At 38.7% G+C, this 922,746-nt stretch carries 937 protein-coding genes, 12 tRNA genes, 1 other RNA gene and 7 pseudogenes (1 of these 957 only partly in view); 448 read left to right on the top strand and 509 right to left on the bottom strand.

Features of this window, described 5'->3' with window-relative positions; genetic code table 11:
* A protein-coding gene (locus SOI82_RS04785; protein WP_320668227.1) for a hypothetical protein crosses the window boundary here: on the top strand, positions 1-746 show its 3' portion. The gene continues 301 nt to the left of window position 1, outside the view; 746 of the gene's 1,047 nt are visible here — the last part of the coding sequence; the start codon falls outside the window, past its left edge; its stop codon occupies positions 744-746.
* Between the two features lie 55 nt (positions 747-801).
* The gene (locus SOI82_RS04780) at positions 802-2,310 is read left to right on the top strand and encodes a RecQ family ATP-dependent DNA helicase (RefSeq protein ID WP_320668226.1); all 1,509 of its coding nucleotides are present in this window, start codon (positions 802-804) and stop codon (positions 2,308-2,310) included.
* A gap of 4 nt (positions 2,311-2,314) precedes the next feature.
* On the opposite strand, the gene SOI82_RS04775 is transcribed toward SOI82_RS04780, so the two are convergent.
* Both SOI82_RS04775 and SOI82_RS04770 read right to left on the bottom strand, forming a co-directional pair.
* Entirely contained in the window at positions 2,315-3,361 is a 1,047-nt protein-coding gene (locus SOI82_RS04775) for a LysM peptidoglycan-binding domain-containing protein (protein ID WP_320668225.1), read from the bottom strand.
* A gap of 101 nt (positions 3,362-3,462) precedes the next feature.
* Positions 3,463-4,821 carry an aldehyde dehydrogenase family protein gene (locus SOI82_RS04770; RefSeq protein ID WP_320668224.1) on the bottom strand — a complete coding sequence of 453 codons (1,359 nt, stop codon included), beginning with the start codon at positions 4,819-4,821 and terminating at the stop codon, positions 3,463-3,465.
* 84 nt (positions 4,822-4,905) lie between these two features.
* On the opposite strand from SOI82_RS04770, the gene SOI82_RS04765 reads away from it, so the two are divergent.
* On the top strand, positions 4,906-6,564 hold the full coding sequence (locus tag SOI82_RS04765) for an alpha-amylase family protein (RefSeq protein WP_320668223.1): 1,659 nt from the start codon (positions 4,906-4,908) through the stop codon (positions 6,562-6,564).
* Positions 6,565-6,592: 28 nt separating this feature from the next.
* Here the strand turns inward: SOI82_RS04765 and SOI82_RS04760 are convergent, their stop codons facing one another.
* A complete protein-coding gene (locus tag SOI82_RS04760; RefSeq protein WP_320668222.1) occupies positions 6,593-8,158 on the bottom strand; it encodes a glycerol-3-phosphate dehydrogenase/oxidase in 1,566 nt (521 codons plus the stop codon).
* The gene (glpK, locus tag SOI82_RS04755; protein WP_320668221.1) at positions 8,151-9,656 is read right to left on the bottom strand and encodes a glycerol kinase GlpK; all 1,506 of its coding nucleotides are present in this window, start codon (positions 9,654-9,656) and stop codon (positions 8,151-8,153) included. The genes SOI82_RS04760 and glpK overlap by 8 nt, the downstream gene beginning before the upstream one ends.
* 52 nt (positions 9,657-9,708) lie before the next feature.
* Here glpK and SOI82_RS04750 point away from each other — a divergent pair, with 52 nt between their 5' ends.
* Together SOI82_RS04750 and SOI82_RS04745 are read left to right on the top strand one after the other, a co-directional pair.
* Positions 9,709-11,157 (top strand): glycoside hydrolase family 13 protein, encoded by a 1,449-nt coding sequence (locus SOI82_RS04750; RefSeq protein ID WP_320668220.1) that lies wholly within the window; start codon positions 9,709-9,711, stop codon positions 11,155-11,157.
* 168 nt (positions 11,158-11,325) lie between these two features.
* Entirely contained in the window at positions 11,326-12,132 is an 807-nt protein-coding gene (locus SOI82_RS04745; RefSeq protein ID WP_320668219.1) for a hypothetical protein, read from the top strand.
* A 291-nt stretch (positions 12,133-12,423) separates the two neighbouring features.
* Here the strand turns inward: SOI82_RS04745 and SOI82_RS04740 are convergent, their stop codons facing one another.
* From SOI82_RS04740 to SOI82_RS04725, 4 genes are all read right to left on the bottom strand, one after another.
* On the bottom strand, positions 12,424-12,654 hold the full coding sequence (locus tag SOI82_RS04740) for a DUF2862 domain-containing protein (RefSeq protein ID WP_320668218.1): 231 nt from the start codon (positions 12,652-12,654) through the stop codon (positions 12,424-12,426).
* The gene (locus SOI82_RS04735; RefSeq protein ID WP_320668217.1) at positions 12,654-12,866 is read right to left on the bottom strand and encodes a hypothetical protein; all 213 of its coding nucleotides are present in this window, start codon (positions 12,864-12,866) and stop codon (positions 12,654-12,656) included. The genes SOI82_RS04740 and SOI82_RS04735 overlap by 1 nt, the downstream gene beginning before the upstream one ends.
* A 683-nt stretch (positions 12,867-13,549) precedes the next feature.
* Complete coding sequence (locus SOI82_RS04730; protein ID WP_320668216.1) at positions 13,550-13,771, bottom strand: hypothetical protein; 222 nt, start codon at positions 13,769-13,771, stop codon at positions 13,550-13,552.
* Positions 13,772-13,827: 56 nt separating this feature from the next.
* On the bottom strand, positions 13,828-14,025 hold the full coding sequence (locus tag SOI82_RS04725; RefSeq protein ID WP_320668215.1) for a hypothetical protein: 198 nt from the start codon (positions 14,023-14,025) through the stop codon (positions 13,828-13,830).
* Between the two features lie 279 nt (positions 14,026-14,304).
* Here SOI82_RS04725 and SOI82_RS04720 point away from each other — a divergent pair, with 279 nt between their 5' ends.
* Positions 14,305-14,568, top strand: coding sequence for a DUF3104 domain-containing protein (locus tag SOI82_RS04720; RefSeq protein WP_320668214.1), 264 nt, complete (start codon positions 14,305-14,307; stop codon positions 14,566-14,568).
* Positions 14,569-14,737: 169 nt separating this feature from the next.
* Here SOI82_RS04720 and SOI82_RS04715 read toward each other — a convergent pair whose 3' ends face one another.
* Positions 14,738-14,914 (bottom strand): hypothetical protein, encoded by a 177-nt coding sequence (locus SOI82_RS04715; protein WP_320668213.1) that lies wholly within the window; start codon positions 14,912-14,914, stop codon positions 14,738-14,740.
* A gap of 98 nt (positions 14,915-15,012) precedes the next feature.
* On the opposite strand from SOI82_RS04715, the gene SOI82_RS04710 reads away from it, so the two are divergent.
* Both SOI82_RS04710 and SOI82_RS04705 read left to right on the top strand, forming a co-directional pair.
* Positions 15,013-15,177 carry a hypothetical protein gene (locus SOI82_RS04710; protein WP_320668212.1) on the top strand — a complete coding sequence of 55 codons (165 nt, stop codon included), beginning with the start codon at positions 15,013-15,015 and terminating at the stop codon, positions 15,175-15,177.
* A 703-nt stretch (positions 15,178-15,880) separates the two neighbouring features.
* Complete coding sequence (locus SOI82_RS04705; protein ID WP_320668211.1) at positions 15,881-16,030, top strand: hypothetical protein; 150 nt, start codon at positions 15,881-15,883, stop codon at positions 16,028-16,030.
* A 263-nt stretch (positions 16,031-16,293) separates the two neighbouring features.
* Here the strand turns inward: SOI82_RS04705 and SOI82_RS04700 are convergent, their stop codons facing one another.
* From SOI82_RS04700 to SOI82_RS04690, 3 genes are all read right to left on the bottom strand, one after another.
* Positions 16,294-16,605 carry a hypothetical protein gene (locus SOI82_RS04700; protein WP_320668210.1) on the bottom strand — a complete coding sequence of 104 codons (312 nt, stop codon included), beginning with the start codon at positions 16,603-16,605 and terminating at the stop codon, positions 16,294-16,296.
* A gap of 622 nt (positions 16,606-17,227) precedes the next feature.
* Positions 17,228-17,299 (bottom strand) — tRNA-Thr (locus SOI82_RS04695).
* A 10-nt stretch (positions 17,300-17,309) separates the two neighbouring features.
* Positions 17,310-17,391 (bottom strand) — tRNA-Tyr (locus tag SOI82_RS04690).
* A gap of 108 nt (positions 17,392-17,499) precedes the next feature.
* Between SOI82_RS04690 and aroQ the strand changes: the two genes are divergently transcribed.
* From aroQ to cobI, 3 genes are all read left to right on the top strand, one after another.
* Complete coding sequence (gene aroQ, locus SOI82_RS04685; protein ID WP_320668209.1) at positions 17,500-17,940, top strand: type II 3-dehydroquinate dehydratase; 441 nt, start codon at positions 17,500-17,502, stop codon at positions 17,938-17,940.
* 4 nt (positions 17,941-17,944) lie between these two features.
* Positions 17,945-18,559 carry a tRNA-(ms[2]io[6]A)-hydroxylase gene (locus tag SOI82_RS04680; RefSeq protein ID WP_320668208.1) on the top strand — a complete coding sequence of 205 codons (615 nt, stop codon included), beginning with the start codon at positions 17,945-17,947 and terminating at the stop codon, positions 18,557-18,559.
* 89 nt (positions 18,560-18,648) lie between these two features.
* Positions 18,649-19,383, top strand: coding sequence for a precorrin-2 C(20)-methyltransferase (cobI, locus tag SOI82_RS04675; RefSeq protein ID WP_320668207.1), 735 nt, complete (start codon positions 18,649-18,651; stop codon positions 19,381-19,383).
* A 58-nt stretch (positions 19,384-19,441) separates the two neighbouring features.
* On the opposite strand, the gene dusB is transcribed toward cobI, so the two are convergent.
* Complete coding sequence (dusB, locus tag SOI82_RS04670) at positions 19,442-20,440, bottom strand: tRNA dihydrouridine synthase DusB (protein ID WP_320668206.1); 999 nt, start codon at positions 20,438-20,440, stop codon at positions 19,442-19,444.
* Positions 20,441-20,537: 97 nt separating this feature from the next.
* Here dusB and SOI82_RS04665 point away from each other — a divergent pair, with 97 nt between their 5' ends.
* From SOI82_RS04665 to proC, 7 genes are all read left to right on the top strand, one after another.
* Complete coding sequence (locus tag SOI82_RS04665; protein ID WP_320668205.1) at positions 20,538-21,008, top strand: DUF1823 family protein; 471 nt, start codon at positions 20,538-20,540, stop codon at positions 21,006-21,008.
* A gap of 140 nt (positions 21,009-21,148) precedes the next feature.
* Positions 21,149-22,516 (top strand): ribosome biogenesis GTPase Der, encoded by a 1,368-nt coding sequence (gene der, locus SOI82_RS04660; protein ID WP_320668204.1) that lies wholly within the window; start codon positions 21,149-21,151, stop codon positions 22,514-22,516.
* 3 nt (positions 22,517-22,519) lie between these two features.
* Complete coding sequence (locus SOI82_RS04655) at positions 22,520-23,434, top strand: energy-coupling factor transporter transmembrane component T family protein (protein ID WP_320668203.1); 915 nt, start codon at positions 22,520-22,522, stop codon at positions 23,432-23,434.
* A gap of 18 nt (positions 23,435-23,452) precedes the next feature.
* Positions 23,453-23,719 carry a PipX family protein gene (locus SOI82_RS04650; protein WP_320668202.1) on the top strand — a complete coding sequence of 89 codons (267 nt, stop codon included), beginning with the start codon at positions 23,453-23,455 and terminating at the stop codon, positions 23,717-23,719.
* A gap of 9 nt (positions 23,720-23,728) precedes the next feature.
* A complete protein-coding gene (locus SOI82_RS04645; protein ID WP_320668201.1) occupies positions 23,729-24,403 on the top strand; it encodes a YggS family pyridoxal phosphate-dependent enzyme in 675 nt (224 codons plus the stop codon).
* Positions 24,404-24,529: 126 nt separating this feature from the next.
* Positions 24,530-25,105 carry a cell division protein SepF gene (locus SOI82_RS04640; protein WP_320668200.1) on the top strand — a complete coding sequence of 192 codons (576 nt, stop codon included), beginning with the start codon at positions 24,530-24,532 and terminating at the stop codon, positions 25,103-25,105.
* A gap of 5 nt (positions 25,106-25,110) precedes the next feature.
* Positions 25,111-25,938, top strand: coding sequence for a pyrroline-5-carboxylate reductase (gene proC / locus SOI82_RS04635; protein ID WP_320668199.1), 828 nt, complete (start codon positions 25,111-25,113; stop codon positions 25,936-25,938).
* Here proC and SOI82_RS04630 read toward each other — a convergent pair.
* Genes SOI82_RS04630 through hpf form a run of 5 tightly spaced genes read right to left on the bottom strand, consistent with a single transcriptional unit; the run spans position 25,844 to position 30,632 of the window.
* A complete protein-coding gene (locus SOI82_RS04630) occupies positions 25,844-27,124 on the bottom strand; it encodes a glycosyltransferase family 4 protein (RefSeq protein ID WP_320668198.1) in 1,281 nt (426 codons plus the stop codon). The two genes, proC and SOI82_RS04630, sit on opposite strands and share 95 nt — an antisense overlap.
* A 21-nt stretch (positions 27,125-27,145) precedes the next feature.
* A complete protein-coding gene (locus SOI82_RS04625; protein ID WP_320668197.1) occupies positions 27,146-28,558 on the bottom strand; it encodes an MFS transporter in 1,413 nt (470 codons plus the stop codon).
* Positions 28,559-28,572: 14 nt separating this feature from the next.
* A complete protein-coding gene (recO, locus tag SOI82_RS04620) occupies positions 28,573-29,358 on the bottom strand; it encodes a DNA repair protein RecO (protein WP_320668196.1) in 786 nt (261 codons plus the stop codon).
* Positions 29,355-30,029 carry a deoxyribose-phosphate aldolase gene (deoC, locus tag SOI82_RS04615; protein ID WP_320668195.1) on the bottom strand — a complete coding sequence of 225 codons (675 nt, stop codon included), beginning with the start codon at positions 30,027-30,029 and terminating at the stop codon, positions 29,355-29,357. The genes recO and deoC overlap by 4 nt, the downstream gene beginning before the upstream one ends.
* 15 nt (positions 30,030-30,044) lie before the next feature.
* Positions 30,045-30,632: a ribosome hibernation-promoting factor, HPF/YfiA family gene (gene hpf, locus SOI82_RS04610; protein WP_320668194.1), complete on the bottom strand. Its 588-nt coding sequence runs from the start codon at positions 30,630-30,632 to the stop codon at positions 30,045-30,047.
* On the opposite strand from hpf, the gene lipB reads away from it, so the two are divergent.
* From lipB to queA, 5 genes are all read left to right on the top strand, one after another.
* Positions 30,615-31,376: a lipoyl(octanoyl) transferase LipB gene (lipB, locus tag SOI82_RS04605; RefSeq protein ID WP_320668193.1), complete on the top strand. Its 762-nt coding sequence runs from the start codon at positions 30,615-30,617 to the stop codon at positions 31,374-31,376. The genes hpf and lipB overlap by 18 nt on opposite strands.
* A gap of 33 nt (positions 31,377-31,409) precedes the next feature.
* Entirely contained in the window at positions 31,410-33,395 is a 1,986-nt protein-coding gene (locus SOI82_RS04600) for an AMP-binding protein (RefSeq protein WP_320668192.1), read from the top strand.
* 72 nt (positions 33,396-33,467) lie between these two features.
* Positions 33,468-33,911 (top strand): YlqD family protein, encoded by a 444-nt coding sequence (locus tag SOI82_RS04595; RefSeq protein WP_320668191.1) that lies wholly within the window; start codon positions 33,468-33,470, stop codon positions 33,909-33,911.
* A gap of 599 nt (positions 33,912-34,510) precedes the next feature.
* The gene (locus tag SOI82_RS04590) at positions 34,511-35,878 is read left to right on the top strand and encodes a dihydrolipoamide acetyltransferase family protein (protein ID WP_320668190.1); all 1,368 of its coding nucleotides are present in this window, start codon (positions 34,511-34,513) and stop codon (positions 35,876-35,878) included.
* Positions 35,879-35,945: 67 nt separating this feature from the next.
* Positions 35,946-37,070: a tRNA preQ1(34) S-adenosylmethionine ribosyltransferase-isomerase QueA gene (gene queA / locus SOI82_RS04585; protein ID WP_320668189.1), complete on the top strand. Its 1,125-nt coding sequence runs from the start codon at positions 35,946-35,948 to the stop codon at positions 37,068-37,070.
* Here the strand turns inward: queA and cysK are convergent.
* The 5 genes from cysK to rpsD form a co-directional block, all read right to left on the bottom strand.
* Entirely contained in the window at positions 37,055-38,035 is a 981-nt protein-coding gene (gene cysK, locus SOI82_RS04580; RefSeq protein ID WP_320668188.1) for a cysteine synthase A, read from the bottom strand. The genes queA and cysK overlap by 16 nt on opposite strands.
* Positions 38,036-38,128: 93 nt before the next feature.
* On the bottom strand, positions 38,129-39,601 hold the full coding sequence (locus tag SOI82_RS04575) for a PLP-dependent transferase (protein WP_320668187.1): 1,473 nt from the start codon (positions 39,599-39,601) through the stop codon (positions 38,129-38,131).
* Positions 39,601-40,767 (bottom strand): trans-sulfuration enzyme family protein, encoded by a 1,167-nt coding sequence (locus tag SOI82_RS04570; RefSeq protein ID WP_320668186.1) that lies wholly within the window; start codon positions 40,765-40,767, stop codon positions 39,601-39,603. Before SOI82_RS04570 ends, SOI82_RS04575 begins: the two co-directional genes overlap by 1 nt.
* Positions 40,768-41,116: 349 nt before the next feature.
* The gene (locus tag SOI82_RS04565) at positions 41,117-41,332 is read right to left on the bottom strand and encodes a hypothetical protein (protein WP_320668185.1); all 216 of its coding nucleotides are present in this window, start codon (positions 41,330-41,332) and stop codon (positions 41,117-41,119) included.
* A gap of 546 nt (positions 41,333-41,878) precedes the next feature.
* Positions 41,879-42,487 carry a 30S ribosomal protein S4 gene (gene rpsD, locus SOI82_RS04560; RefSeq protein ID WP_320668184.1) on the bottom strand — a complete coding sequence of 203 codons (609 nt, stop codon included), beginning with the start codon at positions 42,485-42,487 and terminating at the stop codon, positions 41,879-41,881.
* A gap of 71 nt (positions 42,488-42,558) precedes the next feature.
* Between rpsD and yidD the strand changes: the two genes are divergently transcribed.
* The 3 genes from yidD to SOI82_RS04545 are packed head-to-tail and all read left to right on the top strand — an operon-like array spanning position 42,559 to position 44,709.
* The gene (yidD, locus tag SOI82_RS04555) at positions 42,559-42,825 is read left to right on the top strand and encodes a membrane protein insertion efficiency factor YidD (protein WP_320668331.1); all 267 of its coding nucleotides are present in this window, start codon (positions 42,559-42,561) and stop codon (positions 42,823-42,825) included.
* Positions 42,825-43,136, top strand: a complete 312-nt coding sequence (locus tag SOI82_RS04550) for a glutaredoxin family protein (RefSeq protein WP_320668183.1) — start codon at positions 42,825-42,827, stop codon at positions 43,134-43,136. The genes yidD and SOI82_RS04550 overlap by 1 nt, the downstream gene beginning before the upstream one ends.
* Before the next feature lie 28 nt (positions 43,137-43,164).
* Entirely contained in the window at positions 43,165-44,709 is a 1,545-nt protein-coding gene (locus SOI82_RS04545; protein ID WP_320668182.1) for a UDP-N-acetylmuramoyl-L-alanyl-D-glutamate--2,6-diaminopimelate ligase, read from the top strand.
* Here SOI82_RS04545 and SOI82_RS04540 read toward each other — a convergent pair.
* The 4 genes from SOI82_RS04540 to SOI82_RS04525 form a co-directional block, all read right to left on the bottom strand.
* A complete protein-coding gene (locus SOI82_RS04540; RefSeq protein ID WP_320668181.1) occupies positions 44,706-45,917 on the bottom strand; it encodes an aminotransferase class V-fold PLP-dependent enzyme in 1,212 nt (403 codons plus the stop codon). The genes SOI82_RS04545 and SOI82_RS04540 overlap by 4 nt on opposite strands.
* 611 nt (positions 45,918-46,528) lie before the next feature.
* Positions 46,529-46,657, bottom strand: a complete 129-nt coding sequence (locus SOI82_RS04535) for a hypothetical protein (RefSeq protein ID WP_320668180.1) — start codon at positions 46,655-46,657, stop codon at positions 46,529-46,531.
* A gap of 486 nt (positions 46,658-47,143) precedes the next feature.
* Positions 47,144-47,938 carry a methyltransferase domain-containing protein gene (locus tag SOI82_RS04530; protein WP_320668179.1) on the bottom strand — a complete coding sequence of 265 codons (795 nt, stop codon included), beginning with the start codon at positions 47,936-47,938 and terminating at the stop codon, positions 47,144-47,146.
* 630 nt (positions 47,939-48,568) lie between these two features.
* Positions 48,569-48,814: a NifU family protein gene (locus tag SOI82_RS04525; protein WP_320668178.1), complete on the bottom strand. Its 246-nt coding sequence runs from the start codon at positions 48,812-48,814 to the stop codon at positions 48,569-48,571.
* A gap of 73 nt (positions 48,815-48,887) precedes the next feature.
* Between SOI82_RS04525 and SOI82_RS04520 the strand changes: the two genes are divergently transcribed.
* The 3 genes from SOI82_RS04520 to SOI82_RS04510 all read left to right on the top strand — a co-directional run bounded on the left by SOI82_RS04520 (position 48,888) and on the right by SOI82_RS04510 (position 53,471).
* Positions 48,888-50,375, top strand: a complete 1,488-nt coding sequence (locus SOI82_RS04520; RefSeq protein WP_320668177.1) for a malate:quinone oxidoreductase — start codon at positions 48,888-48,890, stop codon at positions 50,373-50,375.
* A gap of 91 nt (positions 50,376-50,466) precedes the next feature.
* On the top strand, positions 50,467-52,275 hold the full coding sequence (gene lepA / locus SOI82_RS04515; protein WP_320668176.1) for a translation elongation factor 4: 1,809 nt from the start codon (positions 50,467-50,469) through the stop codon (positions 52,273-52,275).
* Positions 52,276-52,655: 380 nt separating this feature from the next.
* On the top strand, positions 52,656-53,471 hold the full coding sequence (locus SOI82_RS04510; RefSeq protein WP_320668175.1) for an ABC transporter permease: 816 nt from the start codon (positions 52,656-52,658) through the stop codon (positions 53,469-53,471).
* A 14-nt stretch (positions 53,472-53,485) separates the two neighbouring features.
* Here the strand turns inward: SOI82_RS04510 and trmH are convergent, their stop codons facing one another.
* Positions 53,486-54,175, bottom strand: coding sequence for a tRNA (guanosine(18)-2'-O)-methyltransferase TrmH (gene trmH / locus SOI82_RS04505; protein ID WP_320668174.1), 690 nt, complete (start codon positions 54,173-54,175; stop codon positions 53,486-53,488).
* A gap of 368 nt (positions 54,176-54,543) precedes the next feature.
* Between trmH and SOI82_RS04500 the strand changes: the two genes are divergently transcribed.
* On the top strand, positions 54,544-55,875 hold the full coding sequence (locus SOI82_RS04500; protein WP_320668173.1) for a 16S rRNA (cytosine(967)-C(5))-methyltransferase: 1,332 nt from the start codon (positions 54,544-54,546) through the stop codon (positions 55,873-55,875).
* A gap of 120 nt (positions 55,876-55,995) precedes the next feature.
* Here SOI82_RS04500 and SOI82_RS04495 read toward each other — a convergent pair whose 3' ends face one another.
* Genes SOI82_RS04495 through SOI82_RS04485 form a run of 3 tightly spaced genes read right to left on the bottom strand, consistent with a single transcriptional unit; the run spans position 55,996 to position 59,010 of the window.
* Complete coding sequence (locus SOI82_RS04495) at positions 55,996-57,825, bottom strand: PBP1A family penicillin-binding protein (RefSeq protein ID WP_320668172.1); 1,830 nt, start codon at positions 57,823-57,825, stop codon at positions 55,996-55,998.
* A complete protein-coding gene (gene chlG / locus SOI82_RS04490) occupies positions 57,822-58,775 on the bottom strand; it encodes a chlorophyll synthase ChlG (RefSeq protein ID WP_320668171.1) in 954 nt (317 codons plus the stop codon). The genes SOI82_RS04495 and chlG overlap by 4 nt, the downstream gene beginning before the upstream one ends.
* A gap of 10 nt (positions 58,776-58,785) precedes the next feature.
* Positions 58,786-59,010 (bottom strand): DUF2862 domain-containing protein, encoded by a 225-nt coding sequence (locus SOI82_RS04485; RefSeq protein WP_320668170.1) that lies wholly within the window; start codon positions 59,008-59,010, stop codon positions 58,786-58,788.
* Positions 59,011-59,067: 57 nt separating this feature from the next.
* Between SOI82_RS04485 and hisF the strand changes: the two genes are divergently transcribed.
* Positions 59,068-59,841, top strand: a complete 774-nt coding sequence (gene hisF, locus SOI82_RS04480; RefSeq protein ID WP_320668169.1) for an imidazole glycerol phosphate synthase subunit HisF — start codon at positions 59,068-59,070, stop codon at positions 59,839-59,841.
* Positions 59,842-59,993: 152 nt separating this feature from the next.
* A complete protein-coding gene (gene ubiE / locus SOI82_RS04475; RefSeq protein ID WP_320668168.1) occupies positions 59,994-60,695 on the top strand; it encodes a bifunctional demethylmenaquinone methyltransferase/2-methoxy-6-polyprenyl-1,4-benzoquinol methylase UbiE in 702 nt (233 codons plus the stop codon).
* Between the two features lie 552 nt (positions 60,696-61,247).
* On the opposite strand, the gene SOI82_RS04470 is transcribed toward ubiE, so the two are convergent.
* A complete protein-coding gene (locus tag SOI82_RS04470; protein WP_320668167.1) occupies positions 61,248-61,679 on the bottom strand; it encodes a hypothetical protein in 432 nt (143 codons plus the stop codon).
* A 339-nt stretch (positions 61,680-62,018) separates the two neighbouring features.
* Here SOI82_RS04470 and SOI82_RS04465 point away from each other — a divergent pair, with 339 nt between their 5' ends.
* The gene (locus SOI82_RS04465; RefSeq protein ID WP_320668166.1) at positions 62,019-63,218 is read left to right on the top strand and encodes a hypothetical protein; all 1,200 of its coding nucleotides are present in this window, start codon (positions 62,019-62,021) and stop codon (positions 63,216-63,218) included.
* A 260-nt stretch (positions 63,219-63,478) separates the two neighbouring features.
* Here the strand turns inward: SOI82_RS04465 and SOI82_RS04460 are convergent, their stop codons facing one another.
* Positions 63,479-63,616, bottom strand: a complete 138-nt coding sequence (locus SOI82_RS04460; RefSeq protein WP_320668165.1) for a hypothetical protein — start codon at positions 63,614-63,616, stop codon at positions 63,479-63,481.
* A 719-nt stretch (positions 63,617-64,335) separates the two neighbouring features.
* On the opposite strand from SOI82_RS04460, the gene SOI82_RS04455 reads away from it, so the two are divergent.
* Positions 64,336-64,539, top strand: coding sequence for a hypothetical protein (locus SOI82_RS04455; RefSeq protein WP_320668164.1), 204 nt, complete (start codon positions 64,336-64,338; stop codon positions 64,537-64,539).
* 277 nt (positions 64,540-64,816) lie between these two features.
* On the opposite strand, the gene SOI82_RS04450 is transcribed toward SOI82_RS04455, so the two are convergent.
* Positions 64,817-65,068: a hypothetical protein gene (locus SOI82_RS04450; RefSeq protein ID WP_320668163.1), complete on the bottom strand. Its 252-nt coding sequence runs from the start codon at positions 65,066-65,068 to the stop codon at positions 64,817-64,819.
* A 388-nt stretch (positions 65,069-65,456) separates the two neighbouring features.
* A complete protein-coding gene (locus tag SOI82_RS04445) occupies positions 65,457-66,311 on the bottom strand; it encodes a hypothetical protein (RefSeq protein ID WP_320668162.1) in 855 nt (284 codons plus the stop codon).
* A gap of 1,175 nt (positions 66,312-67,486) precedes the next feature.
* Here SOI82_RS04445 and SOI82_RS04440 point away from each other — a divergent pair.
* The 6 genes from SOI82_RS04440 to SOI82_RS04415 all read left to right on the top strand — a co-directional run bounded on the left by SOI82_RS04440 (position 67,487) and on the right by SOI82_RS04415 (position 73,492).
* The gene (locus SOI82_RS04440; RefSeq protein ID WP_320668161.1) at positions 67,487-68,635 is read left to right on the top strand and encodes a hypothetical protein; all 1,149 of its coding nucleotides are present in this window, start codon (positions 67,487-67,489) and stop codon (positions 68,633-68,635) included.
* Positions 68,636-68,966: 331 nt separating this feature from the next.
* Complete coding sequence (locus SOI82_RS04435) at positions 68,967-69,650, top strand: hypothetical protein (protein WP_320668160.1); 684 nt, start codon at positions 68,967-68,969, stop codon at positions 69,648-69,650.
* Positions 69,650-69,916, top strand: a complete 267-nt coding sequence (locus SOI82_RS04430) for a hypothetical protein (RefSeq protein WP_320668159.1) — start codon at positions 69,650-69,652, stop codon at positions 69,914-69,916. Before SOI82_RS04435 ends, SOI82_RS04430 begins: the two co-directional genes overlap by 1 nt.
* A 65-nt stretch (positions 69,917-69,981) precedes the next feature.
* A complete protein-coding gene (locus SOI82_RS04425) occupies positions 69,982-70,257 on the top strand; it encodes a hypothetical protein (RefSeq protein ID WP_320668158.1) in 276 nt (91 codons plus the stop codon).
* Positions 70,258-70,690: 433 nt separating this feature from the next.
* Entirely contained in the window at positions 70,691-71,575 is an 885-nt protein-coding gene (gene glyQ / locus SOI82_RS04420; protein WP_320668157.1) for a glycine--tRNA ligase subunit alpha, read from the top strand.
* Positions 71,576-71,953: 378 nt separating this feature from the next.
* Entirely contained in the window at positions 71,954-73,492 is a 1,539-nt protein-coding gene (locus SOI82_RS04415; protein ID WP_320668156.1) for an iron uptake porin, read from the top strand.
* A gap of 234 nt (positions 73,493-73,726) precedes the next feature.
* Here the strand turns inward: SOI82_RS04415 and SOI82_RS04410 are convergent, their stop codons facing one another.
* Entirely contained in the window at positions 73,727-73,969 is a 243-nt protein-coding gene (locus tag SOI82_RS04410; protein ID WP_320668155.1) for a hypothetical protein, read from the bottom strand.
* Between the two features lie 95 nt (positions 73,970-74,064).
* Positions 74,065-74,730 (bottom strand): Fe2+-dependent dioxygenase, encoded by a 666-nt coding sequence (locus tag SOI82_RS04405; protein WP_320668154.1) that lies wholly within the window; start codon positions 74,728-74,730, stop codon positions 74,065-74,067.
* 151 nt (positions 74,731-74,881) lie between these two features.
* Between SOI82_RS04405 and SOI82_RS04400 the strand changes: the two genes are divergently transcribed.
* The 5 genes and pseudogenes from SOI82_RS04400 to SOI82_RS04380 form a co-directional block, all read left to right on the top strand.
* Entirely contained in the window at positions 74,882-75,910 is a 1,029-nt protein-coding gene (locus tag SOI82_RS04400; RefSeq protein ID WP_320668153.1) for an extracellular solute-binding protein, read from the top strand.
* An 81-nt stretch (positions 75,911-75,991) separates the two neighbouring features.
* Positions 75,992-76,076: transfer RNA gene (locus SOI82_RS04395), tRNA-Ser, on the top strand.
* A gap of 124 nt (positions 76,077-76,200) precedes the next feature.
* On the top strand, positions 76,201-77,649 hold the full coding sequence (locus tag SOI82_RS04390; RefSeq protein ID WP_320668152.1) for a hypothetical protein: 1,449 nt from the start codon (positions 76,201-76,203) through the stop codon (positions 77,647-77,649).
* 819 nt (positions 77,650-78,468) lie between these two features.
* Positions 78,469-79,242 (top strand): class I SAM-dependent methyltransferase, encoded by a 774-nt coding sequence (locus SOI82_RS04385; protein WP_320668151.1) that lies wholly within the window; start codon positions 78,469-78,471, stop codon positions 79,240-79,242.
* Between the two features lie 49 nt (positions 79,243-79,291).
* A pseudogene (locus SOI82_RS04380) lies at positions 79,292-79,408 on the top strand (helix-turn-helix transcriptional regulator); the annotation flags it as partial.
* A 1,120-nt stretch (positions 79,409-80,528) separates the two neighbouring features.
* Here the strand turns inward: SOI82_RS04380 and SOI82_RS04375 are convergent.
* The gene (locus SOI82_RS04375; protein ID WP_320668150.1) at positions 80,529-80,813 is read right to left on the bottom strand and encodes a galactose oxidase; all 285 of its coding nucleotides are present in this window, start codon (positions 80,811-80,813) and stop codon (positions 80,529-80,531) included.
* A gap of 46 nt (positions 80,814-80,859) precedes the next feature.
* Entirely contained in the window at positions 80,860-81,090 is a 231-nt protein-coding gene (locus SOI82_RS04370) for a hypothetical protein (RefSeq protein ID WP_320668149.1), read from the bottom strand.
* Between the two features lie 218 nt (positions 81,091-81,308).
* On the opposite strand from SOI82_RS04370, the gene SOI82_RS04365 reads away from it, so the two are divergent.
* The 4 genes from SOI82_RS04365 (at position 81,309) to SOI82_RS04350 (ending at position 82,712) form a co-directional block, all read left to right on the top strand.
* Positions 81,309-81,956: a recombinase family protein gene (locus SOI82_RS04365; RefSeq protein WP_320668148.1), complete on the top strand. Its 648-nt coding sequence runs from the start codon at positions 81,309-81,311 to the stop codon at positions 81,954-81,956.
* A 110-nt stretch (positions 81,957-82,066) separates the two neighbouring features.
* On the top strand, positions 82,067-82,264 hold the full coding sequence (locus SOI82_RS04360) for a hypothetical protein (protein WP_320668147.1): 198 nt from the start codon (positions 82,067-82,069) through the stop codon (positions 82,262-82,264).
* Positions 82,265-82,282: 18 nt separating this feature from the next.
* Entirely contained in the window at positions 82,283-82,417 is a 135-nt protein-coding gene (locus SOI82_RS04355) for a hypothetical protein (protein WP_320668146.1), read from the top strand.
* A 34-nt stretch (positions 82,418-82,451) separates the two neighbouring features.
* The gene (locus SOI82_RS04350; RefSeq protein WP_320668145.1) at positions 82,452-82,712 is read left to right on the top strand and encodes a hypothetical protein; all 261 of its coding nucleotides are present in this window, start codon (positions 82,452-82,454) and stop codon (positions 82,710-82,712) included.
* 269 nt (positions 82,713-82,981) lie between these two features.
* Here SOI82_RS04350 and SOI82_RS04345 read toward each other — a convergent pair whose 3' ends face one another.
* Together SOI82_RS04345 and SOI82_RS04340 are read right to left on the bottom strand one after the other, a co-directional pair.
* Complete coding sequence (locus SOI82_RS04345; protein ID WP_320668144.1) at positions 82,982-83,776, bottom strand: ion transporter; 795 nt, start codon at positions 83,774-83,776, stop codon at positions 82,982-82,984.
* A gap of 770 nt (positions 83,777-84,546) precedes the next feature.
* Positions 84,547-84,873: a hypothetical protein gene (locus SOI82_RS04340; protein WP_320668143.1), complete on the bottom strand. Its 327-nt coding sequence runs from the start codon at positions 84,871-84,873 to the stop codon at positions 84,547-84,549.
* A gap of 306 nt (positions 84,874-85,179) precedes the next feature.
* Between SOI82_RS04340 and SOI82_RS04335 the strand changes: the two genes are divergently transcribed.
* Complete coding sequence (locus SOI82_RS04335) at positions 85,180-87,828, top strand: hypothetical protein (protein WP_320668142.1); 2,649 nt, start codon at positions 85,180-85,182, stop codon at positions 87,826-87,828.
* Between the two features lie 234 nt (positions 87,829-88,062).
* Here SOI82_RS04335 and SOI82_RS04330 read toward each other — a convergent pair whose 3' ends face one another.
* The 3 genes from SOI82_RS04330 to SOI82_RS04320 all read right to left on the bottom strand — a co-directional run bounded on the left by SOI82_RS04330 (position 88,063) and on the right by SOI82_RS04320 (position 90,190).
* Positions 88,063-88,743, bottom strand: a complete 681-nt coding sequence (locus SOI82_RS04330) for a tetratricopeptide repeat protein (RefSeq protein WP_320668141.1) — start codon at positions 88,741-88,743, stop codon at positions 88,063-88,065.
* A 1,052-nt stretch (positions 88,744-89,795) separates the two neighbouring features.
* On the bottom strand, positions 89,796-90,002 hold the full coding sequence (locus SOI82_RS04325; protein WP_320668140.1) for a hypothetical protein: 207 nt from the start codon (positions 90,000-90,002) through the stop codon (positions 89,796-89,798).
* Positions 89,999-90,190: a hypothetical protein gene (locus SOI82_RS04320; protein WP_320668139.1), complete on the bottom strand. Its 192-nt coding sequence runs from the start codon at positions 90,188-90,190 to the stop codon at positions 89,999-90,001. The genes SOI82_RS04325 and SOI82_RS04320 overlap by 4 nt, the downstream gene beginning before the upstream one ends.
* A gap of 419 nt (positions 90,191-90,609) precedes the next feature.
* Here SOI82_RS04320 and SOI82_RS10525 point away from each other — a divergent pair, with 419 nt between their 5' ends.
* The 6 genes from SOI82_RS10525 (at position 90,610) to SOI82_RS04295 (ending at position 96,294) form a co-directional block, all read left to right on the top strand.
* Positions 90,610-90,816: a DUF805 domain-containing protein gene (locus SOI82_RS10525; RefSeq protein WP_414153523.1), complete on the top strand. Its 207-nt coding sequence runs from the start codon at positions 90,610-90,612 to the stop codon at positions 90,814-90,816.
* 271 nt (positions 90,817-91,087) lie between these two features.
* Complete coding sequence (locus tag SOI82_RS04315; protein ID WP_320668138.1) at positions 91,088-91,432, top strand: DUF1651 domain-containing protein; 345 nt, start codon at positions 91,088-91,090, stop codon at positions 91,430-91,432.
* Positions 91,433-91,627: 195 nt separating this feature from the next.
* Positions 91,628-91,945 (top strand): hypothetical protein, encoded by a 318-nt coding sequence (locus tag SOI82_RS04310; protein WP_320668137.1) that lies wholly within the window; start codon positions 91,628-91,630, stop codon positions 91,943-91,945.
* 145 nt (positions 91,946-92,090) lie between these two features.
* Complete coding sequence (locus SOI82_RS04305) at positions 92,091-92,321, top strand: hypothetical protein (RefSeq protein WP_320668136.1); 231 nt, start codon at positions 92,091-92,093, stop codon at positions 92,319-92,321.
* Positions 92,322-93,341: 1,020 nt separating this feature from the next.
* Positions 93,342-95,057 (top strand): hypothetical protein, encoded by a 1,716-nt coding sequence (locus SOI82_RS04300; RefSeq protein ID WP_320668135.1) that lies wholly within the window; start codon positions 93,342-93,344, stop codon positions 95,055-95,057.
* Between the two features lie 151 nt (positions 95,058-95,208).
* Positions 95,209-96,294, top strand: coding sequence for a pyruvate kinase (locus SOI82_RS04295; protein WP_320668134.1), 1,086 nt, complete (start codon positions 95,209-95,211; stop codon positions 96,292-96,294).
* Positions 96,295-96,524: 230 nt separating this feature from the next.
* Here the strand turns inward: SOI82_RS04295 and SOI82_RS04290 are convergent, their stop codons facing one another.
* The 3 genes from SOI82_RS04290 to SOI82_RS04280 form a co-directional block, all read right to left on the bottom strand.
* On the bottom strand, positions 96,525-97,472 hold the full coding sequence (locus tag SOI82_RS04290; RefSeq protein WP_320668133.1) for a class I SAM-dependent methyltransferase: 948 nt from the start codon (positions 97,470-97,472) through the stop codon (positions 96,525-96,527).
* A 158-nt stretch (positions 97,473-97,630) separates the two neighbouring features.
* A complete protein-coding gene (locus SOI82_RS04285) occupies positions 97,631-98,518 on the bottom strand; it encodes an FkbM family methyltransferase (RefSeq protein WP_320668132.1) in 888 nt (295 codons plus the stop codon).
* 550 nt (positions 98,519-99,068) lie between these two features.
* Positions 99,069-99,380 carry a hypothetical protein gene (locus tag SOI82_RS04280; RefSeq protein WP_320668131.1) on the bottom strand — a complete coding sequence of 104 codons (312 nt, stop codon included), beginning with the start codon at positions 99,378-99,380 and terminating at the stop codon, positions 99,069-99,071.
* 307 nt (positions 99,381-99,687) lie between these two features.
* Here SOI82_RS04280 and SOI82_RS04275 point away from each other — a divergent pair, with 307 nt between their 5' ends.
* Complete coding sequence (locus tag SOI82_RS04275) at positions 99,688-99,840, top strand: hypothetical protein (RefSeq protein WP_320668130.1); 153 nt, start codon at positions 99,688-99,690, stop codon at positions 99,838-99,840.
* 816 nt (positions 99,841-100,656) lie between these two features.
* On the opposite strand, the gene SOI82_RS04270 is transcribed toward SOI82_RS04275, so the two are convergent.
* The 6 genes from SOI82_RS04270 to SOI82_RS04245 all read right to left on the bottom strand — a co-directional run bounded on the left by SOI82_RS04270 (position 100,657) and on the right by SOI82_RS04245 (position 107,731).
* Positions 100,657-102,927 (bottom strand): tetratricopeptide repeat protein, encoded by a 2,271-nt coding sequence (locus SOI82_RS04270; RefSeq protein WP_320668129.1) that lies wholly within the window; start codon positions 102,925-102,927, stop codon positions 100,657-100,659.
* A 274-nt stretch (positions 102,928-103,201) separates the two neighbouring features.
* Entirely contained in the window at positions 103,202-104,086 is an 885-nt protein-coding gene (locus tag SOI82_RS04265; protein ID WP_320668128.1) for a tetratricopeptide repeat protein, read from the bottom strand.
* A gap of 160 nt (positions 104,087-104,246) precedes the next feature.
* On the bottom strand, positions 104,247-105,326 hold the full coding sequence (locus SOI82_RS04260) for a glycosyltransferase family 2 protein (protein ID WP_320668127.1): 1,080 nt from the start codon (positions 105,324-105,326) through the stop codon (positions 104,247-104,249).
* A gap of 274 nt (positions 105,327-105,600) precedes the next feature.
* Positions 105,601-105,798 carry a 2Fe-2S iron-sulfur cluster-binding protein gene (locus tag SOI82_RS04255; RefSeq protein ID WP_320668126.1) on the bottom strand — a complete coding sequence of 66 codons (198 nt, stop codon included), beginning with the start codon at positions 105,796-105,798 and terminating at the stop codon, positions 105,601-105,603.
* Positions 105,799-105,842: 44 nt separating this feature from the next.
* The gene (locus tag SOI82_RS04250; protein WP_320668125.1) at positions 105,843-107,372 is read right to left on the bottom strand and encodes a cobyric acid synthase; all 1,530 of its coding nucleotides are present in this window, start codon (positions 107,370-107,372) and stop codon (positions 105,843-105,845) included.
* Positions 107,357-107,731 (bottom strand): Npun_F0494 family protein, encoded by a 375-nt coding sequence (locus SOI82_RS04245; RefSeq protein ID WP_320668124.1) that lies wholly within the window; start codon positions 107,729-107,731, stop codon positions 107,357-107,359. The genes SOI82_RS04250 and SOI82_RS04245 overlap by 16 nt, the downstream gene beginning before the upstream one ends.
* 80 nt (positions 107,732-107,811) lie before the next feature.
* Here SOI82_RS04245 and SOI82_RS04240 point away from each other — a divergent pair, with 80 nt between their 5' ends.
* On the top strand, positions 107,812-108,432 hold the full coding sequence (locus SOI82_RS04240; RefSeq protein WP_320668123.1) for a nucleoside triphosphate pyrophosphatase: 621 nt from the start codon (positions 107,812-107,814) through the stop codon (positions 108,430-108,432).
* Positions 108,433-108,541: 109 nt separating this feature from the next.
* On the opposite strand, the gene psbC is transcribed toward SOI82_RS04240, so the two are convergent.
* On the bottom strand, positions 108,542-109,924 hold the full coding sequence (gene psbC / locus SOI82_RS04235; protein ID WP_320668122.1) for a photosystem II reaction center protein CP43: 1,383 nt from the start codon (positions 109,922-109,924) through the stop codon (positions 108,542-108,544).
* Positions 109,908-110,984, bottom strand: coding sequence for a photosystem II D2 protein (photosystem q(a) protein) (gene psbD, locus SOI82_RS04230; protein WP_320668121.1), 1,077 nt, complete (start codon positions 110,982-110,984; stop codon positions 109,908-109,910). Before psbD ends, psbC begins: the two co-directional genes overlap by 17 nt.
* Positions 110,985-111,164: 180 nt before the next feature.
* Between psbD and SOI82_RS04225 the strand changes: the two genes are divergently transcribed.
* Both SOI82_RS04225 and SOI82_RS04220 read left to right on the top strand, forming a co-directional pair.
* Entirely contained in the window at positions 111,165-111,740 is a 576-nt protein-coding gene (locus tag SOI82_RS04225) for a photosystem I assembly protein Ycf4 (RefSeq protein ID WP_320668120.1), read from the top strand.
* A gap of 176 nt (positions 111,741-111,916) precedes the next feature.
* On the top strand, positions 111,917-112,456 hold the full coding sequence (locus tag SOI82_RS04220) for a peptidylprolyl isomerase (protein WP_320668119.1): 540 nt from the start codon (positions 111,917-111,919) through the stop codon (positions 112,454-112,456).
* 8 nt (positions 112,457-112,464) lie between these two features.
* On the opposite strand, the gene ilvN is transcribed toward SOI82_RS04220, so the two are convergent.
* Positions 112,465-112,995, bottom strand: coding sequence for an acetolactate synthase small subunit (gene ilvN, locus SOI82_RS04215; protein ID WP_320668118.1), 531 nt, complete (start codon positions 112,993-112,995; stop codon positions 112,465-112,467).
* Positions 112,992-113,957: an alpha/beta fold hydrolase gene (locus tag SOI82_RS04210; protein ID WP_320668117.1), complete on the bottom strand. Its 966-nt coding sequence runs from the start codon at positions 113,955-113,957 to the stop codon at positions 112,992-112,994. Before SOI82_RS04210 ends, ilvN begins: the two co-directional genes overlap by 4 nt.
* On the opposite strand from SOI82_RS04210, the gene SOI82_RS04205 reads away from it, so the two are divergent.
* From SOI82_RS04205 to infA, 5 genes are all read left to right on the top strand, one after another.
* Complete coding sequence (locus SOI82_RS04205) at positions 113,940-115,187, top strand: N2,N2-dimethylguanosine tRNA methyltransferase (protein WP_320668116.1); 1,248 nt, start codon at positions 113,940-113,942, stop codon at positions 115,185-115,187. The two genes, SOI82_RS04210 and SOI82_RS04205, sit on opposite strands and share 18 nt — an antisense overlap.
* Before the next feature lie 22 nt (positions 115,188-115,209).
* Positions 115,210-115,308 (top strand): cytochrome b6-f complex subunit PetM, encoded by a 99-nt coding sequence (gene petM, locus SOI82_RS04200; protein ID WP_320668115.1) that lies wholly within the window; start codon positions 115,210-115,212, stop codon positions 115,306-115,308.
* Between the two features lie 54 nt (positions 115,309-115,362).
* Positions 115,363-116,331 carry an NmrA family NAD(P)-binding protein gene (locus SOI82_RS04195; RefSeq protein ID WP_320668330.1) on the top strand — a complete coding sequence of 323 codons (969 nt, stop codon included), beginning with the start codon at positions 115,363-115,365 and terminating at the stop codon, positions 116,329-116,331.
* 62 nt (positions 116,332-116,393) lie between these two features.
* Positions 116,394-116,609, top strand: coding sequence for a hypothetical protein (locus SOI82_RS04190; RefSeq protein ID WP_320668114.1), 216 nt, complete (start codon positions 116,394-116,396; stop codon positions 116,607-116,609).
* A 244-nt stretch (positions 116,610-116,853) separates the two neighbouring features.
* Positions 116,854-117,123: a translation initiation factor IF-1 gene (gene infA / locus SOI82_RS04185; protein ID WP_028952574.1), complete on the top strand. Its 270-nt coding sequence runs from the start codon at positions 116,854-116,856 to the stop codon at positions 117,121-117,123.
* A 330-nt stretch (positions 117,124-117,453) separates the two neighbouring features.
* Here the strand turns inward: infA and SOI82_RS04180 are convergent, their stop codons facing one another.
* The 3 genes from SOI82_RS04180 to SOI82_RS04170 form a co-directional block, all read right to left on the bottom strand.
* A complete protein-coding gene (locus SOI82_RS04180; protein WP_320668113.1) occupies positions 117,454-117,699 on the bottom strand; it encodes a hypothetical protein in 246 nt (81 codons plus the stop codon).
* A gap of 92 nt (positions 117,700-117,791) precedes the next feature.
* Positions 117,792-119,234, bottom strand: coding sequence for a DEAD/DEAH box helicase (locus tag SOI82_RS04175; RefSeq protein WP_320668329.1), 1,443 nt, complete (start codon positions 119,232-119,234; stop codon positions 117,792-117,794).
* A gap of 251 nt (positions 119,235-119,485) precedes the next feature.
* Positions 119,486-120,064, bottom strand: coding sequence for an EF-1 guanine nucleotide exchange domain-containing protein (locus SOI82_RS04170; protein WP_320668112.1), 579 nt, complete (start codon positions 120,062-120,064; stop codon positions 119,486-119,488).
* A gap of 170 nt (positions 120,065-120,234) precedes the next feature.
* On the opposite strand from SOI82_RS04170, the gene SOI82_RS04165 reads away from it, so the two are divergent.
* Genes SOI82_RS04165 through SOI82_RS04150 form a run of 4 tightly spaced genes read left to right on the top strand, consistent with a single transcriptional unit; the run spans position 120,235 to position 124,217 of the window.
* Positions 120,235-121,377, top strand: a complete 1,143-nt coding sequence (locus tag SOI82_RS04165) for a Re/Si-specific NAD(P)(+) transhydrogenase subunit alpha (RefSeq protein ID WP_320668111.1) — start codon at positions 120,235-120,237, stop codon at positions 121,375-121,377.
* Positions 121,377-121,685, top strand: a complete 309-nt coding sequence (locus SOI82_RS04160) for an NAD(P) transhydrogenase subunit alpha (RefSeq protein ID WP_320668110.1) — start codon at positions 121,377-121,379, stop codon at positions 121,683-121,685. Before SOI82_RS04165 ends, SOI82_RS04160 begins: the two co-directional genes overlap by 1 nt.
* The gene (locus SOI82_RS04155; RefSeq protein WP_320668109.1) at positions 121,685-123,118 is read left to right on the top strand and encodes an NAD(P)(+) transhydrogenase (Re/Si-specific) subunit beta; all 1,434 of its coding nucleotides are present in this window, start codon (positions 121,685-121,687) and stop codon (positions 123,116-123,118) included. The genes SOI82_RS04160 and SOI82_RS04155 overlap by 1 nt, the downstream gene beginning before the upstream one ends.
* Positions 123,099-124,217 (top strand): YheT family hydrolase, encoded by a 1,119-nt coding sequence (locus tag SOI82_RS04150; RefSeq protein WP_320668108.1) that lies wholly within the window; start codon positions 123,099-123,101, stop codon positions 124,215-124,217. The genes SOI82_RS04155 and SOI82_RS04150 overlap by 20 nt, the downstream gene beginning before the upstream one ends.
* A gap of 154 nt (positions 124,218-124,371) precedes the next feature.
* On the opposite strand, the gene SOI82_RS04145 is transcribed toward SOI82_RS04150, so the two are convergent.
* Complete coding sequence (locus SOI82_RS04145) at positions 124,372-125,613, bottom strand: 1-deoxy-D-xylulose-5-phosphate reductoisomerase (protein ID WP_320668107.1); 1,242 nt, start codon at positions 125,611-125,613, stop codon at positions 124,372-124,374.
* Positions 125,614-125,709: 96 nt separating this feature from the next.
* Between SOI82_RS04145 and SOI82_RS04140 the strand changes: the two genes are divergently transcribed.
* Positions 125,710-127,044, top strand: a complete 1,335-nt coding sequence (locus SOI82_RS04140; RefSeq protein WP_320668106.1) for a sodium-dependent transporter — start codon at positions 125,710-125,712, stop codon at positions 127,042-127,044.
* 33 nt (positions 127,045-127,077) lie between these two features.
* Here SOI82_RS04140 and cysS read toward each other — a convergent pair whose 3' ends face one another.
* From cysS to SOI82_RS04125, 3 genes are read right to left on the bottom strand one after another with little or no spacing between them, the layout of a single operon-like run.
* On the bottom strand, positions 127,078-128,577 hold the full coding sequence (cysS, locus tag SOI82_RS04135) for a cysteine--tRNA ligase (RefSeq protein WP_320668105.1): 1,500 nt from the start codon (positions 128,575-128,577) through the stop codon (positions 127,078-127,080).
* Between the two features lie 48 nt (positions 128,578-128,625).
* Complete coding sequence (gene polA / locus SOI82_RS04130) at positions 128,626-131,586, bottom strand: DNA polymerase I (protein ID WP_320668104.1); 2,961 nt, start codon at positions 131,584-131,586, stop codon at positions 128,626-128,628.
* A 35-nt stretch (positions 131,587-131,621) separates the two neighbouring features.
* Positions 131,622-132,758, bottom strand: coding sequence for an efflux RND transporter periplasmic adaptor subunit (locus tag SOI82_RS04125; RefSeq protein WP_320668103.1), 1,137 nt, complete (start codon positions 132,756-132,758; stop codon positions 131,622-131,624).
* Between the two features lie 103 nt (positions 132,759-132,861).
* Between SOI82_RS04125 and ychF the strand changes: the two genes are divergently transcribed.
* Entirely contained in the window at positions 132,862-133,953 is a 1,092-nt protein-coding gene (gene ychF, locus SOI82_RS04120) for a redox-regulated ATPase YchF (protein ID WP_320668328.1), read from the top strand.
* A 706-nt stretch (positions 133,954-134,659) separates the two neighbouring features.
* On the opposite strand, the gene SOI82_RS04115 is transcribed toward ychF, so the two are convergent.
* A complete protein-coding gene (locus SOI82_RS04115) occupies positions 134,660-136,072 on the bottom strand; it encodes a B12-binding domain-containing radical SAM protein (protein ID WP_320668102.1) in 1,413 nt (470 codons plus the stop codon).
* Between the two features lie 365 nt (positions 136,073-136,437).
* Between SOI82_RS04115 and SOI82_RS04110 the strand changes: the two genes are divergently transcribed.
* From SOI82_RS04110 to SOI82_RS04070, 9 genes are all read left to right on the top strand, one after another.
* Positions 136,438-136,611, top strand: coding sequence for a hypothetical protein (locus tag SOI82_RS04110; RefSeq protein ID WP_320668101.1), 174 nt, complete (start codon positions 136,438-136,440; stop codon positions 136,609-136,611).
* Positions 136,612-137,411: 800 nt separating this feature from the next.
* Positions 137,412-137,558 carry a hypothetical protein gene (locus SOI82_RS04105; protein ID WP_320668100.1) on the top strand — a complete coding sequence of 49 codons (147 nt, stop codon included), beginning with the start codon at positions 137,412-137,414 and terminating at the stop codon, positions 137,556-137,558.
* Positions 137,559-137,627: 69 nt separating this feature from the next.
* A complete protein-coding gene (locus SOI82_RS04100) occupies positions 137,628-137,735 on the top strand; it encodes a chlorophyll a/b-binding protein (protein WP_414153521.1) in 108 nt (35 codons plus the stop codon).
* A gap of 93 nt (positions 137,736-137,828) precedes the next feature.
* The gene (locus SOI82_RS04095; protein WP_320668099.1) at positions 137,829-138,002 is read left to right on the top strand and encodes a hypothetical protein; all 174 of its coding nucleotides are present in this window, start codon (positions 137,829-137,831) and stop codon (positions 138,000-138,002) included.
* 505 nt (positions 138,003-138,507) lie between these two features.
* Positions 138,508-138,831, top strand: coding sequence for a hypothetical protein (locus tag SOI82_RS04090; RefSeq protein ID WP_320668098.1), 324 nt, complete (start codon positions 138,508-138,510; stop codon positions 138,829-138,831).
* Positions 138,828-138,968 carry a hypothetical protein gene (locus SOI82_RS04085; protein WP_320668097.1) on the top strand — a complete coding sequence of 47 codons (141 nt, stop codon included), beginning with the start codon at positions 138,828-138,830 and terminating at the stop codon, positions 138,966-138,968. Before SOI82_RS04090 ends, SOI82_RS04085 begins: the two co-directional genes overlap by 4 nt.
* A complete protein-coding gene (locus SOI82_RS04080; RefSeq protein ID WP_320668096.1) occupies positions 138,968-139,132 on the top strand; it encodes a hypothetical protein in 165 nt (54 codons plus the stop codon). The genes SOI82_RS04085 and SOI82_RS04080 overlap by 1 nt, the downstream gene beginning before the upstream one ends.
* Before the next feature lie 274 nt (positions 139,133-139,406).
* Entirely contained in the window at positions 139,407-139,577 is a 171-nt protein-coding gene (locus SOI82_RS04075; protein WP_320668095.1) for a hypothetical protein, read from the top strand.
* Between the two features lie 90 nt (positions 139,578-139,667).
* A complete protein-coding gene (locus SOI82_RS04070; RefSeq protein ID WP_320668094.1) occupies positions 139,668-139,883 on the top strand; it encodes a Nif11-like leader peptide family natural product precursor in 216 nt (71 codons plus the stop codon).
* A gap of 133 nt (positions 139,884-140,016) precedes the next feature.
* Here the strand turns inward: SOI82_RS04070 and SOI82_RS04065 are convergent, their stop codons facing one another.
* Positions 140,017-144,738: a 2-oxoacid:acceptor oxidoreductase family protein gene (locus SOI82_RS04065; protein ID WP_320668093.1), complete on the bottom strand. Its 4,722-nt coding sequence runs from the start codon at positions 144,736-144,738 to the stop codon at positions 140,017-140,019.
* Between the two features lie 161 nt (positions 144,739-144,899).
* Here SOI82_RS04065 and SOI82_RS04060 point away from each other — a divergent pair, with 161 nt between their 5' ends.
* The 4 genes from SOI82_RS04060 to SOI82_RS04045 all read left to right on the top strand — a co-directional run bounded on the left by SOI82_RS04060 (position 144,900) and on the right by SOI82_RS04045 (position 151,670).
* Positions 144,900-145,331, top strand: coding sequence for a hypothetical protein (locus SOI82_RS04060; protein ID WP_320668092.1), 432 nt, complete (start codon positions 144,900-144,902; stop codon positions 145,329-145,331).
* 539 nt (positions 145,332-145,870) lie between these two features.
* Positions 145,871-146,209, top strand: a complete 339-nt coding sequence (locus SOI82_RS04055) for a DUF1499 domain-containing protein (protein ID WP_320668091.1) — start codon at positions 145,871-145,873, stop codon at positions 146,207-146,209.
* A 652-nt stretch (positions 146,210-146,861) separates the two neighbouring features.
* Positions 146,862-149,678, top strand: a complete 2,817-nt coding sequence (locus SOI82_RS04050) for an FAD-dependent oxidoreductase (protein WP_320668090.1) — start codon at positions 146,862-146,864, stop codon at positions 149,676-149,678.
* A gap of 903 nt (positions 149,679-150,581) precedes the next feature.
* Positions 150,582-151,670 carry a chlorophyll a/b binding light-harvesting protein gene (locus SOI82_RS04045; protein ID WP_320668327.1) on the top strand — a complete coding sequence of 363 codons (1,089 nt, stop codon included), beginning with the start codon at positions 150,582-150,584 and terminating at the stop codon, positions 151,668-151,670.
* Positions 151,671-152,204: 534 nt separating this feature from the next.
* Here the strand turns inward: SOI82_RS04045 and SOI82_RS04040 are convergent.
* A complete protein-coding gene (locus tag SOI82_RS04040) occupies positions 152,205-152,408 on the bottom strand; it encodes a hypothetical protein (protein ID WP_320668089.1) in 204 nt (67 codons plus the stop codon).
* 408 nt (positions 152,409-152,816) lie between these two features.
* Here SOI82_RS04040 and SOI82_RS04035 point away from each other — a divergent pair, with 408 nt between their 5' ends.
* From SOI82_RS04035 to SOI82_RS04005, 7 genes are all read left to right on the top strand, one after another.
* A complete protein-coding gene (locus SOI82_RS04035) occupies positions 152,817-153,887 on the top strand; it encodes a chlorophyll a/b binding light-harvesting protein (protein ID WP_320668088.1) in 1,071 nt (356 codons plus the stop codon).
* 457 nt (positions 153,888-154,344) lie between these two features.
* Positions 154,345-155,382: a chlorophyll a/b binding light-harvesting protein gene (locus SOI82_RS04030; RefSeq protein ID WP_320668087.1), complete on the top strand. Its 1,038-nt coding sequence runs from the start codon at positions 154,345-154,347 to the stop codon at positions 155,380-155,382.
* A gap of 433 nt (positions 155,383-155,815) precedes the next feature.
* On the top strand, positions 155,816-156,868 hold the full coding sequence (locus tag SOI82_RS04025; RefSeq protein ID WP_320668086.1) for a chlorophyll a/b binding light-harvesting protein: 1,053 nt from the start codon (positions 155,816-155,818) through the stop codon (positions 156,866-156,868).
* 465 nt (positions 156,869-157,333) lie between these two features.
* Positions 157,334-158,422: a chlorophyll a/b binding light-harvesting protein gene (locus SOI82_RS04020; protein WP_320668085.1), complete on the top strand. Its 1,089-nt coding sequence runs from the start codon at positions 157,334-157,336 to the stop codon at positions 158,420-158,422.
* 357 nt (positions 158,423-158,779) lie between these two features.
* A complete protein-coding gene (locus SOI82_RS04015; protein WP_320668326.1) occupies positions 158,780-159,859 on the top strand; it encodes a chlorophyll a/b binding light-harvesting protein in 1,080 nt (359 codons plus the stop codon).
* Between the two features lie 1,285 nt (positions 159,860-161,144).
* On the top strand, positions 161,145-161,465 hold the full coding sequence (locus SOI82_RS04010; RefSeq protein ID WP_320668084.1) for a hypothetical protein: 321 nt from the start codon (positions 161,145-161,147) through the stop codon (positions 161,463-161,465).
* Between the two features lie 367 nt (positions 161,466-161,832).
* Complete coding sequence (locus SOI82_RS04005; protein WP_320668083.1) at positions 161,833-162,024, top strand: hypothetical protein; 192 nt, start codon at positions 161,833-161,835, stop codon at positions 162,022-162,024.
* A 438-nt stretch (positions 162,025-162,462) separates the two neighbouring features.
* Here SOI82_RS04005 and SOI82_RS04000 read toward each other — a convergent pair whose 3' ends face one another.
* The 7 genes from SOI82_RS04000 to SOI82_RS03970 form a co-directional block, all read right to left on the bottom strand.
* Positions 162,463-162,630 (bottom strand): DUF4278 domain-containing protein, encoded by a 168-nt coding sequence (locus SOI82_RS04000; protein ID WP_320668325.1) that lies wholly within the window; start codon positions 162,628-162,630, stop codon positions 162,463-162,465.
* Positions 162,631-163,148: 518 nt separating this feature from the next.
* Positions 163,149-163,541: a hypothetical protein gene (locus SOI82_RS03995; RefSeq protein WP_320668082.1), complete on the bottom strand. Its 393-nt coding sequence runs from the start codon at positions 163,539-163,541 to the stop codon at positions 163,149-163,151.
* A gap of 188 nt (positions 163,542-163,729) precedes the next feature.
* Positions 163,730-164,125, bottom strand: coding sequence for a DUF4090 family protein (locus SOI82_RS03990; protein WP_320668081.1), 396 nt, complete (start codon positions 164,123-164,125; stop codon positions 163,730-163,732).
* Positions 164,126-164,725: 600 nt separating this feature from the next.
* Positions 164,726-164,938 (bottom strand): hypothetical protein, encoded by a 213-nt coding sequence (locus tag SOI82_RS03985; RefSeq protein WP_320668080.1) that lies wholly within the window; start codon positions 164,936-164,938, stop codon positions 164,726-164,728.
* A gap of 189 nt (positions 164,939-165,127) precedes the next feature.
* Entirely contained in the window at positions 165,128-165,466 is a 339-nt protein-coding gene (locus tag SOI82_RS03980) for a phenylpyruvate tautomerase MIF-related protein (protein WP_320668079.1), read from the bottom strand.
* Between the two features lie 639 nt (positions 165,467-166,105).
* Positions 166,106-166,297, bottom strand: coding sequence for a hypothetical protein (locus tag SOI82_RS03975; RefSeq protein WP_320668078.1), 192 nt, complete (start codon positions 166,295-166,297; stop codon positions 166,106-166,108).
* A gap of 636 nt (positions 166,298-166,933) precedes the next feature.
* The gene (locus SOI82_RS03970; protein ID WP_320668077.1) at positions 166,934-167,779 is read right to left on the bottom strand and encodes a PfkB family carbohydrate kinase; all 846 of its coding nucleotides are present in this window, start codon (positions 167,777-167,779) and stop codon (positions 166,934-166,936) included.
* A gap of 83 nt (positions 167,780-167,862) precedes the next feature.
* On the opposite strand from SOI82_RS03970, the gene SOI82_RS03965 reads away from it, so the two are divergent.
* A complete protein-coding gene (locus SOI82_RS03965) occupies positions 167,863-168,246 on the top strand; it encodes a DUF2834 domain-containing protein (RefSeq protein WP_320668076.1) in 384 nt (127 codons plus the stop codon).
* A 56-nt stretch (positions 168,247-168,302) separates the two neighbouring features.
* Here the strand turns inward: SOI82_RS03965 and SOI82_RS03960 are convergent, their stop codons facing one another.
* On the bottom strand, positions 168,303-169,571 hold the full coding sequence (locus tag SOI82_RS03960) for an MFS transporter (protein WP_320668075.1): 1,269 nt from the start codon (positions 169,569-169,571) through the stop codon (positions 168,303-168,305).
* 104 nt (positions 169,572-169,675) lie between these two features.
* Between SOI82_RS03960 and SOI82_RS03955 the strand changes: the two genes are divergently transcribed.
* Entirely contained in the window at positions 169,676-171,190 is a 1,515-nt protein-coding gene (locus SOI82_RS03955) for an alpha/beta hydrolase (RefSeq protein ID WP_320668074.1), read from the top strand.
* On the opposite strand, the gene SOI82_RS03950 is transcribed toward SOI82_RS03955, so the two are convergent.
* The 10 genes from SOI82_RS03950 to SOI82_RS03900 form a co-directional block, all read right to left on the bottom strand.
* Positions 171,187-172,206: an ABC transporter permease gene (locus tag SOI82_RS03950; RefSeq protein ID WP_320668073.1), complete on the bottom strand. Its 1,020-nt coding sequence runs from the start codon at positions 172,204-172,206 to the stop codon at positions 171,187-171,189. The two genes, SOI82_RS03955 and SOI82_RS03950, sit on opposite strands and share 4 nt — an antisense overlap.
* Positions 172,203-173,741, bottom strand: a complete 1,539-nt coding sequence (locus SOI82_RS03945; protein WP_414153525.1) for an ABC transporter substrate-binding protein — start codon at positions 173,739-173,741, stop codon at positions 172,203-172,205. Before SOI82_RS03945 ends, SOI82_RS03950 begins: the two co-directional genes overlap by 4 nt.
* Positions 173,742-174,168: 427 nt before the next feature.
* Entirely contained in the window at positions 174,169-175,485 is a 1,317-nt protein-coding gene (locus SOI82_RS03935) for a homoserine dehydrogenase (RefSeq protein WP_320668070.1), read from the bottom strand.
* Positions 175,486-175,544: 59 nt separating this feature from the next.
* Entirely contained in the window at positions 175,545-175,997 is a 453-nt protein-coding gene (locus SOI82_RS03930) for a SufE family protein (RefSeq protein ID WP_320668069.1), read from the bottom strand.
* Positions 175,998-176,085: 88 nt separating this feature from the next.
* Complete coding sequence (locus tag SOI82_RS03925; protein WP_320668068.1) at positions 176,086-176,670, bottom strand: 5-formyltetrahydrofolate cyclo-ligase; 585 nt, start codon at positions 176,668-176,670, stop codon at positions 176,086-176,088.
* 45 nt (positions 176,671-176,715) lie between these two features.
* Positions 176,716-177,192 carry a crossover junction endodeoxyribonuclease RuvC gene (gene ruvC / locus SOI82_RS03920; RefSeq protein WP_320668067.1) on the bottom strand — a complete coding sequence of 159 codons (477 nt, stop codon included), beginning with the start codon at positions 177,190-177,192 and terminating at the stop codon, positions 176,716-176,718.
* A 3-nt stretch (positions 177,193-177,195) separates the two neighbouring features.
* Positions 177,196-178,284 (bottom strand): magnesium chelatase ATPase subunit I, encoded by a 1,089-nt coding sequence (gene bchI, locus SOI82_RS03915; protein WP_320668066.1) that lies wholly within the window; start codon positions 178,282-178,284, stop codon positions 177,196-177,198.
* Between the two features lie 371 nt (positions 178,285-178,655).
* Positions 178,656-179,777 (bottom strand): serine hydrolase, encoded by a 1,122-nt coding sequence (locus SOI82_RS03910; RefSeq protein WP_320668065.1) that lies wholly within the window; start codon positions 179,775-179,777, stop codon positions 178,656-178,658.
* A gap of 30 nt (positions 179,778-179,807) precedes the next feature.
* The gene (locus tag SOI82_RS03905) at positions 179,808-180,545 is read right to left on the bottom strand and encodes an RNA methyltransferase (protein WP_320668064.1); all 738 of its coding nucleotides are present in this window, start codon (positions 180,543-180,545) and stop codon (positions 179,808-179,810) included.
* Positions 180,546-180,562: 17 nt separating this feature from the next.
* Positions 180,563-180,958, bottom strand: coding sequence for a cytochrome c (locus SOI82_RS03900; protein WP_320668063.1), 396 nt, complete (start codon positions 180,956-180,958; stop codon positions 180,563-180,565).
* 56 nt (positions 180,959-181,014) lie between these two features.
* On the opposite strand from SOI82_RS03900, the gene petG reads away from it, so the two are divergent.
* Positions 181,015-181,128, top strand: coding sequence for a cytochrome b6-f complex subunit V (gene petG / locus SOI82_RS03895; protein WP_320668062.1), 114 nt, complete (start codon positions 181,015-181,017; stop codon positions 181,126-181,128).
* Between the two features lie 13 nt (positions 181,129-181,141).
* Here petG and rsmD read toward each other — a convergent pair.
* From rsmD to SOI82_RS03870, 5 genes and pseudogenes are all read right to left on the bottom strand, one after another.
* Positions 181,142-181,726, bottom strand: a pseudogene (rsmD, locus tag SOI82_RS03890) (16S rRNA (guanine(966)-N(2))-methyltransferase RsmD); the annotation flags it as partial.
* Positions 181,693-182,334 carry an imidazole glycerol phosphate synthase subunit HisH gene (gene hisH, locus SOI82_RS03885; protein WP_320668061.1) on the bottom strand — a complete coding sequence of 214 codons (642 nt, stop codon included), beginning with the start codon at positions 182,332-182,334 and terminating at the stop codon, positions 181,693-181,695. The gene hisH and the pseudogene rsmD, both read right to left, overlap by 34 nt.
* 71 nt (positions 182,335-182,405) lie before the next feature.
* Positions 182,406-182,729, bottom strand: a complete 324-nt coding sequence (gene trxA / locus SOI82_RS03880) for a thioredoxin (RefSeq protein ID WP_320668060.1) — start codon at positions 182,727-182,729, stop codon at positions 182,406-182,408.
* Positions 182,730-182,956: 227 nt separating this feature from the next.
* On the bottom strand, positions 182,957-184,120 hold the full coding sequence (locus SOI82_RS03875; protein WP_320668059.1) for a GuaB3 family IMP dehydrogenase-related protein: 1,164 nt from the start codon (positions 184,118-184,120) through the stop codon (positions 182,957-182,959).
* Between the two features lie 77 nt (positions 184,121-184,197).
* Complete coding sequence (locus tag SOI82_RS03870; RefSeq protein WP_320668058.1) at positions 184,198-184,731, bottom strand: CAAD domain-containing protein; 534 nt, start codon at positions 184,729-184,731, stop codon at positions 184,198-184,200.
* Positions 184,732-184,882: 151 nt separating this feature from the next.
* Between SOI82_RS03870 and gyrA the strand changes: the two genes are divergently transcribed.
* Both gyrA and crtL (SOI82_RS03860) read left to right on the top strand, forming a co-directional pair.
* Positions 184,883-187,510 carry a DNA gyrase subunit A gene (gene gyrA / locus SOI82_RS03865; RefSeq protein ID WP_320668057.1) on the top strand — a complete coding sequence of 876 codons (2,628 nt, stop codon included), beginning with the start codon at positions 184,883-184,885 and terminating at the stop codon, positions 187,508-187,510.
* 2 nt (positions 187,511-187,512) lie between these two features.
* A complete protein-coding gene (crtL, locus tag SOI82_RS03860; protein WP_320668056.1) occupies positions 187,513-188,745 on the top strand; it encodes a lycopene beta cyclase in 1,233 nt (410 codons plus the stop codon).
* Here the strand turns inward: crtL (SOI82_RS03860) and SOI82_RS03855 are convergent.
* Positions 188,738-190,306, bottom strand: coding sequence for a glycoside hydrolase family 57 protein (locus SOI82_RS03855; protein WP_320668055.1), 1,569 nt, complete (start codon positions 190,304-190,306; stop codon positions 188,738-188,740). The genes crtL (SOI82_RS03860) and SOI82_RS03855 overlap by 8 nt on opposite strands.
* A gap of 360 nt (positions 190,307-190,666) precedes the next feature.
* On the opposite strand from SOI82_RS03855, the gene SOI82_RS03850 reads away from it, so the two are divergent.
* The 4 genes from SOI82_RS03850 (at position 190,667) to SOI82_RS03835 (ending at position 193,464) form a co-directional block, all read left to right on the top strand.
* Positions 190,667-192,289, top strand: coding sequence for a 2-isopropylmalate synthase (locus tag SOI82_RS03850; RefSeq protein WP_320668324.1), 1,623 nt, complete (start codon positions 190,667-190,669; stop codon positions 192,287-192,289).
* A gap of 98 nt (positions 192,290-192,387) precedes the next feature.
* Entirely contained in the window at positions 192,388-192,630 is a 243-nt protein-coding gene (locus tag SOI82_RS03845; RefSeq protein WP_320668054.1) for a hypothetical protein, read from the top strand.
* Between the two features lie 25 nt (positions 192,631-192,655).
* Positions 192,656-192,964: an MTH1187 family thiamine-binding protein gene (locus tag SOI82_RS03840; RefSeq protein WP_320668053.1), complete on the top strand. Its 309-nt coding sequence runs from the start codon at positions 192,656-192,658 to the stop codon at positions 192,962-192,964.
* A gap of 107 nt (positions 192,965-193,071) precedes the next feature.
* The gene (locus SOI82_RS03835) at positions 193,072-193,464 is read left to right on the top strand and encodes a hypothetical protein (protein ID WP_320668052.1); all 393 of its coding nucleotides are present in this window, start codon (positions 193,072-193,074) and stop codon (positions 193,462-193,464) included.
* 89 nt (positions 193,465-193,553) lie between these two features.
* On the opposite strand, the gene SOI82_RS03830 is transcribed toward SOI82_RS03835, so the two are convergent.
* Positions 193,554-195,629 carry an HDIG domain-containing metalloprotein gene (locus tag SOI82_RS03830; RefSeq protein WP_320668051.1) on the bottom strand — a complete coding sequence of 692 codons (2,076 nt, stop codon included), beginning with the start codon at positions 195,627-195,629 and terminating at the stop codon, positions 193,554-193,556.
* Between the two features lie 70 nt (positions 195,630-195,699).
* On the opposite strand from SOI82_RS03830, the gene folD reads away from it, so the two are divergent.
* From folD to SOI82_RS03810, 4 genes are read left to right on the top strand one after another with little or no spacing between them, the layout of a single operon-like run.
* Positions 195,700-196,608, top strand: a complete 909-nt coding sequence (gene folD / locus SOI82_RS03825) for a bifunctional methylenetetrahydrofolate dehydrogenase/methenyltetrahydrofolate cyclohydrolase FolD (protein WP_320668050.1) — start codon at positions 195,700-195,702, stop codon at positions 196,606-196,608.
* A gap of 45 nt (positions 196,609-196,653) precedes the next feature.
* Positions 196,654-197,553, top strand: coding sequence for a geranylgeranyl diphosphate synthase CrtE (crtE, locus tag SOI82_RS03820; protein WP_320668049.1), 900 nt, complete (start codon positions 196,654-196,656; stop codon positions 197,551-197,553).
* Positions 197,550-198,059 carry a divergent PAP2 family protein gene (locus SOI82_RS03815; protein WP_320668048.1) on the top strand — a complete coding sequence of 170 codons (510 nt, stop codon included), beginning with the start codon at positions 197,550-197,552 and terminating at the stop codon, positions 198,057-198,059. The genes crtE and SOI82_RS03815 overlap by 4 nt, the downstream gene beginning before the upstream one ends.
* Positions 198,056-199,528: an ATP-dependent DNA helicase gene (locus tag SOI82_RS03810; RefSeq protein ID WP_320668047.1), complete on the top strand. Its 1,473-nt coding sequence runs from the start codon at positions 198,056-198,058 to the stop codon at positions 199,526-199,528. The genes SOI82_RS03815 and SOI82_RS03810 overlap by 4 nt, the downstream gene beginning before the upstream one ends.
* Positions 199,529-199,594: 66 nt before the next feature.
* Here the strand turns inward: SOI82_RS03810 and SOI82_RS03805 are convergent, their stop codons facing one another.
* The 4 genes from SOI82_RS03805 to SOI82_RS03790 all read right to left on the bottom strand — a co-directional run bounded on the left by SOI82_RS03805 (position 199,595) and on the right by SOI82_RS03790 (position 205,170).
* Positions 199,595-201,022 (bottom strand): cobyrinate a,c-diamide synthase, encoded by a 1,428-nt coding sequence (locus tag SOI82_RS03805; RefSeq protein WP_320668046.1) that lies wholly within the window; start codon positions 201,020-201,022, stop codon positions 199,595-199,597.
* Positions 201,023-201,034: 12 nt separating this feature from the next.
* A complete protein-coding gene (locus SOI82_RS03800; protein ID WP_320668045.1) occupies positions 201,035-202,360 on the bottom strand; it encodes a glucose-6-phosphate dehydrogenase assembly protein OpcA in 1,326 nt (441 codons plus the stop codon).
* A gap of 37 nt (positions 202,361-202,397) precedes the next feature.
* Entirely contained in the window at positions 202,398-203,921 is a 1,524-nt protein-coding gene (zwf, locus tag SOI82_RS03795; RefSeq protein ID WP_320668044.1) for a glucose-6-phosphate dehydrogenase, read from the bottom strand.
* 193 nt (positions 203,922-204,114) lie between these two features.
* Positions 204,115-205,170 (bottom strand): FAD-binding oxidoreductase, encoded by a 1,056-nt coding sequence (locus SOI82_RS03790; protein ID WP_320668043.1) that lies wholly within the window; start codon positions 205,168-205,170, stop codon positions 204,115-204,117.
* 245 nt (positions 205,171-205,415) lie between these two features.
* Here SOI82_RS03790 and SOI82_RS03785 point away from each other — a divergent pair, with 245 nt between their 5' ends.
* Complete coding sequence (locus tag SOI82_RS03785; protein ID WP_320668042.1) at positions 205,416-205,907, top strand: SRPBCC family protein; 492 nt, start codon at positions 205,416-205,418, stop codon at positions 205,905-205,907.
* Between the two features lie 132 nt (positions 205,908-206,039).
* Here the strand turns inward: SOI82_RS03785 and SOI82_RS03780 are convergent.
* Together SOI82_RS03780 and SOI82_RS03775 are read right to left on the bottom strand one after the other, a co-directional pair.
* Positions 206,040-206,112, bottom strand: a tRNA-Glu gene (locus tag SOI82_RS03780).
* Between the two features lie 44 nt (positions 206,113-206,156).
* Positions 206,157-207,302 carry a histidine kinase gene (locus SOI82_RS03775; RefSeq protein WP_320668041.1) on the bottom strand — a complete coding sequence of 382 codons (1,146 nt, stop codon included), beginning with the start codon at positions 207,300-207,302 and terminating at the stop codon, positions 206,157-206,159.
* A gap of 743 nt (positions 207,303-208,045) precedes the next feature.
* Here SOI82_RS03775 and SOI82_RS03770 point away from each other — a divergent pair.
* The gene (locus SOI82_RS03770; RefSeq protein ID WP_320668040.1) at positions 208,046-208,492 is read left to right on the top strand and encodes a cAMP phosphodiesterase; all 447 of its coding nucleotides are present in this window, start codon (positions 208,046-208,048) and stop codon (positions 208,490-208,492) included.
* Between the two features lie 121 nt (positions 208,493-208,613).
* A complete protein-coding gene (gene pepN / locus SOI82_RS03765; protein WP_320668039.1) occupies positions 208,614-211,235 on the top strand; it encodes an aminopeptidase N in 2,622 nt (873 codons plus the stop codon).
* Positions 211,236-211,324: 89 nt separating this feature from the next.
* Here pepN and SOI82_RS03760 read toward each other — a convergent pair whose 3' ends face one another.
* Positions 211,325-212,320 carry a ribose-phosphate pyrophosphokinase gene (locus tag SOI82_RS03760; protein ID WP_320668038.1) on the bottom strand — a complete coding sequence of 332 codons (996 nt, stop codon included), beginning with the start codon at positions 212,318-212,320 and terminating at the stop codon, positions 211,325-211,327.
* An 87-nt stretch (positions 212,321-212,407) separates the two neighbouring features.
* Between SOI82_RS03760 and SOI82_RS03755 the strand changes: the two genes are divergently transcribed.
* Together SOI82_RS03755 and malQ are read left to right on the top strand one after the other, a co-directional pair.
* On the top strand, positions 212,408-212,947 hold the full coding sequence (locus SOI82_RS03755) for a hypothetical protein (protein WP_320668037.1): 540 nt from the start codon (positions 212,408-212,410) through the stop codon (positions 212,945-212,947).
* Between the two features lie 731 nt (positions 212,948-213,678).
* Positions 213,679-215,226, top strand: coding sequence for a 4-alpha-glucanotransferase (gene malQ / locus SOI82_RS03750; RefSeq protein ID WP_320668036.1), 1,548 nt, complete (start codon positions 213,679-213,681; stop codon positions 215,224-215,226).
* On the opposite strand, the gene SOI82_RS03745 is transcribed toward malQ, so the two are convergent.
* Both SOI82_RS03745 and SOI82_RS03740 read right to left on the bottom strand, forming a co-directional pair.
* Entirely contained in the window at positions 215,160-216,077 is a 918-nt protein-coding gene (locus SOI82_RS03745; RefSeq protein ID WP_320668035.1) for a helix-turn-helix domain-containing protein, read from the bottom strand. The genes malQ and SOI82_RS03745 overlap by 67 nt on opposite strands.
* Complete coding sequence (locus SOI82_RS03740; protein WP_320668034.1) at positions 216,077-216,814, bottom strand: pseudouridine synthase; 738 nt, start codon at positions 216,812-216,814, stop codon at positions 216,077-216,079. Before SOI82_RS03740 ends, SOI82_RS03745 begins: the two co-directional genes overlap by 1 nt.
* Before the next feature lie 114 nt (positions 216,815-216,928).
* On the opposite strand from SOI82_RS03740, the gene SOI82_RS03735 reads away from it, so the two are divergent.
* Positions 216,929-217,969 carry an RpoD/SigA family RNA polymerase sigma factor gene (locus SOI82_RS03735; RefSeq protein WP_320668033.1) on the top strand — a complete coding sequence of 347 codons (1,041 nt, stop codon included), beginning with the start codon at positions 216,929-216,931 and terminating at the stop codon, positions 217,967-217,969.
* A gap of 111 nt (positions 217,970-218,080) precedes the next feature.
* On the opposite strand, the gene SOI82_RS03730 is transcribed toward SOI82_RS03735, so the two are convergent.
* Positions 218,081-219,769, bottom strand: coding sequence for an AarF/ABC1/UbiB kinase family protein (locus SOI82_RS03730; RefSeq protein WP_320668032.1), 1,689 nt, complete (start codon positions 219,767-219,769; stop codon positions 218,081-218,083).
* A gap of 54 nt (positions 219,770-219,823) precedes the next feature.
* Here SOI82_RS03730 and SOI82_RS03725 point away from each other — a divergent pair, with 54 nt between their 5' ends.
* Entirely contained in the window at positions 219,824-221,224 is a 1,401-nt protein-coding gene (locus SOI82_RS03725) for an aminotransferase class I/II-fold pyridoxal phosphate-dependent enzyme (protein WP_320668031.1), read from the top strand.
* A gap of 224 nt (positions 221,225-221,448) precedes the next feature.
* Complete coding sequence (locus tag SOI82_RS03720) at positions 221,449-222,336, top strand: phosphatidate cytidylyltransferase (RefSeq protein WP_320668030.1); 888 nt, start codon at positions 221,449-221,451, stop codon at positions 222,334-222,336.
* A gap of 6 nt (positions 222,337-222,342) precedes the next feature.
* On the opposite strand, the gene SOI82_RS03715 is transcribed toward SOI82_RS03720, so the two are convergent.
* The 5 genes from SOI82_RS03715 to rimI all read right to left on the bottom strand — a co-directional run bounded on the left by SOI82_RS03715 (position 222,343) and on the right by rimI (position 228,298).
* Entirely contained in the window at positions 222,343-222,987 is a 645-nt protein-coding gene (locus tag SOI82_RS03715; protein WP_320668029.1) for a DUF2993 domain-containing protein, read from the bottom strand.
* A complete protein-coding gene (locus SOI82_RS03710) occupies positions 222,977-223,900 on the bottom strand; it encodes an alpha/beta hydrolase (RefSeq protein WP_320668028.1) in 924 nt (307 codons plus the stop codon). Before SOI82_RS03710 ends, SOI82_RS03715 begins: the two co-directional genes overlap by 11 nt.
* The gene (locus SOI82_RS03705) at positions 223,897-225,033 is read right to left on the bottom strand and encodes an iron-containing alcohol dehydrogenase family protein (protein ID WP_320668027.1); all 1,137 of its coding nucleotides are present in this window, start codon (positions 225,031-225,033) and stop codon (positions 223,897-223,899) included. Before SOI82_RS03705 ends, SOI82_RS03710 begins: the two co-directional genes overlap by 4 nt.
* 29 nt (positions 225,034-225,062) lie before the next feature.
* Positions 225,063-227,624: an ATP-dependent Clp protease ATP-binding subunit gene (locus tag SOI82_RS03700; protein WP_320668026.1), complete on the bottom strand. Its 2,562-nt coding sequence runs from the start codon at positions 227,622-227,624 to the stop codon at positions 225,063-225,065.
* A 200-nt stretch (positions 227,625-227,824) separates the two neighbouring features.
* Positions 227,825-228,298, bottom strand: a complete 474-nt coding sequence (gene rimI / locus SOI82_RS03695; protein WP_320668025.1) for a ribosomal protein S18-alanine N-acetyltransferase — start codon at positions 228,296-228,298, stop codon at positions 227,825-227,827.
* Between the two features lie 65 nt (positions 228,299-228,363).
* Between rimI and lysA the strand changes: the two genes are divergently transcribed.
* The 6 genes from lysA to SOI82_RS03665 are packed head-to-tail and all read left to right on the top strand — an operon-like array spanning position 228,364 to position 233,951.
* Positions 228,364-229,731, top strand: a complete 1,368-nt coding sequence (gene lysA / locus SOI82_RS03690; protein WP_320668024.1) for a diaminopimelate decarboxylase — start codon at positions 228,364-228,366, stop codon at positions 229,729-229,731.
* 20 nt (positions 229,732-229,751) lie between these two features.
* Positions 229,752-230,657 carry a diadenylate cyclase CdaA gene (gene cdaA / locus SOI82_RS03685; protein ID WP_320668023.1) on the top strand — a complete coding sequence of 302 codons (906 nt, stop codon included), beginning with the start codon at positions 229,752-229,754 and terminating at the stop codon, positions 230,655-230,657.
* Entirely contained in the window at positions 230,654-231,451 is a 798-nt protein-coding gene (locus SOI82_RS03680; protein ID WP_320668022.1) for an isoprenyl transferase, read from the top strand. Before cdaA ends, SOI82_RS03680 begins: the two co-directional genes overlap by 4 nt.
* Positions 231,452-231,469: 18 nt before the next feature.
* Complete coding sequence (bioB, locus tag SOI82_RS03675; protein WP_320668021.1) at positions 231,470-232,471, top strand: biotin synthase BioB; 1,002 nt, start codon at positions 231,470-231,472, stop codon at positions 232,469-232,471.
* A complete protein-coding gene (locus tag SOI82_RS03670; RefSeq protein ID WP_320668020.1) occupies positions 232,468-233,430 on the top strand; it encodes a rhodanese-related sulfurtransferase in 963 nt (320 codons plus the stop codon). Before bioB ends, SOI82_RS03670 begins: the two co-directional genes overlap by 4 nt.
* Positions 233,427-233,951 (top strand): hypothetical protein, encoded by a 525-nt coding sequence (locus SOI82_RS03665; RefSeq protein ID WP_320668019.1) that lies wholly within the window; start codon positions 233,427-233,429, stop codon positions 233,949-233,951. Before SOI82_RS03670 ends, SOI82_RS03665 begins: the two co-directional genes overlap by 4 nt.
* Here the strand turns inward: SOI82_RS03665 and lipA are convergent.
* On the bottom strand, positions 233,948-234,868 hold the full coding sequence (gene lipA, locus SOI82_RS03660) for a lipoyl synthase (RefSeq protein ID WP_320668018.1): 921 nt from the start codon (positions 234,866-234,868) through the stop codon (positions 233,948-233,950). The genes SOI82_RS03665 and lipA overlap by 4 nt on opposite strands.
* A gap of 24 nt (positions 234,869-234,892) precedes the next feature.
* Complete coding sequence (recR, locus tag SOI82_RS03655; protein WP_320668323.1) at positions 234,893-235,492, bottom strand: recombination mediator RecR; 600 nt, start codon at positions 235,490-235,492, stop codon at positions 234,893-234,895.
* 119 nt (positions 235,493-235,611) lie between these two features.
* Here recR and psbP point away from each other — a divergent pair, with 119 nt between their 5' ends.
* Positions 235,612-236,172, top strand: coding sequence for a photosystem II reaction center PsbP (psbP, locus tag SOI82_RS03650; RefSeq protein WP_320668322.1), 561 nt, complete (start codon positions 235,612-235,614; stop codon positions 236,170-236,172).
* 100 nt (positions 236,173-236,272) lie between these two features.
* Here psbP and SOI82_RS03645 read toward each other — a convergent pair whose 3' ends face one another.
* Both SOI82_RS03645 and SOI82_RS03640 read right to left on the bottom strand, forming a co-directional pair.
* On the bottom strand, positions 236,273-238,072 hold the full coding sequence (locus SOI82_RS03645; RefSeq protein ID WP_320668017.1) for an ABC transporter ATP-binding protein: 1,800 nt from the start codon (positions 238,070-238,072) through the stop codon (positions 236,273-236,275).
* Positions 238,073-238,428: 356 nt separating this feature from the next.
* A complete protein-coding gene (locus SOI82_RS03640) occupies positions 238,429-238,746 on the bottom strand; it encodes an RNA-binding protein (RefSeq protein WP_320668016.1) in 318 nt (105 codons plus the stop codon).
* A 21-nt stretch (positions 238,747-238,767) separates the two neighbouring features.
* Here SOI82_RS03640 and SOI82_RS03635 point away from each other — a divergent pair, with 21 nt between their 5' ends.
* Entirely contained in the window at positions 238,768-238,923 is a 156-nt protein-coding gene (locus SOI82_RS03635) for a hypothetical protein (protein WP_320668015.1), read from the top strand.
* Positions 238,924-239,062: 139 nt separating this feature from the next.
* On the opposite strand, the gene SOI82_RS03630 is transcribed toward SOI82_RS03635, so the two are convergent.
* The 5 genes from SOI82_RS03630 to SOI82_RS03610 all read right to left on the bottom strand — a co-directional run bounded on the left by SOI82_RS03630 (position 239,063) and on the right by SOI82_RS03610 (position 251,132).
* A complete protein-coding gene (locus SOI82_RS03630) occupies positions 239,063-240,901 on the bottom strand; it encodes a DEAD/DEAH box helicase (RefSeq protein ID WP_320668014.1) in 1,839 nt (612 codons plus the stop codon).
* A 163-nt stretch (positions 240,902-241,064) separates the two neighbouring features.
* Positions 241,065-242,780, bottom strand: coding sequence for an exodeoxyribonuclease V subunit alpha (gene recD / locus SOI82_RS03625; protein ID WP_320668013.1), 1,716 nt, complete (start codon positions 242,778-242,780; stop codon positions 241,065-241,067).
* Positions 242,777-246,580, bottom strand: coding sequence for a UvrD-helicase domain-containing protein (locus SOI82_RS03620; RefSeq protein ID WP_320668012.1), 3,804 nt, complete (start codon positions 246,578-246,580; stop codon positions 242,777-242,779). The genes recD and SOI82_RS03620 overlap by 4 nt, the downstream gene beginning before the upstream one ends.
* Positions 246,581-246,687: 107 nt before the next feature.
* The gene (locus SOI82_RS03615) at positions 246,688-247,239 is read right to left on the bottom strand and encodes a methyltransferase family protein (protein ID WP_320668011.1); all 552 of its coding nucleotides are present in this window, start codon (positions 247,237-247,239) and stop codon (positions 246,688-246,690) included.
* Positions 247,240-247,817: 578 nt separating this feature from the next.
* Positions 247,818-251,132: an exodeoxyribonuclease V subunit gamma gene (locus SOI82_RS03610; RefSeq protein ID WP_320668010.1), complete on the bottom strand. Its 3,315-nt coding sequence runs from the start codon at positions 251,130-251,132 to the stop codon at positions 247,818-247,820.
* A gap of 128 nt (positions 251,133-251,260) precedes the next feature.
* Between SOI82_RS03610 and SOI82_RS03605 the strand changes: the two genes are divergently transcribed.
* Positions 251,261-251,614, top strand: coding sequence for a hypothetical protein (locus SOI82_RS03605; protein ID WP_320668009.1), 354 nt, complete (start codon positions 251,261-251,263; stop codon positions 251,612-251,614).
* Positions 251,615-251,634: 20 nt separating this feature from the next.
* Here the strand turns inward: SOI82_RS03605 and SOI82_RS03600 are convergent, their stop codons facing one another.
* Positions 251,635-252,375, bottom strand: coding sequence for a pyridoxine 5'-phosphate synthase (locus SOI82_RS03600; protein ID WP_320668008.1), 741 nt, complete (start codon positions 252,373-252,375; stop codon positions 251,635-251,637).
* 128 nt (positions 252,376-252,503) lie between these two features.
* Here SOI82_RS03600 and SOI82_RS03595 point away from each other — a divergent pair, with 128 nt between their 5' ends.
* From SOI82_RS03595 to grxD, 4 genes are all read left to right on the top strand, one after another.
* Positions 252,504-253,220: a lysophospholipid acyltransferase family protein gene (locus SOI82_RS03595; RefSeq protein ID WP_320668007.1), complete on the top strand. Its 717-nt coding sequence runs from the start codon at positions 252,504-252,506 to the stop codon at positions 253,218-253,220.
* A 29-nt stretch (positions 253,221-253,249) separates the two neighbouring features.
* Entirely contained in the window at positions 253,250-253,771 is a 522-nt protein-coding gene (locus SOI82_RS03590) for a hypothetical protein (RefSeq protein WP_320668006.1), read from the top strand.
* A 68-nt stretch (positions 253,772-253,839) separates the two neighbouring features.
* Positions 253,840-254,073, top strand: a complete 234-nt coding sequence (locus SOI82_RS03585) for a BolA family transcriptional regulator (RefSeq protein ID WP_320668005.1) — start codon at positions 253,840-253,842, stop codon at positions 254,071-254,073.
* A gap of 21 nt (positions 254,074-254,094) precedes the next feature.
* Positions 254,095-254,418: a Grx4 family monothiol glutaredoxin gene (gene grxD / locus SOI82_RS03580; protein WP_320668004.1), complete on the top strand. Its 324-nt coding sequence runs from the start codon at positions 254,095-254,097 to the stop codon at positions 254,416-254,418.
* A gap of 15 nt (positions 254,419-254,433) precedes the next feature.
* On the opposite strand, the gene SOI82_RS03575 is transcribed toward grxD, so the two are convergent.
* Positions 254,434-254,703 (bottom strand): DUF6761 family protein, encoded by a 270-nt coding sequence (locus SOI82_RS03575; RefSeq protein ID WP_320668321.1) that lies wholly within the window; start codon positions 254,701-254,703, stop codon positions 254,434-254,436.
* A 97-nt stretch (positions 254,704-254,800) separates the two neighbouring features.
* Between SOI82_RS03575 and SOI82_RS03570 the strand changes: the two genes are divergently transcribed.
* Positions 254,801-255,544 (top strand): response regulator transcription factor, encoded by a 744-nt coding sequence (locus SOI82_RS03570; RefSeq protein ID WP_320668320.1) that lies wholly within the window; start codon positions 254,801-254,803, stop codon positions 255,542-255,544.
* Positions 255,545-255,712: 168 nt separating this feature from the next.
* Here the strand turns inward: SOI82_RS03570 and crtH are convergent, their stop codons facing one another.
* Positions 255,713-257,266: a carotenoid isomerase gene (gene crtH, locus SOI82_RS03565; RefSeq protein WP_320668003.1), complete on the bottom strand. Its 1,554-nt coding sequence runs from the start codon at positions 257,264-257,266 to the stop codon at positions 255,713-255,715.
* Between the two features lie 80 nt (positions 257,267-257,346).
* Positions 257,347-258,729, bottom strand: coding sequence for an FADH(2)-oxidizing methylenetetrahydrofolate--tRNA-(uracil(54)-C(5))-methyltransferase TrmFO (trmFO, locus tag SOI82_RS03560; RefSeq protein ID WP_320668002.1), 1,383 nt, complete (start codon positions 258,727-258,729; stop codon positions 257,347-257,349).
* 248 nt (positions 258,730-258,977) lie between these two features.
* On the opposite strand from trmFO, the gene SOI82_RS03555 reads away from it, so the two are divergent.
* From SOI82_RS03555 to SOI82_RS03535, 5 genes are all read left to right on the top strand, one after another.
* Positions 258,978-259,049, top strand: a tRNA-Lys gene (locus SOI82_RS03555).
* A 684-nt stretch (positions 259,050-259,733) separates the two neighbouring features.
* A complete protein-coding gene (locus SOI82_RS03550) occupies positions 259,734-260,069 on the top strand; it encodes a hypothetical protein (protein WP_320668001.1) in 336 nt (111 codons plus the stop codon).
* A gap of 346 nt (positions 260,070-260,415) precedes the next feature.
* Complete coding sequence (locus SOI82_RS03545; RefSeq protein WP_320668000.1) at positions 260,416-260,772, top strand: hypothetical protein; 357 nt, start codon at positions 260,416-260,418, stop codon at positions 260,770-260,772.
* 588 nt (positions 260,773-261,360) lie between these two features.
* The gene (locus tag SOI82_RS03540; RefSeq protein WP_320667999.1) at positions 261,361-261,699 is read left to right on the top strand and encodes a TIGR02450 family Trp-rich protein; all 339 of its coding nucleotides are present in this window, start codon (positions 261,361-261,363) and stop codon (positions 261,697-261,699) included.
* Positions 261,700-261,966: 267 nt separating this feature from the next.
* On the top strand, positions 261,967-262,212 hold the full coding sequence (locus tag SOI82_RS03535) for a hypothetical protein (protein WP_320667998.1): 246 nt from the start codon (positions 261,967-261,969) through the stop codon (positions 262,210-262,212).
* A gap of 158 nt (positions 262,213-262,370) precedes the next feature.
* On the opposite strand, the gene SOI82_RS03530 is transcribed toward SOI82_RS03535, so the two are convergent.
* Both SOI82_RS03530 and SOI82_RS03525 read right to left on the bottom strand, forming a co-directional pair.
* Positions 262,371-262,541, bottom strand: a complete 171-nt coding sequence (locus SOI82_RS03530) for a hypothetical protein (RefSeq protein ID WP_320667997.1) — start codon at positions 262,539-262,541, stop codon at positions 262,371-262,373.
* Between the two features lie 318 nt (positions 262,542-262,859).
* Positions 262,860-263,036, bottom strand: coding sequence for a hypothetical protein (locus SOI82_RS03525; RefSeq protein WP_320667996.1), 177 nt, complete (start codon positions 263,034-263,036; stop codon positions 262,860-262,862).
* Between the two features lie 841 nt (positions 263,037-263,877).
* On the opposite strand from SOI82_RS03525, the gene SOI82_RS03520 reads away from it, so the two are divergent.
* Together SOI82_RS03520 and SOI82_RS03515 are read left to right on the top strand one after the other, a co-directional pair.
* Positions 263,878-265,263, top strand: a complete 1,386-nt coding sequence (locus tag SOI82_RS03520) for a sodium:solute symporter (RefSeq protein WP_320667995.1) — start codon at positions 263,878-263,880, stop codon at positions 265,261-265,263.
* A gap of 72 nt (positions 265,264-265,335) precedes the next feature.
* The gene (locus tag SOI82_RS03515; protein ID WP_320667994.1) at positions 265,336-265,596 is read left to right on the top strand and encodes a hypothetical protein; all 261 of its coding nucleotides are present in this window, start codon (positions 265,336-265,338) and stop codon (positions 265,594-265,596) included.
* A 631-nt stretch (positions 265,597-266,227) separates the two neighbouring features.
* On the opposite strand, the gene SOI82_RS03510 is transcribed toward SOI82_RS03515, so the two are convergent.
* The 3 genes from SOI82_RS03510 to crtL (SOI82_RS03500) form a co-directional block, all read right to left on the bottom strand.
* On the bottom strand, positions 266,228-266,365 hold the full coding sequence (locus SOI82_RS03510; RefSeq protein ID WP_320667993.1) for a hypothetical protein: 138 nt from the start codon (positions 266,363-266,365) through the stop codon (positions 266,228-266,230).
* Positions 266,366-266,859: 494 nt separating this feature from the next.
* Positions 266,860-267,567 carry an SDR family NAD(P)-dependent oxidoreductase gene (locus SOI82_RS03505; protein ID WP_320667992.1) on the bottom strand — a complete coding sequence of 236 codons (708 nt, stop codon included), beginning with the start codon at positions 267,565-267,567 and terminating at the stop codon, positions 266,860-266,862.
* Positions 267,568-267,570: 3 nt separating this feature from the next.
* Positions 267,571-268,854: a lycopene beta cyclase gene (gene crtL / locus SOI82_RS03500; protein WP_320667991.1), complete on the bottom strand. Its 1,284-nt coding sequence runs from the start codon at positions 268,852-268,854 to the stop codon at positions 267,571-267,573.
* Between the two features lie 509 nt (positions 268,855-269,363).
* Here crtL (SOI82_RS03500) and SOI82_RS03495 point away from each other — a divergent pair.
* The gene (locus tag SOI82_RS03495) at positions 269,364-270,371 is read left to right on the top strand and encodes an SDR family NAD(P)-dependent oxidoreductase (protein ID WP_320667990.1); all 1,008 of its coding nucleotides are present in this window, start codon (positions 269,364-269,366) and stop codon (positions 270,369-270,371) included.
* 41 nt (positions 270,372-270,412) lie between these two features.
* Here the strand turns inward: SOI82_RS03495 and SOI82_RS03490 are convergent, their stop codons facing one another.
* Together SOI82_RS03490 and SOI82_RS03485 are read right to left on the bottom strand one after the other, a co-directional pair.
* Positions 270,413-271,441: a mechanosensitive ion channel family protein gene (locus SOI82_RS03490; RefSeq protein ID WP_320667989.1), complete on the bottom strand. Its 1,029-nt coding sequence runs from the start codon at positions 271,439-271,441 to the stop codon at positions 270,413-270,415.
* Positions 271,442-271,526: 85 nt separating this feature from the next.
* A complete protein-coding gene (locus SOI82_RS03485) occupies positions 271,527-272,087 on the bottom strand; it encodes a hydrolase (protein ID WP_320667988.1) in 561 nt (186 codons plus the stop codon).
* 146 nt (positions 272,088-272,233) lie between these two features.
* On the opposite strand from SOI82_RS03485, the gene SOI82_RS03480 reads away from it, so the two are divergent.
* Positions 272,234-272,686 carry a Fur family transcriptional regulator gene (locus SOI82_RS03480; RefSeq protein ID WP_320668319.1) on the top strand — a complete coding sequence of 151 codons (453 nt, stop codon included), beginning with the start codon at positions 272,234-272,236 and terminating at the stop codon, positions 272,684-272,686.
* Positions 272,687-272,713: 27 nt separating this feature from the next.
* Here the strand turns inward: SOI82_RS03480 and arsS are convergent, their stop codons facing one another.
* Entirely contained in the window at positions 272,714-273,655 is a 942-nt protein-coding gene (gene arsS / locus SOI82_RS03475; RefSeq protein WP_320667987.1) for an arsenosugar biosynthesis radical SAM (seleno)protein ArsS, read from the bottom strand.
* Positions 273,656-273,781: 126 nt separating this feature from the next.
* A complete protein-coding gene (gene stpA, locus SOI82_RS03470) occupies positions 273,782-275,005 on the bottom strand; it encodes a glucosylglycerol 3-phosphatase (protein ID WP_320667986.1) in 1,224 nt (407 codons plus the stop codon).
* A gap of 189 nt (positions 275,006-275,194) precedes the next feature.
* On the opposite strand from stpA, the gene SOI82_RS03465 reads away from it, so the two are divergent.
* From SOI82_RS03465 to SOI82_RS03440, 6 genes are all read left to right on the top strand, one after another.
* Complete coding sequence (locus SOI82_RS03465; protein WP_320667985.1) at positions 275,195-276,706, top strand: hypothetical protein; 1,512 nt, start codon at positions 275,195-275,197, stop codon at positions 276,704-276,706.
* Between the two features lie 46 nt (positions 276,707-276,752).
* Positions 276,753-277,895, top strand: coding sequence for a phosphotransferase enzyme family protein (locus SOI82_RS03460; RefSeq protein ID WP_320667984.1), 1,143 nt, complete (start codon positions 276,753-276,755; stop codon positions 277,893-277,895).
* 193 nt (positions 277,896-278,088) lie between these two features.
* Positions 278,089-278,784, top strand: a complete 696-nt coding sequence (locus SOI82_RS03455; protein WP_320667983.1) for a hypothetical protein — start codon at positions 278,089-278,091, stop codon at positions 278,782-278,784.
* Positions 278,785-278,829: 45 nt separating this feature from the next.
* Complete coding sequence (locus SOI82_RS03450) at positions 278,830-280,161, top strand: O-acetylhomoserine aminocarboxypropyltransferase/cysteine synthase (protein ID WP_320667982.1); 1,332 nt, start codon at positions 278,830-278,832, stop codon at positions 280,159-280,161.
* A gap of 14 nt (positions 280,162-280,175) precedes the next feature.
* Complete coding sequence (locus SOI82_RS03445; protein ID WP_320667981.1) at positions 280,176-281,069, top strand: homoserine O-succinyltransferase; 894 nt, start codon at positions 280,176-280,178, stop codon at positions 281,067-281,069.
* A gap of 81 nt (positions 281,070-281,150) precedes the next feature.
* Positions 281,151-281,738, top strand: coding sequence for an alpha-ketoglutarate-dependent dioxygenase AlkB family protein (locus SOI82_RS03440; RefSeq protein WP_320667980.1), 588 nt, complete (start codon positions 281,151-281,153; stop codon positions 281,736-281,738).
* Between the two features lie 57 nt (positions 281,739-281,795).
* Here SOI82_RS03440 and SOI82_RS03435 read toward each other — a convergent pair whose 3' ends face one another.
* The 7 genes from SOI82_RS03435 to SOI82_RS03405 all read right to left on the bottom strand — a co-directional run bounded on the left by SOI82_RS03435 (position 281,796) and on the right by SOI82_RS03405 (position 289,270).
* Positions 281,796-282,080: a hypothetical protein gene (locus tag SOI82_RS03435; protein WP_320667979.1), complete on the bottom strand. Its 285-nt coding sequence runs from the start codon at positions 282,078-282,080 to the stop codon at positions 281,796-281,798.
* A gap of 183 nt (positions 282,081-282,263) precedes the next feature.
* The gene (locus tag SOI82_RS03430; RefSeq protein ID WP_320667978.1) at positions 282,264-283,004 is read right to left on the bottom strand and encodes an amino acid ABC transporter ATP-binding protein; all 741 of its coding nucleotides are present in this window, start codon (positions 283,002-283,004) and stop codon (positions 282,264-282,266) included.
* A gap of 5 nt (positions 283,005-283,009) precedes the next feature.
* Entirely contained in the window at positions 283,010-283,951 is a 942-nt protein-coding gene (locus tag SOI82_RS03425) for an amino acid ABC transporter permease (protein WP_320667977.1), read from the bottom strand.
* Positions 283,952-284,192: 241 nt separating this feature from the next.
* Complete coding sequence (locus SOI82_RS03420) at positions 284,193-285,092, bottom strand: ABC transporter permease subunit (protein WP_320667976.1); 900 nt, start codon at positions 285,090-285,092, stop codon at positions 284,193-284,195.
* Positions 285,093-285,099: 7 nt separating this feature from the next.
* Positions 285,100-286,149 (bottom strand): amino acid ABC transporter substrate-binding protein, encoded by a 1,050-nt coding sequence (locus SOI82_RS03415; protein ID WP_320668318.1) that lies wholly within the window; start codon positions 286,147-286,149, stop codon positions 285,100-285,102.
* Positions 286,150-286,377: 228 nt separating this feature from the next.
* Entirely contained in the window at positions 286,378-287,955 is a 1,578-nt protein-coding gene (locus SOI82_RS03410; protein ID WP_320667975.1) for a SulP family inorganic anion transporter, read from the bottom strand.
* Positions 287,956-287,983: 28 nt separating this feature from the next.
* Entirely contained in the window at positions 287,984-289,270 is a 1,287-nt protein-coding gene (locus SOI82_RS03405) for an FAD-binding oxidoreductase (RefSeq protein ID WP_320667974.1), read from the bottom strand.
* 88 nt (positions 289,271-289,358) lie between these two features.
* On the opposite strand from SOI82_RS03405, the gene SOI82_RS03400 reads away from it, so the two are divergent.
* Entirely contained in the window at positions 289,359-290,417 is a 1,059-nt protein-coding gene (locus tag SOI82_RS03400) for a sirohydrochlorin chelatase (protein WP_320667973.1), read from the top strand.
* Between the two features lie 413 nt (positions 290,418-290,830).
* A complete protein-coding gene (locus SOI82_RS03395; RefSeq protein ID WP_320667972.1) occupies positions 290,831-291,097 on the top strand; it encodes a DUF2811 domain-containing protein in 267 nt (88 codons plus the stop codon).
* Here SOI82_RS03395 and SOI82_RS03390 read toward each other — a convergent pair.
* Both SOI82_RS03390 and SOI82_RS03385 read right to left on the bottom strand, forming a co-directional pair.
* The gene (locus SOI82_RS03390; RefSeq protein WP_320667971.1) at positions 291,066-292,739 is read right to left on the bottom strand and encodes a GMC family oxidoreductase; all 1,674 of its coding nucleotides are present in this window, start codon (positions 292,737-292,739) and stop codon (positions 291,066-291,068) included. The genes SOI82_RS03395 and SOI82_RS03390 overlap by 32 nt on opposite strands.
* A 43-nt stretch (positions 292,740-292,782) precedes the next feature.
* The gene (locus SOI82_RS03385; RefSeq protein ID WP_320667970.1) at positions 292,783-293,085 is read right to left on the bottom strand and encodes a hypothetical protein; all 303 of its coding nucleotides are present in this window, start codon (positions 293,083-293,085) and stop codon (positions 292,783-292,785) included.
* A 239-nt stretch (positions 293,086-293,324) separates the two neighbouring features.
* On the opposite strand from SOI82_RS03385, the gene SOI82_RS03380 reads away from it, so the two are divergent.
* Both SOI82_RS03380 and SOI82_RS03375 read left to right on the top strand, forming a co-directional pair.
* Positions 293,325-293,789: a pentapeptide repeat-containing protein gene (locus SOI82_RS03380; RefSeq protein WP_320667969.1), complete on the top strand. Its 465-nt coding sequence runs from the start codon at positions 293,325-293,327 to the stop codon at positions 293,787-293,789.
* A gap of 53 nt (positions 293,790-293,842) precedes the next feature.
* Positions 293,843-294,133 carry a SemiSWEET transporter gene (locus SOI82_RS03375; protein ID WP_320667968.1) on the top strand — a complete coding sequence of 97 codons (291 nt, stop codon included), beginning with the start codon at positions 293,843-293,845 and terminating at the stop codon, positions 294,131-294,133.
* A gap of 264 nt (positions 294,134-294,397) precedes the next feature.
* On the opposite strand, the gene SOI82_RS03370 is transcribed toward SOI82_RS03375, so the two are convergent.
* Together SOI82_RS03370 and SOI82_RS03365 are read right to left on the bottom strand one after the other, a co-directional pair.
* Positions 294,398-294,829 (bottom strand): hypothetical protein, encoded by a 432-nt coding sequence (locus tag SOI82_RS03370; RefSeq protein WP_320667967.1) that lies wholly within the window; start codon positions 294,827-294,829, stop codon positions 294,398-294,400.
* A gap of 84 nt (positions 294,830-294,913) precedes the next feature.
* The gene (locus SOI82_RS03365) at positions 294,914-295,567 is read right to left on the bottom strand and encodes a 2OG-Fe(II) oxygenase (protein WP_320667966.1); all 654 of its coding nucleotides are present in this window, start codon (positions 295,565-295,567) and stop codon (positions 294,914-294,916) included.
* Positions 295,568-296,032: 465 nt separating this feature from the next.
* On the opposite strand from SOI82_RS03365, the gene SOI82_RS03360 reads away from it, so the two are divergent.
* Entirely contained in the window at positions 296,033-296,281 is a 249-nt protein-coding gene (locus tag SOI82_RS03360; protein ID WP_320668317.1) for a DUF2811 domain-containing protein, read from the top strand.
* A gap of 381 nt (positions 296,282-296,662) precedes the next feature.
* Here SOI82_RS03360 and SOI82_RS03355 read toward each other — a convergent pair whose 3' ends face one another.
* The gene (locus SOI82_RS03355) at positions 296,663-296,914 is read right to left on the bottom strand and encodes a hypothetical protein (protein WP_320667965.1); all 252 of its coding nucleotides are present in this window, start codon (positions 296,912-296,914) and stop codon (positions 296,663-296,665) included.
* Between the two features lie 129 nt (positions 296,915-297,043).
* Between SOI82_RS03355 and SOI82_RS03350 the strand changes: the two genes are divergently transcribed.
* The 7 genes from SOI82_RS03350 to SOI82_RS03320 all read left to right on the top strand — a co-directional run bounded on the left by SOI82_RS03350 (position 297,044) and on the right by SOI82_RS03320 (position 315,988).
* Positions 297,044-298,825: a gamma-glutamyltransferase family protein gene (locus SOI82_RS03350; protein ID WP_320667964.1), complete on the top strand. Its 1,782-nt coding sequence runs from the start codon at positions 297,044-297,046 to the stop codon at positions 298,823-298,825.
* 328 nt (positions 298,826-299,153) lie between these two features.
* A complete protein-coding gene (locus tag SOI82_RS03345; protein WP_320667963.1) occupies positions 299,154-299,372 on the top strand; it encodes a hypothetical protein in 219 nt (72 codons plus the stop codon).
* Positions 299,373-300,254: 882 nt separating this feature from the next.
* Positions 300,255-300,986, top strand: a complete 732-nt coding sequence (locus tag SOI82_RS03340) for a peptidylprolyl isomerase (protein WP_320667962.1) — start codon at positions 300,255-300,257, stop codon at positions 300,984-300,986.
* 9 nt (positions 300,987-300,995) lie between these two features.
* Positions 300,996-303,920, top strand: coding sequence for an ABC transporter transmembrane domain-containing protein (locus tag SOI82_RS03335; protein ID WP_320667961.1), 2,925 nt, complete (start codon positions 300,996-300,998; stop codon positions 303,918-303,920).
* Position 303,921: 1 nt separating this feature from the next.
* Positions 303,922-305,094, top strand: a complete 1,173-nt coding sequence (locus SOI82_RS03330) for an HlyD family secretion protein (RefSeq protein ID WP_320667960.1) — start codon at positions 303,922-303,924, stop codon at positions 305,092-305,094.
* A gap of 166 nt (positions 305,095-305,260) precedes the next feature.
* Positions 305,261-315,532, top strand: a complete 10,272-nt coding sequence (locus SOI82_RS03325) for a cadherin-like domain-containing protein (RefSeq protein ID WP_320667959.1) — start codon at positions 305,261-305,263, stop codon at positions 315,530-315,532.
* A gap of 9 nt (positions 315,533-315,541) precedes the next feature.
* A complete protein-coding gene (locus tag SOI82_RS03320) occupies positions 315,542-315,988 on the top strand; it encodes a hypothetical protein (protein ID WP_320667958.1) in 447 nt (148 codons plus the stop codon).
* Positions 315,989-316,083: 95 nt separating this feature from the next.
* Here the strand turns inward: SOI82_RS03320 and SOI82_RS03315 are convergent, their stop codons facing one another.
* Positions 316,084-316,281 (bottom strand): hypothetical protein, encoded by a 198-nt coding sequence (locus SOI82_RS03315; protein ID WP_320667957.1) that lies wholly within the window; start codon positions 316,279-316,281, stop codon positions 316,084-316,086.
* Positions 316,282-316,352: 71 nt separating this feature from the next.
* Between SOI82_RS03315 and SOI82_RS03310 the strand changes: the two genes are divergently transcribed.
* Together SOI82_RS03310 and SOI82_RS03305 are read left to right on the top strand one after the other, a co-directional pair.
* The gene (locus tag SOI82_RS03310) at positions 316,353-316,526 is read left to right on the top strand and encodes a hypothetical protein (RefSeq protein ID WP_320667956.1); all 174 of its coding nucleotides are present in this window, start codon (positions 316,353-316,355) and stop codon (positions 316,524-316,526) included.
* A 41-nt stretch (positions 316,527-316,567) separates the two neighbouring features.
* Positions 316,568-316,726: a hypothetical protein gene (locus SOI82_RS03305; RefSeq protein WP_320667913.1), complete on the top strand. Its 159-nt coding sequence runs from the start codon at positions 316,568-316,570 to the stop codon at positions 316,724-316,726.
* Between the two features lie 11 nt (positions 316,727-316,737).
* Here the strand turns inward: SOI82_RS03305 and SOI82_RS03300 are convergent, their stop codons facing one another.
* Together SOI82_RS03300 and SOI82_RS03295 are read right to left on the bottom strand one after the other, a co-directional pair.
* The gene (locus SOI82_RS03300; protein WP_320667955.1) at positions 316,738-317,892 is read right to left on the bottom strand and encodes a hypothetical protein; all 1,155 of its coding nucleotides are present in this window, start codon (positions 317,890-317,892) and stop codon (positions 316,738-316,740) included.
* 132 nt (positions 317,893-318,024) lie between these two features.
* A tRNA-Ser gene (locus SOI82_RS03295) sits at positions 318,025-318,111 on the bottom strand.
* Positions 318,112-318,346: 235 nt separating this feature from the next.
* Here SOI82_RS03295 and SOI82_RS03290 point away from each other — a divergent pair.
* From SOI82_RS03290 to SOI82_RS03225, 14 genes are all read left to right on the top strand, one after another.
* Complete coding sequence (locus tag SOI82_RS03290; protein WP_320667954.1) at positions 318,347-319,465, top strand: hypothetical protein; 1,119 nt, start codon at positions 318,347-318,349, stop codon at positions 319,463-319,465.
* Positions 319,466-319,564: 99 nt separating this feature from the next.
* Positions 319,565-320,851, top strand: a complete 1,287-nt coding sequence (locus tag SOI82_RS03285; RefSeq protein WP_320667953.1) for a hypothetical protein — start codon at positions 319,565-319,567, stop codon at positions 320,849-320,851.
* A 147-nt stretch (positions 320,852-320,998) separates the two neighbouring features.
* Positions 320,999-321,130 carry a hypothetical protein gene (locus tag SOI82_RS03280; RefSeq protein ID WP_320667952.1) on the top strand — a complete coding sequence of 44 codons (132 nt, stop codon included), beginning with the start codon at positions 320,999-321,001 and terminating at the stop codon, positions 321,128-321,130.
* Between the two features lie 6 nt (positions 321,131-321,136).
* A complete protein-coding gene (locus SOI82_RS03275) occupies positions 321,137-321,526 on the top strand; it encodes a thermonuclease family protein (RefSeq protein WP_320667951.1) in 390 nt (129 codons plus the stop codon).
* Positions 321,527-322,804 carry a tetratricopeptide repeat protein gene (locus SOI82_RS03270; RefSeq protein ID WP_320667950.1) on the top strand — a complete coding sequence of 426 codons (1,278 nt, stop codon included), beginning with the start codon at positions 321,527-321,529 and terminating at the stop codon, positions 322,802-322,804.
* Positions 322,805-322,895: 91 nt separating this feature from the next.
* Positions 322,896-323,027 (top strand): hypothetical protein, encoded by a 132-nt coding sequence (locus tag SOI82_RS03265; protein ID WP_320667949.1) that lies wholly within the window; start codon positions 322,896-322,898, stop codon positions 323,025-323,027.
* Between the two features lie 6 nt (positions 323,028-323,033).
* Positions 323,034-323,417, top strand: coding sequence for a thermonuclease family protein (locus SOI82_RS03260; RefSeq protein WP_320667948.1), 384 nt, complete (start codon positions 323,034-323,036; stop codon positions 323,415-323,417).
* Positions 323,414-323,815, top strand: coding sequence for a trigger factor family protein (locus tag SOI82_RS03255; RefSeq protein ID WP_320667947.1), 402 nt, complete (start codon positions 323,414-323,416; stop codon positions 323,813-323,815). The genes SOI82_RS03260 and SOI82_RS03255 overlap by 4 nt, the downstream gene beginning before the upstream one ends.
* Positions 323,816-323,859: 44 nt before the next feature.
* On the top strand, positions 323,860-324,714 hold the full coding sequence (locus SOI82_RS03250; RefSeq protein WP_320667946.1) for a PD-(D/E)XK nuclease family protein: 855 nt from the start codon (positions 323,860-323,862) through the stop codon (positions 324,712-324,714).
* 11 nt (positions 324,715-324,725) lie between these two features.
* Positions 324,726-324,863, top strand: a complete 138-nt coding sequence (locus tag SOI82_RS03245) for a hypothetical protein (RefSeq protein ID WP_320667945.1) — start codon at positions 324,726-324,728, stop codon at positions 324,861-324,863.
* 63 nt (positions 324,864-324,926) lie between these two features.
* On the top strand, positions 324,927-326,156 hold the full coding sequence (locus tag SOI82_RS03240; RefSeq protein ID WP_320667944.1) for a hypothetical protein: 1,230 nt from the start codon (positions 324,927-324,929) through the stop codon (positions 326,154-326,156).
* A gap of 87 nt (positions 326,157-326,243) precedes the next feature.
* The gene (locus SOI82_RS03235) at positions 326,244-327,212 is read left to right on the top strand and encodes an SPFH domain-containing protein (RefSeq protein WP_320667943.1); all 969 of its coding nucleotides are present in this window, start codon (positions 326,244-326,246) and stop codon (positions 327,210-327,212) included.
* Between the two features lie 31 nt (positions 327,213-327,243).
* On the top strand, positions 327,244-327,921 hold the full coding sequence (locus SOI82_RS03230; protein ID WP_320667942.1) for a hypothetical protein: 678 nt from the start codon (positions 327,244-327,246) through the stop codon (positions 327,919-327,921).
* An 86-nt stretch (positions 327,922-328,007) separates the two neighbouring features.
* Positions 328,008-328,535: a hypothetical protein gene (locus tag SOI82_RS03225; protein WP_320667941.1), complete on the top strand. Its 528-nt coding sequence runs from the start codon at positions 328,008-328,010 to the stop codon at positions 328,533-328,535.
* A 67-nt stretch (positions 328,536-328,602) separates the two neighbouring features.
* Here the strand turns inward: SOI82_RS03225 and SOI82_RS03220 are convergent, their stop codons facing one another.
* The 3 genes from SOI82_RS03220 to SOI82_RS03210 all read right to left on the bottom strand — a co-directional run bounded on the left by SOI82_RS03220 (position 328,603) and on the right by SOI82_RS03210 (position 330,723).
* Positions 328,603-329,223 (bottom strand): neutral zinc metallopeptidase, encoded by a 621-nt coding sequence (locus tag SOI82_RS03220; RefSeq protein WP_320667940.1) that lies wholly within the window; start codon positions 329,221-329,223, stop codon positions 328,603-328,605.
* Between the two features lie 151 nt (positions 329,224-329,374).
* Positions 329,375-330,067, bottom strand: coding sequence for a hypothetical protein (locus SOI82_RS03215; protein ID WP_320667939.1), 693 nt, complete (start codon positions 330,065-330,067; stop codon positions 329,375-329,377).
* 95 nt (positions 330,068-330,162) lie between these two features.
* Positions 330,163-330,723: a hypothetical protein gene (locus tag SOI82_RS03210; protein ID WP_320667938.1), complete on the bottom strand. Its 561-nt coding sequence runs from the start codon at positions 330,721-330,723 to the stop codon at positions 330,163-330,165.
* 147 nt (positions 330,724-330,870) lie between these two features.
* Here SOI82_RS03210 and SOI82_RS03205 point away from each other — a divergent pair, with 147 nt between their 5' ends.
* The 3 genes from SOI82_RS03205 (at position 330,871) to SOI82_RS03195 (ending at position 333,143) form a co-directional block, all read left to right on the top strand.
* Positions 330,871-332,076 carry a hypothetical protein gene (locus SOI82_RS03205; protein WP_320667937.1) on the top strand — a complete coding sequence of 402 codons (1,206 nt, stop codon included), beginning with the start codon at positions 330,871-330,873 and terminating at the stop codon, positions 332,074-332,076.
* Positions 332,077-332,153: 77 nt separating this feature from the next.
* Complete coding sequence (locus tag SOI82_RS03200; protein WP_320667936.1) at positions 332,154-332,567, top strand: hypothetical protein; 414 nt, start codon at positions 332,154-332,156, stop codon at positions 332,565-332,567.
* Between the two features lie 297 nt (positions 332,568-332,864).
* Complete coding sequence (locus tag SOI82_RS03195) at positions 332,865-333,143, top strand: hypothetical protein (RefSeq protein WP_320667449.1); 279 nt, start codon at positions 332,865-332,867, stop codon at positions 333,141-333,143.
* Positions 333,144-333,453: 310 nt separating this feature from the next.
* Here SOI82_RS03195 and SOI82_RS03190 read toward each other — a convergent pair whose 3' ends face one another.
* From SOI82_RS03190 to SOI82_RS03155, 8 genes are all read right to left on the bottom strand, one after another.
* Positions 333,454-333,618: a hypothetical protein gene (locus SOI82_RS03190; protein ID WP_320667935.1), complete on the bottom strand. Its 165-nt coding sequence runs from the start codon at positions 333,616-333,618 to the stop codon at positions 333,454-333,456.
* 139 nt (positions 333,619-333,757) lie between these two features.
* A complete protein-coding gene (locus SOI82_RS03185) occupies positions 333,758-333,973 on the bottom strand; it encodes a hypothetical protein (protein WP_320667934.1) in 216 nt (71 codons plus the stop codon).
* Positions 333,970-334,158, bottom strand: coding sequence for a hypothetical protein (locus SOI82_RS03180; protein WP_320667933.1), 189 nt, complete (start codon positions 334,156-334,158; stop codon positions 333,970-333,972). The genes SOI82_RS03185 and SOI82_RS03180 overlap by 4 nt, the downstream gene beginning before the upstream one ends.
* Positions 334,159-334,161: 3 nt before the next feature.
* Positions 334,162-334,353: a hypothetical protein gene (locus tag SOI82_RS03175; protein ID WP_320667932.1), complete on the bottom strand. Its 192-nt coding sequence runs from the start codon at positions 334,351-334,353 to the stop codon at positions 334,162-334,164.
* A 76-nt stretch (positions 334,354-334,429) separates the two neighbouring features.
* Entirely contained in the window at positions 334,430-335,779 is a 1,350-nt protein-coding gene (locus SOI82_RS03170; RefSeq protein ID WP_320667931.1) for an AAA family ATPase, read from the bottom strand.
* Positions 335,772-336,656 (bottom strand): hypothetical protein, encoded by an 885-nt coding sequence (locus tag SOI82_RS03165; RefSeq protein WP_320667930.1) that lies wholly within the window; start codon positions 336,654-336,656, stop codon positions 335,772-335,774. The genes SOI82_RS03170 and SOI82_RS03165 overlap by 8 nt, the downstream gene beginning before the upstream one ends.
* A gap of 1 nt (position 336,657) precedes the next feature.
* Entirely contained in the window at positions 336,658-336,993 is a 336-nt protein-coding gene (locus SOI82_RS03160) for a hypothetical protein (RefSeq protein ID WP_320667929.1), read from the bottom strand.
* Positions 336,994-337,003: 10 nt separating this feature from the next.
* On the bottom strand, positions 337,004-337,384 hold the full coding sequence (locus SOI82_RS03155; RefSeq protein WP_320667928.1) for a hypothetical protein: 381 nt from the start codon (positions 337,382-337,384) through the stop codon (positions 337,004-337,006).
* 617 nt (positions 337,385-338,001) lie between these two features.
* On the opposite strand from SOI82_RS03155, the gene SOI82_RS03150 reads away from it, so the two are divergent.
* The gene (locus SOI82_RS03150) at positions 338,002-339,201 is read left to right on the top strand and encodes a hypothetical protein (protein ID WP_320667927.1); all 1,200 of its coding nucleotides are present in this window, start codon (positions 338,002-338,004) and stop codon (positions 339,199-339,201) included.
* 11 nt (positions 339,202-339,212) lie between these two features.
* Here the strand turns inward: SOI82_RS03150 and SOI82_RS03145 are convergent, their stop codons facing one another.
* The 6 genes from SOI82_RS03145 to SOI82_RS03120 all read right to left on the bottom strand — a co-directional run bounded on the left by SOI82_RS03145 (position 339,213) and on the right by SOI82_RS03120 (position 342,324).
* Positions 339,213-339,371: a hypothetical protein gene (locus SOI82_RS03145; RefSeq protein WP_320667926.1), complete on the bottom strand. Its 159-nt coding sequence runs from the start codon at positions 339,369-339,371 to the stop codon at positions 339,213-339,215.
* A gap of 41 nt (positions 339,372-339,412) precedes the next feature.
* Positions 339,413-339,586 carry a hypothetical protein gene (locus tag SOI82_RS03140; RefSeq protein ID WP_320667925.1) on the bottom strand — a complete coding sequence of 58 codons (174 nt, stop codon included), beginning with the start codon at positions 339,584-339,586 and terminating at the stop codon, positions 339,413-339,415.
* 1 nt (position 339,587) lies between these two features.
* The gene (locus SOI82_RS03135) at positions 339,588-339,815 is read right to left on the bottom strand and encodes a hypothetical protein (RefSeq protein ID WP_320667924.1); all 228 of its coding nucleotides are present in this window, start codon (positions 339,813-339,815) and stop codon (positions 339,588-339,590) included.
* A 192-nt stretch (positions 339,816-340,007) separates the two neighbouring features.
* Positions 340,008-340,718: a phosphoesterase gene (locus tag SOI82_RS03130; protein WP_320668316.1), complete on the bottom strand. Its 711-nt coding sequence runs from the start codon at positions 340,716-340,718 to the stop codon at positions 340,008-340,010.
* Positions 340,718-341,533, bottom strand: a complete 816-nt coding sequence (locus SOI82_RS03125; protein WP_320667923.1) for a metallophosphoesterase family protein — start codon at positions 341,531-341,533, stop codon at positions 340,718-340,720. The genes SOI82_RS03130 and SOI82_RS03125 overlap by 1 nt, the downstream gene beginning before the upstream one ends.
* Positions 341,534-341,538: 5 nt before the next feature.
* A complete protein-coding gene (locus SOI82_RS03120; RefSeq protein WP_320668315.1) occupies positions 341,539-342,324 on the bottom strand; it encodes an ATPase in 786 nt (261 codons plus the stop codon).
* 568 nt (positions 342,325-342,892) lie between these two features.
* Between SOI82_RS03120 and SOI82_RS03115 the strand changes: the two genes are divergently transcribed.
* Positions 342,893-343,510, top strand: a complete 618-nt coding sequence (locus tag SOI82_RS03115; protein WP_320667922.1) for a hypothetical protein — start codon at positions 342,893-342,895, stop codon at positions 343,508-343,510.
* Positions 343,511-343,559: 49 nt separating this feature from the next.
* Here the strand turns inward: SOI82_RS03115 and SOI82_RS03110 are convergent, their stop codons facing one another.
* Both SOI82_RS03110 and SOI82_RS03105 read right to left on the bottom strand, forming a co-directional pair.
* A complete protein-coding gene (locus tag SOI82_RS03110; protein ID WP_320667921.1) occupies positions 343,560-344,000 on the bottom strand; it encodes a hypothetical protein in 441 nt (146 codons plus the stop codon).
* 11 nt (positions 344,001-344,011) lie between these two features.
* On the bottom strand, positions 344,012-344,266 hold the full coding sequence (locus SOI82_RS03105) for a hypothetical protein (RefSeq protein ID WP_320667920.1): 255 nt from the start codon (positions 344,264-344,266) through the stop codon (positions 344,012-344,014).
* 261 nt (positions 344,267-344,527) lie between these two features.
* On the opposite strand from SOI82_RS03105, the gene SOI82_RS03100 reads away from it, so the two are divergent.
* Positions 344,528-346,051 (top strand): iron uptake porin, encoded by a 1,524-nt coding sequence (locus SOI82_RS03100; RefSeq protein WP_320667919.1) that lies wholly within the window; start codon positions 344,528-344,530, stop codon positions 346,049-346,051.
* A gap of 93 nt (positions 346,052-346,144) precedes the next feature.
* Here the strand turns inward: SOI82_RS03100 and SOI82_RS03095 are convergent, their stop codons facing one another.
* The 4 genes from SOI82_RS03095 to SOI82_RS03080 all read right to left on the bottom strand — a co-directional run bounded on the left by SOI82_RS03095 (position 346,145) and on the right by SOI82_RS03080 (position 347,314).
* The gene (locus tag SOI82_RS03095) at positions 346,145-346,594 is read right to left on the bottom strand and encodes a hypothetical protein (RefSeq protein WP_320667918.1); all 450 of its coding nucleotides are present in this window, start codon (positions 346,592-346,594) and stop codon (positions 346,145-346,147) included.
* A 253-nt stretch (positions 346,595-346,847) separates the two neighbouring features.
* Entirely contained in the window at positions 346,848-346,982 is a 135-nt protein-coding gene (locus tag SOI82_RS03090) for a hypothetical protein (RefSeq protein ID WP_320667917.1), read from the bottom strand.
* Positions 346,979-347,167: a hypothetical protein gene (locus SOI82_RS03085; protein ID WP_320667916.1), complete on the bottom strand. Its 189-nt coding sequence runs from the start codon at positions 347,165-347,167 to the stop codon at positions 346,979-346,981. Before SOI82_RS03085 ends, SOI82_RS03090 begins: the two co-directional genes overlap by 4 nt.
* Before the next feature lie 3 nt (positions 347,168-347,170).
* Positions 347,171-347,314, bottom strand: coding sequence for a hypothetical protein (locus tag SOI82_RS03080; protein ID WP_320667915.1), 144 nt, complete (start codon positions 347,312-347,314; stop codon positions 347,171-347,173).
* Positions 347,315-347,470: 156 nt separating this feature from the next.
* Here SOI82_RS03080 and SOI82_RS03075 point away from each other — a divergent pair, with 156 nt between their 5' ends.
* Entirely contained in the window at positions 347,471-347,632 is a 162-nt protein-coding gene (locus tag SOI82_RS03075) for a hypothetical protein (protein ID WP_320667914.1), read from the top strand.
* Positions 347,633-347,787: 155 nt separating this feature from the next.
* Here the strand turns inward: SOI82_RS03075 and SOI82_RS03070 are convergent, their stop codons facing one another.
* Both SOI82_RS03070 and SOI82_RS03065 read right to left on the bottom strand, forming a co-directional pair.
* Complete coding sequence (locus tag SOI82_RS03070) at positions 347,788-347,946, bottom strand: hypothetical protein (protein WP_320667913.1); 159 nt, start codon at positions 347,944-347,946, stop codon at positions 347,788-347,790.
* A gap of 41 nt (positions 347,947-347,987) precedes the next feature.
* A complete protein-coding gene (locus SOI82_RS03065; RefSeq protein ID WP_320667912.1) occupies positions 347,988-348,161 on the bottom strand; it encodes a hypothetical protein in 174 nt (57 codons plus the stop codon).
* Between the two features lie 1,315 nt (positions 348,162-349,476).
* Here SOI82_RS03065 and SOI82_RS03060 point away from each other — a divergent pair.
* Positions 349,477-349,677, top strand: a complete 201-nt coding sequence (locus tag SOI82_RS03060) for a hypothetical protein (RefSeq protein ID WP_320667911.1) — start codon at positions 349,477-349,479, stop codon at positions 349,675-349,677.
* Positions 349,678-349,817: 140 nt separating this feature from the next.
* Here the strand turns inward: SOI82_RS03060 and SOI82_RS03055 are convergent, their stop codons facing one another.
* Both SOI82_RS03055 and nrdJ read right to left on the bottom strand, forming a co-directional pair.
* Complete coding sequence (locus tag SOI82_RS03055) at positions 349,818-350,069, bottom strand: RNA recognition motif-containing protein (protein WP_320667910.1); 252 nt, start codon at positions 350,067-350,069, stop codon at positions 349,818-349,820.
* 188 nt (positions 350,070-350,257) lie between these two features.
* Positions 350,258-352,597: a ribonucleoside-triphosphate reductase, adenosylcobalamin-dependent gene (gene nrdJ / locus SOI82_RS03050; RefSeq protein WP_414153522.1), complete on the bottom strand. Its 2,340-nt coding sequence runs from the start codon at positions 352,595-352,597 to the stop codon at positions 350,258-350,260.
* Between the two features lie 112 nt (positions 352,598-352,709).
* Between nrdJ and SOI82_RS03045 the strand changes: the two genes are divergently transcribed.
* The 3 genes from SOI82_RS03045 (at position 352,710) to SOI82_RS03035 (ending at position 355,985) form a co-directional block, all read left to right on the top strand.
* Entirely contained in the window at positions 352,710-353,405 is a 696-nt protein-coding gene (locus tag SOI82_RS03045) for a class I SAM-dependent methyltransferase (RefSeq protein WP_320667909.1), read from the top strand.
* A 38-nt stretch (positions 353,406-353,443) separates the two neighbouring features.
* Positions 353,444-355,111, top strand: a complete 1,668-nt coding sequence (locus SOI82_RS03040; protein ID WP_320667908.1) for a peptide chain release factor 3 — start codon at positions 353,444-353,446, stop codon at positions 355,109-355,111.
* A 184-nt stretch (positions 355,112-355,295) separates the two neighbouring features.
* Positions 355,296-355,985: a CPP1-like family protein gene (locus SOI82_RS03035; RefSeq protein WP_320667907.1), complete on the top strand. Its 690-nt coding sequence runs from the start codon at positions 355,296-355,298 to the stop codon at positions 355,983-355,985.
* 42 nt (positions 355,986-356,027) lie between these two features.
* Here SOI82_RS03035 and hslO read toward each other — a convergent pair whose 3' ends face one another.
* Complete coding sequence (gene hslO / locus SOI82_RS03030) at positions 356,028-356,933, bottom strand: Hsp33 family molecular chaperone HslO (RefSeq protein ID WP_320667906.1); 906 nt, start codon at positions 356,931-356,933, stop codon at positions 356,028-356,030.
* 14 nt (positions 356,934-356,947) lie between these two features.
* Positions 356,948-357,586, bottom strand: coding sequence for an ABC transporter ATP-binding protein (locus SOI82_RS03025; RefSeq protein WP_320667905.1), 639 nt, complete (start codon positions 357,584-357,586; stop codon positions 356,948-356,950).
* 112 nt (positions 357,587-357,698) lie between these two features.
* Between SOI82_RS03025 and SOI82_RS03020 the strand changes: the two genes are divergently transcribed.
* Genes SOI82_RS03020 through SOI82_RS03010 form a run of 3 tightly spaced genes read left to right on the top strand, consistent with a single transcriptional unit; the run spans position 357,699 to position 359,726 of the window.
* Entirely contained in the window at positions 357,699-358,148 is a 450-nt protein-coding gene (locus tag SOI82_RS03020) for a DUF3531 family protein (protein ID WP_320667904.1), read from the top strand.
* Between the two features lie 8 nt (positions 358,149-358,156).
* Positions 358,157-358,927: a 16S rRNA (uracil(1498)-N(3))-methyltransferase gene (locus tag SOI82_RS03015; RefSeq protein ID WP_320667903.1), complete on the top strand. Its 771-nt coding sequence runs from the start codon at positions 358,157-358,159 to the stop codon at positions 358,925-358,927.
* A 55-nt stretch (positions 358,928-358,982) separates the two neighbouring features.
* Entirely contained in the window at positions 358,983-359,726 is a 744-nt protein-coding gene (locus SOI82_RS03010; RefSeq protein ID WP_320667902.1) for a DUF92 domain-containing protein, read from the top strand.
* Positions 359,727-359,741: 15 nt separating this feature from the next.
* On the opposite strand, the gene SOI82_RS03005 is transcribed toward SOI82_RS03010, so the two are convergent.
* From SOI82_RS03005 to SOI82_RS02985, 5 genes are read right to left on the bottom strand one after another with little or no spacing between them, the layout of a single operon-like run.
* On the bottom strand, positions 359,742-360,419 hold the full coding sequence (locus SOI82_RS03005; RefSeq protein ID WP_320667901.1) for a GDSL-type esterase/lipase family protein: 678 nt from the start codon (positions 360,417-360,419) through the stop codon (positions 359,742-359,744).
* 21 nt (positions 360,420-360,440) lie between these two features.
* On the bottom strand, positions 360,441-362,003 hold the full coding sequence (locus SOI82_RS03000; protein ID WP_320667900.1) for a phosphonate ABC transporter: 1,563 nt from the start codon (positions 362,001-362,003) through the stop codon (positions 360,441-360,443).
* Positions 362,000-362,743: an ATP-binding cassette domain-containing protein gene (locus SOI82_RS02995; protein WP_320667899.1), complete on the bottom strand. Its 744-nt coding sequence runs from the start codon at positions 362,741-362,743 to the stop codon at positions 362,000-362,002. The genes SOI82_RS03000 and SOI82_RS02995 overlap by 4 nt, the downstream gene beginning before the upstream one ends.
* Entirely contained in the window at positions 362,740-363,642 is a 903-nt protein-coding gene (locus SOI82_RS02990; RefSeq protein ID WP_320667898.1) for a putative selenate ABC transporter substrate-binding protein, read from the bottom strand. Before SOI82_RS02990 ends, SOI82_RS02995 begins: the two co-directional genes overlap by 4 nt.
* A 37-nt stretch (positions 363,643-363,679) precedes the next feature.
* On the bottom strand, positions 363,680-364,858 hold the full coding sequence (locus SOI82_RS02985) for a pyridoxal phosphate-dependent aminotransferase (protein ID WP_320667897.1): 1,179 nt from the start codon (positions 364,856-364,858) through the stop codon (positions 363,680-363,682).
* 95 nt (positions 364,859-364,953) lie between these two features.
* Here SOI82_RS02985 and SOI82_RS02980 point away from each other — a divergent pair, with 95 nt between their 5' ends.
* The 4 genes from SOI82_RS02980 (at position 364,954) to SOI82_RS02965 (ending at position 368,621) form a co-directional block, all read left to right on the top strand.
* Positions 364,954-365,340: a VOC family protein gene (locus tag SOI82_RS02980; protein ID WP_320667896.1), complete on the top strand. Its 387-nt coding sequence runs from the start codon at positions 364,954-364,956 to the stop codon at positions 365,338-365,340.
* Positions 365,321-366,001, top strand: coding sequence for a uracil-DNA glycosylase (locus SOI82_RS02975; protein WP_320667895.1), 681 nt, complete (start codon positions 365,321-365,323; stop codon positions 365,999-366,001). The genes SOI82_RS02980 and SOI82_RS02975 overlap by 20 nt, the downstream gene beginning before the upstream one ends.
* Positions 365,998-367,230, top strand: coding sequence for a (E)-4-hydroxy-3-methylbut-2-enyl-diphosphate synthase (gene ispG, locus SOI82_RS02970; RefSeq protein ID WP_320667894.1), 1,233 nt, complete (start codon positions 365,998-366,000; stop codon positions 367,228-367,230). Before SOI82_RS02975 ends, ispG begins: the two co-directional genes overlap by 4 nt.
* Positions 367,231-367,358: 128 nt before the next feature.
* Positions 367,359-368,621 carry a S41 family peptidase gene (locus tag SOI82_RS02965; protein WP_320667893.1) on the top strand — a complete coding sequence of 421 codons (1,263 nt, stop codon included), beginning with the start codon at positions 367,359-367,361 and terminating at the stop codon, positions 368,619-368,621.
* Between the two features lie 5 nt (positions 368,622-368,626).
* Here the strand turns inward: SOI82_RS02965 and nadA are convergent, their stop codons facing one another.
* Positions 368,627-369,598 (bottom strand): quinolinate synthase NadA, encoded by a 972-nt coding sequence (gene nadA, locus SOI82_RS02960; RefSeq protein WP_320668313.1) that lies wholly within the window; start codon positions 369,596-369,598, stop codon positions 368,627-368,629.
* 68 nt (positions 369,599-369,666) lie between these two features.
* Here nadA and SOI82_RS02955 point away from each other — a divergent pair, with 68 nt between their 5' ends.
* Positions 369,667-370,512, top strand: coding sequence for a TIGR04168 family protein (locus SOI82_RS02955; protein ID WP_320668312.1), 846 nt, complete (start codon positions 369,667-369,669; stop codon positions 370,510-370,512).
* Positions 370,513-370,618: 106 nt separating this feature from the next.
* On the opposite strand, the gene SOI82_RS02950 is transcribed toward SOI82_RS02955, so the two are convergent.
* Positions 370,619-371,425 (bottom strand): TPM domain-containing protein, encoded by an 807-nt coding sequence (locus SOI82_RS02950; protein WP_320667892.1) that lies wholly within the window; start codon positions 371,423-371,425, stop codon positions 370,619-370,621.
* Between SOI82_RS02950 and SOI82_RS02945 the strand changes: the two genes are divergently transcribed.
* A complete protein-coding gene (locus SOI82_RS02945; protein ID WP_320667891.1) occupies positions 371,424-372,668 on the top strand; it encodes a class I SAM-dependent methyltransferase in 1,245 nt (414 codons plus the stop codon). The two genes, SOI82_RS02950 and SOI82_RS02945, sit on opposite strands and share 2 nt — an antisense overlap.
* Here the strand turns inward: SOI82_RS02945 and aroB are convergent.
* The gene (gene aroB / locus SOI82_RS02940) at positions 372,652-373,800 is read right to left on the bottom strand and encodes a 3-dehydroquinate synthase (RefSeq protein ID WP_320667890.1); all 1,149 of its coding nucleotides are present in this window, start codon (positions 373,798-373,800) and stop codon (positions 372,652-372,654) included. The genes SOI82_RS02945 and aroB overlap by 17 nt on opposite strands.
* Before the next feature lie 241 nt (positions 373,801-374,041).
* Here aroB and SOI82_RS02935 point away from each other — a divergent pair, with 241 nt between their 5' ends.
* Both SOI82_RS02935 and ssrS read left to right on the top strand, forming a co-directional pair.
* Positions 374,042-375,238 carry a 5-(carboxyamino)imidazole ribonucleotide synthase gene (locus SOI82_RS02935; protein WP_320667889.1) on the top strand — a complete coding sequence of 399 codons (1,197 nt, stop codon included), beginning with the start codon at positions 374,042-374,044 and terminating at the stop codon, positions 375,236-375,238.
* 12 nt (positions 375,239-375,250) lie between these two features.
* Positions 375,251-375,433: non-coding RNA, 6S RNA (gene ssrS / locus SOI82_RS02930), on the top strand.
* Positions 375,434-375,612: 179 nt separating this feature from the next.
* Here ssrS and SOI82_RS02925 read toward each other — a convergent pair.
* The 6 genes from SOI82_RS02925 to SOI82_RS02900 form a co-directional block, all read right to left on the bottom strand.
* On the bottom strand, positions 375,613-375,825 hold the full coding sequence (locus SOI82_RS02925; RefSeq protein ID WP_320667888.1) for a hypothetical protein: 213 nt from the start codon (positions 375,823-375,825) through the stop codon (positions 375,613-375,615).
* Entirely contained in the window at positions 375,815-375,991 is a 177-nt protein-coding gene (locus tag SOI82_RS02920; protein ID WP_320667887.1) for a hypothetical protein, read from the bottom strand. The genes SOI82_RS02925 and SOI82_RS02920 overlap by 11 nt, the downstream gene beginning before the upstream one ends.
* Positions 375,992-376,581: 590 nt before the next feature.
* Positions 376,582-376,755 (bottom strand): hypothetical protein, encoded by a 174-nt coding sequence (locus SOI82_RS02915; protein ID WP_320667886.1) that lies wholly within the window; start codon positions 376,753-376,755, stop codon positions 376,582-376,584.
* A gap of 93 nt (positions 376,756-376,848) precedes the next feature.
* Complete coding sequence (locus SOI82_RS02910; RefSeq protein ID WP_414153521.1) at positions 376,849-376,956, bottom strand: chlorophyll a/b-binding protein; 108 nt, start codon at positions 376,954-376,956, stop codon at positions 376,849-376,851.
* A 69-nt stretch (positions 376,957-377,025) separates the two neighbouring features.
* Entirely contained in the window at positions 377,026-377,175 is a 150-nt protein-coding gene (locus SOI82_RS02905; protein WP_320668464.1) for a chlorophyll a/b-binding protein, read from the bottom strand.
* 17 nt (positions 377,176-377,192) lie between these two features.
* Positions 377,193-377,312, bottom strand: coding sequence for a high light inducible protein (locus SOI82_RS02900; RefSeq protein WP_320667885.1), 120 nt, complete (start codon positions 377,310-377,312; stop codon positions 377,193-377,195).
* A 637-nt stretch (positions 377,313-377,949) separates the two neighbouring features.
* Here SOI82_RS02900 and SOI82_RS02895 point away from each other — a divergent pair.
* Complete coding sequence (locus SOI82_RS02895; protein WP_320667884.1) at positions 377,950-378,099, top strand: hypothetical protein; 150 nt, start codon at positions 377,950-377,952, stop codon at positions 378,097-378,099.
* Positions 378,100-378,314: 215 nt separating this feature from the next.
* On the opposite strand, the gene SOI82_RS02890 is transcribed toward SOI82_RS02895, so the two are convergent.
* From SOI82_RS02890 to SOI82_RS02855, 8 genes are all read right to left on the bottom strand, one after another.
* On the bottom strand, positions 378,315-378,485 hold the full coding sequence (locus SOI82_RS02890; RefSeq protein ID WP_320667883.1) for a hypothetical protein: 171 nt from the start codon (positions 378,483-378,485) through the stop codon (positions 378,315-378,317).
* A gap of 1 nt (position 378,486) precedes the next feature.
* A complete protein-coding gene (locus tag SOI82_RS02885) occupies positions 378,487-378,621 on the bottom strand; it encodes a hypothetical protein (protein WP_320667882.1) in 135 nt (44 codons plus the stop codon).
* Positions 378,618-378,791: a hypothetical protein gene (locus SOI82_RS02880; RefSeq protein ID WP_320667881.1), complete on the bottom strand. Its 174-nt coding sequence runs from the start codon at positions 378,789-378,791 to the stop codon at positions 378,618-378,620. Before SOI82_RS02880 ends, SOI82_RS02885 begins: the two co-directional genes overlap by 4 nt.
* Positions 378,791-379,057, bottom strand: a complete 267-nt coding sequence (locus SOI82_RS02875) for a hypothetical protein (RefSeq protein WP_320667880.1) — start codon at positions 379,055-379,057, stop codon at positions 378,791-378,793. The genes SOI82_RS02880 and SOI82_RS02875 overlap by 1 nt, the downstream gene beginning before the upstream one ends.
* Before the next feature lie 115 nt (positions 379,058-379,172).
* The gene (locus SOI82_RS02870; RefSeq protein WP_320667879.1) at positions 379,173-379,334 is read right to left on the bottom strand and encodes a DUF5989 family protein; all 162 of its coding nucleotides are present in this window, start codon (positions 379,332-379,334) and stop codon (positions 379,173-379,175) included.
* Between the two features lie 4 nt (positions 379,335-379,338).
* Positions 379,339-379,731 (bottom strand): SxtJ family membrane protein, encoded by a 393-nt coding sequence (locus SOI82_RS02865; RefSeq protein ID WP_320667878.1) that lies wholly within the window; start codon positions 379,729-379,731, stop codon positions 379,339-379,341.
* Positions 379,732-379,733: 2 nt separating this feature from the next.
* The gene (locus SOI82_RS02860; protein ID WP_320667877.1) at positions 379,734-381,602 is read right to left on the bottom strand and encodes a carbamoyltransferase; all 1,869 of its coding nucleotides are present in this window, start codon (positions 381,600-381,602) and stop codon (positions 379,734-379,736) included.
* A 453-nt stretch (positions 381,603-382,055) separates the two neighbouring features.
* Complete coding sequence (locus SOI82_RS02855; protein ID WP_320667876.1) at positions 382,056-382,244, bottom strand: hypothetical protein; 189 nt, start codon at positions 382,242-382,244, stop codon at positions 382,056-382,058.
* A gap of 177 nt (positions 382,245-382,421) precedes the next feature.
* Here SOI82_RS02855 and SOI82_RS02850 point away from each other — a divergent pair, with 177 nt between their 5' ends.
* Positions 382,422-383,648 carry an NAD(P)/FAD-dependent oxidoreductase gene (locus SOI82_RS02850; RefSeq protein WP_320667875.1) on the top strand — a complete coding sequence of 409 codons (1,227 nt, stop codon included), beginning with the start codon at positions 382,422-382,424 and terminating at the stop codon, positions 383,646-383,648.
* 98 nt (positions 383,649-383,746) lie between these two features.
* Here the strand turns inward: SOI82_RS02850 and SOI82_RS02845 are convergent, their stop codons facing one another.
* On the bottom strand, positions 383,747-384,862 hold the full coding sequence (locus tag SOI82_RS02845; RefSeq protein WP_320667874.1) for a metal ABC transporter substrate-binding protein: 1,116 nt from the start codon (positions 384,860-384,862) through the stop codon (positions 383,747-383,749).
* 65 nt (positions 384,863-384,927) lie between these two features.
* Between SOI82_RS02845 and SOI82_RS02840 the strand changes: the two genes are divergently transcribed.
* Positions 384,928-385,629, top strand: a complete 702-nt coding sequence (locus tag SOI82_RS02840; RefSeq protein ID WP_320667873.1) for an ABC transporter ATP-binding protein — start codon at positions 384,928-384,930, stop codon at positions 385,627-385,629.
* A gap of 16 nt (positions 385,630-385,645) precedes the next feature.
* On the opposite strand, the gene SOI82_RS02835 is transcribed toward SOI82_RS02840, so the two are convergent.
* Complete coding sequence (locus tag SOI82_RS02835) at positions 385,646-386,053, bottom strand: transcriptional repressor (protein ID WP_320667872.1); 408 nt, start codon at positions 386,051-386,053, stop codon at positions 385,646-385,648.
* 53 nt (positions 386,054-386,106) lie between these two features.
* Between SOI82_RS02835 and SOI82_RS02830 the strand changes: the two genes are divergently transcribed.
* Positions 386,107-386,892 carry a metal ABC transporter permease gene (locus tag SOI82_RS02830; RefSeq protein ID WP_320667871.1) on the top strand — a complete coding sequence of 262 codons (786 nt, stop codon included), beginning with the start codon at positions 386,107-386,109 and terminating at the stop codon, positions 386,890-386,892.
* Positions 386,893-387,247: 355 nt separating this feature from the next.
* Here SOI82_RS02830 and SOI82_RS02825 read toward each other — a convergent pair whose 3' ends face one another.
* Positions 387,248-388,549: a cytochrome P450 gene (locus SOI82_RS02825; protein ID WP_320667870.1), complete on the bottom strand. Its 1,302-nt coding sequence runs from the start codon at positions 388,547-388,549 to the stop codon at positions 387,248-387,250.
* A 174-nt stretch (positions 388,550-388,723) separates the two neighbouring features.
* The gene (locus SOI82_RS02820; protein ID WP_320667869.1) at positions 388,724-388,894 is read right to left on the bottom strand and encodes a hypothetical protein; all 171 of its coding nucleotides are present in this window, start codon (positions 388,892-388,894) and stop codon (positions 388,724-388,726) included.
* 560 nt (positions 388,895-389,454) lie between these two features.
* Between SOI82_RS02820 and SOI82_RS02815 the strand changes: the two genes are divergently transcribed.
* Positions 389,455-389,853: a DUF1499 domain-containing protein gene (locus tag SOI82_RS02815; RefSeq protein ID WP_320667868.1), complete on the top strand. Its 399-nt coding sequence runs from the start codon at positions 389,455-389,457 to the stop codon at positions 389,851-389,853.
* A gap of 152 nt (positions 389,854-390,005) precedes the next feature.
* On the opposite strand, the gene trxB is transcribed toward SOI82_RS02815, so the two are convergent.
* The 3 genes from trxB to SOI82_RS02800 all read right to left on the bottom strand — a co-directional run bounded on the left by trxB (position 390,006) and on the right by SOI82_RS02800 (position 391,937).
* Positions 390,006-391,382 carry a thioredoxin-disulfide reductase gene (gene trxB, locus SOI82_RS02810; RefSeq protein WP_320667867.1) on the bottom strand — a complete coding sequence of 459 codons (1,377 nt, stop codon included), beginning with the start codon at positions 391,380-391,382 and terminating at the stop codon, positions 390,006-390,008.
* Between the two features lie 26 nt (positions 391,383-391,408).
* On the bottom strand, positions 391,409-391,570 hold the full coding sequence (locus SOI82_RS02805) for a hypothetical protein (RefSeq protein ID WP_320667866.1): 162 nt from the start codon (positions 391,568-391,570) through the stop codon (positions 391,409-391,411).
* 79 nt (positions 391,571-391,649) lie between these two features.
* Positions 391,650-391,937: a hypothetical protein gene (locus tag SOI82_RS02800; protein ID WP_320667865.1), complete on the bottom strand. Its 288-nt coding sequence runs from the start codon at positions 391,935-391,937 to the stop codon at positions 391,650-391,652.
* A gap of 534 nt (positions 391,938-392,471) precedes the next feature.
* Between SOI82_RS02800 and SOI82_RS02795 the strand changes: the two genes are divergently transcribed.
* The 6 genes from SOI82_RS02795 (at position 392,472) to SOI82_RS02770 (ending at position 399,072) form a co-directional block, all read left to right on the top strand.
* Complete coding sequence (locus SOI82_RS02795; protein WP_320667864.1) at positions 392,472-392,930, top strand: peroxiredoxin; 459 nt, start codon at positions 392,472-392,474, stop codon at positions 392,928-392,930.
* Between the two features lie 350 nt (positions 392,931-393,280).
* Positions 393,281-394,645, top strand: a complete 1,365-nt coding sequence (locus SOI82_RS02790; RefSeq protein ID WP_320667863.1) for a hypothetical protein — start codon at positions 393,281-393,283, stop codon at positions 394,643-394,645.
* A 344-nt stretch (positions 394,646-394,989) separates the two neighbouring features.
* A complete protein-coding gene (locus SOI82_RS02785) occupies positions 394,990-395,871 on the top strand; it encodes a hypothetical protein (protein ID WP_320667862.1) in 882 nt (293 codons plus the stop codon).
* Positions 395,872-396,121: 250 nt separating this feature from the next.
* Positions 396,122-396,598, top strand: coding sequence for a dTDP-4-dehydrorhamnose 3,5-epimerase family protein (locus SOI82_RS02780; RefSeq protein ID WP_320667861.1), 477 nt, complete (start codon positions 396,122-396,124; stop codon positions 396,596-396,598).
* A 129-nt stretch (positions 396,599-396,727) separates the two neighbouring features.
* On the top strand, positions 396,728-397,963 hold the full coding sequence (locus SOI82_RS02775) for a class I SAM-dependent methyltransferase (RefSeq protein ID WP_320667860.1): 1,236 nt from the start codon (positions 396,728-396,730) through the stop codon (positions 397,961-397,963).
* Entirely contained in the window at positions 397,960-399,072 is a 1,113-nt protein-coding gene (locus SOI82_RS02770; RefSeq protein WP_320667859.1) for a DegT/DnrJ/EryC1/StrS family aminotransferase, read from the top strand. The genes SOI82_RS02775 and SOI82_RS02770 overlap by 4 nt, the downstream gene beginning before the upstream one ends.
* A 96-nt stretch (positions 399,073-399,168) precedes the next feature.
* Here the strand turns inward: SOI82_RS02770 and SOI82_RS02765 are convergent, their stop codons facing one another.
* From SOI82_RS02765 to rfbA, 4 genes are all read right to left on the bottom strand, one after another.
* Positions 399,169-400,113: an SDR family oxidoreductase gene (locus tag SOI82_RS02765; RefSeq protein WP_320667858.1), complete on the bottom strand. Its 945-nt coding sequence runs from the start codon at positions 400,111-400,113 to the stop codon at positions 399,169-399,171.
* Entirely contained in the window at positions 400,097-400,528 is a 432-nt protein-coding gene (locus SOI82_RS02760; RefSeq protein WP_320667857.1) for an FdtA/QdtA family cupin domain-containing protein, read from the bottom strand. Before SOI82_RS02760 ends, SOI82_RS02765 begins: the two co-directional genes overlap by 17 nt.
* Positions 400,529-400,762: 234 nt before the next feature.
* Positions 400,763-401,758: an NAD-dependent epimerase/dehydratase family protein gene (locus tag SOI82_RS02755; protein ID WP_320667856.1), complete on the bottom strand. Its 996-nt coding sequence runs from the start codon at positions 401,756-401,758 to the stop codon at positions 400,763-400,765.
* A 42-nt stretch (positions 401,759-401,800) separates the two neighbouring features.
* Complete coding sequence (gene rfbA, locus SOI82_RS02750) at positions 401,801-402,691, bottom strand: glucose-1-phosphate thymidylyltransferase RfbA (RefSeq protein WP_320667855.1); 891 nt, start codon at positions 402,689-402,691, stop codon at positions 401,801-401,803.
* 184 nt (positions 402,692-402,875) lie between these two features.
* On the opposite strand from rfbA, the gene rfbB reads away from it, so the two are divergent.
* A complete protein-coding gene (rfbB, locus tag SOI82_RS02745; RefSeq protein ID WP_320667854.1) occupies positions 402,876-403,967 on the top strand; it encodes a dTDP-glucose 4,6-dehydratase in 1,092 nt (363 codons plus the stop codon).
* A gap of 65 nt (positions 403,968-404,032) precedes the next feature.
* Here the strand turns inward: rfbB and SOI82_RS02740 are convergent, their stop codons facing one another.
* From SOI82_RS02740 to SOI82_RS02730, 3 genes are all read right to left on the bottom strand, one after another.
* On the bottom strand, positions 404,033-404,980 hold the full coding sequence (locus tag SOI82_RS02740) for a hypothetical protein (RefSeq protein WP_320667853.1): 948 nt from the start codon (positions 404,978-404,980) through the stop codon (positions 404,033-404,035).
* A 452-nt stretch (positions 404,981-405,432) separates the two neighbouring features.
* A complete protein-coding gene (locus tag SOI82_RS02735; protein WP_320667852.1) occupies positions 405,433-405,798 on the bottom strand; it encodes a DUF1499 domain-containing protein in 366 nt (121 codons plus the stop codon).
* Positions 405,799-406,137: 339 nt separating this feature from the next.
* A complete protein-coding gene (locus SOI82_RS02730; RefSeq protein ID WP_320667851.1) occupies positions 406,138-406,308 on the bottom strand; it encodes a hypothetical protein in 171 nt (56 codons plus the stop codon).
* A 286-nt stretch (positions 406,309-406,594) separates the two neighbouring features.
* Here SOI82_RS02730 and SOI82_RS02725 point away from each other — a divergent pair, with 286 nt between their 5' ends.
* Positions 406,595-406,891 carry a hypothetical protein gene (locus SOI82_RS02725; protein WP_320667850.1) on the top strand — a complete coding sequence of 99 codons (297 nt, stop codon included), beginning with the start codon at positions 406,595-406,597 and terminating at the stop codon, positions 406,889-406,891.
* 139 nt (positions 406,892-407,030) lie between these two features.
* Here SOI82_RS02725 and SOI82_RS02720 read toward each other — a convergent pair whose 3' ends face one another.
* Entirely contained in the window at positions 407,031-407,168 is a 138-nt protein-coding gene (locus SOI82_RS02720) for a hypothetical protein (RefSeq protein ID WP_320667849.1), read from the bottom strand.
* Between the two features lie 395 nt (positions 407,169-407,563).
* On the opposite strand from SOI82_RS02720, the gene SOI82_RS02715 reads away from it, so the two are divergent.
* Positions 407,564-407,791, top strand: a complete 228-nt coding sequence (locus tag SOI82_RS02715) for a hercynine metabolism small protein (RefSeq protein WP_320667848.1) — start codon at positions 407,564-407,566, stop codon at positions 407,789-407,791.
* Positions 407,792-408,873: 1,082 nt separating this feature from the next.
* Positions 408,874-409,068, top strand: coding sequence for a hypothetical protein (locus SOI82_RS02710; protein WP_320667847.1), 195 nt, complete (start codon positions 408,874-408,876; stop codon positions 409,066-409,068).
* A 70-nt stretch (positions 409,069-409,138) separates the two neighbouring features.
* Here SOI82_RS02710 and rpsU (SOI82_RS02705) read toward each other — a convergent pair whose 3' ends face one another.
* The gene (gene rpsU / locus SOI82_RS02705) at positions 409,139-409,309 is read right to left on the bottom strand and encodes a 30S ribosomal protein S21 (RefSeq protein WP_320667846.1); all 171 of its coding nucleotides are present in this window, start codon (positions 409,307-409,309) and stop codon (positions 409,139-409,141) included.
* Between the two features lie 684 nt (positions 409,310-409,993).
* Between rpsU (SOI82_RS02705) and SOI82_RS02700 the strand changes: the two genes are divergently transcribed.
* Complete coding sequence (locus SOI82_RS02700) at positions 409,994-410,605, top strand: DUF1543 domain-containing protein (protein ID WP_320667845.1); 612 nt, start codon at positions 409,994-409,996, stop codon at positions 410,603-410,605.
* An 87-nt stretch (positions 410,606-410,692) separates the two neighbouring features.
* Here SOI82_RS02700 and SOI82_RS02695 read toward each other — a convergent pair whose 3' ends face one another.
* Positions 410,693-410,875, bottom strand: a complete 183-nt coding sequence (locus SOI82_RS02695; protein ID WP_320667844.1) for a Nif11 family protein — start codon at positions 410,873-410,875, stop codon at positions 410,693-410,695.
* A gap of 343 nt (positions 410,876-411,218) precedes the next feature.
* On the opposite strand from SOI82_RS02695, the gene SOI82_RS02690 reads away from it, so the two are divergent.
* Both SOI82_RS02690 and SOI82_RS02685 read left to right on the top strand, forming a co-directional pair.
* Positions 411,219-411,830 carry a methyltransferase domain-containing protein gene (locus tag SOI82_RS02690; RefSeq protein ID WP_320667843.1) on the top strand — a complete coding sequence of 204 codons (612 nt, stop codon included), beginning with the start codon at positions 411,219-411,221 and terminating at the stop codon, positions 411,828-411,830.
* A gap of 306 nt (positions 411,831-412,136) precedes the next feature.
* Positions 412,137-412,340 carry a hypothetical protein gene (locus tag SOI82_RS02685; protein WP_320667842.1) on the top strand — a complete coding sequence of 68 codons (204 nt, stop codon included), beginning with the start codon at positions 412,137-412,139 and terminating at the stop codon, positions 412,338-412,340.
* A 13-nt stretch (positions 412,341-412,353) separates the two neighbouring features.
* On the opposite strand, the gene SOI82_RS02680 is transcribed toward SOI82_RS02685, so the two are convergent.
* From SOI82_RS02680 to ureE, 10 genes are all read right to left on the bottom strand, one after another.
* Positions 412,354-412,629 carry a SemiSWEET transporter gene (locus tag SOI82_RS02680; protein ID WP_320667841.1) on the bottom strand — a complete coding sequence of 92 codons (276 nt, stop codon included), beginning with the start codon at positions 412,627-412,629 and terminating at the stop codon, positions 412,354-412,356.
* Between the two features lie 26 nt (positions 412,630-412,655).
* The gene (locus SOI82_RS02675; RefSeq protein WP_320667840.1) at positions 412,656-412,868 is read right to left on the bottom strand and encodes a hypothetical protein; all 213 of its coding nucleotides are present in this window, start codon (positions 412,866-412,868) and stop codon (positions 412,656-412,658) included.
* A 365-nt stretch (positions 412,869-413,233) separates the two neighbouring features.
* Complete coding sequence (urtE, locus tag SOI82_RS02670) at positions 413,234-413,941, bottom strand: urea ABC transporter ATP-binding subunit UrtE (protein WP_320667839.1); 708 nt, start codon at positions 413,939-413,941, stop codon at positions 413,234-413,236.
* Complete coding sequence (gene urtD, locus SOI82_RS02665) at positions 413,941-414,693, bottom strand: urea ABC transporter ATP-binding protein UrtD (protein ID WP_320667838.1); 753 nt, start codon at positions 414,691-414,693, stop codon at positions 413,941-413,943. Before urtD ends, urtE begins: the two co-directional genes overlap by 1 nt.
* Complete coding sequence (urtC, locus tag SOI82_RS02660; protein ID WP_320667837.1) at positions 414,690-415,817, bottom strand: urea ABC transporter permease subunit UrtC; 1,128 nt, start codon at positions 415,815-415,817, stop codon at positions 414,690-414,692. Before urtC ends, urtD begins: the two co-directional genes overlap by 4 nt.
* A gap of 4 nt (positions 415,818-415,821) precedes the next feature.
* Complete coding sequence (locus SOI82_RS02655) at positions 415,822-416,976, bottom strand: ABC transporter permease subunit (RefSeq protein WP_320667836.1); 1,155 nt, start codon at positions 416,974-416,976, stop codon at positions 415,822-415,824.
* A gap of 83 nt (positions 416,977-417,059) precedes the next feature.
* Positions 417,060-418,349 (bottom strand): urea ABC transporter substrate-binding protein, encoded by a 1,290-nt coding sequence (gene urtA / locus SOI82_RS02650; RefSeq protein WP_320667835.1) that lies wholly within the window; start codon positions 418,347-418,349, stop codon positions 417,060-417,062.
* A gap of 117 nt (positions 418,350-418,466) precedes the next feature.
* Positions 418,467-419,069: an urease accessory protein UreG gene (ureG, locus tag SOI82_RS02645; protein ID WP_320667834.1), complete on the bottom strand. Its 603-nt coding sequence runs from the start codon at positions 419,067-419,069 to the stop codon at positions 418,467-418,469.
* Positions 419,069-419,743 carry an urease accessory protein UreF gene (locus tag SOI82_RS02640; protein ID WP_320667833.1) on the bottom strand — a complete coding sequence of 225 codons (675 nt, stop codon included), beginning with the start codon at positions 419,741-419,743 and terminating at the stop codon, positions 419,069-419,071. Before SOI82_RS02640 ends, ureG begins: the two co-directional genes overlap by 1 nt.
* 5 nt (positions 419,744-419,748) lie before the next feature.
* Complete coding sequence (gene ureE, locus SOI82_RS02635; protein WP_320667832.1) at positions 419,749-420,144, bottom strand: urease accessory protein UreE; 396 nt, start codon at positions 420,142-420,144, stop codon at positions 419,749-419,751.
* 151 nt (positions 420,145-420,295) lie between these two features.
* Between ureE and SOI82_RS02630 the strand changes: the two genes are divergently transcribed.
* From SOI82_RS02630 to ureC, 4 genes are read left to right on the top strand one after another with little or no spacing between them, the layout of a single operon-like run.
* Entirely contained in the window at positions 420,296-421,228 is a 933-nt protein-coding gene (locus SOI82_RS02630; RefSeq protein WP_320667831.1) for an urease accessory protein UreD, read from the top strand.
* A 46-nt stretch (positions 421,229-421,274) separates the two neighbouring features.
* Complete coding sequence (locus SOI82_RS02625; protein WP_320667830.1) at positions 421,275-421,577, top strand: urease subunit gamma; 303 nt, start codon at positions 421,275-421,277, stop codon at positions 421,575-421,577.
* Positions 421,578-421,586: 9 nt separating this feature from the next.
* Entirely contained in the window at positions 421,587-421,904 is a 318-nt protein-coding gene (locus SOI82_RS02620; RefSeq protein ID WP_320667829.1) for an urease subunit beta, read from the top strand.
* 7 nt (positions 421,905-421,911) lie between these two features.
* On the top strand, positions 421,912-423,621 hold the full coding sequence (gene ureC, locus SOI82_RS02615) for an urease subunit alpha (protein WP_320667828.1): 1,710 nt from the start codon (positions 421,912-421,914) through the stop codon (positions 423,619-423,621).
* Positions 423,622-423,723: 102 nt separating this feature from the next.
* On the opposite strand, the gene SOI82_RS02610 is transcribed toward ureC, so the two are convergent.
* The 4 genes from SOI82_RS02610 to SOI82_RS02595 form a co-directional block, all read right to left on the bottom strand.
* A complete protein-coding gene (locus SOI82_RS02610; protein ID WP_320667827.1) occupies positions 423,724-424,293 on the bottom strand; it encodes a hypothetical protein in 570 nt (189 codons plus the stop codon).
* A 339-nt stretch (positions 424,294-424,632) separates the two neighbouring features.
* Entirely contained in the window at positions 424,633-425,025 is a 393-nt protein-coding gene (locus SOI82_RS02605) for a hypothetical protein (RefSeq protein ID WP_320667826.1), read from the bottom strand.
* A gap of 230 nt (positions 425,026-425,255) precedes the next feature.
* Positions 425,256-426,023, bottom strand: a complete 768-nt coding sequence (locus tag SOI82_RS02600) for a glycosyltransferase (protein WP_320667825.1) — start codon at positions 426,021-426,023, stop codon at positions 425,256-425,258.
* Between the two features lie 805 nt (positions 426,024-426,828).
* Positions 426,829-427,191, bottom strand: coding sequence for a hypothetical protein (locus SOI82_RS02595; RefSeq protein ID WP_320667824.1), 363 nt, complete (start codon positions 427,189-427,191; stop codon positions 426,829-426,831).
* A 372-nt stretch (positions 427,192-427,563) separates the two neighbouring features.
* Between SOI82_RS02595 and SOI82_RS02590 the strand changes: the two genes are divergently transcribed.
* On the top strand, positions 427,564-427,923 hold the full coding sequence (locus SOI82_RS02590; protein ID WP_320667823.1) for a hypothetical protein: 360 nt from the start codon (positions 427,564-427,566) through the stop codon (positions 427,921-427,923).
* A 3-nt stretch (positions 427,924-427,926) separates the two neighbouring features.
* Positions 427,927-428,541, top strand: coding sequence for a DUF2939 domain-containing protein (locus tag SOI82_RS02585; protein WP_320667822.1), 615 nt, complete (start codon positions 427,927-427,929; stop codon positions 428,539-428,541).
* A 38-nt stretch (positions 428,542-428,579) separates the two neighbouring features.
* On the opposite strand, the gene SOI82_RS02580 is transcribed toward SOI82_RS02585, so the two are convergent.
* From SOI82_RS02580 to SOI82_RS02565, 4 genes are all read right to left on the bottom strand, one after another.
* A complete protein-coding gene (locus SOI82_RS02580; RefSeq protein ID WP_320667821.1) occupies positions 428,580-428,717 on the bottom strand; it encodes a hypothetical protein in 138 nt (45 codons plus the stop codon).
* Between the two features lie 325 nt (positions 428,718-429,042).
* Positions 429,043-429,240 (bottom strand): hypothetical protein, encoded by a 198-nt coding sequence (locus tag SOI82_RS02575; protein WP_320667820.1) that lies wholly within the window; start codon positions 429,238-429,240, stop codon positions 429,043-429,045.
* A gap of 487 nt (positions 429,241-429,727) precedes the next feature.
* A complete protein-coding gene (locus SOI82_RS02570) occupies positions 429,728-429,898 on the bottom strand; it encodes a chlorophyll a/b-binding protein (protein ID WP_320667819.1) in 171 nt (56 codons plus the stop codon).
* Positions 429,899-430,115: 217 nt separating this feature from the next.
* Positions 430,116-430,370, bottom strand: coding sequence for a hypothetical protein (locus tag SOI82_RS02565; protein ID WP_320668463.1), 255 nt, complete (start codon positions 430,368-430,370; stop codon positions 430,116-430,118).
* Positions 430,371-430,987: 617 nt separating this feature from the next.
* Here SOI82_RS02565 and SOI82_RS02560 point away from each other — a divergent pair.
* Both SOI82_RS02560 and gorA read left to right on the top strand, forming a co-directional pair.
* Positions 430,988-431,239, top strand: coding sequence for a hypothetical protein (locus tag SOI82_RS02560; RefSeq protein WP_320667818.1), 252 nt, complete (start codon positions 430,988-430,990; stop codon positions 431,237-431,239).
* A gap of 123 nt (positions 431,240-431,362) precedes the next feature.
* The gene (gorA, locus tag SOI82_RS02555) at positions 431,363-432,727 is read left to right on the top strand and encodes a glutathione-disulfide reductase (RefSeq protein ID WP_320667817.1); all 1,365 of its coding nucleotides are present in this window, start codon (positions 431,363-431,365) and stop codon (positions 432,725-432,727) included.
* 36 nt (positions 432,728-432,763) lie between these two features.
* Here the strand turns inward: gorA and SOI82_RS02550 are convergent, their stop codons facing one another.
* The gene (locus SOI82_RS02550) at positions 432,764-433,861 is read right to left on the bottom strand and encodes a calcium/sodium antiporter (RefSeq protein WP_320667816.1); all 1,098 of its coding nucleotides are present in this window, start codon (positions 433,859-433,861) and stop codon (positions 432,764-432,766) included.
* Positions 433,862-434,280: 419 nt separating this feature from the next.
* On the opposite strand from SOI82_RS02550, the gene pyrC reads away from it, so the two are divergent.
* Positions 434,281-435,345: a dihydroorotase gene (gene pyrC / locus SOI82_RS02545; protein ID WP_320667815.1), complete on the top strand. Its 1,065-nt coding sequence runs from the start codon at positions 434,281-434,283 to the stop codon at positions 435,343-435,345.
* A gap of 133 nt (positions 435,346-435,478) precedes the next feature.
* On the opposite strand, the gene SOI82_RS02540 is transcribed toward pyrC, so the two are convergent.
* Positions 435,479-435,564: transfer RNA gene (locus SOI82_RS02540), tRNA-Leu, on the bottom strand.
* A 91-nt stretch (positions 435,565-435,655) separates the two neighbouring features.
* Here SOI82_RS02540 and ndhL point away from each other — a divergent pair.
* The 3 genes from ndhL (at position 435,656) to trpA (ending at position 437,105) form a co-directional block, all read left to right on the top strand.
* Entirely contained in the window at positions 435,656-435,880 is a 225-nt protein-coding gene (ndhL, locus tag SOI82_RS02535; protein WP_320668462.1) for an NAD(P)H-quinone oxidoreductase subunit L, read from the top strand.
* A 3-nt stretch (positions 435,881-435,883) separates the two neighbouring features.
* Entirely contained in the window at positions 435,884-436,201 is a 318-nt protein-coding gene (locus SOI82_RS02530; RefSeq protein ID WP_320667814.1) for a DUF3007 family protein, read from the top strand.
* A 67-nt stretch (positions 436,202-436,268) separates the two neighbouring features.
* Entirely contained in the window at positions 436,269-437,105 is an 837-nt protein-coding gene (gene trpA, locus SOI82_RS02525; protein WP_320667813.1) for a tryptophan synthase subunit alpha, read from the top strand.
* Between the two features lie 128 nt (positions 437,106-437,233).
* On the opposite strand, the gene SOI82_RS02520 is transcribed toward trpA, so the two are convergent.
* A complete protein-coding gene (locus tag SOI82_RS02520) occupies positions 437,234-437,602 on the bottom strand; it encodes an AbrB family transcriptional regulator (protein WP_320667812.1) in 369 nt (122 codons plus the stop codon).
* A gap of 101 nt (positions 437,603-437,703) precedes the next feature.
* On the opposite strand from SOI82_RS02520, the gene SOI82_RS02515 reads away from it, so the two are divergent.
* Complete coding sequence (locus SOI82_RS02515) at positions 437,704-437,973, top strand: YciI family protein (RefSeq protein ID WP_320668461.1); 270 nt, start codon at positions 437,704-437,706, stop codon at positions 437,971-437,973.
* On the opposite strand, the gene SOI82_RS02510 is transcribed toward SOI82_RS02515, so the two are convergent.
* From SOI82_RS02510 to SOI82_RS02495, 4 genes are all read right to left on the bottom strand, one after another.
* A complete protein-coding gene (locus tag SOI82_RS02510; protein WP_320667811.1) occupies positions 437,949-438,335 on the bottom strand; it encodes a c-type cytochrome in 387 nt (128 codons plus the stop codon). The genes SOI82_RS02515 and SOI82_RS02510 overlap by 25 nt on opposite strands.
* A gap of 968 nt (positions 438,336-439,303) precedes the next feature.
* Positions 439,304-439,633, bottom strand: a complete 330-nt coding sequence (locus SOI82_RS02505; protein ID WP_320668460.1) for a hypothetical protein — start codon at positions 439,631-439,633, stop codon at positions 439,304-439,306.
* Between the two features lie 8 nt (positions 439,634-439,641).
* The gene (locus SOI82_RS02500; protein ID WP_320667810.1) at positions 439,642-440,010 is read right to left on the bottom strand and encodes a YkvA family protein; all 369 of its coding nucleotides are present in this window, start codon (positions 440,008-440,010) and stop codon (positions 439,642-439,644) included.
* Positions 440,011-440,125: 115 nt separating this feature from the next.
* A complete protein-coding gene (locus SOI82_RS02495) occupies positions 440,126-441,055 on the bottom strand; it encodes a sigma-70 family RNA polymerase sigma factor (protein ID WP_320667809.1) in 930 nt (309 codons plus the stop codon).
* 209 nt (positions 441,056-441,264) lie between these two features.
* Between SOI82_RS02495 and SOI82_RS02490 the strand changes: the two genes are divergently transcribed.
* On the top strand, positions 441,265-441,750 hold the full coding sequence (locus tag SOI82_RS02490) for a DUF2214 family protein (protein ID WP_320667808.1): 486 nt from the start codon (positions 441,265-441,267) through the stop codon (positions 441,748-441,750).
* Positions 441,751-441,876: 126 nt separating this feature from the next.
* On the opposite strand, the gene hisIE is transcribed toward SOI82_RS02490, so the two are convergent.
* Positions 441,877-442,560: a bifunctional phosphoribosyl-AMP cyclohydrolase/phosphoribosyl-ATP diphosphatase HisIE gene (gene hisIE, locus SOI82_RS02485; RefSeq protein WP_320667807.1), complete on the bottom strand. Its 684-nt coding sequence runs from the start codon at positions 442,558-442,560 to the stop codon at positions 441,877-441,879.
* A 65-nt stretch (positions 442,561-442,625) separates the two neighbouring features.
* On the opposite strand from hisIE, the gene SOI82_RS02480 reads away from it, so the two are divergent.
* Together SOI82_RS02480 and SOI82_RS02475 are read left to right on the top strand one after the other, a co-directional pair.
* The gene (locus SOI82_RS02480; RefSeq protein ID WP_320667806.1) at positions 442,626-443,114 is read left to right on the top strand and encodes a 6-carboxytetrahydropterin synthase; all 489 of its coding nucleotides are present in this window, start codon (positions 442,626-442,628) and stop codon (positions 443,112-443,114) included.
* Between the two features lie 166 nt (positions 443,115-443,280).
* Positions 443,281-443,895, top strand: a complete 615-nt coding sequence (locus SOI82_RS02475; RefSeq protein ID WP_320667805.1) for a HupE/UreJ family protein — start codon at positions 443,281-443,283, stop codon at positions 443,893-443,895.
* A gap of 7 nt (positions 443,896-443,902) precedes the next feature.
* Here the strand turns inward: SOI82_RS02475 and clpB are convergent, their stop codons facing one another.
* The 11 genes from clpB to SOI82_RS02420 all read right to left on the bottom strand — a co-directional run bounded on the left by clpB (position 443,903) and on the right by SOI82_RS02420 (position 456,698).
* Entirely contained in the window at positions 443,903-446,494 is a 2,592-nt protein-coding gene (gene clpB, locus SOI82_RS02470) for an ATP-dependent chaperone ClpB (protein WP_320667804.1), read from the bottom strand.
* A gap of 204 nt (positions 446,495-446,698) precedes the next feature.
* A complete protein-coding gene (locus SOI82_RS02465; RefSeq protein WP_320667803.1) occupies positions 446,699-446,917 on the bottom strand; it encodes a Nif11-like leader peptide family natural product precursor in 219 nt (72 codons plus the stop codon).
* A 144-nt stretch (positions 446,918-447,061) separates the two neighbouring features.
* Entirely contained in the window at positions 447,062-447,421 is a 360-nt protein-coding gene (gene petE / locus SOI82_RS02460; protein WP_320667802.1) for a plastocyanin, read from the bottom strand.
* A 23-nt stretch (positions 447,422-447,444) separates the two neighbouring features.
* Positions 447,445-448,458, bottom strand: coding sequence for an NAD(P)-dependent oxidoreductase (locus SOI82_RS02455; RefSeq protein ID WP_320667801.1), 1,014 nt, complete (start codon positions 448,456-448,458; stop codon positions 447,445-447,447).
* On the bottom strand, positions 448,455-449,513 hold the full coding sequence (gene hemE, locus SOI82_RS02450; RefSeq protein ID WP_320668459.1) for a uroporphyrinogen decarboxylase: 1,059 nt from the start codon (positions 449,511-449,513) through the stop codon (positions 448,455-448,457). Before hemE ends, SOI82_RS02455 begins: the two co-directional genes overlap by 4 nt.
* Positions 449,514-449,819: 306 nt before the next feature.
* On the bottom strand, positions 449,820-450,695 hold the full coding sequence (locus SOI82_RS02445; protein WP_320667800.1) for a hypothetical protein: 876 nt from the start codon (positions 450,693-450,695) through the stop codon (positions 449,820-449,822).
* Positions 450,696-450,917: 222 nt separating this feature from the next.
* Entirely contained in the window at positions 450,918-453,194 is a 2,277-nt protein-coding gene (gene glgB, locus SOI82_RS02440; RefSeq protein WP_320668458.1) for a 1,4-alpha-glucan branching protein GlgB, read from the bottom strand.
* Between the two features lie 59 nt (positions 453,195-453,253).
* Positions 453,254-454,831: a CocE/NonD family hydrolase gene (locus SOI82_RS02435; protein ID WP_320667799.1), complete on the bottom strand. Its 1,578-nt coding sequence runs from the start codon at positions 454,829-454,831 to the stop codon at positions 453,254-453,256.
* Between the two features lie 13 nt (positions 454,832-454,844).
* Positions 454,845-455,111, bottom strand: coding sequence for a hypothetical protein (locus SOI82_RS02430; protein ID WP_320667798.1), 267 nt, complete (start codon positions 455,109-455,111; stop codon positions 454,845-454,847).
* 59 nt (positions 455,112-455,170) lie between these two features.
* Positions 455,171-455,572, bottom strand: a complete 402-nt coding sequence (locus tag SOI82_RS02425; RefSeq protein WP_320667797.1) for a DUF4332 domain-containing protein — start codon at positions 455,570-455,572, stop codon at positions 455,171-455,173.
* Positions 455,573-455,582: 10 nt separating this feature from the next.
* On the bottom strand, positions 455,583-456,698 hold the full coding sequence (locus SOI82_RS02420; protein ID WP_320667796.1) for a Ycf51 family protein: 1,116 nt from the start codon (positions 456,696-456,698) through the stop codon (positions 455,583-455,585).
* Positions 456,699-456,816: 118 nt separating this feature from the next.
* Here SOI82_RS02420 and SOI82_RS02415 point away from each other — a divergent pair, with 118 nt between their 5' ends.
* The 5 genes from SOI82_RS02415 to SOI82_RS02395 are packed head-to-tail and all read left to right on the top strand — an operon-like array spanning position 456,817 to position 463,592.
* Positions 456,817-460,791: a translocation/assembly module TamB domain-containing protein gene (locus SOI82_RS02415; protein WP_320667795.1), complete on the top strand. Its 3,975-nt coding sequence runs from the start codon at positions 456,817-456,819 to the stop codon at positions 460,789-460,791.
* Between the two features lie 4 nt (positions 460,792-460,795).
* Entirely contained in the window at positions 460,796-461,248 is a 453-nt protein-coding gene (locus SOI82_RS02410) for an ROK family protein (RefSeq protein WP_320667794.1), read from the top strand.
* 43 nt (positions 461,249-461,291) lie between these two features.
* On the top strand, positions 461,292-462,608 hold the full coding sequence (locus tag SOI82_RS02405) for a glutamate-5-semialdehyde dehydrogenase (protein WP_320667793.1): 1,317 nt from the start codon (positions 461,292-461,294) through the stop codon (positions 462,606-462,608).
* On the top strand, positions 462,605-463,006 hold the full coding sequence (locus SOI82_RS02400; protein WP_320667792.1) for a dihydroneopterin aldolase: 402 nt from the start codon (positions 462,605-462,607) through the stop codon (positions 463,004-463,006). Before SOI82_RS02405 ends, SOI82_RS02400 begins: the two co-directional genes overlap by 4 nt.
* A complete protein-coding gene (locus tag SOI82_RS02395; RefSeq protein ID WP_320667791.1) occupies positions 462,993-463,592 on the top strand; it encodes an esterase/lipase family protein in 600 nt (199 codons plus the stop codon). The genes SOI82_RS02400 and SOI82_RS02395 overlap by 14 nt, the downstream gene beginning before the upstream one ends.
* Here the strand turns inward: SOI82_RS02395 and SOI82_RS02390 are convergent.
* The 7 genes from SOI82_RS02390 to SOI82_RS02360 all read right to left on the bottom strand — a co-directional run bounded on the left by SOI82_RS02390 (position 463,582) and on the right by SOI82_RS02360 (position 473,003).
* Complete coding sequence (locus tag SOI82_RS02390) at positions 463,582-465,723, bottom strand: M3 family metallopeptidase (protein ID WP_320667790.1); 2,142 nt, start codon at positions 465,721-465,723, stop codon at positions 463,582-463,584. The genes SOI82_RS02395 and SOI82_RS02390 overlap by 11 nt on opposite strands.
* 1 nt (position 465,724) lies before the next feature.
* Positions 465,725-467,296, bottom strand: coding sequence for an NAD(P)H-quinone oxidoreductase subunit 4 (locus SOI82_RS02385; RefSeq protein WP_320667789.1), 1,572 nt, complete (start codon positions 467,294-467,296; stop codon positions 465,725-465,727).
* Between the two features lie 57 nt (positions 467,297-467,353).
* Positions 467,354-468,301 (bottom strand): homoserine kinase, encoded by a 948-nt coding sequence (gene thrB, locus SOI82_RS02380; RefSeq protein WP_320667788.1) that lies wholly within the window; start codon positions 468,299-468,301, stop codon positions 467,354-467,356.
* A gap of 31 nt (positions 468,302-468,332) precedes the next feature.
* Positions 468,333-469,346, bottom strand: coding sequence for a glucokinase (locus SOI82_RS02375; protein WP_320667787.1), 1,014 nt, complete (start codon positions 469,344-469,346; stop codon positions 468,333-468,335).
* Positions 469,343-471,280: a threonine--tRNA ligase gene (gene thrS, locus SOI82_RS02370; protein WP_320667786.1), complete on the bottom strand. Its 1,938-nt coding sequence runs from the start codon at positions 471,278-471,280 to the stop codon at positions 469,343-469,345. Before thrS ends, SOI82_RS02375 begins: the two co-directional genes overlap by 4 nt.
* Before the next feature lie 91 nt (positions 471,281-471,371).
* Positions 471,372-472,391, bottom strand: coding sequence for a tryptophan--tRNA ligase (gene trpS, locus SOI82_RS02365; protein ID WP_320667785.1), 1,020 nt, complete (start codon positions 472,389-472,391; stop codon positions 471,372-471,374).
* Positions 472,392-473,003 carry a hypothetical protein gene (locus SOI82_RS02360; protein WP_320667784.1) on the bottom strand — a complete coding sequence of 204 codons (612 nt, stop codon included), beginning with the start codon at positions 473,001-473,003 and terminating at the stop codon, positions 472,392-472,394. It lies immediately after the preceding gene.
* A gap of 244 nt (positions 473,004-473,247) precedes the next feature.
* Here SOI82_RS02360 and SOI82_RS02355 point away from each other — a divergent pair, with 244 nt between their 5' ends.
* From SOI82_RS02355 to SOI82_RS02335, 5 genes are all read left to right on the top strand, one after another.
* Positions 473,248-474,618, top strand: coding sequence for a YcjF family protein (locus SOI82_RS02355; protein ID WP_320667783.1), 1,371 nt, complete (start codon positions 473,248-473,250; stop codon positions 474,616-474,618).
* A 199-nt stretch (positions 474,619-474,817) separates the two neighbouring features.
* Positions 474,818-475,777, top strand: a complete 960-nt coding sequence (locus SOI82_RS02350) for a metal ABC transporter substrate-binding protein (protein ID WP_320667782.1) — start codon at positions 474,818-474,820, stop codon at positions 475,775-475,777.
* Positions 475,774-476,571 carry a metal ABC transporter ATP-binding protein gene (locus SOI82_RS02345; RefSeq protein WP_320667781.1) on the top strand — a complete coding sequence of 266 codons (798 nt, stop codon included), beginning with the start codon at positions 475,774-475,776 and terminating at the stop codon, positions 476,569-476,571. The genes SOI82_RS02350 and SOI82_RS02345 overlap by 4 nt, the downstream gene beginning before the upstream one ends.
* The gene (locus tag SOI82_RS02340; RefSeq protein WP_320667780.1) at positions 476,564-477,433 is read left to right on the top strand and encodes a metal ABC transporter permease; all 870 of its coding nucleotides are present in this window, start codon (positions 476,564-476,566) and stop codon (positions 477,431-477,433) included. Before SOI82_RS02345 ends, SOI82_RS02340 begins: the two co-directional genes overlap by 8 nt.
* A gap of 2 nt (positions 477,434-477,435) precedes the next feature.
* On the top strand, positions 477,436-478,641 hold the full coding sequence (locus SOI82_RS02335) for a DUF4336 domain-containing protein (RefSeq protein ID WP_320667779.1): 1,206 nt from the start codon (positions 477,436-477,438) through the stop codon (positions 478,639-478,641).
* Here the strand turns inward: SOI82_RS02335 and SOI82_RS02330 are convergent.
* Together SOI82_RS02330 and lepB are read right to left on the bottom strand one after the other, a co-directional pair.
* Positions 478,631-478,981, bottom strand: coding sequence for a DUF760 domain-containing protein (locus SOI82_RS02330; RefSeq protein ID WP_320667778.1), 351 nt, complete (start codon positions 478,979-478,981; stop codon positions 478,631-478,633). The genes SOI82_RS02335 and SOI82_RS02330 overlap by 11 nt on opposite strands.
* Positions 478,982-479,027: 46 nt before the next feature.
* Positions 479,028-479,618, bottom strand: coding sequence for a signal peptidase I (gene lepB, locus SOI82_RS02325; protein WP_320667777.1), 591 nt, complete (start codon positions 479,616-479,618; stop codon positions 479,028-479,030).
* Positions 479,619-479,689: 71 nt separating this feature from the next.
* Here lepB and menD point away from each other — a divergent pair, with 71 nt between their 5' ends.
* From menD to SOI82_RS02300, 5 genes are all read left to right on the top strand, one after another.
* A complete protein-coding gene (menD, locus tag SOI82_RS02320; RefSeq protein ID WP_414153537.1) occupies positions 479,690-481,501 on the top strand; it encodes a 2-succinyl-5-enolpyruvyl-6-hydroxy-3-cyclohexene-1-carboxylic-acid synthase in 1,812 nt (603 codons plus the stop codon).
* A complete protein-coding gene (gene menB, locus SOI82_RS02315) occupies positions 481,494-482,387 on the top strand; it encodes a 1,4-dihydroxy-2-naphthoyl-CoA synthase (RefSeq protein WP_320667776.1) in 894 nt (297 codons plus the stop codon). The genes menD and menB overlap by 8 nt, the downstream gene beginning before the upstream one ends.
* 51 nt (positions 482,388-482,438) lie before the next feature.
* Entirely contained in the window at positions 482,439-483,911 is a 1,473-nt protein-coding gene (glgA, locus tag SOI82_RS02310) for a glycogen synthase GlgA (RefSeq protein ID WP_320667775.1), read from the top strand.
* A 94-nt stretch (positions 483,912-484,005) separates the two neighbouring features.
* On the top strand, positions 484,006-484,704 hold the full coding sequence (locus SOI82_RS02305) for a hypothetical protein (protein ID WP_320667774.1): 699 nt from the start codon (positions 484,006-484,008) through the stop codon (positions 484,702-484,704).
* Between the two features lie 5 nt (positions 484,705-484,709).
* Entirely contained in the window at positions 484,710-486,107 is a 1,398-nt protein-coding gene (locus tag SOI82_RS02300) for a UDP-N-acetylmuramoyl-tripeptide--D-alanyl-D-alanine ligase (protein WP_320668456.1), read from the top strand.
* Here SOI82_RS02300 and glmU read toward each other — a convergent pair.
* From glmU to SOI82_RS02280, 4 genes are read right to left on the bottom strand one after another with little or no spacing between them, the layout of a single operon-like run.
* Positions 486,104-487,462, bottom strand: coding sequence for a bifunctional UDP-N-acetylglucosamine diphosphorylase/glucosamine-1-phosphate N-acetyltransferase GlmU (gene glmU, locus SOI82_RS02295; protein ID WP_320667773.1), 1,359 nt, complete (start codon positions 487,460-487,462; stop codon positions 486,104-486,106). The two genes, SOI82_RS02300 and glmU, sit on opposite strands and share 4 nt — an antisense overlap.
* A 39-nt stretch (positions 487,463-487,501) precedes the next feature.
* Positions 487,502-488,440: an MnmC family methyltransferase gene (locus SOI82_RS02290; RefSeq protein ID WP_320667772.1), complete on the bottom strand. Its 939-nt coding sequence runs from the start codon at positions 488,438-488,440 to the stop codon at positions 487,502-487,504.
* Positions 488,421-489,749, bottom strand: coding sequence for a 3-phosphoshikimate 1-carboxyvinyltransferase (aroA, locus tag SOI82_RS02285; RefSeq protein ID WP_320667771.1), 1,329 nt, complete (start codon positions 489,747-489,749; stop codon positions 488,421-488,423). The genes SOI82_RS02290 and aroA overlap by 20 nt, the downstream gene beginning before the upstream one ends.
* Before the next feature lie 57 nt (positions 489,750-489,806).
* A complete protein-coding gene (locus tag SOI82_RS02280) occupies positions 489,807-491,372 on the bottom strand; it encodes a UbiD family decarboxylase (RefSeq protein WP_320667770.1) in 1,566 nt (521 codons plus the stop codon).
* Between the two features lie 64 nt (positions 491,373-491,436).
* Between SOI82_RS02280 and SOI82_RS02275 the strand changes: the two genes are divergently transcribed.
* Genes SOI82_RS02275 through sds form a run of 5 tightly spaced genes read left to right on the top strand, consistent with a single transcriptional unit; the run spans position 491,437 to position 495,914 of the window.
* On the top strand, positions 491,437-492,168 hold the full coding sequence (locus tag SOI82_RS02275) for a 2-phosphosulfolactate phosphatase family protein (RefSeq protein ID WP_320667769.1): 732 nt from the start codon (positions 491,437-491,439) through the stop codon (positions 492,166-492,168).
* Positions 492,169-492,200: 32 nt separating this feature from the next.
* Positions 492,201-493,022, top strand: a complete 822-nt coding sequence (locus SOI82_RS02270; RefSeq protein WP_320667768.1) for a carbon-nitrogen hydrolase family protein — start codon at positions 492,201-492,203, stop codon at positions 493,020-493,022.
* A gap of 3 nt (positions 493,023-493,025) precedes the next feature.
* Positions 493,026-494,120 carry an N-acetylmuramoyl-L-alanine amidase gene (locus tag SOI82_RS02265; protein ID WP_320667767.1) on the top strand — a complete coding sequence of 365 codons (1,095 nt, stop codon included), beginning with the start codon at positions 493,026-493,028 and terminating at the stop codon, positions 494,118-494,120.
* Positions 494,117-494,920 (top strand): glutamate racemase, encoded by an 804-nt coding sequence (murI, locus tag SOI82_RS02260; protein ID WP_320667766.1) that lies wholly within the window; start codon positions 494,117-494,119, stop codon positions 494,918-494,920. Before SOI82_RS02265 ends, murI begins: the two co-directional genes overlap by 4 nt.
* A gap of 22 nt (positions 494,921-494,942) precedes the next feature.
* Complete coding sequence (gene sds / locus SOI82_RS02255) at positions 494,943-495,914, top strand: solanesyl diphosphate synthase (protein WP_320667765.1); 972 nt, start codon at positions 494,943-494,945, stop codon at positions 495,912-495,914.
* On the opposite strand, the gene SOI82_RS02250 is transcribed toward sds, so the two are convergent.
* The gene (locus tag SOI82_RS02250) at positions 495,911-496,588 is read right to left on the bottom strand and encodes an HAD family phosphatase (RefSeq protein WP_320667764.1); all 678 of its coding nucleotides are present in this window, start codon (positions 496,586-496,588) and stop codon (positions 495,911-495,913) included. The genes sds and SOI82_RS02250 overlap by 4 nt on opposite strands.
* A 91-nt stretch (positions 496,589-496,679) precedes the next feature.
* Here SOI82_RS02250 and acs point away from each other — a divergent pair, with 91 nt between their 5' ends.
* The gene (acs, locus tag SOI82_RS02245) at positions 496,680-498,656 is read left to right on the top strand and encodes an acetate--CoA ligase (RefSeq protein WP_320667763.1); all 1,977 of its coding nucleotides are present in this window, start codon (positions 496,680-496,682) and stop codon (positions 498,654-498,656) included.
* A 6-nt stretch (positions 498,657-498,662) separates the two neighbouring features.
* Here the strand turns inward: acs and SOI82_RS02240 are convergent, their stop codons facing one another.
* A complete protein-coding gene (locus SOI82_RS02240; RefSeq protein WP_320667762.1) occupies positions 498,663-499,385 on the bottom strand; it encodes a DUF1350 family protein in 723 nt (240 codons plus the stop codon).
* Positions 499,386-499,664: 279 nt separating this feature from the next.
* Entirely contained in the window at positions 499,665-499,952 is a 288-nt protein-coding gene (locus SOI82_RS02235; RefSeq protein ID WP_320667761.1) for a hypothetical protein, read from the bottom strand.
* Positions 499,953-500,239: 287 nt separating this feature from the next.
* Here SOI82_RS02235 and SOI82_RS02230 point away from each other — a divergent pair, with 287 nt between their 5' ends.
* Positions 500,240-501,907 carry an ArnT family glycosyltransferase gene (locus SOI82_RS02230; protein WP_320667760.1) on the top strand — a complete coding sequence of 556 codons (1,668 nt, stop codon included), beginning with the start codon at positions 500,240-500,242 and terminating at the stop codon, positions 501,905-501,907.
* Between the two features lie 64 nt (positions 501,908-501,971).
* Here the strand turns inward: SOI82_RS02230 and SOI82_RS02225 are convergent, their stop codons facing one another.
* A complete protein-coding gene (locus SOI82_RS02225; RefSeq protein ID WP_320667759.1) occupies positions 501,972-502,307 on the bottom strand; it encodes a hypothetical protein in 336 nt (111 codons plus the stop codon).
* A gap of 403 nt (positions 502,308-502,710) precedes the next feature.
* On the opposite strand from SOI82_RS02225, the gene SOI82_RS02220 reads away from it, so the two are divergent.
* Both SOI82_RS02220 and SOI82_RS02215 read left to right on the top strand, forming a co-directional pair.
* The gene (locus SOI82_RS02220) at positions 502,711-502,980 is read left to right on the top strand and encodes a hypothetical protein (RefSeq protein ID WP_320667758.1); all 270 of its coding nucleotides are present in this window, start codon (positions 502,711-502,713) and stop codon (positions 502,978-502,980) included.
* A gap of 67 nt (positions 502,981-503,047) precedes the next feature.
* Positions 503,048-503,461 carry a hypothetical protein gene (locus SOI82_RS02215; RefSeq protein ID WP_320667757.1) on the top strand — a complete coding sequence of 138 codons (414 nt, stop codon included), beginning with the start codon at positions 503,048-503,050 and terminating at the stop codon, positions 503,459-503,461.
* 551 nt (positions 503,462-504,012) lie between these two features.
* Here SOI82_RS02215 and SOI82_RS02210 read toward each other — a convergent pair.
* Both SOI82_RS02210 and clpS read right to left on the bottom strand, forming a co-directional pair.
* Positions 504,013-504,297 carry a DUF2103 domain-containing protein gene (locus SOI82_RS02210; protein ID WP_320667756.1) on the bottom strand — a complete coding sequence of 95 codons (285 nt, stop codon included), beginning with the start codon at positions 504,295-504,297 and terminating at the stop codon, positions 504,013-504,015.
* A gap of 150 nt (positions 504,298-504,447) precedes the next feature.
* Entirely contained in the window at positions 504,448-504,744 is a 297-nt protein-coding gene (gene clpS, locus SOI82_RS02205; protein WP_320667755.1) for an ATP-dependent Clp protease adapter ClpS, read from the bottom strand.
* 67 nt (positions 504,745-504,811) lie between these two features.
* Between clpS and petN the strand changes: the two genes are divergently transcribed.
* Complete coding sequence (gene petN / locus SOI82_RS02200) at positions 504,812-504,913, top strand: cytochrome b6-f complex subunit PetN (RefSeq protein WP_320667754.1); 102 nt, start codon at positions 504,812-504,814, stop codon at positions 504,911-504,913.
* 222 nt (positions 504,914-505,135) lie between these two features.
* Here petN and psb29 read toward each other — a convergent pair whose 3' ends face one another.
* Entirely contained in the window at positions 505,136-505,792 is a 657-nt protein-coding gene (gene psb29 / locus SOI82_RS02195; RefSeq protein ID WP_320667753.1) for a photosystem II biogenesis protein Psp29, read from the bottom strand.
* 84 nt (positions 505,793-505,876) lie between these two features.
* Here psb29 and clpP point away from each other — a divergent pair, with 84 nt between their 5' ends.
* Positions 505,877-506,467, top strand: coding sequence for an ATP-dependent Clp endopeptidase proteolytic subunit ClpP (clpP, locus tag SOI82_RS02190; protein ID WP_320668455.1), 591 nt, complete (start codon positions 505,877-505,879; stop codon positions 506,465-506,467).
* Between the two features lie 102 nt (positions 506,468-506,569).
* Here clpP and ftsH (SOI82_RS02185) read toward each other — a convergent pair whose 3' ends face one another.
* The 3 genes and pseudogenes from ftsH (SOI82_RS02185) to pyk form a co-directional block, all read right to left on the bottom strand.
* Positions 506,570-508,489, bottom strand: coding sequence for an ATP-dependent zinc metalloprotease FtsH (gene ftsH, locus SOI82_RS02185; protein ID WP_320667752.1), 1,920 nt, complete (start codon positions 508,487-508,489; stop codon positions 506,570-506,572).
* Between the two features lie 222 nt (positions 508,490-508,711).
* A complete protein-coding gene (locus tag SOI82_RS02180) occupies positions 508,712-509,941 on the bottom strand; it encodes an ABC transporter permease (RefSeq protein ID WP_320667751.1) in 1,230 nt (409 codons plus the stop codon).
* A pseudogene (gene pyk, locus SOI82_RS02175) lies at positions 509,937-511,358 on the bottom strand (pyruvate kinase); the annotation flags it as partial. The pseudogene pyk and the gene SOI82_RS02180, both read right to left, overlap by 5 nt.
* 78 nt (positions 511,359-511,436) lie before the next feature.
* On the opposite strand from pyk, the gene SOI82_RS02170 reads away from it, so the two are divergent.
* Positions 511,437-511,766: a nucleoside triphosphate pyrophosphohydrolase family protein gene (locus tag SOI82_RS02170; protein ID WP_320667750.1), complete on the top strand. Its 330-nt coding sequence runs from the start codon at positions 511,437-511,439 to the stop codon at positions 511,764-511,766.
* A 125-nt stretch (positions 511,767-511,891) separates the two neighbouring features.
* On the opposite strand, the gene SOI82_RS02165 is transcribed toward SOI82_RS02170, so the two are convergent.
* The 3 genes from SOI82_RS02165 to ilvA are packed head-to-tail and all read right to left on the bottom strand — an operon-like array spanning position 511,892 to position 514,327.
* On the bottom strand, positions 511,892-512,185 hold the full coding sequence (locus SOI82_RS02165) for a YggT family protein (protein WP_320667749.1): 294 nt from the start codon (positions 512,183-512,185) through the stop codon (positions 511,892-511,894).
* Between the two features lie 26 nt (positions 512,186-512,211).
* Entirely contained in the window at positions 512,212-512,745 is a 534-nt protein-coding gene (gene scpB, locus SOI82_RS02160) for an SMC-Scp complex subunit ScpB (protein ID WP_320667748.1), read from the bottom strand.
* Positions 512,746-512,785: 40 nt separating this feature from the next.
* On the bottom strand, positions 512,786-514,327 hold the full coding sequence (ilvA, locus tag SOI82_RS02155) for a threonine ammonia-lyase, biosynthetic (RefSeq protein ID WP_320667747.1): 1,542 nt from the start codon (positions 514,325-514,327) through the stop codon (positions 512,786-512,788).
* A gap of 120 nt (positions 514,328-514,447) precedes the next feature.
* Here ilvA and dxs point away from each other — a divergent pair, with 120 nt between their 5' ends.
* Together dxs and SOI82_RS02145 are read left to right on the top strand one after the other, a co-directional pair.
* On the top strand, positions 514,448-516,385 hold the full coding sequence (gene dxs, locus SOI82_RS02150; protein WP_320667746.1) for a 1-deoxy-D-xylulose-5-phosphate synthase: 1,938 nt from the start codon (positions 514,448-514,450) through the stop codon (positions 516,383-516,385).
* Between the two features lie 6 nt (positions 516,386-516,391).
* The gene (locus SOI82_RS02145) at positions 516,392-517,621 is read left to right on the top strand and encodes an NAD(P)/FAD-dependent oxidoreductase (RefSeq protein ID WP_320667745.1); all 1,230 of its coding nucleotides are present in this window, start codon (positions 516,392-516,394) and stop codon (positions 517,619-517,621) included.
* A 25-nt stretch (positions 517,622-517,646) separates the two neighbouring features.
* Here SOI82_RS02145 and psaK read toward each other — a convergent pair whose 3' ends face one another.
* From psaK to SOI82_RS02085, 12 genes are all read right to left on the bottom strand, one after another.
* The gene (gene psaK / locus SOI82_RS02140; RefSeq protein ID WP_320667744.1) at positions 517,647-517,907 is read right to left on the bottom strand and encodes a photosystem I reaction center subunit PsaK; all 261 of its coding nucleotides are present in this window, start codon (positions 517,905-517,907) and stop codon (positions 517,647-517,649) included.
* 68 nt (positions 517,908-517,975) lie between these two features.
* The gene (locus SOI82_RS02135; protein ID WP_320667743.1) at positions 517,976-518,308 is read right to left on the bottom strand and encodes a DUF3593 domain-containing protein; all 333 of its coding nucleotides are present in this window, start codon (positions 518,306-518,308) and stop codon (positions 517,976-517,978) included.
* The gene (locus SOI82_RS02130; protein ID WP_320667742.1) at positions 518,305-518,613 is read right to left on the bottom strand and encodes a DUF2499 domain-containing protein; all 309 of its coding nucleotides are present in this window, start codon (positions 518,611-518,613) and stop codon (positions 518,305-518,307) included. Before SOI82_RS02130 ends, SOI82_RS02135 begins: the two co-directional genes overlap by 4 nt.
* 97 nt (positions 518,614-518,710) lie before the next feature.
* Positions 518,711-519,685 (bottom strand): ABC transporter ATP-binding protein, encoded by a 975-nt coding sequence (locus tag SOI82_RS02125; protein ID WP_320667741.1) that lies wholly within the window; start codon positions 519,683-519,685, stop codon positions 518,711-518,713.
* The gene (locus SOI82_RS02120; RefSeq protein WP_320667740.1) at positions 519,682-520,497 is read right to left on the bottom strand and encodes a carbohydrate ABC transporter permease; all 816 of its coding nucleotides are present in this window, start codon (positions 520,495-520,497) and stop codon (positions 519,682-519,684) included. The genes SOI82_RS02125 and SOI82_RS02120 overlap by 4 nt, the downstream gene beginning before the upstream one ends.
* Positions 520,497-521,363: a sugar ABC transporter permease gene (locus SOI82_RS02115; protein WP_320667739.1), complete on the bottom strand. Its 867-nt coding sequence runs from the start codon at positions 521,361-521,363 to the stop codon at positions 520,497-520,499. The genes SOI82_RS02120 and SOI82_RS02115 overlap by 1 nt, the downstream gene beginning before the upstream one ends.
* A 2-nt stretch (positions 521,364-521,365) precedes the next feature.
* Complete coding sequence (locus SOI82_RS02110; protein WP_320667738.1) at positions 521,366-522,517, bottom strand: ABC transporter substrate-binding protein; 1,152 nt, start codon at positions 522,515-522,517, stop codon at positions 521,366-521,368.
* A gap of 104 nt (positions 522,518-522,621) precedes the next feature.
* A complete protein-coding gene (gene ggpS / locus SOI82_RS02105; RefSeq protein ID WP_320667737.1) occupies positions 522,622-524,121 on the bottom strand; it encodes a glucosylglycerol-phosphate synthase in 1,500 nt (499 codons plus the stop codon).
* Between the two features lie 186 nt (positions 524,122-524,307).
* Entirely contained in the window at positions 524,308-524,544 is a 237-nt protein-coding gene (gene rpmB / locus SOI82_RS02100) for a 50S ribosomal protein L28 (protein WP_320667736.1), read from the bottom strand.
* A 62-nt stretch (positions 524,545-524,606) separates the two neighbouring features.
* Positions 524,607-526,514, bottom strand: coding sequence for a molecular chaperone HtpG (gene htpG / locus SOI82_RS02095; RefSeq protein ID WP_320667735.1), 1,908 nt, complete (start codon positions 526,512-526,514; stop codon positions 524,607-524,609).
* 168 nt (positions 526,515-526,682) lie between these two features.
* On the bottom strand, positions 526,683-527,861 hold the full coding sequence (locus tag SOI82_RS02090) for an ATP phosphoribosyltransferase regulatory subunit (RefSeq protein WP_320667734.1): 1,179 nt from the start codon (positions 527,859-527,861) through the stop codon (positions 526,683-526,685).
* Positions 527,862-527,886: 25 nt separating this feature from the next.
* Positions 527,887-528,774, bottom strand: a complete 888-nt coding sequence (locus SOI82_RS02085; RefSeq protein WP_320667733.1) for an inositol monophosphatase family protein — start codon at positions 528,772-528,774, stop codon at positions 527,887-527,889.
* A gap of 384 nt (positions 528,775-529,158) precedes the next feature.
* On the opposite strand from SOI82_RS02085, the gene SOI82_RS02080 reads away from it, so the two are divergent.
* Positions 529,159-529,245, top strand: a tRNA-Ser gene (locus tag SOI82_RS02080).
* Positions 529,246-529,336: 91 nt separating this feature from the next.
* On the opposite strand, the gene pstB is transcribed toward SOI82_RS02080, so the two are convergent.
* Genes pstB through pstC form a run of 3 tightly spaced genes read right to left on the bottom strand, consistent with a single transcriptional unit; the run spans position 529,337 to position 532,082 of the window.
* Entirely contained in the window at positions 529,337-530,146 is an 810-nt protein-coding gene (gene pstB, locus SOI82_RS02075; RefSeq protein WP_320667732.1) for a phosphate ABC transporter ATP-binding protein PstB, read from the bottom strand.
* Between the two features lie 42 nt (positions 530,147-530,188).
* Positions 530,189-531,130 carry a phosphate ABC transporter permease PstA gene (gene pstA, locus SOI82_RS02070; RefSeq protein ID WP_320667731.1) on the bottom strand — a complete coding sequence of 314 codons (942 nt, stop codon included), beginning with the start codon at positions 531,128-531,130 and terminating at the stop codon, positions 530,189-530,191.
* A gap of 1 nt (position 531,131) precedes the next feature.
* On the bottom strand, positions 531,132-532,082 hold the full coding sequence (pstC, locus tag SOI82_RS02065) for a phosphate ABC transporter permease subunit PstC (RefSeq protein ID WP_320667730.1): 951 nt from the start codon (positions 532,080-532,082) through the stop codon (positions 531,132-531,134).
* A 140-nt stretch (positions 532,083-532,222) separates the two neighbouring features.
* Here pstC and dnaK point away from each other — a divergent pair, with 140 nt between their 5' ends.
* The 5 genes from dnaK to SOI82_RS02040 all read left to right on the top strand — a co-directional run bounded on the left by dnaK (position 532,223) and on the right by SOI82_RS02040 (position 537,014).
* Positions 532,223-534,217, top strand: coding sequence for a molecular chaperone DnaK (gene dnaK, locus SOI82_RS02060; RefSeq protein WP_320668454.1), 1,995 nt, complete (start codon positions 532,223-532,225; stop codon positions 534,215-534,217).
* Positions 534,201-535,103, top strand: a complete 903-nt coding sequence (locus SOI82_RS02055) for a DnaJ C-terminal domain-containing protein (RefSeq protein WP_320667729.1) — start codon at positions 534,201-534,203, stop codon at positions 535,101-535,103. The genes dnaK and SOI82_RS02055 overlap by 17 nt, the downstream gene beginning before the upstream one ends.
* 40 nt (positions 535,104-535,143) lie before the next feature.
* Positions 535,144-535,527, top strand: coding sequence for a DUF3110 domain-containing protein (locus SOI82_RS02050; protein WP_320667728.1), 384 nt, complete (start codon positions 535,144-535,146; stop codon positions 535,525-535,527).
* 17 nt (positions 535,528-535,544) lie between these two features.
* On the top strand, positions 535,545-536,459 hold the full coding sequence (gene murQ, locus SOI82_RS02045; protein WP_320667727.1) for an N-acetylmuramic acid 6-phosphate etherase: 915 nt from the start codon (positions 535,545-535,547) through the stop codon (positions 536,457-536,459).
* A gap of 117 nt (positions 536,460-536,576) precedes the next feature.
* Positions 536,577-537,014 (top strand): peptidylprolyl isomerase, encoded by a 438-nt coding sequence (locus tag SOI82_RS02040; protein ID WP_320667726.1) that lies wholly within the window; start codon positions 536,577-536,579, stop codon positions 537,012-537,014.
* A gap of 10 nt (positions 537,015-537,024) precedes the next feature.
* Here SOI82_RS02040 and ribBA read toward each other — a convergent pair whose 3' ends face one another.
* Positions 537,025-538,707: a bifunctional 3,4-dihydroxy-2-butanone-4-phosphate synthase/GTP cyclohydrolase II gene (gene ribBA, locus SOI82_RS02035; RefSeq protein ID WP_320667725.1), complete on the bottom strand. Its 1,683-nt coding sequence runs from the start codon at positions 538,705-538,707 to the stop codon at positions 537,025-537,027.
* A gap of 100 nt (positions 538,708-538,807) precedes the next feature.
* Between ribBA and argC the strand changes: the two genes are divergently transcribed.
* On the top strand, positions 538,808-539,878 hold the full coding sequence (argC, locus tag SOI82_RS02030) for an N-acetyl-gamma-glutamyl-phosphate reductase (protein WP_320667724.1): 1,071 nt from the start codon (positions 538,808-538,810) through the stop codon (positions 539,876-539,878).
* Here the strand turns inward: argC and purN are convergent.
* Positions 539,869-540,540, bottom strand: coding sequence for a phosphoribosylglycinamide formyltransferase (purN, locus tag SOI82_RS02025; RefSeq protein WP_320667723.1), 672 nt, complete (start codon positions 540,538-540,540; stop codon positions 539,869-539,871). The two genes, argC and purN, sit on opposite strands and share 10 nt — an antisense overlap.
* Before the next feature lie 151 nt (positions 540,541-540,691).
* Here purN and SOI82_RS02020 point away from each other — a divergent pair, with 151 nt between their 5' ends.
* Together SOI82_RS02020 and SOI82_RS02015 are read left to right on the top strand one after the other, a co-directional pair.
* Positions 540,692-542,407, top strand: a complete 1,716-nt coding sequence (locus SOI82_RS02020; protein ID WP_320667722.1) for a M61 family metallopeptidase — start codon at positions 540,692-540,694, stop codon at positions 542,405-542,407.
* Positions 542,408-542,617: 210 nt separating this feature from the next.
* Positions 542,618-544,216: a glucose-6-phosphate isomerase gene (locus SOI82_RS02015; protein WP_320667721.1), complete on the top strand. Its 1,599-nt coding sequence runs from the start codon at positions 542,618-542,620 to the stop codon at positions 544,214-544,216.
* A gap of 7 nt (positions 544,217-544,223) precedes the next feature.
* Here the strand turns inward: SOI82_RS02015 and leuS are convergent, their stop codons facing one another.
* Positions 544,224-546,848, bottom strand: a complete 2,625-nt coding sequence (leuS, locus tag SOI82_RS02010; RefSeq protein WP_320667720.1) for a leucine--tRNA ligase — start codon at positions 546,846-546,848, stop codon at positions 544,224-544,226.
* Positions 546,849-546,969: 121 nt separating this feature from the next.
* Here leuS and dapF point away from each other — a divergent pair, with 121 nt between their 5' ends.
* Genes dapF through SOI82_RS01990 form a run of 4 tightly spaced genes read left to right on the top strand, consistent with a single transcriptional unit; the run spans position 546,970 to position 551,016 of the window.
* Positions 546,970-547,854: a diaminopimelate epimerase gene (gene dapF, locus SOI82_RS02005; RefSeq protein ID WP_320667719.1), complete on the top strand. Its 885-nt coding sequence runs from the start codon at positions 546,970-546,972 to the stop codon at positions 547,852-547,854.
* An 8-nt stretch (positions 547,855-547,862) separates the two neighbouring features.
* Positions 547,863-549,056, top strand: a complete 1,194-nt coding sequence (locus SOI82_RS02000; protein ID WP_320667718.1) for a cysteine desulfurase family protein — start codon at positions 547,863-547,865, stop codon at positions 549,054-549,056.
* A 37-nt stretch (positions 549,057-549,093) separates the two neighbouring features.
* Positions 549,094-549,726 carry a DUF1995 family protein gene (locus tag SOI82_RS01995; protein WP_320667717.1) on the top strand — a complete coding sequence of 211 codons (633 nt, stop codon included), beginning with the start codon at positions 549,094-549,096 and terminating at the stop codon, positions 549,724-549,726.
* A 6-nt stretch (positions 549,727-549,732) separates the two neighbouring features.
* On the top strand, positions 549,733-551,016 hold the full coding sequence (locus SOI82_RS01990; protein WP_320667716.1) for a D-alanyl-D-alanine carboxypeptidase: 1,284 nt from the start codon (positions 549,733-549,735) through the stop codon (positions 551,014-551,016).
* Here the strand turns inward: SOI82_RS01990 and SOI82_RS01985 are convergent.
* Together SOI82_RS01985 and coaD are read right to left on the bottom strand one after the other, a co-directional pair.
* The gene (locus SOI82_RS01985) at positions 551,000-551,932 is read right to left on the bottom strand and encodes a hypothetical protein (RefSeq protein WP_320667715.1); all 933 of its coding nucleotides are present in this window, start codon (positions 551,930-551,932) and stop codon (positions 551,000-551,002) included. The genes SOI82_RS01990 and SOI82_RS01985 overlap by 17 nt on opposite strands.
* Before the next feature lie 14 nt (positions 551,933-551,946).
* Positions 551,947-552,426 (bottom strand): pantetheine-phosphate adenylyltransferase, encoded by a 480-nt coding sequence (gene coaD / locus SOI82_RS01980; RefSeq protein WP_320667714.1) that lies wholly within the window; start codon positions 552,424-552,426, stop codon positions 551,947-551,949.
* A 70-nt stretch (positions 552,427-552,496) separates the two neighbouring features.
* Between coaD and SOI82_RS01975 the strand changes: the two genes are divergently transcribed.
* The 4 genes from SOI82_RS01975 to SOI82_RS01960 all read left to right on the top strand — a co-directional run bounded on the left by SOI82_RS01975 (position 552,497) and on the right by SOI82_RS01960 (position 556,289).
* A complete protein-coding gene (locus tag SOI82_RS01975) occupies positions 552,497-552,979 on the top strand; it encodes a flavin reductase family protein (protein ID WP_320667713.1) in 483 nt (160 codons plus the stop codon).
* A gap of 7 nt (positions 552,980-552,986) precedes the next feature.
* Positions 552,987-554,927: an excinuclease ABC subunit UvrC gene (gene uvrC / locus SOI82_RS01970; RefSeq protein WP_414153520.1), complete on the top strand. Its 1,941-nt coding sequence runs from the start codon at positions 552,987-552,989 to the stop codon at positions 554,925-554,927.
* A 130-nt stretch (positions 554,928-555,057) separates the two neighbouring features.
* Entirely contained in the window at positions 555,058-555,633 is a 576-nt protein-coding gene (hemJ, locus tag SOI82_RS01965; protein WP_320668452.1) for a protoporphyrinogen oxidase HemJ, read from the top strand.
* 2 nt (positions 555,634-555,635) lie between these two features.
* Positions 555,636-556,289, top strand: a complete 654-nt coding sequence (locus SOI82_RS01960) for a PHP domain-containing protein (protein ID WP_320667712.1) — start codon at positions 555,636-555,638, stop codon at positions 556,287-556,289.
* Positions 556,290-556,310: 21 nt separating this feature from the next.
* Here the strand turns inward: SOI82_RS01960 and cobN are convergent, their stop codons facing one another.
* Entirely contained in the window at positions 556,311-560,072 is a 3,762-nt protein-coding gene (gene cobN, locus SOI82_RS01955; RefSeq protein WP_320667711.1) for a cobaltochelatase subunit CobN, read from the bottom strand.
* Between the two features lie 75 nt (positions 560,073-560,147).
* On the opposite strand from cobN, the gene SOI82_RS01950 reads away from it, so the two are divergent.
* Together SOI82_RS01950 and metH are read left to right on the top strand one after the other, a co-directional pair.
* A complete protein-coding gene (locus SOI82_RS01950) occupies positions 560,148-561,062 on the top strand; it encodes a branched-chain amino acid transaminase (RefSeq protein WP_320668451.1) in 915 nt (304 codons plus the stop codon).
* A gap of 33 nt (positions 561,063-561,095) precedes the next feature.
* Positions 561,096-564,704 (top strand): methionine synthase, encoded by a 3,609-nt coding sequence (gene metH, locus SOI82_RS01945; RefSeq protein WP_320667710.1) that lies wholly within the window; start codon positions 561,096-561,098, stop codon positions 564,702-564,704.
* A 125-nt stretch (positions 564,705-564,829) separates the two neighbouring features.
* Here the strand turns inward: metH and SOI82_RS01940 are convergent, their stop codons facing one another.
* Positions 564,830-565,060: a hypothetical protein gene (locus SOI82_RS01940; protein WP_320668450.1), complete on the bottom strand. Its 231-nt coding sequence runs from the start codon at positions 565,058-565,060 to the stop codon at positions 564,830-564,832.
* A 629-nt stretch (positions 565,061-565,689) separates the two neighbouring features.
* Here SOI82_RS01940 and SOI82_RS01935 point away from each other — a divergent pair.
* Positions 565,690-566,556 carry an ATP adenylyltransferase gene (locus SOI82_RS01935; RefSeq protein ID WP_320667709.1) on the top strand — a complete coding sequence of 289 codons (867 nt, stop codon included), beginning with the start codon at positions 565,690-565,692 and terminating at the stop codon, positions 566,554-566,556.
* 13 nt (positions 566,557-566,569) lie between these two features.
* Here SOI82_RS01935 and SOI82_RS01930 read toward each other — a convergent pair whose 3' ends face one another.
* A complete protein-coding gene (locus SOI82_RS01930; protein ID WP_320667708.1) occupies positions 566,570-566,773 on the bottom strand; it encodes a hypothetical protein in 204 nt (67 codons plus the stop codon).
* Between the two features lie 333 nt (positions 566,774-567,106).
* Between SOI82_RS01930 and SOI82_RS01925 the strand changes: the two genes are divergently transcribed.
* Together SOI82_RS01925 and rlmD are read left to right on the top strand one after the other, a co-directional pair.
* Positions 567,107-568,141, top strand: a complete 1,035-nt coding sequence (locus SOI82_RS01925; RefSeq protein ID WP_320667707.1) for a molecular chaperone DnaJ — start codon at positions 567,107-567,109, stop codon at positions 568,139-568,141.
* A gap of 793 nt (positions 568,142-568,934) precedes the next feature.
* Positions 568,935-570,320 carry a 23S rRNA (uracil(1939)-C(5))-methyltransferase RlmD gene (rlmD, locus tag SOI82_RS01920; RefSeq protein WP_320667706.1) on the top strand — a complete coding sequence of 462 codons (1,386 nt, stop codon included), beginning with the start codon at positions 568,935-568,937 and terminating at the stop codon, positions 570,318-570,320.
* Here the strand turns inward: rlmD and pheT are convergent.
* Positions 570,309-572,807 (bottom strand): phenylalanine--tRNA ligase subunit beta, encoded by a 2,499-nt coding sequence (gene pheT, locus SOI82_RS01915; RefSeq protein WP_320667705.1) that lies wholly within the window; start codon positions 572,805-572,807, stop codon positions 570,309-570,311. The two genes, rlmD and pheT, sit on opposite strands and share 12 nt — an antisense overlap.
* Positions 572,808-572,926: 119 nt before the next feature.
* Between pheT and rpmG the strand changes: the two genes are divergently transcribed.
* The 5 genes from rpmG (at position 572,927) to lptC (ending at position 577,390) form a co-directional block, all read left to right on the top strand.
* Complete coding sequence (rpmG, locus tag SOI82_RS01910) at positions 572,927-573,121, top strand: 50S ribosomal protein L33 (RefSeq protein WP_320667704.1); 195 nt, start codon at positions 572,927-572,929, stop codon at positions 573,119-573,121.
* A gap of 38 nt (positions 573,122-573,159) precedes the next feature.
* On the top strand, positions 573,160-573,381 hold the full coding sequence (gene rpsR, locus SOI82_RS01905; protein WP_320667703.1) for a 30S ribosomal protein S18: 222 nt from the start codon (positions 573,160-573,162) through the stop codon (positions 573,379-573,381).
* A 33-nt stretch (positions 573,382-573,414) separates the two neighbouring features.
* On the top strand, positions 573,415-574,725 hold the full coding sequence (locus SOI82_RS01900; protein ID WP_320667702.1) for a ribonuclease catalytic domain-containing protein: 1,311 nt from the start codon (positions 573,415-573,417) through the stop codon (positions 574,723-574,725).
* Positions 574,726-574,863: 138 nt separating this feature from the next.
* Positions 574,864-576,429, top strand: coding sequence for a methionine--tRNA ligase (gene metG, locus SOI82_RS01895; protein WP_320667701.1), 1,566 nt, complete (start codon positions 574,864-574,866; stop codon positions 576,427-576,429).
* Positions 576,419-577,390 carry an LPS export ABC transporter periplasmic protein LptC gene (gene lptC, locus SOI82_RS01890; protein WP_320667700.1) on the top strand — a complete coding sequence of 324 codons (972 nt, stop codon included), beginning with the start codon at positions 576,419-576,421 and terminating at the stop codon, positions 577,388-577,390. The genes metG and lptC overlap by 11 nt, the downstream gene beginning before the upstream one ends.
* Here the strand turns inward: lptC and SOI82_RS01885 are convergent.
* Entirely contained in the window at positions 577,374-578,000 is a 627-nt protein-coding gene (locus SOI82_RS01885; protein WP_320667699.1) for a cofactor assembly of complex C subunit B, read from the bottom strand. The genes lptC and SOI82_RS01885 overlap by 17 nt on opposite strands.
* A 161-nt stretch (positions 578,001-578,161) precedes the next feature.
* Here SOI82_RS01885 and SOI82_RS01880 point away from each other — a divergent pair, with 161 nt between their 5' ends.
* The 4 genes from SOI82_RS01880 to SOI82_RS01865 all read left to right on the top strand — a co-directional run bounded on the left by SOI82_RS01880 (position 578,162) and on the right by SOI82_RS01865 (position 580,837).
* Positions 578,162-578,734 (top strand): bifunctional adenosylcobinamide kinase/adenosylcobinamide-phosphate guanylyltransferase, encoded by a 573-nt coding sequence (locus SOI82_RS01880; protein WP_320667698.1) that lies wholly within the window; start codon positions 578,162-578,164, stop codon positions 578,732-578,734.
* A complete protein-coding gene (locus tag SOI82_RS01875) occupies positions 578,731-579,231 on the top strand; it encodes a tRNA (cytidine(34)-2'-O)-methyltransferase (RefSeq protein WP_320667697.1) in 501 nt (166 codons plus the stop codon). The genes SOI82_RS01880 and SOI82_RS01875 overlap by 4 nt, the downstream gene beginning before the upstream one ends.
* 302 nt (positions 579,232-579,533) lie before the next feature.
* Positions 579,534-579,607 (top strand) — tRNA-Met (locus SOI82_RS01870).
* Between the two features lie 627 nt (positions 579,608-580,234).
* Positions 580,235-580,837, top strand: coding sequence for a peroxiredoxin (locus SOI82_RS01865; RefSeq protein WP_320667696.1), 603 nt, complete (start codon positions 580,235-580,237; stop codon positions 580,835-580,837).
* Positions 580,838-580,883: 46 nt separating this feature from the next.
* Here the strand turns inward: SOI82_RS01865 and SOI82_RS01860 are convergent, their stop codons facing one another.
* Positions 580,884-583,664 (bottom strand): UPF0182 family protein, encoded by a 2,781-nt coding sequence (locus SOI82_RS01860; protein ID WP_320667695.1) that lies wholly within the window; start codon positions 583,662-583,664, stop codon positions 580,884-580,886.
* 43 nt (positions 583,665-583,707) lie between these two features.
* Positions 583,708-585,456, bottom strand: coding sequence for an ATP-dependent zinc metalloprotease FtsH (ftsH, locus tag SOI82_RS01855; protein WP_320667694.1), 1,749 nt, complete (start codon positions 585,454-585,456; stop codon positions 583,708-583,710).
* A 187-nt stretch (positions 585,457-585,643) separates the two neighbouring features.
* Between ftsH (SOI82_RS01855) and rpmF the strand changes: the two genes are divergently transcribed.
* Positions 585,644-585,820, top strand: a complete 177-nt coding sequence (rpmF, locus tag SOI82_RS01850; protein WP_320667693.1) for a 50S ribosomal protein L32 — start codon at positions 585,644-585,646, stop codon at positions 585,818-585,820.
* A 129-nt stretch (positions 585,821-585,949) separates the two neighbouring features.
* Here the strand turns inward: rpmF and SOI82_RS01845 are convergent, their stop codons facing one another.
* Together SOI82_RS01845 and SOI82_RS01840 are read right to left on the bottom strand one after the other, a co-directional pair.
* On the bottom strand, positions 585,950-586,171 hold the full coding sequence (locus tag SOI82_RS01845) for a DUF565 domain-containing protein (RefSeq protein ID WP_320668449.1): 222 nt from the start codon (positions 586,169-586,171) through the stop codon (positions 585,950-585,952).
* A gap of 122 nt (positions 586,172-586,293) precedes the next feature.
* Entirely contained in the window at positions 586,294-587,037 is a 744-nt protein-coding gene (locus SOI82_RS01840; RefSeq protein WP_320667692.1) for an HAD-IA family hydrolase, read from the bottom strand.
* A 55-nt stretch (positions 587,038-587,092) separates the two neighbouring features.
* On the opposite strand from SOI82_RS01840, the gene recJ reads away from it, so the two are divergent.
* Positions 587,093-588,997: a single-stranded-DNA-specific exonuclease RecJ gene (gene recJ, locus SOI82_RS01835; protein ID WP_320667691.1), complete on the top strand. Its 1,905-nt coding sequence runs from the start codon at positions 587,093-587,095 to the stop codon at positions 588,995-588,997.
* 157 nt (positions 588,998-589,154) lie between these two features.
* Here recJ and psb30 read toward each other — a convergent pair whose 3' ends face one another.
* Positions 589,155-589,232, bottom strand: a complete 78-nt coding sequence (gene psb30, locus SOI82_RS10520; protein ID WP_414153536.1) for a photosystem II reaction center protein Ycf12/Psb30 — start codon at positions 589,230-589,232, stop codon at positions 589,155-589,157.
* Positions 589,233-589,355: 123 nt separating this feature from the next.
* Here psb30 and SOI82_RS01830 point away from each other — a divergent pair, with 123 nt between their 5' ends.
* The 10 genes from SOI82_RS01830 to fmt all read left to right on the top strand — a co-directional run bounded on the left by SOI82_RS01830 (position 589,356) and on the right by fmt (position 598,603).
* Positions 589,356-589,718: a YkgJ family cysteine cluster protein gene (locus SOI82_RS01830; protein ID WP_320667690.1), complete on the top strand. Its 363-nt coding sequence runs from the start codon at positions 589,356-589,358 to the stop codon at positions 589,716-589,718.
* Positions 589,719-589,731: 13 nt separating this feature from the next.
* Positions 589,732-590,079 (top strand): TMEM165/GDT1 family protein, encoded by a 348-nt coding sequence (locus SOI82_RS01825; protein WP_320667689.1) that lies wholly within the window; start codon positions 589,732-589,734, stop codon positions 590,077-590,079.
* The gene (locus SOI82_RS01820; RefSeq protein ID WP_320667688.1) at positions 590,080-590,370 is read left to right on the top strand and encodes a TMEM165/GDT1 family protein; all 291 of its coding nucleotides are present in this window, start codon (positions 590,080-590,082) and stop codon (positions 590,368-590,370) included.
* Between the two features lie 122 nt (positions 590,371-590,492).
* Positions 590,493-592,841 carry an RNB domain-containing ribonuclease gene (locus SOI82_RS01815; RefSeq protein ID WP_320667687.1) on the top strand — a complete coding sequence of 783 codons (2,349 nt, stop codon included), beginning with the start codon at positions 590,493-590,495 and terminating at the stop codon, positions 592,839-592,841.
* Between the two features lie 2 nt (positions 592,842-592,843).
* The gene (locus tag SOI82_RS01810) at positions 592,844-593,452 is read left to right on the top strand and encodes a flavin prenyltransferase UbiX (protein ID WP_320667686.1); all 609 of its coding nucleotides are present in this window, start codon (positions 592,844-592,846) and stop codon (positions 593,450-593,452) included.
* Entirely contained in the window at positions 593,449-594,009 is a 561-nt protein-coding gene (locus SOI82_RS01805; RefSeq protein ID WP_320667685.1) for a hypothetical protein, read from the top strand. The genes SOI82_RS01810 and SOI82_RS01805 overlap by 4 nt, the downstream gene beginning before the upstream one ends.
* A 116-nt stretch (positions 594,010-594,125) precedes the next feature.
* Complete coding sequence (locus tag SOI82_RS01800) at positions 594,126-594,542, top strand: DUF2996 domain-containing protein (protein WP_320667684.1); 417 nt, start codon at positions 594,126-594,128, stop codon at positions 594,540-594,542.
* Positions 594,543-594,756: 214 nt separating this feature from the next.
* Entirely contained in the window at positions 594,757-596,199 is a 1,443-nt protein-coding gene (locus SOI82_RS01795) for a TldD/PmbA family protein (protein WP_414153519.1), read from the top strand.
* Positions 596,200-596,201: 2 nt separating this feature from the next.
* Positions 596,202-597,587: a TldD/PmbA family protein gene (locus tag SOI82_RS01790; RefSeq protein WP_320667683.1), complete on the top strand. Its 1,386-nt coding sequence runs from the start codon at positions 596,202-596,204 to the stop codon at positions 597,585-597,587.
* Positions 597,584-598,603 carry a methionyl-tRNA formyltransferase gene (gene fmt / locus SOI82_RS01785; RefSeq protein ID WP_320667682.1) on the top strand — a complete coding sequence of 340 codons (1,020 nt, stop codon included), beginning with the start codon at positions 597,584-597,586 and terminating at the stop codon, positions 598,601-598,603. The genes SOI82_RS01790 and fmt overlap by 4 nt, the downstream gene beginning before the upstream one ends.
* Here the strand turns inward: fmt and SOI82_RS01780 are convergent.
* Positions 598,600-599,319, bottom strand: coding sequence for a TerC family protein (locus SOI82_RS01780; protein ID WP_320667681.1), 720 nt, complete (start codon positions 599,317-599,319; stop codon positions 598,600-598,602). The genes fmt and SOI82_RS01780 overlap by 4 nt on opposite strands.
* 95 nt (positions 599,320-599,414) lie before the next feature.
* Here SOI82_RS01780 and SOI82_RS01775 point away from each other — a divergent pair, with 95 nt between their 5' ends.
* Positions 599,415-600,170: a hypothetical protein gene (locus tag SOI82_RS01775; protein ID WP_320667680.1), complete on the top strand. Its 756-nt coding sequence runs from the start codon at positions 599,415-599,417 to the stop codon at positions 600,168-600,170.
* An 81-nt stretch (positions 600,171-600,251) separates the two neighbouring features.
* Positions 600,252-603,830, top strand: coding sequence for a transcription-repair coupling factor (gene mfd / locus SOI82_RS01770; protein WP_320667679.1), 3,579 nt, complete (start codon positions 600,252-600,254; stop codon positions 603,828-603,830).
* 132 nt (positions 603,831-603,962) lie between these two features.
* Here mfd and SOI82_RS01765 read toward each other — a convergent pair whose 3' ends face one another.
* From SOI82_RS01765 to dapB, 7 genes are all read right to left on the bottom strand, one after another.
* Positions 603,963-604,283: a thioredoxin family protein gene (locus tag SOI82_RS01765; protein ID WP_320667678.1), complete on the bottom strand. Its 321-nt coding sequence runs from the start codon at positions 604,281-604,283 to the stop codon at positions 603,963-603,965.
* 1,247 nt (positions 604,284-605,530) lie between these two features.
* Positions 605,531-606,139 (bottom strand): DUF4335 domain-containing protein, encoded by a 609-nt coding sequence (locus SOI82_RS01760; RefSeq protein WP_320667677.1) that lies wholly within the window; start codon positions 606,137-606,139, stop codon positions 605,531-605,533.
* Between the two features lie 8 nt (positions 606,140-606,147).
* The gene (locus SOI82_RS01755; protein WP_320667676.1) at positions 606,148-606,750 is read right to left on the bottom strand and encodes a DUF3038 domain-containing protein; all 603 of its coding nucleotides are present in this window, start codon (positions 606,748-606,750) and stop codon (positions 606,148-606,150) included.
* A 262-nt stretch (positions 606,751-607,012) separates the two neighbouring features.
* The gene (locus tag SOI82_RS01750) at positions 607,013-607,225 is read right to left on the bottom strand and encodes a DUF2949 domain-containing protein (protein ID WP_320667675.1); all 213 of its coding nucleotides are present in this window, start codon (positions 607,223-607,225) and stop codon (positions 607,013-607,015) included.
* Positions 607,226-607,242: 17 nt separating this feature from the next.
* Positions 607,243-608,403: an FAD-dependent monooxygenase gene (locus SOI82_RS01745; protein ID WP_320667674.1), complete on the bottom strand. Its 1,161-nt coding sequence runs from the start codon at positions 608,401-608,403 to the stop codon at positions 607,243-607,245.
* Between the two features lie 147 nt (positions 608,404-608,550).
* On the bottom strand, positions 608,551-609,195 hold the full coding sequence (locus tag SOI82_RS01740; protein WP_320667673.1) for a hypothetical protein: 645 nt from the start codon (positions 609,193-609,195) through the stop codon (positions 608,551-608,553).
* Between the two features lie 10 nt (positions 609,196-609,205).
* A complete protein-coding gene (gene dapB / locus SOI82_RS01735) occupies positions 609,206-610,054 on the bottom strand; it encodes a 4-hydroxy-tetrahydrodipicolinate reductase (RefSeq protein ID WP_320667672.1) in 849 nt (282 codons plus the stop codon).
* Positions 610,055-610,171: 117 nt separating this feature from the next.
* On the opposite strand from dapB, the gene SOI82_RS01730 reads away from it, so the two are divergent.
* On the top strand, positions 610,172-614,197 hold the full coding sequence (locus tag SOI82_RS01730) for a magnesium chelatase subunit H (protein ID WP_320667671.1): 4,026 nt from the start codon (positions 610,172-610,174) through the stop codon (positions 614,195-614,197).
* Positions 614,198-614,204: 7 nt separating this feature from the next.
* Here SOI82_RS01730 and folP read toward each other — a convergent pair whose 3' ends face one another.
* Genes folP through SOI82_RS01715 form a run of 3 tightly spaced genes read right to left on the bottom strand, consistent with a single transcriptional unit; the run spans position 614,205 to position 615,998 of the window.
* A complete protein-coding gene (folP, locus tag SOI82_RS01725; protein ID WP_320667670.1) occupies positions 614,205-615,083 on the bottom strand; it encodes a dihydropteroate synthase in 879 nt (292 codons plus the stop codon).
* Positions 615,037-615,768, bottom strand: a complete 732-nt coding sequence (gene tpiA / locus SOI82_RS01720; RefSeq protein ID WP_320667669.1) for a triose-phosphate isomerase — start codon at positions 615,766-615,768, stop codon at positions 615,037-615,039. Before tpiA ends, folP begins: the two co-directional genes overlap by 47 nt.
* 14 nt (positions 615,769-615,782) lie before the next feature.
* Positions 615,783-615,998: an RNA-binding S4 domain-containing protein gene (locus SOI82_RS01715; protein ID WP_320667668.1), complete on the bottom strand. Its 216-nt coding sequence runs from the start codon at positions 615,996-615,998 to the stop codon at positions 615,783-615,785.
* A 41-nt stretch (positions 615,999-616,039) separates the two neighbouring features.
* Between SOI82_RS01715 and SOI82_RS01710 the strand changes: the two genes are divergently transcribed.
* Entirely contained in the window at positions 616,040-617,773 is a 1,734-nt protein-coding gene (locus SOI82_RS01710; RefSeq protein WP_320667667.1) for an ABC transporter ATP-binding protein, read from the top strand.
* 95 nt (positions 617,774-617,868) lie between these two features.
* The gene (locus SOI82_RS01705) at positions 617,869-618,096 is read left to right on the top strand and encodes a DUF6447 family protein (RefSeq protein WP_320667666.1); all 228 of its coding nucleotides are present in this window, start codon (positions 617,869-617,871) and stop codon (positions 618,094-618,096) included.
* 19 nt (positions 618,097-618,115) lie between these two features.
* On the opposite strand, the gene SOI82_RS01700 is transcribed toward SOI82_RS01705, so the two are convergent.
* Both SOI82_RS01700 and carB read right to left on the bottom strand, forming a co-directional pair.
* Entirely contained in the window at positions 618,116-619,444 is a 1,329-nt protein-coding gene (locus tag SOI82_RS01700) for a sodium:alanine symporter family protein (protein WP_320668447.1), read from the bottom strand.
* Between the two features lie 325 nt (positions 619,445-619,769).
* Positions 619,770-623,078: a carbamoyl-phosphate synthase large subunit gene (carB, locus tag SOI82_RS01695; protein WP_320667665.1), complete on the bottom strand. Its 3,309-nt coding sequence runs from the start codon at positions 623,076-623,078 to the stop codon at positions 619,770-619,772.
* Between the two features lie 123 nt (positions 623,079-623,201).
* Between carB and SOI82_RS01690 the strand changes: the two genes are divergently transcribed.
* From SOI82_RS01690 to SOI82_RS01670, 5 genes are all read left to right on the top strand, one after another.
* A complete protein-coding gene (locus tag SOI82_RS01690; protein WP_320667664.1) occupies positions 623,202-623,837 on the top strand; it encodes a DUF3318 domain-containing protein in 636 nt (211 codons plus the stop codon).
* A complete protein-coding gene (gene rsfS / locus SOI82_RS01685; RefSeq protein WP_320667663.1) occupies positions 623,830-624,189 on the top strand; it encodes a ribosome silencing factor in 360 nt (119 codons plus the stop codon). The genes SOI82_RS01690 and rsfS overlap by 8 nt, the downstream gene beginning before the upstream one ends.
* 8 nt (positions 624,190-624,197) lie before the next feature.
* Entirely contained in the window at positions 624,198-624,707 is a 510-nt protein-coding gene (locus SOI82_RS01680) for a CGLD27 family protein (protein WP_320667662.1), read from the top strand.
* On the top strand, positions 624,704-625,681 hold the full coding sequence (locus tag SOI82_RS01675; RefSeq protein WP_320667661.1) for an asparaginase: 978 nt from the start codon (positions 624,704-624,706) through the stop codon (positions 625,679-625,681). Before SOI82_RS01680 ends, SOI82_RS01675 begins: the two co-directional genes overlap by 4 nt.
* 46 nt (positions 625,682-625,727) lie before the next feature.
* A tRNA-Met gene (locus tag SOI82_RS01670) sits at positions 625,728-625,804 on the top strand.
* A gap of 1,004 nt (positions 625,805-626,808) precedes the next feature.
* Here SOI82_RS01670 and SOI82_RS01665 read toward each other — a convergent pair.
* The 4 genes from SOI82_RS01665 to SOI82_RS01650 form a co-directional block, all read right to left on the bottom strand.
* Positions 626,809-627,552 carry a type 1 glutamine amidotransferase gene (locus tag SOI82_RS01665; protein ID WP_320667660.1) on the bottom strand — a complete coding sequence of 248 codons (744 nt, stop codon included), beginning with the start codon at positions 627,550-627,552 and terminating at the stop codon, positions 626,809-626,811.
* Between the two features lie 82 nt (positions 627,553-627,634).
* Entirely contained in the window at positions 627,635-628,435 is an 801-nt protein-coding gene (locus tag SOI82_RS01660; protein ID WP_414153518.1) for an ABC transporter permease, read from the bottom strand.
* Positions 628,436-628,442: 7 nt separating this feature from the next.
* Entirely contained in the window at positions 628,443-629,258 is an 816-nt protein-coding gene (locus SOI82_RS01655; RefSeq protein ID WP_320667658.1) for an ABC transporter permease, read from the bottom strand.
* Positions 629,255-630,241: an ATP-binding cassette domain-containing protein gene (locus SOI82_RS01650; protein WP_320667657.1), complete on the bottom strand. Its 987-nt coding sequence runs from the start codon at positions 630,239-630,241 to the stop codon at positions 629,255-629,257. Before SOI82_RS01650 ends, SOI82_RS01655 begins: the two co-directional genes overlap by 4 nt.
* 302 nt (positions 630,242-630,543) lie before the next feature.
* Between SOI82_RS01650 and SOI82_RS01645 the strand changes: the two genes are divergently transcribed.
* Both SOI82_RS01645 and fldA read left to right on the top strand, forming a co-directional pair.
* Complete coding sequence (locus SOI82_RS01645) at positions 630,544-631,878, top strand: Rieske 2Fe-2S domain-containing protein (protein WP_320667656.1); 1,335 nt, start codon at positions 630,544-630,546, stop codon at positions 631,876-631,878.
* A 416-nt stretch (positions 631,879-632,294) separates the two neighbouring features.
* A complete protein-coding gene (fldA, locus tag SOI82_RS01640; protein ID WP_320667655.1) occupies positions 632,295-632,816 on the top strand; it encodes a flavodoxin FldA in 522 nt (173 codons plus the stop codon).
* Between the two features lie 357 nt (positions 632,817-633,173).
* Here fldA and SOI82_RS01635 read toward each other — a convergent pair whose 3' ends face one another.
* Positions 633,174-633,926 (bottom strand): AhpC/TSA family protein, encoded by a 753-nt coding sequence (locus SOI82_RS01635; protein WP_320667654.1) that lies wholly within the window; start codon positions 633,924-633,926, stop codon positions 633,174-633,176.
* Positions 633,927-634,057: 131 nt separating this feature from the next.
* Between SOI82_RS01635 and SOI82_RS01630 the strand changes: the two genes are divergently transcribed.
* The 3 genes from SOI82_RS01630 (at position 634,058) to SOI82_RS01620 (ending at position 636,776) form a co-directional block, all read left to right on the top strand.
* Positions 634,058-634,576 (top strand): ferritin, encoded by a 519-nt coding sequence (locus SOI82_RS01630; RefSeq protein ID WP_320667653.1) that lies wholly within the window; start codon positions 634,058-634,060, stop codon positions 634,574-634,576.
* A 176-nt stretch (positions 634,577-634,752) separates the two neighbouring features.
* Positions 634,753-635,808 carry a chlorophyll a/b binding light-harvesting protein gene (locus SOI82_RS01625; RefSeq protein ID WP_320667652.1) on the top strand — a complete coding sequence of 352 codons (1,056 nt, stop codon included), beginning with the start codon at positions 634,753-634,755 and terminating at the stop codon, positions 635,806-635,808.
* 383 nt (positions 635,809-636,191) lie between these two features.
* The gene (locus SOI82_RS01620; protein ID WP_320667651.1) at positions 636,192-636,776 is read left to right on the top strand and encodes a Crp/Fnr family transcriptional regulator; all 585 of its coding nucleotides are present in this window, start codon (positions 636,192-636,194) and stop codon (positions 636,774-636,776) included.
* A 321-nt stretch (positions 636,777-637,097) separates the two neighbouring features.
* Here the strand turns inward: SOI82_RS01620 and SOI82_RS01615 are convergent, their stop codons facing one another.
* The 3 genes from SOI82_RS01615 to SOI82_RS01605 form a co-directional block, all read right to left on the bottom strand.
* Positions 637,098-637,646, bottom strand: a complete 549-nt coding sequence (locus tag SOI82_RS01615; RefSeq protein ID WP_320667650.1) for a ferritin — start codon at positions 637,644-637,646, stop codon at positions 637,098-637,100.
* A 307-nt stretch (positions 637,647-637,953) separates the two neighbouring features.
* Positions 637,954-638,958 (bottom strand): ABC transporter ATP-binding protein, encoded by a 1,005-nt coding sequence (locus SOI82_RS01610; RefSeq protein WP_320667649.1) that lies wholly within the window; start codon positions 638,956-638,958, stop codon positions 637,954-637,956.
* A 79-nt stretch (positions 638,959-639,037) separates the two neighbouring features.
* Positions 639,038-639,484 carry a hypothetical protein gene (locus SOI82_RS01605; RefSeq protein ID WP_320667648.1) on the bottom strand — a complete coding sequence of 149 codons (447 nt, stop codon included), beginning with the start codon at positions 639,482-639,484 and terminating at the stop codon, positions 639,038-639,040.
* Positions 639,485-640,029: 545 nt separating this feature from the next.
* Between SOI82_RS01605 and SOI82_RS01600 the strand changes: the two genes are divergently transcribed.
* From SOI82_RS01600 to SOI82_RS01585, 4 genes are all read left to right on the top strand, one after another.
* Complete coding sequence (locus SOI82_RS01600; RefSeq protein ID WP_320667647.1) at positions 640,030-640,695, top strand: TVP38/TMEM64 family protein; 666 nt, start codon at positions 640,030-640,032, stop codon at positions 640,693-640,695.
* 5 nt (positions 640,696-640,700) lie between these two features.
* Positions 640,701-641,354 (top strand): endonuclease III, encoded by a 654-nt coding sequence (gene nth, locus SOI82_RS01595; protein ID WP_320667646.1) that lies wholly within the window; start codon positions 640,701-640,703, stop codon positions 641,352-641,354.
* A 294-nt stretch (positions 641,355-641,648) separates the two neighbouring features.
* Complete coding sequence (locus SOI82_RS01590) at positions 641,649-642,329, top strand: SDR family oxidoreductase (protein ID WP_320667645.1); 681 nt, start codon at positions 641,649-641,651, stop codon at positions 642,327-642,329.
* Positions 642,330-642,344: 15 nt separating this feature from the next.
* Positions 642,345-642,536, top strand: coding sequence for a hypothetical protein (locus tag SOI82_RS01585; RefSeq protein ID WP_320667644.1), 192 nt, complete (start codon positions 642,345-642,347; stop codon positions 642,534-642,536).
* 51 nt (positions 642,537-642,587) lie between these two features.
* On the opposite strand, the gene SOI82_RS01580 is transcribed toward SOI82_RS01585, so the two are convergent.
* From SOI82_RS01580 to SOI82_RS01570, 3 genes are all read right to left on the bottom strand, one after another.
* Positions 642,588-643,502 (bottom strand): GNAT family N-acetyltransferase, encoded by a 915-nt coding sequence (locus SOI82_RS01580; RefSeq protein WP_320668446.1) that lies wholly within the window; start codon positions 643,500-643,502, stop codon positions 642,588-642,590.
* A 161-nt stretch (positions 643,503-643,663) separates the two neighbouring features.
* Positions 643,664-643,906, bottom strand: coding sequence for a DUF6737 family protein (locus tag SOI82_RS01575; protein ID WP_320667643.1), 243 nt, complete (start codon positions 643,904-643,906; stop codon positions 643,664-643,666).
* Complete coding sequence (locus SOI82_RS01570) at positions 643,903-644,520, bottom strand: PCC domain-containing protein (protein WP_320667642.1); 618 nt, start codon at positions 644,518-644,520, stop codon at positions 643,903-643,905. The genes SOI82_RS01575 and SOI82_RS01570 overlap by 4 nt, the downstream gene beginning before the upstream one ends.
* Positions 644,521-644,700: 180 nt before the next feature.
* Here SOI82_RS01570 and SOI82_RS01565 point away from each other — a divergent pair, with 180 nt between their 5' ends.
* Together SOI82_RS01565 and SOI82_RS01560 are read left to right on the top strand one after the other, a co-directional pair.
* Positions 644,701-645,207 carry a hypothetical protein gene (locus SOI82_RS01565; protein WP_320667641.1) on the top strand — a complete coding sequence of 169 codons (507 nt, stop codon included), beginning with the start codon at positions 644,701-644,703 and terminating at the stop codon, positions 645,205-645,207.
* 291 nt (positions 645,208-645,498) lie between these two features.
* The gene (locus SOI82_RS01560) at positions 645,499-646,035 is read left to right on the top strand and encodes a CDP-alcohol phosphatidyltransferase family protein (RefSeq protein WP_320667640.1); all 537 of its coding nucleotides are present in this window, start codon (positions 645,499-645,501) and stop codon (positions 646,033-646,035) included.
* Here SOI82_RS01560 and SOI82_RS01555 read toward each other — a convergent pair.
* The gene (locus SOI82_RS01555; RefSeq protein WP_320668445.1) at positions 646,004-646,924 is read right to left on the bottom strand and encodes an NAD-dependent epimerase/dehydratase family protein; all 921 of its coding nucleotides are present in this window, start codon (positions 646,922-646,924) and stop codon (positions 646,004-646,006) included. The two genes, SOI82_RS01560 and SOI82_RS01555, sit on opposite strands and share 32 nt — an antisense overlap.
* 87 nt (positions 646,925-647,011) lie before the next feature.
* On the opposite strand from SOI82_RS01555, the gene hisA reads away from it, so the two are divergent.
* The 17 genes from hisA to fba all read left to right on the top strand — a co-directional run bounded on the left by hisA (position 647,012) and on the right by fba (position 663,135).
* Positions 647,012-647,779, top strand: coding sequence for a 1-(5-phosphoribosyl)-5-[(5-phosphoribosylamino)methylideneamino]imidazole-4-carboxamide isomerase (gene hisA, locus SOI82_RS01550; protein WP_320667639.1), 768 nt, complete (start codon positions 647,012-647,014; stop codon positions 647,777-647,779).
* A gap of 115 nt (positions 647,780-647,894) precedes the next feature.
* Complete coding sequence (locus SOI82_RS01545) at positions 647,895-649,571, top strand: DUF3685 domain-containing protein (RefSeq protein ID WP_320667638.1); 1,677 nt, start codon at positions 647,895-647,897, stop codon at positions 649,569-649,571.
* 58 nt (positions 649,572-649,629) lie between these two features.
* Complete coding sequence (locus tag SOI82_RS01540; RefSeq protein ID WP_320667637.1) at positions 649,630-650,184, top strand: thylakoid membrane photosystem I accumulation factor; 555 nt, start codon at positions 649,630-649,632, stop codon at positions 650,182-650,184.
* A gap of 114 nt (positions 650,185-650,298) precedes the next feature.
* Positions 650,299-651,468 carry a F420-0:Gamma-glutamyl ligase gene (locus SOI82_RS01535; RefSeq protein WP_320667636.1) on the top strand — a complete coding sequence of 390 codons (1,170 nt, stop codon included), beginning with the start codon at positions 650,299-650,301 and terminating at the stop codon, positions 651,466-651,468.
* A gap of 58 nt (positions 651,469-651,526) precedes the next feature.
* The gene (locus tag SOI82_RS01530; protein WP_320667635.1) at positions 651,527-652,579 is read left to right on the top strand and encodes a hypothetical protein; all 1,053 of its coding nucleotides are present in this window, start codon (positions 651,527-651,529) and stop codon (positions 652,577-652,579) included.
* A gap of 4 nt (positions 652,580-652,583) precedes the next feature.
* Positions 652,584-653,027, top strand: coding sequence for a Holliday junction resolvase RuvX (ruvX, locus tag SOI82_RS01525; protein ID WP_320667634.1), 444 nt, complete (start codon positions 652,584-652,586; stop codon positions 653,025-653,027).
* Between the two features lie 55 nt (positions 653,028-653,082).
* A complete protein-coding gene (locus SOI82_RS01520) occupies positions 653,083-653,625 on the top strand; it encodes a DUF3727 domain-containing protein (protein WP_320667633.1) in 543 nt (180 codons plus the stop codon).
* Entirely contained in the window at positions 653,625-654,131 is a 507-nt protein-coding gene (locus tag SOI82_RS01515) for a YqeG family HAD IIIA-type phosphatase (RefSeq protein WP_320667632.1), read from the top strand. The genes SOI82_RS01520 and SOI82_RS01515 overlap by 1 nt, the downstream gene beginning before the upstream one ends.
* Complete coding sequence (gene proB / locus SOI82_RS01510; protein WP_320667631.1) at positions 654,131-655,225, top strand: glutamate 5-kinase; 1,095 nt, start codon at positions 654,131-654,133, stop codon at positions 655,223-655,225. The genes SOI82_RS01515 and proB overlap by 1 nt, the downstream gene beginning before the upstream one ends.
* 38 nt (positions 655,226-655,263) lie before the next feature.
* Positions 655,264-656,307, top strand: coding sequence for a UDP-3-O-(3-hydroxymyristoyl)glucosamine N-acyltransferase (gene lpxD, locus SOI82_RS01505; protein WP_320667630.1), 1,044 nt, complete (start codon positions 655,264-655,266; stop codon positions 656,305-656,307).
* A gap of 34 nt (positions 656,308-656,341) precedes the next feature.
* Entirely contained in the window at positions 656,342-657,415 is a 1,074-nt protein-coding gene (gene leuB / locus SOI82_RS01500) for a 3-isopropylmalate dehydrogenase (protein WP_320667629.1), read from the top strand.
* 95 nt (positions 657,416-657,510) lie between these two features.
* On the top strand, positions 657,511-658,413 hold the full coding sequence (locus SOI82_RS01495; RefSeq protein WP_320667628.1) for a phosphoribulokinase: 903 nt from the start codon (positions 657,511-657,513) through the stop codon (positions 658,411-658,413).
* 47 nt (positions 658,414-658,460) lie between these two features.
* Positions 658,461-658,787: a hypothetical protein gene (locus SOI82_RS01490; RefSeq protein WP_320667627.1), complete on the top strand. Its 327-nt coding sequence runs from the start codon at positions 658,461-658,463 to the stop codon at positions 658,785-658,787.
* 38 nt (positions 658,788-658,825) lie between these two features.
* Complete coding sequence (locus SOI82_RS01485; protein ID WP_320667626.1) at positions 658,826-659,458, top strand: A24 family peptidase; 633 nt, start codon at positions 658,826-658,828, stop codon at positions 659,456-659,458.
* A gap of 24 nt (positions 659,459-659,482) precedes the next feature.
* Positions 659,483-660,352 (top strand): acetyl-CoA carboxylase, carboxyltransferase subunit beta, encoded by an 870-nt coding sequence (gene accD, locus SOI82_RS01480; RefSeq protein ID WP_320667625.1) that lies wholly within the window; start codon positions 659,483-659,485, stop codon positions 660,350-660,352.
* A 156-nt stretch (positions 660,353-660,508) separates the two neighbouring features.
* Positions 660,509-661,621 carry a Gfo/Idh/MocA family oxidoreductase gene (locus SOI82_RS01475; RefSeq protein WP_320667624.1) on the top strand — a complete coding sequence of 371 codons (1,113 nt, stop codon included), beginning with the start codon at positions 660,509-660,511 and terminating at the stop codon, positions 661,619-661,621.
* Between the two features lie 464 nt (positions 661,622-662,085).
* The gene (gene fba / locus SOI82_RS01470; RefSeq protein ID WP_320667623.1) at positions 662,086-663,135 is read left to right on the top strand and encodes a class II fructose-bisphosphate aldolase; all 1,050 of its coding nucleotides are present in this window, start codon (positions 662,086-662,088) and stop codon (positions 663,133-663,135) included.
* A gap of 65 nt (positions 663,136-663,200) precedes the next feature.
* Here fba and purQ read toward each other — a convergent pair whose 3' ends face one another.
* From purQ to SOI82_RS01450, 4 genes are all read right to left on the bottom strand, one after another.
* Positions 663,201-663,857 carry a phosphoribosylformylglycinamidine synthase subunit PurQ gene (gene purQ / locus SOI82_RS01465; protein ID WP_320667622.1) on the bottom strand — a complete coding sequence of 219 codons (657 nt, stop codon included), beginning with the start codon at positions 663,855-663,857 and terminating at the stop codon, positions 663,201-663,203.
* A 4-nt stretch (positions 663,858-663,861) separates the two neighbouring features.
* Positions 663,862-664,119 (bottom strand): phosphoribosylformylglycinamidine synthase subunit PurS, encoded by a 258-nt coding sequence (gene purS / locus SOI82_RS01460; RefSeq protein ID WP_320667621.1) that lies wholly within the window; start codon positions 664,117-664,119, stop codon positions 663,862-663,864.
* Between the two features lie 424 nt (positions 664,120-664,543).
* Positions 664,544-665,599 (bottom strand): GTP-binding protein, encoded by a 1,056-nt coding sequence (locus SOI82_RS01455; protein ID WP_320667620.1) that lies wholly within the window; start codon positions 665,597-665,599, stop codon positions 664,544-664,546.
* A 34-nt stretch (positions 665,600-665,633) separates the two neighbouring features.
* Positions 665,634-666,146: a pentapeptide repeat-containing protein gene (locus tag SOI82_RS01450; protein WP_320667619.1), complete on the bottom strand. Its 513-nt coding sequence runs from the start codon at positions 666,144-666,146 to the stop codon at positions 665,634-665,636.
* A gap of 70 nt (positions 666,147-666,216) precedes the next feature.
* Between SOI82_RS01450 and SOI82_RS01445 the strand changes: the two genes are divergently transcribed.
* The 3 genes from SOI82_RS01445 to ilvD are packed head-to-tail and all read left to right on the top strand — an operon-like array spanning position 666,217 to position 668,876.
* Positions 666,217-666,834, top strand: coding sequence for a uracil phosphoribosyltransferase (locus SOI82_RS01445; RefSeq protein ID WP_320668444.1), 618 nt, complete (start codon positions 666,217-666,219; stop codon positions 666,832-666,834).
* 24 nt (positions 666,835-666,858) lie between these two features.
* Positions 666,859-667,158: a hypothetical protein gene (locus SOI82_RS01440; RefSeq protein ID WP_320667618.1), complete on the top strand. Its 300-nt coding sequence runs from the start codon at positions 666,859-666,861 to the stop codon at positions 667,156-667,158.
* Positions 667,159-667,205: 47 nt separating this feature from the next.
* Positions 667,206-668,876 carry a dihydroxy-acid dehydratase gene (gene ilvD, locus SOI82_RS01435; RefSeq protein WP_320668443.1) on the top strand — a complete coding sequence of 557 codons (1,671 nt, stop codon included), beginning with the start codon at positions 667,206-667,208 and terminating at the stop codon, positions 668,874-668,876.
* Here ilvD and SOI82_RS01430 read toward each other — a convergent pair.
* The 7 genes from SOI82_RS01430 to glpX all read right to left on the bottom strand — a co-directional run bounded on the left by SOI82_RS01430 (position 668,873) and on the right by glpX (position 675,956).
* Positions 668,873-669,289, bottom strand: coding sequence for a hypothetical protein (locus tag SOI82_RS01430; protein ID WP_320667617.1), 417 nt, complete (start codon positions 669,287-669,289; stop codon positions 668,873-668,875). The two genes, ilvD and SOI82_RS01430, sit on opposite strands and share 4 nt — an antisense overlap.
* A complete protein-coding gene (locus SOI82_RS01425; protein ID WP_320667616.1) occupies positions 669,282-669,833 on the bottom strand; it encodes a CIA30 family protein in 552 nt (183 codons plus the stop codon). Before SOI82_RS01425 ends, SOI82_RS01430 begins: the two co-directional genes overlap by 8 nt.
* A 41-nt stretch (positions 669,834-669,874) precedes the next feature.
* Entirely contained in the window at positions 669,875-670,588 is a 714-nt protein-coding gene (gene pgl, locus SOI82_RS01420; RefSeq protein ID WP_320667615.1) for a 6-phosphogluconolactonase, read from the bottom strand.
* 10 nt (positions 670,589-670,598) lie between these two features.
* Positions 670,599-672,017: an NADP-dependent phosphogluconate dehydrogenase gene (gene gndA, locus SOI82_RS01415; protein WP_320667614.1), complete on the bottom strand. Its 1,419-nt coding sequence runs from the start codon at positions 672,015-672,017 to the stop codon at positions 670,599-670,601.
* A gap of 170 nt (positions 672,018-672,187) precedes the next feature.
* Positions 672,188-673,483, bottom strand: a complete 1,296-nt coding sequence (locus SOI82_RS01410) for a glucose-1-phosphate adenylyltransferase (RefSeq protein WP_320667613.1) — start codon at positions 673,481-673,483, stop codon at positions 672,188-672,190.
* Between the two features lie 124 nt (positions 673,484-673,607).
* Positions 673,608-674,915: a glutamyl-tRNA reductase gene (locus SOI82_RS01405; RefSeq protein WP_320667612.1), complete on the bottom strand. Its 1,308-nt coding sequence runs from the start codon at positions 674,913-674,915 to the stop codon at positions 673,608-673,610.
* Between the two features lie 36 nt (positions 674,916-674,951).
* The gene (gene glpX, locus SOI82_RS01400; protein WP_320667611.1) at positions 674,952-675,956 is read right to left on the bottom strand and encodes a class II fructose-bisphosphatase; all 1,005 of its coding nucleotides are present in this window, start codon (positions 675,954-675,956) and stop codon (positions 674,952-674,954) included.
* A 208-nt stretch (positions 675,957-676,164) separates the two neighbouring features.
* Between glpX and rpe the strand changes: the two genes are divergently transcribed.
* Positions 676,165-676,836 (top strand): ribulose-phosphate 3-epimerase, encoded by a 672-nt coding sequence (gene rpe, locus SOI82_RS01395; protein ID WP_320667610.1) that lies wholly within the window; start codon positions 676,165-676,167, stop codon positions 676,834-676,836.
* A gap of 58 nt (positions 676,837-676,894) precedes the next feature.
* Here rpe and ccsB read toward each other — a convergent pair whose 3' ends face one another.
* The 8 genes from ccsB to SOI82_RS01355 all read right to left on the bottom strand — a co-directional run bounded on the left by ccsB (position 676,895) and on the right by SOI82_RS01355 (position 685,163).
* Entirely contained in the window at positions 676,895-677,827 is a 933-nt protein-coding gene (gene ccsB, locus SOI82_RS01390) for a c-type cytochrome biogenesis protein CcsB (RefSeq protein WP_320667609.1), read from the bottom strand.
* A 58-nt stretch (positions 677,828-677,885) separates the two neighbouring features.
* Positions 677,886-679,496, bottom strand: a complete 1,611-nt coding sequence (locus SOI82_RS01385) for a hypothetical protein (RefSeq protein ID WP_320667608.1) — start codon at positions 679,494-679,496, stop codon at positions 677,886-677,888.
* A 137-nt stretch (positions 679,497-679,633) separates the two neighbouring features.
* Complete coding sequence (locus SOI82_RS01380) at positions 679,634-680,809, bottom strand: LptF/LptG family permease (protein WP_414153535.1); 1,176 nt, start codon at positions 680,807-680,809, stop codon at positions 679,634-679,636.
* 32 nt (positions 680,810-680,841) lie between these two features.
* Positions 680,842-681,570 carry an LPS export ABC transporter ATP-binding protein gene (gene lptB, locus SOI82_RS01375; RefSeq protein ID WP_320667607.1) on the bottom strand — a complete coding sequence of 243 codons (729 nt, stop codon included), beginning with the start codon at positions 681,568-681,570 and terminating at the stop codon, positions 680,842-680,844.
* A complete protein-coding gene (locus tag SOI82_RS01370; RefSeq protein ID WP_320667606.1) occupies positions 681,567-682,037 on the bottom strand; it encodes a hypothetical protein in 471 nt (156 codons plus the stop codon). Before SOI82_RS01370 ends, lptB begins: the two co-directional genes overlap by 4 nt.
* Before the next feature lie 26 nt (positions 682,038-682,063).
* Positions 682,064-682,453, bottom strand: coding sequence for a DUF309 domain-containing protein (locus tag SOI82_RS01365; RefSeq protein ID WP_320667605.1), 390 nt, complete (start codon positions 682,451-682,453; stop codon positions 682,064-682,066).
* Positions 682,453-684,255: a translational GTPase TypA gene (gene typA, locus SOI82_RS01360; RefSeq protein ID WP_320667604.1), complete on the bottom strand. Its 1,803-nt coding sequence runs from the start codon at positions 684,253-684,255 to the stop codon at positions 682,453-682,455. Before typA ends, SOI82_RS01365 begins: the two co-directional genes overlap by 1 nt.
* A 164-nt stretch (positions 684,256-684,419) precedes the next feature.
* On the bottom strand, positions 684,420-685,163 hold the full coding sequence (locus tag SOI82_RS01355) for a M15 family metallopeptidase (RefSeq protein WP_320667603.1): 744 nt from the start codon (positions 685,161-685,163) through the stop codon (positions 684,420-684,422).
* A gap of 112 nt (positions 685,164-685,275) precedes the next feature.
* Here SOI82_RS01355 and chlP point away from each other — a divergent pair, with 112 nt between their 5' ends.
* Positions 685,276-686,637 carry a geranylgeranyl reductase gene (chlP, locus tag SOI82_RS01350; RefSeq protein WP_320667602.1) on the top strand — a complete coding sequence of 454 codons (1,362 nt, stop codon included), beginning with the start codon at positions 685,276-685,278 and terminating at the stop codon, positions 686,635-686,637.
* Between the two features lie 48 nt (positions 686,638-686,685).
* On the opposite strand, the gene glyS is transcribed toward chlP, so the two are convergent.
* Positions 686,686-688,857, bottom strand: a complete 2,172-nt coding sequence (gene glyS, locus SOI82_RS01345; protein WP_320667601.1) for a glycine--tRNA ligase subunit beta — start codon at positions 688,855-688,857, stop codon at positions 686,686-686,688.
* Between the two features lie 50 nt (positions 688,858-688,907).
* Here glyS and SOI82_RS01340 point away from each other — a divergent pair, with 50 nt between their 5' ends.
* Positions 688,908-690,749: an NADPH-dependent assimilatory sulfite reductase hemoprotein subunit gene (locus tag SOI82_RS01340; protein ID WP_320667600.1), complete on the top strand. Its 1,842-nt coding sequence runs from the start codon at positions 688,908-688,910 to the stop codon at positions 690,747-690,749.
* Here the strand turns inward: SOI82_RS01340 and SOI82_RS01335 are convergent.
* From SOI82_RS01335 to SOI82_RS01285, 11 genes and pseudogenes are all read right to left on the bottom strand, one after another.
* Complete coding sequence (locus SOI82_RS01335; RefSeq protein ID WP_320667599.1) at positions 690,704-691,444, bottom strand: M15 family metallopeptidase; 741 nt, start codon at positions 691,442-691,444, stop codon at positions 690,704-690,706. The two genes, SOI82_RS01340 and SOI82_RS01335, sit on opposite strands and share 46 nt — an antisense overlap.
* Before the next feature lie 321 nt (positions 691,445-691,765).
* A complete protein-coding gene (gene recG, locus SOI82_RS01330) occupies positions 691,766-694,201 on the bottom strand; it encodes an ATP-dependent DNA helicase RecG (RefSeq protein WP_414153517.1) in 2,436 nt (811 codons plus the stop codon).
* A gap of 53 nt (positions 694,202-694,254) precedes the next feature.
* On the bottom strand, positions 694,255-695,394 hold the full coding sequence (locus tag SOI82_RS01325) for a hypothetical protein (protein WP_320667598.1): 1,140 nt from the start codon (positions 695,392-695,394) through the stop codon (positions 694,255-694,257).
* A 116-nt stretch (positions 695,395-695,510) separates the two neighbouring features.
* Entirely contained in the window at positions 695,511-696,167 is a 657-nt protein-coding gene (tsf, locus tag SOI82_RS01320) for a translation elongation factor Ts (RefSeq protein WP_320667597.1), read from the bottom strand.
* 77 nt (positions 696,168-696,244) lie between these two features.
* On the bottom strand, positions 696,245-696,961 hold the full coding sequence (gene rpsB, locus SOI82_RS01315) for a 30S ribosomal protein S2 (protein WP_320667596.1): 717 nt from the start codon (positions 696,959-696,961) through the stop codon (positions 696,245-696,247).
* A 139-nt stretch (positions 696,962-697,100) separates the two neighbouring features.
* Positions 697,101-698,033, bottom strand: coding sequence for a glycosyltransferase family 2 protein (locus tag SOI82_RS01310; RefSeq protein WP_320667595.1), 933 nt, complete (start codon positions 698,031-698,033; stop codon positions 697,101-697,103).
* 97 nt (positions 698,034-698,130) lie between these two features.
* Positions 698,131-698,286, bottom strand: a complete 156-nt coding sequence (locus tag SOI82_RS01305) for a hypothetical protein (RefSeq protein WP_006171625.1) — start codon at positions 698,284-698,286, stop codon at positions 698,131-698,133.
* Between the two features lie 45 nt (positions 698,287-698,331).
* The gene (locus SOI82_RS01300) at positions 698,332-699,012 is read right to left on the bottom strand and encodes a DevA family ABC transporter ATP-binding protein (protein ID WP_320668440.1); all 681 of its coding nucleotides are present in this window, start codon (positions 699,010-699,012) and stop codon (positions 698,332-698,334) included.
* Between the two features lie 47 nt (positions 699,013-699,059).
* Positions 699,060-700,232 carry an ABC transporter permease DevC gene (gene devC, locus SOI82_RS01295; protein WP_320667594.1) on the bottom strand — a complete coding sequence of 391 codons (1,173 nt, stop codon included), beginning with the start codon at positions 700,230-700,232 and terminating at the stop codon, positions 699,060-699,062.
* A complete protein-coding gene (locus tag SOI82_RS01290; protein ID WP_320667593.1) occupies positions 700,229-701,137 on the bottom strand; it encodes an HlyD family efflux transporter periplasmic adaptor subunit in 909 nt (302 codons plus the stop codon). Before SOI82_RS01290 ends, devC begins: the two co-directional genes overlap by 4 nt.
* A pseudogene (locus SOI82_RS01285) lies at positions 701,134-701,927 on the bottom strand (phycocyanobilin:ferredoxin oxidoreductase). The gene SOI82_RS01290 and the pseudogene SOI82_RS01285 overlap by 4 nt, the downstream one beginning before the upstream one ends.
* A gap of 61 nt (positions 701,928-701,988) precedes the next feature.
* Between SOI82_RS01285 and SOI82_RS01280 the strand changes: the two are divergent.
* Both SOI82_RS01280 and SOI82_RS01275 read left to right on the top strand, forming a co-directional pair.
* On the top strand, positions 701,989-703,185 hold the full coding sequence (locus SOI82_RS01280) for a pitrilysin family protein (protein ID WP_320667592.1): 1,197 nt from the start codon (positions 701,989-701,991) through the stop codon (positions 703,183-703,185).
* Positions 703,182-704,441, top strand: a complete 1,260-nt coding sequence (locus tag SOI82_RS01275; protein WP_320667591.1) for a pitrilysin family protein — start codon at positions 703,182-703,184, stop codon at positions 704,439-704,441. Before SOI82_RS01280 ends, SOI82_RS01275 begins: the two co-directional genes overlap by 4 nt.
* A gap of 28 nt (positions 704,442-704,469) precedes the next feature.
* Here SOI82_RS01275 and SOI82_RS01270 read toward each other — a convergent pair whose 3' ends face one another.
* Positions 704,470-704,793 carry an NAD(P)H dehydrogenase assembly family protein gene (locus SOI82_RS01270; RefSeq protein ID WP_320667590.1) on the bottom strand — a complete coding sequence of 108 codons (324 nt, stop codon included), beginning with the start codon at positions 704,791-704,793 and terminating at the stop codon, positions 704,470-704,472.
* Between SOI82_RS01270 and SOI82_RS01265 the strand changes: the two genes are divergently transcribed.
* From SOI82_RS01265 to SOI82_RS01255, 3 genes are read left to right on the top strand one after another with little or no spacing between them, the layout of a single operon-like run.
* Positions 704,763-705,335: a biotin transporter BioY gene (locus SOI82_RS01265; RefSeq protein WP_320667589.1), complete on the top strand. Its 573-nt coding sequence runs from the start codon at positions 704,763-704,765 to the stop codon at positions 705,333-705,335. The two genes, SOI82_RS01270 and SOI82_RS01265, sit on opposite strands and share 31 nt — an antisense overlap.
* The gene (lspA, locus tag SOI82_RS01260; protein WP_320667588.1) at positions 705,332-705,820 is read left to right on the top strand and encodes a signal peptidase II; all 489 of its coding nucleotides are present in this window, start codon (positions 705,332-705,334) and stop codon (positions 705,818-705,820) included. The genes SOI82_RS01265 and lspA overlap by 4 nt, the downstream gene beginning before the upstream one ends.
* Before the next feature lie 3 nt (positions 705,821-705,823).
* Complete coding sequence (locus tag SOI82_RS01255) at positions 705,824-707,431, top strand: GTP-binding protein (protein ID WP_320667587.1); 1,608 nt, start codon at positions 705,824-705,826, stop codon at positions 707,429-707,431.
* A 92-nt stretch (positions 707,432-707,523) separates the two neighbouring features.
* Here the strand turns inward: SOI82_RS01255 and SOI82_RS01250 are convergent, their stop codons facing one another.
* The gene (locus tag SOI82_RS01250) at positions 707,524-708,933 is read right to left on the bottom strand and encodes a pyridoxal phosphate-dependent decarboxylase family protein (protein WP_320667586.1); all 1,410 of its coding nucleotides are present in this window, start codon (positions 708,931-708,933) and stop codon (positions 707,524-707,526) included.
* A gap of 120 nt (positions 708,934-709,053) precedes the next feature.
* Here SOI82_RS01250 and SOI82_RS01245 point away from each other — a divergent pair, with 120 nt between their 5' ends.
* Entirely contained in the window at positions 709,054-709,503 is a 450-nt protein-coding gene (locus SOI82_RS01245; RefSeq protein WP_320668439.1) for a nucleoside deaminase, read from the top strand.
* On the opposite strand, the gene SOI82_RS01240 is transcribed toward SOI82_RS01245, so the two are convergent.
* Positions 709,493-710,653, bottom strand: a complete 1,161-nt coding sequence (locus SOI82_RS01240; RefSeq protein ID WP_414153516.1) for a pyridoxal-phosphate-dependent aminotransferase family protein — start codon at positions 710,651-710,653, stop codon at positions 709,493-709,495. The genes SOI82_RS01245 and SOI82_RS01240 overlap by 11 nt on opposite strands.
* A 250-nt stretch (positions 710,654-710,903) precedes the next feature.
* On the opposite strand from SOI82_RS01240, the gene glnA reads away from it, so the two are divergent.
* The 4 genes from glnA (at position 710,904) to SOI82_RS01220 (ending at position 714,444) form a co-directional block, all read left to right on the top strand.
* Positions 710,904-712,325 carry a type I glutamate--ammonia ligase gene (gene glnA / locus SOI82_RS01235; RefSeq protein WP_320667584.1) on the top strand — a complete coding sequence of 474 codons (1,422 nt, stop codon included), beginning with the start codon at positions 710,904-710,906 and terminating at the stop codon, positions 712,323-712,325.
* 104 nt (positions 712,326-712,429) lie between these two features.
* Positions 712,430-712,813 carry a hypothetical protein gene (locus tag SOI82_RS01230; protein WP_320667583.1) on the top strand — a complete coding sequence of 128 codons (384 nt, stop codon included), beginning with the start codon at positions 712,430-712,432 and terminating at the stop codon, positions 712,811-712,813.
* Positions 712,814-712,960: 147 nt separating this feature from the next.
* Complete coding sequence (locus tag SOI82_RS01225; protein ID WP_320667582.1) at positions 712,961-714,034, top strand: class I SAM-dependent methyltransferase; 1,074 nt, start codon at positions 712,961-712,963, stop codon at positions 714,032-714,034.
* 167 nt (positions 714,035-714,201) lie between these two features.
* Positions 714,202-714,444 carry a DUF6439 family protein gene (locus SOI82_RS01220; protein ID WP_320667581.1) on the top strand — a complete coding sequence of 81 codons (243 nt, stop codon included), beginning with the start codon at positions 714,202-714,204 and terminating at the stop codon, positions 714,442-714,444.
* A gap of 5 nt (positions 714,445-714,449) precedes the next feature.
* Here the strand turns inward: SOI82_RS01220 and SOI82_RS01215 are convergent, their stop codons facing one another.
* Together SOI82_RS01215 and SOI82_RS01210 are read right to left on the bottom strand one after the other, a co-directional pair.
* Positions 714,450-714,902: an ATP-binding protein gene (locus SOI82_RS01215; RefSeq protein WP_320667580.1), complete on the bottom strand. Its 453-nt coding sequence runs from the start codon at positions 714,900-714,902 to the stop codon at positions 714,450-714,452.
* A 38-nt stretch (positions 714,903-714,940) separates the two neighbouring features.
* The gene (locus SOI82_RS01210; RefSeq protein ID WP_320667579.1) at positions 714,941-715,690 is read right to left on the bottom strand and encodes a GUN4 domain-containing protein; all 750 of its coding nucleotides are present in this window, start codon (positions 715,688-715,690) and stop codon (positions 714,941-714,943) included.
* Between the two features lie 40 nt (positions 715,691-715,730).
* Between SOI82_RS01210 and mnmH the strand changes: the two genes are divergently transcribed.
* Genes mnmH through SOI82_RS01190 form a run of 4 tightly spaced genes read left to right on the top strand, consistent with a single transcriptional unit; the run spans position 715,731 to position 719,300 of the window.
* The gene (mnmH, locus tag SOI82_RS01205; RefSeq protein ID WP_320668438.1) at positions 715,731-716,798 is read left to right on the top strand and encodes a tRNA 2-selenouridine(34) synthase MnmH; all 1,068 of its coding nucleotides are present in this window, start codon (positions 715,731-715,733) and stop codon (positions 716,796-716,798) included.
* A 56-nt stretch (positions 716,799-716,854) separates the two neighbouring features.
* Positions 716,855-717,220, top strand: coding sequence for a photosystem II reaction center protein Psb28 (gene psb28 / locus SOI82_RS01200; protein ID WP_320667578.1), 366 nt, complete (start codon positions 716,855-716,857; stop codon positions 717,218-717,220).
* Positions 717,221-717,222: 2 nt separating this feature from the next.
* Complete coding sequence (locus tag SOI82_RS01195) at positions 717,223-718,302, top strand: AI-2E family transporter (protein WP_320667577.1); 1,080 nt, start codon at positions 717,223-717,225, stop codon at positions 718,300-718,302.
* Entirely contained in the window at positions 718,299-719,300 is a 1,002-nt protein-coding gene (locus SOI82_RS01190; RefSeq protein WP_320668437.1) for an AI-2E family transporter, read from the top strand. The genes SOI82_RS01195 and SOI82_RS01190 overlap by 4 nt, the downstream gene beginning before the upstream one ends.
* 242 nt (positions 719,301-719,542) lie before the next feature.
* On the opposite strand, the gene secF is transcribed toward SOI82_RS01190, so the two are convergent.
* The 6 genes from secF to rsmA all read right to left on the bottom strand — a co-directional run bounded on the left by secF (position 719,543) and on the right by rsmA (position 725,363).
* Complete coding sequence (gene secF, locus SOI82_RS01185; RefSeq protein WP_320667576.1) at positions 719,543-720,565, bottom strand: protein translocase subunit SecF; 1,023 nt, start codon at positions 720,563-720,565, stop codon at positions 719,543-719,545.
* A 3-nt stretch (positions 720,566-720,568) separates the two neighbouring features.
* A complete protein-coding gene (gene secD / locus SOI82_RS01180) occupies positions 720,569-722,050 on the bottom strand; it encodes a protein translocase subunit SecD (RefSeq protein ID WP_320667575.1) in 1,482 nt (493 codons plus the stop codon).
* 4 nt (positions 722,051-722,054) lie between these two features.
* The gene (locus SOI82_RS01175; protein ID WP_320667574.1) at positions 722,055-723,038 is read right to left on the bottom strand and encodes a pyruvate dehydrogenase complex E1 component subunit beta; all 984 of its coding nucleotides are present in this window, start codon (positions 723,036-723,038) and stop codon (positions 722,055-722,057) included.
* A gap of 200 nt (positions 723,039-723,238) precedes the next feature.
* Positions 723,239-723,568, bottom strand: coding sequence for a DUF3082 domain-containing protein (locus SOI82_RS01170; protein ID WP_320667573.1), 330 nt, complete (start codon positions 723,566-723,568; stop codon positions 723,239-723,241).
* Positions 723,565-724,524, bottom strand: coding sequence for a 4-(cytidine 5'-diphospho)-2-C-methyl-D-erythritol kinase (gene ispE, locus SOI82_RS01165; RefSeq protein ID WP_320667572.1), 960 nt, complete (start codon positions 724,522-724,524; stop codon positions 723,565-723,567). The genes SOI82_RS01170 and ispE overlap by 4 nt, the downstream gene beginning before the upstream one ends.
* Positions 724,521-725,363 carry a 16S rRNA (adenine(1518)-N(6)/adenine(1519)-N(6))-dimethyltransferase RsmA gene (gene rsmA / locus SOI82_RS01160; RefSeq protein WP_320667571.1) on the bottom strand — a complete coding sequence of 281 codons (843 nt, stop codon included), beginning with the start codon at positions 725,361-725,363 and terminating at the stop codon, positions 724,521-724,523. The genes ispE and rsmA overlap by 4 nt, the downstream gene beginning before the upstream one ends.
* Positions 725,364-725,746: 383 nt before the next feature.
* Between rsmA and SOI82_RS01155 the strand changes: the two genes are divergently transcribed.
* From SOI82_RS01155 to SOI82_RS01130, 6 genes are all read left to right on the top strand, one after another.
* The gene (locus SOI82_RS01155; RefSeq protein WP_320667570.1) at positions 725,747-726,013 is read left to right on the top strand and encodes a hypothetical protein; all 267 of its coding nucleotides are present in this window, start codon (positions 725,747-725,749) and stop codon (positions 726,011-726,013) included.
* Positions 726,010-726,396 (top strand): hypothetical protein, encoded by a 387-nt coding sequence (locus SOI82_RS01150; RefSeq protein WP_320667569.1) that lies wholly within the window; start codon positions 726,010-726,012, stop codon positions 726,394-726,396. The genes SOI82_RS01155 and SOI82_RS01150 overlap by 4 nt, the downstream gene beginning before the upstream one ends.
* A gap of 31 nt (positions 726,397-726,427) precedes the next feature.
* Positions 726,428-726,862: a 23S rRNA (pseudouridine(1915)-N(3))-methyltransferase RlmH gene (locus SOI82_RS01145; protein WP_320668436.1), complete on the top strand. Its 435-nt coding sequence runs from the start codon at positions 726,428-726,430 to the stop codon at positions 726,860-726,862.
* 145 nt (positions 726,863-727,007) lie between these two features.
* Positions 727,008-727,469 carry a LexA family protein gene (locus SOI82_RS01140; protein ID WP_414153515.1) on the top strand — a complete coding sequence of 154 codons (462 nt, stop codon included), beginning with the start codon at positions 727,008-727,010 and terminating at the stop codon, positions 727,467-727,469.
* On the top strand, positions 727,466-728,740 hold the full coding sequence (locus SOI82_RS01135) for a Y-family DNA polymerase (protein ID WP_320667568.1): 1,275 nt from the start codon (positions 727,466-727,468) through the stop codon (positions 728,738-728,740). The genes SOI82_RS01140 and SOI82_RS01135 overlap by 4 nt, the downstream gene beginning before the upstream one ends.
* 36 nt (positions 728,741-728,776) lie before the next feature.
* A complete protein-coding gene (locus tag SOI82_RS01130; RefSeq protein ID WP_320667567.1) occupies positions 728,777-729,241 on the top strand; it encodes a serine hydroxymethyltransferase in 465 nt (154 codons plus the stop codon).
* A gap of 78 nt (positions 729,242-729,319) precedes the next feature.
* On the opposite strand, the gene dnaG is transcribed toward SOI82_RS01130, so the two are convergent.
* Positions 729,320-731,374, bottom strand: coding sequence for a DNA primase (dnaG, locus tag SOI82_RS01125; protein WP_320667566.1), 2,055 nt, complete (start codon positions 731,372-731,374; stop codon positions 729,320-729,322).
* 97 nt (positions 731,375-731,471) lie between these two features.
* Between dnaG and SOI82_RS01120 the strand changes: the two genes are divergently transcribed.
* Both SOI82_RS01120 and SOI82_RS01115 read left to right on the top strand, forming a co-directional pair.
* A complete protein-coding gene (locus tag SOI82_RS01120; RefSeq protein WP_320667565.1) occupies positions 731,472-732,407 on the top strand; it encodes a DMT family transporter in 936 nt (311 codons plus the stop codon).
* 280 nt (positions 732,408-732,687) lie between these two features.
* Positions 732,688-733,077: a glycine zipper 2TM domain-containing protein gene (locus tag SOI82_RS01115; protein ID WP_320667564.1), complete on the top strand. Its 390-nt coding sequence runs from the start codon at positions 732,688-732,690 to the stop codon at positions 733,075-733,077.
* A gap of 133 nt (positions 733,078-733,210) precedes the next feature.
* Here the strand turns inward: SOI82_RS01115 and SOI82_RS01110 are convergent, their stop codons facing one another.
* Positions 733,211-733,528, bottom strand: a complete 318-nt coding sequence (locus SOI82_RS01110) for a hypothetical protein (protein ID WP_320667563.1) — start codon at positions 733,526-733,528, stop codon at positions 733,211-733,213.
* 169 nt (positions 733,529-733,697) lie between these two features.
* Here SOI82_RS01110 and ruvA point away from each other — a divergent pair, with 169 nt between their 5' ends.
* Genes ruvA through SOI82_RS01095 form a run of 3 tightly spaced genes read left to right on the top strand, consistent with a single transcriptional unit; the run spans position 733,698 to position 735,189 of the window.
* Positions 733,698-734,384, top strand: coding sequence for a Holliday junction branch migration protein RuvA (ruvA, locus tag SOI82_RS01105; protein WP_320667562.1), 687 nt, complete (start codon positions 733,698-733,700; stop codon positions 734,382-734,384).
* Between the two features lie 51 nt (positions 734,385-734,435).
* Positions 734,436-734,705, top strand: coding sequence for a 30S ribosomal protein S15 (gene rpsO, locus SOI82_RS01100; RefSeq protein WP_320667561.1), 270 nt, complete (start codon positions 734,436-734,438; stop codon positions 734,703-734,705).
* Positions 734,706-734,751: 46 nt separating this feature from the next.
* Positions 734,752-735,189, top strand: coding sequence for a PAM68 family protein (locus SOI82_RS01095; protein ID WP_320667560.1), 438 nt, complete (start codon positions 734,752-734,754; stop codon positions 735,187-735,189).
* A gap of 39 nt (positions 735,190-735,228) precedes the next feature.
* Here SOI82_RS01095 and SOI82_RS01090 read toward each other — a convergent pair whose 3' ends face one another.
* The 9 genes from SOI82_RS01090 to SOI82_RS01050 form a co-directional block, all read right to left on the bottom strand.
* On the bottom strand, positions 735,229-738,744 hold the full coding sequence (locus tag SOI82_RS01090; protein ID WP_320667559.1) for a DNA polymerase III subunit alpha: 3,516 nt from the start codon (positions 738,742-738,744) through the stop codon (positions 735,229-735,231).
* Between the two features lie 77 nt (positions 738,745-738,821).
* Positions 738,822-740,282 carry an Asp-tRNA(Asn)/Glu-tRNA(Gln) amidotransferase subunit GatA gene (gene gatA / locus SOI82_RS01085; RefSeq protein ID WP_320667558.1) on the bottom strand — a complete coding sequence of 487 codons (1,461 nt, stop codon included), beginning with the start codon at positions 740,280-740,282 and terminating at the stop codon, positions 738,822-738,824.
* Between the two features lie 53 nt (positions 740,283-740,335).
* The gene (locus SOI82_RS01080; protein WP_320667557.1) at positions 740,336-740,566 is read right to left on the bottom strand and encodes a DUF1816 domain-containing protein; all 231 of its coding nucleotides are present in this window, start codon (positions 740,564-740,566) and stop codon (positions 740,336-740,338) included.
* 89 nt (positions 740,567-740,655) lie between these two features.
* Complete coding sequence (gene rlmB / locus SOI82_RS01075) at positions 740,656-742,086, bottom strand: 23S rRNA (guanosine(2251)-2'-O)-methyltransferase RlmB (RefSeq protein WP_320667556.1); 1,431 nt, start codon at positions 742,084-742,086, stop codon at positions 740,656-740,658.
* Between the two features lie 10 nt (positions 742,087-742,096).
* On the bottom strand, positions 742,097-742,504 hold the full coding sequence (locus tag SOI82_RS01070) for a Mini-ribonuclease 3 (protein WP_320667555.1): 408 nt from the start codon (positions 742,502-742,504) through the stop codon (positions 742,097-742,099).
* Entirely contained in the window at positions 742,501-742,848 is a 348-nt protein-coding gene (locus SOI82_RS01065; RefSeq protein ID WP_320668434.1) for an STAS domain-containing protein, read from the bottom strand. Before SOI82_RS01065 ends, SOI82_RS01070 begins: the two co-directional genes overlap by 4 nt.
* Before the next feature lie 82 nt (positions 742,849-742,930).
* Entirely contained in the window at positions 742,931-744,076 is a 1,146-nt protein-coding gene (gene carA / locus SOI82_RS01060; RefSeq protein WP_320667554.1) for a glutamine-hydrolyzing carbamoyl-phosphate synthase small subunit, read from the bottom strand.
* 35 nt (positions 744,077-744,111) lie between these two features.
* Complete coding sequence (gene trpD, locus SOI82_RS01055; protein WP_320667553.1) at positions 744,112-745,152, bottom strand: anthranilate phosphoribosyltransferase; 1,041 nt, start codon at positions 745,150-745,152, stop codon at positions 744,112-744,114.
* Between the two features lie 114 nt (positions 745,153-745,266).
* Positions 745,267-745,572 carry a DUF3288 family protein gene (locus SOI82_RS01050; protein ID WP_320667552.1) on the bottom strand — a complete coding sequence of 102 codons (306 nt, stop codon included), beginning with the start codon at positions 745,570-745,572 and terminating at the stop codon, positions 745,267-745,269.
* 87 nt (positions 745,573-745,659) lie between these two features.
* On the opposite strand from SOI82_RS01050, the gene SOI82_RS01045 reads away from it, so the two are divergent.
* The 4 genes from SOI82_RS01045 (at position 745,660) to SOI82_RS01030 (ending at position 749,184) form a co-directional block, all read left to right on the top strand.
* On the top strand, positions 745,660-747,411 hold the full coding sequence (locus SOI82_RS01045; RefSeq protein WP_320667551.1) for an ABC transporter ATP-binding protein: 1,752 nt from the start codon (positions 745,660-745,662) through the stop codon (positions 747,409-747,411).
* 101 nt (positions 747,412-747,512) lie between these two features.
* Entirely contained in the window at positions 747,513-747,773 is a 261-nt protein-coding gene (locus SOI82_RS01040) for a hypothetical protein (protein ID WP_320667550.1), read from the top strand.
* A 23-nt stretch (positions 747,774-747,796) separates the two neighbouring features.
* Complete coding sequence (gene msrA, locus SOI82_RS01035) at positions 747,797-748,516, top strand: peptide-methionine (S)-S-oxide reductase MsrA (protein WP_320667549.1); 720 nt, start codon at positions 747,797-747,799, stop codon at positions 748,514-748,516.
* Between the two features lie 594 nt (positions 748,517-749,110).
* A tRNA-Pro gene (locus SOI82_RS01030) sits at positions 749,111-749,184 on the top strand.
* Between the two features lie 546 nt (positions 749,185-749,730).
* Here SOI82_RS01030 and SOI82_RS01025 read toward each other — a convergent pair.
* The 3 genes from SOI82_RS01025 to SOI82_RS01015 form a co-directional block, all read right to left on the bottom strand.
* Positions 749,731-750,453, bottom strand: coding sequence for a 3'-5' exonuclease (locus SOI82_RS01025; protein WP_320668433.1), 723 nt, complete (start codon positions 750,451-750,453; stop codon positions 749,731-749,733).
* Positions 750,454-750,728: 275 nt separating this feature from the next.
* A complete protein-coding gene (locus SOI82_RS01020) occupies positions 750,729-750,965 on the bottom strand; it encodes a hypothetical protein (RefSeq protein WP_320667548.1) in 237 nt (78 codons plus the stop codon).
* 332 nt (positions 750,966-751,297) lie between these two features.
* Positions 751,298-752,359 (bottom strand): glycosyltransferase family 1 protein, encoded by a 1,062-nt coding sequence (locus SOI82_RS01015; RefSeq protein WP_320667547.1) that lies wholly within the window; start codon positions 752,357-752,359, stop codon positions 751,298-751,300.
* Between the two features lie 316 nt (positions 752,360-752,675).
* On the opposite strand from SOI82_RS01015, the gene SOI82_RS01010 reads away from it, so the two are divergent.
* On the top strand, positions 752,676-753,053 hold the full coding sequence (locus tag SOI82_RS01010) for a GIY-YIG nuclease family protein (protein ID WP_320667546.1): 378 nt from the start codon (positions 752,676-752,678) through the stop codon (positions 753,051-753,053).
* Between the two features lie 491 nt (positions 753,054-753,544).
* On the opposite strand, the gene SOI82_RS01005 is transcribed toward SOI82_RS01010, so the two are convergent.
* A complete protein-coding gene (locus SOI82_RS01005) occupies positions 753,545-753,673 on the bottom strand; it encodes a photosystem II protein Y (protein WP_320667545.1) in 129 nt (42 codons plus the stop codon).
* 410 nt (positions 753,674-754,083) lie between these two features.
* Between SOI82_RS01005 and SOI82_RS01000 the strand changes: the two genes are divergently transcribed.
* Together SOI82_RS01000 and SOI82_RS00995 are read left to right on the top strand one after the other, a co-directional pair.
* Complete coding sequence (locus SOI82_RS01000) at positions 754,084-754,587, top strand: pentapeptide repeat-containing protein (protein WP_320668432.1); 504 nt, start codon at positions 754,084-754,086, stop codon at positions 754,585-754,587.
* A 532-nt stretch (positions 754,588-755,119) separates the two neighbouring features.
* The gene (locus tag SOI82_RS00995; protein ID WP_320667544.1) at positions 755,120-758,806 is read left to right on the top strand and encodes a hydantoinase B/oxoprolinase family protein; all 3,687 of its coding nucleotides are present in this window, start codon (positions 755,120-755,122) and stop codon (positions 758,804-758,806) included.
* A 4-nt stretch (positions 758,807-758,810) separates the two neighbouring features.
* Here the strand turns inward: SOI82_RS00995 and SOI82_RS00990 are convergent, their stop codons facing one another.
* Positions 758,811-758,999, bottom strand: coding sequence for a hypothetical protein (locus SOI82_RS00990; RefSeq protein ID WP_320667543.1), 189 nt, complete (start codon positions 758,997-758,999; stop codon positions 758,811-758,813).
* Between the two features lie 927 nt (positions 759,000-759,926).
* Between SOI82_RS00990 and SOI82_RS00985 the strand changes: the two genes are divergently transcribed.
* The 3 genes from SOI82_RS00985 (at position 759,927) to SOI82_RS00975 (ending at position 765,171) form a co-directional block, all read left to right on the top strand.
* A complete protein-coding gene (locus SOI82_RS00985) occupies positions 759,927-760,172 on the top strand; it encodes a hypothetical protein (RefSeq protein WP_320667542.1) in 246 nt (81 codons plus the stop codon).
* A gap of 1,096 nt (positions 760,173-761,268) precedes the next feature.
* On the top strand, positions 761,269-762,453 hold the full coding sequence (locus tag SOI82_RS00980) for a DNA repair exonuclease (RefSeq protein WP_320667541.1): 1,185 nt from the start codon (positions 761,269-761,271) through the stop codon (positions 762,451-762,453).
* A gap of 6 nt (positions 762,454-762,459) precedes the next feature.
* Positions 762,460-765,171, top strand: a complete 2,712-nt coding sequence (locus SOI82_RS00975) for an AAA family ATPase (protein ID WP_320667540.1) — start codon at positions 762,460-762,462, stop codon at positions 765,169-765,171.
* Between the two features lie 280 nt (positions 765,172-765,451).
* Here the strand turns inward: SOI82_RS00975 and SOI82_RS00970 are convergent, their stop codons facing one another.
* From SOI82_RS00970 to SOI82_RS00930, 9 genes are all read right to left on the bottom strand, one after another.
* Positions 765,452-765,778, bottom strand: coding sequence for a hypothetical protein (locus tag SOI82_RS00970; RefSeq protein ID WP_320667539.1), 327 nt, complete (start codon positions 765,776-765,778; stop codon positions 765,452-765,454).
* Positions 765,779-765,897: 119 nt separating this feature from the next.
* Entirely contained in the window at positions 765,898-766,113 is a 216-nt protein-coding gene (locus SOI82_RS00965) for a hypothetical protein (protein WP_320667538.1), read from the bottom strand.
* Positions 766,114-767,096: 983 nt separating this feature from the next.
* Positions 767,097-767,378: a hypothetical protein gene (locus SOI82_RS00960; RefSeq protein ID WP_320667537.1), complete on the bottom strand. Its 282-nt coding sequence runs from the start codon at positions 767,376-767,378 to the stop codon at positions 767,097-767,099.
* Positions 767,379-767,403: 25 nt separating this feature from the next.
* Complete coding sequence (locus SOI82_RS00955; RefSeq protein WP_320667536.1) at positions 767,404-767,733, bottom strand: hypothetical protein; 330 nt, start codon at positions 767,731-767,733, stop codon at positions 767,404-767,406.
* 745 nt (positions 767,734-768,478) lie between these two features.
* A complete protein-coding gene (locus SOI82_RS00950; protein ID WP_320667535.1) occupies positions 768,479-768,586 on the bottom strand; it encodes a chlorophyll a/b-binding protein in 108 nt (35 codons plus the stop codon).
* 21 nt (positions 768,587-768,607) lie between these two features.
* Entirely contained in the window at positions 768,608-768,754 is a 147-nt protein-coding gene (locus SOI82_RS00945; protein WP_320667534.1) for a chlorophyll a/b-binding protein, read from the bottom strand.
* Positions 768,755-768,765: 11 nt separating this feature from the next.
* Complete coding sequence (locus SOI82_RS00940; protein ID WP_320667533.1) at positions 768,766-768,969, bottom strand: chlorophyll a/b-binding protein; 204 nt, start codon at positions 768,967-768,969, stop codon at positions 768,766-768,768.
* 12 nt (positions 768,970-768,981) lie between these two features.
* A complete protein-coding gene (locus tag SOI82_RS00935; protein ID WP_320667532.1) occupies positions 768,982-769,125 on the bottom strand; it encodes a high light inducible protein in 144 nt (47 codons plus the stop codon).
* 223 nt (positions 769,126-769,348) lie between these two features.
* On the bottom strand, positions 769,349-769,753 hold the full coding sequence (locus SOI82_RS00930; RefSeq protein WP_320667531.1) for a hypothetical protein: 405 nt from the start codon (positions 769,751-769,753) through the stop codon (positions 769,349-769,351).
* 1,223 nt (positions 769,754-770,976) lie between these two features.
* Between SOI82_RS00930 and SOI82_RS00925 the strand changes: the two genes are divergently transcribed.
* Positions 770,977-771,213, top strand: a complete 237-nt coding sequence (locus tag SOI82_RS00925; protein WP_320667530.1) for a hypothetical protein — start codon at positions 770,977-770,979, stop codon at positions 771,211-771,213.
* A 373-nt stretch (positions 771,214-771,586) separates the two neighbouring features.
* Here the strand turns inward: SOI82_RS00925 and SOI82_RS00920 are convergent, their stop codons facing one another.
* Complete coding sequence (locus SOI82_RS00920; protein WP_320667529.1) at positions 771,587-772,777, bottom strand: fatty acid desaturase; 1,191 nt, start codon at positions 772,775-772,777, stop codon at positions 771,587-771,589.
* A gap of 1,425 nt (positions 772,778-774,202) precedes the next feature.
* On the opposite strand from SOI82_RS00920, the gene rpsU (SOI82_RS00915) reads away from it, so the two are divergent.
* Positions 774,203-774,391 carry a 30S ribosomal protein S21 gene (rpsU, locus tag SOI82_RS00915; protein ID WP_320667528.1) on the top strand — a complete coding sequence of 63 codons (189 nt, stop codon included), beginning with the start codon at positions 774,203-774,205 and terminating at the stop codon, positions 774,389-774,391.
* A gap of 199 nt (positions 774,392-774,590) precedes the next feature.
* Here rpsU (SOI82_RS00915) and SOI82_RS00910 read toward each other — a convergent pair whose 3' ends face one another.
* From SOI82_RS00910 to SOI82_RS00880, 7 genes are all read right to left on the bottom strand, one after another.
* The gene (locus SOI82_RS00910; RefSeq protein ID WP_320667527.1) at positions 774,591-775,460 is read right to left on the bottom strand and encodes a DMT family transporter; all 870 of its coding nucleotides are present in this window, start codon (positions 775,458-775,460) and stop codon (positions 774,591-774,593) included.
* 249 nt (positions 775,461-775,709) lie between these two features.
* Complete coding sequence (locus SOI82_RS00905) at positions 775,710-775,856, bottom strand: hypothetical protein (protein ID WP_320667526.1); 147 nt, start codon at positions 775,854-775,856, stop codon at positions 775,710-775,712.
* A 24-nt stretch (positions 775,857-775,880) separates the two neighbouring features.
* Complete coding sequence (locus SOI82_RS00900) at positions 775,881-776,426, bottom strand: nitroreductase (protein ID WP_320667525.1); 546 nt, start codon at positions 776,424-776,426, stop codon at positions 775,881-775,883.
* A 77-nt stretch (positions 776,427-776,503) separates the two neighbouring features.
* Positions 776,504-777,418, bottom strand: coding sequence for an oxidoreductase (locus tag SOI82_RS00895; protein WP_320667524.1), 915 nt, complete (start codon positions 777,416-777,418; stop codon positions 776,504-776,506).
* 123 nt (positions 777,419-777,541) lie between these two features.
* Complete coding sequence (locus tag SOI82_RS00890) at positions 777,542-777,799, bottom strand: hypothetical protein (protein WP_320667523.1); 258 nt, start codon at positions 777,797-777,799, stop codon at positions 777,542-777,544.
* A gap of 34 nt (positions 777,800-777,833) precedes the next feature.
* Entirely contained in the window at positions 777,834-778,397 is a 564-nt protein-coding gene (locus tag SOI82_RS00885) for a hypothetical protein (protein ID WP_320667522.1), read from the bottom strand.
* Positions 778,398-778,435: 38 nt separating this feature from the next.
* Positions 778,436-778,708, bottom strand: a complete 273-nt coding sequence (locus tag SOI82_RS00880; RefSeq protein ID WP_320667521.1) for a DUF4090 family protein — start codon at positions 778,706-778,708, stop codon at positions 778,436-778,438.
* 103 nt (positions 778,709-778,811) lie between these two features.
* Between SOI82_RS00880 and SOI82_RS00875 the strand changes: the two genes are divergently transcribed.
* Both SOI82_RS00875 and SOI82_RS00870 read left to right on the top strand, forming a co-directional pair.
* The gene (locus tag SOI82_RS00875) at positions 778,812-779,216 is read left to right on the top strand and encodes a DUF1824 family protein (protein ID WP_320667520.1); all 405 of its coding nucleotides are present in this window, start codon (positions 778,812-778,814) and stop codon (positions 779,214-779,216) included.
* Between the two features lie 210 nt (positions 779,217-779,426).
* Positions 779,427-779,585: a hypothetical protein gene (locus SOI82_RS00870; protein ID WP_320667519.1), complete on the top strand. Its 159-nt coding sequence runs from the start codon at positions 779,427-779,429 to the stop codon at positions 779,583-779,585.
* Positions 779,586-779,932: 347 nt separating this feature from the next.
* Here SOI82_RS00870 and SOI82_RS00865 read toward each other — a convergent pair whose 3' ends face one another.
* From SOI82_RS00865 to rpsU (SOI82_RS00855), 3 genes are all read right to left on the bottom strand, one after another.
* Positions 779,933-781,126, bottom strand: a complete 1,194-nt coding sequence (locus SOI82_RS00865; protein ID WP_320667518.1) for a fatty acid desaturase — start codon at positions 781,124-781,126, stop codon at positions 779,933-779,935.
* On the bottom strand, positions 781,119-781,358 hold the full coding sequence (locus SOI82_RS00860) for a hypothetical protein (RefSeq protein ID WP_320667517.1): 240 nt from the start codon (positions 781,356-781,358) through the stop codon (positions 781,119-781,121). Before SOI82_RS00860 ends, SOI82_RS00865 begins: the two co-directional genes overlap by 8 nt.
* 217 nt (positions 781,359-781,575) lie before the next feature.
* Positions 781,576-781,764 carry a 30S ribosomal protein S21 gene (gene rpsU / locus SOI82_RS00855; protein ID WP_320667516.1) on the bottom strand — a complete coding sequence of 63 codons (189 nt, stop codon included), beginning with the start codon at positions 781,762-781,764 and terminating at the stop codon, positions 781,576-781,578.
* Positions 781,765-781,908: 144 nt separating this feature from the next.
* Here rpsU (SOI82_RS00855) and SOI82_RS00850 point away from each other — a divergent pair, with 144 nt between their 5' ends.
* On the top strand, positions 781,909-782,103 hold the full coding sequence (locus SOI82_RS00850) for a hypothetical protein (RefSeq protein ID WP_320667515.1): 195 nt from the start codon (positions 781,909-781,911) through the stop codon (positions 782,101-782,103).
* Between the two features lie 439 nt (positions 782,104-782,542).
* Here the strand turns inward: SOI82_RS00850 and SOI82_RS00845 are convergent, their stop codons facing one another.
* The 6 genes from SOI82_RS00845 to SOI82_RS00820 form a co-directional block, all read right to left on the bottom strand.
* Complete coding sequence (locus SOI82_RS00845) at positions 782,543-782,671, bottom strand: hypothetical protein (protein ID WP_320667514.1); 129 nt, start codon at positions 782,669-782,671, stop codon at positions 782,543-782,545.
* A 194-nt stretch (positions 782,672-782,865) separates the two neighbouring features.
* A complete protein-coding gene (locus SOI82_RS00840; protein WP_320667513.1) occupies positions 782,866-783,138 on the bottom strand; it encodes a hypothetical protein in 273 nt (90 codons plus the stop codon).
* 2 nt (positions 783,139-783,140) lie between these two features.
* Positions 783,141-783,296, bottom strand: a complete 156-nt coding sequence (locus SOI82_RS00835) for a hypothetical protein (RefSeq protein WP_320667512.1) — start codon at positions 783,294-783,296, stop codon at positions 783,141-783,143.
* 849 nt (positions 783,297-784,145) lie between these two features.
* On the bottom strand, positions 784,146-784,286 hold the full coding sequence (locus SOI82_RS00830; protein ID WP_320667511.1) for a hypothetical protein: 141 nt from the start codon (positions 784,284-784,286) through the stop codon (positions 784,146-784,148).
* Positions 784,287-784,635: 349 nt separating this feature from the next.
* Positions 784,636-784,872: a hypothetical protein gene (locus tag SOI82_RS00825; protein ID WP_320667510.1), complete on the bottom strand. Its 237-nt coding sequence runs from the start codon at positions 784,870-784,872 to the stop codon at positions 784,636-784,638.
* Positions 784,873-785,542: 670 nt separating this feature from the next.
* Entirely contained in the window at positions 785,543-786,604 is a 1,062-nt protein-coding gene (locus tag SOI82_RS00820) for a uridine kinase (RefSeq protein ID WP_320667509.1), read from the bottom strand.
* Between the two features lie 532 nt (positions 786,605-787,136).
* Here SOI82_RS00820 and SOI82_RS00815 point away from each other — a divergent pair.
* Both SOI82_RS00815 and SOI82_RS00810 read left to right on the top strand, forming a co-directional pair.
* Positions 787,137-787,397, top strand: coding sequence for a lactate dehydrogenase (locus SOI82_RS00815; RefSeq protein WP_320667508.1), 261 nt, complete (start codon positions 787,137-787,139; stop codon positions 787,395-787,397).
* A 268-nt stretch (positions 787,398-787,665) separates the two neighbouring features.
* Complete coding sequence (locus SOI82_RS00810; RefSeq protein WP_320667507.1) at positions 787,666-788,040, top strand: DCC1-like thiol-disulfide oxidoreductase family protein; 375 nt, start codon at positions 787,666-787,668, stop codon at positions 788,038-788,040.
* A 1,261-nt stretch (positions 788,041-789,301) separates the two neighbouring features.
* Here SOI82_RS00810 and SOI82_RS00805 read toward each other — a convergent pair.
* On the bottom strand, positions 789,302-789,940 hold the full coding sequence (locus SOI82_RS00805; RefSeq protein WP_320667506.1) for a hypothetical protein: 639 nt from the start codon (positions 789,938-789,940) through the stop codon (positions 789,302-789,304).
* A gap of 234 nt (positions 789,941-790,174) precedes the next feature.
* Here SOI82_RS00805 and SOI82_RS00800 point away from each other — a divergent pair, with 234 nt between their 5' ends.
* A complete protein-coding gene (locus SOI82_RS00800; protein ID WP_320667505.1) occupies positions 790,175-790,318 on the top strand; it encodes a hypothetical protein in 144 nt (47 codons plus the stop codon).
* Positions 790,319-791,574: 1,256 nt separating this feature from the next.
* On the opposite strand, the gene SOI82_RS00795 is transcribed toward SOI82_RS00800, so the two are convergent.
* A complete protein-coding gene (locus SOI82_RS00795; RefSeq protein ID WP_320667504.1) occupies positions 791,575-791,844 on the bottom strand; it encodes a hypothetical protein in 270 nt (89 codons plus the stop codon).
* A gap of 333 nt (positions 791,845-792,177) precedes the next feature.
* Here SOI82_RS00795 and SOI82_RS00790 point away from each other — a divergent pair, with 333 nt between their 5' ends.
* A complete protein-coding gene (locus tag SOI82_RS00790) occupies positions 792,178-792,543 on the top strand; it encodes a hypothetical protein (protein ID WP_320667503.1) in 366 nt (121 codons plus the stop codon).
* Between the two features lie 269 nt (positions 792,544-792,812).
* Here SOI82_RS00790 and SOI82_RS00785 read toward each other — a convergent pair whose 3' ends face one another.
* Entirely contained in the window at positions 792,813-793,163 is a 351-nt protein-coding gene (locus tag SOI82_RS00785) for a hypothetical protein (protein WP_320667502.1), read from the bottom strand.
* 181 nt (positions 793,164-793,344) lie between these two features.
* Here SOI82_RS00785 and SOI82_RS00780 point away from each other — a divergent pair, with 181 nt between their 5' ends.
* Both SOI82_RS00780 and SOI82_RS00775 read left to right on the top strand, forming a co-directional pair.
* Positions 793,345-793,662, top strand: coding sequence for a 2Fe-2S iron-sulfur cluster-binding protein (locus SOI82_RS00780; protein ID WP_320667501.1), 318 nt, complete (start codon positions 793,345-793,347; stop codon positions 793,660-793,662).
* A gap of 498 nt (positions 793,663-794,160) precedes the next feature.
* Complete coding sequence (locus SOI82_RS00775; protein WP_320667500.1) at positions 794,161-794,346, top strand: hypothetical protein; 186 nt, start codon at positions 794,161-794,163, stop codon at positions 794,344-794,346.
* 179 nt (positions 794,347-794,525) lie between these two features.
* On the opposite strand, the gene SOI82_RS00770 is transcribed toward SOI82_RS00775, so the two are convergent.
* From SOI82_RS00770 to SOI82_RS00755, 4 genes are all read right to left on the bottom strand, one after another.
* Entirely contained in the window at positions 794,526-795,893 is a 1,368-nt protein-coding gene (locus tag SOI82_RS00770) for a hypothetical protein (protein ID WP_320667499.1), read from the bottom strand.
* Positions 795,890-796,558: a TIGR03943 family putative permease subunit gene (locus SOI82_RS00765; protein WP_320667498.1), complete on the bottom strand. Its 669-nt coding sequence runs from the start codon at positions 796,556-796,558 to the stop codon at positions 795,890-795,892. The genes SOI82_RS00770 and SOI82_RS00765 overlap by 4 nt, the downstream gene beginning before the upstream one ends.
* The gene (locus SOI82_RS00760) at positions 796,546-797,505 is read right to left on the bottom strand and encodes a permease (protein WP_320667497.1); all 960 of its coding nucleotides are present in this window, start codon (positions 797,503-797,505) and stop codon (positions 796,546-796,548) included. Before SOI82_RS00760 ends, SOI82_RS00765 begins: the two co-directional genes overlap by 13 nt.
* Before the next feature lie 268 nt (positions 797,506-797,773).
* Positions 797,774-797,929 carry a rubredoxin gene (locus SOI82_RS00755; RefSeq protein ID WP_320667496.1) on the bottom strand — a complete coding sequence of 52 codons (156 nt, stop codon included), beginning with the start codon at positions 797,927-797,929 and terminating at the stop codon, positions 797,774-797,776.
* Positions 797,930-798,104: 175 nt separating this feature from the next.
* Between SOI82_RS00755 and SOI82_RS00750 the strand changes: the two genes are divergently transcribed.
* On the top strand, positions 798,105-798,350 hold the full coding sequence (locus tag SOI82_RS00750) for a hypothetical protein (protein ID WP_320667495.1): 246 nt from the start codon (positions 798,105-798,107) through the stop codon (positions 798,348-798,350).
* Positions 798,351-799,578: 1,228 nt separating this feature from the next.
* Here SOI82_RS00750 and SOI82_RS00745 read toward each other — a convergent pair.
* Positions 799,579-800,130, bottom strand: coding sequence for a hypothetical protein (locus SOI82_RS00745; protein ID WP_320667494.1), 552 nt, complete (start codon positions 800,128-800,130; stop codon positions 799,579-799,581).
* 952 nt (positions 800,131-801,082) lie between these two features.
* Between SOI82_RS00745 and SOI82_RS00740 the strand changes: the two genes are divergently transcribed.
* The 3 genes from SOI82_RS00740 (at position 801,083) to SOI82_RS00730 (ending at position 804,047) form a co-directional block, all read left to right on the top strand.
* The gene (locus SOI82_RS00740; RefSeq protein ID WP_320667493.1) at positions 801,083-801,406 is read left to right on the top strand and encodes a hypothetical protein; all 324 of its coding nucleotides are present in this window, start codon (positions 801,083-801,085) and stop codon (positions 801,404-801,406) included.
* 180 nt (positions 801,407-801,586) lie between these two features.
* A complete protein-coding gene (locus SOI82_RS00735; RefSeq protein ID WP_414153514.1) occupies positions 801,587-803,305 on the top strand; it encodes a protein adenylyltransferase SelO in 1,719 nt (572 codons plus the stop codon).
* A gap of 565 nt (positions 803,306-803,870) precedes the next feature.
* Positions 803,871-804,047: a hypothetical protein gene (locus tag SOI82_RS00730; RefSeq protein ID WP_320667492.1), complete on the top strand. Its 177-nt coding sequence runs from the start codon at positions 803,871-803,873 to the stop codon at positions 804,045-804,047.
* A gap of 287 nt (positions 804,048-804,334) precedes the next feature.
* Here SOI82_RS00730 and SOI82_RS00725 read toward each other — a convergent pair whose 3' ends face one another.
* Entirely contained in the window at positions 804,335-804,628 is a 294-nt protein-coding gene (locus SOI82_RS00725; protein WP_320667491.1) for a hypothetical protein, read from the bottom strand.
* Between the two features lie 214 nt (positions 804,629-804,842).
* On the bottom strand, positions 804,843-805,232 hold the full coding sequence (locus tag SOI82_RS00720) for a DUF3804 family protein (RefSeq protein ID WP_320667490.1): 390 nt from the start codon (positions 805,230-805,232) through the stop codon (positions 804,843-804,845).
* A 236-nt stretch (positions 805,233-805,468) separates the two neighbouring features.
* Between SOI82_RS00720 and SOI82_RS00715 the strand changes: the two genes are divergently transcribed.
* On the top strand, positions 805,469-805,672 hold the full coding sequence (locus SOI82_RS00715) for a DUF2905 domain-containing protein (protein WP_320667489.1): 204 nt from the start codon (positions 805,469-805,471) through the stop codon (positions 805,670-805,672).
* A gap of 300 nt (positions 805,673-805,972) precedes the next feature.
* On the opposite strand, the gene SOI82_RS00710 is transcribed toward SOI82_RS00715, so the two are convergent.
* From SOI82_RS00710 to SOI82_RS00680, 7 genes and pseudogenes are all read right to left on the bottom strand, one after another.
* Positions 805,973-806,503, bottom strand: a complete 531-nt coding sequence (locus tag SOI82_RS00710; RefSeq protein WP_320667488.1) for a 2'-5' RNA ligase family protein — start codon at positions 806,501-806,503, stop codon at positions 805,973-805,975.
* Positions 806,491-806,637: pseudogene (locus tag SOI82_RS00705) on the bottom strand (rubredoxin); the annotation flags it as partial. The pseudogene SOI82_RS00705 and the gene SOI82_RS00710, both read right to left, overlap by 13 nt.
* Positions 806,638-806,737: 100 nt before the next feature.
* Positions 806,738-807,220, bottom strand: coding sequence for a hypothetical protein (locus SOI82_RS00700; protein ID WP_320667487.1), 483 nt, complete (start codon positions 807,218-807,220; stop codon positions 806,738-806,740).
* A 113-nt stretch (positions 807,221-807,333) separates the two neighbouring features.
* Positions 807,334-807,498: a hypothetical protein gene (locus tag SOI82_RS00695; protein WP_320667486.1), complete on the bottom strand. Its 165-nt coding sequence runs from the start codon at positions 807,496-807,498 to the stop codon at positions 807,334-807,336.
* Entirely contained in the window at positions 807,495-807,740 is a 246-nt protein-coding gene (locus SOI82_RS00690; RefSeq protein WP_320667485.1) for a DUF1651 domain-containing protein, read from the bottom strand. The genes SOI82_RS00695 and SOI82_RS00690 overlap by 4 nt, the downstream gene beginning before the upstream one ends.
* A complete protein-coding gene (locus SOI82_RS00685) occupies positions 807,737-807,907 on the bottom strand; it encodes a hypothetical protein (protein WP_320667484.1) in 171 nt (56 codons plus the stop codon). The genes SOI82_RS00690 and SOI82_RS00685 overlap by 4 nt, the downstream gene beginning before the upstream one ends.
* A gap of 1 nt (position 807,908) precedes the next feature.
* A complete protein-coding gene (locus tag SOI82_RS00680; RefSeq protein ID WP_320667483.1) occupies positions 807,909-808,109 on the bottom strand; it encodes a hypothetical protein in 201 nt (66 codons plus the stop codon).
* A gap of 86 nt (positions 808,110-808,195) precedes the next feature.
* On the opposite strand from SOI82_RS00680, the gene SOI82_RS00675 reads away from it, so the two are divergent.
* The 3 genes from SOI82_RS00675 to SOI82_RS00665 all read left to right on the top strand — a co-directional run bounded on the left by SOI82_RS00675 (position 808,196) and on the right by SOI82_RS00665 (position 809,218).
* Positions 808,196-808,339, top strand: a complete 144-nt coding sequence (locus SOI82_RS00675; protein WP_320667482.1) for a hypothetical protein — start codon at positions 808,196-808,198, stop codon at positions 808,337-808,339.
* 26 nt (positions 808,340-808,365) lie between these two features.
* Positions 808,366-808,593 carry a hypothetical protein gene (locus SOI82_RS00670; protein WP_320667481.1) on the top strand — a complete coding sequence of 76 codons (228 nt, stop codon included), beginning with the start codon at positions 808,366-808,368 and terminating at the stop codon, positions 808,591-808,593.
* Between the two features lie 439 nt (positions 808,594-809,032).
* A complete protein-coding gene (locus tag SOI82_RS00665) occupies positions 809,033-809,218 on the top strand; it encodes a hypothetical protein (protein WP_320667480.1) in 186 nt (61 codons plus the stop codon).
* Here SOI82_RS00665 and SOI82_RS00660 read toward each other — a convergent pair.
* From SOI82_RS00660 to SOI82_RS00650, 3 genes are all read right to left on the bottom strand, one after another.
* Positions 809,215-809,400: a hypothetical protein gene (locus SOI82_RS00660; protein ID WP_320667479.1), complete on the bottom strand. Its 186-nt coding sequence runs from the start codon at positions 809,398-809,400 to the stop codon at positions 809,215-809,217. The genes SOI82_RS00665 and SOI82_RS00660 overlap by 4 nt on opposite strands.
* Before the next feature lie 92 nt (positions 809,401-809,492).
* Complete coding sequence (locus tag SOI82_RS00655; protein WP_320667478.1) at positions 809,493-809,672, bottom strand: hypothetical protein; 180 nt, start codon at positions 809,670-809,672, stop codon at positions 809,493-809,495.
* On the bottom strand, positions 809,669-810,010 hold the full coding sequence (locus tag SOI82_RS00650) for a hypothetical protein (protein WP_320667477.1): 342 nt from the start codon (positions 810,008-810,010) through the stop codon (positions 809,669-809,671). The genes SOI82_RS00655 and SOI82_RS00650 overlap by 4 nt, the downstream gene beginning before the upstream one ends.
* Before the next feature lie 528 nt (positions 810,011-810,538).
* Between SOI82_RS00650 and SOI82_RS00645 the strand changes: the two genes are divergently transcribed.
* The 6 genes from SOI82_RS00645 to SOI82_RS00620 all read left to right on the top strand — a co-directional run bounded on the left by SOI82_RS00645 (position 810,539) and on the right by SOI82_RS00620 (position 812,958).
* Entirely contained in the window at positions 810,539-810,928 is a 390-nt protein-coding gene (locus SOI82_RS00645; RefSeq protein ID WP_320667476.1) for an antibiotic biosynthesis monooxygenase family protein, read from the top strand.
* Between the two features lie 166 nt (positions 810,929-811,094).
* Positions 811,095-811,223 carry a hypothetical protein gene (locus SOI82_RS00640; protein WP_320667475.1) on the top strand — a complete coding sequence of 43 codons (129 nt, stop codon included), beginning with the start codon at positions 811,095-811,097 and terminating at the stop codon, positions 811,221-811,223.
* Positions 811,224-811,326: 103 nt separating this feature from the next.
* Positions 811,327-811,407, top strand: coding sequence for a DUF2905 family protein (locus SOI82_RS00635; protein ID WP_320668430.1), 81 nt, complete (start codon positions 811,327-811,329; stop codon positions 811,405-811,407).
* Between the two features lie 588 nt (positions 811,408-811,995).
* Positions 811,996-812,211, top strand: a complete 216-nt coding sequence (locus SOI82_RS00630; protein ID WP_320667474.1) for a thermonuclease family protein — start codon at positions 811,996-811,998, stop codon at positions 812,209-812,211.
* A 5-nt stretch (positions 812,212-812,216) separates the two neighbouring features.
* A complete protein-coding gene (locus SOI82_RS00625; protein WP_320667473.1) occupies positions 812,217-812,609 on the top strand; it encodes a trigger factor family protein in 393 nt (130 codons plus the stop codon).
* Positions 812,610-812,646: 37 nt separating this feature from the next.
* Positions 812,647-812,958, top strand: a complete 312-nt coding sequence (locus SOI82_RS00620; protein ID WP_320667472.1) for a DUF1330 domain-containing protein — start codon at positions 812,647-812,649, stop codon at positions 812,956-812,958.
* 37 nt (positions 812,959-812,995) lie between these two features.
* Here SOI82_RS00620 and SOI82_RS00615 read toward each other — a convergent pair whose 3' ends face one another.
* The gene (locus tag SOI82_RS00615) at positions 812,996-813,352 is read right to left on the bottom strand and encodes a DUF3764 family protein (protein ID WP_320667471.1); all 357 of its coding nucleotides are present in this window, start codon (positions 813,350-813,352) and stop codon (positions 812,996-812,998) included.
* A 766-nt stretch (positions 813,353-814,118) separates the two neighbouring features.
* Complete coding sequence (locus tag SOI82_RS00610) at positions 814,119-814,259, bottom strand: hypothetical protein (RefSeq protein WP_320667470.1); 141 nt, start codon at positions 814,257-814,259, stop codon at positions 814,119-814,121.
* Between SOI82_RS00610 and SOI82_RS00605 the strand changes: the two genes are divergently transcribed.
* On the top strand, positions 814,213-814,536 hold the full coding sequence (locus SOI82_RS00605; protein ID WP_320667469.1) for a carbohydrate porin: 324 nt from the start codon (positions 814,213-814,215) through the stop codon (positions 814,534-814,536). The genes SOI82_RS00610 and SOI82_RS00605 overlap by 47 nt on opposite strands.
* A gap of 153 nt (positions 814,537-814,689) precedes the next feature.
* On the opposite strand, the gene SOI82_RS00600 is transcribed toward SOI82_RS00605, so the two are convergent.
* From SOI82_RS00600 to SOI82_RS00580, 5 genes are all read right to left on the bottom strand, one after another.
* The gene (locus tag SOI82_RS00600) at positions 814,690-815,031 is read right to left on the bottom strand and encodes a DUF1330 domain-containing protein (protein ID WP_320667468.1); all 342 of its coding nucleotides are present in this window, start codon (positions 815,029-815,031) and stop codon (positions 814,690-814,692) included.
* Positions 815,032-815,386: 355 nt separating this feature from the next.
* A complete protein-coding gene (locus SOI82_RS00595; RefSeq protein ID WP_320667467.1) occupies positions 815,387-815,611 on the bottom strand; it encodes a hypothetical protein in 225 nt (74 codons plus the stop codon).
* A 74-nt stretch (positions 815,612-815,685) separates the two neighbouring features.
* Positions 815,686-816,261, bottom strand: coding sequence for a rhomboid family intramembrane serine protease (locus SOI82_RS00590; RefSeq protein ID WP_320667466.1), 576 nt, complete (start codon positions 816,259-816,261; stop codon positions 815,686-815,688).
* The gene (locus SOI82_RS00585; protein WP_320667465.1) at positions 816,258-816,758 is read right to left on the bottom strand and encodes a thermonuclease family protein; all 501 of its coding nucleotides are present in this window, start codon (positions 816,756-816,758) and stop codon (positions 816,258-816,260) included. The genes SOI82_RS00590 and SOI82_RS00585 overlap by 4 nt, the downstream gene beginning before the upstream one ends.
* A gap of 258 nt (positions 816,759-817,016) precedes the next feature.
* Positions 817,017-817,310 carry a hypothetical protein gene (locus SOI82_RS00580; RefSeq protein WP_320667464.1) on the bottom strand — a complete coding sequence of 98 codons (294 nt, stop codon included), beginning with the start codon at positions 817,308-817,310 and terminating at the stop codon, positions 817,017-817,019.
* A gap of 176 nt (positions 817,311-817,486) precedes the next feature.
* Between SOI82_RS00580 and SOI82_RS00575 the strand changes: the two are divergent.
* Positions 817,487-817,802 (top strand): annotated as a pseudogene (locus SOI82_RS00575) (formyltransferase family protein); the annotation flags it as partial.
* Between the two features lie 365 nt (positions 817,803-818,167).
* Here SOI82_RS00575 and SOI82_RS00570 read toward each other — a convergent pair.
* The 4 genes from SOI82_RS00570 to SOI82_RS00555 form a co-directional block, all read right to left on the bottom strand.
* Positions 818,168-818,539 carry a hypothetical protein gene (locus SOI82_RS00570; protein WP_320667463.1) on the bottom strand — a complete coding sequence of 124 codons (372 nt, stop codon included), beginning with the start codon at positions 818,537-818,539 and terminating at the stop codon, positions 818,168-818,170.
* Positions 818,540-818,787: 248 nt separating this feature from the next.
* Positions 818,788-820,239: an iron uptake porin gene (locus SOI82_RS00565; protein WP_320667462.1), complete on the bottom strand. Its 1,452-nt coding sequence runs from the start codon at positions 820,237-820,239 to the stop codon at positions 818,788-818,790.
* 202 nt (positions 820,240-820,441) lie between these two features.
* Complete coding sequence (locus SOI82_RS00560; protein ID WP_320667461.1) at positions 820,442-820,702, bottom strand: hypothetical protein; 261 nt, start codon at positions 820,700-820,702, stop codon at positions 820,442-820,444.
* A gap of 501 nt (positions 820,703-821,203) precedes the next feature.
* Complete coding sequence (locus SOI82_RS00555; RefSeq protein WP_320667460.1) at positions 821,204-821,395, bottom strand: hypothetical protein; 192 nt, start codon at positions 821,393-821,395, stop codon at positions 821,204-821,206.
* A 31-nt stretch (positions 821,396-821,426) separates the two neighbouring features.
* Between SOI82_RS00555 and SOI82_RS00550 the strand changes: the two genes are divergently transcribed.
* Positions 821,427-821,648 (top strand): hypothetical protein, encoded by a 222-nt coding sequence (locus tag SOI82_RS00550; protein WP_320667459.1) that lies wholly within the window; start codon positions 821,427-821,429, stop codon positions 821,646-821,648.
* A 136-nt stretch (positions 821,649-821,784) separates the two neighbouring features.
* On the opposite strand, the gene SOI82_RS00545 is transcribed toward SOI82_RS00550, so the two are convergent.
* A complete protein-coding gene (locus tag SOI82_RS00545; RefSeq protein ID WP_320667458.1) occupies positions 821,785-821,919 on the bottom strand; it encodes a hypothetical protein in 135 nt (44 codons plus the stop codon).
* Between the two features lie 12 nt (positions 821,920-821,931).
* On the opposite strand from SOI82_RS00545, the gene SOI82_RS00540 reads away from it, so the two are divergent.
* On the top strand, positions 821,932-822,204 hold the full coding sequence (locus tag SOI82_RS00540; protein WP_320667457.1) for a hypothetical protein: 273 nt from the start codon (positions 821,932-821,934) through the stop codon (positions 822,202-822,204).
* A gap of 284 nt (positions 822,205-822,488) precedes the next feature.
* On the opposite strand, the gene SOI82_RS00535 is transcribed toward SOI82_RS00540, so the two are convergent.
* From SOI82_RS00535 to SOI82_RS00520, 4 genes are all read right to left on the bottom strand, one after another.
* Entirely contained in the window at positions 822,489-822,872 is a 384-nt protein-coding gene (locus SOI82_RS00535) for an opacity family porin (RefSeq protein WP_320667456.1), read from the bottom strand.
* Positions 822,873-822,975: 103 nt separating this feature from the next.
* The gene (locus tag SOI82_RS00530; RefSeq protein ID WP_320667455.1) at positions 822,976-823,404 is read right to left on the bottom strand and encodes a hypothetical protein; all 429 of its coding nucleotides are present in this window, start codon (positions 823,402-823,404) and stop codon (positions 822,976-822,978) included.
* A gap of 93 nt (positions 823,405-823,497) precedes the next feature.
* Positions 823,498-824,175, bottom strand: a complete 678-nt coding sequence (locus SOI82_RS00525) for an NAD-dependent DNA ligase (protein ID WP_320667454.1) — start codon at positions 824,173-824,175, stop codon at positions 823,498-823,500.
* A gap of 440 nt (positions 824,176-824,615) precedes the next feature.
* Positions 824,616-824,918, bottom strand: a complete 303-nt coding sequence (locus SOI82_RS00520) for a hypothetical protein (protein WP_320667453.1) — start codon at positions 824,916-824,918, stop codon at positions 824,616-824,618.
* Between the two features lie 9 nt (positions 824,919-824,927).
* Here SOI82_RS00520 and SOI82_RS00515 point away from each other — a divergent pair, with 9 nt between their 5' ends.
* The 4 genes from SOI82_RS00515 (at position 824,928) to SOI82_RS00500 (ending at position 826,998) form a co-directional block, all read left to right on the top strand.
* Complete coding sequence (locus tag SOI82_RS00515; protein WP_320667452.1) at positions 824,928-825,113, top strand: hypothetical protein; 186 nt, start codon at positions 824,928-824,930, stop codon at positions 825,111-825,113.
* Between the two features lie 36 nt (positions 825,114-825,149).
* On the top strand, positions 825,150-825,869 hold the full coding sequence (locus tag SOI82_RS00510) for a dienelactone hydrolase family protein (RefSeq protein WP_320667451.1): 720 nt from the start codon (positions 825,150-825,152) through the stop codon (positions 825,867-825,869).
* 40 nt (positions 825,870-825,909) lie between these two features.
* Entirely contained in the window at positions 825,910-826,527 is a 618-nt protein-coding gene (locus SOI82_RS00505; protein WP_320667450.1) for a DUF938 domain-containing protein, read from the top strand.
* 192 nt (positions 826,528-826,719) lie between these two features.
* Positions 826,720-826,998, top strand: coding sequence for a hypothetical protein (locus SOI82_RS00500; RefSeq protein WP_320667449.1), 279 nt, complete (start codon positions 826,720-826,722; stop codon positions 826,996-826,998).
* A gap of 290 nt (positions 826,999-827,288) precedes the next feature.
* Here the strand turns inward: SOI82_RS00500 and SOI82_RS00495 are convergent, their stop codons facing one another.
* The 7 genes from SOI82_RS00495 to SOI82_RS00465 all read right to left on the bottom strand — a co-directional run bounded on the left by SOI82_RS00495 (position 827,289) and on the right by SOI82_RS00465 (position 831,498).
* Positions 827,289-827,447, bottom strand: a complete 159-nt coding sequence (locus SOI82_RS00495) for a hypothetical protein (RefSeq protein ID WP_320667448.1) — start codon at positions 827,445-827,447, stop codon at positions 827,289-827,291.
* A 9-nt stretch (positions 827,448-827,456) separates the two neighbouring features.
* Positions 827,457-828,359, bottom strand: a complete 903-nt coding sequence (locus SOI82_RS00490; protein WP_320667447.1) for an MBL fold metallo-hydrolase — start codon at positions 828,357-828,359, stop codon at positions 827,457-827,459.
* Between the two features lie 386 nt (positions 828,360-828,745).
* Positions 828,746-828,973: a hypothetical protein gene (locus SOI82_RS00485; protein WP_320667446.1), complete on the bottom strand. Its 228-nt coding sequence runs from the start codon at positions 828,971-828,973 to the stop codon at positions 828,746-828,748.
* The gene (locus tag SOI82_RS00480; RefSeq protein ID WP_320667445.1) at positions 828,970-829,110 is read right to left on the bottom strand and encodes a hypothetical protein; all 141 of its coding nucleotides are present in this window, start codon (positions 829,108-829,110) and stop codon (positions 828,970-828,972) included. The genes SOI82_RS00485 and SOI82_RS00480 overlap by 4 nt, the downstream gene beginning before the upstream one ends.
* 206 nt (positions 829,111-829,316) lie before the next feature.
* The gene (locus SOI82_RS10515; protein WP_414153513.1) at positions 829,317-829,694 is read right to left on the bottom strand and encodes a hypothetical protein; all 378 of its coding nucleotides are present in this window, start codon (positions 829,692-829,694) and stop codon (positions 829,317-829,319) included.
* A 698-nt stretch (positions 829,695-830,392) separates the two neighbouring features.
* Positions 830,393-831,304: an OsmC family protein gene (locus SOI82_RS00470; protein WP_320667444.1), complete on the bottom strand. Its 912-nt coding sequence runs from the start codon at positions 831,302-831,304 to the stop codon at positions 830,393-830,395.
* A gap of 29 nt (positions 831,305-831,333) precedes the next feature.
* A complete protein-coding gene (locus tag SOI82_RS00465) occupies positions 831,334-831,498 on the bottom strand; it encodes a hypothetical protein (RefSeq protein WP_320667443.1) in 165 nt (54 codons plus the stop codon).
* A 207-nt stretch (positions 831,499-831,705) separates the two neighbouring features.
* Here SOI82_RS00465 and SOI82_RS00460 point away from each other — a divergent pair, with 207 nt between their 5' ends.
* The gene (locus tag SOI82_RS00460) at positions 831,706-831,999 is read left to right on the top strand and encodes a hypothetical protein (protein WP_320667442.1); all 294 of its coding nucleotides are present in this window, start codon (positions 831,706-831,708) and stop codon (positions 831,997-831,999) included.
* A gap of 108 nt (positions 832,000-832,107) precedes the next feature.
* Here the strand turns inward: SOI82_RS00460 and SOI82_RS00455 are convergent, their stop codons facing one another.
* The 3 genes from SOI82_RS00455 to SOI82_RS00445 all read right to left on the bottom strand — a co-directional run bounded on the left by SOI82_RS00455 (position 832,108) and on the right by SOI82_RS00445 (position 833,378).
* Complete coding sequence (locus SOI82_RS00455) at positions 832,108-832,536, bottom strand: secondary thiamine-phosphate synthase enzyme YjbQ (RefSeq protein WP_320667441.1); 429 nt, start codon at positions 832,534-832,536, stop codon at positions 832,108-832,110.
* Positions 832,537-832,629: 93 nt separating this feature from the next.
* The gene (locus SOI82_RS00450) at positions 832,630-832,815 is read right to left on the bottom strand and encodes a hypothetical protein (protein WP_320667440.1); all 186 of its coding nucleotides are present in this window, start codon (positions 832,813-832,815) and stop codon (positions 832,630-832,632) included.
* 428 nt (positions 832,816-833,243) lie between these two features.
* Positions 833,244-833,378 (bottom strand): hypothetical protein, encoded by a 135-nt coding sequence (locus SOI82_RS00445; protein WP_320667439.1) that lies wholly within the window; start codon positions 833,376-833,378, stop codon positions 833,244-833,246.
* Between the two features lie 603 nt (positions 833,379-833,981).
* Between SOI82_RS00445 and SOI82_RS00440 the strand changes: the two genes are divergently transcribed.
* A complete protein-coding gene (locus SOI82_RS00440; RefSeq protein WP_320667438.1) occupies positions 833,982-835,268 on the top strand; it encodes a hypothetical protein in 1,287 nt (428 codons plus the stop codon).
* Here SOI82_RS00440 and SOI82_RS00435 read toward each other — a convergent pair.
* A complete protein-coding gene (locus SOI82_RS00435; RefSeq protein WP_320667437.1) occupies positions 835,253-835,579 on the bottom strand; it encodes a hypothetical protein in 327 nt (108 codons plus the stop codon). The two genes, SOI82_RS00440 and SOI82_RS00435, sit on opposite strands and share 16 nt — an antisense overlap.
* Positions 835,580-835,630: 51 nt before the next feature.
* Positions 835,631-837,121: a metal ABC transporter solute-binding protein, Zn/Mn family gene (locus SOI82_RS00430; RefSeq protein ID WP_320667436.1), complete on the bottom strand. Its 1,491-nt coding sequence runs from the start codon at positions 837,119-837,121 to the stop codon at positions 835,631-835,633.
* Between the two features lie 90 nt (positions 837,122-837,211).
* On the opposite strand from SOI82_RS00430, the gene SOI82_RS00425 reads away from it, so the two are divergent.
* Complete coding sequence (locus SOI82_RS00425; protein ID WP_320667435.1) at positions 837,212-837,916, top strand: ABC transporter ATP-binding protein; 705 nt, start codon at positions 837,212-837,214, stop codon at positions 837,914-837,916.
* Positions 837,894-838,709 (top strand): metal ABC transporter permease, encoded by an 816-nt coding sequence (locus tag SOI82_RS00420; protein ID WP_320667434.1) that lies wholly within the window; start codon positions 837,894-837,896, stop codon positions 838,707-838,709. Before SOI82_RS00425 ends, SOI82_RS00420 begins: the two co-directional genes overlap by 23 nt.
* A gap of 139 nt (positions 838,710-838,848) precedes the next feature.
* Here SOI82_RS00420 and SOI82_RS00415 read toward each other — a convergent pair whose 3' ends face one another.
* Both SOI82_RS00415 and SOI82_RS00410 read right to left on the bottom strand, forming a co-directional pair.
* On the bottom strand, positions 838,849-839,928 hold the full coding sequence (locus SOI82_RS00415; protein WP_320667433.1) for a hypothetical protein: 1,080 nt from the start codon (positions 839,926-839,928) through the stop codon (positions 838,849-838,851).
* Positions 839,916-841,298: a GTP-binding protein gene (locus tag SOI82_RS00410; protein ID WP_320667432.1), complete on the bottom strand. Its 1,383-nt coding sequence runs from the start codon at positions 841,296-841,298 to the stop codon at positions 839,916-839,918. Before SOI82_RS00410 ends, SOI82_RS00415 begins: the two co-directional genes overlap by 13 nt.
* 435 nt (positions 841,299-841,733) lie before the next feature.
* On the opposite strand from SOI82_RS00410, the gene SOI82_RS00405 reads away from it, so the two are divergent.
* Positions 841,734-842,006: a hypothetical protein gene (locus tag SOI82_RS00405; RefSeq protein WP_320667431.1), complete on the top strand. Its 273-nt coding sequence runs from the start codon at positions 841,734-841,736 to the stop codon at positions 842,004-842,006.
* A gap of 23 nt (positions 842,007-842,029) precedes the next feature.
* Here SOI82_RS00405 and SOI82_RS00400 read toward each other — a convergent pair whose 3' ends face one another.
* The 10 genes and pseudogenes from SOI82_RS00400 to SOI82_RS00355 all read right to left on the bottom strand — a co-directional run bounded on the left by SOI82_RS00400 (position 842,030) and on the right by SOI82_RS00355 (position 851,250).
* Entirely contained in the window at positions 842,030-842,908 is an 879-nt protein-coding gene (locus tag SOI82_RS00400; protein ID WP_320667430.1) for a hypothetical protein, read from the bottom strand.
* 60 nt (positions 842,909-842,968) lie between these two features.
* A complete protein-coding gene (locus SOI82_RS00395) occupies positions 842,969-843,376 on the bottom strand; it encodes a hypothetical protein (RefSeq protein ID WP_320667429.1) in 408 nt (135 codons plus the stop codon).
* Positions 843,339-843,599, bottom strand: coding sequence for a hypothetical protein (locus SOI82_RS00390; RefSeq protein WP_320667428.1), 261 nt, complete (start codon positions 843,597-843,599; stop codon positions 843,339-843,341). Before SOI82_RS00390 ends, SOI82_RS00395 begins: the two co-directional genes overlap by 38 nt.
* 75 nt (positions 843,600-843,674) lie before the next feature.
* Positions 843,675-846,458: a CHAT domain-containing tetratricopeptide repeat protein gene (locus SOI82_RS00385; protein WP_320667427.1), complete on the bottom strand. Its 2,784-nt coding sequence runs from the start codon at positions 846,456-846,458 to the stop codon at positions 843,675-843,677.
* Positions 846,459-846,520: 62 nt separating this feature from the next.
* Positions 846,521-846,694, bottom strand: coding sequence for a hypothetical protein (locus tag SOI82_RS00380; RefSeq protein WP_320667426.1), 174 nt, complete (start codon positions 846,692-846,694; stop codon positions 846,521-846,523).
* Between the two features lie 156 nt (positions 846,695-846,850).
* On the bottom strand, positions 846,851-847,096 hold the full coding sequence (locus SOI82_RS00375) for a hypothetical protein (RefSeq protein WP_320667425.1): 246 nt from the start codon (positions 847,094-847,096) through the stop codon (positions 846,851-846,853).
* Positions 847,097-847,173: 77 nt separating this feature from the next.
* A complete protein-coding gene (locus SOI82_RS00370) occupies positions 847,174-848,388 on the bottom strand; it encodes a hypothetical protein (protein ID WP_320667424.1) in 1,215 nt (404 codons plus the stop codon).
* The gene (locus SOI82_RS00365) at positions 848,385-849,692 is read right to left on the bottom strand and encodes a hypothetical protein (RefSeq protein WP_320667423.1); all 1,308 of its coding nucleotides are present in this window, start codon (positions 849,690-849,692) and stop codon (positions 848,385-848,387) included. The genes SOI82_RS00370 and SOI82_RS00365 overlap by 4 nt, the downstream gene beginning before the upstream one ends.
* Positions 849,693-849,735: 43 nt before the next feature.
* Positions 849,736-850,614, bottom strand: a pseudogene (locus SOI82_RS00360) (replicative DNA helicase); the annotation flags it as partial.
* Positions 850,615-851,052: 438 nt separating this feature from the next.
* On the bottom strand, positions 851,053-851,250 hold the full coding sequence (locus tag SOI82_RS00355; protein WP_320667422.1) for a hypothetical protein: 198 nt from the start codon (positions 851,248-851,250) through the stop codon (positions 851,053-851,055).
* Between the two features lie 424 nt (positions 851,251-851,674).
* Here SOI82_RS00355 and SOI82_RS00350 point away from each other — a divergent pair, with 424 nt between their 5' ends.
* Together SOI82_RS00350 and SOI82_RS00345 are read left to right on the top strand one after the other, a co-directional pair.
* Positions 851,675-851,866 (top strand): hypothetical protein, encoded by a 192-nt coding sequence (locus tag SOI82_RS00350; RefSeq protein ID WP_320667421.1) that lies wholly within the window; start codon positions 851,675-851,677, stop codon positions 851,864-851,866.
* Complete coding sequence (locus tag SOI82_RS00345; protein WP_320667420.1) at positions 851,859-853,139, top strand: AAA family ATPase; 1,281 nt, start codon at positions 851,859-851,861, stop codon at positions 853,137-853,139. Before SOI82_RS00350 ends, SOI82_RS00345 begins: the two co-directional genes overlap by 8 nt.
* Here SOI82_RS00345 and SOI82_RS00340 read toward each other — a convergent pair.
* From SOI82_RS00340 to SOI82_RS00330, 3 genes are all read right to left on the bottom strand, one after another.
* Entirely contained in the window at positions 853,136-853,414 is a 279-nt protein-coding gene (locus tag SOI82_RS00340) for a hypothetical protein (protein ID WP_320667419.1), read from the bottom strand. The genes SOI82_RS00345 and SOI82_RS00340 overlap by 4 nt on opposite strands.
* Positions 853,415-853,710: 296 nt before the next feature.
* A complete protein-coding gene (locus SOI82_RS00335) occupies positions 853,711-853,935 on the bottom strand; it encodes a hypothetical protein (protein ID WP_320667418.1) in 225 nt (74 codons plus the stop codon).
* Positions 853,936-853,937: 2 nt separating this feature from the next.
* Positions 853,938-854,216 (bottom strand): hypothetical protein, encoded by a 279-nt coding sequence (locus SOI82_RS00330; RefSeq protein ID WP_320667417.1) that lies wholly within the window; start codon positions 854,214-854,216, stop codon positions 853,938-853,940.
* 203 nt (positions 854,217-854,419) lie between these two features.
* On the opposite strand from SOI82_RS00330, the gene SOI82_RS00325 reads away from it, so the two are divergent.
* Genes SOI82_RS00325 through SOI82_RS00315 form a run of 3 tightly spaced genes read left to right on the top strand, consistent with a single transcriptional unit; the run spans position 854,420 to position 856,531 of the window.
* Complete coding sequence (locus SOI82_RS00325) at positions 854,420-854,572, top strand: hypothetical protein (RefSeq protein ID WP_320667416.1); 153 nt, start codon at positions 854,420-854,422, stop codon at positions 854,570-854,572.
* Positions 854,550-856,157, top strand: coding sequence for a phage major capsid protein (locus SOI82_RS00320; protein ID WP_320667415.1), 1,608 nt, complete (start codon positions 854,550-854,552; stop codon positions 856,155-856,157). Before SOI82_RS00325 ends, SOI82_RS00320 begins: the two co-directional genes overlap by 23 nt.
* 29 nt (positions 856,158-856,186) lie before the next feature.
* Entirely contained in the window at positions 856,187-856,531 is a 345-nt protein-coding gene (locus tag SOI82_RS00315; protein ID WP_320667414.1) for a hypothetical protein, read from the top strand.
* Positions 856,532-856,656: 125 nt separating this feature from the next.
* On the opposite strand, the gene SOI82_RS00310 is transcribed toward SOI82_RS00315, so the two are convergent.
* From SOI82_RS00310 to SOI82_RS00285, 6 genes are all read right to left on the bottom strand, one after another.
* Positions 856,657-856,878: a carbonic anhydrase gene (locus SOI82_RS00310; RefSeq protein ID WP_320667413.1), complete on the bottom strand. Its 222-nt coding sequence runs from the start codon at positions 856,876-856,878 to the stop codon at positions 856,657-856,659.
* Positions 856,879-857,220, bottom strand: coding sequence for a DUF1330 domain-containing protein (locus SOI82_RS00305; RefSeq protein WP_320667412.1), 342 nt, complete (start codon positions 857,218-857,220; stop codon positions 856,879-856,881).
* A gap of 265 nt (positions 857,221-857,485) precedes the next feature.
* Positions 857,486-857,791, bottom strand: a complete 306-nt coding sequence (locus tag SOI82_RS00300; protein WP_320667411.1) for a hypothetical protein — start codon at positions 857,789-857,791, stop codon at positions 857,486-857,488.
* Between the two features lie 113 nt (positions 857,792-857,904).
* Positions 857,905-858,219, bottom strand: a complete 315-nt coding sequence (locus SOI82_RS00295; protein WP_320667410.1) for a DUF3303 domain-containing protein — start codon at positions 858,217-858,219, stop codon at positions 857,905-857,907.
* Positions 858,220-858,319: 100 nt separating this feature from the next.
* Positions 858,320-858,475, bottom strand: coding sequence for a hypothetical protein (locus SOI82_RS00290; RefSeq protein WP_320667409.1), 156 nt, complete (start codon positions 858,473-858,475; stop codon positions 858,320-858,322).
* A gap of 221 nt (positions 858,476-858,696) precedes the next feature.
* Positions 858,697-858,770: transfer RNA gene (locus tag SOI82_RS00285), tRNA-Pro, on the bottom strand.
* A gap of 396 nt (positions 858,771-859,166) precedes the next feature.
* Between SOI82_RS00285 and SOI82_RS00280 the strand changes: the two genes are divergently transcribed.
* The 3 genes from SOI82_RS00280 (at position 859,167) to SOI82_RS00270 (ending at position 863,041) form a co-directional block, all read left to right on the top strand.
* The gene (locus SOI82_RS00280) at positions 859,167-859,961 is read left to right on the top strand and encodes a hypothetical protein (protein WP_320667408.1); all 795 of its coding nucleotides are present in this window, start codon (positions 859,167-859,169) and stop codon (positions 859,959-859,961) included.
* 32 nt (positions 859,962-859,993) lie between these two features.
* Positions 859,994-861,316: a type II secretion system protein gene (locus tag SOI82_RS00275; protein ID WP_320667407.1), complete on the top strand. Its 1,323-nt coding sequence runs from the start codon at positions 859,994-859,996 to the stop codon at positions 861,314-861,316.
* Between the two features lie 474 nt (positions 861,317-861,790).
* A complete protein-coding gene (locus tag SOI82_RS00270) occupies positions 861,791-863,041 on the top strand; it encodes a hypothetical protein (RefSeq protein WP_320667406.1) in 1,251 nt (416 codons plus the stop codon).
* Between the two features lie 285 nt (positions 863,042-863,326).
* Here the strand turns inward: SOI82_RS00270 and SOI82_RS00265 are convergent, their stop codons facing one another.
* Positions 863,327-863,848: a type II secretion system protein gene (locus tag SOI82_RS00265; protein ID WP_320667405.1), complete on the bottom strand. Its 522-nt coding sequence runs from the start codon at positions 863,846-863,848 to the stop codon at positions 863,327-863,329.
* 364 nt (positions 863,849-864,212) lie between these two features.
* Here SOI82_RS00265 and SOI82_RS00260 point away from each other — a divergent pair, with 364 nt between their 5' ends.
* From SOI82_RS00260 to SOI82_RS00240, 5 genes are all read left to right on the top strand, one after another.
* Positions 864,213-864,761 carry a type II secretion system protein gene (locus tag SOI82_RS00260; protein WP_320667404.1) on the top strand — a complete coding sequence of 183 codons (549 nt, stop codon included), beginning with the start codon at positions 864,213-864,215 and terminating at the stop codon, positions 864,759-864,761.
* A gap of 84 nt (positions 864,762-864,845) precedes the next feature.
* Positions 864,846-867,035 carry a hypothetical protein gene (locus SOI82_RS00255; protein ID WP_320667403.1) on the top strand — a complete coding sequence of 730 codons (2,190 nt, stop codon included), beginning with the start codon at positions 864,846-864,848 and terminating at the stop codon, positions 867,033-867,035.
* 16 nt (positions 867,036-867,051) lie between these two features.
* Complete coding sequence (locus tag SOI82_RS00250) at positions 867,052-867,621, top strand: hypothetical protein (RefSeq protein WP_320667402.1); 570 nt, start codon at positions 867,052-867,054, stop codon at positions 867,619-867,621.
* Between the two features lies 1 nt (position 867,622).
* Positions 867,623-868,237, top strand: a complete 615-nt coding sequence (locus tag SOI82_RS00245; RefSeq protein WP_320667401.1) for a type II secretion system protein — start codon at positions 867,623-867,625, stop codon at positions 868,235-868,237.
* A 4-nt stretch (positions 868,238-868,241) separates the two neighbouring features.
* Positions 868,242-869,717: a hypothetical protein gene (locus SOI82_RS00240; RefSeq protein WP_320667400.1), complete on the top strand. Its 1,476-nt coding sequence runs from the start codon at positions 868,242-868,244 to the stop codon at positions 869,715-869,717.
* Between the two features lie 55 nt (positions 869,718-869,772).
* Here SOI82_RS00240 and SOI82_RS00235 read toward each other — a convergent pair whose 3' ends face one another.
* The 5 genes from SOI82_RS00235 to SOI82_RS00215 form a co-directional block, all read right to left on the bottom strand.
* Positions 869,773-871,371, bottom strand: a complete 1,599-nt coding sequence (locus tag SOI82_RS00235; RefSeq protein ID WP_320667399.1) for a type II secretory pathway protein — start codon at positions 871,369-871,371, stop codon at positions 869,773-869,775.
* Between the two features lie 245 nt (positions 871,372-871,616).
* A complete protein-coding gene (locus tag SOI82_RS00230) occupies positions 871,617-872,519 on the bottom strand; it encodes a hypothetical protein (RefSeq protein ID WP_320667398.1) in 903 nt (300 codons plus the stop codon).
* 2 nt (positions 872,520-872,521) lie between these two features.
* Positions 872,522-873,244 (bottom strand): hypothetical protein, encoded by a 723-nt coding sequence (locus SOI82_RS00225; protein ID WP_320667397.1) that lies wholly within the window; start codon positions 873,242-873,244, stop codon positions 872,522-872,524.
* Positions 873,235-874,818 carry a hypothetical protein gene (locus SOI82_RS00220; protein ID WP_320667396.1) on the bottom strand — a complete coding sequence of 528 codons (1,584 nt, stop codon included), beginning with the start codon at positions 874,816-874,818 and terminating at the stop codon, positions 873,235-873,237. Before SOI82_RS00220 ends, SOI82_RS00225 begins: the two co-directional genes overlap by 10 nt.
* Position 874,819: 1 nt before the next feature.
* Positions 874,820-875,284: a hypothetical protein gene (locus SOI82_RS00215; protein WP_320667395.1), complete on the bottom strand. Its 465-nt coding sequence runs from the start codon at positions 875,282-875,284 to the stop codon at positions 874,820-874,822.
* A gap of 180 nt (positions 875,285-875,464) precedes the next feature.
* On the opposite strand from SOI82_RS00215, the gene SOI82_RS00210 reads away from it, so the two are divergent.
* The 3 genes from SOI82_RS00210 (at position 875,465) to SOI82_RS00200 (ending at position 879,773) form a co-directional block, all read left to right on the top strand.
* Positions 875,465-877,297: a GspE/PulE family protein gene (locus SOI82_RS00210; RefSeq protein ID WP_320667394.1), complete on the top strand. Its 1,833-nt coding sequence runs from the start codon at positions 875,465-875,467 to the stop codon at positions 877,295-877,297.
* Positions 877,294-878,379, top strand: a complete 1,086-nt coding sequence (locus SOI82_RS00205; protein WP_320667393.1) for a type IV pilus twitching motility protein PilT — start codon at positions 877,294-877,296, stop codon at positions 878,377-878,379. The genes SOI82_RS00210 and SOI82_RS00205 overlap by 4 nt, the downstream gene beginning before the upstream one ends.
* Positions 878,380-878,453: 74 nt before the next feature.
* Complete coding sequence (locus SOI82_RS00200; protein WP_320667392.1) at positions 878,454-879,773, top strand: type II secretion system F family protein; 1,320 nt, start codon at positions 878,454-878,456, stop codon at positions 879,771-879,773.
* Positions 879,774-879,914: 141 nt separating this feature from the next.
* On the opposite strand, the gene SOI82_RS00195 is transcribed toward SOI82_RS00200, so the two are convergent.
* Both SOI82_RS00195 and SOI82_RS00190 read right to left on the bottom strand, forming a co-directional pair.
* The gene (locus SOI82_RS00195) at positions 879,915-880,751 is read right to left on the bottom strand and encodes a prepilin peptidase (RefSeq protein ID WP_320667391.1); all 837 of its coding nucleotides are present in this window, start codon (positions 880,749-880,751) and stop codon (positions 879,915-879,917) included.
* Positions 880,752-881,120: 369 nt separating this feature from the next.
* Positions 881,121-881,696, bottom strand: a complete 576-nt coding sequence (locus SOI82_RS00190; RefSeq protein WP_320667390.1) for a hypothetical protein — start codon at positions 881,694-881,696, stop codon at positions 881,121-881,123.
* 470 nt (positions 881,697-882,166) lie between these two features.
* On the opposite strand from SOI82_RS00190, the gene SOI82_RS00185 reads away from it, so the two are divergent.
* The 3 genes from SOI82_RS00185 to SOI82_RS00175 all read left to right on the top strand — a co-directional run bounded on the left by SOI82_RS00185 (position 882,167) and on the right by SOI82_RS00175 (position 883,519).
* Positions 882,167-882,400, top strand: a complete 234-nt coding sequence (locus SOI82_RS00185) for a DUF1651 domain-containing protein (RefSeq protein ID WP_320667389.1) — start codon at positions 882,167-882,169, stop codon at positions 882,398-882,400.
* A gap of 80 nt (positions 882,401-882,480) precedes the next feature.
* Entirely contained in the window at positions 882,481-882,927 is a 447-nt protein-coding gene (locus SOI82_RS00180) for a hypothetical protein (RefSeq protein ID WP_320667388.1), read from the top strand.
* Positions 882,928-883,297: 370 nt separating this feature from the next.
* A complete protein-coding gene (locus SOI82_RS00175) occupies positions 883,298-883,519 on the top strand; it encodes a carbonic anhydrase (RefSeq protein WP_320667387.1) in 222 nt (73 codons plus the stop codon).
* Positions 883,520-884,464: 945 nt separating this feature from the next.
* Here the strand turns inward: SOI82_RS00175 and SOI82_RS00170 are convergent.
* A complete protein-coding gene (locus tag SOI82_RS00170) occupies positions 884,465-884,662 on the bottom strand; it encodes a hypothetical protein (RefSeq protein WP_320667386.1) in 198 nt (65 codons plus the stop codon).
* A gap of 355 nt (positions 884,663-885,017) precedes the next feature.
* Here SOI82_RS00170 and SOI82_RS00165 point away from each other — a divergent pair, with 355 nt between their 5' ends.
* The 6 genes from SOI82_RS00165 (at position 885,018) to SOI82_RS00140 (ending at position 889,615) form a co-directional block, all read left to right on the top strand.
* The gene (locus SOI82_RS00165) at positions 885,018-885,206 is read left to right on the top strand and encodes a hypothetical protein (protein WP_320667385.1); all 189 of its coding nucleotides are present in this window, start codon (positions 885,018-885,020) and stop codon (positions 885,204-885,206) included.
* A 265-nt stretch (positions 885,207-885,471) separates the two neighbouring features.
* Complete coding sequence (locus tag SOI82_RS00160) at positions 885,472-885,675, top strand: hypothetical protein (RefSeq protein WP_320667384.1); 204 nt, start codon at positions 885,472-885,474, stop codon at positions 885,673-885,675.
* A 337-nt stretch (positions 885,676-886,012) separates the two neighbouring features.
* The gene (locus tag SOI82_RS00155) at positions 886,013-886,261 is read left to right on the top strand and encodes a DUF3721 domain-containing protein (RefSeq protein WP_414153512.1); all 249 of its coding nucleotides are present in this window, start codon (positions 886,013-886,015) and stop codon (positions 886,259-886,261) included.
* 9 nt (positions 886,262-886,270) lie between these two features.
* A complete protein-coding gene (locus SOI82_RS00150) occupies positions 886,271-886,717 on the top strand; it encodes a hypothetical protein (protein ID WP_320667383.1) in 447 nt (148 codons plus the stop codon).
* Between the two features lie 1,567 nt (positions 886,718-888,284).
* On the top strand, positions 888,285-888,458 hold the full coding sequence (locus tag SOI82_RS00145; protein ID WP_320667382.1) for a DUF4278 domain-containing protein: 174 nt from the start codon (positions 888,285-888,287) through the stop codon (positions 888,456-888,458).
* Positions 888,459-888,718: 260 nt separating this feature from the next.
* A complete protein-coding gene (locus SOI82_RS00140; RefSeq protein WP_320667381.1) occupies positions 888,719-889,615 on the top strand; it encodes an NAD(P)-dependent oxidoreductase in 897 nt (298 codons plus the stop codon).
* 69 nt (positions 889,616-889,684) lie between these two features.
* On the opposite strand, the gene SOI82_RS00135 is transcribed toward SOI82_RS00140, so the two are convergent.
* Positions 889,685-890,350, bottom strand: a complete 666-nt coding sequence (locus SOI82_RS00135; protein ID WP_320667380.1) for a glutathione S-transferase N-terminal domain-containing protein — start codon at positions 890,348-890,350, stop codon at positions 889,685-889,687.
* Positions 890,351-890,407: 57 nt separating this feature from the next.
* Positions 890,408-890,947 carry a hypothetical protein gene (locus tag SOI82_RS00130; RefSeq protein ID WP_320667379.1) on the bottom strand — a complete coding sequence of 180 codons (540 nt, stop codon included), beginning with the start codon at positions 890,945-890,947 and terminating at the stop codon, positions 890,408-890,410.
* Between the two features lie 232 nt (positions 890,948-891,179).
* Between SOI82_RS00130 and SOI82_RS00125 the strand changes: the two genes are divergently transcribed.
* Positions 891,180-891,581, top strand: a complete 402-nt coding sequence (locus tag SOI82_RS00125; RefSeq protein ID WP_414153511.1) for a DUF2237 family protein — start codon at positions 891,180-891,182, stop codon at positions 891,579-891,581.
* Between the two features lie 17 nt (positions 891,582-891,598).
* On the opposite strand, the gene rpsU (SOI82_RS00120) is transcribed toward SOI82_RS00125, so the two are convergent.
* The 3 genes from rpsU (SOI82_RS00120) to SOI82_RS00105 all read right to left on the bottom strand — a co-directional run bounded on the left by rpsU (SOI82_RS00120) (position 891,599) and on the right by SOI82_RS00105 (position 894,113).
* Entirely contained in the window at positions 891,599-891,775 is a 177-nt protein-coding gene (gene rpsU, locus SOI82_RS00120) for a 30S ribosomal protein S21 (protein ID WP_320667377.1), read from the bottom strand.
* 1,318 nt (positions 891,776-893,093) lie between these two features.
* Positions 893,094-893,267 (bottom strand): hypothetical protein, encoded by a 174-nt coding sequence (locus SOI82_RS00110; RefSeq protein WP_320667375.1) that lies wholly within the window; start codon positions 893,265-893,267, stop codon positions 893,094-893,096.
* Positions 893,268-893,936: 669 nt separating this feature from the next.
* Positions 893,937-894,113 carry a hypothetical protein gene (locus SOI82_RS00105; protein WP_320667374.1) on the bottom strand — a complete coding sequence of 59 codons (177 nt, stop codon included), beginning with the start codon at positions 894,111-894,113 and terminating at the stop codon, positions 893,937-893,939.
* 753 nt (positions 894,114-894,866) lie between these two features.
* Here SOI82_RS00105 and SOI82_RS00100 point away from each other — a divergent pair.
* Both SOI82_RS00100 and psbN read left to right on the top strand, forming a co-directional pair.
* Positions 894,867-895,427 carry a hypothetical protein gene (locus SOI82_RS00100; protein WP_320667373.1) on the top strand — a complete coding sequence of 187 codons (561 nt, stop codon included), beginning with the start codon at positions 894,867-894,869 and terminating at the stop codon, positions 895,425-895,427.
* Between the two features lie 743 nt (positions 895,428-896,170).
* On the top strand, positions 896,171-896,311 hold the full coding sequence (gene psbN, locus SOI82_RS00095) for a photosystem II protein N (protein ID WP_320667372.1): 141 nt from the start codon (positions 896,171-896,173) through the stop codon (positions 896,309-896,311).
* A gap of 478 nt (positions 896,312-896,789) precedes the next feature.
* Here psbN and SOI82_RS00090 read toward each other — a convergent pair whose 3' ends face one another.
* The 5 genes from SOI82_RS00090 to hisS form a co-directional block, all read right to left on the bottom strand.
* Positions 896,790-896,972 carry a hypothetical protein gene (locus tag SOI82_RS00090; RefSeq protein ID WP_320667371.1) on the bottom strand — a complete coding sequence of 61 codons (183 nt, stop codon included), beginning with the start codon at positions 896,970-896,972 and terminating at the stop codon, positions 896,790-896,792.
* Between the two features lie 127 nt (positions 896,973-897,099).
* A complete protein-coding gene (locus SOI82_RS00085) occupies positions 897,100-897,873 on the bottom strand; it encodes a sulfite exporter TauE/SafE family protein (RefSeq protein ID WP_320667370.1) in 774 nt (257 codons plus the stop codon).
* Positions 897,874-898,171: 298 nt separating this feature from the next.
* Entirely contained in the window at positions 898,172-898,429 is a 258-nt protein-coding gene (locus SOI82_RS00080; protein ID WP_320667369.1) for a hypothetical protein, read from the bottom strand.
* 451 nt (positions 898,430-898,880) lie between these two features.
* Positions 898,881-900,305: a nucleotide sugar dehydrogenase gene (locus SOI82_RS00075; protein WP_320667368.1), complete on the bottom strand. Its 1,425-nt coding sequence runs from the start codon at positions 900,303-900,305 to the stop codon at positions 898,881-898,883.
* A gap of 21 nt (positions 900,306-900,326) precedes the next feature.
* Entirely contained in the window at positions 900,327-901,598 is a 1,272-nt protein-coding gene (gene hisS, locus SOI82_RS00070) for a histidine--tRNA ligase (protein ID WP_320667367.1), read from the bottom strand.
* Between the two features lie 253 nt (positions 901,599-901,851).
* Between hisS and galE the strand changes: the two genes are divergently transcribed.
* A complete protein-coding gene (gene galE, locus SOI82_RS00065) occupies positions 901,852-902,907 on the top strand; it encodes a UDP-glucose 4-epimerase GalE (RefSeq protein ID WP_320667366.1) in 1,056 nt (351 codons plus the stop codon).
* A gap of 49 nt (positions 902,908-902,956) precedes the next feature.
* Positions 902,957-904,891 (top strand): hypothetical protein, encoded by a 1,935-nt coding sequence (locus SOI82_RS00060; protein WP_320667365.1) that lies wholly within the window; start codon positions 902,957-902,959, stop codon positions 904,889-904,891.
* Here the strand turns inward: SOI82_RS00060 and SOI82_RS00055 are convergent.
* Both SOI82_RS00055 and SOI82_RS00050 read right to left on the bottom strand, forming a co-directional pair.
* Positions 904,874-906,301 (bottom strand): cytochrome P450, encoded by a 1,428-nt coding sequence (locus tag SOI82_RS00055; protein ID WP_320667364.1) that lies wholly within the window; start codon positions 906,299-906,301, stop codon positions 904,874-904,876. The two genes, SOI82_RS00060 and SOI82_RS00055, sit on opposite strands and share 18 nt — an antisense overlap.
* 9 nt (positions 906,302-906,310) lie before the next feature.
* Positions 906,311-907,495 carry a hypothetical protein gene (locus tag SOI82_RS00050; RefSeq protein ID WP_320667363.1) on the bottom strand — a complete coding sequence of 395 codons (1,185 nt, stop codon included), beginning with the start codon at positions 907,493-907,495 and terminating at the stop codon, positions 906,311-906,313.
* Between SOI82_RS00050 and SOI82_RS00045 the strand changes: the two genes are divergently transcribed.
* Positions 907,469-908,056, top strand: coding sequence for an SRPBCC family protein (locus SOI82_RS00045; RefSeq protein ID WP_320667362.1), 588 nt, complete (start codon positions 907,469-907,471; stop codon positions 908,054-908,056). The two genes, SOI82_RS00050 and SOI82_RS00045, sit on opposite strands and share 27 nt — an antisense overlap.
* On the opposite strand, the gene SOI82_RS00040 is transcribed toward SOI82_RS00045, so the two are convergent.
* From SOI82_RS00040 to SOI82_RS00025, 4 genes are read right to left on the bottom strand one after another with little or no spacing between them, the layout of a single operon-like run.
* On the bottom strand, positions 908,037-909,218 hold the full coding sequence (locus tag SOI82_RS00040) for a glycosyltransferase family 2 protein (protein ID WP_320667361.1): 1,182 nt from the start codon (positions 909,216-909,218) through the stop codon (positions 908,037-908,039). The two genes, SOI82_RS00045 and SOI82_RS00040, sit on opposite strands and share 20 nt — an antisense overlap.
* Positions 909,215-915,796, bottom strand: coding sequence for a thioester reductase domain-containing protein (locus SOI82_RS00035; protein WP_320667360.1), 6,582 nt, complete (start codon positions 915,794-915,796; stop codon positions 909,215-909,217). The genes SOI82_RS00040 and SOI82_RS00035 overlap by 4 nt, the downstream gene beginning before the upstream one ends.
* A complete protein-coding gene (locus SOI82_RS00030; protein ID WP_320667359.1) occupies positions 915,796-916,914 on the bottom strand; it encodes an MGDG synthase family glycosyltransferase in 1,119 nt (372 codons plus the stop codon). The genes SOI82_RS00035 and SOI82_RS00030 overlap by 1 nt, the downstream gene beginning before the upstream one ends.
* A 15-nt stretch (positions 916,915-916,929) precedes the next feature.
* On the bottom strand, positions 916,930-918,309 hold the full coding sequence (locus tag SOI82_RS00025; protein WP_320667358.1) for an MFS transporter: 1,380 nt from the start codon (positions 918,307-918,309) through the stop codon (positions 916,930-916,932).
* 81 nt (positions 918,310-918,390) lie between these two features.
* Between SOI82_RS00025 and SOI82_RS00020 the strand changes: the two genes are divergently transcribed.
* The 3 genes from SOI82_RS00020 (at position 918,391) to SOI82_RS00010 (ending at position 920,980) form a co-directional block, all read left to right on the top strand.
* A complete protein-coding gene (locus tag SOI82_RS00020) occupies positions 918,391-919,158 on the top strand; it encodes a pectate lyase (protein WP_320667357.1) in 768 nt (255 codons plus the stop codon).
* 149 nt (positions 919,159-919,307) lie between these two features.
* A complete protein-coding gene (locus tag SOI82_RS00015) occupies positions 919,308-919,556 on the top strand; it encodes a hypothetical protein (RefSeq protein WP_320667356.1) in 249 nt (82 codons plus the stop codon).
* 143 nt (positions 919,557-919,699) lie between these two features.
* A complete protein-coding gene (locus SOI82_RS00010; RefSeq protein WP_320667355.1) occupies positions 919,700-920,980 on the top strand; it encodes a glutathione S-transferase in 1,281 nt (426 codons plus the stop codon).
* An 81-nt stretch (positions 920,981-921,061) separates the two neighbouring features.
* Here SOI82_RS00010 and dnaA read toward each other — a convergent pair whose 3' ends face one another.
* Positions 921,062-922,444: a chromosomal replication initiator protein DnaA gene (gene dnaA / locus SOI82_RS00005; protein WP_320667354.1), complete on the bottom strand. Its 1,383-nt coding sequence runs from the start codon at positions 922,442-922,444 to the stop codon at positions 921,062-921,064.
* Positions 922,445-922,746: the final 302 nt, after the last annotated feature.

The raw sequence follows: 922,746 nt of genomic DNA, 5'->3' as shown, positions 1-922,746 counted from the left end.
TTGGTGAAGGAATGCTTGCTGAAAAAAGTGTCAACAATTTTTCAAAGAGAGCCTTTATTGAAACGGCTCTTGCTGCACCAGAAGTGCAGCAGATGATTTCTGAAGCAGCTAATGAAGGACAGGAAATTACTAGGAAACAGGTTCGTCGGCTTTCTGATGAGTTCACTTCAGCAACTAGTCCCCTTCTGCCAGAAGAAATACGTGAAAAGACGCAGTCGAATTTGTTACCGCCAAGAGTTGTTGCTCCATTGGTCAAAGAATTGTCAAAGCTGCCTGAGCCTCAGCAAGAAGATTTACGCAAAGTTTTGAGAGATGAGCCTGAGATTGACTGCATTAAAGATGTAACCAGTACGGCTCGTTGGATTAGTAAATCACTTGATGCATCGCTGTCTGTGAGGGCTTTTCAGGTTGAAAATGTGAATTTAGAAAAAGCCATGGAGGAAGCTAAAAGGCTTGATGCATTGGGGTTGTTGGCAGATGCATGTGGTCAGGCTCAGTCCATCGAGGCATCTGTTCTTAAGCTTCATACCTCATGGCGCCGATTAACGGGCCTTCAGGAAAGACTTTGGTTAGAAAGTGGTAGTAGTACTCCTTATTTGCGAGATGTTTTAGACGCTTTACAAACTCTGAGTGGATCAACAATGCGCGTGTCGCTTGGGGAACTTTCAGGTGGGAAGAAAGTTCGATTGCAGATTGTTGAAGAAGCCGCTGACCAGTTAGAACCACCTCAATTGACTGAATCTTAGGCCTGGTTCTTTCCAAATTTACTGGCTATCTTTTGGATTCTGTTTGTGGCGCTTTTTGGATTCACTGACTTCGGCGTTACGGAATTATTATGGATGGGAGTCTTTTAAACCTGGTCAACGTTCAGTTGTAGAAGCGATTTTGGCAGGACAGGATGCCTTGGCTGTATTGCCTACAGGTGGGGGAAAGTCGTTGTGTTATCAACTACCAGCATTGATTCGTCAAAGCCTTGTTGTAGTTATTTCTCCTTTAGTGGCACTAATGCAAGACCAAGTCAAACAGCTCAATAGGCGAGGTATACCAGCTCTTTGCTTGCATGCAGGATTAGACCCAGATAGCCAAAAAGATAGTTTGAGAGTTTTGATAGATGAACGTTTACGTCTTCTCTATTTGGCGCCGGAAAGGCTCCAGGGAAGATTGATTAGAAAATTCTTGGAAAAGAAAGCAGCACAGAATCAAATTGTTGCTTTTGCCATTGATGAAGCGCATTGCATTAGCGCCTGGGGACATGATTTTAGGCCTGATTACAGAAGGCTTGGTGAGCTTCGAATGCTATGCCCTTGCACACCAGTAGTAGCACTGACTGCTACTGCTGGTCCTCAGGTTAGAGCCGACATTATTCATCTTCTTAATCTGCGTAAGCCATTAGTACAGGTTTGCTCTGCTCAACGGAATAATCTTCGCTACTCGATGAGTAGACGTGCTAAGGAACCTCTCCCAGATATTTTGGAAATCTTAAAAAAAGCTCGAGGGGCTGCCTTGATATATGCCAGAACCCGTAGGTCAGTTGAACGTTGGGCAACAGCTTTACAAGTGGCTGGGATTGAAGCAATTCCTTATCATGCTGGGCTGGATAGTTATTCACGAGAGCAAGCACTTACATATTTCCTAGAGAAAGAAAAGCCAGTTCTTGTTGCAACAGTTGCCTTTGGGATGGGAGTTGACAGAAGAGATGTAGGACTAGTTCTTCATTTGGACTTACCCTCTACCCCAGAGGGTTACCTTCAGCAATCTGGCAGGGCTGGTCGCGATGGACTTCCAGCTAATTGTGTTGTTTGGTTTTCGCCTGGTGATCGAATCCGACTTGGTTGGGCAATTAAGTCCTCTGCTGCTCAAAGTAGTGAATGTACGGAGGTTGCGACTCAAAAGCAGAGACTTGAAATAGCGCAGCAACAATTGAGAAGAATGGAAGCTATTGCAGAAGGCAATTCATGCTTGGAGCAAGCACTTCTCTTGGCTGTAGGTGAACTAGCCCATCCTTGCGGGCGTTGTGATCGCTGTAATTGCACAACTACACTTAAAAATTGGTCTGATAAAGCTATTGTTTTATTGGACGCTCTCGAGAATAGTAAAAAATTAGATATTCATAGCCTTGTCCATAGTCTTTCCAATCAAGAAGGAAATAAAGAAGATCGTTGGGGATGGCTAGCGAGAAGATTGGTTCAAGATGAGCTGATTCGAGAGAGTAATGATGGTTTTCAGACGCTTTCTATTCGCGAAAGTGGGAGACAATTTTTGAAAGAGCCTTGGGCTTTGAGGTATTTTGAATGTAAAGATATAAACTAATACTTTAGCCTTCTCTTGTAAGGCAAAGATCATTGATTAAGTTTCGCTCGAAGTTCTCCTGAGGAGAAATCCAATGATTCCAGGCCCCATCTATTCCTGTTGCATTAAGCTTACGGAATGAGCAGTTAACTGCTAAATATAGAGCCTGGCCACTTTGATGAAGAGTAGGAGCCACATGGCTTCCATCCATTACTTTCCAATTTGACCAATCGATTTGAAGTGGGCCATATTTGCGCCATTGAGATTCTCCAACAATTTCTTCCTTGTAAGTGTTGCTTGCGAGTTTTTGGAGTTGTCCTGAGTTGATTTTTAATAAGAGTCTAGTTCCTAGTTGCAGCTCATTTGGGTTTTTTATATTATTAAAATTCGCCAAATTATCTAATGAAATATTATATTTTTTAGCTATTAATGCAAGACTTTCTCCTTGCTTGACAATGTGATATTGATTCGCCTTGAATAATTGATTATTGCTTAATCTTTTTTGACCACTTCCCTTAGCTCTGGTTTGATAAAGTTTAATATTTTGACCTACATATAAATAATTAGCATCTGTCAGACCATTAATTGATTTAAGCTCTTCCTGGTTTTTGTTGTATTGCGCAGCGATTGTATTAAGAGTATCTCCTGCAACTACTTTATGGACAGTTTTTAATTTTTCCTCCTTCCAGCTTTGAGGGGAGGGAATCTGAATATTTTGATCAACATATAAATGATCAGGACTTCTAATATTGTTTAGAGTAGTAAGGTCATCTTGTGTGAGTCCGTACTTATTTGCAATTGTGCTGAGTGTTTCTCCGCTTTGAACCTTATGAATTTTTTTCTGTGTGTTTACTTGAAAGTAGGAATTGTCTGGAAGTTTTAGCTTGGTACCTGCTTGTAATTTGGTGGGATTGTTAATGCCATTGAGTAGCTTTAAAGATTTTGTTGATATTTTGTATCTCTCTGCTATCTCTGAGAGCGTTTCTCCGGGCATGACAGTAACTTCTCTTGCAGCAGAGGAGAACGAGGTTAGAGATATCAAAGTAATTGCGGCAAAAATGGCGCGTATCATCAGTACCTAAACGCTTGACGAAACATAAGACCCTTCTATAAATACGCCAGCCCTTGAAAAGGATCTTTCATGCTCTGTTTGATATGTTTAGTTGTCGACTTTTAGCCAAGAAGTCTTTTGAGCATTGAGATATTCATGCTGTATGGGGGGTAGCGGAACTTTATATCCATCCAAAAAGGTCTTTTTAAAATTGATTTTTGGTGTGAAAAAGTTTCAAAGCCTGCTTTTCCATGGTATTGACCCATTCCGCTTGCTCCTACACCTCCAAAGGGCAATTCTGGAACACCTGCTTGCATTACTACATCGTTAAAGCAAACTCCACCTGAGCTTGTTTGGTCTACAAGCTTTTGTTGCTCTTGAGTCGATCCTCCAAACATATAAAGGGCTAGAGGACGAGGCTGGCTATTGATGTTATTAATGGCTTCTTGTAAGTTGCTGATACTAATAATCGGCATTAATGGGCCGAATAATTCTTCTGCCATTAATGGATCATCAATGCTTTTAACTTCAATTAGGGTTGGTGTGATGCATCTTGATTGATCGTCAAACTCGCCACCAAAAAGAATTTGTCCTTTTGCTTTTGCATTAACAAGAAGGTTTTTGAGCCTTGTGTATTGGCTACTATTAACGATTTTTCCTAGATGTTGTGAGGTTAGAGGATTAGCGCCATAAAATTCTTTAATCGCATTTTCCATTTCATTTAGAAGAATGCCTTTTAATTGCTTTTGCAAAAGTAAATGATCAGGAGCTATACATGTTTGACCTGCATTAAGTCCTTTCCCCCAAACAAGACGTCTAGCAGTGACTTTTAAATCGGCACCTTCAATAACTATGGCTGGACTTTTACCACCTAGTTCAAGAGTTACAGGTGTTAAGTGCTTCGAAGCAGCAGCCATGACTTTCTTTCCGATCTTTCCACCACCAGTAAAGAAAATGTGATCGAAAGGTTGTTCCAAAAGATTTGCGGCGACTTTCCCATCCCCTTGAACAACTCTCACAATATTTGAGGGTAAATATTTGCCGACAAGGTCTGCGATTAATTTTGATGTCGCTGGAGCGTGTTCTGAGGGCTTAAGAATAGCTGTATTCCCTGCTGCTAATGCGCTTATCAGTGGTTGAAGAGTGAGAGAAAAGGGATAGTTCCACGGGCCAATTATTAGTACACACCCTAAAGGTTCCAGTTTTACCATTGCTTCACCAGGCTTGAGAGAGAGGGGCACATGCACATTTTTTGGGCGCATCCATTTGGTGAGGTTCTTCTGGACTACTTTTAACTCTTGCCTTAGTGCAATGATTTCAAAAAAAGCTTCAGTTGGTGGTTTCCCTAGATCTTTATTTAACGCCTGAATTATTTCGGTTTCATTGCCCTCCAGCAAGGCGCTGAAGCGTTCTAGCTGTATTCGCCGCCAACTTTCAGGCCTTGTTTGCCCTGTAAGAATTGGCATGCGGAGTTCATTCATTATCAATTCTTTTTTTAAGGAAGGGGCTGACGACATTGCGATGTTTGTGTAGCAGTAGTTAAGGGGCTTGATGATTGGGCGTTAATGGCTGCAAGAAGTTCTTGGTGGGAGGGTGCTGTGATTTATCAGCTAATTCCTCGCAGCTTTGCGGATGGTGATGGTGATGGGATAGGAGATCTTCAAGGTTTATCAAGCCGGCTTAGTTATTTGCGTTGGTTGGGAGTAGAAGCGATCTGGCTGACTCCTATATACCCTTCCCCATTGCAAGACGGTGGTTATGACATTACCGATTTCAAAAGTATTCATCCTGAGCTGGGAGATTTGGCGGCATTTCATCGGTTCCTGACAGCTGCCCATGATCAGGGGATCAGAGTAATCCTTGACCTTGTTCTTAATCACACTAGTCACCTTCATCCATGGTTTCAAAGGGCTCGTTGGGCTCCAAAAGGCAGCACAGAAAGAGATGTTTATGTTTGGAGTGATTATCCCAACCGCTATTCTCATGCCCCAGTATTGTTTCGGAAGTTTGAGTCTTCTAATTGGGAGTGGGATGAGGTTGCAGAGCAGTATTACTTGCATCGATTCCTGAGGCATCAACCTGATTTGAATTATGAGAACCCTTGGGTTCAAGATCAAATGCTTGGTGTGGTTGATTTTTGGTTAGACAGAGGAGTCGATGGGTTTCGTTTAGATGCTGTGCCATTCCTTTTTGAATCTGAGGGTACTCGTTGTGAAGGGTTACCAGAAACTCATGCTTTTCTACGTAAAGTTCGTCAAAGAGTTGAAGGTAAAGGTCGAGATGTTTTGCTTCTAGCAGAGGCTATTCAACCTGTTAATGAGGCAGCCCCATACCTTGCCGACGATGAATTACATGGCGCATTCAATTTTTCTCTGACTGCACATCTTTTTGCAGCAATCGCCAGTGGAAATTGTAAGAAGTTGCAAGTTTGTCTTGAGAATGCTCAAAAGGTTGTTCCTGGATGTCGCTGGGCATTACCTCTACGTAATCATGACGAGCTTTGGTTAGGTGATGGTCACTTGGTTCCACAAGATGTGATTCAGACAATTCGTTCTGGCTTGCATGAGGGACATGGACACTGGCTGAATTGGGGGATAAATCGTCGATTGGCTCCTTTGTTAAATGGTGACCCTCGGGCGAACCGCTTGCTTCATGCTCTGCTGTATAGCCTTCCTGGAATGCCTTGTGTTTATTACGGAGATGAGCTTGGTATGGGAGATTGGCCTGGATTGAGAGATAGAGATCCAAATCGCACACCGATGGCCTGGACTTCTGCAAGAAATGGTGGCTTCTCATCAGCTCCAGACCCTTTGCTAGTTCTGCCCGCAATTACTGCGCCTGGCTACGACTATCGGGTTGTCAATGTTGAGGTTCAAAAGCAATTACCAGGATCACTTTTGAATTGGCATCGACGCATGCTGACATGCCGCCGACTATTACCAGCTTTACGTCGTGGAGATTTTGAAATCTTGGAATCAACTCATCCAAGTGTCCTTGTATATTCTCGGTCCAGTGGAAGCATGACTGTTCTAATAGCTACGAACCTCTCAGGTGCTGGTGCTTCATTAAGACTCGACCTTAGTAAATGGAAAGGATTACGAACTCGAGAAGTCCTCTGGGGTTGTGAATATCCTCCCGCTGATGAGAATTGGTTTGTTTACTTACCTTCTTATGGCTTTAGTTGGTGGTTAATTGGCGAAGTAGAGGATGATGACGTCTCTTGAAATTGGCCTAATCACTTGGAGGATTAAGTCACTGTTCTAGATCTAGTGCGTCTGCGTTAAGTCCTTCAGCTTTTAAATGACTGTTCACAACAGGTAATAGCCTTTGGGCTTCAGCTAAATCAACCATGGCAAGCCTGCATCGGCGTGCAAGGATATCCGTTGGAGTACATGCAAATTCATGGTGAATTGCGTGTTTTATTTCTGCTTGGCAGATGGGGACTATATGGCTAAGGGGATTGAGCTCTTCTGGGGAACTGTTCGCAACTATTGAGAGTGCTTCAAGTCCATATTGTGATTGAAGATGAACAATTTGCTTGGCTTGTAGCTCAGACTTCGGAAGATATTGTTTTAGTTGCTTTTTTTGTTCAACTATTAAAGTAGTTGTTGCTTTCAGGTTTTCTCTTGAGCCAATAATAGGTAAATGTCGAGGCGGTGGTAGTGGTTTTCCTAACACAGCTTCTACTGCTTTGAGGGTGTCTAGTGCTATTTGTCGGCATGTGGTCCACTTCCCTCCCATGGCACTAATTAATCCGCAAGGCATGATTTCTACTTCATGTTCCCTTACGACACGACTACTAGAGATTCCTTCTTGTGTTGACTTAAGAAGAGGTCGCCCTCCTGCCCAAGCACTACCAATAGTCGTTTTTTTTAGTCTTGGGAACCAGCGCTTTATATATTTTATTAAGTACTCCTGTTCTTCATCTGATGTTTTTTGAGCTGTTTTGATATTGCATGGAGTATCTGTTGTCCCAACCTGTGTATAGCCAAAGAAAGGTAGTAGGAATAAGACTCTGCCATCATCGGTAGCTGGCAATATCAAACCAGTCTCATTAGGGCAAAGGTTTTCTTTTAGAACTAGGTGAACACCTCTACTGACAAGAATTCGTGGAGCAATATTTGGATCAGCTAATTGGCGAACAGCATCAACATTGATGCCTGTTGCATTTACAACTGCGCCAGCTTCCCACCTTTCTTGTTCCCCATGTAAATCTTGGCTAATAGCACCACACAATTTCCCATCCGCTTGACTCTCCAGTTTGATAACTTTGCAGCGTGTTCGTATTACTGCTCCTGCTTTTTTTGCAGTAAGTGCTAATAAAAGATTGAGCCTGGAGTCATTAAACTGACCATCGCTATAGACTACACCGCCGTCTAATCCATCTCTGATCAAGGGTAAAGCTTGTTCAATCTCGCTTTTGGAAAGCAGTCGACTAGTTCCAATATTCTTTCTTCCTGAAAGAATGTCGTACAAGCCAAGTCCTATTCGGTAATAGGACTTGGAAAAACAGTCTTCTGTAGGTAGGGCTAATTCAATACGATTGGCTAGAAAAGGAGTTTGTTCAAGCCAGTAAGCCCTTTCGAGCAAGGCTTCCCGAACTAATTTTAACTGAGCTAAGTCGAAGGTTTTAAATGCTAGTTCTAGATAACGAACTCCACCATGTAGAAGCTTTGTGCTTCTAGAGCTTGTTCCTCCTCCAATATCTCCAGCTTCTAGTAGTGCAACCTTTAGACCACGTTTTGAGGCCTCATAGCCCACGCATGCGCCACTAGCTCCTGCCCCAATGATTAGAAGATCGACATGATTATTATTCATGCCACTTTAAACTTCTTTTTACAGCTTCATTCCAGTTTTTGCGCCATCTATTTCGTGTAGGCAAATCCATATTAGGCGTGAAGATTTCTGCTCCATGTTGCTTTTGTGATGTTAAGTCTGTGAGGTCTTGAATAACTCCTGATTGCAGCCCCGCCAATAAGGCGACACCTTTCGCAGTACTTTCTAGATTGACGGGGCGCCTTATTGTGAGCCCTGTGCTATTTGCTTGTGCTTGTAACAACGTATTAGATGCAGCCGCGCCACCATCAACTGCTAACTCACTTAACCCATGCCCTATTGACTCTTCTGCTATTTGAACCAGTGTGGCGACAGAAAGAGCAATGCCCTCAAGAGCCGCTTTAGCAATATGCCCTCTTCGAGTATCTCTAGTTAGTCCAAGTATTAAACCTCGAGCGGAAGGGTCCCAGTGAGGTGTTCCCCATCCGGTAAAAGCTGGTACAAGCATTACCCCAGCGGCATCTTCTACTTCGTCTGCGAGTTTATTTACTTGTTCAGCACTTTCGATAATTTGTAGCCCGTCTCTCAACCATTGCACAACAGTTCCAGCATTAAAGAGGCTCCCTTCAAGACAATATGTTGGTAAACCATTGGAATCAGTCCAAGCCAGAGTGCTTAGCAGCCCATTATCAGATCGATGGATTTCCTTCCCTGTATTAACGACTAAAAAAGCTCCCGTTCCATAAGTGCATTTTGCCTCGCCTTTGTTTAGACATAGTTGGCCAAGAGTAGCTGCTTGCTGGTCGCCTAATAAGGCTTGTATTGGAACCCCTTCAAAAGGGAGTCCTGATTTGATTTTTCCAAAATCCCCTCGACAGGGCACTAGTTCTGGCAGAGCATCCATGGGCAATCCAATTTTGTCGCAGAAGGCTTCAACCCAAGAGCAACTTTCCAGATCCATTAGTAGTGTTCTGCTGGCATTGCTCATGTCGGAGTAATGACTTTTCCCTGCAGTGAGTCGCCAAAGTAACCAGCTTTCTACTGTCCCAAAGCAAAGGTCATGACTTTTAAGAGCTTTTGCCGCTTCTGGTTCATTGAGCAAAAGCCAGCGAATCTTGCTTGCGCTGAAATATGGGTCAAGTAGTAGGCCAGTGCGGTGTTTCCATTCTTTTTCCAGTCCATTCCTTTTCCACTCAGAACATATATCAGCAGTCCTTCCGTCTTGCCAAACTAGTGCTGGCCCACAAGGTTCACTGTTACTTCTTCTCCAGAGCACTGTTGTTTCACGTTGGTTGGTAATACCACAGGTGACTACAGAATCTCTCTGCTCTGGAGTTAGCGAGTCTTCTAACCCTTTCATGGCTTCTTGTTGACTGATCCAGATATCCCTTGGATCCTGCTGGACCCATCCATCTGCAGGATATTCAATCTTGAGAGGAGAACTGAAACTAGCGATTAGTTGACCAGAAGGATTAAAAACTGCGGCTCTTGAACTGCTAGTACCCTGATCAAGAGCTAAAAGGAGTGGCTGATTAGCCATGGCTTTTGTTTTTACCTATTGCTAGCGATGGGTTTGTCTAATGCAAAGGGAAATGCAGCATAAGAATTTGTTTTGCAAGCCTCCAGGTTGGGTCTCAGATGCGATTGCTTACCAGATTTTTCCTGATCGTTTCCGTCGAAGTGGCCATGTTGGAGTGGATCAAGGTTGGGATCTGCAAGCTTGGGGGGGTGTTCCATCTCATGAGGGATTCTATGGAGGTGATTTGTATGGAGTGATAGATGCTCTTGATTACCTTCAGCAACTTGGAATTAATTGCTTATATCTAAATCCTGTATTTAGTTCAGCAGCTAATCACCGTTACCATACGTTTGATTATTTTCAGGTGGACCCTCTTCTGGGGGGGGGACTGGCTTTAGAGGCATTGATCTCTGCTCTGCATAGCAGGGGTATGCGAATTATTCTTGATGGGGTTTTTAACCATTGCGGGAGAGGTTTTTGGGCCTTTCACCACTTATTAGAAAATGGATACACATCTCCATATAGAGATTGGTTTCATGTGCACAATTGGCCACTTCTTCCTTATCCACAACCTGGTCAGGATTGCGGCTATAGCTGTTGGTGGAATGACCCTGCTTTGCCAAAGTTTAACCATAAACATTTTCCTGTTCGCGAATATTTAATTTCAGTTGCTGTTTACTGGATTGAAAGAGGAATAGATGGGTGGCGGCTAGATGTTCCTGATGAAGTTCCTATAGAGTTTTGGGTTGACTTTCGAAATAAAGTGAAAGCAATAAACCCTGACGCCTGGATCGTCGGAGAGATTTGGGGAGATGCACGAAAGTGGTTAAAAGGGGATCATTTTGATGGAGTAATGAATTATCGAATTGGTTGGAGTAGTGTATGTTGGTCTGCAAAAAATAAGCTTAGAACAAGTTATAAAAACCCTTCCTATCCACTTAAATTAATTTCGGGTGCCGCTTTTATTGATATTCTTCAGACTACCTTAGGCTGGTATTCCAATGAAGTAAATAATAGTCAGTTGAATTTGCTTGATAGTCATGATGTGCCTCGAGCATTGAATACTCTGAAAGGCGACATCTCTGCATTAAAGATAGCTCTTTTTCTTCTTTTCCTTCAACCAGGAGTGCCTTGTATTTACTATGGTACGGAGGTTGGCTTGTCAGGAGGGGAAGAGCCTGCTTGTAGAGAGTGCTTCCCTTGGTATGAATCTTGGAATGTAGATTTAAGATCTTTTATTCTCTCTTTGGTTGCTCTTAGAAAGAATATTTTTGAGGTTTTTAATGGAGAGTTGGAATGGAAAACTGTTGGAGAGGATGGATTGCTTGCTGTTTTTCTGCAAAAAGAACTCGATGCGTCTGAAGTCAAAAGCTCAATTGAGATTTTTGTAAACCGAAGTCGCAGCTCTTGGATGCCTATACAAGCCTCTGGTTCGGAATATTTTTTTTTAGAAGGAGAAGTTGACGGTCAAGGAAAGAGGCTTGCCCCACAGTCGTTTGTGTTATTTAAGGAAGCTATATAATTGAAACTTAGAAAGTTGCTAGGCTTATTGACTTGCATTTTGTAGAGATTGATTACATTAAAAAACCTTAAAGAACCTGTCAATACTTTATTTCAAGAACAAAGTATTAGAGAGTCTCTGGACTGCTGGGGTAAATACGTTTAAATATTCTTATACGTATAAAAAAACATGATTGAGTTTGGATTTAAAGGCGGAATAACTTTGTTGGCACTTACACCATTTTCTTTTTCAGGGATTAGCCTATATTTTGTCCCTGCTTTACTTTATGCGGTAATTTATTTTCTCAGCCAATGGGAACGAAAGGTAGAGACTTATTCTGCTCAAAGGACGTCCAAATTGACTAATCATAATCAATTACAAGTGAAAATAAATGAGCTTGATGTTGTCTTAAGCACCTCAAGAAGGCAAAACAACCCTCCTGTTGATTTGTTATTAAAAGAAGAACAGCAAAAAGATTTTTCTATAGACCTTGATCTTGGCTCTTCAAAAATAAAATTTCTTCAAGAGTCATCTCTGTCCCTTATTAAATTATGTAAGATGAAGATCTTTAATGAAAGTAGAGATCTGCTAAGGAAATCTTCTTTAAAGAATTTTAGCTTTGGAGCTTTAACTATTTTTGTTATTGGAGGTGTAAGCATCGCTTCATTGGAGGATAATATTGATGTGAACTCACGCTCTAATGGTGCATCAAATGAAGAGTTCAAAAAGGTTAACTCTTTAAGTTTAAGTGAGAATTTTGAAATAAGGGAAAAAAATATACCAGTTACATCAGCGATTCTGGACCTGACTAAAACGGGTTCAATATCTATAACTCAGCTTCCATCCTCACTTGAGACTTTGCAAGTGCAGTCCCCCATTAATAAGAATGATGACTTGCTGCGTAGAAGGTTGCTATTTGAGCTGACACCTAAGGAATATGCATCGTTAATTCCAACAATGCTGGAGTTTGAATGGTATGGATTAGGTCCACTATAAATTGATAAGTTCTTCCTTGCCCTTACTTGATTAATGGAATTGTTTTGAGGCATGTCTTATTTGATTCTTTTCTCGAGTCGAATTTGCATTGCTAAATGCTCTAATAGTTTTGAGATTTGTATCAAGACTATTGATTTTTTATAAATCAGATACTCGCCTTGATTCTTGCGTCAAATTGTGGCTAATTACCTGATAAATTATCAATAAATTCAGAGAAGCGTCCTCTTATTGGGCAAATAAATATATAAGCAGATTTAACTTCTAAAATACATACTGACGTTGTCTTGATTTTTATGTCTCGTGAGACTCCGCAAGCTCGTCTTCAAAGAACCAACTTGTATTCCCTTCTCCCAAATCCAAAACTAAGCCAAAATTATTTCCATCGACCATTTTGTATCCAATTAATTTACCAAAAGGATTAAGAGTAATCTTTTCTATAAGATGACTTGGAAGTCTATCTCGGACTTTGTTAAGGTTGATCATTAAAATCTGACCTTTCACAAGAGTTTCAGGCTTAACCATTATTCTTCTGCAATTTCTGAAGTATCAGGTCCAGATTTGAATTTCTTCCCTTTTTCTCTCTCAATCGCAAGTTGAAGCAACGAAGGTCCTTGTTTGGGCTTTGCTTTTTTTTGATCTTGTTCAATAGCATTAATTACAGCTCCAGCAAGATTCTGGTTCCATGTTTGTGAGACCAGTGCTTTCTCTAAGTTTAACTTTTGCGCGTAGTTCATTTTAGGAAGAGAGAGAAATAGCGTGCGATTATCGTCATGGATACTTTTGATAGTAATTGAGAGTCTTTAAATTAATACCTGATGGCATAAGTGCGCTTGCCGGACATTGAGTCGGGGGACCTCTCCCTTGTCAAGGGAGTGCTCTACCTTTGAGCTACAAGGGCTTTTGGATGATGAGTGCGTTCGATTGCCATAAGGCTCATTTAATTAAGGTTACTAGAAAGATACATATTAAATGAATCGACATCAGAGGAATTGATTGAGATAGCTTGAAAAATTTAAAAAAGATTATGAGTCAATAGTTTCATGGCTTTTGAATGCGTAAACCTCTATTGCTTGAACCCAGTCGCTTGGATGTATCTATAAAAGATTCACTGAGGCTGGTGATTAAGGACATTTTAATGAATAATAGCTTATTTTATTCTGTTCAACCAAGAGATTTATGATATAGGAAATCGCACTAATTTTTTGGAATAGCAGAAAGAGTTAGGTTTAGATATGGATTTAAATGGTTGGCTACGCAAAAAAAACTTAAAATTTAAATTGGATTTATATTTATTTTTTGAAGATTACAGTATTCCAAAAAACAACCCATTTTCATTAATGCGATTCGGCTAGATCTGTTCATTTGATTATTAGAGTTAAGCCTCAGCCTTACAGGTACAGTCTCCTGACTAGCTCGGTTAGTTTTTACCGTTGCACTTTTGGACTGCGATTACGTTTACTCCTTTGTGAGATTTAGTTGCTCTCCACATTTGATGAGAAATTTCACCAATACAAGCAACTTCAGCAGCTGTTTTGATTGCTACTGGGATTTGAGTAAGAGCCAAGATCATTAATGCAGCACCTGTTCCTGGTGCGTGGACATTTAATTTCCAACCTTTTGGCCAAAAGATTTGTGACACTCAGAAGAACCCAATCTTTTGAAAATCAATATATCCACTCCTTGCCGTTTGAATTATTAGATTAAGCCATCTGCATCTAACGATTCTCGTCTTCTCATGGCTTGAGCTACTTTGCCTGCAACAAAGGGAATATGGATAGCGTATTTTTTGAGTTGGATTCGTTCTTTCAGGCTTACAGTTTCCCCTTTCCCAAGGCGCTCAATAATTTCTTCTAGGCGTCGACGTGTTTCTGTTGTCAGCATTCGAACGGTCATTGGCTTAATTCTTTTTTGGGTAAAGCTTTGATATCGCTTTTGCTTGAGCTTCTTTTTTCGAAGCTGCGTACCTTTTTTCAGCTATTCGTCTTACTACAATGCCAGGAAGGAACCAGATAGTGATTATCACCACCAGCATAAAAAGTGGGTTTCGCCATGTCAGGTCTAAGAGAGTATCCAGCATCTCGGTTAAGACTTTCTTTTCTTAGAAGCTAATAAAGGTTAGCCAGTTGACAAGTTTAAAAAACTAGCTAGTACTGGTGTACTTATTCGCGAGGTATGTCTGTTGCCGCTGCTGGTCCTTCTTCTGATTTCCTTCTCGCTAAATCTGGCGACATCGTTGTCGTTGAAGAAGGCTCCCCGGCAATTGATGCCAGAAAGTCTGACTGGTGGGTAGCTCGTGTCATCCATGTGGTTGGAAGCGCAAGAGATCCGTGCGTTAGCAGCTTGCTTCAAGTTGCCTGTGTCGATACAGGAATGATTCGGACCATCAATGCCGATCTAGTTAAGGGACTTCTGGTAGCAAAAGGACTGATGCTATAAAGCCAGACGACGACCTGCAAAGCTATTTTTCATCGCTCCTTGGCGCCATTGAAGCAATAAAAGTGTCCTTCCCTTGGTTGGAGTGAGAGGGCGTCCCTCCGTCGTGTTACTTGAAGAGGTGCTTGAGCTAGTGACTCAAAGTGGAATTGGAGTGAAACTACCTATCTCGTTAGGCAGTTTGCTCAGCTCTTGCAGGCTGCTCATCTCTTATTGACCTGAGATAGCGCTTTCGTTGACCACTCCCTTCAATTTCAACGTGCCAACCACAAGACAGTCTGTGATCGATTTCTTCAAAATTCGGATGGAATTTCAACTCAGCGTTGTGCTTCTTCTTTGGTGTTCGCATGATGTAAGTAAACCATATTGCCCTCATTTAGGTTTGTTGCGAGGTATACATCCTCGCGAGAAAACCCGTTATCTTTTCCAAAACTTTGGGGCAGGTAGATGAATTCAGCACTGCAATCAGCTCTTCAGCAAAAAAGTCTTCATTGGGCACAAAAGGCAGCTATTACAACCTTTTCAACAGGAATCTTTTTCTGGGGACTGGATCGAGCAGTGCCTGCTTTTCATGATTTTCTGATGACCACTTTTTCTTGTCATGCGGGTTGAATGGATGTGAATCAAACCGCTTTTGTTGAACTGTCACTGTGCCAGTTCATCTTGAGGCTAGTCTTTGCTGACAAGATCAGAGGATTAGTGGATAATTAATTATGTGAGGAGATGAGATCCTCCCGGCAGTGGAAACAAGGAAACACTTGCTGAAGATCTCAAAGAAGCCCGCCTTTGGCGGGCTTTCTTGTGTCTGTTTGTGCATGTCTTTCTTATGGTCGATTCTTTTGTTGAACCTTTATTTTTGGTGATTTTTTTGCCAATTGCTTTCTTTAAGATTTGGCGTTTTAGTATGAAATTTAAGCAACTAGCCTCTCTACCTTCGACTTCTTCTTCTAGAGAAGTATTAGAACGAGCATGGATGAAAAGCTGACCTTCACTTCACCTGGATCATAAGGGCAGCTTAATGGTTGCCTATTGCTGAATTTCTAATGTATGACTTAAAGAAAATCTAATAAGTGGAGACCTGCTATCTAAAAGACCATGGACGTTAATCGGACATCTTTATTAGAGTTAAAACGCTTTACTATTAGAATTGCTTTGAAAGGCTATTCTTTTAGATCATTTAAAAAAGAAAAGTTATGGATAGACATCTTACTATTATTACGCTTTTCCTTTTTGCTGGATGGATTATTATTGCTTTTGGACTTGCCCAAAGAAGACTCCATAATGCATATGCGAACTATCAAAAGAAGGATCAAAAATGACCAGTTTTTCATTGGCTGTACTAGGAACTGAGATCAAGCTTTTCTTGATCGGTGTTGCTATCGCTGGCCCTGTATCAATAGGCTTGTTACTTCTTATAATTAAAAGAATTGAAAAGAAAAATCCTGAAAGAATTCGTTGGCGTTGATGCGTGAAGCAATTGATTTGCTGGCATGGATTAATAAGACTCTAATCATTTTTATCTCAGACTATGAAACTCACTTTGACTTCCCTAAAAGCTTTTTCCTAAAGGCCGAGTTTGAATATAGTCAAATAAGAACTACTTTTTATCTGCTGAGATTTATAAATATTGGATAGGCATAATAAAACTTATATCAAGCAGTAGCATTCTTTAGCTAGAAAGAATGCCAAGGGAGAAATAAATTGTCGGTATATTATCTAAAATATTATTTATTCTTTTAGTAGTTCTTTGAAATCTTTTGACAATGCTTTCATGCATTTTGATTGAAACCTCTTTAGCTCTTCTATAGAGCCTCTTGAGATTTCTTTAGAAAAATCTAGGTTTTTTGAAACCTTTGCATGAAGGTCACAAGCTTCTTTGCTATTACCCTTTTGGAAGGCACTTTCTATGAGCTCTAATTGTGAGCTGAACTCATCCTGGGTGCTTGGATTGAGGGATTCTTCTGTTTGGTTGCCGCTTGGACTCACACAAGCTGTGCAGCAAATAGTGATTGCCAGTGCTGCGATTTTTATTAATTTCATTTGATAATTATGGAACTACCGGAAGGTTTGTGCACGACTGTTAGCCCAATAGTGACTAATGAAAACTTTACCTGCCTCTAAGATTATAGCTGGAGAGGATTTATTTTTTATTTTAGGGTGCTTCACTAATGGAAGGTTCCGTGCAATTCAGTTAGGGTATCTTTAACCAGGGATCAGTTTTTCTACTTCCTAATCTGAGGAATAGAAGAGCTATAACTCTTTAATGCAGAAACAATCTTAGCTTTAACTTTAAAGTTTAAGAAATCAATCTATTAGAGATATTTGGATTTGGAGAAATCACGTTAGTGTATGGCTTATTTTTTTTCTTCCCAGTAGCTTTTTGCTGAGTCAATCATTTTTATTATTTCACTGTTTGGGCAACCAGTTTGGGCCTGAAAAATCTTGCACTGTGCATTGATGTCTCTCCAGATTTCTCTAATCTCTACAAACTGTTCATTAGTGAATTGAAAGCTGTTCATGTAAATGTCCTAAGACTGTTAACAAAAAGCCAAGTATGCTTTTCCGTTGTTTTGGAGAATTGATCTAAGTAGAGATTAAAATTTAACTAAGGAGTGGTTCTCTGGTGCCTGAGAGCCATTTTTTTGGAAGCGGTTTGGGCTTATGCCCTCGCCGGGACTTGAACCCGGGGCCTCTCCCTTACCAAGGGAGTGCTCTACCGCTGAGCTACAAGGGCGTGTGGAAGGTGGGCCGGGTTGGATTTGAACCAACGTAGGCAGAGCCAGCGGATTTACAGTCCGCCCCCATTAACCACTCGGGCACCGACCCGAACCACAAAGTGACATTAACAGTTAATGGTCCAAGAATCCCTTAATTTGCTGGGCGTTGTAGCTATGGATCGATACGATTATTCCAGAACTTTGGATATAGAGGGTGATGCATCTGTTGCTTATCAATGGGCCAAATCTCAACCTTTTAGGACAGCGAGAAACCTCTATTTATGGCTCTAATACTCTTGCTTCGATAGAGGGTGAGCTTCAAAGAGAAGCTGATGAAGAGGGCGTTCAGCTGGATTGCTTTCAAAGCAATTTTGAAGGGGCACTTGTAGATCGTATTCACCAAGCTATTGGAAAGGTAGATGCGATCCTTATAAATGCTGGGGCATATACCCATACATCAGTGGCTTTAAGAGATGCTTTGCTAGGGGCTGGAATCCCATACGTTGAATTGCATCTCAGTAATACTTTTGCGCGCGAGCAATTTCGCCACAATTCCTTCCTTGCTGATCGAGCTGTAGGCATTGTTAGTGGATTCGGTGTAATGAGTTATCACCTTGCTTTTCAAGGCCTTTTGGCTCATTTGCGCCAGAGTAAATAATGTCATGAGTGCTTTGTCTGGCAACAATCGCTTTAATGCTCGGATTAAATGGTTGGCTACTGCAACGAGTGACGCATGGCTGCAGCAAGCGATTGAGAACCCGATTGAGGTGCTGATTGATCATGCACATTGTGAGAGAAAAGCTGCTGGTGCAGCTGTTCAAATGATGTTTCGATATTTATGTGAACCTGGATTTGCTGAAGCCCTTAGCCCGTTAGCAAGAGAAGAGCTTGAGCACTTTGAGAAAGTTTTAGCAATCCTCAAATCAAGAGGGCATTATTTACAAGCTTTACCTGCGCCTCCTTATGGATCAGCCTTGGCCAAGAAGATTAGAAGAAGTGAGCCTGGACGCATGCTAGATAGCCTTCTTGTGGCAGGTTTGATTGAGGCTCGAAGCCACGAGAGGATGTTTCTGCTTGCCTCTTATAGTCCTGACCATGAATTGGCTAAGTTATATAGAGAGTTACTTGAGAGTGAGGCTCGTCATTTTCAGCTTTATTTGAAACTTGCACAAGAACGCTTCGATAAAGATCTGTTTACTCTTCGTTTGAAAGAGTTGGCTGATGCAGAAGCTGACATCATCTCTGTATTGCATCCTGAACCAAGAATGCATAGTTAATGATTTTGACCCTTAAATAAGGGTTAAAAATTTTTGAACCTTTTAAGAAAATGATTTGCTAGCCATTTCTCTATTTGTTTTTTTTCTCTATGACAAAATCTTCTCTGACATTTGTTGGGGTAGGACCAGGAGATCCTTCATTGTTGACTTTATCAGCAGTGGAAGCTATTAAAAATTCAACTTTGGTCGCTTATCCAGTATCTAGAAAAGAAGATGTCGGTATTGCAGCAACTATTGCTTCTAAATGGATTACTGCAGAAAAAAGGCGATTGCCGCTTCTATTCCCTATGGTTTCGGATGTTCCTACCCGAAAACTAGCTTGGAAGCAGGCCAGTGAAAAGCTAGCGTCTTCAGTGGCGGAGGGAGAAGAGGTGGTATTTCTGTGCCAAGGAGATGTCTCTTTATTCGCTAGTGCTTCTTATGTATTGCTTTATATACAAAATAATTACCCTCATTGTCCTATCAGATTAATTCCTGGAGTGACTGCTATTTCTGCGGCCGCGGCTGCTGGAGGATGGCCTCTTGCCTTGCAAAGGGATCAATTGCTTGTATTGCCGACACCTGATGATTCCAAAAACCTTGAGAGAATCATCGATGAAGCGGCTTGTTGTAATCGAGTCCTTGCTTTAATGAAACTTGGTAGTCGTTGGACTTGGGTTAGACCTTTGCTAGAGAAGAAGGGGTTATTAAAAGAGTCGCTATTTGCGCAGAAAATAGGCTTGTCTGATCAACAAGTCCTAAAGGCAAGCAAGGTTTCAGCAACTACTAAGCCGTACTTTTCTTTATTGCTTGTTCGTCAAGGTTGGCCAGAAGTTTTGCCTTGATCAAGGTTTTCATCCTTTAGTCAATTTAGAACAATCGCTTTGAGGACTTTGGCTTGCTTTAATTAAGTGATAAAAGCTGCTTTTTCAGAAGAGTTTTTGCTTCTCTTGCTGTTTTAGCTCTAACTAGTGAATATCTGAGACTATTTGCTCCTGAGAATCCTTTGCATGTCCAGCTCATGTGTTTGCGAGCAATGTGAAGTCCGTTCTCACCTCTGCTTTCAAGCAGTCCCTCTAATTGCTCTAGAGCCAGGCTGACTTTTTCCTTGGCCCCTGGGACCTTGAATCCTTTTTTCCCTCGTAATGCCCAGTCGATTTCTCCCACTAGCCAGGGAGCTCCCATGCTTCCACGTCCAATCATTACTCCATCGGCCCCAGTAATAGAAAGGCATCGCAAGGCATCATCAGCATTTTGGACATCGCCATTTGCAATCACAGGAATTGTTAGCGCATTCTTTATTTTCGAAATAGTATTCCAATTTGCTTGACCAGAAAAACCTTGTGCTCTAGTGCGACCGTGAATGGTAAGGAGTTGAGCCCCGGCATTTTGAAGACGAAGTGCAAAGCTGACCGGATTGCAAGACGCATCTTCAACACTAGTGAGGCGGGTTTTTACTGTGACTGGAATTTGAATAGCATTGGCAACTTTGCTAACGAGTATTTCTGCTAGTTCAGGTTCCTTAAGTAGACCACTACCACCTCCTTTTCGCGTGACTTTTTTTGCCGGGCAGCCCATATTGATGTCGATTAAAAATGCCCCACAAGCCTCAGCTTTAATTGCCGCTTCAACCATGCTGGTAGGACGAGTATCAAAAAGTTGGACGCCGATAGGACCTTTTTCACTTGATAACTCTTCTATTTTGTAGTGACTATGCCCACGCTCTAATCTTTGGGCACTAACCATTTCAGTGAATAACAATGATTCTGGTGCCCATCGGCGTACTAGCTTCCTGAATACTTGATCACTAACTCCAGCGAGAGGTGATTGCAGAACGCGAGAGTGTAATTTTCTTTCCCTACCTTTGCCTGGGATGATTAGCTCTGCAGTATGAGATGTCATATCACAGATCCAGATTGAATATTTTGCATTTTTAGGAGATTAAATATCATGGTTAAGTAGGAGTTTTTTGGTTTGATCTATCTCAGAAAGAGATCTTATGAATGATTGTTTGTCTAGTTGGCCGATTAGCAGGGCTCTTCTGATGGAAATCCTTGCCGATCGAATCACTGATTGTTTTGTGACAAGGCTTGTATGGGAAAGACTTGGTTATCAACCAACTGATCAATCAAACAGTGTTTGGGTAGCAGGAAAGAATACTCCAGTTGATTGGCAGCAGGCTTTTCCTCAGGCTCCTGAAGTAATTGCAAATAGGCAGGCGTCGGTATATTTGACCAGATCTATCCAAAAGGAAAATAAGCAATTACTCAAGCAAAAATTAAACTTTCCTGGGTATCGAATTGGGGAACTTTATCCACGTAGAACTAGACGTGCAACAGCGGTTAATTGGTTGCTTGCTTGGCTTGTTACGCGAGGGGAGGAGTTACCTGAAAGAGGCCCTTTGCCTCATTTGTATGAACCTTCTGTTGATCCATTGAAAGGCCATCCTGGAGACCCAGTAATTCACTGAATAGTCCTGAGTTATGCTGGTTATTAAATCTCACATTCAAGGAATGATTTCTTTGTATGTTTTGCTGGTGAAGTAAAAAAATTTCTCTGAAAAGGTCTGTGAGTATGTAGGGTCGAGATTCTTATAGATGGTCAAGAAACTTGGCGCGTCCGATCGTCGCCATCATTGGTCGCCCCAATGTAGGGAAGTCCACGTTGGTGAATCGTCTTTGCAAAAGTCGTGAGGCAATAGTTCATGATCAGCCTGGTGTAACTAGAGATCGAACCTATCAAGATGGGTTCTGGAGAGATAGAGAATTTAAGGTTGTTGATACAGGTGGTCTTGTTTTTGATGACGATAGTGAGTTCCTTCCTGAGATAAGAGAACAAGCTAATTTGGCACTGTCTGAAGCTGCATTGGCTGTAGTTCTTGTGGATGGTCAGCAGGGCAGAACCGCTGCTGATGATGCTATAGCTGATTGGTTGCGATCTCATCCTTGCAAGTCTTTGGTAGCGGTCAACAAGTGTGAATCGCCTGAGCAAGGATTAGCTATGGCTGCGGAGTTTTGGAGTCTTGGGCTTGGTGAACCTCACCCTATCTCTGCAATTCATGGAGCTGGGACAGGGGACTTGTTGGATGTAGTTGTTTCTCTTCTTCCACCAAAAGAAATTGAAGGCGAGGAGGATGAGCCTATTCAGCTGGCGATAATTGGCAGGCCAAATGTTGGAAAATCTAGCCTCTTAAATGCGATTAGTGGCGAAGCTAGAGCAATTGTCAGCCCTATTCGCGGTACAACTCGTGACACAATTGATACACGCTTGAACCGTGACGGTCATTCCTGGAAGTTGATTGATACGGCAGGCATTAGACGTCGTCGAAGCGTTAATTATGGGCCAGAATTTTTTGGTATTAATAGAAGCTTTAAAGCAATCGAACGAAGTGATATTTGTGTGTTAGTGATAGATGCTCTTGATGGGGTTACTGAGCAGGATCAGCGACTTGCCGGGAAAATTGAGGAAGCTGGACGAGCTTGTGTTTTGGTTGTTAACAAATGGGATGCATTTGAAAAAGATAGCCACACAATGCCACGCGTAGAGAAAGAACTTCGTGCAAAGCTTTATTTCCTTGATTGGGCAACAATGTTATTTGCATCTGCTATTACGGGACAAAGAGTTGAAAGTATTTTTGCATTAGCCAATTTGGCTGTTGAACAACACCGCAGACGAGTCACTACATCGGTGGTTAATGAAGTGCTAAAGGAGGCCTTGAGCTGGCGTAGCCCGCCCACTACTCGAGGAGGTCGCCAAGGTCGTCTTTATTACGGAACGCAAGTTGCCACTAGACCCCCCAGCTTTACTCTTTTTGTAAATGACCCAAAGTTATTTGGCGACACCTATCGTCGTTATATAGAAAGACAATTAAGAGAAGGCTTGGGATTTGATGGAACACCGTTGAGGCTCTTTTGGCGTGGTAAGCAGCAGCGAGATGCTGAAAGAGATCTCGAGAATCAGGAGAAAGGTTCTTTATAGGTTATGGATTGGTTGAGAAAGATCCCAATTGGACAATATGTGGCTGGGAACTCAGGCTGGTTAAGAAACCTTGACCCCAGATTGAAAATGGGTTGGGTCGTTATGTTTTTGCTTACTCCTGTTCTTGCTGGGCCAATTTGGAGAATTGGATTGGTGGCCGGTCTTTGCTTTTTGACTTTGTTTAGCTGGCTACCTTTGAGGGTTTGGTGGCGTTCTTTTTGCTTGGTATTAATCCTGGCAATTTTAGTTGGCTTATTAGCAATGTTTTTGCCTACTGGTGAGACATCAGCGGCGTTTTCTGTACGTTCTTCTTATGAGTTGCCTAATGCTTTTGTTGGTGGACCTTCTTGGAATCTTTTCAAACTTGGCCCACTTCATTTAGGGCCTATGGTTGTAGGCCCTTTGGAGGTTGATCGACGTTCTGTAGAACTTGCACTTAATACTTCAACATTGATTTTTACTGTTATTCATAGTGTCAACTTGATGCTTCTGACTACATCTCCAGAGGATTTGGTTTGGACGATGCGCTGGTTCATGACTCCTCTCGTCATATTAGGGATACCAGTTGATCGAATTTGTTTTCAGTTGCTTTTGTCCCTGAGATTTTTACCTTTGGTGCAAGAGGAGTTCCAAAACCTTGTGAGATCTTTAGCGACAAGAGCAGTCAATATTCGCAAACTTGGTTTGAAAATTACTTTAGGGCTTGTCCTTTCTGTTGCTGAAAGGCTGCTAGCTAATATTCTTTTGAGAGCTGAACAAGGGGCTGATGCACTTGTTGCTCGGGGTGGACTTTTGCTTCGTTTAGGAAGCCTTAAACCAAAAAGCACATTGAACGAACGAGTATCTTTTCTGAATATGGGATCTGCTGTGTTGTTAGTGGTGGTCCTAAGCATGCGTGGGAAGTACGGTGCTTTATAGATACTTATTCGTTTAAAGGTGAGTGCAGAGCGTTATCTCAATCACCCTACGTTTGGGATGCTTTACCTGGTTGCACCAGCAGGAGAGGGCAGGGATGTTTACGCCACTTTGTATGCCCAGAAGATGTTTTTTCTTGTCACTCTTCAACCTAGAGGTGCTCAATTTGAAGTGATTCCTTATTTGGATGCTCGTCACCATGCGGAAATTCATTTGTCACTTTGCCGACGAAACGGATCGCCTGATAAGCAAAGGTGGCAGGAATTGTTTCACCAAACTTTTATTTGAACATTAAGGATGTTGTCTACTCGTTTACGTTACATTTCTGATTGTTTGCCATCAGGCGTTCGATTACTTGCAGTTAGCAAGGGCCAACCTGTGACATCGATTCGTTCACTTGCAGAAATTGGTCAGTGTGATTTTGGTGAAAGTCGTTTACAAGAAGCCTCACCAAAGTTGAATGCGCTTCAAGAGTTCAAGAATCTTCGTTGGCATTTTATTGGGCGCCTTCAATCGAACAAAGTGAGGAGTGTTGTTAAATCCTTTCAATTCATCCATTCAGTTGATTCTTTTTCACTCGCCGAAAGGATCTCAAGAATTTCTGGTGAAGAGAAATGTTCGCCAATGATCATGCTGCAAGTGAAATTCCGTGAGGACCCTACAAAAGGTGGATTTTCTCCTCAGCAACTTCTGGATGAATGGTTAAAGCTAAATACACTTCCTAATTTGAAGCTTGTTGGTTTGATGACAATGGTTCCTATAAACCTTGATTGTGAGGATCGAAGAAATGTTTTTAGGGATTGTCGTGCGTTAGCAGACCAATTGAACTTACCTGACTGTTCTATGGGTATGAGCAGCGATTGGAAGGAAGCATTGCAATGCGGAGCAACCTGGCTGAGGGTGGGGTCAGCCTTGTTCGGAGATGATAAAAATCATGTCATCAGTCACACAGATATCACTAAAAGCGATTAAAAACCTTGCCCCTACCTTCCTGGAACGTTATTTAAGAAGAAGGGTTTAAATGTCTCCCTAAAAAAGACACTTCTAATGTCGGTATTTTACCGATTCTTTCCACGTCGTTCTAAGAGGATTTAAAAGGTGTCGCTTATTTCCCGTCTGCGTGCTGTCGTTGCTGGTGACGACTACCTTGAAAGCGATTTTGATGAGCTTGATTATGAAACGGGGGATGAATTTGACCCTGACAATAGAGTAGAGAGAAATACTGATAGTGAGTTAGCGCCCTTTACTCAATCGAGTCCTTTTGATCTAGGAAATGGTATTCCTTCTTCCAAGGTAATTGGTATGCCTGGCATTTCTACAACTAATGCTGAGGTCAATTTGATGGAGCCAAGAAGTTTTGATGAAATGCCTAAGGCAATTCAGGCTTTGCGTGAAAGGAAGACAGTGATATTGAATCTCACCATGATGGAACCTGATCAAGCTCAAAGAGCAGTTGATTTTGTTGCAGGTGGAACTTTTGCAATTGATGGTCATCAGGAGCGAATTGGAGAAAGTATTTTCCTCTTTGCTCCAAGTTGTGTAACTGTGACCAATTCTTTTCAGGAAGATGCTTCTCCTTCAACAGTTGTGAATAAAGACTCAGAACCCCTTGTTAAGGATGCAAACCCTGCACCTGCACCTGAATGGGGTCAATCAATAGCTTCTGCTATTTAATATTCGTGTCTTGCTCTCTTGGTGTTATTGGTTTAGGCCGGATGGCTCAGGTTATCCTTTTGCCTTTGTTAGAGAGGGGAGACTTTAGACCTGATCAGGTTTGTGGGGTGGTAGGTCAAAAAGCAAGTGTACAAAATGCCAAAGAGCAATTGCCTAGAGGGGTTCAAGTATTTTCTTCGGATGACCCAAGCTCGCTTGTAGTTTGGAATGCTCCTATCAAGTTGTTAGCAGTAAAACCTCAACACCTTGATGCAGTTGAAGAGATGTGGAATCAAGTTGATATGGAAGCTCCCTCCAGTGATCAGTTATTGATTTCTTTATTAGCAGGCGTGAACTTAAAGCGTCTAGGAGCAATTTTTACTGATTGTTCTTGTGTTCGCGCTGTCCCAAATACTCCTGCATTGGTAGGGGCTGGTCTAACGGGTTTGGCTTGGGGAGATGAAATAACCTATGAACAGAAACTTTTAGTGGAGAAATTCTTTAAGCCAATTAGTGAGGTTTTAGAGCTGCCAGAAACTCAATTAGATGCTTTTTTGGCTCTAGCTTCTTCAGGGCCAGCATATGTGGCACTTATCGCAGAAGCACTTGCCGATGGTGCTGTTGCAGCTGGATTGCCGCGATTGTTGGCAAATTATTTAGCTCACAGGACTCTCTTTGGGACTTCTTTGTTGTTGAAAGAAAAAGCTTTACATCCAGGCCAGTTGAAGGACATGGTTGCCTCTCCAGGAGGTACAACAATCACTGCTTTGCGTCAGCTTGAAAGTGCTGGTGTTCGTTCGGCTCTAATGGAAGCTGTTGTGGCTGCTGCTGAACGGAGTCGCGAATTGGCTTAAGTCTGGGGAAAGAGGCTGAATGAAGGAGGTCCTCATATAGCTTTTCTAAGGCGTCTATGTTTTGACTAAGGGTATAACGCTCTAAAACTCGTAAACGTGCGCGACGGCCTAGCTCAAATGTCAGAACCGGTTGATCTCTGAGGACTGGTAGGAGGGTGCGAAGTTGAGTGGTGACTCCTTGTGTACTTAGAACGATGCCAGCACCATTCTCCAGTACTTCCCCGTCAGCTCCTGCGTCTGTTGCGACACAAGCTGTTCCTGTAGCCATCGCCTCTAGTAATGATAGGGAGAGGCCTTCTACGAGGCTTGGAAGAAGGAAAACTTCAGAGCATTGGAGTAAGGCGATTTTTGTCTCTAAATCAGCTTCATACCCCCACCAGAGGACGTCACAGTCGTTTGCAGTTAAAGAGTTGTGTTCCAACGTTGTCTTGAGAGGCCCATCTCCCACTATCACTAATCGACATCCTCTAGGTTCTACTTGGCGCCATGAACGGAGGAGTGCTTCAATATTTTTCTCGGTAGAGATTCGTCCCATATAAAGAAAGATTCGCTCTCCCCCAAGACGTTCTCTTACATTTTTTTGTTTAGGACTTATTGATTTTGGGTTTGCGGGCATCCAAATATCGGTGTTTATTCCATTTGGTATTACTGCAAGCCGATTTTCTTTAACGCCAAGCTTTGCAAGTAGTTCAGCTTGCATGTCGGAAAAAACAATTACTCTGTCGTAACGAGCGAGAGAAGGTGCATAGAGTTGATAAGTAAGTTGTTGCGTTCCTGCCGTGAGGTTTCTTATCCCAGCGTCAAAAGGAGGATGAAAGGTTGCTACAAGTGGGACTCCAATTTGTTGACAAAGGTCAGGGAGCCTAAAATCTAATGGAGAGAGAGTAAGGCTTGCATGTACTAAGTCTGGCTTTAGTCTCTCAAGAGATTCTCTTAGTTCTCTTTGAGCTCTTGGTGAAGGGATTGTGTAAACCTGGGATTTGACTAAATAGGGCAGGCTGACTTCTGGATCATTAGCGAGGAGAGATGTTTTGCTATCTCCAGGGCTGATCGGATTGTCAAAGTGTATAAAGCTGGTTTGATGGCCTCTATCTCTAAGCGCTTCTGTAGTACTTAGGCCATAAGTAACATTCCCGCAAAAGGGTGATTTTTTGCCCAGCCAGGCGATGTGAGATACCTGCCGCATTGCAGTAAGCAGTTTTTGAAGTTAGCAGCGCTTCCAAGGAAATTCTAAAAGTGCAGCCAGCAGCGCTAGAGCTGCCAGAAGCCAAAGGACAGGAAGTAATCCATAACGACTTACTAAGGTACCAGCGAGGACTAGAGGCAGACTCAGAGAAATATTTATTAGGTTGTTTTGAAGCCCAAAGACTTTCCCTCTTTGACTCTCTGGAGTGTCTTCTTGAACAGTTGTTTGAGCTGGGATTGCTACAAGTGCTGCTCCTGCACCTAGTGCTGCACAGAGGATCAATGTAAGAACTAATAACCCTTGTGATTGCCCAAGTAGTACCAGACTGCATGTAATGCAGCCAAGTCCAGTAGCGGCAAGTTTTCTTCGATTAAAGACATCTCCCATTTGAGCTATAGCCACTGCTCCTATGGCCATGCCTAGCCCACTTGTGGCTAGCAAAGTTCCAAATCGAGTAGGCCCAAGGCTTGAGATGGAGGAAGCAAGGCTGATTGTTAGCACATAAAGAGCGGCCAGAAGGCTATACAGAAGTACTAAGTTCATCATTGCCCCTCTAACTGTTGGACGCTCTTTTAGTACTTGCAAGCCATGGATAATTTCTTTCCCGACGCTTTTGTGAGCTTTGCGATTTGATTGTTCTCTTAGATCGATTTTACTTATACTTAAGGCTGCAATTCCATAGCAAAAAGGTAGGAGAAGAAACTCTCCTCCATTTATTCCAATGTTGAGGAATAATTGGTTTAGTAGACGAAGTATTGGATCTCCAAGTGCAAAACCAACAATTGTTGCCCCCATGCTGGTTGCTTGGTACAGAGAATTTGCGGCAAGAAGATGTTGCTTGGGAACTAATAAAGGAATAGTTGATTGTTCTGCCGGGGCAAAAAATTGGGTAAGGACAGATTCCAGAAATGTCATCACAATAAGTCCCCAATATCCCCAGCCAAGTCCAATCCAACTTGGTCCCGGCAAAAGAAATATTGGTGTAAAAAGTACGAGCAGCCCACGAAGTCCATTGGAAGCGACCATGATGCGGCGCTTTGGCCAGCGATCAGCTCCAACACCAGCAATTGTTCCTAATATCACTGCTGGGATGGTGTTTGCTACATAGATTCCTGTTGCTAGAAGTGTGATTTGCTGAGCATTGGTTTGGAAGTTCATCCTCATTGCTGCGGCTACTTCTGCCAATGCCTCGTTGCTTTGAGGGGCGCTATGAACCCAATACTGGGCAATCAGATAAACCATCAAAACTATGTAGAACTTGTCGGCCAATTGAGAAAAAATTTGGCCTATCCAAAGTCGGCGGAATCCTTTTAATTGGATCACCGCTTGAAGGCCCTTCCCCCTCTTTTTGTGGTCATTTTGGGCTGCTGTGTTCTTCCTTTGACGGGTTGGACCGCTCAAGATGTTTTTAGTATTCTCATCATGATCGCCCATCCCTTAACTGTTCTTTAATCTAAAAGGGATTCACGCAACATCTTCAGGGCACTTGAATTTCTGGGTAGATGATTGTTGATCCAATTTTCCACCACGATCAGGAGCCTTATCCATACTTCTTTAGGTCCCATTAGTTCTCCATCTTTTCGTTTTGGAAGATTGGGACGAAGCAGTCTTTGGAGGAGAGCAAATTCAGAAGGATTAAGTTGTATAGCTGAATTTGGGATGGAACCAATTGCAAACCCCTCTTCAGGAATAAAGCTGCATCGCCAATCCCATTTGCCAATAGGTGGATCTAGCTGTAATCCACTGTGGCAACAATTTTGAATAGGAAGGCCATAACCTCCCAGCGCCAGCAGATGAACACAAGACTGAACACTTTTAGCCAAAGTTAAAATTGAGTTGGTCTCACCATTTTTTTCAGACTCTATTAGTCGTTCTAAATGTATTAGTACGGTACTGAGCATTCCTGGAATAGGATCGTTGTTAGCGACTAGTAATAGGCTTAGTTCTGCAAGAGCTTGTGCTGCTGCAAGAGTTTCAAGTTGTTGACCTACTTTGGTATAGCTACGAAGAACTTTTACATCACGAACACGCTTTAGCTCAGCACGTCCTCCAAGTTGAAGATCGAGAAAAGTAAAAGGCGCAGCCGCTGCGAAGTTGCTTTTTGGTTTTCTTGCACCTGGTACAGCTACACGCGTCACACCTTTTTCATTAGTAAGAATCGTCAACAGTCGATCATTCTCTCCAAGAGGCCCTACTTTTAGAGAGAGACCTTGAATACGTTGTTCAAAACTCACTTTGTGCTTTTAAGGAGACTTTGAATCAATTGAGGTCCAACGGTCGTGCCAATTTTTGTCGCTCCTGCTTCAATTAGTTCTACTACTTGATTAACTGTTTTGACCCCCCCTACCGCTTTTACTTCGCATCGACCACGAGTCAATTTTGATAGTTGATGAATATCAGAAGAGAGAACATTACGCCCGAAACCGTTTCCATTTTGTAGGCTAAAAACTCCTGCATCGATTGCTGCTTCCACTGCAAGGGATAGCTTTTCTGGATGAAGGTTCACAGTATCTAGAATGACTCTTACAGGAATTCCAGTTTCACAAATACCTGCAAGTTCTTCTGCGAATGCTTCTGTTTTTTCTTCGGTTAACGCCAAGAAGTTAGGTACCACTTCCAATTCCTCCGCACCTCTTTCTACAGCCCATTCAGCTTCTGCTTGTTTCTGTTTGCTGGTTATAAAACCAAAGGGAAAGGCGATAACAGCAATCAGCTTTGTTTGGCTGGGGGGACCTAGCTTCTCTCTGGCGGCTGTAAGTCGAGAGAGATTGGTACAAAATCCAGAAAAACTGTAGTAACGAGAAGCATCACAAAGCTTATTCAGATCATCGATGGACAGATGAGGGTTTAAAGCCGCTTGATGGATTAGCGGAGAAAGATCTGGTAAATCATTTTTAGCCTCCATAAAAAATTGCCAAGATCAATTTTTTGCTTGGATAACTCCATATCCACCATGGTTCCTTTTGTATATAACTTGCAATTCTTTTGTTGTTTTTTCTCTGAATAGATAAAAGTCGTGATCGATGAGATCCAGTTGATGTCGAGCCTCATCAACAGTCATAGGTTCCATTGGAAAATACTTTCGCCTTACTCCTGGATTAGGCAGTTGAACTTTTTTCCCTTCAATTAGAGATCCCTCGATTGAAGATTCATCAATAACGGCTTCTGTTGATGGTGTTAAAGAGGCACTATGACCGGCACTATGGTGATGGTCAGAGTGGCGTTCTTTATAACGACGCAGTTGTCGACAGAGTTTGCTTGCTACCAGGTCAATGCTTGCATAAAGATTCTCGCTTCGCTCTTGAGCCCTTATTACAGTGCCGTTAGCAAAAACAGTTACTTCTGCAGTTTGTTGCGGAGTTCGAGGGTTCCTCGCTACTGATAGGTGAACATCGGCTTCTTTGACCATGTCTTCAAAGTGTTGAATCGCTTTTTGCAGCTTTGATTGTGTGTATTCACGTAATGCAGGAGTTAGTTCAAGGTTTCGACCATGGATAAGCAGCTTCATGGCATTACTCCTGGGCCATTTCATACCGGCAAGTTAGATAAAACTTGTCCATTGGGAAACATTTCTCAGGCTTTTATTCTTGAGCCAAGAGATTTGGTACCTTTCCAGACCGCATGGGATTGGCAGAAATATTGGCAGAAAAACCTTTTAACACGAGGAGATTTGCCCCAAGCAGTTTGGCTTCTCCAGCATCCGAATTGTTACACCTTGGGAAGAGGAGGGAGTGAGATGAATTTGCGTTTCGATCCAAATAACCCTCCTTCGGATTTGTATCGTATTAATCGAGGGGGGGAAGTGACTCATCATTTGCCTGGACAGTTGGTTGTATATCTTGTGCTTGACCTCCGTAGATATAGAACCGATCTCAATTGGTATCTACGTCAACTTGAGCAGGTGTTGATAGATGTTCTTTATGGCTTGGGACTTTCTCCTAAGCGAATTCATGGATATACAGGGGTTTGGCTTGATGGATTCAAAGTGGCTTCTATTGGGGTTGGTTGTCGCCGCTGGATTACTCAACATGGCTTTGCTCTTAACGTTGACTGTGATTTGAATGGTTTTTCTGAAATAGTTCCTTGTGGACTGCGAGAAGTCAGTGTTGGAAAGCTTGATACTTGGATCCCTGGATTGACAGTTAAGGATGTACAACCTTTGATTCGTAGCTGCTTAACTGAGCGTTTTGGGCTGAAATCAACTAAAGAAAGCTGCGTTCCTAAGTTTTTGGAAATTGAGACCGATAATTAATTGAATTGTTTCTAGGTGATTTAGGTGAGAGGCTTGAACTTCCTTAACAGAATTACTAATCAAGGCGTCCCTGCGACTGGGTTTGCAAGGTCCAGCTGGAACCCCACTCAACAAGAATTAGATGCTTTGGCTCATCATGATTATGTACAAGGAATTGACCGTGTAGACCAAATCTGGGAATGGCTAAGCAAAAAACATGGTGAAATCATTGCAGTTGATGCCCCGCATTGCACTATCCCTGAGACCTTTACATACAGCGAGATCGCTGAACTTATTGCTCAGGTTGCGTCTGGATTTGAATCTTTTGGAGTGACTAGCGGCGATGTTGTCGCGCTTTTCTCGGAAAACAGTCCGCGTTGGCTAATTGCAGATCAAGCCTTAATGCGATTAGGAGCTGCTGATGCCGTTAGAGGGGCTTTCGCACCTATTGATGAGCTCCGCTACATACTCAGCGATTCCTCGTCAGTCGCGATTGTTGTTCAGAATGCAGAATTGTGGAGAAATCTGGACCTTAATCTTGAGCAGAGAAATCGATTGAAACTTGTAGTGCAACTTGAAGGTGAGCCTACTGATGACTTTGTTGTTAGTTGGGAGGCTTTGGTTGGTGCAGGCATTGCTATGAAGGAGGTACACCTAAAAACAGTGCGAAAATTAGATTCTGCAACATCCCCTATTGCAACGATCCTCTATACATCTGGCACTACTGGAAAGCCTAAGGGTGTGCCATTGAGTCATGCAAATCTTCTACATCAAATTAGATCGCTAGCCTGCATCGCTAATCCACCAGCTGGCTCACCTGTACTTAGTGTTCTCCCTATTTGGCATTCCTACGAGCGAAGTGCAGAGTATTACTTCTTTTCCTGTGCTTGTACTCAGAACTATACAACCATCAAAAAACTAAAACAGGATCTTCCGAGAGTACGCCCGGTTGTTATGGCTACTGTCCCGAGACTTTGGGAAGCAGTGCAGATTGGATTTGATGATGCGGTTAAGAAGATGTCACCAATCAAACAGAGACTCTTGAAAGCATCACTTGCTAATAGTGGCGCATACAAATTGGCGCTTAGAACTTTTAGAGAATTGTTGATAGATGAGGTTTCGATTAGAGCTCGTATTAGAGCCTTGGTCGAGATGATTTTTCGTTGGCCTATGCATGCAATGGCCTCTTCTTTGTTGTGGCCCAAGATTTTAGCCGTGCTCAGTGGAGGGAAATTGGTTTTCCCCATTAATGGAGGAGGTGCTATTGCGCCTCATGTGGATCTTTTTTTTGAAGCTTTGGGCGTCGAGTTGTTAGTTGGTTATGGGTTGACTGAGACAAGCCCAGTTGTGAGTTGTAGACGTCCTTGGCGCAATGTTCGTGGGAGTTCTGGTACTCCTTTGCCTGAAACAGAATTTCGAATTGTGGACATTGAGACAGGAGCTTTAAAGATGACTCGTGAGCGCGGTCGTGTACTGGTAAGAGGTCCTCAGGTAATGAATGGTTATCTTGGGAAACCCGAAGCGACGGCTAAAGTCCTTGATCCTGAGGGTTGGCTTGATACAGGAGATTTAGGGATGCTTCTTCCAGATGGATCGCTCGTTTTAACTGGACGGGCCAAGGATACGATTGTCTTAAGTAATGGAGAGAATATCGAGCCCAGTCCTTTAGAAGAGGCTTTAGTTTCTAGTCCATTACTTGAGCAAGTAATGTTGGTTGGGCAAGATGAACGACAGTTAGGGGCCTTGGTTGTCCCAAATATTGAAAGGACTTTATTTTGGGCTGAACAGAAAAAATTGGCTATTTCAAAAGATCTCGGTGGATCTCCTGGAGATGAAACTTTGAGGAAGCTTATTCGGAGTGAGTTAAATCGGCTGCTTGCTCAACGGCAAGGTTCACGTCCTGATGAGCGGTTGGCAGGAGTTGCTTTTGTTAAGCCATTCTCAATAGAGAATGGCCTGCTAACACAGACGCTAAAACAAAAAAGGGAAAAGATTGTCGCTAGGGATTTTGAGGCTATTGCTTCAATTTATGGTCGATAGAACAATCAATAGGCAATTTGGTTGACCTAAAGGGCTTGGAGCTGAGAATCTTGGCCGGTATTCCTTTTTCTTATGTCCGACGGTACCACCCTGTCGATTAAACGCTCTATCACTATTCGAGCAATAGTTACTCCTTCTTGGAAGGAGGACGCCGAACGGGAACTCAGCAATGCTATTTCAACAACTGATCAACAATTGTCCCAGTTAGAGCAGGAGGGGCAACAAGTGGTTAGTGATGTGCGTAGTCAGAGCGCAAATCCATTAGACCCTCGAGTTCAAGATCAGGTGGCACAAGTGCAACAGCAGGTTGCTGCAAAGAGAGCTGAGTTGGAAGAACAAAAAAGAAATCTTCTTCAGCAGCAAATTCAAGTTAGAGAATTGAAGATGGAAGAGATTGTTGAGCAGGGGCAGTTGGAAAGTTTTTGTGACCTTGAGGTTGGCGACAACTTAGTTGATAAAATGCAGGTTGCTGTGGTTGTTAGAGATGGTGTAGTGGAGGCTATTGAAAAGAGTTGAGTCAACAGTTTTGATGAGCATGAAATTGATAATTAATTGTATTTTATGAATGTTTTTGTCTTTGAAAATTCCATTTGATTGCAAACATTGTGGAGTAAAAGCTTGCAAAATTTAAAGACCTTTCAATAAAATTCTATTGAGGATGCTTTTTGCTTCCTATGGTTTGGAAGTCCAAAACTAGCAGTAAAAACCTTGTTATATAGATTTTTTGTACTTTGTGGAAACATATTTTTTAGTGCTTAGCCTTAAATGCTCTCACTCCAGGTCGCTGCTCTTCTAAAAAAGCTTAGGGTGACAGTGAGATGTAGTAACTCTCAACTAAGTTTTAAGTGAATATTTGGCCTTCTCAATAGGAATAATCTTTTGCTTCTCATGTTTAATAGAGGAACGCTAAGAATGAAGCTTTCTATGAAAGGGTGGCTCTTAAGAATTGATTTAGGCAATGCTATTCAAAGAAGACTAGGAAATGTTGTTTTAGTGGTGCCTAATCGGTAGCGACTTAAAATCTGTAGGTCACACCAATCAACTGTCTTCCTAGTTGAAGAAAAGTTGGACGGCAGGTTTGACACCACCAGCAAATTTCTTGGTATCACTGGCGAATGGCGACTCACGACATTTTCATGCCTGCTCTTAGCTCCACAATGACGGAGGGCAAAATAGTCGAGTGGCTGAAGAAGCCTGGAGACAAGATTGGCCGAGGGGAATCTGTTTTGGTGGTTGAGTCTGATAAAGCTGACATGGATGTGGAGTCTTTTCAGGAGGGTTATTTAGCAACTGTTTTGATACCTGCTGGAAGTACAGCCCCTGTTGGGGAAACGATTGGCCTGATTGTCGAAAGTAAAGAAGAAATCGAAGCTGCTCAGGCCAAGAAGCCTGCTGCACCTTCTGCGGCAACCGTCAAAACTCCTGATCCAAAAAACAGTCCTGAAGAGTCTGCAACGGCTTCATTTAAAGAGGAGGGCTCTACTTTTGTTTCTGCTCCTTCGATAACGATTAGTAACCCAAGCGACATGACTTCTGTTACTAATGATGGCCGTATCGTCGCGACTCCACGAGCGAAAAAGCTTGCTTCCCAGATGGGAGTTGACTTGTCAATAGTGCAAGGTACTGGTCCTCATGGTCGCATTCAGGCTGAAGACGTTCAACGAGCAAAAGGTCAACCTATAACTGTGCCTTGGGTGGCGGAAAGTGATGCGGCGGCAGTTGCTCCCGTCTCATTGCCTCCAGTAGCAAACATTTCCTCAGTAAACTCCATAACTCAAGAAGGTACAAAAGGGAAAAGTTTTGGGGCTCCTGGAGAAACAGTTCCTTTCAACACACTTCAGCAAGCGGTTAATCGAAATATGGAAGCAAGCTTGGAAGTACCTTGCTTCAGAGTTGGTTACACAATTACTACTGATAAGTTTGACTCTTTTTACAAGGAGGTAAAGCCTCAGGGTGTAACTATGACAGCGTTGTTAGCCAAGGCGGTTGGTCGGACACTTGCTCGCCATCCTCAAGTAAATGCAGCTGCTAGTTCAAGAGGCATGGCATATCCAGCTCAAGTCAACGTTGCCATTGCTGTTGCGATGGAGGATGGTGGCCTTATTACGCCTGTTCTTCAGGATGCTGACAAAACCAATTTATTTGAGCTATCTAAACAGTGGTCCGACCTTGTGAAGCGCTCTAGAAGTAAACAACTTCAACCCAATGAATACAGCAGTGGCACCTTCACTCTCTCGAACTTAGGAATGTTTGGAGTGGATCGTTTTGATGCAATTCTTCCTCCTGGAACTGGAGCGATTCTTGCAGTAGCAGCTTCAAAGCCAAATGTTGTAGCTAATCATGATGGTTCAATTTCTGTGAAACATCAAATGCAGGTGAACCTTACAGCTGACCACCGAGTTGTCTATGGAGCTGATGGAGCTGCTTTTTTAAAAGATCTTGCGCACTTGATTGAAAACAATCCAGAAAGTTTGTCTTCTTAGATCAGGTCTTTCTGGACTTTTGGTTTCGTTTTTACTTTTCTTCTGATTTAAGAATTCTTATTTAAATGTGTCGAACCCTAAAGATTCATTTCTTAGTTCATATGACTATGAGCTTGATCCTGAACTGATAGCGCAGACTCCTATGGAGCCTCGACATGCTGCTCGCTTATTGATCGTTGAATCAGAAAAAGGGTTCCTAACTGCCTCTAGAGACGTGAAGGTTTGGGATTGGAAGGATGAACTGCGAGCTGGGGATTTGCTCGTTATAAACAACACACGAGTTTTAAAAGCAAGGCTGAGAGTGAGACTTTCAAGTGGAGGTTTAGCTGAGTTGTTATTGCTTGACCCTCTTGAAAGAGGGAGGTGGGTATGCCTTGCACGCCCTGCGAAACGTATGAGGCCTGGAGATTATTTGGTAGTAGAGGCACAGGGAGAAGACCCTATTCGCTTAGAGGTGATAAGGAAGGATGTTCTTAGTGGTGGCCGAGTTATTCAATTTCCTCCCCGTTATTGCGACAGAGAGACTATCGATGAGTTTTTAGAACGGTATGGGGAAGTCCCACTACCCCCATATATACAACGGCAAGATCCTAGTGATGGGAAGAGATATCAGACACGTTATGCAACTTGTCCCGGTGCGGTTGCAGCACCTACCGCTGGGCTGCATTTAAGTGATGAGCTTTTAAAAGCCTTGACTCAAAAAGGGGTGCAACAAGCTCGAGTAACTTTGCATGTCGGATTAGGTACTTTTAAACCATTGGAAGCAGAAGATCTAACGCATTTGCAGCTTCACAGCGAATGGGTAGAGGTTAGTCATGACGTGGTTAAAGCAGTTGAAGATTGTCGTTCTAGGGGGGGGCGAGTTCTAGCTGTTGGTACAACTAGTGTTAGAGCATTAGAAGCGGCCTTTGTTTTAGGTGGTGGGAGGCTAAAACCTTTACGGGGGAAAGTGGATCTTGTCATTAAGCCTGGATATCGTTTTGGGGTGGTGGATGGCCTCTTGACTAATTTTCATCTACCAAAAAGCTCTCTTTTGCTTTTGGTTAGTGCACTAATTGGACGTGAGAGATTGTTGGCGCTCTATGCGGAAGCAATAGAGCGCCAATATAGATTTTTTTCTTATGGAGATGCGATGTGGATACCTCCTAGCGCTGTATTGCCTCAGGCTTCTATTCGCTATACAGGATCTTGAATAATGCCTGTAGGTACTGCCTCAAACATTACTGAAGAGAGGTATCTCTCTGCCATGTCAGGAAGTACGACCACAATAGTTTTTCCTTTGAATTCGTCTTGCTCTGCCATTCGTATGGCAGCAGCAGCGGCAGCTCCACAAGAAATACCTACTAATAAACCTTCTTCTTGTGCTAACCGGAGAGCCATGGCTACTGATTCATCGTTGCTGACTTGTTCTACTCTGTCTACAACTGACAAGTCTAGGTTCTTGGGGATAAAACCTGCGCCGATTCCTTGGATTTTGTGAGGTCCAGGTTTGAGCTCTTCACCATTTAGTGTTTGAGTGATGACTGGGCTATGTGATGGCTCTACCGCAACAGAGAGAATGGGTTTTCCTTTTTCTTGCTTTATATAGCGGGATACTCCTGTAATTGTTCCGCCTGTACCAACTCCTGCTACTAAAACATCAATTGCGCCATCGCTATCATCCCAAATTTCTGGACCAGTTGTTTTGAAGTGAATATCTGGATTGGCAGGGTTCTCAAATTGCCCTGGCATGAAGTATTTCTTGGGATCACTTTCTGCAATTTCTTTTGCTTTTGCAATCGCACCTGGCATTCCTTTCGCAGCTTCTGTGAGTATTAACTCGGCTCCCAATACAGCCATTACTCGTCGACGCTCTAATGACATCGATTCGGGCATTGTCAGTATGAGTTTGTACCCTCGAGCCGCAGCCGTAAAGGCAAGGGCAATACCTGTGTTGCCTGAAGTGGGTTCAATAATAGTTTGTGACTTTCCTAGTGCTCCCCTCTTCTCTGCATCCCAAATCATGTTGGCGCCGATTCTACATTTAACGCTGTAGGCAGGATTGCGGCCTTCGATTTTAGCTAAAACAGTAGCCTTTGCATTTTTTGTGACTGAGTTCAGCTTTACTAATGGAGTGTTGCCTATGGCAAAGCTGTTGTCTTGGTAGATTCTGGACATGCGTAGCTGTGAGGTGATCTAATCATTAGCTCGAATTTAGTGCGATTGCATCATGCTGAGTTGATGTGAAAACGATTTGGTGTGATTTGTATCTCAATTTTGCAAGGCTTTTTCAAAACGCTCCCATAGTTTGTCCGGCTTTTCAAGACCCACTGACACCCGTAACAAATCAGTTGGCACGCCACATTTGCTTGCCCATATGAGTTCTTGGTAGTGGGCAAGAAGAACATAAGGACAAGCCAAAGTGAAGTTAGTTCCAAGACTTGGGCCTTTGCAAATCTCAAGAGTGTCATAAACCCTTTTTGCTTGTGATAACCCTCCTACCAGTTCGAATGAAAGAAGACAGCCATGGCCTGCACCTGGTCTCATCAAAGCTTGAAAGTTAGGACATTTTTCTGGATGCAACACTCTTGCTACTGCAGGGTGAGCTTCTAATTTTGTTTTTAATGTCAAGCATGCTCGATTGAGTTTAGGAAGACGCTCCTTGACATCTCGACTTGTTTCTTCTAGTTCAACCGCATCTGCATCTGATAGTTCGGTTAAATCAATATTTGTCAGAATTTCTTTCAGACTCTTGCTCCAGTGAGATTCTGGGCTGATTACTAATGCTCCTGCAAGAATATCTCCTCTTCCAGCAAAGCTTTTTGTCAGTGAGCTAAAGATCAGATCGGCGTAAGGAAGAGCATTTATATTCACTGCTGAACCGATAGTGTCATCTGCTATCACGGGTATTCCTCTCTCATGTGCAAGTTTTGAGACGGTCAGTAAGTCGATGCATTGCAACATCGGATTACTTGGTAACTCAACAATGACCGCAGCTGGTTTTTTCTTCTGAAGTTCAGCTTCTATTGCTGTGGGGTCAGTTTTGAGGCAAAGATCGCTTCCTTCAAAAATCGTTTGTGGAAGCTTAAGAACATCAACGTATGGGAATCCCAGCTGAAGAGTGGGCCGGTTGGGATGAAGTGTAGTTATTGCTTCTAAGGCACGTGCCAAAGCAGCCATGCCGGAGGGGTGTAATTCAATGTTTTGTGAGGGACAGCAATAGATTTCTGCTAGTCGTTGTTTAAGAGCAGATCGAGCCTTTATGCCAACGCTCGGTAATGGTGCTTTCTCTTGATTGAGTGCGATTGCAGCTAGCCGGGAAGATGCCCCAAGTCCTGTATGTTGCCAAAAGGCTTTGGCAGCATTAGTAGCTTGAGCGTCTGCTATTAGGCAATGAAGTCCTAATACTTCAGAAATGATTGTTTTACTGCCACTTGCTTTGTGGTGACAAAAATTCCTTGCTTTTTCTGCAGTTTTGATATCTGGGTATGGCCAGACACTGCATTCACCCCATTGGGGTGGCTTGTGAGCTCGTTGTGCTACTTCTAAAACTAATGGGTTTAGACCAAATCTTGGATAAACAGAACGCAGTGTTTTTAGGACTGAAGGGTCTTTTTCCTCATATGCAATGACATCTTTCCATCGAGGCAAAGCTACGGAAACCGCATGTGGGCTATCAGGGAGGGCCTGACCAAGATCTTTAGCGCTCCAGCAAGGATTTGTTAGTAAGTTCCTGGGGCTCACTACAGTTGATCCAATGCTTTTTTGAGATCACTGCTTAGATCTGAAAGATCTTCGCACCCAATTGAAAAGCGAACAAGGGACTCATCGATTCCAAGGTGGGCTTTTGTTGTGGCATCAACAGATGCATGAGTCATTGTTGCGGGATGACAAATAAGACTTTCAACCCCACCGAGACTTTCAGCCAAAGTGAAAAACTTTAGGCTTTTACAGAATGAAAAAGTTTGATTTTGATTTCCTTTAAGGTTTGCTGTAATGATTGCACCACCGGCATTCATTTGCCTCAGGGCGACATTTTGTTGTGGATGATCTCCTCGAAATGGGTAACGAACCCATTTCACTGATGGGTGTGCAGCAAGTTGATCTGCCAATGCCGCAGCATTAGATACTTGTCGTTCTAGCCGAAGAGGCAGTGTTTTGATCCCTCTTGTTATTAGCCAGCAATCAAAAGGAGAGGGTTGTAAACCAAGAGCTTTTTGGGCAAATGTCATTAAGTCTTGCCATTTACGTTCGTTAGTGCAAATAGCTCCACCAAGTGCATCGGAATGACCGTTGATGTATTTGGTTGTACTTGTTAATGAGAGAGTGGCACCTATCTTTAGAGGACTTTGCAAGAGAGCTGTACAAAAGGTGTTGTCTACAACTACTGGGATTTTTTGAGCGTTCGCGACAGTGCATATTTTTGATATGTCTAGAATCTTGAGAAGTGGATTCGTTGGACTCTCCAGCCAGATCATCGCAGGTTTTTTTTCTGTGATTGTTGTAAGCGAAGATGCATCAGTGAAATCTACCCATGCTGTATTCAAGCCAAAACGTTGGAAAATTTGTTCGAATAATCTAATTGTGCAGCCATAAAGATTTTCTTCGCAGAGGACTAAATCTCCAGTTTTTAGAGTGGAAGCTATTGCTGTAATAGCACTTACTCCAGACCCGAAAACAGTTGCATATGAGCAGTCTTCAATTGAGGACAATACAGATTCGAGGATTCGAAAATTAGGGTTTCCAGAACGGGTGTAATCGAAACCTCCTGGATTCCCATGCTCAAACGTTGAGCTTGGGAAGATCGGTGGCATTACGGTACCTGTATCGCTCGCAAAGCTTTCCCCGTGATGAATCGAACGAGTACTCAAGCCAGGGGAGTAGTGATTTTGAGGTTTATCTGATGACATTATTTCTTCTTGAGCTTTAGATAGGCTAGATACTTGCAGGGAAATCTCTCAAGGTGTTTGGGGGTCTTTGTGATTAGTGAACTTGTTTTGCTTTGCTGTAAACCTTTTTCGAATTTCATAAAAGCTTGGCTAACACTAGAGAATTGTGCAACTTTTCTATGGCTTGTAGAATTTTATTACCAAAGGTTTATTGAGAAAAGTCAGTTGCCTAAAGGAGACTTTTCGACAAATAAGTAATATTTTATTTTCTTGATAACACTATCAAGAGACCAAGTCAACATATCTATTGCATTAATTTAAGTTGATCTCCCTTGGTTGCCGAAGGCGTCAAGGTATCTCTATTATTAGTTTAATAATTCCTGGCTTGTTTCCAAATAAGACAAAGGATTAGGCTCATTGCAGCTAAGGGAAGCAGGGTTTTAAGGATGCCAACAACAATTAAAACTACTATTCCGATAGTTCCATATATAGTCCATTTAGGAAGATAACGGAGAGCCTTTTTCCCTGCATTGCTTGAAAAAGGAATAACTTCGTGGTCAATAGCCATTGAATTAGAGGAGTTCATCCAAGACTAACCATATTTCTATTTGTTGGTAAGCATTTGTAGAAGACATCTATCTATAGAGATGTTTTCTGTAGGCATTGCTTTTTAAGAAAAAATTAGTAGATAAATAGAATTAAAAAAAACCTTTTTATTCATTGGAGCTATTGAGCTATTAGGTAAGACTTCTTGCTTGGGTGAAATTACTTCAACTTTGAGAGGCTTTTGATTAGGGCCAGAGCATAAACTTCATCTTTCCTGCAACAACTAAAGCGAATGCCCTCTTCGTATTTGGTGGAGCAGGGATCCTAATTGGAAGTTGTTTTTTTGCCCGCCCTATTAGTTTTTGTTGGCCTAATAATCATTTCTTAGTTCGTATGAAGGGTAAGAGAAAAGAATGATTTAGCTCACTCTTGCTCTAAAAACTGAAGATATTTTTTTGTTGTATTTGAAAAAAAACACTGGAAAACCTAATCAATTCCATCAAAAACCCCTGGCTAAGCAGGGGTTGGAGCAAAGTTGGAGTAATAGTATTGAGATTCGCTGAGAATCCAGTCTATGACTCAGGTATCAGACCTTACGTGAGTAATACTCCACAACTAGAAGTTCATTAATTTCCAGGGCGACCCATTCACGTTCACATTTCCCTGTGACTTTGGCTGACATTTTGGGCTTGTCTAGTTCGAGGTGCGGAGGAACATTTGCTAGCCCTGGGAACTCCAGATTGGCTTCAGCAAGTTTTTTGCTTCCTTTTCGCTCTCTTATGGCAACAACATCTCCTGGTTTGCATTGGTAACTGGCGATGTCCAGGATGCGGCCATTGACAGTTACATGACCGTGGTTGACCAATTGACGAGATCCAGGGACAGTTGGACCAAAACCAAGACGGAAGCAAACGTTATCAAGTCGATTTTCTAAAAGCTTTAGAAGATTGGTTCCTGTGGATCCCTCTTGAGCACGTGCCTTCTTTACATATCGGACTAGTTGTCTTTCGGAAATCCCATAGTTAAACCGAAGCTTCTGTTTCTCTTCAAGGCGGATCGCGTATTCAGAGCGCTTGCGACGGGCTTGGCCGTGCTGACCTGGCGGATGGGACCGTTTTGCGGCCTTCCGAGTGAGACCTGGTAGATCTCCCAAGCGCCGCGTGATCCTCAAGCGAGGTCCGCGGTATCTAGACATAAGACAAAATTTAAAGGACAAATGTGGTAGCGACACGCCATGCTGGAGAAATGCCCAGGTGGTGTTTGGCTATGCACGAACTTAATACTCTATCTCCCGGTATTCACCAAAGGTTTAATCGCCGCCTGGGAGCGATTCTTGTTGCATTGATTAATTTTTATCGGAAGTGGTTTTCCCCAATTTTGGGACCACGATGTCGTTTTATTCCAAGCTGTAGTGCCTATGGGTTAGAGGCGATCTCTCGACATGGTCCATGGAGAGGTGGTTGGCTTACCTTGAAAAGGCTTTCACGTTGTCATCCATTTACTCCCTGTGGCTGTGATCCTGTCCCTGACTGATGAGTGACTTGTTTCTTATTCTTTATAGCCGCAAGGGCTGTTGTTTATGCGAAGAACTGGCTAGACGGTTGACTTGTCTTCCCTTGGAGGAATTAATTCCTCCAATAAAGCTTCGTGTGATTGATATTGATGCTGCTGATACTCCAAAAGAATTGTGCGCTCGGTATGACACGCAGGTTCCCGTCATGCTTCTTGGAACTAGTGACTTAAAAAAAATGGTTGAGCTTCCTAGAGTCTCTCCAAGGATGAATAGTGAAGGACTTTTCTTGTGGTTACAAAAGATTATTACCAAAACTATGGGATCGGATTAGAACAGCTGAGTACATGGATTTGTTTTCCGTGACTCAGAATCTTCATTCTCTTCTTCATTCTGTAGGTTTGAGCATTCCATCAGGAATGAAGAACCATGTGATTGAAGGCATCACATGTGACTCTCGTTGTGCTGTGGCAGGAAGTTTGTTCTGTGGATTGCCTGGGCAAATAGTTGATGGAGGTCAATTTTGGCCTCAGGCTTTGTCTGCTGGGGCAGCTGCGGCTGTTATTAGTCAAGAGGCAGCGAAATTGAGGCCTCCTGGGTCGGAAGATTCAGTGATGGTTTTACCCGACCCTGTAGCTCAGTGGGTGGGTGAATTAGCTGCGGCATTTTGGCAAGTGCCTTCTTCAAAGATTCCTTTGATAGGAGTAACAGGAACAAACGGTAAAACTACCGTTACATATCTCATAGAGCATCTCACCACCGTTGTTGGTAAATCAGCTGCTGTATTCGGAACACTAGTAAATCGATGGCCTAACCATAGTGAAATTTCTGTTCACACCACAGCTTTTGCAGATACGCTGCAAACTCAACTCGCAGCAGCTGTAGAAGCAGGGGCTCAGCTAGGAGCTATGGAAGTTAGTTCCCATGCGCTTGCTCAACAGCGTGTGGCCGGATGTCGTTTTGCGGGAGCGATATTTACCAATCTCACTCAAGATCATCTTGATTATCATCTCACCATGGATGATTACTTCAAGGCTAAGGAGTCTTTGTTTCTACCTCCTTTATTGACTTCTTCTAAAGCAAAAGCTGTAGTGAATATCGACGATACTTGGGGTGCTCTGTTAGCCGAGCAATTAGGAGAAAGGTGTTGGCGAAGTTCATTAGTCAATGGTTCATCTATCTCCTCAGAAGCAGAGTTAATTATCTCTGAGATTGAGATGACATCAAGAGGGGCTACAGGTCTTTTACAAAGCCCTGTAGGAGAAGGCCGATTTGTCTCTCCCTTGATAGGTCGTTTTAATTTGATGAATTTTCTTCAGGCTGTTGGAGTTCTTATTCAACAAGGATTGCCATTGTCTGAGTTATTGAGGGGTATTGCTTCTTTCTCTGGAGTTCCTGGTCGAATGGAAAGAGTAAACACTATGTCAGGAGAAGATGCTTCTAAATTGCCTACAGTAATTGTAGATTATGCCCATACTCCTGATGGTCTGAAGAATGCTCTTATTGCTGCAAGACCATTTGCTATGGGTAAACTTACTTGTCTATTTGGCTGTGGAGGTGATAGAGATCGCGGGAAACGCCCACAAATGGGAATGATTGCCTCTCAATTGGCGGATCGAGTCATTATCACGTCTGATAACCCCCGTACTGAAGACCCTAAACAGATTTTTAAAGATATTTTAGCTGGAATTCCTTCTAATATTGAGGTCAATGTTGAAGTTGATAGATCATTAGCTATTCGGCTCGCGATTGATGAAGCTTCTTATGATGATGTTGTTCTTGTTGCTGGCAAGGGACATGAGGATTATCAGATAATTGGGGCGAAAAAAGTTTATTTTGATGATCGAGAGGAAGCTAATAAGGCTCTCGGCAGAAAATTAATTAACAACAAAACAGATTTCACTTAATTGATACAGACTAATTTCTGAATGGCTTTCATGAGGGTTTTGATCTCATCGTCATTACTAGTGATATGTAAGCATGCCCGTAGACATATAGGATCTTCTAGATCTCGAATCCATACACCTTCTCTGCCTAGGAGCTTAACTATTTCTCTTGTTGAAGGCTTACTAGGAATCTGAAAACTTACTAGGCCTGAAGGTGGAGGTCCAGTAAGAATAGGATGGACGCCCTCTAGTTTGTTCAGCACGTTCCAAAGTTTGGAGCTTGACTCGAGAATTTTTTTGAGTCTTCTTAGTTCAGAACCCTCTTCTTCTAGTAGTCGCAATGAACATCTAAGGCCTGCTAGTAAGGGTACACATGATGTTGCTATTTCAAAACGTCTACTATCGATATGAAATGGAATAGGATTGTCCAGTTGGCAACTACCTTCATGCTGAAGGCTACGCCACCCTATTAGAGTAGGTTTGGATTCTTCTAGTACTCTTTCAGATATCGCAACTGCCCCTAATCCCTCTGGTCCGCAGGCCCATTTATGCCCTGTAAATGCATAGATATCTGCTTTGCTGGCCGCTTCTCGCACTGGAATTTGCCCAAAACTTTGAGCTGCATCGACTAGAAGAAAGGGCTTGTTTGGATGCGTGGAGAGCCTTTTAGAAACAGCTGAGATCGACATTCTTTGCCCTGTGTTCCATAGAATATGGGATAGAACCACAAGCCTTGTTTTTGGCTTTAATGCCTTTTCTAAGTTTTCTAATAAGCTTTGTTCAGTATCATTTTGTTTAGTGTCTCCTTGTCGTAGTTGCTTTACTTGCAAGATGTCTATTTCTAGTAGCTTACGATCTGCCAGTTCTCTACAGGCCGAAACAACTCCTGGGTGCTCACAATCACTGATTAGTAATCTATCTCCTGTAAAGAAAGGGAGTCCCCAAAGTGGCAAGATGCATCCACTAGTTACATTTTCTGTTAGAGCTATGCGGCTGCTAGTTATGCCACAAATTTTTGCCAGGCATTGTCTTGTGGCTTGTTGTTCACTTGCTATAAAAGGCCAAACCTTATTAGTAAATGGACCTAGCTCCTGAATTTTGATCCAACTAGTCGTAATGGCTTCTAGGGATGGTTGAGGTAGAGGGCCTTGACCTCCATAATTGAAGTATTTTTTGTTTTGGAGAGCAGGCATTAATGCTCTGAGTTTGGGCGTTTTCTTTTTGCTCATGCGCGTCAGATGCTTTTGCTTAATCTCTTCCCTTAACTTCGAGCAAATAGGTACAAAGCTTCAGGAATCAACTTCCAGAGACTTAGATCCTATTTTATCGAACCTGCAATTAGATTAGTTTCTTACTGTTGTTGTGATAGATGACTTTTATGATGCTTATCAATTTCTTATAAGCTGCTAGAGCTTAATTAAGTCTACTTGTAAATAGTCAAGGAAGAGTCATTGCTGTTTAGACTGAGCTTCTTCCATGACTATTTACAAGTAGACTAAGATAATATACGACTATTGTTTATTAGTTTTTATATTTAAAATCCCAAGGGTCGTGTAACAGCAGGATAAGCTGACCAGCACAAGTGGTTAGATTTTGTTTCATGGCTGTTTTGCTTGATTTTGTTGGCTAGATGCTCAAAACTTCTCAGAGTCTTATTTATGGCTATGCCTCGACGGCAATATGGCTTTTTTGTTGAAAGCTTGATCACCTGCGATCTAGTTTTCCTAAAGCGGCCTACTTAGTAGGCATTGAAGATTCTTCTTGAACGGGTTGATCGCTGAAAAGCTTGAGCTCTAACAGACCAAAATCTTGATTTACGAATCAATGCTCTTTTTGTCGATTATGAGGAGAGCTTCTGGTGTGCTTTGTCTGCTTTGCGTATTAGCTTTTGAGCTTCTTTTCGAGAGATACAGTTCTCAGCTTTTGCCTGTAGCTTTAGAAGCTTGGCATGTTGTTTGGTTTCATTCATTAAAAAACTATAACTCACTTATGACAAGACCATTTACTTAGTATTCAGTTTTGAAGCTGTAATAAGCCTATGTGTATATTGGATGCATGAAAAAATAACTTCCCACAAGCGTAATCTCGGGGATAAATTCTTAGCCACTTAAGTTTCTTACAAGCATCAAAACTATATTTTGAGCATATAATATTCGGTACTGAATAATGCTTCTTTCTGTTGCTTAGGCAAGTAAAAGAAATATATTTTAAGAAATTAAATTCACTCTTAGATTGGCACCTTGATAAAAACTTTTGCTTAAGCTATACCTCTTTCTTTTAATGACTTAATTAAGATTGATGTGGCATGTAAATTCTTCGAAATCAAAGGTTAAGGTTTCAAGTGCTATTAGACTAATACCTTATAAATATTGCACTGAGGCTACTCACTTTAGATTTAAATTAAAACTTTTTGGCATTTTGGGGTAAACTTTATTTGATTCTTGGATTAATTCTTTTATAGATTTCCTATAAGAGTAACTGAACGGAATTCAATTTGTTTAATCTTTTTCCATGGCTTTACTGAGCGCTCGGCATACTTAACGTTTTTAAACCCAAGAGCCCGGAAATCGTTTATAAACTGATCTTCTTGCCATGCTCCACTAATACAACCACTCCATAACTCAGGGTCTTTTTGGAGGGATATAGGGACTGGACGGCTTGAAACAATATCGCTAATAGCAACGCGCCCTCCTGGCTTTAAAACTCGTTTAATATTCTTTAATAAGGCTTGGCGACCTGAGGGATTTACCAGATTTAGCACACAGTTGCTTAGAACAACATCAATGATTCCTTTCGGTATGAGCGGTGAACTATCGCTCTGAAGTGCATCAAGGGATTCGATATTTCCTTCAATAAAGCTAACGTTTGAAAACCCTATGTTCTCTGCGACTAAAGGACATGCCGCTCTTGCGAGCTTTAGCATTTCTTTGTTTCTGTCTACTCCAATTACTTTGCCTGATTGGCCAACTACTTGTGCACAAATAAAAGCATTTTTTCCACTGCCACTGCCGAGGTCTAGCACTGTATCGTTTACTTTGACCCATCGTGTCGGATCGCCGCATCCATAATCTCTTTCAATGACTTTAGAAGGGATTGCTTTTAATAACTTCTTGTCAAATAAAACAGGAGTGCATAGGCAGCTTTCATGATTATTGGCAGCTGCCCCATAACGAGTATCTACGGCCTTTGTCTGGTCTAGCTTGGCTTCTGCTAAAGGGTTGATGGAAGGATTGCAGCGGTTTTCTGACAAAGTAATCTTCTAATGCAATTTAGCTATTTTGATTTATAGATGTTGGCTTAGAGCTGATAAGTTAGGAGTTTGTAGGAGAACTTAGCTCTCTAAGCCTTTGATTGCTTGAATGTAAACCATAATGATGAAAAAACTGTTCTCTCTTAAGCATACTTATTGGAAATCTGTGATCATGCTTTTTGTGCTTCATTGCAGTTAGTTCTAGTTGTGAGCTTCTATTGAATATTTATTGGTTTTTGCTCGATATTTGCTTCTTTGAGCTTTTTTTGTTACATAGGTAAGATACTTTTTGATGTTAATATTAAAGGAATTAAAATTTGCACCTTCAGCTTTCTCTGCTAACAATTTTCTAGGGCTTGACTGCTTGTTTATTCTTTTTGGTGAATATATAGATTTAATTGAATAAAAATACTGAATTGAATAAAAATACTGGAAAATTGGTTGATTTTGAGAGTTTCTTTATGCGCTTTTTGCTTTTTGTGATTGGTAATGGTGTTCTTTGATTATAAAGTGTATTTAGACTAGAGCTCTTCTCTTTTAGATCAGAAAGAACAAATCATTGTTGCGTTAAAAATTGCAATAATGATTTGTTCTTATTTCGCAGAAGTTAATTCAATTGCGAGTTGCGTTTTAAAGCACTTGTATTACTTCACTTACCTCAGGGATGGCCTCACGGAGCTTTCTTTCTATTCCCATCTTTAGAGTCATAGTACTGCTAGGGCAGCTTCCGCAAGCACCTTGAAGCCGCACTTTCACTATTGGGCCATCGATTTCGACTATTTCGACATTCCCACCATCTGCCATTAGAAACGGCCTCAATTCGTCTAGCACGGTTTCGACGTTTTCTTGGGTAAGTGCCATGCTTTCAGTGCTCATTGGATTGCTTCTCTTTTGTTTGTGATTAGCCTAGGAAATAGGTTCATGAATTGAGTGTAGGAGCGCTGGCAATTTGTACGTTCCTGATATAAATCGTTCTGAACTCCGTTATGAGGCAGTACTTATAGGTGGAGGAATTATGAGCTCTACCTTGGCTGTTCTTCTTCATGAGTTGGAGCCAGAGGCAAGATTGTTGATCGTTGAGCGACTAGATGCGCCAGCTCTAGAAAGCAGTGCAGCAGTAAATAATGCAGGGACAGGACATGCAGCTAATTGTGAACTGAATTACACGCCATTACAGGGTGATGGCACGGTCAATATTTTGAAAGCACTCGAAATCAATAAAGCTTTTGAGCAAAGTCTTGAATTTTGGGCATCTTTAACTGAGAAAGGAAAAATCAACCCACAGAAATTTCTCAATGTTTTGCCACAAATCAGCATCGTTTGGGGAGAACCTGATGTTTCCTATTTGAGAAAGCGCTATCAGGAATTGAATGCTCTTCCAGCTTTTGCTGATATGGAGTGGAGTACTGATTTCGGTGAGCTTGCTGAATGGATGCCATTAGTAATGGAGGGTCGAGCTTTTGGTCAACAAATAGCGGCCACTCGTACTTTGAGAGGAACAGATATAGATTTTGGTTCACTTACTAAGGCCTATCTTCAGTCCCTTGAAAAAACTGGAGCATTAGAGTTGAAACTTTCTACTGAAGTAATTGACCTGCAAAGGGATGACAAGAGGTCTTGGAAGATTGAATTAAAAGATGAGTATGGGATTTCTGAGGTGTATTCACCTTTTGTTTTCCTCGGGGCCGGTGGAGGATCACTAACTCTATTGCAGAAATCTGAAATCCCAGAAGCCTCTCAATATGCTGGGTTCCCAGTCAGTGGTCAGTGGTTGGTCTGCTCTGATTCTGAATTGACAGAAAAACATAATGCCAAAGTTTATGGAAAGGCCAAGGTAGGTGCTCCTCCTATGTCAGTACCTCATTTAGATAGTCGTTGGATTGATGGTGAAAGGTCTTTGCTGTTTGGACCTTTTGCAGGCTTCACGACAAAGTTTCTAAAGGAGGGCTCTGGCATGGATCTTTTTCGATCTATTAATAAAGCCAATTTTGCGCCAATGATGCAGGTAGGGATGAACAACTTCGATTTGGTTAAGTACCTATTTGCTCAGCTTCGATTGGATGATGATGAACGTATGAAATCTTTGAAAGAATTTTTGCCGAGAGCAAATCAGAAGGATTGGACCTTATCTGTTGCTGGGCAGAGAGTTCAGATTATTAAACGCACTAATCAAGGGGGTGTTCTTCAGATGGGAACTGAGGTGGTTACTTCTGCTGATGGTTCATTAGCTGCTCTGTTAGGTGCTTCTCCAGGAGCTAGTACAGCAGTAACAATTATGTTGGAGGTTTTGCAGCGATGTTGGGCTGACAAGATGTCCAGTGATGGATGGATCAAGAGATTGAGAGCTCTTCTACCAAGCTTTGGGAAAGATTTCAATGACGAGGTGCTCCTTATAGAGACCCGCAAGAGGAGTAATTCTTTGTTGAATCTGATGTGAGTTATTTTTTGGTTTCTTACTAATAAAAGATGTGGCTCTATAAGATCCGATAATTGACTTCATCAGGCCGGAAGCGGCAATTTGCAATCGTATGACAGATGTTCCTGTTTCTCGTTTGAGAAACTTTTGCATAATTGCACATATAGACCACGGGAAGTCCACTCTTGCCGACAGGCTCTTGCAAGACACAGGAACAGTAGCGGGGAGAGATATGCAAGATCAGTTTTTGGACAACATGGATCTTGAAAGAGAAAGGGGAATAACAATTAAGCTGCAGGCGGCAAGGATGACTTACCGAGCTTCTGATGGAGAAAGCTATGTCCTGAACCTTATAGACACCCCAGGTCATGTTGATTTTTCATATGAAGTCAGCCGATCTTTGCAAGCTTGTGAGGGGGCATTATTAGTTGTTGATGCAAGTCAAGGTGTAGAAGCTCAAACTCTGGCTAATGTTTATTTGGCATTAGAGAATGACCTGGAAATAATTCCAGTACTTAATAAGATTGACTTGCCCGGCTCTGATATAGAAAGGATAAAGGAAGAAATAGAGTCGATTATTGGTTTAGATACTTCTCAGGCAATTTGTTGTTCAGCGAAAACAGGTCTTGGAATTAATGAAATTCTTGAAGCAGTAGTTGAGCGTATCCCTCCACCTGAGAATGCTGTAAACCTTGCAACAAAGGCGTTGATATTTGACTCTTACTATGACCCATATAGAGGCGTGATTGTTTATTTTCGAGTAATTAGTGGGCACATAGGCATTAAAGACAAAGTTTTTCTTATGGCTAGCAAGAAAAGCTATGAACTTGATGAAATTGGAATAATGGCTCCTAATCAATGCCCAGTTGATGAATTACATGCTGGAGAAGTGGGCTACCTTGCGGCTTCTATCAAGGCAGTAGCAGATGCAAGGGTTGGTGACACGATTACGCTGTTGAATGCACCAGCTCAACATCCATTGCCTGGATATATAGAGGCAAAGCCTATGGTGTTTTGTGGTCTATTTCCTACAGATGCAGATCAATACCCTGACTTAAGAGATGCATTAGAGAAGCTTCAGCTTTCGGATGCTGCATTGAAATATGAGCCAGAAACAAGTAGTGCAATGGGCTTTGGCTTTCGTTGTGGTTTTCTTGGACTGTTACATATGGAGATTGTTCAGGAACGATTAGAGCGAGAGTATGACTTAGACCTAATTGTGACTGCCCCCTCTGTTATTTATCAGGTAAACATGCTTAACGAGGAAGTTGTGATGATTGATAATCCTGCAACTTTGCCTGACCCACAAAAGCGTGAATCTATAGAAGAACCATATGTTCGGATTGAAATTTATGCTCCTAACGAATTCAATGGCACGCTTATGGGGCTTTGTCAGGATCGTCGAGGTGATTTCATTGATATGAAATACATCACAACAGATCGGGTTACTTTGACTTATGAAATTCCACTTGCAGAAGTCGTAACAGACTTTTTCGACCAAATGAAGAGTCGAACAAAAGGGTATGCATCAATGGAATATCATTTGATTGGATATAGAAAGAATGATTTGGTCCGCTTGGATATTTTAATTAACTCAGAGAAAGCAGATCCCTTAACTACAATTGTTCATCGCGACAAAGCATATGGTGTTGGGAAAGGCCTAGTTGAGAAATTGAAAGAGCTTATTCCCAGGCAACAATTTAAAATCCCACTTCAGGCGTCTATTGGAAGCAGGATTATTGCTAGTGAAAGTATTAGTGCAATGCGTAAAGATGTGTTAGCTAAATGTTATGGAGGAGATATTTCAAGAAAGAAGAAACTACTGAAGAAGCAAGCTAAAGGGAAAAAAAGGATGAAAGCAATGGGAAAGGTTGATGTCCCCCAAGAAGCATTTATGGCAGTCTTAAAATTAAACCAATAATTCAAAGGAATTTGAACTCTATAGTCTTTATTTGCTTCAACATTTATAATGATATTCTACTTCTTGGCCTTATTAAGTAATTGTCAGATGTGTTTGATTCGGAGAGAGGTCTGGAATCCTAATGTAGGAGGACTTTGAATCATATTTCTTGCTTATTGTTGACCAAATAAGACCTGCAATAATCACTGCGCTAATTGCTATGGTCAATTCACCAACGGTGAGGCCGTGCTCCTTTGATGTCATGTTTGAGTTTATTCGCAAAGATATTTAAGCGGTTTTTAAGGAATATTTCTACTCTATAAGTAGAATTTAATCATATCCAAGTCGCTCTCAGATTTGCTTTGAGAAGGTTCCTGAAAGATTCCAGCCTCTCAAGTCGCATGTCTCGATGGGGGATTGTGATTTTGAGCATATATTTAATTGCTGCAATTGGCACGCCAATAATGTCTCATTTAGGCCTATTGCCTGATCCAAACTATGGGTTGGCAAACCCTATTTATTCGCCTCCTTCCTTGAATCATTGGTGTGGGACTGATCGACTTGGGAGAGATGTTTGTGTCAGAACTTTGGCAGGTAGTGGTGTAGCTCTTCAGGTCGTTTTTTTTGCAGTGATCCTTGCTGTTCTTTTCGGTGTTCCTCTTGGAATGCTAAGTGGCTATTTAGGGGGTGCTGCTGACAGGGTTTTAGTCCTAATTATGGATACCCTTTATGCCGTGCCTGTACTTCTTTTGTCAGTAGTTATGGCTTTTTTGTTGGGACGAGGTATCCCAAATGCAGCAGCAGCATTATGTGTTGTATATGTCCCTCAGTACTTCCGTGTTGTAAGGAATCAGACAGTTCAAGTTAAATCTGAACTTTTTGTAGAAGCTGCGCGTGCAATTGGTGCTAATCCTTTGTGGATACTTCGCAAATACTTACTGCGTAATGTTATTGCTTCTGTTCCAGTATTGCTAACATTAAATGCCGCTGATGCTGTTTTGGTACTAGGAGGCCTTGGGTTTTTAGGGTTGGGCTTGCCTGAATCAGTTCCAGAATGGGGAGGTGATTTAAATTTGGCACTTTCTGCTTTGCCAACTGGAATTTGGTGGACAGCACTTTATCCAGGAATAGCAATGTTCGTATTAGTACTTGGATTATCTTTCTTGGGAGATGGACTTGAAAGTTGGATATCTGATACTAGTAAAAAAGCTCAATAATATTATTTAGTTGATCAGTAACGTAATTTCATTGTTCTTGGAAGCTCTTCTATTATTTCCCCTTTATCATTTATTTCAGGGTACTTTCTTCCAATAAGTTTGCACCACTTTGCAACTTGAGGGTAAGCCCATTCAAAAATTATCTGGTCATATACTTCTGGTGGGACTCCTTCCCCTGATTTTGGAGTGCCTTTTTTCCGCTCTCTTTGGCGAAGAGCTTCAAAAAGTAATGTTGAAGCTGCTACAGATACATTTAATGATTGGACCATTCCTCTCATTGGAATGAAAATAGCTTCATCCATCAGATCAGTTGCAGATTGACTTAGCCCCCATTTTTCTGCTCCGAGAACAAATGCCGTTGGTCCAGTGAAGTCACATTCTCGATAATCTTTTGCTTCTATAGCAAGATTTGTTCCATATATTATGAAGCCACTTTTTTTTAGGGTCTCTACTGCAGATTTAATGTTGGAGTATTCATGAAGCTTTACCCACTTTTGACTCCCTTGAGCTGTGCTGTTGAAGGTACTGATCTTGCTCTCTTTGCAAATTGCATGTGCTTCGAGCACTCCAACTGCATCGCAGCTACGAAGTATTGCTGAGAGATTATGAGGCTTTTCTACATGCTCAACAAGTACTGTGAGATCTGCCATTCGGCAATTAAGGACAGCTTTTAGGCGCTTGAATCGACGTGGTAGAAGAGGCATTAACTGAGTAATCCATCTAAGAAGAGGTTATTACTTTCCCTATCTCAAAAACCTAGTAGGAAATTGGTAATTTCTGGAAAAGCTTCCATACCATTGAGGAGTAGGTTTTGTTAAACAATAGGTTTATTTGGTGCACATGGTTATTGATTGAACTTGTCTTTGTGACTTTCAGTGGAAGTAGATCGAAACTTGTTATGTGATTTGGATAAAATAAGTCAGAAGTTTTGGAAAGAACTCTTTTAATCTCTAAAGTCTTTTGATTCGATGTTCTTCAAGATCTGATTTTAAACGATGTCTTTGGCTACTTGGATATTGATTTCTGTAGCTTGATGTTTATGAAATTGTTGTCAGTTTGATGTGATCTCTTAATGCTTCTTGAAACCTCCAAAACGGGCCTTTTGTCCAGGAAGGCCGCCTGGGAAGTCTTAATGGCTGTCGCGGCAGGTGCTTACGCAGATGTCGCTTTTGATAGGGTTTTGAGTAAGTACTCCTTAAGCGAGGTTGATAGACGACTCGCTATGGAAATTGCTTTTGGGGCAATAAGACAGCGCTATTTGCTGGATTGTTGGCTGGACTTTTTTGGGAAGGTGACTTCTAGCAAGCAACCTCCAAAGCTTCGTTGGTTATTGCATATTGGCCTTTATCAGTTGCTGGTGATGGAGCGAATTCCTTCTTCAGCTGCTTTAAACACAACTGTGGAACTTGCTAAGGCCAGCAAATTATCTCGCCTTGCCCCTGTCGTAAATGGTGTTTTGCGAGCGGCGCAAAGGGCTAAGGATGATGGTAAAGAGATTCCTCTACCGGAAAAACCGGCAGCAAAGTTAGCTCAATTGCATTCATTTCCTCTTTGGCTTGCTGCTGATTTGATTGCTTGGAGAGGAGAAGTGGCTGCTGGAGAGATTGCAAAAGCTTCTAACCAGGTCCCGCCTTTTGATTTAAGAGTCAACCGTCTTCGCACAACTCCAGAAATTATGAAGCAAGTATTTGAAGATGCAGGAATAGAGAGTGTATTTGTAGATGACTGCCCTGATGGGTTGCAGGTGAAATTGGGCTTTGGAGATTTGCGGAAATGGCCGGGATACGAAGAAGGATATTGGTGTGTGCAAGATCGGGCAGCGCAGTGGGTGTCCCCATTATTAGAACCGCAACCTGGAGAAACTGTTCTTGATGCTTGTTCAGCACCAGGAGGTAAGACCACCCATCTTATTGAATTAATGGGAGATAAGGGTGAGGTTTGGGCCGTGGATCGTTCAAAAGACCGGCTCAAGCGACTGGCTGCTAACGCTAACCGTCTTGGTTGTAATTGCTTGCATTTATTGGCAGCTGATTCTTCTTCTTTGTTGGAGATAAATCCACGATGGAGTGGTTTTTTTCAGAAAATCTTGTTAGATGCTCCTTGCTCTGGTTTAGGAACATTGGCTAGGCACCCTGATGCACGTTGGAGGATCTCTCGTGCTCAAGTGGATGAACTTGTTGCATTGCAATCGAAATTATTAGAAGGTGTTCTTCCTTTGCTAGGCCGTGGAGGTCGCATTGTTTATTCGACATGCACTATTCATCCTGACGAGAACGAGCATCAAATTGCCCGATTTCTTAAACTGCACCCAGAGCTAATACTTAAGGAAGAGAAGCAACTTTGGCCTGACTTGATCAATCCTGGAGATGGTTTTTATGCCGCAGTGATTGAAAGGGTTGAGTAGATTTCTTTGTTCCTTATGAGCTTTCTTCACTTTACACCCTATTTAATGACAATTAATAGTAGAGAATAGTGCAAGAAAAGAACATTAGGAGCTCATACTTTTATGATCATTCATGTGCTGCTATGCTTTTGTCTTGTCTAAGACTTGACTCTTTGGGAATGTTAATATTGGGAGATTTCTTTCAATTTGTAATATGAATTGCTTCCATACCCAGGCGGCTTCTCCGCTGCCAATTCTTGTCTCTTTATTGTTGTCATAACCAAGCCAGACTCCCGTTGAAAGTTGGGGTATGGAACCTATAAACCAAAGGTCCCTTCCCCCCTCTGAGGTCCCTGTCTTCCCTGCTACAGGCCTGTTTTTGAGATAGGCAACTTTTCCTGTCCCACTGCTTACCACTTCTTCTAACATTCGATTAAGCTTGTCAGCGACACTTACTTTTAGTACTTGTAACCCTTTTGGATGATTAACTTTATAGCTCCATAGCAGAGTGTTCTTAGGGCCACGAATTTCTTCAAATGGTGTTGGCTTGATATAAACCCCTCGATTAGCTACTCCTGCATATGCTGCAGTCATATCTAATACTGTTTGCTCATAGGCTCCAATTGCTAATGGATAGTATTTTCCTAATGGTCGCTTGTGACCGATTCCCAGGCTATTTGCTGTCGAGATGACTTTCTCAAACCCTACTTTTTCTAGGAGCTCAACTGCAATTGTGTTTAATGAGTTTTTAAAAGCTTCTGAAAGAGATACTTTCCCCATATATTTGTCTCCAAAGTTTTTAGGGCAATATTTATTCCAGCATCGCGGAGCATCTATAAAATTATCTTCTGGTTTCAAGCCGACACTTAATGCCGCTGCATAAGGAAAAATCTTAAAGGTTGAGCCAGGGGAACGCAGGGCCTGAGTCGCCCTATTGAATTGATTGGAATAGAAATCCGTTCCTCCAACCATTACTCTGACTAGTCCCGTTCTCGGTTGAATAGACACAATTGCGCCTTGGAGATTATTAGGTAATTGCTTAGTGATTATTTCCTGCGCTTTTCTTTGCCACTCAAGGTTTAGGCTGGTGCGGATTTTGAGGCCGCCAATTTCGAGCTGTTCAGGCGTTAGCAAGAGAAGTAGTCTCTGATAAACCCAGCTAGTAAAAAAAGGAGCTGCGCTATTAAAATATTTAGGGGTAGCTGGTTTCAGGTGAAGTGGGCTGTTAATGGCTAATAAAAACTCCGACTTGTTAATGAAACCTTCTTTCCTCATCCGTTTTAAGACTATTGACCGTCTCTCAATTGCTAAATCAGGATTAATAATTGGAGAATAAAGAGATGGAGCAGGTGCGAGCCCTGCAATCAGGGCAATTTCTTCTAATTTGAGTAAGCCTGGAGTTTTTGAAAAGTAAACCCAAGCAGCATCTGCAATACCGTAAGCTCCTGATCCTAGGTATACATTATTTAGATATTGCTCAAGAATTTCATTTTTAGTCATTTGCCTCTCTAGCTTGTAAGCAAGAGCAGCTTCTTTTAGTTTCCGTATTATACTTTTGTCTTGATTTAGAAAAACTGTTCGAGTTAGTTGTTGTGTAATTGTGCTACCACCTTGAATAATTTCTTTCTTGGCTAAATTTATAAACAATGCTCTACTTATACCCCATAAATCAACACCTTTGTGCTCATAAAATCTTCTGTCTTCTGCTGCTACAAAAGCTTTCTTGACAAGTGATGGCATTTTGCCTGTTGCTACTTTCTCCCTTGTAGTAGGCCCAATTTTTTGAATGACTTTATTGTTGGTCGAAAGTAATGTGATGCTTCTAGGATGTCTAAAGTTAGATATTATTTCTGCATCAGGTAGGAATGAATCAACTGCTTTCCCGAAAATTATTTCTGAAATAGATGTTAATGAGCCTACTAGAAAAGATATGGTGGCGACTAAAAGCCAATGCTGGCTTTTTAAACTCACAGCAATTGAGTCAAAGGGCTATGACCAATTGCTAATGCAGTAACTAACATCCCAAGTATCAGAAATGGTTGAGCACTGGCTTGATATTTAACATCAAAAGCTAAAGGATCTCTAAGTAACCAAATATCTTGAAAGGTTATTTGAGGAATGATTAATAAAATAAGAATTACAGATGCAAGATGCTGACCAATTAAGATTAATACTCCTACCATTGCAAGTTGGAAGATATCAATCATTCCTGCACTTATCCAACTTGCATTTTTGATGCCAAAAACAACAGGAAGTGACTGCAGTCCCAGGGCTCTATCTCCTTCAACACTTTTGAAATCATTGATAATTGCAATGCCTAGGCCTGCAAGACTATATGCAAGAGTCAAGAATGCAGTAGTCCAAGTAAGTTGTCCAAATAATGCTTGACCTGCCCACCAAGGTAAAGCTATATAGCTTGCACCGAGTGCATAGTTACCGAGCCATCCATTTTGTTTTAGTTTCAATGGTGGGGCTGAATAGATATAGCTAACAAAGGAGCCACCTAGTGCAAGTAATAGTACTGAAGGTGTTTTGTGCTCTGCCCAAATATCTAATCCATATGCAACCAACAACCCTCCAATTAAGAGGACCCATATTTGTAGCTTTACTTGAATTAGCGGTATTGCGCCAGAAGGAATAGGACGGTTGGGCTCATTAATTGCATCTATCTCTCGATCGTAGTAATCATTGATTGTTTGTGTGAATCCAGCCAGCAGAGGTCCACTCATGACCATGCATGCAAATGCTGCAAGAACATCAGCTAAGCGCCACTGATAATGCCCACTAGCGGCTGCACCACAAATAACTCCCCATAAGAGTGGGATCCATGTAATGGGTTTCATAAGCTGCAAACGCAGCTTCCATATGCTTTTTGTTTCTGCGGCTCCTTTGATGCCAAGAAGTTGTCGGGCGTCGCTCACTCTCTATGCCTCAACCGCGAGCAATCTCTTTGTTAAAGAACCAGCTGGTAGTTCCATCGCTGAATTCTAAAACTAAACCAATGTCTGTTCCATCAGTCATTTTGTAGTCCACAACTTTGCCACGGGGGTTGGTTTTTAGCTTATTAAGCAGGTCCTTTGGGATACGATCACGAACCTGATCGACTTGAACCCTAACGTTCGAGCCGATTCTTGTAAGAGTGGTTGCTTGTGCCATTAGCTTCACTGCTTAGATTGTGGCGCAACACTAACAGTCGCCTCTCCTTTTACACGAATGGTTGCTCTTAGATTGATTCCTTGTCTTGATGTGGCGGAAGGTCGTGTAGTTAAAGGTGTGAATTTTGTTGGCCTTCGTGATGCTGGTGATCCAGTTGAGCTGGCGTGCAGATATAGCCAGGCAGGTGCAGATGAACTTGTTTTTTTGGATATAGCCGCTAGCCATGAAGGGAGAGCGACTTTGATCGATATGGTTCGAAGAACAGCTGAGTCAGTAACTATTCCTTTTACTGTTGGTGGAGGAATAAGTACTGTGGATGGTATTAAGGAGCTATTGCGCGCTGGGGCAGACAAAGTAAGCCTTAATTCATCAGCGGTTAGCAATCCTGATTTGATTGTTCAGGGAGCAACTCGCTTTGGCTCACAATGCATTGTGGTGGCGATAGATGCAAAAAGAAGAAAGACAGATCAATGGGGGTGGGATGTATTTGTAAAAGGAGGAAGGGAGAATACTGGGCTAGATGTTTTGGAATGGACCAGAAAAATTTCTCAACTTGGAGCAGGTGAGATTCTCCTTACATCCATGGATGGTGATGGAACTCAAGCTGGTTACGATTTGGAGCTGACTAGAACTGTTGCTGAAGCAGTAGATATTCCTGTGATTGCTTCAGGCGGTGCAGGCTGCTTGGAACACATTTTCATGGCTTTTACAGATGGGAAGGCTTCTGCTGCTTTACTGGCATCCCTCTTGCATGATGGTGATCTAACAGTAAAGGAAATAAAGGATTATTTAATTAAGAAATCTTTACTAATCAGGCCTGATAATTGTTAATCACTTGAAGCCTTTCTTGTGAGAGATTGTTTGCACCTCAAAACCATTCAAATATATAGGGTGAATTGTTATATCAATTGTTGCTGTTAGTATTATGGATGGTATTTAGTTCTTTGAACTTCTTTAGAAAAATTTCTTGATAGGAAGCTTTCATGAGGCCTGGTGATCCTCTCGCGATTGAGAAACTCTTTAATGATGTTGCTCCGATTTATGACCATTTAAATGATCTTTTAAGTCTAGGACTACATAGGGTTTGGAAAAAGCGATTACTTTTTTTGCTCTCTCCAATGCCAGGAGAGCATTGGTTGGACCTTTGTTGTGGAACTGGGGACTTGACTTTGGCATTGGCTCGCAAGGTTTGCCCAAAAGGGACTGTGATGGGAGTTGATTCGGCTATAGAGCCTCTTCTTATAGCGACTAAAAGATCATCTAAAGAGTCTTTTCGAAACCTTTCTTGGCGCAAAGGAGATGCTCTTGATACTGGATTGCCATCTAATTATTTTGACGGCGTGGTAATGGCTTATGGGCTGAGAAACCTTGCCGATCCTCAAGCAGGATTAAAAGAAGTACATCGTGTCTTAAAACCAGGTGGGCGCGCGGGAATATTGGATTTCAACCAAATAGCTAGTAATTCAATCAGATCGAAATTTCAAAAATTTTACTTGAGGCGGGTTGTTGTTCCCATAGCCGATAAGGCAGGGCTGAGAGAACATTATCTTTATTTAGAGAAGAGCCTACAAAAATTCCCCCAAGGCCACATTCAAGAAAAGTTAGCCCTTGAAATTGGATTTAAACAAGCAAATCATCTTCTATTGGCTTTTAGTCAAATGGGGATTTTATTGCTTAAAAGTTGAATTTTTTGATTAGGCTGCAAGAAGGTCAGTATCTTCTGATTTGGTTTTACTGAGGTTAAGTCTCAAAGTGGTTGCTGATAACTTGTTGGCCAAGTTTTGTATTATCAAATCAATTTGTTGCTCATTTAAATCATAAAATGAACTATACCTTGCTCTTTGAGAGATAAGAAAGCTTCTTGAAAGACAAGCTTTTCTGGCAGCCATACAAAGAAGTGTATAGATCATGCGTAAATTGGAACATACAAGCTTTCATTGTCAATGCATAAGTCTTCATTTCAAGCTAATCCCCCTTTTTGTTTTGTGCCTTGCTGCTTTTATAATGGAAAAATTATTAGCTCGTAAAGGTTAATAGTCAAGTTTTCTCCAACGAAGTGGTTAAATAAAAGCTGCTAGATTTGAAAAATATCTTTTTGATTGTTTTATTAACACTATTTGTTTGTTTTGTATTGTTGTTTAGAGGCTAACCATACCTTTAAAGAGATGAAAGCCTTCCTTGAAGGTTTTGAAGTTACCGCTAAGAACGCTTTTATTTAACAGAGAGAAATAAGATTTTTAATAAACAACTTCTATGATTCCATCAACAACATATTTAGCTAGGTCCTCCATATTTGCCTCTACCTCTTCGCTTGAAATTTTCCATTTGCCAGCGACTTTTTTTGCTAAGTCATGTTGCTTTGCATGTGACATCATAGATTTGATCATGTATTCAGAAAGGGAGGAATCTGTTCTTAGTTTTAAATAATCCCATACTGATTTATCAAAACAACTAATAACCTGTATACTTTCTAGACCTGTATATTCATATAATTCCATTATGCCATGGTGACAAAATATTTGGCCTAGCTCATCATATGCACTGCTTGATTCTTTTGCGTGCTCATATTCTGCAAGCATCCATTGAAGCTCTTTGATTTGTTCTTCACTTCCTTCTTTTACTGAATTAAGCAGTTGATAAAATGAGCCAAATTCAACTGGTTCCGACATGAAATTTCTTCAATTCCGTTTATCATAGAGAATTGTCCACGGGATTCAAAAATGTATTAATAAGTTTCAGATTTTCAGCGAGCCTTTTGTGGAAACCAGTTAAATTTCAATAGAACAGACATTGCTATTGAAAGCACTTGACTTAGCAATACCTAAAATCAATAAAATTGGATCAGGGTTGTGGAGAAAACTTTGGAGTAGAAGTACTGTGAAGTTGATAGAAAACTGCCTTATGGGTGGTTAGAGGCCTTTTGAATTTGGCTTAATGGTAAAAAAGACTTCAACAGGAGCAAATATAAAGGGAATTAAGTAAGATGCTCAGAGAAAGCTCTCTAAATAGTGAATACTCTCATTTTAGTTTTTTTTGTTGCATTAGTTGCATTTGTGTTGGGAGCTTGGAGTTGGATAGTAATTAGTAGAAAGTCTCCTAAGATCTATGAAATTCAACCAGTCATTTCAGAAATATATTCTGATCTGATAAGTCTAATTCGAAATTTTAAAAAACTTTTTTATCTATCTACTGAAGTTACTCAGGGCGTTCTTAAGGGTTCAGGAGATTTTAAAGGTGCCAACTCAAGGTTATTCCAGGCTGGGGAAATTGAAAAACCTAAAGAGTCAAATTCAGTTGCAGGTGATTTAGAGATTGACGAAAAGAAGGCTGAGGATATTGGAGAGAATGCTCAAGATAATAAACCTTCTGTGCAAGATAATCAATATAAAAGTTGGTTTGGGAAATTTATTTGGGATAAGAATAAAAAGAATCTTGTTAATGATTTAGAAGGCTCGGGAGAAGAGCCGCCTGAAGTTTCGGGAGACGAATCGCCTGAAGTTTTAGGAGATGAATCGCCTGAAGTTTCGGGAGACGAATCGCCTGAAGTTTTAGGAGATGAATCGCCTGAAGTTTCGGGAGACGAATCGCCTGAAGTTTTAGGAGAAGAGCCGCCTGAAGTTTCGGGAGACGAATCGCCTGAAGTTTCGGGAGACGAATCGCCTGAAGTTTCGGGAGATGAATCGCCTGAAGTTTTAGGAGATGAATCGCCTGAAGTTTCGGGAGATGAATCGCCTGAAGTTTCGGGAGACGAATCGCCTGAAGTTTCGGGAGACGAATCGCCTGAAGTTTTAGGAGATGAATCGCCTGAAGTTTCGGGAGACGAATCGCCTGAAGTTTTAGGAGAAGAGCCGCCTGAAGTTTTAGGAGACGAATCGCCTGAAGTTTTAGGAGACGAATCGCCTGAAGTTTTAGGAGACGAATCGCCTGAAGTTTTAGGAGACGAATCGCCTGAAGTTTTAGGAGACGAATCGCCTGAAGTTTTAGGAGACGAATCGCCTGAAGTTTTAGGAGATGAATCGCCTGAAGTTTTAGGAGAAGAGCCGCCTGAAGTTTTAGGAGAAGAGCCGCCTGAAGTTTTAGGAGAAGAGCCGCCTGAAGTTTTAGGAGAAGAGCCGCCTGAAGTTTGGGGAGAAGAGCCGTCTGAAGTTTTAGGAGAAGAGCCGCCTGAAGTTTGGGGAGATGTAGATGAAAGAAATAAAACTAATTAGATCAAATTCAATTTTAACTTATTATTTGCTATGAAAATGAGGAAAATTTATCTAAATTAATTTGATAGGACTCTGAAAGAAAATTAACAAGTTTTTATCATAATTAGCAGGACCTAGTTTTGCTCAAAGTTAAAACTTGAAGCCTTAGCTAGCTATCATAAACATTGATTGTAATTAAGATTATTGGTTTCAAAGAAAAAGCCTGAGGAGTGAACTAAAGGAAGTCTCTTCTGAGGCTTTTTACAAATCTTACTATAGTCTTATACCGACTTTTCCTCTGTGTCATTCATCTCTTCTTCTGATCTGAGATTAAGTGTGGCCCTCTCAACTTCAGATATTTTCGCATCAGAAGGTACGCCATTAATTAATTCCAGGGCAAAAGTAGAAAAGAATCCCATGTGTTTGTAGAGTTCTTTTAATAGGGTTACACTTAACCCTGCGAAATCAATAGGAGAAAATCCCTGATTAATTGTTTAGGCAACTTGTTCTAGTGGGAAAAACTACTAGAAAACTGCTACTAGGGAAATACTAGAGAAAAGAAGGATTAAAATCTTTAAAAGACGGCTTTATCTTTAGGCTGATCATTTCTTATCCATTGATTTTCTTTCTAGCTCACCTCCAGTTAAGCCTAAAAGGAAAAAATAAAGCGCATAAAGAAAACCAACCAAAAGTGCTAGTCCAATTAAGGAAAAAATAAATACTTGAAATGACACAGTAATAAGAAGAATCATATTTCTAAATATTTTTTGTGGATATAGACAAAATTTCATATGTATCCTAAGGCATTAGTAGTCTTTTAATTCTTTTGATTTTGTATGATTTCTTTATAGAAGCATGTAAAATATTTTTTCAATGGTTTTACATAGATTCAATTGAAAATTTTTTATTAAAGGATTGGGTGCTAGTGTTAATCCCTTTTTTTTATGGAATAAATTTCTTTTGGTTTAGAATCTTGTAATGAAGAGATTTGCTTACAATCCAGGTGGGCTAGATAGTAGAGATTACTTACTTAAATTGGGAGTGCTTGTTTCTATCTGTAGGCATATTATCTTTATTTTGCTATTACTAAAGTAGTTAGTTAAGGAGAGAATGCATGGATGAGGCTTTTGCAAGAGAAGTGACCATTCGCTCGCTACTGAAGTCAAAGGGATATGAGTTTGATGTGGAAAATCAATACTGGATTAGAGAATGGACGGCCAATGGAGGGCAGGAGACGTTCTTAGAAGTTGCAATGAAGACAGAGGATGGCGAATGGAACAAATTGATGATGTCACCCGAAGGGAAGGTGTTTTATGCCGAGGCTGTTGGTGGTGGAGTTTAAAAAAAGAAATACATAAATATGGTTAATGAATGCAAAACAACAGCTTCTTTTCACTTAATGCATTGAGTTTAATGAACTAATAATCTTTCTATGATCAGAGTTAGGAGAACACCTCGAAAGAAAGTGATCCATAACAAACCATAATTGCTAATACCTAGCTTCTTCTTTTCCCGCTCAATAGATCTTTTGTGCATAGAGATGAGCCTTATTGAGGGTGAGTCCCTTCTAAGCGGTGTAGGGATACGGATGTACCTACCTTTTTTGTCAGTTGGATAGCTCATGAGTCCTTTAATTCAATCTGAGTCATTTTCAGTGTGGTGTCATCCCATGGGTCTTCAATAAACAAGGAATTACTTGCGATTTCTTTGATCTTTCTTTTAACTGCAATGTCCTTCCATTCACACCACATATCATTGAGTATGCAGGCTTGATTTTGGGTTTGTGCCCCCTCGGAAAGCAATTTAATTTGGAAGGGCTTTAGATCTGCCTTCCATTGCTTGAACTCCTCTTTCCAATTTTCATCGTTCATGCTGTTACCTTGACTTTCTAAACAATGATCCTGTGAATAGGAATAATTGCAAGGCCTAATTTCTATGGCTTAGATTTTTCAAGACCTTTCTTGCGCGATTTTTTTACCTTATGAAGCCTTAATAAACTCCCACTCTACTTCAAGAATAAGAAGGTCTAAGAATGGTTTGTTTTGCTTCACTTAAGGCTTTAGCAAGATTCTTTAGGTGGGGAGATATATGATGTATCTAATTATGAGATAGTTAAGGTGAGAATTTTCTTCCACATTCTCGTTTTTTAATACGAAAAGTTTAAGCTGTTATATATAATGCATATCAAAATTTAGTACATATAGTGCTGTCCTAGAAGTATAGATTTAAATCTAGCTCTACTTAGAATGACTTGCTATGTTAACTTTTATACTCTAGATATTCTCCTATTCTCTTGACTCTTTTCTTGTCTAAGAAATTAGAAAAGCAACTCGATTTTAATAGGCACTCATGAAATTTAAAAGTATTGTATTCCTTTGTTCCAATAGGTCCTTCTAAGACCCCTTGCATAAGATCATGCTTTTTAGGGTTTGAAAATTCAAATTGCAGTAAGTGTCTTGTTGAAATTGAATTTTCCCAACTGCCTCTATGCAAAACTTGTGTATCAAGTAAAAAAATTGATCCAGTGCGATGTGCTAAATAGATTTCGTTGCTTAATCTAAATCTGTTGGCAAAATTTAGCCATCGGAGCAGCTCAATGAAATAACTATAAATTTGATAATTAATGCTAGGAGGTCTTTTTTGGGGAGGAGAGATTATCGTAGGGTTCGAACCATCACCTTCAAAGCATACAAAGACTTTTAACCTCGCACCAACATTGTCGGTATGCCAATAAGTTGAAAAACCTTTAGGAGTTACACTATCTTTATTAGAACGTATAAAAAAATTCACGCCATCTATTTTCGCCTCCGGACCTAGGTAGTCCAAAATTGGTTTACTTAGCTGTTCAAAAAGTTCATTGAAAACTTCAAATTTACTCGAATCAATGGTTAAATTGTTGGAGCTCTTGAGATTTTCTTGATATAGGCTTCTTATTTTAGGAATAGACTCTTTAGATAAACTTAACTCATGAAAACCAAAACTTTCACCAATCTCGCCTTGATAAGGTAAGTGCCTATCAAATCGTCTTATTACTGCCAATTGCTTAAAAAAACGACGTGTAAAATGCACTCCACGGAATATGCGAGGATTTAAACGGAGGAGCTTACTGAACAAACTTTTAGCTTGTAAAACTATATTCAAGTTAGATTTTATGGATTGTTTTAGTGTAGCATCGTTTTGACCTTGAGTCTCTTCAGTAGAAAATCTCTTGGAATGATCTTTATTATGCGGAAAAAATTTTCTAAAGACTCATATTATTTCTTTCTCCCCTTAAGGAGTGCTAAGAAGAATTGAGTGTTTATATGCGAAATGATTAGCTTTGTGAGTTAATCCTATTTATCCTATGAGATCTTTAGGAGTGCATACTTTATTCGAGTACTATATATATCTATTCTCTATTTTTAATGCATTCAAAAAATTTATCTTTAAAGTGCTAGAGGTTGCTTTGCTATTGCATTTGTAATCCAATATGTATTTTCTTTGTTCACCTTGATACTCTCTAAAGAGACAAGTGTTTTATGAATGTCCTTGAAAATTAATTTTGTATTGACCTTCTTTGGTAGGTTAACCTGAAATGAAACAAAAGATTTATCAAGATGGCAGAAGGAAATTAGCAATTTAATTTTAGGAATTATTCCTTGTTCTCACGGCATTGCAACTGATTAATTGCTCTATAGAAAGATTCCTTTGCAGAATAAGAAGTGGTAAACTTTAAGAAAAGCGTATGCATCAGTTTGTATTAGGAAAGTGGCTCTATTTGCTATATTTCAAGTGTATTCCCTTAAGGGATCTTGATAGATAATGCGAGCTTTAATGCCTAAAAAAGAACTGCGTGATTTTGGACTCCTTATTAGTAAGTCTTCCCATCCCTTATTGACTTGATGTTTCCTGAGCTTAGGCCGCATATACTCTGTGAATGGACTTTATGTTTTATGCTCCAACCTTTGCGGTTAGGGACACATTTTCGCGAACAGGCCTCTATCTATATAAAGTTGGAGACCACTTGGGCATATATTAGGACGTACCTACTATCAAATTGTTTGAGAGATTTTTCCTTTAGTGCTAATATAGTTTTTATTTCTAGCATTGAGGTTGGCAGGGTAAGACCCTCTAGGAAACAAGAAAGGCTGCAAGAAGAGTTATAATGAAATTAATCAGTATCAAACTAGACTTAAAAAGTATCATTCAACCATGAAATACATTTCTGAGCTAATTAATGATTTGTCGGACTTGCTTATAGTACGTAGAGATTCTTTGCTAACCCCATTTATTGATAGTAAACTTTAGGCATGAAGCTCAAGACACTTGGGGTTCAAATTTTACTTGGAATAGCATTATTTGATATTTCAGGAGCTATTTTTGGTCGTCAAAAAGTTAGGCTTTTATATGGTAGATATTTAAACCCTAGAGATGGAATAGGACGAGGGTACCCAAGGTACCATCATAAAGCGAACGTAGAAAGAGGATTTGATATAAGACCTTCTTCTTCTAAAATTTTAGCTAAATCTAAACCTACAGAATACAAAGCTTATTATGTGTGGGGAAACTCTCTAGGGTGTTTTGACTTTGAAGATAGCAAAGAGAGTCAATATGATATTTATCTTGCAGGGGATAGTTTTACATGGGGATACGCACCTCTCGATAAAAAATTTGGCACAATAATTGAAAAATCGACACAATTAAGAGTCGCAAAGTGTGGTGTTACGCATACTGGGCAGGGGCATCAATTTTCAAAGTTTAAAGATATCAAAAATAAATTAGGATATAGCCCAAAAATTGTCATTGTCTCCGTTTATCACAACGATGTGATAAATGATTTTATGTACCCTAAAACCACTGTGATGGAAGGATATCAAGTTGATTTTAAGAAGATAGTTAATAAAAAGATTATCATAATTCCATCTAAAGAAATTGAAGCTAGATTTAAAACTTGGATGACTTCTCAGACTCATGAAAAAATATTATATCGAAGAATAACAAGTCTTAAGTATTGGTCAGCTTCTTTTATTGTTCTGGACCACTCAATACAGAAAATAAAGGCGATTTTCTTCGATAAAAATTCTAAGCAACCCTCGTATGGCCATTCTGATTTTGATTTGGATTCATATAAAACGAGTAACCCAATAGCTAGAAGCAATATGATGTTTATAAAACAATGGATTGAACATTCAAGAAAAAATAATTATAAACTAATCTTTTCTACTATTCCAGACAGAGCCTCAACCTCTAAAACCTATGAAGGATTTCATCTTTATGTAGAAAGTTTGAATGGTTTGTCTTGGGATTTTGCAGAATATATTGAAATGAATCATGCGAAGAAGAATATTTTTTGGAAAAATGACCCACATTTTAATATTGAAGGTAACAGGCTTTATGCTGAATATTTAAAGAAGAAACTTAGCAAGTACGATAAAAAAAACGAGAGCGGACTTTATTAAAATAGCCGGCCTAGTGCATTTAGATACTTTTCTTATGTAAAATGATTAAGATCATTTGATAAGAGCAATTTCATAATCTGCAAAAATATCGAAGATTAAAAAATGATTATAATCAATGGTTGTTGAATAATTACTTTTCTGGGAAAATATTATTCAATTTTGAATCAGCATAGAGGCATAACCTGTTTTATTAGTCTATCCAAAGCTTTCCAACTTTGACTTCTACTCGATCTTCAACCCGAAGACGATTTAGAGCATAAAAAAGTGCAATAAGTACTCATTCGTTTTTAAGCTACCTATTGGTATCGTGTTTATACAGGCCTAACGGAAGATGAAGCTACTTTTTTTGATTGCAGCTGTATATCTCCTTTTTGAATATTTGAATTATTTAAATAGAAAAGAAGGTAGGGCTGAGAACAACAAATCTAAATCAGATGAAACAGTTGACAAAGCTCTCAAAGAAGCCGAGGAATCACTAAGTTCTCCTGCTAAGCAATCTCTTGTTGATGTTTATTCAACCGGAACAGACCAGAAAAATACCCCTTCTATTGAAGAGCCTGCTGCTCAAGCAGCCTTTAGCAATGATCTACTTGAAGAATGCCCAATTGAACCACCATTAATTAACCAAGCCTTGAAAGAAGAACCCGCCTTAAACAGTGATTCGGGGACACCTCTTGTTGATTCCATTTCAGTTGGACCAATTGACTTTTTTGAATCAAAAGACTCATTGGAAGATAAACAAAAGACTGGAGAACAGTCCCTAGAATTATTCTTTGATACTAAACTATCTGAAGTCAAAGAAAGTGTTATGAATAGTGACTCCGAAGAATTGACAAAAGACAAAGTAATGAAACCCCCAGGGAATCAAACTGTGCATTGCTTTATAGATGAAAAAGAAGTGTCTTTGAAGGAGTGTGATCTAGACCTCCAAGGTGAAGAAGATCAAGACAATGCATCTGATGGAGCAATAGATGGGAGTCCAGGTATCAAAGTTCTTGAGGAGGATACTTGCTAATGGCACAAACACTTGAAGCAATTTTTATTTTGATAATTGTCTGGCAAATAATGACTAGGCTTAGAGGTATTGAAAGCAGTAATCAAAGCGCAGGGAAGCTTTTTAACGAAGCAATTAATGATGCAAGAGAAAGGCTTCCTAGTACAGGACTTTTTAGACTATTCAAAAGAGACGTAAGTACATCTAAAGCTAGCGTTGAGCCCTCAATAGATATTGAGAAAACTAGTATTCCAGCGAAAGGAGATGAAGACGAAGATAGGAAATAAAGTTCCAGGTCTTCTCTTGCATTTAACTCCAATCAATGTAATTCTTGGGGAAAAGTAGTTCTTAAATGATTTTTGCCATTTTATTTACTCTTCTATGCATTACCATTGCAACGGTAGTTATTACTGTAGTAGTTTGGCTTGGCTTTAATAGAGAGAGTGAAATAGCAATGGACATTTCAAAGGTTATAGAAGATATATCTGCTGATATGTCCAAAACCTATAAAGATCTTCGGGGACTAATTGCATTGGTTTTAGAAATTGCGCAACCCTTATTAAATAGTCAGGTGGTAGATGTTAAGAGTGAAGAGTTAACCGATGATGTCGAAGTATCAGAGACATAGCTGCAAGTAATAGTTTAAGGGTGCTTATTTTAGATTTAATCTCTACTTGTACATGAGATAAGTTATATCCTTTATTTGCTTTGTGGAATTAATAGACCTTTAGCAAGTAACATAAATTTCATATTCAGAATGTTTTTGAATCGTATTAGGTATTAATAAATTGTATGGCAGCCATCAAGAAGTCAAAGGTTGTTTAACCCTTAACAACATTGCTGAAATTTCTCTTGAGCATAATGTCCGCGATGTCGTATGGATTCACCTATGCACCCTGTTGATAGCACCACTTATTTGGGACAATGGGGTATGCAGTTTTCCATCTATCAACAGACCTATCAATTTGAGACCTGTTTACTGGGGTTTCAGAGACCTATCAAAACTCTATTAATGGATGTGACTGCTGAAAACCCTTGCCGCAACTGGATAGGATAGACATATGCATTTCCAGGACATAATCGAAGCACTGAATTCTTTTTGGGCTGAAAAAGGTTGTCTGCTTTTGCAGCCATATGACACAGAAAAGGGTGCAGGAACAATGAGTCCACATTCATTCTTAAGAGCAATTGGCCCAGAGCCTTGGGCTGTTGCTTATCCTGAACCCTGCAGAAGGCCAACTGATGGAAGATATGGAGAAAACCCAAATCGAGCACAGCATTATTTCCAATATCAAGTCTTAATTAAGCCTTCGCCAGATGAGATTCAGGAAAAATACCTTTCTTCATTGGAAGCACTTGGAATTAATCCGAAGGAGCACGATATTCGATTTGTGGAAGATAATTGGGAGTCTCCAACACTTGGAGCCTGGGGAGTGGGCTGGGAGGTTTGGCTGGATGGCATGGAAGTAACTCAATTTACTTATTTTCAACAGTGTGGAGGCCTAGATTGCAAACCAGTTTCTATAGAAATCACGTATGGGTTAGAGAGATTAGGGATGTATCTTCAAAATGTTGAAAGTATTTGGGATTTAAGTTGGAATGAATTTCTGAAATATGGAGAAATATGGCTTCCGTTTGAGAAGGGACAATGTAAATATAATTTTGAGGCTTCAAGCCCATCTCGCCTGAAAAGCCTTTTTGATTTATATGAATCTGAAGCTAAAGATTTAATAGAAAAAAAACTTCCAATCCCCTCTTTAGACTTTGTTCTCAAGTGTAGTCATGTATTTAATCTTCTTGAGGCGAGAGGTGTGATTTCAGTAACAGAAAGAACAGCAACAATCGGAAGGATTCGAACTTTATCTCGCAAAGTAGCAGAAGAATGGTTGCTTGAAAGAGAATCTCTAGGGTTTCCTTTAGACAGGCAAATTTCCCCAAATCAATAGCAAATCATCAGTGTTCTTTACTTATATTTCAAATTACAGGGAGATTGATCTCGAACAACTTATTTGAATTGGACTTTCCATTCTAACCGCAAATGCAGATGGGCATTTGTTGAAGGCTTCAATCAGACAAAGGGTCTTTGGTGAAGTAGTGATTTTTTTGAGGTGTTTTAGTAAATTGTGATTCGATTTAATTTGAGGAATTAAGATTATTTTATGGATCAACACTTCTTGATATCGAGCAGTAATTAAGGTGAGTATAATTTGTTACCTTTGCAGGGCTCTGTTGATACAGGAATAATTTTTTGTGTGGCGATTACTACCTATTTCAGAATAGAATGTATATGCCCTTTATAGGGCTTTTTTGTGTGAGGAACTTAAATGAAACTTTTCCAGCAATTGCTGGTGGCACCTGCTGCTTTGGGTTTAATGGCTCCAATTGCAGCTACTGCCGCTGAGCTGAACATCAATGATGTTTCCAGCTACTCCGATTCAACCGGTGTAGTTGAGAGCATATCTCAGTTCTCAGATGTCTACCCCACAGATTGGGCGTACCAGGCGTTGACCGATTTGGCTGAGCGTCATGGTTGTGCAGCAGCTGATCCTTCTGGCAGCATGACTCGTTATGAAGCTGCGGCTCTTTTAAATAAATGCCTTGGCAATGTTGCTCAGGTCAATGAAGAGGAGCGGCGCCTTATTAATGAATTTGGCCCTGAACTTGCTGTGATTAAGGGACGTATTGATGGGCTCGAGGCTCGGGTTGGTGAATTCGAGGCCGGTATGTTCTCTACGACTACTAAATTAACTGGTAAGACCTACTTCGTTTTAGGTGGTTATGGCAGAGACACCAACTCAGGTAACGCTGAGCAAGATGATGGATCTCTGACTTTTAACTACACTACTCAGTTAAATCTAAATACCAGCTTTACTGGTGAGGATTTACTGTATACCAGGATCAAGACAGGTAATTTTTCAAACTCCGCTTTTGGGAGTAAAACCTACGGAAATTACCTCAGTGCTACTAATAACAACGCCGATGCGTTGAAAGTGGACAAGATTTGGTACCAGTTCCCTGTAGGTGAAAACTTCACAGTCTGGGCAGGACCAAAGATCGAGAACTACTACATGTTGGCCAGTTCTCCTTCTATTTATAAGCCAGTCATGAAGCAATTTGCTTTGGGTGGCAATTCAGGTGCTTATGCTGCAAGTACCGATGGTGGTTTTGGTGTTGCATGGACTCAGTCAGTTGATGACCCTACTCAACCAAGATTTGCTGTTAGTACTAACATCGTCTCAAAAGGTGCATCAAATGCTACTGACGAAGGCGGTGGTATCTTCACTGATGCCCAACAAAAGTGGTTAACTAAGTTTGAGTATGGTGCCCCTCGTTGGCAGGTCTCTTTTGCAGTAGCAAATGAGATGTGCAATGACAAAAGCGGTACCAACACTGAAAGTTGTAAAGCTTGGCAAGAGTACTACGCAACTGACAAAGGAAATAACGCGGGCACAGGTAATGCGACTAGTTATTCCGCAAGAGCCTATTGGAAGCCTGAAGACGTAGGTATGATTCCTGCTATTCAGGTTGGTTATGATGTTAGGGACATCGATGATGATGATAGTCAGGACTCAGTTGAAGCAACTGCTGCTTGGATGGTTGGCCTTATGTGGGATGACGTGTTCGTTGATGGAAACAGAGCAGGAGTAGCTTTCGGTTCCCGTGCGCATGCAACGGAGATCCAAGGTAAACATGAGGGCAATGACGATGATGCCGCAGGCAACTTCGTTTGGGAAGCCTATTACGACTATAAAGTCTCTGACAACATCACAGTTACACCTGCCGTCTTTGGTGGTTCAGATGTCTCGACTGGAGAAAATGATGACATCCTCGGTGGTCTAGTTCAGACCACATTCAAGTTCTGATCTATTAGCTACTGCTAGTAGACGATCCAAAAAAAAAGCCCACATTCTGTGGGCTTTTTTTTTTGGAAACCATTTTAAATTTTTGAAAATGTTTATTACCCGAACTTAGGTAGTGAGATATTAGCTCTGGATAAGTGGTCAGAAGAAAAATATTGCCTCCTTTTATAGGAAAAATTTTTATCTTCTTAATTAATAATGAGGCTAAAAAATTTCATATATCTCTTACCCAATCTCTTACCAGCAGTTTTCACCTTCACCTATAGGAATACATATGTCCTTTTTTTTAGCTTTTTTTGCAGCTGCTTTGGCCTCATCATCAAGTTTGCTTTTTTCGTCTATATCTTGATCGGTAGTCCATTCTTTTAGACCACCCATTTCACTTTGCTCTCCGGCCTGAGATAGGTCAGGTATGAGGGCATTGGATGCAAGCATTGCAGATGCGGCAAGAAAGATAGCTACAGGGGATTTTTTTGGCATCTGAAAATTCTAAAATTTCTTGAACTCTTATAGTGACTCTATTCAGCAATAGATGATGTAACTTACTTGGCTTGAAGTTGTACTAATTGATACTTCTAGTTACCTAGACGGCGTAAAAGGTTGTTATATGCCTGGAAAACTAGATCAAGCTGCGCAGATTTCCCATGCTCAGCAAGTAATCCACGCGCACCAGCATCAAGACCAAACAAAATGTTTCTATCCTCATTGCTAGCGACGTAGCTTTGTATCCAGCCAATGCAGGCTAATCGTTCACCTTTGGAGACTGCTTTTACGCAATGAAGACTAGTGCTTGGGTAGATGACAATTTGACCTGCTTTTAATTTGATCTCTTTTTCCTCTTGCATGCTTTGTATGCAAAGTTCCCCACCTTTGTAATGATTTGGATCCGTCAAAAAAAGTGTAAATGAAAGGTCACTTCTGCCAGAGCTCATGTATGCGTTATCTACATGATCGCCATAACTATCACCAGTAGAGGTTAGAGAGAACATCACACCATGAACAAGCCTGGGTAGGCAGAAGCTTTTTAAAAGAGGATCCCTTGTGATCATGTTTATTACCTCTCGGCTGGATTCCAAAGCTATTTTTGACTCTTTCTCGAGCTGTTTGTTCTTTTTAACTTTGGCAGCATGAGAGCCAGCTGTTCTTTTTCCATCTTGCCAGTTGGATTTATTTTTTAGAAGCTTGTCAAATAAAGACTTGGATGCCGACTCTGATAGCAAAGTGTGGATCAAGTAATCCATAGATTTAATTAGGTAATATTTCTAATGGCTAAGAGCCAACCTGACGGCAGATGAAACATTTGACACAAACTAAAGTATAAAACGCTGAACATGATGATGCTTTTGTTTTCCCAAGATAATGTATTGATTGGGTTTTAATTGTTGATTAGAAATGATTTCAGCAAGACGTCTTATTCCTGCAGCGATAGCAGTAAGTTTTTCAGTAGGGCTTGGGCTAAGACATGCAGCTCAAGCACAAACAAGAGAAGTTCGAGTTTACTCAGGCCGTCACTACAATACTGATAGGAAGATATTTAAAAAGTTTTCTGAGGAAACAGGAATTAGAGTCAGGCTGATCGAAGCAACTGGGATTTCTTTAGTTGAGAGATTAAAGAGAGAAGGTTCAAGTTCAAAGGCTGATATCATACTATTAGTGGATGCCGCAAGGATTAGTAATGCTGCCAAAAAAGGCCTTTTGCAGCAATATCGTTCTCCCAAGCTTGATAAAGAAGTTCCTAAGCAATACAGAGACCCTCAAGGACGCTGGTATGCCTTAACAAGGCGAGTAAGAGTAATGGTAGCCAATCCAGAAAGAGTTGATATCTCAAAAATTAGTAATTATTCAGACTTGGCTAGTCCATTACTTAAAGAAAAGGTTTGTTTACGTAAACGCAATAGCCCATATAACCAGTCTTTAGTAGCTAATCAATTAGTTCTCAGAGGCGAAGTCGACACTAAAAAATGGTTAAAGGGAATGATTGCGAATGTTTCTCAGGCTTATTTTCCGGGTGATATCGGATTAATCCGTGCTGTTTCTCAGGGAAGCTGTGGAGTAGGAATAGTTAATCATTATTATGTTGCCCGCATGCTGGCAGGTGTTAATGGAAGTAAGGATAAAAAGTTAGCCAAGAAAGTAAAAGTCATTACACCGCAACCTGCACATGTAAATGTTAGTGCAGCAGGAATTGCAAAATATGCTAAGAATAAAAATGAGGCTATTCAACTGCTTGAATACCTTGCATCGCCAACAGGTAGCAGGGGGTTAGCAGGTCCAACTTTTGAGCATCCATTAAGAGGTGCTAACACCTCTAAAGAAGTTAAGAGTTTTGGATCATTTCGCCCAGACAATGTAACTATCAACCAGTTAGGTATTTTTAATGCTAAGGCTATTAACTTGATGGCTAAATCTGGCTGGCAATAAATAAAATATTTTCTCTTTTTCTCATATATATATATATTTACCTAAAACCCATTAAAGTTCTAGATAGTTCAAAACCCCTATGGAGAGGTGGCTGAGTGGTCGAAAGCGAACGACTCGAAATCGTTTGACGGGAAACCGTCCGTGGGTTCGAATCCCACCCTCTCCGTTCAATTAATTTGTCAGGAGTTGTCTTGACGTGTCACTTTCACGTGAATACGTTGCAGTAACTACTGTTTTAAGCGTTAAGAGATATCCACCAGTATTTAGGATAGTTCAACTTTAGGAAAAATGTGGTCGCTTGGTGTGATGCTTTGATAGAACAAGGATTAGTAATTGGCATTGTTATACTTACACTATATAATCTAACTTATATAGATTATTTATTAGTGAATACTTCAATGCAAGCTACAACAATTGAATTTGTAAACCATGCTTCCGTTTTAATATCTAATAATAAGATAGCTTTGTTGTCAGACCCCTGGTATAGAGGGGATGCTTTTCATAAAGGATGGCAACTTCTTTATGAAAATGACCCTATGGAAATAGCAAATCTTTTAAGCAAAGTTAGTCATATATGGATTTCTCATGAACATCCAGATCACTTTTCTATATCTTTTTTTAAGCAATATGGACAAATAATTAGAGACAGAGGCATTATCGTCTTATTTCAAGAGACCATTGACAAAAGAGTGATCTCGTTTTTGGGAGTTAACAAATTTAGATATAAAGAAATCAGTTTTAATTGTGATATTCAACTGTCTGATGACTTTTCTATTCAGTGTTTAAAAGATGGTTTTTATGATTCAGCCTTACTTGTCAAAAGTGAGAACTATACAATATTAAACATAAACGATTGTCAAATTAGAGATAAGACTAGAGCGCTCGAAGTGAAAAATATATGTGGTGAGATCGATGTTTTACTCACTCAATTTAGTTATGCTGCATGGAAAGGAGGTGTGAGCAATAAAGCTTGGCGAGAAGATGCTGCAAATGAAAAAATTCAGAATATTAAGACTCAGGTCGAGGTTTTGAAACCATCAATAACAATTCCATTTGCTAGTTTTATTTTCTTCTCTAATGAAGATAATTTTTATATGAATGATTCCATAAATAAACCCTGGGACATAGTCAAGTCATTTGATAATCAAAGTGCCACTATTGTTGTTATGAAGCCTGGCGACACCTTTAAACTGGAGAGTGAGTATTGTGATACTGCTAATGCTTGTAATTTCTGGGACGCCCAAATAACAGCTGTAAAAAATAGAGAGCTAAATAGCTATATAGAGGAAACATATCAAAATCTAGAAGATGGATTTCGGCGATATCGTTCACGCATTATTAAAAACAACAATTTATTTCTACTAAGACTTACTTCCTTTCTGAGCCCTATAAAATTTTTTAAACCCGTTTATATACTATTAGATGATCTTGGGTATACAGTAAAAATTGATTATCTTAATAATATTTTTGTTAAGTCTACTAAGATCCCAATGCTTAAGATGAAATCAGAATGCTTAGGATTTCTGTTTCATAACCAATATGGCTTTGACACTTTAAATGTTAATGCACGGTTTGAAGAAGTGTCTCGAAATGGATGGTCGCTAGCTACTAGAACGTTGTCAATAGAAACACTGAATAATATGGGTAAAAGGTTTACATGGTTGCTCTTTTTTGACATTGCAACAATAACTTTGTTTATAAGAACTCTATTGAAGGTTGTTAGGTCATTAAAGAAATAATCTAGCGATCAAGAATTGTGATTATTTGCTGAATAGGTTGGTTTGGCTTAAGCAGATATAAGTTTTTGTTAAAGCAAGAGTAAAAGCCCTACACGCTGGCTTAAAAGAGGAATCAATTTCTTTGCCAAGAACTCAGCAAATTCTCTGAGAATTTCTTTAGAGAATGTCGTATGGATTCACCAATGGACCTAGTTGATAAATCCTCAAGTAAGGATCATTTTAAATTTGGTTTTTGTTCATTCAATAGAACCAGTAATTTCCAATTATACTAATAGGTTTTAGTGCGTCCCATACAGAGCCAATTATGTGCTAGGGAAAACTAATACTTTTTGAAGTTAGGTCGTCCTATGCCGTCTCATAGAGTCAATTTTTGGTACGACCTCACGGACACCCTCTCCGTTTTCAAGTAAGCTAACCTTTTCTGAGGCGGAGTAAGATTTTAGTATTAGCAGTGGTTGTAGTGATTTGTGCTTCTAGTCCAGTCAATTCAGGCTATTAATTCTAGTTTTGGTGTTAGCTTTATCCCAATATGGCACTCACAGACAGCGATCTCAGAGCACTTGAACCGAAGGATAATCTGTTCAAAGTGTCTATAAGATATAATAATGCTAATTATTTTGAAACCTATAGATAGGAGTCATTATTGCTTTTATGGATTATAGAGTAAAATCCTTAATTCAGAGAAGTATTGCATCCTTACCTTCTGATTTATCATATAAGTTATATTATCTAATTCAAAGAAAATTTGGAGGTTTAAAAAGTGTAGACCCATTCCCAAGCCTTCTTAAGGGTAGAAAGATCCTTGAGATATTAAGTGGCATGTCAATAGATTTTGAAGGAAAGAGTTTCCTTGAATTGGGGGCAGGAAGAAGCCTAATACTTCCACTCTCGCTATATATTCAAGGTGCAAGAGAAGTTGTAAGTGTTGATTTAAATCCATATTTTTCTATTGATATCTGGAATGACTCTCTTAAGTCCATCGTTGAAAATATCGATATAATAAAAAAAGATTTTCCAAAATTAGATTCTCATCGACTTGATTTAGTACTGTCTACCAAAAACTTAGATAATGTAGCTCAAATATTAGGTTTTTTAAATTCAATTGGCATTCGTTATATTGCTCCATGTGACTCAACTCGACTTCCATTTAGGGATAAATACTTTGATTTCCAAATATCAACTAATGTTTTAGAGCATATTCCAAAGAATAAAATCTCTGGAATCTTCCCCGAAATAAAAAGAGTCTTATCTGAAGATGGTTTGTGCTTAAATCTTATAGATTATAGTGATCACTTCGCTCATTCTGACCATAATATATCCTTAATACATTTCCTTAGATTTTCTAGTCAAGATTTCAAATCTTTAGCAGGAAATCGCTATATGTATATGAATCGCTTGAGAGATGATGACTTTCAACAACTTTTTGCTGATTTAGAAATGAAAACAATTTTTTCAGAAAAGGTTGTTGATAGTTCTATTTTGAATCTTTTAAAAACAAATGATAAATCTGTTTTTCTTCATGACGATTTTAAGTTTAAAGAAAAAGATTGTCTCGCCACTACGCATGCTTGGTATGGGTTGTCTTTTTCCTGAAGGTATTTAATAATCGTTAATAAGGAATGATTAGGGAACTGTCTACAACAAACTCTACGCTGGGACCTTCCCTAAACAAATAGCAATAGGTGCAAATTTGGTGGTTTGGTTAGAGTTAGATGTACAGAAATGGATGCAAGAACAAATAGATAAGGGGAGGGGCTAAACCCTCCTTTCTTCTTGTCCAATCGGTTATCCAACCCCGTCAATACAGTCTAAAATCCGTTGTAGGTATTTCAGGAATGATTTGTAAAACCTGTCTAATCCCGTCTGTAGCAGTCTAAATTTCGCCGAACTCGACAGACACCCTCTCCGTTTTAAACTCTTTCACACAGGACCACACAGTCTCAAATCGCTTGCGGTGCAGTAGGTTTTAGCGGCTCAACCTTTCAGACACATCCACACAAAGGCAACACAATGCAATTTAAATAGTAGGGTATTTCAACTTGAATGTTAGGGTATAAATGGTCCGGTAGGGTATTTTTAGAAGCATTTAATTCTTTCATTCAATATTGTTTATACGAGTATATTTTTGGTGAATAAAATAACACCCTTCTACGTATTAACTACGTCTTATGAATGATCAGAATTCGTTATGGAAATCAGAATCAAATCAATAAAAAGGAATATCGCTGGATTTGATTATTCGAATATATTCAGAATAGTTCAGTCTTTTTAAAAATGTGTGCATTCATATTGTGTTTGGGTTCTTCTGAAACCAGATAGCTCAATAGAGAAGTCCAAAGCATTGACTACAAGATTTGTTGTTCGACCCTCTTTCATATATCTGCACTCAATTGCTTGTCGACAACCACTGGAAGACCCAATAACTCAATAAAGCAACTATGACCCAAGGGATTAGTGCTCTGATGACCCAAAGGGAAAGGAGAAGAACTACTGCAGAAAGAACAACCCTTTTGGTCATTGCCTTCGCGTCATCAGTCATGTATTCCTATCGAGGGATTAGAGGCAGGGGATAGAACTTTGTTGCCCTTCCTTCTTAGTGGATTTCTTTGGTTTCAGTAAGGCATTAAGAAGGGGGTGAGATTTCCGTCACCCCCTTTGAGTCAGGCACTTATTTTTTCGAACCGTCGTGCCTTAACTCCTGATCTAGTTCTACTCCTCTGAGATAAGGATTCAACTGGAAGAAGTACCTGTTTGTGACGCAAAAAAAGACCGACCCAACCGGCATCGGTCTTTCTTCTGACGACTGTTTGGGGGCAAATCGCTTGTATCTTTTTCCACATCTTGCAATTGACTGAAAACACAAAGTCGATGTGTCCTGACTAAGCAACTTCTGCGCACCATCCAATTTCAAGAACACGCTTCTTTCGCCAGTTCTTGCACCGCTTCGTTAGGTGTTCTCCTTGCTGGATGAGTTTGCGGTGAATAGGACAAGTCAAAAGAGTCACGCAACTTTTGGTAGAGCAATAAGTGAAGTGTTCGCAGGTCATACAAACAGCACTTCCTTTTGAGTATTGAAGTTCCCCATAGTCGAAGTAGTCCCACTCCTCTGGTTCTTCAGAGGTTGGAATGGGTGCAACTGATCTTTTTCTTTTTTTCCACGCCATAATTTTCCACTCTTTAAAGGGTGTTAGTTCAGAGGTCAAATGGTGGTTAGGCGGTGGTTAAAACCAAATCGATGAGTTGGTCTTTTTTGAGGTTGTTGGTCTTGTGACCAGCAAGCATTTTTTTGAGTTGTTTAACGGTGAGTTTTTGGAGTTCGATTTTGGAGTCAATCCAGATTCCTTTCTTTGGGAATGAAAGGAGAGTTGTGATTGCTTCGGTAAAGAGAAAAACGACTTGGAGCAGATACGTGAACCAGTCGTCGAACGCAGAATTAGTCATAGCCAAATCATTTTGTTGAGCAGGAAGTCCCTATAGTACACGTGTACCAAGAAAGAGGTTGTCCGACCTCTCAACGCTCTAATTGTATCGTTTCATTTACCATGTCGATAATGAACGCCGTATATGGCATGCAAAACTTCAATAAAATAAAGGTTTATAGTGTTTCATAAAGGTGTTCTAGTTGCTATGGTATTAGTAACACAGGTTTCTGAAATAATTTGACCAAGTTCCAAGGATTCCAACGACCCTCTCCTTTGCTGATAGATAAACCCACTTACAAGCAAATTGGATACGCAAGGGCCTCTTCCGCATCATCCAAGTTCGGTTTGGAAGCGCAGGTTGCTGCATTGAGAGAAGCAGGTTGCGACCAAATCTTCCAAGAGACCATCAGCACAAGAGTGAAGGACATCGACCGCCCTCAACTTCAATTGGCATTAGGAGCTTTAAAAGAAGGCGATGAAATTGTTTTCGTCAAACTTGATAGGGGGTTTCGCACTCAAAAAGAAACGATCAATGTTCTCCACGACTTACAAGAGCAAGACAAGCATGTAAGAACTTTGGATGGACTCATTAACACCAGAGGACTCGGCAAGTTCGCTCCAATCCTTATCGGTTTGCTTTCAGGGTTGAATCAGGTTGAGCGTTCGATGATTGCTGAACGCCAAGCAGAATCGATTCAGTACAGAAAGGAAATAGGCGCATCTTTAGGAGGTCGTCCTAAAACCAATACTGCAAAAGAAGGTCTGGTTGTTCGATTAAGGAATGAAGGTTGCTCTTATCGCAATATCAGGGCACAAACGGGTCTTGCCCTAGCAACCATCCGCAGAATCATCGTGGATCAAGAAGAGAGTGCGGTGGCGGTATGAGCAAGAAAATCAAAAAAACTGAAAGCAGAAGGTTTAGGTGCAACAGTAATCGCCAAGAAGTTGAAAATTCACAGAGACAACGTTTATCGTTTACTTAAGGAGGCAGCAGTATGACTAAAGAAAATATAGGTGGACTATCTGATTACATTGTTTTGAAGAAAGAGAAGGAAGTTATTTTTTATTTGCATAATCCCTATCCAGATTGCTTAGCAATTCCAGAGATAATGAAGGAAAGGTTTCCTGATGATTACAAGAGCATAGTTACAAGTGACTTAGAAGAGTTCAAGAAATATAGAGGGCAAGTGTGATGTATAGAGACAGCATTTATGCCTTCTCCAGGAGGTGGCGGCGGCATGAATGATGCTGTGTTTATCTTTGCTCCCACTATTGGATTGGTGATTTTCTTTGTGGCGATGAATCTTGTAATCACCAGAATTTTCACTAAGGATAGAAACCGATGAAGGTTGAAGTCACGTTCTACGTAGGCGGTAAGAATTGGAAAGAGACCTATGTTGTGAGCAACCCTCAAGATCAAAAAAGGGCGGCGGAGTCAAGAAACCCCACCACCAAAGTTGTTGCCCTAAATCCGGTGTATTAACTATGGATTGGAATGCCGCGAGAGCACACTGCAAAGAGAAGGACTGGAAGTGGACGCTGGACTTGATAGATAAATACCAGAAAGAGATGGAAGAACTAAAGGGTGAGAATGTGAAACTCAAGCGGCAATTAGTCCTTCGCTCTCAACTAGGTAAGTGATGCTTGCTTCTATACGGCAACTGCATGACGCGACGATTGATAGGTATAGAAGGTTGGGTCTAAATAACTCCACGATTGCTTGGTTGCTCTTTGCAGAAGGAATATTTGTGGTTCTGGTAGGTAAAATAATCTTGGGTTTTATTCGTTAGTTTCCCTCCTTTTCTTTCCAGTCCTTAATCGGAAAGCAATTAAGTAACTGCTCTACAAACTGGTGCTCACTTTTTAAGTGAGTTTTGACCGAATGAAATTCTGAATAAGATGTTTCCTCTTCAACTCTCGTTTGAATTATTTTCTAATGCTTCTTCTTCTTTAAGCACCTTCTCTTGAATACTCAGTGACTCACTAAAACCTGAAGCAAGTATTCCTGTAGGGATTGCTATTGCACCAATACCCATAAGAGAAGTTGCCGATGCAATTGTTTTCCCAAGTGCTGTAATAGGAATTGAGTCGCCATATCCAACAGCACATACCGTTGTAATTGACCACCATAGACATCTGGGAATTGATCCTAATAACTCTGGTTGAATAGATGACTCGGCAAGATACATAAAGGTGCTACTAATTAGCAAGAGCAATATTGTATAAAAGGTTGAAATTTGTAGTTCTTGACTCTTTGATCGAAGGGCATAGTTGAAGTGAAATATACTTTGTTTAAATTTCTCACTTCTTCCAATCTTTAATATTCGAAGTAGGCGGATGACTCTTAAAATCTTTAACTCAGCGCGAACACCAATAAAGGATGGTACGATTGCAATGATATCTATAATTGCCATTGGCGAAATCATGTAACGCAAAACACCTTTCAATCCTTTGCCATATTTATCTTCAAGAGGTGCTACCCATAGGCGACAGATATATTCAATACAAAATAAGCCACCAATTATCCAATCTAATAGGTCTATCTGATCACCAAATCTATAATCTATTGAATTCTCAGTAACTATGACTGCAAAAAAGATCGAAATAAAAATAGTAACACCACATATTTTATTGAACAAAGAAGTTCTACCATCTGGTGTCTTGTTAATTATCTGTTCATAGATTCTCAGACGGAGTTCATTCATCACTTACTAAAGACTGAACAAGGATTCCTTTAGGTTAGGCAGATCTTGTTGGGTTTTCTTTTGATCGCTTGGTGACCATCACCAAGAACAGGCAATAGATCTACTGGTGTCCTTAGTTGCCACAGATGCCAACTCAGAAAAGAAGTGGAGGGGTTTCTATAACTCGTTATCAAGCGCTGAACTACAGGATGAGTGGGACGAGTACTGGGAGTTTTGAAAGGGGGTGGAAGCTGATATCAAAAACTGGGTGCAAGAGCAAATAGATAGAACGAGTCTTTAACTCTCATCTTCCTTTCACTTTAAAGGTCTAATTTGATAGTTCAATGCCGTCAATTGAATGTAAAACCTATTGCAGGGCATGTTGCAGGGTGTTTTTTTTTAAGGTCAGAAAGTTTGTCAATATCTGTTTATAGGAGACCATTCTGGTGTCAAATCGATGGATACCCTCTCCGCTTTTAACTTATCTGGATGGATCCACAGGCAGCTAAACACAAAGTATTTGCAGAAATGCCAAGAATTATACTTGGCATTATTATGAGAACTCATGCTTTCAGTGCCTACTTTGCAGTCCTTCTTATGTTTATAGGTAATACTTTTCAGAAGGATGACTAATCAAAGTAATACAAGCATAAATATGGACCAAGCAACTTAATGGGGCTTGCTTATCGATCTATTTTCATCTCCGAAAAACACCGTTCAATATTTACCTTTCTAGGTGATCTAGGCACTATAACATATTCTCAGGAGTCTCACTCTAAGTTTAAGATTAATTAGGGGACATTGCCATCTTTTCTGAAATTACAAACTTGATTGATTACACCAATAATTAATCTGTCTCCATTGGGATCTTTCCACTTTGAATCTTTGTTCGTGAACTCATTGAATTCGGTTGCCCCTACTGCAATATCTTTGAAGGAGTTCTCCGAACAATCTATATCCATTGTGTAAAGAATGTCTTGCGTAATTTCTGTACTGTTTTTGGGGATAAATTTACTGAACACTCTAATAGAACCATTTTGATTTTTGTGAACATTATTCTTGTCCCACAATTGCCGTCCATACTCACTTTTTGGTACCTCAACCCAACTATGGGACATAGGTAGAAGAGCATCTGTTCTTACTGGATAAAAAACAATTAAAAGGGCTAAAAAAAAAGATAAATATTTCTAATGAATTTTGGGGTCATTGCTGTAGAAATGGTGTTTTTGACCTCAAGCTTACTTAAGGAACTAAAGGAGACCAACCAAATACCATACTTTCCTTCTTCTGCGGTTTTCGATTATTTGGGTTTAGTGCTTTCTTCCGACCCTATCCCATTGTAATAAAATTGTATTGATTGCAGTGATTTTTGCTATGAGCCGAGTACTCGAATAAGAATAAGGTCATATTTTGAAGATTATGTAGTGGCAGAGACTAACGAAGATGCCGAAAACAAATTTGCACCAGATGATTTGAGTGCAGAAGAGGCGAGCGCAGAAGAGGCGAGCGCAGAAGAGGCGAGCGCAGAAGAGGCGAGCGCAGAAGAGGCGAACCCACTTGCTGAGAAAAAAGCTGCTGAAAAAAAGTATTTAGAAGATCTGCGCGCAAGCTATAAGAAGAAAGCCGCCGAAAGGAAAGCTGCAGAAGAGAAGAGAGAAGCTGAGAGGAAAGCTGCTGCTGAGAAGAAAGCCGCTGAAAGGAAAGCTGCAGAAGAGAGGAAAGAAGCTGAGAGGAAAGAAGCTGAGAGGAAAGAAGCTGAGAGGAAAGCTGCAGAAGAGAAGAAAGAAGCTGAGAGGAAAGCTGCAGAAGAGAAGAAAGAAGCTGAGAGGAAAGCTGCAGAAGAGAAGAAAGAAGCTGAGAGGAAAGCTGTAGAAGAGAAGAAAGAAGCTGAGAGGAAAGCTGCAGAAGAGAAGAAAGAAGCTGAGAGGAAAGCTGCAGAAGAGAAGAAAGAAGCTGAGAGGAAAGCTGTAGAAGAGAAGAAAGAAGCTGAGAGGAAAGCTGCAGAAGAGAAGAAAGAAGCTGAGAGGAAAGCTGCAGAAGAGAAGAAAGAAGCTGAGAGGAAAGCTGCAGAAGAGAAGAAAGAAGCTGAGAGGAAAGCTGCAGAAGAGAAGAAAGAAGCTGAGAGGAAAGCTGCAGAAGAGAAGAAAGAAGCTGAGAGGAAAGCTGCAGAAGAGAAGAAAGAAGCTGAGAGGAAAGCTGCAGAAGAGAAGAAAGAAGCTGAGAGGAAAGCTGCAGAAGAGAAGAAAGCCGCTGAAAGGAAAGCTGTAGAAGAGAAGAAAGAAGCTGAGAGGAAAGCTGCAGAAGAGAAGAAAGAAGCTGAGAGGAAAGCTGCAGAAGAGAAGAAAGCCGCTGAAAGGAAAGCTGTAGAAGAGAAGAAAGAAGCTGAGAGGAAAGCTGCAGAAGAGAAGAAAGAAGCTGAGAGGAAAGCTGCAGAAGAGAAGAAAGCCGCTGAAAGGAAAGCTGTAGAAGAGAAGAAAGAAGCTGAGAGGAAAGCTGCCGCTGAGAGAAAAGCTGCAGAAGAGAAGAGAGAAGCTGAAAGGAAAGCTGCCGCTGAGAGAAAAGAAGCTGAGAGGAAAGCTGCAGAAGAGAAGAGAGAAGCTGAAAGGAAAGCTGCCGCTGAGAGAAAAGAAGCTGAGAGGAAAGCTGCAGAAGAGAAGAAAGAAGCTGAAAGGAAAGCCGCTGAGAGGAAAGCCGCTGAGAGGAAAGCTGCAGAAGAGAAGAAAGAAGCTGAGAGGAAAGCTGCAGAAGAGAAGAAAGCCGCTGAGAGGAAAGCTGCAGAAGAGAAGAGAGAAGCTGAAAGGAAAGCTGCCGCTGAGAGAAAAGAAGCTGAGAGGAAAGCTGTAGAAGAGAAGAGAGAAGCTGAAAGGAAAGCCGCCGCTGAGAGAAAAGAAGCTGAGAGGAAAGCTGTAGAAGAGAAGAGAGAAGCTGAAAGGAAAGCCGCCGCTGAGAGAAAAGCTGCTGAGAGGAAAGCTGCAGAAGAGAAGAGAGAAGCTGAGAGGAAGGCTGCCTTTGAGAGGAAAGCTCTAGAAGAGAAGCAAGCTGCTCAGAGGAAAGCTGCCGCTGAGAGGAAAGCTGTAGAAGAGAAGAGAGAAGCTGAAAGGAAAGCCGCCGCTGAGAGAAAAGCTGCTGAGAGGAAAGCTGCAGAAGAGAAGAGAGAAGCTGAAAGGAAAGCCGCCGCTGAGAGAAAAGCTGCTGAGAGGAAAGCTGCAGAAGAGAAGAGAGAAGCTGAGAGGAAAGCCGCCGCTGAGAGGAAGGCTGCCTTTGAGAGGAAAGCTCTAGAAGAGAAGCAAGCTGCTCAGAGGAAAGCTGCTGAGAGGAAAGCTCTAGAAGAGAAGCAAGCTGCTCAGAGGAAAGCTGCCGCTGAGAGAAAAGCCGCTGAGAGGAAAGCTGTAGAAGAGAAGAGAGAAGCTGAAAGGAAAGCCGCCGCTGAGAGGAAGGCTGCCTTTGAGAGGAAAGCTCTAGAAGAGAAGCAAGCTGCTCAGAGGAAAGCTGCTGAGAGGAAAGCTCTAGAAGAGAAGCAAGCTGCTCAGAGGAAAGCTGCCGCTGAGAGAAAAGCCGCTGAGAGGAAAGCTGTAGAAGAGAAGAGAGAAGCTGAAAGGAAAGCCGCCGCTGAGAGGAAGGCTGCCTTTGAGAGGAAAGCTCTAGAAGAGAAGCAAGCTGCTCAGAGGAAAGCTGCTGAGAGGAAAGCTCTAGAAGAGAAGCAAGCTGCTCAGAGGAAAGCTGCCGCTGAGAGAAAAGCCGCTGAGAGGAAAGCTGTAGAAGAGAAGAGAGAAGCTGAAAGGAAAGCCGCCGCTGAGAGAAAAGCTGCTGAGAGGAAAGCTGCTGAGAGGAAAGCTGTAGAAGAGAAGAGAGAAGCTGAAAGGAAAGTTGTTGTGAAGAAGAAACCTTCTCAAAAGAGTCAAATAACCCTTAGTAAGTCATCAAAGGCTGTTTCTGAGCAGGCACGTCAGAAAGGAAATAAGTTGTTCACTATTTCTATATCAGTGAATACGGGGAAGATTGTTGGGTTTGTTTCTGTTGGAGTGCTTGCCTCAACTATCTTTCTGACTGCGTTGGCTTTCATTGTTCGCTAAGTGGAAGCTTGTTAGTAATACTTCTGTTTTTCTTAGATGTGGGCCTTATCTTTTGATGGAAATCCAATTTTGCACAAACTCGACCGACACTCTGCTAGTTCACATTTCATGCTGTAGGAGTTTAGAAGAGTCGATAGCTTACCTAGCTTAAATCTGAACTTGACTTTTATCTTTCGATAGCAAACTTTTCAACTTTGTCTTTCCAGGAAGCCAAATATAGCCATTAAGGTAAACTTATTTGCAATACTTTTTTAATAATTTGGTAGCATCTTTGTCGCCTAAATCTGCTGCTTTCTTCCAATCTTTACACGCACCTTTTAGATCTGCTGAAAGACGCTTAGCATATCCACGGATAATATAAGAATTGATATTGTTGGGATTGATTTCTAACGCCTTGTTTAGATCTTCTAAAGCATTGGTTATTTCATTAAGGAGGATTCTTGATATGCCACGATAATTATAAATATTGTCATCATCAGCATTGATTTCAAGAGCTTTGCTGTAATCCAATATTGCATCTTGATATTTACCTAATGAATCTTTAGCATTACCACGTTCTTCATAAGCTTCTACGTATTTAGGATCAAACTCTATTGCCTTGGTGTAATCACGTATTGCCTCTTCATATTCTTGATTATCATGCTTTACTTCGCCACTCTTAAACAAAACCTCTGCTGCTTTTTTCTGGTCAGCAGAAACAGTTTTTAGCTGACCCAACTTCTTTTTCATATAATCGAGTTCTTTTTTTTTCTTTTCAGAGGAACTTTTTATCTTATTTATATCAATCAACAACCCTCCAGTAACCAAAACAGCTGTTGATTTTATGATAATTGTTTTTTCTACGTTAAGAAGAGACAAACCAGTAGCAGTGGCAGTAGCAACTCCTAGAGCAATGGCGGTATTGCGGAGTTTCATTAAGAACGGCTTACTCCAACTATAAGGGTAGAGAGATTTCTAACTCTCTTCAAAAGAGCGTATTTATTAAGCCCCAAGTTGGTGGTTTTTAGGATAACCACCAACTTCAAGACCAGCAATGCCTTTTTATATAGATCATACTTGGCTCCTAAATCATTCCTGAATAGATGAATTCAAATATTTAGTAGTAGCAAGCACTTCTTGTAAAGCTCTTCTTCCATTGTGTTAAGTCACTGCAGCAGAAATGCTCTTCCTGTTGCTCCTGTCTTTCTCAATGCACTGATGGAAGACCTTGGACCCCTTTTTGATTTAGAAAAGCATTAATGCAATTGCATGAAGAGCCAGTTCTGCTAATTTCCTCTTTACTCCTGCAATTGAGCCTAAATAAGGCACTTTTGCCTACTGACGACCTGCTTTGGTTGTGTGTAGAACAAAATTGTCAGGGCACTACTCACAAAACAATCGGTCCTGACATCTAGAGAAAGGCACTCACCTTTCCCCATTAAAAGGGTGCCTTTCTTAATACCTACATAAGGTATTTACCACTATTAACCCTGCTGCTGGATAGTTAAGGTTATTTTAGGAGTTTAAGTACGATTAGCCTAGAAAGTAAGTCCTTGACTAAAAGGGGGTGAACGAAATCTCACTCCCTTCTTAAGGTTTTACTGAAGCCAAAGCAATCGACTACAAAGGAATAAAAGTACATCACTAATCTATGTCTTTATTTCCTTGCTTTGTCCCAGTTCATAGTAAAAAAATTATGTAGATAGAAGTTCGCAAACCATTTAAAAAAACGGGAAATACAAAGTGGCCTCCTAAAATTTCCTCAGCAAAGTCGCCTTACTTAATCATTTTGCGTAAGAGGAAATCAATGTTTGAGATTGGCCAATCATTGAGGTAAAAAGTGTTGATATTTATTCTGCCTCGCTTCTAAGTACTGTGTTTCATTTGCGTCGTTCTTTGGTAGAGACTCTAGTGATAATTATGTTGCCAATTACAAAAAAATTATGAAGCCATGGTTGGAGCAAAAATGAACCAAGCATTTGAAAAGTTCATCGATTGAAGTTTGGAAGGTCTGGTGGTTGATTCCTCTTGAGTCGTTTGTATTCAGCATGAAGGGCACCTAGCCTCCATGCTTGTTTCATTGTTTTTGCACCTTCCTCTAGAAGTTTGAGGTCCTCAATTGGAACAGTTCCTTTGAGCACCTTGTACTCTTCTCGCCATGCTGGACTATCTGATTCTTTCCAGTCGACTGTCATAAATTTGCCCCCGCCCGTAATCGATAGAAAGTTTTCTGACATCGCTCAACAATACCTTTGTAGCCAGCAGGAAAAGATTTTATCCAAGTTGGAATTTCCATATTTGCTGGAAAGCCTCCTGGAATATGGAAAAAAACTTGTTTGCTTTTCTTCAAAACTAAGTGAAGTGGGATACTTTCTGTTTTCATTCCGCCGTCATTCTCTACCTAGATACACTAGTGAGGACAGTGGAGGCCGTCAGATATCCGTCCAATAGTGAATCTATTAGTCGTTGCTTGTGCTTCAAGCACTATTATTAAAAATACTTTTATCGTTGTTTGCGGATCACGAACTTGGTTGAAATAAAAGGAATAGTAAGAGTATGAATTCCATAAGTACCTTATACATTTAAGAAAAGTGTTGGTCGATATTGATTTGCCCGATCAACACTTATATCACCTGATTTCTCTGGAAAATCTAGCAGGCAGGAATTTTGGAGTTTTGTTATAGTAACTAATATAATTATTCTTTCGATATCTTTTTTAAGCAATATATATTGGATTTTACATGTAATTTATGCTCAAAGTCTAGAACCGGTTTCAGGATTAATAGGACCAATTCTTTTTTTATGACCTCACTAGCTAAGTTTCTAAAATTTTTCGAGTATTTGTATTTATTTGGTAGTCTGATTACTTATTTTTCGCTGTCAATTCGAAGACTTAGAGATTTGGTTAAGTCTATATATTGGGTTGTAATATTGCTTATTCCAGTTTTAAACTTGATCCTAATACTTGCCTGGTTTACCAAGCCTCAATTAAATATTGCAATGTATTAGAAAACTTTCTATACGTTTTAAGGTTATTTACTTGCCTTTGCGCTCGGCTAATTTTTCATCTTCTTTGGCAATTTATTAAGCCTCGGATTAGATCAGGAACTTTAAAATCATTTTCAGGGACAGGCCTTATAGAAAAAGTATAAGTGCTTAGAGTTTTTTTGATCTCTGCTTATTGAATTGTTCCCATCTTTATCCTTTATTTTCTGCTACCTCTCAATGCGCGAAACCCCTTCACTCCATCTTTAGATGCAGGCTGATTTCGCTTAAACACTTGACGACCAGGCCAGGAGCGACTAGTACAGGTGTATTCATCTTTAATTCTATGTCTTGCGACGCAGGAAGAGGCAGTCTTGACGGATGGTTGATTAGTCCAGAGGGGGAGTGGTGTTATCGCTTTCATTGCGACCCCAAGGGTTGGCATCGCTATCCCTTTATCTTTGTCGACAAATGGACCGCAATGCCAGATGGCTCTCCATCGTTAATGAAAAAACGAAGCAAACTCCCTTTAGACGAAGCATTGGAGTTGTGCGGGAACATGCTTCTTGATGGATGGAAGAAGTTGGAAACTCAATTTGGAGATAGCAATGGATCTATGTTGTATGAGGATGCAGTGTGAGCTGTTGTTGTTAGGGCATTAGGACTTTGTGTTTTCACACAGTCACAAAATGTGTAAAAAGATCTAAGCGATTTGTCCCCAAACACTCGCTAGAAAGAAGGGAGATGCCGGTTGGGTCTCCCTTTTTTTGTACTTTGTGGCAAGGTGCAAAGAATTCAGTTATGTTCTCTCTGGAAATTCAATCAGAGTTAAAAAATGCTTCGTAAGCAAGAGAAAAATGCAGTAGCCAGGGGGTTGCTTCTTGGGGTTGGTTGGGGTTTGGGCTTAGATAGGTTTTATGAAGGTGACAAGAAAGGAGGAATTCTTTCTCTTATTGGTTGGGGAATTGTTTTTAACAGTTTCTTTTTCTTGAAGTGCTCTGGAGTTGAATACGTTAATGGAGTCAAGGATTACTCTAATTACAGCCCTAATCCATTGATTGTTCTTCCATTAATTGCAGGAGCTTATGGTGGATATTTGATAATCCGTAAGGCATTTAACTTGGCAAGACAATTTGAAAATGCTCAGGATTAATAGAAATCATGGAATTCGTAAGAATTTCTTTTGAAAATAAGCAATAACCTTATTTAGGTTTTTGAAATGAGCGCCCTTTATGAGGGCGTTTTTTTTATGTCTTGCTAGTAATTGATTGTAGGCTTTAAGAGTGAGGCAATAGGTCATGGATGATGCTTTTGCAAGGGAAGTCACTCTTCGCTCGCTTTTGAAATCAAAAGGATATGAATTTGATAAGGAAAATCAGTGGTGGGTTAGAGAGTGGACTACTAATGGAGGGCAGGAAAAGGTTTTAGAGGTCTGTATAAAAACAGATGAAGGTGAATGGAACAAATTGATGATGACTCCTGATGGTTTTGTCTTCTCTGCTGAAGCAATCAGTAAAGGTGTTGAATGAAGAAATTTAAAATCGTTCTTTTTGGCGCTGGCATGAGTGGTGGATAAATTTGAAATTTCTTTGAATGATTTAGAAAGACAAGAGACGGCTTTGGAGAATTGCCCAAAAGCAGAAGAAACTTTTATCAAAATGGTTATAGGATTTCTTAAACGGGCGAATCTTTGCTGAACTTTTAATTGCTCAGAGAATTAGAACCAGAGGATTGGAGCATGAAAATGATACAGCTCTTTTCAGGAGTGACCGGAAAGAGCATCTCAGTCATAGCCCAAGAAACCAAGTCATAGTACATGCGTACTGAAATCGTTTTTATTGTTGTTGGCTTTAGCTATGAACAATTCTGCGTTAGTAGATTGAATTCATTGCCTGCTGAGTGCTGGTGCTATCTTTTTAAATGTAATCGAGGTCTCCTTTCGTTCCACTAGAAAGGTGCTTTATAGAACTGCAAGCAGTCTTGCTTGCAAAGATTAGTCAGGAGCACTCAATCCTCTCTGGATAAAGCGATTTTCTAGCAAGAACATCGAAAACTTATTGATCTAGTTCTTCTGTATTACGAACTTATAGCGCTCTAGCTTTATCCATTTAGCCTTGACTATAGAGAATACCTAGACTCTTTATATTAGTTGGCTGGCTAAATCTCTTGATTGCAGAACCCCAAAACTTATAGGGTTCAAACTTAACCATTCGTCGCTGGATAAGTGCGGCGAGCATTGGCTTATTGTTTGACGCTCTTAGGCCGGTGATTGAATCTTCCATGGAAGGTGACTTCATAATCCAAATAGATGTCCTGAGCAATATTGCTATAAAAAATCGGTAGATAAGTGGCACAAGAACCATGCCTTGGTAAGAAAATTGAGCAATAGCAGCACTGTTCTGGTGAAAATATTCTTTAAAGCTCCTAGTGCAAAGATGAATATTTATTCTTAGTATTTTTTGACAACAACTTTGGTATCAGATTTATCCAGATTATTTAAGTTATGGCTAATGGATACTAAATTAATCTAAATCCCTAAAAGTAAATATATGAACTATGTTCATTTGACTCCGCTATCTACAGGAGCAAAGCAATTTATTCATAATTCACTATTACTCTTGAGGCAGATGATTTCCTTTCGAGTATTAAAATTTAATAGTTTACTTTATAGAAGGTTTAAAGTGATTAATAAAGGTAAACCAATAATAAATAAATATACATTACACATATGCCAATCAACCTATAAGCTCAGATCATGGGTTACTTACGAAATTCATTCGTTATTATCAAGAAATATAATTGAAAACTTTAGTCAAGCTCAACCCTTAGATTCTGATTATTTAAGGATAATTGTACCCAGAGGAATAAGAAGATTGAAATCTATTTCGATCAATATAGAATTGTTCTGCTCAGATAAACTTGGAGGGGTTAATGTTATTAAAAAGAAGGCGATTCTTTCAGGTAAAAAAATTAATTATTTTCGCAATATTAATTTTTTTGACCTCCCTGTCAAAAACAAAATAAAAAGTCTTGCCATTAATAGCGAAGGAGCAGAGGTTTGTTTTCAAAATATAAAATTCAAAGAAAATTCAGCATCCAATACAGTCTTTATTGTATTAGATGCTGTTGATTACAAATCTTTTTTGAGCTCACAAGCTTACCAGGAAAATCTTTCAAAATGTGAACATGTGCTAGCTAAAGCTTATTCCCCTTCAAGTGTCACTGGCTCAGCATTACCTTCACTTTTAACAATGCAACCAGTATTAGTACATCAATTAGGAGATTATAAAGAATGGTTCTTTTCACCTAATCTTGAATGCCTATCAAAAAAGATTCCTACACTTGCAGAAAATTTAAGCTACCACGTAGATTATTTACAAGCATTTACTTCTTTTTCGAAGACATTACCATTTTACTCTTATCATAGGGGCTTCTCTTCTTACGATTGTCGATGTGCGGGTAATAACTTTTCTCCTTCAGCCCTAGATATTTTGAACATGGATATACAAGACTCTTATGGATTCTTTAGCGAACTAAACTCTTTCTTCTTCTTTGTGCATGATATTGGCGCTCATCCGCCTATTCAACCTAGATTTGAATTGACTAAAGATGTAGATTATATAAATAACTCCTATCCATATACTTTGAACCTCTCCCTAAGAAAAGTCACCTCTCTAATCGATTGCTTATCATCTACAGGAAAAATAGATAATACAAATATTATAATTACATCTGATCACACAGAAAATGCTCCAGGCTTTTCAAAGAATCGATACCATCTCACATCGAAGAGAACCACTGTTCCAGTTTATTTTAGACCTTCTAAGTCTAATAATAATAATGATCAAATATCTAAATTAAATCAAAATACAGACTTACACCTTCCATCTACTGCAATTCTTACTGAGATTTTTAATAGTATCTATCCTTTAAAATTAAAGCACCCTGAGTTTAGCTTTATAGGCATAAATTGGCTTTCAAGTGTATTCGATTATCCTGATAGAGAGAACATTTATAATCTAGCCTATGATGATACCAGCAATCAACACTTAATATTTAAGACATCAATTTCAATTTTTGAACTGAACAAAATAAATGTTAGTAATGATTTTACTCTTTACCTTCTCAGAGGAAGTAATAGAGAAAAAATAGCCCTTGACTCTGATTTATTTAAAAGAGTTAAAGAGAGCTTTCTTCTCTATTTGTGTCATTGCAAAGATAACGACTCTTCACCTGTACTCCAAAAGGAATTAGAATTTATTTGACTGACTTTAGCTTTAATTGATTAAATACCTCTAATATTATGATTTGGAATTGCGTTAATTTTATTAGAAATAAGAGAAATTTATCTCTTTGTATATAAATATAATCAACAAACATAACTTTAAAATGTGCTAGAATAAAGAAAAATGATGCATGCCAGCTCCTAGACTTATTTGTACCCTTGGACCCAGTTGTGATACACCTGAAATATTAATCTCTTTGAAAAAAGCTGGAGTAGATGTATTTAGAGTAAATATGTCTCATGCTGATTTGGATGAGTTAAAAAGATATATAGATATTGCAAAATCTAATAATATTAAAATTGGAATTGATACAGAAGGTGCTCAAATTAGAACAAAAATAACTGATAAGAAAGCAATATATATTGAGAAGGGTCAGAGATTAAAAATCTATAAAAGAAATAAAAACTTAGTCAATTCTAGCGCTCTATCATTATACCCAGAATCAGTAAATCATTTACTTAAGGAGACCATGCTAATCAGGTTGGATTTTAATGGTGCTTTAATACTCTTAGAAAATATAACAAATGATTATTTTGATTGTAGATGTGTTAGCCCTGGATTAATTGCAAATAATAAAGGAGTTGATATTATCAATCAAGAATTAGACTTGCCAGATTTTACTGAGAAAGATCTCAAGGCTTTGAAAATTGGCCATGAGAATAAGATAGAAGAAATATTTATTTCTTTCTGCAAGTCTAAGCAGGCAGTTTTAAGAGCAAAGTCAATAATTCCCAATGCTTATATAACAAGCAAAATTGAAAGCAAACTAAGTATAAATAATCTTCCTGAAATATTACAATATTCAGATTGTATTTTAGTTGACCGTGGTGATTTAACTCGAGAAATCAATATTATGGACATACCCTTTGCCCAAAGGGGGATCATAAAAATGGCAATGAATACTTGTACTCCTTGTTATGTAGCTACAAATGTCTTAGAAAGCTTAATTGAAGGATCTTTGCCAACTAGAGCAGAACTTAATGATATTGTAGGGACAATGGAAATGGGTGCAACCGGAATAGTTTTAGCAGCTGAAACAGCAATAGGGAAAAAACCTGTACTTTGTGCTGAAATAGTCAGTGAGTTAATTCATCGATTATATATGCATCAAAATGGATTACTTTTTGCTGACCTTGATAGGAACGAGATAACTGATCAGGATATGAGAGTCTGGCTAAATAGAATAACTATAAATCATGGTGATAATATGTCATAAATAACAAAAGATATATATTTATCGATTAGAATTAATTACCCTAATGATTATAAACATAGAAATGGAACTCAATCCTTGCAAAAAATTGTATTTGAATAATATGTTTATGCTAATTTTACTTGGATAGGCATATCTAAAAAAAATTATACAATTAGTGTACTCTTAGGTATTAATTTTTTTGATATAGTTAGAAGTCAAATCTTAAGAACATGAATATATCAATATTATATTCATGTTTTGCAAATTATCACTTCCATCCTAACAATTGTCGCATTTACATATTTAGGAAATTTTCTTGTGATTATTTTCGATTCTTTCGCTTGGATTGTCATTGAAATACCAAAGACCATTGTCATTAACATCCTAAAGCTCCATCTAGGGGGCTTTACCCAAAATTTGAGGAATATACGTGAAATCTTTTCGGGTAAATTACTAATTAACCATACTTTGTATGAGCGCTTGGAACGGCTTACATATTGAATAAGGAATGGGTATTTAAATCCACAATTAATAAGAGATTTCTCCCATTCACAAAACCTAATTTCACCCTCACCATTTTGCCTTCTGGTTAGCTTCTGGTCGATATAATTATTTTCTTTAAGCCATTGGGAAGAATACTCTGCATCTAAGAGAAGGTTTAATTGCCTATCCGACACATTGCTATCGTGGATCCTGTCAAGACCAAGCAGGATTCCATTTGGACGCAAGACTCTTTTCGTTTCGGTAATTACTTTTGACAATGATGGACAATGATGAAAGCCATTTACTTCAATAGCAATATCTATTGAGTTGTCTTCAAGCGAAGTCTGGTCAGCAGAGCAAGTATGCGTGACTGCTTGATAGGAGTCTCCTAAAATACTCTTCGTTAGCCTTGTAGCTGTTTCATGGTATTCCCCAACTATATCAATAAAATGTATTGTTCCTGAACGACCAAGAAGACTCGCCAGAGCGATACCAAAAATGCCAGAACCACTACAAAGGTCTACAATATTAAACTTGTGATTGTGGCCATATTGTGACTCTAGATAGCCTCGTAACTGACGATTATTAATTACGTCGGAAAGAAAGTTTTTTACAGAAGAGAAATCTTTAAAATTAGTACCTTTTGCGACAACAGTATCAATATTAACTGCTAAATTCAGCAGGGATGAATGAGCTACTCTATTGTAATCTATCATTTTGATTTGATTTTTATAAACAGATCATAACCTCCTTTCCTTGAGAAATCCAATCAATATATCAATCGTAAATATTTTTATATAATCTATCTATTGAAGAATATAAATACACTTTAACTCATACTACTTAGGACTATCACATTTCATAACTTCTATTCTTACGCTGACTTTCGCTTGTACAGCACACTTGTTCTACGACTCAATAATTGAAAAGAATCAATAGCAAAGCCAGACTCTAATAATAGATTTGTAACCTCTGCCACAGTATTATCTTTTTTTTCACCCCTTTCGGGCCCTAAATCTGCAGCTATGTATTCGATATTCTTCAGATAGGTTTTAGCTCCTTTGATAACTTCAGGCTCACAACCTTGAGCTTCAAGTTTTAAAAGTTTTATTGGCATATTTTTTAGACCTACTTCTATTAATAAATCCTCCAAATTTATGCACTCAACTTCATAGCTAATCGAACTATTTGAAGGCTTAATCAGAGAGGAGTCTGCCCCATGCGGTGAATAGTAAAATAGAGAACGCCCACTGCTTTCCGACAATGCTTTATTACTAGAAATAGAAGATATCTTTGAAGCATTTAATCGTAAATTACGAGTTAGAGTTTTAAATTCAAATGTTCCTGGCTCGACTGATAAATATTTTAGTTGCTGGTCTAACTCATTTAAATAGAGCCAGAAGTCACCAAAGTTAGCACCACAATCAACAATTAAATCATTATCATTTAAATCGATTTTGTTTATCCCATAAGCCCTGGCAAGATCAGCTCCTCTTTGTCTTAGTCCACCAGCATAAAGCCATCCTCTAATCCGATTCGATGCAGGGAATGACCATTTAATATTAGGCCCTTTATTGAATTCAGTAATTTCAAAATAATCTACTTTAGATTTAACCTGAAGACTTTTTTTACCAAAGATTTTGGAGTCGCAATTATATAAAAAAGCGAAAATTCGCTTAGGCACTAACTCATTGTCAATTAGATCTCGCACTTGTTTCCTTACTTTGCGCAGAAATGGTTTTATTGATGGAGGTATCATCATGATTTTTCTTGTTTTTAGTAAGAACAAAGAGAATAACTACCTATTCTCAATTTAATTAGGTAGAGATGCGTAGAATTAAGGCCTAATTCATACCAAGTGTGACATTGGCTGACCAGAAATCTTGACTCTTTGTGTTTTAAGCCTAAGTAAAGGCTCTCTGGGCAAGGATTCATTCAAATGTCTTAGTAAAAAGTCCTTAATTTTGCTTGATCATTTAATAGAATAAAAGATTTTGTTTACTTCATCCCGATTCAACTGCTAAATCAGGTCCCATTGGTTTTGAGGCAAAATTATTGCAATGTTTTACGTATCTCCACCTTTCACGAATCAAGCAGAAACTAACCTCAGATCTAACTTGACAATATTGCAGAAATAGGCATTATTAATGCTTGGAAACACAAGCAACTTATTTGATTCAAGGCTTCTTTTTGCTTGTAAGTGAAGTCAATAAGGCAGGCTGGTCAACTGATATTCAGCTAGCTCTTTCAAAACTCTAACAAGCTATTTTTCTTCAATCTTGAGTTTGGGCTATTTGAGTACCACAAATTTTTTAATACTCGAGTAATGTTTTCTTGTTGGTAAATTCATCCATGGGTAAAAAATCAAAGAAATGCTCATCCAATAACAAGAGGAGGCTCCTATGGTATTCCTTTAGTGTGGCTGGTCTAGGCGCCAGAGGCCTGTCTGCAATTGCGCTTGTGGCTATTGCAACTATGCTTTGTTCAATCAAGAAGGAATCAAAAGTTTTCACTGAATGCGTTGCAGAGGTTAGAGATAGTGGAACAAGTGTTTCTAAAGCAGTGAGCTTCTGCAATGGAGGAGATCCTTTGTAAGTGACAGTTTTACCGACAGACCTATCCATTCATGGTTGCTGCAAATTTCTTATTAGCTTAAGAACACCGAATATCAAAAACCAGTGCTGGGTTGCAGGGGGAGAGAGAGTCCCCCTGCAACCCTCCTCATTTATGACAAGACTTAGATTAAGCAACTTGTTCACCTTGCATTAGGCTTCTGTTTGTAGTCGCTTTTCTTCAAAGCACCATTGCTTTTTGAATGATGGCTCAATAAAAGCTTATAGGGTAATTAAATATTTAGAGCTTGTTAGCAATATTTTTGGACTGGAACTTCCTATGTGAATATAATGAGTTTGTTACTAAAGGAGTTAAGCTATGTCTGAATCTATAACAGTACGGGTGAAAAAATGGATTAAAAGCGTAATGGGAGGAATGGGCGGTGCTGTTGTATCAGAGAAAAGTAAAACTGTCCCCCCTAATATTGGAGATCAACCATACAAAGATATACCTAAGAAAGGTGTTTTGTGAAACAGCTTCTAGCATCTCCTTAATTGTAAAATTATAATTCATCTTTGTAGGATAAATAGACCAACTAAGTTATTAGCTTTCAAGAGAAGTAGTTTGTTTTACTCTTTCGAAAACGTATAAGTATTCCGTCATTTATTCCTTACTCTCGCATTATCATTTCTCCTTGCTGCATTGTTTTTGTGCTTCTTCTGATTATTGTTATCAATAAAAGGCTCCATTCCTTCTCTGCTGACCTATGAAAAATCCTCCAAAAAGACTGAGCTACCTAAAAAAAGTAAACAATGCCGATCTCTATCCCAACCAGTATCAAAAGGGCTGCCAGGTAAAGGGTTGCTTGATTTCTAGTCATGCTCAATAGCATCATGTGCGGGATGCAATAAAAGATAAACCCAAACCAAACCCATTATTAAAGCCAAGAAAGTTCGGATTGAGTCAAAGCTCGTATCAATCATCTATATGCTCTTAACTGCTTTAACTATATGCTCTCTTAGGACACTTCGTCATATCCCGCGGTAAAAGGCGATTTCTTCATGCCGTGCCTTTTGAATAGAGAGTCTTTCTTGAACTTGTTTTTTACTTCACATGGTGCATTACAAGTAAAGTCAACCTTTGTTGGATGTGAGTGTGATCGGTTTATAACGACTATGAGCCTTTCTATAAATGGCAGAAGGATTATATTAACCCTTCTGAGAAAGAACAATAATCTTAAAAAAAATATTTTGATTTCATTGTGCAATTCTTGATTAGTTAAAGGTTGAATAGATATCAAACTAGTTTAGAGTAGAATGCAAATGCATAGAAAAATACGAAAAATATTTATTCAGATTTACTTACCCAGAACTGATACATAGCACGAAATGTATTTGGATAAATGTTTTCAAACTTACCCCAGTTATGTAAATCTGTCTGACTCTTATCCTTGCAGTACTCATTAAGATATTGCTGTTTGACTTCTTGACCTAAAACAAAACCTAGGAAATCCAATTTATTTTCCTTAAGAATATCATTTATTTGATCCATGGAATATCGATGCTCTTTCACATGGAAGCAAAGGTCCCTACACATAGAAGTAGTAAAGAAATCATACCATTTGTGAAGATTTTCTATTTCTGGGAAATCACCATTTATTAAATCTTTTCTAAATTGTCGAATTCCTTGATGGCTGGAGGCATAATTATTTTTTGATATTACTTTACGAGCTTTAATTACATCTGATCTGGCTAAATTACTATATAAGCCCAACTTTATAAAGCCATTCTTTTCTAGAACCTTAACTAAAGAAGCAAGTCCTTCTTCCGGAGACTTCATATGATGTAGAACACCACAGCATTCAATTAAGTCAAATCTCTCATTTAATTTACTTAACTCTAGAATGTCCATCTGAAAGAACCTTATATTATTCATTCCATACTCAAGAACCTTTCGTTGAGCATAGGCAATGCTTGCCTTGCTGAGATCAATAGCTGTTAATTCAGCATTTTGGTATCTGTCTGCATCGAAAATCTGTTGACCAGTCCCACAACCTGCAATTAACACACGGGGAGGCCGACTTGGTTGAGGGCATGATATTCTATTTGGCCTTATTTCATTATTAACTGCAGATTCGATAGTTAACTTATTTTCATTTAAATGTGAGGTATAGCGCCATCTTGGATAAGGGTTTTCTTCATATTGTAATTTTACCTTTTTGGAGGTTGAATCATTTATAGAGCTAAAACTTTTTATGGAACTAGCTATCCTCTTTTCATTATTAGGCTCTTCTAACTGCAAAGAAATTAATTTATTAAAGCTTGTTTCCCTTGACGAATAATTGCGCAATGATGGGATTCTTTCAATTATTTCATTTATTGGGTAATAACATGATATTAAGGCTATAGTGAACTCATCTATTCTTTCATTAAGACAATTAGTCTCTAGGATTTCAACTGCTTTTATTTCTTCTTGCTCTTTATTGAAAATATATTCATTTAAAAAACATTGCTCTGCGAGTGAGATTGTAAATTCGATTAAGCTTTTGTTGATTTGAATACTCTTATTAATCGCTCCAATGGAGATATCTCTTCTGATCTTTGTTAGGGCGGTTTCCCAACTTAATGAATGGAATACCAACAGACGCAAACCATGAATGATTTCTTCGTCTTTTATGAGCTCTTTGAATTCTTTTAGCGTAAGGCAGCTTTCCTGGCTTTTCGCAATTACCTTTAAGTTTTTTTGAGGCACAAGGCTGTTTAATGTGCTGAATAACTCAACATGGCTAATGTCAGTCCTAGGAAGTAATCTTTTTAGGATAAGTCTTCTTTCATTTATGGATATACTTTGGAGATTAGACTCTTTTAATATAGAATTAAGCAAAAGAAATGGAGCTTGTTTCTCGGGAGAAATATAAGTTTCTTTTCTGGCAAATTTGAATGCCTCTTCCAGTTGACCAAGTTCTTTAAGTATTGCTCCTAGGTTCATATGTGCATCTGCAATACTAGGATTAATGAATATTGCCTTCCTAGTGACTTCCTCAGCTTCTTCTAGCCTTCCTTGGTCTTGTAAAATATTACCTAGGTTTAAATAAGCATCAGCAAGATTTGGTTTTATCTTGATAGCTTCTCTTGTTGTTGTTTCAGCTTCTTCTAGCTTTCCACTTTCTTTAAGTATTAGGCCTAGATTCAAAAAGGCATCTACGAAGTCTGGCTTGAGAGTTATAGCTAAACGCATTTTATTTTCTGCTTCTAATAGTTCTCCTTTTGCCTTTAATATCAACCCTAGAGTTGAATAAGAATTTGCAAGTTTGGGCTGTAAAGTAATGGCTTTTTGGATAGTCTTTTCTGCTTCTTTTATTCTTCCTAAGGATAAGTATAGGTAAGCTAAATTAGATAATGCGAATGAATGATCAGGAAATAATGAGATACATTTTTCGTATAGGGAGAGAGCCTTACCAATTCGATCAGTATCTTGACAAATTAGAGCATAATTAGATAGTACATCGGGATCATTTATTCCTTTGTGGATAAATTCCTTGTAGCCCTTTTCTGCTGAGATAATATCACCAGAGAGATGTTTTTTTATAGCTGCTTCTCTCACCATTTCTGGCGACATAAATGGATAGCCTTTGGATTTCTTGTTCCTGATAGACTTTTTCTTTGAGCCAAAGCCAGCCAAAATCAAATGTTGAATTCTTATATGATCATATAACCAAGTTAGTTGCTTGCTTCTTAATACAGAACAGTAAGAAATAATTTGGGCATAATATGCTTACGCACATAGTTTTAACTTACTAGCCTTATCTTTATAGCGCTATCGAGTCTCTTTACATTATTCCTCAAAGATGTATCTCATCTACTTTTATATATTGGAATTTACTTCTAGCCTTTTAACTATTGCATTGATTTTTGATCCATTTAGTGGCTCTATCAACACCTAATGCTTGGGCTTTAATCCAGTCGGAACAAGCGCCTTTCATATCTAATAATTTCTCCCTACTGATGCCTCTATTTAGATACGCATTCTTATGCTCTGAATTCCTCTTTATTGCTTTTGTATAATCAATAATTGCTCCTCTGTAATCTTCAAGGTTATACTTTGTTGATCCAAGATTGTAATAAACGTCCTTATATTTAGGGTCTAGCTGAATTACTTTTTTGTAGTCTTTTAATGCCCCTTTATAGTCTTTTAGCTTATCACTTACATAAGCACGATTGTAGTATGCCTTTAAATATTTGGGATTGATTTTAATAGCTTGGCTATAGTCATCAAATGATGATTGATAATCTTTTAACAGGCTTTTAGCATTCCCACGGTTATAAAAGGCGTCGGCATAATTTGGATTAATTTTTATGGCTTCACTATAGTCATTTACTGATGATTTGTATTCTTTTAAATAGCTTTTAGCCTTACCACGGTTGTAAAATGCATCGGCATCTGTAGGAGTTATTTCAATAGCCTTATTATAATCTTCAATAGCTCCCTTCTTGTCGCCAGTCTTAGCCTTGTCGTATGCACGGTTGTAATAAGCCTCAGCAGATCTTGGATTGATTTCTATAGCTTTGTTGTAATCAGATATTGCATCATCGTAATTCCCCTTATTTGCCTTTTCAATACCACGCTCTATGTAGAATTTAGCTTTTTGTGCTTTGGCTATTGGTGGTTTAATGAAATAGGAACTTGTAGCTAATGCTGATAGGCATACTAAAGCTAGTGTTCGAGTAATTAAATTAGGCTTTAGATTTGTAGAATAAGGCTTTCTTTTAATAGACATGATTTATAGGCATTTATTGTTGATGCTAGATAAGATAGTTTCCTGCTTGCTGTTTGGCATTAGATTATGTGAATCTATAGTCACTTAAGTCTATCTGCTAATTTCTTGATATCAAAGCACCTTAATAAATGCTCATCTTGTAAATATCCTTCTACTTAAATTAAAACAACGATCTTCCTTTCCAGGTCCAACCTTTTCCAGTCATAGTTTTCACTACTGAGGCTGGACCAATACAACCAATAATTATTCCTCCTATTCCCATTAAATACCAGTATTTCGTAGGAAAGTTAAACTTTATTTCGCACCATTTTCGGATTGCAAGTTGACCTGATATCGAAGTTATTGACATGATTAGTGAAGTAAAATAAAGCCCATTAATACTGCTATTTAATATTGCTTTTATTGCCACTATTGGAAACATAATCCAAGGAATTGAAAACATCCAAAATACTATTAGCGAAGCTAGTAGTGCTTTCGTAATATTTCGATCAAGACCTAAAAACCAGTTTTTCGACCAGCCTTCCCACAGATTACTTAGATTGGAATACATTCTGATATCTAGTGCATCTAACCCAAGTAAAAAGCTTAATTTGTATCCTGAACTCTTTATAAGGCGAGCAAGAGCAATGTCTTCTACTACTTCTCCAGCAACTTTACTATGACCTCCGATGGCGTTATAAGCCTCTTGTCTGAAAAGCATAAAAGGTCCAGCTGCAAATGCTTCTAAACTATCTGGATTATTTGTTTTAGAGATAGGGAACCCTATAGCTAAAAGACAAGCAATTATTGGCTGAACCATCCACTCGGCCATACAGCTACAAGTAATTCTAGGGGCCAAGCTAAGAAGGTCGCATTTTCCTTTTATAGCTTGCTCTAAAGCTCGTTTTAATGTGTCATTGGCGAGCTCAACATCTGCATCTAAGAATAGTAACCATGTACTTTTGCTTTGCTTAATAGCACGAGAACAGGGCCAGTTTTTTCCTACCCAACGCTCATTTGTTGGCCTCGGGCCAGCTTTTATGATTTCAAGTTTTTTCTTTGGAATGTCAAGCTTTCTTTGTATGTTTTTTACGATCTCTACAGTCTTATCAGTGCTGCCATCATCAACAATTAAAATATTCCATGTTTCGCAGGGATTTATATTCTTGAGAAGGCTTAGCAAACAAGAATTAATTCTAGATTCCTCATTGAATGTAGGAACTATTATAGTTAGAGAGGTAGTCAATAATTTCTCTCCCATGGTTTGATTTAAGCTAGGAGCCTTCCTGAATACGAGTCTAAGATTAGCAAATAAAATATATATACCTATAGTAGATACTGTAGAGATAATTGTGAGCAGAAATGACTCGTCCACTTGGTAAAAGAAAGTATTGTTATCTACATTACATTAAAATTATTTCGTGTATTGATTGAAAAGTCATTTGTGACTTGACTCAATTAGCCTAGATATTCATGCTTTATAGAAGTCTATATATTAGGACGATTTGTGGAATATTCGATTTCTGATTGGCGACTTACCAAAATGGATCTGTGCTGAACTCAACCTTTAGTGTTGTTGAATCGGTCGATTCAACACTATTTATACAAGCGCGAATAACTTTTCCATTTACTTCAATTTCGCATGCACCACAGCTTCCCTTTAGGCAACCTGTGGGAATATTAATACCAGCTTGATTTGCACTGATTAGCCAATCAGAGCCTTCAGAAACCATTGAAGATTTCCCATTGGGCCATTCTATTTCTATATCTAACATCTTTATGATTGAATGAAAGGAGTGAGATCAACATGCGCCTGAAATATATCAGCTAGCAAATTTATTAGACTCTCTTTTCTTTCGGAGTGATTATGTACATTAAGAGGTAGTTCATTTAGTCCCTTTTGCTTTCTAATTTGATTTAACCACAACCTTCGCCATCTCCCATTGTCGAAAATCCCATGTAGGTAGGTTCCCACGATCCTGGCTTGATTGTTCTGTTTGACAACCCAACCAAGATTAGGCTCGTTCTTAATTAGAGGAACTATGTCATCGCTCGCTTGTATGACTTGACTACTCCCATGATGTAATTCAAAGCCTTCTATTGATATTGACTCTGGCCACTTTGCAATAACTGCTCGCTTTTTCACGGATTTGTTGGATAAAAATACTGTCTGGATTGGTAAAAGATTTAGCCCAGAAAATAAACTTGAAGTTTTAACTTCTTTATTTTCTATGCCATGAGGGTCATCCAGACTTCTTCCCATCATTTGCATTCCACCACAAATCCCAAAAATGTTTCCACCTTCTTTGGCATAAGATTTGATTTGCCTGCTCAACCCGCTTTTATTTAATTTATCTAAATCACTCAATGTTTGTTTACTTCCAGGAAGAATTACTGCATCAATTTGTCCAAGAAGATCTCCAGGTTCTACCCATTGCAATTGTACAGTTGGCTCTGCTTCTAATGGGTCTAAATCAGAAAAGTTGCTAAGTGATGGAAGTTTGATTACTGCGATTTGAATCTCAGCCTTACTTTTCTTGGCTTTCCTTTCTAGTAAATCTAATGAATCTTCAGGTGGAAAAATCTCTTGAATCCAAGGCATAACTCCAATGACTGGGATTCCAGTTTTTTCTTCAAGCCAAAGCCGACCGTCATCAAAAAGTGAGCTATCTCCTCTAAAGCGATTGATTAATATTCCTTTTATTAACTCTCTTTCTTCTTTATTCATTAGTGAAAGAGTTCCTATTAATTGAGCAAAAACACCGCCTCGCTCTATATCTGCAACTAACAGGCAGCGGGCCCCTAGAAATTTCGCAAGTTTTAAATTAGTTAAATCTCTATGTTTTAGGTTTATTTCTACTGGACTTCCAGCTCCTTCTAGAATAAGTCTTCCTCCTTCATATTTATTGTTTAGCTCTTTTAGTCCTTTCTGGATAGCTACCCAACCAGGGTTAAACCATTTTTTGTAGTAGGTCCTTGCCTTGGCTATTCCAACACTTCTCCCAAGGTGAATTACCTCACTAGTGCAGTCACCTTTTGGCTTTAGAAGTATTGGATTCATCTCACAAGTCGGCTCAATTCCCGCTGCCCAAGCTTGTAGTGCTTGGGAGTAGGCCATTTCTCCACCATTGTTATCAACCCATGCGTTATTGCTCATGTTTTGCCCTTTGAAAGGCAAAGGTTGCTCTCCTTGACGAAGTAGGATTCTGCAGATTGCTGCAGCCATAAGTGATTTGCCTGCACCACTTGAGGTCCCAAGAACCATCCAAGGGATTGGATCAGGATTGGAGATCATCGCAATGGCCATTGGCGATGTAAATAGTTGCTTATTTGCTCTAAAAAGTCAGCTTTTTGATTTGGCAGATCTGGAGTTTGTTCCAAAACCTGTCGGCCAAGAGGTGTTAGCCGGATACTGGAAGTTAGACCTTGCCCATCAACCTCTCTTCGTAAGATTCCAATTGTTATCAACCATCGAAAAGCACTTTCTACTGAACTTGAATGTTTAAACCATTTTGATCCGTTTACTTGGTATTTGTTTCTTTGCAGAAACACATTTTCTGCATTGAGCCCATGTTTTTGCACTTCTTTATAAAACTTGGAGTTCAGAGGGAGGCATCGAAATGCCTTATTAGTTCGTTTGATAATGAGATTATCAATTAATTCCATCTAGATTTAAACGTAGAGACTTGCAAGGTGGACCATTAATGACAGCCTAAGGATGATTGGTTGAAATAGCTTTTGTGTTAATGCTGGCTTCTGCTTCTAAGGCTCGACATGGATTACTTGAAAAGGCAGCTATTCCACATTGTTTAATGGCTAGTGGGATTGATGAAGAGAGATTTCAGGGTTCTGATGCTTTAAAGATGGTAGAGATGCTTGCTATTGCTAAGGCTAATGCTGTTGCGTCAAAACTTGCTTCGAAAGCCCAACAAATCTTTCCATATAAGAAAATAACTTCAATTCTTGGATGTGATTCTGTGTTTTTATTTGAAAATGAGATTTATGGCAAGCCTCGAGATGCCAATGAGGCTATTGAACGATGGGAAAGAATGTCTTCTAACAGTGGTTTCCTAATTACAGGACATGCTTTGTTATTTGGTTCTTCGGCTTTTAATTGTCAAACAGAGATTCCTTTTAATAGAGCTCTGCAAAAAGTAATTAGCACAAGAGTTGAATTTGTAGATTTAAGTCATGCGCAAATAGAAAAATATGTCTCAACGGGAGAACCCTTGGAGTGTGCAGGTGGATTTGCGTTGGAAGGTAAAGGTGCAATGTTGATTAGTTCAATATGTGGCTGTTATAGCAATGTCATAGGACTTAGCTTGCCATGGTTGAGAAAGGCATTTTTGAAGGCAGGTCTTGAATAAATATTCTTTTTATCTACTTGTTTTAGAAACTTGTAAGAAAGAAAAAAGCCCTTGACCAAATTGTCAAGGGCTTTTTTCTTTGAAAGAGATCTAAATGACTATTGAAAAGTCAGTCTAGGTCTTGCATAGAGTAAACAGGTTCGTTCTTACGATCGATACCCTTTTCAAATCCAGCTGCCGCAGCACGAGCTCTTCCTGCATGCCAAAGGTGTCCAATAAAGGTGAACCAGCCAAGGAAGAAATGAGCTGATGCTAACCACTGCCTGAGGTTCACAAAGTTCACTGCATTTGGCTCGGTAATGATGCCACCAACAGAGTTTATGGATGCGTTTGGTGCATGCGTCATGTATTCAGCTGCTCGGCGAACTTGCCAAGGTTGAATATCATTCTGAATCTTGTCGATACTTAGGCCATTAGGACCTCTTAGAGGTTCTAGCCATGGACCTCGGAAGTCCCAGAAACGCATCGTCTCCCCTCCAAAAATGATTTCACCAGTAGGGGAGCGCATCAAGTATTTACCTAATCCTGTTGGACCCATTGTGGAGCCAACTTTCGCGCCAATACGTTGGTCACGAACGAGGAAGGTAAAACTTTGTGCTTGAGAAGCTTCGGCATTAGTTGGGCCGTAGAACTCAGATGGATATGCTGTGTTGTTGAACCAAACAAAAGTGGATGCATAAAAACTAGCTACACATAGTCCACCCAATGCGTAAGCCAATAGAGCTTCTCCATTCCAGATAAAAGCCCTTCTTGCCCAACCATATGGTTTGGTTTGCATATGGAAGTGACCACCTAACAGTTCTAAAAGAGCCAGATAGTAGTGACCACCAACAATATCTTCCATTGAGTTAACTCCTACTAAAGAGCCACCTCCACCCCAAGGAGTGGAAAATAGGTATCCAAGAATTACCTGTGGATCAAGTGTTGGAGTAACTAGCCTTACTTCGCCTCCGCCTGGAGCCCATGTGTCATAAACGCCACCCAAGAATTGCCAATTGACTGCAAAAACTAATGAACCCAATCCAAGAACAGTCAGGTGACGTCCAAGAATTGTTGTCATTTGATCTTTGTCACGCCAATCAGTTGAGAAGAAGGGGAATGCTTCTTCTAACTTTTCTGGGCCGGCAAGTGCATGCCATACACCACCAAATCCAAGTACACCTGCTGCAACAAGGTGCACTACACCTGCTTGGAAGAATGGAAGGACATCGGTCACCTCTCCTCCTGGACCGATTCCGTAGCCAAACATAGCTACATGAGGGAGAAGAATGAGACCTTGCTCCCACATTGGCTTGTCAAAGGTGAAGTGACTCACCTCATAGAGGAGCATTGCGCCAGCCCAGAACACCATTAGTCCTGTATGTGCAATATGAGCCCCTAGAAGCTTCCCGGAGAGGTTAATAAGACGAGCATTGCCTACATACCAGGCATAGCCAGTCTCCTCAATACTCTGTCCGGGAGCCTTAAGTAAGTTATTAAAGGGCGTTTCCACGGGGCAGTACCTCCTCTGGGAATACAAAGTTTTCGTGTGGTTGGTCAGCAGATGCCATCCATGCGCGCATACCCTCGTTCAGAAGGATGTTCTTGGTATAGAACGTCTCGAATTCAGGGTCTTCTGCAGCACGGATCTCTTGGCTAACGAAGTCGTAAGCACGCAGGTTTAGTGCAAGACCTACGATTCCGATAGACGGCGCCCACATACCCATTACGGGTACTAACAACATGAAGAAGTGAAGGAAGCGCTTGTTGGAAAAAGCTATACCGAAGATCTGACTCCAGAAGCGGTTTGCAGTGACCATTGAATAGGTCTCTTCTTCTTGAGTTGGGTCAAACCCTCTGAAAGTTGTGCTTTGAGCATTACCACCTGAGAAGGAGGTAGTGTCTTCGTAGAGAGTGTTCTGAACTGTTGCTCCATGAATAGCGCATAAAAGTGCACCTCCAAGAATTCCAGCTACCCCCATCATGTGGAAGGGATTAAGAGTCCAGTTGTGGAATCCCTGAATGAAGAGAATGAAGCGGAAAATTGCGGCTACACCAAAAGATGGAGCAAAGAACCAACTGTGCTGACCGAGTGGGTACATCAGGAAAACACTGAGGAATACCGCAATCGGAGCTGAGAAAGCTAATGCGTTGTAAGGACGAAGGCCAAGAAGACGTGCAATCTCAAACTGGCGCAACATGAAGCCGACCAGGGACAACGTGCCATGGAGTGCAACAAAGTTCCATAGACCGCCAAGCTGACACCAGCGCACAAAATCGCCTTGAGCCTCTGGGCCCCAAAGCAACATCAGGCTGTGCCCCATGGCATCGCCAGGGGTACTAACAGCGGCAGTAAGGAAGTTTGCTCCTTCCAAATAAGAGCTGGCAATACCGTGGGTATACCAGGAAGTAACAAAGGTGGTTCCTACGAACCAACCACCTATTGCCAAATAGGCAGTAGGAAATAAAAGAATGCCGGACCAGCCAACAAAAACGAAGCGGTCGCGCTTTAACCAGTCATCGAGGGTGTCGAACCAACCTCGACCCTGCGCGCTACCTACAGCGATCGTCATGGAATAAACGGTGCTGAGCTTTGGGATACCGAGAGACTTTAACAATGTCTATGCATTCTTTGGGGAAATATTTCTTTTATCTGAAACCCCTTGTATTGCTTGTTGACTTAATCCTTGCTTCTGATTGGTCATTTGCCATAGTGCAAAATCCAATAGTGGACCTTGCCCTGGGATTTGTTTATGACTGATGAGATGCAAGAGAGTCCTAAACCTGTGCAGGCATCTCAAATGCTGCTGGAGCAAATTGTTACTGGTTCTCGCCGAGGCTCCAATTACCTTGTTGGCTCGATGGTCTCGATTGGCGGCATTGGCTTTTTGCTTGCGTCACTTTCAAGTTATTTAGGTAAAGACCTGTTGCCTCTTGGCCATCCTGGCAGCTTTATTTTCGTTCCTCAGGGTTTGATTATGGGGATATATGGTGTGATCGCATTTTTGTTGGCCATATATCTTTGGTCACTTGTCTTGGTTGATTTTGGAGCCGGATGCAACCTTTTTGATAAAGAATTAGGAACTTTATCGATTTCTCGTCGAGCTTTGCTGAAGCAAATCAATGTTCAGATTCCTTTAAAAGATGTTAAAGCAGTTAAATTAGAGGTACGAGAAGGCCTTAATCCTCGACGGAGAATTGCTTTGCGAATACAAGGTCGACGAGATTTACCTTTGTCAGCTGTTGGACAGCCACCATCACTGGCAGAACTAGAGAAGGAAGGCGCTGAGTTGGCTCGCTTTCTTAATGTGAATCTTGAAGGAATCTGATATTTACCTTGAATAAGTTTTTAAACTTGGAATCAAAAAAAATCTTTTTATTCCTTTGTTTGTTTTTATTTTTTGTGCCAATTAATTTGGGGTGCAAGAAGAGGACTGTCGATGTAATTACTCCTGAATGCTTGATACGAAAGACCCCGTGTTTAAAGGGCAAAGCAACTGTTGAGATGACAACAAATCGTGGAATAATTCTGTTAGAGTTATATGGCAATACTGCTCCAATTACAGCAGGAAACTTTCTTGATCTGATTAATAAGGGTGTTTATAATAGAACAGTTTTTCATAGAGTTATAAAACTACCATCTCCTTTTGTCTTGCAGGGAGGGGATCCGTTTTCTAAATATCCAACAACTCCAGAGATTGATTATGGAAAAGGTAACTTTATTGACCCTAAGAATGGTTTAGCTAGATTTATCCCATTAGAAATTAAGCTTATAAAAGAAGAGGCTCCTAGATACAATGAATTAGTGACTAACCCTAGAGAGTTATCACAACTTGAACTGATACATGAGAGAGGCTCTATAGCTATGGCTCGTTCTCAGTCGCTTAATTCTGGAAGTGCGCAATTTTATATTGCCTTAAAGACTCTTCCAGAGCTTAATGGCCGTTATTCAGTTTTTGGGAAAGTAGTTGATGGTATAGATATCTTGGATAAGATTAAAGAGGGAGATTTTATTATTCAAACTAAAATTTTGAATAATAATTAGGTTCTATTTTAGGCAGGAAACCTTCCATCTCCTGAGATGGTTTTTAATATTTCAGTATTTACGCCTGAGGCTCTTTCAAGTGCAACTTTACCGGTTCTTGCTATCTCAAGAATTCCGTATGGCTTGAGAAGCTTCTCAAGCGCAACTAGTTTGCCTGGGTCGCCAACCACTTCCAGAGTTAGAGCTTCATCTGCAACATCAACAACTTTGGCCCTGAAAACTTGAACGAGGTCTAATATCACACTCCTTTGCGTTGAAGATGCTGAAACTTTTAGCAGCATTAGTTCACGTTCTACCGCTGGAAGCCTTGTGAGATCTAACACTTGAAGAATATTGACTAGCTTGTCAAGCTGTTTGGTCATTTGCTGGAGGGTTTGATCATCTCCTTCTACAACCATTGTTAGTCTCGATTGCCCTTGGGTTTCTGCTGGGCCAACAGCAAGACTGTCAATATTGAAACCTCGACGGGCAAAGAGTCCTGCAATCCTGCTCAGAGCTCCTGACTCGTCTTCTACTACTACTGAAAGTGTGTGCTTCATGCTTCTTGTTGATTATTCTCGACAATAGTGCCCAACCAATTCAATACATTTTGATTGAATAGGTTGGGCGATTCATCGTGTGGACAGTGGCCAGTTTTATCTAATACAACCAAGTTAATCCAAGGGTGTTTTTTTATTAGTTGTTGGCCAATTTTCAGAGGTACTAATTTATCTTGTTTGCCCCATAGAAGCAGGATTGGTGAATGTTCCCTTTTGCTTGCCAATCTATGAAGTAATACTGGTGCTGTTGTCTCTTTTGGGCGTGTTGCCATGCCAATGCACATTGCTCGCAAGGCTCTTGCAGCTGTTTTTCGCTTTGCTGGCTTTGCAATTAACCTAAAAAGCTCCTTGTCAGATTTAATGGAACGTTGATATGCAGCTTGAAGTCCTATTTTTAGAATTACTGTCCGAGAAACAAATGGAACTAGAATTTCTAAAGGTAGAAGTTTGAAGAAGACTTTTATTAGATTTTTACGGAGTTTTTCCAACCATTCCGATTTCGCGTAAATAATTGGTTCAACAAGAGTTGGGTCAGGTAAAGGGGCGGCCACTAAAGCAGACACTAGTTCTGGCCGGTAAGCCAGAGTTGTGAGTGCAGTAAGACTTCCAAGGGAGTTCCCAATTAGGACTGCTTTCCCATACTTCTTAGTGTGGACCACTTGCTCAAGGAATGCTGCAACTTGCTCTGCCCACAATTGATTGTCCAGCTTTGGGATTATTTTTTTACTTGGTTGCTCAGAATCGCCAAACCCAATGAGATCAAGTCCATAAACACAAAAACCAGCATCTACAAAAGCACTTGCATTGTGGCGCCAGTGAGCACTACTAGCTCCAAAACCATGTAATAAAAGTACTGGCCTCTTATTTGTTTTCCCTAAAACTCTCCAATGACATCTAATGCCTTTCCAATACCAGTTGTTTAATTCGCCCCATTGAGAGCCATCTTGAGAGATGTTGCTCAATGGGGGCTCTACAAAAGTTTTATCCAAAGAGAATTGAAAGAAGCTATTCCTAACTATCGAGAAGGTTATTCATCTTTAGAGCTTGATGCTGGTTTTTTTCGCCCAGATTCAATTTTGGCTAGAGATTTCTCTGTCTTATTTGCTGCTATGCAGTTTAACGACACCAAGCAAGAGAAAGTTTTTCGATGGCTTGACCTCATGGCTGGTTGTGGAATTCGTGCATTGCGTTGGGGCTTAGACGCTGTCCTACCAATCTCAGAGCAGAAAAGAGGCTTAAAGAATTTGGAGATTTGGATTAATGATGCTGATCTTGATCGAAGCAATTTGATCCAACGCAATTTGCAGCCTCTTAGCAAAAAAGGAATCAAATTGACTTTTAAAAATGATTTTGCGGAGGTTCTCCTTGCTCGTGCATATATAGACAAGTGTTTTTTTAACTTGATCGACCTTGACTGTTTTGGTTCCCCCAACTCCTTGTTGCAACCAGTTTTGCGAGTTTTGGCGTTTGATGGGATCTTGATGCTTTCAAGTACTGATGGACGTTCCACCACTGGCCATGATCGTTTAGCAGCTCTAAGAAGTCTTGCCGCAGCTGCCAGAACACACCCTGCCAGCTGGGAGATCGCGCTTAGACTTCAGCTGGCGGCAGTCGCTCGTCAGGCCTGGCTGTTAGGACGTGGTGTTGAGCCACTTGCTTGCTTTAGTGATGGACGTACATTCCGCGTTTTTGTTCGATTTAAGAGGCATCTCTTTCATGGAGAGGAGAATCAACTTGGCTTAATTGCGCGTTGTGAGATTTGCGGAGAACAATCTTCTCAGCCTTTACTGAACCTTAAGGGCTGGAAAGATTGTTCTTGTGGAATAGGCTTGGCTCGTTGGGAGATAAGCGGGCCACTTTGGCTCGGCCCTCTTCAGTCACCTCCAACTTTATCTAAAATTCAAGAGCTCTCTAATCGGTTTTCAGTGCCAATTGTTGGTCGAAGTGAAAAACTAATTGATCGATTAAGAGCTGATGAAGGGATCCCTGTTTTTTCCTGGTCTACTCATGACATAGCAAGTCGGGTTCCTCTAGAGGCACCACCTTCACTTGATTTGATGATCAAGTTATTAAATGCAGAAGGTTATCTCGCTTTTCGAAGTGGTGTGGTTCCTGGACACTTTCGTACTAACGCTTCTCTTGGAGAGCTGTTAAGAATTTGCGAGAAAAAGCTTGTTAAAGGCTTTAAATAGGATGGTGCTTTGTCCTATTAGAATGGCTTCTGAGATTTTTGGTATTGCCGCAGTCTTTTGGATTTTGATTCCTGTGGGACTTGCAGGCGGTGCGCTTTTATTAAAATTACAAGATTCTTGAGTCGCGTTTTCTTTGATCTTCTTCTTAGGCTTTCTTATCTGAATGACAAACCCTATGCAGGTTCTTGTGATTGGTGGAACCGGCACACTTGGGCGGCAAATTGCCAAAACTGCTGTTGATGCTGGTTATCAAGTGCGCTGTATGGTCCGTACGCCGAGGAAAGCAGCCTTCTTACAAGAGTGGGGCTGCGAGATAGTCCAAGGTGACTTGCTTGATCCTGAGAGCCTTGAATATGCTTTGCAGGGGGTAGATTCTTTGATTGATTCGGCGACAACTCGTCCAGAAGACCCTAAAAGTGTTTATGAAACTGATTGGGAAGGTAAGCTAAATCTTTATAGAGCTTGTGATCGAATAGGGGTTAAGAGAGTAATTTTTATGTCTTTATTTGCAGCAGAGCAACATAGAAATGTTCCATTAATGGATATCAAATATTGCACTGAACGTCTTTTATCAGACTCCTCTTTGGATTACACAATCCTTCAAGGAGTGGCTTTTATGCAAGGACTTATTAGTCAATATGCGATACCAGTTTTAGAGAGTCAAAATGTTTGGATTAGTGCAACACCTGCAGAGATTGCATATATGAATACGCAGGACATGGCTCGCTTTGTGGTGGCAGCATTAGAGCGTCCACAAACTATTAGGAAAAGTTTCCCCGTGGTTGGACCAAGGGCTTGGAAAGCTGAGGAAGTTGTGGAGTTGTGTGAGAAAGCTTGCGGCAAAGCAAAGTCATCAAAGGTTTTGAAAGTTTCGCCTTTCTTATTGTCCACTGGGAAAGCTTTAGTTTCTTTTTTCCAGGACTCTTTAAATGTTCTGGATCGACTTGCTTTTTCGGAAGTAACTGGTGGTGGTGCAATCCTTGATGCTCCTATGGAAAAAAGCTATGAAGCTTTTGGATTAGATCCAGCTAAGACCTCAACGCTTGATGCTTATTTGCGAGAGTATTATTCAATCATTATGAAGCGAATGCGTGAACTAGATATAGATGTAGATAAGGAAGAGAAAAAAAGAGTGCCATTCTAAGCCCAAAGGCTGGCCTTCCTGTAGTTTGTCTGTACTATTAGCGAGCGAGACTTTCCCTGCCAATGTCGATTGCTCAAATTAAAAATCTCAATAGAAGGCTGGAAAACTTGGCGAAAGAGGCCATGAATGAGCTGGACAAAGCTTGCGGAAATGAGCTATGGCGAAGCATTGGATTCGATGCTTTCGATGGATTGCATGATGCAGAACGACGAGGAAGGGCTAATTATTACTACGGTCAGTGGCAGGTAGTACGAGAGCTTCAAGAGTCACTGAATTGAGGAAGTAATGGATTGGACTTTTGAGCCAAAACCTAGATGAAAGAATTATCTCTAAAGCATCAACCCATTGACTTACTAGGCATTTTGTATTCTCAGCCCACCATGATTTTTTTAGTAGTTTCTTCTAAGTAATCTAAAAAAACTCCCATTCCTGTTTTTATGGGTTTTGAATGCAAATCCTTTTTCCTTAGAACCCCTTTGCCAATTACAATCTATTTTAGCTAAATACTTATGGCTAAAGAGAATGATTGAAACATCGGGCGTAATAGAGAAGGAGCAAGGCAACGGTTTTTATTTGGTCACTCTTGAGCAGCCAGCTGGCCATCAGTGCCTATGTAGGGCTGCTGGCAAGCTCACCAAATTTAGGATCAAACTACTTGCAGGAGACAAGGTACTTGTTGAAATTAGTCCTTATGATCTAACTAGAGGGAGAATTACTTACAGGGAAAGAAATGCTGGATCCCCTGGAGGTAGGCCTGGTGGGAATCGTCCTGGTGGTCCTAGGCGGAGGTAAGGCAATTATCTGCCAAGCTCTTCAGTTTTGAAAGTTTTTTTGCCAGATGGTAGATATTTAGATGCTAGAAATTTTCTTAGGCTTCATACTTTTTGAGGTAGATGTTTGGCTTGCCAATTGATTCCTTTCATTTGGATCGGTTTTAATGACATATAGGGCTTCGAAAGGCAAGTTTTTGAATTACAGCTTTATGGCTGATTTTTTTAATCAATAATTTGCACTTGAGCCTAATAGGGGGACTTTGTAACTTAAAGAATAATCATCAAAGCAAAATCACAAAACAATCTCAACAAAAGAATCAATCAACAAGGTAAAAATTTTATATTTTCTTTAGATTTCGAGCATTTCGTCTTGGTCGGCTTTTTCTTCTTTAAGGTATGTACTCAGAGTTTGTGGAACCTTGAGAACTGAGTCCTCTAAATGTTCTGGATGCTCGGCAATGCAAGTAATCCATTCCCTAAATTCTTGGGTAATGGCGTAACTGTCTTCATAGCGCTCAAGGCTGTCTAGAACTGCAACCCTGGTAGAAGCCCAACAGTTGGCAACACTGATACGTCGTTGTAGCGATGCATGCATGATTTGTCCCCGATCGGGCCAAATTACATGTTGATGGAGCTAACACTTGTCTTTCATGTTGAAAAACAAAATCTTCTATACAAAAAGACTTATCACTTCAAGAATTGTGGTAATTCCGCAGTCTGCATTTTGATTATTTCCCCTGCACCATCTCCTACTGCTTCCATTGGCAAAATAGGGCCTTTAGGTGACGATGAAGAGCCTCCAATTTGGCTGACAGATTGATTCCCTTTAATTAGGTATGGTTTTGCTTCGGACCAACTGCGTGCGTATGACATCAGTAGCGGGTCGGCTGGGGCAAAAACATGAGATGGGTTTCGAGGTATCGCCTCTAACGAGGCTCTCGCTGAGGACATGCGTACGGCACGTGTAATTCCTTGTAAGAATCTGCTTTTTGTCACGACAGTTGTCAGATAAGCAACTACACGCAGCCTTGGAGCATCAAAGCCTTCTGAGCACATGTCCACACTTACTAGCCATTTAGCTTTGCCTTCTTTAAATGCTGATAGCCGACAACTAGCCTCTTTGTCTTGAGAATGCACTAGTTCTACGCTATGACCATTTTCTTTAAGAAGATTACTAATGCTCTTTGCATGTTCGATATCTTTTGCAATTACAAGTCCTGCTGCATTTTCATGTTCAGAACGAATCTTTATTAATTTCTCTTGGGCTTTAAGAAGTACTTGAACGCCAATGCTGCTTTTATCTGACAAGCTTATTGCTCGTCTAAGGTTGCGTGCTCGCCAGGTCTCTCTTTGTTCGGTTGATAAGGGAGATACTTCTCGATCTGGCTGCCCTTCGTGGCTATGTTCTACCCAGCCGTCTTGAAAATGAAACTCAAGTGGTCGGACATCTCCTGCAGAGATGAGTTCACGAGACTCCACGCATAAATCAGGGTTGATTTGCTCTATAAGTTCCCCCTTTGAATGAACAAGAACCTTTCGAGCAGAACAAAAGGCAAGATTATCTGCTCTGAAAGGCGTTCCAGTAAGACCTAGACGAAGATTGCTGTTTTTAGTTAGTTCTAAAAAGGTTCTCCCCCATACAGCTTCTTCTGGTTCGTCAGGATTGACTCCTAAATGATGGGCTTCATCAGCAATGGCTAAAAGATTCTTCTTGAGAAAAATTTCCAAAGGCTCCTTTGTTTTTTGCAATCTCTTCGTGGCTCCTTGATATGTATATATCCATCCATCACAGTGCTTCTGGATCTCTTCTTGTGTTGGGTGGATTCCTAGATCTTGTACTTTGAGCCCTAGCATTTCAGAGGATTTCTGCCACTGGAAGGCAATTGAGTTCCGGTGGCAGAAGACAACGAAGTTTTTTAGTAAACCTTCTTTTTGTAATGCTTTAAAGCTAAGCAGAGCTCCTAGGGTTTTCCCTGCTCCTGGTCCAGCATGAACTAGCACATCCCTGCTGTTAACAGTGTTGTGCTTAATTCGTCGACGTAACAGCTGTATTAGTTGAGTTTGCCAAATACGTGGGCGAACGTTTGTTTTTTTTAGATCTCTTTGAAGATCATAAGAGAGTATCGAGATGGTCGATAAGAAGGAATTTATGCCTTTCTAACAACTCTTTTTGCTTTTGGCATATTTATCTTCTTACTTTTGATTCCATTTAGGATTAACAACCTTTGAATTAGAGAAGTATGCCATATATATATATTCCTCTAGAAATCAATTTTAGCTAAAATTTCAAGAAATTATAATTGAATTAATTTGTTATTTAGGGGTAACTAATAGTGCATTGATGTGCATATTAGATATTTAGTTGAACTGACTTCTTGAAGTCAAACGGCCTCTTTATGATTGACAAGCAGTCGCTCAACTTCCTCAAGCCCTTCCCCTGCTGCAGTTCGAGCCACTTCAAAGTCTCCCTTTGCATCAGTTAGCAGCTCCTTTGCAAGACGGTTTAGGAGATCCTCTTTACGCTCTTGGATCATGGCCATTACTTCATTGTTAATTATTTTCCGAACAGCGCTTGCTCGAAGTGTGTCTTCGGAAGCTTCCGCAAATGTTCCTTGAACTAATTCTTGAATAAATAGTTTGTGAACTTCGCTACTGCGTAAGAAGCTTTCAGTTGCATTGATTATTCCTTCAACTAGTGCTTCGTCTGGTTCTGACTCCTGCTTTGCAAGTTTGAATTCCCAGTCCAGATGACGACGCTGCCACCCTGAAGAATGAAGGCTTGGCATTACTGTCTGAGCATAGGTATCAACTGACATTTCGTAAATTCTTTCGGCTAATCGCTCACACCATTCCCGACCGTGGCCTTGTAGGTTTTTCTGCATAGCTGTCCTTGGAACAGCATGGCCACCATGATGGCTATGGCAAACACCATCAGGGCATTCGATTGCAGAAAGACTCATTTAGTGTCGTCATTTTGAATTCTTACCTCATTAATAGCTCTGATTATCTAAATCATCAGCAGATGATTAGTGAAAGATCAGCACATCAGCATAGAAAGACTTTCTCCTGGAAGATGCTGAAGATGGCTCCTTGACCCCGTAACCTCGGATTTATAGAGCTTTGACAAATCTTGCCAAGATTTCTAATCCCAATTGAATCTGCACCTGGAGAAACAAGGGTTGCTGCTTCACCTGAAACAGTAAAGAAGTTTATTTCTTTAGGTTGCGAAGTATTCCTAGAACAAGGTGCTGGAAAATTAGCGGGGTTTTTAGATGATGCATATAAAAACATTGGAACTGAAGTTATATCTCCTGGAGATTTAGATATTTGGAGTAAGGCTGATGTGGTTCTTTGTGTACAAGCTCCCTTGAAAGACTCTTTGAAAAGATTGAAGGATAGAGCTCTGATTGTTGGATTGTTGGCGCCTTATAGGAATGAATCACTTGCTAATTCACTTGTTGCAGGAAGGCTTTCTGCTTTGGCAATGGAGCTTTTACCTAGAATTAGTCGCGCGCAGTCTGCTGATGTACTCTCTTCTCAAGCAAATGTTGCTGGATATAAGTCTGTCCTATTAGCTGCAGGTGCTTTGGACCGTTATTTTCCTATGCTGATGACAGCTGCAGGTACGGTACAGCCAGCAAAAGTGGTAGTACTTGGAGCTGGCGTGGCGGGTCTACAGGCAGTGGCAACGGCAAAACGACTTGGTGCTGTTGTTTTTGTCAGTGATATTCGACCAGCAGTAAAAGAGCAAGTGGAATCTCTAGGAGCAAGGTTTATTGATCCGCCTGAAATGGATGAAAAGCCTGATGAATTAGGCGGATATGCAAAACAATCCTCAGAGTCCTTCCTTGCTGCACAACGTAAGCAACTTTCAGATCATTTGTCTGAGGCAGATGTGGCGATATGTACAGCCCAAGTTCCTGGAAAAAAAGCACCAAGATTAATTAGTGAAGAGATGCTTGATCGAATGCGACAAGGATCTGTAGTTGTTGACCTAGCTATAGAGCAAGGTGGAAATTGTGCTGAAACCAAAAAGGATGAAACTGTTGTGAGAAAGGGCGTCAAGCTTATAGGTGCTTCAGCTTTGCCTTGTAGTGTTTCCAACCATGCAAGTTCTTTATATTCTCGTAACTTGCTTGCTCTTCTAGCGCCTTTTCTCAAAAATGGCGAACTGAATCTTAATCTTGAGGATGAGCTAATAGCAGGATGTTTGATTAGCCATGAAGGTGAAATTCGCTGTCCAGATGTATTTAAAGAAGGAGGGTCTAACTAATGGAGTTTTCGCATTCTGAGGCCTTGTGGGTTCTTTTGTTGGGAAGTTTGCTTGGCCTGGAGCTCATCGGCAAAGTCCCCCCGACTTTGCATACTCCCTTAATGAGTGGTGCAAATGCTATTTCAGGAATCACCATGCTTGCTGCACTCAGTGTGATTATTCAGGCGGGGGATAAAACACCACTTTTGATTTTGGGCTCGATATCTCTTGGCTTTGCCTTATTCAATGTCATAGGTGGCTTCTTAGTGACAGACAGAATGCTTGCAATGTTTAGTCGAAAGCCCATTCATAGAAAGGACAATCGCTGATGATTAATTCTGCAATCCTCAAGTACTCGATTGATCTACTTGCAGTTTTACTGTTAGCGCTAGGTATTAAGGGCCTGGCAAAGGTCCGTTCTGCTCGTGAGGCAAATCGACTTGCTGCTATAGCAATGAGTCTTGCTGTAGTAGGAGTTCTGGTTGATTTTCTTGGTGGGAGTAGTAGCGGTATCTCTTTAAATTCGTGGATATGGATAACTCTTGGAGTTGTGATTGGAGGCTCTTTGGGGATGGTGATTGCCCAGAAAGTCCCCATGACAGCGATGCCAGAGACAGTGGCTTTATTTAATGGGTGTGGAGGTATGTCTTCATTGCTTGTAGCAATAGGTGTAATTCTTTTTCTTGGTGGTGGAAATTTGGGGCTAGTAGGGAATCTATCTATAGTTACTTCTGTTTTTGTGGGTGCTATTACGTTTAGCGGCTCGATAGTTGCTATGGCGAAATTGCAGGGATGGCTTTCTACTCCTGTATGGACTCAAAGCAAGTTGCGACACGTTGTTAATATTTCTTTTGCGGCTTTGTCTTTGGTTGGGGCTATTGAGCTTTCTTTCGGTGGAAGCAGTGGTCTTTGGTTGCTTGTAATAGGTTCTGCATTGCTCGGAATTGGAGTAACACTCCCCATTGGAGGAGCTGATATGCCAGTAGTTATTTCATTGCTTAATAGCTATTCAGGTGTTGCAGCAGCAGCGGCTGGCTTCGTTGTTCAAAGTCAATTGTTAATTGTGGCAGGAGCGATGGTTGGAGCTGCTGGCTTGATTCTCACTCAAGTTATGTGTAATGGAATGAATAGATCGTTGCTATCAGTTTTGTTTGGTGGAGCACTAGGAGCTAGTGCAATAGCAAGTACAAATAAAGGCAGTGAATATATAAATATCACTAGTTGCAGTGTTGAGGAATGTGCGCTCACCATTGAGGCTGCTGAAAGAGTAGTCATTGTGCCTGGATATGGGCTTGCTGTGGCACAAGCTCAACATACACTTAGAGAAGTTACTCGTGTTCTTGAAGCAGGTGGAATAGATGTCAGCTACGCCATTCATCCTGTTGCTGGGAGGATGCCTGGACATATGAATGTTCTTCTCGCTGAAGCTGATGTTCCATACGAACAACTAAAGGAGTTGGATGTTGTAAATCCTGAGTTCCCTGCCACTGATGTAGTCCTTGTACTTGGTGCAAACGATGTTGTTAATCCACAAGCTAAAAACGATCGAAATTCTCCCTTGTATGGAATGCCAGTCTTGGATGTTTATGAAGCTCGTACGGTTTTTGTAGTTAAGAGGGGAATGAACACTGGCTATTCAGGTATAAAGAATGATCTTTTTGACCTTTCTAATACTTCAATGGTATTTGGAGATGCCAAGAAAGTTCTGGGTGATCTGTTAGTTGAATTAAAGGAGCTTGGTGTTGGAAGTAGGAAAGGATGAATCCTTCTTCCTTCTGCAGGAGGAGCTAGGTATCTCACCTTTTGAGCAAAGATTCCCATGGATAGGTGGGGATTTACAAACGCTTAGGGACACATTTATTTCAGAAGGGTTGCCTAATGAGAATGGAAAGGCAATTCAAATAGAAGTGCCATCTCTGCCTAATGGCCGTGCTAGCAAAGGACACTTATTAATTCTTTTAGATTTACCTACTAGCTCTTCCCAGCCTTGTGGCGTTGTTTTGTTGCTTCATGGCTTAGGTGGCTCTAGTCGGCGACTTGGTTTGCGGCGTATGGCTTTTGCTCTACTTAATGCAGGTTTTGCTGTATTGAGAGTGAATCTGCGTGGGGCGGACCCTGGGAGGCATCTTGCAGGCGGAACCTATGCAGCGGAATGCAATAGTGACTTGGGACCAGTAATTATTTATGCAAGGGAGCTGTGCAATGTTTTAAGTAAGCAATTTCATTCTCCTAGACCTTCTCTGCCTTTGTTTGGGGCTGGGATCTCTCTGGGAGGAACAATGTTGCTAAATGCTTGCCTGCAAGTAAAACAAAAGGATAAACCTCTTTTGGATGGCTTGGTGTGCACTAGTAGTCCATTAGATTTACAGGCTTGTAGTTCATCTATTGAGCGGCCTCGAAATAGGGTTTATCAACGTTGGCTATTGAAGCGGCTTATTCGTCAAACGCTTGCAGATCCATTTGGAGTTCATGATTGCGAAAAAGAATTTCTTTTGACAAGTTCTAAAAATAGTGCTCTTAAAACCATTCGTTCTTTTGACGCTGCAATTACTGCTCCACGATGGGGTTATAAAGACGTAGATGATTACTACAAAAAAGCTTCTCCTTTGCTGAAAATTTGTGAGGAATGTAGGGCGCTTCCACCTTTGCTTTTTTTGCAGGCTTTAGATGACCCTTGGGTCCCTGCAGAGGGCGCAAAGAAGATTGCAGAAAGTATTGTTGTGAAGAATTTAACTAGATTTCAAGTCGTTTTGACTAAAAATGGTGGTCATAATGGCTTTCATGGTATTAAAGGTTGCTGGGGCGATCTTTTAGTTAAAAGATGGCTATTAAAACTATCTAAATATTATTTTAATAGTTGAACAGGTCTCTTTGCAGTCAACTTCTTGTCGACTCTTGGCTAGAATTGACTGACAACTTCTACTTTAAATCTTTTCTGCTCTAACCTTATTTTGCCGCAAAAAATGTTTTGTTATGGCTTATGTAAGGGTATTCAATTCCACTTGATAAGTGAGCTTATGATTTATTTATATAAGAAGCATTCTTCTTTACTTGTTCTTTAACAAAGTTGCGAGCCCAGCTGTCTATTGTAAGGATGTCGTCCAGACTTGGATCAATTTTTAGTTCGTTCTTATGCTTTTCACAAGCAATTTCGATTGTTTTTGGTATGTCTATAAAGTGAATTTTTTCTTCAAGGAATTGAGCAACAGCTTCTTCATTTGCTGCATTTAGTACGGCAGGCATAGTGCCTCCTGAGCGACCGGCGGCATAAGCAAGTTCCATGCAAGGGTACTTTTCTGTATCAGGAGAGCGGAATGAAAGCTTGCCTATTTCTGTGAGATTGAGTCGCCGCCATGGAGTTTGCAAGCGATTAGGCCAGCTCATGCAATACAAGATTGGTAGTTTCATATCTGGCCACCCCAGTTGCGCAAGAACTGAAGAATCAGTTAGCTCGATCATTGAGTGAATGATGCTTTGGGGGTGAATAACAATTTCTATGTGGTCGTAGTCAAGACCAAATAAGTAATGAGCCTCTATTACTTCCAGTCCTTTATTCATCAAAGTTGCTGAATCAACAGTTATTTTTCGGCCCATGCTCCAGTTTGGATGACTAATTGCATCGCTAACTGTTGCCGTCTTAAGTTCTTCGGTACTCCAGTCGCGGAAGGCTCCACCTGAGGCGGTTAGATGGATACTACGAAGTCCAGGAGTAGGAACACCTGTTGATAAGCGTGCAGTTTCAGCCCAGGGGGTTCCTTGCAAGCATTGAAAGATTGCAGAGTGCTCAGAATCTGCTGGTAGCAAACGACTCCCACTTTTTTTTAGTTCTGGAAGTACAACAGGTCCTGCCGCGATTAGTGTTTCTTTGTTTGCTAGTGCGAGATCTTTACCTGATCGGATGGCAGCCAAAGTAGGAAGAAGACCTGCGCATCCAACTATTCCTGTGACTACAAGGTCTGCATGATCCCATGATGCTGCTGTATTTAGGCCATCAGCCCCTCCAGTCAATTGTGGAGGTTGTTCTGGACGTTCTTCTAAGGGCAGGGCGTTTAATTGATTTTCCAGCTCAGGCAGTAGTGACTCGTCTGCTAGTGCTACAACTTCTGGGCTGTGCTGTTGAATTTGTTTGACAAGCAGTGGCAAATTGCGACCTGCTGTTAGAGCAACGACTTTGAATTCTTGTGGGAACTCTTCGATAATTTCAAGAGTCTGTGTGCCTATTGAACCCGTGGAGCCCAGCACGCTGATGGCTTTCACAATGCTCAAGCAACTAATACCAGTGTCCCATTACACGGTTTATTCTCAACATGTTCTTATCCCATTAATTTAGGACTAAAGAAAGAGGACTTTGTAATGGCGGCGCGAGAGCATTGGCGATCAGGCACTGGCTTTGTGCTTGCTGCAGCTGGGAGTGCAGTTGGACTAGGCAATTTGTGGGGCTTTGCTTATCGAGCCTCGCAAGGAGGAGGAGCTGCTTTTCTACTCCTCTATTTCTTGATTGTTTTAGTGGTCTGCTTGCCTGTATTAGTAGCAGAAATGATTCTTGGAAGAAGTACAGGTAAAAGTCCAATCAATGCACCTGTTCATGCTGCTGGTAATCGTTGGCAGCCAATGGGTTGGCTATTTGTCGTTGCATCCTGCGGAATACTTGCTTTTTATGCGGTTTTGATGGGTTGGACAGCCCATACGTTTGTTCATTCACTTTTATTTGGTCTCCCAAATAATTTGGCGGAGGCTAAGGCTTTCTTTGGGTCTGTAAGCACTGGCCATAGCGTTTTATTTGGACAACTTCTAAGCCTTGCTCTGACGGGTATTGTTGTTTCTGCTGGGATTCGAGGCGGTATTGAACGATTGACTCGTTGGTGTATGCCAGCTCTTTTTTTGTTGCTATTGGTTTTAGCCTGTTGGGCTGCCACTCTTCCAGGAGCTTGGGATGGCTACCGTACTTTCTTATTGAAGTGGGATATCAATCAATTATTTAACCCCTCTACCGTTCGCAACGCCTTTACGCAGGCATTCTTTTCTATAGGTACAGGGATAGGCTGCATCCTTGCTTATTCTGCATATTTAGATCGTCGAAATCACTTACCTCGAGAGGCAGTTGCTGTAGTAGGGATGGATACTTCGGTAGGTCTGCTTGCAGGCATGGTGACATTCCCAGTTGTTATGAGTTTTGGGTTGCAAGATGTTGTTAGTAGTTCCACAGTTGGGACATTATTTATTTCTCTTCCTACTGGTCTTGCCGCATTGGGCGGTACTGGAAGGGTAGTCGCTGTTTTGTTTTTTGCATTGGCCTATATCGCTGCGATTACATCTTCTATATCTCTTCTTGAAGTCCCAGTTGCCTCATTAATTGATCGACTGGGATGGCGTCGTAAGCAGGCGGTTTGGGTATCTAGTGCTTTGATTTTCTTGTTGGGCCTTCCATCTGCACTGGATTTAGAGGTTTTAGGGCGTATGGACGCTGTTTTTGGTGGGATCTTATTAATCTTTGGTGGATTACTTGTATCTCTGTTAGTTGGATGGGTTGTTCCTAGACGCTTTGATGAGGATCTGGCAGGCTGTGAGACTCCTCAAGGAGTAAGACGTTTTCTGAAATTTATGCTTCGGTGGGTCTCTCCACCTGTTGTTGCTTTTGGATTGATCGTCAGCGTGGTCGATCTTTATCAACAGTGGGTAGCGAGTTAGATGCTAGAAATTGATTCAATTAATAAATGATGTTTATAAACGAGTCCAATCGGTAGTTCCTCCAGGTTTATCTATTAATTCGATTCCTTTTTCTTTGAGCTCATTGCGGATTTGATCTGCCGTGGCAAATTCACGATTTAATTTTGCGTGTTTTCGTTTTTCTATCGCTTCCTTTATCTGGCTCTCATCTGGAAAACGATCATTTCCCAACAGAGGGTTTTCATTTGCTTCAGTCTTTAGGCCAAGTACTCTCGCTAGCCTTACTAGAAGTTGCCATTGAGGATATAAGTCTTTTAATTCTTTTTTGGGGGTAGTTGTTATGTCTTCACGATCTAATCGGTTTGCCAGCGCACGAAGAGGACGTGCTAGTTCAAAGAGTACTGCCAAAGCTCCTGAAGTATTGAGATCATCATCCATTACGTCAATAAATCGTTGCTTTGACTTATGTAATGACTTATCAGTCGAGCCTTTAGCGTCAATTACTATTTCTTCAATTAATATCTCTGGCTTATCCCATCCAAGGACATTTGCATATTTGGTTCCAAGAGAAAGAGCTTGATTCAAACCTTTCCAACCTGCAGAGGCCGCGTTAAGCGCTTCATTTGTGAAATCCAATGGCTTTCGGTAGTGGGCTTGCAATACAAATAGCCTTAAGGTCATTGGAGATACCCCTGCGTCCAGCAAGGCTCGAATTGTGGTGAAATTCCCTAATGACTTGCTCATCTTTTGGCCTCCTACATTTACCATTCCATTGTGAAGCCAATACCTTGCAAGTTTTTGACCTGTTGCTGACTCAGACTGGGCTATTTCGTTTTCATGGTGAGGGAATATAAGATCCGCTCCACCTAGATGTATGTCGATCGTGCTGCCCAGTTCTTCGCGTACCATTGCTGAGCATTCAATATGCCATCCAGGACGGCCATCACCCCATGGAGAAGGGAAACTCGGCTCTCCTTCTTTAGCCCCTTTCCAGAGAGCGAAGTCAAATGCATGTTTTTTGCGGGCCCCTTCTGAATCTCTAACACGACCCTCCACATTGAGTTGTTGTTCATTCAAATCGCGATTGCTGAGATTGCCGTACCCAGAATGTTTCATTACTGAAAAGTAGACATCTCCATCAACTGAATATGCGGCCCCCTTCTCTTCTAATTCCTGTATAAGAGTTCGAATTCCATCTAGACATTTTGTAGCACGAGGCATTCGATCTGCTCTAAGAATTCCAAGCGCATCCATATCTTCGAAGAAAGCTGAAATATTTCTTTCGCTGATTGTGTTCATTGAGCACCCTTCTTGTGCTGCACGATTGAGTATTTTATCGTCGATATCAGTAAAATTTTGTACAAAAGTAACCTTGTAGTCGTTCCAGATTAAATAGCGACGTAAAACATCCCAAACGATATAACTACGAGCATGGCCTAGATGGCAGAGATCATAAACAGTGACGCCACAACAGTAGATGCTTACCTCGCCAGAAGTAATTGGCTGAAAAGGCTCCTTTTCTCTACTAAGAGTGTTGGTTAGCTTTAGAGGCATACGATTACCAGCAAACTCGAGTAGTTAAATCAAAAATTAATTGTCTGGTCATTTCGCTTCCATCCAATTGCTTCCTGTACCTGTCTCCACCAGTAGGGGAACGCTAAGACTTACAGCTTCCTCCATGGTGTTTTTTACTATTTTTTTTACGTCTTGCATTGATCTTGGATCTACTTCCAGGACTAGTTCATCATGAACTTGTAGAAGCAGACGTGCAGGCAATGAGGCTGTATTCAGTTTTCTTTGAAGCTGGACCATTGCGATTTTGATAATGTCAGCACTGGAACCTTGAATCGGTGCATTCGCAGCGGCTCTAAGTTGCTGTGCCTCCATCCCTCCACGTCTTGCAAACTCTAGATCTATTTCATCAATAGCCTTGCCTCTCAGGCGACCTAATCCATGAGGATTGAAGTGAAAAGATCGACGGCGACCTAGCAAAGTTTTTACGTAACCTTTGCTAAGGGCCAGCTTTTCCTGTCGCTCAAGAAAAGCGAATACTTTTGGGTATCGTTGTCTATAGCGAATAAGAAATTCTTTTGCTTCAGCTTGGCTGAGCCCAGTTGATCGAGCTAATCGTTGTGCACCCATTCCATAGATTACTCCAAAATTTATTGTTTTTCCTATGCGACGCTCCTCAGCATCAATTGAACCCTTCTCAAGTAAAAGCTTAGCCGTAAGAGTATGCACGTCTTCTTGCTTGCGGTATGCTTCTTGAAGAACTTCTTCTCCAGATAGATGTGCGAGAATTCGTAATTCTATTTGGGAATAATCAGCACTAAGCAACTTCCAATCTTCTTGTGGTAGAAAAGCTTTTCGGATTCGCCGACTAAATTCTGTTCTGATAGGAATATTTTGTAGGTTTGGATTACTACTACTTAGCCGACCGGTGGTTGTTACTGCTTGGTTGAAATCTGTATGTACTCGACCAGTTTCTTTCTCTACTAATTGAGGAAGGGCATCGACATAAGTGGTTAGTAGTTTACTCAGAATGCGATGTTCTATTACTAGGCCTACGACAGGATGATCTGCTTCTAGCTTCTCTAATACATTTGCATCCGTGCTCCAGCCGGTCTTTGTACGCCTAGATTTTTTTTTGTTTAACCCAAGGGTCTCGAAGAGAAGCTCTCCTAATTGTTTTGGGGAGGCAAGATTGAAATCAACACCGGCAACATCGTGAGCCTTTTTCTCAAGCTGCTCAAGTGCTTTGCTTAATTCCTGTGATAGGTCTTTAAGGTAAGGGATGTCGATACGTATTCCCGTAGCTTCCATCTGGGCGAGAACTGGCTCTAGTGGTTGCTCTACTTTCTCCAGAAGCTCAATTAATTCAGAGCTTTGCTCCTCTAATTTTTCTTTTAATCGAAAAGCAAGTCTTCTTGTTAGATGTACATCCATTCCGCAGTACAAACTTGCAGGCTCGATCTGAATATTCGCAAAAGTCTCTTGCTTCCCTACAAGCTCGTTGAACGATAGAGGAGTAAAGTTAAACTCTCTTTTGGACATTACCTCTAACCCGTGCTTGCTATTTGCATCGCGGAGATAGTCGGCTAACATTGTATCCATGACTACTCCTTCTAGAGGAAGGCCATGACGTAGGAGGATTAACCTGTCGTACTTGGCGTTTTGTAAGACTTTTGGATGGTCTTTGCTGGCGAGCCATGGAGCCAAGGTAGAAAGTACGTCTTCTAGAAGTAGTTGGCTTGGCGTTATTCCCTTTGTACAGTCCCCTTGGAGTTGGTGCCCTATGGGCAAGTAGGCTAATTCGTCTGAACCTTCACCCCAGCAAACTCCTATACCAACTAGTTCTGCTTTGAATGGATTGAGATTAGTAGTTTCTGTATCTAAAGCAACTGGCTGAAGACGTGACCGGTAAGTCATTAGTTGTTCTACCAGTGCTCTCAATTTGAGAGTACTGGTAATTATTTGAGGCCTTAGATCTGGGGTTTGTGTTTTGTGATCTAATTCATTAGTTAATGATTGTTGATTGGTCTTGATTTCTATGGATTTGATATTGGTATCAAGCGTCCTTTTATTTGCAAAGTAGCCACCCTTAGAGAAGGTAGCGACGAAAGTGGGTACTTGTCGTAGCAGACTGTTTAGTTCTAGATCTTCTAGTTGTTTGCTTAGACCATCATTATTAACTTCTCCTAGATGTAATCGTGGTATTGATTCGAGTGGGACTTTGACTAGTATTTGTGCTAATTCTCGCGAGAGATAAGCATTCTTTTTGTCATTACGAAGTTTCGACCTTATGGCACCTTTAATGGCTCCTTTGAATGCGTTCTCTCCTTCGGCTTCAACCACCTCAAGAGCGGCATACACTCCATCTAAATCACCGTTTTCTTTGAGAAGCTTTATCGCTGTTTTTGGTCCGACACCCTTGACGCCTGGAATATTGTCGGAGCTGTCTCCTGTTAGAGCTTTTAGATCTACTACTTTTGTAGGGACCACGCCAAGCTTAGCTTTTACCCCGGCCTCGTTAATCAAAGATGGACCACTGTTCTTGGAATATGGACCACCACCCATATACAAAATTGCTATGTCTTTTTTATCATCTACAAGTTGGAATAGATCACGGTCTCCTGAGAGAATACGCACGCGCCAACCATTGTTAGCGGCTTTGTTGGCAAGTGTCCCGAGAACATCATCTGCTTCATAGCCAGGAGCCATGCAGAGAGGAAGGTTCAGTTGACTTTTCAGTATGAGTTGAAGCTGTGCTAGATCTTCAAAAAATATTTCCGGAGCCACATCTCTATTTGCCTTGTAATTAGGATCTGCTTTATGTCTAAATGTCGGCTCGGCAGTGTCAAATGCAATAGTGACACCTTTAGGGCTAAGAATTTTGCAGTTGTCTAACAAGGCTTTTAGAAACCCATATGTAACACTTGTCGGCCGTCCATCTTTTGTTGATAAACCTCCTTCCCCCCCCTTCGCAAAGGCATAAAAGCTTCTGAATGCAAGTGAGTGGCCATCCACAAGGAGCAGTGTTGGCTTGTCTTCTACCTCAGGCATGGATGTAAAAATGCGATGTAATCAATAAAAAGTCTTTAGTCTCGTCTTCTTTTAGCCCATGGAGGAAGATCTATAAAAACCCGATCCCCAGGATTGATGCCTTTAATAATTGCTGTTCTGCTGCCACTACTTATTCCGAGTTCAACCTTTTGAAATAGGGGTTGTTTTTTTTGATCTACTATCAGAACTCCTGGAGTTCCGTTCTCGGTCACAATTGCGACAGTTGGGACCAAGGTGCTTATAGCGGTTTCATTGCTTTGAAATTCAATATCAACTGTCATACCTATTCTGAGCTTTTTAGATGGATTTACCAATAACAATGTGACTTCGAAAGAGGTCACATTATTTGTTTTTACAGCTCTAGGTGCTATTTCACTGACCTTTGCTTTGAACCGTTGATCAGGGAATGCATCAACCCGAACACTCGCAACTTGGTTTACACGTATGCGACCTATATCACTTTCAGGAACTTTTGCTATTACTTCAAGTCCTTGAGATAACTCAACAATTGAAGTACTTGTTGAACCTGCATTCGAGGAAGCCCTTGTTGTTGGAGTTACAAATGCGCCTGGCTCTGCATAACGAGTTGTTATTACTCCATCGAAAGGCGCAAGAATGCTCAACTCATCACCTTCCACCTCTCTTTGTTTGAGACGAGCTTGGCTCGTGAGAAATTTATTGCGATATTCATCGTGGTCTTCTTCACTGATAGCACCCTGGACAAAAAGGTTCTTTCTACGTTCATAGGAAGCTCTTTGCTTCTCATATTCTGCCTTCAGCTCATTTAGGCGATATAGATAATCACCACTTTTCATTCTTGCTATTAATTGACCTTTGCTAACTCTTTCGCCTTCTTTTACAAAGAGATCTTCTAGTAATCCACGTCTCTCTGGACTTACGTTCACACTTCTCTCAGCTTTTAACTCTCCGCTAGATGTGATGAGGCGAGGTAAGCTCCCACTTTCTGCTTTTACTGTGTAGTCATTTACATCACGGCTTCTATTTTGCCCAGGGCCAAGTTTCCAAGCGACTCCCCCACTGCTGATTAGTATTAAAAATGAAAGCAAGCCAACCCATGATTTTCTATTGGGATCCAAGCTCTTCACTTTGCGGAGAAGAGTAGACCCCTTAGTTGGATTGGTGTTTTCAGTTGATTGGTCTGTTCTGGCCATAGGGCCTTGCACTTTACTTACTAGTCTCGCTGCTCGAGGGACAAATTGTGGCTTGCTTTGCGAGCAATTTTTGCTTTTTCTGTTTCAAATTGAATTTCCAGACATGTTAAAAGCCGGAATTGTTGGTCTTCCAAATGTTGGAAAGTCAACTTTATTTAATGCCTTAGTTGCAAATGAACAAGCTGCTGCAGCGAACTTTCCTTTTTGCACAATCGAACCCAATGTGGGTTCAGTGGCAGTGCCAGATGATCGCTTAAAGCTTTTGTCTGATCTGAGCTCAAGTAAGCAACTAATACCGGCAAAAATTGAATTTGTAGATATTGCTGGACTTGTTCAGGGTGCAAGTCAAGGAGAGGGATTGGGCAATCAATTCTTAGCAAATATTCGTGAAGTTGATGCAATTGTGCATGTTATACGTTGTTTTGATGATGAAGATGTGATTCATGTTTCCGGATCAGTAGGTCCAGCTAGAGATGCAGAAGTAATCAATTTGGAACTTGGATTAGCTGATTTGAGTCAAATAGAAAAACGTCGTGAAAGATTGAAGAAACAGTTACGGACAAGCAATGAGGCAAATATAGAGGATGAAGCCTTAAAAAAAATACAAATTGTTCTTGAGGGAGGAGGAGCTGCTAGTAATATTGAATTAAGTCAGGAAGCAAAAAGATTAATAAAGCCACTTGGATTGCTGACATCAAAGCCAATTATTTATGCGACTAATGTAAGTGAAGAAGACCTTGCTCATGGAAATAAATATTGCAATGAAGTCGCTAAATTAGCGCTAGATGAAGGTGCCGAGATAGTACGTGTTTCTGCTCAAGTTGAATCTGAATTAATTGCACTTGGTGAGGTCGAGAGGCTTGATTATCTTAAAAGCCTTGGAGTAAAGGAAGGCGGATTAAAAAGTTTAATAAGGGCTACGTATCGACTCTTAGGCCTAAGAACCTATTTTACTACAGGAGAAAAGGAAACTCGGGCATGGACAATTAAGGCCGGAATGACAGCCCCACAGGCCGCAGGAGTAATACATACAGATTTTGAAAGGGGTTTTATTCGGGCTCAAACTATTGGATATAAAAGACTTTTAGAGGCTGGATCTTTGGTTGAAGCTAGAAATAAGGGCTGGCTTCGTAGTGAAGGCAAGGAATACCTTGTCAATGAAGGCGATGTTATGGAGTTCTTGTTTAATGTGTAGAGATGCCTTCTTCTACAAGGGTTCTACTCCATTAATTGCTATAACTTGTAAGCCGTAATACGTCAACCTTGAGTAATGAAATGCCGTATCACTAGGCACGAGGAGAAGAGGACGAGATCACAGCTCAAGAGTTCGAAAACTATGACGATGCTTATGAGTTATTAGAGGAGATCTATGGGGGTATGTGCTGCTCGGATGCTGATTATGAGGATCGTCCTTCCTATGAAATCGTTGAAGTAAAGGATTGATTGATCACTTCTATTGGCAACACTTTAGAGGAGGCTTTATAGGCTTTAAGAGGTCTTTTTTTTCTTAAAAGTTAAGAATGTAAGTAGTAGTGAAGCTGGAAAGGTAAGCAAAGGTAGGGTGCCTGATATAACTCTAAATTTTTCACCACTTTCAAGGTTTAATTTTGTTAGTCTTATTTCCTCTTCTTTGGTTAGTTTTGACAGTTTGAATTTTTTATTTAGTTGCTCAAGTTCTGGAGGAGGTATTGGTCCCATGAGGATCATGCCAAGAGGAAGACTTATCCCAAAGTAAAAGGCAAAAAACACAAAAATACGTAGTAGACACCCTTGCATGGATAGGTTTTAAAGAGTTTTTTTGGAAATGGACTCTTTTCAAAAAAGTCTAACCCTTGTCTAACCCTCTTTTTTGGCTGAAATCAATTACGATTACTGGATCTGATGGAGTTCTTATTTAACGTTTAGATTGCTAAAGTATTAGACGCAATATCTTTCTTGCTTTTATTCTTTCGGGTTATTTTTGAAAGGATTGCTTCTAAAAGAGGAGTTGCCTGATCTAGCTGTTTCATCTCGATCAAAACTTTCCATACTGCCTCAAACTTTTTCCATCCACTTGTGTAGAAGAAATGCTTGGCCTGATGTTTTAATGAGCCATGGAAAAGACTGCTGCGAACAATGGAAGGCCAAGTATAAAAAGTCTTATATGACCAGTCATAACCTTCTTTAAGTTCTTCTTCACTCATTCCTTTAGGCTTAAATGTTACATGTCTAGTGTCAAATAGGTCCCAATTATTTGTCAATAACCTTTTTTCACCTTTCATTCTTGAGTAAAATCTTGTGCCAGGATATGGAGTTGCTATGTGAAAAGTGGAGGTGGTGATTCCACTATTGATAGCCCAGTCGACGGTCTTTTGAAAAACATTTTTGTTATCACCATCAAGACCAAATACAAAACTTCCATTAATCATTATTCCTAGATCATGTAATCTATTAACTACCGCATCGTAATCTCTATTCAGATTTTGTCGCTTATTGCTTAGGGAAAGATTCTCTTCGGTCAAACTCTCAAAACCTATAAAGATACTTCTCATACCAGCTTCTGCTGCTTCTTCTATTAAATCTCCCTCAAGAATCGAATCGACTGTTGCCGCGCCTTGGAAAATTCTTCTCATTCCACGCATTCCTCGAAATAAGTCTCGAGCAAATTGCCTATTTCCAAACAAATGGTCATCCAGAAAATAGAGATGTCGACCAGGTAAGCGATTGATTTCATCTAATGATTCATCTACCTGTTGCGTATAGAAGGATTTTCCACCTTCAAAAAAAGCATCTTTATAGCAAAAGTCGCAATGATGAGGACAACCTCTAGAGATAACAATTGAGTTAGGTACGAGATATAAATGTCTATCAATAAGATCTCTTCGCATTTTGGGAACGCCCAATAAAGACCTTGCTCTTGATATATATGTGGCATCAACATGTTGCCGACCTTTTCGAAAATCCTCCAAGAATCTTGGGAAAGACTCCTCACCAGGTCCTAGAAAAATTACGTCAGCATGCGCGCGTGCCTCATCTGGTAACGAGGTCACATGCAGTCCACCTAAAATCACAAAAACGCCTTTAGCACGATAGTGGTCGGCAATTTTGTAAGCCCTGTAAGCATTAGTTATATAGACCTGTATTGAGACAATGTCTGGCTCATCATCTAGGTTGAGTTTTTGGACATGCTGATCAACAATTTGCGCTTCATCTTCTTCTGAAAGAAATGCTGCAAGAGTTGCTAATCCCAGAGGTGGGAAAAGCGAATATTTAATAGGTCTCCAAAAAGAACTCTCCGCTTCTGTTAATGCAGGCAAAATGAATTTTATTTTCATAGGACCTCCTTGTCTTCTCTAATACCTTCACCTGATCTCTTCATAGCAAAAGTAGGTAATTTAGAAATTAAATCATGATGGGAAAGGATCTTATTGGTTGAAAATTTCAGCACGTCCCGTTATAGACTTATGCATATGACAGTGGCAGATTGATTGGCATGACTGAATTCTGAGATGCCCAACTATTCCTTATCCTTGAGATTGATTGGTACCACTAATGTCTAACCCTCTCTTTTGCCTGAAATCAATTGATATGAATGGACGTAATGGAGTTCTTATTTAATGTGTAGAGATGCCTTCTTTGTCAGGGGATCTGCTCCATTAATTGCTTTAACTATTAAGGCATAATACGTCAACCGCGAGTAATGAAATACCGCATCACTAGGCACGACGGAGAAGAGGACGAGATCACGGCTCAAGAGTTCGAAAACTATGACGATGCTTATAAGTTGTTAGAGGAGATCTTTGGCGATATGTGCTGCTCAGATGCTGACTATGAAGATCGTCCTTACTATGAAATTGTTGAATTAATGGATTGATTGCCCATAAAATTATGCAATTTTGCGTGGAACGGAAAGGCTATATCCCTTTCACTTTGTCCTGCCTCCAAAAGATAAAAATCAAAAGCACCTAAACGTGGTGCATTTTGTTCGGTCTTCCGATTACAAAACTACGGTTTTCTAAATCATTATCAGCATCAGGCATTTCATTATTTGCCTTACTATTCAATCAGGCGTAAGGGGCTACTAACCACTAGTTAAGTGCTGAAGGGATACAACACATCTTTCAGTGGTTACTCAAGTGTTTGCAATATCGGAGTATTCACTCGTTTCTAACGCCAATTTTTCAACTAACAGGAGAAATTATGGTTTGGCAATTCCCACCTTTAGGAGCTTGTATAGGACTGTTATTAATTTCAATCGGGATTGTTGTAGGGTTCGATATCCGTTTCAAGCCTGATAGCCAAGATCGCAATTTGTGATGCAAAGAGTATAGTTATATCGTATAATTATTGCCGAAATTGAGCATATCTCATGAAAAGATGTTTCATGAAAACTTAAATAGAGGCATAAAGGAGATAGAGCTAACCAAAATATAGATAATCATAAATATATATAGCTGTTTAATTGGTCAAGATAAATAATATTTATACTATTAAACATCAGCCTGGTCTAGTCTTTTAAAAAGCCATAAAAGGCTATAAAAGCTCTTATTTTGGCAATAATTAACTATAAACAAGCCTGCTTCGGCTAACCGAACCTTCATAGTTCGTAATATACTTGTTATAGTTCTTTACAGATCAGCGCATGCTGGCTTTCTCTTTTTCTCAGTTTCTCTTATGACAAGTTCATCTATAGCAAGTTCTTCAGAAGCTCTTGACTTCTCTATACCAGAACGCCTTTATGGAAGATTTGCAATGATTGCTTTTGATCTGATGATTGTTAGTTATCTATTCACTGGTCAAATTATTCCTGGTGTTTTCTAAAGAAGACACAAATTAAAAAATAACTATTACGTTATTTTTTCAGACAAACAAACACTATCTCCAAAAACAATGAAAGAAAGCGCTGAAATGCAAAACGGAAGGTGGGCAATGGTTGGCATCCTTGCTGCTATTGGAACCTACACATTTACTGGCCAAATTATTCCTGGTATTTTTTAAAGCTATGGAAATGAACCCTTTCAAACCTTTGAAGCAATTTGTTCAAGGGATCTATAAACGATCTAACTAATCTTCTTTTTAAGGAGCTTAAAAATGGGAATTGGCGCATTATTTCTAACATCCATATCTACTGGGATTATTACCCAGGAAGAATTGGGTTGGGTCACGAGAAATCAATTAGATTTCTCTAGATGTGAACTAGCTACAGCTTTGAAACTGGGCCAATTAATAGATTCAGGTCAGCTTCAACTTGGAAGCAGACCTTGAATCTTATAAATATCACATTTTAATGATTTGTATCTAATCAGCATGACAACATCATCTCTAATATCTAATCAAGATCTCTTTAAAGATCGCCAATTCTTATCAACTGGATTATTTTTAAGTAGTTCATTGCTTTTTGTATTGATTGGAATTGAGTTCCACTATCAATACCTTCATAATCCAGCAGTTCATATTTTCTTTCAATCAAAAGGGATTTTCCTTTTCTAACGAAATAGTAATCACAAAAAAATTAATAAATTCTCTTGAAGATTGTAATTACAATAAGGATTCTACAAAGTTAAACCTATTTATTTGTAATTTGCTAAAGACTAAAATGTCTGAAAAAATTTCTTCTGCTCTAAACTCACTATTTCGAGATTTAGTTGAATTTTCTTTCTTTTAGGACTTCCTCAATTATGATAGGAGCAGTGAAAATCGATTTCGATCGTTAAACGGCTAGAAACAAATCTTCTATAGCTTTCGTGGTGTTTCTCCCTATAATTTTCTTATGACATACTTAGCTTTATATGTCGCTGGTATCGCTTTTATTTGGTGGGTTTTTCGTGATGGTTGGGCGGAACCGCTTAAGACAATCCTGAGTGTTTTAATTCCATTGGCATTGATTATTCTTTTTAATGCGAGAGCTGGAAGATTGCTTTTTAGAAATCCCATAGTGGGAATTATTAGTGTGCTTCCCACTGCAGTTTTTATCTTCAAAGCATCTCAGCCAATTGTAGTGGGAATTAATAGCTGGATAGATAAGAAAAACATTGACTTTGTTGAGATGAAAGATGTAGTCGATGCTGAAGTGATATCAAAGGAGGAAGCATGACCTTAGGCAAAAAAAACGAAAGAAATTTTGATGTCGACTGCTATGAAGAGGTGGAAGAAAGCCTCAATCATATAGACCATGACGAAGAAGATCGTGCTTACTTTCCTCCTGAAGAATCAAAGCCACCACATTACTAATGGCTCTTAATGCGCATAGGAAACACAAAATTTATTTAGCAGCGACACTGCGCTATGGGCTGGGCTCAGAAGATCCAGAAGAGGTATCTTTTTTCAATAAAATCAAGGAAGAAATGAAAGCAAACAAGCAAAAAGGTTGTATGGGAATTACTAGAGAAGATTGATTTGCAACTGAATTCATACTAGCCATGATCTAACTATTTTCGAACGGATCTAACTTAACTTTAACTTCAATATTTCTTTCTAACCCCAATTGACGCTATGGGTTCCCACTAAACTTGGGGTAAATCTTATTTTGCAAGGGATCTTGACCCTTAATTAGTATTACTTGTCAGACATAGTACGTCAATCAATTCAACTATTTAATGCTTTAGGTGTTTTGACCGACTTGTTTGATTCTCAATGTGCAGCATAGTTAACTTAACTGTTTTGTATTCAATGACTTCAAGAGAATTGGATAAAGGTCTTGCAGAAAAAAAACCTATTTGTCACCTGTATAAAGAAGACTCTCTTTGGCTGGATAAATATGCTTCTGATTTAATTGCTAAAAAAATATCCAGCCCATTGAAAGAAGTAGATGCAATAAGCTCTCTTTATGATGAACCTTAGGAGGATGGGCTTTGCAGGGGGGTATGGACAAAAAAACATTGATATGACTTGCGGCTAATTCTTTTCTTGTCCATCTTCTAAAATAAATCTATGGCAATAGATCAATTAAAGGCTTTCCTTCAAAAGATGCAGGTTGACACTGCTCTTAAGAATGAGGTGCTTGCATCCTCTACAGCCGATGATGTTGCGCAGATTGCCTTAAAGCTTGGATTTGAATTTTCCGGAGATGAGTTGCTGAGGTTCTCAGGGAAAAAAGTAGGCAGGGTTACAGTAAAAAAGAATGATGTACCAGGGGAATATAATTAATTTAATAAGTAACTATCTTTGATAGTTACTTATTAAATTAATTGCTTTGGTAAGCGTTAAAAATTAATGTATTAATTTGTCATTGAGCCATGAAGGATGAAAGAACATGACTTTTTTTTATTCTTCTTTTTCTTCATTTAATTAGACTTTTCAGTATTTCTTTGCCTTCTTTTATACAATCATCACGAGAGATCTCTCCATCTTTTAACTTTTCTAGTAATAGCTTTTGTGCTGCATAGTCCTCATTCGTGATTCCAGCTCGGCTCTGCAACATTCGCCAAGATTTACGTCGTTCTATATGAAAGAGAACCATTTGACGACTAACAGAAAAGTATTTCAGAATGCCTTTGACCTCTGCTTTGAAATAAACACCCCAGTCAGGTATATAGGCATGATGCTTTTGATCAAATACTCTTCTATATATAACGTCCTGCTGCGTAACTAATGTAAGTATATTTTCGATATGGATTAATTCATTTGCTTCAATATCTGATATCTCGTTTATGTGCCGCCTGAAGCGTGCTTCAGTTATAGCCCAATGTGCGACTGTCATGTTATAGCTTTCTCTACTTACAGGAAATTTGGTCTCAAACCAATCTTTTTTTAGTGATGGATTAGCCTTTAAATTGAAACTTTCTTGTAGTATTTCTCCATTCCGTGGATTATAAATGAACTCTGGCATGCCTCGACTATCACGAACCATCCGAGCTTGGTTGGCACTCATATTATCACCTACACCATGTTCAGGTTGGCAAGATGTAAAGCATTGAAAAAATGAAGTACCACGATACTCAAGTCCATCAATCATTGCTTTATACATTTTAGCCGAGTTTGCCATAGAAACTTGAGCCACAAAAGGCGATCCGTGTCCAGAAGTAAATGCTTCTGCCACACTTTTCTTTTCATTTAACTTCCCTTGTGTAGCGACCCCAAATTGATTCATATCATATCCACCAAGCATGTTTGAACTGTCAGAATTCTGCCCACCAGTATTTGAATAAACTTGAGTATCTAGCATTAGTAAATTCACATTTGGGCGATTTTGTAAGACAACCTTTGAGACATTTTGGAAGCCAATATCACCCATTGCTCCATCTCCTCCTATAGCCCATACCTTTGGTAATTCACTAATTTCCAGATCCGTCATTAAAGAATCGTCGAGATGGGTTAATTCGAAGTATTCCTGCTCACTACTTAAACCAGTTTCCCTCTCTAATAGAGCAGTGGCTAATCTTTCTGGGGTTACAGAGCGACGAGAGTGATTTAAAATAGCTGCCTCTCCGATGAGCCAACTGATAGTTGACCCGTCTTGAAATAATGAATTCATCCAAGGATATGGATGTGGGTTGGATGGTGGAGTTGAGCCATACACGGTATTGCAGCCCGTATGAGCACCCATATACATGGTGCTCATGCCATTTGCAGTGGACCCATCTATTGCTTGTAAATCACTATGGTTAAAAGCATCTTGTTTGATAACAGTAACTAATGCATCAATCATTGCTTGATTGCTAATTAGGCCATGATTCTTTAAACGATGATTAGTATCGTTCTCATTCTCACCTCCAAGGCCTAGAACTATATGGGCAAGACTACGTTTAAACCAGTTGTATTCATCGTTATGTTTAGATTCAAAGGCCTCAAGCTTGTCTAATCCAATTTCTTTCAAATATTGGGCCTTTTGATTTAACCTTTTTGCCTTCCTATGAAAAATAGGACGCATATATGCTTCGGTGATAGAAGCAACTGCTCTTAAAACAGTTTTTTCTCCACAACCCGCACAAGCACCATCTCCTGAAACAAGTGCTTCATAGTTGCGCCTTACCATTAAATGATTCCGCAAAATTGATTCGCGAGCTTCTTCAGGATTTTCTGTTTGATATAAGCCAAGAAATTTTTGATTGGTTTCTGGTAGCAATCGACTAAATAATTGTGCAGTACTTAATTTTGAATTTAAGCCTGGTGTTTCTTGCTCCATTTTTAACGCATTGTGGTCTCCACATACCTGCACACATTCACCACAACCTTTGCATAGGTCGCTAATAAATATAGAGAAAAGACCTCCTTGACCAGGGCTCTTTTTCTCCAAGGTTCGATATATTGCATTCACATTGTTATAGGCTAATGGCAACTTACTTATGATCATTAGAAGCTCACTTCGTGCATCCTGATCTATATGATCTAGCTTATTTAGTTCCAACTCAAGTATCTTGCTAAATGGCATTTTTATTTTCTTAACTATATTCTCATTCATTTGTTTTCTACAATTTTCATCTAAAAGAGGTAATTCCTTATGTAATGCATCAGCCATGCTCTTTTTGCTAATATAATTGCGGATAGCAGTAGAAAGAATTGTTCTGATATCTTGTGCTGAGTTTGGCATTGCTGTGTCAGGACAAGCAGTAATACATTCCATACATTGAGTACAGTTTTCTGCAATAAAAACAGGTGTTTCTCTCCTGGCCACATATTTACTTTGTGTTGCTCCACTAGCGGCAGCCATTACTGAAAGGCTGGCATATGCTCCTGAAGGTTGGTGGTATCCAAATCCATTACGAAATTCAGAATCAAACTTTTTAATTGTTTGAAAAGGTGACCTTGTCTGTCCCTCTGGCGTTGAGCACATTTTACAACCACTCTCTTCACATCCTGCTGTTGCTGGTATTTGAATTAAACCTGCAGATTTAGGGGCTAATAATGGATTACGCATACTTGAGGTATCTTCATCTTCGATGTCACCATATTTAATTTCCTGTACACGGTTGAAACCTCCATCCATAACCTTCATATTAGAATCCACTACTGCTGATCCAAACCGACCAAATTTCTTCTCATATTGGTTGTGGACAATCTTTCTATATTCATCTTCATTAATATTATGATCTTGGAGGAAAGTTGACACTTTAAAAAAGGCACCAAGAAATGTATTACCTTGCATTCTTAGTTGTAAGTCTGCACGCTTAGTGGCTTCCCTTGCAATTGAGAAGCCTGGAAGAATAAACACACGAATCTTATTCTTTTTTATAAAATCTCGATGCTTAGAAGGAATTCGTTCCCAAGCACTATCTGGATTTTCGCTAGATTCCCATACTAAACTTCCACCTTTCTTTAAACCTTCAAGAGGATTTGTATGTGTAAAGGCTTTTGGATCACAGCAAAGAACAACATCTACATGATTAAGCTCGCAGTTAACTTGGATCTTTTTAGATGCAACAGTAAGAAAATAATTAGTTGGAGCACCTTTCTTTTCTGAGCCATACTTAGGGTTGGCCATAATGAAGAGCTTCTCTTCTAATTGTCCAAGCTTGTTATAAGTTGGTTTTCTATTAGATATGATTTGGCCAAACTTGCCAATAATTTCCCCAAGATTTTTCCCTGTGGTTATCATTCCCCACCCACCAATTGAGTGAAAACGAACTGCAATTGCACCCTTAGGAAGTAAAGAGGGTGTATCTGAAGAAATTACACTATAAGGATGATTTATACCAAGTGTGAAATAGTTTTCACCATCTTTTGCACTCCTCCCATCTTTTCTAGAATTATCACCAATAGCATATTCGTAAGCTCCAATGATATGTTCAGGGCGAAAATCACGAGATCCTAAGCCATAACTTGCACGAAATATACGTGGAACCTCTTCGTACTTAAGTGCGGGTAAATAGCTCCCATAACTATCAGATTCTTGAGCTTTGCTAAGAGCTGTTCGAATGTCGCGACCTAATGGGTTGTCTCCAGCCATTCCTTCATCTGTGCGCTCTAATATCAGAACTCTTTTTTTACCTCTTAAAGCATTAATAACTTCCGCCTCTGGGAATGGGCGAATTACATTAATGTGTATAGATCCAACTTTTGCGTTGCGTTCTTTTCGCATATAGTCACATGCTGCTTCGATATTATCTGTGGCGGAGCCAAGAGATATAAATACTGTATCTGCATCTTCAGTTTTATATTCGTGAATAAGCCCATATTTGCGACCAGTTAACTGTGCAAATTCCTCATAACACTCTTTAAGGACTTTAAGAATAGGCTCATTAAAATTATCTCTACGAGCAATAACACCATTCATATAGTGTTCCTGATTTTGAACAGGTCCTAAAAGAACAGGATTTTTTAAATCCAGCATCTTCGGAACACGTCTGCGACGAGGGCCAAATAGTTCTTTTTGCGCTTTGGTTGGAGTATCTATTTGTTCATCAGGGGCGCCTAGGTATTCTCTTAATAGATCAGCTTCAGGCGCACGATATGTACGTTCAGAATGGGTAGTTAGCATCCCATCTTGAATATTCATACCAGGATTTAAGGTTATTTCATTGCATTTACGGAGAATAATCGCTTGGTCAGCTGCTTGTTGGGCATCTCGAGCCATCAACATCGTCCACCCAGTATCTAGTGCTGCGTTGAAGTCATCATGCCCACAATGGACATTTAGGGCATGCTTTGTTAGCGCTCTAGCGCCTACTTCTAAGACCATTGTCGAAAACTTTGCTGGAGCGTGGTAGTACTGCTCCATCGCATAAACAATGCCTTGCCCTGATGTAAAATTGACAGTACGTTTGCCTGTCATCGAAACAGCAATGGCTCCTCCTTGAGCTGCGTGCTCACCTTCAGCCTCTACAGATAATTTTTGGTTACCCCAGACATCCAAGACCCCTTCAGAAAAGGCCTGTTGGTAAATTTCGCCACCTTCTGTTGAAGGAGTAATTGGGTAATAGACTCCTCCTTCGGTAATTCGAACTTCTACCCACTGGGTAACTAGTTTGTTCCCATTGCAAGTGACTGGAATACCAGGGTATTTGGGAGTGTTTGGCACTAACCCCTTTGGAGTCTCATTTTTGTTAACGGATAGCTGTTTCATATTCGTGATTATTTAGATAACGGTCGCTGAGGGTTTCAACGGCACAAAAGTGATGAGAAACAAAATTTTGCTCTATTGTCCAATTTAAAAGATCAGGCCCTTGTTTAATTATTGATAAAAAAATCTGGTTCGGTAGTTTTGACTATGAACTCTTAAACACTATGGGTCTAAGAACATACCTCAAGGATAAAAAGAAAAGAGCTTTATCTAAATGCATTTATCTGCAGGAAAAGGTTGCATCCAGGTTTCATCGCCTTCAAGATAAGGCTGTATCTAGGCTTCAGAGTCAAAAGAGACACATTCCTGAAAGCCTTTTAAGCCCGATCAAAGAAGAAGAGTCCGAACAGCCTTCATTAGATTCCATTTTGGAAGATGGCTTGATTTTTCAAGCGCATGAAAAAATCTCAATATTTTCTGAAGCAGAAGTAGAAGAGCGAACTGTTGACGAGAAATTTACTTGGTCGGCTCAAGTTCCTGAGGGGGCTAGGGTTGTAAAAATAGTTGTTATGAAAGGAGAGATTCTCGAGAAGACTTATTTAACAAAGGAAGGAGAAAGAATTCTTGTAAAGCTTGATGAGCTTTTAAAGCTGTGATTGGACAAAGGTTAAAATGGGTTTTGCAAGAATCCCCTTCTTGAAGATTTGATTTCAGATAGCTCACAATACTAATGAACAGTTTATGCCTATAAAATTTATTTTTTTAGTATCTTGATCACCGATCCTAAAGTTATAGTTACGAAAATAGGAGTCATCACCAATGACTGGCTAATAAGTGGCTAATACGGTCCTTGTCAGATGGATTCTTATGCCTTGACTATAAGGAGGTCAATTTTTTCAAGACTCTGGCCCTCAGCAACTCGATCCAACGATAAAGGGAAAGTCTCATTAGATAGTGATGGAAAAGGCTTTGAGGGAAAACTCAGGTCTAATGAAAGATACTTAGATGCTTTAAGAGACGGAGGGATTTGGCTTTCTTAATGCCACGACTATTTCAAAATTCATATAAATCGCTATGTCGGCAAAATTGCTCTTGATGCTTTTTTGTTGTAATTCCTCTGAATAATCGGCTATCTAGAGGTTGTAGCCCATGATTACCTATAGAGCTAATATTATCTTTAGATATTCAATTAGAAATGCCCTTAAATAAACAAGGAGAACTTACTGCGTGCCTTATTCAAACAAATTGTGTCTTAGTTGAATGGAAGATTGAAAACATCAACCAAGCATACGAAAAATTAATAGAAATTGCCTCTGATCTTCCTAGAACTACTTTATTGGAAAGATCAGAAAACTATTGGCATGGTCTTTGCAGAAGCTTTTTATTTCGTTTCCCTGATGATTTGGAAATTTTGAGATTACCAAGAAAAGGTGTCATCCAAGTTAGATCAGCCTCTAGGCTTGGGCTTGGTGACCTCGGAGTAAATAGAAATAGAGTCAATAAGTTGTATAAGACTTTGAAATCAAAATGCTAAACTAGCTTTCTTTATTAGGAGTGCGCTCTCATTCTATAAAAATTGATCACTTAACCATCTATTGAGAGTTGGGTTAATAAATAGTGATCAATCATCTTATTCATAAACCATCCATTCACATATCAATAGAGATTTAATTTTTTTTCTCAACCATTCCCCTTTAGCTGATTAGTATAACAAGAAACACAGTACATTTCTTTCTATTGGTCTTCCTTTCCTTGGTAAGTTTCATTCTAGTACAGCCAGGGATGTATAATGAGTAGTTTATATTGATAACTTTGTTTCCATCTTGATGATTCCTAAAGAATAAAAGTAATAGAGATTGAATTGAACTCAATTATTATTTATTATCTGGCTCGATGATAAATTGTACACGAAATTAGAAAAGATTACATGTGAGTATTGGTGAATAACTATCTAGCGCATGCTTTTGATTGTTCTCTTCTCACAATGGCTTGAGGTGATGATAGAAAGATATATTAAAAATTAACGACAAGGCAATAAGTAAAAAAAAATTTGAGGAGAGAATGGTTGCTCATGAGCGACCAGCCGGCCCCAAACCTAATCCCTCTTGGTATGTATGTACCGATTTGTTGGGTTAGGCGCGTGGAGAACATGGTTAATGAGCTTCTGACCTTCGGCTTGTGAGCTAATGCCTGCACTAGAAAGAGATTTCCTGTTGCCCTCCTATGATGTTTTGGTAGTAGGTGCAGGTATTGGTGGCTTAACTGCTGCAGCGCTTCTAGCAAAAAGAGGCTTCAAAGTTTTAGTTGTAGAGCAACACTATCTACCAGGTGGATGCGCGAGTATTTTTAGGCGGAAGGGGTTTACTTTTGATGTAGGGGCATCACTATTCTTTGGGTTTGGTGAGGCAGGATATAACCCTCATCAGTTTGTGATGAATGAGCTCCAAGAAGATATTTATCTGGTGCCTATGGAAGAAACTTTCACGATACATCTAGACAAGACAAAGAAAGTTTCGATGTATACAGACCGAGAGAAGTTTTGGAATGAATTGTGTGAATGCTTTCCAGATCAGTCAGAAAATATCAAGGCATTATTAACTGAATTTGAGTCTTTTTATCATCAATCAATTGAAAGTTATGGAGGTCAATTTTTTGCTCCCGCTGAAACGCCACCAGACCATGGTAAGAAACTACTGTTATCCCGTCCTTTCTATTTGGTAAGGCTGCTTCGCTATCTTCTTTCTAGTCAAGAACAATTATTTCGTCGCTTTACAAAAGATCCACAGATACTCAAGTTATTTACACTTTTAAATCAGAATATGACCACATGTGGTCTTGATCAGACACCTGCGATTGCGGGACCTATGATTCACGTAGAATCATATACAGGTGGGTGCTATTACGCTGATGGCTCTCCTCAGGTTCTGGCTAATAAACTTGAAAAGGCAATACATAAGTATGGTGGTAAGATCCTTTATAGACATCGAATAAATAAAATTTTAATAGAGAATGATCATGCTACTGGATGTCAATTAGACAATGGAGTTATAATTAATGCAAGAACCGTAGTTTCAAATGCAACAGTTTGGAATTTATATGGAAAGTTAATTGACAAGCAACATATTCCAGTGAGAAAAAGAAATTGGGCACAAAGATTTAGACCTAGTTACAGTATTTTCGGGGTTTATTTAGGTGTAAAGTCTGAAGCAATTCCTTTAGACTGTAAGCCTACACAAATATTAGCTTATAGATATAAAGGAAAACCTAGTTATTTAACAGTATATATTACATCCTTATTGGACCCGCTATCTTCTCCTCCTGGAACTCATTCCTTATGTATATTTCTACCAGAAGAAACCCCTGAAAAGACATTGCCTACTGATGGCAAGGACAGATATCATGATAGAAATTATAGAGATAGTAAGAACGATAAAGCAGCAGAAATTATTGATTATTTAGACAAAAATTACTTCCCAAAACTTAAAAAGAATATCTTAGTTCAAGAGATTGCTACGCCTCAAACAATTCAACGTTACACCTTAAAGAATGCTGGAGCTATTGGTGGGCCGCAAGTTAATATGAAGCAAAGTTATATGAGTAGACTTGCAGCAAGAAGTGATTGGAAGGGACTTTATTGTGTTGGAGACTCTACTAGTCAAGGTATTGGCGTAGTTTCAGTGACGGTTTCAGCTATTAGTGCAGTTAATGCAATTTTACAGGACTTAGGGAAAAAGGAATATGTTCCATTAAAGAAATACCCAGAAAGTTTTGTTCATTATAAATCAAAGCCTTCTATTTATAACCAAGATAATGAATATAATTTCCCATCAAGTAAGGAAATTAAACTACATCCAGACTACCCTAACAGCTGCTTTAATCTTCGTTGCATTAATACTTATCCAGACAATTCAGAAAATGGTCGTATTGCTCGGTTAGTAGAAGCTTCAAATTGGATAGGTGCATCTCAGGCTCTTCGAGAATTAAATCCATTTTCAGAGACTCAAGGATACCTTTCTATTTCAGAAGACTTTTGTAGTGAACATTGTTCTAGGACTCTTTGTCCAGAAGCTCCTACAAAAATTCACTCATTAAATAGATTTATTTGCGAGAAAGTACCATATTATTCTCCAGAGGTGGCTCCTTCTAATAATCAAAAGGTAGGTATTGTTGGCGCTGGACCATCTGGTTTAACATGTGCTCATTATTTGGCACGTTTAGGTTATAAAGTAGATATCTTTGAGAAGAGCAGAGAAGTTGGCGGGATTTTGAGGGCTGTTAATTATTCTACCCGGCTGCCTAAAGAAGTTTTAAATCGGGAAATATCAAACTTAATTCTTCCTTCTATTCGAATTCATTATGAACATAAGTTGGGGCAAAATTTGACTCTAGAGGACTTGCAAGTTAAATATGATTCTATTTTTATCGCTTGTGGGTTAGATATTACAGCCAAACCAGATAAGGGCATATCGAAGTATAAGAATTCAGTACATGGTTGCCAATTTCTTAAGAATTTTGTTAGTGAACCAAGCCAAGTAATAGGCTCTACCTATACAATTATAGGAACAACATTCCTTGCTATTGATATTGCAGAGTCACTGATTTTTAGAGGTGCTGGGAAGATATTTGTAGTTTATGATGAAAAAGGAAGTCAAAACAACTTGAAATATCTTTTAAGTATGAAGCAATTTGGTCTAGAACTTTTGAAATCCAATCAAGTGGAACTTAATAGTATATTAAATGCCTCTAAAGAGGTTGTTTTTGCTGACACAGAGCCGAAGATTTTGGATTCACAACTTCAAGAGCATTTGGGTATAGCTAACGACCTTAAGCCAGAATTCTGGATTGATATGAAAACAATGCTAATAAAAGGGATGAAAAATATTTTTGCTGGAGGTCAAATGATTCGCGGTCCTGGCAACTTTATGCAAGCTGTGAAAGATGGAAGAAGGGCAGCATTGTCAATTGACGAGAACTTGCGAAAGGAATTTAGGACCTATCAATAGCTCTCAATGAAAGACTAATGAGAGCTATTGATGTAATGTCCCAAATTAGCTCTTCTTAGTCCGAATATTTTTATATTGATTGCTAGAGCATTTTAAATGGTTCATATCTCCAAGGCCCTTGAAATTTAATTGAAATTTGTTTTGAGTATTTACCGCAGCTGATTATCTGGATGAATTTGGCCATTCTTTAGTTATGGGATATTCGCTTTTTTCAATTTTCTACCTAACTCTTGTATCCATTTCAACGGAACCTTGGATACCGTCTCAGGCCTTTATTAACTGTGTTTTGTTTGTAGGAGCTCTTTTTCTTGCGGGAGTGCTGCTTTCTGCATTTACTTTCTACGAAGATCATTATTGGGGTGATAGTAAATTTCGGGAGGAACTACGATTTCATCCTTCTAGGAGAGACCCCTGAACTAAAAAATCAATCTTTAGTTTCCCTTTGTCTTTGAAAGGGTCTTGTTAAGAGCTTTTGATCTCCTGGAAAATTTTCTCAGTGGATAGCAAGACGGCGAAAATCTATTTAAACGATTTTTTTGAGCACCAACTTAGATATCTAAATAGACAGACGATCAAATTCATCTTGATTTTGACGAACCTCAAGCCATGGGGCTTGAGGTGGTTAAGGCCTTTGAATTTATAACTATCTCTTCTTTTGCCTGCGGAAGAGCTTTACAAGCATTATGACTGTAAGAACTTGAGCTGAATCCTCCAAAGCCCTTGGTGGTATTGATTTGGTAGCGGCTCCACTTTAGTAATTTAGTTCAATTCAACATGCATTAATCAATGCCAAGACAAATGCCTTTGCGGCAGACCCTTACAGATGCTGAACTGCTTTGTCTTACATGGCCCAATTGAATGTAGTGTATGCAGCGAAATTACCGTTTTGCACTCCTAAAAATTATGCAGACCTACGGAAACCCAGACGTCACCTACGGGTGGTGGGTTGGTAATGCTGTAGTAACCAACAAGTCAAGCCGATTTATTGGCTCTCATATTGGTCACACAGGATTGATTGCCTTCACTGCTGGTGCAAACACCCTTTGGGAACTTGCTCGGTATGACCCTTCAGTGCCAATGGGGCATCAGGGCATGATGAGTATTAACCATTTGGCAACTATTGGTCTTGGATTTGACGAGGCTGGAGTCTGGACAGGTGCAGGTATTGCCTTTATAGGTATTTTCCACTTGATCTGTTCTATGGTTTATGGAGGGGCTGCTCTCTTGCACTCCTTGGTTTTCAGTGAAGATACCCAGAACAGTTCAGGTTTGTTTGCGGATGATCGCCCTGAACATCGTCAAGCGAAACGATTCAAGCTTGAATGGGATAACCCCGACAATCAAACCTTCATTCTTGGACACCATTTGGTTTTCATGGGAGTTGCATGTGTTTGGTTTGTTGAATGGGCCAGGATCCATGGAATCTACGACCCAGCAATTGGCGCCATACGTCAAGTTAATTACAACCTTGATTTGACTCAGATTTGGAACCACCAGTTTGATTTTATTGCAATAGATAGTCTTGAAGATGTCATGGGTGGCCATGCTTTCTTGGCTTTCTTTGAGATAGGTGGTGGTATTTTCCACATTTTCACCAAGCAAATTGGTGATTACACCGAGTTCAAAGGATCTAAATTCCTTTCTGCCGAAGCAATTCTTTCCTGGTCATTAGCTGGTATCGGTTGGATGGCAATTATTGCTGCCTTCTGGTGCGCAACTAATACTACTGTTTACCCAGTTGAATTCTTTGGTGATCCAGTTGAATTGAAGTTTGTTTTAGCTCCAGGTTGGTATGACGCAGCACCTATTGATGGCGCTCCTCTTGGTCATTCATCTAGGGCATGGCTCTGCAACTTCCATTACATCATTGGATTCTTTAATATCCAAGGTCACTTATTCCATGCTTTGAGAGCAGCCGGTTTTGACTTTAAGCGTATTACCAATGCTGTCTCAAACCTTGATTCAATTAGAGTGAATCAATTGGCTGACTGATTATTTTTGCTTCACCAAGATTCAAAGATAGTCTTAGTGAGTTAAATTAAAAAAACCTTGCTGTAATGGCAAGGTTTTTTTTTGCCTATAATTAAGCATCTAAATAATTGAGAAAACTCTTGGGGAGAGGGGGGGTAATATTTATTTAAAATAAACTACTTGGATTTTAATATGACTAATCATTTTTTTTTAATCTAAACTCGTTGTTCTTCTTGTGTCGATTTTAGGTAAAGAAGGTGAACCTTTGATTCAACTCCCATAAAGAAATTAATGATTGGTTTATTCATTGAGAAAATTGCAACTTGGCTATTTGATGACGAATAATTTAATTTCTAAAGTTCAATATAAGAGAGAGGGCTTCTCTATTTCTATTTTTAGATTTCATGTGATCTGATGAAATGCGAGGCCTTAATTTAAATTTTGCTTGAAAAATTTGTGAGTAGAATTTTAGAAGTTAGAGGAACTGAAAAAAAAGAGGACAAGCTATAAGCTTGTCCTCTTTTTTAGGTAAAAGTTAGAACTATTGATTGAGCTCTATTCGAAATTTTCAGGTTTAGCCCAGGGATCCCATCTTTTTGAATCATCTGAGTAATAGAGGAATTGGCTAGCACCAAAAACAGCACCTAAGCCGCATAAGGCTGCTGCGATATTCAAGCCCCCCGAGGGCTTGATTAATCCAATATCAGATGGGTGTGGTAGTTGACTAGCGAAATCAATGATGTGGGTTAAATCAATCATCAATAAAGGGGGGCGTTTGATAGCCCATTTTTGTGATAGTGAGGTACTTATAAACGAAAAGCGCAACAGGACGGGGTTCTCTGTTGCATCTTGAAAACTGATTAAAACAGAATCTTCTGTAGATTTAACTCAGCCTTGCTAAGGCCTTCCTCTGCTGAGATCCAAGTGAAGTCATACAATCTTGAGCATCAAAACGGCTTGCAGAAGAATTTCAGCATTCGATTTTCTGATTCAGAATTGTTTTTATGCGCACTGCTCAAATTGACTGCAGGAATTGGGAAGTAGACCTCGTTTTTTGTGATTTGAAGAAAATAACCAATTCAATAAATCAAGACCTCTAACTATTCCGCACATATGAATTCACCAGATTGTAGTGTGCGCAGGTATTAACGCCTGCACTCTTAAATCATGCAGACCTATGGAAATCCAGATGTGACCTACGGGTTCTGGGCTGGTAACTCAATGGTCACTAACCGCTCAGGCCGATTCATTGCCGCGCATGCTGCTCATACAGGAATGATCGCTTTTGCGGCTGGTGCAACGACTCTTGTTGAGCTTGCAAAGTTTGATCCCTCAATTTCTATGGGGCATCAAAGTTCGCTTTTCCTCTCCCATCTGGCAACTATCGGTATTGGGTTTGACGAAGCTGGAGCCTGGACAGGTGCTGGCGTTGTCACGATCGCAATCCTGCACTTGATCCTTTCCATGGTCTATGCAGCTGGTGGTCTATTGCATGCGGTCCTTTTCGATGAGGACATGCAGCAAAGTGAAGTTATTCAGGCCAGAAAGTTCAAATTGGAATGGGACAACCCCGACAATCAGACTTTCATCCTTGGTCACCATTTGATCTTCTTTGGTGTTGCTTGTATCTGGTTTGTTGAATGGGCCAGGATTCATGGAATCTATGACCCAGCAATTGGAGCGGTTCGTCAAGTTAATTACAACCTTGATTTAACCCAAATCTGGAATCATCAATTTGATTTCATTGCTATCGACAATCTTGAAGATGTCATGGGAGGTCATGCATTTTTGGCTTTCTTTGAGATAGGTGGTGGTGCTTTTCACATTGCAACCAAGCAAATTGGTGAATACACCGAATTCAAGGGATCTAAGGTTCTTTCCGCTGAAGCAATTCTTTCTTGGTCATTAGCCGGTATTGGCTGGATGGCAATTGTTGCTGCTTTCTGGGCTGCAACAAACACGACTGTTTATCCAATTGAATGGTTCGGTGAACCACTTCAAATTCAGTTTAGTGTTGCTCCTTATTGGATAGATACTGCTGATACTTCTGATTGCACAGCTTTCTTTGGCCATACAACACGCGATGCTTTAGTGAATGTTCACTATGGAATTGGATTCTTTAACCTACAAGGACATCTATGGCATGCACTTCGCGCAATGGGCTTTGACTTCAAGAGAATTCCTGAAGGATTGGCAAATGTGGCTGAAGTGAAAAGGAAAGGTGAAGCTGCAGCTTGATCTTTTTATTTGAATGGTTTGTGAAGAGGTTTAATTTCTCCACTTTGTAGTTCGACCCTTCCAACCTTTATTCCAAGCCTCGCCATTTAGGCGAGGCTTTTTTTATTTTTTCTATTTGAGGCTTCAATTGATCTTTCTCTAAATGAATTCTGATTTGGAAGAATATGTTTATTTATTTGGGACCAGCAATCCTTCCGAACCAGGTCAGCTATTAGAAAATAAGATTTTGACCAATGATTTTGGAAAAAGTTGCCAAATAATTTTTGTTTATGCTGATCTTGTTTTTTAAGTGCTACAGGAACAGGAGGTTGTCCGGTTTTGATCAGAATCAACTCATTTTTTAGAAAAGGTACAAGGAGATAAGTAATTCAATAAATCAAGACCTTTAACTATTCCAAGCATATGAATTGAGCCTCTTGTAAGGTTCCACCCGATTGATAGCTTTTTACTCTTAATTATGCAGACCTATGGAAATCCATCTGTCACCTATGGGTGGTGGGCTGGTAACTCAATGGTCACCAACCGTTCAGGCCGATTCATTGCCTCGCATGCTGCGCATACAGGATTGATCGCTTTTGCGGCTGGTGCAAACACCCTTTGGGAGTTTGCTCGCTATGACCCCTCAGTGAATATGGGGCATCAAGCAATGATTCATCTCCCGCATTTGGCGTCTATCGGTATTGGATTCGACGAAGCTGGAGCCTGGACAGGAGCTGGTGTTGTCACAATAGGAATTCTCCATCTGATCCTCTCCATGGTCTATGGAGCTGGTGGCCTTATGCACGCTGTTGTGTTTGATGGGGACATCCAACAAAGCAACGTTATTCAAGCTAAAAAGTTCAAATTGGAATGGGACAATCCAGATAATCAGACTTTCATCCTTGGTCACCATTTGCTCTTCTTTGGTGTTGCTTGTATCTGGTTTGTTGAATGGGCCAGGATTCATGGAATCTATGACCCAGCAATTGGAGCGGTTCGTCAAGTTAATTACAACCTCGATTTAACTGCGATATGGGGGCATCAGTTTGATTTCCTTTCCATTGACAGCCTTGAGGATGTTATGGGGGGTCATGCCTTCTTGGCATTCTTTGAGATGGGAGGCGGTGTTTTCCACATTTGCACTAAACAAATTGGTGAATACACAAAGTTCAAAGGTGCTGGTTTGCTTTCTGCAGAAGCAATTCTTTCCTGGTCACTTGCAGGAATTGGTTGGATGGCAATTGTGGTTGCTTTCTGGGCAGCACAAAACACCACTGTTTATCCAATTGAGTGGTATGGGGAACCATTAATTCAAAAGTTTGTTATTGCTCCAGGTTGGGTTGACTCTGTTGACCTAACTGGTATCGCACCTTTTGGACATTCTTCACGTTGTTATTTGGTCAACTTCCACTACATAGTTGGTTTCTGGGCAATCCAAGGACATCTATGGCATGCATTGCGCTCTATGGGCTTTAATTTCAAGGAAATTAGCAATAGATTTGCTGTAGCTTCTTGAGTTTAATTCTTGCTTAGTTCAAAAAAGCCTCGTCAATATGACGGGGCTTTTTTTTTGCAACTAGGCTTTTTAAACGATTTGTTCAAAATTCCACTTGAATTTGCTCACGCAATTCTTGGCTGGGCTTTGAATTAAAACCAATTATTGAAATTGAGGCTAGAAGTGCTTGAAATTAAGATTTTTATATCATTTTTTTTGGCTTATAAGAAAAAAATGTGATGAAGGCCTGAAATTGATTGCACTGCAGTCATTTTGAAGCACTACAGGTATTTCCCTTTTGGATAGAGGATTTTGGATTTGGCCCCAAAAAAAAAGTTTTTTTGTGATTTGAAGAAAATAACCAATTCAATAAATCAAGACCTTTAACTATTCCGCGCATATGAATTGACCAGATTGTAGTGTGCGCAGGTATTAACGCCTGCACTCTTAAATCATGCAGACCTATGGAAATCCAGATGTCACCTATGGCTGGTGGGCTGGTAATTCAATGGTCACTAACCGCTCAGGCCGATTCATTGCCTCGCATGCTGCGCATACAGGATTGATCGCTTTTGCGGCTGGTGCAAACACCCTTTGGGAGCTTGCTCGCTATGACTCCTCAGTGCCAATGGGGCATCAGACCGCGATAAGTCTTTCGCATTTGGCGTCTATCGGTATTGGATTCGACGAAGCTGGAGCCTGGACAGGAGCTGGTGTTGTCACAATAGGAATTCTCCATCTGATCCTCTCCATGGTCTATGGAGCTGGTGGCCTTATCCACGCTGTTGTGTTTGATGCGGACATCCAACAAAGCAACGTTATTCAAGCTAAAAAGTTCAAATTGGAATGGGACAACCCCGACAATCAGACTTTCATCCTTGGCCACCATTTGATCTTCTTTGGTGTTGCTTGTATCTGGTTTGTTGAATGGGCCAGGATTCATGGAATCTATGACCCAGCAATTGGAGCGGTTCGTCAAGTTAATTACAACCTTGATTTAACCCAAATCTGGAATCATCAATTTGATTTCATTGAAATTGACAGCCTTGAAGATGTCATGGGAGGTCATGCATTTTTGGCTTTCTTTGAGATAGGTGGTGGTGCTTTCCACATTGCAACCAAGCAAATTGGTGAATACACCAAGTTCAAAGGTGCTGGTTTGCTTTCTGCAGAAGCAATTCTTTCCTGGTCACTTGCAGGAATTGGTTGGATGGCAATTATTGCGGCCTTCTGGTCTGCAACAAACACCACCGTCTATCCAGTCGAATGGTATGGAGAACCTTTGAGATTAGATTTTGGTCTTGCTCCAGGTTGGTACGACACTGTTGACTTGCCAGAGGGTGTTCGCACTGTTCGTTGCTACTTGGCTAACTTCCACTACATCATTGGATTCTTCTATATCCAAGGTCACCTTTTCCATGCACTTCGTGCTATGGGCTTTGACTTCAAGCGTCTCTCAGATGTTCAATTTGGTCCTCATGGAAGACCAGCAGCACTAAAGAATTGAGAATCCTCTTTTAGGAACTCATTCATAGAGCTACTTGATGCAATTAAAAACCCCGTCTTAATGGCGGGGTTTTTAATTGCAATGCTTTTACTCGATCAATCAATCAAGCATGTTGAATGGATGCTTTGAGAGGACTTTCATGCTCGATCAATTAAAAAAAACAGAATTGTCGAAGTTTCTCAAGAAGAAGCTGCAATAAAGATTTTGCGATTGCTTTACAAACCTCAATTCATATAGAAGCAATGGCGAATGAGACTAAATCCATTACGCCGCAGTCTTTTTCCATGGTGTGAAGCCTTTTGCTTCACACCTCTAGGCAGAAAGCAGCTCTTCCAAAAGACCTCGATTTTTCTGATTTTGAAGAAAATAACCAATTCAATAAATCAAGACCTTTAACTATTCCGCGCATATGAATTGAGCAGATTGTAGTGTTCGTAGCGTATTGATTAATTTTGACTCTTAATTATGCAGACCTATGGAAATCCAGATGTCACCTATGGGTGGTGGGCTGGTAATTCTGTGGTCACCAACCGCTCAGGCCGATTCATCTCCTCTCATGTAGGACACACTGGATTGATTTGCCTAGCGGCTGGTGGGAGCACCCTTTGGGAGTTTGCTCGCTATGACCCCTCAGTGCCTATGGGGCATCAGAGCTCGCTATTTCTTGCTCATTTAGCCTCTATTGGTATTGGGTTTGATGAGGCTGGAGTATGGACAGGGGTTGGTGTTGCATCAATCGCCATACTTCATCTCGTTTTCTCCATGGTTTATGGAGGTGGGGCTCTATTGCATGCTGTTCTTTTTGAAGAGGATATTCAGGACAGTCCAGTAATACAAGCCAGAAAGTTCAAGCTGGAATGGAAAAATCCTGATAATCAGACTTTCATTCTTGGCCACCATTTACTCTTCTTTGGTGTCGCCTGTGTCTGGTTTGTTGAATGGGCCAGAATCCACGGAATTTATGACCCAGCTGTTTCAGCAGTACGTCAGGTTAATTACAACCTTGATTTGTCAATGATATGGCAACGTCAGTTTGATTTTATTCAAATTGATAGCCTTGAGGATGTCATGGGAGGCCATGCATTCTTAGGTTTCGCTGAAATTACTGGTGGTGCCTTCCACATTATTGCTGGTTCAACTCCTTGGGAAAACAAACGTCTTGGTGTGTTCAGCAAATTTAAAGGTGCTGAACTTCTTTCGGCTGAGGCAGTTCTCTCATGGTCACTAGCTGGTATTGGCTGGATGGCAATTGTTGCTGCTTTCTGGGCTGCAACAAACACGACTGTTTATCCAATCGAATGGTATGGGGAACCATTGCAATTCCAATTTAATGTTGGACCTTATTGGCTAGATACTGGAGATCTATCTGAAAGCACAGCTTTCTTTGGTCACAGTACACGTGCTGCTTTGTCCAACTCTCATTATTACCTAGGCTTCTTTTATCTACAAGGTCATTTCTTCCATGCACTCCGTGCCTTGGGCTTTGACTTTAAGAAGGTTCCTGGGGCTATTGGGAATCAGAAGAAATCAGACCTCATTACCATTGATAGCTGAAGATTTGAGATTCTCCATTGGCTAGTAAAAAGAGTCTCACTTTCTAAAGTCATCAAAGCCTCGTCTTTCAGACGGGGCTTTTTTTTTAACTTTCAGAAACTTCTAAAGCATCTATTTATTCATACTTAAAAAAAACACTTCATGTCTGCGCAAATAGGCTAACCATTCCTTCTGATCCCAGTCACTCAAAGGAATAATTGAAGCCATGACTGGTTCAATTGCAACAAGAAGGAAAACTCTTATTTGAAGGTATATATAGCCTTATGCCGCATACCTTTACGGATACTAAAAAGCTTTGGCCGCAGCGCTCCATTTCATTGTAGTGTCGGTCGACTGCGCCTTGCCTTTTTAAAAATCATGCAGACCTATGGAAACCCAAACGTCACCTATGGGTGGTGGGTTGGCAATGCTGGGGTTACTAACAAGACTAACCGATTCATTTCATCGCATGTTGGCCATACAGGAGTTATTGCCTTCAGTGCTGGGGCAACTACCCTTTGGGAGTTGGGTCGCTACGACCCTTCAGTACCAATGGGAAGCCAGGGGCTGGTATTTATCCAGCATTTAGCTTCCATGGGCCTTGGTTTTGATGAGGCTGGAGTATGGACAGGTGTAGGTGTAGCAACAATCGCTATTTTCCATTGCATCTTTTCCCTCGTATATGGAAGTGCAGCTTTATTGCACGCCCTAGCATTTAGTGAGGACACTCAAGACAGTTCAGGCTTGTTTGCTGAAGGTAGACCTGAGCACCGTCAAGCTAAAAGGTTCAAACTGGAATGGGATAACCCAGATAATCTGACTTTTATTCTTGGACATCATCTTCTTTTCCTAGCTCTTGGCAACGTAATGTTTGTTGAGTGGGCTAGATATCATGGAATCTATGATCCAGCTATTGGTGCTGTAAGAACTGTATTCCCTGGTTATGGAGACTTCGGGGTAATTTGGAGTCATCAGTTTGACTTCCTAACTATTGATAGCCTCGAAGAAATAATGATGGGTCACGCTTTCTTAGCATTCTTTATGAGTGCAGGATCGGTTTTCCATATTTTCACGAAGCAAGTAGGTGAATACACAACCTCTAAAGGTGCTGGCTTGTTATCTGCTGAAGCGGTTCTTTCTTGGTCTTTGGCAGGAATTGGCTGGATGGGGATTATGGTTGCTTTCTGGTGTGCCGGAAACACAACTGTTTATCCAACAGAGTTCTATGGAGAGCCAGTAAGTCTTCAGTTTGGAATAGCTCCATACTGGGTAGATACTGTTGACCCTCAAAGTAGTGCGTGGTTTGGTCACTCTTCACGTGCATACTTGGTCAATTTCCATTACATGATTGGATTCTTCAACATTCAAGGTCATCTTTGGCATGCATTACGTGCTATGGGCTTTAATTTCAGGCGTATTCCCCAGGCCTTAACTGGACTTAGCGGAGCTCAAAGCTGAATTAATTACTTCACTTTGAATACTCTCAAATAGATAGCTTTAATAAAAAAAGCCTCATCTTTATCGATGGGGCTTTTTTTTATTAAAGCTATCTTAGAAAATAAAATAAATTCAATAATATAAATGATTAAACTGCTTAGAGCTGGTAATACTTTTGCTAGTTTATTTCCATTTAGAACAAAATATTATTTCTAGTCAACAAAAGGTATTGATCTGAGTATTCAGTAGTTTGTTGTAGGAAATATAGTTTTACCTGTTATTAGGGTTAAAAAATAAATTCTTACCTTGGCTATTAGCAAATAGGGAGGTGAACTTAAGGCCTCCATTCGAATTGTTGAGCTCAAATTAAGTAGTGCAAGTATTTCTCTTGATCAGCTTCCCGACATAAAGGTTATACATAAACAGGCTATTGCGACAACAAATCCCCCGTACTTAATGAATTCATTCGAGTCTTTTACCGTACTGGTTAGCAAGATAGACGAAAGCAGTACAACAATTACATTGCTTTCCATTGTGGAGCCTCTTATAGCTATTAAAGGAATAGCAACGCAATCTCAAGCTGTCCACAAAGTTTCAAGATGCTTAACGGCTAGATTGCGAGCTTGGAGAGCTATGGAGTTCACCTTATCCTTAGATATTTTTTACTATGAACGTTCTTTGCAAAATTCTATGGCTTTTATAGCTTGCTTTAGATTTTTAGCTGGCTAGCTAAATTGTATATTTGTTTTATATGAACTAGAAGCTTGTAGATTTTCTTTCTTGCTAAAGGTAAGTAGATATTCCAATAGTTAAGAACTATTGACTCTATCTAGTCTTAGCAGTACTTAGAAACTCTGGCTTTCTAGTGAAGAAAAGTCTTGAAAAGTTTTTTTATTATGCCTAAACTGGTGCTTAGGTGTTTTAAGGTTAGGTTGAAGTTTTAATAATAGTCTTCCTTTGTATGAAAGGAAGAGGGAAATCCTCCTCACCCTTTTAAGGGGTTTAAGCTTATTCCCATGCCTAATTTAATTATTGCTATTTATTTTTTTGCTGGAAATTAACTCGAGTTAATTTAATCAATTGCTTTAGCTGGAAAGCGGCTAATAGTTTTTTCTAAAGGGCTTTTTCTCTAAAGAAATTGAATTTCAATTGAACAGCAGTCTTTCTTAGCTGAATTCACAGCAAAAATTCGATCTGAATTTGCACTCTTCTCAGCTAAAAAGAATCAAGTTTGTAACGATCTTCTCAGAAGTTGTTATGCGGGATAGGATGCTCGCCTATTAATACCCCGATTTTTCATTTTTAGATGATTGATTTAACTCACGTCATAGATTTCGCCACACAACTTCCACACCCTTCTGATATTGGTCTGGTTAAGCCTTCAGGTGGCTTTGCCATAGTTCCACTTGTATTTGGTTTGATCGCAATTTTCCAGGTGTCAAACTTTCATTGGTTTGCTCGAGAGGCAAACGAGCCAACCGAAGGTTGGGGACTTAGCTCAGATTCCACTTTATTCACCTATCGTTGGCGTCAATTTTTTGGAGTTCAAGTACTAGCTATCATTGTTGGGATATCAGTGATTTTGATCGGACCTGAAACAATATTTTTCCCTTTAGGTCTTAAGTAAGTAAATCAAATAAGAAATATTTTAAAAAAGTCAATAAGGAAAGGCAATAAGGCTCTAGCTTTTCAAAAGCCTAGGGTTTTATTGTCTTTTTCATTTGTAGATCGATCGATGTAGTTTTAGATAATCATTTCTTATTGCTTTTTGACTAGTCCTTTGGCGTAACGAATGAATTTTTTTTGGACATCGACAATAAACTTCTATTTATAGCTGTTTTGACTCAGAAAAGGATCGAGCTTTAAGGACTTTTTGAGGTTTTTTTTATGTAGGCAGTTTTCAAGATGCAACAGACGCTTCCTTGCTGATGCACTTCTGGTTTATAAATACCGGGATTCACAAACAGGGCTATTACGAGGCCCCCTTTTTATTAATGATTGATTTAACCCACATCATTGATTTCGCTACTCAACTACCACACCCATCTGATCTTGGTTTGGTTAAGCCCTCAGGTGGCTTCCAGTTGCTCCCAGCGATTTTTGGAGTCATTGCAATTGTGCAGGTATCTCAGTTCCACTGGTATGCCCGCAAAGGTAATGACCCATCAGAGCGCTTTACTCGCTAATTTGCTTGAACTAAAAAAGTTTTAGCAGGGTCTTCACCCCACTCTCTTGGGTTTCACTACCTCAATAGAGATTTCTCCTAAGCCATAGAAGCAACTAGTTTGCCTTCTATGGCTTTTTTTGTGAAAGAGTCAGTTGTTTTCTCTCGACCTCCATGTTTATAAAGCAAAGGCGCATTTGTTGCTTAGAAGAGGTTGCTTGAGGTCAGAGAATATCGATTTTTTTCAACTGGGATTCCATTATCTAAAATCATGGATTTATTTCTTTCAGACCTCAGCTAAAGACCCTTAGAAAATCATAAATTTATTTTGATTGGTTTTTCTGTGTGAAAAAGTCCTTATGGTCAACGAGAGTAAAAATATCATTCATAAAAATAGCCCCGACATAGGGAGCTATTAGGCACCTTGGAGCCCCGAAAAGCCTTTTAAGGCCGCTCTAAGTCATTTTTGGTACATTTGCCCGCGATAGATCAAAACAGGGTGCTTAGAGGCCAGTCTGTCCACTCTCTTTGTGTATGTGTTTCTACGATAGGTCAGCCTGATTGGCTTATCTGTAATGGTTTTTTTGTGCTGGACATAGCCATTTCCACGATAGAGAAGGGTAGTCATCATGCAGCCTCCGAAAAGGCCCAAGCCCCCGTTCCTTGACTTGGGTCAAACTGCGCCTCAGTATGAAGCGAGGTGAACGATTCTGTAGCGGTTACTACGGAATTAATTATGCACCGAGATCAATGGCTTGTGTCGTTCATTCGGATACAGCAGTTATTGAAGGCAGTGCTTGAAAAAAATCCGCTAAACTTGCCTTCTTATAGGGCAGTCTTTTGGAATCTATGGGAACATCAAAGTTATCTTTTTGATTATCAGCCTAAGGATCCATATCTTTATAAATGTTTGGGAAAAGTATTTAATTAATGCTTGAAAGTCTTCCTGAGGTGGATGTTTTCACTGTTAAGGGCGGGTGGTTAAAACGAATAGATTAAGGAGACATTAGATAAGTACTTGGAAAGAGGTTAGATTTAATTCATTCATATTGGTTGGCAAGAAGGCCTTAAAAAAGATATACAAAAATAATTCCTATATTTAGGGTGACCGTCTAGATACTTGATTGGCTTTTGATTAGGATAAGATTATTGAACATTAGACTTTTTGATTCTATCTTGATTCATAACCATTTCAACAAGCTCGGACTTTCTAAGTCGTGAGACCCCAGTTACTCCTTTCAATAGAGAACGTATTTCTTGATTTGTCATTCCCGTTAGATATTTTTTTCTCTCTTCTAATTTTAAATTCTCTAAGGCTTTTTGATTGGAAAGGATCAAATTTGTTAATTGGGCTTTGTTTAGGGTCGAAATCGCATCAACATTCTTTAAAACAGCTCTTAGCTCAGCATCACTCTTCTCTGATAGAAATAATTGTTTTTTGTTGTTTTGGTTGTCCAAAGAAGTTTTAAACCTTTTTGGACTAGGTATTATTATATTTAATATTAGAATTAAAGCTTCAAAAAAAAGAATTATTCCCAATAGAAAATGCTGTAAAATTATTTCATGGGTTGTTCCTTGAGGATTACTTCCATCGACCATAGTCTAATTTAAATAGATTCAAAATTGATGAGAAAGTATTTCTTTCGTCCTTCTTTTGAGAAACACAAAGACATTGGATTCCTTAATAGGCACAAGAGCTTATGATGAGGATTGAGATTATCATTACCCTAGCTAAAAAAGTACGCGATTTCTGCAGCTTTTAAACCTTCCCAGCCTGCATCCAAGAGTCGTTGATTCATAGTCTCCTGATCAAAATGTTTTGATCCAGTAGCGATAATTTTTTTTCGCATGGCTACTCGAACACGGCAGATTCTCTCAGCTTCTTTCTGCATTACCTCTTTGTAGAAGCCAACCATCTCCTTTGGTAAAGGAGATCCGTTTAAATCGATGCCATCTTGTATGGCGCTCTCTATTGACTCAGGGACAGCATCGAGACCTTCAGGCCCATCGTCGATAATTTCGATGTTGTTGCTGGCGTTCAAGGACTTGGTTGGGAAGTACAACGCTATTTTGCTGCTCTTTTCACCTAATCGCAAAAAAGGTGTTGATTTTTTTTTGCGCAATGCAACGCTAATTGGCTCTGAATAGCAAAGTTATTTTTTCCCCAGACCTTCATTCCCCTGTTATATCAAGTGTTTTCTTCGATGCTAAGAACCATGATTGAATTGTAACCTTAAAATTGGCCTTCTTATTTGCTTTGCTCTTTTGTATATAAGCGGCTTTTAAGTCTATTGGTTAACGTGCTGTGATCATTGCAGAGCTCTAAGAGCAAGGCAAAAAAAAACGATATTGAAAGAGATTCCTCGAAATAAGATCTTTGCTTCCTTGATGTGAGATGCAGCCGTTTTGAACCTATTTCAGATTTGAGGGTGGGATATTTCTAGCAACGTAGTCGGAAGAAATATTGGCTTGCAGGTTTTATTTGGGTTGTTTGGCCTTCCTGTTTGTCATAAGACAATTGAACATGGATTCTGCTGAATCAACTTCAACGCAATATGACTTAGTTGGAGGTTAAAGAATGTTTTATGACTTCACTACTCGTCAAAGGGAGAACTTACTACAAGTAATGCTAACCACTAATCATTGTAAATGAGAAGTTAAGGGGAGATATGTAGTTTCTTTCGAAGAAGAAATAATATTCTTGATTGCTTATTTCTAGCATCTTAATCACCTCCTCCATTGCAGCTCCATACTTTGGAAGGTACGCCAGCATTATTTGTGCCATCTGTACGAAAAGTCTTGTCAATACAATCATTTTGTGTCTTTGCCCATTGAGCTATGGGGAGAAGAGAAATGGAAATAAGTAATAGACTTGCGCTACTAATTGCTGCAAATAAAGGATAGATTTGAATTTTCGATGTTTCTTTAGTACTCATTTTTCTTGATGCTAATAGGCTTGGGATAATACCAATTCTAATCCAAACCAGTTTTGAATATAAAAATAATGAAGAAAAAACTCACCTTCCGTCACTTTTGGCTTGAAAATTTATTTTGTACTAAAGTTTTTAAATATTTCTAGAAAATCAAGTCTTTAGAACATCTAAAGACTTGATTAGTCTATTACACTAGCCAAAAGTTTGTCCATTAAACCCCCAAAGATTGGGTGCAATATCTTCAAAGCTTATATAGATTCTATCTCCTGAGATTCCAGTCATCATTTGAATTAGCTGACAAAATTCATTACTCATTTGCTTTGGTTCTAGGCCACCGATTGACTTAACCTCTACATAGCAGCATGGACCTTCACTCCCTCCAAATGTCATAGGAACATTAGTTTGAAGAACTGTCATGACATATCGTTCAGGCTTTCCAGTTAATTTGGATAACTTTAAGGATAGTGCCTTTAGAAAGTCTTCTTGATTTGGGACTTCAGGTGAGGAGACACTTACATTAATTAGTGGCATTAAAATGACTCTGTAGAAGATTCAGTAATATGTCATAGAAAAGATAGACATTGAATTTGAGGTTTGAAGGCTTTTATTATGGAGTTTTATCAAATCTCCATAATAAAATATTGAACCTTGATAGAGAAGTTTCATTATTAGTCTGGATTTTTATTTGAGCATGGCAAAAAGAAAATCACAACAAAGAACAAAGATCAAGTCGAAATCAAAGTCACTTGAGCCTGAAATAAAACCAGGAAATGCTAAGTTAGTTTTATTTGTCTTTGGGATCGGTCCTATCATCCTTCTAGGATTATTTTTGGCTTCGAATGGATTTTTTGATTGATTAACTTAGTGTTCATTATTGATTTTTTGTGAAAAAATTTTACCCTTCTAGGTTTAAGGCTTCCACTATGTCTTAATTCCTTTCCTTTTTCCTCTTTGTTTTCTCAAAGGCTTTTCTAATACTTTGCCTTTAGTATAAAAAGACTTATTAGCTAAAATCTTTGATCTTTTGCTTTGAAGTTTAGTATGCAAGCAAATAATAAAATCAGAGCTAGAAATTCTAAATAGATTCTATAAGGATTTCTAGTTGACCGATCTCCTGGCGTAAAAGGCTTCGAGGAATAAGAGATTAGATTATTCTTAATCCTAGATCTTTTATATATATATCTTCTTTCCTTCAGTGTTGTACCTATAAACAACCCCCTTTGATTCCATGTAAAATGTTTCTCCATTCATGGTTGAATAACCATATTTAATCAACCTTGCTTTATGGATATCGGCCTTTTCTCTTAGTTCATTCTCTTTGTCCCAAAGGCCGATTTGAATATTTCTTTCTGGATCGGCCATAAGGGATTCTAGAAACTCTTCTTTTGGCTTTTCTCTTAAATGAGCTTCACTTTTAAACTTTTTTCTGAACCTTGTAACAAGGCTTGATTGGCGATGACGTTCCCTTTCCTTAATGTTGAGAAATAAAATAAGAAATATCAAAATTGTACTGATTAATATGATAAGTAATAAACTCATTTTCGTATGGGTCATGATATGCCTAGTAAAGCAAGATCCCTTAGACTTATCAAGTTCTATTTCTCTATGGATTTTTTATATGTTTTATCTTTTGATACTTATTCTGAACCTAAAACTAGGATTGACTAGTATTAATACTTGCTAATTACTTTTTTGCAGTGCATTTCAGTCTTGGTTTGTGATTACTTGATAATTATTTTAAAGTCAAAACCAAGATTCGATTTTTTTGATAGGACTTCCTTTTTTAAAATCCCTTTTTGGAGGGCAGAAAGAAGTATAAAAATGGAGTCGAAAAGAAGTATTGTCAGAGTGAAGCCAAAAAATATTACTTGGTAAGTAAGGCTTTTTTTTGTTGTTTCTAGTTTCTTTTTCATTGTGCTCTAATTCTATTTGGCAATGTGAGAGTCAGCCTTATGAAAGGTATTGCCCATTCTTTTTATAGATATTTTTAGCATAAAATCAATGATCGTAAGGACCTAGGTGAGTTGCACACTCTGCCCCACATTGCGATCCAAGGCTAATTGCCTGCTGAATGCTCCAGCCTGCTGCAAGCCCAGCGGTTACTCCTGCCGCAAAGTTGTCTCCGCATCCATAGGTGTCAACAAGTGGCGAATTGAGTTTAAAAGCTTTGAATGGCCCCCCTGGCCATGATTCTCCTCCTAATGAACCTTTAGTTGTGATAAGTATGCGTGGAGCAGGTTTTATTGATAGTCCTTCCATATTTTCGTCTGGGTCTAATGAACTTCCAATTATTGCGTCGAGCTTAATATTCTTTTCTTCCAATGCACCCAGGCCAAGGCGAGGTGTAGCTACTAAAACATTTGCTTCTCTGCAATCACTTAATGCATCTGAACCTACAGCAGTTAAAAAAACTCCATCATATTTATTCATTTTCTGCCAAGGAAGCTTATCTTTTTTGGAAGGTTGAAGTCGATCTCCTATAACAGTAATGGCTCTTTCTCCTTTTCGGTTAATCATACTTATAGCTTTTCTTGTGGGTTCATCTTTCCATGCAACATTGAGATTTAGACCAAGCTGACTGAGTTTTTTGAAGCACTTTTTACCTGTTAGATCATTACCAAGAGCAGTAAAAAAATCTACAGGTTCTCCTATTAACTTTGCTAGCTTTACTGCTGATACTGCACCTCCTCCAGCTGGCTCTTCTAGATATATTTTGCCGTGAGATATCGTCCCCTCCCTCGGACATTTGTCGACAGACAGGAAACTTACCCATTCTACGTGACCAACAACTGCTAGCTTAAGTTTTGGGATTGGCGGCAGACTTTTGCTCTGAAGTAACTCCAAAAATTAACTGGTGAAATTATACTTTTTATTGTAACTTGTAGTTAGACAGCTCCTTAAGGGGGCCCAAAAAAAATTTTTTAAAGATGCCTTCTTCAAGAAGATTGATTAGCTTCGTCTATTTTTCCTTGGCTATTTTGGGAGCTATTCTGCCTACTCTTTCAAATATTGAGTTTGCTCAAACTTATGGCCCAGGGTTTGACATAAATAAATTTATTTTACTTGCTAATATAAATCCTGCAGCTGAATCTTTGTCTAGGGACTTGATGGTTGGTGCTAGCGCAATAATCATTTGGATTGTAACTGAGGCTCGTAGGTTGAAGATGAAGAATCTGTGGATTGTTTTACTAAGCACCTTTACCATTGCGTTTGCATTTGCTGCTCCATTGTTTCTTTTCTTGAGAGAACGTCGTTTAATGGAATTAGAAAAAGAAGGAATTTTAGTTGACATTAGAATAATAGATCAATAATTTTCTGATCTAAATTTTTTCTTTTAAGCCTTGTGGCATATGATTTATATTTTTATCTATGCTTCAAAATAATTGTTAATTGACTTTGTTTTTACTTTTTTTGTTAATGGCAACATTATTAAGCAGGCAATACTCATTGTTAGCCAGACCAGTATCCCATTCCCTTGCATATCGATAATTAAACCAGATAGGATTGGAGCTATTAGCGCGCTAATAGCAAAGCATTGTGAGAACAAAGCCATTGCTATTCCTCTATGATCAATGGGTGGTGTTTGTATTACTGCTTCAGTTGCCGTTGGTAGAAAGGCTGCTAATGCAAATGCTAAGGGAAGTTGAGAAATTAACACTAAGATTATGCCCTTAGTAAAAATCGCTGAAAGACCTAGTAATAGGCAGCCAAAAGCAAAGCATGAAAAACTTATTCTAAGAGAAAACTTCTTACTTTTTTCTGACAGCCATCGCCCGATAGGCCATTGAAATAGGACTAGCAAGCAAAGCTGGAGAGCAAGAATTGCACCGCTCTGAGCCTCACTAACGGGAGGTCTAGATATGCCTCCTTTGACTAGATCAAGAGGGAGTGCACTTTGTAGAAGTGTGAAGATGGCTGTCGCAAGAAGGCTTAACACGAGTATTGGAAAAAGTTGATGCAACCATTTGCCCTCTTTGTCTGCGAAATTTTCTTTATTGATTAATTGACTCTGTTCAAGCTCTTTAATTGCTTCTGCTCTTTTGTCTTTTTGAGAGTTTTTTGTTAATAAGAGTAGAAGTAGGATCATGCAGCATGTATCTAATAAATAGACCATACGAATAGCGCTTATTAGTGCAGCTAAAGAGCCAAGAAGTGCTCCAATACTTGTCCCTAATGCGTCAGCACTGCGTACAAGAGCAAACCCTTTACTGGAGGGGAATTTCCCACAGCTGGCAGGAACAGCAAGCTCTACACCAGGCCAATAAATTCCTGCGGCTATGCCTAGAACAATTTGACCTACTACAAACGCATTGAAATTTTGTGCATTAAAGAGAAAGAAATCAGAAGCAATGGCAACTATGGCTGCCCACTTGATGGTTAATGAACTATAGACGCCGCGATCGAGTAAACCTCCTGTTATTAGACGTGAAAGAGTTCCTACAAAAGCAGCAATTGCAAGCCCGCTTCCAATTTGTGTAGCTGAAAGTGCTATTTGGTTGAACACTAGAGGAGTTAAATAGATAACTCCACCAGCTCCTATTGATGCCAACAAGCGAATTTTCGCAATAATGCGCAGTGGCGAGGGAAACTGGTTCCACCAGAAATAGAAATTTGGGGTTGTATTCAGGACGCTCAATAGGAAAACCAATTTTGATTGGGTTGTTAACCAGTCTGATGTTTTGCAGCTTTGGAAACAATTCCTTTAAGGCTGCTGAAAGGCTTGAAGTTCATTTCGAAGATATGTCTATTCCTATCCCTGTGAATGAATTAAGTGATTGGGTGGATGGAATATCAATCCCTAATTCCATTAGGGAATTATCAGAATGGGCTCAAAATGGAGGTCAAGATACAGATCTTTCGTCATGGTTAAATCTTCTTGATCTTGAAAGCCAGGCTGGCTTGGCAAAAATTCTTAAAGCTCCTCTTATTAAAAACAAGAGCATGGCTCGTCAGATTTTGCGAAGTTGGGTTGGTCGTCAACTTCTTGATGAGCTTAGTGACCTTGTTCGTTTGGATGATGATAGGAGTGGTAAACGAGTTTTTAATACACTTGAGTCCCTACTTGAAAGTCAGCCTCAGGTGACGACAATTGATCTTCTTGAGGCTCTTCCAGGCAAAAATATTTATCTTGATTTAGATGCCTTTTTACAGGCTGCTAATCGATGGCGTAACGAGCTAAAAAGTCAGCAAAAGCTCGTTTTTGATATAGGCCGCTTACCATCGAAACCCCTGAAACCTAAATCTCTTCAGAAGGTCGTTGAGGTATATAAAGAACCCTTTTCAATTCAGAAGGCTTTAGAGGTAGATCACCGTGAGGACCCTTTAAAACTTGAAATTTGGAGGCCTGATATTGCTTCACCCCAAAGATCGAGTTGGATTGTTTTTATGCCGGGTTGGGGAGGTACGCCTGATCATTTTCGCTGGCTTGCTCGCCGCCTTAGTAGGAAGGGGTGGCCTGTTGTTCTCCTTGAGCACCCAGGCAGTGATGCAAAGGCTGTTCAAGAACTTTTAGAGGGTCGACGACTAGCACCCGGTGCCGAAGTACTTCCTGATCGTTTGGCAGATCTTTTTTCTGTCATTGAGGCGAAAAAGCAAGGGGACTTAGAAGTGTCTGCTGAAAAGCTTGTACTAATGGGACACTCGCTTGGCGCTTTAACAGCTTTTTTAGCTTCTGGAGCTACTCCTGAACCAGACTTAGAGAAAAGGTGTAGACAAGCTCTCGATGCACTTTCATTGACAAACATTTCACAGCTTTTGCAGTGTCAGATGGTTGATGTGCAATTGCAGCCTGTTCAAAGACTTCCCCAGCTCGAGGCCATAGTTGCAATTAATAGTTTTGGTAGCTTGCTCTGGCCAACTATAGAGAGTGTAAATAACATATCCCCTGTTTTTTTGATGGGTGGGACTTATGATTTAATTACACCAGCTTTAACTGAACAACTTGGTTTACTATTATCAACATCACCAAATCTATTAAGTCGAATTTTACTTATAGAAGGTGCAAGTCATTTCTCACCAATAAGAGTAGAAGGTCAGGCAAAGAATGCTAGTGGAGATGATTTACTCCAACTTGGTGAAGCTTTTGTGGGAGTTCGCCCTCTTATGGTACAAGGATTATTGGGAACCCAAATAATTAGATTTTTAGAGAATTTTGAACTTGGTAAGGCTTTAGATGTAGGAATAAACCAAAAGAAGGATGGCTTGACTTTTCATCTTTTAGATAGATCTATTGTTGATAGTCTTTTGAAGAATTAATAGCGGATTCTAGGATCAATAGCTGCAACTAAGATATCTACAATTATGCTTACAAGAACTACTAATCCAGCGACAACAACAACAATACCTTGAACTACTGGGTAATCTCTTTGATCTATTGCTTCTTTTAGCCTCATTGCTATTCCAGGCCATGAGAAGGTTATTTCAATTAGTAGTGCTCCTCCAATCAGAGAAGCTACTGTGATTCCTGCAATTGTTAGAACTGGTAGTAGAGCATTTGGCAGTGCGTGTTTTAACAGCACTTGAGTTTCATTAATTCCTCTACTTCTTGCAGCTTCTATATGATCTGATTCTAATATTCGGGCCAAGTTGATTCTTAAGGCACGGCTGAAAATCCCGCTTAGAAGTATTCCAAGTGTTGTAGCAGGAAGTATTAAATGTCTGATGGCGCCTTTGAGTGCTGACCAGTTTTGTTTTGCAAGACTATCAAAAATTAAAAATCCAGTTCCCTCTGGTTGGAGCATGCTTGGAGGGAAACGTCCTCCAACAGGAAGCCATCCTAGGATTACTGCAAAAAATAATTGCACAAGCATTGCGGCCCAGAATGGAGGTAATGCGTAGGTGCTTATCCCGTATAAGCGTCCAGCCAAGTCGACCTTGCTGCCTTTTCTGGAGATTCCACTAAACCCAATACCGATGCCTATTGTGGCAGCTAAAATTAGAGCACTAATTCCAAGCTCAAGGCTCGCAGGTAAAGCCTGCTGGATTATTTCTCTTACAGGTTCTTGATTGACTAGCGCATTACCTAAATCCCCATGGCTTAAGTTATTAATAAAATCTAGATATTGATTAAATAGTGGTTGATCTAACCCAAGTTTTGCTCTTAGAGCTGCTTGAGCTACTTCGCTAGCACGGCTCCCAAGAACTGCATCTACTGGGTCGCCTGGAGCGATTCTCAACAATATAAAAACCATGCTAGCTATTAGCCACAACATGAGTGGAGCTAATGCCAATCTGGTTGCGCAGTACTGAAGTAGTGCTCTCCCTCTGTTCATTGTTTAATTGATCTAAGACGCTCAATTAAGACTTGCCCATTTCCATCGAATTCAGGCTTTGCTAAATGGACTTGAGTCCAAGCTCTAGGTTTTACAATCCAAAAGGGTAAATAAGCTGCACCATTTGCTGCAATTTCTTCAATTTCGGTGAGTTTTTGGACTCGATTTGCGCCTGTAAGTACATCACTTCTCTTTAATGCATTTTCTAGTGAAGGTGTCGTCCAGAAACTTCCACTCATTACAGCTTCTCCTTCTTCACAAATGGTTCCCTTGCTTTTGTTGCAGCTAAGCAAGGGAGAGAGGTATGCCTCTGGATCAGGATAAGTGCCTCGCCAATCAAGAATTACCGCTTGGAAAGCTCCTTCTCCCAGTTGACGGTAAATCGTTGTTGATTCAACACTATTTAAATGGATCTTTAGGCAATCAGAGAGGTCCTGATTCACTTGGGCCTGCCAAGTAAGTGCCATCAACTTGTCGGCTGGAACATTTGACCTGAAAGTTAATGGGAGTTCAAGCTTTTTCTTTCCACAGTAACCCTCTTTTTTGAAAAGGTCTTTCGCAAACTTTGGGTTATAACTTGGCCAAGGCGAGTTCTTTTTTGGTTTCAAGTTTGGTGGGACTAACCCTCTCAAGGGTTCTCTAAGTCCATAGCTAACTCTTTCACTGATTGCCTCTCTATCTAAACTATGTAAAAGGGCTTTCCTTAGGTTTTGACTATTAAGTGGGGAAGCATTACTTTTAAAGGTAACAAATCCAATTTCAATAGGAGCACCTTCCCCTTTATTTAAATAACCTTCTTCCGACATTTTGTTTAATGATATGCGCTGATCTTCATCTATAGAGTTGGATAATAGAACATCTATCTCGCCACTTCGAAGAGCTCCATAAAGCGATGTTGAACTCTTTAAACTGATGAAATCTATTCCTGAGTTTTCAGGAAGCTTGTTCCAATAGCCTTCGAATGGTTCCAGACGTTGTTGTTGTTGTCTGAAACTTTTTAGTTGGTAGGGTCCTGTTCCTACGAAGTTGTCATTGAGGAACTTATCTTTATGATTTGCATATGCTTTTGGAGATAGGGGTGTTAGGTTGATAGAAGATAACAATCCTCGAAGTGAGCTTGAGGGCCTTGTAAGCCTTAGTCGAATTAAGTATGGATCTGGAGTTTCTATAGACGATATTCGTCCACCCATCACATAACTTAGAGTGCCTATTCTCATGAAGCGTTTAATACTGAAGGCCATTGCCTCTGAATTGAACTGGGTCCCATCGTGAAAAAGAACATCTTTTCTGAGATGGATAGAAATGGTTAGTCCTTCTTCACTTATTTCAGGCATTCTGCTAGCTAGGCTTGGAATGAGGTTCCCATTAATATCAACTTTGTAGAGCGTATCGCCCAAAGCACTTATAAGCTGGAGAGCATGGAAAGTATTTGCTTGTGCGGGATCTAGAGAGGTGATTTTACCTGCGCTTGCAACAATTATTCTTTCTCTAAGGCGATTTGGCTTGCAGGCAGTTTGACTAAAAAGAATGCATATGAATGCAAACAAACCAGCTAGGACATTTAGATTTTTTAGGCCTGGCTTAGGCAAATTGAAAGGATCTCGAAGAGATTTTGTGGAGTTGCAAAAGATCTTCTCAGGATTTTTTGCAGGATTGACAGATTTGTTGTATTGATATTTCAAAAACTGGCGAGCCTTTCGGGAGCATAGGCCAACGTCTTAACCAGCATTTGTTGTGCTTATCATCTATTCCTATTACTTGAAAACTTCCTTCAACACTTGTCAATTGAACACAATCACCTTGATGAAAAATCATAACTTTCGGTCATCTTGTGGAGAAAAATCTCCTTCTAGAGCTATGTAAGCGTTAAGTGTCAATTAAGAGAAGTACAAGTCAGCGTCTATAGACCTTTTAGAGTTCCAAAGACTTTGGGTTGGCTCTATCTTTTTTGTGATTTGTGTTTTATATGCAAACCATTTCGGCTGATAGCCCTTTGACACCTGCGAGAGTTTTTATTGAATTAAGAGAAGATGTTATTTGCCCTTTCTTTACTTCATGAGTAATAACAACAATCTCAGCACCTGCTTCATTTGAATCGAATTGGACAATTGATTGAATTGAGACTCCATTGCTGCCAAATACACTACCGATGCGCCCAATTACCCCGGGACTGTCCTCTGTCCTTAGACGTAGGTAATGCTTTTGAATGATGTCGCTCGGTTCTACGACATGACAATTTCTCCAGCGATTTGCTGCTAGTAGAGGATCAAGATGATTGGTAGTGGTTTCAATTGTTCGTATACCAGCAATATTTAGTATATCTGCTACAACCGCTGATGCAGTAGGCCCAGCACCTGCTCCAGGACCATAAAACATGACTTTTCCTATTGGATCACCTTCCACCAAAATCGCATTATTTACTCCATTAACACCCGCCAAAGGATGATCTTCTGGTACAAGCGTAGGTTGCACCCAAACAGCTAAAGGAATTGATTTAAGGTCAATATTTTGTTTTTCTAGTCGCTCTGCTACTGCAAGAAGTTTTACTCCATAGCCCAATTTTTTAGCATAATCAACATCTAAATTATTTAAACCAGATATTCCTTGTACAGGGATACTTTCACGGTTTATTGGTCCCCCAAAGGCCAATCCACTTAATATTGCAATCTTGTCAGCAGCATCAAAACCTTCAACATCTGCTGCGGGGTCTGATTCAGCGTATCCAAGTTTTTGGGCTTCTTTTAGTACATCGCTGTAAGAAGCTCCTTCTTTTGTGATTCGGCTGAGAATGAAGTTTGTGGTTCCATTAATAATTCCACTTACTTTGTTGATCTTGTTGCCTCCAAGAGATTGCTTGAGGGGTTCAATGATTGGGATCCCTCCTCCAACTGCGGCTTCAATTAATACATAAACACCTGCTGCATTTGCAGCAGCAGAAATTTCTTCCCCATGACGAGCAATAACAGCTTTGTTGGCTGTTACTACTGATTTTCCAGCCGCAATGGCTCGTTTAATTAATGTTCGTGCAGGCTCTATTCCACCCATTACTTCAACTACAACATCTACAGATGGGTCATCTACAACTTCTAAAGGATTTTGAGTTAGTAAAGATGATGAGATCGAAGCAGCACGAGGTCGATTTATATCCCTAACGGCCACACGAACTAATTCAATTTCTGCTACTAGAGGATTACGCCCATTTGGATTCTGAATGATATTTGCGACACCTGCACCTACCGTTCCAAGTCCTAGTAGACCTATCCCAATCTTTTTCCCCATTTTAAATTAACCAATCGGGTTGTATTCGTAAGTGACTCTATTCAGCGGTGGAGAACTTTTTAGATATTCATTGAATGTGCTTTTGCTTGAGCTCGCATTGCCAGGAAAATGTTTAGGAATCCATTGGCTCTCGATGGCGTAAGGCTGCTCTGAAGTCCAGTTGCAGCAATAAAACTAGTATCTACGGCTAAAACCTCTCCCGGAGTGAGGTCGCTTAGCCCTTGAATAAGAAAAGCTAGTAATCCTCTAGTGATTAGAGCATCTGAATAGCCCTGCCATTCAAGCTTTCCTTCTACTAACTGCCCAAGTACAAACACTTGTGAAATGCATCCTTTGACTTTAAGTGCATCTATTCTTAATTCTTCTGCAAGGGTAGGTAGCTTTTTGGCTAACCACAGTACGTATTCATATCGTCTTCGTGAGTCAGAAGTGGCTTTTAGCTTTTTAATCATTTCATTTAAAGATTCACTGCCATAGTTTTCGATGCAGGAGGGAGTGGAGGCCTTAGTCATGAATATCTGTTTTGCTATTCATTTGAGAGCAGCCTAACTAGTAATCCAATTATTCAAGAAATTTTGGAGTTTTTCAAATCATTAGGCTCTAAGGGTGTCTATTAAGTATGGGGCCGAAATAGCCATCTTCATTTATCCAGCCATCAAAAGGAATATCCCAAGAATCTTTTGGTAAAGAGTCTTGGGAAACACAAGCTTTTGGTAAAACTACTACTGCTGGGATTGAATGCCAATCTGCTTTTGCTCTAAGACGGTCAAAGAAGCCACCTCCATAGCCAAGACGATAGCCGTCTTGATCAATAGCAAGAGCAGGAACAATTAATAGACCTAGGTCCTTCGCCTTAAGTATTGGTTGGTCTAGTGGAGCAGGTATTCCATGAAAATCTTTCTTTAGAGGGCTGTTCTCCCAGGGGTGGTAGGTCAGATGACCTTCTTTATTGCTAGCTGGCAGTGCTATTGGGATCTTGTAATTTACTTTTAAATCTCTTAGATCAATTTCATTTTTTAAAGGCCAGTAAAGCCCTAAATAGCCTTGAAGTTTTTTAATGCTTAGGAGCTTCTCTATCTCTTTATTGACTCCTTGTATGATCGCTTCTTCTACTAGAGGCAGAGCTTTTTGTCGTATTTTCATGAAATTAGCTCGATATATTTTTTTTAAGCTGTTATCAACCATGTTGTTCTAATAAAAGAGAAAAATTACTGGAGTAGGTTTTTATCTTCATGAGCCATTTCCTGCTTGGTACCAACCAGTAAGAGCTATTGCTAAAGCATCCGCTGCATCATCGGGACGAGGTGGCTTAATTAAATTGAGTTCACGCATGACTGCAATTAATACATCATCTTTATTGGCTTTGCCTGATCCTGCAACAGCAAGTTTAATTTGCATTGGAGGAAATTCCAAAATGGGAATTTGAAATCGTGTGAGAGTCATAATTACCACACCTCTTGCTTGCACAACACTAATAGTTGTACTTGAACGATAGAAGAAGAATTTTTCTACAACAGCTAATGATGGTTCCCATTTACGTATTAGTTTTCTAAGGTCATGCGCTATTTCAACCATCCTTTCTCCTTCTGTTTGTTGAGGATTAGTAGATATAATTCCGCAATCCAACATTTGTTTTTTATTCACACTTGCTTCGACTATTCCATAGCCAACTCTTGCAAGTCCTGGATCTATACCGAGGATACGCAATGCTTACTCCGCTAGAGCAAGTTCGAACTCATTCGGATTAGTGTCTTCGTTTCTTTCGAAGATCTTACAAAACGCTTTAATTACTCGATCCCCTGAATCAACTTGCTCTAAAGGGTCTTTTCGAAGTCTATGTCTTAAAGAGCATGAAATTACTCGCGCGACATCTTCTTCAGAGACTTCTTTCCTATTCTCAAATGCTGCTAATGCTCTAGCAGCTCTATTTGTGACAATATCTCCACGTAGTCCATCTACATCTAACTCTCCACATACTGCAGATATTCGTAGGCGTAGATCATCGTCAATATTGACTTCTTGGAGGATTTCTTGTGCTGCAACCACCTTCTTTTGTAGTGCATCTTGCTTCTCTTTAGTTGCTATAGCAAAGGAGTCTGGATCACTATCAAAGGCTGTGCGCTGGTCTACAACTTGAACTCTTAGTTCAGGATTCCTAACGGTTCGAACTTCGACGCTCATCCCAAAACGGTCTAGTAGTTGAGGGCGAAGCTCTCCTTCCTCAGGGTTCCCAGAGCCAATAAGTACAAACCTTGCTGGATGCCTTACTGAAATACCCTCTCGCTCAACAGTATTCCATCCAGAAGCAGCAGAATCTAGTAGAACATCTACAAGATGATCATCAAGAAGGTTGACTTCATCAACGTAAAGCAATCCTCTATTTGCTTTGGCTAGTAGTCCTGGTTCAAAGGCTCTTACTCCATCGCTCAAGGCTTTTTCGATGTCAATAGTTCCACAAAGACGATCCTCAGTCGCACCAAGTGGTAAATCAACCATTGGGACTTGCTTCTCTTCAGTGGTAGGACTTTCACCATTTTCTATAAGCTCGCGAACTTCACTGCTTTGAAGGTCTGGATCAATTGGGGAGCTGTTATATGGGTCTCCAGCTACTACATCAAGGTCTGGGAGTAAGTCTGCTAGTGCACGGATTGTTGTTGATTTTCCGGTACCACGATCTCCCATGATCATTACCCCCCCAATCCGGGGATCTATGACATTGAGCAGAAGGGCCAGCTTCATCTCTTCTTGCCCAATCACTGCAGTGAAGGGAAAGTCCCTGCGCTTCGTGGGTGAACTCACGAGTTGAATTTAGATGTTGTTTTGGATTGTTTCATAAGAAGAGTTTTTAGAGCTATCAAAAAATGGAATTTGCTTGGCAAAGTTAATGGGATTAGTGTCTCAATGAAAAATTTTTTTCTGGTTTTATGGTAAGACATAAGTTCGCCAGTGGCTCCTAATATCTCTGTTGCTGGAGTCACTTTTGGTTTTTTAAAGGATCATTATTACTCTGATTGCAAGAGACCATTCCCTCTGAAATTTTATTTTTGTGGTAATTGGTTAAAGCTTTTCATAAACTGATATATCCCCATTCTCTTAATGGAATGAAGTAACTACTCCCTGGTGGGAGAACTTTGATCACAGTGGCCAAGGGATTCAATGAAGGGAAGAAGTTAGTCCTGTATTGTCTTTGAGCTTTTTCCGTTAAGGAAAGGGACCATTGCTGCTGCCATTTTCCTAATCAGTTCTGGAGACCGGGGGTCATTGAAAGGTCCTTTGACAATGAACCCTGCGACAGCTCTGGAGGTGTCAGGCATTTGGATTAGACCTGCATCTGCGTATGTGATTCCGATATCACCTGTTTTGTTGTAGACCCTATAACCCTTTAGTAGTAGTTGGTAGTCAATTTCTTTTTTCTCAATTCCTAGCCCCCTTAGAAGACCTCCTGGAAGTAATTGGTTAGTTCTAGATGTACCCATGACTTCTCTAAATAAATCACGTGTTCGTGGTTTCAGAACCTCCCCTCCATCAACGATCGCGAGTGCGCGTGTTAGATCTTTGACGCTAGTAGTATTTGTTCCTTCTAAGTCTGGGAGCAAGTTCTTTACCTCAGTTGAATAAAGCCCTAACTCGTTGAACTGCTGATTAAGAATTTGAATGCCACCGATTCGTTGAATGAGAAGATTTGTGGCTGTGTTGTCGCTAACTCTAATCATTTCAGTTGCAACTTCATGTATTGGAAAAAATTTCCCAAGGGGTTGGTATGCCATCCATCCTGCGCCACTTCCAAGCACACTTTTGTTTAATTCCAATTTTTCATTCCAATTTAATTGACCTTTATCAATCATTTTTAGGGCTACAAGTAAAATCGGTATCTTGATTGTGCTGGCTGCAGGAAGTTCTGTATTAGGTGATAGCTGTGCAAATCTTTTATCATCTAGAAAAATTATGAATCCGCTGGCCTCTAGATCTCTTTCACTGCTGGCAAGTTTTCTCCACCGCTGACTTAAAGAGCTTATTTCTGTTTTTCTTAGGGACGGATTTGGTTTTAAGATTTTCTTTTCTCTTGTTTGAGAATTAATAGCTTCGAATTTAAAAATTGATGGAAAAGATATCTGATTACGTGAAAACCAGCTTAATGAAATTAATTGGCTATCTTTCTCTTGAAGTGCAATAGTCCTTATTGTAGAGCCGACTATTACACCAAGCCCTAGGCCCAATAAGGCTAGTTGGGTACAAAGCTTTAAGGGGCGAGTGAATGTTGAGTCTTTTCGTGAGGCGCGATTTCTTTTCAAGTGTTTTAAAGATGTTTAGTTCGACTGAGGCTACGAGTTTCGATTTCTCATGGCCCAGCGCATTTGCCGAAAAATACCTCTGATTAAAGCAATCTCTTCTGGTCGAACCTCAGCTCTTTGAAGCAATGCACTTATTTTTGACATACGAGCTTTTGCTGTATGTTCATATAAAAATCCAATTTCAAGTAGAAGGGCTTCTGCATCATTTAGACAATTATATATTTCTATAGGGTATGCAGGGTCATTAAAGTGTACTTTTTTTGTTTCGGGAATTAAGCTTTTTGCCTCAATCCGTTCTAATTCATGTAGAACAATTGCTACTGCATGAGAGAGATTGATTGATTGATAGTTAGTTATGGTTTTTAGTGTTAATACTTTTTGGGCAAGCTGTAGTTCTTTATTAGTGAGACCTCGGTCTTCTCTCCCGAAAACTAAAGCAATAGGAGATTCATCTCTTGTATCCAGACCCCAGGTAAGAGCTTCTTCTGGAGGGCATAATGGTATTGATCCATGATCAATTCGGCCACATGTAGCAATTACACGCTGGCAATCTGATATTGCATCGAGAAGGCAAGAATACGTTGGTGCATTTTCAAGTAATCTTCTTCCTCTGACGGCCATCTTGATGGCTTCTTTATCTTTAGAGTTACATCTAGGGGCTACTAATCGTAGCTCTTTTATGCCAAAATTTTCACAGAGTCTAGCCACACTGCCTATATTTAAAGGCCCAGAAGGCTCTACAAGAATTATTTTTGTTTCTTGCCGCACCTCCCTACCCCTCACTGTTAATTAAGAGAGTGTAAATAAACCAATAAGTCTGACATTTGTTGAGGTTCCATTTGGAAGCGTGGCATTGGGGGAGTTTTTCCTTGTATGACTTGGTTGATTATTTCCTTTTCACTTAAATGCAAGCTGACTTCATGGAGGTCTGGTCCTAACAGCCCTTGAGCGGAGATGCCATGGCAACCTACACAATTGACTCTAAAGAGCTTTTCACCTGTCTCCATGGATCCTTGAAGCGCAAGAGTGGTCTTTACGTATGGGTCACTGTCAAATATTCCAAAAAGCCATAACCCAACAACTAGTGAAGCTATCCCGAGGCAGATTGATATGCCTTTTTTAAGCATAGATCTGATGTCGTTTTCTTTTTGGCTGGCAGCAGTTGATGACGGATCCGTCACAGAGACTTCTGATTCATGAAACAATTGTGCTTAATAGTTTTAGCTAATGCGAGTAAATGATTGAACCACTGCTTCTTGGAATTGTTATGGGCTTAGTCCCTATAACCATTCTGGGCCTCTTCGTTTCAGCATGGAATCAGTATCGACGAGATGGGTCGATGGGGGGCTGAGAATCAACAAGGCACTGCTTCCATAGATTCTTCTATCTTCTTCAATCCATGGATGAGGCACATCTAGGCCTATTGATGAAGCATGTTCACAAATTACTAATGCGCTTTTTTTGACCCAATTGTTTTCTAAAAGCTCCCTTAGCACTGACGGATAAATTTTAGAGCCATAGGGAGGGTCTAAATAAACAAGGTCGAAGAGATATTTTTCCTTTTTAAATTTTAGGTAGTCTTTGTATCCTTTCTGTAAGTGGTTGATGACTCCGCTACAACTAACCTCTATATCAGATGATTGATTTTGGGCACTTGCAATTAAAAGCAGATTAGATTTACAAACTCTTGCTGCTTTTTTGTTTTGTTCAATAGCTAGAACTTTATTTGCTCCCCTTTGAAGAGCTTCGCAACCCATAACTCCACTTCCACTAAATAGGTCTAGCCAATTACAATTTTTAATTTTTGCACCAATGATGTTCATTACAGATTCTCTTACTTTTGATGTAGTTGGCCTTGTTGATAAACCTTCTGGACATTGAAGTTTTCTGCCCCCTAAGAGTCTCAGTTGACTTTTCACTTGAAAGAGGGGGCTCCAACCTCTAGCCATTTAACCCATTTCTTTAATAAATTTTGTCCAGACCTTGCGGATTTTTCTGGATGAAATTGACATGCACCCAACCTACCTTTCCAAACAATTGCTGTTACATTACTTTCCCCAAATTGGGTTGTTGCTGCTAAATCAGACTTGTCTTTAGGAATAGCAGAGTATGAGTGGACAAAATACATCCAATTATTTCGTTCTTTTGTATTAAGTAATGGGCAACTTTTTTGTTGATTTAGCAGAGACCATCCCATATGAGGAACTCTTTCCCCTTGGTTTGAGGGTAATTTACTAACGTGGCCTTTAAGTAGTCCTAACCCTGCTTGATCTCCCTCATCACTGGATTCAAAAAGTAATTGTAGACCGAGACAAATACCTAAAAGGGGTTTATTTTCTTCGACCCATAATCTTAAGTGTGGGATTAATTTTGTTTGGTTTAATTGATCCATTGCAGGATCAAAGGAACCAACACCTGGCAGGACTAGAGCATCAACATCTGAAAGTTCTTCTGGACTTCGAACTACCTTTAAAGTTAATTCAAGTCGTTGAAAGGCCTTCTGGACTGAGTGCAGGTTCCCCATGCCGTAATCGATAAGGCCAAGGCGAGTTAGCACTTAGTTGATTTGCAGTCTTTTAAAGGAAAATTTCATCCGAGAGATTTCTTTGAATGAAATTTGAGCTGAGTTTAAAGGTATTTTGAAATTGTCCCTGAAAGTGTGGCTTTTGGAACAGCACCAACAACAGTGTCAACTTTTTGCCCACCCTTGAAAACCATCAGTGTGGGGATACTGCGGATGCCGTATTGGCTTGCCACATTGGGATTCTCGTCAGTATTGAGTTTAAAGACTTTTATTTTCCCCTCAAATTCTTTGGAAATTTCTTCCACGATGGGGGCAACCATCCTGCATGGTCCACACCAGGGAGCCCAGAAATCAACTAATACAGGTACATCACTTTGGAGTACCTCTTGTTCGAAAGAAGAATCAGTGACTGCAGCAGCGCTGGACATTCCTTTACAGACATCTATCTCGTGGAAATGTAGCAACCGCCCCTAGTTAGTAGAGGATGGGTGCCCTGAAGTGGTGTGAAATGTGACGGTCGTGTAATACAAATACAAAAAGCCCGAGCGCGTCGGGCAGGTGGTGTGAGGAGTGTGTGGGCCGAAGCCCTCACATGTCAATGATACAGCGATTGCTTTTGACTTCTAAAATTTCTTGCCGCTGTTTGGCTGAGCATTTATTTCCCCATGCCTAATTGTTGTGCTTTTTGATAAACCTTGCCTTCAGTAAGAAGTGATGGAGCAACAACTACTTCAACTTGTTGCATTTCTTTGATTGTGCGGGCGCCAAGAGTGCCCATAGAAGTTTTTATCGCGCCTAGGAGGTTGTGTGTGCCATCGTCAAGAAGAGCTGGGCCACGAAGAATTCTTTCTAAGCTTCCAGTGGAGCCTACTTTGATTCTTGTGCCCCTAGGAAGAACAGGACTTGGCGTTGCCATACCCCAATGAAAGCCTCTCCCAGGGGCTTCTGAAGCTCTCGCTATAGGTGATCCAATCATTACGGCATCAGCGCCACATGCAAGGCATTTGCATATATCACCTCCTGTGATGATTCCTCCATCAGCAATTATTGGTACGTATCTACCGCTTTCATTTTCGTAATCATCACGAGCCGCTGAACAATCTGCTACAGCAGTGGCTTGAGGTATTCCAACGCCTAGAACTCCTCTAGAGGTGCAGGCGGCCCCAGGACCTATCCCAACCATTATTCCTTCAGCTCCTGCTCGCATCAATTGCAGAGCAACTTCATAAGTCACACAGTTTCCAATGACAACTGGAATGCCAATGCTTTTACAGAGCTCTTCCAAGTCAAGACTTTTTTTGCCTTCGGGGCCAATATGTTGTGTAGACACAACGGTGGCTTGTACGAAGAAAATCTCTGCTCCTGCTTTCGTAATAGTTTCTTTGAAATTCATTGCAGCCCATGGTGTTCCACTTACAGCGGCAATCCCTCCCTTTTCCTTGATCTCTTGAATTCGTTTTGATATAAGACTTTTTTGTATTGGCTGGCTGTAGATCTCCTGCATTAATGGGACGAATTCATCCTTGCTAATAGATGAGATTTTTTTGAGTAAAGGTAATGGGTCCTCGTATCGGGTTTGGACTCCTTCAAGATTTAGTACTCCAAGAGAGCCAAGCTTAGAAAGTGCGGCAGCCATTTCAACGTCCACTACACCATCCATAGCACTTGCAATGATTGGGATTTCTAATTCAATTCCTCCAAGCTTCCAGTTGGTTTCGGTGATTTCTGGATCAACCGTGCGACTGCCTGGTACCAGGGCAATTTCGTCGATGCCGTAGGCGCGACGAATACTTTTGTTCCTTCCTATTTGAATATTCACCGCAGGCTTTAATACAGTTTCGCCAAGTTACCAACTTGAACGCTAAAAGTTTGTTTTGTTGTGATTAGAGGATGAATTTAGGAGTTTTTTTCGTTTTGGCCTGAGAAGGTTTGCCAGCGTTTTTTTGCCTTAAGGAGAAATTGTTGACGCTCTTGCTTGCGTAGTAGGCGCTTTATTGAAAACTTTGTTAACCAGATAGTCCCTAAAACTTGGCAAAAACTTGGTGCTAAAGGAATTTTCTCGAAACTTTCCAAAACACCAGTGTAAGCCTTAAAAAAAACCAAAAGAGCTATCAAACCTAATAAAACAAGAGAAGGGTCTAAAAAGAGATCGAACTCTTTGGAATTCGTTTTGAGACCTATCCATCCCCTTAATTTACTTAGAAGGCTTTCTAATTCGTTTCCAATGTCGAACCCTGATTGAATTTCTGAGGAGGCTGCTGATTTTTCAATTGCTAAAACTTCATTTGCGTCTGCAGGGTTTTGATATTGGTCTGGTTTGTCAGAAGTTGAAGACCTTTTTGAGTTGGAAAGTCCAATTTCTGAAGTGTTCTCTGTGTGAGATGGGAAATCCTTTTTGTTTCGCGAATTGGATCTCTTAACAGAGCTCATCGCTCACTTCAATCCTGATTTTTAATTTTAAGAGGCATCTCAGTTCTGGGAAGTTGGCTGTGTTGAGAAATAAATAAGGCAATTTTTCTTTGGTTCTTTCAGCAACTCAACAGATACCGAGATAACCTAATACTTGGTAAGTGGCTCTTATATGTCTGATCCTGTGGGACCTGGAAGCGGCGCTCCCGGCGAGTCCGACGATCGGATCATCCAGACAGACCTTCGCAATGAAATGTCGCGCTCCTACTTGGAGTACGCAATGAGTGTGATTGTCGGACGAGCTTTGCCTGATGCGCGGGATGGCCTTAAGCCCGTCCATAGGCGAATTCTTTATGCAATGTATGAACTAGGTTTGACCAGTGATAGGCCTTATAGGAAGTGTGCACGTGTAGTTGGTGAAGTGCTTGGTAAGTATCACCCTCATGGCGATACAGCTGTTTATGACGCCTTGGTTCGGATGGCCCAGGACTTCTCAATGAGAATGCCTTTGATTGATGGTCATGGGAATTTTGGCTCGGTCGATAATGATCCGCCTGCTGCCATGAGGTATACGGAATCACGACTGCAAGCTCTAACTACTGACAGTTTGCTTGAGGATATTGAGGCGGAGACTGTTGAGTTCGCTGACAATTTTGATGGTTCACAACAAGAGCCAACAGTCATGCCTGCACGAATTCCACAGTTATTACTAAATGGTTCTTCAGGGATAGCCGTAGGAATGGCTACAAATATTCCTCCACATAATCTTGGTGAATTAATTGATGGCCTGAAAGCTTTGATATCGAACCCAGACTTAAATGATCAAGGCTTGATGCAAATAATTACAGGTCCAGATTTTCCTACTGGCGGTCAAATCTTAGGTAGAAATGGTATACGCGAAACATATCTTTCGGGAAGAGGTTCTGTAACTATGCGGGGAGTTGCTGAGATTGAGACCATTGAGTCACCAGGTCGTCCTGATAGAGACGCTGTAATTATCACTCAACTTCCTTATCAAACAAATAAGGCGGCTCTTATTGAGAGAATTGCTGACATGGTAAATGATAAGAAATTAGATGGTATTTCAGATATAAGAGATGAAAGTGACCGTGATGGAATGAGGGTAGTTGTTGAATTAAGACGTGACTCATACCCTCAAGTTGTCTTAAATAATCTATTTAAACTTACTCCCTTACAGAGTAATTTTAGTGCTAACATGCTTTCATTGGTAAATGGAGAGCCTGTACTACTTACATTGCGTAAGACTCTGCAAGTTTTTTTAGACTTTAGAATAGAAACTATCGAGAAACGTACTCGTTATTTTTTACGCAAAGCAGAAGAAAGAGATCATATACTCTTAGGACTTCTACTCGCTTTAGATAAGCTGGACCCGATTATTGCATTAATTAGAGCAGCTTCAGACTCTGCAACTGCGAAAAAGCAATTACAAGATCTTCATGGGCTTACTGAGATTCAAGCTGATGCAATTTTGCAGATGCAATTGAGGAGGCTGACAGCATTAGAAGCTGATAAAATCAGGCTTGAGCATGAAGATTTAGTCGATAAAATTGCAGACTTTAAGGATATTTTAGATCGTAGAGATCGTGTTCTTTCAATTATCACTGATGAATTGTCTAAGTTAAAGGAACGTTATGCGACACCTAGACTTACTGAAATACTTGATTTAGGGGGTGGACTTGAGGATATAGACCTTATTGCTAATGAGCGATCAGTAGTTTTACTAACTGAGACAGGCTATCTAAAGCGAATGCCTGTTAGTGAGTTTGAGTCAACTAGCCGGGGCACCAGAGGTAAGGCAGGTACACGTAGTCAAGGAGAGGAAGCGGTAAGGCTTTTTATCAGTTGTAATGATCACGATACTCTTCTTCTTTTCAGTGATAGAGGGGTTGCTTACGCATTGCCTACTTACCGAGTCCCGCAATGCAGTAGAGCGGCAAAGGGGACTCCTGTAGTGCAGCTTTTGCCCATCCCTCGTGAAGAGGCAATCACTTCTCTTTTGTCTGTTTCTTCTTTTGATGATGAATCTCATCTGTTGATGCTTACTAAGGGTGGCTTTATAAAAAGGACATCTGTATCCGCTTTTAGCAAAATTCGCTCTAATGGATTAATTGCTATTGGATTGGAAGAGGGAGATGCTCTTACTTGGGTGAGATTGGCTGCTTCTGGTGACAGTGTTTTGATTGCTTCTAGAACTGGAATGACAATTCACTTCCGAATAAATGATAATGAGCTGAGACCACTTGGTAGAACTGCTCGTGGGGTCAGATCTATGAACTTGAGAAGTGGCGACTCATTAGTAAGTATGGATGTTTTGCCGAAAGAATTGGCTGATCAGGTTGCAAGTAGTTTTGAAGAGGATGTAGATGATGGAGTCGAGTCCTCTGCAGTGACGGAGGGACCATGGGTTTTAGTTGCTTCAGCGACTGGATTGGGTAAGAGGGTTCCAGTGACGCAATTTCGATTACAGAAACGGGCAGGTATGGGCTTGCGGGCTATGAAATTTAGGAGAGAGGGGGATGAGTTGGTGGGGTTAAGAGTTTTGGGATACGGAGAAGAGCTGTTGCTTGTGAGTGAGCGGGGTGTAATTGTGCGTACGAGCGCAGACAAGATTCCTCAACAATCTAGAGCTGCAACAGGAGTTAGGCTTCAACGCCTTGATTCTGGGGATCAACTCTCTGAAGTTGTTTTGGTTCCGCCAGAACCTGAAGAACAGGCTCTTCAAGCTGAAACTCCAAGTTCAGATGACACTTCTGAACTTAACGAAGCGACTCCTCTCTGAAGTTGACAAAGTGTGCCGATGTTTTGGTTTTGGGGGCTGGTCCCGCGGCTCTCTGCATTGTTGCTGAGTTGGTCCAGCAAGGATTAGAGGTCCAAGCACTTGCATCACATGCTCCTAATCGCCCCTGGCCTAATACCTATGGGATTTGGGCTGAAGAAGTTGAGTCTTTAGGAATGGCTTCATTATTGGGCCATCGCTGGTCCAATACTGTAAGTTTTTTTGGTAATGGAGTTGATGAAGATGGTTTAGCTCCTGTTCAACACCATTTTGACTATGGCTTGTTTGATCAAGCTGCATTACAAAGAGCATTGCTTTTGAAATGTGGGGATATTAATTGGCTTGTGGAGACTGCTGAAAGAATTAATTTCTTAGGAGCTAATACTGAAGTTTGTTGTAGATCTGGTAATACATATCGCGCAAGGGTCGTTATTGATGCAAGTGGCCATAGAAGTTCATTTGTACGTAGACCGAATCATGGCCCAGTTGCGCAGCAAGCTGCTTATGGCGTAGTAGGTCGATTTAGTTCCCCTCCAGTTGAAAGTGGACAATTTGTGTTGATGGATTTTCGTCCTGATCACCTTACGAAGGCTGAATTAGAAGAGCCTCCGTCTTTTTTATATGCAATGGATTTTGGCGAAGGTGTTTTTTTTGTAGAGGAAACTTCACTTGCATGTGCTCCGCCACTTTCTTGGAACAAGCTTAAAGAAAGGCTTTATGCACGCTTACAAAAACGAGGTATTGAGATTCAAGAAGTTCTACATGAAGAAAATTGTTTGTTCCCTATGAACTTGCCTTTGCCTGACAGGAATCAATCACTTCTTGCTTTTGGAGGATCGGCAAGCATGGTCCATCCTGCGTCTGGTTATATGGTCGGCGCATTACTTCGAAGAGCTCCAACTTTGGCTAAACATTTAGCAAAGGCAATTGCTATTGAGCCTGCATTGAATTCAGAAGATTTAGCTAAAAGGGGATGGCAGGTCTTGTGGACTCCTGAGCTTGTACAGAGACATCGTTTGTATCAATTTGGTTTGTCAAGGTTAATGAGCTTTGATGAAACTCGCTTGCGAAGCTTTTTTGGAACTTTTTTCAGACTTCCTAGAGAAGATTGGTCAGGTTTCCTAGCCAATACGCTTCCATTAACTCATCTTTTGATTGTTATGTTGAGGCTTTTTGCGATGTCTCCATGGAAGGTGAGAATTGGAATGATTTTTGGGGCATCGAAACCTATTAGTTAAACTTGCACCAGTCGTTTATATCGATTAGTGGAAAGATCTGATCTTGTGTTTCAATCTCCTTGAGTAGGCGTTTTGTAAGCTTTTCTTCTCCATCAATTACACGAATTAATGCCCAAAAGCGAGTTAGATGAAGGTTAATGCGGGCTTTAGCAAGATCTGTCGTGGTTCCTGCTCGAATAATGAAACTCCAATCGGATGATTGTGATAAAAGTAGTTCTCTTGCTGCTTGTTTAAGGAGCATCTTGTTGACTTTGCCTCCTTTATTTTGTCTGGAGCAATGTTGAATCATGGCATTTGCGGCTTTGCTCCATTCAGGAATAATCCATGCATTACTTTCATTTAGCCAGTAGTCGTGGTAACCACCCTTTCCCCAACTTGAAGGACAAGGATCGCAAAGTTGAAGTGCTTGGGCTTCAGAGAGCACATCTCTTAACCGAGTGAAAAGTATGTTCTCTTTCTTTGCCTGTAGAAATAGTTCAGCCAAGAAAGCAGGTCCTTCGAACCACCAGTGGCCAAAAAGTTCTGCATCAAATGGAGCAACAAGTAAAGGTTTGATTTCCATTTGGGCCTCAAGCTTATCTAGTTGGTTCCGACGTCCTTGTAGATAATGCTTTGCATGCTTTTTGATTCGTTCAGCTGCCAACTCTGGCTCGTAAATTTTTTTCTTATCCAAAGCTATTTTTAGATCAGTTACTTTGTGCAACTTGAGCCCTAGTGGTCTGGGCTCTTTTAATCCGAGGCACTTGAGTTTTTTTATTGGTAAATCCCACCCAACATCTCTGTGAAATTCTCGATATTCAGGGTCCCCTGGATATCCATCCCTTGCTGACCAGACTGGAAGTGTAGCTTCACTATCTCTTCCAAAGAAAGCTACTCCATTTTTGCTGCATATTGGGGCATATAGTCCATACCTCGGTCTTGGATTGGCATGTAGTAGTCCATGGCCGTCTAGAACCGCATAACGAAGTCCAGCACTTAGCATTATTTTGTCCAACCCTTCATAGTAAGCGCATTCAGGTAGCCATATACCTAGTGGATTGACACCAAATAGTCGATGATGTTCCTTTACTGCTGTTTTTAATTGACCATTTACAGCCTCGGGGTTCTCTCTCAGTAAAGGGAGGTATCCATGAGTTGCAGCACATGTGAGCAGATCCAAGACTCCTGAAGATTGCAGAGCCGCAAAACGACCAATTACATCTCCATCACATTCCTGCCAATGAATTAGTTGATTATTTATTTTTTTTGCTAGTGACCTCGCAGCATTTCGTTGATTACTTGGAACATCCTTTAAAAGATCAATCCTGACTTTGAGCCATGTTGGGAATCGTTGCTTAAGTTCCTCATCTTGAAGAAGCGCCAGCAGGGTTGGAGAAAGTCCCACAGTGGCTCTTGGTATTTGTTCGCTTGAAGATGCAGCAACTTCAAGTGTTTGAATTAATGGTAGATAACACTCCATTAGGGCTTGGAAGAACCAGTCTTCTTCCAAGGACCCTGGTATTTCCGTCCTCACGTAAGGAAGGTGAGCATGTAGAACCAGGGCTAGTGCGCCAGCGGCCAAATTCAGATCACCAATTGATCGAATTTAGAATGCTTTCCCCCCCCCTAATAGAGTGTCTATAGAAATTGGTGATTGTTAGAGAAAGGATTTGGAAGGGTTTGAGCCTCAGAGGCTGCCACAAATTGATTTATTTCTTACTTCTTATAATTAACATATTACTTTTTTCGATTAGGAAAATTTCCTGTCTTGGAAGGGGATATGAGCCAGTGGCATAATCTAATTTCCTTATGCCCTTGATTATTTCTATTGAGATTTAGTGAATGTATTTTGTTTTCAGTTTTGCTTTTAAATATTTATTCAATTGTCAATTAGAATATATACAGTTTAGTCCTAGTGACTAATTCCTCTAAGGAGGTATATATGGCTAAGGATCCAGGACGCGTTTTAATTTTCGACACTACCCTCAGAGATGGTGAGCAATCACCAGGAGCAAGTCTCAATCTGGAAGAGAAACTTGCAATTGCTCAGCAATTAGCACGGCTTGGAGTTGATGTAATTGAAGCTGGATTTCCTTTCGCTAGTCAAGGAGACTTTGCTGCCGTTCAGCGGATTGCACAGCAAGTTGGAGGAGAAGAAGGCCCAGTTATTTGTGGGCTAGCACGAGCATCTCGCTCTGATATTAAAGCTTGTTTTGATGCAGTATCTCCTGCGCCAAGAAGACGTATTCATACTTTCATAGCTACAAGTGATATTCACCTTGAGCACAAACTGCGAAAGTCACGGGCTGAAGTCCTTGGAATAGTTCCTGACATGGTTTGTTATGCACGTTCTTTGGTAGATGATATTGAATTTTCATGCGAGGATGCTGCAAGGAGTGATCCAGAATTTCTCTATGAGGTTATAGAGCTTGCAATTGCTTCTGGTGCAGGAACAATAAATATTCCTGATACTGTTGGCTATACAACTCCGTCTGAGTTTGGTGAATTAATTGCTGGAATAAATCGCAATGTATCTAATATTGATGAGGCAATTTTATCTGTTCACGGACATAATGACTTAGGTCTTGCTGTTGCTAATTTTCTTGAAGCTGTAAAAAATGGTGCAAGACAACTTGAATGCACTATTAATGGAATAGGAGAAAGAGCCGGGAATGCTGCTTTAGAAGAATTAGTTATGGGGTTGCATGTTCGACGTCGTTACTTTAATCCATTCTTTGGTAGGGATATTGATAGTCCAACTCCGCTTACAGCTGTGCGCACTGAAGAAATTACTAAGACCTCTCGATTGGTTTCAAACCTAACGGGGATGGTTGTTCAACCAAATAAGGCAATAGTTGGTGCGAATGCTTTTGCCCATGAGTCAGGCATCCATCAGGATGGTGTTCTGAAAAATCGACTTACTTATGAAATAGTTGATGCTCGTACGGTTGGACTTACAGACAATAGGATTTCTCTAGGAAAGCTCAGTGGGAGAAGTGCAGTAAGAGCACGACTAGAAGAGTTAGGCTATGACCTTAATAGAGAGGATCTTAATGAAGCTTTTGCTCGATTTAAGGATTTAGCTGATCGAAAGAGAGATATTACTGATAGAGATCTTGAAGCGATAGTAAGCGAACAGGTTCAACAGCCAGAAGCGCGTTTTCTATTACGTCTTGTTCAAGTTAGTTGTGGGAGCACTCTTAAGCCAACTGCAACAATTACTCTTGCCGATCAAGATGGGAAAGAAGATACAAGCTCTGCTGTGGGAACTGGTCCTGTGGATGCTGTTTGCAGAGCATTGGACGCTCTAATAGGAGAGTCCAATGAATTAATTGAGTTTTCCGTTAAATCTGTCACCGAAGGGATAGATGCAATGGGAGAGGTGACGATTCGATTGCGTCGTAATGGCAAGCTCTATTCAGGACACTCTGCAGATACTGATGTAGTGGTGGCTGCAGCTCAGGCTTATGTCAATGCACTAAATAGGCTTGTTTCTAACGAAGGGAGTACTTCTCTTCATCCTCAGCTAGATGCAATAGGTCCAGACCCTTTGCCAAGGATTTGATCAAATGATTTTATAAGGCTAATGAGTGTTTTTTTTCTTGTCAGGCTTTATATGGCTATGAGAGTATGAGTGACGGTTGAACAAGCGAACATACATTTATGGCTCTTTATCGAAGGCTTTACCGCCTAGCTGGATTAGATGGAGGTCCTCATCCTGTGTTGGATGCGCCTTATGAATCAATTGAGGCTGCAACAAGTGCAGCGCAAGATTGGTGCAATGGACAGGGACTTAATTGCCCTATAGGAAAGAAAGCCATTGGCGTTGAAGTAATGACCCGAAGTGGCGCCTGGAGAACCGTTGGTTATCCAATTAACTGTTTGCGGTCAGGTATCACTTTTTGAAGAATTTACCTTTGATTGAAATCTAATGTGGGTAAGTGTTGATCTTTGCGTAGTGCCACTAGGAGTGGGCCTATCTCTTTCGTCTTATATCGCTGCTTGTAAAAATGTTATTGAAAAAACAGGACTTGATTATGAGGTTGGCCCCAATGGTACAGCCATTGAAGGTGATTGGGACGAGGTTTTTGCATGTATACGAGCTTGCCATGAAGCTGTTCATAAAAAAGGCGCAGCTCGTATTTATACAACTTTGAAAGTAAATACTCGTATAGATCGTAAACAGTCATTTCGGGAGAAAGTACCAAGTATTAAATTTGCTCTTAATTCTGAAGGCTGACAAGTTGTTTGTATCTAGATTTGCTTTAAGGTATTGCGAGAAAAGTTTTTAATTCTTTAATGCCATTCATGCACTTGTTTATTTTGTAAGGAGCAATAAACGAAGTAATGAGAAATGAGTTGCCTGGCTATTGGATTCTTACATGGATAGGTTTAATTGCCAATGTTGCTGTTCTGCCTTGTATTGGCTTAGTTGCGTTTAGTAATCCAGACTTGCCATTAGTCAACTTTATTTTGGCGATAAGCCTTGCTTGGCCTGCTGCAATTGTTGGCATTGTTGCTGCAGCAGGACTTCTCGCTCAACGTAAATGGGGAGTGATATTGGCAATAGTTGCACTGTCTATGACTCTTTCAGGAACATTGCCTTATGGAATTGTCAGACTTGTTAGAGAAGGAGATATTTTTGGCTTGAGTGGATTATCCTTTTTGATAGCAATTTTAAATTTACTTGCATTGATTTATTGGTGCAGACCAGCTCATAGGAAAGGAATAAGATTTTGAAATTATTGATGAAAGCTTCGCAATTAAATTAATAAAGAGCAACCCAGTTGATATTATTTTGCTTGATTCTTGATTTTTGGTGTTTTATTTTAGGCAGTAAATGATTGCTTTGTAGATGGAATTGGGTATGGAATTCGTCGATGTCGCATTCTTCTCCAAACATTTACAAAAGCTTGAATTACGATTTCAACTTCAGCTCTAGTTAGGCTGCTTTCTTTGAGCTGTCCATCAAGTTGGCGAGACTCAACAATTTTTCTTACCGTTAGGGAGGCCTCCTCATTTGTGGTTTTAGGGTCAAGTGACCTAAGAGCTGCTTCGCATCCATCTGCAAGCATAAGGATTGCGGTCTCTCTACAACTAGGGATAGGTCCTTGATAGCGAAATCGACTTTCAGTCACGGTTGAATCTTTTTTTCTTGCTTGGTGTAGGAAATAACCCATTTTTAATGTCCCCTGATGTTCGGGTATGAAGTCAGCAATAGGTCCTGGTAGTCCATGCCTGCGTGCGAGTTTGAGCCCTTCATCTACATGAGCCTGCAAAATATTTGCACTTGCGTAAGGGTCATTTAGTTGATCATGTGGATTAACTTCGTCGGTTTGATTCTCTATAAACCATTCAGGGGCATGAAGCTTTCCGACATCGTGGTAGAGGGAACCTGTTCGAATTAAATCAACATCTGCTCCTATTCTTCTAGCACCTTCTTCTGCTAATCCACAGATCATCAACGTGTGCTCGAAAGTACCTGGCGCTTCAGAAGAAAGTCTTCGCAATAAAGGGCGCTCTTGATCCGCTAACTCCATCAATCGAGCCTTTGTTATGAGGCCGAAGGTGGTTTCTAATATAGGAATTAATAAAATTGCCAGCATTAATAATCCACCTAAGACCAGGGCCTCATAGACCAATTCGTCAGAAGAGTTGGGTATTTCTCCCCCTCTAAGGAAAAACCATTCACCCAATAAAGCTCCAAATGGCAGTAAAAAAGCCATTTGGAGCAATTGAGCTCTACTTCTCATCCGTCCACCTTGAAAAGCAACTACTGCAGAAACTGCACAAGCAACCATTAATCTGCTTTCATCAACTCCATTTGCAGGTATTTGCCATAGGAGGCTTCCAACTGCTAGCCAAGCAATAGCGCTTGTAGCTCCAAGGCCTTGAGAAAGTAACAGTGTTGGTGGAACCAGAACAGCAAGAGGGCTTAAAGCTGTACCAAACCAGACCTTACTTATTTGGGCGGTTAGCATTAATCCCAATGCAAGAAGCCCATGCCTGGCTTGGAGTCGTGGCTTTTCTCTTCTCATAATTAGGAGTAAAACACCACAGCTGGCAAGCGCTTCTCCGAAAGTTCCTATGAAAGGAATAAACCTGGGACTCTTTGGAACAAGATTGAAATGGTTTAGGACGAAATAATCCTGGGAATTAATCAGTTCACCTTTGCGAGTAATGTAATCACCTTTTTTGACTTTTATAGGGGGAGTTTGTTTATTGATAGTGTCTTCTAAAAGACCCTGTAGAGAACGATCTTGACGTAGATTCGAGTTGCGATGAAAGGTTCGGGCAAGTAATTTGCTTCCTAGACTGCGAGATGGACTTTCTTTTTTGCCTAATTGCTCTAATTGAAGAGATGCTGCCTCGCGAAGCTCTTCAAAGCCAATTGTATTTACAAGTCCTTGCTTTAGCATTCTATTAGCTGCCAGCTCGACTTCTTTTTTCCATTCTTTTCTTCTTGATTTGGAACTTTTAAGAAGCCATTTTTCTTCTATCCCACTTATATTAACAGGGGCAATTCTATCTGGATCACTGTTATTAGCTAATAGTTCTATTTTATCCAGCTTTTTCTTTAGCGATTCTTTAAGAATAGTGGATTGATTCTTATCAATTACCTGTACAAAGATTGTATCTTGTAATCGCTCAGCCCCTTTTTGTTGTTTGGTTTCTCTGAAAGGGACTTCTGCGTCTTTTGGGGCAACCTCATTGCGGGGAGCAGGCATGCCAGGGGTAAAGTCAGGGACTTGAAGTAAATGCCAGCTTGATAGAAGAGCAACTGCAAAACATACTCCCATTAAACAAGCTTTATCCGCTCCAGACCAGCGAATTAATGATCGTCTTGGTGACTCGCTGCGAACCCAGCTTCGCCAGAGACTATTCAGACTTGGAATTCTGGCCACAAAATCAGGTATGTGACGATAACGTTAGCTATCTATTTAATCAATGCTGCAGTAAGCATTGTGTATCTGAATGTCTTTAAAGCTTGACGGTAGGAAGCTTGCGAAGGAATTGGAGGATCGTCTTCAGTTCGAAATAGCGTCAGGTCTTTCTAAAGCAGGACGCCCTCCTGGATTGGCAGTAATTCGTGTTGGAGAAGATCCGGCTAGTGGTGTTTATGTTTCTAACAAAGAAAAGGCTTGTGCTCGCATTGGGGTGGCAAGTTTTGGAACGCATTTGCCATCAACAACCCCATTGCCAGAAGTAATTCAAAAAATTCAAGCTTTAAATGCCAATGAAAAAGTTGATGGCATTCTTGTTCAATTGCCCTTGCCTGCAGGAATTGATTCGACTTCTTTATTGATGAGTATTGACCCTGAAAAAGATGCTGATGGATTGCATACTTTGAATCTTGGGAAATTGTTAAAAGGAGAATCAGGACCTCGCTCTTGTACTCCTGCGGGCATTATGGCGTTGCTCTCTACTAACGGGATTTCGGTGGAGGGGAAAAGAGCAGTTGTGGTAGGGCGCAGCATCCTTGTTGGTCAGCCAATGGCACTAATGCTTCAATCTGCTAATGCCACTGTGACAGTTGCACATTCAAAGACTAAAGACTTGATTGATTTGACTAGACAGGCTGAATTGTTGGTGGTAGCGGCAGGTCGACCTCAAATCATTGGAAGAGATCATGTTCGATCAAATGCTGTTGTAATTGATGTTGGCATTCACCGACTTCCTTGTGTTGGTTTAGAAGAACAGCCCCAAAAGCCGAAGCTTTGTGGAGATGTTTGTTTCAATGAAGTTGCATCGAAAGTGGCTGCTATAACGCCTGTTCCTGGAGGTGTAGGGCCTATGACAGTGGCAATGTTGCTAGTTAATACGGTGAGCAGATGGCAGCAGCATTGCGGTTTGTCCTTCAACCTTGGTGATTTGCTTCCATGAAACTGTTAATCCTGAGAGAATCCATATAGCAAGATTGTTTTAATTGTGGGAGAGGACATTTCAACCTTCGATTTTTCCAGCTATCTCATTAAGCACAGAAAAAGTGTGGAAGCGGCTTTAGATGCTTCTCTTGGGCCAGAGCGACCAGAGCAATTACGTGAAGCGATGCGATATTCACTTCTTGCAGGAGGTAAGAGGCTTCGCCCAATCCTTTGTTTAGCTGCCTGCGAATTTGCAGGTGGTGATTCTGTGTTGGCCCTTCCTACAGCTGTGGCTCTTGAGATGATTCATACCATGTCATTAATCCATGATGATTTACCAGCCATGGATAACGATGACTTACGCCGAGGACGTCCAACAAATCACAAGGTGTATGGAGATGCAGTAGCGATTCTTGCTGGAGATGCATTGCTTACACGCTCTTTCGAAATGGTTGCACTTCGCAGCCCTGGAGTACCAGTCGAAAGATTATTGAAGGTTGTTGGAGAGCTTTCTTTGTTGGCTGGGGCTCCAGGGCTAGTTGGAGGTCAAGTGGTTGATCTGGAATGTGAAGGGAAGGCAGTTGATCTTGAAACTTTGGAATTTATTCATCTTCATAAGACAGGCGCTTTACTTAAGGCATGTGTTGTATCAGGTGCATTAATTGCAGGTGCATCAGCTGACCTTTTAGATGCCCTTTGCATTTATGCAAAGGGCATAGGCCTGGCTTTTCAGATAATTGATGATGTCCTTGATGTCACGGCTAGTAGTGATGTACTTGGGAAGACCGCTGGGAAAGATTTGGTTGCCGATAAAACTACTTATCCAAAGTTGCTTGGATTGGACGAATCGAGGAAACGGGCTAATGATCTAGTTATTGAAGCAAAAGCTGCGCTCAAGCCATGGAATAAAAATTCGGCTCCACTTTTAGCTTTGGCTGATTACATAACAAATCGCGATAGATGAATCACACTTCTTCTCTTCCAGCGTTATTGCAGCTATTTAATAACGCGGTCCTTGCGTGGGGACTTTTGGCTTGTGGCATTGCTCAGGCCTCTAAATTATTTGTTGAATTTGTTCAGCATCGACGATGGCGACCTTCTGTTCTTCTTGAAACAGGGGGAATGCCGTCCAGTCATTCTGCATTTGTTACTGGGACGGCATCAGGTGTTGGCTTAGAACTTGGATTTGACCACCCCGCTTTTGCTATTGCAGCTACGTTGGCTTTTGTTGTTATGTATGACGCCAGTGGAATTCGAAGAGCTGCTGGGTTAACTGCAGAAAGAGTGAATGAGTTGCCAGCTTCGAATTGGCCTTCGCCCCCTGCGAGCCCTTTAAAAGAAAGTTTGGGTCATACTCGGCGTGAGGTTTTTGTTGGCAGCTTGATAGGACCAGCAGTTTCATTGCCTGGCATATTTTTTCTGGGATCTCCACTTCATTTATTTCAAACCTTTGGTTTGTTAGTGGGTTGACTAGAAATAATTCTGGACGAGTTCTTAAGGAATTAACTGTTGATCAAAAACAAGCCTTTGATTCATTTAGCGCATGGTTGGATGGAGATCAAGTCGACAAGCCATTTGTTCTAAGTGGTTACGCTGGAAGTGGTAAGACTTTTCTCTCAATGAGATTTCTGAGAAAAGTTGAAGCTGAGGGTTTGTGTTGGACAGTTGTAGCTCCTACTCATAAGGCTGTCGGAGTTTTAAGGCAAACATTAGAGATTGAAGGAATAAGGCCTACTTGGTATCCTTCGACGATTCATAGATTGCTTCGTCTAAAGTTAAAACGTAAGGGTGATATTGAACTCTGTGAGCAAACAGATCAAACAACTAATTCTTTGGAGGAACTTGGGTTAGTACTCATTGATGAAGCTTCGATGGTTGACAGTAATCTTTTACGAATAGTTCTTCAATGTGCTCATTCTTTTAGTACGCGCCTTGTATTTGTTGGAGACCCTGCCCAATTGCCACCAATAGGGGAACCTGTAAGCCCAGTTTTTTCTATGAAGAGAGCATCTCAGGCTCAATTAAATCAAGTTGTCAGGCATCAGGGACCTGTTTTGCAGTTAGCGAGTTGTCTTAGAGATGGTCGTCTGCCATGTGACTTTCCCCCTTGTTTGCCTTTGATCCAAAACAAAAAAGGATTGGTTGCATGCGTAGATGAGACTAGTTGGCTGGGAAGGGCAAGGTCAGCATTAAGGGCAGCGGCTGAAGAAGGAACCCCTGATGCTGCAAGAATCCTTTGTTATACAAATCGCACTTTGGAGAGGCTGGTTCCTCATGTGCGCAAGGCAATTCATGGGGAGATGGCAGAACAGCTACCTGTACTGCCTGGAGAGGTTCTGATTAGTCGTACCGCTGTTATGGCTCCTGCTTCATTGGATGGGGCTGAGACTGGAGAAGAGCCAGATATGGTTATTGGTTCCAACAGGGAGCTAGTGGTTAGAGATGTCACTCCGGAAAGTTGTGACCTTGCAGCCTTTGGGTTGGCTGAACTAGGAGATGGGAAAGCACCAAAAATTGAGACGCTAATGGTTAATGTTGTTTCTGGGGCGTTAGAGCTTTCTTTGCGACTGGCTCCGCCAGTTGGATCAAATGCAAGAAAGCTTCTTGACAACACTTTGCAGAGGTTGCGTAATCGAGCGAAGGAAGCGGGTAAAAAGGATGGTCGAATGCTGTGGCGACAGTTCTTTCTTATTAGAGATGCGTTTGCATCTTTAGGGCCCGCTGCGGTTTTAACTGTTCATAGAAGTCAAGGAAGTACTTTTGAAGAAGTTTTTGTTGCTTCGGATGTTTTCTGGCCAAAAGATTTAACTCTACGGAGACAGCTTGTATATGTAGCTGTCAGTAGGGCAAAGAATAGTGTTTGGATAGTTGGTAGCCAGAGGGATAACTCAAAAAAGACTCTTTGGGAGGATCAATTAAGAACCAGTTTGGAAAATTGATTTTTTCGAAGATGATCAGTAAATAAACTACAACTTTAATTGATGAAATATATCAAAAAATCCTATTTACATTGACACATTCCCCTTTGTTTTGTTTCTCTCTACAGCATTTTTCCAGTATTGCATTGTTTTTGATGCACTCGGCCAATGAAGATGAATCCAGCTTGCATGTATCAATTTGTTTCCCCAACCTTCTTCTATTTCTTCTATTCCCCAGCCCTTTATATTCCATAGAGCATGGAAATCCTTCTCTTTGGCATTAGTGCTTATAACTGCATCTGAAATATTTGTTTCATGATTAATGTTTAATTTCCAATGGTGGAATTCATGACCGATCAACTTTTCACCTGCCCTTGTAACTAGACCATCTCTTCTGCAACTTATATTTCTATACCCAACTTTTAGAGGACCTTTCTTTGCATCGAAAGGCAGTAATCCTGCCATTTGATGGGTTTTCCCTTTTAAGTCCGTAAGTGTTTTCCCCAGTAGAAGCATGCCGCCACATTCGGCATAAGTCGGATATTGACTGCAAAAGCTTCTAAGGCTGTTAATGCTCTCTGTACAAGTACTTAATTGCTCTGCATATTGCTCTGGAAAACCACCAGGAATAATTAAACCTTTTGCTTCTTTTGGAATTGGTTCGTTTGCAATTGGCTGCCAAGTAATGCATGGCATGCCCAAACTTTCTAGGCTTTCTTTTGTCTCTGGATAGCGAAAGTGAAAGGCCTTATCCTCTGCTACTGCAATAGGAGAAGGTTGTAAGTGTGTTTTTGTACTTTCTAATGTAATTAGTTGGCTATTTAGGTTTTGTTTTGGTTTAGGTGGTTGGAGAAGAGCTCTGAAGGATTTTAAATTGAGATGCGATTCTGCTATGGCGGCCCAATCTTCTACCTTGTGTTGAATGTTTTGAATTTCATGAGCAGGCACTAGGCCTAGATGCCTCCTAGTTAGTTTGAGTTTGGAGTCACTTGGTAGGCATCCCAGCAATTTCACGTTGATACTTTCTAAGACCTCTGTTAACAAGGCTTTGTGGCGGGCAGTGTTGATGTGATTGAGGACTACTCCAGCAAGTTCAAGCTCAGGATCTTGGTCTCGAAATCCTTTAACAAGTGCAGCCAGTGAAGCTGCTTGTCCTCTTGCATCAACTACAAGAACAATTGGCAGTTGTAAGCAACGAGCTAAAGCAGCAGTGCTTCCCTCGCTTGAAGTCCCTACACCATCGAATAGTCCCATTACTCCTTCTACTAGTGCTAGATCAGCAGACCCTCCAAAGTTGTAAAAACTATCGGTAACCCATTTAGAGCCACAAAGGATAAGATCTAAATTATGGCAGGGTCTTTTAGAAACAACGCTTAGTTGCTGTGGGTCTAGATAATCAGGCCCTACTTTGAATGTTTGTAGCTTTAGTGATCTTTTTCTTGCCCAAGCAGCAAGAACAATTCCTAATAAAGTTTTACCATTTCCACTTGCTGGAGCTGCAATCACAAATGCCATGTGGATTTGTTTTTAGTTTGAGAAGCTTTCTTTCTCAGCTAGAACCAAATTGAGCAGTTTGGATGCTATTGGTGCGGCGGCAGAAAGTAGAGGGCTATTACTATCTCGACTACTGCTAAGAAGGCGTGCTACATCCATCTCGACAGAATTACTTTGGATGGGTACTACTTCTTCTAAAAGTTCCATACTTGCCATTCCCCCAGCTTCTAGCCTCATGCATTCACCTGATTCTGAAGCAAGAATTACACAAGTTGCTTTTTGAGGCTCTTTTTTTGGTTCGCAGATTAACCTTATCCCTACTAATTGACCAGGGTGAATGCTTGGAGTCCCAACTGGTAAAGGGATGAGGCATAACTGAACAATTTCTCCATCTACACGTTGGAAGCTTGCTTTAATAATTTCTCCATTTTGTGAATTTGCACTTTTCAGCTCCCAATTGAGCCTCTCGGCAATCCAAGCAGCAAGTAAAAGTCCTTGGACAGGATGATTACCCTCGATATCTATATCAAGCCTAATCACGTGGTTAAGTGCATCTCTTCTATTAGGCGGATCAAATACCATTGCCAAGGTTTCTCTCCAGTTTCTAAGCCGTAACCAATTAAGGTCATTTATTGATTGACCTGAAGAAATTCTGCTTGTTAGAAGTTCAAGGCATTGGATTGGTTCTCCAAGTGCAGTGTCAATAATTAGCCTTCGCTTAGGGATGGCTAATTGATGAAGAAGTTCAGGAGCCTCATCGAGGTTGCCATTCCACCAAAGCCATGAGGGCAGTTCGTTGGGTAATAGATCTTTTAAAATTTTTAGTCCTTTGTTAAGTGATTGTTGATCACCTCGTAATACCACTACGTCTCCGCAGGCAGCATTTAGATTGTTTTCGTCGAGTAAGGGGCAATAAGCAGCGACCAATGTCTCAAGTGGATGACCTTTTTTAAGAGTTGGTGCGAGGGTTATTAGGCGTCTTGGATTGAGGGCACTAATAGCAACGTCTACATACTGCCCTCTGAGATCTTCCGCCTCTTGTTCTTTGTTGATGAATGTAGAAAGAGAGGTCGCGACACTTTTGTCTAATGGAGGAGTGCAATGAGGTAAATCACTGTCCAAAACAACTGTGCGAGCTGCTTCGATCAGTTCTCTGCGTTGATTCCCCACTATGGGACCTTTTATTTTTCCTGTCCGCACAAGTTCTTGCTCAATCCAAGCCGGTTGCCAGACAAGTAAACAAAAAGTTGTTGCACCTGAACTATCAAGTTGCTCCTTAGACCAAAGTTGTTTTAAATAACTTGGAATCTCTGAAGGAGGGATTTGGAGAGGGGTATGAAGTGTGAGTTGTGGAGACATTGATCTGTGTCAATTCGAAGATTTGGAAATTCAGTAGTTATGGACGTCGCCAAAGAAGTTCATCTTTGCTTAGAAGAGCATCAGATTCAGCCGGCCCCCAGGTTCTTGATTCATATGGGTAAGTAGGCAATTGCCAAGGCCTATCTTCAATTAGCTCTAATAGTGGGGTATATAAGCGCCAGGCTGCTTCTACTTCATCATTGCGAGTAAATAGTGTTGGATCACCAAGCATGGCATCAGCCAAAAGTCTCACATAACCTTCGTCTGAGGGTTCTCCAAAAGACTCTTCATAGGAAAACTCCATTTCTACCGGACGACTCCGCATACCGGAGCCTGGGGATTTAACTTCAAATCGAAATTCAGCTCCTTCATCGGGTTGAATTCTTAGGATTAATTGGTTGGAAGTTGGACTACCTCCTGCTGCGTCGAAGAGATGAACAGGTGCTTCTCTGAAAGTAAGCACAACTTCACTTAATCGTTTCGCCAGCCGTTTTCCAGTCCTTAGGTAGAAAGGCACCCCTTGCCACCTCCAATTGTCAATGAACAGCTTTGTTGCGACATATGTTTCTGTGGTGCTAGTGGGATTAACTCCTGGCTCATCTCTGTATCCAATTAATGGCTTAGACCTACTCCCACCTTTTTCATATTGCCCTCGAACGCAACATTTCCATGGTTCAAGTTCATTGGCAAGATGAGCGGCTTGAAGAACTTTTGCTTTTTCGTTTCTGATAGCTTCTGGATCAAAGTGTCCAGGAGGTTCCATTGCTGTTATTGCAAGCATCTGTGTGAGATGGTTTTGTACCATGTCTCGAAGTGCGCCAGAGCTTTCGTAGTAACCTGCGCGCTCTTCAACCCCAACTGTTTCTGCAGCAGTAATTTGAACGCTTGAAATATAATTTCTATTCCATATTGGTTCGAATATGGCGTTGGCAAATCTCATTACCAGTATGTTTTGAACAGTTTCTTTGCCGAGATAATGATCGATTCGGAAAACTTGGCTTTCTTGGCAAGAGCTTTGCACAATTTGATTAAGGGCTTGAGCGCTCCCGTAATCACGCCCAAATGGTTTTTCGATAACTAATCGACTACGTTTTGGATCGTTTAATAGGCCTGCACGGGCTAAAGCTTGGCAACCACTTCCATAGAATTTTGGAGAGACAGAGAGATAAAAGGTTCGATTGCTATGAGTAGCCTTGATTCGATCAATTTCTTCTAACCTTTTCCCTAGTTTGATTAAGTCTTCAGGCTGTTGAAGATCAACAGATTCATAGAAAAGGTATTCCAGAAATTGTGTGACTCCTTTTGTATTGTTTTTAGTTTCTCTCTTTAAAGCTTGAGCCATTCTTTCACGAAATTCGTCATCACTCCATGGACGTCGAGCACATCCAATGATTGCAAAATCACTTGGCAAACGTCGTTGTAAAAAAAGCTGGAAAAGAGCTGGAATAAGTTTGCGATGAGTTAGATCTCCACTTGCGCCAAAGATCACTAGACATTGTGGAGTTATAACTCGCTCTTGGCGTAGTCCAACCCTAAGTGGATTTATGGTCGGCGTGCTCATTGGACACAGACTTCCTGGGTTGGTTTAAAAATTATTAACTAAATTCAAAGTGGTCTTAGGAATCTCGCCATACTTTGTTGTCGGATGCCCAAAAAGTTTGTTGAATGATTTCTAAAACCTATCAAAAAAAAGCTAGCCCATATGGGCTAGCTTTTTTTTGATAGGTTTTAGAAGTTAGAAGATTGTGTGCTTTTTAGTAGGTTTCAACGTGCCAGCGGTCTTCTTTCTTTAATTGAGGCCTTAGCTCTGCCCAATTTATGCCCTTTGCTTTGGCTGCTGTGGTCATAGCTTCATCTATTCCAGGCTCCATGCCTTTGAGTCCGCACAAGTAAATATGGGTTTTTGGGTCCTCAATAAGAGCAAATAACTCATCTGCATACTCAAGAACTCTATCTTGGATATACATTCTTCCGCCTTTCGTATTCTTTTGCTCTCGGCTGATTGCCTTTGTATAGCGTAGGTTCTCAGGAAATTGCTTTTTATAATGTTCAAAATCTTCGTCGTAAAGCAGGTTTGCAGTTTTTGGGGCACCCATAAATAACCATGCCTTTCCTTTGAAGTTCCATTTATTCTTTTGTCTTTCAGTAGGCTCAAACATGCGCCTTAGATAGGCTCTCATCGGAGCGATTCCAGTCCCCGTTGCCAGCATTATTACGTTTGCGTCTTCATCGTCTGGAAGAAGCATCTCCTTGCCTACAGGACCTGTGATTTTTACTTTGTCTCCTGGCTTGATATTGCATAAATATGTTGAGCAAACCCCATCAATAGTCTGCCCATCTTTTTCATATTGAAGTTGGCGAACACAAAGAGAGACTGTATTGCCAGCATAATTGTCTCCATGTCTTGTGCTGGCTATCGAGTAGAGCCTTAGTTTGTGGGGCTTACCTTTTGCATCCTCTCCTGCAGGCACAATTCCAATACTTTGGCCTTCTACGTAACGAAGTTGTGGATCTCCGCCTGAAAGGTTGAATGTGATGTGGTTTACACGTCCAATAGCACCTTCTTTAAGCAGGCTGTAGTTCTCAAGTACTTCTCCTTCGAAAGGTGCTTTAGGTCTATATGTGTTTACAGGAACATTCGCATGAGGTTTTTTGCGGGCAGGGGCTTTAGTAGCAGGTACTGAAGAGCCAGTTGATGTGCTGAGAGTCTTTTTTTTGCCTATTTGACCCTCTATTGCTCTAAAGAGACCAATAACAATAGGGATATGGATTAGCCCTCCGGCTATCACCTGTGCTTCCGAATAAGCCATTAATAACTCAAAACCGAAGGTGACAATACCAATTTCTTGGCTGAATTAGTTGTTTTGGCTAGTAAAAGAGGACACGTTTTGGGATTGGCACAGCTCATGTAATGGTCTGCAGGATGGCCTGTTGGCATAAATTTTTATATAGTCTTCTACTGTTATTTCTCTTTTCGTTCCAGTTGGAATCTCTTAAGGGACTTCAGAGGCCTTCTGGTTCAAAGCAATTTTTGCCATTGGAATCAAAGGGGATAATGCACCAGACCATCGAGCAGACGATGGAAAGGCTCCCTAACGGAACAAGAAGACTGGCTGCTTTGCTTCGGACCCCTATTTCTATTGATTCGATTTGGAATATTCTTACTGATTACGATAATTTGAGTAATCATATTCCAAACCTAGTTAGTAGTAAGGTTATTTCTCGTGATGCAAATCGTGTACATCTAGCTCAAGTGGGAGCTCAAAAGTTGATGGGTCTTCGCTTCTCCGCCCAGGTCCAGTTAGAGTTAATTGAGAATCGTGATTTGGGGGTATTAAGTTTTCATCTGATTAAAGGCGACTTTAGGCGTTTTGAAGGCTTATGGAAGATGAAACAACTTAAAGAAAACAATGGAACCTGCTTGTTATATGAGTTAACTGTTCAGGGCTGTCTTGGTATGCCTGTAGCACTTATTGAGCAGCGGCTTAGAGGAGATCTAAAGACTAATTTGTTGGCTGTTGAACAAGCTGCATTGAAGAGAAAATAAATACAGATAGGTTGACTTGATGACTACTAAATATTTCCAAAACTCTTCTTGTGAGATTTCAAAAAAGAAAATGTAATGTCAAAACTCTATTAATCAACAAATTTAAATCTAATCAAACCTTGGTCATTGTTATACCCCCAAGGGGATTCGAACCCCTGTCGCCTCCGTGAAAGGGAGGTGTCCTAGGCCTCTAGACGATGGGGGCGAGGCCGTGACCTTTTGCTTAGTGCCTAAGGTCACATTGGCAAGCTACGGGCCAGCCTCACCCTCCGTCAAGGCTCCCTCATTCTTCTCTTGTCCTTGCCATACAGGAACAGTGAAGTAGAAACAAGATCCTTTGTCTGGTTCAGAGATCACCCAGATTCTTCCACCATGAACTTCGACAATGCGACGACACACTGAAAGTCCAATGCCAAAGCCAGATGTCCTATTTGATGTCTGAGGTAAGCGGACTCGATCTAAGAATATTCGCTGTTGTTCCTCTTCAGGAATGCCTGGACCACTATCACAAACGCTGACTTGTACCCATTGATTTGTACGGTGCAGCATTGTTATCGAAATCTTTCCACCCTTTTCTGAATATTTCAATGCGTTTTCAATGAGATTGAGCAAAACCTGCCTCATGCGTCTTTGATCTGCAAATACTTTTGGAAGGTCTGAAGGAATATCAGTAATAACCCCAATCCCTCTTCTTAGCCAATGCTTTTCAAGTTCAAGAATTGCTTCTGCTGAGACATTGGCTAGATCTACTCGTTGAGGATTAAAGAGTGCTTCCCATCTAGTGCTCCCAACCTCTAAGAGATCTTTAGACAACAATTCAATTTCTTCTAGGCGTCTTTTGATTACATCTTGAAATTTATTGATATCGATTTGTCCAAGCTTTTGACTTTGGACTGCTAGGGCTGCTGCCGTTAAAGGTGTTCTTAATTCATGAGCAACCATCCTTAGTAATCTTTCTTGAGAGTCGATGCGATTTATAAGTGTTTCATTCTCCTGCCTTAAAACTAACAATTCATCTTCAAGGAGTAATTCTCGCTGAGTGCGGCTGCTATCGAGATCTGTTGGCTTTAGACTTAGGCCTAAGCCGCTTACAAAACCTTCCTGTTGCCATCTAGGAAGCCAGCTTCTCAACTGTTGAAAAATACTGCTACCTGCAAAAATTTGTTTTGGGGCAGGGGAAAGTTTGATTAGAGCAGGTATTGCGATTAATCTATGTAGTTCAAGAAGTTCAGGATGCTCGCTGGGATCAGATAACTGAAGAGTGACTTTGAATCCGAAGTCTTCTTTTTCCAGGTATTGAATAAGGGATCTAAGGTCGCCCCTTGAAAGGTGCTTGCGACCTGCTACTAGTAAAAGCTGTAGCTCTTGTTTTTTTTTGAGATCGACCCCATTCACAGCCTGGAGCCTCTAATAATGCTGTGGGACACATTATTAGGTTTTGCGGAAACTCGCAGAACAGCTAACAAGTTTTTGAACTGTTTTTTGCTCGCTAAGTATATGATCTTTCTGCCTCCAATTTGACAGCCTTGATAGTTCAAGGTTTTTTGAAAGGATCGATGGCCGATGAATTGATCTCTATATCAACTTTTTAGGCATATGGTCTGATTTAAAGATTATTCCTATTACTACTTAGTGGAATTATCGTAAATAAGGATGGTTTTGATAGGATTTGCTGTTTGGAGTCGTTTTTCTACTATCAAGAATTGAAAGTCTTTCTTCATTAAGGTTTTTGTGCTCTCCTGAAGTTATGATGCTTCAGGAGCTATTTGTGTGATTAAACAGATGGCTCTTTCCACTTAATTCTTTTACTGTTAACTTATTAATAACTCTTGTCTTTAAACTATTTCTGCAGGTTAATGATCTACATGAATTACTAGCTTTGTAAAAATGTAACTAAAACCATAATCTCGGTATTTTTACCTTTGCTCTAAGGTGAGACTTCCTTCTAAAAATAGTGCTAAGTCGACCTTGTTAAGTGAACCATTAAAAGCAATCTTTAACTTGCTAAGAAAAAAGGCTTTTAGTGAACCCCCTTATTCAATAGAGACTTATAGACCTTTGACTCAAAACATGTAATTATTATGAGCATTAAGAATTGGACTTTATAGCTCCAATTTTGAACATTCAGAGTTAATCCGTTGCCAATTCACTCGCGTCGTCTAATCAAAGCTCTAGTGATGCCCATGCTGCTCCTGCCAATGGTGCTTATAGGTTGTAAGGGATCCAACCCTCCACGTGGAAGGTTGGATCCCTCTAAGGATGCAACGAATAAGCAAGCGCCTGCTTCTGATGAGGATGTTTACCTATATAGGGGGATGGGAGCTTCTTACCTTTGTAATGCGCGAGCTGCTGGAGTTGAATTCCCTAAGGCTGTTGGCATTGCTGCATCAACTTATGCTCAAGTCCTCAATGGAAGGCATGGTGGTGTTGTCGCTTCTGCTGGAGACAAAAAACTAACAAATAAACAGCTTTTTGCCGGAGCTGAGTTTCAGGTAATCACTGGAGCTTTGCAATATTGTCCAAATGAAGTCCCAGAAGATGTTAAAACAAAAGTTCAGGAGGCTATAGAAAAACAGAAAAAATAATTCTTATTTTTAAAAGATTATGAATTCAACTATGATGATGCATGATTAGCTTATTTATTTTGCATGAAATATTTATGAAACTTATTTCCTTTTAATAGGTTTGAATTACAACTAACTCCTAATGGTAAATAAGAATTTAGTCAAGCTTTCTGATTACAAGCCTTATCCATTCTTCTTGCCATTTATTTACCTGGATTTTTCTATTCATCAAGAATATGTACGCGTTACTTCTTGTATTCATGTAGAGCCTTTGCCAGACAAAGGGGACACTCCTTTAATTCTTCAAGGTGAAAACTTAGCCTTGGAACACTTGAGTATTGAAGGAAGGCTTTTGATGGAGCATGAATATGTTATTTCTAGCAGTAAACTGATAATTAAGCATCCACCACCAGCCTCCTTTGATCTAAAGATAGTTACCAGAATTGACCCATATAACAATACTTCTTTAGAGGGGCTTTACTTAAGTGGTTCTTTGTTGACAACTCAATGTGAAGCTGAAGGGTTTAGACGAATTTGCTTTCACCCGGACCGTCCAGATGTTCTTAGCAAGTATCGAGTAAGAGTTGAGGCTGATTTTAAGAAATACCCTATATTATTGTCTAATGGTAATCAAATTACTTCATCCAAGCTCTCATTAAATAAAGAACGTCATGAAGTAATATGGGATGATCCTAACCCTAAGCCTTCTTATCTATTTGCATTAGTAGCAGGGGATTTAGTGCAAATAAAAGATTCTTACTCTAGATCTTCGGGGCGTGAAGTATCTATAAACTTGTATGTAGAATCTGGTGATGAGCCCTTTACTTCTCATGCTATTGACTCGTTAAAGAGAGCAATGAAATGGGATGAAGAAGTTTATAGCTTTGAGTATGACTTAGATGAGTACAACATAGTGGCTGTTAGGCATTTTAATATGGGTGCAATGGAGAATAAAGGTCTTAATATCTTTAACTCTAAATTAGTTTTAGCCGATTCAAATATTGCCAGTGATGATGAACTTCAAAGAATAGAAGGTGTTATAGCTCACGAATACTTTCATAATTGGACTGGTAATCGTATTACCTGTAGGGACTGGTTCCAACTTTCTTTGAAAGAAGGCCTAACAGTTTTTAGGGATCAGTCTTTTACTGCTGATTTACATTCGGCTTCAACAAAGCGTATAGAAGATGTATCTTTCCTTCGAAATACACAATTTCTTGAAGATTCCGGACCTACTGCTCATGCTGTAAAGCCTAGTGAATATTTAGCTATAGACAATTTCTATACGACAACTATTTATGAGAAAGGTGCAGAGTTAATTCGTATGCTTTATACGCTCTTAGGTAAGAAATCCTTTATGAAAGGTATGAAAACTTATGTTAAAAGGTTTGATGGTTGTGCTGCTACTACTGAGGATTTTATTGAATCAATAATAGAAGGTTCGAGTGATGATGATTGTTCTCTTTACTTTGACCATAAACAATTTTATCAATGGTATTTCCAGCCTGGAACTCCTTATGTAGAAATCACTCGTAAATGGGATCCTGAAGTTGGAACTCTAACTCTTAAAACTAAACAAAATAGGTCTTTTGAAATTAATGGGAATAATAAAAACCCCTTAGTTATTCCTATTCTAATTGCCTTAGTTTCATCTGAAGGTAGACAAGGCAGAGAGAGACTATTAATTCTTGAGCAGAATCAGCAAGATTTTATTATCGAAGAACTTCCTAAAGAAAAAAAGGTTCCAACGGTATCTCTTTTTAGAGGCTTTTCTGCTCCAGTTAGATGGCATTCTGATGTTTCTATAGATGAGCTGTTTCACCTTTTTAAATTTGATGATGATCCATTTTCTAGATGGAATGCAGGACAAGATTTGATGCGAAGGGCTTTGACCTCAAGAGGTACTGGTAATCCTGATATTCAATTAGAAGCGGGTTTAATTGAAACCTTTTCATATTTGATCAAGACACTTGGGGAGGAAGATGCTGAGGTCCTTTCAACTTTGATAAATCTTCCTGGCTCGTCTGAATTAGAGCTTTATCAGGAGTTTGTAGACCCAATTGGTCTTTGTGAGGGTCGATTGTTTTTGCAGTCCTTATTTGGAAGGACACTTTTACCGGTTTTAAAGTCTTTGTTAATAACAATTAGACCTGCCTCCTTGCTTGAATGGCCCGAAGGTATGGGTGCTCGCAAAATAACCTCCATTGTTTGGAGCTGGTTGGCTGCTGGAGGTGATGCTGAGGTACTAATTGATGCCAAGAAGGCAGTTGGTGGAAATTCAATGACTTTGGCCAAAGCAGCTCTTACTGCTCTAAAGCCCATTGATTGTAAAGAACGTGAAATGGCCATGAGCGAGTTCTATGAGCGATGGAAAGATCGCCCTGTCATTCTTGATGCATGGTTTGCTCTGGAGGCTTCTACACCCAGAAAAGATGGTCTTGAGCGCGTTCGGGAATTATTAGAACACCCTCGCTTTGATCGAATGGCTCCAAATGCAGTAAGAGCTGTCTTAGGAGGGCTTGCAGCTAATACAAAACTTTTTCATGCCATTGATGGCAGTGGTTATGAGTTTATGGCCGATCAGATTATTGAACTTGATCAACGAAATCCAATTACTGCATCACGAATGGCAAAGGTATTTAGTCGTTGGAAAAGTTATTTGCCTGTTCATAGTGAAGCAATGTCTAATGTTCTTCTTAAACTTTCGGAATGTGATCTATCCTCCAATACGCGAGAAGTAATTGAATTGATATTATCAGCCTAAGTTTTATTTAATAAACCTTTATTTCCTTTGATTGGTTGGGCTTTATGAGAAAAAAAACTTTGTAAGTTCTGAATCAATTTAGACGTTAACTAACGGAACATTGAACTTATTGAGCTCTCTGCATGAACTCTCCAAATCGCTTCTCCTAGCATATTTGCCACGGATAAGATCTTTAGCTGTGAAAAATTATCCACATTTTCAACAGGAATACTATTAGTCACAATCACCTGCTCAAATAACCCTTTAGAAGTCAACCTCTCTAATGCAGGAGGAGAAAATACTGCGTGAGAAGCACAGGCAATAACTCGTTTTGCACCCTCTTTTCTTAGCAATTCTGCACCAGCACAAATGGTGCCACCAGTATCAATCATGTCATCAATAAGTATTGCTGTTTTTCCAGAGACATCACCAATAACAGTAAGACTTTTTGAAACATTATGTGCTGATCGACGTTTATCAATGATCGCTAATGGAGCATCTTTCATTTGCTTGGCAAATGCTCTTGCTCTTGCAACTCCTCCTACGTCTGGTGAAACAACTACTATTTCGCCAAGCTTTTGCTTGGAAAGGTAGCCCACCAGAACAGGCGAGCCATATATGTGGTCACATGGAATATCGAAATACCCTTGTATTTGAGCTGAATGAAGGTCCATCGCCAACACTCTGTCCACGCCAGATTTGACAAGTAAGTTTGCAGTTAATTTTGCTGTTATTGATTCGCGACCTGCTGTTTTTCTATCAGCTCTTGCATATCCGTAGTAGGGAATTACAGCAGTAATTTGTCTTGCAGATGCACGTTTACATGCATCAACCATAATCATTAGCTCCATGAGGTTGTCATTTACGGGAGCACATGTGGGTTGTATTAGAAAGACATCGCAGCCTCTTATTGATTGTTGGATTTGCACATAGAGTTCACCGTCTGCAAATCTTTTGCAGACAAGTGGCCCATCTGAAATCCCGAGATATTTGGCGATCTCTTTAGCAAGATCAGGATTTGAGGTGCCACTGAATAAGCGAAGTCTTGATGTATCAAGAGAAACGTTCTCTTGTTCAGAGCGAGCTGCTGTCTGAAAACTTGTCACGGTGCTCGCAAGCAACATCTGCTGTACTCCGATCGTAATGCTGTGTAGGCACCTCTCCAATATTCTTTATATGTCTATTGTCTGAGTATGGTTTGTAAGAGGGCATTTTTAGTTGGTGCTGGCCATTTGTCTGATGATGAAATGAGGTCAGGATCTACTGCACTATCTAGTGTCTGGGGAGGAGAATTGCTTGAATATTCATGCGCTGATGACCCAAGAGAGGTCCTTGCTTCTTTATCTAAAGAGAATGGGTTAGTGCAGGTTTTGGGAGATCCAGCTATTAATTATTGTTATAGGGGTAGTTGGTTAGAGGCTCTTGCAGCTTGGAGGGAACCAACAATCTTGATGGCATCCTCTGATTCTTCTGGAGAGATGACTGGTTGCGCCTCTGCTTATGTGGCTCTTTGTCAAGTTTTGTCTGTTCCTTTGCTTGGAATTATTCAAGTCGGAGGTGTTTGGACCCCTTTGCATAGAAAATTAGATGGACTTCCTTGGTGTGGACTGATTCCAGGCAGTGAGGGGAATAAATTACTTAGTAATGATAATAGTGGTAAAGATCAAGAAATCAAGGTCGAAGAGGTTGTTTTTCGCTTGCGCCAACGCATGCTAAATCTTAGTTTTAAATAGAGATTTGGTTGATTAATTAGGAACTAGTTGCTGCTTAAATATTAACTTCTTGAAATTTTGATTTTCATTTTTTAGTTTGAATTAACTTGCAAGTGATTACTTGCCAAATACTTTTTAGGTTTATTTTAATATATTCTCATCAATAGACTTTTCTAAAGACTTCCTAAGAGTACTTTGATCCGGCATAGGCCAAATTAGATTTATCATTAAACTTGTCAGCCAGATTCCTACTAATGCTGTCCCTATCCGATGCAATGCTCTACCAGGATAGTTTCCTATAAGACAATTAAAAAAGACTTTAGACTTTTTTTGATAGTCAATTTTTTTTGGCATTAGCCTTTGTGTTGGGTTATTTTCGTTTCTTCTTGATATTGAAGAGTGGTGAGGTTGCAAGTCCTTTTACCATAGAGTAATTCTTTAGATAGATCTTTGACAACATGTACTTTCTGAGCTTATAGAGCATAACTGCATTGCTATATTTTCCCTTTGCCATGGGCGGCTTCCAATGCCTTGTTTGCTTCAGAAAACATTTATCATTGGTTCTGAAAAGAAGATATGGGTTATTAGTGTTAAGTAGATGTATTTAGAATATATTATCAAAATCTAATCTCCTCTGAGCTTTGATTTGATGATTATTCCTTTGTAAAAGGAAGGTGAATATCTTCAGTGACTGTGCCTTTTCAAAAGATGGGATTGATTTTGTTGACTTTCTATTCCTTCCTACCTAACTGATGTACTGCTCAAGTCAAGAGTTAGGGCGATCAATAGGCGTTTTGCTTCACCCTTCAGCATTGCCTTTGAGTCCTGCATTTGGAAGTTTTGGTTCTCCTGCTAGAGAGTGGATAAAGGCATTAGCAATTAATGGTATTGGCGTTTGGCAGTTTTTACCTCTAGCTCCATGTGATTCAACTGGTTCTCCTTATAGTTCTCCTTCGAGCTTTGCACTTAACCCTTGTTTCCTTGACGCTAAAGATCTTGTAAAAGACGGATTTTTATCTTCTTCAGTTATTCAAGACCTGCCTGGCTCCAAGCATTTGCACAAGATTTCGGTGAACTTCAGTTTGGCACAGGAAAGAAGTGAAAAGTTGGGGCAAATATTAAGAGAAGAATGGCCAAATCAAGCTTCAGATATTCATAGAGACTTCAATCTTTGGTGTCAAAAGCAATTTTGGCTTGAAGATCATGTTGTTTTTATGGAAATTCGTAGACAATTTGAAGGCCTTCCTTGGTGGAAATGGCCTAAACCACTTGCTCTTCGAAACCCAATTTCCTTATCTTGTTGGAAAAGAGAGCATAAAAAAAGTTTATTAGAACATCGTTTGTTGCAATGGCATCTTGATCGTCAATGGAATGCTCTCAGGAAATTAGCCAGTGAGTTAGGAGTTTTACTATTTGGTGATTTGCCTTTTTATGTATCTAGAGATAGTGCGGATGTTTGGAGTAAGCGTTCCCTTTTTTCTATTCTTCCTAGTGGTGAATTAGAACATCAGAGTGGAGTCCCACCAGATTACTTTTCGGCTACTGGGCAACTATGGGGAACACCCGTTTATAAATGGAGTCAGCATCGTGCAACCCATTTTTATTGGTGGAGAAAGAGATTCTCGAGACATCTCCAGCAGGTGGATTTGCTAAGACTTGACCATTTTCGTGCTCTTGAGTCGTATTGGGCAGTTCCAGGAAACAAAACAACAGCAGTAGATGGCTTTTGGAAGCCATCTCCAGGTTCTGATTTGCTTCGTTTATTGAGGAATGATTGTGGTGGCACTCTTCCTTTAGTAGCAGAAGATCTTGGTGTGATTACTTCAGAGGTAGAAGAGCTGAGGGATGAATTCGGGTTGCCAGGAATGAAAATCCTCCAATTTGGGTTTAATGGTGACGCCAATAACCCTTATTTGCCTGAGAATATTCAAGGAAATGCTTGGGTTGTCTATACAGGTACTCATGACAATCCCACAACGTTGGGTTGGTGGGATTCTCTTGATATAGAAACTAAAGATCGAATTAATCAGCGCTCTACAAGGAGTATTGATTCCCCTGGATGGAAATTAATTGAAATGGGCTTGAAAACTGATGCAAGACTTGTAGTAGCGCCATTACAGGATTTACTTTCTTTAGACAATAAAGCTCGCTTTAATACTCCTGGCACCATAGAAAATAATTGGAATTGGCGACTAACAACTCTTGACTCTCATCTTCTCAAAGCATTAAAAGATTATGGAGAACGAGGGATCTTATCGGGACGATCATTAGAAGGTGCGATTGGATTGTTCGATTCTTGAGTGAATCTATAGGAACTATTCCTCGGCTTAAAATCTATATAATTTTTTCCTCTCCAAATGATTTTGTCCTCCTTAGTGAGCGGCGGCTGAATATTAACGATTACAGGTTCTAGTAACTTTAATTTAAGTTTTCCCCGCACTTTCTTGAAATCAGATTGATGCCTCCCCCCACTTTTGATTGAAACTTTACTTGGATTACTAATTTCTAGCTCAAGCCATTCAAAATGACCTTGCTTTTTGAACTTACTTAGTAAAATATCTACCCAAATTGGATAATATTGCATGGTAATAATCTTCTCTTCAGCTTCTTTTGTATTATCTTTTTGCTTCTTCATTAAGTCGTTGACTATTAACTTTCTTTCGATATTTGAAGGAATAGGGAGAAATGTCTGACTATTTAGCTTTGCCAATTGCCTTTGTTGATAATTTAACCCAAATATGCTACAAAGCATTAAAGATATATATATAAGTACACCTTGCAATGTCCTAAAGATATGTTTCTCTGAGCTGATTTTGTTTGAATTTGGCCCATTTATTGGAATTTTGCTTAATTTAAGTATCCCATCAAGACTTTTCCTTTCTAAATTAAGCTCAATTTCAAGAACTGTCAGCATTGAATACAGATATGCTGCTTCAGGTAATTTCTTGACATATCCTTTTTCTATTGCTTCTAATATATAGGGTGTAATTCTTGTCTTTCTTGCAAGATCATTTCTGCTGATCCCATATTCTTCTCTTCGTTCCTTTAACAGTTGTGCAGCTTCTAGAAAAAATTGCTTTGGACTTTTTTTAATAGTCAGGGGTTTGTCTTTAGATTTTTTGGGAGTCATCCAAGGAATTTTTAGCGCCATTAAACGGAATATTTACTTATTGATGTTTTTTTTAGTAGCTTGCACTCTTCTGGTTTTAACTTTCGCCAATCTCCTTCATGTAAATTATTTAATTTAATAGATCCAATTGCAGTGCGTTGGAGATCAATTACTGGGTGTCCTAGTATGGTTGCTATCCTGCGTATTTGCCTTTTTCTCCCTTCTTTTAAAATAATTTTAAGTAAGCTTTTATGTGGTTCACATTTTAATAGTTTAACTGATGCATTCATTGTTAACTTTCCGTCTAAAATTAAACCATTCTCCCATTCTTTTATGGCTTTATTGGAAGGTACTCCTTCTACCCATACGTTATATGTTTTTGTATGTAAATAACGAGGGTGGGTTAATTGAAGGGTTAGATCTCCATCATTGGTAAGGAGTATTGCCCCTCTGCTGCTTAAATCTAAACGCCCGACATTATGAAGCCCTTTGCGAAATTTTTCTGGAATGAGGTCTAAAACTGTTGTCCTGCCGCGTGGATCACTGCATGTACTTATTACCCCTATAGGCTTATTTAGAAGGATTACTTTATACTCAGTCCTGTTAATTACTTGTAAGTTATCAACAAAAATAATGTCTAATTTTGGATCTGCCTTGTCTCCTGGTTGAGCTGTTTTACCATTAATTATTACACGATTTTGACTTAAAAGGGCTTCCGCTTTGCGCCTGGAGCATATACCAGCTTCGGAAAGAATTTTTTGTAGTCTTAGTTTGGGCATCTTAATTTTTACTTTCTTATATTTAGAGGCTGTTTCTTTTGAATGATATGAGATATGACTTTATTATAAATCAAATGATTGGATTATTGCCTGAATACTAAAAGTTAATATTTCATGAATACTCTTAGCGAAGCAAGATTTTGCTACATCAGGAGCAATGATAGATTAGGAAACAAAGGGGTTTCGATATTGCCTGTGACCTTTTCCTCCCCAGTAGAAGTTGACCTGGTCCGTTCTTATTTACGTGATATTGGTCGTGTGCCATTGCTTACTCATGAGCAAGAGATCACATTGGGGCGACAAGTGCAGGAGTTGATGTCTCTGGAGCTTCTAGAAGCTGAACTTCAGGCCGATTTAGGTGATAAGCCTAGTCAGGATGCCCTTGCAGTGGCTGCTGGATTAACTCTTTTACAGTTGAAAAAGAAGTTAAAGAATGGTCAGCGTGCAAAAGAGCGCATGGTTGCGGCCAATTTGCGATTGGTGGTCAGTGTTGCTAAGAAGTACACAAAGCGGAACATGGAGCTCTTGGATCTAATCCAGGAGGGAACTATTGGATTGGTTCGAGGAGTTGAGAAATTTGATCCGACGCGTGGGTACAAATTCTCTACTTATGCCTATTGGTGGATACGACAGGGGATAACTCGTGCGATTTCAGAGAAGAGCAGAACGATTCGTTTGCCTATCCATATCACTGAAATGCTCAACAAGTTGAAGAAGGGTCAGCGTGAATTGAGTCAACAAATGGCTCGAACACCAACTTTGACTGAACTGGCTGAGTTTGTAGAGCTTCCCGAAGAAGATGTCAAAGAGTTGATGTGTAGTGCACGTCAACCAATGAGTTTGCAGATGAGTGTGGGGGATGGGGATGAAACTGAGCTGCTTGATTTGCTTTCTGCTGGAAAAGATGTGCCAAGTGAGCAAATTGAGAGTGAATGCATGAAAGGTGATTTGGAAACATTGCTTGAGCAGTTACCGGAATTGCAGTCTCGAGTTTTGAGGATGCGTTATGGCATAGATGGAGAGGCACCGATGAGCTTGACTGGAATCGCGAAGGATTTAGGGATGAGTCGTGATCGTGCTCGCCGCTTAGAGAGAGATGGTCTTGCTCTTATGAGAAGTTCTCCTAAAGAGTTGAAGGAATATTTGAGGACTTGATTTGTATTATGTCCCTTATGATTTGACTTTTAAGGTTATGATTCCTAGACAAGATTGAAGATGAAGTTATTGAACATTTATTTAGAATTGAATGTGCTTTTTAATTAGAATCTAGGCAGCAAGTGGATTTAGATATCTAATTAAATCCTCAGCAATTTCTTTTGTCTTGAACTTACTCCTTAGTAATTTTAATAATCCTTTGATGTCACTAGTATTTAATCTTTCATCCTTAATCATTGTCATTAATAAGTTTCTTCTTAGCATAGAACCATCTGGGCTTAGTAGGAGCTTAAGGCCGGCTCCAGCTACAGGTAATAGTGTTGAGTCTGACGCACTTGAATCGTTTGTTAGTACATCTAAAAGATTTTCTATTCGATCTAGGCGTATTCCACCTTTTTTATCGAAGATTACATCTAGAAGAATATCTAGCATCTCCTTAGTTTCGCCAGAAAGCAACCTTCTAGCAACATATGGGTATGCAACAGCAATTATTTTGAAATTTGGATCTAACTTTAATGCAAGACCCTCTTGGCTTACAACTGCACGAATTATCAAGGCAAAGCGTGCAGGGACTCTAAAAGGATAATCAAACATTAATTCTGAAAACTTATCTGTTATGGCTTTGAAGTTGAAATTTGCTACTTCTTCATCAAGTGCTTCTCCTAATACCTCTTTTAGGACAGGGCTGATCACATCAAGACTTTCTTCAGCACTTAAGAAACCTAGTTTTTGAAAAGCTTTTGCAAGAAGATTAAAATCACTATTGATTAGATGCACAATAGCCTTTGTAAGTGTAACTCTATCCTCATTAGAGATTGAGTCCATCATTCCAAAGTCTATATATGCCATATGACCAAGATCAGAAGTTTTGCCTTCTAAAGCAAAGATATTTCCTGGATGAGGATCAGCATGAAAGTATCCAAATTCTAGTAATTGTTGAATTCCACTTATTACTGCTGTTTTAATTAGTGCAGATGGATCTAAACCAATTGCTCTAAGTTCTTGACTATCTTTTAATTTGGTACCTTCTACCCAGCTAGTTGTAAGAACTTTTCTGGATGAGACAAGACGTTCCACTCTCGGCACATATATAGTTGGATTTTTACTAAATAAGTTTGAGAATCTTTCAGCATTACTTGCTTCTAACTCATAATCAATCTCTTCAAAAAGTGTTTTACCAAACTCATCAATTATCTCGCTTAGACTGAAGCCCAGATTTAAGGGGAGAATTGGAGATGTAACTATGCCAAGTAATTTTATTATGACTAAATCACGCCTTAATATAAATGGTAGATTAGGTCGTTGTATTTTTACTGCTACCCAATAATCAGCCTGAAGTCTTGCCTTGTATACCTGGCCTAGACTTGCAGAGGCAATAGGATGATCAGGGAACTCTTCAAAGATTTGTTTTGCTGGAGCGCCAAGTTCTTCTTGAATAGTTTTGAGAGCTTTGTGATGTTCAAAAGGTGGAAGGTTATCTTGAAGATTAGTTAGCTCTTCAAGCCAGTCACGCCTTACCAAGTCGGGACGTGTTGATAATGCTTGACCAACTTTTATGAAGCAAGGTCCTAAGTTTGTAAGAGTTTCTAGAAGGTTTCTTGCGAGGCTCTGATGGACTTTTTCGTTATTACTTGATCCTTGTAATAGCATCCTGATTGTGAGGATGGATAATGAGGTGATTATTTCAAAAATTCGTGGGATCCATATCCAGGGTCTTACCAATAACCAAGCCAGGTCACGCTCAGGGTCATAGCGTAATGCTGGTATCCCAGATGCATTATTAGAGGGAGCATCGAACACTTCCAATAGACCTACACGTTGTTATCCAGACTTTAGAAAGCAGAATATAAATCTATGGGAATTGCTTCATTACTAACTTTTAATCGAGGCAAGAGTCTTTTCCTGCCTGCTCATGGGAGAGGAGTTGCTTTACCGACGGAAATAAAGAAACTCCTTGGAAAACGTGCAGGTTTATGGGATTTACCTGAACTCCCAGATTTAGGTGGGCCTCTTATTTCTAACGGAGCAGTTGCTGCAAGTCAGGAACGCTCAGCATGTGGCGTTGGAGCTAAGAGGTGTTGGTATGGGGTTAATGGTGCAACAGGGCTTTTGCAAGCGGCACTTTTATCAATTACCAGACCTGGCCAGGCTGTTTTGATGCCTCGCAATATTCATCGCAGTCTTATTCAGGCATGTGCAATCTCTGAGTTACAGCCCGTTTTATATGACGTTCCATTTATGGCTGATCGAGGTCATTTTGGAACATCTGATGCTTTTTGGATTCAAAAAGTTTTGAATGCACTTCCGCTAAGTGAAGTTGATATTGCAGCAACAGTTTTGATAAACCCTACTTATCACGGCTATACAGGTGATCTCACATCTTTGGTAAAGATTTTTCATGAGCGGGGTTGGCCAGTTTTGGTTGATGAGGCGCATGGCGCTCATTTTGCGAGCAGAGTTGATATGGATTTGCCTGCCTCAGGGTTATCAGCAGGTGCTGATTTAGTAGTTCATTCATTACATAAGTCAGCAGCAGGTCTTGTTCAAACTGCTGTTCTTTGGTTGCAGGGAGATCGAGTGGACCCTATAGCAGTCGAAAGAAGTGTCAGTTGGCTTCAGACCTCTAGTCCAAGTGCTCTATTACTAGCCTCTTGTGAATCTGCGTTAAGTGAATGGAAGACTAAATCAGGCCAAAGCAAATTAATAACACGCATTAATGAGGCGAGACAGATATCGACCCAATTAAGAAATATGGGCGTCCCGTTGCTACTTAATCAGGACCCTTTGCGTTTAATTGTTCATTCTGCCTCTAAGGGTATAAGTGGTTTCGATGCAGATAATTGGTTAATTCAACACGGAATAGTAGGAGAGCTGCCTGAGCCAGGTTGCTTGACACTTTGCCTTGGGTTTGCGCCTCAAAAAGGGCTAGCAAGACGTTTTAAGAGAAATTGGAATGCTCTTTTAGCTTCACACCCGGATCGCAAACCTTTACCTGCTTTTGTTGCTCCTCCAGTTCCACTATTGATGACGCCAATGATGAGTTGTGCTTTCGCTTGGCGATCTAAGTCTCATACCGTTCCTTTAAACGAAGCTGTTGGACGGGTGGCAGCTGAAATGATTTGTCCTTATCCACCTGGAATTCCAATATTGATTCCAGGGGAATCCTTAGAGAAAGCTGGAGTGAAATGGCTTCTTCAACAAAGGAGCTTATGGCCGGATCAGATTCCTTCTCATTTGAGGGTGGTAAATCAGTAAGCCTTACATTATTGAATATTGATAACATAGTTTTTGAAAGTTTTGAACGAAAAAAATACCGGTCAGTTTTTCTTGATGAGAAGAGGAATTTTCTTTAAATCTTTAAAAGACTTGCCGAAAAGCCTTGCTTTGAATTAAATCAATAGAGTGCTATTCCTAAAATGTTTACTCGCAAAACAATTGCTTGGTAGTGCTTTGTTGAGTTGGCTTGATTTTGGATTTTGATGGGTTCAGTTTTTTTCCGGAATCGATTCCTTAGTGGTCTTTGGGCCGGAGTATTTGGAATTCTGGTTGTAGGTCTAGGAGGTTGGTGGTTCACCCTTGCTCTGGGTGTGATAGTGCATCTTGCTCTTTTGGAGTTCTTCCGAATGGCTCAATTTACTGGGATTCGCCCAGCCACTAAAACTACTCTGGTTGCTTGTCATCTTCTACTGATTAGTACTCAATGTGGTGTTAATGGAGTCCTTTCTGGGGAATTGACTTCAGCAGTATTGCCACTTTCTGGGGCAGCAATTTGTGGCTGGCTATTGCTTCAGCCTGTTACTGGCTCAATTGCTGATATAGCAGCATCAATTTTTGGACTGTTTTATTTGGGGTTTTTACCTAGTCATTGGCTGAAACTGAGGAGTTTGAGTGGGATTGAATTTAAGCAAGGCTTGCACTTACTGCCTCTTGATTGGCCAGCCTTTGCATCTTTTGGGATGGTCATTACTTTCATGGCCTGTTTGATGATTGTTGCAGCTGATATTGGTTCGTATTTTTTTGGCCTCAGCTTTGGTCGTCATTCTTTGTCTCCCATCTCTCCTGGTAAAACTGTTGAGGGAGCAATAGGTGGTTTTTTATGTGCCATGGCAATAGGAGCTATATCTGGAGAATTATTTAAATTGAAGTTGGGTTTTTTAATTGGTGGTTTTCTTGGAGCTTTTGTTGCTTTATTTGCTTTAGTTGGTGACCTGACAGAATCAATGATGAAACGAAATGCAGGCTTAAAAGATTCCGGCGATGTTTTGCCAGGTCATGGAGGAATTCTTGACAGGATTGATAGCTATCTTTTTACTCCTGCAGTTGTTTATTATGTGGTAATACTTTTAATGCCATTCTTGAATAGGTAGTTGCAATTACGGCTTTATCTTTGAATATCCAGTTAAATGCAGCTTTTCGTCTTCAAGAGTTGCACTATCAATAAAAATCGACGGATCCATTGGTAATAGTTTACTTATATCTTTGCTTTTATTTTTGAATATTAATGTGCCTGAATTTGCCTCTACTTCCAAAAATTCAACATTGTTAGAGTTTATAACTGGGTCTTTCCCTGTACTTTTTGCTTCAATTGAATTTCCTTTAATTGATAAGGCTTCTAATTTAGTAACTTCTAAAAGATTTTTAGCTAGCCAATCCCCAATCCAGCTCCATTGTTTTGAAAAGATTATTTTATTGAGACTTTGACTCTCTAAAGAAATTCTACCTTGAACCTCAAATATATCTTTTAGACTAACTTTCTGCTTTTTATTAGAAAGGTCAATTTGAAGGTGAAGTGAATTGCTAGTTAAGCTCACTTCATAAAATGGTAGTCCTTTAAAGATGACATCATTAGCTTTGATTTTTGCTCCAGAAAATCTTCCGGTCAGTAATTCTAATGCTGATGCATTTATTTCAATCTTTATTTTGCCAATAGACTGGCATTGAGTACGTACCCAGATTTCAAGCCCAGATTCGATAATTTGTATAAGCGGCCCTTTTTTTGATAATGGCTTATTGCTCATTATTTGAACTGCTTAACCAGCGATCTGCTACTACCTTGGGGAGGTCTAAATGTGGAAGATGGCCACACTCTTTAAGTTCTTCTAAGTGTTTTCCTAATAAGGCTATACATTCTTTCTTTTGAGTCTCATTAAGGATGTTGTCTTTTGCTCCCCAAAGAACATTTATCGGTTGATTCGGTAATGGGCTTCCGTAATTAGCGATGCCTCCACTTCTTGCAAATGCTGCTAGAGATCTTCCCCATCCAGGAACACTTAGATGCAATGAGGCAATTTGTTCTTCAGGAAGACCTACGCTCAGGTTTGGATGAGCAAAGGCTTGTCTGCATAAACTCTTCCTTACAAACTTTTGACTTAAGAACCAAACTCCAAGTTGATCCAGTGGGCGAGGAACAGGCATAGGACGACCTGTCAAGCCAGCGGGAGAAAGTAATAACAAACGATTGACTTTCTTATGGTTTCGCCTTGCAATCTCGATAGCTAAAGCTCCCCCCATGGAAGCACCAATTAAACCTATGGGACTATCTTTTGCTAGCAGGTTTAAAAAGGCTTCTATGTGGGATATTAATGAATTTGGCCCATATTTAACATTATGGGGGCGAGGGCAGAAGCCAAACCCATAAAGATCTGGAATAAGTAATTGATGATGGTTTTTTAACAAAGGGACTATTCGGCGAAATTCAAGGAAGCTACTGTCAAAGCCATGTAGAAGAAGTATGGGTGAACCTTTTCCTGTAATAGCAATTGGGTATAAATCAGAGTTGTGCTGAGAAACCCCCCGTAGAAATTTCCATTGAACTGTGTTGGCTAGTTCTTTTGCTAATGGGTCTAATAATTGATCCTTTAGAGTATTTAAAAGCTTTTCTGGTTTTGAATCGCTTCCTAAGTTAAATTTTGGTTTTTGATTAGGAATCAATTTGCTTTATTTTTGTGAGATTTTTGTCTTTTAGGTATTATTCTTTGACCGTTTGTAGCATTCAGTGCTTCTAAAAGCATTTCTTTGTTGACTTTAAATGGAAGTTTATGGATATCAGACCCATCTTTACAAGCGAAGATACAGGCTTCTTCTATCTGTTTAAAACAAACATTACTTAATCTTAGTTCATCAAGACTTGTAGGCAGATTAAGCTTTTCAAGAAACTGAATAAGCTGCTTCCTGGCCTGTTTTGCTAGTTGATTTTCTTTATGCCTTTCTTCAAGGTGAAGTTGTACTATTATTCCAAAACAAACGACTTCACCATGTAGAAATTTGTCGGTAGATTTTAATTGAGTTAAGCCATTATGTAATGCATGTGCTGCTGCAGTCCTACATTTTGAACCCCCAATTCCTCCTATTAAGCCTGCAGTAAGAGCGCATCCCTCTGCGACTCTGACCCAAGCATCGCTATTGGGGTTTTGAAATGCCTCATATCCATCTATGAATAATTGATCTCTTAAAACCCTTGCCATTTGCACTGCTTGTTGAACTAAGCCATCGTTGCTGGAAACACTTGTAGTTGAGGCTTCATACCATTTTGCAAGTCCATCAGCTATTCCGCTTGCTAATGTCCGAGGAGGAGCTTGTCTTACGAAACTATGGTCAAAAATTAATAGTTCAGGACAAGATCTAAGGCTTTCATCTTTGATAAATGCCCCTTCTTTTGAATAGATATTTGATAAAGCCGTCCATCCAGCACATGTGGCGGCACTAGTTGGGATAGTGATACAGGGGAGAGAAAGTCTATTGGCTAAAAGTTTACCTGCGTCTAGGACTTTCCCACCTCCAGCGGTAATAACTGCATCACAACTATTACTTGTTGCGAGTTCTTTTAAGCGACTTAAATCTAATTCACAACAATCAAAATTTAATTCAACAGAGAGAACTTCTAAGCCTAGTTCGCGAAGGTCAAATAATAGAATATTCCTGATATTTAAAGTTGCTTTACTTCTTCCAATTAATATTGGAGCATTACATATAGAGGGGATGATTTTTTTGCCTATTCCCCATGCATTCTCACCCCGAATAACTTTAGCCGGTGAAATTGAGTGAGAGCAGGATGCAATATCCATGTTTATTGAGATCGGTTTTCTCAATGCCTTTAAACACCTGCTCCTGCTAGTTCAGGGGCTTTTGCATCTAAATGTTTTACAACAATTTGCTTGTTCTCGTCTATATCTACTTCTGCATTATCACCATCTTTTATTCGTCCTGATAGAACTTCTTCAGCAAGACTATCTTCAAGTAGTCGCATGACAGCACGTCTAAGTGGCCTTGCCCCATAAGAAGGATTGTAGCCTTCTTCAACAAGTCTCTCTTTGAAGGCATTTGAAACAGAGAGAGTAATACCTTTGTCTTCAATTCTTTGGAATACTTCTTTTAGCATTATTTCGGCAATATCTTTTACTTCATCACGAGTTAACTGACGGAAGACAATTATTTCGTCTAGACGATTGAGAAACTCTGGCCTGAAGTATTGCTTAAGCTCTTCATTTACGAGAGAGCGGATTCTATTGTATTGACTATCTTCTGCACTCTCACCAGAAAATTCGAATCCAAGCCCACCCCCACCTTTTTCGATTACTTTTGACCCGATATTAGAAGTCATTATTATTAGAGTATTCTTGAAGTCAACTGTTCTACCTTTTGAATCAGTAAGTCTTCCATCTTCTAATAGTTGTAGTAATAAATTGAATACATCTGGGTGAGCTTTTTCTATCTCATCAAAAAGAACAACAGTATATGGTCTTCTTCTTACAGCTTCAGTTAGTTGGCCTCCTTCATTAAACCCTACATAGCCAGGTGGTGAACCTATTAATTTACTAACTGTATGACGCTCCATAAATTCAGACATATCTAGGCGAATCATTGCTTCCTCACTACCAAAGAAATAGGTCGCTAATGCTTTCGTTAATTCGGTCTTGCCTACTCCTGTAGGCCCAGAGAAAATGAAGCTAGCAATGGGCCTGTTTGGATTTTTAAGGCCTACTCTTGCTCTTCTAATCGCCTTAGATACTGCCTTTACTGCTTCATCTTGGCCAATCAACCTTTGATGAAGTGTATCTTCCATATTTAATAGTTTTACTGACTCACTCTCGGTTAGCTTTTGGACAGGGACTCCTGTCCAGGAAGCAACAATATGTGCAATGTCTTCTTCATTGACTTTTGGGCTTGTTAAAGCTTCTTTTACAGATTCTGTTAAATCTTTGCTCTCTAGATCAACTTGATTAATTGGTTTATTATTGGAATTATTTTCTGTTGGTGTTTTTACATCTTGTCGGTTATTTTGCAATAGGGTTCTTATTTTTTCTCTGAGAGCAACTTCTTGCTCCCGTAATTCACCAGCTTGTGTAAAGTTTTGATCTCTAACTGCCTCCTCTTTGTCTTTTTGGATTTTTCGTAGTTCCTTGTCTACTTCCTTTGCCTCTGGAGGTAGCTTTGAATTGAGGAGACGTACTCTGCTTCCTGCTTCGTCAATAAGGTCTATTGCCTTATCAGGTAAGAAACGGTCAGAAATATATCTATCTCCTAGATTGGCGGCAGCCTCAAGTGCTTGATCAGTGATTTTTAATCTGTGATGTTGCTCATATCTTTCTCTAAGCCCACGCAGTATTTCAATAGTATCTTCTATAGATGGCTCTCCTACCATTACAGGTTGGAATCGTCTTTCTAACGCAGCATCTCTTTCTATATGTTTTCTATATTCATCAAGAGTTGTTGCACCAATACATTGAAGTTCTCCGCGTGCAAGGGCAGGTTTGAGAATATTCGCAGCATCGATAGCCCCCTCTGCAGCACCTGCTCCGATAAGAGTATGAACTTCATCTATTACTAAGATCACATTTCCTGCGGTTTTAATCTCTTCCATAATTTTTTTTAGTCTTTCTTCGAATTCTCCGCGGTATTTGGTTCCAGCAACTAATAGGCCAATATCAAGAGTTAAAACCCTTTTCTCTTCAAGGATATCTGGGATATCACCTTGCTGTATTCGTTGAGCTAAGCCTTCGGCAATCGCCGTTTTACCTACTCCTGGCTCTCCAATAAGAACAGGGTTGTTTTTGGTTCGTCTTCCAAGAATTTGAATGACTCTATCAATTTCCTCATGCCTTCCTACAACTGGATCGAGTTTTGATTCACTAGCGAGCTTTGTCAAATTGGTGCCGAACTCATCAAGTGTTGCTGTTTTTAAGGACCCCTTCCCACTCCCTCCTCCAGAAGTAACTTCAGCAGTCTCACCAAGCATCCTTATTACTTGAGTACGTACTTTTGTCAGGTCTACTCCAAGATTTTCTAAAACCCTCGCAGCTACTCCTTCTCCTTCTCTTATAAGTCCTAATAACAGATGTTCGGTGCCTATGTAGTTATGACCCAGTTGACGTGCTTCTTCAAGGGAAAGTTCAAGAACTCTTTTGGCACGAGGGGTAAAGGGAATTTCTACAGCAACAAAACCAGACCCGCGACCGATTATTTTTTCAACTTCAATCCTTGCGTCTTTAAGATTTACCCCCATTGACTTCAGAACCTTTGCGGCTACACCTGTACCCTCGCCAATTAGTCCTAAAAGGATTTGTTCAGTTCCAACAAAATTATGTCCAAGACGTCGAGCTTCTTCCTGAGCCAGCATGATCACCTTGATGGCTTTCTCGGTAAACCGCTCGAACATGTTCAAGCTCACTTGCAAGTTTCTCTAATTTATCAGGATTGAGGAGTGAATGTTGTTGTGATGTCTTTTTGGTCACACCCTAGTCCTGAACAGCTATAAGCTCCTTAAAAATTAACAATGAACCCGCAAAAAGTACTATTAATTATATGTGTTTAGGACGGTAATCCGAACTTAAAGGAGGTTATCTCTCTCGGATTTGTCTAGGGATTCAAAGATCTCCATTGAATAAGCGCATCGGTGCCATTTTTGTAGTAACTCTGTCTATATCCTTCGGTTTTGAAGCCGCAACTTTTGTAAAGAGCTAAAGCTGCGTTGTTATTACTTCTTACTTCTAAAGTTGATCGATTACAGCCTCTATGAATTGCTTCTTGAAATAGATGTGTTAACACTATTCTCCCAAGACCTTTTTGGCGGTATTTAGGATGAACAGCGATTGCAGTTAAATGAAGCTCATCCACTATTACCCAGCCACAACCAAAAGCTATTAGATTTGTAAAGTCCAAAATTCCCAGGCAAAGTCTTTTGGAGTCAGCCAATTCTTTCTCCCATTGCTTTTTGCTCCAGAGCCCTTTGAGTGCTATTTCATCTAGTTTCAGGCAAGCACTTAGATTCTTTAGGCTTAATGAGATGACTTCATAGGATGAGCTTTTTGATTTGAGAAATTTTTCTTTCATGAAATAGCTTTTCAATGTGTTAGATCTTTAACTCTTGCCTCTTGTCTCAAAATCTCTCCTCCTCCATGGCTAATCGCAATCAATATGAGTCTGGGCGTGATTTACTTAGTCCTAATAAGAACTTTGCTCCAATTACTAGTCAGATTGATGATCAAGGAAGCTTGATGGTAGGAGAATGTAATCTTAATTGTCTTGCTGAACGATATGGAACGCCACTATATGTTCTTGATGAAGTAACTATTCGTATTGCATGCCAGGCTTATAGAGAGGCTCTAAAGAAATATTATCCTGGCCCTTCATTGGCCTTATATGCATCAAAGGCAAATAGCTCTTTGGCTATTAGTTGTTTAGTTGCATCAGAAGGCTTAGGCCTTGATGCAGTTTCTGAAGGAGAGTTATTGACTGCTTTCAAGGGTGGTGTTGCTAGTGAAAATATAGTTCTTCATGGAAACAATAAGTCTGATCAAGAGTTGTTATTGGCTTACCACAATGGAGTGACTATTGTTATTGACAATCAGAATGATATTGATCGACTAGCTGAAATAATTCCCTCAGAGAGTCCTCCTGCAAAATTGATGTTGCGCTTTACTCCTGGAATTGAATGTCATACTCATGAATATATTAGAACTGGACATTTAGATAGCAAGTTTGGTTTCGACCCAGATCAACTTGAATCAGTTTTAGTACAATTAAAAGCGGCAAAATGGGCAAGCTTGAATGGATTACATGCACATATAGGTTCTCAGATTTTTGAATTAAAACCTCATGATGACTTAACAGAAGTAATGGTAGAAGCTTTAGCTTTGGCAAGACGAATTGGCCACCCTGTTGAAGATTTAAATGTTGGAGGAGGCCTTGGTATTAGATATAAGGAGACAGATGACCCACCTTCTATACAAGACTGGGTCAAAGTGATTGCTAGTGGAGTTAAGGAGGCTTGCCAATCAAGAAACCTTAGGCTTCCTAGATTGTTATGTGAGCCTGGAAGATCCCTAGTTGCTAATGCTGGTTTAACTCTTTATCGTCTTGGAGCAAGAAAGGAAATACCTGGGATAAGGACCTATATATCCGTAGATGGGGGAATGAGTGATAATCCACGCCCAATCACATATCAATCTTGTTATTCAGCGTGCCTTGTGAGCCGCCCTTTTGCTCCACCACAGGAAAAAATTACTATTGCCGGAAAGCATTGCGAATCTGGGGATATTTTGCTTAAAGATATTGACTTCCCTTCTTCAAGTACTGGTGATGTCTTGGCTGTATTTGGCACAGGAGCTTATAACGCTTCTATGGGGTCGAATTACAACAGAATTCCTCGGCCAGCAGCAGTGATTGTTAACAAGGGGCATGCTGATTTGGTTCAAAGAAGGGAGAGGCCAGAAGATCTTTTGCAATACGACGTCATCCCAGATCGTTTGATAGCGTTAGGCTAATAGAAGGTTGGGGGGTAAGAGTGAATTTATGGGGTCTCTTAGATCCGCGCCTATTGCTAGATGTTTTATTTGCATCTGCTTTGGGTTTTTTGCTTTTCTCTAGAGTTAACGAGCCTAGAACTCTTTGGTTGCTCAGAGGATATTTATTCCTCGTTTCTCTTGCTTGGTTTGTTCAGCGGTTTGCGAATCTACCAATAACTTCAAAGTTGGTTGATGCGTTGGTATTGGCATGTTCTCTTTCTCTTGCAATCCTTTGGCAGGGTGAATTGAGACGTTTAATGGAATTGCTCGGTACTGGCCGGTTAGCAGTTCTATTGGGTAACCCTCAGAATGAGTTCCGGGCGAATGAAAGTAATATTGTGCACCTTTCTGAGGCCGCTGGCCGTCTTTCGCAGAGCCGAAGAGGAGCATTGGTTGTTGTTGATATGGGAAGTGATCTCCGCCCTGAAGATTTTCTTTACCCTGGAGTTCCCATTGATGCTCAGTTATCAACTGAATTGTTGTTGAATTTATTTGCTTCAGATACTCCTCTGCATGATGGAGCTGTTCTTGTAAAAGGGAACAGAATTATTTCTGCAGGTGTAATTTTGCCTTTATCTCGTCAGGGCATAAGTCGCTATGGAACTAGACATTTAGCTGCTTTGGGTATAACTGAACGTTTTGATCGTTGTATATGTGTTGTGGTCTCAGAAGAGACAGGAACTTTATCTCTTGCAAGTCAGGGAAGACTTGAGAGGCCCATTACTAGTAGTAGATTATTGGACCTTTTGAAAGAGCTAATAGGTTCTTCTATGGGAGCATCTGGGGCCAAGGCAATCGCTAGTAGCGGCAACACATCTAAAGTTATGGTTAGCTCAAAGGAAGCAAAAAAAACTCCCAGGAGTAGCGTTGTTAATAAAAGCTCTAACAAAGAGACGCTTCAGTGAGCCATTCTTCGGCTATTAACACAGAAAAGGTACAGCTTCGTGCTTGCCCGACTGGCCTGGATCCCCATCGAATTCCTAATCATGTTGCTGTCATCATGGATGGAAATGGTCGATGGGCCAAGGCGAAGGGTCTTCCAAGGGTTATGGGACATAGAGCTGGTGTTGAATCGCTCAAGAGAACCTTGAGATTATGTAGCGATTGGGGTATTCGAGTTTTGACTGTTTATGCCTTTTCAACTGAGAATTGGGCCAGGCCAGGGGAAGAAGTAAATTTCCTTATGACACTTTTTGAACGTGCTCTTCAGCGTGAGTTGGAATCACTTCAGCGGGAGCAGGTTCGAATTAGGTTCCTTGGAGATCTAAATATTCTTCCAAATGGGTTGCAAGATTTGATTAAAGAAGCGACGGACCTTACGGCAGGAAATACTGGTATACATTTTAATGTTTGTACAAATTATGGAGGTAGACGTGAATTGGTCCTTGCTGCTCAAAAAATTGCTGAACGTTCTGTGAAGGGTGAATTAGATCCTGCCAAGATAGATGAAAGAGTTTTTGCTTCAGAACTCTTTACTGCTAATGAGGTGGATCCAGACTTGTTAATTAGAACTAGTGGAGAGATGAGAGTTAGTAATTTTTTGCTTTGGCAATTGGCTTACGCTGAAATCCATGTTTGTGATGTCATGTGGCCAGATTTTGATGCAACAGCTCTAAGAGAAGCACTGGCTGACTATCAATCTAGACATAGACGTTTTGGTGGTTTAGACCCTGTTCCTTCCGCTCTTTCTGAACCTTGATTCTTTAGTTCCTTATTTATGACTCTGCTTGATGCCAAGTCTTACGTTTCGGAGGAGCAAATCCTCCGTCATGATTGGACCTTGAATGAAGTTAAAGAGTTGCTTCAGCAACCTCTTATGGATTTGCTATGGCAGGCCCAATTGGTTCATCGTACGGCTAATCCTGGATATAAAGTTCAACTGGCTTCTCTCCTAAGTGTAAAAACCGGCGGATGTCAAGAGGACTGTGCTTATTGTCCTCAATCTATTCATAACAGTAGTGATGTTTCAGGTCAGCCAGATCTTGATGTTCAGCCAGTTCTAGATCGTGCAAAAGCTGCAAGAGATGCAGGTGCTGACAGGTTTTGTATGGGATGGGCTTGGCGTGAGATTCGTGATGGGCAAAGCTTCGAATCAATGCTAGCGATGGTACGTGGAGTTCGTGAGCTAGGCCTAGAGGCATGTGTAACAGCTGGAATGCTTACTAATGAGCAGGCATCCCGCTTGGCTGATGCCGGCTTGACGGCTTATAACCACAATTTAGATACAAGCCCAGAGCACTACGAGAAGATCATTACCACACGTACTTATCAGGAAAGATTAGAAACATTGCATCGAGTTCGTGCTGCTGGTATCACTATTTGTTGTGGAGGAATTATTGGAATGGGTGAATCTATAGCGGATAGAGCTTCGTTGTTAAGGATTCTGGCCACTATGTCGCCTCATCCAGAGAGTGTTCCTATTAACTCCTTGGTCGCTGTAGAAGGGACTCAATTAGAGGATGTTGCCGCAGTGGATCCTTTGGAAATGGTGCGGATGGTGGCCACTGCAAGAATTTTGATGCCATTTAGCCGTGTTCGTCTCAGCGCTGGACGTGAGCAGTTAGGTAGAGAAGGGCAGATACTTTGCCTACAGGCTGGAGCTGATTCGATTTTTTATGGCGATACTCTTTTAACAACAAGCAACCCAGAAGTCTTAGCAGATCGAGAATTACTATCTCAGGCTGGAGTTAAGGCCAATTGGAAGTTGAGTAATTCATGAAGAATCCCGAAGAAGTTCTTCCTGCTGATAAACTTCAAGTTGCAGCTTTTTATTGCTTTATTCCTATAGAAGAGGAGACAATTGATATTTTATTGACTCAGCTTACTAAGAATGCTCTTCAAGGGCAAGTACGAGGGACAATTCTGCTGGCTGGAGAAGGAGTAAATGGGACTATTTGTGGACCGAGCGAAGGGGTTGTTTCTTTGCTCGAGAATTTACGGCAATCAGTTTTCGGAATGACCTTAGAAGTCAAGGTAAGTTGGACTGATACTCAGGCTTTTCGTCGTTTCAAAGCGCGTAGGAAGTCTGAAATCGTTACTATGGGTGTAGCAGGGATAGATCCTCTTAAGTCTGTAGGCGCATATGTAAACCCTTTTAACTGGAATACCTACCTTAGTGATCCAGATACTTTGGTAATTGACACTCGCAATGAATATGAGATAGGGATTGGGAGCTTTCAGGGTGCAATCAATCCCAACACTAATACTTTTCGCGACTTCCCTGCTTGGGTAGATGCCAGTTTGCCTTGGATTGTCGAACAAAGAGGTCCAAAGCGTATTGCTATGTTTTGTACGGGAGGCATACGTTGTGAGAAAGCAACTTCTTATTTACTCCAAAAGGGTTTTAAAGATGTGCACCATCTCCAGGGAGGGATATTGAGATATCTGGAGGAAGTCCCTGAGGAAGAGAGCCTATGGGATGGGGAGTGTTTTGTTTTTGACAAAAGAGTTGCGGTGAATCACAAGCTTCAGCCTGGGCAGCACACCATGTGCCATGCCTGTGGAATGCCCTTGGCGCGAAAGGAACTTCAGACCTCAACCTATATTCATGGTGTTCAATGCTCACACTGTAAAGATCGATATACAGATCAGGACAGGGGTCGTTTTGCGGAGAGGCAAAGACAGATTGATGAAAGATCTAAAAACTCTCAAAAAACATTTCCTAGAAAAAGCTTGTGACCTTATCTGTGGTGTCAGAGTTAGGAAGAGAGGCCTTGGAAGCAGGACTTTTGCTTCGTCTTAAGGTGACACGCCCATTCAATCTGTGGTTATTAAGGCTTGTTGTTGCCGATCAGTTAGATCCAAACAAGGTTCGGATTTTGGGTGAAATGAAGGCTTGGGCTTATGGAGGAGTAAAGGGATTGCAATTAGATACTATGCGAGTTAGTTCCAACGCACCTGAGGGCGTTGGACATCTGATTTGGGCCGCGACTATGGCTTGGGCTTTGGAAGAGACACCTTGTAAACAGGCTAGGTTATTGGCTATTTGTGATGAAGAACATCAGCACTTACGCCTTGTTCGTTATTTTTTAAGGAGGGGATTTAAGAAGGTTAGAGAAGTTGGATCCTCTCCAAGGGATCTTCCCTTGAGGATGGTTTGGGGGGGGGCTGGAGTCCTTATGTCTGCAGAATGCAAAGAGGTTCTCCATAAAAGTCTTAGGCTTTGGAAAGCCTCTGATTCGGATGCGTTGAGTATTTAGCTTTCTTCTGCGTGATAACTACTTCTTACCAATGGTCCACTATTTATTCTTTTGAAGCCTAGCTTCTTTGCTTCACTGGCAAAAACTACGAAGTCTTTGGGCTCCCAATAATGAGCTACTGGAATATGCGCAAGTGAAGGCCGTAAATATTGCCCCAAAGTTAGGTATTGACAATCCACAGACCTGAGGTCTTCTAGTGTTTTTATTATTTCTTCTTTAGTTTCTCCTAACCCAAGCATTAGGCCAGATTTGGTAGGGATGTTTGGTGCTAACTCCCTCGCTGCTTTTAATAGACCAAGTGACCTCGTGTAAGTTGCTCCTCGCCTAACTTCTTTTTGGAGCCGCTCAACTGTTTCCAGATTGTGGTTGAAACATACTGGCTTCGCCCGAAGCACTTCCATTAGGCGTTCTCTTTGCTTGTTAATTGAGTGTGTTTTGTTAGCACCACCTCCCCAGAAATCGGGTGTTAAAACTTCAATGTCTATTTCAGTATTTAGTTTGCGTATCTCCTTCATGGTTTTGCAAAAGAGGCTTGCCCCATGATCAGATAAGTCATCTCGTGCAACCGATGTAAGGACTACATAACGAAGACCCATCTGAAAAACAGCATTTGCTATTCGTTCAGCTTCTAAGTAGTCGATATTTTTATTAGGACTCCCTTTATCGACCTGACAGAATGAACAACTTCTAGTGCAGATCGACCCTCCAAGTAAAAAGGTTGCTGTGCCTGCTGCATAACATTCTCCACGATTAGGACAACGCCCTTCTTCGCAGATAGTGTTAAGACGATATTTCTTGACAAGGCCTTGTACTTTTTCTAATTCCGAGACTCTTCCAATAGATGGTTTGATCCATTTGGGTAACCGCTCCTTTGGAGGAATGCGGCTAAATTGAGATTGTCTACTCTGAGTAGTCATTTAATTTAATTGTGACATTGGTTGTTAATCCATTGCCCTACGACCTTCAAGAGCACGTGTTAGCGTGACTTCATCTGCGTATTCCAGCTCACTCCCCATAGGAAGGCCGTAGGCGATACGACTTACTTTAGTAAAAGGCCTTAGCAGGCGAGCTAGATATAGACTTGTTGTATCACCTTCGACACTAGGAGTAAGCGCAAGAATAACTTCTTTGATATCGTTCTTATCGACCCTTTTGACTAGGCTTGATATATGCAATATTTCTGGCCCTATGCCATCCATTGGTGAGATTAGTCCTCCTAGGACGTGATAGATCCCTTTGTATTCTCGTGTTCGTTCTAGCGCTATTAGATCACGAGATTCAGCAACTACACAAAGTTGATCTTTGTTCCTTTCAATGTTGCTACAGATTTCACATTCGGGCTCAGCACTGAGATGGAAACATTTTTGGCATTGTCCAACTTGGCTTTTAGCATTTAGTAGGGCATTAGAAAAAGCAAGAATTTTTTCTTCAGGTTGACGCAATAAATACAAAGCAAGCCTTTGGGCTGTTCTTGAACCAATCCCAGGTAACTGTTCAAATTGCTCTATAAGTCGAGCAAGTGGTCGCGTAAATCCGCTCAGGGTTTTGCTGCATGTGGACAGAATTTAAGCGGTGTTGGGTTGATTAGATAGTGGATGCACAATTCTTCTGACAGTAATTACTAGACTCCGGCAGAATAGAAAAAGCTATTTGGCTGATGATGTTAGGAACCTTTCGTTCTTGGATGAGTTTGGGAGTGACTCTTTTGCTGGTTGTTTTTTTGACTTCCTGTGGAGGAGGGAACCTGGCCTCAGGCTTTAATTCCTTTCAAAGTACAGATGGGCGCTATGGATTTCTTTATCCCAATGGATGGACCAGAGTTGCTGTAAGTGGAGGTCCAAAAGTGGTTTTTCATGATCTCATCAATAGTGATGAAACTCTTAGTTTGGTTGTTTCAGAAGTAGGGGCGGATGTCGAACTAGAGGAACTTGGCAGTCCTGAAGCAGTTGGAGAAAGATTAATGCTAGAAGTGATTGCGCCTGAAGGAACAGGTAGAGAGGCTGATTTGGTTGCAGCAAATAAGCGTGAGGACTTTGATCACACTTTTTACGATTTGGAATACTCTGTCCACCTTCAAGATCGAGACAGGCATGAGCTTGCAACAGTTGTTGTTGATCGAGGATATTTATATACTCTTGCAGCGAGTACCAATGAGATTAGGTGGACTAAAGTCAGAAATATATTTGAACGCTCTATTACTTCATTTAGATTTCTTATTTAAATATCTATTGTATTTAATAGGGAACCTGGTAAGAATAAATTCCGTTAATAAATTGTCTATTCTGCATCTCAACCTAATAATTAGTTGGATTTTATTTTGCTTAAGTGAGCAAATCTTTACTTTGTAATCCGGCCTGGACCCTCCATAAGTCTGCATATGAACCATTCATATCTAAAAGCATTTCATGCCTTCCTACTTCAACGACTTTTCCTTTTTCTAAAACTACAATTTTGTCGGCATTCCTAACAGTACTTAGTCTATGAGCTATGACAATAGTAGTCCTATTCTTTGTTATTTTTTCAAGAGAACGTTGTATCGCGGCTTCAGTTTCATTGTCAACGGCGGCAGTGGCTTCATCTAAAATTAAAATTGGTGCATCCTTCAAAATTGCTCTTGCTAGAGCAATTCTTTGTCTTTGACCACCTGAAAGCTTTTGCCCTCTTTCTCCTACAAGTGTTTTGTACTTTTCTGGAAGACAATCTATAAATTCTGCTGCCTCAGCTAATTTAGCTGCATTTATAATTTTTTCTTTACTTACATTTTTATTTCCATAGGCAATATTCTCTTCAATTGTTCCATGGAAGAGATACACATCTTGACTAACAAGTGCAATACAGCGACGAAGATCTTTGAGATTAAGGGATTCAATTAGATGCCCATCAAGTTTGATTTCGCCAGAATTTAACTTATACAGTCTGAGTAGAAGTTTGACTAGGGTGCTCTTACCTGAACCAGTTGGGCCTACTATTCCAATTGTTTTTCCTGCTGGTATTTGTAAGTTAAACTTATCAAGTATTACTAAACGATCACTATAATTAAAATTAACTTCTTTGAACTCTATCGTTCCAATTATTTCATTTGGCAGAATATTTTTCAATCCACTTGAAATAGTTATAGGTGTATCTATTAAATCTAAAACCCTATTTGTCGAAGCCATTGATCGTTGGTATTCGTCAAGAGTGTTGCCTAGAGTAGTAAGTGGCCAAAGAAGCCTTTGGGTAATAAACACTAGAAAACTATACGTGCCTATTGCTAGTTCTCCTCTCCAGGCTTGCAATCCTCCAATTACTAGGATTGAAAGAAATGCAAAAAGTATTGCAAAACGGATGAGAGGTATGAAGGCGGCAGAAAGCTTTATTGCTTTGCGATTACTTCTACGGTATGCCTCACTTTCTTCTCTAATACGTTCTAACTCCCAACTCTCTGTTGTGAAGCTTTTAATAGTGAGCATTCCACCTAGATTGTTGCTGAGCCGAGCTGCAATATCTCCTGCTCGATTTCTTACCTCCCGATACCTAGGTGCTAGTTTTTTTTGGAAATTAATTGACCCCCAGAGAATAAAAGGGATGGGAAGGAATGAAAGAAAAGCAACTCCTGGAGCAATAATTGCCATTGCTCCACCGACAACTATAACGGTGACTATTAATTGAAGGATTTGATTTGCACCATGATCTAAGAATCTTTCTAGTTGATTAATATCATCATTAAGAACTGTCATTAGTCGCCCTGAACTATCACCTTCGAAAAAAGCCATCTCTAATTTTTGGAGGTGGCTATAAGCTTTTATTCTTAGGGTGTGTTGTGTCGTTTGAGCTAAGTTACGCCAAAGAAAACCATAAAGGTATTCAAATAAAGATTCCGCACTCCATATTAAGAAGGAAATAAAAGCAAGAATACCTAGCTGACTAGGAACAGATTTAAACCCTAGACCAGCCAACCAAGAGGTTTGCTCGCGAACGACAACATCGACTGAAAGTCCTATTAGAACAGGTGGAGCGAGGTCTAAAATTTTGTTTAAAATGGAACAAGTTGTTGCTGCAAAAATTAGTTGGCGAGAGCTCCTTAGATTGCTTAATAGTCTAAGAAGCGGATTCTTTGATGATGGTGTTCGAATAGTCATTAAGTTTTGCTATTGATCATTTTATAGAATTGAAGAAATTCTTTTGACTATTAATTTAAGTAAGAATGGCGATTGGATAATGACACTTTTTCACAGTGCGAATAGAAATTTGAGAGCTTGGAATTGAGAAGTTATTTTCGAATTTATAAGCCGAATAATATTTCTACTAAAGGATGCTTGATGGGACCTTTTTCTTTATTTAAGAAATCGATTGCCTCTAATTAATCCCAATAGACATTCTAGTAAATCTTAAAAGATAGGTTTTGCTCTATTGAACAAAACCTAGAGCGAACTGAGAGACCATCATTTGGATGAACTCTCAGTTCTCAGTTCGCAGTTGATAAGGATTTTGGGAATTACCAGCGATTGTTGCCATTATCGCCATAACCGCCACGTCCACCACCACCACCGCCACCGCCACCACGTGATCCTTCACGAGGTGTAGCTTTATTTACACGTATCATTCGACCCATCCATTCGACATCCTGAAGATCATCTATTGCTTTTTGCTCATCTGCATCTTGACTCATCTCAACGAAGGCAAACCCTCGCTTTCTTCCAGTTTCGCGATCTAGGGGAAGACTGGCTTTTTTTACTTCCCCATATTGGCTGAAGAGGTCAACTAAATCTTCCTGCTCTGCCTGGAAAGACAGGTTTCCTATGTAAATGGTCATTCCTAAAGGGACTGATGGGATGTGATCAGTGAAGCATTGGTCCGAAAAGGAAAGTCCTTGAATGCTGGAGCCTGGAAGCTGAAGCTTTGGGAGCGAGCCGTTTGGAGCCTGTTAGCTGAAGCTGATGCATTACCAAACTACAGGGAAGCCGGTTTAAAAGTGACAGCTAGCAACTAATGAACAAAAAGAACATTTTGTTTCTTTGAGGATATTGGCTCTTTAAACAGGATCTAATTTGGTTGTTTTGCATATAGATAATGCTTCTTTTGTTCAAGAAAGTAAGGAGTAGGAGCTCAATCTTGTTAATAGCAATAAATCATTGTTGGCTGTTTCGACTTATCTGCAACTCTCTGTTCATGACTCTAAGTTTTTTTAAGTCCTTGAAGATATCTTCTGGCATACCCTTTGGCAGGTCTATTAAACTATGAGATTGAAAAATTTGAATTCGTCCAATCATTCGCCCTTTTAATCCAGTCTCATTGGCTATAGCACCAACTAAATTGCCAGGTTTGACTCTGTCACGATGACCAACAGCGACTCGGAATGATTCCATGTTGTTGTCAGAATGATGCGTGTCTCTATCAGTTCTTCGTCGTGAGTGATTGCGCTTTTCTCGACGCTCGTCTGAGCGATTGCCTTGGGCAAATTGTTTTAACCAATCTTCATCTTCATGAACTAGTAAAGGATTAGGCCCAACAGCAAGACTTATTGCTGCAAGAGCAATTTTGTCCGAATCTATCTTCAGTTCTTCCCCTACGTTTTTAATTAGCTCATTAAAAAGGGTTGTTTCTTCGTCGTGATCTCTACCCTCCTTTGCAGCCTTTAAGAGCTGTGCATGAAGTCTTTCGATTCGGCTCTTATTAATATCATTATTGCTGGGTATTGCCATCTGCTCAATAGGTTGACCAACCGCTCTTTCAAGGTTGCTTAAGAAATGTCTTTCCCTGGGATTTACGAAAAGGATGGCCTCACCATTCCTACCAGCCCTTCCAGTACGACCAATACGGTGAATATATGCTTCACTATCGAACGGCATGTCGTAGTTAACTACAAGGCCGACACGTTCAACATCTAAGCCTCTAGCAGCTACATCTGTGGCGACAAGAATATTAATATTGCCATTTCGTAGACGTTCAACTGTCCTTTCGCGTTGGGTTTGAGGGACATCACCATTAAGAACAGCGACTTCATGACCAGAAGCTTCCAGTGCTTCGGCAACACTTAATGTAATCATCTTTGTGCGTACAAAAATGATTACACCTTGACCACTTCTCGCTTCAAGCACTCTTTTGACAGCTTCAATCTTGTGAGTATTTTTGACAGTTATAAAGCTTTGCTTAATTAGCCGGGCTTCTTGTGCGCAAGATTTGATGGTGATTTCTGCAGGCTCATTAAGGTAGCGTTTTGATAGCCTTCTTATCTCAGAAGGCATAGTTGCAGAGAATAAAATAAGTTGACGCTTATTCGGCAACTGATCAAGTATCCATTCGACATCATCTATAAAACCCATTCGAAGCATCTCATCTGCTTCGTCGAGGACTAGACATTCCAAGTCAGCTGTAGTAAGTGTTTTTTGACGCATGTGGTCCATTACTCGACCAGGAGTACCAACAATGACGTCTACCCCCCTTTTAAGAGTATTGATTTGAGACCGGAAGTCAGCACCTCCGTAAACTGCCAAGATTTTCAGATGAGGATGACCTGCTGCATATGCTCGGAAAGAATCTGCAACTTGCATAGCCAGCTCACGAGTAGGTGTGAGCACTAGAATCTGAGGATGTTTGTGTTCCTTCTTTAATCGTTCTATTAGCGGTAGAGCAAAAGCGGCAGTTTTACCTGTCCCGGTCTGGGCTTGTCCTACCAAATCTCGCCCTAGCATCAGTTCAGGTATAGCCGCCTTTTGAATGGGTGAAGGTTCCTTGTAACCTTTCAATTTGATTGTTTCTAGGAGTGCATCACTGAATCCGAAACCTTCGAAATTGTTTTTGATGATATTTCTGGAGTCGGCTTTCTCTTGCAGAACTTTATCTTTGGACATTTTATCTTCTAAGTGCTGATCATTAGTTGAGTGGCCTTCAGGTTTGGAATCGTTGAGCTTTTCCATGTTGAGATCTACATAACATGAAAAGTCCTCATGCGCTTTTGTATTAGTCATCTAGATGGAGTTGGCCTGATTACTCCTTCAAATCAGGCAGACAACGTCCAATCGGTAAATAACCGTGCTGTGTTGACTCGCCTTTTTAAAGGTTCTTTTTAATTTATCATCATTTAAGCCATCATTGTAGGAATTTAAATTTGTATTCTGAGTTCAGATCCTCTTAATTGTTTGATTTAGTGATTAGATCAATTTTTTTTCTAGCTCTTGTTATGGCTGTATAAAGCAATCTTTCTTCGTAGCTCTTTGACTGACATGTTTCTTGGTTGGTTGGTAATGATTGTGATTTCTCATCTGGCCAAAGTAAAATAACTTCATCAGCTTCACTTCCCTGGGCTTTGTGAACTGTCATTGCGAATGCTGGTTCAATTGCCTTTAATCTTGCAGGATGAAAAAAACGTGTAGTTAACTTATGCTCTTCAGAAAAAACACGAAACAATAATCGTCGATTTTCTTTTTCTCCAATTAGAAGACCAATATCTCCGTTGGCAAGTTGAAACTCTGGTTGATTTTCTTTGCACATGACAGGAGTACCTTGTGGCCAATTTGATAAGTCTTCTGCAATATTGCTGCCCAACAAAGCTTTGTGTACTTCATCCACTCCCCATCTTCCATGACGTTTTGGGCAAAGGACCATCAACTCTTCAATCCCGCGAAGAAGTTTTTCTCCTTCTTTCCCTAAATCGATATTTTCGTCAAATGAAACTTGGAATTCTTTTGGCAGCTGTTTAAGTAGTAATTTAGTCAGGTGCTTTAGTCGCTTGGAGTGTATTTGTAGACGGCTTAATAAAAAAGGAGGAATTCTATTAATCTTGCAATGATGAGTTTGGATATTTGATTCTTTGGTCAGGTTTGATAATTCTTCCCAAAAAGAATAAAGACCATGCTCACAAAGAGTATTGCTTGCCAAAGCTAGCGCTCCGCGATTTCTGTAACGCTTGTGCAGATGAACCGCACCTTTACCAAATCGACTCCGAACATTGTCTCTTTGTAGCTTGTGCCAGATCGAACCACTACCTATTGGTGGTAATTGATTGCTATCACCTACTAAAAATAGTTGAGTACTTTTAGGAAGTGCATCAATTAGAGCCTTCATTAGGCGTAGATCTACCATTGACATCTCGTCAATCACCAATAGATCAAGGTTTAGAGGATTTTGTTTGTTCTTTGCAAAGCCTTGGGGATTAGATTGAAGCCATTTGTGGAGTGTATAGCATGGAATCTCATATAAGACCTCTTGATGGAGAGGAGTGAGAGATTCAATGCCTCTGTGAAGAGTTTCTTGAAGCCGCCTTGCTGCTTTTCCTGTAGGTGCCGCTAGGCCAATCTTTAAATTGTTGTTTAAGCTAAGTGCTTGCTCAAGCATTTGCATGACAGTACTTGTTTTACCTGTTCCAGGGCCCCCGCTAAGCATTACAACCCTTTGATTGGAAACAACTTCAACAGCAAGTTGTTGTTCACGGTTAAGCATTGTGGGTAACCTAGTGAGGTCTTGAGATGTTTTACTCTGTTGAACTGTTAGTTTGATCTGCGATCTATTAATTAGATTTTTAATTACCTCGTTCATTTCGTCATGCCATCGACGCCAACTAAGTTGATTATCTTCTAGAATCATGGGAGCATGCTCACCCTCTAGCCATCCGCTTTTTAGAAGAGCCTCTTGATGCATTTTAGGCCAACCTGGATTTTTTAATTCTTTGTCAGGAGGGTTGCTATTTAGATTTAGCTCTAACTCTCCTTTTGATAATGCATCCATTAGTGCATTAACTATGTCTTCTAGATGGGGCGAAAATGATTTTGGAGGAATACGTTTCAATAATGTTTGGAATAGGGAACGTTTTAAATCTTGAGGGTATTTAAAAAGGTTTTTGGGGCTCATCTTCCTCCTTCTTGAAGTAATCGGTTGAGTTCTGTTATGCGCTCTAGGGGCGCTTCCTCAATAATTAGGCCAGGGATATTCTTTATTTGAGATCTTTGACTGAGCGCCTTTGCTCCTGGTACACCTCTTAGAAAGACGTAGATATAGCCTCCAAGATGGGTCTTGGGGTCATAATTAGGCAGGCGCCATTCTAAAAAACGATGGAGTGCAACAAGGTATAGATGTGCTTGGAGTGGATAGTGATGGTAGATCATTTGATCTTCCATGGCTTTTTGATGGTAGTAATATGGCCCACAATTGACTAATTTATTATTGTCGTTATAGGTTCCAATCCAGTTGCTTTTCCAGTCAACTATCCACCATTGAGCATTTTTCGTATTTTCTTGATCTGTAAAAACTAGATCAATTGAACCAGTAAGAAAACCACGACTAGAAAAATTTAAGGAGGCTAATCTTTTAGAGTAGTTTGGACCAAATCGAGATTGAGGATTTTTTAGAAATGCACTAGCAAGATCTAATGAATTGATTTGGTGGCTTTTATGGGCAATAGGTATATCAAAACTGAGTTCGTGGATACGATGGCTTTTTTTTATTTGGTTGAATTTCAACTCACCAAGCGGGCCTCCTAATGGCGTTCCTAATACCTGAGCAAGACCATCCTGTACTTTGGACCTTAGATTGATATCTAACCCTGTTCTTAGTAGCTCTTCCTCAATTACGATTCTGTTCTGTGAGCTATCAAGAGATTCGTTGAAAGTTATTCTCTCGAGGACTCTATGAAGACATTCGCCAGCAGCAGCTCCACGTGGGAAGTCACCAAGAGGGCTTTGCCTCGGCCATGGATTCTTTGTGTCTAATCCCCTCATAGTAGAGGCAGTATCGATTAGTTTATCAAGATTATTTTGTTGATCTTTATCTTTCCCTCCTTCTAGTTCATCAGGGTCATTGGATTGTGTGTAGCCGTCTTCGTTAGAATTGACAATAGATGAGTAACTACTACGTCCCCAGCTAACATCTAGTTTGCGTCGAGGTATTGGTCCTAGAGTTAGTATCTCTTTTGGAACTTTAGGACTCCAGCGTTTTGTGGGTTTGCTTAGATGAGCAGGACTTATACTCATTCTTATCTCTTTATTAGTTATAAATTCCTTCAGCTTTTCGCTTGTAAGTTCTTCTATTTTACTTTTGGGTAACTCTTTTTCAAATAGTAAATGCGTGAGTGGATTGCCTTCTTGCTTTGTAGCTTTTGCCCATATCACTATTAATTTATCCTGTGCACGAGTAAAGGCTACATAGGCTAGTCTTTCTGCTTCTTGAAGAGAAGCCTTTCGGGATTCCTCGGCAGATTCTTTCCCTTTCCCCCATTTGTTATTCAAAGCTATTCGCCAGCGCTCGGCTTTTCTTTGAGACCATAAGGGTCCTTTAGAAACTGGTGGACTTTGCCATAGATATGGACATATGACAACTCGGTACTCTAGCCCTTTACTTCGATGAACTGTTATTACATTGACTGCACTCTCTTCAATATCACTATGTGGCTCCCTTGCCTCAGATAGCTGTTCACTGGGGTTTAGTCTCTGTCTTCTGAGCCATCTCGCAGCACCTATCGCATCTAGACCATCCCTATGAATTGCCTCTTGAACTAATTGGGCACATTGTTGAAGATCTCCAAGCATTCTCCCTCTGGTTGAAAGATCAGCCCTTGTCTGTCCTTTTAATAGCTCAGCTAGAGACCCCATAATGCCTAGCTTCTGCAAGTTCTTGGACCAACCTTTGAATTGAACTGCTAACTCGTTAAGCTCTCCATTCGTATCTGCAAGTTTGATCTTATCTATGTTCCATTGCATTAAAGGAGAGCAAGCAACGAGTTTTAGATTTCCACTGTTTCCTGGTCTTGCAAGGCAGTCGAGAAAGCGCTGTAAAACCTGTGCTGCGGAACACTTAAGAATATCTCCTTGACTAACAAGACGACTTGGCAGTCCTGCTAAAGCGAGCGTATTCCGGATACTTTCTGCTTGGTCATGGCGGCTTACTAGAACACAAACATCGGAAGGCTGAAGTTGATTTAATTGATTCTCTAAAACTTCCATTACTGCATTTGTCACAGCGGTTGGGATGATTTCTTCTAATTGGCTTTTTGAGTCGAATAATTCCGAATTGCTGTCTGATGAATTCTGACAAATTGTCAGTAGTTGGAGTGGGTATTGATTATTTGCTGAATGCAGCTCTTTCCTAGTTGCTCGTGGAGTTAATGATGGGACCTCTAGACCTGAAAGTTTCAGGCCAGGGGCCATTAATTGATTTAGCCCATGCATAAGAAGAGGAGTTGTTCGATAATTGTCTAGAAGTTGATCAATTCGATCGACTTCATTTCTTGCAGACATATAGATATTTAGATCACCACCTCTAAACCTATAAATTGCTTGTTTTGGATCCCCTACCATTAATAGAAGATGTTGAGGGCTAGTGCCAAAAGTTTGCTTTAATAATCTCCATTGGAGAGAATCAGTGTCTTGGAACTCATCTATAAGTGTCACTCGGTAGCGAACTCTTAATCGTTCTTGAATTGATTGATTTTGAGACCTATGACCTTTACTTTCCTTGATGCTTGTAGTAAAGGGGTCTAGTGCTTTAAGAAGTCCACCATAACTAATAAGTCCTTGTTGATGTCTTCGCTTACTCAGATTTGTTAATATCATACCTATGGCATGCTTCCATAGTTGTTCCGCCGGACCATCCCATAATTCAGCAATAGCTTTTTGAAGTTTAGGTTTGACAAGAACAAAATTATTGTCACCACAACGTTGGGCTACTTGACTTATTGCTGCCGGGTGATAGTAGCTCTCTAAGAGTTTTTGGGTTCGAATTACTTCGTAGAATGGAGCGCTATTGAGCCCGTTGCTCTGTCCTTTTTTAGAGATAGTCTCAATCCAGTTGTTGAGGATTTCAAAACGGTTCTTAGTTGGATTGGGACTAAATGGCTTGGTGTCTTGAATGCCATTGGCACGCCATTCTGAAGCTTGGCTTCTTAGACAATCTTCTAAGGCACTCCCTTGTTTCTCCCAAGCTGCAACAAATCTGTACCAGCGCTCTTCAATCCAAATATTAAATTGTTCTCCTAGTGGTTGTGATGAAATGAAGCACGCATCGTCAACTTCAAAAATAAGACTTGGATCCTTATCTACTTTTAGTAGTGCCTTATATAGATTTTCTGGACTGAGGCCTGCATTTTGAACTCCTTTCAAATTGCTTGGGTTGAGTGTCAGAGCATGATGTTGCCAGTAATTCTGAACCTCTTCCAATACTAGTTCTGAGTTGTCTTCTTCAAGTTGTGGTTTGATAGGGGCATTGCTATCTAGCGCTTCTCTTTGCAATGTGCGTTTGCAGAAGCCGTGAATGGTTGTGATATCTGCACGATCAATACTCTCTAATGCTTCTAATAGCAGGCTTTGCCAATGGCATCTAGTGACTTCATTTTGAGCTTTGAGATCTAGCCATTCTTGGAGCACTTCATCAGGCATTTCTTGTTTAACTCTTGTTTTTATAGATTCGAGTCCCCCAAGGGCTGCTTCAATGCGATCACTAATTCTTGCTCGTAACTCAGCGGCAGCTGCTTCTGTAAAAGTAACGACAAGGATCTCATTAATTCTGTACTCTCCTTCTGTTAGTAGCCTTAAAACAAGGTGAGCGAGAGCAAATGTTTTTCCTGTCCCTGCACTAGCTTCTATTAGACGAAGCCCCGGATCAAGAGGGTAGTCATTAGGGGAAAATTTAAATAGACATTTGTTTGTTTTCCCCTTCATTCTAAAAGGCTCCTTTTTATGGCTTGCTTCGGAAATTAGTGAGTGGGATCCATCTGTACTGGTTTTTCATTACGGTATTGGCAGTGTTTGGTTTTCATGCGTTCACCTTATACTCGCCAATCTAAGCAAGGAAGACCAGCAATAATTGCTGGAGTATTTGTTAAATAATTTTTATATTGGGAGTGCCTTTTGATTAATTGGCGCTCTTCTCTTTTCGCTTTGCCTATAAGTATCGCGCATAAACCAATAAATAGGACAATATGAAAGATACTTCCCAGAGTAACTATCATTCCAAATGAACTAATTAAAAGGCCTTGATATAGAGGGTGACGACATCTTTTATAGCTATTGATAGTTACTAGCTTGGCTCCTAATTTTGGCTCAGGGAGGGGTGACAGACTTGATCCAAGTGATAAAAAGGCTCTTGCTGCAAGAGTTATTCCTATTAATACAATAAAAACACCAAAATTTGCAAGAAACTTAGGCCAAGTTAAGTTAAAACTATGCAATGAAGGCCAAGCTGGCATTATATGGGCAGTAATAAAGAGTAACTGGCCAATTAGCCACCACTCACCTTTTTGATTGTCAACTATCCCTTTCCAATTAAGTCCCCAACCGGAAAATGCGTGAATAAGAGATCTAGACGAAATTTTTATCATAGAACGCTTATTTCCACTTTTTGGAAAGTAAGAGGCAAATGAATACTAAAGCTATTAGTAAGTATTAAGGGCATTTGAACTTAATTTTTAGGATTATGTAAAGTGATTATAATGAAGTTAACTCTATTAAAAGCTGGAGAGGCTCAATGAGCTTTATTGCTTTTTTTTTTATATTTCGATTTTTGAACAGAAGATGGGTTGGTTTCATAGGTTAGGACTGTCAACGAAGACCTTTTATTGTTTTCAACTAATATTTCTCTAACCCATTTTCTTAGTAGAGCATTGATAGGAGTGATTGCAGTCAATTACTTGTTAATATAAAATCAAGTTAATTGAAGCATGTAGAGGAGATCTTTACCTAGAAGACACGTAGAAAATCGACAATAAATTGTTACTAAATTTACAATCGAAGAAAAAGCTTAATTGTTGCTCTTCATCTATAATCTATGGTAGGTAATTGCTTCTAATCGTATATTTTATTAATACATAAATGATTTCCTTTTAACTGTTATCTTATATATTAAAAAGATTAAAATCTACTCCCATCTTTAGACATATGAGCTTGAAAGATCACTTAATTACTTCTCGCTTAGTACTTCTATTAATGGATCGTATAGGCTAGAGAAAGCTTCTATAAAATCCTTATTGTTTGTAAACATATTAGCCTCGAAGTCTATTCCAAAACAAAGTTGCATTTCAGTTGTTTCACGCTCTCCTGGAATGTTGAAGATACCATTCCAATTTTGTTGAAAGGCTTTCATTCCTTTAGAAGAGTCTTTAAGCTTAGCTTTTGCAAATGCCCACCCACTTTCTGGAGGGACTGGCCAGCAATGCTGAAGGCCATGTAATGCTATTGCTTTTAGCTTATTTAATTCTTCTCTTGCCTGCTTTTGAGGTAGTGGATCCCATTGAAGGGCAACCTGGAATTGGTCTCTTTTTGATTTAGAAGAGTTACGGGAAATAACTAAAGTTGCTGTTGGAGGTGTTGAGCTTGCACAAGTTTGCAGATGGTTTACCCAACCTTCCATTACATTCTTCGATTTTAATTTCCCTAGTTCAATCACTATTACGAAATCACCAGCCCAAAGTATTTCCTCAGGTTCACCATCAAACAAGAGTAGTCGTTTCCTGCATGGTCCAAGTTTTGTCAGAATCGATAAAAGGTTTTGCCAACGGTTTTCTAAAAGTTCGCACTCTATGCGAGCTGCTGATAAAGGAGGTAATTTCCCTTGCCCTTCATACTTGGTTTCCCAATCTTCTTCTCTTTGGTTATTGAAGAAGTGAGCCTGCTTCTCAAGTGGAATTTCTAGCAGCTCTTCGAAACGGTTCCTAAGTAAGTGATATCGTTGCAACTCATTTAGATTAAGGTCCTCAAAATCTCGAAGTGGATTAATCCATTCTCTGGGTTTTAGTTGTAATCCTTCAAGCCAAATACGTTGTGGTGACTTTAGCCATGACTTCAGCAGATTAGTGGAGATAAGAGGGACTTCCTTATCCTTAGGTTGGTCCCATTTTAGAGGCAAGGCCAGTGCTAAAGAATGTGGTTCCAACCTTTTATTTAGCCATATGCGAGCTTCTAGGTTGCGTTGATCACAACTAATTGGTAGTTGGTTGTTTAGAGGTACAAAATTGGCACGTGCTAGAGGATTGGGGTGGGGCTCTCTAAGTAATCCTTCTACGCTTTCTTTCCCTAACTGAGATTCCAGTTGTGTTAGCCATTGTTGGATAGGACTTGCGGCTGGAATAGGCTCACCAGTGTGCTCATTTCTGCTGTTCCAGGTGATCATTAAATGTTGCCTGGCTGATATCAATGCCTCTAAAAGTACATAACGATCTTGATCACTAGGCATAGGGTCTCCTAGCTCTCGCTTCTGCCCTAAAAGATGAAAGCCTGGCCGATCTTTATGTCGCGGGAAAATATTTGAATCGAGGCCCATCAAAACTATTGCTCGGTGAGGAATTGCTCTCATAGGTTCAAGAGCACTAATTGTGATAACTCCACTTCGGTGACCAAATCGACCAACTTCAACTGCGAATATTTGGCTTAGTATGTCTTCGGCAACAGATACGTCTATTTCGAGTTGAGAATCTACTGAGGATTGTCTCCATACCTCAAGAGCAGAGAGGAATCCTTTGAATTCCAAAGCCCAGTTGCCCCCGTCGCCAAATAAATCCTTTACATATGATCGTAAAAGCTCTACCCATTTCTCACAAGTACGTGGATACCGTAGCTCTCTTAGTTGATTACATGTAAGAGATAGGAAATTCCACCATTGTGTTAGGTCATTCAGCTTAATTCCTTTTGAAAATGGTGCTATACCTCCAGGTGCAAGGCCTGGTGTACTTGGCAGAACTAGACCTAATAGCCAACGATCTAGGCACCAACTTAAGCTATGTACTTCATTTCCATCTCGATCCTCAGCATCAAGCCCCCATCGAAAGCCTGTAACTTGGAGAAGGTCGCTAATGTTAATTACATCTTCTTGAGTCAGGCATTGTTGCTTTTGAATTGCTGGATTAGTCAAGAGAGAATTTATAGCTGTTGCATTTATCCTGGTACTAGCTAGCTGAAGTAGCAGCAACATGTATTGAGTTAATCCTGGACAATCCTGCTGACTACGATCTGTAATTTTGTAAGGGAGTTCAAAGTTAGTAGCTGTCTTGTCATTAAAAGCAGATGAGATTAGTGGACTATATAGCTTGACTTGAGGAGTCATTATTAGTATGTCTTTAGGTTCTAGACTTGAATCACTAGCAAGCCATTGAAGGATTTGATCTCTAACCAACTGAACTTGACGCCTTTGTCCTGGACAAGCCATAAAAGTCAACGAGGTATCATCTTTTTTTCTGGTTATTGATGTCCCTTCACTGGGGGTCACTAATTGTTGTTGCAGTTGCTCTAATAGTGTGGGCTCTCTTTTTAGTTGAATGGATATGTTTGCTGGAGCAGCAAAGAGGTCACCTTCTTTCCACTCTCCCAATTGACTTTCACCACTCCCTTCCAGAAGTTGTTGGAATTCAGCTCCCATTCGTCCAAGATTTGCTTCTAGTCTGGGTGCTTGTAGCAACCAATATCCATCAAGTGGGTTACTCCAACTTTTGCCTAGTCGATGTCTTCTGAGTTCACAACGTTGCCATAGATCACGGCAAGGAGTTATGAGGTACATTTTGATGTCTATGAATCCAGAAAGAGCTTGAATTAGCTCCACTTGTACAGGGGCAAGACTGCTTAAACCAAAGATGTGAAGTTGGGATGGAAGCTTTTTGGCTGGGGGGGTGCCATGTTTAAGTTGATCTATAGCGCGTTTAACTTGCAGCCCGAATGGTTCACGATTAATGCGTTTGGAAAGAAGATTGATTAATAGTGGTTGCCAATTTGACTGGGCGTTTGTCTCAAGAAATTTAGAAGAATTCTTATCAGTGCCTCTCAACCATTGAGTTATCTCATTAATTCGGTAAAGAGCGTAGTCGTCAAAAGCATCAGCAATACTGCTCGCAAGTTGCCATTCATCTCTATTAACTTCCCCAGGTTTAGAAGAACGTTGTTTAAGCCACTCTCTTAAAAGAGACGCTTCATCTGTTTTAAGAAGTTCAGGCAATACTTCAAGTATGTGCCATACCAGTCGGTTTGCTTTCCAAGGATCTTCATCTTTTTCTTCTAACCCAAGCACTAATTTCACCAACTCTTTAAGACGTGTGCCTGGGAAGGGGAAACGAATCAAAGCACTGATTCCGTTTACAGTTGCTAGTTCTTCTCCTAACCACCTGCTTACAGGCCAAGTATTGACAATTACTTCAACGGTTTCAAATGGACTTGGCGGTTTTAGTCGGAGGTGTTCCGACAAAACGTTGGCTAACCACTCAGCTCGATTGCTTCGATAGATAGTTAGCAAGGTTTATCCGCCCATTGTTTGTTGGTTCTTCATCTCTCAAGTATTGATCTAAATTATGCTTAGTAGTGATGTGGTTTCAAGTTTCACATGAACTTCGACCATCTTCATAGTAAGTAATTAGCCTGCTATTGCTTCATCTAGTTGGTATGGATGTTAAAAAACTTCCGGTTAACAAAAGGGTCAAATTGCTTGTTGATGCGCTTGACGGCGCAGAAAAAACCAATGAGACCTTATCTAGTTGTGAGACAGGTGAAGAAATGTTAGATGTGCTTTTGGAGGTTTCTCTCAATTTGAGACTAGGACTTACTCGAGATGATTTGATGCGTACTCCTCCAATAAGGGATTGGATTTGGTGGAAAAATAAGCAAGCTTTAGTGATGTTGGGAGAGGGAACTCTGCGCCACCAACAGGATGTATCCACTAGAACAAGATGGGATTCTTGGACTATTAGTTTTTTTCAATTCTTCCGTATTAAACGCTGAAAACTTAATTTCTATTGATGTTACTTGCCGAATAGATATTCGGTGCGCGGGTTTTGCACCAGACTCTTCATTTCTCGTACTGCTTCTGTTAGTCCAACGGCTATTGAACGAGCAATTATTGAATGTCCGATGTTCAATTCTTCCATCCCTTCTATTAGAGCTACGGCTTCAACGTTCTGATAGGTAAGTCCATGACCTGCATTGACTCGCAGTCCAAGACTCCTTGCTATCGCAGCTCCTTCCTTGATTTTTGATAGCTCTAAAGGTTTATTTTGCCTAGATGCTTCAGCATAATGGCCTGTATGAAGTTCAATCCATGTTGCTCCAACTCTTGCAGAAGCCTCTAATTGCTCTTTGTCTGGGTCAATAAATAAGCTCACAGGAATGCCTGATGATTGGACTTGCTCAATAACATTCTTGAGATATTTTTCATTTGCAGTAATTGATAGACCACCTTCTGTCGTTACTTCTTCACGCTTCTCTGGGACTATTGTGACCATTTCAGGCAACGTATTTAATGCTATCTGAACCATTTCTTCAGTTGCAGCCATTTCTAGATTCAGACTACTTTTGACGGTTTCTCTTAAAAGCTGTAAGTCTCGATCTTGAATATGACGTCTATCTTCTCTGAGGTGGACTGTAATCCCATCAGCCCCACCAATTTCAGCGAGAAATGCCAATTGAACAGGGTCAGGTTCAATAGTTTGACGTGCTTGACGCACATTTGCGATGTGGTCAATGTTTACTCCCAGACTTGCCATGAGTGAATTGAAGTGGATGTGCTTTTTTAGTTGTCTATTTTGATTTCTTGTGAGAGCTTATTTAGACGCAAGGTTAACTGCCCAACCCATAGAGGAAAAACCAATCTTCAAAAGGTAAGTTCAGATGAATGGAGGTTATAGTTCAAGTGCCCTCGGCTCTTGCTAATCGCGAAACAAACTTGTGTCTTGGGATAGATCCGTTTTGGAGTCCTCTGGCAATGGTCACTACTCAGGACATTGTCTTGAGAAATTATTTTCGTGAAAGGATTGTTCTAGGTATTCACAATTTGCCATTGAAAGGAGCAGTTTTGTTAGCTCCAACTCATCGTGCTAGATGGGACGGCCTGATGTTGACAATGGCTGCAGGGCGACGAGTTACAGATCGAGATTGTCGTTTTATGGTTACTCGCACTGAGATGAATGGTTTGCAAGGATGGTTTTTGGAGCGTTTGGGTTGCTTCCCTGTAGATCAGGTAAGACCATCATTAACCTCATTAAGATTTGCTATTGATCTGATGATTGAAGGGCAGCAGCTTGTGGTCTTTCCTGAGGGAAGGATAAACCGTACAGAAAAGCCAATAAGACTTAAGCAAGGTTTAGCTCGTCTTGCGCAATTGGCTGAAGTAAAAGGTGTTGATGTCCAAGTAGTGCCTGTGGGACTTGGTTATAGCAATATGACGCCAAAGCCTTTCTCTAAAGCAGCTATTTGCTTTGCAGAGCCTATGAAAGTAGAGGGGTTTGGTAGAAAAGCTGCTATTAGCTTTAATACCGCACTAGCAGCAAGCATGCATTCAGCTGAACAAGCTGCCCTAATGGCAGTAGGCCGTAAGAACAAAGCGACTTAAAGTCTTAATCACTTTTGTTTCTCTACTTCATGCGTTGTCGCCTCCCGATGACGGCATTTGCCCTCACGACTAGTTTGATTTTTTGTCCTGGTCCATCATTCTCTGAGACAGCTCCTTCCTCTAACTACAAGGTTTTAGCTAGTGAAGAAGTGGGGTTTAATGTTTCTTCTCTTGAAAAGCTCTTAGAAAAAGGTGATGAAGCAGTTGCTCAGGAGAATTTCGAAGAAGCCAAGCAGAATTTTAAAAAAGCTAGGGAAGCATCCAAGTTATTGCTTTCCTTTTATAGAGATTTGTCAGGTGCTTTTCGAGGTCTTGATGCTCGTATCCCTCGTGAAATGGATGCAAAAGGGCGAAAAACTCTCATTCTTCTTTCAAAAGCAAACCTCAGACTTGCAGCACTATTACGCCGCCAAAATCAACCTGAGGTGGCAGTCCCATTACTCGTTGAAGTTGTGAGGCTTACAACTCCGGCTAAAAAAGAGGGGCAGAAGGCTTATCAAAGTTTGGTTGAGTTGGGTTTTGTTGATACCCCTTATCTTGGTGCAAGGTAAAGCTTCTTTCGGTATTCACATTTTTGAGTAGTTTTTACCAAATCTATTTTCCTGACATCTATTCCCTTATGGTTGATTTTGACGAAGTAGGAGCCTCAATTAGGCGTGTAATACCTGACGCTCATGTCACTATTGAGGACATGAGTGGAGGGGGTGATCATTTGCAGGTGAATGTTGTTTCTCCTGTGTTCGCTGGCCTTTCTTTGGTTCGTCAGCATCAATTGGTATATGAGGCCCTTAAGGATGATTTAGCTAGTGAAGCTATTCATGCATTGGCCTTGAACACTGCTACACCTAATTGAACTTTTCTATCTTTTTTTTTAATGGATTCAAATACACGTACTCGAATTGAGGCCCTTGTTAATTCAAGCCCAATAGTGGTCTTTATGAAGGGCACAAAATTAATGCCGCAATGTGGCTTTTCTAACAATGTGGTACAAATTCTCAATGCTCTTGGCATGACCTTTGAAACTTTTGATGTTCTTTCTGATGAAGAAATTCGTCAGGGCATTAAGGATTTTTCAAATTGGCCAACAATTCCGCAGGTTTATGTCAAAGGAGAGTTCATAGGTGGTTCAGATATTCTCATTGAGATGTATAACTCAGGCGAGCTTCTTGAAAAACTAGAGATTGCTTTGGCTTCTTAATCAGTTATGACCTGGCTACCAAACTTCTTTTTTATAAAACAGAGTACTGATGTCATCATTTGGTCCAATAAAGCTAGAAGGGTCAAGGATCCATTTTTCTATAAGTTTTTCTAGTTTCTCTTGCTCTCTTTGTTCGAGCTCTCCGGACTTTCTAAGGGCATGTAAATACCCTTCTGCGTAAAGCCTTAGTTCGGCTGGACTTAGGTGACGACTGGTTAATTCCTGGCAGGCATCACAAATTGATTGGAAATGCCTTATGGCTGCAGGATGATCTAGTGATGTCATGGTCTGAGAGCAAGACCGTTTCTTTTCACAGCCTGCCATTGAATTGCTTTATCGTAAGCGTGCTCTTTTAAGGCATGTGAACACCATCTCTTCAGATTTGCTTTCAAACGAGCAAAGCCCATCATCATCTTTGGGGTCTTTGTCCTCACAGGCTACTGCTCAAAGCCCTGCCAAGGTTCTTGTTGTGGAGCCCCATCCGACCCTCCGAACTGTGTTGGTTCAGAGGTTGCGTCAGGATGGCCATCTCACTGCTGCAGTGGCTACAGGCATAGAAGCTGTAGACCTTTGTAGAGAACAAACTCCTGACCTTTTGGTCAGTGCAGAATTGCTCGAGAAAAGTTCAGCAATAGGCTTAGCTCAACAATTGGGATGCTCAGTAATTGTTCTTACAGCGCGTCCAGGAGTGGAAACCCTAGTAGGGCTTTTAGATGATGGGGCAGATGACGTGCTGCGAAAGCCATTTGGCCTTGAAGAATTGGCCGCTCGTTGTAGAACTCTTCTGAAACGAGGAAGAATAGGTTTGCAAGAGCGCGTAACGGTTGGCCCTCTAGAAGTTCATTTATTGTTGAGACAGGTAACTTTGCAAGAAAAGCCAGTTGAATTAAGTCCTAGAGAGTTTGCTCTTCTTTGCGCTTTATTAATGCCTCCAGGAATGGTTCGCAGTCGTCAGGAGCTTTTAAGGATGGCCTGGCCCCCATTTAGCGGGGGACCACGGTCAGTAGATACACAGGTTTTAACTCTTCGTCGTAAACTTGAACAAGCTGGTCTTGGAGAAGGTGGAGGAATTACAACAGTTAGACAGCAAGGATATCGCTTTAGCCTAGATACTTTACAGGGGTAATTCATTTACTAAAGATCCTAATATCTTTTGCTCTTAATAGAATTTAGGATCTCAACTATCTCTTAAGCAATTACAATTAAGATAAAGCGTTAAATGAAAAGTTGAATAAAGCAAGGGCCCTCTAGCTTTGCTTTTTGGTGCGCTTAAATCAGTTTTGCTGTTTGGTCTCTATTTGGGCAGATTCCAAGGGTTTATCCCTAGTTCTGCTCCAATACGATGTGCGCAGGCAAAACCACTGAAAGCAACGGCATTTAGTCCTTGTCCAGGGAAGCAGGAGTCTCCTACACAAAACAAATTCTTGATATTTGTACTGTTGAAGGGCATTGGTAGTAAGCCTGGTAGTCGCATTGAAGGAATGGGTCCATAACTCCCTTGATGCCGCCCTAGAAATCGTCGGTGACTACGTGGTGTCCCGATTTCTCTATGAGTGACTTCTTGGCTTATACCTGGCAAAACTCTTTCGATCTTTTCTATTAGACGGTCTGCGTGAGAATTTTTTCTTTTAATGTAGCTTGAGGTTGTTAGGCCTTTCCATCCTTTAATGGAAGAGGGGGTAAAAGCATGAAGGATATGTTTCCCTTGAGGGGCTAGAGAGGGATCTAGTAATGTAGGTATTGAAATAAAAATGACACCTTCTTCATTTTCCATTTCATCCCACTTATCCAAAATTAGGTGATGACAATGGGTCCCTTTAGGTATAGAAGAGCTATTTACACCAAGATGTAGAGATAGAAAAGATGGTGATGGAATATAACGATCTCGCCATTTTTTTTCAGAAGCTGGTGTTTTTTTTGGATCTATTAAGGCTTGTCTACAACCCTCTCCACCAAAAGTGTCCCAGCGAGTTGCATTTGAAATAACTTTTTTAGCAAGAATATTTTCTCCATTTGCCAGCTGGACACCAATAGCTTGGTTACCCTTTAAAAGAATCTTTTTAACACGTGATTTGTATCTGATTTCACCATTATGATCCTCTAACCCTTTTACAAGCTTTTGGGCAATTACGCCTACTCCTCCCCGAGGGTAGTTAATTCCCCCAGCATGACGATCCGAAAAAACCATTCCTGCATTGATCATTGGTGTGCGGTCTGCGGGCATTACAGACCAACAAAAGCATTCAATATCGATAAATCTCAATAACTTTGGATCTTTTATGTAGCGTTTGGCAACGTCTCCAACATTTACTGGTAGCCATCTCGCTAAACCTAGACATGCTAAAGGTGCCTTGAAAAATACTTTTGCTAAATATGCAGGATCCTCGATGGATAGTAACGGCATTGAATCTAGGCAATTAAAAACTTGCCAGCAAATACCATAGAAGCGTTTGATTCCTGAGGCTTCATGTGGAAAGAGGGAGGTCAAGTCGGAGATGAATTGCTCATAATTCCTATCAACGGCAATATTGAAGTTGTCAGGGAGATGATATGCCAGTTGAACGGGGTCAGGAATTGTTTCGACTTTCTTCCCTACATCTGCTAATGCACGTGTAAGCAAGTTTGTATAACCATCTTCTCCAAAACCGAAGATCATTGATGCTCCAACGTCGAAGGTGTATCCATTCCTTTTGAAAGATCCACCACTTCCTCCTGGAATTGTGTATCTCTCTAAAACGAGCACCTTTGCGCCCTTCGCAGCTAGCTGGCTAGCGGTAACTAACCCTCCAAGCCCTGACCCAACTATGACTGCATCCCAACTTTTTTGGGTTGTACTTACAACATCCATAGCGTCTTACCAACTATATGAACCTAAGTGCTCACAAGTAAGCCTTAAATTTCTGCTTTTAGAGTAGATGCTTTTTTTGATCAAAGTTTTTGGAAAGGGTGAGTGATGCTTCTAAGATCTTTTAGTGCTCTATCCCTGTAAGCACCATAACGATCGCGTTTGTTTTTGATTCGTGCAGGGAGTTCCGGCATTAGCCCAAAATTTGCTGGCATTGGTTGAAAATGACCGTTCCTCCTAACTTTTTTCATACTTTCAACATTACTAATAAAGTTTGTAAGGGCTCCAATCATGGTTGTTGGAGGAAAGGTTATTGGGACTCGGTTTAGAGCCAGTAATGCGGCATTAGTCCCAGCCAGCCAGCCGCCTGCCACCGCGGCTGCATAGCCTTCTGTTCCTGTGATTTGACCAGCGGCTAAGAGTTGTGCTCGTTGTGTGAATTGGAGAGTAGGTTTCAGTAGATTTGGCGATTCAATGAAAGTATTTCTGTGCATTACTCCGAAACGTACAAATTCTGCATCTTTTAGTCCAGGAATCATTCTCAGGACACGACTTTGTTCTCCCCATTTCAGATTGGTTTGAAATCCAACTAAGTTCCAGAGGCGTCCAGCACGATCTTCTTGGCGTAATTGAGCCACTGCATAGGCACGCTTTGCTTTCCTGACTTCTTTGTTATTGAGGTCACCCCAACGCTCATCCCAGAGTCCAATGGGTTTTAGTGGTCCATATCGCATAGTATCTTCACCTCGACGAGCTAGCTCTTCAATTGGGAGACATCCTTCGAAGTAATTAGCTGAAGCTTGATCGAAGTTTTTTAATTCAGCCACTTCGGCTTTCAGAAGTTCTTCTCTCAGGGCAACATATATATTCCTTTCCATAGGACAGTTTATATAGTCTGCATCGCCTTTGTCGTAGCGGCTAGCTTTAAAGGCTATTGATAGATCAATACTTTCCCCAGTGACGATTGGGCTTGCAGCATCGAAAAAATGGCAGTATTCAAGACCTGTGAACTCTCTTAGGTCATTTGCTAAATCATCGCTTGTTAGAGGACCAGTAGCAACAACTGTGATTTGTTCTTCTTTGGGTAAATGCTTTATCTCTCGCCTTTCAATAGTGATTAGTGGATTGGAAGAAACTTTTTCAGTGAGATTTTGACTGAATTGACTTCTATCAACTGCCAGAGCTCCACCAGCTGGAACTGCATGTTTATCGGCAGTAGCAATGACTATTGATTCCAACTTTCTAAGTTCCTCTTGTAATAGACCTGCTGCACGATCACTCTTAAGCGAACCAAAACTATTGCTACAAACGAGCTCGGCAAAATGGCTTGTGTGATGAGCAGGAGTTTTGGCTACTGGACGCATTTCTATAAGTTTTACTTTGACGCCTGCTCTTGCAATCTGCCAAGCAGCTTCTGTGCCTGCTAACCCTGCACCGATTACTAAAACTGAAGGTAAGTTGGCCAATGAATTTAGTTTTTACCTTTAGCCTGAGCTTAGTGAGCTTGGATGTGAACACTCTGTTTAGTTGCTTTTTCGCATCTCTTCACTTGGAGAAGGTTGAGTGGGTGGTGTTGAAGAAAAAAATACTAAATCGCTAGGGATACCTTGATTTATTAGTTTTTGGAAGTCTAGATGTCTGAAAAAGTCAGCAACCATTCAATTTTTGGTAGGCCGCATGATAATTTCCTTTCGTGCCTTTATGGCATTTATGGGGGTCGCTAGCTCAGCGGTAGAGCATCCGGCTTTTAACCGGCTGGTCCTGAGTTCGAATCTCAGGCGACCCATACATTTCCTTATTCAAGACTGATTCCCATCAATTTTTGTATAGACCCAACTTCATTCAGCCTGATCAGCATCCAGGCCCGATCTGTTGCCTCAGTGGTTTTAGAGAGCTTTTAAAGTCTTTGAATAAATGATTTTTGTGATATCCATGCTTTAGTCAAATCTTTTGTTGAGTAAGCTAGAACAGTTAAATAATTTAAATTTTTTCAATGCTGTTTGGCCTATCAAAGAAGCAACTAGTGGGGTGGGGGCTTCTTGCTACTGGAGTAAAGGTGGCTTTTGGTTTGTGGCTGTTTGGCCGTTTGGGATGGCATTTGCCTTGGTAATTGATTGTTTTATCCAGTCTTCCAAGAAATCTATGATATAAAAGGATTTCTTTAGTGAGAGTTTTATATTCAATTTAAATAGTTGAGCTTCCTCTGACTTGTGCTTATCTTATTTGAAAAGAGAGTGGTTTTGATTATTTAATTTTCAGCAGGCAAATTACACATAATTTTGATAAACTAATAACTTCAAATAAAAACTTTTTGGATCCTACCCTTCCTTTTTGTAAATAGAGGATTAACTAATTATATGAATCTATGACTATGCATTTGTTATGAAAACTGCAATTCCTAAAGCTATTGAAGCAACTATAAACTATTGCTTTAGTATCTTCAGATATACTTTAGAAGTCTTTTGTAGATATGTATAAATCAATCCTAATACTAGTTACTCTTTTGATTTGCCCTAGAGGGGTCCAGGCGGGCTTAGATAAATTCAGCTTTTTGGATCAGGTTGAGAATTGGATTATTGAGCGTAAATTCAACTCTTCAAATGAAACTATTTCTTGTAGAGCCTCTATTCCGAAGAATGGGACTTGGTTTGGTGCTCGAATTCGATTGGATGGCAATGATCAATTGCTTTTTCCTTCGGAACACTTGAAAAAAGCACTTAGCCTGAAAACAATAAAGAGTGTTAGAAAAGCTCTAAAAGCTTGCCGTACTGGATTGATTTACCTTCCAAACGAAATTGGCCAATAATTAATATTTTGCCCTTTTGTGATAAATAAAAAAACTTTTCAGTAAAATTTAAGAAAATCTTTTACCCTAAAAGTAGAATTTTTCTCTCTTAAATGTTAGGGAAAGCTTACAAGCACTGGCAGAATAAGAACTTTTCTTGCTGAATGGATGTGGCTCTATCTGTTCAGATCAATGAACAAATTTGCTTTAGTAGGAGTTGCTATCGCATTTAACGTATCTCTTTATGTTTGGGCTTTAATAAGATTGCCATTTGTTTGATTAGAAACATAAGCCCTCTTTTAATAGTGCTTTGGAATAAATTCGCAAGATCTTTTCAGGGCGCTAACCTCGGATTGTCGAATTAATTTTGGCGAAATCTGTTAGGCAGGATGGATTTATGGCAATGGACAAGAAATCTGCAGCAATCACCAAAGCCAAGAAAGGTTGGTTGTGGAGTTGGGCGGAGCCTGAAACAAGACCGATGGTCTTGCCTAAGTCAAAGACGGAAAGATTGGCTTTACAGGCCAAACTTGCAAATATTGATGCTGAGCGAGCAGTAAGCCGAGCTTATCAAATTGAATTAACGAGAACAAAGGCCGTCAGTGAGGCAATGTTTAAGTCAGGCAAGGCTCTGCGTTATAGCCTTATTAGTACTGCTCGACAAATTCTTTTGCGTACTGAAGCGGCACGTCGAGAATTTGAACCTGGATATCGGCAAAGGTAAACTCTTTGTATTTATTCTGCCAGAGATCCTAAAATTTTTTGAAGTGCAGAAAAATTGAGTTTTAGGATTAATTTTTACAAACCAATGTAATTTGGAAGTATTTATCAGCAAGGACTAAAGAAAAGATAAATATGTCTTTCCCTTGATGCAATAAATCTAAAACACCTTAAATCATGATTCCAACATAAAAAAACTTTTTATTAAAAACTCGAATTCTTCCTTCGTTCTTTTAGATTCTGTATAGATAGATCATTTATATTAGGAATAATAGTTTTTGCATATTTTGGACCTATCAAGTTCTCTCTTGTGGATTTCTATTCCTTTTGTTCTTGCTACTGTCTACTTTGGGACTAGAAATGGATATTACGACACCGAGAAATACGAAGGTGATGGCTGTGCCCATGATGTAAAGAGATAAATTAGATCAGGTTCTGATCTAGAAATGATTTAGTGAAAATGGTTCTTTTAAAAAGAAAATACAACTGATCTAAGGAGATTCGCTTTTAAATGTTCTAGCGAAAAAAAACCTATTACATATTTCAAGATAAACGTGATAAAATAAGATTTAAAAATTTTATTTTTTCGTGGATGAGATGGCCTCCTAATAAATCTTGGACCAGTATATATTCCAGGAATGGTTACCGACATTTTGTTGCTATTAATTATGGCGGCAAGAAAAAAGAACGCTGGGTTGCTCTTGTTTCAGTTTTGGATGGGAAGTCACGCTTTGTAGTGCCATGGAGTGAGATGCAAGATAATTCTAAATGGATTTCTGGCTGGTTATCATTAGCTAAAGATGAGGCTAATTCTTGCTCGGAGGAATTTGGAAACATTGAGCTTGCAAAAGCTTGTCTTCATCCTTCTAAAGATTCTGGCCTTCTAATACCATCAGAAAAAAATTTGATCAGGCCATGGGATTATGACTAAATTTCCAAGAATGAAAGAAATATCTCAATATACATATGAATTTTATTTGAAAGATATTTTTTCTTTTAGGTGAAGAAGCCTTAATTAACAACTTATAGATAAAAGATACAATTCCATCGTATTCGCCTTGACTTTTGCTTCAGCTCTTTCTTTATTAGATATTGCCAATAGAATATGTCTAGAAGTTTTAGCTTTATTTTGCATCGCTCTTCTTACCCTTCCTAAATTTTCAAATTACGTTATTAATAGGGAAATTTGCCTGAGCTAATGAGCGATAGTGATAGCCCGTGGGTCTCTGGGAAAGAGGCAAGTCATCACCTTGGCGTTAGTGAAAAAACCCTTCAACTTTGGAGGGAAATTGGATATTTAAAGCCTGGTACTCATTGGAGAAGCGCTCTGACATCACATCAGATGCCCTGGAAGCCCGAAGTCTTATATCATTTGAGATGGTGTGAGGAAGAAATTAATTATTGGCTTGCTCAGGATGCTCCAATTAATGATATGGCAGCATGAAGACCATCTAGTAAAAATATTTGGTCTTTATAAAAGAAAATTCATAAGCCATAGATTTGGTAAATCTGTTTAATTTAATGGCTCCTTATAAGAATTTTTTTGCTATGAATTTTTTTAGCGCCCATCTGGTATTGATCAATACTGCCTAGTAGCTTTATTCAGCCAATATCAATAGGAAGGTCAGGAACAAATCTTTTTAAAAAATATAAAATAAATACAACTGCTACTATATTTCCCACCATTGCTATTGCAAACCGGACCTTGAGATCTTTGAGCACAGGATTAGCTAGTGCTGTTTCCCAAAACTGCAGGATTGGTCCACCAGCCATTTTTCATTTGAACGAACTTATCCATTGAAGTTAGTCCATTGAGCGGTTGTTAGTCAGGTGAGATAACGTTGAAATTAGTTTTTTTCTACAAAAAAAAGACTTTTTAAAGCTTTACATCCCTCATTTTGTCTATAAGGAAATTATAAGAAGAAAAACCATATTGATTTGGCAGAGGTTTTTGCTTGGTAAATCAGAGATTCTTTAAAGGTTTCAATGCTGAAATAGGCTAGGTTTTTAGCTGCCATTGACCATTGCACTCATTTTGGACGTGTTGGACCTATAAGAAGTTTGCTTTCTTGAAGATGGAGTGATGAGTGATCAGAGAGGTCGACCAGAAATGAACTGATGGGCTGCTGGGACGTATTGATAAAGCAGGAAAGCAATTAGGAGTAGGAGGTTGCCACCTAGGACAACGCCTCCAGTGATCATGTTTTGCTTATTGGAGGTGTAATCCCACTTTGGTTGACTTTCAGGTGCTTGTTCTTCTGGGGACACGGATATCAGGAGGGGTTTTCTTGCATTCGAAGTTATTTTACGGCAAACCCTCGCAATCATTATGAGTGAAGGGGATGAAATAAAAATTTAAAATGGTTTTTTACTTTTTGATCGATTATTGGGGTTCTTCCCCTAGATATGGATTTTTTTTCGAAGATAGATTTATGAGCTGACCTTCAAGTCTTTAATCTCTAGAAAATGAGTTTGATAGAAAGCTTTCTAGTTTGATTTAAAATACGAAAAGGCTGAGAACATGCCGCTTAATTATTTGAATGATCTGTCTTTCCTTGAGCAATAAAAATTTTTGACAAACTGCTTAGTACTACCTAGCTTAAGAGCTCAATTATACCAAGAACGCTATATATGGCTATATATAAAAGGACTCGCCCTTCATATGGTAGTTGCTTGAACCTTTTTTTTAAGGCTCAATAGATCTGTATCTAAAAATAAATGACTAATATTCAAATTCGAGCCAGGCCTTCAAAAGATATTCATCTCGCCACCTTGAGCGAGGCTAGTGGTAAAAATATTAAAATAAAGTTAGGCCTTGTTGAGCTAATCTTTCAAGGCTTAATCTTACTCTTACTTGTTTAAGTCAAGGTTGATAATTACTCAAAGGTTAGGTTGAGATTCTTTTAGGCAGATAATTTGACTATAGTTTTTTTAAGTAAATGTTTTTATGGCTGGATTCATTCCTATTGGAATCACGCTTTTTTGACCTTTAGCTTTGCATAGTTCATATTCCTTGATTTTGAAATTTATCTTTGGATTAGTTCTATAAGGCTTGATCGGCATAAAAGTAATATTATTTGTGAGCAAAAAGTTCTCCAGATATCGAGGGATGGATTTACTCCTGAAAACGATTAATGGAATCCTTTCTTTAAATATATTGTCAAGTCATAGCCTAGCAATAGGGCTTTTTTGCTTGCTGGGATTGCTTTTGGGGTTTAGCCGAAGCTTTAAGCCTGCATTGAATTTAGAAATGGTTGGCATACCTATCGCTTTAATAGTCGGAGTTTTGGTCCTAGCCATTGGCCCATATGGTCAATTTCCTTTATTGCCAGAAAGTGTTACTGAGACTTGGATTCAATTTCCAGCGCCTTTACTGACTCTGGTTTTTGCCACTTTGATGCTTGGTCGCCCTATCCCAAGAGGACGTGGTGTTTGGAAGCCTATTGCCTCGCAATCATTGGTTGGGTTAATGCTTGGTTTTGGTCAATACCTAGTAGGAGGCTTAGCTGTTTTATTGATTTTAATTCCTTATTTAGGAGTAGACCCTTTAATGGGATGTCTAATAGAAGTGGGCTTTGAAGGTGGGCATGGGGCGGCTGCAATTATGGGCAAAAGCTTTTCAAGGCTTGGATTCCCTGAAGGGCTTGATCTTGGCCTTGCAATGGCAACAGTGGGACTACTTTCATCAACAGTTTTAGGCAGCGGCCTCGTTGTTTTAGGCCGTTGGCGTGGGTGGATTGCTATTCAATCCTCTGAAGAGATTAAAAACGCCACACCTTTGGCAGATTCCAATAGCTTCATTGAAAGGTTTCGTGAGGCAGCTGTAAACTTGGCATTTGTTGGATTGGCCGTACTTTTTGGGGTAGGTCTGTTATATGGCTTAAGACTTTTAGCACCTTTTTTGGGGGATCTTTTTCAAGAAGTTCTTTTGGTCTTTCCTGTTTTTCCCTTGGCATTATTGGGTTCTTTGTTTATTCGCTATTTGTTAGAAATAACTGGTAATACAGATTTGATTTCTGCTTTGCTAATGAGAGGTATAGGCATTCTGGCGACTGATCTTCTAATTACGACAGCTACAGCTAGTGTGAACTTGCCACTCCTGATCAATGATTGGGTACCATTGACAATCCTTGCAGTAACAGGACTTACATGGAATCTTGCAGGGATGTTTGTTGTCGCCAGATTAACTTTTCAAGAAGAGTGGTTTGAGCGATCCATAGCAGAGTTTGGTAATGCCACTGGTGTAGCTGCGAGTGGGGTATTGCTTTTGAGGCTTGCAGATCCCAACAACGTCACAAGCACTCTCCCAATTTTTTCAACCACTAGATTATTTTTACAGCCATTACTCTCAGGTGGGCTTGTTACTGTTATTGCCCCAATCGCAGTTGTAAAGCTAGGACTACTTGGATGGACTGAAGTTTGCGGATTACTAACGATGGTATCTATTTTCCTTGCATTTTTCATGCAAGGGAGCTTTTCTGAAGAAGTGAATTGACTGGCGCAGTGTTTTTTGCCTTATTCATTGAAGTAACTGCTGCTTTAGTCTAATATTTTGAAGCAATTCCCAATGAATCCAAGGCCTTATCAGGATATTCCTTCTCAAGAATCAAGAGAAAAGTGGTTTAAAAGTCATTTATTAGGGCGCGAAATTGAATTAAGGGAGGTGTATGAATTACCGCAAAATGAATTAGATTTACTTATGGCCGAAACTGCTGAATTTAGAAGTGATCCTGATAATCGAGATAGAAACTTGGGAAAATATTGTACTGCTGGTTACTTCTTAGAACTCTCTAGGATTGTTGATAAACGCAGATCAGGGGATGATTAAATAATTTTATTATAGACTTCTTATAACTTAGATATTTTACATGAAATACTTAGCTTTTTGAGCTTTCATGGGAAAGGACAATAGAAACTTAATTCAAGATTCTTTATAACGCATAACAAAGCACCTATTGCAAAGCATACTAATAGGCCGCATAAATGGAATGAATGTTTTGGCATCTTCGGTGCCAAAAACTCAAGGACTTCACCTTATTTAGAAATTAATCATGAACCTTATCAATTATTTGCAATTTCTTGAGCCAATGCAAGACCAATTTACCAAGGTCTATTCAACAATGTCGGGAATAGTTGCTGTACTATTAATACTTTGGATTTTAAACTTCATCGTAGGTATAATACAGAAAACATATTCAATTGGCAAAGCCTTTGGGGGGATCTATCGAAATTATCTTCACAGGCATTTTAAAAGTGCTGTGATTAAAATGATTTCTTTATTTAAATCTCGTAGGCCTGAATCAACAGTTTTGTGAATAAAAACAGAATTTATGCTTAGGGCATATGCTTTATTTCAGAACTTTAATATGCCTGCAAAAAAAATTACCCCCTAAGTAAAGACAACCATTTAAGTCTTTGCTCTAGAGGGTAATTAATTGTTGTTTTTGGGATTTTAGAAACTAACCACCGGTAAGGCTCGTAACTACAGTAACTACAGCGATAATAAGCCCCCCCCACTTGATCACTGGCTGAGCATTGTCATATGAGACCGCTACTAGGATGGCAGCTAGGCTGATAACTGGAAAGTTAATGTCCATGGAGAACTTTTAGAACGAGTCTTCAGTTTTGTAGCAGGAAATACATTCTGTGTCCATATTTATTAAGCAAAAAAATGGTTACTGAGACTCAGATTAGGTTAAGGCATTTCATTCTTTGCAAGTATTGAGAAAGTCAACCTGCTTAAGTCTTTTCTTTATAAAGGTTCATTCTTGATGTGTGATGTGATTAAAGCGTGCACTCCGTTTTTGTTTGCTTGGGCCTTGATTGTGGAATTTTGGGTTTAAGAGCTTATAAACCACAGTATTGCAAACTCGTTAGATAAAGCTTTTTTTGTCAACTTCTTGGTTTGATATGGACTTGTTAACTAATTCCTGATGCTTTGATTAAATAGTGATGGACTTCTACTTAATTGGTTTATTGCTTATGCTTTTGAGCTTTTCCCTTTTGGCGAGGCTTAGGCTATATATTTATTTTTATTTATCCTGTTGAAGGGTTATTGAATGGACTTATTTCTTTAAAGTTATACGGGATCTTATTTCTCAAGGTTGCAATTGACCTCTATTTCAAATGGGATGCAAGTATTTGGCAATGTTAATAAGTTGCTGACAATAGAAGCAAGATCATTAGGTTGAGTCATTTCCTCTTGACTTATAGATTTTATGCCTGAGGCCATATCTGTATTGACCCAACTAGGACATATAGCAGTTACTCTTATTCCACTATCCCAACCCTCATTCCTGATTGTTTGGCAAAGACCCATTAACGCAAACTTGCTCATGCAATAACCAGCAAGGTTGCTTTTGGATCTTTTCCCACTTAAGGAAACTAAGAACATAACTCTACCTTGCCCATCTTTTGATATCTCTCCCCAAGCCTCTTTCGTCAAAAACCATGGTGCCATCACATTGACTCTCCATAACTGTTCTATTTCACCTTCCTCACTATCAGAAAATAGAAATTTTGTTCTATTAAATATTCCTGCACAATTTATTAGGCTATCTAATTTCTGAAAATGATCTAAAGTTGCACTTATCCAATCTTTTGCTGTCTGAGGAGAATTACCTTCATAATGGTTCAAAATAACCCTATTTGAGCCGGAAATATCAGGGTCTAGCTTACTTCCTTTTACAGAATTTAAATCCCTTATACCTAAGCTAATCCTATGTCCATCTTCAAGTGCCTTTAATGCAATAGCTCTACCAATCCCTCGACTAGCACCGCTAATAAGAATAGTTCTCAATGTTCAATTTAGTGGTTTTAGGAATTGCCAGAGAAGATATAGTTCCCTTCCTTGCATACCCATTAACCCCCAACGTACACTCCAAGGTGCTTTTACGAACATAGTCCACATCGCTTGTACCAGTTCACTAAGACTTAGCGTGTTAGTAAGGAATCCATACCACTGATCACTCTGGAGCGCAAAAAATCCTTTAAAAAAGTCTCTCAATTGTGCTTCCTCGAAACGCATCAACTTCTCTAATCCAAATTGATAAAGGGCTTGTTTGCGTCTGAGGTCTGGTGGCCAAAGAACAGCCCACCCTTTTTCAGCTAATGCAGCAGGCGATGCATTTTTATCACGCATTGCTTTAGCTAGAACCTTTGCTACAGAGGGTGATCTTCTCAGTAAGCCACCAACCATATATCCAGAAGCGGGATGAACCATTGCAGCAGCTCCACCAAATCCTAAAACTGGTTGTTGTAAGTCTGGAAGTGGCATGTTCATAGGGAGATACAGGCCTAGTTCTTCATGTTCTAATGAAGTTAATTCAAGCTTTCGATGTGCTAAACGCTGCTTAAGTCGAGATTTTAAAGTCTCTAGTGTTACTGGTGGAGCTAATCCTAGGGAAGTTTCTTCTAGAAAGAACCTGCCATCCCCTAGGTCCATGGCGTACAAAAATGTTGGTGGCTCTTCTTTCTCTTTTGAACTTAAGTGATCGCACCTATAGTCCATTAAAACGAATTGCCCCTCTTCAACAGGTGGGGTATTGAATCGTCCCACTACTCCATAACAAGTTTGAATTGCAATTGGCCAATTTTTTCTGCTTTTGAGAAACACGGGCTCATAGCCAGTTGCATCTATAAGAAGCCTAGCTTTGTGCTTTTTTCCTTCCGCTGTAGTAACGGTGCAAAGGTTTTCGTCAATTTCTAGCTCAGCTGCATATCCTCTATGCCATTGAACTGATGCGGCATCACATTGCTTTATCCAATAGCGTTGTAATTTTTTCTTGTCAAAAAGTCCGTAGTCCCTGCCATGGTGGGTAGCTTTATTTGCATCAGCTTTTGGCTCACTTGCTCCTGAGCCGAAAAAACTGACTGTGTTTTTCCATCGATGCTCTAAGAGATGTTGGAGGCCCATTTCGTCTACTTCCTCTCCCCAGATGCCATAGGTGTATGGCCATGGATCTGTATGGTTGCTTGCCGCAAGGACTTCAACTCGGAGGTTTTCTGCTCCCAGTGCGGCTGCAATAGCCAAGGCACCCGGTCCAGCTCCGAGCACTAGGACATCGATAAATGCCCTAGTGCTCATTTTGACGCTGAGTAATGTGCACTACCTTGACTCTATGCTTCGTTTTTGGCTGATGAGTACAAAAGTATCGTGAAGCAAAGTGGAAAGTGTCATCGATCACGATTGTTACGTCCTCTGCTCACTCTTTGAGGTTACCTCCTCTCGACCAAGCTAAATCAAATTTCTAGCTGCATCAGCGTAGCTTTTTAACCTTCTTCTTTAGAAGAGGGTAGTGGATCATGGAATAAAAGCATTTTTAAATTACTTTTTTATGATTTATCTATGTATGTTTTGAACTCTCTACGATAAAAGCTGATTTATTTATGCCTAAAACTGCTACTTAATTATTAAGATAGCCTTTTAGATTATTTTAATAAAATCCTGGATGACTAAAGTTATCTAATCATAAATCTATTATCCTTAGTTTGATACAAATTCTTTTTAAGACATAAATAGTATACTCTATAGTTGATTTTAATTTATTTAAAATCACTTTAATTCTTTTGGAAGGAATCTTGCTGCTTTGATTTATGAGACAACTCCCCGCTCCAAATAATAGAAATATACTGGTTACTGGCGCAAGTTCAGGAATTGGTTATGAAGCTGCCCTAGGCATGCTTAGAAATGGTCACAAGCTCATTCTTCCTTGTCGTAATGAGAGCACCTCTAAATGTTTATTCAAGAGATTAGAAGACAAGTCTGAATATAAGTCAGACTTGTCAGAGATGATATTCACTCCGATTGTTGACTTATCAGACTTGAGAGATATAGAAGATTTTGCTAAACAACTACTTGCAAGAGATAAATCTATTGATACTCTTATTCTTAATGCTGGCTTGCAATATACTGGATCTAAATCAATTAGGTGGTCCTCACAAGGGTTTGAATTAACTTTTGCGGTGAATCATCTTGCACATCAATACTTGACTGAAAGCATCTCTTCTCTCTTGTGTAACTCTAGATCACCTAGAGTGGTAATTACTGCTTCAGAAGTGCATAACCCTGAAAGCCCGGGTGGGCGAATTGGAAAACCAGCTGGCCTGGGAGAAATGTTAGGAATTAGGCGAGGTAAAGGATTCTCTATGGTTGATGGTATTTCAAATTTTGATGCAGATAAAGCGTATAAAGATACTAAACTTTGTAATATTCTTTTCGGCCGAGAATTATATAGACGTTTGAATCTAATGGGATTCCCTATGCCAGTAATTGCATGGGCTCCAGGTCTCGTAATTCCTCGCACCAATAAAGGTTTTTTTAGATATAGCAGACAATTTAATGAGTTAGGTCAACGTCTATTTTCTTTAGTTGCAAGAGATTTTCTTCGTATTACTGAGAGTCCAGAGAAAGCGGGTGAACTCCTTTTTAAACTGGCTACAGAGCCTGAATACAATGAAGTTGGATTTAGCTACTTTAGCAATAGAATTTTGAGCCCAGGAAGGCGTAGTTTTGATAGGAGCGAAATTAGCAATGAGGCAAATCAAAATAATAAGGCTGAATTGTTATGGGAATATACAAAAGAACTATATAATCTTGCTTGATTTAGATTGAAAAACTAGTTTTTAAAGTATTATTTTAAATATTAATCTTGACCATTACTTGTTAAATGAATTGTCTGAGTTGGGTATGCAAAATCAATACTTTTCTCTTCAAAGATCTTCATTATTTCAAGATTTACTTTCTGCTGAGCCTCCATTGCACGCAGATAATTATTTGTAGGAATGTAATAAACCAATTCGAAATCTAGGCTAAATTGACCAAACTCAATAAAGTGACAACGGTCAAAAATAACATCTTCGGTTGAATCAACAATTGTTTGAATAATACTTGGGATATGTTGCATTGTTGAATGCGGTGTTTCATATACAACTCCAAGTTTATGAACTAGTCTTCTATATTCCATTTCTCCATAGTTAGCAATTTTTCCATTAGTTAATGCACTATTACTCATTACAATAATCTCACCATTAATACTTCTTAGGCGAGTTGAACGTACGCCAACCCTTTCAACAGAGGCCCAAATACCATCAACGTTGATAAATTGACCATTTTCAAATGGCTTATCGAGAAGAATAGTTATGTACTCAAAAAACTCTTGTACAGGTTCTTTTAAAGCCAGTCCTGCTCCAATACCACCAGCACTTAATAGTGCCCAAATTGCCGCCATTTGGACACCCATATTTTGAAGGTAAAAAATAAAACCTATGCACCAAACAAGTGCACGAAACATGGGACTTAATGATCTCAGCATCGTACTAACTGAACTATCATTAATCTTTAAAGACCATCTTTCTATTAGTCTAAATACTATTTTATTAATTAACCTTACTAAAAGGATAAGGCATATTAGTTTTATTATTCCAAGTACTGCATTACTTATTTCATTTTCAATAGGTAGAATTTTCCATGCAATTGAAGCACTTATAAGGAGACCTAGAGGTTTTATAGCATTTGCTATAACTTGAAATATGAAATCATCTGTTTTAGTTTTAGTTCGTGCTGCTATTCTTCCAAAGATAACTCTACTGATGCGGGCAGCTAACAATGAAAGTAGGCTGCCTATAATAAAAGCAGCAGCGGATGTTAGGAGGAGCCTATAAAAATCATCCATTACTTATGAGCAAATAGTCAATTACTACTTTGCCGCAAATTAAGGTTTTTGCTAGTCCTTAAACACAATCTATAAAATTTAGCTTCTAACCCTTTCTCCTTTTTATAAGCTCACTAATTCCTTTGAATTCGCTCCTTTCTGCATTCCTACACCATTCAAAGATGATTGATTCTGTGGTTGATATTATTGCCCCAGCTTTTTCTAGCCTTCTAAGTGCGGTTATATGATCGATATTATTTCTACTTCCGACAGAGTCAGCTGCGATAAATACATTAAAGCCATTAGCTATAAAGTCTAGCGCTGTTTGTTGTACACATATATGTGTCTCGACTCCACATAAAAGTATATTCTTAAGACTTAAATTCTCTATTTTATTTATTAGCGCTGAACATTTAAAACAACTAAAACTCATTTTAGAGAAAGTATTTTTATTTTTATAATCACCTAGCAACTTCACTGTTTCTCCCAACTTATGAGGGTTTTGCTCTGTAAAGAATTGAGGTATGTTCAAAATTATTCCCGCATCAATTAATTTTCTGATATTAAATAAGATATCATCTTTATTTTCGATAGCTTTTGCAAGCTTCTCTTGTACATCGATGACTATTATTGCAGTACTCTTCTCCTTCATTCTTAATGGCGCCATGTTTGAGTTGTTAAAAACTGTTTTCTTATCTTATTCAATTCTTCCAAATTTATGAAATAGTTGCTTTCCGCCTTATTGCTTAACATCAATCTTGCCTATTGCTCTCATTAGTGATTACTATTGAGAAAAAGTACGCGGTTGTAGCTTTGCTTGGTTCTTCGCCTTTTAATCGCTTTGAGAGGCCTTTAGAAACTGGCTTACATCAAGAAGGGCGCCGTTTAACACCTCAAAGAAGAAAAATACTAGACCTGTTTGAGAATATTGGAGCCGGGATGCATCTCAGCGCTGAGGATGTACATCATCAATTAATGGAAGCCAAGTCTCGTGTATCTTTAGCGACGATTTACCGAACGCTTCGTTTGTTAGTAGAGATGGGCTTTTTGCATGAACTTGAATTGAGTGAAGGTGGGCACAGATTTGAACTGGCGAGCGATGATCACCCTGACCATCATCACTTGGTATGCGTCACGTGCGGCCGTACTGAAGAATTTGAGAATGATCATGTTGTTCAAGCTGGGAGAATCGCGGCAGAAGCAAATGGATTTAAACTTATAGAATCAACGCTAAATGTGCGCGCAATTTGTCCTGGTTGCCAATAAAGTTATTCGAAATAATTATGAATCAATCTATTTGGCTTCTAAAGAACCACTACAACTAGAGCCACTTCCAGCAGTGCATCCATAGCAGTGCTGTCCCACCTCAATGGACTCTCCTTCTAAAATAAGTTTTTGATTTAGTAGATCTTTAATGTGATATCGACCCTGCATATGTAGTCCTAGTTGCTGATTGAAGTCACAGTCGTATAAGAGGCCTTGCCAATCAACACTTATTAAAGTTTTACACATCACATTTTCTAAGTTTGAGCTATTATATTTCTCAATAAGTAGCTTCTGATAATTGCTTAATTTTCCAGAAATTTCTAGCTGTGCAGCAAATCGCTTGATTGGCATATTAGTTATGGTATATAAATTATTAAATGAAATACCATATCTCTCGTTTAATTTTTCCCTGTAATCAGCTTCTAGCTTTGCTTGTGGAGGAGGTAAGTTATCTCCCTGCGGATTAAATACTAGGTTTAATATTAAACTATCGTTATTTTTTCCATAACCCAAACTATTTAATTGCCTTAGACCCATAAGGCTTCTTTCGAAGACACCTTTCCCTCGTTGCATATCCACATTTTCTTTTTGATAACAAGGCATTGAGGCTGTAACAGTAACTTGATTTTCAGCTAAGAAATCTGCAAGACCTTCATTACCTGGCTCATTTAAAATAGTTAAATTGCATCTGTCTATAACTTCTACTCCAAGGTCCCTAGCCGCAATTACTAACTTCTTAAAATCTGGATGAAGTTCTGGCGCTCCACCGGTTATATCTAGTATATTGAGATTGTAATGTTTAAGGACCTTAGGGATTAGTTCTAAAGTCTTTTTGTCCATCATTTCCTTCCTTTCTGGCCCTGCATTTACATGACAGTGACCACACTTTTGATTGCAGCGATAGCCAAGATTGACCTGTAAAGTAGTTAGCTGACTTCTGCTTAACTTAGGGAAAGTACAAACTGCCACTTGGAAAATTAGGAATCAATATGACATTACTGGCTACTATCATAAAGCTCTTTTTAAAGCATTCTTTCATACTTTAAAACGTGTAAAGATTGTCATTTGAATTCCTTAGAAAAAAGCTAGAGCTTTTTAAAGCATGTTTTGTCGTACCACTCTTTGTTCTTCTGCTAACTGGCTAAACCATTTAATATAACCTTTTGGACCGGTTCTGAAGTATGTATTAAACTTAAGAGGATCATCCGGATCACTTATGCCTTTTAATTGATTATTTGAAAGGCTTGGACGATCAACTTCTCCAAAACTACTATCAACTAAGACCACCCTATTTCTCTTGTTATATAGGGTGCCTAGTTCTTGAATTAATGTTAGGAAGCCTCTGTCACTTCCCCCTCTTTGCCAACCTTCTCCTGTCTGTGATGGGTGCGATGTGACAGTATCACCAACTCCAATTATAAGAGGCATCTCATCTCCTGATATCTTCTTTTGACATAGATCTTTTAGTTCTTGAATTGTCCTTGGCGCATTTCTCACATTAAAATCTTGTCCTAATGGAGCTTTCCCAAATCTATTTTGGATAAATTTATTGATTAATACAAGAAGTCCTGCTTCTTTTACTGCTCCACTAAGCATAAATTGAATATCAGTTGTTCCTACATCTCCAGCTGAAGAAAACTTTATTGCCTCTTTATTATCTCTTTCACCAAGATTTGGAGCTATATGTAAGAAGAATGAACTATTTAATCCTTGACTATTTGCCAAACTTAATAGATTATCCATTATATTCATAAGCATGATTTGTATCTTTTGTTGCAGCTTTATGTCATTTGGTATTAGGCTAAATATTCCATTCAAGTTAACTGTTGGAGAGAATCTTGTTGCAAGAACAGCTGCTCTTGCAAAATTTTGAGCTTCCCCTTTTTCTAGCATTGGCAAAATTTTAGTAAGATTTTTTGTTAGAAGATCTTCCATTAATTCTGTTATCCTACTAAGAAATTGTAACTCTTCGTTAGATACACCAGGATACTCTACTTGCCCAAACTTATTTTGATATTCAATACCACCGGCAGCTAGTCCAGGAAGATATATATCTGAATTATGGGATAAATTTGCACTTTTATATGCTTTTTCAATCACTCTATTTACACCTCTAGTTCCTTCATGCTCTCCATTTGTTAGAACAGCAAATTCACCATTGAATTTTCTAGCTGCTTGGACATAAGTGATATCCACCTTTCTTTCTAATGGATCTTTTACTAAAGGGATGCATACACCATCAATGTCTTGTACTATAAGATAATTGTGTGAGGCTAGAATCTCTTCAAGTAGAATGCTGGGCTTAATTTCTGGTTGCATAGACTTTTACTTTATTCTCATTCTTAGCATCATTCTATAATAAATTATACTATTTAACCTCACAAGCTAAGTTTTCTTCTTGATTAAGTGTGTATAGCTAAAAAAACTTGCTTCTATAAAAGATATTTAGATACGATGAGCTCTGATTTTCTTTGTTTAATGGGTGCTTGGTAAGCTAAAGTTTATCTTATGAAAAACAATTTTTTCTACAGCCCATTAGTTGATGAGTCTATACGCATAAGAATTAGAGATCTTAGTAAAGGCAAAGTTGGTTTTTATAGCATAGGTCTATATGCAGCCTCGCTAGCATATAACTGCGCAATGCAGACAGATGGGGAGGGCCTTTTATTAGCAGCAAGGCCTCATAGAGACCTTTTAGGCGCATTTTCTGAGGATGTTTTAGATGGGATGGATCCTCAACATATTGAAACTTTATATGGAATGGGAACCCATATTGAAGGCGATAAGGTTGTAAATAATAACTTGTCTGATTTGCTACTTAGGTGTGAAATTGTAATACTTAGTGCTAATAGTAACCATATAGAGGAAGATTTGTATGAGGCCTGTAGGTTGCGAACAATTCTAAAACGAGAATGTGTAGTATTAGCATGTTTATCTGGCTCTTTCAGCCACAATGAAGTGACCAATGAATCATATATTTTATGTGAGAAGGAAAATAATCTTGCTTTCTTTTCAGGATTTCATAGACATGATGCTCTTCGAAACCCTTTAGATAGTTTTACTGCAAACTTCTGTCATCCAAATGCAGTGACTGCCCTATTAGGTGCAAAATTGTTAGATGGTATTTCTCCTAATATTCAGGTTTCACCAGGCGTCCATAATATTGAAGGTCAATATATTAAAGCGGCAAAAAATATTTCATCTATTTTTGCTGGTTTTGGTCATACCTATCATTCTATGAATCCTGGCTTATTGCCAACATTATTAACATTGCTTTTAAATCAATGCTTGGATCAGGCAGCCTCAGTCTCAGTATGTAGAGATAATAGAGACGACCTATATGACTTGCAGCCATTTCCATTAACAGAACTTGGATATGGTGTTCAGAGGATTGAAGCTGCGTTATTAAGAAATGGTTTTTTGGAAAAAGTTAGAGATCATACTTTTTCACAATTAACAGCAATGGTCGCAGACGTACGTGGAAGTATGATGATGCCAAATATAGGAAAACCAACTAGAAATTTCCAAGCAGGTCAGGTTCTTGCTGATCGAATGAAAGAGTTGAAACGTTGCCCTTACGATTTTGATGAATTTATAGAATGGTGTGAATTTGCAGGATTAAAAAAAGGTGGGCTTGAAGGTATAAAGTCCTTAAAATACTGGCCCCAAATTCTAAGGAAATATTCCATACCCCTCCATGATTCCTCTATGAATAACTTGTTATATATGTCAGTTTTTGCTCCCCCAGAAATTAAAGATACTTTTTTTAGTGTAATGACACAGAGTCGAGAGCTTGCTAATTATTGCCAAGATTCAGTTCGTCCATCTAGCAGTCGAAGATATGCAGATGCATTGAATAATATACATATTCCAGAGGCATTGGAGCTAATAGTCGATTGCATTTATTCTGAGGCTGAGTCATCATGCTCTTTAGATGACTTTGCAACTCCTTTACATGAGCCAAAGGGTAATAGTGAGAATTATAAAAAAGCTCTATCATTTATAGAACACTACTTGTGAGAAAATAAATTAAAAGCTATAAAAAGGATTCTTTCAACTATTTGATTTGAGCTCTTTATATAGTCAGGAATATTTGATTAGTATTGGAAGCAGCTTCTGTCCCTCTAAGCAGATTTTATCTGTAAGGGAACTCCCATTTGGGAACATTAACAAAACTTTCCTAGTAGTTCTTAAACCCTCTTCAGATATAGAATCCTTTGTAATACAAGAAATTAATACCTCGGTATTTTCGGACCCTGAAATTCCAATGTATAATTGGAATGTTATTAGCCTGCACATTAGTAAAAAGATAAGAGAAAAAAAAGATCAAACTAATTATAAACGATGGGATATTCCAACTATCATTCCTACTATTGACAAGGGAAAACTTCTTTTAAGAATAGATGATAAATATTGGAGGGCAATTACCTTCATTCAATCCTCTACTAGTCTGGATAAAATATCTAATGCAAAGCAAGCCAAGGAGGTTGGAAAAGGTCTGGCTACTTTTCATTATTTAATTAAGGATTTCCCACTCAAAAGGATAAAAAAATTAGATAATGATTTACATGACATAACAAAAATACTTTCTGATTATGATAAAGCTTTGAACCATTTTAGATCCAAACGAATATCCACACCTTCAATTTTCAAAAGATTTTCTTTACTGGAAAGAGTTGTAGATAAGCATCGTTCAGGTGTGTCTATCTTGAACGATGCAATAGCTAGAGGGGAATTAATGAAGAAACCAATACATGGCGATCCTAAAATCACAAATTTTATGTTCGATAATGACACTAAAGATATTATATCCCTCATAGATCTTGACACTCTTGCATCAGGAATTATTCACTATGATATTGGAGATTGTATTCGCTCTTGTTGCAATCTACTTGGCGAGGAGACAAAAGACTTGGCTAATATTAGTTTTGATTTAGAATTTTGTGAAGCCCTTCTTACCGGTTATTTGTCTATAGCAAGAAAGGGTTTTTCGGCTTATGACTTTTACTATTTACCATATTGCATTAAGTTTTTACCTTATGAATTGGCTATTCGCTTTCTAACCGACTTTATGAATGGAAATATTTATTTTAAAGTTCAATATAGTGATCAGAATTTATATAGAGCAGAAGTTCAGCTCAGGCTTGTTGAGTCTATTCATAAACAATGGGATGGATTGCTAGAATTAACTAATATGAAAATTGCTTGAGGTTGAGGAAAGTTACCTTTTTATTTCTTTGTTAATAGTGATTGCTTAGTGTAGAAAGTTAATTTCCACCTTTCTTTTCTGCTGTGATCAAAAACTGTCTTTTTATTATATTTTTTATTTTTGAGAATAAGTTATTGCATTGTCAATTTCTCTTCAACCTCCTACGCTTAAATGAAATGCTAAAACTTTAAGCGTGGTAAAGGAAACAACACACAGAGCCGATGAACTTAAAAAGCTTGGCTGGTCAAATGATGATATCGCTCGCTATATAGAGCTTTGGGATTACAGGCAGAGATGGGGAGCAATAAATTTAGAAAGAGATGACAGACTTTTTCTTCGTAAAGCAGAAGCTGCTCTCCCTGCAATAACTACTGGAAAGGTCTCAGTTAAGAAACCTACTCAGGACAAGTCCTATTACCGAAGGCTCAAGTTTTTTCTTGATGCTATGAATTTGGCTGAAACCAAATTAGATTTACCTCCAGGTTCAAGAGGTGTATGGCCAATCCTCTTAGAAGAGGAGTTAAGAGCACTTGATTATTATGAGCCTGTACTTGGCTTGCCAGATACCATTAAAGCCAAAGCGCTTGAGCCTATCCGGGAGGAAATCATTGGAAGGTCCTCAAAACTGGAATCAGTGAATCTTCAGATATGTGATTTTGATTTCACTACACCTTTGGAAGACCTTAAGGCAAAGCAAGTTACAAGCTGGAAGCCTTTGAGAGAAGGAGTTTCAAGGGAGGATCAATATTATCCAGTTCTTAGCGAAGAAGCAGTAAGTAATTTTCGTGAAGAAGTACGCCTACAAATACTTTCTTTAATTAGAGAAATTCTTCCTTCTTTGAGTGATACGAAAAAACCAGAACCTCCTGATGATTGGAGTCGCGAATGATTTTCTTTAGCTAGAAAGGAAGTTAGCCTCTTCGAATAGCTTTTCTTGACTTCACACCGTTTCGAAACTCTTCAGCTCCACGCCGGTCAATCCCCAGACCCAACAACGAATTCAAGGGCTGTTCCTATATATCAAACCAGCTCTTATGTATTTAATGATGCAGATCATGGAGCCAATCTTTTTGCTTTAAAGGAGTTTGGGAATATTTATACGCGTTTGATGAACCCTACGACAGATGTTTTTGAAAAGCGGTTAGCTGCTCTTGAAGGTGGGGTTGCAGCATTGGCGACATCATCAGGTCAGTCTGCTCAATTTATAGCCATAACTAACTGCATGCAGGCTGGAGATAATTTTGTTTCAACTTCTTTTCTTTATGGGGGTACATACAATCAATTTAAAGTCCAATTTCCACGACTTGGAATTAATGTAAATTTTGCAGAAGGTGATGAATTAGATAGTTTTGCTTCTCAAATTGATTCAAATACTAAAGCTATATATGTTGAGTCAATGGGGAACCCGCGATTTAATATTCCAGATTTTCAAGGTCTATCAAAGTTGGCAAAAGAAAATAATATTCCTTTAATTGTAGATAATACCTTGGGTGCTGCTGGAGCTTTATTACGGCCTATAGAGCATGGTGCAGATGTAGTTGTTGAAAGTGCAACCAAGTGGATAGGTGGTCATGGAACGAGTTTGGGTGGAGTGATAATAGATGCGGGGACTTTCAATTGGGGAAATGGGAAATTCCCTTTAATGACTGAGCCAAGTGATGCTTATCATGGCCTTGTTCATTGGGATGCATTTGGTTTTGGAAGTGATGTTTGTTCAATGCTTGGTGTTCCAGATGGACGGAATATTGCCTTTGCTTTAAGAGCTCGTATTGAAGGACTTAGAGATTGGGGGCCAGCCCTTAGTCCTTTTAATTCCTTTCTTCTTTTGCAGGGCCTAGAAACATTGAGTCTGCGAATAGAGCGACATGCTTCAAATGCTTTAGAGTTAGCTAATTGGCTAGAAGGACATTCAATGGTTGAGAATGTTAATTATCCTGGCTTATCTTCAGATCCATATCATCATCGTGCTAAAACTTATCTCACCAACAGAGGCATGGGGTGTATGCTTATGTTCTCTTTAAAAGGTGGATTAGAGGATGCTGTTAAGTTTATAGACTCTCTAAAGTTGGCTAGTCATTTGGCGAATGTTGGAGATGCTAAGACTTTAGTTATCCATCCTGCGTCTACGACTCATCAACAACTTTCACCTAAAGATCAGGCTTCTGCAGGTGTTACCCAAACTATGGTGAGGGTATCAGTTGGCTTAGAACATATAGAAGATATTAAGGCTGATTTTGAACAGGCTTTATCAGCTATTAGTAGATAAAAGAGGGTATAAAATTGGCTTTAATACTTCCTAAAAGCTACCACAAGATTTCATCAGTTGAACGTAACCATATTTCATGGATTGAACCTGAATTAGCAGAGAGGCAGGATATAAGACCTTTGAGAATTGGGATTTTAAATGTGATGCCTTTAGGTAAACAATATGAATTCAATCTACTTCACCCTTTAGGACTTTCACCACTTCAAATCGAACCTATTTGGATACGCTTGAAAACTCACTCTTATAAAACATGGGATCTATCTCATTTAGCTGCTTTATATGTTGATTGGGAAGAAGCTATGTCTCCGACTCCACTTGATGGCCTAATTATTACTGGAGCCCCTGTTGAGCATATTGCTTATGAAGAAGTTAAATATTGGTCAGAATTAGTTGGTATTATCGAAGAAGCTCGTTCAAGTTGTGCCAGTACATTAGGTCTTTGTTGGGCAGGATTTGCACTTGCTTATCTTGCTGGTGTTAATAAGCAATCTTTCTCTCAAAAACTTTTTGGTGTTTTTCCATTAAGAAGTCTTATCCCTAGTCATCCTCTTATGGGAACTCAGGATGATTGCTTTTTGTGTCCTCAGAGCAGACATGCAGGATTACCTGATGCAGAGATGGAAGCAGCCCAACGACAAGGACGATTACGTCTTTTGGCTTATGGAGAAAAAGTTGGTTACACCATCTTTGAAACTACGGATCAACGGCAATTAATGCATTTAGGACACCCTGAATACAATGCAGGCAGAATTGTTTCTGAGATGGAGAGAGATCGAGCGAGAGGAGATGTTCCTCCACCAGAAAATTTTGATGCTGACAATCCCCAAACTTCTTGGCGATCACATAGGAACTTGCTTTTTCAGCAATGGCTTTGGTTTTGTTATCAGCGAGTTAGTCTGATCTCTTAAGATATAGATTTTTCTGAGTCACAATTATTTTTTTAACTATTAAATTCACCTCAAATTTTGACCTTAATTAAGTACTAATAAATGGAAGATTTATCAGAAAAACGACCATGGATTCTTATACCATCTTGGATGAATATCAAAGATAGTGAATATTGGAAGAATCAAATTAATAAGAATTTAGTTTGGGAGCAGACTGTAGTTCGAGTTTATGGGTCATTACATGTTGCTCCACGTATGACTAATTTCCTTTCTGAGAAGCATATTAGTTATTGTTATAGCGGTACCAAGCATTTTGGAGATGGATGGCCAGACTGGTTTTTTCCTTTGCTAGAAAGTGTCAACTTTGCTAGCAAAGTGAAATTCAATGGCTGTCTTCTTAACCTTTATCGAAATGGAAACGATCGAATGGGATGGCATTCAGATGATGAGGCAGAGCTTGATTTGACAAAACCTATTTCTTCTTTATCACTTGGTGCAACAAGGGATTTTTTTTTAAAACATCGGAGTAAAAATATTAAAGAAGTTATAACCCTCAGAAGAGGAGATTTATTAATAATGCATCCAAATTGTCAGAAAGAATGGCTCCACTCAATTCCAACCAGAAAAAAAGTAATTAATCAAAGGATAAACCTTACTTTTCGTTGTTATAATCATAATAATACTGGTTAAATTCTTTTCTTCAGAAGTATTTAATTAATTTCTGATGATTTTTGTGTGGCTTCATTATTATTCGCTTTTATCAACTTTTTCATTCGCTTCAGTCGCAGCCTTAGCTTTTGCTTCTGCCGCTGCTTTTGCTTCTGCCGCTGCTTTTGCTTTTGATTCTGCAGCTGCTTTCTTTTGAGCGTCAGCTAGAGCCTTGGCTTTAGCCTCTGCGTCAGCTTTTTCTTTGGCTGCTTTCTGGGCGTTATAAGACTTAGATGTCTTGTTGTCGCAGAACTTTAAGAAGCCAATAACGATTGGTATGTGGACTGCTCCACCAAGCATGACTTGAACTTGGCTGTAAGCCATAGGTCTACTTAGTCAATAAATTCAATTATACCTTGACTTAGTAAGTGTTATTTATGTTAGGTGGTGTTGTCTTCTTATTTGTACAAATTCTCACGAGCTCTTTGCCTGCCTACAATCTCTTGGGAACAGATTTGTTTTTGGAGGGATTCAGCGGCTGTAGTGACGAGCTAAATCTTTTCATTTTTACATCATTTGATTCAAGAACCTTTTAGTGCGATCTTCACGAGCATTGTTAAAGAAATCTAGAGGGGGAGCGGTTTCAATAACTCTTCCTTGGTCAATAAAAAGCACTCGATCAGCCACTTCTCTCGCAAAGGCTATTTCATGAGTCACTACGACCATAGTCATGCCTTTAATTGCAAGACTTCTCATTGCATCTAGAACTTCTTTGATTCTTTCTGGATCAAGAGCACTTGTTGGCTCATCGAAGAGCATTATTTCGGGCTGGAGTGCAAGAGCGCGTGCAATAGCAACTCTTTGTTGCTGCCCTCCACTGAGTTGATTGGGATATTTATGTAATTGGTCTGCAATTCCCATTTGATCTAGAAGATCGATAGCTTTTGATTCGGCTTCTTTTCGGGAGTGATCTTGAACTTTGATGGGAGCCAAGGTGATGTTTTCAAGGATTGAAAGGTGCGGAAAAAGATTGAATTGTTGAAACACCATTCCCACTCGCCTACGAATTCTTCTGACTTGTTTTTCGTTTTGCTGAGCATCAAGCTTTATGCCTAGAACTTCTAAAGTTCCTTTCTCAAATCTTTCAAGTCCGTTAAAGGTTCTTATTAGGGTGCTTTTCCCTGAGCCTGAAGGCCCCATTACTACAAGGACTTCTCCTTTTTTGACTTGAAGAGAGACATTGTCAATTGCCCGATTTCCCTGCCCATATGTTTTAACTATTCCTTTAGCTTCAATAGCAATTTTCATTGATCTTATTTAAAGGATTTTAGAGGGTTCAGTTGATGTTCGATTTGTCGTGAAAGTAAAGCCATAATCGTACATATAAACCAGTAAAGGATTGCTAGCCAAATATATACCTCTAAATATTTCCCAATAAATTCTGGGTTAGCAAGAATGCTTCTACTAATCCCTAATAGTTCAACTAACCCTAGAATTGCCATAAGACTTGTGTTTTGGAGTAGTCCAATTGCTTGGTTAGTTAGTGCTGGAAGTGCTGTTTTCAGTGCTTGAGGAATGATAATTAGTTGGAGTGTTTGTCCAGGGGTAAGACCGAGGACTGCTGCTGCTTCATATTGTGTTAATGGAATTGCTTGGAGTCCACCTCTAATATCTTCGGCAACATAAGCTCCAGCAAAAAGCCCGAATGCAAGTGCTGCTCTAACGAAACGGCTAACTTCAAAATCAATTGGGAGAAATAGTGGTATTAGAAGTTGACCAAAGAAAAGAACAGCTATTAAGGGAACCGCTCTCATCACATCTATATAGACTCTACATATTGAATTAATCAATTTGTAGTCACTTCTACGGCCAAGAGCAAGAATTATTCCTAAAGGCAGGGCTATAGAAGCACTACATAAAGTAAGGATTAGGGTTAATGAAAGTCCTCCCCAATATCTAGTTGGAATAGGAGTTAATATCCCAAATCCCCCTGAAAAAAGATAAATTCCTAAAGGTACTGTAATTATCCATAAGAAGGGCAAAGGCTTTCTAAATTTATAAATATTTGGCGATAATAAGGTTAATAATGAGAGCCCACTTAAAAATAAAATCCAAAGTGAAATTCTCCACTTCTCTTGTTGAGGATAACTACCAAAAGTATAGAGATTAATATTTTCTGTAACCACTCTCCAATCCGCTTGAAAGAAAACCCATTTAATTAGACCTAGTGATAACCAGCCAATTATTGCAAGCAAGAATAAAGTAATTAAAGTATCTAATGGGCTATTGAAAAGATCTTTTTTGATTCCCCTTAGCAGTTGGCATTTTTTGAAGTACCTTATAATTTTTATATGATTCTTTTTGGATCTCAAGGTCAGTTTTTTTGATTGCTTTGAATACACTTTAATCTATAAAGGTATGAAATTTATTTTTCTTAAGTCAAATATTTAGAAAATTCATATAAAATATAAATAGACACATAGGAATTTTTTTTTTTTAGAAATGATAGTTCGATTTCATTGTTAAACGATTGATGACTTCCATTCCTCCACTTATGATTAAGTTCAGAAGGAGGAAGCTTACTAACAAGACTATAAAACCTTCGATAGCCCTTCCTGTTTGAGTAATAGTTGTGTCACTTACTGCATATAAATCTGCATAGCCAACAGCTATAGCAAGAGTGCTGTTTTTGGCAAGGTTTAAGTATTGACTCGTAAGTCCAGGAATAATTGCTGGTAAGGCTTGTGGTAAAACTATTCTGAACATGCCCAAATTTTCTGATATTCCTAAACTTCTAAATGCTTCCCATTGACCTTTTGATATTGAATTCAACCCTCCTCGAATCACTTCTGCAATTGAGGCCCCACTGAAAATACTCAAGCCAATGAGTAATGATGAAAACTCTACGCTAAGATTTAAACCTAAAAATATTATACCTTGATTGGAAATTATTACCATTGAGCCAAGAATGGGAATAGGACTTTCTGGAAGACTTAGAAAGACTACAAAATACCAGAACATTAATTGGAGAAGCAGTGGTATTTGTCTTATTAGGGCTACATACAAGCTTGATACTTTCTTCAATAAAATATTTTGACTAGTTCTTGCTATTCCTGCAATAAGACCAAAGATTGTGGCTAATATTAATCCGGCTATGATCACTTTTAAACTATTAATCCAACCAATAAAAAGAACCCAAAGATAATTATCGGATGGTTTATAGGGTAGTGAGCTTTCAGAGAGAGCAAACCCTGATGGTTGTATTAACCAATTAAAGTTCAAACCCATTCCAGTACGAATAAGATTTACTGTAAGATTGCTGATAAAGACACTCAAAATAGCCAAACCAGCTATTGCAAAAAGTAATTGGATAGTTAATTTTTTTGAGTATCTCATCTTATGTTCATTTCAAAGGAGGGGAGATTAGAAGACCGCCTTTTTTGTATATGCGGTTTAAACCTCTGGGAATAGGTACTGAACTCTCAGGGCCTAGATGTCTGTTATAGATCTCTCCATAGTTTCCAGTTGCTTGGATTACCTTCACTACAAAATCATCACTAAGCCCAATCTTTTTCCCTAGACCACCATCAACCCCAAGGAACCTTCTTAGTGACATAAGGTTCTCATTTGATTGTGCCTGTAGCAACTTTATGTTTATATTTTCCTGTGTTATTCCAAACTCTTCTGCCGCAATAAGTGCAAAAACAACCCATCGCATTGCATCTGAGAGTTTTTGATCTCCATCTATAGAAGCAGGTGCTAGTGGCTCTTTGCTTAGAATTTGGTCAAGGATTATATGTTCTTGGGGATCAGGAAATCCAGATCTTGCGGCTGCCAGTTGAGAAAGGTCTGATGTCATGGCTTTACATCTACCTTGTAAGTAGCCAGCAATTACTTGATTTAAATCTTGGTATTTAATTGGTTTATAAGGTAAGTTTTTTTCTTGAAAAGTGTCATTTAGGTTCTGTTCTGTAGTCGTCCCAGAACCTACGCAAATAGTGGAATTAGATAGTCCTTTTATGCTTGAAACCCCACTATTTTTTCTTACCATTAGTCCTTGGCCATCATGGAAAACCACAGGGGCAAATGTGACACCATTACCGCCTGAAGCATCTCGGCTAAGGTTAAAAGTGGTGTTACGAGATAAAAGATCGATTTCACCCGTTTTTAAGGCTGTGAATCTTTCTGGAGCTGTAAGTGGTCGATATTGCACTTTGGATGGGTTTCCTATAAAGGCTGCGGCCATAGCTTTACAAATGTCGACATCTAGGCCTTTGTAAACTCCGTTTCCACTAAGAAAACTAAAACCTGGGATTTTGCCACTTACACCGCACTTGAGCTCTCCTCTTTTTTGAATTAAATCAAGCCTAGAGATAGTCCCTTTCTCCATGCTGGCGCATCCTGAGCTGAGTAAACCCAGTGTGATTAACCCTGCTAAAGCTCGCCTAGTCATCAAAAAAAAACAAATCACATTAAGTCTCCCAGATCAACTGAATATTTACGTGAAAAATTTCATAGGCTTTATATCTAAAATTTTTTGTGCATCTTTGTTGATAGCTTCTAATTGAAACTCTTGTGCTTTAACTCTAATTATTTCTTTTTCAATTTTAAAGAAAACTATTAATATATTTTTAGGCTATAAGAATTTAATACTCTATTCTTAACTTTTGTCGTCTAGTGATCAACCATGCATAGGCTCTTGCCCTCCTAGCCGTTCAAAAAGATCAAGGCTTTCTTTATTAAGACCAACCACTTCGACTTCTGAACCTCCAGTAGTGAGCTTCCTGACAATTTGAGAAAGTGCTGTTACACCACTTTGATCCCAGATGTGGGCCTTAGACATGTCTATTGTGATTTTTTCCGGATGATCATGAATATCAAAGCCTTGCAGGAAATAGACTTTGCTAACAAAAAATAATTGTCCTTTTACTTCATATAAAAGTTCATCTTGACTTGTAAACCTTGCACTTACTTTAATTACTTTAGCAACTTTTCTGCTAAAGAGAATTCCAGCGAGTGCAACCCCTGCTATTACTCCTAGGGCGAGGTTGTGGGGTGTCGTAAGCATTGTTACCGAGAATGTCATGAGCATTACTGCGGTATCGCTACGAGGAATTCTGGCGATATTTTTTAGACCAGTTGTATCAGCAGTACTGACGGCAATTGTGATCATTACTGCAACTAGTGCAGCCATGGGTATTTGTTGGAGCCAAGGCCTACAAAGCAAAATCATTGCTAACAGACTTAAGCCTGAGGCAAAAGTGGAAAGTCTTGTTCTACCTCCATTGTCAGTATTCATAACTGATTGACCTACCAGGGCACAGCCTGCCATACCCCCAAATAACGAAGAGACGATATTCGCAATCCCTTGGCCACGAGCTTCAACGTTTTTATTTGAGTTTGTATCAGTAATGTCGTCGAGAATATCTTGAGTCAGAAAGGTTTCCATCAGCCCTACCAAAGAGATAGCTAGTGATGTGGGTAAAACTATTCCAAAGGTTGCCAGATTAAAAGGTATTTTTCCTTCTGAAATAGAGCCAAATGGAATAGAGAATGTAGGTAGGCCCTGAGGCAGTGCACCTAAATCTTTAACTGTAGGAATTTCAATGTTGAATCCTATACAAATGGCAGTGAGTGCAATTATTGCTACTAATTGAGAGGGGATAATCTTAGTTATTTTTGGTAGGCCATAAATAATAATTAGTCCAAGTAAAACTAAAATCCACACAAGAGGTATTTGTCCTCCTGTTGGTAGAATTTGATTGATATGGCCTTCTGATATATGTTCCCCAGAATGAAAACTTAGGCCTAATTGCGGAAACTGAGCTTGAAGTATTAATAGGGCAAGTGCATTCACGAATCCACTAAGTACACCTTGGGGCACAAAACGCATTTGATAGGCAAGACGTAAATAACCCCAGAGGATTTGAAAAAAACCAGTTAGAAGGCCTGCTGCCATTAAATAAGAAAGTCCAAGACCGTCACCTTTTGCATTTCCAGTTGCGACTAGACCGGTCATTAATAGAGCGGTAGATCCAGTTGCTGAGGTGATCATTCCCATGCGCCCTCCTACAACCGCGATAGTTATTGAGAGGCAAAATGCGCCAAAAAGCCCGACTTGTGGGTCAACACCTGCGATCCCTGAGAAAGCAATAGCTTCAGGGATCATGGCGAAGGCAACGACGAGGCCTGAGAGAATGTCCTGACGTGGTTGTATGAACCACTGCTTTATTAATGACGGTTGTGAATTGTTAATCATCTAGAAAATTTTTGTAGGAGATGAAATCTCAAAGTCGCGGCAACATACATTCTGGGTCATAACGAGACTTTAGTTTTTGAAGTGTTGGGAGCCACTCTTCAAAAGCTGCACTTGTTTCTGAATCATGCCAGGGTAGGTGTTGATGCATTTGAGCTAAATGCACTCCAGGGCAATATGGGGAAAGTGCTTCCCAGACTTCTTTAAGCCAGTTAAGACTCTGCTCTCTATCTTTCTGGTTGCCTGCCCTCCAAGATGCATTTATCCAAGGTTTCCAAATTGCTTGTCTATGTATGAATGATGTGCTGGATCTTTTTACCTGATTGGCAACACCTCCAAGTTGTTGAGCGGCTATATAGCAATCTTCATTGGGACGTTGAGCCATCATATTTTCAAGTAATTTGACAATTTGGGTGCAATTATTTTCCCATGGGGGGCCTAGAAGGCTAAGAACTTCTGAATGCATTTTAGGTCTATGCTTCGAAGAGGAAATTTGCAAGTTGAATGATGGCATTTCTTGTAGGCCTAGAACTTCAAATTTTTCTAAATTCTCTGAGCAAGGGAACTCTTTTTCAAACTCTTGAAGAGATTTATCTAACAGATTTATATCACTTTTGATGATTACATATACTTTGATTTTGTTACCCCATATCCATTGCAAACTTAGAGAGCTAGGCCAATTCTCAGCTTGTTTTATTGCTTCTGATAATTGCTCTATTTCTAGGTAGACCTGCCAAATTTTTAGTGGGCTTAGGTCCTGAGTCTTAAGAATTAGTTTCGTTATTATTCCAAGAAAGGGTGCTGCACCACAAAGGCCTCTCCATATAAGCTTCTCTTCGTAGCTCGAAGCATTTGTTGGCTTCGAAATATTTAAAGGGTCTCCATTTCCCCATATTCCTTTTATGTTAAGAATTTGGTCAACTGCTAATCCATGACTTCTACTAAGAGGACTAATTCCTCCCATTAGTATATATCCAAGTCCAGGCAGACCCGATAACCCTATAGGAAAGGATCTATTATATTTTCCAAGCTCTCTTTGTAACTTTGCCATGGTTACGCCTGCACCTACTTCAACTGTCTTATTCTTTATGTTGTAATTAACTTGTTGATAGTTTTCTCTTAGATCTAGAATCCAGTGACCATCAGCAGCACAACGACTAGAAGTCCCACCGCTGCAAACCATTAATGGTTTAGGTGTAATTTCCCCTTGTTTTAAAAGATATATTAATTCAGAATTAACATCCTTATAGACCCCAGAAATCAAACAGTCCTGGGCCACTGAATTTTGTACAGAGAGGTGACTATGAATTTCCTCCATCTAATCCTTATAGAAAATTTTACCCAAGTTCAATTCCTAATGATTTGCCCTCCTGCGGGATAGGGTCAATAGTAAATGCTAACAAGCTTTGACTTCTGATCTTCTTGATAATCAAGATAATAGTCTAGGCATATTGATCTGTGGTCATGGCAGTAGAAATCGCTTGGCTATTGATGAATTCGCAAATCTAGCCAGTTCACTAAAGAAGAAAATCCCATCTGTTCCAGTTGAATATGGCTACCTGGAGTTTGCCCGACCAATAATTACAGAAGCGCTTGATTGTCTGAAGGCTCAATCTATAAGAAGGGTTATAGCTATCCCTGCAATGCTTTTTGCCGCAGGCCATGTAAAAAATGACATACCTTCGTTGTTGAATTCCTATGCAACTGAAACCGGGTTGAATATTGAATATGGAAGGGAGCTTGGAATTAATAATTCCATGATTGGTGCGGCTGGGGCAAGGGTAAAAGAAGCGATTGACAGATCAACATGCTTTAGAAACTCTGAAACTCTTCTTGTTGTAGTTGGGAGAGGATCTTCTGATCCCGACGCTAATGCCAATGTGGCAAAAATCACGCGAATATTGGTTGAAAGTTTTGGTTTTGGATGGGGAGAAACTGTTTATTCCGGAGTGACTTTCCCACTTGTGGAGCCTGGATTAAGACACTTAGTTCGATTAGGTTTTAAGAAAATAATTGTTTTTCCATACTTTCTTTTTTCAGGTGTCTTGGTTAGTCGAATAAGGAAACATACCGACAAAGTGGCAGCTGATTTTCCAGATATCGACTTTGTTCATGCGCCATATTTAGGTGGGCACGATTTAGTTCTTGAAACTCTTAAGGAACGGATTGAAGAAGTTTTGGTTGGAAATAATTCAATGAATTGTTCACTTTGTAAATATCGTTCTAGTCTTTTGGGGTTCGAAGATGAGGTTAGTCTTCCCCAGGAAAGCCATCATCATCATGTGGAAGGTTTGTCTGAAAGTTGTCAGCTTTGTGAAAGTGAATGTACGGGAGCTTGCGAGTCTGCACAAATGAACTCAAACAGAAAGGCTGCTCATGAAAAGAGCAAGCATTCTCATGTGCATGCTCATCATCATCCTTATCCCAATGCAGACCATCCATTAGGTCCCACATCAATCCATTGACCCACCACACTGACAAAACCTAAAGAAAAACAAAAAGTTTTGAGTACTTAAGTGTCTCTTCGCAACAGCGTCGCATGAGACTCGCGCTTGATAAGTATCACTAATCTAAAAAGCAGATAGGTTTTTCCAGACAACTTTCCACAGTTCATTGCGGTGTTTTCCACTATTTTTATTTGGAATTGCTTTTATGGCCTAAAAGCTGTGGGTTTTAATTTTCGTTTCCGTTGATGCTTGACATTATTAGAGAATCCTTTTCAAAGTTGCTAAAAGAGTCAAAATAGAAAAAAATTCCATTGCAATCACTTGGGTCTCGGGGAGTCTCGCCATTAGTTTTCAATTCCCCATGAGTATTTGACGCAATCGAGAAGGAACAGGATCCTTGTCTCAGCAAAAAAATTGGAAGAGCCTCTGGAATGGATCTAACTCAACTTGAAGGATGCTTGGACGTCACTACTAAAACCGCTTCTAGGCCGATTACATCACCTTGCGTGAGCCTTGAGGCTGAAATACCAGAGGAGCTTTATTCGGGCATGAAGGATTTCATTAGCATTAATCCCCAATGGAACCAATGTCGACTAATGAGCTCTGCCCTGGCAAATTTCTTATTTCAGAATGGTTGTGATGATAGGGCTGTGACAGAGAGATATCTCAACGACCTTTTTGGTCGCCTTGATGATTAAGGGCTTCAAGACAGGCTCTTCTTGTAATGGCCATCATTGTCAAGGTTGGGCTTTGCCATCCTGAAGTTGGCCAGCAAGCACCATCAACTACTAGAACATTTTTACAACGCCAAAGCCTGTTAAATCGATCTAATACGCTGTTCTCTTCGCAAGTGCCCATAGGGGCTCCTCCAACTTCATGGATGTAATACCCAGGGGGAGGGACTTCTTCTTTCAGTGCTACAGCGTTATTTAAGAAGAATTCAATAAAAGGAATTTTTATAAGTTCTTTTATGGGTAATACTTTCCCGTCAGCAGCCTTAATTATTTCTTGAATAGTCATTTTCATGTGCTCAGCCATTGCTTCTTCATTTTTACCCCAATTACAATTGATGTGAGGTAGTGGGATACCCCAGCGGTCTAATTTGTTTGAGAGTGTGACTTTGTTATTTGGGTAAGGCAATACTTCTCCATGGGCAATTAAGAAACCAGTATTACTTTCTGGTATTTTCTTTAGCCACTTTGGAGGTTCAAAACGATCTATTCCTCCCCAGATTCCATAACCTCTTTTGAAGTTAATTTTAGATTTCCCTATGAATTTCGTTCCAAATGGGATAAAGAAACTACCTGCTCCAGAAAGGATTTTTGACTCTTGTTTATAATTTGTAGATGATGCTTGTGATTGACTTACTGGAAATGCAAAAAAACGACAGATTGAGATGTGATCCATTAGATGGGATCCTAATTTGCAAGATGGATCAACAAATCCATTGACTTGTTGGCTTTTTTCTGAATTTAGTAATAACCGGAGACTTTGAATTGTTGAGGCACATATCACGATAAGGGAACTATTTAGCTCTGTTCTTTTGCCATCTTTTTGATTAATTACTAAAACACCTTTTGCAAAATCATGACCTTGCTTCATGATTATTTTTTCAACTATATGATCTGGCAGGACTTCAACTTTGCCTGTTGCAAGTGCACTTTGAAGAGTGCTTCCAGGACTACTAGAACGTGGCCATAAAATATTTGCTTTGTTAGGCTCGTGATGACCAAATCCGCGTGAGTGAATAAACGGATATCCCAGTTTGGATTTGACTGTTCTACCAAATATCTCTTCGCTGGTAGTGAAAGGTAGTGGATCAATAAATTCACCATCGGGCAATTGAGTTAACCCATCTCGTTGCCCATGAACTCGAAGTCGTTTTTCTAGTGCTGAATAGTGTGGAGCAAGTTCGGCATATTCGATTGGCCAGTCGGGTCCGTAGCCATCTCTCTTGGAAGCTTTTAGGTCATCTTCCGAGAGTCTTAGGGTTATACCTCCCCATGTGAGGCTTTTGCCTCCAACTTGTCTCCCTTGTGTCCACAGGTATGGCTTTTCGGGAGGATAGGTATAAGAGTTGTCTTTCTCATTTGCATAAAGTGATGGATTGGCTTTCCAATATCCAGGGTGTTGAGCTTGAATTCTTTTTTCTCCGCTAATAATGCCTTTTATCCGATTGAAAGTGTTTGCTGGCTCAGAGCCCAGTGCTTGCTCTACCGTTAATTGAGGGCCTGCTTCGACAACAAGAACTCTTACGCCTGCTTCTGCAAATGTTAATGCTGCTACTCCTCCAGTAGCACCTGATCCGACCACTATTATTTCAAAAGGGTGCTTAATCAATGTCCTTTTGATTTATGTAATTTAGTCAAAACTATCAAATCAATTAGCTTCTCCCTAACCATGATGGCGCACCACTAAACCATTCTCCAAGATCATCTGCTTTTGGCCGATAAGATGATTCTGGGTCTTCAGAGACTAAATCCAAGCTATAAAGCAGGTCATCGATGCTGTTAGTAGATTCTCTTTCTTGTTGTGAACATTGAGCTCTTCGCAAGCAGGTTGCAACAGTTTGATTTTGGTCAGCATATTTGTCTACATAGATTCTTTCCTGCAAGCTTACCTTTTCCCCTATTGAAATACGGTCAAGAATCTTCTTTAGACGAAGACGAGTTGCGATCGAGAACATGAATCAGACTGGCTCTTGATCATTTACTAGCGATAATTTCCGCATGCATCACAAAGATGCTACAAACCTTTTTATCTTCAATACCATTATGCTTTTTTTTATTGGATTTAAACAATACTCCTCATGGCTCTTCAGCAATCCATAACAACATAATTAAGTTGAGGTACAAAGATAAATACCGATAGCGTTCTTGATGCGATTCTGTATCTATACATTAGTAGCCTCTCATGAGAAAAAGAATGTTTGCACTCCTTGCATCTGCTCTTCTTTTTTTCATTCCTGTCTTTCCAGGCATTGCTGCTATGGACTATGCAAAGCAAGTGCTAATCGAGTCGGATTTCTCTAATAGAGACCTTCGTGGAGTTACTTTTAATTTGACCAACCTTTTAAAAGCAAATCTATCGGGGAGTGATTTGGAGGGAGCCAGTTTGTTTGGTGCTAAGCTCCAAGAGGCAGATTTAAGTAATACGAACCTTCGTGATGCAACATTGGATTCTGCAATCTTTGAAGGTACTGATTTGACTAATGCTATTTTAGAGGATGCATTTGCTTTTAATACTCGCTTTTCAGATGTGATAATAACTGGAGCTGACTTTACCAATGTCCCGATGAGAGACGATGTTCTCAATGGACTTTGCTTAGCAGCTGAAGGGACAAACCCAGTAACAGGGCGAAATACTAGAGAAACACTTGGTTGTAATTGAGTTTTTCTTCGACACTAATCCTCTAAAAAGCCTATTGCAAACAAATAGATAAAATGAACTTCAATTTTTTGAATTCAACTGATTTGTTAGGTTTGTGCGCAGGCATCTTCACTACAATTGCTTTTTTGCCGCAGGTTATAAAAACTTGGCAATCAAAATCTGCTGAAGATGTTTCATTGACAATGTTCATATTTTTTATTTTAGGAGTTATACTTTGGTGTGCTTATGGTTGGCAAATTCATTCTATTCCTGTCATGATAGCCAATGTTATAACATTTATATTGTCAACAATTATTTTGACTCTTAAGTTGATTTTCGCGAATTCACTACAAGATGATAAGTAAATCAAAGATTAATTCATTAAAAATAGTTATTGGTCTTAATTTTATTAGGCTTAGAAAATGAAATTAGCCTTATTGATGTTCCTAGAATATTTCCTTATAAAATACCATATGATGTAGGAAAATATTTAAGTTAGGTAAAATTGTGTCTTGAAAATGTAAAAAGTAAATCTAGAGCTTCTCTCTTCTTTTCCAAATACTAGATTATTTATCAAGTTTTTATTTATAAGAGTAAATCAGATTACTCACCTCAAGAAATCTCCTTATTTAATCCATTTCATCTCTTATAGAGATAAAATAATTTTTGAAAGAATCGATGCCAGCCTGACCAGATAAGCCTATTGCATATCCACAGTCTTTTATAACATTGATTGATATCTTTTCAGCGAGCTCATTTTTATCTATTTTTTGCAGGTTAGAAGTACCGGATGCGGCCAATTCAAACCATAAGGAAGGATTAAATTTAGATTCCTTGTTTTCGCTTATCGTTAAGCGGGTGGCTCCTTCTTGCGAAATCCCAATTCCGATTCCATTGCAAAACTTACTTGAATAACCTTTAGCAACCTTGGATTGAAGGCTATTGATTTTCTCTATATCTATAGATTCAGATGCTAAAACATGTTCTGGCAATCCTATGCTTAAGATGATGCTTAGAAAAAGTAATAGCAAGCATATTCTTTGAGGGATAGAATTAGTCATGCTAAATTTTATAAAAGAATTTTGTTTTTATTTTAGGATGCATGGTCGATTCCTGCCAGTGAATTAAATTGCAGTAATAATTATTTAAAGATCCTTATTATGCTCTTTGGTATTGATTAAACGTGAGATATATGATTTAAGCTCTCCTACATTAATCCAACCTGTAGCAATTGTTTTGGTGTAATTTTCATTGACTCTTCCACGATGTATGTGTGACATCCCAGCAGGGAAAATTATAAGTTTTCCTCGTTCAGCAGGCTCATGATGCCCTTGCCAATAAAACTCTGTACCACCTGATTCAACATCATTGCAAAAAAGTATCCAAGCAAGTACCCGATGTACTGGTTCTGTTGCATCATCATTAATAGTCCAATCGCAATGCCAATTTTTAAACCCTTCACCAGGTGCATAGCGCTGCAAATTAAAAATCGGATTAACGAAAAGAGATTGTTGCGGGCAGCATCTATGAAACATTGGTTTCTCTTGGAGATATTGTTCCAGAGCAGCATTCACTCCTCGAATTATGACTTCAGATAATGCAAAAGCTTGAGGGTCTGATCGATCAATGGCTACAAGACTGATGTCTGTGGAAATTTTTGCTGGAGGAGCTTCAGGTTCTGAACCATCATTAAATGCCACTCCTCGTCGTTGCAAGTCTTTTCTTTCATCAAAGAAGCCCATAACGCCATCCGCGACTGCTTCGAAACCTGAATTTTGGTAGCGGGCAATCAGTTGCATAAGCCCTCCTGTTTTAGTAAGTGATTTCAGATGAACTCTATTGATAGCAATCTTTGCTTGAGTTAATTAAACGTTTGAGAACGCTGAGAGAATTTCCGGTTGATTAAGAACCCTTATCTAAATGGGTTTATGTATATTCCCCCAACGATATTGATTATTTTCCACAGCTTTTCCACAGTTTTTGCCTTGAAGTTGCTTTTTCAGCTGAAAGATGTGGAAATTAGCTAGAAGTGCTTTTTGTTGCGTAGCAATTGGTTTTTAATGGTTAAAAGCTTTCCCTCTTCTTATTGATTATCCAATAAACCAGTGCAGGACTTAATCTTAGATTGAGATCTGCCGAGACAGCATTAATCTAAGCGTCTTGACTGATCTTGATGAATATGAGGAACTGGTAGTCAATTGAGGCAGGACTAGATGCAAGCTGTGGATTTCAAAGGCGGAGAGGGAGCATTGATTACAAAGGCCGTGGGGAATAGTGGTGAGAGTGCCAATGATTCAAAGTCAGTTAGTTTCCTTTCGGAGGTTCCAGCTCCTCTTCAGGCTGCTATGACAACTTTTATAGAGCGGCACCCAAATTGGGATCAATACCGATTAATTCAAGCTGCTTTGGCTGGCTTTCTTGTTCAGAATGGAGTGGAGTCAAGGCAGGTCACTCGCCTTTACCTAGACAATATGTTTTGCTGCAAATCTTTTGAGAAGGATCTCAGAGGTTGATATTGCAATCTTTGACTTTTAAAAAATAAAAAAAAAGTCCTTCGAGTTCCGCTGGACCAAGGTGATGGGGGGAGTTCTATTCTGTCATGTATATGCAACACCATATCTAGTGCTTAAGTACGCAACCATTTTTTCTCTGTACACCAATTGGCTTTTAAACGACTGTTATTAGATGGATTGCATTTATGAAATAGTAAATTTTTGCCTTGAAATGAGGATTTTGTCCCAGATGAAGATCTACTAAATAGCTACTCCTCTCCAGATAAATGCTCATACAAGGTTGAAGATTTTGTTGACTTGCTTGATATATACGATTCGGAAATTGCTCTGAGTTTGACGCAGAAATTAATTCCTAGAGAAATAGCTTTTCTTAATTAATCCCTACGAGGTTTTGTCAGTATCTAGAGCCAGGAAATTGGCAACAATGCTTAAATGTAAAACTTTGGGATATAGCCATATTCCAACTACTAGAGATACAACTGCAGTGACAGTAAATGTTGTGATTTGCCCAGCTGACTCAGGGTAATAAATTTCAGCATTCAAAAATGGCCAATCAATTAGTGAGCCAATTGTTCCCCATAGCATCACCCATGCAGATACGTAAACGACGCCGAAAAAGGTTTTCCTTATCATATGACTTAAGATTTGTGCAGATCCTATGTTAGGAGAACATTCTATCCAATAATGATTTTGTAGATATCTAAGAGAACTTTGGAATGGAATGATATTTCAACCAATTTGTTTTGGGCATGACTCTTAACGATGCGTCTCTTGACTGTATTGATGACAACGATGAGGGTGATCGCTCCTCTTGTAACGCTTGTTGTACCTATCAGTTCACAAGTTAACTGGGATGCTCCAGAAAGTTTGGCGACCAGTGGCAAAACTGTTTCAACTGCTAGTGGTCAAGCTGTTGTTGTCACTGCCAACCCATTGGCGAGTGATGCAGCTCTAAGAACTTTAGAGAAAGGTGGTACTGCTATGGATGCGGTCATCACCGCACAGACAGTATTGGCTGTAGTAGAACCTCAAAGTTCCGGATTGGGAGGTGGGAGCTTTTTGTTGTACTGGGATAACAAAGAAAAACTTTTATATGCACTAGATGGTAGAGAAACTGCTTCGGCTCAAGCTACTGAAATTACATGGCTAGATTTAGATGGGAAGCCAGTCTCCTGGCTGACTGCAAGCCAAAGTCTCTCTTCTATAGGCGTACCGGGGACAACGGCTCTTCTTTGGGAAGGACATCAGAGATTCGGCCGTCTACCATGGAAGACTGATTTAAGTGCAAGCATTCGTCTTGCCTATGAGGGATTTCTACCTAGTCCTCGCTTCCTTCGTTCAATCTCGTTAGCTAAACGGATTGGAATCAAACATGCAGAAAACTTTCAATCCCTATATTTCCCTGATGGTTCTCCTCCGTCTGCAACTTCACTTTTTCGAAATAAGAATTTGGGATTAACTCTTAATCAGCTTGCTGCAGGAGGTCTTGATGAGTTTTATAGGGGTGGAATAGCGAAAAGACTCATAGCAGATCTTGATAAATATCAGAACCGCGACAAACCACTACAAACAATTACCGCAAGAGACCTAGAGAATTATCGGGTTTACGAACGTAAGCCTTTGTGCCGGCTTTATAGGTCTTGGAAAATTTGCACTATTCCTCCTCCAAGTGGTGGTGGCATTGCAGTTTTACAAGCTCTTGGTATATATGAGTCACTAACAGAGCCAAATGGGTTAGATGGGCCGGCAAGTTATTGGCACTTTCTTGCAGAATCCTTACGATTTGCTGATGCAGACAGGTCTCACTGGATAGGAGACCCAATTGATTGGCCGGTACCTCTCGAAGGTTTATTAGAGGATAATTATCTTCAGAAAAGAGCTAACAAGATCAAACTCAACAAAGCAACAGCTTTCCCATTGCCAGGGAGGCCCAAAGGAGGTGAGTTACTTGACTTGGCCAGTCAGCCTCGGACTGCAGGTGGAGGGACGACTCATTTGGTAGTAGTTGATAGAGATGGAAATGTTGCTAGCTATACTGCTTCAGTGGAGACAGTCTTTGGAAGTCGACATATTTCAGGGGGTATGGTTTTGAATAACCAGTTGACAGATTTTTCATTTTTATCAAATGTTTCGGGAAAACCTATTGCTAATCGTATTGGTCCAAATAAACGACCAATGAGTTCTATGTCTCCAATGATTGTTTTTCAAAATAATCGTCCAGTGATGGCACTTGGTTCTCCAGGCGGTTGGCTTATTCCCCATTATGTGACACATGCGTTAATCAGATCTTTAGACTTTGCTCTTTCTCCAAAGGACGTGGTTCGTAGTAGACATCTCTCTGTGAAGCCTAATCAAACTTTGCTAGAGAGAAATAGTGAGTCGTCAACACCTGACTCCATGGCTGCTCATGTTTTAAAAAGTTTTGGCCATCAAATCAAATACAGTAGGTTTAGCAGTGGCTTGGCATTAATTCATTGGAAGGAAGGCACCTGGTATGGTGCGGCAGATCCAAGAAGAGAGGGGAAGGCAGTGAGTTTGCCTTAAGTAGCAATTCACTGCTGGAGTATTTAGGCTAATGAGCTTTTTGATTAATCAGTCTATTGAGGGTAAGGAATTAGAGGAAAAGATCAAAGTCTATTCAAATCAATCTCAGGAGAAGTGACGATCTGATATTTCAAGAAGCATTTTTCTGATGTGTTCATTAGTTGCCCTGGTCTCTTCCTTGAGTTTTTTGCATGCACCAATAACTTTTATTCATACAGTCTGCATGACTTCTTTCTCCTCTTCAGTGGGGACCCATCTTTCTGAGGACATAGAGTGTAAGAAATAATTAGCGGTTCTTTTAAAGGAATGTAGATGAAGCGTTCCAAAAATGCCGTTTCGGCCTTTAATAATGGGGATTCGGCCTTTTAAAGGAGAAATGAATAGCATGTTGGATGGGTTAATCAATAGCGAAAGAGTCAAGGTGATTGCAGTTGTTGCAGTTGTTGCAATAGGAACTGGCGTCACAGCAAAGAGCGTTATCTCCTTCCCAACAGAGTGCACCGGAGAACAGAAGGCATATCTGTATGAGCCTGCAAAGCGAACATGAAAATCAGGAAGAACTCAAATTTGTAAATCCTGGATAATTAGAATTAGTGTAGTAGTAGATACGTTGGTGCTAATAGGGTTAGGTCTCTTTTGGATTAGGTGAAAGCGTCAATAACTTCTTGTTTTTTCGAGGCCTTCAAACATCGCTCCAATACTGTTAGCGATTTGTGCCTGCTGATTTCTTAATATTGCCTTAAGGCAACTCCTTTCGCACTAGAAGCGGATAAGGCATGACTTCTAAAGCTGTGTGTTAAACCCCCTCCCTTGTAGTTGAACTTCTAGAGATGCAACCCCACCTGAGGAATTAGATCTGTCTAGGCAAGCGATAGTTCAGAAGACGTCCACAGGTAGCAAATCCCTCTAGCAAGACCTGGCTCCAAGATTTACGTGTTTTTGACTGTGTCATTATTTATTAGGAAGCATCTTCTTTATGCCTAGCTGTCCTTTTGGTTAGTTGGCAGCAGCTTTCTTTTTTCTGCTTATTTTTTGAGAGAATTTGCAACAGTGAATTCTTAGCATTTCAAGCAGAGGGGGTGGGATTCGAACCCACGATGCTCTTGACCCACTAAGCCAAGTCGCTGGAGGGAATGCTCCTTCCCCGCTGTTGTTGATCATGGGATGTATTGGAGCGTTCTTTACTGGTGCGTTGATCACTTCCTTAATGAGAGGAAGGAAAGAGCAGGGCTGGTTTAAAGGGAATCAGGAAGATGATGAATGACCTTTGCTTAGATATCTGGTTGGATCGACTGGCCTAACTAGATTTGAGGGTAGGAAAGTTATTAATGTTTAAGAAGTTGATCAAGTAAAGTTTACTATTCTGAGTCATTAAGTACTTTTTACTTTAAAGTTAAAAGGATCTTTAGTAAAGACTGCAGAGGCAGACATGAATGTTAATAGTATATTTAAAAGCCTAAGTCAAGAAACATTGGAATTGGTTCGAAGAGGCAATTTAGTTAGATCACTAATTAAGGAAATTTTAATTTATGATGCTATTAATCATATACATATACCTCCAGATATTTTGAAAGAAGCTATTAATCAATTCTACAAAGAAAGGCAAATAGAAAATATCAATGATCGAAAAAAATTTCTTTCTCACCATGGACTAAAAGAAAGTGATCTTCATCATCAAATAAGTACTCCAATAAAAATTCAGAATCTATACGAAGACAAATTTGGAAATAAAGCGGAAGCTCATTTCCTTCGCAGAAAGGAGAATCTTGATCAATTTATATACAGTATATTAAGAGTAGATAATCCTAATCTTGCTCATGAATTATATCTACAAATAGAAGGAGGAGAATCAACATTTGCTGCTTTGGCTCGTGAATATTCCAAAGACAACGACAGATTCCCAGATGGGCTTGTAGGTCCAAGAAGCCTAATTGGAGCTCATCCATTAATTAAGACAGCAATAAGAGCATCCACACTAGGTGTTTTACAAGAGCCCTTTCAAATAGAAAATTACTGGTTAATACTTAGACTAGAAGAGAGGAGATTAGCAAAGCTTGATTCCAATATGAAAAGAAGAATGGCATTTGAACTCTTCCAGATATATATTGAAGAAGAAATTGACAAAGCCCTAGAGAGTTCAAAGCAATTAATTATTAAATAAATTATTCAGATGCACTCTAAGAAAACAAACCTTGAACCACTCCGAAAGTTTTTTAAAGAGAATGGAAAAGAATTTAGATTCCAAATTGGTCAATCAGTATGCCAAGAAAAATATTTGCCTGGCCAGATCTATTTAATTAAAAGTGGAACAGCAAGATTACTGACTACTCATAATGGTAATCTAACAACTCTAGACAAGTTTGGACCAGATAGTTTTATAGGAGTCGCATCTCTACTAAGGGGCAAATCTTGTGAAGAAGTTAGAGCTGCAAAAGATTTAGTCGTTTGGAGCATTTCAGATACAAAATTCAAACAGCTTTATACAATTAATAAAGAAGTTCGTAATTGCTGTGATTCGAATTTATGGGAGGCAGAAATAATTTTCTTTATCAAAAAGTATATGTTAGACGGACCTTATAAGAATCAATTTTCAATACAGGATTGTTATAATCAAGCAAAAAATCACGCAAAAGTTGTTTTGCCAAATGAATCTGATCTAAATAAAGCACTAGCACAAGAGCAAATCTTATTTATAGGATCTCATCACTATAATTCTTCTTTTGGTATTGAACTAAAATCCACAAAAAAGCTACAGGAAATTCAAGCTGTTGAAACTTCTTTCCCTCTACGTATAGTTAGTTTCCCTGCAAGAGTAATGATCTCTAATGGTGAGAATTTTAATGAAGAATCTTTAGGGTCTTCAGAAAATAACCTTGAAAAAGGTGTTTTTAAGTCTGTTCCAGTTGGTCCATCCTCACCTCCAGTAAGTAGCCTTAGCAAAAGTAAAATAACTGAGAAATTATTAGTCAAGGGTGAAGGCACGATTTTAGGGATAATTGCTTGCTTTCAAATGCTCTCAACCTTAATGAAGTTCCCCTTTAGGAGAGATGCGGTTGAAAAAATGCTAAAAGAATTTACGAAGAATAATCGCGCTCCTTCTTTACGGTTATGCGGTCAAATTGCTTCTAATCATGGCCTACAAGTAGCCATTTCACGAGTGAAAGCTCAGATGGGATTGAGACTCAAAACACCTTCATTAATTCCATGGAAAGGTAATTTCGCCATTGTCATTGAAAGCAATCAAGATGGCATCACTATTGCCTCACCGAGCGAAGGATACCTAACTATCAAATCTAATCAACTTGAAGAATTCTTTACAGAAGGTATAGAGATCCTTCTACTTGAAAAATCGAACTTTACTCCAAAGAAATTATTTGGGCCTAGTTGGTTTTGGCCAGCATTACGTAGTCATCAAGGGGTACTTCTTCAAGTCCTTCTTGCTGGTTTTGTAGTGCAATTATTTACATTAGCCAATCCGCTTCTAATACAAGTAATAATTGACAAAGTTATTACTCAACGCAGTCTAGATACATTACAAGTATTAGGAATTGCGCTGCTTTTAGTAACACTGATGGAAGGGGTACTTGGCAGCCTAAAAACTTTTTTGTTATCTGAAACCACTAACCGCATAGACCAACGTCTTGGAGCAGAAGTTATCGACCATCTTCTACGCCTGCCACTTAATTATTTTGACCGACGTCCTACAGGAGAACTTTCATCGAGAATCAGTGAGCTCGAAAAAATTCGTACTTTCCTTACTAGCCAAGCCTTTACCACAATCCTAGATGCAGCTTTTTCTGTGATCTATGTAGTGGTAATGCTGCTATATAGCGTGACTCTTACCTTGATATCCCTGTTAGTACTACCAATTCAAATAGGCCTTACTCTTATAGGAGCACCATTGTTTCGACGTCAATTTCGTAATGTTGCTGAAGCGAATGCAAAAACCCAAAGCCACCTTGTCGAGGTGCTAACAGGGATCGAAACTGTCAAAGCACAAAATGTCGAAATCAATAGTCGCTGGAAATGGCAAGAACTATATGGTCTCTACATCAATCGCAGTTTCGAAAAAACAATTAGTGGAACGACACTTAATCAATTAAGCCAGGTTCTACAAAAGATCTCACAATTACTTGTGCTATGGGTAGGTGCAACCATGGTCCTCAGAGGTGAGATGACTCTTGGTCAACTAATTGCTTTCCGAATCATCTCTGGATATGTAACTCAACCACTTTTGAGACTTTCCACAATCTGGCAAGGACTACAAGAACTCAAGGTTAGCTTTGAGAGACTTGCTGATGTGATCGATACCCCTAAGGAATCAAATGAAGTTGAAAAAACAAAACTTATCATGCCTCCTATCGAGGGATTCGTAACATTTGAGGCAGTTGATTTTAGCTTTGTTAAAGGTAGTAGACCTATTCTTCAGAACATCAACCTTTCCATTCCTGCTCATCAATTTATTGGCATCGTAGGTCAAAGTGGAAGTGGAAAAAGCACATTGATGAAGCTCTTGCCTCGTCTCTATTTACCAGAGAATGGTCGAATCCTAGTGGATGGGGTTGACGTTAAAAAAGTCGAGCTCGACTCATTACGCAGACAAATCGGAATTGTTCCTCAGGAGCCTCTTCTTTTTACCGGAACAATTAGTGAAAACATTTCTCTTGCCCAGCCAGAAGCTAGCAATGATGACATTGTCAAAGCGGCAAAGCTTGCTAATGCGCATGATTTCATTATGGAACTTCCTGATGGGTATAGCACTGAAGTAAAGGAACGTGGTAGCTCATTGAGTGGAGGGCAACGCCAACGTATAACTATTGCTCGAACACTTCTTGGAAATCCAAAGCTTCTGATATTAGATGAAGCTACCAGTTCCCTTGACTATGAAAGCGAGCAAAAGGTATGCAGTAATTTATTGAATGAATTAAATGAATGCACTGTTTTCTTTATTACTCATCGACTTGCAACTGTAAGACGAGCCAACATTATTATCATGATGCATCAAGGAACAATTGAAGAAATAGGAACACACGACGAATTAATGGTAAATCAAGGTAGATACTACGCTCTATATCGACAACAGGAATGGAGCTAATATGAGTATAAGTGACCGAATCCTTTCAATACTTCGACGTTTTCAAAGTCAAGTTGAAGAGAAAGCACCTTTATTAGAAGCAGATCAAAACGTACTTCAACAAAGCAGATTCTTCATGCGGGCCATGACCTGGTCATTGATAGTAACTACAGGCTGCGGAATAAGTTGGCTAGCTTTGGCAAAAACAGATGAGATTGTGATGGTGCAAGGGAAGCTTGAACCCATTGGAAAGGTGAAAGAAATCCAAATTCCAGTAGGTGGCGTAATTAAAGAAATATTGGTCAAATCAGGTGAACGAGTCAAAAAAGGGCAAATATTAATTGTTCTGGATAAAGAAGCTTCAAATCAGAATGTCAAGTCCTTACGAGCTCAACTCGTTCAAAAAAATAACCAACTTAAGCTCAAAAGGATGGAGAAGCAAAATGCTTATGAACTAATCAATGAGAGAATGGAGCTTCTTCGAGAAAAGTATATATTAGAACTAAAGATCACTCAGCGCCTAAAATTCTTATTAGAAGAAGGCGCAATTGCAGAGTTACAATACCTACAACAATCACAAAAGAGAAAAGAGACTTTAGGAGAAATTTCTGAAAAGAAAAAAGAAGGTGAACGTCAGCAGTTGCTACTTGATCAACAATTAGAGACTATAAATTCAGAAATTTCTCAATTAGAAGCAAAGAAGACCGAGGCTAACGTTTTACTTAAGTACAAGTCAGTTCGTACTCCAGTAGATGGAGTAATATTTGATCTAAAGCCAACAGCAACTGGGTTTGTAGCACAATCTAGTGAACCAATACTCAAGGTTGTTCCATTGAATAAGCTTGAGGCTAGCGTTTCAATCCCAAGTAATAAGATTGGATTTGTGCGCATTGGAATGCCAACTGAAATAAGTGTTGATTCTTTTCCTGCTAGTGATTTTGGATCTTTAAAAGGTGAAGTAATCTCTATCGGATCTGATGCTCTACCAGTAGGGCAGGAAAGAGAAGCAAAAGAGTATCAATTTCCTGCTATTATTAGACTTAAAAGTCAACAACTAAACCTCAAGAATGGAACTGCACTTCCACTACAGACAGGAATGTCTCTTCGAGCAAATATAAAACTACGTAGAGTCACCTATCTTCAACTTCTACTGGGTAGTTTTAAAGATAAATCCGAATCATTAAAAAAAATATAAGTTTAGAGAAGTCAGCTTAGGAAAGCTACTTTAGTCGTAATTGATGAGTTTATCTTGAGCCAATTACTTGTTTCTTAAGGTTTTCTAATGACTCATGTATAATTGGTCTAGTCGATCTAGGTGTTTTATAGATCTGCCCACTTCTTTATGTGGTTAAAACTCATTAATGCTTGAAGGAACTGAATCCAATGATTTCCTGACTGGCACTCCAGATAGTGAAAGCATCTGGGGGTTGAATGGTAATGACAAAATTTGGGGAAATAGTGGTAATGATTACCTATACGGAGGATTAGATAATGATTGGCTCTATGGACAAGGTGGTAATGATCAGCTGTATGGAGGCTTAGGTAATGATTGGCTCTATGGACAAGATGGGAATGATCAGCTCTATGGACAAGATGGCACTGATTTTTTAGTCGGCGGTCGTGGTAGTGATTGGCTCTATGGACAAGATGGTAATGATCAGCTCTATGGAGGCTTAGATAATGATTATTTAATCAGCGGTCGTGGTAATGATCAGCTCTATGGACAAGGTGGTAATGATGAGCTGTATGGAGGATTAGGTAATGATTCGCTCTATGGACAAGATGGGAATGATCAGCTCTATGGACAAGGTGGTGATGATTTTTTAGTCGGCGGTCGTGGTAGTGATTGGCTCTATGGACAAGATGGTAATGATCAGCTCTATGGAGGCTTAGATAATGATTATTTAATCAGCGGTCGTGGTAATGATCAGCTCTATGGACAAGGTGGTAATGATGAGCTGTTTGGAGGCTTAGGTAATGATTCGCTCTATGGACAAGATGGGAATGATCAGCTCTATGGACAAGGTGGTGATGATTTTTTAGTCGGCGGTCGTGGTAGTGATTGGCTCTATGGACAAGATGGTAATGATCAGCTCTATGGAGGCTTAGATAATGATTATTTAATCAGCGGTCGTGGTAATGATTGGCTCTATGGACAAGGTGGTAATGATGAGCTGTTTGGAGGCTTAGGTAATGATTCGCTCTATGGACAAGGCGGGAATGATCAGCTCTATGGACAAGATGGTAATGATTCTTTAATCGGTGGTCGGGGTAATGATTGGCTCTATGGGCAAGGTGGTAATGATCAGTTGTTTGGACAAGACGGTACTGATTCTCTAATCGGTGGTCGTGGTAATGATTCGCTCTATGGACAAGATGGGAATGATCAGCTCTATGGACAAGATGGCACTGATTTTTTAGTCGGCGGTCGTGGTAGTGATTGGCTCTATGGACAAGATGGGAATGATCAGCTCTATGGCGGCTTAGATAATGATTATTTAATCAGCGGTCGTGGTAATGATTGGCTCTATGGACAAGGTGGTAATGATCAGCTGTATGGAGGCTTAGGTAATGATTGGCTCTATGGACAAGATGGGAATGATCAGCTCTATGGACAAGATGGCACTGATTTTTTAGTCGGCGGTCGTGGTAGTGATTGGCTCTATGGACAAGATGGGAATGATCAGCTCTATGGAGGCTTAGATAATGATTATTTAATCAGCGGTCGTGGTAATGATTGGCTCTATGGACAAGGTGGTAATGATCAGCTGTATGGAGGCTTAGGTAATGATTGGCTCTATGGACAAGATGGGAATGATCAGCTCTATGGACAAGATGGCACTGATTTTTTAGTCGGCGGTCGTGGTAGTGATTGGCTCTATGGACAAGATGGGAATGATCAGCTCTATGGAGGCTTAGATAATGATTATTTAATCAGCGGTCGTGGTAATGATTGGCTCTATGGACAAGGTGGTAATGATGAGCTGTATGGAGGATTAGGTAATGATTCGCTCTATGGACAAGATGGGAATGATCAGCTCTATGGACAAGGTGGTGATGATTTTTTAGTCGGCGGTCGTGGTAGTGATTGGCTCTATGGACAAGATGGTAATGATCAGCTCTATGGAGGCTTAGATAATGATTATTTAATCAGCGGTCGTGGTAATGATTGGCTCTATGGACAAGGTGGTAATGATGAGCTGTTTGGAGGCTTAGGTAATGATTCGCTCTATGGACAAGGCGGGAATGATCAGCTCTATGGGCAAGATGGTAATGATTCTTTAATCGGCGGTCGTGGTAATGATTGGCTCTATGGACAAGATGGCAATGATCAGCTCTATGGGCAAGATGGTGCTGATTCTTTAATGGGCGGTCGTGGTAGTGATTGGCTCTATGGACAAGATAGTAATGATGAGCTGTATGGAGGCTTAGGTAATGATTTTTTAATCGGCGGTCGTGGTAGTGATGAATTGATTGGTAATGCTGGTGATGACACTGCTTTATTTAGCGGCAACTTTATTGACTACTTATTCAGAAAGGTAGGGGATTTATTAAGGGTTGAAGATCTCCGAGGAACAACTGATTCTGATGGCATTGATACTTTACAAGACATTGAATATTTACAATTTAAAGATCAGCTCAAAGATATAGAGTCAGTAATAAATAAAGTTCCAACCCTCGCAGGTGATAAAGCTGTTCTTTCGAATGGAACAGAAGACACTGCATACACAATTAAAGCGACCGATCTGCTCCAGGGGTACACCGATGCTGATGGCGATACTCTCTCGGTGACTGGCTTAAAAGCTTCTAATGGTTCTTTAACGGATAACGGCAACGGTACCTGGACCTTTAAACCAACAGCTAATTACAACGGCAACGTTAATCTCAACTACACCGTTACTGATGGGAATGGTGGCAATACTTCTGCAACGCAATCCTTCTCCTTAGCAGCGGTTAATGATGCACCTACTATCTCTGGACCCGTTGACTTAGGTGACATTAATGAAGACGGGAGTATTCGTATCACATCTGCCGATCTGCTTTCTAACGCATCCGATGTTGATGGAGATAAACTCTCAATCGTCAATCTCGAGGTAGCCAAAGGCGATGGCATTTTAAATTCTAATGGAGATGGATCTTGGATCTTTACTCCTACCAAAGACTGGAATGGAGATATTGAATTCTCGTATGGAGTTACTGATGGGAATTTAACTATTGACCAATCTGACAGTCAATTAACTGTTAGTGGTGATGACAGGTATAATGCCTACTTAAATGGAGTCTTTGTTGGGAAGGATAGCGGAGATGGATGGATAATATCAGAAAATTATTCTGTCAAACTAAGGGAAGGCTTAAATTCAATTGCTATAGAAGGAATAAATGACGCAAATGGCACTCATCCAGGAGCTGTCATTGCCAATTTAAGATTTAATAACTTAAATCTTGCAACTGATTCCAGCTGGAAGATCAAGACAACGCTTAGCTCTGACTGGCTTACTTCTGAAACTTTGCGGGAGAACTCATGGAGCAATGCTATTGAATACGGAGATGTCCAGTCCACTACGTGGTGGAATCGTGATCTCTCTCACGACACTACAGGAGCCTCTGTTGAGAAGAGTCGATTCCCAATTGATAGTCCAGCAAAGTGGATATGGAGTGAGGGATTCACTACTGACTCGAATGTATATCTAAGAAAGGATTTTTATGTTAGAGGTGACTCTGCGTATACAGTCGTAAATGGTCCAACCTGGGAAGAAGCAGAAGCCAATGCAGTTAAATTAGGTGGACACTTAGTTACTGTTAATGATGCTGCAGAAAATGAATGGTTAGTTGATATATTTGCTAGTCAAATTACCTACAATGGAAGAGAGGGAGATACAAGCGGAGACTATAACTTTACCCCTAGAGCATGGATTGGATTAAATGACAAAGAGAAAGAAGGAACTTACAAGTGGGTTTCAGGAGAAGAGGTTACTTATCGAGGTACAATCGACACTCATTTTAGTGGAATGAATGAGACATATGGAAGATTTAATCCAGACACAGGATACGTTGATGATTCTTTGCCGTTGATCAAAGCATTTATTGATCAAGATGTTTCATCATTGCAATTAGGTAAAACTAATGTTGATTTTTGGTCCCCTGGTGCATGGGAAGACACTTGGAACAACTATACCCATTACAGTCAAGGGATAGCAGAAATTAAATTAGACTTTAGTGTTTCCACAACAGCAAACCTAACAGTCAATTCCATTAATGATCTGCCAACCCTCACTGGTGATAAAGCCAAGCTTCCTAACGGAACAGAAGATACTGCTTACACCATTAAGGCAACCGACCTTCTACAGGGATATACCGATGCTGATGGCGACACTCTCTCGGTGACTGGATTAAAAGCTTCTAATGGTCCCTTAACCGATAACGGCAACGGTACCTGGACCTTTAAACCAACAGCTAATTACAACGGCAACGTTAATCTCAACTACGCCGTTACTGATGGGAATGGTGGCAATGCATCTGCAACGCAATCCTTCTCCTTAGCAGCGGTTAACGATCTGCCAATTCTCACCGGTGATAAAGCGATTCTTCCTCGTGGAGATATAGATGCTGCTTATACGATTAAAGCAACCGATCTTCTTCAGGGATACACCGATGCTGATGGCGACACCCTCTCGGTGACTGGACTGAAAGCATCCAATGGTTCTTTGACTGATAATGGCAACGGTACTTGGACCTTTAAACCAACAGCTAATTACAACGGCAACGTTGATCTCAACTACACCATCACTGACGGTAATGGCGGGAATATAAATAGTAGCCAATCTTTTAGAGTTGCCGATAATACTTCTCCTATTGTTTCTGGTCCTGTTGATTTAGGCGCCATCAATGAAGATCGGAGTATTCGGATTACAGCCGCTGATCTTCTCGCCAACGCTTCCGATGCTGATGGTGATGAACTCTCAATCGTCAATCTCAAGGTCGCAAAAGGTAATGGAACTCTCACTAATAATGAGGATGGATCTTGGACCTTCACTCCTAAAAAAGACTGGAATGGAGACGTTCAATTCTCGTATGGAGTTACAGATGGACAGTCAATAGAGTCAGTCACTTCTGATGGAATAAATGTCTTCAATGTTACGTCAGCTGAATTTGAAGATGTAGGGCTTAACGCTAGAAAAACATTTGCTGTACTTAAGTCAGACGGCTCGGTCGTTGTTTGGGGTGACCCATCTATGGGTGGAGACATTTCATCCGTAGCTCACCTTCTTAAGAGTGGAGTCAAACAGCTATTTGCTTGTGGTGAATCTTATGCAGCATTAAAAGTTGATGGTTCAGTTGTTACTTGGGGTAGTGATGGATTTGGAGGTGGCGACTCTTCAAGTGTTTCTTCAAAACTGCAAAGCGGTGTAGTCCATATCTATAGCAATGGCTTTGCATTTGCAGCCTTAAAGAAGGACGGATCAGTTATTACTTGGGGTTCGCCTTACCATTCCACCAACCTTGGTGGTAGATCCAATCATCTTGCTGATGAATTATCTAGCGGTGTAAAAAGGATTTACCCCGGTTCGGGATGTTTTGTAGCTCTGAAAAATGATGGTTCAGTTTTTGCTTGGGGAGACACCGCTTATAGCAACGGTTCGGACATAAGTCGTGTGAGTGCAGAGTTAAGTAGTGGTGTTAAAGAAATTATCCCTACACATAATGCATTCTGTGCACTTAAGGAAGATGGTTCTGTTGTCGTTTGGGGAAATGCCGATTACGGTGGAGATAATCCTGGCTATCATGGTTATTACTCACATCGCTTTGAGAATGTCAAAGAGAAGCTTCAGAGTGGGGTTACAGAAGTAATCCAGTCAAGTGGAGCTTATGCAGCTTTGAAAGATGATGGTTCTGTTGTTACTTGGGGGTGGAGTGCGAGTGGAGGAGATAGCAGTTATTACCAAGAAGAACTCAGTAGTGGGGTTGAGAAATTAATATCCACGTACAGTGGTTTCTTAGCTGTTAAGGAAGACAAGACTGTTTTAGCAATAGGTTTTGGAGCAAATAAGAGCAATCTTTATCAGGATTTTCATGGTAAAGGTAGCCAAATTTATGGGGGAGGAGAGCTCCATCAAATGTCTAATTGGTTAACGAAACAGTATTCCAACGGTTCAGGTTTTAAAGATGTAAGGATTACGTATCCGACTGGTCATCAGATTGGTTGGTCGGCGATTGTTTTGAATGGAGATGGCTCTATTCAGACAACAGCAGTTAGTGATAATGGTTCCTCAAGAGGAAGACTTTTGAATTACCATGCAGATATCAGCTCAGTAGAAAATGACTTGAGTGATGGTGTTAAAGAAATTATTAGCTGGGGGTATGGGGACAATCTAGTTTTAAAAGAAAGCGGAGCCGTGATTGCATGGGGGAACATGAATGGGGCCTATCGGAATCAACTAACGCCAACACAAAGCTTCGAGAAAGTCTCAGACCAATTACAAGACGGTGTAATTTCAATTCAAAAGAATGGTTTTGGTACATATCTAGCTATCAAAGAAGACGGCTCAGCTGTAGTTTGGGGCTCAACTCATACTAGAAGTTCGGGTAAGAATCCACTAACTGATATCTCTAATGTATTTGATCAACTCCAGAGTGGAGTAATCAGTAGTGCGAACGATAAGACAAATGATTCACTTGAAAAATTATCAGGAGTTCTCACAACTGCATCATTAAACGTTGAGGCAGTTAATGATCTGCCAATCCTCACTGGCGATAAAGCTGTTCTTTCGAATGGCATAGAAGATACTTCTTACACAATAAAAGCCACTGATCTTCTCCAGGGATACACCGATGTTGAGGGTGACACCCTTTCAGTGGCTGGCTTAAAAGCATCTAATGGTTCTATATCGGATAACGGCAACGGCACCTGGACCTTTAAACCAACAGCTAATTACAAGGGCAAAGTTGATCTCAACTACACCGTCACTGATGGCAATGGTGGCAATGCATCTGCGACGCAATCCTTCTCCTTAGCAGCGGTTAACGATCTACCAATCCTTACTGGCGATAAAGCTGTTCTTTCGAATGGCATAGAAGATACTGCTTACACGATTAAAGCAACAGACCTTCTTCAGGGGTACACCGATGCTGATGGTGACACCCTTTCAGTGGCTGGCTTAAAAGCATCTAATGGTTCTATATCGGATAACGGCAACGGCACCTGGACCTTTAAACCAACAGCTAATTACAACGGCAAAGTTGATCTCAACTACACCGTCACTGATGGCAATGGTGGTAATGCATCTGCGACGCAATCCTTCTCCTTAGCAGCGGTTAACGATCTACCAATCCTTACTGGTGACAAAGCCAAGCTTCCTAACGGCACAGAAGATACTGCTTACACGATTAAAGCAACAGACCTTCTCCAGGGATACACCGATGTTGAGGGTGACACCCTTTCAGTGGCTGGCTTGAAAGCCTCTAATGGTTCCTTAACCGATAACGGCAACGGTACCTGGACCTTTAAACCAACAGCTAATTACAACGGCAAAGTTGATCTCAACTACACCGTCACTGATGGCAATGGTGGTAATGCATCTGCGACGCAATCCTTCTCCTTAGCAGCGGTTGACGATCTCCCAGTCCTTACTGGTGACCAGGCCAAGCTTCCTAACGGCACAGAAGATACTGCTTACACGATTAAAGCAACAGACCTTCTTCAGGGGTACACCGATGCTGATGGTGACACCCTTTCAGTGGCTGGCTTGAAAGCCTCTAATGGTTCCTTAACCGATAACGGCAACGGCACCTGGACCTTTAAACCAACAGCTAATTACAACGGCAAAGTTGATCTCAACTACACTGTCACCGATGGCAATGGTGGTAATGCATCTGCGACGCAATCCTTCTCCTTAGCAGCGGTTAACGATCTACCAATCCTCACTGGTGATAAAGCTGTTCTTTCAAATGGAACAGAAGACACTGCTTACACGATTAAAGCAACAGACCTTCTTCAGGGGTACACCGATGCTGATGGTGACACCCTTTCAGTGGCTGGCTTAAAAGCATCTAATGGTTCTATATCGGATAACGGCAACGGCACCTGGACCTTTAAACCAACAGCTAATTACAACGGCAAAGTTGATCTCAACTACACCGTCACTGATGGCAATGGTGGTAATGCATCTGCGACGCAATCCTTCTCCTTAGCAGCGGTTAACGATCTACCAATCCTTACTGGTGACAAAGCCAAGCTTCCTAACGGCACAGAAGATACTGCTTACACGATTAAAGCAACAGACCTTCTCCAGGGATACACCGATGTTGAGGGTGACACCCTTTCAGTGGCTGGCTTGAAAGCCTCTAATGGTTCCTTAACCGATAACGGCAACGGCACCTGGACCTTTAAACCAACAGCTAATTACAAGGGCAAAGTTGATCTCAACTACACCGTCACTGATGGCAATGGTGGCAATGCATCTGCGACGCAATCCTTCTCCTTAGCAGCGGTTAACGATCTACCAATCCTTACTGGCGATAAAGCTGTTCTTTCGAATGGCATAGAAGATACTGCTTACACGATTAAAGCAACAGACCTTCTTCAGGGGTACACCGATGCTGATGGTGACACCCTTTCAGTGGCTGGCTTAAAAGCATCTAATGGTTCTATATCGGATAACGGCAACGGCACCTGGACCTTTAAACCAACAGCTAATTACAACGGCAAAGTTGATCTCAACTACACCGTCACTGATGGCAATGGTGGTAATGCATCTGCGACGCAATCCTTCTCCTTAGCAGCGGTTAACGATCTACCAATCCTTACTGGTGACAAAGCCAAGCTTCCTAACGGCACAGAAGATACTTCTTACACGATTAAAGCAACAGACCTTCTCCAGGGATACACCGATGTTGAGGGTGACACCCTTTCAGTGGCTGGCTTGAAAGCCTCTAATGGTTCCTTAACCGATAACGGCAACGGTACCTGGACCTTTAAACCAACAGCTAATTACAACGGCAAAGTTGATCTCAACTACACCGTCACTGATGGCAATGGTGGTAATGCATCTGCGACGCAATCCTTCTCCTTAGCAGCGGTTAACGATCTACCAATCCTTACTGGTGACCAGGCCAAGCTTCCTAACGGCACAGAAGATACTGCTTACACCATCAAGGCAACCGATCTTCTACAGGGATACACAGATGTTGATGGCGACACCCTCTCGGTTGCTGGCTTAAAAGCATCTAATGGTTCTATATCGGATAACGGCAACGGCACCTGGACCTTTAAACCAACAGCTAATTACAACGGCAAAGTTGATCTCAACTACACCGTCACCGATGGCAATGGTGGTAATGCATCTGCAACACAATCCTTTTCAATTGTCGCTCATAAGAAATCTGGATTTAACTCTACAGATGGTTATGGCCATATCAGTGCAGCAAGAGCCTTTGAACGATTGCTAGGAATTGATCTGCAATCACGACCGGATGATGGTGGAAATCTATGGGGACTGGATGCGATTGATGCGAAGGACGTTTGGATGGGAACTGGAGACTTTAAAGGTGTAACAGGGGAAGGAGTTACAGTTGCAGTTATAGATACAGGTATTGATTACAGTCATCGCGAATTCGCTGGTCGTATTGTTCAAGGATGGGACTTTGTTGACAACGACCCAATAGCCCAAGACGGCCATGGACATGGCACTCATGTTGCTGGAACAATTGCAGGTGCGAATGATGGAGTAGGTATTACAGGTGTTGCTTATAATGCAAAAATAATGCCTATTAGAGTCCTTAATAATAACGGTAGTGGCTACTTAAGTGATGTACTCAAAGGTGTTTACTACGCAATTAATAATGGAGCTGATGTCATTAACCTTTCATTAGGAGGTGGAGGTTTTATGCAAGAAGGTTGGGAAGCTGCTAAATATGCAAGTGAGAGTGGTGTTGTGTCAGTCATGGCTGCAGGTAACTCTGCTGCTTCTCAACCAGGCTATCCAGCTAGATATGCAATTGACTATGGTATTGCCGTAGGTGCAGTAGATATCAATAAAGAGATGGCTTGGTTCTCAGACCGAGCTGGTAATACAACCATGGATTACATCACTGCACCTGGAGTTAATGTCTACTCTGCACTGCCAGGTGATCGATACACAAGATGGAATGGAACTTCAATGGCCGCTCCTCATGTAGCAGGAGTAGCAGCACTATTAAAAAGTTATGACAAGAGTCTCAGTTCAGAGAGAGTTGAGGACTTAATAATGATGTCGGGAACAAATTCAACTGAGAAGAACAATTCCTCAGGTTCAGGGTCGAATTCAGCAAATGCACTAAGTGCTCAAGCAGTAAATGAAAATATCCATGTTGACCTTGAATTTACAGAATCAATTTCAATCTCACAAGAAGCCAATGGTTTTTATTCTATGGAATATGAGGATGCATCTTCAGGCGAAGAGCAGACCGTAAAGTTACAGCAGCCTCAAAATCAACAGAAAAATAAATTATACCCTTCAATAATCTCTGATATCTCCAGAGACAAAACCATGCAGATAAATAAAGGTTCCATTTTTAATTCCAACTCTCTTATAAGAGATCTAGTTAATCCAATCTCAAATCTTTTAGATCACATCAAAGGATCTTGGAGAGCCTAAAAATTATCAATGCCGATTTCTATAATTTTGGGGCTTCACTTAACTACTTTTCATCCAAACCATTTTTTAATGGCTCATTATCTAGAATACATTTCAGTAAAAGGCTATGCGAAGATAATTTCTGGCAATCAAATGACAGGAATCAAAGAATCAATCGATAAACCTATTACATTGAAAGGAGTAAAAGTTATCGCAGTTTCAGGCCCTGTCAAAACAATTAATGGACAACCAAGAATTCTTTTGAATCAGATTTCTTCTAGCATAATTGAAACAAGCACAAACAAAAATGGTATTTTTAAATTTTCATTGAAACCAGGTTTTTATACTTTCTTTTTGGTAGATGGTGATAGGGCTTATCTAAATAGTTTTGACGGCAATGGTTTCTTTAAAGGGACAAAATTAACTCAGCCTATTAATGATCTTTTACTTCTAGATGATCAGAATGCAATTTACTGAGCCAGGTGTTCAAAGTTGAGAGTCAACCTTTCTTGGATGTGGCAAGTCAGAAGATCGGCAATGTTTGTCGCAGCAGTAGTTGAAGTGTTGGCACGTTATGCAAACGCAAGCTGAACAAGATTTTTTGAGCACTCCTTGGTCGAGATAGTCCCACTCGGATTCTTCGTTGAAGCGTTTGACTGGAATCGCTTTCTTGGCCTGACTCTTACACATTGACCTAATCCAATAGGAGCCGCTGGAATCGTCCAGTCATCAGCGCTGAAAACTGCATACGGGGAAGAGGATGAAGCCATGAGCTTTAAAGTAGTACGCTTGTTCTGCTCATGAATGCCTGGCTTGTCAACGCAAGAAAAAACTCATTAGTATGCTTGAAATTTTTGGCATCAAAGTGAAAGCAGTTCTTCCATTGTTTTTGGCTTTATCTGTTAGTGCAGGTCCAGCTTTGGCTTGGGGAGGTGGTGATTGTCCGTTTTCCAAGAAAGGTGCCAACCAGGAAGCATCCACTGAAAAAGTAGAGAATTCCGAATCTTCCAATTAACCAGAAATCTATTAAGCTCACTGGAATTTAATTTTTAAGCAGTGGGCTTCGATCTAGTAGCAATCAGCTTTTCTTCTGTGCTGGCTCTAGGTGCTATCTGGCTGCTTAGCAGCTTCTTTGAAGAAGATGATGACGACCAAGATGGTGGTGGATTGGGATCACCTGTTTATGTACCTGCTTATGCAGGTAGTCCTGCCTAACTGAAATAGCTTTAATTCCTTTCTGGTTTTTTGGCTGCTTTTGCCATATCGCGCTTGTTTATAGCTGCTGAATAGGTTTTCTGATGGATGCCAATTGCATGGCCCATACTCTTTGCTGCAAGAACATCGCCAATATCACTTTCTAAAATTGAACGAATAGCCCAACTATGACGAAGGTCTTTCCCTTGCAGGTTCATGTGTCCACAATGCTTTTTTATCCATTTAGCGAATCTGTCAGTTACTTGTTTGACTTTGAGTGAGTTGTAATCTTCTGCACTCTCAATCTCAATTGGTTTGGATACTTTATAGAGGTCAAGACTTTCTACATAAGCTCTAGGCAGGGCTAATGCTGTTCTTGGTTGAGGTGGCTCACCCTTCTGCTTGATTCCTAATACTTGAGCAGTCCCATCTTTGTCTGGTTTAAGTGAATAAACTTCTGACACCCTGCATCCATAAGTAACTAATGCAGCAAAACACCATCCAAAAGGATCCTCATATCTGAGAGTTTTGGCTAATTCAAATAATGTCTCCTCATCAGGGAGTGCTCTTACTTTGGGTTTGTATTTAGTAGTGACGGCCTCAAGTTCCTTGATACCTCTGAGGTCTGCAAATTTTGCAAGTGCCTTGGCTTGCTTACAAAACTCAGCTCTACTTTTTGACCCTGCTTCAGTTGTCTCAGCAATAGCTACCAATAGCTTGATAGTTAATGTTGCTCGTTGATTTTCTATCCTTCTAAATTCCCAGTTAATTCGATTCCAAGTCCTTTCAGCTTGAGTTTGCTGGGCTGTAGTTCTTATATCTCTATGATTCCACCAATTTTGTTTGAATCTTTTTACCCATTTTTCAACTGAATTATTGGATCTTTTTGCCCTGATAGTTAATCCTTGCTTCTCTAATTCCCAATCTTTCCAATTGAAAGCATTTGATGCTTTTTCGCTTGCAAGCTTAATTGCAAGTTTATGTGCTCTTGCAATTCCTTCTTTGGTTGCTTTGAGCTTGATTCTTACTCTCTGTTGATGAGGATCTCTACCATCTATTTTAGATGGAAGGATTGCAGAAAGACAAAGTGAATTTCCCCTCAATTGGATTGCCACACCTGCATTTTGAGCCTTTAGCCTATTATTGATTACGTGTAGCTGGTTCTGGAGACCAGAGCCATCAGGCATAAAAAATGGCTTATGAATTTGGCTTAAATGCTACCGGTTTTAACCGTTTATGACTAGGTAGGCCCAATAAAAAAACAGGCGTCTTAACCTGGCAGATAAAAGTTGTATCAATGACTTTCTAGTGTTTGCAAACGGAGGGGGTGGGATTCGAACCCACGATGCCCTTGCGGACATGCTGGTTTTCAAGACCAGAGCCATCAACCACTCGACCACCCCTCCAATTGGACGATCGCGAACGTCGCCAGATCAATACTAGCAACTGGCTTGCAATCACTAGTGATAAAGGGTTTGGGTGAATGGGCTTGGCCTATTTCTTGTCGGAAATCATTTAAGATGTTCGCGTAAATTCGTTGCGAGTTGCGACCTTTTTGGGTAACTTTTTGGGTAACCTAATTGCTCTGGTCTTCCTGTCTGAGCCTTCTCGAAGTGGGGGAGATTTGGAACGTTACCCACTATGGACTTAGACAGCCTTACTGATTTACTAAAGAGCCATGGAGTTAAAGGGTCTGTAAGGCAATTAAAAAAGTCTCTTTATATAAGAGGAACTTTCTACCACTCAGATGGAGCAAAAAAAAGAGTTGAAATTCCTCTTTCTCTTGAAGCGTATGATTCAAATATTCAATTAATTAGAGATCGAATCCATGACTTTGCTCGGATTTATAGAAAACTAAATTGCTTACCTGAAACTTTTCCTTGGCAGCATCTAGAGGTAAGAGATCAACCAACCTTCGCGAATGCAATAGCAGCATTTGAAAGAGACTATTGGGAAGGAAAGAAGAGGACTTCAGAAACAGAGAGAACCTTGAAAAGGTATCAATCGGAATTGCACAAGCTCAAATCAATAGAAGATCTGCCTTTGTCTGTGAATGACTTGGTCGTGACTATCAATATGAACAGTGAGCCTGATACGAGGAAAAGGCTTGAGATGTGCAAGGTCTACAAAAGGATGAGCAAATTATTTTTTGCTGAAGGCGAACTAAAGGAATTAGACAAGATAAGAGGTAAGTATCAGGCAAAGCAGAGAACGAGATTTGATGAGAATGCAGTGGTTGAAGCTATTGATCGGCTCTATACAGATTCTCGTTTCGGGTGGCTGACAGCAGCTCAGTTTGTTTATGGAACTAGGCCCGTCGAAGCTTTTACTTTGCTGCCTCGGAAAAACGGAACTGCGTTTGCGATTAATTGTCCAAAGGCCAAAGCCAAGCATGAGAAGTTCCCTCTTGCGCTAGGTATCGAAGAAAATGTCTATGACCCCGATCCATTAATTGATAGATGGGAGATATATAAGGTCAGACGAGATTGGGAATGGAACTTAGAAGAAAAGCCATATGACGCAGTTCAGGGAAAGAAATTTGTAGAGGCTTGGCGCAAATGGTGGCAAAGAAACTCTGCCTGTGAATTTGATTTGGTGGATATGCGTCACTACTGGGGAATCAGGTCTATTGGTAGGCAACTAGATGCACGTCATTCATCCAAGTCCATGGGGCACAGCTTGGAAGTTCACTACAGGACTTATAACAGCACTTATGCAGAGATAGACGCCATCAAAGCTGCTGCGGACCTAAGGAAATAGACAAGAGATATGGAGCCATGGGGAACAGGATCGCCCCTCCCATTAAAGTCATGCTCAAATCCTGCTCAGATTGTTTCTTCCTCTGACGTCTCTGACTAGATGAAAAACATCCCAAAAAAATGTGATATATGCGGGGCTCCAATCGTATGGGATGAAGTTTCTTCAAGTATTAAGTGTGATTTTTGTGGAGGTAAGACATACATTAGAAGCAAATTTATCTTTGTTCAAAGAGTTAAAGATAGCGCTTATAAAACTCTTGCTCCTGTAGGCAAAAGTCTAAGCAATGTTGGTAGAGAATTATTAGAAAAGCAGTCTATTTTATCAGATGATCAAGTTAATAGAATTGGAACAAAAGCGAATAAGGTTATTAGAAATAGATACTTTAAATTGTTACTGGTAACAGTGCCAATTGCATTGGTCGCTAATTCAATTATTAATGATCCAATTAGACCATATAAAGCTGAGATAGAAGAAGAATGCAAGCTAGTTGCAAGTCAAAATAAAACAGAATACAGTTCAAAAAATACTTATTCTAGATGTACTAATTCAATATATAGAAATATCAGGATTATCCACAGAAAAGGTAAGGATTTACGTTTAGACCGTATACATGAGTTAAATGCTTCTATAAAAGGAAATTATAATGGCAGTGGAAGTAAATATAATACCATCAGAATTACATCTGGCTCTGATATTGAAATTGAATATTTTCAGACTTTTGGAGAATATGCAAGTATTGATTACAAAATTCCAGATATAGTGAAAAGAAAAATAAAAGTTGCAAGTGAAAGAGAAGAGTTTAGAGAAGAAAAAAAGAAAAGAGAAGAAGAAAGAAGGAAAAGAGAAGAAGAAAGAAGGAAAAGAGAAGAAGAAAGAAGGAACCCTGAAATCAAAAAGATGTTAATAAAGTGGAATGATCTTAATGGCATAAAAGAAGAAACTGACAAGTCCAAAAGAGATCAAGCAAAGAAGGATATTCAAAAGCAAACTAAGTCAATAAGAAAATATGATTCATATTATCGGGGTTATCTTGACCGTGGCAATGCTAAGTTGAAGCTAGGTAGATACAGGGATTCAATAACAGAATATTCTAGAGCAATTAATATTTATGCCAAGAAATTTACTAATTATTATTATGAAGCTTACCTATATCGTGCATATGCAAAGGCAAAAATCAATGATCAAAAAGGCATGTGTAGAGATCTTAAAATAGCAAGTGAGACAAAAGACGGTGCTCACTTTTACTATGGAGTTTGTACTGATGAAAAAAATCCATATATTGAATTTGAGGAAACAATTGATGAAATTCTAAAGCTAATGCAGGGTATGACTCCTGAAGAAAGCGATTCATTTTTAAAATCAATAGGTGATGACCTTTCTTACTAGAAACTTTGCGAGGTGGTTTTCTGATTATTAGGTTTTCAATGATCTATTACTTTCCATGCCCTGCTATCTATATCTGGTTAGTAAAAATTTAAAACTAATAATGGGAAAGAAATTAAATTGCTCTTTCTTGCTGGAAGGAGTACTCCAATGCCTTATCCAGAAAGAAACTTTGATGATGACTCCTATGACGAAGTAGAGGAAGATCTAAGGAATAGAGACCCAGATGACGAAGATCGTGATTACTTCCCTCGAGAAGAGTCAAAGCCTCCGCATTACTAAAAAGATATGAAGCCGCATGCTCTCGTTCTTCTACTTTTATTAGCAATTGTTGCTCCTGCCTTAGCCCTGCCGACTGTCACGATTCAACGCTGCTACGACGGAGATACCTGCACTACCACAAGTAAAGAGAAGATCAGACTTGCTTGTATCGATACCCCAGAACTACGTGGCAGCAGAGCTGATCCAATCCCGGCTAAATTAGCCAGAGACTATCTCAATGGTTTAGTAGCTGGAGAAACCGTAGGGATTAGGCGAATCACAAAAGACCGCTATGGGAGAACCGTCGCTGAACTATCTAAAAACGGGATCAATGTTCAAGAGCGTCTAGTTGCCCTAGGTTTAGCGAAGGTCTACACAAGATATGCAAGTCAATGTGACTGGGCAAAGCAGAAATAAATGAAGAACATCCCTCAAAGCTGTCAAAGATGTGGAGCACCCATTACCTGGGACGAAGTTTCTTCATCTATTACATGTGAGTTCTGCGGCGGTAAGACATACATAAGAAGCAAGTTTGCCATCGTTCAAAGAGTTAAAGATAGCGCTTATAAAACCCTTGATCCTGTAGGCAAAAGTCTAAGCAATGTTGGCAGAGAATTATTAGAAAAGCAAAATTTTTTATCAGATAATCAGGTAGATAGAATCTCTAATAGGTTGATTCATATCACTAGCAGTAGATACTTTAAAGTTTTACTTATAGCTGCTCCAATTGCTTTTATCGCTAATTCAATAATTAATGATCCAGTTAGGCACTATAAGGCTGAGATAGAAAATAAATGCAATGTTCTTACAAGCAACCAGAAGCAATGTAAGGACTCCCTCTCTAGAAGAGTAAGAATATTTGCAAGTCTTCCAATGGAAGATAGTAAAAACATTTATATTAATAATAACGCAATAAATAAATTAAAGGCTTCTTCGAAAGGTTCATGGGAATATGCATTCCTTGATGTAAAAAAGGTTGGGAGTTACGGAGATGAAAGAGAAATAACTGGATTAACAATTGTTTATACATCTGATAGTGAATCGACTTCTATTACGTTGATAACACCAGAAGAAAAAGAAAGACAAGAAAGAATTGCTAAAGCTTACCATTATTATAAGCAAGCAAATAATCCAAAGCTTAATGCAAGGCTTCCTAAATGTTTGAAAAGATACGACAGTTGGATTGAGGAGAAAAGATGTAAAGAAAGTATTTTAGAATATTATAAAAAAGCAATTAAGATCGCACCAGATTATTCTCTGGCTTATTATGAAATGGGATCTTCTTATGAAAAATCTTCTTGGGATGAACCTTATATATGTAGTCCAATTTGTCCAAGTAAACAAGAGCGTATAAAAGCGCTAAAAGAAGCCCTAAAAGCTTACACTAAAGTAACTAAATTAACTCCTGGCTCTAAGTTCTTTCAAGCATTTCATGGATCAGCACGAATAAAGACCGAACTAGGAGATTTCAAAGGTGCTTGTTCAGATTTAAAAAAAAGCATTCAAATGCAGAAGGATCGATCATCTAGAATCAATTACTATATTCAAGATAGTAAGAGGTTAATAAAGTGGTTAAATAATGAAGTTCTCGCTAGCAACAGAGGAACCCAATGGATTCGATTTGAATTTATGGGACATGAAATAGGAATAGATCTACCAAGACTTTTTGGTTCAAGTAAGTGTAATTATAAATAATTTGCATTCCTTGCAGAAAAATATCAATAAATTCACTATAAAAGAACATTTAAAAATCAAATTTAGCTATTAATGAGAAAAGAATATTTTAATGCCTTATCCAGAAAGAAACTTTGATGATGACTCCTATGACGAAGTAGAGGAAGATCTAAGGCATAGAGACCCAGATGACGAAGATCGTGCTTACTTCCCACTAGAAGAGTCAACACCTCCGCACTACTAAAAAGATATGAAGCCGCATGCACTCGTTCTTCTTCTTTTACTAGCAGTTGGTGCTCCTGTCTTAGCCCTGCCGACTGTCACGATCCAAAGCTGCTACGACGGTGATACCTGCACCACGACAACCAAAGAGAAGATCAGGCTTGCTTGTATCGATACCCCAGAACTACGTGGCAGCAGGGCTGATCCAATTCCAGCTAAAGCAGCGAGGGACTATCTCAATCGTTTAGTTGCTGGAGAAGATGTTGCTATTAGGCGAATAACAAAGGACAGGTATGGCAGGACTGTTGCTGAGATCTCAAAGGCTGACGTGAATATCCAACAAAGACTGGTTGAAAAAGGTTTTGCTCGCATCTACAAGAGGTATGCAAATCAATGTCCTTGGAGTCGATGAGTAAAGAGGCATTGAAAGTCAAAATCAATGAGCTGCCTGATAACCGCATAGCGATAGATATTGAGGTTCCAGCCAATCGCTGTAAATCAAGTTATGAAGCTGCCTTAGCTCGCATGGGTAGTTCTATAAGGCTTCCAGGTTTTCGTCCAGGCAAGATCCCTAAGCCAGTCATTCTTCAGCAGGTCGGTCTATCAAGAATCAAAGCTTCAGCACTAGAACAACTCATCGATAAAGCATGGAAGGATGCCATAGCTCAAGAATCAATCGAACCCACCTCGGAAGCACAGCTCAAAGAAGAGCTTCAATCGTTAGTTGATCGTTTCAACCCCAATGAGAGCGTGACATTTACCCTCGAAGCAGAGGTGGCTTCTAAGGAAAAGAAAGAGGACAAAGAATGACACTTGAAATCATCAAAGAGTTCTATTCCGTAAGTGATTGAGCAGTGATTGATCTCAAACGGAACAGCAAAAAAGAACCCGTTAAAGCAACTGGAGTTCGATCCAGAGAAACTTCTTCCTATACGCCTAATCAAAGAACCGACTTCAAAATCAGTCGAGGTCGATTCTCTAACTTCTTGACCTGCCAACGGTGCTTCTATCTCGATCGAGTCAAAGGTCTTGATGCACCTGGCACTCCAGGCTGGACGCTCAATGAAACCACTGATCTCCTACTGAAAAAAGAATTTGATCACTGCCGAGAACAACAGATTCCTCATCGATTATTTGCTGCCAATGGATTGAGTCATGTCGTTCCTTTTGATCATCAAGAAATGGATCGCTGGAGAGACTCTCTTCACCATGGATTAATGCTGCGGCATAAGAACACCAGCATCATTCTCACGGGAGGCGTAGACGATATTTGGCAGGACACCATTACTAAGAAATTGATTGTGGTGGACTACAAATCCCAAGCAAAGAATGGGCGGTTAGATAAGCAGGATTACCTCGATGATCCATACCATGACGGATACAAAATCCAGATGGATTTCTATGCCTACCTTCTTTCAGGTATGGGGTTTGATGTTCACCCCACGTCTTACTTCTTGGTTTGCAATGCCAAAAGAGATGACGATGGATTCCATAAGAGAATGAATTTCGATGAGTACCTCGTTCCCTACAACTGGAATAGTGATTGGATCGAGAGCAAGATTGATGAGATGGTTGCGTTGATGAACCAGCATCAGATTCCAGAACCGAATGAATGCTGCAAGAACTGTGCCTATTCAGAGCAGTATGCAAAGGCAATACATCAAGACGAAATCAAGCAAGGTCAAAGTTTGCAGGGGACATTGTTCTAATGAAGCCCCTAGTGACTGCAGTTGCCTTTGGATTTGGTGCTGCCACGGCTGCTGGCTTGTCTCTAATAAAAGTAGAGAGATCCGTCGTGATTAGTTCTACTGTTGTTGTTGTTGCTTCAGGTTTAATTCTCCTCAAAGAAGAGGATTGATCATCAGTGTCCTATCTCTTGAGATTGCATTTAAGAAAGTTGTGGGATAATGCTCCAAAAGAAATGACCATCTTGAAAAAAGAAATAACTAGAAAGACTTCATTAGCCTTACTTACAAGTCTTTATTGCCTACTGCCTGCGCCAAGTCTTGCTAATCCAAGTGAAGCTTATAAAGAAAAGTCTGATTGTATTGATAACCCAGATTTTGTAACTCCTAAAGATAAAACTTTTAAATACTGCATTAAATCAAATGGGATGATTAATAAGGTTAATGAGCAAGGTGAACTTATTCAAGAGAAAGGGCAACTGAATAAAGCAATAGAAGACAGAGTCAAGAAAGGTTGGGGACGGAGTTCGATCAGCTTGTATGAATATAAGATTGAGGAAGATGAGCTAGTTCAATACACATGCAAAGCTAAAAAAGTTGATTCGGAATATCAATGTGATGGCCCAGGTGAAAGACTATTAAAAGGTGTCAGACCAGATGGATACTATTTGCAAGCAGGTTTGAAAAATATTGAGGATGAGAATTGGCAAGATGCAATAGAGAACTTCACTTCTGAGATTGAGTTAACCAAAAACAAAGACGCTTATTACCAAAGAGCCTTTGCAAAATATATGGTTCAGGATTATTTGGGTGCAGTTAAAGATTCCAATATCAAGCTAAAGGCAGATAAAAATAATATTCAGGCATTGAACCTGAGCAGTATGGCTAAGTACGAGATCAACGACTATAAAGGTTCTATTAACGACTTAAACAAACTCGTAGTCTTATGGGAAAAACTCAATGAAGAAGAGAGAGAAGAACTTGATCTAAACGAAATCAACCCGAACTTCGATAAATTCTATTTTAGGAGGGCTCTATCTAAAAGTAAAACTGGTGATAACAAAGGAGCCGCAAAAGACTTTGAAAAGGCTATCGAAATAGATCCACTAAATGGTCAAGCATATTTTCAAAAAGGATTAGAAAAGTTTTGGGATGATCGAGATGAAGCATGTACAGATATTCTCAAAGGCATATCACTTGGAGCAGAAGACACAAGTAATCTTCTTATCAAAGAAAAGGCTAATACTGATTCCTTCCTCGATGAGCTTTTTGACGAGGAGACAAGCCTAGTAGCTGCATGCAAAGGGATTGATGATAAGAAGATAGAACAGAACAAGGAGAATTATGAGTTCGAGAAGTTCACTGATAAGGCTTCTGAATTGCTTCGTAAATACTTTATATTGATTCCTATATTCCTTGTAGTTGTTCTATCTCTAGTGATGAAATATTCAAATAAAGATGAATAATTAAGGATTCATTCGTATAGGAATTGTTGTACAGGTATAGATCAATGGTTTGGTTCATATACAATGCATCGACTCGTGCTTTGACCATTGGCGATAGCGACCATAGAAAGCGTCTCTGGCAAGGATTATTTGGTATGGAAACATCCCAAACGAGAGATAGCTATTGGCTCTCAAGTCCTTGTCAATGAAAGCGAAGAGGCATTGCTATTTGAAAATGGGCAACTTTTACACATCCTTAAAGCCGGAAGGCATTTAATCGAATCAGGAAATATCCCAGGTTTAGATGGTGTAATCAGAAGATCATTAGGAAATAACTCTCCGATAAAGATTGATATTTGGTTCGTTAGTAAGACCTCATCAACTGACTACAAATGGGGTGTTCAGTTACAAGTCAAAGACACAGCGCATCAACTCATTGTTCCTGTCGGTTCCTATGGCTCAATGCTGTTGAGGATTGATGACCCTGCATCTTTAGTCCTACAAGTTGTGGGCAAGAAGATGTCAATGAATAAAACAGAACTAAAAGAATTTCTGATTCCTAATATCGAGAGAAGTTTGAAAGACTATATCGCCGACAAAATCAAAAAAGGGTCACTTGATATTTTCTCGATTGAATCAATTTTGGTTGAAGCCTCTGCCGATACGAAAAGGTCTATTGATAGAACCTTCGAAAGGTTTGGCTTAAAACTGATCGATTTCTATATCCAAGGCATTGAAGTCATTGGAGACAATCCCGAATACAAGAAGATCAAAGAAAGTCTTGCTGATGCAGCCAGTCTGCGCATTCGTGCAAAAGCCGCCTCAGAGACTCAAGGCTTTTACCAACAAGAACGCGCTTTGGATGCTCTGAATAAAGCTGCAGAAAAAGACACAGGTGTTGCAGGTCAATTGCTATCAAAGGGTTTAGGAGGTATTAATTTTGGCGGCTCAAGTCAAACTGATTCGAACGGTGATCTCAAAAAGAAACTCTCATCACTCAAGGATCTATTTGATTCTGGGCTGATCTCTGAAAGTGAATATAACGATCGGAAAGCCAAAATACTGGATGATCTATAAACAGAATGACTAGAAATAACGCCATAAGAATATGAAGCTAAAAAGAGCCCTGCCGATTCTCTGGCTCCCATTAATAGGAGTCTGGACATTCCTCTTTGCTGTTCAGAGCAATTCGGCTTCTACAGATCTAGAAGCTGTAGTCCCATTTATTTCTTATTTAGTTGTTTCGTTTCTGCTTGTCCTGCAACTTCAGCTAGTTCTTGGCAATAAGAGAGAGAGTGGAATCGTTAAATTTGGAACTGCAAATGTATTGTCCATCTGTTTATCCATTTCTAGCTTTTCAATTTTATTGAACCTATTGAAGAGCATCGATAATGAAGTCTCAATTTTCCTCATCGTCACCCCATTAATCGCAAACACCATCATTGCTGAGATATTTTCTGCATCTAATAAGGCATTAGTGGACAAGAAAAAAGCATGGACTGAGACCAACCGAAAATTAGAAGAACAACAGAAGAAAGTCTCAGAAGAGAATGCTCAATTCAGAAATAAGTCCATAGAGTACCGAAAAGCCTGGAAAAGTTATTTACAGCAAGCATCAATTGATTATTTAGATAACAGTGAGATCATCAGTGAGATAACACGAATTAAAGAGATAGTAGAGTTTAGTTCCTATTTCAGAACAAAAGAATCAATAAAAAATCTCTCTAAGATTAAAGCTAATAATGATGAAAACCAGGTTTTAATTTCTCTAAAACAAATTAAATAATTAAATATGAAATTAGATCATATCCTTTTTTGTAAATATCTTTCAACTTTTTTCTCTAATAGAAAAATTTCATCAATTCATCACTAATGGCAAACGTCCCTGATAAATGTAAAAAATGTAGTGCCCCAATTTATTGGGACAAAGTTAGTCAAATAATCGAATGCGATTTTTGCGGCTATGTTCATAGTTTAGAGGTTAAAAGCTCTAGCACTTACCAAGTTTCAACTAAAAATCGAAGTAAAACAATTATTTCTAATTCAGCAGAGTTTCAAAAGCCAAAACAATATTCGAATAAACCATCTTCACTTCAGTCTTACTCAAAAGACCGTTTGAAAATATGTCTTAAGAATGCGTTTGGAATTAATCGAAAATCTTCGTTAATTGTTTCATTACCTATTTCCTTATTGGCCTTGCTAACATTATTAATGGGGATTGTTATCCTTAGTGTTTTTCCCACAGGATCTACACCAATTCTATTTGTTGTTCCAATCCTTTTTTCCATTTTGGGTTTATTTACAGGTATTCGGGAATTGGTCAGAAAAAATAACCGTCGACAATATGCTTTTATTGGTACTATAATTTCCTTGCTAATCTTTATTGTTTTGGTCATATAAGTTTTTACTTTATAACAGCCAATATCAATACCAAGAAAAATTGACCTAGGCTTTCACCACGGACTTTTTAATTTTGCAAACAGAACATTTTATAGTACGCGTCTTTTACTTTTCCTTTAGTGCTACCAAATCTAAGACCAGACCGTAAAGCTAATGCTCTATTTTCTCCAGCACCATGGTGATCATGGCTATCAAACTCTTTATCTCCAAGTAATGCTGCAGCCACAATCATGTCCTTTGTGTCTTCTTTATCAAAAGAGATATTAGGGATACTGGATAAAATCACCCCTGCAAAACAATCTGCTTGAAGCTCAATTCTCATCGTGTTTCTTTGAGCCTTAGCTATTAGCTGTGACTTCGTAAATTGAATGTGATGGGCATATTCATGAGCAACAACAAAGGCAACTGCTGCATCACCAACTTCTGAAAGTTGTTTCATGAAGTCCTGTTCTAAACAGATCAAATTCGATCTGGAATCGTAATAAGTGTTGTCGCACCATGTCCATTGAACAGGTCCTGCACCTGCTTTTTTGCCAATCGTCTTAGACGCACCAGCCAAAACGACGTTGATAAGTGATTCCATATCTTCAGTCCAATCCAAAGCTGCTTTGGCAGGGATAGGAAGCAGCGATACCAATAGAGATAAGGCAGAAGCCGCAAGCAGGTTTTTATTTCTTGAACGACTCAATGAGGTGCCTACAAGATGACTCATCCTAGAATCGCAGTTAGATCTAGCAATTCCTTGTAATCATGGCCGTTTTCTAGAGTTCTTAGGTTAAAACGCAGCTATGGAATCAAATTCCGATAAATGCAGTAGATTTTGAATAAGAATAAGTTCTCTATTTACAACTCTCCTTGAGCTGTTCATTAGCATGCATGTGCCCTAAAGATAAGGCCTTTCTGAAGTCATAACAAGCACCAACTATATCATTTAAAAACTTCTTATTATACCCTCTACCATAGTATGCATCCCCTTTATTAGTAGTATCTCCTCGGGTATTAGGGAAGTCATTGTTAAAGTCAATTATAAAAGTGTAATCATTTATTGATCCCTTTCTGTCTCCAGTCATAAATCTTGCTACTGCTCTTTGAAAATAGATACCAACTAAATCCTGCTTCCCTATTCCTACACTTGATAGTCTGTTTAATTTAATAGCTTGATTCATATCAGAAATCACATCATAGAATTGTTCTAATTCCCCTTTGCATTGACCACGATAGAAATAATATAACGCTCTTTTTGGGTCAAGTTCAATTGATTTATCAAAGTCAGATATAGCCTGATTGCAGTCATTCAAAGATTTCTTTGAAAGACCACGGATGTAATAAGCCAAAGCCCTGTTAGGCTTTTCTTTATAAATTTCAAGTGCTTTATTGGCCTCATAAATTGCTCCGTAATAATCTTCATTCCCAATTTTGGTTGCAGCTTTGGCTATTGGATCTATCTTGGGATCCTTGATCAATTCTGCATATACTTTGGGGGAAGCAATCATCACTGCAAGGGTCAGTAAACTTGCTCGAACTAAATTCAAGAAAAGATTGTTCAACTAAATTGATGCTATTAGAGACAAAGAGTAAAATATAAATGTAGTAAAATAACAATATTAACTTAACTCTTTATATTCCTTTAGCTACAATCTTCTGTAATGCGAGCAGCAGCTTCTTTTTCTCCAAAGGCCAAAGCTTTTCTGTAATCAATACATGCCCCTTTGTAATCATTCAAAATATATTTTGTTAATCCTCTAAGATAAAAGGTACTACCTTTATATTCTCTTAATTGCGTTCCTAATTCTTTGTCGAGATTAATAGCTGTTGTAAAATCAGATAGTCCAAGGTGAAAATCCTCAAATATAGTACGGCAATGTCCACGAAAATGATAAGCAATTGCGAAATCTGGGTTTATTTGAATTGCTTTATTGAAGTCATCAATAGCACCATTGCAGTCACCTAGATTTTTTTTTGCATTTCCCCGTGACGTATACACAAGAGGTAACTTAATAGATTTAGGGCCATATATTTCAATAGCTTTAGTAAAATTAGAAATTGCTCCATAATGATCCCCAGCAGTAAATTTCTTGACACCCTGAATAAAAGTGTCATCATCTGCATATAATTTTTGAGAAGAAAAAGCTATTAGTGCGGTACTCGTTAATACAATTCCAGTACTGATTAGTGTTCTCCTTCCCACTTGATTTACTAGTGAATGAAGGTTGAATAAGCTAATGGGATTTTTCATATAATAATGAATTAATATATGTAGACATGCTAGATCAAATAATAATCCTGTGCTTTATTGTTATACAGTCATGATTTCTTTGTGAAGACCCATATGCGAATGAATGATATTCCTAGCAATTGTAGTCGTTGTGGAGCCCCAATAAATTGGAGCAAGGATTCAAAGAAAGAAAGGTGTGAATTTTGTGGTCAATTAAATGTTCTAAGGAATAGTCCGTTTGACTTAGATTCATTAAGAAATAAGCTTAGTAAATCTTTTACACCTTTCAGCGACTCATTTAATCACTGCCTAAGAGCATTTATTAAAAAGCAAAGCTTATTATCTGACGTACAAATTAATCATATTATTAACAACCTAAAGTCTTTATACGCGAACAATTATTTTCGAATTTTAATTGTTGCAGTTCCAATTACTTTAATCACTAATTCAATAATCAGTGATCCACTTAGGCCTTATAAAGGTAAAATAAATGATCAATGTAATCTTATCTCTAATTATCAGTCTAAAACGGATTTTAATGCTAAGAAAGTTTTTAAAAAATGTGTTAATACACTTTCTAAAGATGTATACTATATTTCTCGACTTTCAAAGAACAAAAAGAGTAAGCTTTATACAGACAAAGATACTATGTCTAAATATCCGATGACTTCAAAAGGTGTCGAGTTAGTATATGATTATAATTACTCTAAGGCAATAATTTGGTTCTCTACAGGCTTAGAGCAAGAGATTTCAAAAATAAAAGAACAAGAAAAGAACAGAAAGATGCATCCTAAAGTAAATAAGGTGATGCAAGATATTAGAAATATAGCGACCACTCAATTTGATTCCCATATGCAAAAGGCACGTAAAAAAAGTCAATTAAAAAATCATAGAGGAGCAATAATTGAATATACAAAAGCACTATCCATTTTTCCAGATTCCCATCTTGCCTTTACCTTTAGAGCTATAGAAAAGGTGTCTTTAGAACAATATAATGATGCTATAGATGATTACAAAAATGCTATTAAAAATGCACTCGCCATGAATGTTACTTCATATAAAGGGCTAGATATGGTTTACACACTCTTGGCTCAGTCTCAAACAGAAATGCAAGACTTCAAGGGAGCTTTTGATAGCTATACAAGCGCCTTAAAAATAGATATCAATAATGCTGGTGCTTATTTTGGGAGAGCAATGCTAGAGGACAAATTAACGTTCTATGATCGTGAAGATGCTTGTAATGATTTTAAAAAGGCGGCTTCACTAGATTCTCATCCCTCTTACGATAAAGAGTACTATCCACGTATGGCAGCAAATTGTAATTAGTTTTATGACGCCTTTTATGTTAAGTAAGTTCTATTTTTGTTTTAATATAAAATACTAAGGACTCAAAATCTGACTTTATGTCAATTCTCAGAACTTTAATTATTACAGCAGTAACTAGTTTTGTGGTAACACCATTAAATGTTTGGGCACAACAAAAAAGTGTATGGGTAAGAGTTTCTGCAGCATGCGCACCCAACCCGAAGAAGGGAACTATATATCATATTCTTAATAGAAATGAAGATGGTTCCTTCAGGGAAGATGGTACATACGGATTGGGATGGAACGTTGATGCAAAATCAATCGTCAAGAGAGGTAATTATGTCTACTTTAATTTAGATGTTACAAAATTAGATAGAGCATGTAGAAATAAAGAAGGTCACATCTGGAAAGATAATGCATGGCAAGCTGATTGTAGTCGGGGATTAACCAAAGGACCAAACGCCGGATGGACAGATGGAAACCCTAAGCTCGTAGAATTTGTTTGTCGATAGCTTTATTTAGCTAGGTTCCTTATTTATATTTATAGAATGACTTCTATCCTCTCTATTCATTCCAAATTCCTGTATATACTTATGATTAATTCTGAAATTTGTTAACTCAACCCTATCTCCTTTAAGGGTCCTTCCTAGAGCATTGTTTGTGGGTGTATTCGATGCTCGTTTATTCGCTAGCGTCAGAACTCTTGTTTCGAGACAGTTAACAAAAAAGCTACCTAACATATCTCTCATAACAATTTATTTAGGGCTCTTCTAGCGAAGTCCAGTCATACCACTTTTCTTGTTTAATCAATGCTTTGTAGTTATTCAGAAGCCAGTCGCTTTTTGGGGTGGAAATCAAGAGCGACGCTCTATCGATTAAGAAGAGATGGATGGCTAAAAGACTATGAGGAGACGATTGAAGGTAAACGATATTTAGACATGAAGCCCAGTGGGAAGGATTCTCTCGCAAGGCATTGCATGGGCGTATTGGCTTATCGCAGTACAAATATTGAGATCATCGACTTTGATCCTGATGAGTATTTAAATGAGTTAGCTAAACAAATCGCTGCATCCCCTAAACCTGCTTAAACGCTATCTATAAGAGTTCTTATGCATTTGAGACTGGTGAAGGGTGTCTCCTATTTGAAAGGTTGAAACCTAGAGAGACTTGAAGCCTTCGGACGACCCACTCCAAAACCTAAAAAAGGACCCTTAGGTTCTCAATAAGGCAATAAAAAAGGGACCTAGATGGCCCCCTTGAAAGTCGACTGTCAATCAGATACAGAGTAGCTACTGCTTTGCTCTTGCTTATCTGCTGGTGGCTCTGTGACGGTGAGGTAAATACACAGGATTGTGAGCGGACAGAAAACGATACGAGCGATAGGCCAGAAGTAGCGCATTAGTCCTCCCTGGGTATTCCCAAACTTCTGTTCTCCTTGTCCTTATTGATCTCCTCCTTGACCTTTTTGTAGTAGGCGATCTCTTCCGGATCATCTGAACCAAGTCCATATCCCATCGTTGCTGCGAGGTAAATCTTGTGTTGTCTATGAGAGGTAAGAGTCATTAACAAGCAAGTCTTTTTCTATTTTTTAGAAGGTTTAACGATCATTTCTCTGATCTTTTGAAACTGCTTTTTCCAAAAGCGAATAACTGAATCAGGAATAGGTTTCTTTAGAGGCATCTCTGAAATCTATCAAGGATTTTTAGTAATCAGGATTCTCTCTTTTGAGTTTCCTCGCTTGGGCATGGCAGCTATCAGGTGAGCAACGATTTCTTATTGCTTCCATGAAGTCATAAATAAATTCATCTGGGCAATCAAGCTCTTCTTGTAATTCGTTGAGTTCATCAATGAAGAACTCCGAGACACGGGATATAGGTCCTGTGTTTTGCTCTTCTGTTGGCTTCCACTTGTCATTCATTTGGATGACTTCTTTAGACCAAACATTTCTGCCATCTTGCCAGTTAAAGCAAAGTATCCAACCGCCCCGACAAATAGTCCGAAGGCGATCAGGTTGGGGACGATCCCTCCAATAATCTGCGCTTCTCCAAAACCTAGAAAAGTAATCACGACAAATACCCTCGCCCAGTTATCAGCAAAACTCATATCTCAAGTTCTGACTTCAGAAGGTGTGCCAGGCACGCATTCAGTTGGGTAAGAGATGACATTCTTGCCTGTGATGCCTGCTCCTATTGCTATGAGCCCTATTACAAGCAACCATTTAGATCTTTCATTAGAGAAAAGGCGATTCATAAAATAAACATCTCGATAGCGAGTGACTTGTTGGTCCTCTATCGACATCAACAGTCTTTTTCAATCTAATGACTTCCTTTACCTATTTCATGGTGTGGTCCATACTCTCCCTGACAGGAAGTAATCAACGCAAATCAGTTGTCAGTAAAGGGATTTGATGAGTTCCCAACGCTTTTCCCTTGGGTAAAACACTATTCCCTTCGGGAATATGGTCGGGTAATTGCTTTTTCTTAGTCATATCAATGGTTTTACTTATATTTCCTCCCAATTTATCCGGAGTCTTATAGGAAAGGCGTTGCATTATTGCTGGGGACAAGGCGTAATGCCCACGATGGGGCCGCACTAACTCTCTGCGCCCTGCCATTGCACCGAGTGTGTTATCAACTGTTTTTGAGGAAGCTCTATGTAATCGATAAACCTCGCTAGTGATGTCCTTTCGGGAAAGAGTTGTATTACCTCTTTGATATGCCTCCCAAAGAATCTGTGTAATGGCTTCTTTGCAGTTACCTACAACATTGCTTCCTTCTAAAAGAACCATCTCGCCTTCATCCAAATTGAAACTAAGAGTCCGCCGCGGATCTGTATGTGCTGCACGATCTTTTTTGAATTGTGCTTTTATTCCTACTTGTTTCCCTTCGATGTCTTTTGCTGGGGTTAACTGAATCACTATTGAAGGTTCTTCGGCCCAACTTTTCGCTCCTGCATGTGCTCCTTTTTCTGTTCCGTCATGCGAGAGAAATTCCACAAAAATTCCATTGGGTTGGCAAATAATTTCTCTCATATAAGTCAGTAGACAACGAACCGACTCGTTATCTCTGTAGTTCCATCCACCTCTTGAACTAACGGACTTTGCGCTGTCAATAACGACATAGTTAAGCTCTTCTTCTTGTATGAATTGCTTGAGTTTGATCACTCCCTCAATGTCGCAACTCCAAGCTGAATGACCTTGCTCAGGAGCAAAGCCCCAAAAGAAAATCATCTGTTGTGGACCGTTTGAAATAAGGGGGTCATCGTCTGAAATGCCAAGATCTTGCATTGCCTTTTTTAATGGACTTAATCCAGAGTCAGTCGCAATGAATAGGCTTTTCCCTGGTTCACAAGGTTTATTTCGATCAAGAATGTTTTTCCCTTTTGCAAAGTTGTACGCCTTATGCAAAGCAAGCGTAGTTTTGCCTGTTCCAAATGCGCCGTACGTAAGACCTACATCTCCTCTCAGCATCCACCCCTCCATTGAGTATTGAAGAGTTTCCACTGACTGAAGATCTACATGTCTTTTCTTTGGTGACTTGTTTGGTAATTCGTTATCGCTAAGTGCCTGAAAGAGTGCGCTGTTGATTTGTTCGTCAGTGCGCCTAAAGGCAGATTTAAACTCTGCCCTCAAGAACATCTGACTATCAATATCAGCTGCTTTGATGCTGGTAATGATGTCGGCAATTAAGTCGGAGTAAGCCAACTCCTTTGGTTCTTCAGACACGGGAGGACCTCCTGCATCTGCGTATTGGGACCTTATATTTTCGAAAAACTTTTGAACGATGTGGCTTAAACGTCAGGCAATCTCCACTGCCTATCGGCGTTCGTTTAACAAGGGCATAGCCATCGATTACATCACCAACTGAAAGCGCCCCATGTTTATCCTCGGCGTTAAAGGTGGTACCAGGCATGCAGAAAATCAAAGTGCCGTCGGTTTCACACCAAAGATCTGAATCCCTTCCACATATCGGACAAGGTTTAAGCCTTGTGGTATTCGTTAAGCGATGAACTGATTTTTTTTGTGGTTCTTTTTTTAGTTCTGCCATCTTGAGAACCCATCTCCACACTTCCTTAGATGGAGCAACTAATTGTTCAGGGCCAAAATCAGGCGGCCAAATGTAATTGCCACCGTCTTGATGTTTCCCAATAACAATTGCGTAGCGTCCCCGATCTAAGAAGCATTCAAGAGCCTCACCTTTTGCACCATCTATAGATTTTTTGGTGATTTGTTTTGAAATGAACTCACCCTTTGGAAGTTGCGCTATTTGCTCAGGTGTTGGTCTAAAGAGAACTTTGAACCGCCAATGATTTTCATCTCTTCGGACATGCCAGGACCTTGCAGTGAAATCAATACCCTGTTCAGCCGCATAGTCCAGAGAACTTTCGCCGTCATAGTCGAGACATAACAAACCAAAACCAGTAATGACTGAAATAGCACTGCAATTTGGAATTGATAAACATTCAGCAATCGTTAGCCCTACATGATTACGCCACTGAATTAATGGTGCTTTTGATTTAGGTCTAATTGGAAGGAAGCCATACTCGCCCTCCATCGATGCCAACCTTCGGGCATCATGACGCCAATTTTTAGAGGGTTCCATTTCATAGCCCTCCCTTCTTCAGGCGTTCATTAGTAACAACACCAATCAAGATTTTATGAGCGATTTCTATGGCTTCAGGAGCTTTAAGTCGATAGATAAAACCATCTCCGCGTGTGACTTTTCTGATGACCCGTTCAGGAAATTTCCCAGCATTAATCCATTTCAGGATTGTTCGACCATCACGATTGACCTTCTTCCCTAATTCACCAGTAGAGAGCCAACTCACTTGGTTAGAAGCTTGGGCTGAAACTAACTGGTCGACTCGATGCAATAGAAAATCCAATTTTTGCTCGATATGAGCATTGGAGGGGACGGCCCCTGATTCAGTTATTTGCATTTCCTATTCCTTACGCTTCTGCTTTACGCCAGTTGAACTCACCAGTAGCAGGATCTTTCCATCCGAACTGACGAGTTTTGTCTGAATAAGGCTTGATTTCTCCCTTCCCTAATTGATCGCAATATTTATCGCTTTGGGAGAGATAGAACTCTTGAGTTTGACCAATGTATTTGGCCTCTTTTAGAAGTTTGAAAACCTCAGGCCAAAAAGATTCTTCAATACATTCAAGAGGATTTACAGCATCGGGCTTCCAGTTCAGTTCAATTAAATAGTTGTAGTAAATGAAATGGCACCGGTTGAACTCATATTCAGGTCCACCAGACTCCATTATCTTTCCGTTGATTTTGATTTGGGGTGGTTTATCTGAGTATCTGTTGGCAGCTCTTTTCATGGGAATAAAAGGGGGAATCAGTTGGTTTTGAGATTCCCGAGGATCAGTACTTTTCAGTTCCCACTCGGTGCTGCGTCGGCGTAATGAATGCCTCCGCTATGGGGAAATAGTAACCAGTTCATTCATAAAAAAGCAACCTTTTGGGGCGACTCACAACGAATCGAGCACTCTGGTTCAAAAGACCAGAGTCATCACTAAATAAACAACAAGATTGAGAAATTTATGAGAATGGGTAACTAATGGGGAACGGATGCGAACTTGTGATTTTTTGCTTGGTATTAAATATCAGTTATATCAATCTTTCTTGAGGAAAATCTTTATCAGGTGAGGGAGGTTTTCAAGACCAGAGCCATCAACCACTCGACCACCCCTCCAATTGGACGATCGATAACGTCGCCAGATCAATACTAGCAACTGGCTTGCAACTACTAGTAATAACGGGTTTGGGTCATTAAAAAGCTATTTAAGATGTTCCCCTGGTCTTGACAGCACTCTGACATTACCTGACAATTCCTGTCATGGATCCGGAAACTATTCGGAAACTTTTTAAAGACTAAATGGTTCAGGATATTTCAACAAATTTGGCAAGCGCCTCTGGTTCTAAGGACCAGAGCGATATGGAATCAGGTTCAGAAATACGGAAATTAGTTTCCGAGTTGAACGCAAGATTAAAGATCAAAGGTGTTCGAGGAAGAATCACAATCGTCAAAAACAACTTCTATCTAAGAGGTACTTACGCAACTCGAACTGAAAAAAAGAAGGAGAGAAAAGTTTCTCTTCGCTTACCTGCCGATCTTCGATCCTTGATTACGGTTGAAAACCGTGTTGTTCAACTTTGGGATTCAATACTGGCAAATGGTTTCTTGCCTGATGTTTACCCTTGGGACGTTCCAGATATCCAAATTGCTCAACGCACTAGAACCTTTGAAGAAGCAATCGCTGTTTTAAAGGCATCTTTTTGGAAGGGAAAGAAAGATACCAATCTTCAAAGCCAACGAACTTGGGTGCGAATTGATTCTGTTTTGAAGAAGCTTCCACAAAAGGCTGATCTAAGCATAAATGTTTTGTTGGACTGGATTTCTAGCGAGACTGAGCCTGAGACAAACTCAAGAATTAAGGCTTGTCAGTATCTAAAACGCCTCGCTGTTTCAAACAACTTGGGTGGTGAAGAGGCTATTGATGAATTAGTCGGGATCTACGAGCCAAAGCAAAGAAAGGCTATTGAGGATGCTTTATTGATTCAGTTGATCGACAGTGTTCGGGAGGATGATGAACGAAGGCGAAAACTACAAGTCAGATTCGATGGATATAAGGATAAACATGGCAGGAGTAAAGAGCACTTCCCTTATGGATGGCTAACTGCTGCTCAATATGTTTACGGAACTCGACCTGCTGAAACCTTTTCTTTAATACCCAAGAAAAATGGCACCGCTTATGCGATCAACCTCCCAAAAGGTCGGAAAAAGCATGAAAAATTTCCATTAGCGTTGCCTCAAGAATTTGTGGAACGGTGGAACTTATTAGAGGTAGAAAGGCCTTATACCTTTGGTCTCGATAATTACGATCCAACCATCACCAAATACCACTGCGGGCATTGGTTGAATTATCTAAAACGCAAAGCTCAAAAGCTCGGAATTGAGAATTTCCAGTTACTTGATCTTCGCCATGCATGGGGGATTAGAAGTATTTATTCAGAGCTTGATCCAAGACAATCTTGTAAATCGCTCGGGCACGATATCTCTACTCACTACAAAACCTATAACTCGACTTATGAACAACTAGATGCAGACAAGGCTGCCGCCTTACTCAGCAAATAAAGCTACTTAAGTCAGGCAGGGCTGCCTGCATAAGCAGGTTCATAGACAGGCGAACCCAATCCACCACCATCTTGATCGTCATCGTCTTCTTCGAAGAAGCTACTAACAAGCCAGATAGCACCTAGAGCCAGCACAGAAGAAAAGCTAATTGCTACTAGGTCGAGGCCCACTGTCTAAAAATTAAATTCCAGTGAGCTTAATGGATTTCTCGTTAATTGGAAGAGTCGGACTTCTCTACTTTTTCAGTGGATGCCTCTTGGTTTGCACCTTTCTTGGAAAACGGACAATCACCACCACCCCAAGCAAAGGCTGGACCTGCACTAACTGATAAAGCTAAAACCAATGGGAGAACTGCTTTCACTGTGATGCTAAAAATTTCAGGCATACTAATGAGTTTTTTCTTGTGTTGACAGCTCAGACATCCATGAGTAGAACAAGTGTACTATTTTAAAGCTCATGGCTCCATCCTCTTCCCCGTATGCAGTCTTCAAGGCTGATGACTGGATGATTCCAGCGGCTCCTATTGGATTAGGCCAATGCGTAAGGGTCAGACCAAGAAAGCGATTCCAGTCAAACGCTTCAACGAAGAAGCCGAATGGGACTATCTCTGCCAAGGAGTGCTCAAAAAATCTCGTTCAGCTTGCGTTTGCATAACGTGCCAACACTTCAACTACAGCTGTGATAAACATTGCCGAACGCTTCTTAATTCCCACATCCAAGAAGGTTGAATCCTCACGGCGAACAACTGACATCAAGATTTCCCTTATGACAGCAGCGACGAGAGAAAGGGATTGGGACGAATATTTTCAGGCAAAACCCTTGCCTTTGAAATTGTTTTGGCTGCCGGCGGTAAGGAAGTGCGTTTTATCGCTACCAATGTCATAAAGGGTGTAATTCAAGCCAGCTCCAATTCCAATCACGCTTCGCTTGGGAACTTCCTGTTGTTGTTCACGTTTACCGTTCAGATCCTTTACTTGTGAATTGATCCCTCCTCCAGTCAGTTCAAGATGAAATTGTTTATTACTGCGCGCTGTGAACAGTCTGTTCACATTGAGACGGGTGAGTCGATCAAGGAGGATCAGTGGAGATGTTTCAGATGTGAGGTTGTCAGCCACGTCTGAAGAGCTCCCATGGATGAGTGCACAGTCAAGTTCAATGAAGCCAAATTGCAGTGATGCCAGCCATTTCAGGTGAGAAGGATTAACCGTATTCAGCAGTGCGCTGACTGCGTCTTCACCTTGGCTGAGCCGCAGAGCATCAGCTTTGCGCTCACCACGAAACCCACGCTCTGCAAGTAGTTGCTCTTCCCACCAGCCATAGATGCAATCTGGTTTTAAATCGCCGCGATGGGGATTTCTTAGTCGATCCAACAGTGCGTCACAGTTGCGTTCGGGCCCGACTAGGTCTCCAAGGACAAATAAGGCTGTAACTCCACGAGTCTTCTTTAGATCCCGTTGAATTAGGTCATAGGTCTCGAGATCTCCGCGTAGACCACTTACTAGTGCCCATCTTTCAATCATCGTTCACACACATGACTTGCATCTTCGGCCTGCTCGGCGAATTCAAACCCATGACTCAGTCGCCATGCGAAGACTTTCGGTAGCCCCGCCTCGACAATCGCTTGACACGTTCGACTAACGTCATAGGCCACCTCTTTTATCTCAATTTCATTAGTTGCATCGTTGTGAATGACATAGGTGGCATTGGTACTTCCATGACGTGGCTCGCCCACTGATCCAGCATTGACGATTTTGCGCATCGGCAGGGTCAGTTCTTCACCCTGATCGTTGCCATGGTCTGCGTTTTGTAAACGCACACGAATAGATCCATCTCTCAATTCACGTACATAAGGCTGGTGAGTATGCCCGCAAAACAGGATATCGGCACCCGCTGTTTCTACTCGCTCGAGAGCTGCAAATGCATCCATGTCCGGAAGAAGATACTCATGCTGACTGTTGGGACTGCCATGCACGAAGAGGAGTCGATCACGACGTAATGATGTTGGGAGGCTGGCCAAAAAACTTTTGTTTTCGTCCGTTAGCTGATCATCTGTCCATTGGTGGGCCAGGTGCCCACGTCTTTCTGCTAGCTGAGAAGGGTAGCTGCACTCGCAGGCATTAAGACCATCGATGATATCTTCATCCCAGCAGCCCTGGCAGGTCGCTATACCACGCTTTCGTATCAGCTCAACTACTTCGTTGGGCTGGGGGCCATAGCCCACTAGATCACCAAGACAGGTAATGGTGTCAATCCCTTGCCTATCAATGTCATTCAAGACAGCTTCCGCTGCAGGGAGATTGGCGTGTAGACAGGAGATAATTGCGTGATTCATGGCGATTAAGTTGAGGGAATAGCTTCTTTTTGTCGATCCCTAAGAGGCATTTGATGCATCTCAAGTACGGCATCGTTTAGCAGGCAGAGGTCGATCGTTGATTGAATACGTAAGCCATCAAGATGTTTTCCTTGCACGACAAGCTCAGACAAGCTGGCAGGCCTGCCATTTGGAGCTGAAATTTCTTCAAGTGGAATGAACTGTGAGCTTTCTTGACTCACGATCCAGTTGAAGAACATAGAGCGCCCATCTGGCAAGTTCATCAAGGCCTTAGCTCGATAGACATCGCCATATGCTCCGTTCACTAGTTCGAACCACAAGGTATTCAGACTGGGTGGATCCCAGACGCTGGCATTAAGACTGAGGCTGAAAGATTCAAGTTTTTTGAATTCCAATGTGTCTTTGTTTGGTAATTCAGGATCCCGACCAAAGTGGAGATGCCTGTCAGGATGAAGTTGCAAGGCTTCAAGCTGATTTTTGACGCGAGGATCCATACCCATTAGGCCTGCCTGCTGAGGAGACTGGAACTGGGGGAGCTCAATCAATGTGAGTAGGTCACCTTGTTGCGATCTGGAGGCATGATGGGAATCCGATAGATCTATTAGTTCAGGGAATTGATCCTTGAGAAATGTCTTATCGATTCCTGAGTCAGACACCTGCTCTAGCCCGTTAGAGGGATAGCCATCTAGTCGCAAATATCCGCATTTGCCTTGATGGCTTCGCATTGTTTTGAGTATCCAGCTGGTTTTGCCGCAGCCTGGCGAACCCGAGATCAGCCATGTCTGGCTCATTCTTTGGATAAGGACAATCGTCCCACGAAAATACCAGATAATGGAAACGATAACCATTTACATTACGAAGCTCCTAGTTTTCTCTTCTTTCATTTCTGCCATTTCTCAAGTTTGAATAGCAATATCTGATTCGCAGAGATCGACTGCTATTGCGCAAAAGGAAGTTTTCATTGGCTAGCAGTTGACCCCAGCTATATCAAGAGATCTCCAGATATTGCTGTCTGTGAATAATGTGGGAATGAGCTGCTACTGACTTTTACAAAAAATCAGGTGGCAAATCCTCTTTCCATTGCCGAACTCCTCTGACTTGCCACATCCAAGAAAGGTGATTCCTCACGGCGAACACCTGACATCAAGATGTCCCTTATGGCAGCAGCAACGAGAGAAAGAGATTGGTTGGTCTCCCGAGGCTGCTTAGCTTCAATCCAGTTTCCTTGCGTCTAAGTGGTCTTTGGATCTCAATAGAGCATAATGTTCTTTAAGAGTTTCTTTATTGCTATGCGCGCCAAAGAAACTCCATTACTATGTATTTAACTTTGTAGATCTATTCTTTTTCATTGATTAACTGATGCAGAGAAGTCAACTCAATATAAGTATTAATCCAGAACTCTTAAAAAGAATCAAAGAGTCAGCAAGGAAATCCGGGAAATCTATCACTAATTATGTCACTGATTGTTGTGCTAATCAAGTAGAAAACTTCTCCAGCGAATCAACAGATTCTCGCTTAAACACAATTGAAGAAAGATTGGAGTCCATAGAAAAGACTCTTGCATTATTAGTTCCTGGAAATCAAAAGATAACTCCATTTACGCCTGAAGAAGCTATTAGATGCAATGAATTTATTAGCGCTATTTTTAATCATGAGGTTAAAGAGAAGAAATATCAATCAATCAAAGATGCATGGAATGATCTAATTAGCCATATCGAATGTTTTGATCAATGGAATGATAGATACACCTTGAGGTTGAAAGAGTCTCTTTTTATCGAGCATGGAGACCCTTTAAGCCATAATGAAATGAACTTACTAACAAAAGGGAAAGAATGCCCCTGTCCAATTCGAACGGGCTTAATTAATTGGATCAATAACTCAAATCCAGGGCAATGTTGTTGCTCAGATAAAAGTTTTCCATCTCAGCAAACTATTTGCGAAAAAGGCTCAAAATTAGTTGATAATATTTATACTTAGCAAAAGTTTGTTCATATCAAGAACGCTAATTCAATGAAAATCTAAATGATTATTGTGTAGTTCCATGGGTAGCACATGGCATCCATAGATTGCCCATCTTGTGAACACCTAAACATCCAAATTTCTTAGCCTCTGCTTCTGCCCTAGCTCTTGTGGGGTAAGCATAGATGTTCTTTGAAGAGGGGCCTGAATTTTCAAGGGTTTGTTGAAGAGCTGCACCTTCTGGGCTCCATACTTTGAGCCCCATCGTTGTTATCCCTGCAGAAAAAATACCCATCCCGACAATTGAGGCATTCACAACTCCCATTGCTACTACTCCAAGAGAGACCACACCCATTGGAACAATTCCAATGGTGACAATGCCCATTGGTACAACCCCAATAGAGATAAATCCAAGTGGAGCTATTCCAAAAGCAATTTTTTTTGGTTTACTTCCGCAATGAGAAGGACCTTCTGATTGTTGCTGATCAGGAGTATTCGCATTTGCCATGTTCAAAGGGCTTAATGATGGTGATGATGCCCATGACCGGAATGCTTTTTGTTCTTTTCATGAACTTTATGAGTCTTGCAAGGCATCCACTGATCACCCATTTTGTGAGCACCAGTGCAGTTGAAATTCTTAGCAGCTGCTTCTGCTTCTGCCTTGGTATTGAAAAGAGCAGGAGTAGCACTTTGCTTCGATTCAGTTGAACAACCTATTAATGAGAATGAGAGGCCTGCAATAAAAGCTGAAAGGATGAGTTTGAAGCTTTTCAAGGTTTGAATCTTTTCTAGTTTTTCTAGTTTTTATATTAATCATCAGCTCGATTTTGTCGCCACTGATCTTGATATTTTCGATGAGCCCTTAGAGATGTTTAAGACTTAAGTTGGTAGAGAAATGGCTCGGAAAGCTACTAGAAGTAAGGAAAGAGACAAAGTTATGTAAGAAAAAGCACACAAAAACATTGCCCTGAAAGGGTTACGTGTAAGCATTAACTCCTACTAGCTTTTCTAGCTTTTCCTAGTGTGAGGAACACCGTGAAACTTTTCAGGCAGTTGCTGATAGCTCCTGCAGCGTTGGGGCTAATGGCTCCTATCGCAGCAACGGGTGCTGAGCTCAATGTCAATGGAGTCTCTAAATACTCCAATAATGGCGACATAGAGAGTATTTCCCAGTTCTCAAACGTCTACCCAACTGATTGGGCATATCAGGCGTTGACAGACATGGCAAAGCGCGATGACTGTTCAGCTGCTCGCCCAACTGGCAGCATGACTCGCTATGAAGCTGCTGCTCTTTTGAACAAGTGCCTAGAAAATGTTTCTAAGGTCAACGAAGAAGAACAGCGCCTACTCGATGAATTTGCACCTGAACTCGCTGCAATCAAAGCTAGTGCCCTAGATGGCGTAGAAGCAGGAATGATGGATCATTCCGGGCACGGACATTCTGGAATGGGTCATGGAGGAGGCTCCATGCCTACGACCATGATTATGGGTAAAACCACTTTCGTGGTGGGCGGTATTGGTACTAATAGAGGAACTGGATTTGATCAAGGTTCGGCAGGGTCCGCAACGAGCCCAGAACAAAAAGAAGCTGTTACCTTCAACTACGACACAAAGTTGATGGCCCACACTAGTTTCACTGGCAAAGATTTATTGAAAACAGTTGTTCGTACCGCAAATTTCACAGGGACTGATCCCTTTGGAATGATGGGGCCTGCACGACTTGAAACTGCCTTTGGTAGTGGTGATGAGTTGAGACTTCATCGTGCTTATTACCAGTTTCCAATTGGTGAGGAATGGACCGCAACGATTGGTCCAGAACTACGCCAAGACGACATGCTTGGTGTTTGGCCTAGCGCATATCCAACTGATGCCGTTCTAAATATTTTAACTTTCGCAGGTGCTCCGGACGCCTACTCTAAGAAAATGGGTGCAGGTGCAGGTGTTACTTGGTCGAATGAGAACTTGGTAGCAAGTGCTCTGTTTGTTTCAGAAGATGCTGATAACTCCTCATCACAGGAAGGCACTGCTGGTGGCATATTGACGGCCCATGGTAAAGACACTATTACTACTCAACTTGCTTGGGTGGACGACAACTTCACCGTTGCCGCTGCGTATAGCCATGCCGACAATGGCAACTGGAATGACAGTGTTGATGGTAGTGATTACTCTGCCTATGCAATAAGTGGTGTATATAACCTCGACAATGATTCTGAATGGTTGCCATCATCGATAAGTGCTGGCATGGGCTGGAAAAATCCTGACAAGGAAGACCCTACTGATAGCGCAACAAATAAAACAGAAGATGGTCAAACATGGACTATTGGCCTTTTGTGGAATGATGCTTTTGTTGATGGCAATAACCTCGGTTTTGGCCTTGGTACTGCTGAAACACATAGAGATGACACTGGTTATGACGACCCATTAGCTTGGGAAGTTTTCTACCAGATGTCTGTTAGTGACAACATCACAGTTACTCCTGCAATCTTTGTCATTCAAAGAGATAACGAGCGTAACGATGACATCACTGGTGCATTAGTTAAAACAACCTTCAAATTCTGATTTCAGGGGAACCCCGTTAATCAAGTCCAAGGTGTTAACAGTTGCTCTCACCAGAAATGGTGGGAGCTTTTTTTTTGATTTAGTGCTGTAGCTTCAAATATCGATAACCCTCCCGCCTTCTAAAGCATTCAATGACTCTCTAATTGCTCGTAATTGCTCAGCATTTTCCCTGTCAGTAACACCCTTATCGATGATGGCAAAGACTGCTTGGCAAGCACTTACAGCTGCATAGTTTTTCGTGTTGGGATCTAAGGCGATTTGCAGTAGACGTTCTGCCACAGCGGGGGCACTGGCAATTAAGACTGAGTGGCTTTGATCTAAGTGATCTTTAGTTTGTTCTTCTAAGAATTGGAGGCTGTCTGGATGTGCTCTCACATATCGCCTCAACGTTCTGTAGTCCATATCCACTGCAGCAGCAGCATCTTTCCAAGACGCACCACCACTCCTAAGAGTTAACGCCCTTTGTACGTGTGGTGGTAGTGGTATTTCATCAATTGGAGGACGACCTCTACTCTCACGTTTTCCATGGCTTGTAATTGTCATCGATGTGCAGATCTAGGATTACTTTTAAGGTGCTTATCTGTGGCTCTTAAATAATACCCTGATAATCTAAATCCTGCGGTATGTAGCACACTAGTATTTACTTTGAAGGGTGCTATATTGATCATACAGGTTCCCAGTAAGTTGATATAAATTTCATAAATCTGCGCCAGATCAATACTAGCAACTGGCTTGCAATCACTAGTTATAAAGGGTTTGGGTGAATGTTCTTGGCCTATGTCTTTACGGAAATCATTTAAGACGTTCGCGTAAATTCGTCAGGGCAATCAAGTTCTTCTTGCAGTTCGTTTAGTTCATTAATGAAGAACTCTGATATACGGGATATAGGTCCTGTGCTTTGCTCTTCTGTTGGCTTCCATTTGTCATTCATTTGGATGACTTCTTTAGACCAATCATTTCTGCCATCTTGCCAGTTAAAGCAAAGTATCCAATCGCCCCCACAAATAGTCCGAAGGCGATCAGGTTGGGAACTATCCCTCCCATAATCTGCGCTTCTCCAAAACCTAGAAAGGTAATCACAACAAATATCCTCGCCCAGTGATCAGCAAAATTCATATCTCAAGTTCTGACTTCAGAAAGTGCACCAGGCACGCATTCAGTGGGATAAGAGATGACATTCTTGGCTGTGATACCTGCGCCTATTACCGCTAGTCCTATGACAAGCAACCATTTAGATCTTTGATTAGATAAAAGGCGATTCATAAAATAAACATCTTGATAGCGAGTGACTTATTGGTAGCCAATAGAGATAACCAGTTTTTATCATGTAATGACTTCCTTCACCTGTTTCATGGTGTGGTCCAGACTATCCCTGACAGGAAGTAATCAACGCAAATTAGTTGTTAGTAAAAGGATCTGATGAACATAGAAAGACCTATTACTTTTAATCTTGACAATTACGACCCACAAGAAACCAAATATCAAGCAAGGCAATGGTTGAAGTATTTACAAGACCAGGTCAAGAAGATGGATGTTGAAGGCCTAGAAGATTTGGTTTTGATGGACATTCGATACAGTTAGGGCACCAGGCCTATTCATAGCGACCTCGACCCAAGAAGTGCATGCAAGTCATTAGGGCATGATTTAGCTACTTATTACAGGACATACACCTATACATACGATTTGGCTGATACGAAAAAAGCTGCTGCGAAACTCAGGAATTAAAGCTATTTCGGTTAGGCAGGACTACCTGCATAAGCAGGTACATAAACAGGCGAACCCAATCCACCACCGTCTTGGTCGTCATCATCTTCTTCAAAGAAGCTGCTCAGCAGCCAGATTGCACCTAGAGCCAGCACAGAAGAAAAGCTGATTGCTACTAGATCGAAGCCCACTGTCTAAAAATTAAATTCCAGTGAGCTTAATGGATTTCTCGTTAATTGGAAGAGTCGGAGTTCTCTACTTTTTCAGTGGATGCTTCCTGATTTGTAGCTTTCTTGGAAAACGGACAATCACCACCACCCCAAGCCAAAGCTGGAGCTGCACTAACTGATAAAGCTAAAACCAATGGAAGAACTGCTTTCACTTTGATGCCAAAAATTTCAGGCATACTAATGAGTTTTTTCTTGTATTGACAGTCCAGACATCTATGGGCAGGACAAGCGTACTACTTTAAAGCTCATGGCTTCATCCTCTTCCCGTATGCAGTCTTCAAGGCTGATGACTGGATGATTCCAGCGGCTCCTATTGGATTAGGTCAATCTGTAAGAGTCAGGCCAAGAAAGCGATTCCAGTCAAACGCTTCAACGAAGAATCCGAGTGGGACTATCTCGACCAAGGAGTGCTCAAAAAATCTCGTTCAGCTTGCGTTTGCATAACGTGCCAACACTTCAACTATTGCTGCGATAAGCATTGCCGAACTCTTCTTACGTGCCACATCCAAGAAAGGTTGATTCCTCATGGTGAACATCTGACATCAAGATGTCTTTTATGGCATCAGCGACGACGGAAAGAGCTTAGTTGGTGCTTCGAGGCTGCATAGCTTCGATCCCACTTCCTTGCAATTAAATGGTTTTGGAGTATCAGTAGACCATGGAGTTCTTTAAGAATTCGTCTGTTGCTGTGAGCGCCAAGGAAGCTTTGTTGGCATATAATTAATGGAGGAGAGCTGTTCATTAGACAAATAATTAATAACAGAATTTCTTTTCTGAATCGGGATAATTTCTACTATTTTGTGTGTCTTATGGTTCATTCCCCTAGAACTATCACTACATAGTCTTCTATAGGTTGCTCTTTGGCTATTAAAAATTTTCTCTTCTCTACCCTAGATTAATTTTGAAATATTTAGATTGACCTTAAACTATTTGCTGTTATTTGCCTAGCTAAACCTTCAAGAATTTCTTTTTACACTTCTTTGCTTGAAAATACTTCTTCATTTTTCTTGAATTCAAATTCTAGATATTTTAGGATCTTTAATTGTTAAAACTTAGTCTCTAACGATTTCGTGGAATTAGCATAGTGATGTTTAGATCTCAGTTCATTTCAGGATCAATAAAGGTGGAAGTAATATTAATCCACATAATTCTAGAGGAGAGTCTTTGCTGTGAATTAAAATAAAGATGCCGCCTCCCCTAATATTAATTAAATAGAATGAAATGCCTAGTATTTTGATTTTTTATCATTTTGAAAGCTCTTTATATCCTGGTGTTTTGTGTCCGAATCTTTTTGTTAACCTTAAACAATATATTTTATGACTTGCCTAATGCCTTTTGAAATTCAAAGAAATGATTATTTGTTATTTGCAACTTAATCAAGGGGATCTTCCTCTCCAAACGAATTAATAATTCACAAACCATAAAGAATGCTGGGGATTTTCTTGATTCATATGCGATAATTTTGATTCAAAGATTCTCTTATCACCTCTTATGGCCAGTTCCAGCAAGAAAAGTGAACAGTCTCGCTTTTTGGGTGATCTCCCTATGACTGGGGAAATTGGTGATGTAGAGCGCATTCGTGTCATCAGTCACTTAATGTTTTTTGCGGGTTGTGCCCTTTTCTCTTTTGGAGTATGGGCCCTCTCAGGTTTCACTTCAGCCGCTGGCCAAAGTGGACCATTCCCTTTTTAGTTAGTAGTTGGCAGCCAAAAATCTTTATAATTCCTAGCTTTATACCTTTGATTCTTGTGCCAACAAGTACAAGGATGCTTATTAACATATAAAGATTTTTTATGTAATCCTCCTGTCATATTTCATTGCCTTCATTGTCGCTAGGCTTTTAATTTTCTATCTCTGTCGTTTAATAGTATTCCTAGCCACTTGGCTGCTAGACCGCGTGAAATAGATCTTGTTCGAAGGAAATCGCAAATAACCTCATACAAAGGCCCTGAGTTGGTTTCAGAATTGAACCAGGTTTCGAAATGGAGTATTTCTTCTGGGGTTTTACAAGCACGAAGCTGATCCACAATGGCGTCACGTACTCCCCTGCTCATTGATTCGACCGGCCTTTGTGTTGTGGTCATTTTTTTTTACTGAAGAAGTAAGCCTCTTTGCCTACTCCTTTACTATTAGCTCTTTTTATGACTAACTGGCCAAGGAATATTTACTTTGTGATTATGCCCTTAAGAAAAGGGCATAAATATTTTTACTTTGTCTAGGAGTAACCGAAAATCAACTAAGTTTTCTTAGATGATTCCTAATTTTTGCTTTTTCAGGTACTTGGCTTTTCTAGGGGAAGTAAGCACTTGTCTGAATCGCAACCTGCAGGCCCTGCCTCTGTTAATTCTCCTTCGTCATAGCGACTCAATGCCTCGAAGAAGTCAGTACTGACCCTTCTTTTGATGACCTCTGATTGGAGACTTTCATATGTTGCTGCATCAATTGGTTCGAAAGGCAGCCTAGGAAAGGTTGCATTTGCATCAAAGCGAGCAAGGAGGGCAGCTGATATATAGCCCTCACTATTTTCTATGGCTTTGTATAAGGCATTTGCTAGAGGTTGTATTTCATTTTCACGAAATTCGATAGTTGCTGAAGTGTTGTGCTCTGTGTAGTGACTTTGTACTTGCATGTAGAAATCAAATTGGGCTAGAGCTGAAAAATTGTTGATGTCGACAGCATCTGCTCCTGGCAAGTTTGCCCAACTAACTTCGGTTGGGATCTCTACGAGCCATTCTGTGCAACGAGGATCGAATGGATCATCCAGTAATCGACCGTTATCATCCTTGTCGGATTGTGATGGAACAACTGTGTAGCCGTAATCCATACAGGCCATTGCTACTGGGTCATTCTTTCTAAAAGTTATCCTTCTAATAAAGCGTTGAGCTTTAGGAGGATGCCATCCCGGGGCAGCTCCTGTTAGAAGACTTTTGGTCCCTGCTGGTTGCACGGTAGTGCACCGGTTAGGGCGATGAAGTCCATTCCTATCGCAATAATCCCAGACAGTTTCTCTTACTGTTTTTTTCCAACTGGTGAGATATTTCTCTTCCTGCTTTTTGAAAGTAATTCCCTCCTCGGTGTTTGGTCTTCCAGATTCCCACCATTTAAGCCAAGGAGTACCAAAAGCATGAACAAAAAAATCAAAAAGGCCTGTAAAACTGACGCCAACAATTGGATCCCATTCACGACTTTGTCTATAACGGTCTACTTCAAAATGATGATTAAGGAGGCAAGCTACTGATAAGGCAGCAGCTTTAAATGCGTTAGCTAGGCCTTGCTCGTCAGAAGGATCAATCTGGTTTAAGTGAACTTCAGCCAAGTTGCAATGGAAATCTGCCCCAAGAATTTCTCCGCAGGGGTTAAGGCCATATCTGCCTAGTCGATGATCTAACTCATCCTTATCAAAAGGACCATGGTTTGCTTGTAGCCAAAGACCTGCCTCTTCTTTCCCTTGGTCGCAATAGATATCTATGAATTCCGTTTTCAGCTCTGGTGTATTTAGAAGATCAGCGTTTGCTCTTGCTATTGATTCAGGGGCAAATTGAATTGCCCCTTCTCCTGATTGAAATTGTTTTGTAACCGCTTCGAGAATAACCTCGAGGCTTGGACGATTGTGATAAACACGAGTATGGTTTGCCATTCTTAAAGCATCCTTTTCAGGATCTATGCGCCAGTTTCCATCTGAATCTTGTTGCCAGAGATTTTCCTTAGCGCCTGCGGCCTTTAAATCGTTTGCTGAAAACTGACGCATACCCGCACTGCGCCTTATGTTGCCAGCTACGATTGTTACAGCGGCTTCGTCTATTAAGAGGCAACATTCAACAGAGGTCAGCTTTCTACCAACTGCTTTGTTAAGAAGATGAGCTACTCTCCCATATAAATCCTTGAGTTTTACTGGGTTGGCCATTCCTCCAAACCCTTTTAGCGATTCACCTACAGGCCTTACATCAGATAGGTCAATCAATAAATTAATTTCACTTCCAGCGAATCTTTGATCACTGCATAATTCTAGAAGTAATTCGTAGCTATCAACCCAGCCCCGACGACTATCACCAACTTTTATAAAAACTTCATTGCCATTGATTTTGTAAGTAGTTATTTCTTGCCTTTCGCTCGAAGGTGTGAGGCCTATTTGAGTAACCTCTTTAATTTTTATAGTGTTAATTACTACAGGTAGTTGATCAATAAGATGCGGTTCAATCACTGCACCTGTGCCGCAACCCATCATTGCTAGATCCATCATGAGGGCAAAAGCTTTCCAATCCACCAAATTGGTCGATGTGCAGTTATAGGCACCTGAGAAATTTTGTTTTTTTTCTATCCATGAGGTGCCTCCAATCCACAACCATCGACCAGATGGAAGAGCTTTTTTCTCGGCTTGCATATGAGCCATGAGATTTATTTCGTCTTGATTGAGCCTGCCTAGTTGTCGTAGGCCTTCAAGATTTCTTTTTCCTACTTCGCTCCAGCTCTCTCTCCCTGAAATGGTTTTGCGACTATATGTCCTGTAAAAGACTGGGTTTGCGGCTGGTGCGGTGGCTGGGAAATCTGCACGGTGATCTCCAATTCCAAAGGCAGGCATTACGATTTCTGGTTTATTAGGAGTAAGTGTCAAGTTCAGCTATGCGCAGAAGTAACGGCACGCTAACGCCACTTGTGGGGGCGGCAAGTTTTTTTAACACCATCTGCAGTGTTGTAAACAATATAAGGAGACTTTTGAGACTCTCATGAAACGTGTTTTAGAGCCGGAATTAATGCAAGATCCCTTTCAGGTAAAAGCTTATGCAGAAGCTGATTTCGCTCAAAGTGATTGTTTATTCATTCATCGGATCGATGAATATCTTTTTTTACATGAAAAAACACTTGAGACAGGAAGCTTGATAGTTGATCTGGGGTGCGGGCCTGGCAATATCGCCGAGCGTCTTAGCCGTAGATGGCCTTTTGTGGAGGTCTTGGGGGTAGATGGTTCTGAAGCAATGCTGAATGAAGCAAGGCGTAGTAAAAAACAAAAATGTAGTTTGTATGATTTCAGGAAGCTCAATTATTTATGTTCGGATATTTTTTCGATAGCTAATGGATCAGTCAAGTTAGAGAAGCCAGCAGATTTGATTGTGAGTAATAGTTTGCTGCACCATCTTCATAATCCCATCCAATTTTGGAAAGCCTTAAAGTCCTTGTCTATTAATGGTTCTATTCATTTGCATCGGGATTTGAGGAGGCCTTCCACTTTTGATGAGGTGCTCAAATTGCAAAAGACTTATTTGCCCGATGGCCCAGAGGTTCTTATTAAAGATTATGTGGCTTCATTGAAAGCTGCATTTACAGTTGATGAAGTGCGGGCTCAGCTTGATAATGAAGGATTGGCCAACCTCTGCGTGTATGAGGTAGAGGACCGTTATCTTGAAGTGGTTGGTACTTTTTGAAAGGTCATTCGAGAAACTGGTGTTTGTATTTGGAATCGATGAGACTGGTTAATTCAGCTGAAGAATCCTCCTCATCCAATCAAGATGAGTTGTTTGCTGCTGCCCTTGCTCAAGAGGTAGTTAGGCGCAGAAATTTTGCGATTATTTCTCACCCTGATGCAGGGAAAACAACCCTTACAGAGAAGTTGTTGTTGTATGGAGGCGCTATTCAACAGGCTGGAGCAGTAAAGGCTAGAGGTGAACAACGTAAGGTGACCTCTGATTGGATGGATCTTGAAAAGCAAAGAGGAATTTCGATAACTTCTACAGTTTTACAGTTTGATTACAGCGATACCACTATTAATCTTTTGGATACTCCTGGGCATCAGGACTTCTCCGAGGATACTTACCGCACTCTTGCTGCTGCCGATAATGCCGTAATGCTTGAAGATGCTGCAAAAGGTCTAGAACCTCAAACAAGAAAGTTGTTTGAGGTATGTCGAATGAGACAGATTCCAATTTTTACTTTTTTCAATAAAATGGATCGACCTGGGCAAGAACCTCTTGCCTTATTAGATGAGATTGAGGCTGAGCTGGGTCTCGCAACTTGGGCAGTTAATTGGCCAATAGGTAGCGGAGAACAATTCCGTGGTGTTGTTGATCGACGCACTAAGGAAGTTATCCTTTTTGACCGTGCAGAAAGAGGAAAGCAATCAAGTGAACGTCACTTAGCAATTAATGACCCACAATTGCAAAACCTAGTTGAAGATGAGCTTTTAGATAAAGCATTAGAAGAGATTGAACTACTCGAAGCAGCAGGTTCTGAGATGGATTTAGAACTTATACATGCTGGAGAGCTGACCCCTGTTTTCTTTGGTTCGGCTATGACTAACTTCGGAGTTAGGCCTTTCTTAGATGCATTTTTAGAAATGGCACAATTGCCAGTTGCGCGTATAAGTAGTGATGGCCCGGTAGACCCTTTGACACCAAATTTTAGTGGATTTGTTTTTAAATTACAGGCAAATATGGACCCTAGACATCGAGACAGAGTTGCATTTGTTCGTGTATGCAGTGGACGATTTGAAAAAGATATGAATGTTCGTCATGCGAGGACAGGAAAAATGCTTCGATTGTCTCGGCCTCAAAAGATTTTCGGACAAGATCGTGCAGTTGTAGATGATGCCTACCCAGGGGATGTTATTGGACTAAATAATCCTGGGATGTTCGTGATTGGTGACACTTTGTATACTGGTAAAAGAGTTGAATACGAAGGTATTCCTTGCTTTAGTCCAGAAATATTCAGTTGGTTGCGCAATCCCAACCCTTCTTCTTTTAAGAATTTTAGGAAAGGAGTAAATGAATTAAGAGAGGAAGGAGCTGTTCAGATTCTTTATGACACAGATCAAAGTAAACGTGACCCAATCTTGGCAGCGGTGGGTCAGCTTCAGTTGGAAGTTGTTCAACATAGGCTGGAAAATGAATATGGAGTTTCAACACAACTTGAACCAATGGGATTTCAGGTAGCTCGATGGGTAACTGGTGGTTGGACGGTTTTGGATGAATTAGGTCGTATTTTTAATTGCAAGACAGTTCAAGACGCTTGGCAAAGACCTGTTCTGTTGTTTAAAAATGATTGGAATTTAAGTCAGCTCCAAGAAGATCACCCTGATTTGGAACTATGTTCTGTTGCCCCAGTCGTAAGTGGAGTAGATCCGATAAAGCTTTAAGTGATTAGCCAATTAGATTGGGTATTGATAAAGATGAGCATGGGTGATTACTAGAATTGCATTTTTTTTAGGAACGATTCTAGTAATAGCTATCAAATCAAGATAAAGTTTTGCTATTTTTAGTTTTACGTCACTTGAATTCTTTTGAAAACTCTTTCAAGAGGCCTTCTGTTACTTATTCCTTATGGCTTCGGGCACTAACTCCAGTTCATCTTCAGGCTCACAAGACCCCTATTCCACACTTGGAGTAGGGCCTAATGCAAGTTTTGATGAAGTACAGAAGGCTAGAGACAAGAGATTAATTGAGGTTGGAGAGGATCCATTAGAAAAAGCAAGGATAGAATCTTCTTATGATGCTTTGTTGATGGTAAGTCTCAAGGAAAGGCAGCTTGGAAAAGTTAGTAATGCTGCCGTTAATGCCTCCAAGAGAGAGGAACGGAATATTGGTTCAGGAGGTGATGGTGACAACTCACTTTTGACAAGATTAAAAGATCTTAATTTCTCTACGAAAGAATCTGATTCGAACGGATTTTTACCAACCTTAGCCTTAGTAGAGGGGCAAGGTTTAACAATACGACTTGCATTAGGATTGCTTGCAACTGTTCTTATTTTGGCTTCGCCAAAGGAAAGCATCCAGGTAATTCTTTCATTATCAACTTTAGGTTTATTTATTAGTCAAGTTAAAAGGGGAAGACGTCCTTTACCTTCATTGGGCTGGAGTGTACTTTTACTCTCTTTTGGATTGATATTAGGCGGCCTCCTAAGTAATGTAATTACTGAATCATCGGCATTTGCGATTTCTATTTCTAGTGCCCATTTAGAGGCTTTGCCTGCTGTAATTCTGATTTGGGTTGGGTCGCTTTTACTTGATTGATTTATGTACTTAACTCTTTATATTTTGAACCCAATGGGGCACCTAGTCTTCATTCAAAAGTGCTTCTAGTTCATTACTTGTTATTAAATAGACATTGTTACAGAAGTGACAGGTCAGTTCAGCTTGCCCATCGTCCTCAAGCATAGCGGTTAACTCTTGCTTTCCAAGTAATTTTAGCGAGGCAAGACTACGATGTTTTGAACAACTACATTTGAAATATATTTCTTGTGAATTAGAAGAATCTTCTATAGAGCTAGAATCTAGATCTGGGAATACATCTTTGAGAAGTTTCAATAGCTCATTTTGGTATTTTTCTAGTCTTTCACTAAAGCAAGTTATTTCTTTACAACGTTCTTCTAATAGAGCTACCAAGGCAGGTTCTTCGGCTGCTTTTGGTAGAACTTGTACTAATAATCCACCACAGCAATTCATTTCGCTTTTTGTTATTTTTTCTCCGACAAAAACTGCAGATGGAGTTTGCTCTGAGTGAAGAAGATAAGAAGCAATATCTTCTCCTATGCCGCCATTGACAATCTCTACTGTGCTAGTGAAAGGTTTTCCTTTGCCTTCATCACGCACTACATGTAGATAACCAGTTCCAGCGGCAGATTTAAAGTCAAATGAGTATTGCCCCTTCTTGTCCTTGATTAGATCTATTTCTAATTTCGGGTTCCCGACGTAGCCTCTCACTGTTCCATCTCTACCTGCATCGACCATTAACCCACCTAATGGCCCATCTGAACCGACCCTAAGGGTTACTCTTCCATGGCTCACTTTCATTGAACTTGCAAGTAATAGCCCTGCACTCATGGCTCTTCCAAGCATTACTGTTGTCAGATAAGAAAGTGAGTGTCTTCTGCGTGCTTCTCTAGTTGCTTCTGTTGTAGTTACAGCAACAAGCCTTATTCCGCCATTTGCAGCTGTTGCTCTTACCAGGCGGTCGGTCATAAATAGAAATTAAATTAGTCCAATGTTGTCATAGGAAGTAGATGGCCTTCTTTCAGCAGATAAGTTGAACTCAACAAGCCTTTAAAGAGTTCTGGTTCGTGGGTCACAACAATAAGGACTTGTTTTTTCGAAATGTATGCCAGTAGCTCAAGCACCTCATTCCTTACTGACCAATCAAGGCCAGCAGTTGGCTCATCAAGCAAAAGAACATTTGGTTTTCTTAGCAATTGCACTGCAATAGCTAGGCGTCGTTGTTGTCCTCCGCTTAATCGCTCCGGCGCTTGTCGCAGATCAATCTCAGAGAGCCCAACACTTTGTAAAGCCTTTGATTGTGCTTCTCCTTCAAGCCGACGATGACCTAAACGTAATTCCTGTGCAACTGTCAGACCTAGAAAATAACGTTCAGGGAATTGAAAAACCACACCACATAGTAATCTCCTTTGAGATGCTTTAAGTGGCTTTTTATTCCAGCAAATTAATCCTTTTTGAGGCTTGCTTAGTCCACTGATAATTTCTACAAGTGTTGTTTTACCACTTCCACTTGCTCCTGCAATTAAGATTGGTTCGCCTAGATTTGCTTGTAGGCTTACTTCTTTCAATATAGGTTTTTCCGCAGTGGCGGGCTGATAGAGAAGTTTTTTTAGCTCTAGCATTTGGATACAACCTTTACTTCGCAAGATGATTTTGCATTTTGAGCCATTAATGATTTCTGGGTAATTCTCCTATAGCTTGCGATAGTGATGATTCAAACAATTTCTCAATTTTATGCAAGTTCGTTTTCGAGAGGTGGATCCATTCAATTGTTGGATTTGGATGCACTTTCATGATGTGCCGAGCAAGGCTGAAAGAGATTATGTCGATGGTGTATTTGATAGTTGGTATGTAATTGGTCGCTTAGGCGGTTTTAATGCTTCAAACCTTCAATCTCAGGAGGAGGGCTCTGATTTGAGTTGGATGGTCTACGACAATGAAGAAATTTCTAATACTTTGCCTTCTTTAATGCATAACCTGGGTGAATTGGAGTATCTAGGAAAGTGGGCACGCTGTTGGGTTGACTTGGGTACTTGTGATGCTATTGCAATAGATGTTTTAATAAATTCATTGCATCGGATAAATGTTGACTTTGTTCAGATAGAGGAGTTGTTGATTGGAGGGGTTAATGAAGACTGGGGGGTGGATGATCATCCAGATGCAATTTTTTCTGCAGAGGATTAAAGATTTCTGTGGCTGAATTAAGGCGCTTATTGATCGAGCGAGGTCGATTAAATGCAACAAGTGAAATTGACAGGGTTTTAACTCTGAACCAAAAGGAGGTGCATTATCTATGTCATGTACTTCGCCTTAGACAGGGAGATGCCATAGAGATAGTTGATGGTATTGGCCATTTATGGAGAGCTAATTTGGTTGAGCAGCATTCAATACAGCTCTCCACATCTTTAGAATGCCCTTTAAAAGTACAATCGTCTCCAAAGCCATTAGTTGGATTAGCAGTCGTCTTGCCAAAGAGGGGGTTGAATGAATTACTTCGAATGAGTTGTGAGATTGGAGTTGACATTATTCAACCGCTTATTTCTGAACGTGGCATTGTGCGCACAAAAGCAGAAGGGAAGTTAGCTAGATGGGATGGGATTATTCGAGAGGCTGTTGAGCAGTCAGAGCGTCTTTGGAAGCCGGAGTTTCGTTCGGTTGTAGATGTTCAAGATTGGTTAAAGAAAAAGCCAAGCAAAGCAGCCTTTGCTTTTGCTTCTCCTCGATTGCTGAGATTAGAGGATCTTCAAGAATGGGTTTCTGGATTTGAGAAGGAAATAGAAGAGATATGGGTTGCTATTGGGCCTGAAGGGGGATGGACGTTTCAAGAACAGTTGTTGGCTAGAGAAGCTGGTTGTGTTGAAGTTCACCTCGGAGAGTCGATTATGAGAACATCTACCGCAGCAGTTTCTGCGACTCAGTTATTAGTAGCGTGGAGGCGAAATAAGTCTTGTTCTGTCAAGTAGAAATTTTTTGAACTGTTAGCCATGATTAGTTTTTGTAAGTTCACCTGACGGATTAATGATCTCCTTAATTCCAATTGAATCTGTATGGCTTTGGGCTTTTTGTTTGAATGCACTTTTAATTGCATTTGCTCAACGTGTTCCCTTGCTGACACGTTCTGGTTGGGTTCATGCGGGTGCACTTGGCACTATTCTTTGGGGCTGTTTAGGTTGGCGTGGATGGCTTTCTGTAGTCTTATATCTTTGTTTTGGCTCATTAGTTACAAGACTTGGGTTTGCACGCAAGAAAAAGGCAGGACTTGCTGAAGGGCGTGATGGTTGCCGTGGACCTGAAAATCTGTGGGGGTCTGCCGCTACTGGTGCTTGCCTAGCACTTTTGATTGGTGCAGAATTTGGCTCGCAAAAATTATTGCTTATTGGATTTGCTGCAAGCTTTGCTGCGAAGTTGGCAGATACCTTTGGCAGCGAAATTGGTAAAAGATGGGGGACCAAAACAGTGCTTATTACCTCTTTAAAGCAAGTTCCAGTTGGAACAGATGGAGCGATAAGCATTGAAGGTACCTTTGCGAGTGTTTTAGGAAGCTTCCTAATGACTTTTTCAATAGTGAGTTTGTTTTTTGTAGAAATAGGATCTTTTGGCGTTCTTATTTTTGTTATGGGCTTTGTAGCAACTTTATTTGAAAGTTTTTTAGGGGCTGTCGTTCAACAAAGATTAGTTGGTCTGACAAACGAGATGATCAATTTCTTGCAAACATGTTTTGCAGCCTTGACTGCAATGACCATCGCCTATTGGTGGGGCTAATTATGCTTAAATTCCTCAGAGAACTGAAGGCGTTAAATTTTCTAGTTGCTTAAGTCCAGCCCATTTAAGTAGCGCGGGCCAATTCATTACTTTGTTGTAAACCCAATAATGGCCATTGGTATTCAGGTGAATACCATCGGGCTCAATCCAACTGATCCAATTGGTTTCAGTGAGCATCGCTCGATGCAGTGGCAAAAATGGCACATCAAGTTCTAAGCAAGCCGCCTCAATTTGTGCTTCATAAATTGAGGCGGCTTCATTGGAATACCATAAACAGTCGGCAAATGGCATAACAGCTTCGTCGACAGGTGTTAGACCCATGACCATTACTTTGGTTTGATTCTTGACTTGCTTAAGGAGTTGCATTAATCCAAAATTAAAAGCTTCTGTCGATAGTTGTGGTCTTCCATCGGGTCTGCCTACTCGTGCGGTGTCATTAATTCCCACTGAGATCAATAATCCATCAGGAACTTGTCGTCGTAGCTCGCCTCGACATTCCCATTCATTTTGCCAGCGCTTTGCAACCTTTTCTAAGCCATCTCCACGTACCCCTAAGGGATACAAAATTGGGGCTCCTGGTAGGTTCATCCACTTTCGCCGTAGTCGCTCACACCAACCTCCTTCTTCTATATCTCCCCATCCGTATACCCCACTATCTCCAATGATAAGTAGTCGTTTGGGATTCTCTATCATTTCAACAATATAGGAAGGAATTTAGGATTGGATCAATAGTTTTTGTGAACTATTTGCTGGTTTGAGCCAGTAATGGCGTACTTTTTCACTCATGCTTTCTCCAACTAAAGTTATAAGGCTAAATGTAGTCGTGATCACAGCCACTTGGCTCCAGTCAAAAGAACTTAGTGATTCTTGTAGTTGCCATCCAAGGCCAGCACCACCTACGACACCCACTACAGCTGTTTCTCTCAACAAAACATCTGCTCTGTATGCGGCATAAGCTAGATAGCTTTTTGTTTGTGGACATAGATGGCCATGTAGCCAGGCTAAACGATCTCCTGAACCTATACACTTTATTGCACCGTAAATGTTGTTGCTTTGTTGATTGATCCCTTCGTTAAGTAGGCGTCCCATTACCCCAAGGTTATGGAGCCCTAGTGCTAAAGAAGCTACTGAAAGGCTGGGACTTGTGCAGAGCAATAAAAGAAGAGCAGATAGTGGCGGTGGAATTAATCTAAGAAATGCCCAAAGAACTTTTTGTATTGTTTGCCCTAATTGGTTTGGAAATAGCATCATTCCTAAAGGAGGCGTGCCAATTGCAATACCTGCTGCAAGAATAGTTATTAATAACGTACTACTAATTAGATCTATCCATGGTAATTCCATTATTGCGTATTTTATATCAATGATTGTTGGTAAAGGAATTGGATGCCAAATAAAACTTCCTATTAATTGAATATCTAGTGATTGTAGCCATATCCAAGATATCCCTATGGTTGTGAACATCAATACAAGTGAAATCCAGAGCTTTCCGTTGATTTTCTTTGAGGTTCTAAAGGACATGCGCCTCCAGTTTAAGATTGTTTCTAGAGTGAACATCACCCCACCTAGCATCCACAATGATGTCCACATCTCTTTAAACTCAAGGGACTGAAGCGTTAATTGCAGCTCTGTACCTATTCCTCCCATCCCAAACACTCCAAGCATTGTCGCTCCACGCAAAGCACATTCCAATCGATACCCGCCGTAACTATTAATTATGGGAATCATCGCTGGCAACAAGGCTGTTGTTAAAGCGCTAAGAGGCGCAACGCCTCCTTGCCTAAGAGCCATAAGACTTCGGTGATCCAAGCTGTCTATTTGATCAGACAAAACTCTTGCCACTAAGGACGAATAGGGAATGCATATTGCAATAATCGCTATTGATGTACTCATTCCAAATAATTGAAGTAGAAGTAACCCCCAAATGAGTTCATGGATGCTTCTTGGTATTGCTAAGAGTCGTCTTATGAGTATTGGCTGCCAGGGGGGGGCTTCAAAGATTTTCCAGAAGATATTTGAACTTAGTAGGCCTAATATTATTCCTCCCAACATGCTAAATATCCAACTTAGTAATGCAGTTGCAATAGTGACTTGTAACCCTCTCCATGCATTATGAATTACTACTGGATGTAGAGATGGATGGACAGATGCGGAGAAAAATTCAAATAAGAGATGTAACCCACCGCTGTGGATTTCTGTTAAGATCTTAACTAGCACAGGGATTAATGCTAGTGCGGGTAAGATCGTAATTAATACTAGTGAAGGCTTAGATTGACTCATTTGTCCCGGTATAGAGAATTAATCTCTGATGACCCAAGTACGTTTGGCGAGCAATCTAGAATTATTTCTCCTGCTTTTAATCCTATTACACGTGTGAAATTGGAAATCAAATCAGGACGGTGAAGACTGATAAGACAAGTGTCTGGAATTCTAATTACTTGAACTGCTTTTTTTTTCAGCAAAAGTTCTAGGACCTCATTGATAAGAGTTGGATCAAGGCTTGATAATGGCTCATCACAAAGGAGCAACTCTCCTTGCTGTATTAGTAGACGTGCTATGGCTACCCTTTGTCGTTGTCCTCCTGAAAGTTCTGTAACTGGTACTCTTAGATACTTATGTTCTAATCCTGCTTCTTTAAGGCATGTTAGACATTCTTTGGTTTCAATTCTTCCAAGCAAGTTCCTGAATGCCCACAAAAAACTATGATGACCCAAGGCTCCTGTGTTGATATTTTGAGAAACTGTAAGTTCTTCCACTAAGCGTAAGTCTTGCCATAGTGTTGCTATTCTTTGGCGTTGTTTAGATGTTAAGTGCTTAAGTGGGACGCCTCTCCATGTGGCCTGGCCAAGAGTTGGTATTAAACTACCATTAGCTACTTGTATGAGTGTGCTCTTCCCAGAGCCACTTTGACCAAGGAGTGCAACCTTTTCTCCGCTGCCGATGGATAAGTTAATATTCTTGAGTCTAAATTGAATTTTGCTTCTAACGTAAACCTCTTTTAGTTCAATTAGTTTTGTCACTTAATCTTTCCTAGTTGACGTCCAATAAGTTCAATCTCTCTATATTGATAGTCATAGGCAGGAATAAAACGATTTGCCCCAAACAACTCTAAAATCTTAGCTTGAGCTTTCGATTCCCTACTGAAGCCTAGAATTGTTTTTTGGAGTTTTTTTGTAAACCCTGAGCCAAATCGACTATCTAAATTCCCTTGTGCTAGCCAGTGATAGTCACTATATGTGGGTGTTTCCCAGATAATTCTGACTTTTGATTTATCTACTCTTCTTCTTTTTAGATTCGTTTCCCATACTTGTTTGTTGAGGACTCCAGCTTCATATGAGCCGCTTTGCACAAGAGCTAGTGTGGCATCATGGCTTCCGCTAAAGCCTGGACGCTTTCCTTTGAAGTGACTTATCTCTACGCCTGCTTGCTGAAGGAAATATTGAGGCATTAGCCTTCCGGAAGTAGAACTCTCGGAGCCAAATGTGAACCGCCTGTTTTTAAGAAGCTTGAGCTCACCTTGATTCTTGATTACTGGGATTTTGCTAGCAAGATTTGCTATGAAAACACTTTGGAAACGAAGATCAATATCTCTTTGAGCTAATACTTTTGCTCCAGGTTTTTGTAGGCGAGCTTGCACTCCTGTTAGCCCCCCAAACCAAACTAAATCTAAGCTGCCTGTACGAAATGCACTAACAGCTGCAGGGTAATTAGTTATGGGAACGTATCTAACCGGAATTCCCAGTTGTTTGCTTAATTCTGCGGATAGAAGTCCATACATACGATTTAAATGTTCAGGATTCTGATCTGGAATCGCACTAATAAAGAGTTTTGGTTGGGCTAAAGAAACTTTATTTGGAATGAATAAGCTTCCTAGCAGTAATAATTGGAGTACGAACCTACGTCGAGTTTTTTGAGGCATAATTTATGATCTTTCCTACATATAATATTAGATATTTTCAGAGCTGTGAGATTAATTGATCTAGGCGCTTAAGACCTTCTGAGATAACTCCACTTCTAACAGCACAAGATAGCCTTACACAATTATCGTTGCCGAATGCTGCACCAGGCACTATTGCAAGGCCAACTTTTTCTAGAGCTAATTCACAGAAATTTATTGACTTTGGGCTGCCTGCGGGCAATTGTGGAAACGCATAAAAAGCTCCTTTGGGTGAAACCAAAGAGAGCCCTTTAATTGTATTTAGCCCATTAAATAATATTTCTCTTCGAGAATTATATTTCTTAGCCATTGCAAAAACACAATCTCTTGGACCTGTTAGTGCTGCGAGTGCTCCACGTTGGGCAAAGCTACAAACATTGCTAGTGCTTTGACTTTGGAGTGCACTTGCTGCTTTTATAACTTCTAAGTTTCCTGACAAATAACCAAGTCGCCAACCTGTCATAGCCCAGCCTTTTGCAAAACCATTTACTGTGAAGATACGGTTCACAAGATCTGGAGCAGTTGCGGCAAAACTGTAATGTACTTCACCATCACTAAGAAGAAATTCATATATTTCATCAGACATCACCAAAACTTGAGGATGTCTTCGAAGAATTTCTGCTAATTGCTTCATCTCCACTAGAGGCATCACTCGACCAGTTGGATTGCCCGGTGAATTGAGAATTAAGAGGCGGGTTTTATTATTGATCATGCGCTCCAATTTTTCTAGATCTAGACAGAAGCCGTCATCTGGTGAGGAAGAAAGGGTTTTTGGAATTGCACCTGCTAAAAGAGTTATTTCTGGATAACTCAACCAATAAGGCGCTGGGATTATCACCTCATCGCCAGGGTTAAGGATTACCTGAAAAAGATTGTAGATTGCCTGCTTTCCACCATTAGTTATTAGAACGTTTTCTGGTCTTGTTGGTATTTGATTGGTTTCGCTGAGCTTTGAAGCAACAGCTTCTCTTAACTCTGGATCTCCTGCTGCAGGACCATATCGTGTAATTCCATCGCGAAGAGCCTGGACTGCCGCTTCTGTTATAAATTCAGGCGTATCGAAGTTAGGTTCTCCTGCACTAAGACTGCATATATCTTTCCCTTCTTGTTTCAGGGCTTTCGCTTTAGCACTTATCGCCAAAGTTAATGAGGGTTGAAGGGCCACCGCCCGTTGGGAAATTAGTGGAGGGTGTGGCATTTTTGCAGCATCTTTTTAGAGGATGTGCTCTTAAGAAACTTATCCTGCCTGATGTTGAGTCTTAGACAACCTTTATTAGTTCTATTAATTTCTTGATGTCTTCTATTCAGCTCAGTGTGGTTATTGCTTCTAGGGAGCCTCAAAAGCTTTCTGAATTTTATGCATTTGCAACAAATGGAGACCTTCGCCAAGGGATCACTAATGATCATTATTTGATTGATCACCAGAATTGTTTGAGCATTCAAATCTACCGACCTTCCGATACACAAGCTTGGCCAAAGGGTGGCAGAGCTTCAGCACTTTGCTTTCAGCGGACACCTTCGGCAGAGCCCCTGTCCTCGATTAATGAATGGATAGGAAGCCTTGTTTTAAAGGGGGCTGAGGTTGTTGAAAAACCCAAACTCCAATCATTTGGAGCTGAATCCTGGCTAATAGATCCGGAAGGAAATTATTTTTTGATTTATGTCCCTAAGGATCAATAACTCAGGGTTTATTATTTATTTTCAAATTTCTGTTCATGGGTGTGTTTTGGAAGCAGAATCCCTTGTCAGTCAACTTTTGTGTGATTGTTGTGGTTGCAATCAATCCTCAACGCAGGTTGTAGTTAGCCGTGGAAATCCTGGTGCTCGTTTTATGCTTATTGGAGAAGCGCCAGGAGCTAGAGAAGATGCTTTGGGAGAGCCATTTGTAGGGAGATCAGGAAAAGTTTTAGATCAAATGTTGATCAATGTGGGTATCAATCCAAGCAAGGATGTTTTTATCTGTAATGCAGTTAAATGTCGACCACCTAAAAACCGACGACCTTCAAAAGCTGAGCTATTATCCTCTCTACCTTGGTTAAAACAACAAATAAAGCTTGTTGACCCTTTGGTAATTGCCCTGGCAGGATCTACTGCTGTTGAGGCGGTTTTAGGTGTAAAGGAAAAAATCACTTCCTTAAGAGGTGTTTGGCAGACTTGGGAGGGCAGAATGGTTATGCCCCTTTTTCATCCTTCATATCTTTTGAGAAATCCTTCTAAAGTTGAAGGGGCCCCAATTTCACTTACACGTGGAGACCTTTTGGAAGTGAAAAATAAGCTCAAAGAATTTCAAAAAGCTATCGCTATGCCAATGTTGGGTTGTAATAGGAGTTGGAAGCCATGACTGCCATTCTGAACAATAATTTGGCGACAGATTTAGCTAATTCCTCTAAGCGATATGACACTCAGATATATCGTCGGACTACCCGAACAGTAATGGTTGGAGATATTTCCATGGGTAGTGATCACCCTGTAAGGGTGCAATCAATGATTAATGAAGACACCCTTGATATTGAAGGCTCAACAGCCGCTATTCGGCGGCTACATGAAATTGGTTGCGAGATGGTACGGCTTACGGTTCCAAGTCTGGCTCATGCCAAAGCTGTAGGTGAAATAAAAAAACGCTTAGAAAGTACTTATCAACCAGTTCCTTTGATCGCAGATGTTCATCATAATGGAATGAAAATTGCCTTGGAAGTTGCTAATCATGTAGATAAGGTTCGAATTAATCCAGGCCTTTTTGTTTTTGAAAAAGCCGATCCAAATCGTACAGAATTTACAGCTGAAGAAAACAAGGCAATTGCAGATCGAATTGTTGAAAGATTTGAACCACTTGTTAATAAGTTAAAGCAACAAGATAAGGCTCTTCGAATAGGAGTTAATCATGGCTCTTTAGCAGAGAGGATGTTGTTTACTTACGGTGACACCCCTCTTGGCATGGTTGAATCTGCAATGGAATTTATTCGTATATGTGATTCCCTTGATTTTCATAATATTGTCATTTCTATGAAGGCGTCAAGGGCACCAGTAATGCTTGCTGCGTATAGGTTGATGGCAGATACAATGGATAAAGAAGGTTTCAATTATCCTTTGCATCTTGGAGTAACTGAAGCAGGGGATGGGGACTATGGACGTATTAAAAGCACCGTAGGTATAGCAACACTTTTGTCTGAAGGAATTGGAGATACAATTCGAGTTTCTCTTACAGAAGCACCCGAAAAAGAAATACCCGTTTGCTATTCCATTCTTCAGGCCGTTGGCTTGAGAAAAACCATGGTGGAATATATTAGTTGTCCAAGTTGCGGTCGTACATTATTTAATCTTGAGGAAGTAGTAAAAAAAGTTAGAAATGCGACTTCTCATTTGACAGGTCTGGATATAGCCGTTATGGGTTGTATTGTTAATGGGCCGGGTGAAATGGCTGATGCAGATTATGGATATGTTGGAAAAGGTCCAGGCGTAATCGCACTCTATCGAGGGAGGGACGAAATACGCAAAGTACCTGAAGATGAGGGTGTCGATGCTTTGATTGACTTGATCAAAGAAGATGGAAAATGGGTGGATAGAAATTGATAGAATCATTAAAGAACCTAAGAATTAAGAGTCAATTTTGCTCAATAAAAAGTGCTATTAATTTACAGTTGAAACTGAATTCCTCCTGGCTTTTATCTTCTTCTATAACTGCTATTTCAGCATTCAGCTTGTCCATTCTTCCAGGTTTTGGATTCCCAAAAAATACTTCTACTTTGATAAAAGAAAGTCCGAAAGAGGTTATAGACCAAGTGTGGCAAATTGTATATAGAGACTATTTGGATTCATCTGGGAGTTTCGACTCTGGAAACTGGTTAAAACTCCGTAGATCAATACTTGGAGCAACATATGTTGACTCCTCTGAATCTCATGAAGCTATTAGAGGCATGCTTGCGGTCTTAGATGACCCTTATACACGTTTTCTTGACCCTAAGGAATTCAATGAAATGAGAATTGACACTCAAGGTAGATTAACTGGTGTTGGCATACAGTTGTCTTTAGATAAAGAGACAAATAACTTGATTGTTGTGTCTCCTATAAAAGGAACTCCTGCCTTTAATGCTGGCATTAAGTCTAAGGATGTGATCGTATCAATTGACGATCAATCTACAAAAGGTATGAGTATAGAAAAGGCAGTTAGGTTAATTAGAGGAAGAAAGGGAACAGAAGTAAAACTTGGAATAATGCGAGAGAATCAATTATTAAGTTTTAGTTTGCTTAGAGATAAAATCGAAATTAATGCAGTTGATAGTCAGTTAAACCAGACAAAATCTGGAACTAAGATTGGTTATATTCGCTTAAAACAGTTTAACGCTAATTCTGTACGTGAAATGCGTAATGCTATTAATAATCTAGAAAACCAGGTTGCACTTGGTTATGTTCTTGATTTGAGAAGTAACCCAGGCGGATTACTAGAGGCAAGTATCGAAATTGCAAGATTATGGTTAGATCAGGGGACAATTGTTAGTACACAGACTAGAGATGGAATAAAAGATATAAGACGTGCCAATGGAAAGGCATTGACTAGCCGCCCTGTTGTCGTATTGGTTGATAATGGCTCTGCCAGTGCTAGTGAAATTCTTTCTGGAGCCATACAAGACAACAACAGAGGTATTCTTGTTGGTCAGAAGACATTTGGCAAAGGTCTTGTTCAATCAGTAAGAGCACTTTCTGATGGTTCTGGCTTAACAGTAACTATTGCAAAGTATCTAACTCCAAAAGGTAAAGACATTCATAAGAATGGAATCAAGCCTGATATTGAGTCGAAGATGTCAGAAAAGAATGCTTTGAAATTTACAAAGGAAGATATTGCTACATCTAGGGATACTCAATATATGGTTGCTGAAACTGAACTTATAAAGATGATTAAGAAATCGAAAGCTAATACAACATTCCAATTGGAAACGACCAATCTTCAATTTGCTTTGAGGTAGTTGGATTATTTGCTCATGCTGAGCATAAGTTCAATTGGTTTAAGTGCTTTTCTTCTTAAATTTTCGTCCATATTGATTTGGGGCTTCATTGTTTCAAGACAAGTTAAGACTTTATCTAAAGTATTTAAACGCATGTAGGGACATGCATTGCAACTACAACCATCAATCCCTGGTACCTCTAAAAAAGTTTTGCCCGGCAGTCTTAGGCGCATTTGATGAAGTATTCCTGGCTCCGTTAGGACAATAAATGATTTCGCTAAGCTTATTTCAGAATGCTTAAGTAATTTGCTAGTTGAACCTATGAAATCAGCTAGCTCTAGCAAATTACTTTGACATTCTGGATGTGCGATTACTTCAGCCTGTGGATATTTAAGCTTCAATTTGATTAAAGCTTCTTCACTAAATGACTCATGAACAATGCACCTGCCTGGCCAAAAGGTAAGCTTACGCTTACTTTTCTTTTGAACCCATCTCCCAAGATTTTGATCTGGAGCAAATAATATTGGGCGATCCTTCGGTAACTGCTTGACTAAATCTACAGCATTACTACTTGTGCATATTAGATCGCTTTGGGCTTTTACAGAGGCAGTGCAATTTATGTAGCTGATTACAAAGTGGTCAGGGTGTTGTTTGCGAAAATTCTCAAATTCTTCAGCAGGGCAATCATCTGCCAATGTGCATCCTGCATCTAAGTCTGGAATTAGAACTGTTTTTTGGGGACAAAGAATTTTTGCAGTTTCTGCCATGAAATGTACGCCACAAAAAACTATTACATCTGCAGTTGTATTTGCAGCTTTTCTTGATAGCTCCAGTGAATCTCCAATGAAGTCAGCTATATCTTGTATTTCCGCGTCTTGGTAATAGTGAGCAAGGATGATTGCATTCCTTTCTTTGCGCAGCAAATTAATGGCTTTGAGTTGAGCTTCCCTGTTCTGGGGAACCGGTGAAACCGTCTGGTAGGCGGAAACAGCGGTAATCAGAGTTCAAATACGCAATTTGAGTCAGTATAGATCCAGCCTATTCACAAAACCTGTCAATTCTTACCATTGCTATAGCTGGAGATCTTCATGGTGATTGGTTGGATGATGACCATGAGCTTCTAATTCAGCTGGCTCCTGATGGAGTCCTGTTCGTTGGCGATTTAGGAGAGGCTGATGTCAGGCTTGTAAAAGCAATAAAAAACCTGAATATCCCCACCGCTTTGATTCTTGGTAATCATGATCGTGGTTATGACCTCACTGGTGAGTTGTTAAGACTTCAGTTAAACATCCTGGGAAATATTCATTGTGGATGGGGGTTGAGGAACTGGCAATCTCCAAAGATTGCTGTAGTGGGGGCACGTCCATGTAGTGCTGGAGGTGGGTTTTACCTTTCGCCTGAGGTTGTTGGAGTTTTTGGTCCAATTACACTTCAGGAATCTGTTAACCGGATTGTTTTAGCGGCTGAGGATGCCTGTGAGGCGATGCCATTGGTGATCCTTGCTCATTCTGGCCCTACAGGGCTTGGCTCAGATGCAGACAGCCCTTGTGGTAGAGATTGGAGATTGCCTGCGGTTGATTGGGGGGATAAAGATCTTGAGCTCGCTATTGATCAGATAAGGAAAAAGCGAATTCCCGATTTGGTTGTTTTTGGCCATATGCATCATTCATTGAAACGTGGAAATAAAGCTCGAAAAACATTTTTTGAGGATCGTTGGGGAACGATTTATTTAAACGCTGCATGTGTACCTCGAAGAAAGCTGGACAAAGATGGAAATATCTTGCACCATCTTTCTTGGGTTCAATTTCTTAATGGTCATTTGGATTATGTTTCTCATCGATGGTTTAGAAATGACACCTCAATTGCTTCTGAGGAAATACTATTAAACAGATCAAATAGATCGCTTGTATAATAGTATCAACCTTATACAATATTAATTAACCTATCTTAAAGATTTACTTGATGAATATTAGAGGAATGAATTTCCTCTGGTTATAACTTATTATGAACTTTATATGTTAAATATCAGAATTTGAATTTAGATTTTTCCCAATTGTTTCTTGGGCAAATAGATATGCAGTAATAAGTGCACTTATAAAACCTAAACTATTTCTTACTAGAGGAAGTAAATCTGTAGTTCTTGAAATTACTGGGGCAATGCCAAATACCCCAAAAAGCATGGCCCAAAGAGGTGATAATAGAAGTAACCAAGGCCATGCAATTATGTCTCCCTCCCTGCGAGGAAAAGCCGCAAAACCTGCTATAAATCCACCTAATATTGAGGTCGTTAATGTAAACAACCATTGTTCTCTTGGTAAGCCTGGAACAACTTGACAGCCTCCTTTGTTAAGACAACCCTCTACTGAAGAAATTGCACCTAGGATCGCACCATCCTCTCCGTTGTCTTTTACATAGTATTGATTCCCATAGCGCGTTTGAAGTTCTACCCAGAATGTTCTTGGCATAAGTGCATATAGAGCATCTCCTACATTGAAATTGAGAAGGTTTCCTCCTCGAGGATCAGCTATCACTAACAAACTGCGCTCATCAAGATCCCAGAATTTACGTACTGCAAGTCCAGGAGTCCTGTCGTATTGGGAGAGAACTCTGATCTTCCATCCTGTTTCTTCCTCGTAATCATTCAGTGATTTTTCCAGCTCGACTCTTTGGTTGTCATTAAGTGTTTTAGCTAGATCAATTATTGGTGTTGCTTCTTCAGGAAGAAGGTCTGGATTGTCATAAGAAAAAACCGGGCTACAGAGAATGAAAGAAACCAATAAAGCAAGAAGACCAAGCAAGGGTCTTATCCTGTGATTAAATCCCATGAAGTCATATCACTCATGGGCATTCTCTCTAATGGATGGCTCATCTGCGCATTGTCCAGAATGGATAGCAAATAAAATCTCTGATGCTGGTGGGAGTATTAGCTTTCATCAATACATGGATTGGGCTTTAAATGACCCTGAACATGGTGCATACTCTTCAGGTCATTTAAAGCTTGGAAGAAAAGGGGACTTCGCTACTTCACCTTCTTTGGGAAGTGAGTTCGCAGAGCTTTTGGGATGCCAACTAGTTGATTGGCTAGAACAATTGCAAAAGAAAAATATTAATAATCTCCCACTGTCATTGATCGAAGCTGGTCCTGGTGAAGGAGACCTTGTCTTTGATTTGATACGTGTAATTAGTGAAATCTCTCCATATATCTTTAGTAAATTAGAGCTTTTGTTGGTTGATATAAATGAAGGTATGATTGAAAAACAAAAGAAACTTCTAAGTTCTATATCAACCATTCCAATAAGATGGGCCTCCTTAGATGAATTGTCGGAAAACCCTGTTATTGGTGTAATATTAGCCCATGAGGTTCTTGATGCACTTCCTGTTGAAAGAATAATTTTTCGTGATGGAGAACTTTTTAGACAAGGTATTAAACTTCAGGTAGTTAGGTCTAAACAAAAACTTTCTTATGTAGAACTTCCACTTTCATTAAATATCAAAGAATCCTTGTCAGAGTTTCAAGATACACTTTCTATTCAAATACCACCAGAAGACATTTCTAATGGTTGGTGTAGTGAGTTACATCTAGATTTGAAGCAATGGATGTCCAAAGCCTCTAAGTCATTAATATTTGGCTCTATGTTGATTATTGACTATGCATTAGAAGCAGGCCGGTATTACAAAGCATCAAGAAATAATGGCACACTTATGAGTTATAGAAATCAATCCGCAAGTTCCGAAGTCCTTAATAATCCTGGATATTATGATATTACTTCACATCTTTGCATTGATGTACTTAAGTTTTTTGCTGATAAAAGCAATTGGAATTACTTGGGAGAGGCAAGACAAGGGTTGGCCCTTTTGGCTTTGGGTCTTTCTGAACGTCTTTATTCTTTACAGAAACTTCCAAATGATCAATTAGCAGCTGCCTTGGCTAGAAGAGAAGCTTTACTTCGTTTAGTTGACCCTGCTGGCTTAGGGGAATTTAGATGGATGGCTTTTCAAGTGGATAATGAAAATAGATATTTAAAAGGAAGTTTAACTACTAAGTTCCTTGCTAATCCAGATGGCTAATTCTAGATAAACATTCCTTGATAGAACTAATATTAACATCATCTTTTATTCCTACCACGCCAATCTTCTTTGGGATAATAAAGCATATTTTTCCTTCTTTTACTTTTTTATCTCCTAGTAAGCTTTGACATACATCTTCTATATTTAATTTGGGCCAAGTTGTAGGCAGCCCTGCTTTCTTTAGTAGAGCTTTTTGTCTATTCGCATCATCTTCACTCCAGCTTCCAAGCTGTATTGCAAGCTCTCCAATTGCAACCATTCCTATCGAAACTGCCTCTCCATGTAGCCAGGTTCCATAACCACATAGAGTTTCAATAGCGTGACCTAATGTGTGCCCATAATTAAGGATTGCTCTGATACCACTTTCATGCTCGTCTAAGGCTACAATATTGGCCTTAGATGAACACGAACGACTAATAATCTCTTCTAGAGTTTCATAATCTAATTCTATTAAATCGCTAAGGTCGTTATGCTTTTCAAGGAGACTGAAAAGTTTTGTATCTCCTATTACAGCATATTTAATGACCTCAGCCATTCCTGCGCGAAACTCTCGCACAGGAAGTGTTTTTAATGTTAAGGGGTCTATTAATACTAGTTTTGGTTGATGAAAAGCCCCTATAAGGTTTTTTCCTCCTTTGTGATTAACACCTGTTTTTCCGCCTATTGAGGCGTCCACCATGGCTAGAAGTGTTGTGGGTACTTGAACTACTGAAACGCCTCTTAGCCATGTTGCTGCTGCAAATCCTGTCATATCTCCTACAACGCCTCCACCAAATGCAATCATCAGCGACCCTCTTTCGAGTTTTGCTGCAAATGCCGCATCGTGAATAAGGCTGATACTTGAAGGATTTTTTTGACTTTCACCAGCCTTAATAATTAGTAGAGTTGGTTCATATCCACTTTCCTTAAGGCTCTTTATAAAAAGATCGCTATATGGTTCTGCTACATCGCTATTGGTAACTACTAGAATTTTTACTCCTTTTTTTATCCCTGCTTTATTCAGTTCTTCACCAATACGATGAAGTATGCCTTTCCCAATGATGATTTCATAAGGTTTCCTAGAGATTTCAACGGGAATACGACGGGTGGATTGATCTGTAACCTCCAAGATATCTAAGCAAGTGTTTTTCATGATATTTTGCCTGGATGCAATGCACTGTTTTAAGTCATTTCACTTCATTGCTAACAATTTGCTTCTGAATTAATAGGCTTTTGTGGTTAAGCCTTGCTTGAATGACTTCTAATAGAAGGTAAGCCCTTTTATAGGCTTAAAGCTTAAACGAGTTGTAAAACTCGTATGGGTGGCTCATTTGGCAATAGATTCTTGTTTGTGAGCTCTCAAGCTTGCATTATTGGATGCTTTTTAGCTTTAAATGGCTACTGCTTCATTATCAAAGAATGTTCTAATGAATTCTGTAATTGGAGTTGTGGGAGGAGGACAGCTTGCTCAAATGTTGGTTGAAGCGGCGAAAGGACGCAATGTGGAAGTGATTGTTCAAGCAGAATCTCATAGTGACCCTGCTGCGAAAAAAGCTAATAGTCTTATTTTAGCTGAAACTCAAGATGCTTTTGGTACAAGTCAACTTATAAATGCTTGCTCTTCCGTGACCTTTGAGAATGAATGGGTCAATATTGAGGAGTTGGCAAAATTAGAGACAGAAAAAGGCTGTTTTATTCCTTCCCTTGCAGCAATTGATCCTTTAATAAATAAGATTTCACAACGTCAACTTCTAGATGCTCTTGAAATACCAGGACCTGAGTGGATGCAATTGTCTTCGGAGAAACTCGGATTTTCAAAACTACCTAGTGGGTGGAACTTTCCTTTAATGGCTAAATCTGGTAAAGGTGGCTATGACGGAAAGGGTACAAAGGTTATTAATAGTTTTGATGACCTTAATGAGCTCCTGCAATCTGTAGATTCTAAGGATTGGTTGATTGAGGAATGGGTGCCTTATGAGAAGGAGCTAGCTCTGGTTGCAAGCAGAGATTTAGAAGGTCGAATTAGGGCCTTTCCACTTTCTCAAACTCATCAGTTTAACCAAGTATGTGATTGGGTTCTTGCGCCTGCCGAAGTTAGTCATTCTGTTCAGGCGCTGGCTTATAACATGGTTGCATCTTTGTTGACTAAATTGAATTATGTAGGTGTAATCGCTATTGAATTTTTCTATGGACCTAAAGGCTTACTTGTTAATGAAGTTGCCCCACGTACCCATAACTCAGCTCATTTCTCAATAGAAGCATGCAATAGCAGTCAATTTGATCAACAAGTTTGTATAGCAGCTGATATTCCTGTCCCAGACCCAGAACTTATTGTTCCTGGAGCAATTATGGTTAATTTACTTGGCTTGCCTGTAGAGAAGGCTCCCCCACTGAATGACCGACTTGCTGAATTGAAACGAATTAATGGCGCTCATCTTCATTGGTATCAAAAAAACAAAGAAATACCTGGAAGAAAACTTGGACATGTCACTCTTCTTCTTTATTCAGATAATGCTCAAGCAAGGAGGGAGGAGGCGCTTAGAGGATTAGAAAGTATTCGTTCGATTTGGCCTTTGAATCTGACTTCATAGGTTTAAATTAGGCTGGAACTGCTTTGTTGGTGACGGCCTTTTCTAGTGCTCTGATCTGACTCTCTTTCGATTTGGGGAGACTGTCGTGAAGGTGACGTATACCAGCCTTGTTGCTGGAAACGAAGCCCCACTTTGAATCCCCTTCTGGTTTATCCAGGTCGAACGCTGGGGCTCGCACGGCACGGTGGTTCAGTATCCGATAAGTGACTGCGGCACATGGGTTTTACCCGTCGCAGTCATGGATACTTTATGGGTGGTCCTACCAGTAGGTCCTACCAAGTGGTCTTACCAAAGGTCCTACCAAAATTTACGTGGAGTAATAAAAATAAAGCCATCACTTGTATTAGCCGCGGCAAAAAAGAATTTACAGATCATCAGAGGTAGATTTTTAATTCAAGGCTTGAAATAAGAATCCTGATATAGCTTGAAAACAAAAAGTCACTAGGGTTAGTTCTATAAGCAAGATCCGTAACTGGTCCTCCCATTTGTATGCCCCAGTAGGTGCTTCCATCAGTAATTGCAAGCGTTGTAAAGCGTTGTGCTTTCTGTTGGACTTCTAGTTTTTTAATCTTCTTCTTATTGAGCACCTTGTATGGCTGGAATCATCTTTCCTCCATCTTGGTCATCATCATCATCAATTTGTCGTGCCAGCAATTCCAATAGAACAAGAGTAGCCATCGGATAAAAACACCACAGAAGTGCTTTCCATGCAGGAAAACTATCTACAGATGCTTGAAGTTCACCTAAAGACATAGCAGTAAATAAAAAACAGAGGAAGTTCTTTTGAATGAGAAAAGCAATGCCAATTAATTAGTTGATCTTCTTCTTGAAAGACCTCTCCAAAGAAATGCGGCGATGTAAAACAACGCAGCTGCAGAAGTGAAAAAGATTATCGAGAAGAAGTTCATAACAGGCCTATCGATCCAGCAGCTATGCCGATGACACAAAAGAAAGAAAATTCAACTAAATCTCGAAATAGTGAGTTTAGAGCAGAAGAAATTTTTTCAGACACTTTAGTCTTTAGCAAATTACAAATAAATAGGTTTAACTTTGTAGAATCCTTATTGTAATTACAATCTTCAAGAGAATTTATTAATTTTTTTGTGATTACTATTTCGTTAGAAAAGGAAAATCCCTTTTGATTGAAAGAAAATATGAACTGCTGGATTATGAAGGTATTGATAGTGGAACTCAATTCCAATCAATACAAAAAGCAATGAACTACTTAAAAATAATCCAGTTGATAAGAATTGGCGATCTTTAAAGAGATCTTGATTAGATATTAGAGATGATGTTGTCATGCTGATTAGATACAAATCATTAAAATGTGATATTTATAAGATTCAAGGTCTGCTTCCAAGTTGAAGCTGACCTGAATCTATTAATTGGCCCAGTTTCAAAGCTGTAGCTAGTTCACATCTAGAGAAATCTACTTGATTTCTCGTGACCCAACCCAATTCTTCCTGGGTAATAATCCCAGTAGATATGGATGTTAGAAATAATGCACCAATTCCCATTTTTAAGCTCCTTAAAAAGAAGATTAGTTAGATCGTTTATAGATCCCTTGAACAAATTGCTTCAAAGGTTTGAAAGGGTTCATTTCCATAGCTTTAAAAAATACCAGGAATAATTTGGCCAGTAAATGTGTAGGTTCCAATAGCAGCAAGGATGCCAACCATTGCCCACCTTCCGTTTTGCATTTCAGCGCTTTCTTTCATTGTTTTTGGAGATAGTGTTTGTTTGTCTGAAGAAATAACGTAATAGTTATTTTTTAATTTGTGTCATCTTTAGAAAACACCAGGAATAATTTGACCAGTGAAGATGTAACTAATAAGAGCAATATCGAATCCGATCATTGCCCAACGGCCATTTTGAAGCTCAGCATTTTCAGTCATGGTTTTAGTTGATGATTTTTGATTTGAAAGTAATTTAGGAATACTGGATGAAGTTTTGCTTAGAAAACACCAGGAATAATTTGTCCAGTTAGTACATAACTAATAACAACTACATCAAAAGCGATCATGGCTAGCCAACCATTAACACGTTCAGCAAGTGCTGGTGAAGAAAGAGCCATGAGCTGAGGAGAGTTACCCATTGAGAAATCTAAATAAAGAAAAAGGACAGGTCGAATCCAACCTGTAAAGAACTATAACAATTGTGTTACGGAGTATGAAGGTACGGCTAACCGAAAATTAATTATTCATAATCAAATATCTCTTTAAAGCAACTGACAGCAGTTAATCTAAGCTATTGGTAATCCATGGTTTGATTCAATTTCTTGTCAACATAGATATTCTTTTATTTATGAATACAGATCATATATATACAGTTCTCCGCAAATATTATTTAGTTTCTCTTAAATCATTGTTCGTCTAGGCTTGTAATAGAAAGGTATTGTATTGTCAAGAGGCATGTTCAATCTTTAGAGAAGTCATACAGAGCAAACATTCACTTTCACTTACGATTTCGGATCTTGGCTATCAGGCTTGAAACGGATATCGAACCCTACAACAATCCCGATTGAAATTAATAACAGTCCTATACAAGCTCCTAAAGGTGGGAATTGCCAAACCATAATTTCTCCTGTTAGTTGAAAAATTGGCGTTAGAAACGAGTGAATACTCCGATATTGCAAACACTTGAGTAACCACTGAAAGATGTGTTGTATCCCTTCAGCACTTAACTAGTGGTTAGTAGCCCCTTACGCCTGATTGAATAGTAAGGCAAATAATGAAATGCCTGATGCTGATAATGATTTAGAAAACCGTAGTTTTGTAATCGGAAGACCGAACAAAATGCAACCACGTTTAGGTGCTTTTGATTTTTATCTTTTGGAGGCAGGACAAAGTGAAAGGATATAGCCTTTCCGTTCCACGCAAAATTGCATAATTTCATGAGCAATGAATCCTTCTCTTCAACAATTTCGTAATAAGGACGGCCCTCATAATCAGCATCTGAGCAGCATATCCCCATAGATCTCTTCAAGTAATTCATAGGTATCGTCGTATTTATCAAGGCTTTGTGATCTAGATACCCTTGGTATTGCAATCCATCTCGTCAGAAATAGAAGCAAATGTCATTCATCATCTTCCTCATTCCTTTTAAACCAGCCCTGCTCTTGCCTTCCTCTCATTAGCGAGGTGATCAACGCACCAGCAAAGAACGCACCAATACATCCCATGATCAACAACAGCGGGGAAGGAGCATTCCCTCCAGCGACTTGGCTTAGTGGGTCAAGAGCATCCACGTCAGTCTTTTATTTTGATTTGTACTTTCTCTACACGTAGCAGCATCTCCTTAACGGCATAAGCCGCAACACCAAAGATCAGAATCACACCAAAGGTTTGAATGAAATCGATGTAAGTGGCAGTTAGATGGTTCATTCTTTTTTTGAGTAATAGCGGTCAGCCATTTCAAGAAGCATCTTTTTGACGTGCTTATCAGTGGCGTTGGTTTCTTCTTTTAGTTTCTCGCATGCTCCTTTGACTTGCATCCAAACGGCTTCCATTACCTCTCTTTCCTGTTCAGTTGGCTTCCATTTAGGTGCTTCCATCAGTAATTGCAAGCGTTGTACAAGCGTTGTGCTTTCTGTTGGTCTTCTAGCTTTTTAATCTTCTTTTCTAGCTCTTCCATCTCTTGTTGGGCTTGATTGATCAGTTCTAGTGACCATTGCCAGTTCTTTTCTTTGCAGTGTTTCCTTGCAGATTCCCAATCCATAGTGAAGAAGCAATAGAGTTTTGAAGTCGGAAGCGATATCTTTGAGACACCACCGACACTAATCAATTTTTCTAAAGTTGATCCCAACGAAAAGCCAATCAAAATAAGCCTTCAAGTTATATAACTGGCAATTATTCCCTGATAACTATTTAGAGACGAAATGATTTAAAGCCATTTTCAAAAGATTCTAAGAAATTGTGGAATTCCATGTTGAGACTTAGAAAATTGAATAAATAAATGGAGCGACAACAGAGCCCTGAGTGAATATAATTAAGGCGCCCATTAAAACAATTGTTATAATTAAAGGTGCTAGCCAGTATTTCTTACGAGCTCTTAAAAAGTCCCAGATATCTTTGGTGAGATCTAAGAAAGCTTCCATAGCATTAGAAGATGCGGGTTAAATCTGTTTGGTGGTTTTGTTTGTTTTCTCTATAAGATTTCTCATTGCTTTCTTTTTTTCTAAGAGGGTCGTAACCGAAAACTCTCATAATGTAAGCAATGGGCTGAAGTACTATAAGGAAAACTAATCCAAGAATAATACGACTATTAATCCATCCAAGTCCATATCCTAATGCCATCCATCCCCTATATGGGTATAAAAGTAAATGTGGTTTCAGAATCCCAAGAACCAAAGCAGGAGAAGCTATCCATAAAGTCCAAAACCTGAAAACATGTCCCCCAATTGCTGGAAGTAGCCATCCAATAAGAATTGGGAATCCAAATCCAATGAGAAATCCAAATTCACGTAATTGTTTTTTGGAAATAGAATTTGTCATGATTAATCTAATTCAAATTCCTGTTTCCAAGTTTCATCTTGTTCTGTATTTGGTTGTTCGCTCTTTAATAGTATTTGATTTTGGAGTACAAGTATATCCATCTCAGTTCTCATAAAGCATCGGTAGGCATCTTGGGGAGTACAAACAATTGGTTCGCCCCTTACATTGAATGAGGTGTTGACAATTGTGGGACAGCCAGTTTTACGTTTGAAGGCACTAATTAAATGATAATAACGAGGATTTGTTTTTTTACTAACTGTTTGAACTCTTGCAGAATAGTCTACATGAGTAATTGCTGGAAGGGATGATCTGATAATATTTAATTTATCAATCCCAAAAAGTCTCTGTTCCTCTTCGGTCATTTTTCTGCAGAGTTCTTTTTTTATAGGTGCGACTAACAACATATAAGGACTTTTGGTATCCATTTCAAATTGACTAGCAACATCTTCTTCTAAAACTGATGGTGCGAAAGGACGAAAACTCTCTCTATATTTGATCTTGAGATTCATTACACTTTGCATCGTTTGATTACGTGGATCGCCAATGATTGATCTTCCACCTAGTGCTCTAGGCCCAAATTCCATGGCGCCATTAAACCAACCAATAATTTTCCCTTCATCAAGACATTGAGCAAGCCTTTCAAAGAGTTCTTCATCTTCTTGTGTTTCGAAAGAAGCATTGACCTTTTCTAAATAACTAACAATCTCCTCATTAGAGAACTCACAACCAAGATAAGTTCCCTTCATTGAATCATTAGGTTTGATTTGTCGAGGCTTATTTAATTGCTGATGCCAACCAATAAGTGCTGCACCTAAGGCAGAACCTGCATCCCCACTCGCCGGTTGAATCCATATCTCCTCAAAGATTTTCTCTTTATATAACTTGCCATTAGCTACACAATTTAAGGCAACACCACCTGCAAGACAAAGCTTATTTATACCGGTTTCTTTTTGTAGCGATCTTGCAATCTTGATGACAATTTCTTCTGTTACCACTTGAATAGATGCCGCTAAATCCATATGAAACTGAGTTAGCTCTGTTTCATTTCCTCTTGGAGGTGCTCCAAAGAGTTGATGGAATTTCCGACCTGTCATGCGGAACCCACGATGATATTTAAAATAACTAATGTTTAATCTGAAAGTGCCATCATCTTGAATATCAATTAGATTATCTTTGATTTCTTTTACATAGTTTGGTTCTCCATAGGGTGCTAGACCCATTAATTTGTACTCGCCAGAATTTACTTTAAATCCGCAGTAATAAGTGAATGCTGAGTAGAGAAGGCCTAGTGAATGAGGAAAACTAATTTCCCAGAGAGGTTTTATAGTGTTGTGATTTCCAATCCAAGTAGAAGTTGTAGCCCACTCTCCTACTCCATCCATACAAAGTATTACTGCTTTTTCAAATGGACTTGGATAAAATGCAGCGGCGGCATGAGATAGGTGATGCTCTGAGAAGAGTAATTCTGGGATTTGGGGCTCCATTTCTGGAACTAGTTCTTGTTGTAAAGACTTCAATTTCTTCTTGAGCCCGGCTTTTAAAAATAATTTTTCTTTTAACCAAACTTGCATTGCGGCAATAAATGAGCGACCGCCTCTTGGTGCAGCACCGAGATATGTCTCCAAGAGGCGCTCAAATGTTAATAGTGGCTTCTCGTAATAAACAATGGATTCAATATCTCTGAGATCAATATTCTGGGATTTAAGGCAGTAGCGAATTGCGTTTACAGGAAATTCAGCATCGTGCTTCTTTCTAGAAAATCGTTCTTCTTGCACTGCCGAAACAATCTCGCCATCACGAATCAAGGCAGCAGCACTGTCATGGTAGAAACATGAAATTCCTAAAATTATTTTCTGTTTCTTTTTGACCAATATTTTCGCGCAGTTTAGGTAAAGGTTATCAGTGCTGGAAGTGAGAAAAGGCAGATCTAATGCTTTACAGAAAGAAAAATCAACCTCATTCTTCTACGCTTGTAAAAAAGGCGTTCCGATCATTTTGTACATCCTTTGTTTTTCTGAAATCTCAGATGTCTTATGAGATAGATGATTGAATTTTTTCGTCCCTTTTGTTCTGAGATTGTAGTTTGCCATGATCAGCAGCTGCGTGAAGGACCACTACTTCCATCAACTTGCCGTGGTGGGTTAAGAGCATCCATATCACTCTTTGATCTTGACTTGGGCATTCTCTACACGTAGCAGCATCTTTTTAATTGCATAAGCAGCAACTCCAATGATCAAAATCACACCAATGGTTTAAATGAAGTCGAGGTAGGTAGCTGTGAGGTGTTTCATTGAGTTAGCCTTCTTTTGTAGTCATGTCTCCTATCAATTGCACTCTTTGACTGCAGCAATGAATGATCCTGTTCTTACTCCTACTTTCTCCATGCAATAGATCTCTGCAGAGGTCTTGATTGCTACTGGTACTTGAGTTAGGGCTAATACCATCAATGCAAATCCAGTACCAGGAGTATGGATATCTAATTTAAAGCCTTTGAGCCAGTTGGTTATTGCCATGGAAGAAAACCTCTAGAGTGGGAAATTGGAAGCGATGTCTTAGATCCACCACCAACATTAATCATTGAGATCTCTGTATTCTTTTTAGCGAGGTCAAGCTTTTTGGCTTTTGCTTTGTAAAGGCAATTATTTTTTGGTGATTACATTATTAATTTAGCAGGCGCCTTGCTAACATAATTGAAATTAACATTATGCATATATACATCAATGAGGATATGTGTTATTGGTTCTGGTATCATTGGGTTGACTTTGTGCCTTGAAATAAAGAAAAGATATCCTAAAATCTATATAGATTTAATAGATGAGAACTCAATACCTTCGAATGGAACATCAATTAGGAATAGTGGCGTTCTTCATGCAGGTCTTTATTATGAACCTGGTAGCTTAAAAGCAAAATTTTGCCAAGAAGGTAGAAAGCTGCTTTTGAATTATATAAATAATAATCACTTGCCTTTATTGAATTGTGGAAAGATATTGGTTCCTTTTAATGATATCGATTACAAAAGAATGAGTATAATTAAGAGGAATGCAGAGTTAAACAATTGCACGGTAGAATTGATTAATTATCAAAGAGCATTCAATATACAGCCTGGAATTATTGAAAGAGATAATTATCTATGGTCTCCATTGACAAAGGTATTCTCACCTAAGTCCATTCTTTGCTCTCTTTATAATAAGCTTAAAGAATTAGATGTTAACTTCATAAAAGATAAAGTATCATCTATAGATGGTTGCAAGGGAAGTGTAACAAGATTTAGAGCGAAAACATCTTTATATGATTACATATTTAATGTATCTGGTCCAGGCTCTTTAGCGTTATGTCAATCTGATTTGAATTCACCAAACAATCTAATCTTATTACCAATACTTGGTCAATATGGATTCCAAAAAACTTCAGTTAAGCTGAAAACGAATCTATATCCAGTTCCTGACCCTGAACTGCCTTTCTTGGGAGTGCACATAACTCCAACAACTGATGCCCAGATCTTGGTAGGACCAAATGCTGTCCCATCACTCTCTAAGTACTATGATCAATTTTCTATCAGTGATCTTTTAGAAATTCCATCACGTTTGACGACATTAACTTTAATGATGCTTGGTAATTACAATAATTTTAGAGAACATGCAGCCTCCGAGTTTTCTATTAGAACGAATTTAAAATTCCAATCTCGCGCTAAAGCATTTTTTGACCCTAGAATTTCGTCTGGAATTCAGGTCAATATGACTCCGGAAAGATATGGAATTCGCCCACAATTAGTTAATAAGAGCAATATGAAGTTCTTTGATGACTTTCTCGTAAACAGATCTAAAAAAGCAATACATGTTGTAAATGCAATCAGCCCAGCATTTACGTCTTCAATGTCAATAGCGAATTTTCTTTGCGACTCGATTTTTAATCAATGATTTCAATAAGCTTTTTTATGAGATATCAACTTAATTTTAAAGGTAAAGAAAATAAGTGTTTAGGGTTCACAACAGCATACATTGATTAAATGATAAATTTACTTAATAAGCAAATGCCATCTATCTTCTATTTGTTGACCTTCTTCCTTGTTACATAAACCACCTAATGAATTAACGATAGTACAAGTGTTATGGACAGCCACTGAAATAGTGCTCCCTTTGGGCATTAAACCATCAACATAAATTGGTTTTGAAGATATAGGAATTGAAGTTTGTTTGCTTAGGTTCTTAATCAACTTTGAGGGAGGTTTTTGTTCAGCAAAAATGATTTCTATATTATTTTTTCTTAGCTCTCCTATTATAAATGAAATGGCCTTTGGTCTTAGACTGGATGAGTGGCCTAGAAAATCTAGTAAGCTAAGAGTTCGTAATCCAAATGCTTCTCCATAGTATCTCATGGCTTTGTGTTTAGAAACTATCCAGCGATTTTTATTGGGAATTGTAGAGACTTGCTTCTTTGCCCATTGATCTAAATCTTTTAAAATAGATTCTACAGATTGATATCTTTCATTTACAATATTTCTGGTTTTTGTATCAAGAAAGGAATAGTTCTTCTTGATGTTCTTGGAAATAATCCTACTCATTTTAATTATGTTTTGAGGATCATGCCAAATATGGGGGTCTAAGCCAGCATGGAAATGGTGCTCATGCTTTTCAGTTGAGTGCTCAGCGTCATGTGCGTCATGGTTGTCATGTGCGTCATGGTTGTCATGTGCGTCATGGTTGTCATGTGCGTCATGGTTGTCATGTGCGTCATGGTTGTCATGGTTGTCTATCTCTATTGCGCTAACACCTACAACAACTGTTATGGGATTATTTAGCCATTTTTTCATTGCAGGAGACATTTCTTGCCCAAGAGTAAATACTTGAGTTGCTTTTTTAAGTCTTTGGGCTTGCCTAGGTTTAATTTTGATGTCATGAACATCTTGCTTCCTATCAAACAAACATTGAATGGGACTGGAAGGGGGAGCGATTGCTGTAACCAGATCGCAAGTTAATGGCTCCACGGCAACTATTGACTTGGACTTGGCTTGTACGAACTGATTGATTCCAGTTAAAAAAAACGCACCAGTTAAAATAGAGGTGTTAATGATTGTTCTGGCAATTAATGCTTTTCCTTGCTCTGCCTTTGAGAAGCTCTTGAAAATTCGCATGAACTGTTTTCAAACAGTATAATGATAATCATTCCCGTTTTCTTTGTGAGTAAATGCTTTGATTCATGGCTTTTTTGATTGCAGAAGATTTGACCTATTCGTATTCAAAGCAAAGTCAACTTGTTTTGAATGATGTCTCAATAGAGCTCACACAAGGCACCTTGACAGCACTAGTTGGTCCAAACGGTGCTGGTAAATCCACATTATTACGTTTATTGCAGGGACAACTTAAGCCAAATAAGGGTCAGATCATGGTTGATGGTAATCCTTTAATTATTGCTCGAAATCAAGTTGCTCTAATGCCACAAAGAGGTTTACTGAACTGGAGGTTTCCTATTACTGTTGAAGGGTTAGTCTCATTAGGTCGAGTAAACCATTCCAGATCAACATGTTGTGAATTAGAAGCAGCACTTCAACGAGTTGGAATATCTGATTTTGCAAAAAGAAGACTTGATACATTATCGGGTGGTCAACAACAGCGTGCATTATTGGCAAAAACATTGATGAGCTCAGCATCAATATTTCTACTTGATGAGCCATGCTCTTCTTTAGACCCACCAACTAGAGAACAGTTTCTGATCATTATTCGTCAATTAGCTGACGCTGGTTTAACAGTTTTTGTTAGTAGTCATGATTGGGGTAAGGCTTTGAGTGCTTATGACAAAGTAATCGCATTAGATAAGACTGTTTTAGCTTCAGGAAGTCCCAATGATGTCCAGGACAGCCTCGATTCAATTACTTGTATGGGCAATCATTGTTGTGCTTAGCTTTTCAAAAAAGAAGTTAAACTTTTTTCTTTTGGCGCTGGAAACAGAGTTCACAAAGACCAAAAAGTTCAAGTGTGTGGAACAAGACTTCAAATTTTTGGCCTTTGTTTTTGGGAAGCTCGATATCTTTTACAGGACATCCCTTCAAACGGGTAGTTTGTCCACAATCAACACAAGTTAAATGGTGAACATCTCTATCCACTGGAGCATAAAGAACCTCACCTGTAGGGAGGTGTCGGGAACGAACTAAACCCCGTTTAACAAGTGCTTGCAAATTCCGATATATCGTCGTCAAACCCATAGAAAGCTCTTTTTCATGCAATCTTCGATGCAATTCCTGACCACTCATTTCGTCATCACAAATCCCAAGTTCTTCAAGCAGTTGCTTTTGACGTTTAGAAATTTCAGGCCCGCTTTTACACATCGGCAAGATCTTCATTTGATCTCTTTTATTGACAATACTGAATCGTTTGCTTGATGTCTTTTATTAATGCACAGTGGTGGATAATTCCACTGATTCTAACTTTTTTTTCAGGAATGCTTTGCCCCGCTATGGGGACTGTCTTAATTACCCATAAAAGACTATTACAAGTCAATTTAATCTCTCACTCTGTTTTGCCAGGTTTGGCTTTGGCAGTAGCCCTTGGAGTTCACCCTTCTATTGGAGGTGTGATTAGTGGTTTGTTTGGAGCACTTTTTGCAGAAAGTCTGACTAACAAACGAAGTGATCACTATGAAGCTGTGATGAATACAGTACTTGCTGGAGCAATTGGACTTGGTGTTCTTCTTATTCCTCTTCTTGGTGTCAAAATTGATTTAGAAGCTGTTCTCTTTGGTGATCTATTGACAGCTAATTTGGGAGATCTTTTAAGAATCCTTATTGCCTTTTTAATTTTTATTTGTTTGATGATTTGTGGATACGACAAATTGGTTCATGTTGGGTTAGATCCAGAAGGTGCCGCTGCTAGTGGTATAAATGTGTCTTTTTTGAACTTGGCTCTCGGCTTCACGACTTCTCTTGTCATCGTTAGCTCAATGTCTGCTGTTGGTGTGATCCTTGTAATTGCTTTGCTTTCTACTCCTACTTTATTGGGCTTAAATAAAGCAACAAGCTTATGGGTTGCCATGGCTCGATCTTCAATGTTTGGGCTAGTAATATCATCTATTGGTTTTTTAATGGCGGTAATTTTTAATTTGTCTCCAGGTCCTCTTATCAGTGTTCTGTGTGTTGCTTCCTTGGTATTTTTGCCCGTCAAGAAGTAATCTTGGAGCCAACTTGTCTTAGTGCTCAAACCATTAAGGCAAATCCATTACCAATTCATTGATATTTAATTTGAAACCTTTGAACTAGCTCGTTTTTGGCATGGCATGGCATGAAATTCATAAAGTTGTTCAATAGGAAGAGATGTCTTTGAGAAAACGTCGACTTTAATTAGTTTTTTTCAAACTAAAGAGACACTTCAACTATTTCCAAGTTTGCTCCATTGTCTTTTTATACTCTTCTAAGCTCTATGAGTATTCAACTTATGACAGTAGATATATCTGTATTTAATAGCCTATTAGTTGAAGCCACACATTATAAGAATTGACAACCACTTCAAATTCTCAGATGACATCGCTAGGAGTTGGGCGATAGCACTTTGACCAGTAAGCCATCTCTTGGAGCCGGGCTGGGCAATTGTTGCAGGGTGAAATCTTGATCAGGGATTACAGCAAGTCGTAATCTATGAAACAATCCCACTACCATCAAACGGATCTCGAGTTCAGCCAACGCTTTTCCAAGACACACACGCTCTCCGTTGCCGAAAGGCATCATGGAGACTGAACATCCATCCTCTAAATGGCGTTGGGGTCGGAAGGCATCAAGATCGCCAAGGCCATGACGGTTGGATGCAGTTAAGGCAACTTGCACCACGCGATTTTTTGGAACTGCTACGCCGCCGATCACTATGGTCCGTTTGGTGCGGCGGAAGAAACCTCCTACAGGCGGGCTAAGTCGCATTACCTCATTCACTACTGCGTCAAGTTTCGGGGCATTCGCTGGGTCGTAAGAGATGTTGGCCTGTTCAGGCTCTGGAGGCCAACACAGTGCATCTATCTCCTCTCGCAGCCATGTTTCAATTGGTGGGTTGAGAAGTAGGTAATACATTAGGCAGGTGAGTGCAGAAGCTGTGGTTTCATAGCCTGCAAATAAAAGAAGAAGAAGTTGCTCTATGAGATCTTCATCAGTAAGAGGAATTCCTTCTTCATCAAGACCACCAGAAAGTAAATCTAAGCCACCTTTTATATTCACTGATTGAGAAAGAACCTGTTGGAGCCTATTAAGCAAGCGTTTTCTGGCTTGAAGAGCTTTTGCATATGGACTACCCGGTAGAGCGATTGGAACTGAGAAGAGAGCTTTGGTCCAGATTTCGAAATCAGAGAATAACTCTTCTCTCTCAGCGCCCTCTAGGCCTAGAACCGTAGATGTAATTACAGAGAAGGCAAAACGTCGCATTTTTTCTGCTAGAGGGAGCGACTTTTTTGCGGTTTTTAGCTCGTTTGCAAGCTCATCAACCATGCTGATGATGCTAGCGCTGTAGCGCTGTAGAGCTGGGGGCGAGAATAATTGAGCTACAACTCGTCTGCGTGCTTTATGAGAGGCCCCGTTGCGATTAGCCAAAGAATGGCTACCTAATAACTTTTGAACACTCACTGGCCACCAACCTTCTATCGAGTCTGGGCAAGAAAGGAGATCACAAATAGCTTTTTCACCTTGAATAAACACCATTGGCTGTCCAAGCATTGATGTTTCAAAAATATTTCCATGACGTTCAAAACGTTTTCGAGCAAAGTCTGGATCGCGGAAAAATGTGAGCGCCTCTAGTATTCCAGTGAGGGCACCTGTATTAGGTAGAGGGCGCAGTTCAGGTTCAGCCATGAGGGTAGTAATAGATCTAGGTGTTATTTTTCGAGTAAAATATTTTGATAGGGCTTTTTGGCTTTAATAAGCATTAGCATTTTATATAGAAGGAGCAAAGGTCAAAAAGGCTTGCGATAATGCAAGCCCTTGTTAGGGCCAATTATTGAACAATTGAGAAGGATGCCTCATCATTTAGTCAGCATAACCATCGTCATCTTCGATATGCGGCAAATGAGCATGACTCCCTGTTTTTTCGTACCAAGGATGAACATAGGCTTCTGTGTCTGAATAGACTTCACTTTTTAATTCAGTTAATAAGTCTTCAAGCTCCCGAATAATTCTTTTTAGATTGTCTTTTTTCATTTCTGATTAGTAAGTTGACAGAGTAGAGAGGGTTACTTCATGGAGATTAATCAATTTTTACTTTCAATGCATGTTCTCACATTGCGAATGAAATTGATCTAAATATCTCTTGTAGCCATGAGAAAAACTTTCTTCAAATAACCTTCTTGGATGTTGATTAAATTAATTGGATCTAATATGATTATTTTATATTATGCATAATATAATCTTATGTCATTTAGACTGCTTGCCTTTGGATTTGTTTTTTAAAATCTAATAAGAGTTAGGTGCTGCAAGCTCTTTCGTAAGTCTTGGCTGAGTAATCAATCTTCGTTTCTTCTGTATGAAATACTTCCACTTCACCTGCTTGGCTGATTCAGTTTAGGCTTGGCGGATCTTTCAACTCTCGCTTTTTAAAAATTTTGTTTAGTGTCTTAAAACCTGTGAGTACAAGGTTCAAATGGCTCAACGAATTTCCGTTGCCTTAAACAAAATCCCACCTGGTAGTAGGGATTTATTAGAGTTTTTTTTCTTTTGTGCTGTAGGTTTTGCTGCAGGCTCCTTAGGTTTAGTCTGAATAGATGGAAAAGATTTTATTGATTTGTCTAGCTCTTATGCATGTTTTTTTTAATGCGAGTACATCAATTGCAAGCAGTCAAGAGATTGAGCTTCCTGAATGCATAGTTATGACTCATTGTGTAAAGGAGAATTGGGAAGTTAGTGATGTAGAAGAATCATTTAAAAAAGCTGTGGAACTTGTTTCCAAAACTCCTAGAACTAGGATTGTTGAGAAGAACGAGACATTCATTCATGCAGAAGCTAAAACTAAGTGGAGAAGATATACAGATGATCTCTTAATAAAGTCACTACCAAAGAAAGGCATTATTCAAGTTAGATCTGAATCAAGATTAGGTGTAGGTGATAATGGTGTAAATCAAAAAAGAATTGACAAATTATCATACCGTTTGATGACTAAGTAATTTATTTCAAATTATTTGCATAGATAAAACCTTTTGCTTTTTTTAATAAGTAAAAGATTTAACTTTTGCGAAGTCTTAGAAATTGTCACTAGAGACTTCTAAACTAGAATTAGTAATAATAAAACCAGCACTTTGGGCTCTAATTAGTTAGTTTACTCCTCTAAGACTCTAATTATAGCCTCTTTAAATATGCTGTGCTGTTTAACTCCTCTCCAGCTACTTATAAGCGCTTTGTCCTTGAAAAGCTGAACTGTTGGTGTCCCATTAACTCCAGCTTGTTGTGCTATTTGTTGTTCTAATTCGATATCTATTTCAACGCATTGGGCCTTGCCCTTTAGTTCCTCTAGCGCTTTTTTTAATTGAGGTTTGATAACATGACATGGACCACAGTTTGGGGATGTGTAGATAACGATTAGTGGACTTTTGCTCTCGTGGTAAAGCTTTCTTAAGGCATAGCTGCCTTTTTGCCAGATTGCATTTGATTGAAAGTCTAGTTCTGTTGTTGTTGCTGCATACTTAGGGACAGTAGCTTTTGCAGGTTCTAAGCTTTCTCTTTCACATAATTTCGAAAGATTGTTTTTAGTAAGCCAGCGCTCTGCTGCTAATGCAGCTTTACATCCACTACCAGCGGCGGTTATCCCTTGGCGCCATTCTGAATCTGCAACATCACCAGCGGCAAAAACACCATCTACTGATGTTTCTGGTCGACCAGGCTTGGTTTTTATATAGCCATGATCATCAATCAATAGTTGCGTCTGGAATATCTCAGTATTGGGAGTATGTCCAATTGCATAGAAAAGACCTCTAACAGGAAGTCTTTTTATTTCGCTTGCTTCCTTTTTCTTTATTAATAGAGCATCCAACCAGTCATCACCATTTACATCTATTAACTGAGTTTCCCAATGGATTGTTATCAGAGGGCTTTTAAAAACTTTGTTGGTTAGAGAAGCACTTGCTTTTAGTTTGTTTGAGCGCACTATAAGATGAACATGACTACCAAATTTAGTTAGATAAACAGCCTCTTCACATGCAGAATCTCCGCCTCCAACAACTGCTAACTCTTCTTTATTGAATTGGGGTGTGGCTCCATCACAAATTGCGCAGGCACTAATTCCTCGACTCCAAAAAGTCTCTTCATTTGGTAATCCTAATCTGTTGGCTTTTGCACCTGTGGCAATTACTAAAGAATGCGTTTGAATTTCTCTTTGAGCTGTGCTAACCAAAAAAGGTCTTTGATTCAGCGCTATAGATTTTGCATCGGCTTCGATTAGTTGAGTTCCCCACCTGACAGCTTGAGCTTTTAAAAGATCCATCAAATCTGGGCCAAGTATTCCGTCGGGGAACCCTGGAAAATTCTCAACAAATGTTGTAGTCATTAATTGACCTCCAGGTATTCCACCTGCCTGGAAACCAGTTATTAAAAGAGGTTTTAGGTTTGCTCTGGCTGCATAGATGGCTGCTGTATAACCAGCTGGCCCTGATCCAATAATTACTAAATTTTCGACATTGGAAGATTTCTTATCTGTCACTTTAGATCAAACCTAAATCAAAACATCTAAGCAGGATTTGCTGCGTATGCAGGCTCATAAACTGGGGACATTGTTCCGCCACCATCTTGGTCGTCGTCGTCGTCAAAGTTGTCTGAAAAGAAAAGTATCCAAATTGCCCCCAATGCCAGCAACCCGGAAAAAGTAACAGCTGCTAGATCTAACTCCAAACTTTCAAAGATAAAGTCATGAGACCTTACAGGATTTCTAACTAAGTTGAAAGCCCTTGCTTGAGGTTGCTTCCTCGCTTCACCCTATCCATGAGGACAGAAAGGCTGGTATGGGCAGATTGGAAGTGATTTTGGCCAATAAAGCCATATCGAACTTGTGCACGGCTGGAATTGTTCGATCTAACAGGAAAATCGCTAGATAAGGAATATTCATGGCAATTTGCCATCTCCATTTGTAGGTAAGTATGCCCCATGTTTTTTTTGCAAAAGACTTTTGTCTGTCACTAAGATTTTCCCATTTCTTGCTAGCGATTTGCTTTAGCCGATCCTTTAATTCAATTTCTGATGAACGAACCTGTGACTGCATTACCCGAACGAGAGAAGACAGCCTTTATAGCGCATAGGGGTATTTACTTACCATCCTTGTGTGTCAGTAGCCTCTTTATCGTCAGAAGAAACGGATCAAAGCCTTTGCTTAGCGTGTCCTCACTCGTAAGTAAGTGACATAAGTTTTGCTCTGCTATTGGGAGCGGGGGCAAGCTTTAGTTGAAGACTATTTGAAAAATGGAAGGTCTAGGTTATAAGAAAATCACCTTTACCCCGAAATAACAGACAATTACTCTTTCCATTGATCGATCAGCTTTGCTCAAACTGTTCAATTTTGATGGCTACACGATAAAGAGAAAAAAGGCTTGTGTTTAGAGTCTATTGGGAATTTTGTGGAATAGGAATTGTTTAAGAGACTTCAATTATTCCTTATAAGAGATAGATCAGAAAGGTAGAGGCAAGTTGTCTTATTCTTAAGAGTTATCAAATAATTTTATAGTATTTTCTGGTAGTAGTGCTTCAAATTGCCCCAATGATGAATTAGATAAGTAGGATGTATTTTTAATCTTTTTCTATGCCTTTAAAAGTAGGTGATCATGCGCCTGAGTTTTCATTATTAGATCAATTAGGTAATCTTCGAAGCAATAAGCAATTAAAATCAAAGCCACTTGTACTGTTCTTTTACCCAAAGGATGACACTCCAGGATGCACGGCAGAGGCTTGTGGCTTTCGTGACAAATATGACCTCTTCAATTTGTTAGGGGCCGAAGTTTGGGGGGTTAGTAATGATAATGAATTAAGCCATCGAAAATTCTCTGAAAAGAACAAGCTTCCCTTTCCATTGCTTTGTGATGTTGGAAACTCCGTTAGAAAATTGTTTGGGGTTCCAAAGGTTTTAGGAATTCTTGATGGCCGTGTAACTTACATAATAGATACAAAAGGAGTTATTCGTCATGTTTTTAATGATTTATTAAATGGTCCTGGTCATGTTACTGAGGCACTTAGAATCTTGGAGGAAATTCGAAGGGGATGAAAGAAGATGGAATCAGATAAATAGCAAATATTATTTTTACGAGTATATTTATAGCTAGTTAATGTTTGGCGCGTTGCTAGGATTATAGATTGTTTTCCTAGCTCTTAGTTGCTATAGTACAAGAATAAATTATTTGGCAAATAGTGGAATTAATCACGCCAACGATTGAAGGTATAAAAAATAAAAAGATCCTAGTTGTTAGTTTTAGTGCAATGACGCCCTATTTAGAGGCAGGTTTAGAAATTAGTAGGCGACTATCTGATTCTAACCATGTCTCATATGTGCACCTTGGTAGTTTTGTGCCCAGGCCTACTATGTTCTCTTACAATCTTATAAAGAGAACCATACAGATGCCGATACGTGTCAATAGAGCCAGAAAATATCTTTCAAGATATAACAAATCTGAAAATATAATTGAATGGGTTAAGACAGAAGAAATTGCAAAAGATATGAATCATCAATTCAAGCAATCTATTCGGAATGAAAATAACATCTCATTTAGAAACCTAAGTGAATTAAAAAAAATAATTTTTAAACAATACAATATAGGATTTGGTGTTGCTAGCACACTAATTACTTACTCTGCTAATCCAGACCCGTTTCCGTTGTCTTTAGAATACGAGAAGGAATGCTATCAACAAATTATCTCATCTATAAAATCAATTATTTTTGCTGAGATTCTTCTTGCTTCTAATCAGTATGAAGCGGTAGTTCTCTTTAATGGAAGAATGTCTTGTGAGCAGGCATTTAGACAAGTTGCTACTTCAAAGAACGTCAAGGTATATTTTCATGAACGCTTCAACTTTAATACCAGATATTTTTTTGAAGAATATACCCCTCATGATTTCCCTAGAAGGAAGGAGGAGATGGAAAGAATTAAACTAGAATTACCTAAAAGTATTATTAATAGACTTGGAGAAGATTTTTTTAAGAGAAAAGTGAAGGGGGATGGGGTTTACGAAAGATCTTATACAAAATGGCAATTAAAAGGCTCATCCAAGTCTCTTGAGGCAATTATTAAGGAGAAAAAAAAAGATAACATAAAAATAGTCTCTTATTTTACTTCTTCCGACGATGAGTATCAATCAATTTATGGTTTCCCGGAGAGATACCCAGAATGGCAAGATCAAAAGTCTGCGATTAAAAAGATTAGTAAAATTGTAAATTCACTGGGTTATTATTTTATCGTTAGAGTTCATCCAAACTTGAAGAATAAGCATCCAATGGAACAGAAGCGTTGGCAGGATCTGGGTGACTATATAGTTGAGAAAGGAGGGTATTGGATAGGCCATAAAGACCCCGAATCTACCTATAAACTAATTTCAGATTCCTCAATTGTTGTTTCGGCTGGTTCAACTGTAGGTATAGAATCGATTTATCTAGGAAAACCTTCAGTTGTTATAACAAAGTGTTTTTATGACACATTAGTCTCCTCTGCTCGTTTATGTGAAAGTGAAAGTGCTTTTCGGAGTTTGCTTAGTGATGATAATTTTATCAAGCAAATTCCTGACAAATCGGATGCATATATTTATGGAGCTTGGATAATGGCTTATGGGCATGAGTACAATTATTTTGTTCCCACACATGAATTTAGTTGTCTATATGGATTGATGAAAGATGGCACTAGAATTGCATCACCAGCTAACTCTCAGAGAATAATTGAAATTATAAAATTCTTAATTGGCAAAAGAGGTGCTTTTCACCTTACACTTTAATTGGGTCCCTCTACTTTTCTCTGACTTTAAATCAGTATTTCTTTAATCTCTGATTCTATGTAAGCTGGTATCTTTACTTTTTTTGTTCTATCTAGTATATAAATATCACATACCAAAGTCTAATTTTAAAATGCCTAAGTTCAATTAATATTTTATTTACATTAACTTGCTCAAGGTTAGAAAACCAGTAACATATATTGTGTTGGCTTATGCAAACAATGTTGCTTATGCACTTTCTGAAACGTATCTTTTATTTATTACTTTATCTGCCTATATTCTTGATTGATTATTTTAATAGTATTTGTTCGGATAATCACACTCCTTTGTTTTTAAGTTACAACTATATGAGACTTCTTTATAGTTTAACTAATGGATTAAGTAATATACTCTTATCAATACCATTTAGAATGATATATAAAAATAAAAAATCTCAATTAGCACTTGTTGACAATATAAAGAAATTTGGATATGTAAGAATCAGCTCAAATGAGGAATCGATTAGACTTGTAAAAAAGATAAGCGAAAATTCAATTACACTTCCTGTCTATGAGGCAACACCTAATCAGACAAAAAAGAAATATAGTTCCTTTCAAGAAATTATAAAGGATGGTATATATCAGGTACCAAGATACAATCATTTTGATTTAAATATTATTTCTATGCCAGAAGTATGGCAATTAATAAATGAAATGAAATTACATAGCATCGCATCTTCGTATTTAGGTTGTGAAGCAATTATTACTTCTTTATCTAGCTGGTATGTAGTTCCAATATCTAAGAGCAATTATTCGGAACAGCTTTACTCTTATACAGCTCAATCATACCATTATGATATGGATTGGATTTCATTTCTTAAAATCTTTATTAACCTAGATGATGTTAATACAATGCAAGGTCCTTTTGAATATTTACCCCACACTCATAGAGGGCGGGCTGGTAAATATTATAAAGATAAACGATTTCAAGATCTAGATAATAAATCAAGCCCTGTTTTTGCAACCGGAGAGGTTGGCTCAATTTTTATCGCTGATACATCAGGCTTGCACAGAGATGGCAGGGCAATTTCAAATTATCGACAGGTTTTAACTATTGAATTTGCCATATCAGCATTTGGAGCTAAAATTCAAATAGACCCCACTTTAGATGCATGGAAATCTAAACCTTCTAATATAGATATAATACCTCCACAATTATTTTCAAGCCGCGCTTCTAAGCTTTATAGATAATGTATTCTTTAATTCTGGTTTTACTATAATAATTTTTTGCTCAGCTGCTTAAATTAAACAATTATATAGTTTAGGACCTATTAATTTGTTTTATAATTTGTATTTACACGTTCCATATATTGATTATAAAGACAAACTAAAATACCATATAGATTTGCCTGATTTCATACTTCTACCTTGTTAAAATAAGTAAAATTACCTTGTTCAAATATAAACCTGTTGTACAATTAGGCTAATAAATATTATACATATGTCGGAAGATTTAGACCTTTTTGAAGGAGTAAATATTCTTAAACTCAAAACACATCATGATTATAGAGGCTTTTTTAGGGAGGTTTTGAGATTACCCTTTAATCAAAATCAACAGCCGATTACAATAGCCCAAATTAGTCATAGCGAGGTTTATCCAGGAGTTATAAAGGCTTGGCATGCGCACGCTTATCAATATCAATGGACTTACGTTGTCAAAGGAAATTTACTAGTTGCATTAGTGGACAAACGTAATGATTCATCTAGCTTCAATAAAGTTTATTCTTTCATTTGTGGTGATAATGATTCCCCAATGATATACGGTTTTCCACCAGGCGTTTATCATGGCTATCGCAATATTGGAGAAAGTTGTCAGGTAATTTATATGACCAGTGGACAATATGATCTTGAAGATGAACTTAGATTAGATCCCAACACTAAAGAAATAAATTTTAATTGGAATCTTAAATATAAGTAATAGGTCTGATGTTTTTCATTAATTTAATCTTCTAGCTTCTTTTATTGCTATATTTTTCTATATTGGGTTTAATTCCTTCTTCTGATTTTGCTTGCTCAGGTATGATGATGACATAAAGAACTTTTCTCAATGAATAACCATAACCCAATAAATTGTAGGATCTCAGGCGATCCTTTAGAAGAAATAATAGATTTTGGCCTACAGCCATTGGGAAATGGTTTCTTAACTAAGGAAGATTTCCAGGATGAATATTTTTTTAATATGAAATTGGGGTTTAATCAAAATAGTCAAATGGTTCAGTTATTTGAGCAACCAGAACCAGAAAAAATGTTTCATAGGGAGTATGCATTTTTTTCTAGCACCTCAACAGCAATGAAAAAACACTTTCAGGAATTTTATAGATATATTATAAATTCCTCCTATTATTCATCAGATAACCCATTTGTAGTAGAAATTGGCTGTAATGATGGCATTTTACTTGGTAATTTTGCAGCAGACGGTATATCGCATCTAGGAATAGAACCATCTACTAATGTTGCTGATGTAGCAAATAAAAAAGGCATAAATACTATAAGTGAATTCTTCTCAGAGAAATTAGCTATGAAAATTGTTCAAACAAATGGTAAAGCTGATATTGTTATGTCAGCAAATGTAATGTGCCATATTCCTAACATTCTTAATATAGTGGCAGGACTTAAAACTTTAATTAAAGACCAAGGCGTATTAATTTTTGAAGACCCTTACTTGGGTGATGTTATTAAAAAAACTAGTTATGATCAGATTTATGATGAACATGTATATTTGTTCTCTGCTATCTCCGTACAGAATCTATTTAATAGGTTTGACTTTGAGCTTGTTGATCTACAACCTCAAAGTACACATGGTGGCTCGATGAGATATGTTATAGCCCACAAAGATCAATATGAAATTCAACCAATAGTAGGCAATATAATAGAAGAAGAAAGGTCAATTGGACTTGATAACATGATTAGCTTGCATGAATTTTCTGAAAATATTAAGCAATCAAAGGAAAAGCTTATTAGTATATTAAAGGAAATTAAATCAAATGGAAAGACAATTGCAGGATATGCCGCCACTTCTAAAAGTACAACAATACTTAATTACTGCAAAGTAGGATCTCAATACCTTGATTATATTTGCGATACCACGCCCATAAAACAAGGGAAATACTCCCCCGGCATGCATATACCAATCTATCCTCATAGTCATTTCTTGGAAAACCCACCTGACTATGCATTCTTATTGGCTTGGAATCATTTAGACGAAATACTAAACAAGGAAAAGTCCTTTATTGATGCTGGTGGAAAGTGGATATTGAATGTTCCTCAGCCAAGGATATTATGAAGGTTCTTTGCTCTGACCCATTAGCTCAATACGATAAATATAGGTTAGAAATAGATGCAGCAATAAGAGATGTACTTTTTAGTGGGAATTATATTCTTTCTGATCAGGTACAATCTTTAGAGCAGGAATATTCTGCTTTTTTAAATTGTAATCATGTTATTGGAGTTGCTAACGGAACAGATGCAATAGAGTTGGTTCTTAGGGCTTTGGATATTGGCCACGGAGATGAAGTGATAACAGTTTCTCATACAGCTGTTGCAACTGTATCTGCCATACAATCTGCTGGAGCGAAACCGATTCTAGTTGATATCAAAAGCGAATCTTTTACTATTAATACAGACCTAATTAATGAAAAGATTACTAAACGGACAAAGGCCGTTATTCCTGTTCATATTTACGGAAGATCTGCAAACCTTAACAAAATAAAGCAAATATGTAATGACAACAAATTATATTTGATAGAAGATTGTGCTCAGGCTCATGGACTGAAAACCAAGTCAGGAGCATATGTTGGAACTGTTGGTATAGCTGGGTGTTTTAGTTGTTATCCCACTAAAAATCTTGGTGGTATTGGTGATGCAGGCCTGATTTCGACCAATTCAGCAGTGCTTGCCGATAAATTAAGAGCCATTAGACAATATGGTTGGAAGGATAGAGCTAATAGCTCAGCTTTTGGAAGAAATTCACGGATAGATGAGATACAGGCAGCCATACTTAGGGTTAAATTAAAATATTTAGAGGCAAACAATATACTTAGAAGAGATTTAGCAAAAACATATAAGTCGAATTTACAAAATCTCGATTTAATCTTACCCAATACAGATAATGATGATCATGTATACCATTTGTATGTTGTTAGGTCAAATAAACGCGATAAATTAAAAAAATATCTTTTCGATAAGAATATTCTTGCTGGTATTCATTACCCCATACCTATTCACAAGCAATCTATATTTATTGATAATATTTCTACTTCGAATGATATGAGTACTACAGAACTTCTAGCAAATGAAATCTTATCTCTTCCAATATACCCAGAACTATCACTACAAAAGCTTAATTATGTGACTGATTCAATTAGAGAATTTTTCACTAAATCAGTTAATTAGATTCAAATATCTTGTATTTAAATTGATCGTGGCTTTTATTTCTAATAGGATTTTCTTTGCATCAACTAACTAAATCAACATCGCTTTATATCTTTTTTAATCTTTTAAAGAACATGATTGTTTTAATAGATCAAGGGTTTCTCTTATCCCTCTCCTTAGACTACCTCTCACTTCAAAGCCTGTATTTCTGAACTTCTCACTTGATACATTATATGAAAGTTGATTCATTATTTTGTTATCTACGTACTCAATTTCTAAGTTACTATGAACCAGTGATATTTCGTCTATTATATCTTGAACTGTAGCATTTTTAGTTACAACATTATATAATTCTCCATCAAATAAATTATTTTGAATTATATGAACGATAGCTGAAGTAGCATCTAATAAATCTAAGTATGGCCTTTTTTGATTTAAGGCAGTTCTCCAAACTGTAATTGGTTTTCCAAGTGAAGCTTGCCAACAAAACTTGTTTACAGCTGTATGAAATCGCATCCCTCTAGAAGCACCAAAAATTGTTCCAAACCTAAGTGTTATTGATTCTAGGCCATGATTAATTACCCATTCTCGAACTAGGCTCTCTTCTTTTAGCTTTGTCTCTGCATAGGGACTTTGTGGTTGTAAATCATCCTTGGGACAATTCTCGTCAACTTGATCTTTTTGTGTGCCATAAACACTTGTAGAAGAGAGTGTAATAAGTTTTGCTTTCTTTCTAGTACAAGCCTCTACCAATTTTTCTGTAGATTTGAAATTATTTTCCTCGACTTCTTTCGCTTTCTCAAAACTACCTGCTGCGTCGGTTATAGCAGCTAAATGAATAACAACATCTATATCATCAAGAACCTCATCTATGTCCAAACATTTTATATCTCCTTCTATAAAATTAAAATCACCGATGCAAGGTAAATGAAATAATGATGAATATCTTTGAGTGAGCATATTATCTACTATTACTATTTCAAGATTATTTAGATATTTGGGTAATTCTCTAATTAATGAAGAACCTATATGCCCTAACCCACCGCTAATTAGAACTTTCATTTGTTAATATTGTTTTCTTAAATATATCATAGTCATGGATGTAGTCGCACTCGTCGTATTTCATGTTACAAAGCACGGCTAAAATACTATCTTTAGCTATGTAATGTTGGCTTGCCCAGATCATAGGAGGAATTAGTAGCCCTTTGTTAAAAGTATCCAATCCATACTTCGCCTTGCTAATTCCATCGTCACATGTAACCTCAATTTTACCGTTTATGCATATCAAAAACTGGGAGCATTCGTAGTGTGCATGATTACCTCGACTGCTTTGTTCATTTGCCCTTACGAAAAATACTCTTTGTATTTTAAAAGGAACTTGGCTAAGCTCTTCAATAAATATTAAATCACCAGTATAATTTTTACTAATAGGTAAATTGCACTCTTTGACTCTTCTAATCAGTAAAGGTTTATTCATGCTAAATTAATAAGTTTATTTAGATTTTATCAACCTAGCATTTACTGGATAAAAAAAAACAAAAAAAAGATATTATATTAAATATTTAGCATACCTGTCTTTTCTTGATTTTCTTCTTTCTATATTATAAACCTTTGAAGCATAAAATATTATTAATTTTATTCTAGCTTGTTAGGAGTTAAGTAAATGAATAATAATACGATTTAGATATGAATCGAATAAACAATCATTTATTTATATTGGCTGAGGTTGATTTTTGTTTTCTATAGCGATGAAGTGTCTTATAGTTTTATTTATTCCTGTTTCGAAAGTGACTTGTGGTTCCCACAAAGTAGCTTCTTTAAAGGCAGTTGTATTGGCTATAAACGAGCGACTTTCTATAACAGAAAGACTTTCTGGTTCTTCTATCTTCTTTACTTCTACATCAACCCCTGTAATCTCCTTTACATGTACTGCTATTAGTTTAAACGATTCGTAAATGCTTATGCCTCTTTCAGTCCCAAGAATAAAATGTTTTCCATTTAACTTTGCCTGATTTTTTCCACAAGCTATAAAGGCATCTACTACATCATCAATATATAAATAGTCTCTAATGCTTTTACCTTCTCCATATACTGTTAACGGCTTATTCCCTAGTGCCTTAAGAACCATCGAATTTAATACACCACGATCAGAACTACTTGATGTAGGGCCAGGACCATAGATATTCGGTAATCTTAATGTTGTCCCATTTGCTATACCTTGTCGAATATTACCTTCTAATAGTTTCTCCGATAGTAATTTATGGAGATCATAAAATGTTATTGGAGCTTCCAAGTGACTTTCATCGACTGGATTATAATTTGGTATACCTATTTCAGTTGATGATCCAGCAAACACAATGAATGGAGACACTTTTAATTTTCTGCAAGCTTCTATTAGCTTGGTCATAGGAGTGAAGTTAGCAATTAGATCTACTTCGGGGTCTTTAGCAGCCTTGTATATACTTGTTTGGGCAGAGAGATGAAAAATAATATCCACGTCAGGTAAAACTTGCAGCCATGTTTCAAGGTATCTAATATTTAACTTTATGTCGGTACAATTTTCTTTTGGCTTTAAGCTACCTCGTGAAATCCTAATTATAGAGTTAGCAATTTTATATAACCTTTCACAAATTGCTGATGCTAGATAGCCGGAGGCACCAGTAATTAATACATTCTTATCTTTAAACCAATTTTCAGTTGAGTTCATTTTCACCTCCTAAGTGAGAGTACTTTTAGCTTCTTTGTTTGTTTACTCTAATGTCGCATGACTAAGTACCTGTATTAGGTAATCTCCATACCCACTTTTTAGTAGTGAGGATGCTAAGTCTTCAAGCTGCTTGTCATTAATCCATCCTTTTCTCCAAGCAATTTCTTCTGGGCAGCCCACTTTCAATCCTTGACGCTGTTCTAATGTTCGAATATAAGACCCTGCTTGATGAAGCGAATCAAATGTTCCTGTGTCTAGCCAAGCCATTCCACGACCCATAACTTCAACATTTAACAAACCTTTTTCAAGATAAGCTTCATTGATACATGTGATTTCTAGCTCCCCTCGTTCTGAGGGACGAACATTCTTAGCCAATTCCACTACATTGTTGTCGTAGAAATATAAACCTGTAACTGCATAGCGACTTCTAGGTGACTTGGGTTTTTCTTGAATGCTTAGGGCAGAACCTTTGGCGTCAAATTCCACAACCCCATATCTTTCTGGATCACTTACAGGGTAAGCAAAAACAGTACCGCCTCTTTTACGAGCATTAGCTTCTTGGAGTTGATTAATGAGGTCATTACCGTGAAATATGTTGTCTCCAAGAATCAACGCTGAGGGAGAGTTATCTAGGAATTCAGCTCCAATTAAAAAAGCTTGAGCAAGACCTTCAGGATTTGGCTGGATTTGATATGAAATACTCATTCCCCAAGCACTTCCATCCCCTAGAAGTCGTTTAAAGCAGGATTGATCTTGAGGCGTGGAAATAATTAATACCTCACGTATACCCGATAGCATGAGTGTGCTTAAAGGGTAGTAAATCATTGGCTTGTCATATACAGGCATAAGTTGCTTACTTACAGCATTAGTGATTGGAAGCAGTCTTGATCCAGTCCCGCCGGCAAGCAAAATCCCTTTTCGCGCTAAAGGCATTAATCCAGTATCAATAGCTATTGCATCAATGATTTCACAATATCGTAGATATGACTAGAATTAAAATTTATTTGCTTAAATTTATTTACTCGAAATTAAGACAACAATCTTTTAAACCTGTAACTCTAGTTTCAATTGCGAAGTTCGTTGTTATGGATCAATCTCAAAAACTCTTTACTTCATAATGTGTCTTTCTGCTGATTCAACTAAGAAGGTCCTTATCACTGGAGGCGCAGGTTTCATTGGTGGAACTCTGATTCGACGACTGTTGATGGACACTTCCGTAGAGATTTTCAACCTTGATAAGATGGGTTATGCAAGTGACCTTCATGGAATAAATCAAGTCCTTAGAACACTGGGGGAATCTGCTGAAGGTAGACATAAACATTTGAGAGTAAATCTTGCAGATTCAAAATCCACCTCAACGGCAGTTTCTTTTGCGGATCCTGACCTGGTAATTCACCTGGCAGCTGAAAGTCATGTTGATCGTTCTATTAGTAGTCCTTTGCAGTTTGTAGAAAGTAATATTATTGGGACATTTAATCTCTTACAAGCATTACTGAAGCATTGGGAAAATTTGCCAACTCAGCGACAAAGAGAGTTTCTAATGCTTCATATAAGTACTGATGAAGTTTATGGCTCATTAGAGCATAAGGGTTATTTTTCAGAGAATAGTTCTTATGACCCTCGAAGCCCTTATTCTGCGACTAAAGCCTCTAGTGATCATCTTGTCAATTCATGGTTTCATACATATGGATTACCTTTGATTAGAACAAACTGCAGTAATAATTATGGTCCTTGGCAATTTCCTGAAAAGCTTATACCTATGGTTATTTTAAAAGCTTTTTCAAAAGAAAATATCCCTATATATGGAGATGGTAAAAATATTCGTGATTGGTTATTTGTTGAAGATCATGTTGAAGCATTAATTCAAGTAATTGATAAAGGAGAGGTCGGAAGGAATTATTGTATAGGAGGCTTAAACGAAAAAACTAACCTAGAGATAGTAGAAAGTATTTGCGGAGTGCTTGATTTGTTAAGACCAAAATATGCACCACATTCAGAATATATTAGTTACGTAGAAGATCGACCTGGACATGATAGACGTTATGCTATTAACCCAGAGAGAATTCTTAGAGAGATTGGGTGGAAACCTAAATATGGATTTAAGCAAGGAATTGAAGCTACAGTTCAATGGTATCTATCTAATTTAGACTGGTGCAGTTTGATGAAGAAGAAATCAAACTATAAAGGAGAAAGAATAGGTTTAAGATAAGGATTAAAGGAAAACATTGCCAAATATGTTAATATAATTAGATTTATAGTGGTCATAAGAAATAATTATTTTTCAGTTGATAACCTACTTATACATTTCTCCACACACTCTGAATTGCGCTTCTCTTGATATATTTTGATATTGGACTTTCCTAAACTTAGAAGGTGAGAATAATATTCCAAGCCATTATTCATGATTGAATCTATTATGTCTATTAGCTCTTCTAAAGAATCCCAACAAAGTTTGTCTGAGAACTCTTTACCAAAAACATGCTCAGAATCATAAGATTTCCTTTGTACTAAAATAGCACCAGAATTAATTATATCGATTGTTCTTTCATATAAACAATTATTCCCATGCTGACTTAAAAAATCGACACAGATACCTCCTTGAGAATAAACATTATGTCTTTTATGTTTTAACATACCAAGTCTTTCAGATTGTAAGCCATAATTAGACCAACCTTTACCATATAAACCAAATGTTTCCCCATAATAATTTTTAAGAGATCTAGCAAAAAAGAGTCTGGTAATATTTCTTTTAAGAACAAAATCAGAGATATTCTTATTTATAACAAAAGAAGTTTTGTCTTTTACTAAGGCATCTTGACTGACATCTTCAATATTAAGATGAGTAAAAACTCTGCCAATATATACTGGATGAGGGGCTAAGGAAGTCTTTTTTGCATTAGTACAATTCGTTAGAAGGGGTAAATATATCCTTAGAGGCTGTTTATCTATTGGGGAAGTAATATCGTCAATAGGTAGGATAATTCTTTCTTCTGAACCTTCTAATTCCTCAATATGATTCCACATTAAGCTGTACATCCAGCGCCTTGAATCTTCCTTTCGATCTGAAATTACGGTAAGAGCTCTGGAACTAAAAACAATTTCAATGAGATAGGAAGTAATATTTATAAAAAAATATGCAGGATGATCTTCTGGGATAAAAAGTAATACATAATTCTTTCTTAGATAGATAAAATTATTACGCTCGGGACAAACACAGTCCAATCTTCGTAGGCTACCTTTGATGATTAAGATGTTCCGTTTCCTAGGAATTAGTAGAATAAAGATAACTCTTATATAGAATATAATTAGGTAAGGAACAAATAATAGAAATCCTATAATAGATTTTAAGAGGGTAATCATTTTCATTGATTTACCTTGCTTGTAAACATGTCTAATGCTTCAGTGGTGTGTTAATAAGAGCATTATATATTGCTTAGGAGCATGTTAATTAAATATTTACAAAGAAGAACTATAAGGAATTTAAGTCTAGGTACTTTGGCAACAGGTTTAATTAAAATAAAACGGTTATTAAGAATATTATATAGAATTAATTATATATAAACAAAGATGATTCTTATAGTGAACGTTTTGTCCGGAGCACTCTAATTAGTATTTATTTCTTCTTTTGAATTCAGGCTTAATAAGGCTTTAAGTTTATTTTAGTTAAATATTTATTAGTTATTGCTTGTTAAGCTATAAGTTAATAGATCTACGCGTTTTTTGTTGGCTCCCATGTCTCCTAATCCAATTCTGGACTCTGATCTGATTTGAAGAAGCTTTTTTTCTTGTATAGCCTTTACCTCTAGATCATCAACGTAATGCATTAATTTGGTTGTTGACTCGGCGTGAATGTAGGAATCGCTTTGCTTGATTATTTTAGTTCTTGGAGTTTTCTCAATGATATCTTTTGCTTGTTTGAATGAACGGTTTAGGTCAGGGACCTCTAAATTAACACGAACACAATGAGTAATTACAAAGCATTCTGGAAGTTCATTACTGCTTAAATCTAATAGATCTGTATTACTGCTTACACTAAGCAAGATTAGGCTTAGAATGTAAGGAAAGAATCTAGCCATTAATAAAATATAAAGAAAGCAGTAACTATTTTACGAAGAAAAGTGAAATTATTGCACTAACACTCGTGAACATTATTAGTCAAGGCCGGCCTTTTCCACATGGAAATTTCTGTAGTTATGCTCTATAGTATATATTGGATGTGTTGCTTGGGCAGAAGGTTTAATTTATATTTATTAATTTACATGATAAGAAGATTAATTCTAAGAGTTCTATCAGAGGTTTTTTATATAATATATGAATACAATCAATTTTAATTTTTGACCAACCATGATCTTTATTACATTTTTTTCAAGAAGTTGGAGTTAAATTATGAGAACCAAAATGTCCTCTAGGAGGGCCCTTATAAATGCAGGAATAATTTCTTCAATTCCTCTACTAATATTTCTCCTCAGCAATCCTTTAAAATCTGAAAATATTTGTAATTCACTTTCTGACAAGCCCTCTATTCCTTTAGCCAGTAGAAATGATTTCAAAATCAGTTGCAATAAATTATTGTATAATAATAATTTAGCTTACTTTCCTTTAACCTTTCTTGCTTCAACCTTAATTAACTGGCCACTTATTAGATGGCTTGACGATCGACAATGGTATAGAGAATGGTTAAAAGAGGATTAAGTAGTCTAAAATTATCGAATATTCAAAAGCGTAGTAATTTCTTTATCAACTATTAGCAAAATGCCCTGATAGAACATATTAATTTGATATAAACACAATTCAATCTATTCGCCCTCTTGAGAAGCATTAGCAAATATAATCTTATTGTATACCTCAAGTTCAATGTTCACAGGCGACGTCAGTTATTACAAAAACCTCGCTGAGCTTGCTAACACAAATAAGGGCAAGATAAACTTTTTTGATCAAAATCAAAAAGCATTTTTTTTGGACCCAGAATCTGATGAGTGGTTCAATATGATGATCGAATATGCTAAAAAAGAAAATTTAGAAGAAGAAGCAATAGCCGAATTAGAGGATTTAAAGTGGAAGGAAATGCCAGATAAATTGAAGTTATTTGCATTCGACTATTGTATTATTAATGGTGAATCTTATCAGGAGTAGCAAGTTATTGCTTTTTGATTTCATATTCAAATATTAACTTTAGATTAAAATTAAATAAATATCTACTTATTATATAGTTTCTTTAATTATTACTCACTAGTTAAAATCTGGATAGTTTATTTGAACTTTGTATTTTGCTTTAAACTTGTAAATTCTCTTTTAGCTCCTGCATTAATGGGCGCAGAGCTATGTCAAGCTCTTCTTCTGTCGTAAAGCCAAAAATCTCAATTGGTTCATTACCAAGGGAATCGACGTAAGGATCTGTTGTAGTAAGCATTGCTCTATAATTTTGTTATGTAAAACCTAGTTAGTTTTTGATGGCTTCACATACTTCAATGTTGAGATCAGCACAAGTGACTTTTGTATAGACCTGTACGAAAAAAAAATCAATGCAATCAGCTTTCTATAGCCTTAACAAATCCCTAGGTGTATCTTGTCACTTACTTTTGATTTTATTTGCTCAAAAGATTATTAGTCTTTAAAGGAGTGTCTGTAAAACTATAACTTAATGTACCAAAGCAACTTACTCACCTCCAATTAATCGATTGATATAAAGAGTTGTACCTATAGCCCACCAAAACGATTTATTTAAAAACCTTGAATAAAATATAACTATACAAGCATAGTTATCATTTGTTTGTTAAAAGTAGATACCTATATCTTTTCAAATCAATGCCTAGAATCTATGGCGAGGAACAACGCCAAGCAGTAAGACGAGTCCGCTTAGGTTTAATTGAACAAATAGAGGAACTTTACCTCAATACATTTGACCAATTAAATGATATGGGCTTTGGTGACGGGGTTTTGGCAAAACTGACTCAGTTATTATTAATTTCTAGAGATGGAGCTCTTCTCCCTCTGCAGGAAGGGATTGAATCAAAAACATCCAAGATGAATTGAAATAAGTCTTTTACTTATAGAATAAAAATATTTTTTGATTAAATAATTTCAAGATTTCTTAGCATGTAACTCTCTTTCTATCAATAAATTATCCAACTTTCCTAAGGTAAATATTATTATATTTGTCTTATAGATAAATCGCTTGGTTCTCTAGGGGGTTCAATAACTGTAAAATATTATTCTTGACCTTTATGTATTATTTTTTTCTGCGACTCTTCTTAATTCGTGTAAGCCTTCTAACTCGTTATATATTTCTAGTAACTGGCTTCTAATGTGATTTGCTTTTTCAACACTTCCAAGTGTCTTCATAGCATTTAATATATTGTCCTTAGCCTCAATTAGAGATCGGCATTCAGGACTTCCAGGTTCATACGACATTGATATTCTGTATTGGGTATACCTAATATATAGGATATAGCTAAGAAATCTTAAGTGACTTTTGATACATATCAGTTTACAGGTCTTAACCTTATTGTCTAAATGCTTGTTTAGCTGCCCTCCCCTTCACAGGTTAAACTTCCTACTGGCATCTTTCCCTTTGAATATAGGGTTTTAAAATAAAATTGTTCTTATGAAGCACTCTATTTTTTGCCTTAATGTTTTAAGTATATGAATAAATGCTCACCATTATCTTTAGGATGATTTGAATTTAGATTATTGTTATCCTGGAGATATAGATTTATAATGTTACAACTACCTTGTTCATAAGCTCTCCTTAGGGGAATATCTCTTTAGGTTAGATAAGTTATGAATGCCCTATTAGTACTCTTCATGAGTGAATTAGATGGTAATTCTATTTTCTCTATAAGTTAATTTTTGAGTCGTCAAACTATTTAGGATTAAATACCATTATTTCTTGATTTTATGTATTTATACTTCATCTATTTATCATTACAACTCTAGATTTTACCCAATTATTATATTTTATAGCGTTAGATCCTTTGCTATATCTCCTTTACTAAATTATAGTAAAACTCTAAATAAACCGTCGTTTCTTCAGTTAATGGATACAATACAAAAGCCTTTACAAAAGCAAAAAAGATTAATTTCTTACTTTTAGCCCAATAACCCCAAGCTACCTAATGGACTCTTCTTTTTCCTCTGCACTTGAACTAAATGGAATGTCTGCAACTACTAGTTTGGTTGTCTGGGTCATGATAATATTTCTATTTCTTCTTATTTTTGGTATACTGTATTATTTTAAGAAAGAACTTGATAAGAAAAAAATTAAGGGCGATCGATTACCTAAAAGTGATTTTAAAGGAAAAGGTTTTTGAGTAGAATTTAAGCTACTTACGATAAATTAATTATCAATAATTCCAAATATTCCATAAAGTAGAAATTTCGCTAACTCGTTTTAGGAAAGTGCTGAAGTTTTCTTTTGTATTTTTCAATAGGCGTCTCATGATGACGCAGTCGCTTGAAATCAGCAAAAATTCCAGCTTTAGAAACCTGACGCTTAAAGCGTCGGAGAGCAGATTCAATACCCTCAATTTCTCCGACGGTAACCTGAGTCAAAAAAATAAAACCTCGAAAGAAGCAATTTACCAAGAGATAAGCACAAGGCAAAGACCATAAAAAAAATCAAGCCTTGATTGGTCATCTACGTACAAATTTCTAGCTGAAAAAGAGCCTCCAACCCACAATGAACCTCAAATCATGAAAACGATCTTTCCTTTAAAGGTGAGATCTGAAATCGCTTTCAATCCGACCAAAAATCAGAATGGGGCGCTGAAAAGTCTTGGTATGGCACAAAATTTTCTAAAGCTCTATAGCTTGTTGTAAAGCTGTTAAAGAATTGCTTATTGTTGATACCCTCACCAATTAAAAAATTTGTGGCAATTGTTCCTGGTGCTGAGCAAAGATTTATTTAATCACTTGAATGGCTGGGCTAATGAGCCGCCACGGTTACACCATCAGCTATCGCGATGGTCAAAGAAATAGGTGCGAATTCTGTGCCTATGCAAATGATTCTTTTGAAGCTCGGCAAGTTGCTATGGAGACAATTAAATTTGTTCATGAACACCCAAATTCCATTGACCACATTCTTCGTTCCAGCTAAAAGATTTTAATATATACATTGGTAACTTAATAATATTTTCAATTATAATATATTTCAGCTTATGAGATAATATCTACTATTTAATTGGTACTTCATTAAAAGTTTACATATAAATTTTTAATGATTCTTTTCTTTTGTATATGTTTGCAAATGTGGAAAAATACAAGTTATATCTTGTTGTTTTAGGCGGCAGGTCCAAGTCTAGTAATGTTGAGCTACATGATGTTCGTTGGGTGGTTGGAACGAAAATAGATGATACATTTCAACAACTTCGTGACGAATGGTTTGGGAGCCAGCAAGGACTTCATATCGATAGTTATCTTGAGATTAAATATATAGACGGTTATGAGATTTTTATAAGTAGAAATCAGCCCCCAGGTGATCCTTTGAAAAAGAATAATAATTTTTTAAAGTCAACAATTAAATCAAATAAACTTTGGTTTGTAAATATAGGAGGATATAATAAAAATCAACTTTTAGAGCAACATGAATTTGGATTAGTGGTAGCAAGTTCGGCCTTAGAGGCAAAAAGAATTGCTAGAGCAAAGTTCCTTAGGAAGTCAATCCAACAACATACCGATGATTGCTCTAGCATTATTTCTATAGATGATTGCCACTTATTAAATAGCATTGGTAATTGGAGCATTAAGTTAAGAAAGGATAGCTTGTTACGCTCTCAAAAATTTGTACCAGATTGGTTTGGATTCCTAAGAATTGATAGCCAGGACCCAGATAGATTGCCTTTTAGTTGAGATATAATTAACAAAATATATTGATATTTTTTATATACATTTTATTCATGATATTTTTATTTGCTCCAGAATATAGGCTTTGTTTTTCTATTCATCACCCCACCTCCTTCCAATGTTGTAACCCCAACTTTTTGCCAGAATAATGACCTCTTTGTGATTCTTGCATGATGCTAGTAGCGCTTTCCGACTTGGTATTTTTTCTAAGGATTTTACTAGATCATTTAGATCTTTTACCTTTTTAATGAAGCGTGAAAGCTCTTCCTCTGACATTGAAAATAAAACCCCTTCCGAAGCATCTTAATGTTTAGATGAATAGCCTATCTATTGAAATTACTTTTAGTTGTCTTTTGACCAATTCATGTATAGATTTTTAATATATTTTATCTTCTAATATAGGCCTAGAACTTTCTTGATTTTGTATTAAAATCTATTGCTTTAAAAGTTACTTCACTTTAAGATGGAATAACTTTAAATTTTATGTTTTCTGTTTTTCCTTTTAGCTATTTATAATTCATTGAATGTAGTTTTAGTAGAGTATTATAGAATTTAATCCTTGGGCCTCATACCCTCCATATTTATGACTGCAAAGAAAATACTAGAAGATTATCAAAGGATGAAGGAGGATAACAATGATGATTCTTTTTTTTATGCTCAACCCCGTTTCGTTCACCATCTTGATGAAACCTTTCGTTCTCTCCTAACCAATCTATACGCAGAACAGATATCTCAAGATTCAGTAGTCCTAGATCTAATGAGCAGTTGGGTTAGCCATCTTCCTCAAGGTATTAAATATAAAAGAGTTATAGGGCATGGTTTAAATCGAATAGAACTAGAGAAAAATAATAGGTTGGACTCTTTTTGGCTTCAGGATCTGAATAGAGATCAGAAACTACCCTTAGATGATTCTTCTATAGATGTTTGCTTGATGGTCGCAGCTTGGCAGTATCTTCAATACCCTGAGGAAGTTGCTGTAGAGATTAGACGGATTTTATCACCACAAGGTAAATTAATAGTTTCATTTTCCAATCGAGCTTTTTGGACTAAAGCTCCATTGGTTTGGAAGGAAGGTTCTAGCTCTGATCATATTAACTATGTAAGTGATGTTTTGATATCAAACTCCTGGACTTCAGTTGATGTAGTAATTAAGGAATCAAAATCAAATGGAATATTTTCTATATTAGGTATGCATAATGATCCATTCTTTTCTGTTATTGGTATAAAATAGCAAAATCCAATTAAGGATTTTTAAGTTATTAGTGAAAGATTCTCTCGCCAAGCTCTACATCTATTTAGCAAACTACTCTTTACCTTCAGCTGTTTGTGATTTAGGTTGCTAATAAATGGGTGAGTGCCTTTAAAGGTATAAAATCTTTAGGCTTCCTTGATCTGGTTTTAGTTCTATTATTCCTGCTTGTTGTTACTAATACCTGATGCTCGGCAGTAATTTTTCCAATTTCTTATTGGAATCCATACTATTCATAGGTTTTGAGTTGATTCCTGACTAACCTAAAAAAACCCATATTACGTATCAATGTCCACCAGCAAGAGAGAAGAAGTCAGTTCTCATTTACGATATATCCGCCAAGAGCTTCGGGATTTGGATCAGATGCTTAGCGAAGATGGTCTCTTGCCAGAGCTTACCGAGCTTAAGGAGGTCTACAACTCCCTAGATGCTCTATATCAACTACTAGCAGGAAAGGTCAAAAAGAAGCCTAAAATAGAGTTTGATGATTGATCGGGCTATCTTCTTAAGCTCTTGTTCGATATACCAATTTTAGTAAAAGAATTGAACAGTTAAGGATCAGTGTCACGAGGTTGGCTATTAACACTGGAAATGCTTTGGATTGCCAACCATATAAAATCCAAAATAATAGACCTATTATAAATATGACGAGCATTAACAACGAGACATCATCTGCTGATTTAGTTCTAAAAGTTCTTATTAGTTGCGGTAAAAAGGCAATTGTAGTGAGTAATGCTGCAATATAACCGTATAACTCTGCTTTATTGATAATATCAATCATTAGGCTATAGAGATGCTTTTATTGGACTAGACAATTTGTTTTTGAGTATCCCAAAGTAGAACCTCAAACCATTTCTCTTTTTCTGTTTGATTAATTTTCTCTATTCCTGTCGCCGTTAAAATAAAAATTGGTACTCCTTCTTCTGAAACTTGTTTTATATCCATATTGCCTAATTGCCACATTCTCATCATTGCAATTTGAATCGTGATTTGGTCTTTCCTTTTGCAGCTAATTGCCACATCAGAAAACCACTTTGCTAGTTGGTCAGATTTCTTTTGATTTCCTCTGCATAATTGACATGTCGATTCATAAACGCTTCTTGAGTCGTTTCTTCTGAGAGCTAGTCGGATTTTTGAGTTTGTCAGGTTGATCTGCTCTTTGTCCACAGTCATCCTTCAATTTCACTGACAATATATGACTATTTTAAAAATGCAAGAGGATTTTAATAATCTATGAATTTCAAGACTTTATAAGCTAATTATATTTAAATCGTGGAACTTAGCTTGATTAAACTTTCTGGTTAATTAAATAAAACCTGGGGGGTGTGGCGCTTATTGCTTATTTGAAGACAATACATTTCGAAAGGTCTTTACTTTCAGGTCATTTAAACACTAAGGAATTGATCGATAACTGCTTGACTTAGATCTATTGTTTGTCCAGTTGCAACAATCCCTCCTCGTTGCATTGCGTAATAACGGTCAGCTTGGCGTACAAAATGAAGATGTTGTTCTACAAGTAATACACCAATACCTCTTTCATGAATGATTCTCTTGACTGCAGATTCAATATCTTGAACTATATTTGGTTGTATACCTTCAGTTGGTTCATCAAGTAAAAGTAACTTTGGCCTTCCTAGCAAAGCTCTTGCAATCGCAAGCTGTTGTTGTTGACCTCCACTTAGATCTCCGCCTTTCCGAGTTAGAAATTCCTGAAGAATAGGAAAGAGTTCATAAACAAATGGATCAATCTTTCTGTTTTGATTTAGACCTCCTACCAAAGCTTCCATTCCAATTAATAGGTTTTCTTCCACAGTTAACTGAGGAATAATTTCACGACCTTGTGGGACATAACCAATACCAGCACGAGCACGTTGATGCGGTGCTTTTCTGTTTATGGATTTACTTTCAAAAATGATTTCTCCCCTCCTCGGATTTAATAGTCCAATTAAGGATTTTAGGAAAGTTGTTTTACCTACGCCATTTCTGCCAATCAAACAGACCATTTCTCCATGGCGTACTGAAAGATCTATATCTCGGAGGATATGGCTTTCTCCGTAGTAAGTATTTAGGCCTCGCGCTTCAAGAAGTGTCATCAATTAATTCCTTCTGGACGACCTAAATAAACTTCTATTACTTGAGGGTCGTTCTGAATTGATTGCATTGAACCTTCGCAAAGAACATTGCCCTGATGTAAAACAGTTACAGGGCTATCCAGGCGACGGATAAATTCCATGTCATGATCTATTACTAGGATAGTGTGATCGCCTGCAAGAGATTTCAGCAGGTCTGCAGTAAGTTCTGTTTCCTCATCAGTAAGCCCAGCAACTGGTTCATCTACTAACAGCATGTCAGGATTTTGACCAACAAGCATGGCAATTTCTAGCCATTGTTTTTGACCGTGAGAAAGGGAACCAGCATAGAGATTTACTTTTGATTGCAGATTGACAATGCTCATTAAATGATGAATCTGGTCATGATTTTTTTTACTTTTACTCCGAAATAGTAGGGGTAATGGCTTTTTAGGTTTATTGATTGCCAATGCAAGATTTTGGTAGACCGTCAAGTTTTTAAAAATGCGTGGGCTTTGGAATTTTCTTCCAACTCCAAGCCTTGCAATGTGATGTTCATGTTTTCCGATTATTGAACTGCCTTTGAAAAGAACATCTCCTGATGTTGGCGTTACTTTTCCTGTAATAACATCTAAGAAAGTTGTCTTTCCTGCTCCATTTGGTCCAATAACTGCTCTTAACTCTCCTTTTTGAAGAGAAAGGTTCAGGTCATTAAGTGCTAGAAACCCTTCAAAGCTTACGGAAATTTGTTGTAGTTCTAGTAAAGGTATGCTCATGGCTTCACTTCTTGCTTTCCTTCAGCCTCGAGGCTTGGGTAAGTACCAAGTGGGCGTGCAATTCCCAATCTAGAAAGTAGATTTTTGGGGCCATCACTTTGCAACCAGCCCAGAACACCTTCAGGTAAAGCTGTGACAACTAGAATAAATAAACCGCCCTGAATAAACATCCAACTAGCTGGTAAAGCTTCACTAACAAGACTTTTAGCGTAGTTAATGCATACTGCTCCAAGAATTGCTCCTATTAGAGTTCCTCTACCACCGACTGCAACCCAAATGACCATTTCAATTGAGAATGGCACTGTCATGAATTGAGGAGAAACTATTCCAGATTGCACTGTGTAGAGAGCTCCTGAAATTCCTGCCAGTCCGCCTGCGATGGCAAATACGATTGTTTTGAAGAATGTTGGGTTGTAGCCAGTAAAACGTATCCTGGATTCGTCATCTCGGATCCCGATCAATATATGTCCAAAACTATCTCTGACTATCCAGCGAGCAAAGAACCAAGCCAAGATTACGAGAAGAGCTGTAAGCCAGAAAAACCAACGCTGCACTGAATCAGATCCAACCATTTGACCGAAGAGTTGGGTGATATCTGTTTTTAGGCCATTGGTCCCATTAATGAGTTTCTGTTGACCATTAAAAAAATTGAAAAATACTAAAAGCGCTGCTTGGGTGAGAATTGAGAAATAAACCCCTTTAATACGATTTCGAAAAACCAAATAACCAAGTAAGCCAGCCACCAAAGCAGGTATTAACCAAATTGCTATAAGTGTGAATATTGGAGAATTGAAAGGTTCCCAGAAAAAGGGCAATTTTTGTACGCCATAAAGTCCAAAGAACTCAGGTATCCCATTTGGCTGTTCTGCTGAACTGTTCAATTGCAGAAACATTGCAGCACAATAGCCTCCTAGTGCAAAAAATATTCCTTGTCCCAGGCTAAGTAGACCTGCAAAACCCCAAATTAAATCAACACCTAGAGCAACTATTGCTAGAGAGAGGTATCTACCTAGTAAGTTCAGACGAAATACAGGTAATAATGCAGGCGCTGAAATTATTGCAGAAATGATCAAAACCCATATAGCCAAAGAGATCCAACGTCGATTTGTGGAAGAAGTTTTCATAGAGTTAAACATCGACCATTCGTCCCTTTTGGGGGAATAAGCCTGCTGGACGGAATTGAAGGAAGATAACTATTAAGGCAAAAATCAATACTCTTGCCATGCTTGTTGTGGCAAAGAAATCAACCGTTGAAGCTAATGGTCCTGGCATTTGAGGCCAGATAGTGAGCAATCGACCGGCACCGATAAGATCTGTCATGATGCCAATACTGAAGGAGGCAATGATAGTGCCAAGTAAGTTTGCTACCCCCCCAAGCACTACTACCATGAAACAACCAACGATATAACTGCTACCAACATTTGGTCCTACGGAACCTAAAAGAGAAACAGCTACACCAGCAACTCCTGCAAGTCCAGAGCCTATTCCAAAGGTAAGGATGTCAACAGTTTCAGTTGATATTCCTAAGCAATCACTCATTGATCGGTTTTGGGTGACTGCACGAATGCGAATCCCCCAGACACTGCGATTTAGAAACCAAGTTACTGCTATAACAGCAATTATTGTGATTACAATTATCACTAAACGAGTCATGGGGAATGTTATTCCCAAGAAATCGACCCCACCTCTCATCCAAGAAGGTGCAGTTACGTCGACATTTCTTGAACTTGCTCGACTTATTTTGCTAATTGTTGTAGACAATCCACTTGCTGTAATGACCCCAATCATGGCTGAAAAAGCCCAGGTTCCAAACCTTACTAAATGATTGCGGTTATTCTCATAAAGATTTTCTGGTAATAATTTTGGAAGAATAAGAGCCGTTAGCAAAGAGATTACAAGCCCTGCTCCGTAAGCCAGAGGAACGCTCCGAACAAATTGTTGGAGTATTAAACTTACCCCCCATGTCGCTAGTAATGTCTCGAGTGGACTTCCATATAAACGCTTTATTACTGTCCTCTCTAAAAGAATTCCAACTAAAGCACTAACTACGAATGCAACTCCTATAGCAACAATTACATAGGCGTTATAGAACGGCTTCAAAACTGGCAGTTTAAAAATTAATTGTGTTACATAGGTCGAATAGGCACCAAGCATCATTAATTCCCCGTGAGCGAGGTTAATAACACCCATAAGACCAAAAACAATTGCTAATCCAAGGGCTGCAATAAGAAGTACGGAGCCTATTGCAACTCCATTGAAAAGGCTTTCAAGGATTAATTGCACTAGTAAAAAATTCTGAATTGTTAATGGGGAGCCAATCGCTTGAACTCCCCGTCATTTAGTAAATCATGGCAGGATCTATCAGATCAAAGGCGGTACCGTTCTCCTTTACGACGGTCAGTCCAATCGCATGCATACCCTTTAGAGCTTGGCTCATATTGGTTCCAAGCTTGAGGTAAAACTGGACCAGGAGTTGTTTCGAGAATTTTAAATTGTCCACTAGAGGTGATTTGACCAATCCGGACAGTTTGTGAGAGGTGATGATTTGGCATTACTTCAACTGGCCCCTGAGGAGCATTGAACTTGACTCCTACTAGAGCTTCCCTCACTGCGTTGTCATCAAATGAATCTGCTTTCTCTACAGCTGCTTTCCATAAGTAGACCATGTTGTATGCAGACTCTTGTGGATCTGCAACTACCCTGTCGTTACCCCATCTCTTCTTAAAGCTTTTAGCAAATTTTTTGGAAGCAGGGGTATTTATTGACATCATGTAGTTCCAGGCACCGTAATGCCCGACTAGAAACTCAGGCCCAATAGTACTAATTTCTTCTTCGGCAATCGAATAGCTCATTACGTAATAGCCATTCTGAGGTGTAATACCTACATCCTGAATTTGCTTAAAGAAAGCTACGTTTTGATCACCATTTAATGTGTTGATAATGACGCCACCAGTAGGAAGTGCCTTTTTGATTTTAGCAATAATGGGAGCAACTTCTGTATTGCCTAATGGTAGATAGTCTTCTCCAACTACAGTTCCACCAAGAGCTTTGACTTGTTCTTTTGTGATTGTATTTGAAGTTCGGGGGAAGACGTAATCGGACCCTACTAAGAAGAAAGGCTTGCCAGCTGCTGGCGAGCGTTTAAACATGAAATCTGTGGCTGGTTCAGATTGTTGGTTAGGGGTCGCTCCTGTATAAAAAATATTTTTGGAGCATTCCTGAGCCTCATATTGAATTGGATAATAAAGGAAGGCATCCTTGGATTCATAAACCGGAAGCATTGCTTTGCGGCTAGCAGAAGTCCAACCACCAAATACAACAGGAACTTTATCTTGATCGATTAGCTTCTTTGATTTTTCTGCAAATGTAGGCCAGTCAGAAGCTCCATCTTCAACGATGTATTTGATTTCGTATTTCTTGCCACCTACCTCAATGCCTCCCGCAGCATTGATTTCTTCGATTGCCATTTTTTCAGTATCCACCAAAGTGGTTTCAGAAATAGCCATAGTCCCGCTTAATGAATGCAGGATTCCTACCGTTACTTGATCATCACAATCTGGACACTCTGTAGATTGACTTCCACCCCCACAAGCTGTGACAGTTGTTCCAACAAGAATTGAAGTCAATCCTAAAAAAAGCCGCTTGGAAAGAGACATGTTCCTCATAATGAATTGAACGCCCTTATGACATTCGAGGATTTAGAAGCTATTAATGAGCCGGTTTTCAATATGTATCGGTCTATACCTTTATTGATGAATAGGTATACCAAATAATTAATTAGGTAGTTGTTTATACAAGAATTCAACTACTTTATCTAGGCCTTCACCGCTTTGAAGGTTGGTGAAACACCATGGTTGCTCTCCTCGCATTAATGAAGTATCTCGTCTCATAATCTCTAGATTGGCACCGACCATTGTAGCAAGATCAATTTTATTGATTACAAGTAAGTCTGAACGAGTAATTCCAGGCCCTCCTTTTCGAGGAATCTTGTCTCCTGCTGCGACATCTATGACGTAGATACAAATATCTACCAATTCTGGACTAAAGCTTGCCGCAAGATTGTCGCCTCCACTTTCCACAAATACCAAGTCAAGATCAGGAAAAAGACGCTCAAGATCTTCCACTGCTGATCGATTAATTGAGCAGTCTTCTCTGATGGCTGTATGCGGACAGCCACCTGTTTCAACTCCTCGAATGCGTTCAGGCTCTAATGCACCAACTTTGGTAAGGAACTTTGCATCTTCTTGTGTGTAGATGTCATTAGTAACTACAGCTAGTTGCAATTGATTGCGTAGCCGTTTGCACAGTGATTCAACAAGTGCTGTTTTGCCTGAACCAACTGGCCCTGCAACCCCAAGTCTTAGTGCGTTGCTCATTAACTTCGGAATAATCGTGTATAGAGTTCAGAATGGGATAGCTGAGCGAATGTTGCGCCAACATCTCCAGTCCATATTTGATGCGGATCAGTGTTTAGCAGTAGTTCAGCCTGGTTGCTTATCAAAGGTAAAAAAGCAGATTGGAAATACTGAGCTCTAGTTGGCCCAAGAGGAAGCAATCTAACTGCAACACTGAGTTGATTAGCAACCCAGCTATATAGATATCCTTGGATTACTTCCAACTTTGACAAATGCCAAGCCAAGCCAGCCCAACCCCACGCAATTGTCCAAGAAAGATTTTTAGTATTATCTGGTAAAGGGTGTCCCAAATCGTCAAGTAGTTGAAGAAGTGATTTCCCCATTTGACGTTGTTGAACTCGCATATTGGATGAATCACGTAGTGCTAATAACCAACTATTTAGATCAGAAACAATCAATTTTGTCTTTGAATCATTATTTAGCTTCCAATTCGTTAGGGCTTCTCTAATAGGGGTTTGGGCAGCAGCTTCGATTCTAATCTGTCCTCTTAAAAGTTCTCCTTCTAGCCAAGAAAAAATGTTTGATTCATTTTTGATTTTTCCTGTGTGAATAAGCCATTCAAGCCCTTCTGAATAACTAAATGCTCCAACAGGCAAAGCAGGGCTAACTAGTTGAAGCATTCCTAGGGAGGTCATAGAAATTAAGCTTGTCTATGAACTTGAGAGTAAGCACCTAACTCTGGGAAAAAAGGCTTACTTATCTTCTCAACTTTAAGACCTCTTCCTCTTAACATCTTAGCTAGAACTGTATCGTCTAATAAGAAAAGCTCTTGAGAGTGTAATTCCAGTTCAACATGACGGTTTCCAAGGTGATAAGAAGCCTTAATTAATTCCAATAATGAGTTTGTGCGCACTACTAATAAATCTTCGACAGCAGCTCTTACTACAACTTTTGGAAATCGATTTTCTCCTGCAAGAACATCTCCTTCCATTAGCGGACCTTCCCTCGGGAGATGCAAAAGTACTTCTTGTCCACACAGGGTTTGTCTTCGTCCTCTTAAATACCTTCGCTCCTTTGCAGAGAGTGAAAGAATCAAAGAGTTCTGGGGGCTTCTTATATGAAGTACCTTATTTAAGAAAATGGGAGGAGCTGACAATTTTTAATCTTGTTTAGGATGTATGAAATAACAAAAGATTAGGTTCTTAAGGGAACAGAGTGGAATTTCGGCAAGTTTTTATTATGAATTCATGAGTTCAAAAGAAGTTGCCTGGCATGGGACTTGCGATCTGAGGTTTATCAGGAGATCTGATTGTGCTGGGGTATCTAATTCAATCACTTCTCATCAGGTGAGTTGTAGTGCTCCATTTAAAGTTCTTCGAGGGTCTAGTGATGTTGATGGACGTTTTGAGGTCCCACTACTTCATACTGCCGGAGGTTTAGTTGGAGGTGACCAACTCACAATGAAAGTAAAAGCAGAGTCAGGAACTAGTGGACTAATTACAACTGTTGCAGCTCAGAAAGTATATGGTTCTATTGGTATTTCAACTCTTCACCCAGAAGGAGAATGGGCAAAGCAAAATTGTTATTTAGAAATAAATAAAAATGCTGATCTAGAATGGTTACCACAGGAAATTGTACTTTTTGGCGAGAGTCTCTTTGAACAGACTATGTTTGTTGATCTTCACCAAGACTCTAGTTTTATTTGTACTGACATAGTGCGCCTTGGTCGTACTGCTGCTGGTGAAATGTTAGGTAGTGGTTGTTGGCGCTCTCATCTAGAGATTTGTAGACATTGGTCCGAAAAAAAACAATGGGAGTTTGTTGATCGATTGGAGTTAGCAGGAAATGCACTTTCATCTGAGCATGGAATGGGGAATCAACCAGTTTTTGGCTCTATGGTCTGGGTTGCACCTACTTATTTCTCCAAGGAAGTCTTGAATGAACTTATTCAGAACTCTCTTTTAGAGCGGGTTGGACTAGAAGGTGGGATGAGTTGTAGTGCTCTCGATCATGGTATTTCTGCTCGTTACATAGGGCCATCAACTCAGGCTGCAAGATTTTGGTTCTTTCGTATCTGGAGACATACTCGTAGGTTGCGACAATTAAGCATTCCTGAACCATTAAGAGTTTGGCCAATGCAAGAAAAACCTTATAACGAAACTATGTGCAATACGGAATGACCAAAAACCTCTGGATTTGTCACACTGATTCTAGTTAGTAAATTTTATGCATCTCAGTCCTCAGGAAAAAGACAAATTGCTTGTTTTTACAGCTGCGCTTCTTGCGGAGCGTAGATTAAATCGTGGTTTAAAACTCAATCACCCAGAAGCAATAGCTTGGTTAAGCTTTCAGATTCTTGAAGGTGCTCGCGACGGTAAAACTGTTGCTGAATTGATGTCTGAGGGTACAACCTGGCTATGTCGTGATCAAGTTATGGAAGGAGTTCCTGAATTAATTGATGAAGTGCAAATAGAAGCCGTTTTCCCTGATGGCAGCAAACTTGTCACTCTTCATGATCCAATTCGTTAAAAATCAATTATGACTATTTTGATTCCTGGAGAATTAATTCCTCAACCTGGAGATATTGACCTTAATGTAGGTCGTCCTGTAACTACTATCTCTGTTTCTAATAAGGGTGATCGTCCTGTTCAGGTTGGTTCCCACTTCCATTTCTATGAATCCAACAAGGCTCTTGAGTTCGATAGAAAAGTAACTCTTGGGAAACGACTTGATATCCCTGCAGGGACAGCCATTCGTTTTGAGCCAGGTGATCAACGTGAAGTAAATCTTGTGCCTTTTGGAGGGGCTCGACTTGCGTTTGGTTTTAACGGATTAATTAACGGATCAATGGATTGAAATTTTTATGTCTTATCGAATTCCTAGACGTGTTTACGCTGAAACCTATGGCCCAACAGTGGGCGATAGGCTGCGATTAGCCGACACTGATTTAATTCTTGAAGTAGAGCAAGATCACACAATCTATGGAGACGAAGTCAAATTTGGAGGTGGAAAAGTAATTAGAGATGGTATGGGGCAATCACAACGAACCAGAAGCCAAGGAGCAGTTGACACTGTAATAACTAATGCATTAATTCTTGATTGGTGGGGAATAGTTAAGGCTGATATAGGGATAAAAGATGGAAAAATCGTATCTATAGGAAAGGCCGGTAATCCAGACACTCAAGAAGGTGTAAATATAGTCATTGGTCCGAGTACTGAAGCAATAGCTGGTGAAGGACAGATTCTTACGGCCGGAGGTATTGATACACATATCCATTTCATATGCCCTCAGCAAATAGAAACAGCTTTAGCTAGTGGCATTACAACAATGCTTGGAGGCGGTACTGGACCAGCAACTGGAACAAACGCGACTACATGCACGCCTGGAGCGTTTCACCTATCGCGAATGTTAAAAGCTGCTGAAGCCTTACCAGTCAATCTGGGATTTTTTGGAAAAGGTAATGCAAGTTCTCCTAAGCCATTAGAGGAACAGGTCAGATCTGGGGCTTGTGGGTTAAAACTTCATGAGGACTGGGGCACTACACCTTCTTCTATTGATTGTTGTTTGCAAGTTGCGGATTTAATGGATGTTCAGGTTTGTATTCATACAGATACTTTAAATGAAGCTGGCTTTGTAGAGGATACGATTAGAGCTATTAATGGCCGCACTATTCATACATTTCATACTGAGGGTGCTGGAGGTGGTCACGCTCCAGACATTATCAAAATTTGTGGTGAAGCTAATGTACTGCCAAGTAGTACGAATCCGACAAGACCATATACACGAAATACATTAGAAGAACACTTGGACATGTTGATGGTTTGCCATCACTTGGACCCCAAAATTCCGGAGGATGTTGCTTTCGCTGAATCTCGGATAAGGCGCGAAACTATTGCCGCTGAAGATATCCTTCATGATATAGGTGCTTTCTCAATTATTGCTAGTGATTCACAAGCAATGGGAAGAGTAGGCGAGGTGATCAGCAGAACATTCCAAACTGCACATAAAATGAAAGTACAAAGAGGACCTTTGCCTGAAGATACAAGTAGAAATGATAATAATCGACTAAAGCGATATATCTCCAAGGTCACTATTAACCCTGCAATTGCACATGGAATGAGCAATTATATTGGCTCTATAGAAGTTGGAAAGTTGGCAGATCTAGTTCTCTGGAAACCAGGTTTTTTTGGCGTTAAGCCAGAACTTGTTATCAAAGGAGGTTCCATCGTTTGGGCTCAAATGGGAGACGCAAATGCCTCAATCCCCACTCCCCAGCCAGTTCATGGAAGACCTATGTTTGGAGCCTTTGGAGGAGCTTTAGCTTCAAGTTGTCTTACTTTTCTTAGTAATGCAGCTATGGAGGAGGATATTCCTAATGCTCTCAAACTTCAGAGAAATTGCGTAGCGGTTAAAGATACACGCGATATTTCAAAGAAATGTATGCGTTCTAATGATGCCTTGCCATCTATAAAAGTAGATGCTCAGACCTATGAAGTCTTTGCTGATGGTGAGCTGCTTACTTGTGAGCCTGCGGATGTACTTCCATTAGCTCAAAGGTATCTATTGCTCTAAGAACCATTTTGAAAAGTAGGATTAATATATTAAATAATGAAATGGTATTCTTTGAAAATATTGAGAGGAGATAGCTTATATATACAGCAATCTATTAAAATCTTATTTGTTTGACTTAGCTACTTCTTCAATGGCGATCATTTCTATAAACCTCCACACAGCTCTATGCTTCCAATGTGAATTTTCTCCTCCAACCCTTTCTGCACTATTTTTAAGGTAGCCATTGCCAAACTGATCTTCAAGAGAACAAGTTATTTCATATTTGTTGTCATCGAAAAACTGCTCATTTTCTGATATTTGTAAATGCTTATAGGCTTTACCAGATATACAACCTAATTCGGCGATATTTTTTAGTGTATCTAGGCTATAGGTTTTTAAGATCTCTCCCTTGGCCTTTTCTTTGCTATTAGATAAATGTGAAGCTTTTTTCGCCTTGATTAGTTCAGTACTAAATAGGTCAAGTCGACAAGTCGTTGACCCATCCTCGCTTTTATCCCCATAACCCGCACCTATACATAAACTATCACCATTATCATTTAATTGACGTCTATTAATGTTTACATATTCTAAAAGTTCATTACCTTTCAGAGCCTCAGGTCGACTTTCAAGTTGCCCATCAAGATCTTTGTCAAAATGAGAGCCCTGACTAGAAATAGATCTTTTTGAACTCATAATGATTAATCTTAAAATAATACCCAGAATTTTATCATTGAAGTAAAAATTCTTTTACATTTTAACTGCATCTGAATAGTTAGGCCAATGGACTGTAAATAAATTTACAAGCTCATTTATTTCTTTCCCTAATTTGATCCATTGTAGGAGTACCTTCTTCTTTACGACTATGGCTTTTAAGGTATAACCCTAAATACTAATCTAGAGTTTAATTAAATGTGTTTAATTATAGAAACAATCTAAGATTTAAAAGATGTATAATGCCATTTTTGCATTTAATATCAAAACTATTTGTAATTAATAATACCTATTCGATAGGAAGACTTATAGCGTAAGCAGTTATTTATCAATAGCTTCCATTACAAGACCTTGATACTTTGCAAATTCTATACTCCATACACCATGGCATAGTGCACAAAGGTTTTCGATAAATATTTCAGTTTCTCCAGTTTGGATCCAATCGGCCTTAATCCTTGGCAGCTTTTCTTGCATAACTTCCATTGGGATTTGCATTATCAGTAAGCTTTTTTTTCCATTTACTCTTTGAATTGAACCATTATCACTCTTTTCTATTAATCGCAACAGTAGTTCTAATGCAATTCTCTCAATCTTATTGTCTGGTATAGCATCATTTTTAATTGGATCCTGTAGTGACTTACCTCCTATGGGCATAAAACGCTTACCCTCTTGTTCAAATAAAGCTAGGGCGACTAAATACGGAAATTCACTCATGATGAATTACTTTTTAATATTGAAGGACTTAGCCTCCCTACTTTATAGGTTGTACCATTACATTGCCATATAAACGAAATGTATGACCTGGCAGAATAATTTAAATAATCTTTAGCAAGATAGATTAAGAAAATTGAATATTTAATCTAGTCTACGATCTTGTTTAATAAACAATCAAATATTTGCTTAAAAATTTATATTGGGCATATAAGATAATACGTCGCTTCTGCTTATTTATAATTTAGTGTAAAAGGTATATCATTATAAACAGTTTTAGATTTCCAAAATTGATTATAATTATTTGATCCATGGACTCCTAAGGCTTTAAGATCACCTCCAGATGCAGGCTTTACTAAGGCAAAGGTTTTGTGGTTAGCCAATCTGAATTTTGATTTGAATAATTTTCTAAGAAATGGGATATTTTTTTTGGTAAATGGTATATTTGGGCGATCTAAATAACCAAATATTATATTCTTATCTCTATTTTCCTTGGCGATTGCTTCTCCAAATAGTGAAGGACCTGTTGGGCATAAAGGAGTTCTTCCATACCAGCGCTCCCTGCAGTTTTGAATAATCATTTTGATTGCAGTTGATAGAATATTATTGCCAGATTTTGACCATATTATCCCTCCCGCTACAGCCCATGAAGTTGAGGAATGTCTCTGCTCATCACGAAAGCAAATCATATCGACATTTGAACACACTTGAAAGTTTGATAAGCATTTGATTGCAATATCAAAATACCATCCTCCTTGCTGATATAGAAGACAAAATCTCCCTAAATCTGATTTATAAGAATATGGTTTTAAGACGTCGTATGCCCACAAAACCTCAGAATCAAAATTTGATTTAATAAAAAACCTAAGCTCTTCATTGTTATATACTTTATGTTCATAATCTTTAAATTTATTCTTTATTGAGTTACTTGCATCTGACAAAAAAATAGGAAGATCTATTGATAAATCAGTTAGGAAGATTTGTGAGATGTTCTTATTCATTTAAACACATTTACTTGTCAAGAAGCTAGCCTATTTACTTGTTAATTATAGCACTTCTTAGAGAGTTGGATACTTTCTAGCGCTTGGTTAACTAATTTATGATAATTGCTTTAAACCTATATCTATAACCTTATAATCAATTGTATCTTACCAATAGAAACCACATCAATTTTATTTATGGTTTTGCCCTATTATTTTATCTTCAAATCTATTTTCTAGGAATATTATAGTGAAAAGGCTTAGTTAAAAAAAACATTGGATGCCTAAAGATTTTACTTTTTCTGAAAGATAGTCTGGATAGCTAATACAACCATATACTTGTATTTAGGTATAATTTATTGCCTAACATGGCTTCTTATGTTATAAAGTGTTTAGAATCAAGGAAGACAAGTAAATTCCTCCGTGTATGAGTATTTCTAAGGATCTTAATCTTAGACTAAAACTAGGAAATTTAGTTTTAGCCGCTTTGTTTGCAATAGTTCCTACCTCGATGACCATAGGCTTCCTTGGAGTACATGGCTATCTGCTATGCAGAAATTTAGAGGATCGTTTAGAACAGAGTCAAAAATTGGGTGTATCAGAGTTGTGTAACACTTCAAATCTTGATGCAAATTACGAATACATAGTTTGGGTTTGGTTATTTACAATGATACCAACTTGGAGATGGTTTTATATCGGACATTATAAACGAGTTCAAAAAAAGAACTCTAGTAAAACTTATAGTTAGAAACCTTTTAAAACGAATTTTATAAGTATTATAATTAACTTCAGTAAATCTGATACAACATCTTTGGGCACTTAATAACTATTTTCTCTTGTCTATAAGGCTTTCTTTTTCTAGAAAATATATTATTTCCTTTCCGTATTCATCAGGTACTGTTATTAAGCAACCTTTGTCTTTTTTGGGGTTACAATTACGCTTTGCTTTTTTTGTTTTCCATTTACAAGGAACTTCTTTTTCCTCAGTACCAATAACTTTCCAACCTTTTTCTGTATGATCTTTTATTTTTCCTTGACTACAAGTAATACTAATAGTTTTCTTTTTGGTTTCTTTCATCTCAACCGTATTTTCATCTGGTATGAATACTTCTTCAACTTTATTTATCAAGGCACAACCCCCTACTAAAGAGGCTATGCAAGACATGAGGAAAAGGTTTGTTTTATTCATTTTCTGTTTGCTGGTTTTGATATTCTAATTTATCGAACACGCCTTCTTTCCATACTACTAGAAATATATCGCATCTAATATGAAATTTTTAACTTTTAGCTACTAAGACAATAATTTTATATAACATTGAAATTATACTCAGTTTTTTTTTTAAGCTTGGAATTCAATAACTTGATCCACAACTCCTATTAGTACCTATGAATCAATTATGACGAGTCTGATAGCAAGTTATTGGGCAATTTAAAATACATTTCACTTTGTCCTCTATTATGGCTATACTTATAAAGCAAATTTTATTTCAGTCATACTGAATACAATAGATAATTTCACTAGGAAGTAAAAGACTTTATTTTCAACTTTTCTTTTTCATTCATGTTACATCAAATCTTAGCAATTATAGTTTTTATACTTACTATTGTTAGTCTAAGTGATTATACATACGCACAAGATCAACAAACTAATTTTAAAAAGTACATGCTTGAGTGGAGAGAGAAAAGTGACTTAGCTCAGGGGTATTTACGCCAAGGAGAGGAAGAGTTAAAAAATGGGGTTAAGTATAAGGCCTGTATAAATCAAAGATATGCCAGTAAATTTGGAGTAGAAGCATTTGAAGCCTTAATAAAAGCTCAAGAGTACACTGATACTGATAAGGAGTTTTTAAACATAGAACAGAACTTAGAACGTTGGAAAAAACTTGGTAATTGCTCCACCGCAAATTCGCTTTTTAATTAAAAAATGAAATTCACTATTGAATTTAGTCCAAAAAAGTATTTTCTTAGAATAATAATTTTATCTTCAACTTTATTAGGTACCTGTTATTATATTTCTCCATATATTGCATTATTTGAATTTCAAAAGGCTCTTAAGAATCAAGATCAAACTACTTATGCTAATTACATAAATTTTCCATCAGTTAGAAAAAGTCTAAAACCTCAGATAAAGTTGGCTCTAACTAAAGCTGTTACTGGAGATTTCAACCTTAAGCCATATAGAACTTTAAGCTTAATTTTTATTGACCCTTTAGTCAATGGAATTGTAGATGCAACAGTAACTCCAAGAGGTCTGAAACTTTTGCTCGAAAATGGTACTATCCTCCAAGATAATAAATCTTCAGAAAAATCTAATTCAAAACAAAAGTCATCAAACCAAAGTGACACTTCCCAAAGTAAGGCTTCTAAAAAAGAAAAAAATCAAATAAAACTTTATTATTCCAACCTAAATTTATTTGTACTAAGTAGTCAGAAATCAAGTACTGAAACCCCTATTAAAGCTTTTTGGCAACGTAATGGACTTTTTAAATGGAAACTATCTTCATTTATTATCCCTTCTGACTTTTTGAACCTCAGATAAAATCTTGCAACTATACCAATTATCAAAAATATGGAAATTTAACTCTCTTCTTTTAGGTGAACTTCAACGCATCGCGTTACACATTCAACACCTTCTGCATCTAAAGAGCATGATGAGATGCATTCAAAATAAGAATCAACATTATCTACCTCTTCAACTAAGGATAAATCCTTCATTGATTCCCCCATTTTACTGATAATCGAATTCAAACCTTATAACATAGAATTATAACCAATATCAAATTTAATTACTGCAGATTAAGTACCTAAGTAATAAGGCCTACCTGTTTAACCTAATAGCCCTTTCTTTGGGGAGTCTTGTTGTTTTTTTGATAGGTTTTTTTGCTTATTTGCTTCTGGCTTGAGATGAGAGCCTCTGTGGTGCTAATTAACTTTTAGGTTTTACTGTCAAGTAGATTTCTTTCTAAGTTGAATATATAGGACGCTTAGTCAATACATCTGATTATACTTATGGTTAAAATAATAGTAAATATTCAAGATTTTATTTTTTGCTTTTTCTTGCAGACTTAGGCTCTACAACTTGTAAAAGTTGTTCCATTTGAGTCATTGCTTTTTTAACTTCTGCAGGATCTGGAAGAGTAAGCTCTTCTGTTACGCCAAGATGCATTTCCCTTAGATCTGACCGTAGTTTTTTGAGGTGAGCTTTAACTTCAGCTTTTTTTTCTTTAGCGGTAGCCATTTAGTTTTTTTGAGTAAACAGATAATAGGATAATTTTATATAGTTTTAGGCAGAATGCTGACATCCCATTTGAAGTTTAAATATTTTAGGCTTATTGAAATGACTGCCTAACTTTAAAAGATATAGTTTTTACTTGGGAAATGGCTTGAAGTTATCTCTTATTCGTATTAAGACCTGCCTCTAATTAAAATTGGCTCCATCAGCCCACCATTGGAATCATCATCATCTTTATCTTTCTCCAGGAATGAAAAAGCGAGTAAAAGTGCAGATATTGGAAAGATGGCAAATAAAGCTATGAGTTGGTAGCTAGTTAGGGGTGGTTGAATTGAGTTCCAAATCGACCATGACGACCAGATAGCAATAAAAAGGAAAAAGTACCTTTTTAGGTTTGACTGGTGCATGTCAATACCTTTTAAGATCTAGTGATTCTCGCATGCGATACGTAGTTAGGTATTTCGGTTGTCCGCTTGTAATACAGCGATTAATTTCAAGTGGCATATATTCCAATTACTTGCCAAAAGGAGTGTATGTCTTGGGTAAAGGCGATTTGTAGCAAATTTGTTTTTATTGCTAAGGATGAAATCCCTATAGCTGAACAACCAAACATCGCCGCGCGACCGTTGACAACCTCTGCAAGCCGCATCCTGTTAACTGGCATGGTGGTAAATACCTAGTTCGATCTTTATAGCAGGCAGTCGTAAAGGCTTATTTCTAGTAGGTGCAGATTTTGTTTTGGTACTTGGGTCTTGCTTCTTGCAGTGCTCTAAATTTGATAAAAAAATTTCCTGTATAGGAATAAGAGCAAATTTTATAGAGACAAGGGGGATACCTGCTAGTTGGGAAGGACTTATCTTTTTGAAGAAAGGTTTTTGCTATTACTTGTTTCTGTCTCCTAAAACGCATGTCCAACGATTATCGAATTGCCAAACAGGTTTGTAGATTTCGTTTGAGATTTTCTGCCCAGCGGCTTTGCATTGTGCCATTGATTCCATAGGGATTGCATAGACAGATGGACTTGTAATACCACTTACTTCAGGTCTGCCTCCTGGGCCTTGCCTAAAGCTACCAATAACAAGCCAATATCCACCGGCAATTAAGGGGAGATAAGTTGCACTTGCTATAAGAAGCATTAATTGGGCAATTAATATTTTTCCCATGGGTTTTAATCTCTAAAAAAATGAGGTTACCTTGTATTATTGTCTTTTTAACAAAAAAATGAATACTTCTCTATTTGTATTCTGATAAAGATTTAAAAAAAATTTAAAGTAGCTAGCAAGAAGCTTCAAAGTTCGATATTCGTTGGATATGGTGCAGAATTGTTTTTTCTTGATTTAGCTGATTTTCTTTCATTTGCTTTTTTTGTAGTCCATTAGTCATTTTTGACTTAACCTTTTGTATAGCTTTCTTTATTTATAAATTGAGAATTTTGCTTTTTGCCGTTTCTTTTGGTGAGCTCGATATTTCACGAGCGACAATCGGGATTCTAGTAGGATTGTCTGTCTTTACCTTTTTAGCAGTTGGTCTAAGCTCATTGAAGTTGGTTCAGTCAATGCTCAAGGATGAGGACGATTAGCAAAATGGCCTCTAGGGGGGTTAAATTTAGTTGATACGTCCCAATAGATGTTTGAGAATATTAAAATCTCATATCTGATTGGTTTATTTTTTGTTGGCTTGTGCAATATGAAATGTAGAAAAAGATTCTACTAAAAGAAATTCGCTAAAAATCATCAATTTTCAAAAAAATTAAATGGATCTCCAAAAGTTAAACTTTAAGTTTCATGCCCCATCAGCTGGTATTGGCTTGTTAATTTTGGCTCTTACTCAATTGCCATTTTCTATTAATCAAAGCTTAAAACTTGTATGTATAGCAACAACTTGGGCTGATTACGCTGTTTTTTGGAACTGGCAGGATATTCCCCTTGATGCAAGAGTTCGCTATTGTCATGGAGGAGAGATCTCTCCAGCTAGCATTAAGGGTGATACCTTTAAAACTAAGTAATCTTAGGCACCTTGAACTTTCTTTGATAGTAGAAATTACCTAATTTCTGGGTTTCTTTATTTCTTACCACGTACTAATAAAAAAATAACATTCATAATTGTAAAAAACCTCACCCGCATTTTCTTGAAAAACCCCCCTTTCGATTTGATCGTCCTAGGAGCCGGTTCAGGAGGCTTGGCAGCAGCCAAAAGAGCTTCAAGCTATGGGGCAAAAGTTGCCATAATTGAGGGAGACCGAGTTGGTGGAACATGTGTAATTAGAGGATGTGTTCCTAAGAAATTGTTGCTTTATGGATCCCTTTATAACGAGCATATTAAAAATGCTTCTAGTTTTGGAGTTGAATTTAAAGATGCCTGTATAGACTCAAGTCAACTTTTGAAAAATGTCAGAAGCGAAGTAGATCGGTTAAACTCTCTTCATATTGACTTGCTTGAGAAATCTGGAGTTACTCTTTTTAATGGTTGGGGGAAGCTTGCTGATTCACATGTTGTCTTAGTGAGGGAAAAGGGAAATGTTGATAAAATTACGGAGTTGTATGGCGAAAGAATATTAATAGCCACTGGGGGTTATCCTAATCGCCCATTAATTCCAGGTTCGGAATTGGGATGGCTAAGTGATGATATTTTTTTACTTAATGAATTACCAGAGAATGTAGTTATTTTTGGTGCAGGCTTTATTGCTTGTGAGTTCTCATGCATTCTCAATGGCCTGGGTGTCAAAGTAAAGCAATTCATTAGGGGGAAAACTATATTAAAGGGATTTGATAAGGAATTATCCAATTTACTCGTTGAATACATGCAAGAAAATGGCATCGAATTGAATTTTGGTCAATATCCAGTTTCGATTAGTGGTAATCCAGGAGATTTAAAAGTTCATACAAACTCTGTAGAAATAAAAAATTGCGGTGGAGTTCTTTTTGCTACTGGTAGAAAGCCACTAATAAATGATCTTGGACTATCTTCAGCTGGCATTGATATTGATCTAGATAAGGTAATTGTAGATGAGAACCAAGTAACTAATATCCCAAATATATATGCTGTTGGTGATGTAACTAATCGAATCAATCTCACACCAGTTGCTGTTGATGAAGGTAGAGCATTTGCGGATACAGTTTTTGGAAAAAAGACACGTCAGGTTAACTATAATTTTGTGCCTAGTGCTGTTTTTAGCCATCCAGAGATTGCAGCAGTAGGGCTTACTGAAGAAAAAGCAATCGCACTTTATGGGGAGGTGAACCTTAGGTCATATAGAGCAAAGTTTAGATCTATGGCCAATGCTCTCCCTAAAAGAGGAGCACCTTGCCTTCTTAAACTAATCACTGAAAGAAAATCTCAAAAAATACTAGGCTGCCATATGGTTGGTGATCACTCAGCAGAAATTATTCAAATGGCTGCAATAGCATTACAGATGGGCGCTACAAAATTAGATTTTGATAGAACAATGGCATTACATCCAACTATTGCAGAAGAATTTGTTACTATGATTTGATTTTTCTGTATTTTTAGATGGTAAATATCTTTTGTTTTATTCTGTATGGCTTCTTTTAACTTTGATCCAATATCTCATTGTTTGATATGTTATTAATATCATTAAGATCGGTAATACTAAACATAAAATTATTAATCTAAATTCGTCTTGCCAGAATGGTAGTGTTTTAGGCAATACTTGATCTATTAAATAGAAGACATAGATACCAATAAGAATCCCTCCTTCCTGCCTACTTATTCGCCCATTTGTCCAGAATATTGGCATGCATGCCAATGTTGTTAGTATCATCAAAGGAAGATCTCTTTGAATTAGAAGCCTTTCGACAACTAGACCACTTCCTGAGGAAACAATGGCGGCACTACCTAAAACAAGTAATTGATTTAATAAACTACTTCCTACTACATTCCCAATTGCCAGGTCTGTTTGGCCTTTAAAGGCTGCGACAAGTGAGGTAATTAGCTCTGGCATAGATGTTCCTGCAGAAACTATTGTTAGACCAATCACAGCCTCACTTACTCCTAGATAAAGTGCGGCCGCACTTGCACCTTTGACTAAAACATTTGAACCAATTGTAAGTAAAAATATTCCAGCTAATAGAGAAATAAAAGCTTTAATAAATCTATTAGAAGAAGAGGGTATTTGGATTTCAGGCTCTGCATTTTCCACGCCATCCGGTTCTTCTCTAACTGTACGAATTTCCCAAATAGTATTGATTATTAGAGCAATTAATAATGCTAATCCTGCTTGCCAAGTAACTTTGCCTGCAGATGCCATTCCCCAAACTGAAGTAGATACAGCAATTAGCAGTGGCACATCCCTTCGAACTAATCGACTCTCTACTTTTAGAGGTAAAATAAGAGCACTTCCGCCTAGAACAACTAAAACGTTAAAGATGTTGCTTCCAATAACATTGCTAACTGCAAGTGCATCAGAGCCTTTTAATACAGAGCTTACGCTGACAAATAATTCTGGCGCACTAGTCCCAAGAGAAACAACAGTTAGACCAATTACCAATTGAGGAATACCTAGGATGAGTGATAAAGCTACAGAACCTTTAACAAACAATTCTCCACCACCAAATAATAGCCCTATGCCAATAAGTACTTCTAGCGCTGATAGTAGGAATGATGGCATAGGTTCTAAATTGATTTAGTAGGAGTTGTCTTTGAATTATTTTGATTAAAATTCATGTAATTGGGCAAATAGATAATTTTCATTTGCTCTTAGTGTGTTTAGTTCAGTAAGACATTAATTTGGTTTGGATAGCCTTGAGTAGCTTCTTTAATATTAATCAAGAGATTTAATATATGTTACATCATTCAAGCCCAATTAATTTCAAACCTTTGTGATTAATATCAATGTATTTGATGTGCCTGGAGTCTTAAGGTACGGCTTAAGCTTTATACAGTGGCTTTGTTTGGGCGGAATTCAAAAACTGCCTTTCCTATACTTTTGCTTTTAAGAAATGACACCTCTGCTTCTAATGAAGCTAAATTGTATGTGTTGCCTATTTTAGGCAATGGAATGTAGTTATTCCTTAAACGGAGCCTGCCTTGGACTTTTCAAATGAAAAGATCACATTAGTTCAACCTGATGATTGGCATTTGCATTTAAGAGATGGTCATATTCTTAATGCAGTCTTGGCTTCTACTGCAAGGGTGTTTCGTCGTGCAATTATCATGCCAAATCTACTACCACCTGTTACTACGGTTGAAGCTGCGATTAAATATAGAAGAAGAATTTTAGCTGCAATTCCAGAAGGAATATCATTTACACCTCTAATGACAATCTATCTTACTGACGATTTATCTCCAGATGTCATTGAACTTGGACATAAAGAGGGAGTATTCTTTGGGGCAAAACTATACCCTGCTAACTCTACAACTAATTCAGCAGATGGTGTCACTGACTTGCAGGCAATTACTCCTCTATTGGAAACCATGGAGCGAATTGGATTACCATTATTAATACATGGTGAAGTTACAGATCCTGATGTAGATATTTTTGATAGGGAAGCAATTTTTATTGAACAAAAACTTATCCCGCTTCTATCCCGCCATTCTTCTCTTAAGGTTGTTCTAGAGCACATCACTACTGAGCAAGCAGTTCAATTTGTAGAAACTTGCAGCTCTAATCTTGCAGCCACAATTACACCACATCATTTACATTTCAATCGAAATGCCATGTTTGATGGGGGACTACGTAGTGACTTTTATTGTTTGCCTGTAGCTAAGAGAGAAAGGCATCGGATTGCACTTCGAAAGGCAGCAACAAGTGGTAAATCTTGCTTTTTCCTTGGGACTGACTCTGCTCCTCACCTACGTTCTTATAAGGAAAGCTCCTGTGGCTGTGCTGGGATTTTTAATGCTTCAGTTGCTCTTGAAAGTTATGCAGAAGTTTTTGATGAAGAAGGTGTATTAGATCGCTTAGAAGCTTTTTCAAGTATTTTTGGGCCTGACTTCTATGGATTACCAATAAATAAAAACTCTATCACCTTAGAAAAGCGCCCAAGGGTTGTGCCAGATTTTCTTGAAGTTAGAAAAGCAGATAATTCTGTTGAAAAAATATTGCAATTTCATGCAGGAGAAACTCTTAATTGGTCAATTGCATCTAATTAGTAGATGATTTCATAGAGGCTGGAGCTGACCATCAAGACTCATCAATTTCCTTTGAAGCCAAGCTTAGTTCGTAATTTGAACACATAGATGCTTATTAAGCCTAAAATAAAGAAAAGGTTGGCTCTTAGATTTATGGGAGCAGGGGGACTTGAACCCCCACAGCCTTTTACGGCCTACGGATTTTAAGTCCGCTGCGTCTACCAATTCCGCCATGCTCCCATTTAGAGGTAAGACCACCATCACCCAAACTACATCCTAATTTCCACGAGTGGTTTTATCCATAGTGCCTCTATTGACTTTAGAAAATCAAATCACAATCATCTTTTTCCCAGTGCTTGTTACGTATTTAACTATTGGCTTCCTTTATTTGCTTGTTGTTCCATTGTTCCTTTTTTTCTGGATGAGCAATCGCTGGCACATAATGGGAAAGGTTGAGAGATTGGCTGTATATGGATTTGTTTTTTTGTTTTTCCCTGGACTGATTTTATTTGCTCCTTTTCTAAACCTTCGTTTAAATGGTCAGGGTGAGGTCTGAATTTTGACAAGAGCTAATGTTTTACAAATCGGGCTAGCCACTTTATTTTTAGGTGCATTTGGCTATTGTTTTTTTCGCCTCATTGGTTTTGAAGGGGTTTCTGCTGGGATTGCTGCCGAAGCAATACTTGTTTTGCTTGTCTTTGGGTGGACAGGCACCTATTTGTTCAGGGTTGTTTCAGGCCAAATGACTTTTGTGGAGCAGCGCAAACGTTATCGTGATGCTTATGAAAAGGTTACTAATGCTGAACTACAGAGTAGATTTGAAGCAATGTCGGAGGAAGAACAGATTAGCCTAATAAAAGAATTAGAAAATGAATAGAAATCTACTACTGTTCCTTTTACTAATCTTTGAGTTTTCTTTTTAAAAAATCTCTGATACTTATTTAATGACTTTAAAGGGTAATACATCTGAAACCAATCGTAAAGCAGTAACTACTATTTCCAGCTGCTTTAATCAAATATATAGAGAAGGCAGAATTGCTTTGATGCCTTTTTTAATGGCTGGTGACCCGGATCTAGTAACTACTTCAGAAATTTTGCTTAGGTTGCAAGATGAGGGTGCTGACATTATTGAATTGGGAATTCCCTATAGCGATCCTCTTGCTGATGGCCCTGTAATACAGGCTGCAGCATCACGATCACTTAAAGCTTCCACTACCCCTTTAAGAGTCCTTGAGATGCTCTCTGGCTTGCGAGACAGATTATCTATTCCTGTAATTCTCTTTACATACAGCAATCCTTTACTGAATCGAGGAATGGAGCTCTTTTGTGCTGAAGCAGCTCAAGCAGGAGTCTCTGGTCTGGTTGTTCCTGATCTTCCACTTGAGGAAGCAGAATTACTCTCTCCTATTGCGTTTTCAAACGGACTTGACTTGGTTTTACTTGTCGCGCCAACCACTCCTAAAGAAAGGATGGCAAAAATTGCATCAACCAGTAGAGGATTTACTTATTTAGTTAGCGTAACTGGTGTTACTGGTGAAAGATCAGAGTTAGCAGATCGAGTTGAAAGTTTAGTGAAACAACTTAAGGAATCTTCTTCACTCCCTGTGGCAGTTGGATTTGGCATATCCGGACCAGATCAAGTTAGAAAAGTACGTAGTTGGGGAGCAGATGGAGCAATTGTTGGAAGTGCACTTGTTAAAAGAATATTTGAAGCCTCGCCAGGATGTGCTGTAAATGAAGCTGGATTATTTTGCAAGGAACTTCGAGAAGCCGCTGGTTAATTCTTAATCTCTAATAGATTCTTTTTAAACTAAAAAGCCCTGGCTGTTTTCCAGGGCTTTTGCTTTTTAAATTTAATTTGACTAAATTTTGTCAGTCTTGGTTATTTCACCAAGATGCAGGGATTAATTTAGTCTTCGTCTTCTTCAGCTCCTGCAGGTACAAGCCTTATTTGCTTGCGTCCTAGCTTGATTTCAAATTCATCTCCAGCTTTTAGATCTAGTAGGGCTGTGTATGCCTTGCCAATCAATAGATTGCCATTGCCTTGAACAGTAGCTACATAACTAAGCTTTCTTCCTCCTTTCCCAATACCTGCACGACCAGTATCGCCGAGGCTTACACCTTTAGCTTCTAGTAGAGCTTCGTAAAAAGCAGTGAAGTTTAGACGTTCTCCACCATCCTTCTTTGTGGATACATATCCACAAGCACGAACAAGATCGGATTTGCTTACATCACCTAGTTCTTTGACCTTGGTGAGCAGGTCGCTACCAGTGAGCATGATCTTTAAAAAATGAATCTACTTAAATAAGATAGCAATTTATTAACCATTTGTGCCATATTTTGAGAAACAATTTTTCAGAATTAGTTGTTCTTGAAGTTATGGACCGATTTGTTCTTTGGGGTACATACTGTCAAAATGCTCTTGAAAAGCGTTCACCTTTTCGTGAAGAGCACCTTAATAGGCTTTCTATTCTCAAGGAGAAGGGGATACTGATCACCTTGGGACCAACTAAATGCACTAGATATGTTTTTGGTATTTTTGAAGCTGCAAGTCTTGAGGTAGTTAAAAAGGTTCTTGAAGAGGACGTTTATTGGAAAGAGGGAATATGGACTTCCTTAGAGGTTTATCCTTGGACCCAAGCTTTTTGAGCTTGTTCCCATACCCAAATTGCCACTAGCTGATCGCCTCCTTTCCCAAGAACTTCTTGGTAGCCACTCATACTCCCAATACCTTCTCGTGCAACTCTTGCAATTGCATCTGGGTTGTCTAATCCATTAGATTTTAGGGCCTTTAATTTAAGGGTTTTTGATCGTCGGACTATATTCCCACCCTTTACATGGCAGCCTGAACAATGCATAAGGAATAGCCCTTCACCAGAATCTTTGGCTAGAGCAATGGGGCATATTCCGAAACTTAATAATATGACTAAAATGCTTGCAATCACTGATTTTCCCAAAGATAAAAATAGAAGCTTTAGCTGATTTTTTTCTGTAAGGCTTTGAATAAACATGAAAGAACTTTAGAGTATTTAGTGGTTTTTTTTTGTATTAGGTTTCTGTGGATATTCTGGATATAGAGACCTGTTATTATTTTATGTTCTACTTGCACAACCTATAATCAGAAATACATGAAGATTAATGCTTTTCTCTGGAAAAGTTTAGTCATCCATAAAAATCAGACCACTTCCCCATTGAATAGGGAGCAGGCCAATACAATGAGCTTTAGATGTTAATTTTTATTTGACTCCCTTATTCAACATACGGTCGAGTACATCTTGCTTTTGTAGAGTCCAACACCTTATTTGCTGTAGGTATCTCAAAGCTGCTTGAAGAAAACTTTTATAGGTTGGAAGCTCGAATTTGCTTCTAAGAATTTGCCTCGTGCCCAGCCCTAGCTCTAGGAAAAGGTCAAAATATTGGTGCAAATTAATGCTCCTTGAGAGTTGTTAGCAGCCTGATCGGATCACAATTACGGGTTTTCTCCTAGAAACGTGAGAGGGGAAGATTGAATGGCTTTGCTTTGATGGCTTCAATACTCCTCCGTACTTTTGGAGAGCGAGCTCATTCCATCACTGAAAAAAAACCTGGCATTAAAAAAGCTAGGAATCGATGGAGCAGAACTATAAATATTTTTCCGTATTTTGCTAATGTTCCTTCGATTCATTCGATCTTTCTGTGGTCGCCTGAGTAAGTACTAATGGGGTGTCATAATGATTGCTAGCGCTAGTCTTGTCTCCTCATATTCCAAAAACTCATGATCCAAGTTTGATTGATCATTGATAGTGGCTTTGTTTTTAATTGTGCTTTTTTTTTAAAATTATGGGGTTATTGTTAAAGGAAAGTTGGTATTGATGATATGCAAGGGCTAATGATCAGAGAACTTTTGGTGGATTCATATGAATCAGTATCTTTAGTCTGCATTTAAGGAAATAGTACCTATAACTTCTTGAATCTCATTATCTAGATGGCGAGATTTCTTTTAGCTCTCGCAGTCTTCACGAATTTCTTCTAAGAGTAGGTCTAATTGGTCGAATGGGTCATGAGAGCTATTAGAAGTAGTTGCTTTTTCTTCATTATTTGTTTGTTTCTCATTGGCCCAATCTGCCTCGATTATGCATAGACGTTCCGCAACATTAGGTAAACCACCTTTTGAATATTCTATTTTTAGTGCTTCAAGTATTGCTGGCATTCGTGTAGAAACGGCACTAAGGCTCTGTTTAAGGTCAGCCTGAGTGCGACCTTGCGCCTTGAGCCAATCCTTGAGCAAAAGAGCTAATTCCTCCTCAACTTGCTCGGACCATTTAGTCATTGGAGTAGTCAGAGAGGGAACCATCTATCTAGCTTTTGGCGAGCTCTATTGCGGATCTGAGGAGTGATGTAGCTGCTCCATATACTTATTACTGCAGTTAAAGCAACAAGATCGTCGCTAAACCCTGCCACAGGAATTAGATCAGGAACTAAATCCATAGGCATGATTAAGTAGGTAAGTGCCCCCAGCATGGTTAGCCTTATTTGGGCGGGGGTTGATGCATCAATTACCATCTCAAAAGCTTCCAATGCTGGTTGCGCGATTGTGCGACCAGCTCGCACAACAACTTTTCGCAATAATCCCTCATCAATCACAGAGCTATCAATAACCTCTGCTTCGTAGGTAAATTCGTTTGCTGATCTGTTTTTCTCTGCCATGGCTTGGAATAAAATCCCTATTCCATTTGTTCATATTCTTACTTGGTTTAGACGTTTTTCTGCCTAATCACAAGACTATTTATATAGCTTTAACTTTATTAAATTTTTGAATTCACTATTCAGATATTGCTTCAATAAGTCCACTTTGAACACTGGTTTTTCGTAATTTTCGCAATGCTCTTTGGACTACTTGACGGCAGTACTCTCTACTGCAGTTCATATGCCTGGCAACCTCTGCAAGTGTTCTCCATTCATTTGTTCCATCTAGTCCAAATCTCAGACTGATTATTGTTCTTTCTTTTGGTGTGAGATTTGATTTGTCTAATAAGGTCCAAACAGAAGCGCTACGTTCTGCTAATTCTGCCAGTTCCATTGGGGGGACCTGATCACTTGCGAGGATATCGACCAATTCTGATGGATCGGATTTAGATTTAACTACTCCTTGAAGACTTACTGTGATGCTTCTCATCTCACAGGCAAGGAGTTCTTCGACTTCTTCGAGATTAATTCGCATCTTTTTAGCAAGTTGCTCCGAAGACGGAGGGGCACCATTTTCTTGCATCAAATAAGATTTGGCAGCTCTTAACTTTGTTAACTTTTCATTTACATTGACAGGGATTCGAATCGTTCTGCTCTGAGTTGATAAGGCTCTATTCAAACCTTGCCTAATCCACCAATAGGCATAAGTAGAAAATCGATGACCGCGTGTTGGGTCATACTTCTCAACTGCTCTGGTTAGACCTAGTGTTCCTTCTTGAATTAAGTCAAGAAGCTCTAAACCCTTACCCTGATAACGTTTTGCAAGATTTACTACAAGCCTAAGGTTTGCTGTGATCATTTGGTTTTTCGCCCTTTCTCCAATCTTTATTGTTTTGAGCTCACTTTCTGTGAATTCACATTCAGCTCCTTTGCCTCCTGCTAGTTGACAGCGTTGAGTTATAGCTACCATTGCTTGAACCTTCCTTCCCATAGTGAGTTCCTGCTCTGGGGTAAGAAGTTGGTGCCGCCCGATCTCTCCAAGAAAGGCACTTAAAGAACTAACCATTTTTCACCTCCTTGATTTATTAAACCTAGGGCTAAACTTTTTGTATTCTTAATGTGTAATGAAGAGTTCGGAATTCATGTTTTATCCCTTATTGAATGTTCTCTTCATCTGGGGAGAGTCTGGGCGTTCTAATGCCAGGCAAATAAAGTAAATTCCTTTACTAGCTTGTCCTTTTTTCGCTAGTGTTATGGACTTTGCATTTGGATCCAATGCCTTTGGGAATAATTCTTGATCAACTGAGTAGCAAAAGTGCTGGGGTCGCTTACATTCATTACGCTAGCTTTATGGTTTGCTTCGCAGCTTTAGCGCTGGAAAGGAATTTATTGAAGACCGATCCCAATCGGCAGGAGGCAATAACAATGGTTATCATTGATGTTTTTTATGGAATAGCAGGTTTAGCTCTTTTAATAAGTGGCATTTTAAGGGTTCTTTATTTTGGCCAAGGAAGTGAATTCTATACTCATAATCCAGTCTTTTGGTGGAAGGTAGGAGTTTTTATTTTTGTTGGAACTCTTTCTCTTTATCCGACAATTACATATATTCTATGGGCCTTACCTTTAAGTAAGGGTGAACTACCAAAGGTAGGCTTGAATCTGGTAAAACGCCTGAGACTAGTTCTTAATATTGAACTTTGTGGCTTTTTATTAATACCAATTCTTGCAACATTTATGGCTCGTGGAATAGGCCTTTCTTGAACATATTGATAGTTTCTTTGCTGTCTTTCTAAATTGCTTTATCTCGCTTTTATTCAATTTTAACACCCTTATTTTCTAAAGGAAGGTTCTTTACATTGAGAATGTTGTATTGATAATTAAACCTTATTAGGCATTATTTTTTGTCACTCTTCTTGGCGCTCCTTTCCTTTCTGAGAGGACTTTTAACACATCTCTCCATCTAACACTATGCTTGGCAAGAGCTACTTGTATGTGGAAAATTAAGTCTGCTGCTTCGTTTGCAATTTCATCTTTGTCCTCGTCTTTGCATGCCATTACAAACTCTGCTGTCTCTTCTCCAATTTTTTTAAGTATTTGATTGTCACCGCCGTCAAGAAGTTTGTTGGTGTAACTACCTAATTCAGGCCTAGAACGCCTTGTCTCAATTACTTTAAAGAGATCACTGCAAACATCTGAAGGTGGTTGTTGTTGAGTGAAGCTTTCTTCCATGTGATTAGTTGCTTGTTCAAAGAAACAACTTCTTGCTCCGGTATGACACGCAGTTGATCCTGTTTGGTCCACTGATAAGAGAATTACATCTTGATCACAGTCGTACCTCATTTCTTTCAGGATTTGTGTATGGCCACTAGTTTCACCTTTGTGCCAGATTTGATTTCTGGAGCGGCTCCAATAATGTACTTCTTCAGTTTGAATTGTTTTGGTGATCGATTCTCGGTTCATCCAAGCCATCATCAGAACTGTTGCGTCAAGCCAATCTTGGGCAATAGCAGGAATAAGTCCTCTTTCATTGAAATGAAGATTTTCTATGAAGTTTGGGCTGATTGATTGCATGTTTGTTCTCAAAAGAACCAAGATTTGATTGTGGTTCTCTACTAGTTTCCTTAAACGTGTTTTAGATGTCTACCCCAAGTTTTGCTTTTAGTTGCAGCAAGCATTTTCAAAGCTATCCATGCTGCCATAGACAATGGAAGCATCCAGGGCATTGTAGGTTTGTTCATGGCTATAGTCGGAGCTTTACTTTTTGGTTTGCAGCTAAAGAACTTGATCAATATGGATTTGTTGTTGACTTCTCTTGCTTGAAGCCCATAGAAGCCAAGCTTAGATACCAATTTGACCATACTTTTTTAATTAATGCCGATGATCCTCTACTTCCTCATTGGCAAAAACTTCACTTCGAAGGTGCCCTAGACCTTAGAGTGATGGACAATGTAGGTATGGAAGCTAGCGCAGAACTCGTATGGCAATGGGCTAACTCGTTTTTGCTTGAAAGAGATAAAGGGCGAACCTGTTGTTGGCGTTCAGAAGCTCGTGAAAATGATGCCAACTCAGCATGCTTTGATTTGATACCTGATTGGTATAAGCGTGATTCTGCATTTCAAGATTAGAAGTATTGAACAAGCAATTGGGGAAGATACAAAAAGGAAAATATCTTCTTCAAGTCGGCAATCATGCAATTCTTTGTAGGGTGTATTTATTTCGAAATTTCATGAGTATAAAATTTCAATCCTGTATATGGCCTAATAGGATATTTTTATGAAAAGAGCTTTGTTTGTGACTCAAACATCAACCCCCTTCATCAGGTTTTCCTTGGTGGCATTAGTGGGAACCATTGGTGCATTTTTAACTTCTACTCCGGTCTACGCACATCACCCATTAGAGGGAATGGAACCAGAGGCTTTTAATGCAATTCAGGGCCTAATAAGTGGATTGGCTCACCCCGTTCTAGGGTTGGACCATCTTTTGTTTCTGTTTTCCATTGGGCTTGTCGGAAACTTATTTATAAAAAAATGGATTCCACTACTTTTATTAAGTGGTTTCCTCGGAACTTTATTGTCTCTTGTTCTCCCCGTTGTGTTTCCTGCAGTAGAAGTTCTTATGGGATTAAGTTTATTGGTTTCTGTTCTGGTTTCATTAGGATTAATCAACCCTGAAGTAATGATTCCTTTTATTGCATCTCATGGATATGTTTTGGGCCAATCAATCATAGGCGCTGAACCAACCCCTATGGCCGCATATTTGGCTGGTCTGTTAATAAGTCAGCTGATAATAATAATTGGTGGAGTGATCTTATTTAAAAAGCTGGCCAAATATAAACCTATTTTCCTTGCAATTATTGCAGGAGCTGGAATTATATTTACTTATGGGACAGTTGTTTCTTTAGTTTGACTTGGATTTATTTAAATATTAATTTGCCTAATCTTGTCTCTACCTTTATAGTTTGACCTGCTGAATACTCTCCTTTTAGGATTTCTTTTGCTATAGGAGTTTCTAGCTCTCGTTGAATTGCTCTTTTTATTGGCCTAGCTCCGTAAGCAGGATCATAGCCACTGGAGGCTATTGACTCAGTTGCAGAATCACTAATATCTAAGATGATCTTTTTTGTTGCAAGTCGTTCTTTAAGCCGGTTGATTTGTAACGTTACTATTTGCTTTAGTTGCTCCTTTTCTAAACTATGAAATATTATTGATTCGTCAATCCTATTTATGAACTCTGGCTTGAATTGTTTTTTAAGTAAATTGCTTATAATAGTTTCCAATCTTTCATGATTAGATTTTTCACCAGATAATTCGATAATAGATTGACTGCCTATATTGCTTGTGAGTATTATTATTGTATTGGTAAAATTTATAGTTCTACCTTGACTATCTGTAACTCTACCTTCGTCGAGTATTTGTAACATTATATTTATAACATCTGAGTGGGCTTTTTCTATCTCATCAAAAAGTAATACTGAGTATGGTTGTCTTCTAACTGCTTCTGTGAGTTGACCGCCAGCCTCGTATCCTACATAACCTGGAGGCGCCCCAATTAATCTGCTAATAGAGTGCTTCTCCATATACTCCGACATATCGATTCTGATAATTGCATTCGCTGAATCAAAAAGATTTGTAGCTAAGGCCTTTGAAAGTTCGGTTTTACCTACACCTGTTGGCCCTAAAAAAATGAAGCTTGCAATTGGTCGATCTGGATCACTCATCCCTGCTCTTGATCTTTGAATTGCATCTGCAACAGAGGAGACAGCATGTTTCTGCCCAATAACTCTTTTGTGCAGATTTGCCTCTAAATTTAAAAGTTTATCCTTTTCAGATTGTACAAGCTTTGAAATAGGAATTGATGTCCACTTTGCAATTACTTCTGCAATATCTTCTTCCATTACCTCTTCTCTTAAAAGACAATTTTTTTCTATACCTTCACCACCTAATTGCAAGACACCCTTCTCTTTAAGCTGTATCTGTAGATTAGCTAATGCACCATACTCAAGTTCTGCTGCTTTGTTAAGGTCGTAATTTCTCTTGGCTTGTTCTATTTGGAGCTGTACCCTTTCTATTTCTTCTTTGATTGTTTGGATACGATTAATTGACTCTTTTTCTTTTTCCCATTGCCCGTTTAGTGAGTTTTGCTGGTCAATTAAAATTGTTAACTCACATTCAATTTTCTTTAGCCTTTCTTTACTTGCATCATCTGATTCACGCTTTAGTGAAAGTTTCTCCATTTGAAGTTGTAGGATCTTTCTATCGATTTCATCGATTTCTTCTGGCTTTGATGTTATTTCCATTTTCAGCCTAGAAGCTGATTCGTCCATTAAGTCAATTGCTTTATCTGGTAAATACCTGTCTGTGATATATCTATTACTAAGGACTGCAGCTGCTACAAGGGCATTATCTGATATTCGAACTCCATGATGGACTTCATAACGTTCTTTAAGACCACGAAGAATAGAAATTGTGTCTTCGACAGAAGGTTGACTAACTAGAACTTGTTGAAATCTTCTTTCTAGAGCTGGATCTTTTTCAATGTGTTGTCGATGTTCGCTAAGTGTTGTAGCCCCAATACATCGCAACTCCCCTCTGGCGAGCATAGGCTTAAGTAAGTTACTTGCGTCCATTGCTCCGCCTGTAGCTCCCGCACCTACTACGGTATGAATTTCGTCTATGAACAGAACGATTTGACCTTCAGAATCAGTTACTTCTTTTAGAACTGTCTTTAGCCTTTCTTCGAATTCTCCTCTGAACTTTGCACCTGCGATAAGTGCACCCATGTCCAGAGTGATTAATTGGCGGTCGTGAAGTGATGTTGGGACGTCCCCATTGACAATTCGTTGGGCAAGACCTTCAACTATTGCTGTCTTCCCTACTCCAGGCTCACCAATTAATACAGGGTTGTTTTTTGTTCTACGACTTAATATTTGAACCGTTCGTCTGATTTCATCATCTCTTCCTATTACAGGATCGAGTTTTCCTTCGCGTGCTTCTGAGGTTAGGTCCCTGCCATATTTTTTTAGGGAATCAAAAGTGGACTCTGGATTTTGATTCGTAACTTTATTCTTGCCTCTAATATTAATTATAGCCGAACGTATATTGTCAGTATCTATCTTTTCATGACCAAAGAATCTTTTGCCACATCTGCTGTCTTTGCTTATTGCAAGTAAAAGATGGTCTACGGATATAAAGCTATCTTCAAATGATTTCTTTTCAATATCTGCCTCTTCGAGTATTTGGACTATGCTCCGCCCAATATATATAGAGTCTGGCTTTGAATGTAGCTTTGGCTGTTTTTCTATGAAATCCCCCAATAGAACCTTTAGGCTAGAAATTGAGCAATCACATTTTTGAAGTATTTTTAGAGCTAGTCCATCTTGCTCAATTAAAGAAATTAAAAGATGCTCAGTCTCAATTTGTTGATGTTTTTTTTGTGACGCAAGGCTTTGTGCTGAAAGAATTGCAGCCCATCCATTTTCTGTGAAATTTCCAGCCTTTGGTTGCATTAATCTAAGGCTTTGGTGAGATATCTTAATTTATTTACTTGTTTTGATCTGGAGGAAAACCGATATATTAAGTACGGAATACTAGAAAAATAGTCAGGTATTGCGTGATTAATCTATATTTAATAAGGTTAATGATGAAGTACTTTACTTCTTTTTTGTTTTAATTCTTCCTTGTTACTATTATTTACTAATTGCTTTGTAATTCTAGAGCTTGTTTATTGGATTGATTTTATTGTCCTGAAAGCATTTTATAATTTCTTGAGCTTGAGTATCTTCTATAAGATCTTCTTCTGTTATAGAAAAACCATAATCACTTGCCACTTCTAATATTTCTTTTATCTTCTTACATTGTTTAAGTTTACTTCTTAAGGACAGACTGTGCTCAACAGCATGAAGGAAATTTCTAGCTTCCTCTCTACTCATTGCTTTTTTTATATAAGATCATTGTAAATGATTTTAATGCTTGTTGAATTAATTAAATATTTAAGGTAGTTTAATCTAATAAAAATGGCCAAGAAGTTAAGCTTCTTGGCCATTTTTATACTAGATGATTTTTATCTTCTGTTTTTAGTTAACAACAACTTTTCCTACCATTCCAGCTCCTCTATGAGGCTCACAGTAAAAGTCATAGGTGCCGGCGGCAGAAAATGTTTGTTCCCAGGATTCGCCAGGTGCAAATGCAAGGTCTGGGTGGCTTAGTTCATCATGTCCTTCAAACACTGCATTATGTGGGGCAAGTTTATTATTTACAAATTTCACAGTGTCACCTGCACTGATATTTACTGTGCTTGGTTCAAATGCAAGCATTCCAGCATCTGTTCCTAGCTTGACTTCAACAGTCTTTGCTTGTGCTGATGACACTCCTAATGCAAGGACAAGAAAAAATGCGCAGAAAGTGGCTGTAATTGATCGAAGCATTGCAGTCATGGGACCCTTCAAATATTTAATAACTATACCTTAGCTCGTTTTCTAGTCTTATCAGATTTGGATAGCCCGGAATCTAGAAGTACCTCTTCTAATGTCTTTGCATGGCTAACACCGCCATAATTTTCTGGGTTTGTTATTGGCGCGTGGTTGAAATGTCTTTGTTTAATGCTGAATCTGTCCCATTTTGAAAGTTGAATAGGCAGGATTTTGATAAGGATATTTACTAACCAACCCCATAGAGGAAGTTTGGGTGTCTTTCTCCATCCTCTCCATTTCGCCAAAGTATCTATAGCTTGATCAATAGTGATATATGGCTGTGCTAAAACCAAACGTTTGAGAGCCCCTTGCCCTGATTCTCTATTAGGTAAATGTGGTGTAGTTGATAAATGCCCACATACAAATGCTATGTCTGCTGCATGAATGAAGTGAAATCTTGAATAAACCTTTATCCAGCGTGCTAGCCATAACCAATCAATTGCTTTAGTAAGACCATCTGTGAGGTAACTAGAAGGGAAATTACTAGTTCCATCTACTTTCCCCCCAAAAACTAGGGTTGGGAATATTGCTATCGTTTTTGGTGCGATTGGGTGAGCCTCAAGTTCTTGAAGACATTTAGCTTTTGTTTGTATGTATTCTGTCCCATATAAAAAAGCTTCAGGTAATGGGTTTAGTTTTTTGTTCAGAATACTTGCCGTGGAAAAATAGATGAACTGTTCGAGCTCATTTTGATTGAGCAGTTTTATTAATGACTTCACGGCTTTTATATTTACTTGATAAGCCCTTTTGGGGTCACCCCAAGCTGTTGCTGTATGAATTACTCGATTAACTGTTGCTAGCTCTTTAGCAAAAAGATTTGATTCACGTAGGTCACCAATAAGTAACTTTACTCTTGGATTGCTAGGGTCAATGGCACCTAATTTATTAGGATCTCGTAGCCAAAGTAGTAGATCCGCATCAGAATTTTCCAGCAGCCATGAAGCTGTGTATTGACCAACGCAGCCACTTGCACCTGTAATTAATATTTTTGATTTTCTCAAGATATAGATTTTATTAGTTCGTTCACATTTTTGCCTGCTTCAAAGAATACTTTTGCATTCTCTTCAGGGGTCCCAGGAAGGATTCCATGTCCAAGATTAAGTATGTGGCGACGACCTTTGGCTTTCATAACAGTATCTACAATTCGCGCGCGAATTGCTTTTGGAGTACCAAAGAGAAGTCCAGGGTCTACATTTCCTTGAATACCAACATTTTGTGGTAAACGTGCACATCCTTCTTTCATGTCAACTGTCCAGTCTAGAGAGATAATGTCAACACCAGTATTTGCCATTCTTTCTAATACTCCAGCACTGCCAGATATATAAAGAATTATAGGTGTGTTGGGATGAGTCTCTTTAACAAGTTCAATTACCTTTTGCTGATAGGGAGCAGCAAATGTGTCGTAATCAATTGGACTTAGTTGGCCAGCCCAAGAGTCAAACATTTGAACAACTTGCGCCCCTGAATCAATTTGGTACCTCAAATAAATGGCAATAGATTCCGCGAAATGATTTAAGAGTTGGTGAAGAAGCTCTGGTTCTTGGAATGCCATGGCTTTTATTACTGCGTAATTCTTGCTGCTTTTTCCCTCAACTACATATGCCGCTAATGTCCATGGTGCGCCAACAAACCCTAGAACAGCTGCTTGATTTCCAACACTTTCTTTTAGTCGACCAAGTACTTCCCCCACAAAAGGCATGCTTTCCTGGGGGGTCAAGGTTCTTAACTCCTTGAGTTGCTGGGTACTTTTGATCGGATTTTGAATTATTGGTCCTTTGCTTTCAACAATGTCAAAATTAATTCCCATTCCAGGTAGGGGAGTGAGAATGTCTGAAAAAAGTATTACACCATCAGGTTTAAATGCATTGAAAGGCTGCATAGAGATTTCATAGGAGAGGTCAGGATTCTCAGAACGCTCTCTAAAGCCAGGATGGCGATCTCTAAGATCTCTATAGACCTTCATATATCTGCCAGCTTGACGCATCATCCAAACTGGTGGTCGCTCCACTGATTCACCACGCGCAGCACGTAGCAATAAGGGCAGGGAGTCGTTCATTATTCTGTCGTTATCAACCCAGAAACTTACTAGAAGGCGCTTCTCATATCGACAATTATTTTCTATAGAAGTTATCTTCGTCACACCTTTGTGATTTTTTCTTGGCTTTATGCTTTCAGAATCTCGGTTATTGGTTGCTTTCTTAACGACCGAAAAAATGGTGCTATTTCCAGCAAATACACTGTTGAGACTGAATTTCTCATTATTACACCATCAGTATGTAGGAACAGTATTGCCATGGAAAACCATTTAGATAATGTTTTTAACTTGTTTGAATGATCCAATGAAGAATTATTGATTTAGTATTTAAAACACCAAGAAGAATACTCTTAAGAAGTAGAGAAGGATGATAATACCAAATAGTTGAAGGACAAACTTTGTATTTGTAAGGCTTTTTGGTAGTATTCTTCTTATGTTAAATGAGGACTGTTTAACACCTGGTTTCCTTTTGTAGTCAAATAGAACTTCGGTATTGTTTGTCTCGTTTGAAATGAATTTATTCTTTTTGTTGAATTGATTGGGATTGTTTTTTTGCAGGACTTTGCCATTCCTCTTGGTCTTGGTAGTAAAGCTCACCACTGAAGAGGGCTCTTCACGTTGTGGTTCCTGATTGGAATCAACTAGAGAGGAGGGGTCTTCAAGTTGTGGTTCCTGATTGGAATCAACTAGAGAGGAGGGGTCTTCAAGTTGTGGTTCCTGATTGGAATCAACTAGAGAGGAGGGGTCTTCAAGTTGTGGTTCCTGATTGGAATCAACTAGAGAGGAGGGGTCTTCAAGTTGTGGTTCCTGATTGGAATCAACTAGAGAGGAGGGGTCTTCAAGTTGTGGTCCCTGATTGGAATCAACTAGAGAGGAGGGGTCTTCAAGTTGTGGTTCCTGATTGGAATCAACTAGAGAGGAGGGGTCTTCAAGTTGTGGTTCCTGATTGGAATCAACTAGAGAGGAGGGGTCTTCAAGTTGTGGTTCCTGATTGGAATCAACTAGAGAGGAGGGGTCTTCAAGTTGTGGTCCCTGATTGGAATCAACTAGAGAGGAGGGGGCTTCAGCTTGACTCTCCTTTGAGACATTACCTTCAGCGAGAGTATTTTTAGTTTCATCTTTGTCGGAAGGCTCTGGATTCTTTGCTTTTACTGACCAAGGATCTTGAAGGTCTGATTTGTTATTGAAATAGGATTCTTCCATCTTGATTCCTTTTGAATGTATTTGAAACTTTGAAGGTGAATTTATCTATTGGGCTAGGTTCATTTAATAATCAATCATATTTAAGTATAATTGAAGCATTGAATTCTTAACCCATTCTTACGATTTAAGATTCAATTGTTTTTTGGCGATTGTTTTTGTTTAAAAGTGAAGTCAATTTTTTGATCTTTGGCTATAATCAAATTCAATTAATGTTGTTATAGCTTATGTTTGGGGATTGATATTTGGATCATGTCTAAACACTAAGACACTCAATGGTGGTAAGCATAGGTCTAGTGAATCATTATATCCATGTATATTGATTTTATCTGAAAACTTGCCACCCATATTGCCTATATTAGAACCTCCATATCGTTCTCCATCGGTATTAAGGACTTCTTTGTAATAGCCGTCCCTGGGGACTCCAATTCTATAGTTTGAATGATTCTGTGGGGTAAAGTTAGCTACTATTACAAGCCATTCTCCATTGTCTTTTTCACGTCGCATAAAACTAATTACCGAATGGTCATTATCATTGCAATCAATCCATTGAAAGCCATATTGATCGAAATCATCCTTCCATAGCGCTGGCTCTGACTTATATAAAGTATTTAGATCATCTACAAGTCTTTGGATTCCTTTATGAGGGTTGAAATTTAAAAGTTCCCATTGTAGATCACCCCATACATTCCATTCTTGTCGTTGCCCAAACTCCATGCCCATGAAGATTGTCTTTTTGCCAGGATGGGTCCACATATAGGCAAGAAGTGCACGAGTATTAGCATATTTTTGCCAATCATCTCCTGGCATTTTATGTAATAAGTGACTTTTTCCATGAACAACTTCGTCATGGCTTAGAGCTAACATGAAATTTTCTGTGTAATTATAAAAAATAGAAAAGGTTACGCTATTTTGATTAAATTTCCTAAACCAAGGATCTAGTTCAAAGTAATCAAGCATGTCATGCATCCAGCCCATATTCCATTTAAGGTTGAACCCTAATCCGCCCATATTTGTTGGCTTGGTTACCATTGGCCAAGTTGTTGACTCTTCTGCAATTGAAAGGGCCCCTGGGAAATGTTCGAAAAGTACGTGATTAGCTTGTTGAAGAAAATGAACTGCTTCAGTGTTTTCTCTTCCGCCATCTTCATTCGGAATCCATTCTCCATCTGGCCTTAGATAATCCTTGTAGAGCATTGAAGCAACTGCATCAACCCTAATACCATCTATATGATATTGATCAAACCAAAATATTAAGTTTGCTACCAAGAAATTACGAACTTCATTTCGACTGTAGTTAAAAATTAGTGTTCCCCACTCCTTATGCTCTCCTATGCGAGGATCTGAATGCTCGTATAAATGACAACCATCAAAAAAGGCAAGCCCGTGACTATCTTTGGGAAAGTGTCCTGGTACCCAATCTAGAATTACTCCAATCTCATTTTCGTGGCAACTATCTACAAATTGACGGAATTCATCGGGAGTCCCATATCTACTTGTTGGTGCATACCAACCTGTAACTTGATATCCCCATGAACCATCGAATGGATGCTCTGAAATTGGCATTAATTCGATATGTGTGAAACCTCTTTCTTTTACATAAGGTATAAGTTTTTTAGTGAGTTCTTTATATGTAAGAAGTCTTGCCCCAGGTTTCATTTCTGCCGCTAATATAGGATCTCTTGGATTGCCATTCTCTTCGATAAAAGGACTATCAACTGAAGCATGCATCCAACTACCTAAATGCATCTCATAAACAGAAATAGGTTGATCTAGATTATTTTGTTTATCACGTTGAGATATCCAGTGTTTATCATTCCATTTATATTTATCGACTCCTGTAATGACTGAGCTTGTATATGGGCGAATTTCATGTTGGAAACCATATGGGTCAGATTTTTGATAGCAATGTCCTTCTTGACTTCGTATTTCATATTTGTAAAGCTCGCCTTCTTTTAATCCTGGTATAAATAATTCCCAGATACCTCCCAATCTTTTTTGCATTGGGTGATGTCGACCATCCCAAGAATTCAAATCACCTAGAACAGAAACACTTAAAGCATTTGGAGCCCATAGACAGAACATCACACCCTGGATGTCTTCTCTTTCTACAAGATGTGCCCCCATTCGTTTCCATATGTGATGGTGATTTCCCTCTGCGAAAAGATGTCGATCCATTTCCCCCATCCATTCATCTCTGAATGCCCAAGGATCGTTTTGTATATGTTCGACTCCAGCACGATGAACTTTGATTTGATAATCGATTCCAGGATCTTTTGTCAAAACTCTTTCAAAGACCCAGGGGTGGTTAACGGTAGTTGTGTCAAATGTTTTCCCATCTATTAGAAGCTCTACTTTTTCTGCTTCTGGCATCCAAATACGAACAATCCACTCTCCTTGATGAGGCTGAGGGCCTAGGACTGCAAAAGGATGATCGTGCCTACATTTTGCAAGTCTTTCGCCATCTTTTTCCATCCAGTCAAATGAAACACTGGTGGTCATGGCAGAAGGACGAATTTTCTCTCGGAGCCTAAAACGACGAGAGCTATCATGTAAGGCTTTTAAGCAAGAAGTGGTAAGACGTGAAAATTTGAACCAGAAAGTGTCAGATTTATTGTTATTACATTGCAATGAACCCCAGTTGCGCCACATGGTGTATTGCTTTGACCTGGATTAATTCCTATAGCGGGCCAAGCAGAACCAGCTATTGATAAACGTAGTTTTTCTCCTCTTTTTATATCTGCCAGAACTGCTTGGAATCTGACTTCCCTTGCTAGTTCTTCTTTTGCTGCCTCGCCAATTACTCTCAATATTCCAGTTGATATTTGAAGAACTTTCGTTTCCTTATGATTGATTACAGATAGAGCAACGCAGAGGTCAAAGCCATCTTTGTCGGCCTTAACAATTAATTTCAAGACAGGAATGCCCTCGAGTCGAAGATTATCTTTAAGCTCCTTACTTGTGAAAGTCGCGATATCTCCTCTCATGTCTAAATCTTTTCGATCAGCAAGACCAGCTTGAGGACTGAGATGTCCTCCAATTGCTGGAACTGGCCTCCAAGGATCGTGAACTATATTTAATGTTCCAAAACTTTTTAAATTTGGTTGCAGTACACCTTCATTGGGATCTAGGCATGCTGCTCCTTGGCTTGACAGCCCCCAATAGTGTGATGGATTAGTTGATTGGTTTGATAATTGCCATACTTTCTTCGTGATATTCCAAAGCCTTTGTTTGGGTGCTTTTATCCTTTTGGTTGTTGGAGATTTTAGGTGCTGATTAAAGAATGACAGCAAAAGTTCCTGTGCTTCTGCCCACCATTGCAGATGCGTGGCTGGGCCAATGTGAAGTTCTGGTGCCCCCCCAGCTTCAATTGATTTTTGATAAAGGTCTATTACTCCACGTAGGTGGGGATCCCACCAGCCTCCAATTAGAAGCATCGGTTGACGCAGCCAGTTAGCAGGCGGTTGGTGAACTATCCATTCTTGGTTGTTTTTGCTTGAACGTGTAAACCAATCGTATGCCATTCCTTGAGGGTCAATTTCTTTAAGTAATAAGGCGCCTTCTTTAAGGTAGGTTTTGTTTTCAAGGCTATTTCGTATCCTTTCCCATCTCTCCTGGTCACCATTTCGATTGGCTTTTAAGGCGGCTAATTGCAATCCCCATGCCAGCCCTAGATGCCACCAAAATGCACCACCATCACAACTCCAATGATCATTTTCATTTAGGCCTGTCATTGCTGGGGCAAGACATTCTGGGGGTCGAGTATTGGGGTTTGCTGTTAATTGAGTTAGTCCTTGATAAGAGAAACCATATGTACCTAAAAGGCCATTGCAGTCTTGGAGAGATCGAACCCATTCATGGGTTTGACTTGTGTCTGATGCTTCCTGTTTGAATCCAGTGAAAGTCCCTTCAGACCCCCCTTGACCTCGCACATCTTGAACAACAACTAAATAACCATGACTTGCCCACCAAACAGGATGGTTAAAAGTAACTGTTGATGCAATTTCTCTTCCATAAGGTTGTCGCATCAGAAGAGCTGGCCAAGGTCCTCCCCCATTAGCTGGTGTCCATATTCTTGATATGAGATTTACTCCATCTTTGAGAAGTAGCTTTTCATCACGCCATGCAATTGACTCCATATAGATATGTGCCCTAGTTGACCTCTGGGCAGTTCAGTCCGATGACATATATAGAAAGAATCTCTGCATCTTTAATACTCAAATTCTTTTGTCGTGAGACTTGGTCTAAAGCTTCTTTTGAACTAGCCGAAATCCCTTTTTTATTAAGTTGGCGAAATTGACTGCATAATGCTTTGGCTTCTTTAGGGTTTCGCTTGACGCTCTCAAGCAGGTTTGATTGCGCTAGTGCTCCAGGAGTAAAGGCAAGGATCACCATTGCAATTGAATATAAATAATGCATTTTCCTCCGATTGAGGTTATCTCTAATATTTGATCTGATTTGTGGTTTTAGAGGGTTTATTAGGTCAGTTCTGAATTTGCCCTTTTTGCAATTTTTATCCATTTTTGGGCTTTTGGGAGATCCACAAAAGGCTCTTTCCCCGTATTCAATTGTCGTTCCAGTCGACCTGTTTTGCGAATCAATTCTTGAGGTGTCAATGATGCCAATGCTTTTGTTGATGCGATTCCTGCATGTAATAGCAAAGCAGCCTCTGATTGAGAAAGGTTGATCTCACAAATGAGTCTTGCCATGCCTCTAAGTCGTTTGAGGTTTCTGGTGGTTGCGCGGCTTTTTTGAGCAAGAATTAATAGTTCTTCTTCTTTAAGAGAATTGAGTGAAAGCCAGTTGTGAATTCCTAGGGCTCGAAGTTGTTTTTCCTCTTCATGGAAATGTTGTGGCAAATCATTGAGTGGTTTCTCCATTCTCTAAATTTCAATAGTTTTTAAAACTCCATCTGTTCTTTGAAGGAGGAGAAGGAATTTCATCGTTGAGATCAGCTACCTGGTCTTGAGGGGAGAGGGTAGGAGAAGGAATTTCATCGTTGAGATCAGCTACCTGGTCTTGAGGGGAGAGGGTAGGAGAAGGAATTTCATCGTTGAGATCAGCTACCTGGTCTTGAGGGGAGAGGGTAGGAGAAGGAATTTCATCGTTGAGATCAGCTACCTGGTCTTGAGGGGAGAGGGTAGGAGAAGGAATTTCATCGTTGAGATCAGCTACCTGGTCTTGAGGGGAGAGGGTAGGAGAAGGAATTTCATCGTTGAGATCAGCTACCTGGTCTTGAGGGGAGAGGGTAGGAGAAGGAATTTCATCGTTGAGATCAGCTACCTGGTCTTGAGGGGAGAGGGCATGAGAAGGAATTTCATCGTTGAGATCAGCTACCTGGTCTTGAGGGGAGAGGGTAGGAGAAGGAATTTCATCGTTGAGATCAGCTACCTGGTCTTGAGGGGAGAGGGTAGGAGAAGGAATTTCATCGTTGAGATCAGCTACCTGGTCTTGAGGGGAGAGGGTAGGAGAAGGAATTTCATCGTTGAGATCAGCTACCTGGTCTTGAGGGGAGAGGGCATGAGAAGGAATTTCATCGTTGAGATCATTCAAAAAGATGGTGCGATTATTTTTTATGTCTCTAACAACTTCTCCTAAAACTATTGGAGTAGTTACTCCCATTCTTGTTGTTTCTAACTTCCTAATGCGGACATGAACCATTGCGTCACTTCTACCCCCTCCTTTAAGGTTGGCTGCTATTTGCTCCAACGTTGGTAGAACGGCTTCTTCAGTGAAATCCTCTGGAGCTTGGGCGACGACGAGGTCATAACCATTATCAAAAACTATTGGAGCATATTGGGCTCCTTCTTTCAAAAAAGGAGGGTTATAGCTGGCTGTAAATGCCCAACAGCTGGTGGCGAGCAAAAGGCTGAAAACCGTTGCACCAACAAGGCGAAACTTTATCCCCCACCCTATTAAGAAAGAGAGCATGGTAGCCAAACCTAGACCTAGGCTTAGCCAGAAGAACCATTGAGTGGACTCCTTTACTAATTCAACGAGGTTCATGGGCTGGTCAAAAGTGGATTCATTTTTAATAATTGGTCGAGGTTTATAGGCTGGTAAAGATCAGATTCACTTCTTATAGTTCATTTACTCCCTCGAAGGTTAGTTAAATGCAATGGGAGTGAGGGACAAATCCTTAAAAGTTATTCGTTGGGGTGCCCTGGGGACTCTGATTGTTGTTGGTGGAACTCTTATTTGGAATTCTACTGACCGTTTTGTTGAAGGGATATTTGAGGGGTTACGCCCTGAACTTGAAAAGGAACTTTCAAAACCATTGGGACATCCTTTGGTTATTGGTCCATACAAAGGCTTAAGACCCTGGGGCATAGCTATTGGCCCTACTGAGTTGAAAGCAGGTCTGGAAGATGAGTCAACAGCAAAATTTTCAGGATTAGTCATTAAATATGCTCCTCTTGCCAGTTTGTTTAATTGGCGTCCTGTGGCAGTGATCAGTCCGAAAGGAACATATCTAAATTTAAGGCCAAATAAAAGTGGTGCTTTATGGGTAGCAGGTCCAACTGATGAGCCGACTCCAAATATTGCTCTATGGCTCTTGTTGCAGGACCCTGCCAGGGTTTTTATTCAACCATCCAATCTTGAGTTAACTGCTACGAGCAATACTTTTTTCAAATTAAAAGAGAAAATGGTAACTGGCTCCTTGCAATTAGGATTACCCGATAATGGAAAATTCTTTCTTAAAGGTAGTGGCTCCTGGGAAAAATTTGCACTTCAAGTAAGAGCACGTTTAAGCAAGGTTAAGCTTAAGCCTTTTCAGAGTATTTTTTCTGCGAGGTCAGGATTCCAGGCGCAAGGGCAACTTAATGGAGATTTGCAAGTCAAGGCCGAAGAGAGTGGCCTGAAATGTAAGGGCGGCATAACTCTGGTCGACTTCATAATGCAGGGTGGTTCTTTTGAAAATCCTCTTTCCGCTTCAAAAGCAACTATTCGGTGCAATGACAGTCAGGCACTCTTCCCTGAAAGTCAATGGAAATATGGCCCATGGGTTACTTCTATAACAGGACAGATTCCCTTAAATACAGGTACATTACATGTAGGGATAGACAGCTCTATACGCCTCAAGGGTGTAGATAGTTCAGAGATGAATGTCAAGGCAATGTTGCCATTTAGTTTTACTAGTGAAGGGTTGAGAACTGGAGAACTTCTGGCTGATTTTGATCTCAAGCCTTTCCCCTTGGTTCCTATCGGCTCTCTTCTTGAAACTTCATTGGCAGGAACTTTGTCTGCTAAAGGAAGGATTACCGGACCGCTCTCTGCGCTTAAGACTAATTTTGATATAGGGCTTACCAACCCTCAGGTTAATGGTCTTCGCCTGCAGGAAGTTTGGAGTGGTGCCTTCCAAGGCCTTTCAGGTGGTGGTGGTGAGCTGACTATGTCTTCTTCTGGAGCCTCAGTCCCTGGCAAATTATCTGCGAACTTCAACAAAAATTGGAAGCTAGATAATTTAAATGTCAAACGATTAGGAGGGGAAATCTTATTGGAAAGATTCAACAATTCCTTCTCTTGGAAGGCAAAAAGTTTTAGGCTTGATCGAGTTGAAGTAGCAATCCCACCTGAAAAGAGCTTTAAACGTATTTTTGGTCAGTTGAGTGGTAATGGAAGCGTTGGGATAAGCCCTCTTTCGATTGATGGAGAAATAACGATGCGTTACCCACGTTATATGGGTCTTCGTTTAAAGGAGGCTCGCTTGAATGGTAACTATTTTGAGAATAATTTTTCTGTTAATGGTGAGATCCTTCCACCTGATCAGGGCCAAGTTTTACTAAATGCTAAAGGTAGTGTGGGAGGTAGACTTAAGGCAAAAGCAGAAGCTTTAGGTGTTAGCGCAAGATGGATTACTGATACCGTACTTCAGTTGCCGAAAATTAATATAAAGGCTACTTCAATGGGAGGTAATGCAAAAGATTTGGGTGGCTTTTTTGTTAAAGCTTTTGGTGACTCCTTAGATGGACGTCTAAATGCACTGGTACATTCTCAAACTTCTTTATTAAACAGCAAAAGTAAAATCAGTTCTACCTATAAAAGGATTGATCCAAATGACCTTCAAGGTGAAGTTGATGCAGTGGTAGAAGTTGCAGGAGCTGATATGGAAAATCTCAATTTAGATCTAAAGCTTTCTGGTCATCTTTGGCCTACTGGAAGAAAAAGTCAAATTGACTTTAAAGTACAGCCACTTGTCGCAACTATTAGAGGCCCGTTGCAAGGAGGTTTGGGGCAATTCTCTCTTTTAAATGTACCTTTTTCACTTCTTTCTCTACTTGGGCCTGTCCCCTCCTCCTTATCAGGAATGTTTGGAATATCTGGGCAATATCGTAGAAGTAAGGGTATACCTGACATTACTGCTGAACTTGTTCTAGAAGATGCTCGTTTAGCTGAAAAAGAATTTGTTCTTGATAGAGGCGAATTTTCTTTAACTGATTCTATTTTGAAAATGGATGTGTTACTACGTAGTACTTCTTCAGTCGAGCCGTTGAGGTTGATTGGCGAAGTGCCATTGGATCCTTCATCACCAATAGATTTTAGGGTTGAGAGCCATGGTGATGGTCTTCATTTTCTTGCTGGTTTATCTGATGGTGCGTTGACTTGGGAAAAAGGAACCGCAGATGTCAGATTTCTTATAAGGGGAACTCGTGATGCTCCCATAGCTAATGGCTTTTTGGTCTTAAAAAATGGTGAGTTTGTTGTTATGGAGAAAGAGATAAAGGATTTAAACGCTTCCATGGTTTTTGATTTTAATAGGCTTGAAATACTTAATCTTGAGGGGAAGATGGGTAGTAAAGGTACTGTCAAAGGCTTTGGTTCCATTGGCTTGTTTCGTTCAGAACAGGAAGAACTCCAACCATTAGCTATTAAAATGAAGCAAGTCCCACTTAAATTGCCATATGGCGAAGTTGAGGTGGCATCAAATCTTCGTTTAAAAGGCGCATTATTTGAACCACAAATAGGTGGAAACCTAACTATTAAGGATGGATCATTTTCTCCTCCCAAGAAGAGTGGCTCGAAAAAAAAGATTTCCAAAGAAAATAATGTAAGTGCGAGTTTTTCTAGGCGTAGAAAAATGACATTACTACCAGAGCAAAGGTGGGATATGAAAAAACCCCTTAATTTGTTTGTACAAGATTCAAATTCAACAGCCAGCAGAATTTTTCGCTTATCTATCCCTAAAAAATTCTCCAAAATAAGCTTTAATAAATTGCGGTTACGTTTGGGACCTAAGTTTCAAATAGCCACTCCCCCTAATGCTTTTACACTCCAACCACTTGCGATTTTCGATGCTAATGGTCTTCTGACCTTAAATGGCGCCTTAGATCAAACACTTGCTGCAAGTGGAGTTGTTCGTTTGACGAAAGGACGTGTCAACCTATTTACCACCACATTCAATTTTGATCGGAGCAAACAAAATGTCGCAGTATTTGCGCCTTCAATGGGGTTAATTCCTTATGTTGACGTAACAATGATTACTAGCATTCCTGACACGCTTAGATCTGCTGAAAATCTTTCTTCTTCTAGTGACTTTTCAACTAATGGATCAGGCGCATTTGGCATTGGGGGCTCTCGGATGATCAAGGTAGAACTTATAGCGACGGGTCCTGCTGATCGTATTTCTGACAACTTCCAACTAACAAGTAGGCCAACTATGCCTCGTAATGAACTAATTGGACTCCTTGGCGGTAACTCGCTTACTAGTTTGTTTCAGGGAGGAGAGAGTGCTGTTTTGGGTACTGTAATTGGGAGATCTTTTATCTCTCCTCTTCTAGGTAATGTCACAGATTCATTTAGTGAACGATTACAATTTTCTTTATATCCGACCACAATTGTGTCTAGTCCCAAAGGGGCTAAGGACGCTAAATCTAGTAGTGGTGATGAAACAGATACACCTCAACAGGCTTGGGTTACAGATATTGGGATTGATTTAAATAAAAAGTTCAATTTTTCTGTTCAGGCGACACCGAACCGTAGCGATATTCCTCCACAGGGAACTCTTCGATATGCAGTCAACTCAAATTTAGATGCACTTGGCTCTCTTGACAAGGAGGGTAATTGGCAGAGTCAATTTCAATTGTTTTTAAGGTATTGAGTAGATGTATTCTTCAAGTTGCCACTTGATAGGAGTAGAGATCGGAGTTGAAACTATTAGACTTTGTTGCTTTGATCTTTCTGGTAATCCTTATAGCATTTCTCAATTGGAACTTCCACGACCAGCGATGCCAGGAGCTGTAACAGTTGCACTATGCGACAAAATAGAGTTGATTGACCCTGATTGTCGGGCGGATTTGGTTGGAGTAGGCCTTCCTGGTGTGATAGACATAACTGGCAGGACAGTAACCTCATGCCCCATGCTTCCAGGATGGTTCGATGTTCCTCTTAGTGATTGGTTAGAGCCAAGATTGTCTAGGAAGGTTTTTCTTAATAACTCTATTAAATGCTCTAAAGCCGGGAAGAATTGTCAGGCGAAGATTAAGTACAGTGATCATAATATATTCATGACTCGTGGAGCAGCTCTTTTGGCTTTAAGGGACTCAAAAGTTTTATAGACTACCTTTAAGGAGTAATGATCTCTCTAAGTAAATTAAAGCGATGACCTGTTCTCTTAGAGTTCCTGAACCTTCTACTGATTTATACAAAAGAGCTGTTTTAGTACGTAATTCTGCTAGCACTCTTGGACAGACATCAGATGTACAGCGAAAATCTGCTCTAATTGCAATGGCAGATGCTTTGGCTCGGCGGTCAACAGAAATAGTTAAAGCCAATATTGAGGACCTCAATCGTTCTTCTGATGAAGGTCTTAATCAAGCCTTAATGGCAAGACTCAAGCTAGATGAGATCAAGTTGAAAGCCGCTATAGAAGGAGTCCGCCAAGTTGCTTGTTTACCAGACCCTCTTGGATTGCGTCAATTGTACCGAGAGTTAGACCATGGACTTTTGCTTGAGAGGTTAACTGTCCCCTTGGGGGTGTTAGGGGTCATTTTTGAAGCAAGGCCTGATGCTGTTATACAGATTGCGTCGCTAGCTATACGTTCAGGTAATGGTGCAATCCTTAAAGGTGGTAGTGAAGCGAGCCGTACTAATGATGTTATTTTGACGACGTTGCAAGAGGGACTTTCTCTTTCTGAGGTGGAGCCACAGGCGTTAGCTTTGTTGACTACTCGTAAAGAAAGCTTAGCCCTGCTTCGATTAGATGGACTAGTTGATTTGATTATTCCACGTGGTAGCAATGAACTAGTACGTTTTATTCAAGATAATACCCGTATTCCAGTTCTTGGTCATGCAGATGGTATCTGCCATTTATATGTGGATTCAGATGCGGATTTGTTAATGGCACTACGCGTAGCTATTGATAGCAAGACGCAATATCCTGCTGCTTGTAATGCTATAGAGACACTGCTTGTACATCAGGATATTGCTCAGACGTTCTTATCTAAGGCAATCCCGGCATTTCAAAAACTAGGAGTAAAACTATTAGGTGATGAGAAAAGCCAAGCAATTGGAATTGATTTTGGAGCCAGTGAAAAAGATTGGGAAACTGAATATCTTGATTTGATTCTTTCAGTTAAGATAGTTCAGTCCGTTGATGAAGCTATATCACATATAAATACCTATAGCTCTCGTCATACTGAATCTATTATGACTAATAACAAGTTAACGGCGGAAAAGTTCCTATGTGCTATTGATAGTTCAGGTGTTTATCACAACTGTTCTACTCGCTTTGCTGATGGTTTTCGATATGGTTTTGGAGCTGAAGTTGGGATCAGTACTCAGACTCTTCCTCCAAGAGGTCCGGTGGGTTTGGAAGGGTTAGTAACGTATAGATATTTTTTGCGGGGTGAAGGACACATCGCTTCTGATTACGCCTCAGGTGACAAGTGCTTTACACATAAGAACTTACTTTTATGAGTGGTTATCAATCTATTGGAGCTATTCATGTAAATAATGTCAACTTATGGGCCCATGTTGGTGTCCTAGATCAGGAACGTCTTCATGGACAATCATTCTTATTGGATTTTAGCCTCTGGCTAGACTTGAAAAAAGCAGCTTTAAATGATGATCTATCCGCTACAGCAGATTATAGTCTTGCTATAAAAGATCTTCAGCAAATTGCTTTTCAGCTTAATTGCAAAACCATTGAACGATTTAGCGAATTAATTTTAGATCGCCTTGAATGCATTTATGGTCCAATCCCTATGAAGGTTTTTCTTCGAAAATGCTCGGCTCCTATTTCAGGTTTTGGTGGAAGTGTGGGTGTAGAGAGAAGTCGCTACTTTCCTCCCCAAATTAGTAATGACTTCTCTTGAAAGGAATCTTATTTTGGTTCATGGGCTATGGGATGACCCCCGAATTTTTAATCGTTTACTTGGCTATTTAGAAAAAAGTAATTTGTGTGTATATACGCCTCACCTGCCTCATAAGGGTGGAAGTATTCCTTTACAAAAGCTGGCTTTTCTCTTAGAGGAATTGATAAATAAGCGTTTTGGTGCTGACAAGGTTGTTGACTTGCTTGGCTTCTCAATGGGAGGCCTTGTCAGTAGAGTATGGCTGCAAGAATTAGGCGGTGCCCTACGAACTAATAGTTTTATTAGTGTAGGTACACCTCACCGTGGAACGGTTATGGCTGAATGTATACCTTCATGGTGGCTTCCAGGTGTTGCTGATATGAAACGTGGTAGTGATTTACTAAGAGACTTGAGTAGAGATGTTCATAAATTGCAAGCGGTAAAATGTAGTAGTTATTTTTGTCGTTGGGACTTGATGACTTTCCCCGGTTGGCAAGCAACTTTACCCATTGGTGCAAACTTTTCTGTTCCGGTACTTACTCATAAAGACTTGATTTCTCATCCCAAGTCTTTGAAAATCATATCTCATGCGATATTCAGTCAGTAACAGATAGTCCTGAATGACGAATTAATGCTTTTGTATTTGGAGATCTTCCTCGGAATTTTTTAAAGACATCTTGGGGCGACTTACTACCTCCAAGGCTTAGAACAGTGTCACGGAAGCGCTTTCCTATAGCTTTGATTTGTTCTTCATTATCAACTTCTACTTCTTCAAAAGCTGCATAGGCATCTGCACTTAGTACTTCTGACCATTTGTAGGAGTAGTAACCTGCTGAATAACCACCTGCAAAGATGTGGCTGAAAGCACATAGAAACTGATCTTCTTTGATTGGAGGTATCACGGTTGTTGTTTGAGCAATCTGTCTTCTTAGATGATCAGGAGTGTTTTTATTTTGTTCCCCCCATTCACTATGAAGACGTAGATCTGTCAACGCGAAATGAACTTGTCTAAGTGTCGCGAGCCCAGAATTAAATGTACGACTCAGTTGCAACTTCTTGAATTCTTCTTGACCTAATGATTCGCCGGTTTGCCAATGCTTTGCCATTCCCATTAGCGTTTTGCGGTCTAAACACCAATTCTCCATAAATTGACTGGGCAGCTCTACTGCATCCCATTCAACATTATTAATACCTGCTGCTTGTGGATAGTCGACAGTCGTAAGCATGTGTTGTAGTCCATGACCAAATTCATGGAACAACGTCTCTACTTCTTCGAAACTCATAAGGCTAGGCTTGTCTTTTGTTGGTGGTGTTTGATTACAAATTAAATAAGCGATTGGTAGAACAGTCTTGCCATCTTGAAACTTGCTTCTTCCAAGACATTCATCCATCCATGCTCCACCACGTTTGTTACTTGGTCTGCTGTAGGGGTCTAGGTAGAAATAAGCGAGATCTGATCCACTTGAATCGAGCACTTTGAAAAAACGAACATCTTCATGCCAAGTAGGTATATCTCCATCAGCTTTTTCGATTTTTATCCCGAAAAGCCTTTCGCAGAGATCGAAAAGGCCTTGAAGTACTTGAGGTAGTGGAAACCAAGGTCTGAGTTCTTCTTGGTTAAGTTGAAATTTTTCTTGTTTAAGTTGTTCTGACCAATAATTTATGTCCCATGGTGCCAGTTTAGATGCTTCTTTGGCGCCATGTCTTTCGGCGCATGATTGCAGATCAGCGAGTTCTTTTTGTGCTGCAGGCATTGCCGCAGAACGTAGTTCTTCAAGTAGCTTTTCTACAGTTTCTATGTTTTCAGCCATTTTGTTGCACAAGCTCAGTTCTGCCCAGCTTTTGTGTCCTAATCGTTTTGCTTGTTGAGTTCGAAGTTTAAGTATCTCTTCTATCAATACTTGGTTATTTAAATCTCCATCGCTGGCCCTGCTGACATGAGCTTTATAAAGGCATTCTCTGATTTCTCTTTTCCTTCCATGTGTCATAAAAGAAATATATCTAGGCATGTCTAGGCCAAGCCTCCATGGTCCCTCTTTTGCTGTTGGAATATTTTTGTTGTCTTGTCTTAAATCACCTGATTCTTTTGCAGAAGCGGCAAGAAGTTCAAGTGCTCTAGGTGGTAGACCTTCAACATCAGATTTTTTGGTTAAAAGTAAACTCCATTTTTTCGTAGCATCAAGAACATTGTTGCTGAAAGTTGTGGATAGTTCAGCTAGACGCTCACTTGCGACATTGAAATCTTCTTGGTTAGGTCCATCTAATCCAACACCACGTTGATTCATAGAAAGCAACTCTGCTTCAAGTATTCTTTTTTGAGTTTGATTTAGGCTTAGTTTTGTTGAATTCTTTTCAAGTGAACATAAGGCTTTGTGAATGATTTTACTTTGTCCAATTTTATTGCTAAATCGAATTACATCTGTTTGCTTTTTAGAGTAGGCTTCACGTAGTTCAGGAGTATTGCGCACTCCGTTTAGGTGGCATACAACGCCCCAACTCCAACGCAACCGCTCTGACAGTTTGTGTAGAGGCGTCATCACTTCATCCCAATTTAGGGATTGTTTAGAATTGAGGCTTTTGTTAATCTCTTGTTCTAATAGAGTGAAATCTTCATTGAGTTGTTTTAGTAGTAAAGAAAGATTTTCATTTATTTTTAAAGGTGTTATTTCTTTATAGTTAGGTATTCCTTGGCCCTGAAGTAAAGGTTCTACTTTTGTGTTTTTAGATTTTTTATTCATGTTAGCTAAAAATTGTAAATTTTGTTATAGCTATAAGATTATGAGTTAGAAGTGTTTGGGCTAAAGCATTAGTTGATGATTCATATAAATCTATAGCTATTCTTGGCCAAAAACCAATTACTAATGTTGGAACTAAAAGGCTAAGCCCTATAGTTAACTCTCGTGGACTCATCTCTTCTATCTTTGCTAATGCTGGTATCCTTGGACCAAAGAATACACGCCTGCACATTGATAAGAGGTAAATTGGAGTTAGAACTAATCCTATTGCTGCCATAAATATAGTGATTGCTCTAAAGATAGAAGTAAAATTATCTTGACTTGTAATGCCTAAGAAAACAGTAATTTCGCTTACAAAGCCGCTCATTCCTGGGAGCGCTAAGGATGCTAATGAACTTGCTAAAAAGAAAGCAAAGGTTATTGGTAATACCTTTGCCAGCCCTCCCATGTTTGGGATTGAAAGTGTATTTGTTCGTTCATAAAAAGATCCTGTGAAGAAAAACATCGCGGCTGCAATTAATCCATGACTAATCATTTGAAGCATTGCACCACTTATTCCAAGAGCATCTATTGCGCCAATTCCTAACAAAACAAAACCCATATGACTTACTGAGCTACAGGCAATCCTTCGTTTCACATTGTCCTGAGCAAAAGCGTTAAGAGCGCCATAAATAATATTGACAATTCCTATTACTACAAGTGCTGGAGCTAGTTGGGTATGAGCTTCAGGGAGCATTTGTACGTTGAATCGTAGTAGTGCATATCCGCCCATCTTCAACAGCACACCTGCTAAAAGCATTGAAACGGGCGCATTTGCTTCTCCATGAGCGTCAGGAAGCCATGTATGTAGAGGAAAGATAGGAAGCTTTACACCAAAACCAACTAAAAAACCGAGGTAACAAAATAGCCCAAAACTGCCTTTTGGAGCTCTACTTGCTAGTTCAGTTAAGTTGAGAGTGTATTGGCCAGCTGAAAGGGCTAGAGCAAGCCCACTTATGAGTATCAGTAAAGAGGCAAGAGCTGTATAGAGGATGAACTTTGTGGCTGCATATTGACGATTAGTTCCTCCCCAGATTGCAATTAACAAATATACGGGGACTAGTTCCAATTCCCAGGCTAGGAAAAACAGGAGAAAATCTTGGGATAGAAATACCAGTCCTTGAGCAGAAGCTTGTATTAGTAATAGTGCAAAATATAGCTTGGTCTTGCTTTTAAGTTTCCAGCTTGCAGCAGCTGAAAGTAGGGTTATTAAGCCACTTAGAACCAAAAGAGGGGCCGAAATACCATCAATTCCTAGTGACCATTCAAGTCCTATTAAAGGAATCCAATTAACTCTTTCGGCTAATTGGATTCCAGGTACTTGAGTATTGAAAATGGTTCCTATTACACCAATGATCAGTAAGAAATCTGCAAACAGGAAACCTAGAGCTATGTTTCTAGGAAGGTTTGAATTAGATTTGTCACCGCCTGGTAATAAAGGAATTACCAAGGAACCTGCTGCTGGAAGCAGAACTATTAGTGAAAGCCAGGGGATTGATGCCTGGGACGCCGCCGTTAGCGGCATATTGGCGTCCATGATTTTTTAGTGGATTTGTACGAACTTACCAGCCCCAGGTTAATGGTCTGAGTAGAACTACTCAGACAGCCCTGGACGCCATTGGCTTCCAGTCGTTTGAAGGCTAAGAATGGGAGCTCTACTTTCTACCCCTAAATTTTCCCATGCCTTCATCATGGCTTGACTTATTTGGGGACCATCAGCTTCATTGCAAAGTGCAAGAACACTTGGACCTGCTCCGCTAATTACGCAACCCCAAGCTCCAGCTTCTATTGCTGCTCCTCTTACTTCAAGCCCACCCTTAATTAATCTCCATCTGTAAGGTTCATGTAGGCGGTCGTTCATTCCATCGGCTATTAACTCTCCGTTGCCAGTTCTAAGTCCTTGTAAAAGCAACGTAAGAGCGCCAAGGTTTGTAATTGCATCCCCTATGGGAATTGTCTTAGGCATAACTCTTCTAGCCTCACTTGTACTTAAACGTATCGAAGGAATAGCTACAACCGCTTTAACTGAGTGCATCCATTCACAGCGAATTACTCTCCAACGCTCTGAGGCCGCTTTGGCTGTCATGCATAATCCCCCTAACAGAGATGGAACAACATTGTCGGGATGACCTTCAATATCTATTGCAAGTTCTAAAAGCTTTTCTTTTGCAAGTGGAGAGTCCATAAGGGCATTTGCACCTACTAGGCCAGCGACAATTGCGGTAGCACTGCTCCCCAGCCCTCTCGCTGGTGGGACAGCAAGCCTCACTCTCGCCTCCAGTCCTACTGGTTCAATTCCTGCGGCTTTCCAGACTCTCTGAGCAGCTCGATAAACCAAATTCTCTGGCCCTCCACGTAGGTGGCTACCCTCATTTCCTTCCATGATGAGTTCAAAACGTTCACCATCACCTTCAATTCTTTTTATGGTGAATCGATTGTTTAATCCCAATGCTGCGCCTAGGCAGTCAAAGCCTGGACCTAGGTTGGCTGTAGTGGATGGAACGTCCACTATCACTTTTTGTCCAATGCGCGGCTGCGCCATCCCAATTTTTCTATTGCATTAAGTTTCTCACCTACTCAGCAAGCATGCGAGCTCTACAGGCTGCACTAAATAGACCAGCTTCTGGATCAATAATTGCCATTACTGGAATTTCTTCTAGATATTTGTAAAAACGTCCTTTTCTTTTTAATGATTCTAGAAAGGTTGTAGACCGTATTCCATCAAGTTGCTTGGTAGTAGCTCCTCCACCAATCCAAAGGCCACTTTCACAAAGTTCTTGCAAGGCAAGGTCCCCTGCGACGGATCCATACGCACTCAACCAAAGGCTTAGAACTTCTTTCATCATTTTGTCTCCATTTTTTGCAGCTTTACTTGCTAAAGAAGGGAGATCTAGTTCTTTGTTTAATCTCCATGCCTCTGAAATGTTTTTTAGTGGGTGTGAAATTGCATCTGTTTGCTTTAATCGCCAACGTGCAATATGACCTAAACCATTTCCACTAACAACTCTCTCAATAGATAAACGTTCTAATTTTAGGTCGGCTTTCAGCCATTCAGAAAGTTCCCATTCTGTTTTTGTACGAGGAGAAAACTCACTGTGTCCGCCTTCACTTGGAAAGGCTAAAATCTTTTTTTTAGTGATAATACCTTTGGCTATACCTAAGCCAGTTCCAGCAGCTAGAACAGCAATTGTTCTTTTCCTTTGACTCTTTTCTTTTCCTACTTGTACTTGTACAAATTGACGACTATTTAGGAAAGGGATTCCATAAATAAGAACACCAACATCATTTATTAGTTCGAGCGAAGATAGATTTATTGATTTTTGTATTTCGTCCTGATTTAGTTTCCACCCTAGATTAGTTAGTTCGCATGAACCATTAGAGACTGGACCTGCCAAAGCAAAACAGCCATATGTAGGCGGTTGGATTCCATTTGGGAGGCTCGTAATAAAATCTAAAAGTATTGGTCTAAATGCATTCCAATCTGATGATAAGTATTTTTTCTGATAAAGCTTAATTATTTTGTTCTCCCATGTGAAGATTCCCAATAGTATCTTCGTGCCACCAATATCACCAGCAATAAAGTTCATTCCTTGGGACTGTTTTTGATTGACTTTGTTCCTTTTAGTAAAATTGATTCTTTTAATATAGAGATGAAGCTTTCTAGATCCATATTGCCAAGATCTTTACCTTCTCGGGTCCTCACTGATATTGTTTGTTCTTTAATCTCCTTGTCTCCAATGATTATAAGAAAAGGAACTCTTTGAAGAGTATGTTCTCTTATCTTAAAGCCAATCTTTTCATTTCTTAGGTCAACCTCAGCTCTGAAGCCCTTTTCTAAGAGTTGATCTATTACATATCTGCAGGTATCTGTACTTCTATCTGTTATGCCCATAACTATTACTTGAACTGGAGCAAGCCATGAGGGAAACTTACCTTCATAATTCTCTATTAATATTCCAATGAAACGCTCGAAAGAGCCCAAAATAGCCCGATGAAGCATAACAGGTGTTGTTCGTTGACTGTTTTCATCTATGTAGGTAGCTTCAAGTCTTTCAGGCATTGAAAAATCTACTTGGATAGTGCCACATTGCCAAATTCTTCCTAGACAATCTTTAAGGGAAAATTCTATCTTTGGACCATAGAAAGCACCTTCTCCTGGAAGTATTTCCCAGTCTAAATTTTTAGCGTGTAAGGCATCGGTTAATGCTGCCTCAGATTTATCCCAGATCTGGTCAGACCCTACTCGCTTTTCTGGCCTTGTTGATAGTTTAATTAATATAGACTCAAATCCAAATGCTTTATAAACTTCAAAGACTAAATCAATAAAATTTGAAACTTCAGATTGAATTTGTGATTCTTTGCAGAATATATGTGCATCATCTTGTACAAAATTTCGGACTCTCATTAATCCATGTAAGGCTCCTGAAGGTTCATTTCTATGACAGGATCCAAATTCAGCTAATCTAATAGGTAGATCTTTATAACTCTTTAGGCCTTGATTGAAAACTTGTACATGACAAGGACAATTCATAGGCTTAATAGCATATTCTCTATTTTCTGAAGTTGTAGTAAACATATCATCTTTAAACTTATCCCAATGTCCTGATTTTTCCCAAAGTGAACGATCTACAGCCTGAGGGGTTTTTATCTCAAGGTAACCATTTGCTCTTAGTACTTCTCGAATATATCCTTCTAATACTTGATAAATAGCCCATCCTTTTGCATGCCAAAATATCATTCCAGGAGCTTCTTCTTGTGTGTGGTAAAGAGATAGCTGCTTTGCAATTTTCCTGTGATCTCTTTTGTCTGCCTCTTCAAGTCTTTTTAAATAGGATTTAAGATCTTTAGGGTTAGACCATGCTGTTCCGTATATACGCTGTAACATTTCATTATTAGAATCTCCTCTCCAATAGGCACCAGAAACCTTCATTAGCTTAAATGATCTTAAGTGTTTCGTATTAGGAACATGTGGACCTCTGCACATGTCTGTATATTCTTCGTGCTTATATAACTTTATTTCTTCTCCTTTAGGTATTTCGTCCACGATTTTCAATTTGTATGGTTCATTTCGCTCTGTAAAGGTTTTACGTGCTTCTTCAGTAGTTACGATCTCAACAATTACATCATAATCTCGCTTGATAAGTTCCTGCATTCTGAGCTCTATCTTTTCAAGATCCTCTGGAGTAAAAGTTTTATCGTAGGCAATATCATAATAAAATCCATCATCAATTACTGGGCCGATTGCCATCTTTGCCTTTGGATATAGTTGCTTAACTGCATGGCCTATTAAATGGGCAAATGAATGCCTAATAATTTCAACTCCTTCTACATCTTTTGAAGTTATAATACTAACATTTGAATCTGATTTGATTGGTATACATGTATCTACTAATACACCATTTACTCTCCCAGCTAAGGCTGCTTTAGCTAATCCAGGGCCAATCTTTTCCGCTACTTGTATAACAGTAACAGGCTTTCCGAAGTCTATTTTTTTTCCATCTGGAAGTGTAATTACTGGCATAGTCTAGCTGCCTCTATGTCCTTGTGTAGAAAATTTATCTTCTTGCTAATTATACAGAAAGAGATCATCGTATCTATTAGGTATAAAAGGATTAGTTTTGGTTCTTCCTAAGTAGTCCAAGTGCTAATTGCAAACGTTTTAGAGTTGAATTCGCGACTTCTTCTGCTTGATTCTTTCCATTGTCGAGAATGTAATGGAGCTCAGTCCGATCTTTCATGAGTTCTTTGTATTTGTTTTGAATTGGTTCTAAAGCAGATATAGTTGCTTCTGTTAATAATGGTTTAAAGGTCCCCCAACCCATCTGTGAGCATTCTCTTGCTACATTCTCTCTTCCCATTCCACTCAAGATGGCATAAAGACTTAGTAGATTGTCAGCTTCAGGTCTGTTAGGATTGTCAAATTCCAGGCCAAAATGTTGGTCTGTTTTTGCACGCTTTATTTTCTTTTTAATTAAGTCTGGTGGATCTAGTAATGTAATTCTACTGTTCTCATTTGGGTCACTTTTACTCATCTTGTTATTACCTTCTGTGAGACTCATAACCTTTGCGCCTTCTTTGATTATTAGTGGGGTTGGAACTTTTAAAATTGGGATTGATTCAGAACCAAAGCGAGAATTTATTCTTTGTTGAGCAATGTCTCTAGCTAATTCTAGATGCTGTTTTTGATCTTCCCCAACTGGTACTAGATCAGCATCATAAAGAAGAATATCCGCAGCCATCAAGACTGGATAGTCCAGCAGACCGATAGAAACATTGTCACCTTGTTTTACCGATTTCTCTTTAAATTGGATCATCCGCTCCATCCAATTAAGTGGCGTGACACAGTTAAGTAACCAACAAAGTTCACTATGTGCAGCTATTTGACTTTGAATAAATATTGAACATTGTTGTGGATTCATTCCACAAGCTATATATAAAGCAGCAGTTTTAAGTGTATTTTCTGCCAGTAAACTTGGATCATGGGGCACTGTTATTGCGTGTAGGTCTACTACACATACAAAGGTTTCATGATCTTCTTGCAGCTTTACCCAGTTTCGAATTGCACCGAGCCAGTTGCCAAGATGTAAGGCTCCTGTTGGTTGAACACCAGAAAGAACACGCTTGCGGCCCACTTATTGAATGCTCTCTTGATTTGTTTGAGCCTCTTCCTCTGAGGAATCATTTAACCCTGCTTCTTTTTTGTCACTTTCTGAGGCTTGTTCTATTGATGATGTCTTTTCAACCTCATCAGAGACCGTTCCCTCGTCTGCTATTTGTTGAGAGCTGTCTTCTTCATGACCGTTATCTTGAACAGCTGGTTGAGGCTTTTCTGGTCTCGCAAAAGGGTTGGGCTTAGGAACTCCTCTATTGAAGTTTTGTTCTTCTCCGTCAAAGCGTCTTCGTGAACCTTGTCTTCCATCTTCCCTTCTATTTCCCGCATTGGACATTTGAGAACGTGTTTGTGTTACTAGCTCATCAAGCTTTCCTTCCTCAAGCATCTGGGCAAGAGTTCGAATGGCAAATCCAAGAACTGCAACTGTTGAACGAAGGTTAAAGGCTTCTTGGAGTGCGCGAGCGGCACGCATTTCATTGTCACTAAGTCGGATTCGAAAGCCTCCACCTTCTCTTCCTCCCTGAGATCTGCTACCTGGACCCCTTCCTCCTCTGAAACCAGCGCGAGAATCATCTCGATTGCCCTCATAGCTTCTGTTCTTTTGATGAGGGTCGCTGTAGGAATCACCCATGTCCTTCTACCTGTTGTCAGGCTAAGTGTGACTCATCTTCGTCCTCCTGCCGATGATTTTCTTCACTCCTTCAGCAGATTCACATCTCATGAATTTGTTTAAATCTTTTTGTACAAAAAAAACGGTAACTGTTTGTGTGTGTTTTTCTTTGAAAACCCTTTAGATAAGCCTCTTTACAATCTTCAATTATTGCCCTGTCTTTCTAATTTGGCTAAAAATAAAAATATGGCTTTTCGTTGGTTTCGTGAAAATCCCCTACCTTCAATCAAGCTCGTCATCTTTTATTGCAGGACCATTAACCAAAGGTGCAATCCTCTTAGGTTCCTTAGCCCTTGGTCAGTGGTTCTTTACAGACCTCATACATGTCCCTGGAGGAGGACTTGGTGTTTTAGTACTTGGCGCTGGAATTTTCTGGCTTTCTAAACCTTTAGGAGGCCATTTTGAGGCCCCGACTACTGTTCAAGGATGGGTGACACGTTGCCAGAAAGTGTTGGAAGAATTTAAATCGTTGGATGGAGAAGAAAATTCAATTGGAAAGAATAATCAGAGATTAAATATTCTTAATGAAATTATTAATCGTTCTGGCCCTCAAAATATTGCTTTTGTTAGTTCTAAGGGAGTTCATCTTCCAGATAGATGCTCCGTTGAATCTGCCATCTGTGGTCCGAATCCTTTAAATCTTTCGTGGTCTTCTTCTCTTCCTCTCAAAGACAATGCCTGGATTTGGCCAAAGACTCTTTTTGAGCAAGATTTACTCGTTTATGTTTTGCCTTTGCCATTAATGGCCTCAGATCTTTTATGGCTTGAAAAGGTGCCAAATGATCAACCTTCATGGCTGATGGTAGATGATAATTCTTCATTAGATTGGCCCGAACAATTAAAGGCACTTCAATCTCAATTGCCACATCGATGGACAGACCGAATTCTTCGTTGGAACAATACTGAAAAAGATCTAACTAAGCTTTTAACGCCTGTTCGAAGAGTTCTAAAATACCCTCAGAAGAATATTGATTTAACACGACAAAGAGTGCTCGCTAAATTACATAGTTCTTGGCAAGCCGATCTTGAAAGTTTGCGCAGAGCAAAATTCAGAAATATTCAACAGAGAACTCAATGGGTAGTAGCTGGCGCAGTATTTGCATCTCCTGTTCCTACTACTGATTTGTTGGCAATTTCTGTTGCAAATGGGTTAATGATACAAGAAATGGCTCAAATATGGTCGTGTTCTTGGGGAGCAGAATCACTCCAGTTAATAGCTAGGCAATTGGCTGGAGCAGCAGTAGCTCAGGGTGTAGTTGAGTGGAGTGGACATGCATTACTTGGTGTGGCCAAATTACATGGAAGTAGCTGGTTAGCTGCAGGAACAATGCAGGCTCTTAGTGCGGCTTATCTAACTAGAGTTGTAGGACGTTCGATGGCTGATTGGATGGCTTTGAATAATGGAGTCTCTGAACCAGATTTAGAAGCATTGAAAAAACAAGCTCCAAAGCTTATAGCAAATGCAGCAAGACAAGAACGACTTGATTGGACATCTTTTTTAAAGCAAGCAGGGACATGGATAAATGATCGAAATAACAATCCATCTATTGAAACAACTTATTTAGAGGCGACCTAAGTATTAATGTCTAAATCTCTATTCATCTGCCCTTTTCTCTTTTTTTTAGAATAGTAATGAATCCCTTGAAACTCTTTAAAAAAATAATTCAGGTTAATTTCCAAAGCACTCTACAAAAAAAACTCAAATGTTTCCATCAATAGAGGCACTCATATGTCTATAATTAGTTCTACTAAGACACCTTGAATGTTAATTATTTATGCAGAAAATAATACAATCAGTATTCCGTTTCAAAAGACTTCCTGTTGCTTTTTGTTTTTTACTTCTTTTGTCTTCTTGTGGTCTTCCTAAAGGTATTAATCAGAACAAAAATGTTGATCATGGCAAGCCAATAGTTTTGACAACGTTTACTATATTGGCTGACATGGCAAGTAATGTTGCAGGAAATAGATTATTAGTTAAGTCAATAACTAAACATGGTGCTGAAATCCATGGTTATCAGCCTACACCTAGCGATTTAGTTAAAGCATCTAATGCTGACTTATTAGTCGAGAATGGTTTAGGTTTAGAGCTTTGGGCTAAAAAATTTACAGCAGCTGCAGGTGATATTCCCACTATTGTTTTGAGTGACGGAATTGATCCTTTGTTGATTGAAGGAGATGTTTATTCAGGTAAGCCGAATCCTCATGCTTGGATGTCACCTTTAAGGGCTATGCATTATGTTGATAATCTAGTTTCTGCTTTTATTCTTCTTGACCCATTAGGTAAGCAGTTTTTTATACAAAATGGAGAGAGGTATAAGGCAAAGCTAAAGAAACTTGATATGGAACTACGAGAAACGTTGTCATTGATACCGAAAGAAAGAAGAGTTCTTGTTAGTTGCGAAGGTGCTTTTACATACTTGGCTAAAGACTATGGCATGGATGAGGCATATCTTTGGCCAGTGAATGCCGAAAGCCAGGTCACGCCAAGACGTATGCTCAATTTAATGAAAGTAATCAAGGAAAGACAGATTCCAACAATCTTTTGCGAGAGCACTGTGAGTTCAAAAGCTCAACAGGAAGTAGCTAGAGCGACTGGAGCAGTCTTTGGAGGTATTTTTTATGTTGACTCGCTTTCGAAGGAAGGTGGACCTGCATCAACCTTGTTAGATCTTCAAAGACATAATGTTCACTTAATTCAAAAAGGACTTGCCAAAGAGTTTTCTCAGCAATTATGAATTCTTTGAACGCTCAGCTTCATATGCCTGTCCTAGGAATCGAAGCTCATGAGGTATGTGTTGATTACAACGGAACTGTGGCCCTGTATGACGCCAGCCTTCAGTTAAAAGCTGGTTCTATATGTGGCCTTGTAGGTATGAATGGCGCAGGGAAGTCAACGTTTTTTAAGGCCTTGATGGGTTTTGTCCGTCCATCTAGAGGGACTATTCGGATTAATGGTTCTGCCGTGCCTAAGGCGCAGAGAGACCAGTCTGTTGCTTATGTGCCTCAAAATGAAGGGATAGATTGCTCTTTTCCTGTAAGTGTTTGGGATGTCGTGATGATGGGCAGATATGGGTCTATGAATTTCCTTCGTATTCCAAGGGAATCCGATAGAAAGGCTGTTTGGCATGCGCTTGAAAGGGTTGATCTCCTTGAATTGCGTAAAAGGCCTATAGGAGCACTTTCTGGAGGGCAAAGGAAGAGAGCTTTTCTTGCTAGAGCGATTGCCCAGAGAGCGTCTGTACTTCTTTTGGATGAACCTTTTTCAGGTGTGGATGTTCGTACTGAAAAACTAATGTCGCAGTTGTTCTTCCAGTTCCGAAAGGAAGGTAGAACAATCCTTATCTCAACTCATGATCTAAGTCATGTAAGAGATTTCTGTGATCTTGTTGTTCTAATTAATAAAACTGTTTTGGCATATGGAGAAACATCAGAGATTTTCACTGATGAGAACCTTTCTAAAACATTTGGTGGAATGCCTCCTAATGTTCTTTCTGGGCCTACACCCTCTGAAGGTTTTTTGAATGAATGAACTTTTCGGGGCAATAACTCCCTTTTCATTGTTAGTTGAACCGCTTAGTCACGAGTTTATGCGTAGAGCATTAATGGTAAGTGCATTGGTTGGAGGAGTTTGTGGCCTTCTGTCTTGTTATATGACCCTTAAGGGATGGGCTTTGATGGGAGATGCGGTTTCACATGCAGTAATGCCAGGTGTTGTTGTTGCTTATGCTCTTGGCTTGCCTTTTTCTATAGGGGCTTTTGTTTTTGGTGTTGGCTCAGTAGCACTGATTGGCTTCGTAAAGCAGAAATCAAGAATTAAGGAAGATACAGTTATAGGTCTTGTTTTTACTGGTTTTTTTGCACTTGGATTGGTATTAGTTTCTAAGATAAAAAGTAATATTGATTTGATGCACATACTTTTTGGAAGCCCACTAGGAATATCCTCTTCTGATGTCACACAAACTCTTATAATATCTGCCGTAGTTGTTGCTGTGCTGCTCCTATTTCGTAGGGACCTGATGCTGTATTGCTTTGACGCGACACATGCTAGATCTATAGGAATCAATACTGGAATTCTTCATTATTTACTCTTGTCTGTATTATCGCTAGCAGCAGTCGCTGGGCTTCAAACTGTTGGGATTATTTTAGTGGTCGCAATGTTAATTACACCTGGAGCTACAGCATATCTACTTACAGATAGGTTTGATCGAATGACTTACTTGGCAATTATTAGTAGTGCTATTTCTAGTATTATTGGAGTATATATAAGTTATTGGTCAGATATTGAGACAGGGGGATCAATAGTTCTTGTTCAAACTCTTATCTTTCTTCTAGCTTTCTTATTTGCTCCTCGATATGGCATCCTGAAGTCTCAAACTGCTACTCATTTGTAGGTGTGATTAAACAATACGAATTACTCCAGAGAAGGGATGGTTCTTCTCCTAAGAATTGGGCATGGTGGCCCCTTTTGCCTCTTTATCCCTATGGTCGTAGAAATACTCTTTTTAATGAATTGATCCCAAATCAAATTTGGGGTTTTGAGCAATTACAAGGCCTTTATTACGTTGCTGTTCCAGTGAGATTGACTGTTGTAAAGGTTCCAGGCGGATTGATGCTGGTTAACCCCCTTCCTCCTACAGAAGAACTTCTTAGGAGCTTGAATAAACTTGAAAAAGAACATGGCCCTGTCCAAACAATCGTCTTGCCAACAGCTTCTGGTTTGGAACACAAAATATTTTTGCCTGCTATGGCGCGTGCTTTCCCTGAAGCGGAATTATGGATTTGTCCTGGTCAATGGAGTTTTCCTTTGAATATTCCTTTAGATTTGGTTGGTATTCCAAGAAGGCGGACGAAGGTTTTGCTGGAAGATGGAGTCCCCCATGAAGATACATGTAGTTGGTTTTCTTTAGGGCCTTTAGATCTTGGTCTGGGAAGATTTCAGGAAATCTCATGCTTTCATAAGCAATCGAATTCTTTGTTGGTTACAGATGCTTTGATTGCTATAAACAATGAGCCCCCAGCAATATTTAATTTTGATCCTTCGCCTCTTTTATTTCATTCTCGAGAAAAGGGCGATGAACCATTAATAGATTCACTTGAAGCAAGAAGAAAGGGATGGTTAAGATTAGTTTTGTTTGCTTCTTTTCTAAGACCTGAAAAACTTTCTATTCCATCAATAATGAATATTTTAAAAGTTGCTTTTAAGCCTGGATTACGCAATCCGAAATCTCATTTTGGTGTTTTCCCTTTTGAGTGGAAGGAGGGCTGGGATAAGTCAGCAAAAGATTTAATCGGTTATCAAGATCCCAAAATACAGATACCTCCAGTTTTAGAGAGGCTTGTTTTTCCAAGAGCTAAAGATGCATATCTTAAATGGCTAGATCAGCTAAGCACTTTAAGAAGAATAAGATGGTTAATTCCAGCACACTACTCAGCTCCAATACCGTTTACCTTTAGGTCAATCAAATTATTAAGAGAAAATATCTCTAAAAATCCATGGGCAATTGATAAAGGTAATTGGCGTTTCTTAGATACTTTAGATAGAACTCTTCTTGAAAATGGTGTTGTGCCTTCCGATCCGTTAGCTCCTTTTAAAGATTGAGATCTTCTGGGTTAATAGCCATCTCTTCATCGGAGAAAAGTGATTCTTCAAGTTCCTTCCTTTGTTCCATTTGACGTAGGAAATACCCAGTCATCATTGCTGAAGCTAGAAGACTGGCAAAGTTATCTCTTGTTGAAGTGACCTTAACTTCGAATTGCTCGCCAGGAAGCATTCCTAAAAGGCCTTGAACATTGTGGCGAATAATATCTTGGATGTCTGGACTAGCTGATTTGGCAACACGCTGCAGAACATCTGGTGATTGCTCCTGCAGATATTGGATCAGTGCATTGCCGTCCTGACCATCATTGTTATCTGTGGCTAGAAACTCCTGGTTAAACATCCCAGTGTGCTTTCCATCATGTGTAAGACCTTATCGCAGTAAGGTCTCAAGTTCTAATTTTTTGAGGGGTGGGGAACCGAATAGGTCCAAATTTATTTATTGGCCAGTATCTCCAGATAGCAGTTCCAATTACATTTCCTTCAGGCAGTAATCCCCAGAGATGAGAGTCAAGGCTGTTATTTCTATTGTCCCCTAATACCCATAGAGAGTGATTTGGGATTATCACAGCATCCATTTCATAATTGATTGGAAGTACTCGCCATGATTCATTAATTTCTTTATCGTTGCGAATTAATTGGCCTTTATGAACTTCGATTTTGTCTCCTGGGAGTCCCACGATACGTTTTATTAATGCTGAATTTTTGTCATATCCTGCATTTATTAACTGTTTTGGTGGGTGAAAAACGACAACGCTTTCAATCGAAAGTTGTCTTTTTCGAAGAAAATTTATCTTTGGACTCACTTTCTCTACCAAAATTCTGTCTTTAACTTCCAAAGTTGGAAGCATGGACCCTGATGGAATCCATCTGGGCTCAATTACTTGCCACCTCAGTAATAAGGCAAGTGTTAGCCAGATGAGAAAGGAGAACCATCCGTTTTTATTCTCCGACTTTTGTTTCTTTTGGGAGGAATTCATAGAAACCTTTTATTTAGATCTGTTATATCGGCCCATTTTGTCCGAGGATTAGACAAGTTCATCTTCAAGCACTGTCAATAGCACGCAAAAATTTAATTGCTTGTCAAGAGCTCTTGGTGGCTTTTCATGCAATGGGGCTGGAACATATCGTGCTATGCCCAGGAAGCCGCTCGGGTCCGTTAGCCCTCGCTGCGGGCGAACTGGCTAATAGAGGCCTCTTGAAACTCGTTAGTTGCATTGATGAACGTTCGGCTGCCTTCTTGGCCTTAGGAATAAGTACTGCTAATGGTAAGGCTGTTGTGGTGATAACTACTTCAGGAAGCGCGGTTGCTAATCTTTTGCCAGCAGCGATTGAGGCTGATAGATCCACTCAACCTATTTTATTTCTTACTGCAGACAGACCTATAAGGTTGAAGAATTGTGGATCTAATCAGACTGTCAACCAGGAAGAGTTTCTTCGCCCTGCTTGTAGATCTTTTGAACAAGGACCTAATGCTGGTATACATCACCTTCCTGCCGATGAGATATATGCCTTAGTGAGTAAATGTTGGCAGAAAGCACATTGTTTCCCTGGTCCAGTTCACCTTAACCTTCCAATAGAAGAACCATTACATGCCTCTTTAATTGAGCAAAAAGAAGTTTTCAAGCTCTCTTTAAAAGGATCTTTTAAGTTTAAAAAGGGAAATATTCCTAATTTTCATGATTTACCCTGCAAAGACTCATTATTTTCCTTGCCTTCATTAGATCCTTCTAGTCCAGGTGTTGTTGTGGTAGGTCCTTGGAGAGGTAAAAGTGAAAATTTGGCCGCTTTTCAGGTAGCACTTCGCAAGTGGCAATCAATTTGCGGCTGGCCAGTTTTTGCAGACCCCCTTTCTGGAGTTTCTTTTGATCAACCTGGTCTAATTAGTAATTGGGATTTACTTCTTTGTTCTGGTTTATCAATTCCAAAAAAAGATATGCAAGTTTTGAGATTAGGCCCTATGCCTTCTAGTAGGAACCTTGAAGATTGGTTGCTTTCTATAGGTAAAGTACAAGTTCTAATTACAGAAGGTGATTATCGGAACCTTGACCCTTTAGGACTGTCCTCCCAATGGAGCGGAGGATTTGTGAGTTGGTTGGAAAAGTTAGAGGCTCAATTTTTGCTTTCTTTAAATATTGATAAGACAGAATCAACAAGACTTTTGAATTTGTGTCTCCAAAAAGATCAAATCGCAAAAGATTGGTTGGATAAAAAATTAGTTTTGCATGGAGTGATTAGTGAGCCTGTACTCGCACATTGGTTGCCAAATTTGTTACCTTCTGGCATTCCAGTCATGCTTGCAGCAAGCAGTCCGGTTAGAGACTGGCTTTCTTATGGAGGTAAGGAATCTCTTCAGAGACGTTGTTTTGGGTTCAGAGGGGCGTCTGGAATAGATGGGACCTTATCTTTAGGTATGGGTTTATCAATGGCTCTTGGCCCTACTATTTTGATCACAGGAGATCTAGCATTGCTTCATGACAGCAATGGCTGGTTATTCTCCCAATCCCAAAAACCTCCATTGGTTGTGTTGGTTATTGATAATGGCGGTGGTGGAATCTTCAAACAAATTAATTTAGAGACAGAATCAAATGATTCTTTTCAAAGGCTATTTGCAATGCCTCAGACAATAGATATTCTTTCATTAGCCAAATCTCATGGTATCCCTTATCGACAAGTTTCATGTTTAGAGGATTTACAACTAGCACTTGATTGGAGCCTTTCCATGTCCGGCCCAGTATTGCTTCGTGTTTGTACGAATCCTGTTTTAGATGCTGATATGAGGAGAGAGATTCGTATGCTTTTTTCTAAGCATCTTCAGTTTGATTATCAAAAAAATTCACAGCTGAATGAAATCAATGGCTAAAGACTCTGACTGCCTATCTAACTCTTCGAGAAGAGTTTTACCAGGAGAAGCTAATGCTGAGTGGGAACCTTGGGGGGATTATCAAGATATTTTGCTTGATAAAACCACACTTGGCATTGCAAGGGTTGCAATCAATCGCCCAGAAAAGCGCAATGCATTTAGACCTCGTACTGTTGTGGAATTATGTGATGCATTTACAAGAATTCGAGATGAAAAAGATATTGGTGTTGTCCTTTTTACAGGAGTCGGTCCTTCCGCAGATGGAGGTTATGCTTTTTGCTCTGGAGGAGACCAAAGTGTTAGAGGAGAGGGAGGTTATATAGATGAAGACGGTTTGCCACGTTTAAATGTGCTTGACCTACAAAGGATTATTCGTAGTCTTCCAAAAGTTGTAATTGCTCTTGTAGCTGGCTACGCAATTGGTGGTGGTCAGGTTTTACACTTGTTGTGTGACCTTAGCTTGGCAGCTGAAAATGCTGTTTTTGGACAAACTGGACCGAAAGTTGGCAGTTTTGATGCAGGCTTTGGGTCAGGATATTTGGCAAGAGTTGTAGGACAACGCAAGGCAAGAGAAATATGGTTTCTTTGTAGACAATACGGACCTGAAGAAGCCTTGAATTTTGGGTTGGTAAATGCAATTGTTCCTCTTGATGAACTTGAATCAGAGGGAGTTCAATGGGCAAAGGAAATTCTTCAGCACAGTCCTACTGCAATTCGATGTTTGAAAGCAGCTTTTAATGCTGAAACAGATGGTTTGATGGGTCTGCAGGAATTGGCAGGACATACCACTCATCTTTTTTATCGAACGGAAGAAGCTCAGGAAGGTAGAAATGCATTCTTAGAGAAAAGGAGGCCTGACTTTTCTGGGTCAGAATGGCTTCCATGAAGATATTGGCCTTCGTACTCTTAGAGTCACTCGGCTATTAAATGAATTGAAATGCGCGTTTTATTTGCTGCTGCTGAATGCGCGCCGATGATCAAGGTTGGTGGAATGGGGGATGTAGTGGGATCATTGCCTCCAGCTTTGTCGAAGCTGGGGCATGATGTTCGTTTAATTATTCCTGGATATAGCAAGCTTTGGAGCGTGCTTGATGTACCTGATGAACCAATTTTCATTGCTAATACTATGGGTTCCGATTTTTCTGTTTATGAAACAAGACATCCAACAAATGAACTGCCTTTGTATTTAGTGGGACATCCTGCTTTTGATACTGAGAAGATTTATGGAGGTGATGATGAGGATTGGAGATTTACATTTTTTGCAAGTGCAGCAGCAGAATTTGCTTGGAATAAATGGAAACCTGAAGTTCTCCATTGTCATGATTGGCATACAGGAATGATTCCTGTGTGGATGCATCAGGATCCTGAGATAAGTACTGTTTTTACAATCCACAATCTGAAATATCAGGGGCCTTGGCGTTGGAAACTTGACCGAATGACTTGGTGCCCTTGGTATATGACTGGCGACCATACAATGGCAGCCGCGATGTTGTACTCAGACAGGGTTAATGCAGTCTCCCCAACTTATGCAAGAGAAATATGTACCAGTGAATATGGAGAAAATTTGGAAGGCCTTCTTAATTATATTTCTGGGAAATTGCGTGGAATTTTAAATGGTATTGACCTTGAATATTGGGACCCTGCTTCAGATAAGACACTTCCTTCTAACTTTAGTGTAGATGACCTTTCTGCTCGTGACCTTAATAAGAAAGTTCTACAAAATCGTATGGGGTTGGAAGAAGACCCTGACAAATATTTACTAGGAATGGTCAGTAGACTAGTTGATCAGAAAGGAGTTGATTTGCTCCTCCAAGTAGCTAAACGATTACTTTCTTATACAGACTCTCAGATAGTTGTTCTTGGATCTGGTGACAGAAACTTGGAGTCTGCTCTTTGGCAGCTTGCTATTGAGAATCCAGGTCGATTTTCTGTATTTCTAACTTATGATGATGATCTTGCCCATTTGATATATGCGGGTACAGATGCTTTCTTGATGCCAAGCAGATTTGAACCTTGTGGAATTAGCCAGCTATTAGCTATGCGCTATGGATCTGTACCTATTGTAAGAAAAGTAGGAGGTCTTGTTGATACTGTTTTACCCCATGACCCAACTAATGAAAGTGGAACAGGGTTTTGTTTTGATAGGTTTGAACCTATAGATTTCTACACAGCTTTGGTAAGATCCTGGGAGGCTTTCCGTCATCGTGACAGTTGGCGTAAATTACAATTAAGGGCTATGAATCAGAACTATAGTTGGGATAGTTCTGCTATTAAATATGATCTTATGTATAAAGAAGTGCGCGGAATAAAGGAACCTTCTCCAGATTTAGATGTAGTGCAGAAGCTATCTGTTGGTCAAGGTGCTGATCCCTCATTAAAAACTGATTCGAAAGCAAAGAACAAAGCTTGAATTAGTATTTAGTTAGATGAAATTCATTAGGGGCTCTAAAATATTAAAATCAAGGATAATAGTAATTTTTTATGAAATTTAATTCCAATTGATTATGCATAATAAAAAGGATAAGAGTTCGGATGTATCAGCTTTGCCTGCTCCCTATATTAGTCCTTGGAAAACCTTGAAGACCGATATAAAGTCAATTGGTTTTGATATATATCTAAGAGTTAGACAGTTGATAAGAATTAATCAAGAAGGAGATTTGCTATCAATTCCCTTTTTGCCTAAATATATTAATATGATTTTATTACCTTTATTGCTTGCGTTGGCACTTATAATAACTTTACTTACTTCATTCAAATATCATTTACATAGTACAACTCTCGAGAAGATAGATGATCAATTAATAGAATCTAGTATATCTCATCCTTTGAAGCAGGATAGTCAGAATAATTACCACCAAAATACTAACTATCCTTTTATTAATAAAGAAGGAAGTTATTTGTCTGCATGGAAAATGGATGTGGTTTTATCCTCTATTTTGAAAGAAGATTCTTTTTTCTCTAATTATCCAGATGACTTATTTGTTGGTTCTAAGATCGAATCTCTAAAGAATTCTATTTTGATACAACTAGGGCCAAAATGGCAAGATTTAACCATCACGGAGAAGAATTCATTGGCAGAACATCTATTAGATGTTGTTTATATAAAAGGCTATGAGAATTTACAGCTATATGATGAGATGGGTCACCTTTTGGCACGAAACTCTAGGATAGGAAAAGAAATTATTTTGTTTGAACAGGTCTAGTATTGATGTTATTGACCTTTGGAGATCTAAAGCAAATATGGGGAGAAGCTATATGTTTAACCCCACAAAATCTCAATACAACTTTGGGAACAATCTGTACTGACAGTAGACAGATTAGAAAAGGAGATTTCTTTATTGCTTTACAAGGTAAATCTTTTGATGGTCATAATTTCCTTTTAGAAGCCTTTGAAGGTGGGGCTCAAGGAGCTGTCATTTCAGCAACCTCATCTATTCAAGTTCCAGAAGGATTTGTTTACTGGAAAGTGCCAAATACATTGCAGGCTTATCAACAACTTTGCTTATTACACAGGAAAAATCTAAATATTCCCTTGATAGCGGTTACAGGTTCAGTTGGAAAAACCACAACCAGAGAGTTAGTTAAAAGTTCGCTTGAATCTCTAGGCAAGGTGGTAGCAACTACAGAAAATAATAATAATGATATAGGAGTACCTCTTACAGTATTGGCGGCAGATGCATCTCATCAAGCAATTATTGTTGAGATGGGGATGAGGGGGTTAGGAGAAATTAAACGTCTTTCTAAGTGTACTGAACCTAATATAGCTATCATTACAAATGTTGGTAGTGCCCACTTAGAACTCTTAGGAAGTCTTAGGAATATTGCAAAAGCAAAATGTGAAGTTACATCTTTTCTAAGCTCATCGGGCGTAGTTGTTATTCCTGAAGGTTATAGATTATTGGAAGAAGAACTTATAAAAGTTTGGAATGGAAGAGTAATCAGGGTTGGAATTTTTGATAATGGTTCTAGTCAATTTATTTCTAATGAAAACATATTACCTAATCTTCCAAAAGCGGACCTTATTGGTGAAATTTCAGGAGATAATAGTGAGCTGCTTTTAGAAGGAGAAGTTTATAAGCTTCCAGTTGAAGGTAGACACAATGCTCTGAATTTTCTTTTGGCAATAGCAGTAGCAAGGGAGCTTGGTGTATCTAATGAATCTCTAAAACAATTGAATACAAAGATCCCAGCTGGAAGGCATACGATTTTAAGAGCAGGTCAGATTACTCTTATTGATGAGACTTATAATTCGTCCCCAGAATCTGTAAAGGCAGCCTTAAACCTTTTAGTTAGTAAGCCTGGTAGGCACTTTGCAGTATTAGGTACTATGCTTGAATTAGGAGATCAAAGTGATTCATTTCATCGACAGATTGTCGAATATGCAGCTGAAAAATCTATCGATGGATTGGTAATAGTTTCACGAGGTTTAGAAGAAAAAGTAATGAGGGAGGCTTCTGGAACTATCCCACTTGTAGAAGTCGTTCCTACTTCTGAGCAAGCCTTTTACAAGTTACAAACTTGGTTGAGACCAGGAGATGTTGTTTTGCTAAAAGCTAGTAGAGCAATTGGCTTGGAACGTCTCATTTCTCTTTTCTTAGAGGATTAATTTGTATTTTTTTTGATCTCCCAATCTTCCTTGTTGAATTGTTTTGCACGTCCAATTGCCAATGAACCGTTTGGCACGTCTTTTGTGAGAGTTGATCCTGCTCCAACAGTTATATCAGCTCCTAAAACAATTGGTGCAACTAAAACAGAATTTGCTCCAGTATTGGAGTTGTTGCCAATTTTTGTGAGATGTTTATATTTTCCATCATAATTAGCTGTGATAGTGCCTGCACCTATATTTACATTCTTTCCAAGATCTGCGTCACCTATGTAACTGAGATGATTAATTTTAGTACCTTGGCCAATAAAACTTTTTTTTACCTCGACGAAATTTCCTATTTTACATTCATCATTAATTAAAGCCTTCGGTCGTAGATGAGAGTAAGGACCAATTTCAACATTATTTCCTACTTTTGCATCATTTATTACTGAAAACATTACTTTCACAAAATTGCCAAGCACACAATTTTTGAGAAGAGATCCTGGTCCAATTGTGCAGTTATTACCTACCTGACAGCGTCCTCGGAAGTGTGTTTGAGGCTCAATTATAACGTCATTACCAAACTCACATTCCTCACTTAATGTACAGCTATTTTCATCAATGAAGGTAACCCCATTTAACATCCAAAAATCTCTTAGTTTTTGCTGGATTATTTCTTCGCAACAAGAAAGTTGTTGGCGATTATTTATACCACTTACTTCTTCTGGGTCGACTACCTGCAAGTGCATGCATTTATCAAGCATTTTTATAGTATCTGTGATATATAATTCATTCTGTTCATTTTTATTTGTTAACTTCGGGAGAATATGTTTTAGTTTTTCCCAGTTATAAACATAGACACCTGCATTTGTAAGTTTATTATCTTTTTGTTCATGATTGCAATCGCGATCCTCGATTATTTCACTTACATTGCCTAGTTCATCTGCAAATACCCTCCCATATCCTTCAGGGCTTGAAAGAGTTGCTGATAAGAATGTTGCTTCTACTTTTGATGTCCGATGTTGATGGATTAACCTGGCTATCGTTGTTTTACTTAAGAGAGGTACGTCACCATTTAATACTAATAATTCTCCTTCGAAATCTTTTAGAACTGGAATTAATTGCTGTATTGCATGTCCTGTACCTTTTTGAGGGACTTGGTTGATGAACTCTAGTTCTGGAATATGGCATAGCTTTTCTTTGATCAACTCAGCCTGGTGACCAACAATTAGCAATACACGATCTGGCTTTAGTCCATTAACACTTGCTAAAACACGTTCTATTAAGCTTTTACCTGCTAGTGATTGCAGGACTTTTGGCAGTTGACTTTTCATGCGGGTACCTTTCCCGGCCGCCAATATTGCGACAGCAAGCATGAGCTATTGGCATCTTCCTTAAATTTACCGGTTTGAGCTTTACTGTGCCTTTGCCCATCTTTGTTTCCAGTTGCTAGTAACTTCCAAATCACTATTTTTTTGTTCCTCTTCTCTACGTAGCAAAATCTCGCTATCACTATTTGTACCGGTTGGATCACGGTATGGAACCGCCGCTTTTGTTAAAAGGTGCTCTTCTTCTCTTTGGCTTAAAGGTTGCCAAATTGACTCTTGAGCTTTTTGGGTGAGTTCTTTTGTATTGGATACGGCAATTGTCCCATTACTCCATTTTCTTTTTTCATTTGTTAATGGAACTTGTGAGGCTAATTCTAATCCAGCCCTTCTAAGACTTGCTCTTATTGCAGCTGCACTGCAATAGGTGATCAACCTTCCATCAGGAGTTAATTTTTGGGCTAGCAGAAAAAGAAATTCCTCACTCCAAAGCATGGGGTTCTTATTAGGTGAAAAAGCGTCATGCAGTATTAGATCAAAAGAAAATCTTTTAGGAATAGATGTCAACTTGTGCCTTGCGTCTCCCCAAAGAATTTTGCCCCTACTTTTATTATTGGTCCAATAGCCGGTGTTTTTTAAGGCCATTAGAATTTCCTGAACTTCTTGTGACCAAAGTGATTTAAAAATTGGATTATTTATTCCAATACTCATTGGTCTATTGTCGATTTCAAGTCCCCACCATTGAAATCGTATTGAGTTTTTAATTAATTCTTCGAAGATGCATGCAGAGTTATATCCCATTCCCATACATACATCAAGGACATGAATACATGTTGAGTTGCTAAAGCGATCTAGTTGGGCGGGCTTTAAAAACTTTTTCTGTGCTTCTTTTAAAGCTCCACTTGAACAATGAAACCCTTCACGAAATCTGCTGCTGTGAATAGAAATGCTTCCATCATCTGTTGGATAAACAGATAATTCTCCAAAAATGTTTATATCAGTTGTTGATTTAATTCTGTAAACGTTCAAGGTCGTTCCAGAAATCTGGATAAGAGACTGCGGCTGCTTCACTTCTAGCAAGTTTAGAATCATCTTTAGCCAAGAGCGCAGCTATTGCCAGACTCATCGCTACACGATGATCTGTCTCACTATCTAATGATGCTCCGCGAAGTGAATTGTCTCCATGAATCGTAAGTCCATCAGAATGCTCTTCAATATTTGCACCCATTAACTTTAGTTGCCGTGCCATGACAGCTAATCGATCTGTTTCTTTTACTCTCAGTTCACTTGCACCTGATATTTGACTATCTCCATTGCAAAAAAGTGCTGCGACAGTAAGTATGGGCACTTCATCTACTAGGCGAGGGATTATCTCCGCGTCAATTTTGAATGGCTTTAGTTGATTCCCATAAGTCACCTTTATATCTCCAACAGGTTCACCTGCAATATCTTGCTTATTTAAGATCTCAAAATCCACCTCCATTTCTTTCATAACTTCTAGAACTCCAGTTCGAGTAGGGTTTAGCCCTACATTTTTTACTGTTATTTGTGATCCAGGAGTGATAGCCGCTGCAACTAACCAGAATGCAGCAGAGCTTATATCTCCAGGTACAACTATTTTTTGACTTTTTAAGTTTGCTCCTGGCATAACATTTATATGCCTTCCCATTTCACCTCCTATATGAAGATTGGCGCCAAATGCTTTCAACATCCTTTCACTGTGGTCTCTTGAATGCGCTGGCTCAATAACCGTTGTAGGCCCTTCAGCTGTTAGTGCTGCTAGTAAAATGGCTGATTTGACTTGGGCGCTAGCGATAGGCGTTCCAATAACTGCTCCACGTAACTGTTGTCCATATACAGACAGTGGGGCAAGATTTCCATTAGCGCGACCTCGTACTTGCGCCCCCATTAATTTCAGAGGCTGACCTACTCTTTGCATTGGTCTTTTGCTTAGAGATTTATCCCCGGTTAGAACAAAATGTTTGCCTTGTCTCCCAACTAATAATCCAAGAATTAGTCGCATAGTTGTCCCTGAATTTCCGCAGTTCAGGACTTCTTTGGGTTCTTCTAACCCCTCTAAGCCAACTCCTTCTACATGGACTACTTCACCTTGAGAAATGGGACTTATACGAACTCCCATTAACCGAAGGCAGGAGGCTGTGCTTATTGGGTCTTCTGCTGGCAATAACCCTTCGATGGTTGTTTCGCCCTCTGCAATCGCTCCAAAGAGTAGTGCTCGGTGAGAAATTGATTTATCGCCAGGCACGCGCACAATCCCTGATATCCTTCCACCTGCCTTTAGCTTTCGAGTTGATGTATTGATACTTGTAAGGCTCAAGGAAAGAAGATCAGTTTATCTATTTAATTTTATTGGTTAACTTGCTTGATGGCTTCTTTAGTTCTTGGTTAATTGCCTTTGACGTAAAAGCTCATCTATTACATAACCAAATAATGCTGGGTCTGGCTCTTTATTTTCCAGGTCTGATAGTCCTAATTCTTCCCACCTTGCATCAATTTTGGATTCAAGTTCTTCAGGTCGACTTAGAGCTTCACCCCATTCATGTTTCTTTTCTGGGCCAATTTTTTTGGTTGCGTCAATTGCTAACCTTCCCCCAAGGCCAATGTTCTCACTGGCAAAATCAAGACTATCGAAGGGAGTATTTTCTAAGATAAAAAGATCTCTTTGAGGATCTACTTGACTAGCTAATGTCCAAACCACCTGACGTGGGTCCCTGACATTGATATTTGAGTCGACAACGATAACGAATTTTGTGTAGGTGAATTGAGGAAGTGCGCTCCAAAATGCCATAGCCGCTCTTTTGGCCTGGCCTGGATATGCTTTCTCTATAGAAATTATGGCAAGTTTGTAACTAAGGGCTTCCATCGGAAGGAAGAAATCGAATATTTCAGGAATTTGTTGACGAAGGATAGGTGTATAGATTCGATTCAGTGCGATAGCCAGCATTGCTTCTTCTTTAGGTGGCCTTCCACTAAAGGTTGTTAAAAAAATGGGATCTTTTCTTTGTGTTATGCAATGGAACTTTATTAGCGGAGAATTCTCTACACCTCCATAAAAACCCATGTGGTCTCCAAAAGGGCCATCTTCCAATTTTGCTTTAGGACTGATGGTTCCTTCAAGAACTATTTCACTATGACTTGGAACTTGTAAATCTATTGTTTTACAACGAGTGAGCCTTACACCTTCGCCTGCATATAACCCTGCAAAAAGCCATTCGCTCATTTGTACTGGAATTGGGGTTGCAGCTGCCATTACGAGAAGAGGATGTACACCAATTGCCACTGCTATTTCAAGTTTTTTCCCGAGTGCTTCAGCTTTTCTTAAGTGAAGTGCTCCTCCTCTAACACTTAACCAGTGAACAGTCATGGTTTGTGGTGATTGACGCTGCAGCCTATAAACCCCAACATTTGGGACCCCTGTCTCTGGGTCTTTAGTTATTACTAGTCCAAGTGTGATGACACCACTAGCGTCCTTGGGCCAGGGACGTATTAGGGGCAAATCATCAAGATTTACTTGATTTCCTTTCAATATTTTTTGGTGACAAGGTGGCGTCAAGTCGAAATCTGGTCGAGCTTTTATTAGATCCCAAATTACGTTTGCAAAATCTTTCGTTTCTTTTATGCCTTTAGGTGGTTTTGGTTGTTGTAGCAAAGCTAGTTTTTGTCCTAATACTTCAAGATCTTGAGCTTCTTCTAGCCCTAAACTCCAGATAACTCTTTCCATTGTTCCTAGAAGATTTATCGCAACAGGCATCGAGGTACCTTCCACATTTTCGAACAAGAGAGCAGGACCTCCTATCGCAAGTACCCTGTCACTTATTGCAGCAAGTTCTAGATCAGGGTTGACCTTTGCTTTGATTCTCCTTAATTGACCTCGCGTTTCTAATAGATCAATAAAACTCCTCATGTCACGGGACGCTGGTCCAGGACTAAGTAGGGACATTGGTTCAAAACAATTGGCTTGGTGGTTTAGTTACTGTGGCCCATGGTGATAATTGTTGAAGTTAATGGACCTTTCTTACTTTCATGTGGCTGGTGATGTTCCAAAGGGCTTGGAACCTGAAACTGCAGTTGTAATAGATGTCCTTCGTGCTACTACTACAATTGCATGGGCACTGCACAATGGAGCAGAGGCTGTAGAGACTTTTGCAGATCTGGAGCAACTTAAAAAAAAATCACATGAATGGCCTCAAGACTCCAGGCTTCTAGTTGGTGAACGCGGAGGTAAACGAATTGAAGGATTTGATTTAGGTAATTCTCCTGTAGATGTTCTTCCCAGCCTGGTTAGAGGGAAAAGACTTTTTATGAGTACTACAAATGGCACACGCTCACTAGATGTAGTGAGAAATGCTGGAACTTTATATACCATGGCTTTACCGAATCGCAGAGCAGTTGCAGAGAGGTTGCTTTGTGAAATGCCTAACCAGCTTTGCATCATCGGAAGTGGATGGGAAGGTACCTATTCCTTGGAAGATTCCCTTGCTGCTGGTGCCCTTGCGGCATTTCTTTTAGATAAAGCATCAAATTCTGTCGAAATAGTAAATGATGAATTAACAGCAGCTTTGGCTTTATGGGATAAATGGAAGGAAGATAGAGAAGGTTGTTTACGCCTAGCAAGTCATGGTAGAAGACTCATTGGACTGGGGGATCATGATGCTGATTTCAAATGTTGTTCGGAGCTAGACCAAATTGATGTAGTGCCATTTCAAGTTGAAGTGGGGGTGCTAAGTGCATCATGATTTCTTAAAGTCAATTTCTACGTACCAACCCTGTGTCTGACTTTTTGGCAGCAGCTGTGCAGCTAACTAGCACCTCTAAGCCTGAGGTCAATTTTTCTGCGGCGGAAGAACAAATAGAACTTGCTGCCCGCAGAGGTGCTGAACTTATTGGTTTGCCAGAGAATTTTGCATTTATGGGAGACGATGAGGAGAGGCTAAAACTTTCAGCATCACTTGCAGAGAAGTGCAGTCGTTTCCTGGTCACAATGGCTCAGCGTTATCAAGTAGCTCTTCTTGGTGGTGGTTATCCAGTTCCTGTAGATGATGGAAAACGTACTCTTAATCGAGCCGAGCTTTTTGGTCAAGATGGCCAGTTATTAGCGAGATATGACAAGATTCACCTTTTTGATGTTGATCTTCCAGAAGGCAATACTTATAGGGAATCTTCAACAATAGTCCCAGGTGAAAATGTTCCTCCTGTTGTTGATATACCAGGTCTTTGCAGAGTTGGACTTTCTATTTGCTATGACGTACGTTTCCCTGAGTTATATCGACACTTAGTTGAAGAAGGTGCTGAATTAATTATGATTCCAGCAGCTTTTACAGCTTTTACCGGAAAGGATCATTGGCAAGTACTACTTCAAGCTAGAGCTATTGAAAACACAGCATATGTTTTAGCTCCTGCTCAAACTGGTTTGCATTATGAACGTCGCCATAGTCATGGCCATGCGATGGTTATTGATCCTTGGGGAACAGTTCTTGCAGATGCTGGTGTGATTCCAGGAGCTGCGATAGCCCCACTTGATACTTCACATGTTGGCCGTATTAGAGAGCAAATGCCTTGTTTGAAGCATAGAAAACCTCAGCTTTTTTAGCAGATGGTTTTTGGTACTTCACGTCATCTTTTGTTGTTGATGGCATGTGTTTTCCAAATAACTTTTATGTCAAATCAGCTCCCTTTAAAAGCTGCAAGTTCTTTGGCTGCTTGGAAGTTTGGAGAAGATGGAGTCCTAAAATTGCGAACGTCTATTGGAGCAAAGCTACAAGCATTTTTTCAAGATGGGCAAGATGGAAATGGAGATAGAATCTGGATAGACTTCCCAGGAGAACCTATACGCCCTCGATCATTTGATGGCAGTGGTCCGCTAGAACAAATTCGAGTAGGCCAGCCTCAACCGGGAGTTACTCGGCTTGTAATTGAGTTCAACAAATCAGTTACTTTTGATCCAAAAACTCTTCAACTAGTAGGAACATCACCTGATCTTTGGGAGTTGAAGTTTGTAGATATTCCAACTATTGGTCTAAAAAGTCTTGGAGAGGGCAACCTTGTAAGAAGGCCAGTAGAGGCTTCACTACATACAAACTTTTCTAGTAGAGGCATTTCAACCACTATTGAATTGCCAGAAATCGCTAGAGGACGTTATCGGGTGGTGATTGATCCTGGCCATGGAGGACCTGATGTTGGGGCCATAGGTATTGGCGGTATACGAGAGACGGATGTTGTTCTTGATATATCAATTCAGGTAGCCAAAATTCTTGATCAGAAAGGAGTAAAAGTTCATTTGACAAGAAGTTCAGAGGTTGATCTTGATCTTCCACCACGAGTAGCAATGGCGAATCGACTCGCTGCGGATGCTTTTGTAAGTATTCATGCAAATGCTTCTAGGAATATCCGAAAAGATGTAAATGGAATTGAGACTTTCTATTTCACAGGTTCCAAAGGTTTTCGTTTGGCAAGTCTTATCCAAAATGAGGTTTTAAAAGCATCTCCAGGCAGTCCAAATCGAGGCGTTAGGAGGAGTCGTTTTTTTGTTATTCGTCACACACACATGCCTGCTGCTCTTGTTGAAACGGGCTTTCTTACTGGAGGACTTGACTCATCTCGTTTGGCTCAACAATCTCATCGGAGCAAAATCTCTTTTGCAATTTCCCGCGGGATTCTTTTGTATCTTCAGGGGGGGGAGATTCGTTGATTGCTCGTTTAGGCCTTTTTGATAGTGGTATCGGTGGCTTTACTGTGCTGAACAAAGTAGTAGAAAGGCATGGTGATGTGCATTGCTTGTATTTGGGAGATACAGCGAGGGTTCCATATGGAGAAAAACAAGCCTCAGAGATCCGGTTAATTGCAAAAGAAATTGCGCATTGGTTCCTTTGTGAGGATGTCTCTGCAATTCTTGTAGCTTGCAACACAACAAATTCATTGGCCTTTGATGTTGTTCAAAAGGTTGCAAATATACCCATCATTGGTTTGATCAATGCAGCTGCTGAATTGATTACGGAATCCAAGGTGGGAGTTTTAGCTACAAGTGCGACCGCATCTTCTAATGCCTATAAAAATCAAATTGAAGCCTTTAGACCTGGCACAATTGTGTTTGAACAAGCATGTCCAGCTTTTGTTCCATTAATTGAAGCAGGCCAAATGTGTAGTAATTCAATAAATAGATTCGCAGTTGAATATTTGACACCTCTTCTTGATGCCGGGGTAGAGGTGGTTGTATTGGGCTGTAGCCATTACCCATTACTTCAACCTTTTTTACAAGAAATCATTCCAAAACATATTCGCTTAGTTGATCCAGCAATTGGTTTGGCCCAAAAGCTTGACAGGCTTCTAGGTACCCCCAAAACCACGTTGCAGAGTCCATTCTCGATTTCTAATACTCGATTTTGTGTCACTTCAAATCCAATCGATTTTGCTGCAAAAGCAGCTCATTTGTTAGGGGTTTGTCCTGAAGTCGATCTCGTTTCACTACGACCTAAGGCATGTTTCTTCTAGGATCATCATATCGAGGATTCTCATGACAACAGTTACTGAGCTGCTGCAGCCGGTTGAGTTGGATCTTGAGAATTTAGTGGCTACTCTTCGTAGCCTTATTGGAGCAAAGCATCCAATACTTCAGGCTGCTGCAGAGCATTTATTTAGTGCAGGTGGAAAAAGACTTCGTCCAGGAATAGTACTTTTAATTTCTAAGGCCTTGACACCTAATGGTGAATTATCTCCTCGCCATCGCAGGCTGGCAGAAATCACTGAAATGATACATACCGCTTCACTTGTTCATGATGATGTTGTTGATGAAGCATCAACTCGAAGAGGTGTTGCTACTGTTCACAGCCGTTTTAATCATCGGGTAGCAGTTCTTGCTGGGGATTTCCTTTTTGCACAAGCTAGTTGGCATTTGGCAAATCTAGACAATCTTGACGTTGTTAAACTTTTAAGTCGCGTAATTATGGATCTTGCTGATGGGGAAGTCAAACAGGGATTATATAAATACGATTCTGGGCAAACTTTACAGACCTATTTGGAAAAAAGTTATTGCAAAACTGCTTCTTTAATTGCTAATAGTGCTCAGGCTGTAGGTGTTCTTAGCAATCAATCTGATGAACATCTCAAGTCCTTACATTTTTTTGGGAAACAATTAGGGCTTGCGTTCCAGGTTGTTGATGACATTCTTGATTTTACTGGTAGTGATCAACAATTAGGTAAACCAGCCAGCTCTGATCTTGCAAGTGGATATCTGACTGCACCAGCTTTATATGCTTTGGAAGAGAATCCTAAACTTGATACTTTAATTCAACGAGAGTTTTCGGAAGAAGGTGACATTGAAGAGGCTTTACAACTTGTTCGCAATTCAAATGCTATTCATCGCACAAGAAAGCTAGCTGAGAACTTTGCGAAGGAATCTAGAGAGGCTCTTACATGGTTGCCAGATTCACCTTCTCGTAATGCATTAGTTCAACTTCCAGACTTTGTTTTAAGTCGACTCTATTAATAATTTTCTTTTAATTTCTTCAATTTATCAAGTAGTTCGCTAAGACTTTTGATATGAGTTTGCTTATTAAGAAGCTCTCTATTTGAGTTTTTATTATAGATCTTCTTTTTATTTAAAATCCAGACTTTACAACCAGCTTCTAATGCAGATTGTGCACCTGAAAGTGAATCCTCTACAGCCCAACAATAACTCGGGTTTACATTTAATTTCTTTGCAGCAAGCAAATATGGATCTGGAGCTGGTTTTCCTTTTTTTAGAGAACTATCATCGCCATTAACTCTAATTTGAATTAGGTTAAGCCAGGTTTGAGAACTACTTTTTAAGTCTACTGAGCTTCTTGCACTACTTGTAACTAATGCCATTAATAATTTATTATTAAAGCACCATTTAACTAACTCTTCTGCACCAGATATTGCAGTTGTCTGACTCATTAGCTTTGTAGATATTGGCTTGTGGATATTCATAAAATCTTGCACAGTTACTGACTTTCCTATCCAGTTAACTATTTTTTCTGCGCACTCTAACCTTCGTCTTCCTTTTAAGAGCATTAATTGTTCTTCGCTGAGCTTAGTTCCGTAAATTGCAGCTGCTTTAGACCATGCCTCACTATGAAGCTCTTCGGTATCTAATAAAACTCCATCCAAATCCAATAAGCAGGCCTTAGGGAGATTCATAAAATGATGTTTCCAAATGGATTTTTTAATAAGAGAGTCAGGTCAGTATGAATAGGTCCCAATGCCAAAAAGAAAGGGCATTTTTTTTTCTATGTCTTCCGATCCTTCTGTGACCATCGAATCGGTTTTACAAGAACAGCGGGTTTTTCGGCCATCTAGAGAAGTGGCAGATAACTCCAGCATTAACAGCTTGGAGAGCTACCAAAATATGGTTGATTTGGCCAATTCTGACCCCGACAAATTCTGGGGTGAAGCTGCTCTTCAAGAACTGCATTGGTTTGAACCATTTCAAAAGGTTCTTGATTGGTCTAACCCACCTTTCGCCCGTTGGTTTGAGGGAGGTAAAACTAATCTTTCTTATAACTGTTTAGATCGCCACTTAGGAACTGATAAAGCTGATAAAGATGCTTTGATTTGGGAAGGAGAACCAGGAGATGTCAGGCGTTACTCCTATCGGCAACTTCATGCTGAAGTATGTAAAGCTGCTAATGGATTGAAATCAATCGGAATCGGGAAGGGAGATCTTGTAGCCCTTTATATGCCAATGGTCCCAGAGGCCGCTATCGCAATGCTGGCTTGTGCCCGTATTGGAGCACCTCATTCAGTTGTTTTTGGTGGCTTTTCAGCAGAAGCACTTCGTGATCGTTTGATTGATGGAGAGGCTAAAGCAGTAATTACAGCTGATGGGGGGTTTCGCAAAGGTAAAGCTATATCCCTTAAGCCTGCAGTCGATTCAGCATTGGAAGGAGGTTCTTGTCCTAGCGTTAAATCAGTAATTGTTGTTCAACGAACGAAAGCATCAGTTCCATTTAATCCGATCTGTGATCATTGGTGGCACGATCTTGTTTCAGCTCAACCAGAGGATTGTGAAGCTGAACCTATGGACAGCGAAGATCGTCTTTTTGTTCTTTATACCTCTGGATCTACTGGGAAACCCAAAGGTGTAGTACATACGACAGCCGGCTACAACCTTTGGGCTCATCTAACTTTTAAATGGATTTTTGATACCAAGGAGGATGATATTTATTGGTGCACAGCAGATGTTGGATGGATCACTGGCCATAGTTATATCGTTTATGGGCCATTATCTAATGGTGCGACGACAGTCATGTATGAAGGTGCTCCACGCCCTTCTAATCCAGGAGCATTTTGGGAACTTATTGAGAAGCATAAGATTACAATTTTCTATACCGCTCCTACAGCAATAAGAGCCTTTATGAAAAGTGGAAGAACTATCCCAGATCAATTTGATATGAGTAGTTTGAGATTGCTTGGTACTGTTGGTGAACCTATTAATCCTGAGGCTTGGATTTGGTATAGAGATGTTATAGGAGGAGGAAAATGCCCAATTGTTGATACTTGGTGGCAAACTGAGACAGGTGGAGTAATGATTAGTCCCCTTCCAGGTGCTACACCTACAAAGCCAGGGTCAGCAACACTTCCGTTGCCAGGAATACAAGCTGATGTTGTCAATTCAGAAGGAAAACCAGTTGAACCTGGAGAAGGAGGATACTTGGTGGTTAAACGTCCTTGGCCTGGGATGATGCGCACTGTTCACGGCAATCCTCAAAGATTTCGTGATAGTTATTGGGAGTATTTACGACCTGATGATGGTAGTCATATTTATTTTGCAGGTGATGGAGCTCGACGTGATTCAGATGGTTATTTTTGGGTTATGGGAAGAGTAGATGATGTTATTAATGTTTCTGGCCATCGCTTAGGAACGATGGAAATTGAATCGGCTTTAGTAAGTCATCCAGCAGTTTCAGAAGCTGCTGTGGTAGGGAGGCCAGATGAATTGAAAGGCGAAGCAATCGTAGCTTTTGTGACTTTGAAAAGTGGAAGTACTATTGATAGCGAACTTATTCAGAGCTTGAAATCACATGTAGGTCTTGAAATCGGACCAATTGCTAGACCAGATGAGATTAAGTGTAGTGATGCTTTACCTAAAACTAGAAGTGGGAAAATAATGAGACGTATTCTTAGAGCACTTGCTGCTGGAGAGGAAGTAAGCGGAGATACAAGTACCTTGGAAGATCGATCGGTCCTGGATAAATTAAGATCATAATTCTGATTATAGCCAGGCTGAAATTGTATTTATTAGGCTTTCTAAGTTCTTTGTCCTGTGTTTATTGATAGCTGATTCTCCCAGTAGCTTCTTACTAATACCAGTACTTGTTGGAGTTAAGTGATCACCTTTTAATAGCTTGATTTCTGAACTATCATTTACTCTGCTTTTTAAAACTTGTAACAAAAGAGAGCTTTGATCTAACTGATCATCAATGAAGCTAATTATGAGATTATTGGGTTGATAAAAATTTTCAGATATTATTCTAAGCGTTTGCTTAGGACTAGGACTAAACTCCTTATTGATATTAAATTTCGGTGCAAGCTCTTTTAAAATTGGTATGGATTTATAGGCATTATAGTTATTGAAACTCATTGAAATGAAGCCATTACTATTTCTACCTCCATCTGGAGCTAATAGATGTAATTTAGAGCCTAAACTATGACCCAGTCGGATAGTAATTGGTTTGGCAGATATTCTATGCTCAAGCTTCTTTCTACAATACCGGAAATCCCTCCAAGCATTATTAGCAATACACTGATGGTCGAATCCAGGAATATAACTCCAAGCATGGACTGCTATATTTTGAGATGCTAGTTTATTTAGGATTTTTCTATAACTAATATGGGGGCTTGCTCCTAGATAGCTTCCACCTATCATCTCAATAAGATGTGAAGGAAAGGTAGGCCAATTACACCATACATTTTTTATTAACCTCCAATTAGACATTGACTTTTAGCTTTTAATATTAAAATAAATATAGAATGACATTGATAAATTTTGTGATCCTTTTAGCGCCAGGCAATTTGTTGTTATAATAAAGTCAAAAAGAATTATGGATCATCGGGAAACTGAAAAAGTTAAAGCTCAAGAATGGATCGTCCAGTTCAATGGAAAGATTAAACGGACGGAAAAAGTACTTTATCTGGATTCAAGTAATAACATCGTTAAAAATAAATCTTAGACTATCCTTACACTAAATCAGATATCAGAGAAACAACTAACTATTTATTCTTCATCGTTAAGATAGCTTTGTTCATAATCGTTATCTATTAACCTTGAACTTTCATCTTCATTAATTTCTACTGTACTTTCTATTGATTTGATCTCTTTATCTATAGATGCATCTTTAGATATTTTGCGTTCTTCTAATATAGAGGAATCCAATAGTCGTTTAGGAATAGATATCCCATCTTGGCAATATCTACATGTTGAACTATTAAGACGATATAAGTTTAAACTCATTAAGTTTTGGCACTCTTCACACCTTCTTTTTTCTGGTAGAGGAACTTTCATAACAGGAATTAATGTTTTGGGCGTTTGTGTTTTGTTCGTTGATTTAATCTATTAAGATTATTTATTTTAACTAAATACCACCTTATATACTCTTATGCCAAATTTGGATGGGAATTCACTGATTGCCCTTCACTGTAATAAAATGATATCGCAGAAAATTAAAGCTTGCTGTAAGGAAAATTCCATCAGGCTTTATGATGTTGGTTTTAAACTTAGGTTTAATTTATGAATTTGAAACTCATTAATTAAAATTTTCTCCATTTCTTGTAAAATTACTAGCTACTGATATGAAATCAAAAATATTAGATTTCAAGAGAAAATCAGATTATAACCTGGATACTATTTCCTGTTCTTTAATAGGAAAAGATTTAGATCTTAATTTTATTCTAATAATAGTAATTGTTTCTTTAGTCTGTTTTTGGGGATATTGGGATGATTCCACCCAAAACCTAACTGCTCACGATGAAGGTTTGTATGTTGGACGAGCCAAATTGATGTTACAACAAAGAGATCTATTTACACCATTTACTGATGCTCATCATAAAACAGTTGGTAGCTATTGGTTGATAGCACTAAGTATCAAGCTTTTTGGATTTTCGGAATTAAGTTCAAGACTTCCAAGTGGAATTAGCTCAATATTATGCTCTATAACTTTATATACAATAGCAAAAGATTTCCTTTCTAGGCATGCATCTCTTATCACATCATTAACATTAACTTCTATGCCACTTTGGTTGCAATATAGTCGCTATGCAAGCCCAGATATTCCATATGTTTTACTTTTACTATTGATCTTGCTATGCCTAATTAGAATCGATAGAAGAGAAACTCTTTCTATTAGATCCTACAAATTTTATTCATTTAGTATTGGCCTTTTATTATCTTTATCCATTTTCATAAGGAGCCTTATGGTTCTTTTGCCTTTAATGGGAATAATTCCTTATTATGTTTTAAATTTACGGCATAGGAATTTATTGAGGAAAAGATATCTATTAAACGGAATATTAATAGGCGGAATTCCTATAATTATTGCAATATCATTAGCATATCATTCATATGGTCCTGATTCAATATACAGCCTCTATGGTTTTTTCCAGAATAAGGCTGTAGGAGGCAGTATATATAAGAGCATTATATTTTATCCATTTAATATTCTTCTTTTATCTTTTCCTATAGGACTTCTTAGTATTTTTGGCATTAGATTCTTATTCAGAAAAAGAGACGGCTCCTTATTTCAAATATTTGTAATCTGCCCGACAATTATATATATAATCTTGTCATTTATGTCCACTAGATTTTCACATTATACTCTTATATTGTACCCATTTATAGCTATATTATTTGGTTTTTTTATAGATGAGATAATCTATAATAAAAGTAGTAAACTAACTGGCTTAAAGACTTTGATCGGTTATTTATTTATTGCTTTAGGATCTCTATTAGGAATATTTATAATTTTATTATTTACCGGTAAGGCTGACTTTATCCCAAATGAAAACATCCTATTGGCTTATTACTTGATTCCATCATCATTATCTTATTTTGTTGTAGGTTTGTTTTTGGTTTATAGAAGTTATACCCATTCTTTGTTGATAAATTCTATTTTGACTATTACACTTATACAAACAGTTACTTTTACTGGTTTATATAGTTCTGGCTTCATGGGTAATCCTAACCCAGATATAAAATTATTTATAAATAATCCCAAAATATCTAATATTATTAATAAAGAACTCATTTACTTAGTGAATATTGATGGCAAAGCTAAAACTCTTTTTCAATGTTATTTACCAAATTTTACACATTATTTAAATTCAATAGATGACTTATCTCGGCCAAGTTACATTATAATTGATAATACAAGGTTAAGCACCTACAAAAGTAAATTCGACTTTAATTTAATCAACATTGGCTCATACAAAAAATGGGACCTTGTTAAGATAACTCCATTGTAACTTCTAATTTATTTTTTATTTATCCTTTTTTAGAATCAGTTTGCTTCAAGAAGAAACTATAGTGCTATATATCCCCACCATTACAAAAACTTGTAGATAGCGCTTCTAATTGTTTCATGTTTAGCTTAGTATCTTTATCTAGAGAATTTTTTACAAAAACAATAGCTGAATCTACACAATTATTATGAAGACTAGCTTGTTTTACAATTGGATAAAAATATATCAAACTGATAGATGTCATTAATGCATATATTATTGGCTTCTTCTGTTTGTGGATAAAATATTTTCCTTTTCGTTTAGATTTAAGAAATGTCCTCAGCCATGAATCTGGCAATCCAATTTGTACAAAAAGAAGTTCTACCCACCATGGCAATTTTTTATTACTTTTGGAGTTTTTCATAGAATTTTTTGGTTATGCCAATTTGATATAAGAATGTCTACAGAAACAGACAGAAAGCATCATCCATTTGTTTTATGCTGATTTATCATGAGTATTTTAAAACCCAAGAGATCTGATGGAAGTCAATTAAGAAAAATTCACTTTCTTTGATTTTACTTCATAGTTACTAGGTAAAAACCTCTTTTATGTTGGTTTATGTTCGATTTTCTTATCATCTTATTTTATTATTATTAGTACTTAGCATTTCTATATTATAAACAAAATCATCTAGCTGTTTATCACTGTAATTCTTGATCTTGGTCAAAATTCCATACGATAAAAAAGTAGCTATAGGTTATTTATATGATGCATATTCCCATTTATCAATTTCTTAGGCTATATTATACTAAGGATTTTTAGCTCTATGGCCAGAAAAAGGAGGAAATTAAACAAGGAAATGGAATTAGATATTTCACTGGCTACAAAAAAGGTAGAGCTCATCACTGCTCAAATAAATGACATACAAGAAGAGGAGACACTTTCTGAATACAGCCTCGCCTTTGACCCTATCAAAAATACCTTCTTATTATTGGTTGGCCTATATGACACAGAAGGTTTTACAGATAAAACAAAAGAACTTTTGAATCAATACAAGAAACTATTAGTATCATTTGAAGAGGAATATGAAATCTAGAAATCAATTATTAATAATAAAATTTCATATTTATTAAATTAATAGAATGAATCTATTTATTCTTATTATGAAATTCACATATATAATTATAACAATATCTTTATTTACACCAATAGAAGCTAATGCTCATAACATTAATCAAATACATAATCTTTGTATAAAAGCAACCGATTACAAAGGTTGTATAGATTTTAATTCTGACGGCATTAAGGCTGAATCATCAAAAATCAATTCAACAGCACCATGGTTAAGATATGGTGATCTTAAGATTAATTGGTCAAAGTGGCGTTCCAAAGGAAGTAATCATATAGCTCCAGCATTAAATCGTGATAATAAGCCTTTTTATATCGCTCTAAACTGTTCAACAAATAATATAAATACTACAGGGGAGAATAATTTGTGGAAGGGGTGGATGCCACCACAAGAAAAGTTTGAACTTAAATTGATTCAAGATTTTTGCTATAATAATAACAAGTATTAAATTCAAAATATTTATAAAAAGGATAATTTATCTATATGCTATTTGTTATTTTATTATATTTTACTCGCTATAAGGGATAATTTTTATAGGAATAGGACTGGCCTTTGGCAAATATGGTAGAACATTTAATTTTGGGATCCCCTCATAGTCTTTTACGCAAGAGATTACATCCTCTTTGTTTCTGCAAAACTCATTGATTTCTTTTTCTTGACTTGCCTTAGCTAACCCTGAAGCCAGAAAAAGTATAAATAATAGGAAAGTGCTTCTTAACATTTCAAACTTTTAATTTTAAATTACTCTAATTTTTCTTTGCACATTATTAAGTAATTCTAAATATTTTATTTCGTCCGTTTAAGCGTTGGCTTAACTTCAAAATAAAATATTAATATATCTGAGATTATATTTAATTTTATGCCTGTATACGATTCTGTGATATTAGAGGAGGCTATGAATGCAATTAAAGAAGAAATGTTTGATGATTTGTCTGAGTCCTTATTGAGGGACCAGCAGATATCCGATTACCCAATTGAATCTGTGAAAAAAATCTATGTTTAGAGTCTAGATTTTATAATTGACTTAAGAATTATTTCCAAAATATCCTTATCTAGTTCTGTAACTACAAAAATTTCTTGGACACTTTTCCCTTTTCTGGCAATTAGTTTATAGCCACCCCTAATACTAGTTGAGAGTTTTAAGTTAAGAATTCCTCCCTGCCCCTTTGTTCTATTTATTTCTCCTGGAGTTACTGTCTTAATACCTGAGTATTTAGCTAACAATTTTAGCTTTGGTATTAAACCCTTAATATATGTACTGTGGGTAAGAACAACACGCCCCATTCTTTTTTATTACTTTTCCGATAAAAATTTGAGCTGTATAAGAATTCTGACCTATTAATTGACTCAGGAGAAACTCATATTGGTGTGGAGGAAATAAAAATATACGTTATTAAGTTCATGGATTTCTATTTCGTTGCAGATTTCCTGAAGTTAACATCTCTCTAGAGGAGCCATTGTCAGTCCTTCACCAGATAGCTGTTGATGGTACAACTCAGCTTGTTCCAGGGGCCCGCTCCAAACCACAGCCGACCCATCTTTATCGATTTGTTGAGTTAGGTGCCATGCCTTTTCTTCTGTCATTCCAGGAATAATTTTCTTAAGGCAGTTAACTACGTGTTCAAACGTGTTAACACTGTCATCAAGAACTATTACACGTGCTTCTGGATACTTAACCGTCTCCTTGGCCCTCTCTAGTACTGTCCCTGTGCTTGGCGAAGCATATGTCATAACCCAGAGAAATATAAAGACGTGTATTCTTGTATTAGCCTACTAGGTACAACCTTCAATCGATATTATGTTATTCACATTCGCATGGGCAGCGTTGGCTGCTGTCTTTACACTCTCAATAGCTATGGTCGTTTGGGGGCGAAACGGAGATGGGTCTATTGATTTCTAAAAAACCATTGTGCAGATCAATTCACTTTCTACCAATTCCATCTTGAGCATATCTGCTCTTATATTATTGTTGTTTGTAACCATATCTATAATATATCTTTCCTTCATAGAATTCAAAGATCGTCGTAGACGAAATAAGTAAATTATTCATCTCAACTCTAATATCAATAAATTCATGCCAATTGATGGGAGTTAGATATTAACCCTCTTCAGGAATATTGTCTTACTTTGTTTCCTTTTTTTTCTTCTCATAGGCAATTGTTTCTTTTAATAATTCAAGGGCTTGAGAAATCTTTTCAAGATTTGCAGAGTACTGTGTGAGATCTCTTTCAACTCTATTAACTGAATATCCAAACTTCTCGGTGATAATTTTAATTTCTTTGCTGATTGACTCCTTTTTGTTTTCTTCGCTTGTTATTCCTTGATCTAATAATGTAAAAAGACCTATCACTGTTAGACGTGAATAGTGATTTCTACCCTGTGAAAGTTCTTTTATGTCATTAGCTAGAACTTCTGGGGCTCCATTACCTTGTTGTTTTAACCAGTTTTTTATGTCATTAAGTGAATTGCCCTTACTGGCCTCAAGAGTCTCTTGTGATTTGTCATAAAGGGTTGTTGGGTTAAAACCATTACTTCTACAAATAGCTTCAAAAAGAGGCGATAAATGCTCTTGGGGGCGGTATCCTTTAGTAAAAGCTTCATATACTTTCCTTAGGCCTAGTGCAAATATTGGACCAGGTTGAAAGTCCCTTGCATGGCTAAGCAGATTGAGCTCTACTAATAATTCGTCGGTTACTCGCCTGTAAATAGGAGGTATGACATACGGGAAAGCATTGTGGAAGGCTTTCTTGCTGTCAGCAATAGTCTTTCTCTCATTCAATTGCGCTTTTTAAGACCTAATTCTTCAATGACCATAGCTCCAGGCTTGCCACCGTTAAGATCGTGTAAACCGATTAGAGACAAAATGATCCCAATAGTCATCGAGGAGTCAGGTCGAGGTGAAAGGGCTTTTGATATTTATTCTCGACTATTACGGGAAAGAATAATTTTCTTAGGAGAGCCTGTGACAAATGATTCTGCAAATCGTATAGTTGCTCAACTGTTATTTTTAGAAGCAGAAGATCCTGATAAAGATATTTACTTATATATAAATTCCCCAGGAGGCTCTGTTTATGATGGCCTTGGCATCTTCGATACGATGCAACATGTTAAGCCTGATGTTCATACTGTTTGCGTTGGTCTTGCTGCAAGTATGGGTGCTTTTCTTCTTTGTGCAGGCACAAAAGGGAAGAGAAGTAGCCTCTTACATTCTCGAATAATGATCCATCAACCTTTAGGAGGTGCTAGAGGACAAGCTAGTGATATTAGAATTCAGGCTGATGAAATTCTTTTTCTAAAAGAACGCTTGAATAAAGAGTTAGCAATTAGAACTGGACAAAATATAGAAAGAATTGAGGCAGATACTGATAGAGATTTCTTTATGTCGCCAGCAGAAGCCCTATCGTACGGAATAATAGATAGTGTCCTAAACAAAAGACCGGTTAACCCAGTTTAGTAATAATTAGAAATCATATTATTGCTCATAATGTGATTAATAAGAACTATTTATTTTGGTTAGTATTTTCTATACCTGGTATTATTTGATTGAGGTTTAAACTTAATTGATCAAAGTATGAATTGTTCTTTCCTTTTTGGGGATTGAGGTGAAGTCAGATAATATTTCTGAGAACTCTTCCCCATCAATAGTTTCCTTCTCTATAAGAATTTCAACCAGCTTGTCCATGGCCGGCCTATTTTTTTGGACTATAGATACAGTTTCTGTATAGCAATGTTTGACCATCTCCCTTACTTTCTCATCTATTTGACGCGAAATCGCATCTGAAATATCTGTCCTTGTCATGAGGTCTCTTCCTAGGAATACTTCTTGACTATCCCCTTCTAATGCGACTGGCCCAAGATCACTCATTCCAAACTTTGTTACCATTTGTCTCGCCATTGATGCAACTTGTTGAATATCTCCACCGGCTCCTGTTGTGACTTCTTCTCTACCAAATACAACATCCTCTGCTGCCCTTCCGCCTAATGCTCCCATAATACGAGCTTTTAATTGTGCTCTACTCACTAACATTTGATCATCATCAGGTGAGAACCATGTCAAACCTTTTGCTTGTCCTCTAGGGATAACAGTAACTTTTTGAACAGGGTCATGATCTTTTATAAGTGTTCCTATTAATGCATGTCCAACTTCGTGATAGGCAATTAATCTTTTGCTTTTTCCATCGGTTAGTGGTTGCCCTTCCATGCCCGCAATGATTCTGTCTACTGCGTCATCAATTTCAGTCAAAGTTATTGATTCCTTTCTTCTTCTTGCAGTTAGTATTGCTGCTTCATTTAAAAGGTTTGCTAAATCAGCACCGGTAAAACCAGGTGTTCTCCTTGCAATATTTTCTAGTGAAAGATTTTCTGATAACTTCTTGTTTCTTGAGTGAACTTTTAAAATAGATAGCCTACCTTTAATGTCTGGTGCATCTACCATTACTTGCCTGTCAAAACGACCTGGTCTCATAAGAGCTGAATCAAGTACATCCGGTCGATTAGTTGCTGCAATTATTATAATTCCACTATTTCCTTCGAACCCATCCATTTCAGTCAGGAGTTGATTAAGTGTTTGTTCTCGCTCATCATTTCCTCCACCAATTCCCGCACCTCTTTGTCGACCAACTGCATCAATTTCATCAATAAATATTAGACAGGGACTATTTTCTTTTGCTCTTTTGAACAAGTCTCTTACACGACTAGCTCCTACTCCTACAAACATTTCAACAAATTCAGAGCCAGATAGTGAAAAGAAAGGTACTCCGGCTTCACCTGAAATTGCTTTAGCCAGTAACGTTTTTCCCGTGCCTGGAGGACCTACAAGTAAAACTCCTTTAGGGATTTGTGCACCTACAGAGGTAAACCTTTCTGGTTGTTTGAGAAAAGTGACCACCTCTTCTAAATCTTGTTTTGCTTCTGTAACTCCAGCCACGTCGTCAAATTTGACACCAGTATCAGCTTCCATTGCAAACCTTGCTTTTGTTTTGCCAAATTGCATTGCTTGGCCTGGACCACCAGGCATTGAATTGGATCTTCTGGCAAGCAGGATTAGTCCCCCAATTAGAATTAAAGGTAATAAGAGGTTCCCAAGTATTCCTAATCCAGGTGGAGCAGTTCTAGCAGGATGCATATCAAAGCTAATCCCTTCTTCCTTTAGCTTGTTTATTAACTCTGGTGTTAGGCCAGGAAGGTCAACTCGTATTTTTTGGACGCGGTTATCTAAATCCGGATCAATTGCTTCAACAACAGCATTCCTGCCCCCTTCATAAATATCTACTGAAGTAACTCTTCCTGCTTCTACATAATCAAGGAAACGACCATAACTCATCCTAGAAACAGCTGTATTTCTTGGAGCACTTGTGGATGTATTTGACTTGGGACCTTGGTTAACTTGTGAACCTCCAAAGATTTGCCAAGAAAGGAGCAAAACCATACCTATAGGCAGTAACCATAGAGCTATTTGACGCCACCGCTGATTCATGTGAACTTCGAAAGTCTTTTGATTGTAAAGGGATTTACTTCTAACTGCTTGATTTTCAGAAAAAAAAAGTTCAGTATAGTAATTTCCAGAGATTTCTATTCTTAAATATCCTAGGATCTTTTGCTGATTATTATAATTTCTTAATTCTTCTATACTATGAATATGCCAATTAAATTTAATAGCATTTAGATAGCTTAATTCTTCTCACTTTTTCAATATCAATTATAAACTTCTTAAGGCTACGATTGGATCCAATTTTGCAGCTCTACGCGCAGGAAGTACGCCAAATATTAATCCTATTGAACCAGATAATGTAACTGTTGTGATAATAGTTCCCATCCCTATGCTCGCAGGAAGTGGTGTCAAGATTGAAACAGCGGCAACGGTTCCTAGTCCTACTGATGTTCCAATAACACCACCAAGGCTAGCAAGGATTAGTGACTCTACAAGGAATTGCTTGAGCACATCAGAAGATTGGGCGCCAAGTGCTTTTCTTAATCCAATCTCTTCAGTTCGTTCACTTACTGAAACTAACATAATGTTCATTATTCCTATTCCACCTACTAAAAGCGAAACGCCCCCAATTGCCGCCAACATTAGAGTTAAACCACCAGTGATTGTGCTAACTATTTGTAGTGCATCTTTTTGAGAACGAACTGCAAAGTCATCATCTCTATTGATTTTGTGTCTTTGTCTGAGTAAATTTGTTATTTGAAACTTAGCGGCTCTAGTGCTTTTTTCATTTTTAGCTTCAACACTTATAAAACTAAGACTTATGCCATATGTCGGGTCTCTTCCTGTTAATCTACTAACCATAGTTGAAATAGGAATATAGGCATTTTCATCTTGGTTGTTCCCAAAAACAGCACCTTTAGGTGACATAATACCAATAACTTGAAAAGACTGATCTTTTACTCTTATGTTTTTACCAATACCCTGGCTATAGGGAAATAGTTTTTTCTTTAGATCTGGACCAATTACAATTACATTTCGTGCAGACTTAATATCCTGCTCATTAACAAATCTTCCATTCGAAATATCAAAACTTCTAACAGGTAAGAAGTTTGGTGTAATTCCTGAAATTGAACTAGTTGAACTCCTTGATCCAAATTGAACTACTTCATTAGATGTTATTTGGGGAGCGACTCTTTTAACTGTTGGTACTTGTTCTGCAATGGCATAGGCATCTTCTAAGACGAGGTTTTTTGGGAATGCTACCCCTCTTCTACGCGTATCGTTGTTTCCAGGAACTACAAATAAGACATTTGCACCTAAATTACTTAATTGGTTTTTTGCAAGGTTCTGTGCACCCCTACCTACTCCTACTAGTGTTATAACTGAGGCATTACCTATTACTATTCCTAACATAGTTAATAGACTTCGTAACCTATTTGACTTAAGAGTTGTGAACGCCATTGACACCGTTTCGGTGATGGCTAGTTTTCTAGACATATCCTACTTTGATTAAATCAGTTGAACCACTAACACCAGTTAAGGTGCCTGCAGTTTCTACAACAAGATCACCTTCTTTGAGTATTTTCATGTTTTGTGCTGCTTCTGTAGCTAGGTTAAAGGTTTTAGTGGTGCTCTCTTGATTATCAATTAATAATGGTGTAACACCCCATACTAATTGGAGTCTTCTTGCTACTGAGATTTCATTTGTAATAGCTAATATAGGTGTCGCAGGACGAAATTTGCTTACATTGTTAGCAGTAGCACCACTTTTTGTTAATGGAAGTATGGCTGCTGCATTTAATTGCCTGGCAATGCTACTAACTGCGGCACTAATAGCATTCGGAATTGTACTTGGCAGATTACTTTCTATTGATCGTTGTGGATAATCACGCTCTATTCGCCTTGCGATAGTTGCCATTGTAGTTACTGCTTCTACTGGGTAATCGCCTACAGCGGTTTCATTGGAAAGCATTACTGCGTCTGTACCATCTAGTATTGCATTAGCAACATCACTGACTTCTGCTCTTGTAGGCCTAGGACTAGAGGCCATCGAGTCAAGCATTTGGGTTGCTGTAATTATTGGAATGCCAAGACTATTTGCTTTTTTAATTAAGTCTTTTTGTAAAAGTGGTACTTCTTCAGCTGGCATTTCTACTCCTAAATCACCCCTAGCGACCATTACCCCATCACATAGAGGCAGAATGGAATCTATTTGATCAATAGCTTCAAATTTTTCGATTTTTGCTACCACAGGTGTATTGCTTCCATATGCCTTTATTAAATCTTTTATTTCTTTCATATCAGCTGGATTTCTTACAAAGCTTAGTGCTATCCAGTCGACATCCCTTTGGAGGCCAAATATTAAATCCCTTCTATCTTTTTCAGTTAATGCTTTTACAGAGAGTTGAACGTCAGGGAAATTTACTCCTTTATTATTAGAAAGAACCCCTCCTACTGTGACAAGGCAATTAAGTGTTTGTTCAGGTATATTTACATTTTCAACCTTCATCTCAACACGACCATCATCCAATAAAATTCTACTTCCAGCAGTTACTTCATTTGCTAACTTTTTATATGTAACATTAGCAATATTTTGGCAACAATCTATTTCTTTTGATGTAAGTGAAAATTTGTCTCCTGTTAAAAGTGTTATTGGACCTTCTTTAAATTTACCTAAACGTATCTTTGGTCCTTGTAGATCCTGGAGAATCCCTATATGGACTCCAAGTTCCTTTGCTACCTGTCTAATAGTGTCTATGCGCTTTGAGTGTTCTTGATGATCGCCATGGGAAAAGTTCAGTCTAAAAGTGGTGGCACCAGCTTTTACAAGCTCCTTGATACGTTGAGGGCCTTCTGTCGCCGGTCCAATTGTGGCGACTATTTTAGTCCTTCTTGTTAGATCAATTTCAGGCATCAAATAGACCAGTGAACCTGCGAAAAATACCATCTTGCTGTCACAGTAATTGCCTCAAGCATTTGTTTCTTACCCATCATGAACCTAAACGAATACCAACTCAAATCTCGAGAAACTGCTTTATATCCTGATGTCGGAGAAAACTTTATATATCCAACTCTTGGCCTCGCTGGTGAGGCTGGAGAGGTAGCAGAGAAGGTCAAGAAGGTACTCCGTGATAGGAAGGGTATATTCGACCAGGAGGCTAGTGAAGCCATTTTGTTGGAGTTGGGAGATGTGCTTTGGTACCTTTCACAGTTGAGCAGTGAGCTTGGTTTTGAATTAGAGCATGTTGCGAAAGCAAATTTGGAAAAACTTTCCAGTAGATCTTTAAGAGGGACAATTTCTGGTGAAGGTGATAAGCGTTAGGTACCTAATTTATTAAGTAATTAGAATATATTTAAAATTGCTTAATTGATAATATCAGGAGAGAGTAAATAATATACATCTATTGAAACCTGATTTCTTTATTTATTCTCCTATTTAAAAATTATCTAATAGCTAATGGCTGTACTAAACACTGAAAGTGCAGCACTACCAAGCAATTGCTGCATTAGATTTAATACAACGAATGCGAGAATAGGAGATAAATCTAAGCCTCCAATTGCTGGAATTATACCTCTAAATGCATTTAGATATGGATCAGTTATAGAGCTAATGCTGCTTAATACGGGGTTGCTCCAGTCAAGATTTGGGAACCAGCTGAGGAGTACTCTTAGGATTAAGATTAATGAGTAGATTTCTAGAGTCTGTGTAAGTACCTGCAGAAATGTGGCAATGATTTCCATGTTAGAGAGCAATTCGTTTTAGAACTCTATGCAGCCTTAGGGGTTTGCGCAGAACTTATATCAGGTAACACTGAAAATGTTCGGTGAAACTTGTCTGAAAGAGTTATCCAATATGAGCGGCCATCGCTTTGGCGCTTACGTTCAATGAAATTTTGCGAAACTAATTCTTTTATATGGTCATAAGCTCCTGATCCGCGTAGATCTACTAACTCAGATTGGAGAATTCTTTTTTTCAATGCAATAGTGGCAAGAGTTCTCAATGTTCCTAAGGACAAATCTACTGGCAATAGACTTTTTACAAGTTCTCCTAGCCCCTTGCGGAGTTGAAGGCTATATAGGCCATTGTGTTCTTGAATATCTAAAGCCGAATCACGTTGGGCATACCCAGCCATAAGAACAACTAAAGCTTCCTCAACAGAAGCTTTTGATTCTTGAACAAGTTCAGTCATCTCTTTCACTGACAAAGGTTTTCCCTTTAAATAGAGGATTGCCTCTAGCCTGGAGGGGAGAGAAATGTCTGTGGCTTTTTCTGGACTATTAATAGATGCATCTATGGCCATACGAGGCCTTGTGATTGGTTAAGTCAAAATACCGTGAGGATCAAGTCTGTGCACCTAAAAAAAGTTTGTATGCAGGATTTTCGCTTTCATTCCAGCTTTTGTAGCCAAGTTCTTCGAGAAATATCTCCCAATTTTCTATTTCCGAATCAGGAACTAATACTCCTACAACTATCCTTCCGATATCAGCACCATGATTTCTGTAGTGAAATATGCTGATACTCCATTCAGGTTTAAGAGTATTTACAAATCTCATTAATGCCCCAGGCTTCTCAGGAAATTCAAATCTGTACAAGAGTTCTTTCAGGGGTTTTTCAGAAACTATTTTTGAAGAAATAGGTAACCTTCCTCCTACCATGTGGCGAAGATGAACTTTGGATAGTTCATCATTACTAAGATCAAGACATTTCACTCCTGATTTTTTGAATTGTTCAATCAGTTCATAACGATCATTAGGCCCCTTCACCTCTACCCCCATAAAAATTTCGGCATTTGAATTTCCTGACATGCGATAACTAAATTCTGTGAGGCTTCTGTTCCCTAAAACTTCGCATAATTCCCTCAAGCTTCCTGCCTTTTCAGGTATCTCAACTGCAAGCATTAATTCTCTTTCTTCTCCAAGCTCCGCTCTCTCAGCAACAAATCTAAGTCTGTCGAAATTCATATTTGCTCCGCATGCAACTGCAATTAGATTGCGGTTGTGTAATCCTCGATTTGTAACATCAGCCTTAAGTCCTGCGATAGCAAGTGCACCAGCCGGCTCTAGAATTGATCGAGTGTCTTCAAAGACATCTTTTATCGCAGCACATATTTCATCAGTACTTACTGTCACCATGGAATCAACATATTGCTTTGCTAGAGCAAATGTGTGTTCTCCTACTTCTTTAACTGCAACTCCATCAGCAAACAAGCCTACGTTGTTTAGTTGAATTCTTTTTCCTGCCTTTAGTGAATCAGTCATAGCAGCGGCGTCTTTAGGTTCAACACCAATTACTTCAATTTGTGGCCATAGGCTTTTTACGTAGGCAGCAATACCAGCAATAAGGCCTCCACCACCAACAGCCACATAAATTGCATCGGGTAATTTTTCACTCTGCCTAAGAATTTCCAATCCAATTGTTCCTTGTCCAGCAATTACTTCTGGATCATCAAATGGATGAATGAAGGTAAGACCTTCTTTTTTACTGATGCGCAAGGCTTCTTTGTATGACTCGTCATAGGTATCGCCGTGAAGTATGACCTCTGCTTTAAGCCCATCAACAGCCTTGATCTTTGTGGCTGGAGTAGTAATTGGCATAACTATTACAGCTCTGCATTTCAAATATGAGGCACTTAGGGCAACTCCTTGAGCATGGTTCCCCGCACTGGAGGCAATAACCCCTCTTTTTAACTCAACTTCATTGAGTTGTGACATCCGGTTATACGCTCCCCTTAACTTGAATGAAAAAACGGGTTGTAAATCCTCTCGTTTTAGCCAGATTTGATTCTTAAAGCGATTGCTAAGATTTTTTGCGGTTTCTAGAGGCGTTTCGATTGCTACGTCATAAACGCGAGCCCTCAGGATTTTTTGTAAATAGTCTTTCATTTCAGGGTTTTTCCATCTTGTTCGGATTGTTGTTTTCTACATTGCATTAGTTATTAGGTAATAATGTCACCTAAGTGTGACCGATACCTCTTAGATTGATTGAGTTGGTTCAGGAAGGGAATGCGGCTAAGCGATTTAACCCATCCGAATCAGCTCCATGGCTTGACCACGGAGGAGCTAGAGGATGTTGCTTGTCAGATTAGAGAGCGTCATTTGCAAGTAGTTTCTACTAGTGGCGGTCATTTGGGTCCAGGTTTAGGAGTGGTTGAATTAACCATTGCCTTATACCAAACTCTTGATTTAGATGTAGATAGGGTTGCTTGGGATGTGGGCCACCAGGCCTATCCTCATAAGCTTTTAACTGGTCGTTATGAAAACTTTGATACTCTTCGTCAACAAAATGGTGTAGCTGGATACCTCAAACGTTCAGAAAGCACATTTGACCACTTTGGTGCTGGTCACGCTAGTACATCAATATCAGCTGCCCTTGGTATGGCAATTGCGCGAGAAAGACGTGGTGAAGATTTTAAATGCGTTGCTGTCATTGGTGACGGCGCTCTGACTGGAGGGATGGCATTAGAAGCAATAAATCATGCTGGTCATATGCCAAATACACCATTACTTGTAGTTCTTAATGACAACGATATGTCTATCTCTCCACCAGTTGGAGCGTTGTCAAGCTATTTAAATCGAATGAGGCTTAGCCCTCCAATGCAATTTATTTCTGACAGTGTTCAGGAGAGTGTTAAGAACCTGCCCTTTATGGGAGGAGAGCTGCCCCCAGAATTTAAGTCTTTAACAGGAAGCATGCGAAGACTTGCTGTTCCAAAAGTAGGTGCTGTTTTCGAAGAACTAGGCTTTACATATATGGGACCAATTGATGGTCATGACATTTCAGAAATGGTTCGTACATTTCAGTCGGCGCACAAGGTTGGAGGACCTGTTTTAGTGCATGTTGTTACTACCAAAGGTAAAGGATATCCATATGCTGAAGCAGATCAGGTTGGTTACCATGCTCAATCTGCTTTTGATCTCACTACAGGAAAGTCACTCCCCTCTAAAACTCCAAAACCACCAAGTTATAGCAAAGTTTTTGGCCAAACATTAGTGAAATTATGTGAGCAAGATAATAGGGTTGTTGGTATTACAGCAGCGATGGCAACAGGTACAGGTTTAGATCTACTCCAGAAAGCGGTTCCAGATCAATACATTGATGTGGGTATTGCTGAACAACATGCCGTCACTCTCGCAGCAGGAATGAGTTGCGAAGGTTTAAAACCAGTAGTTGCTATTTATAGTACTTTTCTTCAGAGGGCTTATGACCAACTTATTCATGATGTTGGTATTCAAAATTTGCCTGTAACTTTTGTTCTAGATAGAGCAGGAATTGTTGGTGCGGATGGCCCCACTCATCAAGGGCAATATGACATTAGTTATTTACGCTCTGTTCCTAACTTTACGGTAATGGCACCAAAAGATGAGGCCGAATTACAGCGCATGTTGGTTACATGCATGGAACATAATGGACCAATAGCATTACGTATTCCAAGGGGTTCAGGAGAAGGTGTCCCACTTATGGAGGAAGGCTGGGACCCATTGAAAATTGGCCGAGGGGAAATACTTTTACAAGGAGATGACCTACTAATAGTGGCATATGGCTCAATGGTTGCTCCTGCAATTAAAACATCGTCTCTTTTGAAGAAAATAGGTATTAATTCAACAGTTATAAATGCACGTTTTCTTAGGCCTCTTGACCAGGCTTTAATTCATCCTTTAGCGAGAAGAATAGGCAAATTAGTAACTATGGAAGAAGGAGCTTTGGCTGGTGGCTTTGGATCTGCGGTTATAGAATCCCTGTCCGATCAAGATTTATCAATACCAACTTTGAGAATAGGCATTCCAGACAAATTAGTTCATCACGCAAGTCCAAACCAAAGTAAGGAAGACTTAGGTCTTACCCCAGAACAAATGTCTCTTAATATTCAAAAGCGGTTTGGTTTTGTCAATAATGAATCACTAGTTAAAAGTAATACGGAAAACCAAACGATTCAAAGTTGATAACTCTTGTCAGTTTTGATCGCTGGTGCAGGTCCATCAGGATCACGGTTAGCAGAACTACTTGCTATTCAGGGAGTTAATGTTATTCTTGTTGACCGTCTTAAATCAGCAGAAGAAAACTGTTTTTCAAGTGCTGTTGTCCCAATAAATTCTATTGATGATAATTTAATCCCTTCTACTTCTGTTTCATCATATTGGAAAAGTTGGCAAATTTTTGATCCTAAAGGTAAGTCTCATCAATGGAACAGTGACAGCAATTTAGGAGCAGTTCTTGATTTTGCAAAATTAAGGAAACAACTTTGGAGAAAAGCTAAGGCAGTAGGTGTCGAGTTTTTATGCGGTTGGACTGTAAGGGGGGTTTCTTCCTCAAGGTATTTTGTAGATGTAGAACTTCAGGGGCCTAATTGTGAACTAACAAAAAGAAGAGTTCTGTATGTGATTGATGCTACGGGTCATAATCGTTTATTGATAGGACCTAAGCAAATTTCTTTTACTTCTGGACGAGATATTTTGTTAGAGGGGTCTGGTGTTGAGTGGATCCTTCAAGGAAACTCTCATACTTCTAATAAATGGAATGATCGTATTACTTTTTTCTTAGGTTCAAGTTGGATCAAACATGGTTATGGCTGGATATTTCCTATGTCGCAAGATCGCTTGAAAGTGGGTTTTTGTAGTCTTCCACCTTCTAGTCATAAAAATAGTTGGAAGATGTCAAATGGTATTGCTTTAAAGAATCTTCTAAAGAAATTTGACTTGAATGCTTTGCCAGTATTGGATAGACATGGTGGCATTATTAGAAGCACACTAAAAAGACAAGAAGCTCATATATCAGGAAGAATTATTGGAGTTGGTGATACTGTAAGTACAGCGAACTTGTTAGGGGGCGAAGGAATAAGGCACGCACTTTTAAGTGCCGAAGTACTGGCACCTTTATTGTTAGCAAAACTAAGGATTTCAGCATCTTCAAAGGTGCTTAGTGCTTCCAGTTCAAAGGAGTTGATTAATTATCAAAAACAGCTAAATGAAAGGCTTGGTTGGCGATGGTCAGTTTCTAATAGGCTTGGGAAAAAAACTTGGTGGGGCTTGACAGGGGAATTTGCTGACCAGAGGTTAATCAAATTAATAGATGCATTGACATTAAAAGCCAGCGCTGAGGAAATCAGCGCTTTGCTTTTTGATTATCGATTTGAGCGTTACGGCCTAAAACTTTTGCCCTACCTGTTTGGTTGGCGATGAATTTAAAGGACGTAAAGCAAGTTTCTTAGAGGACTCCTCTGGCTGCAAGTCCTAGGATTGATCCTATTCCTAAAACGTGGCCGAGAGCATTTGCGGCTACCACAGAAGCGTGGCTCATCCCTCCAAAGAACTTGGAGTTGGGCAGCTCGAATCCTTCATTGGGCCTTGCAATATTGGCTCTAGCAATTGCATATGCAAAAACATTGCAGGCAATCATTACAGCTGCACATTTGGGCGACCACTGGAAAGTTGCTGGGTCTGCAGCAGCTAGTAAGGTCGAGATCATCGGACACCGGAAGCAACATATCTATTTTCGGATATTAAGTGCCATTCAGCAAAAAGATGTATTGCCTCTTAAGAGTTTTTTATTTCTTGCTTTTGTGCAAGTCGTAAGAAACCTATTGCTACCAATGCATCGCTAAGGGTTAGGAAGGATTCTGCTGCACCATGGAGTGGGTCAATATCTGTTAGATCGCTGTCATAAAGTTGAAGAGCCAGTACAGCAAAAATTATTGTCATAAGTACGAAAAGCAATGTCAAACGAAATCCCCATAGAGAAATTTTTGGTATAGCTGGGGTTCTTTGAGCGAAATTAAGAAAAAATAGATAAGGGATAAGAGATAAAACAAAGAAAGGGCTTGGATCAATCTCTGCAAGGTATTGCAGCAGTGATTCTGGACTGATCATGTTGAAGACTCCTGGACCTTTGCACGTACAAGATTCCATGCGGCTAGAGCCAAGCAAATATTGCCGAATGTGGTTAAGGCTGCTTGTAGCACAACTAAACCTTTTAATAATTCACTATTGTCGAATATGTGCCAAGTTATGGCTGCCATAGCACTTGCAAGATTCGGCAACATTGCGATTGCAAGCCATATCAAGCCATAATTATTTGTAGAACGTCCCCAACGGGCGATAAAAATGATTGCCAATGTCCATTCACATAGTGTCGCGATGTGAATAAACCAGGTCCCTAGAGAAAGCGCATGCATTTTTTGTTGCTAGTTGGTAATATTCTATATAGCACTCTGCACTTAGAAAACTAAAAAGAATTTTTGCTTATTAGTTGGCTTTTTTTGATATATTTTTTTAATTGATTAATCGAATACCTGAACTTGCATCAAAATGGTGCTCGTCTTTCTGCTTCCAACCAACATGAACATTCTCATTGATTTCTATACTAGATTCACATGTCATTTTTAGTGAGCCTAACGAATTTTCTATGAATATTATTTGGTTGGTTCCAAACCACTCTCTATGGATAACTTTAGATGACAATCCGGATTCTGTGAAATAGATATCATCTGGTCTAATACCTCTAATTATTCCATGCTTTTCTGGCATGAGATTTATTTGAGGTCTCCCAATAAATGTTGCGACAAATAAGGAGTTTGGACGAATGTATAATTCCTGGGGTGTTCCAATTTGTTCTAGTTTTCCATTATTTAAAACAGCAATTCTGTCTGCGATGGCCATAGCTTCTTGTTGGTCATGCGTTACATATATAGTTGGTCTGGATCCATTAAGAACTAACCGACGTAATTCAGGTCTTAATTCTTCGCGTAATTGCGCATCTAGATTACTCATAGGTTCATCAAGTAAATAGACAACTGGATCTCTTAACAATGCTCTTGCTAAGGCAACTCTTTGTCTTTGCCCTCCTGAGAGCTCTGAAGGAAGTCTGCCAGATAATTCTTCTAATTGCATTATTGATAAAATAGAAGAAATTCTATTCTTTTGCTCTTTTATTGAAACACCCCTCACTTTTAGTCCTAATGACAAATTTGAATAAACTGATAAGTGTGGGAAAAGAGCATAACTCTGAAATACCATTCCAACACGACGTTTAACTGGCGATATATTCGTAACATCATTATTATCGATTAGTATCTTTCCTTCATTTGGTTTATCAAGGCCTGCAATTAAACGCAAGGTACTACTTTTTCCACAGCCACTAGGACCAAGAATAGCAAGACACTCTCCATTGTTTATGTCAAGATCTAAATGACGAATAATCCAGTTGTTCTTTATTCGCTTACCAATATTAATAAGTTTAAGAGTCATCCTTTTATAGCTCCTTGGGTAAGACCTGAAATAATTTGCCTTTGAAATAATAATACTATTAAAATTAATGGTAGTGCGCCTAATACAGTAGCTGCTGCATATGCACCGTAGGGGACTGAGTAAACTGATGAACCTGCAATCCTTGCAATTGCCACTGGGAGTGTAATTAATTCTGACTTGCTTATCCAAGTAAGTGCAATGGGATATTCATTCCAAGAAAATAAGAAAATTATGATCCCAGTACTTGCTAATGTTGGTGAGATTAGAGGTATTAAGATTAAACGAATTCTTTGCCATAAATCTAATCCTTCTATAATCGCTGCCTCTTCAAGGTTTAAGGGAAGATCTTGAAATGCAGAGGAGAGTAAAAGTATAGCAAGTGGCATAGATAATGCTGCATAAGGAATACTTAAAGCAACTAAATTGTTTCCTAAGTCTAGTTTTCTAGCTATCTCAAGTAGAGAAAGAAAGAGTAATACATAAGGAAAAAGTGATGCAGTAAGTAATAATATTTTTATTGTATTCTTTGAAAAACTTTTAAGCCTTGCTATGGCATATGAGGCTGGGATGGCAAGTAAGATTGTTAATACTGTTGACAATGTGCCAACAATTGTGCTATTTAGAAGATAACGCCAAAAAGGTGGATTTGCCGTTAATACTTGTATGTAATTATCTAATGTCCAGCGACTTTCTATTTGTGAAATTGGGTTTAGGATTGATTCAGAGACACTAAAGGATGTATATACCTGCCAGCAAAAAGGAAATAAGGACCAGGTTAATAATATCAGGATAAGGTATTTATTTCGCTTCATTATCTATCTGATGAGATTATATTTTTTGTTTGTCCTATAAATAACCAACTAAGTAAACAGAAAGATAGCAACAGAGTAAAAGTAAATATTATTATTGTTGCACTATATCCAAAATCTAGGAATCTCATTGCATTTATATAGGCATAAAGTCCAAGGCTCTCTGTACTACTTGCAGGGCCACCTCCTGTCATGACCTGAATGAGGTCAAATACACCAAATGCTTGAGCCATACGGAATAATATGCTAAGTACCAGATATGGTTTTAATAATGGAAGTGTGATTTTTATAAAAGCTTGAATTTTATTACCACCTTCTAATCTAAAGGCCTCATAGAGTTCATACGGGATTGATTGTAAGCCTGCTAATAATATTAATGCTATGAATGGAGTTGTTTTCCATACATCAGCTATAACAGTTGCTATCCAGGTAACTCCTGGATTTGATAATATGTTTAATGCTTCAAGATTGAATAAAGATATTATTTGTTCTATTGGCCCATAAGGAGTATTAAATATCCATCTCCAGCCTAGTGCCATAACAGTAGTGGGTAGTGCCCAAGGTAAAAGTGAAAGTGCTCTTACTATCCCTCTACCTTTAAATTTTTGATTTAATAATAGTGCTATTGCTATTGCTAATAGAATTTCAAATAGAACAGAGATGCTAGCAAACCTAAATGTTTGGAATGCATCTTGCCAGAATCTATCATCACTAATTATTCTGTTCCAGTTCCCCCCATTATTTGGTATTATCTTTAACCCTGTCATTACAGATGAAGCATGTAGGCTTAACCACGTATATCTAAATATTGGTATACAATATACGATTATTATTAGAATAGCTGCAGGAAGAAATAATAGTATATTCATACTTAACTACCTGTTGAAGATATTATCTTTCTAGATTTTTGTTCTGCTAACTTCATTGCTTCATTTACGTCTTTACCATCTGTTAATATAGAACTAAGTTGTTTTTGAAGTACGTCACTTATTTGAGCATATAATGGAGTCTCAGGTCTTGGTTTCGCAATTGCCAATGCCTTTTTTAAGATAGGAAGTATTGGAGAATTCTTTATTAGTTCTTTGTCTTCAAAGATGTGTTCTTTTGTAGGAGTATATCCATTATGAATGAACAATTCCTTTTGAGCAGATTCTGATGTTAGAAACTTTATAGCTTCAAATGCAGCCTCTTTATTATCAGAACTCTTTAGTATTGAAAAACCCCAACTCCCTAATGTAGCTGTTGAGTTCTCTCCATTCTCTGAAACCATTGTTGTAATTCCAACTTTATCTTTGACCGAACTTTTTTCTTTTTGAAGTTCTGCCCATGCATAGGGCCAGTTTCTCATAAAAGCAGCTTCACCTGATTCAAAAGCTTGAAGTGCTTCAGTTTCTGAAAAGTTTGTTACTGACTTTGGACTTGCTCCACTTTGAATTAATTCGTTTAACCAGGAAGCTGCCTTTATTGATTCAGGATTTGCTAAATTTATTTCATTTGAGTTGTTTAACCATTCACCTTTGAAACCACTTAGAACTTCTAGGAATACACAACTAAGCCCTTCATATTGACGACCCTGCCAAACATAACCATAAGGAACTATTCCTTTATTCTTTAGTTCGAGACTGATTTCTAAAAGTTCTTCTGGTGTTTTCGGTGCTCTTTTCATTAGATCAGTCCTCCAGTAAAGAAGTCCCATATCTGCAACTAATGGCCATCTATATAATTCACCTTTGTAACTGTTACCTAAACTGGCACCATAGGAAAGAGAGTCACGCATATTTGGATCGATCCATTGGTCTAATGTTGCTAACCAACCAGCTTCAGCATATTTTGGAAGCCATGTTACATCCATCAAAAGTATGTCGAATGGGCTATTCCCTAGCAAAAGACTGCTTATTGCTAGATCAGAAACGGATTCTGTTTCTAGAGGTCCTTGGGTGACTTCTAAATTTATTTTTCCTTTGTTTTCCTTGTTAAATTGTTCTACTAACCGTTCCGTTGATTTTGCAAATGGTGCTGGCATTAATATACTTATATTAGTTGCCTCTGATACCTTTGATATTGCATTAAAAGTAAAAAATGAAAATATTAATAATATTATTATTAAATACTTTAATTTATAGAGTTTCATTTGTTAGTTGATTTATCTTCTACAAAGTTAATTTGATCTTGTGCCCAATCCTTTACTGTGTAAGCTTCTACAGCAGATGTCATTGATTGCATTCTTATGAATTGTTCCTTTTCATCCATTGATATTGCTTCTTCTATAGCTTCATCCATACGCCTATGTGAATAGGGATTTGTCAGTACAGCACCATTGAGAAGAACAGATGCGCCAGTAAACTCAGAAAGAACTAGGACTCCCCCACGATTTTTTCTTGCTGCAGCGTATTCTTTTGCTACAAGATTAAGTCCATCTCTTAAGGGTGTTATCCAACAAATATCTGCTTCAGTAAACCAAGCAACCATTTCTTCATATGGAATCCTTCTTGTTGAAATACGAATTGGTACCCAATCAATAAGGCTAAAACGTCCATTAATTCTTCCTGCCATTTCTTCTATCGACCTTTGAGTTTCCTCATAAATTTTCATTCCACTTGCTGCAGCAACACAAGAGATCATTAAAACAATTTCTCCATGTAGATCTTTACGTCTTTCTAATAATCTTTCAAAAGCTAATAAAAGCTCCTCATTACCTTTAGTATAGTCAACTCTGCTAGCAGAGAGTATTAATTTTCTACCTTTCTTTGTGCCTTCTCTAATTTCATGAGAATAAGTTTTAACACTTGGTTTATTAATTAAGGATTGAATTAGTTCTGGAGAAGTACCCACTGGTGAGGAAAGAAGCTTTACTTTCTTTCCTGCATGAGACAACCAGGGTGTCTCTTCTGGTTCGGTAAGTGCACTTCCTACTGCTATGAACTTCTTGTCTACATTTTTCTTTGGCCCTTTCTTTGCTCCTACTAAACAGTTTGCAGCACGTGCAAAGTTTTCTGTATATCTAGGGATATGAAAACCAACAAGATCACAGCAGAGAAGACTTTCTATTATTTGTCTTCTCCATGGAAGTATTGCGAAAACATCGTTACCAGGAAATGGGGTGTGGTGGAAAAATGCAATTTTTAAATCCGGCCTTTCTGTTCTAATAAATGCTGGTGCCAACCACAAATTGTAATCGTGAACCCATACAGTGGCATTGTTTGCTGCTTCTATGCACGCAGCTATAGCAAATCGTCGATTTACTTCTTCAAAGATTTTCCAATCAGCGTTGTTAACATCAAAGTATGTTGGAAAGGTATGAAGGATAGGCCAAAATGATTCCTTTGATGTTACGTGATAAAAACTATTAACTTCACTTTTTTTTAAAGGTATTCTTCGGAGAGTAAATGGTGAAGGTTCTTTCATCTCAATTCTTTCATCAAGATGACCCTCTAATTTTGCAACCTGTCTCCACGCAATCCAAGTACTTTCATCTCGACTATGAAAGAGGTTTCTCAGTGTAGGAATGATTCCATTAGGGCTTTTATGATCACACCAAATTTTTCTTCCAGCTTTGTCCTTTCCCTCCTCATATGGGGTTCGATGGTAGAGGATGATGAACTTGCTTTTGCCCTCTTCTAATAGCATTCTTCTTACTCCTATTGAAAATTTCGTTCTTAAAATGGGTTGTCACAACAGCCACCTTTTCTTAGTACTGCCCATTTGTCAATCATTTCATTATCTTTGGTGATTTTTATAGAAATTTCTATTATGTAATTATTTAGGTTCTATACTTTTTCGACGTTATTTAATTGGATTAGTTGTTTTAGTTGCCTAGATCTTGTTTAGATTAATTCCTAATGATTTTGCATATGGTCCAAGACCTTTTTTTTGTATTGTTTTTAGAGCTCGAGTAGTTACTTTGATATTTATCCATTTGTTTCCTTCAGCCCACCATAGTTTTCTTTGTTGAAGATTGGCTTGTTGCAATTTCTTTGTACGTATATGTGAATGGCTTACAGCCATTCCATTGTTTGCTCGTGTTCCTGTGAGTTGGCAGACTCTAGACATTTTTCTAATTTTAATGGCTTCTTGTTTCCTTAATTGTATACTATCAAACTTCTAGAAGGTTTCTATAAGGCTTTTTCCATTAACTTACTCATTAGTTCAGCTGTTCTTGTTTGGAATCCACTGATTTCATTGGGTTCCATTCCGCCGACGCCAAGCTTAGCCATATCATAAAGATGGTTTGCAAGTTCCTTAGTAAGTGTTTCTGTTGGGGATAGCTCACTAGAACCAATTAGGACTGATCCAGACTTGAGCTTGATCAATGCATTGACTAGTGGATGACGGAGATTTACTAAAAGCACATGATGTTCTGGGAGGCCTGGAAGACGTTGCTCCATTAGTGCGCCTATATCATTTATTCTTCTCATTTGCTCTGGTAAAAGTATCATCGCAGCTGGTGCGTCGGCACTTTTTAAAGCTTGTATCTGTATTGTAATCTTGTCATTTTCTAAAGATTCCTTAATTAACTTACGTAAGTTTTCTGACTTTGTTCCTCCATCTTTATCTTGAATTTCGGTTTGTTCTTCTTTTAGACTTTCATCTAATTCTGAGTCAACACGTTGAAATGTAATATCCTTGTGCCGTGATTCCAGCCATGGAATAAACTGTGTATCTACTACTGTTTCCACTTTAAGAACTTCAGCTCCTTGAGATTTCCACAAATTTAAGGCAGTCATTTGAGAAATCTCATCTGTACAGTAAATTATCTTTTTATCAGACCCTTCATTTAATCGACTTATATATGCATCTAATGTAGTGAAGTTATTGTTATCTGCAGAGATAATATTTCTTTCAATCCCGTCGTTATCAGTTTTAGAGGCTGTTGTAGAAAATAATATTATATCTTCGACTTGCTCTGCAAATTTTTCATCCTCCATTGCTCCGATTTTAATAAAAGGAGAGATTGAATCCCATATCTCTGCTAGGAATGATGGGTTTTCTTGTTTAACTTTACGAAGCTTATCAGCTATTTTCTTTGCTACAAAACTTCCTATAGACCTTACCCTTCGATCTGTTTGTAATGCACTACGGCTTACATTTAGAGGTATATCTGGTGAATCTAAAATACCTCTAAGTGGTAATAAATATTTTGGTACTACTTCTTTTATTGAATCACTAACAAATACTTGATTGCAATACAACTTTATTTCACCATTCTCCCAATCTGCTCTTCCAGTTATTTTTGGAAAGAATAAAATACCCTGAAGATTATATGGATAATCTGTATTTAAGTGAACCCAAAGGAGGGGATCTCCTTGAAAAGGATAGAGGTATCTATAAAGGTCAATATAATCTTGATCTTTTAGCTCTCTTGGATTCTTTCTCCATAGAGGATTTCTTTTGTTTATTACCTCACCTTCTAGCTGGACTTCAATTGGCATGAAATCACAATACTTAGTTATCAAAGTTTTTATTCTTGTAGGTTCGATATATTCAATCTCTTCTTCCATTAAATGAAGTACTACATCGGTTCCTATCTCTGCTCTATCAGTCTCTATAATCGAAAAATTTGGAGAGCCATCACATGACCATGCAATAGGTACTGAATTCTCTTTAGCTGACTTTGTAATTAGCTCAACATTCTTAGCAACCATAAAACTTGAATAGAAACCTAGTCCAAAATGTCCAATTATTCCACCGTCTTCTTTTTTGTACTTTTGAAGAAACTCTTCCGCACTTGAAAATGCTACTTGGTTGATATATTTTTTTACCTCTTCAGCTGTCATTCCAATTCCATTGTCAGAAATTGTGAGTGTTTTCTCTTCGCGATTTATTTTGACATTTATTTTTCCATCATCTCCTTCTTGACAGTCACCGGCCATAGCTGCCATACGTCTCTTGTTAATTGCATCTACACCATTGCTAATGAGCTCTCTAAGGAATATTTCGTGCTCTGAGTAGACAGCCTTTTTAATTATAGGGAAAATATTTTCAGTATGAATCTGAATCTGGCCTTCTTCTAGTAATGTCATAACTTTAAGGAACCAAATTTAATACTACTAACCTTTACCCTTAAACCTCAAGTCCAAAGAGGTTGTGTTCTCCGTACCTTAACATTTTAAATCTTACTTCATCTCATAAGGAAGCAGTAGAGATATCTAATCTCCTGAATAATTTCTTTCTCTTCTCTTTTGCTTAAATTAATCATCTAGCCATTCCATCTGTGAACAAGCCCTTTGTTTTGAAACTAATATTGCCTCCTGCTCTGTATTAAATGGTTCTAACTCGACTTCAGCTACTTGTCCTTTATTATGCCAATAACTTTGCCTTTTTAAGGCATCTTCAAGCCTTTTTCTATTGCTATAGGTTATCAAAATCTTTTCAGTTGATAACTCGGTAAGTTTTGATTCAATTAATAGTTCCCTTATTTTATCTATTTCAAAGCTAAACCCTAACCCAGTCTCATCACCTTCTCTATGGGCAAAATGTTTAACTAAGCCATCGTATCTACCACCTCTAGCTATTACTACTGGCGCAGAACTTCCTTTGCATATCAATTGAAAATTTATGCCTGTATAAAGTTCGAAATGTGGTTGGAAGGTAGGGTCTAATTGTAGTTCAATTTCATGTTTTTTAGCTATAGGTTCGATCATACTAAATAATCTTTTAAGATTATTTAGTTCATTAGATTTTCCAAGATTAGATTCTAGCTCCCTTAATACATCTGATGGGTATCCTCTGCATTCTTGGAGTTTAATTAATCTTGCTTTTAATTCTTTTTCTATTTCTTCTTTCTCTAAAGATAATCTATCATAATTAACGAGATGATTTCTTACCTTTGCTCTACAAGCTTCTCTTAAAGGATGTAATATTAATTCCATTAATGATGTATGTCCTATTAGAAGTCTAGGTTCATATTGACTATTTAGTTTTAACTTCTCCATTGAATCTAGCAGTAGAGACAAAAGTTCCATTTCTCCGCTAATCCCTTTTATTCCAAATAACTCCACTCCACATTGAAGACTTTCTTCGATACTTACACCTTTCTCAATCGATTCTCGATTTTGGTAAACTGTACCTGAGGCCCATAAGCGCAATGGCCTTGGCCTTTGTGCAAATCTTGTGCAAGCTGCCCTGGCTATTGAGGCCGTCATTTCAGGCCTTAGCCCTAATGGCTCATCTGCGACAAGCTTTACTATTTCGGCATTTTCTATTGCACCACCAGCCATTAATGTTGCCAAGCGCTCCACTCTTGGTGGAGAAACCTCTTCGTACCCCCAAAGCCGATAAACCTCAGCTAATTTTTTGCTAAGCAAATGGTTTGTTTCCACTTGCTTTGGATTTAAATCTTTTGCCCCAGAGGCAGGTTGAAGTGCCATTATTTATTGAGAGTGAATTTAAAAATTAAGGTTCAGTGCACCTTAATTTTGATGCTCCGTAAGAGCCTTCTTCCAATGGTATTACTTTATTTAATTCAGTTTGAAGTTCTTTTTGTATTGCAGGAGTACAAGCAAGAATTCTTCCTTTCCTTAGGTTGAAATCTCCTTTGGGGTAATCGCTAATAAGTCCACCAGCAAGTTCAATCAATGCTGCTCCTGCAGCTAGGTCCCATTTTGCCAGCCCTCTTTCCCAATAACCATCAAGGCGACCTGACGCTACAAATGCTAAGTCAACAGCTGCAGCTCCTCCTCTTCTTACACCTCTAGTTCTATGTGTTAGATAGCAGAATTCCGCATAATTATTGTCCTTTACTTCACACCTATCATAAGCAAATCCGGTTACTAGTAATGAATTAATTAGTACATTGCTAGATGAAACTTTAATCCGATTATTATTGCAATAAACACCTAGTTTAGGAGCGCCCCAATATAATTCATTTAGAAAAGGTATTGAAATTGCGCCTAGAACTGGCATATCTCTCCATGCTAAACCAATTGATGTGGCAAAGAATGGATATCCATGAGCATAGTTTGTTGTTCCATCAAGTGGATCTACATACCAACATAATTCATCTGACAAACCATTTAAGCCTCTTTCTTCAGCATGAATTGTAATTTTAGGTGTTTTGGAATTAAGATAATTAACAACGAACTCCTCACAAGCTAAGTCTGCTTCTGTTACAAGATCTCCTGAACGAGACTTATTCTTGATGTTCTTTATCTTTCCATAATATTGCATTAGGATATTGCCCCCTTCCTTTGCCGCGAATTTTGCTACGTTCGTAAGTTGATTGAGGTTTTCCTCATTCAATCCAGCTAATAAAGCAGCTTTAAAACAGTTCTTGTCTGACATTATGTACTTATAGTTAGACTTAATATAGGATATAGAAAAATATTTGCGAAGGTTGAATAGTCATTAAATGTATTTAGAAATTTGAATCTAGAAGACATATTAATCTTATGCTTATCCTGATTGCAAAGCATTAAGAATGCCAGTTACATTCTGCTATGGATTTATTTTCATAATAGTTTACATTGCCTCATGATCTGAAGAGCTTTTTATGAAAAGGCAACTTAATTTGCTCTGAAATAATCTACTTCTTGCTTGCTGGTCAACAACAAAACTTTTTCGTCTTAATAAAGTGGCCTTGACTCGGTAGTGAGGAAATAGATATAAAAATATCTATAGATATCACTTGCAATGAATACCCTGCTAGATTTTAAATGCTTGAAAATTGGAGAGGTGGCCGAGTGGTCGAAGGCGCAGCACTGGAAATGCTGTATAGGGGCAACTCTATCGAGGGTTCGAATCCCTCCCTCTCCGTTCTAACTATTCCAAATAAAAAAATTTACCTTTAATTATTACCTTTACAATCGGGATATATTTAAATCCAAATACAATACTATCTATTATCTTAACCAAATTTACCTGAAATATAATCTCTAGTAATTTTTTGCTTTGGTGAATTAAAGATTTTCTCGGTCTCATTAAATTCGACTAAATAGCCTATTTTTCCAGTGGAGTTTTCCTCAACTTTCTCGGCATTAAAGAATGCTGTATAGTCACTCACTCGTAGAGCTTGTTGCATATTATGGGTTACTATAATAATTGTGAAATTCTTCTTTAAATCATGTATTGTTTCTTCAACTTTTAGTGTAGAAATTGGGTCAAGAGCTGAGCATGGTTCATCCATCAGTATAACGTCTGGCTCAATTGCTATTGTTCTTGCTATGCATAATCTTTGCTGTTGTCCGCCTGATAGTGAGAGCCCACTTGATTTCATTTTATCTTTGCATTCTTCCCAAATTGCGGCTTTGCGAAGTGAAGTTTCCACTAATTCATCCATATCACCAGTAAATCCATTTATTCTTGCTCCAAAAGCTATATTTTCATAGATGCTTTTGGGAAAAGGATTAGGTTGTTGAAATACCATTCCGATACGTCTTCTTACCTCAACTGGATCTATTTTGGGATCATATAAATCAATGCCTTCGAAGAGTACTCGACCTTTTAGAGAAAAACCATGTATGAGGTCATTCATTCTATTTAATGATCTTAATACTGTAGATTTACCACAGCCAGATGGTCCAATTAAAGCAGTTACTTTTGATCTTGGGATTTCACAGAATATATTCCTAACCACTTGACTATTATCATAGCTCATTGATACATTTTCAAGTGATAGTGCTGATGTTTTAGCTGCAGTATTCTCTGAGATCTTCATTTTATTAATAGTTGCTTAGGTTAATAGTAGAAAATTCTAGTTTCATTGCTTCTTGTCTAACATTGATTCAAGTCCTCTGGCTAAGATAGTTAATATTAGTATTGCCAGTACTAGAATAAAAGAGGCAGCCCATGCTAATTCATTTTGTGCACTATAAGGCTCTAAAGCAAAATTATAAATTAGTACCGACAGTGAAGCAATTGGATCAAGGAGAGCTTCTGAGCCTACAGGCCAATAGAAAGAAAATAGTGCAGTAAATATAAGTGGTGCTGTCTCACCTGCTGATCTTGCAACTGCAAGTATTATGCCAGTTGCTATTGGAGAAAATGCTGCTGGGAGGGTAATTCTTGTGATCGTTATGAATTTGGAAGCTCCAACACCTAAAGCCCCTTTTCTCAAATCATCAGGTACTAATTTAAGTCCTTCATCTGTTGTTTTTATTATTATTGGTAACATTAGAATTGATAATGCTAATCCACCAGCGATAGCGCTAAAGTTACTTCCAAATATAATTTTCGTTGAGACAATTGTACCGTACACAAATACTCCAGCTATGATTGAAGGCACTCCAGAAAGTACATTAGTTCCAAACCGAATAAATCTGGCAAAGGGTCCTCCAATTGAATACTCTGCGAGGTAAATGCCTCCACCTATTCCAATTGGGACAGCAATTAATGAAGCTATAAAGGTTATAATAAAAGTTCCTAAAACTGCATTGCCAACTCCACCTGCTGATATAAGATCGTCTCCAGGGGGCTCAGGTAATTCAGTAAATAATAAAATGTTTAATTGTGATCCCCCTTTTATTAGAACATAGAAAAGAACTAAAACAAGAGGAAGTACTGCAAAGAAAGTAAATAAGGTTGATAGAAGTGTTAATGAATTTTCTATAATGTTTCTCTTCAGACTCGAATTAAAATAGAGCTCTTTTCTTTTTGTTTTTAAATCTCCAGATGGAAAATCTAAATTTAATTTGGCTTTCATTTTAGTATTTTAGGCTCAGACGCTTAACCAACCATTGAGCAAATATATTAACAGTTAGAGTTAATAACATTAAGACCAAAGCAGCATATAGAAGTGAAGATACTTGGGCCCCATCAGCTTCTCCAAATTGATTGGCTAACATTGCTGAAATCGTATTTCCAGGAGATAAAAAGGACCAACTAAAATTCAGCGAATTACCAATTATCATAGTAACTGCCATTGTTTCTCCCATGGCTCTGCCAAGCGCTAGAAGAACCCCGCCTGTTATTCCGGAAACCGCCGCTGGTAATAAAATGCTAAATATAGCCACCCATCTTGTTGCCCCAACTCCGTAGGCACCTTCTCTTAGTGTTATTGGTATTTGATTGAGTGAATCTCTAGATATTGAGGTTATTATGGGTAATATCATGATTACTAAGATTAATATGGCAGGGGCAATTCCTGGTCCAATTGGCTCAGTACTAAATATAGGAATCCAACTAAAATGATTATATAAATAGTAAAAAAATGGCCTTAAAAAAGGTTCTAATATAAATATAGCCCAAAGCCCTAGCACAACTGATGGTATTGCTGCGAGTAATTCGACCATTACACCAATGATGTTACCTAATTTTCGAGGTAAGATATTTTCAGTAATAACTAATGCTGTCCCAACTCCAAGAGGGACGGCGATAGTTATTGCCGCTAATGAAGTCAATAATGTTCCATATATTGCAGTAAATGCACCATATTGATCAGTTACTGAGTTCCATTCAGAAGTAAATAGGAACTTAACACCATATCTACTGATTGACTCTTGTGCTCCCAATAAGACGAATAAAAATATTCCACCTAGCAACAATGCAACCATTGAAGCCATTGTTATGGTTAGCTTCTTAAAACCGTCATCTACCAATCTTTCAGAGTCAGGTCTTCTTCTGAGGATGTATTGGTCTTTCTGACCCTTATTCACTATTTGGAGCGCTGATACCTATAAAACTAATCGCTTGATAGCTTTTTTTATGAAATCATTAATAATGTGGGCATCACTACACAAAAATATTTTGGCTTTTAATGGGAGGCCGTTACGGTGGGGTTTCAATACAAATAGTCATGGGGCGGATCATTGGTATTGATTTAGGGACGACCAACTCCGTCGCAGGGGTTCTAGAAGCTGGTCGGCCAGTTGTAATTGCTAATTCTGAAGGTAGCCGCACAACACCTTCAGTTGTTGGATATACAAAAGAAACCGAGCTTTTAGTAGGCCAGCTAGCTCGAAGACAATTAGTACTAAGCCCTAGGAACACTTTTTCGAATCTAAAGCGTTTTGTTGGGAGAAATTGGGAAGAGCTTGAAGAGAACAGCCTGTCGGTTCCATACAACGTCCGTGCTAATGATCAAGGAAATATCAGAATTACTTGTCCTGCTACAGAGAGAGAATATGCACCAGAGGAGCTAGTCGCTAGTGTCATAAGAAAATTGGTAGAGGATGCTGAGACTTATTTAGGGGAGACTGTTGATGGTGCTGTCGTAACAGTACCAGCATATTTCAATGATTCTCAACGTCAGGCAACTCGAGATGCAGCAAGGTTGGCAGGAATAAACGTTGAAAGAATCCTGAATGAACCTACCGCAGCTGCACTTGCTTACGGTTTTGACAAAAGTGCAGTTCGAAGAGTTCTTGTTTTTGATTTAGGTGGGGGTACTTTTGATGTATCCCTAATGAGAGTTGCTAACGGCGTTTTTGATGTGAAGGCAACATGTGGTGATACCCAATTAGGCGGCAATGATTTCGATCAGCGGATTGTTGATTGGCTTGCTAATTCATTTATGACTAAACATTCTTTGGATCTTCGTAGAGATCGTCAAGCATTGCAACGCCTTACAGAGGCAGCTGAAAAAGCTAAGCAAGAATTATCAGGTGTTCAAACTACGCCTATATCACTTCCTTTTATTGCTACTGGGCCAGATGGCCCACTACATATTGAAACCAATCTGGATAGAAGTACTTTCGAAAGTCTTTGTCCTGATTTATTAGATCGACTTCTTAATCCAGTTCAATCAGTTCTAACTGATTCGGGCTGGAAAGCTGATGATGTTGATGATGTTGTACTTGTAGGTGGTAGTACAAGAATGCCAATGGTTAGACAATTAGTAAAAACTCTTGTACAAAACTCACCTTGCCAGTCAGTCAATCCTGATGAAGTAGTAGCAGTTGGTGCTGCTATACAAGCAGGAATATTAACTGGTGAATTAAGGGATCTTTTGCTTAATGATGTGACTCCACTTTCACTTGGCTTAGAAACTGTTGGAGGTCTTATGAAAGTTTTGATTCCTAGAAATACTCCAATACCAGTTCGACAATCTGATGTATTTAGTACTTCTGAGTCAAATCAATCATCGGTAGAAATACATGTTTGGCAAGGTGAGAGACAAATGGCTGGAGATAACAAGTCTTTAGGAAAATTTAGATTATCAGGCATTCCCCCAGCACCGAGAGGAGTCCCTCAAGTACAGGTGGCTTTTGATATTGATTCAAATGGAATATTAGAAGTTAGTGCCACAGATAGAACAACTGGTAGAAAACAGTCAGTCAACATCCAGGGTGGATCAAATCTCAATGAAGATGAAATTAAACGTTTGTTATCAGAAGCTGAATCTAAATTGGCTGAAGACAGAAGAAAACGTTCCTCGATTGAGAAACGCAATAGTGCTCTTACACTAGTTGCACAAGCTGAAAGACGTTTAAGAGATGCTTCCCTTGAGCTTGGCCCATATGGCGCAGAACGTCAGCAACGCTCTGTTGAATTAGCTGTGCGTGATGTTGAAGAGTTTCTTCAAGAAAATAACCCACAAGAGTTAGAGCTTGCTGTGGCTTCTTTACAGGAGGCTTTGTTTGGTTTGAATCGTAGGTTATCTGCTGAAAAGCGAACAGAAGCTAATCCACTTCAAGGTATAAAAAATACTTTTGGTTCTTTAAAAGATGAACTCTTTTCAGATGATTATTGGGATGATGATCCTTGGGATTATCAAAATCGTAGACCAGATAGACGCGGAAATATAAATCGTGACTCTAGGGATCCCTGGGATAATGACTTCTATAGATAATCCTAATTATTGGTCATTATTAGGCATTTCTCCTGATAGTAATCCTGAACAATTGAAAAGGGCCTTTAGACGAGAAGCCAGAAGATGGCATCCAGACTTAAATGTAAATGATTCGCAAGCAGAAGAGAGATTTAAATTAGTTAACGAGGCGTATGCGGTTCTTAGTGATCCACGAAAAAGAAAGGTATGGGAAGACTCATTAAATTTATACTCAGAGAATCAAGACCCTTTCTCTAGTGGGTTTCCTGATTTTAATAAATATCTAGATGTTGTTTTAGGCATACCTATCGATTCAGAGCAAGAAGAAGAAGAAGATCAGATTTCTGTTGAATTTTCTTATAACTCCCCAGAAAAATCATCTCCTCCTTCATCACCTCCGGTACAGGTAACTGAGGACTTAGAAACATTAATAGAATTAAGTCCAGAAGAGGCGTTGTATGGGACTTCTGTTGAGCTTGAGCTTATTGATGGAACAATCGTCGAAATAAGGACCCCACCTTTTGCTGGAGATGGATGGCGGTTGAGGCTTGCAGGCGTAGCTTTAGGTGGCCGAGATCACTTTCTTCAATTAAGAGTACAAACAGATGATGGTCTAAGAATAGATGGTCTTAGAGTCCTTTATAAACTTGAGTTGTTTCCACCAGAAGCTGTCTTAGGTTGTGCGGTCGACATCCCAACCCTTACTGGTCAAGTTACTCTTCAAGTTCCACCACGTTCATCTAGTGGCAGATTACTAAGATTAAGAGGAAGGGGATTAGAGTTCGAAGGAAGACGTGGTGATCAACTAGTTGAGATTGTGGTTGTTATACCTGCCGATTTAGGAGATGCTGAGGATGCCTTGTATAAAAGACTTCAAGAAATCTCTTTAGAAGGAGATCAATTATGAAACACATAGCTAACCTTAACCACAAAAAAATTAACTGATTATGACCAAGCAAGTTTACGTTTTACTTTATTCAGTTGGGAAAGATAGCGAGGGAATTCATTCTCTAGAACTTGCTGGAAAAACAATCGTGTTAATGTTTGAGAATAAAGATGATGCTGATAGATATTGTGGGTTGTTAGAAGCACAAGACTTTCCCTGCCCATCTGTTGTTAGTATTGATAGAGAAGAAATAGAAATCTTTTGTACACAATCTGGATATGAAAATAGATTCGTAGAGGCTGGTTTTGTACCAGAAAATGATGAGGACAGATTATTATTAGTTCCTCCACAACAAAATAGAGAAACATCTTATTCTCAACAAAAAGAAGAGGATAAAGATGAAGGACTAGACGACTTTAGAAGAAGTCTTGAGGGTTTAATTTAAAGATAATTATTAATCTTATGGAAGACCGAGGCGAATTAATGACAGAAATGTCTAATGAAAGAAGTCTAAATCTAGATCAACTTTCTACATCAGAATTGGTTAGGTTGTTTTCAGAGGAAGATATTCAACCACAATTAGCAGTTGCAAAAGCTATACCAGAAATTATAAAGACTATTGATTTGATATTACCAAGGATGAAAAATGGAGGAAATTTGTTTTACTTGGGTACAGGAACTTCTGGGAGATTAGGTGTTTTAGATGCTTCAGAATGTCCACCAACATTTTGCTCCCCACCTGATTTAATACAAGGTGTCATTGCAGGAGGTTCGGCAGCTTTAACAACTAGCTCTGAAGGCTTAGAGGATTTAGAGTATTTATCAATAGAAGATCTTAATTCTCGTAATTTTTCAAGTAATGATTGTTTAATAGGTATTACTGCAGGAGGAACAACGGCTTATGTTAAATCTGCTCTTTCTCATGCCATTAGGATTGGAGCCCTATCAATTGCAATTGCATCAGTCCCTGCAGAACAAGCTCGTTTAGAATGCGATGTAGATATAAGGTTAATAACAGGCCCGGAATTATTGTCAGGCTCGACTCGCTTAAAGGCAGCTACAGCTACTAAGATGACATTAAATATGATTTCTACAATATTGATGGTAAAACTAGGAAAAGTTTATGGAAACAAAATGATTGATGTTGCAGTTAAAAATAGTAAGTTAATGGATAGAGCTTTAAGAATTTTGGCTGACTTGGCTGACATAAATAGGAAGGAAGGAGCAGAATTGTTAGAAATAAGTAATGGATCTGTTAAATTATCCTTATTAATGGCCTTAGGAAACTTGGATATTGATAACGCACAAAATATACTTAAGGCAAATAATTATTCACTTAGAGAAGCTTTAAATGTAATAGATTATCCTAGCAAATAATTTATCTTATAAAGAATTCACCTATGCAATGAATTCTCTTGCCGACTAAATTCGATCCCTTCTTTTAAACTTGCTGCATTTGTGTTATGATTAATTATTATTGCTTTTTAAGATTAAATGGTTAAGGCTCTTATGGATACAGAGGCAGGCTTAATAGAGCTTGATTTATTTGAGGATGATGCACCTAATACGGTGGCAAATTTTGTTAAACTGGCAAAAGAGGGTTTTTATGATGGGCTTTGTTTCCATAGAGTTATAGATGGTTTTATGGCCCAAGGTGGTTGTCCAAATTCGAGAGATGGAGCTAAAGGTATTGCGGGTACTGGTGGGCCAGGTTATACGATTGACTGTGAAATTAATAAGAACAAACATCTCTCAGGTTCATTGTCCATGGCTCATGCAGGAAAAAATACCGGTGGAAGTCAGTTTTTTATTGTTCATCAACCTCAACCTCATTTGGATGGAGTTCACACTGTCTTCGGAGAAACAAAAAATATAGATATTGTCCTTATGTTGAAGAATGGTTCAAAGATAAATAAAATTGCAATTCAATAGTCTTAAAAGACTATGACCAAATTATCATGTTAGGTATATGAGTTTGATTGGCATCATTAAAATCTATTTTATTATCAAGTAGCAGTTGTTTTATATCTTTTGACTCATTTCGAATGTTTTGTGAGGGGTGAAAAACTTGTTGAACTTTATTTGTTTTAAATAGCCCCACTCTTGTAGTTCTATCCCATTTTGCTACCCTCTTTAGAAAATTTTCTAAAGAGGAGTTTTTTATACAAGAATCATGACTATTACTTATAGCTATAACCCTCCACATAAAAGTAGGGCTTCCCCATAGTGCAATCAATCTAGATGAAGTTTCATTTTTTAATTCTATATTATTAATTACTGAGATTTTATTAGCATCATCAATTAGCTCAGCTTGCTTTAGCTTGTCAATATTGCCATCCCAAAAAACAACGATATGTCTTCCTATCTCATTATTTGATGTTTCATGATCAATTTTTGGTTCAATTAAATGACCTAACTTTTCTTTTTTTACAGCAAGATACGCTTCATTATGATCACCAGGACATATTACTAAAGGTACTCGATGCTCTACTTGCAGGCCATATCCTCCTAATCCTGCAATTTTTCTTGGATTATTTGTGAGTAATTTTAATCGATGAATTCCTAGGTCTGTCAAAATCTGTGCTCCCACACCATAATTTCTTAGATCTGCGGGGAATCCTAATTTCTCATTTGCTTCAACAGTATCTAATCCGCCATCTTGAAGACTATACGCTCTAAGTTTATTTATTAACCCAATTCCCCTTCCTTCCTGTCGTAGATATACCACTACCCCTTCACCTTCTTGTTCTATCCTTGCAAGTGCAGCTTCAAGTTGGGGTCTACAATCACATCTTAAAGAACCAAATGCATCTCCTGTTAAGCACTCAGAGTGCATTCTGACTAGAACTGGTTCTTTTAAATCTCCTGGAGTTCCTTTAATTAGGGCAACATGTTCTGATCCATCAAGTTCATTTTTATAACCTATAGCGTTAAAACCACCAAATAAGCTAGGCAATTTTGCAGTTGCTTTTCTGTGCACAAATCGTTGATTCTCTAAACGGTAACGTATTAAATCTGCAATTGAAATTAGCTTCAACCCCCAACTCCTCGCATAATCATGTAAGTGTGGGAGCCTTGCCATAGATCCATCTGAATTTTGTATTTCGCAAATCACACCTGCGGGAGATAGGCCTGACAATTCAGATAAATCAACAGCGGCTTCTGTGTGTCCAGCTCTTTTTAAAACACCACCTTTTTTAGCTCTGAGTGGAAATATGTGGCCAGGCCGTCGAAGATCTATAGGTTTGGTCTCAGCCTTTAAGGCTATTTGTATTGTTCTTGCTCTATCTTCAGCAGAAATACCAGTAGTTACACCAAATTCAGGCCCAGCATCAATGCTTACTGTAAAAGCTGTTTGGTTGGAATCAGTATTTCTGTCAACCATTAAAGGAAGATCTAGTTGATCTAAGCGGCTGCCTTGCATTGCAAGGCAAATAAGCCCACGCGCTTCAGTTGCCATGAAATTGATTTGCTCTGGAGTAGCAAATTCTGCTGCGCAAATAAGATCTCCTTCGTTTTCTCGACGCTCATCATCGACAACTACAACGCACTCCCCGTTGCGTATAGCGGCTAGTGCATCGGCGATATGGTCAAACTTGATTTCGATGGAGTCGTTTGATTTCAACTTCTAATGATTCTAAGGATCAAGGAGCCTTTACTGATTATCTACGGAAGTAAAATTTCTATAATTGGAAATTGTAATGCTTAGCACGACCTTTAAAGCTATGGATGGCTCAAATAGTCGGGTCGCGATTGTTGGAGCTTCAGGTTATGGAGGTCTTCAATCCATAAGACTTTTAAATGATCATCCATATTTCAATGTTACATATTTGGCTGGAGACAAAAGTGCTGGTAGGCGATGGAATGAACTTTGTCCTTTTTTGCCTTTAGAAAACAATCCTTCTATAGAAAAAGCAGATCCAGAAAAAATATCTAAAAATGCAGATTTTGCAATACTTAGTCTTCCAAATGGCTTAGCAAGTCAAATTGTGCCTGAACTTTTAGAGCGCAATGTAAGAGTTCTAGATTTATCAGCGGATTATAGATACAATTCTCTGGAACAATGGAAGCAAATATACATTAAAGAGTCAAAATTATACAATCGTAGGGATCATGATTTATGTAATGAGGCTATATATGGACTTTCCGAGTGGAATACAAACCAGATATCTAAAGCAAGAATAGTTTCCTCTCCAGGTTGTTTTCCTACAGCTAGTTTACTTCCTTTATTACCTTTCCTTAAACAGGGGTTAATTTATAACGATGGTCTAATAATTGATTCTAAGACGGGGACATCAGGTGGAGGTCGCTCTCCTAAGGAGGCTTTACTTCTTTCTGAAGCTTCAGAAGCAATTTCACCTTATGGTGTAATTGGTCATAGACATACCTCTGAAATAGAGGAGCAAGCTACTTTAGTTGCAGGTCAAGAAATTCAACTACAATTTACACCTCACTTAGTTCCAATGGTTAGAGGTATACTTTCTACTGTTTATGGAAGATTAAGAGATCCTGGACTTACAGCTGATGATTGCTTGACAGTCCTAGAGACTGTTTATAGAGATCAACCTAATATAGGAATAATGCAAGTAGGAACATATCCATCGACTAAATGGGTTAGGCAAACAAATAGAGCATTATTATCAGTACAAGTTGACTCGAGAACTGGTCAGCTTGTACTGATAAGTGTAATAGATAACTTAGTTAAAGGACAGGCAGGACAAGGAATTCAAAATTTAAATATAATGGCAGGATTGCCCCAGGAAACTGGACTTCCTTTAAAACCTTTCTACCCATAAGATTTCATATGTCTCCAATTTTGTCCAGCAATAGATACCCCTATAGGTAAAATACGATGTTCTTGAATTTGAATTTTTCTAGATAAAGTAATCTTATTATCTGAAGTTAAAACTGGAACGGCTGCTTGAATTAAAATTGGTCCATTATCAACTTTTTCTCTTACTAGATGTACTGAACAGCCGGTTATACAGACTTTTTCTTTAAGAGCTTGTTCGATAGCATTTATACCAGGAAAACTTGGCAGTAGTGATGGATGGATATTTATGATTCTATCTGGATAGGCTTTAATTAATACATTGGTAACTATTCTCATCCAACCAGCCATTATTATTCCATCTATAGATAGATTCTTCAGTCGATTTATTATTTCACAATCAAGTTGTTCGCGATTTCGATATTCCTTATGATTTATTATGGTAAATGGAACATTCAATTTCTTGGCTTTATTTATTGCATTACAATTGGGATTATTTACAATTAATATGGATATGGTTGCATCTAATAATTTCCCCCTTGTTGCATGAACCAGTGCTTCAAAGTTACTTCCCTCGCCCGAGGCCATTACTGCCAGATTTAACTTTGGTGTAAATTTCGGGAATTTAATCTCTAATGGTGATATTAGATGATTATTGTTTTGATATTCTCCAAGATCGATATTCATTGATCTATTATGTTAGATTAGGATGCTAATTTAGTTTCAATACTGTAATAGTAGACGAATAACTAACCATAGAAGTCTTTTTACAATAAACTAATAATAGCAAGTGACCTTGATCTCGCAATTCCCTATTACGTAATTTTTTCTCGATCTAATGAATCACAAGGAATTAGATGCACATGTTCACGTAGCAATAGATTTAACTAGCCCAAGAAATCAAGAATTTAAAGTTACTATAAAGTTCAAACCAAAATCAAAGTTAGTCAGATTTATCTTACCAGTATGGACTCCAGGATCTTATAAGATAAGAGATCACGCACAATATTTGTTTGATTTAAATATTGCTCAGGATAATAAATGTATAGAACCAAAAAGGGTTGAAGCTAGTGCTTGGGAGATAGAAGTAGTTAATTTATCTAATATTACTATAGAGTATCGGATTGAAGCAAGAGAATTGACTGTTAGAACATGTTATATAGACCCTGATTTTGCTTCTATATCTCTTTCAGCAGCTGTTTTACTTATTGATGGTTATCGCAATACAGCCTATCAGTTATTAGTCAACTTACCATCTAATTGGAAAGCTTATATTCCTCTTGTTAGAACAAAATCTACATATTATGCCCAAGATTATGATCATTTTGTAGATGCTCCATTAACAGCAGGTGAATTTGGTTCTGAACCATTTTTTGTTCAGGAAAAAAAACACAGGTTGGTTTTAGCAGGTAAGATCCCTAAAAAACTCCCAATTGAATTTCTTCACCATCTAGAGAATGTATGCGAAGCTTGTTGTCAAGTTATGAGAGAAGAGCCACCATCAGGCGACAATTATTTACTTGTTATTCAGATTCTTGATAAAGCTTATGGTGGGTTAGAACATGATAATTGTGCAGTAATTCAATATGACTGGAGGACTTTAGCTGAATCATCAGGCTATCGTAGACTTCTTCAGTTAGTTGGTCATGAATATTTCCACCAATGGAATGTTCGCAGATTAAGACCAATTGAATATAACTCTTATAACTATAACAAGTCGATCATAACGGACTCATTATGGTTTGCTGAAGGGATTACAAGTTACTTTGACTTGGCTCTTCCAATGATTGCAGGCATTACAAGTATTGATGAATTTATCTGCGATCTTTCTAAAGAAATAACAATAGTTCTCAGTACCCCAGGAAGTAGCTATCAGACAATCGCTGACAGTTCAAGAGAGGCTTGGATTAAATTATATAATTCTACAATAGTTAGTTCATCAACTCAGGTTAATTACTATCATTTTGGAGCAATACTTGCTTTTTGTCTTGATATTAGATTGAGAAAAGTTAATTCCTCATTATCAGCTTTCTTAAGGACGATTTGGCATATTTATGGTAAGACGGGTAGAGGCTATTCAAGGTCTGATATTAAACAAGAATTATCATATATAGATAATAACTTATCTGAGGAATTAGATTTATGGTTAGATGGTAAAAATACATTACCACTAGACAATTCAATCAATTTAGTTGGAATGACCTTAGAACAATCGCCGTTAAAAAAAATATATACTGGTTTAGTAACCACAGATAAAGAATCCTATTTTTTGGTAAAAAGAGTTGATAGAGATAGTCCTGCATCTAATGCCGGACTAATTGTGAATGATGAGATAATCGCTGTAAATAATTTCAGAATAAAACATAGTAATGATATTGATAATTTAATAATACCTGAACAAAAATCTTTGATTACTTACTCTAGACAGGGACTAGTAAAACAATCTTATTTATTTGCTGATACTATAAATGAAAAGAAATGGCATCTAAAGGTCGATAGTAAAGCTCATGAATCTTGTTCTGCATTACGTCAAGAATGGTTGAAAATAATTTAAATTATCATTTAGTTTGTTAATATTAATTGTTTTATCTTAGTCTTAACTTATTCTAAACTCAAATTTGTTTATTACCAAACACAACTAATCATTTCTTTCCCCATCAATTAAAATACTATTTGCTAATATCCAATCCTAGAATCAAAAATCAGATGATACTCCTGTCATTCTGTCATTAAAAGGTTCTATTGTTTTGGAACTTAAACGAATATGACCCTTCCTGATTTCAGTATTAATAGTCCACAGAAGCAATGGCATCGGTTTTGTGAACTTCTATGGTTTGATGAGTCACTAAAAATATGGCTTGATGTTAGTAGAATGAACATAAATGCTATTGATTTAAATAGATTCGCTCCATTATTTAAAAAAGCTTTTGATGCTATCGATGACTTAGAGTCAGGATCAATAGCCAACCAAGATGAAAGTAGGCAGGTTGGACACTATTGGCTACGTAATTCTGGTTTAGCTCCTAATAAGGGAATTTCAGATAAAATTGAAAAAGAAATTGAGCGTATACATTCATTTGCAAACAAAATAATAAATGGCCAGTTAAAAGCTCCAAATGGAAAGAATTTTACTGACGTCTTGTGGATAGGTATCGGTGGAAGTGGATTGGGCCCTCTACTTATAGTTCGGGCATTAGAAATGAGTGGAAACCCATTAAATATACATTTTATTGATAATGTTGACCCCAATGGAATTAATAAGATCTTAAAGGATATACATGATTCACTATCTACAACGCTTTTTGTCACTGTCAGTAAATCTGGAGGAACTCCGGAGCCTCGAATAGCAATGGAACAAGCGCGTTTTCGATTGGAATCTATTAAAGGTAATTGGCCCTCCCAGGCTGTAGCAATAACTATGGTTGATAGTCAACTGGATAAGCTAGCCAGAAAAGAATGCTGGTTAAACACATTTGATATGCCTGATTGGGTTGGTGGAAGAACAAGTATTACCAGTGCTGTTGGTCTTTTACCAGCAGCTTTTGTTGGAGCTGACATTAAGAAATTTCTATCAGGTGCATCCTTGATGGACAATTTAACTCGTAATCATGACTTTTTAGAAAATCCTGCTTCTCTTTTGGCTTTAGCATGGTGGAAATCTGGTGAAGGTAAAGGGTCTAGAGACATGGTTATACTTCCTTATAGAGATAGGCTGGAAGTATTTAGTCGCTATCTTCAACAATTAGTAATGGAATCTTTAGGAAAACGATTAGATAGAAATGGTAAATTAGTAAATCAGGGCTTATCTGTATACGGTAACAAGGGTTCTACTGATCAACATGCATATGTGCAGCAGTTAAGAGATGGACTTGATAATTATTTTGCAACTTTTATAGAAGTACTTACGGATGATGAAGAAATTAAAACTATAAATAATAGAAATCCAGGAGACTTTCTTTCAGGATTTATGCAAGGAACTAGAACAGCATTGACCGAAGCGGGTAAACAAAGTGTCACGATAACTATTTCTAAATTTGATACTACTAGCCTTGGTGCATTGATAGCATTATTCGAAAGAGCTGTCTCACTTTATGCCGAATTAATTAATATCAATGCTTATCATCAGCCTGGTGTAGAAGCAGGAAAAAAAGCAGCATCTAATATTCTAGGATTAAAGGAAGAAATTATTGATTTGTTATCAGATAGAGTATCAAGGTCGATTTCTGAGATTAATGACTTAACTTCAGGTGATAATTCTGAGTCTATTTATTTTATACTTAGACACCATCTTGCTAATAATATGAACTATAATGTAAAAGGAAATTGGTCAAAACCTGATACTCTTAGATTTAAGCTTAATTGACTAACTCTTATGGAACAAGATTTACTAGTTTGTTTGGTACAACAATTATTCTTGTAGGGTCGGAGCCATTAAGCCATTTCTTAGCTATGTCACTACTTAATGCAATTTTTTCTAATTCTTTAACGCTAGTATCAGAGGCAACAGAAATACAACCCCTAACCTTTCCTTTTATTTGAATTATTAGATTAAAGGTATCTGTTATTAATGCTTCTGGACTATAAATAGGCCATGACTGTAAATGAACACTTTTTGTACCTCCTAATTTTGTCCAAAGCTCTTCAGCAATATGAGGAGCAAATGGCGCTAATAACCTAATTAGAACTGATATGGAATTAGTCGCCACTCTGCAATCTATTTTATTTATATTTTCATTCATTGCATTTGTTAATTTCATAAGTTCAGATATAGCTGTGTTAAGTTGTAATCCGTGATCTAAGTCCTCTGTAATTGATTTAATGGCATTATGTGTAGCTCGATTTAATGTCTTTTCATTCTGATTTAACTCCGAATGTATTAAAATGCTTTGATTATCCTTTATCCTACAGGAATGTTTGTTTAAGTAAGAAATAGTTAATTTCCATATCCTTAAAATAAACCTATATTGACCTTCAACATCAGAATCATTCCACTCTAAATCTTTTTCGGGAGGAGCCTTAAAAAGGATAAACATTCTAGCTGTATCAGCTCCATACTTTTCAATAACCACAGATGGATCAACACCATTATATTTGGACTTAGACATTTTTTCGTAGATTATTTCTACTTTCTCACCAGTATCAGGATCAATAGGTTGTTTGACATTAGATATTTTAGAAGCTTTTATGTATTTACCAGTAGTTTTATTTCTAAAGGTTCTTCCTTGCACCATGCCTTGAGTAAGAAGCTTTTGAAAAGGTTCATCAAGATCATGTAAGTCTCTTTGCTTTAATGCTTTTGTTATAAATCTAGAATATAGTAGGTGCAGAATTGCATGCTCGATACCTCCTACATATTGATTGACTGGCAACCATTTCTTTATTTGTTGCTTATTAAATGGAGCTTCTAAATTTCCTGGGTCTGCAAATCTTAGGAAATACCATGAAGAACACATAAATGTATCCATTGTATCTGTCTCTCTTTTGGCTTTTTTCCCACAAAGAGGGCAGCATATATTGCTCCATTCTTCTAGACTATTATGTTTTGATATATCATTGGTATTGTTGTCAATTTCTTTCGGAAGCTCTACTGGTAAATCATCTTTCTCTATTGGAACTTGGCCACATTCCTCACATTGAATAATTGGAATTGGACAACCCCAGTATCTTTGGCGTGATATTAACCAGTCTCTTAAGCGATATTCGGTTTTACTTCTCCCCCATGCTTTATCTATCGCCAATTTAATTATTTTCGCTTTTGCCTCAACATTATTTAATCCATTATATTCTTCTGAATTCTCGAGTTTTCCTCCTCCTGTCCATAATCTAATATTTTTCTCTTTGTCTTGCCTATCATTATTTTTTATAACTGATTTTATTGGTAGTTGATATTTATTTGCAAAATCAAAATCACGTTGGTCATGAGCTGGCACAGCCATGACAGCTCCTGATCCGTAATCAGTTAGTACGTAATCGGCTATCCAAATTGGAACCTTCTGTCCATTTATTGGATTTATAGCATATTCCCCAGTAGCTATTCCTGTACTTTCTCTACTTTCAGATGTTCTTTCAAAAGATGTTAATCTATTAGTATCATTTCTGAACTTATCAACTTTAGAAATCATATCATATTTGACTATTTCATTTATAATCTTACTCTCCGGTGCTAATACAATAAATGTACAGCCATAAATTGTATCGGGTCTTGTTGTAAAGACAGTTATTATTTTATCTGTTTTACTTTCAATTTTAAAATCTATTTCTAAGCCTTTAGAACGACCTATCCAATTTGCTTGCATTGTTCTTACTCTCTCTGGCCAATCAGGCAGTTTATTTAAATCATTTAATAGTTCTTCAGCATAGTCAGTAATCCTTAGAAACCATTGCTTTAATTCTTTTTTGATAACTTTTGCACCTGATCTCCATGATTTCCCTTCGGAATCTACTTGTTCATTTGCTAATACAGTTTTATCTATTGGATCCCAGTTAACAGTTGCTTCTTTTTGATATGCTAGCCCTGCTTCAAATAACTCTAAAAATATATATTGTGTCCATTTATAGTAGTTTTTATGACAGGTAGTTTGTTCTCTACTCCAATCTATAGACAAACCTAGTTGCTCAAGTTGAGCCTTCATTTGGGAGATATTTTGGTTGGTCCAAACCTCTGGCTCTATACCTCTTTCAATGGCAGCATTTTCAGCTGGCAAGCCAAATGCGTCCCACCCCATTGGATGTAAAACGGCATTACCTCTCATTCTTTGCAATCTAGCAATCACATCTGTGATGACATAATTCCTTACATGCCCCATATGAAGTGTTCCAGAAGGGTAAGGAAACATTGAGAGCGCATAAAATCGCTTTTGGCCTTTTTTGGGGACTGGAGTGCGATATAAACCAGCACTAGACCAATGTTTTTGCCATTGCTCTTCAAGCTCACGAGGGTTATACCTATCAGAAGCTTTTTCTAGAGGGCTCGTGTTTGGTTGTTGCTCCTTCACAGAATTGGATTATTGTCTAAAGATCGTGCCACAAAAAGTGCCTTTAGTGTTTAGGAGTTTTCTTTCTAATACTTTAAGGACCTTTAGAACCAAAAATTAATTATTTTTAGAACAACATCATTTGAACAAAGCTCTCTACAGTATGGTCAAATTCAGGAAATATCATGGTCTTGGCAATGATTTTATTGTCATCGATGGCCTACTAGAAGATATCAATGATTTAAATTTGCCCAAACAAGCCGTCATAAGGAACATTTGTGACCGCCATTTTGGTATAGGAGCTGACGGTTTAATTCTTTTATTGCCACCAATTGATAACAACAAAATAAGAATGAAAATATTTAATTCAGATGGAACAGAAGCAGAAATGTGCGGTAATGGCGTTAGATGTTTAGTAAAGTTCTTATTAGATGGCAAAATGATTAATTTAAATGAGTCAATAAGAATAGAAACGCTGTCTGGAATAGTTGTTGCTACAACTATGAAAGATAGCTCCATCTCTGTTGATATGGGGTTACCTTCTTTTCAGCCATCTAAAATACCCACTACTCTGAAAACGAATTCAAAAGGTGTTCCTGAAGGTAAGATAATTATAGATCAAAAAGAATTAAATGTTTTTGCTGTAGGGATGGGTAACCCCCATATGATTATTTATATTGAAGATATTAATGAGATTACTCTAAATAATTGGGGCAAAGTATTAGAAATAGATCCTTCATTCCCAAATAAAACTAATGTACACTTTGTTAAAATTATATCAAATGATTGTTTAGAAGTTCATGTTTGGGAAAGAGGATGTGGACCTACACTTGCCTGTGGAACAGGTGCATGTGCCACTTTAGTTGTAACACATATGTTGGGATTATGTGGATCAAGTAGCAAGGTTAACCTTCCAGGGGGTCAGTTATTAATAAGTTGGCCTAAGCCAGAGTCTAGTGTTTTTATGCAAGGACCATCCCAATTAGTTTATTCAGGTCAATTTAAAGTTTCTGATTTTTCTGAATAATAATTTAAATGAAAAATAATCTATATCACCAAAATATTTATCTCGACGGAAGTGCTACATCACCTCCTAGAAAAGAAGTTATACAAAGGATTAATGAGATAGATATTAATTATTGGGCAAATCCCTCTAGTCTTCATTCCTATGGGATAAAAGCAGCGGAAATATTAGAAAGAAGTAGAAAAAGTATCGGACAATCACTAGGAGCAGAATGCAATGAAATATTTTTTACTTCTGGGGCCACAGAATCTATTCATCTTGCTATACAAGGCGCAGCTAAAAAAATCAAACCAGGACGAATAGTAATCTCTAATGTAGAGCACCCTTCTGTTCAATCTGCAGCAAAAATGTTAATAAAAGAAGGTTGGCAAATCGAATATTGGCCAGTAGATTTATACGGGCAAGTTCAAATGAGCAGATTAGATGATTTGCTTTCATACCCAACAAAGATTGTTTCTATAGTATGGGGACAAAGTGAAGTAGGTTCAATTCAACCGATAGAGGATATAGGGAGAGAATGTAAAACTAGAGGCATAATTTTCCATACAGACGCCACCCAAATACTATCTCAATTTAAATTCCAATGGAATGCATTGCCTGTAGATCTTTTAAGTGCTTCTTCACATAAATTTTGTGGCCCAAAAGGCGTTGGATTTTTATTAGTCAAAGCAGATACTTATAAATCCTTTACTCCATTATATGGAGGTGGGGGTCAGGAGAATGGACTACGATCTGGAACTCAGCCAGTCTCTCTTATAGCAGGCATGGCATTAGCAATAGAGCTATTAAATTCTCCCTTGATAGATAATGATTCACCACTGAACTGTTTAGGTGAATATAAGAAAGTAGAGGAATATACATTTCGATTGAGAAATAGATTGAAGAATTTTGATAATTTAGAATTTACAGGTCACCCTAAACTCAGACTAGCAAACCATATTTCTATGCTTGTAGGAAATAAGAACAACGAACCTCTATCTGGAAGAACAATAGTGAGAGAACTTTCAAAAAATGGTATTTATGCAAGTAGTGAAACCGCTTGCAAATCTGGAATTATTTCTTATAGCGAAACTCTTAAAGCAATGGGGATACCTTTAGATTGGTGTAAGTCTGGATTGAGGTTTTCTTTAGGACCTTGGTTATCAGATGGTGATATTGAATCTGTACCTGATATATTACAAGAATGCATAACATCTTTGAATTGATTATGGATGGATTAGTCTAAACAAATAGGATTTGATCATGATACAAAACCTCCCAGGAACACTTTTAGAAGCAGAGAAACAATTTTATGATTCCTTGTTTGCATCCTTGGAATGTAATTATTCATCTCGTATTTCGATAGATTTAAAGTTAGAAGGCCTTAGATTAATGCCTGTCGCTTTTAGGCTGTTTAAGAAATTGAATACAGCAAATATCAAACCTTTTTTACTTTGGCCAGATGCAGGTGCAACAGCTTTAGCAAAAAGAGATGAACCTGAAATAAGTCAATATATAAAATCATTTAAGGAAGCTTTTCAAAAGGAGTTTCTCGATAAGAGTGAGAAACTTCTTATAGCTGTCTCACCCCAGCACTATGATTATGAAGAATTTGAGAAATTAAGCAATCAATATCATGGAAGAATAATTATGCTAAATGGAAAATTAGATGATGCAGCAATAGGGATTGGAAGTGTGGCTCGTGAGAGACGAAGATTATTTATCTCCAAATGGAAAAATGTATATTGGTTAGAGCCCTTATCAAAAGGAGCTTTAATGCATGTATATCCTAATACTTGGAATCTTTATAGACAAACTTCAAGTGGTTATCTGTTTAAAAAGAGTTATGATAGCAAGCCTAACCCAGATATAATTTTTGAATCTTTAATAGCATAATTATAGATGCAAAAATTAAAGCAAATAGTTCATAATATAAAAAGAAAACGACTGATTGCCTTTATATCATGTTTTACCTTGTCATTAATAGTAGGACAATTTTATAAAGAAACAAGTTTTATATCTCAACTGAAGCTATCTGAACTAAAACCCTTACTGTTAAAAAAAAAGGACTGTCCAGTTCTACAAAAAAAAATACTTTCTTTATTGGGAGATGACGCAGTAAATTGGAGTATAACTGTTCTAGATGAAGATAGAAATATTATAGCTTCTAATAATTCTTATTTACCTTTCATTCCAGCTTCTAATATCAAACTAATTACAACAGCCTTTGCGCTAGATAGATTAGGCCCAGATTTTCGATTGAGAACTAAACTCATCAGGAGATCCGATGGAGGTATTGAATTCTGGGGGCAAGGAGATCCAGATCTTAATAATGAAGACATTAAACTCTTTTCCAAGGACGCTGCACCTTATTTATTTGATCTTATAAAAAAGAATAAACCACCCAAGATAATAATCTATGAGGAGAGTTCTACGAATTGGTGGCCCGACAGCTGGTATGAATTTGATAGGCTTCAAAGTTATGGGTCTCCGATAACTAGACTAGCAATAACAAGTAATTCACTTAATAGGTCAGTACTAAACCCTATAGATAGATTTCATAGTTCTTTAAAGGATGAGTTGTTAAATTATGGTCTAACTCCTCTTATTATAAATAAAGAACATAAAAAGGAACCATTAATTCTAAGTGGAAGGAAAGTAATAAGGGAGATTAAATCTGCACCTATGATTAGTTTATTAAGCTTAGCGAACTCTGAAAGTCATAATTTCACAGCTGAAATTCTTAACAGGCACGCAGCTGGTAGTTGGAATTCATTAGAAGCTTCAAGAAAGGCACATCAATGGCTATTATCTTCTGGAATACCCATTGATAATTTCATTTTAGTTGATGGAAGTGGGCTTTCACGAACAAATAGAGTTACTAGCATAGGAATAGCTGCATTACTTTGGTTTATGGATCATCATAAACTCTCATCATTTTACAAATCATCTCTTGCTATATCTGGAATCAGAGGAACCTTAAGTAATTTAAATTATAGTTCAAGTTCTTACGGGAGTTTCTATGGAAAAACCGGAACATTATCAGGAGTTAGAGCTATCTCGGGTATCTTAATCACAAAGGATAATACTCGATATTTAAGCATTATTAATAACAATGGATTTAATCAGGATCCAACTATTAGTAATATTCTGGGATTGATTTCTCGCTTTAGCAAGTGCCAGTAAGTGTGCTTTTTATCTTTGAGGAATGACTTCTTATTTTTCTTAGGGGAATAGCACCAGTATTACCTATTGATTTTTCTTGTCTCATCGATGCGATAGATTTTATTTTTCCTAATTCTGATCTGCCTGCCAGAACTACTTGATTAAGTTCTCGAAGTCTACTTTCTAATTCTATAAGAGTTTGCTCAGCATATTTATTTGCACCTTCTTGAAGAAAGGCAGCTTCATTACGACTTTGGAGAATTAAAGAATCACATTGTTGTTGTGTTTGTTGTTTAAGCAGTATGGCTTCATTATTTATTCGTTCTGCTTCTTTTTGAGTTTCTATTTTAAGTTTTAAGCTTTCTTGTCTACATTTCTCTAATTGTTCAAGTGCTTTATTGTTATTGTTCTCATATCTTTTTTTTAGGTCAGCAGTTAATTCCTTGTCTCGATTTTCAATCATTGTTTTCCTTTCGGCTGCTTCTTTTTCAAGTTTCTGCCGATTAATTGCGTACATTCTTTCTTGTTGAGATATCTTTAATTGCATTTCATTTTCTATTTTAGCAGCTCTTTTATGAGCATTATTAATAATCTCTTCACATTTCTTTCGTGAGTAATTTTGCAGCTCTAATATTTGTCTTTCGGCTTCTTGTCTAACTCCGTCTGAATTAACTAATCTATTTCGCTCTTGTTTGGCTTTGGTTAATATGTCTTCTGCCATGACTTTGGATTTTTGCAAGTATTTGTCTCCATTTTTTAGTATTTCTGATGCATTGACAATTTCTCTTGGAATTGATTCTCTAATTTCATCAAGTAGATCAATCACATCCTGCTCGTTGATCAATCGATTTCCGCTAAAAGGAATCCTGTTTCCATCTAGAAGTATCTCTTCCAGTTGGTCTAGTTGATCCAATGTCGATAGATGCACTTCTTCCATGTTTTATGCAGTCATTATTCATAATTAAAAAGCCTTATAAGGTCTTTTGCCACCTTTTCAGGAACCATGTGGGAGACTTTTCCTCCAAATCGAGCTACTTCTTTAACAACAGAACTGCTTAAAAAGCTGTGATGGGCTTCGGTAACGAGGAAAACAGTTTCATAGTAAGCCTCAAGTGAACGGTTTGTATGAGCTATTTGTAGTTCATATTCGAAATCACTCATAGCTCTAAGACCTCTTAATATCAGATCAGCTTTGTTCTCTTTTGCGCATCTAACGGTTAGTCCTTTAAAGCTAATGACCTGAACCCCATTCAAGTGACTTGTAGCTGATCTAATCTGCTCTAGTCGTGTACCTAGATCAAAAGTTGGTGTTTTATCTGGATTCTCGAGTACTGCTACCAGAACCTCGCCAAACAAATCACAACCTCGATTTATAAGGTCAAGATGACCAAAGGTAAGTGGGTCAAAGCTTCCAGGGTATAAGGCTTTCATTTTTATTAAATTATTCCCACAAGGAATCTAGGTCGAAGTTGCCTAGAGTTAAAGCATTCAAACCTAAGTTATGACTCTCGACCTAGAAGCCAAAAAAACCTTACTTCGCAAAATCCCTCATGGACTTTTTATTTGTGGAGTTAGAGAAGGTAATGATGTAAACGGTTTTACAGCTAGCTGGGTCACTCAAGGTTCTTTTGAACCACCATTAGTAGTTATGGCTGTAAAGGCAGATGGAAGTAGTCATGGCATTATTAAACGAACCAGACGCTTCTCTCTCAATGTACTTAGGGCAGACCAGAAAGATTTGGCTGCAGTATTTTTTAAACCCCAAAAGGCTCTTGGTGGTAGATTTGAAACTGCCCCATTTAAATTTGGTGAATTGGGCCTCCCAATACTCGAAGATTGTATTGGAGGAGTTGAATGTGAGTTAATTGGCGAAGTTGTTCACGGAGATCACACAGTTTTCGTAGGGCAAGTTAAAGCGGCTCACCTAAATGAAGATAGTGAAGCCTTAAACCTTTCTTCTACAGGTTGGAATTACGGCGGATAAATATCCTTTGTCCCAAATCAATAAAGTACAGATTCTGCTAAATAATCAGCAGAGACTTAACGAAAGATTAGGTCTTATACCAAATGAACCAGGTTGTTATTTAATGCTTGATAGTGAAGAAAGGTTGCTATATGTAGGAAAATCAAAAAATCTTAAGAATAGAGTAAGAAGTTATTTTCATAGAAATAATGAACATAGTCCAAGAATAAAGTTAATGATTAGACAAATTGCAGAAATAGAATTTATTGTTACAGATAATGAGGCTGAGGCTTTAACTCTTGAATCTAATCTAATCAAAAATAAGCAACCTTATTTTAATATTCTATTAAAAGACGATAAGAAGTATCCCTATTTATGCATTACATGGAGTGAGGAGTATCCACGTATTTATATTACTAGAAGAAGAAGAAAAAGGAATCAATTAGATCGTTATTATGGTCCATATGTTGATGTTGGCCTCCTACGCAGAACATTATTTTTGGTAAAAAGGGTTTTCCCATTACGTCAGAGGCCTCAACCTTTGTATAAAGATAGAACATGCCTAAATTATTCAATAGGAAGATGTCCAGGTGTTTGTCAGCAGAAAATAAGTTCTGAAAAATACCATCAAACTTTGAAAAAAGTTGCCATGGTTTTTCAAGGCAGATCAGATGAATTAATTAAAAAACTAACAATCAATATGTACAAATATTCAAATAGAATGGAATATGAAAAAGCAGCACAGGTTAGAGATCAAATAAATGGTATTGAAAAAATAGGTGAAGATCAGAAAATGATTCTTCCAGATTCATCTATTTCTAGAGATGTAATAGCATTAGCAAAAGATGATCGAATAGCCTCCATACAGATTTTTCAGGTACGTAGCGGTAAATTAGTCGGTAGACTTGGTTACATCTCTAATGAGATTGACCTTGATAATGAAATAATTCTGCAAAGAATCATAGAAGAACATTACTGTTTAGTTGACTCTGTAGAAATTCCAAATCAAATTCATTTGCAATACCCTTTAATTCAACAAAAACTTATAACTGATTGGTTAAGTGAGACTAAAGGAAGAAATGTGAAGTTATTTTGCCCTAAGAGGAGTAAAAATTCAGAATTTATTGACCTAGTAAAGAGAAATGCATCTCATGAGTTGATTAGGATACAAAAAGGTCATCAAAAACAGGAACTTGCAACTTCTGACCTTGCCTCTTTGCTTGAAATAGATTTTTTGCCTAGGAGAATTGAGGGTTATGATATCAGTCATATACAAGGAAGTGATGCTGTAGCCTCTCAGGTTGTATTTATTGATGGGCTACCTGCTAGACAACATTATAGAAAATATAAAATAAAAAGTCATATTATCAAGACTGGACATAGCGATGATTACTTATCTTTAGCAGAAGTTATAGAGAGAAGGTTTAAGAAATGGTCCAGATTAAAAAAAGAATTAGGTAGTATAGAATTAAAACAAAAAACTCATTCTAGCAGTTTAGAAAACTCAGTCTTTAATGATTGGCCCGACCTAATCATGATTGATGGTGGTAAGGGACAATTAAATGCCGTTATTAATAGGTTAAGACGTTTAGATTTGGAAAACGAAATTACTATATGCTCATTAGCTAAAAAAAATGAAGAAGTATATGTACCAAATAGAAGCGATCCTCTTAAAGCAGAGCCTGATCAATTAGGTCTACTCCTTTTAAGACGTCTTAGAGATGAAGCCCATCGCTTTGCCATAAATTTCCATAGACAGCAAAGAGGTTCTAGAATGAAACGCTCTACTCTTAGTCAAATTCCAGGAATAGGACCTAAAAGGATTGGAGTCCTTTTAACTCATTTTCAATCTATCGATGCTATACAAATGGCTTCACTTGAACAATTAAGCAAAGCACCTGGGGTAGGAAACCAGCTTGCTTTAGAGGTATGGAATTATTTTCATCCAGAGCATGAGTCAAATTCCTAAGAAACTCATATGGATTAATTCAATTCTGCTTCTTTTGCCTACTATTTAGATGGAAGCACCAATTAAAAGGAACATTCTAAATGTTGTAACTGACCTTCCAATCCAACATTATTATTTCCCTTCTTAAATGATTAACTTGTCTCCTGAGGCCTATCTTTGGTTTAAGACTCTTCATATAATTGGTGTAGTGGTATGGTTCGCTGGACTTTTTTATTTAGTAAGACTTTTTATATATCACGTAGAAGCAGAAGAACTTCAGCCAGAACTCATAGAACCCTTTAAGAAGCAATATGTTCTTATGGAAAAGCGTTTGGCTAATATTATTACTACACCAGGAATGGTAATAGCTATAAGTATGGCTATTGGATTACTTGTTATGCAACCAGATTGGTTATCACAAGGTTGGATGCAGGCAAAACTTTCTGTTGTCTTAGCCCTATTAATTTATCATCTCTACTGTTATAGACTTATGAGGCAGCTTGAGCTTAATGAATGTAAATGGTCTGGTAGGCAATTAAGAGCATTAAATGAATTGCCTACACTGTTTTTAGTATTAGTTGTGATGCTTGTTGTATTTAAAAATCAATTCCCTACAAGTGCAGCCACATGGCTTATTTTTGGTTTGATTGTTCTAATGGCAGCAACCATTCAATTTTATGCTAGGTGGAGAAGATTGCGTAACGAGGAATTAACTACAACTTTATAACATTGAGTAATCTACAAGATTTAAGAAAAATACTTTCAAGTATTGGACCAAATAGTTGTCCTGAAAAAATAAATCTCCACTGTCATACATTATTTAGTGACGGTAGCCTATCCCCTGAATCACTTATATATCAAGCTTGTCAGCGAAATTTAAATCATTTATCAATCACTGATCATCATACAGTTAAAGCATATAACGCTATATATAGATGGTTAGATTTAAATCAATCTTGCTACAGAAAGGTCCCCAAAATATGGAGTGGTATAGAAATTAGTTGTCTTTTAAAGAATTGCCTTGTACATGTTATAGGATTAGGTTTTGATCTTTCTAATAAAGCACTTTTTCCATATACAAGAGGTGAATCTCCCAATGGAAAATATTTAGAAGCTCCAAATGTAGTTAAAGCAATTAGAGAAGCAGGCGGATTAATTGTTCTTGCCCATCCAGCTCGATATAGGTTGCCATACTTTGAGCTAATAGCTGAGGCGGCTAGATTGGGATTTGATGGTGGAGAAGCTTGGTATGATTACGAGCATTCAACTCCTTGGAAACCAACTCCTCTTGTATGTGAATCTATTAATAATCAACTGAAGTCCTTAAACCTATTAACTACTTGTGGTACTGATTCACATGGGTATGATCTATCTTGTCGATAGTATTATATAGAGTGAAAAAGATTAATTATACTTTCCATCTTCAATATATTTTTCTGTTTTATATACTATATTTTTTAAAAATTCCTTTTGTTCAATAGAAGCATTGCCCCACATATTTCTATTAGAAGCTTCTAATAATCTTTCAGCTATATCTCTCAAAACCCAAGGATTATTTGCATTTAGAAAGTCTTTGATATTTTTTTCTTTTAACCACTTCTCACAAATTTCTGTATAACACCAATTAGGCACCTGCCCAGTAGATGCATCATAAGCGAATAAATAATCTAAGCTTGCTCCCATTTCAAATGCACCTTTATAACCATGTTTTTGCATTCCTTTTATCCAACGTGGATTCAGCATTCGGCTTCTCATAACTTTATCAATTTCTTTAGATAATTTGTGGACTCTGGGCCTTTGAGGTCTTGAATTATCCCCAAAAAGAACATCTGGCTTTCTTTTAGATGTTTTTTCTACGGCTGCAGTTAAACCACCATGGAATTGATAGTAATCATCAGAATCAAGAATATCGTGCTCACGGTTATCTTGATTATGTAAGACTACTTCGACGTCACTTAAGCAACTTTTGAGTCCTTTAATATCTTTAATGGCATTGTCAGAATTTTCATATCTCCATTGACTCCATTCTAGATACGCATTAGCTAGGTCATAAGTATTTTCCCATGCTCCAGAGTCTATTAAGGCTTGTAGGCCTGCTCCATAAGAACCTGGTGCAGAGCCATATACTCTTCCTCCACTTTTACCTTGTTTTATTGAAGCTGAGAGAGGATTCATATTTGTAGGTTCATCAAGGGCAGCGATCATTCTTTGTGCTTTATTTACATAATCAATAAGTTGTGGAAAAGCATCGCGAAATAGGCCAGATATTCTTAGAAATACGTCAACACGCGGTCTGCCAAGAATACTAAGAGGGATTACTTCTAAGTCCACTACTCGTCTTGTTGCGCCATCCCATACAGGCTGAATTCCGATCAGAGATAATAATTGGGATATCTCTTCACCACCATTTCTCATAGTTGCTGTACCCCAAACAGAAATAGCTAATTTTTTTAGGTCCTCCCCTTTTTCCATTAGATGTAGTTCAAGTAAATTATTTGCACTTCTCTTTCCAAGCTCCCAAGCAGCTTCTGTCGGTAACCCCCTTAAGTCGACACTATAAAAGTTCTTACCAGTCGGCAAAACCTCTTCTCTCCCTCTTGTTGGTGAACCTGAAGGTCCACTATTTACCCTTCTTCCAGAAATAGCATTAATAAAACTCTTCTTCTCATCATCGGGGCTTCTATAGAGACGAGGCATTAAATCCTTTGAAATATACTCTTTTAGTGGATTAAAGCCATCTTTTAGTATACGCTTTAGTTTAGGTGCTATTTCTAAATCTCTGTTTTCTCTGAATATTCCATTTTTAAATGAACTTAGGATTTCTTCTATAATTAAAAGGGCCTGACTATCTAACCATTCTATTAAATCTCCATTATTATAAAAATTAAGATCTGATACTTCCCTCATTCTTTTTTTGTCATTACTAGTTAACTCCTTGCTAGGTTCTTCTGTCCATGGATCAATATCTAAACCCAACTCTTTAGATAATAATTGTGTAATCCCTTTTCTTTTTAGGGTTGGAGCTTTGCTTATTAAAAACAGTAACTCTATAAATTCTTTTTTACTCTGATGTTTCCCAAGAATATGAAGTCCAGTGCGAATTTGTGCTTCTTTTAATTCACAAAGATATGACTCTACGTCTGTAAATATTTCACTTATGGAACCTAATTCTAACTCTTTGAAGTTATTGATATTTTTCTTTAGTGGCCAATTATTCTTATACAATAAGTCTATTATTTTTTTTTCTAATATTGAATTTCTTTTCTCAGACAGAAGTCTTGATTCATAGTATTCGTCCATATATCCTTCCAACTTAAGCAAGTCTCCATGTAAACCTGCTAAACCTAGTGGTGGAGTTAAATGATCTATAATTACTGCTTGTGACCTACGTTTTGCTTGAGACCCTTCTCCTGGATCATTGACGATAAAGGGATAAATATTTGGTAAATTGCCAATTGCTATATGAGGATAACAGCTGCTACTTATACCTATTCCTTTACCAGGTAGCCATTCTAAGCTTCCATGTTTACCTATATGAACTACAACGTTTGATTTTTGTACTTTTTTTATCCACAAGTACTGAGCTAAGTATCTATGAGGAGGAGGCAAATCTGGAGAGTGTAAATCATCTAGACTTTCTGAATCGTACCCTCTGCTTGGTTGTATAAGTAGAGAAATATTGCCATATTTAATACCATGAACTGGGTAACCTTTACTCTCTATATCTATAGCTCTTTTGGGATCTCCCCATCTTTCTAAGATAGGTATCTTTGAGTCTAGAGGAAGCTTATCCCACCAATCTAGGTAAACTTCTATTTTTAAATAATCCAAAGGTTTCTTGTGAGAACTTTCTGGATCATTAGTTCTGCTATTTAATAACAATTTTATTAATTCATTACTATTTACTGGAAGTTTTTTATTTCCTAAGTAATGGCCTGTTTCTTTTAGCCAATGCAGTATTTCTAAAGTGCTAGCTGGCGTATCAAGACCGACACCATTAGCCAATCTTCCATTTTTGACTGGGTAATTTGCTATAATAAGAGTGATTTGTTTTTCAGATGGCTTCAAATCTTGTAGTTTAATCCAATATCTCAGGTGCTTACTTACCCAATCTAAATTTTCAGGGAATGACTCTAAGGATTGTATTGCTGTTCTAAGATGTTTGTGTGCTTGTTTTGTTGTTTTGAAAGCACATGGCCTAGTTGTAATACGTCCATCTAACTCTGGGAGAACAATTTGCATAGACAAATCTAGTGGAGATAAACCTCTTTTACTTTTTTCCCAGGCTCCCTTATTAATAGAACTTGTTAACATTTGAAAAATGGGAATGTTTAATTTATCCCATAAAGGTGCGCCTGATGAAGCATCATTAAATTCTACCGATGAAAAAGATGTTGTAGTCAGAATTGCCTTTACTTTTTCATTAGAAAGGATTTCACAAACAGTAGACTTGACATTCTCTTCCCTGAGACTTGACACCCATAATAGTCTAGGAGTGAAACCATATTTTCTTAAAGAACAATTAATATCTTTTGCTAACTTTACATCACCAGACTGCAGCAATGCTCTATAAAGTAAAATACAAACTTTTGGACCTGATTCTTTCCTCCAGTCCCATTTTTGAGGGTCATCTATATTATTTACCTGAAATTTATCTAATTCATAGCTACGATTAGCTAATATTTCATTTAGGAGCATTAATACAGTAGACATATTTTTGGTACCTCCTATTTTTAGAAGTTCTGATATTCTTTCTGTTGTTTTTAGTTCGATATTGCCTATCGAATGCAATTCGATCTCCTGTTCCTTTGTTCCAGATACAATTATTAAATTTCTTTTTAAATCTTTATTTACCCAAGATTGAAGTTTTTCTAGGCCATATGACCAATGCCCTCTTCCACCAAGTATACGTACCAGAATTAAATTTGCCTTTTTGGCTGATGTATTTATGTAATGATCTATTTGGGCTGAGTGGTTTAAAGCTGATAAAGGCAATGCTCTAATACGTCCATTCCACTTCTTTTGTCTAGATATCAATAAGGTTGCGGCAAGAGTTGCTATATCTGTTGAAGCACTTGTGAGAAAAAGAACAGGAGCCGAAGACTGCTCTACAAGCGTAATCCCTTGTTCGGAGCTGTCACCAGGAAGTGTGGCTAATCGATGCATTCATACATTCTCCAGCATTAGCATTAAAGAAAGGAGTAAATAGTGAGAGGATTAATGAGTTCTACCATTTCTGAAATGCATCAGTTCTTACCCTACGCATGGTTTAGGGGTGAATGCGTGCCATTTGCGGAGGCAAATGTTTCTATTGCTACGCATGCTTTGCATTATGGCACTGGGGCTTTTGGTGGTATGAGAGCCATTCCTGACCCAAAAGAGAATAGAGATTTTCTCCTCTTTAGGGTTGATCGACATGCTAAACGTTTAAGTCAGAGCGCTAAATTACTCTTGACTGAATTAACAGAAGATACTTTTTTGAATGCTTTGAAAGTGATGTTAAAGGCCAATAAACCTACAAAACCAATTTATCTGAGACCATTTGTGTATACAAGTGACTTAGGCATAGCACCAAGATTACATAACATTGAAACCGATTTTCTGATTTACGGTATCGAATTAGGTGATTATTTGTCACCAGAAGGAGTAAGTTGCAGGTTTAGCAGTTGGACTCGACAAGAAGATTGTTCTTTACCTCTACGAGGAAAAATAAGTGGAGCATATATAACAAGCTCCTTAGCCAAGACCGAGGCTGTATTAAGTGGATTTGATGAGGCATTATTATTAAATACAAAAGGCAAAGTAAGTGAAGCTAGTGGCATGAATATATTTATAGTTAGAGAAGGAAACTTAATTACACCGGGAGTTGATCAGGATATTCTAGAAGGTATCACAAGGGCTAGTGTTATAGAAATAGCCAAGGACAAAGGTATTAATGTAATAGAAAGAGCAGTTGATAAGACAGAATTATTTATTGCTGATGAAGTTTTTCTAACAGGAACAGCAGCAAAGATTACACCAATTAGAAAAATAGAGTCAACTATTTTAGGTTCTAATAGACCTATTATGAATTATTTAAAAGAATGTCTCGTTGATATTACAGAAGGTCGAAATCCTAAATACAATCAATGGATCACACGAATTAAAATTAATTAATTTAATTAAATTACAATCATTGCATACTAAGTTATGACAAACGAAAAAAAAGAAAGTAAAGATCAACATCATAATGATGTAGATTTTTTAAGTAGGTTAAAAGATAGAAATAAACCTGTTATGGTTTTTGATGGAGCAACAGGAACTTCTCTTCAAAACCTTGATTTAAATGCCGGTGATTTTGGTGGTAATTCCTATGAAGGTTGTAATGAAAATCTAGTTCTTACATCGCCAAACTCTGTTATTACAGTTCATAAGGCCTTCCTTGATGCTGGTGCTGATGTGATTGAAACTAATACATTTGGTGCTAGTTCAATAGTTTTAGCAGAATATGGATTGGAGAAAAAAGCTTACGAAATCAATAAAGTAGCAGCTACTATTGCCAAATCTGTAGCAGAAAAATATAGTATTAATAAAAGAAGATATGTAGCTGGTTCAATTGGCCCGACAACAAAACTTCCATCATTAGGACATATAACCTATGACCAATTATCTAACTCGTACCAAGAACAAGTTCAAGGGCTTTTAGATGGTAATGTTGATCTACTTCTTGTAGAAACATGTCAGGATATACTTCAAATAAAATCGGCTATTAATGCTATAGAGAACGTATTCAAAAGTATTCAAAGAAGAATTCCAATAATGGTTTCAGTTACTATGGAAACAACTGGGACAATGCTACTAGGTTCTGATATATCAGCTGTATTGTCTATTCTAGAGCCTTTTAATATTGATGTTTTGGGATTAAATTGTGCTACAGGCCCAGAACAGATGAAAGAACACATTAAATACCTTTCAACTTACGCAACTTGTGAGGTTAGTTGCATACCTAATGCTGGCCTACCAGAAAACATAGGAGGTGTTGCACATTATAGACTCAAACCAATAGAACTTAAAATGCAACTTTTGCATTTTGTTGAGGATCTTGGAGTAAGAATAATAGGTGGTTGTTGTGGTACTACTCCTCAACATATTAAAGAGTTGGTAAATCTTTCTAATGATATCTGTAATTATAAAAATAATTCAGTATTAAAAGAGAGAGTTAAATCTCCTTTAATACCTTCAGCTGCATCTATATATACTTCAACTCCCTATAAACAAGATAACTCCTTTCTAATAATTGGAGAAAGGTTAAATGCAAGTGGATCAAAAAAAGTCAGAGATTTACTTAATAAGGAAGACTGGGATGGTTTGGTATCTGTAGCAAGAGGTCAAGTCAAGGAAAATGCTCACATTCTAGATGTCAATGTTGATTATGTTGGAAGGGATGGAGAATCAGATATGAACAGGCTTGTTTCGAAATTAGTGACAACTATTAATTTACCATTAATGCTTGATTCTACAGAGTATAAAAAGATGGAAAGCGGTTTAAAAGTCGCAGGAGGTAAATGTATTCTCAACTCAACTAATTATGAGGATGGAGATCCTAGATTCTATAAGGTTTTGGAACTTGCCAAAAGATATGGAGCTGGAATTGTTATAGGTACAATAGATGAGGAAGGTATGGCTAGAACAGCAGAAAGAAAATTCTTAATAGCCAAGAGAGCTTACAATGATTCAATCAACTATGGGATTTCGCCAAGTGAAATATTTTATGATCCCCTAGCCCTTCCAATCTCAACAGGTATAGAAGAAGATAGATGTAATGCACTAGAAACCATAAAAGCCATTAAACGAATTACTAATGAACTTCCTAATGTTCATATTATTCTAGGCATATCTAATATCAGTTTTGGTCTTTCACAAGCGGCTCGAATTACTTTAAATTCAGTATTTTTAAACATGTGCTATGAAGTAGGTTTGGATGCAGCTATAGTTTCTCCCTCAAAGATACTTCCTTTATCAAAAATCGATAAGAAGCATATTGATATATGTGTAGACCTAATAAATGATAATAGGAAGTTTGAAAATGATGTTTGTGTATATGACCCACTATCAGAACTTACAACATTATTTGAAGGCGTTTCAGCAAAAGCAGCTAGAACTACAAAAGACCTTAAAAAGCTATCAATAGAAGAGCGCCTAAGAACACATATAATTGATGGTGAACGTATTGGCTTGAACGATACGCTTGAAATAGCTTTAAATAAATATAAACCCCTTGAAATTATTAATCAATATCTTTTAGACGGTATGAAGGTAGTTGGTGAACTCTTTGGTTCAGGTCAGATGCAATTGCCTTTTGTACTTCAATCTGCTGAGACGATGAAAGCAGCTGTCTCCTACTTAGAACCTTTTATGGAATCAGTTGATGGAAAGAGAAAAGCTAAGGGTAAATTTCTTATTGCTACCGTAAAAGGGGATGTACATGATATTGGTAAAAATCTCGTTGATATAATATTAACTAATAATGGTTATGAGGTTATCAACCTAGGAATAAAGCAAGATATATCTTCAATTATCTCTGCTCATAAGAAACATCAACCTGACTGTATTGCCATGAGTGGGCTATTAGTTAAGTCTACCGCTTTTATGAAGGAAAACTTAGAAGAATTTAATCAAGAGCGAATTAGTATTCCAGTTATCCTAGGAGGTGCAGCACTAACTCCACGTTTCGTAAATAAGGATTGTAATTCTGTTTATAACGGCAAAGTTTTATATGGTAAGGACGCGTTTACAGACCTAAGATTTATGGAGGAATATACACAAGAAAAATTAAAGGGCGGTTGGGATGATGAAAAAGGTTTTAAAGATGGAAAAAAAAATATATATTTCTTTTCAGACAGAAGTAATGAGGTAGTAATTAATAAAGATGTAGACCAAAATGAGGATGTAGTTTCGAACAAGAAATTAGAATTAATTAGTACAGAGAGGTCTCCTGTTGTCCAGGAAGAAGAACCTATCACACCTCCTTTCTTAGGACCAAAGATATTACAGACTAAGGATATAAACCTAGATGATATCCTTTTTTATCTAGATAGAAATGCCTTATTTGCTGGACAATGGCAGATGCGTAGGAATAAGAATCAGTCTAAGATTAAGTATTTAGAATTTTTGTCTTTGAATGCAGAGCCAGTATTATCCAAGTGGATAGATAAAGTTATAGCTAAGAATTTGGTTCAACCAAAGGCTGTATATGGTTATTTCCCCTGTGGAAGGGTAGGAAATAAGATTCTGGTTTTTAATTATCAAAATTATAATTTAATGGGAAGCTTTGAACTTCCTAGGCAGAATAGCGGCAACTATTATTGCATAGCAGATTTTTTTAGGGATTCAATAGACGGCAAACCAACTGATTATTTGCCGATGCAAGCAGTAACTATGGGTCCCAAAGCCACCATATATGCCCAGGAACTTTTTGCGGCTGATTCTTATTCTGATTATCTTTACTTTCATGGTTTAGCCGTCCAATTGGCAGAGGCTTTAGCTGAATACATACACGCAAAAATAAGAATAGAATGCGGTTTTAAATCACAAGAACCTACAGAATTGCCTAAAATATTAGCTCAGAGGTATAGAGGTTCTCGTTATTCATTTGGGTATCCAGCTTGTCCAAATGTTTCAGACTCACGTCAACAACTTATCTGGTTAAACGCTGACAAAATTGGTTTAGAAATGGATGAAAGTGATCAGCTTCAACCAGAACAAAGTACGACAGCATTAGTGACATTACATAGTAAGGCTAGATATTTTAGTGCTTAGCTATAAATAATTGATTTTATTTAGATACAAGAATTATTCTATTTTTTAAAGTAGTATTCTTTAAATATAAAATATTGCATTATTTTTTGAGGTGAGCTTTAGCTCACTTTGCAATTGGTTTTTTTTTAATCTTTGCAGAGTGCTTCCATAGTATCAATGACATTTTGTTGGAATTCATCTAATGCGTCCGAGTCGCCTAGATCAATTCCTTCACCAGCGGCATTTTGTGTTAGTTCCTGAAAATGGAAAGCACCCTCTCCATTTGCTAGAAACTCGATTGCAGAGGTTTCTCCACTCTCGCGAAAGGCATCGCATAGAGCGAGGAAAGCTGCGTCTTCAGTGAACTCCCAATCCATTGAGGAGATATTTCTCATTGACGTTTAACCCCTTCCCCCCTGTATCCGTCAACCATGTTCTACAAGAATGTGGCACTAATTTATAACCCCAAGGAGCGCTATTGGACCTTTCAAATGCTCTAAAGCCTTTGGCAGCAAGACTTTTTCTCATTTGTAAGCATAAAGAAAAAGTTTCGATACCCAAACCATTCATAATGTTTCATGTCTTTTTTTATTCAGATTCCTAGACAAAGAAAGTGCAAGAGCATGACCTCCTTACTAGCAAAAATACTTGCTTGGGATTTATGGGGATAGATCGGTTTTCTTGATTTGAGCCAATGGATTAAGTTTTGAAATAAACACTGGTCAGTTGGCTAGAGGACATGTCCGCGCCATCAAACACTCCTAAAAGCCCTTGGAAGGCCCCTAATTCTTTTATAGGTGCTTTGGCGTCATGGTTATGACAAATGAGCTCAGGCAACTTTTAAGAGGTGGCTGGCAAAAGCTTTTGCCATGAAAAAGCGAATTAAGTCATAACACGTAAAAAGAAAATTTAACTAATAAATATATTTAACTGATATTATAAATTCTTTTACTTCCTCTCTAAATAAGTATTCGTATAGGTAGAGTAATGAAGTCATTATTCAGTTATGCAAAATTCTCTGGATAAATCAAATCATATAGATTATTGGAGTACCGCTTTAGACAGGACAAAGATTGCTATAAAAAACAAATCATTATTGCCATTAGAAACCAAGATAATAAATGTTTACCATTTCGAAGACTTTAAATTTGAACTGAGAAGATTGATATCAAAAAGTCCACCTCACCTTAATAAAGAGGGTCCTAAAATGAACCCTTTTCTTCCTTCAGATAATAATTTAATTATTGCTGATATTGGTCATAAACACAAACTTATATTAAACAAGTATCCAGTACAATTAGGTCATATGTTGCTTATTACAAAAAGTTGGGAACCCCAAAAAGGATGGCTAACATTAAATGATTTGCAAGCATTAGAAAAAGTACAAAATAATACTTCTGGTCTTTGGTTTTTCAATAGCTCGCCCATCTCTGGAGCTAGTCAACCCCATAGACACCTACAACTCTTAAGAAGAAGTCAGAACGAAGTAGTATGTCCTAGAAATTTATGGTTTGAAAATTATATAAATCTAAACTTAGAAAGCAAGGATTCCATTTCTAGAAGCACGTTAGTTTTGAGAATTAATCAGAATGAATTTTCATCTGACAATCTTTATCAAAAATATTTGATGTGCTGCAAAACAATGGGCTTGGGAAATCCTATAGAAAATAAGGAACCATTAAAAGCATATAATTTGTTAATTTGCAAGAATTGGTTCGCTCTAATTATTAGGTCCAGGGAGGAAATAAAAGGGTTTAATCTAAATGCATTGGGTTTTGCCGGATATTTACTAGCTACTGACGAGTCAGATATAGAGTGGCTAAATACTTTTGGACCGGAATATCTCTTAAAACAGGTTGTAGAATCTAACTAAATACTATTCTACATTAATCTTTATCAGATTCATTCGACATGTTCTTGATATTATCTCGTTCAATTTGATTTTCAAGTGTAGAAATAGAAGCAGTTATTGCTGCAAGCCGTCTTTCTAGAGAATCTTTTATATAATTCAATAACTCGAGCTTCCTGTTTTGATAACGGTTTCGTCTTTTTGAATAATTAATCTTAGTACTGCAAGAATCATTAGTCACATTAAATTCCTCAACTAATATAAATATATACTATTTCTGGTTTAATTGTGGACTTAATGCTCTAAGCAAAACATTTAATGTAACTAGATAAATTTTTTTTATCAATATTATAAGTAAAATCTATATATAGGTATACAGTATGTAAATTTCAAATTTCAAATTACTCCACATCCAGAAATCAAGTAATATTTAAAGATGCTTTAAATTATTTATCTCTTGTTTAGTCTTTTGAAACTTTAATAAATATAGAAAATGAACCTTATAATGTTTTTGATTACTCTTATCTCATTTATATTCATTTAGCCCTATAGTGTGAAAAGTCCCTTTGATGCTGTGTCAGAAAATAATTTGACATCCCGACGCATTTCCGTGGACCTTCCAAATAACGATATTGAACGCTTAGATCAACTTAAAAGGGAGTGGGGTTTGAGAGGCAGGGGTGATGTTTTAAAGAGACTCTTAGAGGAGATATTACCTGATAATCAAGATCCTATATATATTCAAAAGGATATTAGTAATCAAAAGAATATTAATTCCTTTAATAGTCCCACATCTAGATATAATGAAAATAAGGCATTAGTATTAATAAAGCCAAGTAATAAAGAACCTCAAGATATAATAGATGAGAAATCTAGAAGTGTAAATTCTCAACCACTACATAATGAAAACTTAACCAATACAAATAATAAAGGAATAGATCTACCAGGGTTTGTAAGTAAAAGAACTTATAAGTTAAAAACTAGCCTAAGCAACCATGAAAAAACTTATTTTAATGAGGAAAATGTGATCAATACAATTAGTTATGATCAGGTTAATCAAGCCCTAAAAGCTTCGATTGATCACTGGCTAACTCTTTATGGCAATGAACCTAAGGATAATGTAATAGAAGCTGCAATGCTATGGTTAGCAAGAGATATATGGCCAGGGCTAGAGAATACTGATGGGTTACCTTTTACCTGGAGCGCAGCCAATAGGCTTTTAAAGGATTATTGTCCTTTTTGGAAATTTAAGAAGCCAAGCTTAGAAAGTATCATCGTAATAGCTGGTTTATTAGAAGATCCTTTTTCAGCAGAAACTATAACCAGCAGGATACCAACTCTTATTCGCAGATTCGTAAATAAATTCAAGAGGAACAAAAATGTTACTTCATTTCAAACATTGGAGTCGACTATGACAGTTCATGGTGCTTTGAAACTTTTAGATTTACCAACTCAAGCTGGAGCTTCTCTTACTTTATCTAAGGTAAGAGATTCATATAAATCTAAAGCTATGGAGGTACATCCTGATTCAGGAGGCTCTACAGAATCAATGAGAAGAGTAAATGAAGCATATCAATTACTAAAAGACCTATACAGAACGCAGGACTAATCTCAATTGTGTCATTAGAGACTTAGCGTAGGACTCCTATTGGGTCTCATGGTAGATTATTGATACTCTTTGCTTCTTTCGACAAGTCGCTTATAAAAAAACTTCTATACCTTATTAACTAATACAATAAAAAATTAAAAATTTAAATTTATATACCTTTTAACTCATCGCCCTTGCAAATTAAATTATAAGATTTCCTTGGTCCATTCTTTGTCCAATATTTTTTACCGTTTTTAAACTTTAGTGATAGCAATGCTTCTTGTAGAAGCGTAACTGTCATATAGACAGTTACGCGTAGTTCAGAAGAGAAATTTAGCTTTAACTAATGCTCGATAATAATCAATTTTCTTATACTAGTCTTGTTAATAGACTATATATAAGTCTCTACTGGGACTGTTAAGACTATCCTCGTCTTAAGCTAAAGAAGTTGTTGCTTCAAATTTGACTCGCTGGCCTCCTATGCCATTGATCCTACTTTTCTTTTTTTTTCTAATGAAGTTTAAAAAGATCAAAGTTTGATCTCGTAAGTCTAAAATTACACTCATAAGTAGACTAGAATTAAGACTCGCATCAGACTAGTGAGCCAAGGATTTCTTACCAGTTCGGCATTCGATTTAATCAATTTATCCATTTAATTCTCATTAGTCTTAGAAAGTATTTAGACATAGACCTATGTCTAGTCTATTCTGAGACCTGCGATACTTGCTTTTAGTCGTAAAGTTCGTAAATCATATAAAAAAACTATAATGAGATATAGCTTTAAATCGATTTTATATTTTTTTTATAGCCAATAATGCCATCAAAGCTTTCTTCAAATCTACCAAAGCCAGGAAAGATAGTCTTAGTTACTTGCAAAGACATAGATAATATCGGATTTGGTTTGTCGGAATGGAACAAATGGCTACTAGTTACTCCTGACTTATTACCTGGCGAAATAGCTAATGTGGAGATTACATATCGACATGGTTCTAGGTGGTTTACCAAGTTAAAACAAATAATTAATATCTCACCAGAGAGAATAAAACCACCTTGTGCAGTAGCTGATGATTGCGGTAGTTGCTCAATTCAACATATTAGTATCAATGAACAATGGAATTTAAAGACAAAGCATCTCAAAGATGTTCTAATTAGAATAGCGGAAATAAATGATCCTGTAATTGACTATAGATATAAGGAATATGTTCAGATAAATGATTATAGAAACAGGGCTATTATACCTGTTCGCTTAACGTCAAATAGGAAACTTTTATTTGGTTATTATAGACGTAATACTCACGAAATTGTTGATACAGATAATTGTTTAGTACTTGACTCAAGAATCAATCATTTCATTATTAGTATTAAGTCGGATCTAAATTCTTATTTAAATAACTATTCTAAATTTTATACTGATATTCAATGTTTAAAGCATATTTCCCTACGTATAGGTGTAAACACTGGAGAGATATTGCTCACTTTTATATCTAATAGTGAATTAACTCAAGTTTTTAAACAATTAGCAGATCTATGGTTTAATAGATGGAAAAATGTTGTTGGTGTTACTGCTAATATTCAACCTAATGATAATAATGTAATTTTTGGAGATAAAACAATCACCTTGATTGGAAAAAATAGATTAATGGAAAGCTTATGTGGACTAAGGTTCGCCTTGAAAACAACCACTTTCTTTCAATTAAATACCAAAAAAACTGAAGCCATAATACATAATTTACTAAAAGTATTTAATCAGTCAGGCATCACTACAATTGTTGATTGCTATTGTGGTGTAGGTACCTTCTCATTACCTTTATCTAAGTTGGGATATAATATCTTTGGTATTGAAATTCATCAACAATCTATTATCCAAGCTAAATATAATGCTAGAATTAATCACATTCAGAATTGTAAGTTCTTCTGTGGAGATGTTAAAGGAATTTTAGATTTAGTACTTGATGCAAACTGTGGCTTGGTACTTGACCCTCCTCGAAAGGGATTGGAGAAGAATGTAGTAGATATTATAAAAGATAAGAAGCCTAGCTTAATAGCCTATTTGAGTTGTAATCCTTCTACTCTTGCACGAGATATCAAATTAATTTGTTTGAATAACTCTTATGTTCTTGATACCGCATTTCCTATAGATTTTTTTCCACATACTACGCATCTTGAAACCCTAGCAATATTAGTTAGATCAACTTCTTAAGTCAGCTAAAAGTTTATTAGCCAACACTTTTCTAATCTTCTCGAGAGTTGGAATTATATCAGTATCAGTTAAATTCTTATTATCATCTCTATACCTCATTCTAAAGGTTAGACTACATTCATCTGATTTTAAATTTTCTCCCTCATATCTATCTATCAATTCAACTGTTTCTAAAAGAGGCTTCCCTTCCTTTTTAATAATGGCTATTGCCTTTGATGAATTAGACGATCTTGGTAGAATCATGGAGATGTCTCTTTCTAAAAAGGGCTTAGTATTATATTCCTTAAATGATACAAGTAGTTTGTTTTTACGTGTCGCTGCATCAATAAGTGGCTTAATTAATATCTCAAATATATAGGTATCTTTGGGTAAATCCTTTTCGTCAGAAATAGAAGGATGTAATTGTCCAAACTTTCCAAGTACCTTTCCTTCCAATATAACATTTGCTGATTTACCTGGATGTAGGATATTATCCTGGTCAATCATTACTCTGTCTTCGACATTAAGCTTAAGCCTCATAAACATTTGTGTTAACTTACCACGAGCCTCGTAATAATTTAATCCTTTAACCTTCCCATTTGTATTCCATTTCTCAAGCCTATTCTCACCACAAATTATTCCTCCTAAAATTCCTTCCTCTTGAATACCATCATCATGCATCTTATATCTTTTGCCGATTTCGTATATCCAAACACCTTTTTTTCCTGATTTAAGATTTCTGTCACACACCCTTAAGTGTTCTTCCCAAAGATTTGTTCTCAAATTACTTGTTTCAACTAATAAAGGGTTTCTTATTTCAACCATATTTAATTGATCTGGATCTTTGCCTACAAGAGAAAATGTAGTTACTTCTTGTAATCCGGAACAGCAAAGTATATCTCTTATATTTCTCTCAGTTTTTTGTCTTGCGTTTAGTCTACCAGGTACTAATGGATCTGGTAAATTTACTTTAAACATATCAAATCCAATTACCCTTGCAATTTCCTCTATTAAATCAATCTCTCTTGTTAAATCGTTTTTCCGTAGTGGTGGTACCTCTACAATCCATCCATCATTTATAGTTTTTAATATGCAACCTAAGCTAATTAAGGAGCTTTCTATTTCTTTTTCATTCAACTCCCTAAATAGCTCTTCTCCATCATTTTCTATTTTAGAACCTTTACAATCTACCATATAATTACCATTTTCACTAATATTTTTCACTAAACCAAGCAACTTTTGTACTCTTTTTTTTCTGAGTTTTATCTCTAATTTTGTATTTATATTATTACTACAGTAATTACTACTAATGAGCTTACAATTCATAGTTTTACTTAAAAGGTTTATGGCCCTTTCTGCTGCTATTAATGTCAACTCATTAGCAACACCCTTTTCATATCGACTACTTGATTCATTTCTTATTCCAACAGATCTGGATGATGCTCTTACTGTAGTAGGTGAAAACACAGCAGATTCTAGCCATATCCTTTTTGTTTCGGTATTTACTGCACTATCTTTGCTTCCAATAACTCCTGCTATAGCTATCGCTTTATTATGACATGTTATTAATGTTACTTCTTTTGTTAGTTTATGATTTACTCCTAATAGATCAGTAAAACTTTCTCCATCCTTTGCCTCTCTCATATCAAAGCTTTCGTAATCCACAACTTTTTGTGTGATTTCTTCTAGTCGATCAGCGTCAAAAGCATGTAATGGTTGGCCTAGTTCAAGCATTACATAGTTAGTTATATCAACTATGCAATTTTTAGAATTAATTCCTGCAGATTCAATTCTTCTTTGAATAATACTATCTGATTTTTTATTTTCGTTTAATCCTTCAATTAAAGAGATGCTATAAATTTTAGATTTAGTTGATAAATTAATATTTTTGTATTTTTCGAAAATAATAGTTGGCTCTAATGTATTAATCAATAATTCAGATTTTATTATAGCTGATACTTCCTTAGCAATTCCAATCATTGACATCCCATCTGGACGGTTTGCGGTTATTGCTAATTCAATAATTGTCTCATCAAGTCCAATTAATCCTGAAATTGGCTCTCCTGGTTTCGGAACTGTATTGATTAATTCTTCTAAAACACATATGCCATCTGATTCTGAAACTTTGCCTAGTTCTTCTAGAGAACATATCATTCCTTCACTAGTTACACCTCTAATTTCTGTTTTTTTAATTTCCAATCCTTTTGCGGGAAGATGGCATCCAATAGTGGCAACTGGAACATGAATACCACTTCGTACATTCTTTGCTCCACAAACTATCTGAACTATTTTGTTATTTCCTAAATTGACTTTGCACACACTCAATTTGCTTGCGTTGGGGTGCCGATCCTTTTTTTCGACAAATCCGACAACAACATCTTTTGCCAAAGATGAAAGGTCATCAATTGATTCGACCTCAAAACCAGCTACTGATAGCTTCTCGGCCAATTCCTCATGTGGAATATGGATATTGACCATTTCCCTTAGCCAGGACAATGCAACCCTCATGGGTCCCTAAGAAATAGGTCTAGATCCTACGAATTAATAGGTGTATTTTGCTATGGACCTGTGGGCTTGTAAGATCTTTGTTTCTAATTACGCTTCGCAATAGCGGCGTTACGTCCTTTATGGCAAAAAGCAAGGGCGTCCGGATCGTGATCACTCTTGAGTGCACTGAATGCCGGTCCAATCCCGCCAAGCGCTCTCCTGGAGTGTCTAGATACACCACCGAGAAGAACCGCCGGAATACAACCGAACGGCTGGAAATCAAAAAGTTCTGCACCCACTGCAACAAATCAACTCCTCATAAGGAGATCAAATGAACTTGCAGCTTTAAAACAACAAAACCGTTCGCCTACCAATGTCAAACTCTTTTTTCAAGCAAAAACTCTCACCTATCAAACCTGGTGATCCTATTGATTTTAAAGATGTGGATCTCCTAAAGAAATTTATTACAGATCGTGGAAAAATTTTGCCAAGACGTCTTACTGGACTTACTGCAAAGCAGCAAAGAGACTTAACTACAGCCGTAAAACGAGCTAGAATTGTTGCACTATTACCATTTGTCAACCCAGAAGGCTAGAAACATATTATAAATCGATTTAACCTTTTAAATTTGGAATACGAGTCAAAATTAAATATTGAATTAACTTCCCAAATATTTTCTACATCTTTAGAAAGTAAAGATGCTTACAACAAAAGATGCAATCAATTACTATTAAATAAAAAACTACTAGATTTAACACATTTAAAAACATATACAATAGATGATCATGAAACATTCGAGATTGACGACGCAATATCTTTAGATATTAAAGATGGTCGAAGGATAGTTTGGATTCATATATCTGATCCATCTACATTCATCCCAATTAATAGTCAAATTGATTTAGAAGCAAGAAAAAAATCTACTAGTATATATTTATCTACCACTACCCAGCCTATGCTACCTAGGGATTTAGTGGAAAATAATTTTAGTTTAAAAGCTGGTAAAAAAACAGCAACTTTGAGTATATCAATCGAATTGGATAATGAAGGCAATATTCTAAATTATAATATTCAACGAGGGTTTATAAGCCCTAGATATAATTTAACTTATGATGAAGCAAATGAACTGATCGATTATGCCCCTCCAGAAGAGAATGATCTATCAGAACTATCAAACTTATTAAACAAGAGGAGAGAATGGAGAAAAGTCAATGGAGCCATTTTTTTAGAACAACCATATGGTCGCTTAAAAGTTATAGAAGGCAAACAAATCATACAAATTACTGAGCCTTCAATGTCAAGAAAATTAGTTAGCGAAAGTATGATACTTTTTGGAACAATAGTAGCTAAATATGCCAAAAAAATGTCTATACCTATCCCTTTCAGATCTCAACATAGAACCAGAAATACTAATAGTTTAATAAGAGGAAGTCATCATTTGGCTATATTAAACTCTTCGATAAAACAGAATTTACCTAAAGCTACTACTAGTACTAAAGCAGGTTATCATTTTAGTCTGGGACTAGATTGCTATTCTCAAGCAACTTCACCACTTAGAAGATATACAGATCTATTGGTACACAGGCAAGTACTTGGCACATTGGATAAAATGTCTATTTATTCCGAAGAAGAAATCTCAGATATATTGACATCATTAATGATAAGTCATAAGCAATCTATAGACATAATGAGAGAAGATTTATTAAGTTCCCAGAGAAATTGGTTCTTAAAAAATAAAGAGAAAATATGGCAGACTTTCTTCTTAAGAAGACTAAGCAAAACTCAAGGAGTAACTTTATTGTATTTTAAAGAATTAGAAATGGATTTGGCTTGCCATTTAAATTCATTAGGAGAATGGAATATAGGAGATAAATTGGAGATTATTTTTAATGATATACCCGATTCGTCCAAGATATTATCATTTAAGCTTGTTAAATAAATCTACAGCTTTTTTTCAAACAGATCGACAAATCAGTATGCAACACTATGCCCTTTTGTAAACTGGCGATCATTATAAAATTATGCTTATAATCTCGTTAAAATTTAAATTGAATTAGTAGTTCAATTTAAGGTCGTAATGTCCTTTGTAATTACAACTCCACTTTATTACGTAAATGACAAACCCCATTTGGGTAGCACATATACAACATTAGCATGTGATGCTTTAGCTCGGTTTCATAGACTAGAGGGTGAGAAAGTTATATTTATTACAGGTGTAGACGAACATGGTCAAAAAATACAGCGTAAAGCTGAATCACTTCATACCAATCCTCAACAGCACTGTGATCAAATAACCAGAAGTTATATTGATCAATGGAAGAGCTGGCATATAACCTATGATAGGTTTGTTAGAACTACTAGCAAAAATCACCAAAACCTTGTCAATCAGTTTTTTAGTCGGGTTAAGTCCTCTAATGATATTTATATAGGACATCAAACAGGATGGTATTGTGTTGGCTGTGAAGAATATAAGGATGTAGAAGAAGATAAGGATATAGAAGAAGATAATAAACCCTTCTGTACAATTCATCAAAAGCAACTCGAATGGAGAGATGAAGAGAATCTTTTTTTTAGATTATCTAAGTATCAGTCTCATATAGAAGATCTTATCGCAGATAATGACTTTATTCTTCCCACATCTCGTGCTAACGAAATAAGGAATTTTGTACAAACTGGTCTTAAGGACTTTTCTATATCTCGAGTTAATTTAAGTTGGGGTATACCTGTACCAGGTTTTAAAGGTCATACATTCTATGTATGGTTTGACGCTCTTTTAGGTTATCTAACAGCTATATTGGATGACGGTTATGAAATAGACATTGAGCGATTGAATCAGCTAGAATGGCCGGCTTCAATTCATGTAATAGGTAAGGATATTATCAGGTTCCACGCAGTTTATTGGCCAGCTATGCTTATATCAGCTGGCTTAGAAGTTCCAAAGCAATTGTTTGGACATGGTTTTTTAACTAGTGAGGGAAGAAAAATGGGTAAGTCTCTTGGTAATGTTCTTGACCCAACCCAGTTGTTGAAAACTTATGGCAACGAACCTATTAGATGGTTTCTTTTAAGTGATATACAATTTGGTAATGATGGCGACTTCCAGCAAAGACGCTTTATTGATTTAGTGAATAATGATTTAGCTAATACAATTGGAAATATGCTAAATAGATCAGTCTCTATGTCTAGAAAATGGTTCAACAATTCAGTGCCATCATTTAATTATTCTTTGAGTGATAATTCTATACTTGCTACTAAATCACTAGATTCAATTGAGATAGTACGTACCAATCTACGATATTTAAGATTTCATGAAGCATCATCATCGATAGTTAATTTAGCGAAGTATGCGAATGTATTCATAAATGAGCAAGAGCCCTGGAAAAAAATAAAGGATCAATCGCAAACAAAAGAGGTAGCCATGATAATCTATGAGGTATTAGAAACTGCTCGGATTATAGGTGTTATGCTTACACCATTGGTTCCTAACTTAAGTAGTAAAATATTAACACAACTTTCTTGTGAATCTGATTATAAGGAGTGGCAAACAAAACTACAATGGGGTCTTCTCAAACAAGGCTCGATTCTTCCTAAGCCTGAACCACTGATCACTAAAATTGAAACAGGAATACACAATGAGAAATAAAATCTTTTATACCATTAATAGCCTGATAACTAACTCTGCATTATTACTACTCTCTGGCTGCTCCACTAATATTATTAGTAATAACAAATCCACAGAATTTGAATTTAATAAATTAGATTTAACGAGAACTAAAGTAAATGGAGAAATAGAATGGAAGTTAACAAGTCCAGAAGCACGTTTTCAAAGAGATACTAAGATGATAAGAGCTAAAAAAACCTTATTACAACTTTATTCCTCCAACAAGCCTAAATTTAATATTATAGCCGATACATTAACCTCTTTAAATAATGTTAACTTAGTTTTACTAGAAGGAAATATTCAATTAAAACAACTTGATAAAAAAAACATGTTAATTACAGGAGATATTCTTACATGGAACGTAAAAGAAAATACTATTCAGATTAACCAGAATCCAATTATCTACTCGAACAATTCATCTATAAAATCGTCGGAACTAATACTTAATATACCTTCTAATCTAGTTTCTTTTAAAGGAAAAACCGAATTCCTTATAGTTTCAGATAATTTTCTATCCCTATCAAGTGATAAATTCTCAATTATAAGTATAGATCCTATTTGGAATATAGAGTCAGGAGAGATATATAGTTCAAAAAAAGTTATCGGACAACGTATTACTAAGCAAGCAAAAGAAGATTTTATAATAACTGCTAAATCTCTTAAGGGTAATACTTTGAAAAAGTATATTAATCTTTATGGCTGTAGATTAGAGAAACCAACATTAGCTATAACTGAAGCAGATTATTGTAAGGTTGATATGCATATAAATTCTTCAAATAAAAATTTAATAGAAGCAACTAACATAGATACTAATAACTTATCTCCACTAAAAGTCAAATCAAAAAGCGAGAGGGTTCAATTTATATCAACTAAAAAAAGAGTTCGAACAATACTAAGACCTAGAAATCTAATCAAATCTTTAAAAATTATTGAGTCGAATTGATTAATAATTCTGTCAACCTGTCAGACCATCCAATTACCCATTTTTCATCAGATTTAGTAAAGCATCGTTCACTTAATCCACCTAATATTACCAATCCCCTATCTTTAAGTGGATAGACTAATACACATGATAGGCCTACTAAAACGGAATCAAATTCATATCTACCTGGGAAGAGTTTTGTATTAGGAAGAGATATTAATTGGTTACTTTCCTGAGCTTTTAAGCATATCTTTCCTGGATTAAAGATACTAGAACTTATTATTCCTCTGCGAATAATTACATTGTTGTCCCAATATACAAGTATTGTTATAGCGGGAGTTGCAGTTAGAAATTGATGACTTCCCCAAGCTAATTCTTTTCGAATATTATTGTTTAATTTTTTATCAATGTAAATACCTTGCTCTGAATTATTGATTTTTCTGGATTGTTTGTTTGATTTAACATCTGTCCACAAAAAAGCTACAAGCATTAAACAGATAGAAGCCAAACCTGCTAAAACTTCGGCTCGTTGAAAACTAGGATCTATTTTTTCGGCTAGAACGGCATTAAGTACTGTCAACATCAAAAATATTAATCCGGTTATTAGGGAAGACTTAGCTGTAATTGGCATATAAAAACTTTTCTTTTTATTATAACTCCAAATTAGTTTACGATACTTAAATTCAATAATTTATAAGTTGCTTTAATCGTGTTTTGATTATAATAAATATATAAAAAAATTATAATTTGTTTATATATTTATTATAATTGGCAAAGTGTGTATAAATTTCGATGAAGGAAGGACAATTTTCAGGAGAGCATAATCAATTAATGCAACCGTTAAAAATTCTTGTTTCAGGTCCAAGTCGCAGCGGAAAGAGTATATGGGCAGAAAAACTAATACATAATTTCAAAGACATCACATATGTCGCCACAGCTGTAGATAATATCACTGATGCTGATATGCATCAACGTATAAAATTACACAGGCTACGCCGTCCTAAAGAGTGGCAACTATTAGAATATTCAAAAAAATCTGAAAATATACTAACTCAACTATCCTCCCGGAATATAATTTTTGACTCTTTAGGTGGCTTTGTCTCGTTACACATAAATGAAGAAAATATAAATTGGAGTAATAAATCTAGAGATTTTGTAATGAATTTTAGAAATCATAATAAACATTACATCATAGTTATTGAAGAGACTGGCTGGGGTGTAGTTCCACCAACAAGACTTGGTGGATTATTTAGAGATAGACTTGGACTTTTAGCTCAAGAACTCGAAAATTATTCTCAACAGAGTTGGTTAGTTGTCCAAGGAAGAGCTATTGATTTACATAAGATAAGTGTCCCCATCTCATGAAAAACTATACAAATACATACCCTTTAAGTGTTGCACTTTTCGAACCAAGAATTCCTCAAAACACAGGAAATATAGCTAGAACGTGTGCTGCTTTCAATCTTCCATTGCACCTAATAAAGCCATTAGGCTTTAGTATAGAAGATAAGTTTCTAAAACGTGCTGGCCTAGATTATTGGCCATATATGAACATTACAGTACATCAAAACTTTGAGTTATTCAATCAATCATTATCATCTTCAAATAGGCTAATAGGCTTTAGCAAGTCTGCAGAGTCAACTCTTGATAAATTAAAATTTACTCTAGGAGATATTTTACTTTTTGGAAGAGAAGACCTTGGATTGCCTGATACCACTCGCTGTATGTGTCATAAAATCATGTCAATACCTATGCCAGGAGGAGTTGATCCAAATACTAACTTAGGAGTAAGAAGTCTAAATTTAGCAAGTGCAGTTGCTATAGCAGCTTATGAAGGTTGTTTAAATTTAGACTTATTATAGTAAATAAAATCCAATACAGTCATTAAAACTATTCATTAGTAATTGTAAGTCATTAGAATTGTACTAATATTAAAATAATTATTATTTCTGAAATTATATTAATAAATAATTCTTTAATTTTAAATCAAATTTATTAAACGTTAAGAAACGTTCTACAACATAACGTACTATTTTTAAATAGAAAACCATTTTTGATCTTATTAGTACAATAGAATACATATATCATGAACAATGTTCAAATATGAATATATTTAAAAGATATCAGTTGCTAAGTGCTCACTTTATAATAGAATAATAGTATAGTCTGTGTAGCTCAGCTGGTTAGAGCACAGCATTCATAACGCTGAGGTCGAGAGTTCAAGTCTCTCCACAGACATAAGCAATAAGCAAGCAACCCTGATATTTACTATTAAAAATCTATTTATAGTTATCTCTAACAAATACATTCATAATAAACCAATTATACTAAACTGTAAATTTGATAAGCATAATTCAATTTACATTTACTATTTTAATCAGCTAAACTTAATAAAAATATTGTAGGTCTGAGCTACTTCATGTCTATTGAATTTAGACGATCACGGAATGACCTTTTATTGCTTTCAATCTCTGACTCATATTTTTCAGATATGTCTGAATTCATGCTTATTTGCGTATAGGAGTGCCTTTTACTATCTCTTAAATTATATGAAGGCGAGGGTTTAGCTTCTATACTCAGAGTATGAGTTTGCGGATCTCTATTTAGGGGTTGTGAACGTAACTCACCCCGTACTTGGTTTAGCAATCTAAAATGGCTAGTGCTACTGAATCTCCTTTGAATTTGATTGTCCCAAATCATAAAATGTACCATCTCGTTGTGTACAGTCTTTTCTCAGCTCTATGAGCTGATGGTAACTTTGCGTCTATTAGACCAGTTTACGTGATAAGTTCCTAACTATAGTCATAAAGATACCAAAAAGACCCTAGTAAGGTCGAAATACCCACCTTTCACAACTCTTTTTTCATGACTGACAACACTTGCCTTCGTGTAGGCCAAAAAGCACCTGAATTCACAGCTACAGCTGTCTACGATCAGGATTTTAAGGAAGTAAGCCTTTCTCAATACAAAGGTAAGTACGTAGTACTCTTTTTCTATCCACTAGACTTTACATTTGTATGCCCTACTGAAATTACTGCTTTCAGTGACAGATATACAGAATTCAGTTCTAAAAATACTGAAGTACTAGGGGTATCAGTCGATAGTCAGTTTAGTCATTTGGCCTGGGTGCAAACACCACGAAATCAAGGAGGTTTAGGTGATATTAACTATCCATTGATTGCAGATCTGAAAAAAGAAATATCAACAGCATATAATGTTTTAGATGAAAATGAAGGTGTGGCTCTTCGTGGCCTTTTCATTATCGATCCTGATGGTGTAATAATGCATTCCACAATCAATAATCTACCTGTAGGTAGAAATGTTGATGAGACTTTAAGAGTCTTACAAGCGTTTCAATACGTTCAAGAAAATCCAGATGAAGTTTGTCCAGCTAACTGGACTCCAGGTGATAAAACAATGAAGCCAGACCCTGTAGGCAGTAAAGAATTCTTTAGTACCATTGAATAAAGATAGATTTATTATGCCTGGGAAATTATTTCCAGGCTTTTTACCTTCACCTTCTTTCCTCCTCATTATTAAATTGATTCAATAAATCCTTAATTCCTTCAGATAGAGTTTCAGCCATTGAGATTCTTTTCCCATCACTAACAACAATTCTTGTTAGTGTGGGCAATCCCCCCATACTAGCTTTCAGATAAACTGGTTCAACATAAAGTAATGCTTCACCTACAGGCAGTACAAGGAGATTTCCTTGAATTACTTCTGAACCTGCTCTATCCCATAGGCTGAATTGTTGACTAATTGATGGATTTTGATTGATTAGTGCTTGTATTTGTTCAGGACCAAATATAGTTGTATCACTAGGAAATTTTAGAAGTACCAACTTTCCATAGTTTTCTCCGTCATTTCTGGCCGCTAACCAAGCTGCTAAATTTGGTCTTGCTAATGGACTTAATGGCTGTAAAAGTAGAAATTCTGAAGCATTATTATCACCTAATTGAGCAGTTATATGATAAGGCTCTACTGGTATTTCAGTGGACCCATAAAGCTCCATTGGAACTTGCCATAAATCATCACCATTGTAAAAAGTGCGAGCATCTGTAACATGATAACGAAGTATCTGCTGAACTTGTAGATTGAACAACTCAATAGGTACTCTTAGATGTTCCTTAACTTCTACTGGCATTTCATTTATTGGTTTAAATAAGCGTGGAAAGATATCACTCCATGCCTTAATTAAGGGATCCTTAGGCTCACTTATATACATCTGAATACTTCCATTATAGGAATCAATAACAGCTTTTACTGAATTTCTTATATATCTAATTGGGTTGCCATCAGGAAGCTTTGCTGCATATGGATAAGTAACAGAATTTGTATAGCCTTCTACAATCCAATATTGTTTTTGATTATTATCGAAGTCCTTTGATGTTTCTGGTATTGATATTGAAATTAAATAAGGTTCACCTATTATATCTAAAAAAGGAGCAATTGCTTTTACCCTTTGTCGTACTTCTCTTTTTAACAACAGCTTAGAATTTGGTGTCAAAGATCCAGTATTTAGAAGTCGTGGTTCTTTTAGATATATTGCCGCACTTAATCTTTGTAAAAGATTACGGAGGGGAACTCCTCCTTTGCCTTCATAGTGATTGAAGATATTCTTGTCTCCTTGAGGGTAATCTAACTCTTTAATATTTGAGGGTGCAATCACATAAGAAGATGGCAGCATTCCATAATAAATAGCTGCTTTTCCAATTGGTAATGAACTCTTTACATCTTCTTTAGTGATATTCAAAAATTTACTACCTTGTATTTTGGCGGATTCGCCTAAATCACTAATAAAATATTCTGGTAGTCCATCCTGAGCTTTGGTATTAATAGGACTTACAGTAAACCCATATCCATGAGTAAATACAAAGTGCTTATTTAGCCAGGTTCTGGAACTTTTAGGTAACTGATTATGATCTAGTTCTCTTGCTGTAATCATGACTTGTTGCCTATCAATAGAACTACTTTTTAGTCGATATCTATCTATAGCTACATTTGTAAATCTATAATATTGTCTTAATTGCTGAAGTTGCCTATTGGTATCTAGCAAAGGTTGACTATCCCATAGACGTATGTTCTTTAGTGTGCTTTCTCCTAATAATAAATCTCTTTTTGTGATCCTAGAATTTGGATTGATTAACTTAGTTTTTATAGAATCTAATTGGAATGCATTTCTTGTCGCCTTTATGGCTCTTTCTAAATATGGACTTTCTAACTTCAGTTCTCTCGGACGTACTACTATCCACTCTAAAATAGGTGTAAGAATTAGTTCGCCTATTATACTGGTAAGAAATAGAAATGTAGATATAATTCTTATGTTTTTTTTCCTCTTATAATTAATAGGTATTAGGTTGATTAGTAAGAAAATCAAAAACAATGAGGATAAAACTCTTAATGGAATATTAAAATGAATATCTAACCAACCGGCTCCAGGAACAATTCCCCTCTGAGTCCAAAGAAATTGATGTCTAGATAGCCATGTTATTGAAAGAATGTTTAGAATTAATGTGGCAATTATTGGCCTAAGCAGGTTCTTAGATCTTTCGGATAATATAGGGGCAGCCCAGTCAGAAAATCTACTCATTGATGTTAGGTATATCCAACCAGATAGACCTAATGTTGAGGTTAATAATAGAGTAATTAATGTAAATACAAATACCAAAGCTGGATATATTGCTAATCCAAAGCTTATGTCAGAACCGAAGAGAGGTTCATTTATACCAGTTGGTGAAATATTCAATGCAAGGGACCAGACTCCCCATGAGCGTGTAAATATAGTTATGAACAATATTGAATAAATAGTTTGAAGGTATAGAACTCCTTTTCTATTAATGAGAAGTAAAAGAAGTGTAAAACTAAGAATCGAGGTTACAAAAGTAACTGTTTGGTCTATATTTACTATATATGTCCACCAATATGGAGTTGTCAATGGATTTACAATAGAAACCCAAGCTACTAAAAACATTAATATTAATGAGATAGCTATTGAAGATAATCCTATTATCAAGGAGCAACCATAATTTTTGCCTCTTATTTGATTCTCTTGTTGGCTATTGTCTTCTCCGTAGCAATGATTTTTCCAATGTAATTGCCATTTTATCATTAAGTATGAAATTAAACTTCCAACTATAAAGTAACTAATTTGGAGAATTATTCGTTTGACAAAGATGGATTGTAATTGAAACTGTTCAAACCAAAGCCATTCAATATGTAAATTGGCAATTAATAAGGTTGTAAAAATACCCAAAGAGAAGTAAATAGATAATTTTTTAAGACTACTTTTCATGATTCTGATGAAGTATTACATAAGACTGATGTATAGATCATAATTAACTAGTTGTTAGTTCAGTAGTGCCTATTAAAGAAAGAAATTTCTCACAACTTAATGTTTCCTCCTCTATCAATGCTTCAACTAATTGGTCCATTAGTTCACGACGTGATGATAATAGTCTGATAGCTTTTTCCAATGCACTCTTTGCGAGGAATCTAACTTCCTCGTCTACAGATTTACTTGTTGATTCTGCACAATTTAATTTATTTTGGATTAGACTCCTTCCTAGGAAAACCTCATTCCTTGATTCAGTAAGTGATATGGGGCCGAGCTTTGAAAATCCAAAAGTCATTACCATCTCTCTAGCTATTTGGGATACACTCTCTATATCTGATGAAGCACCTTGAGTAACTTCACTTTGACCAAAAACTAAAATCTCGGCAGCTCTGCCACCAAGTGCTACAACTAATTTTGCATATAAATAACCTCTTGATATTAAGCCAGAATCAAGTATTTCTTCATCAGGCCTAAATCTAGTAAATCCTCCAATTCCTGCACCTCTAGGTAGAAGAGTAACTTTGTCAAGCTTATCTGCTAAGGGTGTTAATACTGCTACTAAGGCATGACCAATTTCATGATAAGCAATTAATTTTTTCTTAGAAGAATCTTGAAGAGCAGAGGTTGACAATCCCATAGTAATTCGCTCTAATGCTTTGTCTATATGTTTATCATTAATATCTTTATGTTCCTCTCTAGCCGCAACTATAGCAGATTCATTTAATAAATTCTCAAGATCAGCACCTGAAAAACCAGGTGTTTTTAAGGCTATCTTGTTTAAGCAAACATTACTAGCTAAAGGCTTACTTCTTGCATGGACAGCTAATATATCTAGCCTCCCATTTTTGTCAGGTAGTAAAACTTCAATTCTTCTATCAAATCTTCCAGGGCGCATTAAGGCCGAATCGAGAACATCAGGCCGATTAGTTGCTGCTAAAAGAATAACACCAGAATTTTCTGTAAATCCATCCATTTCTGTCAACAATTGATTAAGAGTTTGCTCTCTTTCATCGTTTCCCCCACCAATACCTGCCCCTCTTTGTCTGCCAACTGCATCAATCTCATCGATAAAAATAATACAAGGTGACTTTTGCTTTGCCTTATTAAATAGATCTCTGACCCTACTAGCTCCTACACCCACAAATAATTCAACAAATTCCGATGCAGCTATAGAAAAAAACGGAACATTAGCTTCACCAGCTATAGCTTTTGCTAATAATGTTTTACCCGTACCAGGTGGGCCTACTAGGAGAATTCCTTTCGGTATTTGTGCACCTAACTTTATTAATTTTTCTGGCCTTTTTAGGAATGTTACTACTTCCAATAATTCTTCTTTAGCCTCTGAAATACCAGCAACATCCTCAAATCGAATATTTAGGTCTTCCTGAGATTTCATTCTTGGCTGACTACGTCCAAAACCAATTGTTCGATTCGCTATTTTTGCTGATCGTTTAATAAGAATAGAAAGCCCTACTATGAAAATCATCACTATTGCAAAATTCCCAGCAAATGATGCTATAGCTTGCTCCCCTCGTATGTCTTTTACGGTTAATTGCGTATCTGATGACTTTGCTGTCTGAAGAATTAATTGATCGTTTTGAAGTATAGGAACTTTAGCTGAACTGCCATCTTTATATACAACTATGACTTCTCTTCTGGCAGGAACCATTGTAAGCGATTCAATTATACCCGCTTCTATATCGCTAAGAAGCTTGCTATAGCTAGGTTTGAAGGTTGATCTTAAGGTCACTAAATTTGCTGCCAAAGAATGGTTTACGAATTTCGAGAGACAAACCTTTTAACTGGCTTTGGTTAGCGTTTTCAAGTAAAGATGCTAACTCTACAAAGCTTTGAGAAGAGTTATCTAGTACTAAGCCTAACGATTTGACGCAAGGCATGACAAACATGGAATATGGATAGGAATAAACATTGTTCGAATGGCAGTCCCTAAGAAGAAGACCTCAAAAAGCAAACGTAACCAAAGGCATGCCATATGGAAGGCAAAGGCAGCTACAGCAGCAGAACGTGCTTTGTCACTTGGTAAGTCTGTCTTAAGTGGTCGAGCCCAAGGCTTCGTATACCCTATGGATGAAGGCGATGAAGATGATGACTAAATTATTTGACTTCCAGCTTCAGAGTCAATAATACTTAACTAGTGAGGCTTAATTAACATACATCAGGATTAATAAGATATTGATGTTGATATTTGATAATATTGATTTAGTAAAATTAAGATATTAAAACTATGAACCTAGTTTAAATGCTTCTAAAACTACTGAATATATAGTACCAACCCTTATATTATCTAAAGCAAGCCAAAATATTGGCCATGGTGTTCTCTTGATACGACTTCTTACTCTTATCAATGCTTCTATTAAGATTATCATTATAAGAACTACTAGTGGCCTTTGTCCATACTCCTCAAGAAAATATACAGTTATATGACTACCTAAATAATATCCCAATAATAAGCTAATTAAACCTACACATCGCCTTCTCCATGGGCCTATAAATGATGTTGATATAAATAGGCCAATCTTGTTTAGAAATTTTTGAAACCGTGTATTTTGCAAATTTGATTCGCTACCTAAGAAATTAAATTTTCAATATATTCTGGTGTAACTCTTTGATTAATGCAACATGGGCCATGAAAAACTGTACAATTTATTTTCGGATCTCCTAGATGGTTTAAAACAGCAACTGCTTTTTTCATTTTAGATGTGAACAGCTGGTTCCATGGAGATAATGTAAGAACACAGGGCAATGACGCTTGATTTGCTGACATGAGACCCTGTACAGAATCTTCTATAGCAATACAATTTTCTGCTTTAGCTCCACTATCATTTATAGCTTTTATATAGGCATCTGGATGCGGCTTGTGGTTTAAGACATCTTCGTTTGTTGTTAGCCCATCAAACGGGCTATTGTTTTCAAATGAAACTCTTATAAGAGCTTGTACAGCCCTCTTACCGCTAGTTGTAACTATCCATTGATTGACTTCCAGTCTTTGAAGCTCTTCTACTAAATTTTTAACTCCTATCCTTAGGGGAACTTTGCCAGTATTTATAGCTTGCTCATAATATGACTGTTTTATATTATGTAGAAGTTTAATTATGTCGTCATCTAATCTTATACCTTTTAATTTACTATAATATTTTAACCTACTTTTACCACCCTGAATTTGTAGTAATCTTTTGTAAGTTGGAACATCCCAGTGCCAATTTAGTTTTAGTTTTTCAAAGGCTTGATTAAATGCAATCCTATGCCCTTGCATTTCTGTATCAGCCAAAGTACCATCTACATCCCAGAAAATTGTTTTAAGTTTTCTCATAAGGATTTAATTTATAATGAAAAGATGCACTATTGTTAAAACATATAAGAACAGTATGGCTTGTTCATTTTCAAATATAGGATACCAAGCCTGGACACTTCCCAGACCATTGCCTGAAGGTGTTTTTTCAGAATTAGACCTTCCAGAATTTTTAAAAGCAATTCTAGTCAGACGTGGGTTTGATGATATTAGCAAAGTACAAGATATTTTAAATCCGCATCCTTTACCAAATCCCATGGATCAATATCCAGAACTTTATTTGGCAAAGGAAAGAATTGAGTCAGCTATAAAAAATAAGGAGAAAATAGCCATTTGTGGAGATTATGATGCAGATGGTATGACTAGCACAGCCTTACTATTAAAAGTATTTCTTAAAACTCATTGCCAAGCTATAGCTGCCATACCTAGCCGTATAGATGATGGATATGGCCTTAATATTAGAATGATAGAGGAATTACACTCTAAAGGAATTACCTTAATTATTACCGTAGATAATGGTGTAAATGCCTTTGAAGCTATTCATCTAGCAAATGACTTAAATATAGATATTATACTTACTGATCATCATCAAATAACAAATGGCGTACCTTCTGTACTAGCTTTAATCCATCCTAGTACAACACCATTAGATTCGCCTTATAAGAATTTAGCAGGAGTTGGTTTAGCATATATATTGGCCTCTAGTATAGATAACTCTCTTATTGAATCATCTATTCAGGATGATCTAATCGATCTTTTTTGTATTGGTACAATCGCTGATATGGCTCCTTTAACAGGCTCCAATAGATATATTTTAAAACACGGACTAAAAAATATACATAGAACTAATTGTCTAGGTTTAAAAGCTCTTTATAAGTTATGTGGAATTAAAAATCATGTTATTGAATCTGAGACCATCAGTTTTCAAATAGCACCTAGAATTAATGCTGTTGGTCGTATTGGAGATCCTGAACTTATTCTAGATCTTTTTCTTGAGGATGATGTTTTAAAAGCTATGGAAATGGCAAAGAAATGTGATGATATTAATAAACAGCGTAGAGAATTGAGTAATGGTGTGGAGTTAGAGGCTACAGCACTTATAGAAGCAGAAGAGGGGGCATTATCTCCTTTTATTTTAATTGCACAATCACATTGGCATCAAGGAATAGTAGGAATAGTAGCCTCACGTCTTGTTGAAAAATATAATAGGCCTACAGCTCTTCTTGCAAGAAATAAAGATGGAAATTTCAGAGCTTCTGTTAGGGCCCCTCGTGGTTTTAATGTAAGTAATGCCCTAGAAGAAACCTCATCCTTTCTCGAAAGTTTTGGAGGTCATCCAGCTGCTGGAGGTTTTACTGTAAGACCAGAAAATATTTCAAGGTTGCATGAACAATTTAATATTATTGCAGATAAATGGTATAAAAGCACAGGTAAGTTTCTCAGTTGTACACCTGATGCAAATATAAAACTTTCAGATATAAATATCGAGTTGTGGGAACATATAAAAAAACTAGAGCCATTCGGCGTTGGTCATACTAAACCTTTATTCTGGTCGAGAAAATGTGAAGTTATTAATTTTCAAGAGTTACGAGGAGGTCATCTTAAGCTTCTAATATCACAGGATAAATTTCAACTAGAATCTATTTATTGGCGAGCTCCAAAGAATATCAAATTGCCTCAGTATATTGATATTGCATATCATATTTCTATTAACGAATGGCAGGGTAAGAAATCTTTTCAACTAGAGATTCGATCTATTAGAGAATTCAATGAAATTATTTCTATTAAACGAAAGGATCGAATCTATAAATGCTTTATAAGACACAATAAGGAAGTCGTTTTATCTAATGAGACAAATGAAGAACTTGTTTTTTTGTTAAATTCGCCATATGATTTGATTACTAATAAGGATTTAATAGGCAACTCGTATGTTAAGTCCTTAATTGAAGAAGCAAAGGTAGCTCTAGGAATAGTTAGTTAATCATTGTTATATAACTAGATAATTGTATTATTTAATTATTATAAGTTCTCGAAAAGGGTTTAAATTACCCCTAATTAAATTATATTAAAAAATCCCATGACTATAATTCCATCCTCTAGGCATGGGTCGTCCTTCAATTAAAAGAGTTTAAATCAGCTTACCTTCTATAGAAGATGAGAGCGATTATTGCTGGTCCTGCAAGGACGACAGCTGCAAGTGGTATGAGGTTGCCCATGTTTGTGTGTTTGAGACGACGTAGAATCGAATTAGGTTTGATTACCTGTATTACACAATAAGAGAAAGACCGTCCTAAAGTCCATTCTTAAGCCAACGCTGTGACGCGTTGTCACAGCTTTAAATGATCCGAACATCCATGCTCCACTGGAAATGCATCAACAATTGCGGTGCTTGTTGTCGATTGTCACCGGAGGAAAGGCTAGAAGCACTTAGATTTCTTGATCAAGAGCAAACAAAAAAATATTTTTCTCTTGTAGATAAAAATGGATGGTGTGTCAACTATAATGTGGATTCATGCAACTGTAATATTTATGATGAAAGGCCCGACTTTTGCAGAGTATCTAATATTTCTAATATTTTTAATATAGAGCAAAATCAAGTCGAATTATTCGCAATTAATTGCTGTCGAGATCAAATTAATCATATATATGGCAAAGATAGTGCCGTTTTAAAAAGATTTGAAACAGAAATTAGAAAAAAATAAGAGGTACTTTACAATGAATAAGAAATTGATACAAGAACCAAAAACCAATGAACAAAAAGGGTTTACACGTGTCTTTATAACAACATTTACTACTGTTTTCTTGGCGGAATTAGGTGACAAAACGCAGATAGCTACATTATTATTAACGGCTCAGTCAGGTAAGCCATTAATAGTATTTATTGGAGCAGCCTTGGCATTGATATGCTCTAGCGTAGTTGGTGTTCTACTAGGTAGATGGTTATCAAGAGTTATGCCTGCTGAACGATTTAACTATATTGCTGGTTTGTTAATGGTTGGTATTGGCCTATTAATTTCTTCTCAGTCCATTGTGTCTATATATCAAAACCTTCGTTATTCCTAAATGTTTACTCTTTTCCTAACGACTTTCACAACTGTCTTCTTGGCTGAACTAGGAGATAAAACTCAATTAGCAACTGTTGCCATCAGTGGTTCCTCTAATAGGCCTCTAGCAGTCCTTTTAGGCTCATCATGCGCACTTGTTCTTGCTAGCTTCTTTGGTGTAGTAGCTGGAAGTTCTATTGCAGCAATGATTCCAAGTGATATTTTAAAAACACTTGCCGCTTTAGGATTCCTACTAATAGGTGCCAAGTTGCTCTGGCCCCTTACAAAAAAAACCGAGGATCATCTTTAAATACCACCAGAGAAATATTTTTTCAACGGTGAGAGTAAAGGATCCCTACCACTGCAGACTTCCTAATAGAACAACTTACTAATTAAATTCCTAATTATTAGCCCACTTCTAATCTTCTTATTATGTTCTCGTCAGCAAAACTTCTGGAACAACTAAGTGTAGAGAAAGCACAGGAGCAGAAGAAAATTGAGAAAATTTTAAAATTATCAAAAAAGAATGATCGGCAAAAGTTAGAGATAGCCGTTCAAGCCTTTACTAAGCTTGGTATTATCCAAAAGTCAGATGAAGGACTCTTAAGAGTAGCTAACAGTTCATTTTTGGAGGCCCGCCTGCGGTGTAGTAGTAAGGGATATTGTTTCGCGGTGAGGGAAGATGGAGCTGGAGAAGACATTTATATAAGAGATCAATTTCTAAATCAAGCGTGGAACGGAGATAGAGTTTTAGTTACTATTTCTAGAGAAGCTGTAAGAAGAAGATCTCCAGAAGGTATAGTTCATTGCATTTTAGAAAGGTCTACATCAAATTTACTTTCTATTCTTGAATTAGAAGAAGGTAATTTAATTGCAACACCTCTTGATGATAGAATATTATCAACTATTCAATTAAAGGAGTCTGATATAACTTTTTATGAAGAAAGTAATAAGGAAAATCTAGTTGAAGTTGAAATAGATAAATATCCTATTGCTCAATACGATCCAGTCGGACATGTTGTAAGGCCACTTCCATTAGATGGTGGTTCTAAGGGCGACATTGATATCCTGCTTACAAAGAATGGATTACAAAATGAGACATTGTCCCCTAGGAGTACTATCAAAAATCCTACCGATAAGAATAGAAGAGATTTAACATCACAACCTTCATTATTACTTAGGAGTTGGGGTGGAAATGATTCTCCACCGCTACCCGCTTTATATGTAGAACCCAATGCAGGAGGAGTTAAATTATGGGTACATATTCCTTCAATAGCAGAAAGAGTTAGCTTAGGTAATAATCTTGATCATTGGCTATTTACAAGGTCAGAGGCACATTGCCTTGGAGAGATATGGAATCCATTATTAAGCAAAAATTTAACAAAGGCTTGTAAATTTGAACCAGGGATCAATAATAAAGCAATAACAATAGAATTAGATATCACAGCTCAAGGAGAAATAAATGATTGGGAATTTTACCTTAGTGAAATAAGGCCAGTAGCAATTATAAATAAACTTCATTTAGAAAGTTTACAATCTAGAAAACCTAAATCTAGAGCTACTCCAGTAGCATTAAAATCAATTAAAGATCATTTAGTACAACTTCAAACAACTATTTTTTGTGCCAAGTTAATTTTAAATGATGAAAAGAATCGTGGACTTATAGAATTAGATTTGCCTTCTCCAGAAATTGGGAATCTAGAGGAATTATCTAACCAAAATCCTGAGTCAGAAATTGAACAGTGGAAATTACCATTTAATGAATGTGACCCTCAATCTGTCTTAGCCCCTATACTCAGAGCAGCCAATAGAGCTTGGTATAACCATATTGTTGCTTTAAAATTACCTGGAATTACAATTCAGTCAGACAATGTAGATACAGGGACATTAACTGATGTAGCAAAATCAGCAATTGCATTGGATTTAAAACTTGAGCTAGACGAAGAGGGAATTCCATCAGCCTCTGAACTCTCTAAAGCATTTGTAAATAATAAATCAAGAAGAGTTCTAGATAAGTTATTGTCCCATGCCTTACCTATGCCAGTATTAGTGGCATTTAATCCAACATTTAAGGATATAACTGATTCAATTGTACCTGATGGTAAAAGTAACAATCCCTTAATTACGAGAGACATTCAAGCACCAATATGTTGCCCTGGTCTGCATTACTATGATATTATTAATCAACATATATTAATTAATTTATTAAAGGAAGGTAAAGCACGCCCAACAAATAGAATAAAAACTTCAGTAAAACTAGGTAGGAAAAATTGTCAAAATGAAATTAACTGGCCAATATTAAACGAAACATTAGTTTCATTGCACAATAATATTACCTCAGAAAAGATTATTAATTATTTAAATATTCAACATAAAAAGGCAAAAACTCTACGAAATGGACTTATTTCCATGTCTCAGGCTAGATCAGCTGAACCCTTTATAGGTGAGATGAAAGAAGCTGTGATTAGTGGTGTTCAAAGCTACGGATTTTTTGCAGAAATAAAACCAACAATGGCTGAAGGCCTTGTTCATGTAAGTTCTCTGAACGATGATTGGTATGAATATAGATCTCGTCAAAGTCGCTTAGTAGGTCGAAAAAGTAAAAAAATATATCAACTAGGAGATGTACTTAATGTTAAGGTTATAAAGATAGATATTTTAAGAAATCAAATAGATCTGGAGGCCTACGAAACAGAAGGAGAAGATCCAGATAACAATCTTGAGCCTAATTCAATAATTTCAGATGATAAATCGATCAGCGAAACTATTATTGAGGATTAGAGATGAAACCCCTAGTAGTAGCAGTGACAGGCGCATCTGCGATGCCTTTAGCAGAAAGAGCCCTACAATTGCTATTAAAAAAAGGCTTTAGTATAAATTTAATACTGAGCAAAGGAGCCTACGAAGTCTTTTTATCTGAAAATAATTTAAAAGTACCTCTTGAACCAATAACTCAAAGAAATTTTTGGGAGGAACGCCTAAAAATTAATGCAAAAAATCTAAATTGTTATAGATGGAGTGATCACTCTGCAAATATAGCAAGCGGCAGCTTTAAAACTTTAGGAATGATTGTAATTCCCTGTTCAATGGGTACCTTAGGAAGAATAGCTGCTGGATTTTCTAACAATCTTATTGAAAGAACCGCTGATGTTCATCTTAAGGAAAGACGGCCATTAATACTTGTACCAAGGGAATCACCTTTGAGCTTAATTCACCTTAAAAATATGACAAATGTCTCAGAAGCCGGGGCTATTATTTGCCCCCCTGTCCCGGCCTGGTATACAAGTCCAAAAAACTTAGAAGAAATGATTGATTTTATTGTTATTAGGATATTTGATTTGCTAGGAGAAGACCTAGCTCCTTTAAAGCGTTGGTCAGCTCCAAATAAATGAAATTAAGAAAACAAATACTTTTAATATTATGCACTATTCCACTTATATCTATAGTTACTATTTCTGCATTTAACTTAAATAAGAATGTTCGTATAAAAATACTAACCTGGACATCGCCAACAATAAGTCTTGGTATAGTTATGACATTAGCAAGTTCATCAAGTGCTCTAATATCATTAGCAGCTGCACTTACAAGTAATTCAAAGCCCTTATCGCTAAAAAGAGCAGTTAAATATTCTCCTTCATCTCATAACATTAATAATAAAAATCAACCTTTAGAAAATGATTTTATCCAATTTGAAGAGGAATTCTCACCCAGAGATGATCTTGACTATCAACCTGAGCGTGATATACGTGATCCAATTCCAACCATCTCTGTTCCATTTAAGATTCTCAATAAAAGAACCTACAAAGAAGAATATAAAAATTCTTACTCAACACATAATGAATTTGATATAGATGAGACTATTGAGGAGGAGGAAGCTTTTGAAGAAATAGGCCTAAATAAAAACCAATATAATGATGAATGGGGCATAGGACTTGAAGAAGATTGGTAGAGTTTTTCTATAATTAAATTATTAGAATATAAAAAAGAGAACAAAATTCTATGATTCATTCTGTGAGATAGTATATAGATATACTCAATACCACAATCCTCCACTCATAACGCAAAATGGGATCATCTAACATAGAGGAAATAAATACCTCTTCTAAACCGCCAAAACCACTAAAACCAGAAGATAAGCCCTTTGAAGAATTTATCACGCATGATTTTATACCCGGATTAAATAATGCCCTTACTAAGATTGGATTCCCTCCTGATAATTTACTTTTAAAAGAAGCTGATAGGCCAGTAACCGGAGGAATGTGTTGGATAGTTTCAGGTCAATTACCTAAAGGAAGGCGTTTCTGGTTATGCTTTAGTAGTAATAAAATCACATCTAGTAAAGTAGTTGCTCTTGCAGAAGAAGGGGCGGAGCCAACTGTACTCGAATCATTCTTAATAGATGAACGAAAAATTACTCTTGCATTATTAATTTCTAGGCTTTTACAACGATTAAATGGACAAAAGTGGCTAGGTGCTAATTAAATATTATTCTTAATAATTAAATGAAAAATTTCGTTGATTATTTCTTAATATCTAAAATAGACATACCTATTGAGTTAGGTCGGTGTTCAATTAGTTACCGATTAACATAATTATATTGAAATTGTCATATCTAGCTTACTGGCATATTAGAATAGAATATAGCATTGCTCCACTAAATCAAGCTGATTCCCTGCCCTTTATCACCTCTAAGTATTTGAGCACTAACATCCAACCGATATCGAAGAATCTTCCTTCGGATGAATTTAATTTGTCTTGGAGGAATTCTCTGGAAAGTTTGCTTTGGATAGGTAAGTCCTCTGGAGCAGATCTAATAGAGATTTTTCTTGAAAATACAGATAATATAAGTATTCTTGCAGAACAAGATACCATTACTAGTGTCAGCCCTTCATTTGGGAAAGGAGCAGGCATTAGGGTTTTTCGGAATAATAGAGATGGATTTGTTAGTACAAATGATTTATCTGAAAATGGGTTAAAGGAAGCTTTAACCCAAGCTTTAGGGATGCTTGGTCTAGATGCATCTAATATTAATAATCATAAGTTTCAAGAATTATCAAATTTCAGGGATTATGGAGCTAATAAAACTAAATGGTTAGTAGGGTGCCCAAATTTAGAAGAAACTAGTAATACTTTATTATTAGCAAATAACCAACTTAAAACATATGGTAAGCATGTAGAAGTCCGCCGGTCATCTTATTCAAGATCATGGCAGGAGGTTTTGATTGCGACCAGTGATGGAACATTTGCAAAAGATATTCGCCTACACCAGTCTATTGGTTTAAATCTTCTTGTTTCTGATAAAGATCACCGATCAAGTATTGGAAGAAGATATGGTAGTTCTTCAACCCCTGATGAATTACGCAATTGGGATTCAGAGAAATCAGCTCAAGATCTTTGTGAGAGTGCAGAAAAAATGCTTTATGCAGATTATGTAAAGGCGGGGCAAAAGCCTGTAGTTTTAGCAAACAAATTTGGTGGAGTTATTTTTCATGAGGCTTGCGGACATTTGCTAGAAACTACACAAATCGAACGTGGAACTAGTCCCTTTGCGGATCAAATAAACCAAAAAATAGCCAATGAAGCTGTAACAGCAATTGACGAAGGTAATACGATAGGAGCTTTTGGATCCTTGTCTATAGATGATGAAGGAATGGAGCCCCAGCGTACAGTTTTGATAGAACAAGGAATACTTAAAGGTTTCTTATGCGACCGAGCAGGAGAAATGAGAACTGGCCACCCTCGAACTGGTAGTGGGAGGCGACAAAATCATACTTTTGCCTCAGCAAGCCGAATGCGAAATACTTATATAAAAGATGGAATATATAGCCCTGGCCAATTAATAGAAAGTGTAGATGATGGTTTATATTGCAAGTCAATGGGCGGAGGAAGTGTTGGGCCTACAGGGCAATTCAACTTTTCTGTAGAAGAGGGGTACCTTATTAAAAATGGAAAATTAGACCAACCAGTAAAAGGAGCGACACTAATTGGAGAAGCAAAGGAAATCATGCCACGAATATCTATGTGTGCAAATGATCTTGATCTAGCAGCTGGTTTCTGCGGGTCTATAAGTGGAAATATTTATGTAACTGTTGGGCAACCACATATCAAAGTAGATTCAATTACGATAGGAGGTCGTTAACCATGAATCAATCACTTAATAACACAAGTAATTTAATTAATTCTAATAGGCTTATAGATCAACTGAATAATCTAACTCAAGATAAATCGATTAAACAATGGGACTTAGGAGCTACCACTAGTAAAGATTTATCCGTACAAGTTGATAAAGGTGAACCAAAGCAATTAAAAGCATCACAGAGAAGTACTGTAACAATTCGAGTTTGGAACATGCTAGGACTCGTAGGTACTACGAGCACTTCAGATCTTAGTGAGATAGGCCTTCGTAAAGCTTTTCAGGGTGCATATCAAGCTAGTCAATTTGGCAACCCCAATGAGATACCAAACTTCTCACCCTTATGTAAGGCACCTTTGCCTGAACTTGTTAAGCCTGTTAAAGATTTTGTTGGAATAAAAAATTTACTAGAATTGCTAAGGGATGCTGAATCAAAGCTATTAAATATACACAAAGCAATTCAGACTGTTCCTTATAATGGAATAGGTGAGACATTATTTGAAAGAGTATATATTAATAGCGAAGGAGCAATGAGGCATATTAAGTCAAGTCAAGCTAGTCTATATCTATATGCTAGAGCTCAAGAAAAATCTAATAAGCCTCGAAGTTCAGGCGCTATAAGGTTAAGCTATAGTGTTGATGATCTTGAAATAGATTCTTGTATTAATGAAGCGGCATCACGTACGATTGATCATTTAAATTACAAGCCTATTGATACAGGTAAATATTTAATTTGCTTTAAGCCTGAAGCTATCCTTGATTTAATTGGAGCTTTTAGTAATATGTTTAATGCTAGATCAGTAATTGATGGAACTAGTTTATCTCATAAAGAATCATTAGGAAAACAAATCGCTGTACCCTCCCTATCTATATACGATAATGCATTACATCCATCCAATTATAGCTCATCTAGTTTTGATGGTGAAGGTACTCCAACTAGAAATTTATGTTTAATAAATGGAGGTACTTTAGAGAATTTCATTCATTCTGAAACTACAGCTAGGATATTTGGTGTTGAACCTACAGGTCATGCTGGTATAGGGTCAAAAGTATCAGTGGGATTAGATTGGCTTGTCATTGGAAGTAGTAATGAGAAGGACTTATTAAATTCTGAATTAAACAATAAGAGCTATCAAGGAAAATATATTATGATAGAAGGACTAAATGCACTACATTCTGGTATAAAGGCTAGTCAAGGTTCATTTTCACTACCGTTTGATGGTTGGTTAGTTAATAGAGGCGAAAGAACTTCTATAGAAGCAGCCACAGTGGCAGGCGATATAAAAGAAGTCTTAAATAAAATTATCCAAATAGAAGAGCAACAAGAGATAACACATCAAGGAGTTTCACCTCATATATGGGTTGATGGATTAACAATAACCGGAGAAGAATGAAAATTATTTTTTGGGGAACACCAAATTATGCAGCAGAAAGCCTATATTCTCTTATCCAATCTGAACATAAAGTTATTGCTGTAGTTACTCAACCTGATAAAAGACGAAATAGAGGTTCTAGAACTACTGCTTCACCAGTTAAACAGAAGGCTATGGAGAATAATATAAAGGTTTTTTCACCATACAACATAAAAAAACAACAAAATATTCAAGAAGAAATAGCCAACTTAAAAGCAGATATATATATTGTTGTAGCATTTGGACAAATCTTACCAATTGAAGTATTGAATCAACCACGCTTTGGTTGCTGGAATAGTCATGCATCTTTGCTGCCAAGATGGCGTGGAGCAGGTCCAATTCAATGGAGTTTAATTTCAGGAGACAAATCAACTGGTGTAGCAATTATGTTTATGGAGGAAGGTTTAGATACAGGCCCTGTCTTATTTCAATCAGAGATAAATATTGGTTTACTAGATAATGCTCAAGTTCTCACCAATAAACTTAGTAAACTTTCAAGTAATCTTTTACTTAAGACCCTTAATATTATAGAAAATAATACTAAATCTGAACCATATGGAATTCCAAAATTATTAGACCTTACCTTACAAGAGGATATACAAATTAAGCCTACCTATGCAAGATTATTAAGTAAGTCAGACTCACTTATAAATTGGAACACTAGCGCACTTGATATACATCGATTAGTTATGGGGGTATTTCCTAATTCATATACCTTCGTTCAAAGTAAGAGGCTAAAGATAATGGCGACGATACCACTATTAAACATAGCTAAAGATTACTTTTCAAAATTCGTGGATCCCTTAATGATTAACACATTACCTAAAGATTCTAAACCAGGCTCTATAATTTATTTATATAAAGATGTTGGACTTATAGTTTCAACTGCTGAATCATACTTGCTTATAACAGAGGCACAACTGGAAGGGAAAAAGCCTGTTAGAGGAAATAGTCTAATCCAACAATTAGGGCTAAATGTTGGAGAATCATTTAACTAATCATAGTTAGATTGATAATTACGTTTTGAGAAACCCCATATGAACAATAATATCATGCTAAGAAATACAAACCATTCAGGAATAACAAGTGAGGGGCTTAATAATATTATGAGTAATTTTAAACCAATTAAGCCTACTGCTATATAACCAGCAAGTTCAAGCCTTATAAACTCATCAAGCCATTTTATGAATAGTCCTGATGTAAATCTTAGGGCAATTACACCTATAATAGCTCCAGAAATAACAAGAAGAAACTGATCACTTATAGCAACAGCTGCAGCTACACTATCAATTGAAAATGCCAAATCTGTTAAAGCAAGCAAAAATATAGTTTTAATTAGGGATATGTTATTATTTTGTTCTTCTATGGCTTTATGATTATCTAGGCTAGAAAATCTTTCTCTAAATTTATTAAAGCAAAGTCCTAATAAATATATACTTGCTATAAGTTTAATTGGCCAAAGCCTTAAAACAACCTGTGCCATAAGTATCAATATCACTCTTAGCACGAGTGATAGTAGTATTCCAATATTCAGTGCTATTTTTTGTGTCTCTTTGCTTTTTAACCTTCTTGTAATTGATGCAAGAGCTATTGCATTATCTGCCGATAATATTAGTTCTAGAGAGATTATTACTGGCAACAAAGGAGCTAATTCAACCCATTGGTCTATGCCGTCCAATAATGGTGTTAGAGATCTTAGAGCTGCTGAGTCCATAGGATCATGTCAAATAAAAACACATCGCTATAAATTGTTCGGTTGGTCAAAAAAATGTCTGATAATTAAGGTTACAAAGGGATACTAAAAGTGTTGTGATTAGGATCCAGTCAGAACTTTGCCACACAGAAGAGCATAAGACCATAGTCAGAGCCATAGCGTGGGATGGAGAATGTCCTCTTGGTAGTGCATTGGGAGAAGGTTCAACTACTTATATAGCAGAAGATAATGCTATTAAAAGGATTTTTAAACGTATCAAATTAGGAAATAAGTTAGAAGAATATTATTTAGAATTAACTATAGAACAAGAAATTCATCCAAATAAAGACACTATAAAGAATAATGATGGTGAAAATAATAACCCTACAGTCAATAAAGACGAAAAAAATATTATTTTTAATAACGGGAAAAATGTAGATAATTTTTTAACAACAACAAAAGAAGTTGAAGGTGAACCAGAAGAATGGAGTAAGGAACTAACTGATATTGACATGGAACTATCAAGATTAAAATGGGATAGAAACCAGGAAAATAAATTTATTAAGGAGAAATTTGGTTTTATCGATAGAGCCAGAATTACAAATTATCATGATCTTGTACAATATCTAAATGCTTTACGTGATACTAATCAAAGCAATATAAATGATGAAACACCAAAACCAAAAGCTCATTTAGCACTTTTAGAAGAGTCTGATAGCTTAATAAAACAATTGAAATGGAACACATCTATGGCCAGAGAATTTTTGTCAGTCAATATGAATGTAACAAGCAGGCAGCACTTAAATAATGAACAATTAGAACATTTCAATTTGCTTCTAAGATCTAAAGTCTCTAATCATGAGACAATGTAGGCATTCAATTATAAAGACCACATCTCACAAGCAACATACTATCCTCATTGATAGGCAAATAAAAATGGAGCGATACTAAACATGCCTCTTGAATCAGTAATGTTACAACTTCAGAAATCAATCATTACTGAGGAATTAATAGAGCGTACAAGTAGATCTAATAGATTGCTACTAAGTGGAGCAAGTAGGGCTGTTAGAGCTCTAATCAGTTCAGCTATAGCTAAATCCAAATCTAAACCATTATTGGTAATAGTTCCTACTCTAGAAGAGGCCTCAAGATGGTTCTCTTTACTACAGTTGATAGGCTGGAAAACTAATCACATATATCCAACAAGTGAAGGTTCACCATATGAATCAAATGAAACATCATCTGAAATAATCTGGGGTCAACTTCAAGTATTAAGTGATCTTCACTCTAGTTATAAAAATTCCTCACTTGCTATTGTAGCAACAGAAAGAAGTCTTCAACCTCACCTTCCACCTTCAAAAGAGCTTTTATCTTGTTTCTTAACTATAAAAAAGGGCGATGAAATTGATCTAGAAAATCTATCTTTAGAACTTTCAAAATTAGGTTATAATCGTTTAAATACAATTGACCAAGAGGGATCATGGGCACGAAGAGGAGACATAATAGATGTTTACCCAGTTAGTAATGAACTTCCAGTAAGGTTAGAATTATTTGGAGAAGAAGTTGATAAGTTAAGAGAGTTTGACCCTATTACACAAAAGTCATTGCAAGAAATTAATGATATTTGTTTAACTCCAACTAACTTTAACACTTTAATTGCTGATCAACTTAGAAAAGAATTTCCTTGCGAACTTGAGCAATTATTAGACGATGAAATTTTAGAAGAGATACTAGAAGGTAATTCACCAAAAGGTTTGCGAAAGGTTATGGGCTTAGCATGGGATGAACCATCTTCATTACTTGACTACATCTCAACGGAAACTTGTATAGTAGTAGATGAAAAAGATCAATGTATAGCACATGGTAACCAGTGGCTAAGTTATACAAGGGATTCCTTTAATGAGTTAATTTCTTCAAAGATAAATAAATCAATTGACTCTAAAGTCAAATATTCTGGAAGAATGCATAGGGATATCAATTCGAATTTTGAACTTATAAATAAATTTTCAGGATTTGACTTAAGTGAACTTAATGAATCGGTTGGGCATACTAATTCCTTCGATTTATCCAATAGAAGTATATCTTTTGTTCCTAATCAGTTTTCTAAAATATCTGAACAGATTAAGAAATTCACGAAAGAAAAATATCTTGTTTGGATCCTATCAGCACAACCTAGTAGGACAGTCACTCTGCTAGAAGAACATGATTGTACTGTTCAATATATACCAAATAACAAGGATCAGCAGGCAATTTCTCGACTTCTAGAGCAAAGGACACCTGTAGCATTAAAGATTTCATCTAATAGTGATATTGAGGGATTAGTAATGCCTGCATGGAAAATAGTAATATTAACCGACAAAGAATTTTTTGGTCAGCAAAGTATTCTTTCTACTGGTTACATAAGAAGAAGACGGGCGGCTGAAAGTATAGCTGTAAATCCTAATAAAATGAAAGCTGGAGATTATGTAGTGCATAGAAATCATGGAATAGGTCAATTTCTTAAATTAGAAAAACATGCAATTTCTGGAGAAATAAGAGATTATTTAGTAGTACAGTACTCTGATGGAACTCTTAGTGTTGCAGCTGACCAACTAGGAAGTCTTGGTAGATATCGAGCAACTGATGGGAAGAAGCCAAAAATTAATAAAATGGGAGGAAGTGCTTGGTTAAAAGTTAAAGAGCGAGCAAAGAAACATCTAAAAAAAGTTGCATTTGACCTGGTTAAACTGTATGCAGAAAGAAGTAAGGCAGAAGGTTTTGCCTTTCCAAAGGATGGTCCTTGGCAAACAGAATTAGAAGACTCATTCCCATATGAGCCCACTACAGATCAAAAGAAAGCAGTTTTTGAAGTGAAAAAGGATATGGAACGAAAGCAGCCAATGGATAGACTAGTCTGCGGAGATGTTGGTTTTGGCAAAACAGAAGTCGCTGTACGTGCAATATTTAAGGCTATTACTGCTGGGAAGCAAGTAGCACTGCTTGCCCCAACAACAGTTTTAGCACAGCAACATTGGAGAACCATATCCGAACGATTTGCTCCCTATCCAATAAAAGTATCACTTCTAAATCGATTCAGATCGAACGCAGAGAAGAAGGTTATTATTAGTGAGCTAAATGATGGAAAAATAGATGCATTAATAGGAACTCATCAAGTTTTATCAACAAAGATAAAATTCAAAGGATTGGGCCTTCTAGTAATAGACGAAGAGCAAAGGTTTGGAGTAAATCAAAAGGAAAAGATAAAAAATTTAAAAAAGGATGTAGATGTTCTTACACTTTCAGCAACTCCAATACCACGTACTCTTTATATGAGTCTTTCCGGTATTAGAGAAATGAGTTTAATAACAACACCGCCACCACTCAGAAGGCCAATTAAGACTCATCTCTCTCCATATAATGATGAAGCTATACGTAGTGCTATTTGTCAGGAATTAGACCGAGGCGGGCAGATATTTTATGTAGTACCTAGGGTTGAAGGTATAAACGACGTTGCAGAAAGACTAAAGAAAATGGTACCTAAATTAAATCTTCTAGTGGCCCATGGACAGATGGATGAAGGAGAATTAGAAAATTCTATGGTTGCTTTCAATTCTGGAGAAGCTGATCTTATGTTATGTACAACAATTATCGAAAGTGGATTAGATATTCCACGTGTTAATACAATATTAATAGAGGATGGTCATAAGTTTGGTTTGTCTCAATTATATCAATTAAGAGGTCGTGTAGGACGCAGTGGTATCCAAGCACATGCTTGGATTTTCTATCCATCCAGCTCTGCATTAAATGATTCATCTCGTCAAAGACTAAGAGCTATACAAGAATTTGCTGAATTGGGAAGTGGATATCAATTAGCAATGAGAGATATGGAAATTCGGGGTGTAGGAAACCTACTTGGAGTAGAGCAAAGCGGTCAAATGGAAGTCATAGGTTTCGATCTCTACATGGAACTCTTACAAGAAGCACTAAGTGAGATACAAGGTCAAGATATACCTATTGTGGAGGAAACGCAAATAGATTTGACCTTAACCGCATTCATTCCTTCAGACTGGATCGTAAATAACGATGAAAAGATAGCAGCATACAGACTGGCTACTGAATGCAATAGTTCTGAATCACTAGTTGAATTGGCTACAACATGGTCAGATCGTTATGGTCAATTACCTGGACCAGTAGAAACCTTATTAGATTTAATGAAATTAAAGTTACTAACAAAGAAAACAGGTTTTTCCAGAGTAAAACAAGAAAATAATAACCTCGTATTAGAAACTACTATGCAGGAACCTGCGTTTATGTTATTACGTAAAGGGCTACCTAAACATTTACAAACTAGGCTGATATACCAAAATACAGGTTCTAATCAATCAAGGGTAGTTGCTCGAGGCCTAGGTATATTAACCGTAGATAAACAACTAGATCAATTGGTAGAATGGATAACATTAATGAACGATCAAATACCAGACTCAAGTGGATTTAACAAGCAACAGAAAATTAATAACATAAGAGAAAGGGATGACGATGTTATAAGCTTATAAAAAATAAAATCAGTATCTAATCACATAAAAAATTTATGTGATAAAGTTTAAACTTAAGAATCTTTAATTAAATTAAAATCTATTTAAGCTTTGAAATATTATTTAATTGGAAATAAGTATAAATTTGAAATTTTAATTCTTATTGTATTCATCTAATAAATTAGATAAACGATTACGAAAATCTCCTTTGGACATTCCTCCTTTTAAGTCACCTAATATTGTATAATTACTATCAGGATTATTAACAATAATGTAAGTAGGCCAACCCATACCCTCCTTGTTGGGGTATTTTTCTAATAGTATCTTTCTATATTTCCTATAATTTTCAGTATCTTGAAGCATAACATTGATAAATAGACATCCAAGTTCTTCACTAACAAGGGAATCGTAATGACTCATACGATGACATGTGCCACAATCTTCTGAGCTAAACTTGACAATAGTCAGAGGCATAATTAATTAGATCCATGTATATACTAATAATATTGCTAATTGAGGTTATTTTTCATTAATTTAGTTCATGGTATTATTTTGAAAGATATCTTAAGGTTAAGGAACAGTAAATCACATCAAATGTCACATTAGTATGGTATATATTAGTAATATAAAAAGCCTAATATTATTTGTTGTATTTTCATTACTCATCTGAATCCTTGTATATCCCTATAGCAGCACCTCCAAATATAAAAATGCAACCAATGGCGGGGAGTAAAAGAATACTTTTATCCCTTAAAGGGATAAAAGTTAAAAATTGGATAAAACCATAGGTTGCTAGTAGAAAAAATCCTAGTGATAAGAAATTAATAATATAAGCTCTATAAGGTAAGATAATACTATTTAGGTTAAATAACTTTAAAAAATTTTGTATCCCTGCAACCAAAGTAATGAATGTTGAAATAAAGGATATACTTAGTACGATCCAAAAAGGTGAATAATATATATAGAGAAGAGTTAATCCATAAAGAGAAAATAAGAATGCAATCCAGGCAGATGATGTTGAGTAATGATTGTTTTGATTCTTATCGATTCGTAAGAGTCTTTTTGTTGTTTTCATCTTAGTTTAATCTAGGTATTATCTGATTTTTTAAAATGATAACAAAAAATTTGGAAGTAAGCATAAGTTAAAAAATAAAGTTTAAATAATAAAATAAATGTACTTTACATATATGCAATTTTGAATTACTTAAATTTCTATTTTTACAATTACTTATGTCTAAAGAAGAATATTATCAATTTGAAAATTCGTATTATGCCTCCTATTAGCAATATCAAGCCCATTAGAATTCCTATTAAAATTGAAATTGTTACAATCAAAATCTTGAGCAAATCAAATGAGTCTACCAATATTGTAATTATCCTATGCCAGGAGTTTGAAATTATTGTAAGCCATTCATCTCTATTTGGGATTTGATTAAATGCATTTAAGATATAGCCTCCAATTAATAGCATTAATAATGCTTCTATAAACTGTCTCGATAACGAGATCTTTTTATTCGATTTATTTTTTCTAAAAACTTTTCTATTTTCAGAGCTTTTTCTTGTAATTTTATATGGCGTCATAAAGAAGGAAAGTTGGCAGTAAATGAATTGATTGAGTATAACAATAAGTTAATTTACTTTAGCAGATTAAATAGTTATTTCAACTATAATCATGCTATAGAAATAATTTAACAATAGACGGGGGGTTCTACTATTGGCTTTTATCTGTTTATCAATTCATTTCTAACATTATTTTTTGATTCGTTTTTATAAAAAATTTCAGGAGTTTGAATATTGGAAAGAATAAAAGCCACAAATAATAGTGAGCTAAGTCCAAGTATAGGTGTTAGAACTATATTTATTAGGGGTTTTCTTTCAACTTTCTCCCTATATCTAAGTGTTTCATATTTAGGGATATTCCATTTGATTTTTACTCGCTGATCATTAATAAGGTCATCAAGACATCTTATTAAATCTGCTAGAGAGGCATCATCTAAACTAATCTTTAATGGTTTTATACCCTCCTTACTACTTCTAAGAAGAATTAGATGACCTTCGTCAGTAGGGGCTATGGTAACAGGGCTATTAGGGCCGCCAAATTCTTTTCTTATCCCGGATATAGAATATCGTGCATATAAGAGAACTACAGACATAAGTGATTCGAGATGTTCTCTTTTTCCTTCAAGAATACTAGTTACTCCAATTAATTGAAGCTGCCATGTTGATAGTATTCCTATATTATCTGAATTTTGACTAAGTGAAATATCAGGTAATCCTTCAATAATTAAACGAGCAGAATTATGATCATATCGGTAATTTAGTTTAAACATAATATAAATTAAAAATTAGTGTCGAGTAGGCTAATTTGTAGTCTTTCTACAGCAGAAGGGCCAACACAGAAAGCTAATGTTAATATTAATCTTCTTACCGCTAGATCTGATGATTTAAGCTCTAGCAGTTTCTGGACAGCTCCGCGTCTTCTATTTAGACGTTCTTCTATTAAATCTTTGAGACGTTCTATAAATACATCCCACCTCTTTTTATTTTCTATTTCTGGTTCATTTGAAGAAATTAGTTGTCTCAGGTTAGGATAAAGTCTTTCAGACATTGTACATATTAGTAAAATCAAGGCATTAGTCTCTGTAGAGCTTAGAGTACCTCTTCTTGTAGCCTTCCTTAAGGGGTTATGACAACGACGTTTCCATATTTCTACTTGATTAGGGAACAGTGTACTTAGACCAATTTTATTACTTGTCCAAAGCATACCCTGACTACCATTTAGATCTAGAGCTTCAATTACCAGTAAAAGCAAGTCTAGACGCTCTAAGGCACGTCTTCCAAGTACTTTATTCTTCAATGTCGGTTCAGTGCTTTTCAAAAAAGGTTGTTGAATGAATTGTGAGCTTGAATTAATTGGTGTAATTTCGTTAGATTCATACATGTGATAATGCAGCCTTATGGGCTTTCAAGCAATAGGTCATGGCTTTTTTAATGATGTGCACACAATTGTTTACTCTTAAACTTTTATAATTATAAATATACTTGATAACATAAGATATTTATTTACTATAATAATTTCTGTCACAAAATTATTATAGTGGGATGAATTAGGTCTGTAAGTATAAGATTGACTTCTATAACTAAGTAAATGTAATAAATTAAATTAGAATAATAAAATCAATTAAATGAGTGTATCGTATAATTTAATCATTCTCTCTTTGCCAATCGATAACTTCTTGGTATTGCAATATGCTTAACAAGCCAAAACTCCATAGCATTATAGGCAATGGTGCCTGTTCAATTTCTGCCTGGCGTAAACCTAAGTCTATTGCTTTTTGACTTAAACCAACTTTTTGTAATAAGTGATTTATTAGTTTGTCGGAAAATGGTTGTTGCTTGTGTGTAGTAATTACCATATTTATATAATTAAAACTTAGATTCCTGAATTAGAGAAAAAAGTCTTTGTAGGTCCGTAGGTCATGATTTTTAGTGTAACCTTTTTTATTATAGGTATACTATCAACTAATTTCAAAACTAAGTAGCGTAATTTAATTACAAGAGGATTTCTTGTTGAAAATACTCTAACCAATAAATCTGTAATGATTAAAACTGAAACAATATCGAAAAACCTATTGACGCTGTATTGATGTTGTATTTTAGATAAATTTCTACTTTGTTTATTAAAGTTCTTTAATAGATTCGACAATTCTTCTACATCTCTTAAACAGAGATTTAAGCCTTGACCTCCAACCGGATGGCATGAATGAGCACACTCACCAACCAAAAAACCTTTTCCTTTATAAAATTGTTTAGCAATAGATAATTTCACTGGAAATACACAAGGTTTCTCTACGAGAACGTCTGGTTCTAAATTATAAGGCAAAATAGAAGCAAGAGAATCTAAAAACCTTGATTCATTTTGTTCTACTCTTGTTAAACATAAATCAAATGGTGCTGTCCAAATGACTTGATATATGTCATTTCCCATTGGCAGGATAGCCAGTGGGCCTTCTGATCTGAATATTTCATAGGCTGTCTTCATATCACTTCCTCTAAAAAGTATTTTTGCAGTAATGCAACCTTGCTTATATAAAGTCCCAAATAAATCTATTCCCCAATTATTCCTTGTCATTGAGTTTGTTCCATCAGCTGCTATGATTAATTCAGATGAATCATATTGATAATTTAGTGAATGACCAAAATGTGTATTAATTTGTTTAAGATTATCTATCTCCGTAAATAATGTATTCATTAAATTTTCATGTTCTATTATCCATCCAATACTATTATCATTGTGTTCATCATAATCAAGATCAGTTGGATTGAATAATATTTCTTTTTCATTTTCGTCGTCAAAAATTAATAGTTTATCGAATGATATTAGATAAGGTTCTAGTTTATCCCATATATTGATTTGTTTAAGTAGAATTCTTGTTGATTGTGATAAAGCATATGCTCTACTCTTTGATGCAATCTCATGTTTTAGTTTCGGATCGTATAAATTAATTGTAGAGCCTGAACATGCTAAGGCTAAAGCTAATGTGGCTCCTGTAGGACCAGAGCCTAATATTGTTATAATTGAAGTTTTGATCATATTAATCAACTAAATCCTAATTAGACATAATATACCTTTCCCTATTCTAACTCTTAAAACATTGCTCATATGAACCTTACATAGAATTGATGTAATAGTATAATTTTATTTAGATAAAAGATAAAGATGATATATAATTAAGTTAATTTAACTTAAACGGAATTTGCACAATTCCTCAAAGGCAGGACGTAGTAAATATGGGTATTCTCCTACCCATAATCTCTGAGAAGGTAGCCAAGCGTCAGTTATTGCAGAAATACTTTTAAAATCTCTACTTTGACTTAATACAATACATCTGATACTAGTTCCTCTTCTAATCGATTGATGAACTTTTTCCATTGGAAAATATACTTGTCCCAAATACCCTTCTTCATCTCCTATTTCTAAAAATAACCAAGTTCTCCGATTTTCTACAATCTCAAGTTTGCCAATTTTATTTGCTTGTTCCTGACGATTTTCTATTTTTTCTCTTGTGAAGATATCTTCTACACGACCGTCAAATAAAGCTGCAAAAGGATATTTACGAAGTTCTGCATTTTTATTTCCTGCCTCAACTATTGGTCCCCATAATATAAATAGTAAAAATACTACTCCTACTACTAACCATAGAGAATAAAATTGACTTGCGACCTGACTTTGACTTATCAACAAGGTTATAACTCCACCAATCGATGAAATCAGGATACGTTGGAGAATCTTCCTAGGGTTGCCTAATGCCTCACGAAATTGATTGCCTGTAGCGACTGCTGGTATAAGTTTCTGAAGCTCGCCCGATCGTAAAGGTAATAACATTTAGCTGAATTTAAAGAATCCTCTCAAGTCCGTAAACTAAGGTTTGAAGTTTACGGACTTTTCTAATGGTAAGTAAAACTCCAGGCATATAGGCAGACCTATCAATCGTGTCATGCCTAAGTGTATAGGACTCACCACTTGAACCAAACATGACTTCTTGATGGGCTACTAGACCAGGTAGACGAACAGAATGAAGCCTTAACCCACTCTCGCGTAAACCACCTCTGCAGCCTTTTAGTGATTCATGTTCATCGACCTTATTCTGATTAAATGTTTTGCCTAGTTCTTCTAAGATTTCTGCTGTTTTGATGCAGGTCCCACTAGGAGCATCAGCCTTGAAATTATGGTGCAGTTCTGTAAGCTCTGCATAGTCATAAAAGGATGCCGCTACGGCTGCTGCTTGTTGAAGTAAGACCATACCAACTGAGAAGTTAGGTATAACAGCGGTTCCTACGGAAGCCTTATTAGCAAAATCACTCAGATCATTAATTTGTTCTGTTGTTAGGCCGGTTGTACCGATAACTGGATGCACTCCGTAGGCTATAGCTGCTCTTGTGTGCTCATAGACAACTGAAGGGTGTGTGAAGTCAACTAGTACGACGCCGGAATTGGGGCCATCATTTTTTACCTCTTGACTCTTACTGCAAAGACATCCTTCAAGATCAGACGTTAAGCAAACTCCTAAAGCATCTAAACCTATCTCTAAACCTACATCTGTCCCCTCCTTGGCTTGGTCTACTTCTACAGCACCAACCAAGTCACAATCTCTTGCAGCATTGATTGCTTTAATTACCTCAATACCCATTCGGCCAAGAGCCCCAGCAACAATGACAGGAATTGGCTTGGCGTCATTAGACATAATTTTTTGAGCTTTTAAGACAAGGGTTATATAACCCTCCTTGTAACACGCGATGATCAATATTCGCGGTTAAGGCCTGCAGAACCTTAGGCTTGTACGAAATATTTAAGACTCGTTATGTTTACGCAGGTTAGCTCCGCCAGTCGCAGAGTTTCCCCTGCAGAGAATCATCAACATAGCTCTGTGATGAAGGTCGTTTATGTAGTACTTGAACCTCAGTACCAGAATTCTCTAACAGAAGCTGCAAATTCTCTAAACTCCTTAAATGGTCCTATAGGAGTTGAATTAAACGGATATTTAATTGAAGAATTAAGATCAACAGAGAATTTTGAAAATTTTAAGTCAGACATTGAGGTCGCAGATGTATTTATAGCTTCGCTCATTTTTATAGAAGATTTGGCACAAAAAGTTGTTGAGGTAGTAGAACCACACCGTGAAAGATTAAAAGCTTCGGTTGTATTTCCTTCAATGCCTGAAGTCATGAGGCTTAACAAGCTTGGAAGCTTTTCTATGGCTCAGCTTGGTCAAACAAAAAGCTTGATTGGCGACTTTATGAAAAAAAGGAAGGAAGCTGGAGGATCAGGCTTCCAAGACTCAATGCTTAAGCTTCTTAATACTCTCCCTGCAATTCTTAAATACCTTCCAGTAGATAAAGCCCAGGATGCTCGAAGTTTCATGCTTAGTTTCCAATATTGGCTTGGAGGTACTCCTGAAAATCTTCGAAATTTTCTCTTGATGCTAGGAGACAAATATGTTTTCCCAGGTGTAAATGATAATCATGAATCAAATATAGATATTGCTGAACCAGAAGTTTTTCCAGACCTAGGAATTTGGCATCCTCTTTCTTCAAAAATGTTTGAGGATATTAAGGAGTACCTCAATTGGAATGAAAGTAGAACTGATTTATCTGAAAAGGCTAAAAAGGGTCCAGTAATTGGTTTAGTACTTCAAAGAAGTCATATTGTCACTGGCGATGAGGCTCACTATGTTGCAATTATTCAAGAGCTCGAATATAGAGGCGCAAGAGTAATACCAATATTTTGTGGAGGCCTAGATTTTTCTAAACCAGTAAATGCTTTTTTCTATGACCCACTAGTAAAAGACAATCCACATGTTGATGGTGTTGTATCACTAACTGGATTTGCTTTGGTGGGGGGTCCAGCCAGACAAGATCATCCAAAGGCCATCGAGTCCTTAAAAAAATTAAATAGGCCTTATATGGTTGCCTTACCACTTGTTTTCCAAACAACTCAAGAATGGGAGGGTAGTGACTTAGGCCTTCATCCAGTGCAAGTGGCTTTGCAAATAGCAATACCAGAACTAGATGGAGCTATTGAACCAATAGTTTTATCTGGTCGAGATGATGCAACAGGGAAAGCACATACATTGCAAGACAGGGTAGATGCAATTGCCGAAAGAGCAATTCGCTGGTCCTCACTAAGAATTAAACCAAGAGCTGAAAAGAAACTAGCAATAACAGTATTTAGTTTCCCTCCTGATAAAGGAAATGTTGGAACAGCTGCCTATTTAGATGTATTTGGTTCAATTCATAGAGTCCTTCAAGAAATGAAAGGAAAAGGCTATCAAATAAATGATTTACCTAAAGATCCAAAATCATTAATGGAAAGTCTTATTAATGATCCAGAGGCTTTAGAGGGTTCTCCAGAGCTTTCTATAGCTCATAGAATGACTGTGGAAGAATATGAACGCTTTACAACTTATTCAGATAGATTAGAAGAAAACTGGGGGAAACCGCCAGGAAATCTAAACAGTGATGGGCAACATCTCTTAATTTATGGTCGACATTTTGGCAATGTATTTGTAGGAGTACAACCAACATTTGGTTATGAAGGTGATCCTATGCGACTTCTCTATTCGCGTAGTGCTAGCCCTCATCATGGATTTGCAGCCTATTACACATATATAGAAAAAGTTTGGAAGGCGGATGCAGTTCTCCATTTTGGAACGCACGGTTCACTCGAGTTTATGCCTGGAAAGCAAATGGGAATGAGTGAAACATGTTATCCAGATTCGTTAATTGGTGGACTACCTAATCTTTATTATTATGCGGCAAATAATCCATCAGAAGCCACAATCGCAAAAAGGCGTGGATATGCTTCAACCATAAGTTACTTAACTCCCCCAGCAGAAAATGCAGGGCTTTATAAGGGACTAAAAGAACTTAGTGAACTAGTTGGTTCATATCAACAATTACGAGAAAGTGGCAGAGGTGTACAAATCGTAAATGCAATTATAGAAACAGCTCGTAAATGTAACTTAGATCAGGATGTTAACTTACCAAATGAAGATGCATCTTTACTAGATTTAGATAATCGGGATTCTGTAGTTGGTTCTGTATATAGCCAATTAATGGAAATAGAGAGTCGGTTGCTTCCTTGTGGCTTACACACAATTGGTAAGCCACCTACAGCTGAAGAGGCTATTGCGACTATAGTTAGTATTTCATCTCTTGAAAGAGAAGAAGATGGCTTACGCTCATTACCAGGTCTTTTAGCAGAATCAATTAATAGAAATATCGAAGATATTTATAAAGGTAATAACACTGGAGACTTGAAAGATGTTGAACTAAATAGAAGTATTACTGAAACAACCCGAGAAGCAGTTAGTGCTTTAGTTCTTTCTCTTACTGGAACAGATGGAAGAGTCAATATGCGCAAGAATATCATTACTAGAATTGTTGATTTTCTCAAAAAGCTTGGATTTAAATTTCAAGAGCCCTGGATGAAAGCTTGTACTAGAAGAGGGTTTAAAAATGTAGATTCCTTATCTTTAGACAAATTATTTGAATATTTGAGATTTTGCCTTGATCAGATATGTGCAGATAAGGAAATGGAGAGCCTTTTAAAGGCATTAGATGGAGATTATGTACTACCAGGACCTGGTGGGGACCCAATAAGAAACCCCGGAGTACTACCAAGTGGAAAAAATATACACGCACTAGACCCACAATCCATTCCGACAACAGCAGCTGTAGCTGCAGCGAAAGGAGTTGTAGACAAATTAATAGAACGCCAAAGAGAAGAACAAGGTGACTGGCCTGAGACAATAGCCTGTGTACTTTGGGGTACAGACAACATTAAAACTTATGGAGAATCACTTGCACAAATACTATGGTTCGTAGGTGTTAGACCAAAATCAGACTCCGTAGGAAGAGTTAACAAATTAGAACTAATCACATTAGAGGAATTAGGCAGGCCACGAATAGATGTAGTTGTAAATTGTTCAGGTGTATTTAGAGATTTATTTATTAATCAAATGGCACTTATTGATCAAGCAGTAAAATTAGCAGCCGAAGCAGATGAACCTGTAGAAAGTAATTTTGTTAGAAAACACGCTTTAGAACAAGCACAAAAAGAAGGAACAAGTATTAGAGAAGCAGCATGCAGAGTCTTTTCAAATGCTAGTGGAAGTTATAGTTCTAATGTTAATCTGGCAGTTGAAAATTCAACTTGGGAAGAAGAAGGCGAGTTGCAAGAAATGTACTTATCTAGAAAAACATACGCATTTAATGCAGATAATCCAGGAGAGATGAATCAAAAACGACAGGTTTTTGAATCTGTAATGAAAACTGCTGATGTTACCTTCCAAAATCTAGATTCATCAGAAATTTCATTAACAGATGTCAGTCATTACTTTGATTCTGATCCAACAAATTTGATCAAGAATCTAAGAGATGATGGAAAGACACCAAGTAGTTATATAGCTGATACGACTACAGCGAATGCTCAAGTTCGATCCCTAAGTGAAACAATTAGACTTGATTCAAGAACAAAGCTTTTAAACCCAAAATGGTACGAAGGAATGCTTAATTCAGGTTATGAAGGGGTTAGAGAGGTTTCAAATAGGCTTAATTACACCTTAGGTTGGAGTGCCACAAGCGGACAAGTAGATAATTTCGTTTACGAGGAGTCAAACGAAACATTTATCAATGATCCCGAGATGAGGAAACGTCTTATGGAAATGAACCCACATAGTTTCAGAAGAATTGTTGGTACATTACTGGAGGTAAATGGAAGAGGTTACTGGGATACATCTGAAGAGAATATAGAGCAATTAAAGGAGTTGTATCAAGAGGTTGAAGATAGAATAGAAGGGGTAAGTAATCCCGATATGGAAAACTAATATTTACTTATTTTAGTGGTTTAAATATTTCTTTAGCCATTCTTATGGTCTGTTTAATAGGAAAAACATCATGAACACGTATTAGAGCAACATTTGCCTGAACACATCTAGAAGCTATCGCTGCTGAGCCCCATATCCTTTTTTCATAATTGCTTTCACTAAGGACCTTTCCAATAAAACGTTTTCTTGAAGGGCCTAGAAGAACAGGAAACCCATTTGAACAAATAGATTCTAATTCTCTAATTATAGTTAAATTTTGAATAGTATTTTTTGCAAAACCAAGTCCAGGATCCCATATTATTTGTTCTGATGAAACACCAGCCTTAATTGCCTCTTCAGAAGATCTTAGCAACTCTAGGCAAACATCATTAGTAATATCCCTATAATTAGTTAATTTATCCATAGTGTAACTATTACCTCTACTATGAGTTATTATGAATGGACAATTTGTTTCCGCAACCAGGCTGAACATATTAGGATCACGCCTCCCCCCGCTAATATCATTAACCCAATTAGCTCCAAAATCTAATGCTTTTTCAGCAACTTTTGAATTAAAAGTATCAACAGATATTAGAACTTCGGGGTTGGATTTACGAATAGCTAATATAGCTGGTTTTAATCGCCTTAACTCTTCTTGAATACCTACTTCTTCTGATTTTGGTCTAGTGCTTTGGGCTCCTATATCTATTATATTTGCTCCATCAGAAATTAGTTGAGAAGCCCGCCGATTAGCTAATTCAGGGTCCAGATATAGGCCTCCATCACTGAATGAATCAGGAGTTACATTCAAGACCCCCATCAAACATGTTTCCTCTCTCCAACCCTTCGGCCAGAGATTATTAGATATTTTGGTAATTGACAATTCTCGCAAAGCTTTCTGGTTCAAGTGAAGCCCCTCCAACTAATACACCGTCTATATCACTCATAGCCATTAATTCGTCAATATTTCCTGGTTTTACTGAACCTCCATATTGAATAATCAAATTTGAGGAATTAACCCAATTGCGAATTAAACCACAAATTCTATTTGCTTCTTTTGCTTCACATGTCTTTCCTGTTCCAATAGCCCATATTGGCTCATATGCAACTACTAATTTTTCTGGGTCTGTATCTTCTAGACCTTGTTCAATTTGTCTTCGTATAACTCTTTCTGCTTCCCCTCTTTCTCTCTGTTCGTCAGTTTCACCTACACAGACAATTGGAATCAAGTCATGAGATTGAGCAGACTTAGCTCTCTTATTAATTTGTTCATCACTTTCACTAAAATATTTGCGAGGCTCACTATGACCAACAATTGTATATTTCGTTTGAAACTCTGTAAGCATTGTAGGAGATATTTCCGCTGTATAAGCTCCCTTATCCTCCCAATGTACATTCTGGCTAGAAATTTCAACTGCTGTACCTGAAACAGTTTCAGCCAGGGTCGATAAGGCGGTAAATGGTGGTGCTATAACCAGATGTCGATCATTAGGTGTTGCTTCTACAAGAGGGAGAAATCTATTCATGTAATCCTTTGTCTGAGCACAGGTCATGTGCATTTTCCAATTTCCAGCAATAACAGGCTTACGCACGCGTTCCACCTCTACTAATCGTTACTTGCCAACCTACGGCCTAGAGCATCAGTTTCATTAAAAATCAACTTAATATTGCCAAGGGTTACCTGATCACCATGGCACAGTTTCCTACCTCGCCTAAGTTCTACTGAACCATTAACGGACACCTGGCCGGTGTTAATAACATGTTTAGCTTCGCCACCTGTCGAAACTAAACCCTCCCATTTCAAGAATTGATCAAGCTTCATTGAAAGCAGGGATGATTTTCCAACACTGTTAGTTTGAGCGAATGTTTTCTCAATCCGAAGCTGGCTTTAGAAGACTGCTTCCACTTCTCAAACCTCACAAACGAAACCTTTTGTTGGGAGGATGCTCCATGGTGGTCTATGTAGCCTGTTGGCCAATTTTAGCAAGGCTTGCTGGTGAACTAATACCTAACATAGGAGAAGGTAACCTTATCAATGTATCTAAAGTAATTACAATTGCACTGCTAGTTTTTCTAATTCAAAAATTAGCCCAATTTGCACAAGATACCTTTTTAGCTCAACCAGCACTCAAAATCAGCCAAGAACTGAGAAGTCAAATATTTAGCAGATTGCAAAAAGTAGAATTAGGTTCCTTAGAAAAACTTTCATCAGGAGATATTGCATATAGATTGACAGAAGATGCAGATAGGGTTGGAGAGGTTATATATAAAACAATACAAGATACTGTACCTTGTTTTTTACAGTTAATTGCAGTATTTAGTTATATGATAATCCTAGACTGGCAACTTTCAACTGCCACTCTCTTTCTTGCGCCACTTGTCACAATTCTAGTAAGTGTATTTGGAAATAAAGTAATGAATGCAGCAGAGAAAAGTCAGAAGCAAGTTAGTGAATTAGCAGGACTTCTTGGAGAAGCAATCCAAGGAATACCATTAGTTAGAGCTTTTGCCGCAGAAATATGGATGCAAAGTAAATTTAATAAACAAATCGAATTACACCGATTAGCAAAATATAAAACCATGAGGTTGCTAGCACTACAACATCCAGTTGTTGGATTTATAGAGGCAAGTGGCATATTAGCTGTTTTCGCAATAGGAGCAGCTCGAATACAAAGTGGAGGGATGAACTCACAAGGCTTCAGTAGTTTTATCGCTGCCCTTCTAATGTTAATTGACCCTATTAGCCATTTAACAACTAACTTTAATGAGTTTCAACAAGGTCAGGCTTCATTAAAGCGTCTTAGAGAAATCGAGAATGAGCAATGTGAAGAAGAAGATTGTAATGAGCCAGTAATTTTAGAAAATGTTAAAGGAGAATTAATTTTAAAGGGGGTATGCTTTTCATATATTCCTAATAAGTCAATATTAAAAAATATTAGTTTAACTATAAATCCAGGCCAAGTAGTAGCCTTAGTTGGCCCATCAGGCGCCGGAAAAAGTACTATTTTTTCTCTCCTACTAAGATTTTTAAGACCTAATAATGGACAAATATTCCTAGATGGTCATGACATTTATAACCTTAAATCTGAAGACATAAGAAGATCTTTGGCATTAGTGCCACAAAGAGCATCAGTATTTACAGGAAGTATTTCAGATGCAATATCATTTGGTCGCAAGACGTCCATGGAGAAAATCATAGCTGCAGCAAAAATTGCCAATGCACATGAATTCATTATGGAATTATCAGATGGATATCAAACAATATTGGAAGAAAGAGGTACTAATATTTCAGGCGGGCAGTTACAAAGAATTGCTATAGCTAGAGCAGTTTTAGGTAATCCTGCTGTAATGCTACTTGATGAAGCAACCAGTGCATTAGATGCAGAAGCTGAAGAGTCAGTACAGTTAGGCCTAAATCGAGCAATGAAGGGTCGAACTGTTCTGGTAATTGCACATAGATTATCAACAGTCCAGGAAGCTGATCAAATAATTGTTTTAGATAAAGGTATTATCTGTGATAAGGGTAGTCATGATGAGCTTATTGCTAGAGATGGAAGATATAAAGAACTTTGCACTAAGCAGCTAATAAGGCAATAAAGCCCTAGAAATAATTTACAGATTTGGATTTAAGAATTTTAGCTTTTTTTCAACTCTATTCAACTAATATAAAACGGAAAAATTTTTTTTAAGAAATGTCAGATACAGCACCCAAACCGAATGAACCCATTCTGACTTTCGAAGGTAAACGTTATGACCTAAATGCTCTGCCCGACGAACTAAAGGAACTTGTTAGGGGAATGCAGGTTGCTGACGCACAATTACGAATGCATGAAGATACTTTAAAGGTTTTAGCTGTTGGTCGGCAATCAATGGCCGCCCAATTAAATCAAAAATTAAAGGGCATTGCGCCAATGCCCTGATAATTTTTATTATTTATTTCTATCCATTAAATTGATAGTTTCTAGACAATTTAAATACTGTTCCTGAAAGAAGAATAAGAGCTATCAGGTTTGGAATTGCCATAAGACCATTTAATGTATCTGCAACTGCCCAAACAACACCTCTGTTTCCTGCAACTGAACCAATAACAACAAAAGCTACCCAAACAAAACGAAATGGGAGAATAGCTTTCACTCCAAAAAGATATTCTGCACATCTTTCCCCATAAAGGCTCCAACCTAAAACTGTTGTAAAAGCGAAGACAACTAAGCCAACAAGGACTACCCATCCTGTTCCTTCTATTCCGCTATTAAAAGCGGCAATTGAAAGGTCAGAACCCGATGCACCTGTTTGGTAAGCCCCTGTAGTAATAATAACCAAAGCTGTCATTGTACAAATAATTAATGTATCTATAAAAGTTCCAAGCATCGCAATGGTCCCTTGTCTTACTGGATCGCTTGTTCTTGCAGAAGCATGTGCAATTGGAGCACTACCTAAACCAGCTTCGTTAGAAAATATTCCTCTTTTAAAACCCATAAGAACAACCTGTGCAAAAGTACCTCCAGCAGCTGCTTTACCTGTAAATGCATTTGCAAATATTGTTGCAAATGCATCAGGAATAGAAGAGATGTTATTAAGAAGAATTATCAAGCAAGCAATTATATAAAGTAAAGCCATCGTTGGAACAATTGCAGATGCTGCTTTAGCAATACGCTTTACACCGCCAATAATGACAGCAAAAACCAACACCCCTAGCAAAGCTCCCGTTACAAGCCTTGGAATTCCAACAATTGCTAGTGCACTAGAAACTTCAAAGCACTGAACTCCATTACCAATTCCGAAGCCTGCCAGCATTCCAAAAAGAGCAAATAATCCACCTAACCAAGTCCATTTAGGTCCAAGTCCATTTTTTATGTAATACATAGGACCGCCAACATGATTCCCAAGGGAATCAACTTCTCGATAATGAACAGCTAAGACAGCTTCGGCATATTTGGTTGCTATGCCAAAAAGGGCAATTAACCACATCCAAAATATTGCTCCAGGCCCACCAACAGCAATTGCAGCAGCTACACCTGCTATGTTTCCAGTTCCAATTGTTGCTGAAAGGGAAGTCATTAATGCCTGAAAAGGGCTAATTTCTCCTTTTTCTAATTTTGTTGTTTTGGACCTAAGAAGAATATTTATGGCATATGGGATACGAATAATTGGCATAAAGCCAAGTCCCAGTGTGAATAAAACTCCTGTAATTGCAATAAGAGTAACTGTAGGCCAACCCCAGGCAAAATTATTAATAGGTGTATTGATGAGATTAATTGCCTGTTCAATCGTTCCAGGGGTCTGAGCAAAATTTTGAAGGTGTTGACTGATTAAAGAGAGATTAATCACTTAGAATTAAAATTTTGACAATAGTCTCACAGATTGACTAGGTTTGCAACTAGATATAAAATCTTATTTAATTCTGAAAAAAATTTTACATCTACTCTGATTTTGATTTATCTAACTAAACAACAAATGAAAAACTAATTGGGAATATTAAAATCTAATTTAAGTTTAAATCTTATATATTGATAATTCATTGAATAATAATAAGTTTAATTTAAGCAATATATTAATTTTTCTAAGTAATAAATATCCTTAGATAGTCTTAAATTTATTTATGTATATCTTGAAGTGCTGAAATAGAGAGTTCTTGTTTTTGTAGTGATGAAATAGCTTCAACTGCTGCCCGAGCACCTGCCAAAGTAGTAAGTATTGGCACTCTATAATCTAAGGCTGCTCGTCGAAGGTATTTATCATCATGTGCTGCTTGACGGCCAATAGGTGTATTAATTACCAGCTGGATCTGACCAGATCGTATTAGATCTTCAATGTTAGGTCTTCCTTCATGAACCTTTAATACCTTTTCTACTTTTATATCAAATTGACTGAGAGCACTTGCAGTCCCGGACGTTGCAACCAGACCGAAGCCTAATTGAACAAGGCTTTTTGCAACAGGAACTAACGCTGGTTTATCACGATCATGAGTCGATAGAAAAACAATACCAGTAGTTGGCAAGGCCTCGCCTGCCGCTAGTTCTGATTTGGCATAAGCCATACCAAAAGTTGGGGCAGATCCCATAACTTCGCCAGTGGACCTCATTTCTGGGCCAAGTACGCTGTCTGCTCCAGGAAATCTTCTAAATGGTAATACTGCTTCTTTCACAGTTTGTATTGGTGGGATAGGTTCTTTTGTTAAACCAATACTTGTTAGTGTTTTTCCGCTCATCAAACTTGTTGCAATACGCGCTAAAGGGACCCCTGTAGCTTTAGAAACGAATGGAACTGTTCTAGAAGCTCGTGGGTTTGCTTCAATAATAAATACCTGTTCAGTGCCAACGTTGTTCCTTTGTACAGCAAACTGAAGATTAATTAGTCCAGTAACTTTCAATTCTAATGCTAATGCTTTTGTCCAACTTCTTATTGTCTTTAAAGCATTCTGCCCAAGAGAGACTGTAGGCAAACAACATGCCGAATCTCCAGAATGTATTCCAGCAGGTTCAATATGCTCCATAACCCCACCTATCACAACATTACCCTCAGAGTCACAAAGAGCATCTACATCTACTTCAATAGCATTTTCTAGATATTGATCAATTAAGACAGGATGATCTGGTTCTACATTGACGGCTTCTGATATATATCTATTTAACTCATTTTCATCAAAAATTATTTCCATTGCTCTACCACCAAGAACATAAGAAGGACGAACTACAACTGGATAACCAATATTGTTAGCAATATTTCTAGCTTCCTCAACAGTTCTTGCAATACCGTTCTTTGGCTGACGAATATCTAGTTTTCTTAAAATCTGTTCAAATAGTTCACGGTTTTCTGCTTGGTCAATTGAAGTTGGCGATGTTCCCCATATTCTTGTCTTAGATTCAGATATTTTTGATTCCTTCAACCACTTAAGCAAAGGTAGCGATAGTTTCAGTGGTGTTTGCCCTCCAAATTGAACAATTACTCCATCTGGCTGTTCCTCTTCAATAACATTAAGAACATCTTCTAATGTTAAAGGTTCAAAATACAATCTATCACTAGTATCATAGTCAGTAGATACAGTTTCAGGGTTACTATTAATCATTATTGTGGAGAAATTACTCTTTTGCGCCTCAAATGAAGCGTGACAACAACAATAATCAAACTCTATACCTTGTCCTATCCTATTTGGTCCTCCACCAAGTATTAAAACCTTTTTTTTGCTTTCTACTTTGACCTCATTTTGAATATCTAACGGTTCAATTTTTTGATCATTTGTGATTCTCTTTATAGTCCTTTCATAAGTGGAGTAATGGTAAGGAGTATTAGACGCAAATTCGGCTGCGCAAGTATCTACAGTTTTATATAAGGGCATGATTAAATAATCCTCTCTTAGCCTTCTCACATCAAATTGATTTGATTTAGTAGCCCAAGCGATTTGAGCATCTGAAAAACCAAGCTGTTTTAGTTGTAATAAGCTATCATAATTTAAATCACTCAATTTTTTATTAGAAAGGTATTTCTTTTGCACATTTATTAAATTTCTCAACTTAGATATAAACCACGGATCGATATGACTAAGTGAATGTATATCTTCATTACTTCTTCCTTGTAACATAGCAACTCTAATTGCCATAATTCTTTCTGGAGAAGGAGATCGTAAAAGTAAGTCAATTTCCTGCTGGGACAATAATTTATCAGGTCGGTCACATCCCCATCCGGAATGTCCTGTTTCAAGTGATCTAATAGCTTTTTGGAATGATTCTTCAAAACATCTTCCAATTGCCATTGCCTCTCCTACAGATTTCATTGATGTATTCAATATAGAAGAACTACCCTTAAACTTTTCAAATGCAAACCTTGGAATTTTAGTCACAACATAGTCAATTGTAGGCTCAAAACAGGCTGGTGTTTTTCCAGTTATATCATTAATAATTTCGTCCAATGTATATCCTACAGCTAACAATGCTGCAATTTTTGCTATTGGAAATCCAGTTGCTTTACTTGCTAACGCAGATGATCTACTAACCCGAGGATTCATCTCTATAACTACTACAGATCCATCACTTGGATTGACTGCAAATTGAATATTACTACCACCAGTATCTACACCAATCTCTCTAATGATTTTTATTGAACAATCTCTTAACTGCTGATATTCCTTATCAGTTAATGTTTGAGAAGGTGCAACTGTAATTGAATCTCCAGTATGCACACCCATAGGGTCAAAATTCTCAATACTGCATATAATTACAACATTATCTGCCTTATCCCTCATAACCTCAAGTTCAAACTCTTTCCAACCTAATAAAGATTTTTCAATGAGTATTTGATTAACTGGGCTAGCCTCCAGGCCTGCCTTACATATTGCATTAAATTCCTCAATGTTATATGCAATACCACCTCCACTTCCTCCCAGAGTAAAGGCTGGGCGAATGATTCTAGGAAAGCTAGCTATTTCATTACCAACTTGACAAGCTTCTTCTATAGAAGATGCAATGCCAGAAGGGCAAACATTAACTCCAATACGTTCCATAGATTGCTTAAAAAGCAATCTATCTTCAGCTTTTCTAATTGCTAAAAGATCTGCACCTATTAATTCGACCTCATATTTTTTTAGAATTCCGCTTTCTGCAAGATCAACAGCAATATTGAGGGATGTCTGCCCCCCCATTGTTGGAAGTAAGGCTTGAGGTCGTTCTAATTCAATTATTCGAGTGACTATATCTGTAGTTAATGGCTCGACATAAGTTCGATCTGCCATCTCTGGATCAGTCATTATTGAGGCTGGATTGGAGTTCACAAGTACAACCTCATAGCCCTCAGCTCTGAGAGCTTTACAAGCCTGTGTTCCGGAATAATCGAATTCACAAGCCTGTCCGATCACTATTGGACCAGAACCAAGCAGGAGAATTCGACGTAGATCAGTACGCCGGGGCATAAGCTTTAAAAATTAATTCCACTTGGTACAAGCTTCACAAGTAGTTGAATGCAGAGTACTAAGTAAAGTATGAAACTACATCACAGTTGCCACTAACTTGGTTAGGCAGGAGATTTTTATACCATGAGCGAACTTCAGCGCCTAAAAGGGCTGCTGCCTCCAGAAAATCAAAGCTGGGTGTTCGTGGAGGCAGCAGCAGCCGTAGATCCACCTTTAATAACCCTCGAAGAGATTGGGCGTGATGAAGTTGAAATTCAAATTGACTTAGATCAGTGGGATGACTTTGCTCAAGATCATCGGAACATGCTTTTTTGGCATGAAGTTGGCCGTATTCAAAATGACACCATTCCAAGAGATGGCTGGGAAATGGCAGCACTTGCTATTGGGCTAGGTGGAGCTATTGGGGAATTGTGGGTCCAAGATGGGTTGTTGCTCCTGATGGCACTCGGTCTATCAGGCTTTGCTGGATATCGCTTATATCTAAAGAATAATTCAGAAAAAAGATTGCAGGATGCAATATCCGCCGATGAAAGGGCTATAGATTTGGCATGCCGCTTTGGTTATAGCGTTCCTAATGCATATAAAAGTTTAGGAGGAGCTTTGAAGGAAATGGTCGAAAAAACAAGGAAAAAGAAAAAAAGATCTTTTTACGAAGATAGATTAGAAGCTCTTCGTAAAAGTGCTGAAAAAGCGAGAGCAGAAATGGCTCAACAAGAAGGTTCACGTCAATCAGTAACAAGCGAAAATGTATATGGATAGTAATCAGCTTGCTGAATTAGCTGCAGAAGCATGTGATGACAAAAAGGCTAAAGACATCCAATTAATACGTATAGCAGAAGTATCTATTCTGTCTGATTGGATAATAATCACAGAAGGTCTAACAGATGTTAATGTAAGGGCAATTATTCAATCAGTTGAAGATAAATTAAAAGTAAAAGCCAATAGAGTGCCAATTAGACGTGAAGGTATTAATGAAGGCAAATGGGCACTCCTAGACTATGGTGACCTAATTATTAATGTGTTTCAGCCACACGAACGTCAATATTACGAATTAGAATCCTTTTGGAGCAATGGTGAAAAACATTCATATCTAACATCTGAGAAGACATAATTTATAACATGTCCCAAGAAAATATATATTGTCCTGTACCAAGAGCACAAATACCCATAGAAGAATTTGTGGAAATGTCTAAATCATGGTTTTTTTCCTGGCCTATCAATAATGACTCACACTTTAATAGGAAGCTATTCATAAGTTGGATGCTTGTGTTACCTATTAATCTGATTCTAGGAACCGGTAGTTTACAATTAAGAAGCGATATACCTAAGCTTCTAGCACTTAGTAGCCTGGCAAGCCTTGTTTTTCCTTTAATTCTTCTAATTAGACTATGGTTAAGCTGGCAATATATCCTAAAAAGACTTTATTCTGAAAAAATAGAATATGAAAAGTCTGGTTGGTATGATGGAGCTAAATGGGATAAGCCCATAGAGTGGAGACAAAGAGATCTACTTATTGCACGTCATGATGTAATGCCAATCATCCACGAAATCAATCAATCAATTATAGTAATAATATCAATCATTGTTAGTGGATTAATGATTTACTATCTATATAATAAATTGCTATGAATATCCCAAATAGTTTGGCCAGTTATGAGCGTTTAAGATCAGCACCTTTAACAGTAAATCTTAATCGAGGTTCTAGTGTGGAATCTACTCATAGGGTACACGCTGTGGTATCTGATGAGAAAGGGAGAGTTTTACTAAATGCCGGTCAAGCTGATTATTTGACATTTATAAGGTCAGCATTAAAACCTTTTCAAGCCTTGCCTTTTATAAATAGTGGAACAGCAGAAAAAATAGCATGTAGAGATAAAGGAATTGCAATATGTTGTAGTTCACATAATGGCAGTACTAAACATGCCAGAGAAGCATTCAAAATCCTATGGAGTTCAGATTTAAATGTTGATTTATTGCAATGCCCTATACCAAAAGGTTGTAGAAGTCCCCTTGAACATAATTGCTCAGGAAAACATTCCGCATTCTTAGCTACCTGCAAAAAAATGAAATGGCCACTAGATAATTATCTAGATGGAAAACATCCCCTTCAATTAGAAATATTTAGGCGAGTTAGTGAACTTTTAGGACAACCATATGAAGAATTTATAGCTGCTAGAGATGACTGTGGAGCGCCAACGATACTTCTAAATCTTTCACAAATGTCTGTACTTTATGCTCATTTAAGTAAATCAAGTCATGCAGATTTAGAACAAATAAGTAGATCAATGGTTTCACATCCAGAATTAATTTCTGGTGATGGATTATTTGATACGGAATTAATGCGTCGTTCACATTTGCAAATAATAAGTAAAGGTGGCGCGGAAGGAATTCAATGCATGGCAAAGGTAGGCGATGGACTGGGAATTGCGATTAAGGTTGAAGATGGGTCAAAGCGAGCCAAGCATGCAGTGGCTCTTCATATACTTCGTCAACTTGACTGGATAACACCTTCAGCCCTGCAGGAGCTTGAAGAACAGATCCTCTTGCTATCACCAGGAGTCCAACTGGAAGTTAAAGGACAACTTAAATTTCAGCAAAATTGAATATTTATAGTGTTCTTAACTTTGAGGTTGTATGCTTGTAGTGCTTCGCGGGGTAGAGCAGTCTGGTAGCTCGTCGGGCTCATAACCCGAAGGTCGGGAGTTCAAATCTCCCCCCCGCCACCAATTACAACTAGGGGCTTATGCCCCTTTTTTTTTGTCTATAACTAGTCTGAAGAGTATGCCAGCGATTTACAAACTTGTTTCAGCGTGTTTCTAGCGTATTCAGCAAATATCAACTTCAGGGGGAGTCCCAGGGGGAGTTTCATGCTTCGGGCTAGCGTCCCGAAGGTCATATATAAATAAGCCAATTAAAACAATTAGTTGGTTAATATGGCCTTTGTGTATACAAAACCTACTTAAAGTATCCTGAGTTAAATATTTTGCATTAGTCGAATATAACGTTTATTGTTATTCATAAATTCTGTTCTTAGGTGTTATTTGTTCTGTATATTGGAGTTTAAAAATATCTCAATTGTGCGAAATTCAGCGGATAAGAATCAAGGGGAGTGCCAAGGGGAGCTCTAGAGCCAAGGACTGTATTAGCAAGGGTTCTGTGCTTAATTCCGTCTAGCTATAAACCCGAAGGTCGTGGGTTCTAATCTCTCCCCCGCACCCACATAATTATTGGAGCACTGATCCTTAGAAGATTTGGCAAAATCCAGAAATAATACCAATACATAAGAAAAAGTAATGCTCTTCTTACATTCTCAAGTGAATATAACTCTATTCAAAAAGAAACTTTAAAATTTTAAGTTTCTCAAATAATCTACAATGATATAATTTTTAGAAACTAATAGGACTATATATGACTATATAAATAAGAATTTTCGGACTCATAGAAAAACTAAATGAATCAAGAATGAGGCAATAAGAAATATAGTACTAGAAAAGAGTAAATCCACCTATTGCTTGAGAAGTATTCTTACGGGAAAGTTGGCAAAAGATATCTAGCAATGAACCTATTACCTAAATTGGTACAGGCTACTCCTCATGGAGGCACGATACATGAATACCCATTAACTGGGGGCAAAAGATCCTTTCAAAGATATTTGGGCTGTTATCTTGGCACCTGTAAATTCTGTGAAAATCTAGAAGATGCCTCTGAATATTTAGAAATGATTGAGTCTTCAATTTGAATCCTTTGACAAAAGAGAAGAAGCCAAATTATATAAAAAAGACCTTCTAATCGATTCTGTGTCTTTAGAAATAATATTATGATCACTTAACAATTGAGAAGCACCTTTTAAACCTACTGCTTTAAGTACAAAATCCCGATCCTCATCCAACCAAACCTTAAAATCATCATCAACTACTTCAACATGAAATTGAAGTCCATAAGCATGAGATCCTATTCTAAACATCTGTTCCTTACATACTGAACTAGTTGCTAGCAATGTGGCATTATCAGGCAGTAAGATTCGATCTTTGTGCCAATGTAATGCATAAAATGAACTATTTATTGAGCCAAGAAATTCCTGCTTTATAATTTCAGTGACAAACTCTAATTTTGACCAACCAACCTCATATATCGGAATATTATTAATGTCAGTTAAATAAGTAATAGTACCTCCAGCCATATGAGCAAGTAGTTGAGCTCCTAAACATATGCCTATAAATGGAATATTATTTTTGAGTACATAATCTATTAGCTTCAGTTCCTCATTTAACCATTTATAGTTTGGATTACTTAGCTCAGATATCCCCATTGGTCCGCCTAGAATTAAAACTATATCCCCTCTATCAGGAAGAGGGGAAGAATCACCCTCATAAAAACGAATAATTGAGATTTGTAGTGATAATCTGTCAGCAATTTCATAAAAGATACCTGGACCTTCTCTCTCAATGTTTTGAATAACTATGAGTTTATTCAAAATATATAATTAGCTAATATGAATATATTATCAGATAAATTGAAAAATATAATGCTTATCCTATTCATAACACGTTAGTATTTCAACTTGATGCCGAAGTATAAAAGCCTAATGCGTATTTCCAAAACCATTTAGTTAATAAAAGGAAACTAATTGAAAAGAAAGTAGAAATCATAATTACATCTACCGAAATAAGGTTTAGCATAGCTTCTGCAGGTACAGTTGTAAGAAAAGCTATAGGGATAATAAAAGTAAATATCCGTCGTAAGGATTCTGGATAAGCAGTAATAGGAAAGCGGCCAGCCACTAATGTAGAACGTAGTACCTCATTTGCATTCCATACTCGAACAAACCATATACTAGTAGTTGCGATACAAAACCACAAACTATAAAGAATACAAAGACTAGATAATAAAGTTATAGTAGAAACAGTAATTACATTATAATTTAAAGTTACTCCATTTGAATATAGTCCTATTGCTATTAATATAATGCCTGAGATTATAGATGGGAGACCCCACGGTGAAAACACTCTTAAAGAAACCCAAATTTGACTGTCAATAGGTTTTATTAGTATGTAGTCTAAAGTTCCATTCTGTACATGATTAACAATTCGACTTAAGTTAGGTTGTAAAAAAGTGGTGGTAAATCCATCTAATAATGTATACGTTCCTAAGACAACCAAGGATGCTGACCAACTCCATCCGCCTAGATTAGTATCAGGGCCATAAAATAAAGATAAAGTAAAAAGGCTACCAGCGAGATTACCTCCAACAGACAATATTTCTATGATAATATTTAATCTATATTCTAGTTCGCTATAAATACTAGTAGACCAAAAACAAATTATTAGTCTAATGTAATAGAAATTTATTGTAAACATATACTATTTAACTTCCCATTGCAGAATAGTTTCTTAGACCTGCATTCCACAATATATTACCAATGATATAAAATAATAATCCCCAAAGATACAATACAGAAAAAGAAATGAACATATCCATTTTCTGACCAGCCAATATTTTAGCAGGAAAAGAAAGTATATAAGGAAAAGGCGTAAAGTATGCTATTTTTCTGATCAAGGTAGGAAATGATTCTAATGGTGCTACTAAACCTGATAAGAATAAATAGGGAACCAAAAGCAGTCTTTCTAATGCACTTGCGCGATCAGTCCAGAAACATATCATTGCGAATACCCAATGTAAAAGAAAGCGAACTGTAAAAGCAGAGAAAACAGCAATAAAAAATAAGATGATAGATGAAATACTTGGGAGCCATAGAGAATCAGGTAATAATAGGAATACTATAGATGTTAAGACCAATACAATCGGAAATCTACTTATTTGTTCTGCTATATGAGAGAAATAATATCTCCAAAATGGATTTATGGGTTGAAGTAAATAAGGTGAAAGTCGACCCTCAATATTATCTTCTTCAAAAGAAAACATTACCCAAACGGCAGTAAATTGTCTAACAACAAATGCGGAAATAAAGTATTTACTTATCCAATCTCCATCTAATCCAATGTTTGAAGAAATTCCTGCATCCTTCCATATACCAAGCATGATTAAAGGTAAAATTCCTGAAATTGCCCATAGAATAATTTCGACTCGATATTCAAGCATTAGTGCATACTGAGAAACCAACAAGGATCTAGCTACACTAAGGAAACCCTTAAAATATTTTAAAACATTGAAAATATTCACTGGTCTATTAACCCTGTTTTTAGAAGCCTACCAATTAATTGCTCAATTGGTGGTTCTGAAACCTCTAGGTCATTAATTGGAAAATTTTTAAGTATCTCAACAAGCTCATCAGCAAATTTCTCTTTAGGTATAAGGAGTTTAATTACATTATCTTTATGGAATATTATTCTTCCATATTGATAAAATTGTTCTATATTTATCGATTTTTTCAGTTCAATCTGCAGGCAGCGAGAGGGAGATAGTTTCTCTGTTAGTTTGACAAGTGATCCATCGAAGAAAAGATGACCTTGGTTTATCAAAAGTACACGTTTGCACAAAGAAGTAATATCTCCCATGTAATGACTTGTAATCAATATAGTTGCTCCATATTTCTGATTATATGTAGAAAGAAATTCTCTTACCTTTAACTGCGAATTTATATCTAAGCCCAATGTAGGTTCATCAAGAAATAAAACTGAAGGTCTATGAATAAGAGCAGCTAGTAGTTCAGCTTTCATTCGTTCACCTAATGACAATTTTCTTACAGGTCTAGATAATTCACTATCTAGGTCGAGCATTGAAGCCAATTCCTCAATCCGACTATTAGCTTCCTTATTACGAATTCCATAAACGGCAGCATTAACTCGTAATGAGTCCAAAGGGGGTAAATCCCAAATCAACTGCTGTTTCTGACCCATTACTAGGGTTATTTGTCGGAGATAATTTTTTTTCCTCAAAAAGGGGACATGGCCTGCTACCAAGATTTCTCCACTAGTGGGATGAATTAAACCACAGAGCATTTTTAAGGTGGTAGTCTTACCTGCACCATTAGATCCAAGAAAACCAACTATTTCACCTTGCTCAATATCAAAGCAAATATTATTTACAGCAGTTATTTCACGTATTCTCCTTTTAAAGAAATGATCAATTGTTCCCTTTATACCTGGCTTCTTATCTGCTATTTTATATTTTTTTGATAGAGAGCGAACGGTAATTAGTGACATGAAGATCGTTTTTTAATTGAAGCAAGTAAAAAAGTGACCCTAATTTGTATTAAATGTATAAATAATACTTAGACAGCAAAATAATCCCTAGCATCCGAAGCCTCGTTCTGTCAGCAGTAAATCAAGTTGATAATAATTTGTCATAGAACGGAGTCTATTGCAGCGCAAGGGTTTATAGACACAAACAATTGTTGCTACAGAACTTACAAATTCACGTCGATTAGCACGAATATTCTCCCTATAGCGTAGAGTGCAAGATGGTTATAAAGATTCTTTTTCTGCATTAATGTTGGAAAGTAGCCATGAGCCAAGAGGAATTAAAACAATTTAATTCACTTAACCTGGCGGACAGTACCCCAATGAATCAATCAATAGATAGCAAGTCAGAAAGCTTATTATCAGAAAAAACTGCCATACAACCCTCTAATCAACTGGAGAGTGGTCTATTAGGTTGGTATGCAACATGTTCCAGTCGAGCAGTAAAAAGAGATGAATTATACCTATTTTCAATGTATAATGAACCACTGATTTTATATAGGGATAAAGATTTAAATGTAAAATGTATTAAGGATATGTGTCCACATAGGGGTGCATCATTTACAGGTGGACAAATAAAGGAAGGAGAATTAATTTGTCCATACCATGGAGCAAGGTTCTCCTCAAAAGGTGAGTGTACGAATTTAGATAGGATTACTTGTTCACATATTGTTGATACTAATTACGATAATTACGCAAAAAAAATACATCTATCACAATATCCTTGTATAGAGAAGAATGGCTATATATATATTTATTATACTGGAAAAGCCAAAACAAATCTTTCAGACTTTGAGATAAATTACCCACTAGAGAACTCCTTAGCAGAATCATATGGTTTTAAGATTTCTGAATATGAGTATGAAGAGGTAACAGTAGATTTCAAAGCGGATTGGGCCAGAATTATTGAAAATCACCTAGATATCCTCCATATATTTTGGGTTCATGGAGATACTATTCCTGATAAAGATGTGAGTAGAAATATTATAACAAGTTTCAATCAGGCAATAACCAGGGAAGCTAGACAAATCCAAAGTAAATATAATCACAAAGACAAATCTAAGGGGGAATTTATAACTATAAAGTTTATTCCTCCTGGAAGAGTAATTATTTACAAAGGGGAAGAAGAGAGCTCTCGTTATGTTCAAGTCTTAGACCATATACCACTTGCAGAAAACCGTGCCCGTGTAATTGTAAGGCATTATAGAAGATTCATGAAGAATAAGTTACTGACCAATCTTATACTGTTTAAAAATCTTCAACATCGCGTATTCTACAAGGTCTTTTCGGAAGATTATATGATTCTAAAAACACAATCATTTAATCAGCAAATGGGTTATATAGAAAAAGATAATGTTAAATTACTAGGAGAAGATAAGATGGTTCAATATTACTGGGATTGGCTGCAAAATGCACTAATAAAGGATCGGCCCTGGGAGCTGCATCCGACAAATGCTCACACTAATACTGTCCACAAGGATATGGAAATGTTATATCCACCAGAAAACCCAAAACTAGCAAAAAGTAATCAAAGGGCTATAGCCATGAAACTTGTTATCAGACTAATTGTTCCATTAGGGCTTTTACTACTTATTTTATAATTTATAAAATAAGAACTATTTTAGTTATTTTGGGCTATTCTTAATTAGAAAGTATAAAGCAATGAACCAAAATCAGAATAGACCTGCATGGATGAACTGGGCATTCCTAGGAATCTTTTTGTGGTCGAGTTGGCAACTATATGAATTCTGGAGTTTTAAATTAGGTTAACCTTCATCAATACTTAATATTCTTAAGATGTGATAACAAAAGGTTCTTATCAAGAGGACTTATGTAGAATCTTGATACGAATTAAATATAATAATAATTAAATTCATTATTATTTCAAGTCTGTGTTTTCAGTAGATAAATATTAGAGAACAAACATTATTGTATAATCAATCATGTCAAATTGTTCTAATTTGTCTTCACTTATTTGCATTTTTGAATTAGGACAGTAATAACTTCTTTTCGATCCATGGCAGTAGGAATCTACTTTGCAACCACAACTGGTAAAACAGAAGATATAGCTGAGCGGCTTCACAGTTTTCTTCCTTCTGCAGAGGCACCAAAAGATTTAGCTGACGTTTCAGACCTATTAGAATTTACATCCTATGAGGGAATTATATGCGGGATTCCGACATGGAACACTGGTGCAGACAGCGAAAGGTCGGGTACAGCATGGGATTCAATGCTAGAAGAAATTGGAGAGCTTAATTTAAACGGAACAAAAGTAGCCCTATTTGGTTTGGGGGATTCATCTACCTACACCGAAAACTTTTGTGATGCAATGGAAGAGCTCCATTCTTATTTTGTTAAGTCTGGCGCTGAAATGGTTGGATACGTAAGTAAATCAAACTACACATTCGAGGAGTCTAAAAGTTTAATTGGAGATTTATTTTGTGGTCTTCCATTGGATGAGGATAGCGAGTCTGATATGACAGATGAAAGACTAGAAAACTGGTGCAACCAATTAAAAAAAGAAATTCCTAGTTTGTAAATGTTATTCTTAAGCTAAATACTCACAAATTTATCTATCTCAATATAATGACTAGTATTGTTACACCTAAAACTATATAAAGGTAAGGGAGATTAGAACTAAATCCTGATTGCCTTTTTCTGCTGCTGGTTCTATTGCTATTACCTAGGGGTAATCCACAATTCCTACAAATTAAGCGTCCAGCTAATGCCCTATCTGCCCTAAATTCCTTACTACCACAACTATTACAACGATATGGCGACATAATGATGCTTTATCTCTATACATAATATTTGATCTCCTTTCAACCTAAGAGTTATAGAAAAGTAATTTTTAATATAAAAACACTATTTAAGTACAAAACTCAATGGTTAAAAGTTATTGAACTTTGATATATTGTTCTAAATAAGATATTGGCTTCGACATATTATGTGAATATGAAAGTAGAGCATTAGAGCGATGAATGTGAATGAATTTATTACCCTCATCCAACATAAATGTACCACCTCTCTGACTCAAATACTCATTATTAATCATATATTGACTCCAATTAAAAAGTACTTCAGTCATATTACCTAATCTTAATGTTGCCATTTCAAAAGGCCTTAGGAAACCTTTTCCACCAGCGCCTTCAAATAATTTACCTTTAAAGTCCGGAAGAATACCAGTCGAAATTATGTCATCGGGTTTAAAAATTGGCTGTGCATTTTTATCTCCAACATATCCTCTTAATACCTCGTTTAAAGTACCAGGTGAATTAATTCCAGCACACATTAGTAATAAATTAATTATAGGACTATAAATTGACATTCTACAAGTATTTAAGCCAAGTTTTTGATGGATATCTATATGATCAACAACAGTTATGTAGTTATGTGGTAATTTTGTAAATTCGCAAAATTTCTTTTTACCTTCCTCACTACCAATTCCAATAACTAATAATTTGATGTTTGCCTTTTCTAAGCAGGGCAAATATCTAACCAACATTTGAATATATTCTATACTATCAAAATCTCCTAACAATCCTAATATTATTACAAGACGTTTGCAACCTTTCTCCATGCCAGGTAATGATAACAAAAACTCCTTTTGATCTTGCTTAGATGCATCTTGATCTTTAAGATGATTCAATTTTGGTGTTTCAGAAAGAGTATATAAATTCTAATCAGATATAGGTCAATTTGCGAAACGCCTATATAAGAAATTTCTTTTGACTTATCCTTAAAAAGGATTAATATTTAAAATTAAAGCTCTGAGAAAAGATGCAGGAACTAACTAGAGCTATTAATAATCATCTCTCTTGTGAGTTTCAAGCCAGTCACACATATCTAGCTATGTCAATTTGGCTTAGAGAGAGAGACCTAGCCGGCTTCTCTACATATATGCAAACAAAGAGTCAGGAGGAAAGAGGCCACGCGGATCGATTAATTGCATACCTCGTGGATTGCGACGAGCAGGTTGAACTACCTAGCGTTGACGCACCACAAAGAAGTTGGACAACCGCTCAAACTCTTTTTGATAATGTTTATGAAATGGAGCAAGCTGTTACGGCTTCAATTAACAGAATTTATTCAATAGCAGAAAAGGCAGGAGAAAGAAGTGCTACAGCAATGCTTGACTGGTTTGTCGCAGAACAGTTGCAAGAAGAAGCTGAAGCCCGTTTTGTACGAAAAAGGTTAAGGCTTGCAGGTGAAAACAGCGCAGCATTGCTACTTCTCGATCAACAGTTTTTAGACGGGACTGCTCTAACCACGGTTAAAGGTGGACCAGGGCCTAACTGAAAAATAAATAAAATATAAACAAAATAAAAATTTTTTGATCTCAAATAAAATTAGAGAAACCCTATATTTTCAATCCACGACAACTATTTAATAGTTCTTTTATTAAGCCATGTGAAGAGATTATCCATAATTGCTCACTAGAAAATATCTTAGTTTCGCCCTTTTAATTTTTTCTCGTGCAGACCTACGGGAACCCCAACGTTACCTACGCGTGGTACGCGGGTAACTCTGGAGTTACAAACCGCTCTGGCCGATTTATTGCATCGCATATTGGTCATACAGGATTAATTTGCTTCGGTGCTGGCGCTAACACCCTTTTTGAACTAGCTCGCTACAACCCCTCACTTCCAATGGGAGATCAGGGTTTAGTAATGCTTCCTCATCTAGCTACTTATGGACTGGGTGGTTGTGAGAACGGAGTACTAACAGAGCCTTACACAATCACTGTTGTTGCAGTCTTCCACCTCATTTTCTCAGCTGTCTATGCTGGTGGTGCAATGCTCCACTCCTTTAGATATAAGGAAAAGCTAGAAGACTACCCAGCAGGTTCAAGGCCTAACAAATTTGCTTTTGATTGGACTGATCCTAATAGGCTCACATCAATTCTTGGTCATCATCTTTGCTTCCTTGCATTGGGATGTGTTCAATTTGTTGAATGGGCTAAATACAATGGAATCTATGACCCTGCTATAGGTTCAGTTCGTAAGGTTCAATACAATCTTGACCTTGGTGCTATCTGGAACCACCAGATTGACTGGCTATCAATTAGTAGCCTTGAAGACATCATGGGAGGACATGCATTCCTAGCATTCTTTATGGCTGCAGGAGCTGCCTTCCACATCTTCACCAGTAATTTCGGTGAATACACTGAATTCAAAGGTAAAGGTCTTCTTGGAGCAGAATGGGTGCTTTCCACCTCTCTTGCTGGTGCAGCGTATACAGCATTTGTAGCTGCTTTCTGGGTTTCAACTAACACAACCATCTATCCAACTGAGCTATATGGTGAAGTACTCAAGTTGAAACTTGAAATTGCTCCTTACTTCCTAGATACCCAGACACTTGCTGGTGACGCACATACAGGACGTGCATGGTTGGCTAACTTCCATTACTACGTTGGCTTCTTCTACCTCCAGGGCCACCTCTGGCATGGTCTAAGAGCTATGGGCTTCGACTTCAAGCGTATTGGTAAGTACTTTGACAACCTAGAAACCAGCCAAATCTCAGCTGGCTAAAAAGTAACTCCTTAAACAAGAGATTCTTTTTACATCTAACTAAGTCAAAGAAAAAAGCCCTGCAAAATTGCAGGGCTTTTTTAATATTCAATTAAGCTGGGTTTTCCAATTTTAAAGAATATATTCTCAGCAAAGAAAGTGATGCCTTAATAATAAAATCATTTTTATTAAAGAAATTTTTCTACAATTCAAGTCTTTAAATCATAACTTGATAGAAATTTCACTTAAATATCACAGAGAACTGTGATAAAAATCACACCAAAACATACCAAATCTCTCAACCGTCTCAACAAAGCTATTGCTATTGAGAATCGCTTGCAAAAAAGGCCCTCATCGTTATAAGGTTGAGATTCATTCTCAGCAAGAAAGATTCAAAACCGTAAATGAGCTTCCGATTTCTGCCAGATGAACCTGTAGCGCCGGTAAGAATGCCAACAGGTCAATCAGTACTTATCCCTAGAGATGGTAATTCCTGCCTTGAAGTACTTGAGGGAATAGCACGTGTTTACTGTCCCTGCGAAGAAACTGAAGGAATGACACTTGCTTTCCTACAATCAGGAGATCAACTGCGGACTGAAAGGCTCTGTAGTGAAGGAGTTTGTGTAGAAGCACTTACTCCACTTATTTTTCGTAATGATACAAAGGCAAGTGAAGGCGAGGGCTTTGATGCAGTAAACGAGTGGACACTTCAACTTCTTCGTATACGTCACTTAGGCAGCGCAGAATTACGCTTACAAGCTTTATTTGCACTTCTAGTAAACAGATTAGGAAGAAGATGCGGTGACTGGTGCCAACTTCCTTTCAGACTTACACACGAGAGAATTGGAGAACTTATAGGATCAACAAGAGTAACTTCAACTAGATTGATTTCTAGACTTAGATCAGAAGAGCTATTAAGTGTTCCAACTGGAGAACATATTTTAAAAGTAGCTCCAACATTAATTGAATCTGCATCTTTTGCTGTTTAAATCATATGCTTGCGTTAAAAGAATCAGATACTCTAATAGGCAATCTTTCAAAGGAGGTTGAACTTCTACGAATCAGGTGTAAAAGTATTGTTAGCTCTATTATCAATAGTCACGATGAGGCCTTATTAATTCGACTAAAAAAAGAATTAGATTCATTGGAGAATAGAAGACAAGAAATTATCAGGATAGCTTCTAATATTCAAAAAGGAAATATATCTGACAATCTCTCAATTGAATTTTTAATAGAATTATGTAATAGGTAAAGTGAATACTCAATTGCTAATAAATAAATTACTAAACGAATTTCTAATAAGTCAGGAGTTAAATATTCAATTCTCCATCTATTATTAAAAGTGCAGATGGTTGATTCTTAGTAAATCTAACTCTTCCCAATAAATGAGCAAATTCATCTTCAGAGGACGTTTGGCCTTCAATTATTGGATCTAAAAATACATTAGTGCGAACGTCAGAATCTCTTTCTGCAATTGCATATAATTGGTGCAACGAAGTAGTAACGTCTGCCTCCATCTGAAAGGAAGCTGCAAACACTTCTTCTATATCACTCCAACTCTGAATGGGGGCTTTTAGTTTTTCTAAAAGAACTGATTGGCCTCTTGCAATAAGATAATCGGCAAATATCGATGCATGAGCCTGCTCATTTTCAGATTCTTTCTTGAAAAAACTTGAGAATCCTTTTAATTCCCTTTCAGCAAACCAAAGGGAGTTAGCAAAATATTGTGCGCTTGCGCTTCTCTCCATTGTTAAATGTTGAAGCAGCCCTTCAACTAGTTCAGATTGCATGGCCTCAGCCATTGCCCTACCAGCTGGACCAGTTTTGATTTTCAAAGAATTACTGGGTGTTACTGTCATGTTGATTTGGAGTAAATAGTCCTATGAACTAAAGTTAAGGCAATGGCCTAATGATGTAATAAATGATACAAGGATTTTATTAAAAACAAAGCTCAATGCTTAAGAAGAGTAATACAGCATATAATGAGAATCAAACTCAGTAGCGAATTCGCAAAAACCTAAAAAAATGCCTAATTCAATTGGGAGTTTTTCAGGAAAACAAATTGCTGGAATGAATGTATTGACAACAAATAAAAAAAAGACTTGTAAAAAAAGAAAGTGTTCTAAGTGGAAAGGAGGAAAATGTATCTGTAATGGCAAGTAACAATTAGTTAATTACTTGTAGCGGGCAATTAACAGCACCTGGGAATAAAAGGCCATGTTTATTAGTTTTGTACCTAATATTGCATCTATCACCCACCTTAGGTGTAGCACTTAGTTCATAATGAATCCTATATTTGTGTGACCCAAGAGCTACTCGAAGTGACCAATATTGTCCTTGAAACTCTGATCCTTCAATAACAGCCTTACCATCTAAGTTAGGTATAATCTCTAAGCATTTATCATCAAGCATTAGCTCATAAGGTAAAACCAATTGATCCTTAATAGGATTTATGATTGTTCCAAATGGTGTATGAATATTTGTTCCTTGTACATCAATAGGAATAACATTTCTCTGGAGTACAAATCTTGCAACGAATGAGGTTGCAGGTTTATGTACCAAATCAGGAGGACTGGTGCATTGATGTAAGTTTCCATCACACATAACAGCTACACGGTCACAAATCGCTAATGCCTCATCAGGGTCATGTGTAACCAAAATTGCACTAGCCGAACAAGTTTTGAGTACATGGGTAAGCTCAGAACGTAATTTCAACCGTACGTCTACATCTAAATTAGAAAATGGCTCATCTAAAACAACTATTGACGTACCCGGAGCTAGAGCTCTTGCAAGTGCCAAGCGCTGTCTTTGCCCACCAGATAGTTCATGAGGATATCTAAAACGGAGATTAGACAAGCCAAGTAAATCTAATAACCATTCGACCCTTTTTTTGTCTTGACCACGTTTCAATCCAAAGCAGGCGTTTTGCCATGTATCTAGGTGAGGGAATAGTGCATAATCTTGAAAAACCATACCTATGCCTCTTTTTTCAGGAGGAACTAAATATTTATTAGTAGCTACAATATTATTATTAATTAGGATCCTTCCTTTAGTAGGCTTTTCAAAACCAGCGACTAGCCTTAGCAAAGTAGTCTTACCACATCCTGATGGACCTAGGAGTCCAATCAATTCTCCATAACCCAGTGATAGATCTACAGAATTAACAGCCAAATGTAAATTGCTAGAATTTGTATACTGAAAGCATAAATTTTCAATTTTTAAAGCTGTATTATTCATATTATTCACAATATTAAATAGGTCTAGAAAGAAAACTATTAGTAATGATAAAATTCCTTGTGAACGTATCAATTAAAAGTAAATTCGCATCTCCTAACTTAGTGATTTGCCTGGTGAAGTTTAATCTAACTGCACCTACTAACTCGGCGATACGTTCGTGTCTAGTAGCTAAAGGAAGTAAATAGTGATCGCATTGCTTTAAAGCAAAACGTCTAATTGAATATCTCAAAACAGATTGGATACGGTCATATGAAGTCACTAGATGTCGAATATTATATTTATCAATAAACAAGTGAATCATTAAATCATTATATGTCTGAAAATTTTCAGTGAAAGACAAAGCAAAATGACATCTATTAGGAGCTTCAAAAAGAAGGCTCTCACAAGCGGGTAATCGAATCCAAACGATCTTTTTAATATCGCTAAAGCCGAGTTTTATGTCCTTACGTAAGGTTGACAAATAACTTGATATCCTTGCTAATCCTTTCGGAAAGGAAAACTTTAAGCATAGTCTTATTGAAGATGCAGTAGCTAAAAGGCTTGTCTGCCCTTCACTCAGATCTACCTCGTTTAATAATTCCAGTTTTTTCTCAACCGTAGTTTTGTTTAAATTTTGGAATATAATAGGAAATAAATGCTCGACTAAATTATGAGTGTTATAAATCAAATATATTGGGATATGAATTGAGGTGCTAAAAGTAAAACCCTCTAGCCAAAGGGTTTTTGAGAGAATGATTGATGTAATATTCTTCATATAAGCATTTTAGAATCAAATGCCAATGCTTTATATATTTATACCGCCTAACACTGGCCTTGGTGCTATCAATATGTGATATTTAGCACATATTGTTGTATCTTTGGTCACAAAGTTGTTGCATTTTTTCTTTAGTCATGGATTCAGCTCTACTAAAAATTTTTTTTAATATCAAATTAAAGCATCAGCCTTATTATTAAGCCAAATAACACAAGGGTTTAAAACTTTGATTCCTTGAATTAATCACTAACATGCAACTATTTTCATCAAAATCAATATTAAATAAATTTCGAGTAAATATATTAAAATTAATATTAGTTGTAATAATATTAATAGGCTTATTGTGTGTAATTAATTTAATTGGGGTAGAGGACATAAAAGGCAACATAGAGAGTTTAGGATTATTAGCACCATTAGCAATATTTATACTTAGATTTACAAGTGTTATTATCCCAGCCTTGCCAAGTACAGCCTATTCACTCTTAGCAGGAGGTATATTTGGATTTAAGCAAGGTATAGTTATCATCTGTTTATCAGATTTATTTTCTTGCTCTATAAGTTTTTTTATTTCAAGATATTATGGGCGAGAGATAGCTAAGAAACTAATAGGTAATCGATTTATGGATAAGGTTGAAAAGATCAGTAGAAAGCATTTGGAGAATAATTTTTTTCTTATGACTGGTTTTTTAATGACAGGCTTATTTGATTTTGTAAGTTATGCTATTGGACTAACTAAAACACCATGGAGAAAATTTGCACCGGCTCTTATAATAAGTATATTACTCTCCAATCCTCCTGTAGTAGCTTTAGGTGCAGGATTGCTACAAGGTAGTAAAGTTATCTTAGTCATCGCTTTATTTTGTATCTTTTTATTAGCATTAATATCTTCCAAATTACGAAGAACTAACGCTCTCTAAATAAAATGAATTTAAAGAAACGAATTACTACTATTCAAAGGAGGCTAAATGAGCATTATCCAAATCCACCGATACCACTTGATCATGTAAATAGTTTTACATTGCTTGTTGCTGTTGTACTGAGTGCCCAGGCTACAGACAAAAAAGTTAATGAGTTGACACCTGCGTTGTTCCAACAAGCCTCATCACCAGAAGAAATGTATGAATTAGGTGAGTCAAAAATATATCAAAAAATAAAACAATTAGGTTTATCTAAACAAAAGGCTAAATATCTAGTTGGCTTATCAAAAATGTTAATAGAAAAATTTTCTAATCAAATACCAAATAACTATAAAGATTTAGAATCTTTGCCTGGAGTGGGTCATAAAACTGCAAGTGTAGTAATGGCTCAGGCCTTTAACATTCCAACCTTCCCAGTCGATACACATATTCATAGACTTGCTCAAAGGTGGGGGCTATCAAATGGCAAGAATGTTAAACAGACAGAAGAAGATCTAAAAAAACTCTTTCCTAAATCCAATTGGAATAAACTTCATCTGCAAATTATATTTTATGGGCGTGAACACTGTACAGCTAGAGGTTGCAATGGTTTGGTTTGTGATCTATGTAAGGAACTTTATCCCAGAAGAACTAAATCTGTCCATTATTCAAAAGCATAGATAATTAATAAATAATAATCAATTTAAGTACAAACCGAATTTAATCTGGGTTTTATTCGAATTTCCATTAATCATTTATTTTTGTATAAATAATTTATGTATTCATTTCAGTTAATTGTTTAAGAAACACTCCCTTTATCATAAAATCAGATGAGATCATAGAAAGTGAAACATTAAAAGTGCGAAATTCCTATTTACTCATTTCTAAATTGTGCTTTAATCACAATAAACTTATATACTCAACACTTACTCTCAGATTTCGCTAGAAAATATAATACATAAAAAGGGTTCACAATGAAAATTGCGATTAGTGGAGCTTCAGGAAAAACTGGCTATCGAGTAGCCGAGGAGGCCTTAAACCAAGGTAACGATGTAAGGTTATTAGTTAGAGAAAATTCCAAACTCCCACAAAATCTTCTATCAAAGAAAAAGTATACAATTTCTCTTTCTAATCCAACAAGTTTGGATAATTCACTAAGAGGTTGTGATGCTCTTATTATTGCTACAGGAGCAAAACCATCTATTGATTTAACAGGCCCAGCAAGAATTGATGCTATAGGCGTCAAAAAGCAAATAGAGAGTTGCAAGCGTGTAAATGTTAAAAGAGTAATCCTTGTCAGTTCTTTATGTTCAGGAAGAATATTTCACCCTCTTAACTTATTCGGCTTAATTCTTGTATGGAAGCGTCTTGGCGAAAGAGTGCTTGAGGAAAGTTCATTAGATTGGACTGTAATTAGACCAGGTGGACTTAATGAAAGAGAAGATGATTTAAAAGATGAAAATGTTAAATTTACAGGTCCAGATCAACAAGAAGACGCGTATATACCTCGAAGACTTGTCGCCAAGTGTTGTATTGAAGCATTAGTTACATCTAATTCGATTGGTAAAATAATTGAAATAACAAGTAATACAGAGCAAAAAGCACTAACAATGGAAGAAGCTATAGAAAGCTTTACAGTAGCTGCAGGTAGTTAGGAAATTGAACAACTTATGAACACAAACCCGAGAATAGATGCATTGCAACTAATGCTGACAGATCTACGTACACGTAATGAGCCTATTAGGCATAAGGCCGCCTTTCGAGGTTGTCAACCTGAATTTCAAACACTAGTATCAAAATTAATTGAACAACTCGAGATGGAGCTCTTAAAAGAAAAGCAACAATTACGTCAAAATAAATAAGCCTAAAACACATTTATACCTAAAAAATAATATCATAATTTACTCTTTATATTAACCAAGTTCTAGGCAGGCAAGGCCGTAAACATCATTCATTGAAATAGGTGGTTGCTCACCTTTATACATCCGCAGTGTCTCTGATAAGACTTGGAAACCAAGTTTTTGGAGTAAAGGATTAGCCTTTGAATTAAGTCCAGGGGTATCTATTAAAATCACACCTTTATGTCTCATTATTAAAAGTCTTAGGAGCTTTTCCGCAAGGTTGGGAGTGTCAGCCAAGAGTGGACCTATTCGCCAACCTTCCCCATCAGAAAGGAGACAAGGACGTATTCGACCAAAGCCATGACAAAAGCCATTGGGATCTACAAGAGCCAAAACTGTTCCGGCTGGATGTTTAAGCCAATCTTTTAGAAAATGTGGGCGAGGGCTAGGTTCCCTCTTAGCATCGTATGTCTGAACCACTATTGATGGTATTTGGTCATCTTGGAGGATCCTTAAACCATCAACAGAATCTGCAAATTGCATTCCATTAGTTGATGTTAAATCACCGTCACCTATCCATTGCCAACGTGTTGTGGTCGAAGAAGGTTTGAATCCCCAAGATTCGTAATCTTTAATTCTGTCGAGTGCTGCCTCTAAGCCAATACAAGGTAAATCATTTAAATGACTAAGAGCGTGTTTCCAAAGTTCTAGTCCAAAACCATTTCCTCTTTGGTGAGGTACTACGAGAAAAAGTCCTATAAACCCATAAGAAGCGTTATATCTGACGCCTGCTATGCAACCAATTGAATTTTTACCCAGAGTTCCAATCCACAGGCCCTGTCGATCAGTATGGCGATAAATGCTTACATCACCGGCTCCAGGTGCAAAACCTTCAGTTCTAGACCATTGAGTAACAAGAGGTATGTCAGACCTTTGTAATGGTCGAATTTTTAGGTGAGAAGACTTTAGAGGATGAGCTTTGTTGATTTTAAAATCTGCGCTTAAATATATTTTATTTTGTCGCAGCAAAATATGTTAGTTATATACACGATGTTAAATAACTGCGAATATCACAATCAATATTTAGCCTACTATTGATAGTCCTGAAGAATGCATAGAGAGAAATATCTTATCAAGTCTACTATATTCTAATTATCTTGATCGATGTTTCCTATTTGGGCACGGTAAAGGTTAGGAGCCAACCACAAAAACAATATCCACCATAAGACTATAATAATAGATAATAATAATGTTATCCATTTTATTGCAGGCCAAATTAAGCTAATAATAATAACTAAAATACCAGTAAGTATTATCGACCATGGTTGACACCAAAACGGTTTTTCTGACCATAAGTTTAACTCATCTGTATCCTTAGAGGTTAAGCTCACTTTAAATCTATTAATTTACCGGTTTTTTGTAATTCTGATAAGGATTCATAACCACCTAATAGAACACCATCAATAAATATTTGTGGAAAGGTAGAAAGACCACTTCTCTTTTTTAAAAGATTAAAGTCCTCATCTTCAGTAATTGTATTGACAGAATGAGGAATACCGTTGGATTGCAATATGCGAATAGCTCTATTGGACCATGGACAACCTGGAATTACAAAAACCTCAAGTTTATGAATAGGATTCGAATGTAGTGATGAGTTAATATCTTTATCTGATTGTTTTCTTTCTAAGAAGCCAACTAATATATCTGCACCTTTAAGAACCTCACTACCATTCTCAAGGTGTCCACCCCATACCTGACAGTTACCGTCTGAAATACTGAGATGAAGGTGAACACTATTGGGAGAAAAAGTACCATTAAGAGTTATAATTTCTAGATTTCCCTCCAATATTGTTGGATTAGTGCGACCTGGGCATTGAAAACATGCTCGCGATAGATTTCCAACAATACTCAAGACAAAGCCAGACATTCGTTGGGAAGTAGCTAATTCCTCGATTGATAAACGAAGGTCGCTGCCAGGAGGTAGATTGAAGGGCAGCGTTTGCATAAAAAAAATTCGGTATAAAGCAACAATAAGGGATCAAGGCATGATATTGCTAGTTGAATAAATAAAAAGGCTCAATAAAACAAGAAAAAGGCTATAAAGGTTAAAGTCATTGAATAGAGGCATTCTTCCTAGTTTTGCTCAATGCATAAAATCGAGCTTATAAGCCTTAGAGGTTGCGAATTGAAAATTGGTAAGTACCCCACTTTTTATTACAACGCGAAAGGAGGTGGTGGAATAGGCATATGTGAACGCAAAAATGATAATAGTTCGTATGACATCTCATTTAATCCTAGAACTTTTTCTATCCCTTCAATCAATTCAGATACTACAAAGTTATTAGGATTGCCACTATTTCCAGGGCTAGAAATAAAGATTCACCCTATTTTTCTGAAAGGGGTTTTTGATAAAACAAATAACCAAATATCTCTTCAATTTGATGCAAGATTTAAGTTCACAATATTTTCTATAATTCATGCTCCAGATCTTATAGTTAAAACTTTACTTATCAGCCATAAAGTAAAAAGTAAAGAACATGAAGCATCAGGATATCCACTTAAAAAAAATGGGAATGTTAAACTAGTAGGGATTTCGATAGTTCCCCGTACAGGAAACATACTTTTAGATACTTTTCTTTTTTTACCAAGTGAGGCATTGGCAATACTTAATTGTAGGTTAATTGGCTTATGAATTTATAAAGGAGTGCAAATATATTTTCATTGATTTCCAGAAAGATATGACTTGGACTTAATCATTCATGTATGACTAGAGCATAACTTAGTTCTGGTCGATTTTTCGGACTATATATGTCATTGCTAATAATGAACCAAGTAATACAAGAAGCAAGAAAATTGTCATGCCGAGGAAAAATAACTTATATTCATAATAGTAAGCTATTTATAAATATATGCAATTATAAAGAATGTAAAACAAACACCTTCCTTTTTTCCTCTTAATACAATAAAGGTGGTAAATCAAATTATGCTAAGAAAGCTAGCCAACTACTTAACCTATTTTCGACTTATAGCGGGTCTTCCAGTGATATTCGCTTTAAGTAAGGGGTATGAGTCGTTAGCATGGCTTTTAATCTTTCTTGCAGGTTTAAGTGATTTTGCTGATGGATACCTAGCAAGAAAAGCCGGAGGAGGAACTGTATTAGGCGCACGCCTCGATCCTCTTGCAGACAAGATTCTTTTATCAGCTCCATTGCTTTGGTTAAACATGAAAGAGGTAATACCTTTGTGGGCAATCTGGCTACTTGTGTCAAGAGAATTATTAATAACAATATGGCGATCGTCAGAAAAAGAAGGAGGCCAAGCTTCTCTAGGAGGAAAAGCTAAAACTTTACTTCAATTCGCAAGTATCCTTCTTATGATCTGGCCATCGAACTGGGGGAATGGGAGATTAATAGGCATCATTCATAAAATTGGATGGTATTTATTCTGGCCTTCTCTAGTACTCGCTCTAACTACAGCAATGAAATACCTCAATTACCCATTAAAGCATCGTCGGAGCTGAAGTCAGGTTCTGAATTTGCATTGAGCAAATAATCATTATTAAAACTATCCAATAACCCCTCTTCTAATTGATATTTGGGTGTCCATCTCAAATCCTCTTGAATCCGCGTAATATCTGTAAGAAAATGATCAATTCGTAATGGAAATGCTTTTCTAGCTTTTGGATCTAGACCACTAGGGTTAAAAGAACGAATATCAATTTGACTTATCTCCTTTCCACAGGCTCTTGCCGCTAATTCAATCAAGCCAAGAAAAGTGACGCCTTTTTTCCCAGAGCAATTGTAAATTCGATTTCTTGCAATATCAAAATCTAGACTTTTAGTCATAGCATCGGCTAAGTCTTGTACATGACCTAATTGTGTAACCCAGTTCCCATTCCCTGGAATGGGAACTGGTCTTTTGTGAATAATGCGGTCAAAAAACCACCGTTCAATTGGATTGTAATTTCCAGGACCATAAATATATGTAGGTCTAAAGCTAGTAAATGGAATGTTCTGATCAATAAGCCATTGCTCAGTTTGTGCCTTACCTATATGCCTACTATTCGAATCAATAGAAAATCCTTCATCAATTGGCCAAAAGATTGAGTTGTTATATACGCCTGCTGAACTGACATATAAAAACCTGTGCTTAGGGGCACCGGTAATAGATAAAACATTTTTGGTCTCCTCAAGCCTTCTACCAGAAGTATCAATGATTACATCAAACCTTCTTCCCTGCAGTAACTTGAGTCCCTCATCGGTGGTCCTATCTCCTTTTATATGCTCAAACTGCTTAGGGCATGGTCTAGAACCACGGGTAAACAAAGTCAGCTCATATCCTTTAGAGCTTAAAAGGGAAACGAGAGCCTTACCGACAAATCGAGTGCCACCCAATACAAGTGTCTTCAAAACAACAAAACAATCAACACTTCTATTCAAGCGTCTAAAAAACCCCTTTGACATTCAAAATAGTTAATAGGGTATAAAAAATTGCTTATGGAAATCATCCCAGCCATTGACCTGCTGGAAGGCAATTGTGTTCGACTTAACCAAGGCGACTACAAACAAGTCACACATTTCAATAGTGACCCCTTAACTCAAGCACTTAGTTGGCAAGAACAGGGAGCAACGCGCTTACATCTGGTAGATCTAGATGGCGCTAAAACTGGATTACCAATAAATGACTCAAGTATTAGAAAAATCACTCAGAGATTAGAAATACCAATTCAAATAGGTGGAGGAATAAGAACATTGAAAAGAGCAGAGGAATTAATTTCCTATGGAGTCGGACGAGTAATCTTAGGCACTGTCGCAATTGAAAAACCCGAATTAGTAAAAAATCTCGCCCAACGTCACCCTGAGAAAATTCTTATAGGTATCGATGCCAAAAAGGGCAAAGTAGCTACACGAGGGTGGCTGAATCAAAGCAATATACTTGCAACTGACCTAGCAAAAAACTTCCACAATTCAGGGATAGCGGGAATCATTACTACAGACATCTCAAAAGATGGAACCCTTCAAGGTCCCAATCTGAATGCGATGAAAGAGATAGCTTCAGTTAGCAGTGTTCCTGTTATTGCTTCTGGGGGAATCGGTTCTACCGCAGATATAATTTCCCTTCTCCCCTTAGAAGCATATGGTGTTAGTGGTGTAATTGTCGGAAGAGCTCTTTATGACGGAACAGTAAACCTGCAAGAAGCTCAGAGTGCAATTAACAAAGGTCATTTAGAAGATCCAATTATTAAGAAAAATTTTATTGTATAAATACTCATTCGATAAATGGAATAATCCTCGAAATCTAGTTCTGTGATTTTTTCATAACAATTAGGGCTGGAGTATTTCGCTAACGCTCGTTACCTTATAACTAAGGTTAAAAGTGGTGACTAATTTGGTTGAGGGAGTATCAAACCAGATCCTCTTGCTGGCACCCACTTTGTTAGGGGAGTCATTAGCAAAGCAACTTTCTCTTGTTCAGCCAGATCTAGATGTTTTCTTGAAAAGAGAGGATCTTACTCGTCAACCTTGCATGGTTATCTGGTCAGTAGAAAGTCTTGAGGTAAGAAGCTCTATTCAACTTGAACTTAGGCGACTACAAGAAAACTGGAAGCCTGCACCTGTAATTTTATTACTTCCAGCAAAACATACTCTAAAAACGAATGAATTACTTCAGTTTGATTGTCCAGGCTTACTCCAAGATCCAGATCTAGAAACTCTAAAAGAAGCCATTAAAATAATTAGAGGCGGAGGCCGAATAGTACGACTCAAAGAGCAAGAAAGTAATAGTTTTTATTCAAATGAATCAACTATGGGGCTTGGACAATGGATACTATTAAGTGGGATTCAACAAATAAATAAAGAGCTAATTAAAATAGATTTAATTTTAAGTAAGGCAAGAGAAAATTCATTTAAGGAACTTTTGTTATTATCTAGGAAAAGAGAGTTAAAAGCAGCTAAAAGTCTCATCTATTGGATTTGGGGACCTCTAGAGTTAAAGTTAGACAATCTTGACTCAAGCAATGATTCATTAACTAAAAGTATTTCAGGAATTGGAGCGACAGGATTTCCTCTTCAAGAGGAAATTTATACTAATATTAGTTTAGAGAAAAGAGATTCAATTGCTGTATGGGAAGCAATTAAACTTAGGCTAGATAAATCAATTAAAGAAGGTGTAATAAATTCAACTGGTGAGCTACTTGCAATAGAAGGTTTAAGCCAGTCAAGACAAGAGGGGCTATTTATTTCAATACTTGATCAAATAGATCAAGTATTGAAACGACTACGCAAAGCAAATCAAAATCAAAGTAAAGATCTAATCAAAGAGAACTGGGATGTAATACAACCAGAAATTCGGCAGGAAGCTCTTAGAAGAATGGCAGGGAGCTATATCCGCTTACCTTTTAAAGGTAAGCTTGCCACGGTCAGCGAACAATTGATAAAAATGACTAATCTATCTGATACGGATGATGAGTTACCTCTACCTAACTTAATGCTAGATCCCTTGTTAATGAATAAACCATTAGTAGTAGATGGACAGCTTTTACCATCAGATGATCCCCGGGCCCTAATGCAACTCGAGATGTTTATTAGTAATTGGTTAATTCGAACTGCTGAACTTATAGTGGAAGAAATAATTTCCGTCTGTGGAGAATGGCCAGAACTCAGGAGATATTTGCTCAAGCCCCACTTAGTTTCAACTCGAGAACTAGAACGATTACGCAATCATCTAAATAGTAAAAACAGATGGCAAAATCTTGTTAGAAGACCAATTCAACTCTACGAAAGCAAAAGACTCTTTTACAGAATCAAGCAAGGAAGAATAGAACCCGTTCTAATGACAGAGCCGAGAGACGAAGAACTTAAGGCACTTAATTGGTTGCAACAGCAAGTAGCGCTGTTAGTTGAAGCAAGGGATGCGATCGCACCCCAAATACAAACAATAATAAGAAAATTTGGCGACTTGATGGTTGTTATTCTTACTCAGGTCATAGGTAGAGCAATCGGTCTTGTAGGCAGAGGCATCGCTCAGGGTATGGGAAGAAGTCTTGGAAGAAGTTAATAGGGTGTTTTTATTTCAATCGCAGTACAAAATAGGTACTAATTGCATTAACTCCTAAATGGCTCACCTGGCCACTGCATTTTTGAGCATAATTTTGACTTTAATAATCTCCGTCAATAGTGTTGCTGCAGCAAGGGACACAAATAGCTACGACGGCAATATATTTCCGATCTATGCAGGTAATGGTTCCCTTGTCCCTCCTCCAAGCAGCCTGTCTACGTCACTCGAGAAAAATAGAACAAGTGTAATTATCTTCTACTTGGATGACAGTGCAACTAGTAAAGCATTTGCTCCTGTAGTTTCTGGTTTAAAATTATTATGGGGTCCATCGATAGATTTAATACCAATAACCATTGACGAGCTTCAAGGAAAAGGAAACCTAAATCCAACTCAAGAAGGGTTTTATTGGAAAGGTACAATTCCAGAAGTCGTAGTGCTTGACGGGCAAGGAAAAATATTCCTTGAGGAAGAAGGACAGGTGCCTATTGAGAAGTTAAATAAAGCCATAAGTAAAGCTACTGGTCTTCCTGAACCATCTTTTAAAATTCAGATCAAAAGCTTTAATGAATACAACAGTGAGCCAGAGAAGGAAGGCTACACAGCCCCCCGCTAATTAATCAGAAGACAAAAAAAATAAGATTAATTGATTTATCTGTTTTAAATTGAATCTTTGGGGTAAACCAATTAATCTTTACATAGAACTTTAAATAAACAAACCGGGTTCTCTATGTCCGGAATACTCCTCCTTCTCATAATTTCTGGGCTCTTTTGTGGATGGCTTGAACTAAGCCATCGGCTAAGGCCCTTTTCACCTCTTAATATAAAAACTTTTAATTGGAATGTTAAAAAAACATTGAAAGGAATAACAGTAATAGGAATTATCGAAATAATAAACCCACACAGAAGAATGGAGATTATGGTTCCTGAAATACAAGCTATACCTTTAATACTAGGTAAGGAGGGTGTAAAAAATATACGTGTTAAGACATCTATTAGCCCCTTGCATCGTGATCAAGAAGCAAGAAAAGATGGATACTGGGAAGCATACATCATAAAAAGCAAAAGCAATACTCAAGCATATATAACAATAAGCTTAGAAGGAAATGATCCTATAGAAGTAATAGATTCCGCAAACAATATCTGGTTAGATATTAAATGGGTAAATTATGGTCCTTTTGGGAGATTAAACAGACGTAATGGTTTCGTAATACCTCTAAAGAGGCCTGATCCATTGATTTCTGAAACGGCTTATTTTAAACAATTTAAGAACTTCCAATTGCTTCCACTTAAAACTCATCTGCTTGGTTCTCTGGATATAATTGAAGATGTAATAATAACTTATGTATCCAAGATAGCTCAGCCTGGAGATATTTTAGCGATAGGAGAAACACCAGTAGCAATTATGCAAAGTCGATATCATCATCCTTCAACTGTAAACCCTGGATCTCTTTCAAGACTTTTATGTAGGGGTTTTCACCCTACAAGTAGCCTTGCAACAGCATGTGGACTCCAAACACTAATAGATATTGTGGGTCCATCAAGAGTTCTAATTTCATTCATAATTGGTTTAATTTCAAAGGCTTTAGGATTTAAAGGACTTTTTTATGTACTTTCTGGAGAACAAGCAAGGCTCATTGATGACATCACAGGGACAACTCCACCATATGATCAAACAATTGTTTTAGGACCAAAATCACCAAAACAGCTTTGTGAAAAACTATCATCAAAACTTGGTATTGATGTGGCAATTGTAGATGTCAATGATTTGGGCCGAGTAAAAATACTTGCAGCAAATCGCAATTGTAAAAAAGTTTTTGTGAAACAAGCCTTAATTAGCAATCCCGCTGGCAATGCCAATGAGCAAACACCACTTGTACTAATAAGACCTTACCAATAAAAATAAAGGCATTATCTTTGTGAAGTAGATAGATTGAATAAGAGAGTCTGATTTGGGCGTGATAGAGGCATCCAGAAGCCCCCTTTGCGTTGAACTAATTAAAGCGAGACATCTTTCCAAACTCGCTTCAATAACTTCAAGAAAGCGACTGGCCTGGCTTCAATTGATGGTGATACGCAATTGGATTGCGCAGGTTGAAAGTATTCTTCCGAGCTGGTTGCCTGCTCGAAGGCCATTTTGTTTACTAGCACTTGAAAATGAAAATCCAATCGCACTAGTAGTTGTTATGCCATGCAATCGTAGAGCAACTTGTTGGTCAGTGCATTTCCCAGAACTTCTTTCACATCCAAAAGAATTAACGATGAGCTTTATAAAGCAAAACCTCTTAAAAAATTCTATGCATCTTGTAAAAAACAAAGCTCAAAGTTGGTTAATAAGATGTCCTGCTAGTGATAATAATCAACTAGCGATAGCAAGAGAACTTGGCTTTCAACCCCTTAAATTGTATAATTGCTGGAAACCTCCATCTAATATTCTATACAATAAAAGTTCCATCAAACCCAGAATAAAACATATCGATCTAGAATGGCAAGAATTAAATACAGAAAATGTCGGCCTTTTATTTCGGCTTGAGCAAGCAAGTGAGTCAAGTCATCTGCGACAAATTCTTGATAGAAATTTAGCAGATCTAGTAGATCCTATACAAACCCATAATAGAGTACTAATTTCAAAAACATCAGAAAATAATTGTGCAATAGCTGGTTTAATATGCCGCCATTGGACAGAAAATAAGCTAACTATTGAACTTATCCGAGATTTAGCTTGGGATGAAAGAATATCAAGAGGCCTAGAATCAACCTTAAAAGAATTATCTGAAGAAACAGATATTAATATTGACATCGAAACTCCAAAAGATGATGTTGAGTTGACTAATTTACTTAATCAAATTGGTTGGGAGTTTAATTACGAGACAATACTTTTAGGAAAAAGTCTATGGCGAAGGAAAGAAAACCGTAGATTAATTGATGGAGCTAGAAAAATCGAATCAATGCTAGAAGGACTAAATCCTCAAAGACCTCCTCTACCTTCTCCCACATTGGATCCTAAGTAAAGAAATGAGAAGACCCCAACCCAAATCAATTCTTAGTCTCGATGTGGGACAAAAAAGGATTGGGCTTGCAGGTTGTGACCCACTAGGAATATCTATAACCAGCCTCCCAGCGATACACCGAAAAACGTATGTAGAAGATATCAAGATTTTAAAGTTCTATTGCGACAAGAGAAATGTAAAAGGGTTAATAGTAGGTATACCTCTTGATGAAAAAGGCAACACTACTGAACAATCAAAATATTGCGAAAAATTAGCCAATAGAATTGCTAAAACTCTAGATTTACCAATGGCTTTGATAAATGAACACAGTAGTAGTTGGGCAGCAAGTGAAAAATTCAACCTAAAAAAAGATCGGTCAGGCAAATTAGATAGTGCGGCCGCAGCACTATTGCTTGAACAATGGTTAAGAGAAGGACCAGAAGTCAAACCAGTGCGCATGCCGGCATAAAGAATATACAAATGGAGTTAAATACATGATCCTTAGCAACAAGAGCTACAACTAAATGTCAGCATCAGGTTCTAACAACAATAGCGATGTGCCAACAATCCTTGTTAGGGACAGCAAAGGAAGCGCTTTGCTCTGTTTTCTAGAGCAGTTAGTAGCTATTCAAGACGATGAATATGCTCTTCTTACTCCTGTTGATACTCCAGTCTCATTATTCCGATTAGTAGAAGAAGGTGATCCAGAGTTAATTGAGACAATTTCAAGTAGTGAGCCAATTCTTGCCGTTGCTGATGTAGTTCTCCAAGAACACGATCTGACCCTTATTCGCTCTGCAGTAACCCTTACTGTTACAGGCGAGCTTGAGGAACCTGACCCCGAAGAGCTTGAGGAAGATGAGATAGATGATGATTCTGAGACCTATGAACTACTTGTTAGCTTTCGGGCTGAAGATAATGAATATGGCCTTTATATCCCTCTTGACCCATTTTTTATTGTAGGAAAAATAAAAAATGGGGAGGCCACCCTCGTCGAAGGTGAAGAATTCGACAAGGTACAACCACTCATTGAAAGAGAACTTGAAGAAAAGGAGATAACTGACTAATGAAGAGAAACTGGCTAAAGCCTGACTGGGAACCTGGGCTTAGCCTCACAAGACTTCCGATCAAACATCTTATAGATATTGGAATTAAGGCCCTTATACTTGATGTAGATGGAACTTTATTGCCGAGAGAAGAGATTAATATTCACAATTCAGTCTCACTTTGGATAAAAGAAGCAAAGAAGAATTTCTCGGTACATTTGTTAAGTAACAATCCCTCTAAAAAGAGAATAGAATTTATTTCTAATAAATTAGAAATAAATTTCACATATAGAGCCGCCAAACCTGCTAAAGGTGCCTTAAAAAAGGTCCTTATCAAGTTACAGCAAGAGCCGGGAAAAATAGCAATTATCGGAGACAGACTTTTCACAGATGTATTAGCTGGAAAGAGGCTAGGTTTATATACAGTCTTAGTTAAGCCTTTAGGGCCAAATGGAGTCCCTTGTAAATACAACAGTATTCAACGTCTTGAAAAATCAATAGCAAAATTATTTAGGGCCAATAAATAATGACTCTCTGGGTAATAAAAATAGGGACCAGTGTCTTAAGAGGTACAAAAGAAAAATCAACTGCAGAAGTAATAGATCAAATTGGATCTTCTATAGCTTTAAGTAAAAACAAAGGAGACAGCTTAATCGTTGTTAGTAGTGGAGCTGTAGGTCTTGGATGTCATCGTCTAGGAAAAAAAGAACGTCCTAATGAACTAGCAAACTTGCAAGCCTCAGCTGCAGTTGGTCAAGTGCAACTAATGGCTCATTACGAGAGTTGCTTAAAATTTTTCGACTACAAAGTTGCACAAATTCTAGTTACTAGAGCGGACTTTGAATCAAGGGAAAGCTTTAGGAACGTTTCTATGACATTGAGAAAACTCCTTGAATGGGGAATAGTCCCAATAGTCAATGAAAATGACGCTGTATCTACCGAGGAACTTAAATGTGGTGACAACGATACTCTTTCTGCTCTAGTAGCTACGGCAGTCACCGCTGATCAACTAATTCTTTTGACTGATGTAGATCGCTTGTACTCTGCAGATCCAAGAACAAATATAGATGCCCAACCAATCTCTGATGTTCTTCATCCGAAAGAATTGAAGTCACTAGAAGGAATACAAAGTAATGCAGGCAATTGGGGTACTGGTGGAATAAAAACAAAACTTGCAGCAGCTCGTATTGCCACTTCAAGCGGTATTACTGTTCACTTAGCGGATGGGCGAAACCCAAAAATACTGAAAGAAATACTAAAAGGCGCTAGAGGGGGCACGGTTTTTCACCCTCATCCAAAACCGATGGGTACACGAAAGAGTTGGCTGGCTCATGCATTAAAGCCAGTAGGGTCAATACATTTGGACAAAGGAGCTTGTGATGCAATTCAGAATAAAGGAGCCTCTCTTTTACTAGTTGGTGTTAAGCAAATAGAAGGCCACTTTGCAGCAAATCAAGCAGTGAAGATTATTGATACAGAATCAAAAGAAATTGCTAGAGGTATTAGTTCACTAAGTAGCGAAACCCTCCAAAACGCTCTGAGAAGTCCTAAAACTGGTATGAACTCTCCCTTAGTAGTCCATAGAGATGTACTAGTACTAACAGACGAGCTCCTGAGCTAAGAAAGTACGTCTACGATTCCGCCAAGAACTTTTTTGCCATGCGTTTCAGTCAATTAATTAATGAACTCAAAAAAGGAAATTCAGGTTTGCAGAATCACAATCTTGCAAACGATCCGGAATTACTAAATGGAGCATCTGTAGAACAGGCCAAATCTCATCAACTAACCTTTTTAGAAAAAGGCAATGCTCTACAAACAGAGCTCAAAAATTGTAATGCTGGAGCAATTCTTATCCCTGCAGAAGAAGTTCTGATCAATAAGGTTAAACAAAATGGTCTTGCTTGGGCTGTATTAAAAAATCCTAGGCTTGCTTTTGCCGAATCTCTTGGATTTCTGAGCCCAAAAAAACGACCATTTGAACAAATTCACCCGACTGCAGTAATAGAGGAAAATGTCAAACTCGGTAATAAGATATCAATAGGTCCCAATACATATATAGGAGAGAATAGTGAAATAGGGAACGGTTGCATTATTCACCCGGGTGTAGTTATTTACGAGAAGGTAATAATTGGAGATAATTCAGAGTTACATGCTAATTGCGTAATCCAATCAAAAACAAATATAGGAAAAAGAGTAATTATAAATTCAAATGCTGTTATTGGAGCTGATGGTTTTGGCTTTGTTCCAACAGAAAAAGGATGGTACAAAATGCCACAAACTGGAACCGTAATTATTGAAAACGATGTGGAGATTGGAAGTGGATCAACTATTGACAGACCTGCTGTAGGTGAGACACGCATAGGTGAAGGAACAAAGATCGACAACCTTGTCCAAATAGGACACGGAGTTAGTACTGGAAAAGCTTGTGCCATGGCTGCACAAGTTGGAATCGCTGGTGGTGCTCAACTTGGAGATGGTGTAATACTTGCAGGACAAGTAGGGGTAGGGAACCGTGTCCATGTAGGTGATCAAGTGATAGCAAGCTCCAAATGCGGTATCCATACAGATATCAATCCGAGAGAAGTAATTAGCGGCTTTCCCGCTATGCCAAATAAGCTTTGGCTTCGCTGCGCCGCCAACTTTAAGAAACTTCCTGAGTTAGCCAAAACCATTCGAGCGATAAGTCAGGATGAGAATCAATAATCTCTAATCAGTAAAAGTTAACTACAAGTTTCTAATGAAAAAACACCAAATAGTTCTTTTACCAGGTGATGGCATTGGACCTGAGATAACAGCTGTCGCTAAAAGCCTTTTGACAAAAGTTAGTCAAAAACATCAATTCGAATTGGAATTTAATGAACAACCAATTGGTGGCTCTGCAATTGAGCTAACTGGAACACCACTTCCTGAATCCACACTTAGCGCATGTAAAAAAAGTCAGGCTGTTCTACTTGCTGCAATAGGTAGTCCTAAATATGACGATTACCCAAGAGAGAAAAGACCCGAGACAGGACTTCTAGCTCTTCGTTCAGGGTTAGATCTATTTGCAAATGTAAGACCTATCAAAATATGGTCCTCGTTAATTGAAGCAAGCTCGCTAAGAAAAGAAGTTGTTACTGGAGTTGATCTTATCGTCGTAAGAGAGCTAACTGGTGGAATTTATTTCGGTAAACCTAAGGGTCGGATCAAAACCGAAAAAGACGAAAGAGCATTCAATACCATGTCATATTCTGCCTATGAAATTGATCGAATTGCAGAAGTAGCATTTGATTTAGCCAAAGCCAGGACAGGAAAAGTCTGTTCAGTAGACAAGGCTAATGTTTTAGAGGTAAGTCAACTCTGGAGAGAACGAATTGATATCCTTGCCGATAAAAATAGGCAGCTGGAAATTAATCATTTATATGTGGATAATGCAGCAATGCAACTAATTAAGGATCCTAGGCAGTTTGATGTAATTCTCACTGGAAATTTATTCGGAGATATCTTAAGTGATGAAGCTGCAATGATTACAGGTTCAATTGGAATGCTGCCATCAGCCTCAATAGGCAAAAAGGGACCCGGACTATATGAACCAGTTCATGGCTCCGCACCAGATATAGCAGGACTTGATAAAGCTAATCCAATTGCAATGGTGCTTTCAGCCGCAATGATGCTCAGAATTGGTCTTAAAGAAGAAAAAGCAGCAGATGATCTAGAGAACGCTGTTAACGACGTTCTTGATGCAGGGTTAAGAACAGCCGACCTTATGAGTAGTTCTTTCACTGAAGTTGGATGTATTGAAATGGGAAACGAATTACTCAAATGCATTTAAACCCTCTTCTTTCAAAAATTAATAGCGCTCTCTTCACAAATACACAGATTGACAGTCGACCTGCGAAAATCCTTTTGATTGTTATTTGAGCATCGATGTCGAAGCGTTACCCGGTTGTAGCCGTTACGGGTTCCTCCGGAGCAGGAACCAGCACAGTCAAAAGAGCATTCGAGCATATCTTTGCACGAGAAAACATCATTCCAGCTGTTGTAGAAGGCGACAGCTATCACCGCTTTGAACGCGGACCTATGAAGCAAGCCATGGCTGATGCGCTTGCCAAAGGAGAAAATTTCTCACATTTTGGGCCTGAAGCCAATCTCTTCGACAAATTAGAAGAGCTTTTTAGAAGCTATGGTCAATCTGGAAGTGGGAAAAAGCGTTACTATTTACACAGCCCAGAAGAAGCTGAAGAGCACAACGCAAGGCTAGGAACAAATCTTTCTCCAGGTCAATTCACTCCTTGGGAAGACATACCAGACAAAACTGACTTACTTTTTTACGAAGGGCTACATGGTGGTGTGGTTGGCGATGATTACGATGTGGCTGGTGTAGCAGATTTGCTAGTCGGAGTAGTCCCAATAACAAATCTGGAATGGATACAAAAAATCCACCGAGACAATGCAGAGCGTGGATACTCAGCAGAGACAATTGTGGATACAATCCTTAGACGTATGCCTGATTACATCAACCATATTTGCCCACAATTTAGTCGTACAGATATCAATTTTCAAAGAATTCCTACTATAGATACCTCTAACCCATTCATTTGCAGAAACATTCCAACTCCAGATGAAAGTTTTGTAATTATCCACTTTAGAAAAGGGGCTAGGGAAAAATGGGGTATTGATTTTCAGTACCTTTTAGGCATGATTCACGACTCTTTTATGTCCAGTCCTACAAGTATCGTGATAAATGGTGGAAAAATGGGCTTTGCAATGGAGCTAATACTTACGCCAATCATCCACCGCATGATTGAAGAGAAGAAAAATCTAACCTAATTTTTGCTTATTATTAGTCAAACACTTAAGATGGAATCAACTGAATCATGGTTGGTTCCATCTCTATTACTAAGCCATCATTTAAAATCAAAGATGCTGAAATAAATTCAGAACATGAAATGCCATGGGATTCTATAAATAGTCAAGAACTTATACTCAAAGCAAAGCGAATTTATTTTCAACATATTTCTAATTCATCAAACATCGAAATGCCTATTGGAGTTGTTTTAAATCTAAAGAATCACAAAGGAAAGATTGTTTATAGAAAACCCACACTTTTGCTAAATGAATATTTCGTTGAATTGAAATACTTAGTTAAAGGAAAGGTGAATAAACTCTATAGCAAAAGCTTAAGAAAGAAAAAAGCACAATAAAACTATTAACTACTAACAATTTCTATTTATAAAATTAAATGGTGATATTTCCTGCGCTCTTAATTAATCTTCCTAAAAATAAATTTATTAGTTTATCTATATTGCTTACTTATACGGCCTATTCATTCTCCCCTGAAAAGAATGAAGATGTCCCACAGGTAATAATTCTCGCTATGGGAATCATCTTGGCATTTCTTCTAATAAGAATATCATTAATAGATATATCTAGGATGTGTATTCCAAATTCCATTTCTAATGGGGGACTAAAAATTGGTCTATTCTCTACCGCTTTAACAGCGGTATATCTAGGGTTTCAAGAAGGATTCCCTTTAATTATAAATCACATCCTTGCTGCATTCATATCTCAAAAAATAATGGCAAGTCTAAGCAAGTACACCTCAAAAATTTTCAGACAGGAAGTATTAGGCCTTGGGGATTCAAAGTTGGTCGCCATGGGAGGTGCATGGCTTGGTCTCTCTGGAATATCCCTTGCAACTGGAATTGCTTTTGTTTCTGCAGGTATTTTTAGCTTTTTTGGAATAATATGCGGAAAATTAAAGCGGATGGAGCAATTCCCCTTTGGCCCATTCATCGCAGCAGGCATATGGGGAGTATGGTTATTTGAACCAAGTTTGTGGGAAGAAAGATGGTTGAGCCTTTGGGGGCTTTAATAGTATTAACCAACTTTTAACACCGTGTCTCTTTTCGACTGGTTTGCTGATCGAAGAAAAGGTCAGTTTGTAGAAAAAGTAACCCAAGAAACTGAAGAAAGTGACGGTCTTTGGGGAAAGTGTCCAGAATGTGGTCAGGTGGTATATCGAAAAGATTTAGTTGCAAATGCAAATGTCTGTAGTAATTGTGGTCATCACAACCGAATAGACAGTGAAGAGCGTATAAATCTAATTGCTGATCCTGGAAGTTTTAACGCTTTAGACGCGGATTTAAGCCCTATAGATCCACTTGGATTTAAAGATAGGAGGGCATATGCCGACCGTTTGAGAGAAAGCCAAGCAAATACAGGATTGAAGGATGGGGTAGTAACGGGGATTTGCAAAGTAGAAACCATTCCAATGGCACTAGCCGTTATGGATTTCAGATTTATGGGTGGGTCAATGGGGTCAGTTGTTGGGGAAAAAATTACTCGTCTAATAGAACGAGCAACAACTAAAGAAATACCTTTACTCATTGTTTGCGCTTCTGGTGGAGCACGCATGCAAGAAGGCATGCTCAGCTTGATGCAAATGGCAAAAATATCTGGCGCCCTCGAAAGACATCGCAAAGCTGAGCTGCTTTATATGCCTCTTCTTACTCACCCAACAACGGGAGGAGTTACTGCAAGCTTCGCAATGCTAGGAGACATAATTCTTGCTGAACCCAAAGCACTTATTGGCTTTGCAGGAAGACGTGTAATTGAACAAACCCTTCGTGAAAAACTACCTGAAAATTTCCAAACAGCTGAATATCTTCGTGAACATGGATTCGTTGACACTATTGTTCCAAGAACACAACTCCGAAATACTCTAGGCACTCTTCTTCGTCTACATGCAAACAACAAAATTAATTAAATAAAGTGAATTTTCTAAATAACTTTTTTATCAAAGAGGTGCTCCAGTAGAATTATCAATAATCTTATTAGGAAATAAACTTTCAAATGAACAAAAAACTTCCATAAAAACCTTAAATCGATAAAAAACCTATCCCTTACAACTAGAATTCTTAAAATGGCCTATACACAAATCAATAATAATCAAAAGATTGGTGTTTCAATAGTCGGGCTTGGTTTTGGAGAATCTGTTCATCTGCCTGCCATAAAAGCTAATCCTAAGTTTGAATTAATTTCTTTATGGCACCCTAACTCAGACAAACTAAAAGAAACAACTGATAAGCACTCTTTAAATTACACTAAAGACTGGGAGTCTCTATTAAATGATTCTAATGTTAAAGGAATTATTCTGGCAACTCCACCAGAACCAAGATATAATCTAGCCTGTGATGCACTTAAGGCTGGAAAACATTTATTATTAGAAAAGCCAGTTGCAATAAACGCAACACAAGTAGCAGATCTTCAACGATTATCATTAAAATATCGCTTAAGTGTAGCTATTGATTTTGAATACAGGGCTGTCCCATTGTTCATGCAAGCTAAAAGATTAATAACCAAAGGATTAATAGGTCAGCCTTGGCTAGTGAAATTTGATTGGTTAATGAGTAGTAGGGCCAACCACAATAGACCTTGGAACTGGTATTCAGAAAGTAACAAAGGAGGTGGAGTTCTTGGAGCTCTAGGAACTCATGCATTTGACATGATCCATTGGTTATTTGGCCCAATTGAAGAAATCAGTGCTCTATCCTCTACCTCAATTAAAGAACGTATAGATTTGAACTCTGGTCAAAATAGGAATGTAACAAGTGAGGATATAGCCCTCGCACATATAAAAATTAAAGGGGAAAATAATAATTTAAATATCCCAGCACAGATAACACTTTCCGCTGTAGCAAGACAAGGACGGGGATGCTGGATAGAGTTTTATGGATCAAAAGGCACACTCATTCTAGGCAGTGATAACCAAAAAGATTATGTCCATGGTTTTAGCCTTTGGTATACAAAAGCAGGGGATTCCCCTAAATGTATTCAGCCTGACAAGGATCTAATGTTCAACAAAACATGGTCTGATGGTCGTGTTGCACCTGTATCTAGAATTCATGATTGGTGGGCTGAAAGTATTAAAGATGGTAGTCCCATGATACCTGGCTTGGCAGAGGGTTTTGCCAGCCAAAAAGTCTGTGATGCCTTTAAAGAGTCAGCAAGCTCTAAGGAAAGTTTAATTATTTAATTAACAAATAAAGCTAAATAGTCTCTTCCATAGAGATGAAAGGAAAAAGAATTACTAATTATCAAATCATGTGTAATATGTAAAAATTTAATTAACTTAATTGATTGATAGCTTAATCAAAATTAGAAAAAGTATATTTCTAGCTTATTTAGCGATAGAGATGAAAAGCTGGATCCTGTTTTCAATAATAGGATTTCTTTGAGAACCAGTTGAGCTGATAGGCGTGGAGCAGAATTAATTGTGCCTGGCCTAACTTTTACAGATATTCTTCAATAGGCCTTAAATTACAAAGGAATAACGCAAGCTCTATGGGTTCGAAAGTACCTATTAGTAGGGTTTGGCCCACAAATGCACTTAATTAGTAAGTAAAAGGTGACATCTCCTACCTCAATCTTATAAAGTCCTGTCCCCTCGGCCCGGGACTTTTAAATAGAACTGGGTCCTATTGCACCTCGGAGACATCGATGGCCCTCGTTCCGCTAAGGCTTCTGCTTGACCATGCTGCTGAAAACGGTTATGGAATCCCTGCTTTCAACGTAAATAACCTTGAACAGGTTCAGGCAATAATGGAGGCAGCGGCAGAAACTGATAGCCCAGTAATCCTTCAGGCTTCAAGAGGTGCACGTAGCTATGCAGGTGAAATTTTCCTCAGACACTTAATAATTGCCGCTACAGAAACATACCCAAACATCCCGGTAGTAATGCACCAGGACCATGGAAACGATCCTTCTACTTGCTACTCAGCTGCTATTAATGGATTCACATCAGTGATGATGGATGGATCGCTAGAAGCTGATGCCAAAACCCCTGCAAGCTATGAATACAACGTTAATGTAACCAAAACAGTAGTTGACTTTGCTCACTCCGTTGGTGTCAGTGTTGAAGGAGAACTTGGCTGCCTTGGTTCATTAGAAACAGGCAAAGGAGAGGCAGAAGATGGTCATGGGTTCGAAGGAGAACTCTCAAAGGATATGCTTCTAACCGATCCCGCTGAAGCATCAGACTTTGTAGCGAAAACAAAAGTAGATGCCTTAGCAATTGCTATTGGAACAAGCCATGGAGCATATAAATTCACAAGGAAGCCAACAGGCGAAGTATTAGCAATAAGCAGGATTGCTGAGATCCATAAGGCTATTCCAAATACTCATCTTGTTATGCATGGATCCAGCTCAGTTCCTCAAGAATGGCTAGATATGATTAATAAATATGGAGGGGCCATTCCTGAGACATATGGTGTGCCAGTTGAAGAAATCCAAGAAGGTATTCGAAATGGAGTCCGCAAAGTAAATATTGATACAGATAATCGACTCGCATTCACAGCTGCAGTTCGTGAAGCAGCTTCTGCCGATCCAACGAACTTCGACCCTAGGCACTTCAATAAACCAGCAAGAAAGTATATGAAGCAGGTATGCCTAGATAGATATCAACAATTCTGGTGTGCTGGTCAAGCAAGTAAAATCAAACAAAAAAGCACCAATTACTTTGCAGATCTCTATTTAAAAGGTGAGGTCTAAGTAAAAAGCTACTAAGCTTTGATTGCTAAATAGTTAACCGAAAAGCTAAATACTTTGTTGGTTAACTATTTAGCAATCAAAGCTTCCAAGATCTTCCTTCCATCAGTTCCACCAATTGAAGGGTCACAAGCTCTTTCAGGATGCGGCATTAAGCCAAGTACATTTCCTTTAGAATTTGTAATGCCTGCAATATCATTTATAGAACCATTTGGATTATTTAAATATCTCAATGCAATAGCGTTTTCATCTTCCAACTTGTGAAGAGTAGATTCACTACATTGAAAACAACCTTCACCATGGGCAATCGGCAAGAGAAGTTGATCACCAGGCTGAAAACCATTCAACCAACTTGTTTGATTACTGTTAACTATTAGTTCTGTATTCTCACAAATAAAATGAAGATCTTTATTTCTAGTAAGAGCACCTGGAAGAAGACCTAATTCTGTAAGTACTTGAAAGCCATTACAAATTCCAAGTACTTTGCCACCTTTTTCAACAAAATCTACTAAGGCTTCAAGTACAGGAGCAAACCTAGCAATTGCTCCACACCGAAGATAATCACCATAACTAAAACCTCCAGGCAGTACTACAGCTTCACAACCACTCAAATCTCTTGTTTCATGCCAAAGGAATCTAGTTGGAAAGCCAAGGCAACCTTCTGTAGCCCATTTCACATCTCTGTCACAATTAGATCCAGGGAAAACAACAACACCAATAGTCATAAGACTAATTTGTAGTTTTAAGTTCTAAACTCCAGTCCTCAATCACTGGATTAGCCAATAACCTGTCGGCTAATAGTTCTACTCTGCGACGTGCTTCTGTTTCATTGGGTGCTTCGAGCTCCAATGAAACAGCCTTGCCTATCCTCAATTTACTCACTCCTTCAACACCAAGCCTATTAGCTGCAGATCTGATTGCCTCTCCCGCTGGGTCTAAGACTGAAGGTCGAAGGCTAACTAAAACACTTGCTTGGAAGTTTGGCACTGTATTTGTTTGGTTGTTTTTGGATGTTGAAGAAAAAGATTGTATTCACTTAAAACGGCTTAAATTAATACTCAGAGTATGATGTTGAGTAAAGTAAGAAAATCAGTTCATCTAATCAATATGAATTACTCCTCTACCTAGACAATGAAGACAAGTCTGATAACAGTTCGGATTAGTTTTCATGTAGCCATTACCTCCACATTGAGAACATGTAGCACTTTTGATTGTAGTGTCTGACTTTTGCACCTGAAGTCTAGTTTGGATTTTACTTTCTGTGAGAATCACTGAAATCCGACCCAAAAAGGGGTTAAGAGAACTTTATTCGGTAATTTGTGATTATTCACAATTACCATTAATAGAATCGCGACTTTTCAGAATAAAACAACCAAATAGTAATATAAATAATATAAAGTTTGCCTTAAGTTCAAGAAGCGGGCCCAAAATCCTTAAGTGCTTCCTTTATTGCCTGCTCTGCAAATTCATCAAAACTCAAAACGACAAGTTCAACTCCCCCTACTTTTGGCTTCCATGTATTCTCAGGCACAGACTCAAACCAACTACTAAATCTTGCCCCAACCATTTGCAGCTGGAGTGGAATGCTCTTTTGGGGAAGCCAGCAACGTCCCTTCAATCTCAAAATCTGATACTTAATAGCCAAGCTAGTCAAAAGCTCTTGAAGTTGCTTTTGACTAATAAGTAACTCGACCCTAATCAAACTGCTAAATACCTGCACATGGCTATGTGATGCGTGAGAATGATCCTCTAGCGGTTCTTTTTTCACATCACAAAGTTGATCGGATTTTATTCCTAAGATTAAAGATGGATCAATTTTGCCGTTATTAATGCCAATAACAGGAGTTCCATTTAATGACTTCTTAGAAAGTTCTAGTTTAATGTTTGAGTATTGTATAGGTTCTAAAAGATCAAACCTACTAATTAAGATAAAGTCAGCTGAACTTATTTGATCATCAAAAAGTTCATTAACTGGTGTCAAATGATCTAGGCTAGGATCATTTTGACGTTGCTTCTCCAGGGCTAGAGTATCACCAACTGGACTACCTGCGGCAAGAGCTTCTCCATCAACAATGGTAACTACACCATTTAAATAGACTTTGGCTCTTATTTCAGGCCAATCAAGGGCCTGTACCAAAGGGAGTGGCAAAGCTAGTCCACTTGTCTCAACAAGGATTCCATCTAATTCTCTAGAAAGTGATAATAACTTTTCCATAGTAGGGAGAAAATCATCTTGAACTGTGCAACATAAGCAGCCATTATTGAGTTCAACAAGACGTCCATCAAGTTCTTCATCTGAACAGAAGTTGCAACTTCTAATTAAGTCCCCATCAAGGCCAACAGACCCAAATTCATTAACCATAACAGCCAATCTTTGTTGGCTCGTAGTCAACAGGTGGCGCAATAAGGTTGTCTTACCGGCGCCTAGAAAACCTGTGATAACAGTGACAGGCAATCGCTTTGACATTAGAGGATTATATTTATAAAAGTATTTAAAAAGATCAACAACCAAGACTGTATCTAGTACTTATACCGGTGGCAGAGTTTTCACCATCAGCAATCGAACAAAGTTGTTTTAATTGAATCCTACTTATAACAGCATCAGTGAAATCTGCTCCATCAATATCTGCATTTGTAAAGGTACTTTCCATAAGTAAGGTTTGGCTCAAGTTTGCATCCCTTAAATCGGCTCCTTCAAAGTCACATGCAAAGGCAACAGCATCTTCCAAATTAGCTCCTCTTAAATCAGCCCCCTGTAACTGACTATTATTAAAAATTGCTGCGCTAAGGTCTGCTTCACCGAAATCGACATTACGAAGGTCAAGCTTTACAAATTCATATCCAGTTAAATCCTTGCCATGCATATCCTGAGAAATCTTTAATTCGTCTTGATTTCTTATCTCAGGAGGGGTCTTTGCAAAAACAGGGTTAAAAGGAATAGCCAAAGCGAACAACAAGATACTTAAAAGGACAGCCAGGTTTAACCGTGAAAAAAGAGAAGAGAGGTAGGTCATGAGGATAAAGAGTGGCCGCTAGCCAGTAATTTGTATTCACGTTATGGCAAAAGAAGCCCATGGAAGCCAAATGGCCATGACATTAAGAGTTGTGGTACCACCACACCCACTTATCGGACATTGGCTGACGATGCTTCGTGATGCCAAAACACCAGCCCCTCTTTACGGTAAAGCTCTAGAGGAGCTTGGCAGATGGCTTACTTATGAAGCATTAAGGGATTGGTTGCCGCACAGAGAGGAAGAGGTAGTGACCTCTCAAGCTAAATCAAGAGGAACAGTAATTGAACCAAGTATTCCTTTATTAGCCATGCCAAAGCTTCCAGGGGGGTTAGAACTGTGGCATGGGGGAAGAAATGTTCTACCAAATTCCCACCTCTGTTTAGGAGAGGTACCAAATCCAATTGAAAAGAAAGCAGGGATTATTATTTATATGGATCAAATATCAGATGCTATCGATTTGCTAGAAATTATAAAATTGATAATGAAACAAAATGTGGAGCCAAGAAGGATAAGAGTTATAAGCGCTATTACTGCCCAACCAGGACTTCAATTACTTGGAGAAAATATTCCTAATCTGGTCATCTACTGTTCATGTATCGATGCTGGTATAACCGACAATGGTGAAATTATTCCAGGTATAGGAAACCCATCATTACGTCTGACCACCAAAATCACTGGTAAGAATTAGCATTAGGAAATCTAATTAATAATTATGAGTCAGTATCGTGAGTCATCAACGGCAAGTCTCTCCTCTTTAATTAGTGGAGCAGTTCTAGGAGCAGCTGGCCTGGCTTGGTGGCTTTTTTCAGAAGCAGAAAGAAGGCAACAGACAAGAAAGCAGCGTGCAATGCTTTATGCACCGCGCATCCAAGATGGATCTGAAGCACTTGAGACATCCTCACCTGCCATCAAAAATGAAAGTAGTGAGCAGCTTGAACAAAGGGTTGAACAATTAAATGCTGCCATTGCCGATGTAAGAAAACAACTTGAAGACCTTGGTGGTCGCAATTAAATCATTAAATCTCGAATGGTTTTTTTTACTAGCTCCTCACAAATATGATGCTTCGATCAAGAGCTATAACACAAGGCATTCAGCGTTCTCCTAACCGAGCAATGCTTCGAGCTGTCGGTTTCAAAGATGAGGATTTCAACAAGCCGATAGTTGGCATAGCCAACGGATTTAGCACAATTACACCCTGCAATGTGGGATTAAATGATTTAGCCAAACGGGCAGAGGAAGCTATTCGAGTTGCTGGAGGAATGCCGCAAATGTTTGGAACCATAACAGTTAGTGACGGCATCTCAATGGGAACAGAAGGGATGAAATATTCACTGGTTTCTAGAGAAGTAATTGCTGATGCAATTGAAACAGCATGCAATGGTCAAAGTATGGATGGTGTACTAGCTATTGGAGGCTGCGATAAAAATATGCCTGGAGCAATAATTTCCATGGCTAGAATGAATATTCCAGCTATTTTTGTATATGGAGGTACAATAAAACCTGGAAGATTAAATGGTTGTGATTTAACGGTTGTAAGTGCATTTGAGGCTGTTGGACAACTAACTAGTGGGAAGATTAACGAGGAGAGGTTGATAGAAGTTGAGAAAAATGCAATTCCTGGAGCAGGAAGCTGTGGAGGTATGTTTACTGCAAATACAATGTCTGCAGCAATAGAAACAATGGGGTTAAGCTTACCTTATAGTTCTACAATGGCAGCTGAAGATGCAGAGAAAGCAGAAAATTCCTCAAAGAGTGCTCAAGTATTAGTTAATGCAATAATAGAAGATATTAGACCACTCGATCTGCTCACAAGGGAGGCTTTTGAAAATGCAATTAGTGTAATAATGGCAGTGGGAGGATCAACTAATGCAGTTTTACATTTACTAGCAATAGCTCAAACGGCCGAAGTCGAACTATCTATTGATGACTTTGAAAAAATCCGCCAGAAAGTACCTGTTATCTGTGACCTCAAACCGAGTGGAAAATATGTCACAGTTGATCTTCATAAATCTGGTGGAATCCCTCAAGTAATGAAGTTGTTACTTAATGCGGGATTACTACACGGCGACTGTAGAAATATTGAAGGGAAAACACTAAGAGAAGTACTTAAAGATGTTCCATCCATTCCTCCATCGGGGCAAGAAGTCATTCGTTCAATTGACAATCCAATTTATAAAAAAGGTCATCTGGCAATTCTCAAAGGTAATTTAGCAACAGAAGGTAGTGTTGCTAAAATTAGCGGTATCAAAAACCCAATTTTAACTGGTCCTGCAAGGGTTTTTGAAAGTGAAGAGGAGTGTTTAAAGGCAATTCTAAAAAATCAAATAAGTTCGGGAGACGTTGTTGTTATTCGCTATGAAGGCCCAATAGGTGGACCGGGAATGAGAGAAATGCTTTCTCCAACCTCTGCAATTGTTGGGCAGGGTCTAGGCGAGAAAGTAGCTCTAATCACTGATGGACGTTTTAGTGGAGGAACTTATGGCTTGGTAGTTGGGCATGTAGCACCTGAAGCTGCAAGCGGAGGAACAATTGCCTTAGTTGAAGAAGGAGACAGCATCACCGTTGATGCTGTTAAGAAATTAATTCAGCTAAATGTTGATGAGATTGAACTTGAAAATAGACGTCAGAAATGGGAAAAGCCAACAGCAAGATACAAAACAGGGATTCTTGGAAAATACTGTCGATTAGTTAGTAGCGCAAGTCAAGGAGCTACTACTGACAGGGCCTAGGCTAAATCATTTTTAGAGTTGTTAACAATAAATAATGTCCTTAATCGTCTTGCAAGTGATTCTAAATATTGACCATCTAGAGGCGCCTGACAACGCTTGCCATTGCCAGCATCCATCCACATAGAATGCTTACCTTGCCAAAGTATTGGACGTTGAGGCTGTTCAAACCAAGCCAGCATTACATGTAAATCATTACCACTTTTATATATTTCAAGTTCCAAGTCATGTTCAGGATATCTTACTCCATCTAAATTCCTGGACTCAATCTTAAGGATTAAATCATCAAGAGAATCTTGATTCTTCTTATTATCTGAATCAAAATTATGTTCTAAAACTGAATGTTTGAAGGGCTTGTTACAAATATCAGCAGCCTTTGCAATTTCAACCAATAAGTTAGGAAGTGAATTATGCATATGAACTTACCTCTCTTAATAATAAATGAATAGGACCTGATTTAAACCCAGGATTCATTTCACCAGGTAAACCAAATTTTGAATAAAGCAACTGAATTTGGTAAATAGATGATGGGTCAAATTTGGTAAAAGGTATTACACGTTTAGCTCTAATAGTAGGTTTTAGTTTATTGAAAGGAATTTGAATTATTGTTTTTCCTTCTGGTTTGGTAGGAAAGGTGGAAACCCACCTAAGTCCAGATCCAAAGAAACTTTTGTACCCCAAAAAACTTCCTTTACAAGCAACTGCAAATTTGAGAGTCCTACCTTGGCCATCTAATTGAAGTTGGAAGCCACAAAATCCTGAAAGGTTTAAGGTAGGTTTGTATAAAGGAGATTGACAACTAACAAAACCACCTCCCTCTTCTATTAATTTCCCATCAAGGACAAGGCCTTGGGAAGTTAATTTACAGGTGGCCTCGCTTGAACCGCCCATTATCGTGTCATTTAAAGCTATCCAATTGCCAAAATCTTTGTACGAAGCAATGATTAGATTTCTAGACACTTTCAAAGGCCTTAATTTACTTTCAATAATAAGAAATAATTTCAGACCAAGAGTAATGCACTTTTATCTGCAAAAATTTGAATTTCCGAAATAGGGCTAACTAATTTTGCTGGAGTTCGCAGATAAGATTCTGAAGGGTCTAGCAAACGTTTCAATGCTATCTGTTTAGAGGCGCCAGATACAAGGAAAATAACTTTACGCGCTGCACTAAGTACAGGAGCTGTAAGAGTGATGCGATCTTTCCCTTTGCCATGTGCAATAGTTGTGTATTTATCTTTAATGAGTAGAGAGTCACTGGATGGAAAAAGAGATGCTGTATGTCCGTCTTCTCCTAAGCCAAGAACTATTAAATCAAAAATTGGAGGTTCACCTACACAAATTTTAGATATAAGGTTAGAAAATGATTCCGCACTCTCATTAGGACTTGAATAACTTGTAGTTGGAACAGGGTGGAAGCGAGCATTTGAGCCAGGGAACTGAGCAAGCAATGATCTCTGAAGCATTAATGCATTACTACATTCATTATTTGGTTCTACCCATCTCTCGTCACCAAGGAAAACATCTACTCGGTCCCAAGGAAGACGTTCTTGCCCCAGAAAGCTGTATGTCAAAGATGGTGTACTACCACCTGCGAGTGAAATTTGAGACCGTTCCTTTTGATCAAGAGCTAAATCAATGTGGGCAGCTATTACCTGAGATGCTTTTTTAGCTAAATCATCGTTATCAATAGCTTGTTCAATTTTGTAACTAGCCATAAATAAGAATTTAACCAAGCCATTCAGTATGAAAGCTACCATCTCTATCAACTCTCTGATAGGTATGAGAGCCAAAGCAATCACGCATAGCTTGTACCAAATTTTGAGGCAATCTTGCTGTCCTATAACTATTCAAATAATCTAATGAGCTTGATAAACAAGGTAGTGGGATGCCTGATTCAGCTGCCCCAGCAACAACTTTTGCGAGTCCTGGCAACCGTGAGCTCACTTGATTCGCGAACCATGGATCTAAAACTAAATTAGTTAAGTTTGGATCATCATTAAAGGCATCCTGGATTCGCTTTAGAAGGCGAGAACGAATAATGCAACCACCTTTCCAAATCTGTGCAATAGAAGGGAGATGAAGTTCATAGTTGTACTCTGAAGATGCAAGCTTCAAAAGGTCCATTCCTTGGGCATAACTAGCGATAGTTGCCAAAACAACTGCATCCATAAGTGGTGACATTCCATCAGAAACACTTCCCAGGTCAAAAGGTCTTAGTGAAGGTCTAGCTAATATTGATTCGGCATTTTCTCTTTGTGATTTCATTGAACTCATTACACGTGCATTTAAGGAAGAATAAATAGTCGGAACTGAAGCTCCTAATTCCAAAGCACTAATAACTGTCCAAAGTCCAGTCCCCTTTTGCCCAGCCTTATCCATAATCTTTTCAACCAAGTCGTCACCATCCTCTGGATCCTTCTTACGAAGGCAAATTTCAGTGATCTCGACTAAATAAGAAGAAAGCTCCTCAGTATTATTCCAAAAACCAAAAACATCAGCAATTTGCTCACCTTTCATACCACATACTCTCTTCATTAAGTCATAAGACTCGGCCAATATTTGTTCAATGCCATATTCAATTCCGTTATGTACGGTTTTAACAAAATGTCCTGATCCGCCTGGACCGATATATGAAACACAAGGACCATCTTCTACCTGTGCAGCCATCTTGTTCAACAAATTTTCAATAGCCTCATAAGAAGATTTAGTTCCACCAGGCATCATACTTGGACCTTCGAATGCACCTTTGGCTCCTCCTGAAACACCCATTCCTATATATCCAAAGCTTTGACTCTCTAACTCAGCAACTCTTCTCTCAGTGTCACTAAATTGAGCATTGCCTCCATCAATAAGTAAATCTCCTTCTTGAAGAAATGGAGAAATTTGTTTTATAACTGCATCTGTTGCTGGACCTGCCTTAACCATCATCAATATCCTTCTAGGGCGATCTAGCTTTTGAACAAATTCTTCAATATCAATTGCACCTGAAATATTTTTATCAGCTCCACGACCTAGTAAAAAACTCTGCGTTTTGGAATAAGTACGGTTATAAACAACACTCGAAAAACCGTTTCTTTCTGCATTTAAAACTAGGTTTTCCCCCATCACCCCAAGACCAACCAAACCAAAATGTGCTTTGGTCATATCCAAAGGTTTATAAGAACTTGGGCCAGTGTGACCCTGCATTGGGTATTCGGCTGCTAATTAGACGGCAATGTCAGGATTGGGAAATTGTTTATAAGAAAATTATCTTAAAAAAAGATGGTTCAGGATATTTTGCTATCAAGCCAAAGCCTAGTCATACAAACTAGTTTTCAAATTACAGTGCCATCTGAGATGCTCGCATTTTTTAATACAACAACTATTCCATTTCTTATATAAAAACCTTCTTCTGCTCGATCGGCTTCTTCTACATGGTCCTTATTAACTATTGCGACGTTATTCCCAACCCGCGCATTCTTGTCAAGGATTGCTCTTTTTACAGTTGTCCCCTGACCTACCCCAAGAGGAATTCCCCCTCCATTCCTTAAAGCTATACGTTCTTCGGAAGATTCGTAAAAGTCTGACCCCATTACCAAAGAATCTTTCAAAACTACATCACTTTCTACTCTGCTACGTACCCCTAATACACAATGATGAATGCTACATGATTTTAAAATAGATCCTTCTCCAATAATTGAATCTGTTATTTGGGCTTCGACTAATTTTGTAGGTGGTAAATAACGAGGTCTGGTATAAATTGGGAATTTTTCATCATAAAAACTAAATGGAGGGTTGGGCTGTTGAGTTAATGCAAGATTTGCTTCATAAAATGCACCAATAGTTCCTATATCTTCCCAATAGTCATTAAAAACATAACTTTTTAACAAGTCCCCTCTTCTGAGAGATTCTGGAATTACTTCTTTGCCAAAATCTTTGTGTGAGGAATTTTTATTTAAAAGGTCAAATAGTGTCTCGCGGCTAAAAACATAAATACCCATAGAGGCTAAATAAGGCCTTTCCTTTGCTGATTCGCTTGAAAGTCCAAACCGCGATGTATCAACTGCCATAGCTTTCAATGAAGCACCTTTTGGCTTTTCACTAAATTCTTTTATATTGCCTTCAGAATCTGTACGCATCAAACCAAAACCTTCAGCTTGCTCACTATCAACAGGAAGTGCAGCAACTGTTAAATTAGCACCCGTAGAACGATGATGTTCTACAAACAAGCTATAATCCATTCGATATAATTGATCACCAGAAAGAATTAAATATTCATCAACATCCCATTCCTGAAATAACCATTGATACTTCCGAACGGCATCAGCTGTTCCTTCAAACCAAGAAGGACTATCTGGCGTCTGTTGTGCTGCTAATACTTCAACGAAACCCTGGCCAAATGGTGCACTTAAGTTATAACTCTGAGTTAAGTGTCTATTTAAAGAGGCACTATTAAATTGTGTTAAAACGTACATCTTATTGATGTTCGAGTTAATGCAATTACTAATAGGAATATCAATAAGGCGATATTTACCTGCAAGTGGCACTGCAGGTTTTGCCCTCATTTTGGTTAGAGGATAAAGGCGCGTTCCTGCGCCTCCTCCTAGAATTATTGCAAGAACACGCTTCATTCTGCTTTCGCACTTGTGCGTTGATAATCAAATTTACTGGAAAAAAGACTCCTAAAGCTACCAAAAAGGGCAGATCGATTAATGGCTGATTGTTTTTCAAGCACTGGTGGTGTTTCTAGATAAATTACTTTCCATCATTAGACAGATCCAATTTAAAAAGGGTTTCCACAACCTTAAGTGCCTGTTGCCTGTCCCCTCGAGATTGAGGCGCCCTAAGCTGAGTTACAGGGGTATGAAGGATTTTATTAATAATGCCTTTACTTAATGCTTCAACAACCTTTCTTTCTCTTGCTGAAAAATCTGGACCCATTCTACTTAACGCTTTTTGCAATTCTTCACTTCGAATTCCTTCAAGCGTTGCTCTTAGTTGATTGATAGTAGGAACAGCCTCAAGGCTATCCCACCATTCAAGGAAAATTCGACCTTCTTCTTTGAGTAGTCCTTCGGCTTCTAGAGCAACTTGTTTACGAGCTTCCTGATTCCGAGAAACTACTTCCTGAAGGTCATCAACATCATGAGAATCAACGCCTGGAATTCCCTCTACATCAGCTGATATGTTTCGAGGTACTCCTATATCAATTAATCGTAGAGAACCTAATCTCAAAGGTTTTAATCTTGAAGCATCGATAATTGGGTTCTCTGCGGCTGTGCTTGTAAAAACAAGAGAAGATGAACTTAAGCAATGATCCAGATCATCAAGTAATCGACAATCAACACTCAAATCAGGGAAATCTGACGCCAGTGATTCTGCTCTCGGTCTAGTCCTATTAACGAGTGTCAACTTTGAACAACCTTTGGCTTGCAAATGTTGAAGCAATAGCCGACTCATTTTTCCAGCTCCTACTACTGCGACTTTCTCAGGCTCGAGACTTACTAACTGATCTTTTCCTTGAGATTGTCCAAGCTTAAGTTGAGCTAGCTCTACAGCAGCAGAGCTTATCGATACTGCTCCAGTTCCAAGACTAGTCTCACTGCGAACTCTCTTTCCTGTACTTACTGCCTGAGTAAGCAGCCTATTAAGAATAGGCCCCATAGAGTGATGATCTTGTCCTAGACGAAGCATTTTCTTCACCTGGGAAAGTATCTGACCCTCACCTAAAACCAAACTATCTAGGCCAGCTGCCACCCTCATCAAGTGAGCAACAGCTTCTTCTTGTTTAAAAGTAAAAAGATGTGGATAAAGATCATATTCTTCAAGACCTGAATGAGATTTTAAAAAATCTCTAATTGCATCAACACCCAATTCGTGATCTCTCAACAAGGTATAAATCTCCAGACGATTACAAGTGCTAAGAATAGATACCTCAAGAACCTGATCATTACCCTTTAGAGACTTAAGGGTTTGTTCCATAGATTGCTCAGAGATACTGAGCTTTTCACGGACTTCTACAGGGGCCGTCCGATGACTAAGACCAACGACGGCTATGTGCATAAATAAACCCCCACAGTATGTTAGGTCGGACTAAGTTCAGCTCAAGGCAATACTTTTAGCACCTTCCTTGATATGAATGGTATTTGTGAATCGAGCTGTATTGTCAAGTGTGCTGATAACAAGGCTGCTTGTTCGTGTGCAATCACTTTCAAACTTAACTCCGTGGAACAGGAGACCATCTGTTATTCCACTTCCTGCGAATACAACATTTTCACCTGAAGCCAATTCCTCAGCTTGATAAACCTTGTCAATATTAGTAATGCCCATCTCATTCAAACGAGCAATATTTCCTTCCTTCGTGTAATCAGCCCATTCACTAGTCTGTGCAATCGCAGGGTCATAAACCAATTGACCTTGGAAATGACCACCTAAAGCGCGCATAGCAGCTGCAGAAATGACACCTTCAGGCGCGGCACCAATACCCATCAAACAGTGAGTCCCAGTACCGGCAAAACCACACGCTATAGCTGCTTGAACATCACCATCAGAAATAGGTTGAACTCTTGCTCCTGTAGAGCGAATCTCTGAAATCAAATCCTTATGACGGGCTCTATCCATAACAACAATAGTTAGCTCATTAACAGCTAAACCAAGACATTGACTAAGAATTTTAATGTTTTCAGTTGCAGTTTTTCTTATATCTACCTTTCCTTTTGCTGCAGGTGGTGCAGCAAGTTTTTTCATATAAAAGTCAGGTGCGTTGAATAGACCACCCCGGTCAGAGGCTGCTAAAACTGCCATTGACCCCCTCTGACTATTAGCGCATAGATTTGTCCCTTCACATGGGTCTACCGCAAAGTCGACACCCGGACCATTTCCACTTCCGACTTCTTCACCGATGTAAAGCATCGGGGCTTCATCTCTTTCTCCCTCTCCAATAACAATCCTGCCTTGCATCTGTATCTTGCCCATGCGATTGCGCATAGCTTCTACAGCAGCTGCATCTGCTTCATCTTTCTTTCCTAAACCAGTTAGCTCAGCAGAAGCAATGGCTGCTTGCTCAACAACTTCGAGAATTTCTTGAATAAGAGTGCGATCCACTTGATAGCTATGAGAGGAAAAATGATTAATAAGAAACCTGAAGGGCTTGACTTAACTGAAGAGGAAAGTGATTTCGCTACTCAAGTAAAAGCATGTTGGGCCGCAGTGTTTCTCAGCTCCTAGGCGCCGACAACTGTATCAGTGCAAGTAACTCACAAAAGCAATAAGCCCATGAATCAATAGAATCTCGAGTCAAAGTTAAAGATCTATGAGCACAAAGCCACTTGTTGTTGCCCCTTCAATACTGTCAGCTGACTTCGCTCGGCTAGGCGAAGACGTTAGTGCTGTTGACAAAGCAGGTGCTGACTGGATTCATGTTGACGTTATGGATGGACGATTTGTACCAAACATCACTATTGGGCCATTAATTGTCGAGGCACTGAGGCCTGTAACAACTAAACCACTAGATGTTCATCTAATGATCGTTGAACCTGAAAAATATGTAGCCGATTTTGCTAAAGCAGGCGCTGACCATATTTATGTTCAAGCAGAAGCATGCCCTCATCTACATAGAAACCTTGCACAGATAAAGGATCTAGGTAAAAAGGCTGGTGCAGTTCTAAACCCAAGTACTCCACTAGACACCTTGGAATATTGCTTAGAACTTTGTGATCTCGTATTGATTATGAGTGTCAACCCTGGTTTCGGAGGCCAAAGTTTTATTGAAAGTCAGGTGCAAAAGATTTCTGACCTGCGTCGAATCTGTGATGAAAGAGGTCTTGATCCATGGATTGAGGTTGATGGTGGGATAAAAGCAAGCAATGCTTGGAAAGTAATTGAGGCTGGTGCAAACGCAATAGTTAGTGGGTCTGGGGTTTTTAATCAACCAAGTTATGCAGAAGCCATCCAAGGGATCCGAAACAGTAAAAGACCTGGTTAGAAAAATTGCTCAGTAAATAAAACATCGAATAGAAATTAAAAATAGGAAAGTTTTTCTTTTATGAACTAAAGAACCAGCCATAACTATGTAGTCCAACCCCTAGCAAGTTAACACCTATATAGCAGACAGATATAATAATTAAACCTACAGAAGAAACAATTGCGGACCTTCTTCCCTGCCAACCTCGGCTTAATCGAGTATGTAAATAAGCAGCATAAATTAACCAGCATATAAGAGCCCAAGTCTCCTTAGGATCCCAACTCCACCAACTTCCCCATGCTTCATTAGCCCAAACAGCTCCACTAATTAACCCTAAAGTTAATAACAAAAATCCAACTGTAATTGAGCGATAACTCAAACTATCTATTCGTTCAATTCTAGTAAATTCAACACTACTTAGATTTAAGATACCAGAATTATCTAAGGATATATCTTGTTCTTTTGGAGTACGAAAAGCACCAGACCCTATAGAGCTACTCCGTATCACTAAATCCTGATTTCTATCTGTAAAAAGCACAATAACTGACAACAAAGAGCCAACAATTAACGCGGCATAACTGCACATGATTACACTCACATGCATTACAAGCCAACTAGATCTAAGAGCAGGAACTAAAGGAGAAGCCTCCTGCAGACCTTCAGGCAAGGCAAAGCTAGCAAATGCAATGCAACCTAAAGCCATAGGAGTTACAGCAGCTGAAATAAATGGCGAAGAAACAGAGCGTTCTAGTAAAAGTTGAACAAGAGTAAGAGCCCAAGCTAAAAAACAGAGGGACTCGTACAAATTGCTAATAGGGAAATGACCTGCATCCCACCACCTAAGAATCAAAAGAGCAGTCAATGTAAAATTTGATACTGCAACAAACATCGTTGCGATACTTGAGGAATTATTTCCACCTGTAGCCCAAAAAGAGAAAGGTAGAGTAATTAAAAGTAAAAAGAAAGATACCAGTCCTAAAAACAAAACCGGATCACTTAAAAAGGCCTGCATACTAGATAGCGTTGTAGAAGACTCAAAATTTTTCAATTAAATGGAGGAGATTGATAACTCACCATGATCTATTTTGGATTGGAAAAGATTGCATATCAAGCTTTTCAGATTTAATATTTTCTACCCAATAAAGATAATAGCGCTCTGGATAGACCCAAGATCTCTCAAACCTTTGATCTGCAACTATGCGCAAACCTTCTTGAATCATTACATCTCCAGGTTGGAGTTCACGAAAGGCTGATTTTCTACTAAGTATTAATAGCAGTTCAGGAGTGTTTGGATGTTCAGATAAATAAGACTTGACATGGTAAAGAGTGTCTTCCCTTTTAAGTGAACGACGGTTATTCCATTGGGAATAACTTCCTAAAGCTTTTATTTCAGGATAATAAATATCTCGATTTAGATAACCCGATACAGTGGTAATTTCTACATCACGGGTGCCAAATTTCGGCAAATCTGCCCAACCCTTTTCTTTGATATAAGTAGCAGTAGCTTCTCCTGCAGAATATGGAACATAAAAATCATAAAGTGCCCTATGAACACCTGCAGCAAAATGAACAGAAAGACTGAAAGTAAGTAAGAATGGAAAGAAGTTCGATAGAACATTAAAAGTTTGATTGTCCTTATATATTTGAGATGAATTCAACTCAGCCTCTTCACCAGGATGAAGTGCTAACCAGATGGATGCTATCAAAATTAGAAAGTAATAACCATAATGTCTAGAACCTATTCCTAGATATAAAAAATAATTAAATGCGAACATAAAGCTAGTCCCACTAATAAAAAATATCGTTGATGCTCTAGATCTGCGCAAGAAAGACAGTGTAGTAATAACAAGGCCAATAGTTAAAATTAAAGTAATAAATAAATCAAGAAATCTTTTTGAATTAGGGATAACCAACATATAGCCACCAAAAACTCTTCCTACGACTCTTAAAAAATGACGAAGATCAAGAGTAGTTGGAACAGAATCAACAGCCTCTCGGACCTGGAAAAAACTTAAACTAGCAAATCCTGTTAAAGAAAGAACAATAACTAAACTTATACTTAGATCTATAATCCAAAAACGATTACGTAAGTAAAGGTTACGCTGTTTAGAGCTAAATACCCATTCGGTAATGAGAGTAACTAAAGCAGCAAAACCTATAGACCATGAAAAAGCATGAGTATTTACAAGAAGGCCGATACATAAAGCTGCTGGTATATAAGTTCTACGACGAAGTGGAAAAGAACTACAAAATAAAAATGTGATTAATTGCGCTAATACATAATGGCGACAAACGAAATAATATTCCCAAAAAGGGAAGTAGCCAAATGTAAATAAAGTCTTTTGCCAGCCAGGTAAAGGATTCCAACGCCAAAAGCAAATAATAGAAAGGCTTCCCAGAAACCAATGCATTAACTGCATACTTAATGGGGTTTTAGTAAAATCTTTGACAAGAAAAATCAATGCAGACCATAAAACTGGGTGCCCAGAAGGAGCGTTATTTTTCCACAAATTAACCCATGTATCACTTTTCCAAGCAACCAACCAACCCTGCATTTCATCACGCCAAAGAGAGTGGTTAAATGCCGCAAGAAAGCCAATAGTTATAAACAGTGTGACTGATATTATCTCCAATGATGGCTGAAAATTCCTTTTATTGTTTAAAGGTGATTTTAAAGACATTTTATGATTTTATATTTAGGAACATAATTGAATTAGAATTGGAAAACTTCAACTGTTATCGAAAAAATTAGGTCAAAAAGTTCAATATATGTAGATAATCAATTCATCTTTGGGATAATAAAGGAAATGGAATGAAATTAGTTACTAGCTTGTTTTAATAATACCCCCCCTCCAAGCATAGATATAATGACCGGAGACCAGGCTGCTACAAATGGAAGGAGTGTACCCTTAACTCCTAATGAACTAAAAGTAAAGCTAAGAACATAATAGATAAGAATCAAAAGAACACTAAGCCCGAAACCTTGGCTACGACTTGTTCTTGTATTAGGCTTGGCTCCTAGGCTACTTCCAATAAGACCAAATACTACGCATGCCATAGGGAGTGTGAATTTTTCTTGTATACGTACTTTCATTCTTCTAGCTTCTTTAACATTGCCAACTTCTGAATATAGAGTTGCAGCCCTAATAGCCTCAGCTACGGTCATGTCATTTGAATCTTTTGGGAGTTGAGCTATTTTCTTAGGACCTGTATCTAAGGGGTAAAGATAGCGCTCAAATTTTGCAGTAGTAGAACCTCCATCTGGTGACAGGGTCAATATTCTGCCTTCAAGGAATTCCCATTTCCCTTCATTTTCGTTCCAAAATGCTCTTTCTGCTAATAAAAGTTGTGTATAACCTAGCCTTGAAAAGTCAACTACAGTAACCTTATTCATTTGATTGTTAGTGAAATTATGGGCATAAAACAAATGAGTAACACCTTTTAATTTCTGATCTGTTTGTAAATCTGTAATTTCACCTTTCCTTGAATAAATTATATCTTCACCCTCTTCCGTAGCAATTGCTTTTCCTAAAGAACTCTTTAAAATAAATTCAGCATTACGGTTTGCTAGTGGGACAATACTGTCATTAAATATAAAAGTTATTCCAGTCATTAACAAGGCCAATGCAATCGCTGGCGCTATCATTCGTTTTGTAGAAACACCTATACTTCTAAGCGCCTTTAATTCACTATTAGCGGAAAGTCGACTATAGGCTAACAAGGTTGCCATTAACACTGCCATAGGGAACGAAATGACAAGAAAACTTGGCAGTCTTAGCAGTAAAACTTGAATTGCAATTTGAGCAGGCAGGCCTGATTCAACAATTTTTCTAACCAGGTCAAACATTACCCCAACTGATAATGAAACAACCGTAAATGCCGCTACAGCAAAATATAAGGGGGGAAGTAATTCTGCTAGTATCCACCTATCCAGAAGTGGTAACTTACGCCAATTAATTAATACTTTGTACCAGATTGTTTGAATTAAATCAATAAGTTCTGATAGGAAATATATGATTTTTCGTTTCAAAGTTGAAAATCCTCCCCTAGATAGTATCGTCTAACAAGTGGATCAGCCGCTACCTGAGAAGAAGGACCCGAAGAAAGAATTTTGCCATCATTAAGAATATATGAACGTTCTGTTATAGCAAGTGTTTCTCGTACATTGTGATCAGTAATAAGAATACCCATTCCACGTTTACGAAGTTTTTGTATCAAATTCTGTAATTCGCTTACAGCTAAAGGGTCGACACCTGCGAAAGGCTCATCAAGCAACAAGTATTTGGGTCCAATTCGACCAACAGCAAGAGCTCTCGCAACCTCACACCTGCGCCTTTCGCCTCCAGAAAGCTGGTATCCCAGCCTATCTAAAAAAGAAGTGAGGTGGAAATCCTCAATTAGTTCCTCCCTGCGTATGCGACAAAGAGAAGGGGACAAGGCACTTTGAGAAAGAGCTAAATCTAAATTCTCACGAACAGTCAATTGTCTAAATACACTAGGTTCTTGAGGTAGATAGCCGATACCTAAACGAGCTCGACTTGGAATAGAGCAATCGCTTACGGAATTTCCATCAAGAAAAACCTGGCCTGAATCTGGACGAAGGAGCCCAATTACCAGATTAAATGTTGTCGTCTTGCCAGCTCCATTTGGTCCTAAGAGGCCTACAACTTCACCAGGTTCCAAGGTCAAAGAGATTTCTTTAACTAGTGGCCGACCGCCTATTTTTAAAGCAACCTTTTTAAGATTTAGACTCATAATTTCGATGATCCATCATGTTCTTTAGCAGTGTCAAAAAACAAATTCAGCAAAACCTGAGAACCAGTACGAGAGTCAGCGACCAATCGATCATCCTCTAGAAAATAAACCACCCGCTGACCGTAAAGAGAATCACCTCCTTCTCGAATCAATTTGACATCTCCAGTAAGAATGACTATTCCTTCATCTTTTAGGTATTGAGCTTGACGGGATGAAGCAACTATTCCTCTTTTCAGATAAGTGATCTTGACATTCCCGTAAGCACTGAAAACAGCTCCCATACTGTCTGAACTTTGCCTATCAGACTCAATCATAATTTCTTCCTCTTCTCTTACCTCTAGAGCTTGATTAGTCTGTTGCCCTAATGCGTTTGTAGGAATGAGACTAACAATAGACAAAACTAATATTGCTAAAGCGCGCCTACTAGAAATTAGTAGTTGAGTACAAGAAAAGTCCAACTCCCGCACCTAGCAAGATAATCAAGTCAATTTACCTAATTTCTAGTCTGTTGAAAAAGGAATGGGACACTAAATTGCTCTGGATCACCATCTTGATGAAGAATATTCAATCTTTGCTTAACAGATTCACAAAGTCTATCTAAATCCAACCCTAAGCTTGGTGTACTTAGTCTTGATAGACGACCTAATGCTTCACCAAAAAGAATCATAGCACCGTTTCTATTCCCACCTGCTAAATGTAATTGAGCAACTGCGACTTGCAAAATCCCCTGAAGTGTATTTCTTTCTAATCCATATCCTTCATGCCACAACTCTTCAAAAACATCATGTGCTGAATACCAATCTCCAGAGTTAAAGAGAGCTATAGCTTTATGGAATCTTTTATCATAAGACAAGGAATTAGATTCACTATTAGTCTTTTCCATTAACTTTTGATTTTCTTCTTTGCAGGCAGTTTTCGCAATCTTATAGATTCAGGAGTAACTTCTAGCATCTCACCAGGGCCTATATATTCAAGAGCCCTCTCTAAAGTAATCTCCATAGGAGATTGCAGAGTATCTAATTCTTCTGCTCCTGCAGACCTCATATTCGTCAATTGTTTTGTTTTACATATATTAATTTCAAGATTCTGTGGCCTATTGTTTTCTCCAATAATCATTCCCTTATAAACCTTAGTGCCAGGAGTAATAAAAAATTGACCTCTATCTTCAGCATTTTTTAAAGCATAGAAAGTAGCTACACCTTCTTCAAATGAAATTAATACACCATTTCTTCTTGCATCAAATTCTCCGACCTTTGGCCGATATTCGAAAAAAGAATGACTCATAATCCCTTCTCCTCTTGTTGCACGAATAAATTCACCTCTAAAACCAATCAAACCCCTTGATGGCACAACAAACTCCAATTGGGTACGTCCATCATTTCCCGTCTCCATATTTTGCATCTCGCCTCTTCGTACTCCTAATTTTTCAATACATGTGCCTACTGATGACTCTGGAACATCCATTACAAGAGTTTCTACAGGCTCACAAGGAATTTCGTCAATCGTACGAAAAATCACTTGCGGTTGAGAAACTTGAAACTCATAACCCTCTCTACGCATTGTTTCAATCAAAATTCCAAGGTGAAGTTCTCCCCTTCCGCTAACTGCAAATCGGTCAGGAGAATCTGTCTCTTCAACTCTTAAAGCAACGTTAGTTAGTAATTCTTTCTCTAGGCGTTGACGCAACTGCCTACTAGTTACAAACTTTCCTTCTTGTCCAGCAAAAGGAGAATCATTGACAACAAAAGTCATTTGAAGAGTAGGCTCATCTACCTTAATTAGTGGTAAGGCTTTGGGCTCATCGGGACAGGCAATCGTCTCCCCAATATTAACTTCATCAAAACCTGCTAGTGCCACCAAATCTCCTGCGAAGGCCTTATCAATTTCTATACGTTCCAAACCTGCAAAACCAAGTAGTTTACTAATCCTTCCTCGCTTTTCAGTGCCGTTCTCCTTAATCAATACAGCATTCTGGCCATTACGAATAATTCCATTATGAACTCTGCCGATAACTATTCTTCCAAGAAAGTCTGAGTAATCAAGCGTTGTAATCTGTAGCTGCAATGGTTTAGTTTCATCACCAACTGGAGGTGGAACATGACGAATGATTGAATCAAAAAGCGGCTTCATAGTGTCACTAGATTCAGACATATCTGCTGTTGCAAATCCACCTAATCCGCTTCCAAATAAATAGGGGAAATCGCATTGATCATCATCTGCACCGAGTTCTAAAAAAAGATCAAGAACCTTATCTACAGCAGTCTCAGGTTCAACTCTTGCCCTATCTACCTTATTCACAAAGACAATTGGCCTTAAACCTTTTTCCAAGGCTTTTTTAAGCACAAATCTAGTCTGGGGCATAGGTCCTTCATTAGCATCAACAATTAATAAGCACCCATCCACCATGCCTAAAACTCTCTCAACTTCCCCACCAAAATCAGCATGACCTGGAGTATCAACAATATTTATTCGTGTGTCTTTATATGTTACTGCAGTGTTTTTAGACAGAATAGTTATCCCACGTTCACGCTCCAAATCATTAGAGTCCAAAATACAGGTCGGGACGGCCTCATTATCTCTGAAGATCCCTGACTGGGTGAGAAGCGCATCTACCAAAGTAGTTTTTCCATGATCGACATGGGCAATGATTGCAATATTTCTGATCGACTGTTCCTTGCTATTCATTTTAATCAATGCTTCCGTTATAAAAAAACGCTCTAGAGCGCAAGGCGAAAGACTATCTCAACTTTAGAAATAAGTAACCAATAAAACTGCCTTCAATGACCTTTTAAGTTTGAACCAAAGCAAGATTAATCAAGAAAAGATTGCGAAATGCGAAATTCAACAACTTAATTTGAGGCCTCTCTTGTGCGCGCACGTTCATTGGCGGCCTGAAACTGCCTAAGAGCATCAACAGTGCCCTCAAATCTCCAATGCCAAGGCTCGTAACTTACTTTCTGTGCATTCCCTCTAGGGAATGAAAGCACAAAGTGATATTTGGCAGCATTTTTTTGAAGCCATATAAAAGCATCAGTTGTTTCAAATTCAACTTCTAAATCAGTTTCTCGTCTTTTTGCGTCACCTAAATCGATTGCATAGCCTGTGCTGTGCTCAGAATATCCAGGCGGAGCTGAAACTTTTGCTCTTTCAATTGCAATCTGATTTCGAGCTGATTTTCTTCCATAAAAAATTTGTCTTTGAAGATCATGCGATCGATAACCACTCAAAAGAACTAAATCAATTCCATCAGCGCTAGCAGCTGAGCGCATTAATTTAAGAGCTTTGTAGGTGTCCTTATGAATATCTAAACCTGGATAGACCGAAACCAATTGTTGAGCTGAGACCTCTGGATATGGGAAATGACCAAGCAAAAGGCCATCAGAGGAAGGCAATTGCTGAGTCCCAAGTAAAGGTGCTGATCCTATAAAACGAGATGAAAAGCTTACATACAGCAATATCGCTGAACCACCTAAGAAAGCCGATGCAAGAGCTATAAACCTAACCCCTTTTGAAGAGGGTCTAATTGGATTAGACCTTCGTGCAAGAGGGATATCATCGGTGTTATTGCTTCGAGCGGATTCAGCTCGAGCCACAAATTTGAAAAAGAATGTTTGTATCGATCGTAACGGGGTTGGCAAGAACTCTTTACGAGATTTCTTTTGGCGAGTTAGTTTTCATTGACGAATATATAATTAAGCCTAAAAGATGTTGCGTGTAGCAGTGATCGGTGGGGGCCCAAGTGGCTCATGTGCCGCAGAAATTCTTGCAAAAGCAGGAATCAAAACCTGGATCTTTGAGCGAAAGCTTGATAATGCAAAACCTTGTGGAGGTGCAATTCCTCTTTGCATGGTGGCCGAGTTCGATCTTCCTGACTCGATCATTGATCGAAAAGTACGCAATATGAGAATGATTTCACCTTCCAATCGCGAAGTGGATATAAGCCTAGACAAGGTTTATGGCAAAACCGAGAATGAATACATAGGAATGTGCCGCAGAGAGGTTATGGATGCCTTTATGCGTAATCGTGCAGCTGAACTAGGAGCAAACCTGGTTAATGGATTGGTAACCAAAATTGACACCGGAACAAATCGTGAAGGCCCCTATACCCTTACCTATTCAGATTTCTCATCAGGTGATGCTACTGGTGAAACCAAGTCTCTTGAAGTTGATCTGATAATTGGGGCTGATGGCGCCAATAGCCGCGTTGCAAAAGCCATGGATGCGGGTGACTACAACGTTGCTATTGCCTTTCAAGAAAGAATCAAACTTCCTGAGAAGGAAATGAGTTACTACGAGGATCTTGCTGAAATGTATGTAGGAACAGATGTTTCACCTGATTTCTATGGGTGGGTTTTTCCTAAATATGATCACGTTGCAGTAGGCACAGGGACCATGCAAAAGAATCAATCACTTATAAAAAGTCTTCAGGTAGGTGTAAGAGAAAGAGCAAAAAAAAGACTTGTGAATGGCGAGGTTATAAAGGTTGAAGCACATCCTATTCCAGAACATCCTCGGCCACGTCGAGTGGTTGGAAGAATGGCTCTTGTTGGGGATGCTGCAGGGTACGTAACAAAAAGTTCTGGTGAAGGGATTTATTTTGCAGCTAAAAGTGGTCGTATGTGCGCTGAAGAGATTGTCGAGGCAAGTCAACGAGGGAAAAGAATACCTAGCGAAGGTGATCTAAAAAAATACCTTACTAAATGGGACAAGAAATATGGAGCTACTTACAAAGTTCTGGAAATTCTCCAAAATATCTTCTATTCAAATGATGGTGCAAGAGAAGCATTTGTAGAAATGTGTGATGACTTAGATGTTCAAAGACTTACTTTCGATAGTTATTTATATAAGACAGTTGTAGCAATGAAACCTCTTCAACAAATTAAACTCACTTTTATGACCATAGGATCTGTTCTAAGAGGGCGGGCACTTGCACCTGATAAATACAAACCGGTACCTAGTACAGTTCGAGACGATGCAGAAGTAAATAAGATGCTGGAAGTATGTACGATAAAGGGAGGTATAAAAGTACCCACAGACGAGGAAAAAGTTACCGCAACTAAAAGTTGATCAATTAAATAGCAACCCCTAAGTCAATAAGAATGATCAGATAGTTCTTTATTTGATCATTTTTATCTGATCAAAATCTGCAATTATACTTGCCTGATTACATAGAACTCTCAGCAAGTTAAGCCTGTTTATTCTAATATCATCTGAATCAGTCATAACCATAACACTTCCATCTCCATCAAAGAAAGAGGATAATACTGATGTGCTTTCAGAAAGTTTTTTTGCTAAAAGCACATATCGATCTGAATGATCGCTAAGAGCAATCGGCTCAAGGGAATTTATAATCTTTAACATATTAAACTCACTTTCCTTTTCAAATAACTTAGAATCAACCACATTAGTAGAACTTAAAAGACTTATATCTAGCAAACTACTCTTAGCCAAGCGTGAAGCTCTGGTTACCACTTGCTGGACTGATAATAATTGACCTGAACTTCTCATATCTGTAAGCAAATTAGCTCTAGTAAATACATCAACAGGGTCAGATAATAAGCGCTTGATATCTATTGTTTGTCCTGCTACAGCCTGAGCTATATCAAAATCAATGCCAGATTCTTCAAGAATGCTAATAATTCTAAGTCTGAGGAATTCTGATATGTCTAATAAGATTCTATTTGGGTTTATCGTTAATTCTGTAAATAGAGCTGACCAGTAATTTATAGAATATTCTAAGAGTTCATTAAGATTTAATTTCCAACCTTTTTCTTTAAGTATCAATAATATTCCATTCCCGGCTCTTCTTAATGCATAAGGATCAGAAGAACCAGTAGGCCTCTCTCCTTTAGCAAAAATACTAAGCAATAACTCTATTCTTTCAGACAAGGCAAGAATAGAACCAGCATCTGATTTTGGAAGGTCACCTCCTGCATAACGTGGTAAATAGTGTTCTAAAACAGCCAACGAAATATCTCTAGACTCTCCTTCAGCAAGAAGATACTTAGCTCCTATTATTCCTTGAAGCTCAGGGAACTCGTTAACCATCTGGCTAACTAAATCATGCTTACATAAAGATGCTGCTCTATGAATAATTTGCTTATCAAGACTTAAATACTTGAGGTATTTACAGAGTGAATTAGAAATCCACTCAATTCTTTTCACTCGATCAAGAAGTGACCCCAATCCTTCTGCAAAGGTAACATTACTAAGTTGATCACATCTATCAGAACTAGTTACGGCAAGATCAGCCTGAACAAAAAACTGTGCGTCTGAAAGTCGTGCTCTTAAAACCCTTTCGTTTCCTAGCTTAATAGTTTTATTTGCTGAAGGCAATCCATTACTTATGCATAGGAATTTGGGGAAAAGAGTATTCTTTGCATTAAGAGATAAGGGGTCAACCAAATCAAGATCTAAATATAGTGGAATATAACGTTGATGAACGCGCATGACAGTGCTTAGCACTTCAGCAGGCAACTCAAGAAATTGATGGTCGAATTCCCCTATGATTAGGTTTGGTGACTCAACTAAATCAGTTAGTTCCTCCAACAACTCTATAGAGATATCAACAACAGCATTAAGTTCTTTAGATGCATTAATTATTAATTGTTGAATCAATCCCTGACGTTTATCTCGGTCAATTTGAACACCAGACTTACTCAAAATTGATTGATATTCTTTTGCAGAACTTATAACAACATCATCTTGATGCAACCTATGTCCCTTACTTTGCCTTCCAGAAACGACTTCAGGGTCTGTACCTTTAAGGCAAACTTTGATCAAAGATTCATCCAAAAAAGCAACAAGCCACCTCACTGGCCTTGAGAAACGTTGTTCTCCTAAACCCCAACGCATAAAACGACGTCCTTGCAAATTTCCAATCCAACCAGGTATCAATTCACCCAATAACTCTTTGGCATCTGCACCACTCTCACAAACTTTTGCAAAGACAAATGATCCCTTAGATGTTTCGCGTACTTCCAAAGCAGAAGGGTCAAGATCGAATTTCTTTGCAAAACCTATTGCTGCTTTTGTGGGAGAACCATTCAGAAAAGCTTTATTTGCAGGAGGTCCCTTATATTCCGATTCAAAATCTCGGGCTGAATCAGCCACTCCCTCAGCAATAAGTACAATTCTTCTAGGCGTACTAGTGCACTTGACAAGTTGAAAATCTAAACGCCTTTGGGTTAAATCATTTTTTACTAGCTTCTCCAATTGGGGAGTAACTAGCCGAGCAAAGTCTGCTGGTAGCTCCTCTGTCCCGACCTCAAGAAGAAAAGTCGCCACGGAGAGTTAGGTAATGCAATATCACACTTTATTGAATAAACGGTCGATAAATGACTGTACGTTTAGCTACCCTAAAGGAGGAAAAAAATTGTGCCGTGATTCAAGGGGATAAAGAGTCTGATCAGACGGCAGATAAAAGCCTCTTTCCTTGTATTGCAAATAAATCAGAACTCACGAAATTCGAAAGATTCAAAGCTGAAAGCAAATATTTAAGAGAGCCTCTTGAAACTGAGCTTGAGAACGAAAGTGATCATTTTTCTAATGACGCACTTCAGTTACTGAAGTTTCACGGAAGTTATCAACAAGACAATAGGGAAAATCGCAAAAAAGGCTCTAGTAAAGACTGGCAGATGATGCTCCGACTACGAAGCCCAGGAGGAAAAATCCCACCTTCCTTATTTTTTGCTCTAGACCAGCTTTCCGATCAACTTGGCAATGGAACACTCCGAGCAACAACCCGACAAGCATTTCAAATGCACGGAGTCAAGAAAGAAAACCTACGTAAAGTCATCAGAACAATTATCAAATCATTAGGGTCCACGCTAGCCGCATGTGGTGATATCAATCGCAACGTAATGGCACCAGCAGCACCGTATGAATATGGTGGCTATCCAGCTTCAAGAAAACTCGCGCAAGAAATTGCTGACCTTCTAACACCTTTTACAGCACAAAGTTCCTATCTAGACCTTTGGGTTGATGGAGACTTGCGATACAGAATTCAACCTAATAAAGCAGTAAGCAAAGCAAAAACAAAACAAAAGCAAGGAGCTGTATTTAGCGGCGACTTAAACGAACCACTTTATGGCTCTACTTATATGCCTCGTAAATTCAAATGCGCAGTGACTGTTCCAGGCGATAACTCAGTAGACATTCTTACTCATGACATAGGGTTAGTAGCCTTCACGAAGAAAAATGGCACTCTAAAAGGATGTAATGTCTATGTTGGAGGAGGGATGGGGAGAACCCACAACAATGAACAGACATATGCACGGACTGCTGATCTTTTAGGATATGTAGCAGGAGAACATATTTTGGAGTTTGTACAGTCTGTATTGGCACTACAAAGAGATTATGGAGACAGAAAAACCAGAAGACACGCTCGAATGAAATATCTACTCCATGAGATGGGGTTCCAATGGTTTAAAAATGAACTCACAACAAAATACTTTCAACAGGAGATCAAGCCGCCTGTCCCTGAAACAAAAAAGAAATTAAAAGATTATTTGGGTTGGAATCGTCAATCAAAAGGCATTTGGTTTGTAGGTATACCTCTCTTATCTGGACGTTTAAAAGGTAATCTAAAGAAAGGCCTTAGAAAACTTGTAGAGACCTACCAACTTGAAATACGACTTACACCAAACCAAGATATATTATTGTGCAATATTGGAGACATTCAAAAATCCAGCGTAAAAAGAGGTCTGGAAGTTTTAGGAATAGAATATCCTGAGAAGGTAAAAAGACTAGAGAAGCATGCCCTTGCTTGTCCAGCTCTTCCATTATGCGGTCTCGCAGTAACCGAAGCTGAAAGAGCCTTACCAGGTGTCCTTAATCGAGTAGAGGCTTTATTAAAAGAGATGGATATCAATAAATCAATACTAATAAGGATGACAGGCTGTCCCAATGGTTGTGCTAGACCATATATGGCGGAATTAGCTCTAGTAGGTAGTGGTGTAGGCGATTATCAACTATGGTTAGGAGGCACCCCTGATCTTGAGAGGCTAGCCAAACCATATTTGCAACGCATGCCAATAACTGAGTTAGAATCAACACTGAGACCCTTGCTTAAAAGCTGGAAAAACACCGGAGCAAGTATTAGTCTTGGTGAGCACGTAAGGAATCTAGGCGATCAAGCAATTTCCTCTCTACTTACTGGTGGAGTGCACGAACCATAAATGGCCTCAGGCAAGTTTCTACTCCATGCCCAGAGCTGATCTCCATAACTAAAGTGCCACCATTCATTGGGATGCTGCACAAATCCTGCCTTTTTCATGACCATCGCAAGAGAGAGCCTCCTTTGATGCCATAAATCACAGTAAACATTCTTCTTTGCAGTCAATAAAAAGTAGTTAGGAGAAGAAATATCACCAATCTCATCAATCTTGCTACCCATATCCAAAAGATTACCTTGAATATTCGCAAGTGTTAAATCTACAGCGCCTCCAGTGCTGTGTGGAGGCGGATTATTAGGATCAAGACTGGGTGGGGCCCAGAATTGCTCAACGTCCTTAACTACTTGAGTAAAGGCAACTTTATGGTCTGGGTTCTTTCGGTCAACTCCTCTTAATATGCAATGGTCCTCAATAGATTTCTCCACCATAAAGGCCTGTACAGGAATAGGTCTCCATGCATCGAATATTGCCAAACGAAATTCAGGAAAATCTTTTTTTAAATAGTTTTGAGCAAGAACTAAACGATTGAATACACCAGTTCGCAATCTCCAAGGATCAACATTTTCTCCATAGGGCGCCCCTAGTGACAAATAAGGATGTGGTTCAAGACAAAAAAAATTGCTCTTTAATTTAACAAGCTCTTCACCAGATTCAACAATCGGTAAATCATTCCATGGGCGTCGCTCAAAACACCTCATAAATCAAAGTTTCCACAAATTTAGAAGACTTTTCCACAGGCTGTGTCTCGCTATTTATAGCTAATTAGATTTCAGATACAAGAGGTTTTATGCTATATGAATTGTAAAGCAATAAAAAAGGGCTTTCTATTTACCTGAAATGGGTCAAGAATCTGTTGAGATTACTTGCTAAATGGTTCTTTTTATTTAGATGAATAAGCTATTAAAATAAAACAGAATTACCACTAGATATACCTAGAATATCTAGATATTCCTTTCGTAAGGGCTTTCACAAGAAAAGATCTCAACAGTATTAGACGAGTCTCAGGTATGTGGAAAATATTAATTCAAGCTTGCTTTATTGCTTAAACGCTCCGAATGCTCGTCAACAATCTGTTTAAGTAGCGGATTTCTTTCAAGCTCAGGGTCATCTTCCAAAATATTGATAGCCTCCTTCCGTGCTTCATCAAGAACTGCGTGATCATCTATCAAGCTAGCAAGCGCAAAATCGGGTAGCCCCGACTGCCGCGTGCCTAGAACTTGTCCTGGTCCACGTAAACGCAGGTCAATTTCTGAAATTTCAAACCCATCATTTGAACTAACAAGAACTTCTAAGCGTTGCCTTGCCAGATCATTTTGACTGTCATTGATAAGCAAGCAATGAGAAGTTTTTGCTCCTCTTCCAACACGTCCTCGCAATTGATGCAATTGAGCCAGACCAAAACGATCTGCATGGTCTATAACCATTACAGTTGCTTCAGCTACATCTACACCAACTTCGACTACTGTTGTCGAGACAAGCAGCACACATTTACCTGTAACAAAATCCTGAATAGCAGACTGCTTCTCAGCACTAGTCATTCGTCCATGCAACAAACCCACAACAAATTCTGGAAAAACAACTTCTGTTAGTTGCTTATAAACCTCAATTGCTGAACGGAGGTCAAGTTTTTCTGATTCATCCACCAATGGTAAAACGAAATAGGCTCGCTGACCCTTTAAAACTTCATCTCTGATTAATTGATATGCCCTTTCTCTTTGTGCACTTGAAAGTAAATATGTCTTTATAGGTGTACGGTTGGGTGGCAATTCATCAATCTGACTGACATCCAAGTCGCCATGCAAAGAAAGGGCTAACGTTCGAGGAATAGGTGTAGCAGTCATCGTTAATAGATGTGGCTGAAGCCCCTTAGCTAATAATCGATTTCTCTGGTGCACACCAAACCGATGTTGCTCATCAACCACAACTAGTCCTAGACGTAAAAATGAAACTGGGTCTTCAATAAGTGCATGAGTGCCTACAAGTATTTTCAAAGATCCATTTGAGAGATCATCTAAAATTCGACGTCGTTGCTTACGAGGCGTAGATCCGGTAAGTAACTCAACATTTACGTGAAGATGAGTAAGCCACTTACATAATGTTCTGTAATGCTGAGCTGCTAAGACTTCAGTAGGAGCCATGAAAGCTCCTTGCCAACCAGATTGAACAGCATTTAAAAGAGCTGCTATTGCTACAACGGTTTTACCACTTCCCACATCACCTTGTACTAAACGGGCCATCGGATCTGGTTTAACAAGATCCGATTCAATTTCGGATAGAACTCGCTGTTGAGCTTTTGTTAATGAGAACGGTAATAATTCAAGGAAACGACCAACTAATCCATCACGTTCCCATGAAATATTTAATGGTGGAGCAGAGCACTTACGAAGCGCAATGCGCCTTCGTAATAAACTCAGTTGTAATAAAAGGAATTCATCAAAGACTAATCTGCGACGTGCCGCTTTAAGTGAGTTTTGGTTATAAGGCCTATGTATTGCTCTTATTGCTTCACTCTTAGTAGGTAAAGAAAGGGTATTTAATCTATTTTCTGGAAGCGGATCTTGCCATGTTTTAGCCAATGGCAAAACAATTTCCATGAGATTTCTAAAACGTTCTGCAGTAAGACCTTCAGTTAATGAGTAAACGGGCAATAATCGACCAATACTTTGAGATTTAATTGAAGAGTTCTTATTTTCTAAAACTTCTATCAATGGGTCATGGAAAGTCTTTCCATAAGGGCCACTTTTAACCATTCCACTTACTGCAACTAGCGATCCGGGAGGATAAAGCCTTATCTGGCTTTTTAAATATGAAATATGGCTGAAACGGTAACCTGCAAAAAATCTAGTGACTTTAATACGCCCACTTTTATCCTGAAGGTGTAATTCAAGAATAGATAAATTTTTATTTTTAGGGCTCTTGAATCCATTACAACGTCGTACAGTTGCAACTAAAGTTGCTGTTTTACCTGGCTTTAAATCTTTGATAGCAAGTAATGATGAGTAATCGACATAGTCTCTAGGATAGGCTTGGAGTAAATCCTTGATGGAGAGAATGCCAATAGATGCTAATTTTTCCGCGATTTTTACGCCAATACCCTTGACATCAATTAACGGACTACTAAGGCTTAATATTGTATGAGAAATTGATCCTGGACTAATCTTAGAGTCTTCAATATTCTTTATATTTAAGCTTAGCTTATGATCTTGACTGGGCAAACAAAATTCTTTTTCTAATTTATACAGAAACTGCCTGGTACTAGATACCAAGCGGCGCTTTATAGAGTCTGTATTATCAGCATATTGTAGATATTTTTTTGAGATATCGTTTAATCTAGACAATAAAGATCTATCTATATTGTTATCAGGAATGGCAATAATTTGTCGAGCCATGAAAGAGCTAAAGGTTTCATCTCTACCTAACAAATCACTAAAACCATGCTCTACTTCCAAAGCCAAGGCCTGCTTTAGGGGCTTTAGCCAAGCTCTAAGATCACTAAGTTGATCTTCTGTTAATTCATTGGGGGGAGGGTAGCTGATGAGTCTTTAGGGTCCTTCCACCAATTATGGTGAATCTCATAAGACAATGAACGACCTTGCCAATATCGGTATTGTCGCACCATTTGAGATATATCCTTTTGATACTGATTCAATTGCAACCTCAAATTCCTGAGTTGGGCATTATCAAACTCTAATTCAGATAAACGAACCAAGATGCAAGCTATATCTATACCCTCAACTAGACCAGAAGAATTCGTGGGCACATTAACTCTCAAGATATTAGTCTGTGAATCTTGAGAACTCATTTGTCCAGACAGAACTGCCTCTAAAATAGTGATAGGAAGAATACTATTCAAAATTCCAACTCTTAAGAGTTCAATATTTAATGCATGAGAAAGGTTTCTCAACCTTCTAGAAATACCTTCTTCAAAAGAGTTAGTCCAATTTGCCAAATCTTGAGGTGTATCAAGTAAAAAGACTTTATCTTTATCTGTCTCATTATTTGAAGGTCGGTGTGAAGAAATATGTTTAGATGGCAATTTCTGACTTTCTTTTCCATCAAAAGCTTGAATTGCCATCGAGAAAAGAGATTTTAATGAATCAAGCCTACTTTTTCTTATATCAAGTGGAGCTGATTTGATCGAAGCTTTCCAATTATTATTGTTTAAGGGTAGATCTGTAAATTCATTGTTAGTATGGTGATCATCTAATAATTTATCATTTAACTTATAGTTATCATATGAAGCAGTATCATTAGATTCCACATAAGCATCAGAAAAGAACCATCCATCTATTTGAGAAGGATTATTGATTGGTGGTTGACTAGTAAGTTCTACATTCTTACCGTCAACTAAAATATCTTCTTCATATTCAATATTCGTTAGCTGTCCACTACTTAGCTCCTTAGACATCTGGTTCTTAGCATCATCTATTAAAGCATTATTCTCTCTTTCAATCTGATCTACTAGGTCCATTATTTGCTCAATCGTTAGCATCGAGATACATTTTCTAACTAATTGATCAATCATTAATTGGCAACTCTTGGTATTCTCAATATTCGTTAAATCTAGATTATGAAAATCTTTTCCTGTAACCAAAGAAATTATTGCATTACGTACAGTGGCTAGAAGCGTTGACCTGATTACCTGCAAGTAAAGTTCATATGAACGATATATCTTTGGCGTTAAAATATGACACTTTTTCTTTAGAAGTTCTAACTGTTCTTTAGGGTCAAATCCCTTAACATTTTTATCTTTATAATTCAAAATCAATTTTCAGAAATTGAGGCTACTTCTTCTGCAAAATCACTTTTTTTGACTTCAATGCCCTCTCCTAGGGTGTATCTAGAGAATCGTCTTACTTGTAAGTTCTCCCCAATTTGGCCTGCAACTTGCTTTACTAACTCAGCAACTGTCATTGAACTATCTTTAATAAAGGGTTGTTCCATCAAGGCAAGTTCATTTAATCGCTTACCTATTCTTCCTTCTACTATTTTTGCCTTTATTTGATCTGGTTTTCCAGCTAAGTCATCTCGCCCCATTTCAATGGATTTCTCATTCTCTACAACATGATTTGGAATTTGATCAGTACTTACATATTCAACATTTGGACATGCAGCAACTTGCATTGCAATATCCTTCAAAAGTCCCTGAAAGAGATCTCCTCGCGCAACAAAATCTGTCTCACAATTTAATTCCAAAAGTACACCTACTCTAGAGCCAGTATGGATATAACTACCAATTGCGCCCTCTGCAGCAACCCTGCCTGATTTCTTTTCAGCGCTAGCGATTCCTTTCTGTCTCAACCATTCAATCGACTTAGTCATATCACAATCGTTTTCAACTAGAGCTTTTTTACAGTCCATCATCCCTGCTCCAGTTTTGTCGCGCAATTCTTTAACGATTTTGGCTGAGACGTCCGCCATTGGATTAGAAGTGAAATTTGTGAATAGGTTGCTAGCGAAATTACTTCGAGAGCAAAGAAAGGTGCAGAGAAGTGGGTTTAATTTCCACTGCTCTCACCCCGCTGATCATTTGAACCATGACGACCTTCATTTATGGCGTCAGCTAATCTCCCAAGAACCAACTGAACAGAGCGAACTGCATCGTCATTACAAGGTATCGGCACTTCGCATAGATCAGGGTCGCAATTTGTGTCGAGCATTGATACAAGAGGAATATCTAATTTACGTGCCTCCAAAACAGCATTGGTTTCACGACGTTGATCAACTAAGACAACTACATCAGGCAATCTTCTCATTCCTTTTAGTCCTCCAAGATATTTCTGAAGACGTTCAAGCTCTCTACGTAAAACAGCAGCTTCCTTTTTGGGCCTCATTGCTATAGCTCCACTTGATTCCATCCTCTCAAGATCCTTTAAGCGATCTATACGAGCTTTCATCGTGGTCCAATTAGTAAGCATTCCTCCTAACCATCGTTGATTTACATATGACGCTCCACAACGAGTTGCCTCCATAGCAACAACTTCAGAAGCCTGTTTTTTAGTTCCGACAAATAAAAACCGCTTACCGCTCCTGGCTGCAGTTCTGGTCCATTTATATGCACTATTCATGCACACAGCGGTTTTTACTAAATCAATAATGTGAACTCCATTTCTCGCGCAATAGATATAGCGCGACATTTTTGGATTCCATCTACGTGTCTGGTGTCCAAAATGCGCACCAGCCTCCATCATCTCGGAGAGAGTTACTACAGCCATGTTTTTTTGGGTTTCGGGTTCGCCTCCACCTGACAGGGATGAAAGTCAGTCAAGAAAAGTACTTGATCAAGACAGCCATCACCCGAAACGAGCAGGTGTGCGTGTTTGTATTTACCTATCTAATTTATCAAAAGGCCTGTCAACGGATGCCCCTAATAGAGGCTTCTTTGTAGATTGCTCTAACTCCAAAAAGATTTAAAGGAATTCTAAGTAGTTCCATTGCTAAACCTGGATGTCCTTTCCTAATCAACAAAGCCAGTAGGGGCCTGAGGCTTCGCTCATTAATAAAACCTCTAAGGGTTAAAACCTCCCATAGAAATAAATGGAGCCAGGTGTATTGAATAATGAAACGAACACGAAGCGTCGGATGTTTTTTAAAGAAAACAAGCCCCATTTTTGCTCTTTCCCTCTCAACTTTTACCAAGAGAGGAATTTGATCCAGGCTTAAGGGAGGGTGCCAATGGTAACCAACAGCTTGAGGACATTTCACCAGCTTTACTCCCATTTTTCTAAGCCTTTCACCTAGTTCCAAATCTTCCCAACCATATAAGCAAAAAGCAGTATCAAAAAGGCCAGAAGATTTTAAAACCTCTTTATCGATAGCCACATTACCAGTTGCAAAATATGCCCATGAAAGATCTTGAAGCTTATGAGGTTCAGAAGTGGGATTGTCAAAATTAGCAGTATTAATCACCGCTCCATAGGTAAAGCAAAGTCGATCTGCCTGACTTCGCCAGGAACGAGTCAAAGTCTTTACATGAGAAGACAGAAAAGTTTTAGTAACTACTAAATCACTATCTATAAAAACAATCACTTCTCCACGCGACTGAGAAACACCACGGTTGCGGCCCTCAGCAGGGCCTGCATGTTTTTGCTCAACTAAGCGAACGTGGGGGAATTTAGCCCTCTCATGCCTGAGCCAAGTTGGTGTACCGTCAGTAGAACCATCATCTACAACTATTACTTCATAATCTTCTATGGAAGAATTTAGAAGCTGACTCTCAAGCGCATTTAAGCACTTCTCTAAAATCGGCTTGCGATTATAGGTAGGTATTACGACGCTTATGAACACCCTTAAATACCAAATTCTCTAAAAAGTTAACAGCCTATCGAAAGAAAAAAAAGATGATACAGCAATTAGCTTTATTGAAGGTTGATATCAATGAAGCTCAGTCTGCTGCTCCTCCATTGTTGGCAGTACCAGTTACTCCATTTCCTGCCCCTTCACCTCGTCCATCATTACGAAGTTTACGCTTTTTAAATTTCCGAGCATATGCACGGTTGCGCTCCTGCTTTTCTTTTTTGAGGTTTCTACGTTTTGCCATGTCTTTGGAATATCAATTCAATGATAACAATCCAACCTCTACAAGCTAAACAAGCAATCTGCCATCTTCCATCTTTAAAAGACGATCTGCAACATCAAGAATTCTTGGGTCATGAGTGACCATAAGAACAGAACATGATTGATCTAAAGCTAATTTCTTTAATAAATCAACAATTTCCCTACCAGTAACACTGTCTAGTGCTGCAGTTGGTTCATCTGCTAATAACAATTTTGGTTGAGCCGCAAGTGCCCTTGCAATTGCCACTCGCTGCTTCTGACCACCAGAGAGATCATGAGGAAGCTTACTCATTTGATCTTCAAGACCAACAGCCCTTAACCATTCACGTGCCTGATCTCGGCGAGACCGATAGGACAATCCCGCAATTAAGTCAGCCCCCATTTGAACATTTTGTTCAGCAGTCAAACAACGAAGGAGATTATGTCCCTGGAAAATCATGCCAATTTGACGTCGCAATTTTTGTCGCGTTCTACGTGCAGAGCCTTTTAATTGATGACCAAAGACGGAAAGACTGCCTTTTTCAACTTTGCGAAGTGCTCCTATTAATGTAAGTAAAGTTGTTTTACCACAGCCAGAGGGTCCAGTAAGTAATACCACTTCGCCGGGGTTTATCTGCATAGAAATTGAATCAAGAACTTGCCGTCGCATCGTGCCTTTTCCAAACCAGTGACTCAGCCCATCAATTTCTATAGAAGGAATACTTGACATAGATATGTTCTCATATTTAGAAGTAACACGAGAAGGAATTGTATCCACTAAAATATCTCAGCTGGATCGGCATCTGCTAAACGTCGCATAGCTACTAATGCAGAGCCCATGCACATAACCAATATCAATAAAAAAACGAGAAAAGCCCTTTGTGGATCCATTGCTACAGGTAATTTTGTTGAATTTCGAACTAAAGCATATAAAGCCTGACCGGACAAATAAGCAGGTATATAACCCATGACAGCAAGTAAAATCCCTTCTCGAGCAACAACCCCAAGCAAAGTTTTTAATTTATAACCCATAGCCATAAGAGTTGCATACTCTGGGAGATGGTCACTTACATCGCTATAAAGAATCTGGTAAACAATCACACATCCAACTACAAAACCCATAGCTGCACCAAGAGTAAAAATGAAGCCAATTGAGGTACTTGTACGCCAGTAATTTTTTTCAAAATCAATAAAAGCCTGCCTAGTCAGAACTTTTACATCTCCAGGCAAGCTTTTACTTATTGACTTAGCAACAGACTCTGAGTTTGACCCTGGCCTCAATCTAATAAGGCCAATTTCAATACTCCCAGGTGGAGATGATGGTAATAATTGCATAAAAGTTTCTCGACTAGTTATCAAATTCCCGTCAGCACCAAAAGATGGTCCCAAACTTACTAAGCCTGCAACTCTTACTCTTTTCCCTGCTACTTCTGTTTCAATAATGCGCCCATTTCTGTACCACATTGGGATAGGGCCAAACTCGTCTCTAGAAAGCTCATCAAACAACACTCTTCCACGAATTTTTAATGGTTGAGCCTTTGAAGCAAATTCAGGGTTTTTTAATAACGGATCACCTGGCTCAAAACCCAATGCAAGTATTGACCTTGTTGAAAGAGTTTCAGGATTCCTCCAAAGAAGAAAATTCCAATTAACAGGTGTGGTTCCTATTACATCCTTATGGGCCATAGCTTGTATAAGCCTTCGTCTTGGAAAACCACTCATGCTTATAGAACTCATAGAACGGGGACTCATCAATACCAAATCAGCGTCAAATAATTTATGAACAGTGACACTTGCATCAAACAAACCATCACGAAAGCCTAATTGCATAAACATAAGTATTCCAGCAAAACAAATACCAGCAAGAGCTACAAATAGCCTCAAAGGTTGCCTAGAAAGCAACAACCATGAGAGGGGAATCCTCCTACCTTTCCAATGCCATAATTTCACGATAACTTAAATCTGGCTATTACTTTCATGCCAGTAAGTGACTTAACCAGTTCTGCAGATTTTGGCTCTAAAGTTACACGTACCTCCACAATCCTTGCATCAGCATCTCCTGTTGGATCGGTAGATAAAACTTTCCTTTGTCTAACCTGTGGGCTAATTCTTTTAACTCTGCCTTTAAGGGTCCCTTTAAAACCTCCGTTCTCACTAGTCAACAAAACTGATTGACCGACTGAAACCCTATTAATATCAGATTCATATACTTCAATAAGAGCTTCCATAGAGTGATTAGCACCTACTGCTACTACTCCTTCTTCTCCTGGGCGTTCACCCACTCTAGAACTAATTTTTAAAACCACTCCATCAATAGGACTCTTGAGCTGACTATCATTAAGGTCAGCTTCTAGACCTATAAGTTCTGCAAGTGCTTCCAGTCTTTGGCCTTCAAGTTTAATTAGTTCATCCTCTTTATCTTCAAGATTTACAATTGATGCGGCACCCTGTTTTGCTGCTTGTTTGAAACGAGCAACTTGTCTAGTCTGCAATTTAATTTTTATGCTAAGAGTCTTAATTCTTGCTCTAACTCCAGACAAATCAGCAAGGATTTGAGGCTTATTATCAAAAATCGCTAATACTTGTCCTTTCTTCACGAAATCCCCTTCTTTGATTAACAACTCTGCAACTCTCGGGGTACCTCCAAAGCCACTAATCGGAGCCGCAAGACTTCTTACCTCCCCTAATGGTGACAACTGACCTAAAGCTGCTACAGACTCAAGAGGTATGACAAGAGGTTCTGATGATTTAATTTCAGTTGCCTCCTTTGACCTCTCAACAAATGTAGAGAACAAAGATGCTAAGAAAAATCCAAGAACTGGTGAAATAATTAATATTAGAAATTTTGGCTTCATAAATTGGTTGGATCCTCAAATAACAGTGTATTTATATAGCGATCGGCCCATTGAGGACTGAATGCCTTCGCCAGTACATTTCTAGTTTTGTCGTTGCGTCTTTGTTGTAGGCAATAGTACTTCTGATAATTAAGCCTACCAATCGTAAGGGCAGAATCAAGCAAGTCAGGTTCTGACAAAGACAATGTAGTGCATAGGATTTCTAAATAAGAATCAACAATTTTCAGAAAAGACTCTTCTTCTTCTCTTCCATCAGGTCGTATAAACTGTACATAATTAGAAAAAATATCCCCCCAGTCAGGCAATTGTCTAACATGTCTAAAGATTGGAAGAGAGAGGTCTGACAATTTCTTCTGAATAATTAAAGGCAAATCTTTATCAACTGGAGAAAGATCAACAACAGCCGCAAGAATAGACTCATTTCGAGAAACAATATCTACTCCAAATATCGGGATATCAAATGTTGGCTCAGGAAAAAAGACACAGTGAAGGATCTCTAAGCCTGAACCAATCCTTGCAATCTCTAGATGAACCTTTCTTATCCCTCTTGCACGATGAAATTCGTTACGAATAAACAAATCATCTCCATCTAATTTACCTTTAATATCTAGCAAATCAGAATTTAACTCTAATGGGATTAGACGAGGCAAAACAGATCTGCGAAGCCTAATTAGATTTGCTAGGGATTCCAAAAAGGGATGAAGCCTTTGTTCACTTTTTGAGGGATTAAACAACACGACAGCATTAAGATAAGAATGGGGTTTTGAAAGCCAACTCTGACAATTTCAATTCAAGGGCCCAATCTCCATCATTGGGCTCTGCAAAACGACACTCTTTGTGTCATAGCACCAATGAAAGAGGCTCCACTGACTTGTCTGGACCTCTGGTTTAAAGCAGGCAGTTCCAATGAATGGCCTGGAGAAGAAGGCATTGCACACTTTCTTGAACACATGGTCTTCAAAGGAAGTAATAACAATGATGCAGGAGAGTTTGATAGAAAGATTGAAGCACTTGGTGGTAGCAGCAATGCTGCTACTGGGTTTGATGACGTACATTTTCATGTACTTGTACCACCCAAGGTAGTCGCACCAGCATTAGACCTTTTACTGGACCTTGTACTACAACCGGCTCTTCTTCCAAGTGCCTACGCAATGGAAAGAGAAGTAGTACTTGAAGAAATAGCCCAACAGAATGATCAACCAGATGAAAAAGCCTTTCAAAAATTATTGAGTACTTGTTGGTGTGACCATTCATATGGGAGGCCCATCCTTGGATACAAGAAAAGTCTCAAACAAAGTACCCCTGAACAAATGAGAAGTTTTCATCGTCGGCTTTATACCGCTGAGAACTGTTGCCTATCAATTGCCGGAGCCCTCCCCCAAAATATAGATAAATTGATTGAAAAGAGTTTGCTCTCACAATTAGAGAAAAGTTCCAAGCCAGATTTAGCCACCAAAACCTCTACAAACATTCCATTTCAAAAGCTCAGACAAGAGTTTGAAGTTCCTCGGCTCGAATCATCGCGATTGTTAATGGCATGGCCCATAGCCCCTGCTAAGGAACAAAAAATTATTATGGGTGCTGATATTGCTACTTCACTTCTGGCTGAAGGCCGCTGCAGTCGCCTTGTAAAACACCTAAGAGAAGATCTACAAATAGTCGAAACTATTGATATGGATGTAACTTCCTTAGAAAAAGGTGGATTAATTTTACTTGAAGCTTGTTGTAGAGAAGAAAACTTGGACAGAGTTGAAGAAGAAATTCATAAAATCCTGGGCGAAAGTATAAATTCATTCCCCAAAAAACATGAACTAGATCGAGCTTGTCACCTCGTCAGGAATGGTCATTGCTTCAATCTTGAAGCAACAAGCCAAGTAGCAGCTCTAGCTGGTGCACAAACCCTTTGGGAACGTCCTCAAGGTCTACTTGAGCCCTTGGAATACATCGATTATTGGTCAGGTTCGAAACTTAAAGATGAAATTTTTTGTCAGCTAAAACCTGAACTTAGTTGCACATTAATTGCCAAGCCTTCTGAAGTCGAATCATGAGCCCACTTGATATCGCTTTAGATCCAATTCAAGCTCCAGGGATCTTGGCAGCAAAAGTTTGGATTAAAGGAGGAAGCAGCTTAGATCCGGACGATGAAAAAGGAGCTCATCAATTACTAGGGTCTGTAATAAGTAGAGGTTGTGGTCCCTACAACAACTTAGAGCTAGCCAATCTTGTAGAAGGTTGTGGTGCAGGACTCCGTTGCGATACAACTGAAGATGGACTACTTATTAGCCTCAAGTGTTCCGATAGTGATGCTCAACAACTACTACCTGTTATTGGATGGATGATAACAAATCCACATCTTGATTCCGATCAGGTAGAACTAGAAAGGGAGTTAACGCTTCAAGCACTTCAAAGACAAAAAGAAAACCCCTTTCAAGTGGCTTTTGATGGATGGAGACATCTTGCCTATGGTAAAGGGCCCTATGGTCACGACCCTTTGGGTATAACAAACGATGTCAAAACACTTAAGCGTCAAAATCTCTTACCAATTGCTAAAAGGCTGGTTGATGAAAATCAAGTGATGGCTATTTCAGGGATTTTTCCCAATGATTTAAAAGAAAGACTATATAAAATAAGACCATTTAATGAATTGCTATCTAAGAAGAAAGAAATTTCAATTCAAACATCCAAAGAAGAGCAACTGACTAACTACATAAATAAAAATAATTCAACAATCACCTTAGAAGCAGAGCCCACTGGACAAGTCGTGTTAATGCTAGGGCAAACAACAATTGGTCATGGTCATGAAGATGACTTGGGTTTACGTCTACTCCATTGTCATTTAGGTTCAGGAATGTCTAGTTTACTTTTCCGAGAACTTAGAGAAAAGCACGGAGTTGCATATGAAGTAGGTGTACATCATCCAACACGTGAAAGAACAGCACCTTTTCTGCTACATGTATCAACCAGTGAAGAAAAAGCTGAATTAACCCTTCAACTTATTTTGGAAATCTGGGAGAATCTTAAACAAACATCACTTTCTGAAGAATCATTAGTATTAGCACGAGCAAAATATAGAGGTCAAATAGCTCATGGGTCTCAAACAGTAGCCCAATGTGCAGAAAGAAAAGCTCTATTAAGAGCATTCAGATTGGGAGATAATTACGATAAAGAAAGTATCAAAAAAATTGAAGAAATCACAAGTAAAGACCTTCAAAATATCGCTCATAAATATTTCAATAAGCCACTTCTAAGCTTGTGTGGCCCTAAAGAAACGATAGGAAAGCTAGCAAATAAATGGCGCTATTAACACATCTGATATGTATTAAAGATCTATCTCAGTCAGACTGATCAAGATCATCGTGGCAGATTTTAGAAAGATGGTCAGTAGGAATCAAAAAAACTCCACGTCGAAACCTTACTCTCGCGATATCAATTGCATTAAATCCGACAATTTCCCCTATCTCTTCTGAAGAAACTAGGTCAGGAGGCCTAAGCATTGGCTTAGGGTCTGCGGTCTTTAGATAGGACAAAGGAACGACTAAAGAGACTTTGTCACCAATAGATAGGTCCATACAAGCTAGTAATTGTCTCTTTCCTAATGCAGGATGGTAAAAGTTGTAATCATTATGTGCGAGCTTTGGCAATTTGGAGCGGTGCACTTGCAGCTCTCATGATGATGATGGTAGGGGGTTTCACTCCTACTGCATTGATCCTGCCAGGACTAGATTTCACTCCAAAAGCAGTTCCTCTTGCTAGTACCTTCCAAGTACCCGCTCTACTGCTCTCAGCTCTTGTTTTCGGCCCAAGAGCTGCTGTAATAGCCACATTGGCTTATTTAGTTATTGGCCTTTTTTATATGCCAATATTTCATGAGGGCGGAAGTCTCAATTATCTGGCAAGTCCTGGTTTCGGGTATCTAACTGGTTTTATACCAGCTGCTTGGATAAGCGGTCGTCTTTTACAGCAAAGCAAGAGTATTGATTTAATTACTCTTGCCTTATGTGCTTTAGCTGGAATAATCATTCTACAAATTTGGGGAGGACTTTATTTAATAATTGGTTCGGCAATAGGTAGTTGGCAAGAGACTCTACCTGAACTTCTATTTAGCTATTCAATCGCTCCTTTACCTTCCCAAATACTCCTATGTCCAGCCATAGGAGTTTTATCAATTGCATTAAGAGGTTTACTTTTTATCGCATGAGAAAAATTCTATTAAAAAGAAAATTTATTTTTCTTTTGAGCACTTTAGTTATTGCTTCTGATCAGTTAAGCAAAATCATAGCAATTCAAGTGCTTAAAGAAAAACAATATTTAATATTAATACCTAATCTAATCCAATTACGTTTAGTCCAAAATACAGGAGCAGCATTTAGTTTATTCAATAAATCTACACATATATTAGGTTTTTTAAGTCTTTCTGTGTCTATCGGATTAATTATATGGATATGGAGAAGCAAGTCATTTCTTACTTTTAGAGGATTAGGTTTATCTTTTCTTCTAGGTGGTTGCATTGGAAACGGAATAGATCGATGGAGAGTTGGATATGTGAATGATTTTCTTGAACTAATACCTATTAACTTCCCAATATTTAATTTAGCCGACATTGTCATTAATCTTGCTGTAATCTGCTTTTTTATTGAAGAGCTTGTTAAGTACAAAAAAAAGATGCCAGATCAACCATCTTAACAAATGAATCGCCAGAAATTACTAATTTATAGTTCTGGTGGACTTATCCTATTACTCCTCACAGGAGCAGTAATAGGAGGATTTCTACGATTAATTAATGAAGTTCGTTATTCTCTTGAATACTTCCTCCCCTATTGGTTAGTAGGGCCTGTATTATTTCTAGCCGGTTGCCTGCTATTGGCCCTAATAATTCAAGTAGGTTGGCCGTGGTTTCAGTCCTTTCTTAATAAAATATCGAATCAAAGTATAAACTCTAAAAGCCAAACATTAATTCCAAAGAATAGACATCAAGCAGCAAAGCAAAGTTTAAAGAGTATAGATCGATTATTAGAACGTTTACAGGACAATGTTGCAACTGAAGGTCTTAGGCAAGATAGAGACCGTGTCGAAAAAGAACTTGCAAGAGGAGATCTAGTAGTAGTTATTTTTGGAACTGGATCTAGTGGCAAGACATCTCTTATAAGAGCAATACTTAATGAAGTGGTTGGTAGAGTTGGAGCCCAGATGGGTTCAACAAAATCAAGTCAAATTTACCGGCTAAGACTTAAAAGGTTAGATAGAGGCCTAAAACTAATAGATACACCGGGAATTCTAGAAGCAGGCAAAGATGGATATAGCCGTGAGAAAGAAGCACGACTACGCGCAAGTAGTGCAGATCTTATGGTTGTCGTTGTAGATAGTGACTTGCGCTCAGCCGAGCTTGAAGTCATAAAAAGTCTGACTAACCTTGGGAAACGGCTATTAATCGTCTTAAACAAATGTGATCTACGCGGCGAAGAAGAAGAGCGAAGGCTTCTTGCTTTGTTAAGGCGACACTGTAAGGGTTTAGTTGATTCAGAAGATGTCATTCCATGTTGCGCTTCTCCACAGTCAGTTCCGATTCCAGGAGAACAACCATGGCAACCTCCGGCTGAGATAAATAAACTCTTACGTCGACTAGCGAAAGTCCTACATGATGATGGGGAGGAACTTCTAGCAGATAATATTCTGCTTCAATGTCGGAATCTTGGAGACAAAGGTAAAAAACTACTTAATAGTCAACGAAAACAAGTTGCCAGGAAGTGTGTAGACAGATACAGCTGGATAAGTAGTGGTGTTGTCGTCGCAACCCCTTTACCAGGAGCAGATCTTCTTGTAACAGCAGCAGTTAATGCACAAATGGTAATAGAGGTTGCTCGTATATATGGAGTACAACTAACTAAAGACCGGGCACAAGAGTTAACAGTTTCGGTAGGACGAACTTTGGCTGGGCTAGGAATAATAAAAGGGGGAGTATCCCTTATTGGCTCAGCACTCAGTATCAATCTACCTTCATTATTAGTAGGGAAAGCAATTCAAGGTATTGCTGCTGCATGGCTAACACGAATAGCAGGTGCAAGCTTTATCACCTACTTTCAACAAGATCAAGACTGGGGAGATGGTGGTATCCAAGAAGTTGTTCAACATCATTACGATCTGAACAAACGGGATTCATCTCTTCAAAAGTTTATGGAATTGGCAGTCCGTCGAGTAATTGTTCCTCTTAGAAAAAATCAACAAAGACAACTACCACCGCGCCCAGGGCTTCGGGAGGGGGAGGGAGCATCGGACCACGAGCATCTAAAACCGTAATCAAAACCAGATAGATTAATGCTATTAATATTGAAAATGCACCCGTAACTATTGCTACCCAACGTGCTTTTGTAGGTGATTCTGGCATTTGATTAAATCCCGACAGAATGGTTCAACAAATTCGCCAATTTACTAAGGTGAGTCAACTGAGTATGTGGGTTACCCATAACAGCTTTAAGGTAATAACGATCATTATGAAAAGGCCTAGAAAGCATAAATTTCTCATCTAATAAGCTCCGTCGAGTTTCTTTAGACCATCTAGCTGATTGATTTTGGTTAAAAGATTTCGGAGTACATGAAATCAAATGAAGCGGTCCTGTAATCACACTTAGTTTTGATACATCAAGCTGCTTCTGAAAAGATCTACGTCGATCAATTGAATCCTTAAGCAACCGTTCAATTCCTTTTTCCCCAAGTTGTCGCAATCCAAGCCATAATTTTAAAACTTCCGCCGGTCTAGTGCCCTGAATTCCCATCTCGCCTCCATGAGCATCCTCTCCCCATGCAGGTTCGATGTATGGCAATCCAGTAGAAAAAGTTTGAATTAAATTTAATCGGTTAGCTACAAGCAACAACGATGATGCCTTTGTAATCCCTAAAAGCTTCTGTGGGTTAATAGTCACCGAATCGGCTGAAGAAATACCATTAACAATCGAATTGGTTTGTTTCGATAGCGCGAAGATTCCTCCGATAGCACCATCGACATGAAACCAAAGATCTTCTCGAGCACAAAATCGACCTAGTTCTACTAACGGATCAATCGCCCCACGCACAGTTGTACCTGCAGTTGCTACCAAAACAAAACATTTTCTACCTTCAGATCTCAGCCTATTTAAATGGGATTGGAGTAACTCAATTGAAATCTGACCCTCATTATTGGTACCTACCTTTTGTAAAGCGTCTTCATCAAGGCCCATTACTCTGACTGCCTTTGCTAAACACACATGTGCATCTTCACTCGCTAAAACGACAGCTTTAGGTTCATTCTGTAGACCTAAATACTGACGAGCTACGACTAACGCCATAAGATTGCTAAGGCTTCCACCGCTGGCCGCAACACCGCCTGATTGAGGTGGCATTCCAAGACGTTTAGTGAACCATTGGCAAAGCATTCTCTCTAGTCTCGAAAGGCTAGGAGAAAGTTCTTCTGCCAAAAGGTTGTTATTAAGACCAGCACATATCAAATCTGCGACTATCGATGCTGTTAAAGGAGGTGGATCTAAATGAGCTAATGACCCTGGATGAGATGGTTGAAATGCTCCATCCATAATTAATTGCAAATCATCCAAAAGAGCTTTTCTCGTCAAACCATCAAGCGCAGGTGCCACCCCTGGCATGACACTAAGTGCTGGCAATGGGCCATTCTGACTTGCTTTTCCGAACCAATCGCAAAGGCGAGATGAGGCATCTTCGAGAAACGATTGCAGCTCTAGATCTAAATGATCAGGAGAAGCAAACGGTTCTAATGAAGGACCTGGCTTTATATGTTTGTTACCAGCCAAGAGCTACAGAAAACCTAATTTCATTTTCCCTCTTAATAGCATTGTTTGATCAGGCATTAATTCAGAGATAACCCATTGTCTAAACCCATTGAGCTAAGCACACTGCAAAGTGAAGAATGGATGTTCAAGCTCCTTACAAGAGCTCAAAATATTGGTTTGTATGGGGAGGTTCCGATAAGTGCTGTCATACTTGATAGTAAAGGCCATTGCATAGGCCGTGGAAGCAACTGCAGAGAGAGAGAAAAAGATCCCCTTGGGCATGCAGAGCTCATTGCTCTTAAGCAAGCATCTCTAATACAAAACGACTGGAGGTTCAATAATTGCACCTTAATCGTTACTTTAGAACCTTGTCCAATGTGTGCAGGAGCACTCATTCAGGCAAGAATGGGACAAATCATTTATGGGGCTTCAGACCTAAAAAGAGGCGCTTTAGGTGGTTCACTAAATTTAGCCAAGGAAAAAAGTGCTCACCACAAGATGATTGTCAAAGGTGGAATTTTGAGTGAAGATGTAAGATTACAACTTGAACAATGGTTCAAGTTAAGGCGTAAATCCAAACTTAAAAACTAGACAATTCTGTATCAAAAAGATTAAGTAACTTATCTACATTTTCAGACGTAGAGTTGTAACCCATTAGGCCAATTCTCCATACCTTCCCAGCCAAAGCCCCCAAACCTCCTCCTATTTCTATACCAAAATTATTTAACAAATGAAGAGTAAAGGCTTTCCCATTTATTCCATCAGGGATGCGAACAGTCGTCAATGTAGGCAACCGTAACTCTTTTTGGACATGAAGTTCTAACCCAAGGCTCTGAAGCCCGTCCCATAGGCGTTCAGCATTAGTTCTATGACGTGTCCAAGAGTTTTCTAAACCCTCTTCAGAAAGAAGCCGTAGTGCTTCTCTCATCGCAAAATTCATATTTACTGGCGCTGTGTGGTGATAGACGCGGTCACTACCCCAGTATTTATTCAAAAGAGATACATCTAAATACCAGTTAGGCACTTTGCCTACTCGTGAATTGAGTTTTTCTTCTGCCCTAGAGCTAATTGTAAAAGGACCAAGTCCAGGAGGACAACTTAATCCCTTTTGACTACAACTATAAGCAAGATCTACCCCCCATTTATCTATAAATAGAGGTACTCCTCCAAGTGAAGTGACTGTGTCTAAAAGCAAAAGGCAATCATGTTTTTTACAAAGGCCACCAATCCCTTCCATTGGTTGACAGACACCTGTTGACGTTTCTGCATGAACTATTCCCAAAACCGTAGGTTTATGGAGCAATATTGCTTCTTCAATTTCACCTAGTGAGAATGCTTCACCCCAAGGCTTTTCTATAGTCACAACATCGGCTCGATATCTTTCTGCTATATCAATTAAGCGACTTCCAAAATATCCATTATTTGCTATTAAAACCTTGTCCCCTGGCTCAACAGTATTAGCTATTGTTGCTTCCATAGCTGAACTCCCAGTACCACTCATTGGAAGAGTTAAGCGGTTATCCGTTTGCCAGGCATAGCGAAGCAACTCTTGAACTTCACTCATTAAATCAACATAAAAAGGATCCAAATGCCCAACAGGTGGTAGAGCTAGTGCTTTTAGAACATCCGGATGTGCATTAGATGGACCAGGCCCAAGCAAAAGCCTTGTGGGGACGGATATTTGTCCAAAAACTTTGTGGTGGTCTTCAGCAACAGGGAAAAAGGTTTGGAGAGTCACCAAGGCCCTGGTAAAGGTCAATTAGTTCTGAGCCTAAACAGGCAAGCATTAAGCCGCGAAAATTCTTTGAGAGATTGCAATGGGATATAACAGCAAATGAGGATTCAAGAACCAAGACCTACCAAAATTCAAGGACTTGAGACCCAACTTGTTCCAAGCCAAAAAAGAATACAAAATGGTACTTATTGATACAAAACTAGTTTCACACACTTACTAACTTTAAAAACTATCTCTACTTAGTTAGCCAATACCCATGGGCAAATCTCCCCAGGACGTCCTCCGTCAAATAAAAGATGAAAGCATTGAATTAATTGATCTAAAATTCACAGACCTTCATGGCAAGTGGCAACACCTAACTGTCACATCTGACATGGTTGATGAGGAAGCATTTACTAGTGGACTTGCTTTTGATGGATCCTCAATTCGCGGATGGAAGGCAATTAACGAATCAGATATGGCCATGGTGCCTGATGCCAATACAGCTTGGATAGATCCTTTTTATCGCCATAAAACCTTAAGCTTGATCTGCTCAATTCAGGAGCCACGCAGTGGAGAACCTTATGCAAGGTGCCCAAGATCATTAGCTCAAAAAGCTCTTAATCACCTCGCCTCCACTGGCCTTGCAGATACAGCCTTCTTCGGGGCCGAACCTGAATTTTTCCTGTTTGATGATGTTCGTTATAACTCCAGCGAAGGAGGATGTTTCTACAGCGTCGACACAATCGAAGCACCTTGGAACACAGGAAGGATTGAAGAAGGAGGAAACCTTGCCTATAAGATCCAGATTAAAGAAGGATATTTCCCTGTAGCACCTAACGATACCGCTCAAGATATTAGATCAGAGATGTTGCTCCAGATGGGTCAACTAGGGATACCTATAGAGAAACATCATCACGAGGTTGCCGGTGCAGGACAACATGAATTAGGAATGAAATTTGCCGAATTAATTAACGCAGCCGACAACGTAATGACATATAAATATGTAGTAAGAAATGTAGCCAAAAAATATGGCAAAACAGCTACATTTATGCCAAAGCCAGTTTTCAATGATAATGGTACTGGTATGCACGTTCATCAAAGTCTATGGAAAAGTGGACAACCTCTTTTCTTTGGAGAAGGAACATATGCAAACCTTTCACAAACTGCGAGGTGGTATATCGGCGGAATCCTGAAACATGCGCCATCATTCCTAGCATTTACCAACCCAACAACTAATAGTTATAAACGTCTTGTCCCTGGTTTTGAAGCCCCAGTAAATCTTGTTTATTCCCAAGGCAACCGATCAGCAGCTGTAAGAATCCCCCTAACTGGACCTAATCCAAAAGCAAAGAGGTTTGAATTCCGCCCAGGTGATGCAATGGCAAACCCATATTTAGCTTTCAGTGCAATGATGATGGCTGGAATAGATGGGATCAAAAACCAAATAGATCCTGGGGATGGTGTTGATGTTGACTTATTTGAATTACCAGAAGAACAACTGGCAAATATTGCAACAGTCCCATCTTCATTAAATGGAGCACTTAGTTATCTTAAGTCAGACCATAAATATCTTACTGAGGGAGGTGTCTTTAGCGAAGATTTCATAGACAATTGGATCCAGATAAAATACGAAGAAGTCCAACAATTGCGTCAAAGGCCTCACCCACATGAGTTCGTTATGTATTACGACGCATAATTGACAATCTATATTTCAATATTTAAATAAAATCATTTATCAATAAAAGGTCTAAATACTGCTTAGATCTTTTATTGATAAATTACCATTTTATGAACTAATTAATGGGAGCGAAGACTAGATTAAAAATTGTCAGGAGATCTTTGAAATACAATTTCAGAATTCTACTAAATATATTAGCTCTAATAATATTTTTATTAACACTGCTAGAAACTATAGAAGCAGGATCATTAAGAAGAAAGAATGCAGAAAAGGAATTAGAGCTTGTTAACAAAAGTCTAGAGGATTTAGAATTGTATTTACGTGGAGAAGACAAAAACAAAATATGCTTAGAAGCCAAAAAAGCATCGAAGCTAATTAAGGAATCCATTCACGGATTAAAAAAAATAGAGCCAAACTACAATTGGATTGAAATCAGGGAAGTACTAATAAGAATCCCAATCAAAAACTGTCCAGGAAAATTTAAATCAAATACGACGCAATTTTGATCTAGTTTAAGGATAAGGAACAGCTCATGTAATAACGCAAGCAGAAATCAATAGAATTCAATTAATAAACTATAACTAAAACAATTAGAATCCTTTTTTTCACAGTAGAGTCTAGGCAAGAGCAGCAAAAGACTCATAACAGCATTTATGGCTGAGACAAACTTCACAAAGATCGCCTATCAAACACTTCAACAGGGCAAGGGACTTGCAGGACTTGCCCATAAACATTTGAGCTCCAAATTGATGGAATTGATAGCACCAGATGCTATCCCAAATACAAAACCTATACCTGCAGAATTATTTTATGAGCTTCGTCGCTCAGTTGCCGCTTTGGAAAAATTAGACTGGCTTGATGCTGAACAAGGCATATATCCAAAAAGTCAACTATTTGATGCACCCTGGCTTGAATGGGCAGCAAGATACCCATTAATTTGGTTCGATCTGCCTTCCACCTGGCAAAGAAGGAAACAAAAAAGAACTAGAGATATACCCATTAAAATAAACAAAAATGTATACCCAGACTATTACCTTCAAAATTTTCATCATCAAACAGATGGGTACCTTAGTGATTATTCAGCAGAACTTTATGATTTACAAGTTGAAATTCTTTTTAATGGAACAGCAGATTCCATGCGAAGGAGAATTATTGCCCCATTAAAAAGAGGTCTTAAAAGGTTCAGCAATAGGCCAAAAGAAAGTTTGAAAGTACTTGATGTTGCAACTGGTACAGGCCGAACTTTAAAACAAATACGAAGTGCCTTAAAGGACGAAGAATTAATTGGAATAGACCTCTCAGGAGCTTATCTTAGACAAGCAAGTCGATATCTAAACTCTAGAGGTGAAGAGTTTGCACAATTAATAAGAGGCAATGCAGAGGAAATGCCTTTCCCAAATGAAAGCATGCAAGCTTTAACATGTGTATTTCTATTACACGAACTACCAAAGAATGCGAGGCAAAATGTACTTAAAGAGTGCTGGAGAGTACTAGAACCTGGAGGTGTACTAGTACTAGCCGACTCAATTCAAATTGCTGACTCACCTCAGTTCTCTCCTATCATGGAAGATTTTCATAAGGTCTTTCATGAGCCTTATTACCGTGACTATATAAATGATGATATTGACGAAAAGTTAATTAATAGTGGCTTTCAATCTATAACTGCAGAATCTTACTTTATGACAAGAGTATGGAGTGCAACTAAACCCATAAAAGTCAATAATTAGTCACTTAAAGGACTTAAGTTATAAGTCAAATCAACATGTAACCTATAATTCAACTATATGGCCTAGTTAACATACAAAGATCTCGTCGCTACTATTACTAAATGCCTGTAGCATCGTTGTCTTATTTTAAAAGATTAATATTGTTCTAACGAAGAGTGATTAAACCAATGACGAAATGGCCATCAAAGGCTCAAGATCTTTCCATTAAGCTCCATGCTCAACTAAGCCTTAACGATAAAAATTGGCATAAATATAAAAACGACCCAAACAGAAGAGCTGCAGAATTACTTGCTGGAGCACTGGTTCAACTTATCTCTGGTGGGAAAGAAGCTGATATCACTGAGCTTATAAATCAATCAATGCGATGGGTAAAACGAGAAATAAAAGCTCCTAGTTGTCCTGATCGCTAATTATTTCATCGTCGAGTTGCTAGCTGCAAACGATTACCTCGGCGACTCCAACGAACATCATCAAAACAATGATGAATTATGAACAGTCCGCGCCCATGATTAGCATCAAGATCAGTAGGCAATGATGCACACCGTTCATCTATTGGGATTCCTTTTCCTTCATCTTGAATTTGCCATACAAACCAATTTGGAGTAAGTATTCGACGAACCCTTAAATGTTTTGAAGGGTCTCCACTATTGCCATGTAAAACAGCATTCACAAGTGCTTCTTGAAGACCCAGCTGTATTTTTTCAGTAGATTCACTTTGAGAAATAGGCTCCATAAGAATCTCAAGGAACGAAGATAGCTGAAGTGTTGAAGGAAATGAAAAGTCAGCCCACCGGAATTTCCTTGACACTAAAAGAACACAAAAAGAATATAGATGCTGAACAGCTTTGAATGAGCTGATACGCATCATTACTGCCTTAATCCTTTTTCAAAATAGTTGCTAAAGGGTTAATTTGAAAATGTTGAGCCAGAAGTCCCCTCCTCTCGACGTACAAGAAGTGCAGGATGATTCAAAAGAGCATCCATTAAACGGACCCCGCGAAGTTGGTTCACAAGAGGCATATGCCCTTCTGGGGCAGTTATTGACCATGAAAAAGCATGCGGATATCTAGTCCATACTCCATTTTCTTTCCAGCCAATTCGAGGCCACAAACGATCGTAACGACCTCCTAGTGAGTTTAAAAGGCGAGCCTGAATTGAGAAGCCAAATCTACCTTGGGAGTAAGCAAACCAAAGCCTATCCAAAGTGACTAGGTCAACTCCAGACATGGTTCCAACTTCACTAAAATAGACATAACCGCGTTCTTCAGCTTCTGGACCTGCTAATTGCCGAAGTATTGCACTAGTAAATCGGTCAGCATCCTCAAAATTTTCAGAGAGGAGAGAACTTTGGAAAGAGGCATAATCAATTCCTTCAAGAGACTCAGTGTGAAACCATCCAGTTGAGTCAGGAGAAATTAGCTTTGAGATGGCATCTGGTTGATTTCTGTGAATAACCTGCAGAATCCAGCCAGCAGCCCAATCATCCCCCTGAGGAGAAAAAGGTGCTAATGCGTCTGGCCCCAACAAAGCAATTTCTTTAGCTCGAGCTTCTATTGATTTAATAAGGCCACGACGTTTCCTTGAGGAGCCGTTAGAGAATTGCTCTAACAACTCTTCAATGCTGATATCAGATGAATGGGAGTTTTCAGAAAGCATGAATAGCAACCGGTCTCAACTGACCAGGCATAAGTCCACTATGTCAGGTATTGGCCTACAAACCTATCTGCCTATAGAAACCTTCAGACAGATCAATGGCCCAGTAATAGATATAAGAAGTTCTTCTGAATTCAATAAAGGGCATTGGCCAGAAGCCATTAGTCTTCCATTATTTAGCGATGAAGAAAGGGCAACAGTAGGCAAAAGCTATAAAAACGAAGGTAGAGAAAAGGCAATATTACTTGGATTAAAATTTATAGGGCCAAAAATTCCTGTCCTAAAGGGGAAGTTACAATCTTTAAGTCAGCAAGTTGGTAACACAAATAACGATGGAATAAATAAATATTGTCTAAAACTTTATTGCTGGAGAGGTGGTATGCGCTCAGCAAGTGTTAGTTGGTTAGCTAATTTATTAAATTTAAAACCTGTAATTCTGATTGGAGGATATAAAGCTTATAGAAATTGGGTACTAAAACAATTTCAAAAGGAATTGCCTCTCAAGTTAATTGGTGGAAAGACTGGCACAGGAAAAACAGATCTTCTATATTCAATGAAAAAAGCAGGCCTTTTTACAATTGATTTAGAAGGATTAGCCAACCACAGAGGTAGCAGTTTTGGAAGTCTTGGACTTCCTCCTCAACCAACCTCAGAACTCTATGAAAATCTACTCGCTGAAACCCTTGAAAATTGCAAAAAAAACCCAGCTCAGTACATTTGGTTAGAAGCAGAAAGTGCAAGTTTAGGTCGATGCAGAATCCCAAATGAATTGTTCAAACAAATGAAAAAAGCTCCGATTCTGGAAATATGTCGATCACAAAAAGAAAGAATTCAACAATTGGTGAAAGTCTATTCAAATCATGATAAAGATGCTCTTATAGATGCTGTTACAAGGATTAGTCGAAGACTTGGGCCACAGCGAACAAAAGAGGCTAAAACAGCTATCGAAAATGAAAACTGGGAGCAAGCCTGCGTAGCAATGCTCGATTATTACGATCGTTGCTACGACTATGAGTTAGCAAGGAGTCCCAAAAGAAAGACAGTTGACTTAACTGGTAAGACGGCAGATTTAGCAGTTGAAAAACTCCTTAGAGAAGGGCTTCTCAACTAGTTGAGACTAACGACATACATCACCTTTTAACTATTATTCAACTTTCGCAGGACTCCATGACTAAATCCAACGCAGTTGCAGCGATTCAATTCTTTCGGGGTATAGATGAACCTGTTGTGCCTGAAATACGTCTAACGAGAAGTCGAGACGGCAGGACTGGTCAAGCTTTCTTCATATTCGATAGCCCTGAAGCTCTCACAAAAGAATCATTGACAGATTTGAAAGGCATGCTTCTTATTGACGAAGAAGGAGAATTGGTTACTAGAGAAGTAAATGCTCGCTTTGTAAATGGCGAGGCTAGTGCTCTTGAAGCCACTTATACATGGAAATCAGAAGTCGACTTTGAACGCTTCATGCGTTTTGCCCAAAGATATGCAAAAAGCCATGGCATGGGTTATACCGACAATTCTGCAAAAAAATAAGAATGAAACTTCCCCATTGGCTAGCCCTATCGGCTCTTTTGTCAGCGGGGGTAATTCTATGGAGCCTAAAAGAAATACTTATTCAGATTTTTGCTGGAATTGTGCTAGCAATGGCGCTTTGCACGCTTGTAGAAAAGTTACGTTCAATAATTCCAATTGCTAGGCCTATAGCTTTGCTGTTTAGCCTCTCCATCATATTAATTTTCGTCAGCCTTATATTTATTATTGTCTTACCACCATTTGCAGAAGAATTCCAACAGTTAATAGTTCAACTTCCTAATGCAGCGAGTGCACTCTCAGACATTGCCAGAGAGAATTTAGAGAAAGTGAACGAAATGATTTATGGAGACTATCAAGAAGGAACTATTGGTAGGCAATTTTTCGCAAATGGATTTAATCCCTTACCTGATAGTTCAACATTAGCTACTGGTGTTGGGGATGGAATCAAAAAGATTCTCGATCTAGCTGGAAATGTAGGAAGTGTTTTCTTAAAAGTCCTATTTATTCTCGCTGTGAGTCTAATGATTTCAATTCAACCAATTGCTTATAGAGAAGTTTCAATTCTTCTGATTCCTTCCTTTTATAGACGAAGAGCTCGAAGGATACTTCTTGATTGCGGTAAAGCCCTTAGTAATTGGATGGTTGGGGTTTTAATTAGTTCTTTATGTGTGGCCCTACTAGCAGGAATTGGCCTATCAATTTTGGGTGTAAAACTAGTAATTGCCAATGCTATTTTAGCTGGCATTCTGAATGTCATACCAAATGTAGGACCAGTTATAAGTACGATATTCCCTATGTCAGTAGCATTACTTGATGAGCCATGGAAAGCGATTGCAGTTTTAGGAATGTACATATTTATACAAAATCTTGAAAGTTATCTAATAACTCCTTCCGTAATGCATCATCAAGTCAAGCTACTTCCAGGATTAACACTTACCGCTCAATTTATATTTACTGTGGTTTTTGGGCCAATTGGATTAATACTTGCTTTGCCATTAACAGTCGTTCTTCAAGTTTTGATCAAAGAAATTGTCATTAAAGATTTGCTAGATCCATGGAAAAAGAAACATCTCGCAAGATGACTTCTCGTAAATTAATTGCATTTTTAACATTATTATTTCTAGCCTTACTTATATGGCAGTTAAGATGGGTACTTATGGTTTTTTTTGGCGCAATAGTTTTAGCAGTTACGCTAGATGTACTAATACAGAAACTACAAAAACAATTAAAAATACCTCGAAGCTTTGCATTATGTCTTGTTCTATTTATTTTAATAATCTCTGGAGCCTTAATATTTCAGCTGTTAATTCCTGAATTAATTACACAAGTAAAAGAACTGGGAACACTTTTACCAGCTTTAGACTCAAAGCTTCAGTTAATAATTACAAGTCAACCTCTTTTAGCTGAAATTAAAGAATCTATACCTAACCAATTCAACTGGGAAAGATTACAGCCTTATGGGGCAAAATTACTTGGCTTCGCTGGGGATGCTGCAAACAGCTTAATTCAACTACTGCTGATAAGTGTGCTTTCAATCCTTCTAACATTAGACCCCAAATCCCATCGAAAGATAATTATTTCAGCAACCCCTAGGCCTTTTAGAAGCGAAGTTTCAACACTACTTGATAATTGCAGAGTTGCATTGGGAGGCTGGCTAGAAGGTATGACAATCTCAGCAACAAGCGTTTTTCTCTTAACCTGGCTAGGTCTTTCAATTCTAAAAGTTCCTCTAGCCCTTCTTAGTGCACTTGTATGTGGAATACTTACTTTCTTGCCCACAATTGGACCAACAACAGCAACATTATTGCCATTAGGTATTGCATTAATTATTTCTCCTATATTAATGCTAAAAGTACTAATTCTTAGAATCATCCTACAGAACATAGAGGCATTTTTATTAACACCATTTTTATTAAGTCGAACAGTAAATTTATTACCTACGGTTGCATTAATGGCACAATTAAGTTTAGGTGCGTTATTAGGACTACCTGGACTATTGATAGCTCTACCACTTACAGTAACTTTACAAGTCTGTATTCAAGACCTGCTTATTAAAAAAGTAATGGACAAATGGGTCTAAGTGAATCAAATAAGTAGTACAAATATTAGAACATTTTTTGTTAATCATATTGACGTATAATCGAGGCACTTAATAATAAAACAATGATCGCTAGGGGGTGGTGGCCAATAGCAAAAAACAAGGCGCTAAATGTAAAGTCCTCAATTAAAAGTCTTATTTCTATTCGAAGATCCCAAATCGAAACCAGAATCAAACTTAGTGGAATAAAATGTCGATATGTATAATAAAAAAAATTTCTCAAGTTATTTCTCAACTTTATCCTCTGATTGAGTCTCAATTGGCACTGGAATATTTGAACTGCTTAAACTTAATAATGAAGGAGCCAGTGCAATACTAGACCAACTACCTATTACAACTCCCAATGCCAACGCAATAGCAAACCAATATAAAGTACTCCCCCCAAAGAAAATCAATGCCAATAAAGGCAAAAGTGTTGTTCCACTAGTGTAAAGAGTTCTCGTTAATGTTGAAGAGACTGCCCTATCAATTTGCTCTGCCAAATCCAGGGAAGAATTAACGCGAGCACGTTCACGAATTCTATCAAATACAACAACAGTGTCGTTGACGGAATAACCTGCAATTGTTAATAACGCAACAGCAAAAAGACTATTAACTTCTAGAGAGAAAAGCAATCCTAGCCAAGCAAAAACACCACAAACAATAATCACATCATGACCCAGCGCTATTAAGGCCAATACAGCAAATCTTTGATCATATCGAAGGCTTATATATAAAGCAATACCTGCAAAGGCTGCCAAAAGAGATATCAAACTACTTTTTAGTAGCTGCCCACCAAGGCTTGGGCCAATTGTATTAATAGCCTGACCACCAGGCTGGAAAGGTCCGGCAATCGGCTCCATAGCTGCTATTACAGATTGACCTTGTGAAGCAGACAAAAATGGAAGTCTCAGCACTAATGATTTCGAATCATCAAGAAATTGAACTTTCGCATCTGATATTTTTGGAAAGGATTTTGTTTCTTCTTCTGAAATAGATAAATTCCTCAAAATTTCAGAAATTTTTGTCGTACTAAGTTCATCGCAGGAGTGATCACAAGTTCTTTCTAGCTGAATTTGCGTACCACCAGTAAAATCAATTCCAGGACGAAGTGGGGCCTTAATAGAAGGATTAAAAAAGCAAAGTAACAACCCCAAAAGGCTAAGTGCAACAAAAATTCCTGAAGTCCACCAAACAAAATGTCGGCGGCTGCAAAGCCGGATTCTTAGAGAACTTTTATTGGAATTGTAAGAAAAAGATCTGGTCATTAATCAAAATTGTGAAGATGGTATTTGGTTTGCAGGTAGAAAATTTGTAGGGCGTCTTAATTTTTGGTAACTCATAAGAAATCTCAAAAGCGTACGTGTGCAACTGAGTGCAGTAAATAAACTCAACACCACTCCTATTCCTAATGTCGCAGCAAACCCTTTAACAAATCCAGTACCTAAGGAAAAAAGAGCGATACAGCTAATAAGTGTAGTCAGATGGCCATCAATAATTGAAGAAAAGGCCTCTGAGAATCCAGTTTCTATAGAGCGAATAAGAGTATTTCCTCTCCTCAATTCATCCTTGACACGCTCAAAAATTAGAACATTTGCATCAACAGCCATCCCAATACTAAGAATGAAACCTGCTATGCCTGGGAGGGTAAGAGTTACAGGAACTAACGCATAAACAGCAAGATTAAATAATGCATACAGGCTCAAAGCAATTACAGCCACAAAGCCTGCTAATCGATAAGCAAGCAACATAAAGATTGCGACCAATGCAAGGCCAGAAAGTGCCGAGGAAAGACTTCTACGAATATTTGCAGCTCCAAGTGTTGGTCCAATCGTTCTTACTTCGAGGATTTCTACAGGCAAAGGGAGAGAGCCACCATCAAGTTTGACTTCTAAATCGCGTGCATCCTGAACAGTGAAATTACCGCTAATAGTTGCCGCACCTCCAGTAATTCCAGCCATCTTGAACTGTTGACCAACTTTTGCTTCACTAATAGACCTTCCATCAAGAACAATTCCCAGTAAACGATCTGTACCAGCTATTGATTTAGTTAGGTCCGCGAATTTTCCTCCGCCTTCACTATTGAAGGTAAGCGTGACTTCCCATCCAGAACCGTTTTGCTCCTGACGACTGCCTGCCTTAATCAAATTGCCAGTAAAAAAGGCTGGTTCAAAAAGTTCAGCTATTTTGAATTGTGCTTTATCTATCAATTGTTCAAGTTGATCGACATCATTTTCAGAAGTAATCTCAATACCAAGAGTTTTTTGAGCTAAAGCAATTTGCTCAGTATTTAGCTCAACATCTGAAGGGCTATTTAGTGAATTTCCCCGCTCTCCATAGAATTTGAGGATTCCTTCAGCTTGTCGTTTAATTCTTTGCAGATTTCTAAGCTCATTTTGAGTTCCAGGTTTCTGAGCCCTAAATTCAAGCAAAGCTGTACTACCTAGTATTTCCGAGGCACGTGAGGGATCCTGCTCACCCGGAAGTTGAACCACCAGTTGATCTGAACCAATGGTTTGAATAGTTGATTCAGAAACACCTAATCCATTAACCCGAAGATCCATAACAGCTTTCACCGCCTCAAGCTGTTCACTATCAACTCGGGTAATTTCTTCCGTGGGTTGAACCTGAAGAGTTAGCTGACTGCCACCACGCAAGTCCAAACCCAACTGAAGTGGAAAGCTTATAAAAACCGCACCAGCAGAAAAAGCCAGCGCAAGAATCAAAGCAAACCAGCCTTGTTGGCGTGCCATAAATTCAGAGTCCCTTGCGAATCATCTTCTGTGTAGCCTCAACTATTTGATGTGGCTGAATAATTGTGAGATTTTCTAATTGGCCGTTATAGGGAGTAGGTATATCTTGACTAGAAAGACGAATAGGTCTTTCATCAAGATCATCAAAACATTCTTCAGTAATTAAAGAAATCAACTCTGCTCCTATTCCACCAGTTTTCATACATTCCTCAACAACAATGACACGGTGTGTTTTTTTTATAGATTTTGAAATTGTTTTCATGTCAAATGGCTTGAGACTTATTAAATCAATCAATTCAGCCTCAATTCCATCTGCCTTCAATAGCTCAGTAGCCTTTAAACAATGGTGTCGCATACGTGAGTAAGTAATCAATGTGACATCTTTTCCCTCTTGAACAAGATCGGCCTGATCTAAAGCGCAAACATAATCACCTTCTGGGAGCTCCTCACTGAGGTTATAGAGAAGAACATGCTCAAAGAAAAGAACAGGATTGTCATCCCTTATGGCTGCTTTCATAAGTCCTTTCGCATTAGTTGGAGTACTTACAGCAACAATCTTTATTCCAGGGACAGCATGAAAATAAGCTTCTAACCGCTGACTATGTTCTGCCCCAAGTTGGCGCCCAACTCCCCCTGGTCCTCTAACAACAGTGGGAATAGTGAAATTTCCTCCACTTGTGTACCGCAACATCCCCATGTTGTTGGAGATCTGATTAAAAGCTAACAAAAGGAACCCCATATTCATCCCCTCAACAATTGGTCGAAGACCAGTCATAGCTGCTCCTACAGCCATTCCAGTAAAACTATTTTCTGCAATGGGAGTATCGAGAACTCTTAGCTCCCCATACTTCTCATACAGATCTTTAGTGACTTTGTACGATCCGCCATAAGCACCAACATCTTCGCCCATCACACATACACGTGGATCTCTTGCCATCTCTTCATCGATGGCTTCTCGGAGAGCGTTAAAAAGAAGTGTCCCTGTCACAGCTTCAATGCGATCCCGGTAGAACCGGATTAATAGGCCACGCTATATCAGCCTATGCCTATTAACCTCCTGCAGCAAATGTAGACAAAAGCAATACTGAGAGAAGCATCCCAGGGCTCAGCAAAAGAATCAGTAAACCAAGGTCGTGAAGTGTCATCTACTTAAAACCTAATAACCCTTATAAATAAGATGCTCAAATCCTAAGTAGATTCTCGTGCATTGCCATCAAAGAGACTGCGAATAAATACAAGGATTAGCCCTAATCCGATGAAACCAAACGTAAATGTAGCTAAGAAACTTATTCCTATGACCAGTGTTTTGAATCCTGAAGCTACACTTTGAGCTATTGGGGAAGAGTAGGCAGGCGAATGAAGAGTGAAATAGATCACCATTCTCTGACTTAACTCAAGACAGATCCAGGACAAGAAAATACTGGTAATAGCACCAGAAAAAAAACTAAGTGGACCTTTTTGCGGAGATATCGATTTCTCCTCTTCTCCTTTTAATATTGGATTTTTTGAATCACTCATGATTCAGAGGTAACTCCTTGAGGTTGAAAAGAACAACACCAACTTTCTAATCCTGAAGTTGATAATCGTTCTCTGTTCTGATCAAAAACATCCTTGGCCTTGTTGTAACTGGAATAAAGAGCAAAGCAACTAGGGCCAGAACCACTCATTGCAACACCAAGTGATCCTGGCAATTCAGAAAGTAACTCCAACCCATTCTGAACAGAGGAAATTTCAGGAGCGACTACTTTCTGAAGATCATTTTTCAGTGGTGGTGGTTCTGAGATGCTCCAATTTTTCAACCAATTTTCATCCCTTAATTGTTGACGGCACCTTTCAAAATCAGATTCACTTTCTAGATAATGAGCGCCCCTAATTTCCCTACAACGTCCATAAGCCCAAGGAGTAGAGACACTTACAGATGGGTCCTTAATCAGGATAACTGCCATAAAAGGACTACACGCTTTTAAAGATTCCAGTTTCTCGCCACGGCCGAAACATAATTGAGTGCCACCCTCTAAACAAAAAGGAATATCAGAACCAAGTTCAGCAGCCAAAGAAATCAATTTCTTTCTTGTAAAAGCAAGCCCCCATAAAGAATTTAACCCAAACAAAGTAGCGGCCCCATCACTAGAACCTCCAGCAAGACCGGCCCCAATAGGGATTTTCTTACAGAGATGAATATTCGCACCCAAGCCTTTCACTCCCGAGTTATCACGAATCAATCGCGCCGCTTTAATAATTAAATTGTCATCTCCTGTACTTAAGTTTGGATCATCAACAGAAAGGTTTATTTCTCCATCTTCGTTCCTAGTTATTTCAAGGTAGTCAGCCAGGTCGATGCTCTGCATAACCATCGCTAATTCGTGAAACCCATCTGCCCTTAGACCAAGTACTTCTAAATGGAGGTTGATTTTTGCGGGAGCCTTAATTCTTAGTAAATGCCCCGTATCAAAAGGTCTGTAAGAGGTGCTCATAATTGCTTACTAACTTCATTACTAAAGTTGAAATTCTTTGCCATTACTAACCATTCTTGAGGGGACACCTCTTGTGGCCGCTGATCAAGGCTAATTCCAGCGTTTTTCGCGCACCCCTCTAATTCATTCAATGAGCCTAATTCTCTAAGCGAGTTGCGCAACATTTTTCTTCTAGAAGTAAAAGCTTTACGAAGCAGCTCATCTACGCGTAGTGCTAACGCTGAATCCAAACGATGCTCTTCATCCACAGGCTCAATAGAAATAACCTGTGAATGAACTTTGGGTCTCGGTTGAAAACAACTTGGTGGCACCTGACAAATACTTCTGCATTTAGCCAGCAACTGCAGTCTTACACTAAGCGCACTGAAATTACTTTGGCCTTGTCGAGCCAGAATCCTCTCTGCCACTTCCTTTTGCAGAAGAAGTACAAGCAACTTATAAGTCCTTTCAATAGGTTTCCCTAAACGCCCCACCAACCGTTCGAGCAATGGTCCAGTGATGTTATATGGAATATTTGCAACAACTTTGTTCGAAAGGATTCCACAAGGAGGAGTCAATGGAATCGACAGAACATCTCCTTGTTGAAGAGTAAAACGTGGTTGGCTAGCAAAACGCTCCTTTAATCCCACAACAAGATCAGCATCCAATTCAACTGCATGAACTGCTGCAACTTGAGATGCTAATAGCCGTTCTGTCAGGACACCTCGTCCAGGTCCTACTTCCAGAACCCTATCACCACACTGAAGATCCGCAGCCTCAACAATAGATTCCAACACAGATACATCCTTAAGCCAATGCTGCCCTAAACGCTTTCGTGCAATGTGTCCCGAAAAAGGCATAGCCTTAACTACCCAAATACATACCAAACACTTGAATAGTAATTAAGACTGAAAATTCTAACTCTTATTTAAAACCAGATCAGACAACGAAGAGAGGTTGAAGAAAACACTGCGCCTCTTAAAGGAATTCTCTTAGAAACAAATAAGATTTATTTCCCAACCTTCAATCTTAAAACAAACTCATCATCACCAGAAGAATCATATTTCCAAAACAACTAAAAACCTAAACTGAGATAGATGCTAAATATCCATCCTAGTAATTTTGAGGTGTATTCTCTAACCCCAAAACGAATTACATCCCATTCAATATCTCACAGTCCTACCGACCGACCCCTCATCCTTTAACAAGCAGATCTAAGGTTTACCAATTAATTCCTGTTGCTATGCGTGCCCGCCTAATGGCCTTGGCCGCTGCTGCCATCTTCTTTTTATTTCCTCTCCAGCAGCCAGGCTTAACCGCTATTGACAACACCACACAGGTCGCTGATTTAAGCGATCTTGATTTGCCCTCGGCACTTGCTGACGACGACAGCTTCACCGATCTTCCTTTTGAACAACTTCGACAAGCTCTAAGAGAAGAAGTCGAATATGGACCTAAAAAAGGTCTTAGTCCCCGCTCCTTTAAAAAATACAATCTCCTCATCCGATGACATTTGACCCTCGTAGTCGCGAGCATCTTCAAAAGTTAATTCGTCAGCTTCCACGAGAACTGCCGAAGCCGAAGCCTCCTCTTGAGCAAAAAGAAAGTCGCACCAACGACACCTCTCACCCCATAGAAACCACAAACAATCCTCAATTGTTATTCCAAGAGTTAATGAATGCAAGTCCAGATGGGAACGTCCCTACACATTTAATACAGAGACTAAAAGAAATTGAGACCAAAGAGTTAGGCCATAATCATCAAAGCAACAAAACAACGAACACAAGTTCCGAGGCAAAGCAAATAGCACCAAAAAAGAAGTCAAAAAAAGAAACCAAGGAAGAAATTCTCTATTCTTCGTTCAATAGATTTCTATTAGAAGAGGAAGATTAGATGCAAATCATTGACCTCTGATTCACTCATGCTGAATCCGTCGCGTTATCGAATCCTTGCCATAGGAAAAATCCGCAAAAAATGGATAAGTGAAGGTCTTGAGTTATACCTAAAACGTCTACCTGGCTTAACAATTACTGAATTAAAAGACTCAAGTCCACAAAAAGAAGCTGACGCAATACAAACTCAACTAAAAAACAATGAAACACTAATCATTCTGATGGAAGAAGGAAGGCCTCTCGCCTCTATTCCCTTTGCTGAGTATCTAAAAGCATTAGGTTCAAAGCGACTTGTTTTTGTAATAGGTGGAGCTAACGGTATCGCACCTGAAATAAAAAAGATGGCCGACCTTTGCTTAAGCCTCTCACCTATGACATTCCCCCATGAGATTGCTCGCTTATTACTTGTGGAGCAAATCTATCGAGCTACCACCATTATTCACGGAGGCCCATATCATCGGAGCTAACAATTAAAGCCGGTCAAAATATCAAGCCCTACTAGCAAATAAGCATCTAGCCCTGAAACCGCCAAGTACACAAACTCCACCCACCCTCCGGGAAGAAGCAAGACAGAGAGCTCAGTAGTATTGGTGTACTATTGAGCTCTCTGTCTTGCTTCTTGTGAAGGATTCGCAGGTGCTAGTCGTCCTACCAGCAAAGCAATCGAAATTATTCCTACCGCTAGCGAATGAATGCGTTTCAGCAGGCTTCCCTTCCCCTGCCGACGACTATATCGATATCGGTATCGATCTCAACGAGTATCTAATTCAACATCCCGAAAGCACCTTTCTGCTTCGTGTAAGCGGTGACTCTATGACTGGCGCCGGAATTCATAACGGCGATCTCCTCGTTGTAGACCGTAGCCTCAACCCACGTCCCGGTCACATCGTGATAGCTGTACTAGATGGCGCCTTCACGCTGAAACGACTTGTTCTCAAAAATGGAGTGCTGTATCTAGAAGCAGAGCATCCCAACTATCTACCCATTGACCTACAGCAATACGAAAACGTGCAGATCTGGGGTGTAGCAGTGCATTCAATTCACAATCTCAAAAGCATTACATCATCAAAATGACTCAAGCAACAGCACTAATCGATGGCAATAATTTCTACGCCGCATGTGAACAAAACATAGATCCATCGCTCTCTGGTCGCCCAGTAGTAGTGCTATCTAACAACGATGGCTGCATCGTGGCTCGCAGCTCAGAAGCGCGGAAACTCGGCATTTCAATGGGCCAACCATACTTCAAGATCCAACATAAATTAAAAAAGCTCGGTGTAGTCGTACGCAGCTCCAATTACGCCTTATACGGTGATATGAGTCAACGTCTAATGGGTTTATTAAAAAAACATTGTGAACACATAGAAATCTATTCCATTGATGAAGCCTTTGCTCAAATCAGTCGTCCACCTGATTACGACTTACGTCCCTGGTCTCGTCAACTACGAGCATTAATATATCAAAACCTAGGATTACCCATTTCTATCGGTATCGGGGGTAGCAAGAGCCAAGCCAAGATTGCTAACTACCTCGCAAAAAACATATCAGCTCATGCTGGTGTCTTTGACCTACAAATAAATAAGGACCAAACATCATGGCTCAAGACTATTAACATCGAAGACGTTTGGGGAATAGGACCCCAAATCGCTCGTTGGTGTCGAATGCGAGGCATTAATACAGCTCAGCAACTACGCGATATGCCTAGCAACGAACTACATACAAAGTTCGGGGTAACAGGAATAAGACTACAAAAAGAATTACAAGGGAAAGTATGCCTACCTCTCAGGACAGTAACACCACCAAAACAGCAAACTTGCGTAAGCAAAAGTTTCAGTCGTCCGATAACAAGCCTAGAAGAATTACATCGCGCAATAAATAGCCACATAATTCGCGCCAGTGCAAAGCTAAGAAAGCACAATCAACGAGCAGGAACTATCACCGTATTCACACGCACAAGTCCCTTTTCAGAATCCTTCTATCAGCAAAGCGCAACAACTCAACTAAACACACCAAGCAACGACACGGCCGTTCTTCTAGCAGAAGCATTGACATTGACAGAGAAAATATTCCGGCCTTATTGCCTTCTAGTCAAGGCTGGAGTGATAATGAAAAAACTTCAGAGCACTGATCATCTACAACCAAACCTTCTAAGGGATTACAAGCCTGAAAGCCTAAAGAGACGTGAACGTCTAATGCAAACAATCGACAAGCTCAACGAGCGCTATGGAGATGGCACAGTGAAATGGGCGGCATGCGTTCTCAATCAAAGTTGGGACATACGCCGTGAGCAATTAAGCTGCTACACGACAACACGAATCAATCAACTTCCGATTGTTCAATCATAAGCAAATTCAGACCAACAAAAACTCAAATAGAAAATCATGGAATTCCTTTTATTTTTAACTGCAAAAGAAAAAGAAATCCTTGAACTTATCTACAAAGCAAATTTTTCAGTGGAAGAAAATTCTCCTTTATGCCTAATGGGAAAAAAGTATGTTGGGTTTACCAAAAAGCGGCAACGTGCAGTGGTTATTTGCACTCAAAATATAAAAGAGACTAATGGTTTTTACCTACCCAAAGTGGGTCGTGATAATAATAATGCTACAGCAATCTCCATTAGAAAAGCGCTTAGACATGAAGCAACTCACGTTGCTCAGGACTGTAATAATTCAAAGCTTCTAGGTGTCATTAATACTAAAAGAAAATCACACCCATGGTATAAAGCAAGAGCAATAAAAGGGTCTACAAGTATTGGGAATATAAAGAGAGAACGTGAAGTAGAGGCTTATTATATGGAAGACAGACCCAAGAAGGTAATTGCTGCACTGAAGAAGTTTTGCCCTTAAAAAGAACAAAGGGAGTGGTTAAAAGCTAAAACAACAAGGTTTTCATTTGTATTGTGCACAATAAAATCAATCAAATTACTAAGCCGTGAGGGGCTGCTTCTTTCCATAGCCTGCACAACGTTGTTGATCCAAGTGAAGAATATGCTTTCGTTCGCTGTAATAAAGATCTTGAAAGCGCAAGGCTTCACTATTTAGCTCTTGAAACATTTTTTCTATTCTATTTTCCATATCAAAAGATTCCTCTGGTCGATGGCGCTCTTCTTCAACAAGTGAGGAGATGCATCTCTCAAGTGTTTCCAACCTTTGACCACTCCATGCTTCCAAAAGATGTCTGCATCGCTTCAATGATTTCTGTCGCTCAAGAGCAGCAGCCGTTCCACGCAAATGAAGGAGGGGCTCAGACATGGCTGCTACATGAACCTCATCTGGCTCTAAAAGGGGCATAAGACGAGTTAAAAGTGGATTGTTATCAACCATTAACTGATCAGTGAGTAATCTTGCAATATCTATATCAGCAAGATCTTCTCCAGAGTCATTGCCTCGAATAATTTCTTCTAATCGACTAGCTCCAAGTTTGGTTTCTTCCAAGTCTGTTATTGCTGCCCATAACAACCGATGATGTTGCAAGGCAAAATCTTCAAGTTCCCTTTGACGCAGCTCACGTCGAATAGCAGACCTATGAGGAGAGCAATGTAGATATAAACGTAAGATCTCAGCTTCACTACGTTCACGTTGACTACCTTCACCGAGATGATCCCTTCGATTAGAACGTCCATGCCAACGCTGACCTTTTACTTGCTTACGAAGATCCTCCTCAAGTTGCAAAGCCAAACGTGCTTGTCCACCACTTAAACGCTCAGCAACCTTTTGGAGATAATGGGTTCGCACTGCTGACTGAGGCAGTTTGCCTAAAAGTTGTACTAACCCACTAACTGCAGACTGAAAATGATCTGCTTTACTGAGATCAAGGTCTTGCAAAACCTGATCTATTTGCCAATCCAACCAAAGTGGAGACTGATCAAGAAGGGCTCTATATTCCCCAGGACCATGCTCTTGAAGAAATTCATCAGGGTCTTTTCCTGAAGGTAAATGAAGAACACGCAAATCCAGCTGACCCTGCATTGCAAGACGTTCCACTTCTCCAATAGCTCTATTGGCAGCTCGTACTCCTGCTCCATCTGCATCAAAGTTCAATACTATTCTTTTACTCTCACTACAACGACATAATTGAGTGATTTGCTTACTACTCAAAGCAGTCCCTAAAGCCGCGACAGAGTTATGAATTCCTGAGGCATGCAAAGCAATGACATCAAAATAGCCTTCTACAACAACAGCTCTATCCTCCTTACGAATGAACTTAACTGCCTTTTCTAGACCGAAGAGATGCTGTCCTTTTTCAAAAACTTCTGTTTCAGGAGAATTTAAATACTTAGGCTCTGCACCATCAAGACTACGCCCACCAAAACCAATAACTCGTCCTTGACGATCACGAATTGGCACGATCAAACGATTACGAAAACGGTCATAAAAACCGCCTCCGCCTTTTCGTGAAACAACCAATCCAGCCGCCTCGAGTAAATCTGGAGATAACCCTTCTACCTGCTGAAGATATGTAAGTAGTCCATCCCACTGATCTGGAGCATATCCCAAATCAAAAGCTTCAATAGTAGTTTCACTCAAGCCACGCACTTCCCTCAAATACTTAAGTGCACTAGAACCTTTTTCTGAACGTAGCTGATCAGAAAACCAACCAGCAGAAAGAGATAGTGCTCGATGCAGCTTATCTCGACGTGAAAATTGCTGACGCAAACGTTCTTGCTGTGAACCATCAACGGTCTCAACGGGAAGTTGGTACTTTCTCGCTAACTCAAGAACAACATCTCCAAAACTTTGTCGTTGAAACTCCATCAAAAATTTGATGGAGTTTCCTCCGGCTCCACATGAAAAACAGTAATAAAACTGTTTAACGGGGGATACCGTCATAGAGGGTTTACTGTCATCGTGAAAAGGACAGATCCCAACATATTCTCTTCCTTTTTTCTTTAAAACAACGTGTTCTCCAACCACATCAACAATGTCTGCACGTTCTTTGACTGCCTCAATTGTTCGTGGGTGGAGACGGGGTGATGCCATCAGTACATTCTGGGGGATCTAACAGATTGGTCTAGTTAAAAATTTTCATAGCACTGGAAATGAATCCCCATCATCGTTTGACAAACAGAACAAAGATTTGCAGCAAAACTACAAAGCTGATCTTCTGACAGAAGTGAGCATCTATTACTCAAAAACAATGAAAGGTTATTTGAACCTAATAGCTAGTGCTTGGGCATTTAGCTTAATGAGTGTTTGCGTGAAACATTTAAGTGGGAGACTTCCTGTAGCAGAAATTGTTTTAGTTAGAGCTCTTATAAGCCTTCTAATAACAAGGTTAATGATCAAAAGGGCTCAAATCTCACCTTGGGGTAAAAACAAAAAATTACTGATAATCCGAGGCCTACTAGGGAGCACTGCCTTGTTCTGCGTATTTGAAGCCATTACAACTTTGCCTTTGGCCTCCGCTACTGTTCTTCAATACACATACCCAATGTTTACCGCAGTTGCAGCATCTTTATTCTTAAAGGAAGGTTTTGGACTTCGTATTGGAATAGCTGTGATAGTCGGCTGGTTGGGAATATTAATGGTTGTTCAGCCCGAATGGATAAGCACAGATAGTGTTCAACTACCTGCTTTATCAGTAGTTATTGCCTTAACTGGGGCTTTTTTAACAGCCATGGCCTACATCTGTGTTCGCAAGCTTTCCAGACAAGAGCATCCATTGGTAATTGTTCACTATTTCCCATTGATATCTGTACCTATAGCCTTACCATTCTTATTTAGTAGCGGGGTTATACCTGTAGGTGTTGAATGGGTTTGGCTAATAGGCATTGGAATATTTACTCAACTCGGTCAAATATGGATTACAGAAGGCTTAACTCTCATACCAGCAGCTCAGGCAAGTTCTATAAATTACGTACAAGTTTTATTTGCATCTACCTGGGGCATAATACTTTTTGCCGAGAAGTTAAATGATTGGACAATTATCGGCTCATTTTTTATCCTTGTAGCAACCATACTAAGTCTAAGCTCCCAAAATAAAATAGATAACAATAATGTTCGATATTTATAATAGTTAGGAAACAATCAACTTGTAAATTAAATAATTGCAGAAGTATCTCCAATGAAGATTTACAGAACCAAATCCTCTATACAGAGAGAAATAAGATGCCCAATAGGCCTAGAATTCTTAAATGATTAAGTTTTTCAAACACATTGGTAATACTTCTTCAATGCTTGATCTGGCGTGTAGAAACTGCTAATATTTAATTAAACCTACAATTCTGAGGCAGAATAAAAGAAAGGTTTTACTGCCTCAATTGTCACCAAAGTACGCCTAACGACTGAAACCAATGAAGATTGCTCTTGCCACTCTTTTAGCCCTCAGCGCAGCATCGCCAGCTATAGCTGAAAGTACACAACCTGGATACGCAAACGATTCCCGTCAATGTGCTCGTAGTGAATACAGGGAGGAATACGTTCCTGGGAACAAAAACTCACCTGGCTATGTTCGAACCTGGAATGAAGCAGTACAGGTTCCTTGCAGCTCAATTGGAGCACGACGTACTCAACAAACCCAGCCAATAGGCGATACAAATGATTGCAGTGAGGGAACCTTAATTGGAGGGCTCCTTGGAGCAGGGCTTGCCACTACTGGCTCAAGAGGGAAAGATAGATGGTGGGCGATCCCAGCAGGTGGGGCTGCAGGCGCAATGCTTGGCTGCCAAATAGATGGTGGCTAAGATCTAAGATTAATATTTAATCAACTTAAAATATAAAAATAATAGACTTAAGAATTAATTCAGCAAAAACAATATAAAGCATTATTCTCAATTAAAGGTTTTGATATTTCAACCTTCTTTTAAACATATAATGTCAAGACTTTATAGGAAGTGCGTAACTTTTCCATACTCTAGATGAACCATTAGCAATAAATGAAGGCCTCACCAAGCTCCAACTCTGACCTTTCTCCCCTTTTTCAAGAAATACTTGAAAAGGACTATTGATTGTTTCCGTACTTGGTAACGTGTAGTCAACATGACCATAAACTAATAAGAGTCTTCCATTCTCATAATCCATAAATGCACTTGAATCAACTTTAACCCCTAACACTTTAGAGACACCCTCATCAAGATCTAGGAAATCTGTAAGTGCGTTCTGCGTGATATTAATTTGGAGTTCAAGTGCATCCATCAAGACTGAATTGGGAGGCCTGGTTGAGCTAAAACACCCGTACTGTGTAATGCATAAAACTAACGCCAGAATTAAAGGGCAAATCCGTTGAAAGAGATGTCTCATGCAAAAAGAAGAAAAAAAACAGAACCATCCCAAGACTCAGCATGCTTAAGTCAAGAGAAAACCAATGATTAGCTGGCTTCATGGGCAAAGGATAGACAACTGGAGGCAATCACTAAGGCAAGGAATTGTTTTGGCTTGTTCAGGAGTTGGCTATGAAATTCAACTCTTACCACGTCATCTAGCCTTAATTAACTCAATTGACCAATTGACTCTATGGATCCATCAAGTAAAGCGGGATGATGCTGATCATCTATATGGATTCCAGACGAGAAGTGAAAGAGACCTCTTCAGAATACTTATAGGAGTAAGCGGAGTTGGCCCACAAATGGCCATTGCACTATTGGAGCAAAATCAAATTGATGAATTAGTAACTGCAATAATTCATCAAGACATTCACAAACTTTCAAAAGCCCAAGGAATAGGAAAAAGAACTGCCGAAAGACTTTCAATCGAATTACGCAACAAACTCTCAGAGTTCAGTGAGGTGAAAACCGACAACTCGCGAATAGAGGGAATTGATTTGCAAAAACTTCCTTTCAAAGCTTCAAATATCATCGAACTGCAAGAAACCCTAAGAACACTGGGTTATGACGATATAGAAATCAATAGCGCAATACAAGCAATGGCAAGTGAAGCACAAACCAAATCTACAAAGACCTCAAAAATTACAGATTTAGGAACATCTCTAGAAGGTATTGAAGGATTACTCAAAGCCAGCTTGATTTGGCTAAGCAACGAATCCAGGTTATAAGGAGCTTAAGGGGTTAAATTAAGTTTTTAAAATCAAAGCACTTTTCAAGACATGCCGCTCGATACAGCAGAAAAGCAAAAACTAATCAACTCTTATCAGAAGCACGCTACTGACACAGGTTCTGTTGAAGTACAAGTCGCAATGCTTAGTGAGCGCATCTCCAAGCTCAGTGGCCATCTTCAAAAAAGTAATCATGACTACTCATCGCGAAAAGGTTTGTTAAAAATGATTGGACGAAGAAAGCGCTTACTTAATTATGTGAGGGAGCATAGTGAAAAGCGTTATAACGACCTTGTAGTTAAGTTGGGGATTAGAGGGTGAAAAAAAATCGGGATCCAATCTCGTCCTTTTAACTTATTAAAAGAATATGGCCGAAATCCCCCCACCCAAGCCTTTCAAGCCTGCGGGCAAAAGTGCGGCGGCCAAACCTGGAAGCACTGGAAAGGCATTAAAGCAATCGCCCAATAGCAAAGCTTCAAAAAGAGAATCTGCTATACCAAAAGAAGTTGCAAATAGAATGGCCCGCAGAATTGCTATCACAACGGGGCTTCCCACTTTTAGTGGAATGAGTGTTTTTATAATTAGTTATTTATTAGTCAGTAGAGGTATTGCAGATATTCCTCCAGCATTAACATTACTAACATCAGCAGCTTGCTTTTTAACGGGTCTATTAGGCCTAAGTTATGGAATACTTTCTGCAAGTTGGGAGCTCTCTGCTGGCAGTTTATTGGGGTTAGAAAATATAAGGCCAAATATAGGAAAGGTTCGAGATGCCTTTAGTGAGTTAACAAAAAATAAGGGATAACATATCACATATCACATATCACATATCACATATCACAACTTAGGTTAATAAGTATTCAGTATAGTTAGCACTGAAGGATTGACTTTGCAATGAATTAAGTGCTGCATTTGCATTCCCGACGCAAAACTGATGCCCAAGTCTTACATAACGAACTTTTTCCCCTTGCTTAATAGAAGCAACAACTGGAACCTTTATGCCTAACTCATCTTTCCCTGGCCTATGTTTATAGAGACATTCTCTTAAACGATGTTGAACTTCTATATCATTAGCTTCTTCTGGGAGTAAATCTACAAGTAAAAGGCGAAGATCATCAATAGTCCTGCAATCATCGACAATTAGTTGAACTCGTTCATCTCTACGATCAACAGATGCCCAAACAAGCAACCGAGCTTCGAGCATAAGAAAGTCTGACAATCTGGCATAAGTCTTTGGAAATACAACTGCTTCAGCGTTTCCAGTTAAATCCTCCAATTGAAGGATAGCCATACGATCACCTTTACGAGTAGTCACTTGACGCATCTCAGAGATCATGGCAACAACACTAATTTTTGTCTTGTCAGATTGATCATCCAAACTAATAAGGCCTATAGGCGCTATCAACTTTGCAGGAGGTGAAAGCTGTTTAAGTGGGTGATCTGAAAGGTAAAAACCTACTAACTCCTTTTCCAGTCTCAACTTTTCACTAGGGGAGTAATCAGTAGTTTTAGCTGCTTTTGGTGCCGTAGAAAAATCCGTTTGTTCTTCATTAGCAGAGACCTCATTGATTAGGTCAAAAAGGTTCCCTTGTCCAGATATACGATCACGAGCTCTGGAAGCAGCCCAATCAACAAGTAAATCAAGATCTGCTATTAATTGTGCCCGGTTCGCGTCTGGTGCTATCGAATCAAGTGCTCCACAATGTATAAGTGCCTCTAAGCCTCTTTTATTCAAAACATTTGAAGGAATTCGATCACAAATTTCTGCTAATGAATTAAATGGCCCGTCTTTTTCACGACTAGCTATTAATTGCCTGATTGAACCATCACCAAGATTCTTTACCGCTGAAAGTCCAAACAAAATTCTATTTTTATCTGGCGTAAAATCAATTCCAGAGGCATTCACATTTGGAGGCGTAACTTCTATGCCCATGGAATTACAATTAGAGATATAACGCTGAACCTTGTCAGTAGAGCCAGCATTAACTGTTAATAAAGCTGCCATATATGCAACTGGATAATGAGCTTTTAAATATGCAGTTTGATAAGTAACTGCTCCATATGCTGTTGAGTGACTTTTATTAAAGCAATATTCAGCGAACAAAACCATTTGATCAAATAGTTCATTAGCAACTTTAGGGTCAACTGATTGACTAGTAGATCCTTTAACAAAATGATCTCTATGCTTTTGCATCTCGGCAACCTTTTTCTTACCCATTGCTCTGCGTAATAAATCAGCTTCTCCTAATGTGTAACCAGCCAAATCCTGAGCTATTTTCATTATCTGTTCTTGATATACCATAATTCCGTATGTTTCTTGAAGTATGGGTTCTAAAGAAGAATGAGCAAAATCTATGGGCTCTCTTCCATGTTTTCTATTGATAAATTTAGGGATAAGTCCAGCATCAAGAGGGCCAGGACGATATAAAGCTAATATTGAAGATATATCTTCTAATGAAGAGGGCCTTAATTCTCTAACTATTTGTCGCATGCCACTTGATTCTAACTGAAATATCCCCTCTAAGTCTCCTCTAGAAAGCAACTTAAATGTATCAACATCTTTCATAGGTAACTTTTCTGGATCCAATCTTACTCCTATGCTTTGCTCAACTAACTCTATTGTCTTCTCAATCATAGTAAGATTTTTCAGACCAAGAAAGTCCATCTTTAATAATCCCATAGATTCAACATCTTCCATAAAATATTGCGTAATTACTTGTCCATCATTATTACGCTGCAATGGAACTAAATCATCAAGTGGATCAGCTGCTATAACAACACCTGCTGCATGTACACCGAATGTCTTATTAGTACCTTCTATTCGAATTGCCATATCAACCCATTTAGAAACAATTGGGTCTTTTTGATATTTATCTCTAAATTCGGGACTAGGAGAATCTTCTCCAATCATTAATGAAAGTTTTGCTGGTTTACCTCGAGCAACTGGAATTAACTTGGCAAGTCTATCTGCATCACCATATGGAATATCTAAAACTCTAGCAACATCTTTCAATACTGCCTTAGAAGTCATCCTATTAAAAGTAATAATTTGAGCAACTTTGTCTTCTCCGTATCGACTAGTTACATATTCAATAACCTCACCTCTTCTTTCGATACAGAAATCTGTATCAATATCTGGCATGGATTTACGTTCAGGGTTTAAAAAACGTTCAAATAGCAACCCATTCTGAACAGGATCAATGTTTGTAATTCCCAAGGAATATGCAACTAAAGAGCCAGCAGCCGACCCCCTTCCTGGACCAACAGGAATACCTTTTTCTTTTGCAAAGCGAATGTAATCCCATACCACTAAAAAGTAAGTAGGAAACCCCATTTGGTCTATAATATCTAATTCATATTTAAGTCGGTCTAGGTATTCTTTATCAATCTGCTCAATTCTAGACACTTGTAATCTTTCTAAAAGTCCTAATTCAGAAACTTCAGTCAAATAAGTAATCGAGCTATGTTCCTCAGGTACGGGAAAAAGGGGCATCTTATAAGTTCCTAAAATATTATAATCTTCTACCTTGTTTGCCACCGAGACAGTGTTTTGTATGGCTTTTTGAATGACATCTTGCTCTAGATGATCAACAAAAAGCTGTCCCATTTCTTGCTCGGTCTTAATATATTCAGTGCCGGTATAGCGAAGGCGCTTTTCATCACTAATTAATTTTCCAGTGAGAACACATAGCAATGCATCATGAGCCTCAGCATCATTCTTTGTAAGATAATGAGAATCGTTAGTTGCTATCAAATTAATACCTGTTTCCATTGCTATTCGGCTTATGCCAATATTGACAATTCGGTCTTCATATGAGCCATGGTCTTGGATCTCTAGATAAAAGTCTTCTCCAAAAACATCCTGATACCAAAGAGCTACATCTCTTGCCACATCTGGACGCCCACGCAAAATAGCCTGGGGTATCTCACCTCCAAGACATGCAGTAGAAACAATCAACCCTTCACTATGAGCTTTTAGCAATTCCTTATCTATACATGCCCTAGAAAATATTCCACGACCTCTCATTCCGCGAAGATGACTAATACTTGTAAGTTTGACCAAATTCTTATAACCCAACGAATTTTTTGCGAGGACTACGAGGTGGTAACGACGCTCTTTCTTAGGTTGCGGATCATCAATAGACCCATTAATTATGTACATCTCATTCCCGATAATCGGCTTAATGCCAGCTTTCTTACAAAGCTTCAAAAGCTCTATTGCTCCATACATCACTCCATGGTCAGTTAAAGCTAGTGCCTTAAGCCCAAGCTCCTTTGCTTTCTCAACCATCCTTGGCAGCTGACAAGCGCCATCAAGAAGGCTGTAATCACTATGGTTGTGAAGAGGAACAAAACCCATCAAACGACCATAGGTGCAGACGCAAGATAAAGGGCAACATGCAACAAGAAAACACTATATGTAGTGATTCCTTGTTCTCAAGGTATGAACTGACCAGCAGGCTTATTAGCTAAGACATCAGCAGCCTGCTCAAATTGATGAGCGACCTGCAACAATCGAGGCTCATCCAAGACATTTGCAATTAATTGGAGCCCAATTGGCAAGCCATCCTCATCAAACCCACAGGGGAGGCTGATTGCAGGAAGACCAGCCAAATTTGCTGGGATAGTTAGCAAATCGGATAGATACATTGAAACCGGATCACTTGAATGAGAACCAGCTAAAAATGCCGTAGTTGGAGATGTAGGAGTAAGTAAAAGATCTACTTTGTTGAAAGCATTTGAAAAATCACGACGAATCAGTGTTCTGACTTTTTGTGCTTTCTTGTAGTACGCATCAACATACCCTGCAGACAAAGCATATGTACCTATCAAAATACGCCTTTTAACTTCAGGACCAAAGCCTTCAGTACGACTTCGAGTTGTCATAGAGGCAAGGTTTTCTGAATCTTCAGATCGATAGCCATATTTAACCCCGTCATATCGGGCCAGATTCGCTGAAGCTTCTGAAGGTGCAATTACGTAATAAGTCGCAATTCCATCATTAAAACGAGGACAACTAACCTCAACCACCTCAACACCAAGTGATTGCAATAGATCTGCCGAAGAAAGAACAGACTCCTTTACCTGAGGATCTAAGCCACCATGTTCAAAACACTCTTTAATTAAGCCAACACGAAGACCTGAAAGTGAGTCAGAAAGAGAAGCAGAGTAATTAGGAACAGGAACTTTTAAGCTGGTTGAATCTCTGGGATCACTGCCAGCTATTACCTGCAATATTTCTACGGTATCAGCAACACTCGTTGAAAAAGGACCAATTTGATCTAAAGAACTTGCAAACGCCACTAATCCCCAACGACTAACTCGTCCATAAGTCGGTTTTAATCCAACTACTCCACAAAAAGAAGCAGGTTGACGTATTGAACCTCCAGTATCTGATCCTAAGGCAGCTATACATTCTCCTGCTGCCACAGCAGCAGCACTACCACCAGAACTTCCACCAGGAACTCTACTTGGATCCCAAGGGTTAGAGGTAGCACCAAAAGCCGAGGTCTCAGTAGAGCTTCCCATCGCAAACTCATCAAGATTGGTTTTGCCAATGAGAACTGCACCTGATTGCCAAAGCCTTTCTGTAACTGTGGACTCATAAGGCGGAACAAAATGTTCAAGCATTCGACTTGAACATGTAGTAGTCACTCCTTTAGTGCATAGATTGTCCTTAATTGCTAAAGGAATACCCGCTAAAGGAGGAAGCGGATCTCCAGCAGCTCTTGCTTCATCAATTCTTTTTGCATCTGCCCTTGCCCTATCAATTGTGACCTCGAGAAAGGCATTTATCTTTCCATCAACCTTACTAATTCTAGAGAGCTTCTCATCAACAAGCTCTCTAGCAGAAACATTGCCAAGTTCTAGTTGGTGTCGCAATTCAGCTATAGACATCTACTTTTAGCTTTATTCATTTGTGACGCTATCAGTACGATGGACTATTTGAATTAGATAGTGAGTGGCTCACCACGACGCTCACGAACCAAAGTGTGTTTAATTGAATCAGAACCCTCAATAGAAAGATCTTCTAAGAAGCTCGAAAGATTCACCTTGAGATTTCTACGAGTTAAAAATGGACCATACCAGTAAGTAACATTAGGTGCACTTGTTTCTACCTTGGCCCACCAAGCCAAGCCAAGATTATTTCCAAAGCGGCGAAGCCCGTGAATTGGGCCCATAATTAACAAAGCGTATATCTCTATTCTGCCGTCCTCATATTGAATTCCGAATTAAAGGATTGTGATCCCTGACGAATCAGAAATCTTTCTTAGAGGTGAATGTTCTGTTTGAAAGGGCCAGAATCAGTGTCTCCCTCTATGTTTAAACAGGTTCCGGTCTGAAAATCATCCAAAGAAGAATTTACCTTCAACAGATTGGAAATATTGTTTTCACCACCTTTTTTCTCCGTTTGATCATTTGCAGAAAAACTGGACTCTTCGCTTTCCAAAGACACGGAAGCACATTTTGCACGGACCATTCTTGGAGAAGGGTCCTGACCCTTCAAACCCTTCATCCAGCCATTTCGAGCAACTTCATACAAAAAGACTGCTGTAGCAGCAGAAGCATTCAAACTTGGTGTAACACCTCTCAAGGGAATCCTAACTAAGTGATCGCAGTGCCTTCTCGTCACGAGTGATATACCTTTCCCCTCAGACCCAGTAACAACTACTAAAGGCCCTTCAACATCTACCTCTGGCAATGTCTCATTTCCTTCCTCCGCTAGGCCAACAATTCGATAACCAGCCTTTTTAAGTTCTTCAAGAGACCTATTTAAATTCACTACTCTTGCAACAGGAAGATGTTCTAAAGCACCAGCTGCAACTTTAGCTACAGACCCTGTTAAACCTGCGCTACGCCTTTGAGGAAGAACTAAGCCATGAGCACCAAAAGCTTCAGCAGAACGAACAATTGCACCTAAGTTCTGTGGGTCCGTGAGTCCGTCTAATGCCAGCAGAAGTGGAGGTTCAGACAATCCATTGCATCCTTCAATAAGAGTTTGCAAGTCAAGGGTTTGAGCGGCGGCTGTCTGAATTGCTATTCCTTGATGAACAGCACCATTTGTTAATTGACCAAGACGAGCCCAAGTAACTTCTTCAACAAGCACTCCTGAGGATTTAGCATCTCGAAGCAACTGAAGAAACCTTTGAGAACTTCTTAACTCAGGAGTGCACCAAATTCTATGGATAGGCCTCCCATTTTCAAGAGCTGCTTGAGTGACATGTCGTCCCCAGAGAATATCGGTCGTTAAAGGTTTTTCTGCTAAATTTTTTTCATCAAATGAATTGAAATCGTTTCTGTTAAGGAATGAGTTACCTGGCTGAATATTTTGAGTTCGTGGTTTTCTGCTAACTGAAGCGTTCCTTCTTCTTTTCTGATCAGATGATCTTGTGAATGACCTTTGGTTATTCCCCCTACTAGATATAGTTCTAGAACTGGAAAATTCAAAATCATTCTCTTTTTCGTATCTAGATTTTTGTCCTGATCTGTTGCGCCGATAATTTCTATTCATAGATAAATCTTTTCGACTTTGCCCCTCACCCTTTATTTCAGGCTTTGAGCGATAAGGTCCTCGACCTTCCGAAGAAAATTCCCTTCTAAGAGATTTATCAGGAATTGCCTCCTTACGTTGAGATCTTCTACCTCCAGACCGGCCAGATCGAGAGAGATTATTAGAGCTACGATCGAAACGAGAGTCCATTTTTTAAAGCCTATTGAAGATAAGAATCGCTCTGCTCCAGTAGATCCAAAAGCTGTGCCAACCGCGGGGGATTTTGCAAAAAGAGCCACCCAATCATTGTCTCAAATCCTGTGGCCTTCGCATAAATAGCTGCTTGCCCCTTACGAGGTCCTCGACCAGCTTTATTACGAGCTCGGCGCACTAAGTCCTTCTCTAAATCTGAAAGATAAGGTTCCAAGTGGAGAAGTGCCTTTGCTTGTGCAGAGGCCTTTACTTCAGAAACTACAGCAACGTGTAGATCTTTAGAGCGACCAGGTTTTTGGCAATACCTCAAGCGTTGATGCATCTCCCAAACAGCATCACCTAGCCAAGCTAATTGCAATGGACCTAATTCTTCAGGAGAGCCTGACGGAACCTGGACGCGTATCCAGTTAGTCAAGCAGAAAGTTTGGTAAAGGCGGCATTCAAATCAGGTACCAAATGAAGGAACTCTTCAAGTCGTACCAATTTGATAGTTTGAATAACCCTGGCATTACCAACAACAGTGAAGGAACGTTTGCTGTCATTGCAATGCTTTGCAATCTGAACTAAAGCTCCCAATCCAGAAGAATCAAGGAAGTCAATATTTGAAAGTTCTAAAACCGCAGAGGAGAGATTGGCATTAAGCACATCCTCCACATAAGTTTTGAACTGCTTCTCTGAGTAAGCATCAAGCTGGCCAGTGAAAGAAAACACCAGACAACCTTGCCTCTGCTCAAAACCACCTCTTAACGAGACTGTCAATCGTTGCAATTCGGTAATGGGCCCAGTCCCTCGAAACGCGAACGCATGAAGTGTAGTTATTAAAAACGAACTCAACCACGCTTTAGCGTCGTTCTTGCATCAGAGAGACAAAACGTGAGAAGTGATGATCTGCATCATGTGGACCTGGACTGGCTTCAGGGTGATACTGGATGCCAAAAATCGGACGATTCCTAAAAGCAATTCCTGCAACAGTTTTGTCATTAAGGTTGAAATGAGTTACTTCTACTCTCTCCTCAGGAAGAGATTTGGGGTCTAGAGCAAAACCGTGATTTTGACTGGTTATCTCAAGTTGGCCAGTTGTACCGCAAGGATGATTTAACCCCCTATGTCCATAGGCAAGCTTGTAAGTTTGTCCTCCAAGAGCCAATCCAAGAATCTGGTGTCCCAAACAAATACCAAATAATGGCAGATCATTAGCTTCCTCAATTAATTGCTTAGCTAGAGCTATGCCTCCTGTGACAGCTGAAGGATCACCTGGCCCATTCGAAAAGAAGACCCCTTCTGGTGATAATTGAAGAACTGAAGAGATGTCGGAGTTTGAAGGAACAACAGTGACCTCACAACCATGGGACACGAGCCTGTCAAGAATCGAACGCTTAATACCAAAATCAATAGCAACAACTCTGTAAGGAGAACCTTGATGAGGCTTAATCCTTTTATCAAACTCAACATCACAAGTCGAATTCCATAAATATGTCGCTTCTGTTGTTACTTCATCTGCCAAGTTCAACCCCTCCATAGTTGGAGAATTTCTAACTTTCTCTAAAAGTTGCGCTGGAGAAGATTTTCCATCAGTACTAATAACACCATTCATTGATCCAAAATTACGAATATGCCTTACAAGCGCTCTAGTATCTAGCCCACTAATCCCAACAACTTTTTCTTTCTCAAGCCAACTTTCAAAAGATTGCATACAGCGCCAATTGCTAGGACTCTGAGCAAACTCACGAACAATTACACCTTTTACAGATGGGTGTAAAGCCTCTTGATCTTCAGAATTAACACCAGTATTACCTATTTCAGGGTATGTAAAAGTAACTAATTGGCCAAAATAACTGGGGTCAGTCAAAACCTCTTGATAACCAGTCATTCCAGTATTAAAGACTACTTCTCCAAGTGCTAGCCCTCTCGATCCAAAAGAATTACCTTCAAATAAAGTGCCGTCGGCAAGAACCAAAAATGCTGGGTTTGCGGATAAGGAAGGCATGAAAATAATTCAAAAACAAAAAGATTTTTCGTCCTTTAATGAGATGAATCAAGAGTTCTTTTTAAAGACTCAAGACTCTGAAAGGGTAAACCCTCTTTTAAACAATTTAAAGATTTAGATAATGCACAATCTAAATCTTCTTCCACACCAGCAGCCCACAAAACCAAAGAGGTGTTCAAAGCCACTACATCTCGCTGAGGAATTGTTCCTTCTCCTTTTAAAACAGAAACAAGGATCTGCTTATTAAAGGAAACATCTCCACCTTTTAGAGCCTCAACAGGAGAAGAGGTCAGCCCCATGTCAGAGGGGTCAATCATTGCAGAGGTCACCTTGCCATCTACAAGAAAACGAAGATCGTTCGGACCAGCAAGCGACGCTTCATCTAAGCCCCCAGCCCCATGAACAACAACAGCTCTTTTTAAGCCCAATTTTTGTAATGCATCAACCATTGGATCTAGCAAATTACTCTTTGCAACTCCGAGAACCTGTGACTGAGGCAGTAAAGGATTCACCAAAGGGCCCAAAAGATTGAAAATGGTTCTCACACCTAAACTTTTTCTCAAAGGGGCTAATTTAACTAGTGAAGAATGCCAAGCAGGAGCAAACAAAAAGGTGACATTTGATTTGGTAATGGCCTGAACAACTAATTCAAGAGGAGCGGAAAGACAAATACCTAATTCCTCAAGAACATCAGCAGAACCAACCTTCCCGCTTGCACTTCGATTCCCATGCTTCGCAACTTTTGCTCCGCAAGCTGCAGCAGTAAAAGCTACTGCAGTTGAAATATTAAAAGTCTCAGCACCATCACCTCCTGTTCCACAAGTATCAACCATAGAAATTTCTGGAATTGAACAAGGCAAAGAACAGGCCTTTCTCAAGACTTTTGCCATTGCAGCTAATTCTTCACCTGTTGGACCTTTAACGCGAAGGGCAGCCAAAAAAGCTCCAGTCTGAACTGGTGTCAATTCTTCTTGAAGCCATGCACTAATAAGCGAGGTGGCTTGATCATCAGAAAGGTCTTTCCCTTGAATAAGCATCTCGAGAAGTTCAGGCCAGGAGGTTTGGTGCAAAGACATTGATCAAAAAAGCCAGAGACATTCCACCTCGACCAACTCTTGAGGACGAGATACCTCCAATATCACCCAAAAAGAGACAAGGTGCGATAGCAAATAAAAACACCCACGGTCGCTTTAGATGGTTTCAGCATCTTTTGTATCAAATCCAGAGCCAACTACATCCTCACCTTTATCACCAGGACGGTAACCAGCGTCCCAAATACAACGAGCTTTCTGATTTAAAGTTTCTCTGCTAAGGCCCCATAGCTTAAGAGTCTTGCGCATATCGTCATGAAGATCTGATGCACCAGGGAAGCCCTCATATCGAAGCATTAATCTTGCCAAATCCACAATATCTCCATCTTCTGGTTTCTCCTTGCCTAACAATCGATCAATATGATCACGATCAATAGAGTAAAGAGGATGATTCTGCTCCTTCATAGAATTCCAGCTACTAATCGAATCAACATGAATTTACTCATTATTCCCACCTGAAATGACTAGCATGTCTCTCTTAGAAAAAAAAATATGACATCATTACGTTTAGATCTAATCGGTAGATATCTAAGGCCCCATCGCAAGCAATTGCTTCTAGGGGCTTTAGCCCTTGTATTAGTAAATATATTAAGTGTTGCCATCCCAATGGAAGTTAGAACCATTGTTGATGAATTAAAAGAAGGTTTCTCTTTCAATGATGTTCTAAAACAAGCAATTTGGATTGTTGGGCTGGCAAGCTCAATGGGAATTGTTCGGCTTATTTCAAGGCAATTAGTGTTTGGGGTAGGTAGACAAGTGGAAGTAGAGCTTCGTCAGCGTTTGTTCGACCATATGCTTACTCAAGAACCTGGTTGGGTACAAGAAGTAGGCAGTGGAGAAGTAATAAGTAGAGCTACAAGTGATGTCGAGAATATTAGAAGATTACTTGGCTTCACAATTCTAAGTCTAACTAATACTTTACTTGCTTATTGCTTCACTATTCCAGCGATGATTGCAATAGACCCATGGTTGACATTAGCGGCAATAGCTCTTTACCCAGTAATGCTAGGAACAGTAAGTCTCTTTGGAGGACGAATGGTTAAGCAAAGGAAAAGACAACAAGAATCTCTAGCCAATTTAAGTGAATTAATCCAAGAAGACCTCTCAGGAATAAGTGCGATAAAAATATATGGCCAAGAGAGTTCTGAAAGAAAAGCTTTCAATCAATTAAATAATAATTACAGAGACTCAGCAATTGGACTAGCAAGAACAGCAAGCACACTCTTTCCTCTCCTTCAAGGAATATCTTCTATATCACTTTTATTATTAATTGCTCTTGGGAGTGGTCAATTAGAAAAAGGTATTCTAAGTGTTGGTGGTCTAGTAGCACTGATACTTTATGTAGAAAGGTTGGTATTCCCAACTGCCATTCTTGGATTCACTTTAAACACTTTTCAAGTAGGTCAAGTCAGTCTTGAAAGGGTGGAAGAACTATTAACAAGAAAGCCCAAAATCACAGACCCTAAAAATCCCAAAATCCTAAAGCAACAAATATCAGGAAGGTTAGAAGCAAAAGATCTAACGATTAGATATCAAGACAGCAGCCGAAATGTATTAGACAAGTTGAGTTTCGTAATTAATCCTGGAGAATTGGTTGCAGTAGTTGGTCCAATTGGCTGCGGAAAAACTACATTAGCTAGAGCAATAGGGCGCATGGTACAAGTCTCTAAAGGGGAACTTTTCTTAGATCAAAATGACGTTACAGACCTCCGGTTAAATGATTTAAGAAAGAATGTAGCCTTCGTCCCGCAAGAAGGATATTTATTTACAAGTAGTCTTGCCGAAAACCTTCGCTATGGAGATCCAGAAGCTTCAAATGAAGAGGTAGAAGCTTCTGCCAATCAAGCTCATTTTATGGACGATGTACGTGGATTTCCTGATGGCTTTAAAACTCTAGTAGGAGAACGTGGAATAACTCTAAGTGGAGGTCAGCGTCAAAGAGCTGCATTAGGAAGAGCCTTGCTAGTTAGATCTCCAGTCATAGTTCTTGATGACGCATTAGCAAGTGTTGATAACAAGACTGCCGCGGCAATACTTTCATCTATAAGAGAACAAAAAGACAGAACCATTCTCATGATCAGCCATCAACTCTCAGCTGCAGCTGCATGTGATCGAATATTGGTTCTAGAGGAAGGACGCCTAGTTCAACAGGGAACACATTCTGCATTGATCAATCAAGAAGGAACATACAAACGGCTTTGGGAAAGAGAAAAGGCTGTAGAACAACTAGATGCGGTCTCTTGATAAATCAGTTGTTAAATCCCCTCAATAGAAACATTTGCCAAAGATTTCAAGACAATTAAAAATCTTCTAGCAAGCTCTAAGGAGTATCTAACACCAATCAAATGAACGTCGGAACACCTTACGCCGTTCGCTGCGACCTGGCATTCGGGGATATTTATATCCAAGTCTTGGCCTGGATGGCCGTCATCTTCGTAAGTCTTGCCTCAGGTCTAGCGTTAATGGGCTCATCGAGACCCGTGTTTGCTCTTGTGGGTGTTGGATTGATATTGGTACTTAGCCTTCCATTTTTACTCTTCGCTTTTGTAACTACATTGCTAAACCACATCCATATAGAACCTGTGGAGCCTGCTTTAAATGACTAGGGTTACATCAATTCAAATTACAAATGTTCAAATCCTGGCTACAACCCAATAAAACAAAATTGGATTTATCAAACTCCAAAGGAGTACTCCATGAAATCTTAGGTACTCCTATAACTGCTCCAATCAATGCTGATGAGCAAGAGATCCTTTTTGCTTGTGGTTGTTTTTGGGGAGCAGAAAAAGGCTTTTGGAAATTGCCTGGAGTAGTTACTACTGCAGTTGGATATGCAGGTGGCCATGCTACTAACCCAACTTATAACCAGGTCTGCGGAGGCAGAACTGGCCATACAGAAGTGGTAAGAGTGGTTTGGAGACAATCACTAATTGATATAAGTGATTTGCTAAAAATGTTCTGGGAATGCCATGACCCAACACAGGGCAATCGTCAAGGAAATGATTCTGGGACTCAATATCGCTCCGCAATCTATATAAGCAATCCCGATCATAAAAGATTGATAGACTCAAGCCTAAAGACTTATCAAAAGAATTTAAATAGCAGAGGATTTGGCACTATTACTACAGAAGTAAAATCAAATCAAAAATTCTTTTATGCCGAGGATTACCATCAACAATATTTAGCAAAGCCAGGAAGCAGACCTTATTGTTCCGCGATGCCGACAAATGTTTTATTAGAAGACTTCGAAGGGGCAAATTTTATTCTAAAAAAAGAAGTTTGGTCACACTTTGATTGGAACATAAGCCATTGTGTTCTCAGAAGCAACAATTCTCCTATCACACAATGAATGATCAACTACCAGATCGAACTGTGATTTTAGCTTTAATAGCAACTCTTCTACTTATCTTCAGTCTAATCTTTTCTTTAAGGCCCGCTCAAAATGGCCTTCAACCATCCATAGAATGGAGAGATTCGCAAAGTATAAATAGTAAGCCACTAAAAATATAAAAGTATTTCTAAAGATATTTATGCTCCAAACCTTTTAATAAGTATTAATTCATATATTAGGTAATTATCGATTTTAGTCAAAAATCACTATCTAATTCTCATACCATTTTGAAGAGTTACTACTTTATAACTAACATATTCCCAAGAAAAGATAAGTCAGCTATTTATCAATATTTATTAGTTAATTCACCAAAAAATATACTTCTTAGAAGCAATTGAAAGCCAGGTGGAATTGGGGGGAATTTCTTAAAATAAGAAACCAAGGATAATTCTTCCTTAACTAAGGTATTGATCAATAAAGTTAGAGGCCAAGCTATAGGAGGAAAGGAGTTTGAATCTGCGCGTAAAGTATAAATACATTGAGAGCAAAAAAACAGAAGCTTTCTATTTCAGGAGCTCTAAAACGTCAATGGCCTGTGATAACTTAATTTGACGGGGCGTAGCGCAGCTTGGTAGCGCACCACTTTGGGGTAGTGGGGGTCGTGGGTTCAAATCCCGCCGCTCCGATTTTTATCAACATTGTTTCAAGAAATCATCTTGCCAAAACCTCAACACTAAGGCTTTATAGAATTTCCCATATTTGAAATAAATAATTACAAATTTTAAAATATAAACATCCTTGAAGGTTGGTCAACCATAATCAAATCAAAATCTTAATAATATATATTGCTTTAATGGCATATTAATCTTAACCGTTAAGTATAATTATCAAACCATTAGTTAACCATGCTATTTGAAAATTGAGGAAGTTTATAAAAAGTTGATTAAGTAAAAAATCAGACAGTCACTTATCCATTTTAGATTCAAAATACAAAAAGTTTAAGCCGAACGAATCAATCGCGCCATACTCCAAACCTCTTGCAAATGACTCACTCAGTTTTGAACTCGATTGCAATGCTTGATTTTACTTAAATAGGAAATGTAGTTTTTATGATGTTCAATAAAAGTGATTGAAGGAAAACAAAAAAGGATGGTCAACTTTTAGCAGTAAAAACAACATTTCAAAAAACTGAATTTAGGATAATTAAACACTCCTCAAAAAAAACTAGTGATCTAATCAATACTTTCAATAGGTGTCACAGCGAAGTCCAACAAAAGTTCCTCTCTCTCGCTTAATCTGCGAGTCCAAGCACCACGAACCGGTTCATTCCAAGTAAAACCAGCTTTCTTCGCTAAATACCTCTGCTCAAAAGAAACTTGGGCTCGCATTAATTTGCGTGGTTCCAGTCCATGAGCCAACAAAACCTCTAAATCATCACAACGGCGAAAAACTTCCGCAATATATAAGCAATCTGTTAGCGCGCGGTGTGCATTCCAAACTGGAACTTCATAGGCCAAAGCAAGGTCTCTAACAGAAGGCCTGGCTCTTAACTGCCGCTCAGATGGCCATCTGATGTCATTCATAGTACATAACCATGGCTTAGATATAGCCGGTAAAGGTCCCTTCCCAAACCACTCACGATCAAAATTAGTGTTATGTGCTACCAAAACATCAGCTACATCAATCAAATTCTGAAAATAAAGCACAGCCTGCTGCCAGGGTTGTTCCAACCTTGAAACTTCTGCTGAAATTCGGTTAATAGGTTCAGCACTATTAGAAGCCACTGGCAACAGAAACGAATGCTGCGCAATAACAGAACGGCTTAACACATGAAACAAAATTGCGCCTACCTCAATACATTCATCTGTTTGAGGATCGAGGCCAGTAGTTTCTGTATCGATAATAAGTAACATCTTAGGGAAAGATGTTGAAGGATCATCTCTGGCGAAAGAAATACTCCCCCCTTCTAAGTCTCTAACAATAGAATCTTTAGAATCATTGTTATCAAAATCTGATATGCCAGGACGCTGAAGAAGATCAAGTTGTTGATCATCAAGCTGATTGATCTTTTCTGCAATCACTTGCTCTAACCCTTATCATTTTTTATTCTCGCGCATCTAATCCATAACTTCTATATTTCTATTATAAAAATAATAAAAAGAGAATTTACTTTATTATTATGCATGAGTCAAGTCAACCCAAATTTCTTTTATCTCTTGCCAGTAACTTTTTAGTCTATAAACTTCAGGAGTTCTTCTAAGCTGCATTTATCTGGAATACATACATTGCTGAGCTCTTCATTGATTGGACCCAGTCCACTTGCTGACTCTTCCGCAATTGCACTAATGACCTCGTCCATACTCACATCCATCTCACTAGCCATCTCGCTGAGCAATTTTGCTGTATCAGCTCTAACCGAGATGATTACAGGAAATAGAACACGCTCCGCAGGATCAAGGTAGTTCATAAAGAAAATATTAAGACATCGAGGGTGGCTTGGCTGAACTTGTTACTGAATTTCCATGAAACCAGGCATGACGTCAGATTTGATACAAAACAAGCCCCCTGACAGTGGTCTTTTTAATCTGAAAAAGTCTGTAAGGGCAAGAAGAATTGAAAAAAGAGCTGTTTTTAACAGCAAATGCATAAGTGTGTCGACTGTAAATTCATAGTAAAGCTATTATTAATGTTAGAAAATTCAATGGAAGTTCAAACATGAGTAGTGTAATTTCTACAATAAATCCCAAGAATAAAAGATGTATCTATTATCACTAACAACAAAGGGGATTCAATTTATTTCTACATATCCAAAAGCAATCTTTCTACTTGTTCTGCTGTGTTTTTCCAATTAAAAGTTAAAGCCCGCTTAGGACCTTCTATCCTGGAAATGTTTTGCAAAGTCTTACTATCAGATAGCTCTAGCATTCCACTTGTAATTGACTCATAGTTAAAAGGGTCAATCAAGATGGAAGTAGCGCCAACGACTTCTGGAAGTGCGCCTCTATTAGAGGCCATGACTGGTGTACCACAAGCCATGGCCTCTAGAGCTGGCAAACCAAATCCTTCCCATAGGCTTGCTATAACTAGTCCCCTGCACTTATTTAGGAGTAACAATCTTTCTTCATCACTTACCCAATCTCTCCAAATACATCTATCTGATATCTGATACTCTCTAGCTATTCTTTTTAGCCTAGGTGTATATCTCCTATCTGATGGACCAACAAACATTAACTTATAATTTTTTCTTTTTAGAAGTGAAAAGGCTTTGAGAACTCTTGCTAGGTTTTTATGTGGGTTATGCCTTCCTAGTATCAGAAAAAAGTCTTCTCTAGAAAGATTCATTGGATATAAATTCTGGCTTTTAAAGCCTGGTTTTATTGTAACAAGCTTAGAAGCTGGAATCTTGAGAAATCTATTTATCTCTCGTGCTGTTGCTTCTGAATTGCAAAGTATCATTTCGGCCTGATGAAGTACTGTAGTCACATAAAGTAAATAATATGCAAAAAGAAAATTAGGCTGAGGATAACGAAGTGGGAGTAGGTCATGGGCTAGAACTATTGATCTTACAGAACTAAATAAAGGTGCTTCTGGTAAAGGAGAGAAAAACAAATCAGCTCCTAATTTATGCATTAAACTTGGAACATATTTTTGGACCCAATAAAGTCTCTTCAAATGTCCTTTTAATCCATATGCAGGAGAAAGGTCTGAGGGAATGTCAATACTTCCTTTTCTTCCACTTTTTAATGGATCAAGTAAAAGAACAATCTCTGGGGAAAGTGCAAGGGCCAGATCCCTTGAGAAAACTCCTATTCCGGTATTCTTTTTTCCTATATAACTTCCATTGAACAAGGTAAGAGCCACTCTTGGCAATCTCTAAATCCATAGCATTACTTTAGTCTCTTGAGGCATACCAATTGATTTTGGCTAAGGTAATTGACACGTTTGCTTTGAACAGAGTTAAGATAAGGTTCCAACCAAAAATAAAAATCTAACTACAAACTGAGTTAAGCTATTATTTTATTAGTTACATGCTTACTTTTCGTAAACTAATCCTTTTATAGACTGGAATCATGAATTATTCAATCTCTCTAGAAATTCCAACAATGAAGTCATCCAAAGAAAAGCAATTGAACAATTTCAAATAAAGGCATAAAGCTAAGTTACCAATACTAAAAACATGGCTGAATACGTCTATTTGGTTCGCAATGGTGAACTATACAACATTGGTCGAACAGACAATATTGAAAAAACAAAAAAAATTCTCGAGCCAGGTAAATTAGAAGCAGTGCTTCAAACAAGTGACTCTAAGTCCATTTTAAAAATACTCCAAAAAAACTATTCTGAGAAATGGCTACCTCAATCCAATTATTTTCGACTATCTAAGTTAGAAGCAATTGAGTGCAAAAGGCAACTAGAAGAAGGTCGTAGCAAAAATGATTTCAAACCTTTTTTTAGCGGTGCAACTCTTCTTATTACTTTCCTTACAGCATGGCTTGGGATTTCATTCTTAATAATTGAATTTGCTATTCAACCTATTTTCAGTCAATTTAATTAAAGCAAAGCAATATAGAAAAAAGGCGTTGCTTTTTTTCTATATTCTGAACTTGATATGAAATATAAAGAGAACTAAGAACAACTAGACAACACTTAGAAGGCTCATCTAATACCTTTAACGAGAATTAATAAGCCAAGGTTATACTTTTTTTTTGCTTTTGAATTTATTGCCACAACATGAAGCCTCTGATGAAAGAGCCTACAATGGCTTTGGGCTCGCGAATGTACAAATGCCCACTCAATGATTGCGGTTAATTTTAAACAAAGTCATTAAAACTAACATCTAGTTATTAAGAGCTTTCGTGGACAATGCCTTTCTTTTAAAGTGATATATAAAGCAGTGGATCTTATAAATACTTAAAAGAAAATTAACGAAAAGTATATTCAAAAGATATAAATATTTTACCCATTGATCCAGTCAGTGGGTAAAAAAGCTTATTTCTGGGCTTGATCAGTGCTTTAACTTAAAGCCACTGATCATTAAAAGTTGCCTCAATCACCTTTTAGGAGTGCTGGAACGTTATCCAGGTTAAAAACACCCCACCTAAACAGCCAAAAAGCAGTCCAGGCTACTGAAGCAACTATCGGGGCTAGAACTATTAATAGTCGGAAATCAATCACTGGATCAGTGGAGGGAGCTTGATGATCCTACGTAACTAGGGATAACTGGTCAAGCGACCATCATGAAGCCAGTTTTATAACTCAATGCTGCTTCCCTGGGTCGCCCAATTATTTTTGAAGGATCCTTGACCTACTTTTTCAAAAGTACTTATAAAGCTAGTCCAACCTATGAAGGCCAATCAAGCTTAAAAGCTATGAGAAGCTTCAAAAAGCTCAATAATGCATAGGCTCTTATAACTTGTACTGACGAACCAAAACCCAACAATAGCCAAATAGAGGTAAACGGATTTATCTATATATTTACTGAACTTTTCCAAGGATAGGTAATTAAGGCAAAATAAAGCCTCTTGAGCTGATCCATTGTGGAATATCCATTAAAAGTTCGGTGGCTAGGAATATTGGTTGGCTTCATGATTTGCCTTCTTCTTATGGTTTCTCCTGCGCAAGCGAGACTAGATCAAGGTGAGGAAGTGCCCAACTATGTCCGATCTGACATAACTGGTTTTGATTTCCATGATCAAGACCTTTCCAAATCTTCTATTGCTGGCGCTATTGCCAGAGATGCAAACTTTAGTGGAGTAGATCTCCATGGCACTGTATTAACTCTCTCCGATCTCAAGGGATCTAACCTTCAAGGGATAAATCTTACAGATACACTTTCAGACAGAGTGAATTTTCAAAAAACCGATTTGCGCAATGCCATTTTAACCAACATGATTGCGGCTGGGAGCAGCTTTGCAGGTGCAAGAATTGAAGGGGCTGACTTTACCTATGCAGTTCTTGATAGCGATGACCAAAAAAATCTCTGCAAAATTGCAGAAGGTATAAATCCTGTAACAGGAATAGCCACTAAGGACAGCCTGGAATGTGCTTCTCAAGGGGAAACTTATAAGCCCGCAATGCCAGGAAGATAAAATCCAACACATATTTAGAGTTCAGGCATAGTAGATAATTTTTAGTGCTCTAACCTTGAAGAAGGAAAAATCTCTCAAAGACTCGAAGGAAAAATTTTGAACTCATAAAAATCTAACTATTTCTATAGTATTGAGAATCAACTCTTATTATTCTTCAATTAATAATTCAACAATTTCTTTTAATTCTTCAAGATAGATCATTATTTTCTAAATCGGCAACCCTCCTCATTCTTTAGAGGCTTTAGAGCTTACTCAAGCCCTATACTATTAATAATGGAGTCTCAAAAGTGCAGTTAATTAAATAGTGAAGACTAAAATTGAAACCCTTTAATTGTACTTTTTGAGATTAATATCCATGAAGCTTTTTCTAGCTTTTCCTCCATAGTCATGTTGGAGTCGACTAGAAGTGTAGCTCTATAATTCAGTGTTTATTCTCAAGCAGTTTTTCTAAAATTAATACACACCGTAAAAGCTTGTTTTTAGGATTAATCAAATTAATAATAGAATACTATTTGGGTCCAAGGTCGCATTAATGAAATGGAAATTTTGGATTGATCGTGGAGGTACATTCACTGATTTAGTCGGAATCAATCCATTTGGGAAACAGATAGTAAGAAAAGTGCTCTCTGTACAACCAAATCACTTTGGTGATCCAGCAGTTAGAGCTATTAAAGAAGTCCTGCGGCTCCGGGAAGACGACCCCATACCCAAAGGCTTAATACAGGAGGTTCGTCTAGGTACAACCGTAGCTACAAATACTTTATTAGAAGATGTTGGAAGTCCTGTAATTCTTTTCTGTAATCGAGGTTTAGGCGACCTTTTACGTATTGGAGATCAGCGACGTCCAGATTTATTTGCATTAAATATTGAACGATCAAAATTTCTTGCAAATGCAGTTTTAGAAGTTGAAGGTCGGATTGATACAAATGGCAAAGAGCTTCAACCATTATTAATAAGTAAAGAGCTAGAGGAAGAAGTCAGAACAAAACATCTACAAGGGAACAAGACTTGCGCAATAGTCCTGCTGAATTCATATGCCAACCCAGATCATGAATTAAAATTAAAGAAATGGCTAATACAAATAGGCTTTCAAAATGTTATCTGCTCTCATAAAATCTCTCCTCTCCCTCGTGTAGTAGCGAGAGGGCAAACCACCTTAGTTGAAGCAAAGATCTCTCCTGTATTTCTGGCCTATCTAAGACAAATTAGAAATGACTTAGGGATTTCTACGCGCATACGCATTATGGGCTCTAGTGGAACCCTATTCCCACCAGATGTGTTACTTGCTAAAGATACAATTCTTTCTGGCCCAGCTGGAGGGATGGTTGGGGCTGTAGCGGCTGCCAAAGAATCAGGGCTAAACAAACAACCTCTCATTGGATTTGATATGGGAGGCACCTCAACTGATGTGTTCTATGTTCCTGCTGGACAAGGAAATCACTGGAAGCGTCTTCCTGAAACAGAAATAGCCGGTCAACAATTAATGGCGCAAAGGTTGCCGATTCATACTGTTGCAGCCGGAGGTGGATCAATTATTTATGAACAAGGAGGCCTCTTAAAAGTAGGCCCTCGCTCCGCTAACGCAATTCCTGGACCTGCTTGTTACAGACGAGGAGGACCACTGACAATTACAGATGCAAATCTTTTACTAGGACGCCTTCAATCCACAACATTTCCAGCACTATTTGGCCCTTCAGGAAATCAAACTATTGATAAATCGATAGTACAAAAACTCTTTTCTGAAATTGCTGAGACATTCAATAGCACGCCTGAAAAGATAGCTGAAGGTGCCTTAATAATTGCCTTAGAACGAATGGCAGATGCAATAAAGCAGGTTTCTGTGTTTTGTGGTCACGACATCCGCAAAGGTGTCCTTGTGGCATTCGGTGGAGCAGGAGGACAACATGCTTGTCGATTAGCTCAACTCCTAGGACTCGAGAAAGTTTTATTTCACCCTCTAGCTGGTGTACTTTCGGCATATGGAATCGGGATTGCCCCTCAATCTCAATTCCGAACAACAAACCTACGTGAACCACTTAATAAGGCAACTGTAGAAAAGCTTAAAAAATTATGCGATTCAGAGAAAAAAAAGGCAACAGAGTTACTCGAAGACTGTGAAGAGGATCAGATAGAAACAGATAGCATTACCTCAATACAATTAGCTCGTGTTGAAATTAGGTATCAATCCTGCGAACAGGGATTAGTAGTCAACTTGGAAGATAAAGATAATACTATTAGCTTGATTGAAAAATTTGAATCAGCACATCACGAACGATTTAGCTACATCCCCCCACGGAATGAACCTTTAATCTTAGAGAGATTAGAAATTGAGGTCATAACACCTACTCCTCAGGAAAATAGGCGAGTTGTACATAACGTCGCGCCCCTACAGAATCCAAGAAATACAGTACAAGTATATTTTTCACATTTAGGGTGGGTCAATGTCCCCTTATATCAACGTGAAAGTCTTCCATTGGGTCAATTGCTAGAGGGGCCGGCTCTAATAGTCGACTCCACTAGTTCAATAGTGTTAGAAGCTGGGTGGACTGCAAGTATTGAAGGTCATGGAAGCCTTTTATTGCACGTCAATAAAGCCAAAAAGAAAATATTTAAGCGTTTAAACAACTCTAATATCTACAAACCTGATCCGGTAACACTGGAATTATTCCACCATCGATTTAGTTCTATAGCAAAAAAAATGGGTCAACGACTAAAGCAAACCAGTCGATCCATCAACATTCGTGAGCGAATGGATTTCTCATGTGCCGTTTTTGATCAGGATGGAGCCCTAGTTGCCAATGCGCCGCACATACCTGTTCATTTGGGCTCTATGGGCGAATCAATTGTAGATCTACTAAGACAAATATCCAATGGCACAAGAGAGCCTCTTCGTGCATTAGAAACAGTCCTTTCTAATGATCCCTTTCATGGAGGGACGCATCTACCGGATATAACAGCAATTACTCCTGTCTTTGCAGGTGCTAAAACACCACGGTATTTCGTAGCTAGTCGTGGTCACCATGCTGACGTAGGTGGGTTAACACCAGGTTCAATGCCTCCCTTTAGTAAATCAATCGTTGATGAAGGTCTTCTTATTCGTAATGAGACGTTTGCAGTAAATGGAGAGCATAATCGCGTCTTCTGGGAAAAGCGACTTGGCCAAGGGAAAATACCTCCACGAAACCCTGAGGAGTTGATTGCTGATCTTCAAGCTCAAGTAGCGGCTAATCATTTAGGAGTTATTGAAATAGAAAAACTCGTTAGTAATTTTGGGCACAAAGAAGTAAGTGCTTACATGTCACATCTTCAAAGCAATGCAATGAAGGCCGTACAAAATCTAATAAAAAACCTCACAAATAGTTCTTATTCTGTTGAGCTAGATAATGGAGCCAGACTTTCTGTAGAAATTACGATTGACCAAACAAACAGCAAAGCAACATTAGATTTTAGTAACACCTCATTTCAAGGGGAAGGGAATTTTCAAGCCCCTCTAGCAGTAACAAAGTCTGTAGTTCTATATGTCTTTAGGTGTTTGATAGAAGAAGATTTACCACTCAATGCAGGATGTTTTACACCACTTGAACTAATTGTTCCAAAAGGTTGTCTTTTAAACCCATCAGCTCCATCTGCTGTTGTCGCAGGAAATGTCGAAACTTCTCAAGCATTATGCAACTTACTCTTTGGTGCTTTAGGCGTTCTTTCAGCAAGTCAAGGCACCATGAATAACCTTACTTTTGGGAATAAGCACCAACAATATTATGAAACTCTAGGTGGAGGTAGTGGAGCAGGAAACGGATTTAATGGAACCGATGGGATTCAAACTCATATGACTAACTCTCGCTTAACAGATCCAGAAATCCTTGAACGGCGTTTTCCAGTTCAACTCGAAATGTTTGCAATAAGGAAAGAAAGTGGTGGCAAAGGTCAATGGAATGGCGGAAACGGTTTGTTAAGGAAGTTTCGTTTCTTAAAACCTATGACTGTATCAATACTTTCTGGGTCTAGACGGATAGCCCCTTTCGGTTTGAACGGCGGAATGCCAGGTGAAGTTGGATTAAACCAACTTGAAAAAATCAATGGTGAGAAAACTATTATCGAAGGGTGTGCCTGCCTTCAAGTTTCAGCAGGCGAATCAATTATTATTGCGACTCCAGGCGGAGGAGGGTATGGAAAGCCATTGAATAGCCATACCTTATCTACCAAGCCAACCAAAATTTAAACACCTAGTGATGCGAACACCATAAGGCACAAGTTGTAGTTACTACTGCGACAACAACACCGCCCCATTTTATGAACTTTTGAGGAGCATTGAAAGTAGTACCTACAAGAATCGCTGACAAATTAACGACTAGGAGCTGATCAGTAGTAGGCGAAATACCGAAAAGACCAGTCCCAGTAGCAAGTAGATTCATTTTGAAAACCTATAGATATGAAATTTTAATACCTCAAAGACTAATACAGCTCTAATAGGCAAAAGATCAGAATACACATAATTTTAAAGATAGAGAGCAAAGACTATTACCTAGAACGTCTTCTAAGCCACCCAATTAGTTCGATCAAAAGACTGGTAACAAGGAAAGCAAAGTAGCCAATAACCAATGATTTGATCAAAACCCCAATGCTCTCACCAAGCATGAGAAATGTAACTGTCGCTCCAACAATTGATGGGGCTAGGGCTGGAAATAATTTAAGGTCTAAATTTTTCTTCTTTGACTTTTCCATAGAAAAAGTATAGCCAAAATAATTTTGACTGAAGCAACAATAAAGGGATTAAGTTTACAAAAAGTTTTTAATTATAAAAGGATAGACTAGCAATCTTACGTTCCATCTAAACATGAACACATCGAATATAATTAGCTGATGAGCTGCTGAGCCTATAAATGTTTATTGAAAAATTAACATTCTACTAACAAAGGTATACTTAATCCCTCAACACAAATAAAATCATACCAGCAATTTGGGAGAGTAAGCCTAACGTTATTATGATAAAATATTAACTATTAACATTAGTCCGCCATAAAAGGCTAAGTCTATTTATTAAAAAGCTTGCGAACCTGAACTAGCAGAAGGCAAATTGGTCGATTCCTTAACAGTCTAAACAACATTAAGGATGAAATAAATAGAACTTGTAAACTGTCAGAAAGGCTAGAAGAAAAAGTTTAGATTCTTATCTTAACTAACATTTGATTCAAAATAATTATGAACATAAATACTCACATAACTGCGGCTGAAAACTATTTTTTAGAGAATTAAAAATTTCCCCAGGTTAGGAAGAGAACATCTCTCTCTCAAAAAGGATGAGAATCGCATAAATTCTAATACCACCCCCTTTACTAACTGTGCAGGACATAATCAAACTTCTCTCAGATTCTTTGGAGCAGCCTCCAATAGGACAAACCAAAAGTTTCACATGGTTAGTGACCCCAATGGGAATAGCAGCATTATGCAGAACAAAAGAACCAGCGCTGAAACCTCCTTTTGAAATGGCAGTCAAAGAAGGTGTAGAAGTCGCAATCGATTTAAGCCGAGAAGAACGAGAGTTTCATCAAACAGAGCAAGGTTTAGTACTTCTTTTTTATTCCTAAAAAAATACTACATTGAGATAAAGGAATAAAGAAATCTTTTTAGGTTTGGTTTCGATTTACTTAAAAAATGTGAATATACATTTAAAAAATATCATTGATGCCAATTGCTATAAATATTTTTCTAAATCTTTTCAACTTTTTCCAATCTAATCATAGACTCTGTACTTAGGCTAAAAGTAGAAGCATATGAGTCAAAAAAGTGCATCTCTATACTATTTATCCAGAGATTTGAAACTTACAAAAGAAATCTCCCTTATACAAAACACTAATGATCAAATATCATAAGCGCTGCCAGGCTAAAGGATTATTTATATGAATAATCCTCTTAATAAAATTGCACTACCTTTCTGAAAATTTATATTTTTCATTAAGCCTACTAGGCTTCTTCCTCTCCAAAAAAAAGTTGCCAAGTTAATAAGACAAAAAAAGTTACGAACATCATTGCCAATAATGCATCAACCAACCAGTGAGTCAAGGTGCAATTGAAATTGTAAAATCAATAATAACCCATAAACAATGGAATAGCTCAATTCGAAACAAAATGCTTTTGCTGCTTTGCCAGAAATAAATAAATTTCAATATAAAAACACTTATCCACGAATAACCTCATCAAAACAATAATAAAGTATAGCTATTTCCTATGGTAATTAAGCTTTGAAAGAATATGAATTTACATGGCCCATAGAAAAGTATACAAATTTCTACTATATCGTTACCACAACTAAAGTATAATTAAATTATTTCTTTTTCTGATTTCAACTTAATAGGCATACTAAACACAAAAAACATCCCTTTAAAAGCAAACTATTAAATTCCCGCAAGATTAAAAAAAATAAGCCAAAATAATAGAATAAAAAATACGTAAGTTAAGGATTAGTTCTCTCTGCTTTTTTTGATAAGATTTTTGTTGATGACTATTTATACGTTTTATATGTACTTCTAAGCTATATGATCTTAGTATAAAAGATTTACTTGGGGTTTAGGCCATCGAGCCATATAACTAGAGCTACAAAGGAATAAGTCATAAGCTGACCAAAATGGCAACAAAATTGAAAAATTAAAGCCCACAGCCCCACCATTCAATCACGATTTAAAAATGATCAGTTTTATCCACACAGCTGACTGGCAAATCGGTAAAAAATTCTTCCAAGTCAAAGATGAGCAAAAACGATTCAGGCTTCAGCAAGAGCGCATAAACGTTATAAGTCGTATTCGAGATGAAGTGAGTACTCTGCAATCGCAATTCGTTCTAATAGCGGGAGACATGTTCGACTCTCCCACTCCTTCAACTACATCCGTTCTAGAAGTACTCGAAGCTATTAGGGAAATGGAAGTCCCTGTATTAGTCATCCCTGGAAACCACGATCATGGTGCGCTAGGGACTATTTGGTATCGACATGACTTTCAGCGAAATCAGCCAAAGATGGCACCAAATCTAAAGGTTTTGATAGAGAGAAGACCATATGAAATGGATCAAGTTGTTCTTCTACCTTGTCCATTGCTCAGAAACAAGGACAACAATGATCCGACAGACTGGCTACAGAGCTTCAACTGGAACTCATTGCCTTCAATGAAGCCAAGAGTAGTTCTAGCTCATGGAAGCATTCAAGAGTTTGGTCCTCGCGATTATGCAATAGATAACGAGGCTCAATCTGGTGCTAACAATATGATCGACTTAAAAGCTCTTTTAACAGATCAAATTGATTACATAGCACTTGGTGATTGGCATAATCTAAAGCAAATCAATGCTCATACTTGGTATTCAGGAACCCCCGAACCAGATCGCTTTAATAACGGTAAAAACAATCATAGAGGTCAAGTTCTGCATGTGGAAGTTGAACGAGGAATGGCTCCACAAGTTACAGCCCTACCTACCGGGCACCTTAATTGGCATAACATGAGTTTCAGATTTACTAGTGATGCTGATCTTGATCGATTTGAAAAAAAGATTGAAGAGTTAACTGCTGGTCGTGTTTCACGTGATCTTCTTAGATTAGAAATAAGTGGAAGGCTTAGCTTTAAAGGCCATCTCCGATACGAGCAAATAAAAGCTGACCTTGAAAACAAGTTATTACGACTTCGAATCAAGGGTGAATGTCAACAAACTCCAGAAACTGATGAAATTGAGAAACTAACCACTTGCCTAGAAGACCCAATGATTGCTCAAGTCGCGCTCGATCTAAAGGGACGACTAGACAATGAAGCAGATCAAAATTCTGAGGAAGCCTCTACAATTCGGCTTGCACTTTGTGAATTATATCGTTTTGCTGTGAAAAATTAGATATCCATGCGCCTAATTAATTGTCAACTACAAAATGTACGCTTACATAAAGATCTGTTTGTGGAATTCTCACCCCGCATCACATTAATTGGCGGACCGAATGAAACAGGAAAGACCACCTTAATAGAAGCACTTCACCGAACTTTATTTCTGAAAGCGTCGGCAACTGGTAAACCTGTTGAAGCACTAAGATCACGATTAAGTTCTGGCCATCCAAGCATACAAATTACATTTGAAGCAAGACAAGAGATATACAAATTGCATAAATATTTTAGCGGGAGCTCTGGTCAAATAACACTCCATAACCAAAAAAATACAAAGTGTCTTACAGGCCCTGAAGCAGAAGAATTGTTGGCTTTGATTATTCGCGTAAAAGAATCACTTGGAAGCAAGCAAGCACGCAAAGTTCTACCAACACGATGGGCCCACCTTTGGGTTATGCAGGGCTCTTCAGGGAATGATCTACTAAAGAAAGGTAAAGAAAGTTATCAGCTAGATTCATTACTAGTTCAACTAGAAAAGAAGGGAGGTGCGGCAATACAGCAATCAGCTCATGATCAAACTGTAAGTAAAAATATTGATGAAGCACTAGAAGAAAATTTCACTAGTCGGGGTATCAAAAAGAACTCAATCTACTGGCTAACAGAAGAAGCTTTGAATAGAGCTGAAAAGAATTTAGAATTGGCATATTCAAAACTATATGAATATGAAAAAGCAAGTGAAGAACTTGTGTCAATAACAAGCCAAATACAGACTCTACAAAATATAGAACTACCAAGGCTGCTGAAAAAAAGAATCAGTCTGACAAAAGAGGTTGAAGAAGAAAAAGAACTTAAAGCAAAAGTTAACCTTGCAGAGAAAGAACTCGAGCCTATCCAATTACGGTATAAAGCTCTGAAAACCCTATCAGACGAAATCATTAGTCTTCAATGCAATATTAAACTTAAAGAAGAAATGCAATATAAACTAAAGCAGGTTCAGGGTAAAAATAATGCGGAAGAACTAATACTTAACAATGAGACAAATAGCAAGAGACAATTAATAAAGGCTAGTAAGTTAAAACTACAAGACCTAGAACAACAAAGACATTTGATTCAAGTACTTATAGAGAGGTCAATAAATGAAAAAGAAGTCTCAGGTCTTACTAATGAACTCAAAGGCAATCAAGAAGTATTAGGCAAAATTATTTCACTAAAAAATCAGCTTTCTTCTATTGTCTCAATAAGCCGTTCAGAATTACAACATATTAGAGATCTAGGTTTAGAGGTAAGAGATGCTCTTAATCTTCAAAAATCTATGGAAACTAGCATCAAAATAATAAAGTCGAACCAATCAATTCGTCTTAATTCAGAAGAACTCAGACCAGGAGACGAAAAAAGAATAAGTAAGGTATTTAACCTTTTTGTAGGGGATGATGTAATCCTAAAAATCTATCCAGGGGGAAGGGAGTCGATAAATAGTATGCACAAGAAATATTTAATAAAAAAAGAAGAGTTCTCTAAGTTGCTCTCTAGTTTAAAAATAAACTCTTTAGAAGAGGCCGAAAAAGCTTTTGAAGACAGATTAAAACTACAACAAGAAATTGAATCGAATGAAAATTCATCAAACAGGAGCCTTGATACTATTTACAATGAACTTGAAGAATGTAAGCTAAAGAAAGTTGATATTCAAAATCAACTTCTTTCTCTCGAAATATATCAAAAGGTATTAAGAAAGGAACTTGATTTACCAAATAGCAATGATGAGCTATATAAGTTTCAAAAAACTATTCAACTGAGTATCAGGGATACTTCATATGCCTGTATCAAAGCTGAACATGACCTAGAAGCCTCCCAAAATATCCTCCAAAAATTTAAAGCAAAGCAACAAAATGATGACAGCAGCCTAAAAGTAATTGAAAGTGGTCTTAAAGATTCTAAAAAAAGGCTTTCTGTTATTCAAAAAGAACATGGGGACCAAGTTTATATATCTAATCAAATAAAAATAGTTAAGGATAAACTCCACTCCAGTGAAAAATTATTCATAGGACTAAAAAAACAATTATTTTCAAAAGAGCGATCATATGGTCCCCATGAAATTTTAAAAACAGAAGAAAAGATTAGAAGTTTAGAAGTAAGAAAGGACTATCTAATCACTCAAAAAGGAGCAGCTAAAGCTAATTGCGAAATTATTAGCAAAAATGATCCATATGCAGTTGTTGAGCAAGCTGAATTTGAAGTAAACGCAATGAGAGATGAGTATCAAGCTATAAAAAGGGTGACAAATGCACACAAGCTATTGCAAAAACTTTTTCTTAATGCACAACAAGATCTTTCTAGGCGCTATACCGAGCCTTTAGCTCAAGCAATAGGAAATTATTTAAAGCCTATAATCCCAGAAGATCCAATAGCAAAGCTAAATTTTGAAAAAATAAACGGATTTAGTGAGCTTATGATCAAACGTGGCAAAGAATTTTTTGACTTTAATGATCTGAGCGGAGGAATGAAAGAACAAGTAGCAGCAGCTTTACGTTTATCAATGGCTGATGTTCTTAAAGAAGAACATGATGGGTGCCTTCCAATTGTTTTTGATGATGCCTTTACTAATTCTGACTCAATGCGTTTAGAAAACTTAAAAAAAATGCTTAGCCAAGCAGCAGATAGTGGGCTACAAATCATTTTATTAACTTGTGATCCTAGCGCATATGAATCTTTTGCCGATCATAAAATAATTTTTTAAAAGTATCTAGATTGTTTTATAGATTTTAGTTCTCTTCTGATCAATTAATCGTGTAGAAAAATTCTATTTATTTAATAAAAATCAACTCAACTAAATTGAAGTAAGTTAATATTTGAGAGCTTTAAGAAAAAAATAAATACAAAGTCAAGTCTAGTCTCAAATAGCTAGAACCTACTTTCAAGAAAGCAGTTATATTTTTTGAAAGCTAAGATTGAAAAAAAAAGAATAAACTAGGCACAGTTAAAATAACTATCATTTGCTAAACGGGCTATAGCTAGTGCTAAGCAGCTGCTAATACTCCAGTCTGACGAAGTACGTCAAATATCCGAGCGCTTCTATTCATGCCCCTTTTAATAGGTCTTAGGCGATCAAGAATTGCAGCATTACAAATAATCCAATAATTACCTCTAGCTACACCTGCCTCGTCACAAACCACAGCAGGAGCGATGCTTGGAAATCTGTTGTAATGAATTGAGTTTAAAGAATCCAGCCAACACCTCTCAAGGAAATTTAATTCCTCTTCAGAAATTTCTTTTGTGGAGCAGTAGCTCTCAAGTACCAAACTCATGCTCGTGGCAAAAAGCATGCTATTTCTTCTTAAAGACATATGAAATTAACACCATTAATTCAAAGATTGTCAGCCTTAGATCTTTAGTAATAATTAAGAGGAGAAATTTCGTGCTCGATTTGCCAGTAGAAGACAACCTTTAGGAAATCTGCTATTAGCTACTTCCATTTGAACTTTATTCCTATTCGACTTCTTAAAAACTTTGGAATTCTTGCTTCACTAGCAAATTTGTCGAATTGTTTATCTACTTGTTTATTGATTAATTGTCTGAGTAGGCCTAAGAGGGTTTGAATCATTACGATTGCAAGTGGAATAACAACAAACAAATAAACCTTGATTTCTTGTTTTACTTGATCTAAATTGAGATTATCCATTCTAATCAAGCAATTCGAGAGATTTACTTAACATTTACATCCTCTTTTTGGTTCTAAATTCAAAAATGGTTACCAATTACGAGAACCAACTGTAAAGACTTTCAATATATTAACTTTACAGGATTTACTGCAAAGTCAATATGCTTAGAATCATAAGATAATAAATTCAGTTTTCAATCCTTTGCTGATTTGGTGTTGGATTTACAATTTTATCATAAATTTACTTAAATAGATATATTTTTTCTATAGCAGCTTCTTCGTAACTTTCTGTTCTTTGAGCTATTTCGACGAGAGTAATAACAATTGAAACAAGTACAAGCGTTATAATACTAAAGGAAGTGACAAGTATATTAGAGGTAAAGCTTTGATCCTCTATTAGTTTATTCTTAAAGATTGCTCAATCAATCTAAAATGTATAAAAGGGAAAACATAAAGTTAGGCCTTAGTACTTTAATATGATTATCTAGCCAAACAAACACAGCCTTTTATTTTCAGCTCCTCTTCTTCTTGTATAAGCATAACTGCTAAAGAGCCATGAATCCAAAGAGGTTGGGATCGTTTGTTTTAAACCGTCTGGAGATCTATAGACGCGCTCAATGCCAAATTCTCTTTCCACAATCGTGACAGCGAAATGCATAAAAACTCCTGGGATATGCCTTTTTAACAATTGAAAGAATAGGAGCAATAAGCAAAAGGTTCAGTTGACACTGATAAGGTAGACAGTAACTGTATTTTTCAAATTCTTAAAGTAAAATAAAGGCATTTCTAACTTTTAAGTGGGCGCAGCATAAAGGGTTTTAAATCCTCAGAATTCAAAGGCTTCATTCTGTACAAGTAAAAGTTTTTTTTCTATCTCCGGAATTCCACCCAGCAGTGAAAGCAGACTTAGTATCCCCTATTGTTTTGATAAACGAAAGTATTGTATAGAGAAAAGTAAAATTACTAATTTAAGGTCTACGGAATATGTTTTTAAAAGGCTTAGCTTAGGAAGGCGGATTATTTCGGGGTAAGTCCAATCTCTTGCCATCCAAAATATCGGCTAATGTTCTGAAACTATCTGAATACTTCCAGAAGTCAGACTTGCTCTGAAACCCTTCAAGAAAACGTCTACTAAAATCTTTTTGCATGCCCCATCGTTTCTCATTTCGGACATATTCACTGTGATTCATATCATTCAAAAAGAGACATGCACGTTCATGGAGTAGACACTCTTCTTCAGAGTTGAATAGTTCTCCATCTTTAGCTTGCCAAACCTGCTTAGACATTGCCTTTCATGAAGCTCATACGCTCTTAGCCAACAGTATCGCAACCAGGGTCGAAATAACTAAGTTTTGCCAATTTTGCTTGAACTAAAGACGCTTTGGCTGTTTTTTTATTGTTGGTTGCGTTACCTCCTATTACTGCAAGAGGAAGCCCCCCCCCTAAGCAAGCAGCAACTGATAACAAAGCTTTCTTGTCAGCCGTTTCAAATGTAATAGCTAAGGCAACAATCGTCCCAAAGCTTGCAGTCAGCAAACCTGTCCATTTACATATTTCTCCAGAGATGGACCTGGCAGTCTCTGCCAGTTTAAGTTCATTCTCTATACCTTTTAGCTTTTCTTCCATGTTTGGATCACGCATGTCAAAGAGGCAAGTCATCTAGAGATAGCGGAGATAGTCTGATTTTGCCTTTCTAGCTCTCGAATCTAAATGAAAATAATTACTCCTAGGCCCCAGCTTCGAGAGTTAAATCATGGTATTAATAATCACAGGTGTCGATGATGTGACACAAAGCACAGGAATGGGGTCTTACTTCTTATATATACAGGTAGTCAGAAAAATTAAATGGAAAGCTTCAGCCAAACAGAAGATCAATTGAATGAAATCTGTGAAGATGCTTTCATCAATATCAAAGAAGCTTGTATGAGGCTTCAGGAAAGGACTAAGTGTTCGAATGAAGTGGTCATTAAAATGCTGAATAATGTTGCTGATTTTTACATTTCACAGAATAAAGATTTTCAAAAGTAATCCAAACTACTTATAAATCAAAAAAGTTAATTTAACAGCTGGTTTTTTATTCTACAAAATTCTACCTGTTAACAAAGAATGGAAGCCTGAATTTGTCCAATATAAATAAGCAAAAAGCATGAGGACAAAGTTCAGAAAAACAATTGATCCAAAAAGCGCAATCTCCATTAGGAGAGTTGAGTTAAATTGAACTTTGCCAAAATGCATAGATCTCAATAAAATTGCGTTGTTTTTATGATTCTGTTGATGTTTCTAGAAATTATTTTAGAGATTAGAAAGGATTAAGTTCTATTTTGAGACAAAAGAGATTTTAAGGCCCCTGAAGTTTTGTTTTTATCAAAGGCCTTTTATTATCTGGCTAGAAAACACCAGGTATAATTTGTCCCGTAAAAATATAGGTAATTAAAGCAATATCAAAACCGATCATTGCCAAACGACCATTTTGTAGCTCTGCGTTTTTGTTCATGTGAATAAAAAGAATAATGGTTTAGAAAATGCCAGGTATTACCCAGCCAGTTAAGGCATAGTTATGGATTAGAGCAAAGAGTCCAATCATTGCTAAACGTCCATTACTTTGCTCTGCTTCCTTCGAATAATTAGGAAATAATTTCGACAGGATTTGTAAGAGCTTCATAGAAAATTAAATTAAAAAACACCTGGTATGAATTGTCCTGTTGTTGCATATGCGCCAACAGCAGCAACAAAACCAATCATTGCCCAACGAGCATTAGCTAGTTCAGATTCATGGGCATAACTTTTATAGTCTGGGTCTATATATGTATGCGGTTCAGCTGCATACACATTCTGACGTCCACCTGCTTCTGTAACTACGGATGAAGAAGTTGTCATTAGTTTTTTTCCTTAAACAAAACCTGGAATTATCTGGCCTGTAGTTAGGTATGCACCAATTACAGCCCAGAAGCCCATCATTGCTGCCCAACCATTAATTCGCTCAGCAACAACCTTTTCAGGCTCGACATTTTTTATTTCAAAAGGATTGTTCATTGAATGAAACTCATAATGAGGTTAAGAAAATTGGAGAGGGCCTACAAGGCTCACATGAAGAACTGTAACGCATTTTATGTCGAAGTGTGAAGCATATCGCATGCCGGTTTTTACTGCCTCTCTATTAAAAGCAATAATTCTAATCTTTCTAATGGTTTTTCAATGTATTTTACTTATTTCTATTTATCAAATAAGTGTGGCAGGAGATATACTAAGCATTAATTTATCCAACAAAACATATAAATATAGCATATAAGTAACCACTAATAATTGAATTGATGACATACATCCATTTTGGTGAATTAAAAGAATCGCCTAATTGTTTTTGTAATTTTTCTGAGTTGGTCTTTACAACTAAGCCATCTGTAGGATGGCTATCAAAGATCATTGACTTCTTCCACAGATACTTATATGTATAGACAGCACTTGTGATATGTGTAAATTCTGTATCAGGAATATCAAATCCAAAACATTTAAGCACTTTTAAATATCCTAAGTAATTAAGTTCCGCTTTGATTATTTGAAACCCGCAAAAAGCTAAATCAACTCCAGGCGTATTGATTTCATGAAAAGGGATTTCATTATAAATTGGCTCCTCATCAACTGAAAGATTATGTGAATAAATCACTCCACGAACTTGAATATCTTTTTTAAGAGAAAGACTTTTAGGTAAATTCTGAATACGTTCAAGTAAATCAATTGTATCTTCGTTATAATTGGAAACAACTCTGCGAAGACTAGCCTTATTATAGTATGAAATAATTCCAATTATTTGATTTTAGGTTGAACAATTAACCTTGTATTAGGCAAGTGTTCCTCTAACCAAGATTCAAGATTACCTTGCGCCAAGGAAAAGTTATAATTATCATTCAATTGAGAATGAAGAATTGAATATTTACGATCAATTCTTTTTTATATTATTTATAAAATGGTTAAAACCCAAACCAATTTTACGATCAGTTTTCCCTTCTATATTCAAATTGGAGTATTTTTTTGATTGTGCATTAATTACCAATATTTGAGATAAAGCATCATAAATGAAATCATTAAACAAAATCTATGAGAAGCTTCAATTTTATAATCTTTAATATCTTCTTAATACTTAGTATAAATCTTCTTACAAAAGATACTACTTATTTATTTATAGGCTATTTTATGATTTTAATATTCCTTTTAAAAGTCTTTTAATACTACTATTCTTTTTATTCCTTAAAAACATTCGATTCCATTTAATAATGAAATTCTTAATTACTTCCTTTTTATTTTTTCTTCTCTTCGTCCCTAACTTAGTTAACGCATACCCTCATGAAAAACTCCAAGAGTGTATCCTTGGATCAAAACAAAATCCTATAATCCTAGGGATACCAGAAGATTCAATAAAAAACTACTGTGACTGCACTTTGCAATCAATCATTGATGATGGGAATGACATGAGAAATTCAGCGAATAAATGTGGATTAAAGTATTTGAAATAGAAGTATCAACAATCAAAAGAAAAGCTTAACCTACCTTGAGTGAAGATGGCTTCATGAACAAAAACATAAAAACAACAGATATTTTTATAGCTTCTTGGAATATCAAAGATTATAATAATACAGTTCTGAGTACATAAATCGATTGCTGATATTTACTATTTTTTAATTTTTCGTAGATTTTTAGTTCCCAATAAGTATAGGCTCATAGCCTATACTTAATCAAATAATTATGATTTACTATTACAAAGCCTTCATACTTATATTATGTAATCTACTAGTTAATTAGTTTTTATAACAACCGCTTTTTAAATGATATTTATATCAATGCTAATTTCTTGGAGTTTTGATAATATTAACAAGTAATGAATTTTTCAATATGAGATTTCTAGCAATTTTCCTGTTGGTCGTTTTTTCATACCTGCCAACCGGCATGGCATATCCACAAGATCAACTCAAGGAATGTATCTCTAGTGCGCAGCAGAACCCAAATATAGAAGGCGTATCTAAAGAATCTATAGAAGAATATTGTGACTGTGCTCTTAAACTAATAGTTGATGAAGGTCAAGATCGAAGAACTTCAGGCTATAAATGCGCTGAGGTTGCTTTCAAGTAGTCCATCATTACTTTTAAGGCTTATTAGTTACGCCAGCTGGGGCAACAAACTTATGGAGAAAAGCTAGTTGCCCCTAACACGACGCACCCTTTGCCAAAAGAGAAAACCTAGTGGTTCTTACTTTTTAGGTCAACTCTCTCAGGGATAGGTATTCACCCTCTTAAATCCTAAACAATTAGCCTTGCATTTCGATTCTTATAGCGTCTATAGGTTAAATTTCTGATCTAAATTCCATTTTATTCTCTACATAAAAATTTTTATCTTCGTATTTAATTCAAACTGGATAAGTAACTGTTCTTAAATTTATTTAATTAACCTTATCTTCTTATCATTTCATCTTAAAACTAATTGTGTTATTTTCCTTTAACCGTTTTTAAGGCCTTAGCCAAAAATATCTGGCAGTTCCTTCTTCTTTCTTAACCGCAGTACAATTAGAGGCAATATTCCAAAGTGCTTTATGAATAGGTGTAGAGTTATAAAGATAAACCTTAGGGAACGCTTTCTTTATTTCTAGAGTAGCTTTTCTTGCGTAATAATGAGGAATAGTAGGTGCTATATGATGTATAACATGTGTTGATCCAATCCTATGGTGCAAGAAATCTAAGAGTCTTCCATAGGGACGGTCAATTGACAAAAATGCACCTCGCATAAAAGAGAAATCAGTTCCAGAAAGATGTGGAACATCTGTATCAGTATGATGAAGCCATGTATATATAACCAACCATACATTCACTACCAATAAAGGACCTATATAAAGCGTAATAAGTGAAGCTATACCCGCCTTAGAAGCCCAAAGAAAAAGTACCAAAATAACGAAGACAACTCCAAAGTCTGAAAGCCACACTTTTTTAGCCCAAATTGTGGGCCATAACTTCCTAGAAAAAGGTGCCCGCGGCCAGAAGTGATTCGAAGTCCCATATCGAGGTCCACCTGTTTTCCCCGCTAACAAGTAAGCAGGCCAACCAAACAAAAGGTGCATTACAAGTTGAAGTACACCATATTGAGCCTTGCCAAAAGTTCTTCTCGCTTCTACCTCCTTTTCACCACCAGGTTTTTCAGTGATTCCATTACCCCCAATTACTAATGGGACGTGCGTCTCACCATCTGTTATGTGATTGGTAAATCTATGATGAATAGCATGAGAACGCTGCCAAGAGAAGTAAGGGACTAAAAGAAAAGAGTGCAATACATATCCAACTATTGTTTGAAGCCTTCTATTATCCGAAAATGCGCCATGCCCACATTCATGAGCAATAACCCAAAAGCCCATCGCAGAGGTCCCAGAAACTACGGCATAGAGAATCCACACTGGAATCATTGAATATGTAAGCGGAATAACCAAACCAACTAAAATAATTACGACTTGAATAACCAAAGATTGAAATAAATAAGCAAGTGATATCACCGTATGTCGAGTGAAACATTTTGCAGGCACAACATTTCTGACATCTAATTGACTAGGCACATCCTCTTTTTTTACTGCCGCGGCCTTACCATTAAGACCTGAAAGCAGAACACTTTTGAGGTTCTGTCGCTGTGAGAAAGAATTATTTAGGCTGTCCACAAAAATGTAAAGATCTTTTCATCGAGGCAAAAAGTTGTCCCCCCCACCTTGTGATTGTGGGTTGCTAATGACCTCATCGTTTCAAGCTATAAAAAAATTGGTGGTTTGACGACTATTTGTCTTGAACAACGATTCTTCCTCCAAAGAACAGACGTAAAAAACCTTAAAATTAATCGCTCAGGGCCTTAAGCATTGCCTAAACAAGCATAAATGGAAAGCTGTGTGTGGGGCACAACCCCAGTTCTGATAATTGATCCGGAAGGAACGGCGAAATCAGAACACTTTTCATAAGTGACTGATCCTGCCTGATTAAGTATTTATTCCTGCTGTGTATCAATTGTCACCATGGCTATAGCAGGTATAAGCAGCTTGAACTGCCTACCCTCCCCCTGAGTCTGCACAGGGGGCTTTTTATTGGTTAATTGAAAAGCAAGAACAAAGCCCTACCGACTCTTATTCATTTGAATCGTATGCATTTGATGCGAGCCACTGACATGATGATTGCCTACAAGCTTTTTAAGAGACTGTGACCCGCAAATTGAACTCAAAGCTATGACCACAAGTGAGGCAGTGCTTAGGAATTGAAGTGTAATAGGCAAATGAGCGTTTAACCTGTCTCGAAAAGTTGTCATAAGTCAATGAATAATTACCTCATTTAAGCAAGTAAGCTTCAATTTCGCTTGGAGCTTAAACTCAATCAACATTAAGATTCTCTAAAAGCTCAATAGCTCTTTTCTCTAATAATCCTTTAGAAACTTAGTAAATTTACCTTTAAAGCCTATTTAGATAATTTCCTATATCAGTTATTTGAACTGGAAAGAAGCATCAAACATCTAAAAGGTTTACAGGCTATAAATTGGCATAAAGCAAGAAGTTAATCTATTATTATAGTTCAAATCAAAGTATTTTTTCTTGAGAATTCAATAATCACATAAGAAGTCGACATGGAATTAAGTAAAGTATTTAGGAGAATTTCAACTCATATACAACAGATTCCTAATGAGAAATTTTTAATTAATAAAAAAACAATAGATATTGAAATCCCAAGGAAACTCTTATTAGTTTAAGATAAATATATTTCTTTAAAGTCTAAAAGCAACAATCTTTTATAACCAATTTATAACCAAAAAAATCAAAGTCGAACGAAACATTATGAATTTTTACAATCTGGAGTCAATGCCAAATTTTTCAACATAAAAGAAGTAAATAATATTTTCTTTAGAGCTATTAAAAAGAATCTGAGGATCCATTTAAATAGATAAAAGCTGGGGAAAGAGTCATGTAAAATAAAGCTAGAGCATTCATTTATTATTTACATAGGAGACATAAAAGAGTCTCTATTCCGCTAAATATCGTTCAAAGTCAATAACTCTAGTAATTTCCAGCTGACACCCTGTTTGTTTATACGATTAAAGCAATGAATTTTTGACAAAACTAACAATTGGAGGAAATGAGGCTGTAGAATCAGCAATCAGTCGGTTTAAACGTGAAGTAGTGAAGGTAGGGATCTTTAATGAGTTAAGGCGCATACGCCATCACGAAACCCCAGTAGAAAAATACAAGCGAAAGCAGGGGCTTCGAAATAAAAGTCGTCGGCACGGACATTCTCGATAAATCTCAAAAAGAACTAATTGAAGTAATTAAAATGCATTTTCTATTTGACCCTTCAACTCAGGTAGGCATCCCTATTTTGCTTATAATCGAAAGAGTTTTTTATGGTGGGTTAGCAATATTTCTTTTCTGTGCACTTTTCACTTCTATTATAAAAGAGCTAAAGAGTAAAGGAAAGGACTCAAAAACCAAATAAAATTATTTATAGTAATACAATTACGACACCTAAGAGAGCTAGAAAGGCAGATAGAATGCTTATATTATTTATATTATCGCCTTCAAATTTAGCAAAAAATAGTGATATTACAGGTGAAATACTTAAAAGGGTCCAGCCTATTCCTATGGGCAATGTCTTAAATACTACTTGCTGTAGAAATATACCTATATTTGTTCCTAAAAGAGTCGCAAGAACAAGTTTACTTTTGCTTTGAATGCTAACTTCTTTTATGAAAGATAAAGAATCAACTCTTACTATTGGTACTAATATTGTTAATGCTCCTATAAGCCTAATCTCCGTTGATTGAAGTGGTGACAAGTCTGAACTTTTCAGTACAAGTCTAGAAATAATTGCAGCGATAACAGCACAAAATACAGACAGAAAGGCATAGATATATCCTTGTTGGTTTAAAAGATAGTCTGGGGAAAAGCCATCAAATTTTCTTAATCTCTCATTCGCTATTAGTACCAATGAAAAACTAACAACAAATGCTCCTAATAATGCTGTGTTAGAAAGAGTATCTCCTATAATCAGTGATCCTATTAAACTAGCAATCACTGGAGAGAACGCCTCAATTGTAAGTGTTCTACGCGTACCTAATCTATGAAGGGCTTCTATATAAAATGTATCACCAAGAGAAATTCCAATTACGCCACTTAAAAAAAGTACTGCTATTTCTTTCAGGTCAGACAACCAATCAATTGAGAATATTATTGGCAGAAAAATCAATGTAGCCAACGAAGTTTTTATAAGGTTGATCTGAGTTGGAGAAAAATATTTTGTTTGCGATCGCCAAAGGAAGCAGGCAATAGTCCATGAAAAAGACGCAGAAATCGCAGCAATTATGCCAGTCATAAAAGCCATTGAAAGTATTTATTCATGAGTCCTGAGAAAAGAAAGAAGGTTTGCCAGCTCTATATCTATTTGTATTGACATTGTTCCTTCTGATTCCATTGGAAGCAGATCAGCAAATAACCGATTAGTCTATTTATAGATTATTAAAATTGCCAATAACTATATTGCCCCGATTAAGAAAATTCTCTTTAAAGGGCAAAGGGTGGCTAATGAAAAGACAAATAATGTCCAAATAGGTTTTCAAGAGAATCAATCCCATGGGTTTTCAATTTTCTTTCCAGATTGCCTTTCACGAATTGACCCACTCCACCAGACCCATAGGAATCGAAGCCCTGATATCGCAAGAAATGCCAAGGCAATTAACAACCAAGTGTCTTCACTAAGACCAAACAACATAGAAATTCAAGTCAGTTTTTTCTATCATCGCCGAAATACTGAAGTAATTGAAGGCCTCTTTATTCCTAAAGGTGTTTTTCCGTATCCAATCCATAAAAAACCAATAATTTCCTCTTGCAGGGGATCAATCCCAACAATGGTGTAAGTCCTTGCATCCGAAACAATCTTTCCAGTTGACCATTTGCTGCCGACTCCATCACCAACAAGTGAAAGAAAAAGATTTTGGATTGCACAGGCGCAAGCAGCAAAATCTTCTTTCTTACGTTTTGGATCTTCTGTTAAAACCTGACTGGCGATAAGTAAATGAGAGGGGTTTAAATATTTTGCATAGGTATCTTTCTCGATAGGTTGATCTATTGCCAGAGAAGGAAATTTAATTTCCAAAGACAATTTTGCTAACAATTGTCTTTTTTCTCTATTAATGCAAGTAAATCGCCAAGGGAAAGTAAGCCTATGACAAGGGGCAAAATTAGCCGCCTCAATTGCTCTCTCTATTAACTGGTCAGGAACATTTGTATTTTCAAATACATGGATTGTCCTTCGACTTTTTAATGCCTGTTGTAAATCCATAAGCAGGATAGTAACTTTGTTTCCTTCTCGATTATTCCATCATGGGGTAAAAACTTAAACAATAAGCAACTTAAGAATTACTTTACCGAGTAAAAGCTAATCAATTTCTCGCTAACCTCCCAGAGTCTTTTTCTCTCTCTGCTTTCTAAGGCAATTGGTGCTAGAGGACACACTTTTGGATAGCCTCTTAAGTTAAATCTTGGCCCATATTGCTCTCCGCCCTTTGCATTTTGACTTGTAGCGGCAAGCAACTGTGGCAAAGCACCCATACGTGCAGTCTGAAACATTGGATCCAACAACTTATAAGCAAATGCTTCTAGCCAAGATCCACTTTCTGAAATTGAAGTGGCTTGAAGATTTGTTCTAGCCAAGCCTGGATGAGCTAAAAGTGAGGCCACTTGGCTTTTGGTTTCTCTCAATCTATTTTCTAATTCAAATGCAAACATCACATTGGCAAGTTTGCTTTGCGAGTAGGAGGCCCATCGATCATAATTTTCTTCTCCCTGCAGATCATCCCAAGCTATCTTTCCCATGTACTGGGCCCCAGAGGTGACTGTGACAACCCTTGCACCACTTCTTTTGGCAAGTAATGGCAATAATTTATTAGTTAATGCCATATGAGCCAAGTGATTGACTGCAAATTGAATCTCTAGTCCTTGCTTACTAAGATTGCGAGGAGGGGCCATGATTCCTGCATTATTGATTAAAATGTCTAGATAGCCATATTTACTTCGTAGTTGATCTGCAGCTAGATTTACTGCCCTCAGGTCCGCAAGATCTATTTCCAGTAAATCAACTTTTGGAGCTTCGTTTTCTCGTAAAAGTTCATTGCGTGCAATTTGGGCTTTTTCAAGGGAGCGGCAACCCAAAATGACAGTAGCGTTTTTTTTGATTAAGGCCTTACAAGTCTCAAAACCTAAGCCACTATTGGCCCCAGTAACCAAAACTAGTCTGCCTGTTTGGTTAGGGATGTCTTTTAAATCCCAGCTCATTTAATCGAATTGAAATTCATCTGAATTAAAAATATAAGGAAGGAGGTTGGACAAAATTCATCCCTATATTAACTATGAGTCCTTCAAATATTTAAAGCCAGTAGAATAAGCAATGCTTACCAATTAATCAGGAGTAATTTTTCTTTGGCGACAATATTCCGTTAATGCAGTCAATAATTCATACTCAAAACCAGAACCCTTTAAAAGAGCATCAGAGTTATCTATAAATTCCTTAATGTCTCCTTTGTATTTAAGGTAGAATTCTCTATTTGAAATCCCAAAAACCTCGTCTTCCAAGTCATCTAAAAATTGATCTAACTTATCAATACTAAGAAGACGTTCATCAAGAAATTTTGTTAGGGAATTAGAAATAATGTCCATTAGAGTTATTTAAAAAGAAAGGAAGTCCTCTTCTTTATGAGTTAGTTGTATGAATCCATTTGATAAGGTGATGATCAAAAGAATTTCTTCGACCTAATACAAATAGAGGTATTGAAACAGAAGAATCTTTAAAAGATCCTTTGTATTGAGTTACAAGTTCTAAATAAACCTTAAAGGTCCAACCATGATTTCCAAAATCTTGCCAATACCAATAATTCCTTAGCGCCCTGTGAAAGTCCTCCATTCCAAACTCGGACCAACACTCTTGAAGAGCTAGTAAATGATTAGAACCTTTTCTTATCAGTTCGTTGTACTTAATTAATTCAGGGGCTTCATGGGAGTTATCTACTGGCAGCCTCTTTGTTAATTCATCCAAACTAATCTTCTCAAGCCTCAACCAACATCGATCAAAAAGAAAAACTGGGCTCTTCATTGACCAACGTACCCCTAACAAACTTTTTAATGTTGATTCAATGGTCTGAGAGTGTTTGTATGTCAGTGAAAGTCCTTTCACCTCTGCAATAGATACATTTTTGTCATTGTTTGCTTTTTTCAAAGAAAAATAGTTGTTCGATTCAGAGGCTTTTAACTGGTTCATAACCTACAAAAGAATGGTTCGCTAAAGCAAAGATTTGATCAATTAAAAAAGAATTCAACCTCATTTGGCATTAACCCTTCCCATCCTGCTTCAATAAGGCGTTTATTCAGAATAGCCATATCGAAGTGTTTTGCTCCTGTCCGTACAATTCGATTTCGCATTGATTTTTTGACTCCACTCCTTTTTCTTCCAGCTTCCTTAGCCATAACATCTTTATAAAGATTGAGCATCTCAACAGGAATTGGACTGCCATCAAGGTCAACTCCACTTTGAATCGCTTGATCAATAGCTTCTGGTCCAGAAAATTCCATCACATAAGAAAATTTTCTCTACTACTTTGGCTCATCAGCTCGCTATTTAGTGAATTACTCGCTAAAAAGGGATCAAAATAAATATTGCCACCTAAGAAAAAAAATGCTTGATTCAGAAATAAAATCAATTGAAGATCTAAAAAATTTCCGTTCAGCTCCAATATTAGATGAAAATCAATCAAAGATTCTATTAGATGAACTTTCAAACTACATGCAAGATGTTGATTGGTTCACTATTGGAATAATGGCACCAAGTTCAAAATTGGCTTTATACCTTATAAAGGAGATGGAAAAAAAATTCAACTGGCCATCGATGAAATTGGCTACCCCATTAGAGGAAGAGGGACCTGTTTTTCTAAAAGCAAATCAAAAAACTGGAGACATCAATGTACGCATAGAATATGGATTAGGCGAAGGTATCCTGCTGGGTTGCCAACATAATGAAGAGCAAAAACAAACTGATACATTTGGACCATTCCCATTGGATTTCTTCAAGATTAAAGATTAACGCTTCTAAAAGATTAATGAAGCTAATTTAGAGCATGAAGATAATTGAAACATGCAAATAGCTATTTTGAAGATTGAGAATTGCTCATTTTGCTAAAGATAAACCACACTTGCTCAAAGAATGGTTAAAATGACATCAATTGGATACTGAGGTAAATACTTGAGTGCTTCTAAAAGGGATTCAGCAACTCAAATCATAAGGTACCTGCGAGTGGAGCTAAGGGAGCTCAATCTGGGCTTAGTCGAAGATGGATTGCTCCCAGAACCAGGCCAAATAAGGGCATTGCTCGCTCAATTGGATGCTCTCCAAGACCTTGTTCAAGGTGTTAAGAAAAAACCAAATCCAAATGCACCCAAACGGTCTTTGTAAATTTAACAATCACCACTTTAGAGTCCAGATTTACACAAAAAGCCTCTAAAGCAATTAACTGGCTTATTTGATTTATTTGGTAAAAAGTTAGTCATTACCCCTTGCTAGAGCATGAATAAGCTGTTACAGGCTAGCTTAAGGTCTACATGAGCATAGAAGCTATTTATTATTTATATTTTAGATTCTAACCTGATATAATTTTATACTAATAATTTTAATAATATCATCTTCTGCATATTTAAGGAGTTAGATTTACTAAAATCAATTCTTGTGAGAGACCTATATAGAATATAGGGTTACAAGATAGTTGGCTTGGCTTGTGTTTGTACTAGTAAGTCCTATTGATATCAACAAGAACTTTTTGCCTTCTCTATAGTAGTGAGCCTTTGAAGGTCAGAATCCCAAAGTATGTAATCAAAGCAATGTGGTATCTCAGTAAGAGTAATAATCTTCGCATTTACCAAAAGGTGCTTATTACGTTCATGACAAGCTCTCAAATGGTAATTAGGGATTCGATCACATAAATGATGAATGCTATGAAAAGAAATATCGGCAAAGAACCAATTCAAGCAACGAGGAATTTCCAAATTACTGCTACCTTCAACTGCTCCAAGTAAAGAGCTCCAATTATATGAGCCGTGAGCATATGAATCTTTGAAGTTATGTTGGACAAAAAATATGCATATAAAAATCGCAGCCGAAAACGTCATTACGACCGAATAACAACTCCAAAAAAGACCAGCACCAAGCCATCTACTCATAAGTATCCAAATTATAATCACAGCAAAATTATTAGCATATAGATCAGCAATCTCTACAAATGTATCACCATAACCTGAATTTTTTGATCGAAAGCGTCCTGAAAATACAAAAATATTGGCGAAGTCTTTTTTCAATAGGCAACCTATAAAATCTTCAATTATTGACCAGAGAAAAGACAATGTAACTTGTATTAATGTTAATCTAGGTTTAATGACTAAATAATAGAATCCTCCAGGGAATAACATTAACCAATGTCGACTGAAGGCATACAAAAACTTATTTATTTCAGAGAGTTTTTGATAATCGGTAAGAGTGATGACATCAATAGGTCCACGATAAATCTCCCAATTTCCATTATGCCGGTGATGAAAAGCATGATCAAGTGACCAAGGCTTTTGTGGAATTGCATTAAGAACGCCCAGGAAAAAAGCCATTGTTTTGTTCAACCATAGAGAGCGAAACAATGACCTATGTCCACAATCATGCATCAATGAAAATGCACGAGATGAAAACAAGGCTAATAATATTAGTATCGGCAAAATTGCCAACCCCTTGAATGAAATAGATATAGAAGCTTGATTAATTCTCGCAACTACCCACCAAAGCCCTGCAACAGGAGCAATCGTTGTGAAAAGCTGCCAACTTGCTCTGATATTAGATCGCCTTAAATAAGGCTTAATATCAAAGTCAGACCTACTTAATTCTTGGACTTCTGGTTTGCTGGGCACCTTATCTAGTTGTTGATAGGTTAAGGATTTTGCATTATTTAACTTAACCATAAACAATGCACATATCTATACCAAATAGATCTCTTACTTCTTTATAGAGCTCCAATTGATTTAAGCTAAGTCGATGCTTAATCCATTCAATATTTAGTAGATCTCCAATTGCATTTCTGAACTCAGACTTATTGGTCAAATATATAAATGCAGAATTACGTTTCCTGCCTGTGTCACTATCTAATGGCAAATTAAAATTTTGAATATGACGGTAATAGCTAAATGGTCCCACAAAATATTCTTGTTTAGTCTGTAAAGATGAATTATTTATGCAAAAAATCATTAAATTTTAAATAAGAGGAGTTTTCAAGAAAGCTCTAAACTAGATAAAAGTAGAAAAAATAGTAAATAGAGCTGTGCTAGCTGTACTTACTATTCTTAGACTGAGCTTCCAATAGGCAAGCGAGAATAAATACCCAATTAATTAGGGGGCTACATTTGAAGGTCACTTAGCGCGAACGGCCCCGACGACGACTTTTACTGCGAAGCCGTTGCTTCCTTTTGTACTTCTCTACGGGAGTTTCATGATGGCGTATTCGCCTTAATTCATTAAAAATCCCCGCCTTCACCACTTCACGTTTAAAGCGGCGTAGCGCAGATTCAACAGCCTCGTTTTCTCCGACAGTTACTTGAGTCAAAAATTAAAGTCCATTACCCTTTAGAACTTACCAGGTTACAAGCAGCTAAGGACTTGATCTCCACATAAAAAGTATTTACGCCAATTACAATTCAGTAGTCCTTAGCTAACCCTAGGGGAGGAATTCCCACTCCAGGCGTGGCTAATGGATGCAGATTCTCAGCTGAGAGATACTTTGCATATAACAGTGACTAATGCGGTCGCAAGGATGAAAACACTGCAAGACATAGCAGATCGTCGTTGCTTGTTTCATGAATACAAAGAATGGTTAGGAGAAAATTTAAATGATGAGGTCTGGGCAATCCCTGCAAACTGGAACAATGAATGGAAGAAATCTTGAGCTATTGCTCCTAAGTCTTAGGCCTCCATTAGATAGCGTACCTATTACAACCAAAAGTCATCAGTCTTCTCATCACAAAAAGGCTTTTGCTCACTAAAACAACATTTGCCCAACATCACCCACCCTATAAACGGCAAGAATCAAGACCAAGATGGCTGTGCCCTGGTGCTACACACTACTTGTGGAATATCTAATGGTTTTGATACAGAACAACAAAACTTGTGTGTGTGGGGGGGGGTGTAGTTGATTTTGAGCCAATCTCTCTTAGAAAACAGTTTCCCCATCACCTAAGCCCAGAGCGTTTCGCAAGGGTCTTTTTTTTGCCGAAAGTAGAAAGAGCATCCAAGAAATCAAAGCATTCGTAGAGGAAGTTAAAGCTATTGCACTAACCAAATACTTCAATTGATATTCCTCTTCCTTAACCCTCGCCCTAGCTGATTCACCATTTGGTTGGAGCATCATGCATGAAATACCAACCAACCCAAGCAACAAGATTTAATCCAAAAACGAATCCCCAGATCCTCCATGGTTGATCTTTATCTGGTTTAGGTAAAGTTGTTTTTGCCATTTAGACAGAAAAGTCTACCTTAACGAATTGGAAAGTTCCCTAAGAAAAATTGATTATAAATTAAATCATTCTTTTAAGACTAATGCATATCATTAATAATGGGTAAATTTTAATTTTAGTGAATTCAACAATCTGAAAATAATAAATAATATTTAGTAAAAAAAATAAAATGCTAAAGGCAAAGCGAAAAAGAACTAAGCAACTGACTCTTCATCTAAATAGGGTGCAGCAGCTTTTTCTACAAGTTCTTTTAATGCCTTTCTAGGTTCATTTACTATTGAGTAGAGGCGAGGATTATTTAAAGCTTGGCGATTTTCAAGCCTATCTAATTGAGCTCTAGCTGCATCTAAATCACTGCAGAAAAAAGAGAGGTGATTCGAACAAACACGAAAAACCAATTCCGTATCTCCACGAAAAGAATTAATAGTTCCTCCTTTATCACTTACGTATATTGGGTTTTTTAACATAACTATTGAGCCCCTTCTTTAAGATGTACTTCGACGCAACGTGTAACACATTCAACATCCTCTCCGCCAACCCATGAACAAGCAGTAATGCACTCAAAATAGGAATCTAAAGGATCACGCTTGTCTTCTGAATTTAGGACTCTTAATTTATTTGTCATGACACCTCCCAGATGCAGGTTTGTTTTATAGCATCTATTTTTCATCGTAGGTAATTTTAGTTTCCAAATATAAAGTACCTAAGCAATAACTACAGGAAGAGGGCATCTATTAAGCAAATCTATACTTCTTGTAAGGGTCAAGCGCCTTAAGGCAAGCCTTTGACTAACTGAAGGGCAATTGAGACTTAAATAACATTTTTTTGATAAGTTGATAGCCTGAATAAGCATAATGGGATTGCGAGGAGAATATCTGGGCATAGATATTTAACCTGCCGCCAAAAACAGTTGAGAGGAGAAAGCACAAGTTAAATCTCATCTTCAAAGATTCTGATTCCTAGACTATCCCTAAACTCATAACTTAAAAGTGACAAGTATCTACTTGTACAAAATCACAATCAGTCTTAAAGAACCTACTCCCTCATGGCATAGAAGAATCCTTATATAGCGTCCCTATTACAACCAAAAGTCATCAGTCTTCTCATCACAAAAAGGCTTTTGCTCACTAAAACAACATTTGCCCAACATCACCCACCCTATAAACGGCAAGAATCAAGACCAAGATGGCTGTGCCCTGGTGCTACACACTACTTGTGGAATATCTAATGGTTTTGATACAGAACAACAAAACTTGTGTGTGTGTGGGGGGGGGGTGTAGTTGATTTTGAGCCAATCTCTCTTAGAAAACAGTTTCCCCATCACCTAAGCCCAAAGCGTTTCGCAAGGGTCTTTTTTTTGCCGAAAGTAGAAAGAGCATCCAAGAAATCAAAGCATTCGTAGAGGAAGTTAAAGCTATTGCACTAACCAAATACTTCAATTGATATTCCTCTTCCTTAACCCTCTCCTGGTCTTTTAATCTGACTTGCTACCTTCGTCTCTGGCGAGTTCAAGAAGGCGACGAAATTCTTCAATATCCTCTTCAGAAGCTCCAAGCTGTTCTTGAAGCTTCTTTATCTCACAATTAATCTTTTGCTCTAATTTTTCATTAGTCAAAAGTAAGCAATGCAATACACCACATTATTTTGCAAAAAAAACACTGAAGCCACAAGTCCGGGTAGATTTACCTATATCAAAAAGCTTGGAATATCCATCCAAGAGAAGTTCAAGTCTCAATCAAGCCTATTTCTCTTAAAATATATTCCTTCCTGTATCTTGCTTCAGAAAGTAAATTATCAGTTAACTACTGGAAGGCTCACTCCAAGCAGTCGATTACTTCAAGGGTTGATTTACTTAAAGGTTAAATTCGCTAAAAGTAGATTTTAAAAAATGTCAACTCAAAGATAGTGGTCCAGTTAACAAGAAGATACCTGAAATACCTTCATTAATATTTAGTGCCATATAATTACTTGTTGCTCTTGTTGTAATGAACAGCTCCATTGCAAATATTGACAGCTATTGCTTCTCTGCCTACTTCTCCAGTGTCTTGAAGTTTATGTAGCGTCGAAAGGAAGCGACTAGTTGTATCCAAACATCGATTCCATGCCTCCGATTGACGTGAAACTGGGACTAACTCAACTGCAATAGCCGCCAAACTAAGAGCCATTACCCCAAAAAAGGCTTTCTGTAGTGATTCAGCCATCTAATCTTTTCGATATGTATAGAGGATTAATAGAACAGCCTATATGAAGCCTACAGCAATACTTCCTGACTAGCCATTACCCAAAATACCGTGACAAGCTGATTCATCAATGGAGGCGCGTAAAAAGAAATGAGTTAGCTCACACCTTGAGGCACATGAAAAAACAAGAGAAGTGACAAGAAAAAAAGCTTATGTAAGAAACTATGTATTCAGATCTATTGACCAAATAGACCTAGCAAAAGGAAGAAAACGTAATGATAGAGATAAGTTGGTATAGCAATTAATAATCGAATTTTATTAATTGCCGTATATAAAATATAGTGTATGTCAGCTAAAAAATATATAGATAATGTCTCTAATAACTATCCACCTGAGCACTAGGGAAGTCAAATGATCGTGAAAAGCAGGTGAATATTCAATCGGAATGCTGTGAGTCGTAACTAAAGATGTAGTAAACCCCCCAAATAACACCTACCATAAGAATTACAATCATGATGTTCACAGACCATACAAAATCGTTATCCATTAATCCCTCTGCATAATCCAATAGAAGCTCTACTATCTTATGTGGTGGTAGCTCTTGTTGACACTACCTACATAATTCAAAAAGCTTCTCTAAAAGTCCTTCATAGGATTGTTTTCTTTTTCTTCAGATATGATATTGATATCTTTAGAGCCCGTATAAATAATCCTTGGGTTCATCTATTTTTCGACCGACCCAAGCGACTTTGCGTGTTGAATCAACTCTAGCAACGACATTAGAGTTTATTGATAACAAGCTTTGGTAGGGAAGGGATGTCTGTATCATCCGAATAAATAAATCTAATGATTGGCCCTGCAAAGAAGTTCCTCTTTCCTTTAGCATATTTTTTTCTTGCTGGGTTTTCCAACTAGCAATAGAATTATATTGACTAGCCTTTAGATGCCATAATCTATTAAATCTATTCCATATTGGTTGATACTTAGCCAAGGCCTCTTGGACTCTTTGTCTATACTCTATTTCATTCTTGGAAATTTTTGCTAAGAAGTCATTATTAATCTCTATATCCTCTGAAAACTGACTAATTACAGGGCACCCTAAAAACCAACCCTCGATAATAAGAACCTTTGGATTAGCTCTTCTCCAACCAGAACGATCACCAAGTCCATTCCTAAGTGCTTTATCAAATTGAGGCGCAACCAAATTTCCATCTTTTCTCCAATTATCGATAGTGCTTTCGATTAATTCTATGGAATGGCTTCCAGGAAGACCCCTTGGTACCTTCCACGGATTTCCCTTCATGGCCTTCACCATATCCTCAGCTGGCAAATAAAAGTCGTCTAGTGAGATGACTGCAATTGGCCAATTCATCTTTCTTGCTGAGGCTTCAAGCCAATGCCCAAGACTAGTCTTCCCGCATCCTGGTAACCCAGAGATTCCTATCAAAACATATTCAGTTGTAGTTGTTAAAAAACGTTCAACCTCTGAGAGTAAAGGCAAACCTAATCCCCAGACCCAATCTGATCTGATTCCCCTAGGCCAATCAGAGGATGCAATATTTGTACCACCACGATTAAGCCAATGGGTCAACCATTTCAACGGTTCAGACCAACCCAAGTCTTGTAAAAGCTTCTCAAAAGGCTGAATAGGGAAAGAAATTTCTGGGTCTATGGAGGCAGACCAAGGAGAAGAGGCTGGGTAGGAATTGGAGTCTTTAATTATGTTTAATGCTGTCCTAGCAATACTAGACAAATCAAGGATCTAATTACACTTCCACAAAGAGGAATTATGAATAATCACGGCTTACTAATAAGAAAGAACGGTTTTTTCATAAAAGAAGAAAACCCATTAGGATGAAATCCATACACAGGAAAAAATAAATCTAAAGGTCCAAATAACATCAAGGCAAACACATAGGCAATAAAATAATCTTCTAAGAAATTAAGTTATTAGCTTTTTAGATACACATCAAGCTAAAAGATGGATTCTCATCAGACAAGCTGAAGGCAAAGCAAATACAAAAAAATATATTATCAACTCTTTACTAAGGCTTGGTCTTACATTGAATTAGCATAAAAATTGTTGGTACTAGGAGTAAATGCGGCAGGATAAACACTGAGGCATAAAGACTTGGGCGTAAACACTCGAGCGTAAAGACTGATTTACAAAGTATCCCATCATTGGTTACACCAGGTATGGAGCTCATCACATAACGAAGGAGATTCTTCAAATCTTTAAGAGGGTTGGAATACAACCCATCCACAAATAACTATCGGAGATCTTAATGAAAGCTCAAAACACAAAAAGTAAAAACACAGATTCTATGGTCTTATATTCTTCGAAGTACTCACAAAAAGATGGTCAGCCAGATAGGCGTCAGCAAGAAATGAAGAGAAGGTTTGGGATTTTGCAATCGAGACGAAGTTATTTAGAGCGTGAATTAAAAAGCGTTAAAACTTGTCTGTTTTCATTAGATCAGCAAATGCAGAGATATGCAGCTTACAAACAATTATCAATTCAAAACGAAATATCATCTAATATTTGAACTATAGTAAGATCCTTCAATATATATTTAAAGCTTTAAGTCAAAGGCATGTGAACTTTTTATTTATTAGAAATACCCAACAAATTCCTCAAACAAATAATGTAATTCTAGAGATACTTTGGAATAAAGTCTCTATTCCTAATAATCTAAACATGCTATTCTTCAAATTGAATCAGTAATTTTTTGTTGTAGAATTTTTCACATTTCTATTCTTTTATAATTCCCCAAACACTTACAAACTAGGATAAGGACCAAGTCATTGTTGCCAATGGAATCTAAATTTGTTTTTATTTACGATGGGCAATGTCCATTCTGCAATCACTTTGCAGAGCTACTTGAACTGAAAAGCAACCTATCCAATATTCAAATCAAAAATGCAAGAGAAAACCCTCCAGAGCTCCCTGTTGGGTATGACATGGACCAAAAAGGAGCGATTTTGATCAGGAATAATGAAATTTTGCAAGGAGCAAGTGCTATTAATACTATCTGTTCTCAAATAAAAGACCCTTCAGGACCTTTATTGAAAATTCTTTCTACTACTTTTTCTTCCAATCAAAGAACTAATCTTTTATTTCCTCTTCTTCTTATCGCAAGACGTGTTTCTTTATTTATTAAAGGTGTTCCAAGAAAATTAGTTTTCTAATTAACTAACCATATCTTTTGCTTACAATCTCCTATTTAATACAAGATAATTTATTGAAATCTAGATTTATTCCATTTAATTGCCATCAATAAGAAGTATTTTGATATAGTATTAACAGAATTTTCTTAATATGCCTCTCTTGTTCTAGAAGCTCTTCTTAGCCTCGCATTAACCTCTGGGGCTCTGCTTTTAGAGCTTTAGTATTAGGCCCATTGATGACGAGAATAAGGACAATTATTAATAAATTCAAAGACACCCAAACTGAACAACCTATTCATTAAAAAAGAATGATCTAGTACTAAGAGGATAATCCTTTTTGGCATCCTTTTATTACTTTTATACCTTGCCACTCATTGTTCTACTTAAAGTAAACTTAATAAACACATACAAACCAGACCCTAAAAGCTGCTTATTTTCTTACTGCAGTTTTAAATTAACAATTGAAAATTACATTTTATTTTCTATTTAATCAGCCCTTCATTTTTTTCGATTGAGGGGAAGGTTGAGCCTTTTATACCTTAAGCAGTCTTAATTATCAGACCTATTTCAAAAAAGGAAGAATCCTCCCAAAAGTTTCTGGAAATGAGCCAACAACTAAAAGCACTAAGCCAAAAACCACCCCAATTATTGCTAGATCAACGAAGAGATCCTTCCATCCATAGTTTTTCATATGTTTTTTGACTAATCCCTACCATGTACGTTTCTTAAATTCCCAACAAATTTGTATTGCTCCTGATTTGAGCCCAAGTTTTGAATAAGTTTACTTGTGGCGAACTTTCCAAGCCTGATAAAACCAGTTGTTTTGGTAGCTGTTGTAATAGGCATGAGAAATACTGGAGTACTTCAATAGCTATAGCAACTGATTCTTGCTAGGGCCTTAAAAGACACCAAATCCAATAAAAATCAGAGTCAAATAACTTAGAGGTAACAATTTCTGCTAAGGGCAAGATCATCATTTCCAAAAGATCAGTCCTAGAAGGATCCGACCTTTCGACCTCATGTTCCAGAAAATGGGTCTCCAACTCGACATCGTGAAATACCGGCATCTAAATTTTGACCTAAAAGGATTCACGTCTATTTGGTCATACGAAATAAAGCAGAAAAATATGATTTTTAGCAATAGCGTAAATACAGAAGAATCGTCCTAGCAGCCTATCGAGTCTTCCAATCTGGCTCTGCATTGCTCTCTGGTTGAGAGGTTGTTGAACCATGCTCATGTGAGATAGCGAAACACTGCGACAAGGTCCTATATAGATAGCTATCAAGAATGAGATGATTGTTTTAACCAAAGAGCTAGACCACCACCTCTTCCTCTTGCCGCTAGCCATTTTTCACTCTCATCTAGACGAATTAGAGCAAAGAAAGGCCTCTTGTTTTTACCTTGTATTTCAATCGATCTACTAAATAAAACACTTTCTCCTAATCTAAGCTCTATACATTCAAAATAAAAAAGCAATAGTGGTTGAGGTCCCTCTAATTCACCAGAACCAAAAAATCTGATTTTTAAAACTCCAAACTGAATTGAATTACTAACATCAAATCTGTGTAGTTCGTTATTAGTTTGATATTTTCTGAGTTCCAAACTCGCAGAGAAAAGACGAAGCAATGAACTAGAAATTGAATCTTGTTCATCTGTTCCTTGTTTCCAAACAGAAACAAATTTCCAAATACCAATTAAGGAGTCATATTCGATTCCGCTTCCATCCTTCCTAGCTAAAACCTCGAGTTCTAAAAGCTTTTTAAGGCTAGGAAGACTTGTAAAATCTTTATTTAGTTTTTGTTTATTAATCAGCCCCCCAACAAGAGGTGTTTTATCTTTTCCACGCTGTAGGGCCAACATCAAAAGAAATCCTAGAAGCACTAAAACAACTTCTAAAAATAGGAGCTTAAAAGCAATCATTCCTGGTTCCTAGGGTGCCATCAAAGATTTTTATCATATGAACAATTTCTACGAAGTATCTAGTTCGCTCAACTCAACCATTTTAAAAGAGCCATATTCATATGTACAAAAATTCTTTCTTAACTTTAACCTAAGAGATGAGGGTTTTTGCACTCAACACGATATTAAGTTACTTCCAACTTAATAAGAACTTGGTTAAGGAGGTAATCTATTTGCATATCTATAAATGATGCAATGGAAAGTAATCCTATTCATGAATTAGGTCCACTGCTTCTTAGCCTTGCCTTATCAGCAGGAGTAATAGCTTTGGGAGTGCTGATTTTAAGAGTTATATTTGAAGCAATAAAAGGCCTTGTGACCCAATCCCAAGATGACTAACCTTTCTTTTCTTTGTGCAAAATAAAAAATGCTATATATGCATGAGACCCGACAAAGGAGAAGACATATAGCCCAAAAGACTCCATTCAGTTATTAACAAATTCAAAAATTGACACGCTTAGGCCCTCCTGCCAGTAGGGGTATACCACTAAGTGTATAGGTCATCTCTGCCTCTCCCTACGCAGTCTTTCAAACTGACGAATGGGTTACTTCATTTGCCTCTCCTATTGAGATATGCCAATTTCTACAAATCTAACCTAAAAATACCACCAAAGAAAAGTGAATAATCAGAAGGCTAATTCAAAAAATCAAAAACTTCCTTTACAAAAAGATGTTCAGCTTACATTCGTGTGAGACATCAATACTCGATATATTGTGGCAATATGCATTATTCGTCCCTTCTAATTGCAAGATCAAATAGCCACGAATTCCAAATAGCAAAAGTCATAACCACAGACATTCACTTTGCCCCCCTAAAGTAAAAAGATTAAAAGATCTCAAAAAGCAAAGAAAGATATAGCTAAAAGCCAGCCGCAAACCATAGGAGGCATAAAGCAACTCCTATGGCTACAAGTAACCACCACCAACAGAAAGAACTGCTCAGCATGCCGAGGAAGTTAGGAGCCCCAGTAGCCTTGTCAATCAAATCAAATCCCAGTTCAGTTAAATCAGATCAAGTGAAGGAAGTATCTACGTCTCTCTTCGGTTAACTTAATATTAAAGTGCTTTTTATTTCCTATTTCTTAGTTCCTCAACAATAGAGTCCCATTTTTTACTAGCTTTTATTTGCTCAGCCTCTTTTCCTTTACTGATAAGCATCGAAATCAAATCTCTAAAACGTTTTAGAAAGTGAAGCTTCTTTGGCCTACCCATAGAGCTCTTCTCAGATGGTCAGATTTTCTGATGCCTTACATCATTGTAAAAGTAGCACTCTGAGTAACATCTTTCCAATCTTAGCTATTACCATATACTCATCTAATTCATAGGCATCGGCTTCTGCACTAATAGAAGAGAATTCACATTTAACTGACAAATTTCATCATTCTGTCCTTTCTTTGCCTACTGTATCAAGATCTTTAGCGAGAACAGCTCAATCAACTAAAGAGAGCAAGACCTTTCCGCCCCTTTGCTTCCAACACCATCAGTAATTATCACAGGATTGGTAATTGTGGAAATTATTATCCAATACCCCTTAACAGGCTCCTTCTCAATTACTAATTTTAGAATCACTCAAGCTTTGCAAAATTTATTTTTGATTATAAGTTTGCGTCATTAATAGGGCCTATGCGCCCTATTGGGTTTGAATTATCGCGATGGTTTTCTGGCCTAAAAGGAAAGTCTACTTCTGGCCCCAAAAGATCATCAATATTAATTTTTTCACTACCTTGAGGAATCTCTAATTGTTGTTTCTCCTCTTCCCCTTCATACATAATGGGAGTAGCTGCATTGACTGTATTTGCACAAAGCTGAAGGATTAAGACTAGTCCAAGACAAACAGCAAGGGTTCCCCTTATGAATTTATCCATATTGAAAAAAGGTATGCAAATTAGTTAAAACGAGCATAGGCTTTTAAAGGCCTATTAAAATTTCATCTAGTTATAGCATCAAAGGAAGAAATTTTATTTAGTTATTTGCCCTGTAATATTTTAAGTCCATCACTTACATGGGGCTTGGATGATTGTGCTCTTTCAAAGAAGATGCCTATCCAGAGACCTCGACTCTGATGCTAGAAAAGTACGATCTCCAAAATAAGATCAGGTCTTAGTTCATAAAGTATTGGAAGGTTTGAAGCTCTGACTTAGTGTTCTCAGGCAATCAAACAACAACTAATGCTAATTTGTTTAGTCGTCAGCAAAATTGTGAATATTCTTCCTCTGCTACTAAGTCTTATTATCACCATTACTCCATCCAGTAGCTTTGATTGCGATGGTGAATTACTTACCGTGACAATCAGGAATAATTTGAATGGTGATTTTGCCCTTACTACGGATCTGGAGAAAATTGATCAAGGAGCATTTGTTGTACTCGACTGGAAAAATATCAGCCTAATGCTGCCAGTCTCATTCCAGAAAGGAGAGATCAGCTTTACGGATAGAAAATGGCTCTGGAGTTATCAAGACAATGAACAGGGCTTACATGAAGACAATCCCAGATTTGCACAGCGTATTCCAAGTGGGGAGATTATTGAACATGAATGTAAATTGCATAAAGCAGAAACTGTTTAAAATATTTTCAGATTTTTCTTGAGCAGAAGAAGTTTAACTACCCACAGTTGCAATTAACAAAGCGATTCTTAACCAACCAGATTTAAATGAGCGATAAGGTTGACTCTTATAGTTTTTGAATTAGTCATCCCTCAATGCTTTTAAGATTTCGAAAGCAAAGATTTTCTATACCACTTGAAAAAAATGACGCCAAAGGAGATTGTTATTTATCGGTAAAATAGGCTGATATAAATTGATTTCACAAGATTCGCGAAAGAGAACTCTTAACATTAAAATTGACCAGGCTCCATTGGCTTTAACGTTCCAGATTCGACATCTTCCAATAACGACTTGACCACGCCCCACATTGGAAGTCCTGTTGTGAAAGCTAAAATTAATGATGCAATGAGAGACTTTAAAGGAGAAAAGGTAAATGTTTCCAAAACTCCAGTAAACATAATAGTTAGTCCTGCCAGTATTCCAACCCAACTTGTAATTGAATAAAAACCTTCTAAGGGAAGTGGTGAAAGCCTCTCACGATTCCAACCCTGAATTTTTAATTGCAGTACTCTGACAAATGAAAATGAAGATATAACAATCAATACCCCACCAGTCCAAGCAACGGTAATACTTGTAATCATTTTGATTTTGGAGTCAAGGAAAAATATACTAGGACCACAAGAGTTCCGACTCCTTTTAAAAACAGAAAAAACCAAAGGTTTGATTAGCTTTACGGTGACCTTTTATAACTTACTTTGGTTATATAAAAGAATTAGTGACTAGGCTGTAAATAAAATACTGATTAGTTCTCTATTTTTTCAAATGAAAGACATTACTACTAGCAATGCTAACTTTACTATCAATATTGAGATTAATTCTTTGCGACGAAGCTTCATTTGTAAAGCCGATCAGACAGTTTTAGAGGCAGCAGAAGAGGCCAGTATTTCATTGCCTAGTTCTTGTCTTGTAGGAATGTGCTGCAGTTGTGCTGCCCTTTTAAAAGAAGGTTCCATCGCGATGGAAGAAGCGATGGGATTAAAAACTGATTTAAGAGAAAAGGGCTTTGTCCTTTTATGCCAGTCCTATCCCAAGTCCGACTTGTATTTAATAGCCAACCAAGAAGAGGCGGTATCCAGTTAAAGTGCTGTGCAAGGCAGTTGTATTCCTAACTATTAAAAGAATTCAAATACTGAGATTAAAAAATAATTGACTCTCACACCCTTGATCAATGCAAAAGATATAAAGAGATCCTCCAACTCAAAGTCAATAAAATTAAATATGCATTAAGCAATAAAGAAATAGTAACTGTGTATCAAATTACTGCTGCTGCATTGATCTTTTTGACATACAAAATTGCTAGTTCAATCCAAGATCTAGAATTTCCTTATTTAATAACATAAGCAAGAAGATTCAAATCATAATGATTCATAGGATTCTTTCCTCTTTCTTCTAGAGATAGCTTCATTCCTAACAAGCGAACAATTCATCTAATCTAGAAAGGAATCTTCCTATTCATCAAGACACCTGGACTAGAGAATTTTTCTTCTTTCAGCTTGAAATCTAAGATAGCCATACCAGGCTATCTGTTGTTAGATAGAGGTTTGATACTTATAGAATTAGCTTTACTTCAACAGAAAAATGAATAAACTCGCTACCAAATGGATTACCAGAGGAGTACCTGCAATCACTGGGATGGGACTTGCTTGGGTTGCCATGAGAATAGTCCGTAATGAAGGACGATTACTCCTAAGAGAGCTAGAGTTACAAGATGCATTAGCAACTAATTCTTGGAAGGAAAAAAGCAGACTTCTGCGTGGTCACTAAACCTTAAGAAAAAGCACAGAACAATAACTAGCTAAAAGCCAAAGAGAGCCTTCTTTATACCACTAACCCTAGTAGTTATAATTTTTAGATCGTAACTCTTGTAACGCTACAGCACGAAAATATGGAGAGATAGTCATGAATTATCATTCTTTTAGTTTCAACTACCATTATGAGCGATGCTATGGGGCTTTGACTGTTGCTCCTGCATGTAGCCAACGTGTCGCTTTTATCTTTTTGTCAAAAGTTTTTATTGATAGATCACTAGCTTGAATCAAAGCAGGCCTTAAGAAATTGCTGCTCTCAATCAAGAGAACAAGTAAGAACTGATCACCAACTGGATCGTAATCAAGAATTGAACCGTGTAGAAGCGACAAAGGAGTGAGAATACGTCGCTTAAGAATTTTTCCATCACTATCAAGCAAAAGGGCCTCATCAATTAACCGGGACGTATATTTACGAACGACTACTAATATTCTCTGACCTCTATTATCACAACCAGCTGCCATCACAATACCCTTATCAGAAATCCATAGTTGCTTGGGTGCTACTCCTGGAATTAGCAACTCAACAGACTCTCGGTAATCAGGTAAGACATTTGTTACCACAGCTCGGCCAGATCCACTACAGAAGGCTTTCAGATTGCGATCACCAGGTAATACTTGATGAGAAGTGGGTTTACCATCTTGCGAGAGTGGTACTAACTCAATACCATTAAATGAAGGCATCACCAGGCCACTTCCGTCGGGAATAAGTCGGATTTGTCCGGTGGCATTTAGGTCTAAAGTTCTCTTATTTCCCTTCTCGTTCTGCACCCAGATTTGATCACTGCCTGGATCCTCCCCTCCTACCTGAACCAGCAACTCTCCATGTTGATTGCTACTAAGTAGCGCAAATACTTTTGGATCAGAAGTAAGTAAATTCAAAGGTCCTAAGAACGGAGACTTAAGCTGAGTGCGATTAGCCCGAATAGCGTTTTGAGTGAGGCTTCTCACCCAAACCTGGTGGCGCCATTCTTTGTCAATACTCACAAATGCCACACCGCGCCCATTACCAAGTGGTTCCAATTGGCTTATCTTGGGCCATGTTGGACTTAAGGGAACCCAACTGCCATCAAAGAGACGCATTTGAAGCTGTTCGCCGCCTGGTACTAGAACTACTGCTAGTAGATAAGGTCTTGGATCCCACCACCATCTATTACTCTCCAGCTTTAGTCCTCGATTATCTAAACCTCCTATTTCCAATCTCAATGGCTGCCTAATTGAGTGATCACTATTTATCAATAGGCGTACATGTCTGCCCATGCCTAACCATTGGTGCTGAAGCTTTGGATAGATTCTGCTATGTTCTCTAATTGAACTAACTCGCATTGAACGACTAAAACGAACATCCAAAGCAACAGTCCCAGAACGAATTTGTTGAATACCTATCTCACGTAATTTTGGAGGTCTATTAAACAATATTTGTTGTTGAACAATCGCTAGCAAGCCTGTTATCACTAGTGTTGTAACAACAGAGAAAGGAATAATTTGTTTTTCTTGATGACTCATAGTTCTAGTGGGTTCTTCGGACGTGGAATATTGCGGATATCTTTGGGTTGAACCACATTGAAAAGATTTCCGTTCAACTCATGAACAGCCATGATGCCTTCAATTTCTAACCACTCATCTTTCTTAGGAACAACACCTTCAGGCCACTGCACATGCAAACCAACAGGAGTCGCATCAGCAAGGCAACATCTAACCATCAACCTAGCTATCATTGGCGTTTCATCAGATCTATCCAAAACAAAGCCCTTGATCCGGACAGGTGCACCATTATGTAAATAGGGATCGGGTTGACTGTTCAAAATAAAAACCCATTCCATCAACGTACGCTGCTCAGGGGGCAAGTAAAAAGTAAGGCGAGGTGATTGATAAAAGTTACTGCCAGGACGATTAGCGGCTAACTCACTAAAGGAAGGATCTGGAGGAAACAACAAAGAAAAGATGGCCAGAAGAGAGCTCAAAGACCAGGCCAGAGGAATTCTCTTTCGATTTTGCCGAAAGCGTGGAAACAGCAGAATTACCGCCAGCATGATTAATAGCATCCCTGTCACACCGACCACAGGATGGAACACGCCTCGCAAAAGCAGGGCAAGGCGACCTGACCAGGTACTCCATAGCATTAACCATCCCCAAAGGCCCAAAAGAATTGGGCCAATTAAAGTAGCCATAGATTCACCCACTGCCCAACCAGGAGTACAAAGATTGAAGCAAGTAAAAAGGTTATAACGATGGCTCTAGGCCTCAAAAGGACAGTCAACAAACCTGCCAACTTCAGATCTATTACAGGGCCAAGCAACAAAAACGCCAGAAGTGCACCAGGGGTTACCTGAGCAGAAAAACCAAGAGCTAGAAAAGCATCAACACTTGAACAGACTGATACAACAAGCGCTAATAACATCAGTGCAAGTATTGAAAGTGTCGGAGACGATCCAACTGAAAGGAGCCAACTGCGCGGCAACCCACTCTGAACAGCAGCTGCTATGGCACAACCCAGAATAAGTAATGCCAAAAGATCAAGAAATTCATTAGTGCTTTTGAGCAAAATCTGAACAGGATTGAGTCGTTCTGAGAAAGGCCGGTACTCTTGGTATCGAGGAGTTGCATTTAACATTCCACTACTTCGTTCAAGAAGCCCAGCAATACCTAGAGGCTGGTTAAGACGACGTTCTGTCAATAGCGCAGGATCCAAGAGCTTGGCTTCAGGGATTTTCGTGAGCACTACTGAGAGTGCAAGCGCTATCAAGAATGCAGATAGAGGCCGTGCCAACAACAGCCAAGGTTTATCGGGAAATGCAACCCACGTGCTTACTAGAACAATCGGATTCAGAACAGGTGCCGCAAATAAAAATCCCAATCCCGTCCCCAAAGGAGCTCCATTAGCCAATAGGCGTCGTGCAACGGGAACATTTCCGCATTCACAAGCTGGCAAAGCAAATCCTAATAGTGCCCCAATAACTGGTGCCAACAAAGGCTGTCGAGGAATGCGTCTTATCCAAGCAGCCTGAGGAGCAAGCCATCTAGACAACCCGGCAATAGCAACTCCAATCAATAAAAAAGGCAAAGCCTCTAGTAATAGCCCTTGAAAGATTGCCCAAGCTGTGGAGAGACGAGACATTATCAATAGAGGTTGATTCTTAATGTGCAGTTCCTTTGTTCAAATTGGTTCTATAGACATTTTTTGTGCTTAAAAATCTGCTCTATCATTGTTTTCTTGCAAGCTAAGCTTACAAAGCCTAGTTTTTAACTGTAATTACTTCTATCATTTACACAAAAACTGTGATTTTGTCCAATTGCAAAATCATCTATATGCAATTATTAAGCTCCTTATAGCAAAAAGGGATGGTAATAATAACTGGTAAGAAGCAAAAAGATATGCGTTAAATTTATATAATTTTGAACCTCGCTTTCCTAGCACCGCACACAGGACATAGCCAGTTCTCCGGTAATTCTTCAAATTTAGTTTTAGGTGGTATCCCATTTGCTGGATCACCTCTCTCTGGGTAGTAGGCATAAACACAATCTCGGCATTGGTATTTCATCAGTTTCTAATTAGTTAGAAGAGTCCCAAATAATCCTGCGAAGGCAGAAATTACAAATATTGCAACCACACTGACTGCAATCACCCTAGAAATCAAGTTCATAAGCAAAGTTGGCAGTCGACAAAATAAGCCTGCCATTCATCGACATAAAAGTTTTTCTAAAGCTAACGACTTCTTGGAAATGCGCCAAGGTATAGCTTTCTTCTCGAAATTGATATCATTACTTTTACTGCCGATTTTTCTAGTCGGTCTGAACGAATTCACTCATTTAAGCTTTTTGAGCATCAGTCACCCTAATTCTTTTGATTTAAAGGTATTTGAGGTTGTCTCTCAAGTTCCACATGGTCACGCTGCCTCTTATGTTCAGAGTGCTGATGTTATTGGTGAATATTGGAAATCATTGAAAGAATCAAAGTCATAACATCTCAAACAAGAAGAAACATCAGTAAGCGTCAAGGAGGAACAAGACAGCCAGAACACTAGGGATAGATCTGAATTGATCTATCTGTAACCTCAGACACTAGCTGTAGGAGGACTTGATTTTTTATTGAATCCCGCTTAGAAAAGAGGTTCCCCATCACCCAGGCCCAATGCACTTCGCAAGGGTCTCTTTTTTTGCCTAAATAGCATTAACAAGGATCAAGGCTATTTGGCTTTTTTTGGTTTTTGTTCAAGGTGGTCTTAATAACCTGGCTGTTTTCGCTGAACTTGTATATATCTCGAATTAGGAGTGGCTATAATTAAAAGCAACTACTGCATCGACACCTAGACAGAGCAACTAAGAGTCACTATCAAACTTACTTGCATTAATACACTAAGACTTTGAGGCAATAGTAAAGAATCCACTAACAGGTAGAGCAACTAGAAATTATCTCAATGATTTAGGCGCAGAATAAAAGCAACCATTCAAAGTGAAAAAATATAATCCAGCAATAAATGTTCAAGATCTCCAGGCCTGACCTTTATCTAATTTTATAGCTGTAGGTTTGTAGGTTTGTAGGTTTGATCATGCCATGAGACTTAGTTCCTTGCTTTTAGGAAGCCTAAAGAAGCCATCAACGAATTAAAAGGTGGAGCGGCAACCATTATTACTATCAAAAAACAAATGGCAATGTAGTTAAAAAGGAAGTTCAGCAGATCTACCCGAAAAAGAAGAGGCAAGTTTCATAACGAACCACATAACTAGAGTCCCTTCAAAGAAACCAAACCAATACAAAGAATAGTTGGATATTCCCATTTGTTTCTGGGCCCTTTCTACAAGTGACTTATGCCAGGCAAACAGTTTTTTCATGAAGTCATGTCCTAATCGAATGCAAAGTCAGTAGAGATTTGTCTATAGACAATTCAGCCATAACATTAGCCACTATCCATGTTTGATCGACAGAAACACCTTCCAAGAATCGATTAAGTCTTATGCAGTTTACTTGTTAGCAGCGATTTTCTAAGGGTTTTCTGTGAGCAGCCTTATGTTTTTTTTTGATTTTACACCCATCAGTTAAGTTATGTAGTTTGCCACGCCAATTGTGCTGAAAAGACGTGCCATCGATCGCCTCATACAGCCTTATACATAGAAATCAAGCGAATTTTTTTCATGGCTAGTACAAAAAGGTCCAGTCACTTGTGATTGGTCTTTTTTAGTTATTTAATCCCTAGTCCGCTATTGATACTACTGGAGCCTTTCTTGCCTTTCTTGCACGTCTTGCAGGTCTTCCAGCAGATGGCTTGGCAGTTGCCTTAGGAGTAACTCTCTTGGGAGCTGCTTTCTTAGCGGCAGCTTTCTTAGGAGCTGCTTTCTTAGCGGCAGCTTTCTTAGGAGCTGCTTTCTTAGGAGCTGCTTTTTTAGCGGCAGCTTTCTTTTCTGTCGTCTTTTTGGTAGCAACTTTCTTAGTAGTTGACTTTTTTGTAGCTGATCCTTTGCGTGTGCGATGAGAAATAATCAAAGCCCATTCATCAGCACTAATGTTAGGTGGCTTATTGCCATGCACTTCAGAAGCCTTAGCGGCCTTCTCAATATCCTTAATTAGGTTCTTCCAAGAAGCTGCGAATCGTTTGTCTGATTGTGACTTTGCACCGCTTTCAACTAAAGACTCCACTACACCTTCAGCAGTGATCTTTTTACGTCTCCTATTAAAAATTTCCTTCTGAAGTTGAGCGATCATGGCATCGGCCTTCGCGCTCACATTGATCTTTAATTGAGACATTTGATCATGTATTCCTACCTTCTACACCTAGCAGAATTTGAGACTTTGGTCAATTAATAGCTATTTAGTACAGGTGTATGGAGCCAAGTTAGCGGTAATTCAATCCCCCCCCACAAAGGTGTCTTGATGCCGTATTGACTTGCTATATCTATTAAGTCAGCCATCTCAAGATCTAGAACTAGCTCTTAATCGGTTGATAAGAGTTGACGCTCTGAATATTTTGCCGTTCTTTATACATGGCATTAGCAATACAATGTGCAAACTTCTCTTGAGTCATATAGCTCCTTCAATTTGATCATCAACTCTGCTCCAACATCCTTGAATAAGTTAATCATTGCAAATGTTTAAAGCAGGCTCTTCCACAACTTTTCCTCTGATTGAGAAATCGCATAAATACAACAGAGTGGCACTACATGACTCCCTATACAACTTTAGTCATCGGTCCCAAGTTATTTGATTTTCATGAGACAGCAGTAACCAAGACCAATCTTCAGGATTCTAATGTCACACCACCTCGGAAGACCAATTAATCGCTTTCTCTCGTCGCTGTATCCCAAGCGAACACCGTGAAGTCAGATTGCTCGCCATGTGAAATGAGTCGTTGCCTGCATGACAGATGAGAAGAATCTGGCAATGCTTGTTACAGCAATAGCTGAAGTGATTGCATGTTATACAAACGCAAGCTGAACGAAAATTTTTGAGGGCTCCATATTAGAGGTGCTCCCATTCTTCTTCTGAGTTGAAGCATTTTGGAGGCAACTCACTTCTCTCCTGATCCTTACGTATTGACCTAATCCAATAAAAGAAGATTGAGTCATCCAATCCTTAGCCCTCAAAGAAGAAATGGAGAGCCAGATAAAGACACAAAATAATAGTAGTACAATCGCACTGGTGAGGGGTTATGTTTTTGCCTGGTCTTGGCAGCTTATGATCCTTCTCCTAGGCTCGAGAAATGAAACTTCTCCTTGCTATTTCTCTCATCTTCTTATTGATCACCATTCAAGATGGGGCGGCATTTGCTGAGGACTTTGAGTCTTATATGCAGGAGTGGAATGAAAAAAGAGAATTAGCAACCCAGTATCTACGAGATGCTGAGCGAGCTTTGAAGGAAGGGGATGAAGCTATTAGCTGCACAACCCAACGAAAGGCTAGTAAATACGGAATTGAAGCAACTGAATCGCTTATTAAAGCGATGAAGATCAATGGTTCTACTGATGGGATTGAAAACTTTGAACTTGGTTTGAACAAATGGAGAGAACTAAGAGACTTCTGCTGAGACCTATCTCATGAAGAGGTGAGACTAGTACTGAATAGGAAGTAAACCCTCGGTTTTTATTGTTAGTTGGCCTCCACTACTCACTCACTTAGATTGTCTCTTTAGTCGATAATAAAAAAAAGGTCGATTATGACCCCAGCTACAGAACCATGTCCAGGAAGCCCAAAACCTTGGAGGTAAATGACGAGCGCCCCCATGCCAGCTACATCGAGCGCATTCGAATCGCCCACAACAAAAACTTTCGCTGAGTTTTCACAACGAGCCGACTATTCGCTCATGGATTCACTCCAGGTGGATCCTCATGCAACTAGCGATGGCGACGATCACCAACCCCGACAAGTGTTCTCCGGTCATTACGTACCGGTAACTCCCACTGCCATTCCGGCGCCGGAATACATCGCACACAGTAAAGCATTATTCAACGAACTAGGACTAAGTCATGAGCTTGCCCTAGAAGAACAATTTCGCCGTCTGTTTTCAGGCGACATCAGCGTGGCGAAGGCGCCAATGCGTCCCTTTGGTTGGGCTACTGGTTATGCCCTCACGATCTACGGCACTGAATACATAGAGCAGTGTCCATTTGGAACCGGCAACGGCTACGGCGATGGCCGGGCAATTTCCGTGTTCGAAGGCCTCTTCAACGGTAGACGCTGGGAGATGCAACTAAAAGGAGGAGGCCCGACACCGTACTGCCGTGGCGCCGATGGACGTGCCGTACTCCGATCCAGCGTAAGGGAGTTTCTTGCGCAGGATTACATGCATGCCCTGGGAGTTCCGACCTCACGATCTCTGACGCTGTATGTGTCCCGATCCGAAACAGTGCGCAGGCCCTGGTACGCCCAGGGCTCCACATCCATTAATCCCGACATCCTGGTGGAAAGCCCTACGGCAATCACAACACGCGTAGCACCATCCTTTCTTCGTGTCGGCCAGATTGAGCTGTTTGCCCGTCGAGCACGCAGCAATTCGCATCAGGATGCTGAGATCGAGCTGAAGATGATCGTGAAGCATTTGATCGAGCGAAACTACAAGAAAGTGATTGATCCAACTCTTACCTTCACCGATCAAGTGGTCGAACTAGCCTACCTGTTTCGCAAACGGATCACATCACTGGTGGCTAACTGGATGCGAGTTGGGTACTGCCAAGGCAATTTCAACAGTGACAACTGTGCAGCGGGTGGCTTCACCCTTGACTACGGTCCTTTCGGATTTTGCGAACTATTCGATCCCAGATTTCAGCCTTGGACAGGAGGCGGCGACCATTTCTCATTCTTCAACCAACCAGTTGCGGCCGAATCCAATTATCATATGTTTTGGGTAGCCATCCGACCTTTGCTCGCCGACAACAAAAAGGCACTGATAAGGCTGGACAAAATCCGAGACGAATTCGCCGAAGCCATGAATCAAGAGCTCGAGGCTATGTGGGCAAAGAAGCTCGGACTGATCAGCTATGACACAACTCTGATGAATGAACTGCTACAGCTCTTAGTTCTCTCCAAGGTAGACTACACAATCTTTTTTCGAAAACTGTCTCACATTCCAGACCAGCTTAAGGACTTAAAAGAAAGCTTCTACCAGCCCAGCTCAGAACAAGTTGATACCCAGTGGGAGAGATGGCTGCAACGATGGCGGGATCGCATCATCAGCTGTGGTGACGTCAGCGTGACATCCGCAGCGATGAAACGCAGCAACCCCAAATACACCTGGCGCGAATGGCTGGTCGAGCCCGCTTACAAGAAGGCCGAACAAGGTGATTACAGCCTCATTATGGAGTTACAGGCTATGTTCAGCAATCCCTACGATGAACAATCATCGGAGATGGATACAAAGTACAACCGCCAAAAACCCAAGAAATTCTTCAACGCCGGGGGCGTGTCCCACTACAGCTGCTCCTCCTGAAAAAAAACGCTTAATTATTGGCCCTACTACTGGCTTGAGTTATGGCAATATCTTGTTAAATCTATGAGATAACTTCTGGAGCCATGACGAATATCATAGCTACCTGTTAGATTGAGACTAATTTATACCTAAGGTGGCTATTCTTTAAAGTTTAGTTCATCGTTTCTTGAGTCTTTTGTAGCGTCTTGTGGCTGCCAAATCTATCTAGAACAATTAAATCACATTTAGCATTTATAAGGACCCCTAGCAGGCTACTAGACTCACAATTGCTACTTCTATAAATAGAAGATTATTGATGAATATCTTCTTAAATTACCAAGAGGTTTTCTATTAGGTCGGCCAAATAGGACAGCTTGACTTATTGAAGTCTACCACTTTTGATAGTCTTAGCAATGGCAGGCAGCATCTGATCATCCTTAGGCCAAGCAAGTTTTTTACACCTAACCATCCATAACTCCGAGCCTTAATAAATTGGAGCGAACTTCTATATAGAACCTGTCCAAAACAGCCATTTCTGCAGAAAGACATCTTAGAGTGCCTAAGTTTACCAAGAGAAGGAGGGCCTGTGGGAAACATCAACGGAGGATATGTAGCTCTTATTGTTGTCGGAATTGTTTTCCTAGGTCTTCAGTTTTGGTGGATAAGCATGACCATTAAAGATGAAAAGAATGAAAAGGTTCTCCTCAATCAAAATCAAACTGACGAAATCAAAAAGAAACTCGAGAAGCTTTTCTCCAAATAACAAGCTTATTCAAATTGTTTGCAGAAGAATGGATACCCTTTAAGCATGGCCGACCGAAGAAGCTTGGAACAAACCCAAATATCACTGTCTTGAATGAAGATCTGAGCCTCCAGATAAAAATGGTTATGCCGGTCAGAGTTGGGCTTGTAGTAGATGTAGTTTAATAATTTGGAACTAGCTCAAACCTGAAGAAAAAGCGAATGGAAGCGCATGCCCCTTAAAGAGGGGCCAGTTAAGGCCCACAAATACGTCCTTAGTGATCCCCATCACTAAGTTAGTCGAAAGGATTAAGCCTTAACAGCACACTTTTCAGTTTCTTCAGCAGTGAGTTCAGTTTTTTTTTCTCCTGGCGCTAACGCTTTCAGCTCTTCTAGAAGCTCATGCTCTCTTTCATCAATAATTTTGATGCGTGAGTGATAAGTCTCCTCTAGTCTTTTTCGGGACACTTCGAGATCGTCGAGTTCCTGTTGACGTTGGTTACATCTGAACTCCTCAAGTTGGCTATCAGAAACAACATAAACAGTCCTCATAGGTGACAAGAAAGAGTCAGCAATCAAAGTATTGAATAGAGATGTGTACATGATTACCTGTGCGAGTTACACGACTACTTTGAACCTGACAGGTGAGAACGAAAAGGTTGTAAACCGAAGAAAATTATTCGGTCATTATCACTCATTTCGGTTAGTACCACTAGAATGTGGTAAAAACCCACAGATGTATCAATCTCTTTTTTAAGTGCAAATTGCAACCCAAAGGAGTGAGATTAAACCATTAGTTTTTGCAACTAGTAATTTCTTAATTCCACAAAGACATATCTGATTGACCAGTTGACCTTTGCATCCACTTGATTTTCCAAGAACCATCAACCCTCTTGAAAATTGACGTTACTGTTGGCAGGTCACTATTAGGCATTCCTTTATAAGTAAATTTTGATCCCATAGTGAATACGCACATAGCAACGTCGTCACACAAGAAATCAAATTTATGAACCTTAGTGATTTCAGCAGTTTCTAAGACAAGATCCCCTGAAGACCACATCTCTGCAAATCCTTTTGCATCTATTGGGTTGCCACTTGGGCGAATAAATAAAAAGTCTGGTGTTGTGTTATCGATCAAGAAAGAACCCATCCGATCCTTGGATGCAAACTCCTCAAGGATTAAAAGAATTTGATCTTTATCAGCCATTGAGGTTTCGAAATCAAAAAAATATTTTAAGCAAATAAAGCGATACCGCTTCTCTTTATGCGTAGAGACACACTGCAGCTAGAGTGGCATAATTCATCTTCAGAAAGTCTGTAAAATGGGATGAATGTCAATAGTAGAATCTGTCAATCAGTTCCTTGAACAGTTGCTCTGCTTCTTTTCGCAGAATCCACTACATATTTGGTTTGGCTGTTCAAAAGATTCTTAGGAAATAAATAATGCAAAAACTGCTAATCACTCTTGGACTTGGAATTGCGGCTATAGGTGTTCTATACCCTTACTTAAGGCAATTGGGTGTAGGACAACTGCCAGGAGACATAATTTTGAAGGGAGAACACTCAACTTTTTATTTCCCAATAGTTAGTTGTGTTGCAATTAGTTTGCTTGTTTCAGTTCTGCTTAATTTATTACGGTCCTCCTAACCCCCTTAGGAAACATCCCTGATTCAATTATGCGCCTAGGGCAGCGTGTTCGCAGGTTGGAATAAAAAGCAGTCTTCGTTCCACTAAGAAGAAGATCGAATACGTCAAAAAATCATTGACCTATATAGATAGAGTCGAAGATTAAACACATTGGCATTTATAGCTTTAGAAACACCTATTCAGTAAGAACACATCAGCTTGATATTGATGGAGCTCAAGGACAATGGCAAAGGGTCCACTATGACCAAGCTTATTGCCGTGAATATCCTTGGGCTACCAAATCATGAACAATTATTGCTTTCAAACGAGAGCCGCAGTACTGAAAGAAAAACGCTCTGATACTTTCCAAAGGTTTATGTCCTCACCTATCTCAACAATAGAAACCTTGTCAATGTCAATAGAATTGTTTAGGCAAGGAAGCGAAGCAATTAAATTCTCTTTGACTGTCTTTTTATAATTGCCATATGCCAGGCTTATATGAGGTAAGTAGGGATACGTTGGCTTTTGATTATTAATTTTAAACATTGCATTTCTCAGACCATCTAATTCTTTTGATTGAAGTACAGCAATAAAAAATGATTGAAAGAACTTCTCCTGATAGTCGTACTTAAAGAGTTTGACCTCAATTGGAGATTTTTGACTGCAATAGGTTCTTATTCCATCGATTGAGGAATGAGTGATCTGATCGAATGGACCAGCCAAGGTCAAATGGATTTTGAATTCTGGACCTCTAAGCTCGTTTTGGACTTTATTTTGAATCTCAATTATGTACTCAGTGTCTACAGAAGAAAACTCACACCAAAGCCAAAAGCCTTTATTTAGTCTAGCCATACCCAATATCCCTTTGAATCGTCTTTTTTTTGCAACAAAATAAGGCACACCAAAGTTGCAGGAAGCTCCTCAACTTTGGTCCCAGGGGATATGCCATGTGCAAGATCACCTCTTTCTGGATCGTAGGCATCAAAACAATCTCGACAATGCTATTTCATTATCCATTCTCAAAATAGTCAGGGAGGGGCATTGCACCTCTCTAGCCGCTTTTACGGATCTGACTTAAGGGATTTCCTAAGCTGCTGCTGGTGCTGCCTTCCTTGCTTTTCTTGCACGTCTGGCAGGTCTACCTGCGGCTGGTTTAGTTGCTGGTTTGGCTGCTGCTTTAGGGGCTGCTTTTTTTGACACTGCTTTTTTCGCAGCAGGCTTTCTAGTGGCAACCTTCTTCACTGTTGCCTTTTTCGCAGCAGGCTTTTTAGCGGTTGTTCCTTTACGAGTACGGTGAGAAATAATCAACGCCCACTCATCAGCACTGATATTAGCTGGCTTGTTGCCATGAACCTCAGAAGCTTTTGCAGCCTTCTCGATGTCCTTAATGAGGTTCTTCCAAGAAGCAGCGAAACGCTTGTCTGACTGAGACTTTGCACCACTTTCAACCAAAGACTCAACCACACCCTCAGCTGTGATTTTCTTACGTCTTCTGTTGAAAATTTCCTTTTGAAGTTGAGCGATCATGGCATCTGCCTTGGCGCTTACACTGATCTTTAACTGAGACATTAGGGTGAGAATTCCTACCTTCCACACCTAGCAGAACATGAGACTTTGGTCAATCAATGCCTATTTAGTACAGATATATAGGACCTGATTAGCGGTTAATCAAAGCCTTCAAACTAAGATACATAGATGCCGTATTGACTGGCTATACCTATCAAGTCAGCCATCTCTAGATCTAGAAAATAGCTCTTGATGGCTTGATAAGCATTGAAGCTCTCAAGATTGCGACGATCTTTATACATGGCTCTAGTGATGTGAATTGCAAGCTCTTCTTTAGTCATGCTGCTTCTCCAAATTCGTCATTAACTTTCCTCCAACCGTTTTGAATAAGTTCATTCCACGTCTCTAAGGCAGGTTCTAACTCGACTTTCCTTCTGCTTTTTAAGGTGCAAGGAGTGCCAACAGGAGTGACACTCCACTTGTCCATGTAGAACTTGGGCCATCGCTGCCAAGACATCGGATCTTTATGAAAGAGCAGTAGCCACATACCTTTTGGATCAGCAAGCCATCCTTCAGGGTTCATAGTGTTAAGCCGCCTCGGGACACCAACCAATCTCTTTCTCGTGTCGCGGCATCCAAAGAGGACACCGTGAAGTCAGATGCTCGCCATATGGGATGAGTCGTTGGTTGACTTGGCAAGTGAGAAGAGTATGACAATGCTTGTCGCCTACATAATTGAAGTGTTGGCATATCAGGCAAACGCAAGCTGAACGTAACTTTTTGGGGGAACCTTCCCCAAGGTATTCCCATTGCTTTTCTTCTGAATATCTCTTTGGGGATAGTACTTTTTGGGTTGGATACGTAGGCATTGACCGAGTCCAATAGGTTCTGCTACCACAGGACTCCAGTCAGACGCACGAAAAACGGCATAAGGAGAGGAAGCTGGAGCCATGTTTTCCTGGCAGTACATCTGTACTAGCTACTCCAGTGTGCATTTGTCAACTATTTCAAGCTTTCGTTTGTCCGACCTGCGAATAGATGAATCGTGATCTGTTAGTTCGTGATTGCTCCTCGACTAATCAAGGTGGTGCAAAGCGTGCAATAGCGATTGACCAGGCAGAGATAGAGACACAACAAACTGTTGTTACAGCAAAAGGAACTGAACAAGAAAATTCAGAATAATATGGACTCAGAATGCAATCTTATTGATGAGTCGTCGGCACCGAACGCTTCGGGACCAACTGTTGCATCAATGGAGGCGAGTGCGCAGGAATGAGTTGTCTCGTACATTGCGTCACATGAAAGTTCAAGAGCAACGTCGAGAAAAACGTGCGATTTATGTCAGGAATTATGTAATGAAATCTATTGACTCAATTGATCGAGTAGAGGGCAGGGGCAATGCAGTGGAACAGGATTTCTTACCAATGCAGGATTAACGAACACTGACGGATATTCACCAGAGCTAAAAATGTTTTGGGCGCCCTTTGATGATTGAATCTATGTGGTGGTCAGCCTGACAGGTCTCACTTTCATTAACTGGAAGGTGCTGAGGCCTAGACAATAAAAAAGGCCCTTGCGAAACGCGCAGGACCTAGGTGATGGGGAGCTTATTTTCTAAGCGGAATTCAACAGAAAATCAAGTCCTACTACAACTGGTGTCTGAAGTTAAAGACAGGTTAAGTCAAATCTATATCTAGTGTTACGACTGTCCCCCTTTGATCTTGACACCCACTAACTTTTCGTGGCCGGGTGATGGGGGATCAATCAGTCTTAACAAGAAAGCCTCTTTTCTGCGCAGGAGGCTTTCTTATTGGATATTGATTGAAGTACGTATCTGTAAGGGCCATGATGGAGACATGAAAACCAATCAGATTCATGGGAGAAGCCAAACGACGAAAAGAGCAAGGACTACCGCCCAAGCGAAAGAAAAAAGGGAAAAAAGAAGAAAACTCAAATTCCTTCAATTCATTATTCAAAGGTCCCAGGCTCGGCTTATATCTAGGCGCGGCTTTTGTGCTTTATCTGATTTATGACGTAATTCATTACTACACACGTGGCTAATTATTGCTTGCGAATTTAACGATAGAAAGAACAGCGATCAATATGATTCCAAAAGTCCAAATTGAACCACTCCTATCCGTCAGCCTTTCCAACCACAAAGGAAGTCCTTGATTCTCACTGATAAGGATATAAACCAGTCCTAAAACAACAAGAGGAATACCTATGGCAAGTAGAAATTCCATTTAGTTTTTTGCCCAACGATCGCATTATTGCTTGCTTGGAGCAGTACAGCACAAAGTCAATTATTGATCAGTGAATCAGATAACTAGTCTTTTTATCCAACTCCTTTTCTCTTTCTTGCAGCGGCATCATTATCCAAGGTGGTTTTAACAAGATCTTGGAATCCACCGCCAGCGGAAGCGATGACAAAAGTAATTAAAAAAGCAAGTCCAGCGAATATTGCTACTCCTAATTCCAGAGGAGTAATCATTCCAGAAACAGCAAAAAGAGTCATTTAAAAACCTTTGGATTTTTATCGATGAATGCTTTGTAAGCCCAATAGCCAATGCCTGCAATAATTGCCATTGGCAACAATAAAGTTGCAAGCTGCAAGAGGACATAAAGGCCAAATGCTGCAAGAGCAATTCCTTTAACCAATGACTTGTTCTCGTCAGAAAGGTTTTGCCAGAATTTGATAGATTCCATAATGAAGCGGCGATACTCTCGTTGTTTTTTTCTGAGTCCCAAAGGTCTTGAATCGTTTATAGACGCAAGAGCCGGGAATATGTTGTTCGCTGTTAAGCGTCCCTCTGTAGCCTCGGTCTCGACTTCCCTTAAACCATTTCGGTTCAAGTTCGAAGTTCGTTTCTGTCATTGGAAATGAAGGAGAAACTCAAACCAGTCATAGTCGTCGTCCATGGCTTGCACATCGACAACGGTTGTTTAGGTCGCAGAGAGATAAACAATCGTCTTATAGCGGAAACTATCAAGGTAAGGAAGGAAGCCAAGACAATTAATCTGATCATTTCTTTTTGACGAGGGCATACTTTGACGTCTCAGAAACACACCCGCTGCTGTGCCCCCCTTATTTTCTCTATACGAAATCCCCTGATGGCTCAGCGCTTGAGATGAAAACACTAACAATTAAATAGTTAATTTAGAAAATTGAAAGAAGGATGTAAATGAGAAAGAGATCAGCAAGTAAGAAAGTGAGTATGTTTTTTTTGCAAGTGAGGTCTTTGATTACTACCTTTTCCTGATCGACCAACTGCAACCAGAATTCATGACAATGCTGCTTGTCAGCAGAGCCTAAAGAGTTGTCCTCTGACACAGCTAATATATTTGAAATGTGAGATACTTCCATTTAATCGAAATAAGTTTATGCCGACATTTGATAATTCAACTCCTTTTATCCTTATTGCTCGTATTCAAGTTAAGCCAGGCAAGGTTGAGGAATATTTAGAGCTAGCAACTAAAACTGATGCCGCTGTAGAAGCTTCTGAACCAGGAATGTTGCATCACACTTTTGACCAGGATCCAGACAACCCTCTTTGCTTTACATGGTCAGAGGTGTACAAAAATGATAATGCGTTCCTTGCACACCTCGCTAATCCACCTGTTGGAGAATATTTAAAAGGGCACGCAAAACTAGGTGATAGTTTCACCGTAGAGGTATATGGAACTGTAGGGAATAAATGCAAAGCTGCTATGGAGGCAACTGGTCTACCTTTGAAAATCTTTGAAAGCAAATGTGGATATAGCCGGGTATAAGAATCAAAGAAAACAGCAGGTAACTAATAACTATGACTGTAGATCTCAAAAACCACAATGAACTCTTCCAGGCTAAGTTCTTTGGGTTGTGCAAGACATACCAGCAAGAGATTCAACCACACCAGAAGTCAGAAATCCTTAGAGATTATGCAAACAGCCTAGAATTATGAATCCATCAATAACTTCGATAGCTTTGCTAGCTCTTGTTATAATTGCAATCTCAATTTGGTGGATTCGACAAACGCTTAAAGAAGGTAGAAAGGCAGTAGAAGAAAGCAAGGCCGATCTAGATTAAAAGCATGCAAAAACACTAATAATTTATAATTTTTCAATTGCTGCCTTAGATTTCTTTTATGCTTAATGAAATAATTAGGTTTAGGACAACTGCCAGATAAAGTATTTCAAAGGAAGAAAACTCAACTTTTTATTTCCCAGTCGTTAGTGGTATCGCTATTAGTTTACTTATTTCGACTCCTTAATTTATTCCGACCCTCTTAAATGCCCCTAAAAAAACCTATCCCTGATTTTATAATGCGTCTATGGCGAAAAGTTCGAAGGTTTGAACTGACACGCACTCTTCGATCCACTGAGAAGAGGATGGAATACGTCAAAAAATCATTGGCTTATATAGATCGAGTCGAAAACAGAATTCCGAAATAAAGAGTCCTTCCGAGGGATTCAGGTGTTTCATCCGAAGGTTCAGACTTTATCTAGTCCAAAACGGCTCAATTGCGAGACACTACGTCTCTAATTTTCTATAGGGATTGTTTGGTCACCATTACATCATTCCCATAATGCAATCTTCTAGAAACTCCTTCCCTCTGAGCTATAGGTCGAAGTAATTTTTCCAGCACAGTCAAGATGTAGTCATTCAACCAGCGTTCAGGCTTGATTTTGTGGGGCTCTGATCTGCTTCTATATCCCTTCTATTTTGCTGCTCCTGAGAGATCGCTAAATTCTCGGAAGAGCATGAGGGAATTGAGGAGGCAAAAGCAATACGAGAACTTGCTTAGCAGGCTCCCAACCATTTCTCGAACTTACTAACAAAGATGTTGGGCCAAAACTACGTGACTGCAAAGCCTTATCCAGTTCCAGCCGAAGCAACACGGGGTTACCTCAATGGTTTAGTAACTGTAGAAGAGGTTGCTATTAGGCTTGCTAATAAAGACAGGTATTGCAGGGCTGTTGTTGAGATATCAATGAATAACGTAAATATCCAAGAACATCTTGTTGAAAAGAGATTCGCTCGTGTCTACAAAAGGTCAGCGGATCAATGCCCTTAAAGTCGATGAGCAAGCAGGCATTGAAAGTAAAAATCAATGAATTGGCTGATAACAAAGTAGTTGTTGATATTGAAGTACCAGCAGACCGCTGTAAGTCGAGTTATGAAGCTGCTATAGCCCGTATGGGTAGCAGTATAAGACTTCCGGGCTTTCGTCCAGGGAAAGTCCCTAAGCCCGTCATTATTCAGCAGATTGGTATAACACGAATAAAAGCATCAGCACTAGAGAAACTCATCGACCAGGTTTGGAAAGAAGCCATCGCCCAAGAATCAATCGAACCTGTTTCTGAGGCACAGTTAAAAGAAGAACTCCAATCTTTAGTTGATCGCTTCAACCCTAATGAAAACGTCTCGTTTACTCTCGAAACCGAAGTTTCGCCAGCAAAGAAGAAGGGTTGAAAATGTCTAAAAAAGATAAATTTCTTGTTAAGCAAGTATGACTACAGAACTCATTTGCTTTTTCTGGCTTGGAATCGCAGCGTTGCTTCTGAATGCTGGACTATCTTCTCAAGCTCTTCCACTCTTTTGGTTAGTTCTTCCATTGGTAGCAAGGTTGCTGCTAAAGGCTTCGATACAAAAACTATTGAAGGGAAAGGCGCTCACCTCGCTGCGATTATTGAATTTCCCCTCTAAAGAAGTAGCTTCAAATACTTATAAAAAAGGCGACTATCAAGAGTTAAGTAAATTACGCTGGACTAACTCTTCTGATCCCAATATCACGATTATGAATGGTTCGATATCTCACTAATGATCATGCCTCAATTGTTCATCAAAACAAAAGACCTCTACTGGAATACCCAATTCGTTGTTTGAGTGGTTCTCATAATATGGCCACCTGCTTCCATCATTTTTTTATTTTCTGAAAGGATCTTTTCAACGGAACCTGGTCTCGACTGGTGAATTACAACAACCTGACTTGGGTCATCGATATTGACACCTCTAAATAGGGGCTTAATAGAATTGGCTTTATGCATCTGATCAGCTTCTTTGCTATCGAAGCCTGAAGCCCATTGATCAAATGGAACTTTGATTTTGAAAGTAGTTATAGAAATTGGAGCAGAAACAACCCCGCTTGGGAGTTGACTACCAGTCAAAACTCCAATAGCAGCAGCAGCTACTCCAACAATTGTAGTGGTTCTCATTAGAAAATTGATTCTCTATAAAGATCAACCAATACCTTTAGTTGTCAAGTTGCGATGAGGTAAATAGTTGGAATGATGCAGAGCCAAAAAAGAAGAAAATGCATTTTAACTTTGAGGTCTTGTATTTTTGCTATTCAGCTCAAGGACAATCAAACATTTCATAGCCACATCAATATTTGATGCTTGTGAACAATTACTCACTAATTATTACTCCAACATCTAATGCATCTTGAAACTCTGGCAAATTTTTTAGCTGACCATTGTTCTAAACCTTTTTGGCAATGGCAATAATGATCGACTTCCTCAAACGTCATTAACTTGTGGTTCGTTGTCTTCTAATGCTTCTGAAATTTCTCACATTTCTCTAATTTTCTTGAGTCGCTCTCGATCAAACAAACCGGATCTAGTGCTCATTAAAACTGAATAGTTAAAGCCGTTCCCCTTTACCAATAAAAAAGACCCCTTTATCAAAAGAGGCTACATAAGACCGTTTGATCCCCATCACCAGGTCATTGTTATGACAATAATCACTGTCAAGGGATTTGTCATCGGTAGATACACGCTATTTATAGTGTGACCTATACAGCTCATTTACAAAGCCACTACTTGTGGTGGTGGGTGGGTGGGGGGGGTTGATTTTGGGGTAAATCTCTCTTAGAAAAAAGCTCCCCATCACCTAGGTCCTGCGCGTTTCGCAAGGGCCTTTTTTATTGTCTAGGCCTCAGCACCTTCCAGTTAATGAAAGTGAGACCTGTCAGGCTCACAATCACATAAATCCAATCGGCGTTGGGCCTCTAAAACATTTTTGGCTCTGGTGATAATCAGTTAGTTTTTTTATGTGCTCATTGGTTAGGCAACTAATGCGGGAAGTTGCAGGAATTTCAAGGAGTGCACAATCAGCAAGCAACTCATCCGTACCTACTTTTAGTTTTTTGGCTAGCTCTAAAACTCGGATCGTCATGGCCGTATTCAATAGATTGATTAGGAGAAAAAACCAATTTGGAACAGCAGAGCCTCACAGAAGCGATACAGGCTATGAGGATCCAGTGACTTGGGAAGTTTTCTACCAGATGTCTGCTAGTGACAACATCACAGTTACTCCTGCAATCTTTGTTATTCAAAGAGATGGCGAGCGTAACGATGACATCACTGGTGCATTAGTTAAAACAACCTTCAAATTCTGATTTTAAGTAACGCCCCTTTGAATCAGATTGAAGATAGTAATAATTGCTCTCGCCAAAAATGGTGGGAGCTTCTTTTTGTTTTTGATTTAGCGCTGTAGCTTCAAATATCAATAGCCATGCCTGCCGCATTGAAGTGCATTAAGCAAACAAACTTTATTTACCCATCGCTCTTCTTAATTTGGTCGCTTCATCCATTCCTTCCATAATCGTGAAAGTTGCATTTTTCGTTGCAGCCTTTCGAATCTTCGATAATTGTTGATACTCAGTTGACTCATAAGCATCTACAGCTGCTCGCATAGAAGGAAACTCGCAAATAACGGCCAAGTTTGCAAGTTCAGTGAGCTCTTTTCCTTGTGGCTCTGTATCTTTTGCAAAAACTTCTCCACCCACAGACTTAAGCCAAGGGCCTACGGCTTCTACATATTCAGAAAACAACTCTTGGTTGACAACTGTTGAGGTTGAAAGCCAATACCCCTTAGCTCCTTTTTTGTCCATAATGAATTGATTGATAGCGCAGGGTTTGTTCTCTCCACCAATATTAAAAGCATTTTTAATCCGGTGCGTGAAATTTGGGGATTACCTAGCCTTGACTTATTGAAAGTTTCATCATGGTTAGCTTCCTTTTTTTATTGCTTAAGCCGATACTCTTTTTAATGCTTAAAAAGTTTTTTAAAAAGCAAATGAAGGTTTTCATCATCAGTGCCATTGAGTGGCTTGTCCTTCAAACAGATAATGATCTTGATGACAAGATCCTTGCAAAGGTAAAAAGAGGCATGAAATTAGGAGTAGTTTAAACCTTAGATAGAGCATGTAATTCTGATTCATATTTAGCCGCAATTTTAGGATCCTACTATTTCCCAAATTCTTTTTGCTCCTGCTTTACTAAATAAAGAACCTCAAGGTCTTGTAAGGAATCGGCAATCTTACGTCTCAAAAAGGCCAACGCGGCATCATCCATCTTTGACTCAACAATCATTGCTTCTGATTGTTTAATGGCATGCTGAATATTGGTAATTTTAATTTGAAGAACCTTTTCATCTTTTTTGCATTGCTCAAGTGTGTAAGCATCAATCATTTTCTAATGGACCTTCTTGATTTCTTGAGAGATAATTCTTCTTTCGACCATGGATCTTGTATATCAGAGAATCTTTACTCCAACCATATTTTACCCCTACCCTTATTCGGTTCTCTATAAATAGCAAGTGCTCCTAATAAACCACCTAGAAAACCACTGAAATGACCTATCCAGCTAATTCCTTGGGGGACATTCCATGGGAGTAACGATGGAAGAAAATAGCCATACATCCCAAAACAGATAATGGTGAGGACAATCGCTAGAAAACGTTTTTCTAGAAAACCAATTATCAACAAATATCCAAGTAAACCAAAAACTATTGCAGACATCCCATGAGCTGGAATAGCCCAAAAGAATGCTTGGAAAATTTCGACAAATAAAACACAGACCCAGATTGAGATGTAATCACGGAGTCCTTTGGAAAGAACTAGCCAACTCAAAGGGAGGAACAGGAGAGTATTTGAAAGCAAATGTCCAAATCCACTATGGCTAAAAGGAGCGGTAAAGAGTCCCCACCATGGAGCACCTCCTCCCATGAGAAAGTTCCAATTTCCACCAAACCAGATTTGGTCGATGAGCTCTTGTAAACAGGCGATTCCAATCAAAGCCAAAGGAACGAAAAATCGGACTGATTTGGATGTCCTGCTCATAATTTTGACCAGCGACATTGATTTGCATATCGCTGATATATTTGCGCATAGCCTTTAGATACCAATCGCTTTTGAATATTGATTCGCCCCTTGGAGAGTTCAGCAACCGTTCTGCCATAACGGTCTTTAGTAATCCGACGGATGGAGACTTTCTCTCCTGCAACTAAACCATTGAGATAGTCCCGTGCTGCTTTGGCTGGCATTCGATTAGCTCGATTCCCTCGAAGTTCTGGTGTGTCGATACAAGCCAATCTAATTTTTTCTCCTCTAGCCGTTGTGCATGTGTCACCGTCGTAGCAGCTCTTGATTGTGACCTGCTCTTCCTTATTTGAAAAATATACAAATACAGTAAAAGCCAGTAAGGCAGTAAGACCGAGCTTGAGCAAATTCCAAATGCAACCAAAACAGCTTTTAATCATTACTAATGCTGTTGAGGCAAAAAAAAGACCCTTGCGATACGCACAGGGCCTGGGTGATGGGGATACATATTCTGCCACGGGTGCGCAACCCCACATCTAGTGCTTACTACTCATGACAAATCTCTTGACACGCTTTATTGTCCGCACAACGGCCGGGTGATGGGGATCAAACGGTCTGCATAAGAGAGCCTCTTTTCTGCATAGGAGGCTTTTTTATTGCTGTTCAAATCTCTATGAGCAAAAGAACTTTGGTCAAAAGCTGGACAAGTAAAAGGGGCCAGTTACGGCCCCTAAACACGTCCTTAGTGATCCCCATCACTCAGCCAGTTGAGAGGATTAAGCCTTGACAGCGCACTTTTCAGTTCCTTCAGCAAAAAGTTCAGTTTTTTTTTCTGCTGGTGCTAGCGCCTTGAGTTCTTCTTGAAGCTCATGCTGACGTTCATCAAGGATTTTGATCCGTGATTGATAGTTCTCCTCCAATCTCTTGCGGGAAGCTTCAAGATTGTCGAGTTCTTCTTGACGTTGTTTGTGCTTGATCTCTTCTAGCTGGCTATCAGAGACCACATAAATAGTTCTCATAGGGGAGAAGAAGGAGTCAGCAACAAGAGTGTCGAATAATAAGGTGTACATAATTTTCTTGCGAGTACACGACTACTTTGAACCCGACAGATAAGAACGAATAGGATGTAAACCGAAGAAATTTATACGGTAAATATCACCAACTTCGGTTAGTACAACTAAAAGGTCGAGGAAACCCATACGTACAGACATTTAACTCGCACCTCAATAAAATGCGAGAAAGAAGGATTCCTATTATTAATATTCATCATTCATTCTTACCGGCTTTTAAAAGCTCACACGCCCTATCAAAAAGCATGGCAAAGAGGAGGAAAGTTAATAGGTGCAACTGCTCATTCTGTAACAGAAGAATTAGACAATGGGCCAATTATCGAACAAACCATTGTGCATGTGAGTCATCGTGATGAGATTGAAGATTTCATTCGAAAAGGAAGAGGTACAGAGCGTTTAGCTTTAGCAAAAGCAGTGAGATTGCATTTGCATCGTCAAGTTATGGTTTATCGAGGTCGAACGGCTATTTCCCTAAAGAGCAAATCCTTTTAGAAAATAAATATAAGCCTCTTGAGTGCTACTGAATTAGATACATCTACTTTTGGTTTAAGTAGAAAGAATTACAATAGTTATTAATTTGCAGGATATCAACACTTAGCTCTGTTTTGCTTGCAATGAACCTTCTTTTATCTATTATTTTTTGAGCAATTTCTTCATCTGGTCGGATTTTAAGAAGAGCAAGATATTCTCTACAGTAATTTGATAGTTCTTTGTCTCGGCTAAAGGGGATTAGTTGTACAGCGATCACGCTTAAAGCTAAAGCCGTAATAAATGAACAGGCTTTGTGGACTGAATCTCCCATGTATTTGCTTTTTAGGTCTCCAACTCTTATAGCGTGCTTTGAGTAAGTTGATCATCTAGCAACAAGAGCAATCATCCTCACAATCTTCCTCTTTAGGAGGAGAGATCTTAGACATATCCAAGTCAGCTATCTCAAGCCCATATAGATCAGCAATTTTGGTCATCGCTAGACCTTCTGCACTTGCCCAAGACTCTGCTAAAGCCACCCAAGTTTTTTGACTAAATTCCACCCCCAAGTTTTCGTTGTTATTCCTTCTCTCATCTATCTCCATGACTTTCTTTAGGCCTTGCTCGCTGAGATGACTTTTAATTCTTAGGAAAACAACTTCCAACATTGAGTAGTAGAACTTTTCCTTTGCCTTCTCATAGGCCCATTCAGCTTCTCCTTGAGCTTTCTTGGCATATTCAGCTGTGATCTCCTTGCTCATTTCTTCTTTTTATCAGTGAGATCTCTAAATCGTATCGCCCGTTGCATTGAGTCTTCCAACATTGATGGAACGCGGTATTCGATATAGAGATCTCACGTCTTCTTAAAAGAACGCACTTGCAGAATCTCTCAGAAAACAAGCAGAAAACGATACTTATATAACTGTTTAAATGTTATTTGTAGATATAAAAAACTCCCACCATTAGAGGTGGGAGTAGCGATGCGTGAGTTGATCAAGATTTCTGTTGACTAGAAGGAGAAGGTTGTCTTAATTACACCTCCTGTATAGTCATCATTCTGTGCGCCATCCCTTTGAACAACAAACAGTGCTGGTGTAACTGTGATGTTGTCACTTACAGACATCTGGTAGAAGACTTCCCAGGCCAATGGGTCATCATAACCAGTGTCATCTCTATGTGTTTCGGCAGAGCCTAAACCAAAGCCAAGGTTGTTGCCCTCTACAAAGGCATCATTCCAAATAAGGCCCAGGCTCCAGGTATTGCCGTCTTCATTAGAATTTGCTGCGCTATCAGTGGGATCTTCTTGGTCTACATCCTTCCAACCGTAACCAGCACTTATGGATGCTGGAATCCATTCAGAACCGTTGTCTAGGTTGTAGACGCCACTGATTCCATAAGCAGAGTAATCGCCAGCATCAATACTGTCATTCCAGTTTCCGTTGTCATCAACGGTGTAGACCGCTGCAAGAGTGAAGTTATCGTCGACCCAAGCAAGCTGAGTTGTGACGGTGTCCTTACCCTGGGCGGTTAAAACTCCTCCAGGTGTAGCTTCTTGAGAGGAAGCATTGGATGCGTCTTCTGAAACGAATAGAATCGACGTGCTGAACTTGTCTTTTGCGTAAGTAACACCTGCACCAGCACCCACTGCCAAGTTGTAAGCGTCATTGGCTCCGGCATAAGTTAATACGTCTAAGACAGAGTCACTTGGATATTCACTAGGCCATACACCCAACATTTGGTCTTGGCGAACTTTGGCACCAATGGTTGCAGTGAAATCGTCGCTAACAGGGAACTGGTAAAACGATCTCGCAAGAGTCAAAGTATCACCATCATCACAGGCAGATTCAAGGGCAGCCGCTCCGGTAAAAGGAGTGTCACCAGAATTACAAGCTTCTATCTCGGTTAGCAACAAGTCATTCCCATTAAAACTAGTTTCAGCTTCGATAATATTGTGATAGGTGAAAGTGACTGCCTCGTCAGTTCCACCGACTCCAGAATCAACTCCCCCAAGTAAGAAGATACTCTTTGCATGAATCTGAGTGGTTGGTGAGAACCCAACGCCTCCATGACCATGCCCAACACCAGCCTCAATACCATCTAGGGTCAGGCGACCTTTGATGACAGCAAGCTCAGCACCGAACTCGTCAATTAGTGACTGCTCCTCTTCGTTTACCTGAGCAACATTGCCAAGGCACTTGTTCAGAAGGGCAGCTGCTTCATAACGAGTCATGCTGCTGTTTGGATTTGCAGCTGCACAACCATGACGCTGGCGAAGATTGTTTAAAGCCTGGAAGGCCCAATCGCTTGGATGTACGTCAGAAAAGTTAGAGATGCTCTCTACTTGACCTGGGTTGGAGTATTCAGAGACTCCATTGACATTGAGCTCTGCAGCGGTTGCTGCTACAGGAGCCATTAGCCCCAATGCAGCAGGTGCCACCAGCAGTTGCTGGAAAAGTTTCATTGAGATTCCTCACAGTAAATGCTCATTCAAAAACAAGCTTGAATATGATAACGATTATCATTATATTTGGTATTAAGTCACAGTTTCCTGACTTAAGCTCTCTTTTGGGATCAGAAAATTTGTCTAGACACTTAGGTTTACTGTTTTCATTTTCTTGGTCTTAAATAAGAAGAAGAGGATTATGATTTTATTTATTCAGAGTTCAAAAATTAATAACCCTGCCGCCTTCTAAAGCATTCAAGGACTCTCTAATTGCCTTTAGTTGCTCAGCATTTTCCCTGTCAGTGACACCCTTATCGATGATGACAAAGACTGCCTGGCAAGCAGTTACCGCAGCATAGTTTTTGGTATTAGGGTCTAACGCTATTTGCAGTAGCCGTTCTGCTACTGCAGGGGCACTCGCTATCAATACAGAGTGACTTTGATCGATGTGATCTTTGGTTTGCTCTTCGAGTAATTGCAAACTATCCGGATGAGACCTGACGTATCTCCTTAAGGTGCGATGTCCATATCCACTGCAGCCGCTGCATCTTTCTAAGACGCACCACCACTCCTGAGAGTTAAGGCCCTTTGAACATGGGGTGGTAGTGGTACTTGATCGATAGGAGGACGACCTCTACTCTCACGTTTTCCATGACTTCTAATTGTCATCAATTCATAGATCTAGGAATACTTTTAGAAGGCTCAATATGACTGCTAATCATAAGCTGAGACTTAAAATCTTGCGGGGTGTAGCACACTAGGAATTATTGACGAGGGTGGTGAGCTATCGCTACAGGTTCCCTGGACGCTGATCACAATCTCAAAAGTCTCTTACCCCTCCCCCCCTTCTTAGGAAGACAGCTAAAACCACTGCTATAACTTTCGCTTAATCAAGTAAGCCGCTATTCCAATTAACACAAAAGTATCTACAACTGAAATTCCAATAATCCAGGATGTACTCATTTGAGTGACTCGTGCTTTTTCATGCTCGTTTTACTGGCTCATACACATGGGCTTGCTGTTCTGTCATGCACTCAATTGGATAACTTATGACGTTTTTGGCTGTGACACCAGTTCCTACTGCAACTATTGCAATCACAGCGAGGACCTTGGCTCTTTCGCTGTTGAGTAAACCATCCAGCATGCTGATCTTTTCTCCTCTAAAGCGTCGCATTTACCCCTATTAAAGGGCCGAAACGGCATTATTGGGTCGCTCCATCTACATTCCTTTAAAAGAGCTGACAACTTATTTATTACTCCCTATGTCCTCAGAAAAATGGGTCCCTTCTGAAAAAGAAAAAGAGGTTATGCAGGCTGTATGGATGCAAGTTATGGGTGCCTGTAAAAAGCTCAAAGAAGAGACCAGAACAACTGATGAACACGTTAGAAAAATGCTTACTGAAATGTCAGATCGTCACTTCTCCTGAGATTGACTTGGATAATCCTTAATCTTTTTCTCTAATTCTCTCCCCTCAATAGACGGCACTAAAGCATCCAATATCTTCCTGGCAACCTTCATGCGTGCCTTGTTCAATCCGTTCCAAATGAGCTTTAAAGGGTTAATCATTTCTCAATCTTGATTTGTGCTTTCTCTACTCGTAAAAGCATCTCCTTAACGGCATAAACCGCAACAGCAAAGATCACAATCCCACCAATGGTTTGGATGAAATCTATGTAGGTGGCAGTTAGGTGGTTCATGGTGGTTAGTCCTTGTCTAACCCTTGTGCTCTGCGGTTCTCGTTCCTAGTTCCAAAACCAAAAGCAGTCACGCTTAGCGTAAGGAAGGAAGCGAAAAACACCACTACCAGTAAGACCCCTACAGGCGAATTGAGAACCTCAGTAAATGCCGCTGCAATCAGCATTACAAGCTTGATCGATTCATTAAATCTAGCCGCTTTTCTCTTTGGCTTTCTCTCTATGAAAGCACTTGCTTTAGGTCTAGGCTTTTTATTAGCTAGGGGTTGGATGCAGATTCCTATTTAAAGGAATTGGATTGCAGACCCCTTCAAAACTCTTTTAGAACCTCCATCTCGTCCCGATTTTTACTCCTGCAAATCTGAGTGGGTCGATTGAAATGTCTTCATCCCCCATTGGGAACAATTGAAGTAGTCCACCCTCTAGATAAATATCGTTGGTGTGATCCAGCTTGTAAGTAACACCTGCGGTTAATTGGCCACTTTAGGCAAGACCGTTCATTGATGAGGTGTATGAATCTCCACCATGAGTCATCGGACTTTTGGGCTTCCTAATTGAGAGAGTCCCAATCCTCAACCTACATAGGGAGAGAACTTGCTCTGATTTTTAAAGTCATAAAAACTAGAGATCAGGAAGGTTTGAACATTGATTCGACCTTTCATTCCTATTTTTGCTTCTGCCTCAGAAGTTGATGAAGTGACTTTCATTGACTTCCATGAGCTGTAGTTGAGCCCATAACTTGCTTCCAATCTCCAATTGGTCAGTTTGCGACCAAAAGCAACTTCACCAGCGATACCATCACTTAAATCGATTTCTTTTTCTACTTCTTCTAGCTGAGCTTCCCAGTCACGTGGGGAACTAAAGCCGACTGCATTGGTTGCATAAAAGTCCTTACCAACTGGTGCTGCCGCTGAACCCGCTACAACAACCAAAGCAAAAAAGCCTGGAACTGTCATTAGAAAAACTCGAAACAAATATCCCTAATCTCCTCACATCTCCACTGAAGACCTGCTATTAGTTGAGTAGTGGCTTTAGTGGTCAGTTTTCAATGCTTTCTTCCTAAATCCAGGGGTCATCATGGCATCCATCTAATGGATCTTTTTTTCCTTCCTTTAAAAAAGACCACCATCCTTTATCTTTCTTTCTTTGTTCCACTTCTTTCTGCTTTTGTTCTTCTATTTTTAATTCACGTTGCTCTTTTTCTAGCCTTTCCTTGTAGGCCTCACTATTTGGATTAGCCATCTTTTTTACTGATTCTAAAAATGCATTGATTTTTCGAGAATCCTCTAGATATGAGTCGAAATCCTTAGCTAGCCTATTTGCTCCTTGACCAAGAGCAAATTCATCTCCATCCTTACCAACTAGATAATTATGTCCAACTGAATGACATTCGTGAAATAAATCAATACTGTCATACCAGTCTCCAACTACCTTAATTGCGTTCTTGAACCCTCCGGAATTCTTAATCTGTTTTGTTATTTCTTTCAAAGAGTATTCATATTGTATGCATTCTTTTTCGTCCTAAAATTGAGTTCCATCTTCTGCTTCCCAAACTTGCTTAGGCATTAATCAAGACTCTCGTCATACCTTTATAGCTAACGCCCAATTAGGACACACACTATTTTCACCCAGTTGTTTTTGTAGTTTCCTTGAGTTGACCTTAATCACAATTCCATCGGTGGGATAGTTATTAAACAGTTTTCCTTGTAGCCATAGTTTTCGATATAGCTCAACTTCAGAGGTAGAAAATTTAGTGAACTCAGATTCAGGAACCTCAAAACAAAGTTTCTCGAGTTCTAGAAGTTGAGTGCTGTGGTTGAGATCAGAGTTGAGAATCTGAAACGCACAAAACGCTAAACCTTCTCCAGTAGGCACTTTCTTCCTTAGGTGCCCAGCTGCTAAACGCTGCGATTTGGCGGGTTCTAGACCAGGTCCATACAACTCACCTCTAATCTGGATGTCTTGATCAATTGGCAGTGTGGAAGGGATGTTTTGAATTGTCCTAAGCGGTTCAGTCTTATCCGTACCTTTTCTATTGATGGCCTTATTTAGAACTCCTTTCTCATATGAGAGTGCGATTGCACAACCATCAATCTTGGGTTCGATGATCAGGCGTGTATCAGGCAAGAGCTTCTCCTCCAGCCACTCCTTGAAATCGCCATTAGCAAGGCTTAGCAGCTTGTTGCCTTTAAAAATGTCATTATCAGGATCAACCCTACGCAGATTGGTGAGCAAGTGATCGAACTGTTGATCGCTCACTAGAGCCTTTCCTGATCTATAGGCATTATCTAGCTTTTTGACTATCGAAGCCAAATCACTTGCGTGAATTTTACGAAATATCTTGTTTGATTGGTGTATGAATAAGACCTTACCCTTGAGCCAAAATTCAATGAATTTGTTTGCTGCTATTTGTGGAATGGTTGGAACGGCTTGCTACTTGGCTTTCTTTATTAGTGGTCGACGAGACAGCGATGGTCAAGGAACGAACATGACTTGAATATTGGTTTGTGCAATTAGAGAACACTTTTGACATCCAATTGTCAGATCTTTTCTTTTTGACAAATCACTAAATTTTTTGGCCTAAATGACTAAGGATTTGGGATTCTTGCTTCTAGAAGCAAACTCTTCAAATATCAATAAGCTTCCCACCCTCAAGTGCATTCAAGGGCTATTTAATGGCCTGTAAGTATAGATCTTTCTCATGCAAAAATCTTTTTATTAGCAATCTCAAAAGCTTTGGCAGTACTGGCTTTTGACGCCCAAGGATAAGCCCTTAAATGTGCTTCTAGGCTATGCCCCATCGACATAGCTACTGAACCTGCATCAACACCTCGGATATGTGCACGCAAACTGTAAGAGTGCCTAAAGCTGTAAGGAACAATATTGACTCCTTGAGTCTTCTTCATCACTTCCCGCAAACTGTTCCAACTCTCTCGACGTTTTAAATAAGTGTTGGCAATGCTGATGTCCTCCCACAACAAAAACAAGAACTGAGTTTTCAAATCCTTAATTTGGTTTGTTCTCAAAATGAATGGCTGACCTCTAATGAGATTGGAATGTCACTTGGTTGTAACCCTGAACATGCTCGTCGTATCTGTAAAAACCTTTATTTAACAGGTGAACTTGAACGACAACAACGTCCCTCAGGAGGCGGGCGACCGTTATGGGTTTATGGCGTTAAGACTTTTCCTACATAGGGTGTGTAGTGAGTTCAGTAGTTTGTGTTCTGACTAATGGCAGGAAGATGGGTAGTAATCGATGGTGGTCAAGTTCCCTTGCGCTGCTGGTGGGCTAACCCAAATAAAGGTAATCAAAATGTTGTATTGGTCTTGCCTGAGGTCTTTGGAATTAATAGCTGGGTTCGCTCTGTTGTTGATCGATTAGAGGAGAAAGGTATCGCTTCTTTGGCGATGCCTCTTTTTGCTCGTACAGCTCCAGAGTTGGATCTTGGCTATAGCGAAGACGATTTGATTGAAGGACGACGACACAAAGAACTCACTACTACTGAGCAGATTCTTGCCGATGCTTCTGCAGCTATTGCTTGGTTAAAACAGCAAAATCAACAATCAAAGATCACGGTCGTTGGATTTTGTTTTGGTGGTCATGCTGCACTGATTACTTCAACACTCCCAACAGTCAGCTCCACTTTTGACTTTTATGGTGCAGGCGTGAGTATCAGTCGGCCTGGTGGTGGTTCGCCCAGCTTGGAATTACTCCCAACTGTTTCCGGAGAATTGACTTGTTTATGTGGCACCTCTGATCCTCTAATTCCCCTATCTGATCGAACCTCAATACAAGAAGCCTTGAGGAAAGAAGATCCAGAAGGGAGCCGAATGACCTATATCGAAGTTGTGTCTGCCGATCACGGATTTATGTGTGAGCAACGCTCAAGTTTTAATGCCGAGGCTTCTGAACTTGGTTGGGGTTTACTTCTAGAGAAGCTGAATGCTTAGTTAGGAGATAAGGCTTAAATGATTCTTACTAGATGCACCAATGGACGAAAGACTCTTTTTTCCGGCAACTGAACGAAACAGAGGCCCCATAGGAGAGGTCCTTTCGAAAATCCTTCCTTCAAATGGATTTGTTCTAGAAATAGCTAGTGGTAGTGGAGAACATGGAGTGACATTTCAAGAACGCTTTCCCAACATTCATTGGCAGACAAGTGATCCGGATCCCTCCTATAGAAAAAGCATTAGCGCGTGGATTAAGCATCAAGGATTAATTGCCAAGATGCCCCAACCATTAGATCTGGATGTTCAAAAAAGACCTTGGCCCTTAACTTACGAATTTCGATCGTCTCTTAAAGCCATCGTCTGTATCAACATGATCCATATATCTCCATGGGGTTGTACACAGGCGATGTTTGAAGAATCTGGGAACCTCTTAAAGGAGGATCAATGGTTGATGTTATATGGACCTTTCAAAAGGAATGGTGAACACACTAGTGAAAGCAATGCGCGATTTGACCAGTCACTAAAGGTACAAAACCCAACTTGGGGTGTTCGGGATTTAGATGTGGTCAGTGAAGTAGGAATAAAGAACGGATTTGAGAACCATGATGTTTTTGAAATGCCTGCCAATAACCTGTCTGTCATTTTTCAGAAGCGATAGAGACAATAGAGCTGGTTATGGGTCCTTCGTAGAGCTTTGTTCAAGAGGGGTATTCGAATCTCGCTTATTCGTTAGCGCCAGTTTTCAAAGTTGGAGACAGTTAACAAAAAAGCTACCTAACATATCTCCCATAACACTTTGTTTAGGGCTCTTCTAGCGAAGTCCAGTCATACCACTTTTCTTGTTTAATCAATGCTTTGTAGTTATTCAGAAGCCAGTCGCTTTTTGGGGTGGAAATCAAGAGCGACGCTCTATCGATTAAGAAGAGATGGATGGCTAAAAGACTATGAGGAGACGATTGAAGGTAAACGATATTTAGACATGAAGCCCAGTGGGAAGGATTCTCTCGCAAGGCATTGCATGGGCGTATTGGCTTATCGCAGTACAAATATTGAGATCATCGACTTTGATCCTGATGAGTATTTAAATGAGTTAGCTAAACAAATCGCTGCATCCCCTAAACCTGCTTAAACGCTATCTATAAGAGTTCTTATGCATTTGAGACTGGTGAAGGGTGTCTCCTATTTGAAAGGTTGAAACCTAGAGAGACTTGAAGCCTTCGGACGACCCACGATGAAACCTTAGGAAGGACCCATTTTGTTCTTGATTGGATCTAGCAAATATGTGTGCAGTGTTGCCTCTGCATTAGGAGAAGTCATAACCCAATAAATAAAAGCTCCGCTTGATAACAAAAAGATTATTCTCGGCCAAAAGTTTTCTGGATAATTCGGATCTTGCTTAAGCGTTTTTTTCTCTTTCATTTATTTGCCCAGAGCGCTGCTTTTCTTGGTGTCGAAAAAGAGTTTTATAGCCAATGGAAGAACAAGCCAAAAGAGTGGAAGAGCTTGAGAAGAAAGTCCAGCATTTAGAAGCAATGCTGCGACTCCAAGTAAGAAAAAACAAATGAGTTCTTGTGGCATCTTCTACTCCTAAATCTGTCCAGTTGAGGTTGTTCTTCCTGCATGACGCAATGTTTGTTCGAGAGCCTTGTTCCATTGTCCTGGCATGAATTGATGGGCATATCCATGCCCAGGTAGTAACCAGTGAACTTCTAGATCGAGAAGCCTTTCTACTGATTTCAATTGCTCGGTCCAATTCCACCAGCAATAATCTTTTGATGCAACTATTACGGACTTTTTGGGATTCCACCAAAGGTGATCTCCGCTAAACAAAATTTGTTGTTGATCACCAAGTACAGCGACCATTGATCCTTTGGTATGTCCAGGCGTTGGAATTAACTTAAGGTTCTTTCGAAGAGATAGAAGATCAATTCCTATGACTTGCTTTTCTGCTTCAGGTGCTGCATCTGCATCGTCTTGGTGAATCCACCTTTCACAGTTAAAAGCTTTGGCCCATTTTGCGTGGTCTGCTACATCATCTCGATGAGTTAGAACTATTTGGTTAATACCACCCATCTTTTTGATTTGTTTGGCAAGTGGAGCACTCCAGCGAGGGGAGTCGATAAGCACATTGCCTTCTGCACCATGAATTAGCCAACTGCTGGCGCCAAAACTACGTTTTGAACTCCAACCGCAGTAATAGACATCTCCTGCAGGATGTTTGTTAACCAGTATTGGGAAAACATCAGCAGATGATTTGGCAGTCAAGTGTTTTGGAGCGCCAATTGCTGCAACAGGACAATCGATTAGGGCTAAAAGAGCTTTCTCAACTTCTTGTTTCCCATCTGGCTGAGTGTGAACGTATGAACTGCTTCCAGTTGGTGCAAAATGTTCAGGGTCTATGTGCCAGCAACTACCACAATCAATGCAGCTTGAATCCACAAAAAATGGACCAGGTGAATTATTTTTTAGCCGATCTTTTATGCGAGCCATAGCAAGTTAATTATCTAATAAATACACTGGATTTGGTCTTTCTAGTTTGAATAAAGCGTGAATAGAAATTTCTTATTCGCTGAGATCTTTTGCTATCACTAAAAAGGAGGTTTTCATTGAATACCCTGCCACGTGCAAATGGGAGCGTATTAAGTCGTTAACTCGATGAGTTAACCAACTGTCCATACTTGTTAACCGTCGAATCTAGGGACACTTCGAGCTTTCGGATGACCCACGATGAAAGCCTAGGAGGAACCTATTTTGTTCTTAATTGGATCTATTAAATAAGTGTGCAGGGTTGCATCTGCATTAGGAGAAGTCATCACCAAATAAATAAAAGCTCCTGCAGACAAAAGAGTGATTATTTTTTTGTAAAAACTCTGAAATCAATCATCGTGAACTTTGCAATGTGAATTATCAGGATGACCTTCGTACTCTTCATGCCAAAAACCTAAATCAGAGAAGTTCTTCGCAACTTCTCGTTCGAACCCACATTCCTTAAGTGGAACTATTTTGTTATCAACAGAACAAGATATTTTTTCCGGTGATATTATCTTTGGAGACTTGTTCTTTAATACATCTTTGAGAATAGAGAATGGTGTAGTTAACTTCATTGAAATCCTCCTTTGCATGCAACTGCAAATTCATGCCAAAATTCTCGAATACCAATAAAAGCTAATCCGACTAGGGACATTCCCACCGCGATAGGAAGAATAGATTCAATTAAGTTGAGTCCTTCTTGATAGTTCATTACAGACCTCCTGAGGAAGTTTTGCGAGGGGCTTCCGACCAAAGCCCCTCTAAAGCCACTCAGAGCATTAAATTGTTTCTGCCCATCTAGGCTCTGAATATGTTCTAATTAATAATTAGGGAAATATCTATGGTGCAATCACTAAAGCATTTAAGCTCAATTTTCTAGATTCATATGCTTCAGATTAAAGGCTAACTGTTGTCTTTTTATGGAAGCCAAGAAGTTGTAGGTAAAGGGTCTTGAAACGATTTTTGTTGATCTTCTAAATCACAAAGTAAATCACACTGAGTCAGCGATGGATTAGAAATTCTATCAAGAATCCTAGCCATATCTATTGCTGATAGTTCTCCATCGCTAGACCATTTCAGTGTGGTTTTTCGCTGAACAGGAGGAACTGCACTTTTAGCAGCAGGTAAACTTTTCCTCAATTCAAGGTTATCTAAATAAGCTTTCGCGGAATGTAGGTCAGCTGAGTACACACAACGGCTTCTTGAGCATGATAGATATATCCGACCATTATCACCTCTAAAACAAGTAATTGTACTGCCTTTAGGTGTTACAAGTAGAGGGTTTCTAGTAATCATTACTCTTCCTCCTTTGTTAAGCGATTCTGAGCGGCGTGGTGATGCTGAATTTCAATACATTGAGTTATACAATGCATACTATTATCATTTAAAGAACAGGCAGTAACACATGCAAAATACTCATCAATAGCGCCATGCTCGATATCGATTTCATCCGCTCGAATAGTCAACTTACTAGTCATAACTAGCACCTCCTTAATCAGGCAAAGAAACTAGCATTGAATCGACAATTGCGACCTTTCTCCTGCAAAATGTAAAGTACCTATTTATTATTCAATGGCTAGGAATAAGGACTTAACTAGTACATATTATTTGCAATTAAATAACAAAATTGACCCTTCTTTGATCCTCACGGAAAAAAGAAAGGCCAATCTTAATTTGCGTTTTTTAGTGAAGCTTCTTGCTATTAATCGCCTGGGGCCAAGTTTCTAGGTGTAAGGCTGATAAGACTCCATTGAGGGCACCTAAACGATGCAGAGGAGTGTCATCAATGTTTTAATGACCAGCCCACTTATAAAATGAGACTGTTGGAGCAGGGACCGCAAGTCAATTCGCTTCTATTTGATACTCAGGTGGAGTGTCGATCATCAATCCCTCCGTGCGACTTGCAATGATTTTGTAGCAACCGATACATTATTGCAATCCGTCTTAATGCTCATTTTGGTTATAAGTGCTAGTTCACCAAGATTGGGGAATGGTTAAGCCTCGACCTGTTGAGTCGTCACTAGGAAAGAATTTAACTTCGTTCTTTTGAGTTGGTCCCCTTCCCAAATCCAATAAACCGGATCAACTGCTTTAGCCGCCTTTAAATCAGGTCTTTCACGCAAACTTACAGGAACAAATTCTTTAGAAGAATCGAAGTTCTCATCACGAACTGCTTGATTAAGGACGATGCTGCCTTTCGATCCTGATACAGAGCGATGGTATGTCCCAATAGGAATTTGTAGGGCACCCATTTTTTGATTGAGATAAATCACGTGATGAGGTTCATGCCATTCAGGGTTCAACAAGGTAAAAATCCGCTTACCTGACAAAACTAAATTGTGGTCAATTTGATGCTTATGGATGTAATACTGCTCATAGTCTTCGTCATCAGGAGGAGAAATTGCTCTACCTTTGTGAATAACAACATCAGATCCATTAGATCCTTTGACACCTGCATCAAAGAATGTCACTTGGGGCGTTTCCCGAAAGACATGAGTTGGGACAAAGTTCAGAGAAGTATTTTCTTTCTTTTTCTCTTGATTCCAGTTGACGTTGATTTGTATGGAGTCATTTAAATTTCGTAAAACCGGACAGTCCTTGGTGGCTTTCTTCAGGGCCTTTAATTGATCCGATTTGATATCAGCTGGCATCTCAATTTGAAGTGATAAAGATTCGATCTTGCGAGGTCCTTGAGTTGTCATTTTCTTATCAATTTCAACTCTCATTCCATTTAATTTCCATCCTTGCTCTTTAGCGGCAATTCCCATCACTGTAAGGAAGCAAGTTCCTACAGCTGTAGCTAGTAAATCAGTCGGAGCAAAATTTTCACCTTTACCTGCATGGTCAACAGGTGCATCCGTTCTCAGCTTTTGTCCTGATTGCTCATGCTGAGCCTCGGTATGCAAATCTCCAAGATAGCGACAAAGAATCCTGTCTACACTTCGTAGAGCTTACAGGTGGATTTTGTGGGATGAAGTTTGCATTCCTGTTCCCAAAAGTCACCCTGCCTTTCATTCGGTAACTGATAAGAGAAATCGTGAATACGATCAATATCTCTAAGTGGGTTCGCAACAACAGTAAAAGGAGTTCTTAGCTTCATAATCCTCCTATTCGGTTACTTCCTTTCTAACACATCTATAAGAATTAGATATAGGGCTTTTACTCAAGTATTTAGGCTTTACGGTTCTCACTCACTAAAGTGTTATTAACCGAAGTGAGTGATAATGACCGAATCAATTTCTTCGGTTTACATCATTAGGTATTTTAAAAACTTTGAGCAAAGTAGGGAAGTCTCGCAAGGGTAATCATGTACACCTCTTTATTCGATACTTTCTTTACCGACTCTTTCTTCTCACCTACCAGGACTGTGTATGTGGTCTCTGATAGCCAACTTGAGGAGATCAAGCGTAATCAACGTCAACAGGAGCTCGACGATCTTGAAGCTTCTCGCAAGAGGCTAGAAGAGACTTATCAGTCACGGATCAAAATCATTGATGAACGTGAACACGAGCTTCAAGAAGAACTCAAGGCGCTAGCACCAGCAGAAAAAAAAACTGAACTTCCTGCTGAAGAACCTGAAAAGTGCGCTGTTAAGGCTTAATCCTTTCAACTAGCTGAGTGATGGGGATCACTAAGGACGTATTCAAGGGGCCGTAACTGGCCCCTTTTTCTTATGCAGGTTTTTTGGGCAGCATTCCTATTGTTTCCTTTACTGAATGCTGACTACAACGTTCCTTTTTTTAGGGCCATCTAGCTCAACGAAGATTACATCTTGATATTGACCTAATTGCAACTTTCCATCTTTAAATGGCACGCTCACATCATTACCAAGCAATAAGGCTTGCATATGGGAATGAGCGTTCTTCGGCTCATCTTCCGGGATGTTATCTCTTAGATGTAGATCATCATGTTTATATCCCTGCAATGGTGGCGCTAATTCCTTTAACCATTTTTCCAGATCCAGTATCAATCTCTCTTCCATCTCATTGACAATTAAGGCTGTTGTCGTATGCAAGCAAGACACACATACAACACCTTCTAACTGTGTCCCGCATTCGATAATGCTCTCAATTTGATTAGTGATTGCGTGACATGAAAATGATGAGTTGGTATGAATTGAAATCGTTTCTGTACGCATAAGGCTGTCTTGTTGTATTGAGCAAGTATCCAAAGATCTGAGATGATCTTGGCTGGATGAAGGTCTGCTGTCCCATCATCCGATCACTACTAATTATCCACGCGTGTAGTAGTGGATTACGTCATAAATTAGATAAATAACAAAAGCGGCACCAAGATATAAACCGAGCCTGGGACCTTTGAATAAAGAATTGAAGGAGTTTGACTTCTCTTCTTTCTTTTCATTTTTCTTTTGCTTAGGCGGCAGGCCTTGCTCCTTTCGTCGCTTAGCTTCTCCCATGAATCTGATTGAATATCATATTTCCATCATGACCTTTACAGGCAAGTCTTCAATCAATATCCAATAAAAAAGCCCCCCATGCATAAAAGAGGCTCTCTTTATTAAGACCGTTTGATCCCCATCACCCGGCCACAAAGACGATAGTGGGTGTCAAGACCAAATGGGACAGTCGTAACACTAGATATAGATTTGACTTAACCTATCTTTAACTTCCAACACCACTTGTAGTAGGACTTGATTTTCTATTGAATTCCGCTTAGAAAATAAGCTCCCCATCACCCAGGCCCGGCGTGTTTCGCAAGGGCCTTTTTTATTGCCTAGGTCTTAGTACCATCCAGGCAATGAACACGAGTCCTGTCAGGCTCACAAATACATAAATCCAATCGGCGTAGGGCGTCCAAAACATTTTTAGCTCTGGTGATAATCAGTTAGTTTTTGATGTGCTCTTTGTTGAGGCAGCTAATAAGCGATGTTGCAGGTATTTCAAGAAGTGCGCAGACAGCCAGCAACTCATCAGTACCTACTTTTAGCTTTTTAGCTAGCTCTAAAACTCGGATCGTCATAGCCGTTTCAAATTGATTAATGCGGCTTGAAAAGCCAGTGCAGAATCAGAGTGGCAACAACTCCTGCTACGAAGCCGAATACCAAACTCAGTTGAGCATTTGATAGTTGCCAAGACCGAAACGCATCTGTACAGCCTGAGCAGCTTTTTTCTCTAAGGCGATTAAATCCATTAGAAGATGAGTTTGATCAGGAATGCAATCAACCCAATGGTGGTGAACAAACCCACCACTAAAAGCAGATAAAGAATGTATTTCTGAATAGTGGCGGCGAAATCGTTCTCCATACCCACATCATGACGTTTCATCCACAGCGTTCAATAACAACTAGCAAAAACGACCCTCTTTGCCCACGTTTTGCCCACGAGCAAAAACACAAATCATCCAAAACCTAGTCGGGGCGACAGGATTCGAACCTGCGACCTAGTGCTCCCAAAGCATTGGGTTGTAAAAATGAGACAAGCAGCAAATCCCAGTCAACTACGAGCTCGAATGTAGTATAAAAGGGTGATTTGAGACTCAATCTTGTGTAAGATAAATAGATCTATTTAAATCTATTTAGTCAAGAGCTCCCCTTGAGCTCCCCGTCATACGATCTAGTGGTCAATGAAAGCTAGAACTGATTCTCCAGATTGGGTACAGGGCCTTAGAACTCATTTGCGCGATAATCTCTCGCCTCATTGGCAGGTGATTGAGAGAAAAGGTAGGAGAGCTTGTTTGGGAATTCGATTAGAAGATGGATCGAGAATTTATAGAAACCTCCCCGCATATTGGGAAAGAGCACAAGAACCAAGAATCAGAAAACTAGCTGATGAAATTTTTGAACTGCATATGGTTAAAAAAGTTCCACTCGATGAAGCTATAGAACGAGTTAAAAAGACAAACTCTGATGGGCCAAGAGCATCTAGGAGACCTAATCCAAAACTTTTAATTACTGCATGGGAGAGCTATGGAAATTACAAAGTCAAAGTCAGTGGAGACGTGAGTCAAAAGACATGGGACGTCGAATATGGAAAGACGTTCCGCAGACTCAAGGAAGTGGCAGCGTCGAATGCTAATGATCTACTGATTGAGATTGGCAAACAAAACGAACCAGGGTCTAGAAGCAGACAGATCAAAGTGCAACATATAGCGGCTTTCTTGAGGTGGGCCACCTCTAAAGCCTCAAATCATTTTTTGCCTGCTGATAACTGGACTCCACCTCCCAAAAACGCCCTAGGAGACTATGTGGGACGTAAGTCTGCCAAGAAGCAACAAGAATCCTCTAATCCGACTGTGGTTATAGAAGATGAGGACCTGAAGGAGCTTCTCAACTCATTACCGATTGATATTGATAAGGCTGAGAAGAAACACCTCCTAAGGGATCGTGCGATGAAGTGGGATTTAGCTCTCAAGCTTGCAATCGTTTATGGATTGCGTCCCATTGAAGTCAGCTATGACTATTTAGAGATCAAAAAGAATGGAAAGGACTATCTCTTCTGCACTTACTGCAAGAAAGCTGGTGGCGGCATTACTAAACCAAGAAGATTATGGCCATTGCATCCTGAGTGGGAAAAAGAATGGAAGCTAATTGAAAGGATCAAACGTAAGGATCCACTTCCTCGAATGAAGGCAGGAGCTGGTGATGCTTTTAAAAATTACCTGGGCTTTAACCCAGTCTGGAAAAGGTTAAAAGCTGAAAATGGAGTCGTGCCCTACAGCTTTCGGCATTCATACAGCAAACGAGGGCATCAGGTCTACAAGCTTTCTGATACAGAAATGGCAGCATTTATGGGGCACACCGTTCAAGTGCATAACGCTGCTTATGCCCAATGGAGTAGTGAATCAATGCTGGAAGCATCGATGGAGCGCGGTATTCGATATAGAGATCTCACCTCTTACCTTGTTAATTGATGAGTACAACTAGAGTCTTCTAAGCTCATATCTATTAACCAATTTTTATCAATACCAAGGAGTTCAATAGCCTTTAATTCAAAACCATCAAGTTCAAAGTAGTTGTAAGGAACATTTACCCGTAAGGTTAATTGCCCCTCTTCTCTTGAAATGGAGTGATTGGAAAATTCAAGTTCTTCAATATTTCTATTAAAATCTTTTGAGATAGTTAGTTTTAAGATCTTCTTCAGATTCCATGGAGATTTATCCATGAAACTTGCTTGATCTTCCCAGTATGTTTTATAGGCCTGGAATCCTTTTTTGCTATACATTATTCACTCCATTGAAAGTTAATTAAGGGGTTATTTATTATTAGAAGTAAGTCAACGTTTTGTCAACGAATCCCACCTGGTTTCAATTTGTGCGCCCGTGGCCTTATTGCATGAACCACCCAAGGAATTAACAATAGAACAAGTGTTATGAACAGCAACAGAAATGGTGTTTCCCGTTGGCATTAAACCATCAACATAAATTTGTTGTTTTGCTATAGGAGTGGAAGTTTGCCGACTCAAGTTTTTTAATAATTTCGAAGGAGGTTTTTGCTCAGCAAATAAGACTTTCACATTTTCTTCTTTTAGCTCCCCTAATACTCTGACAATGGTCTGAGGCCTAAGGCTCGCTGAATGACCAAGAAAATCCAATAAGCTAATAGTTTTCAAACCAAACGCATCTCCGTAGTATTCCATAGCTTTGTGCTTAGAAACGATCGTCCTTTGATTAGAAGGAATTGTGGATACTTGTCTTTGAGTCCATTGATCTAAATCTTCTAAAATAGAATTAACAGATTTAGATCTTTCACTGACAATTTTCCTATTTTCTCTATCAAAAAATGACATGTTCTTCTTGATGCTTCTAGAAATAATATTTCCCATCTTGATAATGTTATGAGGATCATGCCAGATATGAGGATCTGCTCCTCCATGGTCATGGTGATGATGATCACCGCCTTCGTCTGGAACTTGGGCTATCGGTTCGACATCATCGCCTGAAACATCTTTAAAGAAATGCTCATCGGCTTCAAACTCAAAGGGCATATGCTCAGTAAAGAATACATATTTACCAGCTTTTTTAATTTCTACATTGAATGTTGTGCTTTCTTTCCTCTCATTAAATGTGAGAACATATGCTTTTTCCTGTGCAACAAGTTGATCATCATTACGTTTAAATTCTGAATTTTTAGATTCTAATAATTCTTCAGCAAGTTCTTCTGATGCTTCAATATCACCAGACTTGAGAATGACCATTTTCATAGCAGGGTCGGCATAGTCTCCATCGACTTTTGCAAAAGACCATGTGTAGGTTCCTGGTGAAAGTTCAAAGACACCAGCCCATTCAAAAGCTTCTTCTCCATGACCTTTGCCGTGGTCATCATGATCGTCATGCTTCGAAGATGAGTGTTCATCATGGTCGTCATGGTCATCATGATCGTCATGGTCATCAATCTCTATTGCACTTACACCGACAACAGTAGTTATGGGATTATCTTGCCATTTTTTTATTGCAGGAGTCATCTCTTGACCAAGTGTGAAAACTTGACTTGCATTATTTAGAGCTTGAGCCTGTCTAGGAGAAAATTTGACATCATGAACGTCCACTTTTCTGCCAATCAAACACTTAACTTGCTTTGAAGGTGGAGCAATTGCCTTGACCAAGTCACAGACCAGCGGCTCTATTGCAACTATTGCTTTCTCCTTGGCTTGAACTCCTTGAGCTGTTCCAGATAAAAAAACCGCACCTGCTAAAAGAGAAGTTTTTAAAATTGATCTATTGATCGAAAGCCTTCTCTGGCTTGATTGCCCGAAGTGATCTGCCATGCGAAGGGAACAAATGTGGATTTAAACGATAATGGTTATCATTTCATATTGGCAAGCATATTGTTGTTTCATGTGGAAATGCTCCTATTCATGGCCAGTTTGATTGCTGAAAATTTGACATATTCCTATTCAAGGCAAAGTCAACTTGTTTTGGATGAGGTCTCAGTTGAGCTCAAACCTGGAACTTTGACTGCACTTGTTGGTCCAAATGGTGCTGGTAAGTCAACATTGCTAGGTCTACTTCAAGGCCGCAGTAAGCCTGACAAAGGTGAAATCACCATTGATAGTCATCCGTTGCTTGATAGTCGATCCCAAATTTCTCTAATGCCTCAAAGAGGAAAGTTGAACTGGAATTTTCCAATCACTGTTGAAGGATTGGTTGCGTTAGGACGAGTGAATCATTCAAGATCAACATGTTGCGAAGTAGAAGCTGCACTACAACGAGTTGGAATATCTGATTTAGGAAAAAGGAGACTCGATTCATTATCTGGCGGGCAACAACAAAGAGCATTACTTGCAAAAACTTTAATGACACCAGCAAAAATCTTGCTTCTTGATGAACCTTGTTCTGCTTTAGATCCACCTGCAAGAGAAGACTTTCTATTAATCATTCGCCAGCTGGCTGAAGCTGGGTTATCACTTTTTGTTAGTAGTCACGATTGGGGTACATCTCTAAACGCGTATGACAAGGTCGTTGCTTTGGATAAGCATGTTTTGGCTTCTGGTACTCCTGAAGTAGTGAAAGAAAAGCTTGATTCATTTAGCTGTATGCATGGTAGCTATTGCCGTGCTTAATCTTTACTCAACCCTAGAAACTTGGTGGTTAATTCCTTTTTGCGTAATTCTAATGACAGGAATACTTTGCCCGGCGATGGGCACTGTATTAATTACCCATAAGCGACTTCTGCAAGTTAATTTAATCTCTCATTGTGTCCTGCCAGGGTTGGCTTTGGCAGTAGCACTTGGCGTTAGTCCTTCCATAGGTGGTGTTTTCAGTGGATTGTTTGGATCTCTTGCAGCAGAAGCATTAACCAACAAAAAAAATGAAAATTATGAAGCAATAATGAATACAATTCTTGCTGGTTCTCTTGGACTTGGTGTTCTTCTTATACCTCTTCTTGGAATTAGGATCGATTTAGAATCTGTTCTATTTGGTGATTTATTAACTGCAAATTTAGGCGACTTAACAAGAACTATTATTTCTTTCTTAGTATTTATTTCTTTGATACTTTTTGGTTACGAAAAGCTTGTACATATTGGATTAGACCCGGAAGGAGCTTCTGACAGTGGCATAAAAGTGTCTTATTTAAATTTACTGCTTGGCCTTACGACTGCGCTTGTTATTGTTAGTTCAATGTCTGCAATTGGAGTCATCCTTGTAATTGCTTTGCTTTCCACTCCTGCCTTATTAGGTCTGCAACAAGCCCCATCTTTATGGGTTGCTATGGTTAGATCTGCAATGTTTGGATCTTTAATCTCAGTTTTAGGTTTTTTGCTTGCGCTTACTTTCAATATGTCTCCAGGTCCCCTTGTCGCTGTTTTATGCATTCTCTTAATAGGATTGTTACCTAGAAAAAGAAATAATTGATCTGTTTTGTGTAATTAGACCTACGAAGTTATTGGCTTGCTTTTAAACTAAAAGGCAGAACTTTGTGCATAAAAAACCCTGACTAAGCAGGGGTGTAACAAGATTGGAGTAGGAGGACGATTTCGCAGTTGTATTCGATTTATGAAAATCCTTTAGGAGATGTTTTTATGCGATTTTTAAAATCCCAAACATTAATTCCTCCGTTTGCATTAACGGCAGCTAGAGCACAGTCATCAGGTCGCCAAGCAATTGCTTCGACACGGCCTCCTACGAATGCACCGCCAAGTGGCTCACCATGACCATTCTTCTGGAGAAGCCAAACAAAAACCGAACCATCCCTTGATCCAGAGGCTAATAGTGACCCTCGATTGGAGAAAGCGAGGCTAGAAATCGCTCCAATGTGAAGGTCTAACTCTCCTGGTACCGTTCCTTCAGGACCATTGCCTTGAAAACTCCAAACTGTTATTCGTTCACCTCCTCCAGTGGCAAGAACCATGCCGGTTTGATCAAATGCTAGTTGACTTGGCTTGCATGGATACCCAGTCATTTCAGCATCTTGCGCAGTTGAACGTCTCCAGAAATGAACAGAATTGTCTTGACTACCGCAAGCCACAATGTCGCCATCAGGGCTAAGCACCATCGACACGAGTGAGCCTTGCCATTCCAGCTTCTGATTGACCTGGTCACGAATTACATCATAAAAAGTGACTCGGCCGTAGCATGCAGTTGCTAATTCATTCGACTTTGACCAAGCAACCGCGCTGACAGTACTAGGATGTTTATCTGAGCGCCAATGTTCTTCCCCATCAGCACCAAAAACATAGACGTACTGCGAAAAGACTACGGCTAAGAATTGTCCATCTGGTGACCATTGGAGATGTTCGACCCATCCTTTACCAAGTTCTAATGCCTTATTTGACTCACCTTCTTTACTCTTCCAAATCAGAACACGTCCATCCTGACCTGCAGTAGCAAAAATATCTCCATCTGGATGAATGGACATCGCAAGTAAGCCACCTTCATGGACTTCCTTTCGATGCCAAAGGGTGGTTCCAGACTTGCCTTCAAAGGCATAAAGGCCTCCTGCAGCATCACCCACCAAAAAAGCATTACCTTCTAGTGCCCATCCGCAAACAATGACATAATCGGCGACTTCAGTACTCCACCCCTCGTGCAGCATCCCCCGACCCTGAGGGCCGAGTTCTCTTATGTCAGGCATTTGTCGAACCCACTTTGCAAGGCCTCTTCATCAAGGTTCCGACCGATAAACACGAGTTGATTTCGGCGAGGTTCATTACCCCACTCCCTATCAGGCTGTGAGGTAAAGAGCATATGTACACCTTGAAAAACTATTCTCCGCGGCTCGTCGGCAAAGCTGATGAAACCCTTCATGCGAAAGATGTCCACACCTTTCTCTGAGAGAAGTCGGCTCAGCCAAGTGTTGAGCTTTTCAGGATCGACATTGCCATTCCGCTCAATAGCAATTGAACCCACTTCATCATCGTGTTCGTGTTGTGCTACCCAAGTTCGCTCTGCTATAGGAGGAATTAAAAGATCATTCTGTTGATTACTTCCTGACTCAGAAACTGAAGTATCCATTCTTCTTACTTTGATATCGAATTCCTCGGCCGTGTGCTGAGTGAATAAACCAAGATGTCCAGATTTTTCAACTTCAAGCGAAAACGACTTGCGCCCCTCGGACTGCAGCTGAAGGTTCACATGCTTATTCAGTGGGATTTTGTCACCTGGATGTAGGAGTTCAGCAGATTCAGCGTAAAGTCGCACACATGATTCTGCACCTTCATTGAGAGATTCTTCGTCTGTACCTTGGTCAGCTACAACGACGAGAGACATCATCGGGTCAGGCCCCTCTTCGAGACTAACTTCGTAACGACCAGGCTCAAGTAGAAAAACACCCGTCCACTCGAATGGATACTCTGGTTCTAGGAAGCTGGGGCGCCGCTCCAAAACCTGGTCAAGGTCAAAAGCACCGAGGTTTAGAACAGTTTCAACAGAGACATCCGCTTGCTTACTACGTACGACACGCGCCATACGGTTCATGTCACGTAGTCGTGCTTCAAGAGTATCGAGTGACTCATCAGAAACGAGATCAGTTTTGTTCAGAACCAGTACGTCGGCAAATGCAACCTGCTCGGAACTCTCATCACTGCGTCCCAATTGCTGATCAATATGAGCTGCATCAACAAGCGTAACGATCCCATCGAGTGAAAATTCTGAACGAATTTCATCGTCCATGAAGAATGTTTGAGCAACAGGACCGGGGTCGGCAAGCCCCGTGGTCTCAACCAATACATAATCGAACTTATCGCGTCTCTTCATGAGGTTCCCAAGTACGCGAATTAGATCGCCTCGAACGGTGCAGCAGATGCATCCGTTGGACATCTCAAAAACCTCTTCGTCAGCATTGATCACCAGTCCCTGATCAATTCCAACTTCACCATATTCATTTTCGATGACGGCGATTCGTTTACCGTGTTCTTCACTCAGAATCTTGTTAAGAAGAGTCGTCTTTCCAGAACCAAGAAATCCCGTAAGGATAGTTACAGGTACTTTTTGAGTACCGTTCATAGCCTTAAAAGCAGAAAAACAGCTCTATTGTATTGAAAATGGTTACCATTATCATGCTGATTTCCTTTTCAAGACATGCTTCACCCAAGCTTTCTTGGGTAGCAAATATGTATAAAATTTAGATTTTGCATTTTTTATCTCATAGGTTGTGGATCACTTCACTAGCCGTGAGTTTTAATTTTCGATTTCAAATCAAAGCTCATACATCGATAACCCTGCCGCCTTCTAACGCATTTAAAGATTAGAAAAGATCCAAAAACTAAGGAACATTATTGGTGGTGCACATATCAAAAGAAAGCAGGTGCTGGAACCACAGAGCCCAGAAGAGTCTTCCCTCTTCCACTAATCAATAGTGATGGTGAAGTTCAGAAATGGAATCTGATTGAACGCTGGAAAGCAGGATTAATTGAACTTCCTTCTTGCCGTGAAAACAAAATGGGGGAAGCTGCCAACACTTATTTAAAACGTCGAGAGAGTTGGAACAGTTTGCGGGAAGTGATGAAGAAGACTCAAGGAGTAAATATTGTTCCTTACAGTTTTAGGCACTCTTACAGTCTGCGCGCGCATATTCGAGGTATCGATGCAGGCTCAGTAGCCATGTCGATGGGGCATAGCCTTGAAGCACATTTAAGGGCTTATCCTTGGGCATCAAAAGCCAGTACTGCCAAAGCTTTTGAAATTGCTAATAAGAAAATTTCTTTCAATTAACACGAGTTCAATTGGCTTGAAATTCATATCATTGATTGATTGTTTTCTATAGGGCTAAATGTCAAAGCATTTAACTCTCGATTGTATTTCCAATACCCTTTAGTTCCATTCAAGTTTTCCCTCTCAGAATTAGCCTTATATTTTTCTAGAAATTCTTCCAAGGCAGCATATCTGTCTTCATATCCAGGATGAGTACTATCTTCTTTAGTTTCTTCTCCATCTCCTTCCATTAAAGAGAAAAATGAAATATTGTTTAGGCAGGTTTCTGATGGAAAGCCGGAATTAATCAACATTTTAGTTGCATTGATATCAGCATTGATTTCTGTTCTCCTGGAAATACGATTTGACAATAACTTGCGTTTATTTTCTTTTAAACCTTTTCCTTCTTTTCCCTCTTGAAGCGAATCTTTAAAAGAGTCATGATTAATGAAATGACTCAACTCATGTCCTATTGTACAAGCTAGTAAATCTTTCTTTTTGTCATAGGTTCGGAATGTAGACCTACTGATATTAATTGTTCCATGTGAGAAAGCATACGCTTCGATTCCATTTAATAGGTAAGACTGTCTTATTGCCTCATTGATATCTTTAGCAGCTTCTCCCTCATAGACTTTGAAGGGATTAATTTCTCCATAGAATTGACATTTATCCTCTTCACATAATTTTAATTCTTCAGCAGACCACTTTGTACGGCTTCCTGCATTAATCGTAAAAGTAATTTGTTGTTCTCCTAAATCATTTTTGTCTGCTATTTGATTGACTATTGTCTTGATGGTCTTGTATTCAGATGGCATCAATAGTTGAGAATTCTTGAGTTTATTAATGCTGCCAAATATCCCAAGCAAACCTACAGCTATAGCAGCTAAATAAAATATTCTTTTCCTTGAGAAATTTCTAGTCATTGTGCGATGTGATAATCAGGTAAATCAATAACCTCATCTATATAGAGGAATTCCTTTCTATTAGAGCCAACCAGCTTTATCTAGGCTTAGAGCATTTCCAATACCTAGAGAATCTGGATTAATACCGATAGATAGAAGATTGTCTGCATAAATTTCCGAGGCACTAGCCCTGTGAGGAGTCAGTAATGACAAACCGAATCCAGTAGAAGCTATGCAAATACAAGCAACCGATAAAGCAACGGATTGGAGTTTCATGATGGAAATTGGAATAACGATCAATACATCTCCTTCTTGTTCTGAGTATTTGAAGGTGATTCCAAAGCCTGTTTCCTTTGCTATTGGAGAGGTGTAAGGGCATAAAAAAAGCCCCGCTAAAAAGCAGAACTTTGAGAAAGAACTCAACTGTCTTTGTATAGATTCGGTGAATGATTTAGTAGTAATAAGTGCTATAGGTTTGGCTGCTGCCATCTGAATAGGTTGTACTTCCAAAATCACCGCGTGAAGAATAAGTAGCTCCAGGTCCGCCAACTCCGTCACAATATCTTGAGTAACCGCTGCCATAACAAGATGCAGAAGCAGGTTCAGTAACGACAGCACCTAGTCCAACTACGGAAGAAACTAAAGCGAAAGCAAAGATGGTGCTAATCCTTTTTACATTCTTTTTATCTGAGTTAGAGGCAAAGTTGGTCATTGTTTTGTAGAGGTGGTGGAGGCTTGCCTCCTTACAACTCCTTCTTGTTCTGAGTGTTTCAGGGTGATTCCACAATCACCATTTAATTGGTCTCCAATCCCCACTGAGCTGGAAGGCTGCCCATACATAAGGAAGTCGCCAGGTCTCGTTGGTTGGGTGATTCCTAAATTCCTTTTGCGTTGCGGCTAAAGCATCTGCTCTTCCTACTCCAGCTTTGAGCCGTTGATAAAAACTTTCCATAAAAGCAGCGGTTGCTTGATCATCCACCTTCCAAAGCGATAGCAAACTAGAGCGAGCACCTGCTACAGCAATGGCACGTTTAAGACCATAAACACCTTCTCCTGCTTGTATGTCGCCTTTCCCAGATTCACAACCAGAGACAACGACAAGCTCTGTGCCTTGCCAATCGAGCTTGGTCACTTCTAAAGCAGTGAGATAACCATCATCTTTGCTATTAGCATCAGGTTGATTCGCACCAGCTAGAACTATTCCACTTCTAAGAAGTGGGTTTTCGCCTTTATCTTGATCTTCTAGGTAATAAGCATGACTTGCTAGGTGCAAGACCTTGGGTGATTCTTGTTCTTGAACAGCTAATGCTGTTGCTTTTTCTCGTAGCAACAAGTTTGCATTAGTGAGTTTGGCAATCGCTTTTCCTTCCTTGGCTGTTCCAGGTAATGGTTTCCAACTCATTGAGCTGAGATCACCAGAGCGTCGTTGAGTGGAAGAAATCAAATTCGACTCTTTTGTGCGAGGCCAAAACTTCCTAGGGCTAAAAGTAGGATTGGCTACGACCAGCGGTTGTTGATTAGTTTGCTTTGACTTTTTGGCAAGATCCAATAACTCTCGGCCAGTCGTGAATAAACGAAGTTGAACAGCTTCTCCTAATAATCCATCGCCAGTTGGTGAACTAAGTGCTGCGAATGGGATTCGGTTGAGCTCAGCATCTGGTGAAATAAATAAAGTTTCCGCTCCTCCAATTGCTTCTTCTAATGGCGTCATAACTAACTGACTAACTTCATTCCATAGATCCTGAGCACCCGTCAAGCCTTCCTCAGAAGCTGCAAGAGCTTGTTCAATCTTTTCTTCTATTGGTTCTGCAAGACCTAAATCAACAGAGGTGATCTCTCCGTTGGGTTTTAAGAGCATTGCAAGATAACGAGCATCACTCCAACGCTGATTTATTGATTTAGCACCATCAAAAAGTTGATAGCGCTGATACTCCACTAGTAAAGAGTCACTTGGCATTGCTTTGGCAACTTGGTCGACTTGAATAATGCGTGGTCTGAGTTTGGGTAGTAAACGATAAAGATTGCGTTCTAATTGTTCTTTTTTTGAGCGCAAAGTTTGACGTTGTTCAACCTTCAAATTCTTTGATGAGAGCTCTTGGGTGATTTCTTGTAGTCTTTGTGTTATTTCTTGCTGTGGGCCAGGCAAATTGGCTAACTCTGATTGACGCTTCTCAATATCTTCTAACAAACCCTGACGGTTCAGCCTCGCAAATAAAGCAAGCCTTTCTCCTGATTCACTCCAAAACGAGCTGGAAAAAGCTCTTGCATGGTCAAGGTCAAAAGCTCGGGCAAAAGAACTGCGTTCATTAATGACAAGGAAAGGAGCCTCTCGTTGGATCAGAGTTAATGCAACTTCTAGTCCCTGTCTTATCAGTTGTTCTGCTCGGTCATAATCACCTTGACTGGCATAAACCATCGCCAAATTGTTGAGGGTTATTGTTGTATCTGGATGCTCTAAGCCAAAAACCTTTTTGTTAATTGTTAAAGCACGTTGATAGAGCATTTCAGCTTTCTTGTAATGCTCTTGATTGTTATAGAAGAAAGCTAAATTATTTATTCCCCAAGCTGTTTCAGCGTGGTCTGGTCCTAGTACTTTTTCATTGATTGCTAAAGCTCGTAGCAATAAAGGTTCTGCTTTGTTGTAACGACCAGTCTTGTTATAGAAAGAACCTAAATTGATGAGTCTTTCAGCTGTTTCTGGATGCTCAAGTCCTAACGTTTTTTCTTGAATAGCTAAAGCACGTAGCAATAGAGGTTCGGCCTTGTTGTTTTTCCCTTGGATGAAATAAACGACAGCAAGGTTGTTGATACTGACACCGGTCTCAGGGTGTTCTGACCCTAGTGCTTTTTCATGAATAGCTAAGGCACGCAGAAAGAGAGGCTCAGCTTTGCTGTATAGATTCTGATTGGAAAATACTATCCCAAGATTATCTAAAGCCTTAGCAGTATCAGGGTGCTTTGGCCCAAGTATTTTTTCATTGATAGCCAAAGCACGTCGAAGTAGTGGCTCGGCTTTGTAGTATTGACCTTGAGCTCGATATAACAAACCTAGGTTGTTGAGATGTATTGCTGTATCAGGATGTTCTGGCCCGAGTGCTTTTTCGTCAATAGCCAAAGCTCGAAGGAAAAGAGGTTCGGCTTTGCTATAAAGATCTAGTTCGAGGTATACCCAAGCAAGATTGTTTAAAGCCTTAGCCGTATCAGGATGCTTTGGTCCTAGTACTTCTTCTTTAACTGCTAAGGAACGTTGAAAGAGCGGTATTGCTTTGTCATAGAAACCTTGAGTGTCATATAACAAAGCCAGATCATTGAGGGTATTTGCTACAGCCAGATGTTCAGCTCCGAGATCTTTCTCCTGTATTGAAAGAACTGTTTCTAAGATTTCAGTTGCTTTTGTGTACAACGCACTTTCTTTAGCTTCTTCAGCTCTCTCTCTTAGGCGGTCAATATCATCAAGTCCTAATTCTTCTTTCTTCTGAGCAACAAGTACTTCAGGAATCGCTTCAACAACCAGCCCGCCATCGATCACAACTGGCATCAATAAAGCTGTAATGAGGGCAAAGCGATTCATAGGTAACTATGTCTTTTTTGAAGGGTTTGTGCTCTACTCAGTAATAGCTAAGCGAATTTGATTTAAGCAAGCAGGTTGAGGTTAAGACCTACCCGTGGAAGATCCTCCCCATATATTGTTGATTCATTTGGAATAGTCATTGCATTGGCTCCTCGCGGCATTACTAATGACAAGCCGAAACCAGTTGAAGCTATGCAAATACAAGCAACCGATAAAGCAACGGATTGGAGTTTCATGATGGAACCTGGAATAACGATCAATACATCTCCTTCTTGTTCTGGGTCTTTGAGGGTGATTCCAAAGCCTGTTTCCTTTGCTAATGCAGATATGTAAAGGCATCAAAAAAGCCCAGCAACTGCCAGGCATTTTTCGTGGTATTGAGAATGTCGCTGTTAGAAATAATCGTAACCACCTAGACCATTAGGCATACTCCAGGCGCTACTCCCATCGCTGAAATGGTAATCGTAACCTCCTAGCCCATTGCGCATACTCCACCCTGAAGCATGAGCAGAAGAAGTCATTGCACTTAGTCCAGCTACGGAAGCAACAAGTGCAAGAGCAAAGGCTGCTCCAACTCTTTTGATTTTTTTCCTGTTGGAGTTAGAAGCAGAGTTGAGATCAAAAGTTGAAGTGGTCATGTTTTTGAGAAGTAATGGAGGCTTGCCTCCTGACACTTCCTTCTCGTTCTGATCCTTTTAGGGTGATTCCAAAACGGTCAATTCTCAGTTTCTAGACAGCCGTCGCGTACAAGAACAGAAGTCCTAGCTTTATTCAAGGCTTTTGTTTGAGGTGCGTTGGAAGAGAACAACAATGTCAACGCCAGATTCTTATCCTTCTTTAGTTCTCGGTTGATGGCATTGATCCATCGAGATTCTTTCTTGCCTAGAGCGTCAATCAATGTGTCCAGCTTTTGGAAAGATGTACTGGGGTTCGTTTGGATTTGAATTGTTGTCCAGCTTCCAGGACTAGTGCCCTTCGGTCTAAAGCTCAAGTCAAATGTCTCGCCTGGTTGAATTGGGGATTGAATCGGCCAGGTGATAGGGCCTTCAATTCGTTTGTTCAAAGAGGCAAGCTTGCTCAAGACAATTGTTCCATTCTTGGAAATTTTGAGTTCATTGAGAGGATCAAGAGAAAAGATCAGAGGTCGATCTACTGATACCAACGCAATCGGGAGTGAGCTGGATCGTGACTGCGTGACTTCAGGAGTTAGCAAGCAAACTGTTGCGATACCATCAGCACTGCGTGTAGATCCCAAAACTGCAATCTGACTAGGTGTGAGTGAGGCAATACTTCCAGAGAGTCTTGGCCTTAGAAGTTCAGGCCCTAGAAGGATTGTTCCAGCACCCAATGCAGCTATTGAAATCACTGCCTTCATTTTCTTTTGGATCGGTGCCCAATTCCATTCAGGACTGGATTCCTCAAATAAACCAACTCTTGGGATCGCACTTGGCTCTAAAAGCCGCACAAACCTTAGGAGGCGATCAATGCCACCTCCAAACCGATCAAGGGAAAGATTGATTTCCTGTTGATTATTGAGACGTTTGGAAATTAATGACTCAAATTCTGGACCTGTTAGTACACCACGAAAGAAAACAACATTATTTTCTTCATCAACTTGTGCAGCTAAAAGAAGTTGTGGAGCTGCACCAGCTTGATACCAATCCTTCAAAGGGATAGTGATTTCATCTGAAGTGAAGCCAGCAACAACAATCTGTACCGCAAACTGATTGAGGCTGATCAGTCGCTCAGGGTTCTCAAGATCTAATTCGGGACCAAGAGGCAAGTTCAGATCTCTATCTTTTAAAACTTGCTTAAGCGCAGCAATCGTAAATTCTCTGAATCCTGAGGCATTGATAGCTCCCAACAAAACTGATCCTTCCGGGATTGGGAAGGCCTCTATGGATGGTCGCTGGGAATTGCTTTCGCTCATGATTGCAGAGCCTCATGGACTGCTTGCCTAAGAAGAGAGGTATTGCCTTTTTGTTCTGATGACACCAAATAATTCCGTAATTCTTCAATCATGCGGTCTACACCAGCTGGATCTTTAAGTAGCGGTTTGAATTCAGAACGTCTTACAAGAGCAACCGCTGCTTCTTGCGCAATGTTTTCTGAAAGCGTCTTCTCAAGTAGTAGCTTGCTAACCCAAGCTTGTTTGTGATCACACCGTGTCGCTATTTCTCTTTGCCCAAGACCCTGTCCATAAAGCTGCCAAGCCAATTCACGACTAGGATCTTTCTCCCATCGAGGACGATCTGACTCAATCGCAGCTTTCACGATTGGTTGTGTTGAGCGTTGAAGCGCTTGATGAATGGATTGGACTAGATCCGAATTGGAGGATTCACTACTAGTGGATGGAGCACTCTGCAATAAGGCTTCTTCTCCTTCTTTAAATTGACGAGTGAAATTGGTCCCGACAAGATATTGACGGATTGCTTGATCAAGTAACGCCAGGTTCTCTCTGTTCTTTTGAGGTGGATTTAATGATGCAAGGAATTCAGCATCTGGAACCCAGCCAGTAGCTTTCCCTGTGCTCTTCCTATAAACCTCTTTTGCAGCTTTGTAATTACTTAAATAAGAGCGATGCAAACTCTCCATTTCCATAACCTGTATATTCCCATCGCCACAACGTGACCAGGCTTCTCTCACTCGCGTAGGAGTGCTATCTGCAATGAGAGCCCATGGACTAATCAGCAGCAAACCACAACTACGTAAATAGGTTTTGAGATCTGAATTGGCCTGCACTTTATTTTTAGCCCAAGTAGATAGACCAGATAAATCAGGGTCAAAACTATGAATGATGTCTGTACTAAATGGCCTGATTCCTTTGTCGGCCATTTCTAAGAGGGTGTTCCAATTAAGAGGTTGACGCCGAATCTCATTACTATCTTCATCCGTTTTATAAGAGCTTCTCAAAAAGACTTCTCCTGTGTCATCAAGCACATAGACCAACATGTCTTTTAATTCAAGTTCATACTTATCGCGAAAATTATTAAATATTAGATTGACCTTCTGAGCAATTGGATGGCTCACCCTGCATCTCAGACAAAGTAATGCTTCTGAAGAATCTGGTTGATTACGACTCATTGCCCAAAGGCTTTGATCCATCTGATTTGATTCTTCTTCAATTTCAAGTTCATGCTTTTGCAGAAACTGAAATGAGATTTCGATACTTTTCCTACCTATACCCGACCCGGTAACATCCAAATATCTCAGCTCGCTATATGGGCTAGACACACTAAAATCATAATTGTTTAGGTTTTTAGATTTTAATACGAATTTAGATAGCAAGGTTCCGAAAGCGAGTGTATTGGGGTTCAAAAAGTAATTTCACTGTTCCAACAGGACCATTTCTGTGTTTGCAGATGATCAATTCTGTAATGCCTCGATCTTCTGATTCAGGGTGGTAGTACTCATCTCGATAGATCATCACCACTATGTCCGCATGACTTTCTAGTGATGCGGTTTCTCTTAAATCACTGAGCATGGGGCGTTTGTTATTGCGATGCTCAACAGCTCGTGTGATCTGAGATAACAAAAGGATTGGAACCTGCAAAGTTTTTGCCATCTCTTTTAAATCCACAATGATTTTCGAAAGCTCTTCATCGCGGGATGCTTTGTTTGGTCCATCCATTAGTTGCACATAGTCAATAACAACAAGTCCCAACTCTTTCTTTTGTCTCTCTTGGATCTGCTGACATTTAGCAACCATTCCTTCGACAGTGATTGTGGCTTTATCACTGATGAAAATAGGCATTTGACCAAGACAATTAATTCCTTCCTCCAATAACGTCCATTCCTCTTGTTGGAGTCGACCAGTCCTCAGTCTTCCTGTCTCGATGCCGACTTCCATCGAAAGCAGGCGATAGGTCAATTGCTCTTTGCCCATCTCAAAGCCAAAGATGCAAACTGGAAGGTCATGTAATTGAGCAACATTCTTCGCCATGTTCAGCGACATGGATGTTTTCCCCATTGCTGGCCTACCACCAATGACAATTAAATCTCCTCGTTGTAGACCTTGAGTCATGGCATCAAAGTCATAGAAATTGACTGGGATACCAGCAGCAGAAGTTCCAAGAGAACGACTTTCAATCTCATCAAAGGTTTCGCACAGGATGTCTACTACCGCAGACAACTCATCTGAAGACTTTTGCTGACTGGCTTCTTGCGCATTATTTGGGTCCATAGAGAGAGGAGAGTTGATTAATACCTTCTTCTTGTTCCAGATCTTTTAAGGTGATTCCAAGAACTTTTCTCTTTAATTAGAGAGCTGTTTAGACATAAAAAAGCTCGACCTCAGCCGAGCTTTTTCTTGCTTCCACTACTTCTCGTTTTGTCTCTAGCGAACAATCCAGTGAGTTCTGCATAGATCCATAGTATTTTGATTGATAAAACAATATGAACTTGCTTCAGCAGAAGGAGTGATAGCACTTAAACCAGCCACAGAAGCAACAGTGAGGGCTAATCGATGCATAGAAAACAATCGCTGATTCCATTGTGCTCAAGATCACTCGATCAAGCAGGACAAGATTCTTAGCCAGATCTCCATCATTGAATCTCGATACTGTCTGAATATCTTTTGAAGATTCAGAGCCTTTCAACATAGACGGAGGTGTCGGTGGGTCCGTGTCCATGTATGCAAAATCTGTCTCAAAAGGTTGATAGCTGCAGCTACTCGATTGTGTACATCTTCTTCTCGTTCTGAGTTTTTTGGGGTGATTCCAAACAGTCGGTTTGCAAGTTTGAATAAAGTTTGAATAGAAATTCCTGATTCGCTGAGATCGCTTGCTATCACCTAACGGGAACTTTTCATTAGCCAGTAGTTAATTTCTGTCATATCAAGGGGCAATCCATTTGCTATGGGCTAATAAAAAAGTTAAAAGCTGAAAAGTGTATATCTCTTTGACTAGACACATTGGTTGATATTTGGACTAAGATATCAACAACGCTGGGCTTTCCCTCTAGGCGGGTCACGAAAGTGCTTGACCTTTAGGTTGCGTCCTTAAAGTCTTTCCAATAACTGGAGACGGCCATATATCCATCCCTAACGATGAGGTGTTTTGGCAATGGCCGCCAAAAATAGTCATAAAGCCAAGAAGGGCATGCCATCAACTCTGATGCTCTACATCAATGCACCGCAGCAGTCCATGCCGCAACAGCAGCAGTTGAAGAATTAAGAGCAACTCAACTCGCCCAAATGAAGGCGTTCTCTGAGCGGCTTGAGAAGTTGGAGGGCCGATGAGATGGATCAAGAATTACCGGGCTTCGGTGAAGTCCTAAAGAATACTGATGCAATTTTGCATCCTGTTTGGCGTGACTTGGCGCTGACTGTTGCCATCAAAGTTATTGCTGAAAAAAACGATCTGACGCTTAAGGAGCAACTATCAATTTGGAGGCCATTCGATGTCTAGAAGGGTTTTTAACGATCACACAGATTCCTTTGAAAGACTGATCCTTTTAGGAGTTTTGCCAAGGGATCACATACAAAGAGAGGGCTATGACTATTCAACTGATTTAAAAGCTGAGCTTCAAAAACGAGATCGTGAGGAACGTGAAGGGAAAAGGCCTATACCCACACACACAGGAAAACCACTAGGGAAACATCTAGGGAAAGTAAAACCAAGAAAAGCCCCTATTCCCTCTGACCTAGGGAAACCTATTTCTGTAGGCGAATTGCTCAAATCAAGAGAAAACGCTGAATGGATTGTTGATTCTTTTGGGGCTAAAGGTGCGTTGGTAAGTCTCGCGGCAGATGTTGGAACTGGAAAAACAACCTTCCTTTACTCACTTGCTTCCTGCATTGGGAAGGGAGAACCGTTTTTAAAGAATAAAGAAGGAATAGGCCAGCTCACAACAAAGAAAAGCAGGGTGCTTTTTGTTCAAGCGGATGAACCTAAAAATGATTGTTGGCGTAAGTGCAAAATCATGGGTTTAACCCAGGATGCCTTTGATTTTGTTTTTGGCGAAGACGGATTTAACAGCCTCGATCTTCCACGCCTTGAACGACTGATTGATGAGGGTGGCTATGGCGTTGTCATGTTGGACAGTGTGACCACACTCCTGGCAAATCGTGGAGTCTCAATAAAAGATCCTGAGTTTGCAAAACCTTTATATGACCTCAACAACCTTGCCAGCAGGAAAAATATTCTCATTGTTATTACTTCCCACTTGCGAAAACCAGAACATCAACAAAGGGGTGATGTATCCATGTTCGATATTCTGGGCGCTGGTACTCAGGTTGGTGCTGTTAGTGATGTGTGGGCAATTTCACGAGCACCAAATTCAACGCCAAAACAGTGCCAATTCGTTCTGTCTTGTTTAGAGAAAGCTAGGAACTGTGAAGTCGGGACTTGTTGGAATCTTGAGGGAAACAAGGAAGATCTTTCCTGGGTGTTTGAGAGCGTTACTGGAGAAGAGGAATTGCTCCCTTCCGTTAAAAAGGATTTGAGGAGTTATGCAGAGCTTTACTTGTCTGAATCAGAAGAGTGGAGAACGATTGAAGAAGTTGCAGTCCACTTTGGTAAGAACAAGGAACATACAAGAGCTGTCTTGATGGATCTCTTTGTAGAGGAAGTGATTGAGCGCAAAAAACAGAAGTTAGGTATTGAAGTTGGTGGTCGTCCTAAGTGGGTTTATAGAGGTAAAAGAGGTTTTCCTAGGTGTGCGGGTATAGGGGATAACTAAAACTTTTTAAGTTCAGAGCAAAAATCTGAAACCATAAAACTATTTTTTTTATAGGAATAGCCGGCGATCGACTCGATTTTGGTAACGTTTTTTCCTATCTCATCATAAGCGGAAAGTTTTCGTGATCTTGGTCCGAATGATGTTTTTATTGAGTTATTAACAGAGCATAAATATTCAAGCTGATGACGCTTAGAAATCGGGATCAACTGAACAGCAATCACGCAGAGCGCAAGTGTTGCAACTGTTTTAAGAGCTTTATCTAAGTTTGATCCCATTTGTCTTTGGTTCGAATCTCAGGTAATGGAAGCGGACAACCGTGAAGTTTCGGCTTCTCAAATGGCTGGTTTAAGTACTTCTCTCCATCGTCATAGAGGAAATCTTGACCGTTAAGAACGGCTTTCAATCTATTTAAAAACTTTTTCATAGCTTGATAAGCATATTGAAATATTTAAATAATGGCAATTAAGCGCATTTAAGATCTATATAGCTAATTACTAGAGGTAATTAAAACCTATCAACGATAAATAAGAGTTGATTAAGGACTTTTGTTGTGATCGCTAGGTTGAGAAGATCAGACTGGACGTTTAAGCGTTTCCTCTAACTCCTTAAACTCAGCTTCTAGACAGCGTTTCCTTAATAGATCAACTTGCGAAAGCTCCTTGTCAGGGGTACGCCTCAATCTAGATTCCTCATTTCTTCTCTCTTTCTCTATCTGTTTTTCGACCTTGTTCCAACGTCTGCAAGTTAAAACCCAGCCGAGGAATAAGCCAATAAGGAAAGTAATGATTGCAAACATCTTTAGTTAACTGGACATCTATTCCAAGCATGAGAAATGTAGATAGCAAGTGGTAATGCCCATAAAGCTGCCACCCAAACAGCTTTTGGTGTATCTCCATTCCTATTGATTTTTTTTCCGCTTTCGGAGTAAGCCATTGTTGAATACATCTCTTTATTCATAACATGGTTAAAACTTACGCCTGAAAACCAAGTAAATAGCCAACTTGCGAACCACAAGCCACTAAAAGTCATAGGGTCAGAGAAAGGACCAATCTCAAGCAAAATAGAGGGAATATGCATCTAATCCATTCTTCTATTGATCTTCAATAAGCATATTGAAATATTTAATTAGCGGCAATTAAGCGCATTTAAGAGCTATTTAGCAAATCAATAGCGTCAAATAAAAAACATTAGCGGCGACTTAATGATAAATAAGCTTTCGCCTTGAAAACCCTAGTATTTGCAGCCATTTATAGGGATCAAAAAACTCTAAGATCAGCCATATGACCACTTTAATTTTAGTCGTAAATCCTATGGGTGATGACAGGCCATCGCGTTCTGATCCATTGGAAGACTCACTTTCATCGGCTCAATTTCGCCGTTTCCAAAAAATACTCATAGAGGACTCAAAGGATGACTACGGATACAGCGATTAAGACAAGATTCTTAGATCTCGATTCCAAGGCGGCTGATAGCGACACTTTTAACCTGTCTTTTAGTTCAGAGAATCCAGTCCCTACTCCACTAGGAGATGAAGTGCTCTCTCATAAAAGGGAAGCCGTTGATCTATCTCGTCTAAATGATGGGGCGCCCTTCCTTTGGAACCATCAACCGAATGAAGTTTTAGGTGTTGTTGAATCTGCCGAAATCGTTAATGAAAAAGGACGAGCAACTGTTCGCTGGGGAACATCTGATGAAGCTATTGCCAAGAGAAAAGAAGTCACACAAGGAATCCTCCAGAACATTTCGGTTGGGTATCAAATCAACGAAAGCGAATACACCGACGACGGCAAAACCTTAGTGACCCGCTGGCAACCAGTGGAGATCTCCTTGGTCGCTGTACCAAGTGACAACTCGATTGGTATTCACCGATCACACCCCTCTTATTCAGAACCTATGACTGCCTCAATCCCCAAAGAAGTAGAAACCATCTCTAACGATTGGCAATCCGCAGAATATCGAGACGCGACAAGAGACTTCAGCATGGTCAGAGCAATTCAAGCTTCTGTCTCTGGCGATTGGTCGCAAGCTGGTCTTGAGCGAGAAGTTAACCAAGAATTGCAGCTACAAACTGGCAAGCGTTCACAAGGTTTCCTCGTCCCAAATAATGCTTGGAGCAAGCGTGCTTATGTCACATCCTCTGCATCAGCAGGTGGTTATGCAGTCGCTACAGAACACCTCGCAGATCAGTTCGTTGAGTCTTTAAGACCAAGCTCTGCTGTCGTTGAATTAGGTGCTCGCATGTTGCCTGGATTGGTTGGCAACGTAGACATTCCTGCAAGAAATGCTTCCTCTACTACCTATTGGATTGGAGCTGATGACGCTGACAGCGTGACTGAATCAACAGGCACTCTGCGCAATATCTCCATGCAGCCAAAGACTATCGGGGCATACAGCAAGTACAGCCATTTGATGTCTCTGCAGTCCACTCCAGAAATCGAGGAACTGATCAAATCAGACATCATCGCCAAGATTGCTGAAGGTATTGATGTAGCTGCAATTAACGGCAGTGGTTCAAGTTCTCAACCTTTAGGCATCCTCAACACAACTGGTATTGGATCTGTAGCAGGTGGGACCAATGGAGCCGCGGCTGATTTGGATGATTTTGTAGACCTCAAAAAAGCTGTCTCTGTTGACAATGCTGATCTCGAAAACTGTGCGTTCCTAACAAATGCAAAGGTTGAAGGTGCAGTCCACAAACTCAAAGACTCCAATGGTGATTACATCCTTTCTCCATATGGTGCTGAGTTAGGCAAGCAGCAGATTCTTTCAAGACGTTTCCACGTATCTAACAACGTTCCTTCTGACCTCACAAAAGGTTCAGGCAGTGGCTTGAGTGCAATCCTTTACGGCAATTTCAAAGACTTGTTGATCGGCATGTGGGGATCACTCGAAGTGCTGGTCGATCCATACACCGACATCGCCAAAGGCACTGTTGGCATACGGGCTTTGCAGTCAATCGACATTGCTGTCAGACATGCTGAATCCTTTGCTGCCATGAAGGACGCAATCGCGTCTTAAGAGCTTGGCGGGGTTGATAGGGGGATTCTGTGGTGGTCTCCTCCTGGTTGGCCCCGCCTTTTTTCTATGGAATTAAACCAATGATGATTTGTACCTTCACAGAAGCGGCCAAGTTCCTTGGGTATTCGTCTCGAAGTCAGCTCTACAAGATGAAAGATCTCGGCTATTTAGACGATTTCTTAGAAGATGTAGAAGGGAAGCTTCACCTCAACATGAAGCCCAGAGGGAAGATGTCTCTTGCCAGGCACATCATGTACAACATTCAGTGGAGAGCGACCAATCCAATCCGTGATTTTGACCCTGATGTATGGCTAAAAGAGCAAGCACAGCAGGCTAAAAAGTTAACCAAATTGTCAACCGCTAAAAAGCGCTAAAGCATTCCTATTACTGCTTATCTCTTCCTTAGAAGCAACAAAAGTGTCTCCAGTTGTAGGGCACGACTCTAGGAAGATTTCGAGCCTTCGGACGACCCACAAAGGAATAGCTCAGAGGGACCCAATCAACACTTGGGAAGGTTTGACTCTTCTTCGCTTCTTTTCACTGATGGATTCCGATAACAACATCGATCAATAATGGGAGCTATACCTTCTTCTAATTCTTGTAGAAGTTCAGCTTTAAATACTTCTCTATTCTCAAGCGTTGGTGGTTCATACCCTGATTCTTGAACATCTAATAGAAGAGCCAAGATGGTTCTATGGAAAAGGGGGTGACGTAAAGACATTTACTTGCCCATTGCTCTTCTTAGTTTTGTTGCTTCATCCATCCCTTCCATGATCGTGAAGGTTGCATTCTCTGTAGCGGCTTTGCGGATTTTGCTTAGCTCTTGATACTCCACTGATTCATAAGCCTCAACAGCTCTACGCATGGAAGGGAACTCACAAATAACAGCTAAGTTTGCACCTACTGTTTGTTCTTTTCCTTGTGGCTCAGTGTCTTTTGCGAAGACTTTACCCCCAACTTCTTTTAGCCAAGGCCCTACCTTTTCTACGTATTCAGCAAAGAGTTCTTGATTAATAACTGTTGAGGTTGAGATCCAATAACCTTTTGCACCTTTTTTGTCCATAAGAATAAGTGAGTCGAAAACGCAGGACGTGTGTCCTCCATCGACATCAAAGCATTTTTTTCAAACAAATGAAAATCACCAAAGCGTCCTCTAAGGACGAGGTGATTACTTCTGCTTGCGAGTTGGTCGATCAGCAGACGCAGTAATCCGAGACCTGACGGGCAAAAAGAACACACTCACTTTTTTACTCACCGCTCTGTTTATCATTCACATCCTGTTTTGAACCTCGAAAACTGAATAGTTATCCATCCCACGGCAACCAATCTCAATCCGTAACTACATATCCATTGTTCACCAATTCGTCGAAAACTCTTGCACCTCTTGCTTTTGTTCCCATCGAAACTGGATTGATTTGATCAAGTACAGAAGCAAAGCAAGTAATCCAAAAGCTCCCTTTGCACACAAGCGCAGACTTACAGATGTGATCTGGAGCAACTTCAATACAACCCTGCGTCCTGGAAACTTTGATACTTGCAATTTGAGAGTCCAGCTCCAGATCTAAAAGTTCAGCTTCTTTCTTGGTAATAGCTGTACCCGCTGCATGGCACTCAAGCAGCATTTGATAATTCATTTGTATGCGGCTTTAGCTGCATTTTGAATTGGCGGCCAGTGGACCATTTTCCGACAACGATTTGCCCCTTGAAAACTAAATAGTTAACGGAGCATTATTGATTGATCAGATCATTACACAGATGCCGCAGCAGAAACCCCGGGCCACATGGCAGCAAATTCGGCATCTGATACCACAGCTGTAACTTCAAACTGGATGCCGTACTCTTTGATCCAAGGTCCAAGATGAGCCCAAACCTTGCCAATATCTGTAGCCACGGCTATTGCTACACCGCTGCCACTAATAGGTTCACAAACTCGATACTTCAACTCAAAGCCATCGAATTTGTCTCCAGGCGCTCCAGAGTTGATGTAATCGGCGAAGCCTGGGCATGAAGACCACGCACCTTCAACTGTCGGGAACTCCCAAACGATTAAATAGTGCTGCATTATCAAAAAAGGCTGCTCTCAGTTTGATAGCAACACTTTCTTTCTTAGAAAACACTCATTAAAAAACTGAATAACCATCCATCCCCAGGGAACCAATTAATTAATGCGGAGAAAAAAGCCAGTGCAGAATTAAGGCGAGAGCAAATCCCATTACCAGACCCATGACCCAGCTCAGACAAAGCATCTGGTAGTTGCTCAATCCAAAACGGTTCTGGATTGCCAGTGCGGCTTTTTTGTCTAAAGCGATTAAGTCCATTAGAAGATCAGTTTTATCAAGAAAACAACCAACCCAAGAGCGGCGAACAAACCTACTCCTAAAAACACATAAAGGATGTATTTCTGAATAGTGGCGGCGAAGTCATTTTCCATCTCCACATCATGCCGCTTTCTGCTCAGGTTTATTAAAACCCAGCAAAAACGATCCCTTTTGTCCGCTTTTTGTCCGCGAAAGAAAATTGGGATTCCGCCAAAAGCCAGTCGGGGCGACAGGATTCGAACCTGCGACCTAGTGCTCCCAAAGCACCCGCGCTACCAAACTGCGCCACGCCCCGTTGTTTGGATTGTAGGCGCAGAAGCGGGACGATATCAACCAAGTCAGGAATTAGAGTTTCACTGCTCATTAAGGTGCAAATAAATATCTTGTCGCTTTGTTCTGTAAGTTGAAAAACTATTTTGTATACCCTTGGTTAAATAATTGCCTTCAATCGTATCTCAGAAGAAAGATACTGCTTGAAATATAAAACTGCAAAGGCAGAGTGGAACGCTAAAGAATAGTTTCAGATTAATCTTTTCTTTGCAAAAAATTGTGTACTTTCCAAAAGTCGACTAATACTATGTTAAATAATTCCAATAGCAGGCCTCATGAAACCCACCAAAAAGTTCAGCTTTTGTTTTAATCTATTAATTCCGAAGTCTTCATGATAAAAAAAAGCTCTTTATTCATTTCATTGCTCACAATTTTGGGGGGGGTAGTAGGCTTTGAGAATCAACCTACTTATTCCGCTTCAACAATTATAAAATGTGCAGGACAAATTCCAAATAAGACTGCTTGTTTAATAGAGCCTAGCTCCTACGTTATTGATACTTATAGGGTAGATCTTTGTCAAAAAAGTCCTTTCCCTGATTTTCGTAGTTCAGCAAATTATTCTGAAGCTGAATGTATAACTATTTTTAATGGCAATGGCAATCTTTTTAGAAATCAATTAGGAAAAGATTCTAAATATAAACTTCCAACAACTGGTAGGGAGGTTGTTAAGCCAGGGAAATATAAGTATTTAACTATGATTTTAAAAAATAGTTTTATAAGTTCAGGGAAATATCGTAGCGGAGAAACCACCTGGAGAACACTAGGCTCTGATGAAAAGAACTTAACAACAAAAAAAGGAGATCCAGTTAAATTTGCAGCCAAGCTAAGAAATTGGCGGGGAAAGGACAATAAAGACAATGGTTATTGTGATAACAATGGTGGGACCTTCTCAAGATGTGAAATGAATTACAATGGATATGAAATAACTGCAATTGGTTTAGACACTGACTTTATTGAGAGCTATGGAGACAAGGTAACTTATATGTTTTATATGCTCGAATTGTCAACACCAATAACGTTGAAAGAAAGTTCTGATGGTTATTTTGATCTTACTCTTAAGAACAGCCTAGAAGTCTATGGAGACGGAATAAAAGTCGAGTCTATCTCAACTGCTCCTTTTATATTTGAAGCAAAATATAATAATAATGAACAATAATCAATCTAAAGCTCTCTAAGAAGTAGGACTCTGTGAGAAAACAATCTCTAAAACAAATAAGTAACTCCTTCTTTTCAGAAAAAACAGAAGAAGAAGGATTTACTTATTTGGAATTTATTGTTGTAATAATGATTTTTGGTGCCATTTCTTCGATAGCTGTCCCCCAATTTAAGCCTGTTCTTAATAAATTCAAGCAAAAGGAAGCATCTGGGATCGTTGATTCAATGATAAAAGCTGCTCAATCTAATTATGCCTTGTACGCAGGACTTCCAGAAGATATGGGGCAGCTTTCAAAATTTGTAAAAATCCAGAAATGTAACGCTAACTATGTTGAAACAGAAGGCAGTTCAGTTTGTAAAGGCTCAACTCCTGTTTCAGTTAATAAAAATGATGCCCTTTTTTATTCAGCATCAGGAAATTACAAAGTTGAAATGAGAAAGATTAGTACTGATGACAACAAGTCCATTTATCAAGTAAAAGCCAATCCAAATGGAGGGGAATATGCAAGTGATGGAAGTGCAGTCCTTGGTTGCTATAACCCTATTGATGGTATTGCTATTGTCAAAGAATATTCTTCCAAAGTCGATGAAAAAGGAGCTAAACCCTATATAACTTGTGAAGCTGATTCAGAATCCGGCAATGGCAACGGAAATGGCAATGGCAATGGCAACGGAAATGGCAACGGAAATGGCAACGGCAATGGCAATGGCAATGGCAATGGCAACGGAAATGGCAACGGCAATGGCAATGGCAACGGAAATGGCAATGGCAATGGCAACGGAAATGGCAATGGCAATGGCAACGGAAATGGCAATGGCAACGGAAATGGCAATGGCAACGGAAATGGCAATGGCAATGGCAATGGCAATGGCAACGGAAATGGCAACGGAAATGGCAACGGCAACGGAAATGGCAATGGAAATGGCAACGGCAACGGCAACGGCAATGGCAATGGCAATGGCAATGGCAATGGCAATGGCAATGGCAATGGCAATGGCAATGGAAACGGCAACGGCAACGGCAACGGAAATGGCAACGGCAACGGCAACGGCAACGGAAATGGCAACGGCAACGGCAACGGCAACGGGGATGACTACAAGCCGAAATCTCTCAGCGCCCAGACCGGAGTGGGCAAGGATGTTGACCAGAAAACGACACCCACTTCACCACAACTTGAACAAACTCCATTTCCAGCACCTTCAGTACTTGAATCAGATCAAGAACTTTCAGTACTTGAATCGGGTCAAGAACTTTCAGAGACTGCAAAAGATCCAGTTCGTTCAGAACCTGAAAGGCTGGGCCCAATAACTGGTTCAGACCTAGAGCCATCACCTATCCCTCCCTGGATTAGATGAGGAACTTTTCGTTGTCTTTACCTAGGTCCAATTCACGTGAGTTTTTTAAATTGACTCCTGCTAATTAGATAATGATCTTTGGACCATCATTTATTGACTACATAATGACGATATAAAGTCAGGCATATCTATGAGCAGTTATCTTGATAGATTTTACAGTGAAGCATTTTGTGGAGGGATTGATCAACAATTCAAGTTACATCAATCATTTAATCAAACCTTTTCTCACAATTCATCTGCCAATAGTTGTTTTAATCATTTGCTTCAGTTAGCTGAGTTGCCAGTTTTTAAAACACAAATCAAAGCCGATAAACATTGCCTGAAGTAAAGTCTGTCAAGTCAAAATCACCCTTATGAATAAATGAGAAGAGCTAATCACAAGCTTCTATGAATCATATATAAAATAAAGTTTTGAAAACAAGAAAATGAAGAGCAAGAAAAGGTATAAGGTTAAACATATTGAATAAAGTGACGATGCAAAAAAGCAATTTCTATAGCCTATATAAGTTGAAGCTTTTTAATGCCACAAGATATTCTTTCATCAGCAAGTTAATTAGTACATTTATTCTTACATTCACAGGAATCCAACCATTTACAGCGCAAGCGGAGCCATACAAATCAAATAACTTCAACCAATTAAAGCCTGGACGTCTCAATATTTCTGTCTATGTCTTCCACGATAGAAATCGTAATGGGAGCTATGACTTAGGAGATTTGCCGATGGCTGGTGTAGTCACAGAATTGACCAAGCCTAATGGGCAAATTGTAAGTGCCAACTCCAACAAAAATGGATATACGAATTACAAGATGGCCTTAGGTAGTACTAAATATCAGGACATCAGCCAAGAGAGTGAGGTGTATACATTCAGAGTGCTCAAACCTCCCGGTTGGCAAGTAACAGCAGGAAAGTCAGTTCAAAAAATACTTTTTCTCGATAAGGTCGGGTCCCCAGGCGGACTGATTGCCGATAAGGCGCCCAACTGGGTCGGACTGGCCCCTGATCTTTCAATCAAAGGTCAAATACTTGGGCCAAACAAAACCGTTATACCAAGGGATGCTTCAGTAACCGCTACTGGACCTAATGGCAAGACCACGAGTTTAGATTTGGATAAAGACGGCAGTTTTGTTCTTCCAGTCGAACCAGGGAGATGGTCACTGGTCTTTGACAGTCCATCTTTGAATTGGCAACTAATAAGGCATATCAAAGTAAGCACTGCACCTGTAGAAATGATTGCTGTTATTGCTGGCCAAAAACAATTACCTTTACAACCTCACCCAATACTTGAAAATTTTGATTGGTTAAAGCATTCAAAATTAGAAAAGATTCCTAATGGCCACTTAGGCCTCAACTGGGATTACCTTTTAGCAATGAATCATCAAAACTCTCGTGGACCCGGTTACATCAATGTGCTAAATAGCGGTCATGCAGTGGCATACAACAGTTCTGGTCACCCTGTAACAATCACAGCTCCAGAAGGTCAGTTATTTGACTTTGTCGGAGGGTTCTTCACAGTTGCATGGAGCAAAGCCACTGGAGAAACTCTTGAACTAGAAGCATTTCGTGGAAATGAGCGAATAGCCCAACATGAAATGAAACTATCTCACCTCGGAGCGACCTGGCTCGATGCTGACCTTCGCAGCATCGACAAAATGATTCTTTCCACCCGCCATTACTGGCAATTCGCAACCGAAGACCTGCAATTTCGATTACCAAGAAAAAATTGAGGGATAGCATTCTCAAGACTCCCTTGCTGTCAGTTTTAGGGAAAAGACATTAACCATCTTTTTAGATAAGCGCCCAAAGACTAGATCTAATAACTAATTCATAATTTGATTAATTATATGTTTAATGAATAATTGAATAAAAAAGTTGGTTCCCTTATAAGTTAAAAGAATTGGTTAAGATAATTGATCATAGAATAAATCTAAAAAGAGATCTTCAAGTATGGGCAAAATTAAAATTACTTCTCTAAAAAAAACTCCTCACATTTGATTATCCAGAAAAATTCTTCAAGGCAATAAAGGGTCATTCTCTTGAATTAATGGTGAATAAACTCCTTCCCACCAGTCAATCCAAGAAGGAACTTCACCTACAGTATTTTTTTCACCTGTTACTACATTAATATTTAGATCATAAATTGAAAAGGTCTGGTTCGTGCCTGCTCTAGCAGCAGTAAGAATATTTCCACTAGAAGGACTCAAGCATTCACCATCAGCTCCATTATTGAGAAACTGAAACTTTCTAGTACTAATAAAGCCAAGGCCTATCGACTGAGGGGGCATAGTATATATAGGATATTTTTCACCATTAATTAATCCCATTTGGCATTCCTTTACGGCACCAAGTAAATATTTTTCTGCAATTAACACCTCAGCAATTTCAATTATAGGTGTCAACAATGGAATAGTGATCGTAGCAAGAATTCCAATGCTTGCTACAACCACAACCATTTCATTTGATGAGAATCCTCTCTGGTCTATTTTTGAAGCCAGTCTTGCTATTAATTGGTTCTGACGATTACATAGAAACACGCTTTAGCCTGGGTTGAGTGCATTCATACTATTAATACTAATTCATTAACGAACTTTTTTCGATGAAGGTTCTTAGTGCACTTGCAATATGTTCTACGCAACGGCTCCGACTCATGCCGGATCAGAGTAGACCTTCTCGATTCCCTCTAATTGATTGATATGACTATATTTTACGGATTAATAGCCAATAATAAAATTGAGAGATAGTCTACTTACTCTATTTTTGCTAGTGTTAGAATAGTTAAGGATTATTGGAAAGCTAATGACCCAAATGAATACAAAGCATTTTAATCGTAGGTCCTTAATTGATAAGCCTTTCTTATTGAGCCCTCAAATCAGACTCAATAAGATTAGGAATCTGTCATTGAGCCAGCTAAACGACGAGAGTGGATTCACCCTTGTTGAGTTAATAGTTGTGGTAATGATGATTGGTATTCTTTCTTCTATAGCAATACCCCAATTCATGACTGCGGCTGATAAAGCCAAGCAGAAGGAAGCTACTGGGATTATTGCAGCACTAGTTAAAGCTGCCACGGCCTATCAAACAGAGTATGGGGCACTTCCAACAAATGCAGAGCAAATTTCAGAGTATGCAAAGTTCCAGGAATGTACGCATGCAAGTAAATTGACTCTAGGCGGTCAAGTTTGTAAGGGTACAATGCCTGCGCAACTTCCTAATACTGCAACCTCCTTCGTAACATCATCTGGAAATTACTTAGTTGAATTCGAAATTAATGATGTTGCTGGGGACACAATTTTTCAAGCAAGAGCTAACCCAAATGGTCAAGCTTATGCGAGCAATGGGAGCGCAGTAATCGGTTGTTTTAACCCAGTCGATTCAGTTTCAGAGATTTATGAATACACTGCTAAAGCTGCTGACAAAGGAAATGGTAAGCCATACCGGCCTTGCTAAGCCTCAAAAGAATATTCAAATAATGAGATGATGGAATTCATTAATTAATAAGAGCTTATTTTTAATTTAATTCGCAAATTTGAAATGCGTCTTACACCAAAAAATAAATCATATGGTTTTAATAGAAAGAAAAATGGGTTTGCTATACCACAGGTCTTGATTCTTGGTGTTGGAATTGCAATCGGAGTCAGTGGACTGATGGCAGCGTCAATTTTAGGGCTTACTGGATCAAGAATTAAAAGGCAAGAACTTATTGCTAAATCGTCTTCTTATTCAGGAATTACTACAGTCAGAGGCTTACTTAATGATAATAGTGAAGATAGTTTTTATCATTATTTATGGCTACTTAATATTAAAAGCTGCTCTGAAAAAGCAAATGAATGCAACAGATATAATGATACAAATCCTTCAATAGAATATTGGTCAGATGATGAATGGTGTGATGGATTACCTAACTGCCTTGGTAGACAAAAAGCTCCTATGTGCGCAGCTAAGGAAGAAATAGATTGGGGTGAAATAATGGATTCGTACGGGACCCTACTAGATAATGTATCTGATTCTGTCGGAGCAAATCTAAAAAACTCTACAAGAGAATTTAATCAAGCCTTTAATATTCGGTCCACAAAGTATATAGGTACTGAACAATATGGAGTTAGCTCCATATTGATAGAAGGAATAGCGACTTCGAATAAAACCAATATACAAACAGCAAGCAATAAGGTAAGAGTAAATATACAAGTCAACAGTAAAACCCCTGAAGCAGGTTTCGGATTCTTGGCTATAGGTGAAAATGAATCAGATGAGATTGACTCACTATTTCTTGGTAATTTATCTATTACAACAGCAAATGATGGTAATTTACTTTCTTCAACTCCAAAAGGTTCAATAATATGGAGAAGAAATATATATGAAAATAGTGATGAATGTGGGAAGTTTCTTGAGAATGCAAAATATACTGGTTCATCGCTTCCAGAAAACGTTGATGGTGGGATTTGGGTACAACCTATAGGGATGCCAAAACAACCTAGACTTTCAAATGTAGATGACATCGGGATCTTAATTTGTACACCTGCAGAAATACAGAAAATAAATACAAATTGCAAGCTCAATTCTAAAAATAGTTCAGAGAAAGTCTATAGAATTCACTCTCTTTACGCTAAGGGTCCAGGCTCTAAGTTTGAGGTGTCTACAACAGATGATTCAAAGGTTATTTTGGAAATAATGGGTGATATTGATATAAGTAATGGTGGCATCTTCTGCCACAAAGATGGGGCAAATGCTTGTGGATCTGGCAAAGGGGGAAACTTAACTATACTTTTTAAACAGAAAACCAACATCAATGGAAATAAAATCGTATGCAATGACCTTGATCAAATAACTGGAGGAGTTAAATTTAAGGCCAGCCAGGACTTCGCTAATTATAAATATCCTATTGATAATAATAAATTACCAGGAAGTAGTTTTCTAATAGACAGCACAGGTGAAAATCCCTTAGATACCTTTGCGGCTTTTGTATATGGTCCAAAATTGACATTTATATCAGTACGTCCAGAAAGCCAATGGGTTCAGGTTACGAATTCCGAAAAAGGAAATAATAATGCTGGAATGATTGTTACCACAAGAGCTTCCTACGGATGGATTAAAGATACCTTAAGTAATTCATTGGAAAATAGAATGGTTAATATAATATTAACACCTAACTCCAACTTAATACCTTATTTAGGCCAAAAAGACTTATCCTTTAAAAATGAAGATGAAGCTAATAATATAGAAATAGTAGGTGTTGGCTATAAAGTAAGTGCATTACCTGCAGGGTCTTTTCTAAATCCTTCAGCTAATAGAGTATTCCTAATTTATAACAGCTTAAGTCAATCTTATTATTTACGAACCTTTGATATTCAGAATATAAACCCAGCAACTCAATCAAGTTCAGAATATTCCTATCCCAGAGCCTTTGCAAAAATGAATTATGAGAGCAACGCAACACATGTAGACCTTCAAGATAATCTTGATAGCTCATATGCAAAAGAGTGGTTAAATGCCTTTGGAATAAAGGTAGAAAAATCAAATATTAATCAAGCAAGAAATTTTTCTGGCGCTGCATGGGTTAAGAATTTGTGTTTTGATGGAAGTGGACAAAAAACATGGTCATTTTCGAAAGACTTTATAGATAAAATAAGTATATGGCACGGTACTGAATTTAATTGGGGTGTTCAATATTATAGAGGCAGATCTGTTATCCTTTGGGATACTCTAAGGGAATTTGATAGTTAATTCATTAATTTAAATTATGAAAAATAAATTCAATAAGCAAATAAAGATTAAGAAAGCTGAAAAGAATTATGGTTTTGGCTTAGTTGACGCAATTATTAGTATGTCCTTATTAGTTGGGGTAATTACTTATGGAATCTACTTTTCATCATTAAGGTTAAGCACAGTTTATGACTCAAATCTAATACGCTCCATTAATAAAGAAATTGACAGAGATATAGAAAGACTAAAGTCTGATTTATGGAGCATGGATTTTATTGAAAGTCAAGGTAAATATTCCTTATCAGGATCTGAATGTGAAGACTTCACAGAAAAAATAATAAGTTTAGAGAGTTGGAACGTAAACAATAATTCCAGGAACAGCATGATTCAATCGTGGAGACCAGATGCTAAGCGAAGTAAAATATTTACTGGAGAAAGTGTTCTTATCACTAGAGAGTTAGAGGTTAACTCACCTTTTAGATATCAATCTTTGAATAAAAGTATTGCTACTATTGGCTATAGGGTGGAATGGGGAGATAAAAATATTCATTGGCTAAGTATCTCATTAGGGCCTGAAGCACATAGTTGGTGTGAGCAATTAATTTAATATGAAAAATCCTGCAAACAAATTTCGACAAGGTCAAAATGGATTTTCTCTTATTGAACTAGTTATAATAGTTGGTATGATTTCTACACTTTCAGGATTTATAGTACCAAGCTCATTGAACTGGATTAGGGTTGAAAAAGTTAATTCTTATACACGTCAACTTAGGGAATATTTTAGAATAGTCCGGCTTGATGCAAGAAGGTGGGGGTCTAGTTGTTTTATCAATATCAATCAAATTGCTTATAACTCTGTGCCTAATGACAAAGATTATTATGGCTATTCAGTTACTTGTACTTCTCAAAGTGATCCTAATAATTCATCTAAGATAGGAGCTCTTATACCACCAATAAATAATTCTATTTTTCAAGTCGTAAACAAGGCTTTCCAAGTTACACCTAATGGAAGGATAAGTTCAGATAAGTCAATTGTCATTGTAATAGGGTCCAAACACCATAGAACTAGTCCCAAAATATTGAATTGTCTTGTTATTAAATCACCAACAGGGCAAATAGTTAAAGGTAAATTCAACTCTAACTATTGGATAAAGTCAAATATGGCTGTAAGTCAAGTTTTAGATAGCGATGTACTAACCCCAAACAATTGTAGCTCTTCCTAAATTCATGTATAAATCTTATAAAAATGGATTTACCATTGTCGAATTAATTATTGCTGGAGCAATTTCAGTAACAATGATAGGTGTTGGATTTTCTATTGTCCAAATAGGGCTAAAAGGTAATAAAATAGATGAAACCCAAATGGGGTTAAGTGGCTCATTAAATGATACTCTTGATTTTATTTTAGATGAAGTAAAAGTAGGAAAGAGAATTATCGATGATGAGTCAGATGTTAAGAGCCTAAATAGCAATTGTACATATCCTAATAAAGGAGAATTCTTATTTGGAATTAGACTACCCGATCAAGCACTTGCAAAAAGGGATTATATTCCTGAAGGTATTCAATTTAATTTAAATCAAGTAGAATGTCCGATAGTTTATACACTTAGAGAAAGTAATAATGATGAGAGGATGCCCTATTCTCTTGTAAGGTATGGACCGCAATATAATGAAAAAGGCTATTATGTTTCTCCCTCATTTGAGGAATTTCAAGAAACAATCTTGTTAGATGGAATAACATCGTCTGCAAAATATGAGAAGATAGTTTGTCCAAAAGGGTGGGGTGACATTAAAACCATTAGGGGAATATCATTTTGCATAGATAAATTTAAAAAATCAATAGAGCTCCAAATCGAAGCCGAAGACCCACAAAGCGTTGACGTTAATACTAAAGTTAGATCACTGGCTTCAACAGGTGGCTTTAGTTCAATTCAAGATGAAAGCCAAGTCAGTCTTATCTCTCCTGAAAGTAAGGATAGTCAAATACCATTTTGTGTTGGAGGAAGTTGTTGTTGGCTGGGAGTATGTTTGAAGTCTAATAAAATAACATACATGATTGATCGTTCATATTTTATGCATCAAGAATATGCCCTTCATCCTAATGGCTCAATAGTCAATGGCGAATGGGTTCAAGATAATGACCGACCATATATTTCTCCTAGGATTAATGGAAAGAGTTTGTTTTTATCTTCAATAGATAGTCTTAAACAACATATTAATAAATTACCTACATCAGATTTGATGGTAGATGATAAAAAGATCTTTATTCAGATAATTGCATTTAGTGAATCATCTCTATATCTTTTCGATTATCCAGACCTTCGTCCTCAAGAGCTCACAATTGAGAACAAAAATAAAGCTTTACAGTTTCTAGATACCATACCAATAGGTGCTGCCAGAATCGAGCCTTGGTATGACATATGTAATTCGCTTGAATCAAACTCAGTCGGACAAATAATACTTCTAAGTGCTTCAAAACCATATACACAAGAGGGATCATGTATTGGAAGAGAAGGGAGTTATTATGAGATTATTGATGATTACAATAGGATGACAAGAAGCAAAACTGCTATGGGATCATTAATTATTGATAGCATCTCGTTTTTTCATAATTTCTGTGAAACGTCTAAAAATTATTATGAGAATAAGTGGCTTGGTTTAATCTCAAGTGGAGCAGAGTCTGTCTGCACAAATATAAAATAATAATCCTGGCTATTTTGTATTGAGTAAAAAATAGATATTGCTCTATTATAATCAACTACTCAAGTTCTTCAATAATTTTATTAGATTCTTTATCACTAAACTCAAAATCATATCTATTCACATTAGATCCACTATCATTAAGAATTCTTGGTGTGGCTAAAACAATTAACTCTCTTTTTTTATATTCATTATTCTTTGAGCGAAAGAGCGGGCCAAGTATAGGCATATCTCCTAAAAGTGGGTATTTATAAAGTTTTTCTATATCAGTGTCTTGTATTACACCTGTTAATACAAGAGTTTCTCCATCTTTAATGCGGACCGCTCCAGTATCTACTCGACGCGTATTTAATATGGAAACCTCTCCACATCCAGTTATTGTCAAACTGCTGGAAATGCCACTCACTACTGGTGACATTGTAAAAGTTATAAACTGATTCTGATCAATACCTAACACCTTTGCTCCAAGTTTTACTCCTACAAGGCCATAAGTAAAGTTACAAGCACCATCAGCATAAGTGGCATCGACCGCTACTTTGTCTCCAACCTCCACAAAACCTTCATTACCGAATTCTCTACCAATTTCCTTACCATCTCCTGCGGTACCAGATGATTCACTTAAAAGTAATGTTGGGCTAGCTAAAACTTTTGTCGAACCTTTCTCTATGCTTGCTTCTAACAAGCCAAAGAAACTATTTCTTCTAGGATAAGCCTGTCCTGGGTTTTTTTCAGGGGCTGCAAATTCAGGAGTATAAGTCCCAATTGCAGATTTAATTAGGCCTCCTTTTCCAATGATGAATGGTGATCCTCTTGAAAAAGTAGTTCCCCAGGTATTAGTAAAAGAGTCCTTATCAGTTAAGTTGACATCGAGCACTCTTACACTCAGTGCGACTTGCTTTTGCCTCTTATCCAACCTTTGCAAGAATACTGAAGCCAAATCAATAAGAGTCTTCTCTCCAACCATGGTGACAGTTTGCAGTCGTTCATCTGTAGTGGCAATTAATCCAACCAAGGGGCCGATTGTGGCACCATAAACTTTTACAGATGTCTCCGATTGGTCAGTGGTGGTAGAAGAAGTCGAGCCTCCCTGTACTGCTTGGGATTGTGTTGCTCCTTGTGTTACAGACGTCTTAATAGTATATGTTTTGGTAACACTAGCTCCTAAATTTGCCAAATAATCAGCTGCTGAACTAGCACTTATTTGGTTTAATTGGTAAACACCAGTACTCCTGCTTGGAAAAACTGTATTCCTTACATTAGGGCCTATATAAAGTACATTATTATATAATTTGGCTTGAAGTCCGCTTGCAAGCAATAAGGCATTAAATGCCCTTTGATAGCTCACATCATTAAGAGTGAGTGTAATTAGGCGTTGACTTTCTAAATCTTTCTTATTTGTTGGGTTATCCCTTACCCATACAAATCCGTAATTTGCAATTTGTGCCAAATATTCGAAAATTTCCTTTGCTTGAGTCTTTTTGAAGACAAGGGTAACATCGGGCCCTTCAATTTCTAATAAATTAGGGTTTACAATTGGATATTGTTCTGAATCATCATTTTGGTTACTGGAAAATTTCTGATTATTGTTTGAAGCCCTCTCAATCTTATCTGAAACAGTTTCTGGATTTACTTCGGTAGAAGGATCTACCTTATTCACACTTGACAATTCTTTTGAGTAGGAAATTGTTCCTGCAAGAATGCTAATTCCTAATATGCAGATTGTGATGGCTTGGGATTTGCTCTTGGACACACAATATATGTATTATTAGCCTCATCTTAGCAAGATAACTTATTTTAGCCAGTAAGCAGTATAGATCTATTAAGAAGAAATAAGGTAATTGTATCTTGTTTCTTCTTCTGCTTTAATTTGAAGTTAAAGCAGAAGAATAAGTAATAAAATTATCACCTGGAATGAGAAGGTATTTTTAATATCAATCTAGATTCAACAATACCATTTGAACCAATACCATTTAATTGATTAACTTGTCTGGACGACATTAATGGTTGACCAGACTGAGATAAAGGTGTAATTATTGTTGGATTATCAACTTTTGCATTTTTTGAGCTGCCAGGTCTATTGACCTTGTTCTCTAAGGGTCTGGACGTGATTTCCAGACATTGCGGATTTACTGTCACATCATAATACTGTATAAGTTTAATAAATTCTATTGTATTTAAATAATCAGATCTTAGATTTACCTCATATAAGTTTGATTGAAATGGACCTTTCTTATTGCTTAGATTTCCCTTGTTTCTATTATTCCTTCCTCTTCTCCTAGATCTTTTACGTGAAGATTGTAGTTTGTTTTCTTCTTTACATAATTTTGAAGACCTAGCAACGTCTATAGGCAAGAAAGAAATAATCTTAACATTGGATTTTATTGCTGTCTGATTAATTAGCTTACTTACAAAGATTAGGTTTTCTTTATTAAGGAATGAATTATTTATTTCATTCATTTTTGAAGATACTCTTTCCAATTTGCTAGTGCGATTTTTAAGTTTAAGTTGTTTGTTTTGTAGATTATTTGCTTCAATTTTATACTGGCTAAAAGTATTGAATCTAGAAATCATTGTCTGGATACTAGGCAAAAGAAGAGTAGTAAAAAGTACTGATGCGCTAATGATTCCAATTGATGGCTTAAAGTAAGGAGATTTCTTTAATTTTCCTGCAAGTTGCTTTATATCGATCTTTTTCAAGTCTTCTATATTTATATTCTTTAAGGATGCGAGTAGGGAATTAATATCTATTTCATTTAACTTCTTTATGTAAGATATAAATGAATTTTTATTTTTAGTTTTGGACATATCTATGAGCGAATAAGTTGATTTAAGTCGTTAAATCTCATTAGCTTTCTTAATAAGCCATGAGCAAGTGATTCCTTATATAGTTGCTTTCGTTTTTCGAGATCAAGTTTAAGTATTCTTCCTTGTATCTCTACAGAAACATTAGTATTAGCGGTGGAATTACTAATATCGCTATCAGTGGTATTTATTTTCTTTATAACTAAAGTATTCTTGCTAATAATTGGAGACTCAACAAGTAGTGTTATCATCTCATTTATTTGTTCTATTCCAAAAGCACTTGCTCTGATATCAAAACCAGTTTCACTAACAAAATAATTATTCAATTGAACTCCTTGTGGAATTGAGTTTTGCAAGTAAAAAGCAAATAAATATACAGGTGTTGACTGCGAATAAAATACTTTAATATTGTTTAAATGCTTCTTCATTGTATTTATGCGCATATCAAGGCCTGAAAGTTGTCGTGTAACTTTAGTATATTCTTGATGTTGACTTTCTAACTTACTAATATTATTTGTTGGATAGAAAGTGATGATTTGTATAGTTACAGTTGCTATAAGTATAAGGCCTGGTGGATAAAACAATTCTGGATTGCTTCTAAAGAATTGATATAAATATATTATCTTCTTCTTAAGGCTTGCATTAGAAAGCAATAAATTATCTGGAGCTGGTCTCTCCCATCTCCTTAGTTTGGAATTTTTAAAAGCAAAGTTATAATTTACAGGCATGATGAAAGTACGCTAGATAATGTATCTATTGTTGAGTGGATAGATTTAGAATTTAATTCATGGATGTCCATTCGTTTTGGGTTATAAGTATAATCGGCTATATTCATTTCGGAAGCACGTTTAAACATTTTTGGAAGTAAGTTATCTTTCCTAATTAAGTTATCTAGTCCATGCCCAATAACAAATATATAAGAGGGTAATGCTTCATCGCGCTCCGACATTATCAATTGTATTGAAGAAAGAACCCTTGCGAAATAATTTTCACTTAGGTTCTCATTATCTTGTGAAAGATATAAACTACATCCATAAGGTAACAGGTGAGAAGTCAAATCAGCGGACTTTCTTCCTATCAAAACACTTGTTGATGTAATTTCTATATCAATTAATATTGTCAATCTATCTGATAATTTATTTGTTAATTTATCAAAAACATGAGGAGCTGCAGGTGTTAAGCCTATTATTGGCGAATTGATAATTTCCAACATATTCGTCCAACTTTCTATTGACTTCCTTCTTGCATAGATAGTTCTTACCAATTTATTTTTATCTGTTTTCCTAGACATTCTAGAAAACTCAACAAATGTATCGTTGGGAAGATACGGACTCTTTGACTGAACCTTGTAATCAGTATTAGAAATTTGCTTTAACTCTGATGAATAAAAAGTATGGACCTTAAAAAACGAGGAGGATAAAATGACAAGTAAAGGTGACTTGTCTATTTTTAACAACCCAATTAAGTCTAATACTATATCAGCCAACTCATTTATATCTTCTACAAGACTATCACCAATTATGCTACCTTGAATTGGCACTTCAACTAATCCTCTTACTACTATTTGATTGTTCGCATTAATGCTAATATTTGCCACGGTTAGTAGGTGATCACTATAAACTGCGACTCCAATGGTTTGACTATTCTTATCTATACGAACTGTTTTACCTAATTGTTTTTGATTTATTAAAGAATTATTAATTGCAAACCTCTTAAATATTTTTTTAAAATTACTAGATTTAAATAATAAACTATTGAAAAAATTACTACTTAAAATTTTAGTATTATTGTTATTCAAAAACTTATTTAATATATTTTCTATTGACTTCTGAATATTTCTTGAATATTTATTAATGTTAATTCCAGATAAATGAGGTAATTTGCTCTTGAAACTGGATTTCTTTGATTTCAGAGCTGAAACCTTGAAGTTTTCTTGTTCTCCTAATGCTGGATTTTGCTTATTGTCTTTTCTTCTGGATGTTTCTCCTTTTTCGTTGACTTTAGAGATACCAGTTTGAGAGGCACCAGCAAATTTACTTGTAACAAACAACCTTAGTCCTTCTGAAAAGCTATCAGCTGTAAGGTAAGTAGGTAGTTTAAATTTTTTCCTGCGTAAAGATATTACTTTTACTCTAAGTCTTTCTAGGTTTAACACTTCGGAAATTCTGATCTTTTTTCTTACTAATGACTCAAATTTTATGCTCAATTTATTAGTATTTAAGTTTTTATTTAAACTATTATAAAACAACTCAAGCTTTTCTATAATAGATAGAAATTTAGATGCGAACTTCTTCCTGTCCATTTTATTCTTTCAGAGACTTTAAAGATAATCTGTAATTTCTATAGCCATCGGAAAGGTCGACCGTTATATCAGTGCTCGAAATAGATGTAATGGTAAGACCATTTCCTAATGGATCTCCAACCGCATAGGTTTGGTGGCCTTTTGGTGTTTTTATCATTGCTACCAATGAATTTCCTGATTGTGCTATGCCATTAAATTGAATTGATGAGTTTAAAATGTCTAGATTGGTTGATTCAAGGGTTGAAGGTTTCTCAAAGGGATTCCTTGAACTTTTGACTTTTTGTGAAGCTAATTCAACTTCACCTATTGGCATTGGTAAAAGGACTTCGGGCGGAGGGGCTGAGACTGTAAAGGTTTCTTTGATTGGGAGGGAGTGTTGGCTGACTATTTTGCTTTTTTGATGGGAATCATTTGTATTGGCAATTCCTGTTGACGTACCTGCTATTAACGAAATCAGTAAGATCAAGAATCCATTTCTAATAGGCTGCCTAGGGAGTCTCCTGGATAGACAGCTTTCCATAAGACTCTCCAAAGGCTGCATGCATAAAGTGTTATTAGTTAGTATAGCTAGATTGACTAGAGAGGTCAGCCTCACTATGTTGATAAGGGTTGATTTATTAGAAAATCGAAGTAATCGATTCAAACTATGTCAAAATTTCAACTTAGCGAGAATAATAAGACTAAGCAGAAAGAAAATATTGAGGATTTTTTGACTCCCAAGTTATGCGAAGATGCAGGTATCATTGCAATTAACATTAATCATGAACTGATAGATTTAGGTGCGATGAATCCTGATTATATAAAAGTTAAGCAGGTCATTAAAAGAATCAAAAGTGAATACCAGTTAAAAGTTAATCTGAAGCAGATAACATCACATGAATGGGAAAAGTGGTTCGAAGATCAGCAATCTAGAGCCACAGAATCAAGCCAAAAGGTTTTTAATCAAAACAACACAATAAAGTCTGAATTCAACTCTCTTCCAGAAGTCAATGAAGGTCAATATAAGAATTATTATAATAAAGATTCAGAGGAGTTTAATAATCCATTTGTAGAAAATACCGAGGTTATGCAATTAGAGCCTGATAATCAAAATTCAGAATCACTCTCTAATAGCTTTCAATCAGAAGATGAAGATGAAGATGAAGATGAAGATTTTTCTCTAGATCTTATCGACGAAGAAAATGATGAGGCACTTATTAAACTCGCGACAGCAAATATAGGAGAGGATCCTGATATTGAAAATGATAGGTTTTTCGGAGAAGAACTAACAGAGTCAAAAGACCCTGTTATTGCAGGAGTGGCGTCAATCTTAAGTAAATGCTTTTCTTTAAAGGGTTCCGATATTCATGCTGAGCCACTAGAAGATCGATTACGTATTCGCTATAGAATTGATGGGGTTTTGAAAGAGGCTTTTTCTTTTCCTAAGTCTCATATAAATCCTATAGTTAGCAGAATAAAGATCATGAGTAGGCTTGACATATCTGAAAAACGTCTTCCACAAGATGGTCGAATACGTTGTTTGTTAAGGGGTAGAAAATCAGATTTTAGAGTTAGTACACTTCCTGGTAAATGGGGCGAGAAAGTTGTGCTAAGAGCATTAGAAAGTGATAGTTCAGTGCTCAATCTTTCTAATTTAATTACCGAAAAAGAAGAATTAAACCTTATACAGGAAATGGCAAAATCACCCTATGGAATTGTAATTGTGGTTGGCCCTACAGGCAGTGGTAAGTCTACTACACTCTATTCTATGTTAAGTGAATTAAATACGCCAGGTGTAAATATCAGTACTGTAGAAGACCCTGTTGAATATACTCTTGATGGCATTCATCAGGTTCAAGTAATTAGAGAAAAAGGTCTAGACTTTTCTAGAGCCTTAAGATCTCTTATGAGACAAGATCCTGACATTATATTAGTAGGTGAAACAAGAGATAAAGAGACTGCTCAAGCTGCAATGGAAGCAGCCTTAACTGGTCATATGGTATTCACAACAATGCATGCTAACGACACTGCTACTGCTATAACAAGGCTAGCAGAAATGGAAATCCCCCCGTATCTAATTGGATCTTCTATTGTTGGAGTTGTGGCACAAAGATTAGTGAGAAAAGTTTGTGTATCTTGTAGTACTGTCAGAAATCTACAGCATGGCAAGGATGACTTGGCCTTAAACCTGGGTATTAAGCAAGCACGTTTTCTTAAAAAGAATGTTGCTTCAGGTAAAGCAAGTAAAAGATGTTCTATTTGTGGTGGCAGTGGTTACAAAGGGCGTGTTGGCATTTATGAGGTAATGAAAGTTAATGATTTAATTCGCGATCTAATTATGAAACAGTCAAACGCTGATGAAATTAGGGACAATGCATTTACAAAGGCAGGCAGAAGTCTATTAATCTATGGAATGAATTTAGTCAAAAATCAAATGACTACCATTGCAGAAGTAGAGCGCGTCTGCTTGTTAGACGAACCTTCCACTGAAGAACAATGAAACTTACAGGCCTAATGTCGGAATTAGTCAAAAGAAATGGCTCTGACCTTCACCTGACTGGAGACAGTATTCCATTCTTTCGAATCCAGGGCCAAATATTACCTGCATCTAACACTCCATTATCAAGTTCAGAATTAAGAGAGCAGCTCGAAAATATTCTTGGTGAGCAAAAACTAGAAACTTTTGATAAAGAAAAGGAATTTGATTGTAGTTATGGTCTCCCTGGGATAGCAAGGTTCAGAATCAATATCTTTTTAGACCGGGGTAAAATTTCATGCGTAATGAGAGCATTAAGTACAAATATACCTAGTTTTTCTAAAATAGGTCTACCCGATAGTGTTCAACAACTTTTGAATAGACCTAGAGGCTTGATGCTTGTTACTGGGCCCACAGGTTCTGGAAAGACTACAACTTTAGCCAGCTCTATTGACTGGATTAATACTAACCATGCTCATCATATCCTGACGATAGAAGATCCAATTGAATTTATCTATGAAAACAAAAATTGCTTAGTTAGGCAAAGGGAAGTAGGAGAGGATACTCATTCTTTTTCCAAAGCACTTCGTTCTGCATTACGTGAAGACCCGGATATTATTCTGGTAGGTGAAATGAGAGATTTAGAAACAATAAGTTTAGCCATAACAGCTGCTGAAACTGGTCATCTTGTTATGGGTACACTTCATACTGCTTCAGCTTCTCAAACAATAGATAGGATTATTGATGTATTTCCTACTTCTCAACAAATGCAAGTAAGGGTTCAGTTGTCATCTTCCTTGATAGGCGTAATATCACAAACACTTTGTAAAACCACAGATAATAGACGCTCTCTAGCCGCTGAAATCCTAGTTAATAATAATGCAATAGCTAATTTAATTCGTGAGTCAAAATCATCACAAGTATACTCACAACTTCAAATAGGAGGAAAGTATGGAATGCAAACCCTAGAGCAGTGTTTGTCTCAACTTGTATCCAAAGGAGTAATAACGACAGATGAAGCTGTATATAAATGTAATCGACCTAATGTTATGAAGGGTTTGCTAGACGAACTAAACTCTTCTAGCAATATTGACTTAAACATATAAATGAAATTTTATTCCTTTCTAAATTAATTATTGTGAGCTACAAATATATTGAGAATCAGAAACTTAGAGCCTTAATGGAAAAAGCTCGGTACAAAAGAAAAGTCGTTCTAAATAATTCCAAGCAGACGTCAGAAAATGAAAATAATACAATACAAAAGAAGATGAAAAATGTTCTACCTGTAAAAAAGAAGTCAATACGAAAGCGACAAAAAAGTAAGATCGCTACTTTAAAAACTTATGTAGACCTAAAGATTCAGGAAAGAAAGGAATACTTAGAAGGTGATATGACTGCGTTGCGAGCAAGACAAGATCAGTTAAGAAGGCCTAATTCAATGGAAGGTAGAAGGGTAAAAGCTCCCCCAACAAAAGATTTAGCTATAGCAACAAAGCAATTATCATCAATGATTCGAACTGGATTACCATTATTAGAGTCATTGAAAATTATTTCTGAGACATCAGAGCACACATCAATAAAATATGTATTTAGAGAAATAGCCATAGGGATAAGTAAAGGTTCAACAATGACTGAAATGCTAGATAAATATCCTGAAGTATTTAATGAAATGTATAGGGCCCTTGTTTCAGCAGGAGAAACTGCTGGATTATTGCCAGACACATTAGATCGCGAAGCTAAGTTATTAGAAAGTTTATCAAAAATAAAAGGACAAATACAAAGCGCAATGGCATATCCTGTCGCAATCGCAACACTTACAGTAGTAGTTGTATTTATAATGATGATTTTTGTAATACCGATATTTGTAGATATATATGAGGAGTCTGGAGCGACTTTACCAGCGATTACAAAAATACTAGTTGATCTTTCTAACCAGCTAAAGTCAACTCAATTTTATTTTAAAGCTGTTCCGACTGGATTAGCACTTTATCTTTTCTATAGATACTTTTCTAATAAGCCTTATGTAATGTGGTGGTATGACAAAGCCCTATTACAATTCCCACTAACTAAAGACCTAGTTACTAAGTCTTGCTTAGCAAATTTTTCGCGAACATTATCATCTCTAAATTCTGCTGGGGTCCCTATCCTAGAGTCATTAAGCATAGCTAAAAGGACCGTGACAAATAGAGTATTTATGCGAATTATAGATAAGATGTATAAAGATATTCAAACTGGCAATCCAATTTATAGGGTATTAGATCAAGAGCAAGTAATACCTATAATGTTTACCTCAATGTTCCGTATTGGAGAAGAAACAGGTGAGCTAAGTCAAATGATAACAAAACTAGCTGAATTTTATGAAGATGAAGTTTCAGACAGTGTTAAAGCTTTGACCTCGATAATGGAACCGTTGATGATCGTCTTTGTTGCTGTTTTTGTTGGCCTAATCTTAATAGCAATGTATTTACCAATGTTTAGCATGATGCAGACAGTTGGCTAAAACTTTGGATTTTTACTATTTAGTTGCGTTACTCTGATAATAATGCGATACCATTTATTAGATTATCTTTATATAGTAAATTCTAGTTTTTATATTATAGATAACATTAAAAAAGATTTATCATCTATGCTTATAATAACTTTAAGAGGCTAGTGATATCAGTTTAATAAAAGTGTCATTTCCAAAGTGCCATACTAATATTGCAGAAAATGCAAGAAAGGTTCCAAATGGAATTTTTTGATTTCTTTTAAGTTTCCGAGTAACTAACCCGATTACTACGAATATGCCTGCAAGGTTAAATGCAAGCCATGTACTAATGCCAAGTCCTATGAACCCAAGCCAAGAGCCTATTAATGCGGCAAGCTTTGAATCTCCCTTTCCCATCGCAGGTTTTTGAAAAATTCGCAACCCAATAGCGCTAATTAATTGAAAAATCATATAACCTAAAAATGCAGCAGCGACTGACTCAAAAACCATTGTCAAAAGAACTGTTGTTGAAACCTCATATATTATTCCTATTATCAGTTTAGAAAAAATACCAGCTAGTATTCCAATTTTACAAATAGAATCAGGCAGCCAAAAATATTTAATGTCAAGAATAGATAATACAAGAAGTAATGACAGAAATATCCACCCAAATATATTTATAATAAAATACGAGCTTGACAAAAGGCCTGAAGAAAAAGAGTAATTGTTTAATAAAAATAAAAGGCCAGAGGTTAATTCCACCAAAGGATATATTATTGATATTGGTTTATTACAATTTCTGCACATCCCTCTTAAAAACAGCCAACTAAGTAAGGGGATATTCTCAAACCAACGAATTCTATATTTACATTCTATGCAGTAACTTCTAGGAAATATTAGAGATTTTCCAAGAGGGAGGCGATAAATTACCACATTTATGAAACTACCAAAACAACACCCCATTAAAAATGAAAAAGTGTTTTTTATAAGAATGATCTGCTCCGAAAGCATTGCTTTGAATCTTCTAAATAGATTCACTTTTTTATATAGTAGCATTAAATTTCGTCTTAAATATAAATTCAGGTTATTGCTAAATTTGAACCAAATCTTTGGTCTAACTTCTACAAGGAAAACACTCTTAGTAACAACTAGATTGGTGTAAAAATTTAAGCTTTAGAAAAATATTCTCAAAAGGACTCATGTTAATCTATTTCAAAATCGATATTTATTCTGTCTATCCCCCCCCTTAGGAGAAAAAAAGTCTTGGAGAATTTAATTTAGATTTATTATATTTACTTTAATAGTTGGTACGTCCTTAGAAATTTTAAGGTGTAAAATGCGAATCATAAATACTTATTGTAATTTTAATTTTTTATAAGTTCAATAAATCCTTAGCTGCCAATATAGGTAATGATTATCAGGGCTATCTTTTGTATATGCTAAGGCAATTTTAGCTCCATCTGATCTACAAATAATATAAGCTCTGCCACCTGTTAAAGACAAGTTTAAATTTGATTTAACTGGATCAGACAAAGTAGCTATATCTGGCCTATGAAATTCAAGCATTTCAAAAATTTTTCTCCAGATTTGGTCTTTAGTAGCTCTCTTATTTAATAAAAAATCTCCTATATATTTATCTTTTAAGTATCCCTGATTTTGCTCATCAAAATTACTTTGGCTTTCGCTTAGAAGCTTAGGTGTTGAATCTACTTTTAGATTGATTTCTTCCAAAAGTTTTTGAGTATTCTGATTGGTTCGAATGGATGGGGGTTCCATTGTTCTTCTGATGTATTCCCTGAGTTTTTGATCAGATAAACCTGCTACAGCTATTAAGCCAAGCGGGCCTAGCAACAAGCCAGCGAACAACCAAGATCCAAAGCCATGACCTTTGTCAGAAGCAACAACACCTGTAGCAATTCCAGTCAGAATCCAGAAAAAAAAGATCAAGATGCGCATTTTTTGCTGTCTTGATAAGAGTATGGTCAGAAAGTTAACATTAGTTGACTACCTTCCCTCCAGAATATCTTAAAGGTACTCTTTTCTCTCCTGCTATAGGTTCATTTCCACATTAATATCCTATATAAGTAATTTGAATTAGTTAGTTTTTGTCCCAAACCTTTAATTCTGGTGCTTCGTTGCCCCATACAACTGTGCTATCAAAGCAGCTGTTCCATTTAGAAGCCTGCCTAGAAATTGGAATCAATTGAAGACGATACAAGAAATACCAAGTGTAATAAAGCCTAACAGAGCTTTTAGTAGTTAATCGCCCATCAGAAAAAGAACTTAAGTACAAGAGTTACAAGGTAGAAAAGCCTCAAAGGCTAAAGATTCAATATAGTGTTTATTTATCAATGTCACTGAATAGGCAATGCTTGACACTCAGCAGAGTGGTAGTTAACTAGTTTTTAGATACTAATGGAAATTTTATGTATCCAGAAGGCTGGTTAATTGCCCCAGGGGGTAGGAGTCTTTTGTTTTTTGAAAAAGATCCGATGAATCCGATACATGAAGGATATATAGGATTGTGGGTGGTCGATGGAGTTGGCTCCAAGCAATTTAGATATAAAAAAAGAACTTACGCAGCTAAAGCTTTAGATCAATGGAGTCATCTAAGCAAACTAGGTTGGAGAGTTGTTGAAGAGAGAGATCAAGCTGCATAATCTCTTGGGGAATTCTTAGAAAGTCCTTAATTCCTAAATTATCTGTAAATATGGCAATACTTACAAAGGAAGGGAGGCTTGTGAAAAAACATTTTTTATTTATGTTGGGATTAGCTCTATCTGTTGCAGCTTGTTCTAATAGACGACCTATTTCTTCAGGCCCATACCAAGCACTTAAATGTGGATTGAATCCTAGTATTGCCCAACCTAGTAAGTTTGTTTTCCATAAAAATAATGGATCTCTTTACTATTTCGACCTTCTTACTAATTCATTCAAGCCAATAACCAGAAGAGTTGAAGAAGCTCTTTATTTTAATTCTATGGAAGAGCTCTTCTCCAGGCTAAAAGGGAACAAACTAATGATAAAACAGATCAATTATTTTGATAATAATCCCCAGAGAAAATCTATCATCAAGAAAACTATCAATTTAAAATCACTTGTAATGTATACAGTTTATCAGAATCGAAACGGTAAGCCATTAAAAATTAAAGAGAATTGCATTTGGATTGATCCAAAATCGAGCTAGTCAAGTCTTATTAATTTCTTAAGCGTCTAGAGATTAAAACATGATTACGCGTAAGTTAAATGTGTGTTTTTTTGTTTTGACAAGTAATAGATATCAGCACAGTATTTTGAATTTTAGTTTTTAAAATCAGATTGTGGATCTACCCAAGTAAATATTTTTTATCATTTGATAGATAAGGATCTTGCCGACGGGGGGCTTTCAACAACCAGTTAAAATATTCTATGTCTTAAAGGCAGTGTTGGGAGGCTGAAGAATAAAAAAGAAGAGTTAGCTGTTTTTTTTGAGTATAAAGCGTCTTATTTCTAATTCTTGCCACAAAAATACTTACTTAGCTCTTAAAATTCAATAAACGGTATAAGAAAACCTCAAAATGTCATTACGCCATCCACTATTCCACAGAACAATCCTTGCCATCTTTTGGGATACACAGGAGGCTGGGTATGAGCATCCAACGAATGAAAATATCATTAATTTTAGAGATGAACTTCTGCAAGAACTAGAAGAAGGAATCCTACCAATAATTGAGAGATGCTGTTATCGGAATACTTCTATAAGGCGCAATGAAAAGGAATCACAGATCCCTCATTGTTAAACCAACAAGGATCCAACAACAATAGGCATCTGTTTTCGTAGAATCCAATCATGAGCAAAAAGAAATGGCTATTTCGTCTTCTCGAACTTTGTGTAGGCAAAGTAAATCGTTAGCCAGACAAAAATCGTTAGTGCATATCGATTAAGAAAAACAAAGATTCCATAAGCAAATAAAAACGCTATAAATATTCTCTTTATGTTCAACCTTTTCTGAGGTGAAAGGTCCCTCCAGTCAGAAACGATAAAGCGTCCGAATATCCTTTTCATTAGCTTAAATAAATCCTAATTTAATTGCACTTTTCTCCTTTCCTAGAAGTAGGCTATCTATATAGTTATCTCTAGGCGATACAAGCCATTTCCAATCATTCATGATGAAAACTTTTATTTTTATAGTAAAAAGGGTTTTTACTATAAAAATAAGAATTGGTTGGACCATAAGTGTAAAAATACATCTTTTAAAACTTCAATGAAATTAAGGCTAAGAAAAGTACGTTCCTTTTTAGAAGCGTAGTCGAGAATACCAAAAAATTTAGCAGAATGTCTCAAATCGCCGAAACTGGAGTTCTTGGACACGTTATCTGATTCCTTTGCTCTTCCTTAAGGCTTCATAATTAACCAAAGGATCTTAACAAGTTCTTGTAAGCCGCCACGAGCAGAAGCCATGAGAAAGGTAGTTACGAAAGTAACTCTCCCGACAAAAGACGCTCCAAGCCAAATAAATTGAACATTACTGTCAACATAAATAAATCCATTTAAAGAATTTTAGGATTGTTTCCTACGAATGTCTTATAAGTCCAAAGGACAATGGCTATTAAAAGCATTAAAGGCAAGAGCAAAGTAGCCAGCTGCAACAAAACATAAAGACCTAAGGATGCTAAACCTATAGATTTCACCAATGACTTGTTGTCATCAGATAAGTTTTGCCAAAATTTGAAGGGTTCCATAATTAGGCTGCAATGCTTTCATTGTTCTCTTCCGAATCCCATAGGTCTTGAATCTTCTTTAAACGCAATAGCTCAGGAATATGTTTTTCACTGTAAAGCCTTCCTCTATAACCTCGTTCTCTACTTCCCTTGAACCATTGAGGTTCAGAAGCAAAATTAGTTTTTGTCATTGGCAGAAAAGGTGAAAATTGAGTAGACATTATCTTCTGTTATTACTTCAACACCTAGAAGGTTAGATTAGGCGGAAGAGGTATTAACAATTGTCTTATAGCGGAAACAAAAAGGATAAGGAAGGTATCTAGAAAAATCAACTTGAAAAAGTTTCCTTCCCAGCCAAAAAATCTCCCAATCATCTATGCTGATAGAACAATCCAAAGAATTTGAACAGTTCAAAGCGATTATGAAAGGGAGTTGAAGATCGATTATGTTGATTGAATTTTTTAGTCAGAGCACACCAAGCCTTGCCTTACTTTTTTTTGTTTTAGCCATGTACTTTGGCTTGCAAGCAGCAAAAAGCAGACAAAAAAGAAGGGGCCCCCTTGGAAGGTAAGACCAATGGGTCAAGAAGAACCAAATAATATGCAAGATATTATTAGAGGGCTCCAAAAATCTGGAGATCAGCTAAATCCTGAAAAGCTAGGAATTCCTATAACCAAACGAGAAGCTAGAAATCTGATTTTCTTCGGACTTAATCTTCTTACATTCCTATTTGTCATTGGGTTATGGCAAGTCGGAAAGCCCTAAAAACGCGAATCAAAGTCAAAGAAAGCATTCTGACAAAAAAGGCAAGGTTGCCTTAACCCCTTATTTATACTTATATATGGGCAGCACACAAAAAGTCAGGTTGCAATAGAGGCGAATCTGCTACCGAATTATTCTTTCTTGACCAGTCAAACAAACTTTCCCACTTTTAGGTTTGCTGAAAAGTAAATAATCAAGTTCTTTCACTCATGGCAATGACAAAGTTCGTTGCTAAGTCTTAAGTAGATCAATCAGAGGTGACTTCACTATGGGACCTCACTGGCGTTATCCATTAGATAAAAATCTGCATAAATCAGAAATTCTTGCAGAAATCGTTGCGCACGCAATCACTAGAATCGAGGTTTTAGAAGGCAAAGATAAGATTTGCGTATTAGCCGAATACAAGGAATGGCTAGGAGATAATTTTAATAATGATGTTTTAGTACTTCATCATCTAAAGAGAAACTCTTGAAGAACAAGGCAAAGAGGCCTGCTGCATTATCTTGAATTCCTGGCTAGTAATTGATTATCTCTCAAAGGCGAATGGGTTTTCCACATTGTCCTTTATGTGTTGGGCTGGCATCACTGTCACTTTTCCTTGTCGGGACAAGAATTTTGTTGATTTGGCAGTTAGGGAAAACCTTACCGCAAACAACATAAATTTGTGCCAACAGTACTTTATGCATAATCCTAAAAAGTTTGAGATAAGTAATTGGCAGTTTCTATATCTTGGTTTAGGAAAAGCCTGGTTTTAATAATGACAAATGCAATTTTTTTTTTTAAATTATGGAATTGGACATTTTAAGAAATTGAGAAAGCTACCAACTCTTTTCCCAATAGGGCTTGCGTTAGTTCAAATTTCTTTAGTTGGTTGTTCGTCTCAAATACAACCAAACGAAACTCCTAAGGAACAAGTTAGAACACCAGCGCTTTTCAAAACCAAATCAGAAGCGGAAAAAGCAGCAAAAGCCTTTAATTGCACTGGAGCGCACAAAATGGGTAGTCAATGGATGCCCTGTCAAAAACATAAACATCTTGGTGAAAGCCACAACCACTAAAGTTTCAATATGACAATTCCAAATAAGCCCAATCAACAAGGGTCACAAGGTTCTGCTCATTGTGGAAGTAAACCTAAAAAAATTGCGATAGGCATCGCTCCCCTAGGAATCATTTCCATTGGAATTGTTCCTATGGGTATTGTGACTATTGGAATTGTTCCTATGGGAGTTGTATCTGTTGGTGTAGTAGCAATGGGAGTCGTCAACGCATCGATAGTGGGAATGGGAATATTTTCAGCAGGAATAACAACAATGGGGCTCAGGGTATGGAGCCCAGAAGGAGCAGCTCTTCAACAGCCTATTAATAACGATGGTCCCTCATCCAGTAAGAATATTTACGCCTATCCAACCAGATCTATTGCAGAAGCTGAAGCCAAAAAGCTTGGATGTCTAGGTGTTCATAAGATGGGGCAGCTCTGGATGCCATGTGCAACCCACGGAGTTAACCACCAATGATTTCTCTTGAGATTCATAAGTTTCTCAAAAGCTTGATCTGACATTGCAAAAAAATATTCTTAAGCTGATGTTTGACAGATAAGGTGACTTGCAAAATAGATCTCATGCGTAAATATTAATGAGTGAGGAGAAGAGCTCTTGAGCAGTGGCAACAAGGAAACACCTCTCAAGTTCTCCAAAAAGCCTGTCACGGCAGGCTTTTTTATTTAAATAAACCATTCTTTAGCAAAAGATCAATATGAGAAAATCCAACTTTTTACTTGTAGCTCTCGAATTAAATTTTTAGATAATTGAAGCTTTATCTAATTCCAAAGATACAAACAACAGACTAGCTAATACGACTTCTTGAAATAGCTCTAAGAAATTTTGAATCTTTTAGTGATTAAGGTTGTGTCATAGTTATGGCAAGGGTTGGAGTCGATCCTAGAAACTCCAAAATTGCAATAACCATAAAAAAGGCAGCGTCGAAACGCTGCCTAAAGAATAACCACACAACTCAAGGTTCAGGACATGTTGGTTCCTTGACCATCAGTATCAGATGAACCACCTGCAACGAAGATAGCGATCAAGGCTGCACCGATAACTCCAAAGACAGGAGCAGTCAGGCTAAATGCATCCATTCCCATTGATAAATACGAATTAAAGACATGTAAAAATATCGCAGGTATTCCCCATCAAGAAGAAAAGATGAATGTTTCGACATGAGTCTTAATAGCTAAATGGATCTATTACTGACGTTTTATAAAAAACACAACCATTCCCTGTTGAAAAGAATGACTTTTGTATAAGCAGAAAATTTGTTCTCCACAAATCCTCAATCAATTGAATTTTGAATAGAACTCTTAAAGCACTTCCTCCGATCGCTTTTAAATGATTCCAGAAAGCTGAGCTATCAAAGTCCTAAAAAGAAGCTATTCGATTGGGGGTATTGAGAAAATTGCTATTTAGGGCTTTATCTGTTTTGAAGAAAAAAGAAGGGGGGGCCTTGATCGCGCGCCCCCTTTTAATTTCAGCGAAAAAGCCAGTAATCAAAAGATGCTGGAATACAGTGGTCTTTCCCATCTAGGGTTTTAAAACATCTCTCAATTCCCCACTCTCGTTCAACAATTTTCACCTCGGTGATCCCCCTAGGCATCGATGACACAGATTGTTTAGATTCATTCATTGAATCCCCATCCAAAGAACTGAACCCTTTTAACCTCTGAGAAAGCTTAAGCAATGAGTAAAAAAGGGGATTGACGCTGACATCGCAGTCTGGGAACACTTAGTGACGATCCTTACAAATCATGAGGTTGGACAAACTCACTAACCAAACCACCAAAGATTTCTCTCTCCACAAAAAAAAAGCATAGACTCCCCTCACTTCAGTGATAAAGCTGACAATGCTTGCACTCGTGCTCGACTGCAACAAAAAAAGTTTTGTGTCCTTTCAATGCAAACGGCATAACTCAGGTTCATAATATTTATGTAGCAACCGCTACAAAAACGTTCACCTTGCTACAAAGCAAGGCGCAGTTCGACCCAAGCCAAGGAACGGGGACTTGGGCCGCTATTCGGACTCTGAATTATGAGCACACTTCTTTATCGCGGACATGATTATGTCCAGCACAAAGAGCCCCTTACTAACAAACAATGCGTTGAACTTACATACAGGCGCAAGCATTACAACACCTGCAGAAACGAAGCACAACGCGAACTACATCCTACCCTGAGCTATCGAGGGGTCCATTACACTAAATAATTCATATGTAAATTGATCGAAGCCCTTACAATAAGGGCTTTTTTTTCCTCTAAACAGGTCCATAAACTTCATCTTCCTGCAAACTTCATTAGCAAGATTTGTAAGTACAGCACACCTCTCATCAATTCAGGTCCATACGAATTGAAATTTGAGCAGCCAGAGTTGAGGATGAATCTATTAACTATTAACAATATATTGATTGATATATAGACTATGAGGTTTATTTAAAACCTTATTGTTAATCTCACAGAAGATAAAAAATGAATTCTAATGTTATCGATTCAACCAGAATCATAGGCTTCATTGGCCTAGGTTCCATTGGTCAACCAATAGCGGAAAGGCTAATATCGGCTGGATTTCAATTAAATATATATAACAGGACGGCAATATCAAAAAATAGAGGTAACCTCAAAAGTGCAAAGATCTTTAAAAGTCCTAAGGATCTAGCTGAAAGATCTGATCTCTTATTCATTTGCGTAAGTGATGACCAAGCAGTTGAAATGATTCTCTTCGGTTCAAATGGAGTTGAGAAAGGCCTTAAAAAAGGATCTACTATAATTGATTTGTCTACTATTAGCCCGCATAAAGCAAAGGCGAATTCAATTAGACTTGCAAAAAAAAATATTACTTATATAGATGCTCCAGTTTCCGGAGGTACAGAAGGAGCTAAAGCTGGAACATTAACAATGTTTCTAGGATGCAATAAAATCCTACTGAAAGAATTAGAATCAATTCTTAGTTCAATAGCAAGTAATCTGTATGCATTTGGAACAGCTGGAAAAGGTCAAGAAGTAAAAGCTATAAATCAAATATTAGTTGCTGGTTGCTATGTGGCAGTAGCAGAAGCTATTACTTTAGGTCAAAAATTAGGTTTACCAATGAATATGGTTATAGAAGCATTACAAAAAGGTGCTGCCAACTCCTGGGCCTTAAAAAACCGTTCTCAAGGAATGTTAGAAGATAAATATCCATTGGGATTCAAACTAGGTCTTCATCATAAAGATTTATGCATAGCATTGAGAACTGCTCAAGAATCAGGCCTAGATCTTCCTATAACATCAAAAGTCAGAGATATAGAAGAAGAATTGATCAATCAGGGGTATACGAATGATGATATCTCAGTAATAAAAAGATTCTTCAGCAAGGGACATAAATAAAAGGCTAAACCCTCTGCTCCATAGATTTAAAAATAAAAAAGTTATATCTAAATTTTATTTATTTAGCAGTTATGGTGGGGGAAATGATTTTTTTTTATCTCCAGGGATCCAAGAACTTGATTTCAACATTAATATAGAGAATTTTGGATCCTCTGTAAATTTAACAAGCCATTTTTTTATTAGTTCTATTTCACTATCTTCATCAAAAAAATCAGGATTTGCAATTCTATATTGCCTAACAAAAGGCCATATAGCCCAATCTGCTAAAGATTCACGGCCTTGAACTAGCCAAGAACTATTTTTATCTTGAGCCAGCATTTCATTCCACTCTAACAAGATTTGTCTTGCTCTATACTTATGGAACTGTTTATCAGCAGCTACAAAGCGATCTGAATACTTATAGCGGTCAAGATGGTATTTGAAAATACAATCATTTGTCTTTAGTATATATTTGATCTGTTTTTGGGCTTGTATATCGCCACTAAAAAGCACATTATGCTTATCATTCTTTTGAAGGGCCCATTTCATTATCTCAATACTCTCTTCAATTACCTTTCCATCCTTTGTCAGCAAAACAGGGACAGTTGCTTTTGGAGATATTTCTAGTAGTTCCTCTGGCTTTTGACTTAAGGATACTTCTCTCCATTCTACAGTTAGGTTAGTGAATAGAATTGCCCATCGAGCCCTCATTGCATAAGGGCATCGACGAAAAGTATATAGAATGTTTCTCTCCATCTTGTCAGGCCTGATTTAATTCTTTGGGGCTGTATCTTTTTAAAAATTACTAGGTCTTCATAGTAAGATCAAAGGTATCAATCTATTCAAGCTAATATGGATCATATTAATAATCCATATTAGCATCTGAATAACCAAGAAGGAATTCAAAATTAATGAGCGATATGATAACCGGAAAAATTGACTGAGCTGTATTAATCTTAAACCAGTAAAGATAAATCCAATAATCACACCTATACCTTTACCTACTAAAATAATTAAAATCAACTCAGAAAATATCTGGCCAAACATAAGTATTAGATATGGTGAAATTACTAAGCTCTTTAATATTTGGCTAACAGCAAATAATCTATATGCAATTGGCAAAATTAAACCCAAAACAAAAAAGGTAGGGAAGTAAAGTTTTGGCAGAGGTCTTTGTTGCATTATTAGTTCTATTGCTTCGTTTGGTTCATTTAAAATACCAAGGGCTGCTAACAGAATAAAAGCGAATAATGTCAGAATACTCGCCTTGAGTGCAATTTTTCCTGTTGACATTAAAGGGATAGAAATTCTATTCACTTTTCCACCTCGTTTACAAAAAAACTTTTCATTCATTCTTACAGTTCCTCTTTCTAGGAGCATGTCACATCGAATCTCTATAAAGACTCACAACTACATTCCTATGCAACTATGAGGAAGAGATACTTGTCGCGCTTCCTCATAGTTGCATAAAAATACGACTTTCCCTCAAACAGCTAGAGGTGTGGAGAAGTGACCTATATCAAAACTATATAAATAAAGTCTTCCTAAGAATGGCTTTTGAGAAAGGAAAAGATTCGAAGATGCAATGATAATCAAAAACAAAACCGTGTCTAAAGTTTTAAATGTTTTAGGAGAACCACTCCAACTGTGTAGCTGCAAACCCATGACCGGTTGGTATAGAGACGGGTTCTGTAAAACTGATTCTTACGATATAGGGCAGCACACTGTCTGTTGCGTAATAACTGAATCGTTCCTTACTTACAGCAAGGCTCAAGGAAACGACTTAAGCACACCATCACCTGAATACGGTTTCCCAGGCCTTAAAGCTGGCGATCACTGGTGTTTATGTGCACCGAGATGGAAGCAGGCATATGAAGATGGAATGGCTCCTTTAGTTCGTCTAAAGTCCACTGAAATCAGTGCCTTGGCTGTTATAGGGATAGAAGTTCTTCTCAAATATGCCCACGAGGATATAGATAGAAATTAAATATTGACTCTTCTATCTCATCTTCTACGACTTCTACGACGCTGCTGAAGTTTTCTTTTGTATTTTTCAATAGGCGTCTCATGATGACGCAGTCGCTTGAAATCAGCAAAAATTCCAGCTTTAGAAACCTGACGCTTAAAGCGTCGGAGAGCAGATTCAATACCCTCATTTTCTCCGACGGTAACCTGAGTCAAAAAAATAAAACCTCGAAAGAAGCAATTTACCAAGAGATAAGCACAAGGCAAAGACCATAAAAAAAATCAAGCCTTGATTGGTCATCTACGTACAAATTTCTAGCTGAAAAAGAGCCTCCAACCCACAATGAACCTCAAATCATGAAAACGATCTTTCCTTTAAAGGTGAGATCTGAAATCGCTTTCAATCCGACCAAAAATCAGAATGGGGCGCTGAAAAGTCTTGGTATGGCACAAAATTTTCTAAAGCTCTATAGCTTGTTGTAAAGCTGTTAAAGAATTGCTTATTGTTGATACCCTCACCAATTAAAAAATTTGTGGCAATTGTTCCTGGTGCTGAGCAAAGATTTATTTAATCACTTGAATGGCTGGGCTAATGAGCCGCCACGGTTACACCATCAGCTATCGCGATGGTCAAAGAAATAGGTGCGAATTCTGTGCCTATGCAAATGATTCTTTTGAAGCTCGGCAAGTTGCTATGGAGACAATTAAATTTGTTCATGAACACCCAAATTCCATTGACCACATTCTTCGTTCCAGCTAAAAGATTTGTACAGTCCAACAAAAAAATAAACATTAAAGCTTAATCTTTCTCTTCCCGCTTTACCTAATAAGGGATAGAGAAGTTTTGCAAGTTATGCATAAAATAAAACCTTTACAAGTTAAATATTCAAAATATCATTAACAACTAAAGTTTAAAAAGCTTACTAAGTCTCTTTTCCAACTAAAACAACATAATCTAGAGCAAGGTCATCCCAACAAAATCCAAAGAGCTAGTTAGCTCTAAAGAAGTTTCACCAAGCTAACTGACCAATTTTTATTTCAAGTTTTAAGCAACCTGTCTAATCCCAATGACAATCTTATCGGTTGCCTCTATGACAAAAGAAAAGAACAAAAACACATTGAAGCATGGAGCAAGTCCTAAAAATCTGTCAGCATCCTCTAGAAGGATGCGCTTACCTTGTCTATATAGGTTTGTTTATTCGATGGAAGCATCCATTACATTGGAATAAAATGCTAGATAATATTTCTGTACCTTCTAGACAGAAAAGCTTCTTGGATTAATTGGCTAAAGAAATCAGTAAAAATGCATCTCATCCAGCAAAGAATCTATTGGGAACCAAATCAGGAACACTCTTCAAACGGTAAGCAGTACTTCATAGTCTGATATTTCATGGCAGGAGTTCTTAACTCCATCTAATTCGAGAAATATAGTGGCTTGTTTTTTTTTCAAGCCACTATTGGAAATAAATTAAAAATAAAGCCCCCCCTCCCCCATCGGAAGACAAACAAAAAGGTACGCAAGGGGTAGACAAAATTAAATACGGCAGCCTAAGTGAATCAATCCTCCATCTAAAAGTCTACCAAGCTTTAAAGCTGTAGCCTCTTCAAGTCTTGAGAAATCAGGCTGATGTCTAGTTACCCAGTCCAACTCCTCTGAAGTAATAACCCCAGTAGAAACTGATTTAAGAAAGAGAAATCCAAGGTTCATAGCTTTTGATCAATCGATAAAAAAAAGGGTGATGATGTTTTTAAGACCGACTGATCCCCACCACCCGGTCATGGAAGGACATTACAGACTTCAAGGGGGCAAAAGGCTACACGTAACACTAGATATAGATTTGAGTTTACTAATCTTGATTATTGAACACTAAATGCGCTAAGTCGCCTCCAAAAGGAATTAACAACTAAGAAAAACTACCTATCCATGTAATTCCTCCTCTCTTCACTCATTTAAAAAGGAATTGACCTAAACTCCTTTGACACTTAGTTTCAAATCAAAGCTTCTCGCATACCAAGGGACCTCTATTTAAAGAAGTCTGAAAATCCAGCTAATCTTATTCCTGTTTTGTCTTAGGAGTTTTCTTCAAGCTTAATAATGGATGGATGGATCAAAAAGGTTCTCAACGCAAAAAATACTTACTTAACTTTCCCAGCCATAGTTCTTATTGCTAAAGATTTTATCTTGGAAAGTAATATTAAGAGCAGCTAGTTTAAAATCTATTGATGCATCCTGATAAATCTCAAAAGCACTAGACAAAGTAAGCTTAAATTTTTCCTCAAAGAGTTAGATTTTTTGTAAGAGGGGTAAGATTTAATCTGTGAAGAAACCGTTTCCTCTCACTAAATTATCTTTAAAAGCGATACGAAAGTAAAAGAATTATTTTTCTTTATTTTCTGGTTCATTTATAGACTTAATTGAATTAGCTATAAATCCATAAGCAGCTCCTAGCAACCAGGAGCCAACCAAGATCCCTACCAAAACAATTGCAATCGAAAAAGCACTCACCCCTGCATCATTAGGGCCATAGTTAATTGCAGGGTCAAAACTGTACATACTACAAAATTAAACATAATGAATGATCTCTCTTTAAGCTTAGCTAGGACTTCTAAAGCTAAATTGATTTAGCAACAAAAGCTAAATATCAAGAAGGGAAGAGGTGTTCTGTAAACAGTTATAACGTAGAAAAAATGACTCTAAGCTTTCTCACTCTTCGTAAGAGGAGTACAGTTCACATAAAAATGGAACACTTTAGTGAAGTCAAATTGAAGTGCAGCATTATTTAGTACAGAGTTTGATCTTTGAATCCAAAGATGCTTGAGGTTTCTTAGTCGAAGCTAACGCAATAGGTGATAAGCCAATACTCTCACCATAGTGGGCACCCGCACCCTGAAGTATTGCTCTAAAAAGCAGATTGAGCATATGAATAATTTGAAGGTCTGGTTCTAATAGCAGGAAACTACATCCGAAGACAAAATGCGATGAGTTGGATTACTTATTAAATTTTCTTTTGAGCGTTCTTATTCAAGGGCAAGAAAGTCTGACGAGAAATAAATCTCAAGGAATCGAGTATTAAACATACGTTAAGGTCAACTTCTCAAATATTGAAATGCTAACTGGCTAAAAACAAAAAATTTACACTAGAAACGCTCAAATCGTCGGTCAGGACTTACTTGCCTTAATGTGCTCAACAGGAAATCCCTTCAAGAGCGAGCGGAGAGTAAGTTGTCAAACAGGTCGTGAGGGACTTGTTTATTCGGTTTTTCAAAGATAAAACCATAAGTAGTTGTAGTCGGACTAAAAAGAAATATGGAAAAAGAAGACCTCCCTGATTCATTCAAAAAAACCAACCCCCCATCAAAGGGGCTCCGAGAGGTTTTGGAATCATTGCGAAATATTTTTGTAGCAGCTATAGCAGCAGTGATAAGCATCGCAGAATGGCTTTCTAGAAGGTTGGCCGATTGGCAAAGCAAATCAGAAATGCAAGCAAAAATTGCAGAAACCAGAAGACTAGAAGCACAAGCCAAAATCGATCAAGAACGCAGATCTGAAGAAAGAGCAATCCGTGAAGAAAAGCGTAATGCTGAGGAGCAAGCCAAAATCAATCAAGAACGTAGGTCTGAAGAGAGGGCAATCCGTGAAGAAGAACGCAAATTAAAAGAGCAAAACTTACCCATAAAGAAAATTGTTTATCCCGCTTTATCAGCTATGAGCACATTTGCTCTGATTGTTGGAGTCGCAATGCTTGCTCCAATTGCAAAGTGGACCCGAAGCCAAAATGAATGCATCCAACAAACATCTCTCAATGCAAATGCTAATGAAAAAGATCTTGCTAACAAAGTAATGAGGTGCAATGGGGGACATGATTGATCTTTAAAAAGATCTAAAATCCTTCGAGTCAATTATTGAACTCAACTTCTTAAATATTGCAAATGTTTCTAGTCCTTCTATCGCAAGATTAGGAGAAGGTTTTCAAAATCATTAGTATCCCAAGGCTGCTTAACTATTGATACCATTCTGTCCCTTAACTTCCTTTGAGCCTTTGATGTCTTCTTGATCGTCCGAGTCAATCACCTGGACTTCAAATTTGACCAAAAGGCCTATCAAAATAAGTACTAGTCCTATAAGAGGCCAAGACGGAGACACATTCAACGTTTTTCTCCCAAACCTTACCCAGCCTAAGCTTTCAAGCTCATCAGAAAGGGGGAAAAGAAATATTTCCAGTACTTAGAGTTGACGAGCCAAAAAGGCTCTTTAAATAATTTAGAAATAATTTCATCGCAAAGCTTTCAAAAGACCTAACCATCCAAATTCACATGCACAACTACCCCATTGAGAATCAAGCCAAGTATTCAAGCAAGAATTTTTTCCTGAATGCTTAGGAAAACGCACCGTTCTAAAAAGCTATATCAACTACAAAAACTTCATAAGACTTCACCTACAGGAAAAAGCCCGATTCAAAGGTAGCTGAAAAAGCAGGGAGGATGAGCTAAAAGGTTTTCAAATAGGGCCTGAATAAAACCTGGCTGGGCATGAGGCTTAAAATTAAGAGCACTTATGTATATTCATCATATGAACCAAGCTTTAAAGGCTCATCTACTTAAAAAACTTTAATGGAAACATCCTCACCAGCTTTCTCTTTAATACTTGCAATCTTGATTGGTGTTTTAGGGCTAACAGGCATTGGGATATATTTTTCTTTTGGTCCTCCATCCAAAAAACTTATAGACCCATGGGAAGCTGATGATGATTAAACATAAAAAAAGAGAAGCAGGTAAATGATTTTATGACGATATAGATCTCTTCCAATACTTAGTTAGTAATTAATCAAGGCTAATGTCTGCAATGTTTTTTAAAAGCATTTGATTTATATTGAATTCGGATTCAAGTTAATCCTTCTAAGGTTTATACAAAAATCACCTTCCTAGGAATATATCAATATTCTTCTATGATAGTGTCGATCTATTCAATAAGACCCTATATTAGAAACCCAAAAAATTAGATGCCGAAACAAATTTCACTTATAAAGCATTGACTGCAATATTCATTAATCATAATGCCTAGGATAAACTTGAGTATAAATCTAGTTTAGGGGTTTCCCAAGTCCAGGTCTAGAGAAATCAAAAAAATCATTTGTCAAAACAAAAGCGAATAGTTGGGAAGTTCTACATTTTCAAATAAAAGGACAGGTTTTAAAGCCTGTCCTTTGAGATGCAATACCAAACTTAATGGTCAAGCATCTTTCACAACATAATAATCCTTGGCATAAAAACTGGTGTAGCCACTGTTGGCTCTCCAGCGAAAAAGGACTATATGAAATGGAATTACGAACAAAGCATGGAAAAAGGTCAGGAGCAAAAAGTCCATTGGGACGCCTGGTTGTCCATAAATGGCAAACAAAGGGGTTAGAGACATTGCTTTGAGGAGGGGCTTCCTTTACTTAAACGAGCTTGAATCATAAACCACTCAACAAGTTCATAATCACTAAAAAATTAACGGCTTTGTAAACTCCCACCTTCGTTGATCAACGAAATAAAGAGTCTCATAGCATCCCACGCATCAAGAGAGAGGCTCCCATTAGGAGAGAGAGAGTCTCAAAAGCACCCTTAACAACTTGATTTCCTTTAGATATAGACACTTGAGCGCCGGCGTACCCTCCAAGAAACGAACCGACAATCAACATTGGCAGCCATTCCCATTGAATATCCCCTTTCACCCCAAGGACAAAAGCACCAGTTCCATTCCAAAAAAGGCCGACCAAAATGAGTGTATAACCAACTGCTTGGGAATAAGACAATCCAAACCATCTCACGAGCCATAGAGTCACCAATAGGCCAGTCCCTGAAGAAAGAGAGCCATTGAGAATTCCAATCAAAAACAACCCTCCTCCGCCTATCAGAAATTTAAAGCTGCTAATTCGTATGAGTTGACTGTTCAATCCAAGATCAGGGCTTTTTATTGAATAAATACCAATTCCAAATGTAAAAAAGCCAAGAATAATAGTCCCTAACTGGGAAGGTATAGCTAGTGCTATACGTGCACCTAGCCAAACACCTGGGAGGCCAAAACCAAGGATCAAAATGATCAAGTAATTTTTGAGATTTTTTTCTTGTGCATGACGAAGACCTGCTCCTAAGCCCAGTGCAACACTTGCCAATTTGTGCGTAGCCAGGGCCGTTGAAAAAGGAAGGCCTATAAGAATTAAAGCTGGCAATTGAACAAGACCTGCTCCGCCTCCAGCGAAAGCCGAAAGAAAATTAGCCCCAAAGGCTATGAAAAGAAGAGTTAACTGTTTTACAAGCTCTTCAATGCCCATGATTGAAAAGACAATAAGCCTTATTACTTTGATGACATAGATGACCTTTTGAATTCAGCCATCAAACCAGTATCTCACCTTAAGGCGAGATACTGGTTTTGAATTTATTAATATTTAACAGCGAAATCTGCATGGCATGATTAAAACTCATTGGCTAGATTTTGTTTTCGTAGGCATATAAATAGTAGCTTCCAAAAAGAGTGGAGAATCTATCTCATAAATTCGCAAGAAAATATAAATAGCTTCAAATTTATTTATTAAAGCAAGGGTTGCAAATAGAATTACCTCGCAAAATTCATCAACTCATTGATTTTCTTTTACTTAAAGCTACATATTCTTTCCTGATTTGACCTAAAAGCATTTTCTTCTTTTCCATCGAAGTCTTTTTATGTTTTTCATCCCAAGCATGCCTTTCTTCTCGTGACATCTCCATCCAAGCAGTAATGTTTGAGAACTTCTTTCTTAACTTTATCGGACTTGGTCTAAGTTTTTTATAACGCTCAAGTAAAATAATACCAATTACAATGATAACAAACAGAGCAGGAATAATAGTCATGAGGAGTAATTCTAAGTTAACTAAGTGCTAGGGCATCTAGATGAAAGTATACATTTAGTACCTTTGGAAAACTGTTGGTTGATTTTTAACTATGCAAAAAGGCAACTAGATTCCCTTTAAGTTTAATACTTCTTATTTTTTCAGCGGCAATTAGTAGTTTCTAGCCAATGAAAGGATAAACGCAAGCAAATCCTAAATTTGATGGCAAAACTTATAAAAAGTACAAATGCTCATCGAAATTAAACGCTCAGTGCCAAGATGTATTCTCAGGTATTAAAATTCGAGTTTGAAAAAAGGAAATCAGGAAGAACATCCACATATTGAGTGAAGAAAAGGGGACGTATCAAGCCATCATGATTATAAGGTAGTCATCCATATTTCTATAGCTACTAATAAAAAAACACCGAATATTTTTTATTAGGGTGTTAAAAGTTTTGGATTGCCAAATGCTTCACTCAGATCCTTCTCCGAGACGCCAGACCCTTAATCCTGCATCAGCAATCTCAGTTGGAGTAACAACCGATCGTGTATCAAAAACCCAGGCCGGTGCTCTCATAAGACTAGCCAATTTAAGCCAATTTAAATTTCGATATTGCTCCCATTCAGTCAGAATCAAAACAGCATCTACGCCTTGTACAGCATCTTCAATAGTAGTTGAAAAATGCCACGTCCCTTCTCCCTTGAGATCTGAAAGAGGGTGACATGGTTTTTTTTGAAGGTCTACAGAAATCTGCTCAGGGGCAACTTTCGGATCATGTATAGCCAACTGAGCGCCTTCTTCAAGCAAATCATGTGCAATACGAATAGCAGGTGACTCTCGCGTGTCGTTCGTATCAGCTTTAAAAGCAAATCCGAGTATCGCCAATCTTTTTCCCGTAACAGTGCCAAACAAAGTTTGGACTACGAGGTCAGCGATGCGGTTTTGCTGCCAGGCATTAAGCGCTACAACTTGATTCCAATAATTAGCGACCTCTGGCAAATTGAAATGGTGACACAAGTAGACCAGGTTCAAGATGTCTTTCTTGAAACAACTACCTCCAAATCCAGGGCCAGCATGCAGGAATTCAGAACCAATTCGCCTATCCGTTCCAATGGCAAGTGCTACTTCACGGACATCAGCACCAGTTGCCTCACATAAAGCTGCAACTGAATTAATTGAACTTATACGTTGAGCAAGAAAAGCGTTTGCAGTGAGCTTCGACAGTTCACTACTCCATAATTTGGTACGCAGGATTTTGTTTGTGGGTACCCAATTGCTATAAATAGCTGCTAAAGCCTCAACTGCATCTTTGTCCTCACCACCAATAAGAACACGATCAGGTTGTTCAAGATCACGTATCGCCGTTCCTTCTGCCAGAAACTCTGGATTTGAAAGAACAGAAAAAGTTGGAGATGGTTCACCACTATTAGGTTGTCGTTGAGGAATATCGAGTATGGCTTTAATCGCGGCAGCTGTTCGCACTGGCAAAGTACTCTTCTCAATAACTACAGTGTGACCTTTCGCACATTCCACCACTTGCCTCGCACAAGCTTCTACCCATCGCAAATCACTTGCTTGTCCAGCCCCAATACCTTTCTTTTTAGTTGGCGTGTTAACCGAGATAAAAACCATATCTGCAGAAGAAATAGCTTCACTAACCGAGGTTGAAAAAAAAAGATTGCGGCCTCGAGCTCTAGCAATAACAGCATCCAGGCCTGGCTCATAAATTGGCAGTTTCGTTAGATCAGGATCATTCCAAGCTGTAATTCGATCCTCATTAAGGTCAACAACTGTCACTTCTATATCAGGACATCGGTCGGCAATTACGGCCATAGTTGGCCCACCGACATAGCCGGCACCAATACAACAAATAGACTTAGCAGGAGAAATCATCATCGCTTCAGGTTAATCAGAGAATTAACTACGTAAAAAAGCCAATAGCCCATCCAGATCAGAAGAAGAAGTGACTAACTCTTTGACAATAGAAGGATCATTAGTGGAGTGAAGTTTTTTAAGCCGCACCTCTCCATTACTCATCTCATCATCACCCAAAATAATTGCCCATTTAGCACCACACCGATCTGCTCTTCTAAATTGCTTTCCAAAAGATGCTCTAGAACTATCTAATTCTACGGCCAAGCCAGCCGCTCTTAGTCTTCGAGCAATGTCCAATGCCTTGATTTCAGCTTCTTCTCCTTTGTTTACAAAGTAAACATCAGGAGAAGAAGCTGCCTTAAAACTATCATCCAGCAGTAAAACTAAGCGCTCCATACCAATAGCCCAACCAATACCAGAACTTGCAGGCCCGCCAAGTTGCTCAACCAAACCGTCATAACGCCCACCACCACAAACAGTAGCTTGGGCGCCTAGATGCCTGCTGGTAATTTCAAAAGCCGTGTGACAGTAGTAATCAAGACCGCGAACTAAACGAGGGTTCAGCGCAAAGGGAATTCCAAGTACCTCAAGGGTATGCTTTAAAGACTCAAAGCGAATAGAGCTTTCATTGCACAAAGAGTCTTCCAACAAAGGTGCATCTTTCAAAAGTGAGCAAGTTTTTGGATCTTTACTGTCCAGTATCCGCAGTGGATTAGTTTGCAACCGTTTTTGAGAATCAACGTCAAGCTGATCACGTCGATCGTGTAGCCAATCCAATAATTGAACACGATATTTTTTACGATCCTCAGGTGTACCAAGAGAGTTGAGCTCTAGGACTAGATCATTCAACCCTAACGAATGCAATAGATCCCATGCCATTGCAATCACTTCAACATCACACCTTGGTGAATCAATTCCTAAGCATTCCACTCCAATTTGATGGAATTGACGCTGACGACCAGCCTGTGGTCTTTCATAACGGAACATTGGTCCGCCATACCAGAATCTTTGCAGGCCTTTAGATAAGAGGCCATGTTCTACAACTGCCCTTACCACTGAGGCCGTACCTTCTGGCCTTAATGTGCAGGATCTATTTCCTCGATCAGAAAAGGTATACATTTCCTTACCAACTACATCAGTAGCCTCACCAATACTTCTAGAGAAGAGTTCCGTAACTTCTAAAAGAGGTGTTCGGATCTCCTTAAAGCCAGCCCTATGGAACTGCTCGCGAGCAACCAATTCAACTGCTTGCCAATGCTGTATCTGCATTGGAAGGATATCAACCATACCCCTTAGACTCTGAAGCTGATTCACGAGAGAAATACGTACAAATTTATTTTGCCTTATAGAAATAATGGTTAGCCACTAATCAAACTATGTATGTTCCAATTATTCCCCCGACCACAAATCAATATATAATCTCAATACTCTAATACTGTCTGTTTATATAAATAAAATCCATTAGGGGAATTGACACAAAACCAATTACCAGATCTCAAAATAGTTGTCTTTTTAGACCAAGCTTTTGAGATGTGTTCTTTTGGCTTAAAGATCAAGTTCTAATAAAATGGCAAGACTCCTTATTACAGGAGGAGCAGGCTTTATAGGAACCCACTCCTGCATAGTTTTAATTGAACAGGGATATGACCTTGTAATCATTGACTCATTTGTAAATAGTTCCCCTATCTCACTTCAACGTGTTAAAGAGATTACCAAGCTAACAAAAAAAGAGTCAATTGAAAGACTTCAAGTAATTCATGGAGACATCCGTAACCAAAAAACCTTAGAGAAGGTTTTTTCTGATGCAATTAGAGAAGGCAGAAGAATTGACGCTGTAATCCACTTTGCAGGACTCAAATCAGTTAATGAATCTCTCCAGAACCCTATTAGTTATTGGCAAGTAAACGTCAACGGAACATCTTGCCTTCTTTCAACGATGCATGAATATAACTGCAGAAATCTAATTTTTAGTAGTAGTGCAACTCTTTACGGCCAGCCAAAGTCAATACCAATTCCAGAAACTGCAACTATTCAGCCAATTAATCCCTATGGCAACACCAAAGCAGCAGTTGAAAAAATGCTCTCAGATATATCCAAGATGGATGCCGAGTGGCACATTGCATGCCTACGTTATTTCAATCCTATAGGGGCACATCCAAGCGGGCTAATTGGAGAAGATCCAAAAGAAACGCCCAACAACCTCTTCCCAATTATCAGCCAAGTAGCTAGTGGGAGCCGAAAAGTTTTAAGAATATATGGGAATGATTGGCCCACAATTGATGGAACATGCATTCGTGACTATATACATGTTATGGACCTCGCCAGGGGACATAGCGCAGCTCTTAATTCTCTACTAAAAAAAGAGCACAAGCATCTCACTTTAAATCTTGGAACTGGAGAAGGCTATTCTGTGCTTGAGGTAGTCAATTCATTTGAAAAGGCTACAGGAAAAAGCATCCCCTACGAGATAATAGGGCGTCGAAAAGGAGACACTGCAATTTCAGTTGCGGATCCTTCAAAAGCTCTAAAAACTTTGAAATGGAAAACCTCTAAATCTCTATTTGAAAGTTGCAAAGATAGTTGGAATTGGCAATCTTCAAATCCAAATGGCTTTCGGTCTTAAAGATTAAATGAATATCTTACTACTAAAAAGAAGGTGTCTGAAGTCCCTCTTGCTTCTTCAAATCCTCCACACTCAAATAGCAAATGCCGAAGAAATTTGGTCACCATTCTCATTAGAGCAACATCTAGGAAACGATGCTCAACAATCAAAACTTAAAGATTCAAAAAATAAAGCTCAAAATTCAACTGTAAATTCAAAGTTGTTGACTAAGAAAAATTCATCCCTTCTTTGGACCCCAATTTCACTCAAAGGAAGCTCTCCTAAAAAAAACCTCATTTGGAAAGTTCTTCCTAATTCCAAACTCCCCTTCCCAACAAAAATAAAATCAAAATCTCCTAAAAGTTTTGAAGAAGCACAAGCCATGCTCAATGCAATAAAGCCTCGCCCTGAAGACTATTTACCTCCTCTTCGCCTTGGGATGGCAGTACCAACTGCTAATCAAGTAACTGAGATGGAAGGAGCACGTTTTAGTGCTTATCAAATTTCACCATTTACAGGAGGCGAGGCAGGCGGTACAGGCAATCAAAATTACGCGGCTCGAGTCGATTATGGGGTGTCTGAAAGGCTACAAATATCAGGCTTTGTTTCTGAAGCTGATGACCCACTCTATTCATCAATAGTTAATCGTGCAAAGCTCCCAGGTAACTTTTGGAGGAGTTATGGAGCGGCTTTTCAATGGAACTTCATTAATAGCAATGCCTTTCAATCTAACCAAAACAATGTACGAGGGAGGAAGTTGGCATTTATTGGTTCTATTGAAGCCTGGGAGGTAGGTAGTGGAGGCAGCAAAGGGCAAGATGGCGCAAGTCCTAACATTTTCAACGATTCAGGAAAACTTGTTTTCACTCGAAATCTTGTTGGGTCAGTAGCTCTTCCACTTACATGGAACAGCTCAGCAAAATGGCAAACCACAATTACCCCTGGTGTAAGTTTCCTTCCTGCGACTCAAGGAGACGGGCAAGGAGGGGCAGGTGAGTTTTATGGGAATAATGTATGGCTTGCAGGTGGTGGGCTTTGGCAACCAATACCAGAGATAGGGCTTTTTAGCTCGGCCTTAATGCCTTTTGGCCCTGGTACGAACAGTTTTGATTCCAACCTCAACTTCAAAAGAGTCCCCATCTATAGCGGAGGTCTTGCATGGAATCTCAATCCAAGGATTAGTTTGGAGGGAACACTAACTAATGGCTGGGGTGCTACTCCTGCAACGGCGTTACTAACATTGCCATCATCCAACCGCCTTGGGTACTCCGCTCGCTTTCATTACACCTACGACGCACCCGATACACCACAAAACGAATTAAGTCGTCGCCAACTTTCTCTTGCTTCAGGTGGTGTAACTGTAAATACAGCTCTTGTCCCGCCTGATGGCACTACTCAACTATGGGCCAATGTCGATAATGAAGAGAACTTTTTTGGCTCTATTAGAAGTTCTATTTCAAATATCTTTCAACTACAACTAACAAATGTCGGATGGTTTAATAACGTTCCTCAGACAAATGATCTGGCCACAACGTATGCAACTGACAAAGGATGGAATTGGCGTATTGGTGGAAAAGCTGTTTCCTTATCTCCTCTGCGAGGAGCGCCTTTATGGGTAGCAGGAAGGGTTACTTTAGGGCGAAATAAGGACCCTGCTAGTAATCAGGGATATGTTTTTGCTGAATCAATTCAAACCTGGGAAGCCAACAACTGGTTAGCATTAAATCTCAACACCAAGGGAGCATGGAGCGGAATTAGTAATCCCTGGGGTATAGGAATGAGTGCGAATGTTCAACTAAGCAAAAACTTTCAGCTGATTCCCGAAGGAAACTTTGTCCTCTCTGACAAGAGCCAAACCAATGGTACTTTGTCATTGCGATGGCTGGCGAACGACTCATTGAATATAGATATATATGCCAGTAATGCCGCAGGACTAATGGATATGGGACAGCTACTAAAGTCCTTACGCACCCGGTTTGGAGCAAAATTAAGTCTTATGTTCTAACTCGCGCAGTCTCAAGCGGATGCCATTTTGTGACCTTACTGTCAATAATCCTACAAAGTCTGGATCCTGATCAGTCACAGGAAGCAATTCATAACGCCTTACCAATTCAGCCAACACCAAGAGTGCCTCTTGTTTCGCAAATGAAGCCCCTGGACATTTACGCGGCCCCATCCCAAAAGGTAAAAATGCATTGCGCTGCAATGAAGATGAATTCTTTAAGAAGCGTTCTGGTTTGAATTGGTGAGGCTCTGGCCAATATTTATCATGACGCTGAATCACCCACGGAGAAAGTGTTAAGAGCGAACCCACAGGGCAGCGTCGTCTCCCTTCAGAGGTGGCTAATTCTCCGTCTTTTTTGTCTCTGTCTCGAATAAAAAAACTTACAGGAGGATAAAGCCTAAGTGCTTCATTAAATACTGCTTCACTGTAAGGAAGTTGACGTAGTTCATCAAACCTAAGCATTGAATGAATTGGCCTATCACAGACCACAGACATAACCTCAACCCGCATTTGCTTTTGAACTTCAGGAGAACGAGCTAATAACCAAGCCGCGATGCCTAATGAGCTTGCTGATGTTTCATGACCAGCAAGAAACAAAAAACAAACCTGGTCGACAAGATCCTGCTCTGAAAATTTTTTTTTAGTTTTTGGATCTTCAGCCATTATCAAAGTATCGAGAAAATCAATTTTTTCTAAAGGATTTCGTTCATCTACCTTGTTTTGCTCTAATCGCTCATGAATAAAAGCTTGAATCCAATTTCTAATCACCTTTGCATCATCTTTCAAACTTAGTTGGATTAAACTTTTAGGGAGCCTCAAAAATCTCAATACCAATGCTCTGCCAGCATGTCGCTGATAGCGAGAAAATGCTTTAAAAATATCAGTTGCCTCATCTCCTTCGATCGGCCGACTAAGTATGGTGCGAATGATTACATCGGCAGCAACCATTGTCATCTCTTTATCTATGTCGACAAAGCTATCTACACCATTCATTTCAAGGCGATGCAACAACGAACTTGTTGCGGCAGTCATTGCAGGAAATGCTTTCTTGAGATTTGCGACCTGAAATGCCTGATCAATTAATCGGCGTTGAATAGCCCATTCTTCCCCATTAACAGAAAAAATGGCTCGTCCAATTAAAGGTTCAAGAATCCAAAGAGTATATGGATGCTTCGGAAATAGATCCACTTCATCGACTAAAACTTTTCGAACCAACAAAGGATCATTCACTAGAAAAACCCGTTTACCAAGCAAATTCAACTCGCCAAGAGAAACTCGAAAATCCCACTCATTCAGAAGTCCAAACCAAGATTTCCAACCTCTAGCTAATCTTCTAAAAATATTAGATGTATAAGGTTTTGGTTTAGGCCAAGGAGGTTGCAATGGCTCTTCTGGATAATTATCAACCATAAAAAGACATCACAATTCTGAGAGCTTAGTCCTTAAAGTTAGTTGTTCGAATAGCCCTACTCCAGTAGAGATATTGCGAAGATAATCAAAATGAAGGTCAAATTGATTACTCATCAAATCCCACATTTTGGTAAGGCCTCGCGCTTTTGCAAAATCAACAGTCTCCATCTGTGGATAAGGTTCACCAATAGGGATAGGGAGTCCACAACTACTATAAGGATTAACTCCGGCATAACAAAGAAAGTCTTGGCTAGAAGTGACATCACGCCAAGGGATACGTGGTGCAGTAGTCAATTCCTGCAAGTCATCGCGAAAAAACTGGGCCTTAGGATATACAGCTAGATTTGCAATATTCTGTCCCAAAGTGAGCAACTTGATTCGAGTTAGCAAAAACGCTGCATCAGGACGACGATGTAATTCAGCTGCAAGCATTGCCAATACAAAAGATCCGCTGCTATGGCCAACTAATGTAATATCTAATGAAGGCTCTTTTATTTCTAGCATCATCAATTGATCAGCAAATTCCTTTATTCTCTGGCGCAAATCAACATCACGTAATTGACCAAGTCGATGAGTAAATAATATAGAACGAGTAAGCCAAGCAATACCAAGTTTATTGCCAAGTTTCCAAGCGAAGTATAAAACACCTAAACCTACCAATACACCGCTAAAAAGTTGAATTAACTGAAGGCCCGTAAAAACCTTTAAGGCAGCAATAGTTAAAGGTATAGACAAACAAGCCAAACAAAAGGAGAATGCGATGAAAAGCAAAGGATAGGCTCCACATAAAGCAACCCCAGGACAAAGATTTGCCAGGTGAAATAAGCGGCCTCTAAACAAATAAAACCATGCAACTCCAGCGTATTGCCACAAGATCAGCAAAGGGCTTCGTGGCCAATTGCTCCTAGCAATGTCATCCCAATGAAGAAAACAAAAATCAGAGGGGGAAGAAGTAAGCCCCCCATCAGTTTGGTCCAATGTCCAACGTGTCATGAACTCAGTACTAAAGCTTTTTCCCAGTCGCCAACCAAGTGTCCTAAGTTCAAGCTGAAACAAACGCTTGTAATGGGCCGCTCCTCTTGGATCAAAACCACTTATAAAGTAAGTGCGAGATGATATTTGAGGGTCAAAAGAAGAGCGACATCTTTCTGCCTGAAAAATCTCACCATGACTGTAGTTACTGGATTTGGACAAAACGAACAATGGCGAAGGAATTCCTTAAAAAGTGTTCTTTTCTTAGTACTGACCTTAAGCCTCCCCATAGGGATAACTTCCTCTAAAGCCCAAAGTGATGAGCCGGTCCTGCGCAGAATTGAAGGAGAAACTACTACTTCAATGATAGTTGCAGTTCCTCCTAACAAGGCCTGGGATGTGCTCACACGTTATGAAAGCACTGCTCTCCAGATGCCTGATATCCAAGAGGTCGAGATAATTAATCAAAGTAATCAGAAGCTTCAGATAAAGCAAACGTATAAAGGTCCTTACACCTTTGGTTTAAAAATCAAGGCTTTAATAGAAATAAAAGAGCACCCAAAAAGCATGCTGACTTATAAGCTTCTACGAGGAGATTTTATTCATACACTTGAAGGTAATTGGTTCCTAATTCCAGTAAGGAAAGGAACTCTGATTGCACATAGGATCAAAGTAGAACCAGCCTTACCAGGATTCCTAAAGCCATTGTTTAACAAGCATTTCGATAAAAACATGAAGAATTCTATGTTGATACTTCGCGAACTTATTCTGAAGAGTCCATAAGCATTACACCTCGAGGCTTTAAAGCAACTTTATAGATAACTCCGCTCCACTCCACCTTCCTTGCAAAGAACGCATGTATGGTCGCAACTCCATTAATAATCTGACCAGGGAACAAGGCAATTGCCCACTTCCATACCGACAATGGCGGGCGTTGCATAGCAATGATCTCAATCCATACCAACAAACCCAAACAGCCCAACTCATAAATCAAAACAGCTTGCCATTCATTATGAAAGATTGCTGCCAAAAGCAACAGAAATGTACTAAAACCGTGTAATGCTACTAATGGCCAAGCGGAATGATGAAGGCGTGCCGTTAGCAATTGACGTCCAATCCATTTGGTCAAAGAAAAAAGATTTGTACTCGTCTCTCTATTCACTACCAATAATTCAGGTCTAAAGACAAAGCGAAGGTCTAATTTCCTTAAAGGTTCTAGCAAACCAGTATCCTCACAAAGGCCAGAACCAAGTAATTTCTTCCATTCACCTGCCTCGACTACTTCTCGTCGCACTGCTAAAGATCCACCCCAAGGGATAGCAAGCAAGGTCATAAGAACTAACGCACCTGCATTCCACACAGATCGGCTCCAGCTCATCAAAGTAAATTGATCTGGAATAAACCAGCGATTACCCGACACTGCTCCGACCCCAGGTTGGCAACATGACAACACAAGCTGAGACAACCACTTATGGCTAACAACAGCATCTGCATCAACTATCGCAATCACAGCAGAATCAGAATCTAAAGAATCAAAGGCTTGTAGAAGTGATGCACATTTCAGTGAGCCCATTAATGGCCTTTCTCGTAGTACTTGAAGTCGTACTTCTTTCCAAGCAACATTAGAGCGAGCGTTTTGGAACTGTAGTGCAATAAATTCATTGACAATTTTCCAGGATGGGTCTTTAACGGAGTCAACCACAATTTGTAGTCGCCAATCCCCAAGATATTCTTGCTTTGCGATTGATTCCAACATTTCTGGTAGCCTTTCATCCGCGCCGCGCAAGCACAAAACAATCTCAGCAGTCGGCCAACCACCCATTGGTGATTTATGCCATTTTAATCGCTCAAGACGTCGACATCTAATTTGCCAAGAAAACAAAATCACAAGAAAAGCTTGTAAAGCCAACACAAGCAACAGTGCAGAAGAAACCCAACTACTCATGTAACACTTGGGCTAGAACTCCCTAGGAGAGTTCTAGCCCAAGGCTTAATCAAGTCCTGAAAATCAGGGCAGTGCACATTCATGGACTCAAGTATAGATTGAGTAATTCGACAACTTGGGCGTGCTCTCACCCCTAGAGCATTAAGTTCAGGATATGTAAGCTGCTCTCTTCCCCATCTCTTCTTAAAGAATGTGCGTAATGGATATAGTGGGTTTTTAGGGTGCGAATCAATAGCATGCAACCACTGCTCCATCGGGACTTGCTCGAGAGCCTCACCCTCAGAGAGGAGTTGATTAAGGAGATCATTAAGCATTAGCGGACGTGGATGCTGCAAATGAAAACAGCGTCCTTTGGCTTCGGAACTCCAAGCCAAAGCAGAAACAGCATCAGAAACGTAGTCAACTGGTACCAAATCAAGCTCCCATTCCAGCTGTGGAACTTTGCCAAGAACCAAGCACCCCTGAAGCAACCTCTGAAGCAAATCACCTTGATTCCAGTACCCAGTTTTAGAGTGGCCTCCTATCAAAGGAGGTCTATACACTGAAACCGGCAACCCTGCCTTCCCTGCCTCCAAGACCAACCGCTCACTAACCCATTTTGTTTGTGAATAGCCAATATGAATACCCTTCCAATTGTTTAGATCTTGGTCTTCTAGCAGCTCACGATTTCTATATGCTGCTGATTCAAATACAGATACACTAGAAATGAATTCGACACAAATCGGATTGTCTAAAGCAGCGAGCCTTAAAACTTCCTTTGTTCCTCCTACGTTAGTAGCAGAAAGCTGTGCATAAGGCGCCATCTGACTCAACTGAGCGCCATTGTGAAGAATTCCGCCTAGGTCCCTTGCCAGTCCTGAAAAGGTTTCTGAATCAAGCCCAAAAGAAGGTAAAGATAAATCTCCAATAACGGGTTCTAGTCTTTTCTCCCAAACCGAATCCCAAAGATCAAAACGGCACAAATTAGATTTAATCCGCTCCATTCCATGTTCTTTCGATGTCGCGCGTACTAAACAATTAACTCTAATATCGGGCCAACGTCGCAACTGGCCTGCCAAAAGATAAGCTCCAAGAAATCCTGAGCTACCTGTAATGAGAATTTTCTTACCTGGAGCCTCTTCTTTTGAAGTACTAGGACATGTCCAACGCGAATCTAATCTGGCTTCTTTCGATAAATCTAAGCCATCATTAAAGTATTGGTTTGTATGAGGTGTTATCTGCCTTAATGACACCGTCGCAAGTCCATCTAGACTTGGGTCTTCAGAAAACGCATCAAGGTCTAAACGAATCCCTAACTCAGCTTGCACAATCGACGCGAACTCAACAGCCATTAATGAATCCAATCCCAGATCAAATAAAGAATCACTCGAATCTATAGACGAAGAATCAAACGACTCTTCGTCTACTTCTGCCGCCATTACACTTATCAAAAGCTTGCGTAGTTCCTCCATCAAAAACAGTTGACGTTCGACCTCAGTGCGATGTTCTAATTTTTTCCATAGTTTCTCTGATGGAGAAGGGCCTGAATTTTTCAATAGAGTAGAAAACCAACTATGTTGCCTAGGAGAAGCTTGAGAAGAAAGCTTCTCCCAATCGTTATCAAGAACAGACACAACACCGCCCTTCCCTCTATATAAAAGCTTCTCAAGTACATTTAAAGCTTTAGATGACTCAATCATACGAATACCAACTCTTTCAAAGCGGCGTTCCAATCCGGAAGCCATTCCATCTCCATGCCAAGGACCCCACTGTATTGACAAACGTACTGGTCTTGACTCATTAGGATTGCAATAACCTTCCATTGCTCCATTAGCAGCCGCATAAGCCACTTGTCCAGGTGAGCCAAGCAATGCCGCAACTGATGAGAATCCTATAATAAATTCTAATTTCGAAGTCTTTCCAACCAACTTTTCAATATGGCGCCATCCCTCAAGCTTCGGTGCCATAACAAAATTCAAGATATCAGAGTTGAGATTGCTAAAGGAAGTATCATTAAGGACTCCTGCAGCATGAAAAATTCCTCGTAACGGCTTATCTTTCGGTAATGATTTAATAGTTTGAACAAGTGAGTCCTCTGTACGAGTCGATTCAAATCGGCTTGTCGACAAGTCATAGGAGATACAAGTACAGTTTACTCCTGCCTCCTCGAGTTCTGCTAAAATCTTAAATGCACTCGCTCCAGGACTGTTCGCTGAGCGACTAACCAATATCAGTGAGCTAGCACCTTTCTGTGCTAGCCATGAAATTAATTTCTTGCCAATTCCACCAAATGCACCTGTAACTAGGTAGGTTGCATTAGAGGAAATCGCAATAGGCTCAGCTTTATTAGGCTGATTGATGACCACCTTACCTATATGACGAGCCTGTGCCATATATCTAAAAGCATCCTCACATTTTTCTAAAGGCCAAACTTCTAGAGGAAGAGGCTGAAACAATCCTCTTTCAAAATCTTTCACCAGCTGAATTAATAAACTTCGCAAGATCTTTGGATGCGCTGCTGCTACATCCAACAAATCAAAGGGTAAGTAATTAACATCGGGACGGCGCCTAAAAGCCTCAGGCTTACTCCAAACATCTATCTTTCCTAGCTCTATAAAACGCCCACCCTTAACAAGAGAGCGAAAACTAGCCTCTACCCACTCGCCTTTAAGACTGTTAATGACAACATCAACCCCTCGACCATTTGTATGGTCGAGAACCTGATCAGCAAATTCAATACTTCGAGAATCATAGACAGCCTCAACTCCTTGGAGTAAAAGAGCTGATTGTTTAGGAGCGCTTGCTGTCGCAAGGATGCGGGCACCTACTCGTTTGGCAACTTGCAACGCAGCTTGACCAACCCCACCTGCAGCGGCATGAATAAGAACAAACTCATCCGGCTTTAGCTTTGCAAGGTTATTCAAAGCATAAATGGCTGTAAGAAATGCTGTCGTAAAGCTTGCTCCTTCCTCAATAGTCATGCCATTTGGCAAAGGAACACAAAAGTCCGAGTTCGCTATGACATGACTTGCAAGACTTCCAACTGTAAGGGAAGCAATAACTCTCCTACCCATAAGAGATGAGTCAACATTTGATCCCAATGCAATTACACGACCAACGGCTTCCCCCCCAAATGGCAAGTTTTTCTCATCTTCAATTCCTAAAGAAGCTACATGCTCTTTAAGCAGGCCTAAAGCATTAAGAACATCACGAAAATTAAGGCCAGTCGATTCAACCGCTATTTCTACTTCATTAGGTAAAAGTGACGTCTCAACAACCCTTTTTTTATGTAGGTCCTCTAAACGCCCAATGCCATGAGTTGCTATCCGGAAACGTTCATCATCCATGTGAGTTAGTTGTGGTATTTGCAATTCACCATCACTCCACCGGAGCTCTGATGTTTTCTCAACAGAACTCCAAATTTGATTCCAGGAATCCACCTCTAGTTTATTTTCTAACTCTTTAGGTAGATGCAGTACGGTAAATGGACATGAAGGGATTTCCAAGGATGTAGTCCGCATAAATGAGGTCATAGAACTATTTACTGGTCCATCCCCCTCCAAAATCAACAAGAATGATTTGACCTGATGAATATTTAAATGCTGAATTAACTGAAGCAATTTATTTACCGCAAATTCAGGTTCCCCATGAGAGGTATCTGGCCAATAAACAACCATGGCAGATTCAAAGTCCAAATCTGCTTCATTTTCTAAGGTTTGGAATTCTAAATTTTTACTATTAGCCCAATCACTCAATCCAGTTGCCCTTGATTTATTCATACCTAGTAAACAAATCTTCTGGTCAGTTGAGAAAGGCAAATTTTCCGAATCATTTTGGAAAGAGGTCCAAGAGGTTTGAAATAGATCTGGTCCATCAAATAAAACTTCCTTCGGTGGAAAAAGGAGATCAATCAATGAGCGTGTTAAACGTCTAAGCTTTAACCCAATAATTTGGCCAAAGGATTCGCCATTAGAATCAAGAATCAAATCAGCAACAAGAGTGCTTTCATTGCCTTCCAAAGTTCTTAAAGCGGCATGGCACTGAAATTGATCAGGCAATGGCCATTTCGAAAGATTGATTTCATCAAGACCAACAGGCAAAAAAAGTTGACTATTAGCTAATGACCCATCAACACAAGCAGCCACTGTCTGAAAACAGCCATCAATTAAGCACCGATCTGGAGCCTTCCCTTGCCTGACGATCTCAGCCCATGATTGCCCTGGAATTGCCTCAAGTGAAGTGATGGATTGATAAAAAGTGCCATAATTTAACCCGATTTTTCCTAAGCCTTTATAAAAAGCTTTTATGTCTATAGATTGAGAGTCCCTTGATCTTGGCGGAATCGAAGGAATTGACTCAAAAGCTATGTTCTCTCCACAGACAACTAACAATTGACCATGACACTTCCACTCATCTTGAGCAGAGTCATTGCTGAAGAATTGCAATCTTCCTTGATCAAGAAGTGCATGGAATTGCGTTGATTTACCAGATGCCTTCAAAGGTTTATTCAGTTGAAAAGATCGCAATTTCAACAATTGACAACTTTCTTGTTGCAATTTCAACGCTAATGCCAAGTATCCTGCGGCTGGAAAGACAACAACGTCTCGAATACGATGGTCGGTCAAATCAAAATATTTAGAAGAATCCAAAAAGCCTTGATAGTGTTCAACAGCGCCAGGCAAATTAAGTTTTTGAAGCTTTGCTAAAGAGTGATCATTAGTCAAACCTCTCTCTTTAGAAGGGTTCTTATCTAAATGATCTAACCAAAGGCTGGTAATTGAAGACTTGTCTTCAATTCGACTCCACCAATACCTTTGCCTAAAAAACGGATGCCCAGGTAAAGCAATCCATTTATGAGGGAATTGTGAGTAAAAAAGATTCCAATCAACCTTGTAACCTTTGCCAATAGCAATAGCAAGAGCTTCGAGCTTATCTCGTCCTTCAGTTGCTATCAATCCAAGTTGAAGTTCTTTTGGGAAAGAAGCAATTGAATGATTCTCCTTTAAACTTAAGGAGAGCTCTCCTCTCCATGCCGGTGCAACTTTCCCTTCAAGTTGTGCAATTAGATCATCAAAATCAGCTGCTACTGCAATGAAGCGATATGGAAAAGAACTCCTACCAATATTAGTACTAGCACAAATGTCATTTAGATTTAATTGCGGGTTTTTAGTAATGAATTCTCCATAACGTTGAATTAATTCATTCAATGCAGGTTTACTACGAGCCGAAAGGCAGAGAATGTTGAGAGGTGGTTCTACAGATATATCTTCCTTGTTATGGAGTTCAGGCTGAGGTGAATCACTTAATACCACATGAGAATTAGTTCCACCAAACCCAAACGAGCTAACACCCACCACTAATGGTGCTAAAGGCTGAGGGAAAGCCTCAAGACTAGATTGCACTTGCAAGCCCAAATCAAAGAGATTTACTGATGGGTTGGGAGAGCAGAAGTGCAAGCTTGGTGGCAACTTACCTTCTCTTATACATAAAGCCGCCTTAATTAGCCCTGTAATACCAGCCACTGTCTCCCCGTGCCCAAGATTAGTTTTCACCGAGCCAACACGACAAGGTTGCTCCCTCGAGCGTTTTGATCCAACAACAGAGCCTAAGGCCCTCAACTCAATTGGGTCTCCTTGACGGGTACCTGTACCATGAGCCTCAACATATTGAGTGTCTACTGGGTCTATTCCTGCTTTTTGAAAGGCATCCCTTATGCAAGCAGCTTGTGAGCGTTGACTTGGTGCCGCAATCCCTTGGCTGCGACCATCTGAGTTAACAGCCGAGCCTCGAATGACAGCATGAATTTGATCTCGACATCGAATTGCATCAGATAATGGTTTTAATAGCACTACTCCTGCGCCTTCGGACCGAACATAGCCATTTGCATCAGCATCAAAGCTCTTACATCGACCATCAGGAGACAGCAACCCCGCCTTACAAAAGCTCATCTGAATTCCAGGGTGAATAAGAGCTTGTACCCCACCTGCAATCGCCAACTCAGACTCTCCTCTCCAAAGGCTTTCACAAGCAAGGTGAACAGCAACCAATGAAGAGGAACAAGCGGTATCAACAGTAAAACTGGGGCCCTTCAGATCTAGAAAATACGAAATTCTATTGGCCGCGATACATCCTGTATTCCCAGGTAAAATAAAAGGCTCATTATCAGGAGTTGCATAGTCTTCTTTAGATGCCCATAAAAGTGAGCTGTAATCGGCACTTGATATGCCGATAAATACTCCAACTGGTCGGCCACGTAATAATTCAACAGGTTGTCCCCCATCTTCCATTGAGCGCCAAGCAACCTCAAGCAACATTCTCTGCTGAGGATCCAAGCAAATAGCTTCACGTGGAGTAATTCCAAAAAAACCTGGATCAAAGTAATCAATATTTTCCAAAAAACCACCACGACGAACATGCTGAGTGAGAGGTCTTTTGGGGTCTGAGTCAAAGTGAAAGTCAATATCCCATCTTTCAGAGGGGATATCGGTTACAACCTCTTTACCTTCAGAAAGAATTTCCCAAAATTTCTCAGGAGTATCAATCCCGCCAGGAAGGCGGCAACCAATGCCAACAATTGCAATCGGTTCGCGAACAGGCATTAAGCAGACTCCATGATCAATTGTCTAATTCCCTCTCGATTTCCTTTTAAGAGGTTTAAACGATAAAGATCTTTAAGTCGAGAATAATTTTGAGGGTGATCTAACCAACCTTTGAGAATATGCAAAAGCTTTTCAGGTCTATTAATAGCAACATCTATGCCGTAATTAGAAAAATAACGTCGAGCAAGTAGCTCCTGAGGCATCGTGGTACTGAATCCATTAAATATCAGCACACAACCTGTTGCTAAGGCCTCAGTAGCAGTTCGCGCTCCAGGTCTAGCAACCAGTGCCCAAGCCTGAAGATAAAGCTTAGCCATTTCTTCAGGAGATTGAAATCCAAGAGCCTCAACTTCTAATGCAGGATGAAGTGAAGCCCATTTGTGCACATCTTTTTTAAGGCTCTCACGCTTACCACATAAAGCAACTACACGGATCTGACCAGATAACGGAAGTAATGTATTTAACAAATTCAAATGATTATTAGCTCCATTAGCACCACTTCCAAGAATAAGGAGTGGTAATTGCAAACCTTCTAATTCTTGCAAAGGAAAATCAAGGAGATCCTCAAAAGATGGATCAAATAAAGGGCCAAGTATTTCTAACCGCATATTTTTGTATCCTCTTTTAAAAACCTCTTCTGCGACTTCTGGAGTTAGCGCCCAAAAAACATCTGCCTTTCTCGTTAACCAATTACGGCTAAAACCAAAGCCACCATATATCTCAGTGCAGCAGGTGATTGTTCGTAGTGAAGGGCCAATAACTCTCTTTGCTAGATCAAAATGACCTCGATTGATATGAGGGTGCGTAGAAATAATTAGTTCTGGAGAAAAATCTCGAAGCAAGCGAATGAAATAACTTCGACCAAAAATAACCGTTCCTGGCTTAAGAAAATCTTCAAATTCAACTAGGCGCCAATAGATCTGATGAAGCCATGGCCAATATTTCTGAATCCAATTATAAAATTTTACACTTGAACGCATTATAAAACTAGATTTCTCTAGTAAATGTTCGACTAAAACTGACCCAGTGGGGTCCCAATACCTCAGCCAATTTTTAATTGAATAGGCTGCGGCATCATGAGCTGTGCCACCGCTAGAAGTAAGAATTAAAACCTTCATAGGCCCAGTCTTTCATCAAGAGCAACCAGCCCTAGCTTTCCTAGATTTTATATTCTCAGATTGGCTCCATATCGATAAAGCGAGCACCCATCCAACCCCCCCTAAAGCCACAGCAATAGAACGCCCCTCACCTATCCCAAGAGAAGTTTGTATCCAAAAAGGCAAATGGGGCCAATGCAAAGCTGGCGTCAAGAAATTATCCACAGCAATTGAAACAGTTAGAAAAGCAATTAATCTTGCGGTCCATTCAAATATATAGCGCAAAGCAAAAATCTCTGGCAACTCTTCTGCTGGCACCAATTCACTCCAAAATTGCTGAATAGATGACATCACTATTGGCAACCCAGAAGAGAAGAAAAATAATCCCATGAACCAAATCAATTGATTATCAGAAAAAATCTGCAGCCCAGCTCCCATCAAAATCAAAGATTGAATCAAGAGCACAATTACCCAAACACGGTTCCAATAAAGACCAATCTTTTGCCGCCATGCTAAAAAGCCAATCAAATAGCCCAAAGCTGCAACAATCAAAACAATGGCCATCTGTTTAGTGCCAAAAGCTACAGCAACCCAAGCAGGGAAAAGAACCTCAGTAGCCGCATAAGAAAAGGCAACAGCAGTACTAATCACAAAAATGACTCGCGCTAAGGGCATAGTCAGCCATAAAGAATTAAATCGCTTCCAATTTTGTAAAAAGCTCAAATTGCTCCATTGATGGATCCCATCCGAATGGCCAACAAAATTGCTTGACCATGGAGCCTTTAAAACACAAATAAGTGCAAGAAAAAAACTACACCCATCCAAGCTCAAAACACCTTGTAATCCAAGTAAGCCTGATAACCAACTTCCCAAAAAAGGGGCCATAGTTAAAACCAAACTGTCCGTAGTAGCAAAAAGCCCATTAGCTCGAACGAGTATTTCTTTATCAGCAATCAAAACTGGAATTAACGAAGAAAAACTCAATATCAAAGTGGCTTCTGCCATTGCGGCAAAAGCTTGTATAGATAAAACTGCTAGCAATGGCGCCATGCTGCTACTTCGAAGAAGAAGCATGGCAAGAGCAAGTGTACAAACAGCCCCTATTCCATTGGCAATCAACATCACTCGCTTCCTTGACCATGTAGCCAAACGCTTAGACAGAAGAGGAAGAACTAAGATTCTTGCTAATTGAACAACTAAGGCAACCAGTGCAAAATCAGATAACTCTTGAGTTTTAGAAAAGTACCAAAGCCCAATAGCATAAAGACTTGTTTGGGTTCCAAGATTCGAAACAAGCTGCCCAAACCAAAGCCAAATGAAAGTCCTCTTTGCCTTTGAAGAAGAATGCTCTTTTCTAGGAGTGGAAATAACTTCAACCGGTTTATTAATAAATTTTTCAGGCCGCAAATTTGGCATCACAGTATCCCTTCCCTCTCATGAGAAATGCAAAGTATTGCTTTAAACAGAACTTTTAATTCAACCAAAAGAGCAATCTTTATGTCAGATTTAAACATACTAAAAAACATCTTAGTGGCTTCTCTACCTAGAATTCTCAACCCTTTCACATCCGCACCCCCCGAAGTGGTTAGGACACCTTGGGGAAATTTAGAAACTAAGGTTGACATCTTCCCAGTAATTTATTTGATATTTATTTATGGTTTTGTATATATACTTCCTTATGGAAGAGATGTAATAGGTATTAGTTGGTTTGATTGGTGTAGAGCAGAAGACGGTCCACTTGAATGGATTCAGTTTATAGCTTTTGCAACTGCATTTGTTTGTTCCTCATTAGTCCTCTGGAAAAGGAGGCGCTCTGGAATTAACATTAAGTGGTTTGCATGGCTTGCAATTACATTAATTTGCTTTTTTGTAGCAGGTGAAGAAATAAGCTGGGGTGAGCGTATAACAGGTTTTGGGTTCAATGCTTTAAGGGATATCAATATTCAGGGGGAGTCAAATTTACATAATACTGCATTCTTTCATCATATACTTTTAGATCCTTCATTTGAAATATCTTGCATATTACTTGGATGGGTAGGTTGGAAAGTATGGCCAAATATCGATGCCTTCCCAACAAAACGTTATAGCCTCTACTTTCTCTTTGTGGCATTATTCTATTTCTATTTTGATATCTCATATGCCTCAACAATAAAACAAATTCGAAATGACCAAGAAATCTTTGAGCTACTGTTCTCAATAGGGCTACTTTCACATTGCTGGCGAATAGCTTTCAATAAGGGACATGAGAGAATCAGGAATAAATGAAATAGCTTGAGAACTTAAATGTGACAAGAACCTGTCAAAAAGATTTAAGCAATGAGTATTCCACCTAAAATTTAACTATGTTAACTATTGGTCAACAAATAATTAGAGGAGGGAAAAGGAGATAGGGTGAAAAGTATTTAAGAACAAAGGTGACTGACAAAACAGACCTTCAAAAATATAAAAATGATCATGACAAGTTAAAAATTAAGCTATTTTCTTTTGGAATTGCCCCTAGAGGTGTCATTGCTATTGGGATAGTCCCAATGGGAGTAATTGCAATAGGAGGAGTATCAATGGGAGTAATTACAATTGGAGGTGTTGGTATGGGCATTGTGAATGCTTGTGTTGTAGGGATGGGTATACTCGTAACAGGAATAAAAGTGATGGGAATCAATTAAGCCCTATTTAAATATAGAAGTTTTATATAATTAGGGAAATATTCCCATACCTTTTATTGCCTAAATAAAGGCAAAGCGAAACATCTTTAGCCAAGTCAAAGAGAACAAGCTACAAATTCACACACATTCATCAATTCTTCGAAATGGGTATTAAACAGAACTTGTCTACTCCTCTTAGTTGGGAAGAGCTCTCACAATTTGTCTCTGACGATTCTGACCGTATTCAGGGGCCTACAAACTCATATGCCTTATTACGTCTCTTTGGGCAACCTATTGAAAATTTAAGGGTTACCTTCTACAGAGATCATCACGCTTGGTGCCCATATTGCCAGAAAGTCTGGCTTTGGCTGGAATGGAAGCGAATTCCTTACAAAGTAAGGAAAGTCACCATGCGTTGCTATGGAAACAAAGAAAGTTGGTATACAAAAAAGGTACCTTCAGGAATGCTTCCAGCGCTAGAGATTGACAACCGACTTTATACAGAAAGCGACCAAATACTGTTAGAGCTTGAAGATACTTTCGGTCCTTTGGGAACACCATTGACAGCTCCTAGAAGTCTTGAATTAAGAAGTCTTGAACGAAAACTGTTTCAGGCTTGGTGTGTTTGGCTTTGCAACTCTGCTTTCATTCAAAGGCAAGAAAACCAACGCAAAGAGCACTTTCAGGAAGTCGCAAGAGAAATGGAGCGACAATTAATAGTTAATCAAGAGCCATGGTTGGACCCTGTATTTCATAGTTCTGGCAAGTCCTTTCCAGGAAGCTCTGATGTGGTGTTCATTCCTTATCTTGAAAGAATGAATGCCTCTCTTGCCTACTACAAAGGACTAAATCTTCGTGAAGAACATCCCAAAATAGGTACGTGGTTCAAGTCCTTAGAGGCTCTTGAGGTATACAGAGGAACGCAGGGAGACATGCATACCCATGCACACGATCTTCCACCTCAAATGGGAGGATGTTGGGTCAATTCCAACACCAAGCAAAAGCAATTTTCATTAGCTATTGATTCAGGCGAAGGACTAGGAGAGTTTGAAATGTCATTCTCTACAGAACAAGAATCGAACAGTCAAAACCCAGAATCGGTTGCCCTATCAAGAGTTCTCAAGCATCGGCAAAACCTTATAGCTTTAAATCCATTAGGGTCCAACTTATTTGATCAACCTTTACGGGCCGCACTAACGCTAATGATTAAAGGAGAGCCTTGTTTACCTCAAGAAGGCAGTGCTCAAGGTTTGCGCTACTTAAAAGATCGTATTTCAGTGCCTAGAGACATGCCATTACTATCAGCAAGAAAATTTCGGAAAGCCCTCGAAAAAACTGCTCAGTTAGATAGTTCACAACAAGGTCCGGCTATAGATACCAAAAACCGTTTCGATCAAAATCCAATGCCTTTCATCAAAGACAGTCCAAAATCGTTTGACCAATAAACTTTTATGGCCGCCTCAAAGAGGCCTATCATTAAAGTAGATATATGAATTGTTTTCTCTACCTCCAAAAGCAAAATGGGATTAACGTCTCTTCCGTGAGTCAATCTGTAATAAATCTCTTACTCTCTGTACCTGACTGGCTATCTGAGGATCACTCGACAACTTTTTTTCAACCTGCTCAATTGCATACATAACCGTAGTGTGATCCTTCCCTCCAAACACCTCCCCTATACGCGGCAAGCTCAGATCTGTTCCACTGCGCATTAAGTACATCCCAACTTGACGTGCTTGACTAACAGGGCGCCGCCGACTCGTACTTCTCATTTCTTCAGGGGAAACTTCAAACACCTCAGATACTTTGTCAATTACCTGCTTAGGAGTTACTTCGACTCCTTGACCATTTGGATCAAGCATGGGAGCAACTGACTCTATGGTCATTGGCAGACCAGTAATGGAAGCAAAGGCAACTGCCCTCGTCAACGCACCTTCAAGTTCACGAATATTCGAGGTAAATCTTCCTGCAATGAATTGAATCAATTCTCTAGGTAGTTTCATCCGTTCCTGTTCTGCCTTCTTTTGCAAAATCGCCATTCTGGTTTCTAAATCAGGAGCTTGTATATCAGCAATTAATCCCATTGAAAATCTAGAGATCAAACGTTCTTGAAGGCGAGGAATCTGACTAGGAGGTCGATCACTAGCAATAACAATCTGTCGACCAGCTTCATGCAAAGCATTAAAGGTGTGAAAAAACTCTTCTTGTGTGTATTCCTTTCCTTCAATAAACTGAATGTCATCAACAAGGATCAAATCAGCAGCCCTATATCTATCTCTAAATGCCTGCATACCGTCTTTTCTAATTGCAAGAATCAAATCATTTGTGAAGGTCTCTGTTGAGACATATGAGACCTTGGCATTTGGGTCTATTTCCAATCGATAATGACCAATCGCCTGCATTAGGTGAGTTTTACCAAGGCCAACCCCACCACAGATAAACAAAGGATTAAATTCACGGCCCGGAGACTCCGACACAGCCAAAGCAGCCGCATGTGCCATCCGACTATTAGGTCCAACAACAAATTTGTTAAAGACATATCTCATGTTCAATCCCGGAAGCACCCTTTTGGGACCATTCAATACAGGGCTGGGCTCCTTAGGAGGGGAAAGAGAAGGTGATCCCAATATTCCAGAAGGCATAGTTGCTTTAGGAAGCTCTTCCTCTTCTTGGGCTTTAACAATTACCCGAATAGGCTTGCCATAAATTTCAGTCGCAACCTCTTGAATTGTCTGAGCATAGTTTTTCCGCAACCAATCACTCGAAAAGCTATTAGGGGCCTCAAGAGTCAGTTCTCCTTCACAAAAGTTCCTGCATCGAGCAGGTCGAATCCAAGTTTCAAAAGTGGGCTTACTTAAATTTTGCTGAAGGGCTTCCTGGACCTTGCTCCACAGCTCATTGCCCTTTGGCACTGCCCTTTTTGAATAGGAGGTTGAATCTAAGCACTTCTTGGCAAAATCTCATTTCTCAAGAAAGAGTGAAGAAGGGAGCTCTAAAAAGTTTCTCTTAAGAGAAGCCCTTGCCTCCACTTGATTTAGCCCAAACTTTTAAGAAGATTTATCTTTATAAAGGCAGCTCTTATAAAAATCGGCTGAAACGAAGAGTTACTTAATCATCAAATCCCTACAATTTTTTGATGATGCTCATCCCCCCATTCTCCATAAAGTCAAAACATAGTTAATGCATACCATCCTCAGGAAAAGTTCAATACCGT

This window comes from Prochlorococcus sp. MIT 1307, from assembly GCF_034092395.1.
GTDB lineage: Bacteria > Cyanobacteriota > Cyanobacteriia > PCC-6307 > Cyanobiaceae > AG-363-K07.
Note: the sequence above shows the minus strand (reverse complement) of the source record. Positions and strands in the feature narration are given on the sequence as shown.

Bases quoted from the DNA above. Each gene is read 5' to 3' on its own strand.
- SOI82_RS04775 (WP_320668225.1), bottom strand. From the start codon at position 3,361: ATGATACGCGCCATTTTTGCCGCAATTACTTTGATATCTCTAACCTCG.
- SOI82_RS04770 (WP_320668224.1), bottom strand. From the start codon at position 4,821: ATGAATGAACTCCGCATGCCAATTCTTACAGGGCAAACAAGGCCTGAA.
- SOI82_RS04765 (WP_320668223.1), top strand. From the start codon at position 4,906: ATGGCTGCAAGAAGTTCTTGGTGGGAGGGTGCTGTGATTTATCAGCTA.
- SOI82_RS04760 (WP_320668222.1), bottom strand. From the start codon at position 8,158: ATGAATAATAATCATGTCGATCTTCTAATCATTGGGGCAGGAGCTAGT.
- glpK (WP_320668221.1), bottom strand. From the start codon at position 9,656: ATGGCTAATCAGCCACTCCTTTTAGCTCTTGATCAGGGTACTAGCAGT.
- SOI82_RS04750 (WP_320668220.1), top strand. From the start codon at position 9,709: ATGCAGCATAAGAATTTGTTTTGCAAGCCTCCAGGTTGGGTCTCAGAT.
- SOI82_RS04745 (WP_320668219.1), top strand. From the start codon at position 11,326: ATGATTGAGTTTGGATTTAAAGGCGGAATAACTTTGTTGGCACTTACA.
- SOI82_RS04740 (WP_320668218.1), bottom strand. From the start codon at position 12,654: ATGGTTAAGCCTGAAACTCTTGTGAAAGGTCAGATTTTAATGATCAAC.
- SOI82_RS04735 (WP_320668217.1), bottom strand. From the start codon at position 12,866: ATGAACTACGCGCAAAAGTTAAACTTAGAGAAAGCACTGGTCTCACAA.
- SOI82_RS04725 (WP_320668215.1), bottom strand. From the start codon at position 14,025: ATGACCGTTCGAATGCTGACAACAGAAACACGTCGACGCCTAGAAGAA.
- SOI82_RS04720 (WP_320668214.1), top strand. From the start codon at position 14,305: ATGTCTGTTGCCGCTGCTGGTCCTTCTTCTGATTTCCTTCTCGCTAAA.
- SOI82_RS04715 (WP_320668213.1), bottom strand. From the start codon at position 14,914: ATGCGAACACCAAAGAAGAAGCACAACGCTGAGTTGAAATTCCATCCG.
- SOI82_RS04710 (WP_320668212.1), top strand. From the start codon at position 15,013: ATGAATTCAGCACTGCAATCAGCTCTTCAGCAAAAAAGTCTTCATTGG.
- SOI82_RS04705 (WP_320668211.1), top strand. From the start codon at position 15,881: ATGACCAGTTTTTCATTGGCTGTACTAGGAACTGAGATCAAGCTTTTC.
- SOI82_RS04700 (WP_320668210.1), bottom strand. From the start codon at position 16,605: ATGAAATTAATAAAAATCGCAGCACTGGCAATCACTATTTGCTGCACA.
- aroQ (WP_320668209.1), top strand. From the start codon at position 17,500: ATGCATCTGTTGCTTATCAATGGGCCAAATCTCAACCTTTTAGGACAG.
- SOI82_RS04680 (WP_320668208.1), top strand. From the start codon at position 17,945: ATGAGTGCTTTGTCTGGCAACAATCGCTTTAATGCTCGGATTAAATGG.
- cobI (WP_320668207.1), top strand. From the start codon at position 18,649: ATGACAAAATCTTCTCTGACATTTGTTGGGGTAGGACCAGGAGATCCT.
- dusB (WP_320668206.1), bottom strand. From the start codon at position 20,440: ATGACATCTCATACTGCAGAGCTAATCATCCCAGGCAAAGGTAGGGAA.
- SOI82_RS04665 (WP_320668205.1), top strand. From the start codon at position 20,538: ATGAATGATTGTTTGTCTAGTTGGCCGATTAGCAGGGCTCTTCTGATG.
- SOI82_RS04655 (WP_320668203.1), top strand. From the start codon at position 22,520: ATGGATTGGTTGAGAAAGATCCCAATTGGACAATATGTGGCTGGGAAC.
- SOI82_RS04645 (WP_320668201.1), top strand. From the start codon at position 23,729: ATGTTGTCTACTCGTTTACGTTACATTTCTGATTGTTTGCCATCAGGC.
- SOI82_RS04630 (WP_320668198.1), bottom strand. From the start codon at position 27,124: ATGCGGCAGGTATCTCACATCGCCTGGCTGGGCAAAAAATCACCCTTT.
- SOI82_RS04625 (WP_320668197.1), bottom strand. From the start codon at position 28,558: ATGGGCGATCATGATGAGAATACTAAAAACATCTTGAGCGGTCCAACC.
- deoC (WP_320668195.1), bottom strand. From the start codon at position 30,029: ATGGAGGCTAAAAATGATTTACCAGATCTTTCTCCGCTAATCCATCAA.
- lipB (WP_320668193.1), top strand. From the start codon at position 30,615: ATGGATAAGCAGCTTCATGGCATTACTCCTGGGCCATTTCATACCGGC.
- hpf (WP_320668194.1), bottom strand. From the start codon at position 30,632: ATGAAGCTGCTTATCCATGGTCGAAACCTTGAACTAACTCCTGCATTA.
- SOI82_RS04595 (WP_320668191.1), top strand. From the start codon at position 33,468: ATGTCCGACGGTACCACCCTGTCGATTAAACGCTCTATCACTATTCGA.
- SOI82_RS04590 (WP_320668190.1), top strand. From the start codon at position 34,511: ATGGCGACTCACGACATTTTCATGCCTGCTCTTAGCTCCACAATGACG.
- cysK (WP_320668188.1), bottom strand. From the start codon at position 38,035: ATGTCCAGAATCTACCAAGACAACAGCTTTGCCATAGGCAACACTCCA.
- SOI82_RS04570 (WP_320668186.1), bottom strand. From the start codon at position 40,767: ATGTCATCAGATAAACCTCAAAATCACTACTCCCCTGGCTTGAGTACT.
- SOI82_RS04565 (WP_320668185.1), bottom strand. From the start codon at position 41,332: ATGAACTCCTCTAATTCAATGGCTATTGACCACGAAGTTATTCCTTTT.
- rpsD (WP_320668184.1), bottom strand. From the start codon at position 42,487: ATGTCTAGATACCGCGGACCTCGCTTGAGGATCACGCGGCGCTTGGGA.
- yidD (WP_320668331.1), top strand. From the start codon at position 42,559: ATGCACGAACTTAATACTCTATCTCCCGGTATTCACCAAAGGTTTAAT.
- SOI82_RS04550 (WP_320668183.1), top strand. From the start codon at position 42,825: ATGAGTGACTTGTTTCTTATTCTTTATAGCCGCAAGGGCTGTTGTTTA.
- SOI82_RS04540 (WP_320668181.1), bottom strand. From the start codon at position 45,917: ATGAGCAAAAAGAAAACGCCCAAACTCAGAGCATTAATGCCTGCTCTC.
- SOI82_RS04535 (WP_320668180.1), bottom strand. From the start codon at position 46,657: ATGAATGAAACCAAACAACATGCCAAGCTTCTAAAGCTACAGGCAAAA.
- SOI82_RS04525 (WP_320668178.1), bottom strand. From the start codon at position 48,814: ATGAGCACTGAAAGCATGGCACTTACCCAAGAAAACGTCGAAACCGTG.
- lepA (WP_320668176.1), top strand. From the start codon at position 50,467: ATGACAGATGTTCCTGTTTCTCGTTTGAGAAACTTTTGCATAATTGCA.
- SOI82_RS04510 (WP_320668175.1), top strand. From the start codon at position 52,656: ATGTCTCGATGGGGGATTGTGATTTTGAGCATATATTTAATTGCTGCA.
- trmH (WP_320668174.1), bottom strand. From the start codon at position 54,175: ATGCCTCTTCTACCACGTCGATTCAAGCGCCTAAAAGCTGTCCTTAAT.
- SOI82_RS04500 (WP_320668173.1), top strand. From the start codon at position 54,544: ATGCTTCTTGAAACCTCCAAAACGGGCCTTTTGTCCAGGAAGGCCGCC.
- SOI82_RS04485 (WP_320668170.1), bottom strand. From the start codon at position 59,010: ATGGCACAAGCAACCACTCTTACAAGAATCGGCTCGAACGTTAGGGTT.
- hisF (WP_320668169.1), top strand. From the start codon at position 59,068: ATGGTTGCTCTTAGATTGATTCCTTGTCTTGATGTGGCGGAAGGTCGT.
- ubiE (WP_320668168.1), top strand. From the start codon at position 59,994: ATGAGGCCTGGTGATCCTCTCGCGATTGAGAAACTCTTTAATGATGTT.
- SOI82_RS04470 (WP_320668167.1), bottom strand. From the start codon at position 61,679: ATGTCGGAACCAGTTGAATTTGGCTCATTTTATCAACTGCTTAATTCA.
- SOI82_RS04460 (WP_320668165.1), bottom strand. From the start codon at position 63,616: ATGGGATTCTTTTCTACTTTTGCCCTGGAATTAATTAATGGCGTACCT.
- SOI82_RS04450 (WP_320668163.1), bottom strand. From the start codon at position 65,068: ATGAACGATGAAAATTGGAAAGAGGAGTTCAAGCAATGGAAGGCAGAT.
- SOI82_RS04440 (WP_320668161.1), top strand. From the start codon at position 67,487: ATGAAGCTCAAGACACTTGGGGTTCAAATTTTACTTGGAATAGCATTA.
- SOI82_RS04435 (WP_320668160.1), top strand. From the start codon at position 68,967: ATGAAGCTACTTTTTTTGATTGCAGCTGTATATCTCCTTTTTGAATAT.
- SOI82_RS04430 (WP_320668159.1), top strand. From the start codon at position 69,650: ATGGCACAAACACTTGAAGCAATTTTTATTTTGATAATTGTCTGGCAA.
- SOI82_RS04425 (WP_320668158.1), top strand. From the start codon at position 69,982: ATGATTTTTGCCATTTTATTTACTCTTCTATGCATTACCATTGCAACG.
- glyQ (WP_320668157.1), top strand. From the start codon at position 70,691: ATGCATTTCCAGGACATAATCGAAGCACTGAATTCTTTTTGGGCTGAA.
- SOI82_RS04415 (WP_320668156.1), top strand. From the start codon at position 71,954: ATGAAACTTTTCCAGCAATTGCTGGTGGCACCTGCTGCTTTGGGTTTA.
- SOI82_RS04410 (WP_320668155.1), bottom strand. From the start codon at position 73,969: ATGCCAAAAAAATCCCCTGTAGCTATCTTTCTTGCCGCATCTGCAATG.
- SOI82_RS04405 (WP_320668154.1), bottom strand. From the start codon at position 74,730: ATGGATTACTTGATCCACACTTTGCTATCAGAGTCGGCATCCAAGTCT.
- SOI82_RS04400 (WP_320668153.1), top strand. From the start codon at position 74,882: ATGATTTCAGCAAGACGTCTTATTCCTGCAGCGATAGCAGTAAGTTTT.
- SOI82_RS04385 (WP_320668151.1), top strand. From the start codon at position 78,469: ATGTCAATAGATTTTGAAGGAAAGAGTTTCCTTGAATTGGGGGCAGGA.
- SOI82_RS04375 (WP_320668150.1), bottom strand. From the start codon at position 80,813: ATGGCGTGGAAAAAAAGAAAAAGATCAGTTGCACCCATTCCAACCTCT.
- SOI82_RS04370 (WP_320668149.1), bottom strand. From the start codon at position 81,090: ATGACTAATTCTGCGTTCGACGACTGGTTCACGTATCTGCTCCAAGTC.
- SOI82_RS04360 (WP_320668147.1), top strand. From the start codon at position 82,067: ATGACTAAAGAAAATATAGGTGGACTATCTGATTACATTGTTTTGAAG.
- SOI82_RS04355 (WP_320668146.1), top strand. From the start codon at position 82,283: ATGCCTTCTCCAGGAGGTGGCGGCGGCATGAATGATGCTGTGTTTATC.
- SOI82_RS04345 (WP_320668144.1), bottom strand. From the start codon at position 83,776: ATGAATGAACTCCGTCTGAGAATCTATGAACAGATAATTAACAAGACA.
- SOI82_RS04340 (WP_320668143.1), bottom strand. From the start codon at position 84,873: ATGTCCCATAGTTGGGTTGAGGTACCAAAAAGTGAGTATGGACGGCAA.
- SOI82_RS04330 (WP_320668141.1), bottom strand. From the start codon at position 88,743: ATGAAACTCCGCAATACCGCCATTGCTCTAGGAGTTGCTACTGCCACT.
- SOI82_RS04325 (WP_320668140.1), bottom strand. From the start codon at position 90,002: ATGACAGTCGACTGGAAAGAATCAGATAGTCCAGCATGGCGAGAAGAG.
- SOI82_RS04320 (WP_320668139.1), bottom strand. From the start codon at position 90,190: ATGAAAACAGAAAGTATCCCACTTCACTTAGTTTTGAAGAAAAGCAAA.
- SOI82_RS10525 (WP_414153523.1), top strand. From the start codon at position 90,610: ATGACCTCACTAGCTAAGTTTCTAAAATTTTTCGAGTATTTGTATTTA.
- SOI82_RS04310 (WP_320668137.1), top strand. From the start codon at position 91,628: ATGCTTCGTAAGCAAGAGAAAAATGCAGTAGCCAGGGGGTTGCTTCTT.
- SOI82_RS04305 (WP_320668136.1), top strand. From the start codon at position 92,091: ATGGATGATGCTTTTGCAAGGGAAGTCACTCTTCGCTCGCTTTTGAAA.
- SOI82_RS04300 (WP_320668135.1), top strand. From the start codon at position 93,342: ATGAACTATGTTCATTTGACTCCGCTATCTACAGGAGCAAAGCAATTT.
- SOI82_RS04295 (WP_320668134.1), top strand. From the start codon at position 95,209: ATGCCAGCTCCTAGACTTATTTGTACCCTTGGACCCAGTTGTGATACA.
- SOI82_RS04290 (WP_320668133.1), bottom strand. From the start codon at position 97,472: ATGATAGATTACAATAGAGTAGCTCATTCATCCCTGCTGAATTTAGCA.
- SOI82_RS04285 (WP_320668132.1), bottom strand. From the start codon at position 98,518: ATGATGATACCTCCATCAATAAAACCATTTCTGCGCAAAGTAAGGAAA.
- SOI82_RS04280 (WP_320668131.1), bottom strand. From the start codon at position 99,380: ATGGATAGGTCTGTCGGTAAAACTGTCACTTACAAAGGATCTCCTCCA.
- SOI82_RS04275 (WP_320668130.1), top strand. From the start codon at position 99,688: ATGTCTGAATCTATAACAGTACGGGTGAAAAAATGGATTAAAAGCGTA.
- SOI82_RS04270 (WP_320668129.1), bottom strand. From the start codon at position 102,927: ATGTCGCCAGAAATGGTGAGAGAAGCAGCTATAAAAAAACATCTCTCT.
- SOI82_RS04265 (WP_320668128.1), bottom strand. From the start codon at position 104,086: ATGTCTATTAAAAGAAAGCCTTATTCTACAAATCTAAAGCCTAATTTA.
- SOI82_RS04260 (WP_320668127.1), bottom strand. From the start codon at position 105,326: ATGGGAGAGAAATTATTGACTACCTCTCTAACTATAATAGTTCCTACA.
- SOI82_RS04255 (WP_320668126.1), bottom strand. From the start codon at position 105,798: ATGGTTTCTGAAGGCTCTGATTGGCTAATCAGTGCAAATCAAGCTGGT.
- SOI82_RS04250 (WP_320668125.1), bottom strand. From the start codon at position 107,372: ATGGCCATTGCGATGATCTCCAATCCTGATCCAATCCCTTGGATGGTT.
- SOI82_RS04245 (WP_320668124.1), bottom strand. From the start codon at position 107,731: ATGGAATTAATTGATAATCTCATTATCAAACGAACTAATAAGGCATTT.
- SOI82_RS04240 (WP_320668123.1), top strand. From the start codon at position 107,812: ATGCTGGCTTCTGCTTCTAAGGCTCGACATGGATTACTTGAAAAGGCA.
- psbD (WP_320668121.1), bottom strand. From the start codon at position 110,984: ATGACGATCGCTGTAGGTAGCGCGCAGGGTCGAGGTTGGTTCGACACC.
- SOI82_RS04225 (WP_320668120.1), top strand. From the start codon at position 111,165: ATGACTGATGAGATGCAAGAGAGTCCTAAACCTGTGCAGGCATCTCAA.
- SOI82_RS04220 (WP_320668119.1), top strand. From the start codon at position 111,917: ATGACAACAAATCGTGGAATAATTCTGTTAGAGTTATATGGCAATACT.
- ilvN (WP_320668118.1), bottom strand. From the start codon at position 112,995: ATGAAGCACACACTTTCAGTAGTAGTAGAAGACGAGTCAGGAGCTCTG.
- petM (WP_320668115.1), top strand. From the start codon at position 115,210: ATGGCTTCTGAGATTTTTGGTATTGCCGCAGTCTTTTGGATTTTGATT.
- SOI82_RS04195 (WP_320668330.1), top strand. From the start codon at position 115,363: ATGCAGGTTCTTGTGATTGGTGGAACCGGCACACTTGGGCGGCAAATT.
- SOI82_RS04190 (WP_320668114.1), top strand. From the start codon at position 116,394: ATGTCGATTGCTCAAATTAAAAATCTCAATAGAAGGCTGGAAAACTTG.
- infA (WP_028952574.1), top strand. From the start codon at position 116,854: ATGATTGAAACATCGGGCGTAATAGAGAAGGAGCAAGGCAACGGTTTT.
- SOI82_RS04180 (WP_320668113.1), bottom strand. From the start codon at position 117,699: ATGCATGCATCGCTACAACGACGTATCAGTGTTGCCAACTGTTGGGCT.
- SOI82_RS04170 (WP_320668112.1), bottom strand. From the start codon at position 120,064: ATGAGTCTTTCTGCAATCGAATGCCCTGATGGTGTTTGCCATAGCCAT.
- SOI82_RS04160 (WP_320668110.1), top strand. From the start codon at position 121,377: ATGGAGTTTTCGCATTCTGAGGCCTTGTGGGTTCTTTTGTTGGGAAGT.
- SOI82_RS04155 (WP_320668109.1), top strand. From the start codon at position 121,685: ATGATTAATTCTGCAATCCTCAAGTACTCGATTGATCTACTTGCAGTT.
- SOI82_RS04140 (WP_320668106.1), top strand. From the start codon at position 125,710: ATGGCGGCGCGAGAGCATTGGCGATCAGGCACTGGCTTTGTGCTTGCT.
- cysS (WP_320668105.1), bottom strand. From the start codon at position 128,577: ATGCCTCTAAAGCTAACCAACACTCTTAGTAGAGAAAAGGAGCCTTTT.
- polA (WP_320668104.1), bottom strand. From the start codon at position 131,586: ATGCCTGAGGTAGAAGACAAGCCAACACTGCTCCTTGTGGATGGCCAC.
- SOI82_RS04125 (WP_320668103.1), bottom strand. From the start codon at position 132,758: ATGGCCAGAACAGACCAATCAACTGAAAACACCAATCCAACTAAGGGG.
- ychF (WP_320668328.1), top strand. From the start codon at position 132,862: ATGTTAAAAGCCGGAATTGTTGGTCTTCCAAATGTTGGAAAGTCAACT.
- SOI82_RS04115 (WP_320668102.1), bottom strand. From the start codon at position 136,072: ATGAAAATAAAATTCATTTTGCCTGCATTAACAGAAGCGGAGAGTTCT.
- SOI82_RS04110 (WP_320668101.1), top strand. From the start codon at position 136,438: ATGAAATACCGCATCACTAGGCACGACGGAGAAGAGGACGAGATCACG.
- SOI82_RS04105 (WP_320668100.1), top strand. From the start codon at position 137,412: ATGACAAGTTCATCTATAGCAAGTTCTTCAGAAGCTCTTGACTTCTCT.
- SOI82_RS04100 (WP_414153521.1), top strand. From the start codon at position 137,628: ATGAAAGAAAGCGCTGAAATGCAAAACGGAAGGTGGGCAATGGTTGGC.
- SOI82_RS04095 (WP_320668099.1), top strand. From the start codon at position 137,829: ATGGGAATTGGCGCATTATTTCTAACATCCATATCTACTGGGATTATT.
- SOI82_RS04090 (WP_320668098.1), top strand. From the start codon at position 138,508: ATGACATACTTAGCTTTATATGTCGCTGGTATCGCTTTTATTTGGTGG.
- SOI82_RS04085 (WP_320668097.1), top strand. From the start codon at position 138,828: ATGACCTTAGGCAAAAAAAACGAAAGAAATTTTGATGTCGACTGCTAT.
- SOI82_RS04080 (WP_320668096.1), top strand. From the start codon at position 138,968: ATGGCTCTTAATGCGCATAGGAAACACAAAATTTATTTAGCAGCGACA.
- SOI82_RS04075 (WP_320668095.1), top strand. From the start codon at position 139,407: ATGACTTCAAGAGAATTGGATAAAGGTCTTGCAGAAAAAAAACCTATT.
- SOI82_RS04070 (WP_320668094.1), top strand. From the start codon at position 139,668: ATGGCAATAGATCAATTAAAGGCTTTCCTTCAAAAGATGCAGGTTGAC.
- SOI82_RS04065 (WP_320668093.1), bottom strand. From the start codon at position 144,738: ATGAAACAGCTATCCGTTAACAAAAATGAGACTCCAAAGGGGTTAGTG.
- SOI82_RS04060 (WP_320668092.1), top strand. From the start codon at position 144,900: ATGGGTCTAAGAACATACCTCAAGGATAAAAAGAAAAGAGCTTTATCT.
- SOI82_RS04055 (WP_320668091.1), top strand. From the start codon at position 145,871: ATGCCCTTAAATAAACAAGGAGAACTTACTGCGTGCCTTATTCAAACA.
- SOI82_RS04050 (WP_320668090.1), top strand. From the start codon at position 146,862: ATGCCTGCACTAGAAAGAGATTTCCTGTTGCCCTCCTATGATGTTTTG.
- SOI82_RS04045 (WP_320668327.1), top strand. From the start codon at position 150,582: ATGCAGACCTACGGAAACCCAGACGTCACCTACGGGTGGTGGGTTGGT.
- SOI82_RS04040 (WP_320668089.1), bottom strand. From the start codon at position 152,408: ATGATTGATTTAACCCACATCATTGATTTCGCTAGTCAACTACCACAC.
- SOI82_RS04035 (WP_320668088.1), top strand. From the start codon at position 152,817: ATGCAGACCTATGGAAATCCAGATGTGACCTACGGGTTCTGGGCTGGT.
- SOI82_RS04030 (WP_320668087.1), top strand. From the start codon at position 154,345: ATGCAGACCTATGGAAATCCATCTGTCACCTATGGGTGGTGGGCTGGT.
- SOI82_RS04025 (WP_320668086.1), top strand. From the start codon at position 155,816: ATGCAGACCTATGGAAATCCAGATGTCACCTATGGCTGGTGGGCTGGT.
- SOI82_RS04020 (WP_320668085.1), top strand. From the start codon at position 157,334: ATGCAGACCTATGGAAATCCAGATGTCACCTATGGGTGGTGGGCTGGT.
- SOI82_RS04015 (WP_320668326.1), top strand. From the start codon at position 158,780: ATGCAGACCTATGGAAACCCAAACGTCACCTATGGGTGGTGGGTTGGC.
- SOI82_RS04010 (WP_320668084.1), top strand. From the start codon at position 161,145: ATGATTGATTTAACTCACGTCATAGATTTCGCCACACAACTTCCACAC.
- SOI82_RS04005 (WP_320668083.1), top strand. From the start codon at position 161,833: ATGATTGATTTAACCCACATCATTGATTTCGCTACTCAACTACCACAC.
- SOI82_RS04000 (WP_320668325.1), bottom strand. From the start codon at position 162,630: ATGACTACCCTTCTCTATCGTGGAAATGGCTATGTCCAGCACAAAAAA.
- SOI82_RS03985 (WP_320668080.1), bottom strand. From the start codon at position 164,938: ATGAGTACTAAAGAAACATCGAAAATTCAAATCTATCCTTTATTTGCA.
- SOI82_RS03980 (WP_320668079.1), bottom strand. From the start codon at position 165,466: ATGCCACTAATTAATGTAAGTGTCTCCTCACCTGAAGTCCCAAATCAA.
- SOI82_RS03975 (WP_320668078.1), bottom strand. From the start codon at position 166,297: ATGGCCGATCCAGAAAGAAATATTCAAATCGGCCTTTGGGACAAAGAG.
- SOI82_RS03965 (WP_320668076.1), top strand. From the start codon at position 167,863: ATGCCTTCTTCAAGAAGATTGATTAGCTTCGTCTATTTTTCCTTGGCT.
- SOI82_RS03955 (WP_320668074.1), top strand. From the start codon at position 169,676: ATGTCTATTCCTATCCCTGTGAATGAATTAAGTGATTGGGTGGATGGA.
- SOI82_RS03950 (WP_320668073.1), bottom strand. From the start codon at position 172,206: ATGAACAGAGGGAGAGCACTACTTCAGTACTGCGCAACCAGATTGGCA.
- SOI82_RS03935 (WP_320668070.1), bottom strand. From the start codon at position 175,485: ATGGGGAAAAAGATTGGGATAGGTCTACTAGGACTTGGAACGGTAGGT.
- SOI82_RS03930 (WP_320668069.1), bottom strand. From the start codon at position 175,997: ATGACTAAGGCCTCCACTCCCTCCTGCATCGAAAACTATGGCAGTGAA.
- SOI82_RS03925 (WP_320668068.1), bottom strand. From the start codon at position 176,670: ATGGTTGATAACAGCTTAAAAAAAATATATCGAGCTAATTTCATGAAA.
- petG (WP_320668062.1), top strand. From the start codon at position 181,015: ATGATTGAACCACTGCTTCTTGGAATTGTTATGGGCTTAGTCCCTATA.
- trxA (WP_320668060.1), bottom strand. From the start codon at position 182,729: ATGTCCAGCGCTGCTGCAGTCACTGATTCTTCTTTCGAACAAGAGGTA.
- SOI82_RS03870 (WP_320668058.1), bottom strand. From the start codon at position 184,731: ATGAGCTCTGTTAAGAGATCCAATTCGCGAAACAAAAAGGATTTCCCA.
- gyrA (WP_320668057.1), top strand. From the start codon at position 184,883: ATGTCTGATCCTGTGGGACCTGGAAGCGGCGCTCCCGGCGAGTCCGAC.
- SOI82_RS03850 (WP_320668324.1), top strand. From the start codon at position 190,667: ATGGCTAAGGATCCAGGACGCGTTTTAATTTTCGACACTACCCTCAGA.
- SOI82_RS03845 (WP_320668054.1), top strand. From the start codon at position 192,388: ATGGCTCTTTATCGAAGGCTTTACCGCCTAGCTGGATTAGATGGAGGT.
- SOI82_RS03840 (WP_320668053.1), top strand. From the start codon at position 192,656: ATGTGGGTAAGTGTTGATCTTTGCGTAGTGCCACTAGGAGTGGGCCTA.
- SOI82_RS03835 (WP_320668052.1), top strand. From the start codon at position 193,072: ATGAGAAATGAGTTGCCTGGCTATTGGATTCTTACATGGATAGGTTTA.
- folD (WP_320668050.1), top strand. From the start codon at position 195,700: ATGTCTTTAAAGCTTGACGGTAGGAAGCTTGCGAAGGAATTGGAGGAT.
- SOI82_RS03815 (WP_320668048.1), top strand. From the start codon at position 197,550: ATGAATCACACTTCTTCTCTTCCAGCGTTATTGCAGCTATTTAATAAC.
- SOI82_RS03805 (WP_320668046.1), bottom strand. From the start codon at position 201,022: ATGGCATTTGTGATTGCAGCTCCAGCAAGTGGAAATGGTAAAACTTTA.
- SOI82_RS03800 (WP_320668045.1), bottom strand. From the start codon at position 202,360: ATGTCTCCACAACTCACACTTCATACCCCTCTCCAAATCCCTCCTTCA.
- zwf (WP_320668044.1), bottom strand. From the start codon at position 203,921: ATGAGCACGCCGACCATAAATCCACTTAGGGTTGGACTACGCCAAGAG.
- SOI82_RS03790 (WP_320668043.1), bottom strand. From the start codon at position 205,170: ATGGCTTATTCGGAAGCACAGGTGATAGCCGGAGGGCTAATCCATATC.
- SOI82_RS03785 (WP_320668042.1), top strand. From the start codon at position 205,416: ATGCACCAGACCATCGAGCAGACGATGGAAAGGCTCCCTAACGGAACA.
- pepN (WP_320668039.1), top strand. From the start codon at position 208,614: ATGGTAAATAAGAATTTAGTCAAGCTTTCTGATTACAAGCCTTATCCA.
- SOI82_RS03755 (WP_320668037.1), top strand. From the start codon at position 212,408: ATGGTTTGTAAGAGGGCATTTTTAGTTGGTGCTGGCCATTTGTCTGAT.
- malQ (WP_320668036.1), top strand. From the start codon at position 213,679: ATGTACTGCTCAAGTCAAGAGTTAGGGCGATCAATAGGCGTTTTGCTT.
- SOI82_RS03745 (WP_320668035.1), bottom strand. From the start codon at position 216,077: ATGGCGCTAAAAATTCCTTGGATGACTCCCAAAAAATCTAAAGACAAA.
- SOI82_RS03740 (WP_320668034.1), bottom strand. From the start codon at position 216,814: ATGCCCAAACTAAGACTACAAAAAATTCTTTCCGAAGCTGGTATATGC.
- SOI82_RS03735 (WP_320668033.1), top strand. From the start codon at position 216,929: ATGAATACTCTTAGCGAAGCAAGATTTTGCTACATCAGGAGCAATGAT.
- SOI82_RS03725 (WP_320668031.1), top strand. From the start codon at position 219,824: ATGGGAATTGCTTCATTACTAACTTTTAATCGAGGCAAGAGTCTTTTC.
- SOI82_RS03720 (WP_320668030.1), top strand. From the start codon at position 221,449: ATGGGTTCAGTTTTTTTCCGGAATCGATTCCTTAGTGGTCTTTGGGCC.
- SOI82_RS03715 (WP_320668029.1), bottom strand. From the start codon at position 222,987: ATGAGCAATAAGCCATTATCAAAAAAAGGGCCGCTTATACAAATTATC.
- SOI82_RS03705 (WP_320668027.1), bottom strand. From the start codon at position 225,033: ATGGATATTGCATCCTGCTCTCACTCAATTTCACCGGCTAAAGTTATT.
- SOI82_RS03700 (WP_320668026.1), bottom strand. From the start codon at position 227,624: ATGTTCGAGCGGTTTACCGAGAAAGCCATCAAGGTGATCATGCTGGCT.
- rimI (WP_320668025.1), bottom strand. From the start codon at position 228,298: ATGAAAGAAAAATTTCTCAAATCAAAAAGCTCATCCTATGAAGTCATC.
- lysA (WP_320668024.1), top strand. From the start codon at position 228,364: ATGGCTAATCGCAATCAATATGAGTCTGGGCGTGATTTACTTAGTCCT.
- bioB (WP_320668021.1), top strand. From the start codon at position 231,470: ATGACTCTGCTTGATGCCAAGTCTTACGTTTCGGAGGAGCAAATCCTC.
- SOI82_RS03670 (WP_320668020.1), top strand. From the start codon at position 232,468: ATGAAGAATCCCGAAGAAGTTCTTCCTGCTGATAAACTTCAAGTTGCA.
- lipA (WP_320668018.1), bottom strand. From the start codon at position 234,868: ATGACTACTCAGAGTAGACAATCTCAATTTAGCCGCATTCCTCCAAAG.
- psbP (WP_320668322.1), top strand. From the start codon at position 235,612: ATGTTAGGAACCTTTCGTTCTTGGATGAGTTTGGGAGTGACTCTTTTG.
- SOI82_RS03645 (WP_320668017.1), bottom strand. From the start codon at position 238,072: ATGACTATTCGAACACCATCATCAAAGAATCCGCTTCTTAGACTATTA.
- SOI82_RS03640 (WP_320668016.1), bottom strand. From the start codon at position 238,746: ATGACCATTTACATAGGAAACCTGTCTTTCCAGGCAGAGCAGGAAGAT.
- SOI82_RS03630 (WP_320668014.1), bottom strand. From the start codon at position 240,901: ATGACTAATACAAAAGCGCATGAGGACTTTTCATGTTATGTAGATCTC.
- recD (WP_320668013.1), bottom strand. From the start codon at position 242,780: ATGAGCCCCAAAAACCTTTTTAAATACCCTCAAGATTTAAAACGTTCC.
- SOI82_RS03620 (WP_320668012.1), bottom strand. From the start codon at position 246,580: ATGAAGGGGAAAACAAACAAATGTCTATTTAAATTTTCCCCTAATGAC.
- SOI82_RS03615 (WP_320668011.1), bottom strand. From the start codon at position 247,239: ATGATAAAAATTTCGTCTAGATCTCTTATTCACGCATTTTCCGGTTGG.
- SOI82_RS03600 (WP_320668008.1), bottom strand. From the start codon at position 252,375: ATGGCAAGTCTGGGAGTAAACATTGACCACATCGCAAATGTGCGTCAA.
- SOI82_RS03595 (WP_320668007.1), top strand. From the start codon at position 252,504: ATGGAGGTTATAGTTCAAGTGCCCTCGGCTCTTGCTAATCGCGAAACA.
- SOI82_RS03590 (WP_320668006.1), top strand. From the start codon at position 253,250: ATGCGTTGTCGCCTCCCGATGACGGCATTTGCCCTCACGACTAGTTTG.
- SOI82_RS03585 (WP_320668005.1), top strand. From the start codon at position 253,840: ATGGTTGATTTTGACGAAGTAGGAGCCTCAATTAGGCGTGTAATACCT.
- grxD (WP_320668004.1), top strand. From the start codon at position 254,095: ATGGATTCAAATACACGTACTCGAATTGAGGCCCTTGTTAATTCAAGC.
- SOI82_RS03575 (WP_320668321.1), bottom strand. From the start codon at position 254,703: ATGACATCACTAGATCATCCTGCAGCCATAAGGCATTTCCAATCAATT.
- crtH (WP_320668003.1), bottom strand. From the start codon at position 257,266: ATGGATGTTGTAAGTACAACCCAAAAAAGTTGGGATGCAGTCATAGTT.
- SOI82_RS03550 (WP_320668001.1), top strand. From the start codon at position 259,734: ATGTATAAATCAATCCTAATACTAGTTACTCTTTTGATTTGCCCTAGA.
- SOI82_RS03540 (WP_320667999.1), top strand. From the start codon at position 261,361: ATGAGATGGCCTCCTAATAAATCTTGGACCAGTATATATTCCAGGAAT.
- SOI82_RS03535 (WP_320667998.1), top strand. From the start codon at position 261,967: ATGAGCGATAGTGATAGCCCGTGGGTCTCTGGGAAAGAGGCAAGTCAT.
- SOI82_RS03530 (WP_320667997.1), bottom strand. From the start codon at position 262,541: ATGGCTGGTGGACCAATCCTGCAGTTTTGGGAAACAGCACTAGCTAAT.
- SOI82_RS03520 (WP_320667995.1), top strand. From the start codon at position 263,878: ATGGATTTACTCCTGAAAACGATTAATGGAATCCTTTCTTTAAATATA.
- SOI82_RS03515 (WP_320667994.1), top strand. From the start codon at position 265,336: ATGAATCCAAGGCCTTATCAGGATATTCCTTCTCAAGAATCAAGAGAA.
- SOI82_RS03510 (WP_320667993.1), bottom strand. From the start codon at position 266,365: ATGGACATTAACTTTCCAGTTATCAGCCTAGCTGCCATCCTAGTAGCG.
- crtL (WP_320667991.1), bottom strand. From the start codon at position 268,854: ATGAGCACTAGGGCATTTATCGATGTCCTAGTGCTCGGAGCTGGACCG.
- SOI82_RS03495 (WP_320667990.1), top strand. From the start codon at position 269,364: ATGAGACAACTCCCCGCTCCAAATAATAGAAATATACTGGTTACTGGC.
- SOI82_RS03490 (WP_320667989.1), bottom strand. From the start codon at position 271,441: ATGGATGATTTTTATAGGCTCCTCCTAACATCCGCTGCTGCTTTTATT.
- SOI82_RS03485 (WP_320667988.1), bottom strand. From the start codon at position 272,087: ATGGCGCCATTAAGAATGAAGGAGAAGAGTACTGCAATAATAGTCATC.
- stpA (WP_320667986.1), bottom strand. From the start codon at position 275,005: ATGCAACCAGAAATTAAGCCCAGCATTCTACTTGAAGAGATTCTAGCC.
- SOI82_RS03465 (WP_320667985.1), top strand. From the start codon at position 275,195: ATGAAAAACAATTTTTTCTACAGCCCATTAGTTGATGAGTCTATACGC.
- SOI82_RS03440 (WP_320667980.1), top strand. From the start codon at position 281,151: ATGGAAGATTTATCAGAAAAACGACCATGGATTCTTATACCATCTTGG.
- SOI82_RS03435 (WP_320667979.1), bottom strand. From the start codon at position 282,080: ATGGCTTACAGCCAAGTTCAAGTCATGCTTGGTGGAGCAGTCCACATA.
- SOI82_RS03430 (WP_320667978.1), bottom strand. From the start codon at position 283,004: ATGAAAATTGCTATTGAAGCTAAAGGAATAGTTAAAACATATGGGCAG.
- SOI82_RS03420 (WP_320667976.1), bottom strand. From the start codon at position 285,092: ATGAGATACTCAAAAAAATTAACTATCCAATTACTTTTTGCAATAGCT.
- SOI82_RS03415 (WP_320668318.1), bottom strand. From the start codon at position 286,149: ATGACTAGGCGAGCTTTAGCAGGGTTAATCACACTGGGTTTACTCAGC.
- SOI82_RS03410 (WP_320667975.1), bottom strand. From the start codon at position 287,955: ATGATTAACAATTCACAACCGTCATTAATAAAGCAGTGGTTCATACAA.
- SOI82_RS03405 (WP_320667974.1), bottom strand. From the start codon at position 289,270: ATGGAGGAAATTCATAGTCACCTCTCTGTACAAAATTCAGTGGCCCAG.
- SOI82_RS03395 (WP_320667972.1), top strand. From the start codon at position 290,831: ATGGATCTAACTCAACTTGAAGGATGCTTGGACGTCACTACTAAAACC.
- SOI82_RS03385 (WP_320667970.1), bottom strand. From the start codon at position 293,085: ATGTTCTCGATCGCAACTCGTCTTCGTCTAAAGAAGATTCTTGACCGT.
- SOI82_RS03380 (WP_320667969.1), top strand. From the start codon at position 293,325: ATGTTTGCACTCCTTGCATCTGCTCTTCTTTTTTTCATTCCTGTCTTT.
- SOI82_RS03375 (WP_320667968.1), top strand. From the start codon at position 293,843: ATGAACTTCAATTTTTTGAATTCAACTGATTTGTTAGGTTTGTGCGCA.
- SOI82_RS03370 (WP_320667967.1), bottom strand. From the start codon at position 294,829: ATGACTAATTCTATCCCTCAAAGAATATGCTTGCTATTACTTTTTCTA.
- SOI82_RS03365 (WP_320667966.1), bottom strand. From the start codon at position 295,567: ATGCAACTGATTGCCCGCTACCAAAATTCAGGTTTCGAAGCAGTCGCG.
- SOI82_RS03355 (WP_320667965.1), bottom strand. From the start codon at position 296,914: ATGATAAGGAAAACCTTTTTCGGCGTCGTTTACGTATCTGCATGGGTG.
- SOI82_RS03350 (WP_320667964.1), top strand. From the start codon at position 297,044: ATGCGTCTCTTGACTGTATTGATGACAACGATGAGGGTGATCGCTCCT.
- SOI82_RS03345 (WP_320667963.1), top strand. From the start codon at position 299,154: ATGCCGTTTCGGCCTTTAATAATGGGGATTCGGCCTTTTAAAGGAGAA.
- SOI82_RS03340 (WP_320667962.1), top strand. From the start codon at position 300,255: ATGAATGTTAATAGTATATTTAAAAGCCTAAGTCAAGAAACATTGGAA.
- SOI82_RS03335 (WP_320667961.1), top strand. From the start codon at position 300,996: ATGCACTCTAAGAAAACAAACCTTGAACCACTCCGAAAGTTTTTTAAA.
- SOI82_RS03330 (WP_320667960.1), top strand. From the start codon at position 303,922: ATGAGTATAAGTGACCGAATCCTTTCAATACTTCGACGTTTTCAAAGT.
- SOI82_RS03325 (WP_320667959.1), top strand. From the start codon at position 305,261: ATGCTTGAAGGAACTGAATCCAATGATTTCCTGACTGGCACTCCAGAT.
- SOI82_RS03320 (WP_320667958.1), top strand. From the start codon at position 315,542: ATGCCGATTTCTATAATTTTGGGGCTTCACTTAACTACTTTTCATCCA.
- SOI82_RS03315 (WP_320667957.1), bottom strand. From the start codon at position 316,281: ATGGCTTCATCCTCTTCCCCGTATGCAGTTTTCAGCGCTGATGACTGG.
- SOI82_RS03310 (WP_320667956.1), top strand. From the start codon at position 316,353: ATGCTTGAAATTTTTGGCATCAAAGTGAAAGCAGTTCTTCCATTGTTT.
- SOI82_RS03300 (WP_320667955.1), bottom strand. From the start codon at position 317,892: ATGCCTGATGGCTCTGGTCTCCAGAACCAGCTACACGTAATCAATAAT.
- SOI82_RS03290 (WP_320667954.1), top strand. From the start codon at position 318,347: ATGGACTTAGACAGCCTTACTGATTTACTAAAGAGCCATGGAGTTAAA.
- SOI82_RS03285 (WP_320667953.1), top strand. From the start codon at position 319,565: ATGAAAAACATCCCAAAAAAATGTGATATATGCGGGGCTCCAATCGTA.
- SOI82_RS03280 (WP_320667952.1), top strand. From the start codon at position 320,999: ATGCCTTATCCAGAAAGAAACTTTGATGATGACTCCTATGACGAAGTA.
- SOI82_RS03275 (WP_320667951.1), top strand. From the start codon at position 321,137: ATGAAGCCGCATGCTCTCGTTCTTCTACTTTTATTAGCAATTGTTGCT.
- SOI82_RS03270 (WP_320667950.1), top strand. From the start codon at position 321,527: ATGAAGAACATCCCTCAAAGCTGTCAAAGATGTGGAGCACCCATTACC.
- SOI82_RS03265 (WP_320667949.1), top strand. From the start codon at position 322,896: ATGCCTTATCCAGAAAGAAACTTTGATGATGACTCCTATGACGAAGTA.
- SOI82_RS03260 (WP_320667948.1), top strand. From the start codon at position 323,034: ATGAAGCCGCATGCACTCGTTCTTCTTCTTTTACTAGCAGTTGGTGCT.
- SOI82_RS03255 (WP_320667947.1), top strand. From the start codon at position 323,414: ATGAGTAAAGAGGCATTGAAAGTCAAAATCAATGAGCTGCCTGATAAC.
- SOI82_RS03240 (WP_320667944.1), top strand. From the start codon at position 324,927: ATGACCATCTTGAAAAAAGAAATAACTAGAAAGACTTCATTAGCCTTA.
- SOI82_RS03230 (WP_320667942.1), top strand. From the start codon at position 327,244: ATGAAGCTAAAAAGAGCCCTGCCGATTCTCTGGCTCCCATTAATAGGA.
- SOI82_RS03225 (WP_320667941.1), top strand. From the start codon at position 328,008: ATGGCAAACGTCCCTGATAAATGTAAAAAATGTAGTGCCCCAATTTAT.
- SOI82_RS03205 (WP_320667937.1), top strand. From the start codon at position 330,871: ATGAATGATATTCCTAGCAATTGTAGTCGTTGTGGAGCCCCAATAAAT.
- SOI82_RS03200 (WP_320667936.1), top strand. From the start codon at position 332,154: ATGTCAATTCTCAGAACTTTAATTATTACAGCAGTAACTAGTTTTGTG.
- SOI82_RS03195 (WP_320667449.1), top strand. From the start codon at position 332,865: ATGCTTTGTAGTTATTCAGAAGCCAGTCGCTTTTTGGGGTGGAAATCA.
- SOI82_RS03190 (WP_320667935.1), bottom strand. From the start codon at position 333,618: ATGACTCTTACCTCTCATAGACAACACAAGATTTACCTCGCAGCAACG.
- SOI82_RS03185 (WP_320667934.1), bottom strand. From the start codon at position 333,973: ATGAATGACAAGTGGAAGCCAACAGAAGAGCAAAACACAGGACCTATA.
- SOI82_RS03180 (WP_320667933.1), bottom strand. From the start codon at position 334,158: ATGAGTTTTGCTGATAACTGGGCGAGGGTATTTGTCGTGATTACTTTT.
- SOI82_RS03175 (WP_320667932.1), bottom strand. From the start codon at position 334,353: ATGTCGATAGAGGACCAACAAGTCACTCGCTATCGAGATGTTTATTTT.
- SOI82_RS03165 (WP_320667930.1), bottom strand. From the start codon at position 336,656: ATGGAACCCTCTAAAAATTGGCGTCATGATGCCCGAAGGTTGGCATCG.
- SOI82_RS03160 (WP_320667929.1), bottom strand. From the start codon at position 336,993: ATGCAAATAACTGAATCAGGGGCCGTCCCCTCCAATGCTCATATCGAG.
- SOI82_RS03155 (WP_320667928.1), bottom strand. From the start codon at position 337,384: ATGAAAAGAGCTGCCAACAGATACTCAGATAAACCACCCCAAATCAAA.
- SOI82_RS03150 (WP_320667927.1), top strand. From the start codon at position 338,002: ATGGAATCAGGTTCAGAAATACGGAAATTAGTTTCCGAGTTGAACGCA.
- SOI82_RS03140 (WP_320667925.1), bottom strand. From the start codon at position 339,586: ATGCCTGAAATTTTTAGCATCACAGTGAAAGCAGTTCTCCCATTGGTT.
- SOI82_RS03125 (WP_320667923.1), bottom strand. From the start codon at position 341,533: ATGAATCACGCAATTATCTCCTGTCTACACGCCAATCTCCCTGCAGCG.
- SOI82_RS03120 (WP_320668315.1), bottom strand. From the start codon at position 342,324: ATGAGCCAGACATGGCTGATCTCGGGTTCGCCAGGCTGCGGCAAAACC.
- SOI82_RS03115 (WP_320667922.1), top strand. From the start codon at position 342,893: ATGCAGAGAAGTCAACTCAATATAAGTATTAATCCAGAACTCTTAAAA.
- SOI82_RS03110 (WP_320667921.1), bottom strand. From the start codon at position 344,000: ATGGCAAATGCGAATACTCCTGATCAGCAACAATCAGAAGGTCCTTCT.
- SOI82_RS03095 (WP_320667918.1), bottom strand. From the start codon at position 346,594: ATGACAATTACAAGCCATGGAAAACGTGAGAGTAGAGGTCGTCCTCCA.
- SOI82_RS03090 (WP_320667917.1), bottom strand. From the start codon at position 346,982: ATGAATGACAAATGGAAGCCAACAGAAGAGCAAAGCACAGGACCTATA.
- SOI82_RS03085 (WP_320667916.1), bottom strand. From the start codon at position 347,167: ATGAATTTTGCTGATCACTGGGCGAGGATATTTGTTGTGATTACCTTT.
- SOI82_RS03080 (WP_320667915.1), bottom strand. From the start codon at position 347,314: ATGAATCGCCTTTTATCTAATCAAAGATCTAAATGGTTGCTTGTCATA.
- SOI82_RS03075 (WP_320667914.1), top strand. From the start codon at position 347,471: ATGAACATAGAAAGACCTATTACTTTTAATCTTGACAATTACGACCCA.
- SOI82_RS03065 (WP_320667912.1), bottom strand. From the start codon at position 348,161: ATGCCTGAAATTTTTGGCATCAAAGTGAAAGCAGTTCTTCCATTGGTT.
- SOI82_RS03060 (WP_320667911.1), top strand. From the start codon at position 349,477: ATGGCCAGTTCCAGCAAGAAAAGTGAACAGTCTCGCTTTTTGGGTGAT.
- SOI82_RS03055 (WP_320667910.1), bottom strand. From the start codon at position 350,069: ATGACCACAACACAAAGGCCGGTCGAATCAATGAGCAGGGGAGTACGT.
- SOI82_RS03045 (WP_320667909.1), top strand. From the start codon at position 352,710: ATGAAACGTGTTTTAGAGCCGGAATTAATGCAAGATCCCTTTCAGGTA.
- SOI82_RS03040 (WP_320667908.1), top strand. From the start codon at position 353,444: ATGAGACTGGTTAATTCAGCTGAAGAATCCTCCTCATCCAATCAAGAT.
- SOI82_RS03035 (WP_320667907.1), top strand. From the start codon at position 355,296: ATGGCTTCGGGCACTAACTCCAGTTCATCTTCAGGCTCACAAGACCCC.
- hslO (WP_320667906.1), bottom strand. From the start codon at position 356,933: ATGACCGACCGCCTGGTAAGAGCAACAGCTGCAAATGGCGGAATAAGG.
- SOI82_RS03025 (WP_320667905.1), bottom strand. From the start codon at position 357,586: ATGCTAGAGCTAAAAAAACTTCTCTATCAGCCCGCCACTGCGGAAAAA.
- SOI82_RS03020 (WP_320667904.1), top strand. From the start codon at position 357,699: ATGCAAGTTCGTTTTCGAGAGGTGGATCCATTCAATTGTTGGATTTGG.
- SOI82_RS03010 (WP_320667902.1), top strand. From the start codon at position 358,983: ATGATCTCCTTAATTCCAATTGAATCTGTATGGCTTTGGGCTTTTTGT.
- SOI82_RS03005 (WP_320667901.1), bottom strand. From the start codon at position 360,419: ATGATAGAGAATCCCAAACGACTACTTATCATTGGAGATAGTGGGGTA.
- SOI82_RS03000 (WP_320667900.1), bottom strand. From the start codon at position 362,003: ATGAGTCAATCTAAGCCTTCACTAGTATTAATTACGATCTTACCCGCA.
- SOI82_RS02990 (WP_320667898.1), bottom strand. From the start codon at position 363,642: ATGCCTCAAAAAACTCGACGTAGGTTCGTACTCCAATTATTACTGCTA.
- SOI82_RS02985 (WP_320667897.1), bottom strand. From the start codon at position 364,858: ATGCCACACCCTCCACTAATTTCCCAACGGGCGGTGGCCCTTCAACCC.
- SOI82_RS02980 (WP_320667896.1), top strand. From the start codon at position 364,954: ATGTCTTCTATTCAGCTCAGTGTGGTTATTGCTTCTAGGGAGCCTCAA.
- SOI82_RS02975 (WP_320667895.1), top strand. From the start codon at position 365,321: ATGTCCCTAAGGATCAATAACTCAGGGTTTATTATTTATTTTCAAATT.
- ispG (WP_320667894.1), top strand. From the start codon at position 365,998: ATGACTGCCATTCTGAACAATAATTTGGCGACAGATTTAGCTAATTCC.
- SOI82_RS02945 (WP_320667891.1), top strand. From the start codon at position 371,424: ATGAAGTCATATCACTCATGGGCATTCTCTCTAATGGATGGCTCATCT.
- SOI82_RS02950 (WP_320667892.1), bottom strand. From the start codon at position 371,425: ATGGGATTTAATCACAGGATAAGACCCTTGCTTGGTCTTCTTGCTTTA.
- aroB (WP_320667890.1), bottom strand. From the start codon at position 373,800: ATGAAAAACACTTGCTTAGATATCTTGGAGGTTACAGATCAATCCACC.
- SOI82_RS02935 (WP_320667889.1), top strand. From the start codon at position 374,042: ATGGCTACTGCTTCATTATCAAAGAATGTTCTAATGAATTCTGTAATT.
- SOI82_RS02920 (WP_320667887.1), bottom strand. From the start codon at position 375,991: ATGTCTTTAGGTGAACTTCAAGCATCTGTAGATAGTTTTCCTGCATGG.
- SOI82_RS02915 (WP_320667886.1), bottom strand. From the start codon at position 376,755: ATGGGAATTGGTGCATTATTTCTAACATCCATATCTACTGGGATTATT.
- SOI82_RS02910 (WP_414153521.1), bottom strand. From the start codon at position 376,956: ATGAAAGAAAGCGCTGAAATGCAAAACGGAAGGTGGGCAATGGTTGGC.
- SOI82_RS02900 (WP_320667885.1), bottom strand. From the start codon at position 377,312: ATGGCTCTTTCTTCACCAGCACTTGCTGAACGTGTTAATGGTTGGCTA.
- SOI82_RS02885 (WP_320667882.1), bottom strand. From the start codon at position 378,621: ATGAACCATCTAACTGCCACTTACATCGATTTCATTCAAACCTTTGGT.
- SOI82_RS02880 (WP_320667881.1), bottom strand. From the start codon at position 378,791: ATGGAAGCACCTAAATGGAAGCCAACTGAACAGGAAAGAGAGGTAATG.
- SOI82_RS02870 (WP_320667879.1), bottom strand. From the start codon at position 379,334: ATGGAAGCTTTCTTAGATCTCACCAAAGATATCTGGGACTTTTTAAGA.
- SOI82_RS02865 (WP_320667878.1), bottom strand. From the start codon at position 379,731: ATGACAAATTCTATTTCCAAAAAACAATTACGTGAATTTGGATTTCTC.
- SOI82_RS02855 (WP_320667876.1), bottom strand. From the start codon at position 382,244: ATGGCAATAACCAACTGGCTCAAAGGCTTTAAATTAGATATCCATACT.
- SOI82_RS02845 (WP_320667874.1), bottom strand. From the start codon at position 384,862: ATGCGAATTTTCAAGAGCTTCTCAAAGGCAGAGCAAGGAAAAGCATTA.
- SOI82_RS02840 (WP_320667873.1), top strand. From the start codon at position 384,928: ATGGCTTTTTTGATTGCAGAAGATTTGACCTATTCGTATTCAAAGCAA.
- SOI82_RS02835 (WP_320667872.1), bottom strand. From the start codon at position 386,053: ATGTGTAAAAGCGGGCCTGAAATTTCTAAACGTCAAAAGCAACTGCTT.
- SOI82_RS02830 (WP_320667871.1), top strand. From the start codon at position 386,107: ATGTCTTTTATTAATGCACAGTGGTGGATAATTCCACTGATTCTAACT.
- SOI82_RS02825 (WP_320667870.1), bottom strand. From the start codon at position 388,549: ATGGCTGAACCTGAACTGCGCCCTCTACCTAATACAGGTGCCCTCACT.
- SOI82_RS02820 (WP_320667869.1), bottom strand. From the start codon at position 388,894: ATGAAAAAAGACAATCTAAAAAGAATTATTCGGGAGCTTGAAGACTTA.
- SOI82_RS02815 (WP_320667868.1), top strand. From the start codon at position 389,455: ATGGAAAAGATTTTATTGATTTGTCTAGCTCTTATGCATGTTTTTTTT.
- SOI82_RS02800 (WP_320667865.1), bottom strand. From the start codon at position 391,937: ATGCAGTCACAGGTTCGTTCATCAGAAATTGAATTAAAGGATCGGCTA.
- SOI82_RS02795 (WP_320667864.1), top strand. From the start codon at position 392,472: ATGCCTTTAAAAGTAGGTGATCATGCGCCTGAGTTTTCATTATTAGAT.
- SOI82_RS02790 (WP_320667863.1), top strand. From the start codon at position 393,281: ATGCCGATACGTGTCAATAGAGCCAGAAAATATCTTTCAAGATATAAC.
- SOI82_RS02785 (WP_320667862.1), top strand. From the start codon at position 394,990: ATGAGACTTCTTTATAGTTTAACTAATGGATTAAGTAATATACTCTTA.
- SOI82_RS02780 (WP_320667861.1), top strand. From the start codon at position 396,122: ATGTCGGAAGATTTAGACCTTTTTGAAGGAGTAAATATTCTTAAACTC.
- SOI82_RS02775 (WP_320667860.1), top strand. From the start codon at position 396,728: ATGAATAACCATAACCCAATAAATTGTAGGATCTCAGGCGATCCTTTA.
- SOI82_RS02770 (WP_320667859.1), top strand. From the start codon at position 397,960: ATGAAGGTTCTTTGCTCTGACCCATTAGCTCAATACGATAAATATAGG.
- SOI82_RS02765 (WP_320667858.1), bottom strand. From the start codon at position 400,113: ATGAAAGTTCTAATTAGCGGTGGGTTAGGGCATATAGGTTCTTCATTA.
- SOI82_RS02760 (WP_320667857.1), bottom strand. From the start codon at position 400,528: ATGAATAAACCTTTACTGATTAGAAGAGTCAAAGAGTGCAATTTACCT.
- SOI82_RS02755 (WP_320667856.1), bottom strand. From the start codon at position 401,758: ATGAACTCAACTGAAAATTGGTTTAAAGATAAGAATGTATTAATTACT.
- rfbA (WP_320667855.1), bottom strand. From the start codon at position 402,691: ATGCCTTTAGCGCGAAAAGGGATTTTGCTTGCCGGCGGGACTGGATCA.
- rfbB (WP_320667854.1), top strand. From the start codon at position 402,876: ATGTGTCTTTCTGCTGATTCAACTAAGAAGGTCCTTATCACTGGAGGC.
- SOI82_RS02720 (WP_320667849.1), bottom strand. From the start codon at position 407,168: ATGCTTACTACAACAGATCCTTACGTCGATTCCCTTGGTAATGAACCA.
- SOI82_RS02715 (WP_320667848.1), top strand. From the start codon at position 407,564: ATGCCTAGAATCTATGGCGAGGAACAACGCCAAGCAGTAAGACGAGTC.
- SOI82_RS02710 (WP_320667847.1), top strand. From the start codon at position 408,874: ATGGACTCTTCTTTTTCCTCTGCACTTGAACTAAATGGAATGTCTGCA.
- SOI82_RS02700 (WP_320667845.1), top strand. From the start codon at position 409,994: ATGTTTGCAAATGTGGAAAAATACAAGTTATATCTTGTTGTTTTAGGC.
- SOI82_RS02695 (WP_320667844.1), bottom strand. From the start codon at position 410,875: ATGTCAGAGGAAGAGCTTTCACGCTTCATTAAAAAGGTAAAAGATCTA.
- SOI82_RS02690 (WP_320667843.1), top strand. From the start codon at position 411,219: ATGAAGGAGGATAACAATGATGATTCTTTTTTTTATGCTCAACCCCGT.
- SOI82_RS02685 (WP_320667842.1), top strand. From the start codon at position 412,137: ATGTCCACCAGCAAGAGAGAAGAAGTCAGTTCTCATTTACGATATATC.
- SOI82_RS02680 (WP_320667841.1), bottom strand. From the start codon at position 412,629: ATGATTGATATTATCAATAAAGCAGAGTTATACGGTTATATTGCAGCA.
- urtE (WP_320667839.1), bottom strand. From the start codon at position 413,941: ATGACACTTCTTGAAGCGCGAGGCCTAAATACTTACTACGGAGAAAGC.
- urtD (WP_320667838.1), bottom strand. From the start codon at position 414,693: ATGAGCATACCTTTACTAGAACTACAACAAATTTCCGTAAGCTTTGAA.
- urtC (WP_320667837.1), bottom strand. From the start codon at position 415,817: ATGAAAACTTCTTCCACAAATCGACGTTGGATCTCTTTGGCTATATGG.
- urtA (WP_320667835.1), bottom strand. From the start codon at position 418,349: ATGTCTCTTTCCAAGCGGCTTTTTTTAGGATTGACTTCAATTCTTGTT.
- ureG (WP_320667834.1), bottom strand. From the start codon at position 419,069: ATGAGCAACGCACTAAGACTTGGGGTTGCAGGGCCAGTTGGTTCAGGC.
- SOI82_RS02640 (WP_320667833.1), bottom strand. From the start codon at position 419,743: ATGACCTCCCTAGGAATGCTTCAACTAGTTAGCCCTGCTTTGCCTGTT.
- SOI82_RS02630 (WP_320667831.1), top strand. From the start codon at position 420,296: ATGAGTTCAAAAGAAGTTGCCTGGCATGGGACTTGCGATCTGAGGTTT.
- SOI82_RS02625 (WP_320667830.1), top strand. From the start codon at position 421,275: ATGCATCTCAGTCCTCAGGAAAAAGACAAATTGCTTGTTTTTACAGCT.
- SOI82_RS02620 (WP_320667829.1), top strand. From the start codon at position 421,587: ATGACTATTTTGATTCCTGGAGAATTAATTCCTCAACCTGGAGATATT.
- ureC (WP_320667828.1), top strand. From the start codon at position 421,912: ATGTCTTATCGAATTCCTAGACGTGTTTACGCTGAAACCTATGGCCCA.
- SOI82_RS02610 (WP_320667827.1), bottom strand. From the start codon at position 424,293: ATGAGTTCAAAAAGATCTATTTCTAGTCAGGGCTCTCATTTTGACAAA.
- SOI82_RS02605 (WP_320667826.1), bottom strand. From the start codon at position 425,025: ATGAGTGAATTTCCGTATTTAGTCGCCCTAGCTTTATTTGAACAAGAG.
- SOI82_RS02600 (WP_320667825.1), bottom strand. From the start codon at position 426,023: ATGAATAAGAACATCTCACAAATCTTCCTAACTGATTTATCAATAGAT.
- SOI82_RS02595 (WP_320667824.1), bottom strand. From the start codon at position 427,191: ATGAATAAAACAAACCTTTTCCTCATGTCTTGCATAGCCTCTTTAGTA.
- SOI82_RS02590 (WP_320667823.1), top strand. From the start codon at position 427,564: ATGTTACATCAAATCTTAGCAATTATAGTTTTTATACTTACTATTGTT.
- SOI82_RS02585 (WP_320667822.1), top strand. From the start codon at position 427,927: ATGAAATTCACTATTGAATTTAGTCCAAAAAAGTATTTTCTTAGAATA.
- SOI82_RS02580 (WP_320667821.1), bottom strand. From the start codon at position 428,717: ATGAAGGATTTATCCTTAGTTGAAGAGGTAGATAATGTTGATTCTTAT.
- SOI82_RS02575 (WP_320667820.1), bottom strand. From the start codon at position 429,240: ATGGCTACCGCTAAAGAAAAAAAAGCTGAAGTTAAAGCTCACCTCAAA.
- SOI82_RS02570 (WP_320667819.1), bottom strand. From the start codon at position 429,898: ATGCCAGTTAACAGGATGCGGCTTGCAGAGGTTGTCAACGGTCGCGCG.
- SOI82_RS02565 (WP_320668463.1), bottom strand. From the start codon at position 430,370: ATGCTTCTTATAGCAAGTGCAACTTATCTCCCCTTAATTGCCGGTGGA.
- SOI82_RS02560 (WP_320667818.1), top strand. From the start codon at position 430,988: ATGGATCTCCAAAAGTTAAACTTTAAGTTTCATGCCCCATCAGCTGGT.
- SOI82_RS02550 (WP_320667816.1), bottom strand. From the start codon at position 433,861: ATGCCATCATTCCTACTATCAGCGCTAGAAGTACTTATTGGCATAGGG.
- trpA (WP_320667813.1), top strand. From the start codon at position 436,269: ATGACTTTAAAGGGTAATACATCTGAAACCAATCGTAAAGCAGTAACT.
- SOI82_RS02520 (WP_320667812.1), bottom strand. From the start codon at position 437,602: ATGCTCACTGGTAGCGACCTGCTCACCAAGGTCAAAGAACTAGGTGAT.
- SOI82_RS02515 (WP_320668461.1), top strand. From the start codon at position 437,704: ATGGACCGATTTGTTCTTTGGGGTACATACTGTCAAAATGCTCTTGAA.
- SOI82_RS02510 (WP_320667811.1), bottom strand. From the start codon at position 438,335: ATGTTTATTCAAAGCCTTACAGAAAAAAATCAGCTAAAGCTTCTATTT.
- SOI82_RS02505 (WP_320668460.1), bottom strand. From the start codon at position 439,633: ATGACTAAATGGTCCGAGCAAGTTGAGGAGGAATTAGCTCTTTTGCTC.
- SOI82_RS02500 (WP_320667810.1), bottom strand. From the start codon at position 440,010: ATGGCAGAGAAAAACAGATCAGCAAACGAATTTACCTACGAAGCAGAG.
- SOI82_RS02495 (WP_320667809.1), bottom strand. From the start codon at position 441,055: ATGGTTAGTTCTTTAAGTGCCTTTCTTGGAGAGATCGGGCGGCACCAA.
- SOI82_RS02490 (WP_320667808.1), top strand. From the start codon at position 441,265: ATGCCTTTGGGAATAATTCTTGATCAACTGAGTAGCAAAAGTGCTGGG.
- hisIE (WP_320667807.1), bottom strand. From the start codon at position 442,560: ATGCAATCAATCAGCCCAAACTTCATAGAAAATCTTCATTTCAATGAA.
- SOI82_RS02480 (WP_320667806.1), top strand. From the start codon at position 442,626: ATGTCTACCCCAAGTTTTGCTTTTAGTTGCAGCAAGCATTTTCAAAGC.
- clpB (WP_320667804.1), bottom strand. From the start codon at position 446,494: ATGCAACCAAAGGCTGGAAATTTCACAGAAAATGGATGGGCTGCAATT.
- SOI82_RS02465 (WP_320667803.1), bottom strand. From the start codon at position 446,917: ATGAGTAGAGAGGAAGCTAGAAATTTCCTTCATGCTGTTGAGCACAGT.
- petE (WP_320667802.1), bottom strand. From the start codon at position 447,421: ATGACTGCAATGCTTCGATCAATTACAGCCACTTTCTGCGCATTTTTT.
- hemE (WP_320668459.1), bottom strand. From the start codon at position 449,513: ATGAACGACTCCCTGCCCTTATTGCTACGTGCTGCGCGTGGTGAATCA.
- SOI82_RS02445 (WP_320667800.1), bottom strand. From the start codon at position 450,695: ATGGAAGAATCCTATTTCAATAACAAATCAGACCTTCAAGATCCTTGG.
- glgB (WP_320668458.1), bottom strand. From the start codon at position 453,194: ATGACCACCAGTGTTTCATTTGACTGGATGGAAAAAGATGGCGAAAGA.
- SOI82_RS02435 (WP_320667799.1), bottom strand. From the start codon at position 454,831: ATGGAGTCAATTGCATGGCGTGATGAAAAGCTACTTCTCAAAGATGGA.
- SOI82_RS02430 (WP_320667798.1), bottom strand. From the start codon at position 455,111: ATGCATTATTTATATTCAATTGCAATGGTGATCCTTGCCTTTACTCCT.
- SOI82_RS02425 (WP_320667797.1), bottom strand. From the start codon at position 455,572: ATGGAGAAACCACTCAATGATTTGCCACAACATTTCCATGAAGAGGAA.
- SOI82_RS02420 (WP_320667796.1), bottom strand. From the start codon at position 456,698: ATGAACCTCGTTGAATTAGTAAAGGAGTCCACTCAATGGTTCTTCTGG.
- SOI82_RS02410 (WP_320667794.1), top strand. From the start codon at position 460,796: ATGTATTCTTCAAGTTGCCACTTGATAGGAGTAGAGATCGGAGTTGAA.
- SOI82_RS02405 (WP_320667793.1), top strand. From the start codon at position 461,292: ATGACCTGTTCTCTTAGAGTTCCTGAACCTTCTACTGATTTATACAAA.
- SOI82_RS02400 (WP_320667792.1), top strand. From the start codon at position 462,605: ATGAGTGGTTATCAATCTATTGGAGCTATTCATGTAAATAATGTCAAC.
- SOI82_RS02395 (WP_320667791.1), top strand. From the start codon at position 462,993: ATGACTTCTCTTGAAAGGAATCTTATTTTGGTTCATGGGCTATGGGAT.
- SOI82_RS02390 (WP_320667790.1), bottom strand. From the start codon at position 465,723: ATGAATAAAAAATCTAAAAACACAAAAGTAGAACCTTTACTTCAGGGC.
- SOI82_RS02385 (WP_320667789.1), bottom strand. From the start codon at position 467,296: ATGGACGCCAATATGCCGCTAACGGCGGCGTCCCAGGCATCAATCCCC.
- thrB (WP_320667788.1), bottom strand. From the start codon at position 468,301: ATGGCGCAGCCGCGCATTGGACAAAAAGTGATAGTGGACGTTCCATCC.
- SOI82_RS02375 (WP_320667787.1), bottom strand. From the start codon at position 469,346: ATGAACTTTATTGCTGGTGATATTGGTGGCACGAAGATACTATTGGGA.
- thrS (WP_320667786.1), bottom strand. From the start codon at position 471,280: ATGCCAGTAATTACACTTCCAGATGGAAAAAAAATAGACTTCGGAAAG.
- SOI82_RS02360 (WP_320667784.1), bottom strand. From the start codon at position 473,003: ATGGGTGATTCCTACAGCGACCCTCATCAAAAGAACAGAAGCTATGAG.
- SOI82_RS02350 (WP_320667782.1), top strand. From the start codon at position 474,818: ATGCAGAAAATAATACAATCAGTATTCCGTTTCAAAAGACTTCCTGTT.
- SOI82_RS02345 (WP_320667781.1), top strand. From the start codon at position 475,774: ATGAATTCTTTGAACGCTCAGCTTCATATGCCTGTCCTAGGAATCGAA.
- SOI82_RS02340 (WP_320667780.1), top strand. From the start codon at position 476,564: ATGAATGAACTTTTCGGGGCAATAACTCCCTTTTCATTGTTAGTTGAA.
- SOI82_RS02330 (WP_320667778.1), bottom strand. From the start codon at position 478,981: ATGTTTAACCAGGAGTTTCTAGCCACAGATAACAATGATGGTCAGGAC.
- lepB (WP_320667777.1), bottom strand. From the start codon at position 479,618: ATGAATTCCTCCCAAAAGAAACAAAAGTCGGAGAATAAAAACGGATGG.
- menB (WP_320667776.1), top strand. From the start codon at position 481,494: ATGGCTAAAGACTCTGACTGCCTATCTAACTCTTCGAGAAGAGTTTTA.
- glgA (WP_320667775.1), top strand. From the start codon at position 482,439: ATGCGCGTTTTATTTGCTGCTGCTGAATGCGCGCCGATGATCAAGGTT.
- SOI82_RS02305 (WP_320667774.1), top strand. From the start codon at position 484,006: ATGCATAATAAAAAGGATAAGAGTTCGGATGTATCAGCTTTGCCTGCT.
- SOI82_RS02300 (WP_320668456.1), top strand. From the start codon at position 484,710: ATGTTATTGACCTTTGGAGATCTAAAGCAAATATGGGGAGAAGCTATA.
- glmU (WP_320667773.1), bottom strand. From the start codon at position 487,462: ATGCTTGCTGTCGCAATATTGGCGGCCGGGAAAGGTACCCGCATGAAA.
- SOI82_RS02280 (WP_320667770.1), bottom strand. From the start codon at position 491,372: ATGTCCCTACTTAGTCCTGGACCAGCGTCCCGTGACATGAGGAGTTTT.
- SOI82_RS02275 (WP_320667769.1), top strand. From the start codon at position 491,437: ATGGACCTTTCTTACTTTCATGTGGCTGGTGATGTTCCAAAGGGCTTG.
- SOI82_RS02265 (WP_320667767.1), top strand. From the start codon at position 493,026: ATGGTTTTTGGTACTTCACGTCATCTTTTGTTGTTGATGGCATGTGTT.
- sds (WP_320667765.1), top strand. From the start codon at position 494,943: ATGACAACAGTTACTGAGCTGCTGCAGCCGGTTGAGTTGGATCTTGAG.
- SOI82_RS02250 (WP_320667764.1), bottom strand. From the start codon at position 496,588: ATGAATCTCCCTAAGGCCTGCTTATTGGATTTGGATGGAGTTTTATTA.
- acs (WP_320667763.1), top strand. From the start codon at position 496,680: ATGTCTTCCGATCCTTCTGTGACCATCGAATCGGTTTTACAAGAACAG.
- SOI82_RS02240 (WP_320667762.1), bottom strand. From the start codon at position 499,385: ATGTCTAATTGGAGGTTAATAAAAAATGTATGGTGTAATTGGCCTACC.
- SOI82_RS02235 (WP_320667761.1), bottom strand. From the start codon at position 499,952: ATGAAAGTTCCTCTACCAGAAAAAAGAAGGTGTGAAGAGTGCCAAAAC.
- SOI82_RS02230 (WP_320667760.1), top strand. From the start codon at position 500,240: ATGAAATCAAAAATATTAGATTTCAAGAGAAAATCAGATTATAACCTG.
- SOI82_RS02225 (WP_320667759.1), bottom strand. From the start codon at position 502,307: ATGAAAAACTCCAAAAGTAATAAAAAATTGCCATGGTGGGTAGAACTT.
- SOI82_RS02220 (WP_320667758.1), top strand. From the start codon at position 502,711: ATGGCCAGAAAAAGGAGGAAATTAAACAAGGAAATGGAATTAGATATT.
- SOI82_RS02215 (WP_320667757.1), top strand. From the start codon at position 503,048: ATGAAATTCACATATATAATTATAACAATATCTTTATTTACACCAATA.
- SOI82_RS02210 (WP_320667756.1), bottom strand. From the start codon at position 504,297: ATGGGGCGTGTTGTTCTTACCCACAGTACATATATTAAGGGTTTAATA.
- clpS (WP_320667755.1), bottom strand. From the start codon at position 504,744: ATGACATATGCTTCGCCAAGCACAGGGACAGTACTAGAGAGGGCCAAG.
- petN (WP_320667754.1), top strand. From the start codon at position 504,812: ATGTTATTCACATTCGCATGGGCAGCGTTGGCTGCTGTCTTTACACTC.
- clpP (WP_320668455.1), top strand. From the start codon at position 505,877: ATGATCCCAATAGTCATCGAGGAGTCAGGTCGAGGTGAAAGGGCTTTT.
- ftsH (WP_320667752.1), bottom strand. From the start codon at position 508,489: ATGAATCAGCGGTGGCGTCAAATAGCTCTATGGTTACTGCCTATAGGT.
- SOI82_RS02180 (WP_320667751.1), bottom strand. From the start codon at position 509,941: ATGTCTAGAAAACTAGCCATCACCGAAACGGTGTCAATGGCGTTCACA.
- SOI82_RS02170 (WP_320667750.1), top strand. From the start codon at position 511,437: ATGAACCTAAACGAATACCAACTCAAATCTCGAGAAACTGCTTTATAT.
- SOI82_RS02165 (WP_320667749.1), bottom strand. From the start codon at position 512,185: ATGGAAATCATTGCCACATTTCTGCAGGTACTTACACAGACTCTAGAA.
- scpB (WP_320667748.1), bottom strand. From the start codon at position 512,745: ATGGCCATAGATGCATCTATTAATAGTCCAGAAAAAGCCACAGACATT.
- ilvA (WP_320667747.1), bottom strand. From the start codon at position 514,327: ATGAAAGACTATTTACAAAAAATCCTGAGGGCTCGCGTTTATGACGTA.
- dxs (WP_320667746.1), top strand. From the start codon at position 514,448: ATGCGGCTAAGCGATTTAACCCATCCGAATCAGCTCCATGGCTTGACC.
- psaK (WP_320667744.1), bottom strand. From the start codon at position 517,907: ATGATCTCGACCTTACTAGCTGCTGCAGACCCAGCAACTTTCCAGTGG.
- SOI82_RS02135 (WP_320667743.1), bottom strand. From the start codon at position 518,308: ATGATCAGTCCAGAATCACTGCTGCAATACCTTGCAGAGATTGATCCA.
- SOI82_RS02130 (WP_320667742.1), bottom strand. From the start codon at position 518,613: ATGCATGCGCTTTCTCTAGGGACCTGGTTTATTCACATCGCGACACTA.
- SOI82_RS02125 (WP_320667741.1), bottom strand. From the start codon at position 519,685: ATGACTCTTAAACTTATTAATATTGGTAAGCGAATAAAGAACAACTGG.
- SOI82_RS02120 (WP_320667740.1), bottom strand. From the start codon at position 520,497: ATGAAGCGAAATAAATACCTTATCCTGATATTATTAACCTGGTCCTTA.
- SOI82_RS02115 (WP_320667739.1), bottom strand. From the start codon at position 521,363: ATGAATATACTATTATTTCTTCCTGCAGCTATTCTAATAATAATCGTA.
- SOI82_RS02110 (WP_320667738.1), bottom strand. From the start codon at position 522,517: ATGCCAGCACCATTTGCAAAATCAACGGAACGGTTAGTAGAACAATTT.
- ggpS (WP_320667737.1), bottom strand. From the start codon at position 524,121: ATGCTATTAGAAGAGGGCAAAAGCAAGTTCATCATCCTCTACCATCGA.
- rpmB (WP_320667736.1), bottom strand. From the start codon at position 524,544: ATGTCTAGAGTCTGCCAACTCACAGGAACACGAGCAAACAATGGAATG.
- htpG (WP_320667735.1), bottom strand. From the start codon at position 526,514: ATGACATTACTAGAAGAAGGCCAGATTCAGATTCATACTGAAAATATT.
- SOI82_RS02090 (WP_320667734.1), bottom strand. From the start codon at position 527,861: ATGGCACTTCAACCTGCCTCTGGGGCAAAAGATTTAAATCCAAAGCAA.
- SOI82_RS02085 (WP_320667733.1), bottom strand. From the start codon at position 528,774: ATGTCAGACAAGAACTGTTTTAAAGCTGCTTTATTAGCTGGATTGAAT.
- pstB (WP_320667732.1), bottom strand. From the start codon at position 530,146: ATGAAGATCTCAGAGAATACTGCAGCTAAAACATCAGCACTATCACTT.
- pstA (WP_320667731.1), bottom strand. From the start codon at position 531,130: ATGAAAGCCAAATTAAATTTAGATTTTCCATCTGGAGATTTAAAAACA.
- dnaK (WP_320668454.1), top strand. From the start codon at position 532,223: ATGGGGCGGATCATTGGTATTGATTTAGGGACGACCAACTCCGTCGCA.
- SOI82_RS02055 (WP_320667729.1), top strand. From the start codon at position 534,201: ATGACTTCTATAGATAATCCTAATTATTGGTCATTATTAGGCATTTCT.
- SOI82_RS02050 (WP_320667728.1), top strand. From the start codon at position 535,144: ATGACCAAGCAAGTTTACGTTTTACTTTATTCAGTTGGGAAAGATAGC.
- murQ (WP_320667727.1), top strand. From the start codon at position 535,545: ATGGAAGACCGAGGCGAATTAATGACAGAAATGTCTAATGAAAGAAGT.
- SOI82_RS02040 (WP_320667726.1), top strand. From the start codon at position 536,577: ATGGTTAAGGCTCTTATGGATACAGAGGCAGGCTTAATAGAGCTTGAT.
- argC (WP_320667724.1), top strand. From the start codon at position 538,808: ATGGATGGCTCAAATAGTCGGGTCGCGATTGTTGGAGCTTCAGGTTAT.
- purN (WP_320667723.1), bottom strand. From the start codon at position 540,540: ATGAATATCGATCTTGGAGAATATCAAAACAATAATCATCTAATATCA.
- SOI82_RS02020 (WP_320667722.1), top strand. From the start codon at position 540,692: ATGAATCACAAGGAATTAGATGCACATGTTCACGTAGCAATAGATTTA.
- SOI82_RS02015 (WP_320667721.1), top strand. From the start codon at position 542,618: ATGACCCTTCCTGATTTCAGTATTAATAGTCCACAGAAGCAATGGCAT.
- SOI82_RS02000 (WP_320667718.1), top strand. From the start codon at position 547,863: ATGAAAAATAATCTATATCACCAAAATATTTATCTCGACGGAAGTGCT.
- SOI82_RS01995 (WP_320667717.1), top strand. From the start codon at position 549,094: ATGATACAAAACCTCCCAGGAACACTTTTAGAAGCAGAGAAACAATTT.
- SOI82_RS01990 (WP_320667716.1), top strand. From the start codon at position 549,733: ATGCAAAAATTAAAGCAAATAGTTCATAATATAAAAAGAAAACGACTG.
- SOI82_RS01985 (WP_320667715.1), bottom strand. From the start codon at position 551,932: ATGGAAGAAGTGCATCTATCGACATTGGATCAACTAGACCAACTGGAA.
- coaD (WP_320667714.1), bottom strand. From the start codon at position 552,426: ATGAAAGCCTTATACCCTGGAAGCTTTGACCCACTTACCTTTGGTCAT.
- SOI82_RS01975 (WP_320667713.1), top strand. From the start codon at position 552,497: ATGACTCTCGACCTAGAAGCCAAAAAAACCTTACTTCGCAAAATCCCT.
- cobN (WP_320667711.1), bottom strand. From the start codon at position 560,072: ATGCATCGATTAGCCACACTTCCTGGTGACAGCTCCGAACAAGGGATT.
- SOI82_RS01950 (WP_320668451.1), top strand. From the start codon at position 560,148: ATGCATCAGTTCTTACCCTACGCATGGTTTAGGGGTGAATGCGTGCCA.
- metH (WP_320667710.1), top strand. From the start codon at position 561,096: ATGACAAACGAAAAAAAAGAAAGTAAAGATCAACATCATAATGATGTA.
- SOI82_RS01940 (WP_320668450.1), bottom strand. From the start codon at position 565,060: ATGGATTGGGAGTTCACTGAAGACGCAGCTTTCCTCGCTCTATGCGAT.
- SOI82_RS01935 (WP_320667709.1), top strand. From the start codon at position 565,690: ATGCAAAATTCTCTGGATAAATCAAATCATATAGATTATTGGAGTACC.
- rlmD (WP_320667706.1), top strand. From the start codon at position 568,935: ATGCCATCAAAGCTTTCTTCAAATCTACCAAAGCCAGGAAAGATAGTC.
- pheT (WP_320667705.1), bottom strand. From the start codon at position 572,807: ATGAGGGTTGCATTGTCCTGGCTAAGGGAAATGGTCAATATCCATATT.
- rpmG (WP_320667704.1), top strand. From the start codon at position 572,927: ATGGCAAAAAGCAAGGGCGTCCGGATCGTGATCACTCTTGAGTGCACT.
- rpsR (WP_320667703.1), top strand. From the start codon at position 573,160: ATGTCAAACTCTTTTTTCAAGCAAAAACTCTCACCTATCAAACCTGGT.
- metG (WP_320667701.1), top strand. From the start codon at position 574,864: ATGTCCTTTGTAATTACAACTCCACTTTATTACGTAAATGACAAACCC.
- lptC (WP_320667700.1), top strand. From the start codon at position 576,419: ATGAGAAATAAAATCTTTTATACCATTAATAGCCTGATAACTAACTCT.
- SOI82_RS01885 (WP_320667699.1), bottom strand. From the start codon at position 578,000: ATGCCAATTACAGCTAAGTCTTCCCTAATAACCGGATTAATATTTTTG.
- SOI82_RS01880 (WP_320667698.1), top strand. From the start codon at position 578,162: ATGAAGGAAGGACAATTTTCAGGAGAGCATAATCAATTAATGCAACCG.
- SOI82_RS01875 (WP_320667697.1), top strand. From the start codon at position 578,731: ATGAAAAACTATACAAATACATACCCTTTAAGTGTTGCACTTTTCGAA.
- SOI82_RS01865 (WP_320667696.1), top strand. From the start codon at position 580,235: ATGACTGACAACACTTGCCTTCGTGTAGGCCAAAAAGCACCTGAATTC.
- SOI82_RS01860 (WP_320667695.1), bottom strand. From the start codon at position 583,664: ATGAAAAGTAGTCTTAAAAAATTATCTATTTACTTCTCTTTGGGTATT.
- rpmF (WP_320667693.1), top strand. From the start codon at position 585,644: ATGGCAGTCCCTAAGAAGAAGACCTCAAAAAGCAAACGTAACCAAAGG.
- SOI82_RS01840 (WP_320667692.1), bottom strand. From the start codon at position 587,037: ATGAGAAAACTTAAAACAATTTTCTGGGATGTAGATGGTACTTTGGCT.
- recJ (WP_320667691.1), top strand. From the start codon at position 587,093: ATGGCTTGTTCATTTTCAAATATAGGATACCAAGCCTGGACACTTCCC.
- psb30 (WP_414153536.1), bottom strand. From the start codon at position 589,232: ATGGGCAACCTCATACCACTTGCAGCTGTCGTCCTTGCAGGACCAGCA.
- SOI82_RS01830 (WP_320667690.1), top strand. From the start codon at position 589,356: ATGATCCGAACATCCATGCTCCACTGGAAATGCATCAACAATTGCGGT.
- SOI82_RS01825 (WP_320667689.1), top strand. From the start codon at position 589,732: ATGAATAAGAAATTGATACAAGAACCAAAAACCAATGAACAAAAAGGG.
- SOI82_RS01820 (WP_320667688.1), top strand. From the start codon at position 590,080: ATGTTTACTCTTTTCCTAACGACTTTCACAACTGTCTTCTTGGCTGAA.
- SOI82_RS01815 (WP_320667687.1), top strand. From the start codon at position 590,493: ATGTTCTCGTCAGCAAAACTTCTGGAACAACTAAGTGTAGAGAAAGCA.
- SOI82_RS01810 (WP_320667686.1), top strand. From the start codon at position 592,844: ATGAAACCCCTAGTAGTAGCAGTGACAGGCGCATCTGCGATGCCTTTA.
- SOI82_RS01805 (WP_320667685.1), top strand. From the start codon at position 593,449: ATGAAATTAAGAAAACAAATACTTTTAATATTATGCACTATTCCACTT.
- SOI82_RS01800 (WP_320667684.1), top strand. From the start codon at position 594,126: ATGGGATCATCTAACATAGAGGAAATAAATACCTCTTCTAAACCGCCA.
- SOI82_RS01790 (WP_320667683.1), top strand. From the start codon at position 596,202: ATGAATCAATCACTTAATAACACAAGTAATTTAATTAATTCTAATAGG.
- fmt (WP_320667682.1), top strand. From the start codon at position 597,584: ATGAAAATTATTTTTTGGGGAACACCAAATTATGCAGCAGAAAGCCTA.
- SOI82_RS01780 (WP_320667681.1), bottom strand. From the start codon at position 599,319: ATGGACTCAGCAGCTCTAAGATCTCTAACACCATTATTGGACGGCATA.
- mfd (WP_320667679.1), top strand. From the start codon at position 600,252: ATGCCTCTTGAATCAGTAATGTTACAACTTCAGAAATCAATCATTACT.
- SOI82_RS01765 (WP_320667678.1), bottom strand. From the start codon at position 604,283: ATGCCTCTGACTATTGTCAAGTTTAGCTCAGAAGATTGTGGCACATGT.
- SOI82_RS01760 (WP_320667677.1), bottom strand. From the start codon at position 606,139: ATGTTTAAACTAAATTACCGATATGATCATAATTCTGCTCGTTTAATT.
- SOI82_RS01755 (WP_320667676.1), bottom strand. From the start codon at position 606,750: ATGTATGAATCTAACGAAATTACACCAATTAATTCAAGCTCACAATTC.
- SOI82_RS01750 (WP_320667675.1), bottom strand. From the start codon at position 607,225: ATGGTAATTACTACACACAAGCAACAACCATTTTCCGACAAACTAATA.
- SOI82_RS01745 (WP_320667674.1), bottom strand. From the start codon at position 608,403: ATGATCAAAACTTCAATTATAACAATATTAGGCTCTGGTCCTACAGGA.
- SOI82_RS01740 (WP_320667673.1), bottom strand. From the start codon at position 609,195: ATGTTATTACCTTTACGATCGGGCGAGCTTCAGAAACTTATACCAGCA.
- dapB (WP_320667672.1), bottom strand. From the start codon at position 610,054: ATGTCTAATGACGCCAAGCCAATTCCTGTCATTGTTGCTGGGGCTCTT.
- SOI82_RS01730 (WP_320667671.1), top strand. From the start codon at position 610,172: ATGTTTACGCAGGTTAGCTCCGCCAGTCGCAGAGTTTCCCCTGCAGAG.
- SOI82_RS01715 (WP_320667668.1), bottom strand. From the start codon at position 615,998: ATGAAGCTTGATCAATTCTTGAAATGGGAGGGTTTAGTTTCGACAGGT.
- SOI82_RS01710 (WP_320667667.1), top strand. From the start codon at position 616,040: ATGTTTTCTCAATCCGAAGCTGGCTTTAGAAGACTGCTTCCACTTCTC.
- SOI82_RS01705 (WP_320667666.1), top strand. From the start codon at position 617,869: ATGTCAGATACAGCACCCAAACCGAATGAACCCATTCTGACTTTCGAA.
- carB (WP_320667665.1), bottom strand. From the start codon at position 623,078: ATGCCCCGGCGTACTGATCTACGTCGAATTCTCCTGCTTGGTTCTGGT.
- SOI82_RS01690 (WP_320667664.1), top strand. From the start codon at position 623,202: ATGAGCGAACTTCAGCGCCTAAAAGGGCTGCTGCCTCCAGAAAATCAA.
- rsfS (WP_320667663.1), top strand. From the start codon at position 623,830: ATGGATAGTAATCAGCTTGCTGAATTAGCTGCAGAAGCATGTGATGAC.
- SOI82_RS01680 (WP_320667662.1), top strand. From the start codon at position 624,198: ATGTCCCAAGAAAATATATATTGTCCTGTACCAAGAGCACAAATACCC.
- SOI82_RS01675 (WP_320667661.1), top strand. From the start codon at position 624,704: ATGAATATCCCAAATAGTTTGGCCAGTTATGAGCGTTTAAGATCAGCA.
- SOI82_RS01660 (WP_414153518.1), bottom strand. From the start codon at position 628,435: ATGTTTACAATAAATTTCTATTACATTAGACTAATAATTTGTTTTTGG.
- SOI82_RS01650 (WP_320667657.1), bottom strand. From the start codon at position 630,241: ATGTCACTAATTACCGTTCGCTCTCTATCAAAAAAATATAAAATAGCA.
- SOI82_RS01645 (WP_320667656.1), top strand. From the start codon at position 630,544: ATGAGCCAAGAGGAATTAAAACAATTTAATTCACTTAACCTGGCGGAC.
- fldA (WP_320667655.1), top strand. From the start codon at position 632,295: ATGGCAGTAGGAATCTACTTTGCAACCACAACTGGTAAAACAGAAGAT.
- SOI82_RS01630 (WP_320667653.1), top strand. From the start codon at position 634,058: ATGCAGGAACTAACTAGAGCTATTAATAATCATCTCTCTTGTGAGTTT.
- SOI82_RS01620 (WP_320667651.1), top strand. From the start codon at position 636,192: ATGAGCTTCCGATTTCTGCCAGATGAACCTGTAGCGCCGGTAAGAATG.
- SOI82_RS01615 (WP_320667650.1), bottom strand. From the start codon at position 637,646: ATGACAGTAACACCCAGTAATTCTTTGAAAATCAAAACTGGTCCAGCT.
- SOI82_RS01600 (WP_320667647.1), top strand. From the start codon at position 640,030: ATGCAACTATTTTCATCAAAATCAATATTAAATAAATTTCGAGTAAAT.
- nth (WP_320667646.1), top strand. From the start codon at position 640,701: ATGAATTTAAAGAAACGAATTACTACTATTCAAAGGAGGCTAAATGAG.
- SOI82_RS01590 (WP_320667645.1), top strand. From the start codon at position 641,649: ATGAAAATTGCGATTAGTGGAGCTTCAGGAAAAACTGGCTATCGAGTA.
- SOI82_RS01585 (WP_320667644.1), top strand. From the start codon at position 642,345: ATGAACACAAACCCGAGAATAGATGCATTGCAACTAATGCTGACAGAT.
- SOI82_RS01570 (WP_320667642.1), bottom strand. From the start codon at position 644,520: ATGCAAACGCTGCCCTTCAATCTACCTCCTGGCAGCGACCTTCGTTTA.
- SOI82_RS01560 (WP_320667640.1), top strand. From the start codon at position 645,499: ATGCTAAGAAAGCTAGCCAACTACTTAACCTATTTTCGACTTATAGCG.
- hisA (WP_320667639.1), top strand. From the start codon at position 647,012: ATGGAAATCATCCCAGCCATTGACCTGCTGGAAGGCAATTGTGTTCGA.
- SOI82_RS01540 (WP_320667637.1), top strand. From the start codon at position 649,630: ATGGCTCACCTGGCCACTGCATTTTTGAGCATAATTTTGACTTTAATA.
- SOI82_RS01535 (WP_320667636.1), top strand. From the start codon at position 650,299: ATGTCCGGAATACTCCTCCTTCTCATAATTTCTGGGCTCTTTTGTGGA.
- ruvX (WP_320667634.1), top strand. From the start codon at position 652,584: ATGAGAAGACCCCAACCCAAATCAATTCTTAGTCTCGATGTGGGACAA.
- SOI82_RS01520 (WP_320667633.1), top strand. From the start codon at position 653,083: ATGTCAGCATCAGGTTCTAACAACAATAGCGATGTGCCAACAATCCTT.
- SOI82_RS01515 (WP_320667632.1), top strand. From the start codon at position 653,625: ATGAAGAGAAACTGGCTAAAGCCTGACTGGGAACCTGGGCTTAGCCTC.
- proB (WP_320667631.1), top strand. From the start codon at position 654,131: ATGACTCTCTGGGTAATAAAAATAGGGACCAGTGTCTTAAGAGGTACA.
- lpxD (WP_320667630.1), top strand. From the start codon at position 655,264: ATGCGTTTCAGTCAATTAATTAATGAACTCAAAAAAGGAAATTCAGGT.
- leuB (WP_320667629.1), top strand. From the start codon at position 656,342: ATGAAAAAACACCAAATAGTTCTTTTACCAGGTGATGGCATTGGACCT.
- SOI82_RS01495 (WP_320667628.1), top strand. From the start codon at position 657,511: ATGTCGAAGCGTTACCCGGTTGTAGCCGTTACGGGTTCCTCCGGAGCA.
- SOI82_RS01490 (WP_320667627.1), top strand. From the start codon at position 658,461: ATGGTTGGTTCCATCTCTATTACTAAGCCATCATTTAAAATCAAAGAT.
- SOI82_RS01485 (WP_320667626.1), top strand. From the start codon at position 658,826: ATGGTGATATTTCCTGCGCTCTTAATTAATCTTCCTAAAAATAAATTT.
- SOI82_RS01475 (WP_320667624.1), top strand. From the start codon at position 660,509: ATGGCCTATACACAAATCAATAATAATCAAAAGATTGGTGTTTCAATA.
- fba (WP_320667623.1), top strand. From the start codon at position 662,086: ATGGCCCTCGTTCCGCTAAGGCTTCTGCTTGACCATGCTGCTGAAAAC.
- purQ (WP_320667622.1), bottom strand. From the start codon at position 663,857: ATGACTATTGGTGTTGTTGTTTTCCCTGGATCTAATTGTGACAGAGAT.
- SOI82_RS01455 (WP_320667620.1), bottom strand. From the start codon at position 665,599: ATGTCAAAGCGATTGCCTGTCACTGTTATCACAGGTTTTCTAGGCGCC.
- SOI82_RS01450 (WP_320667619.1), bottom strand. From the start codon at position 666,146: ATGACCTACCTCTCTTCTCTTTTTTCACGGTTAAACCTGGCTGTCCTT.
- SOI82_RS01445 (WP_320668444.1), top strand. From the start codon at position 666,217: ATGGCCATGACATTAAGAGTTGTGGTACCACCACACCCACTTATCGGA.
- SOI82_RS01440 (WP_320667618.1), top strand. From the start codon at position 666,859: ATGAGTCAGTATCGTGAGTCATCAACGGCAAGTCTCTCCTCTTTAATT.
- ilvD (WP_320668443.1), top strand. From the start codon at position 667,206: ATGCTTCGATCAAGAGCTATAACACAAGGCATTCAGCGTTCTCCTAAC.
- SOI82_RS01430 (WP_320667617.1), bottom strand. From the start codon at position 669,289: ATGCATAATTCACTTCCTAACTTATTGGTTGAAATTGCAAAGGCTGCT.
- pgl (WP_320667615.1), bottom strand. From the start codon at position 670,588: ATGGCTAGTTACAAAATTGAACAAGCTATTGATAACGATGATTTAGCT.
- gndA (WP_320667614.1), bottom strand. From the start codon at position 672,017: ATGACCAAAGCACATTTTGGTTTGGTTGGTCTTGGGGTGATGGGGGAA.
- SOI82_RS01410 (WP_320667613.1), bottom strand. From the start codon at position 673,483: ATGAAGCGTGTTCTTGCAATAATTCTAGGAGGAGGCGCAGGAACGCGC.
- SOI82_RS01405 (WP_320667612.1), bottom strand. From the start codon at position 674,915: ATGCACATAGCCGTCGTTGGTCTTAGTCATCGGACGGCCCCTGTAGAA.
- rpe (WP_320667610.1), top strand. From the start codon at position 676,165: ATGAGCACAAAGCCACTTGTTGTTGCCCCTTCAATACTGTCAGCTGAC.
- ccsB (WP_320667609.1), bottom strand. From the start codon at position 677,827: ATGCAGGCCTTTTTAAGTGATCCGGTTTTGTTTTTAGGACTGGTATCT.
- SOI82_RS01385 (WP_320667608.1), bottom strand. From the start codon at position 679,496: ATGTCTTTAAAATCACCTTTAAACAATAAAAGGAATTTTCAGCCATCA.
- lptB (WP_320667607.1), bottom strand. From the start codon at position 681,570: ATGAGTCTAAATCTTAAAAAGGTTGCTTTAAAAATAGGCGGTCGGCCA.
- SOI82_RS01365 (WP_320667605.1), bottom strand. From the start codon at position 682,453: ATGGAAAAGACTAATAGTGAATCTAATTCCTTGTCTTATGATAAAAGA.
- typA (WP_320667604.1), bottom strand. From the start codon at position 684,255: ATGAATAGCAAGGAACAGTCGATCAGAAATATTGCAATCATTGCCCAT.
- chlP (WP_320667602.1), top strand. From the start codon at position 685,276: ATGTTGCGTGTAGCAGTGATCGGTGGGGGCCCAAGTGGCTCATGTGCC.
- SOI82_RS01340 (WP_320667600.1), top strand. From the start codon at position 688,908: ATGACTGTACGTTTAGCTACCCTAAAGGAGGAAAAAAATTGTGCCGTG.
- SOI82_RS01335 (WP_320667599.1), bottom strand. From the start codon at position 691,444: ATGAGGTGTTTTGAGCGACGCCCATGGAATGATTTACCGATTGTTGAA.
- tsf (WP_320667597.1), bottom strand. From the start codon at position 696,167: ATGGCGGACGTCTCAGCCAAAATCGTTAAAGAATTGCGCGACAAAACT.
- rpsB (WP_320667596.1), bottom strand. From the start codon at position 696,961: ATGGCTGTAGTAACTCTCTCCGAGATGATGGAGGCTGGTGCGCATTTT.
- SOI82_RS01305 (WP_006171625.1), bottom strand. From the start codon at position 698,286: ATGGCAAAACGTAGAAACCTCAAAAAAGAAAAGCAGGAGCGCAACCGT.
- SOI82_RS01300 (WP_320668440.1), bottom strand. From the start codon at position 699,012: ATGTCAAGTATTCCTTCTATAGAAATTGATGGGCTGAGTCACTGGTTT.
- SOI82_RS01290 (WP_320667593.1), bottom strand. From the start codon at position 701,137: ATGAAGCCAAAATTTCTAATATTAATTATTTCACCAGTTCTTGGATTT.
- SOI82_RS01280 (WP_320667592.1), top strand. From the start codon at position 701,989: ATGAAAGAGGCTCCACTGACTTGTCTGGACCTCTGGTTTAAAGCAGGC.
- SOI82_RS01275 (WP_320667591.1), top strand. From the start codon at position 703,182: ATGAGCCCACTTGATATCGCTTTAGATCCAATTCAAGCTCCAGGGATC.
- lspA (WP_320667588.1), top strand. From the start codon at position 705,332: ATGAGAAAAATTCTATTAAAAAGAAAATTTATTTTTCTTTTGAGCACT.
- SOI82_RS01255 (WP_320667587.1), top strand. From the start codon at position 705,824: ATGAATCGCCAGAAATTACTAATTTATAGTTCTGGTGGACTTATCCTA.
- SOI82_RS01245 (WP_320668439.1), top strand. From the start codon at position 709,054: ATGTTCAAGCTCCTTACAAGAGCTCAAAATATTGGTTTGTATGGGGAG.
- glnA (WP_320667584.1), top strand. From the start codon at position 710,904: ATGGGCAAATCTCCCCAGGACGTCCTCCGTCAAATAAAAGATGAAAGC.
- SOI82_RS01230 (WP_320667583.1), top strand. From the start codon at position 712,430: ATGGGAGCGAAGACTAGATTAAAAATTGTCAGGAGATCTTTGAAATAC.
- SOI82_RS01225 (WP_320667582.1), top strand. From the start codon at position 712,961: ATGGCTGAGACAAACTTCACAAAGATCGCCTATCAAACACTTCAACAG.
- SOI82_RS01220 (WP_320667581.1), top strand. From the start codon at position 714,202: ATGACGAAATGGCCATCAAAGGCTCAAGATCTTTCCATTAAGCTCCAT.
- SOI82_RS01215 (WP_320667580.1), bottom strand. From the start codon at position 714,902: ATGATGCGTATCAGCTCATTCAAAGCTGTTCAGCATCTATATTCTTTT.
- SOI82_RS01210 (WP_320667579.1), bottom strand. From the start codon at position 715,690: ATGCTTTCTGAAAACTCCCATTCATCTGATATCAGCATTGAAGAGTTG.
- mnmH (WP_320668438.1), top strand. From the start codon at position 715,731: ATGTCAGGTATTGGCCTACAAACCTATCTGCCTATAGAAACCTTCAGA.
- psb28 (WP_320667578.1), top strand. From the start codon at position 716,855: ATGACTAAATCCAACGCAGTTGCAGCGATTCAATTCTTTCGGGGTATA.
- SOI82_RS01195 (WP_320667577.1), top strand. From the start codon at position 717,223: ATGAAACTTCCCCATTGGCTAGCCCTATCGGCTCTTTTGTCAGCGGGG.
- SOI82_RS01190 (WP_320668437.1), top strand. From the start codon at position 718,299: ATGACTTCTCGTAAATTAATTGCATTTTTAACATTATTATTTCTAGCC.
- secF (WP_320667576.1), bottom strand. From the start codon at position 720,565: ATGACCAGATCTTTTTCTTACAATTCCAATAAAAGTTCTCTAAGAATC.
- secD (WP_320667575.1), bottom strand. From the start codon at position 722,050: ATGGCACGCCAACAAGGCTGGTTTGCTTTGATTCTTGCGCTGGCTTTT.
- SOI82_RS01170 (WP_320667573.1), bottom strand. From the start codon at position 723,568: ATGAGTGATTCAAAAAATCCAATATTAAAAGGAGAAGAGGAGAAATCG.
- ispE (WP_320667572.1), bottom strand. From the start codon at position 724,524: ATGAGCACCTCTTACAGACCTTTTGATACGGGGCATTTACTAAGAATT.
- rsmA (WP_320667571.1), bottom strand. From the start codon at position 725,363: ATGCCTTTTTCGGGACACATTGCACGAAAGCGTTTAGGGCAGCATTGG.
- SOI82_RS01155 (WP_320667570.1), top strand. From the start codon at position 725,747: ATGCGTGCCCGCCTAATGGCCTTGGCCGCTGCTGCCATCTTCTTTTTA.
- SOI82_RS01150 (WP_320667569.1), top strand. From the start codon at position 726,010: ATGACATTTGACCCTCGTAGTCGCGAGCATCTTCAAAAGTTAATTCGT.
- SOI82_RS01135 (WP_320667568.1), top strand. From the start codon at position 727,466: ATGACTCAAGCAACAGCACTAATCGATGGCAATAATTTCTACGCCGCA.
- SOI82_RS01130 (WP_320667567.1), top strand. From the start codon at position 728,777: ATGGAATTCCTTTTATTTTTAACTGCAAAAGAAAAAGAAATCCTTGAA.
- dnaG (WP_320667566.1), bottom strand. From the start codon at position 731,374: ATGGCATCACCCCGTCTCCACCCACGAACAATTGAGGCAGTCAAAGAA.
- SOI82_RS01115 (WP_320667564.1), top strand. From the start codon at position 732,688: ATGAAGATTGCTCTTGCCACTCTTTTAGCCCTCAGCGCAGCATCGCCA.
- SOI82_RS01110 (WP_320667563.1), bottom strand. From the start codon at position 733,528: ATGGATGCACTTGAACTCCAAATTAATATCACGCAGAACGCACTTACA.
- ruvA (WP_320667562.1), top strand. From the start codon at position 733,698: ATGATTAGCTGGCTTCATGGGCAAAGGATAGACAACTGGAGGCAATCA.
- rpsO (WP_320667561.1), top strand. From the start codon at position 734,436: ATGCCGCTCGATACAGCAGAAAAGCAAAAACTAATCAACTCTTATCAG.
- SOI82_RS01095 (WP_320667560.1), top strand. From the start codon at position 734,752: ATGGCCGAAATCCCCCCACCCAAGCCTTTCAAGCCTGCGGGCAAAAGT.
- SOI82_RS01090 (WP_320667559.1), bottom strand. From the start codon at position 738,744: ATGGGTTTTGTTCCTCTTCACAACCATAGTGATTACAGCCTTCTTGAT.
- gatA (WP_320667558.1), bottom strand. From the start codon at position 740,282: ATGTCTATAGCTGAATTGCGACACCAACTAGAACTTGGCAATGTTTCT.
- SOI82_RS01080 (WP_320667557.1), bottom strand. From the start codon at position 740,566: ATGGGCCCAATTCACGGGCTTCGCCGCTTTGGAAATAATCTTGGCTTG.
- rlmB (WP_320667556.1), bottom strand. From the start codon at position 742,086: ATGGACTCTCGTTTCGATCGTAGCTCTAATAATCTCTCTCGATCTGGC.
- carA (WP_320667554.1), bottom strand. From the start codon at position 744,076: ATGCCTTCCTTATCCGCAAACCCAGCATTTTTGGTTCTTGCCGACGGC.
- trpD (WP_320667553.1), bottom strand. From the start codon at position 745,152: ATGTCTTTGCACCAAACCTCCTGGCCTGAACTTCTCGAGATGCTTATT.
- SOI82_RS01050 (WP_320667552.1), bottom strand. From the start codon at position 745,572: ATGAAGGAGCAGAATCATCCTCTTTACTCTATTGATCGTGATCATATT.
- SOI82_RS01045 (WP_320667551.1), top strand. From the start codon at position 745,660: ATGACATCATTACGTTTAGATCTAATCGGTAGATATCTAAGGCCCCAT.
- SOI82_RS01040 (WP_320667550.1), top strand. From the start codon at position 747,513: ATGAACGTCGGAACACCTTACGCCGTTCGCTGCGACCTGGCATTCGGG.
- msrA (WP_320667549.1), top strand. From the start codon at position 747,797: ATGTTCAAATCCTGGCTACAACCCAATAAAACAAAATTGGATTTATCA.
- SOI82_RS01020 (WP_320667548.1), bottom strand. From the start codon at position 750,965: ATGAACTACCTTGATCCTGCGGAGCGTGTTCTATTTCCTGTAATCATC.
- SOI82_RS01010 (WP_320667546.1), top strand. From the start codon at position 752,676: ATGGCTGAATACGTCTATTTGGTTCGCAATGGTGAACTATACAACATT.
- SOI82_RS01000 (WP_320668432.1), top strand. From the start codon at position 754,084: ATGATTTGCCTTCTTCTTATGGTTTCTCCTGCGCAAGCGAGACTAGAT.
- SOI82_RS00995 (WP_320667544.1), top strand. From the start codon at position 755,120: ATGAAATGGAAATTTTGGATTGATCGTGGAGGTACATTCACTGATTTA.
- SOI82_RS00990 (WP_320667543.1), bottom strand. From the start codon at position 758,999: ATGAATCTACTTGCTACTGGGACTGGTCTTTTCGGTATTTCGCCTACT.
- SOI82_RS00980 (WP_320667541.1), top strand. From the start codon at position 761,269: ATGATCAGTTTTATCCACACAGCTGACTGGCAAATCGGTAAAAAATTC.
- SOI82_RS00975 (WP_320667540.1), top strand. From the start codon at position 762,460: ATGCGCCTAATTAATTGTCAACTACAAAATGTACGCTTACATAAAGAT.
- SOI82_RS00970 (WP_320667539.1), bottom strand. From the start codon at position 765,778: ATGTCTTTAAGAAGAAATAGCATGCTTTTTGCCACGAGCATGAGTTTG.
- SOI82_RS00965 (WP_320667538.1), bottom strand. From the start codon at position 766,113: ATGGATAATCTCAATTTAGATCAAGTAAAACAAGAAATCAAGGTTTAT.
- SOI82_RS00960 (WP_320667537.1), bottom strand. From the start codon at position 767,378: ATGTCTAAGCAGGTTTGGCAAGCTAAAGATGGAGAACTATTCAACTCT.
- SOI82_RS00955 (WP_320667536.1), bottom strand. From the start codon at position 767,733: ATGCGTGATCCAAACATGGAAGAAAAGCTAAAAGGTATAGAGAATGAA.
- SOI82_RS00950 (WP_320667535.1), bottom strand. From the start codon at position 768,586: ATGAACAAAAACGCAGAGCTACAAAATGGTCGTTTGGCAATGATCGGT.
- SOI82_RS00945 (WP_320667534.1), bottom strand. From the start codon at position 768,754: ATGAAGCTCTTACAAATCCTGTCGAAATTATTTCCTAATTATTCGAAG.
- SOI82_RS00940 (WP_320667533.1), bottom strand. From the start codon at position 768,969: ATGACAACTTCTTCATCCGTAGTTACAGAAGCAGGTGGACGTCAGAAT.
- SOI82_RS00935 (WP_320667532.1), bottom strand. From the start codon at position 769,125: ATGAACAATCCTTTTGAAATAAAAAATGTCGAGCCTGAAAAGGTTGTT.
- SOI82_RS00925 (WP_320667530.1), top strand. From the start codon at position 770,977: ATGAGATTTCTAGCAATTTTCCTGTTGGTCGTTTTTTCATACCTGCCA.
- SOI82_RS00910 (WP_320667527.1), bottom strand. From the start codon at position 775,460: ATGACTGGCATAATTGCTGCGATTTCTGCGTCTTTTTCATGGACTATT.
- SOI82_RS00905 (WP_320667526.1), bottom strand. From the start codon at position 775,856: ATGTTGTTTGGTCTTAGTGAAGACACTTGGTTGTTAATTGCCTTGGCA.
- SOI82_RS00900 (WP_320667525.1), bottom strand. From the start codon at position 776,426: ATGGATTTACAACAGGCATTAAAAAGTCGAAGGACAATCCATGTATTT.
- SOI82_RS00895 (WP_320667524.1), bottom strand. From the start codon at position 777,418: ATGAGCTGGGATTTAAAAGACATCCCTAACCAAACAGGCAGACTAGTT.
- SOI82_RS00890 (WP_320667523.1), bottom strand. From the start codon at position 777,799: ATGGACATTATTTCTAATTCCCTAACAAAATTTCTTGATGAACGTCTT.
- SOI82_RS00885 (WP_320667522.1), bottom strand. From the start codon at position 778,397: ATGAACCAGTTAAAAGCCTCTGAATCGAACAACTATTTTTCTTTGAAA.
- SOI82_RS00880 (WP_320667521.1), bottom strand. From the start codon at position 778,708: ATGGAATTTTCTGGACCAGAAGCTATTGATCAAGCGATTCAAAGTGGA.
- SOI82_RS00875 (WP_320667520.1), top strand. From the start codon at position 778,812: ATGCTTGATTCAGAAATAAAATCAATTGAAGATCTAAAAAATTTCCGT.
- SOI82_RS00865 (WP_320667518.1), bottom strand. From the start codon at position 781,126: ATGGTTAAGTTAAATAATGCAAAATCCTTAACCTATCAACAACTAGAT.
- SOI82_RS00850 (WP_320667515.1), top strand. From the start codon at position 781,909: ATGGATGCAGATTCTCAGCTGAGAGATACTTTGCATATAACAGTGACT.
- SOI82_RS00845 (WP_320667514.1), bottom strand. From the start codon at position 782,671: ATGGCAAAAACAACTTTACCTAAACCAGATAAAGATCAACCATGGAGG.
- SOI82_RS00840 (WP_320667513.1), bottom strand. From the start codon at position 783,138: ATGTTAAAAAACCCAATATACGTAAGTGATAAAGGAGGAACTATTAAT.
- SOI82_RS00835 (WP_320667512.1), bottom strand. From the start codon at position 783,296: ATGACAAATAAATTAAGAGTCCTAAATTCAGAAGACAAGCGTGATCCT.
- SOI82_RS00825 (WP_320667510.1), bottom strand. From the start codon at position 784,872: ATGGCTGAATCACTACAGAAAGCCTTTTTTGGGGTAATGGCTCTTAGT.
- SOI82_RS00815 (WP_320667508.1), top strand. From the start codon at position 787,137: ATGAAAGCTCAAAACACAAAAAGTAAAAACACAGATTCTATGGTCTTA.
- SOI82_RS00810 (WP_320667507.1), top strand. From the start codon at position 787,666: ATGGAATCTAAATTTGTTTTTATTTACGATGGGCAATGTCCATTCTGC.
- SOI82_RS00805 (WP_320667506.1), bottom strand. From the start codon at position 789,940: ATGATTGCTTTTAAGCTCCTATTTTTAGAAGTTGTTTTAGTGCTTCTA.
- SOI82_RS00800 (WP_320667505.1), top strand. From the start codon at position 790,175: ATGGAAAGTAATCCTATTCATGAATTAGGTCCACTGCTTCTTAGCCTT.
- SOI82_RS00795 (WP_320667504.1), bottom strand. From the start codon at position 791,844: ATGGATAAATTCATAAGGGGAACCCTTGCTGTTTGTCTTGGACTAGTC.
- SOI82_RS00785 (WP_320667502.1), bottom strand. From the start codon at position 793,163: ATGATTACAAGTATTACCGTTGCTTGGACTGGTGGGGTATTGATTGTT.
- SOI82_RS00780 (WP_320667501.1), top strand. From the start codon at position 793,345: ATGAAAGACATTACTACTAGCAATGCTAACTTTACTATCAATATTGAG.
- SOI82_RS00775 (WP_320667500.1), top strand. From the start codon at position 794,161: ATGAATAAACTCGCTACCAAATGGATTACCAGAGGAGTACCTGCAATC.
- SOI82_RS00770 (WP_320667499.1), bottom strand. From the start codon at position 795,893: ATGAGTCATCAAGAAAAACAAATTATTCCTTTCTCTGTTGTTACAACA.
- SOI82_RS00765 (WP_320667498.1), bottom strand. From the start codon at position 796,558: ATGGCTACTTTAATTGGCCCAATTCTTTTGGGCCTTTGGGGATGGTTA.
- SOI82_RS00760 (WP_320667497.1), bottom strand. From the start codon at position 797,505: ATGTCTCGTCTCTCCACAGCTTGGGCAATCTTTCAAGGGCTATTACTA.
- SOI82_RS00755 (WP_320667496.1), bottom strand. From the start codon at position 797,929: ATGAAATACCAATGCCGAGATTGTGTTTATGCCTACTACCCAGAGAGA.
- SOI82_RS00745 (WP_320667494.1), bottom strand. From the start codon at position 800,130: ATGTCTCAATTAAAGATCAATGTGAGCGCGAAGGCCGATGCCATGATC.
- SOI82_RS00740 (WP_320667493.1), top strand. From the start codon at position 801,083: ATGAAACTTCTCCTTGCTATTTCTCTCATCTTCTTATTGATCACCATT.
- SOI82_RS00735 (WP_414153514.1), top strand. From the start codon at position 801,587: ATGACGAGCGCCCCCATGCCAGCTACATCGAGCGCATTCGAATCGCCC.
- SOI82_RS00725 (WP_320667491.1), bottom strand. From the start codon at position 804,628: ATGTACACATCTCTATTCAATACTTTGATTGCTGACTCTTTCTTGTCA.
- SOI82_RS00720 (WP_320667490.1), bottom strand. From the start codon at position 805,232: ATGGCTGATAAAGATCAAATTCTTTTAATCCTTGAGGAGTTTGCATCC.
- SOI82_RS00715 (WP_320667489.1), top strand. From the start codon at position 805,469: ATGCAAAAACTGCTAATCACTCTTGGACTTGGAATTGCGGCTATAGGT.
- SOI82_RS00710 (WP_320667488.1), bottom strand. From the start codon at position 806,503: ATGGCTAGACTAAATAAAGGCTTTTGGCTTTGGTGTGAGTTTTCTTCT.
- SOI82_RS00700 (WP_320667487.1), bottom strand. From the start codon at position 807,220: ATGTCTCAGTTAAAGATCAGTGTAAGCGCCAAGGCAGATGCCATGATC.
- SOI82_RS00695 (WP_320667486.1), bottom strand. From the start codon at position 807,498: ATGACTAAAGAAGAGCTTGCAATTCACATCACTAGAGCCATGTATAAA.
- SOI82_RS00690 (WP_320667485.1), bottom strand. From the start codon at position 807,740: ATGAACCCTGAAGGATGGCTTGCTGATCCAAAAGGTATGTGGCTACTG.
- SOI82_RS00685 (WP_320667484.1), bottom strand. From the start codon at position 807,907: ATGCCAACACTTCAATTATGTAGGCGACAAGCATTGTCATACTCTTCT.
- SOI82_RS00680 (WP_320667483.1), bottom strand. From the start codon at position 808,109: ATGGCTCCAGCTTCCTCTCCTTATGCCGTTTTTCGTGCGTCTGACTGG.
- SOI82_RS00675 (WP_320667482.1), top strand. From the start codon at position 808,196: ATGAATCGTGATCTGTTAGTTCGTGATTGCTCCTCGACTAATCAAGGT.
- SOI82_RS00670 (WP_320667481.1), top strand. From the start codon at position 808,366: ATGAGTCGTCGGCACCGAACGCTTCGGGACCAACTGTTGCATCAATGG.
- SOI82_RS00665 (WP_320667480.1), top strand. From the start codon at position 809,033: ATGGGAGAAGCCAAACGACGAAAAGAGCAAGGACTACCGCCCAAGCGA.
- SOI82_RS00660 (WP_320667479.1), bottom strand. From the start codon at position 809,400: ATGGAATTTCTACTTGCCATAGGTATTCCTCTTGTTGTTTTAGGACTG.
- SOI82_RS00655 (WP_320667478.1), bottom strand. From the start codon at position 809,672: ATGACTCTTTTTGCTGTTTCTGGAATGATTACTCCTCTGGAATTAGGA.
- SOI82_RS00645 (WP_320667476.1), top strand. From the start codon at position 810,539: ATGCCGACATTTGATAATTCAACTCCTTTTATCCTTATTGCTCGTATT.
- SOI82_RS00640 (WP_320667475.1), top strand. From the start codon at position 811,095: ATGAATCCATCAATAACTTCGATAGCTTTGCTAGCTCTTGTTATAATT.
- SOI82_RS00625 (WP_320667473.1), top strand. From the start codon at position 812,217: ATGAGCAAGCAGGCATTGAAAGTAAAAATCAATGAATTGGCTGATAAC.
- SOI82_RS00620 (WP_320667472.1), top strand. From the start codon at position 812,647: ATGACTACAGAACTCATTTGCTTTTTCTGGCTTGGAATCGCAGCGTTG.
- SOI82_RS00615 (WP_320667471.1), bottom strand. From the start codon at position 813,352: ATGAGAACCACTACAATTGTTGGAGTAGCTGCTGCTGCTATTGGAGTT.
- SOI82_RS00605 (WP_320667469.1), top strand. From the start codon at position 814,213: ATGCGGGAAGTTGCAGGAATTTCAAGGAGTGCACAATCAGCAAGCAAC.
- SOI82_RS00600 (WP_320667468.1), bottom strand. From the start codon at position 815,031: ATGGACAAAAAAGGAGCTAAGGGGTATTGGCTTTCAACCTCAACAGTT.
- SOI82_RS00595 (WP_320667467.1), bottom strand. From the start codon at position 815,611: ATGATTGATGCTTACACACTTGAGCAATGCAAAAAAGATGAAAAGGTT.
- SOI82_RS00590 (WP_320667466.1), bottom strand. From the start codon at position 816,261: ATGAGCAGGACATCCAAATCAGTCCGATTTTTCGTTCCTTTGGCTTTG.
- SOI82_RS00580 (WP_320667464.1), bottom strand. From the start codon at position 817,310: ATGTACACCTTATTATTCGACACTCTTGTTGCTGACTCCTTCTTCTCC.
- SOI82_RS00570 (WP_320667463.1), bottom strand. From the start codon at position 818,539: ATGAGCAAGGAGATCACAGCTGAATATGCCAAGAAAGCTCAAGGAGAA.
- SOI82_RS00565 (WP_320667462.1), bottom strand. From the start codon at position 820,239: ATGAAACTTTTCCAGCAACTGCTGGTGGCACCTGCTGCATTGGGGCTA.
- SOI82_RS00555 (WP_320667460.1), bottom strand. From the start codon at position 821,395: ATGCGACGCTTTAGAGGAGAAAAGATCAGCATGCTGGATGGTTTACTC.
- SOI82_RS00545 (WP_320667458.1), bottom strand. From the start codon at position 821,919: ATGAACCACCTAACTGCCACCTACATAGATTTCATCCAAACCATTGGT.
- SOI82_RS00535 (WP_320667456.1), bottom strand. From the start codon at position 822,872: ATGACAGTTCCAGGCTTTTTTGCTTTGGTTGTTGTAGCGGGTTCAGCG.
- SOI82_RS00510 (WP_320667451.1), top strand. From the start codon at position 825,150: ATGGCAGGAAGATGGGTAGTAATCGATGGTGGTCAAGTTCCCTTGCGC.
- SOI82_RS00505 (WP_320667450.1), top strand. From the start codon at position 825,910: ATGGACGAAAGACTCTTTTTTCCGGCAACTGAACGAAACAGAGGCCCC.
- SOI82_RS00500 (WP_320667449.1), top strand. From the start codon at position 826,720: ATGCTTTGTAGTTATTCAGAAGCCAGTCGCTTTTTGGGGTGGAAATCA.
- SOI82_RS00495 (WP_320667448.1), bottom strand. From the start codon at position 827,447: ATGCCACAAGAACTCATTTGTTTTTTCTTACTTGGAGTCGCAGCATTG.
- SOI82_RS00490 (WP_320667447.1), bottom strand. From the start codon at position 828,359: ATGGCTCGCATAAAAGATCGGCTAAAAAATAATTCACCTGGTCCATTT.
- SOI82_RS00485 (WP_320667446.1), bottom strand. From the start codon at position 828,973: ATGAAGTTAACTACACCATTCTCTATTCTCAAAGATGTATTAAAGAAC.
- SOI82_RS00480 (WP_320667445.1), bottom strand. From the start codon at position 829,110: ATGAACTATCAAGAAGGACTCAACTTAATTGAATCTATTCTTCCTATC.
- SOI82_RS10515 (WP_414153513.1), bottom strand. From the start codon at position 829,694: ATGATTACTAGAAACCCTCTACTTGTAACACCTAAAGGCAGTACAATT.
- SOI82_RS00465 (WP_320667443.1), bottom strand. From the start codon at position 831,498: ATGAAGCTAAGAACTCCTTTTACTGTTGTTGCGAACCCACTTAGAGAT.
- SOI82_RS00460 (WP_320667442.1), top strand. From the start codon at position 831,706: ATGTACACCTCTTTATTCGATACTTTCTTTACCGACTCTTTCTTCTCA.
- SOI82_RS00455 (WP_320667441.1), bottom strand. From the start codon at position 832,536: ATGCGTACAGAAACGATTTCAATTCATACCAACTCATCATTTTCATGT.
- SOI82_RS00450 (WP_320667440.1), bottom strand. From the start codon at position 832,815: ATGGGAGAAGCTAAGCGACGAAAGGAGCAAGGCCTGCCGCCTAAGCAA.
- SOI82_RS00445 (WP_320667439.1), bottom strand. From the start codon at position 833,378: ATGACGATCCGAGTTTTAGAGCTAGCTAAAAAGCTAAAAGTAGGTACT.
- SOI82_RS00440 (WP_320667438.1), top strand. From the start codon at position 833,982: ATGAAAGCTAGAACTGATTCTCCAGATTGGGTACAGGGCCTTAGAACT.
- SOI82_RS00435 (WP_320667437.1), bottom strand. From the start codon at position 835,579: ATGTATAGCAAAAAAGGATTCCAGGCCTATAAAACATACTGGGAAGAT.
- SOI82_RS00430 (WP_320667436.1), bottom strand. From the start codon at position 837,121: ATGGCAGATCACTTCGGGCAATCAAGCCAGAGAAGGCTTTCGATCAAT.
- SOI82_RS00425 (WP_320667435.1), top strand. From the start codon at position 837,212: ATGGCCAGTTTGATTGCTGAAAATTTGACATATTCCTATTCAAGGCAA.
- SOI82_RS00420 (WP_320667434.1), top strand. From the start codon at position 837,894: ATGGTAGCTATTGCCGTGCTTAATCTTTACTCAACCCTAGAAACTTGG.
- SOI82_RS00415 (WP_320667433.1), bottom strand. From the start codon at position 839,928: ATGCCTGACATAAGAGAACTCGGCCCTCAGGGTCGGGGGATGCTGCAC.
- SOI82_RS00410 (WP_320667432.1), bottom strand. From the start codon at position 841,298: ATGAACGGTACTCAAAAAGTACCTGTAACTATCCTTACGGGATTTCTT.
- SOI82_RS00405 (WP_320667431.1), top strand. From the start codon at position 841,734: ATGGGGGAAGCTGCCAACACTTATTTAAAACGTCGAGAGAGTTGGAAC.
- SOI82_RS00400 (WP_320667430.1), bottom strand. From the start codon at position 842,908: ATGACTAGAAATTTCTCAAGGAAAAGAATATTTTATTTAGCTGCTATA.
- SOI82_RS00395 (WP_320667429.1), bottom strand. From the start codon at position 843,376: ATGGCAGCAGCCAAACCTATAGCACTTATTACTACTAAATCATTCACC.
- SOI82_RS00390 (WP_320667428.1), bottom strand. From the start codon at position 843,599: ATGACCAACTTTGCCTCTAACTCAGATAAAAAGAATGTAAAAAGGATT.
- SOI82_RS00385 (WP_320667427.1), bottom strand. From the start codon at position 846,458: ATGAATCGCTTTGCCCTCATTACAGCTTTATTGATGCCAGTTGTGATC.
- SOI82_RS00380 (WP_320667426.1), bottom strand. From the start codon at position 846,694: ATGAAACTCCAATCCGTTGCTTTATCGGTTGCTTGTATTTGCATAGCT.
- SOI82_RS00375 (WP_320667425.1), bottom strand. From the start codon at position 847,096: ATGACCACTTCAACTTTTGATCTCAACTCTGCTTCTAACTCCAACAGG.
- SOI82_RS00370 (WP_320667424.1), bottom strand. From the start codon at position 848,388: ATGAGCGAAAGCAATTCCCAGCGACCATCCATAGAGGCCTTCCCAATC.
- SOI82_RS00345 (WP_320667420.1), top strand. From the start codon at position 851,859: ATGTCTAGAAGGGTTTTTAACGATCACACAGATTCCTTTGAAAGACTG.
- SOI82_RS00340 (WP_320667419.1), bottom strand. From the start codon at position 853,414: ATGGGATCAAACTTAGATAAAGCTCTTAAAACAGTTGCAACACTTGCG.
- SOI82_RS00335 (WP_320667418.1), bottom strand. From the start codon at position 853,935: ATGTTTGCAATCATTACTTTCCTTATTGGCTTATTCCTCGGCTGGGTT.
- SOI82_RS00330 (WP_320667417.1), bottom strand. From the start codon at position 854,216: ATGCATATTCCCTCTATTTTGCTTGAGATTGGTCCTTTCTCTGACCCT.
- SOI82_RS00325 (WP_320667416.1), top strand. From the start codon at position 854,420: ATGACCACTTTAATTTTAGTCGTAAATCCTATGGGTGATGACAGGCCA.
- SOI82_RS00320 (WP_320667415.1), top strand. From the start codon at position 854,550: ATGACTACGGATACAGCGATTAAGACAAGATTCTTAGATCTCGATTCC.
- SOI82_RS00310 (WP_320667413.1), bottom strand. From the start codon at position 856,878: ATGTCTTTACGTCACCCCCTTTTCCATAGAACCATCTTGGCTCTTCTA.
- SOI82_RS00305 (WP_320667412.1), bottom strand. From the start codon at position 857,220: ATGGACAAAAAAGGTGCAAAAGGTTATTGGATCTCAACCTCAACAGTT.
- SOI82_RS00300 (WP_320667411.1), bottom strand. From the start codon at position 857,791: ATGAATTATCAAATGCTGCTTGAGTGCCATGCAGCGGGTACAGCTATT.
- SOI82_RS00295 (WP_320667410.1), bottom strand. From the start codon at position 858,219: ATGCAGCACTATTTAATCGTTTGGGAGTTCCCGACAGTTGAAGGTGCG.
- SOI82_RS00290 (WP_320667409.1), bottom strand. From the start codon at position 858,475: ATGGACTTAATCGCTTTAGACAAAAAAGCCGCACTGGCAATCCAGAAC.
- SOI82_RS00270 (WP_320667406.1), top strand. From the start codon at position 861,791: ATGCAAAAAAGCAATTTCTATAGCCTATATAAGTTGAAGCTTTTTAAT.
- SOI82_RS00255 (WP_320667403.1), top strand. From the start codon at position 864,846: ATGCGTCTTACACCAAAAAATAAATCATATGGTTTTAATAGAAAGAAA.
- SOI82_RS00250 (WP_320667402.1), top strand. From the start codon at position 867,052: ATGAAAAATAAATTCAATAAGCAAATAAAGATTAAGAAAGCTGAAAAG.
- SOI82_RS00245 (WP_320667401.1), top strand. From the start codon at position 867,623: ATGAAAAATCCTGCAAACAAATTTCGACAAGGTCAAAATGGATTTTCT.
- SOI82_RS00240 (WP_320667400.1), top strand. From the start codon at position 868,242: ATGTATAAATCTTATAAAAATGGATTTACCATTGTCGAATTAATTATT.
- SOI82_RS00230 (WP_320667398.1), bottom strand. From the start codon at position 872,519: ATGTCCAAAACTAAAAATAAAAATTCATTTATATCTTACATAAAGAAG.
- SOI82_RS00225 (WP_320667397.1), bottom strand. From the start codon at position 873,244: ATGCCTGTAAATTATAACTTTGCTTTTAAAAATTCCAAACTAAGGAGA.
- SOI82_RS00220 (WP_320667396.1), bottom strand. From the start codon at position 874,818: ATGGACAGGAAGAAGTTCGCATCTAAATTTCTATCTATTATAGAAAAG.
- SOI82_RS00210 (WP_320667394.1), top strand. From the start codon at position 875,465: ATGTCAAAATTTCAACTTAGCGAGAATAATAAGACTAAGCAGAAAGAA.
- SOI82_RS00205 (WP_320667393.1), top strand. From the start codon at position 877,294: ATGAAACTTACAGGCCTAATGTCGGAATTAGTCAAAAGAAATGGCTCT.
- SOI82_RS00200 (WP_320667392.1), top strand. From the start codon at position 878,454: ATGGAAAAAGCTCGGTACAAAAGAAAAGTCGTTCTAAATAATTCCAAG.
- SOI82_RS00195 (WP_320667391.1), bottom strand. From the start codon at position 880,751: ATGCTTTCGGAGCAGATCATTCTTATAAAAAACACTTTTTCATTTTTA.
- SOI82_RS00190 (WP_320667390.1), bottom strand. From the start codon at position 881,696: ATGCGCATCTTGATCTTTTTTTTCTGGATTCTGACTGGAATTGCTACA.
- SOI82_RS00185 (WP_320667389.1), top strand. From the start codon at position 882,167: ATGTATCCAGAAGGCTGGTTAATTGCCCCAGGGGGTAGGAGTCTTTTG.
- SOI82_RS00175 (WP_320667387.1), top strand. From the start codon at position 883,298: ATGTCATTACGCCATCCACTATTCCACAGAACAATCCTTGCCATCTTT.
- SOI82_RS00170 (WP_320667386.1), bottom strand. From the start codon at position 884,662: ATGTCTACTCAATTTTCACCTTTTCTGCCAATGACAAAAACTAATTTT.
- SOI82_RS00165 (WP_320667385.1), top strand. From the start codon at position 885,018: ATGGGTCAAGAAGAACCAAATAATATGCAAGATATTATTAGAGGGCTC.
- SOI82_RS00160 (WP_320667384.1), top strand. From the start codon at position 885,472: ATGGGACCTCACTGGCGTTATCCATTAGATAAAAATCTGCATAAATCA.
- SOI82_RS00150 (WP_320667383.1), top strand. From the start codon at position 886,271: ATGACAATTCCAAATAAGCCCAATCAACAAGGGTCACAAGGTTCTGCT.
- SOI82_RS00145 (WP_320667382.1), top strand. From the start codon at position 888,285: ATGAGCACACTTCTTTATCGCGGACATGATTATGTCCAGCACAAAGAG.
- SOI82_RS00140 (WP_320667381.1), top strand. From the start codon at position 888,719: ATGAATTCTAATGTTATCGATTCAACCAGAATCATAGGCTTCATTGGC.
- SOI82_RS00135 (WP_320667380.1), bottom strand. From the start codon at position 890,350: ATGGAGAGAAACATTCTATATACTTTTCGTCGATGCCCTTATGCAATG.
- SOI82_RS00130 (WP_320667379.1), bottom strand. From the start codon at position 890,947: ATGAATGAAAAGTTTTTTTGTAAACGAGGTGGAAAAGTGAATAGAATT.
- SOI82_RS00125 (WP_414153511.1), top strand. From the start codon at position 891,180: ATGATAATCAAAAACAAAACCGTGTCTAAAGTTTTAAATGTTTTAGGA.
- SOI82_RS00110 (WP_320667375.1), bottom strand. From the start codon at position 893,267: ATGAACCTTGGATTTCTCTTTCTTAAATCAGTTTCTACTGGGGTTATT.
- SOI82_RS00105 (WP_320667374.1), bottom strand. From the start codon at position 894,113: ATGTACAGTTTTGACCCTGCAATTAACTATGGCCCTAATGATGCAGGG.
- SOI82_RS00100 (WP_320667373.1), top strand. From the start codon at position 894,867: ATGGAAAAAGAAGACCTCCCTGATTCATTCAAAAAAACCAACCCCCCA.
- psbN (WP_320667372.1), top strand. From the start codon at position 896,171: ATGGAAACATCCTCACCAGCTTTCTCTTTAATACTTGCAATCTTGATT.
- SOI82_RS00090 (WP_320667371.1), bottom strand. From the start codon at position 896,972: ATGTCTCTAACCCCTTTGTTTGCCATTTATGGACAACCAGGCGTCCCA.
- SOI82_RS00085 (WP_320667370.1), bottom strand. From the start codon at position 897,873: ATGGGCATTGAAGAGCTTGTAAAACAGTTAACTCTTCTTTTCATAGCC.
- SOI82_RS00080 (WP_320667369.1), bottom strand. From the start codon at position 898,429: ATGACTATTATTCCTGCTCTGTTTGTTATCATTGTAATTGGTATTATT.
- SOI82_RS00075 (WP_320667368.1), bottom strand. From the start codon at position 900,305: ATGATGATTTCTCCTGCTAAGTCTATTTGTTGTATTGGTGCCGGCTAT.
- galE (WP_320667366.1), top strand. From the start codon at position 901,852: ATGGCAAGACTCCTTATTACAGGAGGAGCAGGCTTTATAGGAACCCAC.
- SOI82_RS00055 (WP_320667364.1), bottom strand. From the start codon at position 906,301: ATGGTTGATAATTATCCAGAAGAGCCATTGCAACCTCCTTGGCCTAAA.
- SOI82_RS00045 (WP_320667362.1), top strand. From the start codon at position 907,469: ATGACTGTAGTTACTGGATTTGGACAAAACGAACAATGGCGAAGGAAT.
- SOI82_RS00040 (WP_320667361.1), bottom strand. From the start codon at position 909,218: ATGAGTAGTTGGGTTTCTTCTGCACTGTTGCTTGTGTTGGCTTTACAA.
- SOI82_RS00035 (WP_320667360.1), bottom strand. From the start codon at position 915,796: ATGCCTGTTCGCGAACCGATTGCAATTGTTGGCATTGGTTGCCGCCTT.
- SOI82_RS00030 (WP_320667359.1), bottom strand. From the start codon at position 916,914: ATGAAGGTTTTAATTCTTACTTCTAGCGGTGGCACAGCTCATGATGCC.
- SOI82_RS00025 (WP_320667358.1), bottom strand. From the start codon at position 918,309: ATGCCAAATTTGCGGCCTGAAAAATTTATTAATAAACCGGTTGAAGTT.
- SOI82_RS00020 (WP_320667357.1), top strand. From the start codon at position 918,391: ATGTCAGATTTAAACATACTAAAAAACATCTTAGTGGCTTCTCTACCT.
- SOI82_RS00010 (WP_320667355.1), top strand. From the start codon at position 919,700: ATGGGTATTAAACAGAACTTGTCTACTCCTCTTAGTTGGGAAGAGCTC.